Annotated in this window: 831 protein-coding genes, 4 tRNA genes, 2 rRNA genes, 12 pseudogenes and 10 riboswitches (1 of these 859 running past the window's edge); of the genes and pseudogenes, 226 read left to right on the top strand and 623 right to left on the bottom strand. The window is 40.6% G+C overall.

Annotation, left to right across the window (positions count from 1 at the left end; all coding sequences use genetic code 11):
- The 8 genes from gpmI to cspD form a co-directional block, all read right to left on the bottom strand.
- Positions 1-168, bottom strand: the 5' end (the start) of a protein-coding gene (gene gpmI / locus ABE41_RS16215) for a 2,3-bisphosphoglycerate-independent phosphoglycerate mutase (protein ID WP_066292555.1). 1,365 nt of this gene lie to the left of the window's left edge; 168 of the gene's 1,533 nt are visible here — the first part of the coding sequence; it begins with the start codon at positions 166-168; its stop codon lies beyond the left edge, outside the window.
- Complete coding sequence (gene tpiA / locus ABE41_RS16220; RefSeq protein WP_066292558.1) at positions 165-923, bottom strand: triose-phosphate isomerase; 759 nt, start codon at positions 921-923, stop codon at positions 165-167. Before tpiA ends, gpmI begins: the two co-directional genes overlap by 4 nt.
- A gap of 273 nt (positions 924-1,196) precedes the next feature.
- A complete protein-coding gene (locus tag ABE41_RS16225) occupies positions 1,197-2,381 on the bottom strand; it encodes a phosphoglycerate kinase (protein ID WP_066292561.1) in 1,185 nt (394 codons plus the stop codon).
- 125 nt (positions 2,382-2,506) lie between these two features.
- On the bottom strand, positions 2,507-3,514 hold the full coding sequence (gap, locus tag ABE41_RS16230; RefSeq protein ID WP_066292564.1) for a type I glyceraldehyde-3-phosphate dehydrogenase: 1,008 nt from the start codon (positions 3,512-3,514) through the stop codon (positions 2,507-2,509).
- A gap of 81 nt (positions 3,515-3,595) precedes the next feature.
- Positions 3,596-4,618, bottom strand: coding sequence for a sugar-binding transcriptional regulator (locus ABE41_RS16235; protein WP_066292565.1), 1,023 nt, complete (start codon positions 4,616-4,618; stop codon positions 3,596-3,598).
- A 280-nt stretch (positions 4,619-4,898) separates the two neighbouring features.
- Positions 4,899-5,144, bottom strand: coding sequence for a glutaredoxin family protein (locus ABE41_RS16240; protein WP_066292567.1), 246 nt, complete (start codon positions 5,142-5,144; stop codon positions 4,899-4,901).
- Between the two features lie 377 nt (positions 5,145-5,521).
- The gene (gene rpoN / locus ABE41_RS16245; RefSeq protein ID WP_066292569.1) at positions 5,522-6,847 is read right to left on the bottom strand and encodes an RNA polymerase factor sigma-54; all 1,326 of its coding nucleotides are present in this window, start codon (positions 6,845-6,847) and stop codon (positions 5,522-5,524) included.
- A gap of 197 nt (positions 6,848-7,044) precedes the next feature.
- Positions 7,045-7,245 carry a cold-shock protein CspD gene (gene cspD / locus ABE41_RS16250; protein WP_066245685.1) on the bottom strand — a complete coding sequence of 67 codons (201 nt, stop codon included), beginning with the start codon at positions 7,243-7,245 and terminating at the stop codon, positions 7,045-7,047.
- 336 nt (positions 7,246-7,581) lie between these two features.
- Here cspD and yvfG point away from each other — a divergent pair, with 336 nt between their 5' ends.
- Both yvfG and clpP read left to right on the top strand, forming a co-directional pair.
- Positions 7,582-7,797, top strand: coding sequence for a protein YvfG (gene yvfG, locus ABE41_RS16255; RefSeq protein WP_066292570.1), 216 nt, complete (start codon positions 7,582-7,584; stop codon positions 7,795-7,797).
- 220 nt (positions 7,798-8,017) lie between these two features.
- The gene (clpP, locus tag ABE41_RS16260; protein ID WP_066292572.1) at positions 8,018-8,620 is read left to right on the top strand and encodes an ATP-dependent Clp endopeptidase proteolytic subunit ClpP; all 603 of its coding nucleotides are present in this window, start codon (positions 8,018-8,020) and stop codon (positions 8,618-8,620) included.
- A gap of 52 nt (positions 8,621-8,672) precedes the next feature.
- Here clpP and ABE41_RS20755 read toward each other — a convergent pair whose 3' ends face one another.
- The 19 genes from ABE41_RS20755 to ABE41_RS16345 form a co-directional block, all read right to left on the bottom strand.
- The gene (locus ABE41_RS20755; protein ID WP_367642160.1) at positions 8,673-8,885 is read right to left on the bottom strand and encodes a zinc-binding dehydrogenase; all 213 of its coding nucleotides are present in this window, start codon (positions 8,883-8,885) and stop codon (positions 8,673-8,675) included.
- A 7-nt stretch (positions 8,886-8,892) separates the two neighbouring features.
- Positions 8,893-10,434 (bottom strand): anthranilate synthase component I, encoded by a 1,542-nt coding sequence (trpE, locus tag ABE41_RS16265; RefSeq protein ID WP_066292573.1) that lies wholly within the window; start codon positions 10,432-10,434, stop codon positions 8,893-8,895.
- 237 nt (positions 10,435-10,671) lie between these two features.
- Positions 10,672-10,971, bottom strand: coding sequence for a hypothetical protein (locus ABE41_RS16270; RefSeq protein WP_066292575.1), 300 nt, complete (start codon positions 10,969-10,971; stop codon positions 10,672-10,674).
- Between the two features lie 135 nt (positions 10,972-11,106).
- Positions 11,107-11,364: an HPr family phosphocarrier protein gene (locus tag ABE41_RS16275; RefSeq protein ID WP_066292578.1), complete on the bottom strand. Its 258-nt coding sequence runs from the start codon at positions 11,362-11,364 to the stop codon at positions 11,107-11,109.
- A gap of 43 nt (positions 11,365-11,407) precedes the next feature.
- Positions 11,408-12,349, bottom strand: coding sequence for a DNA-binding protein WhiA (gene whiA / locus ABE41_RS16280; RefSeq protein ID WP_066292581.1), 942 nt, complete (start codon positions 12,347-12,349; stop codon positions 11,408-11,410).
- Between the two features lie 33 nt (positions 12,350-12,382).
- Positions 12,383-13,336 (bottom strand): gluconeogenesis factor YvcK family protein, encoded by a 954-nt coding sequence (locus ABE41_RS16285; protein WP_066292583.1) that lies wholly within the window; start codon positions 13,334-13,336, stop codon positions 12,383-12,385.
- Positions 13,337-14,212, bottom strand: a complete 876-nt coding sequence (gene rapZ, locus ABE41_RS16290; protein WP_066292586.1) for an RNase adapter RapZ — start codon at positions 14,210-14,212, stop codon at positions 13,337-13,339. It lies immediately after the preceding gene.
- 51 nt (positions 14,213-14,263) lie between these two features.
- Complete coding sequence (locus tag ABE41_RS16295) at positions 14,264-14,722, bottom strand: NUDIX hydrolase (RefSeq protein ID WP_066292588.1); 459 nt, start codon at positions 14,720-14,722, stop codon at positions 14,264-14,266.
- Positions 14,723-14,921: 199 nt separating this feature from the next.
- Positions 14,922-15,140 (bottom strand): hypothetical protein, encoded by a 219-nt coding sequence (locus ABE41_RS21130; protein WP_156774294.1) that lies wholly within the window; start codon positions 15,138-15,140, stop codon positions 14,922-14,924.
- Between the two features lie 132 nt (positions 15,141-15,272).
- A complete protein-coding gene (trxB, locus tag ABE41_RS16300) occupies positions 15,273-16,229 on the bottom strand; it encodes a thioredoxin-disulfide reductase (protein ID WP_066292589.1) in 957 nt (318 codons plus the stop codon).
- Positions 16,230-16,313: 84 nt separating this feature from the next.
- On the bottom strand, positions 16,314-17,939 hold the full coding sequence (locus ABE41_RS16305; protein WP_066292591.1) for a tetratricopeptide repeat protein: 1,626 nt from the start codon (positions 17,937-17,939) through the stop codon (positions 16,314-16,316).
- Between the two features lie 297 nt (positions 17,940-18,236).
- Positions 18,237-18,881, bottom strand: coding sequence for a bifunctional phosphoribosyl-AMP cyclohydrolase/phosphoribosyl-ATP diphosphatase HisIE (gene hisIE / locus ABE41_RS16310; RefSeq protein ID WP_066292593.1), 645 nt, complete (start codon positions 18,879-18,881; stop codon positions 18,237-18,239).
- A complete protein-coding gene (gene hisF / locus ABE41_RS16315) occupies positions 18,878-19,636 on the bottom strand; it encodes an imidazole glycerol phosphate synthase subunit HisF (protein WP_066292595.1) in 759 nt (252 codons plus the stop codon). Before hisF ends, hisIE begins: the two co-directional genes overlap by 4 nt.
- Positions 19,636-20,367 (bottom strand): 1-(5-phosphoribosyl)-5-[(5-phosphoribosylamino)methylideneamino]imidazole-4-carboxamide isomerase, encoded by a 732-nt coding sequence (gene hisA, locus ABE41_RS16320; RefSeq protein WP_066292597.1) that lies wholly within the window; start codon positions 20,365-20,367, stop codon positions 19,636-19,638. Before hisA ends, hisF begins: the two co-directional genes overlap by 1 nt.
- Positions 20,364-21,005: an imidazole glycerol phosphate synthase subunit HisH gene (gene hisH / locus ABE41_RS16325; protein ID WP_066292598.1), complete on the bottom strand. Its 642-nt coding sequence runs from the start codon at positions 21,003-21,005 to the stop codon at positions 20,364-20,366. Before hisH ends, hisA begins: the two co-directional genes overlap by 4 nt.
- On the bottom strand, positions 21,006-21,599 hold the full coding sequence (gene hisB / locus ABE41_RS16330; RefSeq protein ID WP_066292601.1) for an imidazoleglycerol-phosphate dehydratase HisB: 594 nt from the start codon (positions 21,597-21,599) through the stop codon (positions 21,006-21,008).
- Positions 21,600-22,871 (bottom strand): histidinol dehydrogenase, encoded by a 1,272-nt coding sequence (hisD, locus tag ABE41_RS16335; RefSeq protein ID WP_066292602.1) that lies wholly within the window; start codon positions 22,869-22,871, stop codon positions 21,600-21,602.
- Positions 22,868-23,512: an ATP phosphoribosyltransferase gene (gene hisG / locus ABE41_RS16340; RefSeq protein WP_066292604.1), complete on the bottom strand. Its 645-nt coding sequence runs from the start codon at positions 23,510-23,512 to the stop codon at positions 22,868-22,870. Before hisG ends, hisD begins: the two co-directional genes overlap by 4 nt.
- Positions 23,512-24,693 carry an ATP phosphoribosyltransferase regulatory subunit gene (locus tag ABE41_RS16345; RefSeq protein ID WP_066292606.1) on the bottom strand — a complete coding sequence of 394 codons (1,182 nt, stop codon included), beginning with the start codon at positions 24,691-24,693 and terminating at the stop codon, positions 23,512-23,514. Before ABE41_RS16345 ends, hisG begins: the two co-directional genes overlap by 1 nt.
- A gap of 425 nt (positions 24,694-25,118) precedes the next feature.
- On the opposite strand from ABE41_RS16345, the gene cax reads away from it, so the two are divergent.
- Both cax and ABE41_RS16360 read left to right on the top strand, forming a co-directional pair.
- Positions 25,119-26,174, top strand: a complete 1,056-nt coding sequence (cax, locus tag ABE41_RS16355) for a calcium/proton exchanger (RefSeq protein ID WP_066292610.1) — start codon at positions 25,119-25,121, stop codon at positions 26,172-26,174.
- A gap of 311 nt (positions 26,175-26,485) precedes the next feature.
- A complete protein-coding gene (locus ABE41_RS16360; protein ID WP_066292612.1) occupies positions 26,486-27,511 on the top strand; it encodes a TlpA disulfide reductase family protein in 1,026 nt (341 codons plus the stop codon).
- 262 nt (positions 27,512-27,773) lie between these two features.
- Here ABE41_RS16360 and ABE41_RS16365 read toward each other — a convergent pair whose 3' ends face one another.
- The 18 genes from ABE41_RS16365 to ABE41_RS16450 form a co-directional block, all read right to left on the bottom strand.
- Positions 27,774-28,316: a histidine phosphatase family protein gene (locus tag ABE41_RS16365; protein WP_066292614.1), complete on the bottom strand. Its 543-nt coding sequence runs from the start codon at positions 28,314-28,316 to the stop codon at positions 27,774-27,776.
- An 18-nt stretch (positions 28,317-28,334) separates the two neighbouring features.
- Positions 28,335-28,799, bottom strand: coding sequence for an SRPBCC family protein (locus ABE41_RS16370; RefSeq protein WP_066292616.1), 465 nt, complete (start codon positions 28,797-28,799; stop codon positions 28,335-28,337).
- Positions 28,800-28,867: 68 nt separating this feature from the next.
- On the bottom strand, positions 28,868-29,176 hold the full coding sequence (locus tag ABE41_RS16375) for a hypothetical protein (RefSeq protein ID WP_066292620.1): 309 nt from the start codon (positions 29,174-29,176) through the stop codon (positions 28,868-28,870).
- A 56-nt stretch (positions 29,177-29,232) separates the two neighbouring features.
- Positions 29,233-29,679, bottom strand: coding sequence for a GNAT family N-acetyltransferase (locus ABE41_RS16380; protein ID WP_066292621.1), 447 nt, complete (start codon positions 29,677-29,679; stop codon positions 29,233-29,235).
- A 62-nt stretch (positions 29,680-29,741) separates the two neighbouring features.
- Positions 29,742-31,214 carry a sodium/proline symporter PutP gene (gene putP / locus ABE41_RS16385; protein ID WP_066292623.1) on the bottom strand — a complete coding sequence of 491 codons (1,473 nt, stop codon included), beginning with the start codon at positions 31,212-31,214 and terminating at the stop codon, positions 29,742-29,744.
- 528 nt (positions 31,215-31,742) lie between these two features.
- A complete protein-coding gene (locus ABE41_RS16390; RefSeq protein ID WP_066292624.1) occupies positions 31,743-32,333 on the bottom strand; it encodes a hypothetical protein in 591 nt (196 codons plus the stop codon).
- Between the two features lie 87 nt (positions 32,334-32,420).
- Positions 32,421-32,936: an acyltransferase gene (locus tag ABE41_RS16395; RefSeq protein WP_066292629.1), complete on the bottom strand. Its 516-nt coding sequence runs from the start codon at positions 32,934-32,936 to the stop codon at positions 32,421-32,423.
- Positions 32,937-33,578: a pyrophosphatase PpaX gene (gene ppaX / locus ABE41_RS16400; RefSeq protein ID WP_066292630.1), complete on the bottom strand. Its 642-nt coding sequence runs from the start codon at positions 33,576-33,578 to the stop codon at positions 32,937-32,939.
- Complete coding sequence (locus tag ABE41_RS16405; RefSeq protein ID WP_066292633.1) at positions 33,553-34,527, bottom strand: nucleoside recognition domain-containing protein; 975 nt, start codon at positions 34,525-34,527, stop codon at positions 33,553-33,555. Before ABE41_RS16405 ends, ppaX begins: the two co-directional genes overlap by 26 nt.
- 16 nt (positions 34,528-34,543) lie before the next feature.
- Positions 34,544-35,359: a prolipoprotein diacylglyceryl transferase gene (lgt, locus tag ABE41_RS16410; protein WP_066292635.1), complete on the bottom strand. Its 816-nt coding sequence runs from the start codon at positions 35,357-35,359 to the stop codon at positions 34,544-34,546.
- 22 nt (positions 35,360-35,381) lie between these two features.
- Complete coding sequence (hprK, locus tag ABE41_RS16415; protein WP_066292637.1) at positions 35,382-36,317, bottom strand: HPr(Ser) kinase/phosphatase; 936 nt, start codon at positions 36,315-36,317, stop codon at positions 35,382-35,384.
- Between the two features lie 53 nt (positions 36,318-36,370).
- Positions 36,371-36,898 carry a GNAT family N-acetyltransferase gene (locus ABE41_RS16420; RefSeq protein WP_066292640.1) on the bottom strand — a complete coding sequence of 176 codons (528 nt, stop codon included), beginning with the start codon at positions 36,896-36,898 and terminating at the stop codon, positions 36,371-36,373.
- Between the two features lie 63 nt (positions 36,899-36,961).
- Complete coding sequence (locus ABE41_RS16425) at positions 36,962-37,462, bottom strand: DUF1062 domain-containing protein (protein WP_066292643.1); 501 nt, start codon at positions 37,460-37,462, stop codon at positions 36,962-36,964.
- 356 nt (positions 37,463-37,818) lie between these two features.
- Positions 37,819-40,233 carry an immune inhibitor A domain-containing protein gene (locus tag ABE41_RS16430; protein WP_083207842.1) on the bottom strand — a complete coding sequence of 805 codons (2,415 nt, stop codon included), beginning with the start codon at positions 40,231-40,233 and terminating at the stop codon, positions 37,819-37,821.
- Positions 40,234-40,446: 213 nt separating this feature from the next.
- Positions 40,447-40,821 carry a phage holin family protein gene (locus tag ABE41_RS16435; RefSeq protein WP_066292648.1) on the bottom strand — a complete coding sequence of 125 codons (375 nt, stop codon included), beginning with the start codon at positions 40,819-40,821 and terminating at the stop codon, positions 40,447-40,449.
- The gene (locus ABE41_RS16440) at positions 40,822-41,013 is read right to left on the bottom strand and encodes a PspC domain-containing protein (protein ID WP_066292651.1); all 192 of its coding nucleotides are present in this window, start codon (positions 41,011-41,013) and stop codon (positions 40,822-40,824) included. It lies immediately after the preceding gene.
- 15 nt (positions 41,014-41,028) lie between these two features.
- Positions 41,029-42,108 (bottom strand): DUF4097 family beta strand repeat-containing protein, encoded by a 1,080-nt coding sequence (locus ABE41_RS16445; RefSeq protein ID WP_066292653.1) that lies wholly within the window; start codon positions 42,106-42,108, stop codon positions 41,029-41,031.
- Positions 42,109-42,193: 85 nt separating this feature from the next.
- Positions 42,194-42,496: a magnetosome magnetite crystal formation protein family gene (locus ABE41_RS16450; protein ID WP_066292654.1), complete on the bottom strand. Its 303-nt coding sequence runs from the start codon at positions 42,494-42,496 to the stop codon at positions 42,194-42,196.
- A 484-nt stretch (positions 42,497-42,980) separates the two neighbouring features.
- Here ABE41_RS16450 and ABE41_RS16460 point away from each other — a divergent pair, with 484 nt between their 5' ends.
- Positions 42,981-43,184, top strand: coding sequence for a hypothetical protein (locus ABE41_RS16460; RefSeq protein WP_066292657.1), 204 nt, complete (start codon positions 42,981-42,983; stop codon positions 43,182-43,184).
- Between the two features lie 66 nt (positions 43,185-43,250).
- On the opposite strand, the gene ABE41_RS16465 is transcribed toward ABE41_RS16460, so the two are convergent.
- The 5 genes from ABE41_RS16465 to uvrB form a co-directional block, all read right to left on the bottom strand.
- Entirely contained in the window at positions 43,251-43,691 is a 441-nt protein-coding gene (locus tag ABE41_RS16465; RefSeq protein WP_066292660.1) for an NUDIX hydrolase, read from the bottom strand.
- A gap of 72 nt (positions 43,692-43,763) precedes the next feature.
- A complete protein-coding gene (locus ABE41_RS21565) occupies positions 43,764-44,009 on the bottom strand; it encodes an SRPBCC domain-containing protein (RefSeq protein ID WP_083207969.1) in 246 nt (81 codons plus the stop codon).
- 6 nt (positions 44,010-44,015) lie between these two features.
- Positions 44,016-44,207: an SRPBCC family protein gene (locus tag ABE41_RS16470; RefSeq protein WP_066292661.1), complete on the bottom strand. Its 192-nt coding sequence runs from the start codon at positions 44,205-44,207 to the stop codon at positions 44,016-44,018.
- A 124-nt stretch (positions 44,208-44,331) separates the two neighbouring features.
- Positions 44,332-47,205, bottom strand: coding sequence for an excinuclease ABC subunit UvrA (gene uvrA, locus ABE41_RS16475; RefSeq protein WP_066292662.1), 2,874 nt, complete (start codon positions 47,203-47,205; stop codon positions 44,332-44,334).
- A 6-nt stretch (positions 47,206-47,211) separates the two neighbouring features.
- A complete protein-coding gene (uvrB, locus tag ABE41_RS16480; protein ID WP_066294923.1) occupies positions 47,212-49,188 on the bottom strand; it encodes an excinuclease ABC subunit UvrB in 1,977 nt (658 codons plus the stop codon).
- 257 nt (positions 49,189-49,445) lie between these two features.
- Between uvrB and ABE41_RS16485 the strand changes: the two genes are divergently transcribed.
- Positions 49,446-50,321, top strand: coding sequence for a sulfite exporter TauE/SafE family protein (locus tag ABE41_RS16485; RefSeq protein ID WP_066292664.1), 876 nt, complete (start codon positions 49,446-49,448; stop codon positions 50,319-50,321).
- Between the two features lie 15 nt (positions 50,322-50,336).
- Here ABE41_RS16485 and ABE41_RS16490 read toward each other — a convergent pair whose 3' ends face one another.
- The gene (locus ABE41_RS16490; RefSeq protein WP_066292668.1) at positions 50,337-50,567 is read right to left on the bottom strand and encodes a DUF2198 family protein; all 231 of its coding nucleotides are present in this window, start codon (positions 50,565-50,567) and stop codon (positions 50,337-50,339) included.
- Positions 50,568-50,808: 241 nt separating this feature from the next.
- On the opposite strand from ABE41_RS16490, the gene ABE41_RS16495 reads away from it, so the two are divergent.
- Together ABE41_RS16495 and ABE41_RS16500 are read left to right on the top strand one after the other, a co-directional pair.
- Positions 50,809-50,994: a hypothetical protein gene (locus ABE41_RS16495; protein WP_066292670.1), complete on the top strand. Its 186-nt coding sequence runs from the start codon at positions 50,809-50,811 to the stop codon at positions 50,992-50,994.
- Between the two features lie 23 nt (positions 50,995-51,017).
- Positions 51,018-51,812: a serine/threonine protein kinase gene (locus tag ABE41_RS16500; RefSeq protein ID WP_066292673.1), complete on the top strand. Its 795-nt coding sequence runs from the start codon at positions 51,018-51,020 to the stop codon at positions 51,810-51,812.
- Between the two features lie 14 nt (positions 51,813-51,826).
- Here ABE41_RS16500 and ABE41_RS16505 read toward each other — a convergent pair whose 3' ends face one another.
- From ABE41_RS16505 to ABE41_RS16520, 4 genes are all read right to left on the bottom strand, one after another.
- Positions 51,827-53,230 (bottom strand): DUF2254 domain-containing protein, encoded by a 1,404-nt coding sequence (locus ABE41_RS16505; protein WP_253805365.1) that lies wholly within the window; start codon positions 53,228-53,230, stop codon positions 51,827-51,829.
- A 164-nt stretch (positions 53,231-53,394) separates the two neighbouring features.
- Positions 53,395-53,883 carry a GNAT family N-acetyltransferase gene (locus ABE41_RS16510; protein ID WP_066292675.1) on the bottom strand — a complete coding sequence of 163 codons (489 nt, stop codon included), beginning with the start codon at positions 53,881-53,883 and terminating at the stop codon, positions 53,395-53,397.
- Between the two features lie 326 nt (positions 53,884-54,209).
- Positions 54,210-54,533, bottom strand: a complete 324-nt coding sequence (locus tag ABE41_RS16515; RefSeq protein WP_083207844.1) for an MGMT family protein — start codon at positions 54,531-54,533, stop codon at positions 54,210-54,212.
- Between the two features lie 71 nt (positions 54,534-54,604).
- Positions 54,605-56,224: an ABC-F family ATP-binding cassette domain-containing protein gene (locus ABE41_RS16520; RefSeq protein WP_066292676.1), complete on the bottom strand. Its 1,620-nt coding sequence runs from the start codon at positions 56,222-56,224 to the stop codon at positions 54,605-54,607.
- Between the two features lie 222 nt (positions 56,225-56,446).
- Here ABE41_RS16520 and ABE41_RS16525 point away from each other — a divergent pair, with 222 nt between their 5' ends.
- On the top strand, positions 56,447-57,559 hold the full coding sequence (locus tag ABE41_RS16525) for an oxidoreductase (RefSeq protein ID WP_066292679.1): 1,113 nt from the start codon (positions 56,447-56,449) through the stop codon (positions 57,557-57,559).
- A 170-nt stretch (positions 57,560-57,729) separates the two neighbouring features.
- Here the strand turns inward: ABE41_RS16525 and ABE41_RS16530 are convergent, their stop codons facing one another.
- The 10 genes and pseudogenes from ABE41_RS16530 to moaA all read right to left on the bottom strand — a co-directional run bounded on the left by ABE41_RS16530 (position 57,730) and on the right by moaA (position 67,701).
- Positions 57,730-59,655 carry a TRAP transporter permease gene (locus ABE41_RS16530; RefSeq protein WP_083207971.1) on the bottom strand — a complete coding sequence of 642 codons (1,926 nt, stop codon included), beginning with the start codon at positions 59,653-59,655 and terminating at the stop codon, positions 57,730-57,732.
- 52 nt (positions 59,656-59,707) lie between these two features.
- Positions 59,708-60,214 carry a DUF1850 domain-containing protein gene (locus tag ABE41_RS16535; RefSeq protein ID WP_066292683.1) on the bottom strand — a complete coding sequence of 169 codons (507 nt, stop codon included), beginning with the start codon at positions 60,212-60,214 and terminating at the stop codon, positions 59,708-59,710.
- Between the two features lie 48 nt (positions 60,215-60,262).
- On the bottom strand, positions 60,263-61,249 hold the full coding sequence (locus tag ABE41_RS16540) for a TAXI family TRAP transporter solute-binding subunit (protein WP_066292686.1): 987 nt from the start codon (positions 61,247-61,249) through the stop codon (positions 60,263-60,265).
- Positions 61,250-61,381: 132 nt separating this feature from the next.
- Entirely contained in the window at positions 61,382-61,822 is a 441-nt protein-coding gene (locus ABE41_RS16545) for a Dps family protein (RefSeq protein WP_066292691.1), read from the bottom strand.
- Positions 61,823-61,828: 6 nt separating this feature from the next.
- Complete coding sequence (locus ABE41_RS16550; protein WP_066292693.1) at positions 61,829-62,278, bottom strand: TlpA family protein disulfide reductase; 450 nt, start codon at positions 62,276-62,278, stop codon at positions 61,829-61,831.
- Positions 62,279-62,339: 61 nt separating this feature from the next.
- Positions 62,340-62,882 carry a peroxiredoxin gene (locus tag ABE41_RS16555; protein WP_066292696.1) on the bottom strand — a complete coding sequence of 181 codons (543 nt, stop codon included), beginning with the start codon at positions 62,880-62,882 and terminating at the stop codon, positions 62,340-62,342.
- Between the two features lie 412 nt (positions 62,883-63,294).
- Positions 63,295-64,829 (bottom strand): annotated as a pseudogene (locus tag ABE41_RS16560) (IS1182 family transposase).
- A gap of 142 nt (positions 64,830-64,971) precedes the next feature.
- Positions 64,972-65,646 carry a TVP38/TMEM64 family protein gene (locus ABE41_RS16565; RefSeq protein ID WP_066292699.1) on the bottom strand — a complete coding sequence of 225 codons (675 nt, stop codon included), beginning with the start codon at positions 65,644-65,646 and terminating at the stop codon, positions 64,972-64,974.
- An 81-nt stretch (positions 65,647-65,727) separates the two neighbouring features.
- Positions 65,728-66,585 carry a VOC family protein gene (locus tag ABE41_RS16570; RefSeq protein ID WP_066292705.1) on the bottom strand — a complete coding sequence of 286 codons (858 nt, stop codon included), beginning with the start codon at positions 66,583-66,585 and terminating at the stop codon, positions 65,728-65,730.
- 99 nt (positions 66,586-66,684) lie between these two features.
- Positions 66,685-67,701 carry a GTP 3',8-cyclase MoaA gene (moaA, locus tag ABE41_RS16575; protein ID WP_066292708.1) on the bottom strand — a complete coding sequence of 339 codons (1,017 nt, stop codon included), beginning with the start codon at positions 67,699-67,701 and terminating at the stop codon, positions 66,685-66,687.
- Positions 67,702-68,091: 390 nt separating this feature from the next.
- Between moaA and ABE41_RS16580 the strand changes: the two genes are divergently transcribed.
- Complete coding sequence (locus tag ABE41_RS16580) at positions 68,092-68,292, top strand: cold-shock protein (RefSeq protein ID WP_066292711.1); 201 nt, start codon at positions 68,092-68,094, stop codon at positions 68,290-68,292.
- A 178-nt stretch (positions 68,293-68,470) separates the two neighbouring features.
- On the top strand, positions 68,471-69,331 hold the full coding sequence (locus tag ABE41_RS16585) for an STAS domain-containing protein (protein WP_066292715.1): 861 nt from the start codon (positions 68,471-68,473) through the stop codon (positions 69,329-69,331).
- A gap of 38 nt (positions 69,332-69,369) precedes the next feature.
- On the opposite strand, the gene ABE41_RS16590 is transcribed toward ABE41_RS16585, so the two are convergent.
- The 4 genes from ABE41_RS16590 to ABE41_RS16605 form a co-directional block, all read right to left on the bottom strand.
- Positions 69,370-69,993, bottom strand: a complete 624-nt coding sequence (locus tag ABE41_RS16590; protein WP_066292717.1) for a methanogen output domain 1-containing protein — start codon at positions 69,991-69,993, stop codon at positions 69,370-69,372.
- A 123-nt stretch (positions 69,994-70,116) separates the two neighbouring features.
- The gene (locus ABE41_RS16595; protein WP_066292719.1) at positions 70,117-70,614 is read right to left on the bottom strand and encodes a GNAT family N-acetyltransferase; all 498 of its coding nucleotides are present in this window, start codon (positions 70,612-70,614) and stop codon (positions 70,117-70,119) included.
- 192 nt (positions 70,615-70,806) lie between these two features.
- Positions 70,807-72,210, bottom strand: a complete 1,404-nt coding sequence (locus ABE41_RS16600; RefSeq protein ID WP_066292724.1) for a branched-chain amino acid transporter BcaP — start codon at positions 72,208-72,210, stop codon at positions 70,807-70,809.
- 360 nt (positions 72,211-72,570) lie between these two features.
- Positions 72,571-73,494 (bottom strand): DMT family transporter, encoded by a 924-nt coding sequence (locus ABE41_RS16605; protein WP_066292729.1) that lies wholly within the window; start codon positions 73,492-73,494, stop codon positions 72,571-72,573.
- Between the two features lie 124 nt (positions 73,495-73,618).
- Between ABE41_RS16605 and ABE41_RS16610 the strand changes: the two genes are divergently transcribed.
- Positions 73,619-75,007: a MocR-like pyridoxine biosynthesis transcription factor PdxR gene (locus ABE41_RS16610; protein ID WP_066292732.1), complete on the top strand. Its 1,389-nt coding sequence runs from the start codon at positions 73,619-73,621 to the stop codon at positions 75,005-75,007.
- A 358-nt stretch (positions 75,008-75,365) separates the two neighbouring features.
- On the opposite strand, the gene ABE41_RS16615 is transcribed toward ABE41_RS16610, so the two are convergent.
- Positions 75,366-75,827 carry a DUF4362 domain-containing protein gene (locus ABE41_RS16615; RefSeq protein ID WP_066292734.1) on the bottom strand — a complete coding sequence of 154 codons (462 nt, stop codon included), beginning with the start codon at positions 75,825-75,827 and terminating at the stop codon, positions 75,366-75,368.
- A 153-nt stretch (positions 75,828-75,980) separates the two neighbouring features.
- Between ABE41_RS16615 and ABE41_RS16620 the strand changes: the two genes are divergently transcribed.
- Positions 75,981-76,880 carry a LysR family transcriptional regulator gene (locus ABE41_RS16620; protein WP_066292736.1) on the top strand — a complete coding sequence of 300 codons (900 nt, stop codon included), beginning with the start codon at positions 75,981-75,983 and terminating at the stop codon, positions 76,878-76,880.
- 1 nt (position 76,881) lies between these two features.
- Here the strand turns inward: ABE41_RS16620 and ABE41_RS16625 are convergent, their stop codons facing one another.
- Positions 76,882-77,064, bottom strand: a complete 183-nt coding sequence (locus tag ABE41_RS16625; protein ID WP_066292738.1) for an aspartyl-phosphate phosphatase Spo0E family protein — start codon at positions 77,062-77,064, stop codon at positions 76,882-76,884.
- Between the two features lie 311 nt (positions 77,065-77,375).
- Here ABE41_RS16625 and ABE41_RS16630 point away from each other — a divergent pair, with 311 nt between their 5' ends.
- Positions 77,376-77,729 carry a DUF4260 domain-containing protein gene (locus ABE41_RS16630; RefSeq protein ID WP_066292741.1) on the top strand — a complete coding sequence of 118 codons (354 nt, stop codon included), beginning with the start codon at positions 77,376-77,378 and terminating at the stop codon, positions 77,727-77,729.
- A gap of 281 nt (positions 77,730-78,010) precedes the next feature.
- On the opposite strand, the gene ABE41_RS16635 is transcribed toward ABE41_RS16630, so the two are convergent.
- Positions 78,011-78,916, bottom strand: coding sequence for an AEC family transporter (locus ABE41_RS16635; protein ID WP_066292744.1), 906 nt, complete (start codon positions 78,914-78,916; stop codon positions 78,011-78,013).
- Between the two features lie 132 nt (positions 78,917-79,048).
- Positions 79,049-79,135: pseudogene (locus ABE41_RS21405) on the bottom strand (VOC family protein); the annotation flags it as partial.
- Positions 79,136-79,278: 143 nt separating this feature from the next.
- Between ABE41_RS21405 and ABE41_RS16640 the strand changes: the two are divergent.
- Positions 79,279-79,968 (top strand): LbetaH domain-containing protein, encoded by a 690-nt coding sequence (locus ABE41_RS16640; RefSeq protein ID WP_066292747.1) that lies wholly within the window; start codon positions 79,279-79,281, stop codon positions 79,966-79,968.
- A 137-nt stretch (positions 79,969-80,105) separates the two neighbouring features.
- On the opposite strand, the pseudogene ABE41_RS16645 reads toward ABE41_RS16640, so the two are convergent.
- From ABE41_RS16645 to ABE41_RS16685, 9 genes and pseudogenes are all read right to left on the bottom strand, one after another.
- Positions 80,106-80,387, bottom strand: a pseudogene (locus tag ABE41_RS16645) (PTS transporter subunit IIC); the annotation flags it as partial.
- Between the two features lie 193 nt (positions 80,388-80,580).
- Complete coding sequence (locus tag ABE41_RS16650) at positions 80,581-81,822, bottom strand: ATP-binding protein (RefSeq protein WP_066292751.1); 1,242 nt, start codon at positions 81,820-81,822, stop codon at positions 80,581-80,583.
- A gap of 514 nt (positions 81,823-82,336) precedes the next feature.
- Entirely contained in the window at positions 82,337-82,708 is a 372-nt protein-coding gene (locus ABE41_RS16655; protein WP_066292753.1) for an iron chaperone, read from the bottom strand.
- A gap of 118 nt (positions 82,709-82,826) precedes the next feature.
- On the bottom strand, positions 82,827-83,534 hold the full coding sequence (locus ABE41_RS16660) for a DNA alkylation repair protein (RefSeq protein ID WP_066292755.1): 708 nt from the start codon (positions 83,532-83,534) through the stop codon (positions 82,827-82,829).
- A gap of 130 nt (positions 83,535-83,664) precedes the next feature.
- Positions 83,665-84,099 (bottom strand): SRPBCC family protein, encoded by a 435-nt coding sequence (locus ABE41_RS16665; protein WP_066292756.1) that lies wholly within the window; start codon positions 84,097-84,099, stop codon positions 83,665-83,667.
- Between the two features lie 185 nt (positions 84,100-84,284).
- Positions 84,285-84,920 carry a lysoplasmalogenase gene (locus ABE41_RS16670; RefSeq protein ID WP_066292758.1) on the bottom strand — a complete coding sequence of 212 codons (636 nt, stop codon included), beginning with the start codon at positions 84,918-84,920 and terminating at the stop codon, positions 84,285-84,287.
- A 170-nt stretch (positions 84,921-85,090) separates the two neighbouring features.
- Complete coding sequence (locus ABE41_RS16675; protein ID WP_066292761.1) at positions 85,091-85,684, bottom strand: YdeI/OmpD-associated family protein; 594 nt, start codon at positions 85,682-85,684, stop codon at positions 85,091-85,093.
- 32 nt (positions 85,685-85,716) lie between these two features.
- Positions 85,717-87,765 (bottom strand): molybdopterin-containing oxidoreductase family protein, encoded by a 2,049-nt coding sequence (locus tag ABE41_RS16680; protein ID WP_066292762.1) that lies wholly within the window; start codon positions 87,763-87,765, stop codon positions 85,717-85,719.
- Positions 87,766-87,929: 164 nt separating this feature from the next.
- A complete protein-coding gene (locus ABE41_RS16685) occupies positions 87,930-88,331 on the bottom strand; it encodes an NUDIX hydrolase (protein WP_066292764.1) in 402 nt (133 codons plus the stop codon).
- A gap of 115 nt (positions 88,332-88,446) precedes the next feature.
- On the opposite strand from ABE41_RS16685, the gene ABE41_RS16690 reads away from it, so the two are divergent.
- The gene (locus tag ABE41_RS16690; protein WP_066292765.1) at positions 88,447-88,839 is read left to right on the top strand and encodes a hypothetical protein; all 393 of its coding nucleotides are present in this window, start codon (positions 88,447-88,449) and stop codon (positions 88,837-88,839) included.
- A 316-nt stretch (positions 88,840-89,155) separates the two neighbouring features.
- On the opposite strand, the gene ABE41_RS16700 is transcribed toward ABE41_RS16690, so the two are convergent.
- From ABE41_RS16700 to ABE41_RS16715, 5 genes and pseudogenes are all read right to left on the bottom strand, one after another.
- Complete coding sequence (locus ABE41_RS16700; RefSeq protein ID WP_066292769.1) at positions 89,156-89,560, bottom strand: SHOCT-like domain-containing protein; 405 nt, start codon at positions 89,558-89,560, stop codon at positions 89,156-89,158.
- Positions 89,561-89,572: 12 nt separating this feature from the next.
- Entirely contained in the window at positions 89,573-89,938 is a 366-nt protein-coding gene (locus ABE41_RS16705; RefSeq protein ID WP_066292772.1) for a DUF2089 domain-containing protein, read from the bottom strand.
- Positions 89,939-90,278: 340 nt separating this feature from the next.
- Positions 90,279-90,992, bottom strand: a pseudogene (locus ABE41_RS16710) (ATP-binding cassette domain-containing protein); the annotation flags it as partial.
- Positions 90,993-91,289: 297 nt separating this feature from the next.
- The gene (locus ABE41_RS21570) at positions 91,290-91,334 is read right to left on the bottom strand and encodes an erythromycin resistance leader peptide (RefSeq protein ID WP_142301762.1); all 45 of its coding nucleotides are present in this window, start codon (positions 91,332-91,334) and stop codon (positions 91,290-91,292) included.
- Between the two features lie 192 nt (positions 91,335-91,526).
- Positions 91,527-92,156 (bottom strand): flavodoxin family protein, encoded by a 630-nt coding sequence (locus ABE41_RS16715; RefSeq protein ID WP_066292774.1) that lies wholly within the window; start codon positions 92,154-92,156, stop codon positions 91,527-91,529.
- A 343-nt stretch (positions 92,157-92,499) separates the two neighbouring features.
- Between ABE41_RS16715 and ABE41_RS21575 the strand changes: the two genes are divergently transcribed.
- Positions 92,500-93,024 carry a CBO0543 family protein gene (locus ABE41_RS21575; protein WP_066292777.1) on the top strand — a complete coding sequence of 175 codons (525 nt, stop codon included), beginning with the start codon at positions 92,500-92,502 and terminating at the stop codon, positions 93,022-93,024.
- A gap of 229 nt (positions 93,025-93,253) precedes the next feature.
- On the opposite strand, the gene ABE41_RS16725 is transcribed toward ABE41_RS21575, so the two are convergent.
- The gene (locus ABE41_RS16725) at positions 93,254-93,814 is read right to left on the bottom strand and encodes a GNAT family N-acetyltransferase (protein WP_083207846.1); all 561 of its coding nucleotides are present in this window, start codon (positions 93,812-93,814) and stop codon (positions 93,254-93,256) included.
- Positions 93,815-94,195: 381 nt separating this feature from the next.
- Here ABE41_RS16725 and ABE41_RS16730 point away from each other — a divergent pair.
- Positions 94,196-95,550: pseudogene (locus tag ABE41_RS16730) on the top strand (IS1182 family transposase).
- 289 nt (positions 95,551-95,839) lie between these two features.
- Here the strand turns inward: ABE41_RS16730 and ABE41_RS16735 are convergent.
- The gene (locus tag ABE41_RS16735; RefSeq protein WP_066292783.1) at positions 95,840-97,549 is read right to left on the bottom strand and encodes an ABC transporter ATP-binding protein; all 1,710 of its coding nucleotides are present in this window, start codon (positions 97,547-97,549) and stop codon (positions 95,840-95,842) included.
- 307 nt (positions 97,550-97,856) lie between these two features.
- Between ABE41_RS16735 and hpt the strand changes: the two genes are divergently transcribed.
- Positions 97,857-98,384, top strand: a complete 528-nt coding sequence (gene hpt, locus ABE41_RS16740) for a hypoxanthine phosphoribosyltransferase (protein ID WP_066292784.1) — start codon at positions 97,857-97,859, stop codon at positions 98,382-98,384.
- A 132-nt stretch (positions 98,385-98,516) separates the two neighbouring features.
- On the opposite strand, the gene ABE41_RS16745 is transcribed toward hpt, so the two are convergent.
- The 7 genes from ABE41_RS16745 to ABE41_RS16775 all read right to left on the bottom strand — a co-directional run bounded on the left by ABE41_RS16745 (position 98,517) and on the right by ABE41_RS16775 (position 105,976).
- The gene (locus ABE41_RS16745) at positions 98,517-99,716 is read right to left on the bottom strand and encodes a PDZ domain-containing protein (RefSeq protein WP_066292786.1); all 1,200 of its coding nucleotides are present in this window, start codon (positions 99,714-99,716) and stop codon (positions 98,517-98,519) included.
- Positions 99,713-99,892, bottom strand: coding sequence for a hypothetical protein (locus tag ABE41_RS16750; protein ID WP_066292788.1), 180 nt, complete (start codon positions 99,890-99,892; stop codon positions 99,713-99,715). Before ABE41_RS16750 ends, ABE41_RS16745 begins: the two co-directional genes overlap by 4 nt.
- A gap of 300 nt (positions 99,893-100,192) precedes the next feature.
- Positions 100,193-101,650 carry a S41 family peptidase gene (locus ABE41_RS16755; protein WP_066292790.1) on the bottom strand — a complete coding sequence of 486 codons (1,458 nt, stop codon included), beginning with the start codon at positions 101,648-101,650 and terminating at the stop codon, positions 100,193-100,195.
- Between the two features lie 135 nt (positions 101,651-101,785).
- Positions 101,786-102,997, bottom strand: a complete 1,212-nt coding sequence (locus ABE41_RS16760; RefSeq protein ID WP_066292792.1) for a murein hydrolase activator EnvC family protein — start codon at positions 102,995-102,997, stop codon at positions 101,786-101,788.
- A 64-nt stretch (positions 102,998-103,061) separates the two neighbouring features.
- The gene (ftsX, locus tag ABE41_RS16765; RefSeq protein WP_066292794.1) at positions 103,062-103,955 is read right to left on the bottom strand and encodes a permease-like cell division protein FtsX; all 894 of its coding nucleotides are present in this window, start codon (positions 103,953-103,955) and stop codon (positions 103,062-103,064) included.
- Positions 103,945-104,631 (bottom strand): cell division ATP-binding protein FtsE, encoded by a 687-nt coding sequence (gene ftsE, locus ABE41_RS16770; protein ID WP_066292798.1) that lies wholly within the window; start codon positions 104,629-104,631, stop codon positions 103,945-103,947. Before ftsE ends, ftsX begins: the two co-directional genes overlap by 11 nt.
- A 469-nt stretch (positions 104,632-105,100) precedes the next feature.
- Positions 105,101-105,976, bottom strand: a complete 876-nt coding sequence (locus tag ABE41_RS16775) for a YitT family protein (protein ID WP_066292800.1) — start codon at positions 105,974-105,976, stop codon at positions 105,101-105,103.
- A gap of 382 nt (positions 105,977-106,358) precedes the next feature.
- On the opposite strand from ABE41_RS16775, the gene ABE41_RS16780 reads away from it, so the two are divergent.
- Together ABE41_RS16780 and ABE41_RS16785 are read left to right on the top strand one after the other, a co-directional pair.
- Positions 106,359-107,333, top strand: a complete 975-nt coding sequence (locus ABE41_RS16780; RefSeq protein WP_066292802.1) for a nuclease-related domain-containing protein — start codon at positions 106,359-106,361, stop codon at positions 107,331-107,333.
- Positions 107,334-107,821: 488 nt separating this feature from the next.
- Positions 107,822-109,066, top strand: a complete 1,245-nt coding sequence (locus ABE41_RS16785) for a helix-turn-helix transcriptional regulator (protein WP_066292804.1) — start codon at positions 107,822-107,824, stop codon at positions 109,064-109,066.
- A gap of 257 nt (positions 109,067-109,323) precedes the next feature.
- On the opposite strand, the gene tatC is transcribed toward ABE41_RS16785, so the two are convergent.
- The 3 genes and pseudogenes from tatC to ABE41_RS16800 form a co-directional block, all read right to left on the bottom strand.
- Entirely contained in the window at positions 109,324-110,070 is a 747-nt protein-coding gene (gene tatC, locus ABE41_RS16790; protein ID WP_437435478.1) for a twin-arginine translocase subunit TatC, read from the bottom strand.
- A 176-nt stretch (positions 110,071-110,246) separates the two neighbouring features.
- Positions 110,247-110,432: a twin-arginine translocase TatA/TatE family subunit gene (tatA, locus tag ABE41_RS16795; protein WP_066292809.1), complete on the bottom strand. Its 186-nt coding sequence runs from the start codon at positions 110,430-110,432 to the stop codon at positions 110,247-110,249.
- Positions 110,433-110,462: 30 nt separating this feature from the next.
- A pseudogene (locus tag ABE41_RS16800) lies at positions 110,463-111,005 on the bottom strand (PhoX family protein); the annotation flags it as partial.
- A gap of 3 nt (positions 111,006-111,008) precedes the next feature.
- On the opposite strand from ABE41_RS16800, the pseudogene ABE41_RS20770 reads away from it, so the two are divergent.
- Positions 111,009-111,155 (top strand): annotated as a pseudogene (locus ABE41_RS20770) (alkaline phosphatase PhoX); the annotation flags it as partial.
- Here ABE41_RS20770 and ABE41_RS16805 read toward each other — a convergent pair.
- Complete coding sequence (locus ABE41_RS16805; protein ID WP_367642161.1) at positions 111,141-111,536, bottom strand: alkaline phosphatase PhoX; 396 nt, start codon at positions 111,534-111,536, stop codon at positions 111,141-111,143. The pseudogene ABE41_RS20770 and the gene ABE41_RS16805 sit on opposite strands and share 15 nt — an antisense overlap.
- Before the next feature lie 491 nt (positions 111,537-112,027).
- On the opposite strand from ABE41_RS16805, the gene ABE41_RS21140 reads away from it, so the two are divergent.
- The gene (locus tag ABE41_RS21140; protein WP_156774299.1) at positions 112,028-112,180 is read left to right on the top strand and encodes a hypothetical protein; all 153 of its coding nucleotides are present in this window, start codon (positions 112,028-112,030) and stop codon (positions 112,178-112,180) included.
- Positions 112,181-112,437: 257 nt separating this feature from the next.
- Here ABE41_RS21140 and prfB read toward each other — a convergent pair.
- A protein-coding gene (prfB, locus tag ABE41_RS16810; protein WP_253805367.1) for a peptide chain release factor 2 occupies positions 112,438-113,536 on the bottom strand; the annotation gives its coding sequence in 2 pieces (ribosomal slippage) (positions 112,438-113,472 and positions 113,474-113,536; 1,098 coding nt in all).
- 128 nt (positions 113,537-113,664) lie between these two features.
- Positions 113,665-116,181: a preprotein translocase subunit SecA gene (gene secA / locus ABE41_RS16815; RefSeq protein WP_066292821.1), complete on the bottom strand. Its 2,517-nt coding sequence runs from the start codon at positions 116,179-116,181 to the stop codon at positions 113,665-113,667.
- A 210-nt stretch (positions 116,182-116,391) separates the two neighbouring features.
- Here secA and ABE41_RS16820 point away from each other — a divergent pair, with 210 nt between their 5' ends.
- Together ABE41_RS16820 and cspC are read left to right on the top strand one after the other, a co-directional pair.
- Positions 116,392-116,985, top strand: a complete 594-nt coding sequence (locus ABE41_RS16820) for a hypothetical protein (RefSeq protein WP_066292824.1) — start codon at positions 116,392-116,394, stop codon at positions 116,983-116,985.
- Between the two features lie 154 nt (positions 116,986-117,139).
- Positions 117,140-117,340 carry a cold shock protein CspC gene (gene cspC, locus ABE41_RS16825; RefSeq protein WP_066292827.1) on the top strand — a complete coding sequence of 67 codons (201 nt, stop codon included), beginning with the start codon at positions 117,140-117,142 and terminating at the stop codon, positions 117,338-117,340.
- Positions 117,341-117,859: 519 nt separating this feature from the next.
- On the opposite strand, the gene ABE41_RS16830 is transcribed toward cspC, so the two are convergent.
- Complete coding sequence (locus ABE41_RS16830; protein ID WP_066292830.1) at positions 117,860-119,485, bottom strand: long-chain fatty acid--CoA ligase; 1,626 nt, start codon at positions 119,483-119,485, stop codon at positions 117,860-117,862.
- Positions 119,486-119,709: 224 nt separating this feature from the next.
- Here ABE41_RS16830 and ABE41_RS16835 point away from each other — a divergent pair, with 224 nt between their 5' ends.
- Positions 119,710-121,035 carry a dihydroorotate dehydrogenase gene (locus tag ABE41_RS16835; RefSeq protein WP_083207850.1) on the top strand — a complete coding sequence of 442 codons (1,326 nt, stop codon included), beginning with the start codon at positions 119,710-119,712 and terminating at the stop codon, positions 121,033-121,035.
- Positions 121,032-121,565, top strand: a complete 534-nt coding sequence (locus tag ABE41_RS20775; protein ID WP_083207851.1) for a hypothetical protein — start codon at positions 121,032-121,034, stop codon at positions 121,563-121,565. Before ABE41_RS16835 ends, ABE41_RS20775 begins: the two co-directional genes overlap by 4 nt.
- Before the next feature lie 28 nt (positions 121,566-121,593).
- On the opposite strand, the gene ABE41_RS16840 is transcribed toward ABE41_RS20775, so the two are convergent.
- The 3 genes from ABE41_RS16840 to ABE41_RS16850 form a co-directional block, all read right to left on the bottom strand.
- Positions 121,594-122,076, bottom strand: coding sequence for a DinB family protein (locus ABE41_RS16840; RefSeq protein ID WP_066292832.1), 483 nt, complete (start codon positions 122,074-122,076; stop codon positions 121,594-121,596).
- Positions 122,077-122,194: 118 nt separating this feature from the next.
- Complete coding sequence (hpf, locus tag ABE41_RS16845; protein ID WP_066292835.1) at positions 122,195-122,749, bottom strand: ribosome hibernation-promoting factor, HPF/YfiA family; 555 nt, start codon at positions 122,747-122,749, stop codon at positions 122,195-122,197.
- Between the two features lie 306 nt (positions 122,750-123,055).
- A complete protein-coding gene (locus ABE41_RS16850) occupies positions 123,056-123,253 on the bottom strand; it encodes a cold shock domain-containing protein (RefSeq protein ID WP_066245425.1) in 198 nt (65 codons plus the stop codon).
- Between the two features lie 519 nt (positions 123,254-123,772).
- Here ABE41_RS16850 and ABE41_RS16855 point away from each other — a divergent pair.
- Positions 123,773-124,036: a YqhV family protein gene (locus ABE41_RS16855; RefSeq protein WP_066294930.1), complete on the top strand. Its 264-nt coding sequence runs from the start codon at positions 123,773-123,775 to the stop codon at positions 124,034-124,036.
- A 226-nt stretch (positions 124,037-124,262) separates the two neighbouring features.
- On the opposite strand, the gene ABE41_RS16860 is transcribed toward ABE41_RS16855, so the two are convergent.
- Genes ABE41_RS16860 through flaG form a run of 4 tightly spaced genes read right to left on the bottom strand, consistent with a single transcriptional unit; the run spans position 124,263 to position 126,926 of the window.
- Entirely contained in the window at positions 124,263-124,613 is a 351-nt protein-coding gene (locus ABE41_RS16860) for a flagellar protein FliT (protein WP_066292837.1), read from the bottom strand.
- Positions 124,613-125,014 carry a flagellar export chaperone FliS gene (fliS, locus tag ABE41_RS16865; RefSeq protein ID WP_066292838.1) on the bottom strand — a complete coding sequence of 134 codons (402 nt, stop codon included), beginning with the start codon at positions 125,012-125,014 and terminating at the stop codon, positions 124,613-124,615. Before fliS ends, ABE41_RS16860 begins: the two co-directional genes overlap by 1 nt.
- Before the next feature lie 31 nt (positions 125,015-125,045).
- On the bottom strand, positions 125,046-126,566 hold the full coding sequence (locus ABE41_RS16870; RefSeq protein ID WP_066294933.1) for a flagellar hook-associated protein 2: 1,521 nt from the start codon (positions 126,564-126,566) through the stop codon (positions 125,046-125,048).
- A 21-nt stretch (positions 126,567-126,587) separates the two neighbouring features.
- Entirely contained in the window at positions 126,588-126,926 is a 339-nt protein-coding gene (gene flaG, locus ABE41_RS16875) for a flagellar protein FlaG (RefSeq protein ID WP_253805369.1), read from the bottom strand.
- A 268-nt stretch (positions 126,927-127,194) separates the two neighbouring features.
- On the opposite strand from flaG, the gene ABE41_RS16880 reads away from it, so the two are divergent.
- The gene (locus ABE41_RS16880) at positions 127,195-129,105 is read left to right on the top strand and encodes an acyltransferase family protein (RefSeq protein WP_437435455.1); all 1,911 of its coding nucleotides are present in this window, start codon (positions 127,195-127,197) and stop codon (positions 129,103-129,105) included.
- A gap of 37 nt (positions 129,106-129,142) precedes the next feature.
- Here ABE41_RS16880 and ABE41_RS16885 read toward each other — a convergent pair whose 3' ends face one another.
- Together ABE41_RS16885 and ABE41_RS16890 are read right to left on the bottom strand one after the other, a co-directional pair.
- Positions 129,143-129,898 (bottom strand): hypothetical protein, encoded by a 756-nt coding sequence (locus ABE41_RS16885; protein ID WP_066292843.1) that lies wholly within the window; start codon positions 129,896-129,898, stop codon positions 129,143-129,145.
- A complete protein-coding gene (locus ABE41_RS16890; protein WP_066292846.1) occupies positions 129,898-130,086 on the bottom strand; it encodes a hypothetical protein in 189 nt (62 codons plus the stop codon). Before ABE41_RS16890 ends, ABE41_RS16885 begins: the two co-directional genes overlap by 1 nt.
- On the opposite strand from ABE41_RS16890, the gene ABE41_RS16895 reads away from it, so the two are divergent.
- A complete protein-coding gene (locus ABE41_RS16895; protein WP_066292849.1) occupies positions 130,081-130,671 on the top strand; it encodes a hypothetical protein in 591 nt (196 codons plus the stop codon). The two genes, ABE41_RS16890 and ABE41_RS16895, sit on opposite strands and share 6 nt — an antisense overlap.
- A 44-nt stretch (positions 130,672-130,715) precedes the next feature.
- On the opposite strand, the gene ABE41_RS16900 is transcribed toward ABE41_RS16895, so the two are convergent.
- The 16 genes from ABE41_RS16900 to ABE41_RS16975 all read right to left on the bottom strand — a co-directional run bounded on the left by ABE41_RS16900 (position 130,716) and on the right by ABE41_RS16975 (position 142,933).
- Positions 130,716-131,021 carry a DUF5658 family protein gene (locus ABE41_RS16900; RefSeq protein WP_066292851.1) on the bottom strand — a complete coding sequence of 102 codons (306 nt, stop codon included), beginning with the start codon at positions 131,019-131,021 and terminating at the stop codon, positions 130,716-130,718.
- Between the two features lie 95 nt (positions 131,022-131,116).
- Positions 131,117-131,293 carry a YjfB family protein gene (locus tag ABE41_RS16905; RefSeq protein WP_066292852.1) on the bottom strand — a complete coding sequence of 59 codons (177 nt, stop codon included), beginning with the start codon at positions 131,291-131,293 and terminating at the stop codon, positions 131,117-131,119.
- Between the two features lie 21 nt (positions 131,294-131,314).
- Complete coding sequence (locus tag ABE41_RS16910) at positions 131,315-131,683, bottom strand: DUF8042 domain-containing protein (protein ID WP_066292855.1); 369 nt, start codon at positions 131,681-131,683, stop codon at positions 131,315-131,317.
- A gap of 66 nt (positions 131,684-131,749) precedes the next feature.
- Positions 131,750-133,564: a flagellin N-terminal helical domain-containing protein gene (locus ABE41_RS16915; protein WP_066292857.1), complete on the bottom strand. Its 1,815-nt coding sequence runs from the start codon at positions 133,562-133,564 to the stop codon at positions 131,750-131,752.
- 142 nt (positions 133,565-133,706) lie between these two features.
- Positions 133,707-133,934, bottom strand: coding sequence for a carbon storage regulator CsrA (gene csrA / locus ABE41_RS16920; RefSeq protein ID WP_066292859.1), 228 nt, complete (start codon positions 133,932-133,934; stop codon positions 133,707-133,709).
- A 3-nt stretch (positions 133,935-133,937) separates the two neighbouring features.
- Positions 133,938-134,381: a flagellar assembly protein FliW gene (gene fliW, locus ABE41_RS16925; RefSeq protein WP_066292864.1), complete on the bottom strand. Its 444-nt coding sequence runs from the start codon at positions 134,379-134,381 to the stop codon at positions 133,938-133,940.
- Between the two features lie 5 nt (positions 134,382-134,386).
- Positions 134,387-134,968, bottom strand: a complete 582-nt coding sequence (locus ABE41_RS16930; RefSeq protein WP_066292868.1) for a DUF6470 family protein — start codon at positions 134,966-134,968, stop codon at positions 134,387-134,389.
- Between the two features lie 67 nt (positions 134,969-135,035).
- The gene (gene flgL, locus ABE41_RS16935) at positions 135,036-135,932 is read right to left on the bottom strand and encodes a flagellar hook-associated protein FlgL (protein ID WP_066292871.1); all 897 of its coding nucleotides are present in this window, start codon (positions 135,930-135,932) and stop codon (positions 135,036-135,038) included.
- A 10-nt stretch (positions 135,933-135,942) separates the two neighbouring features.
- Positions 135,943-137,445, bottom strand: a complete 1,503-nt coding sequence (gene flgK / locus ABE41_RS16940) for a flagellar hook-associated protein FlgK (protein WP_066292874.1) — start codon at positions 137,443-137,445, stop codon at positions 135,943-135,945.
- Between the two features lie 20 nt (positions 137,446-137,465).
- A complete protein-coding gene (locus ABE41_RS16945) occupies positions 137,466-137,921 on the bottom strand; it encodes a flagellar protein FlgN (protein ID WP_066292877.1) in 456 nt (151 codons plus the stop codon).
- Between the two features lie 9 nt (positions 137,922-137,930).
- A complete protein-coding gene (gene flgM / locus ABE41_RS16950; RefSeq protein ID WP_066292880.1) occupies positions 137,931-138,197 on the bottom strand; it encodes a flagellar biosynthesis anti-sigma factor FlgM in 267 nt (88 codons plus the stop codon).
- A gap of 97 nt (positions 138,198-138,294) precedes the next feature.
- Positions 138,295-138,690, bottom strand: coding sequence for a TIGR03826 family flagellar region protein (locus ABE41_RS16955; protein ID WP_066294936.1), 396 nt, complete (start codon positions 138,688-138,690; stop codon positions 138,295-138,297).
- Between the two features lie 80 nt (positions 138,691-138,770).
- Positions 138,771-139,253 (bottom strand): ComF family protein, encoded by a 483-nt coding sequence (locus ABE41_RS16960; protein WP_156774302.1) that lies wholly within the window; start codon positions 139,251-139,253, stop codon positions 138,771-138,773.
- Positions 139,254-139,477: 224 nt separating this feature from the next.
- Positions 139,478-140,974 carry an ATP-dependent helicase ComFA gene (locus ABE41_RS16965; protein ID WP_066292889.1) on the bottom strand — a complete coding sequence of 499 codons (1,497 nt, stop codon included), beginning with the start codon at positions 140,972-140,974 and terminating at the stop codon, positions 139,478-139,480.
- A gap of 48 nt (positions 140,975-141,022) precedes the next feature.
- A complete protein-coding gene (locus tag ABE41_RS16970) occupies positions 141,023-141,871 on the bottom strand; it encodes a DegV family protein (protein WP_066292893.1) in 849 nt (282 codons plus the stop codon).
- Between the two features lie 138 nt (positions 141,872-142,009).
- Positions 142,010-142,933 carry an ROK family protein gene (locus ABE41_RS16975; RefSeq protein WP_066292896.1) on the bottom strand — a complete coding sequence of 308 codons (924 nt, stop codon included), beginning with the start codon at positions 142,931-142,933 and terminating at the stop codon, positions 142,010-142,012.
- 152 nt (positions 142,934-143,085) lie between these two features.
- On the opposite strand from ABE41_RS16975, the gene ABE41_RS16980 reads away from it, so the two are divergent.
- A complete protein-coding gene (locus tag ABE41_RS16980; protein ID WP_066292899.1) occupies positions 143,086-144,888 on the top strand; it encodes an ATP-binding protein in 1,803 nt (600 codons plus the stop codon).
- 224 nt (positions 144,889-145,112) lie between these two features.
- Here ABE41_RS16980 and ABE41_RS16985 read toward each other — a convergent pair whose 3' ends face one another.
- Positions 145,113-145,844, bottom strand: coding sequence for a response regulator (locus tag ABE41_RS16985; protein ID WP_066292901.1), 732 nt, complete (start codon positions 145,842-145,844; stop codon positions 145,113-145,115).
- A gap of 12 nt (positions 145,845-145,856) precedes the next feature.
- Positions 145,857-147,005: a sensor histidine kinase gene (locus ABE41_RS16990; protein ID WP_066292904.1), complete on the bottom strand. Its 1,149-nt coding sequence runs from the start codon at positions 147,003-147,005 to the stop codon at positions 145,857-145,859.
- Between the two features lie 294 nt (positions 147,006-147,299).
- On the opposite strand from ABE41_RS16990, the gene ABE41_RS16995 reads away from it, so the two are divergent.
- The 3 genes from ABE41_RS16995 (at position 147,300) to ABE41_RS17005 (ending at position 150,559) form a co-directional block, all read left to right on the top strand.
- On the top strand, positions 147,300-147,932 hold the full coding sequence (locus ABE41_RS16995) for a YigZ family protein (RefSeq protein WP_066292909.1): 633 nt from the start codon (positions 147,300-147,302) through the stop codon (positions 147,930-147,932).
- Positions 147,933-148,121: 189 nt separating this feature from the next.
- Positions 148,122-149,177 (top strand): LCP family protein, encoded by a 1,056-nt coding sequence (locus ABE41_RS17000; protein ID WP_066292915.1) that lies wholly within the window; start codon positions 148,122-148,124, stop codon positions 149,175-149,177.
- Between the two features lie 212 nt (positions 149,178-149,389).
- Positions 149,390-150,559, top strand: coding sequence for an acyltransferase (locus ABE41_RS17005; protein WP_066292917.1), 1,170 nt, complete (start codon positions 149,390-149,392; stop codon positions 150,557-150,559).
- Between the two features lie 188 nt (positions 150,560-150,747).
- Here the strand turns inward: ABE41_RS17005 and ABE41_RS17010 are convergent, their stop codons facing one another.
- Complete coding sequence (locus ABE41_RS17010; protein WP_066292920.1) at positions 150,748-152,667, bottom strand: FAD-dependent oxidoreductase; 1,920 nt, start codon at positions 152,665-152,667, stop codon at positions 150,748-150,750.
- 186 nt (positions 152,668-152,853) lie between these two features.
- On the opposite strand from ABE41_RS17010, the gene ABE41_RS17015 reads away from it, so the two are divergent.
- The gene (locus ABE41_RS17015; RefSeq protein ID WP_083207852.1) at positions 152,854-154,740 is read left to right on the top strand and encodes an LTA synthase family protein; all 1,887 of its coding nucleotides are present in this window, start codon (positions 152,854-152,856) and stop codon (positions 154,738-154,740) included.
- Positions 154,741-154,976: 236 nt separating this feature from the next.
- Here the strand turns inward: ABE41_RS17015 and csaB are convergent, their stop codons facing one another.
- The 9 genes from csaB to ABE41_RS17060 form a co-directional block, all read right to left on the bottom strand.
- Positions 154,977-156,050 (bottom strand): polysaccharide pyruvyl transferase CsaB, encoded by a 1,074-nt coding sequence (gene csaB / locus ABE41_RS17020; protein WP_066292922.1) that lies wholly within the window; start codon positions 156,048-156,050, stop codon positions 154,977-154,979.
- Positions 156,047-157,975, bottom strand: a complete 1,929-nt coding sequence (locus tag ABE41_RS17025) for a DUF5693 family protein (protein ID WP_066292925.1) — start codon at positions 157,973-157,975, stop codon at positions 156,047-156,049. Before ABE41_RS17025 ends, csaB begins: the two co-directional genes overlap by 4 nt.
- Positions 157,976-158,105: 130 nt before the next feature.
- The gene (locus ABE41_RS17030; RefSeq protein ID WP_066292937.1) at positions 158,106-159,176 is read right to left on the bottom strand and encodes a glycosyltransferase family 4 protein; all 1,071 of its coding nucleotides are present in this window, start codon (positions 159,174-159,176) and stop codon (positions 158,106-158,108) included.
- A gap of 204 nt (positions 159,177-159,380) precedes the next feature.
- Positions 159,381-160,961 carry a putative polysaccharide biosynthesis protein gene (locus ABE41_RS17035; protein WP_066292940.1) on the bottom strand — a complete coding sequence of 527 codons (1,581 nt, stop codon included), beginning with the start codon at positions 160,959-160,961 and terminating at the stop codon, positions 159,381-159,383.
- Positions 160,954-161,691, bottom strand: coding sequence for a WecB/TagA/CpsF family glycosyltransferase (locus ABE41_RS17040; RefSeq protein ID WP_066292943.1), 738 nt, complete (start codon positions 161,689-161,691; stop codon positions 160,954-160,956). The genes ABE41_RS17035 and ABE41_RS17040 overlap by 8 nt, the downstream gene beginning before the upstream one ends.
- 457 nt (positions 161,692-162,148) lie before the next feature.
- Positions 162,149-164,059: an S-layer homology domain-containing protein gene (locus ABE41_RS17045; protein ID WP_066292945.1), complete on the bottom strand. Its 1,911-nt coding sequence runs from the start codon at positions 164,057-164,059 to the stop codon at positions 162,149-162,151.
- A gap of 147 nt (positions 164,060-164,206) precedes the next feature.
- Positions 164,207-166,132, bottom strand: coding sequence for an S-layer homology domain-containing protein (locus ABE41_RS17050; RefSeq protein WP_066292947.1), 1,926 nt, complete (start codon positions 166,130-166,132; stop codon positions 164,207-164,209).
- 161 nt (positions 166,133-166,293) lie between these two features.
- Positions 166,294-167,409: an S-layer homology domain-containing protein gene (locus ABE41_RS17055; protein ID WP_066292949.1), complete on the bottom strand. Its 1,116-nt coding sequence runs from the start codon at positions 167,407-167,409 to the stop codon at positions 166,294-166,296.
- A gap of 135 nt (positions 167,410-167,544) precedes the next feature.
- Positions 167,545-168,549, bottom strand: a complete 1,005-nt coding sequence (locus ABE41_RS17060) for an acyltransferase (RefSeq protein ID WP_066292951.1) — start codon at positions 168,547-168,549, stop codon at positions 167,545-167,547.
- A 198-nt stretch (positions 168,550-168,747) separates the two neighbouring features.
- On the opposite strand from ABE41_RS17060, the gene secA2 reads away from it, so the two are divergent.
- The 3 genes from secA2 (at position 168,748) to ABE41_RS17075 (ending at position 172,615) form a co-directional block, all read left to right on the top strand.
- Positions 168,748-171,111 carry an accessory Sec system translocase SecA2 gene (gene secA2, locus ABE41_RS17065; RefSeq protein ID WP_066292954.1) on the top strand — a complete coding sequence of 788 codons (2,364 nt, stop codon included), beginning with the start codon at positions 168,748-168,750 and terminating at the stop codon, positions 171,109-171,111.
- A 12-nt stretch (positions 171,112-171,123) separates the two neighbouring features.
- Entirely contained in the window at positions 171,124-172,020 is an 897-nt protein-coding gene (locus tag ABE41_RS17070; RefSeq protein ID WP_066292958.1) for an accessory Sec system S-layer assembly protein, read from the top strand.
- Positions 172,021-172,150: 130 nt separating this feature from the next.
- Positions 172,151-172,615, top strand: a complete 465-nt coding sequence (locus ABE41_RS17075; RefSeq protein ID WP_172827371.1) for a VanZ family protein — start codon at positions 172,151-172,153, stop codon at positions 172,613-172,615.
- A 244-nt stretch (positions 172,616-172,859) separates the two neighbouring features.
- Here ABE41_RS17075 and ABE41_RS17080 read toward each other — a convergent pair whose 3' ends face one another.
- Together ABE41_RS17080 and ABE41_RS17085 are read right to left on the bottom strand one after the other, a co-directional pair.
- Positions 172,860-174,965 (bottom strand): stalk domain-containing protein, encoded by a 2,106-nt coding sequence (locus ABE41_RS17080; protein WP_066292960.1) that lies wholly within the window; start codon positions 174,963-174,965, stop codon positions 172,860-172,862.
- Positions 174,966-175,220: 255 nt separating this feature from the next.
- The gene (locus ABE41_RS17085; RefSeq protein ID WP_083207854.1) at positions 175,221-177,749 is read right to left on the bottom strand and encodes an S-layer homology domain-containing protein; all 2,529 of its coding nucleotides are present in this window, start codon (positions 177,747-177,749) and stop codon (positions 175,221-175,223) included.
- Positions 177,750-177,920: 171 nt separating this feature from the next.
- On the opposite strand from ABE41_RS17085, the gene ABE41_RS17090 reads away from it, so the two are divergent.
- Together ABE41_RS17090 and ABE41_RS17095 are read left to right on the top strand one after the other, a co-directional pair.
- On the top strand, positions 177,921-178,301 hold the full coding sequence (locus ABE41_RS17090; RefSeq protein WP_066292963.1) for a hypothetical protein: 381 nt from the start codon (positions 177,921-177,923) through the stop codon (positions 178,299-178,301).
- 2 nt (positions 178,302-178,303) lie between these two features.
- Positions 178,304-178,861: a hypothetical protein gene (locus ABE41_RS17095; RefSeq protein ID WP_066292964.1), complete on the top strand. Its 558-nt coding sequence runs from the start codon at positions 178,304-178,306 to the stop codon at positions 178,859-178,861.
- A gap of 43 nt (positions 178,862-178,904) precedes the next feature.
- Here ABE41_RS17095 and ABE41_RS17100 read toward each other — a convergent pair whose 3' ends face one another.
- On the bottom strand, positions 178,905-180,728 hold the full coding sequence (locus ABE41_RS17100; RefSeq protein ID WP_156774303.1) for an FAD-dependent oxidoreductase: 1,824 nt from the start codon (positions 180,726-180,728) through the stop codon (positions 178,905-178,907).
- Positions 180,729-180,873: 145 nt separating this feature from the next.
- Between ABE41_RS17100 and ABE41_RS17105 the strand changes: the two genes are divergently transcribed.
- Positions 180,874-182,037: a polysaccharide deacetylase family protein gene (locus tag ABE41_RS17105; protein ID WP_066292968.1), complete on the top strand. Its 1,164-nt coding sequence runs from the start codon at positions 180,874-180,876 to the stop codon at positions 182,035-182,037.
- 42 nt (positions 182,038-182,079) lie between these two features.
- Here ABE41_RS17105 and ABE41_RS17110 read toward each other — a convergent pair whose 3' ends face one another.
- From ABE41_RS17110 to ABE41_RS17125, 5 genes are all read right to left on the bottom strand, one after another.
- Positions 182,080-183,564: a stalk domain-containing protein gene (locus ABE41_RS17110; RefSeq protein ID WP_066292969.1), complete on the bottom strand. Its 1,485-nt coding sequence runs from the start codon at positions 183,562-183,564 to the stop codon at positions 182,080-182,082.
- 260 nt (positions 183,565-183,824) lie between these two features.
- Positions 183,825-183,962, bottom strand: coding sequence for a hypothetical protein (locus ABE41_RS21145; protein ID WP_156774304.1), 138 nt, complete (start codon positions 183,960-183,962; stop codon positions 183,825-183,827).
- Between the two features lie 66 nt (positions 183,963-184,028).
- Positions 184,029-185,111 (bottom strand): S-layer homology domain-containing protein, encoded by a 1,083-nt coding sequence (locus ABE41_RS17115; protein ID WP_066292972.1) that lies wholly within the window; start codon positions 185,109-185,111, stop codon positions 184,029-184,031.
- Positions 185,112-185,243: 132 nt separating this feature from the next.
- Positions 185,244-186,383 (bottom strand): S-layer homology domain-containing protein, encoded by a 1,140-nt coding sequence (locus ABE41_RS17120; RefSeq protein WP_066292974.1) that lies wholly within the window; start codon positions 186,381-186,383, stop codon positions 185,244-185,246.
- 274 nt (positions 186,384-186,657) lie between these two features.
- On the bottom strand, positions 186,658-188,625 hold the full coding sequence (locus tag ABE41_RS17125; protein WP_066292982.1) for an LTA synthase family protein: 1,968 nt from the start codon (positions 188,623-188,625) through the stop codon (positions 186,658-186,660).
- Between the two features lie 335 nt (positions 188,626-188,960).
- Between ABE41_RS17125 and ABE41_RS17130 the strand changes: the two genes are divergently transcribed.
- A complete protein-coding gene (locus ABE41_RS17130; protein WP_066292984.1) occupies positions 188,961-189,941 on the top strand; it encodes a nuclease-related domain-containing protein in 981 nt (326 codons plus the stop codon).
- Between the two features lie 37 nt (positions 189,942-189,978).
- On the opposite strand, the gene ABE41_RS17135 is transcribed toward ABE41_RS17130, so the two are convergent.
- On the bottom strand, positions 189,979-193,464 hold the full coding sequence (locus tag ABE41_RS17135) for a S8 family serine peptidase (RefSeq protein WP_066292987.1): 3,486 nt from the start codon (positions 193,462-193,464) through the stop codon (positions 189,979-189,981).
- A gap of 220 nt (positions 193,465-193,684) precedes the next feature.
- Positions 193,685-193,768: riboswitch (cyclic di-GMP riboswitch) on the top strand.
- A 26-nt stretch (positions 193,769-193,794) separates the two neighbouring features.
- On the opposite strand from ABE41_RS17135, the gene ABE41_RS17140 reads away from it, so the two are divergent.
- Entirely contained in the window at positions 193,795-194,250 is a 456-nt protein-coding gene (locus ABE41_RS17140; RefSeq protein WP_066292989.1) for a stalk domain-containing protein, read from the top strand.
- 239 nt (positions 194,251-194,489) lie between these two features.
- Here the strand turns inward: ABE41_RS17140 and ABE41_RS17145 are convergent, their stop codons facing one another.
- The 7 genes from ABE41_RS17145 to tapA all read right to left on the bottom strand — a co-directional run bounded on the left by ABE41_RS17145 (position 194,490) and on the right by tapA (position 198,828).
- The gene (locus ABE41_RS17145) at positions 194,490-194,723 is read right to left on the bottom strand and encodes a hypothetical protein (RefSeq protein ID WP_066292992.1); all 234 of its coding nucleotides are present in this window, start codon (positions 194,721-194,723) and stop codon (positions 194,490-194,492) included.
- Positions 194,724-194,726: 3 nt separating this feature from the next.
- Positions 194,727-195,050 carry a helix-turn-helix domain-containing protein gene (locus ABE41_RS17150; RefSeq protein WP_066292995.1) on the bottom strand — a complete coding sequence of 108 codons (324 nt, stop codon included), beginning with the start codon at positions 195,048-195,050 and terminating at the stop codon, positions 194,727-194,729.
- A gap of 24 nt (positions 195,051-195,074) precedes the next feature.
- Positions 195,075-195,701 (bottom strand): class D sortase, encoded by a 627-nt coding sequence (locus tag ABE41_RS17155; protein WP_066292996.1) that lies wholly within the window; start codon positions 195,699-195,701, stop codon positions 195,075-195,077.
- Positions 195,702-195,704: 3 nt separating this feature from the next.
- On the bottom strand, positions 195,705-196,598 hold the full coding sequence (locus ABE41_RS17160) for an LPXTG cell wall anchor domain-containing protein (RefSeq protein ID WP_066293001.1): 894 nt from the start codon (positions 196,596-196,598) through the stop codon (positions 195,705-195,707).
- Between the two features lie 67 nt (positions 196,599-196,665).
- Positions 196,666-197,340 carry a TasA family protein gene (locus tag ABE41_RS17165; RefSeq protein WP_066293003.1) on the bottom strand — a complete coding sequence of 225 codons (675 nt, stop codon included), beginning with the start codon at positions 197,338-197,340 and terminating at the stop codon, positions 196,666-196,668.
- A gap of 87 nt (positions 197,341-197,427) precedes the next feature.
- A complete protein-coding gene (gene sipW / locus ABE41_RS17170; RefSeq protein WP_253805372.1) occupies positions 197,428-197,994 on the bottom strand; it encodes a signal peptidase I SipW in 567 nt (188 codons plus the stop codon).
- A 21-nt stretch (positions 197,995-198,015) separates the two neighbouring features.
- Entirely contained in the window at positions 198,016-198,828 is an 813-nt protein-coding gene (gene tapA, locus ABE41_RS17175) for an amyloid fiber anchoring/assembly protein TapA (RefSeq protein ID WP_083207856.1), read from the bottom strand.
- Positions 198,829-199,167: 339 nt separating this feature from the next.
- Positions 199,168-199,260, top strand: a riboswitch (cyclic di-GMP riboswitch).
- 31 nt (positions 199,261-199,291) lie between these two features.
- Here tapA and ABE41_RS17180 point away from each other — a divergent pair.
- Positions 199,292-200,560: a copper amine oxidase N-terminal domain-containing protein gene (locus tag ABE41_RS17180; RefSeq protein WP_066293008.1), complete on the top strand. Its 1,269-nt coding sequence runs from the start codon at positions 199,292-199,294 to the stop codon at positions 200,558-200,560.
- Between the two features lie 55 nt (positions 200,561-200,615).
- On the opposite strand, the gene ABE41_RS17185 is transcribed toward ABE41_RS17180, so the two are convergent.
- Positions 200,616-201,755 carry an SGNH/GDSL hydrolase family protein gene (locus ABE41_RS17185; RefSeq protein ID WP_066293011.1) on the bottom strand — a complete coding sequence of 380 codons (1,140 nt, stop codon included), beginning with the start codon at positions 201,753-201,755 and terminating at the stop codon, positions 200,616-200,618.
- A 75-nt stretch (positions 201,756-201,830) separates the two neighbouring features.
- On the bottom strand, positions 201,831-202,661 hold the full coding sequence (locus ABE41_RS17190; protein WP_066293014.1) for a copper amine oxidase N-terminal domain-containing protein: 831 nt from the start codon (positions 202,659-202,661) through the stop codon (positions 201,831-201,833).
- A gap of 304 nt (positions 202,662-202,965) precedes the next feature.
- Here ABE41_RS17190 and ABE41_RS17195 point away from each other — a divergent pair, with 304 nt between their 5' ends.
- Positions 202,966-203,526 (top strand): HNH endonuclease signature motif containing protein, encoded by a 561-nt coding sequence (locus ABE41_RS17195; RefSeq protein WP_066293016.1) that lies wholly within the window; start codon positions 202,966-202,968, stop codon positions 203,524-203,526.
- Between the two features lie 5 nt (positions 203,527-203,531).
- Here ABE41_RS17195 and ABE41_RS17200 read toward each other — a convergent pair whose 3' ends face one another.
- A complete protein-coding gene (locus ABE41_RS17200; protein WP_253805374.1) occupies positions 203,532-203,789 on the bottom strand; it encodes a metal-binding protein in 258 nt (85 codons plus the stop codon).
- A gap of 81 nt (positions 203,790-203,870) precedes the next feature.
- Between ABE41_RS17200 and fabF the strand changes: the two genes are divergently transcribed.
- Both fabF and ABE41_RS17215 read left to right on the top strand, forming a co-directional pair.
- The gene (fabF, locus tag ABE41_RS17205) at positions 203,871-205,124 is read left to right on the top strand and encodes a beta-ketoacyl-ACP synthase II (RefSeq protein WP_156774305.1); all 1,254 of its coding nucleotides are present in this window, start codon (positions 203,871-203,873) and stop codon (positions 205,122-205,124) included.
- Positions 205,125-205,541: 417 nt separating this feature from the next.
- Complete coding sequence (locus ABE41_RS17215; protein WP_083207858.1) at positions 205,542-206,840, top strand: PD-(D/E)XK nuclease family protein; 1,299 nt, start codon at positions 205,542-205,544, stop codon at positions 206,838-206,840.
- 123 nt (positions 206,841-206,963) lie between these two features.
- Here the strand turns inward: ABE41_RS17215 and ABE41_RS17220 are convergent, their stop codons facing one another.
- The 20 genes from ABE41_RS17220 to ABE41_RS17315 all read right to left on the bottom strand — a co-directional run bounded on the left by ABE41_RS17220 (position 206,964) and on the right by ABE41_RS17315 (position 226,598).
- Positions 206,964-207,377, bottom strand: a complete 414-nt coding sequence (locus ABE41_RS17220; RefSeq protein WP_066293023.1) for a hypothetical protein — start codon at positions 207,375-207,377, stop codon at positions 206,964-206,966.
- A gap of 365 nt (positions 207,378-207,742) precedes the next feature.
- A complete protein-coding gene (locus tag ABE41_RS17225) occupies positions 207,743-208,624 on the bottom strand; it encodes a class II fructose-bisphosphate aldolase (protein ID WP_066293026.1) in 882 nt (293 codons plus the stop codon).
- A 12-nt stretch (positions 208,625-208,636) separates the two neighbouring features.
- Positions 208,637-209,653, bottom strand: coding sequence for a carbohydrate kinase family protein (locus tag ABE41_RS17230; RefSeq protein WP_066293028.1), 1,017 nt, complete (start codon positions 209,651-209,653; stop codon positions 208,637-208,639).
- Between the two features lie 143 nt (positions 209,654-209,796).
- On the bottom strand, positions 209,797-210,231 hold the full coding sequence (locus ABE41_RS17235) for a PTS mannitol transporter subunit IIA (protein WP_066293030.1): 435 nt from the start codon (positions 210,229-210,231) through the stop codon (positions 209,797-209,799).
- Positions 210,221-210,541 carry a PTS sugar transporter subunit IIB gene (locus tag ABE41_RS17240; RefSeq protein ID WP_066293033.1) on the bottom strand — a complete coding sequence of 107 codons (321 nt, stop codon included), beginning with the start codon at positions 210,539-210,541 and terminating at the stop codon, positions 210,221-210,223. The genes ABE41_RS17235 and ABE41_RS17240 overlap by 11 nt, the downstream gene beginning before the upstream one ends.
- A 114-nt stretch (positions 210,542-210,655) precedes the next feature.
- Complete coding sequence (locus ABE41_RS17245; RefSeq protein WP_066293035.1) at positions 210,656-212,074, bottom strand: PTS transporter subunit EIIC; 1,419 nt, start codon at positions 212,072-212,074, stop codon at positions 210,656-210,658.
- Positions 212,075-214,207 carry a BglG family transcription antiterminator gene (locus tag ABE41_RS17250; RefSeq protein WP_066293037.1) on the bottom strand — a complete coding sequence of 711 codons (2,133 nt, stop codon included), beginning with the start codon at positions 214,205-214,207 and terminating at the stop codon, positions 212,075-212,077. It lies immediately after the preceding gene.
- Between the two features lie 37 nt (positions 214,208-214,244).
- Positions 214,245-215,759 (bottom strand): xylulokinase, encoded by a 1,515-nt coding sequence (gene xylB, locus ABE41_RS17255; RefSeq protein ID WP_066293043.1) that lies wholly within the window; start codon positions 215,757-215,759, stop codon positions 214,245-214,247.
- Positions 215,760-215,830: 71 nt separating this feature from the next.
- Positions 215,831-216,838 carry a zinc-dependent alcohol dehydrogenase family protein gene (locus ABE41_RS17260; protein WP_066293045.1) on the bottom strand — a complete coding sequence of 336 codons (1,008 nt, stop codon included), beginning with the start codon at positions 216,836-216,838 and terminating at the stop codon, positions 215,831-215,833.
- 15 nt (positions 216,839-216,853) lie between these two features.
- The gene (gene hxlB, locus ABE41_RS17265; RefSeq protein WP_066293047.1) at positions 216,854-217,411 is read right to left on the bottom strand and encodes a 6-phospho-3-hexuloisomerase; all 558 of its coding nucleotides are present in this window, start codon (positions 217,409-217,411) and stop codon (positions 216,854-216,856) included.
- A 12-nt stretch (positions 217,412-217,423) separates the two neighbouring features.
- The gene (locus ABE41_RS17270; protein ID WP_066293048.1) at positions 217,424-218,359 is read right to left on the bottom strand and encodes a sugar phosphate isomerase/epimerase family protein; all 936 of its coding nucleotides are present in this window, start codon (positions 218,357-218,359) and stop codon (positions 217,424-217,426) included.
- Positions 218,360-218,406: 47 nt separating this feature from the next.
- Positions 218,407-219,483, bottom strand: coding sequence for an NAD(P)-dependent alcohol dehydrogenase (locus ABE41_RS17275; RefSeq protein WP_066294946.1), 1,077 nt, complete (start codon positions 219,481-219,483; stop codon positions 218,407-218,409).
- 66 nt (positions 219,484-219,549) lie between these two features.
- The gene (locus ABE41_RS17280) at positions 219,550-220,392 is read right to left on the bottom strand and encodes a carbohydrate ABC transporter permease (protein WP_066293054.1); all 843 of its coding nucleotides are present in this window, start codon (positions 220,390-220,392) and stop codon (positions 219,550-219,552) included.
- 1 nt (position 220,393) lies between these two features.
- Positions 220,394-221,320: a carbohydrate ABC transporter permease gene (locus ABE41_RS17285; protein ID WP_066293056.1), complete on the bottom strand. Its 927-nt coding sequence runs from the start codon at positions 221,318-221,320 to the stop codon at positions 220,394-220,396.
- Between the two features lie 62 nt (positions 221,321-221,382).
- Positions 221,383-222,930, bottom strand: coding sequence for an extracellular solute-binding protein (locus ABE41_RS17290; RefSeq protein ID WP_253805376.1), 1,548 nt, complete (start codon positions 222,928-222,930; stop codon positions 221,383-221,385).
- Positions 222,931-223,322: 392 nt separating this feature from the next.
- Entirely contained in the window at positions 223,323-223,799 is a 477-nt protein-coding gene (locus ABE41_RS17295; RefSeq protein ID WP_066293058.1) for a GyrI-like domain-containing protein, read from the bottom strand.
- 59 nt (positions 223,800-223,858) lie between these two features.
- A complete protein-coding gene (locus ABE41_RS17300) occupies positions 223,859-224,278 on the bottom strand; it encodes a VOC family protein (protein WP_066293061.1) in 420 nt (139 codons plus the stop codon).
- Positions 224,279-224,306: 28 nt separating this feature from the next.
- Entirely contained in the window at positions 224,307-224,783 is a 477-nt protein-coding gene (locus ABE41_RS17305; protein WP_083207860.1) for a GyrI-like domain-containing protein, read from the bottom strand.
- Positions 224,784-224,801: 18 nt separating this feature from the next.
- A complete protein-coding gene (locus ABE41_RS17310; RefSeq protein WP_066293062.1) occupies positions 224,802-225,812 on the bottom strand; it encodes a hypothetical protein in 1,011 nt (336 codons plus the stop codon).
- Positions 225,813-225,824: 12 nt separating this feature from the next.
- Positions 225,825-226,598: an RNA polymerase sigma factor gene (locus ABE41_RS17315; protein ID WP_066293064.1), complete on the bottom strand. Its 774-nt coding sequence runs from the start codon at positions 226,596-226,598 to the stop codon at positions 225,825-225,827.
- A 680-nt stretch (positions 226,599-227,278) separates the two neighbouring features.
- Between ABE41_RS17315 and ABE41_RS17320 the strand changes: the two genes are divergently transcribed.
- A complete protein-coding gene (locus tag ABE41_RS17320) occupies positions 227,279-228,376 on the top strand; it encodes an S-layer homology domain-containing protein (protein ID WP_066293067.1) in 1,098 nt (365 codons plus the stop codon).
- Positions 228,377-228,723: 347 nt separating this feature from the next.
- On the opposite strand, the gene ABE41_RS17325 is transcribed toward ABE41_RS17320, so the two are convergent.
- On the bottom strand, positions 228,724-229,359 hold the full coding sequence (locus ABE41_RS17325) for a hypothetical protein (RefSeq protein WP_066293069.1): 636 nt from the start codon (positions 229,357-229,359) through the stop codon (positions 228,724-228,726).
- A 238-nt stretch (positions 229,360-229,597) separates the two neighbouring features.
- The gene (locus ABE41_RS17330) at positions 229,598-233,104 is read right to left on the bottom strand and encodes an S-layer homology domain-containing protein (protein ID WP_066293075.1); all 3,507 of its coding nucleotides are present in this window, start codon (positions 233,102-233,104) and stop codon (positions 229,598-229,600) included.
- A 558-nt stretch (positions 233,105-233,662) separates the two neighbouring features.
- On the opposite strand from ABE41_RS17330, the gene ABE41_RS17335 reads away from it, so the two are divergent.
- Positions 233,663-234,685: a C40 family peptidase gene (locus tag ABE41_RS17335; RefSeq protein WP_066294951.1), complete on the top strand. Its 1,023-nt coding sequence runs from the start codon at positions 233,663-233,665 to the stop codon at positions 234,683-234,685.
- A gap of 90 nt (positions 234,686-234,775) precedes the next feature.
- On the opposite strand, the gene ABE41_RS17340 is transcribed toward ABE41_RS17335, so the two are convergent.
- From ABE41_RS17340 to ABE41_RS17355, 5 genes are all read right to left on the bottom strand, one after another.
- Positions 234,776-236,731: a S8 family peptidase gene (locus ABE41_RS17340; RefSeq protein WP_066293078.1), complete on the bottom strand. Its 1,956-nt coding sequence runs from the start codon at positions 236,729-236,731 to the stop codon at positions 234,776-234,778.
- 196 nt (positions 236,732-236,927) lie between these two features.
- On the bottom strand, positions 236,928-238,349 hold the full coding sequence (locus tag ABE41_RS17345; protein WP_066293079.1) for an N-acetylmuramoyl-L-alanine amidase: 1,422 nt from the start codon (positions 238,347-238,349) through the stop codon (positions 236,928-236,930).
- 209 nt (positions 238,350-238,558) lie between these two features.
- Positions 238,559-239,017, bottom strand: coding sequence for a hypothetical protein (locus ABE41_RS17350; RefSeq protein WP_066293085.1), 459 nt, complete (start codon positions 239,015-239,017; stop codon positions 238,559-238,561).
- A 28-nt stretch (positions 239,018-239,045) separates the two neighbouring features.
- Entirely contained in the window at positions 239,046-239,183 is a 138-nt protein-coding gene (locus ABE41_RS21150; RefSeq protein ID WP_156774308.1) for a hypothetical protein, read from the bottom strand.
- Positions 239,184-239,282: 99 nt separating this feature from the next.
- Positions 239,283-241,250: an LTA synthase family protein gene (locus tag ABE41_RS17355; protein WP_066293086.1), complete on the bottom strand. Its 1,968-nt coding sequence runs from the start codon at positions 241,248-241,250 to the stop codon at positions 239,283-239,285.
- A 229-nt stretch (positions 241,251-241,479) separates the two neighbouring features.
- Here ABE41_RS17355 and ABE41_RS17360 point away from each other — a divergent pair, with 229 nt between their 5' ends.
- Together ABE41_RS17360 and ABE41_RS17365 are read left to right on the top strand one after the other, a co-directional pair.
- Entirely contained in the window at positions 241,480-242,220 is a 741-nt protein-coding gene (locus tag ABE41_RS17360; protein WP_066293088.1) for a C39 family peptidase, read from the top strand.
- A 220-nt stretch (positions 242,221-242,440) separates the two neighbouring features.
- Complete coding sequence (locus ABE41_RS17365) at positions 242,441-243,322, top strand: copper amine oxidase N-terminal domain-containing protein (protein WP_066293094.1); 882 nt, start codon at positions 242,441-242,443, stop codon at positions 243,320-243,322.
- 30 nt (positions 243,323-243,352) lie between these two features.
- Here ABE41_RS17365 and ABE41_RS17370 read toward each other — a convergent pair whose 3' ends face one another.
- From ABE41_RS17370 to ABE41_RS17380, 3 genes are all read right to left on the bottom strand, one after another.
- Positions 243,353-243,865 (bottom strand): VanZ family protein, encoded by a 513-nt coding sequence (locus ABE41_RS17370; RefSeq protein WP_066293095.1) that lies wholly within the window; start codon positions 243,863-243,865, stop codon positions 243,353-243,355.
- 147 nt (positions 243,866-244,012) lie between these two features.
- Positions 244,013-244,255 carry a DUF2584 family protein gene (locus ABE41_RS17375; protein WP_066293096.1) on the bottom strand — a complete coding sequence of 81 codons (243 nt, stop codon included), beginning with the start codon at positions 244,253-244,255 and terminating at the stop codon, positions 244,013-244,015.
- A gap of 128 nt (positions 244,256-244,383) precedes the next feature.
- Complete coding sequence (locus ABE41_RS17380; RefSeq protein ID WP_156774309.1) at positions 244,384-244,809, bottom strand: hypothetical protein; 426 nt, start codon at positions 244,807-244,809, stop codon at positions 244,384-244,386.
- Between the two features lie 177 nt (positions 244,810-244,986).
- Between ABE41_RS17380 and ABE41_RS20780 the strand changes: the two genes are divergently transcribed.
- Positions 244,987-245,673, top strand: coding sequence for a hypothetical protein (locus tag ABE41_RS20780; protein ID WP_083207864.1), 687 nt, complete (start codon positions 244,987-244,989; stop codon positions 245,671-245,673).
- Between the two features lie 36 nt (positions 245,674-245,709).
- On the opposite strand, the gene ABE41_RS17390 is transcribed toward ABE41_RS20780, so the two are convergent.
- Together ABE41_RS17390 and ABE41_RS17395 are read right to left on the bottom strand one after the other, a co-directional pair.
- Positions 245,710-246,093 (bottom strand): hypothetical protein, encoded by a 384-nt coding sequence (locus tag ABE41_RS17390; protein ID WP_066293100.1) that lies wholly within the window; start codon positions 246,091-246,093, stop codon positions 245,710-245,712.
- Positions 246,094-246,339: 246 nt separating this feature from the next.
- Positions 246,340-248,490: a 5'-nucleotidase C-terminal domain-containing protein gene (locus ABE41_RS17395; protein WP_066293102.1), complete on the bottom strand. Its 2,151-nt coding sequence runs from the start codon at positions 248,488-248,490 to the stop codon at positions 246,340-246,342.
- 254 nt (positions 248,491-248,744) lie between these two features.
- Here ABE41_RS17395 and ABE41_RS17400 point away from each other — a divergent pair, with 254 nt between their 5' ends.
- The gene (locus ABE41_RS17400) at positions 248,745-250,163 is read left to right on the top strand and encodes an MBOAT family O-acyltransferase (protein ID WP_066293104.1); all 1,419 of its coding nucleotides are present in this window, start codon (positions 248,745-248,747) and stop codon (positions 250,161-250,163) included.
- A 16-nt stretch (positions 250,164-250,179) separates the two neighbouring features.
- On the top strand, positions 250,180-251,454 hold the full coding sequence (locus ABE41_RS17405) for an alginate O-acetyltransferase AlgX-related protein (RefSeq protein WP_066293107.1): 1,275 nt from the start codon (positions 250,180-250,182) through the stop codon (positions 251,452-251,454).
- Positions 251,455-251,490: 36 nt separating this feature from the next.
- Here ABE41_RS17405 and ABE41_RS17410 read toward each other — a convergent pair whose 3' ends face one another.
- Positions 251,491-251,958, bottom strand: a complete 468-nt coding sequence (locus ABE41_RS17410; RefSeq protein ID WP_066293108.1) for an NUDIX hydrolase — start codon at positions 251,956-251,958, stop codon at positions 251,491-251,493.
- 83 nt (positions 251,959-252,041) lie between these two features.
- On the opposite strand from ABE41_RS17410, the gene ABE41_RS17415 reads away from it, so the two are divergent.
- Both ABE41_RS17415 and ABE41_RS21280 read left to right on the top strand, forming a co-directional pair.
- The gene (locus ABE41_RS17415; RefSeq protein WP_066293110.1) at positions 252,042-252,404 is read left to right on the top strand and encodes a hypothetical protein; all 363 of its coding nucleotides are present in this window, start codon (positions 252,042-252,044) and stop codon (positions 252,402-252,404) included.
- A gap of 71 nt (positions 252,405-252,475) precedes the next feature.
- Complete coding sequence (locus ABE41_RS21280) at positions 252,476-253,546, top strand: stalk domain-containing protein (RefSeq protein WP_066293112.1); 1,071 nt, start codon at positions 252,476-252,478, stop codon at positions 253,544-253,546.
- A 141-nt stretch (positions 253,547-253,687) separates the two neighbouring features.
- On the opposite strand, the gene wecB is transcribed toward ABE41_RS21280, so the two are convergent.
- The gene (gene wecB, locus ABE41_RS17425; protein WP_066293116.1) at positions 253,688-254,836 is read right to left on the bottom strand and encodes a non-hydrolyzing UDP-N-acetylglucosamine 2-epimerase; all 1,149 of its coding nucleotides are present in this window, start codon (positions 254,834-254,836) and stop codon (positions 253,688-253,690) included.
- Positions 254,837-255,012: 176 nt separating this feature from the next.
- Here wecB and ABE41_RS17430 point away from each other — a divergent pair, with 176 nt between their 5' ends.
- Positions 255,013-255,723 (top strand): hypothetical protein, encoded by a 711-nt coding sequence (locus tag ABE41_RS17430; RefSeq protein ID WP_066293119.1) that lies wholly within the window; start codon positions 255,013-255,015, stop codon positions 255,721-255,723.
- Between the two features lie 65 nt (positions 255,724-255,788).
- Here ABE41_RS17430 and ABE41_RS17435 read toward each other — a convergent pair whose 3' ends face one another.
- The 14 genes from ABE41_RS17435 to ABE41_RS17500 all read right to left on the bottom strand — a co-directional run bounded on the left by ABE41_RS17435 (position 255,789) and on the right by ABE41_RS17500 (position 271,727).
- Entirely contained in the window at positions 255,789-257,315 is a 1,527-nt protein-coding gene (locus ABE41_RS17435; RefSeq protein WP_066293121.1) for a DUF4127 family protein, read from the bottom strand.
- Between the two features lie 66 nt (positions 257,316-257,381).
- Complete coding sequence (locus ABE41_RS17440) at positions 257,382-258,014, bottom strand: YesL family protein (protein ID WP_066293124.1); 633 nt, start codon at positions 258,012-258,014, stop codon at positions 257,382-257,384.
- 18 nt (positions 258,015-258,032) lie between these two features.
- On the bottom strand, positions 258,033-258,929 hold the full coding sequence (locus ABE41_RS17445; protein ID WP_066293127.1) for a carbohydrate ABC transporter permease: 897 nt from the start codon (positions 258,927-258,929) through the stop codon (positions 258,033-258,035).
- A 12-nt stretch (positions 258,930-258,941) separates the two neighbouring features.
- The gene (locus ABE41_RS17450; RefSeq protein WP_066293129.1) at positions 258,942-259,796 is read right to left on the bottom strand and encodes a carbohydrate ABC transporter permease; all 855 of its coding nucleotides are present in this window, start codon (positions 259,794-259,796) and stop codon (positions 258,942-258,944) included.
- A gap of 290 nt (positions 259,797-260,086) precedes the next feature.
- Positions 260,087-261,343, bottom strand: a complete 1,257-nt coding sequence (locus tag ABE41_RS17455) for an ABC transporter substrate-binding protein (protein WP_066293132.1) — start codon at positions 261,341-261,343, stop codon at positions 260,087-260,089.
- 147 nt (positions 261,344-261,490) lie between these two features.
- Positions 261,491-262,687: an alpha amylase family protein gene (locus ABE41_RS17460; RefSeq protein ID WP_066293135.1), complete on the bottom strand. Its 1,197-nt coding sequence runs from the start codon at positions 262,685-262,687 to the stop codon at positions 261,491-261,493.
- Complete coding sequence (locus ABE41_RS17465; protein WP_066293136.1) at positions 262,684-263,637, bottom strand: acetylxylan esterase; 954 nt, start codon at positions 263,635-263,637, stop codon at positions 262,684-262,686. Before ABE41_RS17465 ends, ABE41_RS17460 begins: the two co-directional genes overlap by 4 nt.
- A gap of 15 nt (positions 263,638-263,652) precedes the next feature.
- Entirely contained in the window at positions 263,653-265,224 is a 1,572-nt protein-coding gene (locus ABE41_RS17470) for an FAD-dependent oxidoreductase (protein WP_066293140.1), read from the bottom strand.
- Positions 265,214-266,203 (bottom strand): ROK family protein, encoded by a 990-nt coding sequence (locus tag ABE41_RS17475; protein WP_066293143.1) that lies wholly within the window; start codon positions 266,201-266,203, stop codon positions 265,214-265,216. The genes ABE41_RS17470 and ABE41_RS17475 overlap by 11 nt, the downstream gene beginning before the upstream one ends.
- Positions 266,204-266,226: 23 nt before the next feature.
- Positions 266,227-267,159: an acetylxylan esterase gene (locus ABE41_RS17480; protein WP_066293145.1), complete on the bottom strand. Its 933-nt coding sequence runs from the start codon at positions 267,157-267,159 to the stop codon at positions 266,227-266,229.
- A gap of 21 nt (positions 267,160-267,180) precedes the next feature.
- A complete protein-coding gene (locus tag ABE41_RS17485; protein WP_066293147.1) occupies positions 267,181-268,044 on the bottom strand; it encodes a MurR/RpiR family transcriptional regulator in 864 nt (287 codons plus the stop codon).
- Positions 268,045-268,141: 97 nt separating this feature from the next.
- The gene (locus ABE41_RS17490) at positions 268,142-268,849 is read right to left on the bottom strand and encodes an N-acetylmannosamine-6-phosphate 2-epimerase (protein ID WP_216637403.1); all 708 of its coding nucleotides are present in this window, start codon (positions 268,847-268,849) and stop codon (positions 268,142-268,144) included.
- A 24-nt stretch (positions 268,850-268,873) separates the two neighbouring features.
- Positions 268,874-269,683 carry an MBL fold metallo-hydrolase gene (locus ABE41_RS17495; RefSeq protein ID WP_066293148.1) on the bottom strand — a complete coding sequence of 270 codons (810 nt, stop codon included), beginning with the start codon at positions 269,681-269,683 and terminating at the stop codon, positions 268,874-268,876.
- A gap of 361 nt (positions 269,684-270,044) precedes the next feature.
- Complete coding sequence (locus ABE41_RS17500; RefSeq protein WP_066293150.1) at positions 270,045-271,727, bottom strand: alpha amylase family protein; 1,683 nt, start codon at positions 271,725-271,727, stop codon at positions 270,045-270,047.
- A 432-nt stretch (positions 271,728-272,159) separates the two neighbouring features.
- Here ABE41_RS17500 and ABE41_RS17510 point away from each other — a divergent pair, with 432 nt between their 5' ends.
- The gene (locus ABE41_RS17510; RefSeq protein WP_066293157.1) at positions 272,160-273,137 is read left to right on the top strand and encodes a nuclease-related domain-containing protein; all 978 of its coding nucleotides are present in this window, start codon (positions 272,160-272,162) and stop codon (positions 273,135-273,137) included.
- A 214-nt stretch (positions 273,138-273,351) separates the two neighbouring features.
- Here ABE41_RS17510 and ABE41_RS17515 read toward each other — a convergent pair whose 3' ends face one another.
- From ABE41_RS17515 to ABE41_RS17585, 15 genes are all read right to left on the bottom strand, one after another.
- Positions 273,352-274,329: a Gfo/Idh/MocA family protein gene (locus ABE41_RS17515; protein ID WP_066293158.1), complete on the bottom strand. Its 978-nt coding sequence runs from the start codon at positions 274,327-274,329 to the stop codon at positions 273,352-273,354.
- 5 nt (positions 274,330-274,334) lie between these two features.
- The gene (locus ABE41_RS17520; protein ID WP_066293163.1) at positions 274,335-275,027 is read right to left on the bottom strand and encodes a hypothetical protein; all 693 of its coding nucleotides are present in this window, start codon (positions 275,025-275,027) and stop codon (positions 274,335-274,337) included.
- Between the two features lie 3 nt (positions 275,028-275,030).
- On the bottom strand, positions 275,031-275,876 hold the full coding sequence (locus tag ABE41_RS17525) for a sugar phosphate isomerase/epimerase family protein (protein WP_066293165.1): 846 nt from the start codon (positions 275,874-275,876) through the stop codon (positions 275,031-275,033).
- A 14-nt stretch (positions 275,877-275,890) separates the two neighbouring features.
- The gene (locus ABE41_RS17530) at positions 275,891-276,943 is read right to left on the bottom strand and encodes a Gfo/Idh/MocA family protein (protein WP_066293166.1); all 1,053 of its coding nucleotides are present in this window, start codon (positions 276,941-276,943) and stop codon (positions 275,891-275,893) included.
- Between the two features lie 39 nt (positions 276,944-276,982).
- Positions 276,983-278,023, bottom strand: a complete 1,041-nt coding sequence (locus tag ABE41_RS17535) for a zinc-dependent alcohol dehydrogenase (protein WP_066293167.1) — start codon at positions 278,021-278,023, stop codon at positions 276,983-276,985.
- 12 nt (positions 278,024-278,035) lie between these two features.
- Entirely contained in the window at positions 278,036-279,445 is a 1,410-nt protein-coding gene (locus tag ABE41_RS17540; protein WP_066293168.1) for an extracellular solute-binding protein, read from the bottom strand.
- 26 nt (positions 279,446-279,471) lie between these two features.
- Complete coding sequence (locus ABE41_RS17545) at positions 279,472-280,281, bottom strand: carbohydrate ABC transporter permease (protein WP_066293170.1); 810 nt, start codon at positions 280,279-280,281, stop codon at positions 279,472-279,474.
- Positions 280,282-280,293: 12 nt separating this feature from the next.
- A complete protein-coding gene (locus ABE41_RS17550; protein ID WP_066294959.1) occupies positions 280,294-281,214 on the bottom strand; it encodes a carbohydrate ABC transporter permease in 921 nt (306 codons plus the stop codon).
- A 105-nt stretch (positions 281,215-281,319) separates the two neighbouring features.
- Positions 281,320-282,591, bottom strand: a complete 1,272-nt coding sequence (locus ABE41_RS17555; RefSeq protein WP_066293173.1) for a sugar ABC transporter substrate-binding protein — start codon at positions 282,589-282,591, stop codon at positions 281,320-281,322.
- Between the two features lie 199 nt (positions 282,592-282,790).
- A complete protein-coding gene (locus ABE41_RS17560; RefSeq protein WP_066293176.1) occupies positions 282,791-285,763 on the bottom strand; it encodes an FIMAH domain-containing protein in 2,973 nt (990 codons plus the stop codon).
- Between the two features lie 23 nt (positions 285,764-285,786).
- Positions 285,787-287,757: a ligand-binding sensor domain-containing protein gene (locus ABE41_RS17565; protein ID WP_083207867.1), complete on the bottom strand. Its 1,971-nt coding sequence runs from the start codon at positions 287,755-287,757 to the stop codon at positions 285,787-285,789.
- A 513-nt stretch (positions 287,758-288,270) separates the two neighbouring features.
- Complete coding sequence (locus tag ABE41_RS17570; protein ID WP_172827372.1) at positions 288,271-290,286, bottom strand: penicillin-binding transpeptidase domain-containing protein; 2,016 nt, start codon at positions 290,284-290,286, stop codon at positions 288,271-288,273.
- A gap of 135 nt (positions 290,287-290,421) precedes the next feature.
- Positions 290,422-291,708, bottom strand: coding sequence for a C40 family peptidase (locus ABE41_RS17575; protein WP_066293181.1), 1,287 nt, complete (start codon positions 291,706-291,708; stop codon positions 290,422-290,424).
- Positions 291,709-292,095: 387 nt separating this feature from the next.
- Positions 292,096-292,278, bottom strand: coding sequence for a hypothetical protein (locus ABE41_RS17580; protein ID WP_066293182.1), 183 nt, complete (start codon positions 292,276-292,278; stop codon positions 292,096-292,098).
- A 21-nt stretch (positions 292,279-292,299) separates the two neighbouring features.
- The gene (locus ABE41_RS17585; protein WP_066293183.1) at positions 292,300-292,644 is read right to left on the bottom strand and encodes a 2Fe-2S iron-sulfur cluster-binding protein; all 345 of its coding nucleotides are present in this window, start codon (positions 292,642-292,644) and stop codon (positions 292,300-292,302) included.
- 169 nt (positions 292,645-292,813) lie between these two features.
- Between ABE41_RS17585 and ABE41_RS17590 the strand changes: the two genes are divergently transcribed.
- Positions 292,814-293,620, top strand: coding sequence for an aspartate dehydrogenase (locus ABE41_RS17590; RefSeq protein ID WP_066293184.1), 807 nt, complete (start codon positions 292,814-292,816; stop codon positions 293,618-293,620).
- A gap of 251 nt (positions 293,621-293,871) precedes the next feature.
- Here ABE41_RS17590 and ABE41_RS17595 read toward each other — a convergent pair whose 3' ends face one another.
- From ABE41_RS17595 to ABE41_RS17635, 9 genes are all read right to left on the bottom strand, one after another.
- Positions 293,872-294,552 (bottom strand): GntR family transcriptional regulator, encoded by a 681-nt coding sequence (locus tag ABE41_RS17595; RefSeq protein WP_066293187.1) that lies wholly within the window; start codon positions 294,550-294,552, stop codon positions 293,872-293,874.
- Positions 294,553-294,634: 82 nt separating this feature from the next.
- Positions 294,635-295,165, bottom strand: coding sequence for a chromate transporter (locus tag ABE41_RS17600; RefSeq protein ID WP_066293189.1), 531 nt, complete (start codon positions 295,163-295,165; stop codon positions 294,635-294,637).
- Positions 295,162-295,761, bottom strand: coding sequence for a chromate transporter (locus tag ABE41_RS17605; protein ID WP_066293191.1), 600 nt, complete (start codon positions 295,759-295,761; stop codon positions 295,162-295,164). Before ABE41_RS17605 ends, ABE41_RS17600 begins: the two co-directional genes overlap by 4 nt.
- A gap of 87 nt (positions 295,762-295,848) precedes the next feature.
- A complete protein-coding gene (locus ABE41_RS17610) occupies positions 295,849-296,328 on the bottom strand; it encodes a GlcG/HbpS family heme-binding protein (RefSeq protein WP_066293194.1) in 480 nt (159 codons plus the stop codon).
- A 30-nt stretch (positions 296,329-296,358) separates the two neighbouring features.
- Entirely contained in the window at positions 296,359-297,822 is a 1,464-nt protein-coding gene (locus tag ABE41_RS17615; protein ID WP_066293196.1) for an aldehyde dehydrogenase family protein, read from the bottom strand.
- Between the two features lie 101 nt (positions 297,823-297,923).
- Positions 297,924-298,643: an iron-containing redox enzyme family protein gene (locus ABE41_RS17620; RefSeq protein WP_066293201.1), complete on the bottom strand. Its 720-nt coding sequence runs from the start codon at positions 298,641-298,643 to the stop codon at positions 297,924-297,926.
- 156 nt (positions 298,644-298,799) lie between these two features.
- Positions 298,800-300,212 (bottom strand): hypothetical protein, encoded by a 1,413-nt coding sequence (locus tag ABE41_RS17625; protein ID WP_066293206.1) that lies wholly within the window; start codon positions 300,210-300,212, stop codon positions 298,800-298,802.
- Between the two features lie 40 nt (positions 300,213-300,252).
- The gene (locus tag ABE41_RS17630; RefSeq protein ID WP_066293208.1) at positions 300,253-301,017 is read right to left on the bottom strand and encodes a creatininase family protein; all 765 of its coding nucleotides are present in this window, start codon (positions 301,015-301,017) and stop codon (positions 300,253-300,255) included.
- Positions 301,018-301,054: 37 nt separating this feature from the next.
- Complete coding sequence (locus tag ABE41_RS17635) at positions 301,055-301,387, bottom strand: 2Fe-2S iron-sulfur cluster-binding protein (RefSeq protein WP_066293210.1); 333 nt, start codon at positions 301,385-301,387, stop codon at positions 301,055-301,057.
- A 242-nt stretch (positions 301,388-301,629) separates the two neighbouring features.
- On the opposite strand from ABE41_RS17635, the gene ABE41_RS17640 reads away from it, so the two are divergent.
- Complete coding sequence (locus ABE41_RS17640; RefSeq protein WP_066293213.1) at positions 301,630-301,965, top strand: hypothetical protein; 336 nt, start codon at positions 301,630-301,632, stop codon at positions 301,963-301,965.
- Between the two features lie 41 nt (positions 301,966-302,006).
- On the opposite strand, the gene ABE41_RS17645 is transcribed toward ABE41_RS17640, so the two are convergent.
- The 4 genes from ABE41_RS17645 to ABE41_RS17660 all read right to left on the bottom strand — a co-directional run bounded on the left by ABE41_RS17645 (position 302,007) and on the right by ABE41_RS17660 (position 306,476).
- The gene (locus ABE41_RS17645) at positions 302,007-303,389 is read right to left on the bottom strand and encodes a hypothetical protein (protein ID WP_066293215.1); all 1,383 of its coding nucleotides are present in this window, start codon (positions 303,387-303,389) and stop codon (positions 302,007-302,009) included.
- A gap of 103 nt (positions 303,390-303,492) precedes the next feature.
- Positions 303,493-305,007: an argininosuccinate lyase gene (argH, locus tag ABE41_RS17650; protein WP_066293219.1), complete on the bottom strand. Its 1,515-nt coding sequence runs from the start codon at positions 305,005-305,007 to the stop codon at positions 303,493-303,495.
- A gap of 345 nt (positions 305,008-305,352) precedes the next feature.
- Complete coding sequence (locus ABE41_RS17655) at positions 305,353-305,877, bottom strand: type 1 glutamine amidotransferase domain-containing protein (protein WP_066293224.1); 525 nt, start codon at positions 305,875-305,877, stop codon at positions 305,353-305,355.
- A gap of 305 nt (positions 305,878-306,182) precedes the next feature.
- A complete protein-coding gene (locus ABE41_RS17660; protein ID WP_066293226.1) occupies positions 306,183-306,476 on the bottom strand; it encodes a hypothetical protein in 294 nt (97 codons plus the stop codon).
- 416 nt (positions 306,477-306,892) lie between these two features.
- On the opposite strand from ABE41_RS17660, the gene ABE41_RS17665 reads away from it, so the two are divergent.
- Positions 306,893-308,092, top strand: coding sequence for an MFS transporter (locus ABE41_RS17665; protein ID WP_066293228.1), 1,200 nt, complete (start codon positions 306,893-306,895; stop codon positions 308,090-308,092).
- Positions 308,093-308,137: 45 nt separating this feature from the next.
- Positions 308,138-308,365, top strand: coding sequence for a hypothetical protein (locus ABE41_RS17670; protein ID WP_066293229.1), 228 nt, complete (start codon positions 308,138-308,140; stop codon positions 308,363-308,365).
- A 56-nt stretch (positions 308,366-308,421) separates the two neighbouring features.
- On the opposite strand, the gene ABE41_RS20790 is transcribed toward ABE41_RS17670, so the two are convergent.
- Positions 308,422-309,584, bottom strand: a protein-coding gene (locus tag ABE41_RS20790) for an IS3 family transposase (protein ID WP_156774220.1) whose coding sequence is annotated in 2 segments (ribosomal slippage) — positions 308,422-309,308 and positions 309,308-309,584 — 1,164 coding nt in all. Because the reading frame shifts where the segments join, the coding sequence is not laid out codon by codon here.
- A gap of 104 nt (positions 309,585-309,688) precedes the next feature.
- Positions 309,689-310,333: a hypothetical protein gene (locus ABE41_RS17685; RefSeq protein WP_066293230.1), complete on the bottom strand. Its 645-nt coding sequence runs from the start codon at positions 310,331-310,333 to the stop codon at positions 309,689-309,691.
- Between the two features lie 316 nt (positions 310,334-310,649).
- Between ABE41_RS17685 and bglX the strand changes: the two genes are divergently transcribed.
- Positions 310,650-312,818 carry a beta-glucosidase BglX gene (bglX, locus tag ABE41_RS17690; RefSeq protein WP_066293231.1) on the top strand — a complete coding sequence of 723 codons (2,169 nt, stop codon included), beginning with the start codon at positions 310,650-310,652 and terminating at the stop codon, positions 312,816-312,818.
- 265 nt (positions 312,819-313,083) lie between these two features.
- Here bglX and ABE41_RS17695 read toward each other — a convergent pair whose 3' ends face one another.
- From ABE41_RS17695 to ABE41_RS17820, 25 genes are all read right to left on the bottom strand, one after another.
- Positions 313,084-315,495: a beta-galactosidase gene (locus ABE41_RS17695; protein WP_066293233.1), complete on the bottom strand. Its 2,412-nt coding sequence runs from the start codon at positions 315,493-315,495 to the stop codon at positions 313,084-313,086.
- The gene (locus tag ABE41_RS17700; protein WP_216637404.1) at positions 315,492-316,715 is read right to left on the bottom strand and encodes a glucoamylase family protein; all 1,224 of its coding nucleotides are present in this window, start codon (positions 316,713-316,715) and stop codon (positions 315,492-315,494) included. Before ABE41_RS17700 ends, ABE41_RS17695 begins: the two co-directional genes overlap by 4 nt.
- Positions 316,716-317,541: 826 nt before the next feature.
- Positions 317,542-318,492 carry a carbohydrate ABC transporter permease gene (locus ABE41_RS17710; protein ID WP_253805378.1) on the bottom strand — a complete coding sequence of 317 codons (951 nt, stop codon included), beginning with the start codon at positions 318,490-318,492 and terminating at the stop codon, positions 317,542-317,544.
- A gap of 15 nt (positions 318,493-318,507) precedes the next feature.
- Positions 318,508-319,368 (bottom strand): carbohydrate ABC transporter permease, encoded by an 861-nt coding sequence (locus tag ABE41_RS17715; protein WP_066293240.1) that lies wholly within the window; start codon positions 319,366-319,368, stop codon positions 318,508-318,510.
- Complete coding sequence (locus ABE41_RS17720) at positions 319,349-321,628, bottom strand: DUF5696 domain-containing protein (RefSeq protein ID WP_066293241.1); 2,280 nt, start codon at positions 321,626-321,628, stop codon at positions 319,349-319,351. The genes ABE41_RS17715 and ABE41_RS17720 overlap by 20 nt, the downstream gene beginning before the upstream one ends.
- Entirely contained in the window at positions 321,621-323,636 is a 2,016-nt protein-coding gene (locus tag ABE41_RS17725; protein WP_066293244.1) for a YIP1 family protein, read from the bottom strand. Before ABE41_RS17725 ends, ABE41_RS17720 begins: the two co-directional genes overlap by 8 nt.
- A gap of 20 nt (positions 323,637-323,656) precedes the next feature.
- Positions 323,657-324,535 carry a carbohydrate ABC transporter permease gene (locus tag ABE41_RS17730; RefSeq protein WP_066293245.1) on the bottom strand — a complete coding sequence of 293 codons (879 nt, stop codon included), beginning with the start codon at positions 324,533-324,535 and terminating at the stop codon, positions 323,657-323,659.
- Positions 324,536-324,554: 19 nt separating this feature from the next.
- Positions 324,555-325,451, bottom strand: a complete 897-nt coding sequence (locus tag ABE41_RS17735) for a carbohydrate ABC transporter permease (protein WP_156774310.1) — start codon at positions 325,449-325,451, stop codon at positions 324,555-324,557.
- Positions 325,432-328,392, bottom strand: a complete 2,961-nt coding sequence (locus tag ABE41_RS17740; RefSeq protein WP_066293247.1) for an extracellular solute-binding protein — start codon at positions 328,390-328,392, stop codon at positions 325,432-325,434. Before ABE41_RS17740 ends, ABE41_RS17735 begins: the two co-directional genes overlap by 20 nt.
- A gap of 31 nt (positions 328,393-328,423) precedes the next feature.
- Positions 328,424-329,788, bottom strand: coding sequence for an ABC transporter substrate-binding protein (locus ABE41_RS17745; protein ID WP_066293249.1), 1,365 nt, complete (start codon positions 329,786-329,788; stop codon positions 328,424-328,426).
- Between the two features lie 25 nt (positions 329,789-329,813).
- On the bottom strand, positions 329,814-332,195 hold the full coding sequence (locus ABE41_RS17750; RefSeq protein WP_066293251.1) for a beta-galactosidase: 2,382 nt from the start codon (positions 332,193-332,195) through the stop codon (positions 329,814-329,816).
- 9 nt (positions 332,196-332,204) lie between these two features.
- Positions 332,205-333,179: a LacI family DNA-binding transcriptional regulator gene (locus tag ABE41_RS17755; protein ID WP_066293253.1), complete on the bottom strand. Its 975-nt coding sequence runs from the start codon at positions 333,177-333,179 to the stop codon at positions 332,205-332,207.
- A 204-nt stretch (positions 333,180-333,383) separates the two neighbouring features.
- Positions 333,384-334,286: a sugar phosphate isomerase/epimerase family protein gene (locus ABE41_RS17760; protein ID WP_066293255.1), complete on the bottom strand. Its 903-nt coding sequence runs from the start codon at positions 334,284-334,286 to the stop codon at positions 333,384-333,386.
- A 4-nt stretch (positions 334,287-334,290) separates the two neighbouring features.
- Entirely contained in the window at positions 334,291-335,457 is a 1,167-nt protein-coding gene (locus ABE41_RS17765; protein ID WP_066293258.1) for an ROK family transcriptional regulator, read from the bottom strand.
- A gap of 23 nt (positions 335,458-335,480) precedes the next feature.
- Positions 335,481-336,467, bottom strand: a complete 987-nt coding sequence (locus tag ABE41_RS17770; protein WP_066293262.1) for a glycoside hydrolase family protein — start codon at positions 336,465-336,467, stop codon at positions 335,481-335,483.
- 247 nt (positions 336,468-336,714) lie between these two features.
- Entirely contained in the window at positions 336,715-337,791 is a 1,077-nt protein-coding gene (locus tag ABE41_RS17775) for a Gfo/Idh/MocA family protein (RefSeq protein WP_066293263.1), read from the bottom strand.
- Between the two features lie 90 nt (positions 337,792-337,881).
- Complete coding sequence (locus tag ABE41_RS17780) at positions 337,882-338,634, bottom strand: sugar phosphate isomerase/epimerase family protein (protein ID WP_066293264.1); 753 nt, start codon at positions 338,632-338,634, stop codon at positions 337,882-337,884.
- A 16-nt stretch (positions 338,635-338,650) separates the two neighbouring features.
- On the bottom strand, positions 338,651-339,700 hold the full coding sequence (locus ABE41_RS17785) for a Gfo/Idh/MocA family protein (protein ID WP_066293266.1): 1,050 nt from the start codon (positions 339,698-339,700) through the stop codon (positions 338,651-338,653).
- A gap of 6 nt (positions 339,701-339,706) precedes the next feature.
- Entirely contained in the window at positions 339,707-340,531 is an 825-nt protein-coding gene (locus ABE41_RS17790; RefSeq protein ID WP_066293268.1) for a sugar phosphate isomerase/epimerase family protein, read from the bottom strand.
- 306 nt (positions 340,532-340,837) lie between these two features.
- Positions 340,838-341,719: an ROK family protein gene (locus ABE41_RS17795; protein WP_066293271.1), complete on the bottom strand. Its 882-nt coding sequence runs from the start codon at positions 341,717-341,719 to the stop codon at positions 340,838-340,840.
- A gap of 293 nt (positions 341,720-342,012) precedes the next feature.
- On the bottom strand, positions 342,013-343,071 hold the full coding sequence (locus tag ABE41_RS17800) for a BtaManbiosPhlase (protein ID WP_066293274.1): 1,059 nt from the start codon (positions 343,069-343,071) through the stop codon (positions 342,013-342,015).
- 13 nt (positions 343,072-343,084) lie between these two features.
- Positions 343,085-344,008, bottom strand: a complete 924-nt coding sequence (locus tag ABE41_RS17805) for an MTP-1 family protein (protein WP_066293278.1) — start codon at positions 344,006-344,008, stop codon at positions 343,085-343,087.
- Positions 344,009-344,025: 17 nt separating this feature from the next.
- A complete protein-coding gene (locus tag ABE41_RS17810; RefSeq protein ID WP_066293280.1) occupies positions 344,026-344,853 on the bottom strand; it encodes a carbohydrate ABC transporter permease in 828 nt (275 codons plus the stop codon).
- Positions 344,840-345,712 carry a carbohydrate ABC transporter permease gene (locus ABE41_RS17815; protein ID WP_066293282.1) on the bottom strand — a complete coding sequence of 291 codons (873 nt, stop codon included), beginning with the start codon at positions 345,710-345,712 and terminating at the stop codon, positions 344,840-344,842. Before ABE41_RS17815 ends, ABE41_RS17810 begins: the two co-directional genes overlap by 14 nt.
- Complete coding sequence (locus tag ABE41_RS17820; RefSeq protein WP_172827373.1) at positions 345,709-347,028, bottom strand: ABC transporter substrate-binding protein; 1,320 nt, start codon at positions 347,026-347,028, stop codon at positions 345,709-345,711. Before ABE41_RS17820 ends, ABE41_RS17815 begins: the two co-directional genes overlap by 4 nt.
- A 348-nt stretch (positions 347,029-347,376) precedes the next feature.
- Between ABE41_RS17820 and ABE41_RS17825 the strand changes: the two genes are divergently transcribed.
- Positions 347,377-348,390, top strand: a complete 1,014-nt coding sequence (locus ABE41_RS17825; RefSeq protein WP_066293286.1) for a LacI family DNA-binding transcriptional regulator — start codon at positions 347,377-347,379, stop codon at positions 348,388-348,390.
- 275 nt (positions 348,391-348,665) lie between these two features.
- Positions 348,666-349,634 (top strand): nuclease-related domain-containing protein, encoded by a 969-nt coding sequence (locus ABE41_RS17830; protein ID WP_066293288.1) that lies wholly within the window; start codon positions 348,666-348,668, stop codon positions 349,632-349,634.
- 206 nt (positions 349,635-349,840) lie between these two features.
- Here ABE41_RS17830 and manA read toward each other — a convergent pair whose 3' ends face one another.
- Positions 349,841-350,800: a mannose-6-phosphate isomerase, class I gene (gene manA / locus ABE41_RS17835; protein WP_066293291.1), complete on the bottom strand. Its 960-nt coding sequence runs from the start codon at positions 350,798-350,800 to the stop codon at positions 349,841-349,843.
- Positions 350,801-351,015: 215 nt separating this feature from the next.
- On the opposite strand from manA, the gene pxpB reads away from it, so the two are divergent.
- The 4 genes from pxpB to ABE41_RS17855 are packed head-to-tail and all read left to right on the top strand — an operon-like array spanning position 351,016 to position 354,742.
- On the top strand, positions 351,016-351,720 hold the full coding sequence (gene pxpB, locus ABE41_RS17840) for a 5-oxoprolinase subunit PxpB (RefSeq protein ID WP_066293293.1): 705 nt from the start codon (positions 351,016-351,018) through the stop codon (positions 351,718-351,720).
- Positions 351,713-352,726 carry a 5-oxoprolinase subunit C family protein gene (locus ABE41_RS17845; protein WP_066293294.1) on the top strand — a complete coding sequence of 338 codons (1,014 nt, stop codon included), beginning with the start codon at positions 351,713-351,715 and terminating at the stop codon, positions 352,724-352,726. The genes pxpB and ABE41_RS17845 overlap by 8 nt, the downstream gene beginning before the upstream one ends.
- 15 nt (positions 352,727-352,741) lie before the next feature.
- The gene (locus ABE41_RS17850) at positions 352,742-353,932 is read left to right on the top strand and encodes an NRAMP family divalent metal transporter (RefSeq protein WP_066293299.1); all 1,191 of its coding nucleotides are present in this window, start codon (positions 352,742-352,744) and stop codon (positions 353,930-353,932) included.
- 18 nt (positions 353,933-353,950) lie between these two features.
- A complete protein-coding gene (locus ABE41_RS17855) occupies positions 353,951-354,742 on the top strand; it encodes a putative hydro-lyase (RefSeq protein ID WP_066293302.1) in 792 nt (263 codons plus the stop codon).
- Positions 354,743-354,984: 242 nt separating this feature from the next.
- Here ABE41_RS17855 and ABE41_RS17860 read toward each other — a convergent pair whose 3' ends face one another.
- The 8 genes from ABE41_RS17860 to ABE41_RS17895 form a co-directional block, all read right to left on the bottom strand.
- A complete protein-coding gene (locus tag ABE41_RS17860) occupies positions 354,985-355,788 on the bottom strand; it encodes a YihY/virulence factor BrkB family protein (protein ID WP_083207870.1) in 804 nt (267 codons plus the stop codon).
- A gap of 252 nt (positions 355,789-356,040) precedes the next feature.
- Positions 356,041-357,336 (bottom strand): hypothetical protein, encoded by a 1,296-nt coding sequence (locus tag ABE41_RS17865; protein ID WP_066293306.1) that lies wholly within the window; start codon positions 357,334-357,336, stop codon positions 356,041-356,043.
- 404 nt (positions 357,337-357,740) lie between these two features.
- Positions 357,741-358,637 (bottom strand): phosphogluconate dehydrogenase (NAD(+)-dependent, decarboxylating), encoded by an 897-nt coding sequence (gene gnd, locus ABE41_RS17870; RefSeq protein ID WP_066293308.1) that lies wholly within the window; start codon positions 358,635-358,637, stop codon positions 357,741-357,743.
- Positions 358,638-358,706: 69 nt separating this feature from the next.
- Positions 358,707-360,080 carry a GntP family permease gene (locus ABE41_RS17875; RefSeq protein ID WP_066293311.1) on the bottom strand — a complete coding sequence of 458 codons (1,374 nt, stop codon included), beginning with the start codon at positions 360,078-360,080 and terminating at the stop codon, positions 358,707-358,709.
- A 93-nt stretch (positions 360,081-360,173) separates the two neighbouring features.
- A complete protein-coding gene (gene pdxA / locus ABE41_RS17880; protein ID WP_066293314.1) occupies positions 360,174-361,190 on the bottom strand; it encodes a 4-hydroxythreonine-4-phosphate dehydrogenase PdxA in 1,017 nt (338 codons plus the stop codon).
- A 47-nt stretch (positions 361,191-361,237) separates the two neighbouring features.
- A complete protein-coding gene (locus tag ABE41_RS17885) occupies positions 361,238-362,545 on the bottom strand; it encodes a four-carbon acid sugar kinase family protein (RefSeq protein ID WP_066293316.1) in 1,308 nt (435 codons plus the stop codon).
- Positions 362,542-363,315, bottom strand: coding sequence for a DeoR/GlpR family DNA-binding transcription regulator (locus ABE41_RS17890; RefSeq protein WP_066293318.1), 774 nt, complete (start codon positions 363,313-363,315; stop codon positions 362,542-362,544). Before ABE41_RS17890 ends, ABE41_RS17885 begins: the two co-directional genes overlap by 4 nt.
- 193 nt (positions 363,316-363,508) lie before the next feature.
- Positions 363,509-364,276 (bottom strand): LamB/YcsF family protein, encoded by a 768-nt coding sequence (locus ABE41_RS17895; RefSeq protein ID WP_066293325.1) that lies wholly within the window; start codon positions 364,274-364,276, stop codon positions 363,509-363,511.
- Between the two features lie 106 nt (positions 364,277-364,382).
- Between ABE41_RS17895 and ABE41_RS17900 the strand changes: the two genes are divergently transcribed.
- On the top strand, positions 364,383-364,721 hold the full coding sequence (locus tag ABE41_RS17900) for a hypothetical protein (RefSeq protein ID WP_066293326.1): 339 nt from the start codon (positions 364,383-364,385) through the stop codon (positions 364,719-364,721).
- A gap of 115 nt (positions 364,722-364,836) precedes the next feature.
- Here the strand turns inward: ABE41_RS17900 and ABE41_RS17905 are convergent, their stop codons facing one another.
- The 4 genes from ABE41_RS17905 to ABE41_RS17920 form a co-directional block, all read right to left on the bottom strand.
- The gene (locus ABE41_RS17905; protein ID WP_066293327.1) at positions 364,837-365,979 is read right to left on the bottom strand and encodes a glycerate kinase; all 1,143 of its coding nucleotides are present in this window, start codon (positions 365,977-365,979) and stop codon (positions 364,837-364,839) included.
- 247 nt (positions 365,980-366,226) lie between these two features.
- On the bottom strand, positions 366,227-367,900 hold the full coding sequence (locus ABE41_RS17910) for an alpha-amylase family glycosyl hydrolase (RefSeq protein WP_066293328.1): 1,674 nt from the start codon (positions 367,898-367,900) through the stop codon (positions 366,227-366,229).
- Positions 367,901-370,561 (bottom strand): glycoside hydrolase family 38 N-terminal domain-containing protein, encoded by a 2,661-nt coding sequence (locus ABE41_RS17915; RefSeq protein ID WP_066293331.1) that lies wholly within the window; start codon positions 370,559-370,561, stop codon positions 367,901-367,903.
- Positions 370,562-370,826: 265 nt separating this feature from the next.
- Positions 370,827-372,788, bottom strand: a complete 1,962-nt coding sequence (locus ABE41_RS17920; RefSeq protein WP_066293333.1) for a fructose-specific PTS transporter subunit EIIC — start codon at positions 372,786-372,788, stop codon at positions 370,827-370,829.
- A gap of 166 nt (positions 372,789-372,954) precedes the next feature.
- Here ABE41_RS17920 and ABE41_RS17925 point away from each other — a divergent pair, with 166 nt between their 5' ends.
- From ABE41_RS17925 to ABE41_RS17990, 14 genes are all read left to right on the top strand, one after another.
- Positions 372,955-373,701: a MurR/RpiR family transcriptional regulator gene (locus ABE41_RS17925; RefSeq protein ID WP_066293341.1), complete on the top strand. Its 747-nt coding sequence runs from the start codon at positions 372,955-372,957 to the stop codon at positions 373,699-373,701.
- A 320-nt stretch (positions 373,702-374,021) separates the two neighbouring features.
- Positions 374,022-374,747: a CDP-diacylglycerol--serine O-phosphatidyltransferase gene (gene pssA / locus ABE41_RS17930; protein WP_066293343.1), complete on the top strand. Its 726-nt coding sequence runs from the start codon at positions 374,022-374,024 to the stop codon at positions 374,745-374,747.
- A 123-nt stretch (positions 374,748-374,870) separates the two neighbouring features.
- On the top strand, positions 374,871-376,082 hold the full coding sequence (locus tag ABE41_RS17935) for a M20 metallopeptidase family protein (protein ID WP_066293345.1): 1,212 nt from the start codon (positions 374,871-374,873) through the stop codon (positions 376,080-376,082).
- A gap of 166 nt (positions 376,083-376,248) precedes the next feature.
- Positions 376,249-377,664 (top strand): sensor histidine kinase, encoded by a 1,416-nt coding sequence (locus tag ABE41_RS17940; protein WP_066293348.1) that lies wholly within the window; start codon positions 376,249-376,251, stop codon positions 377,662-377,664.
- Entirely contained in the window at positions 377,661-378,239 is a 579-nt protein-coding gene (locus ABE41_RS17945; protein WP_066293350.1) for an ANTAR domain-containing response regulator, read from the top strand. The genes ABE41_RS17940 and ABE41_RS17945 overlap by 4 nt, the downstream gene beginning before the upstream one ends.
- 143 nt (positions 378,240-378,382) lie before the next feature.
- Positions 378,383-379,858 (top strand): NAD-dependent succinate-semialdehyde dehydrogenase, encoded by a 1,476-nt coding sequence (locus ABE41_RS17950; RefSeq protein ID WP_066293352.1) that lies wholly within the window; start codon positions 378,383-378,385, stop codon positions 379,856-379,858.
- A gap of 1 nt (position 379,859) precedes the next feature.
- Positions 379,860-381,278: a glutamine synthetase family protein gene (locus ABE41_RS17955; RefSeq protein WP_066293358.1), complete on the top strand. Its 1,419-nt coding sequence runs from the start codon at positions 379,860-379,862 to the stop codon at positions 381,276-381,278.
- Positions 381,279-381,309: 31 nt separating this feature from the next.
- Positions 381,310-382,077 (top strand): SDR family NAD(P)-dependent oxidoreductase, encoded by a 768-nt coding sequence (locus ABE41_RS17960; protein ID WP_066293360.1) that lies wholly within the window; start codon positions 381,310-381,312, stop codon positions 382,075-382,077.
- 193 nt (positions 382,078-382,270) lie between these two features.
- Positions 382,271-383,686, top strand: coding sequence for an ethanolamine permease (gene eat, locus ABE41_RS17965; RefSeq protein WP_301336192.1), 1,416 nt, complete (start codon positions 382,271-382,273; stop codon positions 383,684-383,686).
- Between the two features lie 120 nt (positions 383,687-383,806).
- Positions 383,807-384,229 (top strand): hypothetical protein, encoded by a 423-nt coding sequence (locus ABE41_RS17970; protein WP_066293362.1) that lies wholly within the window; start codon positions 383,807-383,809, stop codon positions 384,227-384,229.
- Between the two features lie 155 nt (positions 384,230-384,384).
- Positions 384,385-384,714 carry a hypothetical protein gene (locus ABE41_RS17975; RefSeq protein WP_066293364.1) on the top strand — a complete coding sequence of 110 codons (330 nt, stop codon included), beginning with the start codon at positions 384,385-384,387 and terminating at the stop codon, positions 384,712-384,714.
- 434 nt (positions 384,715-385,148) lie between these two features.
- Positions 385,149-386,531 carry a spore germination protein gene (locus ABE41_RS17980; protein ID WP_066293366.1) on the top strand — a complete coding sequence of 461 codons (1,383 nt, stop codon included), beginning with the start codon at positions 385,149-385,151 and terminating at the stop codon, positions 386,529-386,531.
- Between the two features lie 7 nt (positions 386,532-386,538).
- Positions 386,539-387,600 carry a GerAB/ArcD/ProY family transporter gene (locus tag ABE41_RS17985; RefSeq protein ID WP_066293368.1) on the top strand — a complete coding sequence of 354 codons (1,062 nt, stop codon included), beginning with the start codon at positions 386,539-386,541 and terminating at the stop codon, positions 387,598-387,600.
- Complete coding sequence (locus tag ABE41_RS17990) at positions 387,597-388,715, top strand: Ger(x)C family spore germination protein (RefSeq protein ID WP_066293370.1); 1,119 nt, start codon at positions 387,597-387,599, stop codon at positions 388,713-388,715. The genes ABE41_RS17985 and ABE41_RS17990 overlap by 4 nt, the downstream gene beginning before the upstream one ends.
- A gap of 66 nt (positions 388,716-388,781) precedes the next feature.
- Here the strand turns inward: ABE41_RS17990 and ABE41_RS21155 are convergent, their stop codons facing one another.
- Positions 388,782-388,940, bottom strand: a complete 159-nt coding sequence (locus ABE41_RS21155; RefSeq protein WP_156774311.1) for a hypothetical protein — start codon at positions 388,938-388,940, stop codon at positions 388,782-388,784.
- Between the two features lie 224 nt (positions 388,941-389,164).
- On the opposite strand from ABE41_RS21155, the gene ABE41_RS17995 reads away from it, so the two are divergent.
- On the top strand, positions 389,165-390,433 hold the full coding sequence (locus ABE41_RS17995) for a helix-turn-helix domain-containing protein (protein ID WP_066293372.1): 1,269 nt from the start codon (positions 389,165-389,167) through the stop codon (positions 390,431-390,433).
- Between the two features lie 279 nt (positions 390,434-390,712).
- Here the strand turns inward: ABE41_RS17995 and ABE41_RS18000 are convergent, their stop codons facing one another.
- From ABE41_RS18000 to ABE41_RS18020, 5 genes are all read right to left on the bottom strand, one after another.
- A complete protein-coding gene (locus ABE41_RS18000) occupies positions 390,713-391,006 on the bottom strand; it encodes a ferredoxin family protein (RefSeq protein WP_066293375.1) in 294 nt (97 codons plus the stop codon).
- Positions 391,007-392,302 (bottom strand): FAD-dependent oxidoreductase, encoded by a 1,296-nt coding sequence (locus ABE41_RS18005; RefSeq protein ID WP_066293379.1) that lies wholly within the window; start codon positions 392,300-392,302, stop codon positions 391,007-391,009.
- Positions 392,295-393,320 carry an electron transfer flavoprotein subunit alpha/FixB family protein gene (locus tag ABE41_RS18010; RefSeq protein WP_066293381.1) on the bottom strand — a complete coding sequence of 342 codons (1,026 nt, stop codon included), beginning with the start codon at positions 393,318-393,320 and terminating at the stop codon, positions 392,295-392,297. Before ABE41_RS18010 ends, ABE41_RS18005 begins: the two co-directional genes overlap by 8 nt.
- Entirely contained in the window at positions 393,317-394,153 is an 837-nt protein-coding gene (locus ABE41_RS18015; protein ID WP_066293384.1) for an electron transfer flavoprotein subunit beta/FixA family protein, read from the bottom strand. The genes ABE41_RS18010 and ABE41_RS18015 overlap by 4 nt, the downstream gene beginning before the upstream one ends.
- Before the next feature lie 134 nt (positions 394,154-394,287).
- Positions 394,288-395,202 (bottom strand): tetratricopeptide repeat protein, encoded by a 915-nt coding sequence (locus ABE41_RS18020; RefSeq protein ID WP_066293388.1) that lies wholly within the window; start codon positions 395,200-395,202, stop codon positions 394,288-394,290.
- A 158-nt stretch (positions 395,203-395,360) separates the two neighbouring features.
- Between ABE41_RS18020 and ABE41_RS18025 the strand changes: the two are divergent.
- Together ABE41_RS18025 and deoD are read left to right on the top strand one after the other, a co-directional pair.
- Positions 395,361-396,530: pseudogene (locus tag ABE41_RS18025) on the top strand (MFS transporter).
- Positions 396,531-396,622: 92 nt separating this feature from the next.
- On the top strand, positions 396,623-397,333 hold the full coding sequence (gene deoD / locus ABE41_RS18030) for a purine-nucleoside phosphorylase (RefSeq protein WP_066294969.1): 711 nt from the start codon (positions 396,623-396,625) through the stop codon (positions 397,331-397,333).
- 268 nt (positions 397,334-397,601) lie between these two features.
- On the opposite strand, the gene ABE41_RS18035 is transcribed toward deoD, so the two are convergent.
- Together ABE41_RS18035 and ABE41_RS18040 are read right to left on the bottom strand one after the other, a co-directional pair.
- A complete protein-coding gene (locus tag ABE41_RS18035; protein WP_066293391.1) occupies positions 397,602-398,360 on the bottom strand; it encodes a TrmB family transcriptional regulator in 759 nt (252 codons plus the stop codon).
- Between the two features lie 145 nt (positions 398,361-398,505).
- Positions 398,506-398,925 carry a hypothetical protein gene (locus tag ABE41_RS18040; RefSeq protein WP_066293392.1) on the bottom strand — a complete coding sequence of 140 codons (420 nt, stop codon included), beginning with the start codon at positions 398,923-398,925 and terminating at the stop codon, positions 398,506-398,508.
- A 212-nt stretch (positions 398,926-399,137) separates the two neighbouring features.
- On the opposite strand from ABE41_RS18040, the gene ABE41_RS18045 reads away from it, so the two are divergent.
- Positions 399,138-400,901 (top strand): glycoside hydrolase family protein, encoded by a 1,764-nt coding sequence (locus ABE41_RS18045; protein ID WP_066293393.1) that lies wholly within the window; start codon positions 399,138-399,140, stop codon positions 400,899-400,901.
- Between the two features lie 44 nt (positions 400,902-400,945).
- Here the strand turns inward: ABE41_RS18045 and ABE41_RS18050 are convergent, their stop codons facing one another.
- The 7 genes from ABE41_RS18050 to ABE41_RS18080 all read right to left on the bottom strand — a co-directional run bounded on the left by ABE41_RS18050 (position 400,946) and on the right by ABE41_RS18080 (position 409,347).
- Positions 400,946-401,218: a hypothetical protein gene (locus ABE41_RS18050; RefSeq protein ID WP_156774312.1), complete on the bottom strand. Its 273-nt coding sequence runs from the start codon at positions 401,216-401,218 to the stop codon at positions 400,946-400,948.
- An 86-nt stretch (positions 401,219-401,304) separates the two neighbouring features.
- Positions 401,305-401,937: a YHYH domain-containing protein gene (locus tag ABE41_RS21300; RefSeq protein WP_066293396.1), complete on the bottom strand. Its 633-nt coding sequence runs from the start codon at positions 401,935-401,937 to the stop codon at positions 401,305-401,307.
- 71 nt (positions 401,938-402,008) lie between these two features.
- Positions 402,009-402,371 carry a hypothetical protein gene (locus ABE41_RS18060; RefSeq protein ID WP_066293397.1) on the bottom strand — a complete coding sequence of 121 codons (363 nt, stop codon included), beginning with the start codon at positions 402,369-402,371 and terminating at the stop codon, positions 402,009-402,011.
- A gap of 23 nt (positions 402,372-402,394) precedes the next feature.
- The gene (locus ABE41_RS18065; protein WP_066293398.1) at positions 402,395-404,182 is read right to left on the bottom strand and encodes a dynamin family protein; all 1,788 of its coding nucleotides are present in this window, start codon (positions 404,180-404,182) and stop codon (positions 402,395-402,397) included.
- On the bottom strand, positions 404,179-405,360 hold the full coding sequence (locus ABE41_RS18070; protein WP_066293401.1) for a hypothetical protein: 1,182 nt from the start codon (positions 405,358-405,360) through the stop codon (positions 404,179-404,181). The genes ABE41_RS18065 and ABE41_RS18070 overlap by 4 nt, the downstream gene beginning before the upstream one ends.
- Positions 405,357-406,118: a dynamin family protein gene (locus tag ABE41_RS18075; RefSeq protein WP_172827374.1), complete on the bottom strand. Its 762-nt coding sequence runs from the start codon at positions 406,116-406,118 to the stop codon at positions 405,357-405,359. The genes ABE41_RS18070 and ABE41_RS18075 overlap by 4 nt, the downstream gene beginning before the upstream one ends.
- Before the next feature lie 16 nt (positions 406,119-406,134).
- Positions 406,135-409,347, bottom strand: a complete 3,213-nt coding sequence (locus ABE41_RS18080) for a dynamin family protein (protein WP_066293406.1) — start codon at positions 409,345-409,347, stop codon at positions 406,135-406,137.
- 176 nt (positions 409,348-409,523) lie between these two features.
- Here ABE41_RS18080 and ABE41_RS18085 point away from each other — a divergent pair, with 176 nt between their 5' ends.
- On the top strand, positions 409,524-410,024 hold the full coding sequence (locus ABE41_RS18085) for a hypothetical protein (RefSeq protein ID WP_066293408.1): 501 nt from the start codon (positions 409,524-409,526) through the stop codon (positions 410,022-410,024).
- Between the two features lie 215 nt (positions 410,025-410,239).
- Here ABE41_RS18085 and ABE41_RS18090 read toward each other — a convergent pair whose 3' ends face one another.
- The 10 genes from ABE41_RS18090 to ABE41_RS18135 form a co-directional block, all read right to left on the bottom strand.
- Positions 410,240-411,436 (bottom strand): FAD-dependent monooxygenase, encoded by a 1,197-nt coding sequence (locus tag ABE41_RS18090; protein ID WP_066293409.1) that lies wholly within the window; start codon positions 411,434-411,436, stop codon positions 410,240-410,242.
- 31 nt (positions 411,437-411,467) lie between these two features.
- Positions 411,468-412,580: a cupin domain-containing protein gene (locus ABE41_RS18095; RefSeq protein ID WP_066293412.1), complete on the bottom strand. Its 1,113-nt coding sequence runs from the start codon at positions 412,578-412,580 to the stop codon at positions 411,468-411,470.
- 35 nt (positions 412,581-412,615) lie between these two features.
- On the bottom strand, positions 412,616-413,113 hold the full coding sequence (locus tag ABE41_RS18100) for a DinB family protein (RefSeq protein ID WP_066293417.1): 498 nt from the start codon (positions 413,111-413,113) through the stop codon (positions 412,616-412,618).
- A complete protein-coding gene (locus ABE41_RS18105) occupies positions 413,113-414,057 on the bottom strand; it encodes a fumarylacetoacetate hydrolase family protein (protein WP_066293419.1) in 945 nt (314 codons plus the stop codon). Before ABE41_RS18105 ends, ABE41_RS18100 begins: the two co-directional genes overlap by 1 nt.
- 26 nt (positions 414,058-414,083) lie before the next feature.
- Positions 414,084-414,338, bottom strand: coding sequence for a YciI family protein (locus tag ABE41_RS18110; RefSeq protein ID WP_066293420.1), 255 nt, complete (start codon positions 414,336-414,338; stop codon positions 414,084-414,086).
- Positions 414,339-414,356: 18 nt separating this feature from the next.
- Positions 414,357-414,704 carry a DUF1904 family protein gene (locus tag ABE41_RS18115; RefSeq protein ID WP_172827375.1) on the bottom strand — a complete coding sequence of 116 codons (348 nt, stop codon included), beginning with the start codon at positions 414,702-414,704 and terminating at the stop codon, positions 414,357-414,359.
- A gap of 94 nt (positions 414,705-414,798) precedes the next feature.
- Complete coding sequence (locus ABE41_RS18120) at positions 414,799-415,851, bottom strand: ABC transporter substrate-binding protein (RefSeq protein WP_083207875.1); 1,053 nt, start codon at positions 415,849-415,851, stop codon at positions 414,799-414,801.
- Positions 415,852-415,878: 27 nt separating this feature from the next.
- Entirely contained in the window at positions 415,879-416,712 is an 834-nt protein-coding gene (locus ABE41_RS18125; protein ID WP_066293424.1) for an ABC transporter permease, read from the bottom strand.
- Entirely contained in the window at positions 416,712-417,491 is a 780-nt protein-coding gene (locus ABE41_RS18130) for an ABC transporter ATP-binding protein (protein ID WP_066293427.1), read from the bottom strand. Before ABE41_RS18130 ends, ABE41_RS18125 begins: the two co-directional genes overlap by 1 nt.
- Before the next feature lie 74 nt (positions 417,492-417,565).
- Positions 417,566-418,834, bottom strand: coding sequence for an FAD-dependent oxidoreductase (locus ABE41_RS18135; protein ID WP_066293429.1), 1,269 nt, complete (start codon positions 418,832-418,834; stop codon positions 417,566-417,568).
- 121 nt (positions 418,835-418,955) lie between these two features.
- Here ABE41_RS18135 and ABE41_RS18140 point away from each other — a divergent pair, with 121 nt between their 5' ends.
- Entirely contained in the window at positions 418,956-419,855 is a 900-nt protein-coding gene (locus ABE41_RS18140) for a LysR family transcriptional regulator (RefSeq protein WP_066293430.1), read from the top strand.
- 229 nt (positions 419,856-420,084) lie between these two features.
- Complete coding sequence (locus ABE41_RS18145; RefSeq protein ID WP_066293431.1) at positions 420,085-420,291, top strand: hypothetical protein; 207 nt, start codon at positions 420,085-420,087, stop codon at positions 420,289-420,291.
- A gap of 87 nt (positions 420,292-420,378) precedes the next feature.
- On the opposite strand, the gene ABE41_RS18150 is transcribed toward ABE41_RS18145, so the two are convergent.
- The 3 genes from ABE41_RS18150 to ABE41_RS18160 all read right to left on the bottom strand — a co-directional run bounded on the left by ABE41_RS18150 (position 420,379) and on the right by ABE41_RS18160 (position 421,569).
- The gene (locus ABE41_RS18150; protein WP_156774314.1) at positions 420,379-420,786 is read right to left on the bottom strand and encodes a hypothetical protein; all 408 of its coding nucleotides are present in this window, start codon (positions 420,784-420,786) and stop codon (positions 420,379-420,381) included.
- A 60-nt stretch (positions 420,787-420,846) separates the two neighbouring features.
- On the bottom strand, positions 420,847-421,203 hold the full coding sequence (locus ABE41_RS18155) for a hypothetical protein (protein ID WP_066293435.1): 357 nt from the start codon (positions 421,201-421,203) through the stop codon (positions 420,847-420,849).
- 159 nt (positions 421,204-421,362) lie between these two features.
- The gene (locus tag ABE41_RS18160; protein ID WP_066293436.1) at positions 421,363-421,569 is read right to left on the bottom strand and encodes a hypothetical protein; all 207 of its coding nucleotides are present in this window, start codon (positions 421,567-421,569) and stop codon (positions 421,363-421,365) included.
- A gap of 400 nt (positions 421,570-421,969) precedes the next feature.
- Between ABE41_RS18160 and ABE41_RS18165 the strand changes: the two genes are divergently transcribed.
- Positions 421,970-423,652: a bifunctional metallophosphatase/5'-nucleotidase gene (locus ABE41_RS18165; protein ID WP_066293439.1), complete on the top strand. Its 1,683-nt coding sequence runs from the start codon at positions 421,970-421,972 to the stop codon at positions 423,650-423,652.
- Positions 423,653-423,873: 221 nt separating this feature from the next.
- On the opposite strand, the gene ABE41_RS18170 is transcribed toward ABE41_RS18165, so the two are convergent.
- Complete coding sequence (locus ABE41_RS18170; RefSeq protein ID WP_066293441.1) at positions 423,874-425,157, bottom strand: alpha/beta hydrolase; 1,284 nt, start codon at positions 425,155-425,157, stop codon at positions 423,874-423,876.
- Between the two features lie 233 nt (positions 425,158-425,390).
- Here ABE41_RS18170 and ABE41_RS18175 point away from each other — a divergent pair, with 233 nt between their 5' ends.
- Positions 425,391-425,831 (top strand): DMT family transporter, encoded by a 441-nt coding sequence (locus tag ABE41_RS18175; RefSeq protein ID WP_066293444.1) that lies wholly within the window; start codon positions 425,391-425,393, stop codon positions 425,829-425,831.
- Between the two features lie 262 nt (positions 425,832-426,093).
- Here ABE41_RS18175 and ABE41_RS21580 read toward each other — a convergent pair.
- The 11 genes and pseudogenes from ABE41_RS21580 to ABE41_RS18225 all read right to left on the bottom strand — a co-directional run.
- Positions 426,094-426,258, bottom strand: a pseudogene (locus ABE41_RS21580) (M20/M25/M40 family metallo-hydrolase); the annotation flags it as partial.
- Between the two features lie 268 nt (positions 426,259-426,526).
- The gene (locus ABE41_RS18180) at positions 426,527-428,131 is read right to left on the bottom strand and encodes an acyl CoA:acetate/3-ketoacid CoA transferase (protein ID WP_066293445.1); all 1,605 of its coding nucleotides are present in this window, start codon (positions 428,129-428,131) and stop codon (positions 426,527-426,529) included.
- 63 nt (positions 428,132-428,194) lie between these two features.
- The gene (locus ABE41_RS18185) at positions 428,195-429,466 is read right to left on the bottom strand and encodes a TRAP transporter large permease (RefSeq protein WP_066293446.1); all 1,272 of its coding nucleotides are present in this window, start codon (positions 429,464-429,466) and stop codon (positions 428,195-428,197) included.
- The gene (locus ABE41_RS18190) at positions 429,467-429,961 is read right to left on the bottom strand and encodes a TRAP transporter small permease (RefSeq protein ID WP_066293447.1); all 495 of its coding nucleotides are present in this window, start codon (positions 429,959-429,961) and stop codon (positions 429,467-429,469) included.
- A 41-nt stretch (positions 429,962-430,002) separates the two neighbouring features.
- Positions 430,003-431,016 (bottom strand): TRAP transporter substrate-binding protein, encoded by a 1,014-nt coding sequence (locus ABE41_RS18195; RefSeq protein ID WP_083207877.1) that lies wholly within the window; start codon positions 431,014-431,016, stop codon positions 430,003-430,005.
- 26 nt (positions 431,017-431,042) lie between these two features.
- Entirely contained in the window at positions 431,043-432,650 is a 1,608-nt protein-coding gene (locus ABE41_RS18200; protein WP_066293450.1) for an acyl CoA:acetate/3-ketoacid CoA transferase, read from the bottom strand.
- Positions 432,651-432,673: 23 nt separating this feature from the next.
- On the bottom strand, positions 432,674-433,570 hold the full coding sequence (locus ABE41_RS18205; RefSeq protein ID WP_216637414.1) for a 3-hydroxyacyl-CoA dehydrogenase family protein: 897 nt from the start codon (positions 433,568-433,570) through the stop codon (positions 432,674-432,676).
- Positions 433,571-433,595: 25 nt separating this feature from the next.
- A complete protein-coding gene (gene fabG / locus ABE41_RS18210; RefSeq protein ID WP_156774315.1) occupies positions 433,596-434,336 on the bottom strand; it encodes a 3-oxoacyl-ACP reductase FabG in 741 nt (246 codons plus the stop codon).
- 27 nt (positions 434,337-434,363) lie between these two features.
- Positions 434,364-435,542: a thiolase family protein gene (locus ABE41_RS18215; protein ID WP_066293455.1), complete on the bottom strand. Its 1,179-nt coding sequence runs from the start codon at positions 435,540-435,542 to the stop codon at positions 434,364-434,366.
- Between the two features lie 2 nt (positions 435,543-435,544).
- Positions 435,545-436,579: a LacI family DNA-binding transcriptional regulator gene (locus tag ABE41_RS18220; protein WP_066293456.1), complete on the bottom strand. Its 1,035-nt coding sequence runs from the start codon at positions 436,577-436,579 to the stop codon at positions 435,545-435,547.
- 161 nt (positions 436,580-436,740) lie between these two features.
- Positions 436,741-437,877, bottom strand: a complete 1,137-nt coding sequence (locus tag ABE41_RS18225) for a glycerate kinase (RefSeq protein WP_066293461.1) — start codon at positions 437,875-437,877, stop codon at positions 436,741-436,743.
- A 165-nt stretch (positions 437,878-438,042) separates the two neighbouring features.
- Between ABE41_RS18225 and ABE41_RS18230 the strand changes: the two genes are divergently transcribed.
- From ABE41_RS18230 to ABE41_RS18240, 3 genes are all read left to right on the top strand, one after another.
- On the top strand, positions 438,043-438,486 hold the full coding sequence (locus tag ABE41_RS18230; RefSeq protein ID WP_066293463.1) for a DMT family transporter: 444 nt from the start codon (positions 438,043-438,045) through the stop codon (positions 438,484-438,486).
- 261 nt (positions 438,487-438,747) lie between these two features.
- The gene (locus ABE41_RS18235) at positions 438,748-440,415 is read left to right on the top strand and encodes a M14 family metallopeptidase (RefSeq protein WP_066293465.1); all 1,668 of its coding nucleotides are present in this window, start codon (positions 438,748-438,750) and stop codon (positions 440,413-440,415) included.
- A gap of 283 nt (positions 440,416-440,698) precedes the next feature.
- Entirely contained in the window at positions 440,699-441,607 is a 909-nt protein-coding gene (locus ABE41_RS18240) for an endonuclease/exonuclease/phosphatase family protein (RefSeq protein ID WP_066293467.1), read from the top strand.
- A 499-nt stretch (positions 441,608-442,106) separates the two neighbouring features.
- Here the strand turns inward: ABE41_RS18240 and ABE41_RS21475 are convergent, their stop codons facing one another.
- Entirely contained in the window at positions 442,107-442,235 is a 129-nt protein-coding gene (locus tag ABE41_RS21475; protein ID WP_301336193.1) for a hypothetical protein, read from the bottom strand.
- 832 nt (positions 442,236-443,067) lie between these two features.
- On the opposite strand from ABE41_RS21475, the gene ABE41_RS18250 reads away from it, so the two are divergent.
- Positions 443,068-443,934 carry an SDR family oxidoreductase gene (locus ABE41_RS18250; RefSeq protein WP_066293471.1) on the top strand — a complete coding sequence of 289 codons (867 nt, stop codon included), beginning with the start codon at positions 443,068-443,070 and terminating at the stop codon, positions 443,932-443,934.
- A gap of 64 nt (positions 443,935-443,998) precedes the next feature.
- Here the strand turns inward: ABE41_RS18250 and galE are convergent, their stop codons facing one another.
- The 11 genes and pseudogenes from galE to ABE41_RS18305 all read right to left on the bottom strand — a co-directional run bounded on the left by galE (position 443,999) and on the right by ABE41_RS18305 (position 455,026).
- Complete coding sequence (gene galE, locus ABE41_RS18255; RefSeq protein WP_066293476.1) at positions 443,999-445,030, bottom strand: UDP-glucose 4-epimerase GalE; 1,032 nt, start codon at positions 445,028-445,030, stop codon at positions 443,999-444,001.
- 148 nt (positions 445,031-445,178) lie between these two features.
- Positions 445,179-446,306: a glycosyltransferase family 4 protein gene (locus ABE41_RS18260; RefSeq protein WP_066293478.1), complete on the bottom strand. Its 1,128-nt coding sequence runs from the start codon at positions 446,304-446,306 to the stop codon at positions 445,179-445,181.
- A 17-nt stretch (positions 446,307-446,323) separates the two neighbouring features.
- Complete coding sequence (locus ABE41_RS18265; RefSeq protein ID WP_066293481.1) at positions 446,324-446,842, bottom strand: acyltransferase; 519 nt, start codon at positions 446,840-446,842, stop codon at positions 446,324-446,326.
- Positions 446,829-448,328 (bottom strand): lipopolysaccharide biosynthesis protein, encoded by a 1,500-nt coding sequence (locus ABE41_RS18270; RefSeq protein WP_066293487.1) that lies wholly within the window; start codon positions 448,326-448,328, stop codon positions 446,829-446,831. The genes ABE41_RS18265 and ABE41_RS18270 overlap by 14 nt, the downstream gene beginning before the upstream one ends.
- Entirely contained in the window at positions 448,312-449,334 is a 1,023-nt protein-coding gene (locus ABE41_RS18275) for a polysaccharide deacetylase family protein (RefSeq protein WP_066293489.1), read from the bottom strand. Before ABE41_RS18275 ends, ABE41_RS18270 begins: the two co-directional genes overlap by 17 nt.
- Entirely contained in the window at positions 449,331-450,458 is a 1,128-nt protein-coding gene (locus tag ABE41_RS18280; RefSeq protein ID WP_066293491.1) for an O-antigen ligase family protein, read from the bottom strand. Before ABE41_RS18280 ends, ABE41_RS18275 begins: the two co-directional genes overlap by 4 nt.
- A 125-nt stretch (positions 450,459-450,583) precedes the next feature.
- The gene (locus tag ABE41_RS18285; RefSeq protein ID WP_066293499.1) at positions 450,584-451,243 is read right to left on the bottom strand and encodes an exopolysaccharide biosynthesis polyprenyl glycosylphosphotransferase; all 660 of its coding nucleotides are present in this window, start codon (positions 451,241-451,243) and stop codon (positions 450,584-450,586) included.
- Between the two features lie 14 nt (positions 451,244-451,257).
- Positions 451,258-452,034 carry a tyrosine-protein phosphatase gene (locus ABE41_RS18290; RefSeq protein WP_066293501.1) on the bottom strand — a complete coding sequence of 259 codons (777 nt, stop codon included), beginning with the start codon at positions 452,032-452,034 and terminating at the stop codon, positions 451,258-451,260.
- A 171-nt stretch (positions 452,035-452,205) separates the two neighbouring features.
- Complete coding sequence (locus ABE41_RS18295; protein WP_066293503.1) at positions 452,206-452,889, bottom strand: CpsD/CapB family tyrosine-protein kinase; 684 nt, start codon at positions 452,887-452,889, stop codon at positions 452,206-452,208.
- Complete coding sequence (locus tag ABE41_RS18300; protein ID WP_066293505.1) at positions 452,882-453,613, bottom strand: YveK family protein; 732 nt, start codon at positions 453,611-453,613, stop codon at positions 452,882-452,884. The genes ABE41_RS18295 and ABE41_RS18300 overlap by 8 nt, the downstream gene beginning before the upstream one ends.
- Before the next feature lie 314 nt (positions 453,614-453,927).
- Positions 453,928-455,026, bottom strand: a pseudogene (locus ABE41_RS18305) (threonine synthase).
- A 375-nt stretch (positions 455,027-455,401) separates the two neighbouring features.
- Here ABE41_RS18305 and ABE41_RS18310 point away from each other — a divergent pair.
- The 7 genes from ABE41_RS18310 to ABE41_RS18340 are packed head-to-tail and all read left to right on the top strand — an operon-like array spanning position 455,402 to position 462,841.
- Positions 455,402-455,686: a YhdT family protein gene (locus ABE41_RS18310; RefSeq protein WP_066293507.1), complete on the top strand. Its 285-nt coding sequence runs from the start codon at positions 455,402-455,404 to the stop codon at positions 455,684-455,686.
- An 11-nt stretch (positions 455,687-455,697) separates the two neighbouring features.
- A complete protein-coding gene (panF, locus tag ABE41_RS18315; protein ID WP_066293508.1) occupies positions 455,698-457,188 on the top strand; it encodes a sodium/pantothenate symporter in 1,491 nt (496 codons plus the stop codon).
- Positions 457,189-457,211: 23 nt separating this feature from the next.
- Positions 457,212-458,075, top strand: a complete 864-nt coding sequence (locus tag ABE41_RS18320; protein WP_066293510.1) for a MurR/RpiR family transcriptional regulator — start codon at positions 457,212-457,214, stop codon at positions 458,073-458,075.
- Positions 458,076-458,102: 27 nt separating this feature from the next.
- The gene (gene menC / locus ABE41_RS18325) at positions 458,103-459,233 is read left to right on the top strand and encodes an o-succinylbenzoate synthase (protein WP_066293512.1); all 1,131 of its coding nucleotides are present in this window, start codon (positions 458,103-458,105) and stop codon (positions 459,231-459,233) included.
- An 18-nt stretch (positions 459,234-459,251) separates the two neighbouring features.
- Positions 459,252-460,859 (top strand): N-acyl-D-amino-acid deacylase family protein, encoded by a 1,608-nt coding sequence (locus ABE41_RS18330; RefSeq protein WP_066293515.1) that lies wholly within the window; start codon positions 459,252-459,254, stop codon positions 460,857-460,859.
- Positions 460,837-461,694, top strand: a complete 858-nt coding sequence (locus tag ABE41_RS18335) for a GNAT family N-acetyltransferase (protein WP_066293518.1) — start codon at positions 460,837-460,839, stop codon at positions 461,692-461,694. Before ABE41_RS18330 ends, ABE41_RS18335 begins: the two co-directional genes overlap by 23 nt.
- The gene (locus ABE41_RS18340; protein ID WP_066293520.1) at positions 461,663-462,841 is read left to right on the top strand and encodes a M20 peptidase aminoacylase family protein; all 1,179 of its coding nucleotides are present in this window, start codon (positions 461,663-461,665) and stop codon (positions 462,839-462,841) included. Before ABE41_RS18335 ends, ABE41_RS18340 begins: the two co-directional genes overlap by 32 nt.
- A 365-nt stretch (positions 462,842-463,206) precedes the next feature.
- Here ABE41_RS18340 and ABE41_RS18345 read toward each other — a convergent pair whose 3' ends face one another.
- The 17 genes from ABE41_RS18345 to ABE41_RS18425 all read right to left on the bottom strand — a co-directional run bounded on the left by ABE41_RS18345 (position 463,207) and on the right by ABE41_RS18425 (position 486,614).
- Positions 463,207-464,553, bottom strand: a complete 1,347-nt coding sequence (locus ABE41_RS18345) for a D-serine ammonia-lyase (RefSeq protein WP_066293523.1) — start codon at positions 464,551-464,553, stop codon at positions 463,207-463,209.
- 228 nt (positions 464,554-464,781) lie between these two features.
- On the bottom strand, positions 464,782-465,405 hold the full coding sequence (locus ABE41_RS18350; RefSeq protein WP_066293526.1) for a DUF624 domain-containing protein: 624 nt from the start codon (positions 465,403-465,405) through the stop codon (positions 464,782-464,784).
- Positions 465,406-465,410: 5 nt separating this feature from the next.
- On the bottom strand, positions 465,411-466,268 hold the full coding sequence (locus tag ABE41_RS18355) for a sugar phosphate isomerase/epimerase family protein (RefSeq protein WP_066293528.1): 858 nt from the start codon (positions 466,266-466,268) through the stop codon (positions 465,411-465,413).
- Positions 466,265-467,515 carry a DegT/DnrJ/EryC1/StrS family aminotransferase gene (locus ABE41_RS18360; protein ID WP_066293530.1) on the bottom strand — a complete coding sequence of 417 codons (1,251 nt, stop codon included), beginning with the start codon at positions 467,513-467,515 and terminating at the stop codon, positions 466,265-466,267. The genes ABE41_RS18355 and ABE41_RS18360 overlap by 4 nt, the downstream gene beginning before the upstream one ends.
- 2 nt (positions 467,516-467,517) lie before the next feature.
- Positions 467,518-469,194: a polysaccharide deacetylase family protein gene (locus tag ABE41_RS18365; RefSeq protein ID WP_066293534.1), complete on the bottom strand. Its 1,677-nt coding sequence runs from the start codon at positions 469,192-469,194 to the stop codon at positions 467,518-467,520.
- A gap of 13 nt (positions 469,195-469,207) precedes the next feature.
- Positions 469,208-471,844, bottom strand: coding sequence for an Ig-like domain-containing protein (locus tag ABE41_RS18370; protein ID WP_066293536.1), 2,637 nt, complete (start codon positions 471,842-471,844; stop codon positions 469,208-469,210).
- 12 nt (positions 471,845-471,856) lie between these two features.
- Positions 471,857-474,460 carry a heparinase II/III domain-containing protein gene (locus ABE41_RS18375; protein ID WP_066293537.1) on the bottom strand — a complete coding sequence of 868 codons (2,604 nt, stop codon included), beginning with the start codon at positions 474,458-474,460 and terminating at the stop codon, positions 471,857-471,859.
- A gap of 81 nt (positions 474,461-474,541) precedes the next feature.
- Positions 474,542-475,939, bottom strand: a complete 1,398-nt coding sequence (locus ABE41_RS18380) for an extracellular solute-binding protein (protein WP_066293538.1) — start codon at positions 475,937-475,939, stop codon at positions 474,542-474,544.
- Positions 475,940-475,957: 18 nt separating this feature from the next.
- Positions 475,958-476,974 (bottom strand): alpha/beta hydrolase family protein, encoded by a 1,017-nt coding sequence (locus ABE41_RS18385; RefSeq protein WP_066293542.1) that lies wholly within the window; start codon positions 476,972-476,974, stop codon positions 475,958-475,960.
- On the bottom strand, positions 476,962-478,740 hold the full coding sequence (locus tag ABE41_RS18390; protein ID WP_066293543.1) for an NHL repeat-containing protein: 1,779 nt from the start codon (positions 478,738-478,740) through the stop codon (positions 476,962-476,964). Before ABE41_RS18390 ends, ABE41_RS18385 begins: the two co-directional genes overlap by 13 nt.
- Positions 478,741-478,761: 21 nt before the next feature.
- Positions 478,762-479,565 carry a carbohydrate ABC transporter permease gene (locus ABE41_RS18395; RefSeq protein ID WP_066293546.1) on the bottom strand — a complete coding sequence of 268 codons (804 nt, stop codon included), beginning with the start codon at positions 479,563-479,565 and terminating at the stop codon, positions 478,762-478,764.
- Positions 479,566-479,575: 10 nt separating this feature from the next.
- Positions 479,576-480,466, bottom strand: coding sequence for a carbohydrate ABC transporter permease (locus ABE41_RS18400; RefSeq protein WP_066294974.1), 891 nt, complete (start codon positions 480,464-480,466; stop codon positions 479,576-479,578).
- A gap of 136 nt (positions 480,467-480,602) precedes the next feature.
- Complete coding sequence (locus tag ABE41_RS18405; protein ID WP_066293548.1) at positions 480,603-481,877, bottom strand: ABC transporter substrate-binding protein; 1,275 nt, start codon at positions 481,875-481,877, stop codon at positions 480,603-480,605.
- 125 nt (positions 481,878-482,002) lie between these two features.
- Entirely contained in the window at positions 482,003-483,241 is a 1,239-nt protein-coding gene (locus ABE41_RS18410) for a hypothetical protein (RefSeq protein ID WP_066293550.1), read from the bottom strand.
- Positions 483,242-483,305: 64 nt separating this feature from the next.
- A complete protein-coding gene (locus ABE41_RS18415) occupies positions 483,306-484,370 on the bottom strand; it encodes a dihydrodipicolinate synthase family protein (RefSeq protein ID WP_066293553.1) in 1,065 nt (354 codons plus the stop codon).
- The gene (locus tag ABE41_RS18420; RefSeq protein ID WP_066293555.1) at positions 484,371-485,387 is read right to left on the bottom strand and encodes an NAD-dependent epimerase/dehydratase family protein; all 1,017 of its coding nucleotides are present in this window, start codon (positions 485,385-485,387) and stop codon (positions 484,371-484,373) included.
- Between the two features lie 255 nt (positions 485,388-485,642).
- Positions 485,643-486,614 carry an NAD(P)H-dependent flavin oxidoreductase gene (locus ABE41_RS18425; RefSeq protein ID WP_066293557.1) on the bottom strand — a complete coding sequence of 324 codons (972 nt, stop codon included), beginning with the start codon at positions 486,612-486,614 and terminating at the stop codon, positions 485,643-485,645.
- Between the two features lie 210 nt (positions 486,615-486,824).
- A riboswitch (cyclic di-GMP riboswitch) is annotated at positions 486,825-486,909 on the top strand.
- Between the two features lie 30 nt (positions 486,910-486,939).
- On the opposite strand from ABE41_RS18425, the gene ABE41_RS20800 reads away from it, so the two are divergent.
- The 3 genes from ABE41_RS20800 to ABE41_RS18435 all read left to right on the top strand — a co-directional run bounded on the left by ABE41_RS20800 (position 486,940) and on the right by ABE41_RS18435 (position 488,731).
- Entirely contained in the window at positions 486,940-487,083 is a 144-nt protein-coding gene (locus tag ABE41_RS20800; RefSeq protein ID WP_083207879.1) for an anti-repressor SinI family protein, read from the top strand.
- Positions 487,084-487,166: 83 nt separating this feature from the next.
- On the top strand, positions 487,167-487,487 hold the full coding sequence (locus ABE41_RS18430) for a helix-turn-helix domain-containing protein (RefSeq protein WP_066293559.1): 321 nt from the start codon (positions 487,167-487,169) through the stop codon (positions 487,485-487,487).
- Positions 487,488-487,684: 197 nt separating this feature from the next.
- Positions 487,685-488,731: an STAS domain-containing protein gene (locus ABE41_RS18435; protein WP_066293565.1), complete on the top strand. Its 1,047-nt coding sequence runs from the start codon at positions 487,685-487,687 to the stop codon at positions 488,729-488,731.
- 545 nt (positions 488,732-489,276) lie between these two features.
- Here ABE41_RS18435 and ABE41_RS18445 read toward each other — a convergent pair.
- The 3 genes from ABE41_RS18445 to ABE41_RS18455 form a co-directional block, all read right to left on the bottom strand.
- Complete coding sequence (locus ABE41_RS18445; RefSeq protein ID WP_066293570.1) at positions 489,277-489,930, bottom strand: C40 family peptidase; 654 nt, start codon at positions 489,928-489,930, stop codon at positions 489,277-489,279.
- Between the two features lie 138 nt (positions 489,931-490,068).
- Positions 490,069-490,587, bottom strand: a complete 519-nt coding sequence (locus tag ABE41_RS18450) for a DUF6843 domain-containing protein (protein ID WP_172827376.1) — start codon at positions 490,585-490,587, stop codon at positions 490,069-490,071.
- On the bottom strand, positions 490,515-490,931 hold the full coding sequence (locus ABE41_RS18455; protein WP_066293577.1) for a hypothetical protein: 417 nt from the start codon (positions 490,929-490,931) through the stop codon (positions 490,515-490,517). The genes ABE41_RS18450 and ABE41_RS18455 overlap by 73 nt, the downstream gene beginning before the upstream one ends.
- Positions 490,932-491,111: 180 nt before the next feature.
- Here ABE41_RS18455 and ABE41_RS18465 point away from each other — a divergent pair.
- Positions 491,112-492,274 (top strand): IS3 family transposase gene (locus ABE41_RS18465; RefSeq protein ID WP_156774198.1). Its coding sequence is split into 2 segments (ribosomal slippage): positions 491,112-491,388 and positions 491,388-492,274, totalling 1,164 coding nucleotides; the frame shifts between segments, so codons are not numbered across the junction.
- 78 nt (positions 492,275-492,352) lie between these two features.
- On the opposite strand, the gene ABE41_RS18470 is transcribed toward ABE41_RS18465, so the two are convergent.
- From ABE41_RS18470 to ABE41_RS18495, 5 genes are all read right to left on the bottom strand, one after another.
- A complete protein-coding gene (locus tag ABE41_RS18470; protein ID WP_066293579.1) occupies positions 492,353-493,066 on the bottom strand; it encodes an ABC transporter ATP-binding protein in 714 nt (237 codons plus the stop codon).
- On the bottom strand, positions 493,063-494,226 hold the full coding sequence (locus tag ABE41_RS18475; RefSeq protein ID WP_066293582.1) for an ABC transporter permease: 1,164 nt from the start codon (positions 494,224-494,226) through the stop codon (positions 493,063-493,065). Before ABE41_RS18475 ends, ABE41_RS18470 begins: the two co-directional genes overlap by 4 nt.
- Complete coding sequence (locus ABE41_RS18480) at positions 494,196-495,425, bottom strand: ABC transporter permease (RefSeq protein ID WP_066293583.1); 1,230 nt, start codon at positions 495,423-495,425, stop codon at positions 494,196-494,198. Before ABE41_RS18480 ends, ABE41_RS18475 begins: the two co-directional genes overlap by 31 nt.
- 374 nt (positions 495,426-495,799) lie before the next feature.
- On the bottom strand, positions 495,800-497,428 hold the full coding sequence (locus ABE41_RS18490) for a DUF6583 family protein (RefSeq protein ID WP_066293589.1): 1,629 nt from the start codon (positions 497,426-497,428) through the stop codon (positions 495,800-495,802).
- 194 nt (positions 497,429-497,622) lie between these two features.
- Complete coding sequence (locus ABE41_RS18495) at positions 497,623-498,123, bottom strand: sigma-70 family RNA polymerase sigma factor (protein ID WP_066293591.1); 501 nt, start codon at positions 498,121-498,123, stop codon at positions 497,623-497,625.
- 352 nt (positions 498,124-498,475) lie between these two features.
- Between ABE41_RS18495 and ABE41_RS18500 the strand changes: the two genes are divergently transcribed.
- Both ABE41_RS18500 and ABE41_RS18505 read left to right on the top strand, forming a co-directional pair.
- A complete protein-coding gene (locus ABE41_RS18500) occupies positions 498,476-498,694 on the top strand; it encodes a DUF1659 domain-containing protein (protein WP_066293592.1) in 219 nt (72 codons plus the stop codon).
- Between the two features lie 44 nt (positions 498,695-498,738).
- Entirely contained in the window at positions 498,739-498,957 is a 219-nt protein-coding gene (locus ABE41_RS18505) for a DUF2922 domain-containing protein (RefSeq protein ID WP_066293594.1), read from the top strand.
- Between the two features lie 110 nt (positions 498,958-499,067).
- Here ABE41_RS18505 and ABE41_RS18510 read toward each other — a convergent pair whose 3' ends face one another.
- The 5 genes from ABE41_RS18510 to ABE41_RS18530 are packed head-to-tail and all read right to left on the bottom strand — an operon-like array spanning position 499,068 to position 503,025.
- Positions 499,068-499,469, bottom strand: coding sequence for a MaoC family dehydratase (locus ABE41_RS18510; protein ID WP_066293597.1), 402 nt, complete (start codon positions 499,467-499,469; stop codon positions 499,068-499,070).
- A gap of 2 nt (positions 499,470-499,471) precedes the next feature.
- Positions 499,472-499,849 carry a hotdog family protein gene (locus ABE41_RS18515; protein WP_066293598.1) on the bottom strand — a complete coding sequence of 126 codons (378 nt, stop codon included), beginning with the start codon at positions 499,847-499,849 and terminating at the stop codon, positions 499,472-499,474.
- A 2-nt stretch (positions 499,850-499,851) separates the two neighbouring features.
- The gene (locus ABE41_RS18520; RefSeq protein ID WP_066293599.1) at positions 499,852-500,952 is read right to left on the bottom strand and encodes an acetyl-CoA C-acyltransferase; all 1,101 of its coding nucleotides are present in this window, start codon (positions 500,950-500,952) and stop codon (positions 499,852-499,854) included.
- Positions 500,949-502,412 carry an AMP-binding protein gene (locus ABE41_RS18525; protein WP_066293601.1) on the bottom strand — a complete coding sequence of 488 codons (1,464 nt, stop codon included), beginning with the start codon at positions 502,410-502,412 and terminating at the stop codon, positions 500,949-500,951. The genes ABE41_RS18520 and ABE41_RS18525 overlap by 4 nt, the downstream gene beginning before the upstream one ends.
- Before the next feature lie 40 nt (positions 502,413-502,452).
- Positions 502,453-503,025 (bottom strand): biotin transporter BioY, encoded by a 573-nt coding sequence (locus tag ABE41_RS18530; protein ID WP_066293602.1) that lies wholly within the window; start codon positions 503,023-503,025, stop codon positions 502,453-502,455.
- 190 nt (positions 503,026-503,215) lie between these two features.
- Here ABE41_RS18530 and ABE41_RS18535 point away from each other — a divergent pair, with 190 nt between their 5' ends.
- Entirely contained in the window at positions 503,216-503,395 is a 180-nt protein-coding gene (locus tag ABE41_RS18535; protein ID WP_066293605.1) for a DUF2187 domain-containing protein, read from the top strand.
- A gap of 119 nt (positions 503,396-503,514) precedes the next feature.
- Complete coding sequence (locus ABE41_RS18540; RefSeq protein WP_066293607.1) at positions 503,515-504,192, top strand: nuclease-related domain-containing protein; 678 nt, start codon at positions 503,515-503,517, stop codon at positions 504,190-504,192.
- A 57-nt stretch (positions 504,193-504,249) separates the two neighbouring features.
- Here the strand turns inward: ABE41_RS18540 and ABE41_RS18545 are convergent, their stop codons facing one another.
- Positions 504,250-504,846, bottom strand: a complete 597-nt coding sequence (locus ABE41_RS18545) for a hypothetical protein (protein ID WP_066293608.1) — start codon at positions 504,844-504,846, stop codon at positions 504,250-504,252.
- 206 nt (positions 504,847-505,052) lie between these two features.
- Here ABE41_RS18545 and ABE41_RS18550 point away from each other — a divergent pair, with 206 nt between their 5' ends.
- On the top strand, positions 505,053-505,193 hold the full coding sequence (locus tag ABE41_RS18550) for a YpzI family protein (RefSeq protein WP_066293612.1): 141 nt from the start codon (positions 505,053-505,055) through the stop codon (positions 505,191-505,193).
- 42 nt (positions 505,194-505,235) lie between these two features.
- Here ABE41_RS18550 and ABE41_RS18555 read toward each other — a convergent pair whose 3' ends face one another.
- The 5 genes from ABE41_RS18555 to ABE41_RS18570 form a co-directional block, all read right to left on the bottom strand.
- Positions 505,236-505,736 carry a DUF1648 domain-containing protein gene (locus ABE41_RS18555; RefSeq protein WP_066293615.1) on the bottom strand — a complete coding sequence of 167 codons (501 nt, stop codon included), beginning with the start codon at positions 505,734-505,736 and terminating at the stop codon, positions 505,236-505,238.
- Positions 505,737-505,846: 110 nt separating this feature from the next.
- Positions 505,847-506,182, bottom strand: coding sequence for a hypothetical protein (locus ABE41_RS18560; RefSeq protein ID WP_066293618.1), 336 nt, complete (start codon positions 506,180-506,182; stop codon positions 505,847-505,849).
- Positions 506,183-506,236: 54 nt separating this feature from the next.
- Complete coding sequence (locus tag ABE41_RS21480; protein WP_301336194.1) at positions 506,237-506,362, bottom strand: hypothetical protein; 126 nt, start codon at positions 506,360-506,362, stop codon at positions 506,237-506,239.
- 135 nt (positions 506,363-506,497) lie between these two features.
- Positions 506,498-506,755: a carboxymuconolactone decarboxylase family protein gene (locus ABE41_RS18565; protein ID WP_066293620.1), complete on the bottom strand. Its 258-nt coding sequence runs from the start codon at positions 506,753-506,755 to the stop codon at positions 506,498-506,500.
- A 6-nt stretch (positions 506,756-506,761) separates the two neighbouring features.
- A complete protein-coding gene (locus ABE41_RS18570; RefSeq protein ID WP_066293623.1) occupies positions 506,762-506,941 on the bottom strand; it encodes a carboxymuconolactone decarboxylase family protein in 180 nt (59 codons plus the stop codon).
- Between the two features lie 328 nt (positions 506,942-507,269).
- On the opposite strand from ABE41_RS18570, the gene ABE41_RS18575 reads away from it, so the two are divergent.
- Both ABE41_RS18575 and ABE41_RS18580 read left to right on the top strand, forming a co-directional pair.
- Positions 507,270-508,445 carry a S8 family peptidase gene (locus tag ABE41_RS18575; RefSeq protein WP_066293630.1) on the top strand — a complete coding sequence of 392 codons (1,176 nt, stop codon included), beginning with the start codon at positions 507,270-507,272 and terminating at the stop codon, positions 508,443-508,445.
- Between the two features lie 110 nt (positions 508,446-508,555).
- Complete coding sequence (locus tag ABE41_RS18580; protein WP_066293631.1) at positions 508,556-508,747, top strand: hypothetical protein; 192 nt, start codon at positions 508,556-508,558, stop codon at positions 508,745-508,747.
- A gap of 183 nt (positions 508,748-508,930) precedes the next feature.
- Here ABE41_RS18580 and ABE41_RS18585 read toward each other — a convergent pair whose 3' ends face one another.
- Positions 508,931-509,218: a hypothetical protein gene (locus ABE41_RS18585; RefSeq protein WP_066293633.1), complete on the bottom strand. Its 288-nt coding sequence runs from the start codon at positions 509,216-509,218 to the stop codon at positions 508,931-508,933.
- A 178-nt stretch (positions 509,219-509,396) separates the two neighbouring features.
- On the opposite strand from ABE41_RS18585, the gene ABE41_RS18590 reads away from it, so the two are divergent.
- Positions 509,397-509,588, top strand: coding sequence for a hypothetical protein (locus tag ABE41_RS18590; RefSeq protein ID WP_066293637.1), 192 nt, complete (start codon positions 509,397-509,399; stop codon positions 509,586-509,588).
- 53 nt (positions 509,589-509,641) lie between these two features.
- Here the strand turns inward: ABE41_RS18590 and ABE41_RS18595 are convergent, their stop codons facing one another.
- From ABE41_RS18595 to ABE41_RS18635, 9 genes are all read right to left on the bottom strand, one after another.
- The gene (locus ABE41_RS18595; RefSeq protein WP_066293642.1) at positions 509,642-511,570 is read right to left on the bottom strand and encodes a vWA domain-containing protein; all 1,929 of its coding nucleotides are present in this window, start codon (positions 511,568-511,570) and stop codon (positions 509,642-509,644) included.
- A 65-nt stretch (positions 511,571-511,635) separates the two neighbouring features.
- Complete coding sequence (locus ABE41_RS18600) at positions 511,636-512,520, bottom strand: ATP-binding protein (protein WP_066293644.1); 885 nt, start codon at positions 512,518-512,520, stop codon at positions 511,636-511,638.
- A gap of 158 nt (positions 512,521-512,678) precedes the next feature.
- On the bottom strand, positions 512,679-513,446 hold the full coding sequence (locus tag ABE41_RS18605; protein WP_066293646.1) for a DUF1129 family protein: 768 nt from the start codon (positions 513,444-513,446) through the stop codon (positions 512,679-512,681).
- Positions 513,443-513,778, bottom strand: a complete 336-nt coding sequence (locus ABE41_RS18610) for a PadR family transcriptional regulator (protein ID WP_172827377.1) — start codon at positions 513,776-513,778, stop codon at positions 513,443-513,445. The genes ABE41_RS18605 and ABE41_RS18610 overlap by 4 nt, the downstream gene beginning before the upstream one ends.
- Positions 513,779-513,904: 126 nt before the next feature.
- Positions 513,905-514,096: a hypothetical protein gene (locus tag ABE41_RS18615; protein ID WP_066293659.1), complete on the bottom strand. Its 192-nt coding sequence runs from the start codon at positions 514,094-514,096 to the stop codon at positions 513,905-513,907.
- A 15-nt stretch (positions 514,097-514,111) separates the two neighbouring features.
- On the bottom strand, positions 514,112-514,846 hold the full coding sequence (locus ABE41_RS18620) for a YdcF family protein (protein ID WP_066293660.1): 735 nt from the start codon (positions 514,844-514,846) through the stop codon (positions 514,112-514,114).
- A 91-nt stretch (positions 514,847-514,937) separates the two neighbouring features.
- A complete protein-coding gene (locus ABE41_RS18625) occupies positions 514,938-515,414 on the bottom strand; it encodes a hypothetical protein (protein WP_066293662.1) in 477 nt (158 codons plus the stop codon).
- Between the two features lie 31 nt (positions 515,415-515,445).
- A riboswitch (cyclic di-GMP riboswitch) is annotated at positions 515,446-515,528 on the bottom strand.
- Positions 515,529-515,732: 204 nt separating this feature from the next.
- Positions 515,733-517,172 carry a sodium/pantothenate symporter gene (gene panF, locus ABE41_RS18630; RefSeq protein ID WP_066293668.1) on the bottom strand — a complete coding sequence of 480 codons (1,440 nt, stop codon included), beginning with the start codon at positions 517,170-517,172 and terminating at the stop codon, positions 515,733-515,735.
- Entirely contained in the window at positions 517,169-517,456 is a 288-nt protein-coding gene (locus ABE41_RS18635; protein ID WP_066293670.1) for a YhdT family protein, read from the bottom strand. The genes panF (ABE41_RS18630) and ABE41_RS18635 overlap by 4 nt, the downstream gene beginning before the upstream one ends.
- Before the next feature lie 470 nt (positions 517,457-517,926).
- On the opposite strand from ABE41_RS18635, the gene ABE41_RS18640 reads away from it, so the two are divergent.
- A complete protein-coding gene (locus ABE41_RS18640; RefSeq protein WP_253805388.1) occupies positions 517,927-518,433 on the top strand; it encodes a transposase in 507 nt (168 codons plus the stop codon).
- Positions 518,434-518,663: 230 nt separating this feature from the next.
- Positions 518,664-518,834: an aspartyl-phosphate phosphatase Spo0E family protein gene (locus ABE41_RS20805; RefSeq protein WP_083207883.1), complete on the top strand. Its 171-nt coding sequence runs from the start codon at positions 518,664-518,666 to the stop codon at positions 518,832-518,834.
- Between the two features lie 123 nt (positions 518,835-518,957).
- On the opposite strand, the gene ABE41_RS18645 is transcribed toward ABE41_RS20805, so the two are convergent.
- The gene (locus ABE41_RS18645) at positions 518,958-519,905 is read right to left on the bottom strand and encodes a nucleoside hydrolase (protein WP_066293673.1); all 948 of its coding nucleotides are present in this window, start codon (positions 519,903-519,905) and stop codon (positions 518,958-518,960) included.
- Positions 519,906-519,979: 74 nt separating this feature from the next.
- Positions 519,980-520,396 (bottom strand): thiol-disulfide oxidoreductase DCC family protein, encoded by a 417-nt coding sequence (locus ABE41_RS18650; protein ID WP_066293675.1) that lies wholly within the window; start codon positions 520,394-520,396, stop codon positions 519,980-519,982.
- Between the two features lie 154 nt (positions 520,397-520,550).
- Between ABE41_RS18650 and ABE41_RS18655 the strand changes: the two genes are divergently transcribed.
- From ABE41_RS18655 to ABE41_RS18665, 3 genes are all read left to right on the top strand, one after another.
- Positions 520,551-521,219: a DUF975 family protein gene (locus ABE41_RS18655; RefSeq protein WP_066293676.1), complete on the top strand. Its 669-nt coding sequence runs from the start codon at positions 520,551-520,553 to the stop codon at positions 521,217-521,219.
- 165 nt (positions 521,220-521,384) lie between these two features.
- Complete coding sequence (locus ABE41_RS18660; protein ID WP_066293679.1) at positions 521,385-523,004, top strand: hypothetical protein; 1,620 nt, start codon at positions 521,385-521,387, stop codon at positions 523,002-523,004.
- A gap of 5 nt (positions 523,005-523,009) precedes the next feature.
- On the top strand, positions 523,010-523,705 hold the full coding sequence (locus ABE41_RS18665; protein WP_066293680.1) for an OmpA/MotB family protein: 696 nt from the start codon (positions 523,010-523,012) through the stop codon (positions 523,703-523,705).
- A gap of 42 nt (positions 523,706-523,747) precedes the next feature.
- Here the strand turns inward: ABE41_RS18665 and ABE41_RS18670 are convergent, their stop codons facing one another.
- From ABE41_RS18670 to ABE41_RS18725, 12 genes are all read right to left on the bottom strand, one after another.
- Positions 523,748-524,617: an AraC family transcriptional regulator gene (locus ABE41_RS18670; RefSeq protein ID WP_066293683.1), complete on the bottom strand. Its 870-nt coding sequence runs from the start codon at positions 524,615-524,617 to the stop codon at positions 523,748-523,750.
- A gap of 226 nt (positions 524,618-524,843) precedes the next feature.
- On the bottom strand, positions 524,844-525,806 hold the full coding sequence (locus ABE41_RS18675) for a DMT family transporter (RefSeq protein WP_066293686.1): 963 nt from the start codon (positions 525,804-525,806) through the stop codon (positions 524,844-524,846).
- A gap of 165 nt (positions 525,807-525,971) precedes the next feature.
- Complete coding sequence (locus tag ABE41_RS18680) at positions 525,972-526,451, bottom strand: hypothetical protein (RefSeq protein WP_066293691.1); 480 nt, start codon at positions 526,449-526,451, stop codon at positions 525,972-525,974.
- A 190-nt stretch (positions 526,452-526,641) separates the two neighbouring features.
- Entirely contained in the window at positions 526,642-527,172 is a 531-nt protein-coding gene (locus tag ABE41_RS18685) for a chromate transporter (protein ID WP_066293693.1), read from the bottom strand.
- Positions 527,169-527,750, bottom strand: a complete 582-nt coding sequence (locus ABE41_RS18690) for a chromate transporter (protein ID WP_066293695.1) — start codon at positions 527,748-527,750, stop codon at positions 527,169-527,171. The genes ABE41_RS18685 and ABE41_RS18690 overlap by 4 nt, the downstream gene beginning before the upstream one ends.
- Positions 527,751-527,792: 42 nt before the next feature.
- Positions 527,793-529,445 (bottom strand): gamma-glutamyltransferase family protein, encoded by a 1,653-nt coding sequence (locus tag ABE41_RS18695; RefSeq protein WP_066293698.1) that lies wholly within the window; start codon positions 529,443-529,445, stop codon positions 527,793-527,795.
- Between the two features lie 5 nt (positions 529,446-529,450).
- A complete protein-coding gene (locus tag ABE41_RS18700; RefSeq protein WP_066293700.1) occupies positions 529,451-530,425 on the bottom strand; it encodes an ABC transporter ATP-binding protein in 975 nt (324 codons plus the stop codon).
- Positions 530,397-531,401: an ABC transporter ATP-binding protein gene (locus ABE41_RS18705; RefSeq protein ID WP_066293702.1), complete on the bottom strand. Its 1,005-nt coding sequence runs from the start codon at positions 531,399-531,401 to the stop codon at positions 530,397-530,399. Before ABE41_RS18705 ends, ABE41_RS18700 begins: the two co-directional genes overlap by 29 nt.
- Positions 531,402-531,409: 8 nt before the next feature.
- The gene (locus tag ABE41_RS18710) at positions 531,410-532,939 is read right to left on the bottom strand and encodes a glutathione ABC transporter substrate-binding protein (protein ID WP_066293705.1); all 1,530 of its coding nucleotides are present in this window, start codon (positions 532,937-532,939) and stop codon (positions 531,410-531,412) included.
- Between the two features lie 16 nt (positions 532,940-532,955).
- Complete coding sequence (locus tag ABE41_RS18715) at positions 532,956-533,852, bottom strand: ABC transporter permease (RefSeq protein ID WP_066293709.1); 897 nt, start codon at positions 533,850-533,852, stop codon at positions 532,956-532,958.
- An 18-nt stretch (positions 533,853-533,870) separates the two neighbouring features.
- Complete coding sequence (gene nikB / locus ABE41_RS18720) at positions 533,871-534,812, bottom strand: nickel ABC transporter permease (RefSeq protein ID WP_066293712.1); 942 nt, start codon at positions 534,810-534,812, stop codon at positions 533,871-533,873.
- Between the two features lie 495 nt (positions 534,813-535,307).
- Complete coding sequence (locus ABE41_RS18725) at positions 535,308-535,757, bottom strand: Lrp/AsnC family transcriptional regulator (RefSeq protein ID WP_066293718.1); 450 nt, start codon at positions 535,755-535,757, stop codon at positions 535,308-535,310.
- Between the two features lie 276 nt (positions 535,758-536,033).
- Here ABE41_RS18725 and yhfH point away from each other — a divergent pair, with 276 nt between their 5' ends.
- The 3 genes from yhfH to aceA all read left to right on the top strand — a co-directional run bounded on the left by yhfH (position 536,034) and on the right by aceA (position 539,334).
- Positions 536,034-536,165: a protein YhfH gene (yhfH, locus tag ABE41_RS20810; RefSeq protein ID WP_083207884.1), complete on the top strand. Its 132-nt coding sequence runs from the start codon at positions 536,034-536,036 to the stop codon at positions 536,163-536,165.
- A 71-nt stretch (positions 536,166-536,236) separates the two neighbouring features.
- Positions 536,237-537,838: a malate synthase A gene (gene aceB, locus ABE41_RS18730; protein WP_066293720.1), complete on the top strand. Its 1,602-nt coding sequence runs from the start codon at positions 536,237-536,239 to the stop codon at positions 537,836-537,838.
- A 209-nt stretch (positions 537,839-538,047) separates the two neighbouring features.
- Positions 538,048-539,334, top strand: coding sequence for an isocitrate lyase (gene aceA / locus ABE41_RS18735; protein WP_066293723.1), 1,287 nt, complete (start codon positions 538,048-538,050; stop codon positions 539,332-539,334).
- A gap of 290 nt (positions 539,335-539,624) precedes the next feature.
- Here aceA and ABE41_RS18740 read toward each other — a convergent pair whose 3' ends face one another.
- The 3 genes from ABE41_RS18740 to ABE41_RS18750 form a co-directional block, all read right to left on the bottom strand.
- Positions 539,625-540,584, bottom strand: a complete 960-nt coding sequence (locus ABE41_RS18740) for an ABC transporter permease (protein WP_066293726.1) — start codon at positions 540,582-540,584, stop codon at positions 539,625-539,627.
- On the bottom strand, positions 540,556-541,506 hold the full coding sequence (locus ABE41_RS18745) for an ABC transporter ATP-binding protein (protein WP_066293729.1): 951 nt from the start codon (positions 541,504-541,506) through the stop codon (positions 540,556-540,558). The genes ABE41_RS18740 and ABE41_RS18745 overlap by 29 nt, the downstream gene beginning before the upstream one ends.
- A gap of 138 nt (positions 541,507-541,644) precedes the next feature.
- Positions 541,645-542,544, bottom strand: a complete 900-nt coding sequence (locus ABE41_RS18750; RefSeq protein ID WP_066293731.1) for a DMT family transporter — start codon at positions 542,542-542,544, stop codon at positions 541,645-541,647.
- 347 nt (positions 542,545-542,891) lie between these two features.
- On the opposite strand from ABE41_RS18750, the gene ABE41_RS18755 reads away from it, so the two are divergent.
- Entirely contained in the window at positions 542,892-543,812 is a 921-nt protein-coding gene (locus ABE41_RS18755; protein ID WP_367642127.1) for a DMT family transporter, read from the top strand.
- Between the two features lie 183 nt (positions 543,813-543,995).
- Positions 543,996-544,523 (top strand): P-loop nucleotide/nucleoside kinase family protein, encoded by a 528-nt coding sequence (locus tag ABE41_RS18760; protein WP_066293738.1) that lies wholly within the window; start codon positions 543,996-543,998, stop codon positions 544,521-544,523.
- 48 nt (positions 544,524-544,571) lie between these two features.
- Here ABE41_RS18760 and ABE41_RS18765 read toward each other — a convergent pair whose 3' ends face one another.
- The 6 genes from ABE41_RS18765 to ABE41_RS18790 form a co-directional block, all read right to left on the bottom strand.
- Positions 544,572-545,588, bottom strand: a complete 1,017-nt coding sequence (locus tag ABE41_RS18765) for a MoeB/ThiF family adenylyltransferase (protein ID WP_066293741.1) — start codon at positions 545,586-545,588, stop codon at positions 544,572-544,574.
- The gene (locus tag ABE41_RS18770) at positions 545,585-546,352 is read right to left on the bottom strand and encodes a thiazole synthase (protein WP_066293751.1); all 768 of its coding nucleotides are present in this window, start codon (positions 546,350-546,352) and stop codon (positions 545,585-545,587) included. Before ABE41_RS18770 ends, ABE41_RS18765 begins: the two co-directional genes overlap by 4 nt.
- A 4-nt stretch (positions 546,353-546,356) precedes the next feature.
- The gene (gene thiS, locus ABE41_RS18775) at positions 546,357-546,560 is read right to left on the bottom strand and encodes a sulfur carrier protein ThiS (protein WP_066293753.1); all 204 of its coding nucleotides are present in this window, start codon (positions 546,558-546,560) and stop codon (positions 546,357-546,359) included.
- Positions 546,550-547,623, bottom strand: a complete 1,074-nt coding sequence (thiO, locus tag ABE41_RS18780; protein ID WP_066293759.1) for a glycine oxidase ThiO — start codon at positions 547,621-547,623, stop codon at positions 546,550-546,552. Before thiO ends, thiS begins: the two co-directional genes overlap by 11 nt.
- Positions 547,607-548,227 carry a thiazole tautomerase TenI gene (tenI, locus tag ABE41_RS18785; RefSeq protein WP_066293763.1) on the bottom strand — a complete coding sequence of 207 codons (621 nt, stop codon included), beginning with the start codon at positions 548,225-548,227 and terminating at the stop codon, positions 547,607-547,609. Before tenI ends, thiO begins: the two co-directional genes overlap by 17 nt.
- 74 nt (positions 548,228-548,301) lie before the next feature.
- Positions 548,302-548,408, bottom strand: a riboswitch (TPP riboswitch).
- Positions 548,409-548,465: 57 nt separating this feature from the next.
- Positions 548,466-549,764, bottom strand: a complete 1,299-nt coding sequence (locus ABE41_RS18790; RefSeq protein ID WP_253805390.1) for a YjiH family protein — start codon at positions 549,762-549,764, stop codon at positions 548,466-548,468.
- Between the two features lie 198 nt (positions 549,765-549,962).
- On the opposite strand from ABE41_RS18790, the gene ABE41_RS18795 reads away from it, so the two are divergent.
- Entirely contained in the window at positions 549,963-550,232 is a 270-nt protein-coding gene (locus ABE41_RS18795) for a hypothetical protein (protein ID WP_066293766.1), read from the top strand.
- Positions 550,233-550,450: 218 nt separating this feature from the next.
- Here ABE41_RS18795 and ABE41_RS20815 read toward each other — a convergent pair whose 3' ends face one another.
- The 19 genes from ABE41_RS20815 to ABE41_RS18885 all read right to left on the bottom strand — a co-directional run bounded on the left by ABE41_RS20815 (position 550,451) and on the right by ABE41_RS18885 (position 574,161).
- Complete coding sequence (locus tag ABE41_RS20815; protein WP_216637405.1) at positions 550,451-551,350, bottom strand: stalk domain-containing protein; 900 nt, start codon at positions 551,348-551,350, stop codon at positions 550,451-550,453.
- Between the two features lie 135 nt (positions 551,351-551,485).
- Positions 551,486-555,832: an alpha-amylase family glycosyl hydrolase gene (locus ABE41_RS18805; RefSeq protein WP_066293768.1), complete on the bottom strand. Its 4,347-nt coding sequence runs from the start codon at positions 555,830-555,832 to the stop codon at positions 551,486-551,488.
- Positions 555,833-556,066: 234 nt separating this feature from the next.
- A riboswitch (cyclic di-GMP riboswitch) is annotated at positions 556,067-556,152 on the top strand.
- Between the two features lie 299 nt (positions 556,153-556,451).
- A complete protein-coding gene (locus ABE41_RS18810; protein ID WP_066293770.1) occupies positions 556,452-556,655 on the bottom strand; it encodes a hypothetical protein in 204 nt (67 codons plus the stop codon).
- Between the two features lie 170 nt (positions 556,656-556,825).
- Complete coding sequence (locus ABE41_RS18815) at positions 556,826-558,121, bottom strand: extracellular solute-binding protein (RefSeq protein ID WP_066293771.1); 1,296 nt, start codon at positions 558,119-558,121, stop codon at positions 556,826-556,828.
- A gap of 22 nt (positions 558,122-558,143) precedes the next feature.
- Positions 558,144-559,685 carry a response regulator gene (locus ABE41_RS18820; protein ID WP_066293772.1) on the bottom strand — a complete coding sequence of 514 codons (1,542 nt, stop codon included), beginning with the start codon at positions 559,683-559,685 and terminating at the stop codon, positions 558,144-558,146.
- Positions 559,678-561,483: a sensor histidine kinase gene (locus tag ABE41_RS18825; RefSeq protein WP_066293775.1), complete on the bottom strand. Its 1,806-nt coding sequence runs from the start codon at positions 561,481-561,483 to the stop codon at positions 559,678-559,680. Before ABE41_RS18825 ends, ABE41_RS18820 begins: the two co-directional genes overlap by 8 nt.
- 40 nt (positions 561,484-561,523) lie before the next feature.
- Positions 561,524-563,314, bottom strand: a complete 1,791-nt coding sequence (locus tag ABE41_RS18830; protein WP_066293777.1) for a glycoside hydrolase family 66 protein — start codon at positions 563,312-563,314, stop codon at positions 561,524-561,526.
- Positions 563,311-564,153 (bottom strand): carbohydrate ABC transporter permease, encoded by an 843-nt coding sequence (locus ABE41_RS18835; protein WP_066293780.1) that lies wholly within the window; start codon positions 564,151-564,153, stop codon positions 563,311-563,313. The genes ABE41_RS18830 and ABE41_RS18835 overlap by 4 nt, the downstream gene beginning before the upstream one ends.
- Before the next feature lie 28 nt (positions 564,154-564,181).
- On the bottom strand, positions 564,182-565,159 hold the full coding sequence (locus ABE41_RS18840; RefSeq protein WP_066293782.1) for a carbohydrate ABC transporter permease: 978 nt from the start codon (positions 565,157-565,159) through the stop codon (positions 564,182-564,184).
- A 71-nt stretch (positions 565,160-565,230) separates the two neighbouring features.
- A complete protein-coding gene (locus ABE41_RS18845) occupies positions 565,231-566,508 on the bottom strand; it encodes an extracellular solute-binding protein (RefSeq protein ID WP_066293784.1) in 1,278 nt (425 codons plus the stop codon).
- Between the two features lie 234 nt (positions 566,509-566,742).
- Entirely contained in the window at positions 566,743-567,879 is a 1,137-nt protein-coding gene (solA, locus tag ABE41_RS18850; protein WP_066293785.1) for an N-methyl-L-tryptophan oxidase, read from the bottom strand.
- 78 nt (positions 567,880-567,957) lie between these two features.
- Positions 567,958-568,800 carry a MetQ/NlpA family ABC transporter substrate-binding protein gene (locus ABE41_RS18855; protein ID WP_066293789.1) on the bottom strand — a complete coding sequence of 281 codons (843 nt, stop codon included), beginning with the start codon at positions 568,798-568,800 and terminating at the stop codon, positions 567,958-567,960.
- A 62-nt stretch (positions 568,801-568,862) separates the two neighbouring features.
- Positions 568,863-569,525, bottom strand: coding sequence for a methionine ABC transporter permease (locus tag ABE41_RS18860; protein ID WP_066293795.1), 663 nt, complete (start codon positions 569,523-569,525; stop codon positions 568,863-568,865).
- Complete coding sequence (locus ABE41_RS18865) at positions 569,515-570,555, bottom strand: methionine ABC transporter ATP-binding protein (protein ID WP_066293796.1); 1,041 nt, start codon at positions 570,553-570,555, stop codon at positions 569,515-569,517. The genes ABE41_RS18860 and ABE41_RS18865 overlap by 11 nt, the downstream gene beginning before the upstream one ends.
- 86 nt (positions 570,556-570,641) lie before the next feature.
- Positions 570,642-570,747, bottom strand: a riboswitch (SAM riboswitch).
- Between the two features lie 128 nt (positions 570,748-570,875).
- Complete coding sequence (locus ABE41_RS18870) at positions 570,876-571,907, bottom strand: Gfo/Idh/MocA family protein (protein ID WP_066293797.1); 1,032 nt, start codon at positions 571,905-571,907, stop codon at positions 570,876-570,878.
- The gene (locus ABE41_RS20820) at positions 571,904-572,227 is read right to left on the bottom strand and encodes a hypothetical protein (RefSeq protein ID WP_083207886.1); all 324 of its coding nucleotides are present in this window, start codon (positions 572,225-572,227) and stop codon (positions 571,904-571,906) included. The genes ABE41_RS18870 and ABE41_RS20820 overlap by 4 nt, the downstream gene beginning before the upstream one ends.
- The gene (locus ABE41_RS18875) at positions 572,224-572,949 is read right to left on the bottom strand and encodes a Gfo/Idh/MocA family protein (RefSeq protein ID WP_172827378.1); all 726 of its coding nucleotides are present in this window, start codon (positions 572,947-572,949) and stop codon (positions 572,224-572,226) included. Before ABE41_RS18875 ends, ABE41_RS20820 begins: the two co-directional genes overlap by 4 nt.
- Before the next feature lie 118 nt (positions 572,950-573,067).
- Complete coding sequence (locus tag ABE41_RS18880; RefSeq protein ID WP_066293798.1) at positions 573,068-573,544, bottom strand: GNAT family N-acetyltransferase; 477 nt, start codon at positions 573,542-573,544, stop codon at positions 573,068-573,070.
- 20 nt (positions 573,545-573,564) lie between these two features.
- Positions 573,565-574,161: an SGNH/GDSL hydrolase family protein gene (locus ABE41_RS18885; protein WP_066293801.1), complete on the bottom strand. Its 597-nt coding sequence runs from the start codon at positions 574,159-574,161 to the stop codon at positions 573,565-573,567.
- Positions 574,162-574,286: 125 nt separating this feature from the next.
- Here ABE41_RS18885 and ABE41_RS18890 point away from each other — a divergent pair, with 125 nt between their 5' ends.
- Genes ABE41_RS18890 through ABE41_RS18900 form a run of 3 tightly spaced genes read left to right on the top strand, consistent with a single transcriptional unit; the run spans position 574,287 to position 576,978 of the window.
- On the top strand, positions 574,287-575,321 hold the full coding sequence (locus ABE41_RS18890; protein WP_066293804.1) for a class I SAM-dependent methyltransferase: 1,035 nt from the start codon (positions 574,287-574,289) through the stop codon (positions 575,319-575,321).
- Positions 575,322-575,346: 25 nt separating this feature from the next.
- Positions 575,347-576,396 carry a hypothetical protein gene (locus ABE41_RS18895; RefSeq protein WP_066293807.1) on the top strand — a complete coding sequence of 350 codons (1,050 nt, stop codon included), beginning with the start codon at positions 575,347-575,349 and terminating at the stop codon, positions 576,394-576,396.
- A 27-nt stretch (positions 576,397-576,423) separates the two neighbouring features.
- The gene (locus ABE41_RS18900; RefSeq protein WP_156774316.1) at positions 576,424-576,978 is read left to right on the top strand and encodes a hypothetical protein; all 555 of its coding nucleotides are present in this window, start codon (positions 576,424-576,426) and stop codon (positions 576,976-576,978) included.
- 149 nt (positions 576,979-577,127) lie between these two features.
- Here the strand turns inward: ABE41_RS18900 and fabZ are convergent, their stop codons facing one another.
- From fabZ to spoIID, 8 genes are all read right to left on the bottom strand, one after another.
- Positions 577,128-577,553, bottom strand: a complete 426-nt coding sequence (gene fabZ, locus ABE41_RS18905; RefSeq protein WP_066293812.1) for a 3-hydroxyacyl-ACP dehydratase FabZ — start codon at positions 577,551-577,553, stop codon at positions 577,128-577,130.
- A 136-nt stretch (positions 577,554-577,689) separates the two neighbouring features.
- The gene (locus ABE41_RS18910; protein WP_066293813.1) at positions 577,690-577,986 is read right to left on the bottom strand and encodes a DNA-directed RNA polymerase subunit beta; all 297 of its coding nucleotides are present in this window, start codon (positions 577,984-577,986) and stop codon (positions 577,690-577,692) included.
- A 15-nt stretch (positions 577,987-578,001) separates the two neighbouring features.
- Positions 578,002-578,829, bottom strand: coding sequence for a flagellar hook-basal body protein (locus ABE41_RS18915; RefSeq protein ID WP_066293814.1), 828 nt, complete (start codon positions 578,827-578,829; stop codon positions 578,002-578,004).
- 11 nt (positions 578,830-578,840) lie between these two features.
- Positions 578,841-579,662 (bottom strand): flagellar hook-basal body protein, encoded by an 822-nt coding sequence (locus ABE41_RS18920; RefSeq protein ID WP_066293815.1) that lies wholly within the window; start codon positions 579,660-579,662, stop codon positions 578,841-578,843.
- A 354-nt stretch (positions 579,663-580,016) separates the two neighbouring features.
- The gene (locus tag ABE41_RS18925; RefSeq protein ID WP_066293817.1) at positions 580,017-581,018 is read right to left on the bottom strand and encodes a rod shape-determining protein; all 1,002 of its coding nucleotides are present in this window, start codon (positions 581,016-581,018) and stop codon (positions 580,017-580,019) included.
- Positions 581,019-581,212: 194 nt separating this feature from the next.
- On the bottom strand, positions 581,213-581,479 hold the full coding sequence (gene spoIIID / locus ABE41_RS18930; RefSeq protein ID WP_007203593.1) for a sporulation transcriptional regulator SpoIIID: 267 nt from the start codon (positions 581,477-581,479) through the stop codon (positions 581,213-581,215).
- 573 nt (positions 581,480-582,052) lie between these two features.
- A complete protein-coding gene (locus ABE41_RS18935) occupies positions 582,053-583,021 on the bottom strand; it encodes a stage II sporulation protein SpoIIQ (RefSeq protein ID WP_066293821.1) in 969 nt (322 codons plus the stop codon).
- 179 nt (positions 583,022-583,200) lie between these two features.
- Positions 583,201-584,232, bottom strand: coding sequence for a stage II sporulation protein D (gene spoIID, locus ABE41_RS18940; protein WP_253805392.1), 1,032 nt, complete (start codon positions 584,230-584,232; stop codon positions 583,201-583,203).
- A 194-nt stretch (positions 584,233-584,426) separates the two neighbouring features.
- On the opposite strand from spoIID, the gene ABE41_RS18945 reads away from it, so the two are divergent.
- Complete coding sequence (locus ABE41_RS18945; protein WP_066293827.1) at positions 584,427-585,041, top strand: RsiV family protein; 615 nt, start codon at positions 584,427-584,429, stop codon at positions 585,039-585,041.
- A 49-nt stretch (positions 585,042-585,090) separates the two neighbouring features.
- On the opposite strand, the gene ABE41_RS18950 is transcribed toward ABE41_RS18945, so the two are convergent.
- The 16 genes from ABE41_RS18950 to ABE41_RS19030 all read right to left on the bottom strand — a co-directional run bounded on the left by ABE41_RS18950 (position 585,091) and on the right by ABE41_RS19030 (position 601,440).
- Positions 585,091-586,764, bottom strand: coding sequence for a M4 family metallopeptidase (locus ABE41_RS18950; RefSeq protein ID WP_066293829.1), 1,674 nt, complete (start codon positions 586,762-586,764; stop codon positions 585,091-585,093).
- A gap of 373 nt (positions 586,765-587,137) precedes the next feature.
- Positions 587,138-587,284: a lmo0937 family membrane protein gene (locus ABE41_RS21165; RefSeq protein ID WP_139343027.1), complete on the bottom strand. Its 147-nt coding sequence runs from the start codon at positions 587,282-587,284 to the stop codon at positions 587,138-587,140.
- A 350-nt stretch (positions 587,285-587,634) separates the two neighbouring features.
- On the bottom strand, positions 587,635-588,945 hold the full coding sequence (gene murA / locus ABE41_RS18960; RefSeq protein ID WP_066293833.1) for a UDP-N-acetylglucosamine 1-carboxyvinyltransferase: 1,311 nt from the start codon (positions 588,943-588,945) through the stop codon (positions 587,635-587,637).
- 30 nt (positions 588,946-588,975) lie between these two features.
- The gene (locus tag ABE41_RS18965) at positions 588,976-589,719 is read right to left on the bottom strand and encodes a YwmB family TATA-box binding protein (protein ID WP_066293836.1); all 744 of its coding nucleotides are present in this window, start codon (positions 589,717-589,719) and stop codon (positions 588,976-588,978) included.
- A 108-nt stretch (positions 589,720-589,827) separates the two neighbouring features.
- Complete coding sequence (locus ABE41_RS18970; protein WP_066293838.1) at positions 589,828-590,061, bottom strand: DUF1146 family protein; 234 nt, start codon at positions 590,059-590,061, stop codon at positions 589,828-589,830.
- 511 nt (positions 590,062-590,572) lie between these two features.
- Complete coding sequence (gene nuoN / locus ABE41_RS18975; protein WP_066293839.1) at positions 590,573-592,108, bottom strand: NADH-quinone oxidoreductase subunit NuoN; 1,536 nt, start codon at positions 592,106-592,108, stop codon at positions 590,573-590,575.
- 3 nt (positions 592,109-592,111) lie between these two features.
- On the bottom strand, positions 592,112-593,629 hold the full coding sequence (locus ABE41_RS18980; protein WP_066293841.1) for a complex I subunit 4 family protein: 1,518 nt from the start codon (positions 593,627-593,629) through the stop codon (positions 592,112-592,114).
- Positions 593,626-595,494, bottom strand: a complete 1,869-nt coding sequence (nuoL, locus tag ABE41_RS18985; protein ID WP_066294978.1) for an NADH-quinone oxidoreductase subunit L — start codon at positions 595,492-595,494, stop codon at positions 593,626-593,628. Before nuoL ends, ABE41_RS18980 begins: the two co-directional genes overlap by 4 nt.
- 20 nt (positions 595,495-595,514) lie before the next feature.
- Complete coding sequence (gene nuoK / locus ABE41_RS18990; protein WP_066293845.1) at positions 595,515-595,829, bottom strand: NADH-quinone oxidoreductase subunit NuoK; 315 nt, start codon at positions 595,827-595,829, stop codon at positions 595,515-595,517.
- Positions 595,826-596,338 carry an NADH-quinone oxidoreductase subunit J gene (locus ABE41_RS18995; protein WP_066293848.1) on the bottom strand — a complete coding sequence of 171 codons (513 nt, stop codon included), beginning with the start codon at positions 596,336-596,338 and terminating at the stop codon, positions 595,826-595,828. Before ABE41_RS18995 ends, nuoK begins: the two co-directional genes overlap by 4 nt.
- Positions 596,335-596,754: an NADH-quinone oxidoreductase subunit NuoI gene (gene nuoI, locus ABE41_RS19000; RefSeq protein WP_066293850.1), complete on the bottom strand. Its 420-nt coding sequence runs from the start codon at positions 596,752-596,754 to the stop codon at positions 596,335-596,337. Before nuoI ends, ABE41_RS18995 begins: the two co-directional genes overlap by 4 nt.
- A 441-nt stretch (positions 596,755-597,195) precedes the next feature.
- Positions 597,196-598,197: an NADH-quinone oxidoreductase subunit NuoH gene (gene nuoH, locus ABE41_RS19010; RefSeq protein ID WP_066293856.1), complete on the bottom strand. Its 1,002-nt coding sequence runs from the start codon at positions 598,195-598,197 to the stop codon at positions 597,196-597,198.
- Positions 598,197-599,297 (bottom strand): NADH-quinone oxidoreductase subunit D, encoded by a 1,101-nt coding sequence (locus tag ABE41_RS19015; protein ID WP_066293858.1) that lies wholly within the window; start codon positions 599,295-599,297, stop codon positions 598,197-598,199. The genes nuoH and ABE41_RS19015 overlap by 1 nt, the downstream gene beginning before the upstream one ends.
- 3 nt (positions 599,298-599,300) lie before the next feature.
- Positions 599,301-600,563 (bottom strand): NADH-quinone oxidoreductase subunit C, encoded by a 1,263-nt coding sequence (locus ABE41_RS19020; protein WP_066293861.1) that lies wholly within the window; start codon positions 600,561-600,563, stop codon positions 599,301-599,303.
- Positions 600,560-601,075, bottom strand: coding sequence for a NuoB/complex I 20 kDa subunit family protein (locus tag ABE41_RS19025; protein WP_066293864.1), 516 nt, complete (start codon positions 601,073-601,075; stop codon positions 600,560-600,562). Before ABE41_RS19025 ends, ABE41_RS19020 begins: the two co-directional genes overlap by 4 nt.
- On the bottom strand, positions 601,066-601,440 hold the full coding sequence (locus tag ABE41_RS19030) for an NADH-quinone oxidoreductase subunit A (RefSeq protein ID WP_066293866.1): 375 nt from the start codon (positions 601,438-601,440) through the stop codon (positions 601,066-601,068). The genes ABE41_RS19025 and ABE41_RS19030 overlap by 10 nt, the downstream gene beginning before the upstream one ends.
- Before the next feature lie 228 nt (positions 601,441-601,668).
- Between ABE41_RS19030 and ABE41_RS19035 the strand changes: the two genes are divergently transcribed.
- Together ABE41_RS19035 and ABE41_RS19040 are read left to right on the top strand one after the other, a co-directional pair.
- Entirely contained in the window at positions 601,669-601,866 is a 198-nt protein-coding gene (locus ABE41_RS19035) for a hypothetical protein (protein WP_066293868.1), read from the top strand.
- Positions 601,867-601,898: 32 nt separating this feature from the next.
- Positions 601,899-602,288, top strand: a complete 390-nt coding sequence (locus ABE41_RS19040) for a DUF1722 domain-containing protein (RefSeq protein WP_066293873.1) — start codon at positions 601,899-601,901, stop codon at positions 602,286-602,288.
- Positions 602,289-602,854: 566 nt separating this feature from the next.
- Here ABE41_RS19040 and ABE41_RS19045 read toward each other — a convergent pair.
- The 4 genes from ABE41_RS19045 to ABE41_RS19060 form a co-directional block, all read right to left on the bottom strand.
- Complete coding sequence (locus tag ABE41_RS19045) at positions 602,855-604,519, bottom strand: glycerol-3-phosphate dehydrogenase/oxidase (RefSeq protein WP_066293874.1); 1,665 nt, start codon at positions 604,517-604,519, stop codon at positions 602,855-602,857.
- A gap of 231 nt (positions 604,520-604,750) precedes the next feature.
- Positions 604,751-606,253 (bottom strand): glycerol kinase GlpK, encoded by a 1,503-nt coding sequence (glpK, locus tag ABE41_RS19050; protein WP_066293875.1) that lies wholly within the window; start codon positions 606,251-606,253, stop codon positions 604,751-604,753.
- Between the two features lie 33 nt (positions 606,254-606,286).
- Positions 606,287-607,114, bottom strand: a complete 828-nt coding sequence (locus tag ABE41_RS19055) for an MIP/aquaporin family protein (protein WP_066293878.1) — start codon at positions 607,112-607,114, stop codon at positions 606,287-606,289.
- Positions 607,115-607,328: 214 nt separating this feature from the next.
- Positions 607,329-607,874: a glycerol-3-phosphate responsive antiterminator gene (locus ABE41_RS19060; protein WP_066293880.1), complete on the bottom strand. Its 546-nt coding sequence runs from the start codon at positions 607,872-607,874 to the stop codon at positions 607,329-607,331.
- A 159-nt stretch (positions 607,875-608,033) separates the two neighbouring features.
- On the opposite strand from ABE41_RS19060, the gene ABE41_RS19065 reads away from it, so the two are divergent.
- Entirely contained in the window at positions 608,034-608,213 is a 180-nt protein-coding gene (locus ABE41_RS19065; RefSeq protein ID WP_066293882.1) for a hypothetical protein, read from the top strand.
- A gap of 384 nt (positions 608,214-608,597) precedes the next feature.
- On the opposite strand, the gene ABE41_RS19070 is transcribed toward ABE41_RS19065, so the two are convergent.
- The 10 genes from ABE41_RS19070 to ABE41_RS19115 all read right to left on the bottom strand — a co-directional run bounded on the left by ABE41_RS19070 (position 608,598) and on the right by ABE41_RS19115 (position 615,867).
- Positions 608,598-609,005 (bottom strand): F0F1 ATP synthase subunit epsilon, encoded by a 408-nt coding sequence (locus ABE41_RS19070; RefSeq protein ID WP_066293883.1) that lies wholly within the window; start codon positions 609,003-609,005, stop codon positions 608,598-608,600.
- Positions 609,006-609,027: 22 nt separating this feature from the next.
- Positions 609,028-610,416 carry a F0F1 ATP synthase subunit beta gene (gene atpD, locus ABE41_RS19075; protein WP_066293885.1) on the bottom strand — a complete coding sequence of 463 codons (1,389 nt, stop codon included), beginning with the start codon at positions 610,414-610,416 and terminating at the stop codon, positions 609,028-609,030.
- 58 nt (positions 610,417-610,474) lie between these two features.
- Positions 610,475-611,326: an ATP synthase F1 subunit gamma gene (gene atpG, locus ABE41_RS19080; protein WP_066293887.1), complete on the bottom strand. Its 852-nt coding sequence runs from the start codon at positions 611,324-611,326 to the stop codon at positions 610,475-610,477.
- A gap of 226 nt (positions 611,327-611,552) precedes the next feature.
- On the bottom strand, positions 611,553-613,052 hold the full coding sequence (atpA, locus tag ABE41_RS19085) for a F0F1 ATP synthase subunit alpha (protein ID WP_066293888.1): 1,500 nt from the start codon (positions 613,050-613,052) through the stop codon (positions 611,553-611,555).
- A gap of 19 nt (positions 613,053-613,071) precedes the next feature.
- Positions 613,072-613,623 carry a F0F1 ATP synthase subunit delta gene (locus tag ABE41_RS19090; RefSeq protein WP_066293890.1) on the bottom strand — a complete coding sequence of 184 codons (552 nt, stop codon included), beginning with the start codon at positions 613,621-613,623 and terminating at the stop codon, positions 613,072-613,074.
- Entirely contained in the window at positions 613,620-614,135 is a 516-nt protein-coding gene (gene atpF, locus ABE41_RS19095) for a F0F1 ATP synthase subunit B (RefSeq protein ID WP_253805395.1), read from the bottom strand. Before atpF ends, ABE41_RS19090 begins: the two co-directional genes overlap by 4 nt.
- A gap of 109 nt (positions 614,136-614,244) precedes the next feature.
- Positions 614,245-614,460: a F0F1 ATP synthase subunit C gene (atpE, locus tag ABE41_RS19100; protein WP_066293895.1), complete on the bottom strand. Its 216-nt coding sequence runs from the start codon at positions 614,458-614,460 to the stop codon at positions 614,245-614,247.
- 82 nt (positions 614,461-614,542) lie between these two features.
- A complete protein-coding gene (gene atpB, locus ABE41_RS19105; RefSeq protein ID WP_083207890.1) occupies positions 614,543-615,253 on the bottom strand; it encodes a F0F1 ATP synthase subunit A in 711 nt (236 codons plus the stop codon).
- A gap of 6 nt (positions 615,254-615,259) precedes the next feature.
- Positions 615,260-615,646 carry an ATP synthase subunit I gene (locus tag ABE41_RS19110; protein ID WP_253805397.1) on the bottom strand — a complete coding sequence of 129 codons (387 nt, stop codon included), beginning with the start codon at positions 615,644-615,646 and terminating at the stop codon, positions 615,260-615,262.
- On the bottom strand, positions 615,643-615,867 hold the full coding sequence (locus ABE41_RS19115) for an AtpZ/AtpI family protein (RefSeq protein ID WP_066293897.1): 225 nt from the start codon (positions 615,865-615,867) through the stop codon (positions 615,643-615,645). The genes ABE41_RS19110 and ABE41_RS19115 overlap by 4 nt, the downstream gene beginning before the upstream one ends.
- A gap of 289 nt (positions 615,868-616,156) precedes the next feature.
- On the opposite strand from ABE41_RS19115, the gene ABE41_RS19120 reads away from it, so the two are divergent.
- Positions 616,157-616,564, top strand: a complete 408-nt coding sequence (locus ABE41_RS19120) for a DUF3889 domain-containing protein (protein WP_066293900.1) — start codon at positions 616,157-616,159, stop codon at positions 616,562-616,564.
- Between the two features lie 327 nt (positions 616,565-616,891).
- On the opposite strand, the gene upp is transcribed toward ABE41_RS19120, so the two are convergent.
- The 6 genes from upp to glyA all read right to left on the bottom strand — a co-directional run bounded on the left by upp (position 616,892) and on the right by glyA (position 622,595).
- The gene (gene upp / locus ABE41_RS19125; RefSeq protein ID WP_066293906.1) at positions 616,892-617,521 is read right to left on the bottom strand and encodes a uracil phosphoribosyltransferase; all 630 of its coding nucleotides are present in this window, start codon (positions 617,519-617,521) and stop codon (positions 616,892-616,894) included.
- 294 nt (positions 617,522-617,815) lie between these two features.
- The gene (locus tag ABE41_RS19130) at positions 617,816-618,862 is read right to left on the bottom strand and encodes a DUF4179 domain-containing protein (RefSeq protein WP_066293909.1); all 1,047 of its coding nucleotides are present in this window, start codon (positions 618,860-618,862) and stop codon (positions 617,816-617,818) included.
- Positions 618,852-619,424: a sigma-70 family RNA polymerase sigma factor gene (locus ABE41_RS19135; protein ID WP_253805399.1), complete on the bottom strand. Its 573-nt coding sequence runs from the start codon at positions 619,422-619,424 to the stop codon at positions 618,852-618,854. The genes ABE41_RS19130 and ABE41_RS19135 overlap by 11 nt, the downstream gene beginning before the upstream one ends.
- A gap of 139 nt (positions 619,425-619,563) precedes the next feature.
- Positions 619,564-620,310 (bottom strand): ABC transporter permease, encoded by a 747-nt coding sequence (locus ABE41_RS19140; protein WP_066293912.1) that lies wholly within the window; start codon positions 620,308-620,310, stop codon positions 619,564-619,566.
- Complete coding sequence (locus tag ABE41_RS19145) at positions 620,307-621,224, bottom strand: ABC transporter ATP-binding protein (RefSeq protein ID WP_066293914.1); 918 nt, start codon at positions 621,222-621,224, stop codon at positions 620,307-620,309. The genes ABE41_RS19140 and ABE41_RS19145 overlap by 4 nt, the downstream gene beginning before the upstream one ends.
- Before the next feature lie 135 nt (positions 621,225-621,359).
- A complete protein-coding gene (gene glyA / locus ABE41_RS19150) occupies positions 621,360-622,595 on the bottom strand; it encodes a serine hydroxymethyltransferase (RefSeq protein ID WP_066293915.1) in 1,236 nt (411 codons plus the stop codon).
- Between the two features lie 205 nt (positions 622,596-622,800).
- Between glyA and ABE41_RS19155 the strand changes: the two genes are divergently transcribed.
- On the top strand, positions 622,801-623,244 hold the full coding sequence (locus tag ABE41_RS19155) for a hypothetical protein (protein ID WP_066293918.1): 444 nt from the start codon (positions 622,801-622,803) through the stop codon (positions 623,242-623,244).
- A gap of 465 nt (positions 623,245-623,709) precedes the next feature.
- Here the strand turns inward: ABE41_RS19155 and ABE41_RS19160 are convergent, their stop codons facing one another.
- Together ABE41_RS19160 and ABE41_RS19165 are read right to left on the bottom strand one after the other, a co-directional pair.
- Complete coding sequence (locus ABE41_RS19160) at positions 623,710-625,275, bottom strand: gluconokinase (RefSeq protein ID WP_066293921.1); 1,566 nt, start codon at positions 625,273-625,275, stop codon at positions 623,710-623,712.
- Positions 625,276-625,305: 30 nt separating this feature from the next.
- Positions 625,306-626,649: a GntP family permease gene (locus ABE41_RS19165; RefSeq protein WP_066293924.1), complete on the bottom strand. Its 1,344-nt coding sequence runs from the start codon at positions 626,647-626,649 to the stop codon at positions 625,306-625,308.
- Between the two features lie 154 nt (positions 626,650-626,803).
- Here ABE41_RS19165 and ABE41_RS19170 point away from each other — a divergent pair, with 154 nt between their 5' ends.
- Both ABE41_RS19170 and ABE41_RS19175 read left to right on the top strand, forming a co-directional pair.
- A complete protein-coding gene (locus tag ABE41_RS19170) occupies positions 626,804-627,652 on the top strand; it encodes a MurR/RpiR family transcriptional regulator (protein ID WP_066293927.1) in 849 nt (282 codons plus the stop codon).
- Positions 627,653-627,667: 15 nt separating this feature from the next.
- Positions 627,668-628,135, top strand: a complete 468-nt coding sequence (locus ABE41_RS19175) for a GNAT family N-acetyltransferase (protein WP_066293929.1) — start codon at positions 627,668-627,670, stop codon at positions 628,133-628,135.
- A gap of 251 nt (positions 628,136-628,386) precedes the next feature.
- Here the strand turns inward: ABE41_RS19175 and ABE41_RS19180 are convergent, their stop codons facing one another.
- The 4 genes from ABE41_RS19180 to ABE41_RS19195 all read right to left on the bottom strand — a co-directional run bounded on the left by ABE41_RS19180 (position 628,387) and on the right by ABE41_RS19195 (position 630,791).
- The gene (locus ABE41_RS19180) at positions 628,387-628,959 is read right to left on the bottom strand and encodes a TIGR01440 family protein (protein WP_066293931.1); all 573 of its coding nucleotides are present in this window, start codon (positions 628,957-628,959) and stop codon (positions 628,387-628,389) included.
- Between the two features lie 34 nt (positions 628,960-628,993).
- On the bottom strand, positions 628,994-629,434 hold the full coding sequence (rpiB, locus tag ABE41_RS19185; RefSeq protein ID WP_066293933.1) for a ribose 5-phosphate isomerase B: 441 nt from the start codon (positions 629,432-629,434) through the stop codon (positions 628,994-628,996).
- Between the two features lie 105 nt (positions 629,435-629,539).
- On the bottom strand, positions 629,540-630,151 hold the full coding sequence (locus ABE41_RS19190) for a low molecular weight protein arginine phosphatase (RefSeq protein ID WP_066293935.1): 612 nt from the start codon (positions 630,149-630,151) through the stop codon (positions 629,540-629,542).
- A gap of 97 nt (positions 630,152-630,248) precedes the next feature.
- Complete coding sequence (locus tag ABE41_RS19195; RefSeq protein ID WP_066294982.1) at positions 630,249-630,791, bottom strand: manganese efflux pump MntP; 543 nt, start codon at positions 630,789-630,791, stop codon at positions 630,249-630,251.
- 198 nt (positions 630,792-630,989) lie between these two features.
- Here ABE41_RS19195 and ABE41_RS19200 point away from each other — a divergent pair, with 198 nt between their 5' ends.
- On the top strand, positions 630,990-633,212 hold the full coding sequence (locus tag ABE41_RS19200; protein ID WP_066293937.1) for a PAS domain S-box protein: 2,223 nt from the start codon (positions 630,990-630,992) through the stop codon (positions 633,210-633,212).
- 292 nt (positions 633,213-633,504) lie between these two features.
- Here ABE41_RS19200 and ABE41_RS19205 read toward each other — a convergent pair whose 3' ends face one another.
- The 3 genes from ABE41_RS19205 to spoIIR all read right to left on the bottom strand — a co-directional run bounded on the left by ABE41_RS19205 (position 633,505) and on the right by spoIIR (position 636,218).
- Positions 633,505-634,563 carry an L-threonylcarbamoyladenylate synthase gene (locus tag ABE41_RS19205; RefSeq protein ID WP_066293939.1) on the bottom strand — a complete coding sequence of 353 codons (1,059 nt, stop codon included), beginning with the start codon at positions 634,561-634,563 and terminating at the stop codon, positions 633,505-633,507.
- Between the two features lie 123 nt (positions 634,564-634,686).
- The gene (locus tag ABE41_RS19210) at positions 634,687-635,127 is read right to left on the bottom strand and encodes a GNAT family N-acetyltransferase (RefSeq protein WP_066293940.1); all 441 of its coding nucleotides are present in this window, start codon (positions 635,125-635,127) and stop codon (positions 634,687-634,689) included.
- Between the two features lie 434 nt (positions 635,128-635,561).
- Positions 635,562-636,218: a stage II sporulation protein R gene (gene spoIIR / locus ABE41_RS19215; protein WP_066293941.1), complete on the bottom strand. Its 657-nt coding sequence runs from the start codon at positions 636,216-636,218 to the stop codon at positions 635,562-635,564.
- Between the two features lie 388 nt (positions 636,219-636,606).
- On the opposite strand from spoIIR, the gene ABE41_RS19225 reads away from it, so the two are divergent.
- The 6 genes from ABE41_RS19225 to rbsB are packed head-to-tail and all read left to right on the top strand — an operon-like array spanning position 636,607 to position 642,243.
- On the top strand, positions 636,607-637,596 hold the full coding sequence (locus ABE41_RS19225; RefSeq protein WP_066293945.1) for a LacI family DNA-binding transcriptional regulator: 990 nt from the start codon (positions 636,607-636,609) through the stop codon (positions 637,594-637,596).
- A complete protein-coding gene (gene rbsK / locus ABE41_RS19230) occupies positions 637,589-638,467 on the top strand; it encodes a ribokinase (RefSeq protein ID WP_066293948.1) in 879 nt (292 codons plus the stop codon). The genes ABE41_RS19225 and rbsK overlap by 8 nt, the downstream gene beginning before the upstream one ends.
- Positions 638,464-638,859, top strand: coding sequence for a D-ribose pyranase (gene rbsD, locus ABE41_RS19235; protein ID WP_066293951.1), 396 nt, complete (start codon positions 638,464-638,466; stop codon positions 638,857-638,859). Before rbsK ends, rbsD begins: the two co-directional genes overlap by 4 nt.
- A gap of 15 nt (positions 638,860-638,874) precedes the next feature.
- The gene (locus tag ABE41_RS19240) at positions 638,875-640,356 is read left to right on the top strand and encodes a sugar ABC transporter ATP-binding protein (protein WP_066293952.1); all 1,482 of its coding nucleotides are present in this window, start codon (positions 638,875-638,877) and stop codon (positions 640,354-640,356) included.
- 1 nt (position 640,357) lies between these two features.
- Positions 640,358-641,314, top strand: a complete 957-nt coding sequence (rbsC, locus tag ABE41_RS19245; protein WP_066293953.1) for a ribose ABC transporter permease RbsC — start codon at positions 640,358-640,360, stop codon at positions 641,312-641,314.
- An 11-nt stretch (positions 641,315-641,325) separates the two neighbouring features.
- Positions 641,326-642,243: a ribose ABC transporter substrate-binding protein RbsB gene (rbsB, locus tag ABE41_RS19250; RefSeq protein WP_066293956.1), complete on the top strand. Its 918-nt coding sequence runs from the start codon at positions 641,326-641,328 to the stop codon at positions 642,241-642,243.
- Between the two features lie 155 nt (positions 642,244-642,398).
- Here the strand turns inward: rbsB and prmC are convergent, their stop codons facing one another.
- From prmC to ABE41_RS19265, 3 genes are all read right to left on the bottom strand, one after another.
- On the bottom strand, positions 642,399-643,259 hold the full coding sequence (gene prmC, locus ABE41_RS19255; protein ID WP_066294983.1) for a peptide chain release factor N(5)-glutamine methyltransferase: 861 nt from the start codon (positions 643,257-643,259) through the stop codon (positions 642,399-642,401).
- Positions 643,260-643,266: 7 nt separating this feature from the next.
- Positions 643,267-644,340, bottom strand: a complete 1,074-nt coding sequence (gene prfA / locus ABE41_RS19260) for a peptide chain release factor 1 (RefSeq protein WP_066293958.1) — start codon at positions 644,338-644,340, stop codon at positions 643,267-643,269.
- A 110-nt stretch (positions 644,341-644,450) separates the two neighbouring features.
- Complete coding sequence (locus ABE41_RS19265) at positions 644,451-644,744, bottom strand: winged helix-turn-helix transcriptional regulator (protein WP_156774362.1); 294 nt, start codon at positions 644,742-644,744, stop codon at positions 644,451-644,453.
- Between the two features lie 163 nt (positions 644,745-644,907).
- Between ABE41_RS19265 and ABE41_RS19270 the strand changes: the two genes are divergently transcribed.
- Positions 644,908-645,195 carry a hypothetical protein gene (locus tag ABE41_RS19270; RefSeq protein ID WP_066293965.1) on the top strand — a complete coding sequence of 96 codons (288 nt, stop codon included), beginning with the start codon at positions 644,908-644,910 and terminating at the stop codon, positions 645,193-645,195.
- A gap of 239 nt (positions 645,196-645,434) precedes the next feature.
- Here ABE41_RS19270 and ABE41_RS19275 read toward each other — a convergent pair whose 3' ends face one another.
- From ABE41_RS19275 to ABE41_RS19285, 3 genes are all read right to left on the bottom strand, one after another.
- Positions 645,435-646,577 carry a S8 family peptidase gene (locus ABE41_RS19275; RefSeq protein WP_066293966.1) on the bottom strand — a complete coding sequence of 381 codons (1,143 nt, stop codon included), beginning with the start codon at positions 646,575-646,577 and terminating at the stop codon, positions 645,435-645,437.
- Positions 646,578-646,808: 231 nt separating this feature from the next.
- Positions 646,809-647,453 (bottom strand): MOSC domain-containing protein, encoded by a 645-nt coding sequence (locus ABE41_RS19280; protein WP_083207892.1) that lies wholly within the window; start codon positions 647,451-647,453, stop codon positions 646,809-646,811.
- Between the two features lie 39 nt (positions 647,454-647,492).
- Complete coding sequence (locus ABE41_RS19285) at positions 647,493-647,819, bottom strand: hypothetical protein (protein WP_066293968.1); 327 nt, start codon at positions 647,817-647,819, stop codon at positions 647,493-647,495.
- A 152-nt stretch (positions 647,820-647,971) separates the two neighbouring features.
- Between ABE41_RS19285 and ABE41_RS19290 the strand changes: the two genes are divergently transcribed.
- Positions 647,972-649,303 carry an FAD-dependent oxidoreductase gene (locus tag ABE41_RS19290; RefSeq protein ID WP_066294984.1) on the top strand — a complete coding sequence of 444 codons (1,332 nt, stop codon included), beginning with the start codon at positions 647,972-647,974 and terminating at the stop codon, positions 649,301-649,303.
- A gap of 81 nt (positions 649,304-649,384) precedes the next feature.
- On the opposite strand, the gene ABE41_RS19295 is transcribed toward ABE41_RS19290, so the two are convergent.
- The 11 genes from ABE41_RS19295 to ABE41_RS19340 form a co-directional block, all read right to left on the bottom strand.
- Positions 649,385-650,920, bottom strand: coding sequence for an IS1182 family transposase (locus ABE41_RS19295; protein ID WP_066292246.1), 1,536 nt, complete (start codon positions 650,918-650,920; stop codon positions 649,385-649,387).
- A 147-nt stretch (positions 650,921-651,067) separates the two neighbouring features.
- On the bottom strand, positions 651,068-651,199 hold the full coding sequence (locus ABE41_RS21170; protein WP_156774319.1) for a 3-methyladenine DNA glycosylase: 132 nt from the start codon (positions 651,197-651,199) through the stop codon (positions 651,068-651,070).
- Between the two features lie 79 nt (positions 651,200-651,278).
- Positions 651,279-651,746 carry a hypothetical protein gene (locus tag ABE41_RS19300; protein WP_066293971.1) on the bottom strand — a complete coding sequence of 156 codons (468 nt, stop codon included), beginning with the start codon at positions 651,744-651,746 and terminating at the stop codon, positions 651,279-651,281.
- Between the two features lie 308 nt (positions 651,747-652,054).
- On the bottom strand, positions 652,055-652,681 hold the full coding sequence (locus ABE41_RS19305) for a thymidine kinase (RefSeq protein WP_066293973.1): 627 nt from the start codon (positions 652,679-652,681) through the stop codon (positions 652,055-652,057).
- A 226-nt stretch (positions 652,682-652,907) separates the two neighbouring features.
- Positions 652,908-653,153: a type B 50S ribosomal protein L31 gene (locus ABE41_RS19310; RefSeq protein WP_066293975.1), complete on the bottom strand. Its 246-nt coding sequence runs from the start codon at positions 653,151-653,153 to the stop codon at positions 652,908-652,910.
- Positions 653,154-653,259: 106 nt separating this feature from the next.
- The gene (rho, locus tag ABE41_RS19315) at positions 653,260-654,546 is read right to left on the bottom strand and encodes a transcription termination factor Rho (RefSeq protein ID WP_066293977.1); all 1,287 of its coding nucleotides are present in this window, start codon (positions 654,544-654,546) and stop codon (positions 653,260-653,262) included.
- A gap of 500 nt (positions 654,547-655,046) precedes the next feature.
- Positions 655,047-656,015 (bottom strand): class II fructose-bisphosphatase, encoded by a 969-nt coding sequence (glpX, locus tag ABE41_RS19320; RefSeq protein ID WP_066293980.1) that lies wholly within the window; start codon positions 656,013-656,015, stop codon positions 655,047-655,049.
- Between the two features lie 86 nt (positions 656,016-656,101).
- A complete protein-coding gene (locus tag ABE41_RS19325) occupies positions 656,102-657,394 on the bottom strand; it encodes a UDP-N-acetylglucosamine 1-carboxyvinyltransferase (RefSeq protein WP_066293982.1) in 1,293 nt (430 codons plus the stop codon).
- A gap of 389 nt (positions 657,395-657,783) precedes the next feature.
- Complete coding sequence (gene fsa, locus ABE41_RS19330; RefSeq protein WP_066293983.1) at positions 657,784-658,434, bottom strand: fructose-6-phosphate aldolase; 651 nt, start codon at positions 658,432-658,434, stop codon at positions 657,784-657,786.
- A gap of 380 nt (positions 658,435-658,814) precedes the next feature.
- Positions 658,815-659,678 (bottom strand): class II fructose-1,6-bisphosphate aldolase, encoded by an 864-nt coding sequence (fba, locus tag ABE41_RS19335; protein ID WP_066293984.1) that lies wholly within the window; start codon positions 659,676-659,678, stop codon positions 658,815-658,817.
- Between the two features lie 250 nt (positions 659,679-659,928).
- Positions 659,929-660,306, bottom strand: coding sequence for a response regulator (locus tag ABE41_RS19340; RefSeq protein WP_171978822.1), 378 nt, complete (start codon positions 660,304-660,306; stop codon positions 659,929-659,931).
- 166 nt (positions 660,307-660,472) lie between these two features.
- Here ABE41_RS19340 and ABE41_RS19345 point away from each other — a divergent pair, with 166 nt between their 5' ends.
- Positions 660,473-661,003: a DUF2529 family protein gene (locus ABE41_RS19345; protein ID WP_066293987.1), complete on the top strand. Its 531-nt coding sequence runs from the start codon at positions 660,473-660,475 to the stop codon at positions 661,001-661,003.
- Between the two features lie 103 nt (positions 661,004-661,106).
- Positions 661,107-662,269, top strand: a protein-coding gene (locus ABE41_RS19355; RefSeq protein ID WP_156774198.1) for an IS3 family transposase whose coding sequence is annotated in 2 segments (ribosomal slippage) — positions 661,107-661,383 and positions 661,383-662,269 — 1,164 coding nt in all. Because the reading frame shifts where the segments join, the coding sequence is not laid out codon by codon here.
- A gap of 299 nt (positions 662,270-662,568) precedes the next feature.
- Here ABE41_RS19355 and ABE41_RS19365 read toward each other — a convergent pair.
- The 16 genes from ABE41_RS19365 to ABE41_RS19440 form a co-directional block, all read right to left on the bottom strand.
- Positions 662,569-664,170, bottom strand: a complete 1,602-nt coding sequence (locus tag ABE41_RS19365) for a CTP synthase (protein ID WP_066293992.1) — start codon at positions 664,168-664,170, stop codon at positions 662,569-662,571.
- Between the two features lie 482 nt (positions 664,171-664,652).
- Positions 664,653-665,186: a DNA-directed RNA polymerase subunit delta gene (rpoE, locus tag ABE41_RS19370; protein WP_066294985.1), complete on the bottom strand. Its 534-nt coding sequence runs from the start codon at positions 665,184-665,186 to the stop codon at positions 664,653-664,655.
- Between the two features lie 145 nt (positions 665,187-665,331).
- A complete protein-coding gene (locus tag ABE41_RS19375; protein ID WP_066293993.1) occupies positions 665,332-665,841 on the bottom strand; it encodes a CBO0543 family protein in 510 nt (169 codons plus the stop codon).
- A gap of 281 nt (positions 665,842-666,122) precedes the next feature.
- Complete coding sequence (locus tag ABE41_RS19380) at positions 666,123-667,217, bottom strand: Ger(x)C family spore germination protein (RefSeq protein ID WP_066293996.1); 1,095 nt, start codon at positions 667,215-667,217, stop codon at positions 666,123-666,125.
- Positions 667,214-668,305 (bottom strand): GerAB/ArcD/ProY family transporter, encoded by a 1,092-nt coding sequence (locus ABE41_RS19385; protein ID WP_066294000.1) that lies wholly within the window; start codon positions 668,303-668,305, stop codon positions 667,214-667,216. The genes ABE41_RS19380 and ABE41_RS19385 overlap by 4 nt, the downstream gene beginning before the upstream one ends.
- A gap of 24 nt (positions 668,306-668,329) precedes the next feature.
- The gene (locus ABE41_RS19390) at positions 668,330-669,814 is read right to left on the bottom strand and encodes a spore germination protein (protein WP_066294001.1); all 1,485 of its coding nucleotides are present in this window, start codon (positions 669,812-669,814) and stop codon (positions 668,330-668,332) included.
- A 131-nt stretch (positions 669,815-669,945) separates the two neighbouring features.
- A complete protein-coding gene (locus ABE41_RS19395) occupies positions 669,946-670,434 on the bottom strand; it encodes a hypothetical protein (protein WP_066294003.1) in 489 nt (162 codons plus the stop codon).
- On the bottom strand, positions 670,431-670,913 hold the full coding sequence (locus ABE41_RS19400; RefSeq protein WP_066294006.1) for a hypothetical protein: 483 nt from the start codon (positions 670,911-670,913) through the stop codon (positions 670,431-670,433). The genes ABE41_RS19395 and ABE41_RS19400 overlap by 4 nt, the downstream gene beginning before the upstream one ends.
- A 133-nt stretch (positions 670,914-671,046) precedes the next feature.
- Positions 671,047-674,310, bottom strand: a complete 3,264-nt coding sequence (gene icmF, locus ABE41_RS19405; protein ID WP_066294987.1) for a fused isobutyryl-CoA mutase/GTPase IcmF — start codon at positions 674,308-674,310, stop codon at positions 671,047-671,049.
- Between the two features lie 15 nt (positions 674,311-674,325).
- Positions 674,326-674,949 carry a TetR/AcrR family transcriptional regulator gene (locus tag ABE41_RS19410; protein WP_066294988.1) on the bottom strand — a complete coding sequence of 208 codons (624 nt, stop codon included), beginning with the start codon at positions 674,947-674,949 and terminating at the stop codon, positions 674,326-674,328.
- A gap of 31 nt (positions 674,950-674,980) precedes the next feature.
- Positions 674,981-675,928, bottom strand: coding sequence for a methylmalonyl Co-A mutase-associated GTPase MeaB (gene meaB, locus ABE41_RS19415; RefSeq protein WP_066294007.1), 948 nt, complete (start codon positions 675,926-675,928; stop codon positions 674,981-674,983).
- 340 nt (positions 675,929-676,268) lie between these two features.
- Positions 676,269-677,411 carry an acyl-CoA dehydrogenase gene (locus ABE41_RS19420; RefSeq protein ID WP_066294009.1) on the bottom strand — a complete coding sequence of 381 codons (1,143 nt, stop codon included), beginning with the start codon at positions 677,409-677,411 and terminating at the stop codon, positions 676,269-676,271.
- Positions 677,412-677,427: 16 nt separating this feature from the next.
- On the bottom strand, positions 677,428-678,567 hold the full coding sequence (locus ABE41_RS19425) for an acyl-CoA dehydrogenase (protein WP_066294011.1): 1,140 nt from the start codon (positions 678,565-678,567) through the stop codon (positions 677,428-677,430).
- A gap of 127 nt (positions 678,568-678,694) precedes the next feature.
- Positions 678,695-679,528: a 3-hydroxybutyryl-CoA dehydrogenase gene (locus ABE41_RS19430; protein WP_437435479.1), complete on the bottom strand. Its 834-nt coding sequence runs from the start codon at positions 679,526-679,528 to the stop codon at positions 678,695-678,697.
- 33 nt (positions 679,529-679,561) lie between these two features.
- The gene (locus tag ABE41_RS19435) at positions 679,562-680,746 is read right to left on the bottom strand and encodes an acetyl-CoA C-acetyltransferase (protein WP_066294014.1); all 1,185 of its coding nucleotides are present in this window, start codon (positions 680,744-680,746) and stop codon (positions 679,562-679,564) included.
- A gap of 138 nt (positions 680,747-680,884) precedes the next feature.
- Entirely contained in the window at positions 680,885-683,017 is a 2,133-nt protein-coding gene (locus ABE41_RS19440) for a heterodisulfide reductase-related iron-sulfur binding cluster (RefSeq protein WP_066294015.1), read from the bottom strand.
- Between the two features lie 202 nt (positions 683,018-683,219).
- Here ABE41_RS19440 and cls point away from each other — a divergent pair, with 202 nt between their 5' ends.
- Positions 683,220-684,404, top strand: a complete 1,185-nt coding sequence (gene cls, locus ABE41_RS19445; RefSeq protein ID WP_066294016.1) for a cardiolipin synthase — start codon at positions 683,220-683,222, stop codon at positions 684,402-684,404.
- A gap of 246 nt (positions 684,405-684,650) precedes the next feature.
- Entirely contained in the window at positions 684,651-685,604 is a 954-nt protein-coding gene (gene uvsE, locus ABE41_RS19450) for a UV DNA damage repair endonuclease UvsE (protein ID WP_066294019.1), read from the top strand.
- Here the strand turns inward: uvsE and ABE41_RS19455 are convergent.
- From ABE41_RS19455 to ABE41_RS19475, 5 genes are all read right to left on the bottom strand, one after another.
- Positions 685,597-686,370: an alpha/beta fold hydrolase gene (locus ABE41_RS19455; RefSeq protein ID WP_066294021.1), complete on the bottom strand. Its 774-nt coding sequence runs from the start codon at positions 686,368-686,370 to the stop codon at positions 685,597-685,599. The genes uvsE and ABE41_RS19455 overlap by 8 nt on opposite strands.
- A gap of 7 nt (positions 686,371-686,377) precedes the next feature.
- The gene (locus ABE41_RS19460; RefSeq protein WP_066294023.1) at positions 686,378-686,548 is read right to left on the bottom strand and encodes a XapX domain-containing protein; all 171 of its coding nucleotides are present in this window, start codon (positions 686,546-686,548) and stop codon (positions 686,378-686,380) included.
- 97 nt (positions 686,549-686,645) lie between these two features.
- Positions 686,646-687,194 (bottom strand): DinB family protein, encoded by a 549-nt coding sequence (locus ABE41_RS19465; RefSeq protein ID WP_066294024.1) that lies wholly within the window; start codon positions 687,192-687,194, stop codon positions 686,646-686,648.
- A gap of 266 nt (positions 687,195-687,460) precedes the next feature.
- Complete coding sequence (gene argS, locus ABE41_RS19470; protein WP_066294025.1) at positions 687,461-689,131, bottom strand: arginine--tRNA ligase; 1,671 nt, start codon at positions 689,129-689,131, stop codon at positions 687,461-687,463.
- The gene (locus ABE41_RS19475; protein WP_066294028.1) at positions 689,128-689,568 is read right to left on the bottom strand and encodes a YwiB family protein; all 441 of its coding nucleotides are present in this window, start codon (positions 689,566-689,568) and stop codon (positions 689,128-689,130) included. The genes argS and ABE41_RS19475 overlap by 4 nt, the downstream gene beginning before the upstream one ends.
- Positions 689,569-689,786: 218 nt before the next feature.
- On the opposite strand from ABE41_RS19475, the gene ABE41_RS19480 reads away from it, so the two are divergent.
- Entirely contained in the window at positions 689,787-690,806 is a 1,020-nt protein-coding gene (locus ABE41_RS19480; protein WP_066294031.1) for an NADP-dependent oxidoreductase, read from the top strand.
- A gap of 94 nt (positions 690,807-690,900) precedes the next feature.
- Here ABE41_RS19480 and ABE41_RS19485 read toward each other — a convergent pair whose 3' ends face one another.
- Both ABE41_RS19485 and ABE41_RS19490 read right to left on the bottom strand, forming a co-directional pair.
- Positions 690,901-691,755 (bottom strand): GAF domain-containing protein, encoded by an 855-nt coding sequence (locus ABE41_RS19485; RefSeq protein ID WP_156774320.1) that lies wholly within the window; start codon positions 691,753-691,755, stop codon positions 690,901-690,903.
- Between the two features lie 110 nt (positions 691,756-691,865).
- On the bottom strand, positions 691,866-693,605 hold the full coding sequence (locus ABE41_RS19490) for a PAS domain-containing sensor histidine kinase (protein ID WP_066294033.1): 1,740 nt from the start codon (positions 693,603-693,605) through the stop codon (positions 691,866-691,868).
- Between the two features lie 513 nt (positions 693,606-694,118).
- Between ABE41_RS19490 and ABE41_RS19495 the strand changes: the two genes are divergently transcribed.
- Positions 694,119-694,742 carry an AmiS/UreI family transporter gene (locus ABE41_RS19495; RefSeq protein WP_066294036.1) on the top strand — a complete coding sequence of 208 codons (624 nt, stop codon included), beginning with the start codon at positions 694,119-694,121 and terminating at the stop codon, positions 694,740-694,742.
- A gap of 323 nt (positions 694,743-695,065) precedes the next feature.
- On the opposite strand, the gene speB is transcribed toward ABE41_RS19495, so the two are convergent.
- Positions 695,066-695,938: an agmatinase gene (gene speB / locus ABE41_RS19500; protein WP_066294038.1), complete on the bottom strand. Its 873-nt coding sequence runs from the start codon at positions 695,936-695,938 to the stop codon at positions 695,066-695,068.
- A 62-nt stretch (positions 695,939-696,000) separates the two neighbouring features.
- Positions 696,001-696,828 carry a polyamine aminopropyltransferase gene (gene speE, locus ABE41_RS19505; RefSeq protein WP_066294040.1) on the bottom strand — a complete coding sequence of 276 codons (828 nt, stop codon included), beginning with the start codon at positions 696,826-696,828 and terminating at the stop codon, positions 696,001-696,003.
- Positions 696,829-697,748: 920 nt separating this feature from the next.
- Here speE and ABE41_RS19515 point away from each other — a divergent pair.
- Positions 697,749-699,179: an alanine/glycine:cation symporter family protein gene (locus ABE41_RS19515; RefSeq protein ID WP_066294044.1), complete on the top strand. Its 1,431-nt coding sequence runs from the start codon at positions 697,749-697,751 to the stop codon at positions 699,177-699,179.
- A 41-nt stretch (positions 699,180-699,220) separates the two neighbouring features.
- On the opposite strand, the gene ABE41_RS19520 is transcribed toward ABE41_RS19515, so the two are convergent.
- Complete coding sequence (locus ABE41_RS19520) at positions 699,221-700,507, bottom strand: amidohydrolase (protein WP_083207895.1); 1,287 nt, start codon at positions 700,505-700,507, stop codon at positions 699,221-699,223.
- Positions 700,508-700,780: 273 nt separating this feature from the next.
- On the opposite strand from ABE41_RS19520, the gene ABE41_RS19525 reads away from it, so the two are divergent.
- Positions 700,781-702,844, top strand: a complete 2,064-nt coding sequence (locus tag ABE41_RS19525; RefSeq protein WP_066294049.1) for a transglycosylase domain-containing protein — start codon at positions 700,781-700,783, stop codon at positions 702,842-702,844.
- Between the two features lie 359 nt (positions 702,845-703,203).
- Here ABE41_RS19525 and ABE41_RS19530 read toward each other — a convergent pair whose 3' ends face one another.
- Positions 703,204-703,743 (bottom strand): YwhD family protein, encoded by a 540-nt coding sequence (locus tag ABE41_RS19530; protein WP_066294052.1) that lies wholly within the window; start codon positions 703,741-703,743, stop codon positions 703,204-703,206.
- 165 nt (positions 703,744-703,908) lie between these two features.
- Between ABE41_RS19530 and ABE41_RS19535 the strand changes: the two genes are divergently transcribed.
- From ABE41_RS19535 to ABE41_RS19550, 4 genes are all read left to right on the top strand, one after another.
- Positions 703,909-705,225, top strand: coding sequence for an NCS2 family permease (locus ABE41_RS19535; RefSeq protein ID WP_066294054.1), 1,317 nt, complete (start codon positions 703,909-703,911; stop codon positions 705,223-705,225).
- Between the two features lie 91 nt (positions 705,226-705,316).
- The gene (locus ABE41_RS19540; protein ID WP_066294056.1) at positions 705,317-705,634 is read left to right on the top strand and encodes an ArsR/SmtB family transcription factor; all 318 of its coding nucleotides are present in this window, start codon (positions 705,317-705,319) and stop codon (positions 705,632-705,634) included.
- Positions 705,624-706,073, top strand: coding sequence for an SRPBCC family protein (locus ABE41_RS19545; RefSeq protein WP_066294058.1), 450 nt, complete (start codon positions 705,624-705,626; stop codon positions 706,071-706,073). Before ABE41_RS19540 ends, ABE41_RS19545 begins: the two co-directional genes overlap by 11 nt.
- 17 nt (positions 706,074-706,090) lie before the next feature.
- Positions 706,091-706,483, top strand: coding sequence for an SRPBCC domain-containing protein (locus ABE41_RS19550; RefSeq protein ID WP_066294059.1), 393 nt, complete (start codon positions 706,091-706,093; stop codon positions 706,481-706,483).
- 56 nt (positions 706,484-706,539) lie between these two features.
- Here ABE41_RS19550 and ABE41_RS19555 read toward each other — a convergent pair whose 3' ends face one another.
- Complete coding sequence (locus tag ABE41_RS19555; protein ID WP_066294060.1) at positions 706,540-706,980, bottom strand: immunoglobulin-like domain-containing protein; 441 nt, start codon at positions 706,978-706,980, stop codon at positions 706,540-706,542.
- Positions 706,981-707,091: 111 nt separating this feature from the next.
- Here ABE41_RS19555 and ABE41_RS19560 point away from each other — a divergent pair, with 111 nt between their 5' ends.
- A complete protein-coding gene (locus ABE41_RS19560) occupies positions 707,092-707,301 on the top strand; it encodes a hypothetical protein (RefSeq protein ID WP_066294066.1) in 210 nt (69 codons plus the stop codon).
- A gap of 49 nt (positions 707,302-707,350) precedes the next feature.
- Here the strand turns inward: ABE41_RS19560 and ABE41_RS19565 are convergent, their stop codons facing one another.
- Positions 707,351-707,854 (bottom strand): YwgA family protein, encoded by a 504-nt coding sequence (locus ABE41_RS19565; protein ID WP_066294067.1) that lies wholly within the window; start codon positions 707,852-707,854, stop codon positions 707,351-707,353.
- Positions 707,855-707,883: 29 nt separating this feature from the next.
- Positions 707,884-709,167 (bottom strand): HD domain-containing protein, encoded by a 1,284-nt coding sequence (locus ABE41_RS19570; protein WP_066294992.1) that lies wholly within the window; start codon positions 709,165-709,167, stop codon positions 707,884-707,886.
- 501 nt (positions 709,168-709,668) lie between these two features.
- On the opposite strand from ABE41_RS19570, the gene ABE41_RS19575 reads away from it, so the two are divergent.
- Together ABE41_RS19575 and ABE41_RS19580 are read left to right on the top strand one after the other, a co-directional pair.
- Positions 709,669-710,469: a class I SAM-dependent methyltransferase gene (locus ABE41_RS19575; RefSeq protein WP_066294068.1), complete on the top strand. Its 801-nt coding sequence runs from the start codon at positions 709,669-709,671 to the stop codon at positions 710,467-710,469.
- Entirely contained in the window at positions 710,469-711,302 is an 834-nt protein-coding gene (locus ABE41_RS19580) for an octanoyl-[GcvH]:protein N-octanoyltransferase (protein ID WP_066294070.1), read from the top strand. The genes ABE41_RS19575 and ABE41_RS19580 overlap by 1 nt, the downstream gene beginning before the upstream one ends.
- Before the next feature lie 149 nt (positions 711,303-711,451).
- On the opposite strand, the gene pta is transcribed toward ABE41_RS19580, so the two are convergent.
- Positions 711,452-712,432 (bottom strand): phosphate acetyltransferase, encoded by a 981-nt coding sequence (gene pta / locus ABE41_RS19585; RefSeq protein WP_066294072.1) that lies wholly within the window; start codon positions 712,430-712,432, stop codon positions 711,452-711,454.
- A gap of 498 nt (positions 712,433-712,930) precedes the next feature.
- Here pta and ABE41_RS20825 point away from each other — a divergent pair, with 498 nt between their 5' ends.
- The 5 genes from ABE41_RS20825 (at position 712,931) to gerQ (ending at position 716,024) form a co-directional block, all read left to right on the top strand.
- Positions 712,931-713,257, top strand: coding sequence for a four-helix bundle copper-binding protein (locus ABE41_RS20825; RefSeq protein ID WP_083207896.1), 327 nt, complete (start codon positions 712,931-712,933; stop codon positions 713,255-713,257).
- Between the two features lie 109 nt (positions 713,258-713,366).
- A complete protein-coding gene (locus ABE41_RS19590; protein ID WP_066294073.1) occupies positions 713,367-714,143 on the top strand; it encodes a sporulation protein in 777 nt (258 codons plus the stop codon).
- 75 nt (positions 714,144-714,218) lie between these two features.
- Positions 714,219-714,962, top strand: a complete 744-nt coding sequence (hemQ, locus tag ABE41_RS19595) for a hydrogen peroxide-dependent heme synthase (protein WP_066294075.1) — start codon at positions 714,219-714,221, stop codon at positions 714,960-714,962.
- A 150-nt stretch (positions 714,963-715,112) separates the two neighbouring features.
- Entirely contained in the window at positions 715,113-715,544 is a 432-nt protein-coding gene (locus ABE41_RS19600) for a cell wall hydrolase (protein ID WP_066294077.1), read from the top strand.
- Between the two features lie 12 nt (positions 715,545-715,556).
- Positions 715,557-716,024, top strand: coding sequence for a spore coat protein GerQ (gerQ, locus tag ABE41_RS19605; RefSeq protein WP_253805402.1), 468 nt, complete (start codon positions 715,557-715,559; stop codon positions 716,022-716,024).
- Positions 716,025-716,096: 72 nt separating this feature from the next.
- On the opposite strand, the gene ABE41_RS19610 is transcribed toward gerQ, so the two are convergent.
- Both ABE41_RS19610 and ABE41_RS19615 read right to left on the bottom strand, forming a co-directional pair.
- On the bottom strand, positions 716,097-716,468 hold the full coding sequence (locus tag ABE41_RS19610) for a DUF423 domain-containing protein (RefSeq protein ID WP_066294081.1): 372 nt from the start codon (positions 716,466-716,468) through the stop codon (positions 716,097-716,099).
- 114 nt (positions 716,469-716,582) lie between these two features.
- Positions 716,583-716,810: a YvrJ family protein gene (locus ABE41_RS19615; RefSeq protein ID WP_066294082.1), complete on the bottom strand. Its 228-nt coding sequence runs from the start codon at positions 716,808-716,810 to the stop codon at positions 716,583-716,585.
- A gap of 204 nt (positions 716,811-717,014) precedes the next feature.
- Here ABE41_RS19615 and ABE41_RS21175 point away from each other — a divergent pair, with 204 nt between their 5' ends.
- Entirely contained in the window at positions 717,015-717,185 is a 171-nt protein-coding gene (locus ABE41_RS21175) for a hypothetical protein (protein ID WP_156774322.1), read from the top strand.
- A gap of 174 nt (positions 717,186-717,359) precedes the next feature.
- Here the strand turns inward: ABE41_RS21175 and ABE41_RS19620 are convergent, their stop codons facing one another.
- Together ABE41_RS19620 and ABE41_RS19625 are read right to left on the bottom strand one after the other, a co-directional pair.
- On the bottom strand, positions 717,360-717,683 hold the full coding sequence (locus ABE41_RS19620; RefSeq protein ID WP_066294083.1) for a DUF5327 family protein: 324 nt from the start codon (positions 717,681-717,683) through the stop codon (positions 717,360-717,362).
- 487 nt (positions 717,684-718,170) lie between these two features.
- Positions 718,171-718,401, bottom strand: a complete 231-nt coding sequence (locus ABE41_RS19625) for a hypothetical protein (RefSeq protein ID WP_066294086.1) — start codon at positions 718,399-718,401, stop codon at positions 718,171-718,173.
- A 354-nt stretch (positions 718,402-718,755) separates the two neighbouring features.
- Between ABE41_RS19625 and ABE41_RS19630 the strand changes: the two genes are divergently transcribed.
- Positions 718,756-719,313 carry a beta-class carbonic anhydrase gene (locus ABE41_RS19630; protein ID WP_066294087.1) on the top strand — a complete coding sequence of 186 codons (558 nt, stop codon included), beginning with the start codon at positions 718,756-718,758 and terminating at the stop codon, positions 719,311-719,313.
- A 178-nt stretch (positions 719,314-719,491) separates the two neighbouring features.
- A complete protein-coding gene (locus ABE41_RS19635) occupies positions 719,492-719,842 on the top strand; it encodes a YflT domain-containing protein (protein WP_066294089.1) in 351 nt (116 codons plus the stop codon).
- Positions 719,843-719,895: 53 nt separating this feature from the next.
- Here ABE41_RS19635 and ABE41_RS19640 read toward each other — a convergent pair whose 3' ends face one another.
- Positions 719,896-720,429, bottom strand: coding sequence for an SRPBCC family protein (locus tag ABE41_RS19640; RefSeq protein ID WP_066294096.1), 534 nt, complete (start codon positions 720,427-720,429; stop codon positions 719,896-719,898).
- 101 nt (positions 720,430-720,530) lie between these two features.
- On the opposite strand from ABE41_RS19640, the gene ABE41_RS19645 reads away from it, so the two are divergent.
- Positions 720,531-721,745, top strand: coding sequence for an NAD(P)/FAD-dependent oxidoreductase (locus ABE41_RS19645; RefSeq protein ID WP_066294099.1), 1,215 nt, complete (start codon positions 720,531-720,533; stop codon positions 721,743-721,745).
- Between the two features lie 237 nt (positions 721,746-721,982).
- On the opposite strand, the gene ABE41_RS19650 is transcribed toward ABE41_RS19645, so the two are convergent.
- A complete protein-coding gene (locus tag ABE41_RS19650) occupies positions 721,983-722,780 on the bottom strand; it encodes an alpha/beta fold hydrolase (protein WP_066294101.1) in 798 nt (265 codons plus the stop codon).
- Between the two features lie 174 nt (positions 722,781-722,954).
- On the opposite strand from ABE41_RS19650, the gene ABE41_RS19655 reads away from it, so the two are divergent.
- Positions 722,955-723,452 (top strand): YajQ family cyclic di-GMP-binding protein, encoded by a 498-nt coding sequence (locus tag ABE41_RS19655; protein ID WP_066294102.1) that lies wholly within the window; start codon positions 722,955-722,957, stop codon positions 723,450-723,452.
- A 170-nt stretch (positions 723,453-723,622) separates the two neighbouring features.
- On the opposite strand, the gene ABE41_RS21410 is transcribed toward ABE41_RS19655, so the two are convergent.
- The 6 genes from ABE41_RS21410 to ABE41_RS19685 all read right to left on the bottom strand — a co-directional run bounded on the left by ABE41_RS21410 (position 723,623) and on the right by ABE41_RS19685 (position 727,705).
- Complete coding sequence (locus ABE41_RS21410; protein ID WP_253805404.1) at positions 723,623-723,769, bottom strand: hypothetical protein; 147 nt, start codon at positions 723,767-723,769, stop codon at positions 723,623-723,625.
- The gene (locus ABE41_RS19665) at positions 723,770-723,994 is read right to left on the bottom strand and encodes a hypothetical protein (RefSeq protein WP_066294104.1); all 225 of its coding nucleotides are present in this window, start codon (positions 723,992-723,994) and stop codon (positions 723,770-723,772) included. It abuts the gene before it with no gap.
- 368 nt (positions 723,995-724,362) lie between these two features.
- A complete protein-coding gene (locus ABE41_RS19670; protein WP_066294106.1) occupies positions 724,363-725,079 on the bottom strand; it encodes a lysophospholipid acyltransferase family protein in 717 nt (238 codons plus the stop codon).
- 13 nt (positions 725,080-725,092) lie between these two features.
- Positions 725,093-725,467 (bottom strand): SLAP domain-containing protein, encoded by a 375-nt coding sequence (locus tag ABE41_RS19675; RefSeq protein WP_066294108.1) that lies wholly within the window; start codon positions 725,465-725,467, stop codon positions 725,093-725,095.
- A gap of 94 nt (positions 725,468-725,561) precedes the next feature.
- Positions 725,562-726,107, bottom strand: a complete 546-nt coding sequence (locus tag ABE41_RS19680; protein WP_066294110.1) for a hypothetical protein — start codon at positions 726,105-726,107, stop codon at positions 725,562-725,564.
- A 17-nt stretch (positions 726,108-726,124) separates the two neighbouring features.
- Entirely contained in the window at positions 726,125-727,705 is a 1,581-nt protein-coding gene (locus ABE41_RS19685) for a bifunctional metallophosphatase/5'-nucleotidase (protein WP_066294116.1), read from the bottom strand.
- Between the two features lie 294 nt (positions 727,706-727,999).
- Here ABE41_RS19685 and ABE41_RS19690 point away from each other — a divergent pair, with 294 nt between their 5' ends.
- Positions 728,000-729,577: a hypothetical protein gene (locus ABE41_RS19690; RefSeq protein WP_066294118.1), complete on the top strand. Its 1,578-nt coding sequence runs from the start codon at positions 728,000-728,002 to the stop codon at positions 729,575-729,577.
- Between the two features lie 266 nt (positions 729,578-729,843).
- Here the strand turns inward: ABE41_RS19690 and ABE41_RS19695 are convergent, their stop codons facing one another.
- From ABE41_RS19695 to ABE41_RS19710, 4 genes are all read right to left on the bottom strand, one after another.
- Positions 729,844-730,788 (bottom strand): TIGR03943 family putative permease subunit, encoded by a 945-nt coding sequence (locus ABE41_RS19695; protein WP_066294121.1) that lies wholly within the window; start codon positions 730,786-730,788, stop codon positions 729,844-729,846.
- An 18-nt stretch (positions 730,789-730,806) separates the two neighbouring features.
- Positions 730,807-731,814 (bottom strand): permease, encoded by a 1,008-nt coding sequence (locus tag ABE41_RS19700; protein ID WP_066294125.1) that lies wholly within the window; start codon positions 731,812-731,814, stop codon positions 730,807-730,809.
- Positions 731,815-731,937: 123 nt separating this feature from the next.
- Positions 731,938-732,807 (bottom strand): NAD(P)-dependent oxidoreductase, encoded by an 870-nt coding sequence (locus ABE41_RS19705; protein WP_301336195.1) that lies wholly within the window; start codon positions 732,805-732,807, stop codon positions 731,938-731,940.
- A 61-nt stretch (positions 732,808-732,868) separates the two neighbouring features.
- Complete coding sequence (locus ABE41_RS19710) at positions 732,869-733,183, bottom strand: hypothetical protein (RefSeq protein ID WP_066294130.1); 315 nt, start codon at positions 733,181-733,183, stop codon at positions 732,869-732,871.
- Between the two features lie 448 nt (positions 733,184-733,631).
- Between ABE41_RS19710 and ABE41_RS19715 the strand changes: the two genes are divergently transcribed.
- Both ABE41_RS19715 and ABE41_RS19720 read left to right on the top strand, forming a co-directional pair.
- Entirely contained in the window at positions 733,632-734,369 is a 738-nt protein-coding gene (locus tag ABE41_RS19715; protein WP_066294132.1) for a hypothetical protein, read from the top strand.
- 68 nt (positions 734,370-734,437) lie between these two features.
- Positions 734,438-735,628: a hypothetical protein gene (locus ABE41_RS19720; protein ID WP_066294135.1), complete on the top strand. Its 1,191-nt coding sequence runs from the start codon at positions 734,438-734,440 to the stop codon at positions 735,626-735,628.
- 38 nt (positions 735,629-735,666) lie between these two features.
- On the opposite strand, the gene ABE41_RS19725 is transcribed toward ABE41_RS19720, so the two are convergent.
- Positions 735,667-737,004 carry an MFS transporter gene (locus tag ABE41_RS19725; RefSeq protein WP_066294138.1) on the bottom strand — a complete coding sequence of 446 codons (1,338 nt, stop codon included), beginning with the start codon at positions 737,002-737,004 and terminating at the stop codon, positions 735,667-735,669.
- A gap of 156 nt (positions 737,005-737,160) precedes the next feature.
- Here ABE41_RS19725 and ABE41_RS19730 point away from each other — a divergent pair, with 156 nt between their 5' ends.
- Positions 737,161-737,784 carry an NAD(P)-dependent oxidoreductase gene (locus tag ABE41_RS19730; RefSeq protein WP_066294139.1) on the top strand — a complete coding sequence of 208 codons (624 nt, stop codon included), beginning with the start codon at positions 737,161-737,163 and terminating at the stop codon, positions 737,782-737,784.
- Between the two features lie 57 nt (positions 737,785-737,841).
- Here ABE41_RS19730 and ABE41_RS19735 read toward each other — a convergent pair whose 3' ends face one another.
- Positions 737,842-738,375: a DUF420 domain-containing protein gene (locus tag ABE41_RS19735; RefSeq protein ID WP_066294140.1), complete on the bottom strand. Its 534-nt coding sequence runs from the start codon at positions 738,373-738,375 to the stop codon at positions 737,842-737,844.
- Between the two features lie 421 nt (positions 738,376-738,796).
- Positions 738,797-740,500: a M3 family oligoendopeptidase gene (locus tag ABE41_RS19740; protein ID WP_066294143.1), complete on the bottom strand. Its 1,704-nt coding sequence runs from the start codon at positions 740,498-740,500 to the stop codon at positions 738,797-738,799.
- Positions 740,501-740,619: 119 nt separating this feature from the next.
- On the opposite strand from ABE41_RS19740, the gene ABE41_RS19745 reads away from it, so the two are divergent.
- The 9 genes from ABE41_RS19745 to ABE41_RS19785 all read left to right on the top strand — a co-directional run bounded on the left by ABE41_RS19745 (position 740,620) and on the right by ABE41_RS19785 (position 750,721).
- Complete coding sequence (locus tag ABE41_RS19745) at positions 740,620-741,852, top strand: PucR family transcriptional regulator (protein WP_066294145.1); 1,233 nt, start codon at positions 740,620-740,622, stop codon at positions 741,850-741,852.
- 428 nt (positions 741,853-742,280) lie between these two features.
- On the top strand, positions 742,281-743,411 hold the full coding sequence (gene ald / locus ABE41_RS19750; protein WP_066294150.1) for an alanine dehydrogenase: 1,131 nt from the start codon (positions 742,281-742,283) through the stop codon (positions 743,409-743,411).
- 138 nt (positions 743,412-743,549) lie between these two features.
- Positions 743,550-744,911, top strand: a complete 1,362-nt coding sequence (locus ABE41_RS19755) for an alkaline phosphatase (protein WP_066294161.1) — start codon at positions 743,550-743,552, stop codon at positions 744,909-744,911.
- 81 nt (positions 744,912-744,992) lie between these two features.
- On the top strand, positions 744,993-745,670 hold the full coding sequence (locus ABE41_RS19760) for a DUF4352 domain-containing protein (protein ID WP_066294164.1): 678 nt from the start codon (positions 744,993-744,995) through the stop codon (positions 745,668-745,670).
- 296 nt (positions 745,671-745,966) lie between these two features.
- Positions 745,967-747,241 (top strand): ABC transporter substrate-binding protein, encoded by a 1,275-nt coding sequence (locus ABE41_RS19765; RefSeq protein ID WP_066294166.1) that lies wholly within the window; start codon positions 745,967-745,969, stop codon positions 747,239-747,241.
- A gap of 88 nt (positions 747,242-747,329) precedes the next feature.
- Entirely contained in the window at positions 747,330-748,232 is a 903-nt protein-coding gene (locus ABE41_RS19770; protein WP_066294168.1) for a carbohydrate ABC transporter permease, read from the top strand.
- A 17-nt stretch (positions 748,233-748,249) separates the two neighbouring features.
- Positions 748,250-749,062 carry a carbohydrate ABC transporter permease gene (locus tag ABE41_RS19775; RefSeq protein ID WP_066294170.1) on the top strand — a complete coding sequence of 271 codons (813 nt, stop codon included), beginning with the start codon at positions 748,250-748,252 and terminating at the stop codon, positions 749,060-749,062.
- 12 nt (positions 749,063-749,074) lie between these two features.
- On the top strand, positions 749,075-749,818 hold the full coding sequence (locus ABE41_RS19780) for an MBL fold metallo-hydrolase (protein WP_066294172.1): 744 nt from the start codon (positions 749,075-749,077) through the stop codon (positions 749,816-749,818).
- 117 nt (positions 749,819-749,935) lie between these two features.
- Complete coding sequence (locus ABE41_RS19785; RefSeq protein WP_066294175.1) at positions 749,936-750,721, top strand: HAD-IIA family hydrolase; 786 nt, start codon at positions 749,936-749,938, stop codon at positions 750,719-750,721.
- Between the two features lie 35 nt (positions 750,722-750,756).
- Here the strand turns inward: ABE41_RS19785 and ABE41_RS19790 are convergent, their stop codons facing one another.
- Complete coding sequence (locus ABE41_RS19790; protein ID WP_066294177.1) at positions 750,757-752,670, bottom strand: lamin tail domain-containing protein; 1,914 nt, start codon at positions 752,668-752,670, stop codon at positions 750,757-750,759.
- A gap of 247 nt (positions 752,671-752,917) precedes the next feature.
- Positions 752,918-753,484 (bottom strand): glycerol-3-phosphate responsive antiterminator, encoded by a 567-nt coding sequence (locus ABE41_RS19795; protein WP_066294180.1) that lies wholly within the window; start codon positions 753,482-753,484, stop codon positions 752,918-752,920.
- A 469-nt stretch (positions 753,485-753,953) separates the two neighbouring features.
- Positions 753,954-753,998: riboswitch (PreQ1 riboswitch) on the top strand.
- Between the two features lie 4 nt (positions 753,999-754,002).
- Between ABE41_RS19795 and ABE41_RS19800 the strand changes: the two genes are divergently transcribed.
- The gene (locus ABE41_RS19800; RefSeq protein ID WP_066294186.1) at positions 754,003-754,701 is read left to right on the top strand and encodes a queuosine precursor transporter; all 699 of its coding nucleotides are present in this window, start codon (positions 754,003-754,005) and stop codon (positions 754,699-754,701) included.
- Positions 754,702-754,715: 14 nt separating this feature from the next.
- Here the strand turns inward: ABE41_RS19800 and ABE41_RS19805 are convergent, their stop codons facing one another.
- On the bottom strand, positions 754,716-755,681 hold the full coding sequence (locus tag ABE41_RS19805; protein ID WP_066294189.1) for an HD domain-containing protein: 966 nt from the start codon (positions 755,679-755,681) through the stop codon (positions 754,716-754,718).
- Positions 755,682-755,922: 241 nt separating this feature from the next.
- Between ABE41_RS19805 and ABE41_RS19810 the strand changes: the two genes are divergently transcribed.
- On the top strand, positions 755,923-756,753 hold the full coding sequence (locus tag ABE41_RS19810; protein ID WP_066294193.1) for a glycerophosphodiester phosphodiesterase: 831 nt from the start codon (positions 755,923-755,925) through the stop codon (positions 756,751-756,753).
- 43 nt (positions 756,754-756,796) lie between these two features.
- Here the strand turns inward: ABE41_RS19810 and ABE41_RS19815 are convergent, their stop codons facing one another.
- Positions 756,797-757,297, bottom strand: coding sequence for a hypothetical protein (locus ABE41_RS19815; RefSeq protein WP_066294194.1), 501 nt, complete (start codon positions 757,295-757,297; stop codon positions 756,797-756,799).
- An 87-nt stretch (positions 757,298-757,384) separates the two neighbouring features.
- Positions 757,385-757,882, bottom strand: coding sequence for a Crp/Fnr family transcriptional regulator (locus ABE41_RS19820; RefSeq protein ID WP_066294195.1), 498 nt, complete (start codon positions 757,880-757,882; stop codon positions 757,385-757,387).
- Between the two features lie 85 nt (positions 757,883-757,967).
- On the opposite strand from ABE41_RS19820, the gene ABE41_RS19825 reads away from it, so the two are divergent.
- On the top strand, positions 757,968-758,912 hold the full coding sequence (locus ABE41_RS19825; RefSeq protein ID WP_066294197.1) for an AEC family transporter: 945 nt from the start codon (positions 757,968-757,970) through the stop codon (positions 758,910-758,912).
- Here the strand turns inward: ABE41_RS19825 and ABE41_RS19830 are convergent.
- Complete coding sequence (locus ABE41_RS19830; RefSeq protein WP_066294199.1) at positions 758,889-759,854, bottom strand: YbgA family protein; 966 nt, start codon at positions 759,852-759,854, stop codon at positions 758,889-758,891. The two genes, ABE41_RS19825 and ABE41_RS19830, sit on opposite strands and share 24 nt — an antisense overlap.
- A gap of 102 nt (positions 759,855-759,956) precedes the next feature.
- On the opposite strand from ABE41_RS19830, the gene ABE41_RS19835 reads away from it, so the two are divergent.
- The gene (locus tag ABE41_RS19835) at positions 759,957-760,424 is read left to right on the top strand and encodes an NUDIX hydrolase (protein ID WP_066294202.1); all 468 of its coding nucleotides are present in this window, start codon (positions 759,957-759,959) and stop codon (positions 760,422-760,424) included.
- Here ABE41_RS19835 and ABE41_RS19840 read toward each other — a convergent pair whose 3' ends face one another.
- Positions 760,425-761,297, bottom strand: a complete 873-nt coding sequence (locus tag ABE41_RS19840) for a GNAT family N-acetyltransferase (RefSeq protein WP_066294210.1) — start codon at positions 761,295-761,297, stop codon at positions 760,425-760,427.
- Positions 761,298-761,452: 155 nt separating this feature from the next.
- On the opposite strand from ABE41_RS19840, the gene trhA reads away from it, so the two are divergent.
- The gene (gene trhA, locus ABE41_RS19845; RefSeq protein WP_066294212.1) at positions 761,453-762,094 is read left to right on the top strand and encodes a PAQR family membrane homeostasis protein TrhA; all 642 of its coding nucleotides are present in this window, start codon (positions 761,453-761,455) and stop codon (positions 762,092-762,094) included.
- A gap of 21 nt (positions 762,095-762,115) precedes the next feature.
- Positions 762,116-762,298: a DUF6954 family protein gene (locus tag ABE41_RS19850; protein WP_066294214.1), complete on the top strand. Its 183-nt coding sequence runs from the start codon at positions 762,116-762,118 to the stop codon at positions 762,296-762,298.
- 26 nt (positions 762,299-762,324) lie between these two features.
- On the opposite strand, the gene ABE41_RS19855 is transcribed toward ABE41_RS19850, so the two are convergent.
- Both ABE41_RS19855 and ABE41_RS19860 read right to left on the bottom strand, forming a co-directional pair.
- Positions 762,325-763,587 (bottom strand): MFS transporter, encoded by a 1,263-nt coding sequence (locus tag ABE41_RS19855; protein WP_066294217.1) that lies wholly within the window; start codon positions 763,585-763,587, stop codon positions 762,325-762,327.
- A gap of 67 nt (positions 763,588-763,654) precedes the next feature.
- Entirely contained in the window at positions 763,655-764,257 is a 603-nt protein-coding gene (locus tag ABE41_RS19860; protein WP_066294219.1) for a TetR/AcrR family transcriptional regulator, read from the bottom strand.
- Positions 764,258-764,353: 96 nt separating this feature from the next.
- On the opposite strand from ABE41_RS19860, the gene ABE41_RS19865 reads away from it, so the two are divergent.
- The gene (locus ABE41_RS19865; protein WP_066294221.1) at positions 764,354-764,824 is read left to right on the top strand and encodes an 8-oxo-dGTP diphosphatase; all 471 of its coding nucleotides are present in this window, start codon (positions 764,354-764,356) and stop codon (positions 764,822-764,824) included.
- Between the two features lie 253 nt (positions 764,825-765,077).
- On the opposite strand, the gene ABE41_RS19870 is transcribed toward ABE41_RS19865, so the two are convergent.
- The 5 genes from ABE41_RS19870 to ABE41_RS19890 form a co-directional block, all read right to left on the bottom strand.
- Positions 765,078-766,181 (bottom strand): M24 family metallopeptidase, encoded by a 1,104-nt coding sequence (locus ABE41_RS19870; RefSeq protein ID WP_066294224.1) that lies wholly within the window; start codon positions 766,179-766,181, stop codon positions 765,078-765,080.
- 339 nt (positions 766,182-766,520) lie between these two features.
- Positions 766,521-767,903, bottom strand: coding sequence for a glycine--tRNA ligase (locus ABE41_RS19875; RefSeq protein WP_066294226.1), 1,383 nt, complete (start codon positions 767,901-767,903; stop codon positions 766,521-766,523).
- 346 nt (positions 767,904-768,249) lie between these two features.
- A complete protein-coding gene (locus ABE41_RS19880; RefSeq protein WP_066294228.1) occupies positions 768,250-769,203 on the bottom strand; it encodes an aminoimidazole riboside kinase in 954 nt (317 codons plus the stop codon).
- Positions 769,204-769,493: 290 nt separating this feature from the next.
- Positions 769,494-769,991 (bottom strand): PTS sugar transporter subunit IIA, encoded by a 498-nt coding sequence (locus tag ABE41_RS19885; RefSeq protein WP_066294229.1) that lies wholly within the window; start codon positions 769,989-769,991, stop codon positions 769,494-769,496.
- Positions 769,992-770,212: 221 nt separating this feature from the next.
- Positions 770,213-772,582 carry a M14 family zinc carboxypeptidase gene (locus tag ABE41_RS19890; protein ID WP_066294232.1) on the bottom strand — a complete coding sequence of 790 codons (2,370 nt, stop codon included), beginning with the start codon at positions 772,580-772,582 and terminating at the stop codon, positions 770,213-770,215.
- A gap of 245 nt (positions 772,583-772,827) precedes the next feature.
- Between ABE41_RS19890 and ABE41_RS19895 the strand changes: the two genes are divergently transcribed.
- The 4 genes from ABE41_RS19895 to ABE41_RS19915 all read left to right on the top strand — a co-directional run bounded on the left by ABE41_RS19895 (position 772,828) and on the right by ABE41_RS19915 (position 778,363).
- Complete coding sequence (locus ABE41_RS19895; RefSeq protein WP_066294233.1) at positions 772,828-773,781, top strand: aldo/keto reductase; 954 nt, start codon at positions 772,828-772,830, stop codon at positions 773,779-773,781.
- Positions 773,782-774,159: 378 nt separating this feature from the next.
- Positions 774,160-775,824, top strand: coding sequence for a PTS transporter subunit IIBC (locus ABE41_RS19905; RefSeq protein WP_066294238.1), 1,665 nt, complete (start codon positions 774,160-774,162; stop codon positions 775,822-775,824).
- A 3-nt stretch (positions 775,825-775,827) separates the two neighbouring features.
- Positions 775,828-776,631 carry an endonuclease/exonuclease/phosphatase family protein gene (locus ABE41_RS19910; protein WP_066294240.1) on the top strand — a complete coding sequence of 268 codons (804 nt, stop codon included), beginning with the start codon at positions 775,828-775,830 and terminating at the stop codon, positions 776,629-776,631.
- Between the two features lie 67 nt (positions 776,632-776,698).
- Positions 776,699-778,363 carry a glycoside hydrolase family 13 protein gene (locus ABE41_RS19915; RefSeq protein WP_066294242.1) on the top strand — a complete coding sequence of 555 codons (1,665 nt, stop codon included), beginning with the start codon at positions 776,699-776,701 and terminating at the stop codon, positions 778,361-778,363.
- 42 nt (positions 778,364-778,405) lie between these two features.
- On the opposite strand, the gene ABE41_RS19920 is transcribed toward ABE41_RS19915, so the two are convergent.
- From ABE41_RS19920 to proC, 6 genes are all read right to left on the bottom strand, one after another.
- Complete coding sequence (locus ABE41_RS19920) at positions 778,406-778,723, bottom strand: hypothetical protein (protein ID WP_066294244.1); 318 nt, start codon at positions 778,721-778,723, stop codon at positions 778,406-778,408.
- Between the two features lie 36 nt (positions 778,724-778,759).
- Positions 778,760-779,560 carry a nucleotidyltransferase domain-containing protein gene (locus ABE41_RS19925; RefSeq protein WP_066294245.1) on the bottom strand — a complete coding sequence of 267 codons (801 nt, stop codon included), beginning with the start codon at positions 779,558-779,560 and terminating at the stop codon, positions 778,760-778,762.
- A 66-nt stretch (positions 779,561-779,626) separates the two neighbouring features.
- Positions 779,627-780,730: a Delta(10) desaturase DesB gene (locus ABE41_RS19930; RefSeq protein ID WP_066294247.1), complete on the bottom strand. Its 1,104-nt coding sequence runs from the start codon at positions 780,728-780,730 to the stop codon at positions 779,627-779,629.
- A 272-nt stretch (positions 780,731-781,002) separates the two neighbouring features.
- Positions 781,003-781,911: a hypothetical protein gene (locus ABE41_RS19935; RefSeq protein WP_066294252.1), complete on the bottom strand. Its 909-nt coding sequence runs from the start codon at positions 781,909-781,911 to the stop codon at positions 781,003-781,005.
- Between the two features lie 95 nt (positions 781,912-782,006).
- A complete protein-coding gene (locus ABE41_RS19940) occupies positions 782,007-783,125 on the bottom strand; it encodes a DEAD/DEAH box helicase (RefSeq protein ID WP_253805503.1) in 1,119 nt (372 codons plus the stop codon).
- Entirely contained in the window at positions 783,122-783,931 is an 810-nt protein-coding gene (proC, locus tag ABE41_RS19945) for a pyrroline-5-carboxylate reductase (protein ID WP_066294255.1), read from the bottom strand. The genes ABE41_RS19940 and proC overlap by 4 nt, the downstream gene beginning before the upstream one ends.
- A 117-nt stretch (positions 783,932-784,048) precedes the next feature.
- Between proC and ABE41_RS19950 the strand changes: the two genes are divergently transcribed.
- The 6 genes from ABE41_RS19950 (at position 784,049) to ABE41_RS19970 (ending at position 788,030) form a co-directional block, all read left to right on the top strand.
- Positions 784,049-784,516 carry a hypothetical protein gene (locus ABE41_RS19950; protein WP_066294256.1) on the top strand — a complete coding sequence of 156 codons (468 nt, stop codon included), beginning with the start codon at positions 784,049-784,051 and terminating at the stop codon, positions 784,514-784,516.
- A gap of 22 nt (positions 784,517-784,538) precedes the next feature.
- Positions 784,539-785,933, top strand: a complete 1,395-nt coding sequence (locus ABE41_RS19955) for a dipeptidase (RefSeq protein ID WP_066294259.1) — start codon at positions 784,539-784,541, stop codon at positions 785,931-785,933.
- A 323-nt stretch (positions 785,934-786,256) separates the two neighbouring features.
- Positions 786,257-786,751 (top strand): hypothetical protein, encoded by a 495-nt coding sequence (locus ABE41_RS19960; protein WP_066294261.1) that lies wholly within the window; start codon positions 786,257-786,259, stop codon positions 786,749-786,751.
- Between the two features lie 18 nt (positions 786,752-786,769).
- Positions 786,770-786,946, top strand: a complete 177-nt coding sequence (locus ABE41_RS21285) for a hypothetical protein (RefSeq protein WP_172827380.1) — start codon at positions 786,770-786,772, stop codon at positions 786,944-786,946.
- On the top strand, positions 786,943-787,140 hold the full coding sequence (locus ABE41_RS19965; RefSeq protein ID WP_130292825.1) for a YwbE family protein: 198 nt from the start codon (positions 786,943-786,945) through the stop codon (positions 787,138-787,140). Before ABE41_RS21285 ends, ABE41_RS19965 begins: the two co-directional genes overlap by 4 nt.
- A gap of 113 nt (positions 787,141-787,253) precedes the next feature.
- Entirely contained in the window at positions 787,254-788,030 is a 777-nt protein-coding gene (locus tag ABE41_RS19970) for an amidohydrolase family protein (RefSeq protein ID WP_066294265.1), read from the top strand.
- On the opposite strand, the gene ABE41_RS19975 is transcribed toward ABE41_RS19970, so the two are convergent.
- From ABE41_RS19975 to ABE41_RS20000, 6 genes are all read right to left on the bottom strand, one after another.
- Positions 788,023-788,664 carry a response regulator gene (locus ABE41_RS19975; protein ID WP_066294266.1) on the bottom strand — a complete coding sequence of 214 codons (642 nt, stop codon included), beginning with the start codon at positions 788,662-788,664 and terminating at the stop codon, positions 788,023-788,025. The genes ABE41_RS19970 and ABE41_RS19975 overlap by 8 nt on opposite strands.
- Positions 788,661-789,701: a sensor histidine kinase gene (locus ABE41_RS19980; RefSeq protein WP_066294268.1), complete on the bottom strand. Its 1,041-nt coding sequence runs from the start codon at positions 789,699-789,701 to the stop codon at positions 788,661-788,663. Before ABE41_RS19980 ends, ABE41_RS19975 begins: the two co-directional genes overlap by 4 nt.
- On the bottom strand, positions 789,698-790,435 hold the full coding sequence (gene liaF / locus ABE41_RS19985; RefSeq protein WP_083207902.1) for a cell wall-active antibiotics response protein LiaF: 738 nt from the start codon (positions 790,433-790,435) through the stop codon (positions 789,698-789,700). Before liaF ends, ABE41_RS19980 begins: the two co-directional genes overlap by 4 nt.
- A gap of 86 nt (positions 790,436-790,521) precedes the next feature.
- Positions 790,522-791,166, bottom strand: a complete 645-nt coding sequence (locus ABE41_RS19990; RefSeq protein ID WP_066294271.1) for a PspA/IM30 family protein — start codon at positions 791,164-791,166, stop codon at positions 790,522-790,524.
- Between the two features lie 259 nt (positions 791,167-791,425).
- Entirely contained in the window at positions 791,426-791,773 is a 348-nt protein-coding gene (locus ABE41_RS19995; protein WP_066294276.1) for a lmo0954 family membrane protein, read from the bottom strand.
- A 196-nt stretch (positions 791,774-791,969) separates the two neighbouring features.
- Positions 791,970-792,449 carry an NUDIX hydrolase gene (locus ABE41_RS20000; RefSeq protein WP_066294279.1) on the bottom strand — a complete coding sequence of 160 codons (480 nt, stop codon included), beginning with the start codon at positions 792,447-792,449 and terminating at the stop codon, positions 791,970-791,972.
- Between the two features lie 112 nt (positions 792,450-792,561).
- Between ABE41_RS20000 and ABE41_RS20005 the strand changes: the two genes are divergently transcribed.
- Positions 792,562-793,038 carry a glutathione peroxidase gene (locus ABE41_RS20005; protein ID WP_066294997.1) on the top strand — a complete coding sequence of 159 codons (477 nt, stop codon included), beginning with the start codon at positions 792,562-792,564 and terminating at the stop codon, positions 793,036-793,038.
- 277 nt (positions 793,039-793,315) lie between these two features.
- Here the strand turns inward: ABE41_RS20005 and ABE41_RS20010 are convergent, their stop codons facing one another.
- Both ABE41_RS20010 and ABE41_RS20015 read right to left on the bottom strand, forming a co-directional pair.
- On the bottom strand, positions 793,316-794,686 hold the full coding sequence (locus ABE41_RS20010; protein WP_066294282.1) for a YjiH family protein: 1,371 nt from the start codon (positions 794,684-794,686) through the stop codon (positions 793,316-793,318).
- Between the two features lie 147 nt (positions 794,687-794,833).
- On the bottom strand, positions 794,834-795,529 hold the full coding sequence (locus ABE41_RS20015; RefSeq protein ID WP_066294283.1) for a pseudouridine synthase: 696 nt from the start codon (positions 795,527-795,529) through the stop codon (positions 794,834-794,836).
- A gap of 216 nt (positions 795,530-795,745) precedes the next feature.
- On the opposite strand from ABE41_RS20015, the gene ABE41_RS20020 reads away from it, so the two are divergent.
- The 3 genes from ABE41_RS20020 (at position 795,746) to ABE41_RS20025 (ending at position 798,623) form a co-directional block, all read left to right on the top strand.
- The gene (locus ABE41_RS20020) at positions 795,746-796,897 is read left to right on the top strand and encodes a GNAT family N-acetyltransferase (protein ID WP_066294284.1); all 1,152 of its coding nucleotides are present in this window, start codon (positions 795,746-795,748) and stop codon (positions 796,895-796,897) included.
- A gap of 143 nt (positions 796,898-797,040) precedes the next feature.
- Positions 797,041-797,214 carry a YozQ family protein gene (locus ABE41_RS20835; RefSeq protein WP_083207904.1) on the top strand — a complete coding sequence of 58 codons (174 nt, stop codon included), beginning with the start codon at positions 797,041-797,043 and terminating at the stop codon, positions 797,212-797,214.
- A 140-nt stretch (positions 797,215-797,354) separates the two neighbouring features.
- Positions 797,355-798,623, top strand: a complete 1,269-nt coding sequence (locus ABE41_RS20025) for an S-adenosylmethionine decarboxylase related protein (RefSeq protein ID WP_066294286.1) — start codon at positions 797,355-797,357, stop codon at positions 798,621-798,623.
- A gap of 43 nt (positions 798,624-798,666) precedes the next feature.
- Here the strand turns inward: ABE41_RS20025 and ABE41_RS20030 are convergent, their stop codons facing one another.
- The 4 genes from ABE41_RS20030 to ABE41_RS20045 all read right to left on the bottom strand — a co-directional run bounded on the left by ABE41_RS20030 (position 798,667) and on the right by ABE41_RS20045 (position 803,667).
- A complete protein-coding gene (locus ABE41_RS20030) occupies positions 798,667-799,320 on the bottom strand; it encodes a glycosyltransferase (protein ID WP_066294289.1) in 654 nt (217 codons plus the stop codon).
- A 396-nt stretch (positions 799,321-799,716) separates the two neighbouring features.
- Positions 799,717-801,762 carry a catalase gene (locus ABE41_RS20035; protein ID WP_066294292.1) on the bottom strand — a complete coding sequence of 682 codons (2,046 nt, stop codon included), beginning with the start codon at positions 801,760-801,762 and terminating at the stop codon, positions 799,717-799,719.
- A gap of 119 nt (positions 801,763-801,881) precedes the next feature.
- Positions 801,882-802,469 (bottom strand): hypothetical protein, encoded by a 588-nt coding sequence (locus ABE41_RS20040; RefSeq protein ID WP_066294295.1) that lies wholly within the window; start codon positions 802,467-802,469, stop codon positions 801,882-801,884.
- A gap of 13 nt (positions 802,470-802,482) precedes the next feature.
- A complete protein-coding gene (locus tag ABE41_RS20045; protein WP_066294297.1) occupies positions 802,483-803,667 on the bottom strand; it encodes a ParM/StbA family protein in 1,185 nt (394 codons plus the stop codon).
- Positions 803,668-804,034: 367 nt separating this feature from the next.
- Between ABE41_RS20045 and ABE41_RS20050 the strand changes: the two genes are divergently transcribed.
- Positions 804,035-805,585 (top strand): glycosyl hydrolase family 28-related protein, encoded by a 1,551-nt coding sequence (locus ABE41_RS20050; protein WP_066294299.1) that lies wholly within the window; start codon positions 804,035-804,037, stop codon positions 805,583-805,585.
- Positions 805,586-805,626: 41 nt separating this feature from the next.
- Here the strand turns inward: ABE41_RS20050 and ABE41_RS20055 are convergent, their stop codons facing one another.
- From ABE41_RS20055 to rlmN, 3 genes are all read right to left on the bottom strand, one after another.
- On the bottom strand, positions 805,627-806,166 hold the full coding sequence (locus ABE41_RS20055; RefSeq protein ID WP_066294302.1) for a GNAT family N-acetyltransferase: 540 nt from the start codon (positions 806,164-806,166) through the stop codon (positions 805,627-805,629).
- Between the two features lie 15 nt (positions 806,167-806,181).
- Positions 806,182-808,137, bottom strand: coding sequence for an endonuclease MutS2 (locus ABE41_RS20060; RefSeq protein WP_083207906.1), 1,956 nt, complete (start codon positions 808,135-808,137; stop codon positions 806,182-806,184).
- Positions 808,138-808,594: 457 nt separating this feature from the next.
- Positions 808,595-809,674, bottom strand: a complete 1,080-nt coding sequence (rlmN, locus tag ABE41_RS20065) for a dual-specificity RNA methyltransferase RlmN (protein ID WP_066294304.1) — start codon at positions 809,672-809,674, stop codon at positions 808,595-808,597.
- A 311-nt stretch (positions 809,675-809,985) separates the two neighbouring features.
- On the opposite strand from rlmN, the gene ABE41_RS20070 reads away from it, so the two are divergent.
- Positions 809,986-811,476 (top strand): peptide MFS transporter, encoded by a 1,491-nt coding sequence (locus tag ABE41_RS20070; protein ID WP_066294306.1) that lies wholly within the window; start codon positions 809,986-809,988, stop codon positions 811,474-811,476.
- A 177-nt stretch (positions 811,477-811,653) separates the two neighbouring features.
- Here the strand turns inward: ABE41_RS20070 and ABE41_RS20075 are convergent, their stop codons facing one another.
- Together ABE41_RS20075 and ABE41_RS20080 are read right to left on the bottom strand one after the other, a co-directional pair.
- Positions 811,654-812,034 carry a DUF1761 domain-containing protein gene (locus ABE41_RS20075; RefSeq protein ID WP_066294309.1) on the bottom strand — a complete coding sequence of 127 codons (381 nt, stop codon included), beginning with the start codon at positions 812,032-812,034 and terminating at the stop codon, positions 811,654-811,656.
- A gap of 15 nt (positions 812,035-812,049) precedes the next feature.
- Positions 812,050-812,994, bottom strand: a complete 945-nt coding sequence (locus tag ABE41_RS20080) for an AraC family transcriptional regulator (RefSeq protein WP_066294315.1) — start codon at positions 812,992-812,994, stop codon at positions 812,050-812,052.
- A 221-nt stretch (positions 812,995-813,215) separates the two neighbouring features.
- Between ABE41_RS20080 and ABE41_RS21180 the strand changes: the two genes are divergently transcribed.
- Positions 813,216-813,359: a hypothetical protein gene (locus ABE41_RS21180; protein WP_156774323.1), complete on the top strand. Its 144-nt coding sequence runs from the start codon at positions 813,216-813,218 to the stop codon at positions 813,357-813,359.
- Positions 813,360-813,721: 362 nt separating this feature from the next.
- Here the strand turns inward: ABE41_RS21180 and ABE41_RS20085 are convergent, their stop codons facing one another.
- Together ABE41_RS20085 and ABE41_RS20090 are read right to left on the bottom strand one after the other, a co-directional pair.
- Entirely contained in the window at positions 813,722-814,546 is an 825-nt protein-coding gene (locus tag ABE41_RS20085) for a MetQ/NlpA family ABC transporter substrate-binding protein (protein ID WP_066294318.1), read from the bottom strand.
- A 19-nt stretch (positions 814,547-814,565) separates the two neighbouring features.
- The gene (locus ABE41_RS20090; RefSeq protein WP_066294321.1) at positions 814,566-815,960 is read right to left on the bottom strand and encodes an LLM class flavin-dependent oxidoreductase; all 1,395 of its coding nucleotides are present in this window, start codon (positions 815,958-815,960) and stop codon (positions 814,566-814,568) included.
- Positions 815,961-816,081: 121 nt separating this feature from the next.
- Positions 816,082-816,184: riboswitch (SAM riboswitch) on the bottom strand.
- A gap of 160 nt (positions 816,185-816,344) precedes the next feature.
- A riboswitch (SAM riboswitch) is annotated at positions 816,345-816,459 on the top strand.
- Between the two features lie 87 nt (positions 816,460-816,546).
- Between ABE41_RS20090 and ABE41_RS20095 the strand changes: the two genes are divergently transcribed.
- On the top strand, positions 816,547-817,728 hold the full coding sequence (locus tag ABE41_RS20095; RefSeq protein ID WP_066294324.1) for an acyl-CoA dehydrogenase family protein: 1,182 nt from the start codon (positions 816,547-816,549) through the stop codon (positions 817,726-817,728).
- 192 nt (positions 817,729-817,920) lie between these two features.
- Here the strand turns inward: ABE41_RS20095 and ABE41_RS20100 are convergent, their stop codons facing one another.
- From ABE41_RS20100 to ABE41_RS20145, 10 genes and pseudogenes are all read right to left on the bottom strand, one after another.
- The gene (locus ABE41_RS20100; RefSeq protein ID WP_066294328.1) at positions 817,921-819,831 is read right to left on the bottom strand and encodes a PTS fructose transporter subunit IIABC; all 1,911 of its coding nucleotides are present in this window, start codon (positions 819,829-819,831) and stop codon (positions 817,921-817,923) included.
- 126 nt (positions 819,832-819,957) lie between these two features.
- A complete protein-coding gene (locus tag ABE41_RS20105) occupies positions 819,958-821,505 on the bottom strand; it encodes a BCCT family transporter (RefSeq protein WP_066294329.1) in 1,548 nt (515 codons plus the stop codon).
- A gap of 116 nt (positions 821,506-821,621) precedes the next feature.
- Positions 821,622-821,864: pseudogene (locus tag ABE41_RS20110) on the bottom strand (SDR family oxidoreductase); the annotation flags it as partial.
- A gap of 295 nt (positions 821,865-822,159) precedes the next feature.
- Positions 822,160-823,323, bottom strand: coding sequence for a CaiB/BaiF CoA transferase family protein (locus ABE41_RS20115; protein ID WP_437435456.1), 1,164 nt, complete (start codon positions 823,321-823,323; stop codon positions 822,160-822,162).
- Between the two features lie 3 nt (positions 823,324-823,326).
- A complete protein-coding gene (locus tag ABE41_RS20120) occupies positions 823,327-824,901 on the bottom strand; it encodes a fatty acid--CoA ligase (RefSeq protein WP_066294330.1) in 1,575 nt (524 codons plus the stop codon).
- A 192-nt stretch (positions 824,902-825,093) separates the two neighbouring features.
- Complete coding sequence (locus ABE41_RS20125; protein ID WP_066294331.1) at positions 825,094-826,233, bottom strand: thiolase family protein; 1,140 nt, start codon at positions 826,231-826,233, stop codon at positions 825,094-825,096.
- Positions 826,234-826,267: 34 nt separating this feature from the next.
- Complete coding sequence (locus ABE41_RS20130; RefSeq protein WP_066294337.1) at positions 826,268-827,413, bottom strand: acyl-CoA dehydrogenase family protein; 1,146 nt, start codon at positions 827,411-827,413, stop codon at positions 826,268-826,270.
- A 37-nt stretch (positions 827,414-827,450) separates the two neighbouring features.
- A complete protein-coding gene (locus ABE41_RS20135; RefSeq protein ID WP_066294340.1) occupies positions 827,451-828,989 on the bottom strand; it encodes an acyl-CoA synthetase in 1,539 nt (512 codons plus the stop codon).
- Positions 828,990-829,156: 167 nt separating this feature from the next.
- A complete protein-coding gene (locus ABE41_RS20140; protein ID WP_066294342.1) occupies positions 829,157-830,896 on the bottom strand; it encodes a sigma 54-interacting transcriptional regulator in 1,740 nt (579 codons plus the stop codon).
- 388 nt (positions 830,897-831,284) lie between these two features.
- Positions 831,285-832,052: a 3-hydroxyacyl-CoA dehydrogenase gene (locus tag ABE41_RS20145; protein WP_066294344.1), complete on the bottom strand. Its 768-nt coding sequence runs from the start codon at positions 832,050-832,052 to the stop codon at positions 831,285-831,287.
- A 439-nt stretch (positions 832,053-832,491) separates the two neighbouring features.
- On the opposite strand from ABE41_RS20145, the gene ABE41_RS20150 reads away from it, so the two are divergent.
- Both ABE41_RS20150 and ABE41_RS20155 read left to right on the top strand, forming a co-directional pair.
- A complete protein-coding gene (locus ABE41_RS20150; RefSeq protein ID WP_066294346.1) occupies positions 832,492-834,423 on the top strand; it encodes a DUF2075 domain-containing protein in 1,932 nt (643 codons plus the stop codon).
- Between the two features lie 57 nt (positions 834,424-834,480).
- Positions 834,481-834,789 (top strand): nucleotide pyrophosphohydrolase, encoded by a 309-nt coding sequence (locus ABE41_RS20155; RefSeq protein WP_066294348.1) that lies wholly within the window; start codon positions 834,481-834,483, stop codon positions 834,787-834,789.
- 195 nt (positions 834,790-834,984) lie between these two features.
- Here the strand turns inward: ABE41_RS20155 and ABE41_RS20160 are convergent.
- Positions 834,985-835,538, bottom strand: a pseudogene (locus ABE41_RS20160) (DUF488 domain-containing protein).
- 592 nt (positions 835,539-836,130) lie between these two features.
- Between ABE41_RS20160 and ABE41_RS20165 the strand changes: the two are divergent.
- Complete coding sequence (locus ABE41_RS20165; protein ID WP_066294350.1) at positions 836,131-836,994, top strand: helix-turn-helix domain-containing protein; 864 nt, start codon at positions 836,131-836,133, stop codon at positions 836,992-836,994.
- A gap of 52 nt (positions 836,995-837,046) precedes the next feature.
- On the top strand, positions 837,047-837,424 hold the full coding sequence (locus ABE41_RS20170) for a VOC family protein (RefSeq protein WP_066294352.1): 378 nt from the start codon (positions 837,047-837,049) through the stop codon (positions 837,422-837,424).
- Between the two features lie 106 nt (positions 837,425-837,530).
- Here the strand turns inward: ABE41_RS20170 and rlmH are convergent, their stop codons facing one another.
- From rlmH to ABE41_RS20245, 15 genes are all read right to left on the bottom strand, one after another.
- On the bottom strand, positions 837,531-838,010 hold the full coding sequence (gene rlmH, locus ABE41_RS20175; protein ID WP_066294354.1) for a 23S rRNA (pseudouridine(1915)-N(3))-methyltransferase RlmH: 480 nt from the start codon (positions 838,008-838,010) through the stop codon (positions 837,531-837,533).
- Positions 838,011-838,091: 81 nt separating this feature from the next.
- Positions 838,092-838,256 carry a CxxH/CxxC protein gene (locus ABE41_RS20180; protein WP_066294357.1) on the bottom strand — a complete coding sequence of 55 codons (165 nt, stop codon included), beginning with the start codon at positions 838,254-838,256 and terminating at the stop codon, positions 838,092-838,094.
- A gap of 145 nt (positions 838,257-838,401) precedes the next feature.
- A complete protein-coding gene (locus tag ABE41_RS20185) occupies positions 838,402-839,601 on the bottom strand; it encodes a S1C family serine protease (protein ID WP_066294359.1) in 1,200 nt (399 codons plus the stop codon).
- A 157-nt stretch (positions 839,602-839,758) separates the two neighbouring features.
- Positions 839,759-840,556, bottom strand: coding sequence for an MBL fold metallo-hydrolase (locus ABE41_RS20190; RefSeq protein ID WP_066294361.1), 798 nt, complete (start codon positions 840,554-840,556; stop codon positions 839,759-839,761).
- A 16-nt stretch (positions 840,557-840,572) separates the two neighbouring features.
- On the bottom strand, positions 840,573-841,418 hold the full coding sequence (locus tag ABE41_RS20195) for a two-component system regulatory protein YycI (protein ID WP_066294364.1): 846 nt from the start codon (positions 841,416-841,418) through the stop codon (positions 840,573-840,575).
- Positions 841,419-842,798: a YycH family regulatory protein gene (locus ABE41_RS20200; protein ID WP_066294367.1), complete on the bottom strand. Its 1,380-nt coding sequence runs from the start codon at positions 842,796-842,798 to the stop codon at positions 841,419-841,421.
- The gene (walK, locus tag ABE41_RS20205; RefSeq protein ID WP_066294370.1) at positions 842,795-844,633 is read right to left on the bottom strand and encodes a cell wall metabolism sensor histidine kinase WalK; all 1,839 of its coding nucleotides are present in this window, start codon (positions 844,631-844,633) and stop codon (positions 842,795-842,797) included. The genes ABE41_RS20200 and walK overlap by 4 nt, the downstream gene beginning before the upstream one ends.
- Positions 844,634-844,638: 5 nt before the next feature.
- Positions 844,639-845,343, bottom strand: coding sequence for a response regulator YycF (yycF, locus tag ABE41_RS20210; RefSeq protein WP_066294371.1), 705 nt, complete (start codon positions 845,341-845,343; stop codon positions 844,639-844,641).
- Between the two features lie 194 nt (positions 845,344-845,537).
- Complete coding sequence (locus tag ABE41_RS20215) at positions 845,538-846,989, bottom strand: peptidoglycan DD-metalloendopeptidase family protein (protein WP_066294373.1); 1,452 nt, start codon at positions 846,987-846,989, stop codon at positions 845,538-845,540.
- Positions 846,990-847,226: 237 nt separating this feature from the next.
- Complete coding sequence (locus ABE41_RS20220; RefSeq protein WP_066294375.1) at positions 847,227-847,814, bottom strand: glycerol-3-phosphate acyltransferase; 588 nt, start codon at positions 847,812-847,814, stop codon at positions 847,227-847,229.
- 177 nt (positions 847,815-847,991) lie between these two features.
- Positions 847,992-848,067 (bottom strand) — tRNA-Phe (locus tag ABE41_RS20225).
- Between the two features lie 138 nt (positions 848,068-848,205).
- A tRNA-Asp gene (locus ABE41_RS20230) sits at positions 848,206-848,281 on the bottom strand.
- Positions 848,282-848,312: 31 nt separating this feature from the next.
- Positions 848,313-848,387: transfer RNA gene (locus tag ABE41_RS20235), tRNA-Glu, on the bottom strand.
- A 15-nt stretch (positions 848,388-848,402) separates the two neighbouring features.
- Positions 848,403-848,478: transfer RNA gene (locus ABE41_RS20240), tRNA-Lys, on the bottom strand.
- A gap of 396 nt (positions 848,479-848,874) precedes the next feature.
- Entirely contained in the window at positions 848,875-850,161 is a 1,287-nt protein-coding gene (locus ABE41_RS20245) for an adenylosuccinate synthase (RefSeq protein WP_066244244.1), read from the bottom strand.
- Positions 850,162-850,379: 218 nt separating this feature from the next.
- Here ABE41_RS20245 and ABE41_RS20250 point away from each other — a divergent pair, with 218 nt between their 5' ends.
- Positions 850,380-850,784 carry a UPF0158 family protein gene (locus tag ABE41_RS20250; protein ID WP_066294379.1) on the top strand — a complete coding sequence of 135 codons (405 nt, stop codon included), beginning with the start codon at positions 850,380-850,382 and terminating at the stop codon, positions 850,782-850,784.
- 17 nt (positions 850,785-850,801) lie between these two features.
- Here the strand turns inward: ABE41_RS20250 and dnaB are convergent, their stop codons facing one another.
- The 11 genes from dnaB to ABE41_RS20315 all read right to left on the bottom strand — a co-directional run bounded on the left by dnaB (position 850,802) and on the right by ABE41_RS20315 (position 860,490).
- Positions 850,802-852,166, bottom strand: a complete 1,365-nt coding sequence (gene dnaB / locus ABE41_RS20255; protein WP_066294385.1) for a replicative DNA helicase — start codon at positions 852,164-852,166, stop codon at positions 850,802-850,804.
- A 287-nt stretch (positions 852,167-852,453) separates the two neighbouring features.
- Positions 852,454-852,897, bottom strand: a complete 444-nt coding sequence (gene rplI, locus ABE41_RS20265; RefSeq protein WP_066294393.1) for a 50S ribosomal protein L9 — start codon at positions 852,895-852,897, stop codon at positions 852,454-852,456.
- Positions 852,894-854,867 carry a DHH family phosphoesterase gene (locus ABE41_RS20270; RefSeq protein ID WP_066294394.1) on the bottom strand — a complete coding sequence of 658 codons (1,974 nt, stop codon included), beginning with the start codon at positions 854,865-854,867 and terminating at the stop codon, positions 852,894-852,896. Before ABE41_RS20270 ends, rplI begins: the two co-directional genes overlap by 4 nt.
- 11 nt (positions 854,868-854,878) lie before the next feature.
- Positions 854,879-855,823 (bottom strand): YybS family protein, encoded by a 945-nt coding sequence (locus tag ABE41_RS20275; protein ID WP_066294396.1) that lies wholly within the window; start codon positions 855,821-855,823, stop codon positions 854,879-854,881.
- Between the two features lie 169 nt (positions 855,824-855,992).
- Positions 855,993-856,403 (bottom strand): VOC family protein, encoded by a 411-nt coding sequence (locus ABE41_RS20280; protein ID WP_066294399.1) that lies wholly within the window; start codon positions 856,401-856,403, stop codon positions 855,993-855,995.
- A 117-nt stretch (positions 856,404-856,520) separates the two neighbouring features.
- Positions 856,521-856,754: a 30S ribosomal protein S18 gene (rpsR, locus tag ABE41_RS20285; protein WP_066294401.1), complete on the bottom strand. Its 234-nt coding sequence runs from the start codon at positions 856,752-856,754 to the stop codon at positions 856,521-856,523.
- A gap of 64 nt (positions 856,755-856,818) precedes the next feature.
- A complete protein-coding gene (gene ssb, locus ABE41_RS20290; RefSeq protein ID WP_066294403.1) occupies positions 856,819-857,364 on the bottom strand; it encodes a single-stranded DNA-binding protein in 546 nt (181 codons plus the stop codon).
- Positions 857,365-857,385: 21 nt separating this feature from the next.
- On the bottom strand, positions 857,386-857,676 hold the full coding sequence (gene rpsF / locus ABE41_RS20295) for a 30S ribosomal protein S6 (protein WP_066294406.1): 291 nt from the start codon (positions 857,674-857,676) through the stop codon (positions 857,386-857,388).
- Positions 857,677-858,073: 397 nt separating this feature from the next.
- Positions 858,074-859,171, bottom strand: coding sequence for a redox-regulated ATPase YchF (ychF, locus tag ABE41_RS20305; RefSeq protein WP_066294408.1), 1,098 nt, complete (start codon positions 859,169-859,171; stop codon positions 858,074-858,076).
- Between the two features lie 210 nt (positions 859,172-859,381).
- On the bottom strand, positions 859,382-859,579 hold the full coding sequence (locus ABE41_RS20310) for a DUF951 domain-containing protein (protein WP_066294410.1): 198 nt from the start codon (positions 859,577-859,579) through the stop codon (positions 859,382-859,384).
- Positions 859,580-859,581: 2 nt separating this feature from the next.
- Positions 859,582-860,490, bottom strand: coding sequence for a mechanosensitive ion channel family protein (locus tag ABE41_RS20315; protein WP_066294412.1), 909 nt, complete (start codon positions 860,488-860,490; stop codon positions 859,582-859,584).
- A gap of 210 nt (positions 860,491-860,700) precedes the next feature.
- Between ABE41_RS20315 and yyaC the strand changes: the two genes are divergently transcribed.
- Complete coding sequence (gene yyaC, locus ABE41_RS20320; RefSeq protein WP_066294414.1) at positions 860,701-861,333, top strand: spore protease YyaC; 633 nt, start codon at positions 860,701-860,703, stop codon at positions 861,331-861,333.
- Between the two features lie 41 nt (positions 861,334-861,374).
- Here the strand turns inward: yyaC and ABE41_RS20325 are convergent, their stop codons facing one another.
- From ABE41_RS20325 to rpmH, 12 genes are all read right to left on the bottom strand, one after another.
- Entirely contained in the window at positions 861,375-862,109 is a 735-nt protein-coding gene (locus ABE41_RS20325; protein WP_066294416.1) for a DUF554 domain-containing protein, read from the bottom strand.
- A 364-nt stretch (positions 862,110-862,473) separates the two neighbouring features.
- Positions 862,474-863,304 carry a ParB/RepB/Spo0J family partition protein gene (locus ABE41_RS20330; RefSeq protein WP_066294418.1) on the bottom strand — a complete coding sequence of 277 codons (831 nt, stop codon included), beginning with the start codon at positions 863,302-863,304 and terminating at the stop codon, positions 862,474-862,476.
- Positions 863,285-864,058, bottom strand: a complete 774-nt coding sequence (locus tag ABE41_RS20335; RefSeq protein ID WP_066294420.1) for a ParA family protein — start codon at positions 864,056-864,058, stop codon at positions 863,285-863,287. The genes ABE41_RS20330 and ABE41_RS20335 overlap by 20 nt, the downstream gene beginning before the upstream one ends.
- Positions 864,059-864,481: 423 nt before the next feature.
- The gene (gene noc, locus ABE41_RS20340; RefSeq protein WP_066294422.1) at positions 864,482-865,345 is read right to left on the bottom strand and encodes a nucleoid occlusion protein; all 864 of its coding nucleotides are present in this window, start codon (positions 865,343-865,345) and stop codon (positions 864,482-864,484) included.
- Positions 865,346-865,473: 128 nt separating this feature from the next.
- Positions 865,474-866,190: a 16S rRNA (guanine(527)-N(7))-methyltransferase RsmG gene (gene rsmG / locus ABE41_RS20345; protein ID WP_066294425.1), complete on the bottom strand. Its 717-nt coding sequence runs from the start codon at positions 866,188-866,190 to the stop codon at positions 865,474-865,476.
- A gap of 15 nt (positions 866,191-866,205) precedes the next feature.
- The gene (mnmG, locus tag ABE41_RS20350; protein WP_066294428.1) at positions 866,206-868,092 is read right to left on the bottom strand and encodes a tRNA uridine-5-carboxymethylaminomethyl(34) synthesis enzyme MnmG; all 1,887 of its coding nucleotides are present in this window, start codon (positions 868,090-868,092) and stop codon (positions 866,206-866,208) included.
- 21 nt (positions 868,093-868,113) lie between these two features.
- Positions 868,114-869,490 carry a tRNA uridine-5-carboxymethylaminomethyl(34) synthesis GTPase MnmE gene (gene mnmE, locus ABE41_RS20355; protein ID WP_066294430.1) on the bottom strand — a complete coding sequence of 459 codons (1,377 nt, stop codon included), beginning with the start codon at positions 869,488-869,490 and terminating at the stop codon, positions 868,114-868,116.
- A gap of 182 nt (positions 869,491-869,672) precedes the next feature.
- Positions 869,673-870,305 (bottom strand): RNA-binding cell elongation regulator Jag/EloR, encoded by a 633-nt coding sequence (gene jag / locus ABE41_RS20360; protein WP_066294436.1) that lies wholly within the window; start codon positions 870,303-870,305, stop codon positions 869,673-869,675.
- Positions 870,302-871,072: a YidC family membrane integrase SpoIIIJ gene (gene spoIIIJ / locus ABE41_RS20365; protein WP_066294438.1), complete on the bottom strand. Its 771-nt coding sequence runs from the start codon at positions 871,070-871,072 to the stop codon at positions 870,302-870,304. The genes jag and spoIIIJ overlap by 4 nt, the downstream gene beginning before the upstream one ends.
- A gap of 37 nt (positions 871,073-871,109) precedes the next feature.
- A complete protein-coding gene (gene yidD, locus ABE41_RS20840; RefSeq protein ID WP_077361018.1) occupies positions 871,110-871,337 on the bottom strand; it encodes a membrane protein insertion efficiency factor YidD in 228 nt (75 codons plus the stop codon).
- Positions 871,338-871,340: 3 nt separating this feature from the next.
- On the bottom strand, positions 871,341-871,688 hold the full coding sequence (gene rnpA, locus ABE41_RS20370; RefSeq protein ID WP_066294439.1) for a ribonuclease P protein component: 348 nt from the start codon (positions 871,686-871,688) through the stop codon (positions 871,341-871,343).
- Between the two features lie 186 nt (positions 871,689-871,874).
- Complete coding sequence (gene rpmH / locus ABE41_RS20375; RefSeq protein ID WP_007201576.1) at positions 871,875-872,009, bottom strand: 50S ribosomal protein L34; 135 nt, start codon at positions 872,007-872,009, stop codon at positions 871,875-871,877.
- 614 nt (positions 872,010-872,623) lie between these two features.
- Between rpmH and dnaA the strand changes: the two genes are divergently transcribed.
- The 10 genes from dnaA (at position 872,624) to ABE41_RS00005 (ending at position 888,027) form a co-directional block, all read left to right on the top strand.
- Entirely contained in the window at positions 872,624-873,979 is a 1,356-nt protein-coding gene (dnaA, locus tag ABE41_RS20380; RefSeq protein ID WP_066294441.1) for a chromosomal replication initiator protein DnaA, read from the top strand.
- Between the two features lie 171 nt (positions 873,980-874,150).
- Positions 874,151-875,293, top strand: coding sequence for a DNA polymerase III subunit beta (gene dnaN, locus ABE41_RS20385; RefSeq protein WP_066294443.1), 1,143 nt, complete (start codon positions 874,151-874,153; stop codon positions 875,291-875,293).
- A 318-nt stretch (positions 875,294-875,611) separates the two neighbouring features.
- Positions 875,612-875,827, top strand: coding sequence for a S4 domain-containing protein YaaA (gene yaaA / locus ABE41_RS20390; protein WP_066294444.1), 216 nt, complete (start codon positions 875,612-875,614; stop codon positions 875,825-875,827).
- Between the two features lie 11 nt (positions 875,828-875,838).
- Positions 875,839-876,960, top strand: coding sequence for a DNA replication/repair protein RecF (gene recF, locus ABE41_RS20395; RefSeq protein ID WP_066294447.1), 1,122 nt, complete (start codon positions 875,839-875,841; stop codon positions 876,958-876,960).
- 10 nt (positions 876,961-876,970) lie between these two features.
- Positions 876,971-877,240, top strand: a complete 270-nt coding sequence (gene remB / locus ABE41_RS20400) for an extracellular matrix regulator RemB (protein ID WP_066294449.1) — start codon at positions 876,971-876,973, stop codon at positions 877,238-877,240.
- A 32-nt stretch (positions 877,241-877,272) separates the two neighbouring features.
- Positions 877,273-879,219 (top strand): DNA topoisomerase (ATP-hydrolyzing) subunit B, encoded by a 1,947-nt coding sequence (gyrB, locus tag ABE41_RS20405; protein ID WP_083207908.1) that lies wholly within the window; start codon positions 877,273-877,275, stop codon positions 879,217-879,219.
- A gap of 146 nt (positions 879,220-879,365) precedes the next feature.
- The gene (gyrA, locus tag ABE41_RS20410; RefSeq protein WP_066294454.1) at positions 879,366-881,909 is read left to right on the top strand and encodes a DNA gyrase subunit A; all 2,544 of its coding nucleotides are present in this window, start codon (positions 879,366-879,368) and stop codon (positions 881,907-881,909) included.
- A 92-nt stretch (positions 881,910-882,001) separates the two neighbouring features.
- A complete protein-coding gene (locus ABE41_RS20415; protein ID WP_083207909.1) occupies positions 882,002-883,105 on the top strand; it encodes an HD-GYP domain-containing protein in 1,104 nt (367 codons plus the stop codon).
- Between the two features lie 275 nt (positions 883,106-883,380).
- Positions 883,381-884,930: ribosomal RNA gene (locus ABE41_RS20420) — 16S ribosomal RNA — on the top strand.
- A gap of 234 nt (positions 884,931-885,164) precedes the next feature.
- Positions 885,165-888,027: ribosomal RNA gene (locus ABE41_RS00005) — 23S ribosomal RNA — on the top strand.
- Together the 16S and 23S rRNA genes form the textbook arrangement of a ribosomal RNA operon.

Below are 888,027 nucleotides of genomic sequence, written 5' to 3' on the forward strand. Positions count from 1 at the left end.
ATCAGGAAGACCAACAGCTTCCCCACTAGCAGTTAGTTGTGCATGCGGATACGTTTCCCAGTAGCGGTCAAAGTTGGGCTTTTTCGCTTGTGCAACAGCATTACCTTTGTCTTCATTACGGCAAGCAAAGCCGTCTAAGATGATTAAAGCTACCGGTTTTTTACTCATCGGCTAACACCCTCCAAAAGCTGAAGGTAAGATTTTGGCTCAAGGCTGGCACCGCCAACTAATGCACCATCGATGTCTGACATGCTCATTAACTCTTTGATGTTGTCAGGCTTTACACTGCCGCCGTATTGAATACGTACAGCATCTGCGACATCTTGTGAGAATTGTTCTGCAACAACACTGCGGATGTAAGCACAAACTTCATTTGCATCTTCAGAAGATGCTGTCTTCCCTGTTCCGATTGCCCAAACAGGCTCATAAGCGATAACCGTTTGTTTCATCTGCTCATCTGAAAGACCTTGAAGTCCTTTTTCCGTTTGTTCTTTAACGACATCTTTTGTTTTGTCAGCTTCACGCTGATCTAATGTTTCGCCCACACAAACGATCGGAGTTAATCCGTGTTTGAATGCAGCTTGTGTTTTTTGGTTTACTAATTCATCTGTTTCACCAAAAAGTTCACGGCGTTCAGAATGTCCAAGAATAACATATTGAACGTTTAGATCCTTTAGCATTACAGGGCTGATCTCACCTGTGAAAGCACCTTTCTCCTCGAAGTGCATGTTTTGAGCACCGATCGCAAGAGGTGTACCCTCTGCTTCGTCTGCTAAACAGTCAAGGAAAAGAGCAGGAGCACAGATTACAGAATCAACAGTTTCAGCTGAAGGCACAAGACCTTTCACTTCTTCCACGAAACTGCGTGCTTCAGTTAACGTTTTATTCATTTTCCAGTTACCTGCAATAATAGGTTTACGCATTCAAATTCACCTCTTTAAAGTGTCTCTTTTAGGTTCTTTTCAAAAAGTGTTGCATTCGATCGTTCTTGTTATGATTCATCATTGACAAGTTGATTGGAGCGTAAGGTGCGAGACTCCTGCGGGATCAGTGGGACAGGTGAGACTTCTAAAGGCGCAAAGCGCGAGAAGGCTCACCGCCCGCCCCGCGGAAAGCGAGCAACCTGAAGCGGAAATCAACCACTCACGAAAGCAACAAAGCTTACGTATAACAGTTCTTTTCAACTTGTAATCGTATTACTTGTCGTTAAGAGCTTCGACGCCTGGAAGTGCCTTACCTTCCATGAACTCAAGAGAAGCTCCGCCGCCTGTTGAGATGTGGCTCATCTTGTCAGCGAGACCAAACTTTTCAACAGCTGCAGCTGAGTCTCCGCCGCCGATAACACTGTATGTGTCAGTTGCTTCTGCAAGAGCGTTTGCAACAGAACGAGTACCGTTTGCGAATGCGTCAATTTCAAACACACCCATCGGTCCGTTCCATATTACAAGCTTCGATTCCTTAATAACCTTTACGTACTTTTCGATTGTTTTCGTTCCGATATCAAGACCTTCCCAGTCTGATGGGATGGAATCGATGTCTACATTTTTAGTGTTAGCATCATTTGAAAAATCGTCTGCTACTAAAACATCTTCAGCAATCAGGAAGTTTACGCCTTTTTCTTTCGCTTTTTCCATGAAGCCTCGAGCTGTTTCAATTTTGTCTTCTTCTAAAAGAGACTTCCCTACGTCATGGCCAAGAGCCTTAATAAATGTGTAGCCAAGGCCACCGCCAATGATCAAGTTGTCTACTTTGTCTAAAAGATTGTCAATTACGTCAATCTTGTCCTTAACTTTCGCACCGCCAATAATCGCAGTGAAAGGACGGTCAGGATTTGATAGAGCTTTTCCAAGCACTTCAAGTTCTTTTTCCATTAACAAACCTGATACAGCAGGAAGATGTTTTGCGATTCCTTCTGTTGAAGCATGCGCACGGTGTGCCGCTCCGAAAGCATCGTTAACATACACATCAGCCAAAGCTCCGAATTTTTCTGCTAGTTCAGGATCGTTCTTTTCCTCACCAGGGTAAAAACGAACGTTCTCTAATAGAATTACGCCGCCTTCTTCTAGGCTTGCTAATGCTTTTTCTACTTCTTCCCCGTATGCTTCATCCGTTTTTACAACTTCTTTTCCAAGAAGATCGCTTAAACGCTGTGCAACTGGATCTAAGCGAAGCTCTTCCACAACTTGTCCTTTTGGACGTCCTAAGTGGCTTGCTAAAAGAACTTTTGCACCTTGCTCTGTTAAGTATTTGATGGTTGGAAGAGCAGCGTTAATACGCGTTTCATCCGTAATGTTTCCATCTTTCATCGGCACGTTGAAATCAACGCGGCAAAAAACGACTTTGCCTTTTAAATCGATGTCGCGAACACTTTTTTTGTTCATAAGTACATGAAACCTCCTGACAGTCAAAAAGATTAAAAGAATGACAACCCAGATTATACATGGGAAAGAGGAGTAGAAGCCCTGAAAAATGACTTCTCCCCCTCCTTATTGTTCTTCTCTATCTATTAAAGTCCTTTTTTAGCGATATAGTCAATTAAATCGACAACACGATTTGAGTATCCAGTTTCGTTATCGTACCAAGATACGACTTTAACCATGTTTCCTTCCATTACCATTGTAGAAAGAGCATCGATCGTAGAAGAATGAGTGTCGCCATTGTAGTCGGTTGATACAAGCGGCTCTTCAGAGTAGCCAAGGATTCCTTTTAGGTTGCCTTCAGCTTCAGCTTTAAGTGCAGCATTAACTTCGTCAACTGTTACTTCTTTGTCTAGTTCAACAACTAAGTCAACTAGAGATACGTTTGGAGTTGGAACACGCATTGCCATACCGTTAAGTTTTCCTTTTAGTTCAGGAAGCACTAGAGATACCGCTTTTGCAGCTCCAGTTGAAGTAGGAATGATGTTCTCAGCAGCCGCACGAGCACGACGAAGATCTTTATGTGGAAGATCTAGAATTTGCTGATCGTTTGTGTATGAGTGAACTGTTGTCATCATACCGCGCTTCACGCCAAACTTCTCGTGAAGAACTTTTGCGAATGGTGCAAGACAGTTTGTTGTACAAGATGCGTTAGAGATAACATCGTGGCTAGCAGCATCGTACTTGTCTTCGTTAACACCAAGAACTACAGTGATATCCTCATCTGAAGCAGGAGCAGAAATGATTACTTTTTTAGCGCCAGCTTCTAAGTGTTTAGCAGCGTCAGCACGCTTTGTGAAGCGTCCAGTTGATTCAACAACTACTTCTACACCAAGATCTCCCCAGCCAAGTTGTGCTGGATCGCGTTCAGCTAAAACTTTGATTTCTTTGCCATCTACAATTAGTGCATTTTCCTTAACTTCTACAGAACCAGCGAACTTGCCATGAACAGTGTCATGCTTTAAAAGGAAAGCAAGAGTGTCTGCATCTGTTAAGTCGTTTACAGCTACAACTTCTACCTCAGGGTTGTTGAATGCTGCGCGGAATACATTACGGCCGATACGACCGAAACCGTTAATACCAATCTTTGTTGCCATGTAAAATGACCTCCTTGATTTAAGAGAGAATTTATTTTTTATATAAAGGGAAAACCCCTTAATAACGTAATGAAAATAGACTTACGGGCGACCCAAAAGATTGCGGGCAGCTCCCTCGTCTGTTATGAGTACCTTTTTTGGACCATGTTTCATAAAAGCTGCAATCGCATCTGCTTTAGATGAACCGCCTGCTACTGCCATGATGAAATCACTGTTGTGAAGCTCATCAAGCTGCAGTCCAATCGTACGGACGCGATGAACGACTTCCCCTTGCTGGTTAAAGTAGTAGCCAAACGCCTCAGCTACGGCTTTTTCTTCATCCAGTTTTTCCAAAAGGGATGGGTTGGAATTCCTGCGTTCTGCCATTGTTTTAGCATCACCAATCCCATGCAGCACTATACCAGCGGAGTGTATGAGCTCCATCACTTCTTTTACACCAGGTTCAGCCATTAAAGAAAGATAGGTTTCTTTGCTTAGCTGATCCGGCAAATGAAGCAGCCTGTATTCGCCGTTGGCTTTTTGAGCCATTGTTGAGCAAATCGTGTTGGCTTGGTTTTCAACCTTCTCCCCAAGTCCACCGCGGGCTGGAACAAACAGCAATTGTTGGCCTTTTTGGATCGGTGACATCATTTCTGCAACAGAGGCGAGAGTTGTGCCACCCGTTACTGCAATGATGTTTTCCGTTGACAGCTGACGCTTAAGCCTGTCAGCTGCAGCTTTACCCATGTCGTTCTGGACCCAAAGATCTTGATCACTGTCACCTGGTACAACGATGACTTCAGACAGATTTAACATTTCCTTAAGATCTGATTCTAAAACATGCAAACCTGACAATTCTTTCATCATCTCAGAGAGTTCTACTAAAATATCATGCCCCTCTGAAGTTAATGACATGCCAGCCGTCTGAATTGTTAGAAGCCCTTGATCTTTCAGAAAGGAAACCTCAGAACGCAAAACCCGTTCTGTCATGTTCAGGGTGGAAGCTAAGCTTCTTCTGCCAATGGGCTCATGAATTCTTACCACATTTAAAACGTTGTAACGTTTCCGCATCGTATCCAGAAGGTCTGGCAGCAATTTCTTTTGCACATCTAATAGATTCTTCATTGCACATTCTCCTGATTTAATGGGTTTACGGTATGTTTTGTTCATGAGGGATAAAACGATGTTTCTGGACGTTTTTCGTCCCGGTTAGTCATTTTTTGTCCCATTAGCGTAAGAAAATAACTTGGTGTTACCCAAGTATGTTATTGCCAATTGTATAATTCCCTGATCACATGATTTTCAAACGTGCCAGAAAATACTTTTTGTCATAAAAAAGTTAATTTTCCTTCTGGCAAGTTTATATTATCAAATACTTTCACTAGATTTCAACAACTTTTACTTATTAAAAATTAGTAAGCGCTTTCTTTACTTTATCAATGGAGATAATTCCATAATCGATTTCAACGCCATCCACTTCTATAACAGGAATCATTAATCCGTATTTTTCAAGAAGTACGTCGTCTTTATAAATGTCTACAGATTCAATTGTGAACGGTATTTCTTTTTGCAGTTCTTGTAATAGTTTATGTGCCTTATCGCAGAGTGGACAATGTATTTTCGTATAAAAAATCAAGTTTTTTATGCCCATTTTTGGATCTCCTTTTCAAACGATTGTTTAACTTAGATGATAGCAGAACTTATATAAAAAAGTATTCATTGATGCTCTTGAATGTGGTTGATTTCCGCTCCAGGTTGCTCGCTTTCCACGGGGCGTGCGGTGAGCCTCCTGCCGCTTTACGCCATTAGGAGTCTCACCTGTCTGCTCGTCCCGTAGGACAAGGAAGGTTTCGACAGCGTTACATCGCACGAAGAAAATGTGATTTTTCGTTTTCGAGGAGTCTCGCACCTTACGCTCCAATCAACTAGTCAAAGAAGCCTACTCAATAGAAAATGTTCTAAAGCAATAATCTTTAAAATGAATCAAAGGAAAAGATCTCTTCCTGCTGGAAAAGATCTAGATTTCATTTATGAAGAGTAACGTTTTCTTTTTGCAGAAGACGGAATATTTAATTCTTCCCTATATTTTGCAACTGTTCTTCGCGAGATGCTTAGTCCGCTGTTTTTTTCTAATAAAGCTGCAAGAACTTGATCAGATAATGGCTTAAGTTTGTTCTCGCTTTCTACCAGCTTTTTTATCTCTGTTTTAGCTGATGCTGCTGAAGCACTACCGCCATCCTGTGTATATATTTTTGCTGAGAAAAAAGACTTAAGCTCGACTGCTCCTTTGGAAGTCTGTAAAACTTTATTCTTCACCGCGCGGCTGACAGTAGATTCATGCACGCCTATTTGATCAGCTACATCTTTTAACGTTAACGGTATAAGGTCCTTTTTCTCGAACGTATGAAAATATTTCTCTTGGACTCTAACGATCTCAGATGTAATTTTAAGCAGTGTTTCTTTCCTTTGCTCAAGAGCTTTTTTTAGCCAGTTGAACTTTTGATACGATTCATCTATAAACTTTGACGTTTTATTTTTATCTTGTAAAAGGGATGCATAGCTTTCATTCAGCTTCAAGACTGGTGAATATTGTTCGTTGATCAAAATACGAAGCTTCCCGCTTTCCACTGACACTGACACATCTGGATATAAGTACGACTGTTCATCCGCTGGTGAAAAAGCTGCTCCCGGCCGTGGATCTAATGTCTGAAGAAAATCTGCCGCTTCTTCAATCTGCTGCGGGGAGACATTAAGCAGTTCAGATAAGGTTTTGATTTTACGTTCTGCTAGCAGTTCTAAATGCTGATCTACGATTATGTAGCTTAATGTGTGTTCAAGATTTTGTTCAGAAAGCTGGATTAAAAGGCACTCTCTTAAACTGCGGGCACCGATGCCAGTCGGTTCTAACTTCTGCAGCATCGAGATAAGTTCTTCACACTTCTCTATGGATGCTGTAAATCGAGTTGCTGTCTCTTCAGCCGTTACAGTCAGATAACCATTTTCATTCAAGCTTAATAAAAGATAATTAAATATTTTCCGATCCTGTTCCTGAAGAGGAAGCAAGATTGCTTGTTTATATAGATAGTCATACAGGGTTTCTTGTTCGATGATCAGATGGTCGTAACTCTGTTTATCGGCTGATTGACCGCTGACTCCATTTTTACGTACGCTTTTTTTCAGCGTTGTAAACATGCCTTTAGGCTCGGAAATTTCGATTAACGGATTTTCTAAAGCCTGCTCTTGCAGATAGGAAGTAAGTTCATAACTAGGAACTTGTAAAATGGCGATGGCCTGGCGTAGTTCAGTTGTCATGACGAGATTCATGCTCTGCTGTTGGTACAAACCCATTTCCATTTTGTATCCCTCCCCCTATTCATGATACTACAGATGTAAGCGCTATACATCCTACAAAATTTGGCGGTGATTGAATTGAAATGAGAATTGACTGGGGTCTGTCCCGGGACTGACCCCAGTCAATTCTCATACAATTTTAAGGGTACAAAAAAATGCCAGCACCGCCCGGGGGCAGTCTGGCATTCTAAACTTTACTATTAAAGTTTTGTTACGTTAGCAGCTTGTGGTCCACGCTCGCCATCAACGATTTCGAAAGATACTTCTTGTCCTTCTTCAAGAGACTTGAAGCCTTCTGATTGAATCGCAGAAAAGTGAACGAATACGTCGTTTCCGCCTTCAACTTCGATGAAGCCGAAACCTTTCTCAGCGTTAAACCATTTTACTTTACCATTTTGCATGGGTGTTTCCTCCTTACAAACGCTATGTAAGCGTTTTAACTCTTTTAACCGTATTACTATGTAAATAAAAAGGCATAAAAAAATGCGTACTCATCTGAATAATCAGAAGCGGATTTAAGTGTTCCACTTCTTATTCAAAAAGTACGACCGCTTTAAATCCAAACATATTCACACCGTAAATGGTTAAATAAATTATAACATGCCTAAATTTAATTGTCAAAACTAGGGATGATTTTTTTCATTTGATTTTGATTAGGCACAAGAATAGGCTATGATAGATAAGGGTTTTATATACATATAAATTATTTAGTTTCCACTTTGAATTAGGAGGATAACATGAGCGAAGCATTTTCAGTACCTTATTTTAAAGAAAACTTTCAGCAATTTATAGAAAGAAATAAAGACGTTTTTACAAAAACACACGCGATGAACGCCTATTATCGTTCTATTGTTGGGACACTTATTAATGACAACTTGAATAAAAACAGTGAGATCGTTCGCCGCATCCGTAATTTAGAAACAGCTTATATCGAAATTAAAAACCAAAACTAAGCTTAGTTATTTAAGAAAAAGGGTAATGTTTTCACATCCAGAGGTTTAAAATCCTACTCCTAGCGGGCATTATGATGATAGCCCATACATAAGGTTTAAGAAGGATATTATGCATAGGTTGGCGAAATGAAAAGTTAAACAGCATATCGTTTGACCTTGTTTGACCTTTTTTGTATGATGACAATACAGTTTAAAGTGAAAAAGGAGAAGGAGGATTTCCATGAACTTAATTCCAACAGTAATTGAACAAACGAACCGTGGGGAGCGCGCTTACGATATCTACTCCCGATTATTAAAAGACCGTATTATTATGCTTGGTAGCGCGATCGATGACAACGTATCAAACTCAATCGTTGCACAGCTTTTATTCCTAGCTGCTGAAGATCCTGATAAAGACATCTCGTTATACATAAACAGCCCAGGTGGATCGATCACAGCTGGTATGGCGATCTATGACACAATGAACTTCATCAAGCCGCATGTATCAACAATCTGTATCGGAATGGCTGCATCCATGGGTGCATTTCTGCTTGCTGCAGGTGAAAAAGGAAAGCGTTACGTTCTTCCAAACTCAGAAGTAATGATTCACCAGCCACTAGGCGGAACTCGCGGTCAAGCGAGCGACATCGAAATCCACGCTCGCCGCATTATCCAGATGCGTGAACAGCTAAACAAAATCTTGGCTGAAAAAACTGGCCAGCCGCTTGAAGTGATCGAGCGCGACACAGACCGTGACAACTTCTTAACTGCTGAATCTGCTGTAGAATATGGTTTAGTTGATAAGCTGATTACTTCAGTAGACAGCACAGATATAAAAAAATAAGTGTATAAAAACAGGACCGCTAAGGCGATCCTGTTTTTTTGTTTGCAAATAATTAAATGACAGCTACAATTTTTCCTTTAACATGTCTTTCTGAAAGTTTGATAAGCGCAGCCGGCACTTCTTCTAACGTTATTTTTTCTGAAATCATTGTAGATAGCTTGCCTTCAACAACGTGATTGGCTAATTCTTCATTCATTGCTGCTAAATCTTTTTGTGCTTCAATATTATTTGAAAAACGAGCTGCGCCAAGTGCGATTTCATGAATGGTGTCTTCACCGAATGGACAAACTGGGCATTTGTATTTGTCTGGGGTCTGTCCCCCCTTCGATTGCTTTGAGCATTGCCTTGGCTTTGTTTACGGTTTCTTCGTATTCCCGCTCTGGTACAGAGTCTGCTACGACTCCTGCTCCAGCTTGGACATACGCTTTTCCGTCTTGGAAAACGATTGTCCGAATGGCGATACATGAGTCCATTTGGCCATTAAATCCTAGGTAGCCGATTGCACCTCCATAGACGCCCCGTGCTTCTTTTTCAAGTTCGGAGATAATCTGCATCGCCCTTACCTTTGGAGCACCTGATACGGTACCTGCTGGCATACATGAACGAAGCGCATCAAAGAAATCTTTATCCTTTTTCATTTTTCCTTTTACATGCGAAACGATGTGCATCACATGGGAATATCGTTCGATCTCCATATAAGAATCAAGTTCTACTGTGCCAAATTCGCTCACACGGCCAACATCGTTCCGGCCTAAGTCAACGAGCATCACATGTTCCGCGCGTTCTTTTTCATCTGCCAAAAGGTCTTCTTCAAACGCTAAGTCTTCTTCCCGAGTTTTTCCTCTAGGTCGGGTTCCTGCGATAGGCCGGTTCTCAATGCAGCCGTTATCCACTTTTACAAGAAGTTCAGGGGACGCTCCAACGATATAGGTATCTTTCGACTTGTAATAATACATGTACGGTGAAGGGTTCATCGAACGAAGCAGTCTATACACATCAAAAGGATCTACTTCTGTTTCCTGCTCGAACCGCTGTGACAGAACGACTTGAAAGATGTCACCTGTTTTGATGTATTCCTTTGCTTTTTCCACCATTGAGCAAAACTCTTCTTTCGAATGGGAAGAACTGACATTTCCGGTTTGCTTATTCTTTTCAAATTCAAAATCGCTTTTTATAGAAGTCTTTTTAGAAGGCTCCTGCAATTCACGATAGGTTTTACGGATGTTTGCGCAAACTTGTTCATATTTCTTTTGAATGGTTTCTTCTTGATCGTCACGATCAATATGCATATTGCAAAGAATCGTAGTTTTTTGTTTAAGATGATCAAAAACGATCATTTCATCGGTGAATAAAAATTCCATTTCATTCGACTGGTTGGATGGAGTGGGCGGTGAAGGGACATTTTCGAAAGTATGAATAAGATCATATCCGAAGAATCCGACAGCACCTCCTGTAAATGGCGGCAGTTCAGAGAGTTTGGGAGATTTGTAGCGTGATATGTGTTTTTTCACTATATCTAAAGGAGAACCATGTTCTTGCAGGATTTTGCTTTCATTATCTTTTAAGTATGTTAGATTCACATCATTCCCTTTTGAGGAGATTACCAGGAAAGGATTCCTGCCAATATAAGAGTACCTTGCCCATCGTTCTCCGCCTTCAACACTTTCGAGTAGGAACGAATAATTTTCATGACGGACCTTTTCAAATTGTGAGATACACGTTTCATGATCGGAAAGGTACGTAAAACCGACCGGAATGGCATTATAATTTTGTTTTGTAAGAGATACGACGTCCTCTATTGATGGGGTAAACATTTTTAACCACCTCTTTCAAATAATAAAAGCCTCGCGCTTGTTACAGCGGAGGCTTGTTTTAATGCAACATTAATAAACTAAGAAAGAGGTTTAATCCAGGATTAAATACTCTCAACTCAGCTCAATCTATGCTCTCTTCTCTCCACTCATCTCAACTAACTGCTATTCTCCTGATTAGTGATTAATATAAAGGCTAGCCCCTTTGTCTGTCAACTGTTTGCAGTGCTTTGAACAGAATCAGCGGTAAAAGGAATGCCTGATAACCCAGATCCAGCATACACTGAAAAATAAAAGGATGCTGAAGGTTGCGGTGATCCCGAAAGCAAGGCTTAAGAAGAGACCTGGGTTTGAAGGATCAGCAAATGAATTGCCGAGCAATGCAAGAGGATAGATGATAATAAAAATAAGCATGAAAACCCAATAGATTCTTCTCAGCGTGCTTTTCTTTGGTTTAAGGATATAAAGGGTTAAGAGGATATTTACCATTGTTAAACCAGCGGCAAACGACCAGTCATACATAATACTCGTATGCTCCAAAGCAATCGCCTCCCTTTCCTCTTTATCAATATATTAAGAAACTGTGTGAGGCCAACCCTGCAAAATAAAAAAACCGCCATTTTGTCCTCCTCGTATGGACAAAATGGCGTTTTGTATTTGTCTGGGGTCAGACCCCTACTCGGTTTTTGAGACAAACTCTGCGAGGGCTTCGATCGCTTCATTTTCATCAGGGCCATCCACTGCTAACACAAGCTCAGAGCCAGATCCGACTGCTAAGCTCATGATCCCCATGATGCTTTTTGCATTTACTTTCTTGCCTTCTTTTTCAACGAACACATCTGAAGTGAAACGGTTTGCTTCTTGAACGAAAAGCGCTGCCGGTCGTGCCTGAAGTCCGCTTTTCAACTGCACAGTTACTTTTTTCTCAACCATTCTATTCTACCTCCTCTAGCCTTCTTCTCTTTATATCGAAACATCAATTGATGGGTTGACCTGTTCTAAGTTTCTCTGCAATTTCATCAATTTTTCGCAATCGGTGATTTACACCTGATTTGCTGACGGGGCCGGATGATACCATCTCTCCCAGCTCCTTTAGCGTTATTTCCTGATGGGTTACACGAAGCTGCGCGATTTCACGCAGCTTGTTAGGAAGCACTTCGAGTCCTACCTGATCTTCAATGTATTTAATATTTTCCACCTGTCTCATAGCGGCGCCAACGGTTTTGTTCAAGTTTGCCGTTTCGCAGTTTACAAGGCGGTTAACCGAATTTCGCATATCTTTTAAAATACGGATATCTTCAAAGAATAGAACAGCATGGTGAGCGCCGATCAGTGTTAAGAACTCTGAAATTTTCTCACCGTCTTTTAAGTAAATGATGTACCCTTTTTTACGCTCAAGCACTTTGGCTTTCAGCTTAAACTTATTCATCAGTTCAGCCAATGCAACCGTATGCTCTTCGTACATGGAAAAAATCTCAAGATGATAACTTGTCTCAGGATGGTTCACCGAACCACCTGCTAGAAAAGCACCTCTCATATATGCACGGCGGCAGCAGCTTTTTTTATTAAATTCCTCTGCAATATTGCGGGTAAACGTGAACGACCCGTCAATAATCTTCAAATCTTCCAACAATGCTCTCGATTCTTCTGAAACACGGACGATGTAAACGTTGTTCTTTTTCAAGCGCATCTTTTTTCGTACTAACAGCTCAACGTGATAAGGATACACACCCTTAATCAGCGTATAAATTCTTCTTGCAATTGCAGCGTTCTCAGTTGGAATATCAAGAATCAGCTTTCTGTTGCTGAAAGAGATGGAGCCATTCATTCGAATCAATGCAGCCAGCTCTGCTTTTTTACAGCAGTCCTTCAGTTCAAGCTGCGTTAATTCTTTCTTTGTATCTGCAGCGAATGACATCTGCTTCACCACCTCTCTTTTTGTTCCCTAAACTTAACTATTTTTCAATAGTCCTAACAGCAGATCAGATACACGTCTTGCATCATGTCTGACAAGCGTTCCATACTGAATGATATTATCGCAAACTAACCCGATGCCGAACGACTTTAGACGCTCCTCATCAAATAAAACCTGTGATGCACCTTCTTCAAGATAAAGATCCAGAAACTCAGAAGGTATCGTTTCATTATTCACGATTACGACATCTATAAAATTATGCCCTACATGATCGATTAAAGCTTGAATGTGATCTCCTGCTGTGTAATCCGTTGTCTCACCTGGCTGTGTCATGACGTTGCATACATACACTCTAGGTGCCGTTGCCTCGCGGATGGCCTTTGAAATTCCGCCAACGAGAAGATTCGGCAGAATGCTCGTATAAAGACTTCCTGGTCCGATTACAATAAGATCTGCTTCTTGAATGGCTTTAACACTTTCACGAAGCGGTTCGATATGTTCATCATTTAAGAAAACCCGTCTAATCTTTTTATTCGACAGCGGGATTTTAGATTCCCCCTGTACAATCGTCCCATCTTCTAATACAGCACTTAAAATAATACTGTTCTTCGCTGCAGGCAGTACTTGACCTCTTACGTTTAAAACGCGGGAAAGTTCCCGGATTCCTGTTAAAAAGTCTCCCGTAATATCGTGCATTGCAGCTAAAAGAAGGTTCCCGAGCGAGTGACCGGTTATACCGTCACCCACCTTGAACCGGTGCTGAAACATTTTTTCTACAAGCGGCTCTACTTCAGAAAGCGCAGCGATCACATTTCTGACGTCGCCTGGAGGGGGCATATCATAATCCCTCCTCAGTCTTCCTGAACTGCCGCCGTCATCTGCAACCGTAACGATAGCAGTAATATCTACAGGATAGTGCTTCAAACCGCGAAGGAGAACGGAAAGACCCGTTCCTCCGCCAAGCACTACCACTTTCGGCTGCTTCTTCATCTATACTTTATCCTTTCCCATATCTCTGTGGCTGCTGAATGTAACGTATTCTTTGGATAGTGCGTTTCCGATATATTCAGCAAGGGCTACAGAACGGTGCTTTCCGCCTGTACAGCCGATTCCGATTATGAGCTGACTCTTTCCTTCACGCTTGTATTGCGGAACCATAAAGTGAAGAAGGTCAAGCAATTTCTCTAAGAATTTGTTTGTCTCCGGCCATTTTAAAACATACTCAGATATGTCCGGCTCAAGCCCTGTTCTCGGTCTCATATGCTCAATGTAATGAGGGTTCGGCAAGAAACGAACGTCAAATACTAAGTCAGCGTCAATCGGCATGCCATATTTAAAACCGAATGACATTACATTGACCGTAAACGGATGTGCAGCGTTCGCAGAATAGCGCTGAATGATGCGCTCACGCAATTGCAGTGGTTTAAGGTCTGATGTATCGAGAACTTGCTGAGCTCTTCCCTTTAACTCTTCCAGCATTTCACGTTCCTGCGTTATGCCTTGAAGAGGATTTCCGCTTTTCGCCAGCGGATGCGAACGGCGCGTTTCCTTATATCGGCGGACAAGAGTAGCATCCTTGCAGTCTAAATATAAAATCTGCGGCTGAATGTCTGATGAGACCGCAAGCTGGTCAAGCGTTGAAAACAACTGATCAAAAAACTCACGGCCGCGAAGGTCCATTACGAGTGCTACCTTATTGAGCTTGCCAGCAGATTCTTGCATCAATTCTACAAATTTAGGGAGTAGTGCAGGCGGCAGATTATCTACACAGAAGTAGCCTAAATCCTCGAAGCTCTGCATGGCCACCGTTTTTCCGGCTCCTGACATTCCTGTAATAATCACCATTTGTACGTCTTGTCTTTCCATGCCATATCCCCCCTGTAAACTATGTTCAATTCTTATGTTGCCGGCACCATTTTAAGCCGGATCTAATCGATAGGAAAGCAATTCAAAATCAGGTGTATACGTGAATGTGCCAAAAATCATATTGCTTCCTTTTGTCACATAATCCAAAATGTGATGATCCCCTGGTGCCATCGGCAGTTCTCTCACTTCATCGACCGGCTTCCAGGCTAATTTACCTTCTTCACATTCCTCTAGCGCTTCACCTTCTGAATCTGTTGCTAAAAAGGTAAACATCATCCATTCCGATACGATTTTGTCACCTTGTTTAATAATAAAATTAAAAACACCCTTTAATTGCGGGTTCTTTAAATAAATACCTGTTTCTTCCCGGTATTCCCGGATAACAGTGTCACGGATCGACTCTTCAGACTCCATTTTACCTCCGGGTGCTACCCACCAGCCCCGTCTAGGCTTTTGCAGCAAAAGCACTTGATTATCTTTGATTAACACACAGTTTGTTACTCTTTGCACTTATTTCACCTCAGGGCTTTGTCTATATCGTTTAGTATACTAAATTATGTAACCCCTCACAATACAGACGCCTCAAGGGTTGAACGTATTTAGTATTCTTAGTTTTAAAGTATCGTTTTCGTCTTATTATGTGATAAGATCCCGATAAATAAAAAAAGGACTTCGCTCAACACATTGATTGAAGCTTAGGATCGTTGAATCAACCATTCGAATAACTTTCAAACGCTATAATCCCGGAAACTTTGGCAATAATCCCGCGAATTTCATTGTTAATTCCGCGAGTTTTGGCAGTAATCCCGCGAGTTTCATCGGTAATCCCGCGAGTTTCATCGGTAATCCCGCGAATTTCATCGGTAATCCCGCGAATTTGTATTGCTGCCTCCTCTAACTGCCCTAAAAAAACAATGCACAATATCAAAACATATTAGGCCCATACATAAAAAAAGGACACGAAGCATAGCTCCGTGTCAAAGTCTTGCCTTTATAAAAAGGGGGTCAATTTCTTATTTTTATATTACCCCACAATTGTTTCACCACTGTTACAAGTTGATTAATTAGAAGTTACGTTTTTTAACTTTTCAGCCAAATTTTCCACATAGTGCTGTGCAGCCTGTGCAGCGATACTTCCATCACCTGTTGCCGTAACAATTTGACGAAGCGTTTTTTCACGAATATCACCAGCAGCAAAGATACCTGGGATCTTCGTTTCCATTTGTTCGTTCGTTTCTACATAACCGTTCTCGTTCGTGATACCAAGGTCTTTGAACGCTCCATTTAGCGGAAGCATCCCGATATAAATGAATACACCGTCTGTTTTAAAATCTGACTCTTCCCCAGTTTCAGTATTCACAAGGGTTACGCTTCCCACTTTGTTATTATCAGCATGTACTTCTTTTACGGAATGATTCCAGATAAAATCGATCTTATCATTGTCAAACGCACGCTGCTGAAGGATTTTTTGAGCACGAAGCTTATCACGTCTGTGAACAATAGTTACCTTTGTCGCAAAACGTGTTAAGTACACGCCTTCTTCAACTGCAGAGTCTCCACCGCCAACAACAACCAGCTCACGGCCTTTAAAGAACGCTCCGTCACAAACCGCACAATAAGATACACCGCGGCCTGATAATTCTTTTTCACCAGGTATACCAAGCTTTTTATATTCTGCACCTGTAGAGATAATAATCGAGCGGGCTTTGTATGTTTTGCTGCCTGCTTTGATCGTCTTATATTCTTCACCGTCGATGATTTCTTTTACATCACCATACGCGTATTCAGCACCGAACTTTTTTGCGTGCTCAAACATTTTGTTTGAAAGTTCTGGTCCTAAAATATGGTCAAAGCCAGGGTAGTTCTCAACGTCTTCTGTATTTGCCATCTGTCCACCTGGAATTCCGCGTTCGATCATAATCGTATCCAAATTCGCACGGGATGTGTAAACCGCAGCAGTCATACCCGCTGGTCCTGCACCTAATATAGCTACATCATAAATTTTTTCTTCACTCATTAAATTACACTCCTTATATAAGGAAATTCTTATTTACTATACGTCTATCCTATCGGCTCATAGGAGCAAAGTCCAAGATTCTGCTCATACGTTACGATTTACCCAGCTGATCAGCTTTTTAATCCTTAAGGAGAGGACAGAAACCGAAACATCGTACAATCCAGCGATTGCTTTTTGAGTTGATTTACCTCTTTGCTTACGTGCCAAGTGGTCGATCGCCGCTGCGATTGCTTTTTCATTATCAAAGATTCTTTCGCCCTTAACCTCTGACAGCTTTATAGCTTCTGACCAGTAAAAAAGAACTTGCTCATCAATTGCAGAGCCGCTTTCTTTAACAATCTGAAGAACATCAAGTGCCTGAGTTAATAAACCTGAAGGACTCCCTACTTCTACGAGAGCTTCTTCATGTGCTAGTTTAACCGGAAATTCCGGATGGTGCTCAAGCATGATGTTTGCAGCAATTTCTTTTACAAAAAGAGATTCTTCCTTGCGCATACAAAAATCACGAAGAGTCTCGTAGGCCTCTTCATTTTTATTCCCTCTAAGTAAAAATAAATGCGTGATTTTGTTTTTTTCCAGCCCTTTACGTACATGCTGGATATGTTCCATCGCTTTGATCTGGCGGTCTTTTTTCGGCTTGTTCTGCTTGTTCGAGGGAATGCGGTACTGATAGTCTCCGCCTGACACCGTCAGTTCACCGTTTTGTGCTTTTTCCATATAAAATGGTGCAACATTGCCTTCTGGATCTAATTCGAGCACCTTTTTCCACGTTTTTAAAGAGAGTTCTTTATGTCCGAGCGCGTAATAAGAAACAGCGAGCATGTGTGTCGTTACAGGATCATATACGAACGACGATTTCCTTAACGTCTGCAGCCATTTATTCGCATAAACATGCTCCTCTAAAAGACCAAACGTATTTCCGAGCTTGTACCTGTGCTCCGGATGCATCGGGTGCACCATTTTAAGCCGGTCAACAAGCTTTCCCCCAGGTTCGTCCATGCCTAAATGGAATAAAAAGATCGCTAAATTACATAAAGCGTTCAAGTTTCCAGGATTCTTATCCAGCACATCCTGAAGAACATCCATTGCTTCATCAAATTCACTTTTATAAAAATGCGTGAGAGCTAAATTATTGTATGCTGCCCAAAACTTCGGGTGATTCTCGATGATTTCACGAAGCTGCTCTTGTGCAAGAGGTAGGTCTCCCCGCTCAATTGATTGTCTTGCCTCATCATGAGATTTGATCAGCTCCTCTTCAGTCGAAAGAGGCAGGCCGTTCGTTGACTTGCTGCCTGTTTCAAGACTGATCAGATCAAGCAATTCCTGCGTGTCATCGACAAACTCACCGTCTGGATCGTATTGCATGTACAACAAAGCATGTTCTTCTGCATCAGAATACATGCCTAAATGAGCAAAATTGTTCGCAAGGAAAAAATGGCATTCTGACATATCAGATCCACTCTCGATTACGTGCAATAAATGCCTGTTGGATTCTTCATATTCACCGATCTCAGCAAGCGTTGAAGCCAGCTGACATAAAAAAGAGGGCTCTTCCGGCTGGAAGGTCACGGCCCGCTCAAACATTTTTTTTGCTGTATATAAATCACGCCTGTTATAGGCTTTAATTCCTTTTTCGAAAAAATAGTCCCCATCCTGAATAAAGGGAAGAACGCGGCCGCCTGCTTCACCGGCGCTTTTTCTTTTATACATATACTAGTTCCCCCATCTACTATGTAAACTCTTTACTTCTTTATCGTTCAGTTCACAAAGTTTTCAACCCAAAAATTATAACACAGGCGAAAAATACTAACACCCCTTTGACTGTAAATAATGTGCAGGAAACTTTCGACAAAAAATGATTGAAGCAGGTTAGAGATTGGAAGGACTGGGCTCTAAGCATGCGAGCGGAATCTCGCTGGCGAGCATAAATTTCGCAGGACGAGCATAAACCCACCACGAGCGCGCATATCTGCTATAAAAACAAAAAAACAACCGAGAAGTCACTCCTCAGTTGTCCTTTTTTGTATGTCTTTCCTTCAATGTCGCTAAAACTTCGTCCAACGGTACCTTTTGCTCCTGCAAAAGCACCAATACGTGATAAAGAAGATCGGAAACCTCCCACTTCAGCTCTTTTGGGTCGCGATTTTTCGCTGCGATGATGACTTCTCCCGCTTCTTCCCCTACTTTTTTAAGAATCTTATCTACCCCATGTTCGAAAAGATAAGTGGTGTAAGCTCCCTCAGGCATTTCATGCTCTCTTTGCGCGATGATTTCCTGAAGTTCGCTTAAGATCGCGTATCTGTCCGGACTTGGTCCATCATTATTTTCGTCAGTACTATAAATCGTCTCTGAAAAACAGCTGTACGTTCCTGTGTGGCATGCTGGTCCTTGAGGCTCTACTAAAACCACTAATGCATCCTGGTCACAGTCGTATCGGATGCTCTTTACTTTTTGTGTATTTCCAGACGTTTCACCTTTGTGCCACAATTTTTTTCGTGATCTTGAAAAAAATACAGTTTCGCCGATTTCGACCGTTTTTTCGAGCGACTTTTCACTCATATATGCGACCGTCAAAACTTCTTTTGACTGATAATCCTGCACTACAGCAGGAATCAGCCCGTTTTCGTCAAATTTCAGCTTTTCCCATTTCAACGTACAGACACCCCCAACTTTTGCAATTCTGACTTTAGCTCTCCGATTGATGTTTCTTTATAATGAAAAATGCTAGCGGCAAGACCTGCATCTGCTTTACCTTCTGTGAACGCATCATAAAAATGATCCGCGTTTCCAGCGCCGCCAGATGCAATTACAGGAACAGTCACTGCTTCACTGACTGCTTTTGTAAGAGCAAGGTTAAATCCCGACTTTTCTCCATCCTTGTCCATGCTGGTTAAAAGAATTTCTCCAGCACCTCGCTTAACTGCCTCTTGCGCCCACTCAGTGACTTCCCATTGGGTGGGTTTGCGCCCTCCATGTGTGTATACACGCCATGATCCAAGCTCTTCATCATGCTTAGCATCAATGGCAACTACGATACATTGGGCGCCAAAGTAATCAGATCCTTCTGTAATCAGTTCCGGTCTGAGAATTGCTGCTGTGTTCACTGAGACTTTATCAGCACCTGCTCTTAAGACTCTTTTCATATCTTCTAATTTGTTAATTCCGCCTCCGACTGTAAATGGGATGGCGAGTTCAGCTGCAACCCGTTCCACGACTTCAACCATCGTATCCCGTCCTTCATGGCTTGCTGAAATATCAAGAAAAACGAGTTCATCTGCACCTGCTCTATCGTAAAACCTGGCAAGCTCGACAGGGTCTCCTGCATCTACTAAGTTTAAAAACTGAATGCCTTTTACAACCCTGCCTTCTTTTACATCCAAACACGGAATAATTCGTTTTGTCAGCATTACTTCACACTTCCTAACGCGTCTGAAATAGTAAATCTTCCAGTGTAGAGAGCTTTTCCGATAATTGCACCCGCAATGTTCCGTTCATCTTTCTTTAAGCTCACTAAATCATCGATCGAGCTTACACCGCCTGAAGCAATCACTTCTTTTCCTGTAATACGTGCGAGCTCACCAATCGCTTCTACATTAGGTCCCTGCAGCATGCCGTCTTTAGAGATATCAGTAAAAATAAACGTTTCAGCGCCTTCTTCTACAAGTCTTTTTGCGAGATCAACCGCCATGATGTGAGAAGTTTCAACCCAGCCTTCAGTCGCAACAAAGCCATCTCTCGCATCGAGTCCGATCGCAACTCTTGAGCCGCCATAACGGTTTAATGCTTCTCGTACAAACTCAGGGTAAGATACCGCAGCACTTCCTAAAATAACGCGGTCAACACCGCTATCTAAGTAGAATGAAACGTCATCCATCGATCGAATACCGCCGCCGATCTGCACTTTTGCAGGCAGTTCTTTCGCCACACGAATGACATGTTCATGATTTACTTTTTTGCCGTCCTTAGCACCATCGAGGTCTACCATATGAATCCACGCGGCACCTTGGTCTGCAAATTGTTTAGCCATATCAAAAGGAGAATCACCATATACGGTCTCCTGGTTGTAATCACCCTGCAAAAGTCTTACACATTTTCCGCCGCGCATATCAATCGCAGGATATAGTGTGAATGAACTCATCTTTGTTTTCCCTCCTCAACGAAATGGCAAAAGTTTTTCAGCATCCCCATGCCTGTCTCTGAACTTTTTTCAGGGTGAAACTGCGTACCCATAATATGATCGCGTCCAACAACTGCTGGCACTTCCACATCTTCATAATGGGCTGCCGCAGCTAAGACGTTTCTGTCATCTGTTTGAACGACGAATGAATGCACAAAATAGACATACCCTTCATCCAGCCCTTTTAACAGAGGCTGTTCTTTTTGTAAAAAGTGAAGGTTGTTCCATCCCATATGAGGTACTTTATAGGATTTGCCTTCAGCTGTAACACCGCTAAAACGATCGACTTTTCCCGGCAAAAGTCCGAGTCCTTTCGTTAACCCGTTCTCTGTGCTTTCTTCAAACAGAAGCTGCATGCCTAAACAGATTCCCATAAGCGGTTTTCCGTTTTCTGTTTCTTTTTTTATAAAATCGATAAGTCCTGTTTCCTCAAGCTCATTCATCGCATCTTTAAAAGATCCAACCCCTGGAAGAAGCAAGCCATCTGTTTCATGAAGTTCCTCAGGATTGCCAGAAAGAATGTACGGCTGTTCGATTCTTTTTAATGCGGAACAGACAGAGTGAAGATTGCCCATTCCATAATCAATAATTCCGATCATCTATAACATTCCTTTCGTTGAAGGCACTCCTTTAACACGCGGATCGATCTGTGTAGCTTCGTCCAGCGCTTTTGTAAAAGCTTTAAAAACCGCTTCGATCATATGATGTGTATTTGTTCCATAATGAACAATTACGTGCAGGTTCATCCTTGCTTCTAAAGCTAATTTCCAGAAGAATTCATGTACGAGTTCTGTATCAAACGAACCTACCTTCTGGCTTGGAAATTCTGCACGAAATTCTAAATGTGGACGGTTTGAAAGATCGATTATCACTTGAGCCAATGTTTCATCCATCGGGACAAAGGCGTTTCCGTAACGCTTGATCCCTCTTTTATCACCTAATGCACCTTGAATCGCTTGTCCAAGACAAATTCCAATGTCTTCTGTCGTATGATGGTCATCAATCTCTACATCACCAGCTGCGTTCACCGTCAGATCGAAGTGGCCATGACGCGCAATCGCATCAAGCATGTGGTTTAAAAATGGTACAGGCGTCTGAATGTCAGCTTGCCCTTCTCCATCAATATCGAGGGATAAGCTAATTTGTGTTTCTTTCGTATTTCGTTCGATCGTATGCTGACGTCTATTTTCCATTTATTTGTCCTCCAGTCGGTAATCGACCGCTCTCGCGTGAGCTTCAAGTCCTTCTAAGCGTGCAAACGCGGAAATTTTACGGCCGTTTTCTTTCATTGCCTGTTCGCTATAGCGGATCACACTAGATTTTTTCGTGAAATCATCCACGTTCAGCGGACTTGAAAAACGGGCTGTTCCGCTCGTAGGAAGTACATGGTTGCTGCCCGCAAAATAATCACCGACAGGTTCAGAGCTGTATTCACCAAGGAAAATCGCTCCAGCATGCTTGATTTTACCGAGCAGGCTCATCGGATCTTTAGTCATAATTTCTAAGTGTTCCGGTGCGATCCGGTTAATGACTTCGGCACCTTCAGCGAGTGAATCAACAATATAAATAGCCCCGTAATCTCGTACGGCTTGAGCAGCAATTTCTTTTCTTGGCAGGTCGTTAAGCTGGCTTTCTACTTCTGCCGCAACCTTTTCTGCAAGATCTTTGGAAGTCGTTACTAAAAATGCTGCAGAACGAGGATCATGTTCAGCTTGGGAAAGTAAATCAGCTGCAATATATTTAGCGTTCCCTGTTTCATCTGCAAGTACGGCTATTTCGCTTGGACCCGCGATCATGTCGATATCACAAACTCCGAACACTTCACGTTTTGCCAGTGCTACAAAAATGTTTCCCGGACCAACGATTTTATCCGTTTTCGGTACGGTTTCGGTTCCGTATGCGAGCGCACCGATCGCTTGAGCGCCTCCCAATTTAAACATCCGTTTAACGCCAGCGATTGAAGCTGCTGCTAAAACGGCTGCCGGAAGCTTTCCGTCTTTCCCAGGAGGAGATACAAGTATGATTTCTTCAACACCTGCTACAGCTGCCGGAATGACACCCATCAATACAGATGAGGGATAGGCAGCCGTTCCACCCGGCACATAAACTCCCACAGAATCTAATGGTGTTACTTTTTGTCCCAGCATCGTTCCGTCTTCTCTTGTAAAAAACCAAGACTGGCGCTTCTGCTTTTCGTGATATTCCCGAATGTTTGCAGCCGCTTCAGAAATAATATCGATCATCTCTTGATCAAGAGATGCAACAGCTTCATCAATTTCCTCTTTTGTTACTTCAAGAGAACTCTGCGAAACACCGTCAAATTTTTCAGTGTAGTTTAAAAGTGCTTTATCACCTTCAAGTTTTACATTCTGCAAGATTTCTAAAACAGCTTTTCGCTGCTCTTCCGTATTTTGTTCAACACTTCTCTCTAACGTTTTCAATTCAGAAACAGGCTGGATTTTCACTGGACATCCCCCTTGTTTTCTACAAGTTTACGCATGCGTTCGACCAGTTCGTTAATTCTCATCGCATGAAGTCTGTAGCTTGCCGGGTTCACAATGAGTCTCGATGTAATGTCTGCAATTTTTTCAAGCTCAACCAAACCGTTTTCTTTCAGCGTTCGTCCCGTGGAAACAATATCTACAATGCGGTCTGCAAGCCCAATTAACGGTGCAAGTTCAATAGAGCCGTTCAATTTAATCACTTCCACTTGCTGACCTTGCTCTCGGAAATAATGAGAAGCAACATTCGGATACTTTGAAGCGATTTTTGGTGCGACTTTTTGATAGTTCCCGCCTGGCAGACCTGCTACAGCTAAATAGCAGGCTGAAATCTTCAGATCAAGCACTTCGTAAACATCACGCTCTTCCTCGAGCATTACGTCCTTGCCTGCGATTCCGATATCCGCAACACCATGCTCTACATATGTGGGAACATCCATCGGCTTTGCGAGAATGAATCGAAGCCCTGCTTCAGGTGCATCGATGATCAGTTTGCGTGATTCTTCAAATTCAGGAGGCAGCGGATAGCCTGCTTGTCTTAACAGGTCGACTGCTTCTTCAAATATTCTTCCTTTAGGCATCGCCATCGTTAAAACTGTATTCATTACAAGTCCTCTCCTTGCTGTCTTCCGATCAAATAATGAATTTCATCGAAACGTTTGCTGAACTCATCGACATTTCTAACACCAGATAGGTCTTGCATCACTACATTTCCGCCTTCTGATCTTTTGGATTTCGCCAGTTGCAGCGCTTCTTTTCTGCGTTCAGGCGTAAACAAAATGCATTGTTTTTTAATCGTGTCGTTCTTGCTTCCCAACGCTTCTATAAAATAATCCATTCGAATCGCAAATCCGATTGCTGGCGCTTTGCGGTCAAAACGACTCAAAAGGTCGTCGTATCTGCCGCCGCTTGCGATTGGCGCACCGATACCAGCTGCATATCCTTCAAACACGATGCCTGTGTAATAGCTCATATGGCTAAACAACGTAAAGTCGAAAACGATATTTTGTGCAGCATCATAATCCTGAAGCAGTTTGTATAACGTTTTGAGTTCTTCTAGAGCCTGCTGACCCTTGTTGTTGGGAGTCAATGCAGAGGCTTCATCAAGCACTTCAATCCCGCCTCTTAAATCCAGTATTTTTAACAAGCGCTGTGTATCAATAGAAGATAACGGAAGCTCTTTTACATGAGAGGTATAACCAACATAGTTTTTCTCATTGAGGTAACGAAGAAGCTCAGCAACCCTGCTATCGTTTCCTAAAATATCTGCTAAAAGCTCTTGAACGAAACCAATATGTCCTACAGCTACTGTAAAAGAATTGATTCCGCTCTTTTTGATCACTTCCGTCATTAAAGCTAGTGCCTCAGCTTCTGCACTGGATGTTCCCTCACCGATCAATTCGATTCCTACTTGTTCAAATTCAGCCGGTCTTCCACCTTCACGCTGCTGAGCACGGAAAACAGGTGAACTATAGGCAAGTCGAAGTGGATAAGCTACATTTTTCATGCTCGAAGAAACCACCCGTGCGATAGGCGCTGTCATATCCGGACGTAAAACAAGTGTTTTCCCTTCCATGTCGAGAAGTTTAAATAACTGCTGATCTAAGATAGCTGAAGCTTCCCCAACTGTTTCGTGATACTCCAGTGTTGGGGTCTGAATGAACTGATATCCCCATGACTCCATCTCTTTTTTTATTATATTTTTGATATCTTCATTTTTTTGATAAAAAGCAGGAAGTGTATCCCGCATGCCTGCAGGCTTTTCAAAGACAAATGGTTTAGACATTTTCCTTCATCCTTTTATATGTGAAGTTGTTATTAATAAGCTGTTTTCGTAAACGTTGTTGCTTTGGAAGTAGTTGATTTCCGCTCCAGGTTGCTCGCTTTCCGCGGGGCGTGCGGTGAGCCTCCTTGCGCTTTGCGCCATTAGGAGTCTCACCTGTTCCACTGATCCCGCAGGAGTCTCGCACCTTGCGCTCCAATCAACAAATCAAAGAAGCATATTCAACAAAATGTTCAAAAGTAAAAGAGCTTTTATTAAAAACACTTTAGTTCGATAATATACTACCATGATAAAGATTTAGTTGTTAGTGTACACGTACCCTCGAAACATGTCAACCGATACACCCGAAAATCTTGTAGTTAAGAAATTCGATTTCAGGGAATAGTATGTAAAAAATAATACATACATATGAAAGGATGGAATGCGTCTTGTTTAATCGCATCTTTTTTCTCGCCATCATAATTGGTGTGCCGCTATCTGTTTTCGGCAGCATGCAGCATTGGCCGGCCGTTATTTTGTTTGTAATCTATTGTGCTACCATCGTTGCCCTGGCGGGTTATATGGGCCGAGCGACAGAAAGCTTAGCGATCGTTGCCGGACCACGGATCGGCGGACTTTTAAACGCAACTTTTGGAAATGCCGTTGAGCTTATCATTTCTATCTTTGCTTTAAAAGCTGGACTCATAAGTGTAGTATTAGCTTCATTAACGGGTTCCGTACTAGGAAACCTTTTACTCGTAGGAGGGCTTTCCTTTTTTGTCGGAGGATTAAAATTTAAACAGCAAAAGTTCAATGTTTATGATGCCCGTCATAACGCTGGATTGCTCATCTTTGGAGTTGTTGTCGCTTTTGTTTTCCCTGAGGTGTTTTCCTATAAACTGAACGATGCTGATTCACTCACATTAAGTGTTTGGGTTTCTGTTATCATGATTGTTTTGTACATTGCCGCATTGCTGTTCAAACTCGTTACACACCGCGGTGTTTATCAGACAGAACACGATGAGGGACATGAACACGAAACAGCAGAATGGAGCAAGATGAAAGCACTTATTATTCTTGCCCTATCTACTGTTGCCGTTGCTTATGTTTCCGAAAAATTGGTTCATACGTTCGAAGAAGTTGGAGAAACACTCGGCTGGAGTGAAGTATTCATCGGGGTAATCATCGTTGCAATCGTGGGGAACGCCGCAGAACACGCTTCTGCGATCATTATGGCTTATAAGAACAAAATGAACGTAGCTGTCGAAATCGCGATCGGCTCAACTCTGCAGATTGCCATGTTCGTTGCTCCAGTTCTCGTACTGATCTCGCTGTTCTTTGAGAAATCTATGGCGCTCGTGTTCACGCTTCCCGAGCTCGTCGCAATGGTCTTGGCCGTATTCTTGACCATTTCCTTAACCAACGACGGTGACACGAACTGGTTCGAGGGTCTGACACTATTGGCAGCCTATCTCATAATGGGTGTTGGATTTTATCTTCTTTAAAAAGAAGCTACTGGCGGTGAAGGATTTAGTCCTTCACCTTTTTTTTGCACTCTAAACGATTGTATTTGGAGGAAGTTTTGTCGAAAATCGTTTATATTTTAATTAACGTGCGATTAATTTTCATGACTAAAGTTGTTCATATTAGGTAAACAAAAATAAAATATGTACATATAAGGATCTACAGCTTTTTTCAAAGGGCACAGAGAGAGGCATGAAATTCTTAGTTCAAGTAAATTTCAGGCCATTATTAGGAATAAATATAATGAATCTTTGATAAAGTTTAGAATAAGGACAAGTTTAGGGACGGTGCGATGATGGAGAACTACATTTCAATTGGATCTTTTCCGGTGAAAATAGTTTGGCTTGCGATTCTTGGCTCTGCTTTGATCGCGTATGGAATATTGAACGTGAAATTAAGAAAAGAACCGGATAAAAAACAGCTTCTCGATGTTCTAAGTAATGCCATTGTAATCTGCTGGTTTGTATGGAAAATCAGCTATGTGCTCTTGCATCCGGTTCTCACTTTTAAACAACCGTTTAATCTTATTTATTTTAACGGCGGTGAAACAGGTGTCGTTCTTGGAATTATTGCAGCCGTTCTCTATTTATTGAGATCAGCAGGTAAAAGAGAGCTCGATAGAAACCGAATTTTTTATAGCGGTATTTTAGGGCTGACGATATTCTTTGCGGTCTATTTCGGCGCACATTTTGCATCCGAAACAGTAGCAGCAGACGGGCTGATCTCTATATTTTTTACAATTCTAGCTTTTTATCTTTACACTTATGGATCATTTCAGCTCAAAAAAACCGTTCTTTCTATGCTTGTGACTGCCCTTTTCTTTTCAGTCATTAACAATACTCCGCTTGGCGGCAAAAAAGAAGACACTGCAGCTGTTGAAACGGTTGCTACGGGTATAAAGCCAGGGAACAAAGCTCCGGATTTTGACCTTAAAACGATCGATGGAGAAACGATGCGGCTTTCTGATTTAAAAGGAAATGTCGTGTTTATTAACCTTTGGGCAACATGGTGTCCCCCATGCCGTGCAGAAATGCCTGAGATGGTGCGGTATTATAATGAGCACTCATCTGAAAAAATCGAAATTCTAGCAGTAAACCTGACTGATAGTGATTCAGAAAAAGAAGTGAAGCAGTTTGCCGATGATTATAAGATTAACTTCCCTATCCTGCTAGATACAGAAGGCAAAGCCGGTAATCTGTACAAAACCGTATCGATCCCTACAACTTTTATTGTAGATAAAAAAGGAATTATTCGCGAAAAACACATCGGTCCGATGAGTTACGAGATGATGGAGGAATTTGTGAAGGCAGCACAATAAAAAATGGATCAAATAAGGAGCGTTTGATAAACAAACGTTTACATTTTTAATGAAAATGAAGAAAAGCTGGTTTTCCGTTACCCTTTTAAGGTACAGGAACCAGCTTTTTGGATTAAAAGTGATCTCATCGCTAAAGAATCCCACGTTAAATGGAATAATCCCACGCTTAGCAACAATAATCCCTTGCTTAATTTCAATAATCCCACGTTAAAAACAATATAACCAGGAGTCGACAAACCTCGACATATTGAGGTTCATTCCCCTACATCTTCTCAAACAAGTAAAGCTTCGCGTTTTCAGGCCGTCCAAGTTTTGGTCCTTTAAATCCGCGGCGGATCAGTTCTTTCCTCATAAACATCATAAGTGCACCATGGCTCACGATTAACGCATTTTCCTTACTCTCTTCTAAAATCCGATCAACGATTTTAGAAACACGCATTTCCACATCTGTCCTGCGTTCCAGCTGGGATTTGTGGTTAAAGAACCAAGCCGCTCGGATGCACAACGGATAAAGAATCATCGGGATTTTAATGTCCCGCTTAAAGAAAGGATATACTGCAATTTCCCGAAGATCATCAGTCCTAATCAGTTCGCCGTTATAGATTTTTTCTGCTGTAATCCCTGCTCGCCGAACGGTACTCACATAGCATTTCCGCCACTCAATCCCGCCTAAATCCACTTCCGATTCTTCCACATCAGATTCTTCATATTCCTTCATCCACTGATCAAATTCTGAAGGGGTGATCCATTTCTCTGTTGGATATCCCCTTGTTACTTTAAAATGCCTGACCAACCCGATTTTCATTATTCCACCCACTGCTCTCTATCTATTATTATAGTTATTCTCCGCTATCTCTTTTAAAGCTTTAGCTCGTCTTACAAGAAAATCCGTCATATATCTTTCCAAGAAAAGTCGATCTGCTAATTTTCCAATCACGCCAAATGGCGATTTATAATCAAAATGGTCTGTCATCACAGTTCCCTTATCTTTCACCTCGAATGTATGTGTATGTCTGAAGGAATGAAAAGCTCCTTCCACCATCACATCAACGAATTGATATGGTCTGTCCATTTCAATAATCTTGGCAGTCAGCCGCTGTTTCACCCCTAAATGTACGGCTTCCCATGTAACTGAGTCGCCATTCTCCATCAGCCCAGACGTAACTCCTCCCAAAGCTCTTTCCTTCGTATGGGATGTGGTCACTGTGTGTATATCTACATTTCTAGCAAGGTCAAAACAAACTTCAATAGGTGCTTTTATGTATTCCTGATGCTTTATGACTGGCATTGCCATCTCTCACTTTCAAACGATTCAAAACAACACCCCACAAAGTGAGGTGCTGCTCATTTTATACTTTAGTTATTCCACGCATAAAATGAAATTCCTTCACTCATATGATCTTTGAAGAAGACGATGAGGTCTGGCAGTGTAAAATAGTTGCGATAATCCTCATTTACACCGAAAACGTCTTTTACGTAAACGATGCCCAGCTGATCTTTTTCTTCAAACAAAATGAGCCCGTATCCATCTCTCATTGTAAAAATGACCGGACAGCCAAGCTCCAAACTATACGTGAACTGCTCTCGATTTTCGATTGGTATTAATGACTCCTGCGTATAAAGCGGTCCTAAAAACCACTGCTTCACTTTATCTTTTATACCCATGTCATTCACCCCGCTTAATTCATCATATGCGGGTGTTGTTGAATGTTACATCTGGTTTACTCAACCAAATTTTTTTCTAAAATAATTTTATGTAATCCTTTTTCGTTCGTGTATGTACTAATGATATCAAACCCTGATTTGATATTTAAGATCAGCATGCTTCTCCACTTATTCATGGTTTTCGTTTGAACAAATCGATATCCATTTTCCTTTAAATACTGATGCTGCTGTTCCATTAGTTTTGAAGCGACACCATGACCTCTAAAACGAGTGTCCACTCCGCCAAGCCAGCTATAAAACTTTCTTTTATCGAGTTCATAGCCAATCTTATAGCCGATGACTTGGCTATCGTTCAATGCAACGTTTACTAATAGTTGAGGCTTAATTTCCATCTTTTTAACTAAATCATCTGATTCTCCAAATATACGTTTATGCAAATCTATAATTTCCTCTAAAATAGACCCTTCTGGCATTGAATTAAAGAAGATGTACTTAATCTCCATGACAATAACCCCTTCCAAATAAAACAAAGAACCTCTCTTTAATAAGAGAGATTCCTATTTTCTTATTCATTCACTAGTCTTTTAGATTCTTCAAATTCACCCTGAATGACTTCACTTGGTTCCTTTGTCATTAGACTGACTACTACGATTGTAATCGTACACGCAATGAAACCTGGAATGATTTCATAAACATCTGCAAATGCGGGGATCAGCTCCCACACGATAACAGTGACCGCACCAACAACGATACCAGCAAATGCAGCCCATTTCGTCATGCGTTTCCAATATAGACTTAACAGTACGACCGGTCCGAATGCTGCTCCAAACCCTGCCCATGCATATCCAACAAGGTTTAAGATTGTTTCACTCGGGTTCAACGCTAAGACAAAAGCGATTACTGAAACAACAAGAACTGCCAAACGCCCGACAAAAACAAGTTCCTTATCAGAAGCTGAACGTTTCACGAACGCTTTGTAAAAGTCCTCTGTCAGTGCACTCGAAGTAACAAGCAACTGAGACGAGATCGTACTCATGACAGCTGCAAGGATCGCAGCCAGCAAGAAGCCCGTGATAATCGGGTGGAACAATACATCAGATAATAAAATAAACACGGTTTCAGCATTTGACTCATCTAAAGGCGCGCTTGACTGATTGAAATAAGCGATACCAACCAAACCAGTGAACATTGCTCCAACGATCGAGAAGATCATCCACCCCATCCCGATTCGTCTAGCACTCTTCATTTCTTTTACAGAAGTAATCGCCATAAAACGAACGATAATATGAGGCTGGCCGAAGTAACCGAGGCCCCAAGCAAGCAAAGAGATGATGCCGATTAAGCTTGTCCCTGTAAATGCGTCCAATAAAGCAGGGCTTACACTTTCAATCTCATTAAAAGTTGTATCCCAGCCGCCAACTTTTAAAATGGCTACAAATGGAACAAGTATAAGGGCAACGAACATGATTGCACCTTGAACAAAATCTGTGTAACTTACAGCTAAAAATCCGCCAAATAACGTATAAATGATAACGACACCTGCTGTAAGCAAGATTCCCCACATATAATCCAGCTTAAATGCAGTTTCAAAAAGCTGGCCTCCCGCTACCATTCCGGAAGAAGAGTAAAACGTAAAAAAGATAACAATAACTAAAGCTGAAGTGATTCTTAAAATACGGGAAGTATCTTTGAACCGATTCTCAAAATAGTCGGGAATCGTAATGGAGTTATTTGCGACCTCCGTATACGTTCTTAGTCGAGGGGCAACATACAGCCAGTTCAAATAAGCCCCCACACTCAAACCTACAACGATCCAGCCGCTGCTTAACCCTGACATATACATTGCGCCAGGCAGACCCATCAACAGCCATCCGCTCATGTCAGATGCACCCGCACTAAGTGCTGTTACAGCTGGCCCGAGATTTCTTCCGCCAAGCATGTAATCGGTAAGGTTATCTGTCTTGCGATAAGCATACAAACCAATCAGCAGCATGCCGATCATATAAACACTGATTGAAAAAATAACACCATAATCCATATTCAGTTTTCCTCCTGTTCTCACATGTTGTTAAAACGCTTTCAATTTTTTAAAAATTAGAAAAAGGAACATTTTTATTATAAATACATTTTTCGACAAAAGGAATATAATTTTTTTGGAAATACGCCTGCCTTGGCACTTTAGAAGAATATGGGCGAAAAAAACATCATTTCAGAGTGGATTCACTACGAAGACGAATACAATTAGGTGGCTTGGCGGACGCCAAGCTTCAGATCACCGGTTAAAGGGGGTGTAGGAATAGTCAAATAGAGGGCTAGTTAACCATAATCCTACAAATTAATCTATGAATCCACGAGATTCGGCAGTGAATCCAAAAAGTCCGGCTGTGAATCCAAAAATTTTGGTGTTGAATCCAAAAGTTTTAGCTGTTTATCCACGAGTCTACAATCCTCGACTAATCTCGCGCCTCCCGCTTGATATTCGCTGCTACCCACCCTCTTACAGACAACAAAAAAACTGACACCCGGTTCATAAGGCGTTTGGGCGCCAGTTTTCGCAAGAATTCTATTATAGCTTTTTGCGTCTTATACGTTTCACTTTTACGAATTGATTCGTAAACTGATCCAGTTCTTGATCGCGGTAGATGTAGAAGAAACGATGATGATGGCCATCCTTCATCTCAGTGAGTTCACAGTTCATGTAGTGATCCATCTCCTGTCTGGTCAGCTCAACTGAATACAGCTTGCCGTGACTCGGAATATCAAGTTGGATCTCGTTTAAAAAATGGAGTTCTTTAAATAAATAAATAGAAGTATCAAGGAGAAATTCACAGATTAAATCTTCTGAACCAAAGTAGTGTTGAAAATGTTCGCGTGTAAGCGAAGTATGGGGTACGTAACGCTTGCAGGTAGAATAATCGCCGTAAAAAACCAGCTTTGCACGTGTGCTTTGAAGTTCATAATACTTAACGAGGCCGCTGCCTTTCATTTTTGAAACAGCCGTGCGGAAACGGTACGTATCACGGGCTGCTAATTGTTCGGCCTTGTTTTCTGGATGTGCTGCTTTCGGTGCATGCTGAGACTGGCAGTTATCTTCTACTAGGTGTCCAATCTTAAATGAATTCTTCATATAAACGATCGAAAATGATTTCCTTCTCATAGTATGCGCCTCCAGCTTTCGCTTTTTTGCCTGATTTAAGTATACGACGAAATTTCAGAAAACCCAAGAGGGGAACATCCGACAAATTTAGATGTTTTCCGCTTCCCTCTTGGATCGCTCTTCTTTTGTATAAATCACTTGCATCGGATTGCCTCCGACAAATGAACCTTCAGGGACGCTTTTATGAACGAGCGTACCGGCCGATACAATCGCCCCGTCACCGATCGTAACACCTGGAAGGATTGTTGAATTAGCCCCGATCATCACTTCGTCCCCGATGATCACATCACCGAGGCGATATTCTTTTATTAAATATTCATGAGCAAGAATCGTTGTATTATAGCCGATCACGCAGTTCTTCCCGACCGTAATCCGCTCAGGGTACATGATGTCCGGCATCACCATTAAGGCAAAAGCTGTTCCCTCACCGACTTTCATTCTTAAAAATGTGCGGTACAGCCAATTTTTCATCGGCAAAAAGGGGGTGTATCTAGCGGCTTGAATGGCAACAAAATTTTTCACGACTTTCCAAAATGGAACCGTATCATATACCTGATATAACGAGTTCCTGCCTTTTACAGGATAACGCTCTGTATCACGCACTTATCTCTCTCCTAAAACATCCAGCAAATCCGTCATTTCATTCAGCATGTAATCGGGATTAAACTGCTGCAAATAATCATTGCCTCGAATGGTCCACGAAACGCCTGCAGTCTGTGTGCCGGCATTCTGGCCAGCAAGAATGTCATACTTGCTGTCTCCTACCATGATTGCTCGTTCTGGAGTGGACTGAAGCAATGCTAACGCTTTTTGAACCGGCTCTGGATCAGGTTTCGCTTTTTCGACATCATCCAACGTTACAACAGTTTGAAAGAATTTATCGAGGCCGGTAAGCTTAAGTCCCATCTTGACGGTGTTTCTCATTTTAGTTGTTACAATGCCCAATTTGTAGCCTTTTTTATACAATTCTTCTACTGTTTCAAAAACTCCTTTAAACTCCGTTACAAGTTCATCATGATGTGCGATGTTATGCTCTCTGTAGGTTTGAACGAGATCCTGAACACGTTCCTTATCAAACAGTTCCATTGTTTCGATAAGCGGCGTACCCATCAATGGCAGAATATGCTCACGATTGTACTGTTCAGGAAAATATTTATCGAGTGTATACAGAAATGAAGCGATGATCAGCTCATTCGTGTTGATCAGCGTTCCGTCCAGATCAAATAGTATGGTGTCTCGTTTCATGTTGCAGTTCCTCTTTTCTTAAACTATTTTTCCGCTCTAGCTTGTTCCAAATATATGCTACGAGAATGGTAAGAACAACAGCTGTTACAACCCTGATAATCAGAAGTGGTAACACTGGGATACCAAGCGGAACAAAAACCAACGTATCCTCAACAACAGCATGACAGCTTACGAGAAAGATAAAAGCGAGATAAAGGTCTTTTTTTGATACCCCATCTTCTTTCGCCGCCTGCATCATCACGCCTGCGCCATAAGCAAGACCGATCGTAAGCCCTGCCGCCATAGTCATGGACGTGTTTTCTTTCATACCTAAAAGTTTCATAGCGGGCGCCATCCAGTTAGAAAACCGGTTCAGCCAGCCTTTGTCCTTCAGATACAGATATTGCATGACAATCATTAGCGGAATAACGATAAGAGCTAATTGAAGAATGCCAAGTGACGCTTTTTCAAGAGCGGTTAAGGTGATTTCACCCCATCCGTTCGGTGCAGCTTCAGGCTTTGAGATAAAACCATACTGAGCCTTTTCAGTTCCGCCATCCCAAAAAAGATTGATCATAAATGCGGAAAATAGAGCCAAACCGACTCTGACTAGCAGGATCACCCATAACTTAATGCCAACACTCGCTGCAACACCTGATTCGATAAATAGGTTATGAGAGAACGAGAGCATGACAGCCAGGATAAAAACATCCTGAACCGTTAATGTATCAAGAGTCAAAATTCCCCCGATACCAGCATAGAGATTAAGAAAATTCCCGAGTACGAGCGGGATAGCCGCTTCACCAGGCAGTCCGATCCATTTCATCGCTGGTGCGATTGCTGAAATGAGCCAATCCAGCACAGGTGTATGGCTTAATAGTGTAATGATCAATGTTACGGGGAATATGATTTTCCCAAGCGTCCAAGTGGTTTTCAATCCTGCAAGTGTGCCTTTTTTTAACGTCTCCACTTTTCATTCGCCCCCCTTAGCTCTCCAAGTATCTTTTTTCAGCCAAACCCGCTTTTCTTCTATAGATCCAGATGATGACTGCTGCAGAAATCCAGATTAAGCTCATTACTTGAGCGATTCGAAGAGAAGTATCCCAGACAATCAAACTGTCTGTACGCAATCCTTCCACAAAAAAACGGCCGATTGAGTACCAGATAATATAAGTTAAGAACAGTTCCCCTCTATGAAGGTTTGCTCTGCGTAAATAAAGAAGAATAATGACACCCGCGAAGCTCCAAAGAGATTCATATAAAAATGTTGGGTGATAATAGGTTCCATCAATATACATCTGATTGATGATAAAGTCAGGCAGCATCAATGACTCCAGGAAATCTCTTGTAACAGGTCCACCGTGAGCCTCCTGGTTCATAAAATTGCCCCAGCGGCCGATCGCTTGACCAAGTAAAATACTAGGTGCCGCAATATCAACAAGCTTCCAAAACGAGATTCCTCTTTTTTTAGAAAAAATAAGAGCTGTTAAAAAAGAACCGATCAACGCACCATGAATAGCGATTCCGCCTTCCCATACTGCAAGGATCTTGCCCGGATTATCTTTATAAAAGTCCCATTCAAACGCAACATAATAAAGTCTTGCACAAAGAATCGCAACAGGAACAGCAATCATAACCACATCTACAAAGGTGTCCTTTGCAAGTCCCCGGCGCTCAGATTCTCTAACGACGAGCCATAGACCGAGCATCGCACCTAAACCAATAATAAGACCGTACCAATAGATCGTGATAGGACCTAACTCCAGCGCTACACGGTCCAACGGCTGAATCGTTTGTTCCACATTCTCCACTTCCTTTTAGTTCTTATAGATCGTCATCGTCTCCAGCTTCGATTACATCTGTCAGCCTCTCGGAAAATTGCTGCGCAGCGTTCATACCCATTCGCTTCAATCGGAAGTTCATGGCTGCTACCTCAATGATTACAGCTAAGTTTCGTCCAGGACGAACAGGGATCGTCAAAATTGGTATCTCTGTATCGATGATTTTCGTTGTTTCCTCTTCCAATCCTAGTCGGTCATACACCTTTTTAGAATCCCAAGCTTCAAGATTCATAACAATTGAGATCTTTTTATAGTTGCGGATCGCTCCAGCACCAAATAGTGTCATCACATTGATGATTCCAAGACCTCTGATTTCTAAAAGATGCTGAATCAGTTCAGGTGCGCTCCCAATCAGCGTATCTTCATCTTCCTGACGGATTTCAACAGAATCATCGGCAACGAGTCTGTGACCGCGCTTTACGAGTTCAAGCGCCGTTTCACTCTTACCAACTCCTGAGTTACCGGTAATGAGCACACCAATACCATATATATCGACAAGCACACCATGCTTCGCAGTCGTTGGTGCAAGGCGGCTCTCAAGAAAGTTCGTGATCCTGCTCGAAAGACGTGTTGTCGTAACAGGTGAGCGCATGATCGGCACACCTGTTTTGTGTGAAGCCTTCAGCAGCTCTTTTGGCACCTCGATATCTCGTGAAACGATGATTCCAGGAGTTTCATCTGTACAAAGCAGGCTCAATCTTTCCATGCGTGTTTCAGGATCCAGCTCAGAAATGAACGACAGCTCCGTTTTTCCTAATAACTGAAGTCGCTCTCCCGGATAAAATGTAAAATACCCAGCCATCTCAAGACCAGGGCGTGAAATATCGCTCGTACGAATCGTGCGGTGAATGCCTTCCTCACCGCTGACAAGCTCCAGTTGAAACTTATTGATTAATTCATGAATATGTACCTTCGCCATAGGGTCCTCCTTGACATTTTCCAATGATTCTATTGTATCACTTCACAACCGTATTAACCAAAAGGTAGGTTTGAATTTAATGAGTCAGATGTCCACGCATAAACATTCACAGGGATCGCGTTGAATGTCGTGTTTTTCTCATGTGCCATGCCAAGCTTAAGCGCAACACTGATAGACCGTTCATTTTGCTTCTGAATCAGGCAGATTAGTCGCTTTAATCCGAGTTTTTGGCATGCGTATTGTTTAAAAAAGACAGCCGCTTCTGTCGCATATCCGTTTCCCCAATATTCCTTAGCGATCCAATAACCGATTTCGAATTCTTTCTTGCCGTCTACTGCTTGCTGAACAACACCAGCATGACCAATCGGATGCTCGGTTTCTTTATGTAGTATGAGATATAGTCCTCTGCCGTCCCGGTAGCCCGGGAGAAGCCATTCCCGGAAACTTTTTCGAGCTTCTTCCGGAGAACGTGTTACACCTTTTCCGATGTATCGAACGACTGCGGGGTCTGCCCAAAGCGAGGAGAAAAAAGAGAAATCTTCACTTGTATATGGTCTAAATTGTAGCCGTTCCGTTTCCATATTTAATTTCTCCTTTAAAAATAAAGACCGTTTGAATGATTCAAACAGTCCCTGTTTTATTGTTTATTCGTTTACTGTTATTAAAATTTTATCATGAACAGACAGCTTCTGGCTTGGTTTTGTTAAACAATCGTTTAAAAGAATCTTGCCAGCTTTAATTTTTTGAACGATTTTGGTACGGCTCCAGCCCTCGATATGATCTGCAAGTGTACGGTCTAATCGGAAGTTTCCTTCTGTTGCAGAGATATTAATTTCAAATGTCTCCTTTTCTGAACGGAGTGTAATCTTTTCGCCTTCCTCGATCGGTTTGAATTCTGTAGAAACAAGTGTCGCTGGATCAACATGTTCAGAAAAAGATTTGTAGATATCGAGCTTTTTGTTCCAGGAATGATTCTTCGGACACTTATAAATCGCAAATTGATAAATGTTTTTACCGTTCGCGTTATGTCTTCGTATTGTCGTATCTGTAAAAGTTGTGACCTTCCCGCACATTTTGCATTGTTTTTTTACTGTATCCGCTTCTTGTTTTTTACGTAATACTAAAGAGTATTGTTGATTTTCCATAGTTTTTTCACCTCGAAATAGTAGCGAGGGAAATACAACTTCCATTTGATAGTCTTGCAGAACGAAAAAAAACCTCCCTAAAATAGAGAGGTTCTTGAACGCATAGTTAAAGAATTAACGGACTGCAGTTCGCTGTATTTCCTCTGTAATGGGATGTAGACAGACTTCTCCCGTGGTCAAAAACGTAAGGTTTTTTAACGGCTGAGAAGCGATCCAATTGTTGTCCATTACAGATTAGATGTTGGCATACAGGTCACTAAAGTTCCTTTCTTTCAAATAGATTGAATTTATTTTACCATATTTTAAATAAAATGGGTATAAAAATACCTCCCGCTTTCGACGAGAGGTATTAATAATTATTTGTAGATTACGATCGAGCCAACAGATTTGTCTTTTGCTTGTCCGTTAACACGAACCTTTAGTCCGTATTTTCCGATGTTTCGTCCAGCCTCAGGCATATATTTGTTCATGAATGACTGATTGTCATTAAATAAGGATACCGCTGGCTGGCTTTTAAGTGTTAATGATTGTAATCCTGGATAGTCTAAGTTTAAACCAGATGTTTTGTCTAAACCGAATGCCGCATCAGCAATGTGGTAACGAGTACTTGCTTGTACTTTTTCACCTGTAGCCATGTCCCACAGTAAATTTGTATTTGTGTGAGCATCCACTACTCCTACGAAACCATCACCTGGATGAACTCCTGTCCAGTTTTCTGTATAAGATGGGTCAACATACCAAACTACTAATCCACCATCATAGCTCATTAAAGACTGACCGCGTTTAATGTTCTTAAGACCCATATCTACTCCAGCATGATTTCTCCACTCAAGTAAATAGTAGTGATCACCATAACGGTATCCATCAGATTTATCAAAACCTTTTTGAATGAATGAGCTCGTACCTTCAGCACCATCCTCAAATACGGAAGCTCCATCAGCAGTTACTTTTACATTATCTACATAGAAACCATCTTCACTTGTACCCCAGTCCGTAATGTAACGGAACTTAAGTTGCACTTTTTGTCCTGCGTAAGCAGAAAGATCAAACTCTTGTGCCGTCCATCCATTTGAATTGCCCGTAAACCCAGGGAGGTTTGGAGCAATCGTTGGATACGCACCCGGAACAGGATTAGAAGTAGTGTTTGAATTTCCTAGAGAAGTCCATGTTGCACCTTCGTCAGTTGACACTTGAACAAATGCATAATCCCAGTCTTTTTCAATCTCATACCAAGAATCAAAGTTTAATGTAGCCGACGTCTTTCCAGTAAGATCAACAGTTGCTACCATATTAGTGTCAATTTCATCGCCAACTCCGCCAAAGTATTCGTAACTACCTGTTTTTGGAGTATTGATTAACGTTTTCTTTTGTGGAAGATTTACTTTGATAGCTTGATTGTTTTGACCATTTGGTGAATTACTTTGATCTAATAAAAACTGTGCTCCATTAGATGATACTTCATCCCAGTCTAACTCAACTGTAGATGTCCAGTTTCCGCCTAAATAAGACTGGAAATACGATTTCGCTAAGGGTGAGAAACCTGTAGGTTCTGTCCCTGCAATTTTCCCAGCCCATGAACCAGCAGACATTATAGACCAGTATCCTACTGGCTCACCAGATCCAGAATAAACAGTGTCATACTCATCCGGATAACCAAGATCGTGCCCGTATTCATGAGCAAAAACTCCAGTTGCTCCGTCTTCTGGCATCATTGTGTAATCATAGAACCCAGGAAGGCCTTGACCTAGACCATCTGGATCATAGAATGATGCTGAACGGTGAGACCAAATTGCGTTATCTCCCTGTGAACCACCACCTGCTTCTTGTCCCATCCCAGAATGGATAATCATTAAGTGATCAACAAGTCCGTCTGGCTCACGCAAGTTGCCATCGCCATCCAAGTCATGAACATCCTCTTGATCATAGTCCTGCAATGGTACTCCAGCTGCTTTTGCAGCTATTAAGGTATCTCTAACTAATTGTTTAGATCCACCTGGTGCAACGTTATCATGGCCTCCTCTTTCTACATCATCCGCTCCATAAAAAGCTGCAGTTCCAGGAACTTTTAGCCATCCATACGCGTTACCCTGTACGGAATATGTACCTCCAGACTGCTGTTCATAGAATTGTTTCATAGAGACTAAATCTTCTCCATTTGGACCTTTTACACCATCTTCACCAAATATCATATCTTCATAATGTGATAGTGGATAATCTTCATAATAGTTATCAGTTTCGTCAGGCTGGATGTTGTTATGAGCAAAATCAGAATACTCTACTGCGAGAACAAGAACTTTGTCTTCTCTTTTAGTACCTGTATACGATGTTTCTTTTACTGGATCTGGATTTCCTTTTAAATGACCGTTCTTTTTACCATTACCTTTTAATAAACTGTCTTTAAAATCATTAAATTCACGCTGTTTTTTTCCTTCTGCAGCTTTCGCTTTTGTAGCGATTGGATCATTTCCAACTGCTTTATTCTCTTTCCCTTTAAAATCAAGGTAATTATGTAAAGCTGTTTCCTTCTGTTTTGCAGAAGCGTTCTCTGAAATTACACCTCTTTTAATAAGCGATTCTAGTAATTTCTCCTCGTTTACGATAGCTAGATCAAGACTAGAATGGGAGTGTGTGTGCTTCCCTTTTAATACTTCATCTAATGCTGTTTGTGCTTTAACATCCATTGACCCTGCAAACAAGGATGATGAAGCTAGTCCAAACGACAAACTAGTTGCTAGCAGGACTTTCCCCCAAGACTTATTTCTTTTCCCCATAAATAACTACCCCTCCTGATTGAATAGTATAAATATTCAGATTTGTTTTGCTATTAAAATTTACCATATTATCCATCATTTTAAATTGGACTTCCGTACTATAAAAAGAACAATTTGTGTGTTTAGTACTAGTTCTTTATGCTCATTTTTATATTAAAAATATTGCTTTTTCCCCAAAATAAAAACACCTCTGCAGTTAGAGGTGTCGAATCATTATTTTCTTTTCTTTTTTCTTTTCTTCAAAGGTTCCAAGATAAAGTTTGTCAGGAACATATTGAGCAAGGATATGATAATGGCTGAAAGGAGCGCCATTCCAAAGCCATCGATATTAAAGGAGTCACCCATTAATTCAGCTGTCAGTGAAAGGAGTGCTGCATTGATTACGATAAGAAATAATCCTAAAGAAATAATAGTGACTGGCAGTGTCAAAAGTACTAATATCGGTTTTAAGAAAACATTAAACAGCGACAACAATACGCTGGCTAATAGTGCAGCACTGATATTTTCGATATGAAACCCATCGAAATACCCAGCGACAACCATTAAAGCAATCGTATTAATTAATAAGGAAGCCAGCCAGCTTTTCATTTATACGTCGCTTTCTTCAGGCATGACTGCCATTGCGATAATGTAGGAAAGTCCTACAGGAATTACCGCTGTAAAAATGGCAAGAGCTACTGTTCCGAGCCGTACAACAGTTGCGTCAACATTCATATATTCAGCGAGTCCGCCGCAAACTCCAGCGATTTTCGCGTCATTAGATCTTTTCAGCTTTTTCATAAAATAACATCACCTCTATTTGGCTTTTAACACCGCAATTGAACCTGTTTTTGCTTCAGCTTCAAGCTTGAACGGCGGCCATGTTGTTCCTTTATTCGCGATAAAAGAGAGAAATTTTCGCGTGACTTCCTTTTTCTCTTCTCTAACTTCTACAGAATCAAAGTCACAAATAAATCCTCCGACAATCGTTTTCAGCACCGCATCAAGTTCTAGTGTTTCCGGGAATTCAGTTTCTATTTTTCCCGTCACCGTCTTAAAAGATGCATACCCTTCAACAGGTGAGGCAAAACGGCAGTAGATCGATCCATTAATGGTTTCAGAACGCACCTGTGAAGCATCAACTGTAAGCCGGACCGGACCATTCATCGTGTCTGCTTCAACGTCTTTATACGCACATTCTTTTAGTGTTAATGAACCATTTGCGGCTGTTGCTTTGACTGCTTCTCCCGAACAATGATTAACGGCAATTGCTCCAACTGTCGTTTTTACGGTTAGTGTTTTTGCCTGGCAATCACTGATTTTAACAGGACCATTAAAAGTCGTAATTTTAATTACATCATATGAATCTCTTGGAACCGAGATAACGGCATTCACTTTTTGATGTTTATTCCTAGAATAAAAACGCATTTTTGTTGCGTCACAATCATAGAACGTCTCATTTCTGAACTTTGTTTTTGCAGAAGATCCTTCAGGCACCTTGTAAACGTGGGCATCACATTCAACTTGGACATCCTTTCGATCCCAAGGCACAATCGTAACTGATCCATTATAGACTTCAATGTCCATCTCCTGAAACATCACATGGCTGTCTTGAAAAACATAATTTACCGGCTCTGATGGTCCAAAGTTCAAATCAAAATCAACAGTCTTAATCCGTTTTACGACACGATCAAAGAACTTTGCCACTTTGTAGCCGGATGACGGGAGCTTTACAGCAGTAGCTCCGTTCACAGCTTTCTTTTTTAGACTGATCGGACTCAGTGAGCTGATTTGCATTTTCTTCTTGTCATTTAAGGCATATAGCAATTTTTCAGCCTCTTCCGCTGAAATTTTCCCTTCGTTTAACATGTTTAAAATCATTTTCCGTTCTTCCATGCATTGACGCCTCCCTTTTGGATTCCGTCACCGGCGCCGGCTGATTCTAAGGTGTCTGATACGTTTCCGGTATTACTTGTACGATTTATGAGAGAATAACCTTTATCCCTTTAACAATATTCCAGATGGTCACAATTAATGTCAAAGTACCAAAAATGAGTGCGCTGATTATTATTGCAGCTAAATGATATTGTGTTTCAAAAACGATAATAATTCCTAGCGGTACTGCGACAATTGGCAATAAGTGCGATAAAAATGATTTTTTTGCATGCTCCATTACTTCAGAATCATCTACAATTAAGTAAACGACGATCGGAAAAAGAAACGGTGCAAAAAACAAACTAAAATAACATATAGCAGAAACTGCTTTTTTCGTGCCCTCTTTCATAACATGACCTCCTGCTCTGAATGAAAACGAAAACCGAACATGAATGCAAGCAAAAGGCATGTGCCTTTTTTTACTTCGACCTCATGAAACAAACTTCCTTTTTCCCTATACCCATTCGACATAACTTCTAAAATTCCGTATGATAATGACAAAAACCCCAAAGGGAGCGTCTTCCATTTGAAAAATATTAAAACCTTAAAGGTACTTTTTATAGTATTAACCATGCTAATGATCACTAGCATTATATTCGGTGTTATGACCGAAAATGATAGGGATTTAAGTGTTTCTGATCGAATTCTTGCCGGTATGATCGGCTCGTTAATTGCTACAGCAATTAATTATGTAGTATACAAACTTCTTTCTAAGATATGGAAATAAATCACTCATCTATTTTATATGAAAATTGTCGATTTGAGGAGAAATTGTTTGAATTTCGAGCAAAAAAGGGAATGATACATATAAACAGGAACAGGAGTGATGTCTAATGTCTGAAGAGAAGAAGAAACAAAGAAGAAAAATGGACAATCCTGAACAATACGATACAGATATAGAAAGCTTATTTGATAAATTTGAAAGCGAAAAAAATGTAGACCCTATTCCGATGGAAGATCTGAAACAAGAAAAACGTGAAGAAAAAGATAAGAAGGGGACGAAAGATTCTTCGTCTAGTGAGAAGAAATATAAGTGAAAACGAAACAGTGCTCCCAAACGAGTTGGGGCACTGTTTTTTGATTGGATTTTTGATTCATCTAAACTAACGCGAATTTTCGTTTAATACAACATCAGAGAAGATTCTGTGTTTGCACATATTCACTTGTTCTATCATATGACCAATATTCCCCTCTCCAGCAAAAAGGGACATATCAAAAAAATCTTCACTCAAATCAGACCAAAATAAAGGATGTTCATCACCTGAGACGATAACATCTCGTTTCAATCTACCCACATAAACTTCAACATAACAATGATTCAAATAGTATGTGAAATCCATTAAATGATGAAGCATAATATCTTCATTTGAAATGCTAGTTTCTTCAAAAAGTTCTCGATACGCAGCTTCAAAACCTGTTTCTCCAACCTCAATTTTTCCCCCAACTAAATTACTCAATCCTTTATAGGGATGATTTAATCTTTTACACATTAATAATTTATCCAGGCTTCTACTGTAAATCATAATAACGTTATAACCTTGCATTTAAACAAACCTCCTTTATAAAACGTGTCCTTTACTGCAAGAAAAATTACTTTTAAAAAACTATTTTTTGAATTATAAGTCTTGTTTGTACACAATGCCGTGTTCTATGTATATCTTTAAAAGCATCATTGCTTCTCCCCAACCAATAGCACATCCAATACAGGCATTTAAGTCCTTCTCAGAATTTGAATATCCCGCCTCTTCAAGAATTATTAATGTTCCTTCTTTATAAGGTTCAAGTTTAAAGGATACGGTTGTTTTCCTTTCTCCCGGAGACCATTGAAATATAAATGATTTGTTTGAAATCGCTTCAAGAATTCTGCCTCAATCTTCAATATTCTCTTTTTTATTGCCGAATTCAGTCCATCTTAATCGAATTTCACCCGTTCCTTCAGGCGTTAATTGTATAGAAGTATTATCCGTGAACCAGGAATTCCAACCCTCTGCAGTTGAAAGTATGTTAAATACTTCTTCTTGATCAGCTTTAATATATGTTTTATGTGTAATTGAAGGCATACCTTTCTCCCTCCTTTTCCTCTAAATTCTATAAAAATATACAACTCACCTCCTGTAAAAATGTTTCAAATAAAATTAAAAAAGAGATCAAACCATCTATATTTATGATTTAATCTCTTCAGAGTTATTTAGCTAACTTTTCTTTTTCTTTGATTTTACCTGTCATACGCTTCTTATCACGTTTTAAAATTGGTGCAAGATAGCGGCCGGTGTGGGATTCTTCAACCTCAGCAAGTTCCTCAGGTGTTCCTGCTCCAACGATCATGCCTCCCTTGTCCCCGCCTTCAGGACCTAGGTCGATCAAGTGATCACACTGTTTGATAACATCAAGGTTATGCTCAATAACTAGAACAGAATCCCCGTTATCAACGAGACGCTGCAGTACAACGAGTAAACGTGAAATATCATCCACGTGAAGTCCAGTTGTAGGTTCATCGAGAATATAAATCGTTTTCCCTGTTGAACGTTTATGCAGCTGCGAAGCCAGTTTTACACGCTGCGCTTCCCCGCCTGATAATGTTGTTGCTGACTGACCAAGTTTGATGTAGCCAAGTCCTACATCAAGAATGGTTTGAAGCTTGCGTTTAATCTTAGGGATATTCGCAAAGAAATCTACTGAATCCTCAACGGTCATATCAAGAATGTCTGCAATGTTTTTCCCTTTATACTTCACTTCAAGTGTTTCGCGGTTATATCGCTTTCCATGACACACTTCGCACGGTACATAAACATCCGGTAAAAAGTGCATCTCGATTTTAATGATTCCGTCTCCGCGGCAAGCTTCACACCTACCTCCTTTTACGTTGAAGGAGAAACGGCCTTTTTTGTATCCACGCACTTTCGCTTCATTCGTTGATGCAAACACATCACGAATATCGTCAAAAACGCCTGTGTAAGTTGCTGGATTTGAGCGAGGTGTACGTCCGATCGGTGACTGATCGATATCAATAACTTTATCGATATGCTCCAGACCTTTGATCGACTTGTGTGTACCTGGTTTGTCTTTTGCACGGTGAAGTTTTTGTGCTAGCGCTTTGTGCAAAATCTCATTTACAAGCGTACTTTTCCCAGAGCCAGAAACACCTGTAACGCCAGTGAACAATCCTAGTGGGATTTTAGCAGAGACATTTTTCAGGTTGTTTTCTGTCGCACCCTTCACCTCGATGTAACGGCCATCTGGTTTACGTCTTTTCTTCGGAAGAGGTATAAACTTCTTGCCAGACAGATACTGACCTGTAAGTGATTCAGGGTCTTCCATAATCTCCTGCGGTGTCCCTTGTGATGTGATCACACCGCCGTGAGCACCTGCACCAGGACCAATATCAATGATATAGTCCGCCGCAAGCATCGTATCTTCATCATGTTCAACTACGATTAACGTGTTTCCAAGTGAACGCATTTCTTCAAGTGTACGGATCAGCCTGTCGTTATCACGCTGGTGAAGACCGATTGATGGCTCATCCAGAATATAGAGAACACCCATTAAACGTGAACCAACCTGTGTAGCAAGACGAATACGCTGTGCTTCTCCGCCTGACAAAGTACCCGCTGAACGGCTGAGCGTAAGGTAGTCGAGTCCAACGTTAATTAGGAAACCTGAGCGATCCACGATTTCTCGTAAAATTAATTTTGCGATGGCTTGCTCTTTTTCTGTCAGGTCAAGGTTATCGAAAAATTCTTTTGCCTCCGTAATAGAAAGAGATGTTGTTTCTCCGATATGTCTTCCGTTAATTAATACTGATAGTGCTTCTTTTTTCAGACGGTGTCCTTTACATGTCGGACACGGTTTCTGTGCCATGTAGCCTTCCATCTGTTCACGGATGTAATCAGAGCTTGTCTCTCTGTAACGGCGCTGAATATTCCCAAGAACACCTTCAAACTGAATCTCATTTTTACGGATTTGACCAAAATCATTTTTATAACGGAAAGTAAGATATTCCTTACTTCCGTTTAATATTTTATCCATCTGATCTTTTGGCAGGTTTTCTACTGGCACATCCATATCAATACCGAAATGGTTACAGATGCTCTCTAAGAGCTGAGGATAATATTGAGAACTAATCGGTTCCCATGGTGCAATTGCATTTTCACGCAATGTGCGGCTCCAATCTGGAATTACCAGTTCAGGATCCACTTCAAGCTTAACTCCAAGCCCGTCACAAGATGAACAAGCTCCGAACGGACTGTTAAATGAGAACAGACGTGGTTCGAGTTCACCGATAGAAAAACCGCAATGAGGACATGCATGATTTTGAGAGAATAAAAGTTCTTCTTCTCCCATTACATCAACCACTACACTTCCGCCTCCAAGATTTAAAGCAGCTTCAAGAGAGTCTGCTAAACGAGTCGCGATTCCCTCTTTAACTACGATCCGGTCAATAACGATTTCAATAGAGTGTTTTTTATTTTTTTCTAGTTTGATTTCTTCTGAGACTTCCCGCATTTCTCCATCTACACGAACGCGGACATATCCTTGCTTCTTAATGTCTTCAAGAGCTTTAACGTGCTCGCCTTTACGACCAGAAACAACTGGTGATAAAATTTGCAGCTTCGTTCGTTCCGGATATTCTAAAATTCGGTCTACCATTTGTTCAATCGTTTGAGATGTAATCTCTACATGATGAACAGGACAAACAGGACGTCCGATACGCGCAAATAATAGACGAAGGTAATCATAGATTTCAGTAACCGTTCCAACCGTTGAACGCGGATTGCGGCTTGTTGTCTTCTGATCGATCGAGATAGCCGGTGATAGACCTTCTATAGAATCAACATCCGGCTTGTCCATCTGTCCGAGGAACTGACGGGCATACGCAGATAGAGATTCAACGTAACGGCGCTGACCTTCTGCATAAATCGTATCGAAAGCCAGAGAAGATTTCCCCGAACCAGATAAGCCGGTTAAAACTACCAGCTTATCACGCGGGATCGTAATATCTATATTCTTTAAATTATGGGCTCTAGCACCCTTAACAATAATGTTTTGATTGGTTGCCAACTGCTATCATCCTTCCGCTTTTAACTCAAGTATGAGGTCACGAAGCTCTGCTGCACGCTCGAACTGAAGGTTCTTGGCGGCGTCCTTCATCTCTTTTTCCATACGCTCGATAAAGGCTTCGCGATCTTTCTTGCTCATCTTTTGCTTAGGAGCTTGTGCACCTGTATAAGTTTCTGTATCTTCAGCAGCTTGTGTAGCACGAATGACATCACGAACTTCTTTCTTAATCGTAGTCGGAGTTATGCCGTGCTTTTCATTATGTTCCATCTGCTTCTGTCGACGGCGCTGCGTTTCATCGATCGCAATCTGCATGGATTTCGTTATTTTATCTCCGTACATGATAACGTGTCCGTTTGAGTTACGGGCAGCACGTCCAATCGTCTGAATAAGTGAACGCTCTGAACGAAGGAAACCTTCTTTATCTGCATCTAAAATTGCAACAAGTGATACTTCAGGAATATCGAGTCCTTCTCTTAAAAGGTTAATCCCGACAAGAACATCAAAAACTCCAAGTCGAAGGTCACGTATGATTTGAATCCGCTCAAGTGTTTTGATTTCTGAGTGAAGATAGCGGACTTTTATTCCGAGCTCTACGAAATAGTCGGTCAGATCCTCAGACATTTTTTTCGTTAACGTTGTAACTAGCACTCTTTCATTCCGAGCAACTCTTTCGTTAATTTCACCGAGCAAATCGTCAATCTGCCCTTTGATCGGACGCACTTCTAATGTAGGATCAAGCAAACCTGTAGGACGAATAATCTGCTCAACAGGGTCTGGTGCATGTTCAAGCTCATAAGGTCCTGGTGTTGCTGATACATAGATGTGCTGAAACTTCGTATATCTTTCAAATTCATCAAAGGTTAATGGACGGTTGTCTTTTGCTGAAGGCAGACGGAAACCATGATCAACAAGAACACTTTTTCTCGCTTGGTCTCCATTAAACATTCCACGAATCTGCGGAAGTGTAACATGCGACTCGTCGATAACAATTAAAGAATCATCCGGAAAATAGTCCAGCAATGTATAAGGAGTAGATCCTAAAGGACGAAGTGTTAAATGAACAGAATAATTCTCGATTCCCGAACAGAATCCCATTTCAGCCATCATCTCAAGATCGTAGCGGGTACGCTGTTCCAGTCTCTGTGCTTCCAGCAGTTTCCCTGCTTCATTAAGCTCTTTAAGCCGGTCCTCAAGTTCAGCTTCGATCCGTTTGATCGCAAGCTTCATCTTTTCTTCACGGGTTACGAAGTGGGATGCCGGGAAAATAGCAACGTGTTTACGTTCGCCTAATATTTCACCTGTAAGTGCATCTACTTCTGTAATTCTGTCGATCTCATCACCAAAAAACTCCACTCGCAAGCAATGTTCGTCACGTGAAGCCGGGAAGATTTCCACAACATCACCGCGAACACGGAACGTACCACGAGTGAAATTGATATCGTTTCGATTGTACTGAATATCTACCAAATCACGTAAAAGCTGATCACGGTCTCTTTCCATTCCTTCTCTGAGCGAGATTACCATGTCGCGGTATTCGTCTGGAGAACCTAGACCGTAGATACAAGAAACACTGGCAACAATAATAACGTCTTTTCGTTCAAAAAGAGAAGAGGTTGCGGAGTGACGAAGTTTATCGATCTCATCGTTGATGCTGGCATCTTTTTCGATGTACGTGTCTGAATGAGCGATGTAGGCTTCAGGCTGATAATAATCGTAGTACGACACAAAATATTCAACCGCATTATTCGGAAAAAACTCCTTCAGCTCACTATAAAGCTGGCCGGCTAATGTTTTGTTATGAGCAATGACAAGAGTCGGTTTGTTCACTTCCTGAATGACATTCGATACGGTAAACGTCTTCCCTGTTCCGGTCGCACCAAGCAATGTCATGCTTTTCTTTCCTGCATTAATATTGTTCACAAGGTGTTTGATCGCTGCGGGCTGATCCCCTTGTGGCTGATAATCAGATTTGATTTCAAACATTTGACTTTGACTCACAAAACCGAACCTCCGTTCCTAATTTCTGGTTACTCAAATTATAGCACAGCACCGATCCAAAAACCTAATAATTACGAACAAATATTCGCAGAAGTTTCTGGAAGGAATTCATAGTGGTATACTTAAAGGCAGGCGCTGGTTGGGAAATAAATTGTTTGGGGTCAGACCCCATTTCCCGCTAGCTGTATCAACGGTTTCGGGGAAATTGTAGCAGGTGTGTCCCCAAAAGGAGATGCTTTTAATTGGAATTTTTCTATATATTACTTGGATTGTGCATTGGTATATTCTCAGGATTTTTCGGCATTGGCGGAGGCTTTATTCTGACGCCGGTACTTATTTTGTTTGGGATTCCTCCACTCTCTGCGATTGGGACGAGTTTGATGTATTCGATCGGGACGAGCGTGTCAGGCGTTGCTGCTCACTTGCGGTATAAGAATATTATCTGGAAAACTGCTGCTGTCATCGGTTTTGTTGGTGTACTAGCGACTCAAGTGGCTCATCCGCTTGTAGTATGGCTTGAGAGAATGGGTTATGACGATACAATCATCCCGGTTTTCTATATTTTGCTTCTTGCATACTTTGCACTTTCCCTGCTTTATAAACAATCAAAACACAACAAAAGTACTGAATCAGGCCAAAGGCAAATTTCTTTTTCTTTGGTGAAAGTCGTTTTCATTGGATTTACCGGAGGTTTTATTTCTGCGACCCTTGGTGTTGGCGGAGGCTTTGTAATGGTGCCCTTGCTGATCTCAATGATGAACTTCCCCTCCAGAAAAGCAGTCGGAACAAGTTTGGTCAGTGTTTTCTTAATCGTAACGGCTGGTTTCTTAACGTACGCAGCATCCATTCAGCTCGACTACAAACTTGGCATTCTCTTAATCCTGGGGGCTTTAGTCGGCACACAGCTTGGCGCTAAACTAACGACCATTTATTCGAACGAACAAATTCAAAAATATTTAGGAGCTCTATACATCACGATTTTAACCTCTGTTATATTGAAGCTTTTCAATTTTGATAAAGCTGGTCTAGGAGTAATCACGATCTACGTCTTAACATTACTAATCCTCTTCTTAAGAGAAACGATCTCGCATACAAAAAGAAAGACGTCTACCTCATAAAGGTGACGTCTTTTTCTATTTTACTTTTCTCTTTTGTTTTTTATAGATTTTCAACCCAAGAAAAAAGCCTATAATTGTAGAAATTCCAGCAATGATTTGGAGCGGCAGCGGCTGATGTAAACCATCTAACCCGAAAATTAATATTAAAATGGTGATCCCTAACGGCAGAAACTTTGAAAATAACACTCTGTTAAATAACAGCAGCAAGAACACTGGAAACAGAGCCGCAAAAACATACTCCATCATGAAACAATTGACCCCTCTCATCGGAACGCTCAAAAACACAACTTTAGTAAACGTTCATCTTTACCTCTCTAAATTTAACCAAACTCCCTATACAAAAACAAGGAAATTGTTATGGGAAATAAATTGTTTGGGGCCAGACCCCATTTCCCAATGAAACTTTCTGTTTAGATGGACGTACAGTAGGATAATGTATACAAAGTTCGAATATGATTAACAATGTATCTTTAAGGAGATGATTGATATGTTAAAGAAAATACTAAAATCGTTATTGGGTCACAAAAGCTATAAAAAATACAGCAGCTCTGGATACAAGCACAAGAAAAGCTATAGAAAGTACAGCAGCAGTGACTTTGGAAAGAAGCATTATGGCGGTTATGGCCATAAGCATTACAAGAAGAAAAAGAGAAGCAGCTTCTTTAGCAGCTGATCTTCCCTAGCTGATTATTCCTAATGATCACTGAATTCCTAAAAGGTCTTCAAAGAACACTATTTGATAGACCTCTTAAACCGGGTCTCCTCATTCAAGAACGTTATCGTATTACCGAAGTGTTAGGGATGGGGAGTTACGGAATTACTTATTTAGCACTTGATAACCTAACAAAAACTACCGTTGTTCTGAAGCAGCTTCGAAAAACAAAGGCAAAAACAAAAAGCGGACTCCGGTCTTTCCAGAGAGAGTCTGAAATTCTTAAAGCAGTGAATCACCCACAAGTCCCAAAGCTTCTAGATGAATTTCAAAATAATAAAGGTTTATTTATCACTATGGAATGGGTACAGGGAGAGACTTTTGAGGATCTGATCTTTCGCGATCAGCACTCGTACAATGAAAAAGAAACCAAAGCCATTTTACTGGAGCTTTTAAACATTATTGAGTCCTTTCACGAAAAAGACATCATACACCGTGATCTTCGCATACCGAATATCATTCAGCGAAATGGAACGCTGCACATCATTGATTTTGGACTGGCTTGTTTTTTATCAGATGAAGAAACGTTAGATCCTGATGACCATCCCGAAAAACTGCGAATGCAACCCGTCACCGTTGAAAGCGATCTTTTTGCACTTGGTCATTTTGCCTTGTTTCTCCTCTATTCTTCCTATGATCCTCAATCTAAAAAGGAAAAGAGCTGGGAAGAGGAATTAACGATTTCACATTCATTCAAGGCCGCACTTCGCAACATGCTGCAGCTGGACGAGCCTTTTCATTCAGTTGCGGAAGCCCGATCTGCATTAAACCAAATATAAAGCAAAAAACCCGGTTAAATGTCCGGGTTTTTCAAGTTATTGAATTCACTTTTCCTTTTCTCCATGAACTTTTCAAACTCTTTTTCATGTTTTGTCGTAACGGCTAAGTTTTGTAGGGCAATGTGGAATTGCTGATAATCTAATGTAAACAAAAAAAGGTCTTCAAATCCTCTTGCTGTGAACACTCCAAATTCCCATACCGCATTATAATCACGCTTATTAAGCGATTTCGCCATCAGATCCAGCACTTTCAATATTTCGGTGCACACTATTACATTATCTTTTGCATAGTGCCTGATATAGCCAAAAGCATTATATAAATAATGACTAAAGTCTCTTTCTTGTAAAACGACTCGCAAATTATTGTTCTTATCTACTAAATACTTGGAGAATATAGAATTCCGAGAAATCGAAGCAAGGACTTCTCCAAGCTGGTAGATGGCGTTTGTCGCAGTTTTCGGATCATAATTCCCGAGAGATCTTATCGCAACTTCAACCAGTTTATTGATGCTGAACTCTATATCTTGAACTTCCGTCTGCCTTCTTCCAATACTGATAAGAGACATATATTTTTGTTCATCAACTTCATTTTCACCATTTTTCCAATACGTGATAATTGGTGTTGAAGCAAACACATAACTGCCAATCGTATATTCGAGCTGGATCACAATATCATCTTTTTCAGCTTCTTTAATAATAGAAATAAAGTCTACCAACTGAATGTAGCCTGATTTTCCAGCCGATATAGAATTACCCTTATTCTCACAGATATCACTGTTAACCGTGCTTAAATCGTTTACTTTGTAAGGATCAACTTCATCCTCTAACGTATTTTTAACAATAGATAACGCTTCTCTTTTCATGTCGTATGTCATCTGGTTTACTTGCAGCCAGGCGACTGCATGATTAATAAAAAAGATAAACGTTCCCATTGAAAATGCAGCAATGATTGCCGCAAGCAAAGGAACAGCAAAATAATATTCCGCCATTCTTTTATTCAAAAATAGAAAACTCAATAACATATAGATAAAACTCGATGTAAATATGCCCAGCACGCGCTGTGTTGACTTACTTGCAATAAAATTTTTGAGCATTCGGGGTGAAAACTGGCCTGAAAATGTTGTAAAAACAACTAGAATTAAGTTAAAGGTAAAGGTAGTCAGCGTTAAAATCGCAGCTGTAAGTGTTCCCACTAGATTTCGTGTTAGATCATAATCTACCGCAAAAAAAGGGCGCATCTGATCTCCTAAATCGTACTTTAGATCAGTGGTTAGTGTAACACTCACTAATAGAGAAGAAAAAATAACATAAAGCACGGGAGTAAACCACATATTAGATTGAACAGTATGAGATAGTTCCCTCTCAGACATTTTTGTATATTTCTTTAGATAATTATCAAGCAGATTCATCCTAAACATGTGTACATCCTCTCATGACTCAAAAAAGAATAATAACCATTCAGCAGCCAAACTTATTCCTATCATATTTTGCCCTAATTACAAAAAGTAAAACTTCCTCGATCGTTTTACTGCAAAAATAAAGAGCGATTCTCTTAAAGAATCACTCCAAAAATGTATATCGTTTAACTGCAGAACGCTTGGATTACTTTCCCCTCTTCCGTCCTCTCTGCAAACTGCTCATCTGTATAATCTTTGATCACCTTTCTCCAAAAAGCCTGAGCAGGTTTGTTACTCTCAATCTGGAAAACTTCCCAATTCCCTTTATGTATTTGAAATACTTGATGTGCTGCATATTTTCCTAACCCGCTAAGACGGAATTTTTTCATAATAAAAAATTCCGATATTGACCAGTAGCGCTTATCTTTATCTTGAACTTCTCTTACTAAGATAAATCCTGCTATTTTTCCCTCTTTTTCGATCAGATAAGGAAATCTCTCTTTTTCTTCCCAATAGTTGTTCAAATAAGTATACTCATCAAACAATCCGTTGTTTCCAACGTACGCTTCAACAAACTCCGAGAAGTCATAAAAGTAAAATTGCATTAAATTTTTAATCGTTTCTTTATCATTTATTTCTGCGTTTTTAATCACCGGATTCTGCAAGGTTTTCATAGATCAATGGCTCCCTGTTTTTCTTTTCTTAAGGCTCTTTTCTAAAGGATTGTTACTTCTGGGTCATTTTTGTGATTGACCTCATCGGCAAATTGATTGGAGTGTAAGGTGCGAGATTCCTGCGGGATCAGCGTGCCAGCTACCTGAGTATTCTTCTCGTAAGGCATGCGACGAGGAAGCTCGCATCATCAGGATTTTCTTGTAGACGCAGGAGCAGCACTTCATATCTTCACAGGGGCTCACCGCACGCCCCGCGGAAAGCGAGCATCCTGAAACGGAGATCAATTGCTTTCAAAAAACAACACTGATTGAGAAAACAGCCTTTTTTATAGATACTCATCACCATCTGGCTGGTATCTATATTTTTCCATATCAATTGTTCTTTTTCCTTTAATTTGCACTCCCTCGTCTTCCAACAGCGATTTTTGAGTAAAAAACAATTCCTCATCCTGAATTCCGATTTCACCTTTTGAATTTATTACTCTATGCCATGGCAAGTTGTATTTTCCACTCATCGAATGCAGAATACGGACAACCTGCCTTGCCCCTCTAGGGCTTCCGGCTGCCTTTGCGATCTGGCCATACGACATTACTTTTCCAGGCGGTATGCTTTTTATGATATTGATTACCGCTTCGGTAAAACGCTCCACAGTTCATCCTCCTAGAACTTAAAAAAGGAGTGTTAAATCTTCTTCAGACTTAACACTCCTTCTGCATAAAATTATTGATACATCAATTGACGCTGTTTTTTCAGATCTTCGTTCGCCAAGTACTCATCATAAGGCATTTCCTTATCGATGATTCCTTTTGGTGTGATTTCAATGATACGATTCGCGATCGTTTGAACGAACTGATGGTCATGTGATGTGAACATCAATGAACCTTTGTAGCTAATTAAACCGTTGTTTAACGCTGTGATTGATTCAAGATCCAAGTGGTTCGTTGGGTCATCAAGAATCAATACGTTCGATCCGCTTAGCATCATCTTAGAAAGCATACAGCGAACTTTCTCTCCACCTGACAATACAGATGGCTTCTTCATTACTTCCTCGCCAGAGAACAGCATACGGCCAAGGAATCCGCGAAGGAAGCTTTCCGTTTGGTCTTCTGGAGAATATTGACGCAGCCACTCAACAAGTGTTGGCTCGTTGCCTTCAAAATACTTGGAGTTATCGCGCGGGAAGAATGCTTGTGAAATCGTTACACCCCACTTGTATGTGCCGCTGTCCGCTTCCATCTCACCCATTAAAATTTTGAACAATGTTGAAATCGCAATTTCTTCTTTACCAACAAAAGCAATCTTATCTTCTTTGTTCATTACAAAGCTAACATTATCAAGAATTTTAACGCCGTCAATCGTTTTTGTTAACCCTTCAACACGGAGAAGGTCGTTTCCGATCTCACGGTTGATGCCAAAGTGTACGTAAGGATATTTACGAGAAGAAGGTCTGATATCATCCAATGAAATCTTATCAAGAAGCTTCTTACGAGATGTTGCTTGCTTCGATTTAGATGCATTTGCACTAAAACGGGCAACGAACGCCTGTAATTCCTTAATCTTCTCTTCCTTCTTCTTGTTTTGGTCTTGCGCCATTCTAAGAGCAAGCTGAGAAGACTCGTACCAGAAATCATAGTTTCCGACATAGATTGTAATTTTTCCGAAATCAAGGTCAGCCATGTGCGTACATACTTTGTTTAAGAAGTGACGGTCATGGGATACAACGATAACGGTGTTCTCGAAGTTGATCAAGAACTCTTCCAGCCATTGAATCGCTTGAAGGTCCAAGTTGTTCGTAGGCTCATCCAGCAATAGAACGTCAGGTTTTCCGAAAAGAGCTTGTGCTAATAAAACTTTAACTTTTTCAGAACCTGTCAGTTCCGCTAGTTTTTTCGTGTGAAGATCCTCTTTAATACCAAGACCTTTTAAAAGGATAGCCGCCTCAGACTCAGCTTCCCAACCGTTAAGCTCAGCAAACTCACCTTCAAGTTCAGCAGCACGCATTCCGTCTTCATCAGAAAAGTCAGCCTTCATGTAGATTGCGTCCTTCTCCTGCATCACTTCATAAAGACGGGCGTGACCCATAATAACAGTCTGCATAACCTCTTGATCTTCGTACTCAAAGTGGTTCTGTTTTAGAACCGCTAAACGCTCGCCCGGAGTCATGTGAACGTCACCCGTTTGCGCCTCAATCTCACCAGATAAAATTTTTAAAAACGTAGATTTCCCCGCACCGTTCGCACCGATCAACCCATAGCAGTTTCCTGGTGTGAACTTTATATTAACGTCTTCAAACAGCTTGCGGTCGCCGTAGCGAAGACCAACGTTAGTAACAGTAATCATGTAGATTTCTCTCCTTTATAAAAACACATTCCCAATGATTGTATCATAAATGAATCCTCTTCAACTTTACAATCTTGTACACTCTGTAAATATTTCATACAAATAAGAGGAAAATAAAAGACAGCTGTGGCAAAATGCAAAATATTTGAGATTTAAATAGACCCTATGTTACCTTTTACAAAACAAAAATTATCAACTTACTTTTAGGAGGTATTAAGCAACATGTCTAAACATGTATTCTCTTCTTACACACTTGGTCCTCTTTCATTAAAAAACAGATATTTGGTCGCTCCAATGACACGAATCAGCGCGGAGGAAAATGGCGCTGCAAACGATACGATGACTCGCTATTATGAACGTTTCGCTAAAGGCGGTTTTGCGGCTATTATCTCTGAGGGAATTTACATTGATAGATTATACAGTCAGGGATACAGAAACCAGCCAGGGCTTGCTTCAGAGGAGCACGTTGAGGCGTGGAAAGACGTTGTAAGTGCCGTGAAAAACAACGGAGCAAAAATGATTGCCCAGTTGATGCATGCCGGTGGTCAAAGTCAAGCAAATGCCTATACCGAAATAACGGTCGGCCCTTCCAGCACTGCACCTAAAGGAGAACAACTAGGCTTTTACCATGGTTCCGGACCTTTTAAAACACCAAAAGTGATGGACGCGAAGGATATCGAGCAAGTCATCCATGCATTTGCAGCAGCAGCAGTTAATGCTAAGAAAGCTGGTTTCGATGGTGTTGAGATTCACGGAGCAAACGGATATTTACTCGATGAATTTTTGACGGATTACTTGAATAACCGCAATGACGATTATGGTCCTTCAATTGAAAAAGGATTGAATCTATTTGTGAGAGTAATTGAGGCGGTAAGAAAAACAACAGGGCCAGACTTCACAGTTGGAGTCCGTATCTCGCAAGGGAAGGTATCCGATCAGACATACAAATGGGGAAATGGGGAAAATGATGCCGCTTTGATTTTTTCAACACTTGGCAAAACAGACATTGATTATATTCACGTAACGGATAAAGACGGATCTGCACCAGGCTTTGGGGAAGGAACAAAATCATTAGCTGAAGCAGCAAAAGCTTTTGGAAATGGAAAGACTGTTATAGCAAACGGAATGCTGCATGACGTTGAAAAAGCCGAAACTATTATAAAAAATGGGCAAGCAGATCTAATTAGCATTGGAACAGGAGCTCTCGCCAATCCTGACCTTCCTCTTTTATTGGAAAAAGGTGAACGATTAAAACCGTTTCAACCTCAAGAAATTTTAATGCCGATCGCTTATATTAAAGAAGCAGAACTTGAATATGAACTTGTGAACAAATAAACACAAATCAAAGCCCCGAAGCTGCAAATTGCAAATCGGGGCTTCTTTCTTTCTAAAATGACTCAGCACACAAATGCACGAAGTTTAGCAAGGATTACATGAACAGAAAGCATATGTCATGTGTTACTCTGTTTCCTTTACGGTTAGTTCAATTGAGCTTGTAATATACGCTATACTGCCGGTGATGATGGAGCTTGTGTATTGTCTTTTTTCAATAGCCAATATTGGCTTCCTAGCATAAGAGCAAACGCAGCAAGACCGATCACACTGTAGATACCTTCGGGATAGATAAGCAAGAATCCAATCACAACTGCTGGTATTCTCTCTAGCCAATTAAGAGGACGCATCCAATATCCGATCATCCCTGCCCCAATAGCAATCATTCCAACAAATGCCGTCGAAATGACCCATACAGCTTCTGTCCAAGTCGTATCAATCAGCATAAGCTGAGGTGAGATAACGAAGATGTACGGAATAATGAACGCAGCAATAGCAAGTTTCGACGATATGATTCCCGTTCGTATCGGTTCACCACCTGATACACCAGCTGCTGCAAAAGCTGCCAGTGCTACTGGAGGTGTAATATCAGCGATTATCCCAAAATAGAACACGAACATATGCGCCGAAAGATCCGGAACACCAAATAATAGAATGGCTGGTGCTGCAATGGTAGATGTGATTACATAGTTTGCTGTTGTTGGCGATCCCATTCCTAGTACAAGGGACGCGATCATCGTTAAAATCAATGTTGGAATTAAATAACCGCCTGAAAGTTCAAGCAAGCCATTCGCCATTTTGAGACCGACACCAGTCACTGTTACAACACCGACGATCATACCCGCAGCTGCTGTAGCTGCAGCAACGCCAAGAGCCGTTCTGGCACCATCGGCTAATGCTTCAACAAAGAGCTTCGGTCCCATACGAGTTTGCTTATTGAACATACCAACGGCAATCGCACTAACGATCGACCATAGAGCCGCTTTCGTTACACTCATCCCGCTCATTAATAGAAAAATAACCACAAAAATCGGTATCAATAAGTAAATTTGTTTGATGACTCTTTTTGTCTCAGGCATCTCTTCTCGCGAAAGTCCTCTAAGACCAATTCGTTTCGCTTCAAAGTGGGTCATGATCCAGATTCCCGCGAAATAAAGAATCGCAGGGATAGCAGCAGCTTTGGCGATATCCCAATACGTGATGCCTCCCCCAATAAATTCCACCATAAGGAACGCAGCCGCACCCATTACCGGCGGCATGATCTGTCCCCCTGTAGAAGAAGCTGCTTCAACGGCGCCTGCAAAGTTTTTATCATAGCCTAAACGTTTCATCATGGGAATTGTAAAAGCACCTGACGTTACAACGTTAGCAACTGAACTTCCACTTATTGTACCTTGAAGAGCACTTGAGAAAATGGCTACCTTAGCAGGTCCACCTACACGTCTTCCTGCAATCACGATTGATAAATCATTAAAATACTCCCCAACTCCTGTTTTAACGAGAAACGCTCCAAACAAGAGGAACAAGAAGATATAAGTTGACGAAACAGCCAGAGGAGTACCTAGAATACCCTCTGTTGTAAAAAACATAGTTCTTACAATACGCTCAATGCTTAATCCTTTATGCTCTAAGAACCCCGGCATAAATGGCCCGAGATACGCGTAAAGCAAAAACATGCTTGCAATGATTGTAATCGGAAGTCCTACAACACGTCTTGTTGCTTCTAAAACAAGAAGGATAGCGATTAGACCAATAATAAAATCTTGCGTGGTTAGTCTTCCAACCCTCATGACGAGATCGTCCATAAATATGTACCAATATGATCCTACTGCTATGGATAAAACAGCGAGAATCATGTCATACCAAGCCACCTGAAATAGCGGCTTTTTCTCTTTTTTCTTTTTAGATGCTGGAAATAATAAAAAGATCAGAGTAAGAGCAAAACCTAAATGAATTGTCCGTTGCAGCTGTGCGGGCAATACGCCGAAAATTGCTGTATATAGCTGGAATAAAGAAAAAGCAACAAGACCAATCAGTGTAATCCAATAAAGTGCACCTTTTAACTTCCTGAATCCTGCTTCAGGATCATACTTTTCCATCAGTTCTTGTACAGCTTGATCAGAAATTTGTTCACGTTGTATTTGATTTTTGTTATCCAAGTTTTTTCCCTCCAATCAACCATTGCCATACATTTACCTTCTCTGTCTTTATTCGAACCCAAGATCCTTTTTCACTAAAGCTAGAGAAGGGATACTCATGTCCATCATACAGAAGCGTGTGATTGGCGATGATTTGTCCGGTTCGAATATCTAGTAAAGGAAAAGTCCGGTTCATGTTGGACAAGATATAAGTCCCATCTTTTTGTGTGAAGACCTCAGTTCCGGTCGCCCCAGAAGGCATCCCTACTCCAAATTCCTCAAAACGCATTTCAGTCTGAATAATCATTCCTTCCCCATTCATATGATAGGTTTCCAGGACTGGCGTTCGATGGATCGAGTGGATGTATTTGATACTAAATTCTTCTTCAGGTTTTATGTTCATATAAGCTAACGGTTCACCTGTCTCACCATCTTCTACAACCACCCTTAAAAAAATTGGATACAGGCTGGCGGCAGCGAGGACACTTAGGATCAAAATGATTCCAATTATTCTCTTCATAAGAATACATGGACTAAAGATTTCTCCTTTAGTCCATGAACACACCTCTTATTTTAAAATTCCTTTTTCTTCAAAATACTTTTTAGCGCCTGGATGGAAATCAATCCCCATACCCTCTACAGCTTTTTCAGATGAGATCAGCTCTCCTTTAGCGTGACTGATCTTATCTGTGTTCTCAAAGATTGCTTTTGTGATCTGGTATACTGCGTCTTCATCCATGTCTTTACGAACAGTCAGCATGGATAGAACCGCTACCGTTTTCACGTCTGCTTCTAATTTATATGTTCCGCTTTTCACCGTATCCTCAATGTAGTACGGATAAGCTTCAATAAGCTCTTTAATCTTATCATCAGCGATCGGTAAGATAGTTACTGGTTTTGTAGCCGATAATGCATCAACAGCCCCTGTTGGTGTACCTGCTGTAATAAATGCAGCTTGAATGTTTCCATCCTGAATCCCTTCAGTAGACTCATCAAATGAAAGATGCTGAGCTGTAATATCTTCCATCGTCATGCCATGAATCTTCAAGATTTGTTCTGCGTTAGCGAATGTTCCACTTCCTGGCGCCCCTACTGAAACTTTTTTCCCTTTTAGATCTTCAACACTTTTAATACCGCTGTCTTTAAGCGTAACAATTTGAATTGTCTCAGGATATAGTGTACCGATTCCTGCGATTTGATCTACTTTCTCTTTAAACATTTCCTTGCCTTCAGCAGCGTAACTTGCAATATCTGTCTGTGTAAATGCTATATCAGCATCTCCATCTTGTATAAGCTGCATGTTTTCAACCGAAGCACCCGATGCTTGTGAGTTCGCTTCTACGTCTAACTCATCACCGATAATTTTTGCCATTTCTCCACCGAGTGGATAGTATGTACCGCCCGTTCCACCTGTAACAATACTGATTCGATCAAGATTTAGAGCAGGACTTTCTCCTGATTTCTCTTTTTCAGATGGAGTGTCAATCTTTTGTCCGCAAGCGGCCAATGAGAAAGCAAGAAGTAATACGAAAAATAACGCGATCCCCTTTTTCATGGTTTTCCTCCTTAATGGAATTTAATTACTTTTTTATAGTTTAGCATAACGTTAAATAAAATTGCAGAATAATTATAATTTTTTGATAGATTTAGACAAAAAAAAAGGGCGACCGAAGTCACCCTTTTGGTTTTAGCTCACGAAAGCACGAAGCATCCAGTTATGTTTTGCCAGGCTTTCACGAACTGAAAGCAGCATATCATGTGTAACTTCATCGCCTTCGCGCTCGGTTACTTCCATACCTTCTTTAATCTCGGAAATCAATTGCTCAAAATCATTTATTACATTATGAACCATCTCTTCCGCTTTTTCGCCGCCTTTCGCTTCTTCTATTGTAGCCATCTCCAAATATTCTTTCATAGTTGCTACGGGTGTTCCCTTTAGAACGAGTAGACGTTCAGCGAGTTCATCAATGTTCGTTGCTGCTTCATTGTAAAGTTCCTCAAATTTTTCATGAAGCGTAAAAAAGTGAGGTCCTTTTACATACCAATGATAGTTATGCAGTTTCACAAATAGCACGTTCCAGTTGGCAACTTGTTTGTTTAGTACATCTTGAATGGAATTCATAAACATAACCTCCTATTTTGTTTCTTCATTTAAAACACGGTTTAAGCGTTTGCGAAGCATGTCCATTCCGCTTCCTCCCGCTTGAAAGTGACGAAGTTTACCTTCTCTATCGAACACATAATAAGCCGGTACATATTTATTTTCAAATGCATCTGTCAGTTTGTGCTCACTGTCTACATAGATCGGTTGAGTAATATCATGTCCAATTGCCATCTGTTCAATCACACTCATGTCCAGATCGTTTTCAGAACGAGGCATGTGGACTGCAACCACGTTTAGATCGTCTTCATACTCATCACGTAGTTCGTTCACATCTGGCATTGCTTCTTTACAAAGACCACAGCTCACTGACCAAAAATGAATCAAAGTTGCTTTTTCCCCTACAAGCTCTTCTTTTTGCACTTCATCGTTCAACCATGCTGTAGCACCATCTAATTCAGGCATTTGTTCACGTAATTTCATCTCTTTTAACCTCCACTTGTTAAACAGTTGTTTAATGTATTTCTTTGATTTTTTTCTAAGATTACAGTGTCTTTTGACCTGGCTTCCAGTTAGCCGGACAAAGACCGCCGGTTTGCAATGCTTGCAAAACACGCAATGTTTCGTCAGCATCTCGTCCGATGTTGTTATGGAAAACCACTTGGTACATCATTTCGCCTTCAGGATTAATAATGAACAATCCACGTAAAGCCACACCCTCTTCTTCAATTAAGACACCGTAGTCACGGGAAACTTGGTGATTTGTATCTGCAGCAAGCGGATAGTTCAGTTCACCCAGTCCATTATCTTCACGCTTAGTGTTAATCCATGCTAGATGCGTATGAACCGTATCCGTTGAAACTCCGATCACTTCGGCATCCAAGTCCTCGAATTCATCATATCTGTCAGACAATGCCGTGATTTCTGTCGGACATACAAAGGTAAAGTCCATTGGATAAAAGAAAAGAACTGTCCATTTTCCGTTTTTCATGTTCTCTACTAAACTTACTTTTTTCGTCTCTTTGTTCGGCATGATTGCTTCCATTTCAAAGCGAGGTGCCTGTTTGCCTACCATTCTTTCTGCCATGATTTATTCCACTCCTTTTATCTATAAATGATAATGAATTTCATTATCAGGTTTTTATCACAATCTTAATTATACTGATTGCTTGTTTGAAGTCAATACTAATTTATAATAATTATTAATAAGGAACAAGTATAATGCTCATGCCTTCCGTTTTATCATTGAGATCACGCGTTCTTTGATAATCCCACGGTTATTCAATTAATTCCTGGCTTAGCGGAAATAATCCCTGGCTTAATTTAAATAATCCCACGAAATAGAACAATAAACACTCGAGTCGACAAAGCTCAACAACAAGAAATCACTCTTTAATCCACAACAAAAAGGGGCTGACCCAAAAGTGTAAAAACTTTTGAGGTTATGCCTCTTTTTTATATAGTTGGTTTTTATAAAAAATAATTGACTCGTTTCGCTTTTAGGCGGCCTTTTTGGCCGCCGATTTTAATAGGTTGTGGGCTAAACTGATCAGCCCAATCTCAATATTTACCTTCGGTAAGCCCCTGAGGAAAAACCTCCGGAACGACCGATTGCCCTTGAACTGACCGAAAACACTCTCTATGTCGATTTTTCTTCTCGCATAGAGTTGTTTTCCTTCGTCTGTCCAAAGGCGTTCTTTTACTTTCGATTTTAGTTCCTGGTAGGCTTCATTCACCTGTGTACTTCTGCCATACTTTGAGGTTGTGCAATCTTTTCGAAATGGACAACCCTCGCATTCGTTACACTGGTAAACTCTGATCGTGGATTCATACCCCGATTCCGTTGTTTGCTTCTTCTCCCCGGTGAAATAAAGATATTTGCCTGCAGCACAAGTGAACGTGTCTTTTTCTTCATCATAAACCCAGTTCGATTGGTGATGAGGATTTTTTTTAAAGGACCTTTTTTGTTCCTTCTCAAACAGGCCATATTTAATGTATGCTTCCTGCTTTTTCTCTTCTAAATACGCATAGTTTTCTTCTGAACCATAACCTGCATCTGCGATAATGCGTTTTGGATCAATATTAAATTTCGCTTTGACTTCTTGAAGATGCGGGATAAGACACCGTGTGTCTCCTGGGCGTTGGTGCAGGGTATACGATAAGATGAACTGTTCGTTTGATGCCATTTGAACATTGTACCCAGGCTTCAATTGCCCGTTTTTCATATGGTCTTCCTTCATACGCATGAAGGTGCATCTGGATCTGTTTTTGAAAAACTTTTTCGATCACCACAGATGGATAAGTTCTTCTTATACTTAAGACTTCTTGGCAGATAGTCTTTTTTCATGACCTTTATAGCTTTCTTAAGTTCTTTATTCTTTGGTTCTTTCTCCAGTTTTCCTTCCCATTCTTTTACTTTGTTTTGAATCTTCTCAGGTGAAATAACCGTCTTTTCATTCTCTTCACAAGACGCTTCTTCTTTCCAGACACCATCGATCTGTGTAATGAGCTCCTCTACTTTACCCTCAAGTTTTTCTTTATATTTTTCCGTGCTCTTCCTCCAAACAAATGTATACCGATTGGCGTTCGCTTCAATCTTTGTTCCATCTAAAAAGTAAGAATCGAGTTGAACTTGTCCTTCTTCTACTAGTAATACAATCACTTGTTTAAACAAGTCGTCTATTAATCCCTTTAATCGTTCGGAACGAAACCGATTAATTGTACGGAAATCAGGCGTTTGAAAACCACTCAGCCACATAAGAGGAAGGTGAACGGTTAGCTGATGAGCAATTTCTCGGCCAGAATACATGCGCTGTGTATAGGCATAGACAAGAATCTTCGCCATCATTTTTGGATGATATGTACTTCGCCCGCCTCCGGGATAATACTTAAGGAAGTGTTGGTCAGGAACACGCTCGATCATTTCGTTTACAACGCGTGCCACACTATGCGAGGGAATTAATTCACTTATATCCATTGGAAGAGTCAGTTGATCCATGTTATAATCGATGAAAGAAATATGATCATGTTTCATAAAAAAATCGCTCCTTTTGTATGGTTGTTGTTGTGGTGACTTAATCATACTAAATAGGGCGATTTTTTTATTGTGCAAAAAGACATATTAAAAAAGGCTGACACCAAAAGGTCACGTTATGTGTCCTTTTGAGTCAGCCCCTTTACGCGTTATCTTCTTTTTGAGTTTGAATTTGCCCTGATATCAGGCTTTTATTTTTCAAAAGGATTGGAATACAGGCTGCCAAAATAACCAGACAAACGGCGATCGCGATAACTGTTCCATTTCCTTTTATAAAACTATCCCCCAGCAGGTTATATGCCAGTGTTCCTGGCAGCACCCCTAGCATGGTTGCAAAAACATAGGACCGGAGCTTTAATCGGGAAATTCCTGCTACATAGCTTACAAGGTCAAAATTCAAAATCGGAATGATTCTGAGGAGGAATATATAAAAGAACCCTTTTTCTTTTAATTGTTTCTGCCATTTTTCAATCTTGGATGCAGAATCTGTTGTCTTTTTCAGCCAGCGTGAACCTAAATGTTTAGCGACATAAAAAGAGATAATCGCACCCAGCGTTGCGCTGAAAACAGTATATACGGTTCCCCAAACTGCCCCAAAAGCAAGTCCGCCAGCTAGAGATAGAACCGATATTGGAAAAAGTGTAAAAGGTCGAATTACATTGATCAAGACATATATAATAGGTGCGATCATGCCAAAGGACAGCACCCAGTCGCGTAAAGACATAGGGGTAACTTTGAAAACAAAATGGTTGAGTGCGAACAAAAGAAGAAACGCAGCAAAAATGACTGTTAACTTCACCCAAGTGTTTTTCTTCATAAAGACCCCTTCTTTACTGACGGATTTTTTAAAAAGAGCAGTCTGTGAACTATTCCCTTATATTGACTTTACATAAACAAACTACATAACTATTTTAATAATAATGCCATTTCCGGCTGGATCCTTCACATAAATGCGGTTAGATTCAGCAGTGAACGCTATGTTTTGATGCTGAAGCGACTGTTTTAAAGTCTCGAGAACCTCATCATTCGCCACAACGATTTCATAATGCAGAAGACCTACAGCATCTATAGGTGAAGGAATAGCATTCGGGCCGTTCCAAATGTTTAAGGCAATATGGTGATGATATCCGCCCGCAGAGATGAATAAGGCATGATTGGCCATTCTTGTTTGTTCTTCAAAACCGAGCACATTCACATAGAACTCTTCTGCTTCTGGAATGTTTGTTACGTTTAAATGCACATGGCCCATCACCGTCTTTTCGGGTAGACCATTCCACATTTTGTTATCAGCCTCATCTAATAAACCATGTACATCTAATGGTTCGCTCACTGCAGGCAATTTTCCTTTTTCATCGCGGACCCAATCTTTCCGGTCCACATCTCGATAAACTTCTATCCCGTTGTTTTCAGGGTCTTGCAGGTATATAGCTTCACTGAATTTATGGTTGGATGCCCCAGCCAGGCGGGTATCTGTTTTTATAAAATGCTGAAGAACATTCGCAAGGTCTTTCCGTGTGGGTACAAGCAATGCTAAATGGTATAAGCCCGCACTGCGAACCGGACGCTGCTCAAGCTTTGGATTGCCTTCTAAGGTCAAGAGCGGCTTAATTCCGTCAGCTGTTAACTGTGCAGCAGAATCGGATCTAGTGAGTACTTTTAATCCAATGGTCTCTGTATAAAACCGGATAAGTTTCTCCAGGTCTCTTACCTTGAGTGTGACATTGCCGATATGTGTATCTTTATGAATAGGCTTCATTTATATAATCCCTCTTTCAACTTTATTTAATTACTTTATGTAAGTAATTATAAAATAGTTATTAACAAACTTCAAGCACAAAAAAGGAGCTGATTTTCATCAGCCCCCGATATATGACATTTCTATTTTCTTTCGTTCTTCAGCATTCTGTTCTCTTCTTTCATCTGAATAACGATCTTTTCTGTTGCTCCATGTGTTTAAAATTCGCTCATAAACCTCCTGATCAGAAGCCCCATTACGTATGAAGTGTTTAAAATCAGTACCGTTCGAAGCAAATAAGCAAGTATACACTTTTCCATCTGCCGAAAGACGGGCCCTAGTGCATGTAGAACAAAATGTATCACTAATAGAAGAAATAATACCGATCTCACCTGTTCCATCTTTGTATTGATACCTTTTTGCAACTTCACCATAATAATGGCCAGGCACAGGTTCAAGTGGAAGTTCATCGCCGATTACCTTTAAGATATCTTCCTTAGAAACAACATCGTCCCAGTTCCATCCGTTTGATGTGCCAACATCCATATATTCTATGAAACGAAGCACATAAGGAGTATTCTTGAAGTAACGAGCCATCGGCAGGATCTCCTGATCATTGACCCCTTTTTTGACCATCATGTTAATTTTCACTTGAAGACCAGCTTGATGGGCAGCTTCTATTCCTTTTAAAATAGGCTGAACCCCGACTCCCCGTCCGTTAATACTTCCGAAAAGCTGGTCATCAAGCGTATCAAGACTTACGGTAACCCGGTCCATTCCTGCTTCTTTAATTTCAGCTGCAAGTTTAGGTAGCAGCACGCCATTTGTTGTTAATGCAATATCTTTTATTCCTTGAATAGAACGAAGCCTTCTTAAAAGATCGGGTAACCCTTTACGCAATAAAGGTTCACCGCCTGTAATACGGATTTTCTCAACGCCTGAACGAGCAAATTGAGTGGCTATCAGTACGATCTCATCAAAAGATAACAACTCCTCATTCGTTAAAAATGGATAATCCGTTCCGAAAATTTCTTTAGGCATACAATAGGTACAGCGAAAATTACATTGGTCGGTTACCGATATCCGCAAATCGCGAAGAGGACGCTGCCATTGGTCAACAACTTTCTTTTTATCCATAACATCACGCCATTATTTTAGTATTTTTCTAAATGTACCACGAATAAAAGGAAGTTAAAACCAGAAAGGTATTTTCCAAACAAATCTATATTTCAATAGGGATCTTTAGTTCATAATTACTATTCACCTATTGTTTGGCAATTTATATGCATCATTTTTACCAAATTTTTATGAAATTTATTAGCTGCTTCCTTGATCCGTCAGTGTTTTTAGAGCATGATGGGTAAAATGAAAATAATCAGTTGCCACTTACTCTTGTGTATTGATGATGAAAGTGTTACGATTAGGAAGAATTATTTTTGTTCGATTGTAACAGGTAAACGATTATCTTGATATTTTTGAGCAAGGATAGTATTATTGTGCGGATTGGCACGACAGGAGGCAACAAACATGGAACAAGGTAAAGTTAAATGGTTTAACGCAGAAAAAGGTTTCGGATTCATCGAGCGCGAAGGTGGAGACGACGTATTCGTACATTTCTCAGCTATCCAATCAGAAGGTTTCAAGTCATTAGATGAAGGTCAAGACGTAACTTTTGAAGTTGAACAAGGTCAACGCGGACCTCAAGCTACTAACGTACGTAAGGCGTAATAGCCTAAATAGATAAACAGGACTCTTACTTAGAGGCCTGTTTTTTTTTTGCCTCTTTTCTATATATCGACACCTTTTTTAATTATTTCATACTTTTAAAATTTTTTTAGTATTTCAAATATATATGAAGTGTTTTTGCTACAATAAAATTAACGTCTAAAAATATTAGGAGTTGTAAATGGATCTTCAATTGAAGCAAAAGCTTGATCAAATCGAAATCGGTAACAAGATTAACGAAAATGCAGAACAAATCGCCCAGAAGATCATCACAAACATTTTAAAAAATGAAACGTATGTTTCACTTCAGCATAGAGATCAAGGACAGGAGGGACTCGAAGCATCCATCACTTTTATCCGGTTAATAGGAGACGCAATTTCTGGCAAATTGGCTGATCCAAAACAGACGATCACTGAATGGGGTGAAAAGGTTGGGATGGCTGCTGTTCATTCAGGACAGCCGCTTGACGAAACATTGGAGAGCACTTCCTATTATCGCAATTCAATTTGGGATTTTATTAAAGAAGAAGGCTCCGTGCAATCCATGACAGCTGATTCTGTATTACACATTTCAACCACGATTAATCCTATGATTGATTATGCCGTCCAAGCGTTCAGCAAATCTTATGTAAAAAACTATCGGGATATGGCGGAAAAATTCAACCTATCCCTTCAAGAACTCTCCGTTCCAGTTGTTCCGCTCTTTCCAGGAGTAGCGGTACTACCTGTTGTTGGAGAAATTGATACAAATCGAGCGAAAATATTATTAGACTCCACTTTGCAGCAATGTGTTGAAAGCGAGATTACTTCACTAGTTATTGACTTATCAGGAGTTAGCTACATTGATACGATGGTTGCTCATCGTATTTTCCAGCTCGTATCAACACTAAAACTTCTTGGTGTGAAAACCACACTTACCGGATTAAGTCCAGAGATTGCACAAACTTCCGTAAGCTTAAACTTAAACTTTAGCGAAATCACCTTAAAAGGGAATCTGCTTCAAGCTTTAGCGGATTTTGGATATGGCAAACTTAATAAATAAAAAAAGAACAGATCCTGCAGAGGTCTGTTCTTTGTATTTTAAGATCGTTCTCGTTTTAGATCCTCTAATTCTTTTAAGAGCCTGACAACCATTTCATCACTTTTCTTCAACTCGTAATTGAGCATGGTAATGGTCTCTTCCTCCCAAGCAAAAGGATCTCCATGTTTAGGGGTAATCGGGACATTTTCATAGATATCCCCTTCTTCTCTATCATCTGGCTCAAAGTAAATAGCTACTTCACAAACCGGCTCTCCAAGTGCAATTCGTTTACGCAGCGATACTTTTCCATAACCGAATTTTCGTGCTGCAATTCCACCAAAAACGCTAGAGGTCATTTTGCATAAATGAGGAGCATCCATCACAAACTCCCCGAAAGGACACTCTTTTGCACGAACTACTACATGGTCAGGGCTCACACTGACAATTTCAAAATGCCCTCCGATTGAATTTTTCAAATCCACTATTACATGAACATATTGGTCAACCGTCCAGTGCAGTGGATTATCATAAAAACTTTCGATCCATTCACCTGTTCTCAGTCCTAGCTGTTCAATGTAATTTTCGGCAGCAGGACCAATCGTTTTTCTATGAATTAAGGCATATTGAGTAATAAGTTTTGCTAAAAAAGTGTGTCCATTTAATTCACCTTTTGAAAGGCGCATAACACATCTACCCTTTCTATTATGAATTACATGCTGTTCTTAGATTGTTTGGTAAGATATGGACAACACTCTTTGGATACCCGTTTAAAAATTTTTAAAACCTTAAAATAAATTATAATGCAATCAATTTTCCTTATATCCCCAAAAGAACATATCATCTTTATGATCGATTAAATGAAAACCCGATTTTTCTAAGACTCTTGCTGAAGGAATGTTCGTATCCAAACACTCAGCCGTTACCTTATTTACGTCTGGACGTTCAAGGAGCCATTCTGTTAATTTTGAAACCATTTCTGTGGCATATCCTTTATTCCTAGCTTTACTGACTAATCCATAACCAATCTCTACGACTCCCTTGTCGTTAGGGCCGCCTTTACAACCAATCTCCCCGATTAGTGTATTGCTTTCCTTTTCAATTACAATCCTGCTCCAGATTGATGTTTCAGGTTGTTGTTTCAGTTTTTCTTTTTTTTGCGGAATACGTTTTGCATAAGTCGAACTCGGCCATTCTTCTGAAACTTTGCAACCTAAAACTTTCTCTAATTCACTTCTTCCCTTTAAAGTGGCCTCTACCATTTCATATGTAAAAGAAATTATAAGAAGACGCTGTGTTTCAACCATACTGATTTCCCCATTTCCTGTTCATAACTTTTTATTGGCACTAGGAGCTCACCGCGCGCCCCGCGGAAAGCGAGCACCTGGAGCGGAAATTAACCCTTTCAAAAGCAGCAAAGTTTACGAACCCCCCCTTTATTTTAACTGATTTTCCCATAAGAAAAGAGACTTCCATAAAAGTCTCTTTTCTTATGCTGCTTATTCAATTTCTTTTTCAAGTTTGGAGTGTCGCTTTGAATATAAGAAGTATATAGCACTTCCGATGCCAAGCCAGATGATGAAACGAACCCATGTGTCTCCATCCAGCTGCGCCATTAAGAAACCGCAGAATATAATTGCTAGTAAAGGAATCCATGGAACGGCAGGGCATCTGAAAGCACGAGGCAGATCAGGCTGTGTTCTTCTCAGCACAAGTACTGCTACTGAAACAAGCACGAAAGCAGACAATGTCCCGATATTAACAAGTTTTGCAAGCTCGTCAAGCGGTATCAGCGCTCCCATTAGTGCAGCGACTATTCCAAAGAACCATGTTGAACCATATGGAGTACGGTACTTTTTATGAACCGTTCTAAAAAATTTTGGCAATAGTCCATCACGTGACATCGCATAGGATACACGCGTTTGTCCATAAAGCATAACAAGCATTACAGTTGTCATCCCGAGGATTGCCCCAACATCGACAATTCCCGCTACCCAATTCTGACCAGCCATTTGAAGAACAAGAGAAATAGGATGATCTTCGTTCCCTTTAAAATCAGGATACGGAACAACTCCAGTCATAATGCTTGTAACAATCACATAAAGGAACGTACAGACAAGCAGGGAGTAGATGATCCCTTTAGGAAGATCCTTGTTTGGATTCTTCGTTTCCTCAGCTGCTGACGCGATCGCATCAAACCCGATGAATGCGAAGAACACTAAAGCTGCAGCCGCAAAGATTCCTTCCATGCCAAATGGCGTAAACGGCGTCCAGTTCGCCGGCTTAACGTACCCGACAGCCACTACGATAAACAGGATGACAACGGCTACTTTAATGATAACCATGATGTTGTTTACTCGTTTTGACTGCTTAACACCTATTGAGAGCAAGAGGGTAATCAGCATAACGATTAAAAATGCAGGAAGATTAAAATAAGATGTTAGACCGGGGACCGCCCCTGGTGCTGCACTTAGAGCAGCTGGAATATGGATGCCGAACCCTTTTAATAGAGATTGGAAGTATCCGGACCACCCTACTGAGACAGCACTTACCGCCAAGAGGTATTCCAAGATCAAGTCCCACCCGATAATCCATGCCAGAAATTCCCCCAGCGTTGCATACGTATACGTATATACCGATCCTGAAACAGGTACGGTAGAAGCGAATTCTGCATAGGAAAGTGCCGCAAATAAACAAGCTAGACCGGCAATCACGAACGAAATAATTAGCGCTGGCCCAGCAGTTAAAGCACCAGCACCTGTAAGGACGAAAATCCCTGTTCCGATGATCGCTCCTATACCGAGCATCGTCAAATCCCAAGTACCGAGCTCTTTATTAAGAGTTGTTCCTGTTTTAGAAGCTGCAACAAGATCAGCGATACTTTTCTTTCTGAAAATACCCATAAGAATCCTCCATAAAATAAACTGTTTATTTTTTGTAAGCTTCTCTCTTTTTTATAATTCGTAATTTTTCGATATTTTGTGGTGGAGTAAAAAATTGCTAGTGTGCTTGTACCCTAGCTTATGTAATTATTCTTTCCATAAAAAAGAGCAACTCTGTTATTTTTTCAGAGTTGCCCTTACTATTCCCATTTTTAACTATTTCAATGTACCCTCATCAATCTGATTCATTTCCTTGACGAACCTGCCATCTTCCATAGTATAGGAAACGAATATGAACAGAAGATGAACAGCTAATTACAATCTCGGAACATCAATGATCATCATCGGCATTAAAACATGAATCATGTAGCTAACTCCTTATCACGTTATGTTTTCAGAAACTACGGACGTTTCTTTTTCAGGCACCGCCAGGAATACGACAGCAATCACAATAAACGCCCCGCCTAAGAGCTGGTACACTCCAAATGATTCGTTCAGCCACGTAATGGATAAAACAGTAGCTACGAGCGGTTCAATACTAGATAGCAAGCTTGTCTCAACGGCAGACAAGTACTTTAAACTGCCGATATATAGAACGAAAGAAACCGTTCCGCTTATTATGATCAAGATAAGCATGGAGAATGTGCTTACCGTTAATGAACCAGTCATCTCGAAAAAGCTAAAGCCGGGATTCGCCAAAAATAGGACGATTCCTCCAATTAGCATCCCCCAGCCCACAATAATGGACGTTCCCCATCGCTTAATAAGTGCAGCAGGGTGCAGCGTGTAAAACATAAATCCAAGCGCTGTTAATCCCCCAAAAATAATTGCTTTCTTTGATAATACAATATCCTGCACAGATCCGTTTGTAATCAAATAGAAAACGCCAGCTAATGCTGCAAACAATGCGATGAACTGCATGGATGAAGGCAGCTTTTTGTTAAGAACCGCCACCCATATCATAATAAAAACAGGACCAAGAAACTGAAACAAAGTAGCTGTTACAGCATTACTTATGTAAACCGTTTCGATAAAGGCATATTGCGCTCCAAGCATGCCAAGAACCGAAAAGATCACAAGCTGAATCCATTGACTCGGATGTTTCCATATCGTAAAAATATCTTGTTTCGCAAAAAATAAAAAACTTAATAGAATGATACCCGCTGCTATTAAACGGACAACTAAATAGTCAGCAGATGTCAGTTCTGTTTTTTGAAAAAGCCACTGAATCATCGGACCAGAAATTCCCCATAGCGTGGCACCACTAATAATCATAATTAAACCTATTTGACGAGACCGTTTCATGAAGCATACCTCCTAAGCTGCAACTTGCTTTTACACATATTAAATGATAAGCATAGAGGTATTATAATGAAGTTCTGACTCTATAAAAAGTGTCAGATTTTTAAAATACAAGGGGGTCAGTTTTGTGGTTGAGATCACTCCAAGCCTTGATACGCATAGTAATAAACCTCTATACATGCAGCTTTACCTTTTTATTAAGCAAGAGATAGAGAACGGCAACCTGGCACGACAGACAAAAATGCCATCAAAACGAAAGCTGGCCAAGCATCTGAACATCAGTCAGAACACCATCGAATCGGCTTACAGCCAGCTTGTCGCAGAAGGCTATATCGAATCCATTCCCCGCAAAGGCTATTTTGTTTGTGAGGTCGATCGAAACCAATTAGTTGTAAATAGGAACATCTCAGCTGTTAGAGAGAAAACGTACAGAGATACTCCATATCGCTTTGACTTTACCAATACAGGCATTGAAGTGAATGCTTTTCCTTTTTCGGTATATCGAAAAATAGCTGGTGAAGTGATCAGGCCCGAGAATAAAGAGGTTTTATTGCTAGGCCATCCTCAAGGAGAATATGGTCTACGGGAAGAGATCTCGAAATACGTATATGAATCCCGCGGTGTACGCTGTTCACCAAGCCAAATCATTATTGGAGGAGGAACACCTTATCTAATAAAAATCCTCTTTCAGCTCTTGAATGCTAGTACGTTTGCTGTAGAGGATCCTGGCTATCACCGAAAGTTAGTCTTATTTGAAAATCGGCATGAAAAAGTAAAGATGATACCGCTGGATGAAGGGGGATTAATCGTTTCAGAACTAGAAAAAAGCGGAGCGAATGCCGTTTTTGTAACACCTTCTCATCAGTTTCGCTGCGGAATGGTCATGCCTATAGCCCGGCGATTACAGTTGTTGAAATGGGCCGAAGAAAAGATAGATCGCTTTATAATAGAGGATGATTATGACAGTGAATTTCGATACGAAGGAAAGCCGATTCCTGGTCTTCAAGGACTAGATACGTACGAGAACGTCATTTATATGAGTACTTTTTCAAAAGCTCTTATTCCTTCTTTACGCATAAGTTATATGATTCTTCCGAAGCCGCTTTTAACAATCTATCAAAATGAGTATTTTTTTTACACACAAACCGTTTCTCGCATCGATCAGGAAATTTTAACGCGTTTTATAAAAGAAAGACATTGGGAAAAGCATATAAACCGCATGAGGGTCGTTTATCAGAAGAAAAGAGATGCAGTTGTTGCTGAAATTTTGGGGTGTTTTCCTGAATCTGTTGAAATAATCGGCCAGGACTCAGGACTTCATCTGTTAGTACGGCCGAACAATGGAATGTCAGAAAAAGAGCTGGTTGAAAAAGCCGCTGCATACAGCATTAAGGTCTATCCCGTTTCTGCATACGGCAGATGTGATCATCAAACCGTTTTGATGGGTTTCGCTGTGCTGTCTGTTGAAGAAATTAAGGATGCTGTTGAGCTCCTGGCCAGAGCTTGGTTTAAATAAACGGCTGTTTCCGGATACATTGTTGCTCTTGAATGTAATTGATTTCCGCTCCAGGCTGCTCGCTTTCCACGGCGTGCGTGAGCCTCCTGCCGCTTTGCGCCATTAGGAGTCTCACATTAAAAGAAGCATTTGTGCTCCTGCATCTACAAGTAAACTCAGCGAAGCGCAATTCCTCGTCGCATGCCCTGCGAAAAGTAATCTCAGGTTGTAGGCACGCACCTTGCGCTTCAATCAACTTGCAAATGAAGAGCTAACAGCAACAATCCTTTCGAAAAGAGCCAAATAAATAAACTCGCGGGAAGGAGTTCCCGCGAGTTTATTTATTCCTTTTTTATTATTTCTTTTGGTTCTAATCGCATTAAAACAATTCAGTGGTATCTACTTGTTTTGAACAACCGTTTAAAATAAAGGCAGGTTCAGCTGGTTCTTCCATTAGTATTTCAGAACAGATATCTTTGTATATGCCTTTGTCTTGTCCAGCATAAGCATCATGGGAATTATCAAACGTGTAATGATATTTTTTTCCGTCAAAAACAAGATCCTTAAAGATGGGGTCTCCTTCCATTGTATAGCTCGTGATTCGAATTTTATCTTTCATTTTAGCATTCGTATTTGCTAAAAACTCATGAAACCGCTCAATATTGTAATACTCATATCCCCATATAATATCTCCTCTCTTTTTTGCCTCATTCATGTTGTAAGCTTCTGAAGGGGGTTCGTGGATAGGAAGAAGAGCTGTTTTCTTACCGTCTCCATTATCATATAATCCGTTTAACCAAATACCTGCCGTAATCATAGCGACTAAACTTAAAATCTTCATTTTGCCTCCTGAAATTTAAGTCCATTTATAGATTAGACGATAAACAAAATGATTTAGTCGCAACTTTCCACTTAACACAATAAATGTAATTTAAGTTAAAATGAATTTATAATCTTTTTCATTAAAGTCTGCTTAACTAAAAGGAGAAATTTTATGAATTTAGAACAAATCAAATACATTGTAGAAGTTGCTAAAGAAAGTTCGATCACAAAAGCAGCCGACAAGCTTCATCTCTCCCCTTCTGCGATCAGTCAATCCATCACACAACTGGAAAAAAAGTTTGGCATCTCGATATTTACCCGTTCCAGGCACGGCACAATACCGACTCCCGAAGGAAAATTCATCGTGTCTAAAGCGTATGAAATTCTACATAAGATGGATGAACTGCAAGAAGAGCTTTCTATTAAACAAAAAGCAAAAAGACTAGCATTAAAAGTAGGCTGTGCACCAGCACTCACCTATACGGTGTATGATGCCTTTATCCTGTTTCATGAGCTGTTTCCTGAGGTCAACGTCATGATCAAAGAAATCGACCAGGATAATATTTTAGAAGAAATTAAGAATGGAAGTATCGATATTGGGTTAAGTTCTTTTACAGAGTATGATCTATCTTCTATGAAGCATGAAAAAGGAATTGGGTATGAACCGCTCTACACTGGTCATGTCTGTGTATGTGCAGGAAAGAAATCTCCACTATACTATAAGGACTTTTTAACCCCTGATGAACTGGCCGATCAAAAGATCGTCATTTACAATTCAAAAGGCGGAACAACGTTTAATGATACGTATTTCAATAATAATCAAATCTTGTTTTCATCAAACAACGTTGAAGTGTTGCGATCAGCTATTCTAGACGGACATGCGTTTTCTTTCGTCTTGAACTTTACTTTTAAAAAGAACCCAGATGTACTTAATGGAAATTTAGCCCTTATTCCATTTAAGAATCCAGATCTTATTCTTCAAGATTTTTGGACGCTATATCCTCTTACAAAAGGATTCACGGCAGAAGCAAAAGAATTCGATAAAATCGTAAGGTATTTACTAGATCAATAAGTTAGTTAGCATTCTGTTCTTTCTCTAGCATACTCTTTTGATAATAAAAGATTAACTTATCCAGCATCTGACTTTGTTTTACAAGTTCATGATTAGAAAAATCATTTGAGCTCGGTCTAAGCTCATACATTTTCTGACGGCATCTTTTGATTTCTTGCAATAGTAAATGCATCTCGTAATCCATTAAAGCAATCCCTTTCTAGCACACTAGTTTATTCCATTTTCTGTTTATAATTTAAGGATAGAGCGAACCCCATTTTATGTAAATTTAATGTTTTTTAATAGTTTTTCAGTATTGCTTAAGTTAGTGGAAGGAGGATGGTACTTGGAAACCTCTCTTTATTTTGTTCATTGCTGCGGTCACAAAAAGATTTGAGCTTTTCCGCTTGTGTTGACGAAAATTTTATGAATCAAAAGTCACTGTTTTAAGGAAATTTATGTTAAAATCAAATGTGGTCATGAATGTTATTTGAGGTTAATAGAGGGGGAAAACTTTTGCCAAAATTTCTTCTGCATGTAGAAGGATTATTCGTATTTTTAATAAGTGTGTATTTTTACTTTCAGAATGAATTTAGCTGGTTGTTGTTTATTCTGTTATTCTTTAGTCCTGACTTATCCATGTTAGGCTACCTCATTAATAATAAAATTGGTTCAATATGTTATAACCTTTTTCACACTTACATTTTAGCAATCATCTTATTAATGGCAGGATTTATTTGGTCAATCGACCTTCTCCTTGCATTAGGACTGATCCTCTCTGCCCATATCGCCATGGATCGATCAATTGGATATGGACTCAAATACCCTAGTCACTTCAAAGATACTCATTTACATAAAGTGGCGTCTTAAAAATTTCCACTTATATATCAATTATTTTTCCAATCACATTAGACAAGCCTGCGGCGGTGAGCCTCCTCGACGCTTTGCGTCCATAGGAGTCTCACCTTCAATGATGTATGTGTGCTCCTGCGTCTGCAAGAAAATCCTGACGATGCGTGTTCCTCGTTCCATGCCTTGCAAGACGTATAATCAGGTGGCTGGCACGCTGGAGTCTCGCACCTTGCGCTCCAATCAACTATCAATGAAGTACTTAAAAAAATTCATTAGCAATAATCTGTTAGAAAGGAGCTTTATAAGAGGATAGCCAGCAATACTGGCAGCGTGATTAAAGAGAGAAGAGTACTGACTAATGTAGCACTAGATACGAAGTCTGGTTCTGTGCCAAATTGAAGGGCGTACATGGTCGTATTCGCCGCAGAAGGCATGGCCGCCATTAAAATCATGATTGCTTTAAGCATTGGGTCTATCGGTAAAAATAGGGTGATAGCATACGCGATTATCGGTGAAACGAACAATTTTAGTAAGAGTGAGTATGTCAGCTTTTCGACCTGAACATTGCGCAAAGAAATTTTCGCAAGCTGCATTCCCAGAATAATCATGATGGTCGGAATGGCCGAGTCTGCGACTAAATCTAGAGCTTCTGCAATGGAACCTCCTATTTTGATATCCAGCTGTTGAAATATAACACCAGCTATCGCACCATATAAGATCGGCATTCTTACTACTGCTCTTAGCGCAGATGAGACTCCATCGTTTTCAGGACTTCCTTTTGCTGCGTAGTAAATGCCGACCGTGCACATCACCAGCTGCTGAATGACCATTAACACAACCGCATAATCAAGGCCAGCAGCACCAAAAGCAAAAAGTGCGACAGGTGTTCCATAGTTTCCGTTATTCATGAAGGCTGACGCGAGAATCACTCCGCACGTCTCCCGAACAGTGTATTTTTTAATAAAGCTGATTGCATATACGAACGCAATAAGTGTGAAACAAAGCATTAGCGTGTAAATCAGCATGTACCCATATGTCTTCGTCAAAGTAGTTTCATAGAAAGTCCGGAAAACAAGAAAGGGAGACATAAGGTATAGAGCCATTGTTGAAAGCGTTTGTGTCTCAAAACCGATTACCTTTTGACCGATAAATCCGATAGAAAAGATAGCGAAAACCGGCAAGACGATACTCAGAAGTTCTAACATGTATAAACCTTCTTCCTTATTCACTTCATCTATCGTAACATACCATTTAACTTGACTTGATATGATTAGCTCTGTTAAATAAAAAAACAAAAAAGGCTTTACTGTTTGTGAAAGGAAGCCCTTTTGGTATCATTAACTCTTTTCCATGATGTCAAAATAATTTTCTTCATTATCTGCAAAGTTAAATCCCCTGCCAGAAGGCATATATACAATCTCCCCAGCCACAAAAATTCATTCCTCATAATCCATATGCTTTTTGCCTTTCCACTCATACGCATTATCTGATTGCGTTTCAATAAAATGGGTACCTATACGACAACCTTGCATAACATGATTAGATAAATTTATCAGAGGTGGTTCGTATGAAACACAATGATTCGGGTGAATGTTTCCAGCCATTTATCAGCCCTAACCCAATTACATCATTTAATCCTGTTCAAGTTTGTCCAACGATTGATAAAAGTGCATTTATTAGTCCTTTTACCAGTGTGATCGGTGATGTCACCATAAGAAAAAATGTTTACGTGGCTCCTCTTGTAAGCATACGTGCAGATGAAGGTACTCCTTTTCACATTGGATCCAACACTAATCTTCAGGATGGCGTAATCTTGCATGGCTTAAAAGATAAATTCATTAGTGTAGATGGAAATGATTATTCCATCTTCATAAGCAAGGGAGTCTCCATCGCACATGGAGCTCTTGTGCATGGACCTTGTTATATCGGAAAAAAGGTATTTGTTGGATTCAAAGCGATTGTATATGACGCTATTGTAGAAAGCGGATCTTTTATTTCGTATAATGCTGTCGTCACCAATGGTGTTCATGTTGGTAAGAATCGGTTCGTTCCCCCTGGAGCTTATATCGATTCTCAAAAGAAAGCAGATGCTCTTTCAAAGGTACCTGCTGACAGCAAAGAATTTGCAAGAGAAGTACAGCGAGTCAATCAGGAGTTTCCGGCTGGTTATCATTTATTGTTTGGCGATTGCCGCTGTTCTTGCGGTGTTACTTATACCGATCACGAATATGAATACAAAGAATGTAAAGAAGATTAGTGCCTCTTGAAGGAGCAGGATACGAGATTCATAGTGAAGACTAGGACCAAATTATAGATTCGATTGTAAATAAGAGGAAAGCAGCCGTTCCATTGGACGGCTGCTTTTTTAATACTATTAATTGTTAAACTAGTTTTTTAGGCTAATCCTAATAATTTCATAATACTTAAAATCAATACCCCAATCATGCCGAAATCTGAATCACCAAATGTCGTTCCTTCAAAACCGACATCCCCTAATAACACCAAAAGAATGGCAGGCAAGAAACTAATGATTAGGCCATTAGCAAATGATCCGAACATCGCACCTCTTCTACCGCCTGTGGCGTTACCGAAAACACCAGCAGCTGCACCCGTAAAGAAATGTGGTACTAACCCTGGAACAATTACTTTCAATCCAACAAGTGGATGCACAATAATAAACTCTACTGATCTATAACGTATCCTAGGCACAGTTTGACCGTTTTGTTGTATAAAAACAAACAAAAAGACGCTGATTTACCAGCATCTTACGCTTGAAAATTCCTGTCATAGTGGCAAAGTTTTAATTAAAAATGAAAAACCGATTCTTTTTGCAGAGTCGGTTCATTTCATCGTATATTTATCTGTTTTTTTATTTTTTAGACGGTAGATTTAACGTAAAGCATGTTCCCTTTTTCAACTCGCTCTTAATCATAATTTGTCCGCCCATCTGCTTTACAATTTGATGGCATACGGTTAACCCCAGGCCAGTCCCTTTTTCCTTTGTTGAGTAATACGGGCTGCCTAGTTTTTTTAGCTGGTCTTCGGTCAATCCCACACCGTTATCTTTAATTTTAATGGATATGAAGCCGTTGGAATTTTTTGCAGCGGATATCCAGATCTCCCCTTCGCTTTTAATCGCTTCAATCGCATTTTTGATGATATTGATCAACACTTGCTGGATTTCTAGCTTAAGCCCCTCGATTTCAAGAGATGGTTCCACTTGCTGTGTGATTTGAATGCTATTCAGTATGGCGTAAGAATGCATCACGTCAATCGATTGTTGAATGACAGAAGTTAAATCAATGGTTTCATATTGATTGGTTTGCGGCTTAGCGAGCGCTAAATATTGATTAATGATTTCCTGCGCCCGATCTAATTCCTCAATCGAAATGCTTATGTACAATTGCTGTTCCTTCGTTAACTCTTCTTTTTGCATTAACTGCATAAACCCCCGGACAGATGTCATCGGATTACGGATTTCGTGTGCGACCGAAGCTGCCAGCTGGCTGACAACATTCATTTTTTCTGTTCGAATCAGCTCTTGTTTCATTTCAATTTGCTCATTCATATTTTCAATTAAATATATAATTGCAATCAGGGTTGCCAAAATAATCAGAGAAGAACTTAATTCAAATAAGGTTTGCCGATTGTCTCCTTTTATCTGTAGAAAAATCCCTCTTGTGATCGGGATCATCATATAAAATAAACTGATCAAGATGACTTTCCCTTTTATACGATAACGGTGATATAAACTCGTTACAGGGAGTAACAATAGACAAAATACTGTATAATTTCCAAATAGGATTAACAGCTTCTGGTCTGTAAAAGCACCGATAACTAGCAGGGCCAAAAAGGCTGCAAAACCTGCCCTTTTGCCTCCGTATAAAAAGGATAATATGATAGCGACCGCTTTAAAGTCATACTTATAGATATCGAAATAATAGACAGGCTGGCTCATTGTAAAGATTAATATAATCAGCATGAACAGAAAAAATTTCGAACGGATTCTTTTCCGTTTCTCTTCTCTTTCATTAAAAAACACTTGATAGATAAGGATTGTAAAAAGAATGAAGACCACGTGCAAGCACATGCTTTGAATAGATTCCCACATACCGTTCCCTACTTCCTAGTTTTACCTGTCTTTTTGATTTTCGACAAATTATAGGGATATCCTTGTATATAAAACTAAATTCTAGGTATTTATATCTATCATTATGGAAGCTTGTCTTTTAAAAAAATTTCCGCTGACGTGCTAGGTTTATCTACTAAGTACAGGCGCAGCAACGCACCCGTTAATCAAGGAAGATATTCACTAAATATTCAACTATTAAAGCTAATATTGAAGTAATAATGATATCAATGACTATCCACTTCTTTTTTCGCTTTTTATATTCCGGCTCCATAAAATACCTGATAGCATAAACGATCGTGAAGATGATGAGTATTTCGATAATATTCAGATCTTATCCTCCTCTTTTGTTCAAGAACACGCTGGTTGAATAAAAAGTTAGAGATCTCTTTATACTCGCATACAGCTACTATTTTGGTGTATGCGCCTTAATTGAGTCGCAAAAACGCATGACATTTTTTCGTGTCATGCGTTTTATTTTATAAAGTGAGATGTATTATTTCCGCCAAAAATGTGTATATTCTGCTTTGTCCTGAATATTAAATTCAATCATTTTCTCAAGTAATTCGTAATTTACCGGCTCTTTCCAAGGTATTCGAAACAAGCCTTTGGTCGCACTGTAGCCAGCTTGTTTGATGTCATCAGCGAACTTCTCCATGGTTACCTCTTCGGGTGCAACGCTCAAATGATGCTTTGCTGTGGAAAAGCCAATAATATATGTACCGTGATCGGAAAACATCGGTGTATTCCACTTGATTTGCGGTTCTAAATTTGGAAATTTGTTAGCCACCCACGCCAAAATTTCCTCTGTTCGTTCGCGGTGGTCCGGGTTATCGATACCAGCTAAGTATTTTGAGAATACTTCCATGTCTTCCTCCTTTGATGCTAATACTTTCAAAATTCAAATTCTCAACAATGTCATTTTATTTTATAATCACTTATCTTCTCAAGCAATCCGTAATTGACGTGCGTTACAGAGTTACTGTTTAACATCTTACATATTTTCGTTTGAAACCAATCTTCCCTTTTTCTACTTGCTTTTGAATACTGTCGGAAGCGAGTAAGAAACTGCTTTTTTTCTTCTCCCGTTTAATCTCAACTGGGCCGACTGCTTTAGCCGTCTCGACCGCCTTATCATGGAGCGGCAAATATGAAACCCCCACAGTGTATATAAAATTATTCATAGCAGATTTTGTTCGATCAGGAGAATCGTGAATTGTATTTTTCACCTGAGCAAGCATACTGGCAATCTTGCTTTCGTCAAATTCAACATCCGGACGATTACCCAAAAGCCAGCAGTAGCAACTCCAGCCAGCTGACATTTTCAGCTCTTCACCGCTAGCGATCCATTTATCGGCAACGACTTGTGCAATATCCGTTTCAGCTAAAGTTACTGCAACCACATAATCAGACAACATGTAAAAATACGCAGCATCAATCCAACGCTCAAAATCCGCCTCAGTCATTGCTTTTGGATCTGCAATTATGCCTGCAAAGTACATTGCATCGTAGTTGCCTGTAGCGTAAAGCTCCTCAGCCAAAGGTTGATCTTTTATAATTTTCTTGGCGATTGGTTTCATTTGGCCTGTAGCCACACCAAAAAGCGGCTCGTGCGCGCCATTTGATATGTAAATTTTCTTGGTGCGTTCTTTACCGAGAGCTTCAAGCTCTTGCATAACCATTTGTAAATTCATTTGTTTCACACTTCCTCCTATATATCGTTATAGAATGTAATTAAAAATACACTTCTCCTTCTTGAAGAAGTGCATAAGAAAATATAGCTTAACGATTCATGTAGATTGAATATAGTATGATTTTATTATCCTACTCTTCTTTAGAGGTTTCACTGTATTTTTTAAAATTGTCTAGAAACGCCTGCCAGCCTGCTTCCTGCATTTCAACAGGATTGGTAGTTTCTGCTTCGAAAGTCTCAATGATCTTCGTATCTTTATCTTGGCTATTAAACGTTATCGTCACTTTTCTTCCATCATCAAGCGTGTAAGAAATGAACTCGTTTACTTTTACTTCGTCATAAACACCGCCAAAATCAAATCCAAAACTACCATCCTTAGCTTCCATTCTCGTAAGAAATCTTCCGCCAACCCTTAAATCATTTTCAGCTTTTGGCGCATGCCAATCATCAGAAGCAAAACTCCACTTTGTAATATGCTGTGGTTCTGTCCAATATTTCCAAACTTCTGCAACCGGTTTGTGAACTGTCGTTTCTACCGTTATGGTTACTTTATTACTTGTCTCCATGTAAATGATCCACCTCTCGATAATATTATTATTTTTACTAGATTTCTATGAAAAAAACGGGCAAATGCTCCTGGTGTCATGTTAAATTTTTCGAATTGCTTATATGTGTCAATCCTCCTCTCCTACTAACTAACCTACCGTTTACTTCAAGAAAAAAGTGCAATTTTCCTTCTTGAAGAATATTCCTATAAAACTACCTTGTGAATGGATAAAGAAAATAAATATTGAGCAAGAAAATAGGTAGACATCACCAAATAGTGTCTATATTTTAGAGGTTTAATGAACCGATCCCAAGCAAGTGTTGCATCTGAAAAATAAAAAAGAAAAGCTGCCATGATGATAAATGGATTTTCTGTCAAAATAGAAACCCATACCATACTCGTAATAAGGAATATGTACGTAAATACCGAAACTATAAGTGGATTTCCACCTTTAAACCGTTTTCCTTTTACTAATCGAATAAAGAATAGAAGTGCTATTGCTACTAAACTAACTGTAACAAACACACTCACCTCTTGCTGAAGTTGTATGTGAAGGAAGGCAATAATGTAACAAACATGAGCTGCCAGGAAAGAAATAAGTCCATGGAGAAATCGATCTTTAGGAACCATTAAAAATACGTCACCTATCAAGGATAATAGTAAACCTATGATTATCCACCAGGCATAAATTGAGGGAGTACTCGTTAGTGCAAAAAGGATAATCATGAGCATGGTCCCTGGTTTGAGAATATAAATAAGAGTTTGATTGTTATGTTTAATCGAAAAAAGGTATGTTATGGATGAAATCAGAATGATTGAAGAAAAAAGGTTAATAGTCATTGTAATCCCCACTCCTCATTGTTACCACTACAATAATCTTTCATATAGTTCATAAAAAAGTGCGCCTTTCCTTCTTGGGAAAATGCACGCTTATTTCAAGAAAAGTGCACCTTTCAACAAAAATCCAAAGGGTACACTTTTTGTTAGCAGTAATTTTCTTTTCTTATGGACTAATCATTTAATCCTTTTCCATCGAGAATTTGCTGCATATATTTTTCAACCCTAGACTCTCGCGTCTTGGATTGTTTAGGTTGAGAAAAATAAAGAATGTAAGCTCTTTGCCGTCCTGGCGTCAATGATTCAAAAGCCGTTTTCAAATCAGGTATATCATCGAATTTATTTTGAAGTTCTTCTGGGATTATATATTCTGTATGCTTTTTTAATTCTACTTTCAAACCTGCTTTTTCAACCTCAATGGCTTCAAGAATATAGTCTTTTATGATGAATTCCATTTCAATAATATCTTGAACATTGGTGAACCGGATCTGGCGCGCCGCCTGTACATTCTCCGTTTGTTGAATTAGAATCCCATGGGGATCCTTTAACAAGGCTCCTTTGTGAAACAGAAGCGCACAATAATCTTTAAATCCATGCATCAATACGATGTTCTTTTCCTCATACATGTAACAAGGATGCATCCACTTAATATCTTCTGTCAGTCCACAGTCAAGAATGATAGGTCTTAACTGCTCAAATTCTTCCTTCCACTGTTTTGTTTTTCGTAAAAATCCATCAACTTTACGATTCATTCTATTATTTGTCATTAAGGAACACTCCTCATCAATTTTTCGATCAGCTAACATTCAAGAATTATTTTTTCGACGGTTACTCTCCCTGAAAAAAAGGTAGCACCACCGCCCATGTCTGCAATTCGATCAGGCGTAAGCGCATTGACTAGATGTTTAGTTCCTTTTTCTGCCCCCCAAAGGCCTTGAGTAACGGCCACACCTGGAAGAACATTGACACCAACACTCGCTTTAAGAATACATTCCCCTCGCTCGTTCCAAACCCGAACCTGATCTCCATCCTTCACGTCCAACTTTTCTGCATCTTCACAATTCAAAACCACTACAGGCTCTTTTTCTAGTTCGATATGTTTCGTCTGGTTCGCAAAAGTTGAATTTAAAAAATTATGGTTTGGCGCTGCTATAAATTGAAAGTAGTGATCAGAATCCTTTATTAAAGGTACATATGTTGGTAATGGAGGATAACCGTCCTGTTTCATCTTTTCGGAATACAGTTCTATTTTTCCGCTCGGCGTGGGAAAGCTGTCAGGAAATCTCGCCTTTGCCTTAAGATAATGATGTTTCGATAAGGTTTCGAAATTTATTTCTTTAATATAAGGATTCTTGGGATTTGCTAATGATTGGTCAATTAATTCCGCTTCTGTCTCTTCAAAAGCAGCTTCGGTGAAGTTCATTCCTTTAGCCAGAAGCCGGAACACCTCAATGTTTGACTTTGCTTCCTCAAATGGTTCGATTACCGGCTGTTGGAGCTGAATATAGTGATGCCAATACGACGTATAAAAATCCGTATTTTCAAAGGATGACGTGGCCGGCAAAACAATGTCTGCGTATCTTGCCGTTTCTGTTAAAAATAAATCATGGACGACAGTAAAAAGGTCTTCCCGTTTCAAACCACTTCGAACCTTATTGCCTGCTGGCGCAACAACAGCTGGATTGGTGCCATATACATAAAGCGATTTTACTGGGGGATCTAAAGTGAGCAAGGCCTCTCCCAGCAGATTCATATTAATCACCCGCGTTTTTTTATTTTTTAACAAATCAGGCCGCTGCAAATTAGCCGTATTGTGTGCCAGGTATCCGGAATTCCCTTTGATAGCTCCTCCTCCTTTTACTAGCCACTGTCCTGTTAACGCAGGAAGGCAGGAAATCGTTCTCACAAACATACCGCCATTGTCGTGATGCTGCGGGCCATTTCCAATCCGGATAAACGCAGGTGAAGTTTTACCATACATCCTTGCAAGTTGAACAATATCCTCGACCGGAATGCCAGTAATGCCCGATACGGTAACAGGGTCATACTGCTCAACATGTTCACGCAGCTCTTCATAACCGACTGTATATTGCTCTAGAAATGAGGAATCCACCATGTTTTCAGCAAATAAAATATGCATCAGTCCCAAAGCCAGAGCGGTATCAGTACCCGGTAAAATAGGAATAAACCAGTCTGCTATTCTAGCAGTTTTGTTTTTATGGACATCAATCACAATGATTTTAGCGCCATTTTGTTTCCTAGCTTGTTGGGCAATGGCAACTTGGTGCATGTTCGTACTTACAGCATTAATCCCCCAAAAAATAAACAGCTTCGTGTGGATGGTATCCTCAGGATCGGTTCCGTAACTGCCGCCCATTGTATATTTATAACCAGCTGCACCGGCCGAGTTACAAATACTCCTATCAAGCTGAGAAGCTCCTAAACGATTAAAAAAGCGGCGGTCCATACCTTCAGCACTTAGGTTTCCCATATTTCCATAAAAGCTGTAGGGCAGAATACTTTCCGCTCCATCGCTTTGCAGCAGTTCCTTCCAGCGGGTGGTAATCGTATTTATAGCTTCCTCCCAGCTTATTCGGACAAATTCCCCTTCTCCTTTAGCACCAATTCGCTTCATGGGATATTTCAGCCGTTTTTTATCATAGATTCGTTCTGTCATATTTCGAACTTTGTTGCAAATAAACCCCTTCGTAACTGGATGATTGGGGTCACCCTCGACTTTGATAATTTTTCCGTTCTTTTTATGAAGGAGCAACCCGCATTGATCCGGGCAGTCAAGTGAACAAACTGAAGGAAAAATACCATTTGGGCTATCTACAAAAGAGGACATAGACGGTCTCCTTTCCATTGGTGTCAGGCACCAACTTGTTAGATTTTAAATTAATTCTAACATCATAAAATATAATCGTCTCGCAAGTGGTACCGATATGTACAGCATAAAAAAGAAAAGCCTTTTTCTATTTAAACTACGACCTATCCGATTGTTGTTAAACCCTAGTTAAAAATATGGATGTTACTTGTTACTTGATTAAAGGCATTTTTAATCCTTTTGATATTCCAAGGATGAAGTTGTGACGGTAATTCATTTCTTTCAAAAAAAGCAATCTTTTCTATTTCGCTATTGGGTTCCCAACTGTCTTGACCAACTATAGCCACTTTGAAGAGAAGAACTAAATCATCCTTCAAAGGAGATGAATAGACGGCTATTAAATGGTTAGCTTCAACGATATAGCCTGTCTCTTCGTAAACTTCTCTTTTTACACCTTCTATTGGTGATTCATTCTTTTCTAGATGCCCTCCTGGTAATGTCCAGTTCCCTGATCCGTATTTGATTTTAGTTAATAATATTCTTCCATCTTCATCAAAAATTGCTGCAAATACGCCAACCTTTGGCATACATTTGACCTCCAGTTTCAAAAAATTATTCATCATATGCATTTTCCAAAATATAACACTACGATGAGTTTTTCAATTATAATAAATACTAAAGATTGGAGAGGAGGCTATTGGAATGAATACGGTAAATAAAGGAACTATATGGCTATTATCATTAATTTCCCTCATCACTATAGCTCTTACCTTTGTAGAGCTATCTCAACCTTATGAATCTCCAGAAGATGCTCAGTCCCGTTTTGAAATGCATATAAAACCTCTTTATACTCTCTGTTTGATCGGAACTACTGCTGCGCTCTTTTACTTTAAAAATAAACTTCGTTCGTTCGACGGCCCGGTATTTATATTCTTAGGTGGCTTATGGTACCTTTGGGTGTTTATGACCTTTACAGTAGGTTGGGTTATGATACAAGGTTTTATCGGTTTCTTTTTATCTTTAATCGTTTCTCTAATTCTAACTCTCTATCAATGGATAATGAACGTTAAAAATCAAAAAAATCATACCTCTTAATACCCCAAACGAAAGGGTTTGAGCGGGAGGTTTGTCGCTCATGGTTTGATCATATAAAAAGTCGAATTCCCGTATGCTAAGAATTCGACTTTTTTAGTTTTATAATCTTACGTTTGAGTTCTGTTTTATCTATGGAAGGAATGGTAAAGGATATATTTTTCTTATCTAGATGAGGTTTCGACCATTTGTTTACATGTCGAATTAACAGTTTGGAGGTTAAGATCGAAACACCGATGTTTAAAAGGACATAAGGAACAGGTATTGTGAACGTTGCCCCTTTTGTTTTTACATTTACATGTAACATGTTCTGTATCCTCTACTCAATAACTATTGAAACGGTATCACCGTTTGCCGATTTCACATCAACAATCTGACCGTCCAGCTCATTTTCAATTGCGTCTAAGATCAGGTCAATATCAATATCTTTTACATATTGTTCAGATTGAGGAATCTTTGAAGCGATGTTGTGACCTGCTGCCAGTACAACCTTTACAAGTTTAATTGGAAGGTTCACATTTACGTTGTCACTTTCAGCAGATACGACGCGTATCTTTAATGTTTTGTCGATGTAACTAGAAGGTTTATGAGACGTATAGCTTAATGGTCTAACAGATGTATTATGTTCCTTTTCTTTTAAAACTTGAATTAATTCAGAACCCTTTTCAGTGTCAATCTTACCTTCTTGTACCATTGTTAACACTTTTTCAATCTCACTTTTCATTTCATATTCCTCCTATTCGTCTTTTAACATTTTTATTGCTTCATCTGGGCTAATCTCTCCACGTTCAAGCATCATAACGATTTTTTTCTCGTCTACTTCATTCTTCTTTTTTTGTTCATACCCTAATGAAGATGCAATGTCGTTCAGCTTGCCTCGAACGGTTGGGTATGAGATTCCAAGTTCTTTTTCAACTTCTTTAATATTGCCTCTACATACAAGAAAGACTTCAACAAAAAAAAGCTGCTCTTTAGTTAGTGAAGCAAATTTGGATAATTCGAATTCGTTCTCGATTGTCGTTTGGCAATGTGAGCAATGCAGTTTCGTAATCTTGAGCGTTTGTGTGCAAACAGGACAATTCGTAAGTAATGGATGAGCCATATCAGATTCCTTTCTTTTTGTTTAATTTGATTATATACAACAAAATTAAAAAAGTGAACAAAAAATATAAATATATTTAATTATGATATTAATTATTTTAATTCAACTCTTACTATTTAGTTTGTTTTTATATTTTTTTATTAATTTTATTTAACAGCAACAAAAAAGAGGCTTACATTAATGGAAAGTCTCAACGATTATGTATATATACACCTTACTGCCTATTTTTTGATATAAAGCCTTCTTAATGAAATGCAGATAACCTTTTTTGTTCTCAAAAAGTTTTCCCTCAAAAGAGGTCGTACTTGAGGAACCCTAAAAAGTGTATGCTAAATCCATACTTTATCAATGTTTCCTTTTTGGATATATGTCCATTTGCCTGTGTAATTTTATCCGCTTTTTTCATCTTTTCATCTGCAGCTTTAATGAGACGAGCCTTTTCTTTTATATAGTGTTCATGCTGTTCTTGCTGTTGCTTTCGCTGAAGCTCTTTGTGGGCCCTATACTCTGAATAGTTTCCTGTGTATTCTGTAACACAGCCGTCTTCGATTTCCCAAATTTTCGTGACAAGCTGGTCTAATACATAGCGGTCATGACTAACTAATACTAGTGCCCCATAATAATATGTCAGTTCTTCAATAAAAAATCGTGTGCCTTCTTCGTCAAGATGAGTGGTTGGCTCATCAATCAACAAACCTTCGTGATAGCTGGAAAAAATCTGTGCTAACTTTAATCTAGTTTGTTCACCACCACTAAAATTTTCAATTTCGGTTTGTGGAATGGATAGTTTACCAGCTAATTCGCAATCTACTTCTCTTCCAACAGGGGATGCCAGCTGGTCAAAGTAAGCGATATCCGAAAAGCTTTTGACTTGACCTTTCTCTGGTTTGATTTGACCGTCCATTAACTTCAACAGGGTACTCTTGCCAGCCCCGTTCTTACCAACAATTCCGATTCGATCAAACTGATGCACAGCAAGACGCGGGATTTTTAACACTAATCGATCTAAATAGGTAAGTTCTATATTTTCTAATTTAAGACATATTTTTTCCATCACTTACTACCTCCAATTTTTATTAAGAAACAAAAAATCACAGGACATCTGCCTGTGATTAGAGAGTAAGGGGAAGAAACCTATCCTTTTTGATTAAGTCGATAAGCTAAGAAAGCTGTCACCAAATAAACCTTCTTTCACGTTACATCAGAAGGAAATTTAAAAAAAATAAAGAAAAGCAGACTCATCCGCTTTTCTTCACTGAGAAATGAAACTTACAAAATGAAGATTATTAAAAAAGGACAGACTGATCCCGTTTACTCTGCAAATACAAACAGAGCCTTTGAACGTATTAAATTACTGATTCAAAGTTGGGAAACGAAGTCTCATAGCATGTGTCATTTTTTAATAATCCTCCTTTTAATTAAACATATAACCTCATTGTATTTGCTTTTTTAAATATTGTCAAAAGCAATTATCGTGATTCCACCAGAATGACTACCAGAATAGAACCGTTGGTGCATCTTTCTTTTTTGAGGAGAACGAAGGGAGCATCGCTCCTTTAATATGAACGGGGTCAGACTTACCTTTCGTTCAACTCGTTTCTACGATATTTCCTTCTGCTGGGATGGGATGCTCTTTTAACAGTCGTGCAAAATGGATCAGGTTGTAAGTCATGATCTGGTTATGTTGCATTGTAAATTCGTTCTCTTTTCCCCTTGCTTCGATGAACGAAGGTCCAGGTCCCGCTTCCCCAACCCAGTATGTGTCTACGTTAGGCGGAACTGTAAATCCAATATGAGATAAGCTATATAGAATGGAGGAACTAGCGTGTTTCGCACCATCTTCGTTACCTGTCACTACCACTCCGCCCACTTTATTATAATAGATATACTGCCCTTTATCATTGGTCATACTGCCTGACCCATAGAGCCTTTCGATCGCTTGAGTCGCTAGACTACTCTTTTCTCCGAGCCAGATCGGTGTACCTAGGATGAGAATGTCTGCCTCCTTTACCTTGTTCAAGATGAGTGGCCATTCATCGCCGTTCCCCTCATCAGCTGACACACCAAACGCAATTTTATAGTCTGCTAGCCGAAGCATCTCCGTTTCGATCCCTTTATCACGAAAGATTGTCACTGCTTCGTTCATCAGGCTTTCAGTATTTGATATATCTTCACTGCTTTTCAAAGACGCGTTTAATAATAATGCTTTTAATTTCACGTTATCCTCTCCTTTTATTACTTTAAATAACCTGTTTTCAATCCATTAAAACCAAACCATCAAGCATATTTAAAAGTATCACGGAGTTATTAAAATGCTTTTGGCATAGATCTTACTATAAATGAATTTTTCGTATTCCTAGGCATTAAAAAGAAACCGAGAACAGTTATAAAAGATAAAGTAAATGTGAAAGATAATACCATAATATTCCTCCAGTAGTTCCTAGTATTTCTAATATAAAAGGAGAATAGACTTGCAAAATTAAAATATGGATTATCATTTTATAGATTATAGGTTAGATTTATAGGAGTATATCAGGTTGTAATTTAAAGGAAGTGAAACAGTGCATATCCTTTTATTAATAATATTTATACTGGCAGGCTGGAAGTGGGGAGACTGGAAAAATTGGAGGAAATATTACCCTACCATACTCTTTTTTATAATTGGGGACCTATTATATAACTATTTATTGTACGATTACACGATGTGGCGATTTCATACTTCTTTTGATAAATTCATTTTACCTAATCATACCTTGATTTCAATTGCAGTTACATTTATAAGCTTCCCAGTAAAAGTGTTAATTTACCTTGGTCATTATCCTGAAAATAAAAGCAAGTTCATACAATTCATATATATCTTTGCATGGATTCTCTTTTTTACACTTTTTGAATTTGGGGCATTAAATCTTGGCATTCTTTCACATCATAATGGTTGGAATTTAATTGCAACTTTCTTTTTTTATATCGTTATTTTTGTAATGCTTCGTCTACATCAAGATCGACAGTTACTTACATGGGTCATTTCATTTGGCCTTATCATCTTTTTATGTATTTATTTTGATGTCCCCATTACATCAATGAAGTAATGGAGAGGATAGAACCATAAAGGTAAACTACTCAATATATAAAAACGGGTACATTTCTTATTACAGAAATGCACTGGTTTGTGGAATCTTTTCTGAAGAAATGCCCTCTATAAATGGAATAACGAGCGCAATCAATAATATAGAATTGAACCCGATTGTTGAAGAAGAAGTATGAATAAGTACCCTTCTTATTTCGATATTAGCTGGTTTTGTTGAACACTGTTCAAATTCAAACGAATAATGCCATTAATATTAAATCTTGATAGCCGCCTTCCAATTTTACACCTTTTGCTTTTCTACCCTCTTCAAAAAAGCCTAGATTCTTATATAACTTGATTGCACCTAAATTATCTTCCATTACCTCAAGACAAACTTTTTCAATCATACTGTTATTTTTAGCCCAATTGATTAACGTTTCTAAAAGAGCTCTTCCAATACCATAATTTCGATAATCAGGTAGTATGGTCATTGCAAAAGCCCCTTGATGACTAATTTTTTCATTGTTTCCGTTCTTAAAATCTATTTTACCGACTAACTTACCCTCAACTTCAGCAATAAACTGTACATAATTTGGATTTTCATGATAAGCTTTTAACGTTTTTTGAATAGCAACAACACTCATCTTTTTTATATCCTCAACCGTACTTAGCATGTATGGAGCGTTTATTAAAGCTTTTGAAGCAGAATTTAGCATTCTTTCTGCATCCTGTTCTTTAGCCTCTCTAATAGTAACTGTTTTTCCATTCTTAGATTTAAAATAAAATACATTAGTGGATAAAATACTACACACACCCTTTCAGAAAATATTTAATATGATTTTCACCCATTCTATAATTCTTAAATAAAGAAAAGAATATCACCTTTTACTGCAATTCTATTAAATTAATGTCCTCAAGCCCATAAACAGCCCTTTTTTAGATTCGAGTTATAATGGAAAATACCTTCTCTTGTTCCACAATCTGGCCTTTAGGGCAGAAATTCAGTCAGAATCTATTCACATTGGGCATAATCTTTTCCCATCCACTTAGTCCTCAGTTCTTTTGGTTTTCCTTTCACATAGAAAGAGGTCTCTTATAAGAAGAGACCTCTCAGCTTGTAGACAAAGTCAGATGTCTACAAGCTTTTTTTATTGTAGAATTAAATTAGATAATGTTTGAGGGGAGAAATTTACATGTTATCTAAGCATTCTACTGAAGGACGTCACCAAGTTACTCTAGCAGCTCTTGACGAGCTTGTACCTCAGGATCATTTGGTACGAAAAATTGATCAAGTCATGGATTTTGACTTTATTTATGATGCCGTAAAACATACATATTCTTTGGATAATGGCAGACCGAGCGTGGACCCTGTTGTTTTAGTCAAAATGGTGCTCCTTCAATATTTATTTGGTATTCGATCAATGCGCCAAACGATAAAAGAGATTGAAACGAATGTCGCTTATCGTTGGTTTTTAGGCTATGACTTCAGCGAGAAGATACCTCATTTTTCAACGTTCGGGAAGAATTACGCACGTCGTTTCCATGATAGTGATCTTTTCGAACAGATCTTCTATCGGATTCTACGTGAAGCTACGAATTATGGTCTGGTTGATCCCACTATTGCTTTTATCGATTCCACGCATGTGAAAGCCAATGCCAATAAGAAGAAGTTTGATAAGAAGATAGTACGTGTGGAAACGCGCAGCTATCAAAACAAACTTGAAGAAGAAATCAATATCGACCGTGAGGCACACGGAAAAAAGCACTAACCCCTCAAACAAAAGAAGATACGAAAGAAGTTAAAGTGAGCACTACGGATCCGGAGAGTGGCTACTATGTAAAGGACGAACGGGAAAAGCTGTTTGCGTACTCTTTTCACACCGCCAGTGATTCAAGAGGTTTTATTCTTGGAAGTCTCGTCACCGGAGCCAATGTTCATGACAGTAGAATGCTCGAGCCACTTGTAAATCAGTTGTTAGAAAACGTAGGAAAACCGAACGCCTTAGCTGTAGATGCAGGATATAAAACACCGCCGATTGCCAAGTTTTTGATGGACCAGGAAATTCGCCCAGTAATGCCTTACACACGACCGAAAACCAAAGATGGATACATGAAGAAGTACGAATATGTTTACGATGAACATTACGATCAATACATATGTCCGCAAGGCGAAACGTTACCCTATAGAACGACGACCCGCGAGGGCTATCGTCAATACGCTTCCAATCCTTTGAAGTGCAAACAGTGTCCTTTGCTTTCTCAATGTACGCAGAGTAAACAGCACATCAAGATGATCCACCGGCACATCTGGGAGGAGTACTTGGAGGAAGCCGATCACCTTCGTCATACGGAGGAGAATAAAAAAATATATGCACAGCGAAAAGAAACGATTGAACGTGTCTTCGCTGATGCAAAAGAAAAGCATGGTATGCGTTGGACGAAGCTGAGAGGGCTTAAAAAAGTTTCCGCGCACGCGATGCTTACTTTCGCTGCCATGAATCTTAAAAAACTGGCAAACTGGACATGGCGAGGTCCATGTCCAGTGTAAGTTAAGCTAGAATTCCTTTGGAAAACCTAGAAAAAATGAACAAACCCCATCTCAAATCAATTTGAGATGGGGTTTGTCTACGTTCTGAGAGGTCTCTTATAAGAAGAGACCTCTTTTGTTTTGTTCCATATTATATCGTCCATGGTCCATGCTGAAAACGTTTGATATTCTACGTTTAACTGATCTAGTTCCTTATTTTTTTGCGATAACTCGATCAGTTAGACTTTCAATCATTAGCTAAAAAGGTAAGAGATGAATAAAAATTGTAAAACCACCCATTGGGTTATTATTAACCAAACTGAGCAGCATGCAATCGGCTGTATATGCCTTGGGACTCCATCAGATCCTGGTGATTCCCCTGTTCTGCAATTCCTTCATTCGTCACAACCATGATGCGATCTGCATTTTTAATCGTTGCCAATCTATGCGCGATAATAAGCGTAGTTCTTCCTTCTGTAAGTTCTTCTAAAGCCTTCTGGATGGCCGCTTCTGTTTCCGTATCTAGTGCAGAAGTGGCTTCATCAAGGATTAAGATAGGTGGGTTTTTTAAAAACATACGAGCTATAGCCAACCTCTGTTTCTGTCCACCAGAAAGCTTCACTCCCCGCTCACCGATAACAGTTTGGAGCCCCTCCGGCTGATTGATAATGAAATCATCAAGGCGTGCTCTTTTTGCTGCTTCCATAATCTCCTCATCAGAAGCCTTCAAGTTGCCGTACGCAATGTTTTCTCGGATCGAACCCGAAAAGAGAAATACATCCTGCTGGACAATACCGATCTGTTTTCTTACCGATTCCAGCTTCATTTCCCTTAGATCAATTCCGTCAATGGTGATCGACCCACTTTGAATTTCATAAAAACGGGGAAGGAGACTGCAAAGAGTCGTTTTTCCAGCACCTGATGGTCCTACAAAAGCTACCGTCTCCCCAGGCTGAATAGACAAACTGATCTCGTTCAAGACCTTATTATGACCTTCATAGCCAAATGTCACGTCTTTGTATTGAATAGCGCCATATAAGTCGATCTCAATCGCATCTTCTGCATCAGCAATATCAGGAGTCGTATCCATGATTTCTGTAAACCGCTTAAAACCTGCGATTCCTTTTGGATAACTTTCAATAACTGCGTTAATCTTTTGAATCGGTCCGATCAATATGTTCGAAAGAAGGATAAATGCTACAAATTGTCCATAGGTTAGTTCTCCTCTGATGACAAAGAAGGTACCGAATAGTAATGTGAAAAGGGTTACCATCCTCATCAATACATAGTTAGACATTACGTTTTGAGCCATGATCTTGTAAGAATGCAGCTTCGTTAAGCGATAGTTTTGATTGTTCTTCTCAAACTTTTCCTGTTCGTATTTCTCGTTTGCAAAAGCCTGTACAACCCGGATCCCGCCGATACTGTCCTCCACTCTTGAATTGATCTCAGCAACATCTTGAAACATTTTTCTAAAGGTAACAGTCATCTTCTTGTTAAAGTAGATCGCCAAAATAATAAGAAGAGGAATGACAATAAAAGAGAGGACAGCTAGCTTCCAGTTGATGGTTAGCATCAATCCAAAAGATCCGAACAATGTCATCACGGCGACAAAGACATCCTCTGGTCCATGATGGGCCACTTCTCCAATCTCTTCCAGATCTTTTGTAAGTCTGGAGATACTATGCCCCGTTTTATTATTATCATAGTACCCGAATGAAAGCTTCTGCATATGTGTAAACAGTTGCTGACGCATGTCTGTCTCAATGTTAATACCCAGTTTATGCCCCCAATAGGTTACAACATAGTGCAGACCTGTATTGAATAGATAAATAAGTAATAGGCCCAGACAGGCGAATAAGATGATTCCCCAGTTTCCTTCTGGGAGCAAACGATCTATTACTTGATTGACTGCTAAAGGGAAAGCTAGTTCCAAGATTCCGACGAGAATGGCACATGTAAAATCCAGTATGAACAACCATTTATAAGGTCTATAGTATGCAAAGAATCTACCCAGCACGAAGAGACCCCCTTTTTCTATTTTTATAAAGTGAACAGGACTTAATTGAAATCCGTTCTCAATTATACAGAACAGAAGTAAATCTTACAATCACTTCAAGTAGTTATTTGTGTTTTTCTACCTCCCTAAGATTTTTTAACTCAGTATAAATAGTACTTCTCCTATCTGAAGAAATACTCCTGACTTTCGAACATTAAGGAACGACAGATTCTCATGCTGTTTTTTTGTTGTCAAACTATCAATGCTCCTTATTTATTATAATGTTTTAACAATAATGGGAAACAATACGAAATAGGAAGGTGAGATTATGGGATACGAAATGGATAACATTTTAATAACAGAAAATCAATTGATGCAAAAAGTGAAAGAAATCGGTACGCAAATTAGACAGGATTTCCAAGATGAACCCCTCGTATTTATTATTGTATTAAAAGGTGCATTTGTCTTTGCTGCAGATTTAATCCGAGTACTGAACGGAAAAGTTATGATTGATTTTGTGGTAGCTTCGAGTTATGGCAATCAAACGGTAACTACTGGAAAAGTCCGACTGCTAAAGGATATCGATGTGAACATCACAGGTAAAAATGTCGTGCTTGTGGAGGATATCATCGATTCCGGATTAACGCTAAGCTTTTTAAAGGAGCATTTCCAGCTTCATAAACCAAAGTCCATGAAAATATGTACGTTGCTTGATAAACCTGAGCGACGAAAGGTCGACTTAAAAGCGGATTATGTAGGATTTGTTATTCCAGATAAATTCATTATCGGATATGGCATTGACTATGCGGAGATGTACCGAAACCTGCCATACATAGCTACTATAAAGGAAGTATAAGCCAGTTTGTTGAATAATTAAATATAAAAAAAGAGCTCACTTTATGTGAGCCCTATTTTGCAATTCCGCTAAATTATGAAAATCATTCCGGAGAATTTTGAACAGATTCCGGTAAATTATGAAAAACTACATTTAGTTACCTACTGCCACTTTTCGTTCCACTACATCATGAACAAGAAGTACACCTAACTGGTGATGTTCATTTTGATAAAGCGATCCTTGAACGAATCGGATCTCTCCATTTAGATCAAGTACTTCCAGTTTACAGTACGCTGCGTTAATTTGAAGTGCTTTGTAAAGACTTGTTTCATTTGTCAGCGTCACACCGTTTACTTTTACGATTATTTCCCCGACCTTTAATCCCATTTTAACTGCGGGTGTTCCAGGCACAACAGCAAGTATGATAACCCCTTTATCCCTCTGTACAAAAAGAGAAGGTCTTGTGTCATCGCGCTGACTGGTTACGAGCGTAATGAGCTCACGGCCTGCAAGGCCTGCAGCGATCGCAATGGCAATTAGTAGCGGCAGATTATAAAAATGACCGGCAGCTGCAATTGCTAATACGAGAACACCCAATAAAGTAACTTGCTTTCCAAGATGCTTAATCGCTTCGACAGGCAGCGTGTGTGTAACAAGCTGGCGATATCCGATTGCAAATGGCACTAAGAAAAAAGAAAATCCTACTGCTCCCATTGGAAACAATGGCCACCATTCTAAAACTGGAATTGAGCCTGCCGGAAGGACGAGAAACTGAGGAACGATCCAGAACCGTGTTGCTTCGTGCGCTCCTACATAATGGCCTCTTTTTCCTTTAAAAAGGCGTGGTGAAGTACGGTCCGCACCTTTCCATAAAATCAGGACTCCTTCCTGAATCAAAAGCACGCCTAAAATAACAGCTAATGAATCAAGCGGTGTATTTTGAATATCTTCAATCCATTTATCCAAAAAAGCCATTCCGGTGTTTAGTTTTGGCAGTAAAAGACCTGCGATTGCGGCTAAGTTTACTGCATACGCTGGTGCCATAAAGCGAGTTTTCATTGTCAGTGCCAGAACGACATACATCAAACCGATTAAAGCAATCATACCAATCGGCAAAGTAACGCCGGCCGCAATAAAGATAACTGATCCTATGAGTCCAATAAGAATACCAGGCAGCAATGAAAATATTAGATTATCAATTACGGGGTGAACCTTTACTTTAAATTCTTTCCGTTCCCGTTTTACACGTTTAAGTCCGATCAAGAATGCTACGAATATAAAACCATAAAAAAGCGGGTGTAAAAAAAGCAGCCCGATGCCTTCTATCAGTTCATTCACAAAGGTGTCTGTCATGGGCGTTCTCTCCTCTTCTCTTCTTGCAGTTTATCCACTTTTTCTTCAATTCTTTTTAGTCTTCTATCACTCGACACAGCTCGTTTTATCAGCATTCCGACTCCGCTTATGATAGCGAGCAGAACTAAAAATGCCATAAGCTGAAAAAGTATGTCTCCAACATTTAATGATCCCATTTTGTTTTACCCCTTTAAAAAGTACACTTGTGGCTTTTTCAGTTTCTTCAATGAAAAGTTGATTGAAGTGTAAGGTGCGAGACTCCTGGGGGATTCGCGGGACAGGTGAGACTCCTAAGGGCGCAAAGCGCCGAGGAGGCTCACCGCACGCCCCCCGGAAAGCGAGCATCCTGAAACGGAAATCAACCACTTCCAAGAGCAGCAATGCTTCAAGTGCAGCAGCTTACAAAAAAATCCGCAGAGAATATTTCCTCTACGGATAGTATTCGTGTTTCGGTTGTTTTTTCCTGCCATAATCCCTTACTTTGCAAGTAATTCGATGGCTGTTTTACGCTGAACATCGTTTTTCTCATTACGGATTGAATCGATTACTTTCGCTTCCATCTTACCGGCTGTTTTTTGATCAATTTTCCCTGTTGCTGATAAGCTGTTCGCGCGTTGGAAAGCTGTAACAGCAGACTGGGTTTTTTCATCAAAATAACCGTCTTCACGTCCTGTTTGGAAACCTAATCCGTTCAGCATCACTTGAGCATTTTTAACTTGCTCATTATTCATGTCATACACAAGAGGCTTTTCGATCGAGATCGGATTTGTGTAGAAGTATTCAGGCTGTTTCACTTCAAAAGTTGGCTTCACGCCTTTTTTATGAATCCAGTTTCCGTCCGGCGTCAGCCATTTAAACAATGTCAGCTTAATGTTCGAGCCATCACCTAAGTCGATGGACTGCTGAACTGTTCCTTTACCGAATGACTTCTCACCGACTAGCTCGTAACTGCCTGCTTCTTGAAGTGCGGCAGCTAGAATTTCAGACGCAGATGCACTGCCTTTATCAATTAATCCTACGATTGGATAATCCTTCTTTTCTTTAAGGGTGGAAACATAACGCTCTTTGTTTCCTTTACGGTCTTCAATCTGTACAAACGGCTTATTTTCTGGAATGATCTGACGCAGAATGCTGTCTACTGCCTCAAGGTATCCTCCAGGATTTCCGCGGACATCAATGACAAGCCCGTCGATTCCCTTCTTTTCAAGCTCAGTAAGCTGCTTCTTGAAGTCTGAGCCTGTTTTTTCGGAGAAAGATGTAATCTCGATCACACCGATGTTTTTTCCGTTTGCTTTTTCAATATCTGAATAAACGGTCTCGATCGGAATCTCATCACGTGTTACTTTAATCGGCATTACGTTGTTCACGCCGCTGCGCTTCACACCTAATGTGACGACAGAGCCTTTTTCACCGCGGATCTTCAATACTGCTTTATAAAGGTCTAGACCTTCAACACTTTTGCCGTCAATCGTAATAATCTGGTCGTTCGGTTTTAAGCCCGCTTTCTCGGCAGGTGAATCTTTAAATGGTGCAACAATCGTTACTTTGCCGTCCACCATGCTTACTTCGGCACCGATTCCTTCAAAAGAAGAATCCAATGACTGAGTGAACTGGCTTGCCGTATCCTCATCCATATAGACGGAATAAGGATCTTTCAGCGTTTTTACCATTCCTTGAATGGCGCCTTCCAGCAATTTTTCACGATCCACATCTTCTACATAACGGGAAGAAATAATCTCGTACGTTTTTTGAAGCTTCGCGAACTCTTCATCGCTGTCAATCTTTGTTTCCGTTTTCGGTAAATCACTTACTCCATCGTTTTGAACAAATTTTGAGCCATTTCCAAATAGCGCCAAAGAGCCATACATTCCACCAGCACCGACAAGCAAGGAAACAACAATCAGCAGGGCCAACATCTTTTTATTTACGTTCATTCTGCTCACCTCATTTTTGCAGGAAAAGGCATCACACCCTGCAAAGTGCGATGCCTTCCATTGTAAGAGATTCGACGAAAGAAGCCTGTCTCCTACTTCACTATATGAATAGCTTGTTTACTTTATGAGTTTATTTTACCAATATGCCGCAGGATTTACAGCATTTGTTTTTCCTGCATTCCAAGGACCTTTGTGAAGCTCAAAGTGCAGATGCTGACCATGAGAACGTCCTGTGTTACCCATGTTTCCTAGGAACTGTCCTTTTGATACAGAACCGCCTGAAACAGCACGGCTGCTCATATGAGCGTAAACTGTTGTCCACTGCTGTCCACCGATAGAATGTGAGATGTAAACCACATTACCGTATGATGAGGAATACTCGGACTTAATGACCGTTCCATCAGCTGCTGCATAAATTGGAACTGTTCCGCCTTGCGCGATGTCGATTCCTTCATGCATACCGCTGCTTCTCATACCGAACGGAGAGGTAATGGCTCCAGCTGCAGGTTTGATGATCAAGCCATTGCCAGATACAGGTCCCATTGATGGAGCAGATCCACCTGATGAAGATTTGCGTGCTTTTTCACGTGCAGCTGCACGAGCTTGTTCAGCACGGAACGCTTCTTCCTGAGCCTTAAGGAGCGCACCTTCGTTTTCAATCTTGTGTGCTTCTTTATGCAGTTCCTCTTCCTCTGATTGAAGAGAAGTCATCAAGCGGTCTTTTTCAGCCATTTGTGCTTTCAGCTGCTTTTGAAGCTTTTGCAAGTCTTTCATTGCATTTTGCAGATTGCTGAGTTTTTTCTCAACAGATGCCATTTTATTCTCAAGAAGTTCTTTATCTTTCTTTTGTTCTTCTAAAAGCTGGCGGTCTTGTTCTGCGATCATGTTCAATGCTAGAACACGGTCAAGGAAATCACCGAAGTCCTTTGAACCTAGAACGACTTCAAGGTATGAAACAGCTCCACCAGATTCGTACATAGAGTTAACACGTTCTTTTAAAAGCTTGTCACGCTCATCAATTCGCTTTTGAACGACAGTGATCTCTTCTTTTAATTGTGCAATTTCATCTTTTGTTTCTTTAATATCTGCTTGCTTTTGGATGATCTTTTCATCAGTTGCAGTTGTAAGCTTATCAAGACGCTCAACTTCTGCTTCTAGTGCAGCCTGGCTGCTTTTATTCTCTTCAAGCTTAGCTTTTGAATCCTTGGCTTTTTTAGCATTATCTTGTTGTTTTTTCTTGATGCTTGATAAAGATTCCGCGTGAACGACGGATTCAGAGTGATACACAGTAAAAGCGCTCAGTGCCAAACATAAAGACAGCACTGTACCAAACACTTTGCTTTTCATTCGTTTTCCTCCCTAACCCCTATTAATTTGTTTCGTTTTCTTGAATCTTTACTTCTGCGATCTATTAAATCTTTAAGAACTTACGGACAGACGTCAAGCTTCCCCATACTCCGATAACTCCGCCGATCAGCAGCATCAATATTGACAACTGAGGAATAAGCGGTGTTACTGGAAGCAGCTCGATAAATACTGTCCCTAACTTTTGATTAACGATGTCAAATATCGCTTGGTATCCCACTGCGATTACGATAATAGGAAGGAAAGCTCCAAACACCCCTAATGCAAATCCTTCGATAAAGAACGGCCAGCGGATAAACCCATTTGTCGCTCCAACGAGTTTCATAATTTCAATCTCGCGACGGCGTGTAACAATTGTCAGTTTTATTGTATTTGAGATCAGGAACATCGCTGTGAATACTAGGCCTAGAACGAGCACGATCCCAACGTTTCGGGCAACATCTGTAACTTTAAATAGCTTTTCAACGGTTCCTTGTCCATACTCTACTTTGTTTACGAATTTAAGTTTATCTACTTCTTTAGCTACAGCTGCTGTATCCTGCGGCTTATCAGTATAAATAATAAAAGCATCACGAAGCGGGTTTTCGTCTTTTAATGAAGAAAATGCTTCTCCTTCATCTCCAAGACTTTCTATTAATTCATCTAGCCCTTCTTCTTTCGACTGATACTTAACTGTTTTTACCTTATCAAGATTCTCAAGTTGTTTTTGATAGGCATCATAGTTCTCGGATTTCTCTGTTCTTTCAATATAAGCTCTGATTTGTACATCATCTTCTATTTGACTGGCAATATGATTAATGTTCAAAAGAATCGCCAGGAATACACTTACTAAGAGTAATGTTACGGTTACTGCAGAGATCGAAGCGAAAGACATCCAGCCGTTCCGTCCCATGCTCTTAAATGCTTCTACAAAATGACGTTTCAGTGTTCTAATCTTCATAGCCGTAATCCCCCTTCGCCTCATCACGTACAATTCGGCCGCCTTCGATGGCAATTACGCGCTTTGTGATTGTATTAACGATTTCTTTATTGTGAGTCGCCATGACCACTGTAGTGCCACGGTCGTTAATTTCTTTAAAAATGTCCATGATTTCCCACGCGGTTTCTGGATCCAGGTTCCCCGTAGGCTCGTCCGCAATGACAACTGGCGGCCGGTTCACGATAGAACGTGCAATCGATACACGCTGCTGTTCTCCTCCGGATAGCTCATCCGGGAACATGCGGGCTTTGTTTTTCAGCTTTACAAGGTCAAGAACTTCCATAACACGTTCTCTGATCACTTTTGGTGATTCCTCAATAACTTCAAGCGCAAATGCTACGTTTTCGTAAACAGTTAAGCGCGGTAAAAGTTTAAAGTCCTGGAAGATAACTCCCATTTTTCTGCGAACTTTTGGAATCTGTCTTTCTTTTACCTTAGCAAGATTCGTGCCGTTTATAATAATAGATCCTTGTGTTGGCTTTTCTTCACGATACATACATTTTATAAATGTAGATTTTCCAGCACCACTAGGTCCGACTACATAAACAAATTCACCTTTTTCTATGTAGACGTCAACCCCGTTTAATGCCATGACACCATTCGGATATGTTTTCCACACATCAATCATTTCTATCAAACTAAATCACTTCCTTACTACCCCAAAAAGATATTTCCCTATTTAATCAACAATCTATTTATAAAGTTTTTCGACAATCACGCGATAAATGTCAGTTTTTTTCCGCAATAACTATTATAACATCTCGAACTGACAATTTTATTACAATTGTATTTCATCTTACCTCTAACAAGGGACCTTGGTCGTGTTTTCTTGTTGCTGTGATGGTTAAAATACGACACGATTCGCTGAAATCCTTCATATTCACAAAAAACCTGCATGTAAACTTTTCGACAATCGGTTGCTAAAGTCGACCATCGAAATGAAAATTAGGCACTTTTGTACTGCACATACGGTACATTACATCGGCTAATATTACAGAATTTGTAGTAAGAAGGGGGTATATATGTAAAAAGTCCTATAAAAAGCACAAAAAATCAGCCGGTTGCGGCACCGGCTGGCAAGATTCGACTTATGGATTTAAGGGTGATTATCCGCGTTTAAATCCTTCTCCAAGCACTTCATTCGCATTTACAACGATTACAAAGGCTGAAGGATCAACACTTTTTACATATTGTTTTAATTTTGTAACTTCATATTGCGCAACAACGACCATCAGCATCGGCCGCTCATCCTGCGTATAACCGCCGAATGCATTGATTTTCGTTACCCCGCGGTAAATATGAGTGAGTATCCCTTGACGCAGCTCTTCTTCTTGATCAGAAATGATTAGCGCCATTTTTGACGTTCCAAGTCCGATCTGCACAACATCGATCGTTTTTGCCGTGATGAACATCGCGATCAGTGCGTAAAGAGCTTGCTCGATTCCGAAGATAAATGCTGATGCAAGTACGATTGTCCCGTCAATGAGGAGGATGATCGTTCCGAGTGAGATTCCGATGTATTTATGAATAATCTGTGCGAGGAGGTCCACCCCTCCTGTTGATGCTTTTCCTCGGAATACGATTCCAAGTCCAGCACCGATTCCAAGACCGCCGAAGATTGCGCCGAGTAAGGGTTCTTCTGTTGCGGCTCCCCACTCTTCAAAAATAAAGACGAAGAATGGCAGCACAAGTGTACCAACAAGCGTTTTCGCACCGAATCTTTTTCCGAGGAAGAAAAGACCCGCGATGAACAGCGGTATGTTGAGACACCACTGCACATAAGAAGGCTTCCATTGGAAGAGTCCGTATAGGATAGTCGAGATCCCGCTCACTCCGCCCGATGCGATCTCGTTCGGTAAGAGGAACACCGAGAATGCCAGGGCAACAAGCCCTGAGCCGATTACAACATAAATATATTCTAAAATAAGTTCAACTGTAGGGTGTAGAATTCCACCGCGTCTTTTTCTTATTGCCATCATCATAGCTGTCTGTAAACCTCAAACTTTCATAAGGAATTTCTTTCAAACGAAAAAAGTATACCAAGCCTAGTATGCCCTTGTAAATGAGACCTTAGTGCCGCGGTGATGGGGTGAAGTGATGTTGAGTGGTATGGACTGGCGGGGGCAGTTCGGTCGTTTTGGATGTTTTGTGCGGCTGCACTGAGTCGTATCTTGTCGCTGGGTGTCGACTCGTGGTTATTTTCAAATTAACGTGGGATTCTCGAAATTAAGCCAGGAATTAATCCATTTAACGTGGGATTAATTTTGTTTTCCGTGGGATTCCCCATTTTCCGATGACTTATGGAGTAAATTGATTTTTTTCTAATACGATGGAATGCGGCATAATCTACTAATCAGTGATTGAATGGTAAAAATGAAGCGGAATGTGCCAATAATCATTAGAAAACTTAACATTTTATTAAAAAGACTGCCTTTCAATCAGCCTAAAAGAAAGGAGGTAGATGAATACCTTGCAAGACAGATGGCTGGCTTAAGAGGAGAACAATCCATGGACTACTTTTACCGCTATCTACCCCAAGAAAAGATTGAATTTCTTCATAATATTAGAATTCTTCATCAAGAATATTATTTTCAAATGGATACTCTCATAATCACTCCAAATTTTATTCTTATACTAGAGATTAAAAATATAGCAGGTCATATTTATTTTGATAACCTTTACTCGCAAGTGATTAGATTACACGATGGGAAGAAAGAGTCGTTTGATGATCCGATTCAGCAAGTTGAAAGACAAGCTTTTCATCTCTCGGAAATCCTGAAGATTAAAAAAGTACCATTCATTCCAATAGAAACCTTAGTTGTCATTACCAATCCTAAAACCCTCGTCGAAAGTGCTCCTGGGCATACAGATGCTGTAAACAGAGTGATTAAAAGTGCAGATTTAAAGAAGAAGTTCGATCTCCTAACCAAAAAGCATACGAAAGTAATCCTTTCTAAGATGGAAATTAAAAAAGTGAACAGGCTTTTAAACAAACTTCACACCCCTTATAATCCAGATGTTTGCAGCTTATTTCATATAGATAAAAATGAACTCATTAAGGGGGCATTTTGTCCAGATTGTGAGGATATTATTTTACATCGAACAAAAAGAAGTTGGTATTGTACGAATTGCGACCAACATTTTAAAAAGGCGCACATCAATGCATTAATAGATTATGCCTTGCTGATATCGACTAAAATTACAAACAATGAGTTTAAAGATTTTCTAAACCTCCCTACAGGCAGTATATCTTATCACCTGCTCCACTCACTCAACCTCCCTATTACAGGTACAACCAAAGACCGCACCTACCTTTTAAATTCTTTATTGGATGAGTGAATGAAAAAAGACAGCCCTAAAGGCTGCCTCAAAAAAACTATACTGCTCAATCAAAGATTGTCACAGATGCTTCAACTATTTTTCAGCAGTATTGTTTTCTTGGACTAGGTGAGTCATCCATATGCCGGTTTTGCTTCAGATCATTTTTTTGTACATATTTCATATCCTTTGCATCCACCTTTCCGTCGAAATTAATTTCTGCCTCTCTGTTTTCCGTCCCTAATTTCCCAGTAATTCGATCACATCATGATGTATTTACACTTTCCGTTTATATTAAAGTAATTGTACGGCTACCACTGAATGAAAGCTATCGGGGTTTCGGTCAGGACTCACAGCCTATTTCAACCGCTAACTTAAAGGGAAATCTCATAGGACAAACGAGATAAATAGTAACATTGTCTTAAAAAACGTAAAACCGAATTGGGGTTTTCTTTAGTAGAATAGAAATATCAATATAATAGCGGTTTATGATGGGGGCAGATGGAGTCATGCTAGAAGGAAAAATCATTAAGTTCTATCGTGAACGCAGAAATATGACGCAAAAAGAGCTCGGGGACGGCATCTGTTCAGGTACGCATGTCAGTAAAATAGAACGCGGCTTAACGGAAGTCTCCAAGGAAACGATACAATTTTTAGCGGACAGACTGGAGATCGACATTGAAAGTGAGATCAAAATTTATAAAGGATTAGACACCCTTTTAAAAAAATGGGAAGAAGCCATAATCATGAAACTTCATGCGAAGGCAGAAACACTTAAGCAGAAGCTCGAGGAAATTGCTCTGCTGCAGATTCCTGATTTCTACAGGTCGCACACCCTTCTGCTAGCCAGATTTTATTTGATGACGGGAGATTTCACAAAAGCGCTAACCATCATTCAAGAGATGGACAAATGGCAAAATCCTGCGCCGCTTGAGAAAAATATGATTCTTCATATAAAAGGAATCTATGGGCTCCAATGCAAACATGATTACTCAGAAGCTATTGAATTCTTAAAGCGGATTGACCCTGCTCATTACCATAATCCGGAGTATTACTATCACCTTGCAGTTGCCTATCATTCCATAAACTCTCGTGTCCTTGCCTATTATTATGCGAGCATCGCTCTTCGCTTTTTTGAAGAATCCCATTGCTATGTTCGCGTGATTGAAACGGAGATGCTGATGCTCATACAAGTGGGGCACGATACCACAAGCGGACCTCAATACGGAAAGTATGAACAGCTGATTGAGATGTGTGATAACTTTGATTTGGAAAAACAAAAAGCTCTTCTCCTCCACAACTATGGCTATCACTGCATCCTGCATGAAGACTTTGAAAAAGCATGTGAGTATTATTATGAATCGATGAAACTAAAAGACCCTACCACATCGGAATATATTGGTTCACTAGAAGGGTACATAAATGCCTCTGTACTTTTAGGCGAAAAATCAAAAACCGAGCTTTTATCTCTTGCCGAAAAAGGGTTAAAGCTGGCTAAAGAAATTCACTCCACCACGTTCATCCATTTTTTTCAGCTCCACAAATATCGTCTCACAGATCAAGAAGAGCAATATTATGACTATCTTGAGACAGAAATGTATCCATATTTAAAAAGATTAGGCTATGTCCTTCCAGCCGAACATTATGAAATAAAGCTTTTTGATTTTCATATGGATAACGGAAATGCAGAAAGAGCTAATGAATATGCAGCGATAATAGCCGATAAAAACAGACGCAGCAATCACTTCGTATAAAAAGGGGGCTGTCCCAAAAGTTAGGTAAACTTACTTTTGGCAGCCCCGAATTTTTAATTATTTTTACAAAAAATAATTAAAAATAAATGATATCTACAAAGGTAAAGAAAACTTGACTGACGCCTAGTCTCTAGTTCCGCTTATACTGTCCACTTTGACTTGTTGCTACATCGAAAATTATCGTGCAAACAAGTTAAGTGTAAAAAAAGAGGCATGACTTCAAAAATTCTTAGTTTTGAGTCATCCTCTTCTTGTCTTTAGGAAGGTCTTTTCATCTGTACGACTTTTTCTTCCTGTTCATTTAAACGTTCAGCGGCGAGCTTCTTACGGTACACCCATCTCGAAAGCATGATGCTGATCTCATACAGGACGAGCAGCGGAATCACCACGAGAAAATCAGATACAAGATCTGGCGGCGTTATTAAAACAGCTACAACGACGAGTGCAAAGTAGGAAATCTTGCGTGCTTTTGCCAGCATGACTGGATTGATGATTCCGAGTGAAGTCAGAAACATCACCACGAGCGGGATCTCAAACAGAAATCCGAACGGCAGCGTTAAGTTCAGCATGAACTTGAAATATTTTTCCGATGTAAAAAAGGTTTGAAAGTTCCCCTCTGATAATCCGAGCAAAAAGTTCAGCACCATCGGATAGACAACAAAATAGCCAAATGACAATCCTATCAAGAACAATAGAAACAAAGCTGGAATGTACGACAGGGTCACCTTTTGTTCTTTTTTATCCAATGCCGGCTTAATGAACATCCACGTTTGATGAGCGGCAACGGGTATGGTGAGCGCGATTGCAATCACGCCGGATATCATAAAATACACCCAAAGAATTTCGCTCGGTCCGAGGACGGCAAGCTGCTGGTCCAGATCGCGGATCAGCCAGCTGTAGATCGGCTCCACATAGAAAAATGACACTGCGAGAACCGTCATAAACATAACAAGCGTTATAATGATCCGTTTTCGAAGTTCACCCAGATGTTCCACAAAGTACATCTCTTCTGCTTTCACAACTTCAGCCTCCTTCCTCATTTGATGATTGCTCTGTTAACTTTTTAAAGTTGATTATCCTTAGAAGAAAGGAAATCCACCAACCATGCTTAACAAAGCTTCTTAATAGCGAAAAGATGCAAGCTTGCTATTGCGCCCGCATCTTTCCTCACTAAATCTCATTATTTTGACTGCGGTTTTTCTTCTTTTTCATCAGAAGACATTAAATCTTTTGCAGAGCTCTTAAATTCACGAAGCGTGCTTCCGAATGCGCGTCCGATCTCCGGCAGTTTTGAAGGTCCAAAGATGATAAGCGCGATGATTAAGATCAGAATCAATCCTGGTACTCCGATATTAGTAAAACCCATGTGAATCGCCTCCTTAGAATTTGTTACTCATTAAAACTTAAAGCCAGTGATTGCCACGACTGATGGACGCGGCTGGTTGCCTCCGCGAACTTGCGGCCATGTGCTTGTTGGATTTGCTTTATCTTCTGTTTCCTCACCTGGATGCTGCACAGAAAGGAATAATGTTCTTTCATTTGGTGTGAAAGATGGTCCCGTCAATTCTGCTTCTTTTGGTGCTGATGCGAACTGGAATGCAACTCCCTTGTCCGGACCGACTGTCGGAATCATGAACATACCGTTGTTTCCAAAGCTCGTCCACGCAGCAGAGTTCAGTTTGCTGGATGAAATATCTGTCACGGTCCAAAGGTTTGCATTTGAGTCAAACGTTAAGTTATCTGGAGCACTGAACCCGCTTTGGCGTCCGCCGGCTGCGAAGATCTCAAAGTCAAACTCCTCTGCGCCATGGTCTCCATCTTTTTCAAAAAAGCGTGTGATGTGTCCGTGAATGTTTCCGTGCTTATCATTGTTTGTGTGTGCGATGAACACCGTTTGATCTAAAGGTGAAATCTCAACGTCTTCCGGACGGTCCGTTGGTGCCGTGTAACAGGTTTAACACCTTTCGCGTTGACCGGGCCAGCTAAAGGAAACACTGCAGTATCTGGTGCTACTTCTGTACAGGGAACATTTGCGAACTGTTCAGGCGGACGCACCCTTTGGAACACAGTTTTATCATGTGAAGAAAACACGGCGTGCAAGTTCAGAATCCTTGTTAAGCGTCCACTTGCCGTTTTTTACTTGAACTTCAATAATGGAACCGCCTTGGTTGTATAGCATTTTTTCAATTTGAGCTGCTGTATACTTGTCGCCCTTTTTTTCGCCTTCTACATATAAAGGATTCGTGTATTCATGATTCACCCAAAGCAAACCATGTTCGCTGGAGTCCTCGATCGGAAAATACATTGTAAAATCGTTGTTGTATCCAAATGTGTCGCCTTTTTTATTGATTACATCACCATAAGACGCGATCACTTCATATTTATAACCTCTTGGCAAAACAAGTTCATCTTTGTCTGTTGGTGCAATCGGGTGAAACTTAAATCCTTTTTTGCGAGGCTTCATGCGCATTAAGCTATCTGATTGAGCATTCGCTTTTTCTGTTAAAACGCCTAAGCCAGAAGTTGCTGCAGCAAGTGCTGTTGCGCCTGTTCCTAAATACGTTAAAAAGGTTCTTCTATCCACTGGTTTCTTTTCCACTCCATTTTCCCCCTAGGACCAATAATTTATCTTGCACCCTTAAGGATAAAGCGAAATTGTTAAGCCACTATGTAGGGAATTTAAACAAACGTTTAAGGTTTTCTAGATTTTTCTAAAAGTTATGTAGAGGCGGACGTAAAATTCTGAAGTGTGGCGATACTTAACATTGGCGAGCAACAGTTGAAAAATTGTTCAAATAAACCTTTCCACACTTTAAGCTTTCCTCTGTAAAACTTCTAAGTTGGGAAAATAGCTATATAAATGTAACGCTAAATGATAGGCGCATCCTATGATTTTCCCAATTTACATCCTTCTGTTTATAGGTATAATTAACCATAAGGTACTTTTATTGAGGTGAAGCGATGGATATAGAAGTGGGAAGTCGTGTCGTTTATAAAGGAGTAGAGTACCAAGTGGTGTGGATTTACGAAAATGGGAATGTGGAAATCGCAAAAAAAGCACAGCAAAGTAAGATTGAGCTTGTACGAAAGAACGATCTCACAAAAATAGGCTAAAAAAAACTTCCGAAGCACGTGGCCCGGAAGTTTTTTTGTTTTTATATACAATGGTGCTTTTGAAAGTAGTTGATTTCCGCTCCAGGTGCTCGCTTTCCGGGGGGCGTGCGGTGAGCCTCCTCTGCGCTTTGCGCCGTTAGGAGTCTCACCTGTCCCGCTGATCCCCCAGGAGTCTCGCACCTTGCGCTCCAATCAACTTTCAATGAAGAATATTCAAAAAAAACAATTTCAGCAACCATCTATTAGAAAAGAGACTTTTATAGTTTTGATCTTAGATATGAATCTATAAACGGCGTGATTTCGCCATCCATTACGGATTGCACGTTACCCACCTCAGTGTTTGTACGGTGGTCTTTTACTAGGCTGTACGGGTGGAAAACGTATGAGCGGATCTGGCTTCCCCAGCCGATTTCTTTCTGTTCACCGCGAATCTCAGCCAATTGTGCCTGCTGTTCTTCCAAACGGCGCTGTACAAGTTTCGCCATTAACATCTTCATCGCACGTTCACGGTTCTTGATCTGAGAACGCTCTGTCTGGCATGAAACGATTGTGTTCGTTGGTGTGTGTGTAATACGAACGGCTGAGTCAGTCGTGTTAACGTGCTGACCGCCTGCACCAGACGCACGGTACGTATCGACCTTCAAATCCTCTGTACGGATTTCGATCTCAGTATCGTCAGTGATTTCAGGCATCACTTCACATGAAACGAATGATGTATGACGGCGGCCTGACGAATCAAACGGCGAGATACGCACTAAACGGTGTACCCCTTTTTCCGCTTTCAAATAGCCGTATGCATTGTGCCCCTTTATACTCAAAGTAACAGATTTCACACCAGCTTCATCACCAGGAAGATAGTCCAGCGTTTCAACCTTATAGCCCTGTCGCTCCGCATAACGCGTGTACATACGAAGCAGCATGGACGCCCAGTCTTGTGATTCGGTACCGCCTGCACCTGGATGAAGTTCCAGGATCGCATTGTTTTTATCGTAAGGTTCGTTTAATAAAAGCTGAAGCTCGAAATCATTGAGTTTCGCGATCAGTTCTTTCGTATCTTTTACAAGCTCTTTTTGCATGTCAGCATCTGCTTCTTCTTTCACAAGTTCGTGTGCGATTTCCAAGTCCTCATAGGAAGAAGCAAGTTCCTCGAATTCATTTACCTGCTCTTTTAATCCGTTCGCTTCATTTATAACAACTTGTGCTGCGTTCTGGTCATCCCAAAACGTCGGTGCACTCATCTGTTCGTCTAGTTCAGCGATGCGTGCTTTTTTTGAATCGAGGTCAAAGAGACCCCCTAAAGTCGTTGATACGTTTTTCAATAACGTTGAGCTCTTGTTTTACTTCTACTAAATCCATAATCTCTGCACCTCATTTTATGATTGTAGCTACTTTTTAACGTATGCTATCGAATGTGAAAAATTCTTTGGGCTGAAAACATGCGCAAAGAGAGCCCCGAAGAGACTCTCTTCACTCACAATACTGAATTATTCCTGCTCAGCACCGTGACATTGCTTGTATTTTTTACCGCTTCCGCAAGGACATGGATCGTTGCGCTTGATGTCCTGCTTTTTGCGTACTGGTTTCTTTTTAGAAGCTTCCGCCTTGTCGCTAGGAACAACAGCTTTACCTTCAGCCACTTGTTCACGCTGCATGTTCTGTTCGATCTGCGATTTTAAGATGTAAGTCGTAACTTCCTCTTCGATCGCAGCAACCATCGCTTCGAACATCTCAAAACCTTCAAACTGATACTCACGCAACGGATCCGTCTGCCCATAAGCACGAAGGTGAATCCCTTGACGAAGCTGTTCCATTTGGTCGATGTGATCCATCCACTTGCTGTCAACCGAACGAAGGATAACAGCTTTTTGGAATTCTGCGATTTGTTCTGCAGGCAGCTGCTTTTCTTTTTCTGCAAATGCCGCATGAACCTTCGCTTGGATCTTCTCAATGATCTCTTCACGATCTAGACCGTAGAAATCTTTTTCCGTAAACACAGGCTCTGTGAACATAACCGCATTCACATAATCCGTGATTTCTTTCGTGTTCCACTCTTCTTGAACTTCAGATTCAGGCGTGTGAACCGTTACGATGCGGTCAATTGTAGAATCGATCATACGCAGTACGATATCGCTCAAGTTCTCAGCATCCAGTACGTCCTGACGCTGAGCGTAGATGATTTCACGCTGCTGACGCATAACATCGTCATATTGTAAAAGCTGCTTACGAGCATCGAAGTTTGATCCCTCAACTCGTTTTTGTGCAGATTCAACGGCTTTTGTAACCATTTTGGACTCGATTGGAGTATCTTCATCCATGCCAAGACGCTCCATCATCGTCATCAAGTTATCCGAGCCAAAACGTTTCATCAATTCATCTTCCATAGAGATGTAGAAACGAGAAGAACCAGGATCTCCTTGACGACCAGCACGTCCACGAAGCTGGTTATCGATACGGCGGGATTCGTGGCGCTCAGTACCTAAAATGTGAAGTCCGCCAACTTCAATAACACCTTCGCCAAGCTTGATATCCGTACCACGGCCGGCCATGTTCGTCGCGATCGTAACCATGCCAAGCTGACCCGCGTTCTCGATGATCTCTGCTTCACGCTCATGGTTTTTCGCGTTCAAGACGTTGTGCTGAATTTTGCGTTTTGTTAAAAGCTGAGAAAGCAATTCAGACGTTTCAACGGCAACCGTACCAACAAGGATTGGCTGACCAGTCTTATGGCGCTCTTCGATTTCAGCGGCAATCGCCTTGAACTTGCCTTGCATTGTTTTATAAATTAAATCTGCTCGGTCATCACGTGCGATCGGACGGTTGGTTGGAATCACGATAACATCCATGTTATAGATGTTGCGGAATTCCTCTTCTTCCGTTTTCGCCGTACCCGTCATACCCGCAAGCTTGTTGTACATACGGAAGTAGTTCTGGAACGTGATCGTCGCAAGTGTCATGCTCTCGCGCTGGATCTCGAGACCTTCCTTCGCTTCGATCGCTTGGTGAAGACCGTCGCTGTATCGGCGGCCAGCCATCAAACGTCCAGTGAACGGGTCAACGATTACGATTTCACCATCTTGAACCACGTAATCCACATCACGGTGCATAATGATGTTTGCTTTTAACGCTTGGTTAATGTGGTGATTAAGTGTTACATGCTGATAATCATAAAGGTTATCGATGCTGAACATCTGCTCAGCCCGGTTGATCCCTTCTTCCGTCAGCTGTACGTTCTTCGTCTTTTCATCAACCGTATAATCCGTATCTTTTTTCAGCTGGCGCACAAACATGTTTGCCATCTGATAAAGCTGGGTAGATTTTTGTGCAGAGCCAGAAATGATCAGCGGTGTACGCGCTTCATCGATTAGGATGGAGTCAACCTCATCGACGATCGCAAAATTGCGGCGCTGAACCATTTGCTCTTTATAGACCACCATGTTGTCACGCAGATAATCGAAGCCGAACTCGTTGTTCGTACCATACGTGATATCTGCAGCATATGCTTCACGCTTCTCCTCTTTCGAAAGGTCAGAAACGTTCAGTCCAACCGTCAGCCCTAGGAAATTATAAAGCGGCCCCATGATTTCAGAGTCACGGCGAGCTAAGTATTCGTTGACAGTTACAACATGAGCGCCTTTTCCATCAAGCGCATTCAAATAGACCGGCATGGTCGCTACAAGCGTTTTACCTTCACCGGTTTTCATCTCTGCAATATTACCTTCATGAAGTGCAACAGCACCCATAATCTGTACTGGATAATGACGCATGTTCAATACACGAGCGGATGCTTCGCGCACAGTCGCAAACGCTTCTGGCAGCAAGTCGTCTAATGACTCGCCTTTTTCAATGCGGCTTTTAAATTCAGCCGTCTTATTCGCAAGAGCTTCATCGTTTAACGCTTTAAACTCTTCTGCTAACGCTTCTACTTTTTCAGCGATTCTTTCATATCTATTTAGCGTCCGATCATTGGAACTTGGAAAAATCTTTTTCAAAATGCTAATCATCCGATAAACGCTCCCTGTTCTCGAGAATTATATACCACTTCTATTCTACCAGTTTGTGAAACGAGCCACAAGAAATCCCAAATCTTTTCATCCGAATTGTATCATCCGCTATCATGGAAATTCCTATTTATGTGAATTTTTCTATAGTTTAAAGAGACACGAAACCTAAATTTTGGTAAAATAATAAAAAGGTTAATCAGGAGGTTCTTAATGGAAAAAGCGGAGTTAGAGAGGGATAGCGCCAGTCAACAAAAGATGCGCAGCGAAAAGAACAAAACCATTATTCTGACGCTTGTTTTGAGCTTCTTTATTATCGGGGGCTTCGGAACGTGGGGGTATTACGCACTGTTCGGTGCAAAATCAGCATCAGATTTTGATCTGCCTTCAAATGAAGAAGTTGCGGCTGCCGAAAAAACGAGCGGCACTTCGATCTACAAGCCTACTTTAAAAGTTCCCGTAACCGAAATTCAGCGGCGAATTAACGTCATGCATGAATACTGGAACCGCAAGCTAGGGTTTAATGCATGGAATAACTATAGTGTTTCGAGAAATAAGGAAGAACTTATGAATGTGAAGGAAGATATACAGAACAAAATCCAGCCATTTGTGTCGGGTCCATTGAAGGTAGATATGGAAACTGCGGTTGCTAAAATCGATTCAAGCATGAAATCAGACAGTGTCGAACCGCTAAAAGGAGTCCATCGTATTTTTCATGATTTGGATATTACGCTGAATGGTTATGAACAAGATGGGGTGTATTGGGAAGTAACGGAAACGTGGAAATGGTATCAGAAAGCACATTGAAGATTTGCAACTTCATAAGATTGCTGTTATGATGAATCTAGAATTATTTTTGTTCGGTGTAATCAATAGTTTGAAATATAATTTTTCTTCTTGAGAATAGATTTGGGCAAGGATAGTAATATATTGTGTGGCAACGCACTAGGAGGCAACAAAAATGGAACAAGGTACAGTAAAATGGTTTAACGCAGAAAAAGGTTTTGGATTTATCGAACGCGAAAACGGAGACGACGTATTCGTACATTTCTCTGCAATCCAAACTGATGGCTTCAAGTCTTTAGACGAAGGCCAAAAAGTAACTTTTGATGTTGAGCAAGGTGCTCGTGGAGCTCAAGCTGCTAACGTTCAAAAAGCATAATCTTATATGATTATATGAAACAGGCTCTTTTTAGAGCCTGTTTTTTATTGTTTTTAAAATAAGGCTGTTTTCGTAAACTTTGTTGCAAGTTGAAAGGGTTGATTTCCGCTCCAGGATGCTCGCTTTCCGCGGGGCGTGCAGTGAGCCACCCTATCGCTTCGCGCTGGCGGGGTCTCACCTGTCCCACTGATCCCGCAGGACAAGGAATGCTTCGAAGTGTTACATCGCACGAAGAAAATGTGATTTTTCATTTTCGAGGAGTCTCGCACCTTCCGCTCCAATCAACTAGTCGAAGAAGCGTGTTCCACAAAAATGTTCAAAGCAACAATCTATTAGAAAAGAGCCTAAAATAATCAATAAAAAACCCCGCTCAAAAAGTTGAGCAGGGACATGGTACAGGTAAAATAAAAAATTTAATGCATTAAAGGTTATACATAGTATAACATACTAAGCACTTCATTAGTGTTATTACAAAAGCATGCTCTCAAACTGTATGAGAGCAATGCTTTTTTTCGTTTCTTAAGTAGCCGGTGTCATATAATGATCTTTCAGCTGGTCCCGCAATGTTCGCTTTAAGAACTTTCCGACTGATGTCTTCGGAATTTCATCCATGAACACGATATCGTCTGGAATCCACCACTTCGCAAACTGCGGTTTTAAATATTGGAGGATATCCTCTTTTGCCACTTTTCCTTTTGCTTCAGGTTTCAAAACGACACACGCGAGCGGCCTCTCCTGCCATTCTGGGTGCGGAACCGCGATAACGGAAGCTTCAAAGACATCCGGGTAAGCCATAATCGCATTCTCTAAATCTACCGACGAGATCCATTCCCCGCCGCTCTTAATCAGATCCTTCGTCCTGTCTACAATCTTCACGAAGCCTTCTTCATCAACCGTTACAACATCCCCGGTATGAAGCCAGCCATCAACGAACGTCCCTTCCGTCCTTTCGTCTTGGTAGTATTCGTCAGCAATCCAATTGGATCGGAGCAGCAATTCTCCCATCTCGTTGCCGTCCCACTTCACTTCACCGTTCGCACCGATTACCTTCATCTCAACACCTGGCACAACATAGCCCTGTTTTGCTTTAATATCTAGCTTTGCTTCATTATCTAAATCTGTTTGATAGGTTTTGAGACGGGTCGAGATTACAAGCGGACTCGTTTCTGTCATTCCGTAAGCGTGCATGAACGGTATTTTATGTTTTTCCTGGAACGCTTTGATCATGCCTTTTGGAGCAGCAGATCCTCCACATAAAACAGCTCTTAAGCTGGAAGTTTCATAGCTCTTCTGATCGAGTTCACGAAGGAGTCCCATCCAAATCGTTGGTACACCAGCGGTTACCGTAACTTGTTCCACCTCTATGAGCTCTGCTAAAAGCTGCGGAGTGAACTGCGGCCCAGGCATAACCTGCTTCGACCCGAACCAAGTCGCAGCATAAGGAAGCCCCCAAGCATTAACGTGGAACATCGGTACAACAGCCATACAAACATCACTCTCTGAAACGGCTCCGCAATCAGCTAGCCCAAGTGACATCGAGTGAAGAACTGTTGAACGATGCGTATACGTTACCCCTTTCGGATTTCCAGTCGTTGCAGACGTGTAGCACATTCCAACAGGGTCGTTCTCATCAACATTTTGCGGGAACTCATAACCCGGGTCACCCGTCTCAAGAAGTTTTTCATAATGATAAAGTGGCTGAAGCGGTGACTTAGGCAGCTCATCTTCATCGGTCATCAATATAAAAGCTTTTACGTTCGGAATATGGTCTTTTATGTGTTCAACAAGAGGAAGAATGTCCTGATCGATCAATAAAATCTGGTCATCGGCGTGATTGATAATGTATGCGATGTGCTGAGGGGAAAGTCGGATATTTATCGTGTGAAGTACAGCTTCCACACCCGGGATGGCAAAATACGCTTCAAGGTGGCGATGGTGGTTCCATGCAAGCGTACCAATGCGCTCACCCTTTTGAACACCAAGCCGCTTAAGTGAACTCGACAACCTGCGAGTCCTTTCCCCTATCTCCCGGTAACTGAACTTACGAATCCCTGACATCGTCCGGCTCGTTACTTCTTTTTTGGCAAAATAACGTTCCGCGTGCTCCAACATACTCGTTACTCGAAATGGCACATTCATCATCATAACTGCTTCTCCTCCTTTGAAATAAAACAAGCTATAATTGTAAGCGCTATCACTACTCAACTAGTTCACCTTACCTAGGAGGAAATCCTGCTATAGAAACACATTTATTGAAGGGTTTTACTGGTAAAATGATAAGGATTTTTTAATGCAGAGAAAACATTTTGAAATTCTGTTAGATTTTTACGTTAAACTATAAAAAAACGGCATAAAAAGGAGTGTCAATTATGCCAGATTGGTCGTATCATACATTTTTCAAACCCGTACTGTTCCGGATGAAGCCAGAAACAAGCAGGGATTTTACTTTGCAGTTAATGAACACGCTCGCGAGACTTCCAATTGGAGATAAAGTCATCAACTTCTTTGGACACATGCAGCCGCCTGCAGAATTAGTGCAAAATATTGCTGGCATTCGTTTCCCCTCCCCTGTAGGTATTAGCGGAGCATTAGATCCTAACTTAAAAGGAACATCTGCTTATTCTAATCTTGGGTACGGTTTTATAGAAGTTGGACCAATTTCAATAAAACCTTGTACAGTGCATGAATCAATCGTACGCAATACTGATGAAGAAACGTTATGGTATCAGCAATTGCAGTCGAATATGGGGTTAGATGAGGCACTCATAAAACTTCAACAGACCAAGCGAACCGTCCCAATGGGTATAGGGATTAAGGGTGAAACAGAAGAAGAGCTATCTCATCTAGCTGAAAAACTTGATGAATATGCTGATTTTTTTATTGTTGATCTTAATGTCGCTGATCACATTGAGAAGATGAGGAGTATTACAAGTAAGCCGGTTTTCTTGAAAGTAACTCACCACCAGTTGGATGTGAACAAATTTAGCGATCAAACGATGGATGGATTTTTGATTCGAGAAGGTGTTCAAAAAGACGGCGGATTAGAACTAGGAAAATCTGAGATGCCGTTCTTAAAAAGCAGCATTCAGCAGCTTTTACCTTTTGATAAACCGATTATCGCCTCAGGCGGTGTCCACGAACCGAGCGATGCTATGGAACTTTTCCGCTCTGGAGCATCACTTATCCAGCTTCATAGCGGATTTGTTTTTTCTGGGCCTGGTCTTCCTAAGAGGATTAATGAGCGGTATGTCTTTGAAAAAACAACTGAAATCAAGCAAAACACAAATGGATGGCTATCGTTTTTCTTTATGGGTTTTGGTGTTTTTCTGGCAGGCATCATCGCGCTGTTCATCGGTCTTACTCAGGTTCTGCTGCCATATGACGAGGCTTTTTTAGGAATGAAAAGCGAGGAGATCATTGCTTACAATCACCATCTGTTTCACTTCATGTCACATGACCGGATCTGTCTCGCCGGAGTCATGATATCCGCAGGTTTTATGTTCATGCAGCTCTCTTACCACGGCATAAGAAAAGGTGACCATTGGGCAAGAAAGGCATTCGTGATTGCAGCAACTATCGGTTTTTTAAATCTCTTTTATTTTATAGGCTTTGGTTATTTCGATAAGCTCACTTTATCTATTACCTTATCATTTTTCCATTTTTCATATTTGGACTTTATCGGTCCCGGAACATGACAACCGGAAGCAGTGGGTCGAATTTACACAACAGCACTTCATGGAAAAAAAGTCAGCTTGGTCAAAGCATGTTTGTGATCTCAGGCGTCTGCCTGCTTTCTGCTGGTTTTGTAATTTCGATTATCGGCATGAATGGCGTTTTTGTACCAGAAGACCTGATGTTCTTTTCGCTGACACCTGAACAGATTTCAGCATTCAACGAGAGACTCATTCCTTTAATCGCCCATGACCGGGCAGGCTTTGGCGGAGCATTGATCTCCGAAGGATTTCTCCTGCTCACTATCGTGTTATGGGGATATAAAGAGGGTGCCAAATGGATATGGTGGACACTTGCAATTGGAGGAATTCCAGGATTTCTAACTGGAATAGGCACTCATTTTATGATTGGGTATGATAACCACTTCCATCTTTCACCTGCTTATCTGTTGTTTGTTTTTTATATTGTCGCATTGATTTATTCCTACCCATTTTTATGTGGAAGAATGGAACAACCTCAAGCCCTTACTACGTTTGAAGCAAAAAAAGTGTAGACGCGATTGCATCTGCACTTTTTTATATTTACTTCACTTGGGTTTGTTTTTGTAGATTGATTGCTTTTCGGATCGCGATGATCGTTCCCATATGCAGCCCTTCATGATAAAAAGTTCGTGGCAGCACTTCCGCAAAGGTACTCATGCCAAGTTCTGTTGGTTCATCTAACTCCTGATCGAGCCGATGACCGAATTCCTGCTCAATATATTGTACCTGCTCCATTAAACGATTGCGCAATTCTTCAAGTGTTGGAGGAGTCTGCTGCCAGTTCTCCGGCTTTGTTCCGTATCCGAACAGCTCACGGTAATGTTTAGGTGCCGGATTATCCTCACGCGTTTTATGATAAAGCCAGTCATATTGATCTAAATAGATGTGGCCTAAGTTCCAACGAATGTTGTTGTTAAATCCTTCTGGTACAAAGTCAGCCTCCTCCTCTGACAATCCTTCAACGGCACTAAGCGTATTATGGCGGAATGCAGCGAGCTGTTTTAATAAGATTTCATTTCTCATCCTAATTACCTCCTTCATTTCCGTGCTATTTACTTTTTTCGCTTAAACGTTAACAAATCCCTTCTCCGCGTAAAAAAAGCACGCCCTATACAGAGCGTGCCTTCATCATTTTTTTAAGTTACATATCTCCAGCAATCAATCCATATTTGCCGTCTTTACGTCTGTACACGACGTTCATCTCACCAGTTTCGGCATTGTTATAGACGAAGAAGTTATGGCCCAGTAAGCCCATTTGAAGAATCGCTTCCTCAGTGTCCATCGGTTTAAAGTCGAACCGTTTTTCACGGACAATCTCGAAGTCATCTTCTTCCTCTAACAGAGCAGTGGATACTCCTTCTGTTCCGTTAGCAAACATGTGCTTTGAACCTTCAGCATTTCTAAATTTGCGGTTTACTTTTGTTTTGTGTTTACGAATTTGACGCTCTAATTTTTCTACCACCAAATCAATCGCAGCGTATAAATCCAAATGACGTTCCTCTGCACGAAGCAAGAGTCCCTTCATCGGTATAGTTACCTCAATGGACTGTTCATTGTTATACACTTTCAAATTGACATGTACTTCAGAGTTCGGAGTTTCGTTAAAGTATTTTGTGAGTTTAGTTACCTTTTTCTCCACGTAAGCCCTAATGGCTTCGGTCACCTCGATGTTTTCCCCGCGAATGTTAAAATGCATAACTTAACTCCTCCTTTCGGTGATGTATATATATTTCTATGTACCCTAAAAGAATTCCTCCGTAACATTTAAAATATATTGACAATTTCTTTACATTCTCGACATTTTCTTAATATAGCAACTCAATACAACTTTAGATATAAAGGAATTTGAATCGAATTTCATAATGAATTGGTTAAATTCAAGAAGAACATTACTTTTCACACAATTTATCACTATTTTAAAATAAATTATCGTCTAATAAAAAATAAAAACCCGCCTGCAAAATACAGGCGGGATCTAATGTTTGGTCATTAATGCTTTGAATTATAGTTTAGTTACGTTAGCCGCTTGAGGCCCACGTGCGCCATCTACAATATCAAACTCAACTTGCTGACCTTCGTCAAGGCTTTTGAATCCATCAGTGTTGATTGCGGAGAAGTGTACGAACACATCGTCCCCGTCTTCGCGCTCAATAAATCCAAAACCTTTTTCTGCGTTAAACCATTTTACTTTTCCTAACATGCCTTTCACAATCCCTTCATCATGCGAATCTTTGTATAGTAAATCTATACACTTCATAGTATGACACATACCCAAAAAAGTTGTCAAAGGCTTAAGATTAGCGAATAATAAGAAGTTTTGTCGAAAAATCTTAGTCGGTTTATGCGAATAAATATACATTATATACATAAAATAACCGGTTTGTTACAACCGGTTATCAAAACCTATTTATTACATTTGAGAAACCATCTGAGCCAGTTTTGCGCACAGAACAGCCCTATACGTTCCGACGATATTACCCATGATCACAGAATCGATAGCCATACGATCCTCATTAGAAAATATTGAGGTCTTCGACAACATAGATCAAGTTCGCCTTTGCACCAATCGTCGCAAGCAGTCAGTCCTTCAATTGGAAAGTTGCGAATAGTAGCAACTTTTTTCATACTTCTAATTCAGGCTTGGCCACATATAATGCAATATACAAACTCAGGAAAGTTAAACACGTGTTTAAAAAGGAGGCAATGGACGTTGCTGAACATGATCGAAAAAGTCGTCCTAAGCATGGCCGCAATCCGTATTCTATCCGGAACCCTCGAAATCACTGCAGCTCTTTTTATGCTGCATTACAATACCGTTGAACGCGCACTCGTTATCAATTCCCTGCTCTCCATGGTTGGCCCGGTTATCTTTTTCTCCACAATGACCATTGGAATCTACGGGTTGTCTGCTAAACTATCATTCACTAGCTTGTTATGGATTATGTTGGGGGTTATTTGTATTGTTTATGGAATTAAGAGGTGAAATTTTTTATGGAAAAATTTCACTTATAGTTACTTTTATCCCTATGGATTTGCTGTCTGGTAAGCAATCTCACGAAAATGTGAATTATTCTCGCGAAAATGGAACTTATTCTCACGAAAATCTTTACGAATCTCGCGAAAAATAAAATATACTCGCACGGCGACACAGTTCGACACGCTACTCTAATCAAAACAAAAACCTTAGCCCACTCAGAGCTAAGGTTTCCTTAATTTTTCTTATCAAAATACATCCCATCCGCCGATAGCGTCTGGTACGGGTTCGCGTACTGGACATTCTTTTCTTTCTTTTTCTTCATCATCGATAAGTTGTGCTTAATTTCTTCAAACTGGCGCACCAGCAGCGGTTCGATTGTCTCGTTCATCTTTACAATCATCTGTCCCATACGCTGATCTTCGTCTGAATACTCACTAGGCAGCTTATCCATGATCGCCTGACGCTGATCGAGCAGCTCATTCAACCTTTCGATGTAAGGTTCGCGCTCTTCTTTTGGAAGTCCTTTACTCACATGATCAAACAGATTTTTCGTAATCTCCAATAAAATCTTAACTGCTGACATTACACGCGCCCAGCCTCGCCGTGCTGCATGCGGCGGTTAATCTGGATTACTTCTTTCCAAGTGTTTCGGAAATCCAGCACATAATCTTCCACTTCATCCAGGATCTCAACATCGCTTTGGATGTTTGCCTCAATCAGACGGCGATTAATGTAATCGTACATCTGCATCAAAGACTTGGAAACTTCCAGATCCATGTTCAGCGTAACCATCAATTCCTGAATGACCTTCTGTGCTTTTAATAGATTTTTATTCTTTTCTTCTGTATTCTTCATCTCGATCGCCGTACGCGCGAGACCGATAAATTTCAAACATCCGTTATAGAGCATGAGCGTCAACTCGCCGGGTGACGCCGTTTGGACTGAGTTATTCTGATACGCCTTGTTCGCGTTAAGTATGGACATGTAAAGGTAACACTCCTTTTTGGTTTAAAGATTACTGTCCGCCGCCAAACTGTTGCATTAAGTACATAGATTGTTGATTCGATCGCTGAATCGCTTGCTCCATTGCAGAGAACTGACGCCAATAGCGATCTTCTACTTGAACTAAACGATCTTCGAATGCAGAGATACGCTTGTCCACGTCTGTTAGTTCACGGCCTAGTGTGAACTGTGCGTTTGTGCGAAGAGCATTACCTGCTTTTAGTTCAATTTTATCAATGGTCGTGTCAATTGTTTTACGAAGATTTTTTGCGATTCCATCATCACCAGTAAATAACTTCATAACTGCGTCAGGATTGTCAGCTAATGCTTTACGCAGTTTTGTCTCGTCGATTTTCAGCTTACCTTTATCCAAGTAATTATTCGTCGTTGTGATACCTATTTCAGAAAGCTGATTATAGTTTGTATCTCCGGTATTTACAGTAGCGTACATATTTTGGCGAAGAGTATTAATGCTAGATGTAAGAATGGAATCTCCTCGCAACATACCACTTTTTGCTTTTTCATCCCATAGCTCCGCTTCCTTCTCAGAAAGGTCTTTTCGCTGTGCATCTGTTAGCGGAGGAAAATCACGATACTTAGTTTCACTCGTTTTTTTGTTGATTGCTTCAATGGTTTCATTATACTTGTCCACAAAATTTTTGATCGAATCGACTACACCATCTGTATCTGTTGTTGAACTAATTGTTGCTGTACCTAAAGCTTTTAATGAATATGAAACTCCGCTGATTGTAAAATTATTTGAAGATCGTTTAATATTTGTTAGACCATTTAGAGTAAATTCTGCGTCCTTACCATCAACAGCTGGTGTAGGTTCCAATAATTGTGCATCAGTTCCACTTAGCATTGAACCAAAGCCGATTTTATTAAAAAAACTTACCGTATTAGTATCTTCAAGAGATAACTCAGAACCCGAGCCAGTTAAATTGTTAGAAATAACAAACTTACCAGTTGATTCATCATAGAAGGCAGACATTTCAAGTCCTGCTTCAGATAATTTTTTAGCTACTGATTCTAAAGTATCCTTTGTTGGATCAATTGTTATTTCTTTTGCTAATGCTTCAAAAGAAGAACTGCCAGGTTTTTTCACATTTACCTTAAGAGATATAGGATCAACTCCAAATAATGCATTAACATCCTTTAACGTATCAGTAGCTTTGGCATTAACTCCAGAATCTTGGATGACTCCTGATACCCAGTTCCTCGCAGTTGCGAGCTCTTTAACTGTAATTGTCGATGTAATATTCGATGCACTACCCGAAGCTGTTGCAGAGACTGCATTTGGATTTGTGCTCGTAACCATTTTCTTGTTAAAAGTCCCCTGCAGAGCTATTCCGTCAAAAATAGTACGATCTAATTCTTCTAATAGTTTATTCATCGAACGATAATCATCACGCTGCCATTCGAGCATCGTTTTTTTCTGCGCTAATTTATCTAATGGAATACGCTCTGCTTTCATTAAATCGCCTACGAGCGTGTCAATATCCATTCCACTGGCTAATCCGCCAATTCTCATGCTCACGGTTCATCACCGTCCCTAAATTTTTTTATCTACGAAAATCCCCATAAAATCAATCATTTCAGCATACATATCAAGAAACTTTTTATTCGGAATTTCTTTTACAACTTCCTTAGTCACTTCATCCACAATCTGCACATAATAATCGTTCAGTTTTTCGTGCAGAACAAACTTTGACGAAGTATGTGCCGGCTCCAGCATGTCGTTCATCGCACTGATTACTTTTTCTAGCTTCTCTTTACTTGGTTTTACTTGTACTGTAGCTTCGGCTTGAGAAGTAGTTTCTTGTGTGTTTTGGCTTTTAAGCACAGGCTCAGATTTTTGAAAAACAGGAGAACTAATTGATTGTAGTTCCACCTTCATCGCCCCTTTTATTTTTCTCTACGTTTTATATCGGATTGTACAAATAATTGTTGAGGAAGAAGCTTAAAAAGAAAACTGAAGAAATTTTATTACAATTCTATGAAACTACTCTACTAGCCGGTTTTTTATTGTAAAATAGTTGATGTTGAAGAAGATTAATGAAATAAAAATAACAATAACTACCTTTCTATTTAAATCCTAAAAATAAATGAACCAATAAATAAAATCCTAAAATAATTCTAACGAGAGGATAATGGCAGTAATGAAAGACCATCAAAAAAAACATCTAAAGAAACGCAACCGGTCTGATAAAGAACAGAGAACAGCCATTGAACAACCTCTGAAAAATAGATACATAACAGGTCTGGATGGTTTGCGGGCCATTGCTGTTCTTGCTGTTATTGCCTATCATTTAAATTTTGATTGGGCAGCTGGAGGCTTACTTGGAGTAACCGTCTTTTTTGTTCTATCTGGTTATTTGATTACAGATCTATTAATTGCGGAGTTCGTTACTACCAATCGGATAAATTTTAAAAACTTTTGGATAAGAAGAGCTCGCAGGCTCCTACCAGCCATGTTTACGATGCTTCTTGTGGTCATTACGTGGGTTACGATCTTTGAGCAGTCAATGTTGGATCGACTAGAGGAAGATACAGTTGCCGCTATTCTTTACGTCAGCAACTGGTGGTACATTTTCCAGGACCTTTCATATTTTGAGAGTTTCGGTCCCCCTTCCCTGCTGACACATTTTTGGTCGCTGGCAGTGGAAGAACAATTTTATATTCTATGGCCGCTCCTGATCGTTTTGGTCTTGAAGCTTAAAGTAAAAGAAGGATCACTTTTCTCTATTATTCTATTAGGTGCTATCGCTTCAGCTGCTGCGATGACCATGTTGTACGAACCAGGAACGGATCCAAGCCGGGTTTATTACGGAACGGATACCCGTGTCTTTTCGCTATTACTTGGGGCAAGTCTGGCTGTCATCTGGCCGAGCCGAAAACTATCAACCAGCTTACCATCTGAAATACGGTGGAAACTAGATTTTGTCGGTCTATTCGCTTTAAGTTTCATTTTCTACATGTTCTGGAGCTCGGACCAGTATCAGGAATTTCTCTATCAAGGCGGTATGGTGGCGATATCCGTTGCCTCATTGCTTGTAGTCGCAGTAATCGTTCATCCTTCAAGTAAGTTGAACACATGGTTAAGTTTTAAGCCGTTACGCTGGATTGGCGTCCGCTCATATGGAATCTACTTGTGGCATTTTCCAGTGATTGTGTTAACGAGCCCTCAATGGGGAGCAGATTCACCAAGCCTGGTGAGGACCGCGTTTCAGCTGTTTTTAATACTAGTACTTGCAAGTCTTTCATGGATGTTCATTGAAAATCCGATTCGTAAAGGCGCATTAACCAAGTTTTGCAGAGTTGTTAAACACGGTGAATGGAGACGCGAAATATCGTTTATCGGACGCTTTGTCACAACAGCAAGTATCTTGTGCGTTTTTCTTGCCATTTCCACCATTGGACTCACAACAACATCCGTTGCGCTTAGTAAAGACAATGTGATTAATGCGATCCAAGAAAAGGTCGGTAAAGAAGCTGAACCGCCTACAGAGAATAAGATAAATAAACCCGATTCTAAACCTGAAACACCAAAAGTAGAGGAAAAACCGAAAGAGAAAACACCTCCAATTGAAGCTCCACCCGTTTCGGAAAACAAATCCGTTACTGTAATTGGGGATTCAGTCATGAACGATGTAATCCCACACCTTGAAGAAGCCTTTAACAAGGTGGAAGTTGACGCAAAAATTGGCCGTCAATTTCGAGAAGCTGAAGACATTGTGAAGCAAAAGAAAAGCAGTGGCAGCTTAGGAGAGATCGTTGTCATTGAACTTGGAGCAAACGGACCGCTTTCAGATAAAAAACTAGCTGAGTTAATAGAAGAGATCGGAACGGACCGGGAGATTTACATGATCACTACACGTGTACCAAAACCGTGGCAAAATGAGATTAACGAGACCATCAAAAAGGTTGCCAGAGGGTATCAAAATGTGAAAGTGGTAGATTGGTTTACTTTTAGTGAATCTCACCTCGATTGCATTGGAAATGACGGTGTTCATCTAACACTAACAGGTGCAAGAGTTTACGCGGAATATCTGATAGATCATATCAAATAAACAAAAAGCCAATCACGGGTCAAGTGATTGGCTTCTTCTATTCTTCTTCATCACCATTGATAAGCGGGTTTTCTTTTCCGTCTGGAGCTGGAAATCCCCCTTTTGGCAGGTCTTTTAAATACACGGTAAGTTCAGGCAAGTAATAGGCAGCCACGGTTACTTCATATTGTAACTGGTCATGATTCACTTCTGGTGAAGATAGTTCGATTTCATCTAAGCTAGAAAAAATGATCGCCTCAATGACCGTAATTCGTTTTAAGTCCTTAATCGTGCTTAAAAATTTTAGCAAGCCTTCATAATTTTTAGACACAACCGACATTTCAACCGTAATCTTTTGAACCCCTTCAGGTAAAGCTTCGGGTGATGACGATTCTTTTCCATCAGATGAATTTGTTTGATCTAAAAGAATTTCTCCCGCTTTTTTTAAAGGATCATCTGTTTCTTCTTTGGGAGTGGTACTGATTTTACTGTCGCTAAAATCCATCGTTACGATCAAACTATCAGACAGGGTCTCTGCTTTTTCAAATTGAAGAATGAGCTGGTCAACTAAAGGTTTTACAGGGACTTCTTCTTGAAGAGAATATGTATTTTCCAGTAAAACCGGTGTTGATTCATGGAGAGGCTTGTTCATTTTTTCTAAGAACGTTTGCTGTTGTTTGATTTCTGAACTGACCGTTTCGACTTTTTGATGCAGGGGAGCAAGAACACCAAAATATCCATAAAGTCCACTAGCTAAAAGCAGGATAGATGCTGCAATGCCAACATATGATAAACGCTTATCCTTATCTCTCATTATTCTCCACCTGCTAAATCATGTAAATGATCTTTGTTGAATTGTATTTTGTATTGAGCTCTATACCTTGGTAAATACCCATTAAGCTCTGTCAAATCTTCTCCTTCAGCAACTTCTTCAAAATTGGTAGTTTCCATATTTTCAATCTTAGCTTCGGTTAAATAACGTGAATTTGTCAACTCGTGCAAGTTGGCAATCCACTAGAGTTCAGAAACGACAGTGATCTTTATCAAAAATTTGAAATAGATGGCCCTCTCTATGTAGATGGAGACCTAAATTTAATCGGAGCAAATGTGAAATTTAATTCAACCATCTACGTGACAGGCAAAACTACCATTCGTTATTCACGGATACAAGGACTTCAAGATGACGGAACGGAAACATCCCTGGTCATCTTTGGAAAAGATGCGATTGAAATTTCAAATAATAACGTTTATGGGGACGAACCAAATACTATAAGGGGCTTTTTCTATTCGGAAGAATTAATGGAGATCTACGGGGTATCTTCCAACCTTGAAATCCAAGGAGGCATCTTTGGAAGAAAGGTAGTTCTGAACGCAACAAGAGGCCAAGTTCGTCGGGGTGATCCGATTTACTGGGGATCACTCCTTATAGGGTATGAAGAGGAATACGCAGAAAATCAGCAAAACATCTCCCCTTCTAAATCCAGACTGCGAGTAATCTATAATCCTGAACTTATAAAGAATCCTCCAGAAGGGCTGCCGATTGTAAAGGATTTAGATGTGTCGGTAGTGAAGCGTGAAATGCATTAAACTCTTATCATCAAGTCTTTCCTACCGTTTGTGGAAAGACTTGTTTACATTGAAAAATATAAAAAGAGCTGCCATCCAACCACACAACTATAAATAATGAAGGCAATCAAACTCAGTCTTCTTACATTCTTATGAACTGGAAAAAATCCATACCATATAACAAGAACAGAGAAAACAAACTTCAGTAACAAAAACAAAATGGGATGATAAGCATATAGAGTGTTCATCAAAGGATTAAGTTCCCTAGCGCCATTCATCAGCAAAACATGAGTTACAACAGCATCTAACATATTTAACAAGCCCAAACCTAAGCAGATCCAAAAATGAGGTTGGAACTGATATGCTTTCATGATTGAATACACCCCTCTCTTACTAGGAATATATCCAAAGCATGCTTGTTAGTATGTTTATATATGAAAAAAAGACCCTAAAAGGGCCAAGAGTGTTACAACTTTAAGTCAATTGAACTTCCTAAGTGTGGTTGAACGGATTGTTCCAACATTTTTGTTAGTTCAGCACCATTTTGCTCCGCTGTGTTAATTGCCATTTTCATAACGGAAATACTGGCTTGCTGCTGGACTTGTGATTGATTCATAGCTATGGATAATGCCGCAATGTCCATGTGATACACCTCACTTAACTATTAATTCAAGATATATTGACGAAAATCCCCTTGCAGTAAAGACTGCCATTTTTTATAGGCTGGTAATACATTAAATTGAATGACTTCTTGTGCTCTAGAATATTGAGATACCTCAAACGCAGAAACCAGTACATTAATAGATTCGCGCAACGAAATCGTTTGGTTTCTTAGTTCATCCGAAAGTTGATTCTTTGCAATTAATCCACAAGTTTTTTCCATCTGATAAAAAGCCTGAGTAAAATCTCCAGAAAGAATCAAAGCAGACTCGATATTACCTTCATTAAGCATTTGTTTAACATGCTCTAAACCTTCTAAAGCGGAATCTGACAACTCAGACACTTGTTTCATTAAATCTATGTAATTTTCCATGTTGTTCTCCTTTTGTAAAAAAAGAGACCTTAGACGAACTAAGATCTCTTTTATAATAATTAATGATTAACGAAGAAGTTGAAGAACTCCTTGAGGTTGTTGGTTAGCTTGAGCAAGCATAGCTTGAGCAGCTTGAGAAAGAATAGAGTTCTTAGTTTGGTTCATCATTTCTTTAGCCATATCAACGTCACGGATGCGAGACTCAGCAGCCGTTAGGTTTTCAGCGGATGTACCAAGGTTGTTGATTGTGTGCTCTAAGCGGTTTTGGTAAGCACCCAATTGAGAGCGTTGAGCAGAAACTGACTGGATAGCATTATCTAAAACTTCGATTGCTGCAGTAGCAGATTCATGTGTCGATACATCAAGAGCGTATTCAACTGCATCATTGTTTGTTCCATTAGTTACATTTGTAACTGCTGTAAATTTCGCCCCGGCAACATCTTCATGCGAACCACCTGAATTTGTACCTGAAATATTAAGTGCTTGAGAACGCATATCTTGTACGTCCACTTGGAAACTTTGACCATTACTTGCACCAATTTGGAATTTTGTAGTAAAAGTTCCACCTACTGTATTCTTACCATCTGTTATGCCACCTAATAAGGTTGCAGCATAATCACCGGATAATTTAAGCATTGGAGTAGTACCGTCATCCGGTACTGTCCCAGCTTGCATTGTAAGTGTGATTTCATTATCAGCTGAAGCAGAAAATACTACATCACCAGAGATATCTACAGTATTACCATCTTTATCTACTGCTCTATCTAAAGCATCATTTAAAGTAGATACAAGATTAGCTTCAGTAGCCCCACCAGTTAGACCAGCTGCAATAGACGCTTCATCAATTGTTACATTATAAGTTTCCCCATTAATTGTAACGTCAAATTTTTTACCAAATGCTGTATCTGCATTAATCTGATTTGATTCAGCACCATATGTTGTTGTTGTATCTAATTCATTTCCAGTTACTACTGCTGCTGTTCCATCTACGCCTACAAATGAATCGGTTTGTACAAGGGTAGCAGGTAAACCTAATTCAGTTAATGTTGATGCAGCTGCTGCACCAGACCCAGCTTCATTTGCAATAGTAATCTTAGCATTTACACCTGTTTCCTTTGTTGTGAAGGAAACAATTCCGTTATCGGTAACATTTACATCTACTAAATCTCCCAATTTAACTAATCCACTTGCATCTGTTAAATTCTCTAAAAGACTTTTGAAATCTTCAGCAGTGTTTGCCGTACCTGCATTATACGCAGTTAATGCAGTATTATTAGCTCCTCCGGCAGCCAAACTGAAAGCTACACCAGTAGCCGCATCTCCAACCCAAATAGCTGAATCTGCTTGTGTCAAATCTCCAGTAGCTGCAACAGCTGTTGCCCCCTGCGTTGAAGTTACGGTAGCACCACGACCAGCAGTACCTGCAGCTTCATTACTTCCCAAAGCTGTTTTATTAGCACCTGCACCACCATCAAGTAATTTTTGAGTATTGAACTCAGTAGTGTTACCTATACGGTTAATCTCAGAAGTTAATTGATTTACTTCTTTTTGAATCTCAGCGCGGTCAGAATCCGTGTTTGTTCCGTTTGCTGCTTGAGTAGCAAGCTCTTTCATACGTTGAAGGATGTCGTGTGTTTCGTTAAGAGCTCCTTCAGCTGTTTGAATCATAGAAATACCGTCTTGAGCATTACGTCCAGCTTGCTCTAATCCACGGATTTGCCCACGCATTTTTTCAGAGATTGCTAGACCTGCAGCTTCATCTCCTGCACGGTTGATACGAAGACCTGAAGATAATTTTTCCATGGATTTAGATTGTCCAGTAGCTGCCGTATTCAATTGACGATACGTGTTAAGTGCAGCGATATTGTGATTAATTCTCATTTCTTTTTCCTCCTTGAATGTGTTCCACCCACGTCCTTGTGGTTGGATGCTTATTGAGAAAAGAATACTTATACGGCCGATAAAGCACTCTCTGTCTCTACATAAGTTATATCGGAGTTAAAAGATGTATCTTTAATCTGTTTTATATCTTTTTTAAACTTTTTAATTTTTGAAAAGTATCTATTGACGTACTAGCTGCATCATTGTTCTCTTTTTGGATGGAAACAAATACTTCTTTACGATGAATTTCGATATTTTTTGGAGCAGAAATTCCTAACTTAACTTGATCTCCATCAATGGATAAAACAGTAAGCTCAATGTCATTTCCAATTTTAATGACTTCTTTTGGTTTGCGGGTCAATACAAGCATTCATTAACCCTCCTGTCCCATTAAGTTAGATTCATTCAACTCGTGACGTGTTCCGTATGTAGTATCTAATAAAACAACTTGCTTCGCTAAATTTTCTTTATAATTAATAACCAATGGTGCCTGCAAGTTAGCAGTAGACTTTTCCAATGGTTCATGAATGGTGAGGATTACTTGGATCATTACATCTGAAACATCTTTTATTCTAAGGTACTCTTGTACAGATTTTATTATTTCAAAATCATACTCTTTAAAAAACAAAAAAGGATTTGTTGTAAAAAATGCAAGTTCTCTTGTTGATACCGACTGCAGCGTTGAAAATGGTGTTCCTTCCATAGGAATTAATACAAAGTTTTTTTCATCTTCAAACCCTGGCAGACCTTGCTCAAAATGTATGATGTCTTTTTCATCTACTTCTATTGTTTCTTCAAATTTCGTATGAATTATCATAGCATTCACCCTTTACTTTTTTCATCAATAAACAGACCTACGAAGTCTATGGATAAAGATGGTCTTTGTATCAAATCAATACTAACTGTTCCAGGCGTATAAGTATGAGTTAGTTTGTTTAGCTTTACATCAATTTCCGGTTTGTTTGTATTCCAATTTATGTTTACATTTCCTGGCTGATAATCTATTTTTACACTATTAGGTGAAGGAATAAAACCAATATTGAATTCATAGATTGGACCTTCACTGTTTGTTTTCGCATGCTCTGCTATCGGATTACCACCATTTTCAATTCTCATCAGGTCGTCTCCTTCTTGAGACATCCTTGCAAGACCGGCTAACCAGTCCTCGTAACCTTTTTGAGCAAACTCTTCTATTCTTTTCGAAATATTCTTTAAATCCATATCTTCTCTGGCTATTGATTGATCGATAGTAAGCTGTCCAGGCGTACGGTCAATTTCTAGTTCAGCTTTTGGTTGTTTAATAGACAACTCTGCTGGTGGTTGTTTAATTTCTTGGACTGCCTTTTGAGAAGTTATAGATATCTGTCCAAAAGTAGTTTCCAATCTTATTTGAGGAAAGTTCACTAGTTTCCCCTCCTAATAAGTAGTTACTGCAAGAAAAGAGCTATCACGAGGATAGCTCTTTTAAGATTTACCGTAAAAAGTCCATTAAAGAAGGTTGAATAATTCTCGCACCCACTCCAAGTGCTGCACGCTGGACAGTTTCCTGCATTTTTAAATCTGTAATAACTCGTTCAATATCAGCATCTTCATTTTCAGAAAGGATTCGATTCGCAATGACTTCTTGTTCACTTACACGTGCATCGATTAACTCAACTCGGTTATAGCGCGCACCTAACTCTGCACGTTCTGAAACAAGTTTTTCTAAGTTTTTATCTAATTTCCCTATAAAACTATCGATATCTGAAGGGTTAGTACTATTTAATGCTTTCTCAAGTTCCATAATGTCACCAAACAATCCGCTATCAGTAGAACCACTTGTGTAAGTGAAAATAGTTTTCGGATTTACGTTAATAGCAATATCGATACCCTTTGACAGCTCGATTTTAACTGGATTCCCGTTTTGCGATACAGGATTTGGTTTAGAAAAGTCTACTGGCTGTGTGGTTGTATCATTTCCATTAAAAATATATTTACCGGCAACCTGAGTATTTGCTATTGAAACTAGATGCTCTTTTAATTGTCCGATTTCTTTTGAAATAATTTGGCGCTGTGAATCTTCCAAAGTCCCATTACTAGCCTGAACTGTAAGTTCTCGAATTCGCTGCATGACACTCGTTGCTTTATCTAAGGCAGCATCACTGTTCTCCATCCAGTTGTATGCTTCCGATAAGTTACGTTTATATTGTTCCACTTCTGTTAAATTTGTTCTATAGGACATGCCTTTCATGGCAACAACAGGATCATCTGAAGGACGGCTGATTTTTTTACCTGTTGACAGTTGTTCCTGTGTTTTCGCCATGCGCTCATAGCCCTGACTGATATGTCGTAGCATGTTATTTGATAACATTGATTGAGTTACACGCATTTACTTGCACCTACCTTCCTCCAACACCCATGCCATTAATAATTTTGTCCAGCATTTCATCAATAACTGTAATATTTCGAGCAGAAGCATTGTAAGCATGCTGGAATTGAATCATGTTAGTCATTTCTTCATCTAATGATACTCCGCTTATACTCTGTCTTCGCGAATCTACTGCTGATTTTAGGACATTTGAATTATCCATAAGTCTAACAGCTTCTTGTGATTCAACAGCCATTCTTCCAATCATTCCTTCATAAGTTGTTTTTAGTTTTACATCCGAGTCATTTTTAACATCTGAAAGTAATTGAGCATTATCTCCATCACCATCAGATGTGGTTAATCCCGCTGCAATATTTTCGATTTTATTTTTAATATCATCGTGAATGGTAAGACGACTTGCAAAACCTGCTATTGGAGTCGTAGATGTAATCTCTTCAGAAACTGCCCCTGGAATTTCCAGAGCAAAGAAGTCAATGTTTGTTGTATTAGTAAGTGAATATCCATTGCTATGAACCTCGTTAAATTTCACTGCAAAACCTTTAGCTAGCTTATCCAGGTCATTTAGCATAGTTGGATATGTGTTATTAAAAGAGTCTGTTAAGCCGGAAAGACGCCCTCCTACTTTTAGAGTAGTAATATCAGAAGGAGGTGCTCCTAGAGTAAATTTAGTAAGTTTTCCTGTTGTACTGTCAATATTGTAATTAACATCACTTTTAGCTAAAGCTGCACCATCTACAAGTTTCCCAAGACTTTGTGTACCATCACCACTTATTAGTTCAATAGTATACTTGCCTGCTGCCATTGGTGAAGGATCATCACTAGATGGTTCAGAAGTAACTTTGATATTCACTAATTCTGATAGACGATCAACCAGCATGTCTCTTTCGTCATACAAATCGTTAGGAAGATAACCATGTGGTTCAATCTCGCTAATTTGTTTATTGATATTATTAATCTGAGTCGTTAAGGAATTAACTTCTAATTTCGTTATATCAATTTGACTTTCCATATCTTTCTTAATTGTATATAGCGAGTTTGAAAGGTAATTAAATGTTTCAGCAACCGCTATCCCTCTTTGTCGAACGACTGACCTTGCTCCTGAATCTTCTGGATTCACAGCAAGATCCTGCAAAGACTGCCAAAACCGGTCTAACGTTTTAGAAAGCCCATTATCAGAAGGCTCATTCATGATGTCTTCCATCTTTTCAAGGCCTTCAGCTTTCGCACCCCAATAACCTAACTTGTTGTTCTCCGTTCGAAACTGAACATCCAAGAAACCTTCACGGACACGCTGAATAGAGCCGGCTTTCACCCCTGTTCCCATTTGACCTGGAATATTTGGACGGTTCATAGCAGCTGCTGGGTATGGCTCTGTTTGTTCGAAGTTTACGCGTTGACGCGAATAACCTGGTGTATTGGCGTTAGATATATTGTTTCCTGTTACTTGAAGAGCAGTCTGCTGGGTAAACATCCCCCTGCGAGCTGTTTCAAGACCGTGAAAAGTTGAACGCATGTTGAATTCCTCCGTATGGGTTAAGCTTTAGAATCAAATAAAGAAGTCGAGTTGGATTGGTATGGGTTTGCCCTTTTCGTATATGTGGTTGGTTCTTGTTCAGGCTGAATCATACCTAATGACATATTTACATATTGAAGAGACTGTTCTAACAGCTCTTGATTTAATTCATTTCTGCTTTTTAGAGCTTCATAAGCAGTAATTAATTTCTTTTGCAGTTGTAAAAGGTTTTCCTTTTCATTGAGTTCAGCCTGTTCAAGCACATCACCTAAAGTAACATTTGCAAACTTAAGTAGTCGTTCTTTTTCAATCAACTTCAATTTTTTCACTTGAAGATCTTCTTCTTTTAATAGAACGTCAAGTGCTTTTATATCACCAAGCTTTAATACATCCGTTTTTCGGTCTCCTAGTGTAAGAAGCTCTTCGTGGGATTTCAATAAACGCTCCAGCAATGATGTCATTTGTGCAGTTTCCATGGAGTCCTCCTAGGATTTAGGCCAAAAGTCTAGAATAGATTTTGCAACTCTCGAAGCGTCGACTTGATAGTTTCCACTCTCAACTTGTCGCTTAATTTCGTTCACTTTATCAGCACGCTCTTGTTCAAACTTAGAAGAAGACAGAAGCTTTTTTGCCTCGTCTGAAATTTGAATCTCATCTTTTTTATATGCAGACTGAACTGTCTCTTGTTTCACATCTTGTGTCTGTTTTTTGTATGGGTTGTTTTGTATAGAATTAAAATGGTTAATGCGCATTTTTTAGTCACCTCATTTTTAAAAGAAAAACCGAACTCTCTTACTCTAGAGTATCGGCTAAATGTGTTAAATCTTTAAGGAATGAAACAAAATTAGGTTAATTGTCATCAGTATGGTAAGAAGGTAATGCTTCCTCTGCTTTTTTCTTAATAAAATCCTCAATAGACAGATCGCTTTTGATTCTGTTTTTACATTCTTCACATAGACGACCATCGTTAATTGGTTTCTGGCATCCATCACATGGATAGCTGAAGTTCGGGAAACCTTTTACTCTTATTCGGCCTTGATGAATAAATTGAATAATCTTACTCTCAGGTACTTTTGTGCCTTCACTTACATCAAGTAGTGTAGCGTTTCGATTTTCACTTCTGCGTATGAATTTGTATACATCATCATACTGTTTTTCTTCTTCACGATAACACACATCACAATTATCTCGCAGAGTTTTTATAAATAGTTTTCCGCATTGCGGACAGTTCATCAAGTTGCCCATAAAACCGCTCCTTAGCATTCTATCTCTCCTTTTTATCGGAGACAGCTAACGAGATTTTAACAGTGACAATCGATTTATTTTCACCTTCCTAATGTAATGGAAGAAACACTTATGGCTCCAGCTTCTATCAGGACTTTAGCCGCATATCGCAATGTACTGCCGGTTGTGTAAACATCGTCAATTAACAAAACGGAATGACCTCTTATTGAATTATTATCTATTACTATAAAGGGGTTGTCCTTTTTCTTCATTCTCTCAAGACGATTCTTTTTACTCTGTTTCTCTTCATGAGCATTTCTCTCTAATAAATTATGAACATCTCTATTAAAACCTCGTGCGATTATGTCCGCTTGATTGAATCTTCTTTCATAGTGTCGCTCATTACTAAGAGGAATTGGTACTAGAATTGTATCTCCGGAAATACCCTTTAGCTTAGAGCGCATAACTGGATAGAAGCCCTTCACCAATTCTGCATCACCGCGATACTTTATCTTTGAAATAACTTCTTTTAAAAAATCGTTATAGACATAAAGTGACCGATTTTGCTGCAGGACTCCTGCCAATTCTTCATCTTCCTCCCACCGAATACAGTCGTAACAAGAATCACCCTGTCGATATTGCTCGGGAAATAATGAAAATGATCGTCCGCATATTCTACAAATATCCCCCTTGATCAACTCCAGTTTCACAGTGCACGATTGACATAATAAAGGTTCAGTTTTTAATCCAAAAAATGCTACCCAAGACCATGTTTCTGAATATGATTGATGACAATATAGGCAATAGCTCAAAATCCCGCCTCCTCATTCATGTGCCTAATATGTTTTATTGCATTCAACATACTCAGAGATTTGCCGTAATGAAAAAAGAGTACCTGTCCATTGTGATCATCTTTACTTCTACCTGCTCTGCCTGCCATTTGAACAAGTGCACTTTCAGAGAACACTTCATGATCAGCCCCGAAAATTACTACATCTAAAAATGGTACAGTTACACCCCGCTCTAAAATCGTCGTTGTAACTAAAAGCTGTATATCACCTTGCCGAAACCTTGCTACTTTATCTTTTCTTAGTGGATCTTCTGCATGAACAAAATCGACGATTACTTCAACATGCCCTCTTATCAGTTCAGTTACTTTTTCAATGATGGATACAGAAGGCACGAAAATCATTGCCCGTCTTTCACTGACAACTTGCGATTTAATCCATTTCAAAAAAGCAGGAGGTAACTTTCCTCTTTCTAAACGCTTCTTCCACTCTCCACTCCATACCATCTTCGGTTCAGGCAGAGGAAACCCGTGAAATCGGATCGGTATTTTTACACACGGTAGTTTGTTTTGAGTGACTTGTTTTTTCATCTTTCCGGAGGGGGTTGCTGAAAGGTAAAGGCGAAGAGCATCATTTCGCACGGAACCTGAAACTGCATGCTGAAGAGTCTTATCGTAGGAATATGGAAAAGCATCGACTTCATCAACGATCATAAGATTAAACGCTTGTTTAAATCTGTAGAGCTGATGCGTGGTTGAGATAACTAATTGTGCGGGTGTTTCTCTTTCTTTAGATCCGCCATAATAGCTGACGATCAAAGTATTTGGGAAAGCCTCTTTTATACGGGGTGCGAGTTCTAAAACGACATCAGTACGTGGTGTTGCGATGCAAACCCGTAATCCCATCTTCAATGCTTTTTCTATTCCATGAAATAGAACTTCAGTTTTTCCCGCTCCACATACTGCCCAAATTAATAGTTCTCCACTATTGCCAACTTGTTCAACAAAACAATCAGAAGCAATTTGCTGTCCTGCGGAAAGTTCCCCTCGCCACATTAACTGATGATCTGATTTATGTTTCACATCTGGACCTATCCAGGATAAAAGAGGCGAACACACACTTACTCTTACCATCATAATGCAGTTACGGCAATATACACAGTTTTCGCTTTTACATCGAAAACAGGAAAAAGAAGCAAACAAATGATATTTTTCATTGCCGCATCGTTTGCATTGCCACCCATATTTGGTTTTTATAACACCTTGGTTGTACATGACAAAACCATTCTCAAAATGTTCTTGTATTGTTTTTAAAGGAAGTTGAAGTTCATCAAAAAGAAGCATCTTTCCATAGAGGACTTGCTGGAGTTTTTCATCATACTTAAACGAGGAATTCAGAAGTTGGGGTTCTATTTGAGGAAGTTCCCCAAACGGAACTGGCGTGAAATCGAGGTTTTCTACAAGTGTTTCAGGAGCAACTATTAAACGATCGTTTAAAAAATAGGAGACAAACCTCATTGAGTTGTCTCCTGATGTGTTAGAGAATGCATATTCATCTCTCCAATATTATTCTTTTATCCAAGTGATTCCGAGTGAACCTTCACCCAGGTGTGTACCGATCACCGGTCCGAAATAGCTGATCGATACATCTGCATTTACAAACTTCCCGCGAAGTTCTTCTGCAATCTCTACTGCATCGTCTTCACGTTTCGCATGTATGACACTTATTGTTGCTCTTTCATCAGCCTTCAAATCTTCATCCATCAAATCAAAAATGCGCTTCAACGCTTTCTTTTTTGTACGTACTTTTTCAAATGGAACAATCTTTTTATCATCAAAATGAAGAATCGGTTTAATTTGCAATAGATTCCCAACAAAAAGCTGCGCTGTGTTCAATCGACCACCGCGGTGCAAGTGATTCAAATCATCCACTAAAAAGTACGCCGGGATTCCGTTACTCTTCATCTGCAGCAGTTCGTTCATGATGTCGTATCCATTAGCACCTTTACTTGCAAGCTCTGAAGCTTTCAACACGTAAAACGCTTGTGGTGAACAGCTGATTTCAGAATCGAACACATGTAGGGTAATGCCTTCTACCATTTCACCTGCTGCGACCGCACTCTGATACGTTCCGCTAATACCGCTAGATAATGTAATCATAACTGCTTCATCATAGTTTTTAGAAAGTTCTTCTAATAGCTCGACTAACTCACCGATCGCGGGCTGTGAAGTCTTCGGCAGTTTCTCTTCACGGCTGACCATTTCGTAAAAATCATCAACTTTTATTTCTGCTTCTTCTTTGTATGTTTCATTGTCAAAAATCACGTTGAGCGGAATCATTACAATGTTCTTTTCACTGCGGATATGTTCGGGTATGTATGAAGTACTGTCTGTAATGACGGCTACCTTGCTCATTTTTTTAGTCCTCTCTTATGCAAAAATCTTGTTTTCGTTACCTTTAACAGTGTACACCATCAGGAAAAGTAATTCACCAAATTCTCTTTTCTCTTTAGTTTTGTATTCGCCTTTTTAACATTGTATCCTTTAACTATTTTAAAGGTCTTTTAAGTGTTTGCTGCATAACGCATAAGCACCATACAAAACTGAGCGATTTTGCATAGTTGAAATTCTTAATTCCGGCTTAACAGGTACATATTTTTCGAGATTTTCATCTATTTTACTTAAGTATGGAGTTAGCTCGCTGCCAACGCCCCCACCTAATAAGATCACTTCTGGATTCAGAATTGCTGCTGCATTTATGATAGCCACTGTAAGATGTCTAACCGCATCATCAATAACCTTTTCTGCAGCTCGATCTCCTTTTTCAGCCAGTTTAAACAATTGTTTAGTTGTTACGGATTTTCCCGTTTCTTCTTTATACTTAAGAGCTATCCCAAACCCGCCCGCCTGCGTACTTAAATACCCATATCCAGGACGAGCCGGCGTGAATCCATCAATCAAGACATCTTTATCCGTCACCATATATCCAACTTCACCTGTTGAAAACTGGCTTCCCGCATAAACTTCTCCGTTAATGAGCAATCCCGCTCCAATACTTGTTCCGATCATAAAATAAAGAGCATGTTTCACATTTTTCAAACTTTCTTTTTCTACTTCCCCTAAGAGTCCTGTGTTCACATCGTTCCCAACAAAAACAGGAATCCCAAGAATACCATGCAGTTTTTCACCTAACGGATAACGATTCCACTTAAGGCTAGGTGCTTTTAGAACCATTCCAGTTCGGGTATCAACTAATCCTGGAACACCAAGTCCTACACAGCACACTTCTTCCATCGTTATTCCTTGCTCGTTAATACGCCGTTTCATTTCTTCTGCCAGACACTCTGCAACATCTGACAAAATGACTTCACCCGTTATTAGCGTTTTAGCATTTAACAGCTCACCATCAGCATCAAACAGCCCGCATTCAATGGTTGTTCCTCCTACATCTGCAGCTAGAATGTATTTCTTTTTCATACTTTACACCACCGTTCAATATATAACAAACTGTTTTATTCACTACAATAAAGTTTAAAGTTTTTAAAAAATATTTTTTCGAAAGAAGAAGGAAATTGTCGGATTTGGAAGAAATTACAATGTGACATAGGAAAAAAGGAGGTTCAGAACCATTGGATCATAATCTATACATTGTCATTTTATCTCTATTCGTTTGTTTTCTTTTCGCACTGGTTTCCATAGAGTGGACTCAAAAGCGGTCAGAAGAGCAAAAAACGAAGCACCGATTTTTAATTTTAGGTTCCGTTACAATGGGTATTGCTGTGTGGGCGACACACTTCATGGGCATGCTGTCCATTCAAAGTCCTGTAACTATGTATTATGATCTCCAGACCATGTTACTTGCTTTTGCAGTGGGGATTATATTTTCTTATGTCTCTTTCTACCTTCTTCAGTATAACGTGCAAAAGCTTCCAAAAAAAACTTGGGCTCCTGTTATTACTTTTGGAGCCGGATTAATTTTAGTTCATTCAATCGGTTTGCTATCTATGCATGTCCATATGCCTCTTCAGACAGACTTACCCTTGATTCTGTTATCAGTCACCTCTGCATTCCTTTTTTCTTGGATTGGTTTTCGAATTCTCCTTTTACAAGCGTTTAAGTTTAGACTTATTATAGCCAGCCTATCACTGACAAGCGGAGTCAATCTTATGCATTATATCGGTGAGATGGCATTGGTTGGCGGGACACCTACGTTTAATTGGCATAACGAATTCCCTCTTTCAAACATAAATATTCTTTCCACCTTACTGGTATTAGGGGCAACGATTATTGTATTGATTCTGTATATATTAGAGCAGCTTGATCAGAAAAAAATCGTTCAGCAGCGAATCGAACTTTTAGAGAGTGAGCATCGTTATAATTCACTTTTCGACCTTAACCCTGAAGGTGTTTTTGTAATCGGTCCTGATCGGAATTTTATCAAGGCGAACAATTCCATTGAGATCATTACGGGCTATACTTTCAAAGAACTTCAAAAAATGCCTTACACAAACTTGTTAAAAGAAAATCAAATCCAAAATTCATTAAACTTCTTAAAAAGAGTTATGGAGGGTGCAACTGTTAAACATCCACTGACGATTCATCATAAGGATGGCCATGAAGTGGAGCTTGAAATCACAAGCCTGCCTTATTCGCTGAATAATACCATTACAGCCGTTATCGGAATCGCAAAAGATATGACTTCATTTTATGAGGCACAGAATTTTAAGGAAAAGGCTCAAACACTTGCATATGTCGGTGAACTTGCTGCCGGTCTTGCCCATGAAATACGAAATCCGCTCACATCGATAAAAGGTTTTGCACAGCTATTTCTCTCACAAGATTCTATTGATGAAAAAAATCACTTCCTAGGAATTATGCTTCGAGAAACAGAACGAATTAACTTCATCATCAGCCAGCTTATGATTTTGGCTAAACCTCACATGATTATTCAAAAAGAGCATGACTTAAATGAAGTACTTAAACGCTCGTTGAAATTTTTAGATGATGAAGCAGACTTTCATACAACTACTTTTCAGTTTGATCTGCCATATAACCCTGTCTTTTTCAAATGTGAAGAAAACCTGATGACCCAGCTGTTTTTAAATATTTTAAAAAATGCGCTGGAAGCCATCCCTTCATGGGGAACAATTTCCGTCAGCCTAAAACAAAACAGTGAAAACATTCACATCTCAATACAAGATGATGGTACTGGCATTCCAGATAACATAAAACCCATGCTTGGACAGCCTTTTTATACGACAAAGGAAAGTAATCCTGGTCTTGGTCTTCTGATCTGTTATCAAATCGCACAGCATCATGGCGGCAAGATGAACATCGAATCACAAGAGGGCTGTGGGACGACGGTATCTCTTGAGTTTCCAGTGAATATTGCAAAAGAAGATACAAAATTGCTTGAAACGAGCAGTGTTTAATAGGGTTATTTCTCCTAAAGTGAATATACTATAGACTGCTGATCTTAATCTCACGGAAATAGAGGATATTCTCACGAGAATGCGATTTAATCTCACGAGATTTTACACTAATTTCACGAGAATTACTATATACTCGCGAGTCGACACACTGCCACAAACCCCAGAATCTCATCTGGACACAAAAAAAGACCTTCTCACTCGAAGGTCTTCTCTTTCCTCATAAATTAACGTACTTTTACCCAGCCGTTTTTGATCGCTTCAACAACAGCTTGTGTACGGTCGTTTACATTCATCTTTTGCAAGATGTTACTTACGTGGTTCTTAACTGTTTTTTCACTGATATACAGCTCTTCCCCAATCGTACGGTTGCTTCGTCCGTCAGCTAAAAGCTGAAGAACTTCACACTCACGGCGTGTTAGGATGTGCAATGGCTTGCGGTATTCCACTTCTACAAACCCAGCTTTGTTTTGTTGTGTTTTGTTCGTTGTAGATAATCGGCGAAATTCGTTCAGCAAGTTATACGTGATCTTCGGGTGAAGATAAGCTCCACCATCTGCTACAACGCGAACTGCCTCAATCAATGAATCTGCGTCCATCTCTTTTAAAAGATAGCCTGATGCTCCTGTCTGAACCGCATGGGATACATAGGTCTCATCATCATGGATGGAAAGGATGATAACTTTCGTGTCAGGAGACTTCTCCACAAGACGGCGAGTTGCTTCTACGCCGTTGATGTTCGGCATGTTGATGTCCATAAGCACTACATCTGGATTGTGATCGCGGACGATACTTTCCGCTTCTGAACCATCATCACCTTCAGCTACAACAGAGAACTGATCTTCCATATCTAAAATGCGTTTTACTCCTTCACGGAACAAACGGTGGTCGTCAATAATAGCTATTCTCGTTTTCTCAGGTGCTGAGGCGTTATTTTCGTACACATTAACATTATTCATGTGTGAACCCTCCTAGTCTTGAATGGGAATTTGAATGTAAACACTTGTACCGTAGTTCAAGCGGGATTTAACTTTTAATGTACCTTCAAGGAGTTCTACCCGCTCCCGCATCCCCATCATACCAAAGGAATTGGATTTTGCAGGCTTAGACATGTCGAATCCTTTGCCATCATCTCGAATATATAATGAAATGAATTTTTGAGTAAACTCCAGTTTAACCTCGATTAAGTTTGCATCTGAATGTTTAACTGCATTGCTGACAGATTCCTGAATCAAACGGAATATGGCAATCTCCATTTTAGTAGGAAAACGCCTGGATTGTCCCAGAGCATGCAGTTCAACTGTCTTCCGGGATCGTTCCTTTACGTTTCGCAAATACTTATCCAGTGTAGGAACAAGACCAAGGTCATCTAATGCCATTGGGCGGAGATCATATATAATCCGGCGAACTTCTTTTAGAGAGTCGCGAACCATCACCCTTAAGTCTTTTATTTCGGCACGGGCGGCATCAGTTCCTTTTTCGGTATAGATTTTCTCTAGTAATTCCGAGCGAATAAGGACGTTTGCCATCAGTTGGGCAGGACCATCGTGAATTTCACGGGATACCCGCTTTCGCTCTTCTTCCTGTGCCTCAATGATCTGAAGACCAAATTCCTGCTTTTGTTTGGCATCCTGAACAAGTTCATTGATCTTTCTTAAATCTCCGTTCAGGTAATTCAGGACAACAGAGATCTGCCCTGCCAGAGATTCAGCTTTTTGAACGGTTTCATTCAGTGCTAGAATCCGCCGCTCCAGCTCATCTCTTTTTTCACGGAGCTGCTTTTCGGTTTGCCTAATAATCGATAGCTCGATCTGATACTTATTGGCATTCTCATAAGCATCACGAATATCTGATTCGCTATATTTTTGAAAATGCTTGCTTACTTCAGCCAGTCTGGTTCGTGCTAATTTTGCCGAGTCCTCTGTTTTGTCAGCTTTATGAATTACTTCGATTACTTGCTGCTTAACCAATTCAAGTTCACGATGCAGCTGCTGAAATTCCTGACGAGAATGCTCACTGATTTCAAAGATCTGCGATTGGCTTTCGGTTACCGTATCGATGGTTTTATTTAATATTCCGTCCAACAGATGTGGATCTATCGTTAATTTAGCTGCAGACATGTAAATTTCCCCCAATTAAAACGATAAAGAAGTACAGACGGAAGTTCTAGAACCATCTAGCCTAATTTTCATATAGGACTTTTTATCCATAAGTCATAAATCCTTCTTATATACTACATTCGCCAAGAAGTGGAATTTTATGACTTTTCTTGCTAAAAAATATTTAAAGAATTTGAAGGATTTTTAAAATACCTTATAATGAAGAATATCATGTTACTTTACAGGATTGAAGATTTTTCGACAATTTTGACTATAAATTTTTAATGACATCATTTAAAGGGAGCTTTTCTATATATGTTATCCGACTATCTTACTGTCAAAAAAACTGGCCAGCACGAAATTGTAATTGATAAATCCCGCTTTATTGCGCACATCGCACGAGCAACGACGGAAGATGAAGCTATCAGTTTTATACAATCCATAAAAAAAGAACACAGCAGTGCCACTCACAACTGCTCTGCCTATTTAATAGGCGAAACAGACAATATTCAAAAAGCAAATGACGACGGTGAGCCAAGCGGTACAGCGGGTGTTCCGATGTTAGAAGTTCTCAAAAAAAGGGAATTGAAAGACACTGTTGCTGTCGTTACCCGCTACTTCGGCGGAATAAAGCTAGGTGCCGGCGGGTTAATCCGTGCTTATGGAAAATCCGTTTCAGAAGGTCTCAACCATATTGGCGTTGTTCAGCGTCAGCTTCATCAAATCGTACACATCACGGTTGATTACACACTTCTAGGAAAAATGGAAAACGAACTTCGCAACTCAGTCTATCCCGTTAAAGAGATGAACTACTTAGATAAAGTAGAAATTCAAATGTATGTACCAATAAAAGAAGCAGACTCATTTAGGGACTGGATTACAGATCTTACGAATGCTCAGAGTAAAATTCAATTTGGCGAGCAGGAATATCTTGAGAAAAATGTATAGTCCTATTTCCCTAATTTCAACAAAATGTAACAATAATTTTGTTGCTATTTTCCTTTTGGTCTCTTAACATTAAACTATTGCCAAAAAATTACGGTTAAGTTGACACCAATATTATATATATTTGGTACGAAAGATTTATACTATGGGTATAGGCCCTTATTTCTTTGAATGATAAAGGAGTTTTCCATTATGAATAGAAAAGTTATGCGCCAAAGGAGAAAAAAACGACGTCGTATACTTTTTATCTTTGTTCCATTGCTGGTTATTGTACTGGCATCTGTAGGTTACGGCTCTTATTTAACATACAAATTAGCAAATGCAACTTCTAATGCGAACGAAGAATTAGGTCGCGGCGGGAAATCAGAGAAACGTGAACAGGCAGTTGACCCTTCAGAAGATCATTTCTCTGTGCTTTTAGCTGGGGTCGATGACAGTTCTACTCGTGGTTTTAGTGCGAATGGTGATTATAAGGGTGTCCGAACGGATGCACTTATCTTAGCTACATTCAACCGCGAAGATAAATCAGTGAAGATGGTCAGCATGCCTCGTGACTCGAAAGTTGAGATTCCAGGTCGACGAAATACAGACCGTATCGCACATGCTCATTCATATGGCGGTATGGATCTGACAGTTGAAACGGTTGAAGAACTTTTCGATGTTCCGGTCGATTATTATGTAAAACTTAATTTTGATGCTTTCCTAGAGATCGTTGATGCTCTTGGCGGTGTTGAAATCAATGTAGAAAAAGAAATCACTGAGCAAAACAGTAAAGACGAAGCAGGAGCTATTCATTTAGAGCCTGGTTTACAAGAACTAGGACCTGAAGAAGCACTTGCTTATGCTAGAACACGTAAGCTTGACTCAGATATTTATCGTGGTGATCGTCAGAAGCAGCTAGTTGAAGCTATCATTAAGAAATCTGCACAAATGGAGTCAATCCCGAAATACGGTACCGTAATTGATTCAGTTGGCGACAACATGGCAACGAACTTTACGTTTGGCAATATCTTGGCTCTATTCAAGTATTCAAAATCAATTGATACCATTGAGAACCTGAAGCTTGAAGGTTTCGACGATACGAGCACTGGCGCTTATTACTATGCGCTAGACGAGAATTCAGTAGAAGAAGTATCTGAAAAACTTAAATCTCACTTAGAACTTCCTGGATATGAGTACAACCCAAGTACTGAAAGTTCAACAAATGAGTCAGAGGAAAACGGCTCTGAAGATACAGAAACACCTTAATAATATCTTTACAAAATCTTAGTTTAGCTTCCCTATCTTTAGGGAAGCTTTTTTTGTATGCTTTTAGAGAGGATACCGAATTGTAAAATAACTGGAAATAAGTGATGGTTTAAGTATCCCAACAAAACATGTTACACTTACGAACGTTGTTATTATGAAATTTTTATCATTAGAAAATATTTATCTATGCAATCAAAATCGAGGTGAAAGACATGAAGAACAATACATTACAGCGACCTCAACAAATTCGTGAAATTTACTTGGTCCGTGCATTGGCTATTATCGGAGTAATTATGGTCCACTCCACTTCTGGTGTTGTAGCAGCTTTCAACCCAGATTCATCACTTTATGGAGTGTATAACTTTTTAAACATCTTCTTTAAATTTGGTACACCGACATTTATTTTCTTATCTAGTTTTGTTCTTTTCTTTAATTACTATCACAAACCGTTAACAAAAGAACGCATAACAAGCTTTTATAAAAAAAGAATGCTTTACATCATCATTCCTTACTTTATCTTTTCTTTCTTATACTTTGCGATGACAGCAACAGTTCAAGGCTATGCAAGTACAGGCGAGATGATTAGAGCGTTCGTTATGGACTTTTTAACAGGTAAAGCATACACACATTTATACTTTGTGTTTATCTCAATCCAGCTTTACATTCTGTTTCCGTTTATCTTAATGTTCTTGAAGAAGTTCCCTAAGGTGACGAAGCACACAATCTGGATTGGATTTGTCCTTCAGTGGGCATTCGTATTGCTGAACCACTACTACTGGCAGTATTCACTAAAAGGAAGTATTTCGTTCTCTTATATGTCTTACTACTTCCTTGGAGCCTTTATGGGGATTCACTATCAGCAGATTCATGATTATCTGATTGTGACAAAAGAGAAGCTTTTCTCTAAGAAAGCTCTCGTTTGGATTCCACTTTGGGCGATTTGGATTGGTACTTCTGCCGGTCACGTTGGTGTATGGTATGCCACTCGTGCAAATGGAGCGATGATTGACTCTAAGATTTATGAATTATTGTGGAACGTGCATACCTTTACTTCTGCTTTAGTTCTAATGCAGATCGCGTACTGGTTATACCGTAACCTACATGAAAAAGTATTGAACGTAATGATTCACTTAGGTGTTGTATCATTCGGTATTTACTTGATCCACCCGATCCTGCTGTTAATCGCACGTAAAGTGCTTGTGACATCAGATCCAATTCTGTATCATGTTTCGGTAGCAGTAATGTTCTTATTTGCACTGATCGGTTCATGGATTATTGTAGGAAACATCATGAAGTTCAAGGAATCTTGGGTACTATTCGGACCAAAACCGAAGAATCCTTATGTACCATCTTCTAAAAAAGAAGCTTATCAAGCATCATAATCATAATTTGGAGTTGACTCGTGACCGAGTCAACTCTTTTTTTATGTTGAAAGTTGCCTGGGAGAGCTCAGCTCGGTGAATCTCACGAATAGTGAAGTTAATCTCACGAAAATGGACGATAATCTAACGAATTTTGTAAGTAATCTCACGAATATTTCAAAATACTCACGAGTCGACAAAGTGATATTTCAAAAACATAAAAGAAGCTGATACAAGAAATTACTTGTACCAGCTTCAGCTTTATTTTTTAACTGTTTTAACATATGACCAGCAAGATAATAACCTTCACTGCCTTTTAACTCACTATCCGGTTTGATACGTTGCTGCAAAGTCCCATCAATATATCCTTTCTCAATGGCTGTGTTCCAAGCCTCTTCTTCTGATACTGAAACACCATTCAACACTAACAGCATTTGAGCGGCTTGCTGACCCGTTAAAACATCTTTTCCTTCATCAATCAGCTTTTTCATTTCTTGCATCTTATATTGGCTCGCTTGATCTGGCATCATGCGGTTAATTCCATTCGTCAACAAGTTGCTGAAAGATACTTCACTAATTGGTTTGTTTACAGGGAATTCGTTCGTATATCCTCCAACCACAAGACCATAATTAATCAATGGCTTCGTGTTTTCGTAGAACCATTCTCCTTCATAAGGGAACTTGATATCAAAAGCGTATAGGTTCGCGCCTTGTTCTTTTAATGTATCCTGAAGCTTTTTAATTAACTCTTTATTCTCAGACATCTCACGGAAAGTCGTCTCATTTTTTATAGAAATAGCTGAAGCCGCACCTGCTGCTTCTCCTAAAGTCATTCCAGTTGGAACTACACGTGCACTTCCTGCCGCAATCGAGCTGTATCCTGCAGCCTTACTCGCGATCAACAAGTTATCTACCTTTAAAGGAATCAACGAACGGAAAGGAATCGCATACTGCTCCGGCTTTGAAATGACATAACCGTAATCTCCAGGTGATGTTGCTTGAACATCCACAGGATAAGCTCCAAATCCAATGGAATCCCAATGGTCTTTATTTTCCCAGATGTCTGTCATCGGAAGCTGATATTCTGTCTTCACATGGCGTGTTTCACGCACATACAACTCTGGCGGAAAGCTTTCGATTTCAGCTTTTTCAAAGCCAGGGAACTCTTTTTGTAAGTAAGCTAAAATGTGTTTTGTTTCTTCTTTGGCAATTTGAATAGCTTTTTGTTTGTCGGATTCATTCAAACCGTTAATCCCGAAAACCTGCAGCGCATTAATGTAAATCGAACCATCATCCTGGCGAACGACATTCAATCCGCGCAATCTGGTTTGCGGGTTCACTGGTTTGTAGTCATAATGCAAATCAGAAAAACCCCAAGCAACATTACTCGTCACTTCCCCGCCACCAAAAACACCGTCTTTCGCAGCTTTTTGAACTTTATCCCAGTCCACATTGCTAAAGTGCATCATAAGCGTCACAGCCATTTTACGATCTTCTAAGCCGATATCTGCTCCACCTTTAAAGAATGGTGCGTCAGCCGCCGTCGCTAAGTCTGCGTCTTGAGTCGCATCGATAAAGCGTTTAGCAGAAATGGTATGTTGTTCTCCGCTCTCATCAGTTAGCACGATGCCTGTTAAAGCATTGCCATCCTTCACAACATTATTCATTTTTGTATTTAGTGATAACGTCAAGTTTTCTTCATTTTGAACTAGCTGCATAAACGCTGTTTCGGCATCCTCTAAGTCAAATCCGATCCGGCTTCCTGTCAGCTTGAACCACTCAAGGAATACACCCTGATTTGCCCATTTTTGATTTTTATCATAACTTACATCCAAAAAGTTTAGTGCACCATATGTAAAAAGACCGCCTAATCCGTCACGGTGTTCAATTAGTAATGTCTTTGAACCATTTTTCGCAGCTGAAACGGCTGCTGCTACTCCCTCTGGTTCTCCACCCACGACGATAACGTCATATTGTTCCTCTAAATCCGGCGCTTCATATGGATGTACATCCATCTTTGCAACCGTAGTAGGATATGGATAAATCTTTTTTATAAAAATAAATGCCACTACCAGAACGACCAGTAATCCTCCTGATACAGCCCATCTCATCCAACCTTTATTTCTCATCCCCACAACATCCTTTGTAACGAAAATTTAACATAAAATTAGTATATCAGACAATTTTTACCCAGTACACTTCTAGTTTTGTCGATTTTTGCCGAATTGAGCTTTACAAGAAATATACAGTTTCTTTACAAAAGAAAAGCGGACTGGGTATAATTTATTAAACAATTGTTTAACGGGGGTGTCGATTTGCAACAAGGAAGAACTGCATTTTTTGGATCTCTTTTCTTCATATTTGTATTTTCAATGGCTTTAAAAGCCTTATTTGCTCGATATATATTATTTCAGGATATTAATTTGTTAGATACCATTTCGCTTGAACTCAGCTATATCCTCCTTTTTGCTTGTCTAATTGAATACATAGCGAAAAATAAGCTGAAATTTCCGCTTTACTTAATGATAAATTTACTGTTATCCACTCTATTCTTTGGAATTGCCGTTTACCACTCTTACTTCGGTAACATTCCAACCTATTATGCCCTAATGCAAGCTGGACAAGTAGGCGCAGTGAAAGATAGTGTGACGCAGCTGATTCAGCCGGAATATTTTCTTCTATATGCTGACTTTCTCGTAATGATAGGAGTTCTCTTAACTAGAAAACTTCCCTTATATTCTAATTTAAAACTTTCAAAAACCAAGGTAATCGGTCCGATTTTAGCGCTTTCCTTTGCTGCTTGTTTAGCCAACTTATTTCTTCATAAAGATGAGATCATCACGAACTCTGCACTAGCTGCAGAGACAAAAGGAATCTTTAATTTTGAAGCACTGCAGGCTTATTACGGACCAAACGGCGGACTTCCCCAAGCTGCTGCTCTTACAGAAAAAGAGTTAAAGAGTGAAGAAACGATTCAAGATAAAATCAATGAAATTAAAGGGATAAAAGAAATTCCTGATTCGGAACGTAAATACTTTGGGGCTGCGAAAGGCCGCAATCTGATTTTAATTCAGTTCGAGTCAATGCAAGACTTCCCTATCGGCTTGAAGATCGATGGTAGAGAAGTAACTCCGAACATGAACAAGCTGATTCAAAACAGCTTTTATTTTAACAACCTTTATCAGCAGACTGGTGCCGGGAATACGTCTGATGCCGAGTTTATCGCAAACACTTCACTCTACCCTGCTGGAATGGTTGCGACATCAACGTTTTTTGAGACAAAGGCTTTTCCGAGTATGCCGAAGCTTCTTAAAGAAGAAGGCTACAAAACCTTTACGCTTCATGCCGATAAAGTTGATTTTTGGAATCGTGTAGAGCTGTATCCTTCTTTAGGTTTTGATAAGTACTATGCTTTAGAGTTTTTCGGTAAGGAGGACCTCATTGGACTTGGCCCCTCTGATGAAGTGATGTTTAATAAAGGAATGCCGTTGTTAATGGACTTACATGCTAAAAACAAACCGTTTTATGCCCATTTTATCTCAATGACAAGCCATCATCCTTATGAGATTCCAGCTGATAAAGAAGTGTTTGAGCTTCCAGAAAAGTATAAGAGTTCAATTGTTGGAAAGTATATTCGAGCGATCAGCTACAACGATATGGTGTTAGGAAAGTTGATCGATCAGTTAAAAGCTGAAGGAATGTGGGAAAACACGGTACTAGCGTATTACGGGGATCATATGGGAATGCACCACACAATGTTTAAGGAAAAAGACCCTGAGATTTTGAAAGAATTCTTAGGACATGAGTATACGAAAATTGACCGCTTCAATGTTCCGTTTGTTATTACAGCCCCAGGAATAACTGATGGCGGAATGACTTCCGATCAGCTCGCTGGTCAGCTTGATATGATGCCAACGCTGGCTAACTTATTAGGAGTGTCATTGAATGATTATGTTCATTTTGGCCAGGATCTGTTGAATCATAAAGAAAACTTAATTGGTATGCGCTATTATATGCCGGCTGGCTCGTTCTTTAATGATCATATTGTGTTTCAACCGGAAAAATCGTTTGATGATGGTGAAGCATTGACACTAGAGACCGCAACTAAAGTGCCGCATGCTCCATACAAGGAAGATTATGACCGAATTTTGAAGCTATTGGGCTTATCTGATCAGTATTTAAAGTCGTTGCCAGAAAAATAGAGAGAACCGATGTGTAGATGTACACATTAAAGGTATAAAAAGCTCTGCAAAGAATTCTTTGCAGAGCTTTTTTAATGTAATCTCACGAGAATTAAGTTTAATCTCTCGAAAACGCAATTTAATTTCACGAGTTTTTGATTAATCTCACGAAAATAATATTATACTCGCGAGTCGACATTCTGTGACAAATAAACAACCCTGCCAGAACACCTTTAAGCATCCTAACAGGGTTTAAACTACCTCGAAAACAGCTCAATCGCTTGTTTCGCCGTGTCTTTCGCTTTCGCGGTTAATGGACCAACTGCTGCAGCCAACTTCTCTTTCTCTTGCGGCAGCGCCTCTAAATGGCGACGTAACGCTTCAGCTAGCTCTTCACTCGTCCACTCACCATCAACATGAGCAAACACCGGCTGATTGGCTTGCTCTGAGAATGCATCAATTTTCGGGTCATAAGACAACGCAAGGAAAGGCGTGTTCATGATTCCTGCAAAGATCAAAGCATGGAGTCTCATCGCTAATAGCATGTCAGACAAGCCAATGATCGATACCTTCTCCTCGATCGAAGCATTATAAGGTGCTACATACGCTTTTTCATTCATCATCGCGAAAATTTCACGGGAAGTATCATCATCATGCTTATCATGCATCGGGATAAACACAACCTCGTTCCCTCTGCGAATAAAATCATCCAGTGCTTCAGCAATTTTCTTTTTAAAATCGGTAGTCGTCGGCCACTCCCGAACAGATACGGTTAAAACAGGCTTCGTAAAACCTTGCTGCTGGTACCAATCAGACTTAGCTTCACTCAAATGAAAACCTAGCACTGGATCTGGTACCAGCTCCATCTCATTACGCAACCCGATATCTCTTAACAACTGAATCGACCCAGTATCACGAAGTGTAATCTTCCCTGCTTTTTTCAGCATCATTCTTGTCAAGAACTGGCTCACTGACTTATCGATCGGCCCCATTCCTTGCGAATAGATAAAGAACGGTTTATCTGCCATACGAGCAAGCATCATAATACCTGTGTAATAAGGAATGCTCTTCATACCTGTTTTATCCTGAAGCAAGCTCCCACCACCTGAAATCAGTCCATCAGAAGTTTTCAATACAGCAAAAACATCTTTCATCTGCCAGCGGTTGATGGCATCAACACCATATGTTCTCTTTGTAAATTCCGGATCGTTGGAAAGAACCACGATGTCAATATCCGGCTTTTGTTCTTTTAAAGCGGAGATGATCGATAGAAGAATCGCCTCATCCCCGATGTTGTTAAATCCATAATATCCTGATAAAACTACTTTCATTGTATCCACCTTTCACGTACGTACGGGTACAACTTATCTTTTATTGCTTTATAAATTGCGATCATTACAAGTCCGATTATGAGTCCGATTACAAGTGCGTACACGGAGCGCAGAACGGACAATAGTAAAGGAATGTGCAGATGTGTAAATGTATTCATCATGGATGCAAACCCGATCGCACCAACAACCAAGAACGCACTCGCAATTCCTGCATATCTGCGGAATAAGTATAGCCCAAACACAAAGAACGGGAATCCGATTAAGAATTCTTTCGTACGCGGACGTACAAACATAAGCTCTTCAAGCTTGCTTCTTAATGTTAATTCAAGTGCACTCGCTGTTCCTGCGTTTCCTGAACGGCTTAAGTAGTATGCACCGATAATAGCTACAACTCCAAGTACTAAGACATGCCAATAACGAACAGGACTGTTAATATAACTGATAAACCTTTTTAGAGATGAAGCATGGTTAATCTGGAGTCCAAGAACAATAGCTGTTACTAAAATTGGTAAAGCAAGTAACACTTTAATCCCTCGGAATTCCTCTAGTTTATATAAATAAGCATCTCCATAAAGTAAACTCACTACCAGCCAAGCGCCAGCGAAAACAATTAATGCAGCCATTACATAATTAAGAACGATTTTATTAATGTTATCTGCATGACGAACTCTAAGTATTGCCCAGATTGGACCAGCTACAGCTACTAATAAAGCAAATCCTTTTAACAGCATCCCAACTCCAAGAAATAAGTAACCTGCTGAAATTGCCAATCCGCCGATCAGAGCAAGCATAGTTAGTTTTTTATGAACAGATGCAGCAGCTAATGCAAGATAAACTGAACCACCTAAGAAAGCAAATAGCTGTAAAAGTTTATAGTCCTTCATGTCTTTAAATGGCTGGGCTTCACCTGTTTTAAAGTAACCAGGTACTTCTGCATGAAAATCCTGAATTTCGTTAATCATTTGTTTAAATTCAGCTTCTGCAGTTTTGTCATCTAACTTTTGAACCTTCACTAATAGTGTTCGAATGTTACGTTCTTTTACCGCTCGTGATAATCGTTCAGAAGCAGCGTTTTCACTGGTTCTGTTTTCAGAGTAAAGTCTTTCCACATCATAATTCATTTCTTTCGCAAAAGTTTGCATCCCCTTTTGCTCTGTTCCTTCAATAACAACTACATCATAGTCATTAGATTTTAATTGGTTTGCATATTTAACTAATTTTTCTTTACTTGTACCATCATAACCAACAACTTCTTTGCCAATAAACAGAACTTTATCTACTTCGTTTTTAGGGAATTTTAATAACTGTCTAACCATGGTGTCGTTGCTGGAATGACCGTCTTTTTCATCAGATGAAGAAAAGTCATTTTTTATACGAGGAACCACCTGAAAACCGTTGGACACAATCTCTTGGTATGTGTCTGTATTAAAATAGCCTAATGATTTATCCTCAATTTTAGGGTCGTCATCTGTTTTTCCTTCAATAAAATAAAATTTTTGACCGTTCGCTGTTAAAGTTGAAATGTTATCTTTAAAAGCACGTTGCAAGTACTGCTCAGATTTGTGACCTTGTTTAAGATAGCTTACAAAGATCCCCTCATTAGCTGGAAGTTTATTTGTATTTAAATTGTTCGTTAAAGCAAAATAATTTTGAATATCACTTTTACTAAGAACCGCTACCACACCTTGGGTTTCTAGTGAGCTTATATTTTCAGGTTCTAGCGTGATGGAATGGACTTTTGCATCTTTTAATCTTTTATAAATTTCATTAGTAGAAACATCTTCACTTTTCAAAATTTCTAGGTCCGTATACGGAACCATCACTTCATATGTATTGTTTGCCGACTCGGTTTTGATGCGTTCGTAGATCATGGGGCTGGTGAGCAGCAAGGATACAATCAATAGGCCGAATAATACTTTTTTCAACAAAGAACATTCCTTTCTCGGTTCAGGTCTTGGTGCTTTTATTTTACCTTAATATCGGCATTCTTATAAAGAGCGGCAAGAGATACCCATAAAATAAAGGACACCAGCTAACTGATGTCCTTCTTCATTTTTATTTTCCGACTCTCGGATTCGTTTTAAGTCCGTAAAAAATCTTTCTTAAAAATTTATTTACAGGCGCGTGATCTTTTCCGACTAAACCGATTCGTTCAGCAATAAACTGAGTGATCAGCAGCAACACGGAAAGGATTAAGAGTGATCCCCAAAGCGTTGTTAAGTTGAAAAGAATCGCTGCGAGTCCGAACAGTGCACTCATCGCGTAAATCACAAGTACCGTCTGACGGTGAGACATTCCGCTGTTTAATAAGCAGTGATGCAAATGCGATTTATCTGGTGCAGATAATGGTTTCTTGTTCAAGAATCTGCGGATAATCGCAAACAATGTGTCTGAAATCGGTACACCAAGAATGATAATCGGAACAACGAGTGAAAATAATGTGATGTTCTTAAACCCTAGAAGAGAAAGAACAGCGATCATGTATCCTAAGAATAGCGCTCCAGTGTCTCCCATGAAAATTTTCGCTGGATGCCAGTTGTAAACCAAGAACCCTAATGTGCTTCCTAAAAGAATGATTCCAAGAGCAGCAACTAGAACGTTGCCATTGTAAATCGCCATACCTGAGATGGTGATCAATACCGTTGATGATACACCTGCTGCAAGTCCGTCAAGTCCGTCAATCAAGTTGATGGCATTCGTAATTCCGATAATCCATAAGAGCGTTAAAGGAATTCCAAGGAATCCTAGGCTTAACCGGTAATCAAATGGCAAGTTGATGAAATGAACTTCTACTCCACCATAAATGACGATACCAGCTGCGATAACTTGCCCAAGCATCTTCACTTTAGGGGAAAGCTCATAAATATCATCAAAAACACCTGTGATGATGATAACGATTGCTCCAAGTACAATTGGAACCGTATATTGGCTCGCAGGCTGAACGATAAGTACTCCGAGCACGAAGCTGATAAAAATCGCTAATCCGCCTAAACGCGGCATAATTCTTTGATGAACTTTTCTCTGGTTGGGCTTATCCGTTGCACCAACGAAAAAGGCGAACCTTTTCACGACAGGTGTCAAAAGAACCGACGCAATAAAACATATTAACAATGCCCAGTAAGTCATAGTTACACTCCCCAATTGGCGTGATGATTATTGTTTGTAAAAACGCAATTTATTTTTGTGTTTGATTTCGACAAAAATCAACTTTTAATTTATACACAGAGAAAATTATAGCATAGATAATTTCAATTTTGTGTGAAAAAATCGTTAACAAATTATTAAATAAATGAAAGCGTTTTTCTGCTATAGTTAGTTTCCGCTAAATACTTAAGCATTATTTTTAGAAACCCTGCCAAATCGACCCAATTTCTTTCCGATAAACGGTAAAGATTGTAATTCTTCTACTGTCATTCCCTTTGTCAGCAAAATGAAAACCGCAAAAAGCGCACCGCCGATTATTATTGCAACACCTGCATACAATAAGCTTGCAAGACGTCCGGAAAGATCTATTAATAATGTTGGATAACCAATCGCTGCTCCCATAATCAAACTTCCAATCGCAAAGGTTAAAATCGACCGATTTACAAAGGGCAATTTAAACGTTTGTTTAATTATAAGCGCATTGGCAACTGTAATAACAATATAAATAACCAATGTTGCGATGGCTGCACCTAACAATCCATACTGTGAAATCAGCATAAAGTTTAAAAGTGCTTTCCCGATTCCAGCTGCTACGATAATGATTGCCGCTGCTGTTGGTCGGTTGATTCCTTGCAGAATTCCTGTTCCAAGGACAGCAAGCGAAGTGAAAACCGAACTGAAGCTTACGATCGCAACAACAAGACTTCCCTCATCATTTGTAAAAAGCGCTATGTTTAATGGAAGAGTTAATGCAGCAATCCCTACGGCTGCAGGCCATGAGAATAAATGCGTTAAGTTGAACGAGCGTTTAATTACTCTATTCGCTTCATTCATCTCGTTTTTGGCTATTTTCCCTGTAATTAATGGGATCAACGGCAAAACAATTGAAGTTGAGAACACAGTGGCAATTTGAACAAGCGAAGCACCACGTGCATAAATACCGTTTAAGTAAAAGGTTTCTTTCGCTGTATTCCCTGCCATTTTCAGCGCTGAAGGAATAGTCAATGAGTCAACAACATTCAACAACGCCATCGTTAAAGCACCTACACAAATCGGCAGAGATAGCTTTAATATGTGCTTACTCGACTTTTTAAACGCCTCTATTGTATATGGACGATTCGAGCCCGGTTTAAGTTTCGATTTTTGAAAAAGAATTCTTAAAAAGATTAACGAAATGAGTGCCGCGATTGCTGAACCTGCCATCGTACCAGCTGCGATCGTTTCGTTATCCGCTTGAATAGAAACAAAATAATAAGCGGCAACGATAACGAGTGCCACACGAATAAACTGCTCAATCACTTGGGAGTAAGCAGTTGGCTTCATATCCTCGTAACCTTGGAAAAATCCACGGTAAACAGCCATATAAGGCGCGATCAAAAGCGTGATAGATACGACAATAAGTGAACTTCTCGTTTCTTGACCGCCTAAAATTTCTGCGATTTGATATGAAAATCCGTATAAGAAGCTAAATGAGAGAATACCGAAAATGACGGCTAAGATACCGGCCGTGTTAAAAATGTTTCGGATTTCAGTATCCTCGCCTTTTGCTCGAGCTTCTGAAATTAATTTTGAAATCGCAATCGGGATTCCGGCAACTGACAGAATTAGCGCTGTCATGTAAACAGGATAAACGAGACTAAAAATACCAAGTACATCGTCACCTGCGATATTTTGAAGCGGAATACGGAAAACAGAGCCTAAAAACTTAGATAAAAAGGTAGCGATCGTTAAAATGAGTGCTCCTCTGATGAACGTATTCTTACTCATGCTTGCCCGTCACCTTTTGCTGGATTACTTTTAATGCGAAGTGCGGCAGGCTAAGCTGGCGCTTCCATCGAGATGGTTGCTTCATCAATCGGTAAGCCCACTCTAGGTTCATTTTTTGCCAGAATTCCGGTGCGCGTTGAACCGCTCCAGCAAGCACGTCAAACGATCCGCCGATTCCCATGAATACACCTTTTTCAAACTTGTCCATGTTCTGCCCGATCCACAGCTCCTGTCTAGGAACACCTAGCGCAGTAAAAATAAGGTCCGGTTTCGTGCGCTGAATCTCGTTTGGAATATGATCATCATTCCAATCAAAGAAACCGTGATGAGCACCTGCGATCTTCACATTAGGAAATTGTGTCATAATCTCAGTAACTGTTTTTTGAAGCACTTCATCCTGTGCACCTAATAGATAAATACTGTATCCTTTTTCGTTAGCAATCTGAAGAAGTCCCATAAACGTTTCAAAACCGGTTACACGTTCAGGAAGCGGCCTCCCAAGAAGTCCCGCTGCTTTAACAACACCAATACCGTCCGCTGTTACATAGTTTGCTTTCTCAACGACTGCTCGGTAGTTTGCATCTTCACGAACCTTCATTACGATCTCAGGATTCGCCGTTACAACAAACGTCTTTTCTTCTCTTTCCAGATGTCCGCTTAATGTATTTAAGAATTCAAATAATGTTGAGTTTACGAAATCTACACCTAGAATTCGAACTGTATTTTTCAATGAAAGTCACCACTTTTTCCTTAATTAACTTTGCTTTTTTTAGCAAAGTTTACCTATTTTAAGTAAAACACTAATAAATATATCATAAAACGGTCCTAAACTATATGGTCTGTAACTATATGTTTCACCTTATAATAGGTCGTCTTCCACTTTAGTTTTTGAGGGAGGTGGTGGGATTATCCAAGTTTTCTGTAAATGATATGCAGTTTGTGAAGTGAAAATGGTGCTAGGAAAACGCATAAGGGACATCAAAAATGATAATCTCACGAGAATTGGTGTTAATCTCACGAATTTGAATCTTATTCTCACGAGAAATTACCATAATCTCACGAAAATCAAGCACATACTCGCGAGTCGACAATCCACACTATTATTTGGCGGGGTGCACCGGCCAATTTAAAAAGCCTAACCCCCAGGAACATACCTCATTCCCTTAAGTCAGGCTTTTTTCTTGCTTTTACTCTTGAGCCAAATTCAAAAGCTTCATGTTCGTTCCGTAGGACGCTCCATGACTGTACACATAAGCTTTTTCATAATTAGCACCGTTTAAGTTCTTAGGTGCAATCTCATACCAAGTTCCTTCTTTTTCAGTAACAACTGTATCAAGAACTAAAACAGGTAACCCTGTTACTGTAAGTTCATACAACAAATTATCACCAACAGTCGGTGTACTTCTTACTTTAGTTGTAGCACCTTTAGTTAAAGTAACCGCAATATCATACCTATTACGTTCCTTGCCTCCTAACGCTACATCCATTCTGTGCATGTGACCAGCAATCTTTTGACCCCAGTATGGATCTGCCGCATAGAAAACATTCATTCCAAGATCTTTGTTCCCAAGGAATGCGCCTTGGTACTTAAAGGATTTTGTGAAATATCCTTTATCTGGGTTAGTCAGGCGATCAACAAGTGCGTTAAAACCTTCATCATAATTAGCAAATGCACCTGCTTCTCCAGAACCGTCATAAGCATCTAACCCGAATAAATTAAAATTATTTTTTGCAAATTCACTTGTACCCCATTGGCTTTCATGTATCGCATGGGCAAGCATATACATCGCATTGATGTTTTGCTCCTCTTCAACTTCTTTAAACTTTGCACCCATTGTTTCTAGAACAGAAATTCCAAGAGTAGAAGGTTTATTGTCTTTCACGTATTGATTCAGTTGCTCAGCAGTATACGAAGTCTTCGTGTAAAGAGGCAGCTTATTGAAATACTGATGAGCTTCATATGTTGCCCCAGTTGATTCATTCTTATAGAGACTGCCATTTTCACTTACATATTTACCCTCAGGCATATCTGCATCACTTCGTCCAAACAAGTAAGATTCATGCTTTTGCGCGTGGGCATTGTACACATAATGTCTTAACAAACCGTCTTTTACTTCATAAAAGCTTTCACCTTTAACTTGAACAGAAGGGATGAGCTTCGCTTCTTTTAATTTTACGTAACCCGTCTTTTCGCCAAACTTTACTTTTATCCAATTCTCACCAGATTCTAAAAATTCAACCGGTGTCCCTGATGCCACACCGATAATTATATGGTTGAACGTTGTGTCATTCCAAAGGTTAACTGTAGGTGCAATAATGCTGTTCGTCACTTGACCTTCTTCAATGGAAACAATCTTTTTGTATTTTAAAACAACGTCATTTGTTCCAGTTGCTGCTGCTTTTGCTTCAGCATAACTAGCATACTGCGTGCCTTGTTTTGTTTCATTCGCAGTAGCTGTACCTACATAATAAACAGGCTTTGCATAATCCAGCATACGGATCAAAAATGCTGACGTCATTCCACGCGTAGCATTCTCTTTAGGATTTAACTTATTGTTTGAACCAGCTAAAATACCAGCTCCCACAATTCTTTCCATAGAAAGTTTTGCATACGAACTCACATGATCTGCGTCATCATATGTAGACAAATCTTTCGCAGGAAGAGCAATACCTTGTTTCTCAAGAACACTATTCATGATTGATGCGATCTGCTCGCGAGTAATATTAGCTGTCGGAGAGAACTTTCCATTCCCTGTACCGTTAATTATTCCTAATTGTGCTGCTTGTTGAATGGCAGTATATCCCCAATAGTTTGTCGGAACATCCGAAAAATCAGTCGGATTGGTTACAGGCATATTCCCCTTTCCTAACACACGAACCATTAACGTTGCAAATTCAGCTCTAGAAATCGTTTTGTCATGCTCGTAATCGATTACGCCGTTTTTATCTGCACCTTCCATTAATCCTAGTTCAATTAATTCTCTCATTGGCACTTTAAAATACTTAGTGTCTAGACCATCACTCGCCGATGCACCCTGTGCTCCCAATCCGAACAGAAGCACAAATGGCAATACTAAAACCAACAAAAATTTCTTCAAAACTTCCCCTCCAAAATAATATTTTTCCACTTTCCCACTACTATTCTATCAAACTACAACCAAAGATTACCATAAATTTTATTATATTTTCCTAGACAAAAAGAAAAAGGCTATTGAAATTAGGTTCAATAGCCTTCTACGAAAATATTATTTTGCTAAAGGTAAATCTCTCAGAAGTGTTCCATATGGTCCATCTTCTTTGTAAACGAATGCTTTTTCATAATTAGCACCATTTAAATTCTTTGGTGCAATTTGAAGCCATATTCCTTCATTAGTTTTAGACGCCACCTCGTTTAAAACAAGAACTGGTGTACCTTCTAAAGGAATGGAATACAGCTTGCTAGCTTCAGCTGTCGCATCGCTTCTTACATTTACTCCGTCCGTTAACGTTACCGAAATTCCATATTGGTTACGTTCCTTCTCACCTAAGTAGCGGTCAATTCTGTACATATAACCTGCAATTTTTTGTCCCCAGTAAGGATCAGATGCGTATCGAACATTCATACCTAGTTCTTTATCACCAACAACTTCACCGTTTGCTTTCCATCCTTGAATAAAATAGCTGGAAGTCGGATCGAGCAAGTATTCCTTAACCAGAACTTCAATACATGCTTCATAGGATTTAAATGTATCGCCGCTCTCATACGCGGAGCCATCGACTGCGCGAATACCGAATAGATTCTTTTTATCGATAGCAAGCCTGCTTGTGCCCCAACCACTTTCATGGATGGCATGAGACAATAAATACATCGCATTGACGTTATATTTAGCTTCTACATTTTTGAATGCTTGTCCTAAGTTTTCGAGAATCGTATTGTCCGCAGCTGATTCAGGCTTATTATTCTTAACAAAATCATTCAGCTGTTCTGCCGTGTAGCTTGTCTTCGTATAAAGTGGCATTACATTAAAGTACTGATACATGTTATAAGTGTTGCCGTTTCCAGAAAATGAATGACCATCTTTACTCTTATAGTCTCCATTCGGAAGGGTTCCGCTGCTTCCAAACCAAAATGCACCATAAGTATCTGTGTTCACGTTATACGTATAGTGTGTCAGCTTTCCGTTTTCAGCCTTATAATAAGATGCACCTTTTACTTTAACAGTCGGATGAAGTGTTGCTTCATTCATCTTAAAGTAACCGATTGTATTATTGAACTTAACCTTAACCCATGTTTCACCGGCATCTAAAAATTCCGTTTCTGTTCCTGCAACTAAACTAAAGTAATGATCTCCAAATCCGCTAGTCTTATAGAGTACAGATGCAAGTGGCTGAACTTGAGCTGGAGAAACAACTCCACTCTTCATGTAAACGACTTTGTTGTCTTTTAAAACAACGTGATTAGCATCTGTCGCTGCAGCTTTTGCTTCATCATAGGTTTCATACTCTTTAACATTTGTAGTAGAATCCTTTGTTACTGTTGCAAGATAAAAGTTTGGAACAGGCGGTTTAGGCGGGTTCTTCAGAACGTCTATCATACGCACTAAAAATGCGCTCGTCGTTCCGCGTGTTGCATACTCAGAAGGACGGAACGTGTTATCACCATATCCTGCAATAATTTTTGCATAAACCATTCTTTCTACAGAAAGTACTGCCCAGCTTTGGACCTTTGAAGCATCTGCAAACTTCAACTCTGCTTCTGGAAGCTTGATTCCTTTATATTCAAAAGCTCCATTCATCATGGAAGCCATCGCTTCTCTTGAAATCGGTGCATCAGGCAAAAACTTGCCGTCTGGTGTACCATTAACAATGTTCATTTCAGCAGCTTGCTGAACAACTTTGTAATACCATGCGCCTTCTTTTACATCAGAAAAACTTTTCGGGTTGATGACTTCTAAATTTTGCGCTTCTAAAACACGTACTAAAAATGCCGCAAACTCGGCACGGGTTACATCACGATCTGGCTTATAGTAAGTCTGGCCATCAATGACTTCCCCTTTTAAATAACCCAAATCGATGAGCTTTCTCATATCCCCTTCAAAATAATGCCCTGTAATGTCATCAGCTGCACTAGCTGAATATGTGCTGAACAACATGACAATAGACAATAATAATAAAGCCAACCATTTTTTCACTATACTACCCCCATTTGTAAAAATTACTAAGGTTCACCACACCCTCTCTTAATCTACCAATATTCTACATAATTTGCTAGGAACTTTCAGACTATCTTTTATTTAACAATTATAGTGAAAAAGAAAAAACCCACCTGAATTAGGTGGGTTTTCATTTAATTTTATTCTTCAGTTCCAAACAGTAATTCATACCATTCTTCATAATTACTTTCAACTTCATCGGATGTATACAGTCTCCAGCGATTATTTTCTAAGCGGAGATAGGCATAACCTGATGCATCTTTTTCGTATTCTACAGTTTCCCCATCTTCTGTTCTTTCCATATCATATATTGCATTTTCCAGCTTTATTTTTACAAGGCGTGTGTTAATCTCGGCATTTTCATAATCGATTCCAATATCACCTGTAAGAACGCTATTGTAAACTACAAATTTCGGTTCTAAAATCATATCTAAAAAAGTATTACTTGCTGAGTGGGCAAATCCCATTTGTCTAACATCAATTAAGTCCCTCATTGCATCCCAGTTTTTCTCATTGATGTATTTTGTACCTTTAGTTTCGTTATCCAAAATAACTAATTCTAGCATTTCTTTAGTAGGTAGATTAGCTGTTTCATTTTTTAGAGAACGGTAGATCATAACGATGGATTCAGCACGTGTTGCCTGATTGTTTGGCGCTAACTTATCAGCTGAAATACCTTTCATAATGTCTAATCCGTTCACCATACGAAGATGGTTGTAAGCCCAATGATCCTTAGGAAGATCCTTGTAATCTTTTGGAGTACCATTCTCAAATTCTACTGTTTTATTAAATGCACGAACAAGCATAGCTGCCATTTCAGCACGCGTAATTTTCTTGTTTGGCTCAAATGTTGTAGCAGATGTTCCGCTTACTACTCCATTCTGATAAGCAATTTGAATGTGTGTTTTTCCCCAGTGTTTACTGATGTCTTTAAAAGGAACAGTTTTTCCATTCGCTTTTAATTCCAAAGCACGTACGATAAAAGAAACAAACTCACCACGAGTAATTTTGTCGTCTGGGTTTAGAAAAAGTAAATCAAATTCTACCCCGTCATCCTCAACAGTTTCAATTGTACCTCTTACAATGTCTGCATACAGCATTTCCCATAAGTTATTCTCAGCCCAGTGCCCTTCAATATCTACCGGCATATAGTATGTAAACGGATCTTTGTATCCAGCCGCACTTGCAGATTGACCAGCGAACGGTGTTGCCAACAGAGACAAAGCCAATAATGAACTTGCTAGTTTTTTCTTCAAATTCTTTTCCTCCTCTTATATTTTACATTCTTGGAAATAATAATATCTTTCAGGAACTTTTTCTAATGCTTATTTTACTATCTTTAGGAGGAAATGTTAAGTATTTAAATTTTTAAAATAATTATCCAGTATATACTATGGAACGATATTCTTAACAAACGGAATCTTTTGAAGAATAACGACTGCTAGATAACTAGATAAAGTTACAACAATAAACGTTACGGGGACTCCGAATAGTACGTGAATCGTTCTGCTGTGAAGCGCAAAGCCAAAGAGATCTTGAAAAATACCAGACTTATATAAGGTTAGAAAGAACGGGTGAATCAAATAGATTCCAAAGCTTGCAGCTGCAAATGAACTCATAAATGGCACGTTCATATTAAACGAATGTTTAAATAATACGAAAACTGCAGCTGAAACAAGCACGGTATTTGGCGACAAATAATCTAGCCAAAAAATGTCCAAAGCACCTTTTGAAGACGTTGCCCAGTACGTACCAAAGATTGTAACCAGCATTCCAACGATTCCACCCGCATAGATAAGCATCGTTGTTTTTTTACTTATTGTATGTTTAGCGAGCAAGTAGCCTAATAAAAAGTATCCAGCGAATCCCCAGAACATCCCCATCTTGAAACCGATGTGCATGGACGTAAAATAGAAGATTACGTTTTCGAAGCACATAAAAAACCAAATAGCGACAAAATAAATCATTAGATTTGTACGGTGTGCAATAGCACGAAAAAGCGGAGTTGCGAAATAAATTCCGACAATCATATAAAGAAACCACAAATGGTAATAGGCTTTTCCTGTATATATATTTTTGATTGCAGTTTCAATTGAAAACAGATCCAGCTGCGTTCTGACTTTAAAAAGTTCATAAAACAGTGTCCAGAAAAGGAACGGTATGATGATCTTGGAGGCTCTCTTTTTAAAGAACACAGAAAGAGGTTCTTCTTTCCCCAGAAGCAATGCTCCGCTGACCATAACGAAGACAGGAACACTCCATCGTGCAAAACTATCGATAAGGTTTCCTAGCCACCACGTTTTAGAAATATCCACTACCATTAATGAAGCGATTACATGAATCATAACAACGGCCATGATAGCCAGTGATCGAAGTGCGTTTGCGTATTGAATCAATGCATTCCCTGCTTTCCTATTTAACTATGAAATTTTGTTGATTTCGTCTTAATCATACAAATTGGTTTGGTATATGACAATATTTTCTTTCCCACCAGCAGATTATTTAACCATTTTTGACAAAATCATTCTATTTTTGGATATTTTTATAAATCCTTGTGATATACTAGTTTCAGTATTTAATAAGGAGAGAGTAAGATGTTGACCTACTTGAAAAACATCATAGATGAGCAGCAAAGAACGTTGAAGAAATACACCAAAATGGTAGACCAAATCAACGAGCTGGAAACTATTTTTAAAAAATATACAGATGAAGATTTGCGAGCAAAAACAGCTGAGTTTAAAGAACAGCTCGCAGAAGGAAAAACAATCGATGACATAAAGTTCGAAGCGTTTGCGGTTGTACGTGAAGCTTCCAAGCGTGTGCTTGGCATGCGCCACTTTGACGTGCAGCTGATTGGCGGACTTGTTCTATTAGAAGGAAACATTGCTGAGATGGCAACGGGTGAAGGTAAAACGCTTGTCGCTTCCCTTCCCTCTTATGTCCGTGCACTAGAAGGCAAAGGCGTTCACGTTATCACGGTTAACGAATACTTGGCTCGCCGTGACAGCGAATTTATTGGACAGATTCATTCTTTTCTTGGATTAACAGTTGGACTGAATGTTCCGCAGATCTCACCTGAAGATAAAGCAGCTGCGTATCAAGCAGATATTACATATGGTGTCGGTAATGAGTTTGGTTTTGATTTTCTTCGAGACAACATGGTGCAGCAACCTTCTCAAAAGGTTCAGCGTCCTTATCATTTTGCGATTTTAGATGAAGCGGACAGCGTACTGATTGATGAGGCTAGAACTCCGCTAATCGTTGCGGGTAAAACACAAGTAAGCCAGGAGCTGCATTATGTTTGTGCACAGCTTGTTAAGCGTTTTAAAGAAGAAGAGCACTACCTGTTTGATCCAGAAACGAAATCTGTAAGCTTAACTGATGCAGGAATAGACCGCATTGAAGCATGTTTTGGTGTTGGCAACCTATATGAACTTGAACATCAGATGCTTTACCACTATGTTCTTCAAGGATTGCGTGCTGCGATCATGCTGAAGCGCGATGTTGATTATATCGTACGCGACGGAAAAGTGGAGCTCGTTGACCAGTTTACGGGCCGTATATTAGAAGGCCGCAGTTACAGTGACGGCCTTCATCAGGCGATTGAAGCCAAAGAAGGACTTACAGTAACAGAAGAAAACAAAACACAAGCCTCTGTTACGATTCAAAACTATTACAGAATGTACCCGATGGTTTCTGGAATGACGGGAACTGCGAAAACGGAAGAAAAAGAATTCCGTGATGTGTACGGCATGCATGTTATTCCGATTCCGCCAAATAAACCGCGTCAGCGTGAAGATATGACGGACCGTGTTTATGCGACACATGAGCAAAAGTACGAAGCGATTGCTGAGGAAGTAGCTCGCATCCACGAAACGAAGCAGCCTGTGTTGATTGGGACAACTACAATCGCACAGTCTGAAGAAGTGGCATCCTACCTTGATAAAAAAGGCTTAACGTATCAACTGCTGAACGCAAAGAGCGAAGAGCAAGAAGCACAGTTGATCAGTCTTGCTGGTCAAAAAGGACAGATTACGATCGCGACAAACATGGCTGGCCGCGGAACTGATATTTTACTTGGCGAAGGCGTAAAAGAGCTTGGCGGGCTTTATGTTTTGGGAACAGAACGTCATGAAAGCCGCCGTATCGATAACCAGCTAAAAGGCCGGTCTGGACGTCAAGGAGATCCTGGACGCTCTCAATTTTTCGTAAGTATTGAGGATGAGATCGTTAAGCGTTTTGCTCGTGACGAGATGGAAAAGCTGCAAAAAGGAATGAAAACCGATGATACAGGCTTGATTTTAAATCAGAATCCGGTTGCATTCATGGACCGTGTGCAGCGCATCTGTGAAGGTTTTAACTACTCTAGCCGTGAGTATACGCTAAAGCTGGATGATGTCGTGAACCAGCAGCGTACGATCATTTACAAGCTTCGCGATCAGCTTTTAGTTAAAGAAGAGGTCTTCCCTTATGTAAAAGAGATGGCTGAGGAAGCGATTGAAAAAGTGTACAACGATCATATTACAGAAGATTTACTGCCGGAAGAATGGCGTTTAGACGAACTGCAGCACGACTTAACAATGATTTACGGAAACTACATTCAATTAAAAGATCGCTACCAGGAAGATTATGAACTTCAAGATGATCTGAAGGCACAGCTCACTGTTTATCTAGAGGAACTTGAAGCCTTTATGCAAGCTGATGAGAAGATGACACAATGGCTGAAGAGCTATACAGTGATGGCGTTAGACCGTGAATGGGTCAGTCATCTAGAGGCGATGAGCCACTTAAAAGAGGGAATCGGACTCCGCCGTTATGGACAGGACGATCCTATGAGATTATATGAAAAAGAAGGCCTGCAGATCTTTATCGGGACACGCCACAAGATTCATAAAGCGGCGATTCGCCAACTGACACAGTTCATGCAAGCTGTAGAAAATCAAAAGCAAAAACAATAAGGAGGTCCAATCATGCTTTCTCTTTTTAAAAAGAAAAATCTAAACAAAACAGGAGAAGACACGACGGTGTCCTCTGAAGAATTATTAAATGAAACGGTGGAACAAAGTATGGAGGAAGAAGTAGAAACGAAACTATTTTACTCTCCTGCATATGAGCCAGCGCAGGAATTAAAGTATGTTTATCAATTTTTGAACTTGGAGCTTTCTCCTTTAAAGCCAAATCAAATCTCACTATCTGGTGTAGATTTGAAGCAAGATGGCAGCGTAACAGTAACTGCCTTTGTACGCAACAGCTTAAGTAAAGCAATTAAATTGCAGGAAATGCCGCTATTGTTACTAGATGCAGATGGTAAAAAACTAGCACGCAAAGCGTTTGACCTTTCTGTTGTTGGAGAGATTCCGGCGAAAAGCAGTGTACCTTGGCTGTTTAGTTTTGGAGCAGCTGACTTGTCTGTTGAAGGTGAACTTCCGAAGACTGGCTGGAAGCTTGCATTTGAATTAAAAACACAGAAAAAGCACGCTTTAGATCTAGAAGAAAGCTGGGCGAACAGCCTTCCTGAAGAAGATAAAGCACGCTTACATCAGCTAGTAGCTGACATGCAGGCACCGAAACCTGGCGAAGTGAACTTCATGGGGCTTCAGGCGAAAAAGTCTGAGGATGGCAACTTGCACGTAACGATGCTTATCCGAAATGGTTCCGATAAAAACATCCAGCTGCAACAGCTTCCGCTTGAAGTTTCAGATGCATCTGGTGATGTAATTGCTAAAGGCGGTTTTGCGCTGAATGATTTTGAAGTAAAAGCGAACACGAGCAAGCCATGGACGTTTATCTTCCCTAGTAATCTACTACTGAAGGAAGAAATCGATCTGTCTGTGTGGAAAGCTTATCCTCCACAACAAAATCAATAATATAATTGAACCAATCCTTAAGACGTATAAAAACGTTCAAAGGATTGGTTTTTTTTAAGCATAAAAACCGTGGAAGCAGGTTTGATTAAGCATTATACTGAAAATAATGACTAATTCTCGGAGTACAAATGTGAAATCTAAAAAACAATGTTATTTACTGCTTAGAAAAAAATTAAAGGTCCCCGTTTACATAGCTTTAATTATTTACATGACACTATTATTTTACGTTACTTTGCTAACAAAAAATGATTATGTTTATGGTGAGGCTATAAACTTAGATTTATTTCGCACGATTATTTTAATGTGGAATAGCGGGAATCAAATGCTGCTCCTTAAAAACGTGTTAGGAAACCTAATTCTCTTTTTTCCGTTAGGGTGTATACTTCCGCTTTTATTTAGATGGGCTAATCATTTTATTTCTTCTGTTTTATATGGATTTTTGGCAAGTCTATTAATTGAAACAATGCAATATACGATTGGAAACCGCGTCTTTGATGTGGATGATCTAGTTTTGAATACGGCTGGGACTGTATTAGGCTGGATGTGTTTTAAGGTTTGTTTTGGAGTAGTTTACCTCGTTTTGAGGAGAAGGTAGAGAATGGTTGAGTATGCGGATTGGGTGTCAGATAATGTCGTAGAATGGCGGCTTGCGAGTATATTTTAATTTTCGTGAGATTAGAGGTCTTTTTCGTGAGATTACGGCAACTTTTCGTGAGAATGCCACTCATTCTCGCGAGATTGTTTCAACTTAAAGTTACTAACTGAAATCATCTCCCTCAAAATACCTCTTACAATGCAGAAACCATGCCCAAATCACTAGGCATGGTTCCTTTTTTCTATTAATTTTCTTCAACTGCAGGCGATTCTTCCAAATTCGGAACAGATTGAGACTCAATCTGACCATTTTCTGATTCCTGTGTTGTATTTTGCTCTTCTGTTGCATGTTTCTCAGCATCTTCAGCTGGTTCTTCTACAACTGGAGCTTCCTCTGCTGGTGTTGCTTCTTCAGCAGGTGCCGTTTCTTCAGTTGGTACTGTTTCTTCTGGCTCATCTACTGCAGGCTGTTCCTCTACCGTTTGAGTTTCTGCCGGAGCATCTGTCTCTTCAGCAGGCTGCTCAACAGCAGGTGCTTCCTCTGCTGGTTGCTCTGCGGCCGCCTCTTCAGTAGTAATGTGAACCGTCAACTCATCTTGTGACCATGCTACATCGAAGCCGAATGCGTTCGAAATAATTCTCACAGGAAGCATCGTTGTATTCTGATCCACAATTACTGGTTCACTCATGTAAATGTACTTTCCGTTTACCGAAATCGTACGTTCTTTAAGATTGATCAACATTCTCGTTCCATCTTTTTCTGCCGTCACAATGTTATCTGCAAACGTAACCGTTGCTCCCATTGCGGTTAACAGATCACGAAGCGGTAAGTACACCGTGCTGTAGCCATAGATATGTGCTGGTGGATCAAAATTCTGCTGTTCTCCATTAATCGTTACTGCTACTGGATCCGGGTTCTTCACTTTTGAATCCATCACATAACGGTCAATGATTGATGCTGTGTATGTGTCGTTGTTCCATTTCGTTTCTGCACCCAATGCGTTTCCGATAAAGCGAAGCGGTACCATCGTTCTGTTATCAACGACTTGCGGTGCCGCATCAAACGTTACTGTTGATGTTCCACTCTCTGAAACAACTGTTGCTGAAGTAGAACCTAATTTAAATGTTACTGTTCGATCCCAACGTGTTGCCTTGATAACGCCTGTTGAAGCATTATAGTTCACCGTTGCTTCTAACTCTTCAAAGATTCCGCGCAGCGGTACAAACGTACGACCATCCTTCGCAAAGGCATTTTCATCATAATTGAAGAGCTTGCCATTTACGTGAACCGTAATTTTTTGTTCTGGCTTGTAGCGAGGGCTCTTCACATATAGCTTGTAGCCTTCTTGTGCCACATAGAGTCCAACATATTTATTTTGTGACCAGATCGCCGGATATTCTGATACTGGAACATGCGTATTCCCTGCATAATTTCCAAGCTCAGGCGTAAATCCAGGACGCTTGTATTTGATGATGAACCAATCCGTATATCCTCCGCCTGAAGGATTCGTGCCCGGATAAACTAAGCTATATCCAGTCAAGTTCCCAATCACTTTGGCATACGCATGATCACGATCATACCAGCTTCCCGTCTGGTGGAAATTCCAATATAAAATCTCTCCGCTCGTGTGATAAGCGAGAGACATTTCAGGATTTACTTGAGCTGTAAAGTTAACCATCACTCTAGATTCAGCCTGATTTACAGGTGCTGTACCTTTGTAATTGCTCCAGGACGGACCTGACTTATTGTTCTTAATGTTTGCCCAATCAGCATCATACTGACGATTAAGATCGACACCGCGCGCATTTGCTTTCCAGCGTTTGAAGTCTGTGCTGCCTTCGTTCATGTTGATCAGCTTCCAATGATCTGCAGAAGGAAACTTCGTAAGCCCGTATTGTTGCAGAGTTACACCATCCGGATTGACCATCGGCACGAACCACATCGTTGTTTTATTTAAAATATCTCGCACGTTATACTTCCCAAGATAATCTCCGTTCGTATAAGCACTCGCATATTCATCAATCATATCCATGGATAGATTGGTCGAAATCCATTCGCGGGCATGATGCGAACCGTTAACTAAGACTGTTGCATTTCCTTTACCTAATTTAATCGCGTAAATCGGACGGTTATATTCACTGCGTCCAATTTCTTTATAGCTGATCAAACCAGGATAATGCGCAGCTAGTTCTTTCATGTCTGTAACCATCTCATCATATGTATAAAATTGATTTGGATTAACTAGATCGTGTGCGGCTTCTGCTTTTTGGCCTCCCGTAAAACCAAAGACAGAAAACATGGAGACGATCAGACAAAGAACTATGAAACTATGAAGTTGTCGTTTCCCCAAAATTATTCTCCCCTTCCAAAAATAAACTACCTTTGTAGCGTATAAGTATTACGTTTTGTAGTCAATGTAAAAAAGCCTTATCTTTTGTTAAGCTATTGTTACAAAACATCTAAAATTTGCCTAATATAAATTTTATGCATAAACGAACAAAAACCTGCTCAAATTTGAACAGGTTTTTGTTAGGATGTGTTACTTAGTATCCTTAATATCGGCTATATTTCTATAACGTTTAGAAAAATTTATAGTATTTTTTAATTAATTTATATAACGATCCAGCATGGATGAAAATTCAGCTCTTGTGATCGGGCTATTTGGTCGGAATGTTCCGTCCGTATATCCGCCAGTAATTCCGTTAGCCAAAATCGTCTGGATGGAATTGTACGCCCAGTAACCTGGTTTCACATCAGAAAATGATTTGGTAGTTGTTCCTTCTAAATCATAAGCACGTTCGATAATGGATGCCATCTCACCGCGAGATAAAGTTGCATCAGGTCTGAACGTACCGTCTGTAAAGCCACCCATAGCACCAATTGAAGCAACCGCTGCAATTGTTCCATATCCGTAAGTGTTTGGTGTCACATCAGCGAAACCAGGATCTTTTACATTGCTCGTCGCTAATTTCATTTGCTTTGATATCATCGTTGCCGCTTGAAGACGTGTAATGTTGTCATTCGGTCCAAACTGTCCATTCGGGTACCCGCTGATGATAGATTGGCTTGTTAACTGTAAAATTGAGCTCTTCGCCCAAGGTGCTTTTTCTAAATCTGTAAAAGCAGGTTCTACATAAGCTGCATCATAAACAGCCTGCAGGTTTTCGAAATAGATCGTTCCTTTATTATGTTTAGCTGCATCTGTTTCTGCAAAATAAAGCTGCTTGAACTTTATCGGGAATGCTAGATTTGAATCCAGCTTCGCCTCGCTGTAGCCCCAGCTTTTCCAAGTCATTCCGCCTGGTTCTGTAAAATCAATCTTTTGCGTTTGACCGTTTGCATCAATTACTTCTCCGCGAAGCCAATGACCAGACCCGTCATTATAGGTCCAAACTCCAATTGCCACAGGCTTCCCATTTACAGGAATGGATTGGTTGGCTTCTATATAAGCTGCTGCAGTACCGCCGCCGCTATTCGTAAAATCATAATCTACTTTCGCGGATGATCCTTCTCTAGCAAAATACGAACTGGATGAAAGAGCAACCGTCGAGCGGGCTGTTTGAGTTCCCCAGTTAGATAACGAATTAAAATGATCCAGAGCTAAATACTTTGTTCCAGCTGGTACAGAGTTTGCAACCGTCACAGGGATTCGCGCAACGGCACCTCCCATGCTAGCTACAATCGTTCCTTTGCCTTCTGTTTTAGCAACGAACGTATTGCCTTCCATAACCCCTACTCCGCCTTCAACTGTCCACGTAAGCTGAGAAGCTGATAGACTCATAGGGTTATAGTTTTCATCAAGTGCATATTTCAAAGGAATAGCTGCCTTCATACCCACTTCAAGAGTTGGAGCTGAGCCTAAAACAAGAATAGCCGCTGCCCCTGTTGGAGCTGTGTTTACCACTTCTAAAATCGACGAAACCGCACGCTCCACTCCGTCAGATGGCGTATTCATTAAAACAGGCTCATACGCACCATACGGACGAGCAACCATCGCAGATGATCCCCCGCCGTCCAGGTTCATAGCGTAGTCTGCACCAAGTAAAATCAAGTAGTTTGCCATAGCTGTTAACGATGAACCGGAACTCGCTTTAGATCGTCCATCATTCACGATGAAAAATAGTTTCTTATAATCTGCATCGTAAGCTACCACTGTTCGCGGTGCACGGTCTTTTACGAGATAATCATTTGCAGACATTGAAATTTCCACTTTTCCGTTGCGAACGAGCAACGGTCCGCTTCCTACAATAAACTTCGCATCTTTCCATTTCGCCTCAATGTCCGCTGATACTGAAACCGTATCACCTTTTTTCAAACCAGCTAACTGATCAGCATAATCCTTTCCTGCAAATGATACAATCATTCCACCGGCAGGGATTGTACGGTCACCAGGCTGAGTCATTCTAGTAATCTCTGAAACGGTTCCTGTAATCGTATCACCAAACCCAATTTGCGCAGGATCTTTTGATGTGTTTGTGATGACAATCTCCGTACCCCACTCATTAGTTCCAGATGTAGTTAATTTATTGTTTTTTGTATAAAGAATACCTGTATTTCCTTCACGAACAGAGTTCATGCTATAAAGGGGGAGTGTTTTCCCGTTAAATCCAAATGATAGACTTGGTCGAGTATAATCGATGATCGGCTCACCATTCGCACCGATTCCAAACCCAACTGCTATATTCATAGGCGAAGTAGAATCCGCTGTTACCACTCCATAGTTTACGATTTTATTGTCTTGTGAAAGTACACCAGTTGGCGCGTAGCCGTATTTATCATTCGATCTAAAGAAAGACGCGTTTACTGCACCGACTACATAATGTCCGGCTCTGTTATCCAGCTTCGCCCTCTTAGACACCGTCATTAAAGAACTGATCGGGTTTGGAACACCTACTTTAATTTGTGTGTTCGGATCACCAATCTTCGTTTCTACCATAAAAATATCCTGATTCACAGTGGAAGTGCTATATGTAATCTCCTTAAACGTTGCTGCTTTTGAGAGCTTAAACTCTTTTACCGTTTTCCCATTAATAAATTCAGACGCATATGTATGACCTGCACCTAAAAATGTCTGTCCTGCCAACACTAAAGCTAAAAAAGCCCCCGCCTTTTTAGTAACTCTCTTACCCCTCATTTTAACTTATCCCCCATACTCTAGATGAAAATTTTTCCATTACTATACTATTTTATAATAAAATCCATAGATTGCAAGATTATGTCAAAATATAGTGAAAAAGGACTAAAATTGTTTTATCAGTAAAATTAATGTAGAATTTGGATGTAAGATTATACGGAGGGCTTTATTATGAAAAAACATTTGGTGACAACCTTACTTTTGGTACTGATTCTATTGCAAGCTTGTTCCAATGATACTCCTGAAACAATGAAAATAAATGACAAAGAATACTCTTATAATGAGAGGTTAATAGACAGTCTTGATTTAACAAAAGGAACAAATGATTATATCCAATTGCAGATAAAGGGTCTGCCTCCTGAAAGAACACCTGATTATAAAATTGAGCTTAATGCTGACGATAAAAGTGAAGTAATTATGGTGTGGGAAGAGAACAAACAGGATTTATCCTATCTCGTGGACATAAAAAAGGAAAAGGATCAATTGTTTACGCAGATTAAAGGAAATGAAGCGGAAGAAATAAAAAAATTACTTGAAGAGTACGAGGATTAAACATGAGAAAAATCGTTTTGTTTGGCATATCAGTAATATGTGTATTGGTTTCATTAATTATTTTAATTTATAGTATCGGCAGAACATCTTTAGTTGGAATCGCCGTTTTCCCATTGTGGATTGCAATGGCTTCATTTGATCCTGTAACCGGTGAATCTTCTTTGCCTATAGCTGCAATGGTGCTGTTTGGCTTCGAACTTTTATTTGTTTATATGAACTTTTACTTTATAAAAACAGTTCTTAAATGGAGCATCTCTTTTAGCAATCGATTAAAAAACAACATTGCAGTTGTGTTAAATGCACTGTCCTTTATTAGTATCGTTATTTCTGTATTGCTTGTTTTTACTACTCTGACAAGTAATACTCCGAATGGCTTTGTAATCTATGGAGCTTTACAACCAGCATATAAGTATGAAGAAACGAATCTATTTCTATCAAACCTATGGGTAATCTTTACCTTTTTATCTGCCGCATTCTTAATCTATTTAAACATCCGTTTCATAAAGTGGCTGAGACATAAGATGAAAGAAAACAATGTTCAAACTGTTGAGCAGAAATAAGGATATTAAAAAGCTCTGCAAGCGGTGACTGCAGAGCTTTTGTTTATTTATCAATCTTATTCAATATTCCCGACACGAGCGCATAACCTTCTTTTTTCAGAAGCGTTCTGTTTTCATCAACACGTTTGAACACTTCATCATCTAGATATCCGTGCTTTGCTGCAGCGGCCCAAGGATTGTTGCGCTGGTTATCCTTTTTTATAAACCAATCAAACATCCAGCGAGCAGCTTTGTCACAAGTTAATGGTTTGTCACCCGTCACTTCAGGCCACTCAATCGTTTTATAGAGCTTCGAGTCCGTTCTCTCCACTCCATTCTTCACCATCCACACAAACTGATTCTCTGTAAAAGGTTCGTTAGGCTTCAAATCATTTTCGTACCCAGCGAACAGAATGCCTCGTGAATATAGATCCTTCACAGCTGGATAGAACCATTTCCCTTCATATAAATAGTCCAAATCAAAATGGTAGAGATGAGCACCTTTGGCGATCAGCTCGTCCTGCAGCTCCTTCACCAGTTTTTTATCCTTTGACATCTCTCGGAAATTCACTTTATTTTTATACGATAAAACAGATGCCATACCTGCCGCTTCTGCTGTCGACATACCAGTCGGAACAATACGCGCGCTTCCGGCGGCCAGTGAAGAATAACCCGATGCTTTACTCGCTACCAGGAGATTATCTACTTTCTTTGGAACTAGGGAACGAAACGGAATCGCATACTGCTTCGGATTTAAAATGATATAGTCTTCCCCGTCTGGTTCGGTGGCTTGAACGTCAACCGGATACGATCCAAACGCAACGGAATCCCAATGGTCTTTATATTCCCACACATCTGAGATTGGCAATTGATACTCCGCTTTGATGTGGCGTGTTTCACGAACATAAAGTTCTTCTGGATAGTCTGCAATCTCTGCCTTTTCGAATCCAGGGAAGTTCGCGCGCAGAAACGCCAATACATGCTTCGTCTCTTCTTTCCCGATTTCAATTGCTTCTTTTTTCGACTTTTCATCTAACCCATTCGCTCCGAATATTTGAAGTGCATTAATGTAAATGTCGCCATTTGTTACCCGTGCGATGTTGAGTCCGCGCAACCGGGTCCGGTCACTCTTTGGCTTATACGCCTCAACAACACCCCAGAAACCATACGCCGTACGAGGCTGAACGACAGCTTCACCAAACGTTTCATCCTTCGCTACTTTATAGACCTTGCTCCAGTCCACATTTTTAAAATGCATCATGAGCGTAACGGACATGCTTGTGTCTTTTTTTCCGATATCCTCTTGCCCTATAAAATATGGCACTTTTGCTAATGCCGCAAAGTCAGCATGAGCGGTTGTATCAATATAACGCTTTGCTTGATAGCGCATGACACCATCTGGATTTTTCGCTTGAATTTGATGAATAGCCGTCTGATCTTCATTCAGCTCTACCTTTTCCACTTCCGTTTCAAACTTCAGTGTAATATTTTCTTCGTTTTTTACTAGCTCGTCAAAAGCTTCCCCAGCTTTATCAATGTCAAACGAGATTTCCTTATCCACCATCTCGTGCCACTCTTTAAAAATTCCGGCGTTCGCTGGCTTCTTGTCTTTATCAAGACCGAGGTCGAGAAAATTTAACTCTCCGTATGTAAACAAGCCGCCTAGTCCATCACGCTTTACAAGTAAAAGTGTTTTAGCACCAGCTCTTGCTGAAGCAACCGCTGCTGCCACTCCCTCTGGCTCTCCGCCTACAACGATTACATCATAGGTATTGAGCGGAATATTTTCGTCAATCCGCACGACATCATCATTTTTATAAAGGTAATAGCCAGTCCCAGCTCCCGCTATTAACACAATTCCCAAAATTATCGCTATCCACTTTTTCAATTGTATCCCTACTTTTTTCTGGACGATTCTTAATTGACCGTCTCATTCATATGTATAAAAGTACATCTCTTATTCTAGCAAAAGTCTATTTACAAGTTTAGACAAATTTCTTACAAATCATATCAATCTGGAAAGGAAAGTTCAAATGAAGAGTAGATCCCTCGCACTTGTCACCTTGTTCTTTGCTCTGTTTTTGTTCGTTCTCGTTAAACCCGCAAAAGCCGATCATGGAAGTTCCCTTATTTTCGCGGCACATAATGATAAGATTCTTTTTGATTTGAGCCCCGCTCCTCGAGCTGTGAACGGTGTTTCATATGTACCTGTCCGATCGTTCAGCAAACACTTTGGATTTCAGGTGGACTGGATTGCAGCTACCGGTGAGATCAGGCTGACCAAAGGTGCCCAGGTTATCACGTTAAACACGAAAACAAAACAGTTCATTCAAGGAAACTCTTCTGTTCCTTTCTCCTATATAAACATCAATAATAGTTTACTTGTTCCCTATCGTCAGATTAGTGAAGCGTTCGGTTACAACGTTTCTTTTTCCTATAAAGGTCCAATCGCGCGAGTTTCGGATGCAAATGCAAAGCTAACGTTAGATCAGCTTTATGAAACTAACAAAACACAAATAGAAGCATACCGAAAAGCTCATACCCCTCCACCGCCAAAACCGCCTGCTCCATCACCAGCAAGAAGAGCATTCTTAACCTTTGATGATGGACCGAACAAACATACAGCAGGAATTCTGGATTATCTTAAAGCGAATAACTTGAAAGCTACATTCTTTGTTCTGAAACCAAATGCTGATAACAACCCCGTATTAATTAAACGGATGTTTAACGATGGCCATACCATTGCCTGCCATGGGGTCACACATGATAAAAGTAAGTTCTATAGTTCGCCTTCTGCCGCAGTTGGTGAGATGAAGTCATGCTTCGATTCAGTTAAGAAAATAACTGGTGGAGCAGCTTCAAACGTCATCCGGACTCCTTACGGCAGCAAACCATACATGACGGATTCTTATCGAACAGCGATGAATCAGGCAGGCTATAAAATGTGGGACTGGAACGTGGACAGTCTTGACTGGAGCTATAATAGTGCGACAAAAACGAGCGCGTATACAAATGAACAGATTAATGCAGTCATTAAATCTGGTGCGGCTCCCCTTGTACTTCTTCACGATAGGATAGATACTGTTGCAATCTTAAAATCGATTGTCCCTAATTTAAAAAGTAAAGGATACACATCGTTACCGATCACCTCTTCCATCCAGCCTTATAACTTTTGGAACAAGTATGTCTTGAAATAATAATAAAAGCTGAACTCCTAAACTAGGGTTCAGCTTAACATCTTACTTTCGGTAAGATCCATAAAAGAGATAATAAAGCGCAAAACGATATTGTTCCAGAGTTGAATTATATTGAACAGATGTAAGAATTACTGGTTTTTCCTCATTAAATTTCGGATACCATTCGGCATGCATTTCTTCAAAATAACCGTCTTCTTCTACTTCCCAATTATTATCCATTTCAGTAGCATCACCATGAACAGCTTCTAGCTGCTGAATTAACTCCTGATATTTTTGAGTCGCTTCTTCTTTCGTCATAGATTCTGATGCGTAATGATATTCAATACTTTTAAGAGAACGTTCTTTTGGAAAGAACTCGTAGCCTGTTTGACCATCTGGGCCTAAGACATTTTCACCTTTATAAACTAAATACGGATATGACTCCTCTCCTAGTTCTCCTTTTTCAATTGCACGAACGGTTGTATCGTCCATGCCAAGTGAGATGTCCCCAATGGTTTCTATTGGTTTAGATGGCAGCTTCTCAAAGAACCCGCTTGTTTTAATATCTGCATGATTCATAGAGAAGTAAGCACTCCAGTCTTGTGCCCCAGCAGCTCTATCAAAAAATTCGACCGAGTCATCTCCATCACGTTCTGTAGACAAACCAATCAGTTCTCCATCATAGTTGAATAGAGGCGTGCCGAAGAACAGGTTTGTAAATCTAGTATTCGTATAGAATTTACTTGCGATAAACTCTGAGAAATCTTCAATTTCGATTTCCACTGCATCTTTTGCAGAAAGAGATATAGCTTTCTCGCCAGCTTTGAATTCGTTTGAAATACGAACCGGCTCAACATCTACCGGAGAAGAAAGTTTTAGAAGTGCCATGTTTTTATCCCTATCTAACTCAACTACGCCTTCTACCGTAGCCTCTTTTCCATTGCTCATTTCAATAACTGCACCCTGCGCCTGGTGTACAGCTGTTTCAGTAGTCAGCACAAGACTTGGGCTTACAAACACACCTGCGCCAGGATACACATACCGCTGACCGTGTTTGATTTTGTGGATCGTAACCACTTTTTCTTTGTTTTCCAGAACCAGTTTTGCAAATTCAGCACTTGATATATGTACACGCTGAGTTTTTGAATCGTATGCTACTTTAGCACCCAATGCTTCTCCGACAAAACGAAGCGGAACCAACGTGCGGTTGTTTACCGCTTGTGCCGCAACATCAAGCATCTTTTTCTCACCGTTTATGTATGCCGTTTTGGATCCGATCTTAAGTGTAACCGTTGTATCCTCATCTTTAATTGTAACCGTTTGATCAGAAGAACGATATTGAACAGCAGCTCCTAAGTTCTCGGAAATTCCACGAATAGGCACTAAAGTGCGGTAATCCTTAATGATTGGCGGCTGGTCGTACGTTTGTTTAACTCCATTCACATATACCGGAATAGTGGTTGCGGCATTTGCCTCAATCCCTGTTAAGGATGTTAAACTTATAGAAAGACCTAAACCAAGACTCAAAGCTTTCTTTCTAACATTCATCAGTTTCTCCCCTTTTCTATTTTAGAAAATTATACCATTATAAATAATAAATAGGTTGGGTTTTCCAATAAATTTACAAAACACAAACATTTGGAGGTACCATGTCTGTAGAAGTTTCAAAACTTGCTATATCACCTTTGTTTATTTTTGTGACCATTCTCTGTATCTTACACCTCATAATCTTGAGAAAAGAAAACGGTTGTTTGACTGTTATCGGCAGGATATTTTCAGTCATTTACATTGCAATATATATTTTGGCTCTATCTTTCTATTTTGTACGATAGCTTATTAGTCTCTTCTCGCAGCCGATCAGAAATTGCAGTTAAATTATCTACATCTTTTCTTAATCCTTCTAGCACTTCTTCTAAACGAATAAAGTCATCTAGTAATTTTTCCAATCCTTGCTTCACTCCTGTTTTCATAGAAAAACCCGTAACCTAGGTGTTACGGGCTTGCTGTACTTCTTAAAGCTCCAAATCTAAAAACCTCGTTTGATAGAATTCAGAGGTGTAAACTTTCCATTCTCCATCTCGTTGAATCAGGTAGTATACCCCTGAGCGATCTTCTGTGTAATCAAACGGTGCCTTTCTCGGATCCGCATATGTATACGTATAATTGATGATTAGATCCTCAACAACTACTTTTACAAACCGAGAAGAAATGTCTGTTGCTTCCGTTACAGGTTCTGAAACAATCTCACCTTCAAAAGTGTCACCGTCTTCAAACGTTAATTCACTGGAAAAAGCTTCAGCTAATCCTGCTTCATGTGCAAAACCAAATCGTGCAGCATCATTGATTTCATATAATCCTTCCACATCCTTGGCGTTTACCGCATCAAGTGTATCTGATTCGCTGTAAAGAACTAAATCCAATATATCTTCTGCATTCGGAAGATCTACCTCTTCAAGCCAAAGCGCCCGCTTTAACATAGCTGTCGCTTCTGCACGGTTTGCATACTTATCAGGGGAAACTGTCGTTTCACTTGTTCCTCTTACAACATCCACTCCGTTTACCATACGTACGTGATTGTAAGCCCAGTGACCAGGTTTTAAATCTTCAAAGTCTCTCGGTGTCCCTTCTTCAAAAGAAACAGTAGCTTCAAACGCACGGGCAACAATCGCAGCAATTTCAGCACGTGTAATCTTCATGTCCGGTTTGAATTCAGTATCGGATTTACCTGAAACAATTCCTAGAGCACTTGCTGTGTTAATGTCGTTTTTTGCCCAGTGTTTTTGAGTGTCTGTAAAAGCCTTACCTTGTTGATCTGTTTTTAACTCAAGAGCTCGAACGATCAGAACAGTGAACTCTGCCCGAGTAATACTTTTGTCTGGCTGTAAATAAAGCAGATCATCAGCGTCGCGAATTCCTTTGATGATGTTGGCTTGCAGCATATTCTCCATATCTGTTTGCGCCCAATGTCCATCAATATCTTCCGCATAATACTTCCCGATTGGATCGATGATATAATCTTCTTCTGCAAAAGCTGTTTGTGTAAACGGTGCAATAAACAATGTTGCAGCTAAAGCGCCGCCGATTAACTTTTTCATCCACTCTATCCCCTTGTTTCATAAATTGTTATTACAGGAAAATTTTATATATTTATGTAAGAGTTGTCTTGCATCTAATTTACTATTTCACAAAATAGCTTTTGTGACCAAAAGAAAAAGCCTTGAGTAAACTCAAAGCTCTTCCTCTTCTTCATCAAGATAATAAAGGTTTTTCTCTATATAATCGTTTGTGTACACTTTCCATGAACCGTCACGTCTCACTAAGTTATACACACCAGAACGATCTTCAACAATCGAATCTGTAATAATATTACCAGTCGGTTCGTCATTTTCATCCGTTTCTGGGTATTCGAAAGTGTTTTCAACTACGTAGTTTTCAACTTTCACCGTTGCAAAACGTGTTGATGTTGAAAGTACAGTCAACTTTGGTTCTCCAACGATTTTATAAGTATCATCATATTCCTTCATATCTTCATCTTCAAACATCCAGCGATACATTTCATTTTCCATACCAATATAGGTAAGAGCCAGTCCAAAATGGTTTTCGTCATTTAATAGATCAAGTGTATCTGCATTACGGTTGTTGTATGCTTCAATCCAGCCATTCTCATCTTCTAAAATAAGCGTTGTTAAGTCCTGCGGATTTGGTTTATTTAACTCTTCTTTTGATAGAGCACGGCGAATCATAGCTGTTGCTTCTGCACGTGTTGCGTTCTTACTTGGAGAAACCGTTGTTGCAGTCGTTCCATTGATAATTTTCACACCATTTACTTGGCGGACGTGATTATACGCCCAATGCGTGTTTGGAAGATCAGTAAAGTTCTTTGGCGTTCCATTTTCAAAATAAACGGTAGGATCAAATGCTCTGTAAAGAATAGAAGCGATTTCCGCGCGTGTAATCTTTCCGTTTGGATCAAACGTTGTTGCTGTTTTACCAGAAACCACACCTAATGCGCTAGCAGTATTAATGTCATTTTGAGCCCAGTGATTTGCTGTATCTGTAAAATTAATACCTTGCTTTGTTGTTTCAAGTTCAAGAGCACGTACAATCATAGCCACAAATTCCGCACGCGTAATCGTGTTATCAGGGTTTAAGTAAAGGTAAGTTATACCCCATTTGCGATCTGTCACTTTTTGACCGCGTAAAATATCTGACTGAAGCATATCGAGCATATCCCCTTCTGCCCAATGCTCCCATGTGTCATCCGGAAAATAATCATCCATTGGATTTTTGTATTCCGCATTAACCGGTGAAGCTAGTGATCCAGCAATAATTGCTGCACTTAATAAACCACCAATAAACTTTTTCAAAAAAGTTCCCCTCATTTCAAAATATTATACATTACGGAAAAATTTTATATTTTTTAAAGAGGTTTGTCCTATGCCGTTTGTACTATTTTTAAAAATAAATGTTCGTTTAAATCATTGATTTAATAGGATTTGGAGTGAAATGATGTTTTTCGACTTTTTCTTATATTTTTCGCAATTTTATTATGGTTGAAGATTAATAGTTAACAATATTAATTATGTCTTGAAAATAATTTATAGAAAGGACCCATCAATTATGATAGGTCCAATGTTTAAGCTATTCTTTTTTCATAAACTTTTCTAAAACATTACTAAATATAACTTTATCTGAGATGTTCAGTTCTTTTTTAGCTTGATCATAAGCTGGTTTACAAAGGTTAATATCTGTAATTTTCCCGGTCTTCCCATCAAAGCACGTTCCTTTATCAAAGAATCCGTCCACTGATGATTTGTATGTGTAGTCCCCATTTGTGAATGAAAGATCACGCTGAACGACAAGCTGATTCTTCTCTTCGAACAAGTTGCCGCCCATCATGTAACGATCGTCGAACGGAACCCCTAATGCATGAAGAATGGTTGGTGAAAGATCGAGCTGTCCGCCCGTTCTTTCATACACACCTTTTCCTTCATCATTTGGTAAGTGTATGACGAGTGGCACTTCATGGAACGTTTTTTCGATATTGTACGGAGTGAAATCTTCCCCCGCGATTTTCATCATCGCTTCATTATTATCGACACCATAGTCATGGTCTCCATATAGAAGTAGCACGGTTTCATCCCACAGGTTTTCTTTCTTCAAACGTTCAACAAGCATGCCGACCGCTTCATCTACATAGTGAACAGAATGCAGATAGTCGCCGACAATCGAACCTTCGTATTCTCCTACATTCAGCGTACGGAATTTTGACTGGATATTATACGGATGGTGACTCGTGAGTGCGACCATAAATCCGTAGAACGGTTTTTTCATTTTGACTAGTTCGTCCACTGATTGCTGCATGAACGGCTTGTCCCCAAGTGTCCAGCCTGCAATCTCTCCTTCTTTAAAGTCGCCTTCACCGAAGAAGTGGTCAAAACCGTAGTTATCATACACCACATAACGATTCCAGAAACTCTTTTTGTATGCATGGAACGCCGCTGTTTCGTAGCCGTTTTGCTTTAAGATGCCTGGCAGCGAATCGAACGTGTTGCTTGGATAGCGAACATAGACCGATCCCGAATATAACGGATGAAGAGATGCGTTTGCCAAGAATTCCGCATCTGATGTACGGCCTTGCCCCGTTTGAAGCGAGAAGTTCGGGAAGTACATGCTGTCGTTAATTAATTTATTGATGTTCGGCGTGATTTCCTCGCCGTTAATTTTTTGATTGATCACGAAGTTTTGGAAGGCTTCGAGTTGAATCATAATGACGTTTTTATCTTTCGCCACTCCATAAAACGGCGTTTCATTGCTCATCTCTTTTTGATGATCGTTGAACCAGTTTTCAATTACTTTGGACTCTTTTGCCGAAATCTTTTTCTGTTCGAAAACCGCTTCGTTCACATAGCGATAGATATCAAAGCCGTGGAATCCTAAAAGACCGGTTTGACTGTACAGCGCCATGTTGTACCAGTTGCTAGCAAAAAGAGCTGATCCGTACTTTTTCGTGTATTCGTTTATCGGGCTCATAACGAAGAGGTACCCGATCACGAATGCAGCAAGTCCCAGTGCCCCGCGTGTTACCATACGAGCTTTTAGTTTCCCGTTGCCACGTTTGATTAAGATAATAACGAGCGGTATAAGGACGATGAGGTCTAAGATGAAAATAATATCTTTTGCCTGGAATAAATCTAGTATACTACCAGAAATCGCACCGACCTGATTCGCTTGAGACAGCACCGTCATCGATAATAGATCGTTGAAATATCGGTAGTAGATAAGGTCCCCTACGATTAAAAACGTTAGAACCGCATTAAGGATAAGTAAGCTGATCCAGCGTTTGCTTTGCTTTAAGAAAAGCGTCCAGAAAGAAACTAGCAATAGTGCCCCGACGCTGATTAACGTTAAACCTGCATAGAACCCAATGATGGTTCCTTCATTTAATAATTTGCTCAGGCTCTCTTTTATGAAGCCAACAAGGCCTGTTCGAGCGAAAACTGTATCAGAAAAAGCGCCAAATAAATAGAGTTTAAGAAAAACAGCGAGTAGAAAGGCACCATAGAAAAAATAGTCCCATCCCCAACGCTTGAAACCTTGTAGAATCATTCAATTGTATCCCCTTTCAGTACCTTTCTCATTTTACATTTTTATATAAAAAAGGGCAAACGTCCCTGATGGGAGTTTACCCATTTTTAAGTAGGTAGTGTACATTTTGTTAATGGTGGATGTGTCGAGGTGTGTCGGCTCGCGAGTATATTATTATTCTCGTGAGATTCCTTAAAAACTCGTGAAATTAAGGTTCATTTTCGTGAGATTACTAACGAAATTCGTGAGATTAACAAAATCCTAGAGCAAAATGGACCATTTTTACCTTTTGCCATCCTACGTAAGAATGCGCCAAAATAGCTTCAACAGCTATAAAAAAGAAGAGGAGAATAGTTATGAGTAAAATCGAACTAAAACCACCCGTAATTATTAAAAAACTGGAGGTCTTATTGAAGCGAAGTTCTCCCACAAGTCATAAAAGACCTCAAATCTTGGAAAGTTACCGAAGATTTAAAGCTGGATTTTCTGGTGAACAATCACTGAAATACTTTTATCGCTATTTGCCAAAAGACGGGCTCCTTTTTCTTCCCGGCTTACGAATCATGCATGATGAATACTATTTTCAGATGGATCAACTTATTGTTACTCCTACATTTCTACTCATTTTAGAGATTAAGAACCTTGCCGGACACCTTTATTTTGATGATAAGGTAAAACAGATGATTCGGACACTTGATGGAAAAAGGGAATGTTTTGAAGACCCCATTGAGCAGGTAAAGCGGCAAAGTTACCACTTAAATCAAATTTTGAAGCAGTGTAAGTTTCCTGCCATTCCTATTGAAAGGCTTGTTGTCATTACAAATCCATCTACAATTGTAGAATTCTCCCCTTCATATAAAGAGGCTTTTGCAAGAGTTATCAAGAGTGCTCAACTTCATCATAAGTTCACGTTATTCCAGCAAAAATATCAAACTTCTATATTGTCGAGTAAGGAGATGAAGAAAATTAGTAAACAATTGTTTAAATTACATGACGCCCACGATCCAGATGTTTGCGATCTGTTTCAAATGGACAAACATGAATTATTGAATGGCGTTCTATGTCCCAAATGTGACCAGCCTTTCACCATGTACTATAAAGGAGCAAATTGGTGGTGTCTCAATTGTCCGCATAAATCTAAAATAGCCCATATTGAAGCACTTAAAGATTATGCCCTTCTTATTTCCCCTACCATTACGAACAGAGAGTGCAAATACTTTTTACACCTTCCATCCACAAGTATCACGACCCATTTGCTGAAAGCACTCATTCTTCCTTATACAGGTTCTACAAAATCTCGTTCCTACAACTTATTACCCTTACTAAACTTAAAATAAAAAGACAGCCCCTAAAGAAGGAGCTGTCCTCTTACAATTAATTGATCTTCATCTTCAACGAATATGGTGTTAAGGATGCATTACCGAATACATCGGTTACTTTAATGAAGTAGTTCCCTGCTTTTACATTGTAGTTCAACACTTCAGCATCTCCCAATGCATACGTATCAGATGTTGCGACAAGCTTGCCTTTGCTGTCGTAAAGGCTAATCACGCCATCGATTTGATCGTTTGCAAATGTGATCTGACCTGAGTGAGGAGCCATGAAGCTGAATGAATACCAATCAGCGTCTCCGCCTGCTACTCCTGCATTCAGGTGGCCATTGCTTTCCCACTCTTTCATTGCCGTACGCTTCAGCTTGATCGGCTTGGATGGAATGTTGTTTTTCACAGCAGATCCAGCATCTTCATCCTTCGTGTTAACTGGTTTTACAGTCAGTTCGTACTCGTTAAGGTTCGGACTTGGGAAATCCCACAGCCATTGGTCAGCGATTACGAAATATCCTTTGCCAGCTTTCGCTTGGAATGAACCTTGCTCCGGTCCGCTATCCCAGCTCTTGTCATACATACGTGCAGAGCTATATTCTTCCGGATCTAAAATGCGGTTGCCGTTTTTGTCTTCCAAAATGGCAATTACGCCATCAATCGGTTTTAGCAGGTCAGGATATTTTTCCTGCATTTCTTTTGTAGGTGCAATTGTTTTGTAATGTACACCATACAATCCGTTCGTTTTTGCTTTTACATAATAAGCATCATAGTCGCCGTTCATCGCGTAGTTACCACGAACCGTTTCAGCTGGCATGTCTTTTACTGGTGTTTTCTCGATATCATTGTTTGGTTCGTACTTATCTTCAGGATTTTCAACCACAACTTTTGAAGTAAAGCTGTACTTGTCAAAGCTCGGCTGATAGTTTGGATGCATCACACGGATAAAGTATTCTTCTCCAGACTGAAGCCCTGCAGAAAATTTATCTTTTGTTTCAATGTCCATGAAGCCCCAAGTGATGTTCGTTGCTACAGGTACAAGTGTTGTAAAACCATCTTCGAATTCCATGATCTTCATGATTTCCATTGCTGGAACGGCTTCTGAAGAGCTTAAGTCAATTTCAAATATTGCACTTTCTTCTACTTCAAACTTGTAGAAATCTTCATCACCCGCATATTGGAAGTATCCTTCTGCACCTGCTTCGGGATCATATTCAAGTGCTGCTTCGCGAATGCGCTCGAGCATTGCTTTTTCTTCTTCCATCCAGTCATCTTCGCCACCCATTGAATCATGGTGGTTCTTTTTGTACTCGTTGCGCCTAGAGATGTACTCTTCAACATCCATGTCGCCTTCCATGTACTCTTCTTCCAGATGCCCACCATTCGGGAAGCCATCTTCATCTTCAGATACAGGTTTTGCATCAATAGTTAATGAATACGGAACATGAGAAGAAGGATACTCACGGTTCATTCCATCTTCAAACAAACTCATTGGGAAGAAGAATCCTGGTGTATGGTTATCAACTTCGACCACATACTCCATTCCAGGCATAGCTTCAAAAGTTAGAACCTCCCCTTCACCAGCTGGCTTCAGGTTTACGATATCCATTTCCTGCTCCATTGGAGGCATGTCCTCTGGCATATCTTCAGGCATGTCTTCCGGCCATGGCTCGATCATTTTCAAGCTAAGCGTCGAGTCGATTCCAGGAACACCGCCAATTGCAACTTTCACGATCTGAGACTCTTCTGTTTTAAACGAATAAAAATCAGAATCTCCGTCGTGTCCAGTGAACGTCCAGTCACCTTCCCCTTCGGATACAAACGGGAATGATTCAACCGCTACCGGATTTTCACGTGTATTTGTATCTTCTAGTAAACGATCAAACTTCTCAACAGACAGTTTGTACGCTGATTTTCCATCCGCATTGTAGTTTCCGTTTACGTCACTAACGCCAATCACAAGCGTTCCGTCTTCAGGCACTTCATACAAATGTCCTTCTGTTTTGCCTTCAAGCGTCTTGTTCACATCTTTTTGAAGAGGCTTGATTGCTTTACCTGCCAAATAATACGTAAACTTGTAGTCATAATCAGCTGAACCTTCTAAAACCGTTTGTACATACTCACCCTTTTTCACTGGGAACTGAATGAACTGCTCTTCGTATGCCTTTTTGATAGTGCCTTCTTTGACTAATTTCTCAGATACATCTACTTTTTCAGCCGTTTTTAACAGACTTGATTTGCTCTTCGCTACATATACAGAGCTAGGAATTTTGGAAGTGTCAAAAGACAATGCTTTTACAGGATCCACAAGACCGTTCGCATACTTTACATCGTAGCCTTTTGCACCAAGATCTTTACCGGTTTGTTCTAAGATGTACTCGATCTGTTTCGGCTTAAGATTCGGATTTTTTGATAATAAAAGTGAAGCTACACCCGCTACTACTGGAGATGCCATGGATGTTCCGCTCAGTTTATAGAAAGTGGATTTCTTCTCATAATCATAAAGCGGTGCATATACATTCTCACCTGGTGCTACTACGTCCACAGATGGTCCGTATGTAGAATAAGTAGAAAGCATATTATCCTTGTTTGTGGAACCAACAGAAATTACCCCTTCAAAAGCTGCAGGATAACTGTTCAGGTTCATCCCTTCATTTCCCGCTGCAGCAACAACCGTTACATCAGCTGCAATAGCCTTTGCTACTGCATCTTGAATCAACGGTGACGGGAAAATGCTCCCTAAGCTCATGTTGATGACTTTTGCCTTTTTCTCAATCGCATACATGATGGCATCTGCGATTACGTAATCTGATGCACCCATCCCTCGGTCAAAAACATCAATCGGTAAAATCTCTACGTTTGGGTTAACCCCATAACCGCCGACACCATTTCCTTTTTCTGAGGCAATGATACCCGCAACATGCGTCCCATGATAATCAGGCGTCCCCTGGTTCATTGGGTTTACCGCATTATAGGACGGCAGCAGTTTGTTTTTTAATTCAGGATGCTTTGAATCGATCCCCGTATCGATTACCGCAACACGTACTTTGTTTTTACCAGCCATAGATTGAGCCTTGTCCACATTTAAAAGAGACATGTGGTATTGCTGATCAATTTTCGGATCAGTCGTCCCAAGTTTAACGAAATTTGCAGACGGAGAAACGATATCTACTTTCCCCAATTTGCTGTACGCCTTCATAACGTCTTCCATTTTCTTGCCGCTGTTGATCTTAACAACATCGTACTTTAGTGACGACATTCTGCGCTGTAGTGTTGCTCCCGCTTTTTTGTGTTCACTCGTGGACAACGTTTTGTTGTACTTGACGAGTAATGTAGTTTCGCTGATCTGGTCTTTCTTTTTAGCCAAGTTGTACGGATTTTCCTTAACTCGACTTCCTGGTTTAAATAGTTCAGAGACCGGAATGGAACTCTTTTCAACAGAGTAATTATCCGTCTCGGCAAATACAGGCGCAAAGCTTGAGCCTATTAAGCTGACAGACAGTCCGAGCGACGCCAGCGTTTTATGCCATTTGTTCATACCTTCAACCCCTCTAAAATAGAAATTTTTGGTACCCCTCGTAAACTAGTATAGCAAATTATCAAACTACTTTACAAATTTTTACAAAAATATATTACTATCATTTTAATAGAAAAACTTTAAACAAATGTTTAAAAGATACCTAACAATAAGGACTTTTTTACCGATAAAAAAGATATAGTTTTTACCCGTTTAACTAGTTATCGGTATGCCGCGGTTAAGACTTAAATGGTACAACTGGAGAAATTCAGTGTCACAAAGCTATAGGGGCTAAGGTCTTGTACTACGCCAGCCAGCTGCCATTACCATTACACTTTAGGAGGAATTGGTATGAAAAAATCATTGGCAAAATGGGTTACCGCAACGACTCTAGCATTCACAGCTGTTGCTGCAACAGGAACAACGGGCTTTGCTGCTAAAAAGGAACATAAGCAAGAATCCGAAATGGTAACTGTTGTTTACCAAGGTGAAGTACTAGAATTAGAGGAAGCAGGAGCAAGATTGTTTAGAGAAAACCTGATCCTGCCTGTTAAAGCTATTGCAGAAGCAAACGGCGGAAGTGTAGTCTATAATGAAAAAAGCATTACAGCAACACGCGGTGACATTTCTTACACGCTAAGACTTCACCCGCGTTTCTTCCAATTTGATAACGAAGATGTGCTTTTTGCAATCATCCCTTCAAAAATCTATTCTGGTAAATCAATCAACTCGTTAAAGTTCATCGAACGTGCACTTGGCGTTACACTTGAGTTTAACGAAGAAGATAACACGCTGTACATTAACTAGTCATCGGGGTAAAACTATGTACAGAAAGAAGCTGCTCACTTTATGTGGCAGCTTTTTCTACTTTGGGTATTTGATGACCTGTAATTTCACGGAAATCACTGTTATTCTAACGAAAATAGGGGTTAATCTCACAGATTTTTTACATAATCTCACGAAAATTTCAATATACTCGCGAGCAGACAATCCTCGACATATCCACCAATAAAAAAAGAGCCAATCCCAAAAAGATTAGCTCCCCATCAAACAGTATAATCAAGAGTCGGCTGAAACTCTCTAAATTTATAGTGTACGAGTTTAGAAGTGTTCCATCTTTTCTCCATGAGGTTCAGTTTCTTTTTTACGTAATCAAAATGCGCTTTCCCCTGATACTCATCACCGAGGTATATTTCGCATTCGTTATTCCCTAAATACACGACCTTTAAGATGTGGCCGTTCAAATGGCAGATGTATAAACCGTTGCCTAACCGGATCACCGTTCACACCTCTTCTTTCAAGGAATGTTTCCAAGCTTCATAGGCAAGAAAAGCGCGCACTTCTTCCTTATTAATTCCCATTTCTTTCGCTTGCGTAACAAGCTCAACCCATTCAGGATCAAGCAGCTCTACCTGAATATTTAACAATTGTTCCACAGGTACCTCCAACGCTTTAGCCAATTTTTGTATCATATGCGCAGACGGGTTGGTTTTATGACTTTCGATGCTGCTTAAATAGCCTTTAGATATTTTTGCTTTATGGGCAAGCTTCGTGATGCTGAGACCTTTTCTTAATCGGAATTTCTTAATTTGTTTCCCAAGACGCATATTCACAAGCAACAACTTCCTTTGCTATAAAACCTCCTCTTTATCCAGAACAGCTTTTACAATATAGCGGTGAGTTGGATTTTTCATGGGATGACACGTAATTAAGGTAAGAATACTTTCAGATGAATCTTTCCTTAACACCGATAAATCATCAGGCAGCACGATCATTTCATCGATGATTCGATATGTAAGCTTTTTGTTTTTTGTTACCACGTGAATCGTGTCCCCAACTTCCACTTCTGGCAAACGGTTGAACTGTTTCCCGTATGTGTAGCTTCGGTGGGCAGCAATGGCCGAATTTCCAGCCTCCCCAACAGGAGAGGTGCCTTTTAGATGTCCAGCTGCTACTTTTAAATTAGCCTGGGAGGCACCTTCCATAATTGGGATGGTTAAATCAATCTTATTTATTTCTAGCTTTCCGATAATTCCGTTCTTCAGTTTTTGGGGTTCATGTGTACGCTTTGGTTCGCTGTTATCTGAAAAAACATCATCCAGCTGCTGGTAGCTCTGTTGGATCACAGAATCTTCATCACTAGATTCCCAGTCTTTCAACAGCTGTTGTTCCTGGTAAGAGTAATATGCACTTTTTGCTTTTGGATAAACCATTATACACAAACCAGTTGCAATTAAGAGGTATGCGAGCCACTTCATCTCTTATCCTCGTTTAAATGGATTAGGAATAATAGATTTCTTGATGAGCAGCAGACCAAGTCCAGCGAGTGAGATGAAGAATCCTGACAAGATGATAAAGAGTGGATTCTCTTCACCCGTTTGCGGCAGAGAACCTGTGTCTTTGCTCGGCGGATCAGCCGGTTTCGTAGGTGTTGGGTTGTTGCTTGGTGGTTCATTTGTCCCCGGTGGAGGATCTGTGCCGTCTCCGTCACCAGGCGGGTCTGGTGGATCTCCATCATCCGGTGGATCCGGTGGGTCTCCGTCATCCGGTGGGTCTGGTGGATCTCCGTCATCTGGTGGGTCTGGTGGATCTCCATCGTCTGGTGGGTCTGGTGGATCTCCATCGTCTGGTGGGTCCGGTGGGTCTCCGTTACCTGGTGGGTCCGGTGGGTCGGCGTCATCTGGTGGGTTGTTTCGACCATCAGCATACAAAATAAATTCAACCTCAGTAGCTAAACCTTGGAACTCATTACCTGATTCGTAAGGAAATACAATAATTACATCAAGAATTTCTTCACTAAAACTAGACAGAAATCTAGATTTTGTAGAAAATTCACTTATTTTTCCTTCGTAAAGAATCTCATTAGGAGTTGATATTTTTAATTGTAATTGTTTAAAAAGCAAGTCATTACCTGATACTTTCTTTATTGTTGAGTTATAAAAAAAGTTTGTATTACCATCATTTTTTATTATTAATTTTCTTTCTGCCCAGTCCCCAGGGGCAAATCCACTAATATTAAATAATTGTTTTTGGGGAAATAAAGATAGATTTAGAACAGTAGAACTTTTAGTAGCTCCTGTACTCCCAACAGGAATAATAGTCAATAAGAGTAAGACACATGTGTATAAAAAGGAAAAAAATATAATTTTTTTCATTATATTCTCCTCTCATCACCTTACATATAGAACAAAAGACGGGTTTAACCCGCCTTCGTTCATACTTTTAATCAGTTATTACATCCCCATTACCTGTAGGAGTTCCACTTCCTGTATTAGCACGTTCCATTCCATCTCTTTGCTGTGCATTGAATATGAGTTGAGCAGTTATTGAATCTCCTTGTTGATGATTTTGATTTCCTAAGTTTACATATTCTAGTTTTATTTCATATCGATCAGAATCACCACTACCAGCAGCTAATCCGTTACGGCTAATATCTACTTCACCCAGATCTCTCAATTCTTTAAGAGTAAGTCCTGTTAAAACCAAAGTAGTATTATCTCTCTTCATAGCCTCTAATGGTGATCCATCAAGGTTGAAAATACTAACTTTAATATCATCTTCAAGTTTATTCATATTACTAGGATCAATTGGGACACCTGTAGGGTTAGCTACATCATTTAGGGTATAGGTAACATCAAACCAAACATGCTTAATATCAACTGAACCAGCGTTTGTAAGATTAATGTTTCTTGTCATTGTATCACCTGGAGCAAGATCACTAATTTCGAATAAAGCACTAGACTCCATTTCAGGTTTTAAATCTAATGTCCCAGCAAAAAAATCATTGTCAGCTAAAGTCTCCGAATCTGAGAATGCTGCCCAGGTTCCCCCACTGATCATTGCCAATCCTAATGCCCCAGAAGCTACTCCTAAACCGATTTTCTTTTTGATACTCATTTACTTTTTTCCTCCCTATCGCCCACTCTTCATGGGTATGTAATTTTTATATTGAGCCCCCAATAAGGGGGATTCAACCGAAGTTAATTAACCATTAATTGTTGTTTCTTTGTTTTTTGATGGATCTAATTCTCTTACCGTTTGCCAGACTGTAATCCCTGAATAAATCAATAAGAACAAACCCGGTAGTATTAAAAGTATTGCTGTACCCTCTTTTGATTTAGCAAAATCTATAGCATAGCCTAAGAAAGGTATTGTAAATCCTTTGTATTCACCTACAACGTTCTTAGAAAGTATTGGGTCTTTATCCGGATCTTCGTTGTTATCACCTTTGGTAACGTATTGTGTTTGTTCACCTTGACCTCGTACTTCCAAAACTCTGTGAGTTACAAGGGAATTGTCTTCTTTTATGAAAGTAATAACATCATCTTTTTGGAAACGGGTCATATCTCCGCCTGGTTTAATCGCGATAATAGATCCTGTTTGAATGCTCGGTTCCATTGATCCTGAAAGAACCGTTTTTAACTGATAGCCTAAGAAGTTCGGTTCTCCACCAGAAGCTTTAGATGAAATGACGACAAAGGCCATGAATAAAAGGGATAAAAATAATATGGAAGTGATGATTCTACTCATCCAAATCTTTGCTTTAATCAATATTTTTCACCTCATAATCTTTTATTGTGTTTCTTCAGTTGTTGTCTCACTTTGCTGTATGTTTTCTGTATCATCGTTATTTGTTTCATTAATTTCAGTACTATCTTCTGCTGGATGTTGCAATTCAGTATCTGGTGAATCATCTGTATTAGGAGTTTCTGGCGTAATTTCAGGATTTTCTGAAGTTGTGTCAGGTGAGTCATTTGTAATTGTTGGTGTTTCAGGGTTTTCAATTATGCCATCAGGGTTTTTAGGAACTTCTCCTAAAGTAATAGTCTCGCTCCATAATGCTTTTTCTGGGTTTCCTTTACCACCTGTTGATTTATTCCCATGTCCTTCCCTTTGAACTGCTTTAAATTTATAATAACCAGGAGTAGTCGTTGCATATTGCAAGGTATAAATTTCATCCTTTTTCAATAAAGGTAGTGAATCTTTGTAAACCTCTACTCCAAATTTCGGATTACCCTCGGGAATATAATAAACTGTATAGTCAACAGAATCAGTCATATCACTACCACTATTCTTTATGGTGGCAGATATACCGTTTGCAAAACTCGATTCTCCAATAAACTCTAAAGAACTCTTCTCCCAATCATCAGTCGAATCTGGTGGATCAGGTACTTCCCATTCTGTTTTTAAAGGAAGGGTTAGAGTTTCAATATCATTGAAATAAGCGCTGGTTGTTCCTAATAAAAACATCAATGAAAATGTCGAAATGTAAAAGATGGTTGCTACCTTAATGGTAAATAAATAAGCCCAATGTTTATTTCTAAATTTCCTAAGCCGTTTATTTCTTATGACAATCCCCACCTTTATTAGAGGATGATTTCTCAACTTGTTCTTTTTAAAGAACGTTTATGTTGTTATTATAGAACGTTATACCTACTTTAAAAACCCTCATTTAAGCTCATTTTTGTTCTTTTTAATGTACAAATGTACTATTTACCTTCCTTTTTCTTCAATTTTCATACATTTTTGTAATTTTTAAAGAACCTTATGTTCTTTTTAATGAACTTATTTTAATTCAAAACTATCACATAAACCCCGAGAATTATTTTCCTCTAACAAAATCCACACTACTTTCCAATCCTCATAAAGCCCATCATAAACTCAGTAGTTTTCCTAACATAATACCTTACAAAATATTACATAAAATTCACTTTTAAACCGATATAAATTGAAGGGTACAACTGGAGAAATCCAGTGTCACAAAGCTATAGGGGCTAATGATTGGATTCATCCGGTCGATGTCAGCCAGCTGCCATTACCCTAACAAACATTTCAAGGAGGAAAGGGAATGAAAAAGAAGGAAACTTGGTACAAGAAGCTCACTTTCAGCTTTTTAGCTGCCACGATTGTCTTGGCATCACCTGCATATTCGGCTGCTGAAGGCATGAAGGATTTTGTTGCCCAAAAGGATAGTGGAAAGGGCAAAGGACACAACGAAGATGACAACAGCGATGACGATACAGACGATCCCGAAGAAGATGAAGACGACGATGAGGAAGATGACGATAAAGGGAATGGGAAAGGTAAAGATAACGGCAAAGGCAAGGACAAAGAAAAAAAAGGTGCTGAAAAACAGCTTGAGCAGATCAGCGAGCGTTTGGATGACATTGAAGAGCTTATTAGTGAAGCAACGGATAAGCTCGACAGCATCTTAGGTGGACAAACACCTTCTGAGGAAGAGTCTCCAACTGAAGAGGAACCACCTGTCGAAGGAGAAGAACCTCCTGCAGAACCACCAGTGGAAGATGATCCAGCAACTGAAGAACCTGTAGAAGATGAAACTCCTGCATCAGAAGAAGTTTCTGCACAAAACACTGAGACTGAAACTGATGAAGATACAGCGGAAGACTCCACTGAAGATGTTAAAGAAGACGTAACTGAAGAAGATGACACTGAAGAAGAAGAAACCGATAAAGATTCCGATGATGAAGAACAGTCTGAAGAAGTTGCAGAAGAAGAGGAAGAACTCGATGATGAAGAAAAATACGAAAGCGCAAATGGCGTTCGTGGCAAACTAATTTCTTCTATTAATCAATTAAGTGCTGTTGAAAAACAGATTTCCGGATTAGAAAGCAAAACGGATAATGCTGATGAAATTACAGCATTGAACGAAAGAGCTGCTTCCTTAAAAACTGCGGCTCAAGAGCAATTAGATCGTATCGAAACAGCTAAACCAGAAAAAACAAATAAAGAAGAAAGCAAAAAAGAAAAGAAAACAAAAGTTTTTGTAGATGATGTTGAAGTGGAGTTCGACCAAGAGCCAGTAGTCATCGCGAACAGAACCGTTGTTCCGCTTCGTGCTATTTTTGAAGCATTAGGTGCAGAGATCACTTGGGACAACAAAACGCAAACTGTTACTGCAACAAAAGACGGAGTTACGATAACACTGAAAATTGGTGAGAAGTCTGCTACAAAAAACGGTGAAACAGTGGAACTCGATCAAGAAGCGATTGCTTTAAACGGACGTACGATGGTCCCTGTTCGTTTTATTGGAGAATCTTTTGATACAGAAGTTGTTTGGGATCAAGAAACCGGCGGGATTTACGTCGTAGAATAGAAATAACCCCCACTGCTAAAAGTTGTGGGGGTTATTTAAAAATATATTAAATATCTTAATTTGCTATAAAAATGTTCCCTGTTCCTGCATCCCACTTTACCTTTGCTCCTATTGATTCTGAGATAAACCTTAGTGGAATCATCGTTCTGTTATTAATTACTTTTGCAGAAGCATCTATGTTAAAGAGAACTCCATTTTTATAAGCTTTATTAGAGTTTAGTTCAAGCTTCACCACATCTGTACCCTTTTTGATGATCACCGAGTTTGTTTTTGAATCCCAGCTGACAGTCGCCCCTAAGTCATCGAACACCCCGCGCACATGGACCAGTGTTCGTCCATTGATGTAAACTGGATCTTGGTCAAACGTCTGGAACACCCCATTCACATATATGGATTCTCTCAAGTGATTTGTAATGTTAGGTAATACAACTTCCCAGAACTCTCCTGAAATCTTTTCATATCCTTTTACACTAGGGTGAATGTCTGAAGGGTTTGGAAGATTGACTTTAACATTTACTGCAATTGCTTCTTTTGTTGGTACATAAACGCCATCTTCGCTAACGGCAGCTTCTTTTATCGTATCGTTCAATTCGTTTAATATAGGTAGAAACTGTTCTTGCTGATCAGCTGGCAAGTATGGATAGGCATTGTAATAACCCATTACATAGACTTTTGCTTGTGGGTTAAGAGATTTGATTTCTACTAAAATATCTTTTATATTGTTTTCAACTTGTGTTAAAACCTCAGAAAGATCCACCGGGTCAATAGATAGCCCATCATCTGTTCGTTTCATCTTTTGAAGGAGGTCATTCGCTCCAGCATCTAACGTAATCATATCTGCTTCTGCAATATGAGCTCTGATTCCTGTAGTATCGTCCTTACCTTTTCGTACATCATTTAAAATATCATCAAGTACTTTTTGTGAGGTATACATCGAAAAAGCATACTGCTTACTAAAGGAATTTAAAAATCCGATTTCTTTTAAATCTTCAGCCAGTAAATCTGCATACCCTTTTCCAATTTTAAAATAAGGGGTTTGACCTGCAGCTAAAGAATCCCCAAGTGCTAAATAAGTCACCGGTTTCGTTTCTGTCTCAGCATGAACGGTTGTCACATTTGACAACAGCAACGAAAACAACAGTGCAAAACTTAATAACAAAGAAACGAAAACTGAATTCTTTTTAGTGTAAAACATTTGTTCATCCCCTTTTCTTCTCATAAAGAAAGACCGCTTCCAAAAATGAAAATGATGAATGCGGTCTTCCAATCTTTACTCAAACACTTTATTAATAGTGACTGACACTTTTCCCTCTTCAGCCTTCTGTGTATTCAGATTATAACGAGTGGCTAAAGCTTTGCTGTATTGATTCCACTCTGATGTAAAATCATAATATGTTTCTTTATTTAAAATGTATGCTCCTAATTCAGCTTTCATCTTTTCACTATAATACTTACCAAGTTCCAGTGAATCTCCAGAATCCTCGAAAGCAATTTGAAGATTCTTCAATCCGTGATCTTTAATATAAAAAAGGAATAAGGCGTCCTTTCCATAAACTTTTGTTTTAGCTGTTAATGAACCTTCTCCATACGCAAGGTCCCAATAGTCTATCTTTTCTACAAGCTTGTCAATTTTGTTGAGAGGCATGCCTTTATAAAACGGTTTTAGTAGAGTTGTAAGTTCTCCCTTAAAAATATACGCGGTTTGTTCTTTGGGTGACCATTTTACCTCCGATCCAAATTGCTCACCAATAAAACGAAGTGGGAGGAAAGCACGGCCATTCTTAGCAGCAGGTGCAACATCAATGATCGTTTCTTCTCCGTTAATAAGAACCAACTTAGAATTCAATTTAAAGTGGATATATTTCATGCCATTCTTGATTGTTATACCGTTTGTTGCCGGATACCAATTCACTTCAGCTCCCAGTTCCTCTGCAACCCCACGCAATGGTACCAACACCCTGCCGCCCTCAGCAAAGGGTTGAGTATCAAAATTGACTAAGCTGCCATTGATCTGGACTTTAATGTTGTCTGCAGCTTGAGTTATTGAAGATAATCCAAATACAATAAAAAAGGTAAATAAAAAAATAAGAATTCCTTTCATCCCTGACCTCCTAGTTATCGATTCATTTCAATATCTGTTAAGGTACATGTAATGTCTAAACTATTATACTACCAATAATATACATTTTGTACTATAAATGGTTTTTCTAAATAAAAAAAGAACGAGTAATTGCTCGTTCAATTCTCTTTCTCACAGTTAACCAAACCCTGCATGTACTTTTTCATGACACCGTTATATGAATGTCTTGTATTACAAACATTTGGTTCTATACTATTATTTTCTCTATTTGGGTATTGTATAATTTCTGTCTTTTATCGCAATCAAAAACAAAAGGAGACATTACATGAATAAAGCAGATCTAATTAAATCACTATGTCAGTTTGTTGAATCCGGAGATCAAGCTTCTGGTAATGAATTAATTAATCACCAATATCCCTTTAAAAAGATAGAATATGTAAAGCGAACTTATTCAAAAGCTTTGATGTTGCGGGTTTTTATGAAAGATGGATTTATCGATCGGTACAGCGGTCAAAAGTTAATATTTCCACCGGTGCTCAGAATTCTTTCGATGAACTATCCCAAAGAATTCCCGTTTCATCCAAATTGGAAGATGAGTGAATGTCATCCTGCCTATTGGGACCTCATGCCCACTATTGATCATATAGTACCGATCACGAAAGGTGGAGATAACATGAATGAAAATCTGGTGAGTACTTCTATGATGCGGAATAGCGCTAAGGCCAACTTTACCTTAGAAGAGCTAGGTTGGATGTTATACCCACCAGGTAAACTAGAAAATTGGGATGGACAGCTTAAGTGGTTTATAGATTTGGTAAATGAAAATTCCGGATACTTACAAGTTCCATATATTAAAGAGTGGTTTTTAGCAGCAAAAAAAATATAGTAAGATTATCTATTTTCTTTCCATTGTATATATTGTCTTCTAAGGTATGTACCGCAAGGACGATACCCTGCTGCTAATGCTTTATGTTCATCCGCAAAGAATACTCGTTGATTTACATACCCGCCTTTTTTAATAGCACGCATTGCAGCTGTACAATCCAATTTTCCATAAATTTCCCCTTTACGATTACCACCAAATCTACCTGGAACTTCACATTTATAAAGCTGTCCATTCACATCCATAAGTGTGTAATGAATACTCAAATAATCATCGGAAAAATTGTCGATTAAAAAGGAAATCGGTAAATTTTTGTAGAAATATACAATATTACAAATTATTGGTAGGTGTTTTCGGTGAGAAGAGTTGTTATTACGGGTATGGGTGCTGTGACACCTCTAGGGAATACTTTTGAAGAAACTTGGGATGCGGCCGTTAAGGGAAAGTCGGGCATTGGAATGTTAACAAGGTTTGATTGTACCCATTTTTCAGCTAAAACCGCCGCAGAAGTTAAAGATTTTAACCTGTCTGATTACATTAAGGTGAATGAACGACATCGTATGGACCGTTTTACACAATACGCTGTCGCTTCTTCTATTATGGCAATTAAGGATGCAGGTATCATACCAGGTAAAACGATAGACCAAGAAAGAATTGGTGTTTCTTTTGGCACAGCAATCGGGGGGATCGAAAGTTTTGAAGATACCTATAGAGATCTCCAAGAAGGTGGATATCAAAACTTATATCCTTTTTCTACTACCACAGTAATCTCGAACATGGCGGCTAGTCAAGTTGCCATCTCTTTAGGAGCAAAAGGGGTTAATACATGCACAGTCCTTTCTTGTGCATCGGGATCGAATGCAATTGGAGATGCGTTTCGAGTGATACAACGAGGTGAAGCTGATGTCATGATCGCTGGAGGATCTGAAGCCTCTTTGACTCCATTGGGTATAGGTGCCTTCTGCGCGATGGGAGCCATTTCTACGAATCCAGACCCGAAAAGTGCATGCCGTCCTTTTGATAAGAACAGAGACGGGCTTGTTATGGGTGAGGGTTCGGGTGCATTGGTTCTAGAGTCACATGAATCAGCGATTGAAAGAGATGCTGTTGTTTATGGTGAAATTGTAGGTTATTCGACTGTCTCTGATGCCTACCACATCACGAGCCCGGCTCCAGGAGGAGAAGGTGCTGTAAGAGCGATGGAAGGAGCACTCTTAGATTCAGGATTAAGTAAAGATGATATTGGATACATCAACGCACATGGAACAAGTACAGCTTATAATGACAGGTTTGAGACAGCGGCAATCAAAACGTTCTTACATAATAGAGCTTACGAGGTTCCGGTCAGCTCCACTAAGTCGATGACAGGTCATATGATGGGGGCAGCTGGCGCAGTGGAGTCTATATTTACATTAATGGCAATTAAGACCGGTCTTATTCCTCCTACCATTAACTTACATACGAAAGATTCCGACTGTGACTTGGATTACGTCCCAAACCAGACGAGAAAGGTTTCTATTAAAGCAGCGTTGAGTAATGCTTTGGGATTCGGAGGCCATAATACCGCCTTGATCTTCCAACAATTTGATGGGAGATATTGAAATTTCACCTTTCATTTACATCTAGGAGGAAATAATGTTGTGCGAACAGAAACTACAAATTGTTCTTATTATAAGATAGATGTCAAAGATTTTAAAAAAGCAGTTCAGCTTTATGTAGATTGCATAGGATTTCATTTGCTCTATCTAAAAGAAAATATCGCAATCATTGAATCATCTGATGGTACCATAATTATTTTGTATTCAAAAAATCATAACTACTAAAACTAAAAAAGGATTTTTGGGATTTCCTAATACTTCACCAATAAAATATATCGAAAACTTTCCGAAACTATAGGTAGAAACATTATGATTTTAAATACTGACGCACAGTAAAAGAGAGAATCCGAATAATAAACTTATTTATTTTGCTGTTTTTTCTCCTATTATGCGTTTATATGGTAAAGGAGGAGATTTTTTATGACAATAACCGAATGTCCACGTTGTGGATCAGAGCTGAAAGAAGATGAAAGAGAGTACTTACAAGAACAAGAGGATAACGGAGTAGTGATTCATGTATATTCTGCTAATGTTTGTCAATGTGGCTATATGGAACAGAGTGAAGTCATTCCAGAAGTGATTGCTCAACAAGGAGATGACCGACTGCTATTATTATATGCGGATGACCAGGCACGAATTTTAGATATTAAGGATTGGGTGATTTGGCCACCCATGCACGTTGAGTCCTTGCTTGGAAGAGGTTACTGGGATAAGTATACAGGTAACTATGATGTCAAGATGTTACTAAGTAAAGCTCGTGACAACAAAGCAGCTTTTCTCGAAACACCAAATCTATTCCAGTTTGCGACGAGTGAATTATCACAAGATGCTTTTTTATGCTGGCTTATCTCCTGGAGTCTGAAAACTTATGAATCGATAGACAGACCGTTGTGCAAAGCAGCCTTTCTTTTCATATCCGAAATATTTAACAGACACCAAATTCCTGTTCCGACCATCCAAACCGTTACGATTAAACGACAGTTTAAATCACTGGATATCTTGGCGATTATAAACGATAAATTTGCGATCTTGATTGAAGATAAAACGTACACAAAAGACCATTCTTATCAGTTGGAGCGATATCGTGAATCTGTGCAAATCGCTTTTCCACACCTGATTCAGTTACCTGTATACTACAAAATTGCGGATCAAAGTCATTACCGATCGATTGAGAAAGCTGGTTATATCCCTTTTACGCGGAACATGATGCTCGATGTACTTAAAAAGGGTAAAATAAATGGAGTAAAAAATGATGTGTATCTGAATTATCTAGATCACTTACAAAAACTCCAGGATAAGATTGCTGCTTTTCGTACAAAACCTGTATTAGATTGGGATGCATATGCATGGCAAGGTTTCTATCAGGAACTACAAAGAGAGATCAAGGGAGATTGGGGCTATGTATCGAACTCTGCCGGAGGTTTCTGGGCTTTTTGGTGGAAATCAAAGCGCAACAAGCCATACTATTTACAGCTCCAAGAACAAACTTTATGTGCAAAGATAGTGATAGAAGACAAGAACAAGCTAAAAGAATTTCGACTAGAAAGACTAAGGGAAATATTAACAGAATCGGATATGCAACGTCTATCCCTGCGTAAACCATCTCGATTACGAAAAGGCAAAACGATGACCATTGCCCAAAGATCTGATTATATTCAAATGAACGAATACGGTATTATAGATTTGGACCGTACTATTTTAGAGTTAAAAGAATATTAAAGAATTAGTCCTTTAACTGTACATAGCCTATATAAATTTTACAATAAATAATAAAAGGAAGGTTTCTGGACTTTCCTTTTAGAACATGATAAACACCCTCTCAAAAACAATGTTACATGGGCGTTATTGATTCTTCTTCATTTCTTTTAGGGCAACTACTTTTAACGCTTGTAACTCTTCCTCTGTAAATTTAGATTGGATATCATTGTAAATCTCTTCTTTTTCTTTGCTCGTTAATCCTTCTCTTACTTTATCACGCATTTCAACCATTTCATTTACAGAATACTTCTTTGACACTATCTTTATTGCTTCTTCCTTAGTTGTGAAGGGTAAATTTTCAGGAGCTTCTTCCCCGTCTTCAAGGTAATTTTTTATCTCCGGGTCTTCAAGTAGCTTATTCACCTCTTCTTCATTTGCAACTAAAGTGGTAGAAACTTGATCCATTACTTTATCTGCAGCATAGTCCATAAAAAAATAATAAGCACCAACGCCAAAAACAATTAATCCAATCACTATTCCGACTAACCACTTCCACATAAAATCACCATCTTTTAATGTTACCTTAACTTTTATTATACATTATGGTAATTTGTAAGGTTAAACATTCAATCTAAATCTTTTCCAAGCCTAACTTTTTCATAATCATTGTGATTTGGTCCTTCTTCAAAACTAAATGCCCTTTAATTCAAAATAAAAAAAAGCTGCTAAACAAACAGCTCAACTAATCTTCAACTAATACACTTGTTAAAATTAATTTTTACTCTACTTAATTCAGATAGTATTTATTAATTATAATATTCACTGTCGATATTACCGCTGCTGCACAAAAGAAAAACTTTTAAGAGTATCTCAAAGGTTTTCTAACTGCTATGCAAAAATCCCTTTACAAGATATTTCACATCTTATCGTACTACTTCACCTTTATTTAAAAAGATTTTCATAGCCCGAATAACATCTTTTTTAATGGCATCTTTTGCAACGACTGTTAAGTCATGATAGAAAAGATTGGAGTTGTTTTCTATAAAATCTTTTATTGCGTACGCACCAGCCTTTGCCGCATAGCTATAGTAATTTATTTTTCTGACACCGGAGTTAATTGCTGTTACGTAGTCTTCTTCGCTTAATCCTGAACCGCCATGCATGACAACTGGTCTTTGAATGTTTTTATAAATTGCACAGAGCCTGTCGAAATCAAGATTTGGTTCCTTTAAATAGATCCCATGGACTGTACCGAACGATGCTGCTAACGCATCTATTTCCGTAATCTCAACGAAGTCCTTTGCGATTAATGGATCTGTATAATAATCTATTAAATCACCTTCTGCGAATGGCTCTCCGCCTTTCGTTTCTTCTCCGCCAATTCCCGAAGAAGCAATCATTCCAAGCTCTGCTTCAACTGAAACATTCTGTCTATGGGCATACTCCACTATTTCTATAACCGTTCTAACATTGTCTTCATAATTCATATGAGAAGCATCAATCATCACTGAACTAAAGCCTATGTCAATTGCTTTTTTAACGATTTCAAGATTGGAACCATGATCAAGGTGAACCGTTACTGGAACATTGGCTCTTTTGGCAAAATCAATGAGGATTGGTCCCATTATTTCAATTGGGATTATTTCATTATGCACTTCAGCATGTGACAAAATAATTGGGGCTTGTAATTCTTCTGCAGCTTCTATTACCGCCCTTACTGATTCTAAAGTTGGAGAATTAAAAGCACCTACTGCGTAATTCCCAGCTTCAGCTTTAGTTAAAATTTCTTTTAAATTTACTAGCATAATGATCCTCCCTTAAAGTTTTATTTCGTCTTTCTTTGGAAATTCTTCATACATAGTTATCAATTGTTCGTAGCATTTAATACCAGATGTGCTGTCCTCCTCAAATAACGAAGAGGCCGCTGCTGCTGTACCTAACTTCATTGAATTTGGAAGGTCCAAACCTTTTAAAGCTCCATATAACACACCAGAAACATAAGCATCCCCTGCCCCAACTGTTCCCTTAATAAATTTTTTATCGAGTAATAAAGAAGGTATACTATATACATTTAATCCATCAAATCCAAAGCTGCCTTCTGGTGTATGGATTACCACCCAATCTTTTACCCCTAATTCTTTCATTTTTAATAAAACTTTTTTGATATCCTGAATTATTAATTCTCCTGACGAACCTCTTAAATCTATTCCCACACTTTTACCTGCTTCAAGTTCATTTATTACACAATAGTTTGTATATTTTAAACTCGGAGGTACAATTTGTTCATACCTGCTACTATTCTCACTAACAATATCTATAGATGTTTTGATTCCTAACTCTTGTGCTTCTTTCAAAACTTTTGCCATCTTTGTTCCAAATACACTATCTTCTTTATCCAAAGATTCCAACAATAGAATATACCCTATATGTAAAATCTCGGATTTTAAATTCTTTAAATTGATAGTATTCTCATCAAATAATGATGAGTTTCCTCTGTATGTAAAAAAAGTCCTGCTATGATCAAACTCATCTTGAATCACATCAGTAAATGGGGTATTTCCAATCATTTTCACTTGATTCAAGTCTATATTTCTATATTCTCTTAATCGTTCTTTCAAAAATTCACCTTTTTCATCGTCACCAATTAGGGTAACAATTTCAATTGGTATGGTGTGATCAATTTTTGCCAAAGAAACAGAACAATTAGAGACTGCTCCACCAATTGACCTACTAATATTTTGTATTGTTGTAAGTTCAGATTTATTAGGATATTTACTTATTCTTTTAATTTCATCCACCGTTATAGTACCTGCAACTGCAATACCCTCTTTCAATTTATCACCTGCTTCAAAATTCTATCGTTTAAAACTATCTATTTGCGAATAAGTATTACAAGGACTTCTAAACAATGAGATTCTTTGACTAAACTCTTTTTTTAATGACATTAATTTAAACCACAACTCTTTTTTAGTAATGGTTATAATGCGCGAGCCTCAAAATACTCAATCATTCTATAAAAAGGAGTTAGCGAGGACACAGTCCTCAGTTTTTGATTGACTTCATTGTTTTCAATGAAATCCGCCACGGCTGAAAGAATCTTCAGGTGCCGTTCTCCACAGCCAGCAATTGAAAAAAGCAGATATGCTCTTTCACTGTCATAATAAACACCTTCCGGAAACTGGGCGATTACCATTCCTTCCTTTAGGATCGAGGCGCTTCGGTTATTAAGTCCGTGTGGAATAGCAATTCCATTGGCAATATAAGTGGAACAAATTTTTTCTCTTTCAAGCATTTCATTTACATATTCTGCAGTAATAAAGCCTAACTCTATCATTCTCTGTCCGACAAGCCGTATTGCATCTTCTTTAGAACATGCAGAGCATGAAAGCATAATCTGCTTTTCAGTGATCATTTAGATAATTTCCCCTTAATAAATACATAAGTTGATCATACCCTTTCGTATCTGTATAAGAATCGAGAAGAAAATGGCGCTTATCCGGATAAAGTTTCTGCAGTGTTGTTTTAAACCGCTTATGAGTGACAATAAGTTCAGTTCCGGCTGGAATTTCCTCTACAGCAGAGAAATAGACGTTTACTTTCAATCGGCTGAGGTTTAACCTTTTCCGAAGCATAGCAGCCCCAACTACGCTCGTCCCCATGCCAGCTGGACAAACAAAAGCAATTGTATTTATTTTTAGCTGGAAATCTGATGAATTTTTCATTGATGATAAGGTTTTACACCCCTTATTTTATTTCTTAACTAAAGTTTAACAGGATAGAATTTCAAGAAACACCAAAAGAAAGCCAAGTTATGTCCTTTCTTGAAAATGCCATTCTTATAAACCCCTTAATTTATCAATTAGCTCCTCATATTCTTTTATATCTGTAAATGATTGCAATGGATAACACGCTTTTCCAGGTGCCACTTTTCGTACTTCGGTGTACAGCTTTTTATTGCAAATGATAAGATCTGCGCTGTCTGGAACTTCTCTTAGGGATGAGTTATCCACTTCAATCTCAAGATTCTCTTTTTCCAGCTTCTTTTTCAGCATAGCTGCCCCCATAGCACTGGAACCCAGTCCTGCTTCACAAACAAATACTATATTTTTTATTTTATTGAAAACCGAACGATTAGCTTGAACATTTAATTCTTCTTCGCTTTCCACTGCTGTATAAATTTCATCTGACTTGGGACTCTCATTTTTTTGGAAGAGATAAAAATTGTTTATGTTATTTCTAGTTTCAGCCGCTGTTGGTGATAAGGTATGTTTCTTCAAAATAAGCATACTTCCGAGAAAAGAAACCAGAGCTGAGATGAGGAATCCTATAACAATAAATAACATATCTTGTTTGGGCCCGAGCCCAATAAATAAAAAAATACTTCCGGGAGACGCCATTGAGACAAGGCCAACATTAAATTGCTGAAATGTATAAACCCCTGCCATTCCTCCCAAAATTAATGGAATGAGCAGTAAAGGCCTTAACAGTACATATGGAAAATACACCTCATGGATTCCGCCAAAAAAATGGATGAAGATTGCTAGTTTTGCCCCTTTTTTCTGTTCAGCCTTCGTTTTTAGCCAGTATGCAAGCAATACACCCAACCCCGGTCCCGGATTGGCTTCCAAAAGGAAAAAAATAGATTTACCCAATTCTTTGGCCTGCTGAATTCCAATTGGCCCCAGCACGCCATAATTAATAAAGTTATTAAAAAACAATACCTTTGCAGGCTCAATTAAAATAGATGTTAAGGGAAGCCACCCAGCATGAATGACTATCTCCAAGTAACTGAGTGCCCACTTTACCCCAGCGGAAAATATTTGTCCAACGTAAAGAAAACTAATAATTGTAAGGATTACGGCAATGAAAGCGGCAAAAACATTCCCGATTAATAACTCATACCCTGCAACAGGCATCTTCTTTTTTACAGTTTGATCTACCTTACCCACTAACCAGCCTGTCAATGGCCCAACAATCATTGCACCAAGAATGGCTGGTGTCGAACTAGCTAGTGTCAACCCGTAAGTTGAAATAGAGGCAACAACGCCACCCCGTTGTCCACCTAGTATTTTCCCCCCTGTATAACCTATTAATACAGGCAGCAAGGTTGAGTAGATGGGATTGACCAATAATAAAATCCGGTCGTTATACAACCAACTATAAACCCCAAATAACTCACGAATAATCCCCGCTGCAATAATAACCGCTATATTTTGGTAAACCATTGCACTTAAAAGCTGAGCAAATTTTCTCATTTACTTGGCAGCTCCTTCTAAGAGCCTAATGGCATTTGTTTCATAGGCTTTCGATAAAATAGCCTCCAGTTCATGTTTAACTTCCGTCACAGTTCCACATTCCAATAGTTTGATAAACGATTCGTCGATAAGCATTGCACTGACTTCGCTGATCATTTTAATATGCTCTTTTGGTGCATCTTTAGGAGCAGCCAGCAATAAAATCGTTTTAACATATTGCTCTTCTCCATTGTCGTTAAACCATAATACCGGTTCTTCAATACGGAAAATGCATACAAGCAAATCTTTAACTCCTTCAGAGCGGGTATGGATCATGGCAAGGCTCCCAATCACAAATCCTCCCTTCTGTTCTCTGTTTTCCAGATCATCGCATAACCTTTCAAGCTTGCTGATTGCAGTGTGACTTTTACTTTCGTATAGAATGTCAGGGATTCCGTTTACCTTAGACTTAACTATCTGATAAATAGTCAGGTTTTGAAGGATCTTCATCATTCCCTCCCCATACTTGGCAAGAGTAATGGCAGGAGATTGTTTTGCTGTATGTTTGCTGGACTCCCCATCTTCAGGTTGTTTTTGGACTTTTTCCAGTCCATACTGAATTTTTGATATATCCTCTTTTTGCAGAAAAGGACTTACAATCACTATATTTTTATTTTTTATAAATGGCAGATTTACAGTAGAGATTAAGATGTCAACTTCCTTATTTTCTTTAAGCCACTGGCTTAGATGGTTTGTTGAGACAATCCCTTCTACCGACAGATTTTCCATCTCGGAGCGGATTCTCGTTGCCAGATATGTTGATGTCCCAAGGCCACTTGCACAAATAACAACTGCGCGATACTGTTTTTTTAGGCGTTCTTTTTTTCTAATTAGGGAAGCTCCGATGTGCATTGTCAAATAGCCAATCTCATCCTCTGGAATGGTGTACCCAACTTTACTCTCCAGAAAACTGCAAGCTTTTTCACAAGCCTTAAAAATTTCAGGATATCTCTCTTTTATCTTTTCAAGCATAGGATTATGAATTTGAAGCCCGTATTTTAATCGGTTAAATGCAGGTGCAAAGTGTGCTACCAGCCCTTCTTGGAGAAGGTTATCTCCTTGGAATGACTCTTTCAAATTGTATTCCATTGCACCTATAAAACTATTAGCTAATTCAATCCATGTGAATTCTTCCTGGTCTTCTGAAATGTCCTCCTGCCACTTTGATACACGGGCTCCTGCGAGGTGCAGGGAAATGTATTCTATTTCTATATCAGGAATGCTAATCAAAAGCTCTTTTTCCAGCTCTGAAACTATATTCTGCGCTATTTCATACACATCAGAATCAAATTGATAGATACCAGAAACCTCTGACAAAATTCCGTCCTCTTTAATCCTTTCTACTGCAAGCATTAAATGGACGATCAAGTTGACGTAATTTCTGTCGGTCAATACAATATCTGGTTTACTATTTAAGACCCTTCGAACAATCTTTTCAATCTCTTGTATATTTTGTGAATGAACAAACTTTAGAAGGCGGTTTCTGATTAATGCGTTAAGTTTTCCTTGTGTTTGAATGGTTTCCCCTTCATTCTTTTCATGAAAAAGATCAAGCCACTCCTCAAAAGATACATCCTTATGGAGCAAACGGGACAGCATCATTCTACGCTGGTGCTCCGAGGCTTTTAAGTAGACACCTACTCCAGGGGTTCTAATGAGAGAAATTCCTCCAGAATCCAACCAGGGTGAAATTTTATCCAAATCATGGCTAACTGTCGTTTCTGTCACGCCGTAATTCCTGCTGAAGACAAACTGTTTGATTGGTTCTTTAGAGATCAGAAGCTCGTAACATATGCCTTCCTGGCGTTCTTCCGGAGAATAAGCCGATTTTGTTTTAGTTTGGTTCAAGTGATCCTTAAGTGCTTTGATCTTCTCTTGGGACCCTTTTAATTCCAATCCTGCACCAATCTTTTTACCTATTTTAAGGCCGTGGGATGCCAGAAAGGGCTTGAGTGAACTGATTTCTCTCTGAATGGTTCTCGTGCTTAATTTAAATATTTCTGAAAGCTGCTTGTATGATAACGGCCTTTCAGCCAGCAGCAATGTTTGAAGGAGTTCTTTTTGCCTCGAGTTCAATGCTGGATTTTGTATCATGTCTTTTCATTCCTTAAGAATATTCTAATTATTGAGATTATATCATCTTTTCTCTATTAGAAGTTTTGGAATACAATGGGACCAATCGGTTGTATAACTCGCTGTATATTTCATGTGTGTCTTTATAAATCTTGCTGTTTCTAGCATTGTATTCTGACCGTATCCCTTGATCAAAGCAGCTCGGAAATTCATCTGGGCTTTTCCAGACACCTGTTCCTAAACCGGCTAATAAAGCTGCACCAAAAGCTGGACCCTCTCTTTCTTCAAAAGCACGCAATGGCTTTTGTAAAACATCAGCCAAGATACTGCGCCATATCCCGCTCTTGCTTGCACCTCCCGTCACATACCAATCATCAATTCGAATATTCATCTTTTCAATTAATTCCAAACAATCTTTAAGGCTGAAAGAGACTCCTTCAAGCAACGCCCGTGTAAAATGAGCTCTTGTATGCTGATATCCCATCCCGAAAAATACCCCCTGGGCGGTTGAATTATTATGAGGTGTCCGTTCTCCATTTAAATAAGGAAGAAATACAAGTCCTTCGGAACCAGAAGGCACCATTTCAACACCCGATAATAGTTCATCATAAGAGTTAATCGAAAAGGTCTCTTTAAACCATTTCAGTGACATACCCGCAGAGAGAGTAACCCCCATCGCATGCCATGTACCAGGTAGGCAATGGCAAAATAAATGTAAGGTTTTTATTTTGCCCTCTCCAGTTCTTTCTGGCACTTGTTTGAGCGGGGCAAATACAGTTCCGGAAGTCCCTATGCTAATAATTCCTTTTCCCTCTTCATAAATACCATTTCCTAGGGCTGCAGCCGCATTATCACCTGCCCCTGCTGTAATTGGAATTCCAAAGGGTAAGCCAGTCTCAGCCGCCGCCTGTACAGACACTTGGCCAACGATTGTCTGGCTTTCATGTACCTGCGGGAGCCAATCATGGGGAATTTTTAGAGCTTCTATAATTTCATTTGACCAGCAACGGTTCTTTACATCAAATAAGGATGTGCCACTTGCATCCGAAACATCAGTCGATAGCTCACCGCTAAGTTTGAAGACAATATAATCTTTGGGCTGCATCATGTGCTTAATCCGGCTGTATCTCTCGGGTTCATGCTTTTTGATCCATAATAATTTTGGAGCTGTAAACCCCGGAAGAACGGCATTCTGTGTTATATTAAGCAGCTTTGTCTCACCTATTTGGTCAGTGATTTCCTTGCATTCGATGTGAGTTCTTACATCATTCCATAATATTGAAGAACCCAATTCTTTCTTGTTTTCATCTAACAGAACAAGGCTGTGCATTTGGCCCGAGATTCCAATTCCTTTAATATTTTCTAACTCAATCCCCCTCTGGGATATTTGCTTCAAAGCATTTTTCACCCCATCCCACCATTGATGAGGGTGCTGTTCTGCCCATCCGGTCTTTGGCACAGAGAAATCATAAGGATGACTACCAGAAGCTCGTATTTCACCGTTCTGGTTGATGACAATCGCCTTTGCCCCTTGAGTTCCTATGTCGATTCCAAGCAAAAATTCCTCACTCATTAAACATTCTCCATTCTGTTTTTTTGCTGCTTTATAACATAAAAAGCCACTGATGTGGCTTTTTGTAGATTTTATAATTTTATTTGTACCTTCAACAGATCGGGGTCTCTTGGTCCTTTTAAGTAATCAATCGCTTCTTCCAAAGAAAGCTCTTTTGAAATAAGATGGTCAAGCTTTACCCGTCCCTCTTTAACCCAGTGAAATGCAGGAATGAAGGTGTGGTTTATCGCCATGGAACCGATAAGAGTCCAATCTTTATTGTATAATTTGAACGGATTAACAGTCACCGTTGCATCTTCTGGTGTTACGCCGAACTGGAGATACTTTGCAGTTGGTCCCATATATTCGAATGCTTGCTCGATAACCTTTGGAATGCCAGTTGCATCAATGACTACATCGAACCCATGCGGATATTCCTTACTGCCCAGCTCTTTTTCAACGTTTTGGCTTAAGACAGTTTTTGTTGCACCCCATTTTAATGCCATATTCAATTTATCTTGGGATATATCGACGACCACCACTTCAGAAGCACCTGCCATTTTTACAGACTGAATCAACTGCTGGCCCATCGCACCCGCTCCAAACAATAGGACACGGTCTCCTACCTGAAGCTGAAGCCGATTCATTCCATGGACTACACAAGCCATCGGCTCAATAAATGCAGCTTCTGAAAAAGACATATTTTCAGGGATCTTAATTACATTTTTTGCAGGCACCTTTACATATTCAGCCATGCTTCCATCCACTGTATTGCCTAGTGCCCCCCAGTTTTCACATTGGTTGCCTCTGTTTGTTAAACAAAATTCACATTGACCGCAAAATAAGGATGGATCAGCAGTAACACGGTCTCCCTCTTTAAACTTTTTTACATTTTCTCCGACTTCATGAATTGTCCCCGAAAATTCATGACCCGGAATTAATGGGTACGGCGAGAGGAACTCTCCCTTAAAAATATGTACATCCGTCCCGCAGATTCCAACATTTTCGACTTTTATCGTAACTTCATTCGCATCGGGCTTAGGATAAGGAACTTCTTTAATTGTGGCTGTATAAGGCTTCTCAATTACCAAAGCTTTCATTGTAATATCTCCCTTCTATTCAAGATTTGTATGGAACTTTTCCATCTCTTTTTCACTAATCTTTATTTGTTCCTTCAATCGGACGATAATGAGCTCAAACAGGAAAAGTTGTGCCTGTTCAAAAACAGCTCCCAATGGCTGCAGGGATGTTCGCTCTTCAATATCCTCTTTCATCGTCTGAGCTTTTATGTGGATGGTCAGTTCTGCATATTGGGATAACTCCGATTCTGTATTGGCCGTTATATAAACTACCCTTGCCTCAGCCTTTTTTACTATTTTAAGGAGCGCCTCAACTGTCGCTAAATACCCTGTTCCAGAACTCGTAATGAACAAATCCTTTTCTTCAATCCTCGGAGAAGTAACATCTCCGACAACATGAACATCAAAACCCAGGTGAACCAACCGCATGGCAAATGCCTGAAGCATTAGTCTTTCCCTGCCCAACCCGTAAATAAATATCTTTCTTGCTCCTAGAATCTCCTTAATGAAAACATCTACATCAGTTTCATTAATGGTTCCAAGAGCAACCGCAGCTTCATTGATCAGTTTTGATTGCAGCTGTTTAAATTCCATAAAGGAAACCTCCTATATATGAATCCCTCTTTGACTGCAAGCCTTCCGCCAAAAACTTGTACTATGTCTGATTTCATCAAGCACTTTTTTATCATTTTCTTCAAAAGGGTGGCCGATCTCTAAAAACAAATCCACGTGGTCATTGCCAGTCCTTTGTATAGCGTCCAGAATACTTTCCGGTTTGATTTTTCCTATTTTATTTTTTTCCTCCGTAAATGGCCAATGTCTATCCAGGTAGCCATCTGTTTGCTGCAGATGAATAATGGAGATCTGTTCCTTTAAGTGCTCAATCCAGTTAATAGGATTCTGGTCAAAAGGGTTTAATGCAGGGTTGGTAGTATGGCCGACATCAAAACATAAGGCGAACTTAGCAGCATCTTTCCCTGCAAGCATATTGACATGTTCAATAAAGCTTTTTGTTTCTTCTATTGTAATGGTTCCTTCTCTTCTAACAGGCGTTTGCTCCCAGTAGAAGAATTTAATGCCATGTTCTTGTTTCGCCTTTTGCAATAGTAAAACCAGGGATTCGATGGCGGCTTTTTCAGCAGAATCACGTTTTTGTATATCTTCAAAGGATTTGATATCCATTCCGCCAAAAGGACCTCCAGTCGCAGTTACTCCTAATTCTTTTGTCATTTTAAAGGCTTTTTCAAACCAATCCATTCCATCCAGTCTTCCCTCAAGTAACGGGTGATACAGGAGGTTATGGGAATAAATAGACAGCCCGGTAAAAGTCGAATGGATTTTTATACTATATTTTTCACATTCATTACGAACAAGGAAACAGTATCTTTTTACGCTTTCTGATCGCCCCCGCGGATCGAATTGATCAAAAGAAAACTGAATCATGTTCAATTCCAATTCATTTTTCACGATGCTTACCCATTCTTTCGGATCAGGCCACCGCTTGATTGCAAACCCTGTAGAAATACCAAAGTTTATTTTCAAGCATTTTCCTCCTAATCTATTAGGTTTTATGGTTTCTCCTATTACTTTTAGAGCAAGCCATTCGGATATACAACAACCTTTAAGCTTTCTTTCTTGTTCGTCCGGGCCTGTTCCATTGCATCTTTAGTTTGGTCCAGCGAATACCGGTCCGTTATGAGAAACTTGACATCAGAGTTGCCGGAAGCAAGAAACTTAATTCCTTGCGGGTATGTGTTGGCGTAACGGAATATTCCATATATGTCAATTTCATTATCAGCAATGAGAGGTACATTCACTCCGATTTCATCCTGTGGAGGGAGACCTACAATGGCAAGCTTTCCTCCCCTTCGGACAGAACGAAGAGCGGATTGAAGCGCTATAGGATTTCCTGCCGTTTCAAAAGCAACATCAACTCCACGCCTCTTTGTTATTCTTTTGATCTCTTCATCAACATCTTGTTCCAGAATGTTAATTAAATGAGTTGCACCCAGTTTCTTTGCAGCCTCCAAACGCTTTGGCTCGAGGTCTGAAACAATAACTGTTTCAGCACCAAATGCTTTTACCGCTGCTACAGCAGTAAGTCCCACGGGTCCCATTCCCATAATGGCTACTGCGGATCCCGGTTGCAGATTGGTTCTTCTTGCTGCATGAATTCCGACAGAAAACGGCTCCACAAGGGCAGCCTCCTCAAAGGATAAATCATCCGGGATTTGAAAAAGGAAGTCTTCCCGATGTTTGATATACTGGGCAAACGCACCATCAACAGGAGGTGTAGCCAAGAACTGAACTTCCTGGCAGAGGTTATACCTTCCGCTTTTACACTGTTCACAGCGACCGCACGTTACTCCAGGTTCAATCGCCACCCGGTCACCTACTTTAAAACGAGTAACATCTTCACCAATTTTAGCAACGATACCCGAGCACTCATGTCCCAGTATGATAGGCTTTTCAACCACGTAACGGCCGATTTTTCCATGTTCATAGTAATGGATGTCTGAACCGCATACTCCTACTGCCATTACTTTTATAAGTACCTCATCTTTTCCAACTACAGGAACAGGCAACTCTTGTATTTCAATGTCAAAAGGTCGGTTCATGACTGCTGCCTTCATTGTTTTTGGAAGTTCTCCAACAATGTGTTCCATTTGCTTCAATTCGATAGACATTGTAAAACCTCCTTATTCATCATTTTTATTCGGATAATCGAACTCCTATTTAACAGCACCCATTGACAATCCCTGAACCAAATATTTTCTCACTGCCAAACCTGCAATAACCATCGGAGTTATAATGACTGTACCAGTAGCCATTGCCTGTCCCCATGCAATTCCCTGCTGAGTAATCAGCATTGAAGCAGCTACCGGTATGGTCTGGCTGCTATGACCAGAGAACACGGAAGCGAACAGGAAGTCATTCCATGAAAACATCAAACATAAAATACCTGTTGCTACAAGCCCTGGCGTAGCCGTAGGAACAGCAATCTTCACAAAAGCCTGGAAACGGCTGCACCCATCAATCATCGCGGCTTCCTCTAAGGCTGCAGGCACTTCTTTAAAGAACACCATCATCATCCAAAGCGCGAATGGCAGATTAAAAGTTGTATAAGCAAAGATCAATCCTGTCATCGAACCGACAAGGTTTAATTCTGAAAACATGAGATAAAGCGGAAGCATGACAGCTGGAATAGGTGCCATCCTTGTACTAATGATCCAAAAAGATATATCCTTCTTTCGTTTAAAATTCGCTCTTGCAAGCGCGTATCCGCCTAACGATCCCAGGATTAGAGAAATTCCAGTTGATGAGACAGCTGCTATTACACTATTAGTCAAGAACTTAAGAAAGTTTCCTTCAGCAGAAAACATATATTTAAAAGTGTCAAAATTCGGTTCAAAAAAGAATTTAGGCGGCATAGTAAACATTCCTGCCTGAGTTTTTAAAGAGGATAGGACCATCCAAACGATTGGGAGAAGAGCCCAAATCAAACTAAGGATCACCAGGGTGTATAACACCGTATTTACCAATGTCTTTTTGGTTCTTATAGTTGTTGCACCCATTCTAATCTTCTCCTTTCAGCATAATTCTCACAAATAATTGTCCAAGCAGGATTGTTACGAATAACATTGTCAAACCCAGCGCAGCACCAGTACCGAAGTCCTGGAATTTAAAAGCGACCTCCATCAAATAATAGCCAATTATTTTAGTAGAATCAGCAGGACCGCCTTCAGTTGTAATTTTGATAATATCCACGAAGCGTAATATATCCATGGAACGAATCAATAAGGCAACTAGTATTGCACGTGATACAAGCGGCAGAATGACATAAATAAGCTTTTGGAAGTAGTTGGCACCATCCACTTCTGCTGCTTCAAGAGACTCGGTTGATAAAGAAGTTAGACCTGCAAGTACTATTAATGTAATAAGAGGAGTCCATTCCCATACATCCATTAAAATAACAGCCGGCATTGATGTCGAAACATTCCCTAGTATCTGGATGTCTATTCCAACAAGCCCCAGAAGCCAGTCGTATAAGCCGTATGTTGAATTCAACATAAATCTTCCCAGAAGCCCTGCAACAACCGGAGCTACAAAAACAGGAATCATCCAGAGAGTAATGACAAAATTTCGTCCTTTTGGAAGACTGTAAATCAAAAGGGCTATTCCTACACCAAGAACTAGTTCTAATAGTAGGCCGACCACTGTATAAATACCGGTTCTTCCCCATGAAGCCCAAAATGTTTCACTAGTAAAGATACGAATCCAGTTATCCAATCCGCTAAATACGGGATTATCAAAAGAGAGCGTGAAATCCATAAAACTAGCATAGATCAAATATAAAAATGGAAAAATGCTTATAATGGCCAGCAAACCCATTGAAGGCAGAAGCATCCAAAATTCGGTTGAAAATTTACGTTTCTTCTTTTTCGCAATAGGAATAACTTTGACAGATCGGTTCGACATAGACTTTGTTTCCGACTCTATCATGCATACCACCCTTTCTATAAAAGAAAGGAAGGCCTTTTAAGCGCTTCCTCCCTTTTTTATGTTTAACGGTCTGTGATTTCATTTGTTTGTTTTGTTATTTTTTCTACGGTTTCTTTAGGCTCTTGCTGCCCCGCAAGCATTTTGGAAAGCTCCGTGAAAATATATGTGTTCACTTGCGGCCACTGAGGAATCTTCGGGCGCATATACACATTTTCTTCTTTCCATGCCTCTAGTGTTGGTTTCATTGCTAACAAGTTAGGCATTTCTTTTGATTCAGGTGATCCTGGTTCCATCCCGGCCTTTACATCTGCAAGCTCGTATACAGAATTACGAGTTGGAGTAGATCCGCCTTGTTCCGACTTGAGAATCATGTACTGTGCCTGAGGAGAAGTAGACCAAACTGTAAACAGCCATGCAGCTTTAATTTCTTCATCGCTTGCATATTTGTTAATTCCGATACCTGTTCCGCCAAACATGTGCGCTCTGCGTTCTTTTCCTTTAGGCAATACAGTCCAGGCAACTTTACCGGCAACATTTGAAGAATCCTCATTCTCAAACATGGCGCTGAATTCATGCCACTCAGGAATCATTGCAATATTGCCTGCCGCAAACCCTTCAGCTACACCTGACCAATCCCAGGATGTACTTCCAGGTGCCGCTACTTTTAACAACTTATTATAGAATTCTGCTGATTCCAACGCGACTTTTGAATCCATTGCAGATTCACCTGGCTCTGTTGACCCGAGGTTCCCTAGGTTGTCCTTTTTGAAGTAATCTCCGCCATTAGCAGCAAGAATATTACTAAAGTCATTCATAAGAGAATCGTGCTGCTTTGCCTGGTGGCCAGTTCCATACTGAACTTCAGTAATGACTCCCTCCTTGGCTTTTTCAGTAATCCATTTAGCAACTTCATAATACTGCTCCCAAGTCATATTTGATCCAGGAGTCCAATCGTACCCCTTTTCCTCCATAAACAAATCCTTGTACTTCTCAAAAACATCCTTTCGATAAGCTAATACCATCGTAGGATTATCATATGGCAAGGCAAAAATTTCGTCTTTGTCCCCCATATAACCTGTTGCTTCAAGCTGTGCCTGTGAGAAATCCTCAAGTCCGCCAGGTACATCCGGGAGTGTTGGTTCGTCGATCAACTGATTTAAATCAAGAAAATGCTCTGACTGTTTCGCGAGAATTTGATAAGGATCAGCATAGATCAGATGATATTTCGCAGATTTAGAATTAAAATCAAGACTTACTTTTTCTACAACTGTTGACAAATCTGTTTGTTCAATATTAACTTTAATTCCTGTTACATCCTCAAACTGATCAATATTAGCTGCAATTGCCGAAGAAGGTGGTGTATTTTCCGAAATTAAGTTGAGTTCAACGCCTTCGAATTCTTTCCAGTCAAAACCTTCAGGGGCTGTAATCTGCGGGAGCCCCTCCACCCAGCCTTCAAATGGCGCTTCTACAAGTTTGTCTGGGTTGATTTTGTCTGCATTTTTACTTTTGGTATCGATTGACTGTTCTCCATCTGAAGAACAAGCTGAGATGACCAATGACATAGCGAGGATAAATACTAGAAATGCAAATGGCTTATTCCTTTTCAAAACAAATCCCCCTTCTAGAATGTTGAAATTTTTACTACTATTGAATACGCTTTCATTATAAAGTGTAGTTAAATAAGCAGTAAAGACAATCATCCACCAGTTTTGTCACTATTCTGACATGACAGAATTTTATTAATATTCATTCTACTTTTATCGATTCAATAAAAATGGAGCTTCGGATAATAGATTTTCAAGATATTCTTCATAAAGTTTCCTTTTCAAAAGTAAAAGCTATACATAAATATGAAAAAGCAATGGAAACTTGAAGATCCATTGCTTTTATTATTTGATGGGTCGTATTGATTTAAGCTCATTCTGCAATCGCACCCGATTTGAATATCAAATTTCTATGAAATTTCTTCCTAATTAATAGAAGGTTAATTAAAATCGTATTATGTAACCATTTGACTTTCCTTGCTCATAACGTAATTGATAATTATCGGTAGGTAAATCTCAACTTCTTCTCCTTCCTCAACTTGATGATACATCTCGATAAAATACGATTTCTGTGTTGGGTAATATCCTTGTTCTTTAGACCATTTTTGTAACGAAGTGTAAAGATCGGATACAACTGTCATACTCCCTCTTGTTGAAACATATTCACCTGATATTTCTATATACTCCATGCCAGCTGGCACTTCATCTATCTTATCCTTCACTAGGACCCCAACAAAATAATGTCCTTCTTTATGATCCTCACCTTTTTTCGGTTCGAAAAGCGAAACCTCTACTCCTAAGTGGTTCTTTATTTCATCAATTCTACTCATGAATCTTTGTGCATTTATTGGCACCTCACTTCCGAAGTTGCTGTAAAGACCTTTGTTCTTTATCCCCACTACTTGAAACACTTTGTTTATTCTTCTATTCATAATCTATTAACCGCCTCTTAAAAAATGTATATATAATTCTTCATTTCATCTTGCATTATTTAAGGTGTAATCATGTGTAACTTTTTATATTTCGGGCTTAACTCACTCCATACATCAAACAAATTTCCATTGGGATCTTGAAATACAAAGTTCCTTCCAGCATGACCTCTGTTTTCTATTTTTCCAACATTGATTTCTTGTTTAATAAATTCACGATGCATGTTCTCTAACGCTTTAATCCCATTTACTTCAAACGTTAACGAGAAACGTTCTTCTCCGTTAAAATCCTTAAAGTTAGAGGTTTGTCCCTGGTGTGACCTTACTAAAAAAATGCTTTGATCTGCAAGGTTAAGAATCGCCTTATCTTCATCTAGATAACTTAATTCTGCACCTAGTTTATTGACATACCAATCTTTGGAGTTATTAATGTCTGTAACTGGAATATAGGTTGTACCCACTCTTTGTAATTTTTCTTTCATTTTTATATACCTCTCTATATTATTAGCTTTATTTGATCGTATCTAGCAGCTCTACCTTAAGGTTATTCGAGTCTTCCCACGACTGAAAGATCTCGATGTGCCATGTATTTTTTAGCCTTTTATAACTGTTGTCCTCAGCCCATTGATGTAGTTCATCATATGCTTCAAATATTTGTTGATTTGATCCTTGGAAGTTTGCTGCAGCATACCTTTGACATGGAATTGTTATCGTTACCATATCTTTTGGAATATCTTCAAACTTCTCCACTTCCACACAGACCCAATACCCGTCTTCTTCTTCTTTTTTTGAGTCAACGAAAAAAGCTCCAAACTGAATTTCTTTGTTCAACAGGTGTTTAATCTCTATCAACCTATTGTCCAAGGATTTTGCGACTTTAGAAATCTCGTTTTTGTATTCGTCGTTTGCACACAACACTCTAAATCCAACAAGCTTGAGTTCTCTAACTTCTTTTACAGATAAGTTCTGTATCAACTGAACCTTCATATTATTATTCCTCCTTAGTTAATTGACCCATTTCTCTGCATAGTAGTTCTTCATAAAGTTATGAAGCGTCTCTAAACACTTCACACCTTCTGTCTCAGCATCTTTTGCTTTGCTTAAGAGGTGAACTGCAATACTTGCATTCTCTTCTTTTGATGGATCACCACCGTGTGGAAAAGGAAACAACTCACGAAGTTCAACAAGCGAATCGACTACTATAACGTAATGTTTTAGTGCATCGGACGCCAACTTTCTGACACCTCGCTCTACTATGTTCGTACCGTCCCATTTGATTGTAAGATCGTGCAAGAACTTCATCGCAAACTCCCTTGCATCAGATACAACAAGAGCATTAAACGCGTTACCGTGTGGGTCGGCATTTCGTTTTTCCAACACATTAATCCATGCATCATACGCTTTTAATCCTATAATGTACTTACCTTCTAAAACATGCTGCCACTCTCTGCCATGGGCATGATCAATAATTGTATCTAGACACATCCGAAGCATCTCGTATTTAGAGTGAGGAAGGCTCTCACCAATTGTGGTTGTATATAGAACACCGTTTACATCTGCAAAATTTTCATAAGTGACTTCTCCGTCTTTTGAACAATCTTTAGCATAAAATACTTTTTTATCGTCGTCATACCCATAGATTAACCCGAACTCTGGTATGAACATATCGAATACAATAGCCGGTATCCCTCTATCTACAGATTCTTGAATTAATTCGATGGTTTCTTCTAATTTTTTCGGCTGCACCGGTGCTAGTGAGTCTGCAAGGTTGCTCGTAAAGCCTAAGTTACATAAGTTCTTTCGTAAGATGTATCCTCCTGGTATTGCAGTCGGTCCAGCTACGTTGATTTCTTTTGGATCGATGTTAATGCGAAAAGCATGACCCGTGATCCCCATGATATCTACAAGACTCAGATGTTTCTTATCCGTGTATTTGATTGCTCCATGAAGCGCGGCTGCTGCTGAAGTCTTCGTTCTTAACCAACACTCTTCTTTGTTTTTATCCTTGCGTTCCAACGTTTATTCCTCCTAAATATCCGGCTTCAACAAGACCTTTCGTTTACAAACTCCTCGCTTTTTTTTTCTCTGAACGTACTGAAGAATCGTGATACGAAGTCTTTCTTTTTGTACTTTTACCCTAGAGCGTGAGATGGTATTATACACATTTGCTTTGGTCGTATCGAAAAGCTTAGCAATTTCAAGTGGTGGAAGATCTTCAAAGAAGTATGCTTCAAAGAAAGCTTTTTCACGTTTGGTCAAACACTTCAATAAGCTACAAATCCCCTCTACAACGCTTAACCGCATCAAATGTTCTTCGGGGTTATCCTCTTGTGATCTTTTAGTAGCGGAAGAAGAAATAAAATATAAGATCTGATCAATATCTCCCCAGTCTATCGAGGACGGTGAGAGCTTACTTTCTCTTCCTGCAGCTAGGGAACTTATTGAGCTTTCCATACGATAGCTGGCATTTCGTACTTTCATGTAAGCTTGATTGCGTACGATCTGTTTAAGCCAAGGAGTAAACCTATTCGTGTCTATAAGTGTTCCGATTTTAATAAAAGCTCGGTACAACGCTTCTTGGACGATGTCTTCTGCTAAAAAGGTATCCTTAGTGACAGAAAAAGCCCAACCATGAGCCTTTGCCCGATGCAACCTCACTAGTTCATTAAAAGCTTCTTGATTCCCCTTTCTGGCCTGGTGGACCAACTTTTCTTTTTTCATCTCTTGGATTCTAGACTCAGATTCCTCATTTTGCATATTATTTAAGGCTTGCTCACTTCCATCAGTGAGAATAACATTCATAAAAAATAGACTCCTTTCAACACCTCCACTACTAGAGATGCATTTGGAAACAAAAATCTATCAAAAATTTTTAAATTTTTTTCTTTCTTTCACTCTTTAGTAAAAGCTGAGATTTCTTATTGGATACATTTGCTTAATATAAGTGATTTTTCATGTTACAAACTTCGACAAAAAAATGGAAATACATTTTTTAAAATAGATAAGATACTTTTTTTTGTTAAAAAAAATGCATTTCTTATTAAAGAAATGCTCCCTTTCGTAATATAAGGTTAGCCAGAATTTCTGGTTGCCTTTTTTGCGGTAGTGATTTTCTGAAATTCCTTTGGTGACGATCCCGCGTTTACAGAAATAATACTTTCCTTAATATGCTCTTCTAACCAATATAGTAGGTAATTTTCCAAAATATAATGTCCCTTTTCTATTAAACTAGGTGACAGATTTTAAAGAGAAGAATTTCAAATATAAATTCCGACATACAAAGTGCCCCCAATTGCATAGTAAGTTATTATAAGAGGCTGCTGGCATATCTCTTCATTGTGATATTAGTATTATTTTTAACAGGTTAATTTTTTACTCAACTCAGAATTATAGTATAAAAAACATGGGACAAATCATTTGTAAAATTATAAAATTTTACCGTAATAGTATTTTTTTATAATTTTTCAAAGGGGAAAAGAAGGATGAAAATAAAAAGTTTGTTTGGCAGTCTACTCGCAGCATCTATTATCGTTTCACCAGTAAACCAGATTACAGCGCATGCAGAGGAAGGAGAATACGCTGATCCTTGGTTTAAGTATTCTTCTGTAGACTTAAATGGTCACTGGGCAGAGAATGATATGAACGACATGATTCAAGCGAATATTATGAAGGGAGTAAGAGGTTCTGACACTCTTTTATATGCCATGCCAAATAAAAGCATAACAAGAGCTGAATTTACTGCCCTTATCGTTCGTGCTCTTGAATTAAAGACGGATCAGCAAGGGAAATCATTTACAGACACAACTAAACACTGGGCAAAGAATGACATTAACACAGCGAGTGCTTTAGGAATTGTCTCAGGAAAATCAGATACAGAATTTAAACCTGATTTAAAAATTACACGTGCAGAAATAGCTGCTATTCTTGCTCGTGCATTTGATCCAACTGTTACTTTTGAAAACGGTACTCCAAAAGAATTTGAAGATTTAAAACCTGGTTACTGGGCTTATAATGATGTTCGCAAAGTGAGCGGCGTTAATATCATTAAAGGAATCACAGCTACAACGGTTGCTCCTGATAAGTTAGCTTCTCGCGCTGAAGCTACTGCAATGTTAAAACGTGCATTGTGGTTAGAAGACGTTGATTTATATTTAGAGGGCTCGGTTATTAAGAATGAAACTGACATTATTAATGCAATGAATAGTAAGGATACAAATGCATTATTTACTATGAATGATAAAGCAAGGTATAGTTTGGCTCACGAATATTCAAAGATGGAAGCAGAGATATTAGAAGAAATTTTTGCAAGCGGAGACCTTGTATCTGCAGAAATCGTATCTCAACCACAAGAAATTAGCTCAACGATGTCCACACGTTTCGCTAAAATGGATGTTCAAAACCTTCTTGTTGAGTACAACTCTACTTTCACTGATCCTGACACAGGTGAAACGTATGAAGACACAACTACAGAAGATAAATCCGGTACTTACTATTTTATAAAGCGTAATGGAGAATGGAAAGTGTATTCTTCTGATTGGTTAAAGGAATATATTGAATTTGAGGAATACGAAGAAGAATAATGTTTCTAGGAAGCTCCTAGAATTTTAAAACTTCAACTGCAAACGCATTGCTAAATATGAATATAATTTATGAGACTTATTCCGCAATCGCACCCCGTTCGTAATATAAGGTTAGCCAGAATTCTGGTTGACCTTTTTTGGTCTTTTTATTACGATAGCTGGGTTAGAACATAGCACCCGTGGGACTGATTCCGTCAACAACAGATCACTCCCTACTAGTAAAACGTTTCAGGCTGGTCTGTTCACTGAAATAAGAAACCTACTTATTTATGAGGATGTTATTATTTTAAAAAAACCTGACTAATGTTCTAGTACATTGTCAGGTTTTTATATATTAGAAGGAATAATTAATATTCATTCCTACTATAATCCAGCACTTCAATTGTATTAACCACTTTGTCTAACTGCTCTTCTAGTTTTAGAACTTCTTCTAATACTTTTTTGAGTTCATCAGCAACCGGATTTTCATGTTTTTCTTCTGATAGGTTAACGGATACCAGATTCGTTTCACTTTCAAGGGTATACTCTAGAGATTGCATAACCGAAAACAGTTTCGTATGTATTCCACGCTTTATTTCTTGTACTAGTAATCTATTAGACAACTCTACTTCTTCTTCTCGATAAAGAGCATTCAATGTCTTGAAAGCCTCATTACTGTTTTCATAATGAAACGGGTTATCTTCTTCAAGCTCCTCATAATTCTTTCTATACCAATACACATAAAGATGTTTATTATAAGCAGCAAAGATTTCATGGAATAGATTGGTTGCTACTAAATCAGGTATCTCTTCCTCACCGGTCCATCCATAAGTTTGAATTTGTTCTTTACACTTGCTATCAATAATACTTTTTAAGACCTTACGTAGATTTTTTGGTGACGATTCAGCGTTTAATGAACTAATACTCTCCTTAATATGTTCTTCTAACCAATCAATTAAATCATCAAAGGTCTCTATATCAGCTAAATATAGCCCATAACCCATTTTCACTTTCACTCATTTCGTTTTACATATATTTTACCATGAAAGAACATACTTTTTAGTTACATAAAAAGAAGCCTTGTTGATGAAAAACAAAAGAGAGGATCTTAAACGAATAAGAACCTCTCAAAATGGGAGGAATGCATGGCATCCCATGTGATTATTTTCTAAAAAAAACTAAGTTATAAAAAAACTCTGTAGAGAGTTCTCTCCACAGAGTTTTATATCCTACTTAAAATAATTATTGAGCAGAGATAGTAATTCCGCTTAAGTTTAATTGTAGGTTTGTAGTTCCAATTACTTCACCATCAGCATTTTTAGAAACTACAGTGTAATTGATAACATTATTAGGATTTTTAGCCCAAACTGAACCTGTTTTTGTTCCAAATGAAGTTGCAATCTTTAGGTATCCGTTAGTAGCGTCAATCCAAGTTGTATCTGTTCCTTCAACAGCAGTCCAAGCATACTCACCATTTTTATATAGGTCAACACTTGCAGCAGATGTAGGAATTACTACATATTGAACCATATCAGCTTGAGCAGTTTCTGCTTGAGCTTGAGTCATAGTTCCTGCAATATTTAACCCAGCTGTAGTAGCTGTAGCTGTTAACATATCTAATGGAGCATTTCCAACTTCAGCAGTTGAATCTGCAACTAATAATCCAGATGGAGTATCAGAAGCTTTTGAGAAAACAGTTAAGTCATAAGCGCTGTCAACATCAACTTCCAAGTCAGTTGCTTTATTACGAAGTAAGTCTTCAACTTCACCTGAAATTGTTACTGTTGGAGTAGCAATTGTATCTGCTCTTTCTAATTCTTTAACTTCTAATGTTACAACTGAACCAGTTACATCAGAAACTGATTTCACTTCATATCCTTCTACTGCGAAATCTGAATCTTGAATAGATGCGAAGTAAAGAGCTTCAGAGAATGTTACTTTAACGTGATCAACTTCAGCATCACCATCAGCATCTATTACTGCAGCAGAAACAGCATCTGGAGCAAACTTGTCACCAACAGGTTCAGTAGTTAGAACTACTGGCACGTTGTATGCATTTTTAGCGTCAACAGTACCTGTTGTAGATACAGTTACACTAGTAACAGCAGTATTAATATCTCCAGCAGTTGTTAATGTAATAACTGATTTTCCATCTACAACTTCGTTAGAAATTGCATTTACTGCAGAAGCAGTACCATTAATACTTACTGTGAAGTCGTCAGCTTTTGCATTTGTAACTAACTCATCAAAGTAAAGTTTCACTGTATTCTTGCCAGTTGCTACAGCTTCATCAAATAATGGAGCAGTTGCACCAGCTGGAACTAATACGTTAGTAGAAGCAGCTAAGATTGGATTACCAGCAGCATCTTTCACACGTAAAACTTGAATTGTTGCACCAGCAGGAGTCATTTGTGCTCCAGATTCAACATCTGTGAAGTCAAGAATAGCTGCTTTATTTCCATCAACAGCAGTTACTTTTACCTTGCTGTTAAGAGCACCATTAGCAAATAGGTAATTAACTTTGTTTTCAATAGAGTCTTTATCCATTACTTCGCTAAATACGATTTTAACTTTCTTCGTTGATAGAAGTTGAGCTTGAGTTCCAAGAGTAGTGTCATCTACGTCTGAAATCTCAGGAGCTACAATGTCATCAACAGCAACAGCAGTTGAGTATTCAACTAGTTTGTTTTGAGCGATTGATTTGTCTTTTACATTTTTAACAGTTAGTGTATAAGATCCGCCGTTCAAAGCAGGAGTAGGAATCGAGTAAGTATTTTCAGACTTAGTAATCGTTCCAGAAAGTGTAACTGCTTTACCAGCTGCATCTTTAAGTGAATAGTTTGAAAGTACATCGGCACCTGTAACATCTTCGCTGTAAGTTACTTCAATAGCAGTGTTTCCATCAGCTTCAACTTTAGTAACAACTGGTGCTGTTGTATCAACAGTTACAGAACCACTAAATGTTGTTTCAGCTAATTTGTTACCCCAAAGGTCAGCAATTTGCGTTCCTTTTTCATCAGTGTAATCAAGATATAATTTGAATGCACCCTCTGGAAGTGGGTTAGCAAATTCAAGAGTAAGTTCCTTACCATTCAAAGATTTAGTTGCTTTATAAGCATCTACACCTTTGTAAGTGTGGAAGAAGTTTACATTAGCATTTGAGATACCAGTGATATCTTCGTCAAATGATAGAACAATTTTGTTAGGTGATGCAGATTTAACAGTTGCTACTGGAGCTGTAGAATCTTTACCAAAAGTAAATTCTTTTGTAACTTCTTCTACTTTAAATCCTGCATAATCAGAACCATTCTTTATTGTTAACTTATGAGCTCCATCAGCAGGTTGAGCTCCAAGTGTTAATGTAACTGTATCAGTACCAGCAACAAAGCTAGAAGATACAATTGCAAGTGTTCCATCGTTTAGAGAGAAAGAAGGAGCAACTTCTAAAATCTCAGAAAACTTAACTTTTAGAGTTTTAGGTCCCGCCACTTCAATTTCTTCTACTGTAGGAGCAACAGTATCAAGGAATTTTACAGCTTTAGTTGTTTTAGCAATTACTACTCCGTTATCAGCTTTAACACCGTTGATAGTAAGATCAGCAGATTGCTGTTGTGCAGCGTGCTCATCATTATCGTTGATAGTCAGCCATACAGATTTACCATCAGCAACTGCGTCAGTAACAGTAAGTCCGCTACCTGAAGCAAAGCTGTAGTTTCCTAATGTTTCAGCAGAATCAGCATCCACTGCAGTGTTGAATTCTACTTTAACAGTTTTAAGGTTAATCGCACTTACAGATGTAACTTCTGGAGTTGCTGGAGCTTCGTATTCAAACTCAGTTCCTTCTACAACTTCACCGTTTACTGCTAGGCTTAATTCAACACCTGCAGGAAGTTCAGGAGAGATCTCGCTAAGAACTAGAGTAGTAGTATCAGCACTTGCAGCAGCTTCTGCAGCTTTAACTGTTACTTTACCTACTTCGTGAACATCGTCGCCAGCTACTACAGTAAGTTCATATCCAGCTGCGATTAGAGCGTCAACTTCTTCTTGAGTGTAAGTACCTTCAAGAGTTACTTCAACAGAAGTAGCATCAACAGCTTTTACAGATTCAACTGTTGGAAGTGGCATTGGTTGCCCTTCTTCAAGTGCTTTGTCTGCTTTTTGGATGAATGCAGCCATTTCAGCACGAGATACAGTATCACCAGGAGCGAAAAGCTCATCAGTTTTTCCGTTTGTAATTCCCCATGCAACTAGAGTTGCGATGTCGTTTTCGAACATGTTTCCTTCGATATCAGTGAAAGTGTGTTCAACTACACCTTCAACTTCAAATCCGTATGCACGAACGATTAGAGCAGCCATTTCACCACGAGTGATTTTGCGATCTGGAGAGAACATGTCATTTCCAGTGCTACCCATGATGTCGTTTGCATCTACAGCTGCTACTGCATTGTGGTACCAAGCTCCTGATTTAACATCAGAGAAGTCTGCTTCAAGACTAGTATCATAAAGATCAAATCTGTTTGCGAAGATTCCTGCTGCTTCAGCACGAGTAAGAGGCTTCATTGGTTCGAAACCTTTATTAGTACCGTTCATGTAACCATTTTCAGTTACGTAGTTTACTGCACCTTCATACCAAGATCCAGGTTTTACATCATCAAAACTTGCTGCACCAGCAACTGGAGCTACTACTGAAGCAACTACTGCTGCAGATAGGCCTGTTGCCATAAATTTACGATAAGACTTAGACGCCATTTCGTTATTTCCTCCCTTAATATGTAACTAGTAATATATGATTTAACTAAACTATGGGTCCCAGGGCCCATAGTTTAGTAAATACCAAATTATTCAAAACATAACAATAAATAGTATATTTGTGAGTATTAAGTCTGTCAACAAAAATATCCAACACTACTAATATATTATTGTTTTCCCAACTTTACTCACAAGTGGCAAGTTTTACCTTGTTACAACCATTTTACAATATATTTCATTTTTTGCAATCATTTTTATACAAAAAATTCTAATTAATAGTATTTATTGTAAGTTATGGGCGAACGTTGGAAGCTATTACCCTAGCCATAAGTAATATCGACAGCTTTTTAGTAATGTTTAGCAAAAAAGTAAAAATAAATATATTACAATATTTTCTTGTTATTTTACAAAAGCTAATAATCTATTTGTCATATCTGTTACATAACTGTAACCTACCAAAGTCCCAAATTGTGATAGACTAACTTTTGTAGAAAAAAATAGAAAATTCACTAAATACTAGTTTAAATAGTCACAATATGGGGAAAGGTAGTGTTTTTAGTGGTTAAAAAGTTGGGGGCTTGGATCTTATCTCTTTTAACAGTACTCACACTTCTTCCAGGACAAGTTAATGCGGGAGAACGCGAGAACTTAGTAACAACAGCAAAAAAGTACATAGGTATTAAGTACACTTATGGCGGTACTTCGCCATCCACAGGTTTTGATTGTTCAGGATTTACTTCATATGTATATAAACAGCACGGTTTATCTCTTCCAAGAACAACAAGTGATCAATATAATGGAGGAACAAGCGTAAAGAAAGCTGATTTAGAAACTGGTGACTTGGTTTTTTTTACTACATATAAAGCAGGTGCATCACACACTGGTATATATGTAGGAAGCGGAAAGTTCATCCACGCTTCTTCATCTAAAGGGATTACAATTTCTTCTATAGATGATCCTTACTACTGGGGCTCCCGTTACCTAGGAGCTCGCCGTTATCTAGCTGAAGAAGAAAAAGTTGCTACACTCGCAGTTTTACCTAAAGGACAATATCATGATGTTCCTGCTGGACATTGGGCATATTCACCGATTACAAACCTTAGCAAACAAGGTGTTATGAACGGTTACGAATACAGCCAGTTCAAACCGACACAATCTGTAACACGAGCAGAAGCAGCTGCAATGGTTGCTAACGCATTAGATATCGACGCTCCATCTAACTATAGTAACTTTAAAGATGTTTCTACTTCCTACTGGGCAGTTGGATCGATCAACGCAGTAAAAGAAGCTGGCATCATCGCCGGTTACCCGGATGGCACATTTAAGCCAAACAAAGAAATGACACGTGAAGAAATCGCAGCATTGATTGAAAAGACGTTTGTTTTAACGAATAAAGGTACTGAAAAATCCTTTGCTGATGTTAAAGAAGGCTACTGGGCGTACGATTCTATACAACGATTAAGCGAAAACAACATTGCATCTGGTTTCACGGACAATACTTACCGACCATTGAACGAAACATCACGTGCTGAGTTCTCCGCTTTCCTTTATAGAGCCATTACAACGTTAGCCGTAAAATAAGACGATATCAGTTTGGAAAAAGTTTCGATTTAATTGTAAATAATTTGTAAATAAAAAAGTTGCTCTCCTAATTCAAGGAGAACAGCTTTTTTAGTTTGATTCTTCGATGGTTCTGGACAGGAATACTGCCATTTCTGCCCGGGTTACTGGGGCGTTAGGTTTGAATGTTCCATCTGTGTATCCATTTGCGATGGATACTGAGGCAAATCTTTGAATTGCGTCGAATGCGTAGAACGCGTTTGTAACATCTGTGAAAGCTTTAGTTGTTGATTGTTGGTTTTTCAATGTAAAGGCTCGATCTAGTAATGCAATGACTTCACCGCGTGAAATGGTTTGGGTTGGTTTGAAAGTACCATCAGGGAATCCAGTGGCGAGTTTTTGTTCTGTCATGGTTGCTATGTACCCTGAGGCAAAATAGCTTTTTGTTACATCTGGGAACGAAGTGTTTCTTGGTGTACCATCCAGTTTTAATGCACGGCCGATCATGGAGATCGCTTCACCCCGCGTAATCTGTTTTTCCGGATGGAACTTACCATCTGGAAGACCACCAACTGCGTTTCGTGCATTCAGATCATAAACATATTTGCTATACCATATTGAAGCTGGCACATCAGGAAAGAGTAGATACACTTTTGTTTCTATTAAACTCTTGCTTGATTCATTCCCCGCTTCATCTACAGCTGAGACTTCATATCTATAGAATCCAGGTTTTAATGTTTCAGTTAACTGAAAACCGTATATTAAATTTTTCACTTTTTCACCGTTACGATAGACGTTATATCCTGTAATAGGTGAACGATCCTGAGAGGGTGTCCAACTTAAGTTTATCTTTCCGCCAGTCGCAATTTTATAGGACAGGTTTTCCGGTGCTGTTGGAGGTGTTGTATCCGGCATTTCTGGTGCTTGAATCAGACCGAAGCCAAAATTCACATCACGCCCAGCAGCTCCTAGATCTTTTGCTTGATTTTGTATCATTGTTCTTAGTTCAGCTGTTGTTTTGTTTGGATATGCTTCTTTATACAGTGCATAAATGGCCGTTACATAAGGTGTTGCCATCGATGTTCCTGTGTGTGTTTCATAGGTATTGTTCATAAAACTGCTGTAAATGTCTACTCCTGGCGCCACTATTTCAAGTTCGGGACCTGATCCTGAAAACTTTGGATGTTTATTATATTTGTCTACTGCTCCGACAGCAATAACGCTCTCATATTTAGCGGGATAATAGACAGATTGATCTTCACTAAATGTATTGTTTGTATGGTTTCCAGATGCTGCAATAATATATAATCCCTTTTTGTATGCTTCATCAACAGCAAGTTTAAGTGCATATGAGCTTTCTTTTCCTGCAAGACTAAGGTTAACAATATGTAGACCTTGCTGCGTCGCCCATTCGATACCATCAATAATTTGCGAATATTGGCCAAGACCATCATCGTCGAGCACTTTGATGCTGTATAATTGAACGTTTGGAGCTAATCCTTTGATGCCCACTTGGTTATCTTGAGCTGCAATAATTCCTGCTACATGTGTCCCATGCCCATTATCATCATTATAAGAAGGTGTATTGGGAACAAATGAAATGCCTCCTGATACTCTGAGATCTTCATGACCTGTATCAATCCCTGTATCTAAGATTCCCACTTTAATGCCGTTTCCTGTATAGTAGCTTTCTTGTCCAAGTTCCTCAGGTTTTGGATAGTTTAATTTATAGATGTTCGAATCTATTAATTGCTCTTCCATTCCAATTTGTTTGTCTTGTTCAATGAACTTAATAGATGGATATATAGCAAGTTGTTGTGCAGAAGCCTCTGTCATTGAAACAGATAAAGCATGTATACTCTGTAGTCTGGAGTTTATTGTTCCACCAAGCTGTTGGATAAGATTTTCATCAGGCTGTGAATGAAACCCAACTATATAAGATTGTAAAGCAGGTTTTGTTTCGTGGTTATCTGGTGAATCAGCGTATGTATGTTGATGAGGTAATGAAGCTGTTAATAAAGAAACAGAAAGTAAAAAGACCCCTAACTTTGATGAGAAATTGAGCATATGTATCCCCCTAGAGAAGTAAATGAAAGAAATATGATAATTGTTTGGGGACTGACCCCTATTTCTTACTATCGGGCTTGGATGAGAACAAATCAATAGCTTTATTTGTGAAGTTTTGTCGAAGGTGAATATAAAGAGAAAGTCCATCTGGACAGGACGTACATCATCCTGTCCAGATGGACTTAACACTACTATTTTATTTATTCTGCAAGTACTGGAAGTAATCTTTAATACCCAGGTGAATCTGGTACGCTGCTTTTTTGCGCCATGTATCAGATGCTAGTTTTGCAGAATCATCCTTGTGGTCAATAAATCCTAGTTCTACTAATGTACTTGCCATATTTCTCTGATTCTTAATGACATAGAAATTCGCTTCTTTTACACCGCGATCTTTCATATCTAACTCAGGAATCAGCATACGGTTCTGAATGTATGTGGCTAATTTTTTATTGTAAGCACTCATGTTGTTATCTTCATTATAGTACGTTTCAGTTCCATGAGCTGTTCCGTTGAACGAGTTTGTGTGGATGGAAACAAAGGCTTGTCCACCTGCAAGGTTTGCAATGGATACTCGTTTTTCTAACTCGTGGAAGATATCTGTTTCACGCGTCATGACTACTTTTGCACCCGCTTTTTCTAAATAATCACGAAGGTGCTTGGCTGTAATTAGCGTAATATCTTTTTCCTTCAACCCAAATCCGCTTGCCCCTGGATCATGATCCCCGTGTCCAGCATCGACAACAACAATTTTACCTTTTAATGGATTCGATGGGTCAGAAGGAACTGTTATTGATGGGTATTTTAAATATGCTCCATGTACATACCCTTTTAAGTTATTCGCACTGACATATGCCCAGCCGTTTGATAGTTTGCTATAAACATCAACGTTCGTACCATATGCATATGCACCAATACGAGTTGCACTTGCATCAGGCGCTGTTCTTACATTTAAGAAATCTGCAACAACCTGTGCTTGTGCGATCGGCTCCGGTTCTGCCGGTTTCCCGCGAAAATCTGGATTTAAAGCACGAGCAAGCATTAATGCGAAGTCTGCACGCATGATATAATCTTTAGGTCCAAACTTACCGCCAGGATAACCGCCTACAACACCTGCGGTTGCCAGTTTATTAATCGGTACAAAAGATGGTGACGTTACAGGAACGTCTGTAAATGTAATTCCGCTTGTTTCCGGAAAAGACCAGGCTCTCGTAAGAATCGAAGCCATTTGTTCGCGTGTAAGCTTATCGTTTACACCATAATACCCATTACCATAACCCGCCAGGATTTTTTCGTTGCTCATATCCTGTATGTAACCTGAAGCAAAGTGCCCTTTTGGAACATCTAAATATTCCGTATCCCGGTAGCCCCCCTGTAATTCAAGAGCACGTCCGATCATCGAAGCCGCTTCTGACCTTGTCACACGATTATCAGGCTTGAACGTTCCATCGGTATATCCGCCTAAAATTTTCTTATTGGCCAAATACATGATCTCATCGTAAGCTCGATGAGTAGTTGGCACATCAGGAAATGATGAGGCAGAAACCGAACCTGGCGATGAGAAGCAAAGAGCAGTCACAAGCAATAAAAGACAAGTGACGACAGCTTTCCTGCTAATCATCCAAATTCCCCCTAATTTGTAATATATTTATAGTTTACCAGTACCTGCCAAAGGGGTATATAAATAGTTTGTACTAATTTTGAATTATTTTACAGAAATATAGTGGTTTATGATGTTTTATGTATATTTTTGGCGGACTTAACTATATTCAAAAAGTATATCGGTCAGATTTTGTCTATTTTTAGTGAGATATGAAAATAAACTAAAATTTATTTAATTAATTCTGCTTGCATGACGGGAACTATGATACTTTCCCCATTTTTATTTACGTAAGTAGTATTGTTATGGATCGTCCCGTATACTTGAACAACATCCCCTTTATACTGGCTAACAGGTCCCGGAAACTCTACCACAAGAATATTTTCTGCATTCACATCATTGGAGCCGCTCATCACGTTCAACTCCAAATACGTGTAAGATTCCGTTGGTGAAATCGTTTGGATCGCACCAGAAAATGTTGCATTTACACCTAAATAGTTTTCAAGGTTTTCTTGAACAGTAGTATAGTTTAATGCTTGGGCATTGCTTTGCAACGGTTCAGGTGTCGCAAATGAATATTCCATTGCCACGTCATTTTCTTCAATCAGTTTCTGTCTATCATCTTCTAGCGCTTGGTAGTTTTTTTCGATGTTTTTGGCGATCTCCTGATTTTCTTTCTCATCGTACACATTTCCATATCGTTGATCCCAATAACTTTTACCTGTAAATTCCGATAAAGCCCGTTAGTGGCCTTCCTTTTGAAAATCGATAAGCAAACATAAAAACACTTAATGGAGCTAATATCATGCCAGCTACCATGATGAGGATACCTGAAATATGCAAAAAGCTAATCATAACCATTTCTCCTTCTCTTTTCTTCTATTGGATATATCGGACGAGCAGAGAAATTGTCCACAAAAAAAGCCCTGGACTTATCGTCCAAAGCTTTTGGGATTACTTTTCAGTTTTATGCCATTGTTCTACTAGATTGCCAAAAATCACATCATCAGAAATACTAAGTTCTTCTACACTTGTATCATACAGGGGTTTACACGTATCCACCGAAACCGTCTGACGAGTATTAATATCGTAGCAAGTCCCGTTCTGGAGTTTTAAATCATAGGAACTCTTATAATAGTAGCTATCCGTTTTTACAGATCCGTAACGGAAAACAACGGAACCTTCTTTTCCATCGAGTAAGTTGTTCCCGATATGATGGTAGTTCTTTTTTTCTAGTCCGAACAAGTGTAGCAGCGTCGGCATGATATCGATCTGGCCTCCGGCTTTATCGATCTCTTTGCCTTCAACACCAGGGACATGCATGAACAGCGGAATACCGTCTTTCACTTCTAATTCACCGAGCTGATCTCCCTCTTCATTCGCAAAAATCGTGGAAGGTGTTTTGGACTGCATATAACCCGTGTCATGGTCACCATAGAACACGACAACCGAATTTTCCCACAGTCCATCTTTCTTCAACTTTTCTATAAATGTTCCAATCGCCTGATCAACATAATGAACGGATTGCAAATAATTACGCAGGTTTACATCCCCCACATCATCGATATCCAATGTTTGATATTTTGCTGGCATCGTATATGGATAGTGAGACGTTAACGCAATCAAGAAAGAATAGAATGGGTCCTTCATGTCCTTCATTTTGTCAGCAGATTGAGTGAGGAACGACTCATCTCCAATTGCCCATCCAACCTGTTCGCCTTCATCAAAATCTTCAATACTATGAAACTCGTTAAATCCAAGATTCGGGTATACAATATAACGATTCCAGAATCCTGGTTTGTAAGCATGGAAAGCAGCTGTATCGTAGCCGTTTTCTTTCAAAATGTACGGCAGTGAATCATATTCGTTACGCGGGAATCTGACATAAGCCGATCCAGTTGCTAACGGATACAGAGATGTATTCGCAGAAAACTCTGCGTCTGACGTTCTTCCACTCGCCGTTTGGTGGTGAATATCGTTAAAGTAAAGGGATTCTTTTTTTAGCTTGTTTAAGTTCGGCGTGATTTCCTGGCCGTTCACCTTTTTATCGATGACGAAGCTCTGGTACGCTTCAAGCTGAACCATGATAAGGTTCTTACCAGCGGCTTTTCCTTCGTATAGGGTTTGGACTACTTTCTCTTTAGTTTTATCGTCGAACCATTGCTTCGCATCTTTTCGGTCTTTCGCGCTGACTTCTTTTTTATTTAATACATACTCATCTAAATATTTGTATGTATCGAAACCGTGAAATCCAAAAAGACCAGTAACTTCATATACACGCATGCTTGATAACGTTTTATCAAACAGGTATGCCCCGCCCTTTTGCACAAAATCATGAAGCGGATAGAAGAACAACCATGCCCCGGCAGCACCTGCTAGTAAACCTGTAGCTAGGCGTAATGCTGGATTTGCGTTCTTTTTCAGTTGTACCTTTTTGAAGAATACGATTAATAAAGCAGTAAATAGAAGAACATCCGCAAAAAGCAAAAAATCTTTCCAGCTAAACAAATCTCCAACCGAGCTTCCAAGAGAACTCATTTGTTTGATTTGTAATAAAACTGCACTTGAAATCAAGTCTTCGAAATATCTGAAATAAATCGCATCTGCTAAGATAATAAAAGAAAGAACAAAATCTAAAACGAGTAAAGCGATTAATTGCTGCCTAAACTTCAAGAAAATTGTCCAAAATGAAACTAATATGATCGCACCGAACGAAACGAGGAGAATGCCTTCTCGAAGCGGTGAAAATGAAGCATCATTTATAAAAAAGTTAAACAACCGTTTAAACATTTCAATGATTCCGTATTGAGAAAACAGGGTATCTGACTGATTAGAAAACCAGGTAAGCTTCCATCCGATCAGGATGACAAATGCAATATATATAAGAAGAGAGATACTTATTGGCTTGAGTTGTTGTTTCATCTTAGCCTCCATTCCACGTATTACTTTTATTACATAACTATTAACTTTATGTAAATGCTACTATTTTTGTACACATATTTCAACGATATCCTACCTATTCCCTAATTTTCCAAATCTCTATCCATAAAATGTTCTTTCGTTTGTACCTTTTTATGGGGATACTGCTGTAATATTAAGGTGTTTATAGTACGCTTTATCAAGATATTTAGACAAGGAGATAAACCATTGGATGAAAAGAATCCTTCTACTACTAGTTGTCGTTTTTTTGATGGGTATGGGTTACGCTGCATATGAACAAAGAAATGTTGAAAAGCAATATACAGAGAGTCAAGATGATGCAGCTGCTGCAATGAAAGTCGCTAAAGCAAAAAACGAAGTAAAGATAACAGGAGTGCCAAAGATTATGCAGAAACCTGAGCTTGATCGAGGCTGTGAAGTAACATCCCTTGCGATGCTCTTACAGCATGCGGGTGTTGAGGTCGATAAAATGGAGCTTGCTGAGAAAGTGAAGAAAGATACAACTCCATATAAAAATGAGAGTGGTACATATCATTATGGTAATCCGAATGATGGATTTGTTGGTGATATCTATACCTTTGATAACATGGGGTATGGTGTGTATCACGAGCCTGTCGCGGATTTGGCTGAAGACTATTTACCCGGTAAGATCCGCGATTTAAGCGGTGGGTCTTTTGAAGAAGCTGTCTTGAAGCCATTGTCTGGTGGGAGACCAGTTTGGATCATCATAAACGCAAAATATCAGAAGCTGCCTGAATCAGAATTTCGTACGTGGAACACGCCTAGTGGACAAGTACAGATCACATGGAGTGAGCACTCTGTTGTTGTAACGGGGTATGATGAAGATTATGTGTATTTCAACGATCCGCTTGGAGTGGCAGAGAAAGCTGAGCGTGGAGGATTCGAGGAAGCGTGGATGCAGATGGGGTCTCAGGCGATAACATATAAGTAAATGGGGACAGACCCCATACAAATACAAATCACTGATTTGTATTTGTGGAGTGGACATCAATATTACTATTTTAATGCTGATTTGTTTTTCAAATCAGCTTTTTTCTATCTTTTATCTTTACCCCATTACCTTTTTACCAATTATATTTTTCTCCCAATATATTGAAACTGTTTAAATCTCTGCTTCGTCATACATTTGAATACAAAAAAGGGGGAGAAAAATGTTTAAGAAATATTTTACGCTATTTTTTGCGGTTGCTTTAATCGCCAGTTTGATTTCAGTATCTAATGCCAAAGCTGCAGCTGCTAAACCTATTGAAGTATATATGGAAGGCGGACAAATTAACTTTGAGACCGTACCAATTATTAAAAACAACCGTACTTTTGTTGAGATGAGGCCAATCTTTGCTGAAGCTGGTATTAAATTGTACTGGGATCAGAGCACTCAAACGGTAACGGGTAAAAAGGATAATACGACGATTAAATTAACGCTTGGGAGCAAAACTGCTTATATTAACGGAAAAGCTGTTCAGTTGGATGCAGCACCTTTTGCTAAAAACAATTACACGTTTGTACCGCTTCGATTTGTTGGAGAAGCGACAGGTTATAAAGTCGATTGGCGCAGCTCGTTTAATCTTATCCACATCCATGAAGGAAAAGAGTTTATTGAAGACCGTGCATTTACAAAAGAACATTTAACGCCTGAGTTGCTTGAGACGTTAAGAGAAGGAAAATTCCCAGACTTCCCGGTGACATGGGAAGACGGTGTGGGAGTTCTTTTAGACACTGCAGGTACTCCAAAGATTTTCAGGCCGGGAATCCCTGAAACAGAAGCATTCGAACAATGGATGTATGGGGATTATTGGTTCAAACTAAAATCTAATCCTAGAAGTATTAGATCCATTATCGTCGAACCAACTCGTGCAACATTTACAGTTGATGAAGTATTAAATGCACTCGGTCCTGCAGAAAACATTTATGTGGATGATTACTCTGGTGATACAATTCATGCCTATTATGAAGGTTCCTATATGTATGAGTTTAGATCAAATGATGAAGGTAAAGTTGTTTCTATTAGCTTACAACCATGGAGTATTTATTAAAGGGATATTAAAAACCAGCTGCCGGATGCCTTACACATTCCGAAAGCTGGTTTTCTTTTTAACTGGTCGGTTGCGGTATATGAAACTGGCAAGTGCGATTGCCGTTATGCCGCCTGCAATATCAATCACGACATCTTCAACATGCGGTGTGCGGTTCTCGGTAAAGTTTTGATGCGTCTCATCGAATGCAGCGTATCCCGCTACCAACAGAAATGCCAAAACAGCTGATTTAATGGTAGTACTTCCGTATATACGCAAGGCACGGAACGCGAAGAATCCTAGAGCAAAGAACACGGTAAAGTGAGCACCTTTACGAATAAAGAACTCAATAAAATTCGCTGCACCCTTCTTTTCAACGCTAACTTCAGATCCGGCATAATTTATTTTTACATCTTGATAGTTTTTTTCTACTTTTTCAAGATTCACATATTTACTGATTTCTGGCCGTATGTCTTGCTTTTGATAGGGCTGTGAGGATGAATAAAACACCCCTATTATAATTAAAAGTACTGGAATCCAGTGATAAACTTTATATAACCTCATAAAAAACTCCCTTTTCTTCATTCGTTCTTCATTATACACGTCTAAGCCATTTTTTCTACGTTTTTAACAGCTTATCCAAAAGCAATTTCTTCAATAACCATTAAAAAAGTATCTGCCTGAATGACAGATACCTTTATTTCTTAATTTTTAATTCACATTATGCAGATCAACTAGTTCATATGTAATCTGAGTTTTGTTTTCTCTCCATGTAATTTCGGTTACTTTTGCCTTACCAGCCGGCTGTGATTTTTCAGTTTTTTGTACGGTTTGAAGGTTGTTGAGCACATAGAGATGGTAGCCTTCTATCTCTAATTTAAAAGTGTTCCCTTCTATTCTTTTTTCAGAACCGTTCGTTAAAATACATGTATGCATCGTAAAAGGCATGTTCATTATTAAACACTCCCCACTTTATTTTCTTACTTCTATATTAAAAGATGCTGAATGGTTCGTCTAATTTTTACAAAAAATAAAAAAGCCTGCAGCGGGGGAGGTTCCTTCCTCTGCAAGCTTTACTGTTATTATCGTGCTGTTTTTCTAAATTTAAATACAAATCCAACGATAAAAGATAAAATTGTCATGATAAATAACGATGTTGTGATCGTTGTAACGCCAGCATTCATGTTTAATGCATGATACACTTGTGCACTGATGCCAAACGGAATTGCAAAGAACAAGAACAGCATTCCAAAGATCGCGTTTTTCGTATTATACAATTTAGTCTTATGTGCGATGTCTAAAACTTTTAAGCTTAAGATCCAAAACGCGCTCGTAATCGACCAGAATAGGAGTATGGAAGAAATAAATGAAGTTGAAGTCAGTCCTAGAATTCGGTCGATGACCAAATTAATATTCCCCCATACCATCACTGTTTGATACAGTCCTAATGCAAATAGTGCCGCTAAGAAGATAAACGCAAATCCAAACCCTGATGTAATATGTTTCATCCCCAAATATACTCTCCTTCCCTAATTCCGATAAAACGAAACCTAATATTCAAATTATTTTACAATATTTTTTAGAAAATTGGAACCCTTTTTAGCTCTTAAAATGTAATTTCATTGTATTTCCGAATAAACAATATATGGTAACATAATTATAATAACTAAATTGGAGGTGCAATAGTGAATACTAGAATTCCAGCCATGGAGATTGTGGATGGAACCATTATTGGTGTTTTACCTCAAGAGGCTTATGAAGATTTTCTCCCCCAGTGGATTGATTCCGAGGTAAATGAAAAAGTAGAACATAGGATGAAACAACTTTGTCCAAACTATATTGAGCTAATAAAAATTACTGAGTTACATAAAATTGACCTAATAGATTTTGCAATTAAGATTGGGAATTATACAAAAGTTAAAACACTAGTACCTATTGATATGAGCACGAACGGAGAAGTTTATGTTAGCAATGATCACTTGAGCTACAACTTTGAGGATAGAAGTAAAAATAAAAAGGGGGCAACGGGATTGGGGAATATATATGATTCTAAACCAATGGATGGTACGATAATTGGAAAAGCGACTGAGAAAGAAAGAGAAGTATTAAAAGAAATTGATATAAAAATGGGTACATTAGAACGGCTATCTAACCACATTCAAGCACAAGTTTCATTTGCAGATTTTAAAGAAATGTATAAAATGATTGAAGAAATTGAAAGAAAACGTGTTGAGTTCTGGCTTCCAATCTACAAACGATTAAATGCACATTGGGAGTGGAGTCTGTTTATTGACTACGCTAATGGAAACATATATGTTCAAAATTTTGAATTACCTTATTCAAAAGATGAAAATGAAGTTGATGATGATTAATAATTAAAAGGGGAACTGCTCAATGCAGCTCCCCTTTTAATTAAGAATTACCCTACTCTTCTTAATAATTCCTCCAATGTTTTGCTTTAGCAGTTCCGATTTTCTTGAGATTCCCTTTTCAAACTGTTCAATCGTTGTCTGGTCCCCGTTACTTTTTGTTCGCTGAACATTGATGATATCTTCCAGGTGACTTTTCACCGGCTCTTCTTCATGATCAGGCAGCTTACCGTTTTCTAACTTCATGATAAAAACAAAAGCATCCATGTCCCTATAGTTAAGTTCAATTTCGATTCCAATTTGATCGTTCACGTATAAGAAGGTTGTCTTCCAGCTCCCATCAGTTGCGACCGGTTCTAAAAATCCATAATCGTTTACAAGATAGGAGAAACTCTCTTCTGTTATTGATGAGAATAAATTCATTTGGTAACACCTCCATTTATTATAGTTATCCATTACTTAATTATTATCGTAAATTAATCCCTTACAGTTTACATGGTTTCTTTACATAAAGATATTACTTATACTTCGCTCTGTTTGCGTCGACTCCTCTTTTAAGAGAAAAAAGGAAATAAAAAACCACCAGGGGAGGAACACGGCTTGATCCGTGTCCTTTCCTGGTGGACAAAATTGGTGTTTTTGTATTTGTATGGGGTCTGTCCCCAAGTACTATTCTTTTGTGATGCGGCCTTCGATTTTAGGTTCTACTGTCTCTGCAGCTTTTACGTACTTAATTAATGCATCTAAGTCAGTAATGTTTACTGTTGGGTTAGCCCCGCTCTTAAGAACAGTGTAGCCGTCTCCACCAGTAGCCATAAAGTTGTTAACTGTCGCTGTGTACGTCGCATCTACATCGATTGGTGTACCGTCTTTAAGCTTAACTTCTTTCACTTCACCAGTAACTTTTCCATCTTCACCCGTTGTAGAAGTATACGTGAACGTTAATCCAGAAACTTGAAGGATTTTAGCCGTTCCTGTTGCCCATTGTTGGTTTAATAAGTCGATAACTTGTTGACCTGTTAATTCCATCGTTACGAGGTCATTACCAAATGGCTGAACTGTGAATAGCTCTTCCCAAGTAATTTCGCCTGCATCAACACTTGCACGAACTCCGCCTGGGTTCATGAATGCAAAATCAGTTTCTGTTTGTGCAATCATAGAATCTGCGATCAGATTACCCATCAAGCTTTCGCCGTTTTCATTTAGATCTTTTGTGATTTCAATAGCAGCTGTTCCGATCACTTCGTTTAGTTTATCTTTTACTTGATCGTAAGTAGCATCTACCATTGCTTTAATTTCTGCATCTGGTGTCATGCCCTCATGGAACGTAGTAATGATCTCTGCTGATTTTTTCACAATATCTCCTGTTTTCTTGTTGATTAACAAGTCGATATCAGAGAATGCAGTTCCAGAAGAGAAAGACTGCACGATCAATTTATTATCTACTAATGTATTTGTGTACTTATGGTTGTGTCCTGCGTAAATCACGTCAACTTCATCATCAACGGTATTCGCCATTTCAATGACTTCGCCTCTAGCGTTTGTTCCATCAACATTAGACTCGGCAGGGTTGTGAGAAAGAACAACAATGGATTCAACACCTTGATCTTTCAGCTCAGCTGCATATTTATTGATTGCTTCCACTTCATCCGTAAAGCTTACTCCTTCAACACCGCTCGGAATAACGATGCTTGGTGTTTCAGTTGTAACAACACCGATAAATCCAACTTCTACTCCGCCTACTTCGTAAACTACGTAAGGATCAAGAAGCGGTTCACCCGTTTCGTCTTCAATAACGTTAGCTGCCACATATGGGAAGTCTGCTCCAGCAAAGTCACCAGTTGTTTCATGCTCTCCACCGAAGATAAGGCGAAGCATCTCGTCTACACCTTCATCAAACTCGTGGTTCCCTAAAGTACTAACGTTAAAGCCTAGTGTATTCATAATATCAATAGTAGGCTCGTCCTGAAGAAGAGCTGATGCTGGCGCACTCGCCCCTACAGAATCACCTGCAGAAACTTTTAATGTATTCTCCGGGTTTTCTGCTTCATGCTGTCTTAAATAAGCCGCTAGGTATTCAGCTCCACCCGCCATCTTATCTCCAACTTTTTTATATGTGTTGATCTGACCGTGGAAATCATTGATTCCTAATAGCTGAACTGAAACTAATGAACTCTTAAGCAAGTTATGAATAACAGATGCACCTTCTGCACGTACTGTAATATCTTTAGGAGCTAGAGTCGTTTCCGTTTTTCCGTTGATCAAGCCATGTTCAACAGCAACACTTACTACTTCTTTCGCCCAAGAACTTACTTGATTCATATCTTTATACTCAGGTGTTTCCGTAGATTCTACTTTTGCACCTAAGTGATGCTCATATGCTCTAACAAGCATTGTGATCATTTCTTCACGCGTTAATGTTTTATTAGGATCAAGCTTCGTCTCAGTTGTTCCTTTAACAAGACCTGCAGCATAAGCGTTTGCAATGTCATTTGCAGCCCAAGCCGGAACATCTGTAAATGGTGTCTTTTCTTCCGTTGCTGGCAGATCCAATGCACGCGTAATGATTACGATAAATTGAGCACGCGTCAATTCAAGCTCTGGACCAAATTTGTTACCGCCTATACCTGCAACTAATCCTTCATTTGCTAATTCATGGATGACTTTGTTTGCCCAATGGGATTGTTTCACATCTGTAAATTTAATTGGTTCTTCTGCATTCACTACATCTTTCCAAGTGATCGGTGCAGCTAATACAGAAAGAGCCATCGTAGTGGCTAACATTGTACGGCTAACTTTTGAAAATGGTTTTTTCGACATCTTCATCCCCCAAATTACAAATATTTTGAATTACCAAATTTAATTATATATTTATAGATTCATAATGGAAGAGTTTTCTTGTAAATTTTTTATTAATTTAGTAGATTTATGTATTTTCGTGTAACTTCACTTCATTAAAAGTTCTTGGAAACCCCTTTTAAATTTGTCTCCTTATGGTAAAATCATAAACGGCAGTAAAAATATGTCGAAAATTATCTTTATATACCAACTTTTATAAAAAAGAGGGAAATTTAATGGTTTTTAGTAATTTAGTTTTTTTATTCATGTTTCTACCTATTGTTCTAGCAGCCTACTTTTTGCTGCCAAGAATGTTTAAGAACTTTATATTATTGCTCGCAAGTTTAATTTTTTACGCATGGGGTGAGCCGAAATATGTCATCCTGATGCTCGTTTCAATCGTCATGAACTATATATTTGGTCTGATGGTACATAAGTTCCGAAACCAGATCGGTTATAAAAAAATGACCGTTGCATTGGCTGTTATCGCCAATATCGGTTTATTGGGTTATTACAAATACAGCAACTTCCTGATTGAAAATATGAACAGCCTCTTCGATTTAAATATCGCGAACGAACCTCTACCGTTGCCGATCGGGATCTCTTTTTTCACATTCCAAGCGATGAGTTATGTAATCGATGTTTATCGCCGTGATGCAGCGGTTCAGTCCAATATTTTTGATCTTGCACTTTATATCGCGCTGTTCCCGCAGCTCGTTGCCGGTCCTATTGTTCGTTACAACACGGTTGCTGATGAGATCAAGAAACGTGTTCACAGCTTAGAGCTTTTTTCAGAAGGTGTTCGCCGATTTATCATCGGACTTTCCAAAAAGGTATTGATCGCTAACCCAATGGGTGAACTGGCAGATACTCTTTTTGCAATGAATCCGGGTGATATGAGTTCAGGTACGGCATGGCTTGGAATTCTGGCGTATACCCTACAGATTTACTTTGATTTTTCCGGTTACAGTGATATGGCGATCGGACTTGGTAAAATGTTTGGATTTAACTTCTTAGAGAACTTTAACTTCCCTTACATTTCACGCAGTATCGCAGAATTCTGGAGAAGATGGCACATCTCACTTGGAAGCTGGTTCCGTGACTATGTGTACATCCCGCTTGGCGGAAACCGTAAAGGACCTTGGACGACATACAGAAACCTGCTTATCGTTTGGACAATCACCGGTTTTTGGCATGGCGCAAGCTGGACGTTTATGGCGTGGGGCTTTTATTACGGAGTGATAATTAGTTTAGAACGCCTTGGCTTGAGTAAGATATTAGAAAAATTATGGCGACCGCTGCAGCACGTATACGTATTGCTGATCGTTATGATTGGATGGGTCTTTTTCCGTTCAGACAGCTTTGATTATTCGTTTAACTACATTCAGACGCTGTTTGGGTTCAACGGAACACAAGCGCTTGATAATGCAACATTCCTTTACATGAATGATTACGGCTATGTGTTTGTGTTAGGTGTTATCTTCAGCATGCCAGTTATGGATTGGCTTAAGAAGTTGTTATACCGAGAAAATAGTTTCATGGGCAGATATGCCGTTCCAATCGCCAGTCCTGTTGTTTATATGGGATTGCTTTTACTCGTAACGATGTTCCTAGTGAACTCAACATATAATCCATTTATCTATTTTAGATTCTAGAGCGAGGAGGGGAAAAATGAAAACTGTTAGTAATATCGTTCTGTCTGTGTGTTTCTTAGCCTTCGTGTTCGGCATGGGCATCTTTATGGAATACACACCTGACCGTGAACAATCGTATTATGAAAACCGGGTTCTGGCGACGGAACCAGAGATGAAACTTGATAAATTAGCCGACGGTTCATTCGTAAAAGAATATGAAAGCTATTTTACCGATCAGTTCATTGAACGTGATGAATGGATCAAGATGTATCTAAACTGGCAGAAGATGACCGACCAGACTTACATCTATAAATATTTCATTACGGATGACCGCTGGGTATTCCCTCAGCCTGTATCTGAATTCTCGAAAGGAAGCTTTGATAAATCCATCGCATCGATGAAGGAATTCAACGAGTACACAGCAAAAAAAGGCGTTGAGCTGTTCTACTTCTCGCTGCCTGACCGGAAAAACGTATTTGACGTTCCGTATCCATCGTATGCGGCGATGAACTTGACTGAAACGAACAAAGATTATGTTTTGTCACGTTTTCCGCAAGAACCGATGCATGTCGTGGATCTGTCTAAGCCTTTCCGTGAAAAGTTCGATCAAGAACAATTGAAAGATCTTTATTTTGTATCGGATCACCATTGGAACATGTCAGGTGCTTATGAAGGGTACAAGCTTATCCGCGAATCGCTGGCTAAACAATCGGAACACTATACAGATGGTGTGATCGATGAAGAGCTGTACAAGAAAACCTGCTATGACCACAAAAAGTTCATGGGCGGCTACAATAAGCAGCTGTATGGCATGATTGATCTGGATCGTGAAAAGATCTGCCATATTGAGTCTAATGAATATGACCTTTCAACATTTGAACTTTATCTTGGTCCAGTTGCAAAGGAAACAAAAACAACGTGGGATAAGATCTACGGTAAGGGACTTTCTGCAGAAGGTGAACTCGTGGATTATGGTACTGTTTTTACTGGAGATATGCGTGAATTTAACGTTATCAATCCAGCTAAAAAGGACGAAGGCAAGAAGCTGCTGATACTGAAGGATTCTTATGCGAACCCGTTAACTCAGCTTATGAGCCAGCATTATTATCAAACCACTTTCTACGATATTCGTTATAACCAGGACCGGTCCGTTGTAGATTATATGGAGAAGCACGATTTTGACACAGTTGTTATCCTCTACAATAACGGAACTCTTTTCTCTACCATGTATGACTTTGATCTCTCTGATAAAAAAGAACGAGAAGAGCAAGAGAAGAAAAATAAGAAGAATGATGATGAAGTCGTTTATTGATATGAGAAAGCCCTGCCTATTTGGCGGGGCTTTTTATTATTTTGTTTGCAGCTCTTTTTGTGAGGAGAGAAATTCCTGGATGATAGGAATTTCTACTGGATTAATGTTAGATGGAAGTTCGTTAAGCGGAAAGAATTGAAGAGATTGAACCTCGTGCTCATCCACTTTCAGGTCCCCTTCGTATTCCCTGCATATATAAGATGTAATGACATTGTACACTTCGTCTCCATGAGGATATTTATAATAAAACTCTTCTCCGGAAAAGATGTTGAAAAAAGTGAGCTGCTTTGCGATTAGACCCGTTTCTTCATGAAGCTCTCTTTTGGCAGCTTCCTCTAAGCGTTCACCTGGCTCTATAGCGCCACCAGCTAATCCCCACGTATGATTGTCTGTTCTTAGTTGCATAAGAACTTCATTTTTTTCGTTAAGCAAAATTACATTTGCTCCGACCATGATGATCGGCTTTGTACCTACTAGTTTTCGTAAATCATGGATATATCCCATAAAAGACTCCTTTTAGAATTTATTTTCTAAGTGGTTTTATATAAAATAAACTTATAGTAAAAATTATACAGGAGGGTACGGCCTTGAAAAAGATTATTTATTTCTCATGCTGGTTAAGTATTTCCGTGACCTCTTCTTTTTCAATCTATCTCTTAAACCCTTCCCTTCAGAAGTTTCTATCCTCACATTATCCTTTTTCACATCATGTTTCAGAATTCGTTTTACTTTTTCTGTTAACGGTTGCACCTGTAGCGGCTTCAATTTATTTTGTTATTACACTTAAGGTCCACGTTCTATACATAACATTAATTTTCACTCTGTCTTACATCCCAGTTACATTACTCTCTGAAAATCAACTGCAGCATTACTATATTTACTCGATTTTGTTAGTTTTCGTTATCGTTTTCACACACCTCAAAAAATGGGTTATATTCAAAAGATTATAAGGACTTTTCGTACTGGTGAACATTTAAAGGTTTCGGTACGATTAAATAAAAAGATAATAGAGGGTGAAATAATGAAAAAAAGATTGATGTTGAGTGGAGCAGCTTTAGTATTATTGCTGAGCATTTTTGCTAAACCAGCTTCTGCTGGGGAATTTCCACGGCAAAAACTCATATCCAGCAAGTTTTTTAACGAATCTCAGATGATGATTGTGGAAGCAAACGGCTGGGAAACAAAATACGCAAAACTATCAACATACGAAAAAGTGAACGGAGTCTGGATGAAGGTGTTTGGCGATATGCCAGCGATGATTGGGTATAACGGATTTGCCCAAGTCATGAAAGAAGGCGGCGGTGCTTCTCCGACTGGAATCTATAACATGGGGCTTGGATTTGGCTGGGCAGCGAAACCAGCTGACAGCAAATATCCCTACCGTCAAACCACCTCCTATGATTATTGGGTGGATGATGTAACTTCACCTGAATACAACAAGTGGATTTATTTTAGCGGGAATCCTTACTCTCGCTGGAAGTCATTTGAGAGAATGAATCATCCATTGTACAAGTATGGTGCTGTTATTAAATACAATGAAAACCCGATTGTGGCTGGGAAAGGAAGCGCGATATTTCTGCATATGTGGAAAAGCTCTACTTCAGCTACAGCTGGATGTGTGGCCGTTTCAGAGGCAAACATGAAAACGTTGCTTACATGGATGGATTCAAAGAAAAAACCTTTGATCGTAATGGGACCTACATCTGAGATTGATAGTTATTTATATGCTAGAAATGAAAAGCTGCATGAGATTGATGTGATGGTGAATGGAGTTATGCAAAATTATGATCAGCCAGCTGTTGCCATCGACGGTAGAACACTGTCTCCGTTAAGAGGAATCGGTGAAACATTAGGTGCAAAAGTAGAATGGGATGCTGCGACTGAAACAGTTAAAGCAGAGCTGGATGGAACAACGGTAGAGTTTAAATATCTATCAAATGTCGTCAAAATAAATGGAGTAAACAAGGCGATTGATACAGCACCAATCAGCATCAATAACCGCATCGTCGTTCCGCTTCGATTCCTGTCAGAAGCTTTCGGTGCCGATGTGAAGTGGGATTCAAGTAAGAATGCAGTGGTGATAAATAAATAGAAGTTTAAAAGCGTTGTAAGATTAAAATAGACCTTATAGAATAAAGAGCAATGAAAAAACCTCCACGTCAGCGGATGTGTCCGCCTGACGTGGAGGTTTTGTTGTTTTGTATTTGTGTGGGGTCAGACCCCTACTTTTGTACTATAGAACGCGGAAAGTATCTGGACGCTCTGTTGATTTACCGAAGTAATGCAGGATTGCTTCTACAATTCTACGGCTTGCTTCTCCATCACCGTATGGGTTAGATGCTTTAGACATCGATTCATATGCTGCGTCGTCCGTAAGCAGTTCCTTCGCTAGTCCGTAAATCGTTTCTTCATCTGTTCCAGCAAGCTTTAATGTACCGGCTTCGATTCCTTCTGGACGCTCCGTTGTGTCACGAAGCACAAGAACCGGAACACCTAGTGATGGTGCTTCTTCTTGAACACCGCCGCTGTCCGTTAGAATGATGTGAGCACGAGATGCGAAGTTATGGAAATCTACAACTCCGAGAGGCTCGATTAAATGAATGCGGCTGTCACCTTTTAGGATTTCGTCTGCTACTTCACGCACTGCAGGATTTAAGTGTACAGGATATACCACTTGTACATCTTCATGTTCGTTAACTAACCGCTTGATTGCACGGAACATGTTACGCATCGGATCACCCAAGTTTTCACGACGGTGAGCGGTTAACAGAATTAATCTGTCGTCACCTAACTTCTCAAGAACTTCATGAGAGTAATTATCTTTTACAGTCGTTTTTAATGCATCAATTGCGGTATTCCCTGTTACATAAATGCTGTCACTTGGCTTATTTTCGTTCATCAAGTTTTTAGCCGCTGTATCAGTCGGTGCAAAGTTCAAGTCTGAAATAACACCAGTCAGCTGACGGTTCATTTCTTCCGGATACGGAGAATATTTATTCCACGTACGAAGTCCTGCTTCAACGTGTCCAACTGCAATTTTGTTATAAAGTGCAGCAAGGCTCGCAACAAATGTAGTTGTCGTGTCGCCATGAACTAGGACAACGTCAGGCTTCTCATCCTGCATGATTTTATCTAACCCTTGAAGTGCACGAGTCGTCACTTCAATCAAAGATTGACGATCCTTCATGATATTTAAATCATGGTCTGGTGTCACACCAAAAATCTCTAAAACTTGATCCAGCATTTCACGGTGCTGAGCCGTTACAGTTACAACGGATTCAATCTGTTCATTATATTTTTCTAACTCCAATACAAGTGGTGCCATCTTAATCGCTTCCGGTCTTGTACCGAAGATTGTCATTACTTTTACTTTTTCAGCCATTCGCAAATTCTCTCCTTTAATCAGGACATATGTATACCATTATGGGCGAAATACCCTTATTTCATGCTATCGTTTCATGGTTAATACGTCAATTTTTTGTTAAATTGAATTGTTTATATAGGAATTTGATGGTAAAATTAATATGATTTTCTAAAATAATAAAATCGGAGGATTTAATGAAAAAAACCTTACTATATTCAATTTTGGCCTTGGGTCTTATAGCTGCAAGTGTCGGCGGATATGTTTATTACATAATAAATGTGAAAACATACGACACAGCAGATAAAAAAGTTACCGAGATTACGGAGGAAGAATACAAGATTGATCTTCCTAGCGACAGTGTTACAACAGATGAACCAGTTCCACCTTCTGAAAATACGTCGACAGACAGTGATGATTCAAGTACTGATTCTAATTCAAATCAAGAACCATCTGCCTCTTCTACAGAAAATGAACCAGAAAACGCAACGGCATCAACACAGCCAACTTCTTCTACTAACCATAATAATCATTCGCAGCCAAAACCTAAAAAGGTAACCGTACAACAAATAAAAAATAATTATCGTCCTGTATTTCAATCCTTGCAATCACAAGCAAATGGTAGACTTTCTGCTCTTGTTGGACATGCAGAATCAGAATACCGTACGAAAAAAGCGAATGGTGAAAAAATCAGAATCGGCTATTTTGTATCGAAGTATAAATCTGCAGGTGAAAACCTTGAGGCTAAAACCGATCAAACATTTAACACCATCTATTCCGCACTTAAGAACGACCTAAAGAGAAACGGCTTTGATACAAAACATGCTGCAGAGTTCAAAACACAGTATGAGAACGAAAAAGAAGTAAGAAGAAATTCCTTATATTCACAAGTAAAAGACAGATTATAAGATTGGAGGTATTGCACATGTAAGAGTGTAATACCTCTTTTTAGTTTTAGAATTATACTCTCGACTCATCGACCTATTTTCTGTTTTAACTCCAGCTCAAACCCGATCTCAAACGTGCGGTTCCAAGGCAAAAACACTTTCCCAATTAACCCATTATAGTCCTTTTCATAAGAAGTTTTCTTTATGAACGAAGCAACTTCTCCCAAAAATTTCTCTTCCACTCTTTTCGCTAAATCGGGTGCATCATCTTTCACTTCTGCTCGCACTTTTTGTCTCACAACCGTCTGATAAACATAGTCTTCCAGCAATCGGTACAGGATTTGTTCATCAATGAAATACTGATTAACATCCACGTCTTTCATTTTTGCCAAGTGAACCATAGCTGCCTGGGCGACGACTGTTCCTAGTGTGTTGCCTGCTGTATTCCATGCGGCAAACCCACACAATTCACGAACTTCCACTGCCGCCAACAGTTGCGGAATCATCGCGGGGTCAGCACCATTCGCATAAGCTACATCGGCCACTGCAACCAATTGCCCTTTACTGATGTAATGTTTGATCCGCTGCACCCACTCGCCGATGTTCCGGTCTGCTGTATCGACTTCCCCTAAAAAAATCTGAATCGCTGGATCTCCCTGCCTTTTTCCTGGCACATTAACCGCGAGCAATACATCCGCTTCCCCAGGAGTCGCCTCTATAATACTGCCAAAAGCATATATTTGCCCCTTCACACTTTCCGCGATTGGTCGGTCTTCATAAAGTGCATTGATTAGTGCGCCTTTTTCACCACTATAAAAAGAAAAGAAGGTAGGCTTTTGTATGTTCTCCAGCTCATAAATCATACGTGCAACCAAGGAATTCGCCACTTCATCAGCACCCGGATAGATCGCTACTTTCGTAAAAAGCTCTTTCTCCAAAACTTCCCTTAAAAGCTTCTCCTGCTCCAAGATGTTCAGTCCATACTCAGAAGTGTCATCCTGCGGGAAAACGAGGCGATCGAGCCAGCCTTCTTCGATCCCTTTTAAGAGAGCCTGATTCAACTGATAATTTTTCTCCCGCGTTTCCTTATAATCTTGTAAAATAGCTGACGGTATTTTTCCCTCCATCTCTTTTACAAGAAGCTGTGCTTCCTCTAAACCGGTCTTCAAAAATCGATGATACTGATACGAATACGCATAGATCTCTTTTCCATACTCAGACCAATACGGCTTCTCCTCCTCATTCACATAGTTATTGGAGATGCGCATTGTGGCACTGAACGCCATAACCGGTTTTTCAGGATACTTTTCCTTCAATTTTTTTATGAAAGTTAAACGACTGTTTAAAACGTCGTACGAATCTGTAGAGATTCTGGATGGAACAAGACCGCCATAGCAAAGCATGTCTGTTGAAATGACAAACCCATCAACTTCAGGTGCAACTCCCTTCACCCACTCGCGAACGGCATCAACATCCCCTGGTGTTTTTAAAAAACCAAGTATTTCTTTCGGGGGAATCACAACATCCCAGCCGCCAATTCTGGCAATCTGACCGGGCAAATCACGCGTAACCGGCCTCGCGTCAACAGGAACAAGTGCAATCTTTTTATTCATCTCTCTTTACTCCTTTTTTCTGTAATCAAAAGAAAAAACGGCATTCCCATGAAATGTCCGTCTAATTTAATGAGCTTCTTTCCGTTGCAATGCTAAATATTTTTGCTCTATATTTCTGAATACTTTTTGTCCAAGTATGGTTAAAAACATGGCTATGGTGCTGCCGCCTACTAAGATCAGCAGTCCCGAGAACACCACATACAGCAGCATCAGCAATCCTGTTCCAACCACTGCAATCAATCCGTAATGCAAATGGGACAAACACACAAACACGCTCTTTTTGATTCCTTCCCAAACCGGGACATTATAATGTGCGTAGACGGGGAAAAGGAAACACGCAATCATTCCTGCAAAAAAGCTAATTGCTAGAATAAGTATAGCCACTACACTCATGGTTTCATGTTCGATAAAAAAACGGTAATCTACATATAAAATACCGGTTACGAGAAGCAGGATTGCTCCCACACCTGTTCCTTTCAAAAATTGATTAAAAAAGCTTTCTTTAAAGGTCCGAAAAAGAGGGACATCTCCATTTTTCAAAAAGAGTTGCCTCGTGACAGAAAACATCGCCATGGTGGATGGAACTAGCCCGAATACAACGAGGCCAAGTAACGAGAACAGCACCCAATAGAACTGGATCAGGACGAGGCGCACCAGCCATTCACAAAGTACGTTCATTTTTCCCATAACACCATTCATGAAGATTCCCCCTTTCTCTTAACCTTTTACCGCGCTGGAGTAAGCACTTTTGATGAAGTAGCTTTGGAAAGCTATAAACACGATTAAAATTGGAATCAAGGCAATGAGCGCCCCTGCTGCAATTAAACGAGTGTTTGAAACGAACGTTCCTTTTAGCTCATACAATCCGACGGTTAACGGATACATGCTAGAGTCCTCAAGGATCAGGAGCGGCCATAGGAAGTTGTTCCATGCCCCGATAAACTTTAAGATTGCTAGTGTCGCGAGCATTGGTTTTACCATTGGAAGCAAGATGTGCCACCAGATCTGCCAAGCGTTAGCGCCATCGATAATAGCTGACTCATCAAGTTCTTTAGGTATTGCGATAAACGCTTGCCGCATGAGGAAAATGGCGAACGCGCTGACGACACCAGGCAGGATTACACCAGAATACGTTCCGATCAAGCCGAGCTTTGAGATCGTCAAGTAAACAGGAATCATCGTTACTTCGCCAGGGATCATCATCGTGGCTAGGATGGTCATGAACACGAGATTTTTTCCTTTAAAATTCATACGTGCCAGCGGAAAAGCCGCCAGTGAACAAAAGAATAATGGCAAAAGCACACCCCAAAAGGACAGAACCACTGAGTTCCATAAATATAAAGGCAGATTCAATGTGTTCCATACGGTGACAAAATTTTCGAATGTAAGGTTCTCCGGAATAAAATTAGGCGGATAGGAAAAGATTGTCTCGTTCTGCCCTTTAAGTGATGTTGATACCGTCCATAAGAAGGGCATGATCGTGACCACCGCGAGAAGGGTTAAAAGCGTATAAGAGATTCCCCAGCGCAATAAATTTCTTCGGTGTTTTAAAGATAGCTTTCTCGATTTTTTCACTTGAATCTTCGGCTGCAGTTCCACAGTTTTTAGTTCCATTTTGTCACCTCCCTATTGTTGTGTCGTGTCCAGCGCACGTTTGTTTATCAGCGTTAAGATGAGGATTATGACAAATAAGATCGTTGAGACTGCACTTGCATAACCCATTTCGAGATCTGTGAATGCTTTTTCGAAAATCATGTAGACGAGAGTTGTGGTAGATCCGATCGGTCCGCCTGCTGTCATCGTTAACATGAGCGTGAACTCTTTAAACGCTGACATGGTGGAGATAACGGTAACGAAGAAGATAATCGGCTTCAGGCTTGGAAACGTAATGTAGATATGTTTTGCCCAAAAGCCCGCACCGTCCAGTTCAGCCGCTTCGTAAAGATCTTTTGAAACGGACTGCAAACCGGCGAGGTAAAAGAGCATGTAATAACCTAGCCCCTGCCAAACCGTTACGATTGCCAAACTTGGCATGGCGGTGAATTTATCAGTCAGCCAGTCGACCGGGTTGATTCCTACTGAATGAAGAGCTGCATTAAAAAGTCCGTCACTCTTAAACATCCACGTCCAAAGAATTGCTGTTACAACAACGGAAACGAGTGCCGGAAAGTAAAAAATCAACCGGTATACTTTAATTCCCATTAGCTGCTGGTTCACGAGTATCGCTAGAAAAACCGGGATCACGATTAAAGCTGGTGTAACGAGAATCCAATAATAGAACGTGTTCCAGAGCGCGTTCCAGAAATCTTCGTCCGAGAAGGCTCTCGAAAAGTTCTCTATGCCGACCCATTCGATCGGCTGGAAGACATTATAGTTTGTGAAACTAAGGCCAAGTGCCGCAATCGCCGGAATGATACTGAACGTGAGCAGCAGGACACCTGTAGGGATCAAAAACAACCAAGCTGTTCTAGCTTTATACATGAAATGCCCCCCTTTCTTTCTACTAAAAAGAGCTACTAATGAAACTTGGCTGACGCCAAGCCGTATGCGTCAGCCTTTTTGTTCATTATGGAATTGCGTTGACTGCATCTATGCACCGTAATGTGAGGTCTATGAACCAAAGTTCGTCTTCTATGCACCAAAGTGATTAGTCTATGCACTCAATCTACAGCTCTATGCGCTAAAAGCCGTTCTATGCACCTAAACTCGACTTCTATGCACCAAACGAGAGGTTCTATGCGCACATGCTGCCTCGCACGCACACTCAACTTCTACTTCAACAGCTTATTAATCTCCGTCTCAGCATCTTTCAATGCCTGCTCCGGATCTTTATCTTCCAGCAATACTTTCTGGAATTCTTCTTGAACCGCTTTGTTGATTTGAGAGATGTTCTCTACCGGCGGGAATAGGTTCGCGCCTTTTTCCAGCTGTTTTGCAGCTAGGTAGCGTCCCTTATCTGCCGGGTCTTTTGCTTCTTTAACATCCGTGTAGAACTCATCCTCTGTTGCTTCAATAACCGATGGAAGAATCGGTACGATTTTACCGAATGCAAGCTGGTTCTCAGCGTTCGTTACGAACTTCGCGAACTTGATCGCTGCTTCTGGATGTTTTGTTTTCTCAGCAACTGCAACGTTCATGATTCCTACGTGGATCTTTTCTTCAGAACCTAGGATCGCCGGTGATGCATCAGACTTCGCATACACTTCAGGCGACAAGTCTTTTACCTGTCTGAACAGCTGTGGTCCAATGTTCCACCATGCCAGTTTCTCTTGCGCGAATGCTTCATTATGCTTGTATGTGCCTAAAACCGCTTCTTTCGGAATCAAACCGTCATCATAGCGCTGTTTAAACTCTTTAAAAATTTCAAGTGCTTTCGGGTTGTTGATCGCAGCACTCTTTAAGTCTTCAGAGACAATATCTGCTCCGTTCGCTGGCAGATAAACGTGGATGTCTTTAACTAGATGCCCGATTGCACCTGTTTTTTCCTTAATCACTTTCGACATTTCCCACGCTTCTTCCTCTGTTGTTGGAGGATTATCGTAGCCGGCTTTCTTTAAAAGTTCTTTATTGTACAGAACAACACCTGTTGAAAGGTACCATGGCAATGCATACGTCCCATCTTCAAGTTTTCCTGCATCCCAGATGCCTGGGAAGAAGTCGTCCTTAACGTCTTTTGTATCTTTTTCTAGGTTTTTAACTGCGCCAAGGGCAGCTAGTTTTTTCAGGTAATCGGTGTTCAGGTTCATAACATCACCAAGCTGACCAGAAGCTGCCGCAGTAAGCGTTTTCTTTTCTACTTGATCAAAAGGAATGTCCTGCCACTTCACTTTAATGTTTGGATTTTCTTTCTCAAAATCTGCGATCATGCCGTTGATGTAATCATCGAAAGTAGGGCTTAATGAAATGGTCCAAAATGTAATTTCTGCTTTTTCATCCTTCGCTCCGCCACTGGACGAGTCATTACAAGCGGTTAGAGCTAAGAGTGAGAAAATCATGACGAATGCCAACACTTTTTTTACGTGCTTCACTTTACATCCCCCTCATTTTTTCAAAATGACTAGCATGTTTCCAACCCGTAAAAAAGGAATTTTGTTTCCTAAAATTTGATAAAGAAGAAAAATTCCTCCACTTTCTTAATTTTAAGATAATACTGACAATTTTGTCAACGGCTGTTTTCACTGTTTTATAGAGGGCTTTTTAACTAAATCCCACCATTGAAAGCTATTAAAGTGGCTTGTATCAAACAGCATCACACCGGCTGACCTTTCTTTGCACATCTTAATCGCTTTTAAAAACTGTTCTGGATTTTTTTCATAGTCTTTAAGATAGAGAGAGGCAACAACAGGTGTCTTTCCGTTCAACGTCTTTAGACTCACATCAATTCCACCCTCAACACTGTACCAGTCGGCTGGCTTTTGATTGGCAATCGCCTCGTCCTTCGTCACATCCGGATAATAGCAGCCGGTCATGATGAAATCGAGCTCATCACCATAGCCAGTTACATGGTAGGTTTCAGAAGTCCAATCGTAATCCGGCTGGAACGTGTTGCTGCCCCAGTTCACACCTTCGTGATAATAAAGCGGATGCCACGACCCCACATAGATGCTGAATAATAGATTCGAATTTCTCTTCTTAACGATTTTCTTTGCTTTTTTTACATATTCTGTGATGTTTCCCGCGCGCCATTCAGCCCATTTATTAAAATAGGTCCCCCTGGCTAGCTCTCCTTCTGTTGTAAAAGAGAGGATATCTTCCGGCCAATTTTTCAGCTTCTCTCCTGTAAAATCTTCAAATCTATTTCTGCTGAAATCGCTAAAATCGCCATAAACGTTCGGGTATCTGCAGCGGTCGAGCACAACGCCATCTACATCATAGTTTTCCACGACTTCTTGTAGTATAGAAAGCTCGTAATCTTCCACTTCAGGAAGGATTGGGTTCACCCAGACCGCGTATTCACTGCTGTCTTCCGCTGCAACAAATTCTCCTTTTTTACGAGAAGGTTCGTATTGATAAAAGATCGTCTGCCACTCTTTTTTCTCATACGCTACACCTTCTTCCGCTGCTTTCTCGCCTTCTGCAAAAACATCGAGGTTCGCAAGTACAATAAACCCTTCTTGATGCCCGAGCTCCAGCATCTCTTTTAAGAAGTCCCTCCCCCTCCACACATCATAGCGGCCGTCTTGTACAGAACTTACGTGCGACGCGATAGAACTTGGATATGTCACCTGGCCAAAAGGAATCTTCGCATCAATGACAAGCCTTGTTACACCAGCATTTTTCGCATTTTTTATGAACGTCTTTTGATTTTCTTTTGAAGCTAGATAGTCAGCATTCGCGATGAAATCAACCCACAAAATGGTTGTTTCTTTCAACTCTCTGTCACCCTTTCTGTTACGTATTCAGAAAGCATTGTTATAAGATGATCTGTATGGCTTATACTTCCTGGAAGGTCGTGGCCAGAGAATGGATAATAAATGATGTCCTTTTCAGTCGTTATCAGGTTATAAACACCATAGATGGTCTGTGGAGGACAGATCGAATCTTTGCCTCCTGCTGAAAATCGCACTGGACAATTGATATTCTCCACCAAGTTCTTATTATCAAAATAAGATAACGTTTTAAACACTTGTTTAAGCTGATTCGGATATTGACGAAGAAATTGCTCTACTGAGACAAGCGAGCCTTCCATTTTCAACTGGATTGCGAGCGGAAGGTCACACATATTTGGTACATCGGCGATCACAAATGACGCTCGATTATCCAATCCGGCAACGGCAAGCGCAATACCTCCTCCCATACTTGCACCATAAATTACAATCCTTTCATGATCCAGTTCAGGCAGCGTTTCGATTACATCCATCGCACGGATCACATCCATATAAACGTGACGGTAATAATAAGTGCGCGGATCCAGAATACCTTGCGTTACCCAAGAACCCGTTCCGCCAGCGGGATAACTGCCGTTCGCTGATTCCCCGTGACCTCTCGTGTCGAGTGCAACTACCGCATAACCCATCATGAGGTATTTTGCGTAATTAGCGATTGACCCTTTGTTTCCGCCATACCCATGTAAAACGAGCAAGCATGGTAAGTTTTCTTTTACAGAATCAGGTTTCAAGTAAAAACCTGCAATATCTGTTCCATTAAACCCATTAAACGTTAGTTTTTGAGCATGAATACTTGAAATCGGGTAAGGAATGTCAGTAAGTCGGACCTCAAGTGGTTGTTTCTTAGACTCGAGTTTAGTCTCTTCCCAAAACGCATCAAAATCTGATTCACGGGTACTTTCAGGTACATAATCTTTCCACAGTTCATCTATCACGAAAAAGTCACCTCCTTACACGGCATGAATAACTGGCCATTGAAGTTCGATCCCTTGCTGTGTGAGCATTTTTTGAAATTCTTTTAACAATGGATCATGGTTTCGAACATATCTTGGAATCGTACCCTTTTGAAGCGAGTAGCCAGCAAGATAACCAGCCACTTCCCCAATGTTCCATTCAACCGGATGAAGCCTGTAGCAGCCGTTTGTAATATGAGTCGTTCCGATATTCTTACAAGCAGGAATCAGATTCTGAAATTGAACCGGTATAAAACTGCCAAGCGGAATTTGAAACGGCAAGGATGAAATATCGATATAGTTGTCTCCACCTGTACTAGGATGAAGATCAATGCGATAGCACCCGATTCCAACAGAGTCTTCATACTGGACAGCACCGTTTTCTCCGCGAATCTCTGCACTTAAATGCTGCTCCAGCACAGTAAATTCAGCTTGGATTCTGCGGGATTCGCGGATATACGGATACATCGCAAGTCCGTCTTCCGTCCCGACAACGTCAGGTCTCACCTTCAATCCTGGATAACCTTCCCCGCCATCTGGCCGCGGAGCTTCAGTTTGCATCCAATATAAAAGCGACAAACTCAGGTCTTTTGCTTGTTTTAGATGAAGTCTGCGTTCGCTTTCTTCAATTTCAAAAACAGGTCCTAACAGATAATCATTTTGCGGCCAATTTATTAAACTAATATCATGAGGAAATTCGTTGTTGTCAAATTGAGAGGAATCGATTAATCGTCGATAGTGAAAAAGTGAGAATTGATTGGCGTTCGGCATGAGTGAATATGTGATGGGTTTTAAGCTGATCGGCTGAGGTGCTGTCCAGCTTAATAGCCGATCCGGCCAAACGTTAGGCTGGTAATCCCGCCAGAAGGAATAGGATTCTGGTTTTTCAATCGTATGGTCTTCTCCTTCGCGATAATCAACAGCAAAACAGTGAGTAATTGCCTGCATATTAAGAGGCTCAGGATCACCTGTAACAGCATTTGGTTCATCCGTTTGTGCCTGGGATTCTGCCCCTGTCACGTATGGAACATTGGCGAGTGGCAGCACATCACCGCAATCAGTTCCATCGAGAAAATAAGTTCCTACTAATACAAGTTCAGATTGAGTGGTTTCATGAATGACTGTTGCGGCTTTTATGTAGTCTCCGTCACAATGAACAGAAGTGATTCTATGCTCGGTTAAAATAGTAATAAGTCCGTTATGTACGTATGGAGCAAGCATTTCTTGGAGAACTTGCAGTGCCGCTTTAGGTTCATGTGAAATCCGGCTGACGATTGCATTACCAGGGTTGAACATGAGATGGCGGTGTTCTGTCTTTACCGAATACCGGCTCAAATAATGTTCCCGTACTTTTTGGCGGAACATACGATAACTTTGTGTGCAGCCGAACTGTTCGATCCATGGGTGTTCATCCGGTGGTACGGCTTGGCTCGTCAGTTGTCCGCCGATCCATTTCGTTTCTTCTGTCAGGATGACTTTGTAGCCCATTCTGCACGCAGATAGTGCGGCTGCACATCCTCCAGTACTTCCACCAATAATCACAATATCTGCTGATTTTTCAACCTTCATAAGATGCACCTTCCTTCTGAACATTTTTGCTGTACAAAAAGCATTGATATGCAGCGCCGATCACGCCTGCTTCGTCTCCAAACGCTGCTTTTGCAAAAGAAACAGATTGAACAAGTGATGAAATACCAAGGTTTCGTACACGATTCTGTAAATCCTGATTAATCCAGTTATGTTGATCAATGATCCCGCCTCCCAAAACAAGAAGAGAAGGATTGAATGCGTGAATGATGTTAACGGTTCCGTAGGCAAGGGCGTCCATCGAATCATCTAAAACTGATTTGGCATGTTGTTTTCCTTCGTATGCCCATTGAAACACATCACGTGCAGTTATGTTTTCAATCGATCCGTCGTAGAGCTCAGGTTTTTTTATGAGGTACTGTTTCATTTGATTGGCGATTCCGGTTCCAGAAGCATACGCCTCGAGGCAACCATTATAGCCGCAGTTACACTCAGGACCGTTTCGATCAACCGACATATGGCCAAGTTCTGCCGCCCCTCCCCATTCTCCGTGCAAAAGCTTTCCTTCTTGAATAACCGCTCCGCCAATTCCTGTTCCAAGTGTTAAAAAAACGACGTTATCATATCCTTTCGCCGCACCAAGATACGATTCAGCGAGAGCCACTACATTCACATCATTATCAATCCAGGCCGGGAACCCAAATAAGCGCTGCATTTCTTGTTTAAGCGGTATATCGTTCCAGTATTTAATATTCGATGTTCCGCTTCTGACGATTCCTTTTTTAAAGTCGATCTGACCCGCGGTACCGATCCCGATGCCTTTTAACGTCGGCAACCTTAACTTATTTGCTTCTTTTAAAAGATTATTTATTAACTGCTGCAGCTGAAAGATGATATGTTCTTTTCCTTCTGTTGCCGTTGGGACGATCTGTTTATATAGGACCTCGCCCTGATTCGTCACAAGTCCCGCAACGATTTTTGTTCCTCCGATATCAATGCCGATACTGACATCTCGATTCATACGTCCACACCCCTTAAGACGTTTTACAACAAATACTTTGCGATCCATTCCAGACGGCGTTCTTCTTTAAAGTGATTTGGCTCATGGCCGTAGTCCGGATAAATGTCGATCTCTTTTGTTTTCGAAGACAAGTGATTAAATGCAGCAAACACCGTTTCAGCAGGTGTCACAGTGTCTTTTAATCCGATACTCATAAGAACCGGACATGAGATATCCGGACAAAAGTTCATCGCATCCACATAGGAAAGGTTTTTCATGATTTTCTCATAGGTATCTCGTGTCGGGTTGTTGTATTTAAAATACTGCACTACCTCGACATACGGCCCGCCTAGAGCAATCTCTACTCCTTTCTCAATATGAGAAAGAAATGGAAAATCAGAGATTGCGAGTTTGATGTCGGAATCTAATCCTGCCGCTGCAAGCGCCAGACCTCCGCCTTGTGACTCACCCATCACAGCTAGCCGTGCAGAATCTATGAAATTTAATGATTTTACCCAAGATAGATAGGCAACCATGTCGTCATACACATGCACGTAATAATAGTTTTGGAGATTCTGAATATCGTTCGTCATCCAACCCGGAAGATAGTTTCCTCTATTATAATGAGCATGGTCTGGTGAAACTCCCTGACCTCTGAGCTCAAAACAAAAGACTGCGACTCCCATCAGTGCATATTTTAAAAACTCATGAACCGCTCCCCGTCCTGCTGTATATCCGTGAAAATGTACGACGGCCGGATACGATTTTTGATTGCTGTTCGGTGTGATCATCCAGCTTCTGATCGGTGTTCCGTCTCGGCAAGTAAATGTAACATCTGCCACTTTTACTTGTATCACCGGATAGTCATCGAGCCAATTTACCGTGACATCAGGCTGAAAAGATACCTTTCGTTTTTCCCAAAAAGTATGAAAGTCGGACTGTCTCGTTAAAACAGGCTTATAGTTTTTAAGATTCATAAGGCTCTTCACCCCATCGATTTAATACATCTTATCCAGAACAGCCTTTGCCGTTTTTTCAATTGCTTGAATGGATTGTTCTTTTTGTTGTAAGAGAACAACCGTTGTTAGAATATCGAGAAGATGAAGCTGGGCCATCTTCGCTGCGAAAGAGCCTCCTTGAAGCGGTGTTTCTCTGGAAGCCGCGAGCAAGATTTCATCAGCGTATTTCGTGATCGGTGAACGGTTATGGTTCGTAAGGCAGATCACAAAAGCTCCATTTTCTTTTGCGATACGTACGGCGTCCACGAGATCCTTCGTGCTGCCAGATGTTGAGATGCCGATCACGACATCCTCTTTTGTTGCAAGTGCCGCATTCATGGCAATGATATGTGAATCCACCGAACAATCAACATTGAAGCCTATTCGCATAAAACGGTACTTCGCATCAGTTGCAGTTATTCCTGATGAGCCTACTCCAAAAAAGGAAATCTTGCGTGCACTTAATAATTTCTGCGCGACTTTTTCCAGATTGTTCTGGTTCATTAAACCAAGGGTATCCTGAATAAAACCTGTATTTTGTGATGTGATTTTTTTCGCGATTACATCAATGCTGTCTGTATCTTCAATTTTTCCGTAAACCGATTCATTCGGATTTACAAGGTTTTGTGCGACTGCGAGCTTGAATTCCTGATAGCCTTTGTAACCAAGCTTCCGGCAAAAACGGATAACCGTCGTTTCCCCGACATCTGCTTTTTCAGAGAGATCCGTAACCGAGTAATAAACGGCTTCGTGTGTATCGGCTGTAATCACATCAGCTACCTTTTGCTCTGCTTTTGTGAGCGATTTATAGATGCTTGGAATTAAAACGAGTGGACTCGCGGTTTGTAAGGTTGCAATTTTCATTGAATAAGTGCTCCTTTCACTGGCACGACTATTTTTTTAAAAACGTTCCGCCATTTCACCAGCTCAAAGGTTTTATAGCTTGTTGGAAAATGACGAATCACGTAATATTTCGATTTAAAAGAGTAACTTCCTCTACAAATCGTTTTGTAATTAACTGCGGCCGGGTGATGGCTGAGCCTACTACGACCGAGAAGGCACCTAGCTCGAGTGCTTTTTTGGCTTGTGCAGGTGTTGAGATTCTTCCTTCTGCAATGACAGGGACTTTCCCAAGTTTAGATAGCTGCTTGATCAGTTCAAAATCGGGTTCTTTCATTTGAGGACTGTAAGGCGTGTAGCCGGAAAGGGTGGTTGAAATAAAATCAGCACCCAGCTCGATTGCCATGATTCCTTCTTCAAACGTGGATATGTCCGCCATGATATACGCTTTAGATTGTTGACGGATATAGTCCACCATTTCTTCCAAACTGAGGTTTCCTGGTCTTTGGCGGGAAGTCGCATCAATGGTAACAACCTCCGTCTTCGCATCTAACAACTCTTGCACTTCTTTCAATGTAGGCGTGATAAAAACGTCGCTGTCTGGATAATCTCGTTTTACGATGCCGATCATCGGCAGCTGGATTACGTTTTTTATGGCGATTATGTCTTCTTTACTGTTCGCCCGAATAGCCGCTGCCCCGCCTTGTTCTGCTGCGATCGCCATTTTTGCCATAATATCTGATCCGTGCAGTGGTTCATCTGAAAGCGCCTGGCAAGACACGATGATTCTCCCTTTGATTTGCTGCATCAGTTCTTGCTTACTTATCATGTACACACCTCTTTTAGACACAATTTATGTTTTAATAATCAAGCCATCATAAGCAACTTCAATATCATGCGGCTGAAAAATCTGGATTAAATCCTCATGCAGAAGACCGATGTTATGAGAAAAGTGAGTCACATACACTTTGGATTGATCAGATAAAACATTACTTTGCTGAAGCCTGTTTTTGGTCTCGATTACCGCATTTACGTTCATGTGGTTTCGATACTCCTGCAGGTTGCCGTTCGTACAATCGAGCAGTGCGATGTCAACTTTGGTGTTTTCAAGCCAGATCCACGTTTCATCTGGAAACCAACCCGTATCATGACCATACAGCAGCGAGGTGTTTCCTTTTTTTATGTGGAATAGCAAGCACGTTTCAATCTGGTTGTGATCAGCCAGCAATGGAGTTACTAATGCATCTCCAATTTGATGGGTTTGAAATGGTTTCAATAGATGTAGCTTAACATGTTCGTTTTGTTTTTTTAGCGTTTGTGAGCATTTTGCCAATGCTGCATCATTCCCATGTATATGGAGCGGATATTTTACGCCATGTGCGTAACCCGGGAGTCTCATGTTCAAGTCCTCTGGATAAAAGTGATCATGATGTGTATGCGTGAAAAGGAGGTGCTCGATCTTGGAAAGGTCTAGGGCATCACACAAAACATGGTGTAGCGTATCTGGTGGAAAATCAATTTTGATCGTGTCGTCTATAATGGCAGAGGTCCGTGTACGGATGTTCTTGCCGCCAAGCTGTCTAGCTTTTAGGCAGTGTTCACACCTGCAAAAGAGTGCTGGAAACCCTTCTGATGCAGCTGTACCTAAAATATGGAGTTTCAAATGTGATCCTCCTTTTATTATTTTTACGTTTGGCGCATAGAGAAGTAGTTTTAGTGCATAGAAACTTGTTTTCGGTGCATAGATTCTTAATTTTAGTTCTTAGAAGGCTGTTTGGTGCATAGCAATGCTGGTTTGACGCATAGGAAAGTAGTTTTAGTGCATAGAACGTCTATTTAGGTGTATAGACAAAAGTTTGCGGCCAAAAAATACTCAATTTGCTAAAAAGAAAAATCTCCTCCAAAATATTTATTATTTATGGATATTTCTTTCATTTAGGTTTAGTTTAAACTATTTCGAACATTCTAACAACTATATGTGTGAAAAAACTCCCCGGCATTTTTGCAGCGGGGAGTCTTCATTTTTATTTATCTTCTCGCACAAGGTCCATGTACTTTTTAATGTGGTGCGGCGATTCGGATTCCTCTGCAAACTCCTCTTCAACGATGTACCACCAGTCGAACATTTCCAGGTAGATCAGGTCAAAAATCATGATTCCGTGCGTTTTTTCAACTGCCATCTGGAGAGCGCGTCTAAACGTTTCCGGATCGTTGATGTATTGATTTAAATAAAGGCTGCCGTAATTGAATGTAGAATAATTGATCGCATCCATCGCAACCTCTGCTGATCCTTCGACGCTGTGCCAATCTGGTCTGCCAGACGCAACCGCCTCTTCCTTCGTTACATCAACAAAATAGTTACCCGTCATAATAAAATCAAGTGTTTCAGCGTACCCCTTTGAATGGTAGTCCGGACTTGCCCAGTCATATTCCGGATAGTGCGTTCGGCTAGCCCAGTTCACACCCTCGTTGTAATATTCCGGATACCAGCTGCCTACATACGTACTGAAAAATGTTTCAGGTTCTTTTTTATGAATGAGGTTTTCAGCTTTTCGGAAAAACGATTGAATGTTACCTGCACGCCATTCAATCCATTTTTGGTAAAGCGGTCCTGGAACATTCTTTCTTTCGTAGTTTTCTACTGTAATCTCAAAAATGTCAGTCGGCCAATTTTCCACTTTCTTGCCGATATAAGCTTCGAACTTTTCACGGCTTAAGTCACTGAAGTCAGCGTAAACATTGGAATAACGCGCACGGTCCAGAACGATTCCGTCAACATCATAGTTATCGATTAATTCCTCAATGATGCTTAGTTCGTATCTTTGAACATCGTCTCTGATCGGATTAACAAAAGTAGAGTGAGACGGCGTATAATCCTGTCCTTTTACAAATTTCGTTTCCATTTCTGAAACCGAAACGGTATCGCCAACTTTCAGATGTTCCAGCATCCATGTGCGAGCTTTTCCATTTCCGGAAATTACATAGCCGTTATCAGGAACTTCGACCGGAGGAGCACCTGTCGTGTTACGGTCGCTTACTTGAGTGATCACATCATCAACGACCTGAACTTCAACACCCCAACGGTTTGTTGGTGTTACCTCATATTCTGACGGTGTGTAAAGGATCATATTATCTGAATTACGAGTTGCATTAATACCCGTTAGTTCAAATGAAGAGCCATCTGCAGCTTTTACTTTTTGCACGGCAGTATAGTATGTAGTCTGCCACTCAGGATGCAGCATAGCAGGTCCGTCTTGATATGTTGTACTTGCTTCTGAGAATGTATTGATTGCAGCATGAACTTTGATATCATGTTTTTTTGCTTCTGTAATTACAGCTTGTAAGAGATCATAGTTTTCTGGATAGCCTTGATATTTAGGAATGTTAGATGTGCTGATGTGCGGAGCAATTTCACTGTTGTAGGCAACAAATCCTGTTGAGTTTTTGATGTCGAGAATAATGGTATCAATGTTTGCATTTGCGGTTTTCTCTACAATGTTTTTTACCTTTTCTGGTGTATCGAGGTTGAACAAGTTCGCTGATAGATCGTACCATAAGATTCTTGATTTCTTGTCGTCCTTTTCGACGAGCTTTGTTAACTCTCTGATCCGTTTTTTGTCATTGTCTTTCTTGGCTAGGGTGGTTTGAGGGATCATCGTTGTGAAAACTAAAGCAAAAGCGACCAACATGAAAAATATTCTTTTCATTCCTTATCCTCCCTTTTCTGTAATTGTCTAAATATTAGCATAATTTGTAATCAGAAAGTGGAGTTTTTCTCCAAAATAGTTCTTGTAAACGGAAAAAACCTTCTTTTTGACTAGGAAAAGGAAGATGTAGTTTAAAAGCAGGACCGATGGACTAAGTGGGGCTTTTAGAAGTGAGATTGGTTTATAGAATAGAATGTTTGGTGCATAGAGCATATCTGTTAGTGCATAGAAACGGCTATTCGGTGTATAGAATTGTGATTCGTGCATAGGAGACTTTTTTGGTGCATAGGCAATCTTCTTTAGTGCATAGAGCTCAAGATTCTGTGCATAGACTTTCATACACAACCATTTATGGAAAGATTAATGTAACAGCAGGAGTTTATACTTTATCTGTAGAAATAAAAATAAACAAAAGGAGTGTGATACAATGAAATGATTATGAAAGAGCGTAAAACACCAGTTGTTATCTTGATATTAGAGAGGCTTCTAAATCGGCTTCACCCCTTAGACCCGAGAAGACCTGAGATAGAAGAAGAACTAGCAAAATTCTTATCGGGTCATAAAGGAGAACAAGCTCTGGATTTTTATTTAAATGATCTTCCTCAAAAAGAATTCTTCATTTTTCACAACCTTCGCCTCCTCCAGAACACTAGCTACTTTCAGCTCGACATACTTATTCTCACTCAGTATTACTTTTTGATAATCGAAGTGAAGAACTTTTCAGGTATCCTCTATTTTGATCAAAACTTCTATCAACTAATTAGGACTATCAATGGTAAAGAAGAAACCTTTCCTGATCCCATTTCACAGGTAAAAAGGCAACAATTCTGCTTAAAAGAATGGTTGAAAGATCATCATTTTACGAACATCCCCGTTGAATCCCTTGTTGTCGTCAGCAATTCTCAAACCCAAATTAGAGTTCCCACTGGCCGAACTGATATTTACAAGATGGTTACCCACAAAATTCATCTTACTGAAAGGATTCGTTTCTATGATCGTAAACATAAGGATGAGCAAATTCCGAAAAAAGACCTTCGAAAACTCTCCAAAATACTTTTAAAGAATCACACCACCCCAACTCCGAATGTGCTCCAAAAATATAACATTTCAAATGAAGATATTATTAAAGGAGTAGCTTGTCCCAGTTGTGGCGTTATCCCTATGATACGATGCCATAAAAAATGGGTGTGCACCACATGTAAATTTGATTCAAAAACAGCATATGTACAGGCTTTGCGAGATTACTTCCTTCTAATTAGTCCAACCATCACTAATAGTCAGTGTCGCGATTTTTTGAAATTAAAGTCTCGCAATACAGCTAGAAATCTCCTTATGGACCTGAACCTTTCTACTTCAGGACAACTAAGGCATACAAAATACCATTTGAAGTTTGATGATATCTTTGATTAATGAATGTAAGTTTCGGTGCATAGAACTGTTAGTTCTGCGCATAGAAAAGTGTTTTCAACGCATAGAATTTTGTTTGGTGCATTGACCTAGTTTTTCCGTGCATAAACTATCCACTTTGGTGCATAGAACTAAAGTTTCTGTGCATAGAGACAGGATAAAAGTGCATAGACCAAAAAATAAGCCCCTTGCAAATCAAGGGGCTTTATCCTCAATATTATATTTTCACGATTCTCCCAAGTTTTGAGGACTTATATGCAGCAATTCCTACTTCCATCGCCTTTAATCCATCATATCCTGTAATCGATGGCGGCTGCTTTTCCCTAATAGATTTTATAAAATCCTCAACCAGCCCAAGATCCATGTCGTTTCCGAAAAAAGCATTCTCAACCGGCCTCTCCCCGTCCTTGTTATAGATCCGAACGTATTCTTTAAATGCGTCAACCGAAACCGTGCCCTCCGTTCCGATCACTTCGATCGTTACATCTCCCCAAATGGGGTAGTTCGGAGTTCGAGACCAGCTGGCATCATGAGAAGCGATGATGCCGCCCTGAAAGGTTAACGTGAGCAAGCCCGCATCATCAATGTCACCCTCGTGAAAAAAGGTATCCACTTCAGCAGTCACTTCTTTTACTTCCTGACCGGACAGCCATCTCATGATATCAACCATATGAACAGTATGGTCAAATACCGCTCCACCGCCGGAAAGAGCCGAATCTATAAACCATCCGCCAGGGTTTTGACCCCGGTTCGTAGTTCGGAAAGACAGAATCTCTCCAATCGCCCCTGAGTCCACATAACTTTTCAATTGTTGAATCGGTTCTGAAAAACGTACCGGAAAAGCGGTCTGTAACATGACGTCATGTTGTTTACAGACAGCTATCATTTCTTCAGCTTCTTCAACCGAAACGGCGATTGGTTTTTCACAAAGAATATGCTTTCCAGCTTTAGCCGCGGCAACCACCATTTCGCAGTGCTTTGCGTTTTCACTGCAGATGATGACCGCCTCCATATCTTGTGCAAGGAACTTTTCCATGTCATTAAAAAAAGAACAATTGTACCGAGTTGCTGCCTCTCTGCCTCGTTCATCCAGAGTATCGTAAATGGCGGTCAGCTCTACATCAGGCAGCTGCTCCAAACTGCTTGCATAACTATATGCATGCATGTGAGCAAAACTCATGATTCCCACTTTCATGTAGTTCACCCCCGGACTTCATGTTTGATGTCAAGCTCAAGACAAGTCATGAGTTTTCGAAGTTCCTCATTTAGTGATGAAGTAATTTCAACAGCTCCTTCCAGCCGAAAATCTTTTTCAATCTGCGGTATATTACTCGCCCTAAAAGCCTTAGCATGCTTTGACTCGTACTCTAAAATCCCTTCTCTCCCGCTCCATTCGAGATCTAACTCTTCAGAAATATGAGGAGAAGAAAGGTATTCGTAATGCCCCATTGATTTGTTCGAGAAACGAATAGTAACAATACGATGAGTAGTCTTTGAAGGTTCATGCGCTATGCTAACTCCAGAAATTCTGGAAATTGGAGAAATAGTTTGTGTAATCATATAAAGATCGCTGACCAGATCGCCTGTTTTAGTTTTTGATGATGTATTTTTGCTACGTTTCATACGAAGCACACCATTTTCCGTCCAGTTTCGTTCTTTTAATAGTTTTATAAAAGCAATAAACGAAGAATCTTGGGTTAAAGGAAACACAAGTGACGCACCCCGATTCTTAAGCTTAGACAATAATTCACTCTTATTTTTCAGCAATTCTACATAAAAAGGAGCATGAACATAAAGCGGACAATCTGCAGCAATCGCTTCCTGTATAGAGTCATACACTGTATGTCCATCACTGCTTATAATTTCGTTATCTGCTACAACGATTAAGTTCAACCGTCACACCTCCTGACCAGCCAGCAACTTTCTTATTCGGTTAACAGAATCTCGGACTGCCACCTTTGCGTCATCGTATCCTTCATACTCCAAAGATAGCCAAGTGTCCACGCGGTCTCTCTTTAAGTTTGAGATAATCTCCGAAAGTACAACTTCTCCGTCACCCGGGATCACACCAATCCAATACTTTTCACCGAGTCCTTTAAACCCGGAATGTGTGTCCCCTGAATTTCGCAGCCTGAAATCCTTAAAATGAACATGCGCAATTTCATTTTTTAACTTTTGATAGGCTGCTAGCGGATTATCTTCAACTAACAAGAAGTTACCTGTATCAAAAGTAGATTTCACATTAGGACTTCCCACTTCGGCTAAAATCTCTTTAACCTGCTCACTTTTCCCAGCCAGCATTCCATGGTTTTCAATCGCCAGCATAACACCTTGCGTTTCAGCATACTTAGCACACTCTATTAATGAAGAAATGATCCATTCCTTGCCGATCGCATAGTCCATATTCGGTGTTAAATCTCCGCAAAAGACTCTGACACAACGAGTGTTTAAACGCTTAGCTGTATCCACAGCATCTTTCACCTTCTGGATCTCGCTTTTTCGTTCTTCTGCGGTTTCCTTAACAAAATCGTTCGATACATCATAACAAGACACTTCCAGAGGAGAATGCTCCAAATACTCAATAACTTCCTTCAGTTCCTCCTCTTTGTTCTTCCAATAAAAATCGAGCAGTTCCACTCCGTCCAAGTTTAGAGTTTCGGCAAATCGGCAAAAGTCGATCGCATTCCAGTTTTCCTTTTTTACGACAGAATGCAAACTGTACATACTCACACTAACCTTCATGAAAATCTCTCCTTTTATAGAAGTACTTCTTTTCCAAGGCTGGCTGATTCATAAGCACCACACAGCATCTTCATCACTTCAAGCCCGTCTTCTACAGGACTTAATGTGGTTGTTTTTCCTAAACAGCTAGAAACAAAATGGTCGATCTCACTTTGAAACGCCTCTTCAAACTGGAAATTTAAGTGGTCGATCTGCGGGGTGATATTGATGATCGTGTCATGTTTTTCAGTGGTCATCGCAAGCTGCGGTTCCAGCTCTAATCCCCCTTTATCACCGTACAACCTCACGGCGACTTCATCTTTTACGGCATGCAACGTAAAACTGACATCGACGTATAGGGAAGCTCCGTTTTCAAACCGAATGAGTGCGGTTGCCAAATCTTCAACAGAATTAAGAGAAGCATCAAAATCAGAAGCTTTATAGAAAGATAGGTTTTGAATGTTAGCACGGTTGCCTAACTTGGAGTACGTATGACCACTTACAGATACAGGCTTCGGCCGCCCCATCAAGTACCAGCAAATATCAATCATGTGTACGCCAAGATCCATTAGGGGACCTCCTCCTGAACGGTCTTTATCTGAAAACCAGCCGCCAGGGTTTCCGAGTCGTCTGATGCATGAAGCTTTCGCGTAGTACAGCTCGCCAAAATCTCCGTTATCCAAAAAGGATTTTACGAGTTTCGTATTTTTAGCGTACCTTCTCACGAATCCGACCTGTAAAACTTTCCCGCTCTTCTTTGCTGCCTCTTCAACTCTCTTCGCTTCGTCCACGGTCGTACATAGTGGCTTTTCTACAAGTACATGTTTCCCTGCTTCTAAAGCTGCAATCGCGATTTCAGCATGTGTTGCGTTCCACGTACAAATGCTTACCGCATCTACATCTTTATCTGCCAGAAGTTCTGGATAAGATGTGTAAAGGTTTGAAACATTATAGACTTTCCCCGTATTTTCCAATCGGCTTTGATTCATATCGCAAAACGCAATGAGCTTTGCTTCTTGGTTGTTTGCATACGGTTTAATATGAAAATCAGAGATCGAACCAAGTCCAATCACACCCACTTTAAGCATGAGTGACTCCTCCCTTTTCGTTTAAACGTTTTCGGAACATCATCCTGTTTCGTTTCGCTCAATAAGACGATCACTTTCTATACCAAATTCGATTACTTTTGTTAAAACGGAAGACTTCTTATCCTTTAGCTGAAGATAGGCAGAAGACACATCCTCCAAAGGAACAACATCGTTCAAGTAAGGTGCAACTTTAAGCCGATTTTCGCTAAGAAGACGAATATATTCCTCGACGTTTCTCCCCTCTGTCCATCGAATAAAACCATAAGGATAATCGGTAGCACTTCTCTCATAAAGCGGATCGTATCTCCCGGGACCTCCAGCCCGTGCAATTAATATTTGCGCTTCTTTTCCAAACATCAAGTCACGTGGGAAATTCGGTTCAATATCCCCAACAATCACGGCTTTTCCTTTATCACGAATCCAATTCAAACATTCCTTCGTTAGTGTAGATTCCTTGCCACCCGCGCATAAAAGAACGGCATCAGCCCCGAATCCTTTTGTTTTAGCTGAGATTGCGTTCTTTAAATCCTCAATCGTTGTATAGGATTCAACTCCTGTTATATCCTGAAATAGATTAGATCGTTCAGCAGAAATATCATAAGGCAACACTTGATATCCGGCAGCCAGCGCAATTTGACCGATCAACTGGCCTAAAATCCCCAAGCCAGCTACAACGACTGATTCCCCAAATTGCAGGTTACCCACTCGAAGTGAATGAATCGCGATTGCTCCTAATCCAGCGAGTGCTGCCTCTTTTGGATCAACGGATCGAGGAATGGAGCTGCAAAGCGTTTTAGGTACGAGCAAATATTCAGCGTGCTTCACATAAGGGGCACCATAACAAGCAACCATCTCGTTTTCCAAAAAAGATTCAGTATGCTTGCCGCATTTCACAACTGTTCCTACCGCACTATATCCGAGCGACCTTTTTGCATCCATACTCAGAGCTAGCAAGCCTAGTTCCGTTCCAGGACTGATTGCTGAATAAGAAGTCTTGATCAGCAGATAGCCATCTTTCATTTCCGGGATGGTTTCATCCATGATTTCTACTTTTCCATCAACAGCTACAACACTTTTCATATAAACCCTCCCTTAACGAACATTCTGGATTTTATCTGAAGGTTGATTAAGCTTTGTTTCAACTCTTTTACATAACAGCTCGCCACTGATGAAACCAGACCAATAAAGGCGAAGTTCATTTGTAATCTCCAACAGTTCCTCAAAGTTCAGTCCAAGCTGATCATAAAGACGGAATGTAGGAATGGTCTCGCGGAAAAGCTTGAAACGAGGCGGCTGGTACACCTGTTCACCGCCTGTTTTTTCAGCCATATGCTTAACAGCTGGTATACTAAGCGTTTCCGTACGAATAATCTCCTGGCATTCATCAGAAGTCATGAACTTCACCCATGTTTTAGCGGCTTCAAGTCTTGTAGATTGCTTATTAATGGCCATTCCAATCATGAGCAGCAGTGTACGTGCATCCTCTAAGTATGGAAGAGGAGCAATATCATATCGAATCTCATCTTCTTTCATTTGGTTCAAACTAAAGTATGAAGACATAATCATCGATACTTTCCCTTCTAGAAAAAGTTTTTCAGCATCTTTATCACTGTCAGATAGAAGGTTTTGAACCATTTCTTGCTTTCTAAACAGCTCTCGGCATAGATTTATGCAATTCATGAATTTTTCTTTATCAAAAATCACTGATCCATCTAAGTTCCTTGAAAAACTTACTCCATTCTGAAAAAGGAAGATCGGCCATCGGTTCACGGATAGTGAATGAAAATAAAACCCGCAATGTTTTTCAGCGTTTTTTGCCTCAGTAAGCTGGTTCGCAGCTTGTATGACATCATCCCATTGCCAGCCGCTATCTGGAACGGCTAGATTTGCCTCCTCAAAATGCTGTTGGTTATAGCAAAGAACAATCGGTGAATAAATAAAAGGTTTAACATATTGCTCTTTTCGCTGGAACGGTTTTTCTAAAAAAGGATACACGGTCTTTTCCGCTGCAACCGGTTCAAACAGCTCTTCGCTAACACTTCCAAACGCGCAAAAGTCATTATAGTTGATCGTAACGACGTCAATGATGTCATTAACAAAGAAATCGTATACCGTCTGCTGATAGTGATCATAGGAAATAGCAATCGTTTGCACTTTTATTAACGGATACCTTTCCTCAAACGCCTGAATGACTTTCGAAAGTGCAGCTTCTTGTTTAATAGATGGATAGTAACCTAAACGAAGAATGACTTGATCATAAGGCTTATTAGAAACAACAAGGTTTCCGATCCTGGATTTCTTAACAATCAAGCCTTGCTTCACTAATTCTTCTAATCCTTTGCGAACTGAGTTTTTACTTAAATCAAACCGTTCTGCTAATGCCAGTTCAGAAGGCAGAAAGTCCCCTACTTCGAACTCGCTATTCATGATTTGTTCCTTCGTTGTTTCAATAAAAGTATCTAATTTTTGATTAAATTCTTCTCGGCTCTTTTTTTCACTCATGCTAAAACCTTCCTTATCATGCAAATCTATTTCAGCCCGCTAAGAGCTATGCCTTTTACAAAATATCGTTGAAAAAACAAAAAGATTAAGAATGTCGGGATGAACGACAGAAGCGATCCAGCCATTTCCACTCCGAAGTTTCCTTCTTTCGTCAGCAAGGACGCTAACCCTACCGTAACAGGATACATATCTTGACTTGTCGTAAAAATCAGAGGTGTTAAGAGATCGTTCCAGTTGGAGATAAAAGCAAACGTACCGACTGTCGCAATAACAGGCTTCGAAAGCGGCAGCATGATCTTAAAAAAGATCGTAAAGTCCCCTGCTCCATCAATTCTAGCCGCTTCTTCCAAATCCTTTGGAAGAGTCTGCATATATTGCCTAACAAAAAACACACCGAGTATTCCCCATATTTCAGGAACGATTAACGGTAAATATGTGTTGATCCAGCCGAATTCACTAAACATGATATAACGTGGAATGATCAACAGCTGACTCGGCAGCATAATAACAGCCATCATCGTCCAAAAGATTATATTTTTAAAAGGAAACTCTTTTTTAGCAAAGATATAGCCTAATACAGCAGCAAAAAACATCTGGGCAAATACCGGAATAACTGTAATTATCGTTGAATTAATGATCCATCTAATAAACTCCGCATTTTTCAAAATATAAGTGAAGTTTTCTATCGTAATTTCTTCAGAAAACCACAAGAACGGATTGCTGGTTGGTATCCTCATTTTTAAGATTGAACCAAATGCCATGATGAGGAACGGAATGACAAAGCATAGCGCAATTCCTACTAAGGGAACATATGTCCAACGAGCACTTTTTTGCATACTCTCCCTCCTTTACTTGTAATCTACTTCTTTTCCAAAATAGCGTTTTTGAATTAACGAAAGACCAAAGATAATGAAGAACAGTACATACGCCAGCACACTCGCATAACCAAGACGAAGCGAGGTGAAGCCTTGATGGTACAAATAATAAACGATCGTAGTCGTTGAATAATTCGGTCCACCGCTCGTTAGCAAAAATGCTGAATCAAAGATCTGAAACGAACCGATCGATGTGATGATCGCGACATAAAAATGAATAGGAAGAAGCAGCGGAAACGTAATCTTCCAAAATAGTTTCCAGCGATTTGCCCCATCAATCCTGGCAGCTTCATAGTATTCTTCGGGTATTGACTGCAACCCCGCATAATAATAGATCATTGTACTCCCGCAAACTTTGAAAATACTAAGTCCCGCTAAAACGATTAGAGCCTGCGCTGAACTCGATAAAAATAGCTGAGTATCGATTCCGAAGTTATGCAAAAGTACGTTTACGAGACCGGATTCAGTTCCTTTAAACAGCCATGACCAAATTCCTGAAATCACTACAAATGACGTTACAACTGGTAAAAAGAAGATCCCTTTAAAGATGGCACTCCCTTTTTTCCCTTGATTGATGAGTAGTGCCAGCCCCAGGCCAAGCGCCATGGTAGGAACAATATAATAGAGAGAAAATAAAATCGTATTCCATATCGCTTTCCACGCAAGTTCATCCGATAAAAAAGCAATCCAGTTATCAAGACCTATGAACTCGGCCTCCCCAATAATCGGCCACTTCATAAAGGTGATATATAGACTGAAAAGAATCGGATACAAATGAAAAATAGCAAAGTGGATAAGGATCGGTACCAAAAAGATATAAACGATGGCATGTTTTTTGAAATTCAGAATCACTTTTTTAGAAAAACTAGTTTTTGAGTGATTCTGAAGAGGCATTCCGACATCTGTATCGTAGGCTAACTTTGACTCCTTCACTCAAACAACTCCTTGCTTCAGATTTACCTGAATAAAAGAAAAGGAGGATTGACTCCTCCCCTCACTTTATTTTCCCATTTCTTCTTCTATCGCTTTAGCGACAGCATCAGCAGCTTCTTTAGGGCTCTTTGTCCCTTCCATCATTGCTTGAAGTTCAGCTTGAATCTTTGGCATGACGACACGGGCTACCGGATGAATAACGCCAGGGTTGGCGTATTGAACATACTCCGTCATCTTCGCCATATCTTTATCACCGTCATAGATAGAAGTAGCTGATTTTCTAGCAGGGATAAATTTAGCCAATTCGTTAAACGCTTCAGAACTTTCTTTATTTGTCATCTCTTTAACAAGCTGTGCCGCAAGTTCTTTGTTTTTAGAAGTTGTTGGAACAACAAACATTCCCGTTGTACCGAAAGTTGCCATCTTTTCTTGTTTTAAAGGAGGTCCAATCACATAATCGTTAAATCCTTTTTCTCTTAAAGCTGCAATCGTTCCGCCAGAACCCCAAACCGCTAAAATTTTCCCTTCAACAAAAGGAGTGAAGTGTTCTAGTGTATTGATCGAATCCTTTGGAATGAAGCCCTCTTTATACCACTTGTTAATTCTCTCAAATGCCTCAACACCGTCTTTGTTGTTAATTTTTACTTTTCCGTCCTTCGAGATCACTTCTCCGCCGGATTGCCACACTAACGGATATAACGTAGCGTTCGCTGTATTTGCACCTTCAAATGAGCGGGCAAAGTATCCTTTATCTTTTGCTTTTTGAGCTAATTGATCAAATTCTTCCCACGTTTCAGGAAGGTCGTTCGGATCCGCACCGATCTCTTCAAGAATTTTGGTGTTATACATATAGGTTTGCACTTCACGTAAGAGTGGCAATCCATATATTTCGTCCTTGTATGTTACTGCATCGATTGAACTCTGTTCAAAATCTTCTTTATCCCAGTCATCACCTAAAAGATCCGTGATTGGCGTTAGTACTCCTTGATCGGCAAACTGTGCCATAATATCTGGAATTAGATAGAAAACATCAGGACCTTGATTAGCCGCTAAAGCTGTAAGTATTTTTTGTTCACGGTTTGCCCATGGAATCTCTTCAAATTTTACTTTTACATTCGGGTATTTTTTTTTGAATGATGCCGCCATGTTGTCAAAAACCTCATTTTGTTTATCCTTCAGTTCTTGATTCACATAAGGATGAATCCATACCGTTAAGGTCGCGGAAGTGTTTTTATCCACCTTCTTTCCGCTCGCCGACTCGCTTTCATCCGAACAAGCAGCCATCGTGAAAATCAGGATCAGCGCCAAAAACATCATCCCAAACTTCTTCCATCCCATTTGCCAATTCCCCCTTTTAGGTTGTTTGACTTCTCTATCCACTCCTGGTTCATATCTGGTATATGAGTTAATCATAATCAAACATGCTAATAATTGTCAATATTATTTTTATTTTCTGAAAACTTTATTTAGTCTTCTTTATTTCAGCAGTTTGCTAGCATCTTTAATGGTCATATACCAGATATAATCTAATTCAAAACTACTCTTCTATAAGTTTAGAAAGATCAGTAAGCAGCGTTTCTTTCACCGTGGTTTGATCGGTTTCCCACTTATCAACATGTTGCTTCATTACTTCAAGATGATGAAAATACTCCTCAAGGTTTCCATTCTCTTGAGGATGCTTTACTTGTCGAATATGGTTCGTTAATTTTTTATAAAGATTGTGCGGGATGATTTGTTCTGTATGCAACTGAGTAATATAACCTTCTAGTGAGTCCGTGGTTACAGCAACATGAATTTCAACTTCATTAGAGGTAAAGGTTTTTCCATTCCATGACACTTGGGCAGTAATTGTTGCAGTCCCAGGATTTTGAGCAACCAGCTTTCCGTCTTCAGCCTTTACAACCTCTTTATTAGAAGATGTAATTACCGCATCTTCAAACTGAATCTTATCTTCATTGCCAAGTGTTCCAGAAACATGGTAGGAAGTGGTATCTCCTCTTGTTAATGTGTTGGTATCAACTGTTAAATTAATTTCCCTTAGAATTTCTGATGTCTTTACTCTTTCATAAAAACCAAAATCATCAAAGTAAGCATCTGTTAAGGCATATGAAGTGCTTAACGCAAACACTCTTGCAAAAACCACGCCTTCTGGAGCTGTAATCCGTTGTTCAACTTTTTGCCAGCTTCCAAAACCGCTTTTAACTTGAATTGCTTCTTCTTTTACTTGTTTTCCACTAGAATCATACATGCGAACGAGTAAACTTGGCGTTCCGCTTTCTATGAACATCATCACTTCACCTTTATATTCCTTTCCGGGCTGAACCGGGATCGGATCACTATATACAGCAACAGATTGGTTACGGAGCTGATCCATTATTTTTAAACTCTTGCTGCCAGAAAAAGCTTTTTCAGATGAAATCTCGTATTTATAAGCGTCACCTGTTCCAAACATGTTCGTCCAGCCGGACAGGTCTTCTTCAAAACTGCTGTTTTCTACCGGAATTTCTTCCCAATCGTACTCTCCCGGATCAACGACTTCTATTTTGGATAAAATCGTCCGGTTATCCAATCTGGAGTAATAAATATCTCCATCTTCACCAATTGCAAAAGATACCGTATTCACGACAAACTTAGATGCTAACGTCTCAGGATCAATAACAAACAATTTGCCTGCAATATTAGCATAAAGCAATCCATTCTCAGACCATTGAAGATGCGATGCTGACCAGCCTTCTTGGGATGGTATGATATTTCTGCTTTTAACCACATCTAACGTTTCAGGATCGAGTGCAAAGATATACCCTTGTGACGTTCCCCAGATGTAGCCGTCATTTTTCCCTTCGATCAATTCACCGATAAGCTCCGGTTTTTCAAGACCGGCAATCACCAAATTAGATTCTTTAATTTTTTGTTTCGTTTCAGGATCCCAAATAAACAGCTTGCCTTGTTCTTCGGTAGGTGAGCTTCCTAGACCGCCGCGAATGGTCGTCGAACCAAACACTTTGCCGTCTTTATAGACAAGACCACTTATGCTTTGATTTTGAACAACATTACGAAACACTTCGTAATGCCTGCCATCAGAAACCGTTAAGGCTCCGCCAAGTTTTCCATAAGTCGCCATACTGCCGGTGTATAATTTTCCATCACCGCTATCCATAACATGAAGTCTGTCTTGTTCATTTTCGATAACAAACAGTTTTTCAGGTTTTCCATAAGGGTCTGTTTCAGGAGCAATCATCTGAACACTGCCTTCGGGATACACACCAAAATACACTTTGTTGTTCAGTGAATGAATGACATCTGCTTGTCCTAAACTGATGATTTTGTTCTCACCCGTTTTTGGATTAAAAACTGCTCCTGTAGCCCCAGTCATTCCGCTAATATACATCTTATCTTCTGAGTAGCTGAAAATCTTATTAATAACATTCGCAGTTGCCGGTACAACGTCTTTGTATTGAACAACTTTTTGAGTTTCAATATTAAAAAACGTCACAGTACCATTAAAAGTTATCGTTGCAAGACTCTTCCCTGGAAGCTGACTGTCTCCTTCTATCTCAACCCAATCTGCTCCTCGAAGGCCGCTAGAGTATGCCATTGGAGTCGTTCCTATTTCTTTTGTTGATAGGTCTATATATTTTAAGGTTCCATCCGCAACAAAATAGACTTTATGATCAAGTGAATCTGTGACATGGAGACCTGACACATTCGACATCACAACGTCCAGCCATCGCTGTTCGGCAATGTCGTAAACATACATATTTTTAGTCTCTGAATACCTTGCAAAAATATAACGATCATCCACCACATTTATATCGTAAACAAATCCTGATTCAGTTTCAGGAATACCCGCTGAGATATCTTCCTTTTCACCAGTCTCAACATTTAGCTTCATGATTTTTCTATGCGCTGTACCGGCATAAACGAAGCCGTTGTGATAGTCCATCGATCTTACATACTCTTGGCTGATCTCGCCTATCATTTTTCCGTAATCTCTTAATTCCTGCGTTTCATAGTTGTATTGAAAAACCTTTCCGCCAGGGAATGTTCCAACGTAAGCATTGCTATCTTCATCTACAGCTAATGCCCATTGAGAAGATTCAGGAATTCTGACAAGAGGCGTTACGGCTTTTGTTTCGGGTGAATACCCCCACAGATGAGAGCCTGCTGCAATATAAACCGTTCCATTTGGAGCAACTTCATGATGCCAAGAATCAGCAGCTCCTTCTAACGGCAGGCTTCGTACCAACTTATTTTCATCGAGGTCGATGACATTAAACATGGCAGGTACGCTTTTTGAAGTTGTATACAAAACATCATGTCCATCTTCTTTCCCTGCAGCACCGTCATAGATTGTAGGTTGGCCGCTCAATGGTGCAGTCAGATCTTTTGAAGGTGAAAACTCTGGAAGTACGGTTTCTTCTGCATCAACCGGAGAGTTGTAGTTGAATGAAAAAGCAGAAATGAAAAGAAAGAGACACATTAGCAAACTAGCAATTTTAGTTATTTTCATTTTTTCCTCCCATGTTTTTAGTTTTAACGCACATACCGATACAAATCTGTGCCGCGGCTAAAATAGAGATTGCCATTTCTGTCTTTTGCAAACAAGGCAGCATCGTTGTTAAGAATCTCAACTTCCCAGGTTGTCGGGTTGAATTTAAACAGTTTTCCAAGTGTACTTCCGTAAAAATTCCCATCTGTATCTAATTGAAGAAAAGCACCTCTCCAGTAATGGCCTACACCGCTCCAGCTGAACGGGAACAGCTCTTTTGTCTGGACAACTTCTCTTGTTAGTGGATCAAACTTAAAGATCTTACCCGGACTCATTCCCCACAGGTTTCCTGCATCATCAAACGCAAGTGCTCCTATTCCTTTTTCGCCTGGCAACGGAATCGTTTCATAGATTTTTTCTTTTTTGGCAGGATCAAAGATAAATAATTTCGCTTCTGTTTCTGTCGGTGTGATGCCCAAGCCTCCTGATACACTTGTACCGCCATACACCAATCCATTTTTATAATGCAACGAGATCACACTTTGGTTTTCCACGACATTTCGGTAGACTTCATATGAACTTGTTGCTTCATCCATAACAGTTAGTGCACCACCTAGTTTTCCATAGGTAGGGACTGTTCCAAAAAACACCTTCCCATCACCTTCTGCCATACCAAACGGACGATCTTGATCATATTCTTTCAATGAGAATAACTTTTTAGGATTCGTGGCTTCATCCACTTTTGAAGCGTCATGATCATAGGGCAAGTCAGGATCATAGCGATATATTACGCCGCCAGTATAAACACCAAGGTAAAGGTATTTATCCGTAGATATCATATTTTCTGCTTGTCCAAAACCTGAAAAACTCGTGATCTTATTATCGGTAACTGAATATTTCGCAAATCCTCCTGAAAGATATCCGCTTGTATAGATATTTCCGTCAGGACCAGCACCGATGGATTGAATGCTGATCGGCTGACCTTCCATTTGGGCTTGCATCATTTTTGACTGACCGGATTTAGGGTTGTAGACCCAATACGTCCCGTTAAAAAGCATGCTTGTCAGGCTGGGCCCCCGGAACCCAGGTTCATCTAGGTGAATCCACCCAAAACCTTTATTGGACCAAGTATCCTTAAAACCAGTTGGGGTCAATTCTTGAGTCTTCAAATCATAGGAATACACTTCGTTCTGTTTGTTAAAGTAAACAAGGTTTTTCGGACCCGCTGGAGATACTTTTACTCCTTTAACGCCAGGGATTTCATCAATCCATTCTTTCTTTCTCAAGTCATAAACAAGGAGAGTGCTAGAATCGGTTAGCCTGGCAAACATGTAATGTTTTATAATGTCTAAATCGTATACGAACTTTTCATTTTGGTAAGATTCTGGGAGTGGAATTTCTTCTTTTTCATTCGTGGCAGGATCGAATTTAATGAGATGGGCATGTGCACCCATACCGACATACACTTTTCCTTTATAAAGATCTAGACTTCTGGAATACTGCTCACCTTCTACCATTGGTCCATAATCAGTAAATTCTTTTGTTGCGGGGTCATACATAAAAATTTTACCGTTCGGGAAAGTCCCACCGTATATTCGGCCTTCTTCATCAGATTTGATGTGCCATAACGTGGATTCAGTCGAGAGTGCTTTCCCTAAGTTTTCAACTTGGTCTACATCTGGGTGATATAGATATAGATTTGCTCCTCCTGCAATGTAAACGCTACCAAAAGGGTCCGTAACTGCCCCCCAAGCTTGAGAAGCTCCTTCTAGCGGGTGAACAGAAATCTTTGTCCCCGTTTTTGCATCAATAACGTTCAGCATCGCAGGGTTTCCGTTAGAAACTGCAAAAATAGCTTCCTCACCATTTGGTCCTGTTCCATATGTAGTGCTTAAAATTCCTATTGAGTAATGGGGTGTCCCAAGCTTTTCAACTACCCCAGCTGCATGAGTTGTGATCGGACTTATTAATGGAACAAGCATGGTAAGGACGAGCAAAAAAACAAAACGCTTCATTTTTCAAACCTCCTAAAATGGAATATTTGAACACGGAAGCAGGTTTAATTCACTCTGGGTTATATCTGGTTCACAACAATCATACAAGAGGATTTGACACCTATCAACATACTTTTCTGAAAATTTAGAAATATGGTAATAAAGAATGGTAATCGTGATTAACTGTAGGTATAAAGATGGGGTGATGTGATCATTTAGGTGGAGAGAGGTTGTTTTAGGTGCCTCGATTGCCGTTTAGTTCGTCGCCAAATGTTTGGTTCTTATGGAACTGTCCGATAATATGTGAATGGTGCATAGACTAGCTATTTTGGTGCATAGAGCGTCACTATCAGCGCATAGAAATTGGAAATACGCATAGCAGCTTTTTTATGGAGCATAGAAAGGCAAATCCAGTGCTTAGACCCCTTTTTTCAGTGCATAGGATGATAGATTTGATGCATAGACTTCCATAAAATAAAAAAAGGCTGACACCAAAAGGTCACATTACACTCCCTTTTAGGTCAGCCCCTTTTTTTATTGACTAAAGTTCTCTTCAAACACTTTTTTCACTTTTGGTACAAGGTAATGACTGCCGCCTCTTCCTTTTACATCTTCAATCATCATGGTAACAAGAAGTGACGGATCCTCTGTGTTGTATGCAACAAACCAGCCAAGTTCCATTCCGTTTTTATCTTCTTTACTTTTCTTGAGTTCAGCTGTCCCGGTCTTTCCGGCAAGAGGCAGTTTTGGCATATATGCCTCATGTGCCGTTCCGTTTGAGCTCGTAACAACTTTCGTCAGGTCTTCACGAATGATTTTTACGGTTTCAGGCGAGATCACATTTTCTTTCCAGATGGCTGGATCAGTTTTGGATTGATCCAGTTTTGGCGCTAACAAGTTTCCGTTATTTAAAAACGGCGTATAGGAAAGTCCCACGTGAAGTGCACTCATTTGAATTTTCCCCTGGCCGTACCCGCTGTCAGCTAGCTGGACCTCAGTCATTCCTTCCTCTCCCATTGTAGATTTTTCAAATGGGAACGAGACTGGAACCTCTTCTCCAAATCCAAATTTCTTTAATCCACTCACAAATTGTTCCTGCCCTAAATCTAGAGCCTCTTGCGCAAAGTAAATATTATCAGAGTATATTAACGCTTTTTCAAGGTTAACACTAGGCACTGCACTTACTCGGGTTACGTGGTAGTTCCCCCACGACTCACCCTTCTTCCACGTTTTCCCATTCACTTTCATAACATCATTCGGATCCAGAGTTCCGTTCTCCAGACCGATTGCCGCCGTTACCGGTTTAAGTGTGGAACCTGGTGCGTATGTGTATTTAAAGCGGTTCATTTTAGGGTTCTTGGGATCATTCGCCCACTTTTTCCTTGTTTCTCCTGAAATCCCAAGCGTATACTCGTTCGGATTGTAAGACGGACTGTTCACGAGTGCGAGCACTTCACCGGTTTTTGGATGGATAGCGGATGATGTACCCACATCTCCTTTGAGCTGTGAATAGATGGACTGCTGAACTTGGGCTTTGATTGTCGTTTTAACGTCCTCTCCATTTACGACTTCTTTTTCCGCCAAGACTGCTTTTTCTTCCTTATCACTTGTTAAAATTTTGATAATGCCGCCTGATTTTCCACGCAGCTGTTCCTCGTACACCTGTTCAAGACCTGCTTTTCCGACCCAGTCTTGCGTGGTGTATCCCTTTCCTTTTAACCTTTTCAGATCATCCGCGCTAACTGGACCGATATAGCCGGTAAGATGCGCAGCCGCTTCCTTCAGCGGATAAATACGCGTTTCACTTTTCGGAGATTTCACACCCTCTAATTTGACCGCATCATGTATCTTCGGATTATCCGTCTCCATTTTCTTTATTGGCACGCCGTAGTCTGGCTTCACCCAAGGCTGATCTATTTTTTCCTGTATTTCTTCCGGTGTCATTCCTAAAATTTTTGCTAAAGGTTCAATCGTTTTGCTCTCGTCTTTCGGCAATTCTTGCGGAACAATCGTAACTTCATACGCTGTTCCGTTAAATGCTAAAGGATTTCCTTCTCGATCTAAAATCTCACCTCTTTTAGGAGAAATGCTTGACGCTGAAATCCGGTCACCTTCCTCCATTTCAGGAAAGATGTGCGACGTGTTCCATTGCATTTTCCAAGCTTCAGAATCCTTCGTTTCCTCTAGATTCATCTTCATTTGATGCGTATATTCAATCGGTCCAGCGAGTGTATCCATCTTAACCGAATAAGAAAGACTCGCTTTCTCGCTTTCTCCCTCTTTTTTGTCTTTGGAAGGCTTCAATTCCACCTCTAGATTTTCAGCTTCTATGCCGCCATATATATCACTGTAGCGTTTTACGAAGTCTTCTTTTGAGATTTTTTTCTTAGACTCTGAATCTAGCATTTCATACATATTCTCAAAATCGTTTTTTTGCCATAAAGCTGTGTATTTCTTTAATGTATCCTCAGGTTTTGGAGGCTCTGAGCACCCCGTTAAAAGGATGAAACAAAAGCTTGCTAATAACATGATTTTGTAAAGATTTTTCAAAACAGATCTCCTTTCTTTAAACATTTGTTCAAGTATAACAAAAGGCATGGTAATAAATGTATGATAGTTCCATGATAAAAAAATCACCTTATGAGCAAAAACTGACTCATAAAGTGATTATAAGGATAACATAGATTAATAATTTACGCGCTTCGAACCGAGATAACGATCCTGCCAATACGCATAATTCAAATTGCTTATCGTTACACCTGTGCTGGATCCTGCATGCACAAACTGGTTGTTTCCGATATAGACACCTGCATGCGATGGACCTGTTGTGTATGTTTCAAAGAATACGAGATCACCAACTGCAGGTTCCTTAACTGATGTTGTAGCATTCCACATTTGAGCAACCGTTCGTGGAAGCGACACACCTTCTTTCCCAAAAATATATTGAAGGAAGCCGCTGCAATCAAAGCCTTGCGGAGTCGTGCCTGCCCATACATATGGTGTGCCCATAAGCTCAGCCGCATTCGCAATAATATTGATCGTAATCTGATCAGAAGTTTTAGGCGTTTCACCTTTTTGTTTTTCTACTTCTGTCATTTTATCTAAAACTGTTTTCGTTACGATCCCCGTTACAGGTAACCCATAAGCTTTCTGGAACTTCTCTACACTTTCCTCTGTTACCGCTCCAAAATAGTCCGTGATCATCGGGTATGTAAAGAATCCCAAATTTTTCAGGCGTGTTTGCAGCTGCTTTACTTCCGGAGCTGTCATGCCGAATTTTAATTCTTTCACCTTGTTTTGTGGAGGATGTGGAGCTGGTTTAGTTGGTGCTGGTGGTGTTGCCGGTTTAGGCGCAGCAGGTTTTGGTTGTGCTGCAGGTTGCTGCACTGGATTTTTCTTTGCGGCAACTGCCTTCGAAATCCGGTCTAATGTCGTTGCATCTGCAACCCCTGTCGCTTTTAGCTTTTGGCTGTTCTGGAATTTCCGAACCGCTTCCGTTGTTATCGTTCCATAATAATCAGTTGTTTTATAATATGTAAAAAAGCCGAGAAACTTCAGATCTTGCTGAAGCTTCATTACAGCTTGTCCTGTAGAATGAAGCTTTAATTCTTTTGAAGAAGGTGGTACAACAGTTTGAACCGGCTGCTTTTTGGGCGGTCCCTCTTGAAAAGAATTCTCTAAAAGCTTTTTGTAAGTTTGTTTTCCAACGATCCCATCAACCACAAGACCATTCGCTTTCTGAAAATCCATGACTGCCTTTTTGGTTACCGGTCCAAAATAGGTAGTCGTTTGCTGCTCTTTAAAAAATCCTTTCTCTTTTAAAAGGGATTGGAGTTGTTTCACGTCATTATGATTGATTCCTTGCTTTAAGGTCACATCGCCTAAAGCAGCTTCACCAACGAGAGGAACAGCAAAAAAAGCACCAGCAAACGCAGAAGTCATCACTAACCGTTTCACCACTGTGTTATCCATGTTTTCCTCCTTCAAAGTCCCGTTTATTACATATATCGGCAATTATGGATATTTATTTAAACTATAATCTAAAAGTTCCGCATTACACTAATTGAGAATATTAACAGAAAATTTTCACGAATCAGTTATATGGTATACCAAATCATATATATAACTTAAAATTAATCGAAAATATAGACATTTGCACCTATTTGGTATACAATATGATTAAGTTGATAGTGATTATCAATTAAAAAGCTACTATTAACAGGTACAGGGGGAAACGATATGTTCAAATATTTATTCGGCTCAAAAAAAGTGCAAAAACTTGTTGACCGTAAAATGAACATTTTAAAAAACATTATTAAATACTAAGAAATAAATAAACATTAAAGAAACCCGTCTCCTTTAAGAGGCGGGTTTCCTATGAATCTTTTTAATTTCATAACCAATGGATTGATGAGAATAATAAACATTTAATCGTGCATCTTTTTGGCAAAAGCAGCATGGCGCTTTTTGCGACACTTCTTTAATATGAGGAAGTACTAAAATCTGTAAGGCTTTTCTGACATGATTCTGGCATACCAGCATTAGCAGGATCCTCCCTTACATTTAAGTTGTAGTTATAGGCGTTTTAGGGTGTACGACTTTTCTTCGCTGAACCATTTTTGTAATTTCTTTATCCCAGCTAAGTTCAACATCACCATTCACAAACGTCTGGCACCCCAGTCGATACCCTTGGCCAAGAAGCTCTTCACCTACTTTTTTTTTCTCAACAGGTTTAATCTTATCTGTATGTTCCAGTCCTTTTTCAATTTTACAAACACATGTCCCACAGTTTCCTCCTCCGCACCGGTTCGGAAGTTCACCATCATACCTTAAAGACATTCTTAAAATATTGGAGTTTTCAGGTACCTCAATCTTTTTATCACTCGTTAAGTAATGAATAGTGGGCATTGATTTGACCTCCTGTTTTCTTTTCTATTCTTGGTATACAATATACCATATCAACAATAGTATGACAATATTAAATTTTCAGATAATTACACCTAGAGTCATTGACTTGCATACTCCTTGCTCTATAATTTAGGTATACAATATACAATTACTCTTTTGGAGGTGCTTCATGCTTAAAGTTGGATTGATCGGATACGGGGCGATAGGAAAGGATTTAGCAACTTATTTTGATAGAGAACATGGACTGAATGCAAAAATTACGGGGATTCTCGTTCGATCACCTGAAAAAATATCTATTCCTCCAAACGAACGGTGTGTAATCACTAATGAAGAGGATACATTTTTCTCTTTGGGTTTAGATGTAGTTGTAGAAGCAGCTGGACATCAGTCAGTCCAACAGTATGGAGTAATGGCGTTAGCCAAGGGTGCTCATCTTGTCATCGTATCGGTTGGTGCATTAACAGATGACGAACTGTTCTCTTCATTAAAAGAGGCAGCTGTCGCTTCAAAAAAACAGCTTATTATACCTTCAGCTGCGATTGCCGGACTTGATCGGATAAATGCGGCTTCAAACCACACACTTGAAGAAGTGAAGCTAGTAAGCCGAAAGCCCCCTCGTGCGTGGTATGGCACCTTTGTTGAAGAAAAAGTAGATTTAAAGACGATAAAAGAGCCGTTTTGTGTTTTTGATGGTTATGCCCGGGAATCAGCAAAACTCTTTCCAGAAAGCGTGAATGTTTCAGCAGCATTAAGTCTGGCAGGAATGGGATTCGACCAAACCAAAGTTCAGGTTTTTGTTGATCCTACCATTGAAAAGAACTCACATGAGGTTACCGCTAAGGGACACTTTGGTGAGGTTTCCGTAAAAGTACAAAACACACCGCTGCTGGATAACCCAAAATCAAGTTATATTGTGTCAATGAGTATTGTTAAAGCCTTAAAAAATTTGAGTGCACCTGTTGTGATCGGGGTATAAGAGAGTAAAAGCAGGTATACGCCAGCTCTATGCACCAAAATGAAAACTCTATGTACCGATTTTACAGATCTATGCGCGGAACGAATTAGTCTATGCACCGAAGTAATCTCTCTATGCACCAAACTGCTTTCTATGCGCTGAACTAGATGTTCTATGCACTAAAAATGCCTATCTATGCACCAGTGTCACACCAAGCCTCCTGCATAACTACCCTAAACGTAAAAAAGAGCTGAGAAAACAGAATCGTTCTGTTATCTCTGCTCTTTTTCTTTTAATCGATTTAAGAAACCGATGTAAGCTTTTTTGGAGTTTTCAATATGAATTTTCGTTAAGTATTCACCCATCTCAACTTCCTTGTTGCGGACAGCTTTCATGATCTCCAGATGCTCTTTCATCGATTCTTCTTTTCGGCCCGGTGTTTCGTAGCTTGAATTAGCGAAGATTCGAATATAATCCGTTAAACCGGAAAGGATCTCATGCAGCTTTGGACTTTTGGCAGCTGTATGAATGATCTTGTTCGTCTCCAAGTGCAGCTGTGAGATTTCTTCTTCTGTTTTGCCTTCCAAGTTTTGAAGTTTTTCTATCATACCGTCAAATTCAGCTTGTGTACGCTCATCCATTTTCTGTGCAGCTAGCTTTGACGCTAATACCTCAAGCGAAGATAGAATAGTGAAAACCTCAATAACCTCTTCTTCAGATATACGTTCAACGACGACACCTTTGCGCGGCACCGTTTTAACAAAACCTTGTGATTCTAATCTAAAAAGAGCTTCACGAATAGGAGTACGACTGATGCTGAGTTTTTCGGCAAGCTCTCGTTCTACTAGCCGGTCACCTGCTTTGTACTCTCCGTCAAGGATCATATCTTTTAAATATCTGTATGCGCGTTCTCGGATGGACAATAAATCTTCTTGTGCCCACTTATTTTGCATAATAAAACACTCCACCTGTCGTTTGCTGTTTGGTATACAAATTATAGCTTTAATTTTTTATAAGAGCAATTGATGTCACTTGTTAATGTAAAAATATACCTCCATAAAATAATGAAGCGACAATAACGAGTGCTGGGTGAACCTTTATTTTTTCAAGGAGCAGCAGGCTTCCTAAACCTAGTACCAATAAGTGGAGAACCCCAATTTCATCAAATGCTGTTAAAAAGAACTGAAAAGCCAGTACGCCTAAAAGAATCGCAATGACCGGCTGAACCGATTTTGTCATCCACTTCACCTGTGGTGCTTTTTTAAATCGGTTAACGAATGCGAACAAGATAATAACAGCGATTGCGGATGGAGCAATGGTTGCGATCAGTGCAATAAATAGACCGGGTACTCCGCCGATCTCATAGCCGATATACCCTCCCATTTTGGTAGCGATCGGACCTGGGAGTACGTTTGCCATCGCCAATAAATCTCCGAACTCTTTTAGTGTGAGCCACTTATACTGATTAACCACTTCATTTTGAATAAGAGGAATGGTTGATGGTCCTCCTCCATACCCGAGCAGGTTCGAAATAAAAAATGCCCAGAAGATGTCCCAGTATATCATAGCTCTTCCTCCCTGCTTCTCATGACTTGCTTTCGTGTGAATAAAGTCTTGCCGCTCTCTTTATACGTACTCCAAACAAAGGCACTCGTTAAAAAGAGAATGATCACAAATCCCGGATGCAGATTTAGAAATTCAATCACACAAAGGGAGAATAGCGACATGCCGATCATCCATTTGCTGCCGAGCCCCTGACGGCCTTTTTGAAAGAATTGATAAGCCATGACCGCAAGCATCACTCCGACAACTGGTGCTACACCGTTAATCATTCCTTTTACAACTGCAGATGATTTAAAGGTATACAAAACACCTAACAACCCAAGCATTCCAATAAGCGACGGGACGATATGAGCCATGATGGCAACAAAAGCACCAAGCGGTCCTTTTATTTTATAGCCTACATAGGCCGCCATCTTTGTAGCAATCGGTCCGGGAAGTGTGTTTGCAAGTGCCAGCGATTCCCCGAATTCTTCTTCTGTCATCCACTTATATTTTTTTACTGCTTCATATTCAATGAGCGGAATCGTGGAAGGTCCTCCACCATATCCTGTTACACCTGTTCTGGCAAAACCTACACATAAATCCCAATATGTGCGCAAAAAAACACCTTCTTTCTTGATGTTAAATAGGAGACAGAATAAACGGAGGGATATTCTCTATGTTACTAGAAAATATCCCGCGTCCTTTTATACCTTTATATCCGCTTCAACCAATACAGGATGTCCTGTTTCCAATAAAAGATCATGTAATGCTTGCAATGCCGCAGTTCCAACAGCTGTATCCTGCTCGCCGTTCCCGCCGGAGATGCCGACTCCTCCAACCACTTCTCCATTGACTACGATCGGAAACCCTCCTACGAATACAGCAAACTTCCCCCCGAGCATATGCTGTATACCAAACGCTTCATTTCCTGGTAGTGCGGGTCCATTAGGATAATGATTAAACAGGTGCGTGGATCTTTTATGCCCTGCAGCAGTAAACGCCTTGGCGATCGCGATTTCTGGTCCCGTGATGCGCGCTCCGTTCATTCTTTCTAACGCAATCACATATCCTCCATCATCAACGATCGCAATCGTTTCCAGTACGTTGATCTCTTCCGCTTTTTGCTTGGCAGCTTCAATCATGATTTTTGCTTCTTCTAATTCTAATTTAATGGCCGTTCTCACTGCTATCTCCCCCTTAACCTCATTGCTAGATTAATAGCCTACATAAACCGTTTTTGTTTGTGTGAAAAATTCCAGCCCCACTCTGCCTGACTCTCGGAACGTGGATGTACTGGATTTTTTCAATCCCCCAAACGGAGCATTCATCAAGTTGCCGGTTGTTGTCCGGTTCACTTTAACCGTTCCAGCCTGAATATCTTTTATGAAGCCTTCCGCACGTGCGATATTTTGAGTCACGATGGAAGCAGAAAGACCATATTCTACAGAATTGGCAATCGAAATGGATTCCTCATACGAATCAGCCTCGATGACCGCAACAACCGGTCCAAAAATCTCTTCTTGAGCGATTCTCATGTCTGATGTCACGTTGGAAAAAACGGCTGGACTTACGTAGTAGCCTTTTTCAAAATCAGAAGAAGTGAGATGCTCCCCTCCGTATTCAAGAGTCGCTCCCTCCTCGACTCCGATCTGGATATAGTTCAGTACATTTTTTAACTGTTTTTCGTTAGCCAGCGGTCCTAAAAAGGCATCCTTATTAAACCCATTACCAATAGTAAGCTCTTTTGTTTTTTGAACGAGTTTTTCTACAAACGCTTCTTTCACCGATTTCATGACGATCACCCGGCTCGTACCTGTACAAGCCTGCCCAGTGAGCGAAAATCCTCCATTAATCGTGAGCTTTACGGCTTCGTCGAGATCCGCATCTTCCATGACGATAAGCGGATTCTTTCCGCCAAGCTCCATCTGCGTTCTCGTTGTCAGAGAGACTGTCCGGTGAATGTCTTCACCAGCATGCGTTGATCCGGTAAACGTGACAGCCCTGATCGCCGGGTGGTTAACCAGCACCTTTCCGATTTTAGTAGAAGAACCCGTAACAAAGTTCAGTACGCCTGGCGGTAGACCCGCTTCATGCAGAGCTTCTACCAGACGATACGCCACGAGTGGTGTATCTGATGACGGCTTGAAAACGACCGTGTTGCCTGTAATTAATGCCGGTGCAATTTTTCTAGCCGGAATGGATAACGGAAAGTTCCACGGCGTAATAACGGATATTACACCAAGCGGCTCTCGTTCGGTATACACTCTCATTTTAGGATCATCGCTCGGAAACGTCTCACCCGTAAACGTTTGACCTTCCACCGCATAAAAACGCAGTGTATCAGCCGAACGCTTCACTTCTCCTAAACTAGCTTTATATGGTTTTCCTTCCTCGCGTGTTAATTCTTCTGCTATTTGATCCAGCCGGCTTTCAAGAATATCAGCAGCTTTATTTAATAGAGAAGCTCTTTTTGCTGGAGATAACGCCGCCCAGTTCGGAAATGCTTTCGCAGCAGCTTCGATAGCCTGTGTGGCTTCTGCTTCGGTTGATGCTTGAAAGTAACCGACCGCTTGCTCTTTATCAGCTGGATTAAGACTTGCGAATGTTTCACCAGTCCCGGTGTTAACCCACTGGCCATTGATGTAGTTTTCATATGTCCGTACTTGTGTGGATAACATGCAAAATCTTCCTTTCTATATCGTAATAAAAATGATGGCAGCTTCCCTCATGATCGAGAAACTGCCTTTAATAAGGTACGCTATTTTAGTAGATTAAGATTTTACGATTTTACCGGATCCAAGTCCTTCGCAACATAAGTGTTGTAAAGTCCGTCCATATACATACGGCGCATCTTAGCACCCGTTCTTACCACTTCCAGGCAGCGCTGCTGAAGTTCTACTGTGTCAGCACAATCGAGTACGATCTTGTATCCGCGCTCACCGTGGATTTCATCGGATACGATGTGCAGATCGAAAAATTCAATCTCTTCGTCGTTAAATCCGTATTTTTCTCTTAAAATCGGTGTCTGTTTGCGATAGATATCAGGTACTTGAGACTCTAAGCCGACTACAAGAGCAGCTGTTGCAACAACAAAGTTCTCTCTCATCGCAACGGCGTAACACCAGCTTTGCAGCCCTAATGTTGTTGGTGCAATATTATGCGGATCTTCTACTCTTTCACGTGTTGTACCGCACGTTTCTGCAAAACGAATCAATAGATCTGTATGGCGATCCGCTGCTATTTCTTCTTCATACATGTTTTGAAGTGTAAAATCTTTTGCATCTGTATATTTTTCAGGAGTGCTAGCATAAATGTACGCCAGATAATCCGCAAATGGCCCTACATAGTGGTAATGGTTTTCAGCCCACCGTGCAAAATGTTCACGAGATAACTTACCAGTAGCCCATGCTTCTGTAAAAGGTGCTTTCTGACTGTGATTACCTTTGATCGCTTCTTCTAATTGTTTACGGAACTCATCTTTTGATAACAACTCTGCCATTGTGAATCTCCTCCTTAGAATAGTAACCTTTGGTATGTATGCTATCTTCACACCAAATTGGTATTTTGTATTTGGTATACCAATTTTAACCCTATACTACCTTGTGTCTTTTATCAATGTCAACCCTTTTGTATGAATTTTCTAACTATTTTTGAGTTACCAGATTAATATGGCCAAAAATGTAGCCAGGAAGAGCCCCGTTAGTACAGGGAAAAAGTTTTTACGAGCCAGCTCCAATATCGGAACCCCGCAAAATCCAGCAACTGCAACTAGTGATGACCATGCAATAATGGTTCCCCCGCCTGTCCAGATCGCACCCATCTGGCCGATCGCTGCCAATGTAGTCGGATCAATGCCTGTCCCAGTATGAAGAGCTCCAGATAATGCTCCTGTTAACGGCAACCCAGAAAAACCTGATCCATCTAAACCTGTGATAATACCAATTATTAAGATGCCGAATGCCGTTAGGAACCCATTTTGCGGAATGGTGCTTTGTGCTACTTGTACAAGATCAAACAAGAACGCTGGCTTTGCAGCATCTTCTGCTAAGGAAAGGATCCCTGCCGCAAAATCACCTGATCCTAGGAAAAAGAATCCTGCTATCGGGATTACTGGCCCCATCGCACGAAACGCAAAAACAAAACCTTCTGTAATATAGTCACTGATCTTGTCCAATGCATGCATCCGTGCAAAAGCCGTGCTTGCTAGAACTAACAACACGATCGCTACTCCGCCAACGAAAGCCGCTCCATCGCCGCCTTCAAGTGCAACGGATGTACCGCCTAGTTTGGTAGAGAACATATAAAGCATGACGCCAAGCATAGACAAAGGAACTAATACGGCAAACACTTTCCCCCACATGTTCAGTTCTTTATCAGAAATGTATTTTTCCGTTGCCGCTGATACTTGCGATGCTGTCTCAAGATCAAGTTGCATATTGTATGCGCTTACAGAATCCGATAGATTGCGATTTTCTGCTTCATTCGGTTTCTTGATCTCTTTTCTAATTAAAAGATAGGTGATACTTAATGCTGTAGTACCAGTAAACAAAGACAAAACGAAAGCTTTTGTTGCGACTATATCTGTCGAGACACCTGCTGCTTTAGCAGACAGCATAGGTGCAACCTGCATGATATAGTCTGATGACAGTGCCATCCCTTGCCCTGCCATCGCAACCGCCATTGCTGCTCCCATCGCAGGAAGTCCTGCACGAATAGCAGCAGGTACTAACAGTGCGCAGATTAACGGAATTGCAGGAGTCGGCCAGAAAAATAGAGAGATAACAAACGTGATTCCGATGAGCACCAGATAGGCAACATGGTCCTTTAATGATTTCAAAAGGGCAACCATGAATGTAATAATGAGAAAAATACTGAATAATTCTTTCGCCGCAACTAAATTGGCATTGAAGACAGCTTTTAATCCGCCCACCATAGATCCTGTATAAACCCACGCAACAAGCATCGTTCCAAGCAATGTCGGCAGCACGACGCCTTTACGAAACAGCATCGTCGTAATAACGGCCAATGTGACAAATGCATACAACCAATGAGCAAATGTTAACTCCATACGAGCACCTTCTTCCCATTCATTTTAATAAAAAGGAAAATCAGATTCTTATCGTTGTTAACTCCAGTATTTCTTTGATTGTTGTTTCTACATTGTTCAGTGCTTCTTCTACAATTTCTTTGCCTATTTCTTCACTAGCTTGAGTAGCGTCCCCAATACATCCATTCGCTGTCATTTCTTCATATTGGTACGGACCTTGAACCGCTTTGTTCGGTCTTAGCTCCTTCCAGATTCCTGGCTGGATATCCCCCTTTTCAAGACGGTTGATTTTTACTAGATGAGGGGCAAGATACAACGCTTCTGATACTTCACGTTCGCAGCTGTGTCCGTACAATGGTGACTTTACATATTGTGATATGGCTGTTTTAGCCGATGCAGTTGTCTTGGAGTAATAAACCTTTACATCTAGTTCTCTGGAGAGTTCCAGACTTGCTACACTTAACGTAGATTGATTTCCGCCATGTGCATTTAATAATAAAAATTGTGATATTCCATGGTGTTTAAGAGATTCGATCATGTCTTTCAAAATTGAAATGAGTGTTGATGGCCGAAGAGAAATCGTTCCGGCAAAATTGAGATGATGATGGGATACTCCCATGTTGACTGTTGGAGCAACGATTACATTAGGAAAAAGCCTTTCAGCAAGCTTGTTGGCCATTTTTTCAGCGAGAACAGCATCACAGCTCTCAAGCATGTGCGGACCATGCTGTTCATGGGCACCAACTGGAATGATTGCCAGCTTAACCGTTTTTAAAGCTTCTTCTACTTCTGGATAGGTCATTTCCGTCAAGAGATAGGAATTCACTTTAGTTCACTCCTTTCTTGTTAGCTAGATTAAGAGGTTATTTAGCGGTCACTTTGGAATATTGTATACCTTTCATGTTAAAATTTTTATCCTGAATCAGTTCCAGGTCATCCTTTACCGTCAGCTGGCAAGTTAAACGGAATCCTTCATCGAGCTTATCACCGAGCATTTTTTCTTCTTTCCAGTTTGGTGGATCTAACTGCTCCGCTCCTTTAGATATCTGCGATACACACTTTGTGCACTTTCCAATTCCGCATCCATAACGCAGTTTCGGAAATTGTTTGATTCCGGCTAATACGACTAGATTACTATTTTCCTTTACCTCTTGTTCAATAATTTCCCCATCTTGAACTAAGCGAACTGTTGGCATTTTGTACACCTCTTTCCTTGTTATTATAGTTTAAAATGTTTTCAATTTTCAGAAACTTAGTTTTGATTATATCATTCGTATTTGGTTTGTAAAACGGAATTTTAGAAAAAATGAGTTGATATGACTGGAATAAGGTCTTTTTTACTAAAAATTCAATATATTCAAAATTCGTTTGATTTACTCTTCTGGATTGAGTAGAATGGGAGTGTATGGTATACAAAATACAATAGTGAGGTGTAGATATGGGAAAGTATATTATTTTGACGAATAAAGATACGTATCAAACGACGATCGAAAGCAAAGGACTTGAGCCGGTAGAAACTTATGACTTTATCTTTTTTGAAGAAATAAAAGCAAGCTACACCATTGCCAAAGTAACAGATGATTCTATTAAAATTCGATTATATGAAAAGTATGAAGGAAAAGAGTTTGTAAATGAAATTAGAGTTAAGTTCTTTGAATCCTTTGAAACGGTAGAGGATGCGAGGGCAGAACTCGATGAGATGGTAGCCGCTTCTGGTTCTGGTCCAGACTCAAAATATACGAAGCTAGTACTCAGAGAATCTACAGCAGTATAAGAAGCAAAAAGCAGTCCCCTAGTATGCGGGGACTGCTTTTCTTATGCGATGAGTTGTAATAAAAAGATAAAGCTCATTAATAACAAGAGATAAGAAATCGTAAAAGGCGCGTTCCAATTCGATATCTTGTACGGGCTTTCTTCCACAATGGTCGCCATCAAGCCGATGGTTGCATTAAATGGTCCCATTAAGAACGCTCCCACTGCTCCTCCAAGCATCGATAAAGTCAGCAGCTGGCTGGAAATTTGAAGAGCATTTGGATCCAGCGCTTCAGCCATCAACGCAATCGCTACAGCTGGATGCAATCCCATGAATGCTAGAATGAGAGGAACCAGCGGAAGCAGCACCAAGAACGACTCAACTCCTATTGAATCTTTTACCTGCAGCAATCCGGTGTTGAATACATGATCGGTGTTCGAAAATTTCATCGCTGATATGAAGAATCCCGCAGATAAAAAAATCACAAACTGTCCGCTCATTTTTACAACATGCGTCTGAAAATGTTCTTTTGTCCCTTTTAAAAACAACCTCCCTTTACGAAGAAGGATGCTCCACGATAAAGCTACTGGAATGACGAGCAGCGTCACGATAAAAAGAAAGCTAAACGATGATTTGACTTCGATGATTGAAACGATAACATTAAAGATGATAAGTGCAATCAAAATATGAAACAGCCGGCTTGTACGATTCGTTTGCTGCGGTACAAATTCTGCAGCAGCGGCAGTTTCTTTATCCGTAACGTATCCTGCTTTTACATTTTTATTATATTGGCGAGTTGCGAGCAGCCAATCCAACCCTATCCCCATCAAGCTAAGCGGGACCAAATACGGCAGCATGGAAACCCAGCTTACTCCGTTCATCTCAATTACGATCCCTACGATAGGCGTAACTGGCGTCCATAATAGAGGCATTGAAAAACCATGCGTGATGGCCCTGCTCATGAACCGATATTCATTAGCCACAGAGTAATTCGAAAGAGAAGGTTTTATCGCATGATACGTCATGGGCAAACTTGCTAAATTAATAAAGCTGCTGAAGAAATAAGATAAGCCAGAGGTCATCATGTAAAGCTGCTTCGGGTTTTTTACCTTTTTACTGATAATCTCTTGAATAGAAGAAGCATAGTTCCCCAGACGGATCGGATAAGCTAGAAGCGGAACAACCATAAATAGACACAGAAGATTGAGCATCGGTCCGAATGACAGGATGTAATCTTTCCACTGTGCTCCGCTTGTCCAAAGCATAGCTAGTCCAACCATTAAAAAGATAGAGCTGATCACCTGGACCGTCTTCCCCACCCGGTTAAAAGAGAGCGCTACGATCAATAAACAAAGAATAGAAACCACCAGATTTAATGCACTGCTTGGGATAGCAACGGACAGTAAATATAAGATCATACAGCTGATAAATAATAAATGATGCATAGAATCACCACTTGCTGCTTATTTTTCTGAATTATATTACAAAAGGATTGTGATGGGAAGTCTTTGGAACAGAATATGTAAAACCTGCCAGAGAGTAGCAGGTTCAATATTTAATATCAGCCATCCATTTTTCCACTGCTTCTTGCAGCTTTCGTTTAGCGGATGACAGTCTGTTCTTTTCTTCTGTTAACTGAGTTTCAAGTTGAGATAAAAAATTCCTTCTTTCCTTTGCCATTCTGTTTACTTCATCAGGGTTCGGACCGCCTTGAATGTTTCGTTTTTTTATAAATTCGATTGGACAAATGATCTTGTTCCACTCTTCCTGTCTCAAAGAGACATTGCACCGTTTTTTTATTTCTTCGTTTACCGTCCGAAAAGGGATTTCGTTTAGTTGAAGCTTTTCTTGTGAACATTTTTTTGCGATGCTACTTGCGATTTGATGAGCACTTCGAAAAGCAACGTTTTTATCTCGCGCTAGTACGTCCGCTAGTTCGGTTATTGTGATACATGAGGTTTTCGCCTGGTTGAGTGCTCGTTGTTTGTCGACCTCCATTGTCCGGATAACAGCATGCATGAGTTGAATGACCCGGTTCGCTTTTTCGTAGCTTCTGTAAAGGTGCGGCTGAAGATCATCTTCCGTATCCACGATGTCACCGAATGGCGTGTTGTGAATCATTTGAATGGCTGCGAGTGCTTCGCCTGCTGAAGAACTGGCCAGTGAACGTGAGTGCTCGATGGAAACTGGATTTCTTTTTTGAGGCATGATACTGCTGATTTGAACGTAAGGATCGGCTACTTTGATGATGTTGTGTTCTCGGGTAACAAGCTGGAGGAAGTCTTGTATCCATCTGCCGCAGTTGACCATCATGGACAGAACAGCCGTTGCGGACTCTACGAGATAATCCGCACCAGCTATGGCATCATAAGAATTTTCGACGAGTTCACTGAAACCTAGAAGTTCGCAGACTCTTTTTCTGTTTATGGGGAAGCCGGTTGTAGATAAAGCGGCCGCACCCATTGGCGAACGATTTACAGTTTCATAAGCGTACCAAAGTCTATTTATGTCACGGAGAAATACATCTAAAATGGCTGTTAAGTAATGTCCTAATGTTGTAGGCTGCGCTGGTTGGGTGTGGGTATAGGCTGTTATAATGGTTTCGGCATGTTCTCCTATCTGTTCTAGGAGAGCATCCGTCAGAAGCTGAGAACTTTCCAACAGCACCAAGATATGTTCTCGTAAAACGAGCCTGTACATGGCAACACCCATGTCGTTTCGGCTTCGGGCGATGTGCATTTTCCCTGCAAGGTCCGGACCAATTTCTTCACTGATCTTATGTTCCATCATAAAAAAGAGGTCTTCAAACTGAGGATCGTATTCGAGTTTTTGGTAGTCGGTTTTAGCGACTGCTTCAACTCCTTGCAGAATTACACCCGCTTCTTTTTTATCTAAAATACCTTGTTCAGCAAGCATCACAACATGTGCACGGTGTATTTGAAACATTTGTTTAAATAAGTAGTCCCGCTGATCGTTAAAAACAGGACGAAGCAGATGATCGACGTATGTTTTTCCTGGAAAAGATGTGCCTTCAGCTTTTATAAAATCATCTTTAGATGGCATGTTTTCACTCCTTATAAAAAGGAATATTTATTGTAATTAGTGTATGGATTGGGTGAATGATTGGGAACTCGTATAACTTGGAATCGAAAGGTGCTGTGTTAAGGGATTTACGGTACGTGTTCTTGTATTTATTACACGTTCGCTCAAAATAGTTGACCTACGCTCAAACACTCTGACTTTCGCTCAAAAATCTTGAGTACCGCTCAAAATACCTTACTACCGCTCAAAAACTCATTTTTACGCTCAAAATATAGTTTAGCAGCAAAATTTATTCATTCCTGTTAGGTAAAACAGGTTATAAAAACCCAAAAGATGAATACCTTCACCTCTTGGGCATCTTTTTACTTATTTCGCTTCTAAAACCGCAATAAACTCTCTCATATAATCCGGCAAATCAGGCGGACGGCGGCTTGAAACGAGGTGACCGTCAACTACTACCGGCTCATCGATCCACTCGGAACCTGCATTCTCCATATCATCCTTGATTCCAGGTGTGCTCGTTACTTTTTTACCGTTTAACACTTTTGCAGAGATTAGCACCCAGCCGGCATGGCAGATCTGCCCGATAGGCTTCTTTTCTTGTTCCATGTGTTGAACCATTTCAAGAACTTCAGGAAAACGGCGCAGCTTGTCCGGTGCCCAGCCGCCTGGGACGAGGATTGCATCATAATCGGCAGCATTCACATCACCGAACGCGAAATCCGCTTCAGCAGGTACACCATATTTTCCGATGTACGTTTCCCCTGCCTTTTCACCAGCAAGTTCCACAATAGCACCTTCTTCACGCAACCGAAGAATAGGATACCATAACTCCAGATCCTCGAAATCATGATGAACAAGGCTGATTACTTTTTTACCTTTTAAACGCATGTTTAACATCACCTCCACTACCTATATTTCCTATTCAGCGTAACATTAATCTTTATTTGGTTGATAGTGTGATGGTAGCATATGTATAAACTAATTTATAAAAAGTGGAGGTTAAAAAGTGAACGGGAGAAAAATAGCAGGTATCGTTTCATTCTTCGTGGCTTTCATAGCATCATTTTTAATTGTACAGTGGATATTGTCATAGTAAAACCCGGAGATTTTCTTCCGGGTTTTATTGTTTCGTATGTGATTGTAAGACCCGGTTTAAGGGGACATTTATGAAGTTTGAAGGATTTCACGTGGGGTTAGTTTTGTTGTTTCAACTCGAAGATTTCGCGATCGTGTTCTGCAATCTTAAAATCATAATACTTTAAATCGCTTTTTCGAACCATATTTTCTTCGATGTTTGTTACTCTTTCTTCGATGTTTGTTACTCTTTCTTCGATGTTTGTTACTCTTTCTTCTATGTTGGTTAATCTTTCTTCAATGTTTGCTACTCTTACTTTTAAATCTGCAACATCAGCTGTTAGCTCCAAAACGCTTTGTTGTGTTTGCTGAGTTATTTCTAAAATCTTTTGTATCATTTCTTTTTCGCTCATTATATACACCTCCTTTGTATCATTATATCAAAACGGCTTCCTAATTACGTTAATATTATTAAACAAATGTTTCAATTAGCTGCGCAGAATCGCTATTATCTCCCTGACATCTTTCTTAATAATTTCCAAATTCTCTAAAATATTTTCTGCTATTTTAATCATTTAATCTATTTTTTCCATTAATATATTTCCTCCAATCTAAATGTTTTAGCAACTCACTCTTGTTATTCTTTCACTCCGTTAAAAACCACACCATCCTTGAAGTGGTGTCAATGAGAAATGAAAGAATAAGTCTGCTTTCTTCCATTTGAAGCGCTAGTTTGTTACTATTTCTAATATATTTCTTTTTTCAAAAATTAATAAAGTTTACTATTATTAAGGTTTCCTAGAGTACAGCATAAGGAAGTGTACACATTATGGCAGTTTGGAAGCGAAATTTATGGGTGCTATGGGTCGGCGTCTTCTTTACTTCAGCCAGCTACTCCATGGTCGTTCCTTTTTTACCTCTTTTTCTCCTTCAGATTGGTGTTCATGACCACACCGAGATCTGGTCAGGACTTATTTTCAGCTCAGCCTTTTTTGCAGGTGCCATAGCTTCTCCTTATTGGGGGATGATGGCCGATCGATACGGAAGAAAGCCGATGATAATCCGCGCAGGTGCCTTCCTGTTCATTATCTACACATTAACTGCATTTGTTACGAACGCTTATCAGCTACTCGCACTGCGTATAGCGCAAGGATTACTGACGGGCTACATTCCTGGTGCGATTGCACTGATTGGAACAAACACACCGAAAAAGAATGTCGGCTACGCGCTTGCGATGATTTCCTCTGCGGGTGCATCAGGCGGAATTATGGGTCCGCTGCTTGGTGGCGGGCTAGCTGAATTGTTCGGGAACCGCTGGGCTTTTGCGAGTGGAGGTTTCTTATCTCTCATCTCGACTCTTTTAGTTATCTTCTGGGTAACCGAAGAAAAATTTACACCGAGCAAAGAAAAAGGATCTGTTTTAAAAGACATTCGTGTCGCAGCAGCCAACAAACCCTTTATGAACGTGCTGTTTTTATCGATCATCACCGCTCTCTCTATCTTAACGATCGAACCCGTTCTTCCCCTTCATATATTAACAATCAGTGGTTCATCTGATAATACGGCACTTTTAGCGGGCATCGTCTTTTCATTACCGGGTATTGCAAGCATTATTTTTGCCGCTTATTGGGGACGCATGTCTGATAAAATCGGGTTTCAAACTGTATTGATGATCGGCTTATTGGGTGGCGGAATCGGAACCATTGCACAGGCTTGGTTTGATGGTGTTTGGGGCTTTTCTTCAATACGTTTTCTATACGGAATTTTCTTTTGCGGCGTTTTCCCAGCCTTAAATGGGTTGGTTGTTCAAACCACACCGGACGAATTCAGAGGACGAGCTTTCGGACTTCAGCAAACTGCCACTCAAATTGGAGCCATGCTCGGACCGCTAGTTGGGGGAGTGATCGGCGGATTCTTCCCCGTCGAGATCGTTTTCGTCGTAACAGGTGTAATGCTGCTAATCGCGATGTGGTACGCGTATTCATTTAAAGACGAAACCAAGGAGTTAAAAAAAGCCGTCGGCAGTTAACTTGTGTTATAAATAATACAAACCTTTTGTTAGGAGTGAGATTCCATGGGGAAATGCACGATTGATCATACGTTGGAAGATGTAAAACAAAAGCTTGTTGACCAAGCTGCATTCATGCCAAAAAATCTGGTGCGTGAAGTGGAAGGTTCATTAACAGAAAAAGCAGATCAGGAGTTTTTGAACGAAGTCTTTCATCTATTAAAAAAGTATGATTTGGCTGATGAAACAGAAAGAGAAGAACGGAACGAGAAACTAAATGATTTAGTAAAATAGAAAAACCCGGGCTAATTAGACTGACCTAGTCATTTGAGACAATAATAAAACACCCTTTAGGCTGCCATACTACCAAATTCAATTGGGGTGTGGTAGCCTAATTTTTCTTGGATACGTTCTTCATTATAATACTTCATGTATTGATCTACTTGTTCCCTGATTTTATCCATCGACATAGAATTAAACTTCACATACTGAAATCCTTCAGATTTTAGATTTGAATGGAAGGACTCGATAACCGCATTATCCCAACAATTTCCCCTTCTGGACATACTGCTAATCAATTTTCTTTCGTTTACTAAATGTTGATACGTATAGGATGTATACACACTTCCTTGATCAGAGTGAATAATGACCCCTTTGGGGTTCCCTCGTGATTCCAAAGCTGCTTTTAACGTATCTGCCACAAGAGGGGTTTGTTGATGGGTATAGAGCTTGTAAGCCACAATTTGATTATTAAATAAATCCATTATGGTTGATAAGTACAATGTGGTTGAACCATACTGAATATACGTTATATCTGTTACCCATTTTTGATTAGGCAAAGTTGCTGAAAAATCTCGCTGTAAAATGTTTGGTGCGACAATGATTGATTCCCCTTGAGATTTCCACTTGCGCTTTGGTTTTACACGGCACTGTAGATGATGCTTTTGCATAATACGTTGAACAGAATTTCGATTCAAACTAATTTGATGTCGACGCTTTAGTAAATTCTTAATTTTACGATGACCATAACGATAGTTAGTCTGTTCACAAAGGGAGATAATGGCCTGCTCTGATTTAGACAGTTCATCAGATGGAGCAGACAACCAACGATAGTATGTGGATCTTGGAACGTTTAAAGCGCATAGAACAGCCGTAACTGTGTACTTTTTTCGTAATCTTTTTACTAAACGGAGAACTACTTCTTTTTCAGCTCCTTTTCGATCTCCAAATACTTTTTTAAAATCTCATTCTCCTGTTTATAGTGATTGAATTGACGTTCTTTCTTTTCCTCTTCACTAGCTGAATCAGGCCCTTGACCATAAGAGTATTGCTTGCCTATTGGCTGATTAAACCGATGTACTTGATTTTCCCGATACCATTTCATCCATGTTTTTATTTGAGAAACATTTTTAATGTCATACTTATTCATGATTTCTTCATTCGTAAATTGGCCACTCATTTTATCCTTAACTACAGCCCACTTTGTTTCTTTTGAATAAACGTTTTTGCCCACGCAAAAACACCTCCGATTATCACTTTTAATAAGTGTATCATTTCGAAGGTGTTTTATTGTGTCCCATTTATCTAGGTTAGTCTAAATGTCCGGGTTTTTACTTATTATTCTTTATTAGGCTCTACCGTCTCAAGCATCGCCCACAAACTAGGCTCCACGCCTTCCATTTCTGCTTTCGATGGAATATGGAGCGATAAGTAAAGCAGCTCCCCTTCCACTTCCTTCACTAAATACATAACCACATCGTACTCTTCACTTACTCCCTTCACGAAGAACTTTGCATCATGAAAATAAGAGAAGTAAATGTCGGTAGCGGGTAAATCATTGGCTTTACCGGTTTGTTCCTCTGCACTTTTCAGCGACGACTCTTTTAAGCTTTCAAGATCTGTTGATGGATCCAATTTTTCAATCGTGGCATACAAGGTTGGATCGTTCGCGAATGCGATCCTACCTGTCGTCTCGTTCTCTTTTTCAAAATTGTAAAGGTCCAGCATGTAAAAATGATACCCGTTAGCGCTTTGCTGGAGTTCAGCTGGCCGCTGCTCTTTCATCCCCTCAATTTCTACTTCGATATTTTTAGTCGGTGGAAGGTTTGACTCTGGCTGATTTTCCTTTTCTTTATCGTTTTCTTTTTCTTTTACTTCTGTAGGGGGTTTTTGAGGTTTTACTGTTTCTTTTTCACCGCTAGAACATGCAGTTAAAGTGAAAGCAAGTGTAAACAAGATTCCAACACTAAGGACTCTCTTCATCAAATCATCCCCTTTTCACCTGTTTCCTTCTTTTTCAATGCAATTGCAATAAAATCCTCTAAAAAACATGACTTTATACGTTATGAAACACCCTGAATGTTATGCCTGAAAAGTTTTATTAGTCTATTTTTTTGGTACTCAAATCATTAAAAGACAAAGATTTGCATTAACTTGGTGAATCGTTTCGATTTATCGTTGACTCTAAAAATGAAAGCGCTTATAATTTTTATTAACAGAATTATCGAAACGTTTCGATTGTTCATCACGTACATACATAATAAAAAACAAACTCTCAAAAATCTGGAGGTACTTATTCATGCTTAAGCAAAAAGTACAAAATCTGATTGACGAAATGACATTGGATGAAAAGATCGGCCAACTGCTCCAGCTAGCTACTCCTTTTTTCAAAGGTTCATCCGATCAAGGATTCATTACAGGCCCTATGCAGGAAATGGGGATTACTGATGACGTTGTGCGGAACACAGGCTCTGTACTTGGAGGCTCCGGGGCTAAAGAAACAAGAAATATTCAAGAAACTCATTTAAAAGAGAACCGCCTTGGCATCCCCCTTTTAATGATGGCTGATATTGTTCATGGTTTCAAAACCATTTTTCCTGTTCCGCTTGCGATCGGATGCTCATGGGATATGGAACTTGCCGAAAAGAGTGCTGAGATTGCAGCAAAAGAAGCTTCTGTTTCTGGTGTCCATGTTACGTTTGCACCGATGGTCGATCTAGTCCGTGATCCGCGCTGGGGCAGAGTGATGGAATCCACAGGTGAAGATCCTTACTTGAACAGCGAATTTGCTCGTGCGTTTGTTCGAGGGTTCCAGGGGTCAGATTTGACGAACGATAAAGACCGGGTTGCAGCGTGCGTGAAACACTTTGCGGCATACGGGGCACCTGAAGGCGGACGCGACTACAACACGGTTAACATGTCCGAGCGACAACTGCGTGAATCGTATCTTCCAGCTTATAAAGCAGCTCTGGATGAGGGGTGCGAGATGGTGATGACTGCTTTCAACACGGTTGATGGCATTCCTGCTACTGCGAACAAAAAGTTGATGCGCGACTTGCTTCGGGATGAGTGGGGATTTGAAGGTGTGATCATCTCCGACTGGGGTGCTGTAAAAGAACAGCTGCCACACGGTGTGGCTGAAGACGAAGCGGAAGCGGCATACAAAGCGCTTCAAGCCGGTGTTGATATTGAAATGATGACCACATGTTATATCGATCATATAAAAGAACTTGTGGAAAGCGGAGCATTGGCGGAATCGCTTGTCGATGAGTCGGTTGAACGAATTTTATCGCTCAAACAGAAACTGGGACTCTTTGAAAATCCTTATCGCGGAGCGGATGAAAAACGTGCAGCCGAAGTCATTTTATGTGAGGAACACCGTCAAACGGCTCGTGAACTGGCAGCCAAATCGTGTGTTCTTTTGAAAAATGAAAATGTACTGCCATTAAAACCTGAACAAAAGATCGCGTTGATCGGTTCGTTCGCGCAAAGCGGCGATTTGATGGGACCGTGGTCATGGCAAGGTGCCCATGAAGATGTGGTAAAAGTGGATACAGGATTACGTACAAAACTAGCAGATCCATCCCTTCTTTCGGTCGCTGTCGGCAGTGATGTTGAAACTGTCACAACTGAACAGTTAAAAGAAGCAGTGGATACAGCGAAAGATGCTGATGTGGTTGTGCTGGCACTTGGGGAAGCTTCCTTCATGAGCGGTGAAGCTGGCTGCCGTGCAGATATCCGCTTGCCTGAACCTCAGCTTCAATTGATTCAAGAAATCAAGAAACTTGGTAAGCCAACTGTTGCGGTACTGTTTAACGGCCGTCCGCTCGATTTGCATGGTGTGGTGGAACATGTGGATGCGGTGCTGGAAGCTTGGTATCCAGGTACAGAAGGTGGAGCTGCGATTGCCGATCTATTGTTCGGTGACGTGAATCCGACTGGACGATTATCCATGTCGATGCCGTTCTCGGTTGGACAAGTGCCTGTCTATTACAATCACTTCAACACGGGACGTCCACAGCCGACTCCTGATAACAAAGAACGTTATCTGTCGCATTATCTCGACATTCCGAACGAGCCATTATTCCCGTTTGGATTTGGGTTGAGTTATACGGAGTTTAAGTATGAAGATGTAAAGTTATCTGGTGACACGTTAACGGAGGACGGAAAGCTGATTGCTTCTGTAACCGTAACGAACACTGGCGATCGAGCTGGCGAAGAACTCGTTCAATTGTACATTCGCGATATCGCCGGTGAAGTCGTGCGTCCCGTAAAAGAATTGAAAGGTTACAAAAAGATTGAACTTGAGCCTGGAGTTTCTGAAACTGTGACGTTTGAGATTAAAGAAGAAATGCTTCGCTATCATCACGAAAACCTGGAGTTTAAGAGTGATGCTGGTCGTTTCAACGCTTTTATCGGTAAAAACAGCCAAGACGTCGTGAGTGTCCCATTTAAATTAGTAAAATAAAATAACGAAAATGACTGTTCAGTTGAGCAGTCTTTTTTTATTGAAGTTTTTACGGTACGTGTTCTTTTATTTATTACACGTTCACCCCAATTCACTGCGTCTTCACCCCGAAAAGGCATCGTTTCACCCCAACACATTGAGTCTGCGCCCCAAAAGAAGCACGTTTCACCCACAAACCGCCCTTTCGCAAATACAAGCCTTCTTCTCACAAAAAAACTGACCTCAAAATGCACTCGGAGTGCTTTCGAGATCAGTCTTTTATACTTTATCCTAACAACACACGTAAATAATCATCCACTTTAGCATGTTTTTTACTTCTAACTAGCATCATTTCATCCGTTTTCTCAACAAAATAGTCATCACTCGGTAATATTTTCGTATTTTTATCGAACCTAATAACATCCTCCGATTGTGTTAAGCGGAAATCGATACTACCTTCATTTACCGCTGCAATCTCAGCAGTAGAATACGCAATATTAACAGAACCGATCGATAGATTCATAGGCAGCATCACGCCATCCTTGCTTTGAAGAAGGATCTTCCTTCCATCAAACAGCTTCTCTTCACCATCTGTAATCGTAAATTCTTTATCAAAACCGTCCAGATTCAACAAATGCACAAAACGCTCGTATTCCCTATTAGATGTGGAGGTCATAAAGATCCCGTGGTGCTTGAAGTCATGCGATAACTTAACCGTTGCACCTAATCTCTCAAGCGCCTTTTTAAAGAATGGCAGATCACAGCGATAAGCGCCAGCCACAACGATTGCGCGTCCGCTTCCAACCTCTGATTCAAATCCACAAACATCGTCTGATCCGTACACTCGTAAAATCGGAGTCACACTCTCCCCAATTTCAAACCCTTGTGCAAAGTAAGTGCGAATTTCAGGCTGCTCTGCCGCCCAGTTGTCTCCATAGATTGAGAGATAGTGACGGTGATGACCTTGGCTATAACTCTTGTATTTCACATTAAGGGCATCCGCTAGAATTGTACAGTCCTTCCCTTCCATATCATAAAGAGGAACCTCGCCGTACAAAAGAACTTTACCGCCATCCTGAAGATAGTTTACTAGCTTTTCCTGAATCCCGCCGTCCATATAACGGGCGGATGGCAATGCCAGCACCGGGGTATTATCCTTCATAAGCGGCTTGTTCTGTACATCAACTGCTGTAAAACGATACCCGTTCAAAAGCATCGCACGGCCCATGATCTCCCATGCGCCAGAACCGCGGTTCGCCTCAATGTTGGAAAGGATCTCTCGCATCACTTTACTGTCTGGGTATCGGTATTCCGTCATGTAATAATCCGGAATAAAGGCGAACGACACATCATCGCGGTCCTCGTCCATTGCTGCTAACTTATCACCTACCGCCATCACACTCTGATTCACGCGGGACATACGCGGAAACGTATAGTTATAGTCTCCTTCAGGGCCGATCGGTGCCGCAAAACCATGGCGTTCACCAGTTGATGCGATCCGGTCGTTCCCGTCTCCAACAAGCGCATCCAACCGAGCATTCCGGCCGCCAGCAAACAGATAATAGTTAATTAAACGGTTACCTTGAGCAAGACACATCCTGAGCTTAAAATCTGCAGATGATGGATCGTAACGCTCACCAAGCGTTTCACCAAAGTTTCCGTCACCACAATTAAATTCAACCGATGTTAACGGCTGATCTTCATTATGAACAGCATCCATAAAACCGTTGATAATATAGAGATCCTGAAACGTCTTCATGTCGAGATCACCAAAATAAATATCAGAACCAGATATGTAGCCAGGCCCTTGCGTATACGATTCATAAAGCTGACTGATCCCAATTGGGTACGTCAGTCCGCGTCCGCCTCCCGTTCCATGGATGTTCACCACAAATGGAATATCCTTTACGCCAAACTCTTCTGCATATTCTCTTAAAATAGCAATGTATTTGGCGAAACGGTAACGCATATAATACCCGAGATCTTTTAAAAGCTGTGCTGCGTATTCTTCCTTCGGTGAGCGCAATGCCACGTTTCGTTCAGCACTTTCCTCTAAAGAAAACGGATAGCGCGACTCAACATCCTCACCATAACGCTCACCTAACCAACTTGAAAAATCATTCAACAGATTATCAGTCAGATCAGGCGTATTGCTTACCCACGATAGCATTCCTACCTCGTTATCGAGCTGGAACGCAATAATCTTACCGCCATTTGGATACAGCCTCGGCGTTATTACTTCCATAACTTTTTCATAATACTTACGGACTTCCTTTAAAAAGCCCGGTGCTAGATAATCAACAGTAGGTGTTGTCGCTTCCTTTTCGTCCCATCCTATAGGAATGATCTCTGGATGTTTCTCATACACCCAATAAGGCAGGCCCTCGTTTTTCATTTCGGCCATAATAAAAGGACCTGGACGAACAAAAAAATAAAAGCCGTTCTCTGCACAAAGGTCGATAAAGCCAGCAAGGTCAGTCTCAGGACGCGTTTTTCCCGTAAAATCAAACTGCCCTTCTATTGGTTCATGCCAAAGCCATGGCACATAAGTGGCCACGGCGTTGCAACCTGTTTCTTTTAGCTTGTCCAACCGGTCTTGCCATTCACTTTTATCCACACGGTAATAGTGGATCTCTCCACACGTGATCAATACCGGTTTTCCGTCAATGATGATCTGCTTATTCTTAATCTCAATCATTTTACTGTGCTCTCTTCTTTCTTTTTCCAGCCTAAAAGATCAGCGCCGCGTTTTACATATTTGTTTTTCATAAAAAGATCCCACACTAAACCAGTTTGATAGTTTTCGATCATGAGCAGTGTTATGCCTTTGTCGATCCCGATCACATGATCTGAGTACCATGGAGGACTTACATCTAAATTGTAAGAATCCTGGAAACCATACTCTCCCCAAAGCTGAGGATGTTCTTCATAAAAATACTTCATCGCTGCAATCGACTCTTCCGGAGTAAATACAATTGAACCCGCTGCCCCAGTCGGTGCGATCGTACCCTCAAGCTCTGGTTCACATCCTTCATAATAAGGAGGCGCACCTGGTACACGATAACCCGTAGGACTCGCGCTAGCCGTTAAGCCCCATGAGTTTTCATGATACGTCTTAAACTCACTTGATTTTTCTTTACAGAATGCACGGTTTGCGAGTGATGCTTTTACCGAGTTTTCAAACCAGTCGATACCGTCTCCGTCTACAATTCCTCTAAAATCAACGAACGCATGTGAATATTGATGAACAAACATGGCGTTTCCAGGTGCGTGAATGTATTCATACTCTTTGTACTTGCCTTTACTGCGCTTAAAACCATCGTAAATCTTAGCAGGAACCGGATGTGTAGGTGATGCCACGCCAAGTACGTACATCATCATCTGTTCTGCGTACATGTCCCAATGGTGGAAGCCCCCTCTTTCAGGGGTGTAGCCCATATAAAACTGGTTCACCAGCTCATCGTAATAAACGTTCCAGTCCACGCGTGCATAAATTTTTTCAAAAAGCTCGCTGATCTCTCCGCCAAAATATTCAGCTGAAGTAACCGCCCCGCATAAGAAGATCGCAGTATCAATAATGGACGCGCAATCATACCATTCTTCATTCTTTTTCCCTGTTTGCATATTTAAGAAGTGGTAGAAGAATCCGCTTGCATGCTCTACATTGTTTAAGTAAGTCTCAAGCGTTCCTTTTGTGCGTTCATAGCCTTCCTCACGTGTAATCCAGCCGCGCTCGATCCCAATGATGATCGCCGTCAAACCGAATCCATTGGACGCAATGCTTGCTACTTTCTTATTCGCCGACTGATCTAAAATCAAACCGTACCCAGGACTATTTTTATCAGCATTCGATTCTTTCCAGAAAAAATCGAAACAGCCTTTAGCTTCTAAATCCAAAAGTTTTTGCGTATCCATCATAATTCCCCTCTCTATTTTTCGAGTGAGTTTTTGTAAATTTACTTCGTAGACAAGTTGGTTAAGTACAAGTTGCGAGATTCCGCCTAGGATCTGCGAGAAATTCGAAAAGCGGAAGCGTCGTTTTAGCCCTATCTCCTGTCCTTTATTGATGCAGTTTTACGGTACGTGTTTCTTATATTTATTACACGTTCACTCAGACTCATTAAGGTTTCGCTCAAAAACGCCGAGTTACGCTCAAAATCCTCCCGCTACGCTCAAACTACCCTTCGTTTCGCTCAGAATTACCCTTTTTTCGCTCAAAGTACCTCTTCTTTACAAAAAAGCAAGCACGTGTGAGTTGAAATCAACTACCCAAAATTTTTAAATCCTTCATTTTATCTAAATGCACCCTGATCTCGTAGCAAGATCGTTAACATTACTTCATTGACAAGTTGATTGGAGCGTAAGGTGCGAGACTCCTGCGGGATCAGTGGGACAGGTGAGACCCCGCCAGCGCAAAGCGATAGGGAGGCTCACCGCACACCCCGCGGAAAGCGAGCAACCTGGAGCGGAAATCAACCACCTACTATTCTTTTTGTTTCGCTCACTTCTAAAAGATAGTTGCTTAAAAGCTTTTTTGAAGAGTATGCTTCTTCGACTAGTTGATTGGAGCGCAAGGGGCGAGACTCCTGCGGGACGAGTGGGACAGGTGAGACTCCTAATGGCGCAAAGCGGCAGGAGGCTCACCGCCCGCCCCGCGGAAAGCGAGCAGCCTGGAGCGGAGATCAACCACCCACAAATCTTTTTGATTTAATATCAACAAAGCATACGAAAACAGCACTTATCTTTACTCTCCAGTAATCCCCGAACGATCCACACCCTCAACAAACCAGCGTTGCGTTATAAAATAAACGATCAAGAGCGGTAGGATCGAAAGCACAGTACCTGCCATCTTTATCCCTTCATTCAATTGGTTGCCCCCGCTCACTCCCATCTCAGCCGGGAACATCTTCTGATACGTAGCGACGAATTTTTGCAGTTGAAGCGGCAGTGTCGTCAGGGCGTCACCGAAATAGATAGCCGCTAAATACGTTTCGTTCCAATACCACACGAAGGAAAACAAAAACGAGATGATAATCGCCGGCAACGCCATCGGAAGCGCGATCGTAAAGAAAATCCGAAAATGCCCTGCTCCATCCAGTTGCGCTGCTTCTTCCAGAGCTTTAGGAACAGCACGGAAAAACTGATAAAAAATCAGGATGAAAATCGCACTGTTCAATCCTTGCCCAAAGGTTGCGGGCAGCAAAAACGCCGATAAACTACCCAAAATATTCAGCTCATTAAAGAAGATATACCTCGGGATGAGCGTCACTTGAGGCGGGATGATGAATGTGGCAAGAACGAGAACAAAGATGATCTTTTTCCCTTTAAAATCAAAACGTGCAAGCCCGTAGCCAACAACCGCTGCAACCGCTGTTTGAGCCAAAGCAGGCAATACCGTAACGTAAAGCGTTTCCATTAAAGTAGAGAAGAAATCCATCACTTTATTAGCTTGTTCATAGTTCCCTGTATAAAACTGAGTTGGAATCCAGTTCACAAGGGGATTTAACAAGTCATCTAAACTCTTGAAACTGTATACACCCATGTAGAGAAGTGGATATAAGTACACGAATCCGATCCCGATCAAGAGTCCGTAGATCAAGAGTTTGAAAAGAAGACCATCCGTCCCTTGCATGCCCAAAAACATTCGTTTCGTTTTAAAATAATATTTGTTTACATGTTGTGTTTTTGTTTGCACCTTGATCACATCCTCTTAGGTGTAATTTTTCTTTCTCTTTAACGTCATCGCACCAACGGCAATGGCCAGAGCTGCTGCGATAATGAGAAAGTAAATCCAGGACAGCGCTGATGCATACCCATAGCCTGTATCTACTTTAAACATGTTCTTTTGTATATGTTCGATAATTGGATTCAAAGAAAAAACAGAATATGTGACGATCGTATAGATCAAATTCACGACGATCATCGGTACAAGGCTAGGCAGGGTAATCTTCCAAAAGAACTCCCAGTTGCTTGCTCCATCAATCTTCGCTGCATCAAAGATCTGCTTGTCCATCTTCTGAAGAGCGGCAAGAAAGATCAAAATCTGAACACCTGAGTACCAGAGAATAACGATTAAGTTTTTGATCAAATACAGCAGAATTCCGTTAAAAAAACCTTCTGGGTTTTCGTTTAACGTCTGGTAGATCGCATATTGCTCGATAGAAGGAATCGTCGTGATCCCCTGATCGATCAGTTCTTTGATTACCGGTCCGCTCGCTATGATGACGGGCAGAAAGAAAATCGTCCGGAACACACCGCGAAATTTTACCTTTTGATTTAAGAGAAGCGCGATAATCAATGAAAAAACGATGATAATCGGAACAGAGATCACCATTTCTTCCAGATACGTCATAACCCGGTCCAAAAACGTACCATCCACTGTAAACGCATATTCATAGTTTCCAAATTTCACAAATTTCGTCTTAATGCCATCAGTCGTGATCTTGACTTGCTGAAAACTCAGAAACAGCGAGTATAAAAGAGGAAAAGCCGTGAAGATAAGAAAGCCGATAATCCAAGGTGAAACAAAGAGCAGCCCAGTGATATTTCTGTTATTCCTCAGCCTTTTCATTCGCTTCTCCTCCTTCCGTTACAGCAAATCCTTTAGCTTTGACGATGATCCCATTCTTTTTGTATGGAACATTTGTGTAATTCACAATGATGACCTTTCCGTTCGAATAAGCCACTTCAACAACACCGGTCTGTGGAACGGTCCTGCTTACGATCTCTTCACCTTCTACCTGTCCAAGACTTTTTTCTACTTGTTTGTATTGATCAATGATCTTGTCTTTCCAGATCGAATACTCAGAGGTATAGATATGCTTGGATGCTGTTTTAGCCAGAAGATGAGATGGCTCTTCTGTTAACAGGAACGATGGGTACGCACCATACTCAATCGTGCGCAGCATCTGATCTTCCGTGTCTGAGTTAAAGTTCGAGTAAGGCGCATAATACGGCATGTACCCTTTTAGAACAATCTGCATGAACGGTACTGTGTCGGTTTCAAACACGTAGTTGGATGAATTCATCGGAACATCCAGATAACGGTCTGTCTCGCTCCATAAATACGTGTTCGGCTCATACAGAGCTACGTTTCCAACTTGGCTTTTCAACGTTCCAAACAGCTTTTGATACGTCTTGATCGTCTGGCTGCGTTCTGACGATTTTTTCGTGCTAAAATCGGAAAACAGCGTGTATCCGCTCGTATCCACAGCAACATTAGAAATTCCAAGCTCCTTGTATTCTTCACTTTCATCCTTAGCTGCTTTTAAAGCTTTTTCTGGCGATAAGTAAAAGATGGTTTTCTTATCCTCACTGTGTGAGATCGTCTCGGAACTGATCTTCTTCGCTACATCTTTACTGCCCGAATAGCCGGAAGCACCATCATAGGCTTTTGTATAATCGGTGTAAAAGTAAGTCGGAATGTTATCTTTTTGAAGAGCTTTAATCGTGTCTTTTACTTCACCCTCATCACCTAGGTTGTTTTCAAATGGAAACTTGTTAGGCAGTGTTCCGGTCAGTCCGCCCTTTGACCATCCTTTATAAACGACAAACATGTTTTTTACTTCTTGTTTAAGTTCATCCGTCATTTTTGGAATGCTCGTTATCTTTGTCATCGGAAGAACAGAGTCCCATAGAAGACCTTCTTTTACTTCTCCTCCAAGAAACTCAAGCCTTACACCTGTCTTGTCTTCCTTTTTTTCCAGCTGTTCCGTGTCTGTCAGATGGTTCTGGTAAGCCTTCGCCATCCCGACATAGTCCGCTTCTTCCTCTTGAAGGAACTTGTATCTCAGCTTTACACCGAACGGGTTCTTTGATTTTTGATAGAGAGTTAAGCCTTTCATGTTTTTACTTGTCGGCTGATAGTATTCTTTTCTAAAATGAAACTCGGAAGCGATCCAGTTAAAGTCAGTTGAAACACCAGATGGATAAGCTAGGATGTCGCCGTGCGTGTATCCCTCTTCAATGACCGCTAAAAAGGCATTCTGTTTTACTCCATGAACAGCGCCAAAAACGGGCATCTTAATCTGTTTAGCCGGTGTTACTTTTGAGTCCTTCTTCGTTTCTGTTTTTTTGAACGCTTCGTCTGTACCATAAATAGCGCCTGTAAACGGAGCATCTGCTTTGTTGCTGCTCTTTTCATAGCGGATCAGAGCACCGCTTCCATCCGGAATGAACATATACCCGTTGATGTCGTTTTCGTTCACCGCACCTAAGAACGGATAGACGCGCATCGAGATGATCTTCGTATATTTGCTTTCTTTGATCTCCTCTTCGGGTATGGAAACCACCAAGTCGCTTCCTTCAAGCTCCGCCTTCACTTCAAACTCAAGCTTGGATTGGTTCAAATAAAGAGAAGCTGTAAAGCCATTGTCCGTCATCTTCACTCTTGGACTGGAATCATTCGTCGTGATGCTCTCTGTTCTTACCTTTCCGCGCCGGTCCATGTAGTCGACGGTGATCGCAGACTGCCCCATCTGTTCCCACGTTTTGTTCAAACGGTATTGATCTGGCTGATCGAGTCCTGAGTTCCAGACGTATTTGGTCTTTTTGTTTTGGACCTTAATGGCCAAGTTTTCTTCATTCACATATAAAGCAAGGCTTTCGTTTTCAGCTGCTTTCTCAAAACCTTTAAACGTGTTTTGCTGCTGAACGGGCTTTACATCTTTCTTTTCAGGCTTCGTGAACGAAGAAGAAGTGTATTTCATCAGATTTTGGCTGGTATTCGGTTTTGCAGGAGGCTGATCCGTACTTTTTTTATCATCTTGTGCCGCTAACACCGTGATCGGTACAAGCAATAGAGCTAGAGCAAGCATGATTTTTTTATACACGTAAAACAGCCTCCTTTATGATGGAATAAACAAAATCGTACACTTGGTCGATCAGTACGAATACGATGAACACGACGAGAAGCATGATCACCATGCCAAACAGCGTAACGAAAATGTTTCTGAGCGTATCAGAGAACGTGTAGTTGTGAATTTCTTTAATCATGATGAATAAGATGACCAGGCACCACGCGTAGATGATGCGAATCGAGAACACATAAACAAACGCTTCGTTATACGTCAGCACATTTGATAGAAGCGTGAACGGCAGACTGAACACAAGAAACGGTGCCAGCGAATAGATCGTTCCGATATAAATATCCTTAAATCTTCCTTCTCCGTCATTGATCGTACTGACTAAATAGTTCACGATAATAAAAAGAGCAAGAGGAACAACGAGAAGCAGCAGTTCTCCGAGCAGCGTCGCTTCCGTGCCAACCGTGTTGTAGATGAAACCTGTGTAGAACCGGCTGTAGATATACTCAGCGATCAGAACGATATACAGGATGGTCGCTGACATAACCGATGCATAGTTCTTGCGCTTTAAATAATAGAAGCTGTCGATCGGATGTCGGAAGAACTGGAACAAAAAGAGCAGTTCCCCGATCAGTTTCTGTTTTTTCACAGCTCTCAAGCTGCTGCGCGGCTTATCCAGTATGCCTTTTCTCTTATCCACGACCTTCACGATATAGAATAGGACGATCAGGATCATAACGATAAACAAAACGGTCTCCAGATTTTCCTGCATCCATGCATGGCGGACTTCCCAGAATGAATCCGAATAGCCGTACACATCGTTAGCAAACTTGTATTCTTCTAAAGCTCTTTCATAGTCTTGCTGTTTATAGTAGGCAGAACCCATGGCTGAATGCGCCAGTCCAAACGAGGAGTTCATCTCCAGCACGGATTCCCAGTACTTTTGACTTTGTACATAACGCCCCTCTTTAAAGAGCGCGATTCCTTTATGTACTTGATTCGAAAAGGTAGTTGATTCAAATACCTGAATCAGTCCGCGCTCTTTATCGGTTACATACAGTCTGCCGTCAGGATCGATGGTGATGCCGGTCGGCTGTTTAAATAATCCGAGCCGGTTCGTACCATCGTCTTTCCCGCCAAAAATAAATAATAGATTTCCAAAGCTGTCATATTCATAGATTTCGCCTGTGCTCGATACGACAAACATGTTTCCGTCAGCATCAACTGCGATATCCTGAAGTGATTTTTCTTCTGAAATGTCTTCAAACAGCATGTTCTTTCCTGCAACATTCAGCTTTTTTATAACCTCGTTCGTTGTTCCTTCTGTCACGGAATACACGAGCCCCTGATCATCCAGTGCGATATTATCCGGAGCAGGAGGTGTTTTCATGAACATTCTTGCTTTTTTGCTCTCAGAGGTCAGAAGCTTTTGCACGAACGAGCTGAAAGAAGCCTCTGTGCTGTTAACCCCGTAATACCCAAGGAACGAACCTTCGTTGCTTAGCTGAATCATACCGTTCGTAGATCCTTCACTGATCACATAGATGTTGCCGCGTCTGTCCACGGCCACTTTTTGCGGTTTAAAAGAAGATTTTTTACCGAACAGCGGAGAGTCAGGCTTCCCAAATTCCGCTTCTACTTTGCCATCACTAGCAAAGCGAAATACCTTCTCTTCTTCATAATCCGCAACATAAATCTGTTCTTTATCGTCCACATAGACGCCAGTCGGTGATTTTAAAATGCCTTTCCCGATCTCCCGGATCCTGTTTCCATTCTTGTCAGCTACAATAATGGTCTTCGTACCTGAATCAGCCACATAGAGGTTTCCTTTTGTGTCAGAAAAAATATCTTCAGGATTCGTAATCCCCGCATCCGGCATAAGTGTGCCCACCGGCATATAGGCGGTCTGTGTTTCGATCGTCTGTCCATCCGCCGATAACGTCTCTGTCTTATAAGGGACAGAAGCAGAAGCGATCGACTGGAGCGGAACGAGCAAAAATACTAATAATGCTGCAAATTGTAATGTACGCTTCATTTCTCCCCCCTCCTACTTTCTTACTTGATTCCTGAATGGGCCATCGTGTTCATCACCTGGCTCTGCAGAATAATAAAGATTACTAGATTCGGTATGAACATGATCAAGGAGGCGGCAGCTGCAAGTCCTTGTCCTGCTACATTATTACCGTCAACCGTTGACGTTAAAGTCGACATGTAAAACGAGAATGTCTTCAGTCCTTCATCGTTCACATAGAGTGACGAGCTCTCAATACTGTTCCATACGAGCTGGAAGGAGAGTATCGCAATCGTTGCGATAGCAGGCTTCACGAGCGGAACGATGATTCGGACGAAGATCTGAAAATCAGATGCTCCATCAAGCCTTGCTGCTTCCAGCAACTCATCTGGTATCTGGTCGATAAACTGCTTGACCAGGAACAAACCAATCGGCATGGCAAGGAGTGGCAGGATATGAACCAAGAACGTGTTAATCAGTCCCAATTCGTCGATTAACAGGTAGCGCGGAATGGCTACAGCTGCCGGGACGAACATGAGCGCGAGTGTGTTGATCTCAAAGATCGCTTTCTTCATCTTAAAATTTTTCTTAGATAACGCGTAGCCTGCCATCGTGCTGATAATAACAGTCAGAACCACGACAATGAGCGTAACGACAACACTGTTAAACAAGAAACGCGACATCGGTACTCCCGTATCGTTCGTTTTTGTAAACAGGTCCACAAAGTTTTGAAACGTTGGCTTATCTACAAAAAAGCGCGGCGGATATGCGAACAATTCATCAATTGGTTTAAATGCATGAAAAAATATATAGACGATCGGCAAAGCCATAAATATAGCCAATGGAATCAGAAAAGCAAGGAACTTCAATTGGCTTTTATGAAACTTTGACGGGTTCATCTTTGTCCCTTGAAAGGCCGACATGTTTATCACTCCCTAACGTCTAGTCCTTTTCTCCAAACAGCCTCCAGGCTACTTTTGAGAACGCATATACAACAATGAGAAGAACAACGGAGATCGCAGCAGCATATCCCATTTCGTAGCGGATAAAACCATAGTCCTCTAAGTGGTTGACCATCAGCTGACCGGCATATTGCGGTGTCGGGTTCGCTCCCGACAAGGCAACACCGATCGCCCCAGCCTGAAACGTTCCAACAACTGCCATTACGGCACCGAACAGCATCTGCGGCTTCATGGAAGGAATCGTAATGTAGATGATCTCCTGAAAACGGTTGTTGATCCCATCAATGTATCCTGCTTCATAGATCTCGGTGTTAATGTTGAGAACGCCAGACAGCATTGCGAGAAATCCAACTCCCATACTGCCCCAGAGCGTTACAAAGATCATGATCTTCATGAGGTATTCAGGTGACTGCAGCCACTGGATCGGCTCCAGCAAAACACCTATTGTAAGAAGCAAACTGTTCAAATAACCTGTCTCATCTCCACTGAAGATGATCGTCCAAACAACCGCCATCGCAACACCTGCTGTCATCGACGGTGAGTAGATGATCAACGCAAGAACCGTCCGCATCCGTTTTGGTACTTGAGCGAGTGCCCACGCGAGAATAAACGATAAGATATACCCTCCTGGTCCAACGATCAAGGCAAACGTTAACGTGTTTGGCAAGACTTTCTGCATGAACACTTCATCTTGCGTGATCAGACCGACGTAGTTGCTCAACCCGATAAATGTTGGGGTTTCAATCGCGTTAAAATACGTGAATGACAATAGGATAGCCGCCCCAACAGGTATGATGATGAATGTTGTAAACAGGACAATGTATGGTGCAAGGAACATCCAATGTGAGTGGTCTCGTTTAGTTGTTTTTGTTTTCATTCTCATCCCCTGCCCAACTTTTCACTTGTTCTATCGTAGGGATCGGATACGGCTTGACCATCTTGCCGTCCTTCACATACCCGAACTCTTCCATTTTTCTTTTAATCTCCCTGTCGATCGCAACGACTGAATCATCGACTGCTGACCTTGGGTTAACCCCATCGAATACAATGCGGTTCCAGATGTTGCTCAGTTCACGCTCGATCATGTAGGAACCTGGATTCTTCGGCACTTCGTATAAATACTCCCATTGTTTAAGAATCGTTTTCTTATGCTCTTCCGGCCAAGGAAGGTTCTTAAACGCCTCAAGGTTCGACGTGTTCCACATGTATTCTGGTCCGTACAGCATCTGTAGGTTTGTCGCGAACTCTGTCTGTGTATCCGTAGACAGCCACCATTTTAAGAGTTCCCAAGAATCTTCCTTGCTCTTTGTTCCTTTAAAGATCATCGCCGACTGTCCAGAACCGGTTGCCCAACGTTCGACTGTACCATCTTCCTTTTTCACACCAGGATGAGGAGAGATATCCCACCAACCCGCGATCTCAGGAGCAGCAGCTGTCAGCTGGGTGTACGTTGTAAAGTTTGCCGTCCCGATCGGAAGCGTTGAGTAACGGAAATGGTTATAAAAGTTTGGAACTTGCAGCGGCAAGCTGTAGATCGTGTTCAATTCCGCCATGAATTGGATTCCTTTTAACGATTCTTCAGATCCGATCGCGGTTTTCATGCCATTATTTCCGTACAGATTACCATCAAACTGATAAACGAAAGGAGCTGTTGCCTGGAACGGTTTGAAACCAGTAGCACCTGCGATGTGGGTATAATAGTTCATCCCGTAACGCTGGAGTTCTGGCAGGATGCCCTTGACGTCATCCCATGTATCCGGAACCGGCAGTTCTAACGCCTGCATAATATCTTTTCTATAAAATTGAACGAAGAAATCTTGCGTTTCTGGCATCGCATAGACAGAATCACCAATCATGAGCGGTAAAAACGCGCCTGGCGAGAACTGTTTGCTGAACGCCTCGAAATCGTCAAACTGATGCAGATCAACCGCCGCCCCGCGAATTGAAAGCTCATATGGCAGCCAAGAGCTGATGCCAAGCGCGATATCCGGCTGTTTGTTTGAAGCGTTGGCTAAAATTAGCTTTTGTTCTTCAGGCATGATCGAGAATTTGACTTTGATTCCGGTCTCCGGTGTAAAGTTCTGATCCGATAAGTTTTGCAATAGCTCTACGTATTGACGAGGCCGGTTCACCCATACTTCTAACGTATCCTCTTCTGCTTCACTTGCAGAATAGTTTTCCGAGAAGAACGATAAGAAGAATCGGTGGATGGAATCGAATAGTTTTTCCCAAAAACCTGCTTCCGCATCAGGCACTTCTTTTTGATCACCGTGTACGTAAAACCGGTCGACCGTTAACGGCTGTTTCGGTAAGGTCACAAGCATGTTCCCCAACAGCTGTGCGGCTGATGATGAACCTTCTGAAAGTTCTGTCAGTCTGCTCGGGATCTCGTCTGGTTCATTGCTTAAACTTCTAAGCTTTTGAACGGCCATTTTTAATGAAACCATGTCTTTTGAATCTTCATTAGAATTGTCCAATGTGCGTAAGTATTTCAGTTCTCCTTCAAGTTCATCCGCCCAGTCGGAAAGCTTTTTATCGATACCCGGAATATATTCACTGATCTTCCAGCCGCGGGCCGTATCCGTTTGGTTCCCTGTGAGTTTTCTGATCTCAAGCGTAAGCTCTTCCATCTCCCGCATGATGTTGTTCGTCGTATGAAGGACTGGTTCAACGGGTGAAGCATCGGCTTCTAATCCGATCTCATGCTCACCTTTGGATAAATAAAATAAAAAAGCCTTTCCATTCTTGTCTTCTAGCGTGACGTTGGACCAGTTTTTATTAAAATCAAATGTGATCGGTGCTGCCTCAGCGAAAGGAACTTCTCCATCGATCAAAAGTTTTCGGAAAACAGGACCGGTCGTTTCTTTGTTCTGCAGAACTTTAAAGGTCAGCTTGTAAAAGCCATCTTTCTTCACGTTTACTTTCCAGTTAACGGTTTGCCCGGACTTTGTCCAAGATTCACCGCCAAGCGTGTTCAGCAGAAGTTTCTTCGGACTGCTTGGAACAGCAGATGTATCATTTGCGGCAAACGGCCGTATGTACGAGCTGTTTTTTTCGTAGTTTTTTTCCGCTTCCCGTGTGATCAGCGCTTCTTTAACGAGCTTCTGATCCTTATGTTTCTTTAAATAGTCTCTATAGCTGAGCAGTTTGCCAGGTGATGTCACGTACGCATTCCCGAGAAGCATTTCACCCGATAAGTTCGTAAGCGTAATCGTATTCTTTCCTTTTTGCAGCTCGTATTTTAACGGTTCGGCATGCAGCTGGCTCGCATCCTCTGCGGTTATCCGGCTCCACTCCTCGATTCGTTTTTGCTTCGGAATCATGTCATTTCCAAACCGGTCTTTCTCGAAAGTTTGTTTTGCATTCTTCCAGTTAGCCGGAAATACAATTCTTCTGCTCTCGTAAAATGAATATTTACCGTTCACTTGAATAGCGCCCTCTATTGGAACAACCTCGTTGCTCAGCGGGTAATAATCAAAAGATAGTTCATATAGCCCCGCTTCTTTTACATCAACCTCATATGAAACGGATGCTTGGTTATGCCAATAGAAAACACGATCGTTGTATCCTTTGCTTTTCTCAACCGGCAGCAAATTCTTTTGATCTGCTGTTTGAAAGTTTGAAGGAGATACGAACGCTTCAAACGTTGAAGCGTCCTTCTTCCCTTCTTTCTTCCAGTTTTCAAGGACGGTATGATAGTTTTCCTCCACGACTTGTTCGGCAGGTTTATCATTACTGTTCGTTTCAGCAGTTACAAAATGTTGTGGAAAGATGAAGCACAGCATTAAACCTAACCAAAGAAATCTTTTAAACTTCATACTATCAACCTCCCCTTAAAATCCCGGCTTCTTATTTATCTTTTAAAGCCTCTTGTGCTTCCTTGCTTTTTTGGTCTGCTAATTGATCAAGCTGTTTCGCATAGTCTTCAATCTTTAAGTTGCCTTTGATCACGTTATCCATAATTAAGGCTACTTTTGCATTTGCTTCATCTCCCACTTTCACGCCTGTTGGTGCTTCCCAGCGTGCATCCACATAACCAGGTTCCGTTTTAACAGGCTCTACAACCGCATTGTCTAAGTTGTCATAAGCTATCTTAATTCCAGGCACTTCGTTAATCGCAAAGTATTCATCTAAAATTTCAGGATCTGAGTTAACAGGAAGAGTATTTAGCGCTTTTCCTTCTTTTTGTGCAATCTCCATGCGCTTCATGAATCCTTCTTTTCCAAATGACATCCACTTAGAGAAAAGGTAAGCTTCTTCAGCATGTTTACTTGTTTTAGAGATTCCAACAAAGTCGTTCGTTACGCCCGTTCTTCCACCAGGAAGTCCGATATAGTCAAATTCAAACTGTCCTTTTTCAAGGAGTGCCGGAATACCCCATGTACCGTCCCATTTCACGGCAACCTGGCCGTTCATCCAAACTTCCTCTGGATTTTCACCTTTAAAGTTTGCTTTTTGATCATCAGGCAGAGTCTCGTATGCATAGTTGTTTGTTATGATTTCTTTTGCAAGATTTGCACCTGCAATAAACTCTTTGCTGTCTAATGAGTATTGTCCGTCAGCCAATGTGTACCAGCCCATGTCAGGGTTAACCGCAGCCGGATACCAGTCCGCTACTGAGAAGGCATGGTTAGTTCCAGCAACACCTTTGCTGATATTCGTAACTTCTTTAATCGCTTTTGTATATTCTTCAACGGAAAAACCGAACTCTGGATAATCCAGGTTTGCTTCATTAAACAAGTCTTTATTTACTAAGTAGCCTAAGAAATGCTGAGCGAATGGAATCGCATACACTTTTTCGTTGTATGTTGCCGATTCACGTACTGCCTCTGGGATGTTTGCAAAGTCTTTGTCTTTTTCCGTCATTTTCGTAACATCCATCAGCCAGTCATTTGATAATGACGCTGGAATTTGCGGTAAAGCAAAAACATCAGGCATCTTGCCAGCACTAGCCGCTGCAGCTAATGTACCGTTCCAGTCTGTCGGACTGATCGATTCATCGATTTTTACCTTGATGTTTGGATATTTCTTTTCGAATGCCTTAATCATAAGACGCTCAAGGTTTTGTTCTTTTTCTGTACCAAGTGACCAGCTTGCATAAGAAATGGTCACATCTTCTTTTTTCTCACCGGTGCTAGCCTTTTCATCAGAGCTGCAGGCAGCCATTGAGAACATAAGCGCCAAGATAGCGATAAGCGAAAAAACTTTTTTCATAAAAAACCCCTCCAATTTAATAGATTTATAGTTTTGAAGCTTGTACTGCCACAGGGTTAAAAAGAATGCTTTCTGTTTCGTTGTGGGAACGAATCAAAACTTTGAATTGATTCTCTGCCAGTTTTTGAACGATAACGTTTTCATTTTCAGAAGGAATCCATTTCATCGAAGTTAAAACGAATTCTTCTTCAGGCTGTGTGATTTTGATGGAAAGCTCTAGCTTGTCTTGCTCGTGCTTCATGTTGTAGATCTCACCTGTTCCATAAGTAATGGTCAAATCATCTCTAAGCGGAACATCGATCGGCAGCATAAGGCCGGTCCTTAGCGGAACGACTAACTCTTTACCGCCAAAAAGCGGCTTTTCTTTGTAGTGAAGAGTCGTTTTCTTCTTGTATTCATCAAAGTTTTGGATGAAAAGATAGCTTCCATGGTCTGGGCTCGTTCGAATAGCTAGATCAAGTTCAGCATCTAGTTTGAAACGGCTTTGAATACCGGCTCGGCCTGCCAATTGGACTATAGAATCGTTCTGGTAGTTGAAGTTGTGATCCATCCCAATCCCGAACATGATAAGAGTCCCTTTTCCTAGCTGCTTTTCGAAAGCTGCCACTTCTTTGTCATCTTCTGTCCAGGCGAATGCTCCGCTTTCTGTTTCATAGATTTCCATCTGATTCGTGATTACATTTTCCGTGTCATCGATCTGGACGAAGCTATGTTGCTTATGCCCTTTTACAGAAACGCCGATGTAATCTTTTAAAATCGTACACGGTACGTTTTTCATCGTTTTTACCGGTATGGTCGGGAACAAGATGAGCTTTCCGCCGTTTTCCAAGTAATGAACGAGCTTACGCTGGATATCCTCATCCATCCACTCGGTCGCGAACATCCAGAGCGTCGGAAGTTTTTTAGGATAAAGCTCTTCATCATCTAATAGATTTACAGCGTCATAGATGATGTTGTTCACCCTTAGCGCTTTCGCGATGCCGTTATACAGATAGGCATCTCTATCTCGCTGAATTCGATCGGTCATGCCCTTCGTATGTTCATCGTGAAATTCCGTCATGTAATAATCCGGATAAAATCCAAAATGAATATCCACTTCTGGTTTTGTTTCGATCAATGAGCGTTCAAAGACTTGAAGCATCTTCCCGATATGCTGGATGGTATAGTAATGCGGACTCTTTTTACCATCTGCGGTAAGAGGTGCTTGCCAATCATGACGTTTACCGAACAAACCGATGTTTTCATAGTTTTCACCCGCGGCGAACATGTAATAGTTCACGCCATTCATGCCATCAGCTATACAAAGCCGGGTTGTGAGATCGAACGTTGCCGGCTGCAGCCTTGGTTTGTCATGGATACTTCCACCCTGGAATTCAGCCGAGAACAGCGGCTGTTCTTTCCATTGGATCGCCTTTGTAAACGCATTTGCGAGAACAATATCTGTGTAGTTGTCGTACTCAATATTGCCGATGTAGTAATCTCCAGCCATAAGGACGTTGTCGATCTTCGCTGTTTCTAACAGCTGTGAAATGCCAATCGGGTACATCGTGCCTCGTTTTGTGAGGTCGATCGTATGGAAACCATGGATGTTCACAACAAAAGGTACATCCATCCCTTTTTTCTCAGCCGATTTCTTTAAGTACTCGATGAACCGTCGATAATGTTCACGGAGGAATAATCCAAACTCATTTCGAAGAGCATGTGCAAAGATTGGGTCTGGTTTTTTAATTTTGGATTGTGCGAAAGTGCTGATCTCTCCGTAAGGAACCCGGAATGTATGTTCAAAATCTTGCTGCGTGTATTTGTTTTTAAGATGATCTGTGAATTCTTTTAGAGTAGATTCGTTATAGTCAGGCTGATTGGTCACCCAATGAAACATCCCTACTTCATTATCAAGCTGAAACAGAATGACCGATCCGCCGTTAGTAACAAGAAACGGTTTGATGACGGCGCAAACTTTTTCATACCAGATCTCAACTTTTTCAAGAAAGACCGGATGGCTGTAACTGACAACTCGTGTAGGATGTGGATTTCCTTCGTTTGTTTTCGCGACCGCTTCTGGATATTTATCGATGAACCATGTCGGGACGCCGTGGTCCACGATTTCCGCCATTACGTATGGGCCTGGACGAACAAGGCAGTTCATCCCTTCTTCTTTTACCAGTTGGAGAAACGTTTCTAGATCTCTTTCCGGACGCGTTTCACCTGTTAAATCAATCGAACCCTCTTCATATTCATGAAAAATCCAAGGAACATAGGTGCTGACCATGTTTGCTCCGGCTTCTTTCACTTGGCGGATGCGCGTTCTCCATTCGCTTGAAGGTACACGGAAGTAGTGAAGCTCTCCACCGAACAGGATTACTTCTTTTCCGTTTACGATTACTTTCTCATTTTTTATCTGAATCATATTTTCACCTCACCCCGAAGTCCGGCTCATTAATTCGATCGATACGGCCTCGTCTGTTTCACTTTCATACTCTGAATCCATCATTTTAAACAATGAATGTGCTGCAATGATCCCCCACTGTTTTCTAGGCACTTTTATCGTCGTGATCGAAGGGCTAAAATGCTGGGATACATAAATATCATCAAATCCGATAATGGCTATGTCATCTGGCACTTTTAGATTCTTTTCTTTTATAGCTCTGATTGCCCCCATGGCCATTTCATCATTTGCACAAATAAAAGCCGTGGGAACGTTCTGTGTATGTTTCTCTATGTATTGGAACATGGCTAGATAGCCGCTGGATTCAGTGAAATCGGCTCGCAGAAGATCTTTTTCAGAGAATGAATGGTTGTGTTTTTGCATCTCCTTTTTAAAACCTTTCAAACGCATCTCGCCATCGTAGGATTCAGCGGAACCTGCCATGTAGCCGATTCTTTTATGCCCTTTTTCTAAAAGGTAATGAACCGCCATAGCCGATCCTCGTTCATTAGGAAGAAGGACTTGATTAATAAATGGGGATTCCATTTCTCTGTCCAGCACAATACAAGGCAGCTTTTCGTCGGCAATGGATTCTAAAAATGCATCTTTCATATGAAAGTTAAGGATGATTGCCCCATCCACATAACGTTCCACAAGCAGACGATGCTTGTCATCCGAAGCATAGACCATTAACTCATATCCGTTTTGAATAACCACATCTTGAATGCCTTCCATCATGTCCGTGAAAAACGGACCCGTGAATCCACTGAGAAATAAGCCGATAATATTCGTTTTTTTCTCTTTGAGGTTTTTGGCAGGACCGTTCGTGCGATAGCCGATCTCTTTAGCGGCAAGAAGAACCTTTTGTTTTGTTTCATTTGTGATTAAGGAGCTTCCATTGATGGAGTAGGATGCTGTTGAAACGCTGACACCTGCCCGTTTCGCAACATCTTTTAATGTGACCAACTACCACCCTCCTCACTGGTTGAAACGTTTCAATTTTTCTGTAAAAAAAGATCGGGAACGAGTATCGAAACGTTTCACCGAAGTGCAAAAAAATATAAGGCTTTACATTAAATTGAAACGTTTCAATGAAATTATTATAATGGAACTTGAAACCGTTTTCAATAGTACTTTTTGAATATTTTGAAATATTATAAGATAATTTGTCTACTCTTTTATCATCTTTATGAGAGGATCAGTAACCAATCCAGAAATTTTTTCAAGATATTGTTTTGAGATGACTAGTCCTTGTTTTGTCTTGGACAAATCCCCACCCCAAACAGGATCTTCATGTTCTACACTAATTACTCCATTGTAACCAGCCTCAGTCAGTTCAGAGACAAATTTCGTCCAGTTAAGGTCTCCCAAGCCTGGTAAACGGTATCTCCACCAGCTGAAATCCGACAAAATCCCCGCTCTCTTTAGTTGTTCATGATTGATTTCAGTATCTTTTGCATGAACATGAAAGACTTTGTGGCCGAATTCTTTAATAGGAAGATAAGGGTCGATAAACTGCCAGATGAGATGAGAGGGATCATAAGCCAGACCAACATTTGGTGAATCCAGTCTTTCAAATAACAATCCCCATAGATCTGGTGATATGGCGATATTCCCCATGAGCGGGCAGTTCTCAAAGGCAATCTTAACGTTCATTTCTTCAGCTAGTGTGATAACTTCATGAAACAATGAAACGACCTTTTCCAAACTGTATTCAGGTTTTGAACGGATGGCATCATAGCCATCATAATGATCACCTTTTGCGCTGGCTGATATTCCAGTGGAAGTTACCACGACTGGAATACCAAGTTCCCCAGCCATCCTTACCCGGTTAAAGAGCTCCTTTTTATGAAGAGTCGCGAGTTCTTCGTCTTCACTTAAAAAATTTCTGCAATACGTTAACGCAGCTACTTCTATCTTTTTTTCTGATACCACTTTTTCTAAGGAATGAAAGGGTACATTCGGTCCTACTTCCAAAGCCTGAAACTTATGCTCTACGGACCAATTCACTAGATCTTCCATGTTGTTCATTCCGTGATGAACCAACGAATTCGTTAAAAAACCAAGCTTCATATTCTCACCTTTTTCCGGTTAGATTCGCATTGAATACGGCATAAAGCAATGCTAGACTCGCAGCACCAATCACGCCGACCTGCTCTCCCATAGAAGAAGCTTCGATCTCAACGCGTCTTTTTTTATCAAGAAAAGATAAATGGCGGACCTCTTTTCTAATCTCAGTGATCAAGGGCAGTTCTGGATCAGCAAGTTTTCCTCCGACCATGATCTTATTTACATGAAGCATATTGATGATAGAAGTAAGAACAGTTGCGATTTGTTTTCCTGCATCAGTTGCACCCTTTAGCATGTTTTCGTCACCATGCTTGCACCCCGTTATAAAATCATCGATAGAGCTTACCTTAAATTCTTTTAAAATTGCAGCTTCAGAGGCATATCGCTCCAAACATCCACGGCTTCCGCACCAGCAAGGAATACCGCCAGGTTGGTAGATCATATGACCCAGCTCACCCGCTCCTGTCAGATCACTTCGAAACAATTGATCTCTCAAATACATGCCTGAACCGATTCCTTGTCCAAGATAAACACAAAGGAAATCTGTTTCATTCTTGCATGATCCGAATAGCTTTTCAGCAAGCGCCATCCCTCGAACATGATGATCCAGATAAACAGGAATATGGAAGCGGGAAGAAATAGCCGATACAAGTTCGACTTTTTCCCAACCCATATGTTCTGCTTCTAGGATTCGTCCATTCTCAAAATCAACAAGTCCAACTGATCCTATTCCGATACAGGATACGGGAACTTTTGATGTCGCCAGAAAGCTTTCGAGTTCTTTTATTAATATAGCTAAAAAATCGTTTTGATCGATTTTATCTGGAAGAGGAAAATGATGAAACTGCAGCACTTTCCCCTTTAATGTCATGATTCCTAATTCAACACGGTCACTGCGGATATGAACACCCGCAATACGCTTAGACTCTTCATTCAAATCAAGGACGATGGTTTTGCGCCCTGCCCTCTTTTCCCCGCCTTCCATACTGCCTGTCTCTACAACGAGTTTCTCAGCCATCAATTCACCGATAATATTTGTGATGGTCGCTGGTGTCAGCTTCGTAAAAGAAGCGATCTCCTGGCGAGTTGGCTTTGTTAGCCTAAGAATCGATTGCAGTACGAGTGAGCGGTTTAACTGTTTTGTTCGTAACGTATTTTGACCGATGAATGACATTCTTCCTGACTCCTTATTTCATGCTAGATTTTCACTTTGCATAGACGCAGTTCATGCGCACCGTCTTCCCTTGTATATTCATAATAGTACCATATGGAACCTTCATGAATGATCGCATCCACGTAACGAACGGCTTTGCCTGATGCGGTTTCGAGTACTGGACCATCCACGTTTAGTTTGGCAAATGTTCGCAGATCGAAGGAAACTGCCAGTGCCATTTTTTCTTCATAATTCTGTTCTACGCCGACACTGCCATCCCAAAGAACCGTGTATCCGTTTTGTGTTGGAATGATCGTAGTCAGACGTGATTGATACTGATCCCATCCTGCATCACTTACCGGAATCACCGTATCTACCCAATCAAAATGGATTCCGTCTTCGCTGATTGCAAGCCCTGTCGGTGCGACTGCAAGACCTGTATTATGGACATCTCCCGTTTGATGCATCTCTTCTGAACCAGCCGAATCCAGTCCTTTCGCATATACAAAATACATGTAATACTTGTTTTCATGTTTCACGATATACGGATCTTTTACCCCTTCAACATTGGGATGATCGCTTGCGGTTAAAATCTTTTTACGGTTTTCAACCTGGAATGAAGAAGGTGATTCTGCTTCAACTACATCAATGCGCCAGCGATTATCAGCAGGATCGACATAGCTGATGTAAAGACGGTACAGTTGATCGCTTACTTTCACAAGTGCAGAGCGTTCAATGGAGCTGGAGTTTAGTTCGCGTTTATGGACACTCCAAACGTCCGTAAAGTTTTCACCATCTTTGCTGCTCGCGATTCGGACTTCAAAGCCCCGCTCATCTTCACCATGTCCGCGAGGGTTGCGGAGACGGTAATACAAATAAAACGTCTCATCTTTGTCATCAAATAAAACAGTCGGTGCGCCTGCCCAATACCCTGTTTCGTTTCCAAGCGGTGAGATGACCGTTCTTCCTTCTTCCGGGTTGAATAACGGTGCAAGATTCACGATTGTTTCCTGTGTTTTTGTTTGTTCCATAATAGAATCCTCCTTTATTATTGGCTTTTTTCTAGATCTTTTTTAACTATCTTTGTTGATGCCGTTTTACGGTACGTGTTCTTATATTTATTACACGTTCGCTCAGACTCATTGAGGTTTCGCTCAAAAACGCCGGGTTACGCTCAAAATCTTCCCGCTACGCTCAAACTACCTTTAGTTTCGCTCAAAATATCCCTTTTTCGCTCAAACTACCTACAGAACAACAAAGCTTACGAAAACAGCCTTTTTATTCGATCTCTGAAATAGAAACTCTTCTTCCTTCTTGGCTTGATAATACAGCCGCATCGATCACTCTTGCTGCTTGAGCTGCATACGCGAACGATAATTCATGTGGTTGGTTGTTTTTTACCGCCTCATAAAACTCTTTATATTGTTTCCCGCGAGCAAGTCCAAGGAACTTATGTCTCTCTTCGATCTCGAGCTCTTCCCGTTCGCCTGACCATGAACCGTCAGCATTCTTTTTTCTTAAAAAGAGCCGGCCGTGCTGATCCATTGAAATGGCTGCTTTCGTCCCCACGATCTCAATACCATCGCCATCTTGCGGCAGAAGCCTGGAGTTGTTCAGTGTAATCATCGCTCCGTTTTCTAAGCGAGCGATCACAACCGCGATATCATCGTTTGTAACAGGGGCCGCTGACGCACCTTCTGACTGACGCGCTTGGATGAATGTCGCAAGTTCGGCTTGTACGCTTGTAATTTCTCCGCACGTTTCATGCAGGAAAAAATGAATGAGATCCACCTGATGAATCCCAAAATCGGCGACTGCTCCAGCTCCTGACGTTTCTTTTTTCATCCGCCATTCCATTCCAACATTCGGGTTTCCGATTCTCCCGCCCCCTAGCTTATGACGGTATGAAAAGATGTCTCCAAGTTCGCCGGATGAGATGATCTCTTTGATCAGCTGAGCGTATGGATGATACCGGTATTGCATGCCCATGTAATTGACGACACCCACCGCCGCTGCTTCTTCAGCCAGTTTTTTCGATTCGTGATAGTCGACTGAAAGAGGTTTTTCACATAGAACAGGCAGCTTTCTTTTGAATGCTTCTCTTGCGATCGTTCCGTGGGATAAGTTATCTGTACAGATTACGACAGCATCTACCTTGTCTAATAGTTCTTCCAGGCTGGAACAAATCAGTGCAGAAGCAAGATTGTGCTGCTGGATCCATTGTTTCGCGTTGTCCGGGACGATGTCGTAAACAGCTGAGAGAATCCATCCGGGATTCGCTTGAATGCCGTGCAGATGATCACTCGCCACGCCGATCGTTCTTCCTGTTCCAACAATTCCGATTCGTAAGCTCATTTTTGTGCACCTCCTAAGAAAGATAAACAAATGATAATTAATTAATTAATTCATTAAATTTATTAATTTAATATTGATAATACCACCTGCTTATGAACCTATCAACCTCTGAATATAGTTGTAACTTATTTGTAAACTATCGAACGGATCTCCCGGACATTCGTCTTGTTCCACCACATACCATTCGATCCCCGATTTTTCTCCCCATTCGATGATCGGCTTAACGTCGATACTCCCTGTACCTAGCGCAGCGTATGTCTCTTCTTCATCATTCGTCATGTCTTTTAAGTGGATGATGGGCATGCGATTTTGATAAGTTTGGATAAATTGCAGCGGGTCCTTACCAGCTTTTTTGATCCAATACACATCGATCTCTGCCAGCACTTTATTTGGTTCTGTTGGATCTAATATAAACTCAAGTGCTGACTGCCCACTGATCTTAGTATTGAACTCAAAATCATGATTATGATAGCTCACACGAAGATCCGGATGCGTTTCGGCTATCGAGTTAAGCAACTGTTTAACATGCAGATACCCTTCAGCGGTTCTGAGATCTTCCGTTAAGTAAGGACAAACGATATCTTTTGTCTCGTAAAAGTTTGTTTCGTTTAAAACATTCTCCATATCATTTTCCATCCGGTGGATCGGTACGTGCATGCCAGCTGCTTTTAGATTTAATTCTTTTAACGTGTGTGCGACTTCAGAAGGGTCATATTTAGGAGGCAACGCGGATATTTGAACACCACTCCACCCCATTTTCTTAAGGTCTTTAAGGACGCTAAACAGATCTTGTTCCACTTCATGGCGAAGGGTATACAGCTGTACGGCAAACTTTTCTATCATTCTTATACTCTCCTTTTTATTGGGCTGTTTTCACCGTTTTTAATGGCAATGTGACTTCTTTTCCAGTCCTAGCAGATTCATAGATCGCCAATATGATTTCGAGCGGCTTCAATCCTTCTTCACCGTTAACTAAAGGCTCTCTGTCTTCCAGGATTGCATTCATCACGTCTTCGATCTGCAAGCCATGGGCATAGCCAAAAACCGTTGTAGGGTCTGGTGCATCTAGATTTTTTGATGCTAAGTTGGAAGAAGGTTCTTCAGATTTCAAGTATAAATGCGTGAGTTTATCATGTTCGATAACCGCTGAACCAGACGTCCCAAAGACCTCAAGCCTTGAGGAGAGACCAGGATACGCACTCGTTGTTCCGACGATCGTTCCGAGTGCACCACTTTTAAATTTGACGGTCGCCACCGCAACATCTTCCACTTCGATCCTCTCATGGGCGAGTGTTGCCGTATGGGCAAAAACACTTTCGACCGGCCCAACCAAATATTGAAGCAGATCAATCGTATGGATGGACTGGTTCATCAATGCACCGCCTCCATCCATGGCCCACGTCCCGCGCCAAGCTCCACTGTCATAATAGCTTTGTGTCCGGTACCAATTTACCGCACACTCTCCAAGAACGACATGGCCCATCTTTCCTTCTTCAATCACTTTCTTTACTTCTACCGTTGACGTATCAAACCGGTGCTGTGAGATCACGGCCAGCTTAACCCCTGCTTCCCTGCATGCTTGAATCATGTCGGTGGCTTTTTCAAACGTTACATCAATCGGTTTTTCAGCGATTACATGTTTTCCATGCCGGGCAGCTTCAATCGCAATTTCTGCCCTCAAACCACTCGGCGTCAGGATGTTAACAATATCGATGTCATCCCGCTTCAGCAGTTCAAGATAATTCGAATACCAATCTACTCCGTAAACTTCGGCCATATTCTTTGCACAATCTTCGGCCACATCGGCCACAGCTACTAAAGTTGCACCTTTGATTTTATGGATCTCATCTGCGTGCGTACGGCTGATCACACCGCAGCCAATGATTCCGAATCGAAACTCTGTATTCATCTTGCTTCATCCTCCTTTTGCTTGAATGTTTGATAAGACGCTGTTCAATGCTTGTGCAGCTTCTTGAAAAAGCTTTGAATTGCTGCATCCTTCAAATTCGCCATCTGGACCTAGATGATGTTCGATGGATAAAAATCCGTTATAGCCATCTTTCATTAGCTGGGTCAGCAGCTCTTCCACCTCGCCATCTCCCAAGCCCGGCGGTACCACTTTTGAATCGGAAAAACGTGCATCTTTAATATGCACATATTCGAGGTATGGTTTTAAAAGTGGATAAGCTTTTGTAAAGGGCCTCACTCCACTTTGCACAAAGTTGGCAATGTCAAAGATAGCCCGGTAGTTTGGAGAATCAACCTCCGTGAGCAGATCTAAGCATCGTTCTGGAATATCACCGTATATGCCCTTTTCATTCTCGTGAAGCAGAATCACGTTCTTTGTTTCTGCTTTTTTTACCAAGGCTTTTGTTTTGTTGATGATTACCTCTCTGTATGTGTAAGGATTTTCACCTTGTGGAATGAAATATGAAAAAACTCTAATGTAAGCGGTGTCAAAAGTCTTCGCAAGCGTGATCACTTTATCCAAGTCGTTTAGCTGAGATGAAAAATCTTCAAGAATGTCGGTCTTACCAATAGGTGACGCAATAGATGAAACCCGAAATCTACGTTTATCGAGCTCTTCTTTTATGATTGCAATCTCGTGTTCGTTTAGCTCGACCACGCTTTTCCCCCATACACTTCGAAAGTCTAAATATTTGATTCCTTCAGACTCCAAAACGTCCAGTTGTTCCGTCAGATCGAGAGAAATTTCATCTCCAAAACCTGTTATATTCATATGTGAACCGTTCCTTTCTATAGCTGGATGATTTCTGCAGGTCTCTCCGGCTGTGATCGGTAATTATGATTCTTTCATCATTGATGAATTAACATGTTGAATATTCCTCTATTTTCTTTTGTGGAAGATTGGTGAAACGTTTCGAAAATTAACATGAATACGTCCTGAATTTTTAGAGTGTTTGATTAATTTAATTAATTATTTATCATTATAGTTTTATTGAAAAAGGATAACAACCAAAGATTTATAGGTAAAAGGAGGTGTTTTCGCGTGCTTGATCAAACAAAAAGCTGATCCTTATTGGAATCAGCTCAATTTCGATATCATATTTTTTGCCAATGCCAACGCACCGCACAATCCCGCATTATCACCCAATTCAGGCGGAACGATATAGTTATCGATATTTACTAGTAAATTCTCATGCTGAATATAACCGTTTAACAAGGTCACTACGTTTTCGATGATGATCGGAAACAACTGTTTTTGCTGCATCACTCCACCGCCAAGGATGAGCTTTTTCGGCGAGAGTACCAGAATATAGTTCACAAGTGCTTGTGCTAGGTAATAGGCTTCGAGCTCCCAAACTTGAGGATTTGCTGAGAGCACCACACCTTTTTGGCCCCAGCGGTTTTCGATAGCTGGTCCTGAAGCCATTCCCTCCAGGCAATCTCCATGAAAAGGACAGTTTCCTTTGTACGTGTCGTTTTCATGACGTTTGACGAGAATGTGCCCCATTTCTGGGTGAAGCATTCCGTGAATGAGCTTACCTTCTGCAACTGCCCCGACTCCGATTCCCGTTCCAACTGTCATGTAGATGCAGCTGTCGAGACCTTTTGCCGCTCCCCATTCCAGTTCACCGAGCGCCGCTGCATTCACATCTGTATCGAATGCCATTGGCACATCGATATGTTTTTTAAGTTCACCGAGCAAGTTCACGTTTTTCCAATGCTTTTTCGGTGTGCTCGTGATGAATCCGTACGTGGAGTTTTCCGTGTTCAGATCGATCGGTCCAAATGAGCCTACGCCAAGCGCCTCAATCTGCTTGTCCTTGAAATAATCAGTTACGAGTTTTAACGTTTCTTCCGGTGTTGTCGTTGGAAAGCTGATTTTCTCTATGATATCTCCGTTTTCGTTGCCGATTCCGCATACAAATTTTGTACCGCCTGCTTCAATTGCACCTAAAATCATGTTGACCGCTCCTTTCGTTAGATTGATTTTAACATGAAACGGGTGTAGCGAGCTTATGTGAACCGTGCTTAGGTGTTTTACGGTACGTGTTCTTTTATTTTGTTACACGTTCGCTCAAAATGTCCAACCTACGCTCAGAATAGACCCTGTTTCGCTCAAAAACTCTCACCTACGCTCAACTTATACCTATCTACGCCCAAACTGCCCCTGTTTTCGCTCAACTAAACCTGTTATCCATTATTTCCATATTAAAAAGAAGCCAAAACGCAATGTTTTGGCATTCATCTTCCTTATTAATACGTCAACGAGTCCAAAATCTCCTGTAAACTGAGCTCTGCACATGCCATCGACGTGTCTGCCACACCGTAATACATCTTCACAACATCGCCTTCAACGAGAACTCCGCATGAAAACACGACATTGCCGAAGAATCCGTCCACTTCATAATCCGCTTCAGGCTCTAAGATCGGTGTTTCTGAACGAGCGATTACTTTTGCCGGATTCTCTAAATCTAGTAAAACAGCCCCCATACAATAACGGTCATCTTTTGATGCTCCGTGATAGAGTTCGAGCCAGCCTTTTTCCGTCTTGATCGGAACGGCACCGCCTCCGATTCGGCCGTTATCCCACATACCATCACGCAATCCAATCAAATGTTTGTGATTGCCCCAATGCAAGAGGTTCGTAGATTCTGCGACCCAGATTTCCGGTGCACCCGTGCTTTTCGGTACCGGCCGGTGCAATGCATAATATAGTCCGTTAATTTTTTCAGGAAAAATTAACACGTCTTTGTTTTCTGGGCAAAAGATCATCCCGTGATGCTCCACTTCCACAAAATCTTTCGTCGAAACGAGCGATTCACCCACACCTGCTGGAGAAACCGCACTGTAGTAGATGTAATACGTGTCCCCAATCTGAGTCACGCGCGGGTCTTCGATTCCGAACGTCTCGAGTTCATTCGATGGGTAGATGAATGGCTCATCATCGATCGTAAAGTTGCGTCCATCTTTACTGCGCGCTAATCGAATATAAGAAAGGGATGTTAAATAAGAAAAGCTCTTACCGTTTTTCTTTTCACAGATCACACGCGGATCAGAGAAATCATACCGTTCATCGTCCAAATCTAAAGAATGAATCTCCAGTTCTCCAGTCTCAACATTGTAAACCGGGGCTTTCACCACTTTCGGTTCATCACTAATTGGTCGCTCAGCCACACGCAAAAGCATGATAACTTCGTCTTTGTACTGCGCAATTCCAGCGTTAAACGCCCCGATCACTTCAAAATCGTCACGATGCGGCTTCACGTCACGAGGCGTAACGAGCGGGTTTTCTTCATATCGATACACATTCATGCTGCATGTCCCCTTATTTTTCAAATTGGTTGAACGGATCTTTTATCGTAATTTTGTGTGCCTCTGCATCACTAATCCCAGCGTAAAAATCTGCAGTTCCATCTTCCTTCCGAACAAGTCCGCCGCTAAACACCACATCTACTAAATCTGGTCGCTTAGAAGCGCCAGCTAAAAAGTCATCACGGATTGCAATGAGCTGAATTTCCGTATGATCACCTGTTTCAGGATTTAATGAAAATACTATCGGATAGTAATGACGGTTTCCTTCTTCATCAAAACTTGCGATATGTCCGAGTACGCCGATCAATCCATTATCGAGAATGTGAAGCTCGTTCGCACCGCCCCATTCTCCTTCAGCAAACTGCCCTTCTAAAAGTGGCGAGTCTTCAATCACATCAAGTGTTAACTCTTTTAATGAAGGGATGCGCGCAAAACCAATCTTTCCACGTCCCCCTTTTTCTCCTTGAGGACGGGTTAAGACAGCAACGCTTCCGTCTTTTAATTCAGCCAGTCTTAGATCTTTCATCCCGTCTGGACCTTTGAAAAACTGCTTTAACGTTTCTATGGATGAACCTTTGTAAAAAACAGTCCGCCAGCCAAGTGCGCCGTCATTCGTCGGATGAGGAAAAATCTCAACTCCGCCAAGCACTAGCTCTCCGGCAATCCTTGTCACGAACGGATCTTGAAGTTCAAAAACCGGTGCACCTTCTCTTGGTGTCCAAACGCTATCACGGTTCACAAAAAAGTAAACCTCTGAATGCTCGGTGTCACGGGCTTCAACACGGCCTGCAATCACTAACTCTCCTTCATCTTCAAACGGAGCTGTAATGTTGTAAACATCCCTTTCACCAACACCCGCAAACGTTAGTTTTTCAGGGTTCGCCGGCTGATCTTTTTCTATATAGATCTCCACTAATTCTCCACATGTTTTTGTCATAGAAATTCTCCTTCAACCTATTTAAGCGTAAACTGCATGCCTTCTTTGAACTGTTTTGAAAAGAATAGGAACAAGATAATGATCGGAACCGTTAATAGGACGGATGCTGCATACATTGGACCTGGGTAGCCGCCATATGGTCCGAACATTTGGGAAAGTAATACGTTAAGCGTCAGCATGCTGTCACTTCTGACCACAATCATATCCCACAATAATTCCGTCCATCTTTCCATGAACAAGAATAAGAATACGACTGTTGTAATCGATTTTGACATCGGCATTACGATTTTATATAAAATTTGAAAGTTAGAAGCTCCGTCTAGTTTAGCCGCTTCAATAAATGTGTCTGGGATCGCCCTGAAAAAGTTCGTGTACATGAAGACGGCCCATAAACTCATCGCTTTCGGCAGAATCATCGCCGTATATGTGTCATAAAGCCCTGCGTTTTGGATAATTAAAAACGTAGGAATTAATAAGATGATCGCCGGGAAGAACATTTGGAACAAGACCGCATTATTGATGAAATCCCGTCCTCTAAAGTTCATTTTCGCGAGTGCGAAAGCGACCATAGCACCCGTCACCATCATGAGTGCGGTCGATGCTGTTGATACAATCACACTATTAAGAAAAGCCTTAAGCCATGGTCTTGCGATACCCGCCTCCCCGCCAGAGAAAAGCCATTCATACGAACGGATCGTAAACTCAGTCGGCACCACTTTTTTATCAACCTGCGTCCAGTCGGCAAACGAGTTCATCACCATATAGAGATACGGAAAGACCATAACGATAAGCAATGCAAAGGCGATCACATAGCGAAAAGTTAATCCTTTTTTAGACCCAACCATTACGTTTCCCCCACATCTCTAGTAATTTTCTGATGACTAAAATGGATGCGAACGTCACAACTGAAGCGATGATCGCAACTGCTGACGCATAACCTGCGCTCAAGTTCGTAAACGCTTGTTTAAAAATCTCCATCTGCCACGTGTTTGTTGCGTAGTTTGGTCCACCGCCTGTCAGCTGGTAAACCTCAGTAAAGATTCCGAATGATACGCCGATCGAGAGGATCAACACGGTAAATATAGCTGGATACAACAGCGGCAACGTTATTTTCCAAAAACGTTGTGATGGTGTTACCCCATCAATCGCAGCTGCTTCATAAACGTCTTTATTGATACTTTCAAAACCAGCTGTCAAAATAAGTGCGTAATAGCCGGTGAACTTCCAAGCGATGATAGCCGCAACCACCAGCAATGCGGATAACGGTGTGCTCAGCCAGTCGATTTCGATTCCAAATTTCCGCAAAAATACGTTGAACGCACTGTTATGGGACAGCAATCCTTTTACGATCAAGGATGAAACAACCCCTGATGCTAAATAAGGTAAAAAGAACCCGATTAGGAATAAGCCTTTGAAACGAGGCAGTCCGTGAATGACAAGTGCTACAGCGAGCGATGAAACGATAACCATCGGTACGAACGCTGCCATGAACTTGAACGTTACAAAGAATGCTGCCTGTACTCCTGGATGCTTCACTGCTTCGATAAAGTTATCAAAGCCTTTAAAATAGTAGACTGGCGAGATCAAGTTCCAGTCCGTAAATGATAGATACATCGACCAGATTAGCGGTATGGCGAAAAAAATAACCGCATATAAAAGGTAAGGACTGGCAAATAGCCAGCCCGTCCCGTTTCTTTTCATCATTTTTTAAGTTCCTCCTTTATGGCCTTCTTCATCTCTTTCCAGCCTTTTTCAGGATCAACTTCTCCCTTCACGACAGGGTTAACTGCATAACGGCCGATATGTGTTTGAAGTTCGTTGTATTTAGCGTTATCAATAGAAGGTATTGCGTTTGGTACAGCATCTGCATAAGGCTTCAGCTCAGGATTTTTATCAAAGAACGCTTTGAACGATTCATTTGCTGAAAGGTCGTCACGAGCCGGTGGAAGCTTAGTCGTTTCGAGCCACTTCAGATCGTTTTCCGGATTCGAATATACGAAATTCATAAACTCCATCGCCGCTTTTCGCTCTTCTTCTGTTGCGGACGCATAGATAACGATTCCTTTTGTATCAGCGAATGTGTTTACGTTTTCTGTATCCGCACCATCCGGAACTGGTGGAAGCGATAACCCAAAGTTCTCGTTGTATTTCATTTCAGGGAACTTTTCTTCCCAATAGCTGAACGTCCATGGTCCAAGGTCTGTGAAAATTCCAAGACCATTTTCAAAAGGATCTGTGGACTGTTTTGTTAAAATGGCATCTTCTTTTCTGAGGTCATCCATAAATTTCAATGCATTTAAGCCTGCTTCATCCTCGGCTACAAACTTATCACCTTCAATAAAATTGTTACCGCCGGATGCCGCATCATAAAGCATGAAGAAGTCAAACCATCTATGATGTGCTGTTGGATCTGCAAGGGCAGGTTTAGCCCAAACGTACTTTTCAGGGTATTTCGCTTTTAGCTTTTTAGCAGCATCTAGAACTTCACTATAAGTAGCAGGCATTTTATCTACGCCTACTTCTTTTAAAATGTCGAGCCTCCAACCGAATAGCATTGGGTTAGAGTAAATCGGCATTACATATTGATTGTCATCAGAGAATTCCCATGTTTTGATCGTGTCTGTCATGCTGCGATTTTTCAGAAGCTTATCCCAGCCTTCGATTTCGTTAAGCGGAACAAGTGCTTTACTATCAGCGAGCTGAGCCGCAAATCCACGGTTGATGTTCTCAGACATCGTTGGCGCACTCTTACCTGCAATTGCAGATTGAATGCTTGCTTCTGAAGTAGGACTTTCTTTCATCGGACTTACTTTAACGTTAACTTTCGGATTTTCTTTTTCAAATTCTTTCGCCATCTCTTTCCAATACACTTGCTGTGTCGGGTTTGGAGCCGCCCAGAATTCGATCGTCGTCTTTCCGTCAGCTGATTTCCCCCCGCCGTTTCCAGTTGAACAACCTGCCAGTGCGGATGCTGCGATCGTTGCGGTAAGGAAAAGAGATGCTACCTTTTTCATTTTCATCAGAATATCCCCCTTGTTAATAGTGATGCCCAGTATTTGTTTTACGAACCTAAAATGGCAGCGCTATCATTTTAGGTTTTAAAAAAGTGTGACTTTGATTACAATGTGTAAATATGTCATTTTCGTAATTGTTTTTGTAACTTTATGTAATGTGATTATTACACGTATTTGTAATGTTGTCAATCGGTTTATCAGACAATTTTATAAGCATAACTTCCTTAGTTATTTCTTGGCTCAAAGGCTATTTTAAAATTTATCTTTTGTTTTTATTTACTTAATCTACCTTTTCGTTTATATTTAATTTGTAACGTGACAAAATTCTTTTTTTTTGGAAGGTTTGTTTAAATAATGGCGAAAAAAGTATCCATGCAAGACATTGCGGATCATTTGAATATCTCAAAAAACTCGGTGTCACAGGCCCTATCTGGAAAGCCAGGTGTCAGCCCAGCCACTCGTAAAAAAATTGAAGAGACAGCTAAGGAATTAGGATATCAATACAAGACGATCACATCGAAAACAGCGGACAAAGGTACGGGCAACATCGGACTGATCGCTTCAGATTTAGCTTTTTCTCTGCAAAGCTTTTTTGGAAAGATTTATTTGAGTGTGGAAAAAGAGGCGACAAACAAAGGGCTGAATGTACTGATACAATCGGTAACTAACGAGGCGAAGGAGAATCTCACTCTCCCTTCTTTTATAGAAAATAAACACGTTGATGGTGTGCTTATCTTATCTCATATTAGTACTGAATATATCAACAAAGTCATCGGAACCGGCATTCCAACGGTAACGATTGACCATCATCACCCGCTCATTCAGGCTGATGCGATTCTGACGAACAACCGATTTGCGGCTTACACTGCCGTTAAACATATGGTCGATCTTGGTCATAAGAAAATTGCGTTCGTTGGGGATACCCGTTTTTCTCCAAGTTATCAGGAAAGGCTTGAAGGGTTTTTGCTCGCATTTCAAGAGCACGAACTGCAAGTTGACCAGCGATTAATTTTTTCTTCTGTGGAGGAAAGTGAAATCATAGTACGAGATTTGGTGGAATCAGTAGAGACACAACCGACAGCTTGGTTTTGCGTTAACGACGGACTAGGATTTTTTGTACAGTCATCGCTTCAGCAAAAAGGGTTACGCGTGCCTGATGATGTTTCGGTCTGCAGCTTTGATAACGGACAGCTTTCAAGGTTAGCGAACCCGAAGATTACGACGATGGATATTGATTTAGAGCTTTATGGAAGAAAAGCAATCGAACAGCTCGTCTGGCGGATGGACAACACAGAAGAACCGATCACAGAGCTTCTCCTGCCAGCAACCCTATTAAAACGCGAGTCTACTTCTAAAGTGAATAAATAAAATGAAGCCCCTTGGTTGCAAGGGGCTTTCGTTATGGAAATTTGCAGTTTTACGGTACGTGTTCTTTTATTTGTTACACCTACGCTCAAAAATAGCTCGCTACGCTAAGAATCATCGATCTTCGCTCAGACTTCCCTGCTTTTCGCTCAAACCACCTTTAGTTTCGCTCAAAATCATCGAGTTACGCTCAAGATTATCCTTAAAACAGTGAAACTAAAATCCGGTGAAGGACTCTGATGCCATATAAGGGAATTTTTATCATGAGGAGTGATGTTATGATAGTAAAAGAAGCAGCAGAATCTATTAAAATTAAGAAACTAAGACTTTTACATAAGCGTTTTTCCCCTGACCATCCTGCAGAGAAGGAAATTGAAGGTGAACTTATGAGGAGCATTGCAGGGTATAAAGGTGAAAAATCCCTCGATTTTCATCTGGATTTGCTCCCAAAAGAGGAAACTCACATTTTCCACGATCTCCGTCTCCCGTTTGGCTCCAGTCATTTCCAAATCGATATCCTTATCTTAACACCATCGTTTTTTCTCATTATCGAGGTGAAACACATTTCAGGTACTCTAATATTTGACCAAGAATTTCACCAACTTATCCGTACTTATAAAGATACCGAAGAAACATTTTCGGACCCAATCTCGCAGCTATACCGGCAAACCCACCTGTTCAAAGAATGGTTAAATCTCCATAAGTTTCCCATACTTCCAATCGAATCTCTTGTGATCATCAGCAACCCCAACTCCAAAATTATGTCGATTCCTAAAAATATGAATATCTCCAAATTTGTAACACATAGCGCTAACCTTCTAGCAAGATTTCACGCCTATCAAAAAAATTATCCAATAGAAATAATCACTAAAAAAGACATCAAAAAATTATCTCGTCTTCTGCTCAAACACCATAATCAAACCGACCAAGATCTTTTTAAAAAATTTAATATATCTGCGGATGACTTGATTAAAGGTGTATCCTGTCCAGAATGTTTTAAAATTCCTATGATTAGAGCAAGGAGGAAGTGGTTTTGTCCTAATTGTGGTCATTATTGCAGCAATGCACATATTGAAACATTAAAGGAATATGCATTATTAATCAGTCCTACTCTACCAATTCATGATTGCTGCGACTTTCTTCAGATTTCCTCCCGCCATCTCGCAAAACACCTTTTGAATGATTTAAATATTTCAGCCACGAAAATAGGAAAGTACAAGGTTTTCCACTTGAATGAGTTAAATTAGCTTTTTTCACGGTACGTGTTCTTTATTCTGTTACACGTTCGCTCAAAAAAAGCTCGCTACGCTCAGAATTACCGATCTTCGCTCAGAATCCCTGTTTTACGCTCAAACCACCTCTAGTTTCGCTCAAATTCATCGAGTTACGCTCAAGTCTTTCGGTTACACAAAAAAACAACCGGAATCCCTCCATTCCGGTTGCTCCTTCTCTATTAAATCGTCGGATGCGACACGATAAACTTCGCATCACCGCTCATTCCGAATTTTTTCACTGTCGATGGCACGATAAAGTGGTCGCCTTTTTTAAATGCGGAAGAAGATTGATCATCAATCTTCAACTCTCCTTCTCCCTCCAACACACTTACTAAAAAATACGAAGGATTTTCGACCGCCGCCACTGAACCTTCTAAGTTCCAGTGATACACGGTAAAATAGTTCTCTTTGATCAGCTTCTCGATCTTTAAATCCTCATTCGCTGATAAAACAGGTTCAAAGTCAGCGTCCTGATGCGGAATCATCGCGACTTCAATCGATTTTTCGATATGAAGCTCACGCGTATTACCTGCATCGTCAAGACGATCATAATCGTAAACACGATACGTAATATCAGAGCTTTGCTGCGTCTCCAAAATCATTGTGCCCGCACCGATCGCATGGATCGTTCCGTTCGGTACATACACAAAATCACCTGGCTTAATCGCCACTTTACGAAGAAGCTTATTCCAGCGGTTATCTGCTACCATCTCTTCAAACTGAAGCTTAGATCCAGCATGATGACCATACACCAATTCTGCATCTGGCTCGCAATCGATCACGTACCAGCATTCTGTTTTTCCGAACGCCTCGCCTTCCACTTCACGCGCGTAGGAATCATCCGGGTGCACCTGTACGGAAAGATCCGTCTTTGCATCTAAAATTTTTACAAGCAATGGGAAGTCTTCTCCAACTTGATCAGCAAAGAGTTCACGATGCTCGTCCCACACTTGGTCAAGCGTCTTTCCTTTTAACGGGCCGTTTACGACTTCACTCGGTCCGTTTGAATGAGCGGAAATTCCCCAGCACTCTCCGGTTGTTTTAGATGGAATATCGTAGCCGAACTCTTCACGTAGCTTTGTTCCGCCCCAGATTCGGTCTTTGAATACAGGTTTTAAGAAAATCGGTTCATTATACACTTTCACAACACTCCCTATGTGGGTTTTCTACTCCCCATTTTAAACGTTTGTTTAAAGATAAACCACCTGTATAGAAAATTCGAGACTAGAAATAATTACTATCGGGAAACAATTGATAAGAAGGTTTGATTTTAAAGCGTTTTCCTTTATACTAGACCTTTATAAATATACAAATATTCTGATTAATTTTACATAAATAGACAGGGGAGAAAATGATGGAGTTTAAATTGCAGCCTTTAGGTGACAACAGTGTAATTATTGAGCTCGGCGAAGACATCAGCCGGAACATTCAGCAAAAAGTGAATAAAGTCTCCTCTTTTTTAGATGAACAGTCCTTTGACTGGGTAATTGAATACGTTCCAGGGTTCACGACGGTCGCCGTTTTTTATGATCCTATGAAAATCAAAACGGACACACTTCCTTATGAGCAGGTTTGTGAAGAATTAAGTTCATATTTGGAAAAACTAGACGTGGAAGAAGGGGCTGAACCACGTGTGGTTGAAATCCCTGTTTGCTATGGCGGAGAATTCGGACCTGACTTGGAAGAAGTAGCCGAACGAAACGAACTTACATCAGAAGAAGTGATCGACATTCACTCAAACGGAGAATACATCGTTTACATGATCGGGTTTGCCCCAGGATTCCCTTATATCGGCGGGATGGATGAACGGATTTCTGCACCTAGACGGAAGAACCCGCGATTGAAGATTCCAGCTGGATCTGTTGGAATTGCAGGCAAACAAACAGGTGTATATCCAATTGAAACACCTGGCGGATGGCAGCTGATCGGTAAAACACCTCGTAAACTTTTTCTCCCGGAAGGCGAAACACCAAGTCTTCTACAAGCGGGAGATCAAATAAAATTTGTACCGATTACAGAAGAAGAGTTTCAGAAATGGGAGGAGAACGAGAATGATTAAGATTACGAAGCCGGGTCTCCTTACAAGTGTTCAAGATTTAGGCCGCTATGGTTATCAAAAATACGGTGTGATCGCGAGTGGCGTGATGGATGCGACAGCCCATCGGATAGCAAACCTTTTAGTTGGCAATGATGAGAATGAAGCGACGTTGGAGCTCACTTTATTAGGTCCTGACATGGAATTTACGGAAGACACGCTGATTTCAATCTGCGGCGGAAACCTCTCCCCTTCAGTTGATGGGAAGCCAGTTAAACTATGGCGTTCTGTTTTAGTGAAAGCCGGAAGCAAACTTAAGTTCGGAGGCTGCAAAACAGGCTGCCGTGCTTATTTAGCGGTCGCGGGTGGTTTCGATCTGCCTGAGGTCATGGACAGCAAATCAACTTACATAAGGGCAGGAATTGGCGGATTTAACGGAAAACCGCTTCAAGCGGATGATGAACTAACACTCGGAGAACCTAGTGATTTTGCGACCCAAATTACGAAAGTGTTATCAGCTGAATTAGACGGGCAAAAGTTTGCGGAGATGCAGTGGACGATTGCATCAGAATTCACAGCAACACCAGCTTCAAAACCGAAAGTACGCGTGATGAAAGGCAGACAGTATGATTGGTTTACGCAAGACAGCCAGATGAAGCTTTTTACCGAATCGTTTGAAGTGACATCGCAGTCTGATCGAATGGGCTACCGCATGAAAGGGCCTGAACTTTTACTCGAAAAAGAACAAGAAATGCTATCAGAAGCTGTGAACTCCGGTACGATTCAAGTGCCATCAGAAGGCAATCCGATTGTGCTGCTGGCGGACCGGCAAACGACTGGCGGCTATCCGAAAATCGGGCAGATCGCAACGGTCGATCTTCCAATCATGGCGCAGCTGAAGCCTGGCGACAAAGTACAATTCACCGAGGTCTCACATGAAGTCGCTCAACAGTTATATTTAGACCGAGAAAAACAAATACACCAGTTGAAACAAGGAATCTCACTAAAAATAAAACAAGAATCGAAGTAATCTAGGAGGAAGAGTATGAAGAAAGAATCGAAAGCTAGTATACTGCTAGGCGCCGCGTTTTTGATGGCGACATCCGCCATCGGACCTGGATTTTTAACACAAACGACACACTTCACGTCCATTCTCGCAGCAAGTTTTGGTTTTGTTATTTTAACTTCCATCATTATTGATATTGGTGCGCAGATGAACGTATGGCGAATTATCGCGGTTTCCGAAAAAAGAGCACAAGACATCGCAAACGATGTTCTGCCTGGCTTAGGATTTTTTCTTGCCGCGTTGATCGTGATGGGCGGACTAGCCTTTAACATCGGTAACATCGCTGGGGCTGGACTCGGGGTGAATGTTCTGTTTGGTGTTTCCCCTAAAATGGGTGCATTGCTCAGTGGAGTTATCGCCATTTTAGTATTCGTTGTCCGTGAAGCTGGAAAAGCGATGGACCGTTTTACGCAAGTTGCTGGTTTTATCATGATCGCGTTAACCGTTTATGTCATGTTTACCGCTCAGCCTCCTGTTGGTGAAGCGGTTGTAAAGACGTTTGTTCCTGACACGATCGATGTACTTGCAATCGTAACTCTAGTTGGGGGAACAGTCGGAGGGTACATCACATTTGCCGGTGCCCACCGTTTGCTTGATGCAGGAATCAAAGGAAAAGAGAATTTAGGAGAAGTCACAAGAAGTTCTGTTTCAGCAATCGGAATCGCATCTATCATGCGTATCTTCTTGTTCTTAGCCGCTCTAGGTGTCGTGGCGCAAGGATTGACGCTTGATCCAGCTAACCCGCCGGCTTCCGTGTTTAAATTAGCTGCCGGTAATGTTGGTTATAAAATTTTCGGTGTCGTAATGTGGGCAGCTGCCATCACTTCTGTTGTCGGTGCAGCTTACACGTCTGTTTCATTTATCCGTACATTTAGCCCAACTTTGGAAAAGTACCATAAGTGGATTATCATCGGATTTATCGCTGTTTCAACACTGGTTTTCACGATTATTGGACAGCCCGTTAAGATCCTAATTTTAGTTGGATCATTAAACGGATTAATTTTACCGATTTCATTAGGTGTGATGCTGATTGCAGCTTACAAACCAAAGATTGTCGGTGACTATAAACATCCAATGTGGATGACGATTTTCGGTGTGCTGATCGTTGTGATCATGGCAATCATGAGTGTTTATTCACTGTACACAGGACTGCCTAAGTTATTTGCATAAAATCGAGGGGGAGCTTTCATGAATGCACTAGACCGTATGAATCCTGCTGATGCGCGTGATATGATCAGACGCGGAGAATGGACAAAGCCTACAAGCGGACTCGCTAACGGGTACACACAAGGAAACTTAGTGGTATTGCCAAAAGAACTGGCGTTTGAGTTCCTTCTGTTTTGCCAGCGGAACCCGAAACCATGTCCTGTGCTGTATGTGACGGAGCCAGGTTCAGCTGTCCCTGCGCTTGTCGCTCCTGATGCAGATTTGCGAGTGGATATTCCGAAGTATCGTGTTTATCGTCGAGGTGAGCTTATTGAGGAAAAAACCGATATTACTGACCTTTGGGATGACGGGATGGTTGGCTTTTTGCTTGGCTGCAGCTTCACGTTTGAGCATGCCTTGATGAATAATGGAATTCCGGTACGCCACATCGACCGCGGATGTAACGTTCCGATGTTTAAAACGAACATCGAATGTGTGAAAGCCGGCCGTTTCGAAGGGCCGATGGTCGTGAGCATGCGTCCGCTTCCTGAAAAAGACGTAGTGAGAGCCGTTCAAGTCACAAGCCGCTTCCCTTCTGTTCACGGCGCACCCGTTCATATCGGTAATCCCGAGAGTATCGGGATCTATGACTTGTATCAACCCGATTTCGGTGATCCCGTTCAGATCCATGAAGGCGAAGTTCCCGTGTTTTGGGCATGCGGCGTAACTCCTCAGGCAGTTGCGATGCATGTGAAGCCGGAAATCATGATCACCCACGCTCCAGGACATATGTTTATTACCGATGTACGGGATGAGAAGTTTGGGGTTTTATAAAATAGGACGAAGGTGTCTCTTTGTGGAGGCACCTTTTTATGTTTGAGCGAAAAGTTGGTCAATTTGAGCGGTACTAGGAGTTTTTGAGCGAAACTCAAGGTAGTTTGAGCGTAGGTGAAGAATTCTGAGCGTAGCGAGCTTTTTTTGAGCGAACGTGTAACAGATTAAAAGAACACGTACCGTAAAAGCCGATTTCACTGGAAATACACGATAAAAATCCCCTTACACGTAAGGGACTGTAATTAGTCATGCGGAAACACCACCGTATTCAGCAGCCCACCCAGTATAATAATCATCGCAGACAGGTAAAACCACAGCATCAACACGACGAGACCTGCCACTTGACCGTACAACGCTGAATAATTACTGCCGCTTACATACGAAGCAAACCCCATTGAAACGAGCTGCCAGCCGATCGTAGCGAAGAAAGCTCCTGGAACTACTTTGCTAAAACCGAGCCTGATGCTAGGCGCGAATGAATATAGCACAATAAAAAAGACCAGCAGAAAGACAGTCCCGATCCCCCACTGCACAATGATCCATAACTTCTGAAACTCAACAATCGAAAAAATCCCCTTTAGATACACACTTAACAATTTTTCAAAAAGAGGAACGATCACTGAAAACAGGACTGCAATCATAAACCCGACTGTTAACAGTAGACTCTCCACAATTTGTTTTATTTTGTGTTCATCATTTCGAACCTCATACGCATCATTTAAAATGCGCTTCATGCACTGAAAGCCCATGGAAGAAAGCCACAATGTAACAACTAAGCTCAACGAAAGGAGATTTCCCTCCTGCCTCCTAACCGTATAAGATAGCGTCTTCTCGATCAGAGCGTACGTAGCATCAGGAGCGTATGGCTGGATCAGCTCCAATATATTGCTCTCATTTAGAGGCAAATAAGTCATTAATGAGTAGATTACTAACAAAAACGGGAAAACCGACATCAGAAAATAATAAGCCATCTGAGCAGATAGATCGTAAACTTTCATCTTAAAAAAGCGGTCGCTCAATTGATTCAGGATCTCGACGATGTTCATGATGCAGCACCTCTTATCTTAGCCAGTCCATAAAACTAACTATTCTAGAATACGCAGAGAGCTGTCCGTTTAGGTCACTTTTTTATAAAGAGTGGTTCCTATGTTAGTATTTTTGTAGGATAAGATGGAGATTAGAATGAAGAAACTTTACAGCATTTCACTTCTTTTTTGGTGCGTGTTTTTCGCTTTTGGTAGCTTAGGAGGGATAACTAAAAAGAGTGCCTCATCGTAAAGGCACTCTCTCCTATCCTATTATTCTATTCCTCGCGCGGCCGCTTCAACTAATTCAACCGTCTGATCTACCGTGTTTTTGCGGAATTCCTTAAATTCATCGGTGATGTAAACCGATTTGTCTTCTGGATAAAACTCTTGGGCTGCGATGTGAAGGTGACCACCCGGGATATCGTCAGCTCCTAGACCTAAACGGACGCGATTGGATCTGTACATGCTCTCGTTAGATAAGTAACTGCCTCCCCCGCCTGCTCTTGCCTTTGAACCAGGTGTTGGACCACCGTCATGACAAACGGCTGGGTCTTCATAGTTTGGCGGCAGCCATTCACAAACCTCATCGTTTCGGAACACCGGCCACGGTCCTGTTTCTGCCGCAATCATTTCTTCATACGGCAGTGTTGTTTCAATAAATTCCGGAAGCGGCTCTGGCATAGGCCAATGTGAAACGGTCGGCGTTACTTCAGCCCGCTCTTCTAACTTGTTATCAGCACCTGTGTGCCATCGGCCGGCATAACCTTCAATCGCCATTTTACGGGGTCCGCCCTGACTGATTGTCATCATCAAGTCTATTTGCTTTGGTCCTTTTTTCAAATATGGACCGAATGTATCTTCAACAATTCCTTCTTCAAAATCGTCCCATCTAACCGGAAAATTCGCCGCTTGGATAACAGCTAGTCCATCATCCGTCCAAACCCATCGACCGTCGAGCTGGAGCCCAGAAGCACCTGAAGGATTCGTTCTTCTAAATTCCTGCTCCAAACGGTACGGATCAAATCCGCTCACCAGTATTCGCTTTACTCGTTCACCCTCCGGAAAATGAATCGTTGTAATTCCTCGTGAAGTGTACTCTAGCTTTTTCATGAGCTGTGCCCGTTTTTCTTCAGCTACTTCAAAATCTGGAGTCCATTGTCTTAGTGCACTTGTCATGCTCAGTCTCGCCCAGTATAGCGGACGATCATCATATGTATCGAGCTCTCCTAAATCAGGTCGTTTCCCCTGAGAACGGTCAACCGCAGTCTTCCATAGCTTCGTTCCGTGTCTTTTGATCAACTTCTCAGCTTGTTTTTCACTTTTTGCCGAACAAAGATCTCGCTTAAACTTATCTACGTATTGAGTAAATTCGCTGTCCTCTAAAATCTGCTGCGGAATCGGCTTCCCGTCCTCAATCCTCTGTTCCTCTGGTGTTAACGCTACACTTGAGTCATAACAGTTTGTCTTGTCCTTTTCTTTTGCCTCAGCCGGCTGAGTACCGAAAAATATCACACTAAATACGCACGTTATTCCTAAAATAAATAATCTATTATCTCGTATTCTCACAATAAGCCTCCTTTTTTACTTATTGTAGAATAACAATCGAATCGTTTAAATAGTATGAATTGTTTAAAAATATTTTAGTAATAGAGCATTTGTCCTGCGACATTAAGACGAGAAAATAAGTACTTTCAATCACTTTCCTTATATTAAAATCCCTGTATTAAGTACAATGATTAATTTGTCACAGCTTTAAGCGATCCCACAAGTACAACACCCACAACTGGATTGTCCTCCAGCAAATAAGATGGTTAAGATATCTATTGAAAGAAGCACGTCATCTAATACATCAAGCTGTTCACCCATTAATCATCACCCTCGTTTTTTATAGTAGGGCGATTGAAAGAAAATCTAAGACACTCTAACAAAAAAACCACACAGTGTTTTAACCACTGTATGGCCTTTATCATTTATTTTTTTACTACAGCATGTCCACCGAATTCGTTTCGAAGTGCTGCAACCACTTTTCCAGAGAATGTATCGTTTTCTTGAGAACGGTATCTCATGATTTGAGATAATGTAATGACAGGTGCAACAGCTTGCAAATCAAGTGCAGTTTCAACGGTCCATTTACCTTCCCCAGATGAGTTCATTACACCTCTTAAACTATCAAGCTTTGCATCTTTTGAAAAAGCATTCTGCATGAGTTCGATCAGCCAAGAGCGAATGACAGATCCATTATTCCAAACTCGTGAAACCTCTTCGTAATCGTAATCAAAATCGCTTTTCTCTAGGATTTCATAGCCTTCCGCAATAGCCTGCATCATCCCATATTCAATACCATTGTGAACCATCTTAAGGAAATGTCCGCTTCCAGACTTGCCTGTGTAGAGGTATCCGTTTTCAACTGAGATATCTTGAAATAACTTCTCGACTTGATCAAAAGCCTCTTTATCTCCGCCAATCATCGTGCAGACACCGTCTCTTGCTCCGTCCATACCGCCGCTAGTACCGGAATCTATAAGATATATTCCTTTTTCCTTTAAATCATTTCCTCGACGGAGTGTGTCTTTGTAATTTGCATTTCCACCATCAATAATAATATCTTGTTCAGATAGAAGTGAGGAGACACGATTCATAACATCTTCAGTAATGTCGCCTGCTGGAACCATTAACCAAACGATTTTAGGTGTTGGAAGCTTACTGATCATTTCCTCAAAAGATGCCGCTGTTTCAACACCTTCACTGGCGATTTTATTCATTGCTTCTTCACTAACATCGTGAGCCACTACTTCATGACCTTTATTAGTCATATTCAAAACCAAATTATAACCCATTTTTCCTAAACCGATTAAACCAATTTTCATAGTGGATCCTCCTAGTGATGTCTTTTGCTGTCCAATAAATTATATCAAACAACTTTTTACTATGTCTGTTTAGAAGATCGTATTTGCGATTAATAGACTAATTAATCCGACAAACCAACAGATTGTAGTTGGCACGGACCAAACCATGATCTGTTCTTTTACATCTCTAATCCCTAACATTCGGTTAACGACCCAGAACAAGCTGTCGTTGAAGTATGAGAATACCATCGATCCCATAGCTGCAGCCTGAGCAGCTAGTGCCATATTCACATCAAGCTGTGAAAGAATCGGTGCTGAAATGGACGCCGCCGTGATCATTGCTACCGTTCCGCTACCCTGTACTAGACGTACGATGGTCGCTACAAAAAATGGGATTAAAATAGCCGGTAATGGAAGATCTGCAATTTTTTCTGCAATGAAGTTTCCAGCGCCACTTTCACGAAGTACATTACCAAGCGCTCCACCTGCACCTGTTACAAGAAGGATAATCCCAGCTGTTTGAATCCCCTCTTCCATACGGTCAAGTGTCTTAGAACGACTTAAGTCCCCAGCTAAGGCATAGATCGCTACAATTAATCCAATGCTGACTGCGATAATCGGTTTACCTAGGAATATGAGAATCCCATAGAAACCGGATGTTAATTCGAGGGCTGTTAACGTCGTATTTAAAAAGATTAATAGAATTGGAAGAACAATCGGAAGAAGTGAGCGCCCTAGAGAAGGAAGATCATTTTCTCTTGTACTTGCTAATTCAATGAATTCTTGATAAGCACCTTGTTTATTTGGTCGTGTAAAACCTAACTCAGAATCATCTGGTACCTGATAGATTCTTTTTCCTAACCATTTTGCGTAAAGTACACCTGCAATCATAGTCGGTATTGCAAACAGAAGACCAAGTGCGATCATAAGGCCGATATCTACTCCAAAGATCCCTGCTACACCTAGTGGACCAGGAGTTGGAGGTACTAAGGAGTGTGTGATTACAAGACCTACTGCTAATGCTACTCCTAATGAGATAACTGATTTTCCTGTCTTTTTAGAAAGTGCTTTTACAAGTGGATTTAAGATAACAAATGCTGAATCTACAAAGATTGGAATGGAAACGATATATCCAGCAATCGCCATTGCCCATTCTTCTTTTTTCTTCCCTACTGCTTTGATCAATGAATAAGCTAATGTTTCTGCAGCCCCGGATACTTCAAGGATCCGTCCGATCATAACCCCTAAACCAATAACGATACCAATGGATGCTAACGTGCTTCCGAAACCTGCTGAAATGGTATCTGCCACTTTGCCAGGTTCCATTCCACCTACCAACCCTGCGATGGAAGCGGCAATAATTAAAGCTAAAAACGCATGTACCTTTGTTTTTAATACAAGAAAAATTAATGCAATAACACCAAGAACTAAACCAGCTACCATTTGTGCTCCTGAAACTTCCATGTTTATACCCCCCTATAATGTAAGCGCTTTTATTTGTTTCAAATGATAGAGAAGGGCTCTTCACCCTTCACTATCATTTTCATTCAATCTTTCTTATAAGCTGTTCGCCGTGAATTTAGGTGCATATTGAGCAGCCAGCTTAATACACTCTTCCATGCTTATGCTTTCAGCAATATTTTTCCCTGCAATATCAAAGGCTGTTCCGTGGTCTACAGAAGTTCTTAAGAAAGGCAAGCCGTTCGTGATAGAAATTGTTCTATGAAAATCAGTCATCTTCGCAGCGATATGCCCTTGATCATGGTATAGAGATAGAACAGCGTCATATTTTCCATTTAGAGCTTGGAAGAATACGGAGTCAGCTGGAACAGGACCAACTGCATTGATGCCGTCTGCAACTGCCATTTCAATACCTGGTTTAATCTGTTCTACTTCTTCCCAACCGAACAGTCCGCCTTCTCCGCTATGAGGGTTTAATCCCGCTACTGCCCATTTTCTGTTTTCGACACCGAGTCTAGCGAGTGCTTTGTCACAGCGAATCAGGTAATCATGTACACGTTCTTTTGTCATAGCTGCAATTGCATCTTTTAGTGATAAGTGACGCGTTAAGAAGAAGATTCTCATCCCTTTTACTTCAAACATAGTCAAAGGATCATCTGAACCAGCAAGTGCTTCAAGCATTTCTGTATGTCCGATATATGGAACATTTGCTGCTTTTAGTGATTCTTTATTGATTGGTGTAGTGGCAAGTGCTTTTACTTCGCCGCTTTTTGCAAGTTCTACTGCTTTCTTAATGTATTCAAATGCACCTTGCCCGCCTTGAGCAGAAACTTCTCCATATTGAAGCTGATCCATATCAATATTGTTTAAATTGATCACATCAACGGTTCCTAGCTCATACTTTCCTTCTGCTGGAGAGCTTACTTCGTTAATCTTGAGTTCTGCTCCAACAATCGTAATCGCTTTTTCAAGTACTGCTGCGTCCCCAATCACTAGCGGCTTACATACGTCATAAATTTCTTGTTTAGCAAGGGATTTCATTGTAATTTCTGGTCCAATACCTGCTGGGTCACCCATTGGAATCGCAATAATCGCTCTCTCATTCGTTGTCATGTTATGTTCCTCCTTGGAAAGTATCTATTTAAAATTTTTTAATGAACTTAATTCACTTGTTTCGTTGACGTTTGGTTAGCTAACAGGTGCTTTACGATTGTGTAGATCGCTTTTTTATCTCCAACCATGCCTCCCTTTGTGGCTAGTGGAATGCCATCGAAATATCCGCCAATGAACTCGCCATAAGCAACAAGCGGCAGCACTTCGTCTTTTAGCTTGATACCTTCAGCTCTTCCTATTGAACAAAGGGAAGCTGTAACATCGCCTCCACTTGAGAAGCATCCGCCAATTTCGTATGAGGTTGATTGAATGACGATGCGTGTAATCTTACCTAAACCGTCAGCGATTCGTTTCGCTAGCTGATCTTGACTTACACCTTGTTCTTCGGATAATCGTTTAAGATCCAATCGCTTAGCAGCTGGTGAATTGGTCGTGATGATCAAAATATCTTGCTGACTTATACGCTCTAAAGCTTCTTTTACCACACTATCGACTTCGGTTTCCCAGCTATCTGAAATACTTGCCAGTTTATCTGCATCCACATAAACCGGGTTCGCATTTGTTTTATCGATCAGGTAATTTAGTTGTTGGGCACTTAACGACGTTACACTTCCAACGGTTACGATGATTTTCTTACTTTGTGTGTGCTGACTCGTGTACGCTTTTGAGTAATAAGCTGTAAGCGGTCCAGGATCAACCGGCACTAGTTGATAATCCTCGATTAATGCCATCGCATGAGCTATGTCTTCAATCTCTTCGTCTGTCACCGCATCTAAAACGAGGACACGATTCCCGTCTTGAATCTTTTTCTTCAAATCTTGTAAAATGATCTCTTTTCCTTGAAGAACGATTTCCAGACCGATGTGTGCAACATTAAATTCACTTTGTTTTCTAATAATAGAGGGAACATAGGATTCAGTGAGTGGTGTTACCGGGTCTTTTGCAACATCTGTTGCTTGAACAGGTACACCATTTACTAAAAGATATCCGCCTGATGTAATTCGGTTTGAATCTGGAAACGATGCTACAACAACTGCTATTGATTTTTCGCCTAGTTCATTTAGAACCGTATCAATTTCAATGCCGATATTTCCTCGTACAGTACTGTCGATTCGCTTGCATATCACATCAGCACTCCAGTTTTTCAGGTTTTCAAGGGATTTTTTAATTCGCATTTCTGCAACATCTTTTCTGGCATATCTGCTATCTGTGTCAATACAAACGGCATTATAACTGCCTGATACAGGCGGCTGATCGTAATAGACCATAGTCGCTGCCTCAAAGCCTTGTTTTACGAGTTTGACTCCAGTTGCGTTAGCACCTGTTAAATCATCCGCAATGACTCCGACTTTCATGATTGCTCACCACCTTCAACGATTACAACCTCTAGATATTCATTCAATTTTTCAGTGGTCCCTGGGGAAATGCTGTGATCTGTAATCACCCCACAAATCAGAGAAAGATCGCATACTTTTGTAAGTGACTTTTGATCAAACTTGCTTGAATCTGCTACTAGCCATGTTTTTTCTGACGCTTCAATCATGAGCTGTTTTATGGAAGCCTTTTCAAAAGTAGGTGCAGTAACACCTGCTTTGAAGTCAATCGCATGAGCCCCTAGGAAAAAAACATCAACATGAATGTTCTTCAGCATTTGTTCAGTGAGTGGTCCAAATAATGTACCTACGTTATTTTGCAGTTCGCCGCCTGTAACAATCACTTTCACATCCGTATCAATCAGCTCTGCTGCAATTTTTATGTCATTCGTAACAACCGTGATCGTCTTTTTGTCTTTTAGCAATTTTGCGATTTCTAATGTTGTTGTGCCAGAGTCTAAAAGAATCGTTGAGTGATCTTGTATATACTCCACCGCTTTTTTGGCAATCATTTTCTTTTGGTCATTGAACTTCCCTTCTTTGGAAGCAAATGATGATTCAATAACCAACGGTTTATTTAAGATCGCACCGCCATGTGTACGGATGATCTTATCATTTTCTTCTAGGTAAGCAAGGTCACGACGAATCGTCATAGCTGAAACATTCAACTGGCTAACAAGATCTTCAATATCTATTTTTCCATTCGCACTTAATTGTTTAAGAATTTTATTTCTACGTTCTTTAGGCATCATTTTTCATCACCTTTGTGTTAATTTCAAACACTTTATATTTTATATAATGTTCTAAATGAACATAAAAGTCAACACTTTTGTTTATAATGAACATTTTTCCATCGGTTTCAAAAATTACTATTTTAAAGATACAAATAAAAAAAGCCGGCTAATCGTGTCTTTTACAACACGTTCTAGCCAGCTTCTTTCTTAATTAAATACTTTCACCGATTTTCCGAACCGTAATCCCCGAATCCTCAAGCGTCTGCCTAATCTTTTTCGCAAAAGAAAGCGCATGAGCTCCGTCTCCGTGGATACAAACGGTATCAGCTGTGATATCCGCATCCACTTTCTGCTGTGTCAGGACTTTTCCCTCTTTTACCATGCGGATCACTTGGGCAACAGCTTCATCGTCATTTTCGATCATGCAATTCGGCAGCTTGCGGGAGGTAAGCGTGCAATCCTGCTGATACGTTCTGTCCGCAAAAACTTCTGATGCCGTGCGAAGTCCCACCTTCTCGCCTGCTTTCACAAGCTCACTTCCGGCAAGGCCAAACAGAATCAACTCCGGGTTCACCTTATACACCGCTTCTGAAATTGCTTCCGATAGCTCACGATTCACCGCAGCCATGTTGTAAAGCGCACCATGAGGCTTCACATGCTGGATCTCTCCGCCTTCTGCCTGAACGAACGCCCATAACGAACCGATCTGGTATACCACCATCTCATACGCTTCTTGAGGCGAGATATCGATATTACGACGGCCAAACCCGGCAAGGTCAGGCAAGCCTGGGTGAACTCCAATTCCAACACCATGTTCAAGAGCAAGCTTCACCGTTTTTCTCATAGTCGCTGGATCACCAGCATGAAATCCGCACGCAATGTTAGCTGACGTCACATACTTTAAAATCTCTTCATCTGTTCCGAGTCTATAAGCTCCAAAACTCTCACCCATATCGCAGTTAATATCAATAACACTCATGCAAAAACCTCCTTGATTTTAAACACACGTTTAATTTACCCCAACTGTACGACAAGTTTTATATATTGTAAAATGATTAGGAATACTAAAGAAGGAGGTGAGAAATATGGAAAAAGTATTGAATGAAATCTTAGTAAAATTGCTTAGCATCGATAACAAAGTTTCTGATTTGGATAATAAGGTTTCAACTTTGGATCACAAGGTTTCTAACTTAGATAACAAAGTTTCTGAGTTAGATAACAAAGTTTCTGAATTAGATAATAAATTCTTTAATTTAGACAATAAAGTTACAAACTTAGAAATGGGTCAGCAACAGATTGTAACAAGACTTGATACATTAGAAACCGATGTTAAAGAGATTCGAGACACTGTAAATCGAATTGAAGTTAGCCAGAATGATGACGTGATTGCGTTGTTAAAGATGATGCATAATCAAAAGCATTAACGTTCATTTCGTGTAGGTTGCCTCACAATAAGTCCCCAAACATCACACTTCAAGAATCACTTCTAAAAATTCTCAAATCCTATAAAAATGAGGAAAGCCCCTTGAGAGCAAGGGGCTAATTTATTTTCAATTGTAACAAACGCGCGATGTTTTCCGCTGTTTTTTCAACATTAACCGATCCGTTCGCCAGTGCTTCTTCTAACGTAACTACACCGTTAACAACACTAAAAACCGTATCGATACCATGTTCAAACACCGCTTCATAATCCGGACCGATGCTGCCTGCAATCGCAACGACCGGAACATCAGCCGCCACAGCTTTTGCACGTTTGGCTACACCAACCGGCGCTTTCCCGTGAACCGTCTGGGAATCAATCCGTCCTTCGCCTGTGATTACAAGATCTGCATCCCGAACGGCCTCTTCAAACCTGATAACATCAAGCACGAGGTCGATTCCGCTTTGCAACTTTCCGTCTAAAAACGCAACAACTCCAGCACCTAGTCCCCCTGCTGCACCTGCTCCAGGCAGCTCATCTACTTGCAATCCTAGATTCCGCTCAATTACTTCAGCGTATCTTTTCAAACTCGCATCTAAAACGCCAACCATCTCAGGTGTCGCACCCTTTTGCGGTCCAAAGACAGCAGAAGCTCCAAGCGGTCCAGTCAACGGGTTCGTCACATCACATGCAACATCAACTTTTGTCGATTTCAAGCGCGGATCCATTTCAGATGTATCAATCGTAAGCAATTCGACTAACGCTTCACCCCCTGGACGAAGTTCCTCACCATTCACATCTAAAAACTTCACGCCAAGAGCTGAAGCCATACCTGCTCCACCGTCGTTCGTCGCAGACCCGCCTAGTCCCAAAACGATGCGCTCCACCTTTTTATCAAGTGCATCTAAAATCAGTTCGCCAGTTCCGCGTGTCGTTGTCACCAATGGATTTCGCTGCTCTCTTGGTACGAGGTGCAAACCGGAAGCAGCAGCCATCTCGATCACTGCCGTCTTCCCGTCCCCTGTAATCCCGTAAAAGGCATCGACTTTATCACCGAGCGGACCTGTCGCCTGAACTTCAACGATTCGGCCATTCGTTGCATCCACTACCGACTGAACCGTTCCTTCTCCACCGTCGCCAACAGGAACGTGCATATATTCTGCGTCCCCAAACACTTTCCGAAATCCAGCCTCGACAGCCGCACAAACTTCTGCGGCCGTCATGCTTTCTTTAAACGAATCGGGAGCGATGACAATCTTCATTGCATCCACCTTCTTTTATATTTTGCTTTTTTCTAAAAGGTTGTAGCTACTGGAGGTATTTGTATTTGTCTCCATTGCTAAGTTGATTGGAGCGGAAGGTGCGAGACTCCTGCGGGTTCAGCGGGACAGGTGAGACTCCGGCAGGCTAAATTAGCCTAGGAGGCTCACCGCACGCCCCGCGGAAAGCGAGCAACCTGCAGCGGAAATCAACCACTCCATAACATCAAAGTTTTTACGAAAAGAGCCTTTATTTTTTAATCCACATAAACTGATACGGCGCGAGCTCAACAGTTTCACTCACCGTTTCTCCGCTCCATAGGTCTTGGCCGCAAAACGGAAGTTCAACTTCAACCGTGTCATAAGCTGCGTTCACAACAAACAGCACCGTATCGCCTGTTTCCTCATTTCTGCGCACTAACGCAAATACCTGCTCGCCGAGCTCTAAAATCAATTGAGCCGCAAAAGGATTAAACGCACTCTCGCCCTGGCGTGTTCGAATCAATTTCTTTAATCCTGTAAAAACTTTCTGCCTGCGCGTCGATGTTTCCAACTCTTTCACTAAATCTTCATAGTCGAATTTTTCACGATTGATACGTCGGTTAATGCCTGATGACTCCAAGCCTTCATAATCATTTTCAGATCCTAAAAGCGAGTGATAATACACAGCCGGAACACCCATCACTGAAAACAGCACGGAATGAGCAGCAAGCATCTTCTGAACTTGAACGTCCTCACTCACGTCTTCGTCCTTGTTGATGAGCGCGTCCATGTAATTGATGTTCAGCTCATAAGGAGATTCCGTTCCGTCCGGATTGCTCTTATAAGAAACACGTCCGCCGTTCTCCAGCACTTTTTCAGCCAAAGCCGTACGCTCTTCTTCTGTTAAAATTCCTTCTGTCGGGCGCATCCCGATTCCGTCATGACTTGCTAAAAAGTTAAAATACGTAGCTGAATCAGAAACTTTTACAATCGTTTTTGCCCAGCCCGTCAGCTTGCTTGCATCATGTGTCGTTAACGTGTGCAGCACAAGCGGCGGCAAGGAGAACTGATACACCATATGCGCCTCATTCTCGCCATCACCAAAATAGCTGATGTTCTCTTTATGAGGTACGTTCGTTTCAGTAATCAGCAGCGTGTTTAACTCCAGCTCATCTAAAATCTCACGCCACAATTGGATTATCGCATGCGTCTGTGGCAAGTGGATACAAGTCGTTCCTGATTCTTTCCACATGAAGCCGATGGCATCCAAGCGAATGCTTGTCCCGCCTCGGTTTGCATACTCCAACAAAATATCCGTCATTTCATGCAAAGCTGGAAAATGCTTAAAGTTCACATCCACTTGATCTTCAGAGAATGTCGTCCAAGCTGTCTTCCCGCCTTCATACTCATGGAAAAGAGGTGACGTACGCGGACGAACCACCTTTGAAGCATCAAAACCTTCTTCACGAGGAATGAAGTAATTCGCATACTCCGCTTCACCCTTCAGATACCCTTGAAACCACTTGCTCGATTTGGACATATGATTCGCCACAAAATCAAACATGAGACGGTAATCCCCTGAAAAACGCTCAATATCGGACCAGTCACCAAGGTCAGGATGAATCTCACGGTAATCCACTACCGAAAAACCGTCATCAGAAGTGTAAGGGAACATCGGCAGCAAATGAACATCAGTGATCTCATTTTTTGCATATTCATTAATGAACTTGTTCAGCGTCTTTAATGTCGGCTGGCCTTCTTCTTTAATGATGTCGCCGTACGTGATCAGATACACGTTTTTCTCGGAAAGTGGAGCTGTTTCACTCCACTCTTTCTTTTTCCATGCCTCAACAAGTTTCAAAATCTCATTTTTATATTCAGGTAAAAAGTCCTCACCATAGATCGTTTTTAGCAGGTTCTCAACTTTTTCTGGAAAACTCATTTACGCATTCTCCTTCATAACCAGTTTCAATGTTACGTACCCTTTAGGTCGAACGGTAATTTCATCCTTCACGTCGATGACGCTTTTTTCGTTTAATTTCGTTTGTGAAACAGACTGGATGTGTTCGCTCGATAACACCACCGTCTGTTCTTCCTCACTCGGATTAAACAAGCGTAAAATAACGGAATTGTTATCGTGTGCTTTTTTCAACGTGCTCAAGAAAACATCTCCTGTTGATTCAAACAAACTGAAGCTAGCTGGCAGAATATCCACTGGATACGGGATCTCAAAACGGTCAAGCCTTTCTTCAAATGTGTTCAGTGTTTGCTTTTGATAACTTAAAGAATGACCGCGATATTGGTCCACAAATTTAAACAACTGTTTAACATCGTGACCTTTTCCGACATGAATCGCGTACTCAAATGTCATCTTTTCCTGCATCTGAGCATCAGGCGTGTAAACGACTTTATTGTTAATTCCAGACGCTCGTCCAGGTCTCCACGCCAAGTTGTCGCGGCCGAGCAACCCAACACTTCTGAACAACGTTAATGCCAGTTCACCTGTTTCCTTAATCAGCTCGTATTCCTTGATTCCTTTTGTCATAACTATGGCAGTTCGTTCGCCATTCGTCGCACCAGCCAAGTTTTCCAATGGATAGATCGGTACTGGAGCTTCTGCAAACTTCTGTTCACGCCAGTTTTCCATATATGGATTAACGGTTGGACGCTGAATCAAGCTAAAGCCTTGGTCACCAAACGAATAGTCAGGTGATTCAATAGATGTTTGAAGCAGCACGCGAACGCGGTGATCCTTTACATCATTCTCGATATCATGTGTTACTCGGATAAACGCTTCCCCTTTACGGAGCTCAAAACGCGTAACAACCGTTAATCCTTTTTTAATATCGCCTGCTTTTCTGTCTTCTAAGTTGCTCGGAACGTTCAACACATGAACAACTTCCATGAACTCAGTGCTAGCACTCGCTTCAACGAATACAGACAGCACTTTTTTCGAGTAGATCGGTGAATCACCCTCTAACGGTGAGAAATCGTAAGAGTCACCTGCGTCTGCTACATTTTCGAATCTCATAAAATCAGAAATCGTTTGTTTTGTAGCTTTCACCTCAAGATTTAATACGCCATTTTCCTCAAAAATGTGGAAATGGTCGTTCTCAATTAAATGACTGTTTAAAAACTTATGAGATAGAAGGTCGTTTTCTCCGCCTTCAACGACTTCAAATGTTTCATAGCCCATCGCAGGCAGCTTCACGTCACGAAGCAGCACTTCATTTCTGTAATAGCCAGGGGCATCAACTTCTTTTTCGCCTTCAGCCGTAACGACAATCGTCTTCCCGCCTGAGATGTACTCCTGATTAAGTACATCAAGTGCAACCGGATTTCCATCCAAATCACGAACGTTAAATGCATTTCCTTTTGTGAAAAGAACGACTTTCTGAGATCCAGTGAAAGCTTTCGGAAGCATGTGGAACACAACAAAGATAGAGTCCTTTCCTAAATTTCGGCTCACCGCTTCTGTCATCTGCTTTTTCAATAGATTCAAGCAGCCATCAGCAATGCGGATCACTTTTGTTAAACGGTTTACGATCTCTTGGTTCGTGTCGTCAGAGTTACATCCACCGATGCTGTCATGCGCGTGCACATCAAACAGCATCTTCCACATCTCATCAAGCCACTTTTGCGGATACTTGAACCCGATCGTGCTCGCTAAACTTGCAAGAGGTTCCAACTCATAAATGACTTTTTCTTCTGCGATATCGTTCAGCTTTTTAATGTCGTAACGCTGTGAACGAATCGTGTTGTGGATTCTGGATTTTTGTGTTGCGATCAGTTCCCCGGCGATCAAGTTCTCAAAATTGCCAGTCTCCCACGTGTCTTTCATAAACGTTTCATAATCTGAAAGCACATATTCATGCTTCATATCGATCTCGTTTAACTTTTTCACGGTTTCAGGAAAATGCTCGCGGACAAGCACTTGGTCACCGCCCGCTGGCAGCAGCAAGTTATCAGTATTCTCGTTTAGATCCGCAATTTTTTCTAAAATCGGCAGCAAACGTTCTTCCATATACTCATTTTCAGCCGCTAAAAACTTACCAGGGCCGTAACCGAAGTAGATGTTGTTCGCCTTCACACTCTCTCCGTCCGGAGATTTCCACGTGAAGTTCAGATCTCCATTCAGCTGATCGGTGTAAATTCCCCGCTGCAGCACGCTATAGTCGATATCAAACTCTTTAAACATTGACGGCAGATACGTGTTCTGACCAAAAATATCAGGCAGATAACCAACGTTCATGGAATGCCCCATTTTTTCCGCGATTCGTGTTCCGTACATCAAGTTACGAATCAATGACTCACGGTTTACCAGCAATGAATCGGCTTGCGTATACCAAGGTCCAACAAAAATATGCTTGTCGGCGATCAGCTTAGCTAAACGCTCCTTCTCCTCTGGTCTAATTTTCAAATACTCATCAATGATCGAGCTTTGTGCGTCAAATACATACCCTGTATATTCCGAATCGTTCTCCATCACGTCCATCAACCGATCCATATTTTCAACGAGTAAAAGGTTTGAATCTTCTATTGTAAAGTACCACTCACGATCCCAGTGGGAATGCGGTACGACGTAAACTTTTTTTTGTTTCATGCTGATTTCCCTCCCAAGTTGCTCCACTCTTAATAGAAAGAGGGGTCACCTTTTAAAAAGATGCGCCCCTTTTCTTTGTTGCTTTTGAAAGTAGTTGATCTCCGTTCCAGATGCTCGCTTTCCGCGGGGCGGGCGGTGAGCCTCCTTGGCGCTTTGCACCATTAGGAGTCTCACCTGTCCCCCTGATCCCGCAGGAGTCTCGCACCTTGCACTCCAATCAACTATTCAATGATGAACTACCAAAAACTTTAGAAAACACTATTTCTTAAGCTTGTCTCTCTTTTTTCTTTAAAATCGCAAAACGGATAAAGATGTTCGCGAATGCGATGAATCCTGCACCGACAACTAGTCCTAACAGGTACGCCCATAAGTTTTCAACAAGCGGCCAGCCCCAGATTGCCGGAAGCGGAAGCCATTGAACAGCTCCTAGTAAAACAGCTGTACTTGCTCCTAGGATTGCACCGATAATGTTAATCGGAATCGTGATCAATGGGTTACGAAGCATGAACGGAATCGCACCCTCAGAGATCGCAAGGAATCCTAATAATAGTGATGTGTTTCCTGCAACACGAAGGTCAGCCGGGAATACACGGCGTCCCACTACATATTTGTCGATAATAACTGCTAGTCCAAGTCCAATCGGCGGAATAACGATCGCCAACACACGAGCAGTCAAAGGATAAACTTCATCAGCCGCAAGTCCGATGGCAATCGCACCGGCTGCTTTGTTGATCGGTCCACCAAGGTCAAAAGCAGTTGCAGACGCGATGATAGAAGCTAACACAACATCTCCAGTACCTTGCGCCGCTTCAATCCAATTACGCAGAACAACATTCAGACCACCAAACACAGGGTCTACAATATAAAAGTTTAAGAAGAAGATCGATAAAACTGAGATTGCCGGGATGATAAACATCGGTTTCATCGCAGCCAAGTTCTTACTCAATTGAATCTTTTGGTTCAAGAAACGAGCGATGTAACCCGCTGCCAAACCAAGAATTAAAGCACCCAAGAAACCAGACGGAATACCTTCAGGGTTATCCCAGAACGTGTAATGAAGTCCGCCCGCAAAAGCTCCTCCGATAAAACCAGCTACTAAACCAACACGGTCAGCTAGTGAATAGGCAACGAACGCCGCAAATATCGGATACATAAACTTAAAGATTAGTCCGCCAAACTTGTCTAAATGATGCAAAATAACAAAAAGTTCATTTGAGTGTGTCGCATATTTCGGATCACCGAGTTCGTTTACAAGACCAAATGGCATCGCACCAAGCTTCGCGATCCCCATCATCAGACCGCCGGCAACGATAACCGGGATCATGTAAGAAATCCCTGTCATAACCGCTTGGACCATGTCTTTAAAGAATCCGCCGCCGTTTGAAGAAGTAGTTGATGACTCGTCCTCATCACCAGCCTCAACCACTCCATCAGGGTTGTCGAGCGCTTTTTGAATCAATTCTTTACCGCGTCTGAGTGGCTCCGCAACACGTGTTGCAACGTATGCTTTCCCAGCGAAACGCTCTTTCTTTTTAGGAGCGATGTCTGTTGCGAAGATAACCGCATCTGCATTTTTAATAACATCAGCAGTTAGCTCGTCCTCAATCCCGTTAGCCCCTTGTTTTTCAACAAGTACTTTAACACCTAATTCGCGGCCACCTTTTTCTAAAGCTTCAGCCGACATATACGTATGTGCGATCCCTGTTGCACAAGCCGTAATCGCAACAACCGTTTTTGTAAACTCTTTTTCAACTGGTGCTTCTGTTTTTTCTTCAACATCCAGTCTGTTTAAAAATTCTTCAGACGTTTCTGCAGCCATCAAGCCCTCTAAATAGCCGTCGCGCATTAAGTTTGTGCTCAATGTAGACAATACTTTCAAGTGCGTTGTGCCTGCTTCACTTTCAGGAATCGCGATCAGGAACACGAGCTGAACTTTGTTGTTCGGGTCGATGCTTTCCCAGTCTCCAAGTGCCGTCTTCAAACGAGCTACTGCAAATACTGCTTTTTTAACTGTAGTAGATTTACCATGCGGAATCGCAAGACCTTTCTCCATTCCTGTTGGTGATTGCTCTTCCCGTTTTAAAACCGCTTCCAATAAAGCGTCCTCTGATTCTATATAACCTTCTTTGTAAATGTTAGAAATTAGCTGCCGGATGACTTGCTCTTTATTTTGAGCGTCAACATCGAACATTACTAAATTCGGATGGGTCATGTTTCTAAGTTGCATGACGTTCACTCCTATCTTTCCTTAGTATGAAAGCACTTCCAAATATCTATACTTAAGTTTTAACACAAAAGTAAGCGTTATCTTTGTACAGTCGCTGTATATTTGTACAGAATGAAAAATGGGCTATACTAAAGGAAAGACATGTACGGAAAAGAGGAAGTCACTCATGGGGAAAGTCCTGGATCAGTTCGGAAGCCGCCTGGCCGAACTCACACCAACTGAAAAACAAGTGCTCTACTATATAGATGGGAATCTAGACGCGGCGAAAAAACATTCACTGACCGAGATCGCAAAAGTGAACAACGTGAGTACCACAACGATCGTTCGGATGTCTCACAAACTCGGATTAGAAGGCTTTTCCGAGCTGAAATATATATTGAAGACGATTGAAAACCAGCAATCGCTACTGGATAACAATCCAGTTGACCGCTATAAAGAAGAGTTCGTCTCTGCGTTCGAGACGATCCAAACGCGTGAGCTTGAAAAATTGAGCGAGAAAATGGTGAACGCAAAACGCGTTATCGTAGTCGGAGTCGGCTTGTCCAAAATGATGGCGGAGTATTTTAGCAAGCTTTTGATGCAGACGAATAAACAAACCCACTATACATATGAATCCCATATGATCGACCTGCTGCCAAACATGGTTCAGCCAGATGACCTTGTTTTCTTTATCTCATCAAGCGGCGAAACGAAAACTTTAATACAAGCCGCGGAAAAACTAACATATCAAGTAGTAGACACAGCAGCCATCACAAACTCGTCTGATTCTACGCTTGGTAAAATGGTCAAAACGAACTTAAGCATGACCGTCGACCGCGTGAAGTTCGCCGGGTATGACGTCACAGCGAGATCAACGCTGATGCTGCTGATTGATTTGCTGTTTGAGAGTTATTTGAAGAAGAGCGTGAAGTAGAAGGGACTATTTTTTGGAATAGTCCTTTCCTTTTTAGGCTTTTACGGTACGTGTTCTTAAATCTGTTACACGTACGCTCAAAAAGTTTGTTTTTCGCTCAGACTTAGCCGACTTTTGCTCAAAATCTTCGCGCTACGCTCAAAACATCACACTACGGCTCAAAAATGCTGATTTTCGCTCAGCAGCTAATAATCCAACCTGAATTATCCCTTTTTTCTTACCGCAAACTCTGTTAAGATTGTCATTTAACTAAAAAAAATTAACGTTTTTACAGTAAATGGTCTATCATAGAGATAGAGTACTTTTTAAGGACGTGTACAATGAAAAAACATATTCCGAATTTATTAACTTTAGGGAACTTATTTTGTGGTTTTCTTTCAATAGGATATGCTGCCCATGGCGATTTTCGAAATGCTGCAATGCTTATCTTTATTGCAATGATGCTCGATGCTGTAGATGGTAGAGCAGCACGAATTTTAGGCGTTTCCGGGACACTCGGGAAAGAGCTCGATTCACTGGCTGACGTTGTATCTTTCGGGGTCGCTCCTGCGTTTATCGCAGCTAACTCTTATTTTGCCGGATTAGGCATGTGGGGTTATGTTCTCGCTGGACTATTCCCGCTATTCGGAGCTTACCGGCTTGCCCGATTTAATATTACCGACTCCGAAGAATCCATGAAATACTTCAAAGGCATTCCGATCCCGCCGGCTGGTGGAATCGTAGTCTTTCTAGTCTTTTTTGTAAAAATGATTCCGCTATGGATCTTCGTTCTTATCTTTTACGGAGTAGCATTAATGATGGTCAGCACCATCAAAATTCCAAGTTTAAAGGACATTCCGCTGCCTAGATACGGAACAATCATCACGCTGTTTTTATTCTATATGTTTTATCTGCTAGCCAAGAACAAGTTCGAAAGTGTACCAATTTTCTTTTATGTCGCACTCATCACCTACTTTTTATTCATTAGCGTAAGGTTCATTAAAGTAAAAGAAATCAAGATCATCAGAAGAAAACGAAAGCCTCGAAACAAGAGAAGACGTTTTTAAATTGACGAAACTGCCATCATCCGATACATTTATGAAAAAGTAAATACAATCAGCAAAGGAGCTTTCCATCGCTATACTTCGGGTATAGGACTGGGGCTCCTTTTTTGTTCAGGAGGGATAAACGTGTCTTTTTTACAGTTAGCAGAATCCATCAAGCACCGAATCGTCGAATACCGTCGTCACCTGCACCAATATCCGGAACTGAGTTTTTCCGAATACAAAACCGCTGAATTTGTTGCAAATATTCTTGAAGAAAACAACATCGAGGTGTTAAGGAGCGTAGCCGAAACTGGTGTTGTCGGACTCATAAAGGGAGATTCACCGGGTAAAACCATTGCACTGCGGGCAGATATGGACGCACTCCCGATCCAGGAACAGACCAACCTCAATTTCAGCTCAAACAACCCAGGTGTTATGCATGCTTGCGGACACGATTTCCACACATCAATCCTACTAGGCGTTGCGATACTATTGAACCAGCATCGTCACCTGATCAAAGGAAACATCAAGCTTATCTTCCAGCCGGCTGAAGAAAAATTGACAGGTGCAAAAAAGATGATCGGAAAAGGCGTGCTTCAAAACCCCAACGTGGATGGGATTATGGCGCTGCACTGCTGGCCTGATCTTCCTGCCGGTACGATCGGAATCAGAAAAGGACCGATTACAGCAGCTGCTGATTTTATTGATATTACGATTCATGGAACAGCCGGTCACGCCGCTCATCCTCATAAGTGTGTAGATCCGATCGTTATCGCAGGTCATGTTGTTTCGACCTTGCAAACCGTGATTTCACGTGAGGTTGCACCTACTGACCCAGCCGTCCTCACCATCGGAAAAATTAACGGCGGTACAGCACCTAACGTGATTCCTTCGACCGTTCATTTGTCTGGCATGATTCGGACGGTAAGCCCTGATCTTCAAAAAAGAATGCCTGAAATCATTAATAGAGTTGTAACAAAAACAGCGGAAAGCATGAACGGTGAAGCTGAATTGACTTACACGATGGCGACTCCCCCGCTGATCAGCGACGCTGCCATGGTGGAGTTGATCGACAGCGTTGTTTCAGAAACGCTCGGTCAAGACCGCTTAGTCTATCTCGAAAATCCATCACTAGGTTCTGAAGATTTTTCGTTTTACGCGGAACAGGTGCCAGGCGTTCTCTTCCGATTAGGCACACATAATAAAAAACCAGAATCAAAACTTTCGCTGCATAATGCTGGCGTGGTTTTTGATGAAAATGCGCTCACAACCGGGGTTTCTGTCATGTGTGAAGCTGCCGTTCGTTTCCTAAGCCCCCAAACCACATCCAAACAAACACTTACTGGAAAGGTTTGATTATTGACAGAATATTAACATTATTTTAGAATCAATCTATAAGTGAAGTACGAAAGCAAAGGGGCTATGTATGGGTATTCCTGCGGATTTAGCGGGATTATTTGTGCCGCCCCTTTTTGTGTTTCTAGGAGTCAGCCTTCTTAAGTAGTGAGAAAGGAGACAAACCATGCACCGTACCATTCAAGAACTCTGTAGCCAATACACCACCTTAACCCGTTCAGACATTGACATCATTATCGAAAAATCAAAGTCCCTTCAACTCACTGCCGATCTAACCCAAGCAAACCTATTTATCGATTGTCCAGCAAACGACGGCAAGCACGCCATCGTCGTTGCTGAAGCAAAGCCTGCCAATGTTCCTTCTCTTTACTCAAAATCTGTTGTCGGAAAGTACGCCTATGCGTCCTTTGAGCCTGCCGTCGCTTTTACCCATAAAACCGGCAAGCCGATGAAACGCATGCGTGCCATCACGCAAGAAGCGAAATACGTGAAACAAAGTGTTGTTCCTATTAAAAATGGACACGGTGAAACGATCGGTTCACTCATCATGGAAGAAGACGTGAGCGAACAAGTCCATCACGAAAATAAAGTAAAAGCTCTTTCAGAAACGAACGAACAGCTAAGCCAAACCTTAATCGGACTTACTGAGCAAGACTCCATCATCTCTAACATGATTCAGGAATCTCTCCTGCTTCTCGATTCAAAAGGCAGAATTTTGTATTACAACTCATGTGCAGGTTGTCTGATTAAAGAGCTGGATGGCAAAACCGATATCCTTGGAACGTTTATCCACGACCGCCTCCCTTTTATCACGGGAATCTATGAAAAAAGTGAAAGCATTCTACAGCAAGAAGTAAATGTCGGAAAAAAAGTGCTCGAAGTGAAGCAGATCATACTCGTTAACCAACGGCAAATCACAGGGATCCTCGTCGTGATCAGGGATCTTACGGAGCTCCGGGAAAAAGAACGCCAGCTCATGGTGAAGTCAGCGGTCATCCAGGAAATTCATCATCGTGTAAAAAACAACCTGCAAACTGTATCCAGCCTTCTGCGGCTGCAAATGAAACGCGGAGGCGGTCCGGAAAGTATTCAGCAAAGTCTAAACCGAATCTCCAGCATAGCGGCCGTTCATGAAGAGCTGCTCGAAAGTTCCAAGATTGATGAAGTCGAGATTAAGCAGTTAATTGAACGCATTGGACAGATGTCTATCCAGAGCAGGATGTGTGCAGATGCAGAAGTGTCTATCGAGTTTCACGGTGAAGAGATGTATTTAAAATCAGATGTTGCCGTTTCTCTTGCGCTTACCATCAACGAGCTTATTCAGAACTGTTTGAAGCATGCATTTAAATACAGGAACCACGGAAACATTCTTATTCATTTTTCTGATGCTCAGGATCATTTTGAGGTCTCGGTTGAGGATAACGGCATCGGCTATTCTTCCTCTAATCAATCCTCGTTAGGACTCGATATTGTGAACACGATTGTGTGTCATGACTTAGCAGGAACGTTTACTATTGAAAAAACAAAGAGCGGTACAAAAGCGGTTATCACTTTTCCATTAAAAGAGGTGGAAGCAGTTTGAAACCTAAAATCATTGTGATTGAAGATGAAGCGATTTTGCGAATGGATCTAAAAGAAATGCTTACCGATGCAGGCTATGACGTGATTGCAGAAGGTGATAACGGAGAAAAAGCAATTGAGCTTGCTCACCAGTTCAAGCCTGATTTAATGATCATGGATATTAAAATGCCGAAGATGGACGGGCTAAAAGCAAGCCGGATTATCGCCAAACAAAGTAAAACCCCGATTTTGATGCTGACGGCATTCAGCCAGAAGGAGTTTGTGGAAGATGCGAAAAAAGCCAATGTGCTTGGATATCTTGTAAAGCCCATCTCTGAGGCGAATCTGGTACCCGCAGTAGAAATCGCACTCTCTCAAGCTCAGCAGCGTGTGCAATTTGAAGATGAACTTTTACAAAAAGATAAAAAAATGAATGCCCGAAAGCAGATTGAACGTGCAAAAGGCGTCCTCATGAAAGTGAAGAAGCTGAACGAACAAGCTGCATATGAAAAGATGCGAAACTTCAGCATGAAACAGCAAGTCTCGCTTGAACGCACAGCAAATGCCATTTTAAAAAAGTACGCGAATGATATGTGACGAATGATATGTGATCAAAGACATGTAAATAGCAACCCGGCAAAGACGCCCGAGAAATACATCAACCATGTATGTCCCTGGGCGTCTTTTGTCTTGTTTTACTCTCTTATTCTCCAAAACTATCCTTACAGGAGGTATGAAACATGGAAAAAACGACACTGAATTACCTATGGATTAACGGTGAGAAAATCAGTACATCTGAGACTATCGATGTTATCAACCCGGCGACTGGTGAAGTGATCGACCAAGTGCCTAATGGTTGTGAAAAAGAAACAAAGCTTGCGATCAACGCTGCCTATGAAGCTTTTAAACCGTGGAAGAAGCTCACCCCCGGAAAACGGGAGGCTTACCTAGTAAAGTGGGCTGATAATTTACTAGAAAACCGTGATGAACTGGCTGCTATTTTAACGGAAGAACAAGGAAAGCCAATAAGTGAATCGCGAGGTGAAATTGAAGGATGTGCAACGTTCATCAGATGGTACGCCGAGGAAGGAAAACGGGTTTACGGCGAAGTGATCACGGGCTCCAGCGAAAACCAGCGCATCTCGGTCATCAAACAGCCGGTTGGAGTATGCGGGCTGATCACACCGTGGAACTTCCCTGGCGCGATGGTGGCACGGAAAACCGCTCCTGCTCTTGCGGCTGGCTGTACGGTCGTTGTGAAACCTGCGAGTGAAACGCCGAGAATTGCCATCGCAATCTTTGAACAGCTCATGAAAACCGGTATCCCAGCAGGGGTCGCGAATCTTGTAACCGGGAAAGCATCTGTTATTGGTGAGACGCTATTAGAAGATAGACGGGTGAAGAAGATTTCGTTTACTGGTTCAACCGAAATCGGAAAGCAACTCATGAAGCGAGCAGCCGATCAAGTGAAACGTATTTCGCTGGAGCTTGGGGGAAATGCACCAGCGATCGTCTTCCCTGACGCGAATCTTGACCTCGCTGCTGAGAAAATCGTCGACAATAAGTTCGAAAACTGCGGACAGATGTGCAACGGGATAAACGTCATTTATGCCCATGAAGAAATCAAGGAAAAGCTCACTGAAAAAATCGTAAATCTAGTAAAAGAGCTAAAAGTAGGCTCGGGGTCTGTCCCGGGGTCAGACCCCGGGACAGACCCCATACAAATTGGACCTTTAGTCAACGAAGCAGCACTCAAAAACGTCGAAGAATTGCTTCAAGATGCTAAAGAAAAAGGTGCAACAGTGGAAACTGGCGGCGAGCGAACCGGTGACTCCACCGGCTACTTCTTTCAGCCAACTGTACTCAGCGATGTCACACTCGATATGAAACTGACACAAGATGAAATTTTCGGTCCGGTCGCTCCTATCCTCTCTTTCCAAAGAGAACAGGAGGTTGTGGAATTCACCGAGAAAAGCCCTTACGGATTGGCAGCTTACTTCTTCACCCGTGATGTAAACCGCGTCTACCGCATGGCTGAAGAACTCGACTCAGGCATGATCGGCGTAAATGGAACATCGCTGAGTGTCCCTCAAGCTCCGTTTGGCGGAATTAAAGAAAGCGGCATCGGCCGTGAAGGCGGATTTTACGGATTAGAAGAGTTTCTCGAACTGAAATACATCTCACTCACGCTCGAAAATGAAGAAGGAGGTTATTAAAATGAGTCAAGAAACAATCGTAAATTTATCCAAGGAAGACGCAAAGAAAACAGGATTGATCTCTAAAGAAACCTTGCTTTCATTGCTGGAAGACGGATCGATCGACACCGTGAATCTAGCAATCTGTGATATGCAAGGGCGACTGATGGGAAAGCGTCTGACGGCTGACTATTGTTTAGAAAACAACCTCGATAAAGGAACACATTTTTGCAACTATCTGCTTGGTACAGACTTTGAAATGAACACGCCTGACGGCTACGAAATGATGAACTGGGAGAACGGCTACGGTGACTGGCTCGCCCTTCCCGACTGGTCAACGCTCCGTATCGTGCCTTGGGCGGACCGTACCGCCATCGTTTTTTGCGATGTGTACGACGAAAAGACCGGTGATCCCATCCCGATTGCGCCTCGTACCCTTTTGAAGAACCAAATTGAAAAAGCAGCAGCAAAAGGCTTCGAACTCAACATGGCAAGTGAACTCGAATTCTATCTGTTCAAAGAGTCCTTTGAAGATCTTCATCAAAAAGGCTATGAAGATGTTGAGACGGCTGGACACATAAACGAAGATTACAACCTTCTTCAAGGGACACGAAACGAACCGTTTTATCAAAAAATACGCCGGAACATGGCCAAAGCGGATATCCCAATTGAGTCTTCAAAAGGTGAGGCGTTTAAAGGACAGCATGAGATTAACATGCGTTATTCCCACGCACTAAACGCTGCCGACAACCACATCATGTTCAAACACGGCATGAAAGAAATATGTATGCAAGACAATTTATCTGTCACGTTTATGGCAAAGCCAAACCACCAATGGACAGGCTCGAGCGGCCACATCCACCTGAGCCTTTGGGACAAGCGTGCGGGCGAGAATGTTTTTTATGATCCGGATAGCGGCAATCATAACATGTCTGAAACGATGCAGCATTTTTTAGCTGGTGTCTTAAAATACTCACGTGATTTTGCCCTGTTTTTCGCTCCATACGTGAACTCGTATAAAAGATACGCTCAAGAAAGCTGGGCCCCAGTTAACATCATCTGGAGTCATGACAACCGTTCATCCGGCTACCGAATTGTAGGTAACGGAAAAAGTCTCCGCATGGAAACACGTATTCCAGGAGCGGATATGAATCCTTATTTAGCCTATACCGCATTGATCGGCGCTGGGCTTCAAGGCATTGAGGAACGTTTAGAACTCGAACCTGAATTCAAAGGCAACGCTTATAAAGATAAAAACATTCCGCGTATTCCAGGTTCGCTATATGAGGCCATCCAATGCTGGGAAGATAGTGAAGTCGTTCAAAAAGTGTTGGGCGAAAAAGCAGCCTCCCACTACCTCTTTACCGCAAAACTAGAACAAAAACAGTTTGATCGTATCGTTACAAAATGGGAACGCCAGCGTTATTTCGAGCAGTGCTAGCAGATTATCTGAACTTGAGGAGGAACAAAAGATGAGACTACAAGACAAAGTATGCATCATAACAGGGGCCGGCGGCGGAATGGGAAAAACCGCTGCTGAAATGTTCGCAAAAGAAGGCGCAAAAATCGCAGTATTTGAGATGAACGAAAAAAGCGGCTCGGAGGCGGCTGAAGCGATTCGTCAAGCTGGCGGTGACGCGACCTACTTTTATTGCAACGTAACGGACGAAAAAAGCGTAAAAAAAGCCGTTGGTGATACCGTAGAAAAATACGGAAAAATCGATGTCCTCTATAACAACGCCGGCGTCATGATTGCAGAGGATCACTCTGTCATTGATACTCCTGAAGACGCGTGGGACTTGGTTATGAACGTAAACGTTAAAGGGATCTATTTTATGTGCAAGTATGTCATTCCGGAAATGCAGAAAAACCAATCAGGATCGATCATCAACATAGCAAGTTTTGTAGCGTTCCTCGGGTGCAGCGTTCCACAAGATGCGTACACAGCTTCAAAAGGAGCCGTTAATGCATTGACAAAATCGCTCGCTATCCAGTTCCGTCCGGAAGGCATCCGTACCAATTCTATCTGCCCTGGACCGATCGAAACGCCCCTATTGATGGAATGGCTCGTAAAAGATGAAGAAGCAAAAAAGGTACGGTTGTCGCGACAACCGGCCGGTCGATTCGGAAAACCGGAAGATATCGTGTACGCAGCCATCTATTTAGCATCTGACGAGTCCGATTGGACGAACGGGGCGCTATTAAACATCGACGGCGGGATAACGTCGAACTATTTCTAGGGTAAAAGCTCTATATTCAAGGCCGTGAGTAGCTTATTCTCACAGAAACACACCACAATCTCACGGATTTCTAACTTATTCTCACGAGTTTTTACCTTAATCTCACGAAAATGCAACACATACTCGCGAGACGGCAATTCTAGACACATTCAGAACACCGATGCAACATCCAAATTCGAAAGGAGTGTTTAGATTGGGGGAAGTAAATCACGATAAGCAAGGCCTTCAAAAAGCGTTAAAACCCATACACTTATGGGCAATCGCAGTCGGAATGGTTATCTCAGGTCAGTACTTCGGCTGGAACTACGGGTTTGAACAAGGCGGTACGCTCGGGCTTATGGGTGCCGCGCTTTTCATCACCATCTTCTACACCGCCTTTATTTTCAGCTATTCGGAACTATCGACCTCCATTCCACACGCAGGCGGGCCATCGGCTTATGCCAGGCGTGCGATGGGACCATATGCAGGTTTTATGACGGGAATCTCGGTACTGATCGAGTTCGTGTTCGCCCCGCCAGCCATTGCCGTTGCGACCGGGGCATACATCAACTTTCTCATCCCGGCAATCAACCCGGTTTATGCGACAGTTGCCGTGTTCGTCTTTTTCATTTTAATCAACATGATCGGTGTAAAAGGTGCCGCACTTATCGAGCTAGTCGCCACAATCATCGCACTCATCGGACTTGCTATTTATTTTGCTGCTGGCTCCACACACGTCCAGCTAGACTACATTTTTAACGAAAATGCACTTCCGAACGGATGGACCGGCATGTGGATGGCAATTCCATTTGCGATCTGGTTCTATCTAGCGGTTGAAGGCGGTGCGATGGCAGCTGAAGAAGTTCAGAATCCCAAAAAAGACATTCCAAAAGGCTTCATCGCCGGAATTTTAACACTAGCCATTTGTACGATAGGAACGCTCTTCATAACAGCCGGCTTGGGTGGCGGTGTTGGACAGCCAGCAGATAACCCGCTTCCACAGGCACTCGCTTCCGTTTACGGTGAAGGTCACTTCTTTCCTAAGCTAGTAGCTGTGATCGGACTCGCCGGGTTAATCGCGAGCCTTCACGGCATCATCATCGGCTACTCACGCCAGACATTCGCCCTTTCACGTGCCGGGTACCTGCCTAAGTTTTTATCAAGATTATCAAAGCGTCAAATTCCAACTTGGGGACTTCTCCTCCCGGGCGGAATCGGTGTCATTGCAGCAGCTAACGCCACATTTGCCAACCAGCTTATTATCCTAGCGGTATTTGGTGCTGCCATGATGTATTGTTTAAGCTTGGTTTCCCTGTTCATTTTAAGAAAAAAAGAGCCAAACCTGCACCGGCCGTTTAAAGTCTCATACCCTCTCGTTCCAGGTGTGGCAATCGTTCTCGGGGTTATCTCGCTTTTCTGTGTGATCTATTACAGCGTGTTTAATCAATCGCTGCCGTTGTTTGGAGTAAACATTCCGCTGCTTGGAGTGCTCCTGTTCATTTATGGAGCCGCAACCGTCTATTATTTAGCGGTTGGACGCCATAAACTTCTTCCGATCGAAGAAGAGTTTAGAGTGTTTGATGAATTAGAGGCGGAAAGTGATGAGAGTTTGAGAAAGAAGAACGCATAATGAAAAGGCCATCTTTATTGGCCTTTTTTACGTTCATAAGAGTTTAATAGCACCCATAACATCTATAGAAGATTATTCGTATATATGTTAAAATTCCAATAAAAGGATGTTAGGTGCTGTATGAAAAATTTCATAAGTCTTAAAATGACCAGTAATCTATTGCTTGTTATTAATGGATTCATGCTTTTACTGCATATCTTAATCTTGCTCAAAATAGTACCTTATGATTTCATCTGGGGCGGACAAATAAATAATACTGCAGATCTCTATCGGCTAGAAAGCATCTCAATACTCATACAGTGCGGGTTTATTTTTATCATTTCATTAAGAGCAGGGTACATCTTTCCAGGAAAGCTTAAAAAAACAGCAAATGTGGGTGTATGGATAATCTTCATCTTCATGATCTTAAACACAATCGTCAACATTACATCAAGCTCTGGTATTGAATCATTAGTAATGACCCCATTAACGATTATACTCGCCATATTGACATTCAGGCTAGCCCTCGAAAAAGAGGGCCACAACACAACCATTTCTCACTAAACAGCTCGCCATTAGAGCTGTTTTTTATTTTCCCTTTCAAGACAACTGCCTATCATCTTTCCCCCTCCCCCTGCATACAATGAGTTAATACATGAAATATGGTTAAGCCATTACCGAAAGAAATGGACAAATCATGTTTTGAAGGGAGAGATCGTATGAGCGGATATCCGAACATGAGGGAGTTTTACCAGAAGGGGCTCATTCTTATCGGAGAGAATGATCGAGCGGCTCTTTTGCAGAAATCAGGAGAAAATACTTCGCACGAAGGGTCCACACACTGGCTCATAGCGATGGAAGGCAGCGAAAAGCAGCCCGATATTTACCAATGGAAGGTTCTCATCTACCCATCTGATTCAAAAAAAGTAAACTGCTACAAGTCACCGTACTACTCATCACAGCACTTTTCATCCATACACGACGCCATCAATTATTCAAATGAGCTGAGCCAAAAAGCCAGAGAAGATCAGCTGAATACCCTCGAATAACCACATAGATAGATTATCAGTTTTACCTTAGCTTTTCTTTTTACCTTGGATTGTGAAATAGTGTACATAAGCCCTCGTCAAATACATAGAACACCAGCAATGAAGTGGATTAGAGCCAGTTCATTTTTATTATGTCTTTTTGGCGATACTTGCTTGTCGAGCGGTGTCGGCTCGAGAGTATATGAAAATTTTCGTGAGAATAGCAGGGAAACTCGTGAGATTACGGGGATTTTTCGTGAGATTAAATATGAAACTCGTGAAAAAAAACGTTCCCAAGCGCTTCCCCACCTAAACTTTCCCCAAGTCGTCTGCATTCGCTTCTGCCTACACTCCCTACCATTTTATTTCCCTCACTATGCAACCAAAGAATATTCACTCGTGATCACGTCAATACTGCATACTATGACTTTATAGAGAAAGAAGATGGATGCGAAATGACAGAATCATCTCGTGAATTTCTTACCGCTGATCTATCTCATAATTTAAAAATCATCGAAGAAAAAATGAATAATACTGCTGATTTAAAGATAAGGAAATTATCCTTTCATGGTAAGACCATTTTCCTTTTATATCTAGATACGATAACGGATAAGGAATCGATTGAAATGCATATCATCAATCCGATTAACAAGCAGATCTCAGAAAGTATTGAGGGTACGTTAAGCGCAAAACAATTTTCGATTCTCACTACCTTTAATGATATAAGCAACTCATTAGTTGAGGGAAATACGATTTTATTGATGCAAGACGGCAACATTGCCTATTCGATCGCTACATTGACCGATGAAAAGCGTGCGATAAATGAATCGTTAAACGAAAAAGTGACAATGGGTGCCCATGATAGTTTTGTTGAAAACGCCAGCACCAATATAGCTTTACTAAGAAAACGGCTCCGATCTGCCGATTTCAAAGTCGAATACCAAAAATTTGGAACAACAACAAATGTTGAAGTTGCAATCTGCTATATTGAATCAAAAGTGGATCCCGCTGTTCTTCATTCCATTAAAAGCAGATTGGAAAAAATAAATAATACGGAGCTCTATAATGCTCGTCAGTTGCAAGAAATCCTGGAAGATTACCCGTATTCTCCTTTTCCGCAAACGCTTCGATCGGAAAGGCCAGACCGGGCAGTTATAAATCTTTTAAAAGGAAGTACGGTTATTTTTCTTGAGCATGAACCTTCTGCCTTAATTACACCTGTCTCTTTTTATTCGTTTTTGAGAAGTCCGGAAGATTATAACTCCAGATGGTTCGTGAACCTTTTTTATTATTCATTAAGATTACTTGCTTTTATTATGTCCGTAACACTTCCGGCTTTTTATATCGCTGTAAATGCCTATCATTCTTCCATATTGCCTGTAAGTACCTTTTATACTCTAAAGCTTTCCGTTTTGAATGTCCCGTTTCATCCTTTTATCGAAGCGGTTATGATGCAGATTATATTGGAATTGTTGAAGGAAGCATCGGTTAGACTCCCATCGGCGGTTGCCCAAACAATCGGTACTGTTGGGGCGATTGTCATCGGTTCAGCAATCGTTCAAACCAACTTTATATCGAATACAATGGTCGTGGTAATTGCGATTACTGCAGTTTCATCCTTTGTCATGCCGATCGGAGAAATGAGTACAACAATCCGTTTAATGAGTTTTCCACTCATTTTTCTAGCAGCCCTTTTTGGCTTTATAGGGATTGCATTCGGATTGATGGTCTATACGACACATCTTGTAAAACTGACATCTGCCGGAAAAGCGTATGTAGATTCACCTAACATTCTTCAATCAACGCTAAAAAAAGCACCTAACAAAGGAAAGGCGTAGGATCCATATGCTTACAAATAAGAATTTATTTTTCTTAATTATACAAGCCCAGATCGGCATCGGCATCCTCGGTCTGCCCTATATTTTATATAACGACGTACAGCAGGATGGCTGGATGTCTCTTCTTGTCGCCGGAGTTTTGGCGCAAGGTGTCATCATTATTCTTGTCATGCTTTGCAGAACCTCACCAAAAGAAACCTTTTATGAGCTCAACCTAAGACTGTTAGGGAATTTTTTAGGAAAACTTTTAAACATAAGTTACGTCCTGTACTTTACATTGCTTTCGTTGCTCTTAATGATCCTTGTTTCAGATGTAATCAACACATGGATCCTGCATAGAACACCTCGGTGGGCGATCATTTTATTACTATTAATTGCATCAGCCTATATTGCGAAAGAAAAAATCGTAACCATTTCTAGAACGTTCCTCTTTTTTTCCGTTCTTTTTTTAGGTCTGATTTTTTTGCTCATCCTTGTCTATCAGCAAGATACACACATCGGAAGACTGCGGCCAATTGGGACAAACAGTTTTATGGAGATTATTAAAGCTAGTCCGGATGCTTTCGTTTCAATCATTGGCTTTGAACTCATTTTATTCATCATGCCGTTTCTGAAGAATCCTAAAAAGAGTCTAATAGTTCTTTCCTTTGCGAATTTGTTTACCGTTGCGCTATATGTCTTCCTTTTTGTTACATGTGTGATTTCTTTTAGCGGTGTACAATTCAGCCTCATTCAAGAACCTCTGTTGTATCTTTTTCGTGGATTATCGTTCGAGTTTGTCGAGAGAATCGATGTTATCTTTCTTTCTTTTTGGCTTGTCCCGATCGCAAGTACACTCGTAATTCAGCTTTTTAACGCCAGTCATGGCGTTCAACATTTATTTTCAATCCAAAGGAAAAAAGCGGTGTATTTAATTTCCGTTATTTTATTCTGCATCGGTTTATTTCCTGTTAGTGTTGCAGTAAAAGATACACTCTCAAATATCTTGATCTATTTAAACATAACCTTTGTTTTTTTCTTTCCCACTCTATTGTTGATAATCGCAAAACTTAGGGGGAAGAAAGCATGAAAAATACGTTGTTAAAAATAATCATCCCTTTGACTCTCATTCCTCTGTTATCCGGATGCTGGGACCAGAAGTTAATCGTGGATCAAGAAGTAATGAATGGCATAAGTTTTGATTTAGAGGACGAAAAAGTTAAGTCTACGATATTGGTACTTAACATCATACCGATGGGAACAGGCTTTTTCGACTTTAAAAACCAGATTTCTTCTGCCACCGGCCATTCTTTAGAAGATACGTATCGGGAATTAAGAACATATTATACAGGACCTTTAACCGCATCAAAATCACGCATCGTTTTGTTTGGAGAAAGTTTTGCCAAGAAAAATTTAAACGCCTATCTCGATTTTTTCTTCCGTTTACCCGATCCTTATCTCGGGAGTAAAGTCGCAATCGTAAAAGGGCAAGAAGCAAGCGAATTTTTTTCTACGAAAGAAATCGGCACGAACCCAATCGCCTTTGGCTTATATGAAATCATAGATGCAGCGGAAGATAATTCGACGGTTCCTAAAGGGACGCTGAACACGTTATTTACCTATTTTAATGAAGAAGGAAAAGATTTTCTCCTTCCTGTCTTGGAGAAAAAAGAGGGCAATATTCTTGTTTCGGGAGCAGGATTAATCAGCCAAAATGCTTATTCGGGAGAGATGATTTCCTTAAAAGACTGTTCCCTTCTTTTATTATTGATGGATAATTACGGGGATCGTGTCGATCTGGAAACATATCTAAGTGAAAAAAAGAAATTAAACAATCAGGTTGCCTATCGGATTATAAAATCCAAACGAGAGATGAAAATTAAGAAAGATGCCTTACAAAAGCCAACAGTAGACATATCCTTAAACCTGAAAGTTATGATTCATCAATACCCAAAGACCGAAAGCATTGATTCCAAGAAAATTAAAGAGTTAGAAGAAACCATATCACGGGATTTAACAAAAAAATCTCAAGCGATTATGAAACAGACACAAAAGGCCAAAAGTGATGTCTTGGGGATTGGACGAGAAATAAAAGAGACTGATCCCTCAGCCTGGAAAGCACAAATTTGGAGAGAAACGTATCCTGAGATAAAAATAAATACACACGTAAAAGTAACGATTGAGAAGACAGGAATACTGAAATAACAAAAAAAGCACGCGAATGTGTGCTTTTTTTCAATGGAATTTTAAACAGTTGTTTAAAAAAGTATACTAGCTCTGAACCGTCACTTCTGATTTATGTACCAATATCACCCGTCGCAAATAGCCTTTTTCAATTTTCCTTATCTCTATAAAATCAGACGTATAGACGTGCAGAACGATATACGGTTCATTTTGATAAGTTACAATATTTCCTCTTTGAATACTCATGCTATCACCCTAGATGTCACTTGATATAGATAATTATACCTAAAATCGGTACCGTAAAAATTGGGAAACATAGCGGATAAATAAGCACTAATCTCGAAAAAATGAGCATAGTTTCCCAACATAGATCTGCATCGCTTTTCTTATTCACTTCCTAAGCGTTTTATAAAGGTATATTCCAATTATATTAAGTGTTAAAATCAAAAGAAAACGGCGGGGGTAAAAGAATGCACCTAGGCGAAAAGATACGGTACTTTCGAAAAGTCAAAAACTTATCCCAGCAAGAACTCGCAGCCGGGATCTGTTCGATTCCCTATTTAAGCAAAATTGAAAACGGCGTAACCGAACCTTCACATGAAATACAAGAGCATCTAGCCGCTCGATTAGAAATAAGATTAGAGTCCATGAACGAAAACGAGATGATGCGAAACTATGTTGATCTCTTTCATTCCCTTTATCAGAGAGACCATAAATCTGCTGTACAGAAGTATAATACTTTGATAGATTCCCCATCACAATCTGTCGATCAAGATATCTTGCACAAAATATTTAAAAGCATCTATATGATGATGACCAAGCAAGAAACACAGGGAGTTCACGCTTTGTTAGATGAGGTTTCATACATAGACAATGTGATGAAAGGGGAAAAAGCGTTTTACTATTTTCTAGCTAGAGGGCAGCTCAGCTATTATTCAAATAATTATGAGGAAGCATTTAACGATTTTTTATTGGCAGAAAAACAGATGGAGAATAATCGCTTTCAAGAATGGGAAAAGGGATATTTGCTGTACTTGATCGCTCTCACAGCAAACCAGTTGTATAGAAATATTCTTGCTTTAGAATACACCATCCAGGCATTAGAGATATTTGAGAAAACCTACTTCTTTAAGAGATGTGCTGATTGCAGAATAATCCTGGCTATCGTTCATCTTCGGGTTAGAAATTTCGATGAATCTACTAAACAACTATTACTTGCTGAAACCATTGCGAATACCTTTAATGATAAGGTGCTACAGGGAGTGATTTATCATAACTTAGGTAGTATCGCCACCCATAAAGGTGAAACAGAACAAGCTATTGAGCTCTATTCAAGAAGTCTGGAAGCAAAAGAAAATGTAACCCTTTCTGCAAAAATAATGACGATCTATGCTCTGGTGAAAGAATACGAAAAGACTAAGCAACCGGAAAAAGGCTTGGCTCTTATAGATACGTGGCTTGAACAAGTTAGTAATGATCCGTTTAACCACGGATTTGAACTTCATTTACTCTATTACAAAGATTTATTTACATACGGTGAAATAAATACGGAGTTTATGATTAACGAACTGATCCCTTACTTCGAACAAAGAAACGAATGGATTCACCTTGCCGATTATTATCCGATACTCGGAAAGTATTTTGAGAAGCAGCAAAAGTACAAACAGGCCAGTATGTATTATTCATTAGGAATTGAAGCGTTGAAGAACATGCATCAAGTAGGGGTTACGTATGTATAAGTTGGACAACTAAAATCACTTTAGTTGTTCTTTTTTATAGGAAAACGTCTTTTACGGTACGTGTTCTTTTATCTATTACACGTTCGCTCAAAAAAAGCCCGCTACGCTCAGAATTCTTCATCTACGCTCAAAATGCCTAGAGTTTCGCTCAAACTAGATGAGTATCACTCAAGATCCCTCCCGTTTCGCTCAACCTTAAAAAAGTGCCTCATCAAGAGGCACTTCACACTACTATTTTTCACGCAAAACAGGAAAAACTCGCTTCAAAATGTTTTTCGCCTAACCCAATCGAAACACAATCCCATGCCCGCCTTTTGGGTACTCCCACTTGATATTCTGGTGCGGGCACCCGATTCGGCAGCTTCCGCATTCGTGACAGCCTTCGTACCCCACGTGCATGCGAATTTCTTCCCACTTATACACCTCAGCCGGACAAAAGATCGTACAAATTTTATCCGGACAATGGTTCAAACAAACATCGGCATCCATAACGGTGAGATGTGATTTCGTGTCTGCGTTAAAACGAACGAGATACTGCTTTTCTTCGATGGTCTGACACTTCTTTTCGCTCATTTACTTCATCACCTTCCACGCCCGGTATGCGTCACGAGCCAATTTGAGTTTCTCTCCAGCCGTTCCCACATCTCGCCAAATCTTCTTTTGTTTATCCCATTTAGACGTGCCATCAACCGTGAACATCTGGCTCATCGCTTTGTTCGCCATCGGAATGTACTTTTCAAAATACTGCGGGAACTTATCGAAATGATGCGTAGAATCCTTATATTTTTTCATGTCCTGGCCAACGAAACTGCTCATCAATCTTGTTTTATAGTGATTGAGTGTAGCTTCCGAATAATCGTCGCGTTCCTTAGCGAGTAATACCGCTTCTGCCGCAAACTGTCCCGACTTCATCGCAAGGTTTGAGCCTTCGCGGTGAATCGCATTCACGAGCTGTGCAGCATCCCCGACAACAAGCACCCCGTTCCCCGCCACTTTCGGCATCGATTTATAGCCGCCTTCAGGTATCATGTGCGCCAAGTACTCAACCGGCTCCCCGCCAGCGATGTAAGGGCGAATCATCGGATGGTTCTTCACATATTCTAAAAGTTCATACGGTTTAATCTTATGCTTAATCAGCCCAGATAGAAGTGAACCGACCCCAAGACTCAAGGTGTCTTTGTTCGTATATAAAAATCCGGTGCCAAGGATTCCCTTTGTTGCGTCACCAAAAAGTTCAATCGTCGTTCCCTGATTTTCCTCCAGATTAAAACGATCCTCAATCGTCTTTTTATCGAGTTTAATGATTTCCATTGTGGCCAGTGCAACTTCATCAGGCCGGAACTCTTTATGGAATCCGAGTGACTTTGCTAAAAGGGAGTTAACACCGTCCGCCAGCACGACAACATCCGCATAAAGATCGCCATCAGGACGATCAGTCCGCACTCCAACTACCTTTCCGTTTTCTACAATACACTCCAAAACTACGGTTTCATTAACTAAAAGTGCACCCTGCTCAACAGCCTTCCCCGCAAACCACTGATCAAACTTTGCGCGCAGCACCGTAAAGTTGTTGTACGGTTCTTGTCCCCACTCCATCCCTTTGTAGCCGACAGTTATCGCCGATTCCTTATCCATCATCATGAACCGCTGTTCCACGATCGGCCGCTCAAGCGGTGCTTCCTTCCAAAACTCTGGAATTACATCTTCCATCATTTTGCGGTATAGAACCCCGCCCATTACGTTTTTCGAACCTGGGTATTCACCGCGTTCAATTAATAAAACATTCACGCCTGCTTTTGCCAATTCATACGCACAGGAAATGCCGGCAGGACCTGCCCCGACAACGATAACATCAAATTTTTCAGACATGGTCGACCGCCTCTCTGTTAAACGCTTGTTTAAATTGTTCGATTAAAAGTGGCACAATTTCAAAGGCATCCCCGACGATTCCGTAGTGACTAGATTGAAAGATTGGAGCTTCAGGGTCGTTGTTGATCGCGATAATGAGACCCGAATTCTGCATGCCAACAATGTGCTGAATAGCACCAGAAATGCCGATCGCAAAATAGATTTTAGGCGTAACCGTTACACCTGTCTGTCCAACCTGATGATGGTGCTCAATCCAACCCGCTTCTACCACATCACGGCTTCCCCCAACTGCTCCGCCCAGTGTTTCCGCTAATTGATGAACAAGCTGAAACCCATTCGGACTGCCTAACCCTTTTCCGCCAGCGACGATAATATCCGCTTCATCAATTTTCACTTTTTGAGTCGTATGCCTGACGATCTCGAGCACTTTTGTTCGGATATCTTCTTCCTTAAGAGAAGCCGTTTCTTCTACTAGCTTACCTGTCCGGCCCGGTTCTGGCGTAAGAGCTTTCATCACTTTCGGCCGTACCGTCGCCATTTGCGGCCGGTACTTTTTACAAAGAATCGTAGCCATGATGTTCCCGCCAAACGCCGGACGGCTCGCAAGCAATAAGCCTGTATCTTCTTCAATGTCCAAAATGGTAGAGTCGGCCGTGAGCCCCGTCGGAAGGTCTGTCGCGACCGCGCTCGCCAAGTCCTTACCCGTCGACGTTGCCCCATACAAAATCACTTCCGGCTTGTATTTTTGACAGCACTCCAGCAAAGCTTTCATGTACGACTCTGTCCGGTAATCTTTGAAAATAGCATAGTCATACACGTAGACGGTGTCCGCTCCGTATTCAAAAAGAGAGTCTGCTAGTTGTGTGACGTTTTCTCCGATTAAAACACCAGCTAGTTCTGTCCCACGTTTATCCGCAAGCTCTTTCCCCGCTCCAAGCAACTCCAGAGAAACCGGCACAACTTCCCCGTCCTTCACCTCGATAAAAACCCAAATGCCATGATAGTCTTCGAAACTCAACTTCCGTCCCCTCCCTTCACCGCAGCAAAAAGTTCTTTTTTCTCTAGCAAAATATTTAGAAGCTGCTCCGTCTGCTTAGCCGCATCGCCTTCCAGCATCTCTCCGCCACTCGGTTTTGTTGGTGCCCAAACTTTTGATACGATTGTAGGCGACCCTTTCAACCCGAGCTGAGTTCTCTCCACATCCTCCAGATCCGCAACCGCCCAAATTATTGGTTGGTATCTAGCTGCCTTCAGCATGTTCGTCATCGATGAATAAGGAACTTCGTTGATCTCTTTTTCTACTGACATCAAACAAGGCATCGTGGACTGAATGACTTCATACCCGTCTTCAAGCTTTCGATGAACAACCGCATAGCCTTCTTCCATATTGATCTCTTTTACCATATTGACGGATGTTAAAGGAGGCATGTCTAAACGGCGAGCGATCCCTGGTCCAACTTGTCCGGTGTCACCGTCGATCGTCATCTTCCCGCAGATAATTAAATCCACCGGCTTGATTTTAGAAATCTTCTCGATCGCTTTTGTTAGGGCATAACTCGTTGCCAACGTATCCGCTCCAGCAAAGGCGCGGTCAGAAATCATGTAACCTTCATCTGCACCGATCTCGATGCACTTTTTGATTGCCTTTACAGCTGGCGGCGGCCCCATCGTCAAAACGGAAACCGTCCCGCCGTATCTCTTTTTCAAACGCACAGCCTCTTCCACCGCATGCGCGTCATAAGGATTCAAGATGGCAGGCGCGCTCGCCCGGTCCATCGTATTCGTCTTCGGGTTCATCTTGATGATCTTCGTATCCGGAACCTGCTTAATGCAAGCCACAATATGAAGCATTCGATCCCTCCTCTAATCACTGGCCAGTCTTTTTCTAGAAGCCACTATTATGATGATTACTACTACTATATGGAGGGCTTATCCGATACATGACGGAAAATAAAAAAGAAAGTTCCATTGTTCGGAGCTTTCTTCTAATCTTTGTATTCTGGATGTCCATGCCGTTTGCAACCAAAAAGGTAACAACCGGTTTCAGCGGAAGGTTCAAACTCGATTTTGGGAAGGACTCCTGCTGACACCCGTTCAATCATAGATCGATACTCATTTATTTCTTTTGTAAGTTTTTTAATATGATCTCGTTTGTCGTTTTCGGTCCAATCTTCATCTACAACATCTTCATGTGCTTCATTTAACTCTTCTTTTTTTTGTTGAATTGCTTCATTTATGATTTCTTGAGCTTTGGTGTATTGATTGGTTTGAATTAGCGAATTAACGTACCAAACTACCCAGTGAGGTTGCCTATAATAACTTTCCCAACCTTTGTCATACCAAAAAATCGCTGCGTCATAAAGTTGTAACTCTGCGTACAATTCAGCCAAATCGACCTCTCCAACGAAATCATCATCATTTTCATTAAAAGTGTCTATTACCATTTTAGCTTCATTAACTTGATTACTCATAATCAAACATCTTACCTGATTATATACCGTAAAATCTGATTTTCCTGATGCTAAACCAAAGTATTTAGAAGCCTCTGCAGGATCACCAAGATAGTATTTTGCTACTCCGATATTATGATAGGCTTCCGATGTTGGTTGTATAGAAATAGATGTAAGTAGATGTTTAAGTGCTTCTTCATATTGCTCTAATTTCAATAACAGTTCACCACAAAAACTATATGGAAAATGAGATTCGGGGCTGAGATCAATCGCTTCTAGAACTAGACTCAACGCTTTTTGGTTATCCTCTTCTTCATGCAAGTAAACCCACGCGAGGTTCGTAAGTGATTGAATATCTCTTTTTTCAAGAACCGCTTTTCGAAAAAGTTTTAGAGCCCCTTCATAATTATTTTCCTCTAATAATTCGATTGCTCTTTGGTTTGTGTTCATATTAATCCCCCGCCGGTGTTCTCTGCTTCATCTCATTATAGCTGATATTAAAATATGTACTTATTCTTTTATAAAACTTGCCTAGAAATTATTATTGATACACTCTTTGAAATAAGTTACCATTACAGTGGTTACTTTTTGAAAGAAGGTAGATATACTTGAATAAACGTGTGTATTTATTGACGATCGTTTCGTTTGTTGTGGGAATGGTCGAATTGATTATAGGCGGGATTCTAGACTTAGTAGCAGAGGATCTTGGGGTGAGTCTCGGAAAAGCCGGATTCCTCATCACCATTTTCTCACTAGTGTTTGCGATTGCTGCTCCAATCTTGTTGACGATGACCGCTAAAATAGAGAGAAAGCGTCTGACCTTAATCTCTTTGATCGTATTTTTATTAGGAAACATACTCGCGATCTTGAGTCCTACGTATTCAATGTTATTAATCGCTCGAATTTTATCTGCAGCAAGCGGTTCATTGCTCGTCGTGTTATGTGTAACGATCGCATCCAACATCGTAGAAGGAAAATACCGTGCGCGTGCAATCGGCGTGGTCTTTATGGGGATTAGTGCATCGCTCGTACTCGGAATTCCAATCGGCTTAATGCTCGGAAATGCATTCGGGTGGCGTGCTCCGTTTATCTTAATCACGGCACTAACCGTGTTATCCATACTTGGCGTGTATTTCTTTATGGGACGTCTCGATCCAAAACCGGCGATTCCAATCCGTCAGCAGCTGCGCACGTTAAAAGATCGGACCGTACTATTTGCTCAACTGACTTCATTCCTGTTCCTCGCTGGCCATCTTACGTTATACGGCTACTTAACGCCATTTCTAAAAATGACGCTTGGGCTTAATGGAACATGGGTAAGTATTGTATACTTGATATTCGGTGTGGCAGCCGTATTTGGCGGCGGATTCGGCGGCATGCTCGCTGACCGGTTCGGCACAAAACCTACAATTCTTTGCGTTACAATCATCTTTGGCATTTCAATCTTTATGATTCCATATACAACGTTTGCGTTTCCGTTATTTTTAGTGGTCATGATCATTTGGAGCATGCTCAGCTGGGCCATCACACCGGCTATGTAGAGTTATCTCATCGAGTCCGCTCCAGAAACTTCCGATATTCAGCAAAGCTTAAACAACTCTGCCCTTCACTTCGGCATTGCTTTCGGATCCATGATCGGCGGAATCGTAATTGAACAGGCATCTGTTGAGATGAATGCAACAGTTGGCGGATTTTTGGTCATACTGGCATTAGGTGCAGCCGTTCTTTCCATGACAAAAAAAGAGCGTTCTTCTAGTCATGCTCATTCCATTAGCTAGTCTCGTAAAACTATGGCATGATAATGAGAGATAAAAAATTTGAGGAGGTGGAACCGTTACAACCATCAATGACGGGTTGTAATGGTGGACAAATGAGTATCCATATTGGCGCAAAACAAGGTGAAATTGCAGAAAGCATTCTATTACCAGGAGATCCGCTTCGTGCAAAATATATTGCAGAAACGTTTTTAGAAGACGTAACGTGCTACAACGAAGTTCGCGGAATGCTTGGATTCACAGGAACATACAAAGGAAAACGCGTATCTGTTCAAGGGACAGGAATGGGGATTCCTTCGATTGGGATCTACGCAAACGAATTGATCCGTGAATATGGTGTAAAAAACTTGATTCGTGTTGGTACGTGCGGCGCAATTCAGCAAGATGTTAAAGTTCGTGATGTAATCTTAGCGATGACAGCATCTACAGATTCACGAATGAACCACCTAGCTTTCCCTGGCATCGACTTCGCGCCATGTGCAAACTTCGACCTATTGAAAAAAGCGTATGAAGCTGGAACTGAAAAAGGATTAAAAATCAAAGTAGGTAACGTGTTAACGGCTGACTTGTTTTACCGTGACAGCATGGATATCGTGAAAAAGCTAGCGGAAAACGGCGTACTAGCTGTTGAGATGGAAACAACAGCTCTTTACTCAATCGCAGCAAAATACGGTGTTAATGCACTTTCAATCTTAACTGTAAGTGATCACATCTTCACAGGTGAAGAAACTTCAGCAGAAGAACGTCAAACGACGTTCAATGACATGATCGAGATGGCATTGGAAGTAGTTAGTTCAGAACAATAATAATGTAAAGTGCATGACTGTTATCAGTTATGCTCTTTTTCATGTTGTGGTTTGACTCATAGGATGGTCGGATTGACTCATAGACCCTTAGTTTTGGCTCATAGAATTATGATTGGTTCATAGAAGTTTTATTTTGACCCATAGAGTCACCATTTTGACTCATAGACCTTCCACTTCGGTTCATAGGCTCTTCGTTTTGGTTCATAGGAAATCTATATAACAAAAAAGGAATGAACTAAAGTACCCTCTTAGTTCATTCCCTCTTAAATTAGTACCTCAATTTCATTAGAACACTTCTAATCTCATCATCATTCATCAACAGTTCCGAATGCTTTTCATTGATTTTCGCAAGTGCCACATCGTGATAAAAGAACTCGATGAACACTTTAATAAATGGACGGGACTTTGTTTTCATTGCTTGCCAGCTTTGATTTTCCACACCGGCAAAAATCACTTCTTCCTCATCCACGACAACTAATCGAAAGCGTTCTAGCGAATGGTGTTCCTGCGCCGGAATGAGGGTATGTACGTTCGTTAGCGAAGACTCTAGTTCTCCAACTACAAGAACCTCCACAGCGATTCCCTGCTTTTCTTTTTCCTCAAGTATGGGCAAGTAATCACGTACGTCATCTTGCCATGCGGAAACCTTAATCGATTTCTCCGCCGCTTGCAAAATCTTCTTCGTCTGCGCACGAATCGATGAATCCACCTTTAGACTCCAGACGTGTTCATCATAAAACTTTCTTTTAGACGTACTCGTTTTTAACTGCTCCACGTTTTCCTGAAATTCAGTCGTCAACTTCTCGATCACGATGGACAGCGGAAGTGCGGTATACAGCTTCTTTTTTTCCGAAACCGAATCCAGCACCATCCCTTTTTCGATCATTCGCGTGAGCACTTCATATATCTTTGATTTTGGTACACCTGAATATTTAACGATGTTCGTAGCGTCCATCGGTTCCTCACTGGACGCAAGGACTTCGAACACCTGACTCTCATATTGTGAAAAACCGAATTTTTGTAACATGGTTCCTCCTAAAATAACTTCTATAAAAAATAGTTGCATCTCTCATTCTTACCGGTTATGTATCCATTCAATTCTTCTTCTGTTATTTCGTGGTTGCCCTCCTCTATCTTAAAGCAACTAGGACAAGCTTTTAAAACGAAAACTGTTAATTAAAATATTTTTCAGCATACTTCCATACACATGCCAGCCAAAAGATTGCAGCTATTGGTCTTGGGTCTTTAAATATTATCTTCTCAAGCCTTTCAATTTTTTCTAGTTTAACAATAAACATATCCCTCTTCACTAAAATTACAAAATAAGTATGCATTACAATTACGATTAACGGAAGGATTAATGTACTGAAAATCCAGTAAGGTTTATGAAGCGGCTCCCAAACTTCAATTTCAAAGATTAATAAAAGCACTGGTACTGTAAATGTAAAAATAATAAGAGAAGAATAAGATAATAAGACGTAATAATAACGTTCTCTTTTTTTCCATTTAAATTGTATAAACATGATAAACGGAAGTGCCGTCAAAAGAAATAGAAAACAAGTAAAAACCTTATCCAAAGTATCCATAGACATGATGCTAACCTCTTTTGTGTACTATTATTATTTATATTTTCCTTTTATTGCTTACTGTGGTCAATAACTATTCATCTATTACTTTTGTTTTAGTTAAGACATTTTTCTTTAGGCACATGTAACCAACTTCATGACAAAACTCATTTGTAACTTGATAAAATAATTCGTCATGCAATAATGTAATTAAAACGCTTACATGAAAGGGGAAAAAGATGCAGAAGTATTTTCAGATTGTACTAGCATTCATTTTTATGGTTTCAATTGTGTTTCCAACTCAGGCAGAGGCAGCAGAAACTCAAACCTCTCTAGTCAACCTCGACCACCTGGATTTTTTAAATGAAGAGATCACGATTGAGGGTAAAGAGATGCTAATTACACACATCTATTCTGAGTATCCCAATTACGAATGGGTGGATGATGCGGACGAAGGCATTGCTTGTGTAGATGATGTGGCACGGGCAGCTGTTGTGTATTTGAATCATTACGAACAAACAAAGAAAAAGGCATCCCTAGAAAAAGCTAAGAAAGCTTTAAACTTTGTCATGTACATGCAAGCTGATGACGGGGAATTTTATAACTTTATTTTTGACGACTATTCAATTAACACAGACGGTCCGACTAGCAAGAAGTCTTTTGACTGGTGGGCAGCTAGAGCGATGTGGTCAATTGGCCATGGCTATAAAGTATTTTCCGAAACGGATCCTGCTTATGCAAAAGAGTTAAAGGAAAGCTTCTTACTAGCGAACAATGCCTTACAAAAGAAAGTGGACGAAAAGTACGAAGAGTATAACATCGTTAACGGCTACAAGGTTCCAGCTTGGATCGGCGGTTTTGACGCGATGTCCAATGCTTTGCTTGGTCTCTCAGAATATTATGAGGTGCAAAAAGATCCGGTAGTAAAAGATTCTATGTTAAAGCTCGGAAAAGGATTATCGGAGTACCAATTCGGATCCTACACAAAATATCCGTTCGGGGCTCACCTGGACTGGGACGGCTCCCCTACTCTTTGGCATGCTTGGGGCAGCGGACAATCTATGGCTCTTGCTAAAGCTGGTAATCTACTAAACAAAGAAGAATGGATCGAATCAGCACAGCAAGAAGCCGATCAGCTTTTCACTCACATCCTCGTGAAAGGCATGATTAAAGAGATGGCACCAACACCAACAAAGGACGAGCAGATCGCATACGGCGTGAACATGCTGACGCAAGCTTTCACTGAACTTTACCATGCAACAAACGAGAAAAAATACGCACAATATGCGGGGATCGCTGCCTCTTGGTACACAGGCAACAATGACGCGAACTTCCAGATGTACGATCCGGAAACTGGCAGAGGGTATGACGGATTAAACGGAGTAACCGGAAAAGTGAATATGAACTCAGGCGCGGAGTCAACGATTGAAGCGTTGATGTCAATTCAAGCCATTCAACAACTACCTGAAGCCATGGACACGTTTAACGTAAAAACAAAAGAACGACACACATCAACCATCCATGAAGCTGAAACGTTCACTACAAAAAGCGGCAGTCCGGTCATCGAAACACCAGAAAGCGCATGGACTGGCGACGCACTTTTCAGCAACAAAATTGTAAAATTAAATAACGGAGACACGATTCAAAAGGAAGTTAACATTGATAAACAAGGCTTGTACCTCATCTATGGTGCACTAGAAAAAGCACCATCATTAGGCGGCGAGCTAAAACTAGATTTAAAGATTGATGGCCGTAAAGTAAGTTCAACAGACGTTTCTGCTGCGAACAAGTACCTTACTCTAGTAAACTTGAACAAAGTAAACTATTTATCTACCGGTAAGCACACCATTACATTAACAGCGAAGACTCCATACAACGAAACACTCACTTTAGATAATGTTGTGGTGCAGCCGGTGAATGAGTATGCGGTGTTTGAAGATGAAAGCAACCAAACTGTTAAGCTTGAGAGAAATCTAGTTCAAGGTAAGAACTTAATTCGATAGGATTACAAAAAGACCGATTTAACTCGGTCTTTTCCTATGTTTTATTAAAATTTGTTTCTTAGATTTTGTATTTTTTCCTTCGTTTCTTCTTTATATATGTAACAGAAAAGTATAAACGGGATTAGAAGGCATAATAGTAGGAAAGGCGTTATTACTTGATCTAAAATAAGGTATAACACCCCTATTTCTTCTACACTACTATTCTCTTCTTCAATTTCAATATTGCTCTCTTCTCTACCTTGTTTAAAACCTTCTTCAAAGGCTTTTTTCAAGGTATTACTCTTCTCAATTTCTAAAGGGAATTTAATTTTATCCATTTCAAGTCCATAAGAATAGCCTTTTGTAAAAGCTATTTCTTCTTGTACTTTAATTTCAGCATTGTATCTAAGTCCTGCATAATCTTTTACATTTTGCGGCAGATCTGTCGGAGGTTAAAATATTTAAATTGTTTTGCGGTTTCGTAAGCAAGATTCCCCCACTTTGTATTTAGAGCATTATTAAAACCGCGCTCAAAAGCATCTTTTAACTCCGGCTGATTATATTCTGCCGGTAAAACGAGATCATCCGTTTTCTCACCCAATGCATATCCGGCTTTTGAAGCTTCGTCTTTTTTCATTTCAAACTTTTTATTTCTATAAGCTTCTTCATATCCTTGTTTATACGCATTATATTCTGCCTTTGTAAATTCACTAGTTTTAGGTTTTAGTTGATTAACTCCTGTTTCAGCTGCTAAAAAGCCATCACTTCCACCTATATTATTAAGATTTAATAAGAGCTCTTCTTGATCCTGTTCATAATCATTTACGAAATTATGGTCAACGTCCTTATCCCTTTTAGGTTCAGGAGTTGATTTCCGAACAGGATTAGAGGAAGAACTATCACTAGATCCATTATGACAATGATAGACTCCAGTAGAATGATTAGTATGGCACCCGCTCCCATCTGTTCTGCCACTATGAGCATATCCTTCCGTATAAGTTATTAGAAATGTAACTCCTACTACTAATAAAAATGAAACAATTATTTTTGCTTTCATTATGACGTACTCCTATTATTTCCGTTATCATAAAAGGTGCCCTTTTAATAACGGCACCTTTTGAAAATATATTAATCTCTTCTCAAATACCCTCCACCATGATTCTCATCACGATTGATGGAAGTATTTCCATCTCCATCTCGATAATAACCGTTTACATAAGTACCATCTTCTCTCATGTACCCTTCTACGTAATGTGGTTTTACAAAATGAACTCCATTCCCAAAGTCTAATAAGAACGGCTTAAACTGATGTTTGTAGCAATATTTCAAAGGATCATTGTAGTTAAAGCACTCATGTTCCCCGTTGTAATTTGAAAAGGTATTATGATCAAGCTGATGGATCGGCTCTGTAATTAGCTCTGTTGAGTTACTTTTGAAATCTTGATCAAAAGAATTTGAAATATCAATACTATTTGAATCCCAATCACTCATATCTTACTTCCTCCTTAGTGTTATTACTTTACTCCTGCATCAATCTTTTTAAAGTGACCCTCTAACATAATACTTAATTCTTTTAGCTCTTTTTGATAGGTAACCACTTTGTTTGTTTCATCTTGTTTTTTATTCATTTCTTCATTTAAAAGGTGCTCATATGACTGTATCGCTCGGTTAAAGTGATCTAAGGCATCATTTTTTATGGTATTTACTTGATTATGAATGAATGTATCTAAGTTCCGATGAAGTTCCTCTAGCAGAACATTTATTTGTCCTTCAACAGCAAGGAGGAGCTCCGGCTTTAGGTTCTGCAACTGTTTTTCGGCTACTTTTTGTGACAAAAAGGGCATTCCAGCCATACCTACTAAAGGGATGAAAAAAGGTCCACCTAATAATATTGCAACGGTGCTTACTCCACCCATAATAAGACCAGCTTTTACGTTAGCGTTCCCACTGGTCATGTTTAATACAGGGATATCCGTTTCATAAGAGAGCTGACTCTGTCTAGAATGATTCATTTGAATTCTTTGGTTAAAGGATGAAGATAGCCCTTTTTCCACTTCATTATGTAATTTCATTAGAAGACTCTGAATGTGTTCTCCATATTGGTCTACCCAATTCTTAAACTGACTTTTGATGGAGACAGGTATTTGAGATTCTACTAAATTCTTTATATCTGCACCTTGAAAGAGTTCAACTTTTGCCTTTATATCTTCTTTTAGTTTTTCTCCAAAGTAGTTGAGCGACTTATAGGTCATGAATTTAATATCATCTTCTTGTTCATATAAGTAATTTTGAATTTGCACTTCCCAAGCTGATTGATTATCTAAAAAATTCCGAACGGATTGAAGATGTTCTTGTAATTCCTCAATGGACTGGTTGGTAAGGTGCAAAGCTGTTTCTATTTCTTTTTGCAGATTTCCTGCAATCACCTCTAAACGAAAATGAAATCGTTCTAATTTTTCTTTGCTTTGTACACCCGATTCCATTCTCCTTTTCAGCTCTTCTTCAATTTCTAAAATACCCGAGTACTCTATCAATTCTTTATCATTTCTAACCTTGCCTTGGAGTGCTTCTTTTGCCGACAAAGGATATACTGGGACATTAGGAAAACCTGTTACATTCTCGATTCGACGTTTCATAAATTCATAGACTTCATCATATTCGTCATCTTCCACTGAATCTGAAAAGTTCCCAATAAAAATTGTACGATCCAAACCATTTTTCAGAAGATTTTCTTCTATGAATAGTTTTTCTGTTTTCTTTATGGCACTAGTCATTGGAGTCAAAAACAATACAACGTCTGCCCGTGGGATGAACTGATAAGTAATGGATGAGCGATGTTCGTTCAAGTCATTTACCCCAGGTGTGTCTACTAATACAACACCCTCTTTAATGAGCTTTGAATCCGTAAACACTTTAATGAATTGGATGTCATCTGGATCAAAGTCAGCTTCAGCCGTATAATTTTTCAGTTCTTCCAATGAAAGTTCTTTCTTTTCTACATCACCATTCGTTTTTACGATATGAATCTCGTTTTTGTTGCTTTGAAAGATTGCATTAATGGTTGCTGTTGTTGGCGTAACATCTCTTGGCATAATATCTTTGCCTAACAACGCATTGATGAAAGTAGATTTACCGTGTTTAAATTCACCCACTACAACAACCGTATAATAATCGTTCGTTATATCTTCTTTTAATTGCTGGATTGTCTTGCATTGAGAACTTTCCGGCAACAAATTTAATACCGTTTCTTGCAATTCCACAATTTTTTTATACAAGTTATCTTTTTCTAATGAATAATTCATGTGAATATCTCAACCTTTTCTTCATGTGTTTTCTGGTCTAACTCATTAAAATAGTGGTTGATACGAGTTTTTATTTGTACTAAACGAATTTCTCTGCGTTCCAATAAATCTAGTTTTTGCTGCAGTTGAATGCCTTCTAAACGAGTACTATCGAGTAAAACTTGAAGCTGTTGCTCCATCTGCTGAACGTTTTCATTGATAATCCCTTCATATTGTTCATTCACCGACTTAACCATGCCTTTCCACTCACTCTTAAATGTTGCTCGTTTCTTTTTGCTAGAATCCTCAAACTTAAGCATCAGTTGACGTTTATACTTCATTTTTTCATTATCACCTGTTAACCAAGAGATAAAAGAAGAAACTGCTCCTAACACACTCGTTGCTACATACCCTGCACCAATCGCCAGTTTGCCGATAAAGCTGTTACTTTGCTCCCATGCCTGATCCAAACTTTCATACATCTCGTCAAATATTGAAGGTGAATAACTTGTTTCATAAGAAGATGCATCCACCAATGCAAGTGCATGCTCTTGATTAGCACCGTTAGGAAGATGAATGTGCAGAAGATCTTTCTCAAGTTTTAGCCACTGTTCATTTACTTTATTACTCTGATTTTCGACTACTGTCTTTGCAGATTCAGTCATTCGTTTAATTTTTTCTTTATGCAAATCTCTTTCTAATGGCGCAATGGTTTGTTCTATTGTTTGCTTTATGGATTGGATATCTAAATAGTTAAACTGCTCATATGTTTTCATGGCTTGATTCGCAATTTTTTGCAATTCACTTTCATACCATTTTGTTATTTCTAGTTCTTGTCTGCTCAGTTGTATATTAATGTTCTGAAGAGATTCTTTTCCCACAGCATGTATAGCCGAAAGTTTTGGTTTGAAAGCTTCTACCTTTTCTTTCAAGCCAACTTTCTTTTGAGAAAGTGTGTTCTTTTCAAATTTGATCTTCTTCTCTAATACTTCATTTATTAATTTTTCTGCTCTTTTTATAGGACGCTGCAACTTCACTTTTCCCCGCTCATATTGAAGAAACTCAGACAAGCTTCTTTCAAGTTCAGGTATCCCCGTTGATTCAAGATCCCAAATTTTTATCGGTCTTCCTCTTCTACCTTTAATTTCTTCACCCTGACTTGATCGTTTCGCATTTAAAGCCTGCAAAGCGGATATCATGATATTCTTGGTTCTTTCAAGATGTTTTTTAGGTTGTCATAGGCGTATTTTTGAACCTTTTCTATTGCTTCTGGGCTTTCTAATTCATCTTTAAAATTTACTACAATAAATACTTTTTGAATATCATTGCTTAATAAGCGGTCCCTAAGAAAGCTTAACTCGGATTCAGACAGTATTTTTCGAGCTGACAAAAGAAAGATGGCAGCATCTGATCGTGGGATGATACTATTTGTTATTTTCTCGCGTGCTTCATCCAGGTCGTTTGTGCCTGGGGTATCAATTAATGTCACACCACCCTTACAAAAAGAAAGGGGATGGCCAATTTCAGCACTTTGAATCTGTTTTAGTGTATCTGCTTGCTTTTGATAAGCTGCTTCAGATTCTGGATCACCCTTAATAGGCTCTTTTGGTGCAATAAGCCTTTTGAACGTTTCTTCACTAATATGCATTTCTTGTCTATTTTCATCATGGAACCGAATTTTAATATAAGATTCTTTGCTATATTTAATGACATTTAATAGTGCGGTCGTAGGATTTGCTGATGATGGCAGCAACTGATTTCCTAACAACGAATTAATAAAAGTCGATTTTCCGCGTGAGAATTCCCCTACCACTACAATCTGAAAATTCTCTTGTTTTATATGATCTATAATTTCGGTAAGCTTTTGTAATTCTACCCTGCTTTCCATTTCATTTAATAGAAAAATAAGCTGTTCAAGCTCTTTAACGATTTGATCTTTCTTCTTATTAAAATTCATTAGTGAGAAACTCATCTTATTCTCCCTCTGTCAAATCTATTTCTTCTACTATATTTAGGTCTTGAATACTTTCTATCAGAAGCTTGCCTTCATTTGTTACTTTCAGCAGATAATCTACGCTTACTTTCTTTCGGTCTCCAGAACCATCACGGTAGCGATATTCATCTTCAACATAAAAGCTCACAAGATAGTGGTTGGGACCCGCAATTTCAATAGATTGTACTTCTTGATAAAGGTTTTTCATTTTCATTTGTTTTTCTATGGCATTACTAATGTAACCTTCTGTTTGATCATATTCAGTTCCGTTACGATCATAATATGGAGCTAGAACATGAAACCCTGACCCATTAAAAGCTACTTCTAACCTATAATAATGATTTTGTATAAATTCATTTACATCTTCTTCTGATACCAATTCTGTAGTCGATTCTATAATCGATTCTGTTTCTTTAGTTAAATCTTTAATCTGTTCAATAGTGATCTCATTGGGTGAGATTGCGCTTAACATGTATTCTTTCGTCTTCACATATTTTGTTTTGTTACTTTGTGCATCTGAAAAAACAAAAACTTCATTTGTTGAAGCAACATACGTATTCGGACCTATCTTCTCAATCCCAGTTACATTAAATTGCTCAAACATAAAAGTGTAACCCTTTCCACTAATGGAATTAATATAATTATGCAACTCTTCTCGCGCTGTACCTGTTGGACTTAAATAGGAAGAAATCAGGTCGAAGTGTTCATTATTTAGAGCAGACATATAATCATTTCTAAACGAATGAAGAGTCTCTTCTATCAACCCATCCTCAACATCAATAGAGATCGCTTCTTCTTCAGTAAGACTAAAAGAAACATCCTCAATCATTAATTCATCTAATCCTATTAAGTTTATCGTATAAATAACTTCATAAATCCGGTCCGTTTGTTCTATTCGATAATTCTCAGTTGCTGTAACAAGAGCCGTGTAATCATCAACGTATTTAATATTAAAAACGCTAAACGAATAACTTTCTGCAGCTGCTGTTTCGTCGTAAAATAACTCAAAATTTGCCCATGCTTGCTCAGAAAAAACTCCTTCCCATGGAAGAACCTTCAAATCATACAAATCAGTATGTACAGTATTTAGGAATTCTTTCAAATCTTGTTGCTCAATTGATGTTACGGCTGAATTCGCATCTTCTAAACTTTCAACCTCTTCTTCCTCATACTCATCATTTACAGTGCTCACGACATTTTCATTGTAATCTGCATCTGCATTTTCATTAGAAACACTACCCTGAACGGTAAGAAAAATACTTAAGCCAATTAGAGCTGAAGCACTTAAAACAAAAATCTTTTCATTCTTACTGAATTTTGTATGTGTAACAACTGGATGTTTTAAAGGATTTAAACTTTTCAATGATACTTTGTGAAACGCCGTAGATGGTAAGAATGGATTGATCTCTTTGTTTATAATCCTTTCTCCATGTATTTGTTTCTCGTTTAAGGAGGTTAAATATGATAGATTCTCTATCCCATCAAACTTTGTAAACATGGCGTAAATGTTTTGAGCGATGTATAGACATTCCTTGTAAGAATCTAACTCAACGATATCCTCTTGTTTTGTTATGAGATTTGAAAGAACTTCTTTAACAAAGAAGTGAATAGTGCGATGAAACTTGGTTATTTCTTCTAATTGCTTCTCGTCCAGTTCACCATACTTCTTAGTTAAATACTGATAATGACTTTTATAACGATTGACGATTTCTTTCTCTTTAAAGATAAGATTATTGGTTTCTTCTGTTATAAATTCTCCAAAAGATTCGTCTAGTTTATTAAAGGAGTCTAGCAATTTAGTATGTAACTTTTTCAAACCCGTTTCTCTATTATGTAAGTATTGAATATCAATATTTAGATCAATTTGCTTTCTTTCATATTTTTTATGTCGTAAGTGCTTAAAGAACCTTATATTTTGTAATCTTTGCCACTCATAGTCCAGTTCTTCTCTTTTTCCCCTTAAATTCAAATACTCTTCTTTGTATTCAACTGTTTTTTGATCAATGGATCGAATCAAATCTGGAATCGTATTTTGAATAAGAGAAACAGTCTCAGATTGATTGAAGAATGCTACTGTTTCTAAAGGTTCTACTTTTAAAAGGATGTTTTGTGCTACTTCCAAACTCCTTTTTGGTTCTTTTATTTCAGGAGGCAATATTTTCTCTAACTCTTGATTTTGTTTATAGATCATCTCTAATTCTTTAATGGTCTTTTCTTTTTCTTTTACTAAAGAAGGAAGTTCGGTTTGAAAATTTTTAATAAGCTCTACTGAATCAGAAATTCTTAATTCTGACCACAATCTCATGAACTCTATATCCATCTTTTTCAAAGGCTGTACTAATTTTGATAATGCTCTTTCAGCTTTTATTTTTACTCTTTTTTCTCTCAGTTCTTGAAACAATTCATCTATTTTAAACCAGTCGCTCCAGTCCAACAGCTCTTTGTCATTATTAAGCTTTCCTTCCAGCGCTTCTTTAGCCGATACACCGATCAGGTCAGTAATCTTAATTTGATTACTAAGCCTTTGCCTATTTTCTTTATAATAATCTTCAATATCTTGTTCATCGTTATGGGAATCAATCGCATTTATGATAGCAATAGGTTCAATATTTAATGCATTTAATTTTCCAAGCCATTGGTATGAAGTAGTAGTGCCTACTTCACGATAATGAAATAACCACAAAACAACATCTGCTCTACCTAAAAAATCCTCCGTAATTTCGGTGTGATGAAAGTGATTGGCATTTAGACCTGGAGAATCGACAATAGTAAAGTATTTTAAAAGGTCGTTTGAAAACTGTATTTCTACGTAATTAAGATTTTTCCTTATAAATTCAAATTTCCCGTGTTTCTCTGTTGTCAGCTGACTAAGCCATTGTCGATCAAATTCTTTAATCGTTTTGTCTTTAAAATGAGCTAGTATTTTTTCATGCGTATTATAAGTTAACTTCGTGATAACTGCAGTGGCTGGTATCACATCGACAGCGACAACACGTTCTCCTAGAAGCGCATTAATAAAAGTAGATTTACCGGCATTAAATTCACCCGCGATCATAACAGTTAATTCATCTTGTAAATCTTCTTTTATGTTTGTTAGTTCTTGTACATAAGGCTTAAGGTTTTCTTGTTCCTCTAGAAGGGATAGAGTTAACCAGTTTTCTATTCCCTCTGTTATGCGACTTGTCCAGTTCATGTTCATCACCTAATCATGTATTTTCCATATTTATTTATCGGTAAATTTCCAGTTTTTATAATATGCAAAACAGTTTTAATATGTATTTCTTCATAGGTCTTTTATATCAGTACCGATAACTTTTTCTGGAATAGGACATTTTCTCCCTTGAATACCCTATTCGAGGGAGGTGGCTAATGAAAAAATACATCTTGGCGAGTTTTCTTTTTTTGGTTTTCATCCTTTCGGGCTGCGGAGATCCGGTGCAGGATGATCTTCTGGATTATGTGAACGAAAAGATGCCGTCACTTGGTAAGGAAGAGACGAAGATCTTGGAGAAATATGAGGATGTGACTGGACCGAACTATACAGACGACCAAACCCTTTACGATGCATTAAAAGTAGAGATTATCCCAGCTTACAATCAGTACATTGAAGATCTGGAGTCTGTGAAACTTGAAACGGATGAGTTAAGGAAGATCCATGAAGATTACATTGAGGCAGCGAACATTCAGGCGAGTGCGTTTCTAACAATCATTACAGCCCTCGAAAATCAAGATAGTGGTCTAATAAATGAAGCAAATGAAAAGCTGAATACTGCACGCAAAATGATGAGAGATTATCAGAATGCAGTGGAAAAGCTAGCAAAGGAACATGATGTGAAGTTGGAGAAGAACAAGAAATCTGAGGAACTTTAAATTAAAAAGAGGCGAGACTTTAAACATTTGTTTAAACTGTCTGCCTCTTTTTTTAACTTTAACTATAGGACTTAACGTTATCAAGAACAATTTCATTATAGAATATATCGGATTTTTAGTTTGGATTATCATTAATTTTTTTAAGGTTGCCTTTTATAAAAAGGCCACCTCTTGTTATATATTGTTCCGGTTTTTCACTTTCCTCATAAATGTATTTAATTATAAAGTTTAGATTTTATACCTTTTGAAGCATAAAGAAAATCTACAATTTCATAATCTTTTGGTGTTCTCTGTTCAAAAATTGCGTCTCTTAATAGAATTGGAATGGGATCTATAGCATGAATAATTTCACCCCATAAACGTGCACTAGTTTGCACTTGTGCAGTACGGGGAATTCGTTTTTCCTGATAAGCCTGGAAAACATCGTGGTAGTTACCAGCTTGGGTTTCCAACATCTCAGCAAGGTAAGCAGCATCTTCTAGAGCTTGACATCCACCTTGCGCTAAATATTGGAGCATAGGATGTGCAGCATCTCCTAAAAGTGTAATATTCCCCTTAGTCCAGTTATCAATTGGCAAACGGTCGTACATTGGCCAACGAATTTGACGTTGAATAAATTGTAATGCATGATGTGCTAGAGGGTGACACCCTGCAAACCGTTTTTCCATTTCTTCTGGAGTGCCCCAATCATCTGAATCAGCTTTATAGTTATAGCTCTTAAAAACAACTACAAGATTATAGAGCTCTTTGCGTCGAACTGGATATTGAACTAGATGTAAATTGGGTCCAATCCACATTATTACATCTTCCATGTTTGCATTTTCAATCTCCGAGGTTGGAATAGTACCTCGGTATGCGACATATTCTGAACATATTGGTTCATCATCACTAAAAACCTTACGTATGTTTGATTTTAGACCATCTGCGCCGATTAAAGCCTTTCCACTGAACAATTTACCATGTTGATTTTTAATAGTTACTCTATTTGCTGTTTCATTAACTTCTTGAATGGACTGATTGTTTAAGAGTTCGATACTACCTGTTTTGAGACAGGCTACATGTAAAATTTTTTGCAGATCAGAACGATGAAGGACGGTGTATGAATAACCATAGCGTTTTTTAAAAGAATCGCCTAAATCTAGTACAGACAATTCTTTTCCGGTATATATATCTTTTAGTACTAATCGTTTTGGGTAAACAGCTACTTTGTCAATTTCATTAAGTAACCCAAAGTAATCTAGTGCTTTCATCGCATTTGGCCCAAGTTGAATACCTGCGCCAACCTCACCGAATTTTGATGCCTGTTCAAATACTACTGATGATACTCCTGCTTTTGCTGCTCCAAGAGCTGCAGCAAGACCGCCTATTCCGCCTCCGACAATGAGGAGGTTATCTTTCTTCGTTTCTATCATTTATAACACTCCTTTACTTAGTATCCCGAGCTCAAACTAAAACAGGATTAAATTCCTTAGTTACTTCCTGATAACCCTTACCGATTCCGTAAGATTCTTTGCGTTCAAGACTAAACTTTTCAAGAATCGGCAAATCATTAGTCGAAAACAAATAACTATCTTTTATAGCTACATGTTCGTGCCATGCCCAGTTTGGTATTACAAAGTAATCGCCTTTCTCCCAGTCAAATCGAACACCGTTAATAATTGTATATCCACAACCCTCATGAACATGATAAATAGATGCATGTGTATGTCGATGTGCTTTGGAATGGAATCCTCCAGGCAATTTTTGCAGCCAAGAAGCTATAGTTGGACAAGCTGTTTCTCCATTGGTTGGGTTAATATATTCAACAGCATAACCATCATAGGGGTCGGGATCAAACTTACTTAATCCATCTATGGCGGCAGCCGTACCTCCCCATTTATAAGATCCGATTCCTATTTTTTTTGAATAACGGTCAGAGATAGGACGAACCATGCCCCCTTCATAGCGTTGAGTAGAATAGTTATCAGGAAGATGTGGATGTTCTATCTTTTCTGGATAAGGTTCAAAGAACGTGCCACCAAGATAAAAAATTGTAGGGATGTCGAGACAATCCATCCACATCATTGGCTTGTCCCCTTCGTGTCCATGTCCATGCCATAATCCATTCGGAGTGGTCAAAAAGTCTCCACGCTCCATAAAAATACGCTCTCCTTGTACAATGGAGTAGGCTCCTTCACCCTCCATTACAAATCGAACTGCATTTTGTGCGTGTCGATGTGATGGGGCGATTTCACCAGGCAATATTAATTGAACCGCTGCATATAATGTTTGAGTTGTAGATGCCCAGCCCCATGGTTTTCTATAATTAAGACCAGGATTTTGTAAGTAAATAGCTCTGCGTTCCCCACCACGGTCAGGTGTAAATATTTGTGTGGCTTCCATTAATTTTTTTTGTAAGAGATCATATTTCCAAAGATAAGCCTGCGCATGCGGTTCTGGTGTATGTTTCATTAGGTCAGGTATCGCATTCCATAAAGGACCTAGATGATATTGTTCAATATCTTGGTTAAATTCCTTAACAATCTTACTTTCAAAAAATGAATTTTTCTCTGCCATTTTTTTACCCCTTTGCCTAGATTCCATTTCCAAGATTAATTAGATATCTTTTTAATCAGACGCTGGATTTGTCCATAATGTTTTTCAATGTGCTCAACAATCAAATGATCTACTATAAAACCCACCGTCTTCTCTTTAAATCGAGGATTACGGCTTGGAGCTTTTATATCCAAATCTTCAGCTGTCAATGATTCCAGTGTTTCTTCAACTAAAAAAGGTATGTGAGACAGTTTTTTTAATATTTCTTCTACCGATAAACCATTCACTTTTTCTTTTGAAATGGCTCTTACACGAGTTTCATCTGTTAAACCTCTCCCCCATGTATAATCTTTATTCATTTTTATATTACGAATTTCCTGAACCCAAAATGGAATGGCTTCGCCCAGATGAACAATCACCTGCATGATACTCCATTCTTCCTTCGACGGTTTCCAACGAATTTTATCTTCTGAGAGCCCCCTTACACAATTATCTATTTGATCGATTGTTTTTTTAACTGACTCTAATGCATTTACTTGAAGAATATCTGCCATTAAACTGTAACTCCTATCGATTGTTTTACTACTTTGTTCTCAAGGACACCAACTTTATCCACTTCAATCCGGACATAATCCCCATCTTTTAAAAAAATTTGTGGATCCCGTGCAACACCAACTCCGCCTGGTGTGCCTGTAAGGATGATGTCACCAGGTTCAAGTGTCATGAGTTTGGAAAGGAATTCAATCAGGTATTGAACAGAAAAAACAAGATTCCCTGTGTTTGATTTTTGACGATTTTCTCCATTAACCGTTAGAACGATATCAAGGTCAGATGGATCAACTAACTCATCTGAAGTAACTAGCCATGGCCCCATCGGAGCACTACCGTCAATCGATTTACCTTGCAGCCACTGAAGAGTACGACGTTGTAAATCACGGTATGTTATATCATTAACGATTGTATAACCTGCAACATAATCAAGAGCATTTGCTTGGGTAACATTTTTTGCACGCTTTCCTATAACAAAAGCGAATTCAGCTTCATAATCTAATTGATCTGAGACTGGATAAAAAGGAATATTATCCTCTGGACCAATTACTGTGTTTGCAAATTTAGCAAAAACTACAGGAAAAGCTGGCAACTCCCTTTTCATCTCCAATATGTGTTCCCGATAATTATGACCTACACAAATCATCTTGCCAGGTGCAGGAACTGGTGCCTCAATCTTGACTTCTTCTCTGTCAAACACTAGTTGAACAGCTGTTTCAGTTTCTAATGCAAAAGAAATCGATTCTTGAGCCAAATCTAAACTCTCTTTACCTCCTTGCAAGAAACCAGTCATATCTTCCGGTATGTAAGCTTCAGCTAACTGCGCCGCTCGAAGCTTACCTTCTGTTTCAAATTTCAATTCCAAGGCAGCATGCAAATCAACCACTTTTTCATTTTCAATTGCACCAATTCGACTTTTACCATTATGAGTAAACGTGAGAAGTTTCATTAAATTCTTCCTTTCAAATTAGTTTATTAGCTAGCAACCCATTCTTTTATTTCATACAAAGTTTCAGATGGATCATTCATTGGATCAGCAATAATGATATTTCTAGCTTCCTCTAATGAAGTACACTCCAGCACATAAGCGCCACCAGTCTGGTCTTTAAAACCACCTGCTAAATTTAGTATTTTTAACTCTCTTAACTTTTGAATGTATTCTCGATGAGCATTTAAATTCTCGCCTGAAAAGTTTGGTTTTCTAATGATAACGACAAGAAATTTTTTCATTTTGCATCTCCTTAATCTTTAACTGTTAAACTTTTTAAAGTAAATAGATTCATCAATGGATACACCATTTTTATAGTAGAGAAGCGGAGATAATAATTGAAAAAAAATGTGTACATTTGTATAACCATATTTACTTAATATTTCATAAATTAATGAACTTAAAGAATCAAATGTCTGTTGATCTCTTGGGAAAATTAATATTTCAATTGAAGGAGGGCTTTGGGTTAGTGGTTCAGTTTTATGTAACTCCAACTTAATGGTATCTTTTTGGATATTTGCAATGGTTGCGATTTTTTCAATAAGGGACGGTGCAAAAATCTCTAAGGTTTCTCGGTTAAATCCTGTAAATCTTATAAACGGCATCATAACCTCCCTTTCTGTATTTCGCTTTATGTAATAAAGAAAGGATATGAACCAAGTCTTATGTATAACCCATATGATTTGGCTCATATTTGACTTCTTACTTTTTATCTAATACTTTTAATGCATCATCATATAAATCGGTAGCCACTACTTTATCTACATCTACTTCTTTTTCTAGCAAGTCATTTTCGTTATACCACTTAGACCAGGTTCTTAAGTCTTCTTTCCATAGCTCTGCATTACGATCAATATAAGGGAGATTATTTGGAATTTTTTCTTCTGGAATTTTAGTACGTTCAGCTAAAATTTTTATAGCATCCTTATATTCAGATGAATTTTTATCTTTAGCTGTTAAAACGTTATCATGATAATATCGAACAGACTCAATATACGCAGCTAAAAAACGCTTTGCTTTTTCTTCATCCTCTAACATATTTTTAGAATAGAACATGCTACTTAACTGTATTTTTGTTTCATCTCCTACCCACGTTATGAGTTTAGCTTTATCCTTTTCTACTAATGGAGCAACTGCTGTACTTAGAAGAACACCAGCATCAATTTGATTGCTCTCTAAAGCAGCGGCAATGTTTCCTACCCCACCCATTGGAGTAATAGTTACATCTTCAATATTTAATCCTTCCTTCTCTAAAAGTCTTCCTGCCATATAATGAAGAGAAGAACCATTTTGAGTAACCCCAATTTTTTTTCCTTTTAAATCTTTAATTTCTTTAACACCGTTATCAAAGGCATTTTTACTTACCATTAATGCACTGCCATTATATCCTGGCCATTCCTTGCTTCCATCTGCAACAATTCGCAAAGGAGAATTACCTTCGGTTAAAAGATTAAAAAAACCAGCAGTAAATGCAGTAGAACCAACATCTATATCTCCTGTTTGGGCTGCAACCGAAATCGGCTGTGCTGACTGAAAGCCTTTAAAATCTAATTTAATTCCATGTTTTTTGAAAATACCTTTTTCATCTCCTAAGTAAATTGAGGAATTACCAAGTGAGTTTAATAGTCCTATTTTCACCGTCATTGTTTCGTTTTTACTAGAACCACCTGTTATGTTTTGTGAACAAGCTGACAACACTAATACCAAAACTAAAATTATGGCCAAAATAACTTGCTTTTTAATCCTATAAGCCACTGTATTTTCCCCCTTAAAATAATTTGATTACCGCCAAGGTATTAATTTTTTCTCAAGCCATGCCAGCCCTTGATTAAATAAAAGACCTAGAATACATAGTATAAATACCCCTACCATTACCTTTGAAATTATTAGTAAATCTGCGTTTTGAAGAATAAATGCACCAATACCATGCTCGGCAGCTACCATCTCAGCTGAAACTAGTATTAATAGTGCAGTTCCTGCTGCGATTCTCATTCCTGATAACATCATAGGAAAGGAGCTTGGTAGAATTACTTTTTTCACCAGATCCATACGACTCGCTCCAAATGTAACAGCTACATTTATTAAAAGACGTTGTGTTTGTGTTACCCCTGTATAAGTGTTATAGACAACGGGAAAGAACACGCCTATAGCTATAACTGTTATCTTGGAGACTTCCCCAATTCCTAACCAAAGCATAATTAAAGGCAGTATCGCTATTTTTGGAATAGGATATAGAGTATTTACAATGGGCATACCTACTTTCTCTGACAATTTGGAGAAACCTAATATGATCCCAATTGCTATTCCTGCAATACAACCAAAAAAGTATCCCCATCCAAGACGATATAAACTAGCTGAAATTTCTGTCCATAAAGAACCGTCTTTTATTAATTCCCATGCCGTAAGTAAAATGGTAGATGGTGAGGGTAAAGTAAATTCATTTACTAGGCCGGACATTGAAACAATCTGCCAAACTACTAGGATTGTGATTACACCCAATGGAGCATAAACATTTGAAATATTTTTATCTAAAAATGCAACTTTGTTTTTTATTATGACTTTTTGTCTTTTCTGCGCTTGAATGTCGCTATTTAGTTCTTTCAATTTAGGTATCATTAGGCATTCTCCTTTAACGCATTCATGGCATCTTCTCGAATTAAGCTCCAAATACTATGTGTATAATTTGCCACTTCCTTTTGATACTCAGAATCTGCTCGACCGTTTCTTGGAAGATTAATATTTATAATTTTATTAATTTTCCCTGGACGTCGAGAGAGAACAACAACTCTATCAGCTAAGAAAACAGCTTCATTAATATTGTGAGTAACGTATATAGTACGATGTTTTTCTTCATTCCAGATATTTAATAATTCTTCTTGCAAAATCTGTCTTGTTTGTGCATCAAGTGCAGAAAGTGGTTCATCCATAAGTAGTAGATCAGGCTTAGTTGCAAGAGCTCTGGCAATCCCTACCCTTTGTTTCATACCACCAGAAAGTTGATGAGGATATGAATTTTCAAAACCTTGCAGACCTACCATATTAATATACTTATTTACACGTCTTTCAATTTTTTCTTTTGATAGATCACTATTTTCCAAACCTAGCTTTACATTGTCTAAAACAGTACGCCATGGGAACAAGCCAGCTTCTTGGAATACAACAGAAACGGATGGGGGTTTGCTAGTCTCGATATGATCAAAGTAAACCTTGCCCTCAGTTGGAGACATAAGACCGGCTACAATATTTAGTAATGTTGATTTACCACAACCACTCGGTCCTACAATTGCCACAAATTCCTCGTTATTAATTGCTAAATTAATATCATGCAGTGCAACTACTTCATTGTCTTTTTTGTCCCTAAAGGTTTTTGAAAGATTTTCTATTACGACTTTCAATTTGTTTCACCTGCCCCTAATTTATTACAAAAAGCATATCTTTAATAAGAAAAGTTTTCAAAATTTTTACTCAATTATATTATTGCATCTTGTATAAGCAGCTCATTTCTTACACTAACAGGATCTACAAACCCATGTTGACAATATAGGGCAGCAGTTACTCCCGCAGCATGCCCAGTCGCAAATGCTGTCCCCATAACTCTTACTGAAGCAAATGCATCTGGGTCACATGCAATAGTTCTGCCTGCGGCCCAAAGATTATTAATATTTCTTACCTTTAAACTTCGTAAAGGAATATCATAGTAACTATTATTAGCTATTGATTGCCATACGTTTGGTGCACCTGGTTCAGAATGAGATTCCATTGGCCATCCTCCCCTTCCTATAGAGTCATTATGTCTTCTAGCATTTAGTACATCGCTGTGAGTTAATATATAATCACCAACAATATGTCTTGTCTCCCGTATACCGATCTGTGGTCCTGTCTGCACTAAGTAAGCGTTTTCAAAACCAGGTAAATATTTTTTAAATGCTTCTAAATATCCCCAAGCCTGTTTACGTGCTGACATTTCTGCTTTCGTCATACTGACGCTGTCTAATCCATTCACCCCTTCATCTGCTAATATAGCTAGAACATCTTTTGATCCCGGCATTCTCACTATCGTTCCTAATTCTTTAGTTAGGGCTGCAATCCCATGTTCTTTACCTAGTTTAATAGCTTTCTGAACCTCTAAAGGGTGAGCATTTGATTCTTCTCTGACTCCACCTATTCGAATCATTAACGTCCCAGCTTGAAAAGTTCCTTTTTCATTCCCGCAAATATATTCCCCCCCAGCTAAAGCAGTCAAGTTTGCTTCTCCACTAGCGTCTATAAAAGCTTCAGCTTCTATTGTAAATCGGCCGGAATGATCCACACACTCTATTGCTTTTATCTTCCCATCTTCTACATTTGTACCTATAACTTGGACGTGTAATAATGGCTTAACATTATTTTCAGCTATACAATTATCCAAGGCTATTTTAGTTGCTTCAGGATCTAACAATACGATAACCGTTCCAGTATGTGGTGTCCGCTTTGGACCATCATACATTCCTATCTTAGAAAGATTGTTTAATACCTTTTGTCCTACTCCACCTACTATTTGTTCAGGTGGATTTCCTTGAGTAAAGAACCCACAATATGTAAGTACTGAACTATGTGTAGCCGCACCGCCAAAGTAAGGGTTTTTCTCAATTAAAATTGTATCTGCACCAGTCTGTGCTGCTCCTATTGCTGCGGCAACACCCGCTGACCCCCCACCTACAACAACTACATCACATTTCATGTCTCTTTGTTTTGTCATTTCCGTCTCCTTTTTACTTATTATTCAAACTTTTCTTAATTTTATGAAATATTATTAATTACTACAATCGATATTTCTGATAGAATTAATAAGTGAAACTAATAAATGAGGTTGATTTGTTATGGAAATTCATCAATTAGAATATGTAGTTGCTGTTGCTAACCATAGACAGTTTACAAAGGCTGCGGAAGAAATTTGTTTATCTCAATCATCTTTATCTCAGCAAATAATTAAATTGGAAGAAGAACTTGAAGTCCGCCTCTTCGATCGTACTACTCGTTCTGTACGATTAACTCCTGCGGGTAAAGAATTCCTTTTATACGCAAAACGTATCCTTAGTGAAGTTAAACAGGCACGTAAAACAATGTTGCAATACACTGATTTGGAGCGCGGTCATATTGTTCTAGGGACTCTTCCAATAATAGGTCAATTGGGTTTTACTTCTTTAATTGCATCTTTTCAACGAAAATATCCCGGTATTAATATCGAAATTCGAGAGGGTGGTAGCGAAGACTTGCTGGAATGGTTGCTCTTAGCTGAAATAGAAGTTGCCCTTCTTACACCTCCAGATCGTCTTAAAAGTGAAGAAAATTTAGAATTTCATCTTTTACTAGAAGATGAAATTGTACTTATTACAAGCTTGTCTCACCGACTAGCTAATAGTGATAAAATTAATTTAGCCGATGCAGCAACTGAAAATTTTTTATTTATGAACTATCATTCTGGAATGCGTAAAATTAGTAAGCTTGCATGTAATCTTGCAGGATTCGAACCAAAGATCATTTATGAAAGTAGTCAAGTAGAAACCATTTGTGGACTCGTGGAAGAAAATATTGGGGTTGCTTTACTAACTTCAAGAGTAGCCGCCTCTTATAAACATTATAAAATTCATGTTGTTCATTTAAATAGAGCCTATATGCGTAAAACTGCTTTAGCTCTTCCAAAAACTCAATTTATTTCAAAAGCAGTAGATGCTTTTCGAGATTTTACACTTGATTGGATACCAAATATTAAAAATTAGCTACTTCTATTTAAACTAAACTTTAACTTCATCTCATCTATCAGAGTTTATTAGAACCCTCATTTTTACCACTAGCAATCATCAATTTAGAAATTTACTTTAAATTACTCTATATTATAGTATTCCTTAATTGAGATCTTCATTTGTCTATCTACTTAAAATAAACAATCTTTTATACACTTTAGTAATGACAATAGCTCCTCCGAACCTATTCCGAGGAAGGTGGCTAATGAAAGAGAACATTCAGGCGAGTGCGTTTCTCACAATCATAACAGCCCTCGAAAATCAAGATAGCGGTCTAATTAATGAAGCCAATGAAAAGCTGAATACTCCACGGAAAATGATGAGAGATTATCAGAATGCAGTGGAAAAGTTGTCAAAGGAACATGATGTGAAGTTGAAGTTGGAGAAAAATAAAAAATCAGAGGAACTTTAAAGTAAAAAGAGGCAAGACTTTTAAACATTTGTTTAAATAGTCAGCCTCTTTTTCAACTCGAACTATAGGACTTAACGTAGTTATTAATCACGAATCTGCCACAAAACAAAATCTACCTTTTAAACATTCGCTAAACCTGTATTCGGATATGTTTCGTCGAATAATCGGATGATCTGGATTGATGGTAGCTGCAAGTTTACTTGAAAAAGAAGCTTCTACTCTATCCAATTCTTTAAATAAAAAATTCAGTGCTTGCTCAAAAGTTGGAGATTGATATTTATTCTCCTCCATAAAACGGTAAAAGGTATCATAAAATAGCTGCGATCTTTGACGCATTCTATAAAAACCATTAAACGCTTGTTTAAATTCAGCACTTTTAGACACATCCACATTGTAGATTAAATTACGAATATGCAGGTACTTTTGCAATCCCGGCTGCACTTTACTAAGAGCTTCTATCACACTTTTATCATCTAATAAAATAACTTGCGACAAAATATCAGTCCTCTCATCCACCTGCTCAAACACGCCTTGAGAAGGAAGTAACTTTTAAACTTAATCCTCATACCCTTTCACGTGGTAAAAAGCCGTTGGTTTAAATCCTCCTTGAGCGTTGAATAAGCCAGACTGACGATGTGCATTTCTCCCTTTTGGAGCTTGATGATGTTTTACATTCTTTTTTGGTTTATTTTTATGTAGTGCAGGAGATTTTTGTTTGATTTGATTGGGTTTGTATCTTTGTTCTTTATACTTTTCCATTTGTTCTATATCATTAATAAGCTTTGATACAAATTTCTTAATTTCTTCTATTCGACTATTAATAAGGGGATTGTCAGTATTTTGTTTAGCATACTGCAAATTTTCGTGTATCATATCTAATTCTCCAATAAGGCTACTGTGCTTATCGTTCATATTTAATCTCCTCGCCCTTTCAATAATTCTTAGTCGTGATAGTAAACCCTTTAACTTATACATCGGCATCTATTGTAAAAAATTTACATCAACAAAAAGGAAAATTAATCAAAAAAAAACAACCTCGAAATTTCCGAGGTTGTTCCAAATTCATTTATTTCACATGTGGATTCGTTCCTTAGCCTGCTCCACTAAGTTCGTAAACCCATCCTTATCGAAATCTTCAGCTGCATCGTTTACTCCATTTCCGTCAGTATCCTTCATTAACGGGTTAAGATGAGTTGGTTTAAATTCCGCTGCATTGCTGAAGTTTTTGAACACCTTGCTAGAGTCGTGATACACCACTTCAAAATAATCAGATAGCATGTCTCCGTCTGTATCATACAGACAAAGATGGTCTGAATGACTATGTTGAAGTCAGGATCTTCAAAACAAATACATTAAGGACGTGGACCCTAAAACGGATGAAGAAATTAATCTAAAACAAGTAAGAGAAACATTAGGAAAGCCTCATAAAATGTATGAAGACCAAAAATCCGGGACAACCGTTTATATATGGAATGACACAAAACACTCGATTTCATTTTATTTTAAGGATGCGAACAATCTTTACTATGTTAGCGTAAAATAGATGATTAAAGCAGTCCACTTACAGGACTGCTTTTAGTTTTAAATTAATATCAACATTCGACATGCTTCGACTTTCCTTGTCTATCTGTCATGCTATATTAGAATAGTATGACTACTTTGAAAGGATTGTGATGTTATGTCAGTTAAACAAACGTTTAAGAGATTACTAGCTTCCTCTCTTGCTGTTGGGTTAATCTCTTCACAAGTTGCAACCGCTTCCTTTGCTGCACCTAAAGAAACACCTAAGAAAAAGGAACCCAAAACATTTAACCTATCATTAATGCATACAAACGATACACATGCTCATTTAGATAATGTTGCAAAGCGTATTACGGCTATAAAAGAGGTTCGTTCAGAAAAGCCAGATGCCCTATTGCTGGATGCCGGTGACGTGTTCTCTGGTACTTTATATTTTAATGAGTTTAAAGGACAAGCTGATCTAGAGTTTATGAATTTAGCAGGCTATGACCTTATGACATTTGGAAACCATGAGTTTGACCTTGGTTCCAGCCCAGAAGGACACCAAGCGTTGGCGGATTTCGTAAAAAATGCAGATTTTCCGATTGTTAGTACAAATGTCGACCTGTCAAATGACGAAAAGTTAAATCCTCTTTATAAAGATAAAATGACAAAGAAACCAGAAGACGGAAACATCTATCCTACTATTATTAAAAAAGTGAACGGAGAAAAGGTAGGATTCATCGGTCTTACAACCGAAGAAACAGCTGATATATCGAGCCCTGAAGGTGTAGTTTTTGAAAACTATATTGAAGAAGCAGAAGAAGCTGTAAATCAATTAGAACGCCGTGGCATCAACAAAATAGTGGCAATCACACACCTTGGTTATGACGATAATCCAGCGTATGACAACGATCTTGAACTGGCAAAACATGTAGACGGACTTGATGTCATCGTTGGTGGACACAGCCATACAAAATTAGCAGAACCTGTCGTTATCTCCTCGGACGAAAACGGCCAAACAAAAGACGCGACCGTTATTGTACAAGCCTCTCAATATGGGGAGTTCTTAGGTACACTGGATGTTCATTTCAACAAAAAAGGTGAAGTTATCGGACAAGCTGGGGAACTGATTGAAGTAAAGACAAAAGCAGAAGATCCTGAAGCTGCTGAACTTTTGAAAAAGTATTCCAGTAAAATCGCTGAATTGAAGAACACACCAACTGGCGGTGTTGCTGAAAAAGAATTGGCTAACCCGCGTTCTGAAGGTGACGGACCAAGTGTACGCAGCAACGAAACAGAGTTAGGAAATCTAATCACAGACGGTATGCTTGATAAAGCAAGAGAGTTCAACCCGACCGTTGCCATGGCATTCCAAAACGGTGGCGGAATCCGTGCACCAATCGATAAAGGTGAAATCACATACGGTGATGTTTTAACGACACTTCCATTCGGAAATACGCTTGCTACGATGAAGTTAACTGGTGCAGAGATTAAAGCAGCTCTTGAGCACAGTGTTAGCCAATCTCCGAAAGAAAGCGGCGGCTTCCTTCATGTGTCTGGTATGAAGTTTACCTTTGACAGCACGAAAGCAGTAGGCAGCCGTGTTGTATCAATGGAAGTGAAAAATGCAGATGGAACATATACAGCAATTAATCCTGCAAAAGAATATGTAATCGCAACAAACGCCTTCACAGCTAAAGGCGGAGACGGGTTTACTGTATTTAAAACAGCTTATGAGCAAGGCCGCGTAACCGACCTAGGCGCTTCCGACTGGGAGAACCTGCGTGATTATGTAGCCGAGTTAGGCAGTGTTAACCCGCAAATTGAAGGACGAATTAAGGATGTAGCTAGACAATAAGTTATGGAGGCAGACTTATGGTTTGCCTCTTTTTTATTTTTCATCTTGTTTCTTTTTTAACTCTTATTTCTCCTAACGAAAATAGCCCCCTAAATCAAAAGAGGGCTAAGTAGTAGAATTTATTCAAAATCTTCCCATTAAAAAACAGATCAGCACCATACTCCAAAGCAAGTGTAGTCTTACCAAATGGAGCCTTAAAAGCCAGTTCAACTTGTTTATTCTTATTTTTTAGGTTTGATGCTAACAGAAAGTGTATCTTCAGCTTTTTCAGTCGTAAAATCAAGATCTATCTTTAATCTTCCTTCCTCATCGGCATCCGCTTTTATCACTTTCGTTCTGCCTGCCCCCTTAACTTTCACTTGGTAGAGTCCATGAGGCGTAAACCATGGAGCTGTTCGTATCTCTGCTTTTCCAGATCCAGTGAGATCAAATCCTTTGGTTGAAACATTGGAAAGCTTGGCAAACTCCATGTTTTTTCTTTGGAATTCCACCTGCCAGCTATAGACAGAAAAGGCATTTTCCGCTGATTTATAACTAAAAGGAATGGGTGCTTCCGGCGGGTTATTAAAGATGTCCATGAATCTTGGCAAGGTCTGATGCAAGTCCCGCTGCCAGTAACCCCATGTATGAGAGCCAGCACCGTAGCTGTCCCAAATGTGCGGGATGTTTAGTTCGTCTAAACGATCATGTAGGCTTGTTGACATGACAAAACAAGTCTTCTCAACGGGAGATTCCAATCCGCCATCCAACGGCCCACCTGCTTCACCATTACCTGTATGAATCGCAAGGTCTACTCCCTCCAAGTTTTCGGCTAGATCCCACGGGTTGTGGCTTCTCCAGATGATCTCATTTGTTTCTCTGTCACCCCAAACCGTCCCAGGGGGTACTTTCTCCTGATTTTGAAAAATGGTCTTCTCTAAAAAGTCGGGATCTAAGTTGGTATCAAGTACACCTGAGAACGAGGCGGCGGCTACAAAAAGGTCAGGATGACGGGCAGCATAAGACATCGCTCCAAAGCCTCCCATAGATAACCCCGCTACTGCCCGTCCTTCTCTCGTTCCTTTCGCCCGGTACTCCTGTTCAATCCAAGGAATTAGTTCATTAATATGATACTTCTCCCACTCCGGAGGTCCATAGTCTCCCTGGTTGTACCAATCCGAATAGCTGGCTCCTCTTCCTGCATCCGGCATCACAACGATCAGCGGCAGGTTTTCCGTTGCTTTTTCAATATCCGTCCGTGCTGTCCATGCTTTATAGTCTCCACAGCATCCATGCAATAAGTAGAGAACCGGGTAGGTTTCATTGGAATCCTCATACCCTTTGGGCAGCAAAATCCGCAGCGAGGTCTGTTTACCGAGTGCCGGGCTTTCCAGCACGATATCGTGTTGCCTTTCGCTAAGCAGCGTATCCGAAACCAGTCTTACCTTTGCTTGTGCTTGTCCACTCGGATAAAGTCCGACAATCAACAGTATCACCAAGATACTTTTGAGCAAGATCCGAAACATGGCGTATATTCCTCCCTTAGCATTACCTGAAATTTCCTTATACAAGAATAAGATTACATGCCAAATGCTAGATTTACAATAAGACGAAGTGCTCGACATGAGCACCTTCAAAGTGGGATTATTTACTTATTAAAATGTATTAGATGCAGTTCCTGTTTAACGTTCAATACTCCTATACGAAAATAACCAAGTATTTGATATGGTATTAATTACTAGATATGAGAGGTGTCATCATGATCATTGTTCTAATTATATTTGCACTAATCGCCGGCATGGCATTACCAACACAATTCAGCATCAATGCACAGTTAAGGACTTTAGTAGGTTCTCCTATCCTGGCTTCTACGATCTCCTTTATTGTGGGATCTATCGCATTATTGATTCTGTCAATCTTTAATCATGGAATAAAAGTTAGTAAAGGTTGGATTGAGGCACCTTGGTGGGTTTGGACCGGCGGCTTGTTAGGGGCTTTTTATGTAGTTGCCACCATTGTCTTAATACCTAGGATCGGTGCAGCATCAACAGTAGCATTCATTCTAACGGGACAAATCATAGCTTCTGTACTGATTGATCATTTCGGACTTCTCGGCGTGCATGTTCAACCAATTAATCTATTTAAACTTATTGGCGTTTCCCTCATTATTATAGGGGTGTATTTTGTGCAGAAATATTAATAGGGACGATTTTATAATAGGGGATGACCCAAAAGCAAGGTCTTTTTGAATGAATAACGGTTCTATGCACCAAAATCCATACTCTATGCACGGAAGTAAAAAGTCTATGCACCAAACGGGGATTCCTATACATGAAACCTTTGTGTCTATGCACCGTTCGTTTTTCTATGCACCAAATTGGTCGTTCTATGCGCCGAAATGGCCACTCTATGCACGAAACGAAAAAAAGAGGGTGTCCCATAAGGAGTCACCTTCTTTCTACCTAAATCGACAACCGCTGAATCGTCTTCGCCAAGAGCAGCGTCCGATCAGTCAACGTCGGTATATCCAGATATTCGTCTTCACTATGTGCGTTCCCGCCGACTGGCCCTAGTCCGTCAACGGTTGCGACACCGTTTGCTGAAGTGAAAGAGGCATCTGATCCCCCGCCGGTCGCGGTGTCTGACTAGTGCAACCCTATTTCTTCTCCCACTTCTTTAATGATCTCCAGAAGTGAGCGCGTTTGCTCATTCTTCTCCATCGGCGGCCGGCTGATGTCACCATCCAGTTCAATTTCTTATTATGAGATGAGTTATGTAGTAGGATTAGAAGATGGTATACCTAAGCTTTTAGGTGGGGAGATAGTAACAGAAAAGAAGTAAAAAGCATCCTGCCCTAAAACAGGATGCTTTTATTGCTTTATTAATTAAATGCTCTTAGTTCGTCCTCTGAAAAGCTTCTTGTTTAAAACTGATTACGTTTTGGTTAAAAAGTTTCATTGGTCCATCAACAAAAAGTCTAGGATCCATTTCACTCAAATCAGAGGAGATTATTGGTTTGAATTCCATTTGAGCTAAAATATCCTTTTCTATATCAATTCCTGGTGCAATCTCAGTTAGGACTAAACCATCTTTTGTTAGCACAAATACCGCACGTTCCGTTACATAGATAACATCATTATCATGATCTGCTGCAAATCTGCCACTATAGGTAATTTGTTGAACTTGATTTTTAAATTTCTTTATTTTACCTTCTTGAATGATAGATAGCTTACCATTTTCCACCTCTACTTTTAACCCGCCTCCAGTAAAAGTCGTACAGAATATCACTTTTTTTGCTGTTTGAGTAATATCTATAAAACCACCGCAGCCAACTGACCTTGTGCCAAATTTAGATACATTTACATTTCCGGTTTGGTCAACTTCAGCCGCTCCCATGAAAGTGATATCAATTCCGGTTCCATGATAGTAATCAAATAAATACTCATGGTCCAAAATAGCATCCGCATTGCGTGCAACTCCAAATTCATTCGCCCCAATTGGTACACCGCCCACGATTCCTGATTCCAACGTAAGTGTAATCAGACTGTTTAGCCCTTCCTCGTGTGTAATAGGACCAATAACGTCACCAGGAATACCAATGCCCAAGTTAACCACTGCAGGATCAGTCACTTCTTGCACTGCTCTTCTCCCAATAACTTTTCGAATATCTAACGGTATTGGCTCTAAACTAACCGACGGTGTCCGGACATCTCCTGAAAAAACCGGATTGTATACCGTACTTGGGACTTGACGATGCTCTGTATCAGGATCATCAACAATTACATATCCATCGACTAGATAACCAGGAACCACTACATCTTTAGGGTGCATTGTATCTTTTTTCACTTCATATTTGACTTGTGCAATGACTTTACCGCCATATGCTTTAGCTGCATGTGCTGCAGAGAGAATTTCTAATTTTAACGGTTCTTCTTCCGCTGTAATGTTACCGTTCTCATCAATACTTGTTCCTCGGATAAAAACATAATCAAAGGCAATTGAAGGATACAGCAAAAATTCTTCCTGCTCTATTATAACAACTTTAATCAAGTCTTCTTTCTGCTTTGTTCTTTCATTAAACTTACCACCCTCAATACGGGGATCAATGAAAGTTCCGATTCCAATTGGAGATATTTGTCCCGGCATCTTGTTAGCCATCGCTCTCAATAAATGAGTTAATTGCCCCTGTGGAAAGCAATAACAGTCGATTTTATTTTCTTCAATTAAGCCTCTCATCTTTGGAGCAAGTCCCCAGTGCCCACCAATTACACGAGATATTAATCCTTCCTCAGCTATATACTCAATTCCATTTGTTTTATCTGACTGTCCAGCTGTATGAAAAACAGTCAAGTTGTTGGGGTGTCCTTTTTGTTTAAAATTCTGGCCTATCGCCTTCAAAATTTTATCACACTGGCCCATTCCGCCAAATCCTACGAGCGCTATGGTGCTGTCATTAGGAATTTCAGATGAGAGTGTCTCCGCCTCTATGCATTTAACCATTTTCTCTTCCCCTTTCTCTATGAATTTAGAAATAAAATCTCTCTTGTATAGGGGTTCTACTTTTTAAACAATTGATGGCAACCACGTCGAGAAGAAGGGTATTAAACTGATAATCAGAACATCAACAAACAGAATAATAACAAATGGAACAATAGCTCTTGAGATATGTTCTATCCTGATCTTAGATATCTGCATCGCTACAAATAAATTGATTCCTACTGGCGGTGTGATTAATCCAATTGCTAGGTTCACCACAACAATTATTCCAAAATGAATAGGATCCATGCCTAGGTTTAAAGCGATTGGAAGTAAGATTGGAACGAAAATTAAGATGGCTGCTGCAGCTTCCATAAACATTCCTACAATCAGCAAGAAAATGTTTACTACAATAATAAACACATAAATATTAGTCGTGATATCAAGGAACGTTTCTGATACTAACGCCGGAACTCTTAAACGATTCAAGATAAAGCTGAATAAACCAGCTGTAGAAATTATGATCATAACAATGGATGTTGTTACTGCCGATTCTTTAAAAATCTTAGGCAGCTCTTTCCACTTGATTTCGCGATAAATGAATACACCAACAATGAATGCATAAGCGACTGCGACTACAGCAGCTTCTGTTGGCGTGAAGATTCCTCCATAAATACCACCAAGTACAATAATGGGCATCAATAATGATAGAATTGCGCTTTTAAATGCTTTGAACGTATCGCTGACGTTTGCTTTTTCTACTCCAAGATAGCCTTTTCTTTTTGAAACAAAGTAAGCTGAAATCAATAACGATATCGTAATAACGATCCCAGGAATGACACCTGCCATAAACATATCTCCTACAGACTGCTTGGCTGCTATTCCGTATAAGATAAGAGGGATACTTGGTGGGATGATTACGCCAAGCGCCCCAGATACGGCCTGGTTTGCACTAGCAAAGTTCACATGGTAGCCTTTTGCAATCATAGCTGGAATCAAAATCGACCCGATAGCTGCTGTAGTGGCTGCCCCTGATCCAGAGATAGCAGCAAAGAACATGGAAGTAATGATAACAACCATCGCAAGACCACCCGTAATATGCCCAACAAGACTACTTGCAAAGTTTACGAGTCTTTGTGATATACCACCAACTTGCATCAAGTATCCTGCCAGAATAAAGAATGGAATCGCCATTAAAGGAAATGAATTAATTGAATTAAACATCTGCTGAGGTACCAACTGTAATGGTGCGAGATCTCCCATCCCAGCAATTAAAGTTGTTGATAATCCTAATGCTATGGCAATAGGTGTACCTATAATAAAGAGGAATGCTAATGATAAAAAGAGTAAAGCGACCATCTATAATTCCTCCTTACCAATAAAGTCTTCTATTAAACTAGCAACCGTATTAATTAGCATTAATGCTCCACCTACAGGAACAGCAAGCATTGGCCAAAACATGGACAATCCAGTTGTAGGAGCAGTTTGAAACGATACATTTTGCGCCATCTTGAAGCCATAGATAATGAGTATGATATAAAACACACTCGTACAAACAGACATGATTACTTTTAGAACTTTTGCTCGATTACCTGTTAACTTGTTTTGCAGAATATCTACTGCGATAAGCGAACCTTCCTTAACTGCATAAGCTGCACCTAATAAAGTTAGCCAGATCATCAGAAACCTAGAAGCCTCTTCCGAAAAAGTAAGAGAATTACCTGCTACAAATCTTGCGAATACTTGCCAAGTAATGAGTACGCTCATGACTGCAAGCATAATAAATAACAAATATCCAACCACTCTATTTAGTAGGTTTGTTAGTCTTACATATTGTCTTAATGTGTGTACCATTCTAACCCCTCCTTAGAGAGGGGGGAGTCCCCCCAATAAAATTAATAATCGTAATTTCTGACTTTATTGATCAGTTCTTCATTAATTTCTGGTGCCCATTTTTTATATACAGGTTCTACTGCTTTTCTGAACGCTTCTAAATCTGGTGATGCAACTTCCATTCCATTTTCCTCTAGCTTTTTAAGTGATTCCTTCTCCAGTCGCTGACTTGCTTCACGCTGTACTGGTGTTGCGAGCTTCGCGGCTTCTAAGACTGCATCCTGATCTTCTTTTGATAAAGAGTCAAACAATTGTTTGCTCATCATAAATGGTAGTGGAGAGTATACATGACCTGTTAGATTGAGATATTTTTGCACTTCATGAAAACGCACATCTAAGATTGTTGGAATCGGATTTTCTTGGCTTTCAATTACCCCTTGTTGAAGGGCTGTATATACTTCAGGCCAAGCCATTGGTGTAGCATCTGCTCCGAATGCTCTCCATGTATCAACTTGAACTTCACTTTCTTGCGTTCTGTGCTTGATTCCTTTTAAATCATCTGGTTTATTTATTAGGCGCACATTGTTTGTTTCATGACGCACACCATTTTCCATCCAAGACAACACTTTTACGTTTGCCTGATCTTCTATTTTTTTTGCTAATTCTTCCCCGATTTCTCCATCAAGTACCGCATAAGCATGATCTACATCTTTAAATAAATAAGGTAAGTCAAACATTAAAATATCTTTTACAAAGCTGCCGATAGGGCCTGTAGAAGCAACTCCCATATCGATCGTATTGATCCCCATACCTTCTACTACTTCACGCTCTCCACCAAGTTCGTTATTATAATGAAGTTTTACAGACAACCGTCCATCGGTTAGGCGTTCTAGTTCCTTCTTGAATTTCTTTAAACCTTCATCATGATGAGACCCTTCACCTAGTGGCAGACTCACATCGAAAACTCGTTCTTCTCCGTCAGCAGATGCACCACTCGTTTTATCTGCACCACAACCCGTCATAACTAGCATGGAAAGAATAAGCGACAAAACGATTAAAAGATGTCCTTTTTTCATTTTTAAATTTCCTCCCCTTTTTGATATTAGTTAGCAACAGAAACCCTGTTTTTAGAAACGCTGCCATAAAATGATTCTTCGAAACCCATACATCCCTCCGTAAAAATATCAGCATCCATGAGTTTTAAATCATTTGAGATAATTGGGCTAAAATCCATATGCGCTAAAATGTCTCGATCAATATCAATGCCAGGTGCAATTTCAATTAATTCAACGCCTTGCTTTGTTAGTTGAAAGACCGCCCGTTCTGTTACATACAATACATTCTGGTTCTGTTCTTTAGCATAGTTACCGCTAAAAGTAATTTGGTTAACTGATTGTTTGAATTTTCTGAATTTACCTTCCGTAATAATCTCTACCTTTTGATCACGAATCGCTAGTTCACAACCTCCTGCTGTAAACGTTGAACAAAAGACTACTTTTCTAGCGTTTTGAGTAATATCAATGAATCCACCACACCCAGCTGTCTTACTTCCAAATTTACTGACATTCACATTTCCTACTTCATCTATTTCTGCCGTACCCATGTAGGTGATGTCTACACCTCTGCCCGTATAATAATCAAATTGATAGGGGTGTTCGATAATCGCCTCAGCGTTACGAGTGATACCAAAGTCTGTTCCCCCAAGCGGCTGACCGCCGATTGCGCCTGACTCAATCGTTAAAATGATATCTTCTAATATTCCTTCTTCTTTAGAAACTGGCCCTACTGTATCACCTGGGATTCCTGTCCCTAAATTCACAACAGCTCCAGGAAATAGTTCTTTAACAGCTCGTCTTCCAATAATTTTTCGCATGTTTAATGGAATTGGAGCAAGTTCCTCAAGTGGTTCTTTTAACCATCCGCTGAATACGGGATTATAATAGGTACATGCTGTTTGGCGATGATTTTGCTCTGGTTCATCCGCAACCAGAATATGATCAACATAGATACCTGGTATAACTACATCTTTTGGAGCAAGTGTCCCACGTTTTACATAGTTCTTAACTTGAACTATAACTTCTCCGCCGTATCTTTTGGTTGCTTGAGCCACAGATATAGCTTCTAGCTTTAATGCTTCATCTTCCATGGTAATATTGCCAAATTCATCGGCGGTCGTTCCCCGTATTATACATACATCCAAAGGCACTTCTTTATAAAAGAGGTATTCTTCATCATGAATGTGAATTAAATCTACTAAACTCTCACTTTGCTTAGCACTCTCATTCATACGACCGCCTTCAATTCTAGGGTCAACGTACGTTCCGAGTCCTACCTTTGAGAAATTACCAGGTTTTCCACCCGCCATTGCACGAAACAAATGCGTGAGCTGGCCTTGAGGAAGGCAATGTGCTTCAACATCATTGTTATGAATAAGTTCTCCCCATCTTGGAGCAAGTCCCCAATGTGAGCCTATGATCTTAGATACGAGTCCTTTATGAGCCAGGTGCTCTATACCATTGATTCGATCGCTATGACCAGCTGCATGAATGAGTGTTAATTGATTCGGATAGCCTTTTGTTAAAAAGCTCTCTTCTAGCTCTTTCAGAAATGTCTCACATGCACCCATTAAGGTGAATCCGCATAATGCTAACGTGCTCTTATTTTGAATAGAGGAGACAACGGAAGATGCATTTGTCTTTTTCTTGTTCATCTCATCAACCTCTTCTTTTTTATTTAAAGCGTTACTGATACTTTCTCAGATTCTACTTTTTCTCCCTTTTCATTGTAGGTATAGAATCCCCGCCCCGTTTTTCTTCCGAGATTTCCAGATTCCACAAGCTTTTTTAACAATGGTGCAGGACGATATTTCGAATCATCAAATCCTTCATACAGACCTTTCATTGTTGCTAATAATACGTCTAATCCTACAAAGTCCGCTAACATGATAGGGCCCATTTTATGATTAGCTCCAAACTTCATTGCATCATCCACATCTTCGGGTTTTGCACCTTCCATGACACAGTAGATCGCTTCATTGACCATAGGTATCAACATACGGTTTACTAGGAAACCCGGATAGTCCTTACAAGTAACGCCATTCTTTCCGATATCTTTTACAAACTGAAGTGTTGTATCATATGTCTCTGATGAAGTAACTATGGATGGGATAATTTCTACTAAATTCATAATTGGTGCAGGATAAAAGAAATGCAGTCCTATTACTTTTTCGGGTCGTTTTGTGGATCCTCCGATTGCAGCAATAGATAAACCTGATGTGTTTGATGCTAATATCGCATCTTCATTGAGGATATGATCTAGTTGAGTAAATACTTTCTTCTTGATTTCTAATTCTTCTGGAACAGCTTCAATGACTAAATCAGCGTCATGAATTTCGTTGATTTCAAAGGTTGCATGAACATGTTGTAGTGTTTTTTGAACGTGCTCGGCAGGGCATTTCCCTTTCTCCGCTTTACGTTGGAGATTCTTTTCAATTAAATCTACCGCTTTCTGCAAACGCTCCTGGTCAACCTCAACCATGTAGACATCTTTTCCAGACTCTGCGATCACTTGAGTAATACCTGAACCCATGAGTCCTCCGCCAATTACAGCTACTTTATTAATTGCCTTCATCATATTTCCTCCCCTTGGTTAGAAATTAAAGGACCATTCCACCACCGACATTGATGAGTTCTCCATTTATGTAAGATGCTTGGTCTGATGCTAAAAACGCAATGCAATTTGCAACATCTTCTGGTTTACCTGCTCTCCCCATAGGGATCTTGGAAACCATGATGTCCCACACTTTTTCAGGCACACCGCGAGTCATGTCTGTATCAATAAAACCTGGACAGATCGCATTAACCGTGATGTTCTTTTTTCCTAGTTCTCTTGCTGCTGTTTTTGTTAGTCCTACTACACCAGCTTTTGCTGCGGCATAGTTTGCTTGACCAACGTTACCCAGCCAACTGGCAGATGATATGTTTACAATTCTGCCGTGTTCTTGTTCACGCATGATCTGACTAGCTGGTTTCATCGTATTAAATACACCTGTTAAATTTACGCCTAAAACTGCATCCCATTGTCCGTGATCCATCTTATGCAACATGGAATCTCTGTTAATTCCTGCATTGTTAACAAGGATATCTAATCTTCCATGTTTTTGTGCTGTTTCTTCAACAAGTCTCTTGGCTTCTTCTTTTACTGCGACGTTGCAAAGAAATACTTCAGCACGACCACCATTTGTTATGATCTCTTCTTTTGTCGCTTCTGCTCCTTCTTCATTCATATCACTAATGACAACATGTGCTCCTAACTCCGCTAATTTTTCAGCTATACCTTTTCCTAATCCACGCGCCGCTCCAGTTACAACTGCTACTTTTCCAGTCAAATCGATCATGTTGTTTCCTCCACTCTCTATCTGTATTTATACTAATTCAAACAACGTTGCGATGCCTTGACCTCCACCAATACACATTGTTGAAACACCGCGTTTTGCGTTTCTTCTTTTAAGTTCCTCAAGTAATTTAATGGTGATAATAGCACCTGATGCCCCAATCGGATGACCAAATGCAATCGCCCCGCCATTTACGTTTACTCTTTCTTTCTCTATTCCAAGGTCCTTTATAACAGCAACCGATTGTGCGGCAAAAGCCTCATTCAATTCCATCAGATCAATCTGATCTAATGTAAGGTTTGCTTTTGCAAGAAGGTTCTTGACACCCGGTGCAGGAGCAAAGCCCATCACTTCTGGATCAACACCCGCTAAAGCTTGTTCTCGGACATAAGCGAGAGGTGCTAACCCTAGTTGTTCCGCTTTATAACTACTCATCAAAACAAGTGCAGCTGCTCCGTTATTAATCCCTGAAGAGTTACCAGCTGTAACGGTACCCCCTTCTTTAAAAGCAGGTTTTAGCTTAGATAATTTCTCTAGAGTCGTGCCTCTTCTAGGATGTTCATCCGTATCAAAGATCGTAACTTCTCCTCTTTTCCCTTTCACTTCAACGGGAACAATCTGTTCTTTAAGATAACCATTGTCGATTGCTTCAATTGCTTTCATCTGACTTTCATAAGCAAATTGGTCTTGTTCTTCCCTTGTTATACCGTAACGTTCAGCTACAATCTCTGCTGTTATTCCCATAGGGTAGTTACCAAAAGGATCTGTAAGCGCTGTCAATAAACCGTCTTCTAATTGAGCATGACCAAATTTATATCCATAGCGCCCTTTTCGAACGTAATATGGGAGCTGATCCATATTTTCGGTTCCACCTGCAACGACTACCTCTGCATTTCCAGACTGGATCTGTTGCACTGCACTGTTTATGGCTTGCAAACCAGAACCACAAAGGCGATTTACGGTATAAGCATTACTAGATGAAGGAATACCTGCACGGATTGCGCACATTCTAGCTATGAATGCGCTTTCAGCAACTTGCCCAACACAGCCCATTACGACTTCATCAATCGTATCTGAACTAATTCCTGCTCGAGAAATTGCATCTTTTATCGCTGAAGCACCTAAATCAGCTGCGTGAACGCCAGAGATAGCGCCTCCCATTGTACCAATCGCTGTCCTTGCATAACTAACAATAACTACTTCCTTCATATTTACTCCACCATCCCCATTTTCAGTTTTTTGACAATATCACTGCTTTCACGAATGATTAACTTAGGCTCTAACAAAAAATTCTTATGAGGTTGTTCTTCTTTTTCTTTATTCGCTAGTATTTGCATTAAGATTTCAGCACCAATCCTGCCTATTTCATACGTATGAACATCTATGGTTGTTAGCGGAATTCGAAAATCTTCTGAGAAAGATATATTATCAGATCCAATCACAGAAACCTCTTCTGGCACTTTGTATCCAGCATCGAGCAATGCTTTGATTGCACCAAATGCCATAATATCACTTGCTGCAAAAACTGCTGTTGGAACATCACCTGTTGCAAGAAGACTATTCATATCGTTATAGGCACTCGTAATCTGGTAATCACTCATAATCATTCGGTTTTCTTTTAAAGCTAATCCATGTTCTAATAACGCCTTTTTATAACCTTCTTCGCGTTGAACACTATTCAACCGTCCACCTCCCATAAAGGCTATATCACGATGGCCTAAATTAACCAGATAGTCGGTTGCCATCTTTCCAACTTTCTCGCTATCGATCCGAACGACGTTTCCTTGATAATCATCCGGTGCACGATTAATGAGAACGTGTGGGATGCCTTCTTTTTGAAGAAGCTGCGTGCAAGGTGAATTATTTTCATCTATGGTTGCCAGGATAATACCATCTACCCCTTGATCCAACATAGATTGAAGAAGCTCGTACTCTTTTTCCGAATCATCCCCTGTTGGACAAAGTATTAAATGGTATCCATTAGCTAGGGCTATATCTTCTACACCTTTTAACATGAGCGGATAAAACGGATTGGTGATTTCAGTAACCGTCACTCCGATTAACTTTGATTCTTTTCTTTTTAAACTCCTGGCGATCTTGTTCGGTCGATAACCCAGCTCATCAATTGCTTTCTCCACTCTTGCTTTTAAATCCTCACTTACAAACTTTGTTTTATTTACAACAGCTGATACAGTAGCAATTGACACATTGGCTTTTTTTGCTACATCTTTAATCGTGATTGTCACATCATCCACTCCCAGAAAAACGTTTAGCTAGATAGTTAAAAAATATAAATTATTCGTGTATTTATTGCACTTCACTCGGTTATTTTTCAGAAAAACGTTTAGCTAAACGTTTTTCTTGTTTATCATTGTATGATAATTCAGAAAATAAATCTATACCTTTTTTAAAACTTTTTTAATTTTAGTGATCGAGCTATATTCTCAGATGTTATTTCAACATTCTCTTTGGCATGCAATAATGCTTCGTCTAGAGTACTCACACCATTCACGATACTAAATACAGCATCTATTCCATACTCATAAATCCTTTCATAACCTATCCCTAAACTTCCAGCAAGACCGATGACAGGTATGTTGTATTGTTTTGCCCGTTTTGCAACTCCTATCGGTGCTTTTCCTTGTATAGTTTGTGAATCTATTCTTCCTTCACCCGTGATGACTAAATCGGCATCCTGACTAACAGATTCAAAATTAACAATATCTAAGACTGTTTCAATCCCATTTTTTAAACGTCCGTTTAAAAATGCAATGACCCCTGCACCTAAACCACCCGCCGCACCTGCTCCTGGGATATTTTTAACATTCAAATTCATGAATTCTTGTATTACATCACCAAGCTGGTTTAATCCCATATCTAAATAAGCAACCATTTCTGGAGTGGCACCTTTTTGGGGTCCAAAAACAGCTGAAGCTCCTAAATGACCTACAAGTGGATTCGTTACATCACAAGCAGCTTCAATTCTCATGTGTTTAAGTCTATGATCTAAGCCGGTTACATCCATACTTCTAATTTGGTTCAGGGAGTCTCCTTGCATTAGAAGTTCTTCTCCATTTTCATCATAAAACGCAATTCCTAAAGCAGAAGCCATGCCTGTACCACCATCATTCGTAGCTGATCCCCCAAGACCTAAAACAATCCGTTCAACTCCATGATTCAATGCGTCGAGAATTAATTCTCCTGTACCTCTTGTAGAAGTTAGTAGTGGATTTCTATGTTCTCTAGGAATATGATGAAGTCCAGATGCTGCTGCCATCTCAATCACTGCTGTCTTTTCGTCACCTGTAATCCCATAAAAGGCTTCTACTAAACTTCCAAGCGGTCCGGTTACCTTTTTTTTGATCAGTTTCCCGTCAGTTGCATCGATTATAGCTTGTACGGTTCCCTCTCCTCCATCAGCAATGGGAATCTTAAGGTAATTTGCATTTGGAAAGACTTTACGAAACCCTTTTTCAACGTGATAACATACCTCCATTGCCGTCATACTTTCCTTAAATGAATCTGGTGCAATAACAATTTTCATTGGACAATTATTCATCTCCTTTAAAAAATAGAGTGCTTTCTAGAGTTATTCGATTATTCGACAGTTCTTGCAAGATTCCTTTTTAAATAACTACCATATGAATTTTTCCTTTATTTGTTTGGATTATTATTGTATATGCATGTAAATAATAGGGGGTAACAATAGATGATCTATATTTTACTTCTGTTTGCTCTAATTGCAGGCATGGCACTACCAACACAATTCAGCATCAATGCGCAGTTAAGGACTTTAGTCGGTTCTCCTATCCTGGCATCCACCATTTCATTTATTGTTGGATCGATCGCACTGTTGATTATTTCATTCTTTAATCATGGAATAAAAGTTAGTAAAGGTTGGATAGAGGCACCTTGGTGGGTTTGGACAGGCGGCCTGTTAGGGGCTTTTTATGTAGTTGCCACCATTGTCTTAATACCTAGAATCGGTGCAGCATCAACAGTAGCTTTCATTCTAACTGGACAAATCATAGCTTCTGTACTCATTGATCATTTTGGACTTCTTGGGGTGCATGTTCAGCCGATCAATCTCTTTAAACTTATTGGGGTTTCCCTCATTATTATAGGGGTGTATTTTGTACAGAAATATAAATAAATAAGATCATATAGCAAAGCGATTTCAACAAGGCATGAGTTCGGTACCCACCGGGCTCATGCCTTATTTGTATCGGATTTCGGGCATTACAAATCTACCATTCTCATCTTAAGGAATTTTAACCAGTTTCATAGATACCGGGATATCATTCTAGGTTCAGTTGCCTATTTATTCGACAAAAAGGGTGTTATTGATTCTAGTCTAATTGTTTTTATGCTAATTTTAAAAATAATCAAAAAATTAAATTTTAGGAGGAAGAATATGAAAAAAGTCTTTCGCGCAACTTCTATGGCCGTCGTGCTTTCTCTTACCGCCGGGTTAACCAGTCCTATAACGGGGTGGGTCGCAACATCTTCAGCTGCCGAACAGGAAAAAGAATTTATCCCTTACTATGGAACCGGTCCAAGCTACGTTCAACCGGACAACATTTCTTACCTCTTCCCAAAGCCTGATGTAACTTTCAACACCCCTGCTTTTCAAAAAGATAAAGTACCTTTTACAAGCCAAGAAGAAATGATGGGGCTCTTACAGAAGCTTGCCTACAAAAATAAGAACGCTAAACTGACCATACTCGGCAAATCCCAAGAAGGTCGGGATATTCCACTCTTGCTCTTCAGTAAAGATCACCATAAAAAAGGAAAAAGCCATAAGAAAAAGCCGCTCGTCTGGGTACAGAGCCAAATTCATGGTAATGAACCAGCAGCAGGAGAATCCGCTCTCGTCCTGGCCCAGTGGCTGGCAGAAGGTAAATTAGGAAATGTACTGGACAAGGTGGATGTCGCCATCGTACCAAGGGTGAACCCCGACGGCTCCTATTACTTCAAGCGTACGGTCGCAAACAATAATGACGCAAACCGCGATTTTATGAAGGTCGAATACCCAGAGGTACAGTTGATACATAAAGCAATCAATGCGTATCAGCCTGAGGTCGTACTCGATGCCCATGAATATACGGTGAATCCATCCCCATTGAAACAGTTTGGAGAAAAAGGCTCCATCGCTTCCTATGACTTGTTGATTTCTTCTGCCAAAAACCTAAATATACCGGAAAAGCTGCGCAAGGAGTCGGACAACCTTCTGCTTCCAAAAGTAAATAAAACGCTGGATAAAGAAAACCTCAGCCACCACGATTACTATACACTTGCGATGGAGGGAGATAAACTCGTCGCCACGGAAGGAAGCACGGAGACAAGGATTGGACGAAATGCACTAGGATTGAAAAATACATTCACTTATCTAATTGAAACCCGTGGGATCAATATCGGCCGTGCTGACTTTGAACGACGTGTATATGCACAGGTCGTAGCGCAGTCTTCCTTTATAAAAAATACGGCCGACAATGCAGATAAAGTACAAAAAGCTGTTGCAGAGGCACGTGCTGAAGTAATCATAAAAGGAAAAAGAGCGAATGATGATGATAAAATTGTCGTGACAAGCGAAAACAAACAGATTTCAGACCAAAAGCTTGAAGTTGTAGATCTGGCTAAGGCTGCTAAAACAGACATTCCGATCGTATGGGCAGATTCAACCGAAGCTTATCCAACATTAGAGCGTGAACGGCCAACGGCTTATATCCTCCCCCCTGGTCCTGGACACGATGATGTCGCAAAGAAACTTCAGATACTTGGTGTGCGTGTTGAAAAGCTTAAAAAACCAGCCGTTCTTCCTGTTGAGAGTTATGAGGTGACCAGCAGCACGGTTTCAGACGGTACAAATACAGTAACAACAGAAGTAAACGAAAAAACACATTCCTTCCCAGCAGGCAGTTATGTGTTCTCGATGGCTCAACAAAACGCTAACTTTATCGCCCTTGCCCTTGAACCGGAATCAGTCGACAGCTATGTAACCTATAACTTCATTTCTGCAAAAAAAGGCGATGAGCTTCCTGTTTACCGGTATATGCAAGGAAAACAGCCGAAAACGAACTAATTGAATTCGTGTTAAGTCAGCCAGAGGACAAAAGAGCGATTACAGTGATCGCTCTTTTTTGTGATGTTGTCCTAAAAAGTTAAACAGATGTTTAAAAAATTTTAGAAATGACACATTGAATCAAGTTTAATTCCCGCTTTTCTATTAACACTTTTACTAGAAATTAAAAAACGATACCAAAACCTTTATGATCTAAAGAAAATATTTAGTTGACCGTCGTTAAATATTTACATTCCTTTGCTATTCTCTTTTTGTACAACCAATTCTAAGGGAGGGAATACACTTGAAAAAAGTATTACGGTCATTGATCTTGTTAACATTTGCATTTGTATTGTTTGGGAGTACCTATTCTACTTCACAAGGGGCACTTGCTTCAGAACAAAAGGGACAAGCTTCCACGATGGATTTAAAAGTCATGACGTACAATTTGAGATACTTAAATACCACTGACCCATCACCGCACACCTGGGCAGAACGCCGTCCCGCTGTAAAGAAGCTCATCGAAATGGAAAGACCTGATATATTTGGAACCCAGGAAGCCGTGTACCAACAAGTGAAAGAAGTGGATGAAGACCTAAAGGATTACGAATGGATTGGTCTAGGCCGTGAAGGTGGAAGCAAAGGAGAATTCATGGCGGTTTACTATAACAAACATCGTTTTTCTCCTGTAGAATACGACCACTACTGGTTATCCGATACTCCGGACGAAATAGGTTCTATGTCATGGGGAAACACCATTAAGCGAATGGTCACATGGGTAAAGTTCCTCGATAAAAAGACGAATCAACAATTTTACTTTGTGAACACACACTTTGATCATCGTTCCGTGGAAGCACGAGAGAAAAGTGCGGGATTGATCGCAGAAAAAACAAAAGAATTTGATCCAGCATTGCCGGTATTGTTAACAGGTGACTTTAATACAGGTCCTGGCAGCACACCACATCAAACCCTCATAAAAGAAGGATCTTTTGTGGATACCATGGATGCAGCAGCCCAAAAAGTCAATGGCCATCTCGGTACATTCAATGGATCCAAAGATCCTACTGGTGGAGGTCCAGACAGTCGGATAGACTGGATCATGACTAAAGGGAATGTGACAACTCATAAAACCGAAATCTTGAATTACCAGAAGAACGGTCAGTTTCCAAGTGATCATTATCCAGTGCTTAGCAATTTGACATTGCATTATTAAACTATTCCGAACTACTAAGTCCCCAGAGGTTGGGGGCTTTTTGTTTTTAGACGCACGTTTGGTAAATCAATATATAAAAACGTATAATTAATGGTAGTCTCACCTTTTATATTTATTTAAATGGATATTCCAAAGAGTGAGGACTCCGTAAAACATTAAATATGTATAGATTAATAAGGATTCTTTTTGGTGACCTGCTCTAACCTGTAACCCCAACCACTCCATACCCTCCTTATATAAAACAAACATGGAAAAAGCCAGGATTAAACTAATTAAAACGGAATATTTAAATCGTATTTTTTGCATAAACAACAGCAGGATCTGCATGCCAATCATCGTCATAAATAACAAATTAGATAGATATATATACTCTTCATCCCACACAAGGTAACCGTTCATAACACTTTCGGAGATAAACATAAAAATTGTTAGTATAATACTTACAATAATAGTTGGAACAGTTCTCGTATTTTTTTGGATCAATTTGTATTTAATTCTATTAAAAAAAAGTATCGATTGCTGCTTCAATTTCAGCATTTGTTGGTGAAATTAATGTTTTACTTTCCACAAAAAGTTTTGTTGCAGGTACTTTCTTCTGTCCATTTTTAGCACAAAATCCCCAAGACATTGACTACGCTCCTAATATGTTTATTTTTCTATATACACATCATATATCAGTAAACGACTGGAAATTTTATACTTTATTGCAAATTGGGCTTGTTGGAGATAAAGAAGTAGAAATCGTTATGCCTCAAGGCAATTGTATAGGTTGGTTGTCTAGAAATGTTGATGCGTGCTCTCGTCTCTTTTCAGCACTGAACATCCCGCAAAGTGTTCCAAGCATAAACGTTTTCGCTTTGTGTTTCAATGTTACACTTCTCATAATCTAGTTTAGAACTTTATTTTTTCGTTTTATTAAGTGTTTTTTAGTTTTTGGTTCCGAAGAGTCAAATATTTGAAAAACAAAGACATTATGAGCAAATCCTCCACTTGCTCGATATGTTTTATGCACTTTAAGAATCCCCGCCGCTTTCGCTTTTCGCAGCATCCTTACAAATGTTGCTCGTGATAAGCCTCCCTGCTTTCCTGTACATGCAGTTACAAGTGTTTCAATTTTGGCATTGGCTACTCCAGGTACACGAACGCTGTACTGACTTAATACTTCAAACGCAATGAATTCAGACCTAGTGAAGAGATCCGGATGGTGCTGAAGAAACTTCTCCTTGTGATCATTAAACTCCGCTACACTATTAAACCTGCTTAGATTTTTGAATTGATAGATGTTCCTGCTCTCAATTTTCTTCCCCCTTTATTTATTGACTCATCTATAAGTGTTTTAAAGAAGAAAAAAAGAGCCATTGCTGAGAAAAAAATTTTTGTAATGGCATGCAACGATGTTTATTCCATTGTGAGATGGGAAGAAAGGAGTTATGAGAGATTAAAAAGGAGTGATATATAAAATGTCTAATCAAAATCATCCAACAGGTCAACCAGCACAGCATCAAAATAAGCAGCCGGGTGTTGAAACAGAAATGACACCAAGACCACAATCTGAAAGTCCCACTTATAAAGGAAGCGGAAAACTGAAGAACAAGTCTACTTTAATTACAGGTGGTGACAGCGGAATCGGAAAAGCAGCTGCAATCGCCTTTGCAAAAGAAGGCGCGAATGTTGCCATCGTATATTTAGAGGAGTCTGGTGATGCTGAAGAAACAAAGAGGCAAATAGAAGAAGAAGGCGTGAAGTGTTTACTTATTCGAGGAGATATAGGAGATGAATCATTCTGTGAGCAAGCTGTACGTGATGTAGTTGGTTCATTTGGAGGACTCGACGTTCTGGTTAATAATGCAGCAGAACAGCATCCGCAGCAGAACTTTGAAGATATTACAGCAGAACAGCTCGAAAAAACGTTCCGTACGAATATTTTCTCTATGTTCCACTTAACAAAAGCTGCACTCCCTCATTTGAAGCAAGGAAGCAGCATCATTAATACAGCGTCGATCACAGCGTACCAGGGACATCCGGAGTTGATCGATTACGCTTCAACTAAAGGGGCTATTGTTTCGTTTACCCGCTCGTTGTCAAATAACTTGGTTAAGAAGGGAATTCGTGTTAACGGGGTCGCACCAGGACCAATTTGGACACCACTTATTCCTTCAACATTCTCTGCAGATAAAGTGGAAAAGTTTGGTAAGGATACGCCGATGGGACGACCAGGACAACCGGAAGAACTTGCACCAGCTTATGTGTACTTAGCTAGTGAGGATTCTTCGTATGTGTCAGGGCAGATGATTCATATTAATGGTGGTAAGGTAGTTAATGGATAGTTAAAAAGAGTCCAAACAAATTGGACTCTTTTTTAACATTATATTGAATACTTCCCACTTAACTTTAATTTAATACTTTATTATATGTTGAATAACCATTTTTATTATTACGTTGCCAATTCCAAGAATCTCGTAACATACTTTTCAAATCTCTTTCTGCCTTCCAATTAAGCTCTTTAAAAGCTTTTTCAGGATTAGCATAACAAACTGCTATATCTCCTGACCTACGTTCTACTATTTTATATGAAATTTTCTTTCCAGAAATCTCTTCAAAAGTTTTAATAACATCTAGAACACTATAACTATTTCCAGTACCCAAGTTATAAACATTAAATCCTGTAGTATTTTTAGATTGATCTAATGCTTTAATATGTCCTATCGCTAAATCAATAACATGTATATAATCTCTTAACCCCGTTCCATCTGGCGTAGGATAATCATTTCCAAAGATCTTTAATTCGTCTAATTTTCCTACTGCAACTTGAGTAATATATGGTACTAAATTATTTGGAATATCGTTAGGATCTTCGCCAATTAGTGTGCTTTCATGCGCACCGATAGGATTAAAATAACGGAGAAGAGTTATATTCCATTCTTTATCCGAAATGTATAAATCCTCCAAAATTTGTTCTAGCATCAATTTGGTTCTCCCATATGGGTTTGTTGCTCCTAGTTTTGAATCTTCTGTTAACGGATTCTCATTAAAACGACTATACACAGTGGCAGAAGAACTAAAAACTAACCTTTTCACCCCGAAATTCCCCATTATTTCACAAAGATTAAGTGTCCCAGTAATATTATTTTGATAATATTTAAGGGGTATTCTATTTGACTCTCCAACAGCCTTTAAACCAGCAAAATGTATTACTGCTTCAATATTATTTTGGTGAAAAACAGCTGATATTTCATCTTTGTTAAGTAAATCTGCTTTGTAAAATTTAATTTCTTTTCCTGTAATTTCTTTAACCCTATCTAGGGCAATGAGATTACTATTAGAAAGGTTATCCAAAACAACAACTTCATACCCCGCTTTTAATAGTTCTACGCATGTATGAGATCCAATATAACCCGTTCCCCCAGTAACAAGTATTTGCATATTAACCTCCATGTATTATAGTAGTAATAATATACTAAGATTTTGGTGGTACTCATGAAGAACAATCAACCCTTTGGTTCAGGTTGCCTGTGGGCAATAATAATAAATATATTTCTTTGGTTAATAATCATAATTATCATTCAACAATTTACTTAAGAACTTCTTTATAAATCTCTTTCATGTCTTGTTTTATACTATTTAAGTCATACTCATTAGCTTTCTCTTTACTTTTTTGACCCATAACATTTATTTTATTATTATCTTCTAAAAGAGTACAAATTTTCTTAGCTGTTATTTCATCTGCTCCAACAGGAACTAAGTAACCATTTATACCATTGGAGACTAAATCTCGATTACCTCTGATATTAGTAGCAAGAATTGGTTTTGAGGATGCCATAGCCTCTATTATTGATTTGGGTAAGCCTTCTCTTTTTGATAACAATACTTTAATGTTAGATACTTTCAATAAACTAGATATGTCTGTTCGAAAACCTAAAAACTTTATCTCTTCATGGAGGTTTTCCTTTTGAACGATATATTTCAACTCTTGTTCATTCTCTCCATAACCAACTAATAAACATTTAATATTATTATGTTTTTGTTTTACTATTTTAATAGCATTGATAAGTTGAATATGGTTTTTATTATTATTTAATTCAGCTATACAAATTATAACAAAATCATTTTTTCTTAAACCAAGCTGTTTTCTTAGTTTGGTGCTGTTGTTATGAGCAAGTGAATAATAAGATGTATCTACACCTACACCTTTTACATAACGCACTCTGTTATCAGAAATAAAATTTCTAGCTCTACAATAGTCTTCTTTATTAATTGTAATGAGAATTCTGGTGAACTTTGCCATAAATCGTTCAAGTGGATAATAAAGAATCCAATTTATTATTGGCGCGCTCTTAAAAAAGTGAAATCCATGTGCTGTATATATTACATTCTGAGTATTAGTTACCTTTGCAGCAATTCGAACAAGAAAACTTGCTATAGGAGTATGAACATGAATCATAGAATATTTATTTTTGCGAAAACTATTAATTAGATTGCGTAATGCTTTAACATTATTAAAACTAAATGGATTTCTACTAAAATCAACATCATGACAAATAACATTCATGTTTAACAAACTAGTTTTTCCTCTATCAAACGAACCATACACATGCAATTCATATCCCATTTCTTGCAAAATTTTAATATAAGGTAAATGAAAGGCTTCCAAGTGACGGTAAACAGTTGCTATAAAAGCTATTTTCTTTATACTTTTCATTAATTCACCTTCTGTTATTACTTAAATCGAACTACTTTTGCAGGGTTACCTAATGCAATTGCATTTTCTGGTATTGATTTTGTAACGACACTACCTGCACCAATTACAGAATTATTACCAATGGTAACACCTGGTAAAATTACACAATTAGATCCGATCCAAACATTTTCTCCTATATATACAGTTTTAGGGGTTGATTGTTGATTTATATATAAAACTCCAGGTTTCATTCCATGATTAGATCCAAAAATAAATGTTCCAGGACCCATACCAGTATTGTTACCAATGTGGATTTTTCCAACCCCGGCCCATAATATACAATTGTTTTGTATACGAATATTTTTTCCCATTCTTATATTTTCAGGGTCTTTTATTGATACACTTGGATGTATAATACATGAAGAAATATTTTTTATTTTATGGTAAGGATAAGAATATTGATAAACAAAAAACAGAATTTTTTTAAATATTAAGTACCATGTTAGTGGGCTAAAAAACAAGCCTAAATTAATTAATAATAATTTAAATTTTTTCATGCAAACCTCTTTTTTTCTTTAATAAATTTTTTATTAATAGCCTGTCATCTTCTAACAAAAGGAATTTCCAACCAATAATTGGAGTTGTGAATATAAATAGAACAATAAATGTTATTAAAGAAATATGATATTTGTGAAAAACTATACTTAAAATTAGATTTATAGCTACATAAATTGATACTTTGAACTTATTGTTTGCATATGTTTTAAAACCTAATTTTTTTCTTGCATATATAACCATCCCAATATTCCAACAAATTTGTCCAATGGCGGTAACAAGAGCTGCTCCAATCCCACCATAAAAAGAAACTAGTAAAAGATAGGATGGTAACATTAACAACACGATAATAGTTAGTATATAAGCTATTCCTTTTTCATTATTTGTCATTTGAAGTACTAGGGAAACTGAGCCTGTACTGGAATTAACTATCTGTGAAATAAGTAAGATATACATGTATAAAATTGCAGAGTTGGATTCAAATCCAAACAGTTGGAAAATAAAATCGCTTGTGAAAAATAAGATGACCGAACTTATACTAGCTAAAGTTAAGCACCAACGAGCGGACATTCCGATTATCTCGATTAACTGCTTTTTATCTCCAGAATCATAAGCACTCGCTACTAACGGGGCCATAATACTATTTACTCCGACTAAAGCTATGGAACCAACTAGTACTGTTCTTGCTGCAGCAGAATAATATGCCACCTCAGGCTTAGATGCTAAAAACCCAATAATGAGTATATCAATTCCAGTGATAACATAAGTTAAAAAGTTCACTCCTAGAATACCAGGAGCTTCTTTAAGTGATTTTTTTAGTGAAAAATTTTCTGCATTATCATTAAATTGAGATATTTTTAAATTTCTATTAAAGATAGTTATTCCAATTATAGGAGTGATGATGGAACTGATAAAAAAGCATATTGATAAAAGATTAATATTAATACTTTTAAAAGGTAAAAGAAAAAGTAATAAAGTTATTATGATTCCATAAAATAATACTAGATGTACCAATGATGATTTGCCTACTTTTTTTATAGCCCTTAAATATTGTCCTATAGCAAATACTAAAGAAAAACCTGGAAGACTTAATATCAAAAAAACATACGCAAAGTTTGAATTATGATCAACTCTTAAGAAAATTAATTCTTTAAAAAATAACATTAATATAGATAAAAATAGAGAAAGAGAAACTATAAAAAGACTATATTTTTTAAACAATGTTCTTATTAAATGGATATTATTTTTTCTTTGAAAAATAGCTATTTTCCTTAAGCCCAGCCTATCCAAGCCATACCTTGAAAAAATCGCTAAAAAGGAAAGTATAGAAAAATAAGTGAAAAACACCCCAGCGTCATAGGGATTCAATAATCTTATAGTGAGAATATTAAAAATGTATTGTGTGCCATACCCAATAACAACCATTAATATTCCTATAATAGAACCTTTCGCAAACTGGCCCCCGACTTTTCTAGAATCCGGACTCAATTCTTATTTCCTCCATGACTTTTTGAGATACCTCACTCATATTGGCACTTTTCATATTATATTTTTCTTTTAAATATAGAAATTGGTCTAGAATCTCTATTAAGTTATTAAGATTTTCCTCAACATTTTTTCCAAAGTTATGTGGGTGCCACCATATATGGTAAGCATTACCGTTTCTAGCGGCATACTCCATGTCCTTCTTTATACGGTTAACTTTATATTTTTCAAATGCTTTAAGACTCTTCGAATAAGGACGTAAGAAACGACTTGATGGTACATTTATGGGAATATTTTTAGTTACATTAGTCAATGAGAAGGTATTATGACCAAATAAGTTTAAATATGAATCTAAGAACCGCAAAATACGTTTAAGTTTATTATTTTTTTCAATCTCATTTTTAGCTTTGTAAATAAAATTAGGTTCGGTACCTCTATATGATGTTATTCCATAATTATTACAAATCTTAAGATATTCTTTATTAATTTGATTTCTCGGAAAGACTACACTTTTACATGTCAAACCATTCTCATTAAAAGTTTGGATAGTGGTTTCTATATCTTTAGTAAAAGAAAATTCGTTCTGTCCATCCTCTAAACAATAGAAATGTGAGAATGTATGAGATCCTATTTCCTGTGAAGGTGTTTTTTTTATTTTTTCAATTAGTGATCTTGAAAAATGAAGGGAGTTATTCATATTAATATTTTCAAAATTTTTATTGATATATATATAGGAATTATTCTCAGGATTAGAGTAGTTGGGTTTTTCAAATGGTAAACTCTTTTTTAAATCAATTAATCCATCGTAAAACAAAAAACCAACTATAGCCCAAGTTGCATGAATATCATATCTTTTAAAAATCTCTAGTATTTTAGGTATTGCTACATAAACCCCCTCTAAATTTTCTCTATATTCTTCAAGAGAAACTTTATCAAACATTCCCCAATAAAGTTCAAAATCGAGAGATATTATTAGCATGCCCTCTTTCTGACTTTTAACATCATTCATAATCTAAACTTCTCTCTTTCTTTTTTTAAAATCAACTTTCTATAATGAACAATACAAACCCAGCCTAAACCAAGTAAGAACCAATAGTGTCGCCAATGTAAGATATCTACCACTAAAGAGTTTACAAAGGTTCCTATTAAAACTACTAAAATCACCAGGGGAAGATTAAATTTATAATTTAATATTGATATCTTTATTAACTTAATAACCAAATAAAAAAATAAGCATAAATAAATTATTAAAGTAAAGATTCCTGTTTCAGCCGCAAGTCTTAATAACGTATTATGTGGTGATAGATTATAAGTAGAAATAAATTGACCCGGTCCAATTCCTGTAAATAAATGTTCACCTGTTACACTTAAAGCATGGGTTTGAGAATTTAATCTTTCTGAATCGTAATTTTGTAATTGAATTCTATTCATTAATTGATCAAAAACTTGAAGATTACTATTTATATTAAAAATATAAATAATAATTACGCTTAAAAAGAAGGTAACAGGGATAAGTTTAAGCAATAATTTTTTATTCTTGTATACTTTCATTAACATATAAAGTATAAAACTAATAAATAGATTAACCCAAGCAGCCCTAGACATAGCCAATGTAATAGCAATGAGGACTATTAAAATCGAGGTGAGTTTCAAAAGAAACTTTTTTTTAAATAAAAAATTCGATTTAATATCTTCAAGTAATAAAATAATGATAGGGATTAAAAACGGACTAAAAACATTAGGATCTTGAAAAAAACCACTGAGTCTAATATCAAATTTAATTACTTTATTAGAAAATGGAGTCTCGATTAAATAACTCACTAAAGATATAAAACTTGTTAGAACTCCACCATAAATATATCCTATTAATATTTTTTTAATATATTCGACTTCCTCTAGTACTACCCTAATCAGAATCATTGCTACTATGAGAAGGATGGTGATAGCGTTCCATATGAAACTAGCAAATTTATCTTCAGCCACCAAAACAGTAAAAATGCTAAGTAAGGCAAATACATATAATAAGAAAAAGATAAATTTATCTTCATTTACAAGTTGAAACTTTATATTATTGAGTAAAATAAAAGTTAATAAAAAAAGCACAATTACTTCAAATGCCGCTGGATCTTGCATTTGAAAAGATAAACTAAAAGAAAGAACAATTATAATTAAACTTTTCAAAATGAGTAAAGGTTGTGTGTTAGTAGTGTTTATGTTTTTAAAAATAGTGTTCTTCCTCTCTTTCTCTCAAATGAAAATTACCTAGCGCCATTTCCGGTTACTATCACATTAAAGGTTTTTATTAAAATGTGAAAATCTAAATAAAGTGAGACGTTATTAATATAAAATAAATCTAACTCTAATTTTTCTTTTGGATTAATTTCATATCCACCATTTACCTGAGCCCATCCAGTCAGTCCGGGTTTAACCTTTATCCTTTCATTAAAACCAGGTATTTCATTGTTAAATTGCTGTGTAAAAAACGGCCTTTCAGGTCTTGGTCCTATTAAACTCATTTCCCCTTTTAATATATTAATAAATTGAGGAATTTCATCTATTCTTGTTTTACGAATAAACATTCCTACTCGAGTAATTCGGGTATCATTTTTCTTTGCCCATTGTGGACCTTGTTCTTCAGCGTTTACAAACATAGATCTTAATTTATATATTAGAAATATCTCTCCATTTAAACCAACTCGTTCTTGGGTATAAAACACTGGTCCTCTTGATTCTATTTTTATTAAAATCGAAAAAAGAGCTAGAATAGGGAGGAAAAAAATAAGACCCAAAAAAGCTGCTATCCAGTCAAAGATAACTTTAATATTTTTGTAACCACATTTTTCATTTTTCTCTTTTTGATTAATTTCTTCTCTTATTTGTCTTTCAACAAATACCTGACTCAGTTCTTTTACTCCCATATTCGTTTTTCCCCCTAAAATCTATTAATAATTTTACTAAAAAAAGTTTGATTCATAATATTGTTAGGCTCTTCTTTCATAACCGAATCCCCAACGGTCAGAAGCCGTGCGTTTTCCTCGAAAAAGTATCTTAGATGAGTTCCATACTCTTTTTGAACTTGCTCATAAGCTTCTCTTAATGCAAATGGTCTTTTGACTGTGTCATGTGCATCGCTCGCGATAAAGTGTGTTAAATTACTTTCGATAATTTTTTGTGTAAAAGACTTAACTTTTCTTCCTGACCTGCCGATATAAGAGCTGGCGGTTACTTGAGTTAATGTGCCGTTTTTCACAAAATTAAAAAGAGCGTCTGGCTGCTCCATAAAATAGCTGTTGCGTTCCGGGTGAACGATAACCGGAGTTAAACCTTTTAGCTGCGAGTCAAAAAACAATCTTTCTGCATAGTTCGGCACATGATTCGCAGGGAATTCTACAAAAATGTAGTTCCCGTTGTTATTAACAGATAGCAACTCATCCTTGTCGTATGTTTCCAGCATTTCTCCAAAAAGTCTGATCTCCTGCCCTGACAAAACACATAGGGGTATATTCATGTCCTTTAATGTGCGATTGAGTTCTTCAGTTTTTGCTATGATCTCATTTTTAGTATTTATGAATCTTCTGTTGTAATGTGGGGTAGCTAAAATAGTTGATATACCGTTTTCTACCGCATTTTTAGCCATTTCAATGGACTCTTCCATACGAGCTGGTCCATCATCAAGGCCCGGTAGTATATGACAATGTATATCTATCATTCATTCACCCTCTTTCTTTAAAAGTTATTTCAGAAAGCAGGATATTTGAAGAAGTAGTGGATTTTAAAGAAGGACTTTTGCATTATTTTTACATCTAAAAGTATCCTACCATAGTTTGGTTAATGGTAAAACAGGGAGAATTTGTCGAATCTTGACTAATTCTCCTTTTTATTAGTAATAATAGTAATACTGTTCCTGCTTTTGATTTTTACCGTTCAGTACAACACCTAATAATCTGCTTTTCCCAACTTGAAGTAAATCTTTCGCTTTCTTTGCAGCATCTTGATCAGTTGATCCACTTCTAACTACTAAGATGGTACCGTCCGATAGATTCGTTAGAACTTGCGCATCCGTTACTGCAAGTACAGGCGGACTGTCGAATAGAATAATGTCGAATTCATTTTCAGCTTTTGCAACAAGCTCTTTCATGCTGTTAGACCCTAATAATTCTGATGGGTTTGGAGGTATTGGACCCGACGTCAGAATATGAAGATTTTCAACCGCCGTTTGTTGGATCACTTGTTCAATTTTTGACTGGCGTGATAAAACATTTGTCAGACCAGAAGTGTTTGGAAGACTGAATGTATTTGCGACTGTCGGTTTTCTTAAGTCTGCATCAATCAGCAAGACTTTTTTTCCTTGCTGTGCAAAAGCAATCGCAAGGTTAGCAACTGTTGTTGATTTCCCTTCACCAGGCTTTGGTGACGTGATGACAATCTTTTTTATGTCTTGATCGACACTTGCAAACTGTATATTTGTTCGAAGTGTTCTATATGATTCGAATACAGGAGATTTGCTGTTTAAGTCAGCTACTAACAATCTTTGATTATTTAGCTTTTTCTTACTCTTAAACATTAAGCGAACCTCCTTTTTCAAGCGCAGCTTCTTTTTTGTTTCTCTTTTTTTCGGGTTGGAACTCACTAATCGTTCCTAAAACCGGCAGCCCTAGAACGTTCTCGATATCTTGCTCGGTTTTAATTGTTGTATCCATATACTCTAGTAAGAAAGCTAGTCCTACTCCAGCCATTAACCCTACTACAAGTGCAATTGCAATGTTCAGTAATGGTTTCGGCTTAATCGGGCTAGGATCTTCGGCTAATTGTGCTTTTGAAAGAATACTTACATTATCTACGTTCATAATTGTAACGATTTCTTTCTTAAAGACATCTCCGATTGTGTTAGCTAATTGAACAGCCTGCGCAGGGTCTTTATCCTCAACCGAAACCTCTACTACTTGTGAATTTTCTTTTGAACTAACTGTGATCTGTTCGTTTATTTGGCCGACGGTAGTATCCAAATTCATTTGTGCAATAACTTTTTCTAAGATGACCGGACTTTTCATAATAACATTGTAAGTATTAATTAAGTCCAAGTTTGTCTGTACTTGATTTATATCAATTTGCTTATCTTCCTTTGATTGGTTTACCAGAAGCTGAGTTGAAGCTTGGTAGATGGGAGTCAGGAAATAAAAGCTGATTACTCCGGCAGTCACTGCTGCAATTACCGTTAAAGATATGATAAGCCATAGTCGTTTTCGTAATATAGCAAAAAGTTCTTTCAAGTTAATTGTCTCTTCCATGGGTTCCTCCATTACTTGATTTACAATAAATTATTATAGCACAAGTATTTACATATTAAAGGATAGACTTGAAAATTCTTATAGTTATTTTGCACATTTGTTACAATAGTCACGAAATCGTAATATAAAAACCTTTTTATCCCTAATTGTCAGAATGCTTAAAATTGTTATTCTTGTATAAAAAAACTTTTAATCAATATTAATTGCTTAATGTTTATCTCAGGTGGAAATTTTGATGACCCAGGTTTGTCCAATATATTACAACTAAAAAAACCGGCTAAAATGCCCGGTTTACTTTTTTCGTTTTGACCCTGTTAATTAGTTTTAATTCCTGCACCACATAAAGGAATCACAGTCTTCTCAACAGATGAACGATTATATTTTAAATAACCTGCATAGTTAGCAGCTGTTGTTGGTTCTACATAGAATCCTTTGCTAGCGAGTTCGACACGGGCATGAACGATCTCTTTCTCAGAAGTGGTGATGAACTCACCATTTGTTGCTTTGACTGCTTCTAGAATTTGTGCAGAACGGGCGGGTTTTGCAATGGCGATTCCTTCTGCCAAAGTCCCATTGTTCTTTACTTCAGCTACTCCTTGATTGGTAATAAACGCGCTGGCTAACGGTGCACAGTTTTCTGCTTGTACCGCGACGATTTTCGGCATTTTATTTGTTACTCCACTTTCCTTCAACTCCTTGAATCCGTAGTAAGCTCCTAATAACAACGTTCCATTGCCAACAGGGATTATGAGCGTATCCGGAACGAACTGCAGTTGTTCCCAAATTTCATAAGCATATGTTTTTGTGCCTTCATAGAAGAAAGGATTGTACACATGGCTCGCATAAAACGTTCCCTCTTTTGTTACTGCTTGTTGCGCGGCGGTGGCCACGTCTTCGCGGCTTCCTTTAATTGCCCGGATCATTGCGCCATGTGCTTGGATTTGAGCGATTTTTTTCGGAGACGTTGTATCACTGAGAAAAACATCACAAGTTATGCCAGCACGTTTTGCGTATGCGGCAATGGATGTTCCGGCGTTGCCGCTGCTATCTGCGATCACTTTCGTCACACCCAGTTCTTTTGCTTTTGCAATCAATACGGCTGCACCGCGATCTTTAAAAGATAAGGTTGGCATCATATAATCGACTTTTACAAAGGTATTCGGTTCTTTTTCGTCTAATACAAATTAGCGGCGTGTTTCCTTCCCCCATCGAAACGGATTTCCAGATGTCCGATTGAAACGGCAGAACATCCTGGTATATCCACATCGTTGGGATCTTATTTTGCAGCCGGGATGGATGAAACACAACTTTTTCTTTTACTAGATCTAACATACCTCCACATTTACATCGCCATACAAGCTCTGTTACATCGTACCGTGCAGAACAAGAATAACATACGAATTGTTCGCTCATTCCATGAACTCCCTTTTGTAGGATTAAAAATATGTACATATATATGTTTCTCATGTAAACAGAATGACCATGACACACAAGTAAAAATTGCATTTGGCTCAGTCACTTTGACGTTTGGTTCATAGGATGGCAGTTTCAGTTCATAGAGTGCCGCTTTTGGTTCATAGCCAGTGATTTGATTCATAGAGACATCATTTTAAAAAGCCTTTTGGTAGAGTAACTTTTTCTAATGGTTAATTACTATTATAATTTTCAAAATTTTTAAATAATATATTGACTTTACATAATTTGCCTCGCTATACTTTACTTGAAGCGAAGACTTCAAAATTAAATATTTATGAAGTTTTTACATCAAAATAAAGGAGGTAATGCATTTTGAGAGAACAAGAAGAATTCGTAGAAGATCCCCGATTCGCACAATGTAACAAGGAAATGTGGGCTACTTTAGGCTTGTTTGTTGTCAACATCCTTCTAGTCGGTGGTATTTCTTTATGGTTTGGACTTAATAAATCGGCTGAATCAATGAGATATATTCTTGGTTTTCCTGCTTGGTTCTTCTGGGGATGTTTAGTCGGAACCATTGTTTTTTGTATTCTTCCCTATTTTATGATCAAGGTATTTTTTAAAGATATGTCTATTGAAGCTGAGGATGAAAGGTAGGTGTTCTTTAAATGAAATGGGATGTTCTCATACCGATAGTTCTTTCTTTAATTGTTACATTTTTAATTGGAGGTATACTCCATAAATATATAAAAGTTAAAACCACTAGTTTCCAGGAGGACTACTTTATAGGTGGACGCTCTCTAGGCCCATTTGTGTTAACCTTTACTCTTTTAGCTTCAGCAGCTAGTGCGGGTACTTTTATTGGCTCTCCGGGAGTGGCCTATAATTCCGGATTTAGCTGGGTGCTTATTTTACTTACACAAGTAGGAATGGGTGTTTATATTCTAGGAATTCTCGGGAAGAAGTTTGCTATTGTGGCGAGAAAAATTAATGCGGTCACTTTAACGGACTTTTTTAGGGAAAGGTATCAAAGTAAAGCCGTTGTATTAGGCAGTTCAATAGGAGTTATTCTTTTCATCAGTGCTTATATGGTCGCGCAGTTTGTAGGTGGCGCAAGGATTCTTGAGTCTATTACAGGATTACCTTATAAAACAGGATTAATAATATTTGGATTGGCAGTTGTTCTTTATACAGTCTACGGCGGTTTTAGAGCAGTGGCAATAACCGATGCGATCCAGGGTATCATCATGATCTTTGGAGGAGTCCTCCTTTGGATATTCTTTTTGGTTAAAACGGAAGGATTTAGCGGTTTAATTGGCAAGCTGGCTACGGAACATCCTGAGATGGTTGAATTGCCAGGACCTTCTGGAGCAACCCCATTAATGCTTTTTTCTTATTTCATGCTTTTCGGAATTGCTGCCATTGGATTACCGCATGCTTCCGTTAGAGGAATGACCTTTAAAAATACGGAATCCATGCATAAATCGATTATCTACAGCGGATTAGTTATGGCATTATTTAGTATCGGATTCGCTACTCTCGGTCCATTCGTAAAGGTATTATATCCAGATATTTCAGTACCGGACATGGCATTACCAACATTAATACTGGATATTATGCCAGGATGGGTAGCTGGAATCGTTTTATCAGCACCACTTGCAGCTATTATGTCAACAGTCAACTCTATGCTGCTCGTTACCAGTGCTTCAGTTGTTAAAGATATTTATTTAAACTATATCAATCCAAATGCTAGTGAAAAGAAGATTTCAAAGCTTTCCTATTTTACTACGCTCATTATCGGAGTTGGTGTCGTTTTATTTGCCCTAACCCCACCCGACTATCTGCAATACCTTGTGGTGTATGCAATCGGTGGTCTTGAGGCTACTTTTTTTGCTCCTATTGTTTTTGGTCTATATTGGAAGAGGGCCACTACATGGGGGGCAATCGTTTCAATGTACGCAGGATTAATTAGCTATGTTGTTCTTGGCGAGTTGTATCCCAATCCATTCGGAATGCAAACTATTGTGACAGCTACAGGACTTTCCATTCTAATCATGATAATAGTAAGCTATTTGACGCCTCAACCGTCTCAACAAATTATTAATAAATTCTGGGGTATGCAAAAAAACAGCTCAACTATTAAGAAAGCTATTGGATGAATATAGAGAGGTAATAAACCAACATGAAACAGCTTAAAGAAAGAATCAGAATTAACTTCGAACAATTAACAAAAAGGCAACAAATCGTTGCTAAATATATAAGTGACAATACCGAAAAAGTTGCTTTTTATACAGCTAAGGAACTAGGAGATATAACTAACACGAGTGAATCGACGGTAATACGTTTTTGCTACAACCTTGGATTTTCCGGTTACAGCGATCTGCAAAAACTGATCCAAGACACCGTTTTAAGCGAAAAACAAAAGGCACCACTAGAAAACTATCTGAATTCCACTGGTTCAATCATACAAAGCAATCATCTTGTAGAACACACACTGACTGAAGACATAGCTTATATCAGCAAACTATCTTCTTCTATAAATGAAGAATACTTACAGTCTATTATTAAAAAAATAATAGATTCAGAGAACCGTTTTGTAGTGGGATTCAGAAGTTCACATGCACCAGCTAGCTGGCTCACATTCAGTTTGAATGTCGTGATTGGCAAAACCCAAATGTATCGAGGTGATACAGATGATGCGATCTATTTAATATCACAGATTACAGATAAAAGTTTAGTAATCGCATTCTCCCTCCCTCGCTATACACAAGAGACCGTAACCTTTGTTAAAGCAGCCAAGAAAAAAGGAGCAACTATACTCGCTATAACAGATGACGAACTTTCACCGGTTGGTATTCATGCAGATTATATATTGAAAGTGGAGACCCCTTCCCCATCTGCTTTGAAAGGGATGCCTATTATTTTTTCACTTCTCAATGTATTAGTTAACGGAGTAGCCGTTACTGGATGGGATGAAGTACAAAAGAGATTGGAAGAATACGAGAATATAAGCCAAGACTTCTCCCCTTTTGTAAAACCGGATTAAGATTAGCTCAATGAAAGGAATACACTCATGGAAATTGAAAACATCGATCTGCATCGGTTAAAAATGCCTTTAAAAACACCTTTTGAAACAAGTTTTGGAAGATTGACCTACAAAGATTTTTTGGTGGTATGTGTGAATGGTGAAGGTCAAACAGGATATGGGGAGAGTGTATCATTGCCTTTCCCTATCTATAATGAAGAAACAACTGACACTGTAAAATATATGCTTAAAGAATTCTTCATCCCTAAGCTCCTGAAACTTGATGGGATCGATCATCCCGAACAATTGCAGTCTATTTTTAAACCCATTCGTCGTAATCAAATGGCAAAAGCTGCGATTGAAGGTGCTGTATGGGACTTGTATTGCAAGAAAAAAGGAATATCTCTTTCTGAAGCCTTAGGGGGAACCAAGAAAGAAATTGATGTAGGTGTAAGTATTGGGATTGAGCCCGGAATACCTGAAGTTTTAGAGAAGGTAGAAACATTTATTAATCAGGGCTATAAAAAGATCAAGCTGAAGATTAAACCTGGTTTCGACTTAGAACCGATAGCAGCTATAAGGGACCGGTTCGGGTCTGATATCCCGCTCATGGCTGATGCAAACTCTGCTTATACCCTTGAAGATATCCATTTGTTAAGACAACTTGATCCTTTTCATTTAATGATGATTGAGCAGCCACTTGCTCATGATGACATTATTGATCACGTGAAATTGCAAAGTGAACTCTCAACACCTATCTGCTTGGATGAAAGTATCCATTCCTATGAAGATGCAAGAAAAGCAATTGAAATTGGAGCTTGTAAAATAATCAACATTAAAATTGGACGCGTTGGTGGTTTGGCAGAGGCAGTAAAAATACACGATTTATGTAAGAGTAATGGAATCCCCGTATGGTGTGGCGGCATGCTTGAGGCAGGTATCGGACGTGCCCATAACATTGCACTTTCATCATTGGATAATTTTCTTATTCCTGGTGACACTTCTGCCTCAAACCGGTATTGGGAAACAGATATTGTTACACCAGAGGTTGATTTCCTTCGTCCTGGAACATTAGCTGTTCCTGATGGTTATGGAATAGGATATGAGATCAACGAAAAAGTAATGGAGAAATATAGGCTGGAAACCGAATCATTCTCAAAAGAAAAGTCTATCTATTAAATAACAGGAGGTTTATCTATGTTAGATTATATTATTAAAAATGGACATGTTTATGACGGAACGGAAAATCCTTGGACAAAATCTGATATTGGAATTAAAGACGGTATCATTAGCAGAATTGGTGATTTATCCAGTGAGAATGCAAAACAAGTGATTCAGGCAGAAAAACTTGCTGTAACTCCCGGTTTTATTGACACGCACGTTCATTCAGACCTTCTTTGTACGAAACCTGAAATTCATAAAATCAAAGTTTTACAAGGAGTTACTACAGAGTTATTTGGACAGGATGGTATTTCAGTAGCTCCAGTATCTGAAACAACCAAACCTCTTTGGCAGAAGCAACTTAAAGGGTTAAACGGTGATATAGGAGATTGGCCTTGGAATACAATTGAAGAATACCTAAATTTTTTAGATCACTCAGATATAGCCGGGAATGCCACTTACCTCGTTCCTCACGGGGCTGTACGTACATTAGTTATGGGCTTTGACGGAAGAAAAGCCACCACAGAAGAAATGATTCAAATGAGGGAGTTGGTTGAAGAAGGGATGAAACAAGGCGCTGTCGGTCTTTCATCCGGACTTGTCTACCCTCCAAACGTTTACTCATGCAAAGAAGAACTGATTGAAATCTGCAAAGGCGCCTCAAAATATGATGGTTGTTTTGTTGTCCACATTCGTAATGAAAGTAATAAGTCTTTGGAAGCACTAGAGGAAGTCATTGATGTGGCAAGACAGTCGGGTGTGAGACTTCATGTTTCCCATTTTAAAGTTGCAGGAAAAGTGAATCGTAAAAAATATGAACAGGCTCTTATCAGAATGGATGAAGCAAGGAATGAAGGGATAGAAGTAACGTTTGACCAATACCCTTATACAGCCGGGTCAACCGTTTTTCATGCTATCTTACCTCCATGGATGCATTCGGGCGGAACTTCAAACTTGCTTGAAAAATTAAAGGATTCCGAAGTACAGGCTAGGATAAAAGATGATTTTAAAAATAACTCAGACTTTGAAAATTGGGTGTTGAATTGCGGATGGGAGAATATAGTCCTTACTTCTGTTACAACAGAAAACAATCGCTGGGTGGAAGGGAAGAACATGATTAAAATAGCTGAATCATTAAATCTTGAACCTGCTGATGCTGCATTCAAACTCCTCCTTGAAGAAAATGGCGGAATTACTATGCTTATTCATTGGGGTGATGAAGAAGTTATTACGGGTGGTATGAAGCATCCTTTGCAAATTGTAGGTTCGGACGGAATCTTCGGAGGTAAACCTCACCCACGATTGTATGGGACGTATCCAAGAGTGTTGGGACACTTTGTCAGAGAGAAACAAGCCCTTACACTTGAACAAGCCATACGGAAAATGACCGGTGCACCTTCCCAATTGCTGCGTTTGAAAAATAGAGGTCTCCTGCGAGAAGGTTATGCAGCAGATATTGTTATTTTTGATCCGCAAACTATACAGGATAATGCTACTTATGAAGACCCGTTACAGGAACCAACTGGAATTCACTATGTTTTTGTTAATGGTCAATTAGCAGCTGAGAACGGAAATTATTTAGGGGTAACCGCTGGGAGAGTGTTACGACGGGAGTCTGAATATGCTAAAAACATATCAGTTTAAAGAAATAAAAGAACTGCATCATTTACAGGAAGCAGTTAAACTTCAAATGGAAACATGGGGAAAAGAAGTGATATCTTCTCTTCCCCACTTAGTAGCTGCCATTCATAACGGAGGTTGTGTAATTGGTGTTCTGGAAGATGAACGTTTAATCGGTTTTTGTTATGGTTTTCCCGGTATTAGTGAAACACATCCAAAACCTTATTTAGTTTCACACATGATGGCTATACATCCTGACTATCAGAATCAAAAACTAGGTGAAAAATTAAAGTTTAAACAAAGGGAATGGGCCATAGATAAGGGCTACGAAAGAATGAATTGGACCTTTGACCCGTTAGAAATTAAGAATGGTTATCTTAACCTTACAAAGCTAGGTGGTCATGTAAAAACGTATATCAAATCCTATTATGGCGAGATGAATGACAAGCTTAACAAGGGTACGCCTTCTGATCGATTCCTGTTGGAATGGGAACTGCAATCTCCTGTTGTTATTGAGGCTTCTAAAGGACAAAAAAACACTTCACCTCGGTGGAATAACTATCCCTTATTTTTAAATTTCTCACTAAATGGAGAAATACCACATGCAGAGAGTATTAAAAAACTTTCTGATGAAAGTGGAGTTTTAGTTCCCGTACCTAAACAGATTCAAAGACTGAAAAAAATATCCCCTGAAACAGCCTTCAACTGGCGAATGGAGATTAGAAATGCAGTTACAAAACTTCTCTCTAACGATTACATCTTAAGGGGTGTTTTATTAGACACGGAAATTGGCTATTATGTCTTTGAAAAATCAGGGGTGAATTTAAATGAAAGCTATAAAACGCTGGACAAATCATAAAAGCCAACTCATTTTTGATATATTTAACTATTTAAATACAAATCCAGAGGTTAGTTGGAAAGAAGAAAAAACAAAGGAATTTATCCTAAAGGAAGCTCAAAAATTAGATTTTGAAGTTGAAACATTTGAAAATCATTGTGGTGTTGTCTTAAATTGGTACGGTGAAGAAAATGGAAGAACAATAGCACTTCGAGCTGACATGGATGCTTTATGGCAGAATGTTGATGGAAAGTGGAAAGCCAATCATTCATGTGGGCATGATGCCCATATGACAATGACTTTAGCCGCAGCTCATTGTTTAAAACAATTGGGCTTTAAACCGTTGTCAGGAAATGTGAAATTTATTTTTCAGCCCGCAGAAGAGACTGGAAAAGGCGCATTGGCTCTAATTCAAAATAAAGCCATAGATAATGTCGATTATTTGCTCGGTATCCATGTTCGCCCCAAAATAGAAATGAATATGTCACAAGCATCACCCGCCATTTATCATGGTGCAGCTGCTCTTTTAAAAGGAACGATAAAAGGGGTTCAGGCACATGGTTCAAGACCCAATTATGGAATTAACGTTATTGATTCATTAGGTTCCATAATCTCTGCTGTTAACGCTGTAAAAGTAGATCCTACAATACCTAGCTCAGTTAAGGTTACTCAGGTCCATGCAGGTGGAAGTAATATCAATATTATTCCGGATGAAGCTACATTTTGTATAGATGTACGGTCACAAACAAACAAATCCATGGAAGAACTCCTTAGGAAAGTAAATTCTGCGGTTTTATATGCTGGTAAAGCCAATGGTGCAGAAGTGAATTTAGAAATTAGTGCTCAAATGGCTGCAGCAAATCGGAGCACTGAAATGGAGGCTATTATTAGTTCTGTTATTACTGATATCCTTGGAACTGAAGCACTTGTCCCTCCTCCTGTCACACCTGGCGGAGAAGATTTTCATTTTTATACGACCGAGTATCCTAATTTAAAAGCAACAATGATTGGGTTAGGAACTGATCTAAAGCCAGGACTCCACCATCCAACTATGACTTTCAATCACGACTCTATAATAAATGGCACCGCGTTACTCGCCGCTTCCATTATTAAGCTGTTTGAACATACAGGGAACAAAGCGGTGTATGATCATCTTAGTATCTCATAGAGTCTTGATTGAACTTTAAAGAGGATGACCAAAACTTGCTCGTCATCCTCTTTTTTTATGGAATCATGTAAAGTTTTGAAACAAAACTGTTCTTATTTTGAATGTCGAAGGTTATTTGGATGCTTTTGAGCAGCTGTTTTAATGCCTGGAAGACCAAACACGAAATAAATTCACTTATTTACAGATAATTTCACGAGATTTACTAATAATTTCACGAGAATTTATCATAATTTCACGAATTTTTGCCGGAATTTCACAGAAATTAAAATATACTCGCGAGCCGACACCGCTCGACACACTCCACAACCAGAAAGACGTAAAGCAAAGTTCTTATAGGTCAGCCCCCTTTTAAAATTTGTAGCTGATTAATTTATTGTAAACCCTTTTTGGTAATATTCCTTCATCACTTCACTCGGAACCATATTCCCCCCAGTTCCCCATACAATATGTGATCCACTTTCCATTTTTTCCTGCAATTTATGTTTCGTTACGTATTCTTGACCATCCCGGTGAGAATGGAGCTGAATAGGCCCATAAAAACCTGCAAGTGCAGATGGCTCAAAGTAAATATTTTCCTGATCTGCAAGTGTTCGGAGGAAAGAATATAGTCTCTCGTCTTGAATGGTATAGCAGCCGCTCAGCTGATGACCAATCATGTTGCCAACAAAACTCGAAGGTCTGCCAACTGCTAATCCATCAGCATCAGTAATATTGTCAATACCAAGCTCCTGTACTGAAATTTTATCTTGTAACCCTGTCATTTGACCGATTAAAAAACATGGCGAATGTGTCGGTTCTGCAAAAAAACAATGAACATGTTCACCAAATTCCATTTTTAAACCAAACGTGATTCCTCCGGGTCCTCCACCAACCCCACAAGGAAGATAAACAAATAACGGATGTTCTTCGTTAACCGAAATATTCATTTCATCAAGTTGCTTTTTTAATCTTGAACCCGCTACAGCATATCCTAAAAAGAGATCCTTAGAGTTTTCATCATCAATAAAATAACAAGCAGGATCCGAAGCTGCCTGTTTTCGTCCCTCTTCAACTGCTTTGCTGTAGTCTGACTCATACTCTATCACGTTAACTCCCTTGCTCCTCAATAGGTCTTTTTTCCACTGTTTCGCATCCGCAGACATATGTACAGTCGCTTTAAAACCTAAACGAGCACTTATAATACCAATACTTAATCCTAAGTTACCTGTTGAACCAACTGCAATTGAGAATTGAGAGAAAAATTGTTTGAATCTTGGATAATCTAAGACTGCATATGAATCTGAAAAAGTAAGCATATCGTGTTCAATGGCAAGTTTTTCTGCATGTTTTAGTACTTCATAGATTCCGCCTCTTGCCTTTATGGACCCTGATATAGGTAAGTGACTATCACATTTTAATAGGAGCTTGCCTTTTATATCAATCTCATAATCTTTTTCCAGAACTCTTTTCATTTTTGGGATTTCAATAAGAGGAGACTCGATGATCCCTTTAGCTGGAGTCGTTTCAGGAAAGGCTTTTTCAATGAATGGAGCAAACCTTTTTAAACGTTCTGAAGCATCGACAATGTCCACTTTACTTAAAGAGGAATTCGGGTTATTGGAAGCATCATTTTTATTGATCCAGAAAACTTCTTTTGTTTTTATTATTTCATCTAGATGTGGATAAGCTTCTATCCATTCTTCAATTCTTTTTCCCTCGATTACCTTGTTCATTATAATTGATTACCTCCTTCTTAAGATTAAGGTAAAGATATTATGAAACTTCTAATACTTACTTTAATTTTATCAGTTATAAGAAAAGTAAAAAAGCAAGGGGACAGACCCGGGTCTGTCCCCTTACATTTTTTATTATGAAACCACTACGCAAAAATCCCTTGAGACTCTTGATCTTTGAAGGTCATGCATATTTTTTACGAGTATAAGGTTAACCCAAAGGTCACTCTACATTCCTTTTGGATCAGCCCCACTTTCTATATTTACTGCTTTCGTCACTTTTACAATCCAAAACAGCGACAAACTCACCCCAAAACAGAGAAGTATATCTATACGTACATAATAGAGACCGATTAAAAGCAACAATCCGATACAAGTTAAAGCCGTTCTTCCCCACTGCTGCATCCCCAATCTAAGTCCTTTCTGCACAGCAAATTTCAACGTTGCATCAGGCTCACTATAGATCGGCAGCACATACAGCAGCAAGATCAAAACGGCCAGGATGACACTCATCAAAAACCCGATCCCCACACTTGCTACAAGCGGGCTTTGCTTTGCAAAGAAAAAGAAGTCCATGTATGCAACCAGCGCGAACACGACCAGAATCGCGTTCAATTTTTGCGCCTTTTTTAAGTGCTTCCAATATAAACTCCCGTATTGCTTTACGGAACGCACAGGAGTTTTTTGGTGCAGCCAGCTTTTCAAAATATAGATTACGGTTAATGTCGCAGGCAGCCAACCAAATATACCAAGCCCAATAACCGTTAAAGCTATCCATAATAGATTCAGCGCTAATAGTCTTATAAACCAATCGGCAAATACATATACGTATGACATTATTTTTGAGAACACACTCATTACTCCTCTGCTGAAACTTTCTCCAACTGTGTTAATAATCTTTTCACATATTCGTAATCTTGTTTGACTCGATCAAACGGCGGCAATGGTGCGTGACACTCCAATGTCACCCAGCCGTTATATTGCTGTTCAATTAATGCTCGGAAAACTGGGGTATGATCTACCTCTCCGCTCTCAAGCATCGACTGAACAAAATATTCTGTTCCTCTATTTGTTTTGCTTAAAAAACTGCCTGGCTCTCCTAGGCGTCCGGTCCGTCTCTCACCTTTTACGTGAACATAATAAAGCTTAGAACCTAATCGTTTAATCGACTCTGCTCCATAATCAGCACGCGAGATAAACATATTTCCGGCATCATGAACGAAACCGACATTATCCATGTAAAGATAGCTTAAGAGTTTCAAGGCGTCTTTAGAGCTTTCTACTAACGTGCCATTACCTAACTCAATTACAATTTTCTTATTTACTAGTTTTGCTTTATACGCACATTGATTTACCCATTGTGCGGCTTGTTTATAATCATCTTCATCCGCTAGAAAAGCGTTAGGGCCACCCACTTGCACCCTGATATAATCTGCATTTAAGTGTACAGAAGCTTCTAGTATGCTATCAAATTCTCTCTCCTCTTCTTCATCTCCTCTATTTCCGCCCATATATCCTGACAAATTGGGAATCTCGAGTTCTAATTCTTTGGCAAGACTACCTATTCTGCGAAAGTCTTGCTCTGTCCATTCCATATGAAAATGAGGGGGACGGCAGTTGATCTCTAAGCCGTCCAGCCCTAATTGTTTTACCATCTTCAACGTTTCTTCGAGTGAATAGTCCCAGAATATTTTACTAGACGCTGCAAACTTCATACGTTCAACCTCTTTCTCATCAAAAAGTATGTTGCGACTTTCTTAATCGCCTCACACGTTTCCTCTAAATCAGTATCCGTATAAAACTCGTTAATATTTAAACGCACGGCTGTCTTCAATACCATCTCAGCATTCAGACAGTCCCCTTCTTCATACGTTTCCTTAGTAAATTGAAAAGGCGTGTGCGAACCCGGATAAGCTTCTTTCTTTTGAAACATGGAAAGCTTGTAGATAACTTGCGGGATATATCCAGCACCATTAGGTATCCCTTCAGCCTCTAAGGCTTTTGAAAAGTCATCCCGGGAACAGCCCAGCACCTCTTCATCTACCCTGAACATGTAAAACCAGAACGTACTGTAGCTTTCGTTTGAAATAGTTGCAGGGATAATTCCTTCAATTCCACTCAACTTCTCCTGCAGCTTCATCCCATACTGATTCCTTTGTTCACAGATCCAATGAAGCTTCTTAAGCTGAGCGATCCCAACGGCTCCCTGAAGCTCCGTCATCCGGTAGTTAGGAGCTAAAAAAGAAATGTCTTTATCCACATCTGTTCCGAGACGCTGATAGTTTTTATCGGCAAAAGCATGTGCCTTCCTATAATCATCCTCATTACCTGAGTTTACGGTAACAATCCCGCCATCGCCGGTCGAAATATGTTTAAAATCATTCGTGCTGAAACATCCGTAGTCACCAATTGTCCCTGTCAGCTTTCCTTTATAGGTGGCCAGATAGCTTTGAGCACAGTCTTCAATCACTATTAAGTTATACTTTTTCGCCAGCTCCATTATTCCGTCCATTTCACACGGATTGCCTGCCAAATGAACAACAATAATGGCTTTTGTTCGCGGTGTGATCTTCTTTTCAATCTCTTTCGCGGTCATGTTATAGCTGGTCGGACAAACATCCGCAAACACAGGAACCGCATTTTGATACAGAATCCCGATAATCGTCCCTTGGTCCGTAATCGGGCTCGTAATGACTTCGTCGCCTTCTGTTACTCCGGCTGCACCGAGCGCAACATGAATAGCTGCGGTTCCAGATGATGTTGCCACACTATATGGCACTCCATACATCTCATTAAAGGTATTTAAAAATGTCTTCACTTTATTGCCAAAGTGATAAAAAAGAGTATTTTGTTCAAGAGCCTCCATCACTTGAAGAGCTTCGTCCAAGCCAAAACGCTTTCCGCTTCCAAAAGGAGTTGTTTTAGTTTTTTTACCGCCATAAATAGCTAGTTCCGAATTCATGTTCACCCCTCCATTAACGCTTCGTTTCGAGGTATAGCATGGGTCGTTTTTAAACAATTCAAACCAAATTGAGTAACGGTATCAGCAGATTTTTCTGTGGTTGGGATAATAAAGACCATTTCATGTGACGTTTCTGGTCCATCTATAATGGGAGTAAGCGTGTCTGAAAGCCCCGTAATCTTTACCGATCGCTTTTCCCGCTCCCAGCTGTTTATCTCACATCCGGTCCAGAAAACAAATCCTTCTTTTTTAGCCGTATCCACTAGTTCAACAAAAGCTTCCCTGACAGCAGGCTGTGTGTATAGATGAATCTGGTGAAAGAGAAAATGAGCCACTCCCTTCACTTGCTTTACCGCATTCAAAAACGGTTTAATTACGGAAGTATCTGCTAGCGCATGATGATTTATATCCTGCGTTAAAAATCCAACCTCCAGTACATCATAGTTCCTGTTTTGTTCATCTGCCCACGCCACCGGAAAAAACGGATGACACGTTCCGAAGAGCATGCCGATGTTCCCTTTCTTACTCGGTCCTCTGCTTTCATCACTTTGAATCCCGTTCTCTTCACACCATTTAAAAAACTCTCCCCAGCCTTCAAATCGCGTGTAGTGATTTTTATTTGAAATGACCTTTGTTTTTCCCGTCGCTTTTTTGAGCCACTTTAGCTGCCGTTTAAATTCTTCTGCACCCCATATTCCGTTATCCATCTGAAGCGCATTGTAATGAAGTGCAATTTCCTGACCGGCATCCATCATTTCCGAATAAAGTTCAGGTGAATATCCCGGCTCTATCATGCACCAAGTTGCCCTCACGTCCGTTTGTTTAACTAAATCAAGCGTTGTATAAGCAGATTGATCGTTATTCGTGTCGCTATCAAATGAAATCATTGCCATTTGGTCGACATCTTTCGGCCAATAGGCTTTAAACGGCAACGTTGATCCTTCTTGAAGCAGTTCTTTTACGAGTTGAGAGAAAAACGCTTCCTTCCACAGATCAGCATAAGGATGAGGGAAGTAAGGAACCCCTGTTTTTGTCTGAACGCGATCCCTTTCCCAATCCAACGAAAACTCATCGTCTGCTTTTAAAATCCCTTCATCTAAATTAGCTGTTCCATCTGGTGCGGGAACTCCATCTTTTGTAACGGGGTTCAAACCTTGCTGCAAGGTAACAACCGTAGTTGGAATATCTACAGCCCACCTGCAAAATTTCCCCGTGCCATACGTAAAAGTTTGATAAAGCGAAGAACCGTTTTCTTCAATCTGCCCAATGGACTTTAGAGCACCTTCACCGTGCCAAGGAACACTGTTGAAAAAGCGAAGGGGAACTTGATCTGTCCCCTTAGCTTCAACACGCGCATATCCTTGTTTTAAAAACTCTGCTCCCCTCATCCCAAACTCACCAGCTAGTGTGTTCAGACCAGCAAAAGAAATAAGTGTACCGCCTTGCTTCATAAACGTTTTTAAATCGTTTATCTTTGACTCGGACTCTTCACAAACGGCAGCAATGATACAATCGTATTTCAGCATTTCGTTCTCATCTACTGTATTAATCCACTCGTAGGGTGCACCTATATGATCTAAAATCTCACCCACATAAATCCCAAAAATATTCTCTCCACGATCCCAAAGCATATGTGCCGCTTCAGAATCTAGCAATATACCGACTCTTGCCATCCTCATATGAAAAACCCCTTTACTCTGTGACTGTAATCTTGCAAACTGCGCTATACTCCCCGTCTTCTGTTGTAATCGTAATGTTTGCTGTTCCCGGATTTAACGCTTTTACATTTCCAACTCCGTCAACCGATGCAACGTTACTATTATCAGAGGACCATGAAACTTTTTTATTCGTTGCGATTTCCGGATAAACAACAGCATTAAGCTTTACCGATTCACCCGCTTTTAATGAAACTTCATCTGTGGCAAGCTCCACATGGGTAACCGAAACCGTCGGATCGTTCACCGTATAACGAATCAGGTGGCTCTTTTCCTTCATATAAAAGTTGCCTAATTTATCTTGCGCAAGTCCGCCGATTGCTCCTGAATGAAGTTCTGTGATCTCTTTTGTTTCTGAATCGATCCAGAAGAAATGACCATCAATAGTTGTGTACATTTTTTGATCTTTTTCCGACCAAACCATTTGGGCATCACCCCATCTTGCACCGTTTATATCAAATTTTTCATCCGAGTAGACAACCTCTTTTGTATCTGTGTCAAAGATAAACAGATTCCCATCTGCCCAGCCCCAAATGTTGCCGTCTGGTCCTTTTTTTAGGGCAGTAATGGACTGTGCACCTGGAACAGGAACGAGCTCTAGCGTTTTTTGTTTAGAAGCAACATCATATAAAAATAACTTTGCTTCTGTCTCTGAAGGATCTTGACCAAGACCTCCGCGAATCGTTGTACCGCCATAAACAACACCATTACTGTAAGCTAACGAAACAACTGATTGGTCTTGAACAATGTTTCTGTGCGTTTCTACTGTTTTTGTTTCTGTATCATAAACCGTTAGAGCACCGCCAAGCTTTCCATAGTCAGGAATGGTTCCAATAAATAATTTGTTCTCCTCTTCTACTCCTAACATGGCATATGGACGGTCCTGTTCGGTTGCCTTTAAATCAAACAGCAAGACAGGGTTTACGTTTCTTTTCCACGGTTTTGTTGTGTCATGTTCATAAATCTTTGCGCCAGGATAAACGCCGTAATAGATTTTATTGCCAATTGATGTTATTCCTTCTGACTGCCCAACACCTGAGAACTGCTCTTTCGTATTGGATTCAGGGTTGTAGATAGATACGCCTCCTGATAAGAAACCTGAACTATATATGTTTCCATCTGGCCCTGCAAAAATAGACTTGATTTCTGTCGGCTGGCGCAGCAATGGCAGTTTTGACACTTGCAGCTTTTTTGTCTCCAGATTGTACTTGATATACGTCCCGTTGTAGTTCCCAGCCAGTGCTGATAACGAATAGCCTGGGAATTCAGGATCGCCATAGTTAAGCATTCCGAATCCAACGATATTCTCTCCTAAACTAATTCCAGTATCGCCCGTTTCTTTTGTTTGAATGTTATAAGTAAGCAACTTTCCGCCAAATGTGTAGTAGATCGTCTCATTGTCGGGTGCAAGTGGTGAAATTCCTCTCGAGTGGGCACTGAACGAACTGTCCACTTGCTCTGTTTCAAGGTCAATTACCAGCATCGGGTACGTACTGTTTTCCACTCTCGCAAAAAGTTTTCCACCTGCAATATTCATGTCATAAACAGATTTGGCAGTGGCATATTCTGCGGGCAGAATATCTGTTTTTTCTTGAGTATTCAAGTTAAACTTAATCAAATGTGCGTGCGATCCAATTCCGGCATACACCGTATTCGTTTCAGCGTTGTACTCGATGCTTCTAACGTACTCTTCACCTTCTATCATCGAACCGTAGTTGGTTATCCCTTTTGCAGGGTCATACTCAAATACTTTTGCACGAGGGTACGTACCCCCATAGATTTTTCCGTCCTTGCCTGGCTTGAGATCCCAGATTACAGTTTCGTTCGGGATGGCTTGCCCCAGGTCAACAACCGTTTTTGCTGCTGGATCATACTCGTATAAATGTCCCTGAGAATAAGACCCGACATACACTTTTCCGTTATCAGCTACTGTAATAGCCCATGCCCCAGCTGCACCTGGCAAGTCATACACTTCCAATGACTCTTTCGTCTCTGCATCCAACACCTGCAGTTTTGCGGGTTCTCCAACGACAACCGTATAAATTCGATGTTCACCGTTCTCTGTAGTTACAATTGAGCCTTCCATGACTGTCAGGTTTGAGATTTGTACAGCTAAATCCTCAATCTTTGTTTCAACATTTACTTTGTTTACAGCTTCTGTAATGACATTGCCATCCTTGCTAATGAGCTGAAAACGAACGGAGTATTGACCTTCCTTTGAAAACTTCAGCGTACCGTTATGTTTATATTCAAAGTCGCTTGGAAGATCTAACGAATCTACTGTTCCTTTATTTAAAACCGATTCTGGCTTCCCTTCTTCAAGTTCATAGCGGAACAAAACATCTCCTGGTCCCGAAACTTTTTCAAAAACGAGTTTGGTACCTTCATAGCCTTTTTTTCTATTAACGGTTTCTATTTTTAAAGTCCCTTCGAGATAGCTTCCTACTTGAACCGTTTCTGGAAAATCAAATTTCATCTCATATTCAGAGTGATTTCTTTTTGTAGTTTCAGCGTTTTCTTCTCCCCACACAGATAACGGCATGGACATTGTAAAGGTAGATAAGAATAGAACAAAAGCAAGTAAAGTAATGATAGGCCGGTTTTTCCAATACATGTTTAAATCCTCCTATATTCTTAACTGAATTTGGTGTTCTCCTTTATCAATCACAAGACGCAGTTCAGACGAATTCTTAACATCAATCAAACTTTCGTTTACCTTCACCGATTGCACTGTCCCCTTAGCCGCTAGGTAGATCTGCTGCTGCGTGCCTGAAGAAATCCAAATGGTATGAAGATCTCCATCTTTTTCAATGGCAAATGAACAAGCTTCTTTAGAGACAAGCCAAATTTCATTGTTTAATAAATAACTGCCGTTAATACACCCCCATCTGTTTTTGTTTTGATAGAAATAATGCGCATCCGTATAATCTTTACCAACATTTAAACGGCTGTTTAATAGATTAATAACAAGCGTGTTTGTTGAACGATCCTTCCAGTTTAAAATGATTAATTCATCAGTTCTCTTCACATGAGGTGGTGACTTTTCATTTTGAAATCTTACTAAGTCAGACAGTGGTTCCTTTTTTATAAAAAACTCAGCCATGCCCATATGGTAATTACTAGACTTATCGTTTTTCTCGATTACACGAAACGAAATCGTATTTTTCCCTTTTCTAAGCGGATGTTTTCCTAAATCATGAATAGCCCCATGCAATTCAAACTCGTAATACCCATCTATTGTTGCGGCAATACTGCCATTCACCTCTATCTCATAAACCCCTTGCTTATGACTCAAATAAGGGCGGTAATAAAGAAAGTAATCCCCTTCACTATCACAGGAAAAGGTAAACGAAATCTGATCTTCAATTTTCTGCGAATGAAAATAGACATAGGGATAGTTTGCTGCCCTTCTTTCCAACAGCCTGTCTGTCTTGCATTTCACGGGCAGATTGATAAACGAACAAGTTCCCTCTTCTGCCTTTCCATATAAAGGGTTAATCCAAGATATCGTTGGTCCTTCCTGGCTTTTCACTGAGAGTTCAAGATACTTTCCATAGGACTCTGCACCTTCAAACTCCTTCAGTTCACTTGAGACTAACTTAGGATGTAAAAACTTGAGATCCAATCCATGATTCTCGCCATAAAGCCTATATGACACTTGGCTTTGTTCAATCCATTGACCTAACGAATGAAACAAATACGTAAGATTTTCGTTTTGATCGCTGACCACATCATCAATTACAAGATAGTTTGTCTTGTTGATGTGAAATATTTTTCGATTCCAAATCAAGGGGATTTCATATACATGCTCAGAAGAACCTTCTACATACTCAAAAAAAGAAGATAGCAAAGACTGTTTTATCGAGCTTTTTCCTAACGTGGTTTGCCCTTTTCCATTTACGAGCATGCAGTTATGACCGATAGTTTCAAGGGTAAAGTCACGTCTCGGTCCGGGGACATAATCTTGATAACCCGGATTTGTCAGTAGCCACTCCCCTGAAACGTTCACGGTAATATTATTTTGGTCAAGATGATTGTGATCTCGTTCAGAAGGACTCGATGTGAACCCAAGCATGTGGGTATGATCCTTCCAGCCAGATCGAAGAGCAGCCCACCCTATCGATGGGAATATTTTAGAGGTTGGAAAATCTTCTATATCATCTGGTGAAGCAGCATATTCATCTGCATTCTTCAAATAAAAAAGAACATCTTCAGACCAATAAGCATGCTTCCTTAAATAGTCATACAAAATTGGACTTTTACACGTATTGGATAAAAGCACAAGCAGACTGGTTACATCTAAATTGGTGTAGGAATCAGAAAAGTTAGCAAAAGTTGCTTGATTACCACATCCTTGAAAATAAAAAATTTGATTTAAAATATCGTTTGTTAAATAAGGATGGTGGATCAATGAATTGCCAGTAATCCGATAATTTGCATACAACGCCTTCACGATGTTATGAAGTGCGACCGTATCATAATGCAGTCCCTCTGATTCACGACGGTTGAGTTTCGCGTCTAAGTAGTTCGAAAAGTAACGCTCAGCTTCGTTCACATACACATCCATGTCTTCTTTTCGTCCCTTAAGACATAGAGCCCCAATCATCATAGCTGACATGCCGGCAACAAAGATGTTGTGCTGATCAGAGGCACCAAATAATTTAAGCAGTGGTTTCAATCCCTTTTCTTGGATCGAATCCTCTACAATGTTTTTTTCATCTGAAGATAGTTCGTGATAAAGAAGATCGTACGAAAAAGAGACACACATCGTAATAATCGGAAGGCTCAGACTCCACAACGCACTTTTAGCAGGGAATTCAAACCATCTTTCAAACCGGCAGAGCGATAAAAGAATATCTTTAGCCTTTTCCAAGTATTCTTTTTGATTAGTAAGGCAGTATGCTTTTGTGAGTGTTTCTAGCCTTGTTTTAACATGAAGCGAAACTTGGGTCCAAAACGGATATTCTGTATATCCAGGGGGATCATCAAGGCTAAGAATATCGCTGATCTGAATCGGATAGTTCATCGTGATGATAGTAGGAGCGTTTGGATATGTAATCGTAAATCGATATTCGTTGCAGTATTGATTCGCTTCTTGGAAGAAGTTCTCCCCGATCGCTTGAAAATTTATATTCATTCGATTCGGATCACTGCTCGTTAAACGATTCCTTATCGTGCAGAGTTCCTCATTCGTAAAAAACAACCTTGGACTTGAGAGCTGTTTGATCATGTAACACACCTCCTTGTAGACGTGTATTTTACTTGTATGCGAAAAAGTATAGAAAAAAGGCAATGAAGGGGGAACATTGCCTTATTTCACAGATGTCAGGGTCTTGCTATCCAGTAAATGCTGCAATCTGCTGCAAACCTCATCAGGTCTTTCCATGTTTGCCCACAACAGATGAAGTTCATATTGAATGTTAATGATCTCTGCTTGAGAAAGTTCGAGATCTTTAACCGGAATAGCGGAGTTCATTGATTCAATAAACGCATGATAATGATCAGGATGAATCTTTTTATTAATCAATTCCTTATTCTCTGCGACCTTACGAGAAGCCGGAATGGTGCACATGTTTTTCTTCATCATGGTTTGTGCTTCATCACTTACCATAAAATCGACTAGTGATTTAGCGACTTCTTTATAAGAGCTCTCAGCATTGATCCCGAGTCCTCCACCTAAGAGAAGAGTGGCGGCATCTTTCTGTTTCGGCAGCTCCATAACATCCCAGTCGAATCCGCAATCTTTGAATTCATTCATAAAATAATAGGTTGTTAAAATCATCGCCGCACGTTTCTTCATAAAAAGATTCTCTGCAAGCTGATTGCTTCCGTGTGTAAAGACAGGTGAAACTTTGTGTTTATACATCAGATCTACACAATATTGAAGAGCTTCTATATTTTCTTTTTGCTGAATGACGGATTTACCGCTTTTTCTAAATCCCCCGCTATTCTGCAATAAAAATACTGGCCACCTGTTTGGTGCTGATGAAAAACAAAAGCCAAATGCCTCAACGATATCGTCATTTTTCACAACTGTGCTCTCTTTCGAAACATGAAGCAGGTCTTGCCATGTCTGGATGACAGGTTTCTTTGGCTGAATAAGATCTTTGTTATAACAGATCACCACGGGTGAAAAGACGAATGGAACTGCTTTTTGTTTGTTTTGATGCGTAAACATACTTGTTACTGCGTCATACGTTTCAAATTTCGAAGGTTTATATTCTTCTAAAAGGTCTGTTCCTTTCAGCTCCGCCACATCACGGAAATGATAATCAGAGAGAATAAACACATCCGGCCCATATCCGTTTTCAATCCGGGAAAGAATCGTTTTTGCATAGCTATCGTTTGGATATATCTCCAAATCTACTTTTACGAAAGGATTTCTCTCTTCGAATAACGCGATCATTTTTTTTACTACTTCTATTTCATATGAAGTTGAGAACCATGCTAATTTAATGCTTTGTTTATTTTGATTTTCCTTGAGAACGACACGGTTTCCCTTACCTGGAATCTTTTCAATTAAGCCTTCTTCAACCAACTCAGCTAATCCCTTTCGAATCGATACCCTGCTTAGTTCAAATTCTTGGGACAGCGTGTTTTCTGGGAGAATAAATTCTCCGGGCTTTATGTTCCCGCTTAGGATTTCATTTCGTAATTTTTTTGTATAGTATTGATATTTCTCTTGAAAATCATCTCTTTTTCTTAGCAATACAGCTCTCTCCAAACATTAATTATTGGCGTTTAAATGTACCTCTAATAATTCATACGCCATCTTTCTTATAAATTCGGGAAAATCATGTCCGTTATTTCCGCAAAGTTGAATAAACTTACCTTTTTCATCAAGCCAATGATATAAATCATCTATTAGTTTCATTGATTCAATCGCTGGTTCATAGTGTGGGAAAATATGATCGTTAAACGACATCCAGTTGAAAAATGGAATCGGCGCCACTAATGAAGCAATTTCATGAAATTCAAAAGGGACTTGCCCCTGATTAATATCTTCACTCAGCTTGGGGATGTGTGAAAACCATTCACGTTTTCCCCAACGGTGTTTTTCTGGATCACCTTTGAAAGTAGAAAACCCGCAGCTGCATATGACACATTTAATCCGCTCATCCAATCCTGCCAGAAAATAGGCATTGTACCCGCCAAGAGAATGACCGATTGTTCCTATATTTTTGGAATTAACCTCAGGCAGCTGTTGAAGCAAGCTTACACCATACATATGATCAGTCAGCATTTTTCCAACCGCTGTTTGATCGGGATGTTTTTCATAGAATGCTTTTGTATGAAAAGAGCTTTCACCTTTTTTGACTCGTTCGCCTGCTGTAATGGCGTCTGGTGCAAGTACGGTAAAACCTCGATTTACAAGTTCCAATGCATACAACCGGTTTTCTCTTCCATATTCTGTAGCGATATCGGTTTTTCCTTTTTCATCAGTAGGATGAAGCGCTATGATGCCTGGCCGAGATTCATTCAAGTTCCGAGGTATTAATAAAAGAGCCGGTACATAATCTCCATCTGCTGATTGATAGGAGATCAGCTTCTCTATATAGTTTTCTTTTTCCGTTTCTTTGATTGTAGTCCACTCTATTTTTGCAGGAGGATAGGATATCTTTCCTAAATAGGACAGCCAGCTTGCTTTTATTTTTTGTTTCTTTTGCTGCCATTCGCTTTTTGTTGTACTCTCGGTAATCAGGCTCGGCAATGGGTTGTTGTTTAGATCATTCAAACGATACATGACAAATCCTTTTCCAAAGGCAGCCGATGAAGCGCTGTGCCGCTCGCGTAATAAAGATGTATGTTTATAATCGTGCCACCCATGGTTGCTTCCTGCTTTAATGGATAAAGCAGCTTAATATTCGTATCGGTTACCTCTATGATCGCTTTTGAAAAAACAAGGACAAAGCGATTCTCTTTTCTTTTTATCATACCTTCTCTAACAATATGACCATATTGCTGTAAGTTTTCTCGATACATTTCCTTCTTATTTTTAAGATCCCATACTATATAAAGAGAACAACTTGTTACAATATGCAGAAACCCTTGTTCACAGATTGAAAGCTGAACAATTTCTCTAATACCTTTAAGCGGCATTCGATCTAAGATTTTTTTACTTTTAATATCGAGTAATAAAATAGCAGCCGTGTTGGTAATCGGTTTTGCTCCCCCTGGTGTTTCAACGCTCGTTCCAGCAACAACATAATCTTTTTCATAAGGAGAAAGAGCAATCACACTTTGACCTTGCACAAGATCATGATTCTCCCACACATCTATTTTTTCGGTTATGGGGTCAAGTATGGCAAGGCCTCCGCCTACGGTGCCATAAGCACCAAAACCTCCAAAAACAATACATGACTGGTCATTCAGAATAGCTGATGCCCTTGGTCTATATATCTGCGGAACTGAAGCGAGATAATCAACCGCTAAACGGCCATCTGGCTGCTGCAGGAGCTTATGGATATGACCTCCTGCATAAGCTGCTCCGTAAAGAGCATCTCCCCATTGTGTATATGTGCATATATTGCCGCCTCCACCATATTTAATGGTTTGTTCCGGATAAACCATAAATTTTCCTTTAAACGAAAAAAGCCTTAGCGGATGATTGGATGTACCTATCACATGTCCGTTGTATTTCGTTACCGGGGAAAGATCAGCTCCAGTCGATTCATAATCTAATGAATACGTTTGATCGTTTATCGTAAACCGCTTACTTGGAAGGCTGTACGTAACCTTTTTATCAAGTAAATGTGCGTTTTTGATCCGATGAAATCCTGATCCTTGCGTAGAAAGCTTCAACTTCTTAGGCTGCTCTATACGAGTACATTTCCCGTCTGAAAGCGAAAACCAATTTGCCTCCTCATGATTAGCATCATCACTTCCGTACACCTTTCCGTCTATCGTTTGAAAGATCAAACCATATCCGGTGGTTCTCTCATCATCCTTTATAAAAGTATATTTTCCACTTTTTTCAGGGTGGTACGCAACAAGATCCTTTCGCTGTGTCCCAATGCCGGCATATATCCAGCCGTCTTTACAAACTGCCATTGAACCTGTATACATCTCTGTTTCGTCTAGCTGATCAAGTATGGTCAACTTTTTATACTGTGGATCATATTGAGATAAATATGTTCCTGGATAAGAACTAAAATAAACATTTTTCAGTGACGCCGTCATACTAATCCCTGCAATTTCTTCACTATGCAAAGGATGTTTTTGCATATCGAACCAGCTATTTTCATCAGGATCAAAAACTAAGATTGTATTTCCTGCAGCCGTGTAAAACAGACCTGAACCATCACTGCAGGAATCATAAGGATATTCACCTTTCACTTGATCAGGAAAATCTAACTGGTTCACATGATGATTATCGAGGTTAACGGATAATACTAACCCTTTTGCTGCCATAACCAAGTAAGGGACTTCATTCCGTATACAGATTGCGGCTGTTCGATTTTCCAATACGTTTACCGGTATTCCCAGTGAAACGGTGTTAACTGTCTCCATATCATCACCTTACCTGCGCATCTATTTCAAACCAGATAATGAAATCCCTTCTGTAAAATACTTTTGGAAGAAGATAAAAACTAAAAATGTCGGGATAAAGGATAAGGTAGCTCCTGCCATCTGCAGCCCAAAGTTTCCTGTTTTATCAAGCAAAGTCGCTAATCCAACCGTTAATGGGTACATCTCTTCAGATGTTGTAAAAATCAACGGTGAAAATAGATCGTTCCAGTTACCGATAAATGCAAATGTTCCAATGGTTGCCATCGCTGGCTTCGATAATGGCATGATGACTTTAAAGAAAATCTGCAGGTCTGTCGCTCCATCCATCCAAGCTGCCTCTTCAAGCTCTTTCGGAATAGATTGAAGATACTGCCTGATCAAGAATACGCCCATTATCGTCCATAGTTCAGGAACGATGAAAACAAGATACGTATCAATCCAGCCAAGATAGTTATAAAGAATATAGTTCGGGATGATTAAAAGCTGACGGGGAACCATAACCATCGCTAGCAGTGACCAGAAGATAACCTCTTTGCCTTTGAACTGCTTTTTCGCGAAGATATATCCAATCAATGTACAAAAGAAAACTTGCGTCATTACCGGAATGATCGTAATAATAACTGAGTTCATGAACCATCTCGGGAAGGATTCATTAATCAATATTTGAACGTAATTTTCTAATGTCGGTGTTGTAGGAAGCCAAAACAGCGGATCAGCAACAAACAATTCAAGATCGTTAAAAGAGCCCGAAATCATGATGACAAAAGGGGCAAAGAAGCAAATGGCTATTATCGATACAAGTACGTAAATAATCGCTTTTTTCAAAATCTCACCCCTAGTAATAGCTGACTTCTTTTCCAAAGTACTTTCTTTGGATCAGTGAAATCACGAGTATAATCATAAATAAAATGTAAGCCAGTACACTCGCATAACCGAGTCTTAATGATGTAAAAGCTACTGTATACATGTAATAAACAATGGTCGTTGTAGAGTAGTCTGGGCCGCCTCCTGTTAAGAGATAAGCAGAGTCAAAGACTTGGAATGACCCGATCGTTGTAAAGATCGCTACATAAAAATGAGTCGGCTTTAATAACGGAAAGGTGATCAGCCAAAATGATTTCCATCCCGTTGCACCATCAATGGAAGCTGATTCGTACAAATGACGCGGAATTGAATTCAATCCCGCCAAATAATAAATCATCGTGCTTCCCGCTACTTTAAACACACTTAGAAAAGCGAGTGTTAACAGCGCAAGTTTCTTACTTGAAAAAAAGCTTATGGATTCAAAACCAAACCACGAAAGAACATAATTTACAACACCGTAATCATTTCCGTTAAAAAGCCACGCCCAAATGCCAGCGATAACAACAAATGACGTTACTACAGGTAAAAAGAAAACTCCCTTAAAAAATTTCCCTCCCCATAATCCCATATGTAAAAAGGATGCGAGGATCAATCCTAACGCCATTGTGGGCACAACATAATACAGAGTAAAAAGTGTTGTGTTATATAAGGACTGCCACGCCATTTCATCATGTAAAACGGCTTTCCAGTTTGCCAGCCCTATAAATTTCGGTTCACCGATGATCGGCCAGTTCATGAAGCTTAAAAATAAACTGCCAATCAGCGGCAACCCTTGAAATATTGCAAAATGAATAAAGACAGGGATTAAAACAAAATAGACTAATTTGTTCTTCTTCCATGACTTTTTTAATTGAACTGACATGGATGGTTTATTCTGAGGCTGATTGTGTTTTGGGTGATTAAGATCAACTGCTGGTTGTGCCAACGCCTTCCCTCCTTGAGGTTTAGCAAACAGGACAGATAAAACGATGTTTATCTGTCCCGAGCCTTAAATTTATTTAGCCTTCTTGGTCGATAGTTGCTTGAATCTTCTCTTCAAGTGCTTTAATCACATCTTTAGGTGAGGATTCTCCTAAAAGTACCTTTTGGAAGCTGGATTGAACATCAGGTCCAATTTTTCTTCCAACAGGGTGAAGCACACCCGCGTTCGCTACTTTTGCTTGCTCTACAAGTTTGGACATTAATTCGTCCCCTTCATAGATATCAGCAGCAGATTTTCTTGGCGGGATATATCCAGCCATCTTACAGAATGCGCTCATGTTTTCTGTATTTGTTAAGTACTCGATGAACTTTGCCGCTTCCTTTTGGTGCTTACTAGACGTTGGAACAACAAAGCTTCCTGTCGTGCCATACGTCACTTGTTCTTTATTTTCAAGAATTGGGCCAATTCCCCATTCAAACCCTAAATCTTTGTCTCGGTTTGCAGGTACGAAGTTGTTTGGATACATTAAGACCGCAAGCTTACCAGCCATGAAGTTCGCGATCCCACCATCTGTTTCAGTCGCTGTATCTTTTGATAGATAACCCGCTTTGAAAAGGCTGTTAATATATTCATAGGCTTCTACTGATTCCGGACTATTCACCATCACTTCGCCTTTTTTGTTGATAATGTCTCCACCCGCTTGCCAGATAAACGGATAGATACTCATATTTGGCGTTCCTCCGCCAGAGAAGTTAATGAGGAACTTTCCTTGTTCTTTCAGTTTTGGTCCTAAGGCTTCCAGCTCATCCCATGTTTTCGGCAGGTTATCAGGGTCTCCGCCAGCCGCTTTAATAAGGTCCAGGTTATAGTAATATGTCATAACACTGTTCAGCATCGGAAGTCCGTACGTCTTCCCGTCATACGTTACAACATTTAATGCAGACTCGTTATAATCTTCTAAAGTAGCTTTATCAACGTGATCATTTACAGGAGCTAAGATATTCATAGATACATATTGTGCTAGCTGGTCAGGAATTGAATAAAAAGCATCCGGTCCGTTTTTAGAAGCTAAAGCTGTAAGGATTTTCTCTTCACGGTTTGCCCAAGGCAGGATTTGAAGATCAATCTCTACATTTTTATTCTCTTTTTCATAGTTAGAAATTACATTGTCCCAAAAGACTTTTTCTTCTCCACCAATATCATCTCCTCCCATAAAAGGGTGGGACCATATCTTGAGTTTTACCTTTTCATCTGAGGAACCACCTGCTGATTCTTTATCAGAACAACCAGCTAAAAATACAGATAGCATTAACAGCATTGAAAACAAACTAAGTATTACCTTGCGTTTCATCGCTTTTCCCCCTAATTTTTAATGGTTTAGGACTGACTAAGGTGGTGAGAAGATAAATAAATACATGTATATGACCTGTATTTATAATAATAAATACTTCCACAATAGTCAATATATTCCGAAAATTAATTTGTCCTTTCTTTAAACATGTAAATAACTTTTGGTCTTCCTCTAAAACTTGTTTTTTCTTGTCCGGCAATTTCAACTAATTGTGCATCTTGCCATTTTAATAGAATACGATGAGCACTTCTTAATGTTATATCTGAAACATTTGCAAAATCATTTGCAGTGAAGTGAACAGATTCTTTTCGGGATAAAAAGGCTTTAAGTCGATCCATGTGGACAGCCGTCATTCCAACTTGTTTGGCCTCCTTTATGGCATCCGCGTTCGTTACAATCGTGTGATAGGTCGCTGGTGAACCAAAAGCAATAGGGCCAAATACAGATTGGTCTTCCCTTACGACATAACAGGCACTTTTCTTAAAGGCTAAAGCGTGTTCCAAAGCAATCTTCGAATATGCTCCAGCCTGTTTGTGCGAGGCATGAAACCCTATTCCCATATGAATCACCGCATCTTCATTGCCTGAAATGAGCGGAAGATATTTGTAGCCTTGCGTAACTCTTTCAAAAATCCCTCTTTTAGAGGTAAGTACAAAATAATTGTTATGTGCTTTTACGAGATGACCATCAACAAGATTTGCTAGCTTTTCTAAAAGCTGCGGTTCTCCTTTTTGTAATCGAATGCTCCCCACTACTGCTTGATGCTCTTTTTTTCGGCGTGTTTCAGTCGAAAGAAGAGCTCGCTCCAGTGCAACGATCATATCCTGATCTGTTGGATAAATAAAATTTTTTGGGGTTTCGGTTAGCCCGAAAAAAGTTCTTTTGCTTGCCGTTAGAACCATTGGATAGTTAAAACCATCAATGTTGACCATATGCTGGTGAATCAAGGGTTCATTTGTGGCAGATGTTGAAGATGCCATTTTTAATTCACCTAAAAATGCTGTTTCTTTTAAAAGATTTTTTATAAGCGGTTCACTTAAAGAGTCCACCGATAGCACATCAACGGCATCCAGTATGTTTGCATTCATGTATAGAATTCGATAAAGGCTAGAAGCTGAAGGATATAAAAAGTGTACAGGAAAGCTAAAATCTAAATCATTCACTTTCAAAAAAGAATCATAGTCAAATAATAATGCGACTTCTAAACTTGCATCTGAATGTAATAAAGAGTCCTTAATATTCTCTGCATGACATTCAAAATAAAAAGGATCAAAGGATGGAAATTGCTTTATAATGAGTCTAATTTGGTTCAGCATATAAGAGTCCCCAAATAGACCAATTGATATTTTTGTATAGTTATCCATACCAAACTCTCCGATAGTGTAAGACTTCTATTTGGTAAGTTCGGCTTCTATTGTTGAATTCCTTTTAATAATTTACCTTTGATTTCCACGATTCTATATGCCGCTGTACGAATTGATCATCATTCAGATGAGGGTACATGGTGTAAACTCTGTCAATTTCCTCTTTTTGCCCCTCTGATAATTTTTCTTCAGGATTTAAACACCATATGCCTTTTAATAGACCTTGCCTTCTAAGTACCTCGTGAATTCCTGCAATGCATCCTTTAAACTGATTGTTCACATCAAAAAAAGCAGCGTTGCAATCCGTTACTTCTATTCCGGTTGCAAGAAACTCAGATGTGCTTTTTTTCCTTTCTTTGATTTGTTGAAGAAGGTTTACAGCCTGATTCGTCCACACTGCCCAATGACCTAAAAGACCTCCTACAATCTCTTTTTCACGGTACTCATCATTTATTCTAAATCGATAGGTTGTAAGAAGATCAGCGACGATATTGTCATCATTTCCGGTATAAAGTACAATTTCCTCGTAACGAGAAGATTCACACACTGCCCTTACGACATCAAGCGTTTGGTATCTGTTAAAAGGAGCTAGTTTAATAGCCATCACATTATCGATTTCGCAGAAGGCTTTCCAAAAATCATAGCTTAATATTCTTCCTCCTACTGAAGGCTGAAGGTAAAAGCCAAACACCGGCATGATTGCTGCCACTTCTTTTGTTCGTTGAAGGAGCTGGTCTTCCGAATAGTGATGAAGCCCTCCCATGCTTAGGAGACCAAGGTGATAACCGTGTTTTAGGGCTAGGTTAGCTTCTTGTACTGCTTGTTCCGTTTCGCCGCATATCCCTGCAATTTTGATAAAACTATCTTTTTGAGAGCTGTTGGCGATTTCTTCTGATGCAAGCGACAGAACTTTTTCGTATAAATTGTGTTGTGGCAAGCGGATTTCAAACTGTGTAGTGTGTACTCCCACTGCAACTCCACCAGCCCCGCTAGCCAGGTAATATTTAGTTAGAAGACGCTGATGTTCTTCGTCTAATGTTCGATCCTCATGGAGAGCTAGCGGATGTGCTGGAATGACCACGCCCTGATGAAGCCGATCTTTTATGGCAGACGATAATCTCTCAGTCACTTAAAAAGCCCCCTCCCGTTCTTGAAATTTAGAAGGTTTGTTCAGTGTTTCTCCTCCTTGCTTCACCCAGTTTGCTGTCCAATCAATCATTTCAGCTAGAGTGACCGAAGGATAGCCAAACATCTTAAATGCTTGTGCTGCATTGCTTAAAAGCGATCGATCAGATTCTTCATTTATAAAGATTGGAACTTTGTTAAATTGCTTGCCAAATTCTTCTGCTGCGTAACGGACGGAGAGTGTTTCGGGTCCTGTTACGTTTAGGATTTTAGCAGGTGATGAGCAATAATTTAGTGATCGTATCGCCCAGTCATTGGCATCTCCTTGCCAGATGACGTTCGCATTCCCCATGCTAAGGTTGATCGGCTTTTGCTGATACACAGATTCAGCTATATCCATCAGTACCCCATATCGGAGGTCAATGGCATAATTCAATCTAAAAATTAGGGTTGGTGTATTGTTTGTTTTGGAAAAATGCTCAAAAATACGTTCTCTGCCTAAACAAGATTGAGCGTATTCACCAATCGGATTGGTTTGTGAAGATTCTGTCGAGCCTCCATAATTTACGGATGTTAATGGATACACGTTTCCGGTAGAAAAAGCTACTATATTTGAGTCTTTGAACGTTTCAGCAACTTTACCTGGGAGATATGCGTTCATCGCCCATGTAAAACTTTCGTTGCCGGAAGTGCCAAATTTGTTTCCTGCCATGTAGATGACGTTTTGAAGCTTTGGAAGTTTGTTCAGGTCTTGTTCGTTGAGTAAGTCGGCAGCAATCGTTTGAATTCCCTCATTTTCAAGCTCTTGCTGAAGATTGCCTTTTGAAAATCGTGACACTCCAATTACTTTTTTGCTGACTCCTGCTTGGTTTATTGCTCGTTTCGCAAGTTTAGCTAGGCTCGGTCCCATTTTCCCGCCTACACCAAGAATAAGAATATCACCGTCCATCTTCGAGACTTCTTCAACGAGTCGATCAGACGGGCGAGACAATTTGTCTTCCGATTCGTGTACACTCTTCATAGAATTCCTCCTTCACTTAAGTCTTGTTTTTATGTTAAAAAATTTTGGGATGTCTAAAATAGGACCAAAAATAACTTAAGAATTTAAGAAGGGGGTCTGTCCCGGGGACAGACCCGGGACAGACCCCTTACAATTACAAATCTACTCAATATGTCCACATCAGACATACACACAAAAAATCCCCTAAATCCACGATTATCTCTAGTGGATTTGGGGGATTTAGTTCTAAAAGTCTACCTTTTCCCTTAATTTGGTTTATTTTAATTGAATGAATTCTTGTGATTGCAGCGCATTCTTATATTCAAGTGTTAGTTCTTCTACAACATCCTTAACTCTTGAAACATTCTTAACACTTCCTACTCCTTGTCCAGCTGACCAGATATCTTTCCAGGCTTTAGCCTTGGATTCTGAGAATGACAGATCTACAGAATCTTTTTTCAGCATGTTGTCCACATCATACCCTGCTCTTTTCAAGGATGGTAAAAGATAATTTCCTTTGATTCCGCTTATTGCATCCGTATAGATGAGATCTTCTAACGTCGACTCAATCAGCATCTGTCTGTATTCTTCACTTGCCGATGATTCTTCTGTCGCGATAAAACGAGTACCCATGTATACCAAGTCTGCTCCAAGGATTTTAGCAGCCAAAATTTCTTCTCCCGTTGAAATAGCGCCCGCCAGTATCGTAATTCCATCCCAAAACTCTTTAACAGCTTTTAAGAAAGCAAACGGATTCAGTGTTCCCCCATGTCCTCCTGCCCCGCTGCAGACTAAGATAAGGCCATCAATCCCTGTTTTAGCTGCTTTACGTGCGTGATCGAGTGAAATAACATCTGAAAAAACAAGTCCACCATAACTGTGAACGATTTTTGCTACATCGCTTGGGTTTCCAAGAGACGTGATGACGATAGGCGGTTCGTATTTTTTTATGAGCTCCATGTCTTCCTCAAAACGTTTATTGGTGCGATGCACAATTAGATTGACACCCCAAGGAGCTATTTTAGCGTTAGGATCTGATTGTTGAACTTGTGTAAGTTCTTCTGAAATACGAATCATCCAGTTTTCTAAAAGTTCCGATGTTCTTGCATTTAATAGAGGAAACGTGCCTACAATTCCGTTTTTACAGCTTTCAATAACCATATCAGGACTTGATACTAAAAACATCGGCGCATTAATAATAGGTAATGCGAGCTGATTCGACAGGCTTAGTGGCAATTTATCAGACATATTGCTTCATCCTTTCATTCAAGAACGTTTATTAGTAGGAATATTCTATACTTTAATTTCCACAATCCTTTCGCCAATCCTTTTATTTTAATTTATAGGGGTAGTAATATTTTTCTAATATTACATTTATATTACAGCCATTTTCTGACAACATTCTCTTATTTGCTTGTATATAATCAATTTGTGTTAGGAAATTTTACCTAATCATCCTTCAGACAAGGGCAAACATTCTCGAAAGAAATGGGCGCAAAGCCACGGGTCTAAGGCTTATTGCTAAGATCGCCGGGTTACCTGAACAAAAAAGCTTATCTGGAGGGATTTTTTAGTGGAAAATATTTTGACGTTGGATCGAGAGTGGATTGAATTGATGAAAGAAGCTAGAGATCACGGTTTCACTAAAGAAGAGATTATGAACTTTTTACAAAATCCTCAATTGGCAATGAATGAATACCTACTACAAGAAAATTAGTAAGCAGGTCTCATAATTTATTTACTTCCCAAATGTAGAAAGATATAATAAAAGCAAATTACTACTAAATGGGGATGCAGATGATGATTGGTGAACGCGTAAAAAAATACCGAACTGAAAAAGGCCTCTCCATTACAGCACTGGCTGATAAAGCAGGGGTTGCAAAATCGTACATAAGTGCTTTGGAGCGTAATATTCAACAAAATCCATCAATCCAGCTTCTCGAGAAGATTGCTGATGTATTGAATATTCCAGTCGATCACTTAATAATGCCTGAAGTTGATACTCAAAACCTAGACCAGGAATGGGCCGATCTTGTTAAAGAAGCCATGGGTTCCGGTGTAAGCAAAGAACAATTTAAAGAGTTTCTTGAATTTAATAAATGGAAAAACAAACAAAATTAATTGAGCCACCAGATAAAGATATCTGGTGGTTTTTTCTTTTTTAGGATGTCTTCGTGGAAAGAACAAAGAAGGGGTTTGTCTTTTTATGGGGACAGACCCGGGTCTGTCCCCATGTCGAAAAAATTAAGTTTCATCCAATACAATTAAGGGTAAAAGATAAGGGTGTTTGTATTTTTTAGCCTATGGAGGAAATAGATATGAATAAGACGCCGAATGAATTATTTGATACTCAAAAAAGTGTAGATGTAAATGGTTCTTCTTTTGAATGGGACACTTCCAAGGGAATTTTCCAATTTGAAGGCGGAGACGTCATGCTGTTTTGGATCGATTCAGCGTTTAAAGTTTTTCTTGATTCTATTGAGGAAATTACAGGTGAAGGTACAGCTGACCTCGTTTTTGAAACAGCTGGATACCGAACCGGTTTAGTAGTTAGTGATTTTTATAAAAATAAGATTGGCGATATTAAAACGTCCATAGAAGCCCTGCCAAATATCTATGTAACAGCCGGCTGGGGTAAAACGTTTATCGATGTGAATATAGAAAAGAAAGAAGCAGTGATCACAATCTCCAACAGCTGGGAAACAAAGGTTAAAAAAGCGCAAGGAAGTAAGCGTATGGGACGCTTCTTACCTGGCCACTGGGCAGGTGTTTTCACTGGATTGTTTGATACACATATGTGGTATGAAGTTCAAGAGGATGACTCCACATCTGATTTACTAAAAATAAAAATTACTGAGACAGATATTACTCCTAGCGATAATATTCGTGATCTTGTTCAGCGTGAAGAACAAAACGAAATCATGAAGCTTGAAGCGATGGTTGAGAATCGCACGCGCGAGTTAACAGATCTTATTAGAGAAATTTCATCACCAATCATACCTGTAACCGATCATATTGTGGTTATTCCGTTGATCGGTAAATATAATGAGCTGCGTTCTAAAGATATGCTGGAGCATACACTTACGTCGCTGCCGCAGCATAGAGCGAAGATTGTGATTTTAGATTTGACAGGTATCAAGTCGATTGATTCAGAGATGATTGATATGTTAAATAAACTCGTTTCTTCTGCCCGTTTGTTTGGAATGGAAACGCTGCTTGTAGGTATCTCCCCAGAGTTGAGTATGGAAGTAACGAAACACCAATATTCTTTAGGTGATAGCACTTATTTTAGAAACCTTAAGCATGCGATTCATTTCGCTTTTGCAAAGGAAGGCATGTTCATTCAAGAGCCGAGTCAGCCTTAAAAAGTAAACGAAAGCCACGCCATTTCGATAACGGCGTGGTTTTTTTTGCTTTTATTCGGTTATTTATCCGCGTCCACCCAGGATGGACAAATAAGAGCTAAATGTATTTGTTTGGGGACAGACCCGGGTCTGTCCCCAAATCGCCCCACATGTTCCCAATTTTTTAAAACCCCATCATTCGTCTATGCAACTTGTCTTCACCTACATACTATATAGAGAAAGCCGATCTCTGTTTAAGGAAATCGGTAATATTCCAGAGAGGTGAATATTTATATGTGTTATAAGTGTGGAGATTTCGACCACTGCAAGTTCGAGGAGGAAAAGAAATCCTGGAAAAAGGAAGACAAAAAGGAAGACAAAAAGCATGACTTTAAATGCGAATCTTCCAGCTCTTCTAGCTCTGATGTCTTGAAGTGCAAGAAGGTCAAGGTCATGAAGAAGAAAAAGAAGAAACGCAAATGCTGCTGCGATCCTTGGGCAAGAATCTTGTTCTAGGATAATAAAAAAGGAGACCGAAGTCATCGGGCTCCTTTTCCTTTTATATGTTACAGACGTTTTGTTCCAATATAACGCGGCTTCCAATATGAGTTATCCATCTCAGAGATCGTTACACCTGATGATGAACCAGCGTGTATGAACTTACCGTTCCCGATATAGATCCCCATATGAGATGCACCTGGCTCGTAAGTTTCAAAGAACACTAGATCTCCAACAGCTTGGCTGTACACTTTATATCCTGTGTTCGCCCACATATCTTTCACAGTACGCGGCAAATAAATGCTGTGAGAGTTTTTAAATACATAATTGATATATCCAGAACAATCGAAACCGTCAGGAGTTGTCCCGCCCCACTTGTAAGGCGTCCCCACATAACGCTTTGCATAATCTACTAGATATGAGTTATTAACTTTGTAGACTCCTAGTTTGTTGAATGTGTTACGTCCAGCTATTCCATCAGCTGTTAATCCTTTTGCACGCTGGAAGCTAACAACGGCGCTCTTTGTATATGAGCCATAATAAGTTGTCGGCGATCCGCTATATGTAAAATAACCCTTATCGCGCAATATTGTTTGAAGTGTTTTTACATCTGAATGTGTCATTGTTGGACGAAGCGTTTGATCTCCGATATTTGCAAAAGCTTGTACTGGTGATAATAATAATGCCGATCCTAAAACCGTAGTTGTAATCCATTTTTTCATAATATATCCCTAACCCCTTTTATTTTCCAAGTAATCTATTATTATCCTACTATAGAAAAAGTGGGTTGTGTTTTACGCTTCAATTACGAAAAATAGGCATATTGTCCATCTTGCAAATATTATTATTTTAGTATTCCTTTATTCTAATCCTTCTCTTATAAGAATTTCCTCAACCGACAGAGAGGGTTTTATATTAGGACTTGTAATATCTCCCTCTAATACAAATGCTTCTCCGCAACCGAAATCTGTAACTTTAAATTCTATATAATCGTGTACATCATGTCCCCCACTTCTACTGTCATGAATACAATTATAATCGATTTCCGTTTTCTTTCCCTTTTTATCAACGTAAAAATATTTGTTGTCGATTTCGCCACGCGGTTCTGATAAAGAAGTTAAAGCATACCCTTCTTCATTCACTTTAATAACTTTATAGTCTTTTATTCTCTGAGGTTTGGGTGCTTTTTCAACGTTATATAATACAGTTACCTCACCTACGTAGCCTTCCGGAATTAGATAATATTCTTTGGATTTAAACTTGAGGTATTCGACTAAATTGAAGGAGAAATATCCCATCAAAACAATTAGCACAAGTAATCCTGCTCCATTTTGTACGATATTTTTTTCTTCATAACTTCCTTCTCTCTTTTTAGCCATTCATCACAAAGAAAGAATAGCAAAAAAGCACCCACTGCAAATAATCCAAATCCTTTAAGTACTAATATAGTAAGAAAACCAAAGAATATATGTATGAATCCGGCTATTAAAAAACGTGTGCTATATAGATTTTTTGTCAGGTTTTCCGATAAGAGTGAAACCGGAATACCATAAAATAAACTACCTAACAAAGCTATTATAAAAATAGGAATTACCTCAATAATAATAGCCCATGAAATACCGTATTTCATAAACTCAGGAATCATTAGTATAATTATAAATAATATAAATATTATAGAGGAATATAAGGCTGCCTCACATTTATCAGTAAAAGTTTTGTTCATAATTACCATCCTATATAAGGTTGTGAATCATTTCACAAATAATTATACCAATTATTTCTTTTTCTGGTCTATGGAAAAATAAAAAAACCTGCAGATTAGACTAACCTAGGTAGATGAGACACAATAAAACACCTCCGAAATGATACACTTATTCTAAGTGATAATCGGAGGTGTTTTTGCATGGGCAAAAACGTATATTCAAAAGAAACAAAGTGGGCTGTTGTTAAGGATAAAATGAGTGGCCAATTTACGAATGAAGAAATTATGAATAAGTATGGCATTAAAAATGTTTCGCAAATAAAAACATGGGTGAAATGGTATCGTGAAAATCAAGTACACCGGTTTAATCAGCCAATAGGCAAACAATACTCTTACGGTCTTGGACCTGATTCAGCTAGTGAAGAGGAAAAAAAGGACCGTCAATTCAATCACTATAAACAGGAGAATGAAATCTTAAAAAAGTATTTGGAGATCGAAAAGGAGTTGAAAAAGAAGTAGTTCTCCGTTTGGTAAAAAAATTACGAAAAAAGTACACGGTTACGGCTATTCTAAGCGCGCTAAACGTTCCAAGGTCCACATACTATCGTTGGGTGTCTACTCCATCTAATGATTTGTCTAAATCAGAGAAGGTCATTATCTCACTTTGTGAAGAGACTAACTATCGGTATGGACATCGTAAAATTAAGAATTTACTTAAACGTCGATATCAAATTAGTTTGAATCGAAATTCGGTGCAACGTATTATGCAAAAGCATCATCTACAGTGCCGTGTAAAGCCAAAGCGCAAGTGGAAATCTCAAGGGGAATCCATCATTGTCGCACCAAACATTTTAAATCGAGATTTTTCAGCAGCTCGACCTAATCAAAAGTGGGTAACAGATATAACATATGTTCAATATGGTTCTATTACATTGTACCTATCGACCATAATGGATTTATTTAATAATCAAATTGTGGCTCACAAGCTCTATACCCATCAACAAGTTCCTCTTGTGGCAGATACCTTAAAAGCAGCTTTGGAATCACGAGGGAACCCCAAAGGGGTTATAATCCACTCAGATCAAGGAAGTGTGTATACATCCTATGGGTATCAACAACTAATAAAGGATAGGAAATTGGTCAGCAGTATGTCCAGAAGAGGAAATTGTTGGGATAATGCGGTTATTGAGTCCTTCCATTCCAATCTAAAATCTGAAGAATTTCAATATGTGAAGTTTAATTCTATGCCGATAGATAAAATCAGGGAAAAAGTAGATCAGTACATGAAGTATTATAATGAAGAGCGTATACAAGAAAAATTAGGCTACCACACCCCAATTGAATTTGGTAGTATGGCAGCCTAACTGGTGGTGTTTTATTATTGTCTCATTTGACTAGGCCAGTCTAGATGATGCAGGTTTTCTAACTGTATATATTTCCACTCAGCCAACAATTTCACCCAGTGTCTCAGCAAAATTCTTCGACTGTGCAACTGATCCAAACTGCCTTACTTTTTGTTTCGAACCGTAAAAGAGCAGCTCTCCTTCTTTTAAAATCAAGAAGGAAGTGCATAGTGTTTCAAGTTCTTGTGCGTCATGGCTGGAATATAGAATCGTCTTTCCTTCACTTCCGAGCTGCCTTAGATCGTTCACGATTTCTTGTTTTGCAGAAATGTCGATTCCTACTGTCGGTTCGTCAAGAATTAGAATTTCCGGGTCATGCAGCAAGGCGATCAAGATGTTGAGCTTACGCTGATTTCCACCTGACAGATGCTTTACTTTTTTATCAAGATGCTCAGCCAGCTTCCACTCCTCACACCTTCTCACCCAGTTTTCCTCAGGTGAATTTTTAGCTAGCTTCGCAAAAAAACGAAGATTCTCGCGTGCTGTCAGTTCGTGATATACCGCGATTTCCTGTGGTACATAACCGATCTTTTCCCTTATCTTTTTCGTATCTTTTTTTGTATCCATTTCATCGATTTGCACGGAACCATTTGTGCCTCTCATGATCGTTGCGATGATTTTAAGAAGTGTGGACTTCCCTGCACCGTTGGGACCAACAACGCCGACGGTTTCTCCTTTTTGGATACAAAAGTTTATATCTTTAAGCACTTCTTTACGTCCAAACTTTTTTGATAGATTTTCTGCTGAGATCAAGCGTTGTCACCTGCCTTCATTGTTGAAAGTCCGTATAAGAGGATGCTGATTCCTACAAACACCAATGGAATCATGACCGTCTCTTGGTTTAAAGCTGAGATGATCCAATATTGCGGCGTCCATTGTGCTGCTTTTTCTAAAATACGCGAAAGTTCGTCACTCGGGAAAAAAGTTCCGCTTAAAAGCGATGTTGCGAGTACGATAAAAAGTGTTACGGCTTGCCACGTTCGGTTGGAATGAACAAAATAAGCAATCAAAAGTGATAGTGCGTTCAAAAACAATACATATCCAAGCAATGCTCCAATCGTTGAAGCATTCAACACTAGTTCACCTTTCCACCAGCCAAAACCGGCCATCAGCAACAGGAGTTCGAGCTGAAGAAAAAGTACCCCTAGCGCATTTCCTCCCCAGTAAACCGAAAATCCGCCAACTGAATACGGCACCCTTGAGCGCATTCCTGAATCCCGGTCTTTAATCGGCCAGCTATTCCATAAAAAGCTGAACAGCATAAGCATCACTAGCATTCCAGGTACGTAAATCGATACGGCTTGATTCTCAACGGATTGAGCTTTTTCTTTTGTAGCACCGACCTTATAATCAACTGTCATTAATGGTACAGGATCCCAATGCTTATCACTATACGCCCAAGCCTCTTTCCAAACGGAAGCCTGCTCTTTCGCGTCCAGCTTCTCTCTTTTCCCATATGTTTTTAAGACCGTATTTGCACCGTAAGAATTACTCGATAAACGCTTCACTTCACTCGCAAAAATTTCGCGGACAAGACCGTGTGACAAGGTCCCATTGGAAAGACACATCGTCACGAGTTCGTCTTCATCATTTTCTTGAATGCGTTCCATAAATCCTTCTGGTATTAAAAAGCCGATCGCTGCTTTTTGCGTCTCGATTTCGTTTCGCGCTTGTTCTTGATCAACGATACTAACTGATACTGCTGGATTATCGCTCACACGTTCAATCACAGTCTCGGAGTAATCAGATGCGTCCTCGTCCACAATCACAACGGGGATTTTCGTTGCGTTTGCCGTTTTTTCAACAGACAGGTCTAAGAATCCGAGCAAAAGCACAGGGATTACAAGCCCTGCCCAGCTCCACGGACTTTGAAGCAATAATTTTATACGTGTAAAGGCAATTGTCCAGACCATGGCAACCTCTTCTTTATTGTGATAATAAGGATTCCGAAGATCCAAAAAACAACGGAGAATCCCATTAATGTGACGACCAAACTCCATTCACCCGCACCTGAAAACAGCGTCTCTACTAATCCATTATGCGTGTGATGCAGTACGTTTAAAAAGCTCACGCTGCGCCACAGTTCTGGCAAGTATGATAACGGCAATACACTTCCACTCGTTGCCGTCATTCCAACTACCAGCAGAATTCCCGCTCCCCACTTTGCACCGTTTCGCTGGAAAAGTTCCTGACAAAGGGCAAACAATGAAGAAACGGCTAAACAATAGGTTAGTAGAATGACGGTCGCAAGTATGCTCCATGTTTTTGTCACGCTATAAAAAAGCACAATCAAAAGTGCGCATTGGATTACGAGCAGCATGAAAACCGATATGATGTTTCCAAAAAAGAAAACCGAAGATCTCACTCCTTGAAGAGAAAGCCGCTCCCTTAATGCGGTTTGTTCCCCTCTTGCGGTTAAGCTCATACCAAACAAACCACCGATCAAAAGCAGAATCAATACACCCGAGAGGCTATAGAACTCAACAGGTGTAATGCCTCCAAGCGCACTCAAAGTTTCCGTTTCATAGATCTTGTTTCGGTTCAGCGCTTGCAGTGTAAAATCGGTAATAATCGCGTCTCGATAAGTAGCAAATTCCTCAGAACTCAGCCCCATTTTTCGCAAATAATGAAAAGCTGCATTCGCTCCGCTTTGTGCTGCAGAAATCAAGTTAGCGTTCGATACCATCACTTGCTGCAGCAACTCTGCTTGAAACGGGCGTTCTGGATTCCCGATTACCGTAACAGGAATGTTTTTGCCACGGCGGATCCCATTCGTAAATCCGTCAGGGACAATCACCATTCCTGCAATTTCATTATTCGCCAGCATTTCACTCGCTGTCTTTCCATCAGTTTTTTGAAAAGAAAGAACGGCTTGCAGCTCTTCGGATTCTTCGTATTGTTTCATTAATATTTTTGTTTCAAAGGTGTTATCTTCATCCACGATTGCGACGGTAAAGGGCTCGACCCATTGTTTCTCATCCAAAAGAGGCTTCAATCCCAGATACGTGATGCCGAGCAACAAAAGCGGAAAGAGCATCATGGCGAATAGCGGCATCGGCTGCTTCAGCCAGCATTTTACCGTTAGATGGGCAATGAGTAACGTTTGCCTCATAACAAAATTCCTTTCGCTTAAGAAGTTTTTAAAAATTTTTTTCTAATAGATTGTTGTTTTTGAATTATTTTTTAAAACCCTTCGTTGACAAGTTGATTGGAGCGGAAGGTGCGAGACTCCTCGAAAATAAACTTCACATTTTCTTCGTGCGATATAAAGCTGCCGAAGCCTTCCCTGTCCTGCGGGAGCAGCGTGCAGGTGAGACCCCGCCAGCGCGAAGCGATAGGGAGGCTCACCGCACGCCCCGCGGAAAGCGAGTAGCTGGAGCGGAAATCAACTCTTTCAATGAGCAACAAAGTTTACGAAAATAGGCTTTTAAAAAAAGGACAAAGATCAACTTTATTTTAAGTTATCTCTGTCCTTCTTATTATATATTATAGTCCTTGGAACATTTGAGCGTTTTCACCGACAAATTGTTCGATGTTGCGCTGTATTTCAGACATCATGCCCATCATTTCAGCATCGCTCATCTCTGCTACGTTGACAGCTTTATCTTCTGATAACGTAGGGAATTTAAGCTTGTCGCCAAATGTTGTTTTTGTTTTGATGTTCAATCCAACATTGATGTCGCCCATTGACGGGTCATTTCCGATCAATGTTACTTTATAATCGTGGTTCGCATAATCTTTATCAAGATTCTGGTCTGCTTTATGCTCGATTTCGATTGTCATATCAGGAAGTTCTATAGGTGCTTCTCCTGCTGGAACAAGCTGTACTGTCCAGTTCGACTTCTTGTCAGTGCCTTCACCTTTTACATGGAATCCGATACCTTGTGTAGTGCCGTTTTCGTTCACTTCAAATTTCGCTTTAATATCGCGCTTCTTGCCATCGTCGCCTTTTGGCTCGCTTTCCATTTTCACATCAACAAGCAATGTTTCGCCTTCAGGACCTGCGTTAAGAACCCAAGATGAGTTCGATACATCGCCTTTCGTCCAGCTTTCAGCCTTGTAGTTCATTGGAACAGCTTCTTCGCCATTAGCGCCGATTTTCATAGATAGGTCACGGCTTACAACTTTATCATCGCCGTCAACAATCACAACTTGCTTCATTCCGCCAGGGATTTCTAGATCTTCATTAATTGCTTTTTTAGCATCAGTCAGCATTTTTTCAATTTCTTTTTTCGCGTCTTCTTCGCTCATTGGAGCTGTTGAAGTCATATCGAAATTAAAACCGCCTTGTAATGCTGATTGCTCAGCTAAAGCATTCATGATTTCTTCGTCGTTCTCAACTTTTTCAATAAAGTTGATCATAAGCGTTTTTGTTTCTTTTTCAGAAAGTGAAACCGTTAACTGGCGAAGCTTCTCGCCTTTAAAGTCAACATCATCTTTAAGTGTTACGTTTTCGTCTTTCACGCTGTCTGCATACACTTTAGCAAACTCTTCGAACGCTTCATCGCGTGCTTCTTCACTTAGGTCGCCTTCAACCGCTTTAAAGAAGTTTTGAAGTTTTTCCATTCCAACGTACGCTGGATCGAACTTACGCATTACATCACCAAATTTATTGTTCGGGAAGTATACGTGCTTATCGTAAGCAGCTGGTACGCTTAATGCAGTTTGTTTATTGTTTTGGTAAAATTCAGCTTTTACAAGGTCTGTGTTGTTCAAAACAAGTGCCAAGTCAGCTGACCCTTCTTCTTTCTTAGGATCGTGCTGTGTTGTCATTTTAATTTCACTGTTAGAAAGAATAGAACCGATCATTGCCGCTTCCATTCCGCCCGCCCCAAACATGGACGGATCCATTTCCACACCAACGCGTGCTTCAGACTTATATGCTTCTTCCAATTGCTTTTCTGAAAGTGCTAATGCATCTCCAAAGCTTTCTTCAAATGACTCGTTCATCGCTTTGAACGTGTTCATTTCTGATTTCAAATAAAGTTCACGCGGTGATAGATCGATGAACATTGCATATGCCGTTGCCCCAATCGCGATGATCGCGATAAGTGCAAGTCCAATGATCAACGGACGTTTCTTACTGCCTGTACTCTGATTAACTTGAGTTTCCATCGTTTGGTTGTCCCCCTCTTAATAAATGTATAAGCTTTTCCCTACCAACTTATTACACTGTTATTCTAAAAAAATATCAGCTTATCTCTCTACTGGCAAAGATGGGTAATAAAGGAATTTCATGCCCACAGTTTTCTACTATACCCTAATTATAGAATTATATCCATCAAATTGCGTAGTAAGAAAGGCTGAATTTAATTGGTAATTAAAACCGTCCGAAGCCTCTTGATTGCTGATTTTCTCCACGATTTCACAGCATAAACGGTAACCCCGTACATCTCCGCAATCTCTGCTTCACTCTTCATCTGAAAAACGCGCTGGTTAACCCACCTTTGCTGGTTTTCTGTCAGGTGCATCAGATATAGATTCATTGTTTCATCCTCTAAATATGGAATGGTGTCTTCATGAGAAAGAGTCCGGAACGTCATTGATTCGTGGGGATCTTGAATTTCTTCTGCCTCCTGCCGTCTCGCCTCTCCTCTCAGCTCTTGAAGGATACGGCCTCTGACAAGCAGGTACGCATATGAGGAGAACTGCCCTTTTTCAGGATCAAACGTTTCGTAAGCTTTCCAGAGTCCTAGTAAGCCAGCTTGATAGTATTGGTCGAAATGTGCCGATAAGTGGTAGAGCCTGATCTGTGATTTGATAAGAGGATCGTACATAGAAGCGATTTGTTCAAAGGGCATTTCTTTCATGGGAATACATCCTTTTGGAATGTGCGCACATTCGGGGAATTCCGCGGTATCCTCACTATAAAATTTGAATTTGAATAGAAGCAAAGCAACGTTTTTAAAGAGTTATAAGCTGGACTTGATCAGAAGAAAAATATTATGAGGAGATCGTTTATTGAGTTATCCACAGAATAAAGATCATCTGACAAATTACGACACATTTTCGGCGTGGTATTCTCAATAACGAAAAATTTTAGTCGGATTATTGAGTAAATCAGTCCCAGTTGTGGATAAATAGTGATTTTAAAAAAATTTTATGTGGATGGCTCTTTCCTTTCCTTCTCTGGAACTTATGAAGTGAAAGGAGGTGAGGCACATGGCTACAGCAGCATTAATCGATTCCGCAATGCGCTTAGAGCTTGATGGAGGTTTAGACGCAGACAACAAACCGGTGATGAAGTACAAAAACTTCGCACATGTAAAAACAACATCGACTCCAGACCAGCTCGAAGCCGTTGCGACTGCACTCGCAGGACTTCAAGTTTATCCACTAGTCGGTATCAGACGTAACGATTCCTTCGCGATTCAGCAGTAATGACTGATGTGTGAGGAAAAATATATAGGAAAGGAGGGATTTCAATGGCCAAAGTGCTTGAATTGCAGTTTCTTAACCAGGAGAACAAAACGGTGACAGTCCGTTTGGACGCGCCAATCGAACCGGTTGATCCCGCAGCTGTTAACGCTGCTATGGACACGGTAATCGCCCAAAACATCTTCACTTCATCTGGCGGAAGCTATACGAGCAAAAAAGGTGCGCGTATTGTTGACCGTGAAGTGAGTGACATCGTCCTAGGGTAATTCATAAAATAAGTGACTTCAGCGACCGTGAAAAAAACCGTCTTCTAGCCAATTGGTTAGAGGGCGGTTTTTAAGGTTGTGGATATTGTTGATAATGTGGATAAGTGTAGCTATTTATACACATGAAGCAGAATTTCACTTTTCGCTACCTGTGGATAAGTTGGGCTTGAAACTCGTATATCGATTGTTACTGATTCTTTTTCTAAAGCTGAAATGGTTCCTTCGATGGTAACTGTCTCCCCAACAAAAACGGGTGCTTTAAATTTCATTTCATACGATTTTACCCAATAGCCTTTCTGCAGGTAAGGCTCTACGATATTTGATGTGATCGCCATGGAAAGCATGCCATGTATGATTTTAGCCGGAAATCCTTTTTCTTTTGCAGCACGATCTTCAAAATGAATCGGATTAAAGTCTCCAGATACTTCTCCATATTTTCTTACCATTTGTTCTGTTACCTCTATATGGAAAGGTTTGAGTACGTCACCTGCTTTTATAGAATCAGCAAGCATTTTTACTCCGCCTCCTTTAGAAGAGTCGATTTTGATGAAAATACAATATGTTTATGCTCGTTTCTGCCAATAAGCTCCTGGTACAAAACGAGAAATTGACGTCTTCTTTCTACTGAAATCAAGGAAACGGTACATTGAAGTGTATCTCCGATCGAGATAGGATGTTCGTAATGAAACACTTGGTCTTTGTGAATAAAAGATTGCTCGTGAAACCACGGGACATTGATATATTGATAAAAAATCATCGGAAGAGCAGGCGGAACGTGCTGTGAAGCTTTTGTTGAGATGCTGGCCGCTTCATAGTAAGCATTAACAAGTTCTTCCGTTACCGTAATTAAAACTGGCAATGTTGTTGCCTCTTCCCACTGTTTAAAATTCATATCTATCCACACCTTTCGAAAAGTGTCGCAATCCCGAGCCCGCCGCCAATACCTAATGTGGCTATACCAAACCGGTCAACTGACGTCATTTCCCTTAGAAGTGAAGTCACTAAAATAGCTCCTGACGCACCATAAGGATGTCCGAATGCAATCGCACCACCGCCTTTGTTAAGCTTATCCCACGGTATATCAAGTTCTTGAGCGGACGCGACGACTTGGGACGCGAATGCCTCATTCAGCTCAAATACATCAATGTCGTTTATAGAAAGGTTCATTCGCTGTAATAGTGTGTTTACAGCTGGAACTGGTCCGATTCCTGGCAAGTTTGGATCGACACCTGCAGTCACAGCATCGATAAACTTTAATTTTGGAGCGAGCTGCAGCTCTTTCGCTTTTTCTTCACTCATTACGAGTACGATAGATGCACCATCGTTTAAGCCACACGAATTTGCGGCTGTAACAGTTCCGTTGTCTTTAAATGCAGGTTTCGCTCTTTTAATAATTCTTTCCATAACAGACAGCCTCTTGCTACCTTCGTCAATGGGAGGTACATCCTTATAGGCAACGAGTTCTTTTTTAAAGCGATTTTGTTCGATGGATGCAATCGTTCGCTTATAGCTTAAAAGCGCATATTCATCCTGAATGGCACGGGTTATGCTGTATCTTTCAGCCACGTTCTCAGCTCCAACACCCATATCAGGATCACCTATAGAATCGGGAGAAAATCGAGCTCTTCTTGGAAACGTTGATGTACTCACAGATTCAGTACCACCTGCTAAATATATGTCTCCTGCTCCAGATTGAACGAGACGACATGCGAGGTTCACCGCTTCAAGTCCAGAACCGCATTGACGATCAACTGTAAAACCAGGAACGGTAACCGGAAGACCTGCCGTTAAAGCAGATAAGCGCGCAAGGTTCCCGCCAGGACCAACTGTATTCCCTAAAATTACATCTGACACCATTTCTGGAGGAATGTTATTTTCTCGTAATATATCTTGGATGACAGCAGCCGCTAGTTTTTCCGCTCCAACATCTTTAAAGTAACCAGCCTTTTTTCCGATCACAGTCCGTTTGGCATCGATAATAACAGCTTTTCTCATGAACTGAAAACTCCTTGGCTATAAATCTCTTTTACCTTTGACCGTGCTATTTTTCCGCTCGACGTATAAGGAAATTCTTTTGTAAAAATGATGTGCTTAGGCACTTTAAATGTTGATAGATGTTTCCTGCAAAACCGATGGATATCACGAACTGTCAGGTCTTCTTTCTCATTTAAGATGATCGCGGCTGAAACCTTTTCTCCCCAATATGAATCTGGCATCCCAAAAACGACTGCTTCTTCAATACCATCTAGTGAATGGAGTACATTTTCGATTTCTTCAGGATAAACGTTTTGTCCTCCCGAGATAATCATGTTGTTGCTGCGACCAATAATGTACAGATCACCTTCTGCATCTAGCTTGGCCAGGTCTCCTACTGTCAGCCAGCCATCTCCGTCCCACACTTCTTTATTCGCATCAGGCCGGTTAAGATAATGTGAAAAAAGCATCTCACTTTTTACATAAAGAGTACCTATTTCACCTTTTTCCACTTCGTATCCATCTTTTCGAATGGAAAGTTCCACATTATGAAATGGACGTCCTACAGATGAAGGCTTTTGTATGGCAGCGCGATGATTGATAAAGCTTACAAAACTCAATTCAGACGCACCGTAAAACTCAAAAAGCTCTGTTTTAGGAAATAAAATATTAATCTTATCTTTAAGTCCGGGTTCCCATTTGGCTCCTGAGGATATAATTTTCTTTAGTCTTGGAGTGTCATGCTGATGATCCATTTCTTTAGTAAGTGCAGCAAGCATAGTAGGGACAGCATAAAGAGCTGAAAACTGGTCTGTTTCGATCTCTTTTAAAGTTTGGGCAGCTGAAAACTTTGGCAGCAGCTTGACCGTTCCGCCTAAATAAAGCGTGCTGATGGCTGCATATAAAAACAAAGAATGCACGAGTGGTCCAGGTACAAGTACTGTGTTACTCTCTGTTAGTCCAAAATCTTTTTTACTGCACGCAAAGCTTTTTACCCAAGAACGATGGTTGCGTACAAAGCATTTAGGTACACCCGTTGAACCTGAAGTAAACCCCATATAAAACAAAGATTCGTCAGTCGAAGTACTACATGTTGATTCATGCATTGCGGATACCAGAATTAACTTTGCACCCTTATGATTAAATTTGTTCTGCAGGTTTTCTGTCGTTATTATCAGGTCAGGATGACTTTGGGAAAGCCTTTCGTTCAGTTCACATTCTTTCCATTTCAAATCGAGAGGAATGGAAATCCAGCCTGCAGAAATAGCTCCTAAGAAGTATTGTAGAAAATCAATTCCGTTGGGCAGATATAGTGCTGCTTTTCCTTGAGATTCATTAAATGACTGATCCCTAAAAAAAGAAGCGATCTTTTTAACGTTTTTGTTCAACTCTTGATAGGAAACTCTTTCTTTTCCCATTTGAATCGCTGTTTTTTCGGGATTTAAAAGAGCACTTTTTTGGATTGTATCTGTGATAAGCACAAGAATTCCTCCTATAGAAAAAGACTGCCCGGAGGCAATCTTATTGGCTGATCGTTCTATTTTGAGTAAGAGCGGTCTGGTTTTTAAATAATCTTTGTCTTATTTTAACACCAAGTGTTGCTGCAATAACAGCTTTTATCAAATCGCCCGGCAAGTATGCTAATCCTGAAACTGCCGCTGTCCCCAGGCTGATGTCCATTACAAAAGCAACAACTGGAATACCGCAAAGGTAAACAAAAACGATACCTGCAACGAAATTGTATAAAAAGACTTTCCACACTTGAAGTGGCTGTCTTGCTTTTTCAATTAATAATCCGATTAGGAAAGCTGACAATGGCCAGCTAAGTATATAACCCGCACTCGGTCCTACAAAAACACCTGCACCGCCTCGTCCACCAGCTAATCCTGGTACACCGGCTGCGATCACTAATAAGAATACAATCATACTCATTCCGCCTAGTCTAGCACCAAGTACCACACCTGCAAGCATAACACCAAGAGTTTGTGCAGTAATCGGCACTGGCGTAAATGGTAATACGATTGGCGGCAGGAACCCTAATACAATCATGATTGCTGCAAATAAAGCTACATACGTCATCTCTTTTGTTTTCATGTATAAAACACCTCGTTGTTTTTATGTTAACTAATATATATTTTAAGTTAACATTAAAAGCGCTTCAATGGCAATAATTTATTGTTTTCGCTATAATTGCTTAACAAATAGAAGTTTTTCATAAATAAAAGGTAAATTTATAACAATTATGGTAAAATAGGACAAACAAGATGAAGTTGGAGGAAAAGGCATGGAATTTAAAATCGGTGATATCATTGAAACGTTTGACGGATTAAAAGGAGAAATTACATCTTTATTAACCAACACCGCTGTTGTGGACTTTTCCGTAACAGAAAACTACGAAGAACATTTTGAAGATGCAAAACAAGTAGTCCGATTAAACGATATTAGACAAGTAGTGAATAACTAAATATTATACACAAAAAACAGCCTGCTGAATTGAATGAAATGGGCTGTTTTTATTTATGTTTTTTTTAAAATGACGATAGAAAGGAAGTAAAAATATTAAGAGGAAATTAGGGATTACTAATGTTTTTTTCAAAATTATTTTCAAAAAAGAAAAAGCCCGTTCAAACTTCCCCAGTCAAAACAAAATACAACAAAGCCAACGAACAAATATCAGTTCGCAAGGGAGAACTGGGAGAATACAAAATTACGATCCAATTATCACAGTTTTCAAAAGAATATAGGGTTCTAAATGACATACTATTACCAAATCCAAAAGCAAAGTCCGGATACTCACAGATTGATCATGTTATCCTTTCCCCTTATGGGATCTTTGTTATTGAAACAAAAAATTTTCAAGGTACCATCTATGGATCACCAGCATACAAACAATGGCTTATTAATGGAAAGTTTAAATTTATGAATCCCTTTGTTCAAAATTATGGACATATCGCATGTATAAAAACGTTTGTTGGTCCAAAGTTTAAAGATGCTTTCGTATCAATTGTTTCCTTTACGAAGAGGTGTACCTTTAAGACAGATTTATCTTATAGAAAAATACAGTCTTCAGAATTAATCATATATGATGTAGAGCTAACAGAAACGATTAAAAGAAAAGAAGCAGTGATTAAATTAACAAATCCTATGCCTTTACTGTCAAATGCGGATATTGATGAATGTTATAGGCTTATTACACAGGCAAATATATTTGAAGAAGAAATTAGGAAATTACATATTGATACTTTGAAAAGTAAAAGCTAAACCTACAAAAAATTCCCCAATTCATCAAAGAATGGGGAATTTGTTTAAATCCTAGACTTAATATTTGCTCGATTTATTCGTACCTGAGGAAACAGGATCATCTGCGTTTTTTGATGGAAAGCCTGTATTGTAGTTGCTCAAGCTTTCGTTTTGTGATGATTTGCTTGTCTCTAATGGATTTTCCGTTATTTCCGTCCCGGCATCTTTAAGCTTTGAAGTAATATTATTAAGGTCCCCTCTAGCTTCTTTTGTTGTGGCGAATACATCATTCGATATTTCTTTTAATGTGTTGATGTTTCCAAATACATCATTATTCAAGCGCTGATACAATTCTTGAGCATCGGTAATCGCTTCCTTCAGTGTGTTAGAAGCCGTTTTGAATTGGCTGATCATCTGATCTTTAACCTCACCTGGATTTTGTTTGACCTCTGTTATCATTTTGCTTGATGAATCTTTCAAGCCCACCGCTGTATTCTTTACTTTTGTTCTTGTATTGTAATCAATCAATGCCAAAGCTCCGCCAACTAGCCCGCCAATTACTATACCTTTTAGAAGCTTGCTGTTTTGTCCGTTTTCGTATAAACCATTTTGTGTAGCGTCATTTTGATAAAATTCATCTTGATAGATATCTCCTGAATTAAAATTTTGTGCCATGTTATTTCCTCCTCTAAAGTTATAGTCTCTTGTAACTACGGATTTCCCTTTTATACGATTGATAAACGTCGCAATGCGCCGGTAAATAATGACTGTGTTAAGATTTCTTGCAAAATCTAGTTCATTCCAATGAAACTATATCTACATAAAAAGTTCTATTTTTTCGCATACTAGAGGGAAATCAAGCAAGAAGGAGGTTTATTAAAATGGGAAAAGACAGACAGGAGAAAAAGCTTAGAGAATCAGGCCGCGTTGAGTCAGACCGAGATCAAAGCTTGAAGTATTCAGGTGCAGCAAAAATGGAAAGCCCTGATGAGGCACGTGCTCGTAATCATCAAGATCAATAAACAGCAAAAACACTTGGGAATCCTTCAAAGTCCCAAGTGTTTTTATTTTAGTTTAATCGATCTCACTATAAAAAATGCAATTGATGCGGTTATCGTAATAATAAAAATCGGCAGGATCCACAAACCTAAACCGTCATTTTCCCCTTTTGCAACTTCAGTACTTACCCAGCTCATATAAACGAAGAAAAAGAGAATTTCATTTTTTATAACATTAAGCATCAGCCGTGAATTTTTATATTGTCTTTCTGCATTCTCTTTGGTTATAAAAAGGTAGTTATACACATGAGGAAATTTTTCAAGGACCGTTAGTAGCACCCACATTATTGAACCTATCACGAGTAAGATCCAAAGATTAACTTTACTTCCCCAGCCATCTGGTTCTCCTGCTCCGTTAAAATGGATCGGAACCGTTCCAGGTATCGAACTCCACTGCATGATTAAGTTTGCGGCACCCGCAATAAACAAAATAATAGACACGATGTCTAAAATATTCTCAAGAAAAGTTCTTGGGATTTTTAATTTGGGGCGATTTTCGTAAAACATGCATCCATCTCCTCTTTATCATTTATACGGTTTCTTCCAATTGAAGTTTCATTTAACTGGTTATAAACAAAAAAATAGCTGCCTATCGCGGCAGCTGATCAGTGTACAATTTATTCTTTGCTTATGATCCCGTCATCAAAAGAGATATTTTGGAACTGTGATTGACCAAACTTTTTGTACATAATTCTGACTGTCTTTATATCGCTATCCCACTCATAATCGTTCGGTTCAACTCGTAATACTAAAGAAAAATAATCATCTGGTTTAAATCCCTTTACAGGAAGAAGTGTGTCATTAATCCCTTCTTTTATTGCATCTTCCTCATAATATGCTCCGAAATCCGCCTTACTTATAAATGGTTTAATCCCCATTGGATCATCAACTTTTGCTACGATTGTTCCATCACTTTTAATAAATTCAACCTTTTCAAGCTCAGGAGTACCCATGCCTTCCCACCGAAAATGATAGCTTAAGTAAACCGCTTTTCCTTCTTTAAGAGTTTACTTTCCGATTGTGACATGGCTATACTTCTCAAACTCACCCTCCTTACTAAAGTAACGAAATGCCAATAGAGTACTGATAACAAATACAAATACAACGATCCACATGATAAGAGTTTTTTTCATATCAACTTTCCTTTTGTTGTTTTTCTGTTTTATATTCAGTTAACCTTTCGATAATTCCTTTATGATAACTTTTAGGAAGCAGCGAACAGCTCATAAAAAAAAGATGGCTCATCTAAAAGCCATCTTCCTCACCGTTTATTTACTTTCAATCCCCATCGCGATGATGAACCAGTTGGCTCCGTTCTTGCTTCCAATTTGGAAAAAGAGCGCAATGATTTCTTCACGTGTAAAGTGTTCGGTTAATCTGGTGTACATTTCATCCGGCAGCTGTCCGTGATATGCCATGATGTGATCGGCTAATTCGAGTGCCAATTTGTGACGTTCGGATAGTTCTGCTTCCCCTTTTTTCATCGCTGTTTGCCTTGAAGACTCATCCAGAGTCCCGTAATCCATGTTTTGTCAGTAGTCGCATCCGTTGTTTGATGCGGAACGCAAACGAAGCATTTCCATCAGCTCAGGTTCAAGGATATTATTGAGCGCGTTGTCCATTTGCTGAAATGCATCCAGAATTTCGGGAGCATTTGCAAGGGCTTTTTTAAAAGGTGTACCTTCTACATTAACTTCAGGCAGTCGTGCCATTATTTAGCCTCCTTTTTTTATGTTTTTCTTCTTGTTTTTAGATTACGATACCTTCTTTCATTTTCCAATTTTTCTGCTTTGTAAAAATATTCAGATATAGTTTTTACATTCGTGTTATGTAATGTTTACTATCGTAACTCTATCTTAAGATAATAGTTAAGTCTTACATGTTACGCTTTATTCATAGTCACATAGACTCATTCATTACTGTGACGTGGTAAGTTATCATTATTTTCAGATAATGTTAAAGGGTTTTGTAGAATATTGTTGAATCCCTATAGCAACCCCAGCCAAGCTTGCTTGGTAAATACATCAGAGGAGTGATTTTATGTTAAAGCGTTTCGTGGCAGGCGCCGCGTCTTTACCATTATTGATATCTTTAGCTCTTCCGGCTTCGGCTGCTGAACCCGAAGTTCTGGAGGCTTCATTTACATCTGCTGCTAAACAGCAGGCTGCACCACAGGAAATTATCGTTCATTATAAAGATTCAGTTTCTGCTGCTTCAGCTGAAAATGGTGCTTCAAGGTTTGGCGAGGTTGTCGATTCAACTGAAGATTTTACTGTTGTAAAGGTGAGCGGCAATGTAGCAGATGCTGTTAAGAAGTTTGAAAGTCTTGATTCTGTAGAGTACGCTGAGCCGAATACTACTTTACACGCAAGCTATGTTCCAAATGATCCTGATTATAAAACGAAACAATATGCTCCTCAAAAAGTTAGTGCTGAACAGGCTTGGGACACTACGCAAAGTGCATCCAGCGTTAAAATTGCGGTGATCGACACTGGCGTTGATTACAACCACCCTGATTTATCAGGAAAAGTAATCAAAGGTGCAGATTTTGTTGATGACGATAACGATCCGATCGACGAAAACGAACATGGTACACACGTTGCTGGTATCGCTGCGGCTAACACGAATAACGGTGTTGGGATCGCAGGTCTTGCTCCTAAAGCTTCTATTCTAGCGGTTCGTGTACTGGATGCGGAAGGGAGTGGATCACTGGACGATGTTGCTCAAGGAATTCGATATGCTGCTGACCAAGGTGCACAAGTTATCAATTTAAGTCTTGGCGGTTCAATTGGTTCACAGACTCTTCAAGATGCGGTTAACTACGCTTGGAATAAAGGTTCGGTCGTTGTTGCGGCTGCAGGTAACTCTGGCGTTGCTCTGCCAAGCTACCCGGCTTATTATTCAAATGCGATCGCAGTAGCTGCTACTGATCAAAACGACCAGAAAGCTTCCTTCTCAAACTTCGGTACATGGGTTGATATTGCAGCACCTGGGGTAGATATTTATTCTACGATACCAAATAATCAATATGCGAGTTTCTCTGGAACTTCCATGGCATCACCGGTTGTTGCGGGTGTAGCAGGACTTCTAGCTGCCCAAGGTAAGAACGCTTCACAAATTCGGGCAGCACTTGAAGATACAGCTGATCCTGTAACTGGTACAGGCACGCTGTTCCAAAACGGACGTGTGAACGCAGCAAAAGCTGTTCAGCAATAAATAGATGTTTCATAGCCTCCGGACATACATGTTCCGGAGGTTTTTTGTTTAAACTTCGCCGCTTTTTGAAACACTGATAAAAAGGTTGAGGTATGAGCGGAGGAATTCCTATGTTTGGTTTTGGAAAAAAGAAAAAGCATGAGCAAGGCAAGGAAGATGGAACTCAAGTTCAGTCTACTAATGCAGAAAAAAAACAAACCGAAAAAGAAGCAGAAGAAAAGATTGTGTATTTCTTTTTAATCAGTACCGCGATATTCGGTGTGGTTTTATTGGTTATTGGTATTTCGAAAGAGTTTACTTGATAACTCAAACTTATAACATGGTCCTCTTTTTTATAAAAGAAGGCTTTTTTCTGTGAATGAGGGCCACGTCTTCAAACAAAAAAATAGTCGTTTTATGTAGAAGGACTCTAGTAGATTGTGTCGAATTTTGATTTTAAGAGATGAAAAATAAGTAAAAATCAAAAACGCTCAGGAGGATGTTTTTCACTTCCCCCTAAGCGCTTTGATTTCTTTTTTAAGTGCATTCAGTTGGTCTTGAATATCTTTCATCTGAGTTTCTTGTTCCTTTGCTTCTTTCTGTTCTTGAATTTTGTCGAGGTAAATCTGCTTGAGTGCGACCGCAGCAGCTATCGTGGCAAGAAAATCACCTGCTGTAACCAGTGTGGATCCGAACAAAGCGAGTTCAGCGGCAAATGTATCTGCGTCTTTTACGCCAGCAAGGTAATCTTCTTCTGCAGCTTCCAATATGACGTCGACAACACGTTGGTTCAAGACACTCACTCCTTCACACCTGCTTTTTAATACAATATGCGTTTGCCCTAGTTGCGGTGCTATAGCCTATTTGGTTTCAAATTTGTTTTTAATTAGCAAATTATTCTTTTTTTCGTCATTGTTTCTTGAATGTGTAGGCATTTCGACCGATATAAAAGATATTAGGGGAGGTTTGGCGATGGAACAGTGGCTTTCTTTTCGAATTCCGTTTGATATTTTTTCGATCTATATCTTGCTCGCAGCTTTTATTGTAGTCGGAATTTTTTCAAGCCTGCTTCGAACAGCCTTACCAGAGTGGTCAGTCAAAATCTTTAGTTACGCAGGGTTTTTAGGAGTCGTTTTTGCTTGGTTAAAGCTTTTGGAATATTAATACTTACATAAATAAAACGCCCGTGGTCACGATGGCCACCGGGCGTTTTTCGTTTATATGGCTTTGAAAAGGAGTTTTCTGAGAACTGGCATGAGATAGTCAACAAGTTCAGCAGCACTTGGCACGACAACGTTTTGCGGACCATAGATATTCTGCATGAGCTTCTCTTCTTCCTCTGTAATTTCACCGTTCGCGATGAACATGCCGATCGTTTCGATTCCAAGCTTTCGTGTACGGGTTACGGCTTCGTGTGTATCGAGTACTCCGTGCGATTCGTAATCGAAAGCTGCTGGTTCACCGTCAGAGAAAACGAGCAGAATTTTTTGCTGCTCCGGGCGTTTTGCAAGTTCTTCACCCATCCGGCGGATTGAGTAGCCGTCGCGGTTATCTTCCTGCGGCTCGAGCTGCATGATGGATGCCCCTGGCTGATGAAGTGAATTTCTGTACGAGATCACTTCATGAAAATAGTTCGGCTGATCATCTGTTGTCGCGTCAGCTGCTTCTTCCCAGAAACCTACGACTGAGTGCGGAATTCGGAGAGCTTTTAACGTTTCATGAAAAAGAACGATCCCTTTTTGCGTCTCTTCCATCTTGTTAAACATCGACGCTGAACAGTCGACAAGTAGCGTGAAGGTCGTGTCCAGTTCATGCTGCGACTCTTGTTTTTTTCTAAAAAGTCTCGGGTTTTTGTCTGTTGCAAGTCTTGTAAGCTTCTTTCCTAGTCGTCCAAAGTGCAGGTCTTCCCTTGGTGCTGAGCGTTTATGTTCCATCGTTTTTAGGAAATTCTGTTTGAGCTGTATGACAAATGGTGCAATTTCTTGTTCAAAGAGCTGGTATTGAGCAATTTCTTCTGATGTTGCCGGTTTCGCAGGCAGGGTATGCTCTGTAACGTTTTTGTTCACTTCGCCATATCGGTAATGATTCGATGAGTCTGAGCCGGTTTGGTTGTTGTCGGTTTCTGCTTCATGTTCGTTTTGAGAGTTGAAGTCGTTGTTATCCGTCGTTTGAGCGCTCGTTTGGACGGAGCCAAATACGGCGTCACCACTATCCGCTTCCCTTGCCGCTTCTCCTAAAAGATCCGTATTTGTCCCTTGATCAAGGTCCATTTGTAAAAATGAATCCTGCGGGTCAGACGTTTCATCATGCCAGGAAGAATACTCTTCTTTCTCCTGTTCGTCTTTTTTCTCTTCTTTATCGTCGTCTTTTTTGATGGTTTTTTTCGTTTTTGTCTCCGTGTTGCGGGTTAAGTCATCAAACGTTTCGCTATCATTTTCTATACCTGATATTTTCGGTTTATCGCTAAAACTGCGGTAGGCTGTTTTCATGTCTGCAAATTCTAGGTGTTTTTTTGTGATCTCCGCAATTTGAATTACGATTGCTGCTATATCTCTTGTTGACTCAGCAGTTGTAAGCTGTGCAAGGAATGGACGCAGTTCCTGATAGAGTGTCTGTGTATCAGGCGGCACAGCAACAAAACGTTTATTCGCTAAAAGAATAACATGGCAAAATAAAGCGTCCAAAATGCGCTTTTGCTGTATATGCTTTCGGTATTCACGGTTGTAATGCACCTGGAACGTCTCTTTCCGGAGCTTGAACGCATGTGTCATCCCGGGCCTGTTCGTTATGCAAATCTGTTCCAAGCGGAAATCTTCCGCAAAAAGCAGAATCTGTTTTAAGAACTCACGGTGCGGATGTGATTTGAGTTCATCGAATGTATTCCAGATCACGTTATCATCGGTATGAAACTGAGTGCCATAACTGCGTAAATAAACGTCGGATTTCCAGCCTTCAAGCTGAATCTCCTGTGGGAATGGGTTCCAAAACTGACTGACATGAGTGATCCCCTTCATTCTCTCGAGGTTAGAATGGTATGAGAAAGACACGTCCATCTTTTCTACCTTTGAAAGGGAACGTGCAAGGTCAATCAACTGCATATGAATGAAAGAATCGATCTTTGTATCCGCAAAAACTAGGAATTTCATCTAGGCGAAACCTCCAAAATCATCGTGGGAAATAAATTGTAGGGGGTCTGACCCCATTTCCCAGCTTACACAAACAGCGTCGCGGCCACGTTGGAAACGAGGGCGCGTTCGCGGGCGTCTTCAAGCTTATCAGCGATTGCGCGCTGGATTGCACGCTTCGCCGGCAAGTAAACGGAGAGGTCGGCAGCATCCAGCAATGCTCGGATGGATGCGGCATCTTCAGATAGATGGCCAGCTTTCGCCTGACCGATGAGGTCTGAAGAAAGCTGTACAAACTTCGCAAGCACCTCTTCGTCCTTTTGCTGAGACTGACTTTTTAGCATTTCTTTTAACGTATCCCCCTGAATATAAGGCACCTCGATTACAACGAAACGATTTTTCAACGCTTCATTCAACGGCACCGTTCCGATATATCCTTCGTTGATCGCAGCGATCGCATTGAAACCAGGCTGAGCTTTTACCACTTCCCCTGTAAACGGGTTAGCGATCGTACGTCGATAATCAAGCATACCGTTTAGAATCGGCAGCGTTTCAGGCTTCGCGATATTTATCTCATCGATGTACAAGAAGTGACCGTTGTTCGCCGCTTTTGTTACAGGGCCAGGGATGAACTCAATCTCTTGTTTGCCGTCTTTGTAGCTTAGCGTTTTATGACCAAGAAGCGCTTCAGCATCAAGGTCAACTGAAGCATTCACCTGGTGCAGCGGCTGTCCAAATATACTTGATAGCAGTTCTGCAAGCTTTGTTTTACCTGATCCTGTCGGCCCTTTCAGCAATACATTTTTACCTAACGCAAGTGCGATAACCGCATCTTCCACGAGCGAAGAGTCAGGTGCTGTGTAGCCCGGCTTTCCGATCAGTTCTTTATATACATCCGGTAATTTTTTTATTCGTTGAGCCGCCTCATTCTGCAGCTTTTCTTTTATCTCAATCGGGATTTGAAGGTTCATTATAAAAAATCCTTTCTTTCATCTATCAACAGTATTTCCAGTAATTCCGTTCCATAAATCCTTACACAATGTAACATTGTAAGCTATTTCAAGGCAAGTTCATTGTTTATCCACAAAAAAAGCTCTGATCTTATTAACGATCAGAGCACTTTATTTACTTATCTAACATCTTTTGTTTTTCTGTATGAAACGTAATAGTAGATAGCGATTCCCACAAACGGAATGATTGATGATAAGATCAATTTCGTTTCTTGATTAAAGGATGTCAATCTTATTAGTATTTCAGGGGTAAATAAAAGCAAAGGGATAATAATAGAAAACCACGTTTTGCTCCAGATAGATATTCCTGCAAAAATGAGAACTGCAACGATGGCAGCTGTAATATTCCCCTTTGAACCTAAATTAATCAACATTGGTGAATCGTACATTCTATTCAAAAACATAACACCTAAAAACAGGCTTAACGGTAAGCAGCCGACTAAAAATAAAACCAGCATATTCGAGGATTTTGGTAATTTCATGCTCGCCGTATACTTGAAAGTTTTCATATAGACAACTAACAAAACCAAACATACAAGTGGATAACCAATCACTTGAAGTAACGAATATTTAACACCGCCGCGAAGGGAATCTCCTAATAAGATGTAAGCAAACACTCCCAAGAGGATTATTGGAACATACTTTATCAATCCCATATAGTCCACCCCCATCTCTTGAGATATTTGTTCCATATACTGTTTTGGAGATTGACCGATGATATCCTCTGTAGATTTGCCGTGTTTTTGTGCTTCAATTAGATGATCTTCCAGTTCTGATACGATATCTTCAATCTCCTCATCTTTTTTTCCGCTCGAAAACAAATAAAGTCTGAGATTGTCTAAAAAGTCCTGACTTCTTTTCGAAAGCTTGTTTGGCTGTACGTTCATCCCTTCCCACTCCCTTTCTTTTGTATGATTAGATGGACGGAACGGCTCAACTGATTCCACCGTTCTATGAAAGCTTCCAATTCTTCCTCTCCTTTTTTCGTTAAGGAATAGTACTTCCTTCTGGGTCCTGCAGTTGATTTTTTTAGAGTTGTCGTAACGAGCTCTTCTTTTTGCATGCGCAACAGCAAGGGATAGATCGTTCCTTCACTCGTGTATTGAAATCCGTATGACTCTAGCTTTTCAGCCAGTTCGTATCCGTACACTTCTCCTTCATTTATGATCGCTAATAAACATCCATCTAGAATTCCTTTTAACATTTGAGTAGTCGACAAGTGTTTCACCTCATTTTTCACTATCTTGTATTACAAGGTAAATGAATAATAAAAAATGTCTTGCATTACAAGATATGCACTTAGTATATAATACGCTAACTTGTATTACAAGGTATTTATGTAAATTTAATCCATATTTTTATTTTCTTCTTTTTTTATGAGTTCCACTACATGCGGTTTCGGCTCCCAGCAATTAAACGTATAATCCGGTTTTGTTTCATACCCAAGACGCGAGCAATAGTAATACATACCTTGGTCAGTTTTCTTAGGTTTGAAGTTCACGCATGTAGCGCAGCAATGGTACTTATTTGTTTTCATAAGAGTCACTTCCTTTTACCGGTCCGTGAAGTAGCTTTTTATGATCGCCATATATTCTCTCACATGAGCTTGGGGAATCGAGGAAATTCTAAGCGGTGACCCGAGCCCTTCCGCTTCAACCCCGACCCGCTTGGCGATCATCTTTGTCCGAAAAAGATGAAAGTCACTTGTCACGATCAGCACTTGATCGTCAGGCTGAATCATCTCTTTCGTATATAAAAGATTTTCGTATGTACTCGTCGCTTTTTCTTCAATTGTTATACGTTCGGGATGGATCCCGTTCTCCATCAGATAATTTTTCATAATGGTACCTTCACTCGTCGTTTTACCGAACCCCAGACCTCCACTTACGATAAAGGTTACTTCGGTATGGTTCTCCGCGTATGCTAGAGCTTGATCAAGCCTTCCTTTTAACACGGCGCCTGGACGATTATTCTTCGTACCGCCTCCAAGTACAAGGATGGTGTCAATTTTTCCAGAAACCTTCTCTGGATCCGTGTTGGCAGATGAAAGAATAAGAGTTTCGAGAGTTGCAGCAAAAATTAAAAGTGTAAACACAATCGTCAAAGTAGTTTTCTTATACTTCCTAAAAAAATAGATTGCCGCTTCGTGCTTGTAAAAAAGAATAAAAAAAATCGCACCTAAAAGGAAAAAAACTGCTAGACCCATGTCCATGTTTGATGTTTGAGCCAGCATGGCAGTGGCATAAACTACAAAAATAATACTGAGTGATAAGAAGAGTTTTTTCATAGAATTACTCCGATTGTTAGATTCTAACTTCTAGTATATAGGAAAAAGAAAAAGAGCGGGTGTTTGAGATTCCGCTCTTGATAATAAAAATTTATTTCGTTATAACTGCCTCAATCGCCTCAGTAATTTCTTGTTTTTGAGTTTCAGAGATTGAATCAGCTTCATTTTTCATATTTTCTTTAACTGTCTTTAAAGCCTCATTTTTGGTTTTGTTAACCTCGTTCATTTCCTTTTTGTAATGATTCTCAATTTCTTTCTTTTCAGCTTCAATCACTTTTTCCTTACTGCTGGTTAATTCTTCAGAAGTTTTTGTAATCATTTCTTGAATATCTACTTTTAGTTGTTCTAATAAAGAATTTTTCTTACCAGTCAATTCTCTATTAATCTCTTCCTTATAGGCATAATTGAGAATTAAATTTGTGATAGTGTTCGCTAATTCTGGTTTCATTGCGAAAGCAGAAGTTGTCCCCAGCATTAAAGCAAATACAGTTACCAAAATAACTTTCGGCCATTTTTTTGCTGCCTTAACCTTCTTTGTTCCAAACTTTTCTTTTCGTGATAGTTCCATAAAAAATACCCCTTCCTTTTATCATTTGATTAAAAGAAGCGGTCGGTTGCGCTACTAGCTCCTGCCGTTCCAAGCGCCCAATTACAGAACGGCATTCATTGCTCCACACTTTGTCGAATTTTACCTAAGACTAATTTACCACCCAACCCATAAACTGTAAACATTTTAGTTTAATAGTAATATGTTTGTAACATATATTAGTAGTTTATTAAAAGGCAAAATAGTTATCTTTTATAATTTTTCTTAGTGCTTTGTTTGTTCCATTGCATTAGGAAAGATAGAAAAACGATATCGTCCACCCGAAGTGGACAATATCGCTTAAAATGTATTTGTCTGGGGTCTGTCCCCCTTTGTGAAACTCCCCACAATGTATGCAAAGAAAGAAAATACGATCGGCATGACTACAGTGTGCATTCCCCAAAGATTTGGATAGTTGAGGTGAAGCCACATATATGAACCTACCCCGACTACAATAGAAGCTATTGCTCCGTTTGCGTTTCCTCTCTTCCAATAGAGACCCATCACAATCGGCCAGATAAAGGCTGCTTCTAAGCCGCCAAAGGCAAAAAGGTTCAACCAGATCAACAGATCAGGCGGGTTGATGGCCATCGTAAATACACTCAATCCGACTACTGCTGTAATACCAAAGCTTAATCTTTTTACAAACCGTTCATCAGCATCAGGTTTTATGTAATTGATATAGACATCCTTGATGATTGCTGAACTTACTAGTAAAAGCACGGAGTCAACGGTAGACATAACCGCAGCAAGTGGAGCGGCAAGTACGATACCAGCTAACCAGCCAGGCAGTACTTCAAGTGCAAGTAATGGCATAACTTTATCAGGCACTTCAATGCCCGGTAATATCACTCTTCCAAACACTCCAGCTAAATGCATCCCCAGCATGATAAATCCAACCACAAACGTTCCGATGATCATGGCACGGTGCATCGCTTTTGAATTTCGGTAGCTCATAGCGCGTACCGATATTTGAGGTAAACCGACTACACCCACACCTACCAAAATCCAAAATGACGATACAAATAAAGGTGTAAGTGATTCATCTGAGCCAAACGGAGTGATAAGGTTAGGATTTTCTGCCCTCAACTCCACTATGATATTTTCAATTCCACCGCCTGCAACGATGGTTCCAGCTAGTATAATTACTGTACCGATCACCATTACAACGCCTTGAATCGCATCGGTTATAACAACCGCTCTGAATCCACCCGCTATAACGTACACTAAAACGGAACCTGAGAAAATGAACAAAGCAGTGGAGTACGATACACCAGTAAATGATTCGATCAGCCTTCCGCCCCCAACCCATTGTGCAGCCATGGCTGAAAACAGGAAGATAACAATGCTTAATGCTGATAAAATAACAACCCACTTACTATCATATCGGGCTTTAAGAAAATCAATAAGTGTTACAGCATTGATCTTTCGAGCTACGATTGCAAACTTTTTCCCTAAAACAGCGAGTGTAAAATAACCTGTTACAAGCTGCGCCATCGCGAGAAGAACCCAGCCAAGCCCAAGCTGATAAGCAGCACCAGGACCTCCAATAAAACTTGAAGCACTTCCGTATGTCGCGACCATCGTCATAGCAAGAACAAAACCGCCAAGCTCACGTCCAGCTAGGAAATAGTCTTGCAAAAAAGAAGGTCCGCTCTTAATGTGCCTTGATGTATAAATACCAACTAAGAAAACAAGTACTAAAAAGAAAGCTAAAGGAAGAATCACATCCCAGTTCATCGAGAGTCACCCTCCCCATCATTATCATCTGAGTCAAACGGAACTTCTTTAAAGAAAAACTTCACCATGATAAAAACTAAAATTGTAAAAAAGATAAATCCTACGATACAGCTATAAAAAAACCATGCAGGAAAACCTAGTATGTAAGTATACTCCTTAACTGGCCGACCACCTAGTCCATACGCAAAAGCATACCACCAAACAAAATTAAGAATTGCCAGCACCGTACCCATAATCGCTTCCTTGTTTGAGATGCGGTATCGCCAGTCATTTCCCTTTTTCATTGTATAACCTCCTGGACTTACCAAGCTCCTCCATTACTATGGCAAATTCACATACTCTTGTCGAGTTCTTTCGACTTAATAACTTCTATAAGGTTAAATAGATTCCTTGTTTGGTTTCTCAATAAATAAAACGTTAACGCTCTCTATTGGCGCTAGTTTTCGTTCTTAATTATAAATTAGGCATGTATATGAGTATTTCCGGGGAAATTTGATAGAATCTGCGGAGAAAATACAGCACTCGACAAAAAAGAGAGAAAAAGAGTTTTCTAAAATTCACAGATTGGTACCGTTTGTATTTCCATTCTTCCTATAGCGTTTTACTCGTAATTAAGAAGGGAAATAAATAGTTTGGGGCCAGTCCCCATTTCCCACAATGCCTTTGCTAGTAGTACAATAAAAGAACAACCCGAAAGGAGGTGATATCAATTCCTAGAACTCGGCGCATTTGGTACCCTGATGCTGTTTACCATGTGACTACCCGTGGAAATCGCTGGGAACCTCTCTTCTATTCCCACTTAGATTTCCATCGTTACCTCAAAATTTTAAGTCACTGCGTAAACAAGTATTCAGTTGATCTATTCTCTTATTGCCTCATGACTAACCACACTCATCTTCAAATTCAATGCAGCAAGTCCCCACCCGGAGATTTCATGAAAGAATTAAACGAAACTTACGCCATGTATTTCAACAAAAAGTACGAGCTTACCGGTCATGTGTTTCAAGGTCGATATGGTGCAGAGTTAATTGAAGATCGTTCCTACCTCTTAGACACAAGCCGATACATTCACATGAATCCGGTAGCAGCCGATCTCGTCATGTTTCCTCTTGAATATCCATGGAGCAGTTACCGTTACTATGTTACTCAATCGGTATGTCCCTTCGTGGAAACCTCAAAGATACTAGAACAATTTCAGTATTCAAAACCTCAATATCGTGATTACGTAGAAAGCAGGACCTCACCGGTAGCAGAACTTTAACCTCATTCTCAACACCTCTAGTATGAAAATAGTCAGTCATAGCAAGGAAAAGCCGGTTAAGTCCTTCTAACGAAGACAAAACCGGCTATAATGTATTTGTCTGGGGTCCCCCTATATGTGTAAAAAAATAATAGACTAGACACAAAATATGGTATATAATTATTACAAGATTTACCGATTTTAATGGTTCAGAAGCAGAAGTGGTTATTATATTTGAGGGGGAATAGACCATGAGCCGAAGCAATGCTCTTGTCTTAACTACAGAGATAGACGCCATTCGCACGACCATGTATGAGGTAAGTAAAAAAGTTAACAGCCTAGCTGATCCGCTGCTTGTTCAGTTAAGTCAAATTCTTGATGAAAAGCTAAACAAACTTGATCAAATTAGAGAATGTGCTTAATTAACACAACAATATAACTGCAAAATTTACCGGAGTCCATGTCTGCATTGATAGGAAGCCGGTTTTTTATTGCTATTTGCTAGTATTAAATCGTAATCTACCCCCGAAATTTATTAACCCTACTTATTTAAATTCCTCCCCTGTCATCACACTCATAAAGTCATTGAAAAAGTAATTGTAATCAAAGTCAAAAGCGATCCGATGCTTTTTTTCCTGTTCACCAAACTCAATATAAGGCCTGATGTCAGCAATACTTTGTCCTCTGGCAATCTGTTCATCTCTAAGTACGATATGTATAGGCAGCGTTTTGTAGCTGAACATATCTTCGCGAATACTTGCCATCAGAGTTATCGCGTCATGAACAGGGCTTCCTTGAATGCTTGGGTTGTTATTTTTATAGAACTTATAATAGAAGTCCAGCAACGGTTTTATAAGAGGAGCTTTTCCTTTGTAGTCAATGTAGTTCACCATCTCTGGTGTTACAATGGCTCGATCTGTCACATTCAACGGGATAATGGTCACGTTGTTCGCATATGTAAGCACGACTCTGACTGCAATCGGGTCTCCATGAAAATTCGCCTCAGAAACAGCCGTAACGTTACCCGGTACCCAGAACGCCCCGCCCATAATATAGTAAGCCTTCACTTTTTTCATCAAGGATTGGAATAAAATAAACATCGTGGCAAGAGAGGTAAGTCTGCCAACGTTAACGATTATCAGTTCATTTTCATATTGATTGATTAAATTTACAATCTCGAAAAAGTTTTCAATAACCCCTTCGTATGTTCCTGGTTCTATAGGACCTAATCCATACTCTCCATGTACTTCAGGGTAAAATGTTGGCTGCTCACCTGTCATTGGAACTTCAGCCCCACCAATGATTTTTACTTCTTTAGGAAAGTTGAACATTTTAGCAATATAATGTACATTAGCAATCGTCTTCTCCATGGAAACATTTCCATAGTCTGAAACTACGCCAACTATATCGATTTCGTCATTTAAATACCCGTAAGTCAAAGCTATGGTGTCATCAATTCCAACATCTCCAAAGAACAAGACTTTTTGCCCCATAACAAAAACCCCTTTTAGGTTTTTCTTCTATCCTATTAAGAGGCATGTTTTTTTATGAAATTTGCCATTAAAAACTATTCTAAAAATCTTTTCCTTAGCTGTGGTGTCGGAATCATACAGCTTTCCCGTTTCCCAAACCAATTGTACCGGTTATGAGCTACCATTTTATAAAAGAAATCACGAATTGTCTTTGGTACTACCATCAATATCTTTCCTGAGCTATATGGGAACTTTAGATATTGCGTTAATTTCAGTACTGCGTCAGATGCAGTATATTCTTGATTATCGGATATTAGGATCACGGAGTTTGTCTGGTTTGGGTCACGCCCATAATGAGTCAGCAGCTTCTCCCCTGCTTCAGACTGGATGGCAGCGAACTTAAGATTTTGGTTCTTCTCGTGTTTTAATATGAATTTCACACTAGAATTACAGAGATTACATACCCCGTCAAAAAGAAGAACAGGTTGACATTCTTGTTCAAGATTTCTCATCTGCATCCCCTCCAGTCTATTTAATAGCTAATTCTATTTTACTTTATAATCTGGCATTAAATAAAATTATAGTCTTTTATGTACCCATAAATTCCTACTTTTCACCATAATATAGTAGTATAATCAATTGAGAGTTAAGGAAAGGTGAAGAGTAATGAAAATTAAAACGTTTAAGAAAAAAGCTAAACAGCAGTTAAAAGGCCAATGGGGACGAGCAGCGTTATTCACCTTGCTTTTTGGTGCTATTTATTACGTAATCCCATTGATAATTGAAATAAATCTGAGCGGCGGGTTTGAAAATTGGATATCAACTGATGCCACTAACGGCTCTACCGCAAGTACGTTCGTAATTACGCTCGTGCTGCTGCCATTATATATCGGATATTTATGGACATTCTTATCCGTCATTCGTACAGGAGAACAAATTAAGTTATCAGGTCTTCTTCAAGCATTTTCAGAGATCAGCATGTACTTGAAAATCCTTGGAACATACCTCGTTATGATGGTTTATATGTTCTTATGGTTTCTTCTTTTAATCATTCCAGGTGTCATTAAAGCTTTTGCTTATTCACAAACGTATTTTGTGTTAAAAGATAACCCTGATATCGGGATTAATGCCGCGATAACAAGGAGCCGAAAGCTGATGCACGGTTACAAGTGGAAGTACTTCCTCCTCCAGCTGAGTTTTATCGGGTGGATTATCCTGAGCTTAATTACTGTCGGGATCGGGTTTATCTGGCTTTCTCCTTACCTAAGTGCGTCAAATGCCGCATTTTATAATGAATTAGTAAAAAAGCAGAGCGATGATGAAGTGGTAGCTTAAAAAAATAAAAATAAAGTTCAAGGAGAACCCCGGAATTGTCCATTTGAGATGGACAATTCTGGGGTTTTTGTATTTGTTTGGGGTCAGACCCCATTTCCCTAAATATTTCCCGCAACTAGGACATATCTATCAGTAAAGAAGACAAGACATCTAAGGGGTGGCATTATGGATCAGCTAACGTTAATCGTCGTCGGGGTCATTGGGTTTCTCATTTTTCTCGGTATCGTCGGATATACACAGACTGCCTATCATTTCCGTAAATGGAACAAAGAACTGCAGCAGCTTGAAACGAATTCAGAGCAGCAGCCCTACTCACACTGGATTCAGCGTGTCACAACGGATTACAAACAGTTCCATCTCGCAGGTGTGCCTCAGCTCAACACACAAGCGCTTATTGAAAAACATTTATATAACGAACGGATTCCGTTGCTCGGCATTTTCCGGGTTCCTGTCGGAAACATCCAAAAGCTTCTGAGTCAGCTTCCGTCTTTCACCATCATCCTTGGTGTACTCGGAACTTTCATCGGGCTCACGCTTTCCCTTTTATCCATGCAAGACACATTAATGACGCTTGGCACACAGCCAGCTGATTCAAATCTTACTTTGAACTCGATCATCTCTTCACTTACCGCACCGTTCGAAGGCATGAGTGTTGCCTTTTTTACGAGTATCGCCGGGATTGGGGCTGCGCTTTTCCTCAACCTGATTCAATCTGGCTTTTTTTCACAAGGAACTTCCCTTTCCTACATGCAAAATAAACTTTTAGCGGATTGTGAAGTCTATCTCGATCATCATGTGAACAGTGTACTGATTAACGACAAGCCACAGGATTCTGTTGAGCGGCTGCTCGACCGCCTGGCTGCCCGAGTGGAGTCTTCTTTTGATAAAACACTTGGGGACTTCGCTTCACAGATGGTTAATTTTACAGCTGGTCTGCAAAAAGCGATGGAAGACGTGAACGGCATTTTCGAAGCGCAGCGTCAGCATTCTGAACGTTTTGCCGCTTCCACCACACAGCTCGATGAGTTCGGCCAGCGCTTTAACGAAACAACAAAAGAGCTTGGCACGATCCAAAAGACGGTCGATACGAGCATCAATGCGCTCGCCAAAAATATCTCCTCGTTCGAACAGCAGCTTAAAACAAGCAACGAGCGACATACACAAGGCCAGCAAAAGTTTGAACAGCTTATCCAGCGTTCCGATAAAATGCTTCAGGAAGCTCAGCGCCGGGCAGAAGAACATGCACAACAGATGCTTCGCGGTATGCAAGAACAGCTTCAGCATTACCAGAACCAGCATGACGCGCTAGAAAACCGCCTCGCTCAAAAGCAGGATGAATGGCATTATCGTTACTCTGAAAAACAAGGCGAATACGGAAGAGCGTCAGCTGACTTTGCATCATCTGTCGGTCAGCTCGAAAAAAGCTTTTATTCTGCGGTCGAACACATAAAACGAGATTTTACAGACCAAGTCCGAAACATTATGGATAGCCAGAGCCGTCAGCTTGCTTCCATTCTTAATAACTCGCAAAACCAGAACAGCCGTGATGACGATATGCGTGAACTCGCACGTACGCTTGAGAACCTGCATCAAGGCTTAAACCGCAGCATCACTGACAACAACCGCACCCTATCTGACATGTATCACCTCATGCAGCGAATCTATCAAGCTGCCATGAACCAATCGAATCAGGTCGTCTATGAGACTCGAATTCCCCGCCAGCCTGAATACGTCGATGATGAACGTATGCCTGAGGTCTCGCAGCAGAATTTTAGGAGACGGTGACCAGAATGAAGGCGCGTAAATCGTACTTCAACCAAGACGATCAGGAAACGAAAGAAATTTTCTGGCCGAGTTTTACCGATATGATGGCCATGATGGTGCTCGTGATGGTGTTTATCGCCATACTCGCTTATGTGCAGAGCATCTACAACGCTTATGACCAGGCGCAGATCAAGCGTGAGCTCGGTCAGGTGGCTGAGGTAAAAAAGCATATTTCTGACCTCATCCAAAAGCAGCTGGAAGAGAATGTCGGAAAAGATAAGATTATTCGCGGACCGAATAACACGATATCTGTTGAAGGTAACATTTTATTTGATACCGGAAGTGCGGATATATCTGAAAAAGGAAAGCAGGTTCTCGACCCGTTAGCCGGTGCGCTCGCCGCGATCATCGAGGAAAAAGACATGAGCCAGTACCTCTACATCATTCTAATAGAAGGCCACACCGACTCTGTCCCTTATGACAACTGGTCGCTCTCCACACAGCGTGCGGTTGCGGTCGTCGACTATCTCGGAAAAGCGAACCCAAAACTCGCTAAAAAAGAGTATGCGCAGTACTTGGCAGCAACAGGGTACAGTGAATATAAGCCGATTGCAGAAGGCAGTTCAGCCGATGCTCTTCAAAAAAACCGCCGCATCTCCTTTCAGATCATTTTGGATGACGACAAGTGGCAAAGCAAGCTGAAGGAAATCGTGGAGCAGTAAATACAAAAAGCATCGGTTGCTAAGCCGATGCTTTCTTTATGGTTATTTCTTTTTAACCGGTATCCAAATCTCACTCCGAAATGTTGGCGAAGTGGTATCTTTATCTGCGTTCCACAAAATCTCAGGTCCTTCCGTCTGTTCATAATTTGACGAAGGAAACCACTCAGAGTAAATACGTCCCCACACATTCTGCAGCGTTTCCGGGAACGGCCCAACCGCTTCAAAAACGGCCCAAGTGGAGTCAGCAACCTCGAGCTTCGACAAATGATCCGGACATTCCTCCGTTGTCGCTGCACCAATATAATGATCCAGTTCACTGTTCTCAGCAAGTCTCTCCGAAAAATTAGTGGATGCACTGATCAGCCCTCTTGGCTCGACGTTCGATAAGCTTTTTAACTCGTTGATCAAATCCATATTCAAACTCTGCCACATAGCTGCAATCTCAGGATTTACTCCCTCATAGATCAGCGGCACTCTTTTCTTTATCCCCACAATGTGAAATGCATCTTTTTCGAGGATCCGATAGTTCATTTCACTTCCTCCTTTTATTGATAATTGGAAGGTCATGCGTGGATAAGCTTTTAAAGACTGATCATTTTTCCTGGCTTCGGATGGTGTCACGCCATGCAGCTGCTGAAACGCTTTTGTAAAAGCATCAGGTGAGCTGTACCCGAATTTTATAGCTACATCAATAATCTTTGCATCACCATGTGCGAGTTCAAAAGCCGCAAGCGTCAGCCTTCGCCGGCGGATATATTCGGATAACGGTACACCGGCGAGAAAAGAAAACATCCTCTTAAAGTGGTACTCCGAGCAAAAGGCCCGTTTGGCTACTTCCCTCGTATCAATCTCATACTCTAGGTTTTCTTCCAAAAACTGAATCGCATCATTCAAACGTTTAAGCGAATCCACATCTAAACCCTCCTTTCACCAATAAGGATAGCTGGAGATCTTACTAACCACCCAACAATCTATGTATCCATTCTAACGGATTTTCTTACATCAAGAAAAAGAAAGATGACGCGCCATGCTTTTTTCCACAAAAAAAACAACCGCTGCTACGGGCAACGGTTGTTCAAAAGTTACTATATAAAAGGGGGGGTAGTACTACTATTCCCAACTCACATTTTTTTATTCATCATTTTGCAAGATTGATAGATTTTTTTTGAACAACTTCTGTTTTTCCGTAATAACTGTGTAAAAACATGCCGAGCATGATAACGAGAACTCCAAATAATGACAGCATCGTTGGTGTGGCGATCGATAACAGCCACATTTCGCCTGCCAGTACGAAAATAATTTCAGCTGATTGCGTCGCTTCGACACCTGCTAGTTTCACAGGGTTGTTCGAGCAAAGGTCAGTTGCCTGGAAAAACAGCACGGTTGCGATGACGCCAGAAGAGATGGCGACTAAAAAGGTTTGCCAAAGCTGGTCTGTTGTCGGTGCCCCGCCTTGAAACCAGCCAACTACAGCTAAAACAATCCACCATGGGAGCGATGCGATGGTCATACCAAAAGCCCGCTGAAACGCATCAAGCCGCTTGTTCGTAACGATCATCATCTTTCGGTTACCGAGCGGATAGGCAATTGCCGCAATGAGAACCGGCAGAACAACATGCAGCCAAGCCGCTCCGTTCACCCCATCCGCTTCCTGAATTTGAACAAGCCCGACACCTGCTAATATGAGGACAGAAAAGCCCAGACCTTTAAACGGAATTTTTTGCCGAGATCCTTTGTTTTTTCCTTCTCCTTCATAAAAAAACGGAACGAGCAGAGATCCAGCTACAATCGTAATCTGCCAAGTTGCAGCGACGAGCCATGCTTCTCCAAATCCTGCTGCATAAGTGATCGGTGCGTAAAACAGAACGAATCCGACCGAACTCCACAAAAACCAAGTTCCAAAACGTGCTTTCAGCTCTTGAAAAACCGGCTTTACGTTTCCTCGCATCCAAACGATGATCCACAATAACGGAACCATGTAAAAAAAGCGAAGCGATGCACTCCAGTGCCAGCTTCCGCCGCTCAAGTCCATCGACCGGTTCAATATAAATGTGACGCCAAAGAAAAAGGCGGCAGCAATACCCAACAATATCGGTTTCATCTTAATGACCCCCGCTTCACTAAAAAGTATTCATTTGTTTTGTCCAGAATGCCTGTTACATAATATTGAAACAATTCTATCACAAGGAAGTTAGGAAAAACTGTTTCAAAGTTTTATAAACACAAAAAAACGCCTGGAATTTTTTATCCAAACGCTTTACTTCTTTTATCCCAGGGGATTCTTCTCTATAGTTCTTTGTTTCATTACATCCCAGGCCGCTTTTCCGTCTGTTGGATATCCGTTGTGATTGATTGGAATCAAGGAAAAGAACACGAAATAGAAGGAAAAATACACAAATTGATAGGTGAAGATGCCAGCTTTTATGAATTCCATATGAATGAGCCCATTAACGATCAGCATACTTAAAATAGTAAAAAGGGGACCACCGAGATAAACCGCAACTAAATGCCTTCTTGTATGGTTCTTCAGATTTTCATATTCACACCAGCCATCCCAAAAGTATAACTTTCGGATATGACATGGACCGATTTTAAACAGGCTGTTGCCGCTTCCTATATGGATGCGTACTTTTCCTCCCGTTACTTTTCCGAAAAAGAGATGACCTGCTTCGTGTATGAAGGTTACGATCGGTAATACAAGAAAAAATGAAAAGAAAAACTTCCACATATCCTCAAACCCAAACATGTACATCCCTCCTATTCCCTAGAATTTTCAATAGTTAGGTATACTGTTACCTATATGCCATCCTCTCACACTAGGCTTTTGACCTGATTTTTTAACAGAAAAAGCAGGAGGAGGATTAAATTACCACCGCGAGCTGAATCCTTCATTATAAACGAAAAAGACGAAACCTACATCCAGGTTCCGCCTTCCATCAAGCTAAAAATACTGCTCCATATCCAAGTGATCCAATAATAACAAACACGGGAGAAACTTTAACCTTCTCCATCAATAAAAAGCTTGCTCCAGCCAAGAATAGTGTATGCATCCAGCCCACACCAGTAAATGATTCGAAAAAGAATTGATACGCCATGATTCCGAGCAATACAGCGATTGTTGGTTTCACATATGCACTCATATTCTTTACTCTTGGGGAATCTTTGAATTTATAAACGAGTCCGAGAAAGGCTACCATCAATAAGAGTGAAGGGGCAACTGTTGCAAAAACGCCTACAAGTGCTCCAAGCCATCCGCCTTCCTGAAACCCGATGTAGCCTGCCATTTTTGTTGCGATCGGTCCTGGAAGCGCGTTACCAAGTGCCAATACTTCTGTAAATTCGGTTACGGAAAGCCACTCGTATCGGTCAACCACTTCATTCTCAATCAAAGGAATGGAAGCAGGACCGCCGCCATACCCTAAAATACCTGGTATAAAAAACGCGAGGAAGATGTGCCAAAATGTCATCCTGTTTTTTCTCCTTCCCGCAAACGTACGACGTTTTCCTTCTTTTCTTTCACTGGACCAAAAAGGGCATAAGCGAGTAACAGTCCAATTACGATGCCTGGATGTACGCCAAGAAACTGCAAAAGCAAGACTCCCGCAAATATGTGAATCAAGCTGATCTTGAGGCCAAGGCTCTTTTTCGAAGCATCAACGAACTGCCAAGTTAAAACGGCCAGCATGACAGCAACTACCGGTATAACCCCTTTTGTCATCCCTTGAACCCATGGCTGGTCTTTATAATCTCTTAAAGATGTCAACAATAGGATCATGAGAATAATCGTTGGGAGCATGGTAGCCAGGAGTGCGATGATGAGGCCGAGAAATCCGGCGACACGGTATCCGATATAGCCTGCCATTTTGGTGGCGATCGGTCCTGGCAGCGTGTTTCCGAGCGCTAACACATCTCCGAACTCTTCATCGTTCATCCATTTGTATTTTCCGACCACTTCTTTATGGACTAAGGGAATAGAAGAAGGTCCTCCCCCGTATCCAAGCATTCCTGACCGGAAAAAGGCGAGGAACAAATTAAGGTAGGTCATGTTATCAAGTCCTTTATTCTAGGTTGGTTTTGGTTCGTCTTTTTACCAGGCAGCAATAGAGCCATCTGTTCTTCCTTCCGTACCTCCTGCGAGAACGCCCGTTTCTGGATCTCTCCATATGATCTGGCCGCGGCCGAAGTTCCCCGAATCCATCGCAACCTGTACTTCGTGTCCCCTTCTTGCCAATTCGTCTGCAATATGAGCAGGCAATGAACGTTCAACTAGTACTTTTTTATCCTCCATCCACTGCCAGCGAGGTGCATCCAGTGAGGCTTGAGGGTTTAAATGAAAATCTACTGTGTTCATCACCACTTGTACGTGGCCTTGAGGCTGCATATATCCGCCCATCACACCAAACGGACCGACCGCTTCCCCATTTTTCGTTAAAAATCCTGGGATGATCGTATGATACGTTTTTTTACCAGGTTCCAGTGCGTTATCGTGGTCAGGGTCTAATGAAAAATCGTGGCCTCTGTTCTGCAGCCCGATCCCTGTTCCAGGAACAACAACCCCTGATCCGAAGCCCATATAATTGCTTTGGATAAACGAGACCATGTTTCCATCGTCATCTGCTGTTGCTAAATAGACCGTTCCACCGCTTGGCGGAATGCCTGGTTCCGGCTGAAGGGCTTCAGCCCCGATCAGCTCGCGTCTCACTGCCGCATACTCCTCAGACAATAACCCTTCAACAGAGACGCTCATTCTTGATCGATCAGTTACATATTTTTTAGCATCCGCAAAGCCGAGTTTAATGGCTTCAATTTGTTTATGGTACGTTTCGGCTGATTCTTTTTCTGTAATATCAAAGCCTTTTAACGTATTCAATGCCATGAGTGCAACGATTCCTTGCCCGTTTGGCGGAATCTCCCACACATCATATCCTCTATAGTTCACTTTGATGGGATCTACCCACTCTGGATAAAATGAAGCTAGATCTTCACTTCGCAGAAATCCGCCTTGGACTTCAGAAGCTTCGGCAATCTTTTGTGCAAGTGCTCCTCTATAAAATGATTCGCCGTTTGTTTTTGCGATCTCCCGCAAAGTCTGTGCATGGTCTGGCGAACGCCAAATCTCACCCACTTCAGGAGCACGACCGTCTGGAGCAAAGGTTTTGAACCAGCTCTCAAACGCTTCACCTTTCAATTCCCGTTTGTACGTTTCATAAGCTCGTTTCCAGTACTTTCCGAGAATCGGTGTAAGCGGGTAGCCTTCTTCAGCATACGAAATAGCTGGTTCGAGAACTTCTTTTAATGAAAGTTTTCCGAATCGGCTGGAGAGTTCTGCCCATGCTGCCGGTGCGCCAGGAACTGTAACAGGAAGCCAGCCAAACTTTGGCATCGCGTCAAACCCAGCCTTCTTCACTTCTTCGATGGATATACCTCTTGGCGCGGGGCCGCTTGAATTCAAGCCATGCAGTTCACCGTTCACCCAGACGAGTGCAAAAGCATCTCCCCCGATTCCGTTTGAGGTCGGTTCTACAACAGTGAGACAAGCCGCTGTGGCGATCGCTGCATCAACCGCGTTTCCGCCCTTTTTTAAAATATCAAGACCTGCTTGTGCCGCTAGCGGCTGGCTCGTTGCGACCATGCCTTTTTTGGCGTAAACGGTCATCCTCTGAGAAGAATAAGGGTTGTTCAATGCATTGTACGTCAGGTTTTGTTTTTTATGCGGTAATGTTTGATTCGTCTGATTCATCTACTTCACCTCTCATGACAGGCGATAAAATGGCCGTCATCAATTTGACGCCACGCCGGTTTTTCTGTTGCGCAATGATCTTTTGCGATAGGACAACGGGTATGAAACGGACAGCCAGTCGGCGGATTGGAAGGACTCGGCAGATCGCCGGTTAAACGGATCCGTTCTCTTTTTCGCCCGACAGCTGGTCTTGGAATAGCAGACAATAAAGCCTCTGTATAGGGATGTGTCGGATTTTCATATAGCTTCTCTACAGGCGCGAGTTCGACCATCTGTCCTAAATACATGACGAGCACCCGGTTACAAAGGTGACGAACGACTCCCAGGTCATGTGAAACGAACAAATACGTCAATGCGTGCTTTTCCTGCAGATCTTTTAATAGTTTAATAACTTGGGCCTGTACAGAAACATCGAGTGCGGAAACCGGTTCATCACATACGATAAAAGAAGGATTGATGGAGATCGCACGGGCGATGCCGATGCGCTGACGCTGACCGCCGCTGAATTCATGCGGATAACGCTCATAATGATCTTCTTTTAAACCGACTTCGTTTAAAAGCTTGACCACTTTTTCTCTTCTTTCCCGTGCCGGAAGATCTGTATGAATAATAAGTGCTTCCTCTAGAGCATCGCCAATGCGCTGTTTTGGGTTAAGAGAAGCGTACGGATCCTGAAAGATCATCTGCATCTCTTTTTTGAACGGCTTTAACTGGCGTGCTGAGTACTTACTGATGTTATTCCCGTTAAAGACAAGTTCTCCTTCTGTCAGAGATTCAAGTCCGAGGATCGTTCGCCCTAATGTTGATTTTCCGCAGCCAGACTCACCAACGACACCCAATGTTTCCCCTTTATAAATATCCAAGGTAATACCATCGACTGCCTTTACATGGCTTTTTACCCGCTGAAGCAGACCGCCTTTAATGGGAAAGTGCTTCTTTACATTTTTTACGCTATAAAGAACTTGCTCGTCTACCGCCATTCTGCCCTACCTCCTCTTGCAGCCAGCATCGTACGTTCTGTTTATCTGTTACCGAAAAAGTCTTTGGTGATTCACTGAAACATTTTTCAAAAGCATAAGGACAACGCGGATGAAAACGGCACCCGCTGATCTTTTCATTTAACATTGGCATCGACCCCGCTATCGGTTTCAATTCAAAATCAGGATCATCTACATTTGGCACAGAGGACAAGAGTCCTTTTGTGTATGGATGCTGCGGGTTTTCAAAAATTTCTTCTACCCGTCCTTCTTCTATCACTTCTCCTGCATACATAACGATGACACGGTCAGCGATCTCAGCCACAACACCCATGTCATGCGTGATCATGATCATGCTCATGTCTAATTGTTCTTTTAGATCGTTCAGCAAATCAATGATCTGCGCCTGTATTGTTACATCCAACGCGGTAGTCGGCTCATCTGCAATCAGCAAGGACGGATTACAGGATAAGGCGATCGCGATCATCACCCGTTGTCTCATCCCCCCGCTTAATTCATGCGGAAATTGGTTCATCCGTTCTGCTGGAGACGGAATTCCTACCATCTTCAAAAGCTCGATACCTCTTGCATGGGCTTGTTTCTTTGATAGTTTCTGATGGATCATCAATGGTTCACGAATTTGAAAGCCAACTGTAAATACAGGGTTTAAAGCTGTCATCGGTTCCTGAAAAATCATAGAAACATCGTTTCCGCGCAGCTTCTGCATTTCTTTTGGAGACATCGAAGCCAAGTTCTGATTATTAAACGATATGGACCCATCTGTTATTTTTCCGTTTGAAGGAAGAAGCCCCATGATGGAAAGGGCTGTGATACTTTTACCACAGCCTGATTCTCCAACGATGCAGAGCGTTTCTCCTTTTTTTACTGAAAAAGAGGCGCCGCGGACAGCTGGTAAAAGACCGTCCGCAGACTTAAACTTTGTTACTAGATTTGTCACTTCTAACACAGTATCTTTCATCGTTATCCCTACTCTCTATGAACGCTGTATAGTGACCACTGTCCTGTAGGTTCCATCTTAAAGCCTTTAACTGATTTATCGTAAGCAGCTGATGCGATCCCATGATAGATCGGCAGTACCGGCAGCTGTGTCATTACGTATTCGTCCGCTTTTGTTAAAATTTCCTGACGCTGTTCCTGATCAACAACAGAACGTGATTGTTCGATCAGCTTGTCGAGTTCAGCATCTTTATAACGGCTTAAGTTTGTTGCATCAATGTTTGCTGAATGCAGACGCGGGAACAATAGTTCACTTCCGTCACCTGTTACATTCGACCAGCCGGCAATCGTGATATCAAAGTCACCTGTCTTGGATACATCGAGATATGTACCCCATTCAAGTGTTTCGATCTTGGCTGGAATACCGACTTCTTTTAATTGAGCTTGAATGACTTCTGCCATGTTCATGTATGATGCTGTGTTCGCCACAAGCATCTTGACTTCTTTTTTATCAAACCCGCTCGCTTTAACGAGTTCTTTTGCTTTTTCTTGGTCAAACTTAGGTCCTTTATCGTCTTTCGGATGTCCGAACACTTCTGGACCGATGAATGAGTTAGAGTAGACGCCCAGCCCGTTCAGTTTTTTCAGATAGCCTTCACGGTTGATCGCCTGAGATACAGCCTGTCTGAATTTCAGATCGTTCATCGGCGCTTTTTCCATGTTGAAGGCTAAGTAATAAACCGGTGTTCCATCTACTTTTTGTGTTTCCACGTTCTTGATTTTTTCCAGGCGCGGCATAAGTTCAGGTGCTAACGCGTCAATCAGCTGAACCTTTCCTGTCTGCAGCATAGAGATGGCAGTTGATACCTCTGGAACAACCGTAAACGTAATCTTCTCCAGCTTAGCTGGCTTTTGCCAGTAATCTTCATTCTTCACAAGTACAATGTCATCACCGTTTACTTTTTCAGAGAACTTGAACGGTCCTGTTCCAACAGGGTCTTTCATAAGATCTTGTTTTTTGTCAGCTGTCGGTGAAACGATGGCTGCATTTGAATGTGTTAGAGCAGCAAGCATCGGACCGTACGGCTTTTCTGTTTTTAAAACGACTGTGTGCTCGTCCTGAACTTCGATAGATGAAACAGGTGCTAAAAGAGAGGCACGCGGTGCAGCAGTTGCTGGATCTTTTAGCTTATCGAATGTGTATTTCACCGATTCTGCATTAAAAGGTGTTCCATCATGGAACTTGATGTCTTTCTTTAGCTTGATCACCCACGTATTCTCATCAGGATTTTCATAAGATTCTGCAAGGTGAGGAACAATTTCCCCTTTGTTGTCGCGGACAAATAGCGTTTCATAGATTTGCTCGATAACAGTAGAGGATACAGAATCGTTTGTGAGAATTGGAGAAAGTCCTACAACTTTCGAGGTTGTTGCATAGGTTAGCTCTTGTTTAGCATCACCAGCACTTCCGCCTGATGAAGAACTGCTGCTGCAACCCGTTAAAGCCAAAGACAATACAAAAAGAACCGTTAACAAACTAGTAAACCACTTTTTTCCCATTTGTAATCTCCCCCTTTTATTTATCCAAACTCATTCCTTGATCTAGAGCGTCGCGAAGCGCGTCGCCGACAACATTAAACGCAAATACAACGAGCATGATCGCTATACCCGGAACGACGATCATATGAGGCGATGTCCACATATACTCTTGTCCTGCAGCGATCATCGCTCCCCATTCAGGAGTTGGCGGCTGTGCACCTAACCCTAGGAAACTTAATGATGCGGTCGATAGAATCGCCGTCGCCATTCTCATTGTGGCAAAAACGATGATCGGCGCTGCACAGTTTGGCAGAACATGCTTGAACATAATGCGAAGATCGCTCGCTCCAAGAGATTTCATGGCAATGATGTACTCTTGTTTTTTAATAGAGAGAACACTTCCTCTTACAATCCTTGCACAGGTTGGAATGGACCAAATACTGATCGCAATGACGACATTTACTAGGCTTGTCCCTAAGATTGCGATAACTAACATGGCTAGCAGAATACCAGGGAACGCAAACATTAAATCTACAAATCTCATAATGATGCCATCTAGTCTTCTGTAATAACCTGATAGAAGTCCAAGGATCACACCGCCAACCAGTCCTAGACTTACCGCGCCGATTCCGACAAACAACGAAATTCTTGCCCCGTATACGATCCTGCTCCAAATATCCCGTCCGTAATTATCCGTCCCGAGCACATGGCCTTCTGTACCAATCGGCAATTCACTCAGTTCCAGGTTCTGCTTGTTCGGATCAACCCCAACGATAACTGGTGCCGCAAGAGCCATGAAAAGTTGTAAAGCAATGATCGCTAGTCCAACAATCGCCATTTTATTTTTGATCAATCGTTTCCACGTTTTTAACAGGGCAAATTCTTTCTTTTTCTTATGTGCGGGCAATTGCTGTGTAACCACTTCTGTTGACATGTTATCCCCCCTTCCCTTTTATTCGTAACTGATTCTCGGGTCGATAAAGGCATACACGATATCGACAATAAGGTTTACTAAAACAAAAAGTGTCGCTACAAGAAGAACCGAGCCTTGTACCATCGGAAAGTCACGGGCCGCAATCGATTCAATCATGAGCCTTCCTACTCCATTAATGGCAAAAACAGATTCTGTAATGATGGTTCCGCCAAGCAGGAATCCGAAGTTCAAGCCGATTACCGTAATGACTGGTATCATGGCATTTCTTAGACAGTGCATCATGATTACTGATTTTTCGCGAACGCCTTTTGCTCTGGCTGTTCTTACATAATCTGCCCGGATGACTTCGAGCATTGCCGACCGGCTCATTCGAGCGATCATAGCAGCTGAACCTGTACCAAGTGTTATGGCTGGTAGTGCAAGCTGTTTCATCCCTTCGATCGTCCAGAACGGTTCAGTAAGTCCGCCTACAGGAAACCACTGCAGGTTGACGGCGAAAATCAGGATCAATATAGCACCGAGCCAAAAGTTAGGTATAGAGATGCCCCCTAATGCGATGACAGTGCTTAATCCGTCAAACCATGTGTTATGTTTTAATGCAGATATAATGCCTGTTGTTACTCCGATTACGATTGCAACGATAATACTTGCAATCGCTAGATTCAGTGTGTTTGGAAACCGATCGATGATTGCTTCTGACACTGCTTGTTTCGTTTGATAGGAGAATCCTAAGTCACCCGTAAAGATACCTCGTAAATAATCAAAATACTGGGTAAGCAATGGTTCGTTCAAACCAAGGTTTTCTCTTATTGCCTCTACATCTTCCTGGGTTGCAGTTGGTCCGCCTATAATACTTGCAGGATCTCCAGGTGCAATGTGCATGCTCATGAAAACGATAAATGAAATGCCTATTAACAAAAGAACTAGCTGGAAAACGCGCCTTACAATCAATCCTGCCATTTCCTCTTCACCTCTCCCCTTTTTTCAACTTTTCGATTACATTACGTACATTTACATTCCGTTTGTTAACCTAAATTAGATTTTGAATTAACAAACGGTTTATTGTTTCTGATTATAAAATATATTCAGAATATTTTCTATACGTTTTTATAAACAAAATAAAATCACGACTATGTTCTTACAAGTTTTGAAAGAATGTGCGGAATTTTGTCCTATTAGAACGGAAAATGTAGTTATTTATACTTATAAAAAAGTTTCGAGGGGATTGATAGTGCTCACTGATGGGGTATGTAACCAGTCGATTGGTTTCCAGGCCGTAATTTTTGATTCTGTAATTATTTATAAGCCGTAATTTATTTTTCTAGGCTGTAACATTCATTTCCAGGCCGTAATTCTTCATTTATAGACTTTTCGACAAACCCACAGCCATAAAAAAGAAAGGCCGCACGCCTAAATTACTGGCATGCAGCCTCACCCTTTTCTATCATTCTTTTATTATAGTTTTAATCCAGATCTGCTCTTGAATCTTCTTAAAAGAATATGCGATTCCACTCTGGAAATACCTTTGATTCCATAGAGTTCATTGTTTATGAATTTCTCCAGTGAAGGAAAGTCTTCCACTAATACGTGCATATGTAAGGTACTCGGCCCTGTCATCTGATAGCAGCTGGCCACACTTGGATTATTCACGAGCTTTTCCGCTACTTTTACGAGGTATGCCGGTTCACAGTCTACTTCGAAAAACGCTGAGACTGTTTTACCTGCCGCTTCTGAATCAATGACCACGCTGAACTTTTCAATAACACCTGCTTTTCTCATCTGGTTCACGCGCTCCCGAACAGAAACCCGGGAAAGGTTCAGCTCTTTACCGATCTCTGCATAAGACATTCTTCCATCTTGAGTCAGCAGCTCTAATATTTTTCGATCTGTATCATCTATTTTCAATAAAATCACCACGTTTACTTTGAATGTGTTCATTGTAAGCGTTATTTTCTAAAAATTCAAATAAGGCTTAGGTGGACAACTGTATTACAACAGATAATCGTCCTCTATGATAGGACAAAATGGTTATATACCTGTAAAAACCTTCAAATAGCTAGGACAGATGACTTAATTTAAGAAAAAAACAAAAAATGTTATAAAACAGCTGTTGCAAAATATAATCTGTTATAATACAATGCATTATAATCAAATCAAACAAAAAAACAGGAGGAATTTAAAATGAAAAACTATCTTGAGCTTCACTTCAATATCCCAAAGAAAACGTGTGTCGAGTGTGGATGTGTGATTGAGGAGCAGCATGAATCTTACCTTTATGAGTGCGAACGCTGTATCGGAAAACACGAGAGGTAAATTTTTTTACACATGTTGTTATATAACAATTAATATTTGTTTCATCTGTTCAATAACATAATCAGAAAGGAATGTCGCTAAAAGTGAAAATTGATACGTCAAGTCTTCATGTAACAGGAAATACCCCGCCCGAATATGAAAAGATCTTAACACCTGGTGCAATTCTATTCTTAAAATCGCTTCATCTGCAATTTAATTCAACGCGAAAAGAACTTTTGGAAAAGCGTAAGATCAAGCAAAAAGAAATTGATTCTGGGGTATTCCCCGCCTTTCTGAGTGAAACAGAGCATATCCGCAACAGCAATTGGACGATCGCTCCACTTCCTCAGGACCTTCAAGACCGCCGGGTTGAAATTACAGGACCTGTTGACCGGAAGATGATCATCAATGCTCTGAATTCCGGTGCAAAAGTTTTCATGGCTGATTTAGAAGACTCCAACTCACCGACTTGGGAAAATACAATTGAGGGCCAGATTAATCTAAAGGACGCGGTCAACCGGACGATTTCTTTTGAAGGACCAAACGGGAAAAAATACCAGCTCAGGCATAATCCCGCTGTACTAATCGTTCGTCCCCGCGGCTGGCATTTAGAAGAAAAGCATATTGTTGTCGACGGAGAACCGATGTCTGGAAGTTTAGTAGATTTTGGACTTTATTTTTATCACAATGCAAAAACGCTGATCGAAAAAAGTTCTGGTCCTTATTTTTATCTTCCTAAGATGGAAAGTCACTTAGAAGCACGACTCTGGAATGATGTTTTCATCTACGCGCAGGAACAGCTGGGCATTCCGAGGGGTACGATTAAGGCGACTGTACTAATCGAAACCATTGTTGCCGCTTTTGAGATGGATGAGATTTTATATGAACTGCGCGATCATTCTGCAGGCGTGAACTGCGGACGCTGGGATTATATTTTCAGCTACATTAAGAAGTTCCGCAATCAGCCGCACGTGATTCTGCCTGACCGTTCCCTTGTTACGATGACTGTACCATTCATGAGATCGTATTCTGTTCTTGCGATTAAGACGTGTCACAAACGGAACGCACCTGCAATCGGCGGTATGGCGGCACAAATTCCGATTAAAAATGATGAGAAAGCAAACGCTGCTGCTTTTGAAAAAGTGCGTGCTGACAAAGAACGCGAGGCATCTGACGGTCATGACGGGACATGGGTTGCCCATCCGGGACTCGTACCTGTTGCTATGGAAGTGTTTGACCGAATCATGCCGCAGCCGAACCAGATCGACCGAAAACGAGAAGATGTCGTTGTAACGGCCGACGATTTAGTGGCTGTACCAGAAGGCGAAATTACAGAAGAAGGCTTGCGCGTCAACATAAGTGTCGGTATTCAGTACATCGCTTCATGGCTGAGAGGAAAAGGCGCAGCGCCAATCAATCACTTAATGGAAGATGCCGCTACGGCTGAGATTTCGAGAGCCCAAGTGTGGCAATGGATCCGCCATCCGAAAGGTGTTTTAAGTGATGGACGTAAAGTTACATTCGAACTGGTAGAGCAGCTAAAGTTAGAAGAAGTTCAAAAGTTGAAACAGCAAATGAGTGAGGATTCATTCAATAACGGCCGGTTTATGGAAGCGGTCGGGCTGTTCGATGAACTAATCCGCGAAGATGAGTTTCAAGATTTCCTGACTAACAGAGGCTATGACATTTTATAAATGGATGGTTTAAGGCTATTTATGTGACCCTTCATTGACAAGTTGATTGGAGCGCAAGGTGCGAGACTCCTGCGGGACGAGTGGGACAGGTGAGACTCCTGAGGGCGCAAAGCGCTAGGAGGCTCACCGCCCGCCCCGCGGAAAGCGAGCATCTGGAGCGGAAATCAACCACTTCTACAAAAAAATAAAAACATTAAGGAGAGGGACTAATGACTAATTCACGTGTGGAGAAGCTTAAGGAAATGTGGAAAAATGAGGAGCGCTGGCAAGGAGTAAGCCGCCCTTATACAGCGGAAGAGGTTATCCGTTTGCGCGGATCGATCGATATTGAACATACCCTTGCAAAACATGGGGCAGAAAAATTCTGGAACATCCTTCAAAATGAAACATATGTAAACGCTTTAGGGGCTTTAACGGGGAATCAGGCTGTTCAGCAGGCAAAGGCAGGTCTGAAAGCCGTATACTTAAGTGGTTGGCAGGTCGCAGCAGACGCCAACCTTTCTGGAAACATGTATCCGGATCAAAGTTTGTATCCGGCGAACTCTGTGCCACACGTGGTAAAACGTATAAACTCTGCTCTTCAGCGCGCAGATCAGATTCAGCATTTAGAAGGTGGAAATGAAGTGGATTACTTCTTGCCAATTATAGCGGATGCTGAAGCCGGGTTCGGCGGACAGCTAAACGTATTTGAACTGATGAAAGGCATGATCGAATCTGGCGCTTCCGCTGTTCACTTTGAAGATCAGCTGTCTTCTGAGAAAAAATGCGGACATCTTGGCGGAAAAGTGTTGCTTCCGACTCAGACGGCGGTTCGGAATTTGATTTCGGCTCGCTTGGCAGCTGACGTGATGGGTGTTCCGACTGTGCTGATCGCCCGTACGGACGCTGATGCGGCTGACTTAATTACGAGCGATATCGACCCGGTTGACCAGGAATTTATTACTGGTGAGCGTACAGCTGAAGGATTCTATCGTACAAAAGCTGGTCTGGATCAAGCGATCGCGCGCGGTTTGGCTTATGCGCCATATGCTGATTTAATCTGGTGCGAGACATCTGAACCAAACTTAGAGCAGGCACAAAAGTTTGCGGATGCGATTCATGAACAGTTCCCTGGCAAACTATTAGCCTACAACTGCTCGCCGTCTTTCAACTGGAAAAAGAAGCTGGATAATGCGACGATCGAAACATTCCAACAGCAGCTTGCGGCGATGGGCTACAAGTTCCAGTTCGTAACTTTGGCTGGCTTCCACGCGCTGAACCACAGCATGTTTGAATTAGCAAAAGGCTACAAATCTCGTGGAATGGGTGCATATTCTGAGCTGCAGCAGCGCGAGTTTGATAGCGAAATCGACGGATATACCGCTACCCGCCATCAGCGTGAAGTAGGAACAGGCTACTTTGATGAAGTAACACAGCTCGTTTCCGGTGGTACAGCTTCTACAACAGCATTGAAAGGATCTACAGAAGAAGATCAGTTTCAACAGCAGGAAGCTTAACTTCGTTGTATAGATAGAATAAGTGAATAGGATAAATATAAAGAAAGGACAGGAGACGAGTGGCTCCTGTCCTTTGTTGGTTAGTTTTACGGTACGTGTTCTTTTATTTGTTACACGTCCGCTCAGGCTCATTGGGGTTTCGCTCAAAAACGTCGAGTTACGCTCAAGATCCTCTTGCTACGCTCAAACTGCCTTTAGTTTCGCTCAAAATCTTCCTTTTTCGCTCAAAGTACCCCTTTACATCATAAAAAATGGGGACAGACCCGGGTCTGTCCCCTACTATTTTACTATTAAGCCTTCACGTCCCGCTTTTGGAAGACGGTAAACGTGATTGCGAGCATGACTGCTGTGTAAATCGCTAGCATGCTGATGGAAAACGGAAGAGTTAAATCTTTGATCAGCTGGTTTTGCCCATCAATCAATGTACTGAGGTCCATGTTCGCAAACAGCGTGTAGATGATCCAGTCTTTGTTCGCGAGGAGCATCACGATCGTGTTTCCTGCAAACATCGTGAACATCGCTACACCAATCGCGACAGAGTTACTCATGAAGAGTGTTGAGATCATGAACGATAATGCGACTAGTGCAGTTAATTCAATAAATTCTACACCGATGTTCGCAAATACATATTCTACAACTGTTCGTTCTCTCACTTCCTGACTATCCGTTACGACTAGGTATGTCTGATCAATCCCGCCAAATCCATATGCGAGGCCGCCGACGAGCCATGTTGTCGCAATAACAACAAGCCACATGACAAACGCAAACCCAAGCGTCGCTAGAAACTTCGACAAAAGAATCTTCCATCTGCTGTAAGGACGGATCAGCAGCATCTTAATCGTCCCTTTTGAAAACTCGCTTGATACGATATCACTCGCCACAACGATTACAAACAATCCGATCAAGGATGAAATTGGAGCCATTTCTTTCATGTACTTCCACGTTGTTTTTTCATTGGGCGAAATGTCATTTTCAATGGCATATTCGTTTTGCTTGATGTTTGATTCAAGCATATCAATATAAATTTGATTCTCGTTATTTTTCTTAGCATCTTCCAGTGCTTTCTTATCATCTTCAAGCGTTTGTGTAAGCAATTGCTTCCAGTTATCATTCTCTACTTCTTCAGTCGTCACTTTATCGTAAACCGCGACACCGATAATAATTAAAATAGGAAGTGCGATAAAAATCCACGTTCTGATTCTGCTAAAGATCTTAATCCATTCATTCGTTAACAGGGACAGCCACTTCATTCATATCGCCCCCTTTCTTTGTCATCTCTAAGAATCGCTCTTCAAGCGTCTTCGTTTTGCGTTGGATACCAACTACGAGAACACCAGCAAGCACCAGCTGTTTGTTAATCTCTGCAATCGATTTTACGTCAGAAGTCTGAACGATCAGTTCGTTCCCGCTTTCCGCCACAGCCAGCTCAGGATTCATGTCAGAAAGAACCTGTTTCGCTTGTGTTAAATCGCCTTCGATCTGGAAATGAACCTTCACATCTGCTTCATCTTCCTGATTCGTGATCTCATCGATTCGGACAAGCTTTCCATGCTGAATAATCGCAACACGGTCGCACATCATCTGCATCTCAGCAAGCATATGAGAAGAAACGATAACGGACGTCCCGTTGTTGGCAAGCATACGCAAATAGTTTCTCAAATCATAGATTCCTTGTGGATCAAGACCGTTAGTAGGCTCGTCTAAGATCAACACGTTCGGCTTATGTAAAAGTGCCTGTGCGACACCAAGACGCTGCCTCATTCCAAGTGAATATGTTTTTACTTTGTCGTGAATCGCATACTCTAAGTCTACGAGTTTAATTACTTCATCAATTCTTTCCTTCGTAACGCCAGGCATGATCCGCGCATATTGCATTAAGTTTTTGTAGCCTGACATAAAATCATAAAGCTGCGGGTTTTCAACGATTGCCCCGACTTGTTCCATCGCTTTTTCATAGTTTCCGCGAACATTGGTGCCATTTATAAAAACATCACCGTCCGTGATCGAAATCAGCCCTACAATCATACGGATAGTCGTGGTCTTCCCCGCACCATTAGGCCCAAGCAATCCAAAGATCTCGCCTTCTCTGACAGAGAAAGATAAATCATCAACGATCGTCTTGCTCTTAATCTTTTTCGTCAAATTTTTAAGTTCCAACGTATGTGTCGTCATAGTTCCTCCTATCCTATCTCTCAAACATATCCTGCACTATAGATACGATTAAGAATAGAAAATAGTTTCATAAATTTGTAAAATAATCCATTTTAATGGATAGGGGTGGGGGTAGGGGTCTGACCCCTACCCCCACCCCTATACCTCCTGCTGTTCAAGTTTTGTCATTTTTGTTGATATATAGACGCCGCATATTACAAATACTCCGCCTAATGCTTGGTACCAGGCAAGTTTTTCTTCGATAAATAACACTGCAAAAATGGCAGCAAACACCGGAATCAAGTTAAGAAAAATTCCTGCTTTATTCGGTCCGACTCGTTCTACAGCTGTGTTCCATGACATAAATGCAACAATAGAGGCAAAAACACCTGTATAAAGGATCGTCAATATGGAACCTACCGACCATACAATTTCAGTCGTTCTCGCCTCCTGTATAAAGAAAGGAAGCAGAATAAATATACCAAGAACCATCGAGACCGCAAAGGTGCTGTATCCTGGTAATTTACCGGCATTTTGTTTTACAAGCAACGAATAAATGCTCCAGCAGATAACAGCAGCAATCACAATCATATCCCCTGCGTTAAATGAAAACTTCAGCAAGACATCAAGTGAACCTTGGGAAATAATAATGAGCAGCCCCGCTAATGATAGCACGGTTCCGATGATCTGATTACGGTTCAACCGATCGCCCAGCATGAAAAAAGACAGTATATAAATGATGATTGGTGTTGAAGTATTAACAAGTGATGCATTTATGGAAGTCGTGTAATGAAGAGCGATATATAAAAGCGTGTTAAATCCGGCAACACCAGTGAGTGCCATGAGCAGCACAATCGGCCACTTCTTCTTAACAATTGGCCATTCTTTTTTAATCATCGGCCACACAAACGGCAGAAAGATAAGGAAAGCTGTGCACCAGCGCAAAAAGGACAGTGAAACGGGCGGCAAACTGCTCGTAATCGCCCGTCCGATCACGAAATTTCCTCCCCATATTAAAGTAGCCACAATAAGCAGTACGTATGGATTCACTTTTTTCATCGTAGATCTCACCGCTTTTCTGTAGATTAAGTCTATTTAGCGTGCAATAAGGTCTAAATGCGGATGCATTAGGTCTAGATTCAAAAAATTAAGTCTTCTCAGATATAAATTAGGTCTAATTTGAAATATATAGGTCTTTCGACAAATCTTCTATATTCCTCTTACTATAGCAGTTCTGAATAAGAGCAGTAAAAGTTCTGCTTATCACCAGTAAAATTAGTCAATTCGCCTTAATCTTAAAATTCCAAGCTTTTTCTCTTTAAAAATTCTTCCAATAAGGTACAATTGAAACTAAAATCATTTTAATACTTTACTTCGTTAAGTAAAAGCAGAAGAAAGAAGATGACATGATGAAACCATACCGAACGTATTTGATATTATTCTTTGTTATGATTGCGTGGGGTTTGAACGTAACGGCGACGAAAATTCTCGTTACGAACTTTTTGCCTGTTACCATCACGGGTATCCGTGTGTTAACAGCAGGATTAACCGTATTTCTGCTTCTTTTTTTAATAAAAAAAGGCCGATGGCTGACAAAAAAGGAATTCTGGTACGTTTTTGTTGCCTCACTATTTAATGTTGTTGCCCATCACTATTACTTGTCGATCGGACTGACTGGAACGACTGCTACAAACGGCGGATTGATCATGGGGATGTCGCCGCTTCTCACGACTATTCTGGCTATCCTTTTTATTGGTACACCTTTAACGCCTCTGCGCGGCATTGGTCTTTTGCTAGGATTCACCGGAGTTGCTTTCATCGTCCTTGAAGGCAGTGAGGTTACGGGGATTTCGTTCGGAGATGCTTATATTCTTTTATCAGTACTCACTCAAGCTGTAAGTTTCATCTTGATTAAACGCGTGGCCCACACGCTCGATCCACGCTTGATGACCGGTTATATGATGGTCATCGGTTCGCTGTTCTTGATCGTGATCGGACTATTTGAAGAGCCTGAAGGGTTTGCAGGGATCATTGAGAATTCTACCGTCCCGCTATGGCTGATCTATTTCGCTTCTGCCTGTATCGCAACAGCCGTTGGGCATATGCTTTATAACGAGGCAATCGGAAAAATCGGTGCATCCGAAGCATCGATCTTCATAAACTTAAATCCTTTCTTCGCATTAGTCGGCGCATCACTCTTTTTAAATGAAAAAATCGGATTTCAGCACATCTTAGGCTTTTTACTCATTATCACTGGCGTTCTGTTAGGGTCTGGTGCAGTTGATGAGATCCGAAACCGAAGACTGCGCAAAAAAGATGCCGCCTAAACTTGTAACATAATAATAAATTCACTATCAAATCGCATCGTAATTCGTTGCGATTTTTTTTGCATAAAAGGGGCTACACTTCGTTTTAGAATGCTTTATAGCCTGCCAAAGGATTGAAAGACAATTAAATCGAATAGTTATAAGGGATGGAATTTATCTAAAAAAATGGGGGGGAGTAACCAGATGTTTGAAAAATTTAATTTTGACTTAATTTATCGGGAGCGAGATGACTTCACCCCTCTAGTGGTAATGATGTGTGGTGTGGCTGGTTCTGGGAAAACGACATTCTCACAACTATTAGAAAAAGAAGGCTTTGTACGTCTATCAATTGATGAAGAAATATGGGCTGTGAATGGTCGTTACGGGGTTGATTTCCCACTTGAAAAGATTGAGGAATACAAGAAAGTAGCAGAAAGTAAATTGCGCAATTATTTAATAGAGTTGATTCATGATAAACAACAGGTGGTCATTGACTTCAGTTTTTGGGATCGTGCAAGAAGGGATCAATATAAACAACTTATTGAAAAGGCCGGCGGTAAGTGGCAGCTTATTTATTTAAAAGTTCACCCTGATGATTTGCGTGAACGGCTTAAAATACGGAAAAGACGCTTTGATGCTAATGCGTTCCCTATTACAGAAGAAGTTTTAACTTCCTACCTTAATGGTTTCGAAATACCAAAAGGTGAAGGAGAAATTGTAATTGAAAACTAAACCTATAAAATAAACCGAGCAGACAATAATCTGGTCGGTTTTATTCCTTTACCCTATGAACCTATTATAGATGGATTTCGCTTCTGCCGTATTTTTCGTTCCATGAACGAGCGCACGGCCGTCTTTAAAAAGGACGAATCGGCGGCTGTCACTTTCAACTTCAAGCAAATACGCGTTTCGCCGTACTTTTCCATGAGATACAAGTCTTCTCTCCATCTCTTCCAAGTCGATCTCTCGGTTGTAAGATGGGCGAATCTGGACCGTATCCCTGCCGCATAACACAGCCGTTTTCAATTCAGCCTTTCTTTCTAAATAAGGATACGCCGGATTAGCTCCACAGGATGGACAATCCTCTTTTTTCGCCTTTTCCATTCCCAGCTGCATCTGCTGATTCTCCCAAAGATCAAAGGTTACGATCTTACGTCTAACCGCTTGGAAATCCTCAACGAGTATCTTTAATGCTTCTGCTGTCTGGTAAGCGACCACCATCTGAACCGCTGGCGCAATGATTCCAACCGTATCACACGTTTGGCCGTTCGCCGGAATTTTATCAAGAAGACAGTTCAGGCACGGCCCTTCTCCCGGGAGGATCGTATAGCTGATTCCGTAGCTTCCGACACATGCACCGTAGATCCAGGGCACCTGATATTTTTGAGCCAGATCGTTGATCATGAGCCTCGTCTCGAAGTTATCCGTAGCATCCATAATAAGATCGATTCCCGAGATCAGCTCTTCTGCTTCCTCGATCCCCATATCCATCACATGAGCCTGGATTTCAACATCACGATTGATCATTTGCAGACGGTTTTTGGCAGCAATAACTTTTGGCAGCTGATTCCTTGCATCATCTTCTGAATAAAGCTGCTGACGCTGAAGATTCGTCCAGTCCACATAATCCCGGTCAACGAGGACAATCCTCTTTACTCCTGCACGGGTGAGCGCTTCAGCACTGGATGCACCAAGTGCCCCTGCTCCAACGATCAGCACGCTCTTCTCCCGTAATTTCGTCTGTCCTTTTTTACCTATCGGATTAAAAAGTTCTTGTCTCGAATATCTGTCATTCACTTCACACTCAACCCTTCTAAAGGACTGCACGCTGTTGCCGTTTCTTTTCTCGGGATTCTGCCCGCTTCAAACCCTAGCTGCCCGGCTTCTACAGCCATCTTCATCGCCAGAGCCATCTTCACAGGATCCTTTGCACCTGCGACCGCTGTGTTCAGAAGCACGCCATCTGCCCCAAGCTCCATCGCAATCATCGCGTCACTAGGCGTACCGATTCCGGCGTCCACGATCACCGGGACCTTCGTCTGCTCGATGATAAATTTTAGATAGAGAGGATTAATGATTCCCTGCCCAGAACCGATCGGAGAAGCAGCAGGCATGATCGCATGCGCACCCAGTTCTTCCAGACGTCTCGCCAGCACGACATCATCCGATGTGTAAGGCAGTACAATGAATCCTTCTTTTAGCAGTTCATCTGTCGCTTTTAATGTTTCTACAGGGTCAGGCAGCAGCGTTTTGTCGCAGCCGATTACTTCTACTTTTACCATATCACATAATCCGGATGCTTTCGCCAGTTTTGCAATGCGTACTGCTTCTTCAGCTGTTTTGGCACCCGCCGTGTTTGGCAGCAGGGTGTATTTTTTCAAATCAAGCATCTCCAAAAAGTTTGGCTGACTCGCTTCATAGATGTTCATCCGGCGTACGGCAAACGTTAAAATCTCAGAACCGGAAGCGTCTACCGCTTTTTTCTGTATCTCAAAATCCGGGTACTTTCCTGTTCCTAAAAGCAGTCTTGATGAAAATGAATAAGGTCCAATATGTAACATAAGATCATCCTCCTCCAACAAATCGCACAAGTTCGATTTTGTCGTTTTCTTTTATTTGGGTATTATTTTGTTTTTCGTTCTGGATAATTTCCTCGTTCACTTCTGCGATGATAATCTGGTCGTTCAGTTTCAAATGTTCGAGCAGTTCTTTAACTGATTTCAGTGCATCTGGCACCTGTACTACATCGCCGTTGATTTTAAGTTTCATATAAACGCACCTCACTTTCTATTTGGTCGGCAATTATTTTACCGGTGACGGGTGACAGAAGGATTCCGTTGCGATAATGACCTGCCGCAACATGTAACCCCTCATGCTGCGGATGATGGCCGATATAAGGTTTTCCATCTTTGGTCTGAGGACGAATTCCCGTCCATGCTTTTTCAAACGCGGCTTTATTTAAATCGGGGACCATCTGTTTCGCTCGTTCCATCAATTCAAAAATACCTGCAAACGTAATTTTTTCATCGAATGTATGTGGAACACTTGTGGCACCAACAAAGATTCGGTTGTTTCGTTTTGGCACAAGATAACAGCCGTTGTATTTTACGGTTCCGTGCAGAAGCGGGTCGCTGGTCATAAACGAAATGCATTCGCCTTTTACCGGAACCATCTGGAGTTCAGGCAATAGGTTTGAGCTCCACACGCCGCCTGCTAAAATGACGTGATCTGCAAAAATAGTTTTCGAATCTGTTTCAACACCTTTTACCTTGTTTCCGCTTTGGATGAGTTGAACCGCTTCTGTTTGTTCTTTTACTTCTGTTCCGTAAAACGTTGCGCCTTCCAGGTAAGCTTTTGTCAGTTGTACCGGAGAAACCTGACCGTCATTCGGAAAATAAAGAGCTCCAAGTGCTCTGTTTGAGATGGCTGGCTCCCGTTCTTGCAACTGACTAGACGATAGCCAGCTGACCGTTTCACCCTGAAGTGTATCCCGTTCTGCCCGTTGTTGATGCCGATCACACTCGTCTTCCTTAAAAGCGAGTTCATAGATTCCATTTTCCATGAGTTCGATGTCAATACCGCTAATCTCGTACAGTTCTCGCGACAGATCTCGAAACATCTGCCGACTCATTTTTGCGAGCGGATAGAAAGGATCATCCACATTGAACTCCATTTGTGCGCCAAGCATGCCAGCTGCGGCACTGGATGCTCTCTCTCCGACTTTGCCTTTTTCCAGCAGAAGAACTTTCTTTTGCTTTTTGGATAGCTGATAGGCGATGGAACATCCGATCACACCGCCTCCAATCACAATGGCATCATACGTTAAGCTCATTCCAAACCTCCAATTCGCGTTTGTAATTTTTCGCTGCTTCAAGCGGTGATTCAGCTTCTAAAATTCCAGACATTACGGCAATGCCAGCAGCACCTGTATGAAGAACCTCACAAACGTTTTCCGCCTTAATGCCTCCGATTGCGATAACTGGCACCGATGTTTGCTCTACAATATGATGCAACGGCTCAATACCCCTAGGATCTTGCTCTCGTTTTGATTCTGTCCAGAAAACATGGCCATAAAGGAGGAAATCTGCCCCTTTTTGTTCAGCATTTTGCGCTTCCTCCAAAGAATGGACCGAACAGCCAATCATCATATCTGGAAAAGCTGCCCTGACAAGAGCTGCGTCCAAGCTGTGGTAAGCTAGCTGAACTCCTTTCGTCTGCCAGCAAACAGCCACATCGACACGATCATTTATGATAATTTTACTCATGGGCACGCCGTTTCTTTTAAGCTGTTCGAGCAACTGGGTCAGTTCTTTCGCAGTCTTTGTTTTTTCACGTATGTGAAGAGCTGTTATGTATGTATGGATGTCGCGTGCGATACGGGTGATCTCATCACCAGTTTGCTTGCCGTTTGTGATGACATGCAGTTGTTTTTTCACAATAAAAAAACCACCTCCTTTATGCAGCAAAGAGGTGGTTTCACAAATTTTTAGCGGATAATATCGTTAAAGATCTGTTCCACACACCACTTCCCTACGCTGGTTCTAACCAAATCAGGTTCCAAGGGTCTTAAAGTTCACTTCAATCTCAGCCTTCTAAAAGGCACCCCTAGTGGCAATAAGTATTCATTTTTTATATTTTCATTCTATCGTTTAAGGGCTTACATAACAACCGGTTTTATAACAATAAATACGCGAGTGGAGTCGCTAAGATTAACGCCAACACCGTACGCTGGAACCAGATCAGCACAAGCTTCGGCAAACTGACCGGAATATCCGTTGACAGCACACACGGAATACTTGCTGAAAAGAACAGTATAGAAGCTACAGAAACAACCCCGATTACAAATTTTGTTACAAGTGCTGCTTCGGCAACAAGCAATGCTGGCAGGAACATCTCAGCAACTCCGATTGACGCCGCTTTCGCAGCAAGCATGGCATCCGGAAGCTGAAGCGCCCATGTGATTGGATAGAACACGTAGCCAATCCAGTCAAAAACAGGCGTGTATTCTGCTAACAATAGGCCGATCAGACCAACGCTCATGATCGAAGGCAATATACTCATCGCCATCACGAAGCCGTCTTTTAAGTTGGACCAGATATTAGTCAAAAAAGCAGGAGCGTTCTGTGATGAATCCATCGCATTTCTCCACGCGGTTTGCAGATATTTCTCGGTTACCACTTCCTCAGGGTGACCTTCGCCATCTGAGTACGTATCATCCATTCGGCTTAAAGGACGGATTCGAACCGTAATTGCTGTTACAAGGAATGTCACGACAAGTGTCGTCCAGAAGTAGGTGTTCCACATTTCCATGAGACCGAGCGTGTTTGCCACAACGATCATGAACGTTGCAGAAACGGTAGAGAACCCTGTCGCGATAATGGCCGCTTCTTTCACCGTATACTTTCCTTCTTTAAACACGCGGTTCGTGATCAGAAGGCCAATGGAATAGCTTCCTACAAATGAGGCAACGGCATCAACCGCTGACCTGCCCGGTGTTTTCCAGATGGGCCGCATGATTTTTTGAACGAGCACTCCAATGAACTCCATCAGACCATATCCTACGATAAACGCTAAGAACACCGCTCCGATTGGAACAAGCAATCCTACAGGAATAACGAGTTTTTCGAATAAAAACGGCCCCATGTTCGGGTCGCTTAACCAGCCCGGACCCCATTCAAAATAAAGAAGAACGGCTGCAACCAATCCCACAACTTTTAACAGAGAGAACGTGGTTGTGACCCGGTCTTTGTTCCACGTTTTCGTATAAAAAGGATAAACAGCGCCAAGAAGAATAACGAGCAATGCATAGAGCGGAACGGCTTCACCCGCCGTATCCCTTACCCAAGTCACGAGGTGATCGAGCGGAATAGACGACTTTCCTTTGACCGTAATCGGAATGAAGAACATGAAAATACCAACTGCACTGAACAAAAGAAATTTTAAGGAATGAGACCAGGAACCTGCAGTTTTCACTTCTTTCAACTCCCTTTCCGTGTGATAAGCCCGCCGTGCCAGGCTCTCTCTACAGTTTATCGGGACAAAGTTCGAATTATGCCGAGTCCTGCTTGTACAATTTTTATAAGTTATTTTCCCTTTCTGTACCTTTTCATGTCTGATTATCACGTGTCTAGGGAATAACATTTACATAATCAAAAAACAGGAGTGTTTTGAATGAAGTATTTTATTAACGTTAATAAAAGTGTGGAAGAAGAGTATGGAAAGATGTTTGTTTATGATCCTGACCGCAACAAGGAAAACGAAGATGAACTTGAAGTGCTAAACAACCTGGACGAACAGGATCAAGGCAAGCCTTATATCTTTCCGAAAAGCTTTTTGTTAGAGGTTTCGGCTGAGGATTATGAGAGGTATGCTGAGGTTAAAAAGAGGAATGGAGATGTGGAGTCGGTTACGGAGTCGATTTTGGAAAGATATAAAAGGTAAAGAGCTGCCGAATTTGGCAGCTCTTTTTTCTCTATGAACCAAAGTCTCTGGTCTATGGGTCAAACTAGGTTTCAATGGGTCAAACCTGCCTATCTATGAGTCAAAATGCACGCTCAATGAACCAATTCTATTTCTACGAACCAAACTGGCAGCTCTATGAGTCTAAACTGCCCATTCCCCACTCAAATAGGATGCCTCATGAAGAGACATTCTATTTTTTATGGACGAATAAACATCTGCGTCCAATACGTCTTATAACCTGTTGTACCTTTTATATAACCCACACCGATTTGTGTGAAGTTATCACTCAAGATGTTTGCTTTGTGACCTGTGCTATTCATCCAGCCGGTCATAACGGCACTCGTGGTCGTATAACCTGCGGCAATGTTCTCCCCTGCAGAAGTGTACGAAATGCCAAACTGCTTCATCATATCAAAAGGTGATCCATATGTTGGCGATGTGTGGTCAAAATAATTTTTCACGAGCATGTCACGGGATTTTTCTCTCGCCACATTGCTTAATGTTGGGTTCAAGGCTAACTCTTTCTTACCATAACTTGAACGGTATTTGTTTACGGAAAAGAAGGTTTCAAGCTCATAAACGTTTTGTTTACTGATTGATGCAGTAGACAAATGTGTTTTGTAAGTAGGATCTGCTAGATGAAGTGACCCTGTTTCTTTATAAGTTGCTGTATTCGTACTTCCATTCCAAAGCACGTCATATCCGTATGCTTCTCCAACTAATCGAAGCGGTATGTATGTTCGATTGTTTATGACAACGGGCTTAACGTCAGATTGCTGAATGTAGTATTTATTGCTATATTGCTTTTCTAAAAAAAGTGATTGTGTGTTTAATGCTAGTTTAGCTGTTGTACCATATTTCGATAGCTGTGAGGTAACAGCGTTTGTGTCAGGATTCCACTTCACATCGGCATTCATGGATTCAAAAACCGGTCTCAGCGGAACTAACAATCTATTATTTTGAACAATAGGTTTTGCGTCCGGAAAAACAACACTCTCATTACCGATCTTCACGTTAAAAGATTCTGCAGCTGCGTCTGTGCTGTAGAGCCCTAAGAAAAATAGACTTGCAGCAAGTAGACTCCCCAAAAATTTCATACTCTTCCCCCCTCTAAAATCATATATGAATATAGCATATATACACTTCCAAAAATGCTCAAAACTAGAATAGTAAAGAAAATGTAATGAAAAAAGATGCCGTCGGAATTTTAATCCAGCAGCACCTTCTCTTTACTAGTTTTTAATAATAGTCATCGGAATATCTTTCGTGTTCTTCCCAATTGCCCCGCCGTCATTTTTAAAGATTTCAGATTTGTTTTCTTCTGACGGCTCAATGTGGATGTTCAGCTTGTTCTCTCCATCAGTCAAGTTAACTGTATGCGAGAACATCATGTCATCATTGATCGTGACTGCTTCACCGTTAATCGTCATCACGCCTTCTTTAATCGCATTTCCTTTTAGCGTGATCGTGTCAGATGTTACAGTTTGGCCGTCAGCATGTGATGTTACGACAACCGGCATGTCGATCCAGCGCAGGATCTTATTTTGAACAACCATCTCGTTGCCGCCTTGGTTCGTAACAACAAAGCTCAGGTCCGTTCCTGGTGCGCCGTAGCCGTAGTAGCTCACGTCATCATCGTTTGGGTTAGCTGGCGTGTGGTCAGCAAGCCCTTCTTGATCCCACGAGCTGTTCTTCGCGTACTTGTACGTAATGACTTCGCCTTCTTGCGCTTCAAACGTGTATTCATAATCGTTCGTTACAGCACCACCGCGCGTCATCTTCCACGCACCTGTGTTCCAGCCGTTTTTGCTGCCCGGCATCGTGATATCTACGCCCTGTGGTGTATACGCTGGTGCGTTTACTTTCATCGTTACTTTTACCATCACAAGGTCAGGCATTACGGTTACCGCATTTGACTTCACGCTGTTCCCTGATTTGTCGTAGATGTGCACTTCGTATGAATATGTTTTGCCATTAGTTACGTTCATGTCCTTGTAAGTTGATGAGTTCGTATCCAGGATCTGATCGATCACTTCTCCGTCTCGGACAATGGTGAACAAGTATGGCTCGTTCGCTCCTTCAACTGACCACTTTAAGTTCACTTGTCCAGACTCTTGAGCTGGTTCTTCTAAAGTGACAGAAGATGCCGGAGCTGTTGTGTCGTCACCTTTTGTGAACGTTACGGATTTTGTTTCACTCGTTACCCACGTTCTTCCTAGATCTGTCGAGAACGCGTAGCGGTATTCATACGTTCCTTCGTTAAACGGCAGGAATGTACCGCTGAAACTGTTGAACTCGCCGTTTTGCGTTGTGTAGCTTGCTGGATGTGATGTCCATGTGTCCTTGCCTGGTTCCTTCACTTGAAGTTCGGCTTGCAGACCTTCCGCTAAATCACTTTCTGTTTCACCTTTTATAAAAATGTCAGCTGAAACGTTTTGTGATTTGGAAAGATCGATCACACCGTTTTGAAGCTCCGTTACATTAGCAATCTCATAGTTTCCTTCTTTTAAAGCAACGTGCGGGATTGCTGCATCCGATTCTGTTTTCACAGATTTGTTATTGTTCTTGTCGATCGCAACTACCCCGAAATAGTATTTGCGGCCGTTATCTAAGCCATCAATTTTGATAGAATTACCTTTTGTCTCTGCGACCTTTTCATAAAAAGCCCCAGAGATTGTCGTTTGGTAGACTGCATAACTTCTCGCGTCGCCTTCCCATGTCAGCGATACTGAGTGGCTAGCTTCCGTTGCCTTCACGTTCGTTACCGCTTCAGGACTCTTTAAGATCTGTCCTTTGTCTGACACGAGCATGCGTCCGCTCATCGCAGGAACGGTTACTGTCAGCTTGCCGTCTTTCACGCTTGCTTTGTATGTTTTATCGAGCTGATCAGTCAGCTTCACGTTGTTTACGATCAGCTTTTTCACATCTAGCTCAACTGTTTTTTCTTCACTGCCGCGGTTTGTGATCACTACCGCTGCGTTCTTTTTGTCAGTACGTGTGTATGTCAGCACGTCTTTTTCAGCGTATAAGTGATTTAACTCACCATAGCTGAACAGATTATGATAGTAAGCACGAACTTTACCGATTTCTTGATAATGCTTCACAAGTTCCTTATCTTCAGAACCCCACGGATATGTTCTGCGGTCATCGGGATCCTTTGAGCCTGTAACGCCAGCTTCATCTCCATAATAAACGGTCGGCGCTCCGGCATAGCCCATCTGTAAAATCGCCGCAAGCTTCAGACGCTTCACGCCAAGCTCATGGTTATAATTCGGATCCAGCTCAGCACGTTCGTAGGAGTCTGTACCGTTTCCAAGCACAAAAGCAGCACGAGGTGTATCGTGCGATCCCATCAAGTTCATGAGCGCGTAGAATGCTTCCTGCGGGTAATCTTCAAAAACAGCGTTCAGCTGATCTTCAGCACCCTTTGCGTTCCCGTTCTTTAAGTAGTCGATCATCGCACCGCGGAAACGGTAGTTCATTACAGAGTCGTAAAGATCGCCAAGGAAGTATTCAGACGCATCATCCCAGATCTCGCCAAGGATCAACGGATCGTCCTTCTTGCCTTCTTTTAGTTCGTCACGGAACTCTCTCCAAAACTCGGTATCTACTTCGTTCGCTACATCCAAGCGCCAGCCTGATGCACCGCGGTCCAGCCAAGATTTTGCCGCAGAATCTTCGTCATACATGATATAGTCCGCGAATGGCTTGTTATTTAACTCAGAATCATAGTCTACTGCTTCACCTGGAATCGATTTGATCTCTGGAAGTGAATCGAATCCCCACCACGCTTGGTATTTATAGACACCGTTCACTTTTTCGTTCTCGATGTTAAACCAGTTGTGGAAGCCGTATGAACTGAATTTCTGTCCTTCTGCTGTGAACTTCTCTTCAGTTTGTTTCTTCGCTTCTTCTTCTGTTAAGCCTTGCTCGTTCATAAGATCATAAATGCTTGCCCAATATTCGTAAGCACCAACCGTGTCGTATTTTCCGTAACGGTCAAAATAGATCGAGTCGTCACCAACGTGGTTGAACACGCCGTCTAAGATCAGGTGCATCTTGCGTTTTTTCAGTTCTTTTGTAAAAGCTTTGAATTCTTCAGGTGTTCCAAACATCGGATCGATCGCCTTGTAGTCTGTCGCATCGTACTTATGGTTCGATGCAGCATGTGCGATCGGGTTCAAGTAAAGTGTGTTCACGCCAAGAGATTGAATGTAGTCTAGCTTCTTTTGGACACCGGCAATGTCACCGCCAAAGAAATCGTTCGACCAGATCTCGTCGCCTTCGTATCCTTCTGTTTCAGCTTGACGCGGGTTGTCCGGAAGCTCACTCCACTCTTGATGTTCGATAGGTTCTTCCCCGCGCGCTGTTGTTTTTGCTGTATCGTTCTTTTTGTTGCTATTGAAAAAACGGTCAGGGAAAATCTGATAAACAACAGACTCTTTCATCCAGTCTGGCGTTTTATAAGAAGGATCGTAAACGGTCATTTGGAAAAGACCAGCGTTCGTGTCAGCAACCGCACCTTTTCCGCCTTCCGCAGTGTCCTCACCGTATTCTTTTACAGCGTCTCCATCACGTGCCGTAAATTTATATCCGTAAACACCTTTTTCCTCAGGTGTAACCGTAGCTTCCCAAAGCTCGATCTCTTCACCGTTAACCGTTGTCCATCCACCGTTCTCCATATCTTTTACGGTCGTGCTGCCAGAGTTGTAGTTTCGGAGGTAAAGTTTCGCGCCAGTCAGGTCGCCTTTTTTCGTTTGAAGGCGCAGTGTTACGGCTTCACCTGCTTTGATCGCCCCAAATGGTGCACGGAATGCTTCGTTCCACGTATCATGGTACAGCTTGTCCCCGTTCACACTGCCGTCCGGCAATCCAGCATCATAGTTGGTATACACTTCTTTTGTGTCATGGTTATAAAAGAACGTAATTTCAGCGTCTTTTATGACGTTTAGTACAAAGTTGTCGGCTGGATAAGCAGGCGCATTCCAGTCGTTTCCGAGAACAATTTTAAACTCGTGCTTCCCTTTTGGCACTTGTGTTGTATATGTGTAGATACTGTCTAAATCTTCATCTTGTAAAAGTGCCGTGGATTCTCCTGGTGACCATTCACCGCCAGCACCGATATCAGGCTGGATGTCGCCGACGATACGCGGAGTCTGTTCCGCTGGAAGTGGTTCAGGAATTGTAACTTTATGCGTCGTGTCGTCATACATAAACGTTACCTCTTTTTCAGAATCCAGAGTAAGTTTGTAGTTGTCACCACCCGCTTTTCCATCAACGCCATAGTTCTCATCCCAAGAACCGTTGATGGCGATCTTGTATTCATAACTGCCTGCAGGCAATGTTCCTGTAAGCTTGTACTTTCCATTTGGCTGTAGCTCCATCTTCGTTGCAGGATCTGCTGGATTCCACTCTCCAGATCCGCCAAGTTCGTCTTGCAGGCTGCCAACGAGTGTCACCGTTCTTTCTTCAGCTGTCGTTTTCGCTGGCTGTATAAGCAGTGCAGATGCAAACGTTTGCAAAATCATCGTAAATAATAAAAGCCATGATACTGCGTAACGCGATTGTTTCTTCCTCACTTTGTATCCCCCTTTTTAAAATGTTGTGCAAATAAGTGAAAGCGTTTGCACAAATGCATTTAAGTTAGCGCTTTCATTTCAATTATTATCCCATGTTTTCTTATATTGGAAAATGCGCCATTCGGCTGATAAGACTGTAAATAAATAGGTAAATATTCTTATTTTCCTTTAAAACCTTTTATCTAATTAATTTCTAACCGATATAAAGCATGAATTACGCACACTGGAAACGTAAAAGGATAAAGGCAAACCTATGGAAACATAGCGACGCAAAGCTAAAGGGGCTTCTGCACACCGTGTAATGCCAGCCAGCTGCGATCGTAAAAATGACCGTGGAAACGAAGAAAAAGGTAAAGAGAAAGAAAATAAAGGCAAGAACAAAGAATAATAATGAACCCTTCCGAAAACTTATGGAAGGGTTTTTTACTTATAATCGCACGTTATTTTATAAAATCACACGTTAGCAACCTGGAATCGCACATTAAAATGAAAAATCGCACGTTAATTAAGAGATACACGATTTTTGACACTAGGTTTCATTACCGGCAACCTCGCTCCCTCCAAAAAATAAAACACCAGGTCCTCTCTGGAAGGTAGAGGCCTGGTCCGTTTTTATATCTTATTCAGCTGACTCCTCAGTTGATTCCTCATCTGTTGTAGTTTCTTCAGTAGAACCTTCTTCTGTTGATGTTTCCTCGTCTTGGGTTTCAGTTTCTTCCGTATTTGTTTCTTCTTCCGTGTTGTCTTCCTGATTGTTACATGCAGTGATTAACATAATTGCCAAAAGAGATGCTCCGATTTTCGCCATAAACGTTTTGCTCATCTTAAATTGCTCCCTTCGGATTTTCATTATGATTTGCATGAGTACGGGATTTCTTTGTCCCTGCTCAGAATATATCACGAAAAAAAACCGAAAAGACGGAATTTACCAAGTCATAACGGAGACTTTACACTTTCTGTATAATGTTAATATTTGCTTTACAAATGTTCTTATCATTCACTTTTTAATAGCTGATCCATTCTTGCGGCTGCATCATCTAAAGTTGTCTCAATGTCCTGTTCATGAAAAATAATAGCTTCCATCGCTTTCGTATAAATATTTTCCATACGGGACCAGCTTTTTACTGGCGGACGCAGACGGGCGTTTTCCAGCCCTTCCACATACGCCTTCATATAAGGCGTTTTTAACATCGCTGAAGAATTAGCAGCTTCTTTATTGGCAGGGAGGATACCCGAATTAAACATGCGCAGCTGTATGTCTTTACTTGTCATCCAGTTCATAAACGTCCATGAAGCGTCTTTATGTTCTGTCCCTTTCATGATCACGAGGTTTTCACCCCCAAGTATTGATCCTTTTCCTTGCTGATCTACCGGAAAAGGAGCAGGAATCGTTACGTTCATGAGTTGTTCCACAGTGTAATAAGAAGTGGATAGCACACTGTAAAACCATGGTCCATCTTCCGCCATAAACGCCTGTCCCTGAAGGATCGAGTTCCATGTATCAACCGATCCAGCTGTAAAGTTTGGCGCAAACAGTCCTTTTTCTTTCCAGCCTTTTATCGTTTTTATCGCCTGAATACTTTCTTCGCTGTTAAAATATCCAGTTGCTTCCGTATAATCACCGTTTGTTAACATGCCGCCAAGTCCCCAGAAGAAAGGAAGGCTATCCCACCCATTCACTCCTTTCATCCCAATATATGCTTTTCCCTGTTTTTTTTCAGCAAGCTTTAAGAAATCCTCCATTGTTTCAGGAGGCTTCTCAAAACCTGCTCTGCGAAGGGATAATTTGTTGTATATCGCTGCTTTGGTGGTGATATTAACGGGAAGTCCGTAGTATAGTCCGTTGTAAAAATTGGTTTGGAGTGCATTTGCATATAATGTTTTTTTCTTGTGATTAAAACCCGTAAAATGATCCAGAGGTTCGAGCAACCCCAGGGAAGCGAATTCCGGAACCCAGGCAATATCAATCCTTACTACATCCGGGGCTTGTCCTGAGGATCCTTTTGATATAAGAGCGGATTTTAAATGCTCATTGTATGGCTGCCTGACGGATGTAATTTTTATGTTCGGGTACTTTTTTTGAAAAAGCGGCAGCAGATCTTCCTCGAACACCCTCGTCTCTTCATCACTGTATGTGTGCCAAAAGACAAGCTCTTCTACTTTCTCTTTTTTATCGAGAGCAGGAACGGTGTCTTTGTTATTAATAATCTGATCAGAGCAGCCGTTTAGAAGTAAAGCTAAACAAAAAAACAAAAGCATTTTGTAACCATACCTTTTTTGTTTAACCATACGTAACCTCCTCTGCTCTGTTTTATTGGTGCGCTTTTTCCCGAAACTCAACTGGACTGAAACCTGTAAGCTTTTTAAAGAGTTTGCTGAAATACTTTACATCATTAAATCCGGATTTGTGTGCGACCTCATATACTTTTAATGAAGTATTGGCCAGCAGGTCTTCTGCCTTTTTAATCCGCAATGAGATGACATAATCGATGAAGTTTTGATCCATGTATTTTTTGAATAATAGACTGAAATAATTTTTGCTTATATAACTGTAGTCCGCCATTTTTTGCAGGGTTAGATCGGATGTGTAATTTTGCTTGATATAATGCAATGCTTTTTCCATAAGATGCTGATGGGAGGTCAAGGAATCAAATGATACAGGGTGTTCTACGTCCCATTGTGCGATTGTCGCATAAAGGAGCGCTTTAAGCTCTTCCACTGTTTCTGTATGAGTGAGCTCATCCATTTTCTGCAGAAGAATCGGAATATCTACTTTCCTTTGAAAAAGGATGCTTAACATCTGACCCGCTTCACGTTTTACTCTATCAGGTGCCGCCGACCTTTTTTCCCATTCAGCGATCCATTCTTCTTTTATAAGCTCTATTTTTACGCTATCACTTTCACCGACAGCTTCTTTCAACGAAGTTTGATAACCGTTAGTCTTACTCTCTTCCTCTAAAAAGTCAGCAGCATACGGATAGCATTCATTTGAAACGTCATAAAAATGATGATCACACGCTTCTTTCGCCTGATAAAAACACGTATTAAACTGAGTGGCCTCTTCCCCTGTCTGGTAACCAAAAAGCAGGGTGATGCCCGTTTCCCCTTCGAGCTTGTTTTTTACATGATGCAGACCGTTCTCTAATTCCTTCTCATGAGGCAGAACTAGAACAACGTCAGAATTATAAAGAGAAAACATCGTACCTGTATCAAAAAATCTGTAAAAGACATCGACCACTTCTTCTGCTTTAATCCCAGCAAAAAGATATCCGTATTTTTCTGCAAGCTCTTTTCTTTTATGAATTCTTCCATATGCGATGACAAAGCCTTTTTGAAACACGGAGTTCCATTTCACGGGATCTGGCCGATGTTCATTTGTAGCCAGCGTCAGCTTCAGTTCCTGTTCCAATTCTTTTCGGTGAAGCCCTTTTTGGGTCTCTCTATGCTCATGAAGATCATGCTGAATCTTTTGTTCCTGCTCAATAAGCAGTGCGCATTTTTCAATCAACTGAAGCAGATCTTCCGGCTCTAATGTTGGTTTTAGCAAGTAATCAACCGCACCAAGCTTGAGACCTTCTCTTACATAATTAAAATCGCTGTAGCTGCTGATGAAAATGATCTTTAGGGAAGGATGGATGTCTAACGCAAGTCTGGCCAGCTCTAATCCGTCCATTACTGGCATCTTAATATCTGTGATCAGGATATCAGGACATTGCTTCTTAAAAAATCCGAGCGCTTCTTTCCCGTTTGCAAAAGCACCTGTTAGTTCGTACTTGCCGTCATCGAGCGGTATCGATGCTTTTAATCCATAACGAATAACAGGCTCATCATCCACAATCATGACTTTATACATGACCTTCACCTTCCTTTAACGGATAGAGCAACAGTGTGATCTGTGTTCCCGTCCCTTTTTGGCTTTCAACGATCATTGTTGATTTTGGCGAGTAATAAAGCTTAATACTTTCGTACACATGCGAGAGTCCAATCCCTATAAAAGCATTCTGTATAGACGTTGCCATATCTTTGACTTGTTTTAATTTTGACGGATCAAATCCATTGCCGTTATCCGTAATGGTAAATTTCATCGCTCCCTTTTCCTCTTCTTCTGCTTTTAATTGGATCAGCCCGACTTTATCCGTTGGAACGATGCCATGGAAGATCGCATTTTCCACGATAGGCTGCAGCAGCATTCTCGGAATCCGAAAATCCAGAAGCGTTTCAGCAATATCGATATCCATCTTAAATTCCCGATCATATCTGATTTTCAGAATCACTAAGTATTTTTCTAAAATATCTAGTTCCTCTTTAACGGTAATGAAGTTTCCCTTCTTGCCCATGTTCGCTTCAAGCAGCCGCGTTAATGCCGAGATCGCTTCATTCGCCTTTTCGTTCTGCTTAAACTGGATCAGCCATTTGATCGTGCTTAACGTGTTAAAGAGAAAATGAGGATTGATGCGGTTCTTGATCGCCCTTAGCTCTGCCTGCTGTTTTTTACTCCGTTCATCTTTAACACTTGCCATTAACTCTTCTATTCGGTCGATCATCGTGTTGAACTGATTGCTCATCAGTCCGATCTCATCACCAGAGATAACGTTTGTGCGTGCTTTTAAGTTCCCTTTTTCAACACTTCTCATTTGTGTCGTCAGCTGTTTGATCGGGTTTGTAATCTTCCCTGCGATAAATAGTCCGATCAGAATGGCCGCAATGGCCAATCCGAGCGAGGATAGCAGCACGAGACGGTGCAGCTTCTCCATCTGCCCTGTTATCTCGTGGATCGGCACGGTCCCCACGATCATCCAGCCATTGCTCAACTGCTGCTTAACACCGTAATAATTCGTGTCGTTATGTACATATTCAAATTCTGCTCTCTCATTTTGGACGACCGATCGAAACAGATCATTATTCTTAAGCTTGCTTCCAACCAGGGAGATATCCGGATGGATCATAATTTCTCCTTCTTCGTTCACGACAAAGAATTTTCCCGTCTTGCCAAGCTTCAGCTGATCAATCTTGGATAGGATATTCTTCCCATCCAGATTCACTAAAATATAGCCGATATTATTAAGCGTTTCAAAATCCTTTAGGACGCGGCCTACCGGCAGGACAAGCTCTGTATTGTCTCCGCCTCCGCTGTATCTGTCTTTTTGGAGACCCATCCAGACAAGCTTACCGTCTTTTTCTTGTGCCTCCCTCAGCCATTTTAGCTCTGACTTTCGTTCATTGTTCCATTTATAAAAAGAGAATGTACCGCTTCCCCAGCTCGTATTTTCTTCCTGCAGCACATATATAATTTTTATGAAGGAGCTCGAAAAAACATAGTTATTCAATTTGTCTGTCAGAATCCTATTGTTTTCTTGCTTTTCAATGTTTGCTACAGAGGCATCTGTATCCATTTTAACAGTTTGCTGAACAGCAGGATCCGCGTATACCAGTTCCGAAGTATCACTGCCAACCGTAAAGATATACGAGAGTGTGTTTGCTGCTTGTTTTGTAATTTGAAGAGAGGATTCGCGGACATTCTTTTTAATGATTGCAGAAGAGGAGTTGTAATAAAAAAAGCTTAAGAAAAAGGCTGGAATTAAGATCACGACCAAGAATGCTGCGATTAGCTTTACAGCAATACTTTGTTTTTGCCACGTGTGTCGGATCATCTTTCCAGCCCCTCATTTGTAAGACTATCAATTTATGATTTTATTTTTCATATTCAATGACAAGCATATCCCAATATTTCAATGCTGGTATGATTACAGTCATTTTACCATCTTTTTGCTCAAAATCTAGTGTAACCGGGGAACCCAAATATTGGTCTGGAGAAGCAATCCATACGTTCTCCACCTTTTTATCTGCTCGAATCTCTAACTCTATGTCTTTCATTTCTTTCGGCTCTGTCTGCATACCCTCATTATCTCTCCACTCCATCGTAGATGCATCTGTAAAATTAATAAGGTGGACGATATCCTGATTCTCTTTTTCATAGGAAGAATAGTGGATCTCACCTTTTTTAAACTCAGGAGAAACCTTGACCTCTTTACTGACAGCATCCACTTCAAAAGATCCTGGCTTAACACCATCACGAAGGTAGTTTTGATAACCTGTTAAAAAATCGTAATACGAGATTAATCGACTCTCGAGCTGATCTGTTATCTCCAGGTTTTTATGTGGAAAGTATTCTTTGGAAAGCATGTTTTCCCCGAGCTCTAAATGAGACCCGCCTGCTGAAAAGATTACGGCATTCGTTAGCAGAACGGCCGGTGTATTAAATTCGCCCGTACTGTCTGACAGATCATAATTCATGTAGGCAGCAAGGACCGTATTTTTTTGGAAACCGCTGTAGTTATTGTTCTGCTCAATAACCTGCTTTAGATGACTGAAGTGATTGAAAGGCTCCCAAATTTCCGTATAAAGAAAGTCAACAGGTGCTTGTTGAGCGATATTGATCTGTGCATACTGATTTACGGCGTTCATGACCAGAGGGACGTTCAACGCTTCTTTTGCCGCTTTTAAGAAGTCGATGTATGACTTGTCAAGCGCTACGATATTTCCTTCATAATCCCAACGCATTCCCCGGTCACCGAGCTGGTCCACATGCCAGCCGTCAAATGGGAGCTTGCTGAATGCTTCTATTTCCTTTTTAAGCAAAAAGGATTGCCACTCTTTATTGGACGGATCAAGGAGCATAATATCACTCGCCCATGAATCGGGCAGCGGGTGAGAATCCTGTGTCTCATGAGCAGAGTCTTGAAACAGCCCCCACTCCCGCTTCACGCCGTCTTTTTCCGAATCCTCATACGCACCGAACAACAAGTTATAGTTCATAGCCATCATGTTGAGTTTATGGGACAAGTCTATATATTGCTTAACGGTTTGGTAAGAAACAGGTCTGTTCGCGATATCTGGCCATTCCTTCTCTAGTGGGCTGCCTTCCGGCGGAATCGGCTGATTATGTTTATACTGCCAATCGTAAAATTGAACACCGTTGATATGATAGCGATTTAAACGTTTCATCACCTTTTGCTGCTCAGCCGCTTCCATCTGACCAAAATCGGCTAAATACCCGTAACGCGGGAACTTTGACCAATCCTCTGATACATCCACTGCAATGTTCAAATGGTCAACATACTCTTTTTCTTTCTTTAAAAGGACTTCTACCAAATATCCTTTTTCATTATCTTTCGGTGTTTTCCACTCCCAAATAAATGTTTCGTCTTGCTTTATTACTTTTTCCTCTTCTTTTACCGTTTCGTCACCATGACGATAACGAATGACGAGGGACTCTCCGTTCATTTTTTGTTTTAAGTTTAATGTAAAGTGAACCGTATCACCTGGATTATACCGGGCTTTGTCGGTTTCGACCGAATCCAGATAATCGGTCTTCTCTTCTTTTTCATCGATCTCAACGACAGTGCTTTTGGATGAGCATGCCGCAAGCAAAAGACACATGCAAACAAACATCGGCAGAATGATTGATGAATTTTTTCTCATCCTTTCATACTTCCTTCACTTAACCCGCTCTTCACAAAATGTTTTTGGAAGATGATATAGATCAAGACAACCGGCAGAAGTGCGATGATAGACGCCGCGAAGATCCATGCCCAGTTGCTGGCGTGCTGCCCTTGAAACATCATGAGTGCGATCGGCAGTGTACGGAGTGCTTCATCTTTTATAATGGTAAGTGCCACAAAGTACTCATCCCATGTTCCTGAAAAGGAGAAGATGGCCATTGTTCCTAATGCCGGTTTCGACAAGGGCAAGTAAATATTCCAAAAAATACGCCAGTTTCCGCCGCCATCGATCCGGATGGAATCTTCGAGCTCTTTCGGAATCGTTTCAAAAAAGCCCCGAAGAAAGAATGTTGATCCGACTACTCCGCCGCCGATGTAGAGAAGCCATAATCCTGCGTACGTATTTACGAGTCCAAGATTACTGATAACCGTAAATTGAGGAACGATTGCAAGCACAACGGGAATCATCATCGTAAAAAGGAACATGCGAAACAGAAATTCTTTAAACGGAAAATGAAAACGTGCGAACGCATATGCGGTCAACGCACCTAAAAACAAGCTGCCGATCATCGAAACTCCCGCGATCAATAAGCTGTTTAAAAAATAACGGAAAAAGTTATTCCTGTTCCAAACCGTTTCATAGTTATCCAGATTCGGTGTGACGGAGAAAACCTCGCTCGGCCGGGGCAGCGTATACGCATTGTCTACGAACGTCGTTAAAAGCATATAGATAAACGGAACAATAAATATGGCTGCACCTGCTATCAGTACGGCATATACGACAAACTTCCAAAACAAACTCGTTTTTGTTGTATACACGCTTTGTCCTCCTTTCTAAAAGACAAAATTAAAAGTATCTCTGGTTTCCTATCTTCTTTTGCTGTGTCCATGTTATGAAAAAGATCGTAAGTCCCATCATGACACCTAGTGCAGAAGAATAGCCAAAATTAAAATTGTTGAACGCTTCCTTATAAATCATGCTTTGTAAAACTTCGGTCTGGCCGATCGGGCCGCCATTCGTAATAAAGTACACTTGCGGGAAAATATTAAATGCGCCGATCACCAGGTTTATCAATACAAAGATCGTCACCGGACCTAACAATGGAATCGTAACATTCCGGAACAAGCGCAGTCCGTTTGCGCCGTCAATGCTCGCTGCTTCATACAGCTCTTTTGGAATTCCCTGCAGTGCTGCTAAATAGATAACAACCGTCCATCCGACTGTTTTCCAAATGTGAAATGTCCAGATCACAAACATGGCTGTCCATTGATTTTGCAGCCAGCTGATTGGTTCATCGATGATTCCAAGCTTCGTATGCAGCAAAAAGTTAATAAGGCCATTCTCTCCGTCAGCAAACAAATAGCGGAATAAAAAAGCAACCACGATCCAGGATGTGATGATAGGCAAATAATAAAGCGTCCTGAATGTAATTTTGTATTTTATAAAATGCATGTTGATCAAAACAGCAAATACCAGACCTAAAAACCAGTTGATCGGTACGGTAACCACTGTGTTTAAAAGTGTATTTCTGACTGCGTATTTGAATTGTTCATCACGAAACGCTTCTTTATAATTTTCAAGACCTACAAATGGACTCTCTGCCCCTGGAATGATGCTGTAGTCTTGAAAGCTCATAATAACCCCTTTAATTAAGGGATAAATAACAAAGACTACCGCTCCAATCAAACCAATCATGATAAAGGGAAATACTTCCCCCCATTGTTTGATACCTTTTGTAATGGCACTCTTCTTTCCTTCTGGTTTGGGATTTGGCTGCTGATTGTATTTTGGCGCATTATTTAATGCTGGTTTTACAGATGCCATCTTTCTCCCCCCTTGCGATCTGATAGTGGAACAAATGCACTCCACTCAATGTGAAGTGCATCTGCTTTTTCCTATTTCTTAAGGATGGCTTCTCCTTGTTTAGCAGCATCATCCAGCGCTTCTTTTGCTGACATCTTGCCGCGGAGTGCTTTTTCAATGTTCAAGTTAAACACTTGTTCAAATTCAGACCATTGCGGAATTGGTGTCCTTGGTAATGCGGTTTCCAATTGATCGACATACTCCTTTACAAAAGGAACCTTTAAAAACTCAGGATCTTTTGCCGCGTTCATGTTTGTTGGGATCAGGCCTGTTTCAGACATCAGTTTCTGAGGTTCTTCTGTCAGCATCCATTGTGCAAATGTCCAAGCTTCTTCTGGATGCTTGGAGTTTGCAAAGATGACGAGATCCTCTCCACCGATTACAGAACGGCTGCCACCCGGCCCTTCAGGTATCAGACTGCGAACGGTATACTCCAGCGGGTCTTCTTTTTTCTTCTCTTCATTCATCAAGACACTGTAGAACCAGGGTCCGTCATCAAGCATCATATATTCATGCTTCTTGATTCCATCCCAGGCACCTGGCTCACCGCCAAGGATGGTTGGGCTTAAGATTTTGTCTTTGTTCCACTGGATAAGCTGTTCTAATGCTTTTACGCTTTCAGGACTGTTTACAAAACCATCAATCTTTGTGTAATCATCGTTGGTTAATTTTCCGCCTAAGCTCCAGAAATATGGAAGCACACCCCAAGCATTGGCTCCCCCGATCGTGATTCCGCCTTTAGCTCCAGCATCCTTTGCTTTTTTAGCTGCCGCCGCAAGCTCTTCCATCGTTTTTGGAACTTCTGTTACACCAGCTTTGTCTAATACTTTCTTGTCATAGATTGCTATTTTTGTGTTCGTATTCACTGGAACACCGTAGTATTTTCCATCAAAAATATTTGTAGCCATTGGACCTTCAAATACAGACGATTTTACATTATCGAAACCATCTAAGCTGCTGACTTCTTTTAAAGCACCCATTTTTGCAAACTCTGGCACCCAGATGATGTCCATACGCATGAGGTCTGGAGCTGCGTTTCCGGAGACACCTGCGATAACTTGCTGCTTTAGTCCTTCATAAGGCATACGTGTTAGTTTTAGCTTAATATGAGGATGTTCTTTTTCAAACATCGGTTTAATCTTTTCTTTTAATACTTTTTCTTCTTGATCACTGTAAGTATGCCAATATTCAATCGTCACTTTTCCATCTGAGCTCTTTTCCGATGAATGATCAGAGGATGAGCAAGCGCTTACAAAAAGCAAAGCAATAATAGACAGGATCCCTAACACTTTAGAAAAAGGTGTTTTCATTTTTAAATCCCCCTTTGGTGTTGTTCGTTCTATTATTAAAAATTTTCAGAATATTTGTAACCGCTTCCATTATCAGAATGGTGTATTATCTTCCACACTCTATCTCATCCTTCTTAATGAACTAATAAAAAAGGTGTACGATCTCCCTTTTTTAAGAGAAATAGTACACCATAACTTTTATATCAATGTTTGTTAGGCTGTTTGCCACACAATCACTCGGTGACAGGTCCAACATTAGAATCGATTTAGCGAAAACAAAGATATGTCATGTTCCGTTCGGCCACTCACAGCTAGCTGACTAAGCACCTCACCCATAACACTAGCAAACTTAAAACCATGCCCGGAAAATCCACAAGCGATGATGACATTTTCATTTTCAGGGTGCTGATCAATAATAAAATGATGGTCACTCGATTGGGTCATTAAGCATGTTTTCCCTTCGTTGAGCTTTCTATTTGCTTCGGGAAGATAGTTTTCTAGAAAATCACGCAGCTCACCTTCATCCGATTCATAAGCTCCAAAGTTTTGGGAATGCTGATCAGGATCAATGGGTTGGCCGCCGTCCGTTCGTCCCAACTTAAGACCAGTACCGTTGATATTAGGAAAGCCGTAGAACATTTTATCAACATCATCGACATAAAAGGATGGAAAATGACCGACATTGAACAGGTCCTCCGGTGTTTCAAACCAGCATACGACTTTGCGGACGGGTTGTACAGGAAGCTTCAACGAAGGTAACATCTTAGCCGCCCATGCTCCTACGGTCACAATCACTTTTTTTGATAAATATTCATTTCTCTCCGTTTTAATTCTAATTAACTCATCACTATTTATTTCAATTTGTTGCACGGGAGAATTTATCAAAAGCTTGGCGCCATTTTTAAGTGCCATTTCTTTATAGGCTTGAACTGCATTTTCGCTATACACCAATCCAGATTCTGTTTCATAGCATCCAATAAAGTCACTTGGCACATGAATTCCCGGCCATTTTTCCACTATATCGCTTGCAGACATGACGTTTAATGGGAGGTCATACCTCCGAGCTGCTTCTATGGTTTCTTGGAGAAACACAGAATCCTTTGGACCTAATCCGAGAACACCGGTTTTTTCAAAAATTTTGGTTCCACTTTGTTTTTCTAATTCTGCCCATAATTGCTGAGCACGTTGAACTAACTTTACATACTGTACTCCTTCTCCATATGCATGGCGGATCATCCGGGTACCCCCATGGTGACTGCCATGATCATGCGGAGGATTAAATGAATCGATCAATAGTGTCTTTACATTTTGTTTTGCTAGAAAAGCACCCGCCGCCATTCCCATTGTGCCGGCGCCAATAACTGTTACATCAAAAACGGTTCCTTGTGTCATCTTATTTACTCCTATGTTTTTTCTATGTCTATATAAAAATTGAACTGTTTATTTTATTAAACAGTCCAATTTCATTACTTAATTTTGTTTATAATCATCTAAATAAGAGATTGGTTCTACAACTGGAATCGCAGCACCATTAAAGTGTTTTTTGATAAAGTTTGTCACTTCTTCAGTATGATAGATATCTGCAATTTGTTTCAATGTCTTATCATCTTTACGTTTCGTTTGAGCAGCGATAATGTTAACGTATGCTTTATTGCTTGCATCTTCACCAAAAATAGGATCTTTTGTTGGGTTTAACCCAGCATTAATCGCCATATCACAGTTAATAATGGAAGCCGCCGCATCGTCTAAACCACGTGCTGTTTGCCCAGCGTCTACTGGAGTGATTTTTAAGTTTTTAGGATTTTTTTCAACATTTTCTAGACCGCCAGCACCAGTAAAGCCTTCTTTTAATGTGATAAGACCTGCTTTTTGCATTAACAATAGTGCTCTTCCTAGATTCGTAGGGTCTTTTGGAATAATCACTTGGTCCCCGTCTTTAAATTCGCTAACTTCTTTAATTTTTTTAGAATACATTCCCATCGGCCAGATAGAAGTTGTACCTATAGCTGCTAAATCAAGATTACGGTCTTTTTTAAAGCTATCAAAATATACAACAGTTTGAAATGCATTGATATCAATTTCTCCACTATCTAATGCAAGGTTTGGTTGAACATAATCATCGAATTTGACAATTTCAAGAGTAATTCCTTTTTCTTTCGCAAGCTTTTTAACTAATTCCCAAGTTGGAACTTCTGCTGATGATGTACCGACTATAACTGTTTTACTGCCTTCGCTATTATCTGAACTGCTGTTTGAACCACAGGCAGAAAGTAATAGAAGTAATCCTACTAAAATAATGGCTAATTTTTTCATGTTTATAATCCCCTATGCTGTTTTTTTTTATAAAAGGATAACCTTTTACAAACGAATATGTTTTAGTTTCTTCTCAATTTTTTCGCGATCACGTTCCCTATTGATTGAACAAGTTGAACCATGATAATGAGTGTGACAACGGTAATGACCATAACCTCTGTTTTAAATTGGTTATATCCATACGTAATCGCTAGATCACCGATTCCACCGCCACCAACGGCCCCCGCCATTGCGGAAGCACCGATTAATCCAATTGTCGCGATGGTTAAAGCTAACACAAGAGAGCTTCGTGCTTCAGGAAGGAGAAATCTCCAAATAATTTGCCAAGGAGTCGCCCCCATGGCTTGAGCTAATTCGATGGTCCCTTGATCCACTTCAAGAAGTGAGTTTTCAACTAAACGCCCGATATAAAAGGCTGTATAGAGGACAAGTGGGACAATTGCAGCAGTCGTACCAATTGAAGTTCCGACTACTAAGCGAGTAAAAGGAATAATCGCCACAACTAGAATAATAAAAGGAATCGATCGAAAAATATTGATAATAACGTTAAGAATATTGAAGACTATTTTATTTTCTAGAATCCCGTGTTCTCTCGTAATCACTAACACTACGCCAATTGGCATACCAATAATGATCGAAATAATCAGCCCTACAATAACCATATATAAGGTTTGATCAATAGCAGTTAAAAATTCAGGCCAGAACCAGCTCCAATCAAATGGCATCTTTAGACACCTCCTTTATCACAGCATCATTCTCGTTTATATATTGAATCGCACGATTAATCTCTTCACGGTCTCCCTTAAATTCAACTAGCAAATTTCCAAATGGAACTCCCTGGAGCTCTGTTACCATCCCGTGGATCACATTCAAATCGATAGAAAATTTTTTAGCCGTATTCGAGAGCAACGGTGTATTGGTCGATGCGCCCTTAAAGATAATCCGGTAAATACCATGTGGGTTCGTCTGACTACTTTCCTCAATTAATCGTTTGATCGAAGGTGGAATCGTTTGGTTCAATACCGTCCTCACAAAGCTTCTTGCAATTTTCGTTTTCGGCTCGGTGAACACATCGATGACAGAGCCTTGTTCAACAATTGTTCCCTTTTCTATGACCGCAACCTTGTCACAAACATCACGGATGACATTCATCTCATGGGTAATCATTAAAATCGTGATGCCTAACTCGTCCCGAACCTTGCGCAGTAATTCCAGTACCGCTTCCGTCGTATTCGGGTCAAGGGCAGATGTCGCTTCATCACAAAGGAGAATATCTGGATCTGTTGCCAATGCTCGTGCGATACCCACCCTTTGCTTTTGACCTCCTGATAGTTGTTCAGGATAATGATTCATCCGATCCGCCAACCCAACGAAGGATAATAATTTTGTCACTTTCTCTTTAATCTCATCCTTCGGGACGCCTTCTAAAATAAGCGGCATCGCAACATTTTTGAAAATCGTTTTCGCTTGCAATAAGTTATATTGCTGAAAAATCATCCCGATTTTTTTTCGTTGCTTGCGTAAGTCCCTTGGATTAAGCGTAAGGAGGTCAACGTCATTAATCAGGACTTTCCCGGAAGTTGGACGTTCCAATATATTCACGCAGCGGATTAGTGTACTTTTCCCGGCACCACTAAATCCAACCACGCCGAAAATTTCTCCTTTATCAACTTTTAGGTTGATTCCTTTCAAAGCTTCAACTTTTTTGTCTTTCCCTTTCCCAAAAACTTTGTGAACATCATCTAGTACAAGCATGTTGTAGTCTCCTTTTTCAAGCATCTAAACCTAAATAAAACACAAAAAAACCACAATCATTTGAAAGTGGTTAGCCGTTTATCTAAACCTTATCTTTCAGAATGATATCATTCTGCAGGAATTAGCACCTTTCATAAAAATGATGGTTGCTGGACGTCATAGGGCCTGTCCCTCAGTCTCTCTGGATAAGTTATTCTTTTATTTTACTTTTTTTAGTATATAAAAGTAATAGAATATAGTCAATATTTTTTATTTTTTATTTTTTAAAATATGTGAAGGATAAAAAGGAAAAGTTATTATTTGCGTAATTCTTAAAAGTTTTAACGGTCGTTATGAAGTATGCGATCCATGACTAACTGAACTAAGTGTCCATCATAAAAGTCAGGCTGTTTTATAACACGAGAAGGATCTAAGATGCGATCTACCCATTTCCATATTTCATTTCTTGACGTCAAACGCCAAGGGCGAAAATTCCCTTCTCCGCTTTCTTCCTTTTCATTCCATGTATGGGTCTTGTTCGTCCCGTTTTGAACAGAAAGTTGAATGCCAAATTCTGTTGATAACATTTCCATTTTTCCATTGTCACCATACACGTTGATTTTAATTGTTTGTCCCCTGCCTCCTTGATAACGAACCCAGCTTGTTTGGAAGCTTGAGATCGCGTTATTGGGCAGCATCGCTGTAAAAAATACCGAATCAGGTGCTTTCTCTTTATCATTTGTATCTCTTTTTACAATTTGATAGGAAGCTGACAGTGGATGAATAGGTCCGTCAAATAAATAATGTGCCAGATCGATAAGATGGGAACCTAGGTCAGCCAGAACACCGCCTTCACCACCAAGCTGAATATCCCCTCTCCACCCTGGTGAGGATTGAATACCATAATCACCGGTATATTCAAAATCAGCTTCAAGTATGTTTCCTATTCTTTTCTCACGCAACTCATTCTTCATCTGCTTAACGGCAGGATTTTCACGGTATGTAAAATTCACTGCATGTATGATAGACGAATGAACACCCTCTATTATTCTAGTAGATTCTTCCGTATTTAGGGCTAAAGGCTTCTCACAAATAATGTGCAAGCCCCTCTTTGCTGCCGTTAAGATTATGTCGGCATGAGTACAGTTCGGCGTTATAATACATACCCCGTCTAAATTCTCGTTATCTATCATTTGTTCGTAAGAAGTATAACTTTTTGCAATGCCGTATTTTTTAGCCATCAAACGAGCGTTGTTTCCATTCTCACTGCAGATGGCGGTCAACTCAGCTTGAGGATGCATGTTAAGGACGGGTAAATACCATAGATCCGCAAACCAGCTGGCTCCGATTACACCTATTTTAATCGGTTTCATTTTATCACCTCATGCTCAGAGGTGATTCTCGTGTTTTCAAGAATTTGATGAAGTACCTTTTGATTTTCATAGCCATCATAAAAGGTTGGACAATCCTCTGGTGTAAGACCGTTAATCAAATCTATGAAATCTTCGAGCTGATTTCTTTTATAGGTGACAGGCACTTCTAAACTTGTTTTATCTCTTGTTTTCTGTTCGTGGTTGAACCGGATCAAATGTATATTGTCAGGTCGCTCACAAGAAAGCTCCATCGTCCCTTCATCTCCAAAAAGAGTAACCTCTAGTGCGTTCGAAAAACCTACTGCATTCCTTGTTGTCATGAACTGGCCACCGCGATAAACGCTGAATAATCATCAACATCTACTTCTTCAATCTGTTTGTTTGCGTCTAGTGATGCTCTTTCTTTTACAAAAGTCGTATTTAAACTCTTAATCTGCTGAAATTCTCCAGCAAAAAAACGAGCCGCATCGATCATGTGCGAACCAAGATCCCCAAGTGCGCCAGAACCGGAAAGCGCTTTCTTAAAACGCCAGGTTAAAGGAATTTGAACAGCGGGGATGCCCCAATCCTGTAAATAACGGATAGAGATATGCCGCAGCTTGCCGATCTTGTTCTGCTGAAGTAAATCTTTCGCATAGCGGAACGAAGCAACATAACGGTAAGAAAACCCAACCATGCATGGAATAGGCTGTTTTTCGTATTGCTTTTTAAGTTCTATAGCCTCTTCAAAGTTTAATGTAAATGGTTTCTCTGTCATAAGCGGTTTTTGATGCTGTATACAATTACTGATTATTTCAGCGTGTAGATAGTTAGGTACGATTGAAATGACAGCATCTACCTCTGAATCTTTGATCAGTTCCTCATAATCTTCATATCTCTTATTCTGAGGAATATCCAGCTTGTCTCCAATCACCTGAAGCTGCTCTTTATTCACATCTGATATAGCGCCCACCGAAACATTTTTTAATTGAGATAAAAGATAGATATGATGATTTGCCATGCCTCCTAAACCAATTAAGCCGATTGAAATATGATTTGTCATCTTCTTCATTCCTCCTTGTTTCGTTACACCCTCTATACAAGAAAAACTGAAAAATACCTTCTTATTTCTTCAACTTCGGAAATTAATTACACGATTATTAGAAAATAATACGATAAGATTATATATCTAAGTGCAGCACATATTGAGGTCCAACCGGTCCGTGTTTGATCTGACCGCGGTCTTGAAAACCTGCCTTTTCATATAATTGTTTGGCAGATTCGTTTTTAAAGTTTACCGATAAAATTAATTCATTGATTTCAGGATAATGGTTAGAAACAAATGCTGGCAGCTGCAGCATCGCTTCTTTCGCATATCCTTTTCCCTGCTCAGACTGATTGATTGACAGGGCACGGATTACCATAGCCTGAGGGTTCGCTGTAAAATCCCGGATATTCTCCCCAGCATGCAGAACAAAAAAGCCTACTGGCACGTCTGATTCCGTGATAACCACTGGATTTCGGCTAGGATCTTCTTCGCATATTTTCAAGGCATCACTTGGCATGGCGGTAAACTTCTTTTGGTCTTCTACTAGATAGAAGGCATTAAGAGCTTCACGATGAATTTCTTCAAAAAAAGTGAGTGCAACGTTCCCCATATTCATAACCCCTGTCGTTTTTATAGATCAATCAATGATTCTGCTGCTTTTAGCCAAGCTTTCGCCATCAGTTCATTCCCTTTTTTTCTCATATGTACACCGTCTGTTGTCAATGAAACATCAGGCTTTTTTGTTAGGTGGCTGATGAAAATGTCATGTGTTGGGACGAGTACTGCGTCAAACTCCACCGCTAGCTTCCGAACGGCATCAACATACGGGATCAGCATCTGGTTTCCTTGAGATTGCGGGTTCTCTTTTATGATCGTCGGTTCCATGAGTACAAGCTTTGTGGTGGCGGGAAGCTGTGACAACAGGTCACGATAGACCTCTTCAAATTTAGAAACATCAATCTGAGCAAGATCTGGGCTATCCAGCTGTCTCCAAACATCATTGATTCCTATGGAAACTGATAAAAGATCAGGCTCTAGATCAATAACATCCCGCTCCCAGCGGAAAGCAAGGTCTGTAACGCGATGTCCATTGACGCCTTTGTTGATCACCTTAACATCCTCTGGCAGCACTTCTTTAATCATGCGGACATAGCCGTTCCCCAGTCTTTCAGGATCAGTATTTTTAATAGAAGCTGTGATGCTGTCACCGATAAAAATAATTTTCAAGGCTGTTTCCCCCTCCGGTTCGTTTTTTCTTATTTTACCATGTGTGTGAATAAAACATGATTTAAAGGATTTTGGACAGCTGTTTTGGAATACATATAGAAAATCCTTTTTACAGGAGGAAGAACATGATTGAAACTGCTGTTCATCGCCCAGTTACATTAGGTCAGACGGAAAAGATGCCGTCCTACCGTATGGATTTGCGGCAATATAAAAATCAGAAAGAATATGAGAAGTTTGTAAAAGTAAATACGGTGAATGACTGGTCGACCGTTTCTTGGAAAGACATCGGGAAGCCGTATGAAGTGACTTCGTTTTCTAAAGATAAACTGGATTGGGAGGAAGAGCATGGCAAGACCCTGCCTGTTCACACCTCTTGGACGATGTTCAACCAGTCTTTTCATGAGTGGTTTTCGAAGGATGTTCCTGCTGAAATCCACGAAAAGAAAGGTGCCTTTTTTCATAGTTTAAAAAGCTTTAAGCCTTCTGAAGTAAAAGTAGCGCTCGGAGATTATATTCGCATTCATTTATGGAATTATGTTCACCGGGTACAGGATGGCATTTGGGATCCTCGCGGGAAACGAGCGTTGTTTGAAGGGCTGGATATTCAAAAGCCTCGCATTTTATTTTTAGGTGCGGCTGAAGGTTATGAGGCGATGCAGCTATCTGCGATGTATCCAGGCGGTGAAGTCGTGATGGTCGATTATGATGCGTTCTGCCGGGATGCGAGGTTTGCAGAGTTCCCTGAATCCTATCCGTTCTTGGGGAAAAATCCTAGTACAGGCGGAGAAAAAGTTTATTTTAAAGACGATTTTAAAATTTCGTATGTGGTGGATGACATTCGCAATCTTTCCTTTGGAGCGGAGTTTGATATCGTGCTGAGTGTCGGTTTGCTTGAGCACTTCCCAGATTCTATGAAGGCTGAGGTTGTGGAGTGGCACCGGAAGTTCTTAAAACCGGGTGGCTATATTGTGATGACAACTCCGCGAGCCCAGCTTCGGTCTAAGCTGTATTACGAAATCATGGCGGATGTGATGAACCATACGTACCGGGAGCTCATGACGCTGGAGCAGATGGGGCTTTATTTGTACGAGAACGGACTGGATATAATGAATCACGGTTATATAAAAGTGCACAATGGGATTGTGGCGAGGGCGAAATAAGGAATTTTAGCGAAGGGTGGTCGTTATGAAAGTTGGGACGGCACGAGCAATTGCTGCTGAATGGGTGATGCTACATTTGAGTGAAGAGCCATGGTTTCGCGGAGCATATTTCAGCGGTTCCACGATACATCTAAACGAAAATGAGGAAATGTCAGCAGCTTCTGACATGGATGTTGTTGTCGCTATGGCTCGTGATGAAACACCTCTGAAACTTGGAAAATTTCGATATGAGGGCGTTCTGATCGAAATTACGTATTTGTCATGGAGTAAGCTTCAATCGGGTGAAGATGTGCTGACAGACTATCATCTTGCAGGGAGCTTTCGAGTAAACACCATCATTAGCGATCCCACCGGACATTTGGAAAAATTGCAACACGATGTTTCAGTTCATTTTACGGAGGAAGCTTGGGTTCTTTGCAGGTGTGAGAATGCTCGCCTTCGAATTGAGCATGGGTTGAAGTCTATTCATCCCCAGGACCCTTGGCATGATCAAGTGACCTCTTGGCTGTTTCCGACAGGCGTGACTACTCATGTCATTCTAGTAGCAGCCCTTCAGAATCCAACGGTTAGGCTGCGTTATTTGAAGGTCCGAGATGTCTTGAAGGAGTATGGTTACGAGGACGTTTATTCCGAGCTGCTTAAATTGTTGGGTGTCTGGGATATGACTGCGGAACGGGTAGAGCTTCATTTACGTGCGCTGGAACAAACATTTGACGCCGCTGTTTCGGTATCTAGGACTCCTTTCTTCTTTAGCAGTGATATTACGGCGGAAGCACAGCCGATTGTAATTGACGGAAGCCGCGACCTTATACGATCGGGATTCCACCGGGAAGCTGTTTTCTGGATGGTTGCGACTTTTGCACGCTGCCATAAAATTTTTGAAGTGGACGGTAGTAATGAAATTCAATTGAAACATCGTCCAGCTTTTGATGCGATGGTTGCAGACCTTGGAATATTTTCAACAAATGATTTAACTCGGAGGGCTGAAGACGTTCTGGATTTCTTGCCTAGACTTTGGGAGACAGCTGAGTTAATTATTTCTGCAAACCAACATATTTTTAAAAAGAAACATTAACAATAACAAATTTTGCGAGGAAACGAAATGATGAATCAAAATGAGGGACATCATAATAAACTCCAAAAGTTATATGAAACACAAAAAGTTGCTTTGTATGTGTTGTTGGGACTTATTTATTCGGGTTTCTTAGGAACTCAGCTTGGGAGGATCCAAGCGATTTCTGACTTTAATTATACGCTGCATGAATTATTGTTTGTACCAGCGACATTGGCACTTTACCTTGGACCTGTCATGTTTCTCGTTTATTTTTATCTTCTTATAAAATATATAAAAAAACGTGAAAGAGGTCATTGGGGCATTAAATCAGCCGCCAAAACCATTTCGGTCATAGCTTCTATTGTGGCGATTCTAATCATTATGAATCATCAATCCCACGAAGTATCAACAGCCGGTATTTTTGTTTTAGAACAGAAACATCTTGTAGAGGGAAAATATTATTTAGTGATTGATGAAAGACAGATTAAGGTCTCTAGGAATGAATACCAGTTAGCTGAAGTTGAAAATGAGTATCTTGTAAGTTTCATTTGGAATTCACGCTCTAAAAAAGGTATCCTGGAAACGATTGAACCAGTTAAATAAAAAAGGTCGCACACATATATGACGATATGTGTGCTTTTTTTGTCGTAAAAATAAAAAGGTAGGAAAATGAAGCTTGAATTGGAGCATTCCCTATTAGACATTTGCTCCATTTCTAACTTTTATGATAATTGTGTGGGGACAGTCCCCCCTTATTTACCTAGAGCAAATGTGATTTCTACTTCGCATGCTACCTGTCCATCAACCGTTGCGATTCCTTTGCCTTTACCGATCGAACCGCGTACGCGTGTCATCTCGACTTCTAGACGAAGCTGGTCGCCTGGTACGACTTGCTTTTTAAAGCGGCAGTTGTCGATGCCCGCAAAAAATGCAAGCTTCCCGCGGTTTTCTTCTTTTTTCAGCATAGCTACAGCTCCTACTTGAGCAAGAGCTTCGACGATCAACACGCCTGGCATTACCGGGTACTCAGGGAAGTGGCCGTTAAAAAATTCTTCATTTGCTGTTACATTTTTGATACCGACTGCACGCTGTCCTTCATCTATTTCTAGAATGCGGTCAATTAACAAGAATGGATAACGATGCGGGATAATTTCTTTAATTTCTTCGATGGTTAACATGGTCTACATCACCTTTCTTCTATTCACTTTTTTATTATTTGTTTTTTATTATACTTGGTATTGTTACCTGGTACTAATTATAATCAAAAGAAAAACAATGACTCTGTAAATCTGCCATTGTTTTATTATTATATCTTTACTTCTCTTTTTCTACAAGGTCGATAATGTGTGTCCAAGTTTCCTTCTCAAAGACATTCATCGGCTTTCCGTCACCGATCACACCATAGCCCACCATTGTACCAATCGCAAAACAAACCACGATTCCGCAGATCAGCAGCAAAAGCCGAAGCCAGATCGGAAAGCTTCTCTTTGTGCCGCGGTGGATTAGTTTCTTCTTTTCTTCCTTTGAAGAACTCTTTTTCTCCTGATAGCGCTGTGTTTTTTGATTTTCTTTTTTATTTAACTCTTGCTCATGCATTTCATTCGTTGTCATACAAACCTACCCCATTTAGCGAAGCCCGTTTACTAACCCCATCATCTGGTCAGCAATTGTAAGAGAACGCGCGTTAAATTGATATGAACGTTGTGTCTGAATCAGTTCCGTCATCTCAGTAGAAATGTTCACGTTGGAAGACTCCAATACGCCTTGCTGAACGAAGTTGCCTGCTCCAGCTTCTATTTCCTCAATTACTTGATTTAACGGAATGCCTTGTGGCGCTTGGAAATTATGTCCGACTGCAAGCATCAGCTGCGGCCGAATAATATTCGCAAGTGCTAGCTGTCCTGATTCAACAACCGCTCCATTATTTAACGTTACCGAAACTTGGCCGTTTTGTCCAATGGTAATTTTATTATGGTCACTAGGAATCGTGATTGGGCCGTTCACACCCATCACACGATTACCTTCTGACGTAACGAGTTCCATCTCATCAGGATTTCCTGCAGACGGCGATAAGTAAAACGCACCGTCACGAGTATATTGAACAACTTCTCCGCCATTATTATCCGTCGTTTGAATCTGAAAAAACAACCCTGGCTGCGTAAGTGCCACATCGAGCAAACGGCCTGTTTGCTGCAATGTTCCTGATTCTAAACTAACCGCTGTCGAAGAAATACGCGCGCCGCTCCCAAGCCGGATGCCGTTCGGAGTCAATCGTCCATCTTCTGTAGGGTTTAGAGCCTTACTCTCCATCTGCTGAAAAAGCAGATCAGAAAACTGTGCTTCCCGTCGTTTGTAGCCGTTCGTCGTGCTGTTCGCCATATTATTTGAAATGGTATCCAGCTTGTGCTGAAGCTGTCCCATCGTCACTGCTGCTGAAATCATAGACTGGTTCATGCGTGATCCCCCTAGCCGATTCGGCCAATTTCATTTGCGGCTTTTTCCATCGTACGGTCATAGGCTTGAAGCACTTTTTGATTCGCTTCAAATGCACGGTATGCCGTCAGCATCTCCGTCATCGTCTGTTCTGTGTTCACGTTGGAGCGTTCAATAAAACCTTGCTGCAGGTTATACGTGATCGCCGGGTTGCCGATAGCGCTAGCCGCTTCTCCATCTAGTCTGAAAAGCCCTGTTCCCTCTTTTACTAGATTGTTAGGATTCACCACATACGCAACATCGATCTGTCCTGCAACGGTACCGTTATCGATCACCTGGCCTTCCTTGTTAACTGTAAAATTATCGCTTGTTACTGTGATTTGTTCTCCATCCGTCCCAAGAACATAATGCCCTTCAGGCGTTACTAAACTGCCCTCTGCATCAACTGAGAAATGACCGTTTCGTGTAAAACGCTCCTGTCCATTTGCGTTCAACCGGAAAAAGAGTCCGCCTGGAAGCCCTGTTTCAGGATCGGCCGGTACTTGTCCTTGTAAAAGAGCAACATCCGTTTTGATTCCTGTCTCGCGAAGATCTCCTTGCATGAAGTTCGGTGTCGTCTCTTGAACATATACTCCCGTTGAAAGTATTCCAACCGGGTGATTGTTCGGAATTTTATTACCGTTCATTTCGGTTTGTCCCATATGCTGAAGAAGCATTGTAGGGAACGTGCGCAGACTTGCGTTGTCTGCTTTATATCCAGGTGTATTGGCATTTGCCATATTGTTCGTTAAAATTTCTTGTTTGCGCTGCTGTGCCAGCATTCCGGCTGCAGCATTATAAAAGCCTCTTAACACGGAGTATTCCTCCTGTAATTGTAATCTGGACACAAAATGTCTCATCGGTCATATCGACAGATTTTTACATTTCTTAATAAGATTCTGCGAAAAATGACGGATTCCTTTTTAAAATGAGGAATTTGTACCAGAAGATTGATAGCGGTCGTTTTGTCGAAAAGCCTATAAATGAAAAATTTTTGAAGGCTCATAAATCTAATTGAAGGACCATAAAAAATTTTGAAGGCTTATAAATTCAACTGAAGGATCATAACTCTTCAGATATTAAAATAAATAGGTTGCTTGGCACTCGCCAAGCTTCTTCACTAACCTAAAAACCAAAAATGCCACCCAACTTGGGCGGCATTTTCCTCATTAAAACACTTTTCTTTTCGCAATCTTATCCATATGTTCAAGCATTAAGCCCGTTCCGTTCGCTACGGCTTTCATTGGCTCTTCAGCAACCAGTACTGGAACCTTCAATTCTTCTGCAAACAGCTGATCGATTCCGTGAAGAAGCGCTCCTCCGCCTGTCAGCATAATACCGCGGTCGATGATATCAGCGGATAGTTCTGGCGGCGTCTTCTCAAGCACGCTTTTAGCTGCTTGAACGATTACCATCACTGGCTCCATCAATGCTCTTTGAATTTCTTTTGAGTGAACCGTAATGGTACGCGGCAATCCGGATACCATGTCACGGCCGCGGATCTCAAGCTCTTCATCACGTGCGCCTGGATAAACCGTCGCTACGTTCAGCTTAATGTTTTCCGCTGTGCGCTCCCCGATCAGCAGTTTGTACTCTTTCTTTATGTACTGGAGGATCTCTGAATCGAACTTGTCCCCAGCCATTTTAATAGAAGAGGAGGTGACAATATCGCCCATGCTCAAGACCGCAACGTCAGTTGTGCCACCACCGATGTCAACAACCATATTGCCGCTTGGCTGGAAGATATCCATCCCCGCCCCAATTGCAGCCACTTTCGGCTCTTCTTCAAGAAAAATATGCTTAGCGCCGCATTTTTGTGCAGCTTCTCTAATGGCTTTTTGTTCTACAGACGTAATGTTCGTTGGCGTACAGATCAAGATTCTTGGCTTAGCAAACACGCCCTTCACTTTGATTTTATTAATAAAGTGTTTCAGCATTTGCTCAGTTACTTCAAAGTCAGCAATTACGCCGTCTTTCAGCGGACGAATTGCTACGATGTTGCCTGGTGTACGGCCTACCATGCGGCGGGCTTCTTCTCCAACAGCGAGTGCTTTTCCGGTATTCGTGTCGATCGCAACGACGGATGGTTCGTCAAGCACAATCCCTTTTCCTTTTACATAGATCAATACATTAGCGGTACCAAGGTCAATTCCAACGTCCCTTGAAAACATGTTATATCCTCCCTGTTAAACATCCATACAATATAATGACATTTTTAGTAAAAAATCGAAGTTCTATCCAATTTATCATTATATCACAAGTTTGTCGAACAAGGTGAAATATTGTCAAAAATTAATTATTGGACGTCAGACCTATAGGCACATAATGATTTTGGTGTCATGTTGCATCCCTATCAATCGTAGACTTATTGAACAACTTCCTCTGTGCCTTTTTTGTATTTCACGCGCGTCGCTTCCCCACCCCGCAAGTGGCGGATGGACTTGTGGTATTCGAGGATTTCTTTTACGTTATTTGCAAGATCCGGATTAATTTCAGGCAGTCGCTCGGTGAGGTCTTTATGCACCGTGCTTTTGGAAACCCCGAATTCTTTTGCGATCATGCGGACTGTTTTTCTTGTCTCCACGATATACCGTCCTATCTTGATGGTTCGCTCTTTGATGTAATCGTGCACACCACTCGCCTCCCTAAAATGGATGTGAGAGATGCGATAGAGACTTCTATGAACAAGCTACGTGACAAGTTCTGTTGTCATCTTCGGCTTATAAGTATTGCTTCCATTCCCCTTTTTCCACCGCAGCCATAGTACGATTTCTCACCGCTCACCCTCAATTTGAATTATTGTAGGTTTTGTAACATCTTATTAACCAAGTTTTCGTTATATGCCTAAATCTCAACTGGGACAAGGGGAAATGTCCATTTTTGTGAAAAAACCTCCATAAACAGGTGAAAAATCTATTGGTGAAAGGAAGCCTGTCTGAGGAAATTGGTGGGGATTTTAAGATTTACGGTACGTGTTCTTTTTTCTGTTACACGTTCGCTCAAGCTGACCTAATTTTCGCTCAAAATCCCCGATCTACGCTCAGAATCTTCACGCTACGCTCAAATCTCCTGTACGACCGCTCAAGAATCCTCTGGTACGCTCAAACATCTTCAAATCGTCCATTTTGCCCTGCAAAATCTTCATTATTTCTTTTAAAAAACGAAAAGCTGCCCCGATATTCTCGAGACAGCTTCTTTTTTTAAATTATTCGCTTGCACCTGAATCATCTGCTGATGTTTCATCTGATTCTGCTGGAGCATCAGTGTCTTCTGCAGATTGAGATGATGATTCTTGTTCACGGTTGGCATCTTTGCCGTCTTTACCGTCTTTTGTGCCTTTTGTGTCTTTTGTGTCTTTGCCGCCTTTATCGTCGGCTTTTGGTGCTGCTGGCTTCTTTTCTTCAGCAGGCTTTTGCTCTTCTGCTTTTTTCTGCTCTTCAGCCGCTTTTTGCTCTTCTGCTTTCTTCATCTCTTTACGAGAATCTTCAACAGCGCTTGCAAGCTGTGCTACAGATTGATCCCAAGCCATTACTGGGTCCACTGCTTCTCCATCTTTGCGGACTTCGAAGTGTGCGTGAACTTTCGCATCCTTATCATAAGCATTTTCGCCAGCTTGTCCAAGAACTGCTCCTTGTTTCACTTGGTCGCCTTGCTTAACCGATACAGAGGCTAATGATGAATAGTGTGTTACAACACCTTTGTCATGTTCAACTTCTACAACCCAGCCTAGTGCAGGGTCTTTTGCAACTTTTACAACATTACCACTTAGTGCAGCTGTTACATCGAACGCTTTACCATCTTCTGTCGCTAGATCGATACCGCGATTTTGGTAGTAGATATTGTTATAGAATACGAGTGCTGCTTCTTGCTCTTGGGCTGTAGCTTCTGAACTAAAGAAATCCTTCACTACTTCAATGGCTTCAGGGTCAGCAACTGGCATTTGGAATACTTCTTTTGTAAGTGATACTGGTACTGCTGTTCCATCGTCTTCTAATGCGCTTTCTGGAGTATTATTATTCTCCGTATTTTTCGCATCGTTTTGATACCATAGAACAGATGTTAAAATGACTGCTGCAAAACTAAGATACACTGCAGGATAAACCCAACGTTTTTTCATAGCATTCTTACCTTTCATCGGTACTGTTTTTTTGGTTTGTTTTTCTTCTTCTTTCATTTTTCATCACCTCAGCAACAAGTTTGAACAGAATTCTGAAAATATATACTTTAGTGCGAAAATTTTTTGAAAGTTTCTTTCGACATATTAAAAAACCGCACCATGTTTTATGACACAATGCGGTTCTCTATATAGAAGGGGTCTGTCCCGGGACAGACCCCCTACAATTCTCACACAATTCACTTTAGGGCAACCCTTTTGTCAGCGAGCGGCTTGTAATCTGTAATTTCAATCCCCTTATAATAATAGTTTACGATCTCCTTATACGACTTGCCTTCCTCTGCCATTCCATTCGCTCCGTACTGGCTGAGTCCTACTCCATGGCCATAGCCTTTTGTGGTGATGGTGATCTGCTTGCCCTTTTTCTCCATTTGAAAATCGGTTGAGCGCAGCCCAAGCTTCTCTCGTATTTCTTTTCCGGAAAACTCTTTTTTCCCGATCGCGAACTTACCGATTCGTTTTCCGCTCGTTGTTGCGACAACCTTGCCGACTTTGCCATCCTTTTTGATCGATACTCCCAACTTTTCCTCAACAGTTCTAACTTGCAATTGAATAGTCTGCACGTACTTCGGCGACTTTTTATCCCATGGGCTTTCTACACTTCTTAAGTACGGGTATTTATTTTTCCAATAGTCTTCTGAATTAACGGTAAAGCCATTGCTTGTGGAGAAGAAGCTTGCCTGGATCGGCTCACCTTCATACGTTAAGATCTGCCCTTTTGTTTCTGTGACAGCTTCAACGATCTTTGCGAGCTTTTCGTTAAAATCATCTCCCCAAAGTGCCTCCAGTTCATCGTTCCCTTTGTACACCTGATGCATGATCGTGTCTGTTACAACGGCTTCATCTGGTAAACTATCATCTTTCCCGGGGTTTAGCATAGCTTTTACAATAAACGTTCTAGCGGTTAATGCTTGAGCTTTCAGTGCCTCGAGCTCAAACTCTGCAGGCATCTCAGAGGCTACCACACCTGCCACATACTCTTCTAACGGGATGTTCTCGACTGTATCCTTTGATGTGCGGAATACAGGGACGACGATGTCCGAGTGCGGAATTTCCAAAGCTAGCATTCTCTCAGACGGCCTTGCCTGATTCTCTTCTTTCCATTCAGGAGGCTCCGACGAAAATGGTAGCACGAGTATGGCGGGAAGCAGGACGATTACGGCAACAAAAATTGCTAGAATCCAGATCAGTGGCTTGATTTTCACATTCACTTTCCAATGCCCTCCTATTTTGTTTTCTACCATACAACTTATACAAAAGGTGCAGCCTTTAGAACATGAAAACTAGTATTTTTACAATTGAAATGTGCTTGCTATGACATGTTTACAAGTTTTGTTTTGAAGCCGACTGTTACAAGCTGCCCGCTGCATAAATTAATAAGAGACCCAACGAAAGGGTGAGCGGCATGGACAACTTTCAGCCTCCTGTTCTTGTCAGGACGCTTACGTATTCCCCTGGTCAGATGAGAATTTACTATCCGCAGATTGAAGGCAGAATCAACCCTCGCATCCAACAGCAAGTGAATCAGCAAATCATTCAGATCAACCAAGAGCTCCAGCAGATGCAAAATCCTGAAGCACGACCTACTATGTACGGGGAGTTCGCTGTAAAAACAAACGAAAAAAAAATTCTCAGCATCGGATTTTTGAACTACGGCTACACCCCAATGGCTGCACACGGGATGACGTATATCAAATCGCAAACATGGGACCTGACAACAGGACGGACATATCAGCTAAAAGATCTCTTCAAACCTGGCAGCGACTACGTGCAAGTTTTGAACCGGATCATAAAAGAACAAATAAAACAGCAGCAGATTTTCACGTTTGAACCATTCATGACCATCAGCCCGAACCAAGATTATTATATTGCCGATAAAGCACTCGTCATCTATTTTCAGCTGTATGACCTTACTGCTTATGCTTACGGTTTTCCGATGTTTGTTATCTCGGTGTTCGATCTGCAGAATATTATTGATGAGAACGGACCGCTTGGAAAGCTAGCGGTGAATAGTTTATAACGATAAAAAACCCTGATCCTCACTTGGAAGATCAGGGTTTTGCGTTTATTTAGTTTACACCGACTGCGTCATAAGATTTTTTCACAGCATTCACTTCAGCTGATGTTGCACCATACAGATCAGCTGCCGCTTGAACTAGAGCCGCTCTCGCTTGGCTGAAGTTAGAAGAAGCCGTTAAGTAAACCGTGTTAGCTCTGTAGTAGATCGCTCCAACTTTATCGTTTCCGATCGCAGGAACTGTCACACCATAATGCGTTCCGCCAATTGCCAGCAAGTAAGCTGCTTTATTGATGATTCCACTGTTGATGTGTACACCGCCGTTATCTCCTGTTCCTGTGTAGCGAACAGAATAGTGGTCAGGATCATTGTATTTCGTCGGATCACTCATGGAACGAAGCGCGTCACCATTCGTTCCTGGCGTGTAGATGTCTTCACCAATCTCGTAATCCGGGTTATTGTTTTCGTGATGCTCTACAAGCGTTCCGAAGATATCAGACATCGCTTCGTTTAGAGCACCTGACTCATTTTGATAGATCAAATCAGATGAGAAGTCTGTAACAGCATGTGTTAATTCATGAGCTACAACATCCAGACCGCCGGAAAGTGAAACGAATGTTGTTCCATCACCATCTCCGTATACCATCTGCTGACCGTTCCAGAATGCGTTGTTGTAGTTGCGACCGTAGTGGACAGAAGATTTAAGCGCAGCCCCATTATTGTCATACGAGTTACGGTTAAATACTTCTTTATAATAATCGTAAGTCGCACCTGCATAAACGTGAGCATCTACAGCTGCCCGATCATATGAAGCATTGAACTGGTTATCCGCATCCGCCCAAAGGCTGCCCGGCAGCTGCTGGCGATTCTTTGCATCGTACGTGAATACACCGTTTCCTCTTGTGTTATCTTGCAGGTAGTACGTTCCGTTTGATAATAACGTGTTCAGCGACTTCGTGTCACCAAGGACACCAGTTCCAGAGCCGACAGCATCTGTTCCAACTAATGTACCTCCTCCGCCTCCAGGAGGTGCTTTGTGACCGCCGTTCGCTTCATCTAAATCATTGTAAGAATTGAGAATCTTTCCTGTTTTTGCATCTACAAAATAGTTGTAGTTGCCTGGTTCAGGAGATAAGAAGTTCAGGTTTACGAGATAAGCATAAGCTGCTTCGTCCCCTTGTGTGTAAACCACCAAATCTGAAGTTGGATCTGCTTCATATTCAGGTGTGAAACCTAGATCTGCAACTGCTGCTTCAACTGCTTTGGAAGCTGTAATCTTTTTCCCAAACCCTAGTCCAGGCTTGTCCTGCAGATTCGGAACCACTGTTCCAGAGAATACAAGAAGCTCTCCTTTATCGTTCACATGAGCGACTTGTGTGGAGCCCCAAACCGGTACTCCTTTATATGTTTGCTGAAGGCGGACCATTTGGCGCCCAAGCTCATCTTTCGTTACTGATTTTACTGAGAAAGCTTCACCCGCTTTTTGGCTTCCGAGTTTGAAAGTCTGGGATTCTTTTTGAATATATGTAAGAACCACATCTTTAGCGGATTTGCTTGTAGCCTCAGACAATTTACCTGATACGAATGATGGTGTACCCATAAAACTGTTAAATTGCTTTGTCGATAAAACGTTAACCGGTGAATCTGCTGATGCTTGTCCTCCTGCTAACGGACTTACTGCCAACCCCAATGCTAAACCCAATGCTGCAAATCTCTTTGTGTTCATCCCTGTTCAATCCCCTTTGCTTTATGTAATTTTTTTGAAGCCAGTGGATTCATGTTACCATTATTTATTTTATTTTCAAACTATTTAAAAAATTTTGATTATAATTCACCAGTTGAAAGCTTGTTTTCATAAAAACAGGTAATTAGACACATAAAAAAAGAAGCGTTTCATAAGGAAACACTTCTTTAGAGAGGAGATATAAAGTAAAACTGGGACAAGAGAAAAGGCTTTGCATGCAGATAGTTGTTAACCGTACAAAAAATCGACTTAACCGAACAAAAAAGCAGGGTCACCGAACAAAAAATAATTTTCGCTCCTACTACTGTATTGACATCAAAAAAAAGCCAGCCATCATGGCCGGCTTTTTCTTCAGCTATTTCATTTTTCTGCCTTTAAAGAAGTTCAATAGGAAGACGATCACAGCGATGACGAGAAGAATATGGATGATTCCGCCTGCGACGTCGAAAAGAAAACCTAGCAGCCATAATACTAATAAAATTGCGGCTATTGTCCAAAGCATGAGTTCGACATCCTTTCAAATTGTATTCTTGCAACTAGTTATAGATTTCCCGAACCATCGTTGTTATAAACGCTTTTACAATAAAAATGAAAGGCTCTTTTCTAAAAAAGAATGTTGCTACAGAGTGATCTTAAGAAATGCTTCATTGAAAGTTAATTGGAGCGAAAGGGCGAGACTCCTGCAGGATGAGTGGGACAGGTGAGACCATTCAATGACGCAAAGCGTCGAATGAGCTCACCGCACACCCTGCGGAAAGCGAGTCCTGCAGCGGAAATTAGCCTCTATCAAAAGCAACAAAGTTTAGCCAAATGAAAAGAACCCTCTCATCGAGGGTTCTTGGATTAAAAATATTATGCTAAATTACTTTTTAATGATTGCTCTTTCGCTGGTGTTGTTTCCACACCTTCGTTTACACGCTCGATGTCAGCACCTAATGCAGCAAGTTTTCCAGTAAAATCAACGTATCCGCGGTCAATGTGCTTCAATTCAGTTACGCGAGTATAACCTTCTGCAACAAGCCCAGCAAGTACTAAAGCAGCACCTGCGCGAAGATCAGTTGAAGCAACCTCAGCACCTTGAAGATTTACAGGTCCGTTGATTACAGAAGAACGGCCTTCAATTTTAATGTCACCATTCATGCGGCGGAATTCTTCCACGTGCATGAAGCGGTTTTCAAACACAGTTTCCGTAATAACACTCGTTCCGTTTGCACGAAGCAATAGTGCCATCATTTGCGACTGAAGATCAGTCGGGAATCCTGGGTGAGGCATTGTTTTAATATCAACAGGCTTTAATTCACGAGGTCCGCGAACACGAAGTCCTTGGCCTTCTTCATGAATCTGAACACCCATCTCTTCCATTTTTGCGATCAAAGGACGTAAGTGTTCTGCGATAGCATTTTCAATTAACACGTCACCTTGTGTAATTGCTGCAGCTACCATATAAGTTCCTGCTTCGATACGGTCTGGTACAACAGTATGCTCAGCACCAGCTAGCTCTTCTGCTCCTACGATGCGGATTGTGCCTGTACCTGCACCAATTACAGTAGCACCCATAGCATTTAGGTAGTTAGCTAAACAAACGATTTCTGGTTCTTTTGCTGCATTTTCAATAACGGTTGTTCCTTCAGCAAGTGTTGCTGCCATCATGATGTTCTCAGTAGCTCCTACACTTGGGAAGTCTAAATAAATTTTAGCGCCTTGCAAGCGGCCGTCGATTTTAGCTTCGATAAAGCCGTTGCCGATCTTTACTGTAGCACCCATTGCTTCGAAACCTTTAAGATGCTGATCGATCGGACGTGATCCGATTGCGCAACCTCCAGGAAGTGCAATACGAGATAGTCCTACACGAGCAAGCAAAGGTCCCATCACTAGGAATGATGCTCTCATTTTACGGACATACTCAAATGGTGCTTCTGTCTTTAATTCACTTGTAGCGTCTACATGGATCTGCCCATTTTCGAATGCTACATCAATATTTAAATAGCGTAATACTTCATTAATTGTAAAAACATCAGCAAGAGTGGGCACCTCTTTTATAGTACTCGTGCCTCTACTGGCTAAAATGGATGCTGCGATGACAGGAAGTACGGCATTCTTAGCTCCCTCAACTCGTACAGAGCCCTCTAACCGCCTACCACCACGGACAATGATTTTTTCCAACGATATTCCCCTCCGCGTCCAATTTGTATATTAATATTCAGACGTAATTATTGGTGTGCCAATTGTGACAGTAGTTTTACTGCCCAATTCTTCAGATCTTAACGCCACCTGAAGATTCATTTTATTTTGATGACCGGTATAAATCGCTTGTTCCCACTGTCCAGTATATGCAGATAGTGACACAAACGTCTCTTCCTTTAATTCCTCGACAGAAACTCCAGAAAAAGCTTGTACCAATTCATTTGCTTGCGAATACAAATCAACCACCATTTTATCACCGTATGTACCGGTAACACAAGAGAAAATTTTGGGATTTCCTCCTACAGAATCTTCAATACGGTCATCCAACAAGCGTCGAATTTCTTTCCAATTCTGATTTGTATTTACAAGTCCTTCAACCGCATAAATAAAATACGATGCAGTTTGTTCTTTTTGGGGGTATGTGATGATGGTCACCTTCTCAGTTAGACCTATTTCATCATGCTGAAACTTCCCGGTCATTTTGTAATGTCCGGCATCATCTTCACCTTCCGCCCAGCTAAATTCAGGATAATTACGCTTAAGCTCTTCTGCTTGTTTTAAATACCCTAGTCCTTTAGATGTAAAACCTAATTCTCCATTAAAATACATGGTCCATTTGTCAGGTTCTGCACCTTTTTCTTTTAAAACGTCTATTATATGTGCTACTTCATTTGTTTTATCGTCTTTTGCGTATCCAGATGAAACCATAATAATAAGCAAAATTGCTGTAATCGTCATTGTCCATTTTTTCATTCCCCAGCACATCCTCTCTATTTCTCATTGTTGCCAAAGAGAGAAAGGATATCCGTGGAACTTGTAGTCATATTCCGACAATTCCGTTAATGGAATTGTAACTCGGAATTAACCAAATAATTGACTAAGATTGGTGGAATACTGTAGATACTTCAAAAAGAAATCACTGGCTAGACTTGCAAGACTGATGACCATTAAAATGTAGAGCACTCTAGCCTGCATAACTTTGCCTTTTTTGATCCATTTGTCAAAGTGAATCGCCTGCATTGCCCACCAAGCAATAACAAGAAATAATAAATGTACGATTATATGTAATAAAGCCTGTTGTCCTACTGGAATCATAATTCAACTTACCCCCTATTACATATTTCGACAACTTTAAGCATAATTCTTTCTTCTCATTAAAAAAAGATACTTTATCCCTACTTTTGCCTTATGAAAGCCCTTACTTTTCAAGTGTTCAAAAAGTTGTAACGATTATTTAATTTTAAAATTTTACTTCCTCATATATAGTCGTATAAAAATGGTACAGGTTACGGTAGTTTCGGCTCATTTTTGAATCATTTTCATATAAGAAAAGTGCCGTTCCTTTTGAGGGAAACATCTTGTTTGATAGTCCGTACTGGGCGCACAGATAAATCGCTAAAAAACTGCACAACTCAGAATTCCTGGCTTAATTCAAATAATCCCACGTTAATTGGATTTTTCCCACGCTTAGCTCAATTAATTCCACGTTAAATGAAAAATAACCACAAGTCGACAAACTCAGGTTTAAACACTGCTAAACATCAATCCACCGGCTGCAATAAAAAAAGCCCGCTAAGGTTAACAAGCAACCTTAACGAGCTGATGGTTAATGATCATGCGTATGAGTATCAACCGCTTCGATATTCATGAAAAACTCATTAATATCGAAGTTTCCGTAAAAGAAATCCAGTGCGAGATCTGGCATTACACCAAGGATGACCGTCGATACCGCGCAAAATGCGAGTACCGCTGCCAAGCCGGATGGCACTGCAACCTTCGCCCCTTCACCATCCCGGAAAAACATAACCGCGATGACATTAAAGTAGTACACATATGAGACTAGCGTGGTTGCCATCATGACGGCTGCGAGCCAATAATGAGCCGGCTCCAGGCCAAGCGCTCCCATAAAGATTCCGAACTTCCCGACGAATCCAGCGGTGATTGGTATCCCTGCCAGTGATAAAAGAAAGAACGTCATCGGTACAGCTAGCCACGGTGATCGTTTAAACAATCCGCGGAAAATACTAATGTCGTTTGATTTTTCCTGAGCGGTTAAAACTTGAATTATGGTAAAGGCACCGATATTCATAAACAAGTAAGCCAAAAGATAAAACCAGATTAGTTCAAATAAAAGCGACGAATTTGATACAAATGGAACGAGGATATAACCAGCTTGGGCAATGGACGAGTAGGCGAACATCCGCTTAATATTTCTCTGTCTCAGTGCCGTTACGTTCCCGATGATCATTGTAGCAGCTGCCAGAATCATGACATAAGGCTGAACTTCCAGCAGCAATGATTCACTATCGATTCCAGGAGCTGCGATAAAAGTAATGATGATAAAACGCAGCAAGATCACAAATCCTGCTGTTTTTGAAACAACGCTTAAAAATGCTGTGACCGGAACTGGTGCTCCTTCGTACACATCTGGCGCCCACATGTGAAGAGGTGCTGCTGCAATTTTAAACGTAAGTCCCGCAAACGTGATAAGGAATGCAAACATCAATAGAAATCCGTGCTTCAATAATTCTGGGTCCTGCATATTTTGAGCGATCAAGAACAGGTTCGTTTCACCTGTCAGACCGAAAACATAACTCATTCCGAACAAGGTGATCGCCGTTGCAATTCCGCCAGAAACCACATATTTAAACGCTGACTCATTGCTCCGTTTATTGCGTCTTTCAAGCCCTGCCATGATATAAGAAGCAAGAGAGAGAAGCTCAAGACCGACGAACAAGGTGATTAAGTCTGCGCTTGAAGCCATCATCATTGCCCCTAATAGAGCAGACAGCAGCAAATAATAGAATTCTCCGCGGTTCTCTTCAATGTCTTCCTTCTTGTAGCTTGCTGCTAAAACCAAGACCAGAAGCGTTCCAAGCAAAAGCAAAATCTTGAATGCTTTTGAAAAAGAATCGAGTCTGTACGTATCATAGAGAATGGACGTTACTTCTGTATCCAGCTGCATGAAGATCGCAGCAAGTGCACCAAGCACCCCTGCCCCGGCAAGCCATGCTAAAGGTTTGCGGCTGGATTCTTTTTTCATAAAAAGGTCGATCACAGAAAGCAGCGTCGCAACACCAAGTATGATAAATTCGGGAGCCATGACGCTCCATTTAAAGGATAATAACGTATCTAGATCCATCGATTAGCCCCCTAACCCTAGCAGAATGGCATCTAATGTTGGACGGAGCATATCACTTAACCACGCTGGATAAATTCCGATAAAAAGAATCGCTGCGAGCAGCACGAACGCCGGAACCCGTTCTGACGATGATAAGTCACGCGTTTCATTCAGTTCTTTTTCAGCTCCAAACGTGATAGCCAGTACGGCTCTCAATACATAAACCGCTGTTAAAATCAGGCCAAGGGTTCCCACTGCAGCTAACACTGGCATTTTTTCAAATAACCCTAAAAACGCCATGAACTCGCTAATGAAGCCGGACATACCCGGCAGACCAAGTGATGCGAGACCGCCGGCTAGGAATACACCAGCCAGAATCGGCATCCTTTTTGCCACTCCGCCAAATGCACTTAACTCAGAACTGCCGGATCGTTCATATAATGCACCCACTAAGAAAAACAGCAGTGCTGAGATCAAACCGTGAGAGACCACTTGGAAAACGGCTCCCATCATTCCTGATTCATTGCCGGCAGCAAGACCAATCAGTACGATTCCCATATGTGAAACGGAAGAATAAGCGAGAACGCGTTTTACATCGGTTTGGGTTAATGCTAAAAACGCTCCGTAAAGCAGGTTGATCACACCGAAAAGTCCGATAATAAAAGCGAGTGACTTGAACTGATCAGGGAACATGCCTGCCCCAAACACGATCACTCCGTAAGCTCCAATTTTCAACAGGATTCCTGAGTGAATCATGACAATCGCAGGCGGCGCCTGAACGTGCACACGGACCATCCATGAATGCAGAGGGAAAACCGGCAGCTTTACGGCAAATGCGACCAGCAGCGCAATCAGCATCCCCATTTTAAAGCCCTTTGTAATAAACAGCTGGTTCAGCTCTGCTTGCGGCAGAGAAAACGTGTAAGCGAGCTGTTCGAAGTTCATCGTGCCTGTTTTCATGAACAGCGTAACGAATACAATAAGCAAAATGGCTGAACCAACACCGTTATAGATTAGAAAGCTGTAAGCCGCTTTTTCTTTTTCTAAGTAACCCCAGCGTCCGATTAAGAAAAACATCGGAATGAGTGTGACTTCAAAGAAAATAAAGAATAAAAACAGATTTTGAGCTGCAAACACGCCGAGCATTCCCATCTCCAGAAGGAAAAACAAAATGAAGTAGCTTTTCCAGTTTTGTTTGATGGAGAAAGAAGCGATTGCTGCGAGCACCGAAACGACAGCTGTCAAGAGGATCAGCACCATCGAAAGTCCGTTAACCCCTACTTCATAAAAGATCGGATAGCTTACCTGACCTTTTGACTGAAAAACTTCATAAGAGATCCAGCTGAATTTTTCCGTCAGCTGCAGCCCTTCTCCTCCCATTTTGAAAGCTGAGAGGACGACTAGTGCGATGCCTAATGGGAAAAGTGTTCCTAACACACCAAGCCATTTAATCGATTTTTCATCGTTAGAAGGTACAAACATGAGTACCAGCACACCTAACAAAGGGGAAAAGATCAAGATGGAAAGAAGCCATGCGTTCATGAGAAATACCCCCCCGTCAATGCCACAATAAGCAATAAAATCACGATTCCAAAGATAGCCGCTGTTCCGTAGGACTGCACTTGACCGTTCTGCAGACGCGAGCCGATCTTGCTAAGTCCTTGAACACCGTTTGTTACAGCTGTTACGAGTCCATCAACAACATAGCGGTCGAAGAGAACACCAAGCTTGCTCAAACCTCTCGTTCCTTTTACAACGGTTTGATCATAGCCTTCATCGATATACCACTTGTTGTAGATAACATCCGCGAGGCTAGGGAACGAACGAGTAATCCAGTCTCTGGAAAGAGTCCCTTTTTGATAGATTAAATAAGCGAGACCGATTCCTAAAGCGGCAGCCAGTGTGGCAACAAGCGGGATCCAAGCAGGTCCATGGTGATCGCCGTGCGTCAGTTCAACCGGGCCTTGTGCCAGGTAATCGGATAAAAATGTTCCAAACCATGTTGTGTTCAGGTAACCCGCAACGACAGCTAACACGCCAAGAACGATCATCGGGAATGTCATCACGCCTGGTGATTCATGGACACCCTTCTCGTTACCTCGTTCCTCCCCTGTAAACACAAGGAAAAACAAACGGAACATATAGAACGCAGTCATGAATGCAGCGATGACAGCGAGCCAGAACAGTCCGTACTTGCCGTCTGCATATGTGCTTGCTAAAATTTCATCTTTTGAGAAGAATCCTGATAAAAGCGGAACGCCTGAAATCGCGAGTGCTCCGATCAAGAAGAGTGGCCCCGTGATCCGAAGCTTTTTCCAAAGCCCGCCCATTTCTTCGATGTTTTGTGTATGTACGGCATGAATGACACTTCCGGCCGCTAAGAACAGCAATGCTTTAAAGAAGGCGTGTGTCGTCAGGTGAAAAATCCCTGCCACATAGCCTGATGCACCAAGCGCGAGCATCATATACCCTAACTGGCTGACAGTAGAATACGCTAAAACGCGTTTAATATCTTTTTGCATGAGGCCGATCGATGCTGCGAATATCGCTGTCAATCCCCCGACAACAGCAACAACCGTCAATGCTGCTTCTGATGCTTGAAAGAGCGGATACATCGCCGCTACTAAGTACACCCCAGCTGCTACCATCGTTGCAGCGTGGATGAGTGCCGAAACAGGCGTAGGGCCTTCCATCGCATCCGGAAGCCACGTGTGAAGCGGCAGCTGACCTGATTTACCGACCGCTCCTACAAAAATACAAAGAGCCGTGAGTGTCAGCATCCCTGATGAGATATCGCCATTTTTTACAGAAGCAAAAATCTCGTCATATTCGAAACTGCCAACTTGCCAAAATAGCAAAACCATTCCGATAAACAGGCCAACGTCTCCGATACGGGTCATGACGAAGGCCTTTTTAGCAGCGGCCTTTGCTTCCGGCTTAAAATAATAGAATCCGATTAATAGAAAAGAACCAAGTCCTACAAGCTCCCAAAACATATACAGCTGTAATAGATTAGGAGAAAGAACCAGTCCGAGCATCGCGAATGAAAACAATCCTAAATATGCGAAGAATACCGGGAATCGTTCGTCACCGTGCATGTACCCTTTTGAATAAAGGTGTACTAAAAAACTTACAAGTGAAACGATTACGAGCATGAGCGCATTAAGAGGATTCACCTCAAAGCCCATCGTGATCGCACGTTCTCCGATCTGAAACCAAGTTCCCTCTGTCTTTATACCCTCACCTTGCCAGACGGCAAAAAATACGCCGAAGGACATGACGAGCGAAATTCCTGTTAAAAGCACTCCAATCCAAGCGGTGCTTTCACTTTTGGATTTCCTGAACAGCAGTAAAAGAATGAAGGATAAAAGCGGGAACAACGGTATAAGCCAACTCATCTGCAACATCATATTGTCCATCTCCTCTCTTATCGCTTCATCGTATCCATTTCATCCACATTTACCGTTTGACGGTTGCGATACAACGCGATCAGAATCGCGAGTCCCACTGCCGCTTCTGCAGCCGCTACCGTAATGGTGAACAAGGAGAAAATCTGTCCGGTGAGTCCCGGATTAATCGAGTATTTCGCAAAAGCTACTAAATTAATATTTACGGCATTCAGCATCAATTCTATTGAAATCAGCACAATGACCGCATTTCGTTTTGTAAGTGCACCGAACAAACCGATGCAGAACAGGATCAAGGCAAGCATCAAGTAAGCCGTTAAAGGTACAGAGCTCATTTTTTTGCCTCCTTCTCATCATCATCGCGTTTTGCGAGGATGATGGAGCCGATCAATGCTACCAAAAGCAGAACTGATGTTAATTCAAACGGGATAACGTAATGGGAATACAGCTCGATCCCGATCTTTTTCGTGTTATCCACGTGCAGTTCCACGTCCTGCTGGCCAAAGTTTAAGTCTTTGATTTTTCCGTACATAATCAGAAAGAAAAGACCGATCGCAAGGCCCGTCAGTATAATTTTTAGCCGCGGTGCACGCTTCTCTTTTTCCTGATGCCTCGTCAGCATGATTCCGAATAGCATGATAATTGTAATGGCACCTGAATAGATGAGCACTTGAACAACCGCTACGAATTCAGCAGACAACGTAATGTAAATACCTGCAATCGCAATAAATGTGAAAATAAGTGCGACAACCATGTGTACGACATTTGTCAGATTGATCAGAAGAACACCGCCGGTAATCGCTGTCAGTGCTAGCAGGAAAAAAGCTATCATTTCACCGGTCATGCTTTGTTCTCCTTTCTGACGTTCTCATCGTTTTCATCCAGCCATTCGAGATTTTTAAACAGATCGTCGCGGCTGTATTCCGCGAGTTCAAACTGGTTTGTCATGACGATCGCCTCTGTTGGACACACTTCTGTACAGAGATCGCACAAAATACATATTTCAAAGTTGATATCATACGTATCAATGATTTTTCCTTTTTTCGCTGGATCCGGATGCGGCTTACCCGTTAACTGGATGCAGTCTGTCGGGCAAATCTGCGCGCACTGGTTGCACACGATGCACTTTTCCGGATAAAACTTTTGGATACCGCGGAAACGGTCGGGCATTTGGATCGGCACGTCCGGATAACTTGTCGTCACGTTCTGCTTCGTCAAGTTCTTAACGGTGTAGCCTAAACCTTTCACAAGACCTTTCATCCTGAGATCACGCTCCTTATGCTTTGGTCTATCTATTGACTGGGCTTGTTCTAGTGGAAGTCTATTAATCTAGTAGCTCTGTTGGACTCTAGCTGTTGATCTTCCAAAGAAGCTAGGAAATCCACTCCCTTTCCGCGGACGAACCGCCAAGCCTCCTCGTTCGCAAGCTCTCTGTGGGGTCTCGGCAGTCCGTTTTCCCGCAGGAGTGTCGCAGATTTCCTTGCCATCAACTAAGATGCCCTTAAAACGTTTTTGTGAAGATACTTCGTTGCAAGTTGATTGGAGCGCAAGGTGCGAGACTCCTGCGGGATCAGCGGGACAGGTGAGACCATTCAATGTCGCAAGGCGACGAGTGGGCTCACCGCACGCCCCGCGGAAAGCGAGCATCCTGGAGCGGAAATCAACCCCTTTTAAAAGCAACAACGAATCCCAAGAGCTGTTTTATAAAAATAGTTCTTTTACTGCTGCACTTACAAAGATATTTAATAGTGCGAGCGGAAGAAGTACTTTCCACGCAAAGCCCATCAGCTGATCAGCACGCAGACGAGGAAGTGTTCCGCGAATCCAGATCATGAAAAACACAACTAGGCTGAATTTTACGCCAAACCACAACATTCCTGGAATGAATCCTAAGAACGGTATCGGCATCCATCCGCCGAGGAACAGTACTGTTGTCAGCGACGCCATCGCGAACAGATACACGTACTCTGTCAGCATGAAGAATGCCCAGCGGAAACCGGAGTATTCCACGTGATAACCGGCAACAAGCTCTGATTCTGCTTCTGGCAAGTCAAACGGTGTACGGTTCAGCTCAGCGATCGAGGAGATCAAAAAGACGAAAAACCCGATCGGTGTTAAAAAGATGTACGCGATATTTTCTTGTCCTCGTACAATGTCGTTTAAGTTGAGGCTGCCGGCAAAAAGGATAACGCCGATCACCGAGATGACGAGCGGGATCTCATACGAAATCATCTGTGCCGCAGCACGCATGCCGCCTAAAAGCGAGTATTTATTGTTTGATGCCCAGCCGCCCATTAAGATGCCGATCGTTGAAATCCCTGAGATGGCTACATAATAAAGCAAGCCGACACCAAGGTCTGCGAACTGCATGTTTTCCGAGAACGGTATCGTCGCGAGCACCATGAACGCAGGTGCGAACGCGATAACCGGAGCCAGAATGAATAGTGGACGGTCAGCAAGCTTTGGAATGGTATCTTCTTTTATTAAAAGTTTAAATACGTCAGCGACGGTTTGCAGAAGACCGAATCTTCCCCCAACGCGGTTCGGCCCTGTACGCATCTGCATGAATCCGAGCACTTTACGCTCAGCTAAAATTGCGTATGTTACGAAACCTAAAACGGTCATAAGCAGCGCTGCACCAAGTGCGAAGAAGATGGCTACATGCATCCAGCCAGGCTGTGCGTATAAAAGATCCTCCATCATCAGCCATCAACCTCCCCGAGCACAATGTCGATTCCGCCTAAAATCGTAATCAAGTTGGAAATGTTTTCGCCGACTAAAAGCTTAGGCAAGATCTGCAGGTTATAAAAAGACGGTCTGCGGAACTTTAAGCGGTAAGGCTCTTTCTTTCCTTCTGATGCTATGTAGCAGCCGATCTCGCCACGCGGCGACTCTATTCTGACAAACGCTTCCCCTTTTGGCGGCTTGATAATTCTTGGCACTTTTGCAATTACAGGACCCTCTTCAGGGAATTGTTCAACAGCTTGTTCTAAAATTTTTAATGATTCCTCAATTTCCTGCATGCGGCACTGATAACGCGCCCATGCATCGCCTGTATGAAAGACAGGTACATCAAAATCAAAACGGTCATAGATTGAATACGGCTCGTCTTTTCTAAGATCCCAGCTCGTGCCGGTACATCTTAAGTTCGCACCGCTTAATGAGTAATCGAGTGCTTCTTCCTTCGTGTAATAGCCGATCCCTTTTACACGGTTCAGGAAGATTTCGTTTCCTGTCACGAGATCGTGATAGCCCGCAAGTTCTTCTCTCATATACGGAATAAAATCACGAACCTTTTCGATCCATCCATCTGGCGCATCCCACTTCACGCCGCCGACACGCATGTAGTTGAACGTAAGGCGCGCACCGCAAATTTCGTTCAGCATGTTGATGATCGCTTCCCTTTCACGGAATGCGTATAGAAACGGGCTCATCGCACCAATATCAAGTAAATATGTACCGAACCAAACGAGGTGACTCGCGATTCGTCCAAGCTCCATCACAATAACGCGCAAGTATTCAGCACGTTCCGGAATCTCAAGACTCATCATCGTTTCAACGGCATGGCAGATCACGTAGTTGTTCGTCATCGCAGCCAAATAATCCATGCGGTCTGTGTAAGGGATGATCTGCGTATATTGTAAATTTTCAGCGAGTTTTTCAGTACCGCGGTGCAAGTAGCCGATTACAGGTGTCGCTTCAATAATGGTTTCACCGTCGATCTTCAGTACGATCCGGAAAACGCCGTGTGTACTTGGATGCTGAGGTCCTACGTTAAGGAGCATCTCTTCTGTTCTGATCATTCTCTACACCTCCACGTCATGCGGTTCGTAATCTTTTCTGAGCGGATGACCTACCCAGTCATCCGGAAGCATGATGCGTGTTAAATTTGGATGACCTTCAAATTGGATTCCTAAAAGATCATACGTTTCACGCTCAGGCCAGTTTGCGCCTGCCCATAACGGGGTAATAGAGTGGGTAACTGCACTATTTCTGTCTATTTTTACTTTTAATGCAACGGACTGGCGATTTACAAACGAATATAAATGGTTATAAACTTCAAAATGGGTTTCAAAATCTGTCCCATGCATTTCAGACAGATAATCAAAACGAAGCTGATCGTTGTGTTTTAAAAACTCAGCGATTTTGTAATAGGTATCGGGTTTCGCGACTAATGTCGGCACGTCTTTTGAGAGTCTGTTAATATAAGCATCTTCTAAAACATCTTCTCCTAAGTGCTCTTTGATGACTTTTATGTAGGTATCGAGGATCGGCTGGTTTGGAGATGGTTTCTCTTCTTCTGCTGGTTCTGATGCAGCTCCTTTTGCGTTAGCTGCGGCACGCGCTTTTGCAGCGGCTGCGGCCTTTGCTTTCGCGGCAGCGATGGCTTTCGCCTTTTCATTGTCCCCTGCTGGAGCATCTCCGCCCGCTTCTCTTGCTGCTTTTGCTTTCGCGGCTGCAGCTGCTTTTGCTTTTGCAGCGGCGGCAGCCTTTGCTTTTGCTGCTGCTTTCGCTTTTTCGTCGTCGGGTGCTAGTTCTGATGCTGCATCTCCGCCTGTTTCTCTTGCTAGTTTTGCCTTCGCGGCAGCGGCTGATTTCGCTTTCGCAGCTGCAGCGGCCTTTGCTTTTGCTGCTGCTTTCGCCTTTTCATCATCCCCCGCTGGCTCAGTTGATTCAGTGGAAGCTTGGGCTTTTTCAGCCTGACGCTGCTTCGCAAGCTCAAGCGCTTTTGCCTTCGCTTCTGCAGCAGCTTTCTTTTTCAGCTCTTCTTTTGTTAATTCAGGTTCTGCCGCTGGTTCAGGCGCTTCTGCCGCTTTCGCTTTTTCAGCCTGACGCTGTTTTGCGAGTTCTAGTGCTTTTGCCTTCGCTTCAGCTGCAGCCTTCTTTTTCAGCTCTTCTTTTGTTAATTCTGGTTCTGCAGCGGGTTCTGATGCTTCCGCCGCTTTCGCCTTTTCCGCCTGACGCTGTTTTGCAAGCTCATGTGCCTTTGCCTTTGCCTCTGCGGCTGCTTTCTTCTTTTGCTCTTCTATTGATAATCCTTCATTTGATTCACCATGCTCTTTTGTCATTCGCTCATCACCTTCTTGCCGGTCTTCGCTTCATAACGGATTTTTTCCTGAAGCTTGTTGATGCCGTAAATAAGCGCTGCTGGGTTCGGTGGGCAGCCTGGTATGTACACGTCGACAGGGACGATCTGATCGACCCCTTTTACAACGGCATATGATTTGATATATGGACCGCCTGCAGTTGCACAAGAACCCATCGCAATGACCCACTTTGGCTCAGGCATCTGCTCATACAATCTTTTTAAAACAGGCGCCATTTTTTTCGTAACGGTTCCTGAAACGATCATGACATCTGACTGCCGAGGAGACGTCCGAAAAATACTTCCGAAGCGGTCTAAGTCATAATGCGAGGAACCCGTTCCCATCATCTCAATCGCACAGCACGCGAGTCCGAATGTGAGCGGCCAAAGCGAGTTGCTTCGTGCCCATGCTTTTACTTGTTCGAGTGTTACCATAAAGACGTTGCGTTCCAGTTCTGAACGTTCTTCAGCCGTAAGCTCCCATTTTATGTCCATTTAAGCACCTTCTTTTTCCAAGCGTATACGAGACCTAACGTTAAAAGAACAACGAAAATTCCCATTTCAATCAGGGCAAAAACACCTAGCTCTTCATAAGCCACTGCCCATGGATATAAAAACACGGTTTCAACATCAAAAATGACGAACATAAGTGCAAACAAATAATAGCGGACATTGTATTGAACCCAGCTTTGGTGAAAAGGTTCGATCCCGCTTTCGTAAGTGGTGTATTTTTCTGCTGATGGCTTATAAGGTCGCAGCAGACGACCCGCTGTCAAAGCGACAACCGGCAAAAGAATCCCTAAAAAAAGAAATACAGCCACGATGAGGTAATTGTTCTGATATAAATTGTAAAAATCCATTCTGACTACCCCCATAAAAACTCAGAATTTTTCAAATTGTGTAACCGCTTTAATTATAACAAATTCCATTTTTTGTGTCGATGATGCCTTTTTGTCTTACCTACCTGTACTAAATAAATGTTCTATCCTTATTTTTCTATAGAAAAGTTCATAATCCTGTAAATTTTTTGATGTGAATCATAGAAAGATAGCAGTATGATAGAAGTGTAAAGAGGAGGTAGATAGATTATGGATTTTTGGTGGATTGCTTATTTTTTAATTGTTGTCATTTCAATCGCTGGGTTAGTAGGAACGATTTTGATCTCCAGGACTCAGGATGAAAAATACGGAAGTTCAACAAAACAAAATCTCTTTCGTTTAACTGCGATTTACGCTGTGCTGATTCTTGTCTCATTAATAGCACTCGCGCTTTACGTTTTCATTTAATAAAATGCCTAAAAAGAGGATGTGATCTCTACTTGAAAAAAGAGACCGAACTGCTTTGGGCTAGTGAAAAGTATTCTGTAATGGCCAAGGGCTATAATTTTTATAAAGATATTCAGGGTAAAATGAGAGAAGCACGATCTGCAGAAGATTATTATGAAATTCAACGTTTGATCGCCGATTATAAACAAAAACCTTACGATAAAAAAGCACTTATCAATACATTGGAACACGTCTGGGGTTATTTTAAAAAAGAGGCTGAAGAAAACGATAAAAAGCACTTTTTTTCTTTATTAAATGAACTGAAAGAGTTAGAAGTAGTTGAGATGGATGACATTCCATATGAGATGAAGCTATTTTTGCATTATCTGCTGCAAAAATACCCGTCTGACTTCTTAAATCAATCTACTTTTATAAAAAAGTGAGGATGCTGCCCAACGTTATCGGCTGCATCCTTTTGTTTTGTTTAGAAATAGGGAAAGTTTCGGCGGCCGAAACTGTTCATGATCTATACCTTAGGAGGTATTCGGACATATAATCCCACGTTAAATCGGATAATCCCACATTAAATTGATTTTTTCTCACGTTAATTGAAATAATCCCACGTTATTTTGAAAATAACCACGAGTCGATACACCGCGACAAATTTCGCAAACTGCATACCCCACTACCTAAACGCCCTACAAACAAAAAAGCTACCCCGCACCAAAAGAGGGCACTGAAAAACCGGTTGAACAGAAAAAAGAATCAAACCACCTGATAAGAGCTGGTTTGATCCTTTTTTTGCATACAAACATGTAAGGATTGTAGCGGAAGGGTACTGACTCCTGCGGGACGAGTGGGACTGGTGAGACCCCTAAAGGCGCGTAGCGGCAGGGGGCTCACCGCCCGCCCCGCGGAAAGCATGTACCCTGGAGCGGAGATCCCCGCATTCAACATTTTATTTAGAGACTTTTTCAGTGCCCTCCACCTAAACGGGATAGCTCTCATTTTAGTCATTAACCGGTTCAACTGACAATCTCAGCTGCTCTTCAAATTCTGCTGCGTAATCACGCTTTTCTTCTTCATCCCAGCCTAATTTATCCGCCATGCATCTGATGACGTTTTCCTTCCATTTGTACACCGTATCGATATCAAAATATAAAGCGGAAATCCGGCGGATCAAGAAGTCAGATGGCGTCGAAGCCATCTCGTATTCCAACGCATATAGAAGGGACGCGTACAGACTCTTCGGCAAGTTGCAGCTCTTCGCTTCCTCACCGCGCTCTTTCATAAATCCATAAACAACGTCAATATTAGTCCCGTAACGCTGAACAAGCTCTCTTGCTTTCGCTTCATCCAGTCCTAATGCTAAACCTTCCTGCACTTTCTTACGTAAAAAGTCTCCAAAGTTTTCACTTCCGCCCATTTTACCGCCTGACAGTTCCAAGTGCTGCGTTCTGCAATCTGGGAACTTGGCATTCTCTTCGTCTGCCAGCTGGTCACGAACGATATCCACTACTTTTTCCGCCATTTTGCGGTAGCCGGTAAGCTTTCCGCCTGCAATCGTCAATAGACCAGAAGGCGAGTGGAAAACTTCATCTTTTCTCGAAATTTCAGATGGCCCCTTTTTCGGCTCATGAATCAACGGACGCAGTCCTGACCATGAGGACTCAACATCATCACGGGTGACCTTCACTTCCGGGAACATAAAGGAAATGGTGTTTAGGACATAATTCAGATCTTCCTCAGTCATGCCTGGGTTTGCGAGATCTCCTTTATAATCTGTATCTGTTGTTCCCACATACGTTTTACCAGCTCTCGGGATCGCGAACACCATTCGGCCGTCTTCTGTGTCGTAATAAACAGCCTGTTTGAGCGGGAACTTCGACTGGTCGATCACAAGGTGGATTCCTTTTGTATGGTGAATCTCTTTACCTGTTTTCGAGCGGTCTTCTTCGCGGAGTTCATCAACCCAAGGGCCAGTTGCGTTCACGATTTTCTTCGCATAAATCTCATGAACTTCCCCAGTCAGCTGATCTTCTACTTTTACGCCTACTGCTTTTTTTCCGTTATATATAAAACTTGTAACTTTCGAATAGTTAACAGCTGAAGCACCACGCGCAACAGCTTCTTTCATGATTTCAAGAGTCAGACGGGCATCATCCGTTTTGTATTCCACATAGTACCCGCCGCCTTGTAGCCCGCTCTTTTTCAAAAGTGGTTCGTGTTTCAATGTTTCTGAAGCTGAGAGCATTTTTCTGCGTTCTTGTTTCTTTACGCCTGCTAAAAAGTCATACACTTTTAAACCGATAGATGTAGAGAATTTACCGAACGTTCCATTTTTATAGATCGGCAGAAGCATCCATTCTGGTGTTGTTACATGCGGTGCATTCTCGTAAACGATTGCGCGCTCTTTTCCGACTTCGGCAACTAGCTTCACTTCGAACTGCTTGAGATAGCGCAATCCACCGTGAACGAGTTTTGTTGAACGGCTGGATGTTCCCGCTGCAAAATCCTGCATCTCGACGAGCCCGACCTTCATTCCGCGCGTCTGGGCATCGAGCAGAATACCTGCTCCTGTAACACCGCCGCCGATTACGAGCAGATCAAGCTTTTGTTTTTTCATATTTTCGATGATTGCTTCTCTATTATAGGTTGAAAATGTTGCTGTCATTTTCCTCTCACTCCTTCTGTTAGAACCGCCGGACACGTAATGCTATGGGTAGTTTTCCCGTAAATTTGCTAAGCAACACCCAGATTTTACGTTTGGTGCGCTCTAATTACGCAAAAAAAGACCACAAGAACCCCGCAACTGTTTACGAGGTTTTGTGGTCTCTCCTGATCTCCAACCGGTTCAATATCAACTTGTTTTCAGTATAGCTTAAGTTTTAAATTTTTTAAAGGGTTATGCTTTCGGTTTATAGGCAATCGTTGCTTCAACAGCTTTTTTCCAGCCGCCATAAAGTTCGTTGCGTTGTTCTTCTTTCATGTTTACGTCGAAATCTTTGCCCACTTTCCACTTTTCTGCGATTTCTTGGCGGTCACTCCAGAAACCTACTGCAAGGCCTGCAAGATACGCCGCTCCAAGTGCCGTCGTCTCATTGATCTTCGGACGTTCAACAGGAACATTTAAAATATCACTTTGGAATTGCATCAAGAAATTATTCTTAACCGCTCCGCCATCAACACGCAGCTTTTTCAGCTCGATCCCAGAGTCTGCTTCCATCGCAGTGAGTACATCTCTCGTCTGATAGGCGAGTGATTCAAGCGTTGCACGAATAAAGTGCTCTTTCTCTGTACCGCGCGTCAAGCCGAAGATCGCCCCTCGGGCTTCAGAATCCCAGTACGGTGTGCCAAGACCCACGAAAGCCGGCACCACATACACACCGTCTGTTGAGGAAACGCGATCAGCATATTTTTCACTGTCTGCAGCATCTTTTAGCATGCGCAATCCATCACGGAGCCATTGAATCGCAGATCCTGCCACAAAAATACTTCCTTCTAAGGCGTATTCTACTTTTCCGTCAATGCCCCAAGCGATTGTTGTAAGAAGTCCATGTTCTGACGGAACAGCTTTTTCACCCGTGTTCATGAGCATGAAGCATCCAGTACCATAGGTGTTTTTCGCCATTCCTTTTTCATAGCATGCTTGTCCGAAAAGAGCAGCCTGCTGGTCACCGGCGATTCCTGCGATCGGAATGTTTTGACCGAAGAAATGATAATCAATCGTTTCTCCATATACTTCAGAAGAAGATTTTACTTCTGGAAGCATTGACTTTGGAACACCTAAAATATCGAGCAGCTCGTCATCCCATTTTAAATCATAAATGTTATACATTAGTGTTCGTGATGCGTTTGAATAATCCGTTACGTGAGATTTACCGCCAGTCAGCTTCCAAACGAGCCACGTATCGATCGTTCCGAAAAGAAGATCACCCTTTTCCGCTTTTTCTCTTGCTCCGTCAACGTTATCAAGGATCCACTTTACTTTTGTTCCAGAAAAATAAGCGTCGATCAAAAGTCCCGTTTTGTCGCGGAACTTGTCATTAAGCCCTTGTTTCTTCAGTTCATCACAAATTTCAGCCGTCTGGCGTGATTGCCAAACAATTGCATTGTGAACTGGTTTTCCTGTGTTCTTGTCCCACACAACAGTCGTTTCACGCTGATTCGTGATTCCGATCGCCGCAATCTCAGCAGGATTGGTATCTGTTTTATGAAGGACTTCTGCAACAACCGCTAAAATAGTTCCCCAGATTTCCTGTGCATCATGCTCCACCCAGCCCGGCTGAGGAAAATGCTGTTTGAATTCCTTTTGAGAGATTTCAACTATTTCCCCAGCTTGATCGAATAGAATAGCTCTTGAACTTGTTGTTCCTTGGTCGAGTGCGATAATATATTTTTTTGCCATTTCAAAAACCCTCCCGAGTATCTTATTTGTATTTTAGTTTTCAATTTTATTTCCGTGCGGTATCGCGTGTGTGCCTTTTTTCCCTAACATGAACGTTATTGCCAAAACTCCTGCACATACAGCTGTCCAGATCCAAAATAGCGATGTTACTTTACCAGTGAAAACAGCTTGATAAAACAATGCTCCGAATATTCCTCCAAGAACTGGCCCTACAACCGGAATCCATGAATATGTCCAGTTTGACCCGCCTTTTCCTGGAATCGGCAAGATTGCGTGTGCAATTCTTGGTCCTAAGTCACGGGCTGGGTTGATCGCGTAACCAGTAGTACCACCAAGTGATAAACCGATTGCGACGATCAGGAATCCGACGATCAGCGGATTAAGTCCTTCTGAAAATTTATTCGCTCCGATCGATAATAATCCTACCAGCAAAACAGCTGTTCCGATAAATTCTGAGAGCAAGTTCGAAAAAGTGTGCGGGATCGCCGGGTCAGTTGAGAATACTCCGAGCTTAACCGCTTTATCGTCAGTTGCTTTCCAGTGCGGCAGGAAGTGGAAGTATACAACGATTCCACCAAGCATTCCTCCGATTACTTGAGCGATAATGTACATCGGCACATCGCTCCAAGCAAATTCACCGATTGCAGCAAGTCCGAGCGTAACAGCGGGATTGATGTGTGCACCGCTAAAACCTCCGACAGCGTAAACCGCTACTGATACTGCAAGTCCCCAAGCTAATGCAACAACAATCCAACCGCCGCCTTGTGCCTTGGATTTATTTAAGGAAACGTTTGCAACAACGCCACCTCCAAAAATAATGAGGATCATAGTACCGATTAATTCTCCCATAAATGTAGACATCATTTTTTCCTCCTTTGTGCTAAACTGACAAGATAATTTTTATGATAGCTTTTTGAACCGTGAAGAAAGCAAACAAAAAAAGACCCAGCAAAAGATACCTATAGTTTTGCTATAAGTTACCCCTTGTGGATCTCCATGTTCTCCGTCACGTGTATGAACTTGTCTCTATTATAGCAAGGATGTAAACGTTGTCAAACGTTATTCAGGAAAAATATTAGATCCACAATTCTGGATTAGAGGTCGTTACTGCTTCCGCACCTGCCTCAAGCGCCTGCATGACATTTTCTTTTGTACGAATAAGTCCGCCAGCAATTATTGGTATTTGCGCTTGTAGTCTTACTTCTTTAATTATTTCCGGCATGATGCCCGGCAAAACCTCTAAATAGTCTGGCTGAGCACGTTCGATTACTTTATAACTCGTTTCTAGAGCTAGTGAATCTAATAAAAATAAACGCTGCACAGCAATCATGTTCCTTTTTTTTGCCCGGATGATGCAGTTTGAGCGTGTCGATATAATCCCAGCCAGCTTCATTTCCTGAGCTAAAAAATCCACGGCGTATTCGTTCGCTTTCAGGCCATTGATCAGATCAAGATGAACAAGAACTTTTTTATTTCGCTCGTTCGCCATGGAAATCATAAATTTCAGCTGACTGATATGCGTATCTAAACAAACGATGTATGTATATTTGCTTTTTAGCAGTTTCTCAAAATCTTTCATTTTTCTGGCAGCGGGTAAAACCTTTTGACCGTGAAAGCTCATCGTGCACACTCCTCTTACCTTTTATCATTTTCAAAAAGCAGCTATTTTATCGGGATGCTGAGCCCTTTTTTATATTCTGTGATAATAACACATACCAACTGCCCTGGACGAGCATTTAATGTGGTATGGCTGTTCTGTTCCATGATAAGGAGTGATAAAGTGGAGAAGAAAAAATTAGCTAAACCTATATCACCTTTTGTACGTTTCCCCAACCCTTTTGGAGACGAAGTGGCAGAACTTCATGAAAAAATAGAAGCTTCAGCGGCAGCTGATGAAAATGGCGAACAGATTTGGTTAACACAACGAAACGATTTACCGCCGATTTTCGGAAGATCTTGACTTCTATCCCTCAAAATAGTATTTCTTCATTTCAACCTCCCTCAATAATGAAATGAACGTGATGAATATCCCTTCTGACCCATGTTTAGAAGGGATATTTTATTTTCAAACTAATAAACCATGGTTTAGGCACAGTTTTGGAACCGAATCGGTTAAATCAGGGTACCATAAGGGGTATTAAGAAGATTAATTCCTGAAATATTGGATATAATTCCTGAAATTTTGCTGTTAATCCCGCGAGTTTTTGCCATATTCCCGCGAATTTTAGGTGTATATCCGCGAGTCGATAAAACTCGACAAAAACGACTCGCATTATACCCACCACCCATATCAACAGAACAAAAAAGCCCTCCAGCTCCACTATAGAGCTGAAAGGCTTGAAAATTAACGTTTTGCTGCAATGTCGATACGGTTGATTGCACGTTTAAGTGCAAATTCCGCACGAGTTGCGTCAACGTTATCTTGCTTGTTGCCTGCAAGACGCTTCTCGGCACGTTCTTTTGCTGCACGTGCGCGATCCACTTCGATGTCGCCAGCAACTTCAGCAGCTTCTGCTAAAATTGTGACTTTTTCAGGTCGCACTTCAATAAATCCACCGCTAACGGCCACGTATTGTGTTTTCCCATCAACGTCGTGAACACGCACGGCGCTGATCGTTAAAGGAGCTACAAGAGGGATATGGCCTGGAAGAACTCCAAGCTCCCCGCTTTTTGCTTTCGCGCTGACCATTTTCGCATTTCCTTCAAACACAGGACCATCAGGGGTTACTACGCTGACTTGAATGGTTTTCATCCAATCTTACCCCTTTCAGGCATTAGGCCAAAGTTTTTGCTTTTTCAATAGCATCCTCAATAGAGCCTACGAGATGGAACGCTGATTCCGGAAGATCATCGTATTTTCCTTCAAGGATTTCTTTGAATCCACGAACTGTTTCTTTAACAGGAACGTATGAACCTTTTTGTCCTGTAAATTGTTCTGCAACGTGGAAGTTTTGAGATAAGAAGAACTGGATACGGCGCGCACGGTGTACAACTAGCTTGTCATCTTCAGAAAGCTCGTCCATACCAAGGATCGCGATGATATCTTGAAGTTCTTTATAACGCTGTAAAGTCGCCTGTACTTTACGCGCTACTTCGTAATGCTCTTCTCCAACGATTTCAGGAGAAAGTGCACGAGAAGTTGAAGCTAGTGGATCTACCGCTGGATAGATACCCATAGCTGTTAATTTACGCTCAAGGTTTGTTGTTGCATCTAAGTGAGCAAACGCTGTAGCTGGAGCCGGATCCGTATAGTCATCGGCAGGTACATAGATCGCTTGGATAGATGTTACAGAACCTTTTTTCGTAGATGTGATACGCTCTTGCAGCTGACCCATTTCAGTTGCAAGAGTTGGCTGGTAACCTACCGCTGATGGCATACGGCCAAGAAGGGCAGATACTTCAGAACCTGCTTGCGTGAAACGGAAGATGTTATCTACGAAGAAAAGAACGTCTTGTCCTTGCTCATCACGGAAGAATTCAGCCATTGTCAAACCAGAAAGAGCGATACGTGCACGTGCTCCAGGCGGCTCGTTCATTTGTCCGAATACCATTGCTGTTTTCTTGATAACACCAGAATCGCTCATCTCGTGGTAAAGGTCATTACCTTCACGAGTACGCTCACCAACACCTGCGAATACGGAGATACCGCCGTGCTCTTGTGCGATGTTGTTGATTAGCTCCTGGATAAGAACTGTTTTACCTACACCCGCACCACCGAAAAGACCGATTTTCCCACCTTTTACGTATGGAGCGATAAGGTCAACTACCTTGATTCCTGTTTCAAGAATCTCAGTTTTTGTTGTTAATTCTTCAAAAGAAGGTGCTGAACGGTGAATTGGGTCACGGCGAACATCTGCCGGTACTGCCTCACCAAGGTCAATGTGATCACCTGTTACGTTAAATACGCGACCAAGTGTTGCTTCACCTACTGGTACAGAAATCGGTTTTCCGCTATCCGCGATCTCCATTCCACGAACAAGACCATCCGTTGAATCCATTGCGATTGTACGAACCATGTTATCACCAAGGTGAAGTGCTACTTCTAGTGTTAAATCAACACCCTCAGCGCTAACAGTTAAAGCGTTAAGCAATTCTGGAAGCTCGCCTTCAAACTTTACGTCAACGACCGGTCCAAGAATTTGAGTAATATAGCCTTTATTCATCGGTTTCCCTCCTATCTTACTTTGCACATGATGCACTTAAATCAACTTTTATAAAGTTCTATTCAAGTGCTGCTACACCGCCGACGATCTCCGTAATTTCCTGAGTGATAGCTGCTTGACGCTCACGGTTATAAGAAAGTGTCAATTGGCCGATCAGTTCATTAGCGTTATCGGTTGCATTTCTCATCGCAGTCATACGAGAAGCATGCTCGGCTGCTTTCGCATCAAGTAAAGCACCATAAATCAAGCTCTCTGCATATTGAGGCAGAAGTACTTCAAGGATCTCATCCTCTGAAGGTTCATACTCATAAGAAGATTTTGATTTAGTTTCAGCGATATCAGTTAACGGAAGAAGCTTCTTCTCCGTAAGATCGCTCTGAATGGCACTTACAAAATGGTTGTAATACATGTAAAGCTCATCAAACGTACCGTCCGCATAAAGGCTGACTGCCTTCGATGCAATCGCCTTAATTTCAGCAAAGGATGGCTGGTCTGCCACACCTGTGATGCTGTCCAGTATAGACATCTTACGGCTTTTGAAAAAGTTTACACCGACTTTACCGATGACGATCAATGCGTACTCATCAGGTGACTTGTGACGCTGCTGAATCGTGCGATAAACGTGACGCAAAATATTTGAGTTATAAGCTCCTGCCAATCCACGGTCAGCTGTAACGACGAAGTAACCTGTCTTCTTCACTGGACGTGTTAAAAGCATGGAATGTTTCGCGTTGCTGCCAGACGCAATGCTTCCAACCACTTCTTGGATTTTATCCACGTAAGGGCCGAAAGATTTTGCATTTTGCTCAGCGCGGTTTAGCTTTGCAGCTGAAACCATCTCCATCGCTTTCGTGATCTGCATCGTCTTTTTAGTAGAATCTATTCTAGCTTTAATGTCTCTTAATGCCATTCATTTCACCACCTTTATAGCGGAGGTTTAAAATGCCGGTTAACAACGAGCAAATCTTGCACGAAGGCTACGAGTTGCACCGAGTAATCGCAGGTGCATGTTACTGCGTCGCCTCGAACTCCTCCGCCCTGTTAATCCTCATTTTAAACAAACCTTTTTAGTAAGCTGGTTGCAGGGTGCGAAACTTTGCCGCACCGCTGCTTTTGGGTCTTTTATTTATAAAAAATTACGCAAAAGTCTTCTTGAATGCTTTGATCGCTTCGTCTAGGCTGTCGTCGCCAGGAAGTTTTCCAGATGTCTTGATCGCATCAAGAACGTCTTTAGAGTTAGCTTCCATGTGTGCGTAAAGCGCTTCTTCAAAGCGGCTTACATCTTCAACAGCTACATCATCGATGTATCCGCGAGTCAATGCATAAAGGATTGCAACTTGGTGCTCAACTTTTAGCGGCTTGTGAAGTCCTTGCTTAAGTACTTCTACAGTACGTGCACCACGGTTAAGTTTTGCTTGAGTTGCTTTATCAAGGTCAGAACCGAACTGAGCAAATGCTTCAAGCTCACGGTATGAAGCAAGATCCAGACGAAGTGTACCGGATACTTTACTCATCGCTTTAATCTGTGCTGCTCCCCCTACACGAGATACGGAGATACCTGCGTTGATCGCCGGACGAACACCAGAGAAGAACAAGTCAGATTGTAAGAAGATCTGTCCGTCTGTGATAGAGATAACGTTTGTCGGGATGTATGCAGATACATCAGATGCTTGCGTTTCGATGAACGGAAGCGCTGTGATTGAACCGCCACCCAACTCGTCGTTCAACTTCGCTGCACGCTCTAATAGGCGTGAGTGAAGGTAGAAAACGTCCCCTGGATAAGCTTCACGGCCTGGAGGACGGCGAAGGAGCAAGGAAAGTTCACGGTATGCAGCAGCTTGCTTAGAAAGGTCATCATAGATGATCAATACGTGCTTGCCAGCCCACATGAACTCTTCAGCCATAGATACTCCAGAGTAAGGAGCAAGGAACAACATTGGTGCAGGTTGAGAAGCAGATGCTGATACAACGATTGTGTAATCAAGCGCTCCGTGTGAACGAAGTGTTTCTACAACGCCCGCAACTGTTGATTCTTTTTGTCCGATCGCTACATAGATACAGATCATATCTTGATCTTTTTGGTTAAGGATCGTATCAATCGCTACAGCTGTTTTACCTGTTTGACGGTCACCGATGATAAGCTCACGCTGTCCGCGTCCGATTGGCACAAGTGCGTCAATCGCTTTAATACCAGTTTGAAGCGGCTCGTGTACTGATTTACGAGCCATTACACCTGGTGCTTTTTGCTCGATTGGGCGAGTCTTTGTAGTAGCAACTGGACCTTTGCCGTCGATAGGCTGTCCAAGAGGGTTAACTACACGACCAAGAAGCTCTTCACCTACAGGAACTTCCATGATGCGTCCTGTACGTTTTACTTCGTCACCTTCACGAATTTCTTGGTAAGGCCCAAGAATGATGATACCTACGTTGTTTTCCTCAAGGTTTTGGGCCATACCCATTACACCGTTAGAAAATTCAACTAGCTCACCAGCCATTACGTTATCTAATCCATGGGCACGGGCAATACCGTCACCGACCTGGATAACTGTACCCACATCATTTACTTCGATCTCAGATTGATAGTTTTCAATCTGCTTTTTTATTAAAGCACTGATTTCTTCAGCTTTAATGCTCATGAATTTCACCCCTATCCTCTCAGCTTCCGTTAGAAGCTAATTGACGTTCCATTCGATTCAACTTTCCGCTGATGCTTCCGTCAAAAATACGGTTGCCGATGCGGATTTTAATTCCTCCAACTAGTGAAGGATCTACAATATTATTAATGCGCAACGCTTTTTTGCCGACTCGGGCAGCAAACGTCTGCTCCAGCTTCTGTATTTCTGTGTCTGATAAAGGACGAACAGAATATACATTTGCGTCAGCAATGCCTTGTGCCTCATTTGCTAATTCAATGAACTGCGCTGCCATTTCTGTGATGTATGTGTAACGATTGCGGTCTACCATCAGGTAAACGGTGTTCATTACAGCAGGAGTTAGGTCAGCTCCAACACTCTCTTTGATCAATTCTTTCTTTTGATCTTTCGATACTTTTGGATGTGCTAAAACTTTTTGAAGATCTTTGTTCATCTCCAGAACGTTTTTCACAAGACGCAATTCTGAAACTGTTTCTTCAAGTTTCGTAACACCAACTACTTCAAATAGTGCCAATGCATAACGTTTTGCTACGATTGCTTGATCTTTGCTCATCGAGACTCGCCTACCTCTTGAAGGTATTCGTTAATGAGCTTCTCTTGAGAGCTTTCATCGAGTTCTTTTGCAATAACTTTAGAAGCGATCTTAACGGATAGAGCAGCAACTTCTTGACGAAGTGTAGCAACTGCTTTTTCTTTTTCAGAAACGATCTCAGCCAATGCAGCTTCTTTCACGCGCTCAGCTTCGTCACGGGATGCTTTAATAATCGCTTCACCTTGAGCTTCGCCTTGCTTTTTCGCATTGTCGATAATAGCTTTTGCTTCTTCGCGCGCTTTCTTTAACTCTTCAACTTGAGTTTCAAGATAAGTCTTAGCTTCTTGACGGGATTGTTCAGCCGCATCAATTTCGCTGTTGATATGTGATTGGCGCTCTTTCATGATTCCCATTAACGGGCCCCATGCGTATTTGCGCAGCAATACTAATAGGATGATAAATGATACTAACTGGAAAAGGATATCTCCAGTGTTAATTCCACCTGTAGCAGCACCTAGAATTAAGGATTGCACAGCATTTCCTCCCTTCAATCGATCATACATAAGGAATGGCGAAGGGTAGTCCCTATTCGGAAACTTGCTTCGCCATTATAAAAATCGTAATAAACAATGCTTGTTATGATTACTCAGCGCCAAGAGCGATGAACGCGATAACTACACCGATGATTGGAAGTGCTTCAACTAACGCAACCCCGATGAACATTGTTGTTTGAAGAGTACCACGTAGTTCTGGTTGACGAGCAACTCCCTCAACTGTACGACCTACGATTAAACCGTTACCAATACCAGCACCAAGTGCCGCTAGACCTACCGCGATTGCAGCTGCAATAAGATTCATAATAAAAATTCTCCCTTCTAAATTCCCTTAAAATTTTTATGAAAATTGGCTCCTATGTTAGAAGCTTGATTTTTCCCGATAATTAGTGATCGTGGCTTACTTTATGTGCTAAGTAAACCATTGTCAGCATTGTGAAGATAAACGCCTGGATTGCACCGACAAAGATCGAGAACCCTTGCCATACCATCATCGGCAGCAATGCAAATACTCCTTGGAAAATACCGCTTGTACCAAGTCCTGCTAATAATGCTAAGAGCATCTCACCAGCGAAAATGTTTCCGTAAAGACGAAGACCAAGTGTTAGAGTGTTTGCAAACTCCTCAATGATCTTCAACGGGAACAAGAACTTCATTGGCTTGAAGAATTCAGCTCCATATTCTTTGAATCCCTTCATTCTCACACCGTAATAGTGTGATAGCACCACTACCATAACCGCTAGTGTCAATGTAATGGTCGGGTCTGCAGTAGGTGACTTCCACCATAGATTATGGTCGACTACTACTGCAAAAGGTAATCCCAGCATGTTGGCCACGAAAATATACATGATAAGCGTAAGTCCTAAAGCAAGAAAACGTCCGCCAGTATGCCAGTCCATTGTGCTGCCTATGATTCCTTTTACGAAATCGACTACCCATTCAAGGAAGTTTTGCATTCCTCCTGGTCGCATTGACATGGATCGAGTAGCGAGTACCGCAATTAGGAAAACAATAACGGATGAAACTGTGATCATCAGTACGTTCGACATATTAAAAGTCAAACCGAGAAAATCTTTTGTAACTGCACCATGTTCCACCTATGTTCACCTCTTTTCCTTTGGAGTACGTATAGCTTGAGTTAGTGAATCTATTAACATGATAATGTAGACCGACATCAATCCCACTACCACACTTAATAAATGAAAATGTTCCGGGTATTTCATTGCGATGAGCACGGCTAACCCTGCTAGTAGGAGTCTTGAAAGTGAACCGAGTGATTTCACTTTTTTTTGCTGAATCACTGCTTGTCCCATCCGTTCAATCTTAGAGTACATGCTCCAAAGATTGTAGAGGCCGAATACAGTTCCTAAAGCAAGTCCTAAAAAGACCGTTTTGTAGGGAGTGACAGCATATCCGATGAAAAGAAGCGAGAGCAGATACAATGTGTACTTTATGTATTTAAAAAACACCGATTTGTACTCATTCATCATTGCCCGTCCCCTGAAAACTTCGATATTAAGCGGATCATCCCGTAAACACCTGCTCCAAGACCAAGAAACAACCCGATGATGAGGAAGATTGGAAATTCATTGCCGATGTACGCATCAAGCCATTTGCCTCCAAAAAGTCCGATCAAAATGCAGCCAACAAGCTGAGAGAGAATGCCAGACATTAAAGCCATTGCTTTATAAGGGCGTTTCCCATTGCTCATAGATGTGGACTCCTTCCTTCTGGAAACAGGTAATTTTTTCTTAAAAAACCCTTGAAAAGACAAGAATGTAAACCTTACCATATTCCCTTTGTAAGAATACAATAGTGACATTTCTATGTCAACGACTTCCGGGACGGTTTATTAAATAAATTGTGGAAATTTTGTGGCTTGTTTCAAAGGTTTATAGTTAACATTGTGTACTATCTTTCCCTTCATTTTCCAAGAATCCGAATAATTCCACCCATTTGATAAATACTTACATTAAATATATGGAAGGAGCTTGGTCAAAATGAAACAAAAAGTATTAATTTTGATAGCCGTTATTGGTGTTCTTGCAGCAGGTTGCATGAACGACGACAAAAAACCAGTGGAAGAGTCCCGCGATATGAGAAATAATGTCGAGCAGGATCGAGACAAACCTTTAAACGTACAGTATAACGATCAGACACCAACGAACATGACCCAAGTTGATTATGCAAAATGGGGTAAAATTGCCTTAAAAGAAACAAAAAAGAAGTATCCAAACAGCCGTGTCAGCGATTATCAATATGATACCCGCAGAGTAGCCCCAGATGGGACCATCACCGATTACTTCGACTTTACCGTTTATCAAGATAATACGAAGCGCTTGGTAAAAGTCGGCGTGATGCATGATGACAACAAACTGATCGATATGAAGTTTGAGGAAATGAGTTAATACTGTGGCGAGGGAGGCTGACGGGTGTCAGCCTTCTTTTTTTGATTTTGCCGTTTTACATGTTTTACGGTACGTGTTCTTTTATTTATTATACGTTCGCTCAAGATGTATCGGTTTTCGCTCAAAAACACCAAGCTACGCTCAAAAAAGCCGTTCTACGCTCAGAATCTTCAAGCTGCGCTCAAAACACAGCAACTTACGCTCAGAAACCATTTTGTATACCCTTTCTCAGCATGAAAAAGGGCTTCAAATTGCTGACCAAAGAAAAAAACTGACCCGGCAGAGGTATTTTCGCCTTCCATCGAGTCGGTTTCATCATTTTTCGTATTATTTTGTTCCGAACAAACGGTCACCAGCGTCGCCAAGACCTGGAACGATGTATCCGTGGTCGTTTAACTTCTCGTCTAATGCAGCCAAGAAAATATCTACATCAGGGTGCTCGTCCTGGATCACTTTTACACCTTCTGGAGCAGCAACTAAGCACATAAGCTTAATGTTCTTAGCACCGCGGTTTTTAATAGAAGTGATTGCTGCAGAAGCAGATCCGCCTGTCGCCAGCATCGGATCGATCACGATAAAGTCGCGCTCTTCTACATCAGAAGGAAGCTTTACGTAATATTCGATCGGTGTCAGCGTTTCAGGATCGCGGTATAGACCGACATGTCCTACTTTTGCCGCTGGAATCAGTTTAAGAATGCCGTCTACCATACCAAGACCGGCACGAAGGATAGGTACTAGCCCTAATTTTTTTCCGGCGATTGTTTTCATTGTTGCTTCAGCAACCGGCGTCTTCACGGTAACTTCCTGCAATGGAAGATCACGCGTGATTTCAAAAGCCATCAGCCCAGCCACTTCATCTACAAGCTCGCGAAATTCTTTTGTACCCGTTCTTTCATCTCGAATGTATGTCAATTTATGCTGAATTAACGGATGATCAAGGACATATACATTGCTCATGTTTAAAGCACCTCTCCTTTATGTAACTTTTATTGGTGTTTCTAAAAAAGCATCTCTAGCATTGTACAGAAAAACATGATGCACTTCAAGGAAAATCAGCGGTAATATTGCCGCAATATGGACTCCAAATATTTCTTGTTCAGCTCACTTGTTACTATTCCCCTTTTTGGCGGTTGAAACCATGAAAAATATCCAACATAAAGCAAAGATCATGTCCGCCTGAGCAGGACACTCTTTCCCTCTTTATTTCGGATATAAAAAAGAGATCGCAGCACTTGCGATCTCCACTACATCTTAATTTAATTTCTTCTTATCTTTGCTGCGGATTGTGATCGTATAAGAATCGCCTTTTACCATTTCTTTCATTTCGTCTGTTTTCAGATAGTCTTCAATCACTTTCTCCAGCTGTTCTGCATGCTCTTTTGCATCAGGATCTGTGCTTTTTAAAGAAGTTTTAAAAATGATCTCAGGAGATGGGTAGACAGAGTACGCCAGACCGGTTACCTTATACACTTTCTTGCCCATTAGATCCTCGCCCACGATTGTAAGGATCTCTCCCCATCTCCAATCCTGATCTCTTTTCTTAATATTTATTTTCTTAATCTTAATCGTGTAAGACTCATTCGTATGAGCGCTAACAATCTGTTGAACTTTTTGTTTCATTTCATCTGTTCTTTCAACCGTGTCTGGAACTTCAATCTCTATTATCTTTTTATTTGGGTCAATACCCAAACCTTCTAAATGATATTCTTCACGCATCTCATTAATAGCCGTTAATATTTTCTCATCTTGTTCTGCTTGTTTTTCCTGCTTTTCCATAAACTTTTTGTCTTCTTCACTTAAGATCCGTTCTTGATATTTATCGACCTTAATGGAATATGCATCATAGTCTCGGGATTTCAAAATCTCTGCAGCCACGGATTCGACTTCACTTTTTACTTTTTCGAAATATTGATCATCGCCTTGTATATCAATAAATATTTCTTTTTTTCCTTGATAAGAGGCACCAACTCCGTTTATGTGATATCCTTCTTCCTTCAATTTTTCATGTATGACATAACCTATATTTTCAGATTCGAAGTACTGTCCTAAGTACGGGATCTTTGCGGCCATTTTTGCCATTGCGGGAGAAACAAAAGCTGAGCCTATAAATAATGCAAAAAGAAGTACAGCAGCAGCAGTAATGTACATGAGCCTTTCCCCAAGAAGGTTCTTCTTGCTGGTAAAGCTTCGTTTTTCTATCCGTTCATGTATTTTCCGCTCCAGATTTTGATCAAATGTAACATCTGATAAAACCGTACTGGTCATGCTGTCTCTTAATTTTTTCAGCTTATCTTCCATGACTCCCACCTCTTTCATACATTTTCTTTAAAAGATCTCTGCCTCTGTGCAATCTCGTTTTTACCGTGTTTGTCTTTATTGATAGAAGGATGCTGATCTCATCCAGTTTTAAGTCTTCAAAATAATAAAGGTATATCACTTCTCTGTATTTGAGAGGTAAAGCCAGGACTTTTAGTGAGAGTTCATTTTCGTCTGACTTCTTAATAAAGGAATCTTCTGGTGTCTGGTCAGTAGAAAAATAGTGGTCAAATAAAGATTGTGTGAGTTTCTTATACTTGTATGCTCGTGATTTCATGACATCTTTGCATCTGTTGCTCGCAATCCGGTATATCCATGTTTTTATTGATGATTCTTCACGAAAAGTATCCATCTTTTCGTAACAGCTGATGAATACATCCTGTGTAATCTCTTCTGCTAGATTTTTATCTTTTACATAAGAGTAGGCTAACCACAAAACACTTTGCCCGTACTCTTTCATCAGGCTGTCAAGGCTACATTCTTTACTTTTTACGAGATCATAGCTGGTATGCTTACCGGCTGCAGACTTTATATTATTGATCAAAGTCGTACCTCCTTTTCTACAGATACAGACGACATTTTTTCAAGACGGTTCCGTAAAACTTACATTTTTTCATAAAAAAGAGCATCGGTAAAAACCGACACTCCTAACATACACTTTTTTACAGTTGGTGTAATGATTCTTATTCCGCCTTCCCGCTCCACCTGAAAAATTTATTAGACAACAGGATTGAAACAACTGAAATACTTAATAGAACATACACTGGTGTCATGTTTTCCCATATCGGTGATGTGTTCCATGTTGCGCGGACGAGCTCGATCACATAATAAAGCGGAAGGACTTTCGCTACGTATTGCAAAATGTCAGGCATCATTTCTAACGGGAACGTTGCACCTGATAAAAACAGCATCAAGTTAAGAAAAAGTGAGCTGATCGCCGCTGCCGTTCCTACGTTTTTCGCCAGCGATGTAAGAAAAAGAGCAAACGGGAAAAATGCAATGATGCTCAACAAAAGAGCTAGCAATGTGCTCCCTAAATATTCAGGAGCCTGCAGATCGAACACGAGAGCTCCGAAAACAACAAGAACAACTGCTGAAAAACTAAAGATTACCGTTCCTTGAATGGTGTGCGCAAAAAGAATCTTCCAAGGTGCCAAAGGAGTAGATTGATACCTTCTGAGAACCCCAGTTTCACGGTACCCCGCAAGCACAGTCCCCAGCGTAAAAAATGCGGTGGTGACGATGTTTACTCCGATCCAGGATGGAATGTACAGGCTCGCAAACGTTAACCCGCCCATCTCCTGGCCTTGAAACATCGATCCAAAAAGCCAGATCATGAGTACAGGGAATAAAAAGGTCCAAAACACTTGCAGTTTATCCCGAAAAAACATTTTCGTTTCAAGCTTTGTCAGCTGCCATAATGCCGTCATGCCGTTTGCCCCCCTTCTAAATAGTGAACAAACAAGTCATCAAGCGTGCCTCGTTCGAATTTGAAGTCAGAGATATGATAACTTCCTTCCTGTGCGTTTTTAAAAAGATGATACGACGTTTCTTGAAGGTTCTCCGTATAAATTTTGTAAGCATCTACTTCTTCATCCTGCTCTACTTTTATGATGCCTGGCAGTGCGTGAAGCTGGTCCAGCGGAAAATCTGGACTGCGGAAACTTACATAATGAGCAGAAACATCCTCTACTAGCCGGGCTGGTTCGTCTAATGCCCGTAGCTCTCCGTTATAGATCATAGCGACCCTGTCACATAGCTTTTCCGCTTCTTCCATATAGTGCGTCGTTACTACGATTGTTGTCCCTTCATCTCGAAGTGCTCGGATGATATTCCACATTTCGCGTCTCGCATGAGGGTCCAGCCCCATACTCGGTTCATCGAGAAAAACAATTTCAGGCTGATGTAAAGTAGCCAGTGCAAGAGTCAGCTGCTGCTTCTGGCCGCCGGATAAGTCATCAAAATATGTATCCATCTTTTCTTCTAATCCGAGCAGCTTTAACATATGGTCACTCGAGCTTTTTTTATTATAAATAGCAGAAAACAAGCTTAAAGCTTCTTTTACTTTCATCTTCTTTTGGATCGAGGTTGCCTGAAATTGCACGCCGATTCTGCTGTTCAGTTCTTTCCCGTCTTTTTCCGGATTCAGCCCTAAAACTGAAACTTCACCCGAGTTCTTTTTCCGAAGACCTTCCATAATTTCAATGGTGGTTGTTTTCCCCGCGCCATTTGGTCCGATAATGCCAAAAATCTCACCCTTTTTTACAGAAAAAGATAAGTTGTTAACAGCTTTTTTCGTTCCGTACAGTTTACACAAGTCCTTAACTGAAATGACTTCCTCCACACACACCACACCGCTTTCCTAAATTTTAAAACACCTAACATGTTTATTCAAAAATTTCCCATTATATGAGTTTCATTAAGAAAGCAAAAAACCCTTCTACCAAATGGCAAAAGGGTTCAAATTCAAATCTGTTTTTTATTCGTAAAGCTTATATTTACCTGCCAGCTTCTCAACGCGTGCTTCTGCATCTTTCAGTACGTCAGCATCCTCAACGTTCTTTAGAACTGATGCCATGATCGATGCGATTTCATCCATATCTTCTTCAACAAAACCGCGGGAAGTAACAGCTGCTGTTCCGATTCGGATTCCGCTTGTTACAAACGGGCTTTCTTGATCAAATGGAATTGTGTTTTTATTCACTGTAATTCCGATATCATCAAGCGCTTTTTCAGCAACTTTTCCTGTTAACGCAAGCTCGCTCACGTTGATCAGAATTAAGTGATTGTCCGTGCCGTCAGATACAAGCGTTAGTCCTTCTTTTTTAAGAGACTCAGCAAGGCGCTTCGCGTTTTTCACGATCTGCTCAGCATACACCTTGAAATCATCCGTTAAAACTTCACCGAATGATACTGCTTTTGCAGCGATCACGTGCATTAAAGGACCACCCTGAATGCCAGGGAAGATGGATTTATCAATTTTTTTAGCGAATTCTTCTTTACATAAAATCATTCCGCCGCGCGGTCCGCGAAGCGTTTTGTGTGTTGTAGTCGTTACAAAATCAGCATAAGGAACTGGATTCTGGTGAAGGCCAGCCGCTACAAGACCAGCGATGTGGGCCATGTCCACCATAAGGTAAGCTTCCACTTCATCCGCGATTTCACGGAACTTCGCGAAATCAATCGCACGCGGGTACGCGCTCGCTCCAGCTACGATAAGCTTCGGACGGTGTTCAAGCGCTTTTTGGCGAACATCCTCATAATCGATGACATTCTTCTCTTTATCCACTCCGTACTCTACAAAGTTGTATTGAATTCCGGAAAAGTTAACAGCACTTCCGTGAGTTAAGTGGCCACCATGAGAAAGATTCATACCAAGAACTGTGTCACCTTGCTCTAAGATCGTAAAGTAAACCGCCATGTTTGCTTGTGCACCAGAATGCGGCTGAACGTTAGCATGTTCTGCACCGAAGATTTTCTTCGCGCGGTCTCTTGCCAGGTTCTCAACAACATCCACATGCTCACATCCGCCATAATAGCGTCTTGACGGGTAACCTTCTGCGTATTTATTCGTTAAAACGGAGCCTTGAGCTTCCATTACGGCTTGGCTAACAAAGTTTTCAGAAGCAATCAATTCTATTTTTGTACGCTGGCGGTGCAATTCATCCATGATGGATTGGTAGACTTCTTGATCAGCTGTTTTCAAATGGTTCATTTTCGCTTCCCCCTTACCTTATGTGAAAAATTATTATGATTGTAACATACCCTTCTATCTTACACATTTATGTCTTCAGTTGTAAGAGGAAATGCACAATCTTTCACAAAGGTGTGAAAATTCATTTTATTTGATAGGAATGAACATGGTATGATGATACATAATAGAGAGAGAAACAGTAGATTTAAAAGGGGTGTCATACATCATGAAGAAAAAGTGGTTTGGAGCAAGTCTTCTAGTCCTTATGCTTGCACTTGCTGGCTGCAGCGAGGAAAAAGCAAAACCAGAGGAAAAGCCGAAGAAGGAACAAACGGAAGAGAAAACAGCTTCTGATGAAACAGCTAATCAGGCTAAAATTATTAAAAACATGCAAGAAAATGCAGTTGAATTAGATCCAAAAGCATTAGAAGCAGATCCTAAAGCTTACGAGGAAAAAATCATTAAAGCGGTTGGAACCGTTAATTCCGAAACTCCAGTAGCAACAGGCGGAAGCTTCGAGCTTAAAGTGGGAGAAACAAACTTTAAGGTTATGAACTTTACGATGAGTAAAGTTGCACCTGGTTCTGACATCATCGTCTACGGAAACGTGAAGACTGGAAAAGATGCAAAGTCAGGTCTTTCGTTGATCAACGCTACTTATATTGAATAGAGAAAGGGGCTGGTCCAAAAGTTAGTAAACATACTTTTGGCAGCCCTGTTTTTTTAGAAAAAAATAAATAACACCTTCTAATTTTGGCAGGATCAGTGGGACAGTCGAGAATCAGAAGTATCGTTTCAAATCCAAACCCCTGCCCTTTATTAATGCGATATTTACGGTACGTGTTCTTATATTTATTACACGTTTGCTCAGAATCACCGAGTTTCGCTCAAAAAAGACGATCTACGCTCAAGATCCTTTATCTTCGCTCAAACTGCCTTTCGTTTCGCTCAAAATCTCCTTTTTTTGCTCAAAGTAACTAAAATGAAGACAGAAATGGAGGGGGCAACCATACGTTCCGCGAAAAACGAGCATAAATCCTGTAACGAAGATATCAACTACTTCCAAAAGCAACAGAGTCTGCTAAAACAGCCATAGAAAAAGAGCGGGCTGCATTTGCCGGCTATCTTTTTTCATTTATTTTGAAAATCGATTCTGAAACTCATGAATCGCTCTATATTGTGATTCCATCGTTTTTGATAAACTCTGATAGATTTCAAACAGCTCCCCGTATACCTCTTTATGTTCTGCGTTCGGCATTACTGTTCCATATTGCTTTGTGTCCTCAGACACTTCACGTAAAACTTCTGTTTCACCGATGGCAAATCTTCCAAGCTGAACCGCTCCAAGACATGAACTCTCTGTATGCTCAGGAATGCTGACTTCCTTCTGGAAAACATCGGCTAAAATCTGCTTCCACACCGGTGAGTTCGTAAAACCGCCCGTCGCAAAGATCTTAACGTCTGCTTTTTCCTGTGCTTGTGTTTTCACTAGGCTATAAACCTGATACAGATTGAAGATCGTTCCTTCTAATACCGCACGAACCATGTGATCTTTTTTATGGCGCAGCGTCAAACCAATAAAAGAACCTTTAGCCTGCGCATCCCATAATGGTGCACGTTCACCCGTTAAATGAGGCAGAAACACTAAGCCTTCTGCGCCAGGCAGCGCGGCCACGGCCCGCCGAGAAAGCTCTTCATATGATCCTTCCATTTCCTCTTCTGTAAAAAGGTCGTGAACCCATTGAAAAGCAATTCCTCCGTTATTCACAGGACCGCCAGAGACCCAATGCTTTTCCGTCAACGGATAACAAAATGTTCTTCCCTCTGCATCCAAAACCGGTGTCTCCGAAGTCGTTCTGATCGCACCGCTTGTCCCGATCGTTACGGCAACATCACCAGACGAAATCGCACCTACTCCAAGATTAGATAAAGGACCGTCAGTTGCGCCGATCACTACTTTTACAGATGAATCGAGTCCGCTGATTTTTGCAAGGGTTTCAGAAAGGTTTTCCCAGAAAAATGTCGTAGGCTGGATCACCGGCAGCTGGTCAGGAGTAACATCCGCCATCAGCAAAGCTTCTTCATCCCACTCGAGTGTGTTCATGTTCCATAAGCCCATTGCTGCAGCTGACGCATAATCGGTCGCCCATTCACCAAACCAGCGGTACAGTATGTAATCTTTTATGCCGACAAACTTAGCTGCTTTTTGAAAAATCTCTGTATGCTCATTCTTTAGCCACTGCAATTTAAACAGAGGTGTCATCGGATGCAGCGGGACGCCTGTTCTTTTATATAGATCTAATCCTTCTGGGCTTGATTTCACCGTAAAAGCATATGACTCACTGCGCGTATCTGCCCATGTGATGCTGTTCGTCAGGGGTTTTCCATCCGCATCCACCGCAATGAGAGAATGCATCGCTGTACTGAATGAGATTAAGCCAATTTTTTCAGCGAGATCCCCGCTCTTCCTCACAGTCTCTCTTAGTGAAAAGACGACTGCTTCATAAATTTCATCGGGTCTTTGTTCCGCCGCACCTGGCGCTTCTGCAAGCAAAGGATAACTTTTTGCATGATGAGCAACGGCCGCCCCTTTTTCATCAAATAGGACGACCTTCGTGCTTGTTGTTCCTATATCAATGCCGATCGCATAACTTTTCAAAATAAATTCTCCTTTCAAACCGTTCACAAAAGGGAGCAGCATTAGTATGCCCTCCCTCATTAAACCACTATCCTATTGTATAAAGAATCCTAATACAAATACGACCGTAAATCCAGTTAATGCAATAATAGTCTCCATTATTGTCCAAGAACGAAGCGTGTCTTTTACATCCAATCCGAAGTATCGGTTTACGAGCCAGAAGCCAGAATCGTTAACGTGTGACAGAATCGTTGCACCTGCTGCGATCGAGATAACAATCAAACCTAGCACTGGTCCTTCTAAACCTAATGTGTCGATAAGCGGAGAGATTAAACCAGCCGCTGTAACCATTGCAACTGTCGCTGAACCTTGTGCAACACGAACGATCGATGCGATCAGGAACGCTAGTAGGATCGGAGGCAATGCAGAGCCCGCCATCATGTCACCTAAAACTTCCCCGACACCTGAATCGATCAAGATCTGTTTGAAAACTCCGCCTGCACCCGTAACTAAGATGATAATCCCAGCTGGCTCAAGCGCTTTTGTTGCGATGCTCTGAATCTCGTCACCGCTGTATCCTCTTCTTACCCCTAAGAAGTAGAATGCGAGTAATGTCGCGATAATCAATGCTACAAACGGATGACCTAGGAAAGTTAGTACAGAGCGTACTGTGTTACCTTCTTCTAATAAAACGCCTGAAACTGTGTTCGCTAAAATCAATACGAGCGGAATGAAGATTAAGCTTGCGATCATCGCAAAGCTTGGAAGCTCTTTGTCATATTGCTTTTCTTCAAGCTCCATATAATCCGGTACTGATACGTGAATCTTTTTTGCAATGTATCTACCGAATACAGGTCCCGCCAGGATTGCAGAAGGAATACCTGCAATAACACCAAATAGGATAACCCAGCCAAGCTCAGCTCCTAATAGGTCAGCAACCGCGATCGGGCCTGGCGTCGGCGGTACAAAGCTGTGTGTTACCGCAAGACCTGCTAACAGCGGAATTCCGTAGTAAAGCAATGAACGGCCTGTCTTTTTCGCTAAACCGTAAACGATCGGAACTAAAATAATGAAACCAACATCGAAAAATACTGGAATAGCAACAAGGAAACCTGTCAGTGTTAACGCCCATTGCGCTTTATCCTGACCAAACTTTTTCACTAATGTCTGCGCAAGCCGTTCAGCACCGCCTGACACTTCAAGCATCTGCCCGAACATCGCACCAAGTCCAACGACAACAGCTACAAATCCGAGGGTCCCGCCCATTCCGTTCGTGATGGACTCTATGACTTTATTAAGCGGCATGCCAGCAGCTATACCTACCAGCAAGGAAACGAGAAGGAGCGCAACAAATGCATGCAGCTTCGTTCGGATAACTAAAAATAAGAGTGCAAAAACACCAAGTAATGCAACGAGAATCAATGTAGACCCTGACATACTTATCATCCTTTATACATTAAAATTTTTTTCATGTAACGGTATCTTATAATAAAAATTTTTTATTGTAAACGTTTTCAATAAAATTATTTTCAAGATTCTTTTTCTGCGCTACACTTAACTTACTAACCTTTTCTTAAAAAGGAGTCTACCTATGAATCACTTGTCTTGTATTTTACGAATAAAATCATCCTATTTTTCTTTTAGCGAAAAAGAAAAGCAAATCGCAGACTACGTCTTGAAAGATCCTAAACAGATGGTTCATAAAAGCATCAATCAAGTCGCAGATGATCTTGATGTTGCTGATGCAACGGTTTTCCGGTTCTGTAAGCGATTGGGGTATAAAGGCTACCAAGCAATGAAGATTGCCCTTGCCGCAGATATCGTGACCCCAATAAAAGATATCCACGAGCAGATCTTGGAATCGGATGCTGAGATTGATATTGCGTCAAAAGTAGTAAAATCCAATATCCGTACATTAGAAGAAACGTTAAATATCCTGAACAGCGACGTTTTAGACCGTGCAGTTTCTGTTTTGAATGCGGCACGGAAAATCGATTTCTATGGAAACGGCGGCTCAGGTGTCATCGCAATGGACGCTCATCATAAATTTATCCGGACGGGTAAAAGCAGCTCCGCATACAGTGACACTCATATGCAGCTCATGTCCGCCTCCCAGCTGACTGAGAAGGACGCAGCGGTGTTCATCTCTCATTCAGGGACGAACAAAGATCTTCTGGAGGTTCTTTCCGTTGCGAAGGAAAACGGCGCTGTCTGCATCGCGATAACAAACTATGCGACGACACCATTAAGCAAACAAGCGGATCTTGTTTTTTATACGGTCTCAGAAGAAACCGCTTACAGATCAGAAGCGTTGTCATCCAGAATCGCACAGCTTACGATTGTTGATCTGTTATTCGTAAACTTTATGATGAAAAATAAAGATAGAGTGCAGGATTCTATTCAAAGAATGCGAAATGCTATCTCTATTAAAAAAATGTAAAAGGGGAAATTAAAAATGGCCGCTTTTCAAATACGTCCTGTCGTAAAAGAAGATCTCGAGCAGCTGAAAAATTTGATGCTCGCTTATATTGTTGATTTTTATAAGGGTAAAAAGCCTGAGGATACGCAATTGGAGAATCATATTTTGCACCTGCTGAACTCTGAGGAAGCAGGAACACAATTTGTGGTGGTTGGCGATAACGGGGAACTTGCCGGGTTCGCTACACTCTATTTCTCGTTCAGCACCACTCGTGTGCAAAAAATCGCTATTTTGAACGATCTTTTTGTAGATTCAGAGTATCGCGGATCAGGACTGGGCGAAAAATTGTTTAAGCATGTCCTGGAATATACGAAAAATGAAGGCTATGCGTACATGACTTGGCAAACAGCAGTCGATAATACATCTGCACAAGCACTTTACAAGAAAATGGGCGGAAAAAACATCAATCCAGAGTGGATCCACTACGAGATCGAACATAATTAGGGGCTTGGCAGGCGCCAAGCTTCAGATCATTGGTTTTGAAGGCACCAGAACTAGCCGAAAAAAGCCCTGTTAACAGTAATCCCACGAAAAACACCCATGAATCCACGAGTTTTGGTCCTGAATCCAAAAATTTTGGTGCTGAATCCAAAAGTTTTGGCTGTTTATCCACGAGTCTAAAATCCTCGACACAGCTCGACAGCAGCTTACCCCCAAAAATCATATAAAAAGCCCTCACCAGAGGGCTTTCCTAATTAAAAACACCGTATGTCTTCTTTGCTCGGATAGACCGCGCGTTCGCCGCCGATTAGCTTCGGGCGGGTTTTCGCCAGCGTCACATGTGCCGCGCCCACCTTCTTCACTTCGCTTCGAACCGGCACTGCGACATGCTTCAGGTGCATACCGATAAAGGTGTCACCGATGTCGATGCCTGCATCGGCTTTTATATATTCAACGATCACGGGTTCGTTCATATGGTGATAGGCATGTGTAGCCAATGCACCGCCGGCCGATCTAGCCGGAACAACCCGAACTTCTTCATAGCCTCTTTTTTCTGCTTCTTCCCGCTCCATGACGAGGGCGCGATTCAAGTGTTCACAGCACTGAATTGCAAGTGCAACTCCTGTTTCCTCTTGAAACGCTATGATACCGCGGAATAGTGCACCCGCTGTATCCATCGTGCCTGATGTGCCAATTCGTTCACCAATTACTTCGCTCGTACTTGCGCCTACTACTAATAATTGAGAAGATTTTAATTGTGCATGCTTTTGCAGATCTTGCAAAACATTCAGGACTTGGTCTTCGATTTGTTGGAGCTCGTCGCTCATTTGATGGTCTTCCCTTCATATTATGGGTTTATTGCTATTGGCCTTCGTATTGAGAGATTTTACCCACACGGCGTCCGTGGCGTCCGCCTTCATATTCTGTCGTCAGCCATACTTTTGCAATTTCCAAAGCGAGACCTGGACCGATCACACGTTCACCCATGGCAAGTACATTGCTGTCATTATGCTGTCTCGTTGCCTTTGCACTGAACAGATCATGAACAAGCGCGCAGCGGATTCCTTTAACCTTGTTTGCTGCAATACTCATACCGATTCCCGTTCCGCAAATTAAGATTCCGCGATCTGCTTCGCCGTTTGCTACTTTTTCTGCTACAGGAATAGCATAGTCCGGGTAATCTACAGATGTCGTGCATTCACAGCCAACATCTTCTACTTCCATTCCCAGCTCTTCGATCAGGGCTATAATTTCTTTTCGTAATTCAACTCCGGCGTGATCTGAACCTATTGCTACTTTCATGTTGCCTGCACCTGCTCTCTCATACTTTTTTCCATTATATTCTTAACTAGTACCCTATTCAATGCCACTTCACGCCCATTTAGGACAGCCTCATTCGAATATGATTCACTCTTTAGTTCTATCGTCTTTTTTCACTAATTTTTCAATAAGCGCTTCAATTTCGTCCCTTGTTTCCTGATAAAGATGTAAAGGACCGCCGAACGGGTCTGAAATGTCGAGTGACGGGACAGAATTCTCAAGCTTCATCCGCTTTTCAACGAGCGGCCTCACTTCTTTTTCGAACTCTTTTTTCACATCTTCACTGTTATGGTCTTTTGACATATATTGCAGTTTCAGCATTTCAATTTCTGTATATAACTCGTAAATCTCTTCAATTTTCTTCAGATCCTCGTCGTCCATCACGTATTCTTTTAGCGTATATGTTTTGTTGACAGCATCCGGCCATCTTCCAACGAGGGCATGCTTATGATTTTCAGTCATCGTTAAAATAAGATCTGCCCACTCGATCAAGTAATCGGAAACACCCTGTGACTGGTGGTTCTCTTTGATCTTTCTCTCAGAAAGAGCCTGTGTTGCATTCGAGCTCATAACAGCGCCGTTTCCAGCAAATACTCCTGCAGACTTCACGTGGAATCTTCCCTTTCCTTTTTCCCTTAAAATCGCTTCAGCCATCGGACTTCGGCAAGTATTTCCTGTACAAATAAATAATACGTTCATCGAGTGTTCACCTCATATTCTAGCTTTCCCTATTTTTATAGAGAGTAACGTTTTTATTAGTATATCACCGGATTCTTATAGAAATAAATTTTACCAGTTAAAAAGGAAAAAGAATCTTTACGCCAAACGCGAGCAGGATGCAGCCGCCTAAAGCCTCGCTGTAGGAACCGAGCCATTTCTGCACTTTCTTCCCCATCATCAGTCCGCACCATGTAAGAAGCATGCTCATCATCCCGAACATAAAAATAGTCAGCCACGTTTTTGCGCCGTAGATTCCTAAACTAAGACCAACAGAAAAACTGTCGAGAGAAGCGCTCAATGCAAAAACAAGCAGACCGAAGCCAACTGGCCGAACAAACGGCTCATCGTCTTTTGAAAACGAAGAGCGGATCATCGTCACACCCAGTATAACGAGAAGGATCCCTCCCACTACTCCTGCGATACCGCCAAAATGAACAGATATCTCTTTGCCGATCGTCATCCCCCCAAGCGGCATAAGCATGTGGAAAAGACCGATCGTAATTCCTATTTTCATAATTTGCTTTATTCGAAGTGAAAGCATTCCCATCCCCAGCCCAATCGAAAAGGCGTCCATACCGAGTGCGATGGACATAAACCATAGTGTCATCCATTCCCCCATCGTTGCCAAATAGTTCCCACTCCTTTATCCATCATACTTTCAGCCTATGCATGTCTACTTTTAAAAAGACTAAAAAATAAACAAGCTGTTTAAACGTTTAAAAATTGCACACTTTACAGCGGCATAGGAAGGGAAAACGCAAGGGAGTAGCGTATATAAAAGAGATATAAACCTGTTCGAAAAAAGGGAGGAACAAGCATGGTCCATAACGTACCGGCCATTCCGGCAGCAGGAGAAAACATATGGCGGTTTTCTCCGTTCAAAACCGGTATTTCCCGCCAAAAAAGCATGACCTTTCGATTTATAAAGCAGGATGATGAGATCATCATGACCGAGAGCCAGGGTGAGCTTTTTGACATGTTCGGTCTCAAACAGGAAAACGTTCTGCAAAAAAGAATAGAAGATATCTTTCCGCAAGATATGGCCGTTTTTAAGAGAGAAGTTTACGAGAGAGCGTTAAAGGGAGAAAGTCTGACGTACGAATCGAAGCTGAACGGCATTCCTTTTCTAGCAGCAATCGGTCCGATTTATAAAGATGGTGCTGTTTCTGAAGTTTACGGGTTTTGCGTGGATCTAAGCGAAAGGGTACAGGTAGAAACACAGCTCGCTGAAAGTGAACAGCGATTCAGGTCATTGATGGACCATAACATCGATGCCTTGTTCTCACTCGATCTGGACGGCAAATTCACTACAGTAAATAAGGCTTGTACCGATTTGACAGGTTACAGCGAAACCGAGCTCCTTAACATGACGTTCGATCCCCTAATAATGCCAGAACGAAAATCGATTGCGATCGAACAGTTTAATGACGCTTTAAATGGCAACTCTAAAATGCATGAAACACGCATTCGGCAGAAAAACGGAGAGATCCGCCAGATCACCTTTACCCTTACGCCTATTATCGTGCTGAACAAAATACATGGTGTATTTGGAATCGCGAAGGATGTTACAGCCAAAAGAGAAGCGGAAAAAGAGCTGAGAGAAACAAAGGATCTGCTTGAGTCTGTTATCTATCATTCAAGTGACGCCATTTCCGTTGTGCATTTAACGAATTATTCCGTAAAAGTGAACCCAGCTTTTGAGCTGATCTACGGATGGTCGCAAAGTGAACTGAACGACGATCTCTCTTCACACATGCTGCCGATCGTTCCTAAAGACAAAGCCGCAGAATCCGAAAGGCTGATGACGATCGTTAAACATGGCGGGTATGTAAAAGGCGTCGAAACGATCCGGCTGACAAAAAGCGGCAAACGCCTTAATGTGAGCCTTTCTCTAAGCCCTATTTACGGAGAGAATGGTGATGTAGTTGCCTTATCCGCTATTTCAAGGGATATCACAGAAAAAAAATTAAAAGAAAAAGCATTAAAAGAAAGCGAAGAAAAGTACCGGATTATCGCTGAGAACACGACTGATTTAATAGGAGTTGTAGACCTTGAGGGGAACGTAAAATACTTCTCACCTTCAAACAGGCTGCTGCTCGGCTTCGATCCGTCCATTTATGATGGGAAAAAGATTCAAGGCTTCTTCCATTCAGATGACAGACCAAAAGTGAAATTCGCGATCAACGAGATGGTCCAGACGCAAAAGCCTGTGAAATTTGAGGTAAGATGCAAGCATGCACACGGTCATTGGGTAACCCTTGAAGCGAACGCAACCCCAATCATCAATGATCTTGATCAGCCAGAATCCTGTGTGGTTGTTGCCCGCGACCTTACTGAACGGAAAAAAACCGAGGAAATGCTCAGAAAATCAGACAAGCTCTCTGTACTCGGGCAGCTAGCAGCAGGTGTGGCACACGAGATCCGCAACCCGCTTACTTCAATTAGAGGGTTCTTACAGCTTCTCCAGTCAAAAGCATCAGAAGACAAAGATTATTACGAGATCATGCTCTCAGAAATCGACCGAATCAACAGCATCGTAGGAGAGTTCATGCTGCTCGCGAAGCCGCAAGCCATGAATTTCACGAAAACAGACTTGAGGGATCTGCTCAGACATGTCATCTCGATCCTTGATACCCAAGCCATATTAACGAATGTTCAGATTTACTTTGAAAGTGAACCTGATCTACCTGAAATCTGGTGTGTGGATAATCAGATCAAGCAAGTGTTTGTGAACATGCTGAAAAACGCAATTGAAGCGATGCCGACAGGCGGCTCCGTACATATTCACCTGCGAAAGCAAGAAAATCACGTAATCGCGTCCTTTATCGATCATGGCTGCGGAATTCCTGAAGAGCGTTTAGCGACACTCGGTGAACCTTTCTATACGACAAAGGATAAAGGAACAGGTCTCGGCCTTATGATCTGTTATAAAATTGTGGAAAACCACCACGGAAAAATTTTAATCGACAGCAAAATTGATGAAGGAACGACTTTCTCGATCATGCTGCCGATTCATAAAAATAAGCCTGTGTCGCAATAGACACAGGCTTTTCTTTATGGTTAGTTGCTATTAGACACTGTTGATTTCCGCTCCAGGATGCTCGCTTTCCGCGGGGCGGTCGGTGAGTCCCCTCGAGGTCTGTCTTCATTTTTAATTGCTTTGAGCGAAAAAGGAAGATTTTGAGCGAAACTAGAGGTAGTTTGAGCGAAACTAGATGATCTTGAGCGTAACTCGGTTTTTTTGAGCGTAACTCAAAGAATCTGAGCGAACGTGTAATAAATATAAGAACACGTACCGTAAAATTACATCAGCTAAGTTCAATTGGCTAAACTTATTGTTCTTTTATGATGTTGCCGCCAGCTGATTTTTCGAGCCGGTTCATAATAGCCACTCCAACTCCTGTTTTCGGGAACACTTCCCCAAAAATCTGATCGACGCTGGCTTCATTAAATGATCGGAGTGCTTCATATAAATGCTGAGCAACCGTTTCGGGATTCTCTCTTCTTCCAGCAGGAATTACGCAATCTGCTCTATAAAAATCCACTCTTTCATCCGTAGTCAGGATTCCGATTTTCTTCCCGGCAGCTCTTTCTTTATCCACAAGCTGCTGCAAAAAATCAGGACTTCCATCCACAAGAACAAACGGAGCATCCGGTGCATAGTGCGTATATTTCATGCCTGGTGACCGCGGAGCCAGTTTTTCGTTCTGAATGCCTGGGTCGATCATGACATTTCCGGTACCTACAACGTGTTCCAAATCCTCAAATGTTACTCCGCCTGGCCTTAGAATGGTCACCGTCTCATCCGTACACTCAACGACGGTCGATTCTACACCGACTCCTGTAGAGCCTCCGTCCACAATTCCAGGAATTTTTCCTTTTAAATCTTCGTATACGTGGTTCGCTGTAGTCGGACTAGGTTTGCCTGATAAGTTCGCACTCGGTGCAGCAAGCGGTACACCTGAAGCTTCAATAACAGCAAGAGCTATCGCGTGGTTTGGCATTCTAACCGCAACTGTGGATAACCCCGCCGTTACTTTTTCACTCACGTCTTTACCTTTCGGCAGTACAATCGTAAGCGGACCTGGCCAAAAGGCATCCATCAGTTTTTGGGCATTTAAAGGTATAGAAGATACGAGACCCTTGAGCTGCTTTCGGTCTGATATGTGGACAATGAGCGGATTGTCACTCGGTCTGCCTTTTGCTTCAAAAATTCTTGCTATCGCATGGTCGCTTTGAGCGTTACCTGCCAGTCCATAAACCGTTTCAGTCGGCAAAGCAACCACTTCATTTTGTTTTATCCACAAGGAAGCCTGAATAACATGTGGATGCTTTATTAAATTTTCTTCAAAGTTATCCACAGTCCAGCGTTCCGTTTGGAATGATTTCATGGTTTGAATCCCTTTCTATTACTCAGGTCGACAACCTTTTAAAAGGTCGATCCACAAAACTTTTATATCCACAGAGTTATGCACAATTTGTCGCGAATTGTGGACAAGTTGTTGACAAACTCATCAAGAATCTAACGCATACGCTAAAAGTTCTGCTCCTGATGCTGCATTATTTTTAACATGATCGGCATTTTCAATATGAGGAGGCACTTTATCTTTCGGAATGACTTTAAAAGACAGCGATTCAAACATATGCACAGCCTTCGTGAGTAAATAAAGTGTTTCGACTCCCTTATCTTTTGAGTATACCAAAATTTTATCGATGAGTTTAAGGAGAAGGGATTCAGAAGAATATTTCTGCTTCAGTACGAAAGAACGCAGCAACCCGTCGTTACCGATGCGTTCAAGTCCTACCGTTCCGATCGTCTCCCCTTCATCATTCACGACAACAAGATAGTTTTCAATGCTGTCTTTGATTCCTTCTGACTGAAGTCCAGCTTTTCCAACAAGCTGCAATAAATCCTTTGCCTCATGCTGCATAGCCTGCCTTAAAATAATCGTCATCTTCAACTCTCCCCTGTTTTTATATAGATTCTTTTCTAAAGGTTATTTCTTAAATTTTGTTTAAAGGCTCTTCTCTACAAGATTGTTGCTTTTGAATCGTTTTTTCATTTTCATCATTGGCAAGTTTATTGGAGTGCAAGGTGCGAGACTCCTCGAAAATGAAAAATCACATTTTCTTCGTGCGATGTAACGCTGACGAAGCCTTCCTTGTCCTGCGGGATCAGCGGGACAGGTGAGACTCCTAATGGTGCATAGCGCCAAGGAGGCTCACCGCACGCCCCGCGGAAAGCGAGCATCCTGTAACGGAAATCAACCACTTTCAAGGGCTGCAAATTTTACTGAAACCGTCTAGTTAAAAAAGAAGGCAGACCTTTGGAGGCTTACCTTCTTCATTTTCTATAATCTATGAAAATAGGGAGGAACTTATGCACAATTTAAGAGAATAACGACCCTACTGCACTTACAAGGCTATCAAACAACTCTACGACGAAGAATTTCGTCTGGATTTCTTCCGTTTCATCCGCCTCTTCAGCAGAAACTGTTTCGGTTTTATCACTTTTGCCTTCTTTGTTTTCTTTTACAGCATCTCCGTTTTCAAAGTCCAGGAAACATAATGGCGGGAAAAGCACACACCACCAGTTCTTACCTTCGCCTTCTCCAAGCGTAATAAGTACTGCTTCGTATTGACCTGCCGGATAAATATAGTCGCCATACATTTTAGTAGGAAACGCCACTTTGTTCAGCTCTACTGAAAATGTCTTTTCGATGCCCGCATCGTTCAGTTTGTTTTGAACGATCTCTTCGATTGCTGGAAGCTGCTTGCGGATGATTTCGCGTGCTTCGCTTAATGTTGATAGTTCATCAACCCATGTTGTGATCTGTGCGTTAACTTCATCACGGATATCACGCTTCAGTTTTTGATCGGCAGCCGTGTTGCTGTTTGCTAAAATGCGAAGTCTGATTGAGTCTTCCGGTATCTTAACAGAGGCATTCATTGTCGCGTTTGCCACTTTTGTTTGTGTTTCAAAGAATAAGAACATCACCGCTAAAGATATAAGAATAAGAATAAAGAAATGATTGCGTTTTTTCATCGTTTTTTCCTCCCCTTCGTCTCTAACCACAGTTTGGTCAGTGTAAGAAAAAAACATACTAGCAAACTACTAAAATCTTTTCTGTCCGTTTCGACAAAGGTTTCGTCAAAACTTCTTACAAGAAGCGGTTGATTTCCGCTCGAGGATGCTCGCTTTCCGCGGGGCGTGCGGTGAGCCCACTCGTCGCTTTGCGACATTGATAGGTCTCACCTGTCCCGCAATCCCGCAGGAGTCTCGCACCTTGCGCTCCAATCAACTTGCAATGAAGTTTCACAAAGCTATCTAAAAGATGCTTCAACGAAAGAAATAATTACCAGCTTGCTTTACGTCAAAAACCATGTTAATTTAAATGTGTAAACGGTTACATACAAGAAGGGAGGCGACGCTGTTGGCTACAATTCGAGACGTAGCAAAGGAAGCAGGAGTATCGGTTGCTACGGTTTCCCGTGTTCTGAATGAAACAGGATATGTTCACGAAGATACACGAAAACGCGTAACGGGAGCGATGAAAAATTTAAATTACAGTCCAAATGAAGTGGCCCGCTCCCTTTATAAGAAAAAATCAAAACTGATCGGCCTTTTGCTGCCTGATATTACAAACCCTTTCTTCCCACAGCTTGCAAGAGGCGTGGAAGATGAATTGCAGAAAGGCGGCTATCGGATTCTTTTCGGAAACAGTGATGAAAACGCAGAAAAAGAGCTGGATTACTTAAACACCTTTATTCAGAACAATGTTGTCGGTATCATTTCTGCGACCAATAATAAAAGCAAAACGAATTATGATGGCTTGTCCATTCCCGTCGTCTTTTTAGACCGGACATCGAGCGACTATCCATCCGTTTATGCGGACGGTAAAGAAGGCGGAAGGATCGCAGCCGGGGAAATCGTAAAGCGCGGAAGCAAACGGATCACCCTTTTAAAAGGACCTGCTCACATACAGCCAGCGCTAGATCGATTTCAAGGAGCACTAGAAGAGTTAAGCCGCTCGGACATTGATTTTCATGTCATGTCTACTACATCATTTGCATTTGAAGATGCAGAGAAATGGGCAAAAGAGCTTTTTTCCATGTATCCAGACACAGACGGAGTGCTCGCAAGCAACGACATCGTCGCAACTGCTATCCTGCATGAAGCTCTAAGACTTGGCAAAGCAATTCCTGAAGACATTCAGATCATCGGGTTTGATGACATTCCGCAAAGCAGCTTGCTGTTCCCTTCCCTTTCTACCATACGCCAGCCTGCATATGAGATGGGAAAAGAAGCGGTTCAGCTTTTAATTAAACTGATCAATAGTGAACCCGTGCATCAGCAGCACATTCAGATGCCAGTTACTTTTATAGAAAGACATACCACAAGAAAGGTTGATACGAATGGTTAAGATTGCAGTAATCGGAAGTTCTTCGATGGATCTAGTCGTTACTTCTGACAAACGCCCTGGTGCGGGTGAAACGGTTTTAGGATCTTCATTTAAAACAGTACCAGGAGGAAAAGGCGCGAATCAAGCAGTAGCAGCCGCACGATTAGGTGCAGACGTATACATGATCGGCTGTGTCGGGGACGATCATTACGGGTCGGCTATTTTAGAAAACTTTAAACAAAATGGTGTAGATGTAACAAATGTGGAACCGGTTACAGATACAGAAAGCGGAACGGCTCACATCATTTTAGCTGAAGGCGACAACAGCATCGTAGTTGTAAAAGGCGCAAACGACCATGTGACGCCTGACTATGTTGGTAAATCGCTAGGAACTATTGAGCAAGCGGACATGGTTCTCATCCAGCAAGAGATCCCTGAGGAAACGGTCGAATACGTAAGTGAACGCTGCAAAGAGTATGAGGTGCCTCTTTTATTGAATCCTGCCCCATCCAGACCTATATCGAAAAAAGTGATCGAAAATGCCGCTTATATTACACCAAATGAGCATGAAGCGTCCGTACTGTTTGATGGCTTATCAATTGAAGCAGCATTAAAACAATATCCAAACAAAGTATTTATAACGGAAGGAAAACAAGGCGTTCGCTATTTTGACGGTGAGAAAGAAGTCCTTGTTCCCTCTTACGAAGTGAAGATAGTCGATACAACGGGAGCTGGAGACACATTTAATGCCGCACTAGCTGTAGCGTTAGCAGAAGGAAAAAGCATCACGGACAGCCTTCGATTTGCAAATAGGGCTGCTTCCCTCTCTGTCACAAAATTTGGCGCACAAGGCGGTATGCCATTAAGAAAAGAAGTGGAGGAAACGTTATGAAACGACATGGGATCCTAAACAGTCATATCTCAAAAGTCCTAACTGATCTTGGTCATACAGATTCAATCGTCATTGCTGATGCCGGGCTGCCGATTCCAGCTCACGTTCCCCGAATTGATTTAGCACTGACACTTGGTGTACCAAGCTTTGAAGACGTAGTAAAAGCCGTTTCCGATGACTTGGTTGTTGAACACGTAATTTTGGCGAGTGAGATTCAGGAAAAGAACGTAAAAACGCTTCAATATTTGAATCAGACTTTTTCAGATAGAGACATTGAATTTGTGTCACATGAACAATTTAAAGAACTGACAAAACACGCGAAAGCCGTTATTCGAACGGGCGAAGCAACTCCGTATGCCAACTGCATTTTAAAAGCAGGTGTAATCTTCTAGAAAGGAGTGATTGTGATGCACATCCAAATGAACGATATTTACAAAGCATTTGGGGCGAACCAAGTATTATCCGGAGTGGATTTTGAACTTCAAGAAGGCGAAGTTCACGCCCTAATGGGTGAAAACGGTGCAGGTAAATCTACCATAATGAACATTTTAACGGGTCTTCATAAGCGAGATTCAGGAACGATTCAAATAGATGGACAGGAAAAGTATTTTGACAGCCCGAAAGATGCAGAGAAACATGGGGTTGCGTTTATTCATCAAGAACTGAACGTTTGGCCGGAAATGACGGTGCTTGAAAACTTATTTATCGGCAAGGAGCTGCGCTCGAGATTCGGTCTTTTAAAAACAAAAGAAATGAAAGCGCTGGCAAAAAAGCAGTTCGAAAAGCTCGCTGTTAACATTCCTTTAGACAGAAATGCAGGTCTTTGTTCAGTAGGTCAGCAACAAATGATCGAAATCGCGAAAGCCCTTATGACAAACGCAAAAGTCATCATCATGGATGAACCGACCGCTGCCCTTACTGAACGTGAAATTGAAAAGCTGTTTGAAGTCATAAACGCTCTTCGTAAAGAAGGAGTTTCTATTGTTTACATCTCGCACCGGATGGAAGAGATCTTTACCATCTGCGACCGTATTACCGTGATGCGTGACGGAAAAACAGTCGATACAAAAGTCATTTCAGAAACAAACTTTAATGATGTGGTCCGTAAAATGGTTGGCCGTGAGCTGACGGATCGTTTTCCTGAAAGAAATCCGAGTGTCGGCAAAACGATGCTCGAAGTCAAAAACGCTACAAGAAACGGCGTGTTTGAGAATGTAAGTTTCTCAGTAAAATCTGGTGAAATTGTCGGGGTGTCAGGTCTTATGGGAGCCGGCCGCACCGAAATCATGCGGGCATTGTTCGGACTCGATAAGCTGGATAGCGGTGAAATCTGGCTGGATGGCAAGAAAGCGGCAATCAAAAATCCTTATGAAGCTGTAAAATATGGCATTGGTTTTATTACGGAAGACCGCAAAACTGAGGGGCTTGTGCTCGATTTCTCTATTCGGGATAACATGGCACTTCCGAACTTAACGAGCTTTTCGAAAAAAGGATTCATTGATGATAAAACAGAGAATGAATTTGTTGACTTGTTGATTAAGAGGTTACAAATTAAAACGCAATCTGGCGAAACGAATGCGAAAGACCTTTCGGGAGGCAATCAGCAGAAAGTCGTTATCGCGAAATGGATTGGCATCGGACCAAAGGTTTTAATCTTAGATGAACCAACAAGAGGTGTTGACGTTGGTGCTAAGCGTGAAATCTATCAGTTGATGAACGAGCTTACCGATCGCGGTGTAGCGATTATCATGGTATCTTCTGAACTTCCTGAGGTGATCGGGATGAGTGACCGGATCCTCGTTGTTCATGAAGGTAAGATCAGCGGTGAGCTGGCAAAAAGCGAAGCAACGCAAGAAAAAATTATGACGTTTGCAACGGGAGGACAGTAATATGAAAACATCACCTGCAAAAGTTAATCATGTAGATAATATCACGCAGAAGCTGGGACCATTTTTAGGCTTAATAATCCTTGTCGTCATTGTATCGGTCCTGAATCCAAGTTTCTTAGAACCTCTGAATCTATTAAACCTGCTGCGGCAAGTGGCGATTAACGCACTTATTGCATTCGGTATGACATTCGTTATTTTAACGGGAGGCATTGATCTGTCGGTTGGATCGATACTTGCCCTCTCCAGTGCTTTGATGGCCGGAATGATCGTATCAGGCATGGATCCTATGCTTGCCATTTTAGTTGGCTGTTTACTCGGCGCTGTTATGGGAGCTATCAACGGCCTTTTAATTACTAAAGGCAAGATGGCGCCATTTATCGCAACACTCGCTACAATGACCATTTTCCGCGGGTTGACGCTCGTTTATACGGACGGAAATCCTATCACAGGTCTTGGCGAAAATTATTTATTCCAGCTTTTCGGACGCGGGTATTTCTTAGGCATTCCTGTACCAGCCGTTACGATGATGCTTACTTTTGCAGCGTTCTGGGTGATTCTTCACAAAACGCCATTTGGACGCAAGACATACGCGATCGGCGGAAATGAGAAAGCAGCTATCATCTCTGGAATTAAGGTAACAAAAGTAAAAGTAATGATCTACTCTCTCGCTGGACTTCTTGCGGCGCTAGCAGGAGCGATTTTAACTTCAAGATTGAACTCAGCACAGCCAACAGCAGGAACTTCATACGAACTTGATGCGATCGCTGCGGTTGTATTAGGCGGGACAAGTCTATCAGGCGGAAGAGGTCTTATCATCGGTACGCTGATCGGTGCTTTGATCATCGGAACATTGAACAATGGTCTGAATCTACTAGGTGTCTCTTCCTTCTTCCAGATGGTTGTAAAAGGTGTCGTTATCTTGATCGCCGTATTAATTGATCGTAAAAAAGCAGCATAGGAGGGTTTCAGTTGAAAAAAGTTTTAATCGTAATTCTAACGTTGTCGGTGTTTCTTTTAGGAGCTTGTTCAATGGAACCTCCTTCATGGGCAAAACCTTCGAAAAAAGGTGAAGGAGAAAAGATAAAAATCGGTTTATCTGTTTCTACTTTAAACAATCCGTTCTTCGTTTCATTGAAAAACGGCGTCGTGAAAGAAGCAAAAAAGCAAGGTGCTGAAGTTGTAGTGGTCGACGCACAGAACGATTCTGCTAAGCAAGTGAATGACGTAGAGGATTTATTGCAGCAAGGTGTTGATGCCTTACTGATCAACCCAACCGATTCAGCAGCTATTTCTACAGCTGTTCAATCCGCCAACAGCATCGGAGTTCCTGTAGTAACGTTGGACCGTTCTACAGAAAAAGGCGACGTTGCATCGTTCGTCGCATCTGATAACGTAAAAGGAGGCCAAATGGCAGCCGATTATATTGTAGAACAAATTGGTGAAGGCGCAAAAGTCGCTGAACTCGAAGGCGTGCCTGGTGCATCCGCTACACGTGAACGCGGAAAAGGATTCCATAACATTGCAGATAAAAAATTAGATGTGACTGCTAAACAAACCGCTAACTTTGACCGTACAAAAGGGTTAAACGTTATGGAAAATCTGCTGCAAGGAAATCCAGACATCAAAGCCGTATTCGCTCATAACGATGAGATGGCGTTAGGAGCACTCGAAGCAATCAACAGCTCCGGCCGCGATGTGATCGTCGTTGGCTTTGACGGAAACGAAGACGCCGTAAAAGCCGTAGAAGCAGGAAAACTAGCGGCTACAGTAGCTCAGCAACCAGAACTCATCGGAAAACTGGCTGTCGAAGCAGCATCTGACGTATTGGCAGGGAAAAAAGTAGAAAAGAAAATATCCGCACCGCTTAAATTGATGGTGAAGGAATAAAAAAAGAGGCTGACTCTATAGCTTAAAGCTTAAGAGTCAGCCCTTTTTTGTTGGAAAACCGCCCAGAAAAACAGTTATGATCCTTCATCCGGATTTATGAGCCCACACACTAAAACGAAAAGGGGACAGACCCGGGTCTGTCCCCTTTTCCCAAATTATTTCCCAATCACTGCAAACACCATACGGTCCTTACCGCTGATGTCATACTTCACGTACACTTGCGCATCTCCAAAGGTATCTTTCAGCATGCTGGCAACGGTTGCTCCCTGACCTGCACCCACTTCAAAGCCAACTAACGCTCTTTCCTTCAAAACTAGCGGCAGCTCATCCATGAACCTTCTATAAAAATCATAGCCATCTTCCCCGCCGCTCAACGCGCGCATCGGCTCTCTATCTTTTACGATTGTATCGAGAACTGCGATCTCATGATCAGGAATGTATGGTGGATTCGATACCACCACATCCAGCTCGATGCCTTTATCTATAAAAGGCTTCAGCAAATCGCCATGAAGAAACTCAACATCTGCTCCAAGCTTTCTCGCATTTCCTCGTGCTACTTCAATCGACTCTTTCGCAATGTCCACTGTGTATACTTTCAAATCCTTATTCTCAAGCGCCATCGTAACGGAAATTGCACCGCTTCCTGTCCCGATATCTGCAACAGCGACTTTCTCTTCACCAGGAAAATGTTCAGAAATCAGTGTCAGCATATGCTCCACTAATTCTTCTGTTTCAGGACGCGGGATCAGAACTTCTTCATTCACAGAAAACGTGCGGCCGTAAAAATCTTCCCTGCCTGTAATGTATTGAACGGGCTCACCATCAACATGACGTTCTACTGCCGCTTCTAGCTCTTCATACTTCTCTTCGCTTATCGGATCGTGAAGACGCATCAGCATATCCGTACGGCTTACATCACCCAAGACATGTCTCATAAGAATCTCTGCAGCAAAGGCTTCCCGATTATGGTCTGCTAAAAAAGAAGAAGCCCAGGCGAGGGCTTCATGAACTTTCATACTCATTTTACGCGTCCGCCTGTGCTTTCATCTTGCTTGTTTGATCCTCTGTGATGAGCGCTTCTACAAACTCATCCATTTTACCAAGAAGGATCTGGTCAAGCTTTTGAATTGTCAGGCCGATACGGTGATCGGTAACACGGTTTTGCGGGAAGTTGTACGTACGGATACGTTCAGAACGGTCACCTGATCCAACCGCGCTCTTACGTGTCTCATCGTACTCTTTTTGCTTTTCTTGCTGAATCTTATCATATACACGCGCACGAAGAACCTTCATCGCTTTTTCTTTGTTCTTGATCTGCGATTTTTCATCCTGACACGATACAACTGTACCTGTAGGAATATGAGTTAAACGGACCGCAGATTGAGTCGTGTTAACAGACTGACCCCCAGGACCAGAAGATGTAAACGTATCTACACGTACGTCTTTTTCATGGATTTCAACTTCAACCTCTTCCGCTTCAGGGAGAACCGCTACTGTAGCTGTGGATGTATGGATACGTCCGCCAGATTCAGTTGCTGGTACACGCTGAACACGGTGTGCACCATTCTCATACTTAAGCTTCGAATAAGCGCCAGCACCGTTGATCATGAAGATAATTTCCTTATAACCGCCAAGTTCAGTGTAAGAAGCCTCGATCACTTCAGACTTCCAACCTTGCATTTCAGCATAACGGCTGTACATGCGGTAAAGGTCGCCTGCAAACAATGCTGCCTCGTCTCCGCCTGCAGCACCGCGGACTTCGACAATAACGTTCTTGTCATCGTTCGGATCTTTTGGAAGCAATAAAATTTTCAGCTTGGCTATGAACTCTTCAATCTGATCAGAAAGACCAGAGATCTCTTCTTTTACCATTGCTGTCATTTCGGCATCAAGCTTTTCCTCAAGCATCATCTTTGCTTCGTCCAGCTGTTCTTTTGCCTCTTTATATTCACGGTAAACCGCTACAGTTTCCTGAAGAGAAGATTGCTCTTTTGAATACTCGCGCAGTTTGTTCGTATCATTAATAACTTCCGGATCACTTAATAATTCATTCAATTTATCATATCGCTGTTCGATCGTTTCTAAACGTTCTAACATGGTTTTTCACCTCTGCTTTGTATGCATAACATTATAATTATAGTCGTTATCAGCTAAACTCTCAATCTTTTTCAGGTAATAACTCTCGCCATAATCATTGTAACTATTTTCTACCCGTTTAATTCCACTTTTTCAACATGGCTTTTTCCCCATTCACTCATGTGGTTTAATGTGGCTTCTAAATCTTTTCCGTATTCCGTTAAAGAATACTCTACTTTTGGAGGTACTTGCGGATATACTTGACGATTGATCAAGCCATCAGCTTCTAATTCTCTTAGTTGAAGCGTCAGTGTTTTTTGTGACACTTTAGGAAGCAGTTTTTTGATTTCACCAAATCTTAAAACGTCGTTTTGCTGCAAATGGCATAGAATGACACCTTTCCATTTTCCGCATACCACATCCATCGTCACTTCAATTGGATGAGAATATTCTTTTCTCAAGCGAAAACACCCCTTAGTTTCATTTCGTTCCCTTAGTTACAAAAATGTACCTTCTTGCGTATGGATACTAACTCTCATTATAATAACTACGATAAGAAAAGACTATAAAAATATTGGGGACCTGCCGATGTCTAAAACGATTCGAATCGTAAAGAACGGAGAAAAAAGGAAAGTACATCCAGAGGACTTGCCTTGGGTCATCCTTCAGCTTGAAATGGGTATGGAAAAAGGACTGATTGAAATTGTTCAGCATACCCCCTCCATACGGGCTTTCAGAAAAAAAGATTATGTATTTGGATCAACCATTTTCAGCTGGAATCATAAAGAGAAAGACCAGCTTTATTTTGATTACTATCAATTTAAAGTACTTTGTGATGACTTGGACGTGAAGGTTAGATACTCAGAAGTAAGATAGAAGAATCATCAGCAAAAAAGAGGCTCCAGAAAGGAACCTCTTTTTGCATATTTTTAAAGTACTCTTGCCGCTATCAGAAGATGTTGATTTCTGCTCCAGGATGCTCGCTTTCCACGGGGCGTGCGGTGAGCCCCCTAGGCTAATCAAGCCTGCCGTGGTCTCACCTGGCACGCTGATCCCGTAGGAGTCTCGCACCTTGCGCTCCAACCAACTAGTCCCATTAAATGAGCTTATTAAAATTATCTTGTCGCTGCGTAAACATCAATTACGCCATTGCCATAATAGAACGCATCGCCAAGCGGTTTTGCCGTATTCACTAGCTTTTGACGGACTTGAACGTTTGAAAGTCCTGGGTTGCCTGCCATAATTAGCGCTGCTGCTCCTGCTACGTGCGGTGAAGCCATTGACGTTCCGTTGTAACTGTCATAGCCATTGCCTGGAACACTGCTTAAAATGTTTACCCCTGGTGCCATAACTTCAAGTTCTGAACCTACGCTTGAGAAAGAAGCACGGTTGTTGCTGGAATCCACAGCACCAACTGCCATTACTGAAGCATATTTTGCAGGATAGCCGATCGTGTTGCGCTTTCCTTTTGTTCCTGAGTTTCCGGCAGCTGCCACTACAAGAACGCCAGAGTTATATGCATTATCACAAGCTTGCTGAAGCGCTGTCGAACCAGAGCTTCCACCTAAGCTCATGTTGATGACATCCATATTGTTTGAAACAGCCCACTCAATCCCTTGAATGATTCCGCTGTATGTTCCGCTTCCAGAACTGTCTAGCACTTTTACCGCATAAAGGTCAGCTGAATAAGCTACACCAAGAACACCTGTTGTGTTATTAAGAGCCGCAACTGTACCTGCAACGTGTGTACCATGGCTGTTGCCGTCTGTCAGTGCATTAGGCTCACCTGCCACGAAGCTTGCACCTCCGCGAACGTTTAAATCTGCGTGACTAGCATCGATCCCTGTATCTAAGATTGCAACTTTTACACCTGAACCTGTGTTTCCAGTCGCATGGACTTGATTTGCTTTAATATGTGTAATGCCCCATGGCGTTGTTTGAGCTGTTGCATATGCCATGTGATCTTCTTCAACATAAGATACATTCGGGTTCTTATTAAGTGCTTCTGCTGCCGCCTCTGGCATAGAAACAAGCATCGTATCCATAAATTTGAACTGATGCTTAACTTGTCCACCCATTTTTTTAACATCATTTACTTGAGCCGTTTGAATATCTGATTTAAAACCAACGAGGAAGTTTTTCGGTCCTTTGTCAACCGTTGCAGCAGATGCAGAGAAATGGAGATTTCCTACCAATAGGGATAGGACAAACAACAAACTGAGTATAGCACTAAACGTGCGTAATACAGTTTTTTTCATTTCTTTTCCCCCAATCATGATTTTATAACAATCAAACCATGTGCTCTTGGTGGTCAGGTCCCGGGCCCGTATGTATATTTCTGAATTGTTTGACTATTACTGGATAATTGTAACATGATTGGGGATTTCAAATATTGGGAAAAAGATGTTCTTTTATATGAAATGAACAACCTTAATAAAGAACAATTTTCCCAAGTCTACAATGGAGAAAAAACTGTTACAATAAAAGTTTTAACTTTTCTTTATCAATGACTGCCTGAAATTTTCAGCCAGCTCATTCACTTCGATCAGCCGCTGGATTTTCGCCGGATCTTTTTCAAAGCCATACTTTATCTGGTTGGATTCTGTAACCGAGATGCCTGCAGAGTGTTTTTCAATTCGAACCACCTCATCACCTGCAGTAACGAGTCCTTCTTTTAATACACGAAGATAATAGCCGGTACGGCCAGTGTCCACGACTTTTTTTATCATATCAGGACGACACAGTATGGACGCCAACGTATTGCATGGCTGTCTCGGCTGTGTAATCTGTACGACCGCTTCCCCCATCTGAAAAACGTCACCAATACACACATCGTCTTCTAAAAGGCCGGACGGTGTAATATTTTCACCGAACGAAGGAATCACAAGCGGTGTTTTAAGCTGCAATTCAGCATTCCATTTTTCATAGTACTCATAAGGATAAACGCACACGGCTTGGTCTTCTCCGCCATGATGAACGGTATCTCCTACCCCGTCACCTTCAAAATGTGTTTTATGTAGGAAAACAGGTTCCTGCTGAGGAATTTTATTATATCCGGTAAAAAAGGATCTGCCCGATGCAGTAACTTGCTCTGGAAGCTTGATATTTAAAGAAACGACTTTTCCGTTCATCATCCTCACCTCAAAAAAAGCATAGCATAGGACAAAAGGAAATTAATAGGAAAATATATTTTTGCGCAGCTGCTCGTAATCCAAGCGTTCCTGATTGATTCTGATGGCTTTTGTAAGCTCTTCAATAATCACTCTTTCATCTGTTATCACATTGAACACGTATGGAATTGTTGCAAAATGCCCTAAGAAATGCGTACATCCCACATAACGGGGGTTATTTACATGCTTTTCCGTTTTATATTTTATAATAAAATTCCCCATTCCTTCATAAACAGGGTCTAAAGGTTTCTGGTCAAGTTTTTTCAGCAATGTATGTATCGGCTGAACAGGAGCATTCCAGTCTGTTCCATTTGATTTAATTTCAAGCACACTACCACCCCTTCTATTATCATAGTTCGTTTTGGAAAGCGGCTTCTTGTTGGTCAATTGCTAATATTGGCGAGGCTTTTGATACTTCACGTTACTTTTTTAAAGCCGATGGGAATAATATAATGTTAGATACATGGAAAGGAGCTGATCAAATGAAATATTGCATAATTGGAGGAGACGCAGCCGGGATGAGTGCCGCGATGCAGATCGTTCGAAATACGGAAAATGCCGACATTACCGTTCTGGAAAAAGGCGGGATCTATTCATACGGACAGTGCGGTCTCCCTTACGTCGTTGGCGGGCTGATCCCTTCAACCGAAAAATTAATTGCTAGAAGTATCGACACGTTCCGTGAAAAGTACGGAATGGATGCGCGTACTTTTCATGAAGTAAATGCAGTAGACACAGCTTCTAAAACCGTTTCCGGTGTCCATACGAAGAGTGGTGAACCTTTTGAGGTAACCTATGACAAACTTCTGATCGCGACAGGTGTAAGACCGATCATGCCTAAAGAATGGACAGGTGTTCATTTGAAAGGAATCTATCCATTAAAAACGATTCCTGATGCAGAAGAACTGATGGCTGGCCTTAAAGACGTTCAGCATGTAACGATCATCGGCGGCGGATACATAGGGCTGGAGATGGCGGAAAACGTGGCAAGACTCGGAAAAAAAGTACGCATCATACAGCGCGGCAAACAGCTAGGAAGCATCTTTGACGAAGACCTTGCGCCGCTGATCCATGAAGAAGCTGAAAAACACGGAATCGAACTTTGTCTGCAAGAGGATGTGATTGGCTTTAAAGGTGATGATCACGTTCAATTTGTAAAAACAGCGAAAAAAGATTACCCGACTGATCTCGTCATCGCAGCAGTCGGTGTTAAGCCCAATACTGATTTTTTAAAAGATACAGGGATTTTGTTGAATGAACAAGGCGTGATTGTAGTTAACGAGCGGCTGGAAACGAACGTTGAGGATGTTTATGCAGCAGGAGACTGTGCTACGCATTATCACCGGGTAAAAAAGGTGAACGATCACATTCCATTAGGAACGACGGCAAACAAGCAAGGCAGAATCGCTGGCCTGAATATGGCAGGCGTGGATAAAACATTTAAAGGAATCGTCGGGTCTTCTATCATTCAATTTATGGATCTGACTTTAGGAAAAACAGGACTTTCTAATAAAGAAGCTGAAAAACTTGGGATTCCATATGATGAAATTCGAATCACATCAAAAAGCCATGCGGGCTATTATCCGGATGCTAAAAAACTTGAATTAAAAATAACCTATCATAAAGAATCAAAAAAACTGCTAGGCGGACAGATTATAGGTGCTGAAGGCGTTGATAAACGAATCGACGTTCTTGCAACAGCACTTTATCACGAGATGGATGTGGAAGAGCTGACAGATCTGGATCTGTCTTATGCTCCTCCATACAATGGTTCATGGGATCCGGTGCAGCAAGCGGCGAGAAGGCTAAAATAGAATTTAAAAAGGGGCTGACTCAAAAGTGTAAAAACTTTTGAGGTTCAGCCTCTTTTTCTGTAAAAGTGTCTCTATATGTTTTTAGGCGGCCTTCTTGGCCGCCGATTTTAATAGGTTGTGGGCTAAACTGATCAGCCCAACCTCGATATTTACCTTCGGTAGTCCACGGAGCGAAAACCGCCGGAACGACCGATTGCCCTTGAACTGACCGAAAACACTCTCTATGTCGATTTTTCTTCTCGCATAGAGTTGTTTTCCTTCGTCTGTCCAAAGGCGTTTTTTTGCTTTCGATTTTAGTTCCTGATAGGTCTCATTCACTTGCGTACTTCTTCCATCCTTTGATGTTGTGCATTCTTTTCGAAAGGGACAACCCTCACATTCGTTACACTTATAAACTTTGATTGTGGATTCATACCCTGATTCCGTTTTTTGTTTCTTTTCCCCGGTGAGATAGAGAAGTTTGCCTGCAGCACAAGTGAACGTGTCTTTTTTTACATCATAAAACCAGTTCGATTGGTGATGAGGATTCTTCTTAAAAGACCTTTTTTGTTCTTTCTCAAACAAACCATATTTAATGTATGCTTTCTGCTTTTTCCCTTCTAAATACGCATAGTTTTCTTCAGAACCATAACCGGCATCTGCGATAATGCGTTTTGGATCAATATCAAATTTTGCTTTGACTTCTTGAAGATGCGGGATAAGACACCGTGTGTCTCCCGGGCGCTGGTGCAGGGTATACGATAAAATGAACTGATTGTTGGAGGCCATTTGCACATTATACCCGGGTTTTAATTGTCCGTTCTTCATATGATCTTCCTTCATACGCATGAAGGTCGCATCGGGATCTGTTTTGGAAAAACTTTTTCGATCGCCACATATGGATAATTGCTTCTTATATTTAAGACTTCTTGGCAGATAGTCTTTCTTCATGACCTTTACAGCTTTTTTCAGTTCTTTGTTTTTTGGTTCTTTTTCCAGTTTTTCTTCCCATTCATCTACTTTGTTTTGAATTTTCTCAGGTGAAATCACGGTCTTTTCTTTGTCTTCACAAGACGCTTCTTCTCTCCAAACACCATCAATCTGGGTGATAAGCTCTTCGACTTTCCCCTCAAGTTTTTCCTTATATTTTTCCGTACTCTTCTTCCAAACAAATGTATAACGATTGGCGTTTGCCTCAATTTTTGTACCATCTAGAAAGTAGGATTCGAGCTGAACTTGTCCTTCTTCTACTAAAAGAACGAGCACTTGTTTAAATAAATCGTCTATTAATCCTTTTAATCGTTCTGAACGAAAACGGTTAATGGTCCGGAAATCGGGTGTTTGAAAACCACTCAGCCATATTAGGGGAAGATGCACGGTTAGTTGGTGGGCAATTTCTCGCCCAGAATACATGCGCTGCGTGTAGGCATAGACCAAAACCTTCGTCATCATTTTAGGATGATACGTGCTTCGTCCACCGCCAGGATAATATTTAAGAAAATGTTCATCAGGAATACGTTCAATCATTTCGTTTACAACGCGAGCTACATTATGTAGGGGAATTAATTCACTAATATCCATTGGAAGAGTCAATTGGTCCATGTTATAATCGATGAAAGAAATATGATCATGTTTCATAAAAAAATCGCTCCTTTTAGTTGGTTGTGTTGTGGTGACTTAATCATACTAAATAGGGCGATTTTTTTATTGTGCAAAAAGACATATTAAAAAAGGCTGACACCAAAAGGTCACGTTACGTGTCCTTTTGGGTCAGCCCCTTTATATTTAATTATTTTTTGAACCTTGGTTACCTGTGTGATCTGGTTTATCGGGATCACGCTGGGGTTCTACATCCTCATTCGACCGTTCCTTCTCCTCTTGTTCTGGAGAGTCCTCAGACTTTCTTTTTTCAACCATTACAATCCCTCCTCTCATCAGATACGTACTTTATTTCCCTATCGGATGAGATAAAAACATGAAAGGTTGATAAAAAAAGTTATTGATCCATTTTAAGGGAGAAGTTATACCTTGGAACAGCACGTTCTACTGCATTCATAATCTTTCGATACAAAGCAGAGCGTTCACTTTTGGACATATCGTCCGGTACATTCACATGAATGTGGGCGTAATTTCCGTTTATTGTCACCATTTGCGGGTTGATTCCCGAAACATCTTTTACTGTTTGACGAATCAAATCCTGATCATCAGATAAATCAAAACGCGATTGATTCATACTTCTATAATCACTTGGATTCATGTTCGTGTCATAACTGTAATTGATGCGGGGTTCATTTTTGGTCAGGTGGTAATTTATAATTCCGTGACCAAACATGTTGTCACGGATTTCCCCATTTTCATCATGAGCTGCCGGTTCCGTTTTGGCTCCTTCCTCCTTATACGACTGCATAGGAGAACAAGCACTAACTAATAGCACCAAAAGTGGCATAAGAATAGCCTTTTTCACTACAAACACCTCCCATATCATTAGGATTTCCTGACCGGGAAGTGTTTATGAACAAAGAGGTTCAGTTTTGCCTGGCAAAACTGGTCCAATTATTAAGGTCTAAAGTCAGATGAAGAGGATGAAACCAGAAGTTTAGAGCATGAATCCAAAAGGTTGATGCTCCATTCCAAAAATTTTGGGTCTGAATCCAAAAATTTTTACCAATTATCGACGAGTCGACAACCCACGACAGCGTTCGACACCTCATTCAGCCTATACAACAAAAAAGCCCGGAAGCACGCAAGCTCCCGGACAACAACAATCATATTTTAGTTAGAACGCCCTTCCAAGCCCTCTACGCCTGAAAGAAGATTTCTCTTTTTACCTGGTACTTCATGACAATGACGGCAACGGGGCTCGTACGATTCTGATGCTCCCACTAGAATAACCGGATCGTCATAAGAAGCTGGTTTGCCATTGATCAAACGCTGTGTACGACTTGCAGGAGAACCGCAAGACATGCAGATTGCTTGAAGCTTTGTCACGTGCTCAGCAAGTGCCATCATTCTTGGAACAGGTCCGAACGGCTCGCCTTTAAAATCTTGGTCAAGTCCTGCTACAATAACGCGCAACCCTTGGTCAGCAAGCTCTTGAGCGACTGGAATGATATCCTCATCAAAGAACTGTACTTCATCGATCGCAACCACTTCTGTTTCAGGTGATACATTTTTTAAAATTTCAACAGATCGTCCTACAGGCTCAGCCAAAACTGCCGTTCCGTTATGAGAAACAACCGATTCCTCGCTGTAGCGGTTATCAATAAGCGGCTTGAACACCTGTACTTTTTGCTTAGCATACGTTGCTCTTCTCACACGGCGAATCAATTCTTCTGACTTCCCAGAGAACATGCTTCCGCAAATTAACTCGATCCAGCCATTTTGTTTCATAACATACATGGCTTGCTCCCCCTTTCGCAACAATCTTTCCCTTAGTATGTACGCATTTCATTCTTACAAATAAAACGTTCTTTTCAGGAGCTGCTAACTCCTTTTAAAGCATAAAATAAAGTTTTTCGCGCGTATAAAAAACCCGGCCCATCAACGGACAGTTACCGAGTTTCCATCATTTCTCTATAAAGAAAAAAAGGGCAAGAAAGACTCCTGCCCTTTTACTTGCAACAAATTACTTAAGGTTGTATTTCTTCTTAAAGCGGTCAACACGTCCACCAACATCAGAGAACTTCTGACGTCCAGTGTAGAACGGGTGAGTGTCAGAACTTACATCCACTTTAATTACTGGATATTCGTTACCGTCTTCCCATTTCATAGTCTCGTTTGAATGCAACGTAGAACCAGAAAGGAAGCTAAATCCGCTTTGAGCGTCAACAAAGATAACCTTTTTATAATTCGGATGAATTCCTTGTTTCATGTCAATTTCACTCCTTCTGCCCTGTTTCCTATGCGGAAGCAGAGTTAAATAAACACATAAAAACAGTATAACAGGGACAAATCCCATTTGCAACCATACTTTTTCGTTAGTTTGTTACGGTTTTAACGCGCTTTGGCGCACCTTTTTTTTCTGACTCAAACAGCTCGAAAAATTCTTCGTTGTTTTCTGTTTTGCGCATTCGTTTCATAAATTTATCAACGAAATCGAACGAGTCATCCATCGTCTTACGGATCGACCATAATGCTTCAAGATGATCTTTTGCAATAAGCATTTCTTCTTTTCTCGTACCGGAACGGCGAATGTCGATCGCAGGGAAAATACGGCGCTCTGCCAGCTTGCGGTCTAAGTGCAGTTCCATGTTTCCTGTTCCTTTGAATTCCTCGTAAATAACGTCATCCATACGTGAACCTGTATCAACAAGTGCCGTTGCTAAAATCGTTAAGCTTCCGCCTTCTTCAATGTTACGGGCAGCACCGAAAAATCTCTTCGGACGATGGAAAGCAGCAGGATCGATACCACCAGATAGTGTACGTCCGCTCGGCGGGATAACCAAGTTGTACGCACGAGCTAGACGTGTAATGCTATCAAGCAGAATAACAACGTCTTTTTTGTGCTCAACCAGTCTCATCGCGCGTTCCAAAACAAGCTCTGCCACTTTAATGTGGTTTTCAGGCACTTCGTCAAACGTTGAACTTACAACGTCGCCTTTAACAGAACGTTCGATATCGGTTACTTCCTCTGGTCGCTCATCGATAAGTAAAACAATAAGTTCCACTTGCGGATTGTTTGTCGTCACACTGTGTGCGATCTCTTTCAGCAAGCTTGTCTTACCCGCTTTAGGAGGAGCGACGATCAATCCACGCTGACCAAAACCAACAGGCGCCATCATATCGATGATACGTGTTGAGATATTATTGCTCGTAGTCTCCATAACCATTTTCTTTTCGGGATAGAGGGCTGTTAATGCAGGGAAATGCACTCTTTCCTTAGCCGTTTCTGGGTCTTCTCCGTTAACCGCGTTAACTTGCAAAAGTCCGTAATAACGCTCGTTTTCTTTTGGAGGACGAACTTTCCCTGATACTTTATCTCCGTTTCTTAGATCAAATCTGCGGATCTGTGACGCAGATATGTAGATATCCTGTGAGCTCGGAGAATAGTTGATCGGACGCAAGAAGCCGAACCCTTCGTTCGGAATGATCTCCAAAACACCTTCCATGAATGAATAACCATCAAGTTCAGCTTGTGCTTTTAAAATCGAGAACATCAATTCCCGCTTCGTCAGTTTTCCGTAATATTGAATATTAAATTGTTTGGCAAGCTCATAAAGCTCTCTTAATTTTTTTGTTTCTAATGTAGCTAAATCAATCCCCATAGTGACACCACGCTTTTCTTATTTTACTATTTGCTTTTGTTTTATAATTTGGGATTTATATATGTTGGTTTGGTTTTGGTTATTGGAAGGAGATCCTTGAAAGTTAAGGGTTTAGTGGGTTGAAGAAATTTTTATTCAAAATGAATCATACTTCTTATTTTAACCACAAAAATAGTCTTTAATCAAGTTAGGACAACTTGCCGGCCACTGCTATAACGTGAATTTACAATACATTTCTGCATTTTGCAACTTTGTATAAGCTCAACCTTTGGATGTAGTTAATTTCCGCTGCAGGGCTCGCTTTCCGCAGGGCGTGCGGTGAGCCCACTCCGTACTACGTACATCGAGTGGTCTCACCTGCCCCGCTCGTCCTGCAGGAGTCTCGCCCTTCCGCTCCAATTAACTATTCAATGAAGAACTTTTGAAAAACTCCAGCAGTAACAAGCTGAAAAGAAGAACCTAACGGAAAGACCGGACGCAATGTCCGGCCTTTTACCCCATTATGGTTTGATTACAAGGTCTGGCTTTTTCTTCAGGCTGTGTCTGCCGTCGATGAAACGGACTGTACCTGATTTTGCCCGCATAACGACAGATTGAGTCGTTCCAGTTGATCCGTCAAAACGAACTCCTTTTAATAGTTCACCGTCCGTTACCCCCGTAGCTGCAAAAATTGCATCGTCCCCTTTTACGAGGTCGTCCATGTACAATACGCGGTTCACGTCTTCGATCCCCATACGTTTGCAGCGTTCTAATTCCTCGTCGTTTTGAGGAAGAAGCTTTCCTTGAAGCTCTCCGCCAAGACACTTTAAGGCAACGGCTGCGATTACGCCTTCTGGTGCTCCGCCTGATCCGAATAAAATATCTACGCCTGTATCATCGAATGCTGTATTGATCGCAGCGGCAACATCACCGTCAGAGATCAGCTTAATTCTTGCACCCGCTTCACGGATATCCTGGATGATCTGCTGGTGGCGAGGACGGTCTAAAATAACCGCTACTAAGTCTTCAATATTTTTATTTTTCGCTTCTGCTACTGCTTTTAAGTTATCGATAACAGGAGCGTTGATGTCGACCTTCCCTACGCTCTCACGTCCGACTGCGATCTTGTCCATATACATGTCAGGTGCGTGTAGCAGGTTCCCATGGTCAGCGATCGCCAGAACAGCAAGTGCGTTCCACGTACCAGATGCCACGATGTTTGTCCCTTCAAGCGGGTCAACAGCAACATCTACTCGAGGGCCATAGCCTGTCCCAAGCTTTTCACCGATATAAAGCATAGGCGCTTCGTCCATTTCTCCTTCGCCGATTACAACAGTCCCTTTCATAGGAACCGTGTCAAAAACGTTACGCATGGCAGTTGTTGCTGCTTCATCTGCCTCGTCTTTCTTGCCTCGACCCATCCAGCGTGCTGATGCAAGAGCTGCCGCTTCTGTTACACGAACAAGCTCCATTGATAAACTTCTCTCCATAATGTGGTTCCCTCCGCTTACTTAAAAACGCTTACATATTTATCCTTAAGAAAAATCACCGGTTGGGGTGATTTCTCTTTTTACACTTATGAGTTCTTCATTTCTTCCATTTCTTCTACATCCATATTTTCACGCCACACTTTAGCTCCAAGTCCTTTTAACTTTTCAACTAAAGATTCATAGCCGCGGTCAATATGTTCAAGACCTGAAATTTCAGTTACACCTTCAGCCATAAGACCGGCTACAACGAGCGCTGCTCCTGCACGAAGGTCAGAAGCTTTAACTTTTGCCCCTTCAAGCTTTGCAGGCCCATTTATTATAGCAGAACGGCCTTCAACTTTCACATTCGCTCCCATGCGGCGAAGTTCGTCTATATGTTTAAAACGCGCACTGTAGATCGTGTCCGTTACAATGCTCGTTCCTTCTGAGCTTGTTAAAAGCGATGTGAACGGCTGCTGAAGATCTGTCGGGAACCCTGGATAAACGAGCGTTTTTATATCGACACTCTTTAATGGGTCTTTCCCGCGATAAACTAGAACCTGATCGTCTTTTGTTTCGATGAAAACGCCCATCTCTCTTAGCTTGGCAATCAATGATTCTAAATGCAGAGGAATGACATTATCCAATAAAACCTGCTGACCCATCGATGCCGCTAAAATCATATACGTTCCAGCTTCGATACGGTCAGGAATGATAGAATGACGGCACCCATGCATTTTTTCGACACCATCGATACGAATTACGTCCGTACCTGCCCCTTTAATCCTTGCACCCATGCTCGTTAAGAGTGTAGCTACATCGATAATTTCAGGCTCCTTTGCCGCATTTTCAATAATCGTCTGTCCTTTTGCTCTTACTGCTGCAAGCATGATATTGATCGTTGCTCCTACACTTACAACATCCAGGTAAATACGTGCACCAACAAGCTCGTCTGCGCGAAGGTAAATCGCACCTTGCTCGTTCGTCACTTTTGCACCTAGCGCTTCAAATCCTTTAATGTGCTGGTCGATCGGACGCGGCCCAAGGTTGCATCCCCCTGGCAAGCCGATTACAGCTTTTTTAAAACGCCCAAGCATCGCACCCATCAAGTAGTAAGAAGCACGAAGCTTTTTCACCTTTCCGCTCGGAAGAGGCATCGGAATCATGTTTTCAGGGTTAACCGTAAGCGACTGATTTTCATCCAGGTAAGCTTCTCCCCCGATTTCCTCTAACAGATCACGCAGAATACGGACATCTGATATGTTAGGTAAACCTTCAATGGTAACGGTAGATTCAGCTAGTATCGTAGCGGGAATCAATGCCACCGCACTATTTTTTGCTCCGCTTATTTGGACCGTTCCTTCTAGAGGATAGCCCCCTTCAATCATCAGTTTTTCCATGGTAAACTCCTTTCAGTAAGAGTCACAAAGACAATCGTAATTGTGAGTATATTACCAGTTTCGTTAATTTTATTATTTACCAAAAATTTTCTTTATAATGTATAAAAATGTGTCATCATTGTTGGATTAGAAAGTGGTGGATTTCCGTTACAGGTGCTCGCTTTCCGTGGGGCGGGCGGTGAGCCTCCTTCACCCTTTGGGTGATTAGGAGTCTCACCTGTCCCACTCGTCCCACAGGACAAGGAAGGCTTCGACAGCGTTACATCGCACGAAGAAAATGCGATTTTCTTTTTCGAGGAGTCTCCCACCTTTCACTCCAATCAACCAGTCAAAGTTGAACGAACACAATACATTGAAAGCAAAAACTTTTATTAGAGAAAAAAATTAAATTATTTTTTATTCGCAGCTTCCCAGTCAGCTAGGAATTTTTCGATACCTTGATCTGTTAATGGGTGCTTCACAAGGCCTTTAATAACATTCGGCGGAATCGTTGCAATATGGGCTCCGCGCAATGCTGCTTCTGTTACGTGAACAGGGTGACGGATCGATGCTGCAATGATCTCAGTCGGTATTTCATGAATCGCAAAAATTTGCGCTACCTGTGAGATAAGCTCCAATCCATCTTGACCGATATCATCTAAACGGCCTAAGAATGGCGATACATATGTTGCGCCAGCACGAGCAGCTAACAATGCTTGGTTCGCATTAAAAATAAGCGTTACGTTCGTTTTAATATTTTCATCAGAAAAAGTTTTAACGGCTTTTAGTCCATCAAGCGTCATCGGTACTTTTACCGTAATATTCGGCGCGATCTTAGCTAACTCACGGCCTTCTTCTACCATTTCTTCATAAGAAGTTCCGATCACCTCAGCACTAACAGAACCCGGTACAAGGCTTGTAATTTCCTTCAAACGCTCGTGGAAATCAACGCCTTTTTCTTTTGCTACTAGAGACGGGTTTGTTGTTACTCCAGATAAAATGCCCAGGTCATAGGCTTCCTTAATATCGTCAATGTTTGCTGTATCAATAAAGAATTTCAAAACAATCACTCCTGTTTTTTAGGTTTCTCGTTCATTTATATTCTTTTATAACACACACTTCTTCATACACGTTAGTAGTGCGCTTACATTTTTTATTGGAGAGTTAATTTCCACTCCAGGATGCTCGCTTTCCGCGGGCGTGCGGTGAGCCTCCTCGACGCCTTGCGTCCTTAGGAGTCTCACCTGTCCCGCTTCTCTCGCAGGAGTCTCGCACCTTACTCTCCAATTAACTTTCATTGAAGTTTTTTACTGAACCTAATAAAGGACAAAAGAAGCTGACCGTCTGTCACGTTACACACTATTATAGTGTAAATGAAACCGCCTATGATGTATAGGCGGTTTCAAAGAAAGGTTCATATTAGTATATTTTGACCAGGAATTTACGCTTTGTTGGAAGATCCGAACTCACGCATTTTTCCTGCTACTGTTGATTGAATCGCATCGCGAGCTGCAGTCAAGTATTTACGCGGATCGTACTTGTCAGGGTTAGCTCCGATATATTCTTTAACAGCTTTATGTGAAGCAATTTGATTTTCAGTGTTAACGTTGATTTTAGCAGTTCCTAAAGAAATTGCTTGTTGGATATCTTTTGTCGGAATACCAGTACCACCGTGAAGAACTAGAGGTACACCAGTTAGTTCCATAACTTCTTTCATGCGGTCGAATCCAAGGTTAGGCTCACCTTTGTAAGGTCCGTGAACAGAACCAAGTGCAGGTGCGAAACAGTCAACTCCTGTTTCACGAACAAGCTGATCACATTCAGATGGAACAGCATATGCAGCTTCAGCATCGTCAACGATTAGATCATCTTCTTGTCCACCGATACGGCCAAGTTCTGCCTCAACAGAAACACCGTGGATGTGAGCAAGCTCAACCACTTTTTTCGTTAACGCAATGTTTTCTTCTAAAGGATGATGAGAGCCATCGATCATAACAGATGTGAAACCTGCATGAATAGCTTCAGCACACTTCTCAAAGCTTGAACCATGGTCTAAGTGAATCGCTACAGGAACAGTTACTTTGTACTCTTCCATAAGTGCTTTTACCATAGCAACAGTTAGTTTAAATCCACCCATATAACGAGCAGCACCTTCAGATACACCAAGAATTACTGGAGAATTCTGTTCTTGTGCAGCTTTAAGTATAGCTTGAGTGAACTCAAGGTTGTTCAAGTTGAATTGACCAACTGCATAATTTTCCGCTTTTGCTTTTTCAAGCATTTCCTTCATTGAAACTAAAGGCATGTTACATGTCCTCCTTTGGATATTGGCACGAGCAGACCAACTACGTTTTTGTATTGTATATTGCTGAAATGTCTAAACAGCAAAAAGAAGCCATTATAGTTTACCTTTCATGGCGTCTTGCTAAACATTTCATAATGCTCATTTCCATTCTAGTATAGCATACCAATATCGTCCGAAAACCGCAACACATCAACGTTTTCGAGGTGTAAACGCTACCATTGCCGACCTGTCAGGCTTTTAAAGTTTTTTCTTATGAAGGAGTATTCAATGGAAGTTCTTTCCTGACCGCAGCGCGGATCTCGTCAATGTCGAACGGTTTTGCAAAGTGAGTAATTGCTCCCAGTTTCATGGCTTCATGAATCATGTCCAGCTCACCGTAAGCAGTCATAATAATAACTTGGATCGTTTCGTCATGCTTCTTCACACGCCGAAGAATCTCCAGTCCATCCATTCCTGGAATTTTCATATCTAAAATAACAAGATCAGGGCGGTCCTTCTCCACAATTGAAAGAGCTTGTACACCATTAGCAGCCTGATACGTCTTGTAACCTTCTTTTTGAAAAATTTCATTTAAAAGAATTCTAATGCCATATTGATCGTCTACAATTAATATTTTCCCGCTCATTATTGCTCACCTCATCTGAGTTCATTTGCAAAACAACTTATCTGTATTAATTTCTATATATCCAAAGAATTTCCTGCTGCCCATCCATGAAATGTCATGTTAAATTCAGTATACTAAACTAAAGAACTATTTTGCGATGAATTGAAATTCGCGTTAAGGGAGTACATTTATGCTTAAGATCTTTTCAACACAAGTTTCAGGATTATTAAAAGCAATATCCGATAAAGAAGAACAATCGATCGAGGAGAGTTCCCGCCTGCTGGCACATACCGTTTTGTCTGAAGGAACTGTTTATTTTAAGGGATTTGGCGAAATGGAAGCTGTTGTGAGCGAGGCGCTGTTTGGTGAAAATAAATTCCGGCGCGGGGCGGAGTTTACGGATGCAAGCTGGGAGGAACTATTACCGGTTGATAGTGTAGTTGTGGCAAGCCGGTTTGCTGATGATTTCGAGGCATTGGATTTTTGTAAAAAAGTAAAAGAACATGCCGATTGCTATGTTATATTGCTTGGTGGACGCAGAAAAGAAGCAGTTTTGGAGACGACGGCAGATATTGTGATCGATACGAAGGCTGCTCGCGGTTTAGTGCCATTAGATGATGGCTCCCGTATCGGAGTCCCGTCTGGATTGACTGCCTTATTCGCTTATTACGCACTCTTTTTAACGACAGAAGAAATTTTAGAAGAATATGATGAGGAATAAGAAGAAGCCTGGCTGATGTTAGACTAACCTAGGTAGATGAGACACAATAAAACACCTCCGAAATGATACACTTATTCTAAGTGATAATCGGAGGTGTTTTTGCATGGGCAAAAACGTATATTCAAAAGAAACAAAGTGGGCTGTTGTTAAGGATAAAATGAGTGGCCAATTTACGAATGAAGAAATTATGAATAAGTATGGCATTAAAAATGTTTCGCAAATAAAAACATGGGTGAAATGGTATCGTGAAAATCAAGTACACCGGTTTAATCAGCCAATAGGCAAACAATACTCTTACGGTCTTGGACCTGATTCAGCTAGTGAAGAGGAAAAAAAGGACCGTCAATTCAATCACTATAAACAGGAGAATGAAATCTTAAAAAAGTATTTGGAGATCGAAAAGGAGTTGAAAAAGAAGTAGTTCTCCGTTTGGTAAAAAAATTACGAAAAAAGTACACGGTTACGGCTATTCTAAGCGCGCTAAACGTTCCAAGGTCCACATACTATCGTTGGGTGTCTACTCCATCTAATGATTTGTCTAAATCAGAGAAGGTCATTATCTCACTTTGTGAAGAGACTAACTATCGGTATGGACATCGTAAAATTAAGAATTTACTTAAACGTCGATATCAAATTAGTTTGAATCGAAATTCGGTGCAACGTATTATGCAAAAGCATCATCTACAGTGCCGTGTAAAGCCAAAGCGCAAGTGGAAATCTCAAGGGGAATCCATCATTGTCGCACCAAACATTTTAAATCGAGATTTTTCAGCAGCTCGACCTAATCAAAAGTGGGTAACAGATATAACATATGTTCAATATGGTTCTATTACATTGTACCTATCGACCATAATGGATTTATTTAATAATCAAATTGTGGCTCACAAGCTCTATACCCATCAACAAGTTCCTCTTGTGGCAGATACCTTAAAAGCAGCTTTGGAATCACGAGGGAACCCCAAAGGGGTTATAATCCACTCAGATCAAGGAAGTGTGTATACATCCTATGGGTATCAACAACTAATAAAGGATAGGAAATTGGTCAGCAGTATGTCCAGAAGAGGAAATTGTTGGGATAATGCGGTTATTGAGTCCTTCCATTCCAATCTAAAATCTGAAGAATTTCAATATGTGAAGTTTAATTCTATGCCGATAGATAAAATCAGGGAAAAAGTAGATCAGTACATGAAGTATTATAATGAAGAGCGTATACAAGAAAAATTAGGCTACCACACCCCAATTGAATTTGGTAGTATGGCAGCCTAACTGGTGGTGTTTTATTATTGTCTCATTTGACTAGGCCAGTCTATGTGCCAGGCTTTTATCTTTTTTACGAAGATTATTTTTCATGAAAAACACAACCTAATGATGATTTCGTCAAAAAAGGAGGTATATCGTCAAAAGTTGGAGCTATTTCGTCAAATAATTTGTTTTATCGTCAATAATAAGCCGCATTCAACAAAACAGCCCCCTCCACTCATTAATGTCCACTCCCCAAGGACACTCCCCGTACGTGCCAAAAAAAACGGCAGCCCCCTAAAAAAGGAACTGCCCGTACATATGATTTAGTTCTTCAACTGTGTCACTGCACCGATAAAGTCACGGAATAGTGCTTGTGGTCTTGTTGGTCTTGAAGTGAATTCCGGGTGGAACTGAGACGCAACAAACCATGGGTGATCTTCTAGCTCGATGATCTCAACAAGTCTTCCGTCAGGAGATGTTCCTGAGAAGATGAATCCTGCCTTCTCCATCTGCTCACGGTATTCATTGTTGAACTCGTAGCGGTGACGGTGCCTTTCGTACACTACTTCGTCATTATAAGCTGCGAACGCTTTTGTATCTTCCTTAATTTTACAAGGATACAGTCCAAGACGAAGTGTTCCGCCTAAGTCTTCGATGTCCTTTTGTTCAGGAAGCAAATCGATTACCGGGAACGGTGTTTCAGGCATAAGTTCTGCAGAATGAGCTCCTTCAAGTCCAAGAACGTTGCGGGCAAATTCAACAGACGCAAGCTGCATGCCTAAGCAGATTCCCAAGAAAGGAACTTTGTTTTCACGCGCAAATTGAGTAGCTAAGATCTTTCCTTCTACCCCTCTGTCGCCGAATCCGCCAGGTACTAAAATACCGTCAGCATCCTTTAAAAGGTCATTTACATTTTCAGCTGTAACCATCTCAGAATTGATCCAGTCGATATCAATATCCGTATCGAATTGGTAACCTGCGTGACGCATCGCTTCAACAACAGAAATATACGCATCTTGAAGTGCTACATATTTTCCGACTAATGCGATCTTCACTTTTCCTTTAAGATTCGTTACTCGGTTGATCAGCTCTTTCCACTCAGCCATATCCGGCTCATGCGTTTCAAGTTTAAGATGTTTGCATACAAGCTCGTCCATCTTTTGTTCTTGAAGATCGATCGGTACCTGGTATAAAGTATCAGCGTCTCTTGCTTCGATTACCGCTTTAGGATCGATGTCACAGAACAATCCGATCTTCTCTTTCATCTCTTGAGGAACCGGCATTTCTGTACGAACAACGATAATGTTCGGCTGGATACCTAGGCTGCGAAGTTCTTTTACACTGTGCTGAGTCGGCTTTGTTTTCAGCTCGCCCGCTGCACGAATATAAGGGATAAGCGTACAGTGGATGTACATGACATTTTCAGAACCGACATCACTTTTAATTTGGCGAATCGCTTCTAGGAAAGGCAAGCTCTCGATGTCCCCAACTGTTCCGCCGATTTCAGTAATAACTACATCTGCGTTTGTTTCACGGCCAGCACGGAAAACACGTTCCTTGATCTCATTTGTGATATGCGGAATAACTTGAACCGTTCCGCCAAGATACTCGCCGCGGCGCTCTTTGCGAAGAACAGTTGAATAGATTTTACCTGTCGTAACAGAGCTGTATTTATTTAGATTGATATCGATAAAACGCTCGTAGTGCCCTAAGTCCAAATCCGTTTCAGCGCCATCATCTGTTACGAATACTTCACCATGCTGATAAGGACTCATTGTTCCAGGATCCACGTTAATGTACGGATCGAATTTTTGAGTCGTAACTTTCACTCCGCGATTTTTTAATAATCGACCCAATGAAGCCGCCGTAATCCCTTTTCCTAATGAAGAAACAACCCCGCCTGTAACAAAAATATATTTTGCCATGATTCAATCCCCCTAAATTTTCTAAATTAAGTATGTGCTTTAAACCATTTTTCTACTATCGGGAGAGGCTTGTATTTTTGTACAAGCACCGTCCAATCCTTGTAAAAAATAAAAAGCAAAAGACACTTCCCCTATGGTTAGGGGGCACTTTTGCTTTGTGAACGTATATAATTAAGTCTTTTATAAAAAAGAAACAGGAATAGCCCAAAAAGAATATTACCCGACTCCACAGCTCGTGTCAAGATGCTAAGAAAGAATCATTTTTTAAGAAAAAATGAATCTAAATACTGCACCAGACTCCGTCAATCCATAAATTCAGCCTATGTATCCACGAATTTTGGTGGTGAATCCAAAAGTTTTGGTCTCTAATCCACGTGTTTTGCTCTTCAATCCACATTTAGTCACATATATATGACGGACCCTAACTACCACTTGTTAAAAAAGGAAAAAAACCAGTGCACTCAGGCACCGGTTCTCAAGAATTAAAGATTTTCCTCTTTTTCATCAGCGAGGTCTTCGTCTTCTTCGTCTTCTTCGAAGTCTTCATCATCTTCGTCGAATTCTAATTCTTCATCTTCATCATCGTCGTCATCGTCGTCATCGTCATCATCTGCAAGATCGTCGTCTTCTTCAACGAACTCATCTTCTACTTCTAACTCATCGAAATCTTCATCATCGAAGTCCTCTTCAAAGTCATAGTCATCCTCAGATGCTTTTTTACGTTTTGTAGGTTTGTTAGTAGCACCTAGTTCTTCCTCAGAGCTCTCAACTGGGTACCACGTTTTCAATCCCCATTTATTATCGCCCAATGAAACGAAGCGTCCATCAATATTCATATCCGTGTAAAAATACGCAATTCGGTTTTCAACTGCAGTTTTAGACAAACCTTTAATTTCAGCGATCTGCTTAACTAAATCGTAGAATTGAATAGGCTGCTTTTCATTCTGCAAAATTTCAAATGCGATTTCGACCATAGACATTTCAACGACTTGCTCTTTCGTATACGTGTTCAACATAGCCACATCGGCACTTCCTTTCCTTCTCCACACTCATTTATATCAACACATTTTGCTCATTCTCTAGAAGAATCATACTCTTCATTATAAACAAATCCTATAAGGTTATGCCAGTAGTAATCTCGCTTTTTTCAAATTTATTGAGTTATCTCATTTTTTCAATCGGAACATTAAAGAAAATCATAAAAAAAAGAACTATGAAAACCGAAATAATCCAGGCAAGCAACGGTCGTTTAAAATGAATCCTTAACAAAGTGAACATTACCATATTAAATAAGACGGACCAAACGATACTCCATCCATTATGATAAGAGAAGTACTCTAATTTTGATAAAATCCACTCAGCAGAAATAAAAATAGCTACCCATCGTAAAATATATACGATTTTTTTAAAAAGATTATTTTCAGGAAAATGCGGCAGAAAAACAAGTACTGTGACAGGGAAAACAACAAATGAGTGAACCATTTCAATCATTGTATGATTTGGCAGAAATGCTTCTTCATAGAGCCACATGGGATGATTGTATGTGAGGATATTGTATAAAAAATTGCCTATGATCATAAAAAGGATTGTCGAGTAATACTTCTCCCAGTTTCTCCAGTCCCCCCACTTCCATCCAATGATTAAAGCGATTCCTGCAATCAATATGTTCATATGTTGTTTTCACCTCACTTTCTTTTTCCATTCACTTTTGTTCTGCTATCGAATGATTCCTTACTACGGACCGCCATATCTATCTTTTACGAATGTCTTTGTTTAATCAACGGTGTCCTGACCTATCGTAATTGGAATTTGATATATTCCATCCCTACATATCCATTAGCCAGTTTGCTGCTGATTGGGGTATTTCATTTCATCAAAACTAATCTTCCGCTTGAATTAAAGAATCAAATCAATTAAAGACCCTGCCACCTGCAGGTCTTTACCGACTATCCTTACAGTTCCAATCCATCTACAACTCCGATCTCCGTAATCATCACATCAACTTTTACATTCACTTTCATATTTTTGTATTGCTGAGCCCATTTCTTTTCGTCCCAGTGTCTTGTACGGCTTCTTGCTTGCTCTCCAAATGCTAACGGATCGATACTCTTTCTTTGGAACTTTTTTATGAGCATTTCTGCTTCTTTATTTACCTTATCTTCCATCAATTTTTCTGCCTTTTCTACCGTTTTTGCTGTTACTCCTTCCCCTGTATATTCACGGATATAACCCTTTATCTTTAAATGGAGGATGATTTCGGGAGCAGTGTGAATATTTCTGACGTCAAACTCCTTACTTGTACTGATGCCTTGGATCGAAAAGTATTCGGTCTTCCCCTTCTCCTTTGTTTTCAACTTATACCCTGCCATTTTTATATTTTCATGCAGCGCTTTAAAAACGAACATATTTCGATAAGGAATCGAATCAACCATTTTCGTTCCCTTAAACAGAGCAAGTCCTTTTATATTGATCTCCTCACCTTTTAGATTAATTAGGGGCAATACCGGATCCATTCCTTTTGTATAATAAGCAGATAAAAAAAGGTGCAGGTTTGAAGTAGGGATCAAACCAAGCTTCATGTTATGGTTTAGCTGTCTTTGGATATAACTGCCTGTGTCATACTCCTCGAACTTTTTTTGAAGCATCTCTTTTACTTCACCATCTACAACCGTTAAAAGCAGCCTTGAACCAACGCTTGGATCCCGATGAAAGGTATCAATAAAATCTTGCATTCCTAATTCCGCAATCTTTTTACTATACAGAGCGACTTCCAACTTACCGTTCACTACCGGCTTGTGTGATTTATGGTTCACATTACTTAAAGCTTCCTTGCTTAAATTTCCTACAGTAGAAATAGTCTTATTCGATATCGTTTTATCCGGCTTTATAAGAGGCATTACTGCAGTAGCTTCAATCTTGTTCTTGCCTTTAGAGTCAAAACCTACTGCAGTAGCCACTTCCAGCTCATCGATGATCTCTTTCTCAATTCTTCCGAAATACGAGACAACAATAAACACCAGCAGAGTCATGATAATCTTTTTTTTCATGTTTTTTTCCTCACTTTACTTAAAAGAGAAGAACAGACAAAAAGGAGTGGTATATATCCATATATAAAGTAAAGACCGATTTTTGAAACCCAGCTGTTTAACAGGTCAATCGATGCCCGGTCTCTGAGTAACGTGTTAACAACTAAAGTAATCGTTAAAATGGCGATGAGCACCTTTTTTTGCTTCACATTGAATAGCCGTTTTGCTGTCCGGCTAGCGGCCCAAAATGCTAAACAAAGGTTAGGAAATATAACGACGACCCATGAGGCGATGCCGATATATTCAAACCGTTCAACAAAGGGAAACTTAATGATTTTCCACATTGTTAAAGTGGCCCATATCGTTCTTTTTAAGTGATCAGGGGTAAAGTAAACAAGGGTGATCAACATTAAATATAGATATAGGAAGACTGTAAAAAGATTGCCATAATGTGCCCATTTTTGAGAGGTTTCCGGCTTTTTAATAAAAGGATAGTACACTAAAAGAAGTTCAAAACCTAAATAACTCAAGGTCATTGTTTTAAAAGAAGAAAGAGTTTCTTTTATGGAATGATCGAATACGGGAAGCAGATTTCTGAAATTTGCAAATTCAAGCGGCGCCAAAAAAGTAAATATGAGATAAAACGGGACTACAACTCCAAGGAAACAAGCACCTACTACTGTACGGAATCCACCAGAAATGATGTAATAAATTGCAATTAAATATACGAGAGAGAACGTCCACGTTTTCATTAACGGAAACATCCACACTTGCAGAACCTCTATAAAAGTACGAAGGATAGTGATTCCTAGTGCAATTAAATACAGCATAAAAAGGACAGATAACATACCACCTACCCACTTGCCGAATACACTTTCATGAATGGAGATGATATCACCCTGCTCTTTATTCAGCATCTTGTACATCAGCCAAATCACAATGTGGAGGGTTGCACCTGCTATCACAACTGTGATCCAGGAGTCTTGTTCCGTATAAATCGCCACATACCGCTGGAAACCAAGTACCCCAACCCCAATTTGCATGCTATGAACAACGAAAAAGACTAATGATGGATTGATCAGGTATTGCTCTTTAACCGGTACTTTCATAAATAGTCTTCTCCTTGTCAAAAGTTATTCATCAATATCCTTGTTTTCATCCGCTTTTCGTTTAGAAAACATGATGGTGTCAGGCGATTGTAATTCAATCGGCCTTTTTTCCTGCATTTTAAAAGGAAGGCGGATAAAAGCGTCCTTCAGGTCTTCCAAACGCGGAGGATAGATGGGTTCTAAATACGGACGGCCAAAAGACGTTAATCGTAAAATATGCCCCATCAAAAAAATAAAAGCAATGCCTATCCCAATAAGCCCCCAGAGTTCCGCAAGCATAAGAAAAGGAAAGCGGATTAAACGAATCGCGTTACCCATTTTGTAAACGGGAGTTGTAAAGGATGCCAAAGCAGCCAAAGCTACGATGATAAGGAGCACGTTACTTGTTAATCCCGCTTCAACCGACGCCGTACCGATAACGATCCCTCCTACGATACCGATCGTCTGACCTACTTTTGTAGGCAGCCTTGCTCCCGCTTCACGTAAAAGTTCAATCGTAAGTTCCAATATTAATGCCTCTAAAAATGGAGGCAACGGTATTAAGCTTCTAGATGAAACAAGTGTTGCCATTAGATCTTTTGGTATTAATTCATAGTGGTAATTCAGTACAGCTACGTATACCGGTGTTACCAAGATAGAAAACGATACGGCGAATAAACGTATAACTCTTAAAACAGAAGCCAATTGCCAGTTGATAAAATAATCTTCCAATGCCGAGAAGAACTTTACCAATGTAGTCGGACCGATAAGAGCATGCGGGGATCCATCTACCAAAATAACGATGCTTCCTTCCGCTAAAACACCTGCCACCCGATCTGGCCGTTCTGTGTCGATCAGCTGCGGGAACGGAGAATTGTCATTATCAGAAATCATTTGAGAAATATAAGAACTATCTAATATCTGGTGATACTGTAAATCTCCTACCCGCTGCAGAGCCGTGTTAATGTTTTCTTCATTTGCAATTCCCGAAATATACAAAACAGCCACCCTTGTGTGTGAAAGGGTACCTACCGTAAATTCCTTGATCTCTAATTGAGGAATCGGCAGCCGCTTCCTGACGAGGTTTAAATTCGTCGTTAACGATTCCACAAACGATTCCTTTGGACCTACAACGCTGAATTCTTCTTCGGGTATCGTCACTTCTCGCGCTTTATTCATCTCTGCTTTAACGAGTAATCCCTTGTTATCATCTTCTTTTAATCGGATGAGCAACGACCCTTTCAACATCATCTTTTGAATGGTTTCAAGGTCACTCGTTATCATGACATTTTCAATGGGTAGGCCCGCTTTTATGTCTTCCAGTTTTTTAGTGGGTAATTTGTTTAAGAAAGGCAGGATGTCCCGATGGATAATCTCTGCATCTATTAGTGAACCGAAGTATGAAATCCAAAAAGATGCTGGAGATTGGGGATTATGAAAGTCTATAAAATCACCAGACTTCTTGAAATGCTGAATAATTTTAAAAAGAGAATGCTCTTCTTTTTTCGATTCTTTCCTAAACCAATTCATGATGCACTTCCCTTTCCATCGAATTTCCCCATCCATCTGCTGTTATCCGTTTTATCTTTTACTAAAGGACAAGTGATTATTTAATGAAACGGAAAAAGACTGAGCTCTAAGGAACTCAGCCAATGCATCTATTACACTCTGTAGAGTCGTTTCATCCAAAAATACACACAAACATTTAAACAATAAATAAGAAAATAAGTAATAAAAGAGTGAAAGTATGTCCATTCATTATGAACAAAAATATGAAACTGATTCGAAAACCATTCTAATCCCAGTGTAAGGATTGATGCTGACAATAAATAATAAACGGCTTGGAGACCTTTATGATGCCAAGTATCGAAAAAATACATAAACAAGTACCCCGAGAGTGGATAAATAAACAAGTAGATAATAAAATCGAACACTTCAAAATCCGGAATATCCATTATATCGTACAAGTCATATGGAGGACCTGCCAGTATATGATCCAGGCTTGCTGCTAAAAAGAAATTCAGTGTGAAAATAATAAAAATCTGTGAATACGGAAATTTTCTTTTTAAGCATAATGTCAAAATAATCAAGAAGATACAAACCGCAATAATAAAGTATTCATTCCTGTCAAAAATTTCAGAGAATCTCACTTTAGTACCGCCTCTTTCCTTAGCAATAATCTAAAGGAAGTCCAATAGCCAAAAGATAAAAACCATATAATGAACCATTCTAAAATAGAAAAATAAATATTCCATTGTCTAAATTGTATGAGACCGATTGAATCATGAAAAAACTGTAATGTGGTCATGATTATAAACCAAAGACATGTAAATAGTACTTTATGAAAGGGATGAACGTTTTTTACAGAATATAAAAAAAGCAGCCAAATCGTTAAGCCTGGAATAATAAATAACCGATTCAATGTTAGAATCCAAAAAGGGAATTGGGCATGGTCTACTTCAATCCATTTTTGATTGAGTTCTACAATATTAGAACATATAAATAACAAGGAAGAAATGAAGAGCCAGTTCATTCCGATCTCGTAAGGATGCAACCTTTTACGTGTAAAAAAAGAGGATAAAATAAGTATGACACTAAGAATGATTGAAATGATCAAGTACTTAAACATACTAACGGCACCCCTTTTCTCCAGTTTTTTTTACTCCCGTTAGTATAAGAATTTACGCTCAATTCATTCTTACTAAAAAAAAATAGACCCAAAAAGACATCAAATTGTGCCTCTTGGGTCTACTCGGTTATTTTTACATATTTCTTCTATATTTGCCCCCGACTTCATACAGTGCACTCGTGATTTGGCCAAGACTTGCATAGTTTACGGTGTTCATCAGCTCTTCAAAGATATTTCCGCCGTTAAGCGCAACACTCTTCAAACGAGCTAACGCTTCACCAGCATGATCCTTGCTCGTATTTTGGAAAGCTGCGAGGTTTATGATCTGCTGTTCTTTTTCATCCTTCGTTGCACGTGCCAGCTGCATATTGAACTCTTCATCAGATGGCGAATTCGGATTTAAGTAAGTGTTAACTCCGATAATAGGAAGTGAACCATCATGCTTCTTCATTTCATAGTACATAGACTCTTCCTGGATCTTTCCGCGCTGATACTGAGTCTCCATCGCGCCTAGTACGCCGCCTCTTGTATTCATACGCTCAAACTCTTGAAGAACCATCTCTTCTACTAGATCCGTTAATTCTTCAATGATAAACGACCCTTGAAGAGAGTTCTCATTACGTGCAAGACCAAGTTCTTTCGTGATGATCATCTGAATCGCCATCGCGCGGCGAACAGATTCTTCTGTCGGTGTTGTGATCGCTTCATCATAAGAATTGGTATGCAATGAATTACAATTATCATACAACGCCATCAACGCCTGAAGCGTTGTACGGATATCGTTAAAATCGATTTCCTGTGCGTGAAGTGAACGGCCAGAAGTTTGGATATGATACTTCAGCTTTTGGCTGCGTTCATTCGCTTTATATTTATCACGCATTACGGTAGCCCAAATTCTTCTCGCCACACGGCCGATTACGCTGTATTCCGGATCAAGTCCGTTTGAGAAGAAGAACGATAGATTCGGTGCGAATGCGTTTATATCCATACCGCGGCTCAAATAGTATTCTACATACGTAAAGCCGTTTGCAAGGGTGAACGCAAGCTGTGTGATCGGGTTCGCACCAGCTTCAGCAATATGGTAGCCGGAAATCGAAACCGAATAATAGTTGCGCACTTGATGGTCGATAAAGTACTGCTGAATGTCTCCCATCATGCGAAGAGCAAATTCAGTAGAGAAGATACATGTGTTTTGTCCTTGATCTTCTTTTAAAATATCTGCTTGAACGGTTCCGCGGACAGATGCAAGAGTCTTCGCTTTAATTTCTGCGTATTCCGCTTCATTCGGCTGACGTCCATTCTCATCAGCAAAAACTTTTACTTGCTGAGCAATCGCTGTGTTCATGAACATCGCAAGGATGATCGGTGCAGGACCGTTGATTGTCATTGAAACAGATGTAGAAGGAGCAATTAGATCGAAACCGTCATAAAGCTTCTTCATATCGTCGAGCGTACAGATGCTTACTCCGCTCTCCCCGACTTTTCCGTAAATGTCCGGGCGGTAATCCGGATCTTCACCATACAACGTTACAGAGTCAAACGCCGTACTTAAGCGCTTCGCATCATCGTCTTTAGACAAGTAGTGAAAACGGCGGTTCGTTCTTTCTGGTGTTCCTTCTCCAGCAAACTGACGCTTCGGATCTTCTCCTTTACGTTTAAAAGGAAAAACGCCTGCTGTATAAGGGAATGAACCAGGAACGTTTTCTTTCATGATCCACTTTACGATATCTCCCCAGTCTTCAAACTTCGGAAGGGCCACTTTCGGGATATCAAGACCTGAAAGACTTTTCGTCGTCAGTTCTGTCACGATCTCTTTGTCGCGAATCTTCGTCACAAACTCTTTCTTGCTGTACATTTCTTTAAGCTGTGGCCATTCTTTTAGCATTTTAGAAGTTGCCGGCAAAATCTGTTCTTCCACTTTTTCAAGCGCTTTGTTTAACCCTGCTTCAATTTCAGCGCCCGATGCGTCATACTCTTTTACCGTTTCAAGTGTTCCTTTGATCTGGAACGATTTACGCGCAAGCTTTGCCTGTTCGTTCACCGTTTCATGATACGTACGGACAGTCTGTGCGATCTCGTTTAAATATTGAGCGCGCTCACCTGGAATGATCACGTTCTTCTTTGCTGTCATCGCTTCGGCTGCCGGCTGAATGCCCCAATCCACACCAGACTTCTCTTCGATCACCTTCATTAAGTGATAAAACAATACGTTCGTGCCAGCGTCATTAAACTGACTCGCGATTGTACCATAAACCGGCATCTCATCTAAGTCTTTATCAAACCAGTTGCGAGAACGCTGATATTGTTTCTTCACATCACGCAATGCATCCTCTGAGCCTTTACGCTCAAATTTATTGATCGCGATGATGTCTGCGTAATCGATCATATCAATTTTCTCAAGCTGCGACGGCGCGCCAAATTCGCTTGTCATCACATATAAAGATGCGTCCGAAATCTCAGAAATTCCAGCATCACCTTGCCCGATACCGCTCGTTTCAACAACGATCAGATCATAGCCCGCTGCTTTTGTTACCGCGATAGCATCCTTAATAGCATCGGAAAGCTCAGAACGTGATCCGCGCGTTGCCAATGATCTCATATAAACGCGAGGATGATAGATCGCGTTCATGCGGATTCTATCGCCTAAAAGTGCTCCGCCCGTCTTCTGTTTCGTCGGGTCGATTGAAATAATAGCGATTGTTTTATCTTCACACTCGTTTAAGAAACGGCGTACAAGTTCATCGGTAAGCGAGCTTTTCCCCGCTCCCCCAGTACCAGTGATTCCTAAAACAGGGACTTGCTTCTGCAAACCTTTTAAAGCTGAAAGAGTCTGTTCTGCTGTCGCTGCAATCTCTTCAGGTGCTTGCTTTGCGTTCTCGGCAAGTGTGATCAGACGGGAAACAGAACGTACGTCTTTTTCTTTTACCTTTTCGATTTCATCCGTTAACGAAGTAACCGTCGGAAAGTCACACTCTTCTACCATAAAATTGATCATGCCCTGCAAACCTAGCAATCTTCCGTCTTCTGGTGAGAAGATGCGTGTTACGCCATAATCATGAAGTTCCTTAATCTCAGGCGGGATAATAACGCCTCCGCCTCCGCCAAAAACTTTAATGTGCTCTGCCCCTCGCTCATTGAGCAAATCGATCATATATTTAAAATATTCCACGTGTCCGCCTTGATAAGAAGAGATCGCGATTCCTTGAACGTCCTCCTGTATAGCGGCACTTACGACTTCATCTACGGAACGGTTATGTCCAAGATGTATAACTTCACATCCGTTTGACTGGATGATTCTTCGCATGATGTTGATTGATGCATCATGTCCATCAAAAAGACTGGAAGCGGTTACAAATCGAACCGGATTTTTCGGCCGGTAAATATCAGTTTGAGCCATCTTTTTCATCCTTTCTTACGCTCCTTTTATGCCATGAAGCAGCTGCTGGAGCTGTAATTTTGTATATTCTTCAAGGGTATACATCTTTTGAAGCGCCCATCGTCTGAACGTCCACATCTGCCCGATGATCAAAATGTTATGTGCAGCAGCCTGGATCTCTTTTTCGTTTAAGTCCAGCTCGCCCTCGAGCACAGCCTGTGATAAAAGCTTTTCAAAGATCGCTGTCATTTCAAGCTCTTTTTTCAGCACATACGGAAGTGCTTCCTCAGATAACGACTTGGCTTCTTGGTACATTACCAGCACTTCATCCTGCATATCGTCCATCACTTTAAAATAAGCCGTGATCGCCTTCTCGACACCTTTAATTCCGCTGTCTGCCGAGTCGATATCCTGCTGCAGTCTCAGCTTAACGCCATCATAGATGCTGTCGCAGACAAGGTACAAAATATCCTCTTTAGACCGGATATATTCGTAAAGTGTGCCGATGCTGAAGCCAGAAGCTTTTGCGATCTCACGGGTCGTTGTGCGGTGAAAGCCATTTTTCTTGAATAAAGACACCGCAGCTTTTACCATCTCTTCGCGTCGCTTTTGAATGAGTTTTTCGTCTTTTACGAGCGACGGCACTTCTTTCTTACTCAAATGGCCTCCCTCATTTCCCACTCATTTTCTCCTATTTGTCTGCCGGCTGAATTCGTTGCAGCAAGATTTGCTCTGCGGCTGTATAAGGGTCTGTAGTGCCTTGTTCTAAGTCGGCAAGCCAGGAGAATCCATTTTCTTTTTCATCTGTCCATACTTGCTGAAAAATCTCGTGCTGAACAACTTCCATCACTTCACGTTTCAGGTTGGAAAGCTTGCGAATGCTACCCTCTCCGCTTTCTATCAAATATTCCTTATGAGCAAGAAGCGCTTCCCACAACTCTTGCAAACCTTTATTTTCTGTAGAAATCGTCTGAACAACAGGCGGCCGGTAAGGGCTGTCGTGTTTTACAAGATCAAGCATCGCTTCAATCTCTGCTAAAAGCTTTGGAACGCCTGGCATATCCGCCTTATTCACGACAAACAGATCGGCGATTTCCATGATTCCTGCCTTAAATACCTGCACGACGTCCCCGCTGCCCGGATTCAGGACAACTGCGACAGAGTCTGCAAGTTTCATAATATCGAGTTCAGACTGCCCGACTCCTACCGTTTCTATTAAAATCACATCAAAACCATAAGCATCCATGAGCCGTACCGTTTCCTTGGTTGAACGGGACAGTCCGCCTAAGCTTCCGCGGGTTCCCATGCTTCGGATAAACACACCCGGATCGGTAAAATGGTCGGCCATCCGTACACGGTCTCCGAGTATGGACCCACCGCTAAAAGGACTTGTCGGATCCACTGCAACAACCGCTACCGTCAAACCTTTGTTTCGCAGAAAGGAAATGAGGTGGTTGACGAGCGAGCTTTTACCGGCACCGGGTGAACCGGTGATGCCGATCCAGTGTGCGCCTTTTTGCATCGGGTAGATGCTTTTTAGAAGCTCTAGTTTATCTGCTCCGCTGTTTTCAGCAAGTGTGATCGCTTTTGCAAGTGCCCGTTCCTCTTTTTGCTGGATGCGCTTGGCTAATGGATGCATGGTTTCCTCCTAAAGTGATTTAAAAATCTGTCTCATGATAAAATGAAAGTGGTTGATTTCCGATCCAGGTGCTCCCTTTCCGCGGGGTGTGCGGTGAGCCTCCTCGGCGCTTTGCGCCATTAGGAGTCTCACCTGTCCCACTGATCCCGCAGGAGTCTCGCACCTTCCTCTCCAATCAACTGCAAGTGTGTTTTTAAAACCTATTTGTAAGCAACACTCTGTTAAAAAACATCTCTGTTAAAAAGTAAGTCCTTTTTCGCGGTTGACAGCCCAGAGATTCCTCGATCGCATCTCGACTTTAGAAGGCTTTCTAGCCAAAGTGTCGCAAATTTCCTAACTCTTAATCTTTTAAAAGCATTTTAGAAATTACGAGACGCTGAATTTCCTGTGTGCCTTCGTAAATTTGCGTGATTTTCGCGTCTCTCATATAGCGTTCGACTGGGTATTCTTTCGTGTACCCGTATCCGCCGAATACTTGAACAGCGTCTGTTGTTACTTCCATCGCAATGTCTCCTGCAAAGAGCTTAGACATCGCTGATTCTTTTCCGTATGGAAGCCCTTCAGACTCTCTCCATGCAGCCTGATAGGTTAATAGTCTTGCCGCCTCTACTTTTGTTGCCATGTCAGCTAGTTTAAAACCGATACCTTGGTTAACACCGATCGGCTTACCAAACTGCTTGCGTTCTTTCGCGTAATTTACGGATGCATCAAGTGCACCTTGCGCGATTCCTACCGCTTGAGCTGCAATACCGTTGCGTCCGCCATCCAGCGTCATCATCGCGATCTTAAAGCCTTCACCCTCTTTGCCAAGAAGGTTTTCAGCTGGCACACGGCAATCTTCGAAAATGATCTCTAATGTTGGAGAAGAACGAATCCCGAGTTTCTTTTCTTTTTTCCCAAAAGAAAATCCTGGTGTCCCTTTTTCTACGATAAAAGCGGAAACCCCTCTCGTTCCTGCATCGATATCCGTGCGGGCAAACACGACATAAATTTCTGCGTCGCCAGCGTTCGTGATAAAGATTTTAGAGCCGTTGATGATGTAATGGTCGCCGTCTTTTTTCGCAGTTGTTTTCATGTTTCCTGCATCAGATCCAGAACCTGGCTCAGTTAAGCCGTAAGCACCGATTTTCTTTCCTTCTGCCATCGGACGAAGGAACTTTTGCTTTTGTTCTTCATTACCGAACTTGAAGATCGGCCATCCTGCAAGTGATGTATGCGCAGAAAGAGTTACACCAACTGATGCACATACACGTGATAGTTCTTCAACTGCGATTACGTAGCCAAGATAGTCTCCGCCGATTCCGCCGTACTCTTCAGGCCAAGGAATACCGCAAAGTCCTAGTTCTCCCATTTGATCAAAAATCGCACGGTCAAAGCGCTCTTCTTCATCACGTTCAGCCGCTGTCGGTTCTACTTCGTTACGTGCAAAATCACGCACCATCTTGCGGATCATTTCATGTTCTTCAGATAATAAAAATTGCATCTCTATTCTCTCCCTCTTACCCTAGTAGGTGTTTGCTGAGTACCATACGCTGAATTTCACTTGTTCCTTCGTAGATCTGACACACTTTCGCGTCACGGAACAGTCTTTCAACCGGATATTCCTTCGTGTAGCCGTAGCCGCCGTATACTTGCACAGCTTCGATCGCTGATTTCATCGCTGTTTCTGAAGCGAATAGTTTTGCCATCGACGCTTCTTTTCCGCATGGCATGTTATTTGTCTTTAAGTCTGCCGCACGATACGTTAAAAGTTTTGCCGCTTCCACTTCTGTCGCCATGTCCGCCAGTTTGAATCCAAGACCTTGATTCGCCCCGATCGGCTTGCCGAACTGTTTTCTCTCTTTTGCATAGTTCGTTGCATATTCCAAGGCAGCTTCTGCGATACCAAGAGACTGAGCAGCGATTCCGATCCTGCCCACATCCAGATTGCTCATCGCGATCTTAAAGCCTTCACCTTCATTGCCTAGCAGATTTTCAGCAGGAACACGCGCATCCTCAAAAACAATCTCGCACGTGTTTGATCCGTTTAACCCCATTTTTTTCTCTTTCTTTCCTACTGAAAAACCAGGCGTATCTTTATCTACGATGAAGGCTGAGATTCCGTAGCTCCCTTTGTCTGGTTCCGTTGAAGCAAACACGATATACACATCCGCTTCGCCTGCATTTGTTATGAAGATCTTCGAGCCGTTCAGCACATAATGATCGCCTTGTTTAACAGCTCTTGTTTTTAGACTTGCTGCATCAGAACCTGAACTTGGCTCTGTTAATCCGAACGCACCAAGGTACTCTCCACTCGCTAACTTAGTAATGTATTTTTTCTTTTGTTCTTCATTCCCGAAATAAAGGATCGGATTCGTTCCGACACTCGTATGGACTGATAAAATAACACCAATCGTCGCGCTCACTTTTGAAAGTTCATTAATCGCGATGATGTACGACGTAAAATCCATTCCCGCTCCGCCGTACTCTTCAGGAATCGGAATACCCATCAGCCCAAGCTCCGCCATCTTCTTTATAAGATGACGCGGAAACTCTTCCGTTTCTTCCATATGTTCAATGGCCGGTGCTATCTCTTTTTGTGCAAAATCCCGTACCATCTTCTGCATCATCTTTTGTTCTTCCGTAAACACGAGGTTCATGGTCTCTCCCCATTTCCTTTTTGAAAATCTATCGTGGCACAGATAGAACATGCTATTGTGCCGATTCGCGATTTGTCTTTCTCACATAGACAAAATCGCTATTTGTATTTGTCTGGGGTCAGACCCCTTATGCGTAGGTGTAGAAACCTTTGCCTGTCTTCTTGCCTAACCATCCAGCTTTTACGTACTTTCTTAGCAACGGACATGGGCGGTACTTATCGTCACCAAAGCCTTCATGCAGCGTTTCCATAATGTAGAGGCATGTATCGAGTCCGATAAAGTCTGCTAGTGTTAACGGCCCCATCGGGTGGTTCATTCCGAGTTTCATAATCTCGTCAACCGCTTCCGGTGTTGCAACGCCTTCATAGACCGCGAATATTGCTTCGTTGATCATTGGCATTAAAATACGGTTTGAGATGAACCCTGGGAAATCATTTACTTCTACCGGCACTTTTTGCAGTTTCTTAGATACCGCTTCGATCGTTTCGTATACATCATCCGACGTTTGCAAACCGCGGATGATTTCTACTAGTTTCATAACCGGGACCGGGTTCATGAAATGCATGCCGATCACTTTTTCAGGACGTTCTGTAACTGCAGCAATTTCCGTAATCGGAAGAGATGATGTGTTTGATGCTAATATCGTGTGGTCTGGTGCGTATTGGTCAAGCATCTTAAACAACTGTGTTTTCACGTCCATGTTCTCAACAACCGCTTCGATTACCAGGTCTGCTTTTGAAGCATTCTCTAGAGATACCGATGTCGTTAGACGGGATAGGATCGTTTCTTTTTCACTTTCCTCCATGCGCCCTTTTTCAACTTGACGATTCAAGTTCTTCTGAATATTTCCGATTCCTTTTTGAACGAATTCATCCTTAATATCATGTAAAATTACGCCGTAGCCTGCCATGGCACAAACTTGTGCGATCCCCGATCCCATCTGTCCTGCGCCAATCACCATAATTTGATTTATGCTCACTTACTCTTCCTCCTTTTATGCTTTTACTTCTACTAAAATCGCGTCACCTTGACCGCCGCCTGAACAGATCGAAGCGATCCCAAGTCCGCCGCCGCGTCTTTTTAATTCATGAATCAATGTAAGAACGATGCGTGTGCCGCTCGCTCCAATCGGATGGCCGAGTGCTACTGCACCGCCGTTCACGTTAACTTTTTCAAGATCTAATCCAGCAAGCTCTGCACTTGTTAAAGCAACAGCTGCGAATGCTTCATTGATTTCAAAAAGATCGATTTCCTCTAACGTTTTACCAGTTTTCTTTAAAAGCTCTGTAATGACAAGACCTGGCGTTTTCGGGAAATCCTTCGCTTCTACTGCGATCGCTGTGTGCCCTAAGATCGTCGCCATTACTTCCTTGCCTTCTTTTGCAGCGCGTTCTTCACTCATCACAACGACTGCTGCCGCACCATCATTAACTCCTGGCGCATTTCCTGCTGTAATCGTTCCGTCCTGTGAAAAAACAGGTCTTAATTTTGCAAGAGACTCAACAGAAGTATCCTTACGCGGTGATTCATCTTCAGAAACGATGATTGGATCACCTTTACGCTGAGGAACTTCAACAGGAACGATTTCTTCAGCAAACACATTATTATCTGCCGCTTTAACAGCAAGGCTGTGACTTCTGTATGCCCACTCATCTTGGCGCACACGCGAAATCTCCATCTCGTTTGCCACATCGTTTCCGTAGATACCCATGTGAACACCAGTAAACGTACACGTCAAACCATCATGCACCATAAGATCTTTAACGGAGCTGTCTCCCATACGAAGACCCCAGCGAGCTTTCGGTAAAATATACGGAGCATTGCTCATGGACTCCATTCCGCCTGCTACGATCACTTCTTCATCACCGGCACGAATGATCTGGTCTGCCATCGTAATCGAACGAAGACCTGAAGCACACACTTTGTTAATCGTCTCCGTCTTTGTTTCCCAAGGCAGTCCTGCTTTTTGTGCAGCCTGACGTGAAGGGATCTGCCCTTGCCCGCCTTGAAGAACACATCCTAAAATCACTTCATCAACAGATTCAGGTGAAACACCTCCGCGCTGAAGTGCTTCTTTAATCGCGATTCCGCCTAAGTCTGAAGCAGTCAAAGAGCTTAATCCCCCGCCAAACTTCCCAACTGGCGTACGTGCCCCGCTGACGATTACTGATCTAGTCATACAAAAACCTCCCGTATTTATCGAGTTTTTAGTAAACGCTTTCAAAAATAAGCCAAGCCGAGCGAACGCTCAGTCACTTAAATATCAAGCATGAAGCTGCCGGCACTAAACCTGGCAGCTCACACATATAAATTTTAGTTACTGAAGAACTTCTTGTTTTTGTGATCCAAACAAGGATTTCTCCAAGATTTCAACAACATCTAACGTTTGAACCTGTTCTTCCACTTCTTTCGCCTTTGTCCCGTCACTTAACATCGTTAAGCAGTAAGGACAGCCGCTTCCGATCATGGTTGGATTAACAGCTAGTGCTTGCTCTGTACGAGCAACGTTTACACGCGATCCTGCTTTTTCTTCCATCCACATCATTCCGCCGCCTGCTCCGCAGCACATTCCATTTTGACGATTGCGGTCCATCTCAACGACTTTTACGCCCGGAATGGCTTTTAAAATATCACGAGGCGGTTCGTATACTTCGTTATAGCGGCCAAGGTAGCAGGAATCATGGTAAGTGATCGTTTCATTCACTTCATACTTTGGCTTAATTCTTCCTTCTTTGATCCAATCAGCCAGTAGCTCCGTATGGTGATACACTTCTGCCTTCAGACCAAACTCAGGATACTCATTTTTAAAGGTGTTATAAGCATGCGGGTCAATCGTAATGATCTTTTTCACATCATGCTTTTCAAACAATGCGATGTTCGCGTTCGCCATCTCTTGGAACATGAACTCGTTTCCAAGACGGCGTGCAGTATCACCAGAGTTTTTCTCTTTATTACCGAGAATCGCAAAAGTGATGCCTGCTTCATTCATGATCTTCGCAAGTGAAAGGGCGATCTTTTGTGAGCGGTTATCATAAGCACCCATTGAACTTACCCAGAACAGGTACTCGAACTCTTCCCCTGCTTTTTCTTTTTCTTTAACCGTTGGGATTATGATATCTTCCTTCAGTTCGCGCCAGTTCTCGCGCTCTTTTTTCGAGATTCCCCAAGGATTTCCTTGCTTTTCAATATTCTTAATCGCACGCTGCGCTTCAGGGTCCATCTTACCTTCAGTCAATACAAGGTAACGGCGCATATCAATAATCTTATCGACGTGCTCATTCATAACTGGACACTGATCTTCACAGTTTCGGCAAGTCGTACATGCCCAGATTTCTTCCTCTGTCATTACTTCGCCGATCATCTCAACATCATAAGAAAGTGCAGATGATCCATCTGTCGTTGCAGCTGTTTCTTGTGCTCCCTGGCCTCTCGCTTCAAATGCGATCTGGTTCCCTTTTGTGTTCGTGAACGCAAATGCCGGCATCCAAGGTGTACGAGAAGTAACGGCAGCTCCCTTTTCTGTTAAGTGATCGCGCAATTTCACGATCATATCCATTGGTGAAAGCATCTTCCCTGTGCCTGTCGCCGGACAAACATTCGTACATCGTCCGCACTCTACGCAGGCATAAAGGTCAACGAGCTGTTTCTGGTTGAAGTCTTCAATCTTGTTAACACCGAAAACTTCCTGTGTTTCGTCTTCAAAATTGATAGAAGATAACTTCCCTATCTTGTCTTTACGGCCAAGCCACACGTTAAGCGGCCCAGCGATCAAGTGTGCGTGCTTTGATTGAGGAACATACACTAAGAATGTTAATAAGAACAATAAATGAATCCACCAAGAGATGAAGAAAACAACAGCAGCTCCGGTTTTTCCTAAAAAGCCAAGACCCATCGCAAGTCCTGATGCAATCGGCGCCGTCCATTCGTATGGAAGGTCGTGCCAAATAATCTCAGCAGCGTTTCCTAACAAAACAGAAAGCATCAAGCCGCCGATGAACAATAGAACGAGACCTGATTTGAAACCGCGCTTTAGGCGGACAAGCTTTTCAACATATCTTCTGTAGAAAGCCCAAACGACCGCAACTAAAATCATCGTTGTTACGATTTCCTGGAAGAACGTAAACCCAGGATAAAGCGGGCCTAGTGGCAGATGTGAGCCAGGCGCAAGTCCTTTCCAAATAAAATCAATCGCTCCAAACTGGACTAAGATAAATCCGTAAAAGAACATAACGTGAATAATTCCGCTTTTTTTATCTTTTAAAAGCTTCTTTTGTCCGAAGACATTGACTAGTACTGCTTTCATTCTTGCTTGTATGGTATGATCAAACTCTACTTTTTTTCCAAGCTTTATAAATTCATACCTTGTTTTAACCACATAGGCAAACAAAAATAGTGCGTAAGCGGTTACAAAAAGAAACGCAATCCAGTTTGCTATCATTAAGCCGTCCATCACTTTCTCTCCCTTCCAATGCTGCTATACCCTATTTCTTTCTCTTTCAACTATTCTAATAAAAAATAATTTTCTGACATCATTATATCATAAAAAATAAATGAATGAGCATTCAGTCGCCATACTCCAAAAAAATTTTTTTAGTGGTTTAACTCATGCAGGGTATACTAATACGAAAGCTTTGCAAAAGGAGGAGTTTCAAATGTGGATCGTTCTTTTACTACCAATCCTATGCATTTTGGCATGGATTGATTTTTATTTTGGTCATAAGAAACAAGTCAGTCTGGAATTGCCTCCATCGACGACAAGAGGGGAAATGCAATTTTTATCAACCGGGTATCATTTTTTTGATGCACTTTTTCAAGATATAAAGGATGCAGCTAAATATATTCACATTCAGTTCTATATTCTGCGTGATGATGAGCTCGGCCAGGATCTATGTTCTCTTTTAATCCAAAAAGCAAAAGAAGGTGTTGAAGTTCGGCTGCTGCTCGATCTTCTTGGCAGCCATGGCGTTAAACAGGAAACGATCCAGTCATTAAAAAAAGCCGGAATTCATTTTCAGTACTGTAACAAACCTGGATTCCCTTATTTTTTGTATCGGGTTAACCACCGAAATCACCGCAAAGTAGCAATTATTGACGGGAAGATCGGATATGCTGGCGGTTATAATGTCGGAAATGAGTACATCGGGAAAGATACAAAGCTCGGTGATTGGCGTGATTACCACATGAGATTACACGGGTCGGTTGTCGGCGCGCTTCAGCAATCATTTAATCACGATTGGAATGTGGCGTCTGGCGAGGACTTAAATGTATCTGTAGCCACGGATCAGGACGATTCCTCCCAAAAAGATTTTATGCTCGTTCATTCTAACGGAAGTGCTGTGTACCGATTCTTTTACGAAAAGATTCAACGTTCGAAAAAAAGCATCTTAATTGGTTCACCTTACTTCATTCCGGGTAAAAAGATGAACAAGGCACTTCTCAGGGCTTTAAAGAGAGGTGTAAAACTCACATTAATCTTACCGATGAATCCCGATCATGCTCTTGTTAAAGAAGCATCTTACATCTATTTAAAACCGCTCTTAGAAGCCGGTGCAGAAATCTATCAATTTCACGAAGGGTTCTATCATTCAAAAGTGCTGATGTTTGATGAACAGATCTGCGATATCGGAACTGCAAACTTTGATTTCCGCAGCTTTTTCTTTAACGATGAAATCAACTGTATATTTACCGACCAAAATTATATTCAAGAAGTAAAAAAGGTGATTGAATCTGATCTGGCACGCTCTGAAAAACTGACGCTGACACGTCTTAAAGAAACCCGCACCCTAAAAGTCCGTCTAAAGGAAGCGGCCGGGTTTATTATTTCGCCATTCTTATAAGCAATCTTTTCTTCGTAACCTTAGAGGCTTTTGAAAGTGGTTGATTTCCGCTCCATGATACTCGCTTTCCGCGGGGCGGGCGGTGAGCCTCCTGCCGCTTTGCCCCTTTAGGCGTCTCACCTGTCCCACTCGTCCCGCAGGAGTCTCGCACCTTGCGCTCCAATCAACTTGCACTGGGGTGTTTTTCAAAACCATTTTAAACCAAAATCTTTTAAGTTAGAGATAAAAAACATAAGGGGGCCAAAAATGCTTACATCCTTTGGTTTTGTTTCGACAGCTCTCAACTTATATGAGGCCTCGCCAGCTAAAACGATGACATTTGCTACATATCAAAAAAGAGATAAAAAAGAACGGGAAGCACAGCTCCTCGCGATTACAAAAAACAATTTAGAGCGCACACTGCGTGTTCTCCATTATTGCGTGGCGCACGAATTGCCGCTATACCGGATGTCTTCTTCCATCGTTCCACTTGCTACACATCCTGATGCATCGTGGGATTTTTTAAAGAAGACAAAACAGGAATGTAAAGAGATCGAGAAAATCGTTAAGAAATATAATCTTAGAACAAGTATGCATCCAAATCAATTTACGCTTTTTACAAGCCCTCGTCCTGAAGTTACCGTAAATGCTGTGAAGGATATGCAATATCATTATGATCTTTTAAAAGGGATGGGAATTGAGGATCGGAGCTACATCAATATTCATGTTGGCGGCGCTTATGGAGATAAAGAGGCCGCATTAGAACGCTTTTATGGGAATATTAAAATGTTGCCATCAGACGTGAAAAGCCGCATGACGCTTGAGAACGACGATAAGACGTTCACGACTGAAGAAACTTTGGAAGTTTGTGTAACAGAAGGTGTTCCGCTCATGTTTGATTATCATCATTACAAAGCGAATCCTGGCGACACTCCTTTAGAAGAGCTGCTTCCCCGTTTTGTTCAGACTTGGAAAAATACAGGAAGACCGCCGAAAGTGCACCTATCTTCGCCTAAAGATGAGAAAGCATACAGGAGTCATCATGACTTTGTCAGTCTGGATTATGTACTGCCCTTCTTTAAGATGGTGTCAGAGTTCACCGGTGAGCTGGACGTTATGATTGAGGCCAAACAAAAAGACCGCGCTGCCCTTCAGCTCATAAACGAGCTTGAAAAGGTACGCGGTTTTAAAAGAATGAGCGGCGGAACGATTCTTATGTGAGACTTGATACAAAGCGTCTAACCTCTGAATTAAAGCTTTCAAAATGCTTAATCGGAAGCTGATGCAAAGCTTTAGCCAGCATGACGAACTGAGCACGCTGATGGACGTTTCTTTGATACAGATTTCTGTAATAGTGCATATATTCCGCCTGGTCTCCGTAAAGAAAAAGAAGCGGAAACTGCCATTCCTTTATTTTTTCTGTACAGTTGAACGACATGCTCTCCTGATAAAAGCGCACCCACGTTGGTCGATCAGTCTGTTTATGATAAAAGAACATCTCTTTCTTTTCGTGCTCGGTGTTAGAATGCGTATTAACAAGAATCTGATTTAAAAGGGCTGGTGTGCTTTTGGCCAGCCTTATTCCTGTTTGAAACTGCTTTTTCAGCGTAAACGTGGATACTTCCGAAAACCCACCGCTTAAAATAAGTCCTTTTGTGCGTTCAGGATATTTAATCGCAAAGGCTTGAGCAATCAACCCTCCAGAAGAGTAACCGCAAATAACGGCTTGATCGATCAGCAGATGATCGAGAAGATCTGCCACATCCTCGGCGAGATCATAAATAGTAAAAGTCCCTTGATCCTTAACAGTAGATCTGCCATGACCCCGAAGATCAGGAAAAATGGTTTGGCAGGCTAATGAAAGACTTTTTTGATAGGCAAACACGAGATGACTCATGCCTGGGGGATGCAAAAAAACGATAGGTGTCCCCTCTCCAAGCTTTTCATAATAGATTTGAAACTCTGTTGTAAGTCCTGCTAAAGCCATAATACCCTCACTTCAAAAAAGTAGCAGCTACCCATCCGTATAGCTGAAATCCTAAATAAATACCGACTATCCCCATGATTCCCGGAAGAGCAGGCGGTGCTGGGATCGGCAATTTGAACATCGCAAACACAAATCCTACAACGGCACCCGTAATGATCGATAAAAGAATTAATTTCATCTATATGTACCCCCTAATCGAATCGAGTTTACCAAATCTATCTCTTTATAATATGGCTCGATGTGCGAACAATATCCCAAATTGAATAGCACCCTTATTATTTTTGAGACAGTTCATAATGTTTTTTAATGATTCGGATTTGACCGCGGTGGCTTAGTTCGTCTTCAAAAACATGAAACCATTTAAAATAGTTATTTGAGAGCTCATCCTCCCACCATGGTGTGGTTTCATAGAGCCATGAATCAGGAAGCTGCCTAAAGAGCTCAAGCGATTTTTCACGCGTTTTTGCCATGTCTTCTAGATAGAATTCAGCTGGATTGCCCGAAATGATTATAGCCGCCTCGCCTAAATCCAAGGCGGGCTGAAGTGTGTCTGCATATCGTTCAATTTCTTCATCCGGCAAGTCTTTGGCCTCAGTCGTTAAATATTGATAAATCTTCTCCACCGCCACTAGGTGTGCGAGCAGCATCCCAATCGAGTTCCCTGTTCCGTTAATTCTGTAATCTAGAGCTTCGACCGATAGATCCTGAACGGCTCTTATCGTTGTTTCTCGCGTGTAGTCCATCATACTGATCAATGTTGAAAAATCTTTCGAATACCCTTCGATCTCCCCGATCACAAACGGGCTTTTGCTTGATGTTGTCATAATAAATTCCCCCTCGTCTGAAAACTGCCCTATTAGAATTCAAGAAAAGAAGAGAATTTCCTTTTTCAGGACTAAAGAGGGCAGTGAACTCTCAGAGGCGAGCATAAATCTCCCAGGGAGAGCATAAATCTCCCAGAGCGAGCATAAATCTCCACGAACGCGCATAAATCCCCACGAACGAGCATAAATCCCCAGGGACGAGCATAAATCCCCAGGGACGAGCATAAAAAGAAAAAACCTGCGGGCAGACAGGTTTTTTGATCGTATTACATTCGCTCTGGAGCTTCTACTCCGATGATGTTCAACGCATTTTCAATTGTAACTTGTGTAGCTTTCATTAAAGCAAAACGCGCTTCTGATTTTGCTTTATTTTCAGCATCGAGCACACGCTCTGCGTTATAGAAGCTATGAAGAGCAGAAGCTAGCTCAAATACATAGTTCGTTACACGGTGCGTTAATAGTTTTTCAGCCGCTTCATTAATAACCGCTGGGAATTCTCCGATTTTCTTAAGAAGTTCAAACTCTTTTTCGGAATCGATCTGTGATAGATCTACATCTCCGCTATAAGAAAGTCCCATTTCCTCCCCTTGGCGAAGCATGCTGCAAACGCGGGCATGTGCGTATTGCACGTAGAACACCGGGTTCTCATTTGATTTTGATACCGCTAAGTCCATATCAAAATCAAGATGAGTATCGTTGGAACGCATCGCGAAGAAATAACGAGTTGCGTCGATACCCACTTCTTCCATCAACTCGCGAAGTGTTACAGCTTTCCCTGTACGCTTACTCATACGAACTTTTTCTCCATTTTGGAAAAGAGAAACAAGCTGGATGATCATCACGTCAAGCTGTTCTTTTTCGTAGCCTAAAGCTTGAATCGCCGCTTTCATACGAGGAATATAACCGTGGTGGTCAGCTCCCCAAATGTTGATCAGCTTTTCAAATCCCCGATCAAACTTATCACTATGATATGCGATATCTGGTGTTAAATAAGTGTAAGAACCGTCATTCTTGATCAGTACACGGTTTTTGTCATCACCGTAATCTGTCGTACGGAACCATGTCGCTCCTTCTTCCTCATAAACAACATCTTTTGCTTTTAACTTCTCAAGCGCAGCATCGATTTTTCCGTTTTTGTAAAGAGACGTTTCTGAGAACCAAACATCAAAATCCACGCGGAATTCAGCCAAGTCTTCTCTCAGCTTTTCTAATTCACGCTTAAGACCATATTCGCGGAAAAAGCTTACACGTTCAGCTTCATCTTTTTCAAGCCAAGAATCGCCGTATTCCGCAGCAAGATCTTTTCCGAACTCAATAATATCTGCACCGTGATAGCCATCTTCAGGCATTTCTTTATCCTTGCCAAGCGCCTGGAAGTAACGGGCTTCAATGGATGTTGCCAAATTGTTGATCTGGTTTCCTGCATCATTAATATAAAATTCGCGGGAAACATCATAGCCAGCATAATCAAGAATATTACAGATCGTGTCACCGACTGCCGCTCCACGCGCATGACCTAAGTGAAGTGTTCCTGTCGGGTTCGCTGAAACGAACTCAACCTGAACTTTCTTGCCTCCGCCAATTTCAGTGCGCCCATAATCCTTGCCTGCTTTTAAAACAGTCGGCACAAGCTCCGTTAAATAAGAATTGTCCATATAAAAGTTAATGAATCCAGGACCGGCAATCTCTACCTTCGAGATCGATGCTCGTGTTTTATCAAAATTCGCAACAAGCTCGTCCGCAATCATGCGCGGCACTTTTTTCGCAATACGCGCAAGCTGCATCGCCATGTTTGTCGCGAAATCTCCGTGTGCTTTATCTTTCGGTACTTCAAGAACCACTTCCGGCAGCTCTTCTTTTTTAGCGAGTCCTGCTTTAACTGCCGCTTCTTCAATCTCTTCTTTTAACAGGTGCTTGACCTGGTCAAGGATATTCATGCTTTTGCCTCCTGAAAATTAATCTTGATCCGATGTGTTCCTGTATGTTCACCCTGCAGAACCAGTTCGTACGCGAGTTTGAGATCCCCTGTTTGATTTTGCTGATTCCACCGGAAATTCATTTCGTGTGTGGTGGTTTCCATCCAAAGCTGGCCATAAGGGCTGTCGTACATCCCTTTTGTTGTTTGGCCGATTAAATATTTCTGTTTCATAGATACACTGCCTGAGCGGATGATCAGAATTCCAGCGTGTGTGATTTTAATAACATTATTGACAGAACCCGCACCTTCTATCTCTTCCTTATATTGAAGATAAGTCACGTCTCCTCTTTTATAGAGCTTTCCGTCTGTCTCGGTGTAATGCTTTTCTTTTTCACCGCTAAAATGGACTTCTGAACTTATTGCAAGCGCAACAGACAATTCCGTATCTTGATCCATGCGAACAACACTTCCTTTTTTGGTGTAACCTTGCCTTTAACTTACCTATTATAAAAGATTTCACTGCTCCCATTCAACCTTATGAGTGTACTTTAAGAAAATCATTTCATTTTAGATGTGAATTTATCCAAAAAAAAACGAAAATGAGCGTTTGTTTTGGCATGAGATTTGATTGCGGGTATGATGACAACGAGAAGATAAATGATTTTCTGAGGAGGATGTTGATGAAAAACGAAAGAATTTTATTAGTGAACCGTCCAAAGGGAACACCAGAAAAAAGTGATTTCCGCTTTGAAGCAACAGCAATTCCAGAGCTTGAAAATGATCAAGTATTAGTGAAAACAATCTATCTTTCTGTAGATCCATATATGAGAGGGCGCATGAACGATACAAAATCTTATGTGCCTCCTTTTGAATTGAACGAAGTCATCTCAGGCGGTGTAGTTGGACAGGTAATCCAATCTCGTTCAAGCGAACTGGCTGAAGGCGATTTTGTAATCGGCAACCTCGGCTGGCAAAAATACAATGCCGTAAGTGATGCTTCAGTAAGAAAGCTTGACCCTTCTATTGCACCGCTTACCACAAACCTTGGTGTACTTGGAATGACAGGCTTAACTGCTTATTTCGGCTTGCTTGATATCGGCAACCCGCAAGAAGGTGAAACCGTTGTTGTCAGCGGGGCAGCTGGAGCAGTAGGAACAATCGTCGGCCAGATCGCTAAAATTAAAGGTACCCGAGTTGTTGGGATCGCCGGGTCTGATGAGAAGATTTCATATTTGAAAGATGGATTAGGCTTTGATGAAGCGATCAACTATAAAACAGATGATGTTTATAAAGCGCTGAAGAATGCATGTCCAGATGGTGTGGATGTATATTTTGACAACGTTGGCGGCGAGATTTCCGATCATGTTCTTCGCCAGATCAATAAAGGTGCGCGTATTGCCATCTGCGGACAGATCGCTCTTTATAATTTAGAAAAAATGGACGTAGGACCGCGCATTCAAAGTCAGCTTCTGATTAACAGTGCGCTTATGAAAGGATTTATCGTGAGTGATTATGCGGCTCATTTTGAAGAGGGTGCCGTTCAGCTTGCAAAATGGCTAAAAGAAGGCAAGCTTTCATACAGTGAGAACATTGTTGAAGGCTTCGAGAACACAGTAGATGCCTTTTTAGGACTGTTTTCTGGGGAAAACACCGGAAAACAGCTTGTAAAAGTAGCAGAGCCTGAGAATGTATAAAATAATTAGACATAACTTTTCAGTAAATATTTAACGCGTAATAAAACCAATCCTCTATGGCGGATTGGTCTTTTTATATGAGAGAGATGAAGCATTATTTTTCGACTAATGAATAGCCTATGTATTCAAGAGCAGACTCTATGTCATTGACGAATTTAGTTTTTAATTTATTTAAATCTCTATTGTTAGCCTGTTCCTTGGCAAACGCGGGAGTAACTGCTGTAATGATCGTATCCACACCCATTAAATTTAGTGCGTCGGTCATATGGAAAAGAACTTCCGGGAATTCATTTTCTTCATTAAGAAGCTTAGATAGATCAATAATAAAGTAACTTATTTTATGATTTGCAGCAGCTTGCAGTACTTCCCTCATGATCTGTTCCGAACGTTTGTCATCTACAATACCCTGTAAAGAAAGAATGGATATGCCATTTGTAATTGGGATAATCGGAACACTTAAAAATCCGATATTGTATTTTGTCTGATCTAGCTCAATCATGTGAGATAATATATCAGCTATTGATTTTAGATAGTTAATATCGTCTTCAGAAAAATTTCTTTCTTCTCTGTCCATCACACATAACGTACCGAACACATTTCCATTTAAATCTTTTAACGTCACACCTAAGAAACCTTTGACGTTTAATTGACCAGTAACTTCTAACTCTCTTGTAATAGCATCTTTCATTAAGTTTGTGGTATGCATGACGTCACCTTCATTCATGATGATTAAACGACAATACGTTCCACCGTACTCTACACTGTATCCTTCTGGTATAATCTCTTCTTCTTCATTATAGGAACTGAGGACAGTCATCGCTGTTTCTCCTCTTTTGGTTACATACGTAGTTTTCACATTTAATTGTTTACTAATCAATTTAAACATCTTCTGGGAAACAGACTTCAATGAATAGTAATTAGACATTAAATTTTTCTGATTATCAGTCACTTTATCCCCCCTGAAAAACCTTTAATGTAACTTAATATAGAAATAGTATATCATTAAAGCTTTGATTAAACGAAAAGGCTGACTCATGATTACGAGTCAGCCTTCACTATTTAAACAGGCAGTATCATACTAACCGTCGTTCCTTTGCCTTCCTCACTATGAAACTTAAGCTCACCTTTATGCTCTTTCATAATTTTTGAACTTATCATCAAGCCAAGGCCGGTCCCTTTTTCTTTTGTTGTGTAAAAAGGTTCTCCAAGCTTTTCAAGACGGTCTGCCGGGATTCCGCATCCTTGATCTTTTACGATCAAATGAATGCAATCATCTACCCTTTTTCCTTCAATGGAGATGATTCCACCCTTTGCCATAGAGTCCATGGCGTTTTTAACCACATTGATCAATACTTGCTTCAGTCCATTTTCCTCAGCAGTAATATACGGCAGTTTTTCACACAAGTCACTTTGAATCTCAACATTTTGTACAAGTGCCTCTGGCTGAAGCAATGTTTCTACAAACTCAACGAGCTCCCGAAGCGATGTTTTTTTGTAAGACTTCGCTTGCGGTTTTGCCATCAATAACAGCTGTCCCATGATTTGATCGATGCGGTTCAATTCTTTATGCATAATGTTGTAATAGTTCGCAGCGTCGAGTTGTTCGCATTCCTGAAAAAGCTGAATGAATCCTTTTAAAGAGGTTAAAGGATTTCTGATCTCATGTGCTACCGATGCGGCAAGCAGGCCGACGATCGAAAGTTTATCCGATTGGCGGAGCATTTCTTCAGACTTTTTACGTTCCGATATATCACGGGTAACTCCTATTATCTCAACTACTTTTCCCGTATCATCCGCAATGCTTTTACAAGACGTTTCGATCCAGACGAAATGTCCATTCTTATGCTGCAGCCTGAATTGAACAGTAGCTGTGCATGGTCCTTCCATTAATTGTTCATGACCTTTCCAAGCTGCTTCTTCATCTTCGGGATGGAGCAGCCAATAGCCTGTTTTACCGATTAGCTCTTCCTGCTTTCTACCAAGCAGTATTTCACAAGCAGGAGATACATACGTATATGTGCCGTCCATCGTATGTGTTGTGATCATATCCATCGCATTTTCAGCGAGCAGCCTGTATCTCGCTTCACTCTCTTCCAGCAGCACGCGTGATTCGATCTTTTCCGTTACCTCTCTCCCAAAAACGAGCAGGTTTTTTCGGGAGCCATCCGGATTAAACACAGGAATTTTATAGACATCAAAAAAGCGCGTGCTTCCGTCTTTTGCAGGTACAAATTCTTCACAGCGGACAATTTCCTTCGCCTGCCAGACTTGTTCATCCGTTTCAATACAATATTGAAAGACATCTCGAAAAAAAGGTTTAATCTCTTGAAGGTCAGCATCTGTTTTCCCTGTAAAATCAAATCCTTGCAGTTCAAAAAGCTTGCCGACAAATTCGTTTGCAAACAAGAAGCGACCGTTTCCATCTTTTATCCCAATAAAATCTGGAACGATGTTCATCAGCGTTTTTAATAAGGGCTCCTGGCAGGAGTGAACGACCGAAGGCTGCTCTTTCAATATAAAATACCGGTAGAAATCTTCCTTAACAGGCAGCAAGCCTTCACTAACCTTCACACTTATAAAGCCTTTTGCTGTTAAAAGGTTTCCATCTTCTCCATCTTTGTGACGCAAAACGATTTCATCAATAGACTTTCCTTTTAAAAAAGCTGCGTCTCCTGTCAATTCTAGAAAATGATGATTCACTGCAGCAATATTCATGCTAGGTGCAACAAGCACAACTGCTTCTGAAAGCTGGTCAATAAAATCCTGTATATATTTCATATCTCTTGTAATCGCTTCCATTACGACCATTCCCCCCTTTTTACTGACATTTATCTACTCATAACTATAGCAAAAAAGACTTGAATGCATAACAAATTTCGACATTTTCTGATATTTTTCAATGAAAATGTCATACAAAACACTTATATTTCTTTAAGTTCCCATTGATTTACTTTTATTCTTTCTATATATTTATTCAATGTAGGAGGTCAGACCTCTTATTGTCTATAATCTAAAAGATTGTTGCTTTTAAATCGATTTATTCTGAGAACCTTCGTTTGCAAGTTGATTGGAGCGCAAGGTGCGAGACTCCTCGAAAATGAAAACTCACATTTTCATCGTGCGATGTATCGCTGTCGAAGCTTTCCTTGTCCTGAGGGATTAGCGGGACAGGTGAGACCCCACAGGCATACAAAGCCGAGGAGGCTCACCGCCCGCCCCGCGGAAAGCGAGCATCCTGGTGCGGAAATCAACCACTTCTATAGCAACAATATTACGGAAAGAAACAAATTTAAAAAGTAATGAGGGAATTTTATGGGTGCTATCGGATTATTATTTTCTGGTGCGGCATTGTTTTTGAACAGTTTAATGCTGCTCGGTAAAGCAGAAGAAAAAAGTGTAGCGTTTTTTAATATATTAGTTGGAGCTTTGCAGGTCATTACGCCGCTCTATTTAATCATTACATCTGACCAATCGAACTGGTCAATGTTCAACAATGGGGCTGTTTTTTTATTTGGATTCACCTATCTCTATTTAGGGGCAACGATTTTGAAAGGGTACGATTCCACCGGTCTCGGCTGGTACTCTCTATGGGTTGCGATGATGGCGCTCGTATATGCAGTAGTTTTTTACATTCAAGAAAACGATGCACTTAACGCTCTTATTTGGGTGATGTGGGCATTTTTATGGTGCTTGTTCTATTTATCATCTGCTCTCAAAAAGCCTTATGAAGCTTACATTGGAAGAGTCGCTTTTGTTCAGTCATGGGTAACATTAACGCTTCCATCTCTATTCATGCTGCTTGATATTTGGCAAGTTGCAAAGCTGCAGCAAATTTGGATCTATGTTTGTTTAGCATCATCCGTATATTTTGCAGTGGAAGCTATTCTGTTCTTTAAAGGGAGAAAGCAAGAACAGCTTCAGGAATTAGCGCAATAGCAGGTTTGAAAGCTATCCCGTTTTGTAGGGGGTAGCTTTTTTGTTTGAGTAGAGATGTATGGGTATACGGCGCGCGAAATTTGTCACAGAATGTCGACTCCTGGTTATTTTCTGTTATCCGTGGAATTAAATATGATTACCCTGTAATAAAAACCCTTTACTCTGTAATAAAGTCTTTTAATGTGGGATTATTCGCCCTCATACCCGACACGGTATAATTAAAGAACAGTTTCTTTTCACCGAAACTGTACCTATTTTATTAAAAACAAAAGGATGCAGCCCCCAAAACGGAACTGCATCCTTTTTTTCTAGAAAAATAGTTATTATTTCACCCAGCCAAGCAAGATTTCACGAAGAAATTTGCTTGCTGCGATTGGTGTTTGTTCTGAAGGGTCATAAATGGGAGCTACCTCTACTAAATCAGCTCCAATAATGTTGATGTCTGCTTTCGCGATCAGCTGAATCGCTTCAAGAAGCTCTTTAGATGTAATTCCGCCCGCTTCTGCCGTTCCTGTTCCAGGTGCTGCAGATGGGTCAAGCACATCGATGTCGATCGTCACATAAACGTTGCGTCCTTTTAACGTCGGAAGAACTTCTTTCAGTGGCTCAGCAACGTCAAACTTATACATATGCATGCCGCTTGTTTTAGCGAATTCGAACTCTTCACGCATGCCTGAACGGATTCCAAAAGAATACACGTTTTCTGCTCCGATTAGATCACAAACTTTGCGAATCGGCGTTGAGTGAGATAACACTTCCCCTTCATACTGCTCGCGAAGATCAGCATGTGCATCAATATGGATTACGACATAGTCATCATATTTTTGCTTCAGTGCTTTAAAAACAGGCCATGTTACAAGGTGTTCTCCACCCATGCCGAGCGGGAACTTGTTGTCGGCTAATAGTGTAGAAACGTACTCTTCAATCATATCCAATGAACGCTGAGGATTTCCGAACGGCAATGGAATATCTCCTGCATCGAAGTAGTTCACTTCTTCAAGATGCTTGTCCATGTACGGGCTGTATTCTTCCAATCCTAGTGACGCCTCGCGTATTCTAGCAGGACCAAAACGGCTGCCAGGGCGGAAGGAAACAGTCCAGTCCATCGGCATTCCGTAAAGTACTGCATCTGCCGTTTTATAATCAGGCTTGCTTAAAATAAATACATTTCCAGAATAAGCTTCATCAAAACGCATAAGTTTTACACTCCTTATATGTAAAATATGGGGAGCTCTTGTAAAAGCTCCCCTCTCACTTTTTATTTCAATAGGTCACTTACAAACTTCGGCAATGCAAATGCAGCAGTGTGAAGCTGTGGTGTCCAATATTTCGTTTCGATATCGTGGAAACGCTCAGCTGGTACTTCTAATGGATCGTGTTTCTTTGAACCAATCGTGAATGTCCAAAGTCCGCTTGGGTAAGTCGGGATGTTTGCTGTGTAAAGACGAGTGATCGGGAAGATCTCGCTAACGTCACTGAAAACTTGAGAGATCAACTCAGGTGTGAACCAAGGGTTGTCTGTTTGCGCAACGAAGATTCCGTCTTCTTTAAGTGCTTTAGAGATTCCTTCATAGAAACCTTTTTCAAATAGCTTTGCAGCAGGTCCAACAGGCTCAGTTGAGTCTACCATAATAACGTCATACTCGTTCTCGCTTGTTGCGATGTGCATGAAGCCGTCGTCCACTTTTACTTCAACACGCGGGTTCTCTAAGTCAACAGCGATTTCAGGCAAATACTTTTTAGAGTACTCGATTACTTTTCCGTCGATCTCAACAAGCACTGCTTTTTCAACAGATGGGTGCTTAAGAACTTCACGGATTACTCCGCCGTCTCCTCCGCCAACTACTAAAACGTGCTTAGGATTTGGATGCGTGAAAAGAGGTACATGCGCTACCATCTCGTGGTAAACGAACTCGTCTTTTTGTGTCGTCATTACCATGCCATCAAGGATCAGCATGTTTCCGAATTCTTCTGTTTCAACCATATCAAGCTTTTGAAATTCTGTTTGCTCAGATACGTATGTTTTGTTAATCTTCATCGTAATTCCGAAGTTTTCTGTTTGTTTTTCAGTAAACCAAATACTCATGTTGGTCTCACTCCTAATATATATTTGAAATGCCAGGCATCGTTGTTTCGTTCTTTTACAAACAAAATGATTATAGCATTCCAGGACCTAAGATTCCAAATCATTTTTTTAGAGAAATGAACACCGAGAAATCATGACATTTCATAATACGCCCACTCTCAATGATTCCCTATTCTGCTCATCCTAAAAATAGTACATTCACCCTGTTTCTTTTGGCTGACTTTTAACATGCCATTAAATGATATAATGAAGAAAGCGTTCAGAAGGACAGACGGCCGGCGCATTCCCTTTTTTTAAACTGAAGCTGGACATCTCGCTGTATTTGCAGCTTACAGTTAAGGGGGGTGATGCCTCTGACGATCTTTGAGGCGTTGATGTTTGCGGTCGCTTTTAGCTCGCTTATCGTTACTGTCCTTACGTCTAAAAATAAATAGGCCTCTGTCACACGTGTAAAGGCATCCGGGTTTTCGTTTAGAAGACCCGGCCTCGCTTTTCCGGCTCGTGTGTACCTTCTGGCGCGCCATTCGTCCGTGTATTTTGCACGGGCGTTTTTTATTGAAAGTGGTTGATTTCCGCTCCAGGTGCTCGCTTTCCGCGGGGCGTGCGGTGAGCCCCCTAGGCTCTTCAAGCCTGCAGGGCCTCACCTGTCCCGCTAATCCCGCAGGAGTCTCGCACCTTCCGCTCCAATCAACTATTCAACGATGAACATTAATAAAACATCAAAAAATAACAACCTTTTGAAAGAGACTTCCTTGTGATACACCTAGTCCCCTACCTAGCTGGATAGTGCTTCCGTCCTGCTAACTCTCTAACTTGTATAAATTCCCATTCACAAAAACGTCAAAAATTATCGAAAAATGTCGAAACGTGTATTAAACTGATTTTTGAGAATTATATAAAAACTTTCAGGGAGGAATTCTATGAACATTGCTAATGAGTTTATCGGCTTTATGAACAACTTGTTATGGACGTATGTCATTGTCGGGGGATTACTTGGACTTGGCGTTTATTTCTCCGTTAAAACAAAGTTTGTTCAGCTTCGCATGATCAAGGAAATGTTTCGTATTCTGACAGACAAAGCGATGGTTACTACAGAGGGTAAAAAAGGAGTCTCATCTTTCCAGTCATTCTGTATTGGAGCTGCTACACGTATTGGTACGGGTAACTTAGCCGGTGTCGCAATCGCTATTGCGATCGGTGGTCCTGGAGCTATCTTCTGGATGTGGGTTGTTGCTCTCTTTGGTGGAGCGACAAGTTTTATTGAAAGTACACTTGCACAAGTTTACAAAATTAAGGATAAAGAAGGCTTTAGAGGCGGACCTGCTTATTACATGCAAAAAGCTTTAAACGCCCGCTGGCTTGGCATCATTTTTGCTTTCTTTATTGCATTGGCATTCGGATTAATCTTTAACGCGGTTCAATCCAATACCATTTCTTTAGCTTTTGAATCTGCATTTGGAACAAACCGTACTGTTATTGGACTAGCTTTAGTCGGACTTACAGCACTTGTTATTTTTGGCGGAGTGAAGCGTATCGCTAAAGTTTCGGAAGTTATCGTTCCGATTATGGCAGGGTTCTATATCATCTTAGGTCTATATGTAATGGCTACAAACATCTCACAAGTACCTGCAGTGTTTGCATTAATATTCAAGAGTGCTTTTGGACTTGAACAGGCAGTCGGCGGAGGAATTGGTGCTGCCATCATGAATGGTGTAAAACGGGGATTATTCTCAAACGAAGCCGGTATGGGAAGTGCACCGAACGCAGCTGCTACAGCTGTAGTCAGCCACCCGGCAAAACAAGGATTAATTCAAACACTTGGTGTATTTGTTGATACGTTGCTAGTATGTAGTGCTACTGGCTTCATCATCCTTATGGGAGATGCTTATGGAAAATCAGATCTTACTGGGATCGAACTGCTTCAAGCATCACTTGAATCACATGTAGGAGGCTGGGCTGGTATCTTTATTGCGATCTCTATCTTCCTGTTTGCCTACAGCTCCATTATCGGAAGCTACTATTATGGTGAAACAAATATTGAATTCATTAAAAAGAGTAAAACAAATATCTTCATCTACCGTATTGCTGTGCTTGGCATGGTCATGTTCGGCGCGTTAGCGAGCCTTCAGATCGTTTGGGATTTAGCAGACTTGTCAATGGCATTCATGGCAACGATCAACCTTGTAGCACTTGCGCTATTAGGGAAACTTGCCTTTAAAGTATTGCGTCATTATCTCGAACAGCGAAAACGCGGAAAAGACCCAGTGTTCTATGCAGACAGCATCCCTGAACTTGGCGAACTCGAAGCATGGGAAAAGGCACCTGTTAAAGAAGAACAGCGAGTTTCATAATGTACGAAAAAAAGCACCCGCTCTGGGTGCTTTTTCTTATTTCACAACCGCCCTAAGAGCTGTTTTGTCCGCTCTTTCGCGTTTGCCATCACTTTTTCTTCGTCTATCGTTTTAAGCTCTCGGCCTCGCATCACGATTTCCCCATCGATGATCACTGTATCAACATCTTGTCCAGTCGCTGCATACACGAGCAGATTTGCCGTTTCATGACCAGGCGTTAGATGCAGTTTGTTCATATCCATCAAGATCAAATCTGCTTTTTTACCAACCGTTAATGATCCTGTTTCTTCGCCTATCCCTAAAATGTCTGCTCCGTTTTGTGTCGCCATCGTTAGTACATCATGGGCACTCAAAACTGCAGCGTCTTCATATTTCAGCTTTTGGAACCAACTTGCTGCTTTCATTTCAAAAAACAGATCAAGTGAACTTGCGCTAGCCGGTCCATCTGTTCCAAGCCCCACCTTAATCCCAGATTCAAGCAGTCTCTTAACATCGCTTATGCCGCATCCGAGTTTCGCATTGCTGACTGGATTGTGAATAATCCCTCCTGAAACAGACTCAAGAATTTTATAATCATCATTATTAAAGTGAACACCGTGTGCAAGCAGAACTGGCCGTTCGAAAACACCTGCCTGCTGCAAATATTGAACAGGTCTCGTTTTATATTTTTCCTGAATCATGCGTTCTTCGTCTTTCGTCTCTGCAAGATGAATATGCAATGGTACGTCCTTCTCTTTAGAAAGTCCGACTGCTGCTTTCAAAAAGTCTGGAGGACACATATACGGAGAATGCGGAGCGATCATCGTTGTCACTCTGCCATTGCCTTTCCCGTGCCATCGGTCAACAACATCAGCAGCTTCTCGCAAACGCCCTTCATAATTATCATCCATCGCGATAAGCCCGCGTGCAATGACTGCCCGGATTCCAGATTCCACTGCAGCTTCAGCTACTTGATCCATTCCGATATACATATCTGCATATGCCGTCGTTCCGCCCTTAATCATCTCTGCCATTGATAAAAGAGCTCCCCAGTACCGGTCTTCGTCGATCATTTTCATTTCAAGAGGCAGCATCTTTTCGTTCAGCCATGTCATAAGCGGCACATCATCACTATAGCAGCGCAATAACGACATCGGCGTATGTTGATGACCATTTACTAGTCCAGGCAAGGTGAGCATGCCTTTTCCGTCTACTTTTTCGATAGATTCTTCATATGTAAAGTTTCCTATATTCTCAATCTTGTTGTCTTTAATAAGGATTTCCCCAGAATTAACGGTCCATTTGCCATCTTCAGCCACCGTCATATAACGAATGTTTTGTATAAGCATTTCTCTACCTCCTTCATCTTTTGACATTATAGCATTTATGAGGAGTTGATTTCCGTTTCAGGATGCTCGCTTTCCGGGGGGCGTGCGGTGAGCCTCCTCTGCGCTATGCGCCGTTAGGAGTCTCACCTGTCCCGCTAATCCCCCAGGAGTCTCGCACCTTCCACTCCAATCATTTTTTTCAACAGGATGCTATCTAGAAAAGAACCTACGTTTAAGAGAAGCCTTTTTTCACCATACTAGATAAGGAAAAGTGGATTTTAAGGAGGGCGGATTATGAAGTTTTGGCAGATTTATAAAGAAGCTACGAAACAGCAAAAAATACGCTGGATCAAAAAATGGGGACTTATTGCCTCAGGAAGTCTTGTTTTATCATTTATCGGACTTTTGCTGCTTGCCAAACTCATGGGTCCACCTGCTCTTTTAGTACCGCAAACAACGATCATGTATGCAGCCGACGGTTCTAAGATGGGCGAGATTAACAATGGCGGACAGAACCGATACTGGCTTCCTCTTAAAAAAATAGATAAAGATGTAATAAAAGCTACGATATCAATTGAAGATAAGAGTTTCTATAAACATAATGGCTTTGATTTTAAGAGAATCGCAGGCGCTTTATTAGCTGATATTAAAGCCGGCTCTAAAGTACAAGGAGCAAGCACGATCACACAGCAATATGCCCGCAACCTCTTTTTAACGCATGAAAAAACATGGCGCAGAAAATTTCAAGAGGCTTTTTATACACTTCGTCTCGAAATGAGTTATTCAAAGGATGAGATTTTAGAAGGATATTTAAACACAATCTATTATGGACACGGATCATACGGAATCCAGTCCGCTTCCCGGTACTATTTCGGAAAGAATGCTGAGGAACTAACACTTGCTGAATCAAGCATGCTCGCTGGAATTCCGAAAGGCCCGAGCTATTACTCTCCGATCCTGCATGAAGAAAACGCAAAAAAGAGACAGGAAATCATCCTGACAAGTATGGCCGAAGACGGTTCTATCAAAAAAGGAAAGATAAAGAACGCCGTTTCTGAAAAATTAACTTATGTTCAGGAAGAGGACGAAGAAGTTGCAGCAGTTGCACCATATTTTCAGGATGCTGTCATGCGTACGCTGAAAAAGGAACTCAACATCAATACAAACTCGGTTCAGTTCGGCGGTCTGCGCATCTACACAACACTCGACCCTCATATGCAGGAGGTAGCAGAGCACACGATTGAAAACCGGATTATCGATAACAGCAATATACAGACTGCTCTTGTGGCGATGGATCCTCGCAGTGGTGATGTAAAAGCATTAGTTGGCGGGCGGAATTTTAAAGAAAGTTCGTTCAACCGCGCACTACAGGCTAGAAGAGCTCCAGGTTCAACCTTTAAGCCGTTCCTTTATTATACAGCGCTGGAACACGGGTATACAGCCTCAACTCCTATCAAGTCTGAACCAACAACATTTGCTATGGCAGACGGAGTCACAAATTATAAACCAAAAAATTTTAAGAATCGCTACGCAAACGACTTTATAACGATGGCACAAGCACTCGCTCTTTCCGACAACATCTATGCGGTAAAAACAAACCTTTATTTAGGACCGGATAAGCTTGTAAAAACAGCAAAGAAATTCGGCATTAAGAGCGAGCTTGCAGGGATCCCTTCCTTGGCACTTGGCTCAAAAGCGGTCGGCGTTTTAGAACTTACAAATGCATACGGAGTCTTTGCAAACGGCGGAAAGAAAGCGGACCCTGTTTTCATTACGAAAATTACCGATTCAAAAGGTGAAGTACTCTATCAGCATGAATATGAGAGTGAACAAGTGATTGATGAAAACAAAGCATTTGTCATGACAGATCTTTTAGCTGGAACGTTTGATGAAAAACTGAATGATTATACGAGTGTAACAGGGTCAAGCATCAATCATTATTTGACTCGGCCAATGGCTGGGAAGTCTGGCTCCACACCAAATGACAGCTGGATGGTCGGTTATGCACCACAGCTCGTAACTGGAGTTTGGGTCGGGTACGATAATAACGAAGAGCTGCATGATGTGAATGATACAGGATACTCAAAGCGGATCTGGGCGTATTTTATGGAGGGTGCATTGAAAAACAAACAGATCTTGTCCTTTGAGCAGCCAGAAGGTGTAACCGCAGTCACGATCAACCCGCAAAACGGAAAGCTCGCAACGGAAAGCTGCCCGGTAACGCGCATCTCGTATTATGAAAAAGGAACAGAACCTGTAGAATTTTGTGATGAACACGGAGTTTCTAAAGAAATAAAAGAAAAACTGGAGAAAAAAGAAGAGAAAAAAGGATTTTTCAAGCGGATCTTTTCTTGGTGAGTCGGTGGATCCCTGTCAGCTTGTGAGCTGGCGGGGATTTTTATAAGCATTAACCAATTATTCCTGAAGTTTTAGCCATAATTCCTGAAATTCTTACGTTAATCCCGCAAGAATTGACCATAATCCCGCGAGTTTAGTGCATATATCCGCGAGTCGACACCCTTCGTACCTTTTCGACTCACCCACCCATACACAAATCCAGAACAAAATAAAATGCCCGAGACCTATACGAGGGTCCCGGGCACTTTATTGTCCTAGAAACATTGTGTGTACAATGCTATCTATTAGTTTAATGGAAGTGCTTTCTTGTCACAAGTTTTTTAAAAAATGTTCAAAAAAGGTTCATAACTTTGCCATTTTTATTCCACTAAAGACTTGATTTCATCTCCAGAACGATTAAACATTTCTTCATCATGCTCTTTTAAGAAATTTCCGAGCACTCGGCGGGCATTCACATCCATATCCTCGACGATGACTTTGCCCTTCATGGATTTATCCATGCGATTCACGTGTTCAGGCAAACTTTTATATCCTCTTCGTGCTTCAACGTCTACTTGCATCTCACAAGCTGTTAAACCGAAATAATAAGGACCCTCTGGACCGCGGTTGATCGTCACCCAAACGAGCCAATACAATCTTGGGTTTGGCGTATCTTCGCGATTCGGAGTGAACTTAATGCGCTTTTCAACATCACTTCGAGCGTGCATAGCGCCCATATCGATATACGCTACAGCGTCTACCACATCTACAATTACAGGTGTAACGTGATCTAGCGTTAAGCTTCCAACACCGTATCCGCCATGACCGTCAGTCGAGTCACCTGAAATAATGGTGAACCCCATACCTTTTTTCTTTTTATCGCCGTCTTTGGCGTTATTGGAATTGAAAAAATCTTTCATGCTTCCAGCTCCTCTAAACAATTCATTGTTACCACGTATTGTATCACAAAAAAGAGCAAAAACTCTCAGAAAGAAACTTCTCATAAATAGGTTGAATAATTACCTAAAAACGAATATTATATATCATGTACTTATAAATCGTTCGTATTTTGGAGGTCCAAACATATGCTTTCATCCTTTTTTAAGCTAAAAGAACTTGGTACAACAGTAAAAACTGAAATTACGGCGGGTATTACAACCTTTTTAACAATGGTTTATATCGTTATTGTTAACCCAATCATCTTACATTCAGCTGGCGTTCCTTTTGATACAGTCTTTATGGCAACGATCATTGCCACAGTAGTCGGAACATTATGGATGGCATTACTCGCTAACTATCCGATAGCCATTGCTCCAGGAATGGGTTTAAACGCGTATTTTGCATTCTCAGTAGTAGGAAACAATACAAATATTGATTACCGCATCGCATTCGGTGCTGTTTTTGTAGCGGGTATCCTTTTTGTTATATTATCGTTAACCCCGTTTCGTGAAAAATTAATCGAGTCGATTCCAGCAAACTTAAAGCACGGAATTACAGCTGGTATCGGACTTTTCATCGCTTTTATCGGTATGCGCTTAACAGGAATTATCGTTGCACACCCTGAAAATTTAGTTGGACTTGGCAACTTGCATTCGCCTACAGTATTGCTCGCACTAGGCGGACTTGCGATTACACTCATTTTAATGGCTCTTAACGTGAACGGTGCATTGTTCTTCGGAATGATCATCACTGGTGCTATTGCTTATTTCACTAAACAGTTAAAATTCGAGGACAAAATAATGTCGATGCCGAATCTTCCTAACGAATTTTTCATTTTCGGCGACCCGATCACAGCATTTGGAGATGTGTTCCAATATGGATTATATGCTGTCGTATTTTCTTTCTTACTTGTAACGATCTTTGATACAACGGGAACAATGGTTGGTGTTGCAGAGCAAGCTGGTCTAATGAAAGGCAATAAGATGCCTCGTGCGCGCCAGGCGCTTCTAGCAGATTCAGTAGCAACAACTGTCGGTTCAGCTTTCGGAACAAGCCCAACAAGTGCTTACATTGAGTCTTCATCAGGTGTTGCTGCAGGCGGACGTTCAGGTTTAACATCTGTAGTCGTTGCTATACTGTTTATCGCTGCTGCATTCTTCGCACCACTCGTAAGTGCGATTTCAGGTCTTGCTGCGATTACAGCACCAACATTGATCATCGTTGGAAGCTTGATGCTTGGCTCACTTAGCAAAATCAACTGGAACGAGCTTGACGAAGCATTTCCGGCGTTCTTAATCATCTTAACGATGCCGCTAACTTCAAGCATCGCTACAGGAATCGCACTTGGATTCATTTCTTATCCAATTTTAAAAATTGTTAAAGGCAAATATAAAGAAGTTCCTTTCTTAGTCTATTTGTTCGCTGTCTTATTCTTCTATCAGCTAGCGTTTTTGCCACACTAAAAAATTTGAAGTCATCCCAATGCGGATGACTTTTTTATGCTCTTTTTTAAATTAAGTTGACACTTAATTAAGTGAATGCTAAATTATAAACATGATAGAAAAAGTGATCGCTTCATTATCAGTCCCTAGCCGAAGGGAAATATTAAATTTATTGCGCAATGGAGAGTTAACATCTACTGCTATCGCAGAACAGTTTGAGATCTCTGCTCCCGCTGTCTCGCAGCATCTGAAGGTTCTTCAAAATTCCGGACTTGTAGTAGTACGGAAATCAGGAACAAAGCGCTATTACCGAATACGAAAGGAAGGTTTTAAAGATTTAAAAGAGTTTATCGATCAATTTTGGGACGATAGCTTATTGCGCTTAAAAGAAGCTGCAGAAGAGGAAGAAAGGAGAAACAATGAACGATAAGACCCCAGTACTTACAAAAGAGATTTTTATTGAGTGTTCACCAAAGACCTTATTTTCATTCTTTATTCATCCCGATAAAATGGTTCGCTGGATCGGACAGCAAGTTTTGCTTGAACCTAGAATCGGCGGTAAATACAGAATAGATATCAACGGAGAAAACATTGCATTAGGAGAATATAAAGAAATTACTCCCTATGAAAAAGTAGTACTAACTTGGGGATGGGAAGGCTTAGAAATCATGCCGCCCGGGTCGAGCACCGTAGAATTTCTGCTGACACCTCAAGAAAGCGGTACGCTTCTCACATTAAATCATTTTGATATTCCGAGCGAAAAAATGACGTCCAATGACCAAGGCTGGACTCACTACATGACGAGACTTCAACGATTGGCAGAAGGTCAGAATATCGAACCTGATCCTTGGGGTACAGGTAAAAAGTAATTTAGGAGGAATAAAATATGTCAGCAAATATTTATCAAGAAGTTATTATTCATTCAAGCCCTAACAGTGTGTATGAAACGCTATTAAATGAACAGCAGTTTAGTGAAGTAACAGGTGGTGCACCAACAAAAATCGTACCTGAAGAAGGCGGCCATTTTTCTTTATTCGGAGGCATGATTGAAGGCAGAACAATTGAACTTGTTGCTAACGAGCGAATTGTACAAGCATGGCGTGCAGCAAACTGGGAACCCGGTGTCTATTCCATTGCAAAGTTTGATATACAAACAAAGGGTGATGAGACATTGCTTGTCTTTACACATTCAGGTTTTCCAGAAGAGCAAAAACCACACCTTGAAGCTGGATGGCATGAAAATTATTGGCTGCCCCTTCAAAAGCACTTATCTGAATAAAATAAGTAAAAAGACCGGTCAGCTCTAGACTAACTATGGCTGAAACCGGTCTTTTATTATTTCTTTTCGAATACCGCCGCTACCTCATGCTTCTTTTCTTCTTCAAAAAAAGTTTTCGCTACTCGGTATGTTCCTGCCTCTTGATCCTTTAGTTCAATCGGCTGCTCATAGTTTTCTCCTGCTTTCACCATGATCATCTGCTCGGTGAACATTTGATCTGGATTGACCTTGTTCCATTTTCCGTCTTCCCACTTTTCCAGAGTAAAAGCGACTCCTGTTCCGATCTCTTTATCCGAACTGTTTTTCAGCGTAATTTTAGCTTCTTCACTTCCATCTTCAAGTTTCACTTCTGCCTTCACACCAGCTGCTTCTGCTGGCATATCATTTTCTACTTTGGGTGCTCCGCTCTTATTGTCCTCTTCAGGTGCTGGCTTACTGCCGCAAGCGGCAAGGAGAACGAGCAGGCATGCCATAAAAATAAGCTTCATGTTTTTCATCACTAAGCCCTCCTTTTTCCTATTAGTCGCAATCAGAATTAAAAAGTTTCATATAAACTGTCGTTTACAGTCATATAGAGGTGGATATGCTGTTAACAAAGGGGTGCTAGCATGAATTTAGTACTTGTTTCTACTGTTTTATTTTTAATGTCCTTAGCCCTTGGAATCGGTTATTACGGCACTCGTTTATACGAAAAAAGTATTTTCCTAGGTTTTGTAACAACTCTCCTTGGCTTAATTATTCCGTTATCTTTATTTCTAGGCTTCATCTACTTTTATGGACTGTATCATCACGGTCACCCTCTACAGTTTAAATGGTAAATAAAAAACCTGTCCTTAGGCCAAAAGCAGCCCTCAAACAGGTTTATTTCTATTGCACTGTATTTTTTAAATTTGAAATATAAGCAAAAGCTTCTTCCATTTCTTCTTCCGTATACTTCTGCTTTGCTTTTACCGTTTGAACCTTCTCTTTGATCTCATCTGCATCAAACTTATCAAAATACATGATCGTCGATACGAGTTCCAAGAAGCGGGACGATTGTTCATTCATAGATCGAACGCAATCACCCAGCAACTCGATTTCTGCTCCATAAGTTGATAGGAGCTTCTGTCCTTCTTCGTTCACAGCATATCGGTATTGCGAATAGCCGCTTACCTTTTCCTTCACTTCATGTATATAACCCATGTTGCAAAGCTCTTCAATCTTCAGCGTCAGTTCTTCAGAATACGGTCCGTAAAAATGAAACTGGTATTTTTCTTGAAAAGGAAAGTTCAACTTCTTCGCAATATACACCATTTTTTGAAGCTTTTTTCGGCCTATCACTTCACCGGCTTCCTGAATCAGAGTGACAACCTTTAAATGATCCTCAAACACAGCACTTCCCCCTAACATCCTTTTTCGTTCTATTTATGTAAAATCTCATTTATCTTCGTTTTTAGTGACTCGTCTTTAATGCTCTCGATCAAATCTAGCGGAAAATACAGCTTATGATCGGTGCGGCGCTTTCCTGATATCGCTTCAACCACATCTGATTCTCTTGATAGCTCCCGGATCTCTCCGTTTGGTTTCAACAGATTAATCGGTAGCCGCTCTTCTTTTTCACCAGGACGGTAAAAATCGTACGGAAGATCAGAAGATGAATCGACGACAAGATAATATTTCGGATTGATTCCAGCTTCCTGAAAATAGGCAGACAATAAATGACCGTCTGTAAATGAAACCATTTCAGTATACTTAAATAGTTTTCTGTCGATAAAACGGATGCAAAGATCACTTAAAATCGGATCCTCTTCATCCATCCAGCCTTGAAAATAATAATGAATGACACCCTCGTCGAGTGATATATAATCCTCTAAAGACACGCTGCCTTCAAAAAGTGTCTTAAAATGAGACAACTCTCTTTTAAATGTATACCCTGTCTCGTAAAGCTCCTTCGCCCGATGAAGAATTTTACTTAAAATCACTTCTGCACTGCGCGTAACAGGATGAAAATAAACCTGCCAGTACATCTGATAACGGCTCATAATATAGTCCTCTACCGCATGCATGCCGCTGGATTTAATGACAACGCCATCCTCAGTAGGCCGCATTACGCGCAGAATTCGTTCGATATCAAAATTTCCGTAACTGACCCCAGTAAAGTACGCATCACGCAGCAAATAATCCATTCTGTCCGCATCAATCTGACTGGAGATCAGACTGACGATCAGCTTGTCAGGGTGTGTTTTCGCGATCACTTCTGCAACCTGCTTCGGGAAATCTTCTCCCATTTGCAAAAGGACGCTATTCACTTCTGTATCACCTAAGATGATGTCCCGGCTGAACTCCTCATGATCTACGCCGAACACTTTTTCAAAGGAGTGAGAGAACGGACCATGTCCCACATCATGTAAAAGCGCTGCGGATAGAACAAGAAGACGCTGCTCTGGATCCCATGTTTGTTTTTCCTGAAAAATATCTATGATTCGTCTTGTAATCTCGTAAACGCCAAGGGAATGACTAAAACGGCTATGTTCTGCTCCATGAAACGTTAGATATGTCGTACCCAGCTGCCTTATTCTTCGCAGTCTCTGAAACTCGCGCGTGCCGATCAGCCGCCAGATCAGTTCATCCCGAACGTGAATATAGCGGTGTACCGGGTCTTTAAACACTTTTTCTTCGTGCAGCTTTCCTAATGGTTTCGCCATTGAATTTTTTCCTGCTCCTTCTGCCAGCATTTATAGGTAAGAGTTCTCTTAAAAAAGAAAAATCCCTTCCTCAATAATCATGTTGAGAAGGTTTTTTCTGAACAAAATGTGTGATTTATTTAATAGAATGTGTGATTTATCTAATAGAATATACCCTATTGTATCGTGTTACTAACTTTCAAAACAACCACTATTTTTTTCTATATCTGCTCTCATTTATATCGGCAAAAGGTGCCATAAATCCACCATTTTCTTCCCCTTTCAATATGAGTTATACTAGATAAAGCTTATAACGGAAATGATAGTTTTATATGGCTCGATGTTGATTTACGCTCCAGGATGCTCGCTTTCCGCGGGGTGTGCGGTGAGCCTCCTAGCACTCTGCACCATTAGGAGTCTCACCTGTCCCACTCATCGCGCTGGAGTCTCAAACCTTACGCTCCAATCAACTTAACAAAGAAGCGTACTCAACTTTTATATAGATTGCAGGAGGAACAATTCATGGATCAAGAACGAAGATTAAAAAATGGACAGGCATGGAGCAACAGTTCTTATCAGGCTTGGGTCAACCGTTTTGGCGCGCCTGAAAAAGCGGTATCCCGCATATTGAAAAATCCAAAAAGACGGCTTCAGCCACTCGATCAGTATGTTGGGGATGTGTCTGGCAAAAAGATCGTAAACCTTTTAGGATCACACGGCAGTAAAGCTGTCGCATTGTCTTTGCTTGGAGCTGACGCTACAGTTATCGATATTTCAGAATCGAACGCTGCATACGCACGCGAACTGGCTGAAGCTGCTGACGTTAACATCCGCTATGTTGTTGAAGACATTTTAAACCTGCCAGCATCAGAACTGACAGGTGATTATGATATGGCCTTCATGGAAAACGGCATTCTGCATTATTTCACCGACTTGAACGCTTACTTTGCGGTAGTCGCTGGCTTGTTAAAAAAAGGCGGAAAACTGATTCTGCAAGACTTCCATCCTGTTTCTACAAAACTGATAGAATCTCAAGGAAAAAGTCAGGCCGTAAGAAAGCACAAAGTCACTGGTGATTATTTTAGCGAAGAGCTTGTAACGATGGATGTCGCTTACTCCAAATTCCTGCCAGAATTGCAATATGCAACTTCTGAAGAACGAGCTCCGTTCCAAGTTCAAATCCGCCAATGGACGCTTGGAGAGATCATTACGGCAATCGGCAGCCAGGGTCTTTGGATCAAACAGCTCGTTGAAGAACCGCATCCAGACGAACTTGACCGCGGCATTCCAAAATCCTTTATTATCGTTGCGGAGAAACTGTAATGACGAATCATCTGTTAGAACAGCCTGCTTGGCGGCTGATCGACCAGTCAACGCTCGGACCGGGATTTGATGCGAGGCAGTCTTTTGCGACCGACGATACACTATGCACATCGATCGGAAGCGGAAACTCGCCTGCCACGGCACGCACGTGGGTCCACCACAATACGATCGTCCTCGGCATTCAGGATACACGGCTTCCCTATCTAAAGGACGGGATCGATTACTTGGAGGCTGGCGGTTATCGGGTGATCGTACGGAATTCCGGCGGTCTTGCCGTTGTACTGGATGAAGGCGTATTGAACATTTCACTCATTCTCCCTGAAAAAGAAGGGACGATCGACATCAACCAAGGCTATGACACGATGACCGCATTAGTGGAGCAGCTCCTTGAACCTTACGGGGCGTCTTTTGAAGCCTATGAGATCGTTGGTTCTTATTGCCCGGGAAGCTATGATTTAAGCATCGGCGGAAAAAAATTCGCAGGCATTTCTCAGCGGCGTATGCGCGGCGGTGTTGCGGTGCAGATCTACCTTTGCGTGGATGGCAGCGGTTCTGAACGTGCGGCATTGATTGGCGAGTTTTACAAGCGGGGCTTAAGAGGCAAAACGACCAAGTTTCAATACCCTGAGATCAAGCCTGATGTTATGGCGAGTTTGGCCGAGCTGCTCGGCCGTCCCCTTACTGTTGCAGATATCCACGCCCGTCTATTGAATGTGCTGCACAAAAACAGCGAGCTCTTTTACAGCGGCCAGCTATCATCGGAAGAAAGCGAGCTGCTTCCAGGAAACATACAGAGAATGTGGGATCGAAATGAGAAGGCACTGTCACTTTAGGTGGCAGTGTCTTTTTCAAGCGGACAACAATTCCCTTTAAATGGTAAATTATGTGATGAACGATCTTTTTTATGTGATCATGTATTTTTCCGAGACCGATTATCTTAATAAGACATACAAAAGCCAGCTCAGAGAGCTGGCTTTCCATATTATTTAACGTCTAGTGATTGCATCGCTGTGATCAAAGCTAGTTTATAAACGTCTTCTGCATTACAGCCGCGGGATAGATCGTTTACAGGCATGTTCAAGCCCTGTAAGATAGGTCCGATCGCTTCAAATCCGCCTAAACGCTGAACCATCTTGTAGCCGATGTTCCCTGTTTCAAGGCTTGGGAAGATAAATACGTTCGCTTCCCCTTTTAATGGTGAATTCGGCGCTTTTTTCCTTGCAACCGACGGTACGAATGCTGCATCGAATTGAAGCTCTCCATCATACGTAAAGTTCGGGTCCATCCCCTTAAGAACTTCTAATGCTTCCACTACTTTTTCAGTCTCAGGCGAAACAGCAGATCCTTTTGTTGAAAAAGAAAGTAAAGCTACTTTCGGGTCGATGCCGAAAACGCGAGCAGTTTCAGCAGAAACCACTGCAGATTCAGCTAAATCCTGGCTGGACGGTGCAATGTTAATCGCGCAGTCTGCGAATACATACTTCTCGTCGCCGCGAACCATGATGAACGCACCAGACGTTTTCTTAACGCCTTCTTTTGTTTTAATGATTTGAAGAGCCGGACGAACCGTGTCAGCCGTAGAATGAGCCGCTCCGCTTACAAGTCCTTGAGCCTTTCCAGTGTAAACGAGCATCGTGCCAAAATAATTTTCATCCAGTAAAATCTTGCGTGCCTGCTCTTCTGTTGTTTTTCCTTTACGGCGTTCTACCAATGCATCAACTAATGCATCAAACTCTGGATATTCTGATGGGTTAAGAACTTCTACTCCATCAAGTGAAAATCCACCCGCTTCTGCTTTTGCAGAAACCTCCGCTTGGTTTCCTACCAAAATAGGCTGCAAAACTTTTTCAGAAGCTAGACGACTTACTGCTTCTAGAATTCTTTCATCCGTACCTTCAGGAAAAACGATAACCGGATTCGCTGCTTGTACTTTGTTTTTTAAATCTATAAAAAGATCGCTCATGTGAAAAATAGCCTCCTATAAATCTTTTTCTGACTCTGCAATTTACATTCCCTATTAGGTTACTCCTTTTTTATAACCTTTTAAACCTATGCATACAGTTGTAAGCGCTTGATAGAAGAAGTTCTTTTATTTTGAATTTTTAAACGTCTATTATTTGAGGATGTTGACTTCCGCTCCAGGTTGCTCGCTTTCCGCGGGGCGTGCGGTGAGCCTCATGACGCTATGCGTCGTTAGGAGTCTCACCTCAAGGAAGTTGGTGTGCTCCTGCGTCTGCAAGAAATCCTACCGAAGCGGGCTTCCTCGTCGCATGCCTTGCTTGAAGCTTATTCAGGTAGCTGGCACGCAGGAGTCTCGCAACCTTCCTCTCCAATCAACTATTCAAAGTAGCATACTCAAAAAAACATTTTAGATTTTAGATGTTTCTCAAAGTAATCGTTTAAAAGTTGTATCTCCGGGAAACCTTTTACTGAAATCTTATTTAGGGAGGCGTTTTTAAGGATGCACCAAACTTATCAAGAATGTATCGATGAATGCCTGCGCTGCATGCAGGCGTGTAACCATTGCTATGTCGCTTGTTTGCAAGAAAGAGACGTTAAGATGATGGCGAATTGTATCAGGCTCGACCGTGAATGCTCGGATATTTGCAGCTTTGCCGCAGAGATGATGGCACGAAACAGCCCATTCATCAACGAGATCTGTGAACTATGCGCTAAAGTATGTGAAGCTTGCGGTAAAGAATGTGAACAGCACGATCACCAGCACTGTCAGGAGTGTGCGAAAGCCTGCTTCAGATGTGCAGAAGTTTGCAGAAAAATGGTCTCATAAAACGAAGAAAACTTCCTTCCAAATCGGGAGAAAGTTTTTTTATTTGTAAATGAATCTTTTTCCTTTTCCTTCCGTAAAATTGAGAGATAAATTTGGAGGAGGAATCAGCATGTCTTTTGTTAACCGTATGTTAGCTAGTGTAGGAATTGGAGCAGCAAAGGTAGACACGATTTTAGATAAGGATACTTACTCACCAGGCGAAACCATTACAGGTACGATTAAAATAGAAGGCGGAAAAGTGGATCAGAACATTGACCACATCACCCTTTACGTGATGACAGAATTTTATCGTGAAGTCGATGATAAAAAAGTACGTGATACAGCAGCGATTGAAAACTCTAGGGTTGGCACAAGTCTTGTTGTAAAAGCAGGAAGTTCCCAAGAGATTCCTTTCTCACTTAAACTTCCATATGATACGCCTTATACACTCGGACACACCCCTGTTTGGATCAAGACTGGTCTGGATATTCAGATGGCAGTTGATCCAACAGACAACGATCAGATTCGTGTACACCCAGATGCAGAAACATCTGCCATTTTTGATGCGATCGAACAGCTTGGATTCAGGCTTCGCAAAGCATATTGCGGATCTGCTCCGCGCTATATGCGCCGCAGACTTCCTTTCCTGCAAGAATTCGAGTACGTACCAACTTCAGGTGCTTATGCAGGGAAACTTGATGAACTGGAAGTCATATTAGTTCCGCAAAGCGACAGCATCGAGCTTTTAATGGAGATCGACAAACGCGGAAAAGGATTGTTCGGCATGCTGGAAGAAGCGATGGACCTTGATGAAACGAAGGTGCGCATGACCCTTACACGTGCTGAGCTGCAAAATCCATCTAACGTAAAAGCCAAGATCGAGTACACTCTCCGTCAATTCAGCTAACCCTTTTTGGATTCGTCCCTACTTATGGTATATTTGTAGGGACGTGTTTATTTTTAGCAGGGAGTGAATTATACGATGAGTGAAGCAGCGATTACACTAGAAGGCTGGTATTGTCTTCATGATTTCCGTACGATGGATTGGGCCTCTTGGAAAACACTTTCGAGTGACCAGCGCGAATACGCGATTAATGAATTTCTTACGTTTCTTGAAAAGTGGGAGAACGTAGAAGCAAATAAAACAGGCAGCCATGCCCTTTACAGCATCATGGGCCAAAAAGCTGATTTTATGATGATGCTTCTTCGCCCAACAATGGAAGAATTGAACGAGATCGAGAACGCATTTAATAAAACAGCTTTTGCTCAATATACGATTAAAGCTTATTCTTACGTTTCAGTTGTAGAGCTAAGCACATACAATCCGCAAAACGAGAGCGGCGAGATGGATCCCATGATCAAAGCCCGCCTGTTCCCAGAACTTCCTAAGTGGAAGCATGTTTGCTTCTATCCGATGGACAAGCGCCGTGATGGTGACGACAACTGGTACATGCTTTCTATGGAAGATCGCAAAAAGATGATGTACTCCCACGGTATGATCGGCCGCGGATATGCAGGAAAAGTAAAGCAGATCATCACTGGATCTGTCGGTTTTGACGATTGGGAATGGGGCGTGACGCTGTTCTCAAACGACATGCTTCAATTTAAAAAATTAGTATACGAAATGCGCTTTGACGAAGTAAGCGCACGCTTCGGCGAATTCGGATCTTTCTATGTCGGAAACATCCTTACAAAAGAAGCTGTGCCTGCTTTCTTGCAAGTGTAAAATTTATATCTTATACCTTTGTCTGTTTATCAGGCAAAGGTTTTTTTATTATGGCAAGGTCTAGTTTTCCAAAAAGGCTCATACACATATATCGAATGTTCTGTTTCCCTGCTTGTACACCAAGAATCAACACATAGAGGGGGAAGGAAATTGGCTGTCATTAAAGCAAACAGTAAAGATATTGACTTGCTTGCACGTTTAATACGTGCTGAGGCTGAAGGTGAAGGCGATCAGGGCATGCTGCTTGTGGGTAACACTGGGGTTAATCGAATTCGTGGCAATTGTCTTGATTTTAAAAATATCCGTACAATGCAGCAAATGGTGTTCCAACGACCAGGAGGATTCGAAGCAACGATCAAAGGATATTTCTATCAAGGTGCTCGCGAGAACGAAAGAAGGCTGGCAAGAAGAGTTATAAATGGTCAGCGTTTTCATCCTGCTAAAAACTCATTATGGTTTTTTGATCCAAGTGGTGCCTGTCCGCCTACTTGGTATAATCAGCCGCATTCTGGAAGCTTTAAGGCTCACTGCTTTTATCAGCCGAAACAAAGTGATTGTCCAAATGTGTTTAACACCTTTTAGGGAGGTTTGTTGATGAATAATTTTAATCCTTATTACCGGCAGCAAAATGGAATGAATGGTATGAATGGCATGGGTGGCATGATGGGAGGCATGGCAGGTATGGGTGTGCCGCAGGATATGGCGCAAAGCCAGCAGGCACCAGGTGTCGGTGGAGGTCCTATGGCAGATATGGCTGCACCAGGACAGCTACCGCTCGAACAGTCGTATATTGAAAACATTCTTCGTTTAAACAAAGGCAAGGTCGCAACGGTTTATATGACTTTCGAGAACAACGAAAAGTGGAATGCTAAAGTTTTTAAAGGAATCATTGAAGCTGCTGGCCGCGATCATATTATCCTAAGTGATCCGCAAACGGGCAAACGCTATTTATTATTAATGGTTTATGTAAACTACGTAACGTTTGATGAAGAGATCAATTACAGCTATCCATATGGAACACAGCAGCAATCCGGGCAGCTCTCCCAATACAGCCCGCGCTGATAAGAATACGTTAAATGTCTGGTCAAGACAGGTACAGAAAAAAGGCGTCCCGCTAAAAGGAACGCCTTTTCATTATGCTTTTACAACCGAAATGATCAGTAAGATCCAGCCAACGATAAATGCTACTCCTCCAAGAGGCGTAATCGGCCCGAAAAACTTCATGCCTGTGTTCGAAAGGGCATATAAACTGCCTGAGAACAACAGGATTCCGATGAAGAATGACCACCCCGCTCCATTCAATAAAGCAGACGCTGGCCATTTACCAAGCAGAATACCAACAGCAACTAACGCCAAAGCATGATACATATGGTATTGAACACCTGTCTGATACACGTCCAGCATGTTGCGTTCTGTTAATTTTGCTTCCAGGGCATGTGCGCCAAAAGCTCCAAGCATAACCGCAAGCATGGCATTAACCGCTCCTAATATAAGAAAAAGCTTCATAGTTCCACTCCTGTTTTTCTTTTATCTTACCATTGAAACTCACTGAATCAAAAGGTTGCCACAGGATTGTAAAGAATTTGGCGGACAGCTCGTCCATGATAATAAAGACGAACGCTAACGTTGTTTGGTTTGGCGTTCGGTGTCCAGCATTCGGACGTATTGATCGATCTTTCGTTCCAGCTCCTCTTTTTCAACTAACTCTGAATGCAGTTCTTTAATAATTCCCTCTAGACTCTGAATCCGCTTTTCGAATTGAAAGAGCAGGTATCCTGCAATCACGATAGGAAACCCTACATTACCGAGGAGATTTACTAAGTTAAGCCAATCATTTGCTTGAGTCATTTGTTTCACCCCTCATTTTTTTCGAACATAAATCGAACGTATGTTCGTAAATTAAGTATAAAACGAAGGAGGATTTTTTACCATCATTCCTTTTTCATATTTCATTTTTGATTCCTTAGACCTACACAAAAAATAGGTTTAAATAATTTTTATAGTGGAATAAAGATACTAAGACGGAACAAACAACAAAGGAGGAACAACAAAATGGAACTTATTATTACGATGATATATACAATTTTAGGACTTGCCACTCTCAGTTTAATTGCAACAGCAGCTGCAGTTTACTTTTCTAATAAAAAGATCAACGAAAAAATTGAAATCGCAAAACGTAAAGATGAAAGAATGGAAAATCAACATACGTACGTATCGATCTAACAGCGTTTAAATAAACGCTGTTTTTTTTGTTTTAAAAACCTTAATTCTGTGTGTTTTTGTTCGGTCATCCACTTTTTTTGTACGGTCACCCTAGATTGTTCCACGTTCATGAACCCCATGCACCTAAAAAAAGAAAAAAACCGCTCCAAAGAGCAGGTTTCACCAAAGCATTACTTAAAAATCAAAAATGGAATCTCCATTTCCATCATTATCATCGTTATCGTCATCATCATATTCCATGTCATAGTCCATCATGGATTTTTTGTGGCTTTTAGCTGGCGGAGCAGTTACCATGCTCATCGGCTTTTGAACGGGATGCGAAGGAGCCCACTCTTTTACTGAAAGCTGATCGTCATCTCCCGCTTCCATCATTAATTCACACAGTGTATGGATGGCTGTGACATGTTCCCGAAGTTTAGGAGAGTTTTCTCCTAATTGCTTGATCTCCGCGAGATGCTTTTCTATTTTTTTCGCAAACTGGCTTACTGGTATATTCATCTATTTCACCACAACTATCTTTTTTTCTTATTCTACCAAACGGGGCACCAGAAATAAAATGACGCAGAAAAAGACAGCTCCAAATAAGCTGCCTTTTCCGCTCCAAACCCGTGCAATAACCCTCATTAACACGCAGGCGTACGGTGATCCAGGCCGCAAGCCATGCAAGTGAATGCTAAAACTACGAATTCCTATTCTTCTTATTTTCAGGCTGTTTTCGTATACTTTGTTGCTTTTGTAAGAGGTTAATTTCCGCTACAGGACTCGTCTTCCGCAGGGTGTGCGGTGAGCCCCCTCGTCGCCTCGCGACATTGAGTGGTCTCACCTGTCCCACTCATCCTGCAGGGGTCTCGTCCTTTCGCTCCAATTAACTAATCAATGAAGAATTTCGATAAAATCTCTTAGTTGCACAATCTTTTAGAAAAGAGCGTATTTTTAAATAGATTTCCCCCTTTTCATTAAATTTTTTATATACCAAAAACGATTGTTATGACGTATCCACCCAACTGAACGCCTGCTTATTGAATATGCTGTTAACTGCTTGCTGAAAATGAGCTGCAATCACATTTTCCGAATCTTCATCCAGCAGCAGTCTGCCCCAATGATCCACCGCTGGCAGAGCTTGTCCCGATTTTGGCAGAGAAGCAGCAACCATATAGTTCTTCATAACAGCCCCCATTAGCAGCAGAACCCAAAGGATGTACATCATAACTTCCATGTCCCTTCCCCTTTCAAAATAAGAATAATAAGTTCCCGATCTATTTAAAAACCAACTGGCAAGCTATTTGTTTTTCTTCCTCCCTTCGAACTTACCAATTTATGTGGTGTTAACTGCGATTATACGTACCTTATGATAAAATGTTTGTCATAATGTGCTTTTGTCTCAAAGTTTCTATCAACAAAAAAACTGCCTCACATACAAAAAAGAGCAGAATGAGCATCCTTTTTTGTATAATAGTAAAAATAAGCTTGAATAAGTTAGCGAGTTCAGGCTGATTATGATAGAAAAAGACGCACACTTTACGATTACTTTAATAGTGAACTATTTTCTGTAGAAACGAGGAGGAAAATCATGTCCATACTTAACGAAATCATAACGTACAATCAAAAATTTGTTGAAAACAAAGAATATGAACCTTTTCAAACTACTAAATTTCCAGATAAGGGGCTCGTCATCGTCTCTTGTATGGATACACGTCTTACAGAATTAATGCCCAGTGCCATGAACATTAAGAACGGAGATGTGAAAATCATTAAATCAGCTGGAGCGGTTATCTCTCATCCGTTCGGCTCCATAATGAGAAGCATACTCGTCGCAATCTATGCACTAAAAGCTGAGGAAGTAATGGTTATCGGCCACTATGATTGCGGAATGAGCAATGTAAATGCAGACGCATTGATTGCCCAAATGCAGGACCGTGGAGTGGAATCCTCCACACTCGATACCTTAAAATATTCCGGTCTTGACCTAAAAAAATGGGTGAAAGGCTTTGACAGTGTTGAGGAATCAGTGAAAAACAGTGTAGAGTTAGTAAGAAATCACCCTCTGCTGCCAGAAGGCATCAAAGTCCATGGACTCGTCATCGATCCTTCCACGGGTAAACTAGACATTGTAGATGCAGATAACTAAATAGATAAAGAAAAAGGTGCCTCCAAGTGAGGTGCCTTTTGTTTTCTAGACAACCTACAATGAAACGTTATTCAAAGATAGTAAAATCCTCCTGTTATTGACAAGGAATTTAACGTTTAGAATCTCCCGAATTCGTGAATACACACTATAACTTCGTTTAAAGGAGAGGATATAAAAAATGGTTAAACCAATTGTACATGAATTTAACTCACAACAAGAATTAATTGCTGCTGCAAGTGATTTGAAAGCAAAAGGTATTCATGAAGACAATCTCTATGTCCTGTCACACGAAAAAGGCGACACCCGTGATCTAGCAGATAATGCGGATGTTAATACAATCGGATTAAAAGAAGAAGGTTTAGGCACAGCGCTCAGCAACGTATTTGAGTCCAGAGGCGATGAGCTGCGCAAGAAGATGACTGAAATGGGGTTATCTGACGTAGAGGCAGATCAATATGAGAAGAGACTCGACATGGGTAAAATCTTACTCATTGTAAAAGATGAAGATAAAGTAACGAACTTGCCATAAGAAAAATAAAGAGTCGCTGAACCCGATTTGGGTTTAGCGGCTCTTTTAGTCATTTATGCAGGCTGCTTTAACCCTTTTAACTGAGGCTCATATATCTTTTTCAGCCTAAAGAGTGCTGCCCTCATTTCTCGCTTCATCTTCCATTTATAGAAAAACGCAATATACCGTTCAATTGAATTTTTCTTAGAAGTACCTTCGCACATCCATGTTAGTGTGGTTGAACCATGATTCTCAGAAAAGAAAATACCGAACCTTAAAATGGTTTCGCCTTTATTAATCCGCATCTGATAATGAATACTTTTTCCCAGGACACAGCGGCCGATTTTCAAACTAGCCGGAACGCCATCGGTTTCCCAATATTGCGAAGCTCCTTCTCCCCTTTCTGGTCCCACAAACATAAAGGGTATAGCTGCATCTTCGTCCATCTGCCATCGCGGCCAATTTTTCAGATTCAATAAGGATTCATATAACTCAAAGTGAGAAATGTTCAAATCAGCAGTTTCCTTCACCCTCCATCTCGCTGGAATAAGAAGTGCTGCCAAAACAAATAAAATCATTACAATGCCTGTAAATAACCAAACTACCATGAGCATCCCTCCTGTTTTCTATTCTATTGAAAAATTTTTCCTTTCATGCGGTTTCTCTTTTGCTTTTCCCGGGAATGAAAAGAGGACGAGGAGGAGTAAATATGAATTTACACAATGGCCAGTTGTTTTGGCCATCAACATATACAGATGACGTCCAATATCCAGTACTTGAAGAGAATATTATATGTGACGTACTGATTGTAGGCGGAGGAATGTCCGGATCGCTCTGTGCTTATACGCTAGGCAAAGAGACGGATCTCGACGTTGTCGTCATTGATAGGAGAAAACCTGGCTATGGCAGTTCATCTGCAAACACCGGACTCTTACAGTTCTCAAGTGATAAAATGCTCCACGAGCTTATTGAACAAAAAGGGGAGCAAGATGCAGTTTATTTTTATCAGCTTTGCAAAAATGCTTTAGAAAATTTAAAAAATATGGCACAAAATTTATCAGAAGATCCTGAGTTCAGAGAACAAAAAAGCCTCTATTACGCCAGCACGGCTGAAGATGCCTCAAAGCTAGTCCGTGAATACGAAGCTTTAAAGAAATTTGATTTCCCTGTAGAATATCTCGAACCTCAAGAGATTTCCGCGCATTTTCCTTTTTCAAAACCAGCTGCACTTGTAACGAGCGGTGATGCTGATGTTAACCCGTATAAATTTGTCCAGATCATGTTAAAAGATGCTGAAGTGGCTGGCGTAAGAATTTTTGAGGAAACGCCTCTTATGCGAAAAACAAAAACAGTCCATGGCTTTACATGTGAATCTGAAAATGGAACGATTCAAGCAAGGCACATCATTTTTGCAACGGGATATGAAAATGATTTTCTCGTACAGCAGCTAGGTGCTGACCTTAACCGTTCCTATGCGATTGCAACGGAACCTCTCCCATCACTTAAGACGTGGTACAAAGAATGGATAATATGGGAAACGAAGCGTCCCTATTTGTATATGCGTACAACGAAAGATGGAAGGATCATTGCAGGAGGCTTAGATGAGGATCAGGCAGAAGCACCATTAAATGACAGCTTGATTGAAGAACGCGGAGAGCGAATCAGGCAAAAGATCATGGAACACTTTCCAGATCTGTCACCCGAAATCTCACATTCTTGGTGTGCAACGTTTGGTGAATCGCATGATGGACTCCCATATATCGGTGAACACCCTAACCGCCTAGGCGAATATTATTGTTTAGGTTTTGGCGGAAATGGAACAGTGTACAGCATGCTAGGTGCTGGAATAATCAAAGATCTAATCACAAAAGGCTTTCACCCTGCATCAAGACTGTTCACAATAGCACGGGCAGTAAGCTTGTAAATCATTATTTAGGTGACACTTCTCCCGCTATATGGGGTAAGTGTTTTTTTCACGCGTACACAAACTTCCATAAAATGGTTAATTATGTGATCAATCGGCTTTTTTATGTGATAAAGAGTATTTTTTATGTGATGCTGGCCCTTTTTTATGTGATGATCACTTATTTTTATGTGATGATGTAATTTTGAAACTCATCAAAAAGAAAAAGCCAGCTGAATATAGCTGGCTTCCCCTCTATTATGAAGCAGTCGGTGCTGCTGCAATTTGTTTTTTGATAAAATCGATCGACTTCTTATTAAAGATGTCAGGTTGATCGACGTTGCAGACATGTCCACAATCTCTAATCGTCAATAGCTTTGAATGTTTCTTTTTATCGATAAATGCCTGAATCGGCGGCAAAAACATATAATCTTCCTCGCCCATGATGTAAAGCGTAGGAATTGGCATTTCTTTTTTCGTTAACTTTTGCAAAAACGGATTAATTTTTAGCGTTAGCTTGAACCAGCGCTTAAATTCTTTCTGACAAAGCTTTTTCGCTTCACCTATAAACAGCGAACGCGATGCTTCGTGTCTTTTCTTTGGCATGATTACCCATGCAAATAAGCTGTAAAGCCACATGTAAGGAATAAAAGATTTGCATAAATTCCCCATTGCAATCAAAAACTGTGAACGGAAATTCATTTTCGTTACAGCTCCGCCAAGTGTCATAGACGCTACCCGTTCCGGTTTCAACTCAGCTATTGTCTGAATAAGAATCGTACCAAGTGAAATACCAACAAAATGCGCTTTTTGGATCTTCAAATGATCCATAACTTCAAGCACATCAAGACTTACTTCTTTAAAAGAATATTTTTTTAATAAAAATTTCTCAGATTGAGATTTGCCGTGACCTCTTAGATCAACAAGCAAAATATTAAAGTGTTGTTTGAATTCTCTTAACTGTTTATACCAAATGGATGAACTGCCCCCTGCTCCATGGACAAAAATCACCCATTGATGATTTTTTTCGTGTGTATAAGTTTTGTAATGAAGCACAAAGTACTCCTCCTATTGGTTAAACGTCGATGAAAAATTCCAGCCTTCATTTTACCATACTATACATGTTTTGTACCCCCATCTAGGCAAAAGAATGTGTACAAACTGGAAACATGACGTATTTCTCTTTATACTATAGGTATATTAACGATAGTGAGGTCAGGAGGTTTCAAAATGGCTAAAGAAAGTTCATTTGATATTGTTTCACAAGTTGATTTATCCGAAGTAGACAACGCCATTAATATCGCAACAAAAGAAATCACAACACGCTATGATTTTAAGGGAAGCAAGAGTGAAATCACCCTTGATAAATCAAGTGAAGAATTAGTTTTAGTTTCTGATGATGAATACAAGCTCGAACAGCTGAAAGATGTAGTCATTACAAAGCTTATTAAACGCGGTGTTCCAACAAAAAACCTGGATTACAGCAAAATTGAACAAGCTTCAGGCGGAACCGTTCGCCAGCGTGCAAAGCTTGTTACTGGAATTGATAAAGATAATGCAAAGAAAATTAACACTTTAATTAAAAATTCCGGTCTAAAAGTAAAGAGCCAAGTACAAGATGATCAAGTTCGTGTAACGGCAAAAAGCAGAGACGATCTTCAGCAGATCATTGCCCTTGTAAGAGAAGCAAACTTGCCAATCGATGTGCAGTTCATTAACTACAGATAAATATAAAAAGCTTGAGGAATTTTATATTCTCCTCAAGCTTTTTGTTTGAAATTTTCTTTTTTTTGAGAGCCACTCATAAAAATGATGATATTGATAGTACCTCGTACCTTTTAGTTCAATTTTAGGTATATCAGGATATTTTTGAACTAGCTCTTCTACTTCATCAAGCGTTAATAATTGTGCAAATCTTTTTCTTTAATCAGCACCGGATACTCCGAAAAACTGTTACCTGGATTCTTAAAATTCTTCAATCCATCCCCTATAAAATAATCGAGTCCTGCCAGCCCTAGTCCAATCCAAAGCAAACTGATCTCCATTTATACGGACTCTTTCTTGTCACTGGCATCTAAAAGTTTCATCTGTTCAAGCTCCAGCCTCATCTTTTGGGTTTCGATCACATAGTTATCGTGCTTCAGCCTTTCTAGTTCAAGCTCATCTTTTAGCATTTTGTGCTTCAGTTTTGTCTGTGATTGAAAATGCCCCAATACGATTGCGATAATTGGAATTGAGAATATCATAATGACTGAAATTGTCCCCGTCATAGTATTCCTCCTAGAAATTTTTACCTTGTGTTCCAATAATACCAAAAATAAAGAGAGCTCGCACAGACAAACATTTATTGATGTGTCTTTAATAAAGACAGGTGCTTTTTTTACCTCTCTTCATTGACAAGTTGTTTAGAGTGCAAGGTGCGAGACTCCTGCGGGATCAGCGTGCCAACAACCTGAGTATTCTTCTCGCAAGGCATGCGACGAGGAAGCACCTCCGACAGGATTTTCTTGAAGACGCATGAGCAGCACTTCATATATCTTTCGCTAAGGCTCACCGCCCGCCCCGCGGAAAGCGAGCATCCTGGAGCGGAAATCAACCACTTCAAAAGCTACATTGTTTACGAAACAGTATTTTGATTTTAAGAAACTGCCTTCTTTACGCCTTCTTTAATGATTTGTTCCGATAACCTAGCCAGTCCCTTCGCCTCTTGCTGCTGCGGATAGATGGGAGGGTGAACCTCAATATGCACGCTTGCCGGCTTTATCCAGAATCCCTGCTGCTCCATCATTTTATAAGAACCATTGATTGTAACAGGAATGATCGGCACACCCGATTTAGTCGCCAGCTTAAAACTGCCGGCTTTAAATTCGGACATGTCATCCCCTTTGCTTCTCGTCCCTTCAGGAAAAATAACTAAAGAAGTACCGTTTTGAAGCAATTGTGCACCTTCATTAATCGCTTTTACAGACTGACGCACATTTTTCCGGTCCATGAAAAGACAGTTCAGCTGCTCCATCCACGTTCCAATAAACGGCATTTTTTTCACTTCTATCTTAGATATAAAAGCTTTTGGCTTCTGAATATATCCCAACAAGAGTGGAATATCAAAATTTCCTTGATGATTACTTACAAACAGTACTGCCGTATCTTTCGGGATGTTCTCTTCCCCGCTTACCGTGATTGTTGATCCAGTCAGCTTTACTAAAGAACGCGCCCATTCTTTCGCTTTTTTATCAGCTAATTCATCACGTTCTTGAATTCTTCCAGATTTCTGTAGATTCTTTACCCGATTTAGTGCAGGTATTAACTTAATTAATACCGTCCAAAAATAAACAAACCAAATAATCGTCCGCAAAACTTCTCATCCTTTAACTAATTATTAACTCACCAGAATCGCCATCAAGTGGATCTATCAAACTTCCTGCTGGAAAAATAAACGTCCACGGCATACTTGTTTCAGCAGGTATCTCTAACGTGTAAGCTGACTCAAACTCACCTATAGTCCGATTCTTCTCTTTATATACGACCTTTTTGCCTAAAAGTGACATCGGAATTTTAGAATAATTGTTTAATAAAACCGTTATTAAAAACTCTCGCTTATGATTAAATGCAGTTTTTAAAAGAACAGCTTGGTACCCTTCTTTTCCTTCAGCATGAATTCCAGAAAAAACACGCTCAATTTCATGTCTGTCTTTTTCTGCTAAAGTCCTGTCCCATGCGGATTCAAATGCTAATTTTTGCAATGTACCTCACCCCTTTTGATTCATCTTATCATAATAGAAATAAAAAGCTGGCTCGTAAAATCGTGTTTACCGCGATTCGAGCCAGCTTTCTTATTTATTCATAAATCGAACTCGCAGCTTTCAGCAAATTTGATTTTGCCTTCTTGCTGTCTGTCTCTTCTTCTTTCAAGTATTCCATTTTATGATACAGACCTTCCTCTTCCCATGCTAAAATCGGCAAGTCTGAACTTCCAGAAAAATAAGCTTTTATTCCGTTCTCAAGCTTAACCTTTTCGTTCGTTTTCAGTTTCTCTGCATTCGGAAGAAAGTTAGATATCCGGTAGGCTAAATAGACATTCTTGCCTTCCTGCCTCGGATAAAAAACAGAGTCGAGAAGTATATTTCTTTTTTCTCCCCAATCCGAAATTTGAAAGGTAGATAAAGCTACTTTGAATGGCAGCTTATCAGGCAGCTCTAAAGAAAACGGAAGAGCCTTTTGTGCCTCTTCTTTTGAAACGTGATCATAATATCTCGGGTAGGCACCTTTTACATGGTCCTGCAGTTTTAAGTTTTTGTCATTTAACGTACCCTGCGCACTGCTTGAACAGCCAGCAAGAAAGACAATTATAACCAGATATACGAACAGCTTCTGCTTATTCAACCGCCCCACCCATTCCTTTATTTTTTGGAAGATGGTACTTTGACTCTCCAGTTATTATCACACGCTGCCTCAATTGTACCTCTTTTTAGCAGATAATTAGCCATCAGTTCCGATACATCGATTGGAATATCCTTTACAACACGCTTTCCTTTAAACATATGGTAGTCTCCGCCACCGCCTGCACGGTAGTTATTCATTACTACTTGATACAGTGCGTTACCATCTACCTCATCACCTTTGAAGGTTAATTCAGTAATTCTTTGTCCAAATGGTTTTGATAGATCGATCGTATATCGGATTCCTTCCCACATGTCATAATTGTAATGCTGCGGCTTAGGAACAGAAAATGCCGGATTAACAGCCACTGTACCATCTTCGTTCAATACAAAATAGGAAGCTGACCTCTCCAAAGCCTCTCTCATATCCTTGCCTGTGATCTCAACGACTTTTAACGTATTTGGATAAATATAGTTTGATACGATATCGCGCATCGTAACACGGGAAGAAAAACCTTTTGACCTATTATCAAATAATGCTGTGCTTGAAATTTCCGTGCCAGCAGCATCTATCTGCACTTTATTAATAAACTCGATCAAAGGAGTGTCTCTTAATCTCGTTTCCATCGGATCGGTTATCTCCATATCTCCCTCAATAACGCCGATCGGCTGATCTAGCCATTCCTGAGCTTTTTCTTCGTATGGAGCAATTAAATCCAGTACCACCTGATCAGGATCATAGCCTTTCGCAGAAAGAAGAGAGGATTTCTTACTGATTACTTCCCAAAACCCGCTATTATTTCTAATTGTTACTTCTACATGACCTACTGAAGTTCCTTGTGTACCTGGCTGAATAACCGATACACCATTTATTTCGCTGTTTTCTATTAGACGGTGCTGATGACCGGTTAAAAGAACATCAATACCCTCGATCTCCATACATAGCTGGTATCCCTGATTTTCCCCTGTCAAAATTTCGGTAGGTTCGCCAGATTCTATGTCTCTTTCAAATCCTCCATGATAGGAAACGATCACAATATCTGCCTTTTCTTTTAAAAACGGAACCCATTTTTTTGCCGATTGAACGGCATCAAGAAACGTGATGCCTTTTATATGTTCAGGGTTTTCCCAATTTGGTATGTAATGTGTCGTCAGTCCAAGCACTGCTACCTTAAAACCGCTTCTGAATTTTTTTATTAGATAAGGCTCTCCAAATATCGGCTGGCCTGAATCCTCCCATACTATATTTGCAGATATCCATGGAAACTTCGATTCATTTACTGTCTTCTCTAAAAGTGGCAGTCCGTAGTTAAATTCATGATTTCCGATCACAGCAGCATCAAATTTAAGTTCGTTCAATAGCAACACCATGGGATTAATAGATTCTTTCCCCATCCTTGCATAATGATAGGTTAGCGGCGTTCCTTGTATGAGATCACCGTTATCAATTAACAAACAGTTATCGTTCATTTTCATTTCCTCTTTAATAAGAGCTGCCGCCTTAGCAAGTCCCAATTCAGCTTGTTCGTTGTTTCCGTAAGTTAATGGGAGCACATTTCCATGCACGTCACTCGTTACATATATATGGATCGATTCTTCCAAAGCATCGACCTCCCTCCTCACATACTAGTACTCGTATTATACTATTTAACTAAAGTTAAGGGGGAAATCGGTTTCTAATTTTTACGTATGAAAAAACCAGAGAATTCGACATTATTTCCACGGAAATAATCATTATTCTACAAAAATTCTTATCTTTCGGTTTTCCTTCAGCTCTTTTTACAAAATGAGTTTTGAAAATTCTTTAAAAATATATGAATAATTTTTACAGGAATATTCGTCTACATATCGAATACTAATAATCTTGTTCTTTTATAGAAAAAAGGGGGCATTACCATGAACGTAGATTCGAAAGTGAAAAAGAAAAAGAATCAATCGAATCGAAAAGCTTATCTTCTTCCTCTTGCAATTGTTCTGCTTTTGGTAGGATTGGTGGTTTGGAACAACATCCGCCAGGAGACTAGACTTCCAAATAAGGACTGGAGCCGATCTGTCAGTATATCGGCTGAATCCATAAGCTCAGAACCGATTGCATTTAAGGAAGACAATCAATATCATATCTACACACATCTTAAAGACGGCATTAAAGCTACCATTTTAGATGAGAAGCTGAATGTTGTTTCAGAGAAAACTGAAAAGCTGCCAATTGATGAGAGAGGCAATTTTTGGACAGATGGCAAGCAGATCGCTTTCGTATCGCAGGGCGATCTAATCATTCAAGAAGGCGGGAAGCAAAACGTATTAGATAAAGGTGTTGAATTCTTAGCCGATACAAAGAACCGATTTGCCTATACGAAAGGGAATGAAGTATATGCATATGAACCTGAGAGCGGTAAAAGCAAATTAATATTTTCAGCTAAAGAAAAAGTTGCAGAGTTAACAGCAAATCCAGAATCTGCGTCTTTTATTGCCGTTGTCGGTGAAAAAGTTGAAATGGAAGCATTCTATTTAACTGAAAAAAGCGGACAATATGAACCGGTCTCAATCCTTAAGTACAGCAAAACGCCAACTGATAAGATTTATAACTTCAGATTTGCTGAAGCTGGTGATGACGTTCATATTCTTTATACGTTCTATTCATCAAAGCAAGGAACGAAATCATTTAAAACCTTTTACAGTTCAGCACCAATGAACCAATTGAAAGATTTATCATTTACGAGCGTTAATTTTAAAGATGTATCTGAAGGTTACGAGATTGAAAATCCAACTTACCTGAATTTGAACATAGAAGACAATGCACCAACAATTCTTTTCTCTGCTAGAGGAGCAATATCTACTAAAAAAGATGCAGGTAATATCTATAGAGCTTCGTTAAAAAATGATACTTGGGAAGCAACTCGTATAAGTACGACTAACGATTTCTCAATCTACCCTGTAAAAGCAGAAGATCAAACTGTCTTCTGGTTAAAAGCTGAGTCTGTTCAGGATTATCAAGTTCACGCAGCAAGTCAGGATCCAGCAATAATGAAGAACAGTCAATCCATCAGTAAGCAGGATGTCTACAATGCATCGTTTGACGCTTTTGCCGCTTCAATTGTTTCATTTATCGCGATGACAAATGCATTCGTTTGGATTGTACCGACCATTTTATTTTTAGGTATTCTGTATGTTGTTAGAATTGATGTGATTGAAGAAGAAAAACCGTGGGTGAAATGGGTATCGATTGCGCTCTTTGTTCTTACACAGCTCTATGTGATTCAATCCTTGTTCAATAATCGATTCTATACACTTGCACCTGAATATTTAACCTTTGACGGCAGTTCACTTGTCGTTCCAATTATCGTTTCAATCGTAGCACTCTATGTCATGCAAGCCGTTAAAAATAAGGATTGGGGGCTTTTCGCCCAAGTTTCTTACTTTATTGGAATTACTGTATTGTTCCAGTTGTTTATTGTTGGAACGTACGTATATTAAAAAAGCTGTTGCGGCAAACTTTGTTGCTTTTGTAAGAGGTTAATTTCCGCTGCAGGACTCGCTTTCCGCAGGGTGTGCGGTGAGCCCCCTCGTAGCCTCGCGACATTGAGTGGTCTCACCTGTCCCACTCATCCTGCCGGAGTCTCGTCCTTACGCTCCAATTAACTATTCAATGAAGAATTTCGATAGAATTTTTCAGTTGCAACAATCTTTTAGAAAAGACTCAATATTAAAAAGCGGAGGAAATTAATCCCCCGCTTTTTTATTTATTCTGTTCCAAAACTCTCTGCACTCGGGTATACATAAGGATCTTTAAGAGGTTCAATCTTTTTTAAAGAGTCTATTTTTACAAGAGGAAGCCGGATGTGATTAAATTCTGTTTCATCGATAACGCCTGTTACCGTGTACCAAGTATCCGTTTTTAGCTTTGATACCTGGTCTCCTTCAACAATTGTTCCGTATACGACTGCATCCGCACTGCAGCAGTTCATAGAAAAACGGGCAATAACAGCCTGGTCTTCCTTCATGCCATCTTCTCTATAAACAAATCCGGTCGTTTCGATTTCTTTGCCTTTAAATTGATCAAGATAAATGTTAAAGACACTCATTGCATCTAAATAGTGTTCTGATGTAACGGTGATTTTATCTTCTTTTAATAACTCTTTCCCAAATTTCTCATAGTACTCAGTTACATCATACGTTTCTATAGGATTCTCTTTCTTCACGTTCTCTTCCATTTCTTTTAAATAGCCTTCTGGATCTTCCAGATATGCTTCAACATCTATTTCCTCAGATGCAACGACGTTCCCTTCCTCAGTCTTTTGAGTAGGTTTGGCATATAGTCCTGTGCCGTAGCGGATTCCCCTTTTCTCAGCAATAGAGCTGTCCATCGCTTTCTCAGGCATCATAAACCCTGTTAACAAGGGAATCACGAATAACATATAGATTAAGAAGTGTTTAATCGGCGCACCCTTTGGTGTATGGTCGACGCCGCACCCGCATCCATCATCATGATGCTGTGATCTTCTGAAAAACTGCATAACTCCTAAGATTCCAAATATCGCAACCGCGAAATAAACAAAGATATGCATTTTGGGAGCTACATAATAAGTAAGTTTTCCTGATGTGATCAGCCCGATCAACAGCAGCATGAAGCCAATCAAAATAATGCCTCTCAAGTAAATATGGAAATCTTGGTCACTCTTTTTCATGTCAGCTTCTCTCCCATTCTAAAAATACTGAAATACCATTGTTGCCGCAAACACCATGAATGTTATTAATCCCATCAACACAAAGACGAATCGCGTTTTAAAATATGCAAACATCATAAACATGTTTTTCACATCGAGCATCGGCCCGTACACCAAGAAAGCGATGATTGATCCAACTGTAAACGTACTTCCGAATGAAGCTGCGATAAAGGCATCCGCTTCTGAACAGATCGATAACAAGAAAGCGAGTCCCATCATCAGTCCTGTTGACATCCATTCATTGCTTCCAAGCGCGAGCAAGTCTTTTCGGTCCAGAAAAACCTGGAACATGCTTGCTAAAAAGGCACCCATGATCAGGAATTTTCCTGTATCAAAAAATTCGTCGGAAGCGTGATATAAAGTCTGTTTCCAACGGCTTGCAGGCAATCCATGACTATGGTCATGCCCCCCCTGAAGCACCTCGGATTTCAGTTGATTTTGGTTGCGATAAAGGAAATAAATGATGATACCAATTACAATAGCAACAGCCAAGGCAAGTCCAACACGGCCGTATACAACCGTCATATTTGTACGGAATGCATAAAATGTCGACAGAATAACCACTGGATTAACGATCGGCACTGTCAAAAGAAAAACAACACCTAGATGAAGCGGCATACCTTTTTTAATTAAACGCCTAACCACTGGGATAATCGCACATTCACAAACTGGAAAAATTACACCTAAAAACATCACTGCTCCAATACCCGCAAAAGGATTTTTGGGTATTAATTTTCTGATGTGGTTCTCTGTAATAAAAGTCTGGATAAGAGCAGAAATGAAAACTCCCAATAGAATAAATGGCACTGCCTCTATTAATATACTTAAAAATACTGTATTCAGGTGCATGATTGAATTAGGGAGATTTTCAAACACTGAATCATTCTTAATCTCTTCCATAAATATAAAAGAAATAATAAATATGGCCAACAATAAAAGACCGATCATCTCTTTTCTTACAGAATCTCTAGTTGCAATATCTCTCATTCCTTAAATCTCCCTTCATAACATTTTTGTCCCTTTAAGTAATCTAGTAAATTATCTGTTTTACCATTTTATTAAATCGTAATTGTTACGCTTTGTAAAGGGTAAAAAATAAAACCAGGTTTATTAACCCTGGTTTGCTAATCTCTTATATAATGCTTGAGTCCCGCTATCTTCTTCTCCCATTTCAGCTAATTCTTCATACAGCTTTTTAGCTAAGGCTAAGCCTGGTGTCATCAATCCCATCTGTTCAGCCGAATTCAAAGCAATCGTCATATCTTTAATAAAATGCTTAACGTAAAATCCAGGTGCAAAATCACCTTTTAACATTCTTGGACCGAGGTTACTTAAATTCCAGCTTCCCGCTGCTCCCGATTCAATACTCTTCAATACTGTCTCAGGATTTAGTCCTGCTTTTTCAGCATATAAAATCGCTTCACAAACACCGATCATCCCAGATGCGATTGCTATCTGGTTGCACATTTTAGTATGCTGGCCAGAACCTGCTTTTCCTTGATACACAACATTTGTTCCCATTTTAGAGAAGATTGGCAGAAGCTCCTTAAAAGCTGATTCGTCCCCGCCGACCATGATGGATAATTTAGCATCCCTTGCTCCGATATCTCCGCCTGAAACGGGTGCATCCAAGGCTGCAAGATTTTTCTCTGCTGCAGCTTTTTCAATTTTTTGAGCGAGCTGAGGACTTGAAGTTGTCATATCAATTAAATAGGAACCTTCTGTAGCGTGTTCAATAAGGCCGTCAGTGCCTAAGTATACTTGCTCTACGTCCGTCGGATAACCTACCATCGTGATGATCACGTCGCAATTTTGTGCAATATCTTTTGGTGTTTCGGCCCATTTAGCACCACTCTCTAGAAGATCATTTGCTTTTTCTTTCGTTCTTGTATAAACATGGACGGGATGCCCCGCTTTCATCAAGTGGCCTGCCATGCTTTTCCCCATAACTCCTGTTCCAATAAATCCAATTGTCTTCAATTCTCTCACTCCTTTTTTCTACATTATAACGAAAGAACAATAAATGAAAAAATCATCGCTTTTATGCGATGACTTCACCTTGTAAAATTCGTTCAATCTTGATTTGTGCTTGATCATAATCCATGTTTAAATACGTTAACATCGTCATGATATCGTCTTTCGAATGTCTTTTCAATAAATAAAACATTTGAGGCTTTTCTTTCTTTAATAAAGTCATAATCTCAATAGTAGGCAGCGTTCTGCCCATCGGTTTAATACGTAAAAAAGAGCGGATGTAGTTTGTGAAAACCGGGATGGAATCAACAGTATCTGGGTGCTTGGTTAATAGTTCCTGAAACTTAATTAATGAATCGATCAGTTCTTTATTTCTTTCCACGAATCTTCCCTCGTCCTTTCACAATCATTTATATAGTTGCTTAATGATTAGCCTGTTTATCTTTCCAACTTACTTATCGGCATTTTCTGACAAAGTTCTACAACTTTTTAATAAAGGGGGTCTGGCCCCAAACAATTTATTTCCCGTCCAGTTTTTAATTTCTGCCTTAGGGTGTTTGCTCATTTTGGGCCACACTTTTATTGTCATTTTAAAAAATAGCTGTTTTTAAACGATGTCTAACCATCGTTTTTACTATTATTCCTCAGCACCTTTGGACCTGTTTTCTAGATATCAATCATTCTATGAAACAGTTCATTTGAATTATCTTTTACTTTTCCGATATGTCATCCTTACTGTTTACCACTTTTCATATTTACTTAATTGTATAAAAATGGTAAATTTTATTTGTCGACAAAGGGGTCCCGTAATACGGCAGGAGGGTTAGAATATGAAAAAACATGTAGTTTCTACTGTTTTGGCATTCTGTCTCGCAGCTTTTTCGGTACCAAGTGCTTTTGCCCAAAATCATAACGTGTCTTATGCAGATGAGATTTTGCAGATGCAGCCGGATTTAACGGAGGAAGAATTATTATCTAGTGTTCGATCAATTGCAAAGAACACAGGAGATACCGAGGAAGCTCACCTCAAGCAAATCTATAAAGAATTAAAAAATGATCAAACGAAAGCAACAAAGGAGAAGCAGCAAGCAGGAGAGATTGGAACGATGGGCGGCAGCGGAGGAACGGTATCCGTTGGAACGAGCACAAAAGGAAACTTTTATTACACGGCTTCTCAAACTGCTTATCTCAATCACGGACACGTTGGTATGTACTACACCAGCAGCACCATTGTCGAATCTGTTCCTGATACGGGAGTAAGGACCATCTCAACGACATTACGAAAAGTTGATCAAGGTGATGCTCAAGTAAAATCTGTTACAACGAGTACGACGAACCGCGAAAATGCTGCAAACTGGGCATTCAGCCGCGTCGGTATTGATGATTATTCCTACAACTTTGTCACGAATCGAACAACTTCCCATATCGGTGATAAGAATTGTTCTAAACTGATATGGTCCGCTTATAAATTAAACGGCAACCTTGATTTAGATGTAGACGGAGGACTCGGTGTTTACCCAAGAGATGTCCGAGATGCACCAGATACTAGATTAGTCCGGACCATTTAATAACGAGAAGGCAATAAGGGCGTAAACTTGCGAACTTATTGCCTTCTTTATCCGAAAAGGTGATCATGATGAAAAAAGTAATACTTACTTTTGCTCTCATTATTTTAATAGGCGCTCTGGTGTATAACTTCTTTTTTGGTCAAAGTATTGATGCGTCAAATTCCCTTGAAGAAGAAGATATTAAAAATAGTAATTTTTTAGAGGATAAAAAAGCAGTTATGTATTTTTCCACGACAGCAGACCAAGATATGGACGACAAAGGAATAAGCCTTGCTGTTTTTCTCAATGATAGAGGGGAAGCAGATGCTTACCAAATGAAAGGGCTAGAGTTGGGAAGTCTTTCCGTTCATGATCGCGAACTTTTGCTTACGGATAAAAACTCAGTTAGACTGATGGGTAAAAGCTATAAAGAGTTCAACATGAAGAAGCCTCAATATACAGGAGAAAGAGCAGGTTATTTAAAAAGCAAAAATCTGCACGTTACTATTTTTAATACAGGTGTTAATAAAAACGGAGGATATGATTCGAATGTATGGTTTGGCAACAACAGCGGATTTCAAACAGCCAATATTCCTCACTATATTTTAGCCTCGGGAATCACGGATAACGAAGTATTGATTTTGACTCAAGATACTGAACAGAATCTATATAAGTTAAGAAATGTAATGTTTACAAAAAATGATGTAAACGTGCGAGATCTTGTTACATTAGAGAATAAAGCGAACTCCGAATTCTCTGTCCGGTCTCCTATCCTGAGTGATGCTGACTTCTATTATTTTATTCTAAGTGAATTTGTAAATGATACTAGTGAAAAAACTATATTGTTTCGAGTTCACAAAAAAACACTGAAACAAGAAAAAATCCAGTTAGCTTCTTATTCGAACATGAAGCATCCCACAGCGGCCATTCCATATAACGTGAAAAACTCTGCCCACCTGAATAATCAAGTTCTATATTATATAAATGGTCTTGGGGAAATCATCACTTTCGATACACAAACAAGTAAGGTGAAAATATCTTTCACCTTAAAAAATGCTTCTCAAGACGGTGTGCGACATAACGAGGAAATCTTTTTTAATAGAGAGCATGTATACGTTGTACGATTTGATGAAGATACGAAAGAAAAATATTTTATTGAAAATTACTCATTAATTACCGGAGATAGCATCAAAACTATTAAAATTAATGGACTAAACGAGATTCTAAAATCTGTTAAAGGCAAATCTATTTACTCGTATGATTTTAAAATGCTGAAGTAACAAAAAAGTGTAAGCCGTTTGGATTTTACCGAACTGGCTTACACTTTTTTCTTTATTTTGAAATGATAGATTGAAATTGCGATACACACGAGAATCGTATAGAAAATAAACACATTGCGGTATACGACTTCTAATGTAAATGCTCTTTGTCCTTCAATCAAAAGTCCCGCAATAGCCACACCAAGTGCTCCACCGAAGAATTGCACAAGCTGGAGCATACCCATGCCGGAACCTACTTCATCTTTACTTAAGATTCTAGAATTCTCGTTTGCCAGACTAGAAGTGAGACTGGAAAACCCTATGCTCGTAAACATATAAAAAATAGCTGTCATATAGAACGCTTTCGTTCCGAGGAGCGAGAAAAGCACAGCCGATATTAGCAGCGACAGAATGCCTGCGCGCATGACAGGAAGATTGCCGAACCGATCGATCCAGCGCCCGACATATATTGCAGCAAACGCGGAAAGCATAGCACCTGGAAAAATTACGAGACCTATCACGGCCGGTTCTTTGTGAAACAGATTCGCAAGCATCACAGGCATAACAAACAAGAAAGCAAAATGAGTCATGAACGCTATAAGCCCCACAAACAAAAGCGATACATACCTGCTGTTTTTAAACAGATTGATCCGTATAAAAGGATCTACTTTTTTCTTTGAAAACAATACAAGAATCGTAAAGAACAAAACGCTCAATCCAAGCTGCCAAAAAGCGAACGAGGAAAGATAGAGTAAAAGAGTTGTAACTCCTCCACCCGTTAACAGAGCTCCAACGAAATCGAACGAACCGTCCCTTCTCTGTTCTACAGGCAGATATATTTTAAAAACAGGCAGCAGCAGCAAAACCACTCCTGTTACGATAAATAAGAAGTTCCAACCGAAAAGCTGTGTGATGCCTCCGCCAATCACTGGCCCGAGTCCAAAACCAAGAGATGCAGCCGATGAAATAAATGACATCGCGCGTCCTCGTCTTGAGATCGGAATATACCTTGTTGCAAGCACCATTCCGAGTCCAGGAACCGCTCCTGCTCCCATCGCCTGAACCATGCGGCTGACAAGAACAAAAACAAAGTTGTTGGCAAAATAGCCGATGATCGATGCGATGCCTAATATCACTAGCCCCGTCATCAATAACCTGCCAATCGGTATAAAATCAGACAAGCGGCTGAATGTAATCGTCGATAAGGCAAACACAATGGAATAACCTGATACGATCCAGGAACCAGCTGTCGGGCTTAAATCAAACTGTGAAATGACACTCGGAAGAGCAACATTAAACATGGTTGTATTCATAACAACCAGCCAAACCGTTAAACTCCATAAAGGGATAATCCGATTTTCCTGAATCGTGCCAAAACGCGCTTCTTCACCAGGCATTGTGTTCACCTCTTTCACCTAAACAATATTTCTTATCTTAGCATGAGAAGAAATTAAAAATCTTTTAATTTGCTTAGTAAAATTTACACTTTATTAGATTTTTTTCGAGAAAGCTAAAATGATATGATAAAGGTAGTTAGCATAGGAGGTATTCTCATGAAATTATTACTATTAGGAGCTTCGGGAAGAGTTGGTCAAAAGGTTGCCGAACTATCCATTCAAGAAGGAATGAAAGTGCACGCCCTCCTTCGAAACCCAGAGAAAGTCCCTTCATCAATATTAGAAAAAATAACGTATACACATGGAAATGTCTTAAATAAAGAGCAGATAGAAGAAGCCATATCGGGTAACGATATGGTAGTTAGCGCTCTATCTACTGACGGAGGAAACGTCCTTTCCGAAAGCATGCCGCTTATTATAGAGGCAATGAAAAAAGAAGGCATATCACGTATCATATCGGTCGGTACGGCTGGAATATTGCAAAGCCGAGCAGAACCTGATATGCTGCGCTACCAATCTTCTGAATCGAAACGGAAATTAACGAGAGCAGCAGAAGATCATCATAAAGCGTATAATTTTTTGAAAGAAAGCGCTCTGGACTGGACGATCGTTTGCCCCACTTACCTGCCGGATGGAGACGCTACAGGTGTATATCGGGTCGAAGAGGACTTTTTACCAGAGGACGGAAGTAAGATCACGACAGGAGACACCGCACATTTCACTTTTTCACTAATTAAAGAGCCGCGTTTCATTAAATTCCGCGTCGGTATCGCTTACTGAGACAAAGCGATATAAAAAAGGCTTTTGCTGAAAAACTCTCAGCAAAAGCCTCCTTTTTTATGCATAATAAGGCGCTATCATCAAGTAGACGAGTACACCTGTTAAACTTACATACAGCCATAACGGCATCGTCCAGCGAGCGATCTTACGGTGTTTCTCCACTTGCATGTTCAATCCGCGTGTAACAGTAATCAAAGCAAGCGGCACAATCACAATCGCAAGCAGAATGTGTGTGATCAATATAAAGAAATAAATATACTTAAGCGGACCCTCTCCGCCATAAGATGTCGATTCCGTTAAATAGTGATACGTCACATAAGAGAGAAGAAAGAAAGTCGTACTCGTAAACGCTGCAAAAATGAATCGTTTATGAAGCGTTATGTTCTTCTGCTTAATAAAATAAAGAGCAGCCATTAAAAAAACGAATGTAAAGCTGTTAAAGATTGCATTCAATCGGGGCAGCAAAGTAACATCAAACGCGATCTCCCCTTCATACTCGGGCAAGAAGAAAAGCACGGCAACCAGTACGTTGATCGCAATCGATAATCCGATTATGAGCGGTGTATAATTACGCTGTTTTGTTTCAGCCATAGTGTATTGCTCCTTTTCAAAACAAAATGTAGTTTCTCATACCTTTTCTACACGTTTCCAACTTCATTTTACCATTCTGCACTCTAATTCCAAACTTAATAACCGCTGAAAACAGCATGCCCGATGCAAGTGTCAATAATTCTTCAAATAATGTACAGTTTCGGTTACCGAAATTAACCTTACCGGGATACATTCCTAGGTATACATAACGGTTTTGGCGAGTGACTCCAAAAGTTTTGGTTCTCAATCCAAAAATTTTGCTTCTTTATCCATGAGTTTAGGCCTTAAATCCAAAAATTTTTGCCGTTTATCCACGAGATGTCATTCCTCGACAAGTTCCGCACACTCCATACCCTGCACTCTCTCATATAAAAAAGAAAAAACCGGCACAAAGCCGGTTTCCCCTCTCCTCCCTACTTATTTAAGCTCTCGCAAACTGCTCCTCGTCAATTGTGGCAAGGAACTTCTCTACTTCTCCTACCACTGACGATACACAGCCTTTTTCAAATGGCGAAATCAATCCTGCCTCTTCAACCAGCTTCGTGAATGGAAGGCTTCCTCCTTTTTGACAAAGAGCGAAATAGTCTTCCCAAGCACTTTCACGGTTTTCAACAGAACGCTTCCAGAACTGAAGCGCACAAATTTGGGCCAGCGTATAGTCGATATAATAGAATGGTGAACGGAAAATGTGACCCTGTCTATGCCAGAATCCGCCGTTTTCCAAATACTCTAATCCATCATAATCACGGTGAGGCAAGTATGTTTTCTCGAGTTCTCTCCATTTCGAACGGCGCTCTGCCGGCGTTGCGTCTGGATGGTCATACACAAAGTGCTGGAACTCATCCACTGCAACACCATATGGAATGAATTCTACAGCCCCAGTTAAATGGGAGTATAGATACTTTTCCGTGTCTTTACCGAACAGTTCTTCAATCCATGGATATGTTAAAAACTCCATGCTCATTGAGTGGATTTCACAAGCTTCCAGTGTCGGGAATTGATATTCCGGCACTTCGTATCCGCGGCTCGTGTACATCTGAAACGCATGGCCGATCTCATGCAGCAGCACGCGCACATCATTATCTGATCCGTTAAAATTTGTAAAGATGAACGGAGCTTGATAATCCTGAAGATATGTACAATAACCGCCTGGAGCTTTACCTGCTTTGCTTTCAAGATCCATTAACTCATCCTCAGCCATATAGTTGAAGAAAGCACCCGTTTCATGAGCGAGCCCAGCAAACACAAGCTTTGCCTTATCAACAATCCAGCCAGCATCACCTTGTGGCTTAGGGTTACCAGTTGTGAAGCTGAACGGCTCATCATAAAACTTCAGTTCATTTAATCCAATTCGTTTCTGCTGCTTGCCCCTTAATTTCGTGCAAAGTGGAACAATAATTTCTTTTACTTGTTCACGGAACACCTTCACATCTGCCGCATTATAATCTGTTCTTCCCATGCGGTCATAAGCAAGCTCTGTAAAATTTTTATAACCTAGTTTATGGGCGATCCCTGTACGCAACTTAACTAGCTCGTCATAAATAGTATCAAATTTTTCTTCGTTCAATTTCAAGAATGCATTTGCAGCTAAGCTTGCAGCTTTTCTTGTTTCGCGATCTGAAGACTGGCTGTACGGGGATAGTTGAGCAAGTGTCAGTTCTTTTTCATCAAACTCAATTTTTGCCGAAGCCATTACCTTTACATATTCAGAGCTTAATTTATTTTCTAGTTTTAAATCTTCAAGTACAGCATCTGAATATGTTTTGACCTTTAATTCTGCCAGACGAAACAACTGGCTGCCCCACTTCTTTTCTAACTCATCCTTATAAGGAGACTGTACAAGCGCCTCATGAAATGCCGTTACCATGCCTTGGTAGACAGGAAGATTTTCATCCATAAATGCCTGTTCTTCTTTATAATAAGCGTCTTCCGTGTTAATCGTATGACGGATCTTCGCTAATCTCGCCTTTGACTCAAAGCTGTTGCGAAGTGAAACAACCTTTTTCATTGCTTCGTTCTGTTCATCTGCTGATGACGCATCACGAAAAATCTGTACTGCTTCTTCAAAAGCTTTTTTCAGTTCTTCCACATTTGGTCTTTCATATGTAAATTCACTAAATTTCATGTCGATGCCCCCTATAAATTTTGCTTTATACCAATTTCTACAAACCGCTCCCTTTCTCCTGTAATATCCCTTACTTTTTCGGTAGAATAAAGGCAGAAGAGTTTAAGGCGGGAGAACAGATGAAAGAGTATCAGACAGATCCTTTTAAAGGGACATTCGGAAGTCTCGAAAATTTAGCTGATAAAATCAGTGATGTCTTGTCATGCCCTGTTACCATTGAAGATCAGAACCATCGTCTTCTTGCATACAGTACGCATGAAGACGGCACAGACCCTGCACGAGTCGCAACAATTATCGGCCGGCGCGTTCCTGAAAAAGTCGTCAACAGCCTCTGGAAAGACGGAGTGATACCGAGGCTGCAGGAAAGTGATGATCCCGTGCGGGTAAGTTCCATTCAAAAAGTAGGGCTCGGAGACCGAGTTGCTGTATCCATCAGGAAAAACAGCGAGGTCCTCGGGTATATTTGGGTTCTTGAAGTGGAGAAAAAGTTAACCACAGATGACATGCATCTCTTAAAACTAGCTGCCGTATCCGCTAAAAGCCAGCTTCTTCAAATGCAGATCGGAACAAAAAAGAAGGAAGAAAACCGCCAGGAGCTTTTTTGGAAGATGCTGACCGGTAACCTTCCTCAAGAAGAACGCATTCTTGAAAAACTGCATGAGCTTAATATATTGCCGGTTCTCCCTGCTACCGTATTTATATTACAGCTGGAGGAAGAGATCACACCTGCCTTAGAAAAAGATATCTTGTACCTAGCTGCTGTTAATCAAAAAATCAACGTCCTTTTATCTGCAGCCGATTCGAACCAAATGCTGCTGCTCGCTTCACCGGTCGGAAAAGAACAGCCGCTTGAACTGGCAAAATCTTTCGTTGAGTCATTTTTCACTCATATGAAAGAGCGATTTTCTGTCTCGGAAATCAAAGCAGCCTACGGAAGTCTAGTTACATCGTTCTCACAAGTAGAGAAAAGCTATAAAGAAGCATCGAGTGTTTTAGCTGTTCAAGAAAAGCTCGGTGGTGAAACACTTTCTTTAACCGGTTATCACGAACTTGGTATTTACCAATTTTTAGATACGATTTATGAAAAACAACAAAGACAAGGCTATCAGAACGAAATGCTTAGAACACTGCAGGAATATGACCGGCTTCACAAAACAGAGCTTTATCACACATTAGAGACCTATCTGACAATGGATGAGAACTTAAATAAATCCTCAGAAGTACTTCATATCCATATGAATACACTGCTATACCGGTTAAAACGCATCGGTGAAATCACGAACATCGATCTGAAAAGTCCTCATCAAAAGATCATGATCTACCTGGATTTTAAGATAAATAGGTTGTTTTAGAAGGTTTTGCGCAATCTTTGTTGCTCTTGAATGAGGTTAATTTCCGCTGCAGGACTCGCTTTCCGCAGGGTGTGCGGTGAGCCCATTCGTCGCCTTGCGACATTGAATGGTCTCACCTGTCCCACTCATCCTGCAGGACAAGGAAGGCTCCGGCAGCGATATATCGCACGAAGAAAATGTGATTTTCATTTTCGAGGAGTCTCACCCTTCCGCTCCAATTAACTTTTCAATGGAGAATTTTTCAAAATCTCTCTGTAGCAACAATCTTTTAGAAAAGAGACTGTTTAGAATAAGCGTTTGTGAATTATCACAAATGCTTTTTTTGTTTTTCTAGTTTCCTAACAATGAAAAGCTTTTCTCCTCCTTTTATACTGAAACCACAATTGAAAACGCACTCAACGAGTTTACTTATATAGGAGGATTCACAAATGATTATTGGAGTTCCAGCAGAAATTAAAAATAACGAAAACCGCGTTGCGATCACGCCATCAGGTGTAATGACGCTAACAGCGGCAGGCCACACTGTGTTAGTTGAAAACAATGCAGGTGTAGGAAGCGGATTTACAAATGAGGATTATGCAGCAGCAGGCGCGCAAATCTTAAAAGATGTTAAAGATGTATGGGCAGCAGAAATGGTAATGAAGGTTAAAGAACCTCTAGCTTCTGAATACAAGTACTTCCGTTCTGATCTTATTCTGTTTACATACCTTCACTTAGCAGCTGAGCCAGCATTGGCAAAAGCTCTAACTGAAAGAGGCGTAACAGCAATCGCTTATGAAACAGTTGAATTTAACCGCACTCTTCCATTATTAACACCAATGAGCGAAGTTGCAGGGCGTATGTCTGCACAAATCGGTGCACAATTCCTTGAGAAGCCAAAAGGCGGAAAAGGTATTCTTCTTGCAGGCGTTCCTGGAGTTCGCCGCGGTAAAGTTACAATCATCGGAGGCGGTGTTGTAGGTACAAACGCAGCTAAAGTTGCGATCGGACTTGGTGCTGATGTTACAATCATCGATCTAAGCCCAGACCGACTTCGTCAATTAGATGATATTTTCGGAAACAGCATCCAAACATTAATGTCTAACCCATTAAATATCGCACAAGCAGTAGCTGAATCTGATCTAGTAATTGGTGCTGTACTTATCCCAGGAGCAAAGGCACCTAAGCTTGTAACAGAAGAAATGATCAAAGCCATGACTCCAGGATCTGTTGTTGTTGACGTAGCGATCGACCAAGGCGGTATCTTTGAAACGGTTGACCGCATCACAACACACGACAACCCAACTTATGATAAGCACGGTGTTGTTCACTATGCAGTAGCGAACATGCCTGGTGCAGTGCCTCGTACTTCTACGATCGCACTTACAAACGTAACAGTACCTTATGCACTTCAAATCGCTAACAAGGGTGCACAAAAAGCAATCGCTGATAACCCATCTCTAAAAGCTGGTCTTAACACAGCTGGCGGTTATGTAACATATGAAGCAGTTGCAACTGACCTTGGCTACGATTATGTTGCGCCTGAGGCAGCTCTAGAAAAAGCCGTTCAAACTGTATAATAATTAAATTCCAAACCTCCCATCTTTTTTGGGAGGTTTTTTACATTTAATAAAACCTTAACAATCAACTAACCTTTCCTTAATATTATCCAAATATAATTTCCTAGAGTGACCAAAATCATTTCAGGAGGTTCTAGTATGCAATTTTCTAAAAAGGCTTTAACCGTTGCACTTGCATCTACGCTTGCCGTAAGTGGCTTAGCTTTCAATAATGCTTCTGCAGAGAACCAAGACAAAAACGAAATCCGCAACGTTATCTTTTTAATCGGTGATGGCATGGGTCCAACTTACACAACAGGATACCGCGCACTTAAAGATGACCCAAAAACACCAATGATGGAAGACACAGCGTTTGATAAGCATTTGGTTGGTATGCAGTCAACATACTCTTCAGATGAAAAAGAGAGTATAACAGATTCAGCAGCTGCAGCAACATCCATGTCAGCAGGTATCAAGACATATAATGGTGCCATTGCAGTAGATATGGAAAAACAAGACGTAAAAACTGTTTTAGAGCAAGCAAAGGAAGATGGTAAGTCAACTGGATTAGTTGCTACTTCTCAGATTAACCACGCTACTCCTGCTGCTTTCGGTTCTCATGATGAATCGCGTGAGAATTATAATGAAATTGCAAATGATTACTATGATGATATGATTGACGGCAAGCATAAAGTCGATGTGTTATTAGGTGGCGGGACGAGCTATTTTGTTCGTAAAGACCGTGACATTACAAAAGAATTTAAAAAAGACGGCTATTCTTATGTAACTTCTAAAAAAGAAATGCTCAATGATAAAAACGAACAAATTCTTGGTCTTTTTGCTCCTAAAGGCTTGGATAAAAAGATTGACCGTCCTGCAGAACAGCCTTCACTTAAAGAAATGACAAATTCTGCACTAGATCGTTTAAACAAGAATGATAAAGGTTTCTTCTTAATGGTTGAAGGTAGTCAAATCGACTGGGCTGGACACGATAATGATGTAGTTGCAGCTATGAGCGACATGGAAGATTTTGAACAAGCTTACCAGTCTGCAATTGAATTTGCTAAAAAGGACAAGCACACATTAGTTATCGCTACAGCTGACCACTCAACAGGCGGTATGGCAATGGGCCGTGACGGTGAATACCAGTGGGATCCTTTAGCGATTAAAGCTGCTAAGAAAACACCTGACTTCATCGCAAAAGAAATTGCAGAAGGTGCACCAGTTGAAGAAACACTAAAGAAATATATTGATCTTGAGCTTACACCAGAAGAAGTTCAATCTGTAAAAGACGCTAAAGAAAAGAGCGGCGATGTATTAGAAATCGATAACGCTATTGAAAAAATCTTTGACCTTCGTACAGGTACAGGCTGGACGACTGATGGACACACTGGCGAAGACGTAACAGTTTACGCTTATGGTCCTGGCATGGAGAACTTTACTGGTAAGATCGACAATACGGATACAGCTAAAGAAATCTTTGCTATTCTTAAAGAGAGCAAATCTGCTATCCAAAAATAAACTCAATTTTAATTGGGTAGTCTATTTAAAAAGCATCCCGTTCATTACTGCGGGATGCTTATCTATTAGGAGGTGTTTTCCGTGCCTTTTAAAGGATGGATGATACTAGGGTTAACAGCAGCACTTATTATGGGTTGTTCTACCGATAATACAGAAAAGAATAAAGAAGAAAAAACACAGCAACAAGAATCTGAACAAAAAGAAACTGACAAAAATTCAGATAAAATGACATTCACAGACAGCTCTCAAGCTCCTGATGATACAAAACTTACGGAAATAAACAAATCTGTAGAAGATGCAGATGGGATTGTCACATTAAAGAAGTATAAGAAGTTAGATGAGGAACAAAAAGCTGATTTAATCTCTCTTACCCTATCAGAGGTAAAAGTTTTGCAATATAAGCCTTCTGTAGACTTGATTGATTTTTTTCACAGTTACACACATGAGCAGAAAGAGTTTCCGTATGTGAGAGTAAATGTCCGAATTAAAAATAACGGAAACAAACCCGTCCACTTTGCTCCTGTATCTGAAATAAAGACCGACCAAGGAGAAAAAGTAACGTGGAAGGAAGATTTCTATTTAGAAAAACTAAATGGTGAAATCAAACCAGGTGAAATAAAAGTCGGAAGTCTAGGTTTTATATTAGAGGATACAGATCCGGAGAGTATTAAGACTATAACAATTAAGTCTAGTGAAGTCATCAACAATGAGAAAAAGAAAATCTCAGATCCTCTTTCTTATGAGGTGAATTTTGAATAAATATATTACCCGATTAATGGATAATTCCATAATCGGGTTTTTAAATTTTAATTATCATTCATTTAATTTCATTTACATATATTTTGGAAAAGAATCCAAAAAATGATTGCCATTGAAATATAATTAATTTATTATTATAAATAATCGGACAATTTAACAGGACATTTATGGTCTTGGGGTAGAGATGAGGAGAACCCTGTGATCAATAAAATGTATTACATTTTTTGTAGTACTTTTTATTGCTCATGGGGATTTATTTATTTTTCTAGAAAAAGCAACTATAAGGAGGAGTATGAATGAAGTTCAAGGTTTTAGCACTGTTTACTGTATTACTGGTTTTTCTTGCAGCTTGCAGCAGCGGCGGATCAAAAGATGAAGTTACAGAAATAGACTTCTATTTTCCTGTTGCAGTCGGTGGTGATGTCGCTAAGATTGTGGATGATTTAGTTGCAGATTTTGAAAAAGAAAATCCCGATATTAAAGTTAACGCTAGATATGGAGGCAGTTATTCTGAAACAATGACTCAGGTTATGGCTGCCGTTCAAGGCGGAAACCCTCCTGAATTAGCAGTATTATTCTCCATTGACCTCTTCACCTTGTTGGAGAATGATGTCATTGAGGAAATGACTCCTTTGTTTGATGAAAAATATTTCAATGATTTTTATGATGCTTTTATGGCAAATTCCTCCATTGGCGATAAGGTTTATAGCCTTCCTTTCCAAAGAAGTACAATTGTTCTCTACTACAACAAAGATGCTTTCAAAAAAGCTGGACTTAATCCAGACGCTCCTCCAAAAACATGGGATGAATTAGTCGATTACAGCAAAAAGCTAACGTTGAATGGCGGAAAGGATCAGTGGGGTCTAGAGATTCCTAGTACTGGTTATCAATATTGGATGCTTCAAGCATTAGCACTGCAGACAAAGGAAAATATTATGTCCGAGGATGGAAAAGAGACGTATTTTAATGCACCGCATACGAAAGAGGCTATGCAATTTTATGTTGATTTAAGTAAAAAACACAAGGTTATGCCTGAGGGTACAATCGAATGGGCAACGGTTCCATCTGACTTCTTAAGTGGGAGAACAGCAATGATGTACCACACTACCGGTAACTTAACCAACGTAAAAACGAATGCGGAATTTGATTTTGGTGTAGCTTACCTCCCTTCTAATAATCAATATGGATCTCCTACGGGCGGCGGAAATATTTATATGTTCAAAGACATCCCTAAAGAAAATAAAGATGCAGCTATTAAATTCATGAAATTTTTAACAGAGCCTGAACGGGTTGCTCAATGGTCCATTGATACCGGTTATGTTGCTACAAGAAAATCTGCTTACGAGACGGACGCATTGAAAAAATATGTAGAAGAATTTCCACAGGCAATCATTGCCCGCGAACAATTAGAATACGCAGACAGTGAGTTAGCTACCTACCAAAACGGAGAAGTTCAAAAAATCTTCAATGATGCCATCCAGTCGATTTTAACCGGTAAAAGCAATGTAGATGAGAGTTTGGATAAAGCGCAGAAAGATGCCGAGAAGGTTTTAGAACCATTTAAGGAATAAATGAGAACAATTGCCGGGAAGCTTAGATTAATAATCGTGTTAATTTGGGCTTCCTTTTCACTAAGGATAGGAGGTTGTCTTTTACCAAATGGATAACACACAGAAAACGTCCAAGAAAAAGCTAAGTTTTAGCTTTAAGCAAAATATGTTTGCCTATTTACTGTTGCTGCCGTCATTTATCTTCCTATCGTTATTTACATTTTATCCAACACTTAAATCTATTCATCTAAGCTTTTATAGTGGTCCAATGACTAGGCTTCAATTCTCTGGTTTGGATCAATACAAAGAAGTCTTCACAGATGAGATTTTTAAAAAAGTTATGATGAATAACATTATTTTTATAATCGGAACTGTTCCTACAAGTCTATTTTTAGCTATGTATTTAGCCATTTGGCTAAATAAAAAGATGAAAGGAAGCGCCTTACTCAGAACATCATTTTTTTATCCAACCGTTATCCCTCTTATTGCAGTAGCGAATATATGGCTGTTCATATATACCCCTCAATATGGACTGCTGGCTAAATTCCTGCAGGCATTTGGTGAAAACGGTCCGAACTGGTTAGGAAATCAAAGTACAGTAATGATAGCTATGATTATTATGATCATATGGAAAGATACTGGATTCTTTATGATTTTTTATTTAGCCGGTTTGCAAAATTTGCCGAAAGATGTTTACGAAGCTGCCATTATGGAAGGAGCAAAACCATTTCAAATCTTTCGCCACATCACCTTCCCTTTGCTTATGCCTACAACACTATTCGTTATGATTGTAGCCATCACAAATGCATTTAAAAATGTAGACCATTTATACATCATGACAAAGGGTGGTCCTGATAACGCAAGTAATTTATTACTCTATCATATTTATGAGGCTGCATTTACCAACTGGGATCTTGGCAAGGCTGCCGTACTAACCGTTGTGTTAATTGTTGTTCTCTTAAGTATTACGGCATTCAATTATCTATTTTTAGATAAAAAAATTCATTACTAAGAAAGGAGGGAGTTTCTTTGTATAAAAAGATTAACTTTACAATCATTATTTTGTTAGGAATCGTATTTTTCATTCCTTTGTTATGGGTATTTATAACCTCCTTTTCTACAAGTAAAGAAGTAATAGGCAGTTCCTTTCCACTCTGGGTTTCGAATCCAACCTTTCAAAATTATATAGATGCCTGGAATGCTGCTCCCTTCCTTACTTATTATTTCAATACGTTTGTAATCGTATTTGGTATTTTAATTGTTCAGTTATTTACTATTACTCTTGGTGCGTATGCTTTTGCAAGATTAAACTTCAAAGGAAAGAACGTCTTGTTTATCTTATTCTTGCTGCAATTGATGATTCAGCCCGAGATCCTGCTATTTCCAAACTATCAGATTATGAGTCAATTGGGATTAGTTGATTCAAAGCTAGCTGTCATGCTGCCTTACTGGGCATCAGCATTCGGTGTCTTCTTATTAAGACAAACATTTAAACAGGTCCCTTTTGATTTGGACGAAGCCTCTAGAATTGATGGTTGTAAATGGTGGCAAACGTTATGGCATGTCTATATTCCATCCGCAAAACCAACATATATAGCATTTGCACTTGTATCTGTAAGTCACCACTGGAGTAACTTTATGTGGCCATTAATCATTACAAATTCAGATGAAAATCGGCCATTGACCGTCGGGTTAGCATTGTTTGCTCAATCCTACGAAACAGGGGCTCAATGGGGGATGGTAACAGCAGGAACCGTTCTGGTCATTTCTCCTTTATTAATTGCATTCTTTATTTTTCAAAAACAATTTGTATCAAGCTTCATGCATTCAGGAATTAAATAGGGCGGTGTAAAAATGGAGATTCACTTTCTAGGTACCGGAAGTGCCTATCCAGGTAAAGAACGGGACAATACCTCAATCTGTATTTCCAGTAATGATTATCATGTGTTAATTGATGTGAGCGGTAATCCTTGCAGGAAACTGAAACAGATCAATGTAGCATTAGAAGACCTTGATTCGGTAATCTTCACTCATTTTCATATTGATCATATATATGGGCTTCCTTCTTTATTATGGGGAATGTGGCTCGAAAACAGACAGAAACCACTGACGATTTATTGTCATGAGGAGAATCTAGCAAAGCTTAATCAGTGGTTAAGTACGATGGAAGTATATGAATGGGGGATAAAATTTACGCTTCATATCAAAACGTTCAGCGGCGGATTCCCTGAAGAACTGCTAAAGACTCGAGATATAAGTATTTCGGTATTTCCAGCCATCCATTCTGTACCGACCATTGGGTTAGAAGTAACGGGGGGAAATAAAACCATTGTCTATTCGAGTGACAGTCAAGTAAACTCACATATCCGAACCTATCAGCATATTGATGTGTTAATTCATGAAGCAACATCAGCGATTAAATTAGAATCTAACCATACTAGCTTAACTGAAATTGCGGAATCCTATGATTTAAACGCAATCGATAAAGTGATTTTGGTGCATTTAAGTGATCACCAGCCTTATGATGAAGAACTATCCAGATTAAATCTGGATAATAAAATTCAAAAAGCTGAAGAAATGATGTGCATTTCTATATAACTAAATATGAAACAAGGATAGAGAACAGGAGAATCCCTTGGGCATTGAAAAATCCAATTATTAAAATTGGTTATTTCGTCAGGCTCAAGGGATTATTTTATTATAACGGAGGCAGAGATGAAGGAAATCAAGGGATATATCTTTGACTTGGATGGGACGATTTATCTCGGAAATCAATTAATTAAAGAGGCGGACACTGTTATTAGAAACCTTCAAAAAGAAGGAAAGCAAATTTTGTTCCTGACGAACAAAACGATTGAATCGAGACGAAAATATGTGGAAAAATTAAAGAATTTCAATATTAATGTGACCATAGACAATATCCTGAATCCAACCGTAACCTTAATAAACTATTTAAAAACGAATCATCTCCGATCAATGCTTTATATTATTGGTGAACAGATCATCAAAGATGAAATCGGACTTGAACGTTTTCCATTAGCTAATACCCCTGAAGAGACAGATATAGTAATCATTTCTTGGGATCGGGATTTCCATTATGACCATTTGAATTTTGCTTATCAAGCGATTAAAAACGGTGCTTTAACAATTGCGACCAATCCTGACCGAACTTGTCCTGTTGAATATGGAGAGGTTCCTGATTGCGCGGGAATGATTGGTGCTATAGAAAGTGTTACAGGAAAAAAGATAGATATACAAATCGGAAAACCGTCTATTTTAACCATCGAGGCAGCCCTAAACATTCTTAACCTGGCACCAGAAGAATGCATCATGATTGGAGACCGCCTAGAAACTGATATTCGAATGGGAATAGAAGCAGGAATGAAAACAGCACTTGTACTTTCAGGGGTTACGCAAGCCAATGAAGTGCCTTCATCTGAATGGCAGCCGGATTATGTCTTCTCTTCAGTAAAAAGTCTATTATTTAATAAAGTACTATAACAAAAGGAGAACGGATATCCGTTCCCCTTTTTGTTTTATTCAATATCCCTGTCATCTTTCATTAATGTCTTTAAATCAATTTTCAGCATTCTGTCCATCGGGTAAGTTGTGGTATACCGGTATTTATTAGCTCCTGATTCAAAAAGAACATAAAGTTCTTTTTTCACCGTTACAATTCCCTCAGGCATTGGAATTGCTTCAATACTCGCCCGAGGTTTGGCCGTCGCTCCGTCAAGGAACCATAAAGGAACCTCTTTTCCATTCACCATAACCGAACTGTGTTGATCTTCTTTTAATGGATGTCCATAACGATAAAGGACACTATCATTTCCTCTGCCATAAGAGGTGCTCAGTGCGATTCCCATCTTTTGAACAATTGCACCTTGGACCTTACCCGTAGTCGATAAAACATAATCTGGTGTTGCTGTTTGAGAAGGATCTCCATTCCAATGGTCTTTCGATAACATATCATTGTTTCGTTCAAGATCATACCCTACCATCCAGGCAAAGTGCATTTCACCGTCACGGTTCATAATGTGATGTGATGGATCAGTAGGGTACGCACTTGCTTCATAAAACTCTCCTACCCACAGGATTCCTTCATCATATACATTATAAGCAGCTTCCACTGGCAGAGGGATCTGGTTGATGAACTGAATTTCAGCATTGTTTTCAGCTGTGACAAGGTCACTAATTTTTAATGGGAAAAGGAATTGCTCAGAAGCAATCCATACATGATCCCGGCTGACCGTAATTCCGCCTGCGTGGCCTGTGTAAGGCGTACCATCCGTATTATATAATAAGACGGATTTAATTAATTTTTCGCTCGTTGCATCAGTTACAGTAAGTGTTCCTGGCCTCCCATCATCTAAATAATTGACAGTCAGCAGCCAATCCTTTTTCTTATAATACGTAATTCCCTGTGGAACAAGATCCTGAACCAATCCTGGAATGACTGGTCCGTCTTCACTTATATCCCAAAGTCCTTGATACTTAGGGTCTTTAATATGAGGTGACCGTTCTTCCTGTGTAATAATTTGATGGGTCGGTCTTGCCATAACAGGTTCTGACTTCTCAGATACATTTCCTGAAGTATCTTCTGCAGCTATTTGAAGCATATAATCCGTGTTCCCTATAAGAGAAGAAAGTGTAAATTTGTTGTCTGATGGAGCGACTGAGTACTCTAATACCCCATTTTTATAGATATGGTAACGGTAAATGTCAGACTCCGGGTTCAGATCCCATGTCAGCGAAACTTCACCTGCCCCAGCATGAGAGGTAATATTTGACGGAGCCATTGGAGGCTCTTCATCTAAAACTGGTCTTGGCGGTGCCTGATCTGGAACGATCCATCCTGGTGTCGGAATTTGGTTGCCACCCAATTTTTTCATAGTCAAACTTCCGTCTTCAGGGTAACCAAATGTGATTGATTTTTTTAAGGATACATCATCACCTGTATATATTGCCTTCACTACTTCCTTGCCTTGAGAGTCCAATACTGAAACTGTTTGAGTCCCGGAGTTAACCAATCCACTGATATCTTCTAGTACTCGCAGTTGATCTTCGCCAACATACTTATTTTTGTATGAAGAAAAATAGTTATGGTTGAAGGCTTCTAATGAGATCGGCTGAATTTCACCTCTCCTTGTCCAAAAAAGATGTGTTTCCCATGGTTCAATGATTAAGGAACTCTCAATCTCTTTGTCCCATCCTTTAGTTTTAATGCGATAGCCCTCTAAATCCATCGTTTCACCACTATTATTATAGATTTCCAAATACTCAAACGCGTCCAAACCAGCATAATTATCCGTATTCGGTATTAACTCTGTAATTAACAATGATGGACCCGTTTCTAAGGCATTAGACATCCTGGCCGGTGCTACTGAAAAAACACTCACAAAAACCATAAAAATCGCAACTGAATACATCCTCCAATTTTTACATTTCACTTTTTTTCCTCCTTAGATTAAGTTCTCAAACTCATTGATCTTGAACTTTTCAAAACAAACAAACCCCATGACAATTAAAAGTATTACAAAAATGCAATACAGATAATGTCACAGGGTTCTCCGCTTCTCTACCTGAGGACTATTTTTTATATGTAATTATATGGTTATAATTTTATAATAATAGATTTAAAAACACAATATAATATTTATAATTTTCAGTCTATTTACAGAAAATAGGAATCATTACCTATAATTCTAAATTCCATAAGCTTGGATCGCCGGACGATACAGCTAAAGCCCCCGCTCTAAGTCCGTTTAAGATTTCCTCTTTATTACTAATTAACCCTCCTGCAATGATTGGCAGGTTTGTTATCTTCGTCAATTCGTCAATAACAGTTGGCATCAGACCTGGTAATACTTCAATGGCATCCGGCTTACAATTATGAGCAATTTCTATTCCTTTTTTTATTGCATTTCTATCGATAAGAAATATGCGCTGAATTGTCATTAACCCTTCTTCTTTTGCATATTTGATAAGATTGCTTTTTGTTGTAATAATGCCCTGTGGTTTCCAAACTTTTGCTATATATGTTATAGCACTTCTTGTATTCGCAAGTCCCTCAATAAAATCCATATGTACGAATGTCATTTTCCCGGCCCTTTTTAATTGTTCTATATAATCTTTTGTTGTAATAATATCTCCAGTTAAAATAAAAGTAATATTTGCTGTTGAATCAATTGCCTTTCTTATATCTTTTTCATTTTTTATTGAGGAAATGACTTGTGATTGAACAATATCTACTATGTTAACCATCTCTAACCCCCTCATATCTTTGCCTTCATCTTAATTTTTGTCCTCTTTATTAATTTGATTGTTATCTACTTATTCCTCTATTTTTCTAAATCCAATGAAGATCTAATTGACATCTTATTTCTCGGGAAATTTTTGTCGAAATTTTGTAACTGATAGTCTTTCTATAACGTTCTTTTCTAAAAGATTGCTGCTAAAGCGATTTTGGCAAAGTTCTTCTTTGAAAAGTTAATTGGAGTGGATGGGCGAGACTCCTGCAGGATGAGTGGGACAGGTGAGACCATTCAAAGTCGCAAGGCGACGAATGGGCTCACCGCACACCCTGCGGAAAGCGAGTCCTGTAACGGAAATTAACCTCTTACAAAGCAACAAAGTTTACGAAGACAGTGTTCTAAAAAAACCGCTTCAGGAACATTCTAGTGATTGATTATTAACATAAACTGACTTATAATGGGAAACTGTTGAATTTATGTATTTCGCGGTTCGAAAACTCCCGCGTTAACAAAACTAGGAGGAATTTTATGTTTAATTTTTATTTTGGTGTAGGTTTTGCACTTGTGAATTTTGTGCTTTTCTTACTGTGCTATAAGTGGTTTGGGAAAGCAGGTTTATTCGCTTGGATCGCTGCCGCAACTATCTTAGCTAACTTACAGGTCGTAAAAACGATCGAGATGTTCGGTCTTGTTATGACACTCGGAAACGTTATTTACGGCACGATCTATTTAGCAACGGATTTGCTAAACGAAAAATACGGAGAAAAAGAAGCTAAAAAAGCAGTTTGGTTTGGATTCTTCACACTTGTTATGACGACAATTATCATGCAGCTCGTTCTTGTATTTGAACCGCATGAAAGTGATTTTGCTCAAACGCATCTTGAAGCTCTTTTCGGTCTCATGCCGCGTTTGGCACTAGGAAGCTTGACAGCTTATCTTATCAGCCAATACCTTGATGTTAAGCTATTCGCTAAACTAAGAGAGAAGTTTTCAAGACCTGATCAGCTTTGGATTCGAAACAACGGCAGCACGATGGTGAGCCAGCTGATCGACACATTTATCTTTTGTATGATTGCATTCGCTGGAGTCTTTTCTTGGGACGTATGGCTTCAAATCTTCTTCACAACGTATGTGATTAAGTTTTTCGTATCTGCGGCATCTACACCATTTATTTATATAGCAAGAGGCTTCAAACACCCAGAAGAAGCACAAAAACCAGGCAATTAATCGCCTGGTTTTTTCTATATCACTTTTATATAACTACCTTTTAGAGCTTTTTCTTTCGCTCTTTCATTCATCTCTTTTACTGCAGAAGAGATTTCGGATGCTGCTGCAATACCATTACTGTCAATTACCGTTGGATCAATCAAACGAGGTTTTCCTTTTAAATGAATTTCATACTCTTTTTCATTTTCTTGAAGATTTACAGGCTTAATGATTTCCTCATATCGTCTATTCAATTCATATTCCCCAGATTGCCTGATTTTTTCTAGCACTTCTTCATCTGTGAGCAGGAAATCATCTTTAGTGATAACTTTAGCCCCCAAAGCCTGTTTCAGTAACTTAATCAATTTATCATAGCCGTATACATTGAGGGGATCCATAAAGAAATCCTGAACTTCTTTGTAATATGTTTGAACAAACCATTCTGCATGCTGTTTCCCTTTTATACAGATTACATCGTCCTTCACATATAGACTCGGCAAAAATGCTTCTACTTCATCCTTTGTTATGTAGTTGTATCGATATAAGTCTCTGAGCGTATAATCTATTCGATCGGCGCAAAGAAGAGGAAGCGGCTGTTCTAGAAGCGGAAAATCTCCCTTAAAAATCATATCTATTGAATAGCCATGTTTTTTCAAGATCTGCGGCACCTCAGACTGCAAAAGTATCTCTTCAAAGATTTCTTCGTGAAAGTCCTCGGACTCTTTCTCTAAAACAAAGTCGATTACATGAGAAAACGCTGTATGTGATACATCATGCAGCAATCCAGCGATTTGTTCTTCAATCGATCCACCCAGCCTGCGAATCAAAAGCATAACACCCACTGAATGTTCATAACGGGTTACATTCCATTTTGAATTAACCAAATAGGAAGCCCCGCCTTGATGAATGCCTTTTAACCTCTGAACAGGCTTGGATTGAATAAGGTCTTGCAGCACAGCTTCAACTTCATACTCACCATAAATTGCATCTTTAACAAGCATTTATTTTAGCCCCCTTATGTCTTTGTCATCTTAACATAAATGAAACGTCATTCACCCCCTCTTTACAAAAGTAAGTTTTATTAAGATTCCTGCTCTATAAGGCCTCTTTTTCTTTAGAATTGTAGGGAATATCTGACCATTCTTTTCCAAAGTGCCTTTGATAGCATAAGTCTTGTGAGTCCTGCCTGTTTGCATGAGGCAGGCAGGATACACACATAACCAGTGCAAAGGGGATGGAAAGATGAACGTAAAGAAAATGACAGCCGCTTCACTTCTTTCAATGGGACTTATCGGTTCATTATTCACTACCGCAACATTCGCTTATGAAGCATCAGATCAAGTGGAAACAGTTGCTCACCGTGGTGCGGCAGGATATGCACCAGAGAATACAATGGCTGCTTTTCAAAAAGGTGTCGATATGAAAGCAGATTATATTGAGATTGATGTACAGCAGACAAAAGATGGGGAACTTGTGGTCATCCATGATGTGACACTTGATCGTACAACAAATGGCACTGGATATGTAAAAGATCATACGCTCGAAGAAATTCGCCAGCTGGATGCAGGAAGTTATTTCGCACCAGAATTTGCTGGAGAAAAAGTTCCTACTTTTGAGGAAGTACTTGATGAATTCCGAGGTAAAACAGGTATTCTAATTGAATTAAAAGCTACTTATTATTATCCTGGCATTGAACAGAAAGTGACTGAAGCATTAAAGGAACGCAACATGCATCTTCCTAACAACGAGAAAATTATCGTTCAGTCTTTTGAATTTGAATCTATGAAAAAGATGGACGAGCTTTTGCCAACCGTCCCTGTTGGTGTGCTAACAGGACGTGCAACTGATTTAAGCGAAGAAAAACTGAATGAATTTGCGACATATGCGGAGTATGTGAACCCGAGCAAATCCCTAGTTAACTCTTCCCTTGTAAATGAAGTTCATGAGCGTGACATGGGTATCATGGCTTGGACTGTACGTAAAAAAGAAGAAGTTCAGCCTCTGCTTGATGCCGGCGTAGATGGTATTATTACAGATTATCCTGATTATCCTCCAGCACATAAAGCTGAATAAAGAAAAGTGTTGAGGCGTTAGAAGCGCTTCAACACTTTTTTGTTTAATTGTATTGTTTTATGATCTCATCAAGTTTCTGAGATTTTTCACTAAGTTTGTTGTTTATCTTTTCATTGATGCTCAGCCACTGTGTCATTTTTTCTTTTGCGAGTTTTTCATCATCGGCACGCATTGCTTCATGCATAGATTTTTTCGTATTGTGCGCTTCTTGATTTAAGGCTTTCAAGTCTTTATGAATCTGTTTCATATCCTGCCAGATTGCCTCATTCCCGCTTCTTTTTTCTTTATTGCCACCTTCAGCAGCTTTTACATGAAGGCTGAACAGCTTATCCTTCTTTTCAACAATCTCTTTTTTTATTTCAAGCCGTTCTATTTTTAACTCATTCGCCTTATGTACCTCAGCTTCAAAGTTTTTCATGTGCCTGAAATGATGTTCTCTTTTCTCTTTTACGGCCTGAACGTTATCCGCCTGTTGGGCAAAAACTGTCACAGACCCACTGGATAATAACGCAAAAGCCAATGCTGCAGGTAAGATTTTTTTCATCTATATCACTCCTTAACTTTTATACTTGTATCATTTGTTAAAAGAGTAAATTTCTTGCGTTCACATGTATGTAATTTCTTTGACACTTCACTTCAGCTTTTTTAAAACCCGGTTGACTGTTTCTCTTCTTAAGCCAATAAACTGACCGATTTCCTCCTGGGTCAGTACCTTTTCAACAGGCACTTCAGGAAAATAACTCGCAAACCATTTTTGAAGTTTCGCAACCTTTCCTTCAGGCGTTAACGTCGACATTTGATTAATCCTTTGCTGCATCATTCTTAGTTTTGTTTCTAAAAGATGCGCTACTTCTTTATACACATTAGGATCTTCCTCTAAAGACCTGTACCACTGTTCTGGGTCAATTCTTGTGACCTCTGAAGGCAAAAGTGCAATTGCCGAGCCATTGTATTCTTTATGGCTTGTAAGTGAATGATGCGGAATCATCTCACCTGGAACAATCAAATTTAATAATAACTGGCTTCCATCCTCATGTACTCTGACTATTTTTAATAATCCTTTATCAAGTTTGAATAAAGGCCCTTCTTCCCCTTGCCTAAATAAAGTTTCTCCTTTTGCTATAAACATGAAGAACTTCATCCCCCTTTTGCGTCAATCGTGTTCACCCATTTCACCCCATGCCCATACTCTTTTAATAGGAGGAGGAAACAAAATGAACCAGTTCGCTCACTTCACACAGGAATTAACACTATTGTACAGCATTGCCTTGTTAGGTTACATGCTTCGAAAAAAAGAAATATTGCCGGAGGGCAGTGAAAAAGTTTTAACGGCCGTTATATTAAACGTTACTCTCCCTGCACTTATACTATTTGGTATGGATGTTGCGTTTTCAGTTGAAAATATAATTCAATTTGGCTGGCTTTCTTTATTGTCAGCTTTTGTGCTCATCGTCTCATCTGTGATTTCCTCTTTAACCGTAAAAAAATTGAACATAGAGGTTAAAAAGAAAAATGCCTTAGAAGGCATCATGATATTTGGCAATCAAGGCTTTCTTGGCATCGCGGTCTGTTATTTATTGTTTGGAAAAGAGGGAGTATTCTATGGTACTCTATTTAATTTCGTTTATTTATTATATATCTGGACATATGCGATCTACCTTTTTGCAAGGAGCGCCGAAAGTGTCCAATGGCGGAAAGTCTTCTTGAATTCCGGGGTTATTGCTACCTTAGCCGGGCTATTATTAATGATTCTGCCAGGAACCCTTCCTGCCGTTTTATCCAATACGCTAGAACTGACAGGTAAACCTACTGTTCCGCTCTCCATGCTGTTGATCGGTTCTTTATTAGGCGGCATGCCTCTAGCTGATTTAAAGCTCTTTTTGAAAAATAAACACCTTTGGCTTGCTTCACTTTACAAATTAATTCTATTTCCGCTTCTATTACTGCCATTCTTACTTTTTCCATTGCCGATTCAGCTTTTCGCGGTCGCCTTTTTAGTAGCTGGGATGCCCTCAGCTCCGACAATCTCGATGTACGCTCAGCAATATGGAGAAGACGCTTCCTTCGCAGCAGCTGGAGTTGCTTTAAGCACTTTTCTTTCCTGTATAACCATTCCAGCTTTATACAGCTTTCTTTTAGTAATCTCGTCCCTTGCCTGAATCAGAGATCTCGAGCAGGATTTCAGGATATGGAGCAAAGAATGTCTGCTGCAATACCTCGTTATCGTCAAAACGGATAGCGTGTGATTTCAACAGTGTGGTAATACTTGAAAACGGCTCTTTCTTGTTGGCGTATTTCTGCAGGAGCTCTTTAAAAAAAGCCACTTCTCTTACGGATAGCTTGGATTCAAATCGATTGAATATTTCTTTTGCAACACTTCTATTTGAATCATTTCGGGCAGCCCGGTTAAACAATTTGTGCAGTGCTCTTGCATAAAGCTCAACAGTCTTATCTTCACCATTCTCGTTAACATTTTTTAAGATCCGGTTCATCACCTTTAAAGTCGGCTTGCTGTATGCCATAAGTAAGTAATAATTCTTTTTATGAAAATCCTTAACAGCATCTAACCCCTTAGGCAGCAATCTGCGAAACGAGGCTAATGTGAAAAGTTTCGTATAAAACCGGTCCCGGATCGTAAAGTTATTAAGTCTTCCTTCCTCTTCAACTGCCAGATGTGAAAAGAGTTCCGTGACCTTTCCTCCGAAAACACCACTGGCATGACCGATCGCTGGTCCTTTCTCAGTTGATGCATACACTTTTACTTCTTTTATTCCGCATGAAGGAGAACGAGTTTTCAATATAAAACCGTCTGTTTCTTTGACACCGGCTAAGTAATTTTCTGAGAACAGCCTCATTTCTTTTGTTACGTCTCTTTTTGTAGAGGGCTGAAGAAGCAAATGGTCTTCTCCTTGTTTTACAATTCTTATCGTCTCCCGCGGTGTTCCGAGGCCAATCTCTACTTCCGGACAAACAGGGACAAAATCTACGTATTCCATTAATTTTTTTATCACATCATTATAGATCACATCACCGTTATAACGGCACGCGTCAAATTCCAAACACTTGCTGACAATGACTCTAGGTCTTGCATAAGCTTCCATCCATCCTGCTCCTCATTCATTGTTTTCTATCATTGTCTCCATTTTTAAGTGAAATTTTATCATCATTTCTGTAAAATGTTGGTTAACGAGAGGAGAGGTTCGATGGCATATTATGAGGATCTTCGAAAACACGTAGGAAGTGCACCGCTTATTTTACCCGGATCGGTTGTAATCATTGTAAACGAACAAGAAGAGATTCTTCTGCAGCACCGCAGAGATGGCGGCTGGGGACTGCCTGGAGGCTTAATGGAACTAGGTGAGAGTTTTGAAGAAACAGCAATTCGTGAAGTAAAAGAAGAAACAGGTCTCGATATTGATGGCCTGACACAGCTGCACGTATATTCAGGAGCAGATCATTATTTAAAAGTTCCAAATGGGGATGAACTCTATTGCGTAACTGCGGTATATACGGCAACAGACGTAAAAGGTAATATTTTAATAGATGAAGATGAATCTTATGAATTTCGCTACTTTCCAGCAGAACGGCTTCCAGACGGGATATTAAAGAGTGCTCAAAGATACATAAACGATTATCTCGGGCAAAAAGAAAAGAACAGAGCGTACCGGTAGTTAAGCCGGTGTCTCTGCTCTTTTTTCGTTAAACTTAAATTCAACGAAATCACATACAGGTTGATATCCAATATTTTGATAGATTTTATTTGAAGTTGGATTCGCTAAATCAGTAAATAAAGAGCAAAATTCATATCCCTCTTGTAACAGATATTCACTTAATGCTGCAACACAGGCACTGGCGTAGCCTTTGCCTCTAAACTCTTTCGGCGTATAAACAAGATTTACCGCTACACCTTTAATATTGGGTCTTGTTTTAGAAGCCATAGATACGGCTTTTCCTTCGTCTTCCCAAATAAAAAGGAAGCCATCTCGTACTCTTGTATTCGCATATTCCTCTGCTTCATCACGTGTCATCAGCTGATTAATTTCACCCGTTATCTCAACGATCCACTGCGGTAAAAACGTTAAGTCACTTTCGGTTGCTGGCCGTAATTTCCCTGGACGTACCGCCGGCTGTATAACAGACTGCAGCGTATACAAGCGCAAATCCATAAGCACTTTTTCTTCCAATTGATGTGCTGCTGTCCAATGCTTTGAAAAAGCTTTCCCAACTGCCTTTGGTGCATGTACTTTATGAATCGCGTAATTTTCTTTTATTAAATATTCGGCTAAATAGGGTGCAGCTGTAACGCCGTCTGATTCTTCTTTTTCTAAAAGCAAGATGGCATACGGAGGAATCAGCATAGCTGCGAGCATGATCTTTCCGTCTTTTTTTACTGTCGCTAAGAATGGCTTTTCTGCCTCCCACACTCTATCTCTGTTTCGCAGGCAATTCCCCAGCATAATCTGCGCCCGGTCTTCCTGATCCAGCAAGAACGTTTCCACTTCATCATAAAATGCAGGAATAGATTCATAACGTGTTACTTCCATGACCATGACCCTCTCTTTATATAAAGTCTGTAATCCTATATATTTCAATTTTTACAAATCGATTCCCTCTTTTTCATAAAATCTTAAAGTCTTTATTTGATTAAAGGGTATTGAATTCTGTTATACTTACTACAACATAAAGGAAGGTGAACGGAATGAGTACACATGTATTTACAAAACGTGAAGAAATAGCGAACGCCATCACGCATGGCATAGGCGTCCTTCTAAGTGTTGCCGTTACTTCCATCCTGCTTGTGTTTGCAGTTTGGAAAGGAACAGCTGTTCATATTGTGAGCTTTGCTGTATTTGGTGGAACCATGCTGGCGCTTTATACCGCATCCACTCTCGTACACGCTTTTCCTAAAGGACGGGTAAAAGATATATTTGAGATCATGGACCATGCCGCAATCTATTTGTTTATCGCTGGGACGTATACACCGATCGTATTGATCGTTGTCGGCGGTGCTCTAGGCTGGACATTATTTGGAGTGGTATGGGGACTTGCAGCCTTTGGAGTCTTGTTTAAAGTCTTTTTTACGAAAAAGTTTGTTGTGTTATCGACGCTTGGATACGTAGCAATGGGCTGGCTGATCACATTTGCGCTACAAGATATTTCAGCTAACATGCCTCCTGAAGGAATTCAGCTCCTTGTCGCAGGCGGAATAATCTATACGCTCGGAAGCATCTTTTATGTATGGCGCAGCTTTCCGTTCCACCACGCGGTTTGGCATCTGTTCGTTTTAGCTGGCAGTGTTTTACATTTTCTTATGATGTTTTATGTGCTGCCTCTGTCATAGAATAGATAAGGGGTGACAAAAATGAAAATCGTGCTGAGGATTGTTTTTGGAATTGCCTTTTTACTAGTAGCCTTTTTCGGACTTGGTCCGGTGTTGTTCGCAGACGGGATGCCTGGTGAACGGACGCTGACGTTGATAGTTGTTCTCGCGATATTTGCATTGTTGTATGTGGTATATAGATGGCTGATGAAGAGAGTTTCTTAAGAGCAGAGATCGCCTCTGCTCTTTTTTTATGCTGTTGTTTTTTCGATCCTTTGTTCTTCTTGTTCAGATTGAAATAAAACATAATAGATGATTAAACTAATTGAACCCATAATGGTAAAGAGGAAGGTAATCATACCTGATGACAGGAACCCGCTTAACATCACGAATAATGCAGCAATAATCCCTGAGAAATGAAAGGATAAACCATAAACAGCCATGTAAGAACCTCGTGCATCATCAGGTATTAAAGAAGCCACATAAGCTTGCTTAGCCGGAATATGTGCAAGTTCACCAATTGTTGCCACAAACATCGCTATTATGAGAACAACTGGAACACTGCTGTAACTGAGGACAATATAACCAAATGCATAACAAAATCCTCCGCCAAGCATTAATAGGCGATCTTGATATTTTTTTAACAACTTTGCTATCACTAAGCTCAGCAGAACGACTAGGATCGTGTTTTCTGCTTTAAGCATTCCAATCAGCTGAAATCCATCTACATCAAAGATTGAAGTGAACGGAAGCAAAGATACAGGATCCTTAAATTGTTCGACAAGTTTTATACCTATATATGTCGTTAGACTTTCTTCTAAGGAAATAAGGAACAAGCCAGCTATAGTAAAGAAGATAAATCGTTTATTCAATAAAATTTCCCTATAGTTCTTAATCCAGCTTTTAGTCTCTTGATGACTGATTTGAGCAGCAGCTACGGGAACATGAATGTCCTTCAGCCATATTTTCGTTACAATCCACGAGAGAAAAGCTACAAGTGCAATTCCAATAAACATTTCATATGGATATTTTTTAAAAAGAAAAGCTCCAGTTATACCTCCTGCTGCAACAGCAAGATTATTTAGCCAATAAGAGACAGTATAAACAGCCTTCCTGTTTTCCTTTGTACTCGAATCAATAATGATCGCACCATAGGCAGGTCCTGCCATTCCAGTAAAAAACAAAATAATGATAAATAAAACAAAGTTAGCGTTAGGCGATATCGAAAATATTAGATTACTAATTCCTGCTAAGAGATAACCTATTCCTATCATTCCTTCACATAATAAGATTGTATTTTTTCGTCCTATCCGATCAGCACGTCTCCCACCTAACAAAGCTCCTGTAATTCCTGATAAAATCACACCAATGTACATGAGCCCTGTTGCAAATTCACCTACTTGATTTGAAAAGAAAATCGCTAAGAAAGGGATTACAGCTGAGGAAGCAAGTGTGGTGAAAAATTGAAGAGCCAGCCTTAATTGAATGTTGCGATGAAACGTAAAATAATTCATATCTAGACCTCCAGTTTTACGATTGATTAATCAATCATTATAAGATTAAAAGTAATCCGAAACACATTTAGCGTTTCGGATATAGCAATTGAAAAGCCGGTATCTTGAGTTTTTCCCAGATGCGTGACACAGCATAGTCAGTAAATGTTAATCTGATTCCTAATAAAAAGCCCAAATAAGCAGTTGCTGTTAAATCAGCGTCAGAATCTTCAAGTACACATCTTCTTTGAGCATTCGTAATAATTAGAATGAGCTTTTGAATAAACTCGATGCTAAAATCATCAAGCTCTTTAAATGGTTCAGGAAACTTAGTATGCTGTCCAATTACTTGAACTACTAATTGCAGATACGTACGCATCTCGATAAAAATACGAATATGGTTGTCTATCATACTTTTAATTTCAGCTAATAAGTCCTCAGCTTCAGGATCAAAATCTAGAAGGTCCACTTTAAAAACGGTATTTAGCGGCTCTGTAACAGCATGGTAAAAAAGCTGGTCTTTGTTTTCGAAGTATGTAAAAACACTGCCGAAGCTCACACCAGAAGCTTTAGCTACTTTAGCTATTGTTGTACTTTCATAGCCTTGTTCAGCAAATAAGATGATTGCCTGCTGCAGGATTTTTTCACGTTTTTGTTCCATCGCTTTAATTTGTTTGTCTGATAAAGGCAAAATAAATTTCTCCTTTTTACCGATGATTGGTTAATCAATCATTATTATATGTGATATGTTAAAATTAGTAAACAACTTTTTAAGGAGTACATTATAATGTCTGTTGAGCACCGTCTTTTTACAATGTGTATGGTACAGGATAGTGATAAAGTTCTATTGATTAAGCGTCCCGACGAACGAGGATTTCCTGGTTATCTAGCTCCAGGAGGTAAAATTGACTTTCCTGAAATTTTAGTAGATGGGGCAATTAGAGAGGTAAAAGAGGAAACTGGGCTCGATGTTTCCAATCTCGTCTTTAAAGGAATCGATGAGTATGTTAACCCGAAAGAGAACGTCAGATACATGGTTTTTAACTATTGGACTGATATGTTTTCTGGTGAATTGATGGAAGATCCACCTGAAGGAGAGCTTGTATGGGTGCCGATTTCTAAAGCTCTTGAACTGCCTATGCAAAGCTGGTTTAAAGAAAGGTTCCCTTTGTTCTTTGAAGCAGGCACTTTTGAAATACAGAGAGTGTGGGATGCTGATATAGATGAGCAGATCGAAGTAAAAATTTTAAAGACTTGATTTAGCATATATGACCAATGTCTAACTATGTCTAGAAATGTAAACTCGTGGATAAACGGGTAAAACTTTTGGATTCAGGACCAAAACTCGTGGATTCAACACCTTTTTTTGTGGATTCACGCCCAAAACTTTTGGATTGGGTCTCGCAGCACTACCGAAAACCGCTATCACACAGCCAAATCCCCCTCTAAAGACCTGTTAAAAAGGAAAGGATGACTCGATCACGAGCCATCCTTCTTTCATTTCATCTATTTTATTTAATTATCTGCAATTCTTTCGGGTATTTCGTCAATGTTTCATACCCAGCAGCGGTTACAACCACGTCATCTTCAATACGTACGCCGCCGATGTCATCGATATAGATTCCTGGTTCGATCGTGTACGTCATGCCTTCACGCAGCACGCCGTCATTGTTATCACTCATGGACGGGAACTCATGGACATCGATTCCCAAGCCATGCCCGATGCGGTGCGGGAAGTTGTCTCCATAGCCCGCTTCTGTAATATGGTTGCGCGCAATTACATCAAGGTCTCCGATGCGTGTACCTGGCTTTGATGCTTCCAACGCCTTCAGCTGCGCCTGCAAAACTGTATCATAAATCTCACGGCGTTTTTCATCCAGATCACCAAAAGCAACTGTACGCGTGATGTCTGAACAATAGCCATCCAAGACAACACCTAAGTCAAACAATACAAAATCACCATGCTGCAGTTTTCTTAAGCCTGGCTTACCATGCGGCTGTCCTGCTTTCTCTCCAAACAGTACCATCGTCGAGAACGACATTTGGCTGATACCTTTTTTCTTCAGTTCGTACTCGATCTTCGCGAGTACTTCCATTTCTGTTACGCCTTCTTTAAGTGCTGCAACACCAACTTCAACGCCGTAGTCCGCCAAACGTGCCGCTTCACGAAGGGTCTCAAGCTCGCCTTCTTCTTTTATTAAACGAAGTTCGTTCAGCAGCTCTTCAGCCCCAACTAACTTCGTATTCTCAAACATACCAAGAAGCTTTTCACCGCGTGCATATGGAAGTGTTTCTTTTTCCACCGCAATCGAAGTTGCTGCTGTCACACCGCGCTCAGCCAAAGTCTCCTGCACCTTAGCCCATGGATCTTCAGAATCACTGTATCCTACGATCTCATATGTCCAGCCTGCACCTTTTGCTTGTGAACGCTCCATTCCCGGGCAAATCATGAACGGTTCACCTTCTGGCAGTACAACAACACCAAGCACACGTTCATGCGGATCCGTGTAAAGTCCAGACAAATAGAATACATTCGCTGTCGTATGAATGAAGGCAAACGTTTGACCTTCTTCTTTTAACCAATCTTTAACCTTTTGAATACGTCCTTCGTTCATATGTATACCTCCAATAAAAGCCTCATTCGGCATTAAAAATTTTTCTCTCACTATCTATTGTAGTAGAAACCTCTAAAAAAAAACAGAAGCACACATTGCAAACCGCAAATGTGTGCTCTATTTTTCTGTTAGGCTTTTGAACATGTTAGTGAGTACACTTCATTGAAAGTTGATTGGAGCGCAAGGTGCGAGACTCCTGCGGGATCAGCGGGACAGGTGAGACCATTCAATGTCGCAAAGCGACGAGTGGGCTCACCGCACGCCCCGCGGAAAGCGAGCATCCTGGAGCGGAAATCAACCACCCACAAGAACAACGAAGATAGCGAAAACAGCCCTTAATTAAAACTGTACTGTTTCCTCGATAAAGCTCTTAAGGTCTGCAATCTTCACACGTGTTTGTTCCATCGTGTCACGGTCACGAACAGTCACCATGCCATCTTCTTTTGAATCAAAGTCATACGTGATACAGAACGGCGTACCGATCTCATCTTGACGGCGGTAACGTTTACCTATTGATCCTGTTTCGTCATAATCTACATTGAAGTCTTTAGCTAATGAGCTGAACACTTCAGTTGCTTCTTCAGATAGTTTCTTAGACAATGGCAGGATTGCCGCTTTATACGGCGCCAAAGCTGGGTGCAAATGCATGACCGTTCTGCTTGTGCCGTCTTCTAATTCCTCATCCTCATAAGCATCGATTAAGAACGCCAGCGTTACGCGGTCAGCACCTAGAGAAGGCTCGATGCAATACGGGATGTAGCGCTCGTTTGTCTCTTGATCGATATAGTTGAAATCTTCACCGGAGAACTCCATGTGACGCTTTAAGTCAAAGTCTGTACGGGATGCAACCCCCCAAAGTTCGCCCCATCCGAACGGGAACTTGTATTCAAAGTCAGTTGTCGCGTTAGAGTAGTGAGAAAGCTCATCTTCATTATGGTCGCGAAGACGAAGGTTTTCTTCTGTCATACCTAATGACTTAAGCCAGTTTTCAGCTGTATCTTTCCAATAGTTGAACCACTCGATCTCGCTTCCAGGCTTGCAGAAGAACTCAAGCTCCATTTGCTCAAACTCACGCGTACGGAATGTAAAGTTACCCGGCGTGATCTCGTTACGGAAACTCTTACCGATCTGTGCGATACCAAATGGAAGCTTTTTACGCATGGTGCGCTGAACATTTTTAAAGTTAACGAAAATCCCTTGTGCTGTTTCCGGACGCATGTAGATTTCGTTTGAACTTGATTCTGTTACACCTTGGTGAGTTTTGAACATCAAGTTGAACTGGCGGATGCTTGTAAAGTCGTGGCTTCCACACTCAGGACATGCAATGTTGTACTCTTTCACTAACTCTTCCATCTTCTCGAACGGAAGACCGTCTACGATGATCTCTTTACCTGCTTGATCTGCTGCATCTTCAATCAGCTTATCAGCACGGTGACGCGCTTTACAGTTTTTGCAGTCCATCATCGGATCGTTGAAGTTGCCGATGTGACCTGAGGCTTCCCACGTACGAGGGTTCATAAGGATTGCTGCATCCAAACCTACGTTATAAGGGGACTCTTGAACAAACTTTTTCCACCATGCTTTTTTCACGTTGTTCTTCAGTTCAACACCAAGCGGACCGTAATCCCACGTGTTTGCAAGACCTCCATAAATTTCAGATCCCGGAAATACAAAACCGCGATGTTTCGCATGATTTGTGATGGTTTCCATGTTTTTTGACATTGTAATTCCTCCCATTCGGATTATGCCTTATGGACCGTTCGTCTTTTATAAAAAAATAAAAAACTCCCGTCCCAAGGCGCTATGCCCAGGGACGAGAGTTGTATCTCCCGCGGTTCCACCCTAGTTGATCCGTCCGTATGTAAAACGAATCCTCTTTTCAAAAACAGCTCCGGATTGCCGTTTCACTAATGTCTCTTACCGGGCTTCCACCGCCCCCGGCTCGCTTTAAAGAGTGTCAGATTAGCTACTATTCATCCTTCACGGCTGCATATCATGTTTTATAATAAAGTAATATTACCAAAAAACAAAAACATTAGTCAAAATATTTTCCTATTATATGCTTTTATTACTTCAATTGTGCAAGTTCCTCTTTAACTTGTTCCAAAGTTGGAAGAGATGTCATTGCACCTTTACTCGATACCGTTAGAGCCCCTGAAATACTGCCGAAAACCGCCATATCGGCTGCTTCATCGAGCGTAAGTTCATCAAGTGTCCCCTTGTATTCATTTAACAGATGCAATACCGCTGAAACATATGCATCTCCCGCTCCCGTCGTATCAATAGCTGTAACACCTTTTGCAGGAATATACTCACCGCCATCTTTCGTTACCACATAGCTGCCGTCATCTCCCAGGGTGATAAAAAGTAAGGGAATATCGTATTGCTGAAGGACTTTAATACCTTCCTCTACCTTTTTTAATCCTGTAATAAATTCTAGTTCCTCTTCTGAGAGTTTAACTATATCTGCATGAGGGAGCATGGAAATAATGGTTTCACGTGCCAAAGCAGGTGTTTTCCATAGCGAAAGCCTTAAGTTCGGGTCAAAAGAAACCCACATGTCGTTCTCTTTTGCGAGTTTAACGGCTTTTTCCGTCGCACTTTTGGATGGTTCCGCAATCAAGGAAATAGATCCGAAATGAAAGATTTTTTTATCTTTGAAAAGACTAGGCTGTATATTCTTTTCTTCTAAGAAGCGATCGGCACTCGGATCAATGTAAAAGTCAAAAGACCTTTCTCCTTTTTCAGATAAGGTTACAAAAACAGCTCCCGTGCGCACTGCATCGGTTTTATAGACATGGAACGCATTTACACCGTAACTTTTCAAAGTATCGATTATAAAATCACCTAGTACATCTTCCCCAACTTTACCTAAAAAAACCGCATCTGACCCAAGGCGCGCTACACCTACTGCTACATTAGCGGGAGCACCGCCCGGACGTTTATAATACATCGAATTCGTTTCATCGGTTGGAATAAAATCAACAAGCGCTTCACCTAAAGAGATAATTCCTTTTTTCATCATTGCCTCCCCCTTTGTTTTATTAAAAAGGCTGTTTTCGTAAAATTTGTTGCTTTTGAATGAGTTAATTTCCGCTGCAGGACTCGCTTTCCGCAGGGTGTGCGGTGAGCCCAATCGTCGCATAGCGACATTGATTGGTCTCTCCTGTCCCACTTATCCTGCAGGAGTCTCGCCCTTCCGCTCCAATTAACTGTTCGATGAAGAAATTCTTCAAAATCTCTCAGTAGCAACAATGTATAGAAAAAAGAACCTTTTAAAAAAATCAGGCCAAATAAGCCTGATTTTTTTCTCTATTTCATCTTAATCTGCAGCAGAGATGTTGCACCTTTTGTCGCTTCTGAAGCAGCACGTTTATCCAGAGATTCAACGGCATCTCCATTTGTGATAACAATCGGTGTCACCGTACTTGCTGCTTTCTCTTTAATAAGATCTAAATTAAAAGTCAGAAGTTTATCGCCTGCTTTTACTTTATCTCCGACATTGACGTGTCCTTCAAAGCCTTCGCCGTTCATGTTCACCGTCTCAAGCCCCACATGAATTAAAATTTCAGCGCCAGATTCAGACTGAATGCCAATCGCATGCTTAGTGTGGAAAAACTGCACAATTTCACCGTCAACAGGTGATACGACAACACCTTCTGTTGGCTCTATCGCAATCCCGTCTCCCATCATTTTTTGAGAGAATGTTGGGTCTGGCACTTCTTCTATTGATACGATTTTACCCGTTAAAGGAGCAACAATCGTCTCTTCTTTTTTCACTTCTTTTTTTCCGAACAATTTATTAAACATAACACTTCACTCACCTTTCCATCTGCTTATCTTATAATTTACACTTGTGGGAACGCTTTAAAACATTCGACTATAAAAATAACGATACAAAAGAAGACCAAAGAACAGGGAAAGCAATGTTTCGATGTTCTTCAGGTCTCTTTTTTGTCAATTCTCTCAGCAAACTTTACATATAAAAATAATGCAGTATTTGCATGAATGTCAATTAGAAAGGTCTCACTTTATTGATAAAGCGCATTAGATAGCAGACGGAATAAGTAATCCGTATGGTCACGGAAACCTGCTTCAAGTCCGATCAGTGTCACATCTTCATCTGTTTCTTCGACGATAACTGCTTGTCCTGCTGCAAGCTCATTATCTTTCCAATGTCCTGCTACAAAGAAGTCTCCAGATTTAAACGTAGCAACAGCTTTAGCGTCACCAAGCTCTGTGAACCAAACCGGCTTGTAGACAAAGCCTAGATCATTTACTTTATAGCCTTTGCTTAGCTCGTCTTCACCGTATGCAACTTCCACGATTCCATTGCTGTCGGAACCGCCGGTGTTCACTTTAACATCCGTCAGTCCAAGCATGCTGGATGCCTTTGCACCGCCTGCACCTACCGCGATAAATTTACCGCCGCCGTCTACAAATGCCTGAACATTCTCTGCAAATTTGTCATACACTTCTTTTGTTCCTACAACAAAAGGCTTGTTCGCTTCTCTAACTTTTTCATATTGAAGCATCATTTCTGTTCCGCTGTAAATAAACGCATCAAAGGTTAAAATGCCGTTTTCAGCCACCTCTTTTGGTGTTACTTCCGTCACAGAAAAACCAAGACGTTCTAAGGCAAGCTTTGTGCCAGCATGTGTTTGTGCTTTATTAATACCGCCGTCTTTTAAAACCGCGACATCAATGGAAGAAATCTTTTCTTTTTCTGCCGGGATCGCTGCTGTTTCCACCTTTAATCCTGATTCTTTTACAAGAGATTTACTCTTTGATGGAATGTTCTCCAGATAAAAGTTGCCGTCTTCGCCTTTATAAACCGTCGTACCAGCTTGCAGCAAGTCATTCACTAAACCTACAGCTTCCACTGAGCTGTTTTCAATTACAAAAGGACCTTTTCCATTCAAAGAGCCATGGAAATCAGCGCTCTTTACTGGTGAGGTTTTAGCGTTTAATTCAGACTTCACTTCAACGGCTTCAAAGCCCCAAAGTTCTGGCAAGCTCCACGCTGAAATGTCATACATAGCCGGTGTATCATTCGTGATGTCTTCACCGTTCCAAAGCATCGTGTTCGCGAGTCCTGCTTTTGCCTGATCCATCGGTACAACAAAAGTTCCTTTAGTGTAAGTTACTCCTTCTGCTGTGAAAGGCTTATTCGCTTTTTCAACAGAAATGTCGTTATCAAGGAGATGGTTGACCGCTTTCTCTGTAACAGTCGGGTCTTTTTCATCTACAGGAAGCACATACGCATTCGGGAAGAACCCTTCTTCATGGTAAGGGTGGTCAAAATTAATTCCGCGTTTAAAAATTTCAATCTGATCCGTCAGCATGCCCTGCTTATTTTCTGTTGAAAACTTAAGAGCTCCCATTACCGCATCATTAGCCCATTTCACGCCATCCCACGTATTTGTCGGCGCTTCTAATGTATAGCCATAAGCCCCATGATACATGGCATACATAGGGGTAAAGATTGGCGGATAGTCGTCCCAGCCAAAGCTATCATCACGCTGAGGAATGTATGTCCCGCTCATATTTTGATAGGTTTCACTTTCATATTCTGCTTTATTGCCTACAATCTCAGCTTCCATCGCTTCCGCTTGGTCTAACGCCCACTTGGAAAAAAGATCATACTCATAGTTAGGGTTATGCGGCGGTGTACAAGGCTCGATCAAGCCCGGCTTATTTTCCATCCAGTTCACGTATCCATGAAGATCTAAAAAGACCATCGGATTCCATTCTGTTATAAGATCGACCGTTTGCTTTGTTTCGGGCTGAGACTGCGTAATGAAATCACGGTTCAAGTCGATTCCCTCACCGTTAAAACGAGTGCCGTCCACACGTCCATCAGGATTTGCAGATACGTTGAAGATTAATATATTGCTAGCCAAAATATCCTTTGTTGTTTCATCGTTCTCAAACGCAAAACGTTCAATCAGCTGAAGAACAGCATCAGAGCCTATGTATTCCGTTCCATGAATGGACCCGTTAATCATAACCGGCACTTTAAAATCGTCATTTTCTGCAACCCATTTTTGTGCTTTTTCAGGATTTTTGATCATCTGTTTGCGGAGTTTTTTATAATGACCATACTTTCCTTTGTCTTCAGGATTTGAGATCGTGATTGCATATAATGGATGTCCATCTGCCGAATGACCTGTAACCTCTAACGATACACGTTCACTTTCCTTATCAATCTTCTTAAGTATTTCATCAAACTTAGAATACTTTACGAAATCATAATGCTCAGAGTTAAAAGGACTTCCATTTGCCTCTTCACTCACATTTACATTCTTCCAATGTTTCTGTGGTGCTTCAGCTGTAACTGCATAAGGTGTCGAAGCTAGTAAACTGACACTTAACACCCCGGCAAACCATTGTTTTTTCATCTTTTTGCTTTCTCCCCTTCCTTCAATCCGGAAATAATTATACTTATTTATGAATATTTATTCAATTTTTATTTATCAACTTTTACACATTTGTTTCTAAACATCTTTATTCAATAAACAACCATCAAAAGCCTCCGCAACTTTGTATGATGTATAAAAATAAGAAAATACTCATGGTTCTTTAATCACATAATTTAAAAATGGTATAATTTAGGTGGATATATTTTTGAAGGGAGATGAGCGTCTTGAAACGAACTACGCCATGGTTTGATGTTTCACGCATAGCACTAGGAACACATCTAGGTGAAATGAATGAAGCAGATTCAGCGTTATATCAGGAATCTATTGAATTTGCTTTATGCAATGGCATCAATTTCATAGATACTGCACTTAACTACCGGGGAATGAGATCGGAAAGAGATGTTGGAGCTGTGTTATCTAAATTATTTAAGAAAGACAGAATTAATAGAGATGATATTGTTGTTTCGACGAAAGCAGGAATCATTCCAGGAGATATCGATCTGCAGCTTCGCCCTGAAAACTACTTAAAAGAAAAACTTCTTCAAACAGGAATATTGCAGGAGACAGATCTACAAATCGTTGATCAGCACAAACATGTATTAGCTCCTTGCTATTATGAGTTTGCTATTGAACAAAGCTTAAAGCACCTTAATATGGACACCATCGATATCCACTATATCCATAACCCTGAAATCTCAATGAAAGTACTAGGGGAAGAAAGGTTTTATAAAAATTTAGAGCAGTTATTTAGTTTCTACGAAGATCAAGTGCTCGCTGGCAAAATCCGATTTTACGGCATGGCTGCTTGGACAGCATTTACCGTATCGCCTGGCGATACAGGATACATATCACTTGAAAAAGTCATAGAAACAGCGAAAAACACGGCCGGTTCATCACATCATTACCGTTTTATCCAAACTCCTTTTAACTTTTATAATCAAATAGCAGCCACAGACCAAAATCAACAAGTTCAAGGTAAATGGCGGACTTTATTCCAAGCAGCAGAGGAACTAGACATATACGTTACAACGAGTGCACCGTTGGATTGCGGGAGGTTGAAGAATCATCAAAATTCGAAAAAACTGATTCGTTTTGTTCTTGATACTCCTGGTGTGTTGTCAACAATGATCGGCATGCGAACAATTCAAACTGTAAAACGTAACCTAGCACTTATTTAATAGAGCTGGCTCAACTTGGCACGCTCTTTTTACGGTACGTGTTTTTATATTTATTACACGTTCGCACAAAAACAGGCTAGTTTCACCCGTAAACACGCCGGTTCCACCCCGAATCTTTGTCGAACCACCCATAAACTCGTTCATTTCACCCCAAAATGTCCCGGTTTCACCCCCTGCGTCCACTGGAAAAACTTTTATACACTTTTTTAGATGAATTGCTTGTAAATGAAACCGTTTTATTTTACAATCCATTTATGCAAACGATTGCACCTACTTGCATATACAAATTTGTAAGCGATTCACAAATAATTTTTGCAATCTAATGAATGCGATTTCAAAAACGCAGCGAAAGATATATACTTAAAGGAGGAAATCGTTTTGAAACAACGTGGAAAACTCATTTCGTTTGATTTCTGGCAAAAGCTTGGTAAAGCACTGCTCGTAGTAGTAGCCGTTATGCCAGCTGCCGGTTTAATGATATCACTAGGTAAGGTTATTGCTATGTCAGGTGGCGACATCACTTTGGTGCAAACGATTGCCCGAGTAATGGAAGACATCGGATGGGCAATCATCACGAACTTGCACATATTATTTGCAGTAGCTATTGGTGGTTCGTGGGCTAAAGAACGGGCTGGCGGTGCATTTGCAGCTGTCATCGCTTTTATCCTCATTAACCGTATTACTGGTGCTATCTTTGGTGTAAACAGTGCAATGATGCTTGAAGAAGGGGCAAAAGTAAAATCCCTTTTTGGTAGTGAACTGATCGTTGGAGATTACTTCACATCTGTTCTAGGAGCTCCTGCTCTTAACATGGGAGTTTTTATTGGTATCATATCCGGTTTCCTAGGTGCCGTTTTATTTAATAAGTATTACAACTACAACAAGCTTCCAAATGCTTTAGCATTCTTTAACGGAAAGCGTTTTGTACCATTCGCCGTTATTTTATGGTCTGTCATTACGGCACTGATTCTTGCATTAGTTTGGCCGTTTATCCAAGGACTTTTGAATGACTTTGGTAAGTGGATCGCAACATCACGAAATACTGCTCCAGTTATCGCACCTTTTGTTTTCGGTACACTAGAGCGTCTATTATTGCCGTTTGGTCTTCACCACATGTTAACGGTGCCGATCAACTATACAGAACTTGGCGGAACATACCAAATCATGACTGGTTCTGGTGCTGGCTCATCTGTAGCCGGACAAGATCCGTTATGGCTTGCTTGGATCAATGACTTGAACAACTTCTTGCAAGCTGGAGATACAAAAGCTTACCAAGCACTATTGAACGATGTTGTACCTGCCCGATTTAAAATGGGACAAGTTGTACTTTCAACAGCTTCTCTAGTAGCAATCGCACTCGCGATGTACATGAACGTTGATAAAGATAAGCGTAAGAAGTACAAGTCTATGTTCTTATCTGCAGCACTTGCTGTATTTTTAACAGGTGTTACAGAGCCGATCGAATTCATGTTCATGTTCGCTGCACCTCTGCTTTATGTGGTGTACGCGATCACAACGGGTCTTGCATTTGCAGTAGCTGACTTAATTCACGTGCGTGTTCATGCATTCGGTTTTATTGAATTATTAACACGGACACCATTGCTTGTTAAAGCAGGATTAACTCGAGACTTAATCAACTTTGCACTTACTTGTATCGTATTCTTTGGACTAAACTTCTCAATCTTCTATGTATTGATTAAAAAGTTCAACCTGCCTACTCCAGGACGTGCAGGTAACTATATCGAAACAACGGAAGGTGAATCTGCTTCACCTGCTAAAAATGATGCAGCAACAGGATCAGACAACTCTCAAGCATCTGCAATCATCGGTCTTTTAGGCGGAGCTGATAACATTGAAGACGTTGATGCATGTATGACTCGCCTTCGTGTAACGGTTAAAGACACTGCAGGTGTTGCAACGGAAAAAGAATGGAAAGATAACGGCGCACTTGGTCTTATTATCAAAGATAAAGGTGTTCAAGCGATTTACGGACCAAAAGCGGACGTATTGAAATCTGATATTCAAGATCGTTTGGGGATGTAATTAATGAAACTTCTAACGTTGAATGTCCATGGCTGGCAAGAAGAGAACCAGATGGAAAAGTTAAAAATGCTTGCTCGCGATATTGCGAACGAGCGTTATGATGTAATCGCACTTCAGGAAGTCATGCAATCGATCGACTCACCTGTTGTCAAAGGTAACATTAAACAAAATAATTATGCATTGGTGTTAATCCAGCTGTTACAGGAACTTGACGTTCACGATTATGATTTTGTTTGGGACATGGCTCACTATGGTTTTGAAACGTATGAAGAAGGTCTGGCCATTTTAAGCCGTCATCCCATCAAGTCAAACAATAGCTTTTTTGTTACAGAACTTCAGGACATGAACAACTGGAAAACAAGAAAAATCGTTTCAGCTGTGATCACTTATGAAGGAAACGACCTAAACTTTTTCTCTGGTCACTTTGGCTGGTGGAACGATGAAACAGCACCATTTAAAGAACAAATTGACGCATTCTTTAAGCATGTGCCAGAAAGCGGATTATCCTTCTTAATGGGCGATTTAAACAATGATGCTAACGTGAGAGACGAAGGATTTGATTATGTAAAATCAAACCGCTTTTACGATACGTATGAAATGGCTGAGAAAAAAGATGATGGAATAACCATCAAAGGTGCAATCGCCGGGTGGAACCAAAACGGTAAAGAAGACGGACGAAGAATCGATTATATTTTATGCAGCAAACCGCTTAACGTAAAAAGTTCTTACGTTCGTTTTAACGGAAAAGAAACGCCGATGGTCTCAGATCACGCTGGTGTAACCGTAACTTTAGAATTAGAAAACTAACAGACTATGGGGAGCCGTTTTTTCGGTATCCCCTGCCCTGTTGTTAAGAGATGATGGAGGTAACATTATGGAAAAAGTTTGGTGGAAAGAAGCCGTTGGCTATCAAATTTACCCTCGCAGCTTCCAAGATTCAAATGGAGATGGAATCGGTGATTTAAAAGGAATCATCCAGCGCTTGGATTACATTAAAGATTTAGGGATTGATGTCATCTGGATCTGTCCGATGTACAAATCTCCCAATGATGATAACGGGTATGACATCTCAGACTATCAGGACATTATGGAAGACTTCGGAACAATGGAAGATTTTGATGCGCTTTTAAACGAAGTGCATAAGCGAGATATGAAGCTGATCATTGACCTCGTTCTTAACCATACAAGTGATGAGCATCAATGGTTCATCGAGTCCCGCTCATCAAAGGACAACCCGAAGCGTGATTGGTACATTTGGAGAGACGGCAAAGACGGTAAAGAGCCAAACAACTGGGAAAGCATTTTCTCAGGCTCTGCTTGGGAATATGACGAAAAAACAGACCAATATTACCTTCATGTTTTCTCAACAAAACAGCCTGACGTGAACTGGGAAAATCCTGAAGTTCGGGAAGCTCTTTACGATACAGTAAACTGGTGGCTTGATAAAGGAATCGATGGTTTCCGAATCGATGCGATCAGCCATATTAAGAAACGCGAAGGCTTCCCGGATATGCCGAATCCGAAGAACGAAAAGTATGTATCTTCGTTCGATATGCATATGAACCAAAAAGGCATCCATACGTTCCTTCAAGAGTTCAAAGACCGCACATACGCGAACTACGATGTAATGACAGTTGGTGAAGCAAACGGAGTAAAAATCGATGAAGCAGACCTTTGGGTTGGTAAAGAACAAGGAAAGATGGACATGATCTTCCAATTCGAACACCTTGGCCTTTGGGATGCTGAAACGAATCCGGAGCTGGATATCGTGGAGTTAAAGAAAGTACTGACGCGCTGGCAGAAAGGTCTTGAAAAAGAAGGCTGGAACGCTCTATTCATAGAGAACCATGATAAGGCTCGTGTCGTTTCCACTTGGGGCAACGACGAAGAGTTCTGGTATCAAAGTGCAACAAGCATGGGTGCAATGTACTTCCTTATGCAAGGAACGCCGTTTATCTATCAAGGTCAGGAGATCGGAATGACGAACGTTCAGTTTGATTCAATTGACGATTATGATGATGTAGCGGTTAAAAACATGTATCGTATCAAGCGCGAAGAAGGCGTTTCACACGAAGACATCATGGCTGTGATCTGGGCGTCTTCCCGTGATAACAGCCGTACACCCATGCAATGGAACAGCGCTGAAAATGCTGGATTTACAAGCGGAACACCTTGGATGAAAGTGAATCCTAACTATACAGAGATTAACGTAGAAAAACAGGAACAAGACAAAAATTCGATCCTGAACTTCTACAAAAAGATGATCTCACTAAAGAAAGAGAACGAGATCTTTACGTATGGAACGTATGATTTATTGCTCGAAGACGACAAGCAAATCTACGCATACACACGTACACTAGGTGAAGAACAAGTAGTTGTTATTACGAACCTTTCTAAAAAGGAAGCTACATTTGAATCGACACTTACTCTAAATGCTGAAAACTTACTGCTTGCGAATGAAGAAGTCGAAGCACATGTCGATATGACTACTATTTCACTAAACCCTTATGAAGCTCGTGTTTACCGAGTTAAGGCTTAATATAAGAAAGCGTGCTTTCCGAATACGGAGAGCACGCTTTTTTTAAAGGGACAGCTTTTTTTCAAAACGAATAAACGAATATAAACGCATAAGTACAATAAATACACAAACAACCGTTAATCCCCAAGTAACATCCGTAAACAACGGAATCCACGCTAATATAAAAGCCACAAAGGCCGTGAAATTTCCCGAAAACCCGTTTATCGGCTGGTTACCTACAAAAAGTGCAGCCCCTTTTAACGAATTCTCATAACAGGATCTATGATAGGGCCGAACTTTAAAAAATGCCCATACAGTAATCAAATCATCCCTTGTCTTAATCGGCATCAAACAGCTCTCACAATGCATTTCTTTTTTCAAATTGTTCCCCTCAATCTTACTCTATATTTCTAGTTATTAGGCTTTTTGAAGCTTGTAGGTCTCATTGCAGTACGTAATAACATACTCAACAAACCGCTTCATATCCTCTTTTCGGACTTCTTTTGAGTGATAGTAAGACTCGGACTCCGGATTTGTTTTTATTCTCTGGCCCTCCAGCAAAATCGGATGATACCTTGCAGGTAATAACATTCTCGCTTTACCAACAGCTTCTTTCTTGCTAAAAATTTTTCGATATTCCAGCGACAATAAAATTCTGCATAACGTAATGATACCAAATTCAATCCAGTCGTCATAAAAGAAACACATGTCACGATCTAATTTTTCATTCCAATATGTATTAACATTATAGTTCAAAGTCTTTTGAACATCTTCCCACTTCATATCTAAATTTAGAGAAGAAATGGGTTCACCGTAAACGACGACGCCTTTGTTCTGAAGTGTCCACCAGGTTATGTAGTTTAATTCATAGTGCCCTTTGTGAAGTTTCCCATCAGCAAAGAACGGATATTCCTCTATTTCGCGATATACCTTCCCCGCTTGATCAAGCGTGACATAGCAGCCATCCATCCTCGAACCAAAAGGATGTGAATTGCTTCTTAAATGAACTAGATTCAATAATTCCTCTGTCTTCTTTCCAATCCGCCCTTTAATCACCGTAACGAAATCAATATCACTCGTATCCGGATCAAATGCATCAAGTGCTAAAGAACCGTACAAATAAATGCCATGAACACGTTCAGCAGGCAGAACTTCTAATAAGAATTCCTTGTAAAACTCTAAAAACTCTCGAATATCTTCCTGTAAATTTTTCAACATCTTTCCCCCCTGCATTCATTATAAATGAGTTTTACAGTTAATTGGAAAAAGAAAAAAGCACCCAAATTAATGGATGCTTTTAGGAGTTCCTTTTGGAGAATTCATTTCTCGATCTGATGCTTCGCCTTTTTGATAAGATATACGGTCAGGATCCAGACCATGTCCAAGCGATTGATATAAATTGCCTGGTGCAGGATCTACGAATTGATGCTGATTGAAGTATACACGAGGCGTTTTCCATAACGTCACTAATGCTTTCCAATGCGGCATTTCGTGATAGCGCTCAGGCCACATTTCTTTAATATGCTTTTTAACGAGCGGATAATATTTTGGACTCATACCCGGAAACAAATGATGTTCCGTATGATATGAGAAATTAAAATGAAGCACGTCCACCCATTTCGGAACGGTAACCGTTAAGCTGTTTGCCAGCGGATCGTTCACGTCAGTCATTGGATTAAGACGATGGTTTGTTGAAATATAGCTCATTACAATCGCATTCGCAATTAATAGCGGAAGCAATACCGCAAAGAACCATTTAACAGGACCAAGCCATACTAAGAGTCCGAGCCACGTTGCCCAAGGCAGTAATAGCTGAAGCCACACAGACGGACGTTTGCTTGGCTTAAATTCCTTAATAAAGCGCTTGAACATGAAAAGTCCATGCGTTGTAAATGAAATCGATAGAAAAGCGAAACTTACAATGGAACGCATCCACATTGGTAGCTTGTACACTTTTTGTAAGAGTGGCTTATGTGACAAGTTTTCTAATGTCGGCCACGCATCAGGGTCTTCCCCGTCCTCTTGTGTGTGAACATGATGTGTTGTGTTATGCCATTTACGCCAAAGCTTTGGTCCAACACTTAACGGCCAGAATGCCACAGCTCCTAAAAAGTCACGCAGCCAAGGCTTGCGAATTACAGTTCCGTGCAAGATCTCATGTCCTAAAAAGCCCATCCCTGCGAAACATGTCCCCAAAATTACGGCAATACCAATTCCTAACCAAGGATGCAGATTATTTAATAAACCGATAACCAAAATACCGGCGATTGCAATCAATAAGTAGACAAGTCCTCCCCATAACCGTGATGGTACCGGTTTGAAAGCCTCTTTCGGCAGCTTGGGAGCGATTTTTGCTGCATACCAGCCAAACGATTGTAGATCTTTCATTTGCTCAACTCCTCTAAATCTGACTCTTTTGATTCTTGTACTACATCATCGTAACAAGGTTTATTTTATGAAGCAACTATTTTTATTACCAGGTAATAATAGTTGGTATTATATACCCACAAAAAAAACGGGTCCCCCTGAAGGATTACCCGTTTTTAATAAATTTATTACTAGTTAAATCACATTTTTTTCTTTAAAATCTATGGATTGCTGATCCGCTTCTCTTTCCGGAACTCTTATCATATAGTGCAGAGTAAATGACCAGATGGTGCTCAATACAATTGCACCCGTCCACAGTTCAGGATCCCAACCCATGCCTTCAAAATTCCAACATAAAAAACTACCCAGATAAAAAGAGGGAGAACAACTGCTAGGGCAGTAAATTTCTTGTGTTGAATAAATATATCCGCAAGCAGCCCTGCAACTACCCCAATACCTATTACTTCAGCATTCTCAAAACCTCTTATAATTGTCATCAGTACAAAATTCACCGTATAAAAAAGTGTGATAGAACCAAACGGCAGTGTCCATCTTTTCAGCAAGAAATAAACTGGAACCATTAAAAAAGTTGTCGTAATGATCGTGTTGCTTATACCCATTCTTATGATATTTTGAAAGGCAGTGTCATCTGTAATAAAAAGAGCCGTCGCTTTCGCCGCAACCCAGCCATGGTTAAACGCCCACGTGTACATCATAAAAAAGCTCAAAACAGCTACTGATAGTGTGTAAGAGAGAAGAGTCGAAAAGAACTCTTTAAAACTTGGGCTATGCTTTAATTCTTTTTCACCCATCCTATAAGGACTCGTAATGATTAATAGTACACCAATTAGCAATAAAAGGTGTGAAGGACTAAGAAGTGCAGCAATATCTTCTTCAATCCCAAAAATGATGTGCCATGTCATGTCACAAACACCGCCAATAAAAAACAGCACGACACCTAAAATACCAAGGCCATAACCAGTTGGAATCCCTTTCTTAAAAGGCACACCTATCTTCTTGGCATTCTGATATGTAATCCAGATCATCCACAGTGCTGTTGCGAGGAAACCTGAGTACAAAATAGCATGCCAAGGTGAAAAGAAAGTCTCCGGCTTATTATGCGTATGAGCAAACCCATCCACGAAAATACCGACAATCAGCCATGCCCCAAGTAAAATCGTCACTAAATTTTTTGCTGTCATACTATCACCCGATTCTTATAGAATACATGCAGTCACACCTATTCCATAATATGGGGTTACTTTCTTTTTATGAAGGTGGATTTAATGTATAAATTCTATAAATATTCGAGTTTCAGAGCTTTTAATCTCTGATTTGTCTCTCGTTCGATCATCTGAAGCAGCCTGCGATCCTTTTGTGCCACAAATGTCACAGCTAAACCTTTCCCTCCAGCACGTCCGGTTCTGCCGATTCTATGAATGTAGCTTTCCGTATCAAGGGCGATATCATAGTTAAAAACATGTGTAACGCCTTCAACGTCCAGTCCACGTGCTGCCACGTCTGTTGCCACAAGAAACTGAATCTCGCCTTCTCGGAAACGTTTCATGACATCTTCTCTTTTGGCTTGTGAAAGGTCGCCATGCAGTTCATCTGAGTTATACCCCATATTTTGCAGCGCCTCATTTAATTTGCTTACTCTCCGCTTTGTCCTGCAAAATATAATAGCTAAATAAGGACGCAATAATCGGATGGTTTGAACGAGATCGTTCTGCTTTCCTCGATCCGTCGTTTCAACGACACGCTGACGGATTTCCTTTAGTGTCACCTGTTTCGTCTTTATATAAATATCCCGGGGATCTTGTGTGTAAGTCTGAGCCAATTTCTTTACTTCATCTGGCATTGTTGCTGAAAAAAGCAAAGTCTGGCGAGATTCCGGGACTTGTTCCATGATGTCCTCAATGTCCGTTAAAAAACCAATATGCAGCATCTGATCGGCTTCATCAAGCACAAATGTTGAGACTTTAGATAAATCAATCGTTTCACGGCGAATGTGATCAAGCAGTCTGCCCGGCGTCCCTACTACAAGATGCACCTTCCCTTCCAGCTTGTGCATCTGTGCGATAACATCCTGTCCACCATATACGGCAAGGACGTTAATCTCATTTAAAGGCTCAGTAAGTTTTCTAACTTCCGCTGTAATCTGGATGGCAAGCTCTCTTGTCGGAGCTACAATCAAACCTTGAATGTATGGATTCTCACTATCTATTTTTTGAAGTATCGGCAGCACAAAGGCTAGTGTTTTCCCCGTTCCTGTCTGTGCCTGCCCAACAACATCTTTTCCATCTAAAATAATGGGAATCGTTTCTTTTTGAATCGGTGTCGGTTCCCCTATTCCGTTCTGTAATAAAACACCTACAAGAGCATCTGATATTCCTAATTCTTTAAAGCTCATTATTTTTTCCCCAATTCCTTTACTTTCGCAGTACAGCTGTCCATCGCAGCTAATATTGCTCCGCGGAAGCGTTCTTGTTCCAGCGTCGAAACCGCAGCGATCGTTGCCCCGCCTGGTGATGTCACTTGGTCTTTTAACTCGCCAGGGTGCTTTCCTGTCTCAAGAACCATCTGTGCTGCTCCCAGCACGGCCTGAGCGGCCAAACGGTAGGACTGATCACGCGAGAGACCCTGCCTTACCCCGCCATCTGCCATCGCTTCAATCATCATATAAACATACGCAGGCGAAGAACCGCTGATCGCCGGGATCGCATCCATTTGCGCTTCTGCAATAATCTCTACTTTTCCAAAACTGCTTAATAATTTTTCGACTGATACCAGGTCTTCATCTGTAATTTCGCTGTTCACCGAAACAGCGGTCATACCCGCTCCTACAAGAGAAGGTGTATTCGGCATCGTACGTACCACTTTTATCTTGTTACCGAACGCGTTCTCTACATCTGACGCCGTAATACCCGCTGCAATCGTAATAATAATAGCATCAGGTTTGATGTTATCTTTTATTTCTTCTATCACTTCAAAATAAGTATAAGGAGCAACCGCCAGGAACAAAACATCTGCGAATGCCGCTATATCACGGTTAGAAGCTGATACTTTTATTCGGAACTGTTCGGCTGCAAGCGTTCTTGAATTCTCCGTGCGCATGCTCGCCATCATCTGATCCGCTCTGATTAATCCAGAATGGATCATGCCGCCTGCCATCGCCTGTGCCATTTTTCCAAAACCAATGAAACCTATTATTTTATTCAATGCGTCTACACTTCTTTCTATCTAAACTTTTAAGAGGGATATGTTCACTTATACAGAATACCTTTATCGTTAGCTTTACCTTTAGTAAACCACAAATACATAAGGTGTGTGAAATGGATGGACAAGTTTACAAAAGATAAATGGCATCGCAAACAAGCTGTAGAAAATTTTAATAAAACGTGGGATCTCATCGAAAAGAAGGATCGTACGAAAGAGGAAGACCTCGAGATGATCCATACCGCGCATGCTTCCCGTTTTCATTGGGGTTTAGCTGGAACCCCGCTGAACTACGCACGTGGAGAATGGCAGATTTCTAGAGTCTATTCTCTGTTAAAAATGGGTGATTCAGCATTGCTTCATGGTGAACGATCTCTGGATCTCTGTCTTCAAAACAACTTCGGAGATTTTGACTTAGCTTTTGCCTATGAAGCGGTTGCCCGGGCGTATATGGTTATAGGTGAAGAGGCAAAGATGGAGGAGTACATTTCACTTGCGTCTAAATCCGCTGAAAACATCGCCAAAAAAGACGATAAAGAATATTTCATTTCCGAGCTGAACTCTATTAAACTAAGAAGTAAAGCGTAACCATACATAAGGAGGACTTTAGATGACAGAACAGATTAAGAGTTATTTAAAAGAAAACCGGGATACCCATTTAAAAGAGTTAACGGACTGGCTTGCTGTACCAAGTGTGAGCGCACTGCCTGAACATAAAGAAGACGTTAGAAAAGGCGCCCAATGGATCGCAGACGAACTTTCTAAAATCGGGATGAATAACATAGAAATTTACGAGACAGATGGACACCCTGTTGTTTATGCGGACTGGCTGAAAGCAGAAGGAAAACCGACTGTGCTCGTTTATGGACATTATGATGTTCAGCCTGTTGATCCGCTTGAGCTTTGGGAGACGCCTCCTTATGAGGCAACGATTCGAGACAACAAACTGTATGCGCGCGGTGCATCTGACGATAAAGGTCAAACTTTCATGCATTTGAAAGTTTTGCAGGCTATTTTAGAAACAGAAGGAACCCTCCCTCTTAACTTTAAGTTTTGTATCGAAGGGGAAGAAGAAATCGGCAGCCCGAGCCTTCCGAAGTTTATCGAGAACAACAAAGAACTTTTAGAAGCGGATGTGATCGTGATCTCTGATACAGGGATGCTTGACCGCGGAAAACCTGCGATCTGCTACGGTCTGCGCGGCATGTGTGCGATGCAGGTTGACGTAACAGGACCAAACAGCGACCTTCACTCAGGTCTTTATGGCGGAGCGGTTCAAAATCCATTGCATGCGATTACAGAGCTTCTGCAATCCTTCCGTGACGATAACGGACGTATTTTAATTGATGGCTTTTACGATAACGTTCAAGAGCTAACTGAAAAAGAAAGAGAAGCGTTCCGTGCTCTTCCGTTAACAGAAGAAGCACTTAAACAGCAGCTTGGCGTGACAGAGCTTACAGGTGAAGAAGGCTATTCTCACATCGAACGCACATGGGCACGCCCGACATTGGAGCATAATGGTATCTGGGGAGGCTTTCAGGGTGAGGGTATCAAGACAGTCATCCCTGCAGAAGCTCATGCGAAAATCAGTTGCCGCCTTGTACCAAACCAAGAGCCGGACGAGATCATTGAAAAAGTAAAAGCTCACATTGAAAAGCATAAGCCTGTTGGCATTGACGTTAAGGTCACTCTTTTTGATAAAGGAGCACCTTATGTAACACCGTTTGACCATCCTGCAATTCAGGCTGCTGCACGTTCTTATGAAAAAGTGTACGGCGTACCGACAGCCTTCACTCGCGGCGGGGGATCCATTCCAATCGTTGCAACGTTCGATCAAATGTTAAACATCCCTGTTGTTTTAATGGGCTTTGGTCTCTCAACAGAAAACTTCCATGCACCAAACGAACACTTCCATCTTGAAAACTTCGATAAAGGGATGGAAACACTCGCTGACTATTGGTTTGAGCTGGAGAAATCCATCAAGAAAGAACCGTCTGCCTTATAAAAGTGACAAAGAAGGAGCTGACTCATTGATGTCGGCTTCTTTTTTAAGCAAAATTATCTTTCTTGAGCGGAAATGGGAGAATTTGAGCGAAACTATATCAAGTTTGAGCGTACGGAATATATCTTGAGCGTAAATTCATCATTTTGAGCGTAAATCGGAATTCTTGAGCTAACGTGTAATACTTAAAGGAACACGTACCGTAAAATTACCGTTAGCAGTGTAAAAATGAAGTTGTTCCACATTGTTCAACAGGTATTTTCGTTTTAATCTTTTGGTATGATATAATCAACCAATCACAATAAAAGAAACGGAGAGTATAAAAAATGCTTTCATTTGAAGATAAAATTGCTTTAATTCAAGAGAATTTCCCAGAGCTGGACATGCATGAAGTGTCACTTGGCCGTTTAAATTTTCACTATGAGGAAAGTGTACAGGACAAGAAAATCGTCGTATACCACCTTCACCCAAACGGCAACGGTTTTGTATATGGCGGACACCTTCCGCAAAGCGTAAAGAACGACAAAGGCTACGTGAACATTCGTGACTATGAAGCGGATGAGCTAATCGCGCTTATTAAGGAATCTATGGAGTTCCTTTCAAAAACACACGGATGGCAGCAGCCGAAGAAAGACCGTACAGATGATGGTGAACGCAAGGAAGAACACTGGTTTAGCCATAGTCATGAAAAAATTAGACTTGTTGGTGAAGATGGTATGTGGTTTATCTTTGATGAGGATGATGCACTTGAGGCAGCATTTGAAACATACGCAGAAGCAGAAGGCTATTTAAAAGAAGCAGACTTTAAAAAGAAAAAATAAATTATAGAGGTGACAAAAATGGCAGAGGAGAAAAAGAAATTAAGCTTTCAAGAAATTGCAAAGCAGCGTCTTGCTGAAAAGAAGGCACAGCAATCAGTCGGATCATTCAGTAAAGGACCTGTTAAAGTAGCAAACCAGCTAAAGAATCAGCAAACGAAAAAAGCGAACAATCAGGCACGGAGAACCGGCGTATAATGCATCGCAAACGCTCCAACATCACGCCTGGACTTCCCGTTAATGTTATTTTAAAAGCAGATCAGCGTTCCGGGAAGAAAACAAAAGGAATCGTTAAAGATATCCTGACGAACTCGCCCAATCATCCGCACGGTATTAAAGTAAGACTAGAGGACGGTCAGGTTGGCCGTGTGATCGACATACTAAGTGAATAACATACAAAAACGGTCTCTTATAATAGGGACCGTTTTTCTTTTGGTTTCTATAATGAATAAGATCGATTTTTCATATACTAGTTGGTATATTTTGCTCTTAAGGAGATCAGATCATGGACCAATATTCTCTAAAACGACGAATTGATGTGAGCACGAAAAGAGTTCCGGCAGATATCGTCATCAAGAACGGCAAGATCATTGATGTATTTAATCTTGAAATCATCAGTGGAGATGTCGCTATTGTTGACGGCTTTTTTGCTGGCATTGGAGAATATGAAGGGCGTGAAACGATCGATGCTGCCGACCGCTATATTTGCCCTGCTTTTATAGATGGCCATGTTCATATTGAATCATCGATGGTAACTCCTGCTGAATTCACCAAAGTCCTTCTCGCTCATGGAGTGACGACCGTTATCACAGATCCGCATGAGATCGGGAACGTTTCAGGAAAAGATGGGCTCACATTTATGTTGGATCAATCAGAAGGTTTGCCGTTAGATGTTCGTGTTATGCTCCCTTCCTCTGTTCCTGCCACACCATTTGAAAATGCTGGTGCTGTTCTCACCGTCAAAGACCTTGAACCGTTTTATAAACACCCCCGTGTTAAAGGATTAGCAGAAGTAATGGATTTTCCCGCTGTATTTAACGGGGATGAAGATATGCTTAATAAGATAGCCTCTGCCAATAGACATGACCGCCCTTTCGAAAAAGTAAATGAAGAAATAATCAGGTTAAAGGATAAGCTGAAAGACCTTGGCTTTAAAGGCGATTTTGATCCGTTCCTAACCCTGTCATTTTTGACACTGCCTGTTATTCCGGAAATTAAACTCACCGACTTAGGACTTTTTGATTTTAAAACGTTTCAGCACATTTCTGTAAAAGCTAATTAGATTCTTTTACGAGCGAGTGGTTAAACGCATAGATAACAGCTTGTGTACGGTCCTGCACGTCCAGTTTGCTTAAAATATTACTCACATGAACTTTTACTGTTTTTAGAGCGATAAACAGATCATCAGCGATTTCCTGATTGGTTTTGCCTTTTGTCATGAGTAATAAGATTTCCATCTCACGCGCAGTCAGCTCTTCATGTGGCTCGCGCGTTTGTTTTTGCCTCATCTTGGTCATCATCTTGCCTGTTACTTCAGGTTCTAATACAGACTTTCCGTGATAGGTGTCGCGAACAGCCTGCGCGATATCACTTGCCTTGGACGTTTTCAGCATATAGCTTGAAGCACCCGCTTCGAGTGCAGGATACACTTTTTCATCATCTAAAAAGCTCGTTACCACGATAATTCTCGCTTCTGGCCAAGATTGTGTAATCAAACGAGTTGCTTCAATTCCGTCCATTTCGTCCATCACAAGATCCATTAAAATGATATCCGGTTTCATTTCTAAAGCTTTCTCAACTGCAATCTTCCCATTTTCAGCCTCAGCAGTTACTTCTATATCCGGCTGTGCAGAAAGATAAGCGGAAACCCCAATTCGGACCATTTCGTGATCATCAACTAACAATACTTTTATCATGCTTTTTCCTCTCCCGCTGATAAAATCGGAACTTTAACTTCTAGGCGCGTCCCCTCGCCTGGCAAACTCACTATTTTAAGCGTGCCGCCAATTTCAGCAGCCCGTTCATGCATATTCTGCAGTCCGTACGAACCGGTTTTTTCCTGTTCCATTTTAAAGCCAATACCATCATCCTCTATGCGCAGAATGATAAGATCATCGCGCTGGACAAGCAGGATTTGCGCTTTATTTGCCTGTGCATGCCTGAGAATATTAGACACAGACTCTTGTAAAATACGAAACAGATGATCTTCTACACCTTTATCAAGAGGTATGGTTTCGATCTTCCATTTTAGTTCGATCGGAACTTTTTGCAGAAGCTCTTGCAGCAGTTCTTCCATCCCTTTTTGGAGTGATTTTCCGTTTAGTGCAGCAGGGCGCAGATGCAAGAGAAGTGCTCTCATCTCTAGCTGTGTCTGGTGAATCGTCTCCTCAACGAGCTTTAATTGCTTTGATTCACGCGTCTCTGATTCTTCCCGTACTTCATTTACAGCAGACATGATCATACTTGCCGCAAAAAGCTGCTGAGAAACAGAATCATGCAGCTCTCTAGCCAAACGATTTCTTTCTTGAGATATGATTTCCTGAATGCGTTTTTCCTGATCCACTGCCTTCTCAGTCGCCATTTTTTGTGACTGGCGGATCTTTTCCCCTAATTGCTGCTGGATACCCTCCATGCGTTTCGAGATCGCTTTTAACTCCAGGTTCGAAACCTCTTTCATATTAACTTGCCGGCCGTCTTCAATCGATTTTAACGTTCGGTCTATGAGGTTTAATTGCTTTCGAGCGGTGATGCCAGAATTCAATCCGAAAAATGCTCCCATGATGAAGACAAGAAATGGAACCACAAACGCTATTGGAAAGTCTAATAACTGTTCTTCTAGCAAAAAATTCCAATCGCTGATAGGGAAAAGTGTATACACGACAGATCCTAAAAGAATGGTCACGGCAAACGCTAATGAGATGCCAGAAAACATATGGCGCAAAACGGTACTCATACCCGCTTCACCTCCAAGCTTCCCGCAAATAAGCTTGTCATGACTTTTACTTTTTTGTCAGATTCATTGTAGTTTTTTGTTCGATAGGATACCGCCTGATTAAACATCTTGGAATCCTGGTAATCAAAGATCACCGTATTGCCTGCAAAGACAGAATGTTTTACGGCAACTTCTATCTCATAAGGAACAAAAATCGTAATATTGCCAATGAGTCCACGAATAAAAATAACAGATTCCCCTGAAGGCAAAAGAGTTTCACTCAAATCTATGATTGTATCCCCTGCACCGCATTGAATGTTAATATCGTTCCATTCATAGACATGATCAGGTGTCTGCTGCGTTCCAAAAGCGATATTTTTCAAAAGAGATTCTTTCTTATATAAATCTTCTGATGAATGCGTTACTTCATCATTCACTTGCGGTTTAATAACAAACGGATTCTGTTTAGATTGATAGAATTGCACAACAATATAGACCACTAGTGCAACTAAAATTAATTTAAACGTATACATGCTTAAGATCGTAATGATGGCTATGACTACTCCAGCCCAGAACATGACTTTCCCTGAACGTTTCGGCATTCTTTTACGGCCAAAATACATAAGGGCTGCACAGATGATAAGAGTGAATACAATACCCTCTCCATTAATAGTTGCTTCTAAAAGCACCATGACACATGCAATTAAAAGCATCCAGCTGATAAAATCATTTTTCTTCCTAATCGGCATCTGCATTCACTCACTTTCTGTCTGTCATAAAACGGCGTAAAAGGCGCAGGAAATATGCGCCTCTGTCTTTCATAATCGTATCATATACTGAATTAAACTGTAGTAGGAGTTTCTTCTTTTTTCCAATCTTTTTCTAACTTTGCGAGTTTTGCTTCCATAGAGCTCGCATAATAATCAGCGTTTACTTTCTGCTCAAGACGGTCCATGTAATTTTCAAGCTCATCAAATTTGAAAGCTGTATTCTTCAATACATTAGAAGGCTCAATTACACGATCCATCTTTCGGTGAGCTCTAGCTACATTCTCACGACCCATTAATTCCATACGTTTAATTTGCATATCCTTCAGCTTATGTTTCATTTGTTCATATTTTTGCTCCAGTTCTGTAAGATCTTTTTCCGTTTGTGCTGCGGATTCTTTCAGCTTGCCCGCACGTGCTTCATGCTGCTCTTTTTCTTGAATAGCAAACTGGTAAAGCTCTTGTTCATTAGCTTGTTGAGCTAATTCTGCCTGGTGACTGCGCTTAGCTGCTTTTGCCTCTGCTTCTTGAATTTCACGAACAAATTGATCTTTCAAAAGCTGCTGGCGCTCAACAAGCTTACGCGCCTTGTTCACCTCTTGCTCGCATTGTCTTAAATATTGATTCAAGAGAGAAAGAGGATTCTTTTCCTCTTTTTGATCTAAAAGTTCGTGAACATCTGCTGTGATTGAGTTTTTGATTCTTTCAAATAAGTTCATATTTATTAGCTCCTTTGTATTTGTTTTTTAGCTCATTTCTAAAAGATTGTTGCTTTCGAACATTTTTGTTGAGTAGGCTACTTTGACTAGTTGATTGGAGAGCAAGGTGCGAGACTCCTGCGGGATCAGCGGGACAAGTGAGACTCCTAAAGGCGCAAAGCGCGAGGAGGCTCACCGCACGCCCCGCGGAAAGCGAGCATACTGGAGCGGAAATCAACATCGTCTAATTACAATAATGTTTACGAAAACAGCTTGTTTTTTAGCTGTTTTTAAGTTTTGCCCATTCTTTTTCAAAGTTTGTGAATGGATCATTTTCTGTGTGCTTATTCATAGATTCTTTTTCGTTCCATTTTTTGTACACCACATAGAGTACATAAATGGCAACTGCACCTAAGATCGCTGGGATGTTTGCTACGGATACACAAAGTCCAATAACGGAAAGTGCTCCCCACCAAAATTTCTTACCGCCGGTTTCTGCAGTTATGCATTTTTTATATGCGTAGTACATAACAGCAAGACCGATCGCGAGTCCAACCATCGGACCTAAGTTAGCTATCAATACGATAGCAGCAATTCCTCCAACAACAAGCAAGCCTAATTTTTTCATAGTGGCTGCCTCCTTTCGTATCTTTAGCTTACCTCGCTGCAAGATTTCTCAAAACTGACCTTGGCTGTATTTTCCAATAAGACTTGAGGCGTAGATGGGGACAGACCCGGGTCTGTCCCTATCCACAAAACAAAAAAAGAGAAGCAGCTCATACAGCCGCCTCTCTTTATTCGTTTAAACGCTGTTTATTATTTTCTTATACATTCTGCAGATCATTCACGAAAAAATAATCAGACGTAAAACAATAGGTCATTAACTTGTTCTTTATTACTTCTGGATACAATTTATAATCTCCGAGGTCTTTCAAAGGTACCCATTTAAAAACAAGTCTTTCTGCCTCTTCAACCGTAAATTCTTCCCCGTTATGAAGAGATAAGGGATGCCGTGCATGCATTTCAAAGTATAGTCCAACTTCATGAATGTTTTTTTCGTTGTATGTAAAAAAGTTTTCAATCGTACAAAGGTGATTTAGAGCTTCCACATCTAATGCTAATTCCTCTACCATCTCACGCTTCAAGCTAGTTCTCGCATCTTCTCCCAGCTTTACCCTGCCACCTGGCAATGACCAGTGTGATTCTAACTTTGAACGGTGAATTAATACATATCCATCTTGTATTAAACCCCCTGCTACTCGGTAGTTAAAGACCTGATGTTCCACATGAAACACTGCATCCATTTTTTCCATCCCCCTTTTAATTATCCTTATTCTACCATTAAGAGCATTTTTCATGAAAGCCATTCCAAATACCGTTAAACTAAAAGAAATGAAACGAAAAGGAGACATTAAAATGTCAATCTATGATTTTCCTGTTGAAACGATAAAAGGTGATCAAACAAGTCTCGAGCCTTATAAAGGCAATGTCATATTAATTGTAAATACGGCAAGCAAGTGCGGATTTACGCCGCAATATCAAGGGCTTCAATCAATCTATGAGGCAAATAAGGATAGGGGATTCACAATTCTTGGGTTTCCTTGTAACCAATTTGGTGCACAAGAGCCTGGGACAAGCGATGAAATACAAGAGTTTTGTGAGTTGAACTACGGAGTAAACTTCCCAATGTTTGCGAAAGTGAACGTGAATGGAGACGATGCGCATCCTCTTTTTAAACATTTAACAGCTGAAGCTCCAGGTATACTAGGTTCCAAAGCAATTAAATGGAACTTTACGAAGTTCCTTGTGGATCGTGATGGCCGCGTCGTAAAACGATATGCACCAACTGACAAACCTGAAACCATCGAAAAAGACATACAAGATTTGCTTTAAAAAAAGCTGTTCAAAGGAAAATTCCTCTGAACAGCTTCTTCTATTTTTTAAAAGGCCTTTATCTAAAAGATTGTTGCTTTTGGGTCATTTTTTTCTTCTCTTCATTGGTAGTTGATTGGAGTGCAAGGTGCGAGACTCCTGCGGGATCAGCGGGACAGGTGAGACTCCTAATGGTGCAAAGCGCCAAGGAGGCTCACCGCACGCCCCGCGGAAAGCGAGCATCCTGGAACGGAAATTAACCACTTTCAAGAGCAACAAAGTTTGCGAAAACAGTCTTTTAAAATAATAAATGCGCCATTCCTACAACGATCGGCAGGGAAATGAAAGTACGCAAGAAAAAGATAATTACTAGATCTTTAAAGTTAACCGGTACTTTAGATGCTAATAACAGTCCGCCTACTTCAGACATATAGATTAACTGTACGACTGACATTGCCGCAATAACAAAACGCGTTAACTCACTTTCGATACCTGCACCAATAATGGACGGAAGGAACATGTCTGCAAATCCAATAACAATCGTCTGAGCTGCCTCAGATGCTTGCGGAACCTGCAGAAGTTCTAAAATCGGTACAAACGGAGCTCCAAGATATGAAAAGAATGGTGTGAACTCAGCAACGATCAGTGCTGATGTACCAATTGCCATTACAATCGGAACAACTCCCATCCACATATCGAGAACGTTTTGAATGCCTTCTTTTACTAAAGGTGCTGCTTTTCTGTTTTGATGTGCACGATCTAATGCTTTTTTAAGACCAAAGCTAAACGGTGTTTCACCGCGAGGAATCACTTCATCTGCAACGTTTTCTTTCGCACCTTCATAGTACGTATCCGCTTTTCTTGATAGCGGCGGGATGCGGGGGATAATAATCGCACATGCTAACCCAGCTAAAACTACCGTTAAATAATAAGGAACGATCATATGAGCCAAATCTACCTGTGCAAGTACTACAATCGCAAAAGTAATTGATACAACCGAAAAGGTCGTTCCGATTACCGCTGCCTCACGCTTCGTATAATACCCTTCTTCATACTGCTTGTTCGTTAAAAGAACACCAATCGTTCCGTCTCCAAGCCAAGATGCCAAACAATCAATAGACGAACGGCCAGGAAGCTTAAACACGGGGCGCATAATTTTTACAAGCAATGCTCCGCAAAATTCAAGTAATCCAAAGTTAAATAATAATGGCAAGAATAACCCTGCAAATAAGAACACAGAAAATAATACAGGGATTAGATCATACAGCAATAATTGTCCTGTGTTTTCTGACCAAACTGCTTCCGGTCCAAGCTTAAATAATGTCATCACCGCAAAGATCAACCCAAGAACACGGATCAATTGCCATGCGATATTAACATTAAATAATGTGTTTAAAAAGGGGTTTCTGACGATCCCTTTTGGTTTTGCAAAGTACGTAATCAACGAACCTAAAACTGTTATTGCAATAATAGCAGTCATGATTTGAGGAATAAAATCACCAATAGCATCTTGCAAGATTCCTGCAAGTATAGCTACGGGGATCGTAATTTCCCCTTGATAAGAGATAGGAATCATAAATAGGAAGATACCAATTAAAGATGGAACGATAAACTTGCTATAGCTCTTCTGATTCATCTGGTTGTTAGATTGCTGTTTTTGTAATTCCATGATGCAGTGCCTCTCTTTCTAAAATGTAAAGCGCTTTCATATACTTTCCATTACCAAGTATATGTGGTTTTGATAGTTTTCGCAAATTTATAAATAATCTAAAGACTTATAGAATTGTATACAATGAACGTAGATTTTTTCCCGTTTTCATGAAAGATCTAAACCCTTTTTTAACTCTAGAAGCTCGTCAGGCTTAAGTTCTCTCCACTTTCCAGCTTCCAATGTATGAAGATGTATATTCATAATGCGTATACGTTCCAGTTTCTCTACTTCATATCCGAGGGTCTTGCACATTCTTCTGATCTGCCGGTTCAACCCTTGAGTAAGAGTTATTCGAAACACATATTTACTGACAAACATTGTTTTTGCCGGTCTTGTTATTGTGTTAAGAACAGGAACACCCTCTCCCAATTTTTGAAGAAAAAGCTCCGTTACAGGCTGATTCAGAGTCACTTCATACTCTTTTTCATGACCAAAGTCAGATTGGGAGATACGATTTGCAAACTCCCCGTCATTTGTAAGCAGAATCAACCCTTGAGAAGCTTTATCTAACCGTCCAACCGGAAAAACACGGTCAGGCACTTTTACACACTCCAGGATATTTCCTTTTATATCAGGGTTAGCTGTACATGTAATGCCAACTGGCTTATTAAAAGCGAGATATATTGAAGCTTTTTTTGTAGGAATAGGCTTATGATCAATTAGTACTGTATCGCCTTCATCTACTTCTGTATCTTTATTGCAAACAACGCCATTCACCGTAATACGGCCGTTTTCTAAAAGACGCTTAACTTCCCGCCTGGAACAATATCCTGTCAAACTTATATACTTTTGAATTCGCATGAATGTCCTCACTTCATCGTTGCTTTATGCACAACAGTTTATAATTATAACTGTAATTGAATATATTTTCGATACTTTTTATAAATATCCAATATTTTTCTCTAATTATAAATATCCTATCACGGATAGTGCTTTTTATCAGAATATTACTATAAATAACTTTTCAAGTTTCTTCTTTAACTTGTAAAATGTAGATTGAAAGGGAGGCTGTACAGTATGCAATTAAGAAAAATAAAAGAAGAAGAATTTGATAAAGCTATCCAACTCTCTGAATACGCATTTCAATACAAAGTAAAAAAAGAGGATCTGCCTAAACGATATGAGATGCTGAAGCGGCATGAAATTTGGGGAGAATTTGAAAACGAAGAATTAATATCGAAGTTGCATATTCTTTCCCTGGAAATAATCATAGAAAATTGTCGATTCTCCATGGGAGGATTAGCAGGAGTTGCTACATGGCCTGAGCATAGAAGAAAAGGTTCTGTAACACGCCTGCTAAATAAAGCACTACTCGCGATGAAGGATAAAGGGCAGACAATCAGCTTGCTGCATCCTTTTAACATTCCGTTTTATCGCAGGTTCGGATGGGAACTGACAGCTTCAGTTAATAAGTATACGATCGAAAAAAATGATTTATATCGTTATGAGGATGTTCCAGGGATTGTATTCAGGCTTAACCAAGAAGACGGGAACTCTCTTTTAAATACGGTTTATGAGAAATGGTTTGCGAAATACAATCATTTACTGATTCGTCCTGACTATTGGTGGAATAATTACGTATTCACAGATGGATACAACCGAATCGTTTATAAAGATGAAAAGGGAGAACCTCAAGGCTATTTATGCTGTAAGGCTGCAGACAAATTGCTGGATGTTCAAGAGTTTGTGTATGTAACTGAAGACGCCAGACGAGCTCTATGGAACTTTATCTGTCAGCATGATTCAATGGTTGATAAAGTGAAAATCATTGCACCAGCACATGACCAGCTTCCTTATTTATTGAATAACCCAAGGATTCATCAAGAGCATTATCCTTATTTTATGGCTCGAATTGTGGATGTTGAAGAATTTTTAAAACAGTATCCTTTTATAATAATAGATTCCCCTCTATCTATTACGGTTACCGATGAAAAAGCAGAGTGGAATAACAGAACCTATTTCATTTCTCAAAATGGGATTGCTTCTCAACCAAGAAGCGAGAAAGGCAAGCTCAGCATGGATGTACAAACGCTGACAGCAGTCTTTCTAGGTTCTCAAAAACCTGCCTTTTTACATGAATGTGGCAAGATAAAAGGTAAAGAGGAAGACGTTATCCAACTCGAAAAGAGCATCACAAAGCTTCCTGCAGCCTTTATTGATTTCTTTTAATAACATTCACGCCTCATCCTCCATGGGATGGGGCTTTCATATTTGAGATGTTTCAGGTTAATACTATAGGGAATTGAAATATACCGGTCATTTCCGGCTGATCATCATGAATTTTTGTTATTTTTAAAGGAGGCTAAAATCTTATGAGCGATAAAAATAAACAATCCGAAAAAGTAGCTGAAGTAAATTATGAGCCTAATAAGAAAAATAAATCAGACACAGAGAAAAACTTAGAAACTGTCCATGAGCAAATCAATGATACTTTTAATCAAGGAACAATTGATGAAAAGAAAAAACAAGAGAAGAAAAAAGATTGACCAAACTATAAATGACCTGCTTGATCGTTAAGCGGGTCATTTTTTTATTAGAAATATGCGTTTGTACCCCGTCATCAATCCATACGAAACCTGGCAGTTGTTAATACAATAAAGTATTACACACCAGGAAGGATGTCAGGATGACCCAAATTAAAAGACAAGCTTCAATTACAATCCTTGGCAGTGGTGGTGGTGTTGCAAAAGCAATATTATCGATTTTGAACCATGCTGTAAAAGATAATAAAGACCCATTATATGAGTTGCTTAAGACCTCAGAAATTCATCTGATTGATATCGAACAAAAGACACTGTATTATTATCAAAATCTATTTCCTAACTTAAGCAATAAAATTTATTTATACGAACAAGATTTAAAGGACTTAACCTTGTTCAAAGAACATCTGCAGAAGACAAAGGCTACGATTGTTATCGATGCCTCATGGGCTGATACGATTGAGATGCTTACTTGCTGTAACGAGTTAGGAGTTTCTTATGTTAATTCTGCATTAGAAAACGTAGAAGTTGATGAAGATGAGACTCTCTACGGATTCCCATTATCCGAACGCTTTAACCGATTTGAAGATAAAAAAGAACAATTCAACAACACAAAAGCAATTGTTGGCTCAGGAATGAACCCGGGCGTTGTCCAATGGATGGCTCACGAGCTTATTAAGAAACACGTGGACAACCCTCCACTAGCCTGTTATATTGTCGAGCACGACACTTCATTTTTCAGCGATAAAAACTTAGTAAAAAAGGACACCATTTATACTTCATGGTCTGTTGAATGTTTTCTTGATGAAGCCATACTAAGCTATCCGATGTTTGTTTCACATCATCTGCCACTATATATGTATGATGAAGTTTACAATACAGAATTCACAGTCAAACTAGGCAATAAAAAGTTTCAAGGCTGCCTTATGCCTCACGAAGAAGTGCTTTCTCTTGGTAAACTCTACGATATGGAACTCGGTTTTATTTATCGTGTAAGTGAACATACAACAAAACTCATAAGGGACAACCTTTACCGGGTAGATGACTTATGGGAATGGGAACATCAGCTTTTGGACCCTGAAATCGGGCAAATAGACGGCGAGGATCTTATCGGTGTTCTTCTCGTTTTTGAAGACCATGAAGAATATATCTATAACGTAATGAATACAAAACAGATCTACCCAATATACAAAACGAATGCCACGTACTTTCAAGTAGCCTGCGGTCTATACGGAGGATTGGCCAGCCTGCTGTTAGATCCCATCCCTAATGGTGCTCATTACGTGGATGAGCTCCTGTTGCATTCAAACATCAAATATGGAGAATATTTGTCTTATTACATGCAGGATTTTGTTACAGGTAAAAATGAAACCTCTGATGGGTTGCTTCATCAGCGGATTAAAAGAATAACGTAATGATAGAAGCCTCCCTTCATGAAGAGAGGTTTCTTTTAATGATTTAGTTTCTAAACTGATGAGGGAACTGCTTCATAATACCGTTCGTAATTTCGTCTCCAAGCATAACGATATGATTTTTCCCTTTATCAAAAACAACAATTTCCCCAGCCCAGTCTTTATTTAAAAAGGCTGCAACCTCATCCGTTAAAAGCTGTAAATGCATATACAGCAGATCTTTTATCTCTTGCTCTGCCCAGTTGGGGTTTGCCTTACTTAAAAACTTTGCGATATCATCAGCGTTTCGGTACCATTCTTTATTGTACTTTTCTGCATTAACTTTATCGCCTTTACTTAAAGCATCTACCAGTTGTCCTGCAATAACAATATGTTCTGTAAGTAATTTAGTCAGCTGATTTCCTGCTGCATCGCCATAATAAGGTTTTATTGAATTACCGATATCAGCTTGGTTTTGCAATAATCTTTTCAAAACGGCATCTTTATTTGGATGTCCAGACAAAGCACTTTGAATATAGCTTCTTGTCCAATAAACATGATCTTTCCAAAGTCTTCTTTGGGTAGAATACAGATTCATTGCATTCTGGCTATAGCAAGGTCCCTGGTCGCGTTTTGCTTTTGCATCTGCTTGAAGCGGTGTTGAAAATACAGGGAATGCTATTGCTAACACCATAATTATTGATATGATTTTTTTCCTCATAAAATCTCTCCTTAAATTTTAATCCTACATAGGTAGTTTGGATAAATCTTTTCATTTCATTCTTTTGACAAGACTGTTTTCGTAAAATGGTTGCTAGTGGAAGTAGTTGATTTCCGCTCCAAGTTGCTCGCTTTCTGCGAGGGGTAAGGTGAGCTAGCTTCTGAGCCTGTGGAGTCTCCCTGTCCCGCTGATCCCTCAGGACAAGGAAGGCTTCAACAGCGTTACATCGCACGAAGAAAATGTGATTTTCATTTTCGAGGAGTCTCGCACCTTCCACTCCAAACAACTTGTCAATGAAGTGTCTTCACAAAAAAGAATAATACGCAAAAATCTTTTAAGATCCTTTGACATAAAAAAAACAGCTCCATAATTGAAGCTGCCATCATCTCTTTAATTTTACATAATCTTTCTGTCCCAATGACGATGAGCTGCAATAGCATCAGCAAATCGTTCTGCGAAGTCATTCATGTCATCACTGCTTACTACTCCTGCATCATCCATTATTTCGGCTTCTTTCAGCAATAAAGCACCTTCGTGTGTAGCTCCGATCGGTTTATAGTGTGCGTACGCTTCGTTAATAAAGTGCATTGCATTCTTCTTGAATTTGGCATCCGTACTGCCGCCTGCAAGATAAATCGCGTCAAACAATACCGAGGATGCAGTCAAAAATGTATGCTTGACTTCGATTTCGGCATCATCACCAGCCATTGGTTTCCCTAATTTATCACTAATGCACTCTGCCTGAATCCCTTTAGCTTTTAAAGCTTTTAGTACAGCAGAGACTTCTTTAGCGTTCATTTCATTGCCAACAATAACTCCAACTTTACGTGTGCTTGGGTTCTTCTTCGTATTAAGCTGGCTTAATGCAGGGGAAGATTTCGTAACTTCGGACTCTTTACCTGCAGGTGGTTCTGCTCCAATTGCTTCAGCAAATGTTGCTGCAAGTTCTGAGCTGACGTTCGCAAACATGTCAACAACTTGCTGCCGAACGGATTTGCTCTTTACTTTCCCTAGTTCAAAGCTAAACGCATTTTTTAAATGCTGTTTCTCTGGTTCACTCATACTGTTCCAGAAAAGTGTAGCTTGAGAGAAGTGATCTTTAAAGCTTTCACTTCTGCTGCGTACCTTTCTGCCTTCTATTTTTTCTTGGTAATGAACATATCCCCCTTCCTCTTCGGTTGCCGGTGACGGCGTGTTAGCGGCCAGGGAGTTTTTGTGGTAGCTTACTTGCCCTCTATTTATTGTCTGACGCCCAAAACCATCCCTTTGATTGTTATGAAACGGACAAACCGGACGATTGATTGGGAGTTCATGAAAATTCGGACCGCCAAGACGAAGTAATTGTGTATCAGTATAGGAAAATAAACGCCCCTGAAGCAGAGGGTCATTTGAAAAATCGATACCCGGCACTACATGACCAGGATGGAAAGCAACCTGTTCCGTTTCCGCAAATACATTATCTACGTTTCGGTTCAAGGTCATTTTCCCAACTATTTTTACCGGAACATCTTCTTCCGGCCATAATTTCGTAGGATCAAGAATATCAAAATCAAAATTGAACTCATCTTCTTCCGCGATTATTTGCAGTCCTAATTCATACTCCGGATAATCACCGTTTTCAATCGATTCCCAGAGGTCACGTCGGTGGAAGTCAGCATCCTTTCCTGATATTTTTTGAGCTTCATCCCATACCAGAGAATGTGTGCCTAGTACAGGCTTCCAGTGGAATTTTACAAAATGAGCTTTTCCTTGATCGTTAACAAGACGGAACGTATGTACACCGAACCCTTCCATCATGCGAAAACTTCTCGGAATAGCGCGATCAGACATCGCCCACATAACCATATGTGCAGATTCTTGATTGTTCGCAACAAAATCCCAGAACGTGTCATGAGCGCTTGCTGCTTGCGGCATCTCATTATGCGGCTCTGGTTTTAACGCATGAACCAAATCTGGAAATTTTATAGCATCCTGTATAAAAAAGACTGGGATATTATTGCCGACAAGGTCATAATTCCCTTCTTCTGTATAAAATTTCGTTGCGAAGCCGCGGGCATCACGCACTGTTTCAGCAGAGCCGCGTGAACCAGCAACAGTTGAAAAACGGACAAAAGTTGATGTCTTTTTAGAAGTATCCTGCAGAAAATTCGCCTTAGTAAATTCCTTTAAAGACTCATATAGTTCAAATTCTCCATGAGCTGCAAAGCCCCGCGCATGTACAATTCTTTCTGGAATTCGTTCATGGTCAAAGTGTGTCATTTTTTCCCGGAAGTGAAAATCCTCCATTAAAGTTGGTCCACGTTCACCCGCTTTAAGAGAAAACTCATCCTCCGATACTTTTAAACCTTGATTTGTCGTCAGCTTCTTGCCTTCATCATCTACACGAAATTGTTCCAGTTGTTCGTCCTTAGTGTTTCCACTCATTTTACTCTTTTCGCTCATTCAACTGTTCCTCTCTGTAAGTTTTTTAACTTCACATAAGAACCCTTCCCTTCAGAGACAGTTAACAAACTGAAATTTTCGCAAAAAAAACGCAGCTATAAGCTCAGCTGCGCCTTCCATTACTTATTCATATGTGCTAGGAAATCTCCTAATAAATCTTCCATTTCTTTTTCAGGATCTTTTGGCTCCTCTTTTGGTTCGTCTTCCTCACGTTTAGCGTTATCCCAATCAAATTGACTTAAATCATCATCATCTAAATCATCAATTGTATCAAGATTAACTGTTTCATCATCATAAACATCTAAAGTAACCTCATCATTCTGCTCTTCTTCTTGGAGATATAAAGCTTGATCAATATCCGTAGAATTGCTGTTTAAGGCTGCGAGTAATGAAGAGGTTCTAACAGGATTCGATATAAGCTGATACATAATATTGCCTAATAAGGCTTCAGAATGCTCATGCTTAAGCCAATCCCTTTGCATTTTACTAAGATTTTTTGGGAGCGGGATGGTGATTGTCTCTCTATCTTTTTGAATGGTTTGTCCAACACCCTGCATGACGAACTCTGAAATCCTGCTCGAAAAGTTGCGTCTTTCCGTCTCTTTAAGCTTTTGAAGCTGCTTTAAGACGTGATCAGGGGTATCAGAGGGTATACGAAAAGCAATCGTTTTGCCTCTGGTTATTTCATTGGCAGCTTTTTTATCCATTTCATCACCCTACTTAAGCTTTAACGGCTTTTTTCTCTTTGTCCTCACTCTTTTGGTCTTTCGTTGTTCTCTTAAGGTGATCAGAAATCAGCTTATAATAAGCATTTGCCATCATCCAGATGCTCTCTTTTTCATCCTCAAAAAAGTCGATGTTATATCCATCAAGGTTATTATTAAGCGTCTTAATATAATCCTTAAGGACTGCAGAACCTCCGCCTACAAAGTAGCAGATCTCAGTCTGAGAATTCTTTTGCCACACATTGCGAAGCAGACGGTACTGCTTTTTAGCTAAGTCTACCAAAATACGGTCCGTAATATCGTGTACGCTTGTACGGCTACCGCGCACCATTATATGGTTCCGGTTTGTCTTCTTCGTAATAATGTCAACAACATCACGTCTGCTGTCGAGTTCTACACCATGTTTTGAACGGATTTCTTCTCTGATCTGTTCTAATGCTTCAGAAACTCCAAGGTTAAAGCCTTGTGCTTTGTCATCATCAACATTTCTATTCTTAATTACTGCAATATCAGTTGATAATCCGCCGATATCCTGGATAAGAATAGGCTTGTCGATTAAATCCTTGTTTATGATGTTTAGGTCGTTGTCCATCACAAGGTTAATAAATGCAGCAAAACCTTCTGGATAAACCTTTACTTCTTCAAACTTTATATTTACTTTTAACCCTTGATATTTTGGTGTAATTAAAAACTCTATCTGGTGAACTGAGCCTAGTAATTTAGAGCGGTATCCAGCGTCTTTACCTTCTTTTACTTCACGAAGTGGCAATCCTGTACCTAAGATGTAGCTTGTATCAAGTACATTATTGTTTTTAGTGAAAGTTTTTGCGTTTTCGTCTCTAACAGCGTCGAGGGCAAGAGCTGCAAAAAGCATGATCAATGTCTGATCTTCTTCAGACTTGCTGCTTCCTGGATCTAATTCTGTAGAGTTGTCACTTTTAGCTGCCAATTCTCCAACACGGTATATTACATTGTTTTCTTTAAGAGCAGGGGAGTGGACTTTAATATGTATTCCTTCTAAAGGATCTTTGCTGTCTAATTCTTCAATTCCAATAACAGGACGGTCTTCAATATCTCTTGCGATAACGTTTGGTATGTTCAGCTCATAATCTAATTTTCCAAATATCCCTTTTAATGAATCATTGCCTACATCAATTGCTGCAATTCTAGATTTACTCACGGGCATTCTTCCTTTCTTATTTCAATTGTTATTTTGTTGCTATATTAATAGATTAGAATGTATTGGCAAATTAAACAATGCCTATTTTTCCTTTTAACAAAAACGTAAACATGCAAACATTGTTGTAAACATCATCTCATTCTCCTAGAAAAACCTTACACAACAGCATGCAAACGTATTTGTAAACTTGTAAACTTCGTTGCAAACAAATGCAAACATTTCTGCAAACTTGTAAACTTGTTCGTTTACAAGTAAACGTTTTTGTTTGCATCCGTCTCCCCTACCCGATTTTTCTTTTCTGATTACAAATTAATTGAACGGGAATCATTAAAATAGACTCGTTATTTGAAGCTGAGGTGAGATGCCTTTGATTTATTTAGATAAAAATCATGATCCTAATAAAAATGCAAAGCTTATAAAAGAATATCAGCAAGAGGATTTTTCACTTAAGGAAGCTTTACATGAAACGGAAGCTTTATTTAATGAGAGCAGCCACAATACTAAAAGAAATGAAAACAAGAAAGCTCTATTTAATTGGATGAAATTAATTACTAAAAGAACGCTAGTTAAAAATATCGGTTATCAAAAAGTATCAACAACACAAATATGCTGTGATTCAGAAGAATCTATCTATCCAAATTGGAAAAGCGAACTAGATGATCAATATACGAAACTATTCAAAGAAATAATAGAGGAAGTAAACGTAAAAGACTATGGAGCAATTGGTGATGGGCTCGCAGATGATACAGAAGCTTTTAAGAAGGCTATAGGCAATGGAAAAGTAATAGTACGCATTCCTGAGGGCACATATCTCACAAAAGGAATAAAACTGCCATCCTGGACATGCATAATAGGGGAAGGAAAGGGAAAGTCTGTTTTGAAATTGCATGACCAATCCCCAAAGAGTGAATGGCTTGTAACGAATAAGAACCATTTTTGGGGCAACCGCAACATTTTAGTAAAAGGCTTGAGTCTAAACTGGAACATTGAAAGACTTGGAAATGAAGAAAAAACAAGTGCTGGAAACAATCGTTCCAGCTGTCTTACTTTTGCAAACGTAAAATATGGGTGGATGCATGATATAGAAGCAATTAACCCTGGCCTGCATTGCTTTGACGTATCTTCTTCTATATATACCTATTTAGGGGATGGCACACTTTCAAGAGGAGGAAGTAAATATATCTGGCTTGATAATCTTAATGGCTATGGTTTCGGAGATGATGGAATAACAACTCATCACAGCTCACATATTTTTATTTCTAACTCCCACATGTGTGATCCTAGCGGCAGGTCGCATAAAAAAGGATTTTCTAACTCTAATGGGATTGAGATAGATGATGGATCCCAGAACGTATGGCTTTTGAACAACTCAACAACACGATGCTTTGGAGGTCTAGAGATTAAAGCGCATCATAATGCTTCTGCAGCTTCCAATGTCCATATTGTCGGCCACTTGTCTGTAAATGATAATAGAGCTTATAATTTCAGGCACATTGGCCACCACAAGGAAATCGACCCAGAATCGAAAACTGCTTTTCATATCTCTGCAACGAATATATGTGCTATTGCACCGTTTTTTACTGATCTTTACAAGGATTCAACTCCACGAGGACTTGTCGTTTCAGGTTACAATCATGTATTGATTAATCATTTTACCCTTATTGGCGATCCTTCTTATGATTATAAGAAAAACCCTGTGATCGCTATCCAATACCGCGCACGCAACGTTTTGTTGAATCATGTAACAATAAAAGACTTTAAGACGGCTGGTCCTGCGATTAAAATATATGGAGGCGGCCACCGAGCCGATGACATAGTGATTCAAAATATCAGCTGCGATAAGTATTTTTCAACCCCTATCGAATTAGGTACAGATGTAAAAAATGCAGTGATTGATAAAGTTAGAGTATTTGCCTAAAAAGAGCTCCTGTCAGGTGACAGGAGCTCTTTTTTACTTATTTACAAAATTTTTTCTAACTGAATATCAAGCGGTTCCCGACTTAATATTTTTTCGTTAATTTCAACAGCCCCATCACATCCCATTGCTTTATAAAATCCCTGTGATTCGACGGATGGATGTGCAGCAATATAAAGCTTTCTTGCCCCTAGTTTCTTTGCTTCTTCACAGCATTTTTCAAATAGTATTTTTCCTATCCCACAGCCTCTTCGTTCTGATGAAATATGAATATAAGGAAGCTCTGCATATTCGGTTTTTGTCCCGAACAAGCAGCCATCTATATTTGCAAAACCAGCTAAACCAGATACGTCAAAAGCTCCTATTGCCCTGCCCCCTTGATCTATACAAATGCGCAGATCATGAATGACTTGAGCTTTTTTGTTATCATCCCAGTCGTCAATAAAATGATCGTACTTCAATTTATATTGATGATTTTCCATATACAAAACTTGATTGGTTACTTGATAACGATTGAACTCACTTAAAAATGTATCATGTAAGTCATTTAAACTTAAAACCTTACAGATAATCGTGTTTTTCATGCATGATCCCCTGCTTTAGCTGTTCTCTCTTTCTATCGTCATTCCATCTATGTGACGCTTGTTCATCAGTTTATCTTTTTTTCGATTCTCTTTTGTTTCAAACACAATATCCATATCATAGTCCTCAGGATATAGCATCTCACTTCGAATATGAAGAATTAAGCGTTTTTTGTGAATGTGATGCTTGGTTTCCCCGGCAAGTACTCCATACTCTCCTTTTGAATTCTCTAACTCACAAATGATTCCTGCAGTTTTTAAACTTGTTACATATACTCGGTCTCCAATTTTGTATGTTTCTTCTTGTTCGTTTTGAACAGGAATCCGTTTTTCTTGCGGCTTTTTTACTGTGGATTGAGCCTTTTCTCTCGAAATCTGAAGCATTTCATTACTTGCTGTGGATAAAGAAATCGAATTTTGTTTATCCACATGTGGATAAACTTCATCGCTGTAGGTGACCTCTTTTGCACGGTTAATAACCTCAGGGACCATTCCTAACTTACGCGCTATTGATAGAGCCTGACTTTCACCTGCTTTTCCGATTATCAACCGATAAAGCGGCTGCAATGTTTCTAAATCAAATTCCATAGATCCGTTTTCAAAGCCTTTTGTTACATTTGCAAACTCTTTGATCTCACTATAGTGAGTGGTTGCTAAAATCATACTTCCCTGACTGTACAGTTTTTCAAGTATCGCTACTGCCAGGCCCATTCCTTCTGCAGGATCTGTTCCAGCTCCAAGCTCATCGAGTATGACTAAATCTTGAGGTCCCGCTTGATTCATTATTGAAATAATATTTGTTATGTGCGAGGAGAAGGTACTTAACGATTGCTCAATACTTTGACCATCACCAATGTCTGCGTAGATCTCGCGAAATACTGCAAATTCGCTTCCTTCACCTACGGGAACATGAAGTCCAGATTGAACCATCATTGTTAAAAGACCTACAGTCTTGATTGCAACGGTTTTCCCTCCGGTATTCGGTCCTGTTATTACAAGTGCTTGATAAGTTTCACCAAGGGTAAAATTTAAAGGTACACATTTTTCTCCCAATAAAGGGTGTTTGCCGTTAAAAATCTTTATTTTATTATCTAAATTTAGCTCCACATTTGTGGCATCTAAAGACCTGCTGTACTTCGCTTTAGCAAAGATAAAATCATATTGAGCCATACCTTCGATGTTTATTCCAAGTTCACGTTCATATCCCGCTACCATACCAGTTAAAATACTTAAAACTTTAGAGATTTCAATCTCCTCTTCTGCTCGCAGCATACTAATCTCTGTTTGAAGCTTGCGGATATCATTTGGCTCCATGTAAACTGTAGCACCACTCGATGAACTATCGAGAATCTGTCCATCTATATTTCTTTTGAATTTACTTTTAACCGGAATTACGTAACGGCCCTCCCTCATAGAAATGATCTGCTCCTGCATCATATCCCGGTAGGCGGCAGATTTTACTATGTTATCAAGCTTTGATTTAATTTTTTCTTCAATAACAGCAATCTTTTTTCTCGTTTTTAGCAGAGATTTACTGGCATGATCATCTACTCTTCCATTTCGAATGCACCGGTATATCTCCTCCTGTACATCTGGAAGATCAAACATAGAGTACGCATAACTCGACACAGCAGGTGCTAAAAATTGTTTATCCTTCATGAACCGCTGTATTCGGCTGACATTATCAAGAAGACCATAAACTAGTGTCAGCTGTTCAGGTGACAGGTTTAATCCTTTTTTCGGAATCTCAAGTATGTGCTCTAGTCCATTCAAGTTTGCTATTGGAACACTTGCACTTTTTTCTAATATAAGTCTGGCCTCTGTTGTGTCCACCATCCAGGATTGAATGATGGAGAGGTTTGTGGACGGTTCTAACGTTTCGATCACTTGTTTTGTTACAGCATTAACTGCATAACCGCCTAGAATTTCTTTGATTTTTTTATATTCAAGCATGTTTATTGTTTGTGTATTCAATGGAACTGCCTCCAATTTTTTTAGGATAAAAATTTCTTAAAATATACATTCATCTGTTTGAGCGAAAATCCCCTCCCCTAAAACAGAGGCCAGGAACATGCCAAATAAAAAAAGACAGAAATGAACATGTCATTTCTGCCTCATAGATAGACTTCACCCTGAAAAAATGCACAAAAAAAATCGGCTCTTAAGAAGAGTCCGGCAGCATCAAGGATTTGCATATGATGGCTTGTATCTGACCGCTGTTCTTAACTAATGGCGGCAACAAAAGAGCATAACTAAATAAACGTAAAAAACGTTTAGATTTTCTTTCGCTTGCCTTTATCCAAATTGTTTTAGTTAAGAACGCTCACGCTCACAAACACACCATCCTTTCCATTGATTACCCCTATTATATGTAATTAATTTACAAAATGTCAATATAAAAAAGGCCAATCTTAATGAATGGCCGTTACTTTTATCGGCTGACTATATCGCCTTTTTCTTTCCTAATCTGCTTGCTTCTTAACTGTCCGCATGCAGCATCAATGTCCGTGCCGTGCTCTTGGCGGATTTTACAGTTGATTCCGTTCTTTTTGAGTGTGTCATAGAAAGCTAAAACGGATTCTTGTGCACTTCGCTGATATTGACTGTGCTCATCAACCGGGTTATATGGGATAAGGTTAATATAAACTTTTTTCTTTTTATCATGAAAAAGTGCTGCAAGTTCATTTGCTTCTTCTATATGATCGTTCACATCTTTAAGTAAGATATATTCAATCGTTATACGGCGGTTTGTTTTCTCGATGTAATAATTGATCGAATCCATCAGTTTTTCTAGAGGGTATGCACGGTTGATCTTCATGATTTTAGTACGCAGTTCATTGTTTGGTGCATGCAAGGAAATAGCTAAATTAACTGGGATATTTGTATCGGCAAATTCATAGATCTTGTTGACAATCCCACTAGTTGAAACAGTAATATGTCTGGATCCGATAGCAAGACCTTTTTGATCGATGATAATCTGTAAAAAGTTTACCATGTTCTCAAAGTTATCGAATGGCTCACCTATTCCCATTACTACGATATGACTTACTTTCTCACCGTTTCCTGCATCATCCAAATGATGCTGAACATTCATGATTTGTTCCACGATTTCACCACTGGTCAGATCACGAGTTTTCGTTAATAAGCCGCTTGCACAAAAACTGCAGCCAATGTTGCAGCCTACTTGAGTTGTTACACAAACAGATAGTCCATATTTATGCCTCATCAAAACTGTCTCGATTAAGTTTCCATCTTGAAGTTTAAATAAAAATTTAACCGTACCATCGGATGCTTCTTGTTTAACATGATGCGATAACGTATGGATAACAAAATTTTCTTCTAAAAGAGCAGTGCAATCTTTGTTAACCTCTGTCATTTCAGAGAAATCTTTTACTCTCTTTCGGTAAAGATAATCCCACACTTGTGATGCCCGGTATTGTTTATGCCCATGTTCTAAAAGCCATGCCGCAAGCTGTTCAAATGTTAATCCATATATGGAATTAGTAATCATTAAAAGACCTCTTTTCAAAACATTAAACTTATTCTTTTATACTACTGAAAACTTATCATTCCCACAATGTTATCATGCCATTTCCAATACATTCATATTAAAATCTTATCTTTTAAACCATACTATGTTTTGGGTCTTTCATAATCACTTGTTTAGCTCATATTTGCTGTTATATAAGCCTTTTAACCTATATAGGCTGTAATTTCCATTTACGAATAAATAATAACCTGTAATAATAGATAAGCCAAAAACTTTTGACAATAATAAATATTTCAAAGTATTATATTTAATGAAATAAAGGAGGTTGTCTTATGTCAGACATCAATAGACAGAAAATTGTGGACAGTGTCCCTCAAAAAGGCTTCTTCGGACACCCTAAAGGTTTGTTCACACTTTTCTTCACTGAGTTTTGGGAGCGCTTTTCTTACTATGGAATGAGAGCAATCCTGATTTATTACATGTATTACGAAGTTTCAAAAGGTGGATTAGGAATTGAGGAATCCACAGCATTAGCAATCATGTCCATTTATGGTTCACTAGTATATATGTCTGGTGTTATCGGTGGTTGGTTAGCAGACAGAGTTTTTGGTACATCTAGAGCGTTATTCTATGGTGGTATTTTAATCATGATCGGTCATATTGTCTTATCATTACCGGGCGATCTGACGATGTTATTTATTTCTATGGTCTTTATCGTAATTGGTACAGGTTTACTTAAGCCCAACGTATCAAGCGTTGTAGGGGATATGTATGCTCCTGAAGATAATCGCCGTGATGCAGGATTTAGTATTTTCTATATGGGTATCAACCTTGGTGCTTTCCTATCTCCGTTAATCGTAGGACAAGTTGCAAAAACGAGCTTCCATCTAGGATTCGGGATTGCCGCAGTTGGTATGCTATTAGGACTAATCGTATTTGTTGTTACAAAGAAAAAAAATCTTGGTCTTGCAGGTTCTTTTGTGCCAAACCCGCTTTCTCCGGCTGAGAAGAAAAAATATTCCTTAATTGTTGGAATTACAGTTGTTGCATTAGCAGTTATTCTAGGAACTACAATTCCTGCTGGGATTTTTACACTTAATGTGTTTATTACTCTTGTTGGTATTTTCGGTATTACGATTCCAACCATTTATTTCATCGTCATGTACCGCAGTCCAAAAACAACAGCTACAGAACGTTCAAGAATTTTGGCATATATTCCATTGTTTATTGCGTCTGTTATGTTCTGGGCTATTCAAGAACAAGGTTCAACAATCCTTGCTGCTTATGCGGACAAGCGTACTGATTTAGAATTTGCTGGTCTTACGATTTCTCCAGCTTGGTTCCAATCGTTAAACCCATTATTCATCATCGTTCTAGCACCTGTATTCGCTTGGATGTGGGTGAAGCTTGGCGACCGTCAGCCAACAGTACCAAAGAAATTTGCACTTAGTCTTTTCTTTGCTGGTTTATCATTTATGGTTATTCTTCTGCCTGCATACTTTGGCGGAGATAACACATTGGTAAATCCTTTATGGCTAGTTCTTAGTTACTTTATCGTTGTACTTGGTGAGCTGCTATTATCACCAGTTGGACTTTCTGCAACAACTAAACTGGCTCCAGCTGCTTTCTCTGCACAAACAATGAGCTTATGGTTCTTATCAAGTGCTGCTGCACAAGCAATCAATGCACAAATCGTTAAGTTCTACTCTGCAGAAACAGAAATGATGTACTTTGGTACAATCGGTGGAGTTGCAATCCTGTTAAGTTTGATTCTTTTCGTGATTTCTCCAAAGATTCAGGAGTTCATGAAAGGTATTCGTTAATCGTTTGTAATTTAAGCCACTGGTGTAATGGAAAACCATTATGCCAGTGGTTTTTTATGATAATTGTATTTAAAAAAAGAATCTCGCCTCTTCCGTTCCTCTCAACTGTCAGCGAACATCTTTAGAAAATAGTCAAAAAAAAAGAAACCTTACTCAAAGGCTTCCCAGCATAATCATTTAGTTCATGAACCCATGGAGCATACCAAGCAGGGTGAAAATAACGAAGTGATCCCCTATTGCTATGATGCAAGATTTTTTTGTTAACAATCCAAACAGTGAGTTTTTAATATAAACCAATGAGATAAGCAAGCCGATCATAAATCCTATCGCTGTACCTGCTATAAAATTTTCAATCCCAGCAGCATTGATTAAAATGGATATTAAAAATGAACTGATAAAAGCAGTAAGGACAGAAAAAATATATTTGAAAGAGCCCTGGCTTCCAGCTTCTTTTTTCTTTCCTAGCAGAATGGAATAGTAGATGCCCCCATAGACCATATACAAAAGACCACCTAATAAAATGGCGATTCTGTTTAATTCATTTAATTCTAATAACATAAAACTGTCCCCTTTTTATTTTGGTTCAATGGCTAGGGCAATAGCTTTTATTTTGCACTCAAGTGTTAAAGAGTTCTTATTTGGGACTATGCTTATAAGTTCAACCGGGTTACTTAAATATTTATAACCGCTTTTAGGGAGCCAATAGCTGTACAATTCAGAATAACATTCAATTAACATGCTTCTTCTACTGTAATCTACAGGTTCTTCAAACTCATAAACAACGTGTTTTCCGCCATAAAAAATAAAAGTATCCTCTTCACTTTCTACTCCACATCCTTCAGGGATCGCAATATGACAATCATACCTGCTCTTTTCAGGTGGAGTTATATATGGATTATTTCTTGGAATCCCTAGGAATATTGCACCTTCATCAAGAAGTTCCCTTGAATCACACCAGCGAAAGACCTCTTCCCACGCTGCAGGAATCCCTTTCGTATAAGAACCTATTATTTGATTTTTTACTGTTTTACATTTTGGCAAAACACGTGTTTCAACCTTAGCTAAGTCCAGCCATTTGAATTTATTATAGCGGGTATTCTCTTTGATCACTTTCGTCATTTTGCTTACTTGTTTAGAATTCTTGCTATCATCCTCATACTCACGGGGAAAACGTTCTAAATAGGCGCCTTCTCTCCATTTCTTTGGGTTCGTTTTAAAATAAGACTGAAAGGAATATGTAAAATACGACAAAGAAGAGAAACCGCACATTAATGCAACTTGGGTGACAGGAATATGAGGTTCATATATTAAAAGATGTGCCGCATTCTCCAAACGATTCCGTTTCACATAAGCAGATGGAGTTTCACCAACAATACTTTTAAACATTCTTTGAAAATGAAAAGGAGAGTATGTTGAGATCGCCGACAGCCTTTCAAGAGTGAGTGAATCTTCTAAATGTTCATCTATGTATTCCAGTACTTTAAAGATATGCTTTCGCTGCTCTTTGTTAAAAATCATCGAATTTCCTCTTTCCCTTTCTCCATAAACCTGTTTCTAAATTATAAACTATAATTCCTATCGGCAAGTAATAGAAATTGTACGCAGCCCATTAAAAAAAATTCAGTGTTTTTCCAAACCATTTAGACAAGCTTGCGTAAAATAAAATAGAAAAGAGAGAGGTTTTATGTTCTCTCGATAGGATCGCAGGCTTTGTTAGTTACCGCTTTAGATTAGGTAATATGATTTTTGTAGATTATGGGGTGCTGGATACAAAGCAGCTAGGAAAAGGGATCGCCGACTCTTTTCTTCCAGTCTTCGAAAACCATCTATTGAAACAGGGCATTCAAGTGGTTTATGGCAATGTAGATGAGGAAAGTTTTTAAACAACGGCTCAAGTATCGTCATCCAAAAAAATCTTACAGGTTCAAATCAGTAAAATAATACTCGTTCTCTTTATGTAATAAAACTAAGTATACCACCGTCACAGGGTTAACCATGTAATTTTATAAATTAGCAGATCCATGTTAATCGTTGGGTCTGCTTTTTTTATGTGCTGTTTAATATTTAAAGCTGGCTCGTTATGTTAAGCCAGCTTGTCTGTTTTACAAGTTGATTGGAGCGCAAGGTGCGAGACTCCTGCGGGAGCAGCGTGACAGGTGAGAATCCACAGGCTCAGAAGCTAGCTCACCTTACCCCTCGCGGAAATCAACCACTTCTAATACCAACAAAGAATAAAAAGAGAAAATTATTTTGAAGCAGTTTTCTTATTCATCCATTCAGGTTTATGGAATTGTTCAAACTCACTATTGATCACTTTTTTAAATTCTTCAGATTCAACAGCTGCTTTAAGATCTTTAGCCAACTTTGAATTCTTATCTTCTTCTAAAACAACGATTCGATTAATGATATCTTCTGGAAGCTTGTCCTTTACAATGGCGTCCTCTAAGTTTAAACCTGATGAGATCGCAAAGTTTCCATTGACCGCGGCTAAATCAACAGATTCCAATGTTCGGGGAGTTTGAGCCGCCTCTACTGGCTGAAATTTAAGCTTCTTCGGATTTTTTATGACGTCTTTTTCTGATACTCGCAGCGGATTTGCTTTACCGTCAATCTCAATTAATCCGTTATCTCTTAAAACCGTTAAACCGCGAGCTAGATTTGTTGGGTCATTTGCTAGTGCGACCGTGCTCCCAGGCTTGATTTCTTCGAGCGATTTAAATTTGTTGGAGTATATGCCGATAGGTGCTGTTGGAACCGTCACTACACTTGATAATTTCATATTATTTTCTTTTGAAAAAGCGTCCATATACACCTTATGCTGAAACAGATTTGCATCCAGCGAACCGCTTTTAAGTGATATATTCGGCTGTACATAGTCATTGAATTCCTTAACCTCGACTTTGTATCCCTTTTTCTCTAAATATGGCTTAACGCCTTTTTCAAGCATATCGCTATATGGAACGGTAGCTCCGAGTGTGATATCCTTCTTTTCCCCTTCTCCTGAAGCTCCACATCCAGCTAAAGCTATGATGGCTGTGAGCCCTATGATTAAACGAGTTATTTTTTTCATTCTTATCTCCACTCCTTTTCTATTGGTTAGTTTCCGCTAGAACTCTTCGATACTTTGCTGCTGGATGGTCACTTGGCAATAAGCTCTCTCCATGCGGAAATAATTTTTCCCTCAACGTTCCTTTGCTGTACTCTTTTTTATACAGTCCTCTTTCTTGAAGTACCGGTACGACCATTTCCACAAAAGCTTCCAGATCACCCGGAGTTACAAGGTGATTTAAGTTAAATCCATCAACACCAGACTCCTCAAACTGAGCTTGAATCCCGTCTGCTACTTGTTCTGGACTGCCAACAATATAGCTTCCCCTGTCAGGTGACTCAAACCGGTTAAGCACTTCTCCTACAGTAAGTTTTTTTGGTGCATCCTTTGTAAGTGTGGCAGCTTTGTAATGACCGCCTTCCGTAGACTTTGTATATTCAAATGGAAGGCCAGGATCAAGTTCTTCGTATTCAGCAATATCATATCCGCTTGCACCATACTGTGCTTTTGCAGCATCAGAGCTCCAAACCTTTGAATATTCCTCAAACTTCTGCTCTGCTTCCTCTGTCGTTTCTCCAACTACAACATTTAGGAAAGAAAAGATTTTTATATCTTCAGGGTTCCGTCCATGTTTTTTCGCTCGCTCTCTAATATCATCTGCATAGAAGCGAATTCTTTTTGCTGTTGGACCTCCCACAAAAATACACTCAGCATGTTTTGCCGCAAAATCACGCCCTCTTTCTGAGGTGCCTGCCTGATAAATAACAGGTGTTCTTTGGAGGGATGGCTCGCTTAAATGAGGTCCCTCCACTTTAAAATACTGTCCTTCGTGGTTAATCTCATGTACTTTTTCAGGATCGACTAGAGTGTCCGTCCCGATATCTTCAACAACCGCACCATCTTCCCAGCTGTTTTCCCAAAGTTTATAAGACACTTCTAGATACTCATCAGCAATGTTATAACGCTCATCGTGTTTAATCATATCCTCCAGGCCAAAATTTCTGGCTGCATTAGGAAGATAGGAAGTAACGACATTCCAGGCAATCCTTCCTTTCGTTAAATGATCGAGTGTAGAAAAACGGCGTGCATTTCCAAAAGGCTGTTCATATGTGGTACTAACCGTAATTGCAAACGATAAATTTTCAGTTACACTAGCCATCGCTGAGATAAGCAAAGCGGGATCATTTAACGGAACCTGCAGTCCATCCCTGATTGAAGGGGCTTTACTCTTTTGATAAACGTCATAGACACCTAGAACATCTGCAAAAAATATGGCATCAAACTTCCCTTTCTCCAGCAGCTTGGCATAATCAATCCAATAATCTAAGTCTTTATAACCCTTATGCCGTTTATTTTCCGGGTGCTTCCAAAGTCCATGAGAGTTATGCATGGCACTTGTCATCTCAAATGCGTTTAACAAAATTTCTTTACTCAAAATGATTTCCTCCGTAACGTTTGAATTTTTTGTACCGCTCCCAAGAGAAAAAATAAAAACCTCTTCATGAATAAGAAGAGGTTAATAAAATACGTGAAATGGAAAAAACGCATTTGATCTCTCCTTATCTATCAAGCTTGTAAGCTTGCTGGAATTGGCACAGTTCTAAAATAGTTGTTGCCGAGGCTTCAAAGGGCCAGTCCCTCCACCTCTCTCGATAAGAAATCGATAGTATTCAATTTATCAACAGAATATACAGGAATAAAAATAGCCTGTCAACGCACTTTCCCAAAATAATATAAAAATTTTAAGTTTTCAGTTTTTCATTGACAATATACTACCTAGTATCTTATAGTGATGACAATTAAAATTTATAATCTATTATTCTTATCACGAGTCAGGGGAGGAACTGGTCCTATGATCCTGCAGCAACCGCTTATCTTTACTAGATAAGAAAGGTGCTAATTCCAGCAGACATGCTATGTCTGAGAGATGAGAAAGAGTTCTTTAACAACGTCCTCTTTCGTCATTTTGAAAGGAGGATTTTTTTATGTCCTCTGAAAAATAATTGCAGGAGGAAAATTTCATGTCAAGAACTTATGTGGAAACAGAACAAGATAAGATACAAACAAACGTAAAAGAAATCTTAAAACAAGCAGAAGAGCTAAAAGAAGTTTTCAGCAGAAGAGCCGATGTGATTGATTCAGAAGGGATATTCCCTTATGAAAATTTTGCGGATCTAAAAAAAATGAACTTCCTATCTCTGACGATACCAAAAGAGTTTGGCGGCCAAGGCCTCAACCTTCTTGAATATTTACAAGTCCAAGAAATTTTAGCTCAAGGCGATGCCCCTACTGCTCTATCTTTGGGATGGCACTTAGGTGTAATGCTTGAAGCGGCTGAAAACAGGCATTGGCAAGGTTCAGCTTTTGAAAAGGTCAGCTCATTAATTGTTCAGGAAAGGTTACTCTTTAATTTGGCTCAGACAGAGCGAGCTACTGGAAGTCCTTCAAGAGGCGGAACCCCAGGCACAATTGCCAAAAAAGAAGAAAACGGCTGGCGTTTGAACGGAATTAAAGCATTTACTTCTATGGCTGAAGCTCTCGATTATTCCATTATTACAGCAGATCTTAATCACACCGGTAAAAAGGGTTTTATTTTAGTTGATCATAAACGAGAGGGTGTTTCTGTAAAAGAAACCTGGGACAGTATATCTATGAGAGGTACTAAAAGTGATGACCTTGTACTAGAAGATGTACTTGTTGATGAAGAAGACCTCTTATTTGTAGAAGATGGCCGTTCAGCCACAACAAGAGGATGGTATCTTCAAGTACCTGCCGTTTATATTGGGATTGCCGCCGCTGCAAAGAATTATGCGATAAAATTCGCTTCAGAATACAGTCCGAGCACCCTGCCAGGTCCAATAATAGAAGTCCCGGAAGTGAGAAGGAAAATTGGAAAGATTGAACTGGAACTTTTTAATGCACGCCAGGTGTTATATGCTGTTGCAAGGAAATGGGTCGATCAGCCAGAGCAGCGAATAAATATGGCTTCAGAGCTTGCTGCTGTTAAGCATATTGCGACGAACAGTGCGAACAAAGTAGTTGATTTAGCGATGAAGATCGTCGGGGCTAGAAGTCTTTCTGCTTCCAACCCGCTGCAAAGGCATTTTCGTGATGTGCGTGCAGGACTTCATAATCCTCCGACAGATGATGCAATCGTCTACTCATTAGCAGATGCAGTACTTTCTCAGGAGGAACATATATAAATAAATGAATAGAAATCTGTGTCGACTGACAGATTCATGTCAAAATAAGCAGATTTTTGTGAAATGAGATTACGGCCATCATACGTTAAAATGGATACAATATATTCGTTTATTACAAGATAGATAAGAACACCTATAAAATGCCTAAGTAATGAATAGAAAAAGAAGGTGACCTTTTATCACCTTCTTTTACTAATTAATATTTTCTAAAAGCTTATAAGCTTCCTCTTTTGTCTGAACGGCTAATAATTGTTCTCGATAGTTTTCATCCATCAGCTTACGAGAAAGCATCTGAAGAATTTTTAAATGTTCGTTTCCTTCATTATGTTTAGGAACGGCTATCATAAAAATTAATTTAGCTGCAGATCCATCAAGACTATTCCAGTCTACTCCATCACGTTTTAGTCCAAACACAACCCTTGGAGTTTTAACTGATTCTGATTTTCCATGAGGAATAGCTATATTCATACCGATCCCTGTTGTACTCTCTTTCTCACGGCTTACAATAGCTTGTTTAAATTCTCCTTTTGATGAAAGTGTTCCTGAATAATCAAGTTTGTTTATCATCTCTTCAATGACTTCATTCCTCGTAGAACCCTCTAAATCCAGATCAATTAGATCAAGATCCATAATATCTGTCAGCTTATTGATTGAAGTTTCTTTTTGAATTGTTTCATGTGGAACATTTTTGGTTTCTTCAACAGTTAACTGATTTTCAGTCTCTATATCTTTTTTTAAGAAGTTAACTAAAATGGCCGTTACAAATACTCCAGCAATAACAGCCACAAAGAACATTAGCACATTATCTACCGCTCCAAGCACTGCAACGATAGGTCCGCCATGTGCTACCCGGTCTCCGACATTTCCAAGCATTGCAATAACGGATCCTGTCATAGATCCTGCCATAATACTTGGTATTACACGCAAAGGATCTTGTGCTGCAAATGGAATAGCCCCTTCAGTAATTCCGAAGAGCCCCATTGTAAATGCTGCTTTTCCTGCTTCCCGTTCTGCAGCCCGGAATTTTCTTTTGTTCAATAATGTAGCTACACCCATTCCAATAGGAGGTATACAGATTGCAACTGCAATGGGACCCATAATTTCATAGTTTCCTTCACCAATCATGGCTGATCCGAATAAGAACGCAACTTTATTTACGGGTCCCCCCATATCAAACGAGATCATCGCACCTAAGATTAGTGCTAATAGCAATGAGCTCGTCCCTTGCATACCTGCCAGCCACGCTGTTAAGCCTTCAAATATACCCGCAACTGGAGCTCCAATTAGGAATACAAACGCTAATCCTACAATTAATGATGCTAGTACCGGAATAATGATGATAGGCATAATTGGCTGAATCGCTTTTGGAACATTTATTTTTTTGATAGCTAACGCTACATAACCAGCCAGGAAACCGGCGATTATTCCTCCAAGAAATCCAGCACCCGCTTCACTGCCGTAAAAACTTCCGTTAGCCGCTATAAACCCGCCAATGATACCTGGAGCAAGTCCAGGACGATCAGCGATACTGTAGGCAATATAACCTGCTAATATTGGAACCATGAAAGTAAACGATGCACCGCCAATCTGCTCTATCGTTTTCCAAAAGGAGTCCTCTGGAATCACAATTCCTCCAGGTGTTTTTTCTCCCCCTAGCGTTAAAGCAATCGCGATTAACAGACCACCGACTACAATGAAAGGAACCATAAAGGATACACCATTCATTAAATGGCGATAAATCGGATTCTCTTTCTTCTCTTTCTTATTGTTGTCTATTTTGCTGCCGGCTTTATAAACAGGAACATCACCATTTTTCAACTTCCTGATTAATTGCTCTGGTTTACGAATACCCTCCTGTACACCTGTGACCAATACCTTTTTACCGATAAACCGTTCTTTGTCTACAGTTTTATCAGCGGCAATGATAATGCCATCTGCTTCTAGAATATCTTGATCTGTTAATTCGTTCTCCACCCCGATGGAACCTTGTGTTTCAATTTTTATTTCAACTCCCATTTGATCAGCTGCTTTTTGTAAATTTTCGGCGGCCATATACGTATGGGCTATTCCGTTGGGGCATGAAGTAATAGCTAAGATTTTCAAATTTAAATTCCTCCTGCAAATATGCCTTATTAAAGTAATCGCTTCCAGGTTTCTTAAAGTGTAGGTAATTGATATAAATAGAAGCGAGATAGAATAATCTCTATACTCGCCATAAAATAAATTCTTCTATTCTTTCTTCTTTGCCAGCTTTTCAATTCTTTTAAAACGTCTTAAATCAGCTTTTCGGATTGGAAGCGGCTCTCTTTTTAGAAGCTTTATGGTTGAGAATAAGAGCAGCAGCAAAATAACTATAAAAGGCAATGCTGCAATTAATGAAGCTGTCTGCAGCGCTTCAAGTCCTCCTGCATACAGCAGAACTGCTGCGATGGCAGCCATCAGTATTCCCCATACAAATTTTGCGAACTGCGGCGGGTTCAAGCTTCCATGCGAGGTCATGCTTGCAAGAATATATGTCGCTGAATCCGCCGAAGTAACTAGGAAAGTAAAAATAAGTAAAAGTGAAATAACTGATAGCATATCCGTCATAGGTAAGCCTTCGTACACTTGAAAAAGAGCTGAAGTTAAATCAGCATCCACCGCTTCTGCAATTTGAGTGCCGTTATGTAAGTCATTCCATAGGGCTGTTCCACCGAAAGTAGCAATCCAAAGACAAGCAATTGCAGGGGGAATAACCATGACACCTATAATAAATTCCCTTATCGTTCTTCCTCTCGAAACTCTCGCCACAAAAGCTCCAACAAATGGAGACCATGCGATTACCCAAGCCCAATAAAAAATTGTCCAGTCTCTGATCCAAGTACCACCTTTATATGGCTGCACTCTTAAACTGTTTTGAACAAAGTTGGTAATATAATCTCCAATAGCCAAAGTAAAGGACTCTAGAATAAAGACTTTCGGACCTGCTGCAAAGACAAATAAAAGAAGACCAATCGCAAGACCTAAATTCAAATTACTTAAGTATTTGATTCCTTTCTTTAACCCTGTTGTGGAAGAAAGCATATAAGCTATAAACATGAACAGAATGATTGTCAGCTGAATACCAATGGAGTTACCCGTTTTAAATACGATATTTAATCCGCCGTTCATTTGAAGAACGCCAAGTCCTACGGATGTTGCTATACCCATTACTGTTGCAATAACCGCAAAAGAATCAATGGTATTTTTCACAGCTCGTCTGCTCCCAATTACTGGTTCTAAAGCAGTAGAAACGAGTCCGTCTTTTTGCTTTCTAAATTGCAAAAAACCAATTACAAGCCCAACCAGCGCAAAAACAGACCATTGGCTGATTCCCCAATGGAAAAAAGAATAACCCATAGCTAGTCTAGCAGCTTCTTCTGTTTGTCCTTTAACGGCAGAGAATGGCGGAGAAAAGAAATGACTCATTGGTTCTGCTACTCCCCAAAATACAAGACCAGCACCGAATCCGGCAGAAAATAGCATGCCGATCCATGTGAAAAATGAGAATTCTGGGCTTTCATTTTCCCCTCCTAGACGAATTGCACCGTACTTGCTGAATGCGAGTCCAACTAAGAAAATAATAATAATGAAAACAGAAAATAAATAGAACCAACCAAAATTGATCGTGGTAAAATCAAATAATTTACCAGCAACTTTCCCGAATTTTTTTGGCATGACTGCTCCAATCAAAACGAATAACATGATGACCGCAGCTGACACATAAAATACAGGATTTTTCCAAACCTCACTTTTCATGTCGTGCCCCCTTAAAAATAATTTACTTATTTACTATTACCTATCAATTGGTTCGTAAACATGTGTATATAAACAAAAAAACCTCAGCACAAGTTTGCCGAGGTTAAATAAATCAATTATTGAGCTGTATAACCGCCATCAATGACAATTGCTTGTCCTGTTACACTCTTCGCTTTGTCACTGGATAAGAACATAGCATAGTCAGCAATTTCACTTACTTCCATAAGACGTTTTTGCGGAACTAGCGGATAAATTACTTCTTCAAGCACTTTATCTAAAGATACATTTTTTGTTTTCGCCAAGTCTTCTAATTGACCGCGAACAAGGGGAGTATCTACACATCCAGGGCAAAGTGCGTTACATTTTTTCATCTGAAATATATAGAATATCAATTTAAATAAGAGTTTTAATGACGTACTTAAACAAACCGAAGTAAATCTTTTTATACAAAACGAAATTCATAGTAACAAATAATTTTTGAACATTAGCAGTGTGATTTTACTCGATAAGGCTGGTTTTTATGAGTTTATCGTGGTGATGATAGACATGTCTATATTATTAGTTTAGTGGATTTGAAAATTTAATAAAAATAACCGATATCCTTAAAAGATACGGTTAAAGTAACAAATATTAATGATATTGTTTAGAGCCTGTTTATATAATACCCGTACTTCTCCATGCCAAAAGCTCACTTTCAGATATATGAAGCAACTTTTTAAGTACTTCGTCAGTATGTTCTCCCTTTTCTGGTGCAGACGGCAGATCTTCTGTTCTCAGCCCGCTGTGCATCTTAACCTGACCGCCTGCATGCACGGCTTCTTTTTCTAAAAAATATGGGTGCTTAGCGATTTCGTGCCCCTCAAGAACAGGAGCAAGACAGCAGTCCGTATCCATACCGAACTTACTCCACTCATCCATTGTTCTGCTCTTAAAGAGTTCTATCATTTTCTTATAGATAGAACAGTCTGGCGTAGTTCTTGAAAACTGCAGCGGTATCCAATCCGGACGATCTACTCCCAGGCAAAAGTTGTTCCAGAACTTTGATTCCAGTGCTCCGAGACTTACAAAACGGCCGTCCTTTGTCTCATACAGTGCATAAGAAACAATACTACCGTTTAATACACCGAACCCGTTTCTTGTTCCGGTTTCCTTTTCTATCAAAACATGATTGACCATAAAGGAAGCCATGACCTCTGTGATGGAGATAGAATGATAGCTCCCCTTGCCTGTTATTGATCGGGAAACGAGTCCTGCTAAAATCCCTTCGTTGGCTGCCATCCCTCCAATAAAGTCTGCAAACGTATTAGATGGGTGGACTGGACGGCCATGATCATCCTTAAGCTGAGCGAGTGCCCCGCTGAGTGCCATGTAATTGATATCATGGCTGCCAAGAGTGCTTAAAATGCCGTCCTGTCCATATCCGGATATGGAACAGTAGATGATTTTCGGATTTACTTTGGATACTTCTTCAAAACTGAGACCGAGTTTTGCCATTTTGCCAGGACGGAAACTTTCAATAAGTACATCCGCTTCTTGTATAAGACGAAGGGCTATTTCCCTCCCTGATGCATGTTTCAGGTTCAATGTGATACCCTTTTTCCCCCGGTTATTCGCCTTAAATCCAATTCCTTCTCCATTACTTTTTGGACCTGTAGTACGGGCAGGGTCGCCTGAAGGGGGTTCCACCTTAATAACTTCTGCTCCCATTTCAGCAAGCCTTAATGTTGCAAATGGCCCGGGTAAGTACTGGCTGAAATCAAGAACTCGGACATCTTCCAGCAGCTTGCTTGAAAGGTGTTCTGTTTTTTCCTTCAGCATTTCTTACAATGCTCCCCTGTTCGTTATGAACAGATCCTCTAATTGTTTACGGAGTACGAATTTTTGAATTTTGCCGCTCGCATTTCTTGGCAGAGCTTCACAGAAAATGTACTTACGCGGACGTTTATAATTGGCGATTTGATCACTGCTTTTACACCATCCATCAAGGTCTTCTTCTGTTACAGCATGATCCTTCTTTACAACAAAAGCTGTTACCGTTTCGCCCCAGCGGTCATCCGGCTGCCCGACAACAGCGGCATCAAGCACCCCTTTATGGGCATGAAGTACATCTTCAACCTCTCTTGGATATATGTTTTCTCCGCCGGAAATAATCATGTCATCAACTCGGTCCTTTACCCACAAGTACCCTTCTTCATCTAGGTAGCCGATATCGCCTGAATGGTACCATCCCTTATATAAAGCTTTTTCCGTCGCCTCTTCCCTTTGAAAGTAACCGGACATCATGCAAGGACCTTTGACAAGGATCTCACCGGTTTCTCCAGGCGGCATAACATCATTAGGGTCAGACGGTCCATTTTCATTCGGGCGGACAATGCGAATCTCATGATTAAGACATGCCTGTCCTGCCGATCCGGCTTTTCTGAGCTGATCTTGTTCACCAAGAAACGTAATAGCAGGACCCATCTCGGTCATTCCATATGCTTGGACGAGCGTTAGACCTAGTCGTTCATGGCAAGCATGGACAAGGGAAGGAGCCATTGGCGCTGCCCCATACAAACCGGTCTTTAAACTCGATATATCAAATTGTTGCAAATCTTCTTGAAGGAGCATATTCCACATGGTGGGCGCTGCAAAAAATTTCGTGATTTTCTCTTCTTCAATCAAGCTAAGCACCTTTTTCGGATCAAACTGATGAAGAATGACATTGCTTGCTCCGACGTGTAATCTTGGTAAAAATGCGCAATGGAGTTCCGCACAATGAAACATGGGCGCCGTTACAAGTCCTGCATCAGAAGAATCAAGCTTCGTTGCACCTATAACGATTAAACTTTGTTCTACGATTTCACGGTGGGAGTGGAGCACCCCTTTAGGTCTTCCCGTCGTCCCGCTGGTATACATGATGGCGTACAGGTCATTTTCATCTACAGGTAATTCTGCCAGCTCTGAAGAGGCTCCCGACACTTTTTCATGATAGCTCGCCGCATATTCAGGATACTCTCCGTCAATCTGCCAAAATAAAGCTCTCGTAAATCGATCCTTGATACTAGTTACGGTTGGCTCAAGAGCTTTTTCAAAGAGTACAACCTTAGGGGCTGCATCATGAAGGATAAACGCCACTTCTTCAGCCGTCAGACGGAAGTTGATGGGGTTAAAGACAGCCCCGATTTTTGTGCAGGCAAGGAATGCAGTAGCGAGTTCTTCCGTATTGAATAAAAAGGTTGAAACTCGGTCACCCTTTGTCACTCCTTCTTTCATGAGTGCATTGGCCAGTTTATTTACCTGGACGTTCCATTCGCTGTAGGATAAGCGCTGATTCTTCCTGACATCATAAATCGCCTCTTTGTTTGGAAACTTTTGCACGGTCAAATCAAATATTCTGCCAATCGTTGTCCCCATCTTAATCCCTCCGTTATCATTAGATTCAGCTTATTTCTAAAGGCTGTTTTCGCAAATTTTGTTGCTCTTGAAAGTCGTTGATTTCCTCCTTTCTATGAATTTATTTTTACCGTTGATAAAATTCAAATTACCGTTCATAAAAATCGAATTACCTTGCATAAAATCCATCACTGCTGAAACTAACCCTTTAAGCTAATCAAGCCTTTCTATAATTGTGGCATTCGCCATTCCGTGCCCTTCACACATCGTTTGCAGCCCATACCTTCCTCCAGTCCTTTCAAGCTCATGCATTAACGTAACCATTAAGCGGGCACCACTTCCGCCGAGTGGGTGTCCTAGGGCAATCGCACCGCCATTCGGGTTGAGCTTCTTAGGATTGGCACCTGTCTCTTTTAACCACGCAAGTGTGACAGATGCAAAGGCTTCATTCACTTCAAAAATGTCAATGTCATCAATGGTAAGACCTGATTTTTCCAATGCTTTTTGTGTTGCTGGAATCGGACCTGTCAGCATGAGAGTTGGATCCGATCCAACCACAACACGGGTATGGACTTTAAACCGGGGTTTAAGCCCGAGTTCTTCTGCTTTTTCCCGGCTCATTAAGAGCATAGCGGCAGTTCCATCACTGATCTGGCTTGCATTTCCGGCATGGATGACGCCATTTTCTATAAAAGCTGGTTTCAAGCTTTCCAATGCTTCAAGTGATGTTTCCTCGCGCGGTCCAGAATCCTTGGAAAACACCGTTCCATCTGAAAGCTGTACAGGAACGATCTCCCTATTAAAATAGCCTTCAGCTTGCGCACGAAGTGCTTTTTTATGGCTTTCGAGTGAATAGCGGTCGAGATCTTCTCTCGTAAACTCGTATTTTTCAGCGATTCGTTCCGCCGACAATCCCTGATGAATCACTTCATAACGTTCCTTTAGAGCCGGACTGAAACCCGTTCCCTGATAATTCGATCCCATCGGCACACGGGACATGCTCTCAACACCGCCTGCGATCACAACATCCATATCCCCGGACAGAATCGCTTGGGCTGCAAAATGTACAGCCTGCTGACTCGAACCGCATTGGCGGTCAATCGTTGTACCAGGAACCTCGATCGGCAGACCCGCAATCAGTGCGGACACTCTTGCAATATCCCCCGCCTGTTCACCTGATTGAGTGACACAGCCTAAGATGACATCTTCTATTAAATGTGCATCTATGCCTGTTCGATCTACCAGTTCCTTTAGAACAATAGCTGCCAGATCATCCGGGCGGATATCCTTCAGACCGCCATTTCTTCTTCCAACTGCTGTTCTTATTCCTTCTACAATTACAGCTTCTCTCATCTCTTCTCCCTCACTTTTCTATGTGTAAGACGTTCTATAAACCTAAGTTTTTAGCAATAATAACTTTCATAATTTCGTTTGTACCGGCGTAAATGCTTGCGACCGGAATGTCTCTGTATCTTCTGGCAATCTCGTATTCTTCCATATACCCATAGCCGCCGTGCAGCTGCATGCATTCCCCCGCAATCCGCTTTGCTGTATCGGTAAGCCTCCATTTAGCCATCGACACCTTTGTTACGATATTTTCGCCAGCCATATGCTCGGCGATAAGCGCATCAAGGAATGCCCTGCCCATCTCAATATCTGTCGCCATCTCTGCTAGCTTGAACTGTGTATTTTGAAACTGACTGACAGGACGGCCAAAAGCCTCTCTGTTCTTTACATAATTGAGGGTCTGCTTAAACATTTCCTCAGCTGCTGCCTGTGCGCCAATCGCCACTACGAGCCTTTCCTGCTGCAGTTTTTTCATCAAATATGTGAAACCTTTTCCTTCTTCACCAAGAAGGTTATCTTTATGAACGCGGCAGCCCTCGAAAATAAGTTCTGCTGTATCCTGACAATGAAGGCCGACCTTATCCAGTTTCCTTCCCCTTGTAAACCCGGGTGTATCTCTTTCAACTACAAATAAGCTTACGCCCTTATGTTTTGGTTTTGCATGAAGATCTGTTTTACAAGCTACAATGACCAGATCTGCATGGATTCCGTTCGTTATAAATGTCTTTTGTCCGTTAATGATGTAATGGCTGCCTTCAAGCTTTGCAGTTGTTTTGATACCCGCAAGATCAGACCCTGTTCCGGGCTCAGTCATGGCAATCGCAGTGATGATTTCTCCTGTCACACAGCGCGGCAGCCAGCGTTGTTTTTGCTCTTCTGTACCGTAGGCTGTGATATATGGTACGACAATATCATTATGAAGCCCGATTCCAATTAGACCTGAGCCTACTCGCTCGAGCTCTTCATTAATGACAGCAGCAAAACCCCAGTCAACACCGCTCCCGCCATATTTTTCTTCAACATCCGGGCAAAGAAAGCCTTGATCGCCCATTTTGGTCCAAAAAGAACGGGGGATTATCCGATCTTTTTCCCATTGATCATAAAAAGGATAAGCCTCTTTTTCTAAAAACTTTCTTAATGATTTACGGAACATCTCATGATCATCATTCAAAAAAGAACGCTTCATTTTCTGCAACCTCTTTCCATTGATGTTATTTAGGTTATTACTTCACACTATGCTCTTCATTAGTAAGGGCATTCATTTTTTGACGAAGCTGGTATTTCAGAATTTTTCCGGAAGCATTGCGAGGAAGCTGCTTTTCGATAAATATTCGCCGCGGCACTTTATAGCCGGCAAGCTTTTGACGGCAGAAGTTGATCAGTTCCTGCTCATCTAAAAGAGCACCTTCCTTCAGAACTACAACAGCTGTTACGGCTTCTCCCCACACTTCATCCGGTAAACCGATGATGGCAGCATCAAGAATAGCAGGATGCTCATACAGAATCACTTCAACCTCTGCTGAATACACATTTTCCCCACCAGAAATAATCATGTCTTTTTTCCGGTCGACAAGCGTAATGTATCCTTCTTCGTCCATCGACGCCAGATCACCCGTATAGAGCCAGCCATTCTTTAGAGCTGCTTTCGTCTCTTCAGGCTTCTTATAATATTCCTTCATGATCGTTTCACCTCGTAGGATGAACTCCCCAACTGTACCGGGACTTACATCCTCACCGTTTTCATAAACTACACGCGCTTCTGTAAGGAATCCGGCCTTGCCGCTCTTTCCCAGATGAAGCTCATGCCCTTCTGGATCAAGAAAAATGCCTCCTGGTCCCGCTTCTGTCAGTCCGCACAGATTATAAAACTGGTCTGTTTTAAAAGCTGTGATGCTCTTGCGGACAAGTTCAGGCGGCATCGGAGCCGCTCCATAACCGCAGCGCCTGATCGATGACAGATCATATTCCGTTACATTTGGTACTTGCAGCATGAAATTATACATTGCAGGAACAGCAAACAGATGTGTTATTTTGTGTTCCTGGATAGCTTGAAGCGCTGTTACAGGATGAAAATCACGATGGATATAGTGCCTACCGCCAAGTATAACGCCTGCGATCATAAATAAATTCAGCTGGGCTGAGTGAAAAAGAGGGGCTAGGTGCAGAAAGCGTTCATCCTTTTTCAGCTCCATATTAACGAGCATGGTCAGGCTTACTTTGAAAATCTTGTTATGATCGAACAGGGCACCTTTTGGCCGTCCTGTCGTTCCTGATGTATAAAGAATTTCGAGATCATCCTGTTCAAATACTTCTACATCCGGCTCGTTTTCATTGTGGGAAAGAATGTTGTTATACAGGAGATTACCTTGGCCAGCAGTGTTTCCGAAAATAATGGCTTGGACGTCTGTTCCATTTCTTGCTTTGTATACAGTGTCTTCAAATTCACTGTCACACAATACGAGGACAGCATCGGACTGAGTGAATATATACTGAACTTCATCAGGCGTCAGCCTAAAGTTCACCGGCACCACAACGGCACCAATTTTCGCGATGGCAAAAAAGGAAATCATAAAGTAATCGGAATTCTTCATGAAGAGAGCAACTTTCTCTCCTTTTTTAACACCTAAGCTAATTAATCCATTTGCCAGCCTGTTTACAGCCCTGTTCAGTTCTCCATACGTGTAGGTCCGTCCTTCACAATCAACCGCAAACCTTTCAGGAAAATTTCGTGCGTTCTGAGCCAGAAAACCGCCAATATGCATGTGCCTTCCTCCTCACTATTCATTCGTTCATTACTTCATATGCAATATTTATGCCAACATGAAGATAAACCAAGATAATTAAAAGCTGTACGTTTATCAGGATTACATTGTTTGATAGTTTGACAGGCAAATAAAAAAGTGTCCCGAAAATGGACACTTTAAAACACTTATTGAAGCTGATATTTTCTAATTTTTTCGTATAAACCTGATCGGCTAATCCCTAGCATTCTAGCAGCTTTGGCTTTGTTTCCATTCATCTCAGAGAGCGCTTTTTTAATCGTTTCAAGCTCTGCATTTTCAACCAGTGAAATCGACCGATCTTGTCTTTTTTCAGGCATTGCTTTTAACATATAATCCGGCAGGTCCTCAAGCTGAATCTTTCCATGCTCGGCAAAGGTCATGGCTCGCTCTAGGATATTCTTTAATTCCCGTACATTACCTGGCCAATGATAATGGAAGAGCGCCTCCTTAGTATCCTTCTCCATCCCCGTTATAGTTGTACCCAGCATTTTGTTCAGTTCTTCAGTCAGTTTTTGTGTTAAATAAGGAATATCTTCACGTCTTTCCCTGAGCGGTGGCACTTGAAGTGAAATCACATTCAAACGGTAATACAAGTCTTCTCTGAATGTCCCGTTCTTCACCATTTCCTCGAGATCACGGTTCGTTGCTGCAACAATCCTTACATCAACATGGATCTTCTTCGTCCCGCCAACCCGGTAAAACTCCCGTTCCTGCAGCACCCTTAACAGCTTCGCCTGAAGTGCAACAGACATGTCGCCTATCTCATCGAGAAAAAGAGTTCCCCCGTTAGCAAGGTCGAACTTTCCGATCTTCCCCTTTTGTCTGGCACCAGTAAAAGCGCCTTCCTCATATCCAAAAAACTCCGATTCTAGCAGTTCTTCTGGTATCGCAGCACAGTTTACAATGACAAACTTTCCTTTGCTTCTCGCACTGCTGTTATGAAGGGCATGGGCAAAAAGCTCCTTGCCTGTTCCGCTTTCTCCCCTTATTAAGACGGTAGAACGGCCTTTGGCAGCTTTTGCAGCACTTGACTTTAGCTTTTCCATATACGAATTGACACTCCATATATGCTCCCATGTAAATCGGGCAGATTCTGCCTCATTGTACTGCTGGTGATAAAAGCTTGCTTTGCTTTCGGCCCGCTGCAGCTTTTTAAACAGTTCGCTGACTTCATTCAGCTGCCTGAACATGACTTTTCCAATCGCGCCAATAACCTTTCCATCTTCTAGGATAGGTATCCGCTGGACGATATAGTTGATACCGTTGATCTCCATCATATCGCTGACTTCTGCTGTCTGTGTTTTATACACCTTTTTAAGATCAATCTTCGGCAAAACTTTATCAACGGGTTTATTTAATAATTCGTCTTGCTGAAGGTTGAACAAATCTAAAAAAGGCGGACTTACCATTTGAATACGCTCCTTTTCATCCGCCATAATAATACCGTCATACGCATACTTAAGTGTCGTTTCCAGTGTTTTTTTGAGTGCTTTAACCGTCTGCAAGGAATTAACCGATTTAAACAGAGACATCACCATATCCGTTTTGGTTAAAATGCCAGCTACTGTCCCATCATCATTCAGAACAACCCCGGTCCCAACCTTGCTTGATTTTACTCTCTTCTCAATTTGTTCAAATGGTGTATGAATTTCAATCGTTTCAACATGGTGATTTATGTACTTTTCAATAGATGTTGATAATGGACAGCCATCAGAAATCATCCGGTAAAGACTGCTCCTTGTAAAAACGCCAACCGGCAGTCTTTTCTCATCTGTCACAGGAAGTAAGTTCCACTTTTTTTGATACATCAGCTCCATCGCTTTATTCATAGACATTTCCTCTGTGACCACAAAGTCCATTTCCGTCATGATCTCTCTAAGTTCCATTCATCCACCTCCATTTCACTCTATTCTTATTTTAACAGTTTTCGTTATGTTTTTTGAATTTTCTAACTAAACAAACCAGGAGCTTTTACGGCACGTGTTCTTTTATTTATTACACGTTCGCCCGTTAGAAAGGCCGTTACACCCGTTTGACACTTCGTTTCACCCCTAGATCACCGCGTTACACCCCAGAACCAAGCTGTTTCACCCACTTCACCCACTTCACCCTCATTTTCACCCCATAACCATTATTCAGATCAAAACTCTTATAAAAAAGTGTGCAAATTAAGCTGAATTTGATAAAAAAATAAAAGCTGACACCATATAGGACATAAAATATGTTCCTTTTGGTCAGCTTTCTTCTTAAAATAGCTTCATTTTTGTTGATTTTTTATTTAGGCTGCATTCGTATAGCTCCATCGAGACGTATCGTTTCTCCATTCAGCATCGTATTCTCAACAATGCTTTGTACAAGCTGCGCATACTCTTCTGGAAGACCGAGCCTGGACGGGAACGGAACCATTTTTCCAAGTGCTGTCCGTGCTTCTTCCGGAAGCATTTCAAACATCGGTGTATGGAAAAGTCCCGGTGCAATTGTCATCACACGTATACCAAATCTAGCAAACTCCCTTGCAAGAGGAAGTGTCATTCCAACCACTCCGCCTTTTGAAGCGCTGTATGCAGCCTGGCCGATTTGCCCCTCAAATGCTGCAACAGAAGCCGTATTAATAATTACGCCTCTTTCACCTGCCGCATTTTCCACATTTTTAACCACACTCTCAGCTGCCAGACGGCATACGTTAAACGTACCAATCAGATTAACGGAAATTACTTTGGTGAAAAGATCCAAACTATGCGTTCCCTTTTTTCCAAACACTTTTTCAGCTATACCAATGCCGGCACAATTGACAACTGTATTAACGGAACCCATTCGATTTACTGCTGAAGCAACGGCTGCCTTGACTTCCTCTTCACTCGTTACATCTGTTTTAACAAAAGAAACAGATGAACCAAGTTCTTTAACAAGCCGATCCCCCTGTTCCACAGAAAGGTCGAGAATCACAGCCTGACCTCCGTTTTCAACAATCTTCCTTACCGTTGCCTCACCAAGACCTGAAGCCCCGCCTGTTACAAGCGCTCTAGACTCTTGAATATTCATCATCATCCCTCCCGCTTGTGAAGAGATGCAAGATTTATGCCAACAAATAAACAGGGATATGCCCTGCTTCAATGTCTGCTATGTGTACATACTGTTTTAATTCTGGTCAGAATTTGCACATCATGATATTTAATCACTTGTGAAAAGCTCCTCCCAATAAATCTGCTCAACCGGCACAAGCTCATCAGCTGATGAAGATACGTGATCTTACCAAATGAAGCATGGGGACGGTTCTACTTCTTCCTTTAAAAACCAAGAATTAATACGTTCCCGTGTTTTCCCTCGATTTAATTTAAAGATAGTCAGACACCTTTTGTTGAATTTTCAAATCTATTTTATTTTATGCTTGAATTTACATTATTTTGAATTTGTTCCCTGCTATCCCTTACAATAAGTGATAAAATATATCCAATAGACTCTCCAAAGAGGTGAAAACGACTTGATCATTTACGAAGCCACAAAAACTGAATTTATATCTGATGTTACGAACGAGCTTCTCGTAGAACGTCTTTACGAGTCATACCAAAATAAAATAGGTAGGACTACTAAAAGTGAAATCAACTCATGGGAGAATTCGCTGCAGCGTATGTCAAATGTTATGCAGGATGAAGAGATTCCTGATGATACATCGGTGGCAATAGAATTTAAGATTCCGAATACATCTAAACGAGTAGATTTCTTAGTGGCTGGTCACGATGGTATGCAGGATCATGTTGTGATTGTAGAATTGAAGCAGTGGTCAGAGGTTGAAAAGGTAACATCCAAAGATGCGCTTGTGTCTACCTATCTTGGGGGAAGTAACCGGACTGTGACGCATCCTTCTTATCAGGCATGGTCATACGCTACTTTAATTCAAGATTTTAATCAGAACGTGCAAGATCAGCATATTGTGTTGAAACCATGTGCCTATCTACATAATTACCGAAAGACAGAAAATGATCCGTTGATGGATCCTCACTATTCTGATCATCTAGCTAAAGCACCTGTTTTTGCAAAAGGTGAGATACAGAGATTAAGAGATTTTATTAAGAAGTACGTGCGTTACGGAGATCGTAACCAATTGATTTATCAGATAGAGCACGGCAAAATCCGACCATCCAAGTCATTACAAGATTCTCTTGCGAGTTTGCTGAAAGGGAATCAGGAATTCGTGCTTATTGATGAACAAAAAGTTTTTTATGAAGAGGCCTATCATTTAGCGCTCGAGAGTATTAAAAATAACCATAAGAGAGTAATGGTAATTGAAGGTGGACCAGGAACTGGAAAATCTGTAATGGCTGTAAACCTTCTAGTAAATCATATCAACCAGGGTTTAACAGCACTTTATGTATCAAAGAATTCAGCCCCTCGTAATGTTTATGCTTCCAAACTGAAAGGGACAATCAAGAAAACACAGATTGATAACCTGTTTAAAGGATCTGGCAGCTTTTATGAATCCGAAAAAAGTGAATTTGACGTGCTCATTATTGATGAAGCACACCGTTTGAATGAAAAGTCAGGACTATTCAGCAATCTAGGTGAAAATCAAATAAAGGAAGTAATTCGCTCATCTAAATTTACGATTTTCTTTATTGATGAAAATCAAAGAGTTACGCTAAAAGACATCGGAAGTATTGATTTAATCAAAACGTATGCAGAAGAGTTAGATGCCGAACTGATTCAGGGCAAACTCATTTCACAATTTCGCTGTGATGGATCTGATGCGTATATTGCCTGGTTGGATGACGTGCTTCAAATCAGGGAAACTGCGAACGCAAACGACCGTGGTGTAGATTATGACTTCAGGGTATATGATGACCCAAATGCTATGCTGAAGGAAATTGAAGAGCTGAATAAGAAAAATAACAAGTCACGTATTCTTGCTGGTTACTGCTGGGAGTGGCCGAAAAATGGCCGGACTAATACCCTTCATAAAGACATCGAAATACCCGAGCACAATTTTAGTATCAGCTGGAACCTCTCTGACAGCATTTGGGCAATCGAACAGGATTCTGTCTCTGAAGCAGGATGCATTCATACATCCCAAGGACTTGAATTTGATTACGTCGGTGTTATCATTGGACCTGACCTTAGCCTTAAGGATGACCTGGTGATTACAGACTATACAAAACGTGCTAAAACTGATCAGTCTCTTAAAGGAATTAAAACAATTGCAAAAGGAAATCCAGAAAAAGCTCATGCTCTTGCGGACCAAATTATTAGGAATACATACAGAACGCTTATGACTAGAGGACAGAAGGGATGCTTTATCTTCTGTACGGATTCAGCATTAAATAAGTATTTCAGAGAGCGGCTAAACAAATCTGTAGTTTATGATGATTTGTCACCAAGGCAGATAGTTGTGGCTGCGGAGGATCGAAGTAAGTATTAAAGCAGGCTTTTTAAGATTTAAACTTAGAAAATGACAACAATATTAAGGATGGTTAACATGAATGAAATTAAGCAAATAATGAACTTAATCAATGAATTTAGAGAGGCTAGAGATTGGGGACTATATCACAACCCAAAAGACCTTGCCATTTCGCTCTCTATTGAAGCTGCTGAACTGTTAGAAGATTTTCAGTGGAAAAGCAGTGACGAAGCTGTAGACCAAAACATTGAAAACATCAAAGAAGAAATCGCTGATGTATTCATTTACGGACTTATGCTCTGTAGTGAATTAGATTTAGATGTTGAGACAATTATTAAAGATAAGATTGAAAAGAATGGGTTGAAGTATCCTATTTCCAGTAAATAGTATAGATCAGGGATAGATATTTTATTTTTTTTTAAACATAAAGGAAGCACGAGACTCTTTCCCGTGCTTCTCGTGAACAGTTTTCATTTGAGGTAATGGCAGAAGCTTATGAAACATTTTTTGAGACTTTAATTAAATCCTATTCAGATCTCTAAGAGAAAGTGTTTAGGCACCTGTGTTTCTCGTTTTTTATTTTTATAGTTTCGGATACACGACGGTCCCATCTTCTTCAATGATTGGCATGGCTCCCCACTTCCCCAATTCATGAGGGACTATCCCAGAATTCCCCTTGGAATCAGGTATGAGATGGAGCACATCCCATCCATTTGCCTGCAGCCAGTTGCTGATGAGAAGACAGTGGCATCTTGCCGGATGATGTTCTGAACACATATAGATGAGAGTATTTTTTTTGGCCTGTTCCTTTAGTAGTTCTAAAGCATACTGAAAATCATCCGTCTTGTATAATCCGCATAGTTGTGAAATGAGCGGTTATTCCCTCCTTCGTTCAATTGTTCCCCTACCTGTCCCGACATTTCCCTTCTCCCGCCAAGACCGGGAAAATGGCGATAATGAATCCCCGCTTCTTTCAGCCACTGGTCCATTTTTTCTTTTTTAAAGTGTAAACTTCTGCGACTTGCAGGAAATGCCCGGACATTTGCCACAAAGCTAATTTCAGTTGATTCCAACAACTTCAAAAATTGTTCTTTTGAATGGTTATAATGTCCAATCGTATAGACTTTCATAATCATCTCCCCTTATACCAAAGACTTTCTTAACTCCTTGGCACTCGCTGGTCCTTCGCTGCAATAAACCGGTGTCAATATGTATCATTAAACATAGTCAAAACTAAATCGGCCACAACTTAAATTGGCACCTGTGTTCATATTAATGTAACAGGTAGTTATCAATCTCTTACCTATGAATATGGCTGCACGCTGAGAGCAAAGTACATGTTGCCTCAGCAAAATTTCTTCTGATGCTCTTTTTTTGCTTAAGATATCCTCATCCTCTCGCTCGAGCTGCCTTTTTCTATAAAGATGGACGATTCTGCATTCTCCGAATAAAAGAAAAATGAACTTACCGTTCTGCTAGTTCATCCGATTTATAAGGTATTCCACCAGATGTTGTTTGGAAATTGGAAGATTTCGTTCAAGTATACCTGTAGTGTTCTATATAAAAGCTACCCAACAGCTTTAAAAACGTAAAATAACACTTTTTTTGACTCTATTTATGATACGGTTCATACAAAATCATTGGTAATATATTTGAACAACTTAAAATTCTATTATTATGTATAATATTACTATGGAAAAATAAGTTATCTACTATGGAGATTGTATTATGACAAAAAATGAATCTACCAATTTCGTGTTGCATGCAAAAAGTGAACAGTTTTACTGGGAAGGGATTGGTCAATTGTCTCTTAAAACATTCTTTAATGGTAAAGCCCATTATAAGACTAACAAAGGCTTTTTTGCTGTTGAAGAGAATAGATACCTTCTCCTCAATGAGGGTGAATACACTATATCAATTGATGAACCTAAAGTTGTAGAATCCTTTTGTCTTTTCTTTAAAGATGGGTTTGCAGAAGAAGTCTTTCATTCCTTAAAAGAAACAAATGATCGTCTTCTAAGCGATCCGTTTAAGGATACAAGTTCTATTGGTTTTTTTGAAAAAACCTATCATAAAAATAATACTCTATCTTCTCAACTGGAAAATTTTATGCAGATATTACCAAGTCTTGAGATTGATTCCGTTGGTTATGAGGAACAATTTCATAAGATAATGTATTCTATTTTGAATGAACACTTTAATACATATAAAGAAATTGAATCATTACATGCAATTCGTAATTCTACACGTGAAGAATTATATAGAAGGGTAAGTATTGCACATGATTATATTAGATCATATTTTAATCAACCTATAAAACTAGATGAAGTTGCTAGAGTTGCTTGTTTATCACCTAACCATTTATTAAGAACTTACAATCAAATATACGGTAGAACACCTCATCAGCATATTTCAGAATTTAGAATACAAAAAGCAAAGCAACTATTATCAAAAGCAGATAAAAATATGACTGATATAACCTTTATACTTGGATTTCAAAACCCTGTGTCCTTTAGTAAAATGTTTAAACAACATGTTGGTATATCTCCTATAGAATATCGAAAAAAGGTGATATTGGATAAGAAAAATTAGAGGAAATTATTTATGCTTATAATGAATAGATATTTGAAAGGAGAATTGTAATATGGAAATGACAATGGTTCAAAAAGTTGGACAGATTGGTGTACCTGTTAAAGACTTGAATAGAGCATTAGATTTTTATAAAGAGAAATTAGGTCTATCCCTTTTATTTAACACTGATAGTATGGCATTCTTTGAATGTAACGGGTTGCGGCTAATGTTATCACTACCTGAAAAAGATGAATTCGCCCATTCAAGTTCAGTTATTTATTTTCATGTAACTAATATTAAAGATACTTATGAACACTTAGTAGCTAAAGAAGTTATCTTTATTGATGAACCACATGTTGTAGCGAAAATGGGACAAACAGAAACATGGATGGTATTTTTTAAAGATACAGAAGATAATACTCATGCATTTATGAGTGAAGTACAAGTTTAAGAAAACCAAAAGGAGACCTTCTAAATAACACGAACGGTCTCCTTAATTTAAATTAGCCTTTTTAATACTTCTTTATCCAGAGTTACTTCTACTCTCTGGTTTACCACTATTTGTGGTACGGTTCATTCCGATTAATCCGAAATGCCCTGTAAATCTGCTCAACTAAAACAAGTTTCATAAGCTGGTGCGGATACGTAATTTTTCCGAATGAAATTTTCTCATTAGCCCGCTTCATCACGGCTTCACTAAGTCCTAGAGAACCTCCGATAACGAATGCCACTTTACTCTTCCCGTACGTCGCCAGCTTATCTAGGTTTTCGGCAAGATCTTCTGAAGAAACTGCTTTTCCCTCAATTGCCATTGCAATGACATGAACATCTTGCCCGATTTTTGCTAAGATCCGTTCACCTTCTGCATTTTTCACCATGATCATTTCCTGGTCACTTAATGTTTCAGGTGCTTTTTCATCGGGAACTTCTATAATATCTATCTTTGCGTATGGTCCAAGCCTTTTTAAGTATTCGTCTATTCCTTGTTTTAAGTATTTTTCTTTTAGCTTCCCTACGGAAACAATTGATATATTCACTTGTTGAAAACTCCTTTTCGCAATAAGTTATCCCCAGAACTTATCCACATATGCACAATTAAGCCCATATATTGTAGGCGTTCATATGTTCGATACTTTATATACACCTGGTTCATTACAGTATTCACACGTTGTTGATAACTCATCTTTTCCTGTTAATAACGCGACAACTGGTGCTGTTTCAAACTCATCCACAATGATGTCAATCGCAAGCTCAGCATGCTCTCTGCAACAAATAATATTCATTTCACCATTCTCCTTACTTATCCACAATTCTCTATCTTACACTACCGAATTCTTTGTCTTCTGTAAACGAAATACATGTAAAAAGTTGTCCACATATAGCGCTTTGTGTTCAAAATAAAAACAGGGGGTAGTTCACCCCCTGTTTTTATGTTTGCTTACCTAATTCAACTTTAGCTGATTGTTTTTTACCATCTCGATAGAAGACGACTTCGACTTCTTCGCCGATTTTAGTCTTTGTATAAAGGAATTTACGAAGTGCTATAGGATCATTGATCTTTTCGCCGTCCATTTCAACGATAACATCCATTTCTTTTATACCAGCCCGAGCTGCAGGAGATGTTGGTGTGATCTCCATGACTACGATGCCGCCTTTAACACTCTCTGGAATCTTTAATGTCTGTTCACGATGATAGGTGTTAACTTGAGAAAGAGGGATAATATTTACTCCTAAGAATGGTCTTCGGACTTCTCCATACTTTTCAAGATCTTCAATAATGGGCCTTGCTACATCAGACGGGATCGCAAAACCAATTCCTTCTACTTCCTGCTGAGCAATTTTTGAGGAATTAATCCCAATTACCTGTCCAGCTATATTGATCAGCGCTCCTCCGCTGTTTCCGGGGTTAATCGCTGCATCAGTCTGAATAACTTCTGCCTGCCAGTCAGGGTTCCCATCTTGGTCTAAGTCTACAGGAATCGATCGGTCGGCACTTGAGACAATTCCTTGGGTGACTGAACCAGGGAAGTTGCCTAGAGGGTTTCCGATTGCAATTGCCGGTTCCCCTCGTTTTAAGTCACCAGATGTACCAAACTCAGCTACATCCTTGATCTTGCTTCCATCGATTTCTACAACCGCTAAGTCCATTAAAGGATCTGTACCGCGAAGTGTTCCTTTAAGCTTTGTTCCATTGCTTAAAGTGATTTCGATCTGGCTTGCATCAGCTACCACATGGTCGTTCGTTACAACATATGCTTTATTGCCTTCTTTTTTATAAATAACTCCTGACCCAGTACCGGCTGGCTGCTGGCTCCAAAAATCGGTTTGCTGAATGTTCACCACTTCTACCACTGCATCTGATGCTTTGTCTACCGCATCGGTTACGTTTGTAGTAAGATCAACATCCATGTTTCTCTCAATCGCGTTTTCATTAGCACCAAGACCGTTTTCCTCTTCATTTGAAGGATACAGGTTATCCGGAAGCAAACCGGCGCCTCCCAATGCTGGCACTGTAAATAATACAAGCAAACCGCCTAGAATCGCTCCTAGCAAAGCTGGTAGAAACTTTCCTCCACGGTTTCCCTTTTGTCGAGATGAGGATTCATGATCTCCATCATAATAACCCATGTAAGTCATCACCGTTCCTTTCAACAATGAAGTGTTCGAATTCATAACCCATTATAAGTAATAAGTCCTTAAATTATGGACATTTTGGGTTATTTTTCATAATTTCCCACACTTATTGTTATTTCCTGAAACGGTTTACTTTAAACAAGTAAGTTATTTAAACGACTGCCAGCTTTGTTGGCTGACTGGCATCTGTATCATGTAAAAAGACTTGATCTCCAGTCAAGATATCATGGGTTTTCAATGTTTGTTCAACTGCAAGTCGTGCGATGTCTTTCATGTTGTTATCTTTGCTTAGATGAGCTAAATATATATGTTTAGTGCCGTCACCAATTACATCAGCTAGAGCATGTCCGCAATCTTCGTTCGAGATATGTCCATGGTCTCCTAGAATACGGCGCTTAATGTTCCATGGGTATCTCCCCATCATAAGCATATTAATATCGTGATTGGATTCGATAACAAGAGAATGACTGTCGCGGATAATGCCTTTCATACGGTCGCTTACATACCCTGTATCCGTCATAAGAGCAAGCTTCCTGCCGTTATGATGAAAAACATAGAACATCGGCTCCGCAGCGTCATGAGACACGCCAAATGACTCTACCTCGAGGTCATTAAACGTTTTGACCGTTTCCATCTCAAACTCAAACTTCTGTTCCGTATTCACTTCCCCAATTAATCCGTTCATCGCGTTCCAAGTATTTTTATTTGCATAGATTGGAAGCTTAAACTTTCTGGCCAGGACACCCAGCCCTTTTATATGGTCGCTGTGTTCATGAGTGACTAAAATACCGTCAATATCTCCTACTTCTCCACAAGCGGCTTTTTCAAAAAGAATCTGTATCTGCTTGGCGCTCAGTCCAGCGTCAACAAGCAGTCTTGTTTTCTCTGTTTCTACGTAAATCGCATTCCCCGAGCTCCCGCTGGCGAGAACACTGAATTTTAAACTCATAACCGCATGTTCCTTTCTACTCCTCTTTTTCAGATAAAACTTGAATGGAACTGTCAGTTGCATTGACTAAATATTGTCCTTTTTCGGTTTCAATAAACCATGTTGGGGCATACACTTGAAGGTCGCCGATTGCTACAAGACTGTAATATCCAAGCTGAATATCATGAATTTTATGACCCTTTTTTAAATGTGAAGTATCCAAAATGCGTTCTAATGCTTTTTTAGGAGTAATGATTTCTTGATATCCTCCCTGACGCATAATATTTAGATAGGTTTGGGTGAATTTAGATAAATTTCCTTTTTCATCGAGTTCAAATTTTATCATTCCATTCGGAGCTTGATAATCTAGCTCTGAGCCTTCAAGTTTTTCAAAATTAGAAGAATTGTAAAATATCGGTTTCTCAAAATAGTTCTGATTGAACCAAATGATATTTTGCTCTTTATCCCATTTAAAGTACGTATAATCCTTACCGCGTGTAACGTTCTCTTCTAAAAACTTTTCCAGCTCTGCAATCAGATCTTTTGTATCTTTTTTAGGCAGATTAAGCGGTTTGGTTAACGCATAATGAAGTGTAATATCTGTACTAACTTCCTCTTCAAGGCTAATGGCTTTCGAATCCAGTTCCTTTTCTTCCTCAGTAAACTCATAACGCTGTGCACTGATTAAGGTTTGTTTATCTTTATACTTAGGAATTTTATCCTGATAAGCTATGTTACTAATCGCGAGCTTTTCCTCAATCGGTTGTTCTGATAGGTACTCAATATTGTTTAAATCATTTTTTAAATAAAGCTGATACCCCAAAAACAAATTCAAGACAAGGAAGGTTAGGATAAAGATGCTTTTTGTTTTCTTCCAATCCAATTAAAACCCTTCCTCTCTGTCTTCTTTAAATGTTAATTGAACCCAGCCCGTTGTTTCATAGTTTATGAACCAGCGTGGAACGAGCGTATAAAGGGTTTCATGCTTTTCCATTGTATATCCGATGCGTATATCGTAAACGTTATTCGTGTTAAATTCTGACTCAATCAGTTCTTTGACCTCTTTTCCCGATGGAAGCGTGACTTCTGCCTCGGAAGAAGGTATTTCGTTTAAATAAAGCTGGATCATGGACCGGTTATATTCTTGAAGTTCACTATAATTCCACTTCAGACTCATGTGCATGTTTGAATCAAGGACAGGCAAATTCTCCACAAACAGCCAAAACTTCGTCTCTGTCCCTATTACATCTGATAGGATGTATGGATTTCCCCATCCTGCATGTGTATTGATGTATTTAATTGATTGTGAAAGGGGAGATGTTACCGTTGGATTTGTATTGGACAAACCTGCAAAGCTTTTATATGAAAAGCGGTTTTGCTGGGTATTGACTACCATCGCTGCTGTTCCATCTGCATAAGTTATTTGATTGTCAGTGGTAGCACTTTTTACCGCTAAAGGGTCTTTAAAAAGTGCTTTTTTATACTTTTCATAAGTATCTTGGTTAGGAGCATTAGAGATATAGTTATACTTGTTAAGCTGAATTCTTTCAGACGGAAAATAAAATCTCTTCTTAATCTCACTTTGGCCATTATCTTTTCGTTCTTCGATATCATAGGTGATATAAGGAACGAGTTCACCTTTTTCAATGTTGCTATTCATCCCTTTTATAAATGGGATGAGAGCATTATTTAATGCTTTAATTTTTTGTATTTTTTTTGGATAATAAGATACGAGATATCCTTCTATTCCATCTGTATCTTTATCTTGGTATAGAAAAACTCTGTCTACATTTTGAGGTCCTTTAGCGGAATCAAATTTGAATACACCTTTATAGATTACCTGAGACATGCGTGCGGGATAAATAACTTCAATGTAAGTATTATTTACGCCAATCTTTTCATCCGGATCAAAAGTGTCCTTTTTGTCTGTAACGATCGTAAATTTTGTATCCTTCAAACCTCTATGAAATTCCTCTATGATCGAACTCGCTTCAGCTCCATATAACTGACTGCCCTTATGATAAATAACTTGAGTAGGTCTAACTACGTCTGTAAGTTCTTTCTCGTCTGCTACTTCTTGTTTTTTAACCGTTCTGGCATCTTCTATAATGGAGTAGCTTGGCTTGAACGTCCAGAGACTCCAAGTCAGGACAAGACTTAATAAAATTAACACTGTTAACGTGATAGATTTAATAAGTTCATAGTTTTCACGGAAAAAATTTATGATTTTTCTGGCATGTGTAATCCATTTCAACCAGTTCATCGCTGCCCCTCCTTAACTTTTCTTAAAGGAAGAGTAAAATGTATTGTCGTTCCTTGTCCCCATTCACTCTCAGCCCAAATGTCTCCTCCATGTGCTAAAACAATTTCTTTTGCGATCGCAAGACCGAGTCCCGTACCACCAAGGTCTCTAGAACGAGCTCGGTCGACACGGAAAAAACGGTCAAAGATTTTCGATACATTATTCTTCGGAATTCCAACACCCTCGTCAGAAATGCTTACTTTTACTTTTCTGCCGATGATAGTCACAGATGCGGTTATCGTACCCCCTTCAGGAGAGTACTTCATTGCATTAGAAATAATATTATCCAGAACCTGAGTCATTTTATCAGTATCTAACTGAACAGGTATCACACTGTCAGGAAAGGAGCGAGATAATACAATGTTCTCTTTTTCAAGCATCTCAAAACGCTCAATAATACCATCAAGGAATTCTACTAAATCAATTTCACGGAAGTTAAAACGATAGTCTTTACTGTCCATTTTTGATAACTGAAGCAAATCTGTAACGAGACGGATCATACGCTCTGTTTCGTTTTGAGTCACCTCTAAAAAGCGCGGTGCGATGTTTTCATCCTGCCATGCACCATCCGCAAGAGCTTCCAGATAACTCCTCATCGTAGTAAGCGGTGTTCTTAATTCATGTGATACGTTAAAAACGAACTCTCTTCTTTCATTATCAATCTGCTCTTGTTCCGTAACATCATGCAATACACAAATTAGACCGTTAATCGGCCCATCGTCTTTTTGAATGGTTGAAAAGTTTGCCCGGACAACATAATGAAGATCCTCTGTACTGAAATCGAGAAGCATGGATTCATATTCGTTATAGAGCTCTTCCCACGTGTAATTTGTATTTAATCGCAATAGCTCCATTAGTGATGTGCCAAGAGCGTTTTGTCTTGAAATATTCAACATTTCTTCTGCACGGTCATTCATTAGAATGATTGCTCCATCTCGGTCGGTTGCAATTACTCCATCTGTCATATAGGTTAGGACCGAACGAAGCTTTCTTCTTTCACTCTCTGTAATAGCTGTCGCTTCCTGAAGCTTTTTCGTTAGGTTATTGAACGTCATGGCCAGCTGGCCGATTTCATCATCTCCGTAGAGCTGTACTTTACGAGAAAAGTCGCCTCTTGCCATCACGAGGGCTTGTTTTCTCATATCTGCCATCGGACGCGTAATCGTGCGCGCCAAAAAGACACCGAGAAGTCCCGTAATAATAAGTGCGATTACAGTTCCGGTAACCAAAATATTATTAATTCGCTGGATTTGTTTAAAAATACTCTCTATGGAAGCTTCTAAGTAAATCGCGCCAATTGTTGACCCGGTATCATCATTTATTATCGGCTTGGCTAAGACCATCACACGCTCTCCTCCAGAAAGCATGATCTCGTCATCCATGGTTCCTTCAAGTGCTAATTTAATTTTTGGGTTGAAGCTGATCTGTCCAACTAATCTTTGATTGCTACTTGCAAGGACAACTCCTTCTTTATTTAAAACCTGGACTTCTTTCTCCTCAAATTCCTCGTCAATTAACGCTTGAATATCCTGTTCAAGCGTTTTGACATCTTCTTCATTCTCTTCATTTTCCGCTTTCAAATCTTCGTAGCTCTTTTCGTCCTTCATTTTCTGCTCAATATTAAACTCCAGCAAATTCACTCTGTCATAAAGTGATTTTGTGAAGTTCTGCCGCAGATCAGTCTCTAAATTGTTAATAAAATAGACGCTGATCACCTGCATGGCTATTAATATAAGCAAAACATAAATCAATACGAATTTAACATGTATTGATTTAAAAAAATTGACTTTATCCATGATGATTACTCCTGGTCAGGATTTCTTAGGTAATACCCCACTCCGCGTCTAGTAATGATCCATAATGGGTGACTCGGATTGTCTTCCACTTTTTCACGCAGACGTCGAACCGTAACGTCCACAGTACGAACATCACCAAAATAATCGTAGCCCCATACTGTCTGCAGCAAGTGTTCACGTGTCATTACTTGTCCGATATGTTTAGCTAAATAATGAAGCAGTTCAAACTCCCGGTGTGTCAGTTCGATCGTTTCTCCGCGCTTTGTAACAATATAAGCGTCAGGATGAATCGTAAGAGAACCAATGGTAATTTCGTTGTTCTCATCTACCTCGCGCTCAGATTCCTGCTGGTGCCGGCGAAGATTGGCTTTAACACGCGCGATCAGCTCTCGTGTACTGAATGGCTTCGTCACGTAATCGTCTGCACCAAGCTCAAGCCCAAGTACTTTATCTATTTCTGAATCTTTTGCAGTCAGCATAATAATCGGCATATCGTGTTTTTTGCGTATCTCACGGCATACTTCCATACCATCCTTTAATGGAAGCATGATATCGAGCAGAATCATGTCTGGCTTCTCTTTTTCAACCTTTTCCAGCGCATTGATGCCATCGTATGCACACATAACCGTGAAGCCTTCTTTTTCAAGATTAAACTGCAGAATATCTGCAATCGGTTTTTCATCATCCACAACGAGAATTTTCTTATCCATGGGAACGCTCCTTTTTCGGAAACTCTATTTAATGTAAGCCTGATTGAATTTTGACTTTTAGTATTATATAAATTGCTGTATCTCTACTATTTTATCATAAGTGAAACTTTCTCCATAATACCGGGAAAACCTTTTAATTCAAATAAGAAAAACCTCCCAGGAAAAAATCTTTCCCAGGAGGCAATGCCTTATTTTTACAAATAGTCTTCAGGATTTTGCAGCACTCCGTTTTTGTATACTTCAAAGTGCAGATGAACACCTGTTGACTGGCCTGTTGATCCCATAACACCAATTTTAGAACCTTTTTGCACAACATCCCCGGTTGATACAGAAAGTGAACTTAAATGTGCATAGATCGTTCTCATCCCATTATTATGGTTGATGATGATTTTGTTGCCGTAATCCCCATCCCATCCTGCAAACGCAACGGTTCCGTTATCTGCTGCAAGGATAGAACGATTCGATGGACGGGCAATATCCATCCCTTTATGCTGGCGTCCCCAGCGTGAACCCATATGACTGGAGATATAACCCCCAACAGCTGGCCACGATAAGCTGCCTGTCCCTTTAGAAGGGATTACTTTCGTTCCGATCTTCTGAATCTCTGTTATAGGCGCTTTCACTTGTTCTTGGTTCAAAATATCTTTTTGGATCGTTTTTCCGTTCGTTTTTCTAACGGTATACGTTATATCCTCTAATCCTTTTTGACCTTTTTGAACGGTTTTAGTTTCGCCTTTTTCAAGCGTATTATCATCTTGTTTTTCTATTTTAAAAGGAATCTCATTTTGAGTCCTGCTTGCTTCATAAACGAGAACTTCTGTAAAAGGTTTCTTCTCTGTAACCGTTACTTTCTCTGCGATACGGATAACAGGTACTAATACAAGACGCGGATTTAACGTGAAAAACTGATCCATTGTCAGATGATACTTTTCTGTTATGGATTCCACCGTTTCGCCTTCTTGGATGATGTGGTCCTTTTTCTGAAGCGTTCCTTCCTTAATTCGAGTAATCGCTTCATCGACAGAAATCAATTCACTTAAAGAAGTTTGAGCTTTTCTAACTAAAATAGGCGATGAAAAGTCTATGTCTACTACTTTACTTTCACCTGGCTGTAGTTCAGGAATTTCAACTTCCTTATTTTCAGCCTTGCTTTTTTCAATCGCGTCAAGTTCCTCTTTTGAAACATGCTCCAGTTTCATTTTCAACAGAATATCTTCCGTTTCTTTCTCACTGGAAACATAAGCTACAGTTTGCCCATCTATCACGAGGCGATAAGCTTCTAATGAAACTGACAGCGCTTTCGATAACGCTTCTCTTACCGCTTCATTATCAAACTGCGGTCTAAACATCTTTTCTGGCTTAAGTTCAATAGATTCATTTAATGTAAAAGCAAAATCACCTTTTTTGCCTTTTGCATTTTGAATAAATTGTTCTACAGCGCGGTCCACGACGCTTTTTTCACGAACTGTCCCGATTTTCTTCCCATCTACATAGACATGAAAGACTGTTTTAATTAATTGGTTATCGTCATGGTGTGCATATGTTACCGATGAATTCATCGTAAAAGTTGTTAGTAATAAGATAACCGCCACAAAAAATGGCACTGTCTTTTTTATAAATCTTTCAGTGGTTTTTCGATTTCGCACCCTTCTAGTTCCCCCTAAAGATCCTCTGCTATATCTCAGCTAAGTCTATTGTCCTATGACAAACTTCTCCTTAATCCCTTTTGTATCCTATCATACTAAAATTCCATTTGTCAGATTTTCACGGATTTTGTAATGCAACTGTAAAAAACCGGATGTTTAAAAAGGAAAAAGACCGGGTATTTAATTTTCTCCAAAAAAAAGAGCAATAGTGATTTTCTCCTATTGCTCTTAACTATTTTATTCCCTTAACATGAGCCGTTCTTTAATATCATCCTTTTGTACATATACAACTAGCAGACTGATTGGAATGAGGATAAGAGTTTCTAGCCATTGCTTTTCTAACAGCCAATAAAAAAATGGAGCAAGTGCAAATGCAAAAAGACCAGCTACTGTAAGACTCCTTTTAATGGAATAGAACAGCAGGAACGCAACTCCCACTAGTACGGCAGACAGCCAATTAAAAACTAGCAATCCCCCTATAAACGAAGCTACTCCTTTTCCTCCTTTAAATCGAAGGAATATTGGATAAAGGTGTCCTATGACTACTGCCAAAAATCCAAGCAACTGAATATTGGGTGGAAAACCTAATTCAATTCCTGCCCAGACTACCGCAGCTGCTTTAAGAATATCACCGGCTAATGTTAGTACAAAACCAGATGGTCCAAGAACACGTCCAGCATTTCTTGCACCTATGTTGCCGCTGCCCATCACTCTTAGATCGTGGCCTCTTAACAATTTCGCTACAAGAAATCCTGTCATCAAACCACCGACAAGATAACTTGCGATTAAATACAACACCCATTGGAATTCCATTTGTATGATCATCTGCCTTCCTCATCCCAGTTTGATAACAATATATTCGAAGCAAGACGCGTATAAACCTGTTGGTAAAAGAAAAAGTCCTGCTTTCATTTGTATGCTTTTAAAACAAGCTTTAGTATATAAAAAAAGCATGCCTCTAGAGGCATGCCGCATGATTTAGGATATAAAGTAAAAGTAAAATGGTGGCTCGAGACGGAATCGAACCGCCGACACGAGGATTTTCAGTCCTCTGCTCTACCGACTGAGCTATCGAGCCAAGTTATTATACTGTCCGTTGGTACCCTGTCTCTTCCTCTAAAAGCGAAGTGTTAAGGCGTATCCGTCGAGACAACTCGCAGCTAAATCGTGCTGTAGCACTCGTAGCTACCGAGCCAAAAATTTACTGAAGAAAAAATGGCGGACCCGACCGGGGTCGAACCGGCGATCTCCTGCGTGACAGGCAGGCATGTTAACCACTACACCACGAGTCCATTTGAAGCTGAAAATTATTAATATAAAAAATGGTGACCCGTACGGGATTCGAACCCGTGTTACCGCCGTGAAAGGGCGGTGTCTTAACCGCTTGACCAACGGGCCACTTTTGAAAAAAAGTGGTGAGCCATGAAGGACTCGAACCTTCGACCCTCTGATTAAAAGTCAGATGCTCTACCGACTGAGCTAATGGCTCTTAGAATAACAATGTCGTTTTTTCACGACAAGTGTTACTTTATCACGATATTGAGGGTTTGACAATATGTTTTTGTTTTATTTTTCATAAAAACTTTCAAGGTTGCTGTTTTTATATACAAACAGCTCTAGGAGGGTTGCTATCAAATGTCTATTTGGCAAATAATGTCGAAAATCGTGTTTATTGAAATTAACGTGAGATTTTTTAATTTAACGTGGGAATAAACTGGATTATCGTGGGATTTTCTCGTTTAACGTGGGATTAATTTCTTATGTCCGCTTCACAAGGTCATTGTCTTGATTAATCCTCTCTATATATACACCTACAAAGAATAAAGCCCCTGTAAAACAAAAAAAGAAGCTCCTTGCAAACAAGGAGCCTCGATTTTGTATATTTTTAAGCAAACACGCCTCTAACCATGTTTGTTTGTGCACGGTCAGGTCCAACTGAGAAGATGGATAGCGGAATACCTGTTACTTGTGAGATGCGTTCTACATAATGACGCGCATTTTCAGGAAGTTCTCCAAGGTCTTTTACGCCTGTAATGTCTTCCGTCCAGCCTGGCATTTCTTCAAATACAGGCTCACATTCAGCAAGCACTTTAAGGCTAGCCGGGAACTCATATGTTAATTCACCTTTGTACTTGTAAGCTACACAGATTTTCAATGTTTCAATACCTGTTAAAACGTCGATTGAGTTCAGAGAAAGATCTGTAATACCTGAAACACGGCGAGCATGACGTACTACAACAGCGTCAAACCATCCAACACGGCGTGGACGTCCAGTTGTCGTACCGTACTCACGGCCAACTTCACGGATTTGATTTCCGATTTCATCATGAAGTTCAGTAGGGAACGGGCCATCACCGACACGTGTTGTGTAAGCTTTTGAAACACCTACAACGTGATTGATCTTAGATGGACCTACACCAGAACCGATTGTAACTCCGCCTGCGATCGGATTTGAAGATGTTACGAAAGGATATGTTCCTTGGTCGATATCAAGCATAACGCCTTGAGCCCCTTCAAATAGAACACGGCGGCCATCATCTAAAGCATCATTCAATACGACAGATGTATCCACAACATACTTTTCGATTTGCTGGCCGTATTCAAAGTACTCGTCCAGGATTTCTTCTTTCGTAAAGCCTTCTGATTCATAAATACGCTCAAACAAGCGGTTCTTTTCAGCTAAGTTGCGCTCAAGCTTTTCTTCAAATACTTCACGGTCTAATAAATCCGCGATTCGAATGCCGATACGCGCTGCTTTATCCATATATGCAGGGCCGATACCCTTTTTCGTAGTACCGATCTTGTTAGCACCCTTGCTTTCTTCTTCTAAAATATCTTGTCGAAGATGATAAGGAAGGATAACATGAGCACGGTTTGAGATACGAAGATTATCTGTACTTACCCCATGGCTGTGAAGATATGCTAGCTCTTCAAGAACAGCTTTTGGATCAACAACCATACCGTTTCCGATTACACAGATTTTATCCTTATAAAAGATTCCAGATGGAATCAGGTGAAGCTTATATTTTTTTCCTTCAAATACAATTGTATGACCAGCGTTGTTTCCGCCTTGATATCTTGCTACTACTTCTGCTTTTTCTGAGAGATAATCGGTAATCTTACCTTTTCCTTCATCTCCCCATTGTGTTCCCACTACTACTACTGATGACATGGTTGCACCTCCATCAAATTAACGACCGGCGATATTATCACCTAATCTTGAAAACCATGCTTAGTTTAGCAATAACTTTCGCGAAAGTCAACGAAAAACACGAACATTAAATCAATAATTAATATATTTGTTCGTAAAATTTTCACATTCCCATAGTCAAAAGATGATAAACTCTAACGTATTCTTTAGTATTCACCTTGTCTAGGAGGTATGATTCTTTGTTTATTGAAAAATTAATGGTTGCTTATATGGATAACGCTGCTGACCACATTTACTATTTAGATAAAAATGAACAAGTAATTCTTCTCGATGCGATAGAACCAGGAGGATTGCCTAATTTAGAGTTTTTAGATGCTGATGAGCCAGAACGTTTTATTGAGATCCCAAAAGTGATGAACGTTGAGTCCTTTAGCTGGATGGTCGAATTTGAAAGTCAAAATCAAAATAATGAATTATTGCATGCACTTAATGAAAATAATCCGTTTGAACGATTTAATGAAACGATCGAACAGCTCAGTTTAACGGAAAAATGGCATGCCTTTCAAAAAGAAAAAGTGAAAAGCCGCATCGAAAGTTGGCTATCCGAAAAGCAGATTACAGAATTGGAAAAGCAGCTGGACTAAAAATCCAGCTGCTTTCTTTATGCGCCTGGCGGAATGGCACTTTCATCGTGCCGCCGGTCCAGGTTAACGAATTTATTATATTCTTTTACGAATGCTAGCTCTACCGTTCCAGTTGGACCATTACGCTGCTTCGCAATAATGATTTCAATGATGTTCTTGCTCTCAGATTCTTTATCATAATAGTCATCACGATACAGGAAGGCTACGATATCGGCATCCTGCTCGATGGAACCTGATTCACGGATATCAGACATCATCGGGCGCTTATCCTGACGGGATTCAACACCACGGGATAGCTGAGACAAGGCAATAACAGGCACTTCCAGCTCACGCGCAAGTGCTTTTAGTGAACGGGAGATTTCAGAAACTTCCTGCTGACGGTTCTCACCGGATTTCCCGCTTCCCATAATAAGCTGCAAGTAATCGATAAGAATCATCCCTAAGCCTTTTTCCTGCTTCAAGCGGCGGCATTTTGCACGGATGTCATTGATTCTGATTCCCGGTGTATCGTCGATATAGATACCAGCAGCTGAAAGACTTCCCATCGCCATCGTAAGCTTTTGCCAGTCCTCCGGAATCAGTGCACCTGTACGCAGACGCTGTGCATCGATATTTCCTTCCGCACAAAGCATACGCATGACAAGCTGCTCAGCACCCATCTCAAGACTGAATATCGCAACGTTTTCTTCTGTTTTGGTAGCAACATTTTGAGCAATATTCAAGGCAAAGGCGGTTTTACCAACTGAAGGACGTGCTGCAACGATAATCAGATCGTTTCTCTGGAAACCAGCAGTCATCCTGTCCAGATCATTAAAGCCTGTCGGAACCCCAGTGATATCCCCTTTACGGTTATGAAGAGCTTCAATGTTGTCATAAGCATGTACTAAAACATCTTTAATCTGAGTAAACGCGCTCGTATTTTTTCGGTTCGCAACCTCTAATATGGATTTCTCCGCTTCATTCAAGATCGCTTCTACTTCTTCTTCACGGGCATAACTGTTCGCTGTTATATCAGTAGCAGTTCGAATCAAACGACGCAGCAAGGACTTCTCTTCTACAATTTTGCTGTAGTATTCAATGTTTGCCGCAGTTGGAGCACTGTCGGCAAGTTCTGTTAAAAAGGATAAGCCGCCTACTTCATCCAGCTGATTATTATCGGAAAGCTCAGAAGTTACTGTGATGAGGTCAACGGGTTCTCCTTTTGCGTTTAAGTCCAGCATGACACGATATATTCTTTGATGTGTAGCTCGGTAGAAATCTTCTGGAAGCAAAATTTCAGAAGCAGTAATCAGAGCTTCGGGCTCCAGAAAGATAGCACCCAGCACCGCCTGTTCCGCTTCAATATTCTGCGGCGGTATGCGATCGGCAAATAAATCACTCATTCTTTTTTCCTCCTCTCCTCTTTTTTTATGGCTGTTTTTGTAAACATTGCCGCCATTAGAAGATGTTGATTTCCGCTCCAGGATACTCGCTTTCCGCGGGGCGTGCGGTGAGCCCCTAGGCTAATTAAGCCTGCCGTGGTCTCACCTGTCCCGCTGATCCCGCAGGAGTCTCGCACCTTGCGCTCCAATCAACTAGTCGAAGTAGCGTACTCAACAAAAGGTTAAGCAATAAACGTTTAGAAAGTCTTTTTATAAACACCGAAAAAACCGGGGAAGCCCGGCTTTTTTTATTCTTCCGTTACGTGTACTTTAACTGTTCCTGTTACTTGCGAATGAATTTTAATAGGTACATTCGTGTAGCCTAGTGATTTAATCGGGTCAGCAAGCTCGATTTTACGCTTGTCGATTTTAATGCCTTGTTCTTTTAATCCGTCAGCAATCTGTTTGCTTGTGACAGAACCAAATACTCGGCCGCCTTCACCTGTTTTTGTTTTAATGGTGATGGTCATTTCAGCTAGCTTCGCTTTAAGTGCTTCAGCCTCTTCTAGCTGTGCCTGCTGCTTTTTCTCTTCACTCTTCTGCTGCCCTTGAAGTGCTGCCATCGCACCTGCCGTTGCTTCTGAAGCTAAGTTTTTAGGAAAAAGAAAGTTTCGTGCGTACCCCTCAGAAACGTTCTTTACTTCCCCTTTTTTACCTTTGCCTTTTACATCTTGAAGAAAAATTACTTTCATTCCTCTTCTCCCCCTTCAATATACTCATCAATGATCTGCTTTAAATGTCTTTCAGCTTCATCAATCGTGCTGTTTTCGATCTGGCAAGCGGCATTTGTCAGATGCCCTCCGCCTTCTAATCGTTCCATGATCATCTGCACGTTGATATCCCCAAGTGAGCGTGCACTGATGCTTACTTTCCCATCAATGCGGTTTGAAATAACAAAGGACGCCTGAATACCGTTCATCGATAATAAAATATCTGCTGCTTGAGCGATAACTACCTGATTATAAGCATCCTCAGGTGTACTTTTTGCGATTACAATACCTTTTTTATAAACTTCAGCGCTCTCAATGAGCTTCGAGCGTCTTGTGTACGTATTTAAATCTTCTTTTAAAAACTTTTGTACGAGAATCGTATCGGCTCCGTGCGCCCTTAAATAAGAAGCAGCATCAAACGTGCGAGAACCGGTTCTAAGCGTAAAACTCTTCGTATCTACAATAATCCCTGCAAGAAGGGCTGTCGCCTCAAGCATGCGCATTTTCAGCCTCTTAGGCTGATATTCTAAAAGCTCTGTTACAAGCTCAGCCGTTGAGGAAGCATAAGGCTCCATGTAAACGAGTACAGGGTCTTTAATAAACTCTTCACCGCGGCGGTGATGGTCGATAACAACGACATGATCGAGCTTGGTTAACAGTTTTTCTTCAATAACCATCGATGGTTTGTGTGTATCGACTACAACAAGGAGCGTATCTCGTGAAGCAATCTCGAGTGCCTCTTCAGGCGTGATAAAGAACTTCCAGACGGATTCCGTTTCTTTGATCTCATCCATCAGGCGCTGAACACCAATATCGATATCTGACTGATCCAGTACAACATAACCGTCTTTCCCGTTGACTTGAGCCACTTTTAAAATACCGATAGCAGACCCGATAGAATCCATATCCGGGTTCTTATGCCCCATGATCATCACTTTATCGCTGTCAGCTACTAATTCGCTCAGCGCATGGGAAATAACCCTAGCACGAACACGAGTCCGTTTTTCTACAGGATTCGTTTTGCCTCCATAGAAACGCACCTTTCCGTTCGTCTGCTTGATTGCAACCTGGTCGCCTCCGCGTCCAAGAGCTAGATCAAGACTGGATTGGGAAAGCTGGCCCAGTTCAGGAAGCGAAGATGTTCCGGCTGCGACACCGATACTTAACGTAAGAGAAACATTCTGCTTTGCCGTTGATTCTCTGACTTCATCTAGAACACTAAATTTATTCTTTTCTAATTCATATAAAATCCGCTGGTTAAAAACAGCTAAAAAACGCTCTGATGACGTTCGTTTAAGGAAGATGCCATGTTCGTTCGCCCACGCATTCAAAACAGAAGTTACTTTTGAGTTGATCGTCGAGCGGAATTGATCGTCCAACCCTTGTGTAACTTCATCATAATTATCAAGATAGATAATCGCCATAACCGTTTGTTCTTCATCATATAAACGCTCAAGATCAAGCTGCTCGGTTACGTCAAAAAAGTACAGGAGCCGGTCTTCCTTCTTGAAATTCACTTGGAATTTATGTGTATTAATCTTAATAACTTCTTCCTTAGCATCACTTTTTAAATAAGGAATAAGTTCTTCTGAAACATGGTTTAGAGAATGCCCGATAAAGGATTCTTCTTCAATCAGTGCCCCCATGTATGGGTTCGCCCACTCAATCTTGAAATCCTCATCATACAAAATAATCCCGATCGGCATTTCCATCAGCGCTTCTTCGCCCACTTTCTTTAAGCGATGCGAAAGCGTAGAAATATAGTCACCTAGTTCCTCCTGAAAACTTGCTTCGGCTCTCATGGCATAATAAAATAAGCCGCCTAATAGCACGAAGCCTGCCATTCCGATCATCCATTGAAAATATGTGATGATGCTCACCAGTACAACAGAAGTAACAAATAAGGCGATGACGGGATAACCATGCCACCGTTTTAACAAAAACTTTGGCATATTTTCAGCTCCTACTGTTTTGGTTTCAACCGTTTTTTTATCATAAAGCCTAAATCAATTATACCTAAGAATTTCACGACTTCCAGAGGAATTGGCAGGAAAGAGTTCAGCAAAAATAATAGTATAATCAACAATATGATTCTTTTTCTCTTCCAATTCTTTATCCAGGCATAATAAAAAATGACTGTAAAACCTTGTATAATTAGTACAAACGATAATATCATATACAAATTTATCGTTACAATATATAAAGCAGTGCCTTTGTCAGGCGTACTGAATGTTAAAACAATCGCTACAATATAATACCACAAAAATGATTTCGGCAGGTTCCACTCCCGAAATGGAGGAAACGAAGGGATATCATACCTGAGCCTCTTCATCAGCATTCTTGCTGCGAGATGTGTTAAAAAGGCAAGAATGACTGCTCCCCCTATAATATAAGTAGGCAGCATCATCGGAATCAATTCCGCTTGTTCTTTAAACTTTTCAATTTGTGAAGGATCTTGTCCGCTCGATCTATAGAAATCTTCTGCAGTCCCTATGGCACTCTGAAACTGAGTCTCTAGCTCTTTAACAAAATTAATGCCCATCACTACTTGTGCAATTATAATTGTACCCAGCATGTTTAAAAGGTTCGCTAAACTGGCACCAAGCAGAACAGCAAAAGCAGATTTTTTTCTTCTATAAAGTTCCCCCATCACAATTCCGGTCAATCCAGAAAAGAGGGTTACAATAATACCGTTGATCCCCCCAAACGCAAGGGATACACCAAACGTTACTGCCCAAAGAAGCAGGCCGGCTTTCAGATTGTGCCGGTAAAGATAGATAATAAAAGGCAGGGGCAGAATAAATAAAGAAAACAGGCTAAAAAACGGTATGTACATACTCATTAAAAAAAGAAGAGTGTAAATGCCTGAAACGACAGCACCCTCTACCAACACTTTAGTATTGCGCATGATTCACCTCATAAAATTCTTCATATGCTTTAATTGTAGTAACATAACCGCAGTAATTCAACTTTAACGATAATTCTAGCATAGACGTACTTTAATAGATGTAAACAGAAAGTGACATTGTACACATGTATAAAAGAAAAAACAGCTTTTAGCTGTTTTTTTGGAAAAATTATTTAACTTCCTCTGGCCATCCGCCCCATACGTGTGAAGCATGCCCATCTGGGTCTCTGACGATAAAGTTATAACCCCCGTCAGGCTTAAATGTCATTTCTTCCGTTTCAATTCCCTGAGTTTGAAGTTCTTTATAAAATGTGTGGATATCATTTATTTCAAACGTAAGAACTGCCTGCCGCTCGCCTTTTTTATTCATAAAATCAAAGCTTGGAATTTCTACGCATTCGATTAAACCAACAGCAACATTATCACGATACATCATATATGCTGCACCGTCTTCAGGATTATAAGGAAAAGAAAATTCCATCCCGAATATTTTTTGGTAAAATTCAGCAGATCGAACAGGATCTTTTACCGGCAATTGAAGATATGGAATTTGAAAAGGCGTTACTTTCGTTTGCTGCATTAAGAAATCGCTCCTTTATACATAATCTCCCATAAACTCTTCTCGAAAACAATGCAGGTATCCTTCAAAAGCAAAAAAGAAGCAGCGAGAAATTCCCGCTGCTCCTTTTATTCGATCTTATTCAGATACATATGGTAACAAAGCCATGTAACGCGAGCGTTTGATCGCACGAGTCAATTGACGTTGATATTTAGCAGATGTACCAGTTACACGACGAGGAAGAATCTTACCGCGCTCAGAAATGAAACGCTTCAAAAGATCAGTGTCCTTGTAGTCGATGTAAGTGATCTTGTTTACAGTGAAGAAACAAACCTTACGACGCTTTTGGCGTCCACCACGACGTCCAGCCATTGATGGTCCCCTCCTTTAATTTTTTATTTTTTATATATACCGATTCATAGTTTACGTTAGTTGTTTAGAATGGCAGATCGTCATCAGAAATGTCGATCGGCGTGCCATCATTTGCAAACGGGTCATCGTTGAAGTTATTACGTTTTGGGTTCTGCTGCTGTTGCTGCTGTCCGCCAAATCCGTTGTCACTTCCATAGCTGCGGTTCTGATTTTGCTGCCCAAATCCGCGGTCATTTGATGGTCCACCAAAGTTGCTGCCGCCTTGATATTGCTGGCCGCCTGCGTTAGCGTTTTTAGGTTCAAGGAATTGAACACTTTCTGCCATTACTTCAGTAACATAGACTCTTTGACCCTGCTGGTTATCGTAAGAACGTGTTTGTACACGTCCATCCACTCCGGCAAGAGAACCTTTTTTCAGGTAGTTTGCCACGTTTTCAGCGGGCTTCCGCCAAACGACACAGTTAATAAAATCTGCTTCACGCTCACCTTGCTGATTCGAAAAAGGACGATTTACAGCAAGTGTGAAATTAGCTACTGCCACACCGTTTGGAGTGTACTTTAATTCTGGGTCTTTCGTTAAACGTCCCACCAGTACTACACGATTTAGCATTCAGAACCACTCCTTAAAGGATTAATTTCTTTCGTCTACGATTGTCATAAAACGAAGAACATCTTCGTTGATCTTCATAAGACGGTCAAATTCATTAATCGCTTCGTTTGGAGCTACAACATCTAAAAGTGTGTAGTATCCATCGCGGAAGTCATTGATTTCGTAAGCTAAACGCTTCTTACCCATTTCCTTTTCGTTCGCGATTTCCGCACCGTTATCAGTTAGGATGCTTTTCGCACGCTCTTTTGTTGCTTTAAGAGCTTCCTCTTCAATATTCGGACGGACGATGTACATGATTTCGTACTTTTTCATTCCGTTCACCTCCTTTTGGTCTAAGCGGCCCAAAACATTCATTCCGGGCAAGGAGAAAATCATCAAAAACAATATTTGTTGACAATTAACTCACAATAAAGAATTATATCAAAACATATTGCATAAAACAAGCTTACTTTAAAATAAAGCATAAAAAAGAGAAAAAGCGACTGCTTTTCCTCCGTTTTTCACTATTTTATTTTGATTAAATGCTTTTGAATTGTTTTTTAAAGAAACTTCGTTGATAAGTTGATTGGAGCGGAAGGTGCGAGACTCCTGCGGGATCAGCGGGACAGGTGAGACTTCTAATGGCGCAAAGCGCCAAGAAGGCTCACCGCACGCCCCGCGGAAAGGGAGCACCTGGAGCGGAAATCAACACTTTCTAAAGCCTTTTTTATTAAACATTAAAACGGAAATGAACAACATCTCCATCTTTCATCTCGTATTCTTTACCTTCTAGACGAACTTTCCCTTTTTCTTTAGCAGCAGCCATGTTGCCTGCAGCCATAAGGTCGTCATAAGCTACAACCTCTGCACGGATAAATCCTCTTTCAAAGTCAGTATGGATGATTCCAGCACATGCAGGAGCTTTCATTCCTTTACGGAACGTCCAGGCACGTACTTCCTGTACACCTGCTGTAAAGTAAGTTGCTAACCCTAATAGTGAATAAGAAGCACGAATCAGCTTATCAAGTCCCGCTTCTTCAATACCAAGCTCACCAAGGAATGCCATTTTTTCATCCCCATCAAGCTCAGCGATCTCTTCTTCAACTTTTGCACAGATCACAATAACTTCCGCATTTTCACGAGCAGCATATTCTTTTACCGCTTCAACGTGCTCGTTTGTTCCTTCAAGAAGCTCATCTTCACTAACATTTGCGACATATAAGATCGGCTTCATTGTCAGCAAGTGCATCGCATGAACAATCTTTTTCTCTTCAGCTGTTAAGTCCACACTTCTTGCAGGAAGCTCTTGCATTAGTGCTTCTTTAACTTTTGAAAGAACAGCAAATTCAGCTACCGCTTCTTTGTCCTTCGATTTTGCCAATTTCTCAACACGTGCAATGCGCTTATCGATAGACTCTAAATCAGCAAAGATTAACTCAAGGTTAATAACTTCAATATCATCGATCGGATTTACTTTTCCGTGAACGTGTGTGATGTTTTCATCATCAAAACAGCGAACAACTTGTAAAATTGCATCTGTTTGACGGATATGGGATAAGAATTTGTTTCCAAGTCCTTCCCCTTTACTTGCCCCTTTTACGATACCTGCAATATCGGTAAATTCAAAAGTTGTCGGAACAACTTTTTTAGGCTGCACAAGTTCCGTTAACTTTTGAAGTCTGTGATCCGGTACTTCTACGATCCCTACGTTAGGGTCGATCGTACAGAATGGATAGTTGGCAGATTCCGCACCTGCCTGAGTAATAGCGTTAAACAATGTTGATTTACCAACGTTCGGCAAACCAACGATTCCAGTTGTAAGAGCCACTGTTATTTCACTCCTCTGTTTTATATGAAGCTCGGGAAGCCGAGACTTTTCAGTTAAAAAAATATCCTTCCCAATTATAGGTTTTATCACTTTAAAAAACAAGAAGAACCGGGACATGATATACCCGGTTCATTGTCTGCTGATTTTTTCAAATCAACCTTACAATCATAAAATGTACTTTCTTCCAGAAGACGGACCCTTTCCAATACTTTACTCTCCTGGTGATGCTAATACTTTCTTTATTTTCTTCGCAAATTCGGATCTAGGCAGCATTACACTGTGCTGACAACCCATACACTTAATCCGGATATCTGCACCCATGCGAATAACCTTCCATCGATTCGTTCCACATGGGTGCTGTTTCTTCATTTCTACTTCATCATGAAGGTAAAATTCTTTTTGCTGCATTGTCAGCCCTCCATTTTGTTCTTGTTTTCTTTCGAATTTGCCTCTTTATGATACGTGACCATTTTCGGATATGGAATTTCGATACCCGCTTTTTCTAGTTCAAGTTTTAATGTTTTTCTAAGCTCTCTTGCTATCTTAAAATGAGTCATCGGGAGTACTTCAGACGTTACACGAATGATCACTTCAGAAGCCCCGAGCATTTGAACGCCGAGCACTTCAGGATCTTTCACCATTTCAGGATAATCAGGTTTTACTCGTTTAACAACATCTTCAATGATTCTTTGTGCTTTATCGATATCTTCTTCATACGCAATGCTTAAATCGACTACGGCAATGCTGTTATGAACGGAAAAGTTTGTTACTTCTGTGATAGACGAATTCGGCAGGATATGCAATTCTCCTGTCCAGCTCTTAATTTTTGTTGTCCGAAGACCAATTTCTTCTACCGTTCCTTCAAAACTAGCAATCCGTACCGTATCCCCGACAGAAAACTGATTTTCAAAAATGATAAAAAACCCTGTAATGATATCTCTTACGAGGTTTTGAGCACCAAAACCGATTGCGAGGCCTAAAACCCCTGCTCCTGCCAGTATGCCTCTGACATCCATAAATTCACCTAATATCGCTAAGATGGCTATAAAATATATCACATAAGTAGCTACGTTATTTAAGAGCCTAAACAATGTGTTTTCTCTTTTTTCACTAAGCCGTAAAGGCGATTTTAATCTGACCTTAAAAATATTAGCGACTGCAGCTTTAATGATGTATTTAAAGATGACTGCAATAACGATGATTGCTACAATTTTCAGTCCGGTAGCACCAATCCCAGCCCACCATTCTTTATCTGAAAATATAGTAACTGCTTGTTCTGCTGTTTTAGGTAAATCTGTACCTGCCAATGAAGTCTCCATCCTCTCATTGATTATGAAATTATTTAATCAGCTTTTACATAGAATTACAATGTCATTCATAGAAAAGCGGTATGAAAAATTTATTCGGTTACGAGCATGGCTTAAACGGGTATAGTCCATAAACAAAAGTCTGATTATTCTATTCTACCATGTATAGGAAAAGGAATTCTTCCGTATACTAAGTAGTACCATAATAAAGGAGAGGATGTCATGTTCCTCAAACGGAAGCTAGGACTAGGTAAACCCATTCAATATAAATTGCACCACGAAGAAAAGGAAGCCACACTAAGAATTACAGAACAAATTTTACCTATGCTTCCGGAATCGAGCCGCCAGCCAGTCGTTATCGTATGCATTGGTACAGACAGATCAACCGGCGACGCACTTGGCCCCCTTGTTGGCACTAAGCTATACAATAAAGATACTTTTCCCTTTCATGTGTATGGAACCCTGGATGATCCCGTTCATGCGGTGAATCTCGAAGAAAAACTTAAAATGATTGAAGCTGAACATCCAGGAGCATTTATCATTGGAATTGATGCTTGTCTGGGACGGTTGAATCATGTTGGAATGGTTTCCATTAATGAAGGTCCTGTCAAACCTGGAGCAGGAGTGAACAAACAGCTTCCGCCTGTCGGAGATATGCATATTACCGGAATTGTAAACGTGAGCGGTTTTATGGAATATTTCGTTCTGCAGAATACGAGACTCAGCATCGTAATGAAAATGGCCGATTTAATTGCAGACTCGCTGCACATGGCTTGCCTGAGAAAAAAAATTCAGCAAAAAAACATGATGCACCAAACAGAATCTCGTTCACAAGACATCTATAAAATTCAATAAGAAACAAAGCCGCTCATATCGATTGATACCAGCGGCTTTTCTTATAGAATTCCCTGTGAAAAAGCTAGAATGCTATCCCATTTTTCTACAATAAAAACAAGTATCCCTGCGATTAAAAGTCCAGGAAGCAGGTTAGCTACCCGGATTTTTGCTACTCCGAGCAAGTTCAGACCTATTGCGACGATCATAATTCCACCTGTGCCAGTAATTTCAACAATCAGCGCGTCCATGAGCTCTTGTGGCACAAACCGGTCGATTTGTGTGGCTAATAACGTAATGGCACCCTGATATAAGACAACCGGGATCGCAGAGAACATCACACCTATGCCAAGTGCTGAAGTAAATAAAATGGCACAGAATCCGTCAATCAAAGCCTTTGTGTAAAGGACATCATGTTCTTGTCTCAATCCACTGTCTAAAGCGCCGACAATAGACATTGCTCCAACAACGAAAACGAGTGTAGCTGTAACAAACCCTGTTGCAACAGATCCTTTATCCTGTTTGCCCACTTTTGTCTCCAGCCATTTCCCAACTGAGTTCAGTTTTTCTTCAAGATTCCACCACTCGCCTAACGCTCCTCCAACAGCCAGGCTGGCGATTACGATAAGAAATTGTTCGCTTTTAAGCCCCATGCCTATTCCTAAAATCGTGACTGCTAGTGCCATTGCCTGAAGAATGGTGTCTTTTATTCGATCTGGTATAGCTGTCCAAAATAAACCTAAAAAGCTTCCAGAGATGATTGCGATACCGTTAACCAATGTTCCTAAAAGTGACATATCTTTTATCTCCTATCCAAGTAGACCTTCGATGATTTCCCTATAGCTCTGATCTTTACTTCTTCGGTATAACCGAAGCTGATCCGCAGAGTTCCTTCATTGTTTTTATTTGTCCGGCTGCTTCGTAAATATGACAGACTTAGCAGACTTACAGCCAAAGATGGAAGGAATCTCATATCCTGCATCAGTTACAACTGTCGAGGCTTTTTTGACAAGAAACAGCCGCTCCGTTCAAGAGTTTCCTATGTAACCGGATGTACAACAGGTTCGATGTTCAAATATTCTCCCTCTTTGTAGGTTGAGAGAACTACTTTTCAGATAACCCATAGTGTAAAAAAGAAACCACCTCATCGATGGTTTCATGCTACTTTTCTAATAGATCTAAAATCCGTTCTAAATCATCCTGAGAAAAGAATTCTATTTCAATTTTCCCTTTGCGTTTAGACTTTTTGATAGAAACGCTCGTACCAAAACGATCTCGTAATGATGATTCTTTCTCTTTAAAAAACACGTCCGTTTGTGCAGTTTTCTTTTTTGTTCCACGTGAAACATTCATATTGATGTCTTGAATGAGCTTCTCGAGTTGTCTTACATTTAAACCGTCATCTGTAATCCGCTGAACAACCTGCTGCATTTTTGATTTCTTCTTAAGTCCGAGTAATGCACGGCCGTGTCCCATCGTAATCATGCCATTGGACAAAAGCTCTAAAACGGGTTTTGGCAGCTGCAAGAGACGGATATGGTTCGCAATATGCGGACGGCTTTTTCCGACTCTGGAAGCCAGTTCTTCTTGTGTAAGTTTAAGATGGTCTATTAGCTTCTGGTAAGCCTGAGCCTCTTCCACAGGATTTAAGTCTTCCCGCTGAAGGTTTTCGATCAGCGCTACTTCCATCATTTTTTCTTCTGAATAATCTTTTATGATAACCGGAATATTCTTAAGTCCTGCTTCTGATGCAGCTCGGAACCTTCGTTCTCCAAGGATAATCTCATAGCCCTTTATGCTTTTTCTAGCCAAGATCGGCTGCAGTATTCCATGTTCCTGAATCGATTCCTTCAGCTCGTCAATCGCTTTTTGGTCGAAAACTTTTCGGGGCTGATACGGATTCGGCCTGAGCTCTTTTACACTGACTTCTTGGACTTGTTCTTCTTCATTTTGTATTAACGCTCCAAGCCCTTTACCTAACCCTTTCGCCAATGCCAATCACTTCCTTCGCAAAATCTAAATAAACATCTGCACCCCGGGATTTCGGATCATAAATAATAATCGGTTTTCCATGACTTGGCGCTTCTGATAGTCTAACATTTCTTGGTATGATCGTTTCATACACTTTATCTTGGAAATACTTTTTCACTTCTTCGATTACTTGAATGCCTAAATTCGTTCGTGCATCAAGCATTGTAAGCAATACACCGTCAATCATAAGATCAGTATTTAAATGCTTTTGCACAAGACGTACCGTGTTTAACAGCTGGCTAAGCCCTTCAAGTGCGTAATATTCACATTGAACCGGTATTATGACAGATTCTGATGCCGTTAAAGAGTTGATCGTAAGCAGACCAAGAGATGGAGGACAATCGATAATGATATAATCATAAATCGGACTTACCTTCTCTAATGCTCTTTTTAATCTGACTTCTCGAGAGATAGTCGGTACAAGTTCGATCTCCGCTCCTGCCAGCTGGATAGTAGAAGGGAGAATATGTAATCCTTCACAGATCGTTTCCACAATTACATCTTTAACTTCCACATCCTCAACTAAGACATTGTAGATACATTGATCAATATCTCCTTTGTCTACTCCTACACCGCTTGTCGCGTTACCTTGAGGATCTATATCTACTAACAATACTTTTTTTCCGAAATATGCTAAGCATGCACCAAGGTTGACTGACGTAGTCGTTTTTCCGACTCCGCCTTTCTGGTTGGCTACTGCAATGATCTTCGCCACGTTGTCACCTACCTCACTTAATGAACAATCAATTATCTATTATTCTATCATGAAGATTTTAAAATAACTTATTGAAATAATAAAAAAAAGATTTTTTCTGAGGCATTATTTTTTAAATGTAAAATTTTTTTAGAAAGGCTGTTTGAGTAAACTTCGCTGCTCTTGGAAGTGGTTGATTTCCGTTTCAGGTGCTCGCTTTCCGCGGGGCGTGCGGTGAGCCTCCCTATCGCTTCGTGCTGGCGGGGTCTCACCTGTCCCGCTGATCCCGCAGGAGTCTCGCACCTTACACTCCAATCAACCTGTCAATGAAGATAATGAACAAAATAGGTAAAAGCAACAAGCTTTTAGAAAAAATCAGCACCGATATTTTTGAGGAAATAATACAAAAAACCACCAGCTTTAAACAGCTGATGGTTTTAACTCTTAATTTTTAGGAATTCGAATGGTAAACTGATAGAATTCTTCGTGCTCTTCTTCTTCCGTATCAATAGAAAGTCCGCTTTGAACGACCATATCTACTGATTGTCTTACCGTATTGATGGCAAGGCGCATATCCTTGCTGTATGACTTGCGGCGTGCTTGAGGTTTTTTCTCTGCCGTTTCAGACTCTATCATTTTTTTCACTCGGTCTTCCGTCTGTTTAACATTCAATTGCTTTTCAAGAATCTCCGCTAGGACCAGTTCCATTTTTTCTGGCGTCTTTAAGACAATTAAAGCCCTGGCGTGGCGTTCTGTAATCTTCTTTTGCAAGAGAGCATCTTGAATGGATTGCGGAAGCTTTAATAATCTAAGCTTATTTGCAATCGTTGACTGGCCTTTGCCTAGCTTTTGCGCCAGTCCTTCTTGTGTAAGTCCATGTAATTCCAGCAGCTTCGCGTAGGCCATTGCTTCTTCAATCGCCGTTAATTCTTCCCGCTGAAGGTTTTCAATAAGAGCTACAGATGCTGTTTGTGAATCGTCCATTTCCTTTACAATAGCCGGTATCTTCTCCCAGCCAAGTTTCTGGACAGCTCTCCATCTGCGTTCTCCCGCAATCAGTTCATATTGGTTTTCTCCAATGCCGCGAACAACAATAGGCTGAATGATGCCGTGAGTTTCGATGGTTTGTGATAATTCTTCAATTCGTTCATCTATAAAAACCGTTCTGGGCTGAAACCGGTTTGGAATAATATGCTGAACCGGAATTTGAAGTACTTCTTCGTTGTCGTTTTTTTCAGCTGGTTCTGGATCTAATGTCTGCTGGCTCTTTTCGCCGATGCCGAATAAACGTGAAAAAGGATGCTTCATGCGAATACACCACCTTTTGTAATCTGCCTGTTAATCTATTTCGTCCCACTAGTCCTAAAATCCTGCAAGTCTGTAAAAATCTTTCTTTTATGTAACACCTGTGTTTCACGTGAAACACAGGAGGTTTTTTATTGTATCGGCGACTTGTTAGGAGTTCCAGGTTTACGCGGAAATTTCTTAGGCGTCTCATTAACTTTTTCGATAATGACAATGTTTCGTTCGCTTTCTTCGATCGGAAGCAAGAAAGAATGAACATCTTCAATCTTTCCTCCCAAAAGTTTAACCGCTTTTTCGCCGTCTTTTACCTCTTCAGTAAGGTTTGCACCTTTCATCCCTAAAAAGTGTCCGCCTTTTTTTACAAGCGGCAGGCAAAACTCAGATAAAACAGAAAGTCTGGCAACTGCTCTTGCCATAACAAGATCAAACTGCTGCCTGAATTCTGGTCTGTGAGCAAATGTCTCGGCACGATCATGGTACATTGAAACATTCTCTAATCCAAGTTCATTTACAACATGCTCTAAGAACCCAATTCGTTTATTCAAAGAGTCCACAACCGTTAACTTGATCTCAGGAAAACAAATTTTGAGCGGAATAGCAGGAAAACCAGCACCTGCTCCAACATCACATACAGTAATGTCCTGATTAAAATTAAAATAAAACGCGGCTGTAACAGAATCATAAAAATGCTTTAAATACACTTCTTCTTTTTCTGTAATTGCCGTTAAATTCATTTTTTCATTCCATTCAACAAGCAAATGAAAATATTTTTCGAATTGTGATAGCTGCTTTTCTGATAACTCAATTCCCTTTTCATTTAGGGAAGCTTGAAACATCTCGATATTCATTTGTTGCGTTCCCCCTTAACGGGCAATCTTAGCCAATTTGCCTTGTTCAAGGTAAATCAACAGAATAGAAATGTCTGCTGGGTTTACCCCGGATACTCGTGATGCCTGTCCTACAGAAAGCGGACGTACTTCGTGCAGCTTTTGCTTAGCTTCTGTTGCTAATCCGTTTATCGCCATATAATCAAGGTCAACAGGCAGTTTCTTGTTTTCCATCTTGCGCATTCTTTCTACCTGTGCGAGCTGTTTATCAATATAACCAGCATACTTCACTTGGATTTCAACCTGCTCTGAAACAGTTTCGCTTAGAGGTGCTTCGGCAGGTGCTAATCTTTGGATCACAGGATAGGTTACTTCTGGACGTTTAAGCAGGTTTGCAGCAGTCATCGGTTCTTTTAGCGCTGAAGACTGAGCCTCTGCAAGAACTTGCTGAACCTCTTCAGATGGTTTAATGGAAACATGTTCTAAACGCTCAATTTCCTTCGCAATCTGTGCTTTTTTCTCCTCAAAGCGTTCGTACCGTTCTTGCGGTATCAGTCCGATTTCAAAACCTTTTTTCGTTAATCGGAGATCAGCGTTGTCGTGTCTTAATAAAAGACGGTATTCAGCTCTCGATGTTAAAAGTCTGTATGGTTCATTCGTACCTTTAGTAATCAGATCATCGATCAGTACACCAATATAAGCTTCCGAACGATCAAGAATCAGCGGTTCTTTACCCTTTACTTTTAATGCAGCGTTAATACCTGCCATAAGCCCTTGTCCCGCTGCTTCTTCATAGCCGCTTGTACCGTTCAGCTGCCCTGCAGTAAACAAGCCGCTCACTTTCTTTGTTTCAAGTGATGGCCATAGCTGTGTAGGAACAATTGCATCATATTCTATCGCGTAGCCTGCACGCATAAGTTCAGCTTTTTCAAGACCAGGAATAGTAGCAAGAATTTTCTTCTGTACATCTTCAGGCAAACTAGTAGATAAGCCTTGCACATATACTTCCTCAGTGTTTCTTCCCTCTGGCTCTAAGAAAATCTGATGCCGCGGCTTGTCATTGAAACGGACAATTTTATCTTCAATTGACGGACAATATCTAGGACCTGTTCCTTCGATCATTCCAGAATACATCGGTGAACGGTGAAGGTTGCCGTTGATCAGCTGATGTGTTTCATCCCCCGTGTAAGTCAGCCAGCAAGGAAGCTGATCTGTAATGTATTCTGTTGTTTCATATGAAAAAGCTCTGGGAACATCGTCTCCAGGCTGTATTTCCGCCTTGGAATAATCAATCGTTTTGCTGTTTACACGCGGCGGAGTACCTGTTTTGAAACGAACCATATCAAATCCAAGTTCCTGCAGATGATACGATAAGTTAATAGAAGGCGCCATATTGTTTGGACCGCTCTCATAAGCGAGTTCACCTATGATGATCTTTCCTCTTAAATAAGTACCCGTTGTTAATACAACAGCTTTTGCCTCATATTCTGCCCCTGTCTTCGTAATAACACCTTTACAAACGCCGTCTTCCATAATGAGGCGTTCAACCATCCCTTGACGCAATGTAAGATTTTCAGTATTCTCCATTGTTTTCTTCATTTCATGTTGATACAGATATTTATCTGCCTGAGCACGCAGTGCACGTACCGCAGGACCTTTACCAGTATTCAGCATCCGCATTTGAATATGCGTCTTATCAATGTTCCGAGCCATTTCGCCGCCAAGTGCATCCACTTCGCGCACTACAATCCCTTTTGCTGGTCCGCCGACAGACGGATTGCAGGGCATATAGGCTACGGTATCTAAATTTAACGTCAGACAAAGTGTTTTCGCACCCATACGAGCTGAGGCGAGAGCCGCTTCAACACCTGCATGGCCAGCGCCAACGACAATAACGTCAAAAATGTCTGCTTTATATCCCATGTGTTCTTACCTCCTTCTTTTTTATTTTCCGAGACAAAATTGAGAGAAAAGCTGGTCGATCAAGCTTTCTGAAACGGTATCCCCTACAATTTCACCAAGTATCTCCCATGCTCTTGTTATATCAATCTGAACCATATCAATCGGAAGGTCAGCTTCAATGCCGCCCAATGCTTCGTCAATATGATGAATGGTCTGCTGCAGCAATGCAATGTGTCTTGAGTTTGATACGTAAGTAAGATCTTGTGCTTCGATTCCGCCTGCAAAAAATAGATTCGCTATCGCTTGTTCTAGTTCATCTATTCCCTCCTCTTTAACTAATGATGTAGCAATAACAGGTGAACCTTCCGCTAAAACTTTAACTTGATCAATATCCAGATTTGTTTCTAAATCTGTTTTATTTATGATTACAATCTTATCGAGCCCAGCGGCTGCACGGAATAAGTTTTCATCCTCATTGGACAGCGGTTCATTTCCGTTTAAAACGAGCAGGATCAAATCTGCTTCTTTTAACACTTTGCGTGACTTTTCAACACCGATCTTTTCAACGATATCTTCTGTTTCGCGGATACCTGCTGTATCTACAAGCCTTAAAGGGACACCTCTTACATTGACATACTCTTCTATAACATCCCTTGTTGTCCCAGCTATATCTGTAACAATGGCTTTGTTTTCATGAACTAACGCGTTCATTAACGAAGATTTCCCTACGTTCGGACGTCCAATAATAGCCGTAGATAAACCTTCACGAAGAATTTTCCCTTGCTGAGCTGTCTGCAAAATGGATTCTACTTCTTTTTTTACCGTTAAAAGATTGTTATTTAATAAAGAATGCGTCATTTCTTCAGCATCGTATTCTGGGTAATCAATATTTACTTCAACATGGGCAATGGTTTCTAAAAGTGTTTGTCTTAGTCTGCTGACTAAAGATGAAAGGCGGCCTTCCATCTGATTAAGAGCAACATTCATGGCCCGGTCTGTTTTCGCTCTGATCAAGTCCATAACTGCTTCCGCTTGTGACAAATCGATTCGTCCGTTCAAAAAAGCACGCTTTGTAAACTCTCCTGGTTCTGCCAGACGTGCTCCCTGCTGCAAAATGAGCTGAAGCACCCGGTTAACAGAAACTAATCCGCCGTGACAGTTAATCTCCACAACATCCTCACGCGTAAAAGTTCGCGGAGCTCTCATCACACTTACCATGACTTCCTCTACAGCCTGGTTCGTTTTCGGATCAACCAGTTTACCGTAATGAATCGTGTGAGTGTCGGCTTCTTCAAGCATTTTAGAACCTTTATAAACACGGTCAGCGATCGACACCGCTTCCGGACCGCTAAGACGAACGATTGCAATTGCCCCTTCACCCATCGGGGTTGAAATAGCTGTAATTGTATCGTATTCCATTAATTTCACCTCAACTTCCCTATAAAACGCTCTATATATTTATCATTTAGTATGACCTATAATGGCTGCTGTGATAATTGGTAGTTAAAAAAGGACATAAATATCCACAATAAAAAATAGTGTACCGTATTATGTGCCCGCAGTAAATAAAAAGCCCCAGAGGAATACCCTCTGAAGCTTCATTATCTTTTAATTGTATTCTTAGGACGGATAACCACTTTTCGAAATGGCTCAACCCCTTCAGAAGTTGTTTCAACATCCCGGTTTTCTTTGAGTGCTAAGTGAATCACTTTTCGTTCATTAGCAGGCATCGGTTCAAGCGCGAAGCTCTTTTTTGTAATGAACACTTTTTGAGCGGAATGCTCAGCAAGACGTTCCAGCGATTCCTGCCGTCTGGTACGATAATTTTCAGCATCAAGAACAATTTTCACATGCTTAGCTTCTGGATCTGAGTTTGCAACCATATTCGTTAAAAGCTGAAGCGCATTTAGCGTTTGTCCGCGTTTTCCAATTAAAATCGCAATTTTTTCACCGGTTAAATCAAGCACTAGATGATCGTTTTCCTGCCGCTGAGAAATGGTAACGGGCACCCCCATCTTGGATGTTACATCCTGAAGGTATTCGATCGCGGTTTTAACAGGATCAGCTTTCACTGTTACTTCAACAACTGCCGGCTTCCCGCCGAGTCCAAAAAAACCTTTTTTGGAATCCTCAAGAATTTTCACTTCTACTTGTTCTTTTGAAGTCTGAAGTTGTTCTAGTGCTGCTGCTACTGCTTCTTCAACCGTTTTCCCTGTTACCTGTACCTTTTTCACTTTTTAGCTCCCCCATCAACTTGATTTTCTTTCTTTTTCATTGGGGTCGTAATGAAATATGTTTGTGCAATCATGAAGATGTTACCGATCACCCAATATAAAGATAATGCAGCTGGGAAATTAATCGCAAATACAACGATCATGACTGGCATGATGTATAAAAGCATCTTCATTTGCGGATTTGGGTTATCCATTCCGCCCATCATGATTTTTTGCTGCAAGAATGTTGTAAGACCTGCAACTATCGGCAAAATAAAATAAGGGTCTGGATCTCCTAGATCAAACCAAAGGAAATTGTGATTAGCAATTTCTTCTGTACGCATGATTGCATGGTAGAAACCTAAAAGAATAGGCATCTGGATAAGTAATGGTAAACATCCGGCTAATGGATTTACACCATTCTTTTGGAATAGTGCCATTGTTTCCTGCTGCAATTTTTGCTGTGTGTTAGCATCTTTTGATTTATACTTTTCACGCAGTTTTTGAATTTCAGGCTGAATTTCCTGCATCGCTTTAGAACTCTTAGTTTGCTTTATCATTAAAGGAAGCAAAGCCGTTCTAATCAATAAAGTAACAATAATGATAGCTAGTCCATAATTTTCACCAGTCAGATCTGCAAAATATGTGATCAGCCATGATAATGGATAAACAAAATACGTGTCCCAAATTCCCGTGCTGTCTTCTGTGACAGGATCCATCGTTCCACATCCTGATAGGACAGCCATGAGTGCGAAAAGGGCAATGATTAAACCTATTTTCTTGCGCACACTCTTATCCTCCTTAAAATCATAAATCTCATCTCAATTATTTATTGTCTCTTTTTTCAGGCACGAGGTCAACGCCCCCGGGATGAAAAGGATGACACTTCAGAATTCTAATAACCGTCAGCCAAAGTCCTTTTATTGCACCATGCTGCCTGAAAGCTTCTATACCGTAATGCGAACAAGTCGGATAAAAGCGGCATGAAGGCGGAGTCATCGGAGAGATCCACCGCTGGTAAAAACGTATAATCCCTATAAATAAGGATTTCACTTCTTACACCCTCTTTTTAAGTACGTTCGCTCGGTTTAATACGTGGAGTAAACTTTTTTCAATTTCATGAAAATCCATATTCGCTGTCGGTATTCTCGCAATAACAACATAATCCCTGCCTGGCAGCAATTGTTCGCTGTATTTATGAAAAATCTCTTTAACCGAGCGCTTGATGCGATTTCGCGTAACAGCTTTTCCTACCTTTTTACTGACAGAAAGACCAATACGGAAAACCTCTTGATCTTCTTTTTTTAAGCTGTATATAACAAATTGGCGATTAGCCGTTGATTTTCCTTTTTTGAAGACTTCTTGAAATTCCTCATTTTTTTTGATGCGCTGCTCTTTCTTCATTCCATTTAACACTCCATCAATTTAAGCAATCTCATTCCATTGTCCTGCGATCTCTTCCAGTATCGGTTTAATTTAGTTTTGTAAAACATCGTTTAGACAAAAACTGAATTATTCGTACTAAAAGATACGAAACGGAGTGAGCGGATAGGTCTATAAAAGTAAAAAAAGACCACTGATGTCAGTGGCCTATGCGGATAACACTTTTCTTCCCTTTTGACGACGGCGAGCTAGAACTTTACGACCGTTCTTAGTAGCCATACGTGCACGGAAACCATGTACCTTCTTACGCTTACGGTTGTTCGGTTGAAATGTAGGTTTCATGTATATTACACCTCCCTGAGGATATCTCTTATAAAAGACAGTCTAATAAAGTATAATGACTCACCACTTCATTTGTCAAGGTGGTTTTTACTTTTAATAAATGTTAGACGTTTCTCTCCGATCTTCTCTCTATTCTACAACCTTTTACTCAAACCGCATTTTTCATTTTTTATCTTCCTGTGGACATTTTTTTCGACATGTTTTTCATTATCCACACCAATTATCGACATCTTTTACACAAAATCTTGTGTTGTGGACAACTTCTTTACACAAGGTATGGGCGTTGTGGATAAGTAACAATAATCCGTTGCCAAGCTTACTTTTTTTTGATATGCTTGTTGTGTTTTAACTCGTTAATAACATCTCAGCTATACAAAGTTATTCACATGCTGTGGATAAAGTTGTGGACAGTTTAAATTCACTGTTTAAAAGGTTGTCCACAAACACTGTATGGCTGTTTATAATCCTATTATCTACTATATTAATTATCATTCACATATCATGTGGACTTTTATTTTTATGCATAGGTATTCACTGCATGTACAAACCTTAAACAACAGGGAAAACGACTGCTGAAATAGGATGACTAAAAAGAGATAAGGGGGGTAAATTGGTTGGAAAACATTAATGACCTATGGTCCAAAGCACTTGCGGCTATAGAAAAAAAAGTTAGTAAGCCCAGCTTTGAAACCTGGTTAAAATCAACAACAGCCCATGCATTGCAAAATGATACGCTTGTCATCACAGCACCTAATGAATTTGCGCGTGATTGGCTGGAATCAAGGTATGCTGGCATTATTTCGGAAACCTTGCTGGACGTTACTGGTGCGGCATTAGATGTAAAGTTCATCATTCCACAAAATCAGTCAGATTTAGATTTAGACTTGGAGCTGTCGATGAAAAAAGCACCAAAAGCGCCAAATGAACCTCACGAAGAAGTTTCTCAAAGTATGCTTAATCCAAAGTACACGTTCGACCGGTTTGTAATCGGTTCTGGAAACCGCTTTGCGCATGCTGCATCACTAGCTGTAGCAGAAGCACCGGCGAAAGCATACAATCCGCTATTTATTTATGGTGGAGTCGGGTTAGGAAAAACGCATTTGATGCATGCGATCGGACATTATGTACTGGAACATAATCCAGGGGCAAAAGTTGTTTATTTGTCATCAGAAAAATTTACAAATGAATTCATAAATTCTATTCGAGATAATAAAACAGTTGAATTTCGCAATAAGTTCCGCAGTGTGGACGTGCTTCTTATAGATGATATTCAATTCCTTGCGGGAAAAGAACAGACGCAAGAGGAATTTTTCCATACATTCAATGCACTACATGAAGAAAGCAAACAGATTGTAATCTCAAGTGACCGTCCTCCAAAGGAAATTCCTACATTAGAGGACAGACTCCGTTCACGTTTTGAATGGGGATTGATAACGGATATTACGCCGCCAGATCTGGAAACAAGGATTGCAATTCTGCGAAAAAAGGCGAAAGCTGAAGGTCTTGATATTCCAAATGAAGTTATGCTTTATATCGCAAATCAAATCGATACAAACATTCGTGAACTTGAAGGTGCACTTATACGTGTTGTAGCTTATTCTTCTTTAATTAATCAAGATATGAACGCAGATTTGGCTGCAGAAGCACTGCGTGATATCATACCGTCAGCAAAACCAAGGACTCTTACCATTCATCATATACAAGAAGTAGTCGGCAAACATTATAACGTTAAGCTCGAAGATTTCACGGCGAAAAAGAGAACAAAATCAGTTGCTTTTCCAAGACAGATCGCTATGTATCTTTCACGTGAGCTAACTGATAACTCACTTCCTAAAATCGGGGAAGAATTTGGTGGCCGTGATCATACAACTGTTCTTCATGCACATGAAAAGATTTCAAGATTGCTTATTACAGATCAAGTGCTGCAAAAGAAAGTACAAGAAATTCATGATCAGTTAAAATCGATCTAAATAGCAACCTTGAATACTGTGAATAACTACTGTTGCTTTATACACAGTCTGTCCACATGTGGATAGGCTGTTCTATCTTTGTTTGAACGGGTTATCCACACATTCACAGCGCCTAGTACTATTACTACTATTTTTTTAAAAGATTTTAATTAATATCAGGGGGGTAAAACAATGAAAGTTAAGATTCAATTAAACCAATTGATTGAAGCAGTTCAGGATGTCATGAAAGCCGTCTCATCACGAACAACAATTCCGATTTTAACGGGAATAAAAATGGAAGTGACTTATGACGGAGTGCACTTAACTGGTAGTGATTCTGATATTTCCATTGAACGATTGATACCGACTGAAGAAGGAGATCTTGTACATATTGAGGTAAAGCAAGAAGGAAGTGTTGTTCTTCCAGCACGCTATTTCTCTGAAATCGTTAAAAAGCTGCCAAATGATTCAGTAGAGATCGAAGTTGGAGAGCGTTTCGAAACAACTCTTCGCTCAGGTGCATCTGAATTCAGCTTATTGGGACTCGATCCTGAAGAATATCCGCGTTTGCCGCAGATTGAAGAAAATCTTGTTTTTGAAATTCAAAGCGATCTGCTTAAAGCAATGATCCGTCAAACTGTCTTTGCGGTGTCCACCTCAGAAACACGCCCGATCTTAACTGGTGTCAACTGGACATTATCTGATGGGTTGCTTAACTGTATTGCAACAGACAGCCACAGATTAGCAGAGCGTAAAATGCCAATTGATTCACAAGCAGAAGAGTTATCTTTCCAAAACGTAGTTATTCCAGGAAAGAGCTTGAATGAACTTTCTAAAATTCTTGATGAATCTGCAGAGAAAGTTCAAATTGTTGTTACGAACAATCAGATTTTATTTAAAGCAAAGAATATTTTATTGTTCTCCCGCTTATTGGATGGAAACTACCCAGACACTTCAAAGCTGATTCCATCTGAAAGCAAAACAACATTTGTTTTAAAAACAAAAGAGTTTTTGCAAGCGATCGACCGAGCTTCTTTATTAGCAAGAGAAGGAAGAAACAATGTTGTTAAACTAGCAACACTGGACAACAAAACGATCGAACTATCATCGAACTCGCCTGAGATCGGTAAAGTTTTTGAACATATGATCGCTGAAGACATTGAAGGGGAAGAACTTAAAATTTCTTTCAATGCAAAGTATGTGATGGAGGCGCTTAAGGTTATGGACTGTTCTGAAATCAGCATTCTTTTCACAGGTGCTATGCGTCCATTCCTTATCCAGCCTGTCTCAGATGACACTATCCGCCAGTTAATCCTGCCGGTAAGAACTTACTAAAATATTAAGCTGCCGGATGACCGGCGGCTTTCTTTTCTTTTTCTAAGAGACTCGTTTTTTGGGGATACTAGTAAGAACGATAACGATCTTTTCTAAAAAATTGTTGCTTTTAGTCATTTTTATTCATTCTCATCACTGACAGGTTGATCGGAGTGCAAGGTGCGAGACTCCTGGGGGATCAATGGGGACAGGTGAGACTCCTGAAAGTGCAAAGCGCTTAGGAGGCTCACCGCACACCCCCCGGAAAGCGAGCATCCTGGAACGGAAATCAGCCACTTTCAAGAGCAACATTGATTATAAAAGCAGGAGGTTTTTGAAATGGAAAGCGTAAAGATCAATACAGAATTTATAACGCTTCAACAGCTGCTGAAAACAACCGATGTCATCCAATCGGGCGGCATGGTAAAATGGTATTTAGCAGAACATGAAGTTCTTGTGAACGGAGAACATGAAACACGCCGGGGGAAAAAACTATATGCGGGTGATGTCGTGTCCATTCCAGATATAGGAGAGTTCAAGGTAACAACGGAATAGGGGGTATCCCTTTGCATATTGAAGAGCTTTATCTGAGGAACTACCGGAACTATAAAGATCAGTCTTTAAGATTTGAAAATAAGGTCAATGTTTTCCTTGGAGAAAATGCCCAGGGTAAAACGAATGTCATGGAATCGATCTATGTTTTGGCCATGGCGAGGTCTTATCGGACGTCAAAAGATAAAGAGTTAATAACTTGGGACGAAGAATATGCTAAAATAGAGGGTAGCATCAAAAAGAAAAACAGTTCTTTTGATTTGAGCCTCGTCATATCACAAAAAGGAAAAAAAGCGAAAATCAGCCGCATTGAACAGCGACGCTTAACAGATTACGTCGGACATTTTAATGTGGTCATGTTTGCACCTGAGGATTTAAATCTTGTAAAAGGCAGTCCGCAGGTGCGTCGTCGTTTTATTGACATGGAGATTGGCCAGGTAAACGCTGTTTATTTGAACGATTTATCTGTGTATCAAAAGATCCTGTCTCAGCGAAATTCTCTTTTAAGAGACATGTATCGAAATAAAAGCACCGAAAATATGACGATGCTTGAGATATTAACAGAACAGCTTATAGATAAAGCGGCAAGAATTACAATGAAACGCATGAAATACATGGAGAAGCTGCAAGGATGGGCAGAACCGATTCACCATGGCATATCGAGAGGGCTCGAAAGCTTAAAAATTCATTACAAACCTGCCGTAGAGGTATGCGATGAACCCGATTTGTCGAAAATGATAGAAGCGTTTCATTCGAAATTTGGTAAAATAAAAGAAAAAGAGATTGAACGGGGTACATCATTATTTGGACCCCATCGGGATGATCTGCTGTTTTCGGTAAATGGGAAAGATGTACAAACATTCGGTTCTCAAGGACAGCAGCGCACGACAGCTCTTTCACTGAAGCTCGCCGAAATCGATTTAATTCATTCAGAAGTTGGAGAATATCCTGTTCTGCTGCTGGATGATGTACTTTCTGAATTAGACGACTTCAGGCAATCTCATCTGTTAAATACCATCCAAGGGAAAGTTCAAACCTTTGTTACTACGACCAGTGTTGAAGGAATTCACCATGAAACATTGGAAAAGGCCGCAACCTATCAAGTTCATTCAGGCTCCATAGAACGTTTGAAATGAGGTGAGGGATTTGCTTTTGCATTTAGGTGATGAAGAAGTTATTCATTCTAAAGATGTACTAGCTATATTGGATATCAATGCGTTAAAGACTTCTGAGCTTGCGAAGGAATTTCTTAAAAAGCATGAAAAGAATCAGACATTGACCGATTTGAGCGGGAATGCTGCAAAATCCGTAATTATTACTGACAAAACGATTTATTTGTCTCCCCTTTCTGCCTCTACGTTAAAAAAGAGAGCCTCTGATCGCCTCGAACTTGAAAATGGCTGGAATATAAAATAAAGGTTTTATAAATAAAGCGTTTTTAAACCGGAATGAAGGTGAACCAATTGACGACTGAACAAAAGTTAGAGCATCAGCAAAATTATGATGAAAGTAATATCCAGGTACTTGAGGGGCTAGAAGCTGTCCGTAAACGTCCTGGGATGTATATTGGTGCAACAAATGTACGCGGTTTGCACCATCTTGTATGGGAGATCGTTGATAATTCAATCGATGAAGCGCTAGCAGGATACTGTGATACGATTCGCATTACGATTGAAGAGGACAACAGCATCACTGTAGAAGATAATGGACGCGGTATTCCTGTTGGTATGCATGAAAAAATGGGAAGACCAGCGCTGGAAGTTATCATGACTGTCCTGCATGCCGGCGGTAAATTCGGCGGCGGCGGATATAAAGTATCCGGAGGTCTCCATGGTGTAGGTGCATCCGTAGTTAACGCGCTGTCCACAATGCTTGAGGTTACTGTATCCCGTGATGGGAAACTGCATTATCAATCATATGAGCGCGGTGTACCGACTGCAGACTTGAAAATTATCGGCGAAACAGATAAGACGGGTACACGCACACACTTTAAGCCAGACCCAGAAATTTTTACTGAATCATTAGAATATGATTTCCCGACTCTTTCTAATCGTATTCGTGAACTTGCTTACCTGAACCGTGGTCTTCGCATCATTGCAGAAGATAAACGCGGGGAAGAGCCTGAAGTGAAGGAATACCACTATGAGGGCGGTATTAAGTCATACGTTGAGCATATTAACCGTACTCGCGGAGTACTTCATGAAGAGCCGATTTTTGTTGAAGGTGAAAAAGATGGCATCTCAGTAGAAATCGCGTTCCAATACAATGACAGCTATGCAAGCAATATCTATTCTTTTGCGAACAACATCAACACACACGAAGGCGGAACGCACGAATCTGGTTTTAAAACAGCTCTCACTCGTGTGATCAACGATTACGGCCGAAAGAATAACTTGTTTAAAGACAATGACACGAACCTTACTGGTGAAGATGTTCGTGAAGGGTTAACAGCGATTATTTCGATCAAGCACCCGGATCCGCAGTTTGAAGGGCAGACGAAAACAAAGCTTGGAAACTCTGAAGCAAGACAGATCACTGAATCTATTTTTTCTGAGACGTTCTCATCTTTCATGCTTGAGAACCCGGTTGTAGCAAAGGCAATCGTTGAAAAAGGTATGATGGCGCTGCGTGCACGTGTTGCTGCGAAAAAAGCGCGTGAACTTACGCGCCGCAAGAGTGCATTAGAGGTTTCTTCATTACCGGGGAAACTGGCAGATTGCTCTTCTAAAGATGCAAGCATCTCTGAACTGTACGTGGTTGAGGGTGACTCTGCCGGCGGATCTGCAAAACAGGGACGTGACCGGCACTTCCAAGCGATCTTGCCTCTTCGCGGTAAAATTATTAACGTTGAAAAAGCAAGACTGGATAAGATTCTTTCAAATAACGAAGTCCGTGCAATTATCACGGCTTTAGGTACAGGTATCGGCGACGAATTTGATATTACAAAAGCCCGTTACCATAAAATCATTATCATGACCGATGCCGATGTCGATGGTGCGCATATTCGTACACTGCTTTTAACATTCTTTTTCCGCTATATGCGCCCGATCATTGAACACGGATATATTTATATCGCTCAGCCGCCGCTTTATAAAGTGCAGCAAGGAAAGCGTATAGAATATGCATACAATGATAAAGAACTTGAGAAATTATTGGCTGAACTTCCGCAAATTCCAAAGCCGCAGCTGCAGCGCTATAAGGGTCTTGGTGAGATGAATCCTACCCAGCTGTGGGAAACGACAATGGATCCGGAAACACGTACATTGCTTCAAGTTGAAATGAAAGATGCAATGGCTGCTGACGAAACGTTTGAGATCTTGATGGGAGATAAAGTAGAACCCCGCCGTGATTTCATTCAAGAAAACGCACAGTACGTAAAGAATTTAGATATTTAGTTAAGAATGTTTCAGCATTTATTTTTAGGTGCTGAAGCTGAACATAGAAAATGCTGAAGCTGGACTAGGTCCAGTTTCGGTTCGTTTAAAAGCCGAATTAGGGGCTTTAAAAACCTGTTTTTCAAGAGGTTATGGAGGTAAAACGAATGTCTGAAATGGAACGTTCCCGGGTTAAAGAAATAAATATTAGTACGGAAATGCGTACATCTTTCATGGATTATGCCATGAGCGTTATCGTCAGCCGTGCATTGCCAGATGTACGTGACGGATTAAAGCCTGTTCACCGGCGTATTCTTTATGCCATGAACGATCTTGGTATGACAGCGGACAAAGCTTATAAAAAGTCTGCACGTATCGTTGGTGAAGTAATCGGTAAGTATCACCCTCACGGCGACTCTGCTGTATACGATACGATGGTTCGTATGGCTCAGGATTTCAACTTCCGCCACATGCTGATCGATGGCCACGGTAACTTCGGTTCTGTCGACGGCGACGCTGCGGCAGCTATGCGTTATACTGAGGCGCGTATGTCGAAGATCGCCATGGAAATGGTGCGAGACATCAACAAAGACACAATTGGCTACAAAGATAACTATGATGGATCTGAACAAGAACCGGTTGTATTGCCTGCACGTTTCCCAAATTTGCTCGTTAATGGTGCTGCTGGAATCGCGGTTGGTATGGCAACGAATATTCCGCCGCATCATCTTGGAGAAGTAATTGACGGAGTTTTAGCAGTAAGTGAAAATCCAGACATCACAATCCCTGAACTGATGGAAATTATTCCAGGCCCTGATTTTCCTACCGCAGGGGAAATTTTAGGACGTGAAGGAATTCGCAAGGCTTATCAAACCGGAAGAGGTTCAATTATTATCCGTGCAAAAGCCGAAATCGATGAAATGCCTAGCGGAAAGCAAGCAATCATCGTTACGGAGCTTCCTTACCAAGTAAACAAAGCCCGTCTCATTGAAAAAATTGCTGAACTGGTTCGTGATAAAAAGATTGAAGGTATCACAGACCTGCGTGATGAATCTGACCGAAACGGTATGCGTATCGTGATGGAAGTCCGCCGTGATGCGAATGCAAATGTTATTTTAAATAATTTATATAAACAAACAGCTCTTCAGACAAGCTTTGGTATCAACATGCTTGCACTTGTTGACGGGCAGCCGAAAGTTCTTAATATTAAAGAATTTCTTTACCATTACCTGAAGCATCAGCAAGTGATCATTCGCCGCCGTACGGAGTTTGACCTTAAGAAGGCTGAAGCAAGAGCTCATATTTTAGAAGGTCTGCGTATCGCACTTGATCACTTGGATGAAGTAATCGCATTGATCCGTGGTTCCAGAACGACTGACGTTGCTCGTGAAGGATTAATGGAGAAGTTTGAATTAAGCTATGAGCAGTCTCAAGCAATTCTAGACATGCGTTTGCAGCGTTTAACAGGTTTAGAGCGTGACAAGATCGAAAACGAATATAGTGAATTGGTTGCTTTAATCGCTGAATTAAGAGCGATTTTAGCAGATGAAGAGAAGATTCTTGAGATCATCCGCACCGAACTTATTGAAGTTAAAGAAAAATATGATAACCCAAGACGTACCATTATTTCGGTCGGATTCAACAGCATCGAGGACGAAGATTTAATTCCGCGTTCGAATATCGTAATCACGCTGACGAACAAAGGCTATATTAAGCGCCTTCCAATTTCCACTTACCGTTCACAGCGACGCGGCGGTAAAGGGATTCAAGGAATGGGCACTAGTGAAGATGATTTTGTTGAACAGCTGTTTACAACAAATACTCATAACTACATTCTGTTCTTTACGAATAAGGGGAAAGCTTACCGCTTAAAAGGTTACGAGATTCCTGAGTACGGAAGAACAGCCAAAGGTATTCCGATCATCAACCTGCTGCAGATCGAGCAAGGTGAGACCATTTCAGCTGTTATCCCTGTTGAGGATATGGAAAGTGATGAAATTTACCTTAACTTTATGACGAAACAGGGAATAACGAAACGTTCTCCATTATCTGCATACAGCAATATCCGCAAAGGTGGTCTGTTTGCTATTAATCTTCGGGATGAAGATGAACTGATGGGTGTACGTTTAACAGACGGTACGAAAGACATTATTGTCGGTACAAAACAAGGAATGTCTATCCGTTACCAGGAAACAGACGTAAGATCTATGGGACGAACAGCTACAGGTGTTAAAGCTATTACTCTAGGTGAAGATGATGCAGTTGTTGGAATGGAAGTATTGGATGAGACACAAGACATCCTGATCGTTACAACAAGAGGTTACGGCAAGCGTACACCGATGAGTGAATACCGTCTGCAGTCACGCGGCGGTAAAGGGATTAAAACAGTTAATATCACTGAAAAGAATGGTCCTGTCGTTACCTTGAAGACTGTAACGGATGAAGAAGACTTGATGATTATTACAGCTAAAGGAATCATCATCCGAATGAACATCTCTGGCATTTCGACAATGGGCCGAAATACGCAAGGTGTAAGATTGATGTCTATGAATGACAGCAATCATGTTGCTACGGTTGCCGTAGTAGAACGAGAAGAAGAAACAGAAGATGAACTGTTAGATGAAAATGGTGAACCTATCGTAACTGAAGGGCAAGAATCGCCAGCTTCTGAGAATGAATCTGAAGAGAACAACGAAGAGAATAACGAATAATTTCTTAAAAGAGGAAAATGAGTATACATTTTCCTCTTTTTTATATGTACAATTAAACTATGAATTTTCGGACAAAAGGAGTTTATTGTATTATGAAAGTTAAAACGAGTCAGGCAAAGATTGGCCAAATGCTGGTTCAAGATGTTTTCTCGATGACGAATCAGCCGATCGTTAATAAAAACACTGTATTAAATTCAGAACATTTAAGAGTACTTACTCGTTTTAATATAGAAGAGATTGATATCCTTCATGATTCAGGTTTCAACGCAAACAGCATAAAGGAAAATGCAGCAACTCCTGCTGCTAAACAAGAAGAGAAAACGTCTCTGCAGCTAAAAAAAGAAGATATCTCTTCATTTCCGAGCTTGTACCTGCAAACGGTCAAACGCTATAAGCAATTATTTACGAATTGGCAGTCAGGAAGCCCATTAGATATGCTGGAAGTTCGCCAAGCTGTTTTACAAGTTCTTGAAGAAGGTTCAAATTTTCCTAGAGAGATTTTATTGCTGCATCACTACGCCACAAGTGCAGATTATATTTATCACCATGCAATTTCTGTTGGGATATTGAGCACGTTTTTAGCAAAGAAACTTAATTATTCAAACGGAGACTGTATTCAAATAGGCCTTGCCGGGGTTTTATCTGATTGCGGAATGGCCAAAGTCCAGCCGTCAATTTTGAAAAAAAGCGGCGCGCTGTCCCCTGCAGAGTTTGATGAGGTTAAGAAACACACCATCCATGGATATAATATGCTTAAAAAAATCCCATCTATAAAAGAAGGGGTTTTGCTCGGTGTTCTGCAGCACCATGAGCGGGAAGACGGTTCAGGCTATCCGCTAAAAGTTCAAGGAAGCAAACTTCATCCATTCAGTAAAATACTTGCTGTAGCAGATGTGTACCTGGCGATGACAGCTGAACGTCCGTATCGAAGCAAGCAATCTCCATTCAAAGTACTCGAAATGATGATGAAGGATCAGTTTGGCAAGTTCGATCATCAAGTAATTCGTGCCCTGTTATCCGGCCTATCAACCTTCTCAACAGGCAGCCGTGTTAAACTTACTAATCATGAAGTAGCTGAAATTGTCTTCATTGAAGAAAGCCAGCCTACACGTCCGATGGTCAAATTAGACTCAACTGGTGAGTTCATCGCTTTAAAAACACGAAATGATCTCTTTATAGAAGAGCTTTTATCTTAGGATAGAAGCTTTTTTGTTTTAATGTATTGTAACCTGGCTTTATCCGTGGTAGACTAATCAAGCTGTCTTAAGAACAGCGCTGCAACACTTTAAGTTGATAACGAATTGATTTGAAAAAGTTTTAAAAAGTTATTGACTCTGACAGTTTAGCGTGGTATATTATTAAAGTCGCTAAAACAAGTGACGCAAACAAGTTCTTTGAAAACTGAACAAAAGCAAAGGTAAGGAATTAAGAATTAATTCCGTCAGTAACAAATTAGAGCAAGTCAAACACTTTTATGGAGAGTTTGATCCTGGCTCAGGATGAACGCTGGCGGCGTGCCTAATACATGCAAGTCGAGCGAATGAAGAGGAGTTTGCTCCTCTGATTTAGCGGCGGACGGGTGAGTAACACGTGGGTAATCTGCCTGTAAGACGGGGATAACTCCGGGAAACCGGGGCTAATACCGGATAATAAGAAGAAACGCATGTTTCTTTTTTGAAAGTCGGTTTCGGCTGACACTTACAGATGAGCCCGCGGCGCATTAGCTAGTTGGTGAGGTAACGGCTCACCAAGGCGACGATGCGTAGCCGACCTGAGAGGGTGATCGGCCACACTGGGACTGAGACACGGCCCAGACTCCTACGGGAGGCAGCAGTAGGGAATCTTCGGCAATGGGCGAAAGCCTGACCGAGCAACGCCGCGTGAGCGATGAAGGCCTTCGGGTCGTAAAGCTCTGTTGTTAGAGAAGAACAAGTACGAGAGTAACTGCTCGTACCTTGACGGTACCTAACCAGAAAGCCACGGCTAACTACGTGCCAGCAGCCGCGGTAATACGTAGGTGGCAAGCGTTATCCGGAATTATTGGGCGTAAAGCGCGCGCAGGCGGTCTCTTAAGTCTGATGTGAAAGCCCACGGCTCAACCGTGGAGGGTCATTGGAAACTGGGAGACTTGAGTGCAGGAGAGAAAAGTGGAATTCCACGTGTAGCGGTGAAATGCGTAGAGATGTGGAGGAACACCAGTGGCGAAGGCGGCTTTTTGGCCTGTAACTGACGCTGAGGCGCGAAAGCGTGGGGAGCAAACAGGATTAGATACCCTGGTAGTCCACGCCGTAAACGATGAGTGCTAGGTGTTGGGGGGTTCCACCCTCAGTGCTGAAGTTAACACATTAAGCACTCCGCCTGGGGAGTACGACCGCAAGGTTGAAACTCAAAGGAATTGACGGGGGCCCGCACAAGCAGTGGAGCATGTGGTTTAATTCGAAGCAACGCGAAGAACCTTACCAGGTCTTGACATCCTCTGATCACTCTAGAGATAGAGCTTTCCCCTTCGGGGGACAGAGTGACAGGTGGTGCATGGTTGTCGTCAGCTCGTGTCGTGAGATGTTGGGTTAAGTCCCGCAACGAGCGCAACCCTTGACCTTAGTTGCCAGCATTCAGTTGGGCACTCTAAGGTGACTGCCGGTGACAAACCGGAGGAAGGTGGGGATGACGTCAAATCATCATGCCCCTTATGACCTGGGCTACACACGTGCTACAATGGATGGTACAAAGGGTTGCGAAGCCGCGAGGCCAAGCCAATCCCAAAAAGCCATTCTCAGTTCGGATTGTAGGCTGCAACTCGCCTACATGAAGCCGGAATTGCTAGTAATCGCGGATCAGCATGCCGCGGTGAATACGTTCCCGGGCCTTGTACACACCGCCCGTCACACCACGAGAGTTTGTAACACCCGAAGTCGGTGGGGTAACCCTTTTGGGAGCCAGCCGCCGAAGGTGGGACAGATGATTGGGGTGAAGTCGTAACAAGGTAGCCGTATCGGAAGGTGCGGCTGGATCACCTCCTTTCTATGGAGATTATGAAACAGCTTCGACTGTTTCGTAAGTACACCTTTTGCCTTTTGTTCAGTTTTGAGAGAACTCTCTCTCAACTAAATAACACTTTTCTAAGATTTTTTATGAAAGGGTTATTTTATATGTTCTTTGAAAACTAGATATCGACATCCAAACAAAGTAATGCAAGGCAGATAGATTATTTATCTGCGCCAAAGCAAGAATCTTTGATGTGTAAACATCATATAAGGTTAAGCTAGAAAGGGCGCACGGTGGATGCCTTGGCACTAGGAGCCGAAGAAGGACGGGACGAACACCGATATGCCTCGGGGAGCTGTAAGTAAGCACTGATCCGGGGATTTCCGAATGGGGGAACCCACCATCCGTAATGGGATGGTATCCATATCTGAATACATAGGGTATGAGAAGGCAGACCCGGGGAACTGAAACATCTAAGTACCCGGAGGAAGAGAAAGCAAATGCGATTTCCTGAGTAGCGGCGAGCGAAACGGAAACAGCCCAAACCAGAGGGCTTGCCCTCTGGGGTTGTAGGACACTCTACATGGAGTTACAAAGGAACGAAGTAGGTGAAGCGGTCTGGAAAGGCCCGCCAAAGAAGGTAACAGCCCTGTAGCTGAAACTTCGTTCCCTCCTGAGTGGATCCTGAGTACGGCGGGACACGTGAAACCCCGTCGGAATCCGGGAGGACCATCTCCCAAGGCTAAATACTCCCTAGTGACCGATAGTGAACCAGTACCGTGAGGGAAAGGGGAAAAGCACCCCGGAAGGGGAGTGAAAGAGATCCTGAAACCGTGTGCCTACAAGTAGTCGGAGCCCATTAACGGGTGACGGCGTGCCTTTTGTAGAATGAACCGGCGAGTTACGATCCCGTGCAAGGTTAAGTTGAATAGACGGAGCCGCAGCGAAAGCGAGTCTGAATAGGGCGACATAGTACGTGGTCGTAGACCCGAAACCGTGTGATCTACCCATGTCCAGGGTGAAGTTCAGGTAACACTGAATGGAGGCCCGAACCCACGCACGTTGAAAAGTGCGGGGATGAGGTGTGGGTAGGGGTGAAATGCCAATCGAACACGGAGATAGCTGGTTCTCCCCGAAATAGCTTTAGGGCTAGCCTCGCGGCAAGATTCCTGGAGGTAGAGCACTGATTGGACTAGGGGCCCCCACAGGGTTACCGAATTCAGTCAAACTCCGAATGCCAGAGAATTATCCGCGGGAGTCAGACTGCGAGTGATAAGATCCGTAGTCAAAAGGGAAACAGCCCAGACCATCAGCTAAGGTCCCAAAGTATACGTTAAGTGGCAAAGGATGTGGAGTTGCCCAGACAACCAGGATGTTGGCTTAGAAGCAGCCACCATTTAAAGAGTGCGTAATAGCTCACTGGTCGAGTGACTCTGCGCCGAAAATGTAACGGGGCTAAACGTATCACCGAAGCTATGGCTTGTACCTTTAGGGACAGGGGTAGGGGAGCGTTCGAAGTGCAGTGAAGTCAGACCGGAAGGACTGGTGGAGCGCTTTGAAGTGAGAATGCCGGTATGAGTAGCGAAAGACAAGTGAGAATCTTGTCCATCGAAAGCCTAAGGTTTCCTGAGGAAGGCTCGTCCGCTCAGGGTTAGTCGGGGCCTAAGCCGAGGCTGAAAAGCGTAGGCGATGGATAACAGGTTGATATTCCTGTACCACCTCCTTTCCGTTTGAACAATGGGGGGACGCAGTAAGGTAGGGTGAGCGCACTGATGGAATAGTGCGTCTAAGCAGTTAGGCTGTTGGATAGGCAAATCCGTCCAACGTGAAGGCTGAGCTGTGATGGCGAGGGAAATTTTAGTACCGAAGTCCCTGATCCTACACTGCCAAGAAAAGCCTCTAGTGAGGAAAGAGGTGCCCGTACCGCAAACCGACACAGGTAGGCGAGGAGAGAATCCTAAGATGATCGGGAGAACTCTCGTTAAGGAACTCGGCAAAATGACCCCGTAACTTCGGGAGAAGGGGTGCTCTGATAGGGTTTATCGCCCGAGAGAGCCGCAGTGAATAGATCCAAGCGACTGTTTAGCAAAAACACAGGTCTCTGCGAAACCGCAAGGTGAAGTATAGGGGCTGACACCTGCCCGGTGCTGGAAGGTTAAGAGGAGGGGTTATCCCTTACGGGAGAAGCTCTGAATTGAAGCCCCAGTAAACGGCGGCCGTAACTATAACGGTCCTAAGGTAGCGAAATTCCTTGTCGGGTAAGTTCCGACCCGCACGAAAGGTGTAACGACTTGGATACTGTCTCAACGAGAGACCCGGTGAAATTATAGTACCTGTGAAGATGCAGGTTACCCGCGACAGGACGGAAAGACCCCATGGAGCTTTACTGCAGCTTGATATTGGATTTTGGTACAGCTTGTACAGGATAGGTAGGAGCCTGAGAAGCCGGAGCGCCAGCTTCGGTGGAGGCGTCGGTGGGATACTACCCTGGCTGTATTGAAATTCTAACCTTGAACCGTGATCCGGTTCGGAGACAGTGTCAGGCGGGCAGTTTGACTGGGGCGGTCGCCTCCTAAACAGTAACGGAGGCGCCCAAAGGTTCCCTCAGAATGGTTGGAAATCATTCGCAGAGTGTAAAGGCACAAGGGAGCTTGACTGCGAGACCTACAAGTCGAGCAGGGACGAAAGTCGGGCTTAGTGATCCGGTGGTTCCGCATGGAAGGGCCATCGCTCAACGGATAAAAGCTACCCTGGGGATAACAGGCTTATCTCCCCCAAGAGTCCACATCGACGGGGAGGTTTGGCACCTCGATGTCGGCTCATCGCATCCTGGGGCTGAAGTAGGTCCCAAGGGTTGGGCTGTTCGCCCATTAAAGCGGTACGCGAGCTGGGTTCAGAACGTCGTGAGACAGTTCGGTCCCTATCCGTCGCGGGCGCAGGAAATTTGAGAGGAGCTGTCCTTAGTACGAGAGGACCGGGATGGACACACCGCTGGTGTACCAGTTGTTCCGCCAGGGGCATAGCTGGGTAGCTACGTGTGGACGGGATAAGTGCTGAAAGCATCTAAGCATGAAGCCCCCCTCAAGATGAGATTTCCCATCACGTTAAGTGAGTAAGACCCCTTAGAGATGAT

It is taken from the genome of Fictibacillus arsenicus (assembly GCF_001642935.1).
Taxonomy (GTDB): Bacteria; Bacillota; Bacilli; order Bacillales; family Fictibacillaceae; genus Fictibacillus; species Fictibacillus arsenicus_B.

Excerpts from the sequence above, each read along its gene's own strand:
- tpiA (WP_066292558.1), bottom strand. The coding sequence starts at position 923 with ATGCGTAAACCTATTATTGCAGGTAACTGGAAAATGAATAAAACGTTA.
- ABE41_RS16225 (WP_066292561.1), bottom strand. The coding sequence starts at position 2,381 with ATGAACAAAAAAAGTGTTCGCGACATCGATTTAAAAGGCAAAGTCGTT.
- gap (WP_066292564.1), bottom strand. The coding sequence starts at position 3,514 with ATGGCAACAAAGATTGGTATTAACGGTTTCGGTCGTATCGGCCGTAAT.
- ABE41_RS16235 (WP_066292565.1), bottom strand. The coding sequence starts at position 4,618 with ATGAAGAATCTATTAGATGTGCAAAAGAAATTGCTGCCAGACCTTCTG.
- ABE41_RS16240 (WP_066292567.1), bottom strand. The coding sequence starts at position 5,144 with ATGGGCATAAAAAACTTGATTTTTTATACGAAAATACATTGTCCACTC.
- rpoN (WP_066292569.1), bottom strand. The coding sequence starts at position 6,847 with ATGGAAATGGGTTTGTACCAACAGCAGAGCATGAATCTCGTCATGACA.
- cspD (WP_066245685.1), bottom strand. The coding sequence starts at position 7,245 with ATGCAAAATGGTAAAGTAAAATGGTTTAACGCTGAGAAAGGTTTCGGC.
- yvfG (WP_066292570.1), top strand. The coding sequence starts at position 7,582 with ATGAGCGAAGCATTTTCAGTACCTTATTTTAAAGAAAACTTTCAGCAA.
- clpP (WP_066292572.1), top strand. The coding sequence starts at position 8,018 with ATGAACTTAATTCCAACAGTAATTGAACAAACGAACCGTGGGGAGCGC.
- trpE (WP_066292573.1), bottom strand. The coding sequence starts at position 10,434 with ATGTTTACCCCATCAATAGAGGACGTCGTATCTCTTACAAAACAAAAT.
- ABE41_RS16275 (WP_066292578.1), bottom strand. The coding sequence starts at position 11,364 with ATGGTTGAGAAAAAAGTAACTGTGCAGTTGAAAAGCGGACTTCAGGCA.
- whiA (WP_066292581.1), bottom strand. The coding sequence starts at position 12,349 with ATGTCATTCGCTGCAGATACAAAGAAAGAATTAACGCAGCTTGAACTG.
- ABE41_RS16285 (WP_066292583.1), bottom strand. The coding sequence starts at position 13,336 with ATGAAGAAGCAGCCGAAAGTGGTAGTGCTTGGCGGAGGAACGGGTCTT.
- rapZ (WP_066292586.1), bottom strand. The coding sequence starts at position 14,212 with ATGGAAAGACAAGACGTACAAATGGTGATTATTACAGGAATGTCAGGA.
- trxB (WP_066292589.1), bottom strand. The coding sequence starts at position 16,229 with ATGAGTGAAGAAAAAATTTATGATGTAGCTATATTAGGTGCAGGACCA.
- ABE41_RS16305 (WP_066292591.1), bottom strand. The coding sequence starts at position 17,939 with ATGTATAAAAGAAAAAGCGCCGGTGAAGCAGGCGGCCGCGTTCTTCCC.
- hisF (WP_066292595.1), bottom strand. The coding sequence starts at position 19,636 with ATGCTGACAAAACGAATTATTCCGTGTTTGGATGTAAAAGAAGGCAGG.
- hisA (WP_066292597.1), bottom strand. The coding sequence starts at position 20,367 with ATGAGTTCATTCACACTATATCCTGCGATTGATATGCGCGGCGGAAAA.
- hisH (WP_066292598.1), bottom strand. The coding sequence starts at position 21,005 with ATGATCGGAATTATTGATTATGGAATGGGCAATCTTCACTCTGTCTGT.
- hisB (WP_066292601.1), bottom strand. The coding sequence starts at position 21,599 with ATGGAAAATAGACGTCAGCATACGATCGAACGAAATACGAAAGAAACA.
- hisG (WP_066292604.1), bottom strand. The coding sequence starts at position 23,512 with ATGAATACAGTTTTAACGATGGCGATGCCTAAAGGAAGAATATTTGAA.
- ABE41_RS16345 (WP_066292606.1), bottom strand. The coding sequence starts at position 24,693 with ATGTCTAAACCATTTGTCTTTGAAAAGCCTGCAGGCATGCGGGATACA.
- ABE41_RS16360 (WP_066292612.1), top strand. The coding sequence starts at position 26,486 with ATGATGGAGAACTACATTTCAATTGGATCTTTTCCGGTGAAAATAGTT.
- ABE41_RS16365 (WP_066292614.1), bottom strand. The coding sequence starts at position 28,316 with ATGAAAATCGGGTTGGTCAGGCATTTTAAAGTAACAAGGGGATATCCA.
- ABE41_RS16370 (WP_066292616.1), bottom strand. The coding sequence starts at position 28,799 with ATGCCAGTCATAAAGCATCAGGAATACATAAAAGCACCTATTGAAGTT.
- ABE41_RS16375 (WP_066292620.1), bottom strand. The coding sequence starts at position 29,176 with ATGGGTATAAAAGATAAAGTGAAGCAGTGGTTTTTAGGACCGCTTTAT.
- ABE41_RS16380 (WP_066292621.1), bottom strand. The coding sequence starts at position 29,679 with ATGGAGATTAAGTACATCTTCTTTAATTCAATGCCAGAAGGGTCTATT.
- putP (WP_066292623.1), bottom strand. The coding sequence starts at position 31,214 with ATGGATTATGGTGTTATTTTTTCAATCAGTGTTTATATGATCGGCATG.
- ABE41_RS16390 (WP_066292624.1), bottom strand. The coding sequence starts at position 32,333 with ATGAGAAGGAAATCATTTTCGATCGTTTATATGAAGAATTCATTTAAG.
- ppaX (WP_066292630.1), bottom strand. The coding sequence starts at position 33,578 with ATGAAACGAGACACCATACTATTTGATCTGGACGGAACGCTGATCAAC.
- hprK (WP_066292637.1), bottom strand. The coding sequence starts at position 36,317 with ATGGCGAAGGTACATATTCATGAATTAATCAATAAGTTTCAACTGGAG.
- ABE41_RS16420 (WP_066292640.1), bottom strand. The coding sequence starts at position 36,898 with ATGGAAACGGAACGGCTACAATTTAGACCATATACAAGTGAAGATTTC.
- ABE41_RS16425 (WP_066292643.1), bottom strand. The coding sequence starts at position 37,462 with ATGGAAAATCAACAATACTCTTTAGTATTACGTAAAAAACAAGAAGCG.
- ABE41_RS16430 (WP_083207842.1), bottom strand. The coding sequence starts at position 40,233 with ATGGGGAAAAGAAATAAGTCTTGGGGGAAAGTCCTGCTAGCAACTAGT.
- ABE41_RS16435 (WP_066292648.1), bottom strand. The coding sequence starts at position 40,821 with ATGAAAAGCTGGCTGGCTTCCTTATTAATTAATACGATTGCTTTAATG.
- ABE41_RS16440 (WP_066292651.1), bottom strand. The coding sequence starts at position 41,013 with ATGAAAAAGCTGAAAAGATCTAATGACGCGAAAATCGCTGGAGTTTGC.
- ABE41_RS16445 (WP_066292653.1), bottom strand. The coding sequence starts at position 42,108 with ATGGAAGAACGGAAAATGATTTTAAACATGTTAAACGAAGGGAAAATT.
- ABE41_RS16450 (WP_066292654.1), bottom strand. The coding sequence starts at position 42,496 with ATGAAAGAGGGCACGAAAAAAGCAGTTTCTGCTATATGTTATTTTAGT.
- ABE41_RS16460 (WP_066292657.1), top strand. The coding sequence starts at position 42,981 with ATGTCTGAAGAGAAGAAGAAACAAAGAAGAAAAATGGACAATCCTGAA.
- ABE41_RS16465 (WP_066292660.1), bottom strand. The coding sequence starts at position 43,691 with ATGCAAGGTTATAACGTTATTATGATTTACAGTAGAAGCCTGGATAAA.
- ABE41_RS16470 (WP_066292661.1), bottom strand. The coding sequence starts at position 44,207 with ATGCCTTCAATTACACATAAAACATATATTAAAGCTGATCAAGAAGAA.
- uvrB (WP_066294923.1), bottom strand. The coding sequence starts at position 49,188 with ATGTTTGAAATCAAATCTGATTATCAGCCACAAGGGGATCAGCCCGCA.
- ABE41_RS16490 (WP_066292668.1), bottom strand. The coding sequence starts at position 50,567 with ATGATGGAGTATGTTTTTGCGGCTCTGTTTCCAGTGTTCTTGCTGCTG.
- ABE41_RS16495 (WP_066292670.1), top strand. The coding sequence starts at position 50,809 with ATGTTAAAGAAAATACTAAAATCGTTATTGGGTCACAAAAGCTATAAA.
- ABE41_RS16500 (WP_066292673.1), top strand. The coding sequence starts at position 51,018 with ATGATCACTGAATTCCTAAAAGGTCTTCAAAGAACACTATTTGATAGA.
- ABE41_RS16505 (WP_253805365.1), bottom strand. The coding sequence starts at position 53,230 with ATGTTTAGGATGAATCTGCTTGATAATTATCTAAAGAAATATACAAAA.
- ABE41_RS16510 (WP_066292675.1), bottom strand. The coding sequence starts at position 53,883 with ATGAAAACCTTGCAGAATCCGGTGATTAAAAACGCAGAAATAAATGAT.
- ABE41_RS16520 (WP_066292676.1), bottom strand. The coding sequence starts at position 56,224 with ATGATTACTGTTACTAACGTTGGTCTTCGCTACGGCGACCGCAAGCTG.
- ABE41_RS16525 (WP_066292679.1), top strand. The coding sequence starts at position 56,447 with ATGTCTAAACATGTATTCTCTTCTTACACACTTGGTCCTCTTTCATTA.
- ABE41_RS16530 (WP_083207971.1), bottom strand. The coding sequence starts at position 59,655 with ATGGAAAAGTATGATCCTGAAGCAGGATTCAGGAAGTTAAAAGGTGCA.
- ABE41_RS16535 (WP_066292683.1), bottom strand. The coding sequence starts at position 60,214 with ATGAAGAGAATAATTGGAATCATTTTGATCCTAAGTGTCCTCGCTGCC.
- ABE41_RS16540 (WP_066292686.1), bottom strand. The coding sequence starts at position 61,249 with ATGAAAAAGGGGATCGCGTTATTTTTCGTATTACTTCTTGCTTTCTCA.
- ABE41_RS16545 (WP_066292691.1), bottom strand. The coding sequence starts at position 61,822 with ATGTTTATGAATTCCATTCAAGATGTACTAAACAAACAAGTTGCCAAC.
- ABE41_RS16550 (WP_066292693.1), bottom strand. The coding sequence starts at position 62,278 with ATGAAATTACGTGAACAAATGCCTGAATTAGATGGTGCTACAGCATGG.
- ABE41_RS16555 (WP_066292696.1), bottom strand. The coding sequence starts at position 62,882 with ATGGCAGAAAGAATGGTAGGCAAACAGGCACCTCGCTTTGAAATGGAA.
- ABE41_RS16565 (WP_066292699.1), bottom strand. The coding sequence starts at position 65,646 with ATGAAGAAAAACACTTGGGTGAAGTTAACAGTCATTTTTGCTGCGTTT.
- ABE41_RS16570 (WP_066292705.1), bottom strand. The coding sequence starts at position 66,585 with ATGAAGCCTATTCATAAAGATACACATATCGGCAATGTCACACTCAAG.
- moaA (WP_066292708.1), bottom strand. The coding sequence starts at position 67,701 with ATGGATAAAAAGAAAGTTGTTGACCAATGGCAGCGTCCTCTTCGCGAT.
- ABE41_RS16580 (WP_066292711.1), top strand. The coding sequence starts at position 68,092 with ATGGAACAAGGTAAAGTTAAATGGTTTAACGCAGAAAAAGGTTTCGGA.
- ABE41_RS16585 (WP_066292715.1), top strand. The coding sequence starts at position 68,471 with ATGGATCTTCAATTGAAGCAAAAGCTTGATCAAATCGAAATCGGTAAC.
- ABE41_RS16590 (WP_066292717.1), bottom strand. The coding sequence starts at position 69,993 with ATGCGCCTTTCAAAAGGTGAATTAAATGGACACACTTTTTTAGCAAAA.
- ABE41_RS16595 (WP_066292719.1), bottom strand. The coding sequence starts at position 70,614 with ATGGTTGAAACACAGCGTCTTCTTATAATTTCTTTTACATATGAAATG.
- ABE41_RS16600 (WP_066292724.1), bottom strand. The coding sequence starts at position 72,210 with ATGGGTATTTTCAGAAAGAAAAGTATCGCTGATCTTGTTGCAGCTTCT.
- ABE41_RS16605 (WP_066292729.1), bottom strand. The coding sequence starts at position 73,494 with ATGAAACGGTCTCGTCAAATAGGTTTAATTATGATTATTAGTGGTGCC.
- ABE41_RS16615 (WP_066292734.1), bottom strand. The coding sequence starts at position 75,827 with ATGAAGATTTTAAGTTTAGTCGCTATGATTACGGCAGGTATTTGGTTA.
- ABE41_RS16620 (WP_066292736.1), top strand. The coding sequence starts at position 75,981 with ATGAATTTAGAACAAATCAAATACATTGTAGAAGTTGCTAAAGAAAGT.
- ABE41_RS16625 (WP_066292738.1), bottom strand. The coding sequence starts at position 77,064 with ATGGATTACGAGATGCATTTACTATTGCAAGAAATCAAAAGATGCCGT.
- ABE41_RS16635 (WP_066292744.1), bottom strand. The coding sequence starts at position 78,916 with ATGTTAGAACTTCTGAGTATCGTCTTGCCGGTTTTCGCTATCTTTTCT.
- ABE41_RS16640 (WP_066292747.1), top strand. The coding sequence starts at position 79,279 with ATGAAACACAATGATTCGGGTGAATGTTTCCAGCCATTTATCAGCCCT.
- ABE41_RS16650 (WP_066292751.1), bottom strand. The coding sequence starts at position 81,822 with ATGTGGGAATCTATTCAAAGCATGTGCTTGCACGTGGTCTTCATTCTT.
- ABE41_RS16655 (WP_066292753.1), bottom strand. The coding sequence starts at position 82,708 with ATGGAAGTATTCTCAAAATACTTAGCTGGTATCGATAACCCGGACCAC.
- ABE41_RS16660 (WP_066292755.1), bottom strand. The coding sequence starts at position 83,534 with ATGAATTTACAAATGGTTATGCAAGAGCTTGAAGCTCTCGGTAAAGAA.
- ABE41_RS16665 (WP_066292756.1), bottom strand. The coding sequence starts at position 84,099 with ATGGAGACAAGTAATAAAGTAACCATAACGGTAGAAACGACAGTTCAC.
- ABE41_RS16670 (WP_066292758.1), bottom strand. The coding sequence starts at position 84,920 with ATGACTATTAACCTTTTTTCTTCAATCATTCTGATTTCATCCATAACA.
- ABE41_RS16675 (WP_066292761.1), bottom strand. The coding sequence starts at position 85,684 with ATGACAAATAATAGAATGAATCGTAAAGTTGATGGATTTTTACGAAAA.
- ABE41_RS16680 (WP_066292762.1), bottom strand. The coding sequence starts at position 87,765 with ATGTCCTCTTTTGTAGATAGCCCAAATGGTATTTTTCCTTCAGTTTGT.
- ABE41_RS16685 (WP_066292764.1), bottom strand. The coding sequence starts at position 88,331 with ATGCCAAAGGTTGGCGTATTTGCAGCAATTTTTGATGAAGATGGAAGA.
- ABE41_RS16690 (WP_066292765.1), top strand. The coding sequence starts at position 88,447 with ATGAATACGGTAAATAAAGGAACTATATGGCTATTATCATTAATTTCC.
- ABE41_RS16700 (WP_066292769.1), bottom strand. The coding sequence starts at position 89,560 with ATGAAAAGTGAGATTGAAAAAGTGTTAACAATGGTACAAGAAGGTAAG.
- ABE41_RS16705 (WP_066292772.1), bottom strand. The coding sequence starts at position 89,938 with ATGGCTCATCCATTACTTACGAATTGTCCTGTTTGCACACAAACGCTC.
- hpt (WP_066292784.1), top strand. The coding sequence starts at position 97,857 with ATGGGATACGAAATGGATAACATTTTAATAACAGAAAATCAATTGATG.
- ABE41_RS16745 (WP_066292786.1), bottom strand. The coding sequence starts at position 99,716 with ATGACAGACACCTTTGTGAATGAACTGATAGAAGGCATCGGGCTGCTT.
- ABE41_RS16750 (WP_066292788.1), bottom strand. The coding sequence starts at position 99,892 with ATGGGATCATTAAATGTTGGAGACATACTTTTTCAGCTTATGGCATTT.
- ABE41_RS16755 (WP_066292790.1), bottom strand. The coding sequence starts at position 101,650 with ATGAACGTAAATAAAAAGATGTTGGCCCTGCTGATTGTTGTTTCCTTG.
- ABE41_RS16760 (WP_066292792.1), bottom strand. The coding sequence starts at position 102,997 with ATGAAAAGCAAAGTGTTTGGTACAGTGCTGTCTTTATGTTTGGCACTG.
- ftsX (WP_066292794.1), bottom strand. The coding sequence starts at position 103,955 with ATGAAGATTAGAACACTGAAACGTCATTTTGTAGAAGCATTTAAGAGC.
- ABE41_RS16775 (WP_066292800.1), bottom strand. The coding sequence starts at position 105,976 with ATGATGATGGCAATAAGAAAAAGACGCGGTGGAATTCTACACCCTACA.
- ABE41_RS16780 (WP_066292802.1), top strand. The coding sequence starts at position 106,359 with ATGGTAAAAATGAAGCGGAATGTGCCAATAATCATTAGAAAACTTAAC.
- ABE41_RS16785 (WP_066292804.1), top strand. The coding sequence starts at position 107,822 with ATGCTAGAAGGAAAAATCATTAAGTTCTATCGTGAACGCAGAAATATG.
- tatC (WP_437435478.1), bottom strand. The coding sequence starts at position 110,070 with ATGTACTTTGTGGAACATCTGGGTGAACTTCGAAAACGGATCATTATA.
- tatA (WP_066292809.1), bottom strand. The coding sequence starts at position 110,432 with ATGGGTTTTACTAATATCGGAGTACCAGGATTGATTCTGATCTTAATC.
- ABE41_RS16805 (WP_367642161.1), bottom strand. The coding sequence starts at position 111,536 with ATGCGCATGAAGCCTCGCAAAAAAGGATTTAAGTTTCACCCGATTGCA.
- ABE41_RS21140 (WP_156774299.1), top strand. The coding sequence starts at position 112,028 with ATGGATATAGAAGTGGGAAGTCGTGTCGTTTATAAAGGAGTAGAGTAC.
- secA (WP_066292821.1), bottom strand. The coding sequence starts at position 116,181 with ATGATTAGCATTTTGAAAAAGATTTTTCCAAGTTCCAATGATCGGACG.
- ABE41_RS16820 (WP_066292824.1), top strand. The coding sequence starts at position 116,392 with ATGGAAAAAGCGGAGTTAGAGAGGGATAGCGCCAGTCAACAAAAGATG.
- cspC (WP_066292827.1), top strand. The coding sequence starts at position 117,140 with ATGGAACAAGGTACAGTAAAATGGTTTAACGCAGAAAAAGGTTTTGGA.
- ABE41_RS16830 (WP_066292830.1), bottom strand. The coding sequence starts at position 119,485 with ATGATGATGAATGTGCCATTTCGAGTAACGAGTATGTTGGAGCACGCG.
- ABE41_RS16835 (WP_083207850.1), top strand. The coding sequence starts at position 119,710 with ATGCCAGATTGGTCGTATCATACATTTTTCAAACCCGTACTGTTCCGG.
- ABE41_RS20775 (WP_083207851.1), top strand. The coding sequence starts at position 121,032 with ATGACAACCGGAAGCAGTGGGTCGAATTTACACAACAGCACTTCATGG.
- ABE41_RS16840 (WP_066292832.1), bottom strand. The coding sequence starts at position 122,076 with ATGAGAAATGAAATCTTATTAAAACAGCTCGCTGCATTCCGCCATAAT.
- hpf (WP_066292835.1), bottom strand. The coding sequence starts at position 122,749 with ATGCATTTTAACATTCGCGGGGAAAACATCGAGGTGACCGAAGCCATT.
- ABE41_RS16850 (WP_066245425.1), bottom strand. The coding sequence starts at position 123,253 with ATGTTAGGAAAAGTAAAATGGTTTAACGCAGAAAAAGGTTTTGGATTT.
- ABE41_RS16855 (WP_066294930.1), top strand. The coding sequence starts at position 123,773 with ATGATCGAAAAAGTCGTCCTAAGCATGGCCGCAATCCGTATTCTATCC.
- ABE41_RS16860 (WP_066292837.1), bottom strand. The coding sequence starts at position 124,613 with ATGTCAGCAGTTAAGATTTTATTGGAGATTACGAAAAATCTGTTTGAT.
- fliS (WP_066292838.1), bottom strand. The coding sequence starts at position 125,014 with ATGTCCATACTTAACGCGAACAAGGCGTATCAGAATAACTCAGTCCAA.
- ABE41_RS16870 (WP_066294933.1), bottom strand. The coding sequence starts at position 126,566 with ATGAGAATTGGCGGATTAGCCAGTGGAATGGATATTGACACGCTCGTA.
- ABE41_RS16880 (WP_437435455.1), top strand. The coding sequence starts at position 127,195 with ATGAAAGACCATCAAAAAAAACATCTAAAGAAACGCAACCGGTCTGAT.
- ABE41_RS16885 (WP_066292843.1), bottom strand. The coding sequence starts at position 129,898 with ATGAGAGATAAGGATAAGCGTTTATCATATGTTGGCATTGCAGCATCT.
- ABE41_RS16900 (WP_066292851.1), bottom strand. The coding sequence starts at position 131,021 with ATGAAAGCATATCAGTTCCAACCTCATTTTTGGATCTGCTTAGGTTTG.
- ABE41_RS16905 (WP_066292852.1), bottom strand. The coding sequence starts at position 131,293 with ATGGACATTGCGGCATTATCCATAGCTATGAATCAATCACAAGTCCAG.
- ABE41_RS16910 (WP_066292855.1), bottom strand. The coding sequence starts at position 131,683 with ATGGAAAATTACATAGATTTAATGAAACAAGTGTCTGAGTTGTCAGAT.
- ABE41_RS16915 (WP_066292857.1), bottom strand. The coding sequence starts at position 133,564 with ATGAGAATTAATCACAATATCGCTGCACTTAACACGTATCGTCAATTG.
- csrA (WP_066292859.1), bottom strand. The coding sequence starts at position 133,934 with ATGCTTGTATTGACCCGCAAACCAAAAGAAGTCATTAAAATTGGAAAT.
- fliW (WP_066292864.1), bottom strand. The coding sequence starts at position 134,381 with ATGATAATTCATACGAAATTTGAAGAAACAATAGAAGTAGATGAAAAA.
- flgL (WP_066292871.1), bottom strand. The coding sequence starts at position 135,932 with ATGCGTGTAACTCAATCAATGTTATCAAATAACATGCTACGACATATC.
- flgK (WP_066292874.1), bottom strand. The coding sequence starts at position 137,445 with ATGCGTTCAACTTTTCACGGTCTTGAAACAGCTCGCAGGGGGATGTTT.
- ABE41_RS16945 (WP_066292877.1), bottom strand. The coding sequence starts at position 137,921 with ATGGAAACTGCACAAATGACATCATTGCTGGAGCGTTTATTGAAATCC.
- flgM (WP_066292880.1), bottom strand. The coding sequence starts at position 138,197 with ATGCGCATTAACCATTTTAATTCTATACAAAACAACCCATACAAAAAA.
- ABE41_RS16955 (WP_066294936.1), bottom strand. The coding sequence starts at position 138,690 with ATGGGCAACTTGATGAACTGTCCGCAATGCGGAAAACTATTTATAAAA.
- ABE41_RS16965 (WP_066292889.1), bottom strand. The coding sequence starts at position 140,974 with ATGAGGTTTGTCTCCTATTTTTTAAACGATCGTTTAATAGTTGCTCCT.
- ABE41_RS16970 (WP_066292893.1), bottom strand. The coding sequence starts at position 141,871 with ATGAGCAAGGTAGCCGTCATTACAGACAGTACTTCATACATACCCGAA.
- ABE41_RS16975 (WP_066292896.1), bottom strand. The coding sequence starts at position 142,933 with ATGAAAAAGAAATACATTCTAGCTGCAGATGTAGGAGGAACAACCATT.
- ABE41_RS16985 (WP_066292901.1), bottom strand. The coding sequence starts at position 145,844 with ATGAATAATGTTAATGTGTACGAAAATAACGCCTCAGCACCTGAGAAA.
- ABE41_RS16990 (WP_066292904.1), bottom strand. The coding sequence starts at position 147,005 with ATGTCTGCAGCTAAATTAACGATAGATCCACATCTGTTGGACGGAATA.
- ABE41_RS16995 (WP_066292909.1), top strand. The coding sequence starts at position 147,300 with ATGTTATCCGACTATCTTACTGTCAAAAAAACTGGCCAGCACGAAATT.
- ABE41_RS17000 (WP_066292915.1), top strand. The coding sequence starts at position 148,122 with ATGAATAGAAAAGTTATGCGCCAAAGGAGAAAAAAACGACGTCGTATA.
- ABE41_RS17005 (WP_066292917.1), top strand. The coding sequence starts at position 149,390 with ATGAAGAACAATACATTACAGCGACCTCAACAAATTCGTGAAATTTAC.
- ABE41_RS17010 (WP_066292920.1), bottom strand. The coding sequence starts at position 152,667 with ATGAGAAATAAAGGTTGGATGAGATGGGCTGTATCAGGAGGATTACTG.
- csaB (WP_066292922.1), bottom strand. The coding sequence starts at position 156,050 with ATGAAAGTAGTTTTATCAGGATATTATGGATTTAACAACATCGGGGAT.
- ABE41_RS17030 (WP_066292937.1), bottom strand. The coding sequence starts at position 159,176 with ATGACTTACTGGGCATTGTTAATATGTTTTATTGCGTCGGTTCTTTTG.
- ABE41_RS17035 (WP_066292940.1), bottom strand. The coding sequence starts at position 160,961 with ATGAGTAAGAATACGTTCATCAGAGGAGCACTCATTTTAACGATCGCT.
- secA2 (WP_066292954.1), top strand. The coding sequence starts at position 168,748 with ATGTTGACCTACTTGAAAAACATCATAGATGAGCAGCAAAGAACGTTG.
- ABE41_RS17070 (WP_066292958.1), top strand. The coding sequence starts at position 171,124 with ATGCTTTCTCTTTTTAAAAAGAAAAATCTAAACAAAACAGGAGAAGAC.
- ABE41_RS17085 (WP_083207854.1), bottom strand. The coding sequence starts at position 177,749 with ATGAGGGGTAAGAGAGTTACTAAAAAGGCGGGGGCTTTTTTAGCTTTA.
- ABE41_RS17090 (WP_066292963.1), top strand. The coding sequence starts at position 177,921 with ATGAAAAAACATTTGGTGACAACCTTACTTTTGGTACTGATTCTATTG.
- ABE41_RS17095 (WP_066292964.1), top strand. The coding sequence starts at position 178,304 with ATGAGAAAAATCGTTTTGTTTGGCATATCAGTAATATGTGTATTGGTT.
- ABE41_RS17105 (WP_066292968.1), top strand. The coding sequence starts at position 180,874 with ATGAAGAGTAGATCCCTCGCACTTGTCACCTTGTTCTTTGCTCTGTTT.
- ABE41_RS17110 (WP_066292969.1), bottom strand. The coding sequence starts at position 183,564 with ATGAATGTTAGAAAGAAAGCTTTGAGTCTTGGTTTAGGTCTTTCTATA.
- ABE41_RS17115 (WP_066292972.1), bottom strand. The coding sequence starts at position 185,111 with ATGAAAAAGTTAATCGGCGGCGCTTTAGCTGCAACATTGTTTATTGCA.
- ABE41_RS17125 (WP_066292982.1), bottom strand. The coding sequence starts at position 188,625 with ATGATTCTACAAGGTTTCAAGCGTTGGGGATGGGACTATTTTTTCTAT.
- ABE41_RS17130 (WP_066292984.1), top strand. The coding sequence starts at position 188,961 with ATGAGTAAAATCGAACTAAAACCACCCGTAATTATTAAAAAACTGGAG.
- ABE41_RS17135 (WP_066292987.1), bottom strand. The coding sequence starts at position 193,464 with ATGAACAAATGGCATAAAACGCTGGCGTCGCTCGGACTGTCTGTCAGC.
- ABE41_RS17140 (WP_066292989.1), top strand. The coding sequence starts at position 193,795 with ATGAAAAAATCATTGGCAAAATGGGTTACCGCAACGACTCTAGCATTC.
- ABE41_RS17150 (WP_066292995.1), bottom strand. The coding sequence starts at position 195,050 with ATGCGTCTTGGGAAACAAATTAAGAAATTCCGATTAAGAAAAGGTCTC.
- ABE41_RS17155 (WP_066292996.1), bottom strand. The coding sequence starts at position 195,701 with ATGAAGTGGCTCGCATACCTCTTAATTGCAACTGGTTTGTGTATAATG.
- ABE41_RS17160 (WP_066293001.1), bottom strand. The coding sequence starts at position 196,598 with ATGAAAAAAATTATATTTTTTTCCTTTTTATACACATGTGTCTTACTC.
- ABE41_RS17165 (WP_066293003.1), bottom strand. The coding sequence starts at position 197,340 with ATGAGTATCAAAAAGAAAATCGGTTTAGGAGTAGCTTCTGGGGCATTA.
- ABE41_RS17180 (WP_066293008.1), top strand. The coding sequence starts at position 199,292 with ATGAAAAAGAAGGAAACTTGGTACAAGAAGCTCACTTTCAGCTTTTTA.
- ABE41_RS17185 (WP_066293011.1), bottom strand. The coding sequence starts at position 201,755 with ATGTTTTACACTAAAAAGAATTCAGTTTTCGTTTCTTTGTTATTAAGT.
- ABE41_RS17190 (WP_066293014.1), bottom strand. The coding sequence starts at position 202,661 with ATGAAAGGAATTCTTATTTTTTTATTTACCTTTTTTATTGTATTTGGA.
- ABE41_RS17195 (WP_066293016.1), top strand. The coding sequence starts at position 202,966 with ATGAATAAAGCAGATCTAATTAAATCACTATGTCAGTTTGTTGAATCC.
- ABE41_RS17215 (WP_083207858.1), top strand. The coding sequence starts at position 205,542 with ATGACAATAACCGAATGTCCACGTTGTGGATCAGAGCTGAAAGAAGAT.
- ABE41_RS17220 (WP_066293023.1), bottom strand. The coding sequence starts at position 207,377 with ATGTGGAAGTGGTTAGTCGGAATAGTGATTGGATTAATTGTTTTTGGC.
- ABE41_RS17225 (WP_066293026.1), bottom strand. The coding sequence starts at position 208,624 with ATGCTAGTAAATTTAAAAGAAATTTTAACTAAAGCTGAAGCTGGGAAT.
- ABE41_RS17235 (WP_066293030.1), bottom strand. The coding sequence starts at position 210,231 with ATGATCACTGAAAAGCAGATTATGCTTTCATGCTCTGCATGTTCTAAA.
- ABE41_RS17240 (WP_066293033.1), bottom strand. The coding sequence starts at position 210,541 with ATGAAAAATTCATCAGATTTCCAGCTAAAAATAAATACAATTGCTTTT.
- ABE41_RS17245 (WP_066293035.1), bottom strand. The coding sequence starts at position 212,074 with ATGAGAAAATTTGCTCAGCTTTTAAGTGCAATGGTTTACCAAAATATA.
- ABE41_RS17250 (WP_066293037.1), bottom strand. The coding sequence starts at position 214,207 with ATGATACAAAATCCAGCATTGAACTCGAGGCAAAAAGAACTCCTTCAA.
- xylB (WP_066293043.1), bottom strand. The coding sequence starts at position 215,759 with ATGAGTGAGGAATTTTTGCTTGGAATCGACATAGGAACTCAAGGGGCA.
- ABE41_RS17260 (WP_066293045.1), bottom strand. The coding sequence starts at position 216,838 with ATGAAAGCTTTGGTAATTGAGAAGCCTTATACAGCCACAATTAAAGAA.
- hxlB (WP_066293047.1), bottom strand. The coding sequence starts at position 217,411 with ATGGAATTTAAACAGCTGCAATCAAAACTGATCAATGAAGCTGCGGTT.
- ABE41_RS17275 (WP_066294946.1), bottom strand. The coding sequence starts at position 219,483 with ATGGAACACATTGTTGGAGAACTTCCAAAAACAATGAAGGCAGCAGTC.
- ABE41_RS17280 (WP_066293054.1), bottom strand. The coding sequence starts at position 220,392 with ATGGGTGCAACAACTATAAGAACCAAAAAGACATTGGTAAATACGGTG.
- ABE41_RS17285 (WP_066293056.1), bottom strand. The coding sequence starts at position 221,320 with ATGATAGAGTCGGAAACAAAGTCTATGTCGAACCGATCTGTCAAAGTT.
- ABE41_RS17295 (WP_066293058.1), bottom strand. The coding sequence starts at position 223,799 with ATGAATAGAAGAATAAACAAAGTGTTTCAAGTAGTGGGGATAAAGAAC.
- ABE41_RS17300 (WP_066293061.1), bottom strand. The coding sequence starts at position 224,278 with ATGAAAGAAAAATTACAAAGAGTGGGTACAACCTATATTCCAGTTACA.
- ABE41_RS17305 (WP_083207860.1), bottom strand. The coding sequence starts at position 224,783 with ATGAAGGTTCAGTTGATACAGAACTTATCTGTAAAAGAAGTTAGAGAA.
- ABE41_RS17315 (WP_066293064.1), bottom strand. The coding sequence starts at position 226,598 with ATGAATGTTATTCTCACTGATGGAAGTGAGCAAGCCTTAAATAATATG.
- ABE41_RS17320 (WP_066293067.1), top strand. The coding sequence starts at position 227,279 with ATGAAAATAAAAAGTTTGTTTGGCAGTCTACTCGCAGCATCTATTATC.
- ABE41_RS17325 (WP_066293069.1), bottom strand. The coding sequence starts at position 229,359 with ATGGGTTATGGGCTATATTTAGCTGATATAGAGACCTTTGATGATTTA.
- ABE41_RS17330 (WP_066293075.1), bottom strand. The coding sequence starts at position 233,104 with ATGGCGTCTAAGTCTTATCGTAAATTTATGGCAACAGGCCTATCTGCA.
- ABE41_RS17340 (WP_066293078.1), bottom strand. The coding sequence starts at position 236,731 with ATGCTCAATTTCTCATCAAAGTTAGGGGTCTTTTTACTTTCTGTTTCT.
- ABE41_RS17345 (WP_066293079.1), bottom strand. The coding sequence starts at position 238,349 with ATGATTAGCAGGAAAGCTGTCGTCACTTGTCTTTTATTGCTTGTGACT.
- ABE41_RS21150 (WP_156774308.1), bottom strand. The coding sequence starts at position 239,183 with ATGATTAGCTTTTTGCATATTTCAGGTATCCTCATCATGGTAGCTGGC.
- ABE41_RS17355 (WP_066293086.1), bottom strand. The coding sequence starts at position 241,250 with ATGAAACAACAACTCAAGCCAATAAGTATCTCTCTTCTTATATATATT.
- ABE41_RS17360 (WP_066293088.1), top strand. The coding sequence starts at position 241,480 with ATGAAAAGAATCCTTCTACTACTAGTTGTCGTTTTTTTGATGGGTATG.
- ABE41_RS17365 (WP_066293094.1), top strand. The coding sequence starts at position 242,441 with ATGTTTAAGAAATATTTTACGCTATTTTTTGCGGTTGCTTTAATCGCC.
- ABE41_RS17370 (WP_066293095.1), bottom strand. The coding sequence starts at position 243,865 with ATGAGGTTATATAAAGTTTATCACTGGATTCCAGTACTTTTAATTATA.
- ABE41_RS17375 (WP_066293096.1), bottom strand. The coding sequence starts at position 244,255 with ATGAACATGCCTTTTACGATGCATACATGTATTTTAACGAACGGTTCT.
- ABE41_RS17380 (WP_156774309.1), bottom strand. The coding sequence starts at position 244,809 with ATGAAACATATTACATCAGGGTTTGGATTTGCGTTTATCTTCTTAGCG.
- ABE41_RS17390 (WP_066293100.1), bottom strand. The coding sequence starts at position 246,093 with ATGAATTTATTCTCATCAATAACAGAAGAGAGTTTCTCCTATCTTGTA.
- ABE41_RS17395 (WP_066293102.1), bottom strand. The coding sequence starts at position 248,490 with ATGTCGAAAAAACCATTTTCAAAAGTTAGCCGTACAATGTTAGCCACT.
- ABE41_RS17400 (WP_066293104.1), top strand. The coding sequence starts at position 248,745 with ATGGTTTTTAGTAATTTAGTTTTTTTATTCATGTTTCTACCTATTGTT.
- ABE41_RS17405 (WP_066293107.1), top strand. The coding sequence starts at position 250,180 with ATGAAAACTGTTAGTAATATCGTTCTGTCTGTGTGTTTCTTAGCCTTC.
- ABE41_RS17410 (WP_066293108.1), bottom strand. The coding sequence starts at position 251,958 with ATGGGATATATCCATGATTTACGAAAACTAGTAGGTACAAAGCCGATC.
- ABE41_RS21280 (WP_066293112.1), top strand. The coding sequence starts at position 252,476 with ATGAAAAAAAGATTGATGTTGAGTGGAGCAGCTTTAGTATTATTGCTG.
- wecB (WP_066293116.1), bottom strand. The coding sequence starts at position 254,836 with ATGGCTGAAAAAGTAAAAGTAATGACAATCTTCGGTACAAGACCGGAA.
- ABE41_RS17430 (WP_066293119.1), top strand. The coding sequence starts at position 255,013 with ATGAAAAAAACCTTACTATATTCAATTTTGGCCTTGGGTCTTATAGCT.
- ABE41_RS17435 (WP_066293121.1), bottom strand. The coding sequence starts at position 257,315 with ATGAATAAAAAGATTGCACTTGTTCCTGTTGACGCGAGGCCGGTTACG.
- ABE41_RS17440 (WP_066293124.1), bottom strand. The coding sequence starts at position 258,014 with ATGAATGGTGTTATGGGAAAAATGAACGTACTTTGTGAATGGCTGGTG.
- ABE41_RS17445 (WP_066293127.1), bottom strand. The coding sequence starts at position 258,929 with ATGGAACTAAAAACTGTGGAACTGCAGCCGAAGATTCAAGTGAAAAAA.
- ABE41_RS17450 (WP_066293129.1), bottom strand. The coding sequence starts at position 259,796 with ATGTATAAAGCTAGAACAGCTTGGTTGTTTTTGATCCCTACAGGTGTC.
- ABE41_RS17470 (WP_066293140.1), bottom strand. The coding sequence starts at position 265,224 with ATGAAGGTTGAAAAATCAGCAGATATTGTGATTATTGGTGGAAGTACT.
- ABE41_RS17475 (WP_066293143.1), bottom strand. The coding sequence starts at position 266,203 with ATGAATCGAGATGTCAGTATCGGCATTGATATCGGAGGAACAAAAATC.
- ABE41_RS17480 (WP_066293145.1), bottom strand. The coding sequence starts at position 267,159 with ATGAATCTTAAAAACTATAAGCCTGTTTTAACGAGACAGTCCGACTTT.
- ABE41_RS17485 (WP_066293147.1), bottom strand. The coding sequence starts at position 268,044 with ATGAAAATTGCAACCTTACAAACCGCGAGTCCACTCGTTTTAATTCCA.
- ABE41_RS17490 (WP_216637403.1), bottom strand. The coding sequence starts at position 268,849 with ATGATAAGTAAGCAAGAACTGATGCAGCAAATCAAAGGGAGAATCATC.
- ABE41_RS17500 (WP_066293150.1), bottom strand. The coding sequence starts at position 271,727 with ATGAAAAGAATATTTTTCATGTTGGTCGCTTTTGCTTTAGTTTTCACA.
- ABE41_RS17510 (WP_066293157.1), top strand. The coding sequence starts at position 272,160 with ATGATTATGAAAGAGCGTAAAACACCAGTTGTTATCTTGATATTAGAG.
- ABE41_RS17515 (WP_066293158.1), bottom strand. The coding sequence starts at position 274,329 with ATGAAAGTGGGAATCATGAGTTTTGCTCACATGCATGCATATAGTTAT.
- ABE41_RS17525 (WP_066293165.1), bottom strand. The coding sequence starts at position 275,876 with ATGAAGGTTAGTGTGAGTATGTACAGTTTGCATTCTGTCGTAAAAAAG.
- ABE41_RS17530 (WP_066293166.1), bottom strand. The coding sequence starts at position 276,943 with ATGCTTAAAGTGGGTGTGATTGGACTTGGTTCGATCTCTGATTTTCAT.
- ABE41_RS17535 (WP_066293167.1), bottom strand. The coding sequence starts at position 278,023 with ATGAAAAGTGTTGTAGCTGTTGATGGAAAAGTAGAAATCATGGATGAA.
- ABE41_RS17540 (WP_066293168.1), bottom strand. The coding sequence starts at position 279,445 with ATGAGTGAAAAAAAGAGCCGAGAAGAATTTAATCAAAAATTAGATACT.
- ABE41_RS17545 (WP_066293170.1), bottom strand. The coding sequence starts at position 280,281 with ATGCAAAAAAGTGCTCGTTGGACATATGTTCCCTTAGTAGGAATTGCG.
- ABE41_RS17550 (WP_066294959.1), bottom strand. The coding sequence starts at position 281,214 with ATGCCTCTTCAGAATCACTCAAAAACTAGTTTTTCTAAAAAAGTGATT.
- ABE41_RS17555 (WP_066293173.1), bottom strand. The coding sequence starts at position 282,591 with ATGGGATGGAAGAAGTTTGGGATGATGTTTTTGGCGCTGATCCTGATT.
- ABE41_RS17560 (WP_066293176.1), bottom strand. The coding sequence starts at position 285,763 with ATGAAAATAACTAAAATTGCTAGTTTGCTAATGTGTCTCTTTCTTTTC.
- ABE41_RS17565 (WP_083207867.1), bottom strand. The coding sequence starts at position 287,757 with ATGAAGCGTTTTGTTTTTTTGCTCGTCCTTACCATGCTTGTTCCATTA.
- ABE41_RS17575 (WP_066293181.1), bottom strand. The coding sequence starts at position 291,708 with ATGGATAACACAGTGGTGAAACGGTTAGTGATGACTTCTGCGTTTGCT.
- ABE41_RS17580 (WP_066293182.1), bottom strand. The coding sequence starts at position 292,278 with ATGCTGGTATGCCAGAATCATGTCAGAAAAGCCTTACAGATTTTAGTA.
- ABE41_RS17585 (WP_066293183.1), bottom strand. The coding sequence starts at position 292,644 with ATGCCCACTATTCATTACTTAACGAGTGATAAAAAGATTGAGGTACCT.
- ABE41_RS17590 (WP_066293184.1), top strand. The coding sequence starts at position 292,814 with ATGCTTAAAGTTGGATTGATCGGATACGGGGCGATAGGAAAGGATTTA.
- ABE41_RS17595 (WP_066293187.1), bottom strand. The coding sequence starts at position 294,552 with ATGCAAAATAAGTGGGCACAAGAAGATTTATTGTCCATCCGAGAACGC.
- ABE41_RS17600 (WP_066293189.1), bottom strand. The coding sequence starts at position 295,165 with ATGATATACTGGGACATCTTCTGGGCATTTTTTATTTCGAACCTGCTC.
- ABE41_RS17615 (WP_066293196.1), bottom strand. The coding sequence starts at position 297,822 with ATGTTATCCACACAAGTACGGACATATGAAAACTACATCAATGGCCAG.
- ABE41_RS17620 (WP_066293201.1), bottom strand. The coding sequence starts at position 298,643 with ATGGCAGAGTTGTTATCAAAAGATGAGTTCCGTAAACAATTAGAAGAA.
- ABE41_RS17625 (WP_066293206.1), bottom strand. The coding sequence starts at position 300,212 with ATGGAGTTAACATTTGCTCATTGGTTGTATGCATTTGTCACATTGGCC.
- ABE41_RS17635 (WP_066293210.1), bottom strand. The coding sequence starts at position 301,387 with ATGCCAACAGTTCGCTTAGTTCAAGATGGGGAAATTATTGAACAAGAG.
- ABE41_RS17640 (WP_066293213.1), top strand. The coding sequence starts at position 301,630 with ATGGGAAAGTATATTATTTTGACGAATAAAGATACGTATCAAACGACG.
- ABE41_RS17645 (WP_066293215.1), bottom strand. The coding sequence starts at position 303,389 with ATGCATCATTTATTATTTATCAGCTGTATGATCTTATATTTACTGTCC.
- argH (WP_066293219.1), bottom strand. The coding sequence starts at position 305,007 with ATGCCATCTAAAGATGATTTTATAAAAGCTGAAGGCACATCTTTTCCA.
- ABE41_RS17655 (WP_066293224.1), bottom strand. The coding sequence starts at position 305,877 with ATGCGTTTAAAAGGTAAAAAAGTAATCAGCCTTGTTCATCATGATTTC.
- ABE41_RS17660 (WP_066293226.1), bottom strand. The coding sequence starts at position 306,476 with ATGAGCGAAAAAGAAATGATACAAAAGATTTTAGAAATAACTCAGCAA.
- ABE41_RS17665 (WP_066293228.1), top strand. The coding sequence starts at position 306,893 with ATGGCAGTTTGGAAGCGAAATTTATGGGTGCTATGGGTCGGCGTCTTC.
- ABE41_RS17670 (WP_066293229.1), top strand. The coding sequence starts at position 308,138 with ATGGGGAAATGCACGATTGATCATACGTTGGAAGATGTAAAACAAAAG.
- ABE41_RS17685 (WP_066293230.1), bottom strand. The coding sequence starts at position 310,333 with ATGAAGAGAGTCCTTAGTGTTGGAATCTTGTTTACACTTGCTTTCACT.
- bglX (WP_066293231.1), top strand. The coding sequence starts at position 310,650 with ATGCTTAAGCAAAAAGTACAAAATCTGATTGACGAAATGACATTGGAT.
- ABE41_RS17695 (WP_066293233.1), bottom strand. The coding sequence starts at position 315,495 with ATGATTGAGATTAAGAATAAGCAGATCATCATTGACGGAAAACCGGTA.
- ABE41_RS17700 (WP_216637404.1), bottom strand. The coding sequence starts at position 316,715 with ATGATGGATACGCAAAAACTTTTGGATTTAGAAGCTAAAGGCTGTTTC.
- ABE41_RS17715 (WP_066293240.1), bottom strand. The coding sequence starts at position 319,368 with ATGAAAAGGCTGAGGAATAACAGAAATATCACTGGGCTGCTCTTTGTT.
- ABE41_RS17725 (WP_066293244.1), bottom strand. The coding sequence starts at position 323,636 with ATGAAGCGTACATTACAATTTGCAGCATTATTAGTATTTTTGCTCGTT.
- ABE41_RS17730 (WP_066293245.1), bottom strand. The coding sequence starts at position 324,535 with ATGTCGGCCTTTCAAGGGACAAAGATGAACCCGTCAAAGTTTCATAAA.
- ABE41_RS17735 (WP_156774310.1), bottom strand. The coding sequence starts at position 325,451 with ATGAAAACAAAAACAACTAAACGAGACCACTCACATTGGATGTTCCTT.
- ABE41_RS17740 (WP_066293247.1), bottom strand. The coding sequence starts at position 328,392 with ATGAAGTTTAAAAGATTTCTTTGGTTAGGTTTAATGCTGTGCTTCATC.
- ABE41_RS17745 (WP_066293249.1), bottom strand. The coding sequence starts at position 329,788 with ATGAAAAAAGTTTTTTCGCTTATCGCTATCTTGGCGCTTATGTTCTCA.
- ABE41_RS17750 (WP_066293251.1), bottom strand. The coding sequence starts at position 332,195 with ATGATTCAGATAAAAAATGAGAAAGTAATCGTAAACGGAAAAGAAGTA.
- ABE41_RS17760 (WP_066293255.1), bottom strand. The coding sequence starts at position 334,286 with ATGAAGCTTGGTTTTTTAACGAATTCGTTGGTTCATCACGGAATGAAC.
- ABE41_RS17765 (WP_066293258.1), bottom strand. The coding sequence starts at position 335,457 with ATGTCATTCATCGGTCAAAATACGTTACGAACAAAACAGTTAAACCGC.
- ABE41_RS17770 (WP_066293262.1), bottom strand. The coding sequence starts at position 336,467 with ATGGAACAAACAAAAACACAGGAAACAATCGTGAATCTTGCACCGTTA.
- ABE41_RS17775 (WP_066293263.1), bottom strand. The coding sequence starts at position 337,791 with ATGAGCTTACGAATCGGAATTGTTGGAACAGGAAGAACGATCGGCGTG.
- ABE41_RS17780 (WP_066293264.1), bottom strand. The coding sequence starts at position 338,634 with ATGATAGAAAAGTTTGCCGTACAGCTGTATACCCTTCGCCATGAAGTG.
- ABE41_RS17785 (WP_066293266.1), bottom strand. The coding sequence starts at position 339,700 with ATGAATACAGAGTTTCGATTCGGAATCATTGGCTGCGGTGTGATCAGC.
- ABE41_RS17790 (WP_066293268.1), bottom strand. The coding sequence starts at position 340,531 with ATGAATATAACAGGTTTTGGAGATGAAATTTCTCTCGATCTGACGGAA.
- ABE41_RS17795 (WP_066293271.1), bottom strand. The coding sequence starts at position 341,719 with ATGATTTTAGGTGCAATTGAAGCAGGCGGTACAAAATTTGTATGCGGA.
- ABE41_RS17800 (WP_066293274.1), bottom strand. The coding sequence starts at position 343,071 with ATGAATGTGTATCGATATGAAGAAAACCCGCTCGTTACGCCTCGTGAC.
- ABE41_RS17805 (WP_066293278.1), bottom strand. The coding sequence starts at position 344,008 with ATGACAAAAACATGTGGAGAATTAGTGGAGATCTATATAGAAAAAGAT.
- ABE41_RS17810 (WP_066293280.1), bottom strand. The coding sequence starts at position 344,853 with ATGGTTGGGTCTAAAAAAGGATTAACTTTTCGCTATGTGATCGCCTTT.
- ABE41_RS17815 (WP_066293282.1), bottom strand. The coding sequence starts at position 345,712 with ATGATGAAAAGAAACGGGACGGGCTGGCTATTTGCCAGTCCTTACCTT.
- ABE41_RS17820 (WP_172827373.1), bottom strand. The coding sequence starts at position 347,028 with ATGAAAATGAAAAAGGTAGCATCTCTTTTCCTTACCGCAACGATCGCA.
- ABE41_RS17825 (WP_066293286.1), top strand. The coding sequence starts at position 347,377 with ATGGCGAAAAAAGTATCCATGCAAGACATTGCGGATCATTTGAATATC.
- ABE41_RS17830 (WP_066293288.1), top strand. The coding sequence starts at position 348,666 with ATGATAGTAAAAGAAGCAGCAGAATCTATTAAAATTAAGAAACTAAGA.
- pxpB (WP_066293293.1), top strand. The coding sequence starts at position 351,016 with ATGGAGTTTAAATTGCAGCCTTTAGGTGACAACAGTGTAATTATTGAG.
- ABE41_RS17845 (WP_066293294.1), top strand. The coding sequence starts at position 351,713 with ATGATTAAGATTACGAAGCCGGGTCTCCTTACAAGTGTTCAAGATTTA.
- ABE41_RS17850 (WP_066293299.1), top strand. The coding sequence starts at position 352,742 with ATGAAGAAAGAATCGAAAGCTAGTATACTGCTAGGCGCCGCGTTTTTG.
- ABE41_RS17855 (WP_066293302.1), top strand. The coding sequence starts at position 353,951 with ATGAATGCACTAGACCGTATGAATCCTGCTGATGCGCGTGATATGATC.
- ABE41_RS17860 (WP_083207870.1), bottom strand. The coding sequence starts at position 355,788 with ATGAACATCGTCGAGATCCTGAATCAATTGAGCGACCGCTTTTTTAAG.
- gnd (WP_066293308.1), bottom strand. The coding sequence starts at position 358,637 with ATGAAAATTGGTTTAATCGGTTTAGGAAAAATGGGTTATAATTTGGTT.
- ABE41_RS17875 (WP_066293311.1), bottom strand. The coding sequence starts at position 360,080 with ATGGAAGTTTCAGGAGCACAAATGGTAGCTGGTTTAGTTCTTGGTGTT.
- pdxA (WP_066293314.1), bottom strand. The coding sequence starts at position 361,190 with ATGACAACGAATGAGAGAGCGATTATTGCGATTCCAATGGGTGACCCA.
- ABE41_RS17885 (WP_066293316.1), bottom strand. The coding sequence starts at position 362,545 with ATGAAAGTCGGAGTCATTGCGGATGATTTAACAGGTGCTAACGCAACT.
- ABE41_RS17890 (WP_066293318.1), bottom strand. The coding sequence starts at position 363,315 with ATGATGCCTAAAGAACGTAGAAATAAAATTCTTAAACAATTAAGTGCG.
- ABE41_RS17895 (WP_066293325.1), bottom strand. The coding sequence starts at position 364,276 with ATGAGTGTTATTGATATTAACTGCGATATGGGTGAGAGTTTTGGAGCT.
- ABE41_RS17900 (WP_066293326.1), top strand. The coding sequence starts at position 364,383 with ATGGAAAAAGTATTGAATGAAATCTTAGTAAAATTGCTTAGCATCGAT.
- ABE41_RS17905 (WP_066293327.1), bottom strand. The coding sequence starts at position 365,979 with ATGAAGATTGTCATCGCTCCCGATTCGTTTAAAGAAAGCATGACGGCC.
- ABE41_RS17910 (WP_066293328.1), bottom strand. The coding sequence starts at position 367,900 with ATGAGTTTTCCAGAAAAAGTTGAGAACCTGCTAAAAACGATCTATGGT.
- ABE41_RS17915 (WP_066293331.1), bottom strand. The coding sequence starts at position 370,561 with ATGAAACAAAAAAAAGTTTACGTCGTACCGCATTCCCACTGGGATCGT.
- ABE41_RS17920 (WP_066293333.1), bottom strand. The coding sequence starts at position 372,788 with ATGCAACTTAGAAACATGACCCATCCGAATTTAGTAATGTTCGATGTT.
- ABE41_RS17925 (WP_066293341.1), top strand. The coding sequence starts at position 372,955 with ATGGGGAAAGTCCTGGATCAGTTCGGAAGCCGCCTGGCCGAACTCACA.
- pssA (WP_066293343.1), top strand. The coding sequence starts at position 374,022 with ATGAAAAAACATATTCCGAATTTATTAACTTTAGGGAACTTATTTTGT.
- ABE41_RS17940 (WP_066293348.1), top strand. The coding sequence starts at position 376,249 with ATGCACCGTACCATTCAAGAACTCTGTAGCCAATACACCACCTTAACC.
- ABE41_RS17950 (WP_066293352.1), top strand. The coding sequence starts at position 378,383 with ATGGAAAAAACGACACTGAATTACCTATGGATTAACGGTGAGAAAATC.
- ABE41_RS17955 (WP_066293358.1), top strand. The coding sequence starts at position 379,860 with ATGAGTCAAGAAACAATCGTAAATTTATCCAAGGAAGACGCAAAGAAA.
- ABE41_RS17960 (WP_066293360.1), top strand. The coding sequence starts at position 381,310 with ATGAGACTACAAGACAAAGTATGCATCATAACAGGGGCCGGCGGCGGA.
- ABE41_RS17970 (WP_066293362.1), top strand. The coding sequence starts at position 383,807 with ATGAAAAATTTCATAAGTCTTAAAATGACCAGTAATCTATTGCTTGTT.
- ABE41_RS17975 (WP_066293364.1), top strand. The coding sequence starts at position 384,385 with ATGAGCGGATATCCGAACATGAGGGAGTTTTACCAGAAGGGGCTCATT.
- ABE41_RS17980 (WP_066293366.1), top strand. The coding sequence starts at position 385,149 with ATGACAGAATCATCTCGTGAATTTCTTACCGCTGATCTATCTCATAAT.
- ABE41_RS17985 (WP_066293368.1), top strand. The coding sequence starts at position 386,539 with ATGCTTACAAATAAGAATTTATTTTTCTTAATTATACAAGCCCAGATC.
- ABE41_RS17990 (WP_066293370.1), top strand. The coding sequence starts at position 387,597 with ATGAAAAATACGTTGTTAAAAATAATCATCCCTTTGACTCTCATTCCT.
- ABE41_RS21155 (WP_156774311.1), bottom strand. The coding sequence starts at position 388,940 with ATGAGTATTCAAAGAGGAAATATTGTAACTTATCAAAATGAACCGTAT.
- ABE41_RS17995 (WP_066293372.1), top strand. The coding sequence starts at position 389,165 with ATGCACCTAGGCGAAAAGATACGGTACTTTCGAAAAGTCAAAAACTTA.
- ABE41_RS18000 (WP_066293375.1), bottom strand. The coding sequence starts at position 391,006 with ATGAGCGAAAAGAAGTGTCAGACCATCGAAGAAAAGCAGTATCTCGTT.
- ABE41_RS18005 (WP_066293379.1), bottom strand. The coding sequence starts at position 392,302 with ATGTCTGAAAAATTTGATGTTATCGTTGTCGGGGCAGGTCCTGCCGGC.
- ABE41_RS18015 (WP_066293384.1), bottom strand. The coding sequence starts at position 394,153 with ATGCTTCATATTGTGGCTTGCATTAAGCAGGTTCCGGATACGAAGATC.
- ABE41_RS18020 (WP_066293388.1), bottom strand. The coding sequence starts at position 395,202 with ATGAACACAAACCAAAGAGCAATCGAATTATTAGAGGAAAATAATTAT.
- deoD (WP_066294969.1), top strand. The coding sequence starts at position 396,623 with ATGAGTATCCATATTGGCGCAAAACAAGGTGAAATTGCAGAAAGCATT.
- ABE41_RS18035 (WP_066293391.1), bottom strand. The coding sequence starts at position 398,360 with ATGTTACAAAAATTCGGTTTTTCACAATATGAGAGTCAGGTGTTCGAA.
- ABE41_RS18040 (WP_066293392.1), bottom strand. The coding sequence starts at position 398,925 with ATGTCTATGGATACTTTGGATAAGGTTTTTACTTGTTTTCTATTTCTT.
- ABE41_RS18045 (WP_066293393.1), top strand. The coding sequence starts at position 399,138 with ATGCAGAAGTATTTTCAGATTGTACTAGCATTCATTTTTATGGTTTCA.
- ABE41_RS18050 (WP_156774312.1), bottom strand. The coding sequence starts at position 401,218 with ATGGATAAAATTAAATTCCCTTTAGAAATTGAGAAGAGTAATACCTTG.
- ABE41_RS21300 (WP_066293396.1), bottom strand. The coding sequence starts at position 401,937 with ATGAAAGCAAAAATAATTGTTTCATTTTTATTAGTAGTAGGAGTTACA.
- ABE41_RS18060 (WP_066293397.1), bottom strand. The coding sequence starts at position 402,371 with ATGAGTGATTGGGATTCAAATAGTATTGATATTTCAAATTCTTTTGAT.
- ABE41_RS18065 (WP_066293398.1), bottom strand. The coding sequence starts at position 404,182 with ATGAATTATTCATTAGAAAAAGATAACTTGTATAAAAAAATTGTGGAA.
- ABE41_RS18070 (WP_066293401.1), bottom strand. The coding sequence starts at position 405,360 with ATGATATCCGCTTTGCAGGCTTTAAATGCGAAACGATCAAGTCAGGGT.
- ABE41_RS18075 (WP_172827374.1), bottom strand. The coding sequence starts at position 406,118 with ATGAATTTTAATAAGAAGAAAGATCAAATCGTTAAAGAGCTTGAACAG.
- ABE41_RS18080 (WP_066293406.1), bottom strand. The coding sequence starts at position 409,347 with ATGAACTGGACAAGTCGCATAACAGAGGGAATAGAAAACTGGTTAACT.
- ABE41_RS18085 (WP_066293408.1), top strand. The coding sequence starts at position 409,524 with ATGAAAAAATACATCTTGGCGAGTTTTCTTTTTTTGGTTTTCATCCTT.
- ABE41_RS18090 (WP_066293409.1), bottom strand. The coding sequence starts at position 411,436 with ATGATAGAAACGAAGAAAGATAACCTCCTCATTGTCGGAGGCGGAATA.
- ABE41_RS18095 (WP_066293412.1), bottom strand. The coding sequence starts at position 412,580 with ATGGCAGAGAAAAATTCATTTTTTGAAAGTAAGATTGTTAAGGAATTT.
- ABE41_RS18100 (WP_066293417.1), bottom strand. The coding sequence starts at position 413,113 with ATGGCAGATATTCTTCAAGTAAATGCATTAGAGTCAGTTAAAAAAACA.
- ABE41_RS18105 (WP_066293419.1), bottom strand. The coding sequence starts at position 414,057 with ATGAAACTTCTCACGTTTACTCATAATGGTAAAAGTCGAATTGGTGCA.
- ABE41_RS18110 (WP_066293420.1), bottom strand. The coding sequence starts at position 414,338 with ATGAAAAAATTTCTTGTCGTTATCATTAGAAAACCAAACTTTTCAGGC.
- ABE41_RS18115 (WP_172827375.1), bottom strand. The coding sequence starts at position 414,704 with ATGATGCCGTTTATAAGATTTACAGGATTTAACCGAGAAACCTTAGAG.
- ABE41_RS18125 (WP_066293424.1), bottom strand. The coding sequence starts at position 416,712 with ATGATACCTAAATTGAAAGAACTAAATAGCGACATTCAAGCGCAGAAA.
- ABE41_RS18135 (WP_066293429.1), bottom strand. The coding sequence starts at position 418,834 with ATGACAAAACAAAGAGACATGAAATGTGATGTAGTTGTTGTAGGTGGG.
- ABE41_RS18140 (WP_066293430.1), top strand. The coding sequence starts at position 418,956 with ATGGAAATTCATCAATTAGAATATGTAGTTGCTGTTGCTAACCATAGA.
- ABE41_RS18145 (WP_066293431.1), top strand. The coding sequence starts at position 420,085 with ATGAAAGAGAACATTCAGGCGAGTGCGTTTCTCACAATCATAACAGCC.
- ABE41_RS18155 (WP_066293435.1), bottom strand. The coding sequence starts at position 421,203 with ATGAACGATAAGCACAGTAGCCTTATTGGAGAATTAGATATGATACAC.
- ABE41_RS18160 (WP_066293436.1), bottom strand. The coding sequence starts at position 421,569 with ATGCTATCTGATTATTTTGAAGTGGTGTATCACGACTCTAGCAAGGTG.
- ABE41_RS18165 (WP_066293439.1), top strand. The coding sequence starts at position 421,970 with ATGTCAGTTAAACAAACGTTTAAGAGATTACTAGCTTCCTCTCTTGCT.
- ABE41_RS18170 (WP_066293441.1), bottom strand. The coding sequence starts at position 425,157 with ATGTTTCGGATCTTGCTCAAAAGTATCTTGGTGATACTGTTGATTGTC.
- ABE41_RS18175 (WP_066293444.1), top strand. The coding sequence starts at position 425,391 with ATGATCATTGTTCTAATTATATTTGCACTAATCGCCGGCATGGCATTA.
- ABE41_RS18180 (WP_066293445.1), bottom strand. The coding sequence starts at position 428,131 with ATGGTTAAATGCATAGAGGCGGAGACACTCTCATCTGAAATTCCTAAT.
- ABE41_RS18185 (WP_066293446.1), bottom strand. The coding sequence starts at position 429,466 with ATGGTCGCTTTACTCTTTTTATCATTAGCATTCCTCTTTATTATAGGT.
- ABE41_RS18190 (WP_066293447.1), bottom strand. The coding sequence starts at position 429,961 with ATGGTACACACATTAAGACAATATGTAAGACTAACAAACCTACTAAAT.
- ABE41_RS18195 (WP_083207877.1), bottom strand. The coding sequence starts at position 431,016 with ATGAAAAAAGGACATCTTTTAATCGTTTTGTCGCTTATTCTTTCCATG.
- ABE41_RS18200 (WP_066293450.1), bottom strand. The coding sequence starts at position 432,650 with ATGAACAAGAAAAAGACAAATGCATCTTCCGTTGTCTCCTCTATTCAA.
- ABE41_RS18205 (WP_216637414.1), bottom strand. The coding sequence starts at position 433,570 with ATGAAGGCAATTAATAAAGTAGCTGTAATTGGCGGAGGACTCATGGGT.
- fabG (WP_156774315.1), bottom strand. The coding sequence starts at position 434,336 with ATGATCGATTTGACTGGAAAAGTAGCAGTTGTAACTGGAGCGGCGCGT.
- ABE41_RS18215 (WP_066293455.1), bottom strand. The coding sequence starts at position 435,542 with ATGAAGGAAGTAGTTATTGTTAGTTATGCAAGGACAGCGATTGGTACA.
- ABE41_RS18225 (WP_066293461.1), bottom strand. The coding sequence starts at position 437,877 with ATGAAAATTGTTATTGCACCAGATTCATTTAAGGAAAGTATGACGGCA.
- ABE41_RS18230 (WP_066293463.1), top strand. The coding sequence starts at position 438,043 with ATGATCTATATTTTACTTCTGTTTGCTCTAATTGCAGGCATGGCACTA.
- ABE41_RS18235 (WP_066293465.1), top strand. The coding sequence starts at position 438,748 with ATGAAAAAAGTCTTTCGCGCAACTTCTATGGCCGTCGTGCTTTCTCTT.
- ABE41_RS21475 (WP_301336193.1), bottom strand. The coding sequence starts at position 442,235 with ATGTCTTGGGGATTTTGTGCTAAAAATGGACAGAAGAAAGTACCTGCA.
- ABE41_RS18250 (WP_066293471.1), top strand. The coding sequence starts at position 443,068 with ATGTCTAATCAAAATCATCCAACAGGTCAACCAGCACAGCATCAAAAT.
- galE (WP_066293476.1), bottom strand. The coding sequence starts at position 445,030 with ATGCAAATACTTGTTACTGGGGGAACGGGTTATATTGGATCTCATACA.
- ABE41_RS18260 (WP_066293478.1), bottom strand. The coding sequence starts at position 446,306 with ATGAAAAGTATAAAGAAAATAGCTTTTATAGCAACTGTTTACCGTCAC.
- ABE41_RS18265 (WP_066293481.1), bottom strand. The coding sequence starts at position 446,842 with ATGAAAAAATTTAAATTATTATTAATTAATTTAGGCTTGTTTTTTAGC.
- ABE41_RS18275 (WP_066293489.1), bottom strand. The coding sequence starts at position 449,334 with ATGAATGATGTTAAAAGTCAGAAAGAGGGCATGCTAATAATATCTCTC.
- ABE41_RS18280 (WP_066293491.1), bottom strand. The coding sequence starts at position 450,458 with ATGCAAGATCCAGCGGCATTTGAAGTAATTGTGCTTTTTTTATTAACT.
- ABE41_RS18285 (WP_066293499.1), bottom strand. The coding sequence starts at position 451,243 with ATGGGAGTAAAAGAACTGAGTCAGGTATTTGTTGAAAGACAAATAAGA.
- ABE41_RS18290 (WP_066293501.1), bottom strand. The coding sequence starts at position 452,034 with ATGATAGATATACATTGTCATATACTACCGGGCCTTGATGATGGACCA.
- ABE41_RS18295 (WP_066293503.1), bottom strand. The coding sequence starts at position 452,889 with ATGTTTAAGAGTAAGAAAAAGCTAAATAATCAAAGATTGTTAGTAGCT.
- ABE41_RS18300 (WP_066293505.1), bottom strand. The coding sequence starts at position 453,613 with ATGGAAGAGACAATTAACTTGAAAGAACTTTTTGCTATATTACGAAAA.
- panF (WP_066293508.1), top strand. The coding sequence starts at position 455,698 with ATGAAATGGGATGTTCTCATACCGATAGTTCTTTCTTTAATTGTTACA.
- ABE41_RS18320 (WP_066293510.1), top strand. The coding sequence starts at position 457,212 with ATGAAACAGCTTAAAGAAAGAATCAGAATTAACTTCGAACAATTAACA.
- menC (WP_066293512.1), top strand. The coding sequence starts at position 458,103 with ATGGAAATTGAAAACATCGATCTGCATCGGTTAAAAATGCCTTTAAAA.
- ABE41_RS18330 (WP_066293515.1), top strand. The coding sequence starts at position 459,252 with ATGTTAGATTATATTATTAAAAATGGACATGTTTATGACGGAACGGAA.
- ABE41_RS18335 (WP_066293518.1), top strand. The coding sequence starts at position 460,837 with ATGCTAAAAACATATCAGTTTAAAGAAATAAAAGAACTGCATCATTTA.
- ABE41_RS18340 (WP_066293520.1), top strand. The coding sequence starts at position 461,663 with ATGAAAGCTATAAAACGCTGGACAAATCATAAAAGCCAACTCATTTTT.
- ABE41_RS18345 (WP_066293523.1), bottom strand. The coding sequence starts at position 464,553 with ATGAACAAGGTAATCGAGGGAAAAAGAATTGAAGAATGGATAGAAGCT.
- ABE41_RS18355 (WP_066293528.1), bottom strand. The coding sequence starts at position 466,268 with ATGAAGTTTGCAGCGTCTAGTAAAATATTCTGGGACTATTCACTCGAA.
- ABE41_RS18360 (WP_066293530.1), bottom strand. The coding sequence starts at position 467,515 with ATGAATTCGGAACTAGCTATTTATGGCGGTAAAAAAACTAAAACAACT.
- ABE41_RS18365 (WP_066293534.1), bottom strand. The coding sequence starts at position 469,194 with ATGAGGATGGCAAGAGTCGGTATATTGCTAGATTCTGAAGCGGCACAT.
- ABE41_RS18370 (WP_066293536.1), bottom strand. The coding sequence starts at position 471,844 with ATGTATTGGAAAAACCGGCCTATCATTACTTTACTTGCTTTTGTTCTA.
- ABE41_RS18375 (WP_066293537.1), bottom strand. The coding sequence starts at position 474,460 with ATGATCAAACAGCTCTCAAGTCCAAGGTTGTTTTTTACGAATGAGGAA.
- ABE41_RS18385 (WP_066293542.1), bottom strand. The coding sequence starts at position 476,974 with ATGTATCGTTTGAATGATCTAAACAACAACCCATTGCCGAGCCTGATT.
- ABE41_RS18390 (WP_066293543.1), bottom strand. The coding sequence starts at position 478,740 with ATGGAGACAGTTAACACCGTTTCACTGGGAATACCGGTAAACGTATTG.
- ABE41_RS18400 (WP_066294974.1), bottom strand. The coding sequence starts at position 480,466 with ATGTCAGTTCAATTAAAAAAGTCATGGAAGAAGAACAAATTAGTCTAT.
- ABE41_RS18405 (WP_066293548.1), bottom strand. The coding sequence starts at position 481,877 with ATGAAACGCAAGGTAATACTTAGTTTGTTTTCAATGCTGTTAATGCTA.
- ABE41_RS18410 (WP_066293550.1), bottom strand. The coding sequence starts at position 483,241 with ATGGATAACTATACAAAAATATCAATTGGTCTATTTGGGGACTCTTAT.
- ABE41_RS18420 (WP_066293555.1), bottom strand. The coding sequence starts at position 485,387 with ATGAAGAGTGTACACGAATCGGAAGACAAATTGTCTCGCCCGTCTGAT.
- ABE41_RS18425 (WP_066293557.1), bottom strand. The coding sequence starts at position 486,614 with ATGTCTGATAAATTGCCACTAAGCCTGTCGAATCAGCTCGCATTACCT.
- ABE41_RS18430 (WP_066293559.1), top strand. The coding sequence starts at position 487,167 with ATGATTGGTGAACGCGTAAAAAAATACCGAACTGAAAAAGGCCTCTCC.
- ABE41_RS18435 (WP_066293565.1), top strand. The coding sequence starts at position 487,685 with ATGAATAAGACGCCGAATGAATTATTTGATACTCAAAAAAGTGTAGAT.
- ABE41_RS18445 (WP_066293570.1), bottom strand. The coding sequence starts at position 489,930 with ATGAAAAAATGGATTACAACTACGGTTTTAGGATCGGCATTATTATTA.
- ABE41_RS18450 (WP_172827376.1), bottom strand. The coding sequence starts at position 490,587 with ATGGCTAAAAAGAGAGAAGGAAGTTATGAAGAAAAAAATATCGTACAA.
- ABE41_RS18455 (WP_066293577.1), bottom strand. The coding sequence starts at position 490,931 with ATGAACAAAACTTTTACTGATAAATGTGAGGCAGCCTTATATTCCTCT.
- ABE41_RS18475 (WP_066293582.1), bottom strand. The coding sequence starts at position 494,226 with ATGGTCTGGACAATTGCCTTTACACGTATAAAATTATTGCTTCAAAGT.
- ABE41_RS18480 (WP_066293583.1), bottom strand. The coding sequence starts at position 495,425 with ATGAGGCAAACGTTACTCATTGCCCATCTAACGGTAAAATGCTGGCTG.
- ABE41_RS18490 (WP_066293589.1), bottom strand. The coding sequence starts at position 497,428 with ATGGAAACTCAAGTTAATCAGAGTACAGGCAGTAAGAAACGTCCGTTG.
- ABE41_RS18495 (WP_066293591.1), bottom strand. The coding sequence starts at position 498,123 with ATGAAAGAAATGCCCTTTGAACAAATCGCTTCTATGTACGATCCTCTT.
- ABE41_RS18500 (WP_066293592.1), top strand. The coding sequence starts at position 498,476 with ATGGCTACAGCAGCATTAATCGATTCCGCAATGCGCTTAGAGCTTGAT.
- ABE41_RS18505 (WP_066293594.1), top strand. The coding sequence starts at position 498,739 with ATGGCCAAAGTGCTTGAATTGCAGTTTCTTAACCAGGAGAACAAAACG.
- ABE41_RS18510 (WP_066293597.1), bottom strand. The coding sequence starts at position 499,469 with ATGCTTGCTGATTCTATAAAAGCAGGTGACGTACTCAAACCTTTCCAT.
- ABE41_RS18515 (WP_066293598.1), bottom strand. The coding sequence starts at position 499,849 with ATGAATTTTAAACAGTGGGAAGAGGCAACAACATTGCCAGTTTTAATT.
- ABE41_RS18520 (WP_066293599.1), bottom strand. The coding sequence starts at position 500,952 with ATGAGAAAAGCTGTTATTATCGATGCCAAACGGACTGTGATCGGAAAA.
- ABE41_RS18530 (WP_066293602.1), bottom strand. The coding sequence starts at position 503,025 with ATGAAAACAAAAGAGATGACGTATGTAGCTTTATTTGCAGCAATCATG.
- ABE41_RS18535 (WP_066293605.1), top strand. The coding sequence starts at position 503,216 with ATGGAATTTAAAATCGGTGATATCATTGAAACGTTTGACGGATTAAAA.
- ABE41_RS18540 (WP_066293607.1), top strand. The coding sequence starts at position 503,515 with ATGTTTTTTTCAAAATTATTTTCAAAAAAGAAAAAGCCCGTTCAAACT.
- ABE41_RS18545 (WP_066293608.1), bottom strand. The coding sequence starts at position 504,846 with ATGGCACAAAATTTTAATTCAGGAGATATCTATCAAGATGAATTTTAT.
- ABE41_RS18550 (WP_066293612.1), top strand. The coding sequence starts at position 505,053 with ATGGGAAAAGACAGACAGGAGAAAAAGCTTAGAGAATCAGGCCGCGTT.
- ABE41_RS18555 (WP_066293615.1), bottom strand. The coding sequence starts at position 505,736 with ATGTTTTACGAAAATCGCCCCAAATTAAAAATCCCAAGAACTTTTCTT.
- ABE41_RS18560 (WP_066293618.1), bottom strand. The coding sequence starts at position 506,182 with ATGGGTACTCCTGAGCTTGAAAAGGTTGAATTTATTAAAAGTGATGGA.
- ABE41_RS21480 (WP_301336194.1), bottom strand. The coding sequence starts at position 506,362 with ATGAAAAAAACTCTTATCATGTGGATCGTTGTATTTGTATTTGTTATC.
- ABE41_RS18565 (WP_066293620.1), bottom strand. The coding sequence starts at position 506,755 with ATGGATTACGGGACTCTGGATGAGTCTTCAAGGCAAACAGCGATGAAA.
- ABE41_RS18570 (WP_066293623.1), bottom strand. The coding sequence starts at position 506,941 with ATGGCACGACTGCCTGAAGTTAATGTAGAAGGTACACCTTTTAAAAAA.
- ABE41_RS18575 (WP_066293630.1), top strand. The coding sequence starts at position 507,270 with ATGTTAAAGCGTTTCGTGGCAGGCGCCGCGTCTTTACCATTATTGATA.
- ABE41_RS18580 (WP_066293631.1), top strand. The coding sequence starts at position 508,556 with ATGTTTGGTTTTGGAAAAAAGAAAAAGCATGAGCAAGGCAAGGAAGAT.
- ABE41_RS18590 (WP_066293637.1), top strand. The coding sequence starts at position 509,397 with ATGGAACAGTGGCTTTCTTTTCGAATTCCGTTTGATATTTTTTCGATC.
- ABE41_RS18595 (WP_066293642.1), bottom strand. The coding sequence starts at position 511,570 with ATGAAATTCCTAGTTTTTGCGGATACAAAGATCGATTCTTTCATTCAT.
- ABE41_RS18600 (WP_066293644.1), bottom strand. The coding sequence starts at position 512,520 with ATGAACCTTCAAATCCCGATTGAGATAAAAGAAAAGCTGCAGAATGAG.
- ABE41_RS18605 (WP_066293646.1), bottom strand. The coding sequence starts at position 513,446 with ATGAACGTACAGCCAAACAAGCTTTCGAAAAGAAGTCAGGACTTTTTA.
- ABE41_RS18615 (WP_066293659.1), bottom strand. The coding sequence starts at position 514,096 with ATGAAAACAAATAAGTACCATTGCTGCGCTACATGCGTGAACTTCAAA.
- ABE41_RS18620 (WP_066293660.1), bottom strand. The coding sequence starts at position 514,846 with ATGAAAAAACTCTTCTTATCACTCAGTATTATTTTTGTAGTTTATGCC.
- ABE41_RS18625 (WP_066293662.1), bottom strand. The coding sequence starts at position 515,414 with ATGGAACTATCACGAAAAGAAAAGTTTGGAACAAAGAAGGTTAAGGCA.
- panF (WP_066293668.1), bottom strand. The coding sequence starts at position 517,172 with ATGAACTGGGATGTGATTCTTCCTTTAGCTTTCTTTTTAGTACTTGTT.
- ABE41_RS18635 (WP_066293670.1), bottom strand. The coding sequence starts at position 517,456 with ATGAAAAAGGGAAATGACTGGCGATACCGCATCTCAAACAAGGAAGCG.
- ABE41_RS20805 (WP_083207883.1), top strand. The coding sequence starts at position 518,664 with ATGAGCCGAAGCAATGCTCTTGTCTTAACTACAGAGATAGACGCCATT.
- ABE41_RS18645 (WP_066293673.1), bottom strand. The coding sequence starts at position 519,905 with ATGGGGCAAAAAGTCTTGTTCTTTGGAGATGTTGGAATTGATGACACC.
- ABE41_RS18650 (WP_066293675.1), bottom strand. The coding sequence starts at position 520,396 with ATGAGAAATCTTGAACAAGAATGTCAACCTGTTCTTCTTTTTGACGGG.
- ABE41_RS18655 (WP_066293676.1), top strand. The coding sequence starts at position 520,551 with ATGAAAATTAAAACGTTTAAGAAAAAAGCTAAACAGCAGTTAAAAGGC.
- ABE41_RS18660 (WP_066293679.1), top strand. The coding sequence starts at position 521,385 with ATGGATCAGCTAACGTTAATCGTCGTCGGGGTCATTGGGTTTCTCATT.
- ABE41_RS18665 (WP_066293680.1), top strand. The coding sequence starts at position 523,010 with ATGAAGGCGCGTAAATCGTACTTCAACCAAGACGATCAGGAAACGAAA.
- ABE41_RS18675 (WP_066293686.1), bottom strand. The coding sequence starts at position 525,806 with ATGAAACCGATATTGTTGGGTATTGCTGCCGCCTTTTTCTTTGGCGTC.
- ABE41_RS18680 (WP_066293691.1), bottom strand. The coding sequence starts at position 526,451 with ATGTTTGGGTTTGAGGATATGTGGAAGTTTTTCTTTTCATTTTTTCTT.
- ABE41_RS18685 (WP_066293693.1), bottom strand. The coding sequence starts at position 527,172 with ATGACATTTTGGCACATCTTCCTCGCGTTTTTTATACCAGGTATTTTA.
- ABE41_RS18690 (WP_066293695.1), bottom strand. The coding sequence starts at position 527,750 with ATGACCTACCTTAATTTGTTCCTCGCCTTTTTCCGGTCAGGAATGCTT.
- ABE41_RS18695 (WP_066293698.1), bottom strand. The coding sequence starts at position 529,445 with ATGAATCAGACGAATCAAACATTACCGCATAAAAAACAAAACCTGACG.
- ABE41_RS18700 (WP_066293700.1), bottom strand. The coding sequence starts at position 530,425 with ATGGCGGTAGACGAGCAAGTTCTTTATAGCGTAAAAAATGTAAAGAAG.
- ABE41_RS18705 (WP_066293702.1), bottom strand. The coding sequence starts at position 531,401 with ATGAAAGATACTGTGTTAGAAGTGACAAATCTAGTAACAAAGTTTAAG.
- ABE41_RS18710 (WP_066293705.1), bottom strand. The coding sequence starts at position 532,939 with ATGGGAAAAAAGTGGTTTACTAGTTTGTTAACGGTTCTTTTTGTATTG.
- ABE41_RS18715 (WP_066293709.1), bottom strand. The coding sequence starts at position 533,852 with ATGTCAACAGAAGTGGTTACACAGCAATTGCCCGCACATAAGAAAAAG.
- nikB (WP_066293712.1), bottom strand. The coding sequence starts at position 534,812 with ATGGCAGGATTGATTGTAAGGCGCGTTTTCCAGCTAGTTCTTTTGTTA.
- yhfH (WP_083207884.1), top strand. The coding sequence starts at position 536,034 with ATGAAAAACTATCTTGAGCTTCACTTCAATATCCCAAAGAAAACGTGT.
- aceB (WP_066293720.1), top strand. The coding sequence starts at position 536,237 with ATGTCGCTAAAAGTGAAAATTGATACGTCAAGTCTTCATGTAACAGGA.
- aceA (WP_066293723.1), top strand. The coding sequence starts at position 538,048 with ATGACTAATTCACGTGTGGAGAAGCTTAAGGAAATGTGGAAAAATGAG.
- ABE41_RS18740 (WP_066293726.1), bottom strand. The coding sequence starts at position 540,584 with ATGAAGTGGCTGTCCCTGTTAACGAATGAATGGATTAAGATCTTTAGC.
- ABE41_RS18745 (WP_066293729.1), bottom strand. The coding sequence starts at position 541,506 with ATGACGACACATACGTTGGAACTTAAAAATTTGACGAAAAAGATTAAG.
- ABE41_RS18750 (WP_066293731.1), bottom strand. The coding sequence starts at position 542,544 with ATGAAAAAAGTGAATCCATACGTACTGCTTATTGTGGCTACTTTAATA.
- ABE41_RS18755 (WP_367642127.1), top strand. The coding sequence starts at position 542,892 with ATGATGAAACCATACCGAACGTATTTGATATTATTCTTTGTTATGATT.
- ABE41_RS18760 (WP_066293738.1), top strand. The coding sequence starts at position 543,996 with ATGTTTGAAAAATTTAATTTTGACTTAATTTATCGGGAGCGAGATGAC.
- ABE41_RS18770 (WP_066293751.1), bottom strand. The coding sequence starts at position 546,352 with ATGTTACATATTGGACCTTATTCATTTTCATCAAGACTGCTTTTAGGA.
- thiS (WP_066293753.1), bottom strand. The coding sequence starts at position 546,560 with ATGAAACTTAAAATCAACGGCGATGTAGTACAGGTGCCAGATGCACTG.
- thiO (WP_066293759.1), bottom strand. The coding sequence starts at position 547,623 with ATGAGCTTAACGTATGATGCCATTGTGATTGGAGGCGGTGTGATCGGA.
- ABE41_RS18795 (WP_066293766.1), top strand. The coding sequence starts at position 549,963 with ATGAAGTATTTTATTAACGTTAATAAAAGTGTGGAAGAAGAGTATGGA.
- ABE41_RS20815 (WP_216637405.1), bottom strand. The coding sequence starts at position 551,350 with ATGAAATTTTTGGGGAGTCTACTTGCTGCAAGTCTATTTTTCTTAGGG.
- ABE41_RS18810 (WP_066293770.1), bottom strand. The coding sequence starts at position 556,655 with ATGAGCAAAACGTTTATGGCGAAAATCGGAGCATCTCTTTTGGCAATT.
- ABE41_RS18815 (WP_066293771.1), bottom strand. The coding sequence starts at position 558,121 with ATGGTTAAACAAAAAAGGTATGGTTACAAAATGCTTTTGTTTTTTTGT.
- ABE41_RS18820 (WP_066293772.1), bottom strand. The coding sequence starts at position 559,685 with ATGTATAAAGTCATGATTGTGGATGATGAGCCTGTTATTCGTTATGGA.
- ABE41_RS18825 (WP_066293775.1), bottom strand. The coding sequence starts at position 561,483 with ATGATCCGACACACGTGGCAAAAACAAAGTATTGCTGTAAAGCTAATC.
- ABE41_RS18830 (WP_066293777.1), bottom strand. The coding sequence starts at position 563,314 with ATGAGAAAAAATTCATCAATCATTCTGCCGATGTTTGTTTGCATGTGT.
- ABE41_RS18840 (WP_066293782.1), bottom strand. The coding sequence starts at position 565,159 with ATGGCATCTGTAAAACCAGCATTAAATAATGCGCCAAAATACAATCAG.
- ABE41_RS18845 (WP_066293784.1), bottom strand. The coding sequence starts at position 566,508 with ATGAAAACACCTTTTTCTAAAGTGTTAGGGATCCTGTCTATTATTGCT.
- solA (WP_066293785.1), bottom strand. The coding sequence starts at position 567,879 with ATGACACAAGGAACCGTTTTTGATGTAACAGTTATTGGCGCCGGCACA.
- ABE41_RS18855 (WP_066293789.1), bottom strand. The coding sequence starts at position 568,800 with ATGAAAAAATTAGCCATTATTTTAGTAGGATTACTTCTATTACTTTCT.
- ABE41_RS18860 (WP_066293795.1), bottom strand. The coding sequence starts at position 569,525 with ATGCCATTTGATTGGAGCTGGTTCTGGCCTGAATTTTTAACTGCTATT.
- ABE41_RS18865 (WP_066293796.1), bottom strand. The coding sequence starts at position 570,555 with ATGCTTGTACTAGATGATGTTCACAAAGTTTTTGGGAAAGGGAAAGAC.
- ABE41_RS18870 (WP_066293797.1), bottom strand. The coding sequence starts at position 571,907 with ATGAAACCGATTAAAATAGGTGTAATCGGAGCCAGCTGGTTTGCGGAT.
- ABE41_RS20820 (WP_083207886.1), bottom strand. The coding sequence starts at position 572,227 with ATGACAACAAGGAATGCAGTAGGTTTTTCGAACGCACTAGAGGTTACT.
- ABE41_RS18875 (WP_172827378.1), bottom strand. The coding sequence starts at position 572,949 with ATGACAAATCATATTTCAATCGGCTTAATTGGTTTAGGAGGCATGGCA.
- ABE41_RS18880 (WP_066293798.1), bottom strand. The coding sequence starts at position 573,544 with ATGGGGAACGTTGCACTCACTTTTTTTGAAGAAATTCATCGTGAAGCT.
- ABE41_RS18890 (WP_066293804.1), top strand. The coding sequence starts at position 574,287 with ATGATTGAAACTGCTGTTCATCGCCCAGTTACATTAGGTCAGACGGAA.
- ABE41_RS18895 (WP_066293807.1), top strand. The coding sequence starts at position 575,347 with ATGAAAGTTGGGACGGCACGAGCAATTGCTGCTGAATGGGTGATGCTA.
- ABE41_RS18900 (WP_156774316.1), top strand. The coding sequence starts at position 576,424 with ATGATGAATCAAAATGAGGGACATCATAATAAACTCCAAAAGTTATAT.
- fabZ (WP_066293812.1), bottom strand. The coding sequence starts at position 577,553 with ATGTTAACCATCGAAGAAATTAAAGAAATTATCCCGCATCGTTATCCA.
- ABE41_RS18910 (WP_066293813.1), bottom strand. The coding sequence starts at position 577,986 with ATGACAACGAATGAAATGCATGAGCAAGAGTTAAATAAAAAAGAAAAT.
- ABE41_RS18915 (WP_066293814.1), bottom strand. The coding sequence starts at position 578,829 with ATGAACCAGTCTATGATTTCAGCAGCAGTGACGATGGGACAGCTTCAG.
- ABE41_RS18925 (WP_066293817.1), bottom strand. The coding sequence starts at position 581,018 with ATGTTTTCAAGGGACGTTGGAATTGACCTTGGTACCGCTAATGTATTG.
- ABE41_RS18935 (WP_066293821.1), bottom strand. The coding sequence starts at position 583,021 with ATGAAAGAAGAAGAAAAACAAACCAAAAAAACAGTACCGATGAAAGGT.
- ABE41_RS18945 (WP_066293827.1), top strand. The coding sequence starts at position 584,427 with ATGGACAACTTTCAGCCTCCTGTTCTTGTCAGGACGCTTACGTATTCC.
- ABE41_RS18950 (WP_066293829.1), bottom strand. The coding sequence starts at position 586,764 with ATGAACACAAAGAGATTTGCAGCATTGGGTTTAGCATTGGGGTTGGCA.
- ABE41_RS21165 (WP_139343027.1), bottom strand. The coding sequence starts at position 587,284 with ATGCTTTGGACAATAGCCGCAATTTTATTAGTATTATGGCTGCTAGGT.
- ABE41_RS18965 (WP_066293836.1), bottom strand. The coding sequence starts at position 589,719 with ATGAAAAAATGGACAATGACGATTACAGCAATTTTGCTTATTATTATG.
- ABE41_RS18970 (WP_066293838.1), bottom strand. The coding sequence starts at position 590,061 with ATGATTCCAGTAGGACAACAGGCTTTATTACATATAATCGTACATTTA.
- nuoN (WP_066293839.1), bottom strand. The coding sequence starts at position 592,108 with ATGGATCTAGATACGTTATTATCCTTTAAATGGAGCGTCATGGCTCCC.
- ABE41_RS18980 (WP_066293841.1), bottom strand. The coding sequence starts at position 593,629 with ATGAACGCATGGCTTCTTTCCATCTTGATCTTTTCCCCTTTGTTAGGT.
- nuoL (WP_066294978.1), bottom strand. The coding sequence starts at position 595,494 with ATGTTGCAGATGAGTTGGCTTATACCGTTGTTCCCGCTTTTATCCTTC.
- nuoK (WP_066293845.1), bottom strand. The coding sequence starts at position 595,829 with ATGAGCTCTGTACCTTTAACGGCTTACTTGATGCTTGCCTTGATCCTG.
- ABE41_RS18995 (WP_066293848.1), bottom strand. The coding sequence starts at position 596,338 with ATGACCGGTGAAATGATAGCTTTTTTCCTGCTAGCACTGACAGCGATT.
- nuoI (WP_066293850.1), bottom strand. The coding sequence starts at position 596,754 with ATGAAAGGTCTTGTGAAAGGTTTAGGCTACACCGTTAAGAACTTGACG.
- nuoH (WP_066293856.1), bottom strand. The coding sequence starts at position 598,197 with ATGATGGAGGATCTTTTATACGCACAGCCTGGCTGGATGCATGTAGCC.
- ABE41_RS19015 (WP_066293858.1), bottom strand. The coding sequence starts at position 599,297 with ATGATCAGAACAGAAGAGATGCTCCTTAACGTAGGACCTCAGCATCCA.
- ABE41_RS19020 (WP_066293861.1), bottom strand. The coding sequence starts at position 600,563 with ATGACAAAAGAGCATGGTGAATCAAATGAAGGATTATCAATAGAAGAG.
- ABE41_RS19025 (WP_066293864.1), bottom strand. The coding sequence starts at position 601,075 with ATGGACATAAAATGGGAGCTTACGGCTGAAGAACGTTCAGAACTGGAA.
- ABE41_RS19030 (WP_066293866.1), bottom strand. The coding sequence starts at position 601,440 with ATGGATTTTTACAATTTATATCAGAACAATTACCTCATCGTGGCTGTA.
- ABE41_RS19035 (WP_066293868.1), top strand. The coding sequence starts at position 601,669 with ATGGATTTTTGGTGGATTGCTTATTTTTTAATTGTTGTCATTTCAATC.
- ABE41_RS19045 (WP_066293874.1), bottom strand. The coding sequence starts at position 604,519 with ATGACAGCAACATTTTCAACCTATAATAGAGAAGCAATCATCGAAAAT.
- glpK (WP_066293875.1), bottom strand. The coding sequence starts at position 606,253 with ATGGCAAAAAAATATATTATCGCACTCGACCAAGGAACAACAAGTTCA.
- ABE41_RS19055 (WP_066293878.1), bottom strand. The coding sequence starts at position 607,114 with ATGTCTACATTTATGGGAGAATTAATCGGTACTATGATCCTCATTATT.
- ABE41_RS19060 (WP_066293880.1), bottom strand. The coding sequence starts at position 607,874 with ATGAGCTTTCACGGTCAAAAGGTTTTACCCGCTGCCAGAAAAATGAAA.
- ABE41_RS19070 (WP_066293883.1), bottom strand. The coding sequence starts at position 609,005 with ATGAAAACCATTCAAGTCAGCGTAGTAACCCCTGATGGTCCTGTGTTT.
- atpD (WP_066293885.1), bottom strand. The coding sequence starts at position 610,416 with ATGAATAAAGGCTATATTACTCAAATTCTTGGACCGGTCGTTGACGTA.
- atpG (WP_066293887.1), bottom strand. The coding sequence starts at position 611,326 with ATGGCATTAAGAGACATTAAAGCTAGAATAGATTCTACTAAAAAGACG.
- atpA (WP_066293888.1), bottom strand. The coding sequence starts at position 613,052 with ATGAGCATTAAAGCTGAAGAAATCAGTGCTTTAATAAAAAAGCAGATT.
- ABE41_RS19090 (WP_066293890.1), bottom strand. The coding sequence starts at position 613,623 with ATGAGCAAAGATCAAGCAATCGTAGCAAAACGTTATGCATTGGCACTA.
- atpE (WP_066293895.1), bottom strand. The coding sequence starts at position 614,460 with ATGAATCTTATTGCAGCTGCAATCGCGGTAGGTCTAGCGGCACTTGGT.
- ABE41_RS19110 (WP_253805397.1), bottom strand. The coding sequence starts at position 615,646 with ATGATGAATGAGTACAAATCGGTGTTTTTTAAATACATAAAGTACACA.
- ABE41_RS19115 (WP_066293897.1), bottom strand. The coding sequence starts at position 615,867 with ATGAGCAATGGGAAACGCCCTTATAAAGCAATGGCTTTAATGTCTGGC.
- ABE41_RS19120 (WP_066293900.1), top strand. The coding sequence starts at position 616,157 with ATGAAACAAAAAGTATTAATTTTGATAGCCGTTATTGGTGTTCTTGCA.
- upp (WP_066293906.1), bottom strand. The coding sequence starts at position 617,521 with ATGAGCAATGTATATGTCCTTGATCATCCGTTAATTCAGCATAAATTG.
- ABE41_RS19130 (WP_066293909.1), bottom strand. The coding sequence starts at position 618,862 with ATGGAAGATAAGCTGAAAAAATTAAGAGACAGCATGACCAGTACGGTT.
- ABE41_RS19140 (WP_066293912.1), bottom strand. The coding sequence starts at position 620,310 with ATGACGGCATTATGGCAGCTGACAAAGCTTGAAACGAAAATGTTTTTT.
- glyA (WP_066293915.1), bottom strand. The coding sequence starts at position 622,595 with ATGAACCATTTGAAAACAGCTGATCAAGAAGTCTACCAATCCATCATG.
- ABE41_RS19155 (WP_066293918.1), top strand. The coding sequence starts at position 622,801 with ATGAAGAAAAAGTGGTTTGGAGCAAGTCTTCTAGTCCTTATGCTTGCA.
- ABE41_RS19160 (WP_066293921.1), bottom strand. The coding sequence starts at position 625,275 with ATGCTGCTCCCTTTTGTGAACGGTTTGAAAGGAGAATTTATTTTGAAA.
- ABE41_RS19165 (WP_066293924.1), bottom strand. The coding sequence starts at position 626,649 with ATGTCAGGGTCTACATTGATTCTCGTTGCATTACTTGGTGTTTTTGCA.
- ABE41_RS19170 (WP_066293927.1), top strand. The coding sequence starts at position 626,804 with ATGAATCACTTGTCTTGTATTTTACGAATAAAATCATCCTATTTTTCT.
- ABE41_RS19175 (WP_066293929.1), top strand. The coding sequence starts at position 627,668 with ATGGCCGCTTTTCAAATACGTCCTGTCGTAAAAGAAGATCTCGAGCAG.
- ABE41_RS19180 (WP_066293931.1), bottom strand. The coding sequence starts at position 628,959 with ATGAGCGACGAGCTCCAACAAATCGAAGACCAAGTCCTGAATGTTTTG.
- rpiB (WP_066293933.1), bottom strand. The coding sequence starts at position 629,434 with ATGAAAGTAGCAATAGGTTCAGATCACGCCGGAGTTGAATTACGAAAA.
- ABE41_RS19190 (WP_066293935.1), bottom strand. The coding sequence starts at position 630,151 with ATGAACGTATTATTTATTTGTACAGGAAATACTTGCCGAAGTCCGATG.
- ABE41_RS19195 (WP_066294982.1), bottom strand. The coding sequence starts at position 630,791 with ATGGGGGAATGGATGACACTATGGTTTATGTCCATCGCACTCGGTATG.
- ABE41_RS19200 (WP_066293937.1), top strand. The coding sequence starts at position 630,990 with ATGGTCCATAACGTACCGGCCATTCCGGCAGCAGGAGAAAACATATGG.
- ABE41_RS19205 (WP_066293939.1), bottom strand. The coding sequence starts at position 634,563 with ATGAAATCATTCCAAACGGAACGCTGGACTGTGGATAACTTTGAAGAA.
- ABE41_RS19210 (WP_066293940.1), bottom strand. The coding sequence starts at position 635,127 with ATGACGATTATTTTAAGGCAGGCTATGCAGCATGAGGCAAAGGATTTA.
- spoIIR (WP_066293941.1), bottom strand. The coding sequence starts at position 636,218 with ATGAAAAAACGCAATCATTTCTTTATTCTTATTCTTATATCTTTAGCG.
- rbsK (WP_066293948.1), top strand. The coding sequence starts at position 637,589 with ATGGTTAAGATTGCAGTAATCGGAAGTTCTTCGATGGATCTAGTCGTT.
- rbsD (WP_066293951.1), top strand. The coding sequence starts at position 638,464 with ATGAAACGACATGGGATCCTAAACAGTCATATCTCAAAAGTCCTAACT.
- ABE41_RS19240 (WP_066293952.1), top strand. The coding sequence starts at position 638,875 with ATGCACATCCAAATGAACGATATTTACAAAGCATTTGGGGCGAACCAA.
- rbsC (WP_066293953.1), top strand. The coding sequence starts at position 640,358 with ATGAAAACATCACCTGCAAAAGTTAATCATGTAGATAATATCACGCAG.
- prmC (WP_066294983.1), bottom strand. The coding sequence starts at position 643,259 with ATGAAAGTTCATGAAGCCCTCGCCTGGGCTTCTTCTTTTTTAGCAGAC.
- prfA (WP_066293958.1), bottom strand. The coding sequence starts at position 644,340 with ATGTTAGAACGTTTAGAAACGATCGAACAGCGATATGATAAATTGAAT.
- ABE41_RS19265 (WP_156774362.1), bottom strand. The coding sequence starts at position 644,744 with ATGGATGTGGTATGCGGAAAATGGAAAGGTGTCATTCTATGCCATTTG.
- ABE41_RS19270 (WP_066293965.1), top strand. The coding sequence starts at position 644,908 with ATGTCTAAAACGATTCGAATCGTAAAGAACGGAGAAAAAAGGAAAGTA.
- ABE41_RS19275 (WP_066293966.1), bottom strand. The coding sequence starts at position 646,577 with ATGAAAAAAACTGTATTACGCACGTTTAGTGCTATACTCAGTTTGTTG.
- ABE41_RS19280 (WP_083207892.1), bottom strand. The coding sequence starts at position 647,453 with ATGATGAACGGAAAAGTCGTTTCTTTAAATATCAAGCTTCCAGAGCAA.
- ABE41_RS19290 (WP_066294984.1), top strand. The coding sequence starts at position 647,972 with ATGAAATATTGCATAATTGGAGGAGACGCAGCCGGGATGAGTGCCGCG.
- ABE41_RS19295 (WP_066292246.1), bottom strand. The coding sequence starts at position 650,920 with ATGAAACATGATCATATTTCTTTCATCGATTATAACATGGACCAATTG.
- ABE41_RS21170 (WP_156774319.1), bottom strand. The coding sequence starts at position 651,199 with ATGGTTGAAAAAAGAAAGTCTGAGGACTCTCCAGAACAAGAGGAGAAG.
- ABE41_RS19305 (WP_066293973.1), bottom strand. The coding sequence starts at position 652,681 with ATGTATGTTATGAAACAAAATGGCTGGATCGAGTTAATTTGCGGAAGC.
- ABE41_RS19310 (WP_066293975.1), bottom strand. The coding sequence starts at position 653,153 with ATGAAACAAGGAATTCATCCGAATTATAAAAAGGTTATCTTTGTTGAC.
- rho (WP_066293977.1), bottom strand. The coding sequence starts at position 654,546 with ATGGGGATTGATTTAGCTACATTAGAAACAAAAAAATTAAGAGAGCTT.
- glpX (WP_066293980.1), bottom strand. The coding sequence starts at position 656,015 with ATGGAGAGAAGTTTATCAATGGAGCTTGTTCGTGTAACAGAAGCGGCA.
- ABE41_RS19325 (WP_066293982.1), bottom strand. The coding sequence starts at position 657,394 with ATGGAAAAACTGATGATTGAAGGGGGCTATCCTCTAGAAGGAACGGTC.
- fba (WP_066293984.1), bottom strand. The coding sequence starts at position 659,678 with ATGCCTTTAGTTTCAATGAAGGAAATGCTTGAAAAAGCAAAAGCGGAA.
- ABE41_RS19345 (WP_066293987.1), top strand. The coding sequence starts at position 660,473 with ATGCTTAAGATCTTTTCAACACAAGTTTCAGGATTATTAAAAGCAATA.
- ABE41_RS19365 (WP_066293992.1), bottom strand. The coding sequence starts at position 664,170 with ATGGCAAAATATATTTTTGTTACAGGCGGGGTTGTTTCTTCATTAGGA.
- rpoE (WP_066294985.1), bottom strand. The coding sequence starts at position 665,186 with ATGTTGAACACGTATACGAAAGAGCAAGTCGTTGAAATGTCTATGGTC.
- ABE41_RS19375 (WP_066293993.1), bottom strand. The coding sequence starts at position 665,841 with ATGAACATATTGATTGCAGGAATCGCTTTAATCATTGGATGGAAGTGG.
- ABE41_RS19380 (WP_066293996.1), bottom strand. The coding sequence starts at position 667,217 with ATGAAAAAAAAGATTATCATGACTCTGCTGGTGTTTATTGTTGTCTCG.
- ABE41_RS19385 (WP_066294000.1), bottom strand. The coding sequence starts at position 668,305 with ATGAAAGTACCGGTTAAAGAGCAATACCTGATCAATCCATCATTAGTC.
- ABE41_RS19390 (WP_066294001.1), bottom strand. The coding sequence starts at position 669,814 with ATGAATTGGTTTAGGAAAGAATCGAAAAAAGAAGAGCATTCTCTTTTT.
- ABE41_RS19400 (WP_066294006.1), bottom strand. The coding sequence starts at position 670,913 with ATGTTTAAGTACTTGATCATTTCAATCATTCTTAGTGTCATACTTATT.
- icmF (WP_066294987.1), bottom strand. The coding sequence starts at position 674,310 with ATGGCTCAAACTGATATTTACCGGCCGAAAAATCCGGTTCGATTTGTA.
- meaB (WP_066294007.1), bottom strand. The coding sequence starts at position 675,928 with ATGCATCCATTAGCCAAGCGCATCCAGCAAAAAGAGGAACGGGCACTT.
- ABE41_RS19420 (WP_066294009.1), bottom strand. The coding sequence starts at position 677,411 with ATGCAATTTTTATTATCTGAAGAACATGAAATGATCCGCAAGATGGTG.
- ABE41_RS19425 (WP_066294011.1), bottom strand. The coding sequence starts at position 678,567 with ATGAACCTCGTGTTTACGGAAGAACAAAAGATGATGCAGAAGATGGTA.
- ABE41_RS19430 (WP_437435479.1), bottom strand. The coding sequence starts at position 679,528 with ATGGTGATTGGCGCAGGACAGATGGGATCGGGGATCGCACAAGTTTGT.
- ABE41_RS19435 (WP_066294014.1), bottom strand. The coding sequence starts at position 680,746 with ATGACTAGATCAGTAATCGTCAGCGGGGCACGTACGCCAGTTGGGAAG.
- ABE41_RS19440 (WP_066294015.1), bottom strand. The coding sequence starts at position 683,017 with ATGGACGGCTTAATGATAGCAAACTGGATTGCGTTTCTTTTTGTAACC.
- cls (WP_066294016.1), top strand. The coding sequence starts at position 683,220 with ATGTGGATCGTTCTTTTACTACCAATCCTATGCATTTTGGCATGGATT.
- uvsE (WP_066294019.1), top strand. The coding sequence starts at position 684,651 with ATGCTTACATCCTTTGGTTTTGTTTCGACAGCTCTCAACTTATATGAG.
- ABE41_RS19455 (WP_066294021.1), bottom strand. The coding sequence starts at position 686,370 with ATGGCTTTAGCAGGACTTACAACAGAGTTTCAAATCTATTATGAAAAG.
- ABE41_RS19460 (WP_066294023.1), bottom strand. The coding sequence starts at position 686,548 with ATGAAATTAATTCTTTTATCGATCATTACGGGTGCCGTTGTAGGATTT.
- ABE41_RS19465 (WP_066294024.1), bottom strand. The coding sequence starts at position 687,194 with ATGACAACATCAAGCAAAAGCCCGTTTGTGATCGGGGAGATCGAAGGG.
- argS (WP_066294025.1), bottom strand. The coding sequence starts at position 689,131 with ATGAATATCCTTGACCAGGTCAAGCACCTGTTAAAAGAAGAGATTGAA.
- ABE41_RS19475 (WP_066294028.1), bottom strand. The coding sequence starts at position 689,568 with ATGGATCAAGATACGGAATTGTCTGTTGCGCTTGCAATAAGTTCAGAA.
- ABE41_RS19480 (WP_066294031.1), top strand. The coding sequence starts at position 689,787 with ATGTTGATGAAAAACGAAAGAATTTTATTAGTGAACCGTCCAAAGGGA.
- ABE41_RS19490 (WP_066294033.1), bottom strand. The coding sequence starts at position 693,605 with ATGGAAGCGATTACAAGAGATATGAAATATATACAGGATTTTATTGAC.
- ABE41_RS19495 (WP_066294036.1), top strand. The coding sequence starts at position 694,119 with ATGGGTGCTATCGGATTATTATTTTCTGGTGCGGCATTGTTTTTGAAC.
- speB (WP_066294038.1), bottom strand. The coding sequence starts at position 695,938 with ATGCGTTTTGATGAAGCTTATTCTGGAAATGTATTTATTTTAAGCAAG.
- speE (WP_066294040.1), bottom strand. The coding sequence starts at position 696,828 with ATGAGTATTTGGTTTACTGAAAAACAAACAGAAAACTTCGGAATTACG.
- ABE41_RS19515 (WP_066294044.1), top strand. The coding sequence starts at position 697,749 with ATGAACATTGCTAATGAGTTTATCGGCTTTATGAACAACTTGTTATGG.
- ABE41_RS19520 (WP_083207895.1), bottom strand. The coding sequence starts at position 700,507 with ATGCTTATACAAAACATTCGTTATATGACGGTGGCTGAAGATGGCAAA.
- ABE41_RS19525 (WP_066294049.1), top strand. The coding sequence starts at position 700,781 with ATGAAGTTTTGGCAGATTTATAAAGAAGCTACGAAACAGCAAAAAATA.
- ABE41_RS19530 (WP_066294052.1), bottom strand. The coding sequence starts at position 703,743 with ATGAAAGATTTTTTCAATTCCAATAACGCCAAAGACGGCGATAAAAAG.
- ABE41_RS19535 (WP_066294054.1), top strand. The coding sequence starts at position 703,909 with ATGCTTTCATCCTTTTTTAAGCTAAAAGAACTTGGTACAACAGTAAAA.
- ABE41_RS19540 (WP_066294056.1), top strand. The coding sequence starts at position 705,317 with ATGATAGAAAAAGTGATCGCTTCATTATCAGTCCCTAGCCGAAGGGAA.
- ABE41_RS19545 (WP_066294058.1), top strand. The coding sequence starts at position 705,624 with ATGAACGATAAGACCCCAGTACTTACAAAAGAGATTTTTATTGAGTGT.
- ABE41_RS19550 (WP_066294059.1), top strand. The coding sequence starts at position 706,091 with ATGTCAGCAAATATTTATCAAGAAGTTATTATTCATTCAAGCCCTAAC.
- ABE41_RS19555 (WP_066294060.1), bottom strand. The coding sequence starts at position 706,980 with ATGAAAAACATGAAGCTTATTTTTATGGCATGCCTGCTCGTTCTCCTT.
- ABE41_RS19560 (WP_066294066.1), top strand. The coding sequence starts at position 707,092 with ATGAATTTAGTACTTGTTTCTACTGTTTTATTTTTAATGTCCTTAGCC.
- ABE41_RS19570 (WP_066294992.1), bottom strand. The coding sequence starts at position 709,167 with ATGGCGAAACCATTAGGAAAGCTGCACGAAGAAAAAGTGTTTAAAGAC.
- ABE41_RS19575 (WP_066294068.1), top strand. The coding sequence starts at position 709,669 with ATGGATCAAGAACGAAGATTAAAAAATGGACAGGCATGGAGCAACAGT.
- ABE41_RS19580 (WP_066294070.1), top strand. The coding sequence starts at position 710,469 with ATGACGAATCATCTGTTAGAACAGCCTGCTTGGCGGCTGATCGACCAG.
- pta (WP_066294072.1), bottom strand. The coding sequence starts at position 712,432 with ATGAGCGATCTTTTTATAGATTTAAAAAACAAAGTACAAGCAGCGAAT.
- ABE41_RS20825 (WP_083207896.1), top strand. The coding sequence starts at position 712,931 with ATGCACCAAACTTATCAAGAATGTATCGATGAATGCCTGCGCTGCATG.
- ABE41_RS19590 (WP_066294073.1), top strand. The coding sequence starts at position 713,367 with ATGTCTTTTGTTAACCGTATGTTAGCTAGTGTAGGAATTGGAGCAGCA.
- hemQ (WP_066294075.1), top strand. The coding sequence starts at position 714,219 with ATGAGTGAAGCAGCGATTACACTAGAAGGCTGGTATTGTCTTCATGAT.
- gerQ (WP_253805402.1), top strand. The coding sequence starts at position 715,557 with ATGAATAATTTTAATCCTTATTACCGGCAGCAAAATGGAATGAATGGT.
- ABE41_RS19610 (WP_066294081.1), bottom strand. The coding sequence starts at position 716,468 with ATGAAGCTTTTTCTTATATTAGGAGCGGTTAATGCCATGCTTGCGGTT.
- ABE41_RS19615 (WP_066294082.1), bottom strand. The coding sequence starts at position 716,810 with ATGACTCAAGCAAATGATTGGCTTAACTTAGTAAATCTCCTCGGTAAT.
- ABE41_RS21175 (WP_156774322.1), top strand. The coding sequence starts at position 717,015 with ATGGAACTTATTATTACGATGATATATACAATTTTAGGACTTGCCACT.
- ABE41_RS19620 (WP_066294083.1), bottom strand. The coding sequence starts at position 717,683 with ATGAATATACCAGTAAGCCAGTTTGCGAAAAAAATAGAAAAGCATCTC.
- ABE41_RS19625 (WP_066294086.1), bottom strand. The coding sequence starts at position 718,401 with ATGGAAGTTATGATGTACATCCTTTGGGTTCTGCTGCTAATGGGGGCT.
- ABE41_RS19630 (WP_066294087.1), top strand. The coding sequence starts at position 718,756 with ATGTCCATACTTAACGAAATCATAACGTACAATCAAAAATTTGTTGAA.
- ABE41_RS19635 (WP_066294089.1), top strand. The coding sequence starts at position 719,492 with ATGGTTAAACCAATTGTACATGAATTTAACTCACAACAAGAATTAATT.
- ABE41_RS19640 (WP_066294096.1), bottom strand. The coding sequence starts at position 720,429 with ATGGTAGTTTGGTTATTTACAGGCATTGTAATGATTTTATTTGTTTTG.
- ABE41_RS19645 (WP_066294099.1), top strand. The coding sequence starts at position 720,531 with ATGAATTTACACAATGGCCAGTTGTTTTGGCCATCAACATATACAGAT.
- ABE41_RS19655 (WP_066294102.1), top strand. The coding sequence starts at position 722,955 with ATGGCTAAAGAAAGTTCATTTGATATTGTTTCACAAGTTGATTTATCC.
- ABE41_RS21410 (WP_253805404.1), bottom strand. The coding sequence starts at position 723,769 with ATGGAGATCAGTTTGCTTTGGATTGGACTAGGGCTGGCAGGACTCGAT.
- ABE41_RS19665 (WP_066294104.1), bottom strand. The coding sequence starts at position 723,994 with ATGACGGGGACAATTTCAGTCATTATGATATTCTCAATTCCAATTATC.
- ABE41_RS19690 (WP_066294118.1), top strand. The coding sequence starts at position 728,000 with ATGAACGTAGATTCGAAAGTGAAAAAGAAAAAGAATCAATCGAATCGA.
- ABE41_RS19695 (WP_066294121.1), bottom strand. The coding sequence starts at position 730,788 with ATGAAAAAGAGTGACCAAGATTTCCATATTTACTTGAGAGGCATTATT.
- ABE41_RS19700 (WP_066294125.1), bottom strand. The coding sequence starts at position 731,814 with ATGAGAGATATTGCAACTAGAGATTCTGTAAGAAAAGAGATGATCGGT.
- ABE41_RS19715 (WP_066294132.1), top strand. The coding sequence starts at position 733,632 with ATGAAAAAACATGTAGTTTCTACTGTTTTGGCATTCTGTCTCGCAGCT.
- ABE41_RS19720 (WP_066294135.1), top strand. The coding sequence starts at position 734,438 with ATGAAAAAAGTAATACTTACTTTTGCTCTCATTATTTTAATAGGCGCT.
- ABE41_RS19725 (WP_066294138.1), bottom strand. The coding sequence starts at position 737,004 with ATGCCTGGTGAAGAAGCGCGTTTTGGCACGATTCAGGAAAATCGGATT.
- ABE41_RS19730 (WP_066294139.1), top strand. The coding sequence starts at position 737,161 with ATGAAATTATTACTATTAGGAGCTTCGGGAAGAGTTGGTCAAAAGGTT.
- ABE41_RS19735 (WP_066294140.1), bottom strand. The coding sequence starts at position 738,375 with ATGGCTGAAACAAAACAGCGTAATTATACACCGCTCATAATCGGATTA.
- ABE41_RS19740 (WP_066294143.1), bottom strand. The coding sequence starts at position 740,500 with ATGAAATTTAGTGAATTTACATATGAAAGACCAAATGTGGAAGAACTG.
- ABE41_RS19745 (WP_066294145.1), top strand. The coding sequence starts at position 740,620 with ATGAAAGAGTATCAGACAGATCCTTTTAAAGGGACATTCGGAAGTCTC.
- ald (WP_066294150.1), top strand. The coding sequence starts at position 742,281 with ATGATTATTGGAGTTCCAGCAGAAATTAAAAATAACGAAAACCGCGTT.
- ABE41_RS19755 (WP_066294161.1), top strand. The coding sequence starts at position 743,550 with ATGCAATTTTCTAAAAAGGCTTTAACCGTTGCACTTGCATCTACGCTT.
- ABE41_RS19765 (WP_066294166.1), top strand. The coding sequence starts at position 745,967 with ATGAAGTTCAAGGTTTTAGCACTGTTTACTGTATTACTGGTTTTTCTT.
- ABE41_RS19770 (WP_066294168.1), top strand. The coding sequence starts at position 747,330 with ATGGATAACACACAGAAAACGTCCAAGAAAAAGCTAAGTTTTAGCTTT.
- ABE41_RS19780 (WP_066294172.1), top strand. The coding sequence starts at position 749,075 with ATGGAGATTCACTTTCTAGGTACCGGAAGTGCCTATCCAGGTAAAGAA.
- ABE41_RS19785 (WP_066294175.1), top strand. The coding sequence starts at position 749,936 with ATGAAGGAAATCAAGGGATATATCTTTGACTTGGATGGGACGATTTAT.
- ABE41_RS19795 (WP_066294180.1), bottom strand. The coding sequence starts at position 753,484 with ATGGTTAACATAGTAGATATTGTTCAATCACAAGTCATTTCCTCAATA.
- ABE41_RS19800 (WP_066294186.1), top strand. The coding sequence starts at position 754,003 with ATGTTTAATTTTTATTTTGGTGTAGGTTTTGCACTTGTGAATTTTGTG.
- ABE41_RS19805 (WP_066294189.1), bottom strand. The coding sequence starts at position 755,681 with ATGCTTGTTAAAGATGCAATTTATGGTGAGTATGAAGTTGAAGCTGTG.
- ABE41_RS19810 (WP_066294193.1), top strand. The coding sequence starts at position 755,923 with ATGAACGTAAAGAAAATGACAGCCGCTTCACTTCTTTCAATGGGACTT.
- ABE41_RS19815 (WP_066294194.1), bottom strand. The coding sequence starts at position 757,297 with ATGAAAAAAATCTTACCTGCAGCATTGGCTTTTGCGTTATTATCCAGT.
- ABE41_RS19820 (WP_066294195.1), bottom strand. The coding sequence starts at position 757,882 with ATGTTTATAGCAAAAGGAGAAACTTTATTTAGGCAAGGGGAAGAAGGG.
- ABE41_RS19825 (WP_066294197.1), top strand. The coding sequence starts at position 757,968 with ATGAACCAGTTCGCTCACTTCACACAGGAATTAACACTATTGTACAGC.
- ABE41_RS19830 (WP_066294199.1), bottom strand. The coding sequence starts at position 759,854 with ATGGAAGCTTATGCAAGACCTAGAGTCATTGTCAGCAAGTGTTTGGAA.
- ABE41_RS19835 (WP_066294202.1), top strand. The coding sequence starts at position 759,957 with ATGGCATATTATGAGGATCTTCGAAAACACGTAGGAAGTGCACCGCTT.
- ABE41_RS19840 (WP_066294210.1), bottom strand. The coding sequence starts at position 761,297 with ATGGAAGTAACACGTTATGAATCTATTCCTGCATTTTATGATGAAGTG.
- trhA (WP_066294212.1), top strand. The coding sequence starts at position 761,453 with ATGAGTACACATGTATTTACAAAACGTGAAGAAATAGCGAACGCCATC.
- ABE41_RS19850 (WP_066294214.1), top strand. The coding sequence starts at position 762,116 with ATGAAAATCGTGCTGAGGATTGTTTTTGGAATTGCCTTTTTACTAGTA.
- ABE41_RS19855 (WP_066294217.1), bottom strand. The coding sequence starts at position 763,587 with ATGAATTATTTTACGTTTCATCGCAACATTCAATTAAGGCTGGCTCTT.
- ABE41_RS19865 (WP_066294221.1), top strand. The coding sequence starts at position 764,354 with ATGTCTGTTGAGCACCGTCTTTTTACAATGTGTATGGTACAGGATAGT.
- ABE41_RS19870 (WP_066294224.1), bottom strand. The coding sequence starts at position 766,181 with ATGAACGAAGGACGTATTCAAAAGGTTAAAGATTGGTTAAAAGAAGAA.
- ABE41_RS19875 (WP_066294226.1), bottom strand. The coding sequence starts at position 767,903 with ATGTCAAAAAACATGGAAACCATCACAAATCATGCGAAACATCGCGGT.
- ABE41_RS19880 (WP_066294228.1), bottom strand. The coding sequence starts at position 769,203 with ATGAAAAAAGGAATTATCTCTTTAGGTGAAGCGCTTGTTGATTTTATT.
- ABE41_RS19885 (WP_066294229.1), bottom strand. The coding sequence starts at position 769,991 with ATGTTTAATAAATTGTTCGGAAAAAAAGAAGTGAAAAAAGAAGAGACG.
- ABE41_RS19890 (WP_066294232.1), bottom strand. The coding sequence starts at position 772,582 with ATGAAAAAACAATGGTTTGCCGGGGTGTTAAGTGTCAGTTTACTAGCT.
- ABE41_RS19910 (WP_066294240.1), top strand. The coding sequence starts at position 775,828 with ATGAAACTTCTAACGTTGAATGTCCATGGCTGGCAAGAAGAGAACCAG.
- ABE41_RS19915 (WP_066294242.1), top strand. The coding sequence starts at position 776,699 with ATGGAAAAAGTTTGGTGGAAAGAAGCCGTTGGCTATCAAATTTACCCT.
- ABE41_RS19925 (WP_066294245.1), bottom strand. The coding sequence starts at position 779,560 with ATGTTGAAAAATTTACAGGAAGATATTCGAGAGTTTTTAGAGTTTTAC.
- ABE41_RS19930 (WP_066294247.1), bottom strand. The coding sequence starts at position 780,730 with ATGAAAGATCTACAATCGTTTGGCTGGTATGCAGCAAAAATCGCTCCC.
- ABE41_RS19935 (WP_066294252.1), bottom strand. The coding sequence starts at position 781,911 with ATGACAGCAAAAAATTTAGTGACGATTTTACTTGGGGCATGGCTGATT.
- ABE41_RS19950 (WP_066294256.1), top strand. The coding sequence starts at position 784,049 with ATGGACAAGTTTACAAAAGATAAATGGCATCGCAAACAAGCTGTAGAA.
- ABE41_RS19955 (WP_066294259.1), top strand. The coding sequence starts at position 784,539 with ATGACAGAACAGATTAAGAGTTATTTAAAAGAAAACCGGGATACCCAT.
- ABE41_RS19960 (WP_066294261.1), top strand. The coding sequence starts at position 786,257 with ATGCTTTCATTTGAAGATAAAATTGCTTTAATTCAAGAGAATTTCCCA.
- ABE41_RS21285 (WP_172827380.1), top strand. The coding sequence starts at position 786,770 with ATGGCAGAGGAGAAAAAGAAATTAAGCTTTCAAGAAATTGCAAAGCAG.
- ABE41_RS19970 (WP_066294265.1), top strand. The coding sequence starts at position 787,254 with ATGGACCAATATTCTCTAAAACGACGAATTGATGTGAGCACGAAAAGA.
- ABE41_RS19975 (WP_066294266.1), bottom strand. The coding sequence starts at position 788,664 with ATGATAAAAGTATTGTTAGTTGATGATCACGAAATGGTCCGAATTGGG.
- ABE41_RS19980 (WP_066294268.1), bottom strand. The coding sequence starts at position 789,701 with ATGAGTACCGTTTTGCGCCATATGTTTTCTGGCATCTCATTAGCGTTT.
- liaF (WP_083207902.1), bottom strand. The coding sequence starts at position 790,435 with ATGCAGATGCCGATTAGGAAGAAAAATGATTTTATCAGCTGGATGCTT.
- ABE41_RS19990 (WP_066294271.1), bottom strand. The coding sequence starts at position 791,166 with ATGAACTTATTTGAAAGAATCAAAAACTCAATCACAGCAGATGTTCAC.
- ABE41_RS19995 (WP_066294276.1), bottom strand. The coding sequence starts at position 791,773 with ATGAAAAAATTAGGCTTGCTTGTTGTTGGAGGAATTGCTGCTATCGTA.
- ABE41_RS20000 (WP_066294279.1), bottom strand. The coding sequence starts at position 792,449 with ATGGATGCAGTGTTTCATGTGGAACATCAGGTCTTTAACTACCGAGTA.
- ABE41_RS20005 (WP_066294997.1), top strand. The coding sequence starts at position 792,562 with ATGTCAATCTATGATTTTCCTGTTGAAACGATAAAAGGTGATCAAACA.
- ABE41_RS20010 (WP_066294282.1), bottom strand. The coding sequence starts at position 794,686 with ATGGAATTACAAAAACAGCAATCTAACAACCAGATGAATCAGAAGAGC.
- ABE41_RS20015 (WP_066294283.1), bottom strand. The coding sequence starts at position 795,529 with ATGCGAATTCAAAAGTATATAAGTTTGACAGGATATTGTTCCAGGCGG.
- ABE41_RS20020 (WP_066294284.1), top strand. The coding sequence starts at position 795,746 with ATGCAATTAAGAAAAATAAAAGAAGAAGAATTTGATAAAGCTATCCAA.
- ABE41_RS20835 (WP_083207904.1), top strand. The coding sequence starts at position 797,041 with ATGAGCGATAAAAATAAACAATCCGAAAAAGTAGCTGAAGTAAATTAT.
- ABE41_RS20025 (WP_066294286.1), top strand. The coding sequence starts at position 797,355 with ATGACCCAAATTAAAAGACAAGCTTCAATTACAATCCTTGGCAGTGGT.
- ABE41_RS20030 (WP_066294289.1), bottom strand. The coding sequence starts at position 799,320 with ATGAGGAAAAAAATCATATCAATAATTATGGTGTTAGCAATAGCATTC.
- ABE41_RS20035 (WP_066294292.1), bottom strand. The coding sequence starts at position 801,762 with ATGAGCGAAAAGAGTAAAATGAGTGGAAACACTAAGGACGAACAACTG.
- ABE41_RS20040 (WP_066294295.1), bottom strand. The coding sequence starts at position 802,469 with ATGGATAAAAAAGCTGCCAATGAAATAACCAGAGGCAAAACGATTGCT.
- ABE41_RS20055 (WP_066294302.1), bottom strand. The coding sequence starts at position 806,166 with ATGAAAAACACGATTATCTGTAAGGTTTTAAGTTTAAATGACTTACAT.
- rlmN (WP_066294304.1), bottom strand. The coding sequence starts at position 809,674 with ATGATTACTAATTCCATATATGGATTAACATTTGAACAGCTTGCGGCA.
- ABE41_RS20070 (WP_066294306.1), top strand. The coding sequence starts at position 809,986 with ATGTCAGACATCAATAGACAGAAAATTGTGGACAGTGTCCCTCAAAAA.
- ABE41_RS20075 (WP_066294309.1), bottom strand. The coding sequence starts at position 812,034 with ATGTTATTAGAATTAAATGAATTAAACAGAATCGCCATTTTATTAGGT.
- ABE41_RS20080 (WP_066294315.1), bottom strand. The coding sequence starts at position 812,994 with ATGATTTTTAACAAAGAGCAGCGAAAGCATATCTTTAAAGTACTGGAA.
- ABE41_RS21180 (WP_156774323.1), top strand. The coding sequence starts at position 813,216 with ATGATTTTTGTAGATTATGGGGTGCTGGATACAAAGCAGCTAGGAAAA.
- ABE41_RS20085 (WP_066294318.1), bottom strand. The coding sequence starts at position 814,546 with ATGAAAAAAATAACTCGTTTAATCATAGGGCTCACAGCCATCATAGCT.
- ABE41_RS20095 (WP_066294324.1), top strand. The coding sequence starts at position 816,547 with ATGTCAAGAACTTATGTGGAAACAGAACAAGATAAGATACAAACAAAC.
- ABE41_RS20105 (WP_066294329.1), bottom strand. The coding sequence starts at position 821,505 with ATGAAAAGTGAGGTTTGGAAAAATCCTGTATTTTATGTGTCAGCTGCG.
- ABE41_RS20115 (WP_437435456.1), bottom strand. The coding sequence starts at position 823,323 with ATGCTGAAGGAAAAAACAGAACACCTTTCAAGCAAGCTGCTGGAAGAT.
- ABE41_RS20120 (WP_066294330.1), bottom strand. The coding sequence starts at position 824,901 with ATGGGGACAACGATTGGCAGAATATTTGATTTGACCGTGCAAAAGTTT.
- ABE41_RS20125 (WP_066294331.1), bottom strand. The coding sequence starts at position 826,233 with ATGAGAGAAGCTGTAATTGTAGAAGGAATAAGAACAGCAGTTGGAAGA.
- ABE41_RS20130 (WP_066294337.1), bottom strand. The coding sequence starts at position 827,413 with ATGAAGCGTTCTTTTTTGAATGATGATCATGAGATGTTCCGTAAATCA.
- ABE41_RS20135 (WP_066294340.1), bottom strand. The coding sequence starts at position 828,989 with ATGCATATTGGCGGTTTTCTGGCTCAGAACGCACGAAATTTTCCTGAA.
- ABE41_RS20140 (WP_066294342.1), bottom strand. The coding sequence starts at position 830,896 with ATGGAACTTAGAGAGATCATGACGGAAATGGACTTTGTGGTCACAGAG.
- ABE41_RS20145 (WP_066294344.1), bottom strand. The coding sequence starts at position 832,052 with ATGAATATTCAAGAGTCTAGAGCGCTTGTAACAGGCGGGGCTTCAGGT.
- ABE41_RS20155 (WP_066294348.1), top strand. The coding sequence starts at position 834,481 with ATGAATGAAATTAAGCAAATAATGAACTTAATCAATGAATTTAGAGAG.
- ABE41_RS20165 (WP_066294350.1), top strand. The coding sequence starts at position 836,131 with ATGACAAAAAATGAATCTACCAATTTCGTGTTGCATGCAAAAAGTGAA.
- ABE41_RS20170 (WP_066294352.1), top strand. The coding sequence starts at position 837,047 with ATGGAAATGACAATGGTTCAAAAAGTTGGACAGATTGGTGTACCTGTT.
- ABE41_RS20180 (WP_066294357.1), bottom strand. The coding sequence starts at position 838,256 with ATGAATATTATTTGTTGCAGAGAGCATGCTGAGCTTGCGATTGACATC.
- ABE41_RS20185 (WP_066294359.1), bottom strand. The coding sequence starts at position 839,601 with ATGGGTTATTATGATGGAGATCATGAATCCTCATCTCGACAAAAGGGA.
- ABE41_RS20190 (WP_066294361.1), bottom strand. The coding sequence starts at position 840,556 with ATGAGTTTAAAATTCAGTGTTCTCGCCAGCGGGAGCTCGGGGAATGCG.
- ABE41_RS20200 (WP_066294367.1), bottom strand. The coding sequence starts at position 842,798 with ATGAACTGGTTGAAATGGATTACACATGCCAGAAAAATCATAAATTTT.
- walK (WP_066294370.1), bottom strand. The coding sequence starts at position 844,633 with ATGGATAAAGTCAATTTTTTTAAATCAATACATGTTAAATTCGTATTG.
- yycF (WP_066294371.1), bottom strand. The coding sequence starts at position 845,343 with ATGGATAAGAAAATTCTCGTTGTGGATGATGAAAAACCGATTGCAGAT.
- ABE41_RS20220 (WP_066294375.1), bottom strand. The coding sequence starts at position 847,814 with ATGATCATACAAATGGAATTCCAATGGGTGTTGTATTTAATCGCAAGT.
- ABE41_RS20245 (WP_066244244.1), bottom strand. The coding sequence starts at position 850,161 with ATGTCATCAGTAGTAGTAGTGGGAACACAATGGGGAGATGAAGGAAAA.
- dnaB (WP_066294385.1), bottom strand. The coding sequence starts at position 852,166 with ATGAGTGATTTATTTGCCGATCGCATACCGCCGCAGAATATTGAAGCG.
- rplI (WP_066294393.1), bottom strand. The coding sequence starts at position 852,897 with ATGAAAGTAATTTTTCTTCAAGATGTAAAAGGCAAAGGTAAAAAAGGG.
- ABE41_RS20270 (WP_066294394.1), bottom strand. The coding sequence starts at position 854,867 with ATGCCAAAGTTTTTGTTAAAACGGTGGCATGGTTATCCCGTCATCGCC.
- ABE41_RS20275 (WP_066294396.1), bottom strand. The coding sequence starts at position 855,823 with ATGCGCAATACTAAAGTGTTGGTAGAGGGTGCTGTCGTTTCAGGCATT.
- ABE41_RS20280 (WP_066294399.1), bottom strand. The coding sequence starts at position 856,403 with ATGCAGCAAACGAAAGTAACGCCTTTTCAAATTCCATATCTTCAATTG.
- rpsR (WP_066294401.1), bottom strand. The coding sequence starts at position 856,754 with ATGGCTGGACGTCGTGGTGGACGCCAAAAGCGTCGTAAGGTTTGTTTC.
- ssb (WP_066294403.1), bottom strand. The coding sequence starts at position 857,364 with ATGCTAAATCGTGTAGTACTGGTGGGACGTTTAACGAAAGACCCAGAA.
- rpsF (WP_066294406.1), bottom strand. The coding sequence starts at position 857,676 with ATGAAAAAGTACGAAATCATGTACATCGTCCGTCCGAATATTGAAGAG.
- ABE41_RS20310 (WP_066294410.1), bottom strand. The coding sequence starts at position 859,579 with ATGCAGCAAAAAGAATTTTACCTTCATGATGAAGTAGAAATGAAGAAA.
- ABE41_RS20315 (WP_066294412.1), bottom strand. The coding sequence starts at position 860,490 with ATGGAGACTTCATTGGCAGGTACAGATTTACCTAAAACAGCAGAACAA.
- yyaC (WP_066294414.1), top strand. The coding sequence starts at position 860,701 with ATGTTCCTCAAACGGAAGCTAGGACTAGGTAAACCCATTCAATATAAA.
- ABE41_RS20325 (WP_066294416.1), bottom strand. The coding sequence starts at position 862,109 with ATGTCACTTTTAGGAACATTGGTTAACGGTATCGCAATCATCTCTGGA.
- noc (WP_066294422.1), bottom strand. The coding sequence starts at position 865,345 with ATGAAGCATCCTTTTTCACGTTTATTCGGCATCGGCGAAAAGAGCCAG.
- rsmG (WP_066294425.1), bottom strand. The coding sequence starts at position 866,190 with ATGAATATCGAGATGTTTCAAGCTTCCCTAAATGAAAAGGGAATTGAG.
- mnmG (WP_066294428.1), bottom strand. The coding sequence starts at position 868,092 with ATGGGATATAAAGCAGACATTTTTGACGTTATTGTCGTTGGCGCTGGC.
- mnmE (WP_066294430.1), bottom strand. The coding sequence starts at position 869,490 with ATGGAATACGATACAATTACAGCTATTTCAACCCCGATGGGTGAAGGG.
- rnpA (WP_066294439.1), bottom strand. The coding sequence starts at position 871,688 with ATGAAGAAAGAGCAGCGCATCAAAAAAAATGAGGAATTTCAAGAAGTC.
- rpmH (WP_007201576.1), bottom strand. The coding sequence starts at position 872,009 with ATGAAACCTACATTTCAACCGAACAACCGTAAGCGTAAGAAGGTACAT.
- dnaN (WP_066294443.1), top strand. The coding sequence starts at position 874,151 with ATGAAAGTTAAGATTCAATTAAACCAATTGATTGAAGCAGTTCAGGAT.
- yaaA (WP_066294444.1), top strand. The coding sequence starts at position 875,612 with ATGGAAAGCGTAAAGATCAATACAGAATTTATAACGCTTCAACAGCTG.
- gyrB (WP_083207908.1), top strand. The coding sequence starts at position 877,273 with ATGAAGGTGAACCAATTGACGACTGAACAAAAGTTAGAGCATCAGCAA.
- gyrA (WP_066294454.1), top strand. The coding sequence starts at position 879,366 with ATGTCTGAAATGGAACGTTCCCGGGTTAAAGAAATAAATATTAGTACG.
- ABE41_RS20415 (WP_083207909.1), top strand. The coding sequence starts at position 882,002 with ATGAAAGTTAAAACGAGTCAGGCAAAGATTGGCCAAATGCTGGTTCAA.